The sequence below is a fragment of the Methylogaea oryzae genome (assembly GCF_019669985.1).
Lineage (GTDB): Bacteria > Pseudomonadota > Gammaproteobacteria > Methylococcales > Methylococcaceae > Methylogaea > Methylogaea oryzae.
The window spans coordinates 1,844,432-2,767,177 of the sequence record NZ_AP019782.1 but is presented as its reverse complement, the minus strand read 5'-3'; the positions used below and the strand labels follow the sequence as shown (position 1 = coordinate 2,767,177).

The 922,746-nt window shown below is 63.3% G+C and carries 729 protein-coding genes, 9 tRNA genes, 2 pseudogenes, 1 CRISPR repeat array and 1 riboswitch (1 of these 742 running past the window's edge); of the genes and pseudogenes, 432 read left to right on the top strand and 308 right to left on the bottom strand.

What is annotated here, in order from left to right; translation table 11 throughout:
- Positions 1-1,087: the 3' portion of a response regulator gene (locus K5607_RS12055; RefSeq protein WP_221047145.1), read on the top strand. It extends 458 nt beyond the left edge of the window; the window shows 1,087 of its 1,545 coding nt (coding positions 459-1,545); the start codon falls outside the window, past its left edge; it ends in the stop codon at positions 1,085-1,087.
- Positions 1,088-1,116: 29 nt separating this feature from the next.
- On the opposite strand, the gene K5607_RS12050 is transcribed toward K5607_RS12055, so the two are convergent.
- From K5607_RS12050 to dapE, 5 genes are all read right to left on the bottom strand, one after another.
- Positions 1,117-3,915 (bottom strand): DUF748 domain-containing protein, encoded by a 2,799-nt coding sequence (locus tag K5607_RS12050; RefSeq protein ID WP_221047144.1) that lies wholly within the window; start codon positions 3,913-3,915, stop codon positions 1,117-1,119.
- A gap of 83 nt (positions 3,916-3,998) precedes the next feature.
- Positions 3,999-4,589: a UbiX family flavin prenyltransferase gene (locus K5607_RS12045; RefSeq protein WP_054774975.1), complete on the bottom strand. Its 591-nt coding sequence runs from the start codon at positions 4,587-4,589 to the stop codon at positions 3,999-4,001.
- On the bottom strand, positions 4,586-5,539 hold the full coding sequence (pip, locus tag K5607_RS12040; protein ID WP_221047143.1) for a prolyl aminopeptidase: 954 nt from the start codon (positions 5,537-5,539) through the stop codon (positions 4,586-4,588). Before pip ends, K5607_RS12045 begins: the two co-directional genes overlap by 4 nt.
- A gap of 170 nt (positions 5,540-5,709) precedes the next feature.
- On the bottom strand, positions 5,710-6,201 hold the full coding sequence (locus K5607_RS18260; protein WP_343222904.1) for an SEC-C metal-binding domain-containing protein: 492 nt from the start codon (positions 6,199-6,201) through the stop codon (positions 5,710-5,712).
- Between the two features lie 25 nt (positions 6,202-6,226).
- Entirely contained in the window at positions 6,227-7,354 is a 1,128-nt protein-coding gene (gene dapE / locus K5607_RS12030; protein ID WP_221047142.1) for a succinyl-diaminopimelate desuccinylase, read from the bottom strand.
- Between the two features lie 197 nt (positions 7,355-7,551).
- Here dapE and K5607_RS12025 point away from each other — a divergent pair, with 197 nt between their 5' ends.
- Entirely contained in the window at positions 7,552-9,447 is a 1,896-nt protein-coding gene (locus K5607_RS12025) for a FapA family protein (protein WP_221047141.1), read from the top strand.
- Here the strand turns inward: K5607_RS12025 and K5607_RS12020 are convergent.
- Positions 9,444-9,797 carry an ArsC family reductase gene (locus K5607_RS12020; protein WP_221047140.1) on the bottom strand — a complete coding sequence of 118 codons (354 nt, stop codon included), beginning with the start codon at positions 9,795-9,797 and terminating at the stop codon, positions 9,444-9,446. The genes K5607_RS12025 and K5607_RS12020 overlap by 4 nt on opposite strands.
- A gap of 251 nt (positions 9,798-10,048) precedes the next feature.
- Here K5607_RS12020 and fliB point away from each other — a divergent pair, with 251 nt between their 5' ends.
- On the top strand, positions 10,049-11,314 hold the full coding sequence (fliB, locus tag K5607_RS12015) for a flagellin lysine-N-methylase (protein ID WP_221047138.1): 1,266 nt from the start codon (positions 10,049-10,051) through the stop codon (positions 11,312-11,314).
- Positions 11,315-11,326: 12 nt separating this feature from the next.
- Here fliB and K5607_RS12010 read toward each other — a convergent pair whose 3' ends face one another.
- The 4 genes from K5607_RS12010 to glyQ all read right to left on the bottom strand — a co-directional run bounded on the left by K5607_RS12010 (position 11,327) and on the right by glyQ (position 15,688).
- Complete coding sequence (locus K5607_RS12010; protein ID WP_221047136.1) at positions 11,327-12,085, bottom strand: lysophospholipid acyltransferase family protein; 759 nt, start codon at positions 12,083-12,085, stop codon at positions 11,327-11,329.
- On the bottom strand, positions 12,051-12,587 hold the full coding sequence (gene gmhB, locus K5607_RS12005) for a D-glycero-beta-D-manno-heptose 1,7-bisphosphate 7-phosphatase (protein ID WP_054772920.1): 537 nt from the start codon (positions 12,585-12,587) through the stop codon (positions 12,051-12,053). The genes K5607_RS12010 and gmhB overlap by 35 nt, the downstream gene beginning before the upstream one ends.
- A gap of 106 nt (positions 12,588-12,693) precedes the next feature.
- The gene (gene glyS, locus K5607_RS12000) at positions 12,694-14,769 is read right to left on the bottom strand and encodes a glycine--tRNA ligase subunit beta (protein ID WP_221047135.1); all 2,076 of its coding nucleotides are present in this window, start codon (positions 14,767-14,769) and stop codon (positions 12,694-12,696) included.
- Entirely contained in the window at positions 14,762-15,688 is a 927-nt protein-coding gene (gene glyQ / locus K5607_RS11995) for a glycine--tRNA ligase subunit alpha (protein WP_054772921.1), read from the bottom strand. The genes glyS and glyQ overlap by 8 nt, the downstream gene beginning before the upstream one ends.
- A 401-nt stretch (positions 15,689-16,089) precedes the next feature.
- On the opposite strand from glyQ, the gene K5607_RS11990 reads away from it, so the two are divergent.
- Positions 16,090-18,756, top strand: a complete 2,667-nt coding sequence (locus tag K5607_RS11990; RefSeq protein ID WP_221047134.1) for an HD domain-containing protein — start codon at positions 16,090-16,092, stop codon at positions 18,754-18,756.
- Between the two features lie 209 nt (positions 18,757-18,965).
- The gene (locus K5607_RS11985) at positions 18,966-19,469 is read left to right on the top strand and encodes a BCAM0308 family protein (RefSeq protein WP_221047133.1); all 504 of its coding nucleotides are present in this window, start codon (positions 18,966-18,968) and stop codon (positions 19,467-19,469) included.
- A 275-nt stretch (positions 19,470-19,744) separates the two neighbouring features.
- On the opposite strand, the gene K5607_RS11980 is transcribed toward K5607_RS11985, so the two are convergent.
- From K5607_RS11980 to K5607_RS11970, 3 genes are read right to left on the bottom strand one after another with little or no spacing between them, the layout of a single operon-like run.
- Entirely contained in the window at positions 19,745-20,278 is a 534-nt protein-coding gene (locus tag K5607_RS11980; protein ID WP_054772922.1) for a hypothetical protein, read from the bottom strand.
- Entirely contained in the window at positions 20,278-20,817 is a 540-nt protein-coding gene (locus K5607_RS11975) for an FMN-binding protein (RefSeq protein ID WP_221047132.1), read from the bottom strand. Before K5607_RS11975 ends, K5607_RS11980 begins: the two co-directional genes overlap by 1 nt.
- Positions 20,818-20,835: 18 nt before the next feature.
- Complete coding sequence (locus tag K5607_RS11970; protein WP_221047131.1) at positions 20,836-22,272, bottom strand: hypothetical protein; 1,437 nt, start codon at positions 22,270-22,272, stop codon at positions 20,836-20,838.
- Positions 22,273-22,580: 308 nt separating this feature from the next.
- Here K5607_RS11970 and K5607_RS11965 point away from each other — a divergent pair, with 308 nt between their 5' ends.
- From K5607_RS11965 to K5607_RS11950, 4 genes are all read left to right on the top strand, one after another.
- Positions 22,581-24,230 (top strand): diguanylate cyclase, encoded by a 1,650-nt coding sequence (locus K5607_RS11965; protein ID WP_221047130.1) that lies wholly within the window; start codon positions 22,581-22,583, stop codon positions 24,228-24,230.
- Between the two features lie 20 nt (positions 24,231-24,250).
- Positions 24,251-26,983 carry a response regulator gene (locus K5607_RS11960; RefSeq protein WP_221047129.1) on the top strand — a complete coding sequence of 911 codons (2,733 nt, stop codon included), beginning with the start codon at positions 24,251-24,253 and terminating at the stop codon, positions 26,981-26,983.
- Between the two features lie 99 nt (positions 26,984-27,082).
- Entirely contained in the window at positions 27,083-27,850 is a 768-nt protein-coding gene (locus tag K5607_RS11955) for an Hpt domain-containing protein (protein WP_221047128.1), read from the top strand.
- A complete protein-coding gene (locus K5607_RS11950; RefSeq protein ID WP_221047127.1) occupies positions 27,847-29,814 on the top strand; it encodes a hybrid sensor histidine kinase/response regulator in 1,968 nt (655 codons plus the stop codon). Before K5607_RS11955 ends, K5607_RS11950 begins: the two co-directional genes overlap by 4 nt.
- Before the next feature lie 29 nt (positions 29,815-29,843).
- Here K5607_RS11950 and K5607_RS11945 read toward each other — a convergent pair whose 3' ends face one another.
- Together K5607_RS11945 and K5607_RS11940 are read right to left on the bottom strand one after the other, a co-directional pair.
- Positions 29,844-30,686 (bottom strand): hypothetical protein, encoded by an 843-nt coding sequence (locus K5607_RS11945; RefSeq protein WP_156302263.1) that lies wholly within the window; start codon positions 30,684-30,686, stop codon positions 29,844-29,846.
- 5 nt (positions 30,687-30,691) lie between these two features.
- Positions 30,692-31,063 carry a hypothetical protein gene (locus K5607_RS11940; protein WP_054772669.1) on the bottom strand — a complete coding sequence of 124 codons (372 nt, stop codon included), beginning with the start codon at positions 31,061-31,063 and terminating at the stop codon, positions 30,692-30,694.
- Between the two features lie 202 nt (positions 31,064-31,265).
- Between K5607_RS11940 and K5607_RS11935 the strand changes: the two genes are divergently transcribed.
- The 4 genes from K5607_RS11935 to glnA all read left to right on the top strand — a co-directional run bounded on the left by K5607_RS11935 (position 31,266) and on the right by glnA (position 35,219).
- Positions 31,266-32,327, top strand: coding sequence for an HD domain-containing phosphohydrolase (locus tag K5607_RS11935; RefSeq protein WP_054772670.1), 1,062 nt, complete (start codon positions 31,266-31,268; stop codon positions 32,325-32,327).
- A gap of 52 nt (positions 32,328-32,379) precedes the next feature.
- Positions 32,380-33,417, top strand: a complete 1,038-nt coding sequence (locus tag K5607_RS11930) for a tRNA (5-methylaminomethyl-2-thiouridylate)-methyltransferase (RefSeq protein ID WP_221047126.1) — start codon at positions 32,380-32,382, stop codon at positions 33,415-33,417.
- Positions 33,414-33,647 carry a sulfurtransferase TusA family protein gene (locus tag K5607_RS11925; protein WP_082411314.1) on the top strand — a complete coding sequence of 78 codons (234 nt, stop codon included), beginning with the start codon at positions 33,414-33,416 and terminating at the stop codon, positions 33,645-33,647. The genes K5607_RS11930 and K5607_RS11925 overlap by 4 nt, the downstream gene beginning before the upstream one ends.
- A 162-nt stretch (positions 33,648-33,809) precedes the next feature.
- Positions 33,810-35,219, top strand: coding sequence for a glutamate--ammonia ligase (glnA, locus tag K5607_RS11920; protein ID WP_221047125.1), 1,410 nt, complete (start codon positions 33,810-33,812; stop codon positions 35,217-35,219).
- Between the two features lie 235 nt (positions 35,220-35,454).
- Here the strand turns inward: glnA and K5607_RS11915 are convergent, their stop codons facing one another.
- The gene (locus K5607_RS11915; RefSeq protein ID WP_054772671.1) at positions 35,455-37,734 is read right to left on the bottom strand and encodes a patatin-like phospholipase family protein; all 2,280 of its coding nucleotides are present in this window, start codon (positions 37,732-37,734) and stop codon (positions 35,455-35,457) included.
- A gap of 346 nt (positions 37,735-38,080) precedes the next feature.
- Between K5607_RS11915 and glnL the strand changes: the two genes are divergently transcribed.
- The 10 genes from glnL (at position 38,081) to K5607_RS11865 (ending at position 52,660) form a co-directional block, all read left to right on the top strand.
- Positions 38,081-39,145, top strand: a complete 1,065-nt coding sequence (gene glnL / locus K5607_RS11910) for a nitrogen regulation protein NR(II) (RefSeq protein WP_054772672.1) — start codon at positions 38,081-38,083, stop codon at positions 39,143-39,145.
- Positions 39,138-40,553: a nitrogen regulation protein NR(I) gene (gene ntrC, locus K5607_RS11905; protein ID WP_221047124.1), complete on the top strand. Its 1,416-nt coding sequence runs from the start codon at positions 39,138-39,140 to the stop codon at positions 40,551-40,553. The genes glnL and ntrC overlap by 8 nt, the downstream gene beginning before the upstream one ends.
- Before the next feature lie 310 nt (positions 40,554-40,863).
- The gene (locus tag K5607_RS11900) at positions 40,864-42,207 is read left to right on the top strand and encodes a TolC family protein (protein WP_221047123.1); all 1,344 of its coding nucleotides are present in this window, start codon (positions 40,864-40,866) and stop codon (positions 42,205-42,207) included.
- A 27-nt stretch (positions 42,208-42,234) separates the two neighbouring features.
- Positions 42,235-43,374 (top strand): efflux RND transporter periplasmic adaptor subunit, encoded by a 1,140-nt coding sequence (locus K5607_RS11895; RefSeq protein WP_054772674.1) that lies wholly within the window; start codon positions 42,235-42,237, stop codon positions 43,372-43,374.
- Between the two features lie 3 nt (positions 43,375-43,377).
- Complete coding sequence (locus tag K5607_RS11890; RefSeq protein ID WP_221047122.1) at positions 43,378-46,446, top strand: efflux RND transporter permease subunit; 3,069 nt, start codon at positions 43,378-43,380, stop codon at positions 46,444-46,446.
- A gap of 13 nt (positions 46,447-46,459) precedes the next feature.
- Positions 46,460-46,786: a P-II family nitrogen regulator gene (locus K5607_RS11885; protein WP_054772675.1), complete on the top strand. Its 327-nt coding sequence runs from the start codon at positions 46,460-46,462 to the stop codon at positions 46,784-46,786.
- Between the two features lie 109 nt (positions 46,787-46,895).
- On the top strand, positions 46,896-47,807 hold the full coding sequence (locus K5607_RS11880) for an adenylate/guanylate cyclase domain-containing protein (RefSeq protein ID WP_221047120.1): 912 nt from the start codon (positions 46,896-46,898) through the stop codon (positions 47,805-47,807).
- A 69-nt stretch (positions 47,808-47,876) separates the two neighbouring features.
- Entirely contained in the window at positions 47,877-50,084 is a 2,208-nt protein-coding gene (locus K5607_RS11875; protein WP_221047119.1) for a primosomal protein N', read from the top strand.
- Positions 50,085-50,168: 84 nt separating this feature from the next.
- Positions 50,169-51,929: an arginine--tRNA ligase gene (argS, locus tag K5607_RS11870; RefSeq protein WP_054774731.1), complete on the top strand. Its 1,761-nt coding sequence runs from the start codon at positions 50,169-50,171 to the stop codon at positions 51,927-51,929.
- A gap of 5 nt (positions 51,930-51,934) precedes the next feature.
- Positions 51,935-52,660, top strand: a complete 726-nt coding sequence (locus tag K5607_RS11865; RefSeq protein WP_221047118.1) for an SPOR domain-containing protein — start codon at positions 51,935-51,937, stop codon at positions 52,658-52,660.
- 102 nt (positions 52,661-52,762) lie between these two features.
- On the opposite strand, the gene K5607_RS11860 is transcribed toward K5607_RS11865, so the two are convergent.
- Both K5607_RS11860 and K5607_RS11855 read right to left on the bottom strand, forming a co-directional pair.
- Positions 52,763-53,557, bottom strand: a complete 795-nt coding sequence (locus tag K5607_RS11860; RefSeq protein WP_221047117.1) for a YiaD family glycine zipper/OmpA-like lipoprotein — start codon at positions 53,555-53,557, stop codon at positions 52,763-52,765.
- Between the two features lie 151 nt (positions 53,558-53,708).
- Positions 53,709-53,987, bottom strand: a complete 279-nt coding sequence (locus K5607_RS11855; protein WP_054774804.1) for a (2Fe-2S) ferredoxin domain-containing protein — start codon at positions 53,985-53,987, stop codon at positions 53,709-53,711.
- 102 nt (positions 53,988-54,089) lie between these two features.
- On the opposite strand from K5607_RS11855, the gene K5607_RS11850 reads away from it, so the two are divergent.
- From K5607_RS11850 to K5607_RS11840, 3 genes are all read left to right on the top strand, one after another.
- Positions 54,090-54,776, top strand: a complete 687-nt coding sequence (locus K5607_RS11850) for a polysaccharide deacetylase family protein (RefSeq protein ID WP_221047116.1) — start codon at positions 54,090-54,092, stop codon at positions 54,774-54,776.
- On the top strand, positions 54,776-55,258 hold the full coding sequence (locus tag K5607_RS11845) for a GNAT family N-acetyltransferase (protein ID WP_054774802.1): 483 nt from the start codon (positions 54,776-54,778) through the stop codon (positions 55,256-55,258). The genes K5607_RS11850 and K5607_RS11845 overlap by 1 nt, the downstream gene beginning before the upstream one ends.
- Before the next feature lie 69 nt (positions 55,259-55,327).
- Entirely contained in the window at positions 55,328-56,137 is an 810-nt protein-coding gene (locus K5607_RS11840) for a DUF2272 domain-containing protein (RefSeq protein ID WP_221047115.1), read from the top strand.
- 17 nt (positions 56,138-56,154) lie between these two features.
- Here K5607_RS11840 and metA read toward each other — a convergent pair whose 3' ends face one another.
- Both metA and K5607_RS11830 read right to left on the bottom strand, forming a co-directional pair.
- On the bottom strand, positions 56,155-57,225 hold the full coding sequence (metA, locus tag K5607_RS11835) for a homoserine O-succinyltransferase MetA (RefSeq protein ID WP_221047114.1): 1,071 nt from the start codon (positions 57,223-57,225) through the stop codon (positions 56,155-56,157).
- A gap of 11 nt (positions 57,226-57,236) precedes the next feature.
- Positions 57,237-58,085, bottom strand: coding sequence for a hypothetical protein (locus K5607_RS11830; RefSeq protein ID WP_054773877.1), 849 nt, complete (start codon positions 58,083-58,085; stop codon positions 57,237-57,239).
- A gap of 502 nt (positions 58,086-58,587) precedes the next feature.
- On the opposite strand from K5607_RS11830, the gene K5607_RS11825 reads away from it, so the two are divergent.
- Both K5607_RS11825 and K5607_RS11820 read left to right on the top strand, forming a co-directional pair.
- Positions 58,588-59,868 carry a hypothetical protein gene (locus tag K5607_RS11825; RefSeq protein WP_054773876.1) on the top strand — a complete coding sequence of 427 codons (1,281 nt, stop codon included), beginning with the start codon at positions 58,588-58,590 and terminating at the stop codon, positions 59,866-59,868.
- Positions 59,869-60,052: 184 nt separating this feature from the next.
- Complete coding sequence (locus K5607_RS11820; protein ID WP_217995010.1) at positions 60,053-60,760, top strand: DUF1906 domain-containing protein; 708 nt, start codon at positions 60,053-60,055, stop codon at positions 60,758-60,760.
- 102 nt (positions 60,761-60,862) lie between these two features.
- Here the strand turns inward: K5607_RS11820 and K5607_RS11815 are convergent, their stop codons facing one another.
- The 4 genes from K5607_RS11815 to K5607_RS11800 form a co-directional block, all read right to left on the bottom strand.
- The gene (locus K5607_RS11815; RefSeq protein ID WP_221047113.1) at positions 60,863-61,699 is read right to left on the bottom strand and encodes a cyclase family protein; all 837 of its coding nucleotides are present in this window, start codon (positions 61,697-61,699) and stop codon (positions 60,863-60,865) included.
- Between the two features lie 100 nt (positions 61,700-61,799).
- Complete coding sequence (locus K5607_RS11810; RefSeq protein WP_221047112.1) at positions 61,800-63,047, bottom strand: 3-dehydroquinate synthase; 1,248 nt, start codon at positions 63,045-63,047, stop codon at positions 61,800-61,802.
- A gap of 65 nt (positions 63,048-63,112) precedes the next feature.
- Complete coding sequence (locus tag K5607_RS11805; protein WP_221047111.1) at positions 63,113-63,883, bottom strand: HesA/MoeB/ThiF family protein; 771 nt, start codon at positions 63,881-63,883, stop codon at positions 63,113-63,115.
- A gap of 182 nt (positions 63,884-64,065) precedes the next feature.
- Positions 64,066-65,652 (bottom strand): OprO/OprP family phosphate-selective porin, encoded by a 1,587-nt coding sequence (locus tag K5607_RS11800; protein WP_246598848.1) that lies wholly within the window; start codon positions 65,650-65,652, stop codon positions 64,066-64,068.
- Between the two features lie 199 nt (positions 65,653-65,851).
- Between K5607_RS11800 and K5607_RS11795 the strand changes: the two genes are divergently transcribed.
- From K5607_RS11795 to K5607_RS11710, 18 genes are all read left to right on the top strand, one after another.
- On the top strand, positions 65,852-66,487 hold the full coding sequence (locus K5607_RS11795; protein WP_221047110.1) for an MOSC domain-containing protein: 636 nt from the start codon (positions 65,852-65,854) through the stop codon (positions 66,485-66,487).
- A gap of 24 nt (positions 66,488-66,511) precedes the next feature.
- Positions 66,512-68,029 carry a hypothetical protein gene (locus tag K5607_RS11790; protein WP_221047109.1) on the top strand — a complete coding sequence of 506 codons (1,518 nt, stop codon included), beginning with the start codon at positions 66,512-66,514 and terminating at the stop codon, positions 68,027-68,029.
- 1 nt (position 68,030) lies between these two features.
- A complete protein-coding gene (pncC, locus tag K5607_RS11785) occupies positions 68,031-68,540 on the top strand; it encodes a nicotinamide-nucleotide amidase (protein WP_221047108.1) in 510 nt (169 codons plus the stop codon).
- A gap of 238 nt (positions 68,541-68,778) precedes the next feature.
- On the top strand, positions 68,779-69,384 hold the full coding sequence (gene thpR, locus K5607_RS11780; protein WP_221047107.1) for an RNA 2',3'-cyclic phosphodiesterase: 606 nt from the start codon (positions 68,779-68,781) through the stop codon (positions 69,382-69,384).
- Positions 69,385-69,423: 39 nt separating this feature from the next.
- Positions 69,424-70,182, top strand: coding sequence for a ceramidase domain-containing protein (locus K5607_RS11775; protein WP_246598847.1), 759 nt, complete (start codon positions 69,424-69,426; stop codon positions 70,180-70,182).
- 110 nt (positions 70,183-70,292) lie between these two features.
- On the top strand, positions 70,293-73,241 hold the full coding sequence (locus tag K5607_RS11770) for an SUMF1/EgtB/PvdO family nonheme iron enzyme (protein WP_221047106.1): 2,949 nt from the start codon (positions 70,293-70,295) through the stop codon (positions 73,239-73,241).
- 125 nt (positions 73,242-73,366) lie between these two features.
- The gene (locus tag K5607_RS11765) at positions 73,367-73,648 is read left to right on the top strand and encodes a BrnT family toxin (protein ID WP_054774929.1); all 282 of its coding nucleotides are present in this window, start codon (positions 73,367-73,369) and stop codon (positions 73,646-73,648) included.
- Positions 73,649-73,657: 9 nt separating this feature from the next.
- On the top strand, positions 73,658-73,867 hold the full coding sequence (locus K5607_RS11760; protein WP_054774928.1) for a BrnA antitoxin family protein: 210 nt from the start codon (positions 73,658-73,660) through the stop codon (positions 73,865-73,867).
- Between the two features lie 106 nt (positions 73,868-73,973).
- On the top strand, positions 73,974-75,053 hold the full coding sequence (gene pheA, locus K5607_RS11755; protein WP_221047105.1) for a prephenate dehydratase: 1,080 nt from the start codon (positions 73,974-73,976) through the stop codon (positions 75,051-75,053).
- Between the two features lie 18 nt (positions 75,054-75,071).
- On the top strand, positions 75,072-76,187 hold the full coding sequence (hisC, locus tag K5607_RS11750) for a histidinol-phosphate transaminase (protein WP_221047104.1): 1,116 nt from the start codon (positions 75,072-75,074) through the stop codon (positions 76,185-76,187).
- A complete protein-coding gene (locus K5607_RS11745; RefSeq protein ID WP_221047103.1) occupies positions 76,184-77,068 on the top strand; it encodes a prephenate dehydrogenase/arogenate dehydrogenase family protein in 885 nt (294 codons plus the stop codon). The genes hisC (K5607_RS11750) and K5607_RS11745 overlap by 4 nt, the downstream gene beginning before the upstream one ends.
- A complete protein-coding gene (gene aroA, locus K5607_RS11740) occupies positions 77,058-78,374 on the top strand; it encodes a 3-phosphoshikimate 1-carboxyvinyltransferase (RefSeq protein ID WP_054773623.1) in 1,317 nt (438 codons plus the stop codon). Before K5607_RS11745 ends, aroA begins: the two co-directional genes overlap by 11 nt.
- 3 nt (positions 78,375-78,377) lie before the next feature.
- Positions 78,378-79,043, top strand: coding sequence for a (d)CMP kinase (gene cmk, locus K5607_RS11735; RefSeq protein WP_221047102.1), 666 nt, complete (start codon positions 78,378-78,380; stop codon positions 79,041-79,043).
- A gap of 111 nt (positions 79,044-79,154) precedes the next feature.
- On the top strand, positions 79,155-80,822 hold the full coding sequence (gene rpsA / locus K5607_RS11730; RefSeq protein WP_221047101.1) for a 30S ribosomal protein S1: 1,668 nt from the start codon (positions 79,155-79,157) through the stop codon (positions 80,820-80,822).
- A 54-nt stretch (positions 80,823-80,876) separates the two neighbouring features.
- Positions 80,877-81,197 carry an integration host factor subunit beta gene (locus K5607_RS11725; RefSeq protein WP_054773624.1) on the top strand — a complete coding sequence of 107 codons (321 nt, stop codon included), beginning with the start codon at positions 80,877-80,879 and terminating at the stop codon, positions 81,195-81,197.
- Between the two features lie 46 nt (positions 81,198-81,243).
- Positions 81,244-81,507, top strand: a complete 264-nt coding sequence (locus tag K5607_RS11720) for a tetratricopeptide repeat protein (RefSeq protein ID WP_221047100.1) — start codon at positions 81,244-81,246, stop codon at positions 81,505-81,507.
- A gap of 29 nt (positions 81,508-81,536) precedes the next feature.
- Positions 81,537-82,406 (top strand): hypothetical protein, encoded by an 870-nt coding sequence (locus tag K5607_RS11715; protein WP_221047099.1) that lies wholly within the window; start codon positions 81,537-81,539, stop codon positions 82,404-82,406.
- A gap of 122 nt (positions 82,407-82,528) precedes the next feature.
- Positions 82,529-82,858, top strand: a complete 330-nt coding sequence (locus K5607_RS11710) for a ComEA family DNA-binding protein (RefSeq protein ID WP_217994974.1) — start codon at positions 82,529-82,531, stop codon at positions 82,856-82,858.
- A 73-nt stretch (positions 82,859-82,931) separates the two neighbouring features.
- Here K5607_RS11710 and queG read toward each other — a convergent pair whose 3' ends face one another.
- On the bottom strand, positions 82,932-84,002 hold the full coding sequence (queG, locus tag K5607_RS11705) for a tRNA epoxyqueuosine(34) reductase QueG (protein WP_054773627.1): 1,071 nt from the start codon (positions 84,000-84,002) through the stop codon (positions 82,932-82,934).
- Between the two features lie 70 nt (positions 84,003-84,072).
- Here queG and K5607_RS11700 point away from each other — a divergent pair, with 70 nt between their 5' ends.
- The 11 genes from K5607_RS11700 (at position 84,073) to K5607_RS11650 (ending at position 96,882) form a co-directional block, all read left to right on the top strand.
- Positions 84,073-85,563 carry an NAD(P)H-hydrate dehydratase gene (locus K5607_RS11700; protein ID WP_221047098.1) on the top strand — a complete coding sequence of 497 codons (1,491 nt, stop codon included), beginning with the start codon at positions 84,073-84,075 and terminating at the stop codon, positions 85,561-85,563.
- Positions 85,560-86,006 carry a tRNA (adenosine(37)-N6)-threonylcarbamoyltransferase complex ATPase subunit type 1 TsaE gene (gene tsaE, locus K5607_RS11695; RefSeq protein WP_054774496.1) on the top strand — a complete coding sequence of 149 codons (447 nt, stop codon included), beginning with the start codon at positions 85,560-85,562 and terminating at the stop codon, positions 86,004-86,006. The genes K5607_RS11700 and tsaE overlap by 4 nt, the downstream gene beginning before the upstream one ends.
- A 108-nt stretch (positions 86,007-86,114) precedes the next feature.
- Positions 86,115-87,413, top strand: coding sequence for an N-acetylmuramoyl-L-alanine amidase (locus tag K5607_RS11690; RefSeq protein ID WP_082411719.1), 1,299 nt, complete (start codon positions 86,115-86,117; stop codon positions 87,411-87,413).
- A gap of 151 nt (positions 87,414-87,564) precedes the next feature.
- Positions 87,565-89,385: a DNA mismatch repair endonuclease MutL gene (gene mutL, locus K5607_RS11685; protein ID WP_221047097.1), complete on the top strand. Its 1,821-nt coding sequence runs from the start codon at positions 87,565-87,567 to the stop codon at positions 89,383-89,385.
- Positions 89,382-90,317, top strand: a complete 936-nt coding sequence (gene miaA, locus K5607_RS11680; protein WP_054774193.1) for a tRNA (adenosine(37)-N6)-dimethylallyltransferase MiaA — start codon at positions 89,382-89,384, stop codon at positions 90,315-90,317. Before mutL ends, miaA begins: the two co-directional genes overlap by 4 nt.
- Before the next feature lie 118 nt (positions 90,318-90,435).
- Positions 90,436-90,687: an RNA chaperone Hfq gene (gene hfq, locus K5607_RS11675; protein WP_054774196.1), complete on the top strand. Its 252-nt coding sequence runs from the start codon at positions 90,436-90,438 to the stop codon at positions 90,685-90,687.
- A gap of 42 nt (positions 90,688-90,729) precedes the next feature.
- Positions 90,730-92,010, top strand: coding sequence for a ribosome rescue GTPase HflX (hflX, locus tag K5607_RS11670; protein WP_054774195.1), 1,281 nt, complete (start codon positions 90,730-90,732; stop codon positions 92,008-92,010).
- 92 nt (positions 92,011-92,102) lie between these two features.
- Entirely contained in the window at positions 92,103-93,332 is a 1,230-nt protein-coding gene (hflK, locus tag K5607_RS11665) for an FtsH protease activity modulator HflK (RefSeq protein ID WP_221047096.1), read from the top strand.
- Between the two features lie 2 nt (positions 93,333-93,334).
- On the top strand, positions 93,335-94,198 hold the full coding sequence (gene hflC, locus K5607_RS11660) for a protease modulator HflC (protein ID WP_221047095.1): 864 nt from the start codon (positions 93,335-93,337) through the stop codon (positions 94,196-94,198).
- A gap of 172 nt (positions 94,199-94,370) precedes the next feature.
- Positions 94,371-95,570: an ATP phosphoribosyltransferase regulatory subunit gene (locus tag K5607_RS11655; protein ID WP_176569412.1), complete on the top strand. Its 1,200-nt coding sequence runs from the start codon at positions 94,371-94,373 to the stop codon at positions 95,568-95,570.
- A 16-nt stretch (positions 95,571-95,586) separates the two neighbouring features.
- Positions 95,587-96,882, top strand: a complete 1,296-nt coding sequence (locus K5607_RS11650) for an adenylosuccinate synthase (RefSeq protein WP_054774003.1) — start codon at positions 95,587-95,589, stop codon at positions 96,880-96,882.
- A 161-nt stretch (positions 96,883-97,043) separates the two neighbouring features.
- Here K5607_RS11650 and K5607_RS11645 read toward each other — a convergent pair.
- A tRNA-Leu gene (locus K5607_RS11645) sits at positions 97,044-97,130 on the bottom strand.
- A 153-nt stretch (positions 97,131-97,283) separates the two neighbouring features.
- Between K5607_RS11645 and rnr the strand changes: the two genes are divergently transcribed.
- The 7 genes from rnr to greA all read left to right on the top strand — a co-directional run bounded on the left by rnr (position 97,284) and on the right by greA (position 107,445).
- Entirely contained in the window at positions 97,284-99,557 is a 2,274-nt protein-coding gene (rnr, locus tag K5607_RS11640; RefSeq protein WP_221047094.1) for a ribonuclease R, read from the top strand.
- Positions 99,554-100,300: a 23S rRNA (guanosine(2251)-2'-O)-methyltransferase RlmB gene (rlmB, locus tag K5607_RS11635; RefSeq protein WP_221047093.1), complete on the top strand. Its 747-nt coding sequence runs from the start codon at positions 99,554-99,556 to the stop codon at positions 100,298-100,300. The genes rnr and rlmB overlap by 4 nt, the downstream gene beginning before the upstream one ends.
- Positions 100,301-100,401: 101 nt before the next feature.
- The gene (gene galU, locus K5607_RS11630; protein ID WP_221047092.1) at positions 100,402-101,280 is read left to right on the top strand and encodes a UTP--glucose-1-phosphate uridylyltransferase GalU; all 879 of its coding nucleotides are present in this window, start codon (positions 100,402-100,404) and stop codon (positions 101,278-101,280) included.
- A 169-nt stretch (positions 101,281-101,449) separates the two neighbouring features.
- Positions 101,450-102,262, top strand: coding sequence for a 4-hydroxy-tetrahydrodipicolinate reductase (gene dapB, locus K5607_RS11625; protein ID WP_054772529.1), 813 nt, complete (start codon positions 101,450-101,452; stop codon positions 102,260-102,262).
- A gap of 235 nt (positions 102,263-102,497) precedes the next feature.
- Positions 102,498-103,625, top strand: coding sequence for a glutamine-hydrolyzing carbamoyl-phosphate synthase small subunit (gene carA, locus K5607_RS11620; protein WP_221047091.1), 1,128 nt, complete (start codon positions 102,498-102,500; stop codon positions 103,623-103,625).
- A gap of 97 nt (positions 103,626-103,722) precedes the next feature.
- Positions 103,723-106,947, top strand: a complete 3,225-nt coding sequence (gene carB / locus K5607_RS11615; protein ID WP_221047090.1) for a carbamoyl-phosphate synthase large subunit — start codon at positions 103,723-103,725, stop codon at positions 106,945-106,947.
- 18 nt (positions 106,948-106,965) lie between these two features.
- Positions 106,966-107,445, top strand: coding sequence for a transcription elongation factor GreA (greA, locus tag K5607_RS11610; protein WP_221047089.1), 480 nt, complete (start codon positions 106,966-106,968; stop codon positions 107,443-107,445).
- A 48-nt stretch (positions 107,446-107,493) separates the two neighbouring features.
- Here the strand turns inward: greA and yhbY are convergent, their stop codons facing one another.
- Positions 107,494-107,841, bottom strand: a complete 348-nt coding sequence (gene yhbY / locus K5607_RS11605; protein ID WP_082411288.1) for a ribosome assembly RNA-binding protein YhbY — start codon at positions 107,839-107,841, stop codon at positions 107,494-107,496.
- A 62-nt stretch (positions 107,842-107,903) separates the two neighbouring features.
- Here yhbY and rlmE point away from each other — a divergent pair, with 62 nt between their 5' ends.
- Both rlmE and ftsH (K5607_RS11595) read left to right on the top strand, forming a co-directional pair.
- On the top strand, positions 107,904-108,530 hold the full coding sequence (gene rlmE / locus K5607_RS11600) for a 23S rRNA (uridine(2552)-2'-O)-methyltransferase RlmE (protein WP_054772530.1): 627 nt from the start codon (positions 107,904-107,906) through the stop codon (positions 108,528-108,530).
- Positions 108,531-108,752: 222 nt separating this feature from the next.
- A complete protein-coding gene (gene ftsH, locus K5607_RS11595; protein WP_221048937.1) occupies positions 108,753-110,675 on the top strand; it encodes an ATP-dependent zinc metalloprotease FtsH in 1,923 nt (640 codons plus the stop codon).
- 268 nt (positions 110,676-110,943) lie between these two features.
- On the opposite strand, the gene smbP (K5607_RS11590) is transcribed toward ftsH (K5607_RS11595), so the two are convergent.
- A complete protein-coding gene (smbP, locus tag K5607_RS11590; RefSeq protein WP_054772523.1) occupies positions 110,944-111,321 on the bottom strand; it encodes a small metal-binding protein SmbP in 378 nt (125 codons plus the stop codon).
- Between the two features lie 263 nt (positions 111,322-111,584).
- Between smbP (K5607_RS11590) and rlmM the strand changes: the two genes are divergently transcribed.
- The gene (gene rlmM, locus K5607_RS11585; protein ID WP_246598846.1) at positions 111,585-112,646 is read left to right on the top strand and encodes a 23S rRNA (cytidine(2498)-2'-O)-methyltransferase RlmM; all 1,062 of its coding nucleotides are present in this window, start codon (positions 111,585-111,587) and stop codon (positions 112,644-112,646) included.
- Positions 112,647-112,664: 18 nt separating this feature from the next.
- On the opposite strand, the gene K5607_RS11580 is transcribed toward rlmM, so the two are convergent.
- Positions 112,665-113,111, bottom strand: a complete 447-nt coding sequence (locus tag K5607_RS11580; protein ID WP_054772524.1) for an outer membrane protein assembly factor BamE — start codon at positions 113,109-113,111, stop codon at positions 112,665-112,667.
- Between the two features lie 82 nt (positions 113,112-113,193).
- Here K5607_RS11580 and fur point away from each other — a divergent pair, with 82 nt between their 5' ends.
- The 3 genes from fur to lolD are packed head-to-tail and all read left to right on the top strand — an operon-like array spanning position 113,194 to position 115,586.
- On the top strand, positions 113,194-113,613 hold the full coding sequence (gene fur / locus K5607_RS11575; protein WP_054772525.1) for a ferric iron uptake transcriptional regulator: 420 nt from the start codon (positions 113,194-113,196) through the stop codon (positions 113,611-113,613).
- A gap of 43 nt (positions 113,614-113,656) precedes the next feature.
- Positions 113,657-114,904 (top strand): lipoprotein-releasing ABC transporter permease subunit, encoded by a 1,248-nt coding sequence (locus K5607_RS11570; RefSeq protein WP_054772526.1) that lies wholly within the window; start codon positions 113,657-113,659, stop codon positions 114,902-114,904.
- Positions 114,897-115,586: a lipoprotein-releasing ABC transporter ATP-binding protein LolD gene (gene lolD / locus K5607_RS11565; protein ID WP_221047088.1), complete on the top strand. Its 690-nt coding sequence runs from the start codon at positions 114,897-114,899 to the stop codon at positions 115,584-115,586. The genes K5607_RS11570 and lolD overlap by 8 nt, the downstream gene beginning before the upstream one ends.
- A 329-nt stretch (positions 115,587-115,915) precedes the next feature.
- Positions 115,916-121,921: a CRISPR direct-repeat array (repeat unit 28 nt; unit sequence GGTCGATCCCCGCGTGTGCGGGGGAAAC).
- Positions 121,922-121,999: 78 nt separating this feature from the next.
- Here lolD and cas2e read toward each other — a convergent pair.
- The 9 genes from cas2e to K5607_RS11520 form a co-directional block, all read right to left on the bottom strand.
- Positions 122,000-122,293 carry a type I-E CRISPR-associated endoribonuclease Cas2e gene (gene cas2e / locus K5607_RS11560; protein WP_054772527.1) on the bottom strand — a complete coding sequence of 98 codons (294 nt, stop codon included), beginning with the start codon at positions 122,291-122,293 and terminating at the stop codon, positions 122,000-122,002.
- On the bottom strand, positions 122,265-123,158 hold the full coding sequence (cas1e, locus tag K5607_RS11555; protein ID WP_221047087.1) for a type I-E CRISPR-associated endonuclease Cas1e: 894 nt from the start codon (positions 123,156-123,158) through the stop codon (positions 122,265-122,267). The genes cas2e and cas1e overlap by 29 nt, the downstream gene beginning before the upstream one ends.
- Positions 123,155-123,886 (bottom strand): type I-E CRISPR-associated protein Cas6/Cse3/CasE, encoded by a 732-nt coding sequence (cas6e, locus tag K5607_RS11550; RefSeq protein ID WP_221047086.1) that lies wholly within the window; start codon positions 123,884-123,886, stop codon positions 123,155-123,157. Before cas6e ends, cas1e begins: the two co-directional genes overlap by 4 nt.
- Positions 123,883-124,863, bottom strand: a complete 981-nt coding sequence (gene cas5e, locus K5607_RS11545) for a type I-E CRISPR-associated protein Cas5/CasD (protein WP_221047085.1) — start codon at positions 124,861-124,863, stop codon at positions 123,883-123,885. Before cas5e ends, cas6e begins: the two co-directional genes overlap by 4 nt.
- 1 nt (position 124,864) lies before the next feature.
- The gene (gene cas7e, locus K5607_RS11540) at positions 124,865-126,013 is read right to left on the bottom strand and encodes a type I-E CRISPR-associated protein Cas7/Cse4/CasC (protein ID WP_221047084.1); all 1,149 of its coding nucleotides are present in this window, start codon (positions 126,011-126,013) and stop codon (positions 124,865-124,867) included.
- 3 nt (positions 126,014-126,016) lie between these two features.
- A complete protein-coding gene (gene casB / locus K5607_RS11535) occupies positions 126,017-126,541 on the bottom strand; it encodes a type I-E CRISPR-associated protein Cse2/CasB (protein ID WP_221047083.1) in 525 nt (174 codons plus the stop codon).
- Positions 126,519-128,087: a type I-E CRISPR-associated protein Cse1/CasA gene (casA, locus tag K5607_RS11530; RefSeq protein ID WP_221047082.1), complete on the bottom strand. Its 1,569-nt coding sequence runs from the start codon at positions 128,085-128,087 to the stop codon at positions 126,519-126,521. The genes casB and casA overlap by 23 nt, the downstream gene beginning before the upstream one ends.
- The gene (gene cas3, locus K5607_RS11525) at positions 128,071-130,707 is read right to left on the bottom strand and encodes a CRISPR-associated helicase Cas3' (RefSeq protein ID WP_221047081.1); all 2,637 of its coding nucleotides are present in this window, start codon (positions 130,705-130,707) and stop codon (positions 128,071-128,073) included. Before cas3 ends, casA begins: the two co-directional genes overlap by 17 nt.
- Positions 130,708-130,866: 159 nt before the next feature.
- Positions 130,867-131,616, bottom strand: a complete 750-nt coding sequence (locus K5607_RS11520; protein WP_221047080.1) for a DUF2062 domain-containing protein — start codon at positions 131,614-131,616, stop codon at positions 130,867-130,869.
- Between the two features lie 102 nt (positions 131,617-131,718).
- Between K5607_RS11520 and K5607_RS11515 the strand changes: the two genes are divergently transcribed.
- The 10 genes from K5607_RS11515 to amoC all read left to right on the top strand — a co-directional run bounded on the left by K5607_RS11515 (position 131,719) and on the right by amoC (position 143,255).
- On the top strand, positions 131,719-133,986 hold the full coding sequence (locus K5607_RS11515; protein WP_221047079.1) for a DNA internalization-related competence protein ComEC/Rec2: 2,268 nt from the start codon (positions 131,719-131,721) through the stop codon (positions 133,984-133,986).
- Between the two features lie 115 nt (positions 133,987-134,101).
- On the top strand, positions 134,102-134,683 hold the full coding sequence (sodB, locus tag K5607_RS11510) for a superoxide dismutase [Fe] (RefSeq protein WP_054773685.1): 582 nt from the start codon (positions 134,102-134,104) through the stop codon (positions 134,681-134,683).
- Between the two features lie 350 nt (positions 134,684-135,033).
- Positions 135,034-136,764, top strand: a complete 1,731-nt coding sequence (locus tag K5607_RS11505) for an acetolactate synthase 3 large subunit (protein ID WP_425515774.1) — start codon at positions 135,034-135,036, stop codon at positions 136,762-136,764.
- 2 nt (positions 136,765-136,766) lie between these two features.
- Entirely contained in the window at positions 136,767-137,258 is a 492-nt protein-coding gene (ilvN, locus tag K5607_RS11500; protein ID WP_054773684.1) for an acetolactate synthase small subunit, read from the top strand.
- Between the two features lie 67 nt (positions 137,259-137,325).
- A complete protein-coding gene (ilvC, locus tag K5607_RS11495; RefSeq protein WP_221047078.1) occupies positions 137,326-138,342 on the top strand; it encodes a ketol-acid reductoisomerase in 1,017 nt (338 codons plus the stop codon).
- Between the two features lie 143 nt (positions 138,343-138,485).
- The gene (gene pssA / locus K5607_RS11490; RefSeq protein WP_221047077.1) at positions 138,486-139,232 is read left to right on the top strand and encodes a CDP-diacylglycerol--serine O-phosphatidyltransferase; all 747 of its coding nucleotides are present in this window, start codon (positions 138,486-138,488) and stop codon (positions 139,230-139,232) included.
- 259 nt (positions 139,233-139,491) lie between these two features.
- On the top strand, positions 139,492-141,036 hold the full coding sequence (locus K5607_RS11485) for a 2-isopropylmalate synthase (RefSeq protein ID WP_221047076.1): 1,545 nt from the start codon (positions 139,492-139,494) through the stop codon (positions 141,034-141,036).
- Positions 141,036-141,767: a uracil-DNA glycosylase gene (locus K5607_RS11480; RefSeq protein WP_221047075.1), complete on the top strand. Its 732-nt coding sequence runs from the start codon at positions 141,036-141,038 to the stop codon at positions 141,765-141,767. Before K5607_RS11485 ends, K5607_RS11480 begins: the two co-directional genes overlap by 1 nt.
- A 24-nt stretch (positions 141,768-141,791) precedes the next feature.
- A complete protein-coding gene (gene rimI / locus K5607_RS11475; RefSeq protein ID WP_054774920.1) occupies positions 141,792-142,337 on the top strand; it encodes a ribosomal protein S18-alanine N-acetyltransferase in 546 nt (181 codons plus the stop codon).
- Between the two features lie 138 nt (positions 142,338-142,475).
- Complete coding sequence (gene amoC / locus K5607_RS11470; protein WP_221047074.1) at positions 142,476-143,255, top strand: bacterial ammonia monooxygenase, subunit AmoC; 780 nt, start codon at positions 142,476-142,478, stop codon at positions 143,253-143,255.
- A 107-nt stretch (positions 143,256-143,362) separates the two neighbouring features.
- Here the strand turns inward: amoC and K5607_RS11465 are convergent, their stop codons facing one another.
- The 6 genes from K5607_RS11465 to glgC form a co-directional block, all read right to left on the bottom strand.
- Entirely contained in the window at positions 143,363-143,707 is a 345-nt protein-coding gene (locus K5607_RS11465) for a hypothetical protein (protein ID WP_221047073.1), read from the bottom strand.
- Positions 143,708-143,751: 44 nt separating this feature from the next.
- Entirely contained in the window at positions 143,752-144,927 is a 1,176-nt protein-coding gene (locus K5607_RS11460; protein ID WP_221047072.1) for a flagella assembly protein FlgT middle domain-containing protein, read from the bottom strand.
- Between the two features lie 14 nt (positions 144,928-144,941).
- Positions 144,942-145,463 (bottom strand): LPP20 family lipoprotein, encoded by a 522-nt coding sequence (locus tag K5607_RS11455; protein ID WP_054773057.1) that lies wholly within the window; start codon positions 145,461-145,463, stop codon positions 144,942-144,944.
- 111 nt (positions 145,464-145,574) lie between these two features.
- Entirely contained in the window at positions 145,575-147,053 is a 1,479-nt protein-coding gene (gene malQ / locus K5607_RS11450; protein ID WP_246598845.1) for a 4-alpha-glucanotransferase, read from the bottom strand.
- 183 nt (positions 147,054-147,236) lie between these two features.
- Entirely contained in the window at positions 147,237-148,961 is a 1,725-nt protein-coding gene (locus K5607_RS11445; protein ID WP_246598844.1) for a glycoside hydrolase family 57 protein, read from the bottom strand.
- Between the two features lie 108 nt (positions 148,962-149,069).
- Entirely contained in the window at positions 149,070-150,341 is a 1,272-nt protein-coding gene (gene glgC / locus K5607_RS11440; protein WP_054773058.1) for a glucose-1-phosphate adenylyltransferase, read from the bottom strand.
- 117 nt (positions 150,342-150,458) lie between these two features.
- On the opposite strand from glgC, the gene glgB reads away from it, so the two are divergent.
- The 4 genes from glgB to K5607_RS11420 all read left to right on the top strand — a co-directional run bounded on the left by glgB (position 150,459) and on the right by K5607_RS11420 (position 157,223).
- Complete coding sequence (glgB, locus tag K5607_RS11435; protein WP_221047071.1) at positions 150,459-152,657, top strand: 1,4-alpha-glucan branching protein GlgB; 2,199 nt, start codon at positions 150,459-150,461, stop codon at positions 152,655-152,657.
- A gap of 3 nt (positions 152,658-152,660) precedes the next feature.
- Positions 152,661-154,106, top strand: a complete 1,446-nt coding sequence (glgA, locus tag K5607_RS11430; protein ID WP_221047070.1) for a glycogen synthase GlgA — start codon at positions 152,661-152,663, stop codon at positions 154,104-154,106.
- 67 nt (positions 154,107-154,173) lie between these two features.
- Positions 154,174-156,672 (top strand): glycogen/starch/alpha-glucan phosphorylase, encoded by a 2,499-nt coding sequence (locus tag K5607_RS11425; protein ID WP_221047069.1) that lies wholly within the window; start codon positions 154,174-154,176, stop codon positions 156,670-156,672.
- An 86-nt stretch (positions 156,673-156,758) separates the two neighbouring features.
- A complete protein-coding gene (locus K5607_RS11420) occupies positions 156,759-157,223 on the top strand; it encodes a tRNA (cytidine(34)-2'-O)-methyltransferase (RefSeq protein ID WP_221047068.1) in 465 nt (154 codons plus the stop codon).
- Positions 157,224-157,225: 2 nt separating this feature from the next.
- Here K5607_RS11420 and K5607_RS11415 read toward each other — a convergent pair whose 3' ends face one another.
- From K5607_RS11415 to K5607_RS11385, 7 genes are all read right to left on the bottom strand, one after another.
- Positions 157,226-157,876 (bottom strand): SagB/ThcOx family dehydrogenase, encoded by a 651-nt coding sequence (locus K5607_RS11415; RefSeq protein ID WP_246598843.1) that lies wholly within the window; start codon positions 157,874-157,876, stop codon positions 157,226-157,228.
- A 17-nt stretch (positions 157,877-157,893) separates the two neighbouring features.
- Complete coding sequence (gene ftsH / locus K5607_RS11410; RefSeq protein ID WP_082411700.1) at positions 157,894-159,813, bottom strand: ATP-dependent zinc metalloprotease FtsH; 1,920 nt, start codon at positions 159,811-159,813, stop codon at positions 157,894-157,896.
- A 203-nt stretch (positions 159,814-160,016) separates the two neighbouring features.
- A complete protein-coding gene (locus tag K5607_RS11405) occupies positions 160,017-160,763 on the bottom strand; it encodes a response regulator (RefSeq protein ID WP_221047067.1) in 747 nt (248 codons plus the stop codon).
- 101 nt (positions 160,764-160,864) lie between these two features.
- On the bottom strand, positions 160,865-161,875 hold the full coding sequence (locus tag K5607_RS11400; protein ID WP_221047066.1) for an NAD(P)H-dependent glycerol-3-phosphate dehydrogenase: 1,011 nt from the start codon (positions 161,873-161,875) through the stop codon (positions 160,865-160,867).
- A gap of 17 nt (positions 161,876-161,892) precedes the next feature.
- Positions 161,893-162,366 carry a protein-export chaperone SecB gene (gene secB / locus K5607_RS11395; protein ID WP_221047065.1) on the bottom strand — a complete coding sequence of 158 codons (474 nt, stop codon included), beginning with the start codon at positions 162,364-162,366 and terminating at the stop codon, positions 161,893-161,895.
- Between the two features lie 34 nt (positions 162,367-162,400).
- Complete coding sequence (locus K5607_RS11390; RefSeq protein WP_054774780.1) at positions 162,401-162,841, bottom strand: rhodanese-like domain-containing protein; 441 nt, start codon at positions 162,839-162,841, stop codon at positions 162,401-162,403.
- Between the two features lie 70 nt (positions 162,842-162,911).
- Positions 162,912-163,226: an ArsR/SmtB family transcription factor gene (locus K5607_RS11385; RefSeq protein WP_054774779.1), complete on the bottom strand. Its 315-nt coding sequence runs from the start codon at positions 163,224-163,226 to the stop codon at positions 162,912-162,914.
- Positions 163,227-163,379: 153 nt separating this feature from the next.
- Between K5607_RS11385 and gpmI the strand changes: the two genes are divergently transcribed.
- The 4 genes from gpmI (at position 163,380) to cysS (ending at position 169,024) form a co-directional block, all read left to right on the top strand.
- Positions 163,380-164,924, top strand: coding sequence for a 2,3-bisphosphoglycerate-independent phosphoglycerate mutase (gene gpmI / locus K5607_RS11380; RefSeq protein WP_221047064.1), 1,545 nt, complete (start codon positions 163,380-163,382; stop codon positions 164,922-164,924).
- Between the two features lie 10 nt (positions 164,925-164,934).
- The gene (locus tag K5607_RS11375; protein WP_221047063.1) at positions 164,935-166,095 is read left to right on the top strand and encodes a murein hydrolase activator EnvC family protein; all 1,161 of its coding nucleotides are present in this window, start codon (positions 164,935-164,937) and stop codon (positions 166,093-166,095) included.
- Positions 166,096-166,147: 52 nt separating this feature from the next.
- Positions 166,148-167,485 carry a S41 family peptidase gene (locus K5607_RS11370; RefSeq protein WP_221047062.1) on the top strand — a complete coding sequence of 446 codons (1,338 nt, stop codon included), beginning with the start codon at positions 166,148-166,150 and terminating at the stop codon, positions 167,483-167,485.
- Between the two features lie 141 nt (positions 167,486-167,626).
- Complete coding sequence (gene cysS / locus K5607_RS11365) at positions 167,627-169,024, top strand: cysteine--tRNA ligase (RefSeq protein ID WP_221047061.1); 1,398 nt, start codon at positions 167,627-167,629, stop codon at positions 169,022-169,024.
- A 100-nt stretch (positions 169,025-169,124) separates the two neighbouring features.
- Here cysS and K5607_RS11360 read toward each other — a convergent pair whose 3' ends face one another.
- Genes K5607_RS11360 through K5607_RS11345 form a run of 4 tightly spaced genes read right to left on the bottom strand, consistent with a single transcriptional unit; the run spans position 169,125 to position 173,145 of the window.
- A complete protein-coding gene (locus K5607_RS11360) occupies positions 169,125-170,036 on the bottom strand; it encodes a DUF4340 domain-containing protein (RefSeq protein WP_221047060.1) in 912 nt (303 codons plus the stop codon).
- A 3-nt stretch (positions 170,037-170,039) separates the two neighbouring features.
- Positions 170,040-171,434 (bottom strand): GldG family protein, encoded by a 1,395-nt coding sequence (locus K5607_RS11355; RefSeq protein ID WP_221047059.1) that lies wholly within the window; start codon positions 171,432-171,434, stop codon positions 170,040-170,042.
- Positions 171,431-172,186 carry an ABC transporter permease gene (locus K5607_RS11350; RefSeq protein ID WP_221047058.1) on the bottom strand — a complete coding sequence of 252 codons (756 nt, stop codon included), beginning with the start codon at positions 172,184-172,186 and terminating at the stop codon, positions 171,431-171,433. Before K5607_RS11350 ends, K5607_RS11355 begins: the two co-directional genes overlap by 4 nt.
- The gene (locus tag K5607_RS11345) at positions 172,183-173,145 is read right to left on the bottom strand and encodes an ABC transporter ATP-binding protein (RefSeq protein WP_054773376.1); all 963 of its coding nucleotides are present in this window, start codon (positions 173,143-173,145) and stop codon (positions 172,183-172,185) included. The genes K5607_RS11350 and K5607_RS11345 overlap by 4 nt, the downstream gene beginning before the upstream one ends.
- A 372-nt stretch (positions 173,146-173,517) precedes the next feature.
- Here K5607_RS11345 and K5607_RS11340 point away from each other — a divergent pair, with 372 nt between their 5' ends.
- Together K5607_RS11340 and pntB are read left to right on the top strand one after the other, a co-directional pair.
- Complete coding sequence (locus K5607_RS11340; protein WP_221047057.1) at positions 173,518-175,149, top strand: Re/Si-specific NAD(P)(+) transhydrogenase subunit alpha; 1,632 nt, start codon at positions 173,518-173,520, stop codon at positions 175,147-175,149.
- 13 nt (positions 175,150-175,162) lie between these two features.
- On the top strand, positions 175,163-176,569 hold the full coding sequence (gene pntB, locus K5607_RS11335) for a Re/Si-specific NAD(P)(+) transhydrogenase subunit beta (RefSeq protein WP_221047056.1): 1,407 nt from the start codon (positions 175,163-175,165) through the stop codon (positions 176,567-176,569).
- A gap of 261 nt (positions 176,570-176,830) precedes the next feature.
- On the opposite strand, the gene K5607_RS11330 is transcribed toward pntB, so the two are convergent.
- The gene (locus K5607_RS11330) at positions 176,831-177,097 is read right to left on the bottom strand and encodes an RNA recognition motif domain-containing protein (RefSeq protein ID WP_054774054.1); all 267 of its coding nucleotides are present in this window, start codon (positions 177,095-177,097) and stop codon (positions 176,831-176,833) included.
- A 128-nt stretch (positions 177,098-177,225) separates the two neighbouring features.
- Complete coding sequence (locus K5607_RS11325) at positions 177,226-177,435, bottom strand: cold-shock protein (protein WP_054774055.1); 210 nt, start codon at positions 177,433-177,435, stop codon at positions 177,226-177,228.
- A 318-nt stretch (positions 177,436-177,753) separates the two neighbouring features.
- On the opposite strand from K5607_RS11325, the gene K5607_RS11320 reads away from it, so the two are divergent.
- From K5607_RS11320 to fliT, 11 genes are all read left to right on the top strand, one after another.
- Positions 177,754-178,173, top strand: coding sequence for a secondary thiamine-phosphate synthase enzyme YjbQ (locus tag K5607_RS11320; RefSeq protein ID WP_054774056.1), 420 nt, complete (start codon positions 177,754-177,756; stop codon positions 178,171-178,173).
- An 18-nt stretch (positions 178,174-178,191) separates the two neighbouring features.
- On the top strand, positions 178,192-178,686 hold the full coding sequence (locus K5607_RS11315) for a DUF411 domain-containing protein (RefSeq protein WP_054774057.1): 495 nt from the start codon (positions 178,192-178,194) through the stop codon (positions 178,684-178,686).
- Between the two features lie 13 nt (positions 178,687-178,699).
- Positions 178,700-179,683, top strand: a complete 984-nt coding sequence (glk, locus tag K5607_RS11310) for a glucokinase (RefSeq protein WP_054774058.1) — start codon at positions 178,700-178,702, stop codon at positions 179,681-179,683.
- Positions 179,684-179,692: 9 nt separating this feature from the next.
- Complete coding sequence (locus tag K5607_RS11305) at positions 179,693-180,391, top strand: protein-L-isoaspartate(D-aspartate) O-methyltransferase (RefSeq protein ID WP_221047055.1); 699 nt, start codon at positions 179,693-179,695, stop codon at positions 180,389-180,391.
- Between the two features lie 87 nt (positions 180,392-180,478).
- Positions 180,479-180,913, top strand: a complete 435-nt coding sequence (locus K5607_RS11300) for a host attachment protein (protein ID WP_054774059.1) — start codon at positions 180,479-180,481, stop codon at positions 180,911-180,913.
- A 330-nt stretch (positions 180,914-181,243) separates the two neighbouring features.
- Complete coding sequence (locus tag K5607_RS11295; protein WP_054775070.1) at positions 181,244-182,083, top strand: flagellin N-terminal helical domain-containing protein; 840 nt, start codon at positions 181,244-181,246, stop codon at positions 182,081-182,083.
- 163 nt (positions 182,084-182,246) lie between these two features.
- Positions 182,247-183,086 carry a flagellin N-terminal helical domain-containing protein gene (locus tag K5607_RS11290; RefSeq protein ID WP_054775070.1) on the top strand — a complete coding sequence of 280 codons (840 nt, stop codon included), beginning with the start codon at positions 182,247-182,249 and terminating at the stop codon, positions 183,084-183,086.
- A gap of 107 nt (positions 183,087-183,193) precedes the next feature.
- Positions 183,194-183,601: a flagellar protein FlaG gene (locus K5607_RS11285; RefSeq protein ID WP_082411414.1), complete on the top strand. Its 408-nt coding sequence runs from the start codon at positions 183,194-183,196 to the stop codon at positions 183,599-183,601.
- A 164-nt stretch (positions 183,602-183,765) separates the two neighbouring features.
- Positions 183,766-185,139, top strand: coding sequence for a flagellar filament capping protein FliD (gene fliD, locus K5607_RS11280; protein WP_221047054.1), 1,374 nt, complete (start codon positions 183,766-183,768; stop codon positions 185,137-185,139).
- Positions 185,140-185,182: 43 nt separating this feature from the next.
- Positions 185,183-185,593 (top strand): flagellar export chaperone FliS, encoded by a 411-nt coding sequence (gene fliS / locus K5607_RS11275; protein ID WP_082411408.1) that lies wholly within the window; start codon positions 185,183-185,185, stop codon positions 185,591-185,593.
- A gap of 21 nt (positions 185,594-185,614) precedes the next feature.
- Complete coding sequence (fliT, locus tag K5607_RS11270; RefSeq protein WP_162232320.1) at positions 185,615-185,956, top strand: flagellar protein FliT; 342 nt, start codon at positions 185,615-185,617, stop codon at positions 185,954-185,956.
- Positions 185,957-186,026: 70 nt separating this feature from the next.
- On the opposite strand, the gene K5607_RS11265 is transcribed toward fliT, so the two are convergent.
- The 25 genes from K5607_RS11265 to K5607_RS11145 all read right to left on the bottom strand — a co-directional run bounded on the left by K5607_RS11265 (position 186,027) and on the right by K5607_RS11145 (position 217,624).
- Positions 186,027-187,808, bottom strand: coding sequence for an O-linked N-acetylglucosamine transferase, SPINDLY family protein (locus K5607_RS11265; RefSeq protein WP_082411410.1), 1,782 nt, complete (start codon positions 187,806-187,808; stop codon positions 186,027-186,029).
- The gene (locus K5607_RS11260) at positions 187,801-188,610 is read right to left on the bottom strand and encodes a glycosyltransferase (protein WP_221047053.1); all 810 of its coding nucleotides are present in this window, start codon (positions 188,608-188,610) and stop codon (positions 187,801-187,803) included. The genes K5607_RS11265 and K5607_RS11260 overlap by 8 nt, the downstream gene beginning before the upstream one ends.
- Positions 188,607-191,114: a rhamnan synthesis F family protein gene (locus K5607_RS11255; protein WP_221047052.1), complete on the bottom strand. Its 2,508-nt coding sequence runs from the start codon at positions 191,112-191,114 to the stop codon at positions 188,607-188,609. Before K5607_RS11255 ends, K5607_RS11260 begins: the two co-directional genes overlap by 4 nt.
- A gap of 54 nt (positions 191,115-191,168) precedes the next feature.
- On the bottom strand, positions 191,169-196,880 hold the full coding sequence (locus K5607_RS11250; RefSeq protein WP_221047051.1) for a glycosyltransferase: 5,712 nt from the start codon (positions 196,878-196,880) through the stop codon (positions 191,169-191,171).
- 61 nt (positions 196,881-196,941) lie between these two features.
- Positions 196,942-197,754: a class I SAM-dependent methyltransferase gene (locus K5607_RS11245; protein WP_054773174.1), complete on the bottom strand. Its 813-nt coding sequence runs from the start codon at positions 197,752-197,754 to the stop codon at positions 196,942-196,944.
- 283 nt (positions 197,755-198,037) lie between these two features.
- Entirely contained in the window at positions 198,038-198,580 is a 543-nt protein-coding gene (locus K5607_RS11240; RefSeq protein ID WP_054773173.1) for a GNAT family N-acetyltransferase, read from the bottom strand.
- A gap of 452 nt (positions 198,581-199,032) precedes the next feature.
- Complete coding sequence (locus K5607_RS11235) at positions 199,033-200,100, bottom strand: AAC(3) family N-acetyltransferase (RefSeq protein WP_054773172.1); 1,068 nt, start codon at positions 200,098-200,100, stop codon at positions 199,033-199,035.
- Entirely contained in the window at positions 200,097-201,599 is a 1,503-nt protein-coding gene (locus K5607_RS11230; protein WP_221047050.1) for an AMP-binding protein, read from the bottom strand. The genes K5607_RS11235 and K5607_RS11230 overlap by 4 nt, the downstream gene beginning before the upstream one ends.
- Entirely contained in the window at positions 201,596-202,066 is a 471-nt protein-coding gene (locus tag K5607_RS11225) for a hypothetical protein (protein WP_221047049.1), read from the bottom strand. Before K5607_RS11225 ends, K5607_RS11230 begins: the two co-directional genes overlap by 4 nt.
- Positions 202,067-202,307: 241 nt before the next feature.
- Positions 202,308-203,900 carry a glycosyltransferase gene (locus tag K5607_RS11220; RefSeq protein ID WP_054773168.1) on the bottom strand — a complete coding sequence of 531 codons (1,593 nt, stop codon included), beginning with the start codon at positions 203,898-203,900 and terminating at the stop codon, positions 202,308-202,310.
- Between the two features lie 21 nt (positions 203,901-203,921).
- On the bottom strand, positions 203,922-205,025 hold the full coding sequence (locus K5607_RS11215; RefSeq protein ID WP_221047048.1) for a class I SAM-dependent methyltransferase: 1,104 nt from the start codon (positions 205,023-205,025) through the stop codon (positions 203,922-203,924).
- A complete protein-coding gene (locus K5607_RS11210) occupies positions 205,018-206,082 on the bottom strand; it encodes a leucine-rich repeat domain-containing protein (protein WP_054773165.1) in 1,065 nt (354 codons plus the stop codon). The genes K5607_RS11215 and K5607_RS11210 overlap by 8 nt, the downstream gene beginning before the upstream one ends.
- A complete protein-coding gene (locus K5607_RS11205) occupies positions 206,082-206,528 on the bottom strand; it encodes a flavodoxin domain-containing protein (RefSeq protein WP_082411425.1) in 447 nt (148 codons plus the stop codon). Before K5607_RS11205 ends, K5607_RS11210 begins: the two co-directional genes overlap by 1 nt.
- Positions 206,525-207,268, bottom strand: a complete 744-nt coding sequence (locus tag K5607_RS11200) for a class I SAM-dependent methyltransferase (RefSeq protein ID WP_054773163.1) — start codon at positions 207,266-207,268, stop codon at positions 206,525-206,527. The genes K5607_RS11205 and K5607_RS11200 overlap by 4 nt, the downstream gene beginning before the upstream one ends.
- On the bottom strand, positions 207,265-208,026 hold the full coding sequence (locus K5607_RS11195; RefSeq protein WP_221047047.1) for a class I SAM-dependent methyltransferase: 762 nt from the start codon (positions 208,024-208,026) through the stop codon (positions 207,265-207,267). The genes K5607_RS11200 and K5607_RS11195 overlap by 4 nt, the downstream gene beginning before the upstream one ends.
- Positions 208,027-208,035: 9 nt before the next feature.
- Positions 208,036-209,019: a hypothetical protein gene (locus tag K5607_RS11190; RefSeq protein WP_221047046.1), complete on the bottom strand. Its 984-nt coding sequence runs from the start codon at positions 209,017-209,019 to the stop codon at positions 208,036-208,038.
- Positions 209,016-209,714 carry a WbqC family protein gene (locus tag K5607_RS11185; RefSeq protein WP_054773806.1) on the bottom strand — a complete coding sequence of 233 codons (699 nt, stop codon included), beginning with the start codon at positions 209,712-209,714 and terminating at the stop codon, positions 209,016-209,018. Before K5607_RS11185 ends, K5607_RS11190 begins: the two co-directional genes overlap by 4 nt.
- A gap of 7 nt (positions 209,715-209,721) precedes the next feature.
- Positions 209,722-210,840: a DegT/DnrJ/EryC1/StrS family aminotransferase gene (locus K5607_RS11180; RefSeq protein WP_221047045.1), complete on the bottom strand. Its 1,119-nt coding sequence runs from the start codon at positions 210,838-210,840 to the stop codon at positions 209,722-209,724.
- A gap of 26 nt (positions 210,841-210,866) precedes the next feature.
- Positions 210,867-212,405 carry a radical SAM protein gene (locus K5607_RS11175; RefSeq protein WP_221047044.1) on the bottom strand — a complete coding sequence of 513 codons (1,539 nt, stop codon included), beginning with the start codon at positions 212,403-212,405 and terminating at the stop codon, positions 210,867-210,869.
- A gap of 61 nt (positions 212,406-212,466) precedes the next feature.
- Positions 212,467-213,603, bottom strand: coding sequence for a non-hydrolyzing UDP-N-acetylglucosamine 2-epimerase (gene wecB, locus K5607_RS11170; protein ID WP_246598841.1), 1,137 nt, complete (start codon positions 213,601-213,603; stop codon positions 212,467-212,469).
- The gene (locus K5607_RS11165) at positions 213,596-214,609 is read right to left on the bottom strand and encodes a polysaccharide biosynthesis protein (protein WP_281427700.1); all 1,014 of its coding nucleotides are present in this window, start codon (positions 214,607-214,609) and stop codon (positions 213,596-213,598) included. The genes wecB and K5607_RS11165 overlap by 8 nt, the downstream gene beginning before the upstream one ends.
- A complete protein-coding gene (locus tag K5607_RS11160) occupies positions 214,606-215,481 on the bottom strand; it encodes a dTDP-4-dehydrorhamnose reductase family protein (protein WP_217994999.1) in 876 nt (291 codons plus the stop codon). Before K5607_RS11160 ends, K5607_RS11165 begins: the two co-directional genes overlap by 4 nt.
- A gap of 275 nt (positions 215,482-215,756) precedes the next feature.
- Positions 215,757-217,010, bottom strand: coding sequence for an NAD(P)/FAD-dependent oxidoreductase (locus K5607_RS11155; protein ID WP_246598840.1), 1,254 nt, complete (start codon positions 217,008-217,010; stop codon positions 215,757-215,759).
- Entirely contained in the window at positions 217,007-217,327 is a 321-nt protein-coding gene (locus K5607_RS11150; protein ID WP_221047043.1) for a c-type cytochrome, read from the bottom strand. The genes K5607_RS11155 and K5607_RS11150 overlap by 4 nt, the downstream gene beginning before the upstream one ends.
- Before the next feature lie 42 nt (positions 217,328-217,369).
- Entirely contained in the window at positions 217,370-217,624 is a 255-nt protein-coding gene (locus tag K5607_RS11145) for a hypothetical protein (protein ID WP_217994956.1), read from the bottom strand.
- A gap of 487 nt (positions 217,625-218,111) precedes the next feature.
- Here K5607_RS11145 and K5607_RS11140 point away from each other — a divergent pair, with 487 nt between their 5' ends.
- The 6 genes from K5607_RS11140 (at position 218,112) to K5607_RS11115 (ending at position 222,591) form a co-directional block, all read left to right on the top strand.
- Complete coding sequence (locus tag K5607_RS11140) at positions 218,112-218,627, top strand: hypothetical protein (protein WP_054773535.1); 516 nt, start codon at positions 218,112-218,114, stop codon at positions 218,625-218,627.
- 537 nt (positions 218,628-219,164) lie between these two features.
- Positions 219,165-219,461, top strand: a complete 297-nt coding sequence (locus K5607_RS11135; RefSeq protein ID WP_156302420.1) for a hypothetical protein — start codon at positions 219,165-219,167, stop codon at positions 219,459-219,461.
- A gap of 83 nt (positions 219,462-219,544) precedes the next feature.
- Positions 219,545-219,898, top strand: a complete 354-nt coding sequence (locus tag K5607_RS11130) for a hypothetical protein (protein WP_221047042.1) — start codon at positions 219,545-219,547, stop codon at positions 219,896-219,898.
- 231 nt (positions 219,899-220,129) lie between these two features.
- Positions 220,130-220,510 (top strand): hypothetical protein, encoded by a 381-nt coding sequence (locus K5607_RS11125; RefSeq protein WP_054773537.1) that lies wholly within the window; start codon positions 220,130-220,132, stop codon positions 220,508-220,510.
- A gap of 19 nt (positions 220,511-220,529) precedes the next feature.
- Positions 220,530-221,201: a DUF4019 domain-containing protein gene (locus K5607_RS11120; RefSeq protein WP_221047041.1), complete on the top strand. Its 672-nt coding sequence runs from the start codon at positions 220,530-220,532 to the stop codon at positions 221,199-221,201.
- Positions 221,202-221,646: 445 nt separating this feature from the next.
- Positions 221,647-222,591, top strand: a complete 945-nt coding sequence (locus tag K5607_RS11115) for an RES family NAD+ phosphorylase (protein ID WP_221047040.1) — start codon at positions 221,647-221,649, stop codon at positions 222,589-222,591.
- A 79-nt stretch (positions 222,592-222,670) separates the two neighbouring features.
- Here the strand turns inward: K5607_RS11115 and K5607_RS11110 are convergent, their stop codons facing one another.
- Complete coding sequence (locus tag K5607_RS11110; RefSeq protein WP_221047039.1) at positions 222,671-222,952, bottom strand: hypothetical protein; 282 nt, start codon at positions 222,950-222,952, stop codon at positions 222,671-222,673.
- A 78-nt stretch (positions 222,953-223,030) separates the two neighbouring features.
- Here K5607_RS11110 and K5607_RS11105 point away from each other — a divergent pair, with 78 nt between their 5' ends.
- The 7 genes from K5607_RS11105 to K5607_RS11075 all read left to right on the top strand — a co-directional run bounded on the left by K5607_RS11105 (position 223,031) and on the right by K5607_RS11075 (position 230,773).
- Positions 223,031-223,525, top strand: a complete 495-nt coding sequence (locus K5607_RS11105; protein WP_156302424.1) for a hypothetical protein — start codon at positions 223,031-223,033, stop codon at positions 223,523-223,525.
- A 923-nt stretch (positions 223,526-224,448) separates the two neighbouring features.
- Entirely contained in the window at positions 224,449-224,853 is a 405-nt protein-coding gene (locus tag K5607_RS11100) for a hypothetical protein (RefSeq protein ID WP_054773542.1), read from the top strand.
- A 248-nt stretch (positions 224,854-225,101) separates the two neighbouring features.
- The gene (locus tag K5607_RS11095) at positions 225,102-225,707 is read left to right on the top strand and encodes a PilZ domain-containing protein (RefSeq protein WP_054773543.1); all 606 of its coding nucleotides are present in this window, start codon (positions 225,102-225,104) and stop codon (positions 225,705-225,707) included.
- Between the two features lie 15 nt (positions 225,708-225,722).
- Positions 225,723-226,751, top strand: coding sequence for a bifunctional biotin--[acetyl-CoA-carboxylase] ligase/biotin operon repressor BirA (gene birA, locus K5607_RS11090; RefSeq protein ID WP_246598839.1), 1,029 nt, complete (start codon positions 225,723-225,725; stop codon positions 226,749-226,751).
- Between the two features lie 7 nt (positions 226,752-226,758).
- Positions 226,759-227,499 carry a type III pantothenate kinase gene (locus tag K5607_RS11085; RefSeq protein ID WP_221047038.1) on the top strand — a complete coding sequence of 247 codons (741 nt, stop codon included), beginning with the start codon at positions 226,759-226,761 and terminating at the stop codon, positions 227,497-227,499.
- On the top strand, positions 227,496-229,445 hold the full coding sequence (locus K5607_RS11080; protein ID WP_221047037.1) for an SPOR domain-containing protein: 1,950 nt from the start codon (positions 227,496-227,498) through the stop codon (positions 229,443-229,445). The genes K5607_RS11085 and K5607_RS11080 overlap by 4 nt, the downstream gene beginning before the upstream one ends.
- On the top strand, positions 229,442-230,773 hold the full coding sequence (locus K5607_RS11075; protein WP_221047036.1) for an ATP-binding protein: 1,332 nt from the start codon (positions 229,442-229,444) through the stop codon (positions 230,771-230,773). Before K5607_RS11080 ends, K5607_RS11075 begins: the two co-directional genes overlap by 4 nt.
- Positions 230,774-230,778: 5 nt before the next feature.
- On the opposite strand, the gene K5607_RS11070 is transcribed toward K5607_RS11075, so the two are convergent.
- The gene (locus K5607_RS11070) at positions 230,779-231,537 is read right to left on the bottom strand and encodes an ATP-binding protein (protein ID WP_221047035.1); all 759 of its coding nucleotides are present in this window, start codon (positions 231,535-231,537) and stop codon (positions 230,779-230,781) included.
- 197 nt (positions 231,538-231,734) lie between these two features.
- Here K5607_RS11070 and K5607_RS11065 point away from each other — a divergent pair, with 197 nt between their 5' ends.
- The 6 genes from K5607_RS11065 to K5607_RS11040 all read left to right on the top strand — a co-directional run bounded on the left by K5607_RS11065 (position 231,735) and on the right by K5607_RS11040 (position 238,751).
- Entirely contained in the window at positions 231,735-232,256 is a 522-nt protein-coding gene (locus K5607_RS11065; protein ID WP_217994865.1) for a TnsA endonuclease N-terminal domain-containing protein, read from the top strand.
- Entirely contained in the window at positions 232,249-234,177 is a 1,929-nt protein-coding gene (locus K5607_RS11060) for a Mu transposase C-terminal domain-containing protein (RefSeq protein ID WP_221047034.1), read from the top strand. Before K5607_RS11065 ends, K5607_RS11060 begins: the two co-directional genes overlap by 8 nt.
- A complete protein-coding gene (locus K5607_RS11055; RefSeq protein WP_221047033.1) occupies positions 234,174-235,064 on the top strand; it encodes a TniB family NTP-binding protein in 891 nt (296 codons plus the stop codon). Before K5607_RS11060 ends, K5607_RS11055 begins: the two co-directional genes overlap by 4 nt.
- Entirely contained in the window at positions 235,022-236,152 is a 1,131-nt protein-coding gene (locus tag K5607_RS11050; RefSeq protein ID WP_221047032.1) for a TniQ family protein, read from the top strand. Before K5607_RS11055 ends, K5607_RS11050 begins: the two co-directional genes overlap by 43 nt.
- A gap of 626 nt (positions 236,153-236,778) precedes the next feature.
- Positions 236,779-237,597 (top strand): hypothetical protein, encoded by an 819-nt coding sequence (locus K5607_RS18095; protein WP_246598838.1) that lies wholly within the window; start codon positions 236,779-236,781, stop codon positions 237,595-237,597.
- A 173-nt stretch (positions 237,598-237,770) separates the two neighbouring features.
- Positions 237,771-238,751, top strand: coding sequence for a DNA cytosine methyltransferase (locus K5607_RS11040; RefSeq protein WP_054772938.1), 981 nt, complete (start codon positions 237,771-237,773; stop codon positions 238,749-238,751).
- 94 nt (positions 238,752-238,845) lie between these two features.
- On the opposite strand, the gene K5607_RS11035 is transcribed toward K5607_RS11040, so the two are convergent.
- The 9 genes and pseudogenes from K5607_RS11035 to K5607_RS18255 form a co-directional block, all read right to left on the bottom strand.
- Positions 238,846-239,661 carry a DUF5677 domain-containing protein gene (locus tag K5607_RS11035; RefSeq protein ID WP_156302310.1) on the bottom strand — a complete coding sequence of 272 codons (816 nt, stop codon included), beginning with the start codon at positions 239,659-239,661 and terminating at the stop codon, positions 238,846-238,848.
- A gap of 112 nt (positions 239,662-239,773) precedes the next feature.
- Positions 239,774-240,187, bottom strand: coding sequence for a very short patch repair endonuclease (locus tag K5607_RS11030; protein ID WP_082411371.1), 414 nt, complete (start codon positions 240,185-240,187; stop codon positions 239,774-239,776).
- A 10-nt stretch (positions 240,188-240,197) separates the two neighbouring features.
- The gene (locus K5607_RS11025) at positions 240,198-241,523 is read right to left on the bottom strand and encodes a hypothetical protein (RefSeq protein ID WP_082411372.1); all 1,326 of its coding nucleotides are present in this window, start codon (positions 241,521-241,523) and stop codon (positions 240,198-240,200) included.
- 3 nt (positions 241,524-241,526) lie between these two features.
- Complete coding sequence (locus K5607_RS11020; RefSeq protein ID WP_221047031.1) at positions 241,527-243,674, bottom strand: ATP-binding protein; 2,148 nt, start codon at positions 243,672-243,674, stop codon at positions 241,527-241,529.
- Positions 243,675-243,745: 71 nt separating this feature from the next.
- Positions 243,746-244,447 carry a thermonuclease family protein gene (locus K5607_RS11015; protein WP_082411373.1) on the bottom strand — a complete coding sequence of 234 codons (702 nt, stop codon included), beginning with the start codon at positions 244,445-244,447 and terminating at the stop codon, positions 243,746-243,748.
- Between the two features lie 57 nt (positions 244,448-244,504).
- Positions 244,505-244,963 (bottom strand): type II toxin-antitoxin system HicB family antitoxin, encoded by a 459-nt coding sequence (locus tag K5607_RS11010; protein WP_246598837.1) that lies wholly within the window; start codon positions 244,961-244,963, stop codon positions 244,505-244,507.
- Between the two features lie 59 nt (positions 244,964-245,022).
- Positions 245,023-246,822 carry a hypothetical protein gene (locus K5607_RS11005; protein ID WP_054772941.1) on the bottom strand — a complete coding sequence of 600 codons (1,800 nt, stop codon included), beginning with the start codon at positions 246,820-246,822 and terminating at the stop codon, positions 245,023-245,025.
- Between the two features lie 127 nt (positions 246,823-246,949).
- Positions 246,950-247,798: pseudogene (locus K5607_RS11000) on the bottom strand (YifB family Mg chelatase-like AAA ATPase); the annotation flags it as partial.
- 26 nt (positions 247,799-247,824) lie between these two features.
- The gene (locus tag K5607_RS18255; protein ID WP_343222897.1) at positions 247,825-248,244 is read right to left on the bottom strand and encodes an accessory factor UbiK family protein; all 420 of its coding nucleotides are present in this window, start codon (positions 248,242-248,244) and stop codon (positions 247,825-247,827) included.
- Positions 248,245-248,459: 215 nt separating this feature from the next.
- Between K5607_RS18255 and zwf the strand changes: the two genes are divergently transcribed.
- From zwf to glnK, 5 genes are all read left to right on the top strand, one after another.
- Positions 248,460-250,004: a glucose-6-phosphate dehydrogenase gene (gene zwf, locus K5607_RS10990; protein WP_221047029.1), complete on the top strand. Its 1,545-nt coding sequence runs from the start codon at positions 248,460-248,462 to the stop codon at positions 250,002-250,004.
- Positions 250,001-251,131, top strand: a complete 1,131-nt coding sequence (locus tag K5607_RS10985; protein WP_054772942.1) for a glucose-6-phosphate dehydrogenase assembly protein OpcA — start codon at positions 250,001-250,003, stop codon at positions 251,129-251,131. Before zwf ends, K5607_RS10985 begins: the two co-directional genes overlap by 4 nt.
- Before the next feature lie 133 nt (positions 251,132-251,264).
- Positions 251,265-252,557, top strand: a complete 1,293-nt coding sequence (locus tag K5607_RS10980; RefSeq protein ID WP_221047028.1) for an alginate export family protein — start codon at positions 251,265-251,267, stop codon at positions 252,555-252,557.
- Between the two features lie 318 nt (positions 252,558-252,875).
- Positions 252,876-254,231 (top strand): ammonium transporter, encoded by a 1,356-nt coding sequence (locus K5607_RS10975; protein ID WP_246599020.1) that lies wholly within the window; start codon positions 252,876-252,878, stop codon positions 254,229-254,231.
- A 99-nt stretch (positions 254,232-254,330) separates the two neighbouring features.
- On the top strand, positions 254,331-254,669 hold the full coding sequence (glnK, locus tag K5607_RS10970) for a P-II family nitrogen regulator (protein ID WP_054772945.1): 339 nt from the start codon (positions 254,331-254,333) through the stop codon (positions 254,667-254,669).
- Between the two features lie 51 nt (positions 254,670-254,720).
- Here the strand turns inward: glnK and K5607_RS10965 are convergent, their stop codons facing one another.
- The gene (locus K5607_RS10965) at positions 254,721-255,302 is read right to left on the bottom strand and encodes a MarR family winged helix-turn-helix transcriptional regulator (protein WP_054772946.1); all 582 of its coding nucleotides are present in this window, start codon (positions 255,300-255,302) and stop codon (positions 254,721-254,723) included.
- Between the two features lie 175 nt (positions 255,303-255,477).
- Between K5607_RS10965 and K5607_RS10960 the strand changes: the two genes are divergently transcribed.
- The 4 genes from K5607_RS10960 (at position 255,478) to K5607_RS10945 (ending at position 261,776) form a co-directional block, all read left to right on the top strand.
- Positions 255,478-255,750, top strand: coding sequence for a DUF2024 family protein (locus K5607_RS10960; protein ID WP_054772947.1), 273 nt, complete (start codon positions 255,478-255,480; stop codon positions 255,748-255,750).
- A gap of 264 nt (positions 255,751-256,014) precedes the next feature.
- Positions 256,015-257,043 (top strand): efflux RND transporter periplasmic adaptor subunit, encoded by a 1,029-nt coding sequence (locus K5607_RS10955; RefSeq protein ID WP_217994874.1) that lies wholly within the window; start codon positions 256,015-256,017, stop codon positions 257,041-257,043.
- A gap of 34 nt (positions 257,044-257,077) precedes the next feature.
- Positions 257,078-258,622: a cation:proton antiporter family protein gene (locus K5607_RS10950; RefSeq protein WP_221047026.1), complete on the top strand. Its 1,545-nt coding sequence runs from the start codon at positions 257,078-257,080 to the stop codon at positions 258,620-258,622.
- A 43-nt stretch (positions 258,623-258,665) separates the two neighbouring features.
- Positions 258,666-261,776, top strand: coding sequence for an efflux RND transporter permease subunit (locus K5607_RS10945; protein ID WP_221047025.1), 3,111 nt, complete (start codon positions 258,666-258,668; stop codon positions 261,774-261,776).
- A 103-nt stretch (positions 261,777-261,879) separates the two neighbouring features.
- Here the strand turns inward: K5607_RS10945 and K5607_RS10940 are convergent, their stop codons facing one another.
- The 3 genes from K5607_RS10940 to K5607_RS10930 form a co-directional block, all read right to left on the bottom strand.
- Positions 261,880-262,791, bottom strand: coding sequence for an NAD(P)-dependent methylenetetrahydromethanopterin dehydrogenase (locus tag K5607_RS10940; RefSeq protein WP_221047024.1), 912 nt, complete (start codon positions 262,789-262,791; stop codon positions 261,880-261,882).
- A gap of 141 nt (positions 262,792-262,932) precedes the next feature.
- On the bottom strand, positions 262,933-263,847 hold the full coding sequence (locus tag K5607_RS10935) for an NAD(P)-dependent methylenetetrahydromethanopterin dehydrogenase (RefSeq protein WP_054772949.1): 915 nt from the start codon (positions 263,845-263,847) through the stop codon (positions 262,933-262,935).
- Positions 263,848-264,089: 242 nt separating this feature from the next.
- Positions 264,090-266,804, bottom strand: a complete 2,715-nt coding sequence (locus K5607_RS10930; RefSeq protein WP_221047023.1) for a cation-translocating P-type ATPase — start codon at positions 266,802-266,804, stop codon at positions 264,090-264,092.
- Between the two features lie 175 nt (positions 266,805-266,979).
- Between K5607_RS10930 and K5607_RS10925 the strand changes: the two genes are divergently transcribed.
- The 8 genes from K5607_RS10925 to K5607_RS10890 all read left to right on the top strand — a co-directional run bounded on the left by K5607_RS10925 (position 266,980) and on the right by K5607_RS10890 (position 279,456).
- Entirely contained in the window at positions 266,980-268,038 is a 1,059-nt protein-coding gene (locus K5607_RS10925; RefSeq protein WP_221047022.1) for an HD domain-containing phosphohydrolase, read from the top strand.
- 75 nt (positions 268,039-268,113) lie between these two features.
- The gene (locus K5607_RS10920; RefSeq protein WP_054773746.1) at positions 268,114-269,445 is read left to right on the top strand and encodes a serine hydrolase domain-containing protein; all 1,332 of its coding nucleotides are present in this window, start codon (positions 268,114-268,116) and stop codon (positions 269,443-269,445) included.
- 14 nt (positions 269,446-269,459) lie between these two features.
- Positions 269,460-270,341 carry a type 2 periplasmic-binding domain-containing protein gene (locus K5607_RS10915; protein ID WP_221047021.1) on the top strand — a complete coding sequence of 294 codons (882 nt, stop codon included), beginning with the start codon at positions 269,460-269,462 and terminating at the stop codon, positions 270,339-270,341.
- Positions 270,338-271,192 carry a substrate-binding periplasmic protein gene (locus K5607_RS10910; protein ID WP_221047020.1) on the top strand — a complete coding sequence of 285 codons (855 nt, stop codon included), beginning with the start codon at positions 270,338-270,340 and terminating at the stop codon, positions 271,190-271,192. The genes K5607_RS10915 and K5607_RS10910 overlap by 4 nt, the downstream gene beginning before the upstream one ends.
- 36 nt (positions 271,193-271,228) lie before the next feature.
- Positions 271,229-273,808, top strand: coding sequence for a hybrid sensor histidine kinase/response regulator (locus tag K5607_RS10905; protein ID WP_221047019.1), 2,580 nt, complete (start codon positions 271,229-271,231; stop codon positions 273,806-273,808).
- A gap of 125 nt (positions 273,809-273,933) precedes the next feature.
- Positions 273,934-274,731, top strand: coding sequence for a response regulator (locus K5607_RS10900; protein WP_054773751.1), 798 nt, complete (start codon positions 273,934-273,936; stop codon positions 274,729-274,731).
- Entirely contained in the window at positions 274,728-274,877 is a 150-nt protein-coding gene (locus K5607_RS10895; RefSeq protein ID WP_156302513.1) for a hypothetical protein, read from the top strand. Before K5607_RS10900 ends, K5607_RS10895 begins: the two co-directional genes overlap by 4 nt.
- 25 nt (positions 274,878-274,902) lie before the next feature.
- Positions 274,903-279,456 (top strand): PAS domain S-box protein, encoded by a 4,554-nt coding sequence (locus tag K5607_RS10890; RefSeq protein ID WP_221047018.1) that lies wholly within the window; start codon positions 274,903-274,905, stop codon positions 279,454-279,456.
- Positions 279,457-279,519: 63 nt separating this feature from the next.
- On the opposite strand, the gene K5607_RS10885 is transcribed toward K5607_RS10890, so the two are convergent.
- Together K5607_RS10885 and K5607_RS10880 are read right to left on the bottom strand one after the other, a co-directional pair.
- Positions 279,520-280,050, bottom strand: coding sequence for a hypothetical protein (locus K5607_RS10885; RefSeq protein ID WP_054774438.1), 531 nt, complete (start codon positions 280,048-280,050; stop codon positions 279,520-279,522).
- Positions 280,043-281,329 carry an RES family NAD+ phosphorylase gene (locus K5607_RS10880; RefSeq protein WP_221047017.1) on the bottom strand — a complete coding sequence of 429 codons (1,287 nt, stop codon included), beginning with the start codon at positions 281,327-281,329 and terminating at the stop codon, positions 280,043-280,045. Before K5607_RS10880 ends, K5607_RS10885 begins: the two co-directional genes overlap by 8 nt.
- 382 nt (positions 281,330-281,711) lie before the next feature.
- Here K5607_RS10880 and K5607_RS10875 point away from each other — a divergent pair, with 382 nt between their 5' ends.
- Both K5607_RS10875 and K5607_RS10870 read left to right on the top strand, forming a co-directional pair.
- Entirely contained in the window at positions 281,712-281,888 is a 177-nt protein-coding gene (locus K5607_RS10875; RefSeq protein WP_156302825.1) for a CbtB domain-containing protein, read from the top strand.
- Positions 281,885-282,601 (top strand): CbtA family protein, encoded by a 717-nt coding sequence (locus K5607_RS10870; protein WP_246598836.1) that lies wholly within the window; start codon positions 281,885-281,887, stop codon positions 282,599-282,601. The genes K5607_RS10875 and K5607_RS10870 overlap by 4 nt, the downstream gene beginning before the upstream one ends.
- A 12-nt stretch (positions 282,602-282,613) precedes the next feature.
- On the opposite strand, the gene K5607_RS10865 is transcribed toward K5607_RS10870, so the two are convergent.
- The 5 genes from K5607_RS10865 to K5607_RS10845 form a co-directional block, all read right to left on the bottom strand.
- Positions 282,614-284,674: a putative bifunctional diguanylate cyclase/phosphodiesterase gene (locus K5607_RS10865; protein ID WP_221047016.1), complete on the bottom strand. Its 2,061-nt coding sequence runs from the start codon at positions 284,672-284,674 to the stop codon at positions 282,614-282,616.
- 36 nt (positions 284,675-284,710) lie between these two features.
- Positions 284,711-286,435 carry an EAL domain-containing response regulator gene (locus K5607_RS10860; protein ID WP_221047015.1) on the bottom strand — a complete coding sequence of 575 codons (1,725 nt, stop codon included), beginning with the start codon at positions 286,433-286,435 and terminating at the stop codon, positions 284,711-284,713.
- A 3-nt stretch (positions 286,436-286,438) separates the two neighbouring features.
- Positions 286,439-286,894, bottom strand: a complete 456-nt coding sequence (locus K5607_RS10855; protein WP_221047014.1) for a response regulator — start codon at positions 286,892-286,894, stop codon at positions 286,439-286,441.
- On the bottom strand, positions 286,891-288,504 hold the full coding sequence (locus K5607_RS10850) for a sensor histidine kinase (RefSeq protein WP_246598835.1): 1,614 nt from the start codon (positions 288,502-288,504) through the stop codon (positions 286,891-286,893). Before K5607_RS10850 ends, K5607_RS10855 begins: the two co-directional genes overlap by 4 nt.
- Positions 288,505-288,725: 221 nt before the next feature.
- A complete protein-coding gene (locus K5607_RS10845) occupies positions 288,726-288,923 on the bottom strand; it encodes a hypothetical protein (RefSeq protein WP_221047013.1) in 198 nt (65 codons plus the stop codon).
- Positions 288,924-289,129: 206 nt separating this feature from the next.
- Here K5607_RS10845 and glmM point away from each other — a divergent pair, with 206 nt between their 5' ends.
- The 27 genes from glmM (at position 289,130) to flgL (ending at position 314,466) form a co-directional block, all read left to right on the top strand.
- Positions 289,130-290,470 (top strand): phosphoglucosamine mutase, encoded by a 1,341-nt coding sequence (glmM, locus tag K5607_RS10840; RefSeq protein WP_221047012.1) that lies wholly within the window; start codon positions 289,130-289,132, stop codon positions 290,468-290,470.
- Positions 290,471-290,501: 31 nt separating this feature from the next.
- The gene (locus K5607_RS10835) at positions 290,502-291,533 is read left to right on the top strand and encodes a quinone-dependent dihydroorotate dehydrogenase (RefSeq protein WP_221048923.1); all 1,032 of its coding nucleotides are present in this window, start codon (positions 290,502-290,504) and stop codon (positions 291,531-291,533) included.
- Positions 291,534-291,659: 126 nt separating this feature from the next.
- A complete protein-coding gene (locus tag K5607_RS10830) occupies positions 291,660-292,184 on the top strand; it encodes a flagellar basal body-associated FliL family protein (RefSeq protein ID WP_054774696.1) in 525 nt (174 codons plus the stop codon).
- Positions 292,185-292,200: 16 nt separating this feature from the next.
- The gene (fliM, locus tag K5607_RS10825; protein WP_054774697.1) at positions 292,201-293,208 is read left to right on the top strand and encodes a flagellar motor switch protein FliM; all 1,008 of its coding nucleotides are present in this window, start codon (positions 292,201-292,203) and stop codon (positions 293,206-293,208) included.
- A 17-nt stretch (positions 293,209-293,225) separates the two neighbouring features.
- The gene (fliN, locus tag K5607_RS10820) at positions 293,226-293,660 is read left to right on the top strand and encodes a flagellar motor switch protein FliN (protein ID WP_054774698.1); all 435 of its coding nucleotides are present in this window, start codon (positions 293,226-293,228) and stop codon (positions 293,658-293,660) included.
- The gene (gene fliO, locus K5607_RS10815) at positions 293,657-294,175 is read left to right on the top strand and encodes a flagellar biosynthetic protein FliO (RefSeq protein ID WP_221047011.1); all 519 of its coding nucleotides are present in this window, start codon (positions 293,657-293,659) and stop codon (positions 294,173-294,175) included. The genes fliN and fliO overlap by 4 nt, the downstream gene beginning before the upstream one ends.
- Complete coding sequence (gene fliP / locus K5607_RS10810; RefSeq protein ID WP_054774528.1) at positions 294,172-294,915, top strand: flagellar type III secretion system pore protein FliP; 744 nt, start codon at positions 294,172-294,174, stop codon at positions 294,913-294,915. The genes fliO and fliP overlap by 4 nt, the downstream gene beginning before the upstream one ends.
- A gap of 7 nt (positions 294,916-294,922) precedes the next feature.
- Entirely contained in the window at positions 294,923-295,192 is a 270-nt protein-coding gene (gene fliQ, locus K5607_RS10805; RefSeq protein WP_221047010.1) for a flagellar biosynthesis protein FliQ, read from the top strand.
- Between the two features lie 19 nt (positions 295,193-295,211).
- On the top strand, positions 295,212-295,985 hold the full coding sequence (gene fliR / locus K5607_RS10800; RefSeq protein ID WP_054774530.1) for a flagellar biosynthetic protein FliR: 774 nt from the start codon (positions 295,212-295,214) through the stop codon (positions 295,983-295,985).
- A 9-nt stretch (positions 295,986-295,994) separates the two neighbouring features.
- Positions 295,995-297,128, top strand: coding sequence for a flagellar biosynthesis protein FlhB (gene flhB, locus K5607_RS10795; protein WP_221047009.1), 1,134 nt, complete (start codon positions 295,995-295,997; stop codon positions 297,126-297,128).
- A gap of 49 nt (positions 297,129-297,177) precedes the next feature.
- A complete protein-coding gene (flhA, locus tag K5607_RS10790; protein WP_221047008.1) occupies positions 297,178-299,268 on the top strand; it encodes a flagellar biosynthesis protein FlhA in 2,091 nt (696 codons plus the stop codon).
- A 16-nt stretch (positions 299,269-299,284) separates the two neighbouring features.
- Positions 299,285-300,781, top strand: a complete 1,497-nt coding sequence (gene flhF / locus K5607_RS10785; protein WP_221047007.1) for a flagellar biosynthesis GTPase FlhF — start codon at positions 299,285-299,287, stop codon at positions 300,779-300,781.
- The gene (locus K5607_RS10780) at positions 300,768-301,649 is read left to right on the top strand and encodes a MinD/ParA family protein (RefSeq protein WP_054774227.1); all 882 of its coding nucleotides are present in this window, start codon (positions 300,768-300,770) and stop codon (positions 301,647-301,649) included. The genes flhF and K5607_RS10780 overlap by 14 nt, the downstream gene beginning before the upstream one ends.
- Positions 301,646-302,410, top strand: coding sequence for an RNA polymerase sigma factor FliA (locus tag K5607_RS10775; protein WP_054774228.1), 765 nt, complete (start codon positions 301,646-301,648; stop codon positions 302,408-302,410). The genes K5607_RS10780 and K5607_RS10775 overlap by 4 nt, the downstream gene beginning before the upstream one ends.
- Positions 302,411-302,475: 65 nt before the next feature.
- Positions 302,476-302,856, top strand: a complete 381-nt coding sequence (gene cheY / locus K5607_RS10770) for a chemotaxis response regulator CheY (protein ID WP_246598834.1) — start codon at positions 302,476-302,478, stop codon at positions 302,854-302,856.
- A 19-nt stretch (positions 302,857-302,875) separates the two neighbouring features.
- Positions 302,876-303,637 carry a protein phosphatase CheZ gene (locus tag K5607_RS10765; RefSeq protein WP_054774230.1) on the top strand — a complete coding sequence of 254 codons (762 nt, stop codon included), beginning with the start codon at positions 302,876-302,878 and terminating at the stop codon, positions 303,635-303,637.
- Positions 303,638-303,662: 25 nt separating this feature from the next.
- A complete protein-coding gene (locus tag K5607_RS10760; RefSeq protein ID WP_221047006.1) occupies positions 303,663-305,999 on the top strand; it encodes a chemotaxis protein CheA in 2,337 nt (778 codons plus the stop codon).
- A gap of 25 nt (positions 306,000-306,024) precedes the next feature.
- On the top strand, positions 306,025-307,113 hold the full coding sequence (locus tag K5607_RS10755; RefSeq protein ID WP_221047005.1) for a protein-glutamate methylesterase/protein-glutamine glutaminase: 1,089 nt from the start codon (positions 306,025-306,027) through the stop codon (positions 307,111-307,113).
- A 4-nt stretch (positions 307,114-307,117) separates the two neighbouring features.
- Positions 307,118-307,864 carry a flagellar motor protein gene (locus K5607_RS10750; RefSeq protein ID WP_054773338.1) on the top strand — a complete coding sequence of 249 codons (747 nt, stop codon included), beginning with the start codon at positions 307,118-307,120 and terminating at the stop codon, positions 307,862-307,864.
- A 6-nt stretch (positions 307,865-307,870) separates the two neighbouring features.
- Positions 307,871-308,707 carry a flagellar motor protein MotD gene (gene motD / locus K5607_RS10745; RefSeq protein WP_221047004.1) on the top strand — a complete coding sequence of 279 codons (837 nt, stop codon included), beginning with the start codon at positions 307,871-307,873 and terminating at the stop codon, positions 308,705-308,707.
- 150 nt (positions 308,708-308,857) lie between these two features.
- A complete protein-coding gene (locus K5607_RS10740; protein ID WP_054773336.1) occupies positions 308,858-309,625 on the top strand; it encodes a ParA family protein in 768 nt (255 codons plus the stop codon).
- A gap of 57 nt (positions 309,626-309,682) precedes the next feature.
- Positions 309,683-310,333 (top strand): chemotaxis protein CheW, encoded by a 651-nt coding sequence (locus K5607_RS10735; protein ID WP_054773335.1) that lies wholly within the window; start codon positions 309,683-309,685, stop codon positions 310,331-310,333.
- A 58-nt stretch (positions 310,334-310,391) separates the two neighbouring features.
- Entirely contained in the window at positions 310,392-310,865 is a 474-nt protein-coding gene (locus K5607_RS10730) for a chemotaxis protein CheW (RefSeq protein ID WP_054773340.1), read from the top strand.
- 106 nt (positions 310,866-310,971) lie between these two features.
- A complete protein-coding gene (locus K5607_RS18185; RefSeq protein WP_255210730.1) occupies positions 310,972-311,097 on the top strand; it encodes a hypothetical protein in 126 nt (41 codons plus the stop codon).
- A gap of 65 nt (positions 311,098-311,162) precedes the next feature.
- Positions 311,163-311,531: a DUF2802 domain-containing protein gene (locus K5607_RS10725; protein WP_054773334.1), complete on the top strand. Its 369-nt coding sequence runs from the start codon at positions 311,163-311,165 to the stop codon at positions 311,529-311,531.
- Between the two features lie 288 nt (positions 311,532-311,819).
- On the top strand, positions 311,820-313,505 hold the full coding sequence (flgK, locus tag K5607_RS10720) for a flagellar hook-associated protein FlgK (protein WP_221047003.1): 1,686 nt from the start codon (positions 311,820-311,822) through the stop codon (positions 313,503-313,505).
- 58 nt (positions 313,506-313,563) lie between these two features.
- Positions 313,564-314,466, top strand: coding sequence for a flagellar hook-associated protein FlgL (gene flgL / locus K5607_RS10715; RefSeq protein ID WP_246598833.1), 903 nt, complete (start codon positions 313,564-313,566; stop codon positions 314,464-314,466).
- A gap of 66 nt (positions 314,467-314,532) precedes the next feature.
- On the opposite strand, the gene K5607_RS10710 is transcribed toward flgL, so the two are convergent.
- The 3 genes from K5607_RS10710 to K5607_RS10700 all read right to left on the bottom strand — a co-directional run bounded on the left by K5607_RS10710 (position 314,533) and on the right by K5607_RS10700 (position 321,666).
- The gene (locus tag K5607_RS10710) at positions 314,533-315,972 is read right to left on the bottom strand and encodes a glutamate synthase subunit beta (protein WP_054773330.1); all 1,440 of its coding nucleotides are present in this window, start codon (positions 315,970-315,972) and stop codon (positions 314,533-314,535) included.
- Between the two features lie 59 nt (positions 315,973-316,031).
- Positions 316,032-320,663, bottom strand: coding sequence for a glutamate synthase large subunit (gltB, locus tag K5607_RS10705; RefSeq protein ID WP_221047002.1), 4,632 nt, complete (start codon positions 320,661-320,663; stop codon positions 316,032-316,034).
- Positions 320,664-320,853: 190 nt separating this feature from the next.
- Entirely contained in the window at positions 320,854-321,666 is an 813-nt protein-coding gene (locus K5607_RS10700) for a cytochrome C assembly family protein (protein ID WP_156302454.1), read from the bottom strand.
- Between the two features lie 106 nt (positions 321,667-321,772).
- Here K5607_RS10700 and ffh point away from each other — a divergent pair, with 106 nt between their 5' ends.
- From ffh to lpxB, 13 genes are all read left to right on the top strand, one after another.
- Positions 321,773-323,140 (top strand): signal recognition particle protein, encoded by a 1,368-nt coding sequence (ffh, locus tag K5607_RS10695; RefSeq protein WP_054773644.1) that lies wholly within the window; start codon positions 321,773-321,775, stop codon positions 323,138-323,140.
- 100 nt (positions 323,141-323,240) lie between these two features.
- Complete coding sequence (gene rpsP, locus K5607_RS10690; protein WP_054773645.1) at positions 323,241-323,492, top strand: 30S ribosomal protein S16; 252 nt, start codon at positions 323,241-323,243, stop codon at positions 323,490-323,492.
- 12 nt (positions 323,493-323,504) lie between these two features.
- The gene (rimM, locus tag K5607_RS10685) at positions 323,505-324,026 is read left to right on the top strand and encodes a ribosome maturation factor RimM (RefSeq protein ID WP_054773646.1); all 522 of its coding nucleotides are present in this window, start codon (positions 323,505-323,507) and stop codon (positions 324,024-324,026) included.
- Between the two features lie 20 nt (positions 324,027-324,046).
- Positions 324,047-324,796, top strand: a complete 750-nt coding sequence (trmD, locus tag K5607_RS10680; RefSeq protein ID WP_054773647.1) for a tRNA (guanosine(37)-N1)-methyltransferase TrmD — start codon at positions 324,047-324,049, stop codon at positions 324,794-324,796.
- A 14-nt stretch (positions 324,797-324,810) separates the two neighbouring features.
- The gene (gene rplS / locus K5607_RS10675) at positions 324,811-325,152 is read left to right on the top strand and encodes a 50S ribosomal protein L19 (protein ID WP_221047001.1); all 342 of its coding nucleotides are present in this window, start codon (positions 324,811-324,813) and stop codon (positions 325,150-325,152) included.
- Positions 325,153-325,269: 117 nt separating this feature from the next.
- Positions 325,270-325,794 (top strand): methylated-DNA--[protein]-cysteine S-methyltransferase, encoded by a 525-nt coding sequence (locus tag K5607_RS10670; protein WP_221047000.1) that lies wholly within the window; start codon positions 325,270-325,272, stop codon positions 325,792-325,794.
- The gene (gene xerD / locus K5607_RS10665) at positions 325,778-326,680 is read left to right on the top strand and encodes a site-specific tyrosine recombinase XerD (protein ID WP_054772914.1); all 903 of its coding nucleotides are present in this window, start codon (positions 325,778-325,780) and stop codon (positions 326,678-326,680) included. The genes K5607_RS10670 and xerD overlap by 17 nt, the downstream gene beginning before the upstream one ends.
- A gap of 20 nt (positions 326,681-326,700) precedes the next feature.
- Entirely contained in the window at positions 326,701-327,480 is a 780-nt protein-coding gene (gene lpxA / locus K5607_RS10660; RefSeq protein WP_054772913.1) for an acyl-ACP--UDP-N-acetylglucosamine O-acyltransferase, read from the top strand.
- Between the two features lie 31 nt (positions 327,481-327,511).
- A complete protein-coding gene (locus tag K5607_RS10655; RefSeq protein WP_221046999.1) occupies positions 327,512-328,447 on the top strand; it encodes a Gfo/Idh/MocA family protein in 936 nt (311 codons plus the stop codon).
- Between the two features lie 41 nt (positions 328,448-328,488).
- Entirely contained in the window at positions 328,489-328,695 is a 207-nt protein-coding gene (locus K5607_RS10650; RefSeq protein WP_054772912.1) for a DUF2281 domain-containing protein, read from the top strand.
- The gene (locus tag K5607_RS10645; protein WP_054772911.1) at positions 328,682-328,936 is read left to right on the top strand and encodes a type II toxin-antitoxin system RelE family toxin; all 255 of its coding nucleotides are present in this window, start codon (positions 328,682-328,684) and stop codon (positions 328,934-328,936) included. Before K5607_RS10650 ends, K5607_RS10645 begins: the two co-directional genes overlap by 14 nt.
- 49 nt (positions 328,937-328,985) lie before the next feature.
- Entirely contained in the window at positions 328,986-330,083 is a 1,098-nt protein-coding gene (locus K5607_RS10640) for a DegT/DnrJ/EryC1/StrS family aminotransferase (RefSeq protein ID WP_054772910.1), read from the top strand.
- Complete coding sequence (lpxB, locus tag K5607_RS10635; protein WP_306304422.1) at positions 330,076-331,230, top strand: lipid-A-disaccharide synthase; 1,155 nt, start codon at positions 330,076-330,078, stop codon at positions 331,228-331,230. The genes K5607_RS10640 and lpxB overlap by 8 nt, the downstream gene beginning before the upstream one ends.
- A gap of 116 nt (positions 331,231-331,346) precedes the next feature.
- On the opposite strand, the gene K5607_RS10630 is transcribed toward lpxB, so the two are convergent.
- The 3 genes from K5607_RS10630 to K5607_RS10620 form a co-directional block, all read right to left on the bottom strand.
- Positions 331,347-331,583, bottom strand: a complete 237-nt coding sequence (locus K5607_RS10630; RefSeq protein ID WP_054772908.1) for a TIGR02647 family protein — start codon at positions 331,581-331,583, stop codon at positions 331,347-331,349.
- Positions 331,584-331,692: 109 nt separating this feature from the next.
- Positions 331,693-332,526 carry a PHP domain-containing protein gene (locus K5607_RS10625; RefSeq protein WP_054772915.1) on the bottom strand — a complete coding sequence of 278 codons (834 nt, stop codon included), beginning with the start codon at positions 332,524-332,526 and terminating at the stop codon, positions 331,693-331,695.
- 200 nt (positions 332,527-332,726) lie between these two features.
- Positions 332,727-333,770 carry a helix-turn-helix transcriptional regulator gene (locus K5607_RS10620; RefSeq protein WP_221046998.1) on the bottom strand — a complete coding sequence of 348 codons (1,044 nt, stop codon included), beginning with the start codon at positions 333,768-333,770 and terminating at the stop codon, positions 332,727-332,729.
- Positions 333,771-333,992: 222 nt separating this feature from the next.
- Between K5607_RS10620 and K5607_RS18090 the strand changes: the two genes are divergently transcribed.
- The 3 genes from K5607_RS18090 to K5607_RS10605 all read left to right on the top strand — a co-directional run bounded on the left by K5607_RS18090 (position 333,993) and on the right by K5607_RS10605 (position 338,668).
- A complete protein-coding gene (locus tag K5607_RS18090; protein ID WP_246598832.1) occupies positions 333,993-334,205 on the top strand; it encodes a hypothetical protein in 213 nt (70 codons plus the stop codon).
- Positions 334,183-336,888, top strand: coding sequence for a two-partner secretion domain-containing protein (locus tag K5607_RS10610; protein WP_082411363.1), 2,706 nt, complete (start codon positions 334,183-334,185; stop codon positions 336,886-336,888). The genes K5607_RS18090 and K5607_RS10610 overlap by 23 nt, the downstream gene beginning before the upstream one ends.
- A gap of 250 nt (positions 336,889-337,138) precedes the next feature.
- Positions 337,139-338,668, top strand: coding sequence for a ShlB/FhaC/HecB family hemolysin secretion/activation protein (locus K5607_RS10605; protein WP_221046997.1), 1,530 nt, complete (start codon positions 337,139-337,141; stop codon positions 338,666-338,668).
- A gap of 197 nt (positions 338,669-338,865) precedes the next feature.
- Here K5607_RS10605 and K5607_RS10600 read toward each other — a convergent pair whose 3' ends face one another.
- Together K5607_RS10600 and K5607_RS10595 are read right to left on the bottom strand one after the other, a co-directional pair.
- Positions 338,866-339,174 (bottom strand): potassium channel family protein, encoded by a 309-nt coding sequence (locus K5607_RS10600; protein ID WP_054772904.1) that lies wholly within the window; start codon positions 339,172-339,174, stop codon positions 338,866-338,868.
- Between the two features lie 66 nt (positions 339,175-339,240).
- Positions 339,241-341,046, bottom strand: a complete 1,806-nt coding sequence (locus K5607_RS10595; RefSeq protein WP_221046996.1) for an ABC transporter ATP-binding protein — start codon at positions 341,044-341,046, stop codon at positions 339,241-339,243.
- 134 nt (positions 341,047-341,180) lie between these two features.
- Here K5607_RS10595 and K5607_RS10590 point away from each other — a divergent pair, with 134 nt between their 5' ends.
- Positions 341,181-343,136: a transglycosylase SLT domain-containing protein gene (locus K5607_RS10590; RefSeq protein ID WP_221046995.1), complete on the top strand. Its 1,956-nt coding sequence runs from the start codon at positions 341,181-341,183 to the stop codon at positions 343,134-343,136.
- Here K5607_RS10590 and K5607_RS10585 read toward each other — a convergent pair.
- On the bottom strand, positions 343,133-343,876 hold the full coding sequence (locus tag K5607_RS10585) for a BPSS1780 family membrane protein (RefSeq protein WP_221046994.1): 744 nt from the start codon (positions 343,874-343,876) through the stop codon (positions 343,133-343,135). The genes K5607_RS10590 and K5607_RS10585 overlap by 4 nt on opposite strands.
- Positions 343,877-344,282: 406 nt before the next feature.
- Here K5607_RS10585 and K5607_RS10580 point away from each other — a divergent pair, with 406 nt between their 5' ends.
- Entirely contained in the window at positions 344,283-344,753 is a 471-nt protein-coding gene (locus K5607_RS10580; RefSeq protein WP_054775012.1) for a hypothetical protein, read from the top strand.
- Between the two features lie 25 nt (positions 344,754-344,778).
- Here the strand turns inward: K5607_RS10580 and K5607_RS10575 are convergent, their stop codons facing one another.
- Positions 344,779-345,693: a TrmH family RNA methyltransferase gene (locus K5607_RS10575; protein ID WP_221046993.1), complete on the bottom strand. Its 915-nt coding sequence runs from the start codon at positions 345,691-345,693 to the stop codon at positions 344,779-344,781.
- Between the two features lie 277 nt (positions 345,694-345,970).
- Between K5607_RS10575 and K5607_RS10570 the strand changes: the two genes are divergently transcribed.
- Entirely contained in the window at positions 345,971-346,582 is a 612-nt protein-coding gene (locus K5607_RS10570) for an rRNA large subunit pseudouridine synthase E (RefSeq protein WP_221046992.1), read from the top strand.
- Here K5607_RS10570 and pyrC read toward each other — a convergent pair.
- Positions 346,539-347,576: a dihydroorotase gene (pyrC, locus tag K5607_RS10565; RefSeq protein ID WP_221046991.1), complete on the bottom strand. Its 1,038-nt coding sequence runs from the start codon at positions 347,574-347,576 to the stop codon at positions 346,539-346,541. The genes K5607_RS10570 and pyrC overlap by 44 nt on opposite strands.
- 113 nt (positions 347,577-347,689) lie before the next feature.
- On the opposite strand from pyrC, the gene K5607_RS10560 reads away from it, so the two are divergent.
- The 7 genes from K5607_RS10560 to K5607_RS10530 all read left to right on the top strand — a co-directional run bounded on the left by K5607_RS10560 (position 347,690) and on the right by K5607_RS10530 (position 353,238).
- Positions 347,690-347,947, top strand: a complete 258-nt coding sequence (locus K5607_RS10560; RefSeq protein WP_054774965.1) for an FmdB family zinc ribbon protein — start codon at positions 347,690-347,692, stop codon at positions 347,945-347,947.
- Positions 347,948-348,023: 76 nt separating this feature from the next.
- Positions 348,024-348,437 (top strand): large conductance mechanosensitive channel protein MscL, encoded by a 414-nt coding sequence (gene mscL, locus K5607_RS10555; RefSeq protein ID WP_082411546.1) that lies wholly within the window; start codon positions 348,024-348,026, stop codon positions 348,435-348,437.
- A 92-nt stretch (positions 348,438-348,529) separates the two neighbouring features.
- Entirely contained in the window at positions 348,530-350,317 is a 1,788-nt protein-coding gene (gene aspS / locus K5607_RS10550) for an aspartate--tRNA ligase (protein WP_221046990.1), read from the top strand.
- Positions 350,318-350,470: 153 nt separating this feature from the next.
- Positions 350,471-350,680 (top strand): type II toxin-antitoxin system HicB family antitoxin, encoded by a 210-nt coding sequence (locus K5607_RS10545; protein WP_054773737.1) that lies wholly within the window; start codon positions 350,471-350,473, stop codon positions 350,678-350,680.
- Positions 350,677-350,889 carry a type II toxin-antitoxin system HicA family toxin gene (locus K5607_RS10540; protein WP_054773736.1) on the top strand — a complete coding sequence of 71 codons (213 nt, stop codon included), beginning with the start codon at positions 350,677-350,679 and terminating at the stop codon, positions 350,887-350,889. The genes K5607_RS10545 and K5607_RS10540 overlap by 4 nt, the downstream gene beginning before the upstream one ends.
- A 23-nt stretch (positions 350,890-350,912) precedes the next feature.
- Complete coding sequence (gene nadA, locus K5607_RS10535) at positions 350,913-352,010, top strand: quinolinate synthase NadA (protein WP_054773735.1); 1,098 nt, start codon at positions 350,913-350,915, stop codon at positions 352,008-352,010.
- A 31-nt stretch (positions 352,011-352,041) separates the two neighbouring features.
- Complete coding sequence (locus K5607_RS10530) at positions 352,042-353,238, top strand: ABC transporter ATP-binding protein (RefSeq protein ID WP_054773734.1); 1,197 nt, start codon at positions 352,042-352,044, stop codon at positions 353,236-353,238.
- 355 nt (positions 353,239-353,593) lie between these two features.
- On the opposite strand, the gene K5607_RS10525 is transcribed toward K5607_RS10530, so the two are convergent.
- Genes K5607_RS10525 through queA form a run of 4 tightly spaced genes read right to left on the bottom strand, consistent with a single transcriptional unit; the run spans position 353,594 to position 356,386 of the window.
- Positions 353,594-353,860: a YkgJ family cysteine cluster protein gene (locus K5607_RS10525; protein WP_054773732.1), complete on the bottom strand. Its 267-nt coding sequence runs from the start codon at positions 353,858-353,860 to the stop codon at positions 353,594-353,596.
- Positions 353,857-354,279, bottom strand: coding sequence for an HIT domain-containing protein (locus K5607_RS10520; protein ID WP_054773731.1), 423 nt, complete (start codon positions 354,277-354,279; stop codon positions 353,857-353,859). Before K5607_RS10520 ends, K5607_RS10525 begins: the two co-directional genes overlap by 4 nt.
- Positions 354,279-355,370, bottom strand: a complete 1,092-nt coding sequence (locus tag K5607_RS10515; protein WP_221046989.1) for a lysylphosphatidylglycerol synthase transmembrane domain-containing protein — start codon at positions 355,368-355,370, stop codon at positions 354,279-354,281. The genes K5607_RS10520 and K5607_RS10515 overlap by 1 nt, the downstream gene beginning before the upstream one ends.
- Complete coding sequence (gene queA / locus K5607_RS10510) at positions 355,367-356,386, bottom strand: tRNA preQ1(34) S-adenosylmethionine ribosyltransferase-isomerase QueA (RefSeq protein ID WP_221046988.1); 1,020 nt, start codon at positions 356,384-356,386, stop codon at positions 355,367-355,369. The genes K5607_RS10515 and queA overlap by 4 nt, the downstream gene beginning before the upstream one ends.
- Before the next feature lie 112 nt (positions 356,387-356,498).
- Between queA and K5607_RS10505 the strand changes: the two genes are divergently transcribed.
- The 4 genes from K5607_RS10505 (at position 356,499) to K5607_RS10490 (ending at position 358,079) form a co-directional block, all read left to right on the top strand.
- Positions 356,499-356,587, top strand: a tRNA-Ser gene (locus K5607_RS10505).
- The gene (locus K5607_RS10500; protein ID WP_306304459.1) at positions 356,560-357,276 is read left to right on the top strand and encodes a response regulator; all 717 of its coding nucleotides are present in this window, start codon (positions 356,560-356,562) and stop codon (positions 357,274-357,276) included. The genes K5607_RS10505 and K5607_RS10500 overlap by 28 nt, the downstream gene beginning before the upstream one ends.
- 44 nt (positions 357,277-357,320) lie before the next feature.
- A tRNA-Leu gene (locus K5607_RS10495) sits at positions 357,321-357,407 on the top strand.
- A gap of 270 nt (positions 357,408-357,677) precedes the next feature.
- Positions 357,678-358,079, top strand: a complete 402-nt coding sequence (locus tag K5607_RS10490) for a hypothetical protein (protein ID WP_054773379.1) — start codon at positions 357,678-357,680, stop codon at positions 358,077-358,079.
- 23 nt (positions 358,080-358,102) lie between these two features.
- On the opposite strand, the gene K5607_RS10485 is transcribed toward K5607_RS10490, so the two are convergent.
- The 5 genes from K5607_RS10485 to K5607_RS10465 all read right to left on the bottom strand — a co-directional run bounded on the left by K5607_RS10485 (position 358,103) and on the right by K5607_RS10465 (position 364,016).
- On the bottom strand, positions 358,103-358,372 hold the full coding sequence (locus K5607_RS10485; RefSeq protein WP_156302390.1) for a hypothetical protein: 270 nt from the start codon (positions 358,370-358,372) through the stop codon (positions 358,103-358,105).
- Positions 358,373-358,478: 106 nt separating this feature from the next.
- The gene (locus tag K5607_RS10480; protein ID WP_221046987.1) at positions 358,479-361,358 is read right to left on the bottom strand and encodes a bifunctional diguanylate cyclase/phosphodiesterase; all 2,880 of its coding nucleotides are present in this window, start codon (positions 361,356-361,358) and stop codon (positions 358,479-358,481) included.
- A 15-nt stretch (positions 361,359-361,373) separates the two neighbouring features.
- Positions 361,374-362,582, bottom strand: coding sequence for an OprO/OprP family phosphate-selective porin (locus K5607_RS10475; RefSeq protein WP_221046986.1), 1,209 nt, complete (start codon positions 362,580-362,582; stop codon positions 361,374-361,376).
- Between the two features lie 131 nt (positions 362,583-362,713).
- Entirely contained in the window at positions 362,714-363,193 is a 480-nt protein-coding gene (locus K5607_RS18085) for a hypothetical protein (protein WP_246598831.1), read from the bottom strand.
- Positions 363,186-364,016 carry a PEP-CTERM/exosortase system-associated acyltransferase gene (locus K5607_RS10465; RefSeq protein ID WP_221046985.1) on the bottom strand — a complete coding sequence of 277 codons (831 nt, stop codon included), beginning with the start codon at positions 364,014-364,016 and terminating at the stop codon, positions 363,186-363,188. The genes K5607_RS18085 and K5607_RS10465 overlap by 8 nt, the downstream gene beginning before the upstream one ends.
- 322 nt (positions 364,017-364,338) lie before the next feature.
- Between K5607_RS10465 and yjgA the strand changes: the two genes are divergently transcribed.
- Positions 364,339-364,932 carry a ribosome biogenesis factor YjgA gene (gene yjgA, locus K5607_RS10460; RefSeq protein ID WP_082411470.1) on the top strand — a complete coding sequence of 198 codons (594 nt, stop codon included), beginning with the start codon at positions 364,339-364,341 and terminating at the stop codon, positions 364,930-364,932.
- On the opposite strand, the gene cysG is transcribed toward yjgA, so the two are convergent.
- Entirely contained in the window at positions 364,917-366,305 is a 1,389-nt protein-coding gene (gene cysG / locus K5607_RS10455; protein ID WP_221046984.1) for a siroheme synthase CysG, read from the bottom strand. The genes yjgA and cysG overlap by 16 nt on opposite strands.
- 75 nt (positions 366,306-366,380) lie before the next feature.
- On the opposite strand from cysG, the gene K5607_RS10450 reads away from it, so the two are divergent.
- A complete protein-coding gene (locus tag K5607_RS10450; protein WP_054774190.1) occupies positions 366,381-366,608 on the top strand; it encodes a sulfurtransferase TusA family protein in 228 nt (75 codons plus the stop codon).
- 3 nt (positions 366,609-366,611) lie between these two features.
- Here K5607_RS10450 and K5607_RS10445 read toward each other — a convergent pair whose 3' ends face one another.
- Positions 366,612-367,298 carry a histidinol-phosphatase gene (locus tag K5607_RS10445; protein WP_221046983.1) on the bottom strand — a complete coding sequence of 229 codons (687 nt, stop codon included), beginning with the start codon at positions 367,296-367,298 and terminating at the stop codon, positions 366,612-366,614.
- A gap of 148 nt (positions 367,299-367,446) precedes the next feature.
- Here K5607_RS10445 and K5607_RS10440 point away from each other — a divergent pair, with 148 nt between their 5' ends.
- Positions 367,447-367,980 carry an RNA pyrophosphohydrolase gene (locus K5607_RS10440; RefSeq protein ID WP_054774189.1) on the top strand — a complete coding sequence of 178 codons (534 nt, stop codon included), beginning with the start codon at positions 367,447-367,449 and terminating at the stop codon, positions 367,978-367,980.
- Between the two features lie 36 nt (positions 367,981-368,016).
- Here the strand turns inward: K5607_RS10440 and cpdA are convergent, their stop codons facing one another.
- The 3 genes from cpdA to argE are packed head-to-tail and all read right to left on the bottom strand — an operon-like array spanning position 368,017 to position 371,354.
- A complete protein-coding gene (cpdA, locus tag K5607_RS10435; RefSeq protein ID WP_221046982.1) occupies positions 368,017-368,841 on the bottom strand; it encodes a 3',5'-cyclic-AMP phosphodiesterase in 825 nt (274 codons plus the stop codon).
- A 49-nt stretch (positions 368,842-368,890) separates the two neighbouring features.
- Positions 368,891-370,207, bottom strand: coding sequence for an amino-acid N-acetyltransferase (argA, locus tag K5607_RS10430; protein WP_221046981.1), 1,317 nt, complete (start codon positions 370,205-370,207; stop codon positions 368,891-368,893).
- The gene (gene argE, locus K5607_RS10425) at positions 370,197-371,354 is read right to left on the bottom strand and encodes an acetylornithine deacetylase (protein WP_221046980.1); all 1,158 of its coding nucleotides are present in this window, start codon (positions 371,352-371,354) and stop codon (positions 370,197-370,199) included. Before argE ends, argA begins: the two co-directional genes overlap by 11 nt.
- A 250-nt stretch (positions 371,355-371,604) precedes the next feature.
- On the opposite strand from argE, the gene K5607_RS10420 reads away from it, so the two are divergent.
- The 3 genes from K5607_RS10420 (at position 371,605) to K5607_RS10410 (ending at position 373,924) form a co-directional block, all read left to right on the top strand.
- On the top strand, positions 371,605-371,838 hold the full coding sequence (locus K5607_RS10420) for a glutaredoxin family protein (RefSeq protein WP_054774371.1): 234 nt from the start codon (positions 371,605-371,607) through the stop codon (positions 371,836-371,838).
- A gap of 74 nt (positions 371,839-371,912) precedes the next feature.
- Entirely contained in the window at positions 371,913-373,514 is a 1,602-nt protein-coding gene (locus K5607_RS10415) for a MutS-related protein (RefSeq protein ID WP_221046979.1), read from the top strand.
- Positions 373,515-373,540: 26 nt separating this feature from the next.
- A complete protein-coding gene (locus K5607_RS10410) occupies positions 373,541-373,924 on the top strand; it encodes a rhodanese-like domain-containing protein (RefSeq protein WP_054774370.1) in 384 nt (127 codons plus the stop codon).
- Between the two features lie 54 nt (positions 373,925-373,978).
- Here K5607_RS10410 and K5607_RS10405 read toward each other — a convergent pair whose 3' ends face one another.
- From K5607_RS10405 to K5607_RS10395, 3 genes are all read right to left on the bottom strand, one after another.
- Complete coding sequence (locus K5607_RS10405) at positions 373,979-374,728, bottom strand: carbonic anhydrase (RefSeq protein WP_054774369.1); 750 nt, start codon at positions 374,726-374,728, stop codon at positions 373,979-373,981.
- A gap of 88 nt (positions 374,729-374,816) precedes the next feature.
- Positions 374,817-375,377 carry a hypothetical protein gene (locus K5607_RS10400; RefSeq protein WP_221046978.1) on the bottom strand — a complete coding sequence of 187 codons (561 nt, stop codon included), beginning with the start codon at positions 375,375-375,377 and terminating at the stop codon, positions 374,817-374,819.
- A gap of 96 nt (positions 375,378-375,473) precedes the next feature.
- A complete protein-coding gene (locus K5607_RS10395; RefSeq protein ID WP_221046977.1) occupies positions 375,474-376,517 on the bottom strand; it encodes an AI-2E family transporter in 1,044 nt (347 codons plus the stop codon).
- A 273-nt stretch (positions 376,518-376,790) separates the two neighbouring features.
- On the opposite strand from K5607_RS10395, the gene hyfB reads away from it, so the two are divergent.
- From hyfB to K5607_RS10330, 13 genes are all read left to right on the top strand, one after another.
- Positions 376,791-378,809 carry a hydrogenase 4 subunit B gene (gene hyfB / locus K5607_RS10390; protein ID WP_221046976.1) on the top strand — a complete coding sequence of 673 codons (2,019 nt, stop codon included), beginning with the start codon at positions 376,791-376,793 and terminating at the stop codon, positions 378,807-378,809.
- Positions 378,794-379,762 carry a respiratory chain complex I subunit 1 family protein gene (locus tag K5607_RS10385; RefSeq protein ID WP_246598830.1) on the top strand — a complete coding sequence of 323 codons (969 nt, stop codon included), beginning with the start codon at positions 378,794-378,796 and terminating at the stop codon, positions 379,760-379,762. The genes hyfB and K5607_RS10385 overlap by 16 nt, the downstream gene beginning before the upstream one ends.
- On the top strand, positions 379,749-380,429 hold the full coding sequence (locus K5607_RS10380) for a hypothetical protein (protein ID WP_054773886.1): 681 nt from the start codon (positions 379,749-379,751) through the stop codon (positions 380,427-380,429). The genes K5607_RS10385 and K5607_RS10380 overlap by 14 nt, the downstream gene beginning before the upstream one ends.
- Positions 380,426-381,892 (top strand): hydrogenase 4 subunit F, encoded by a 1,467-nt coding sequence (locus K5607_RS10375; protein WP_054773885.1) that lies wholly within the window; start codon positions 380,426-380,428, stop codon positions 381,890-381,892. The genes K5607_RS10380 and K5607_RS10375 overlap by 4 nt, the downstream gene beginning before the upstream one ends.
- 17 nt (positions 381,893-381,909) lie before the next feature.
- Positions 381,910-383,475, top strand: coding sequence for a hydrogenase large subunit (locus tag K5607_RS10370; protein WP_221046975.1), 1,566 nt, complete (start codon positions 381,910-381,912; stop codon positions 383,473-383,475).
- 9 nt (positions 383,476-383,484) lie between these two features.
- The gene (locus tag K5607_RS10365) at positions 383,485-383,991 is read left to right on the top strand and encodes an NADH-quinone oxidoreductase subunit B family protein (protein WP_221046974.1); all 507 of its coding nucleotides are present in this window, start codon (positions 383,485-383,487) and stop codon (positions 383,989-383,991) included.
- A 186-nt stretch (positions 383,992-384,177) separates the two neighbouring features.
- On the top strand, positions 384,178-386,958 hold the full coding sequence (locus tag K5607_RS10360; RefSeq protein WP_221046973.1) for a class I SAM-dependent DNA methyltransferase: 2,781 nt from the start codon (positions 384,178-384,180) through the stop codon (positions 386,956-386,958).
- Positions 386,955-387,971 (top strand): virulence RhuM family protein, encoded by a 1,017-nt coding sequence (locus tag K5607_RS10355; RefSeq protein WP_221046972.1) that lies wholly within the window; start codon positions 386,955-386,957, stop codon positions 387,969-387,971. Before K5607_RS10360 ends, K5607_RS10355 begins: the two co-directional genes overlap by 4 nt.
- A 329-nt stretch (positions 387,972-388,300) precedes the next feature.
- Positions 388,301-389,062, top strand: a complete 762-nt coding sequence (locus K5607_RS10350) for a DUF1016 N-terminal domain-containing protein (RefSeq protein WP_221046971.1) — start codon at positions 388,301-388,303, stop codon at positions 389,060-389,062.
- 6 nt (positions 389,063-389,068) lie between these two features.
- Entirely contained in the window at positions 389,069-391,174 is a 2,106-nt protein-coding gene (locus K5607_RS10345; RefSeq protein ID WP_221046970.1) for a DEAD/DEAH box helicase, read from the top strand.
- The gene (locus tag K5607_RS10340) at positions 391,167-392,342 is read left to right on the top strand and encodes a GIY-YIG nuclease family protein (protein WP_054773319.1); all 1,176 of its coding nucleotides are present in this window, start codon (positions 391,167-391,169) and stop codon (positions 392,340-392,342) included. Before K5607_RS10345 ends, K5607_RS10340 begins: the two co-directional genes overlap by 8 nt.
- 114 nt (positions 392,343-392,456) lie before the next feature.
- Entirely contained in the window at positions 392,457-392,813 is a 357-nt protein-coding gene (locus K5607_RS18080; protein WP_246598829.1) for a virulence RhuM family protein, read from the top strand.
- A 254-nt stretch (positions 392,814-393,067) separates the two neighbouring features.
- Complete coding sequence (locus K5607_RS10330; protein WP_082411461.1) at positions 393,068-393,865, top strand: spermine/spermidine synthase domain-containing protein; 798 nt, start codon at positions 393,068-393,070, stop codon at positions 393,863-393,865.
- On the opposite strand, the gene K5607_RS18075 is transcribed toward K5607_RS10330, so the two are convergent.
- From K5607_RS18075 to K5607_RS10290, 8 genes are all read right to left on the bottom strand, one after another.
- Positions 393,852-395,234: an MFS transporter gene (locus K5607_RS18075; protein WP_246598828.1), complete on the bottom strand. Its 1,383-nt coding sequence runs from the start codon at positions 395,232-395,234 to the stop codon at positions 393,852-393,854. The two genes, K5607_RS10330 and K5607_RS18075, sit on opposite strands and share 14 nt — an antisense overlap.
- A gap of 47 nt (positions 395,235-395,281) precedes the next feature.
- Positions 395,282-396,181: a TIGR01777 family oxidoreductase gene (locus K5607_RS10320; protein WP_054774338.1), complete on the bottom strand. Its 900-nt coding sequence runs from the start codon at positions 396,179-396,181 to the stop codon at positions 395,282-395,284.
- 71 nt (positions 396,182-396,252) lie between these two features.
- Positions 396,253-396,651, bottom strand: coding sequence for a group I truncated hemoglobin (locus tag K5607_RS10315; RefSeq protein ID WP_217995076.1), 399 nt, complete (start codon positions 396,649-396,651; stop codon positions 396,253-396,255).
- A gap of 68 nt (positions 396,652-396,719) precedes the next feature.
- The gene (locus tag K5607_RS10310; protein WP_054774339.1) at positions 396,720-397,307 is read right to left on the bottom strand and encodes a Tll0287-like domain-containing protein; all 588 of its coding nucleotides are present in this window, start codon (positions 397,305-397,307) and stop codon (positions 396,720-396,722) included.
- Positions 397,308-397,364: 57 nt separating this feature from the next.
- Positions 397,365-398,735 carry a cytochrome c3 family protein gene (locus tag K5607_RS10305; RefSeq protein WP_221046969.1) on the bottom strand — a complete coding sequence of 457 codons (1,371 nt, stop codon included), beginning with the start codon at positions 398,733-398,735 and terminating at the stop codon, positions 397,365-397,367.
- Positions 398,736-398,738: 3 nt separating this feature from the next.
- Positions 398,739-400,721, bottom strand: coding sequence for an FAD-dependent oxidoreductase (locus K5607_RS10300; protein WP_221046968.1), 1,983 nt, complete (start codon positions 400,719-400,721; stop codon positions 398,739-398,741).
- A gap of 206 nt (positions 400,722-400,927) precedes the next feature.
- Positions 400,928-402,658, bottom strand: a complete 1,731-nt coding sequence (locus K5607_RS10295) for a SpoIIE family protein phosphatase (protein ID WP_221046967.1) — start codon at positions 402,656-402,658, stop codon at positions 400,928-400,930.
- Positions 402,655-402,996, bottom strand: a complete 342-nt coding sequence (locus K5607_RS10290) for an STAS domain-containing protein (RefSeq protein WP_162232433.1) — start codon at positions 402,994-402,996, stop codon at positions 402,655-402,657. The genes K5607_RS10295 and K5607_RS10290 overlap by 4 nt, the downstream gene beginning before the upstream one ends.
- A gap of 161 nt (positions 402,997-403,157) precedes the next feature.
- Between K5607_RS10290 and K5607_RS10285 the strand changes: the two genes are divergently transcribed.
- Both K5607_RS10285 and K5607_RS10280 read left to right on the top strand, forming a co-directional pair.
- Positions 403,158-403,751: a DUF4202 domain-containing protein gene (locus K5607_RS10285; RefSeq protein ID WP_221046966.1), complete on the top strand. Its 594-nt coding sequence runs from the start codon at positions 403,158-403,160 to the stop codon at positions 403,749-403,751.
- 1 nt (position 403,752) lies between these two features.
- Positions 403,753-404,544, top strand: a complete 792-nt coding sequence (locus tag K5607_RS10280) for a VIT1/CCC1 transporter family protein (protein ID WP_082411667.1) — start codon at positions 403,753-403,755, stop codon at positions 404,542-404,544.
- Positions 404,545-404,562: 18 nt separating this feature from the next.
- Here the strand turns inward: K5607_RS10280 and K5607_RS10275 are convergent, their stop codons facing one another.
- The 3 genes from K5607_RS10275 to asd all read right to left on the bottom strand — a co-directional run bounded on the left by K5607_RS10275 (position 404,563) and on the right by asd (position 407,687).
- On the bottom strand, positions 404,563-405,645 hold the full coding sequence (locus tag K5607_RS10275; protein ID WP_221046965.1) for an SGNH/GDSL hydrolase family protein: 1,083 nt from the start codon (positions 405,643-405,645) through the stop codon (positions 404,563-404,565).
- A 479-nt stretch (positions 405,646-406,124) separates the two neighbouring features.
- Positions 406,125-406,718, bottom strand: a complete 594-nt coding sequence (locus K5607_RS10270; RefSeq protein WP_246598827.1) for a putative metalloprotease CJM1_0395 family protein — start codon at positions 406,716-406,718, stop codon at positions 406,125-406,127.
- 111 nt (positions 406,719-406,829) lie between these two features.
- A complete protein-coding gene (gene asd, locus K5607_RS10265) occupies positions 406,830-407,687 on the bottom strand; it encodes an archaetidylserine decarboxylase (protein WP_221046964.1) in 858 nt (285 codons plus the stop codon).
- 168 nt (positions 407,688-407,855) lie between these two features.
- Here asd and K5607_RS10260 point away from each other — a divergent pair, with 168 nt between their 5' ends.
- Entirely contained in the window at positions 407,856-409,133 is a 1,278-nt protein-coding gene (locus K5607_RS10260) for an HD-GYP domain-containing protein (RefSeq protein ID WP_221046963.1), read from the top strand.
- A gap of 22 nt (positions 409,134-409,155) precedes the next feature.
- Here K5607_RS10260 and K5607_RS10255 read toward each other — a convergent pair whose 3' ends face one another.
- The 3 genes from K5607_RS10255 to K5607_RS10245 form a co-directional block, all read right to left on the bottom strand.
- A complete protein-coding gene (locus tag K5607_RS10255) occupies positions 409,156-410,748 on the bottom strand; it encodes an ABC-F family ATPase (RefSeq protein ID WP_054773992.1) in 1,593 nt (530 codons plus the stop codon).
- 164 nt (positions 410,749-410,912) lie between these two features.
- Complete coding sequence (locus tag K5607_RS10250) at positions 410,913-413,525, bottom strand: amidohydrolase family protein (protein WP_221046962.1); 2,613 nt, start codon at positions 413,523-413,525, stop codon at positions 410,913-410,915.
- 207 nt (positions 413,526-413,732) lie between these two features.
- A complete protein-coding gene (locus tag K5607_RS10245; protein WP_156302569.1) occupies positions 413,733-416,282 on the bottom strand; it encodes a hypothetical protein in 2,550 nt (849 codons plus the stop codon).
- 281 nt (positions 416,283-416,563) lie between these two features.
- Between K5607_RS10245 and K5607_RS10240 the strand changes: the two genes are divergently transcribed.
- Positions 416,564-418,162 carry a B12-binding domain-containing radical SAM protein gene (locus tag K5607_RS10240; RefSeq protein ID WP_221046961.1) on the top strand — a complete coding sequence of 533 codons (1,599 nt, stop codon included), beginning with the start codon at positions 416,564-416,566 and terminating at the stop codon, positions 418,160-418,162.
- A 9-nt stretch (positions 418,163-418,171) separates the two neighbouring features.
- Here the strand turns inward: K5607_RS10240 and K5607_RS10235 are convergent, their stop codons facing one another.
- The 3 genes from K5607_RS10235 to K5607_RS10225 form a co-directional block, all read right to left on the bottom strand.
- A complete protein-coding gene (locus K5607_RS10235) occupies positions 418,172-418,918 on the bottom strand; it encodes an ion transporter (RefSeq protein ID WP_054773818.1) in 747 nt (248 codons plus the stop codon).
- Between the two features lie 74 nt (positions 418,919-418,992).
- The gene (locus K5607_RS10230) at positions 418,993-419,535 is read right to left on the bottom strand and encodes a YaeQ family protein (RefSeq protein WP_054773819.1); all 543 of its coding nucleotides are present in this window, start codon (positions 419,533-419,535) and stop codon (positions 418,993-418,995) included.
- A gap of 166 nt (positions 419,536-419,701) precedes the next feature.
- Positions 419,702-421,384: a DEAD/DEAH box helicase gene (locus K5607_RS10225; RefSeq protein ID WP_221046960.1), complete on the bottom strand. Its 1,683-nt coding sequence runs from the start codon at positions 421,382-421,384 to the stop codon at positions 419,702-419,704.
- 264 nt (positions 421,385-421,648) lie between these two features.
- On the opposite strand from K5607_RS10225, the gene K5607_RS10220 reads away from it, so the two are divergent.
- Genes K5607_RS10220 through K5607_RS10210 form a run of 3 tightly spaced genes read left to right on the top strand, consistent with a single transcriptional unit; the run spans position 421,649 to position 424,359 of the window.
- The gene (locus K5607_RS10220; protein ID WP_176569419.1) at positions 421,649-422,968 is read left to right on the top strand and encodes a hypothetical protein; all 1,320 of its coding nucleotides are present in this window, start codon (positions 421,649-421,651) and stop codon (positions 422,966-422,968) included.
- Positions 422,961-423,950 carry a hypothetical protein gene (locus K5607_RS10215; protein WP_054774308.1) on the top strand — a complete coding sequence of 330 codons (990 nt, stop codon included), beginning with the start codon at positions 422,961-422,963 and terminating at the stop codon, positions 423,948-423,950. The genes K5607_RS10220 and K5607_RS10215 overlap by 8 nt, the downstream gene beginning before the upstream one ends.
- Before the next feature lie 10 nt (positions 423,951-423,960).
- On the top strand, positions 423,961-424,359 hold the full coding sequence (locus K5607_RS10210; RefSeq protein WP_054774309.1) for a DUF488 domain-containing protein: 399 nt from the start codon (positions 423,961-423,963) through the stop codon (positions 424,357-424,359).
- Position 424,360: 1 nt separating this feature from the next.
- Here the strand turns inward: K5607_RS10210 and K5607_RS10205 are convergent, their stop codons facing one another.
- The gene (locus K5607_RS10205) at positions 424,361-425,278 is read right to left on the bottom strand and encodes an ABC transporter ATP-binding protein (protein ID WP_221046959.1); all 918 of its coding nucleotides are present in this window, start codon (positions 425,276-425,278) and stop codon (positions 424,361-424,363) included.
- Positions 425,279-425,438: 160 nt separating this feature from the next.
- On the opposite strand from K5607_RS10205, the gene surE reads away from it, so the two are divergent.
- The 3 genes from surE to K5607_RS10190 are packed head-to-tail and all read left to right on the top strand — an operon-like array spanning position 425,439 to position 427,611.
- Positions 425,439-426,203: a 5'/3'-nucleotidase SurE gene (surE, locus tag K5607_RS10200; RefSeq protein WP_221046958.1), complete on the top strand. Its 765-nt coding sequence runs from the start codon at positions 425,439-425,441 to the stop codon at positions 426,201-426,203.
- Positions 426,200-426,859, top strand: coding sequence for a protein-L-isoaspartate(D-aspartate) O-methyltransferase (locus K5607_RS10195; protein ID WP_221046957.1), 660 nt, complete (start codon positions 426,200-426,202; stop codon positions 426,857-426,859). The genes surE and K5607_RS10195 overlap by 4 nt, the downstream gene beginning before the upstream one ends.
- A gap of 17 nt (positions 426,860-426,876) precedes the next feature.
- The gene (locus K5607_RS10190; RefSeq protein WP_221046956.1) at positions 426,877-427,611 is read left to right on the top strand and encodes an SAM hydrolase/SAM-dependent halogenase family protein; all 735 of its coding nucleotides are present in this window, start codon (positions 426,877-426,879) and stop codon (positions 427,609-427,611) included.
- 62 nt (positions 427,612-427,673) lie between these two features.
- Here the strand turns inward: K5607_RS10190 and K5607_RS10185 are convergent, their stop codons facing one another.
- From K5607_RS10185 to K5607_RS18250, 13 genes are all read right to left on the bottom strand, one after another.
- Positions 427,674-428,078 carry a helix-turn-helix domain-containing protein gene (locus tag K5607_RS10185; RefSeq protein ID WP_221046955.1) on the bottom strand — a complete coding sequence of 135 codons (405 nt, stop codon included), beginning with the start codon at positions 428,076-428,078 and terminating at the stop codon, positions 427,674-427,676.
- 300 nt (positions 428,079-428,378) lie between these two features.
- Positions 428,379-428,771 (bottom strand): lysozyme inhibitor LprI family protein, encoded by a 393-nt coding sequence (locus K5607_RS10180; RefSeq protein WP_246598826.1) that lies wholly within the window; start codon positions 428,769-428,771, stop codon positions 428,379-428,381.
- Between the two features lie 25 nt (positions 428,772-428,796).
- Positions 428,797-429,903 carry an alanine dehydrogenase gene (gene ald / locus K5607_RS10175; RefSeq protein ID WP_221046954.1) on the bottom strand — a complete coding sequence of 369 codons (1,107 nt, stop codon included), beginning with the start codon at positions 429,901-429,903 and terminating at the stop codon, positions 428,797-428,799.
- 282 nt (positions 429,904-430,185) lie between these two features.
- Positions 430,186-431,361 (bottom strand): phosphoglycerate dehydrogenase, encoded by a 1,176-nt coding sequence (locus tag K5607_RS10170; RefSeq protein ID WP_221046953.1) that lies wholly within the window; start codon positions 431,359-431,361, stop codon positions 430,186-430,188.
- A 181-nt stretch (positions 431,362-431,542) separates the two neighbouring features.
- A complete protein-coding gene (locus K5607_RS10165) occupies positions 431,543-432,628 on the bottom strand; it encodes a sulfate/molybdate ABC transporter ATP-binding protein (RefSeq protein WP_221046952.1) in 1,086 nt (361 codons plus the stop codon).
- Positions 432,629-432,767: 139 nt separating this feature from the next.
- A complete protein-coding gene (gene cysW, locus K5607_RS10160) occupies positions 432,768-433,637 on the bottom strand; it encodes a sulfate ABC transporter permease subunit CysW (protein WP_221046951.1) in 870 nt (289 codons plus the stop codon).
- Between the two features lie 137 nt (positions 433,638-433,774).
- Positions 433,775-434,626, bottom strand: coding sequence for a sulfate ABC transporter permease subunit CysT (gene cysT / locus K5607_RS10155; RefSeq protein WP_221046950.1), 852 nt, complete (start codon positions 434,624-434,626; stop codon positions 433,775-433,777).
- Positions 434,627-434,643: 17 nt separating this feature from the next.
- Positions 434,644-436,545 carry a family 2A encapsulin nanocompartment cargo protein cysteine desulfurase gene (locus K5607_RS10150; RefSeq protein ID WP_221046949.1) on the bottom strand — a complete coding sequence of 634 codons (1,902 nt, stop codon included), beginning with the start codon at positions 436,543-436,545 and terminating at the stop codon, positions 434,644-434,646.
- Entirely contained in the window at positions 436,520-437,455 is a 936-nt protein-coding gene (locus K5607_RS10145) for a family 2A encapsulin nanocompartment shell protein (protein WP_221046948.1), read from the bottom strand. The genes K5607_RS10150 and K5607_RS10145 overlap by 26 nt, the downstream gene beginning before the upstream one ends.
- A 64-nt stretch (positions 437,456-437,519) precedes the next feature.
- Positions 437,520-438,509 carry a serine O-acetyltransferase EpsC gene (epsC, locus tag K5607_RS10140; RefSeq protein WP_246598825.1) on the bottom strand — a complete coding sequence of 330 codons (990 nt, stop codon included), beginning with the start codon at positions 438,507-438,509 and terminating at the stop codon, positions 437,520-437,522.
- Positions 438,494-439,027: a rhodanese-like domain-containing protein gene (locus K5607_RS10135; protein ID WP_082411587.1), complete on the bottom strand. Its 534-nt coding sequence runs from the start codon at positions 439,025-439,027 to the stop codon at positions 438,494-438,496. Before K5607_RS10135 ends, epsC begins: the two co-directional genes overlap by 16 nt.
- Before the next feature lie 34 nt (positions 439,028-439,061).
- A complete protein-coding gene (locus tag K5607_RS10130) occupies positions 439,062-439,907 on the bottom strand; it encodes an EAL domain-containing protein (protein ID WP_054773896.1) in 846 nt (281 codons plus the stop codon).
- An 11-nt stretch (positions 439,908-439,918) separates the two neighbouring features.
- The gene (locus K5607_RS18250; protein ID WP_054773897.1) at positions 439,919-440,113 is read right to left on the bottom strand and encodes a YezD family protein; all 195 of its coding nucleotides are present in this window, start codon (positions 440,111-440,113) and stop codon (positions 439,919-439,921) included.
- Between the two features lie 374 nt (positions 440,114-440,487).
- Here K5607_RS18250 and K5607_RS10120 point away from each other — a divergent pair, with 374 nt between their 5' ends.
- The 5 genes from K5607_RS10120 to K5607_RS10100 all read left to right on the top strand — a co-directional run bounded on the left by K5607_RS10120 (position 440,488) and on the right by K5607_RS10100 (position 445,191).
- Positions 440,488-442,188 (top strand): OprO/OprP family phosphate-selective porin, encoded by a 1,701-nt coding sequence (locus K5607_RS10120; protein ID WP_221046947.1) that lies wholly within the window; start codon positions 440,488-440,490, stop codon positions 442,186-442,188.
- Positions 442,189-442,248: 60 nt separating this feature from the next.
- On the top strand, positions 442,249-443,229 hold the full coding sequence (locus tag K5607_RS10115) for a sulfate ABC transporter substrate-binding protein (RefSeq protein WP_343222987.1): 981 nt from the start codon (positions 442,249-442,251) through the stop codon (positions 443,227-443,229).
- A gap of 302 nt (positions 443,230-443,531) precedes the next feature.
- Entirely contained in the window at positions 443,532-444,242 is a 711-nt protein-coding gene (locus tag K5607_RS10110; RefSeq protein ID WP_054773899.1) for a sensor histidine kinase, read from the top strand.
- Between the two features lie 113 nt (positions 444,243-444,355).
- Positions 444,356-444,775, top strand: coding sequence for a YeeE/YedE family protein (locus K5607_RS10105; protein ID WP_221046946.1), 420 nt, complete (start codon positions 444,356-444,358; stop codon positions 444,773-444,775).
- Complete coding sequence (locus K5607_RS10100; protein ID WP_246598824.1) at positions 444,772-445,191, top strand: DUF6691 family protein; 420 nt, start codon at positions 444,772-444,774, stop codon at positions 445,189-445,191. The genes K5607_RS10105 and K5607_RS10100 overlap by 4 nt, the downstream gene beginning before the upstream one ends.
- A gap of 102 nt (positions 445,192-445,293) precedes the next feature.
- On the opposite strand, the gene K5607_RS10095 is transcribed toward K5607_RS10100, so the two are convergent.
- Positions 445,294-446,073: a PhzF family phenazine biosynthesis protein gene (locus K5607_RS10095; protein WP_221046945.1), complete on the bottom strand. Its 780-nt coding sequence runs from the start codon at positions 446,071-446,073 to the stop codon at positions 445,294-445,296.
- Between the two features lie 119 nt (positions 446,074-446,192).
- On the opposite strand from K5607_RS10095, the gene chrA reads away from it, so the two are divergent.
- The 4 genes from chrA (at position 446,193) to K5607_RS10075 (ending at position 456,319) form a co-directional block, all read left to right on the top strand.
- Positions 446,193-447,527, top strand: a complete 1,335-nt coding sequence (gene chrA / locus K5607_RS10090) for a chromate efflux transporter (RefSeq protein ID WP_221046944.1) — start codon at positions 446,193-446,195, stop codon at positions 447,525-447,527.
- Between the two features lie 328 nt (positions 447,528-447,855).
- Complete coding sequence (locus K5607_RS10085) at positions 447,856-449,403, top strand: DUF1175 family protein (RefSeq protein ID WP_246598823.1); 1,548 nt, start codon at positions 447,856-447,858, stop codon at positions 449,401-449,403.
- Positions 449,349-451,025, top strand: a complete 1,677-nt coding sequence (locus K5607_RS10080) for a hypothetical protein (protein ID WP_221046942.1) — start codon at positions 449,349-449,351, stop codon at positions 451,023-451,025. The genes K5607_RS10085 and K5607_RS10080 overlap by 55 nt, the downstream gene beginning before the upstream one ends.
- The gene (locus tag K5607_RS10075) at positions 451,022-456,319 is read left to right on the top strand and encodes an MG2 domain-containing protein (protein WP_221046941.1); all 5,298 of its coding nucleotides are present in this window, start codon (positions 451,022-451,024) and stop codon (positions 456,317-456,319) included. Before K5607_RS10080 ends, K5607_RS10075 begins: the two co-directional genes overlap by 4 nt.
- A gap of 33 nt (positions 456,320-456,352) precedes the next feature.
- Here the strand turns inward: K5607_RS10075 and K5607_RS10070 are convergent, their stop codons facing one another.
- From K5607_RS10070 to fabI, 6 genes are all read right to left on the bottom strand, one after another.
- Complete coding sequence (locus K5607_RS10070) at positions 456,353-457,756, bottom strand: TolC family protein (protein ID WP_246598822.1); 1,404 nt, start codon at positions 457,754-457,756, stop codon at positions 456,353-456,355.
- A gap of 19 nt (positions 457,757-457,775) precedes the next feature.
- Positions 457,776-460,952, bottom strand: a complete 3,177-nt coding sequence (locus K5607_RS10065) for an efflux RND transporter permease subunit (RefSeq protein ID WP_221046939.1) — start codon at positions 460,950-460,952, stop codon at positions 457,776-457,778.
- 22 nt (positions 460,953-460,974) lie between these two features.
- Entirely contained in the window at positions 460,975-462,141 is a 1,167-nt protein-coding gene (locus K5607_RS10060; protein ID WP_246598821.1) for an efflux RND transporter periplasmic adaptor subunit, read from the bottom strand.
- A 336-nt stretch (positions 462,142-462,477) separates the two neighbouring features.
- Entirely contained in the window at positions 462,478-463,650 is a 1,173-nt protein-coding gene (locus K5607_RS10055; protein ID WP_221046938.1) for a GGDEF domain-containing protein, read from the bottom strand.
- 41 nt (positions 463,651-463,691) lie between these two features.
- Entirely contained in the window at positions 463,692-464,105 is a 414-nt protein-coding gene (arfB, locus tag K5607_RS10050; protein WP_054773126.1) for an alternative ribosome rescue aminoacyl-tRNA hydrolase ArfB, read from the bottom strand.
- A gap of 141 nt (positions 464,106-464,246) precedes the next feature.
- Positions 464,247-465,035, bottom strand: coding sequence for an enoyl-ACP reductase FabI (fabI, locus tag K5607_RS10045; RefSeq protein ID WP_054773127.1), 789 nt, complete (start codon positions 465,033-465,035; stop codon positions 464,247-464,249).
- 163 nt (positions 465,036-465,198) lie between these two features.
- Between fabI and K5607_RS10040 the strand changes: the two genes are divergently transcribed.
- The 6 genes from K5607_RS10040 to K5607_RS10015 are packed head-to-tail and all read left to right on the top strand — an operon-like array spanning position 465,199 to position 472,219.
- A complete protein-coding gene (locus K5607_RS10040) occupies positions 465,199-467,346 on the top strand; it encodes an ABC transporter substrate-binding protein (RefSeq protein WP_246598820.1) in 2,148 nt (715 codons plus the stop codon).
- Between the two features lie 34 nt (positions 467,347-467,380).
- Positions 467,381-467,776, top strand: a complete 396-nt coding sequence (gene mntA, locus K5607_RS10035) for a type VII toxin-antitoxin system MntA family adenylyltransferase antitoxin (RefSeq protein WP_054773128.1) — start codon at positions 467,381-467,383, stop codon at positions 467,774-467,776.
- Positions 467,766-468,227, top strand: coding sequence for a type VII toxin-antitoxin system HepT family RNase toxin (hepT, locus tag K5607_RS10030; RefSeq protein WP_054773129.1), 462 nt, complete (start codon positions 467,766-467,768; stop codon positions 468,225-468,227). The genes mntA and hepT overlap by 11 nt, the downstream gene beginning before the upstream one ends.
- Positions 468,224-469,201 (top strand): ABC transporter permease, encoded by a 978-nt coding sequence (locus tag K5607_RS10025; protein WP_221046937.1) that lies wholly within the window; start codon positions 468,224-468,226, stop codon positions 469,199-469,201. The genes hepT and K5607_RS10025 overlap by 4 nt, the downstream gene beginning before the upstream one ends.
- Positions 469,202-469,203: 2 nt before the next feature.
- Positions 469,204-470,595 carry an ABC transporter permease gene (locus tag K5607_RS10020; RefSeq protein ID WP_246599018.1) on the top strand — a complete coding sequence of 464 codons (1,392 nt, stop codon included), beginning with the start codon at positions 469,204-469,206 and terminating at the stop codon, positions 470,593-470,595.
- A 4-nt stretch (positions 470,596-470,599) separates the two neighbouring features.
- Positions 470,600-472,219, top strand: coding sequence for an ABC transporter ATP-binding protein (locus K5607_RS10015; protein WP_054773130.1), 1,620 nt, complete (start codon positions 470,600-470,602; stop codon positions 472,217-472,219).
- 64 nt (positions 472,220-472,283) lie between these two features.
- Here K5607_RS10015 and K5607_RS10010 read toward each other — a convergent pair whose 3' ends face one another.
- A complete protein-coding gene (locus K5607_RS10010; RefSeq protein WP_221046936.1) occupies positions 472,284-472,973 on the bottom strand; it encodes an OmpA family protein in 690 nt (229 codons plus the stop codon).
- Positions 472,974-473,021: 48 nt separating this feature from the next.
- Positions 473,022-473,450 carry an exosortase system-associated protein, TIGR04073 family gene (locus K5607_RS10005; RefSeq protein WP_054773133.1) on the bottom strand — a complete coding sequence of 143 codons (429 nt, stop codon included), beginning with the start codon at positions 473,448-473,450 and terminating at the stop codon, positions 473,022-473,024.
- Between the two features lie 192 nt (positions 473,451-473,642).
- Between K5607_RS10005 and adk the strand changes: the two genes are divergently transcribed.
- The 6 genes from adk to K5607_RS09975 all read left to right on the top strand — a co-directional run bounded on the left by adk (position 473,643) and on the right by K5607_RS09975 (position 482,150).
- Positions 473,643-474,287, top strand: a complete 645-nt coding sequence (gene adk, locus K5607_RS10000; protein ID WP_054773135.1) for an adenylate kinase — start codon at positions 473,643-473,645, stop codon at positions 474,285-474,287.
- Between the two features lie 135 nt (positions 474,288-474,422).
- A complete protein-coding gene (gene leuC, locus K5607_RS09995) occupies positions 474,423-475,928 on the top strand; it encodes a 3-isopropylmalate dehydratase large subunit (protein ID WP_221046935.1) in 1,506 nt (501 codons plus the stop codon).
- Between the two features lie 2 nt (positions 475,929-475,930).
- The gene (gene leuD, locus K5607_RS09990; RefSeq protein WP_221046934.1) at positions 475,931-476,569 is read left to right on the top strand and encodes a 3-isopropylmalate dehydratase small subunit; all 639 of its coding nucleotides are present in this window, start codon (positions 475,931-475,933) and stop codon (positions 476,567-476,569) included.
- A 27-nt stretch (positions 476,570-476,596) separates the two neighbouring features.
- Positions 476,597-477,682 (top strand): 3-isopropylmalate dehydrogenase, encoded by a 1,086-nt coding sequence (gene leuB / locus K5607_RS09985; protein WP_221046933.1) that lies wholly within the window; start codon positions 476,597-476,599, stop codon positions 477,680-477,682.
- 13 nt (positions 477,683-477,695) lie between these two features.
- A complete protein-coding gene (locus K5607_RS09980; protein WP_221046932.1) occupies positions 477,696-478,718 on the top strand; it encodes an aspartate-semialdehyde dehydrogenase in 1,023 nt (340 codons plus the stop codon).
- Positions 478,719-478,799: 81 nt separating this feature from the next.
- Positions 478,800-482,150 (top strand): FimV/HubP family polar landmark protein, encoded by a 3,351-nt coding sequence (locus tag K5607_RS09975; protein ID WP_221046931.1) that lies wholly within the window; start codon positions 478,800-478,802, stop codon positions 482,148-482,150.
- A 53-nt stretch (positions 482,151-482,203) separates the two neighbouring features.
- Here the strand turns inward: K5607_RS09975 and K5607_RS09970 are convergent, their stop codons facing one another.
- The 8 genes from K5607_RS09970 to K5607_RS09935 all read right to left on the bottom strand — a co-directional run bounded on the left by K5607_RS09970 (position 482,204) and on the right by K5607_RS09935 (position 496,064).
- A complete protein-coding gene (locus K5607_RS09970) occupies positions 482,204-484,369 on the bottom strand; it encodes a RelA/SpoT family protein (protein WP_221046930.1) in 2,166 nt (721 codons plus the stop codon).
- Positions 484,370-484,645: 276 nt separating this feature from the next.
- The gene (locus K5607_RS09965; RefSeq protein WP_221046929.1) at positions 484,646-485,878 is read right to left on the bottom strand and encodes an HlyD family secretion protein; all 1,233 of its coding nucleotides are present in this window, start codon (positions 485,876-485,878) and stop codon (positions 484,646-484,648) included.
- Between the two features lie 28 nt (positions 485,879-485,906).
- Positions 485,907-487,421 carry an efflux transporter outer membrane subunit gene (locus K5607_RS09960; protein ID WP_221046928.1) on the bottom strand — a complete coding sequence of 505 codons (1,515 nt, stop codon included), beginning with the start codon at positions 487,419-487,421 and terminating at the stop codon, positions 485,907-485,909.
- Positions 487,418-489,013, bottom strand: a complete 1,596-nt coding sequence (locus tag K5607_RS09955; RefSeq protein WP_221046927.1) for a DHA2 family efflux MFS transporter permease subunit — start codon at positions 489,011-489,013, stop codon at positions 487,418-487,420. Before K5607_RS09955 ends, K5607_RS09960 begins: the two co-directional genes overlap by 4 nt.
- On the bottom strand, positions 489,010-489,909 hold the full coding sequence (locus K5607_RS09950) for a hypothetical protein (protein WP_221046926.1): 900 nt from the start codon (positions 489,907-489,909) through the stop codon (positions 489,010-489,012). Before K5607_RS09950 ends, K5607_RS09955 begins: the two co-directional genes overlap by 4 nt.
- A 455-nt stretch (positions 489,910-490,364) precedes the next feature.
- Positions 490,365-493,430, bottom strand: a complete 3,066-nt coding sequence (locus tag K5607_RS09945; RefSeq protein ID WP_221046925.1) for an efflux RND transporter permease subunit — start codon at positions 493,428-493,430, stop codon at positions 490,365-490,367.
- 22 nt (positions 493,431-493,452) lie between these two features.
- Entirely contained in the window at positions 493,453-494,571 is a 1,119-nt protein-coding gene (locus K5607_RS09940) for an efflux RND transporter periplasmic adaptor subunit (protein WP_054774141.1), read from the bottom strand.
- Between the two features lie 65 nt (positions 494,572-494,636).
- Positions 494,637-496,064 carry an efflux transporter outer membrane subunit gene (locus K5607_RS09935; RefSeq protein ID WP_082411638.1) on the bottom strand — a complete coding sequence of 476 codons (1,428 nt, stop codon included), beginning with the start codon at positions 496,062-496,064 and terminating at the stop codon, positions 494,637-494,639.
- Positions 496,065-496,328: 264 nt separating this feature from the next.
- Between K5607_RS09935 and K5607_RS09930 the strand changes: the two genes are divergently transcribed.
- On the top strand, positions 496,329-497,651 hold the full coding sequence (locus K5607_RS09930) for a cytochrome P450 (RefSeq protein ID WP_221046924.1): 1,323 nt from the start codon (positions 496,329-496,331) through the stop codon (positions 497,649-497,651).
- Positions 497,651-499,036: a cytochrome P450 gene (locus K5607_RS09925; protein WP_221046923.1), complete on the top strand. Its 1,386-nt coding sequence runs from the start codon at positions 497,651-497,653 to the stop codon at positions 499,034-499,036. Before K5607_RS09930 ends, K5607_RS09925 begins: the two co-directional genes overlap by 1 nt.
- On the opposite strand, the gene K5607_RS09920 is transcribed toward K5607_RS09925, so the two are convergent.
- From K5607_RS09920 to K5607_RS09900, 5 genes are all read right to left on the bottom strand, one after another.
- Positions 498,972-500,321, bottom strand: coding sequence for a hypothetical protein (locus K5607_RS09920; protein WP_221046922.1), 1,350 nt, complete (start codon positions 500,319-500,321; stop codon positions 498,972-498,974). The genes K5607_RS09925 and K5607_RS09920 overlap by 65 nt on opposite strands.
- A 148-nt stretch (positions 500,322-500,469) precedes the next feature.
- A complete protein-coding gene (locus tag K5607_RS09915; protein WP_054773246.1) occupies positions 500,470-500,706 on the bottom strand; it encodes an acyl carrier protein in 237 nt (78 codons plus the stop codon).
- A complete protein-coding gene (locus K5607_RS09910; protein ID WP_054773245.1) occupies positions 500,696-502,441 on the bottom strand; it encodes an HAD-IIIC family phosphatase in 1,746 nt (581 codons plus the stop codon). The genes K5607_RS09915 and K5607_RS09910 overlap by 11 nt, the downstream gene beginning before the upstream one ends.
- The gene (locus K5607_RS09905; RefSeq protein WP_054773244.1) at positions 502,438-503,619 is read right to left on the bottom strand and encodes an SDR family oxidoreductase; all 1,182 of its coding nucleotides are present in this window, start codon (positions 503,617-503,619) and stop codon (positions 502,438-502,440) included. The genes K5607_RS09910 and K5607_RS09905 overlap by 4 nt, the downstream gene beginning before the upstream one ends.
- Complete coding sequence (locus tag K5607_RS09900; protein ID WP_221046921.1) at positions 503,616-504,527, bottom strand: class I SAM-dependent methyltransferase; 912 nt, start codon at positions 504,525-504,527, stop codon at positions 503,616-503,618. The genes K5607_RS09905 and K5607_RS09900 overlap by 4 nt, the downstream gene beginning before the upstream one ends.
- A gap of 674 nt (positions 504,528-505,201) precedes the next feature.
- Here K5607_RS09900 and K5607_RS09895 point away from each other — a divergent pair.
- Positions 505,202-506,542 (top strand): cytochrome P450, encoded by a 1,341-nt coding sequence (locus tag K5607_RS09895; RefSeq protein WP_156302362.1) that lies wholly within the window; start codon positions 505,202-505,204, stop codon positions 506,540-506,542.
- A 38-nt stretch (positions 506,543-506,580) separates the two neighbouring features.
- On the opposite strand, the gene K5607_RS09890 is transcribed toward K5607_RS09895, so the two are convergent.
- Genes K5607_RS09890 through K5607_RS09865 form a run of 6 tightly spaced genes read right to left on the bottom strand, consistent with a single transcriptional unit; the run spans position 506,581 to position 512,193 of the window.
- Positions 506,581-506,811, bottom strand: a complete 231-nt coding sequence (locus K5607_RS09890; RefSeq protein ID WP_221046920.1) for an acyl carrier protein — start codon at positions 506,809-506,811, stop codon at positions 506,581-506,583.
- Entirely contained in the window at positions 506,808-508,196 is a 1,389-nt protein-coding gene (locus K5607_RS09885; protein WP_221046919.1) for a condensation domain-containing protein, read from the bottom strand. Before K5607_RS09885 ends, K5607_RS09890 begins: the two co-directional genes overlap by 4 nt.
- A complete protein-coding gene (locus K5607_RS09880; protein ID WP_221046918.1) occupies positions 508,186-508,932 on the bottom strand; it encodes a polyketide synthase in 747 nt (248 codons plus the stop codon). The genes K5607_RS09885 and K5607_RS09880 overlap by 11 nt, the downstream gene beginning before the upstream one ends.
- Complete coding sequence (locus K5607_RS09875; protein WP_221046917.1) at positions 508,929-509,702, bottom strand: enoyl-CoA hydratase-related protein; 774 nt, start codon at positions 509,700-509,702, stop codon at positions 508,929-508,931. The genes K5607_RS09880 and K5607_RS09875 overlap by 4 nt, the downstream gene beginning before the upstream one ends.
- A complete protein-coding gene (locus K5607_RS09870; RefSeq protein ID WP_221046916.1) occupies positions 509,699-510,928 on the bottom strand; it encodes a hydroxymethylglutaryl-CoA synthase family protein in 1,230 nt (409 codons plus the stop codon). Before K5607_RS09870 ends, K5607_RS09875 begins: the two co-directional genes overlap by 4 nt.
- A complete protein-coding gene (locus K5607_RS09865) occupies positions 510,925-512,193 on the bottom strand; it encodes a beta-ketoacyl synthase N-terminal-like domain-containing protein (RefSeq protein ID WP_221046915.1) in 1,269 nt (422 codons plus the stop codon). The genes K5607_RS09870 and K5607_RS09865 overlap by 4 nt, the downstream gene beginning before the upstream one ends.
- A 101-nt stretch (positions 512,194-512,294) precedes the next feature.
- Between K5607_RS09865 and K5607_RS09860 the strand changes: the two genes are divergently transcribed.
- Together K5607_RS09860 and K5607_RS09855 are read left to right on the top strand one after the other, a co-directional pair.
- Positions 512,295-512,678: a hypothetical protein gene (locus K5607_RS09860; RefSeq protein WP_054774475.1), complete on the top strand. Its 384-nt coding sequence runs from the start codon at positions 512,295-512,297 to the stop codon at positions 512,676-512,678.
- Positions 512,679-512,827: 149 nt separating this feature from the next.
- Positions 512,828-514,174 (top strand): cytochrome P450, encoded by a 1,347-nt coding sequence (locus K5607_RS09855; RefSeq protein WP_221046914.1) that lies wholly within the window; start codon positions 512,828-512,830, stop codon positions 514,172-514,174.
- A gap of 14 nt (positions 514,175-514,188) precedes the next feature.
- Here K5607_RS09855 and K5607_RS09850 read toward each other — a convergent pair whose 3' ends face one another.
- Positions 514,189-514,842: a hypothetical protein gene (locus K5607_RS09850; RefSeq protein ID WP_054774478.1), complete on the bottom strand. Its 654-nt coding sequence runs from the start codon at positions 514,840-514,842 to the stop codon at positions 514,189-514,191.
- Positions 514,843-515,023: 181 nt separating this feature from the next.
- Here K5607_RS09850 and K5607_RS09845 point away from each other — a divergent pair, with 181 nt between their 5' ends.
- Genes K5607_RS09845 through K5607_RS09835 form a run of 3 tightly spaced genes read left to right on the top strand, consistent with a single transcriptional unit; the run spans position 515,024 to position 519,577 of the window.
- Complete coding sequence (locus K5607_RS09845) at positions 515,024-516,859, top strand: non-ribosomal peptide synthetase (RefSeq protein WP_221046913.1); 1,836 nt, start codon at positions 515,024-515,026, stop codon at positions 516,857-516,859.
- A 4-nt stretch (positions 516,860-516,863) separates the two neighbouring features.
- A complete protein-coding gene (locus tag K5607_RS09840; protein WP_221046912.1) occupies positions 516,864-518,210 on the top strand; it encodes a hypothetical protein in 1,347 nt (448 codons plus the stop codon).
- A gap of 11 nt (positions 518,211-518,221) precedes the next feature.
- Positions 518,222-519,577 (top strand): hypothetical protein, encoded by a 1,356-nt coding sequence (locus K5607_RS09835; RefSeq protein WP_221046911.1) that lies wholly within the window; start codon positions 518,222-518,224, stop codon positions 519,575-519,577.
- 24 nt (positions 519,578-519,601) lie between these two features.
- Here the strand turns inward: K5607_RS09835 and K5607_RS09830 are convergent, their stop codons facing one another.
- Genes K5607_RS09830 through K5607_RS09810 form a run of 5 tightly spaced genes read right to left on the bottom strand, consistent with a single transcriptional unit; the run spans position 519,602 to position 526,281 of the window.
- Positions 519,602-520,921, bottom strand: a complete 1,320-nt coding sequence (locus K5607_RS09830) for a cytochrome P450 (RefSeq protein ID WP_221046910.1) — start codon at positions 520,919-520,921, stop codon at positions 519,602-519,604.
- Between the two features lie 45 nt (positions 520,922-520,966).
- Positions 520,967-522,292 (bottom strand): cytochrome P450, encoded by a 1,326-nt coding sequence (locus tag K5607_RS09825; RefSeq protein ID WP_221046909.1) that lies wholly within the window; start codon positions 522,290-522,292, stop codon positions 520,967-520,969.
- Between the two features lie 46 nt (positions 522,293-522,338).
- Positions 522,339-523,691 carry a PfaD family polyunsaturated fatty acid/polyketide biosynthesis protein gene (locus K5607_RS09820; RefSeq protein ID WP_221046908.1) on the bottom strand — a complete coding sequence of 451 codons (1,353 nt, stop codon included), beginning with the start codon at positions 523,689-523,691 and terminating at the stop codon, positions 522,339-522,341.
- 7 nt (positions 523,692-523,698) lie between these two features.
- A complete protein-coding gene (locus K5607_RS09815; protein ID WP_221046907.1) occupies positions 523,699-525,495 on the bottom strand; it encodes an ABC1 kinase family protein in 1,797 nt (598 codons plus the stop codon).
- A 3-nt stretch (positions 525,496-525,498) separates the two neighbouring features.
- The gene (locus tag K5607_RS09810; protein ID WP_221046906.1) at positions 525,499-526,281 is read right to left on the bottom strand and encodes a 4'-phosphopantetheinyl transferase family protein; all 783 of its coding nucleotides are present in this window, start codon (positions 526,279-526,281) and stop codon (positions 525,499-525,501) included.
- Between K5607_RS09810 and K5607_RS09805 the strand changes: the two genes are divergently transcribed.
- On the top strand, positions 526,268-527,227 hold the full coding sequence (locus K5607_RS09805) for an acyltransferase domain-containing protein (RefSeq protein WP_221046905.1): 960 nt from the start codon (positions 526,268-526,270) through the stop codon (positions 527,225-527,227). The genes K5607_RS09810 and K5607_RS09805 overlap by 14 nt on opposite strands.
- Complete coding sequence (gene fabD / locus K5607_RS09800) at positions 527,224-528,099, top strand: ACP S-malonyltransferase (RefSeq protein ID WP_054774937.1); 876 nt, start codon at positions 527,224-527,226, stop codon at positions 528,097-528,099. Before K5607_RS09805 ends, fabD begins: the two co-directional genes overlap by 4 nt.
- 75 nt (positions 528,100-528,174) lie before the next feature.
- On the opposite strand, the gene K5607_RS09795 is transcribed toward fabD, so the two are convergent.
- Both K5607_RS09795 and K5607_RS09790 read right to left on the bottom strand, forming a co-directional pair.
- The gene (locus K5607_RS09795; RefSeq protein WP_054774851.1) at positions 528,175-528,423 is read right to left on the bottom strand and encodes a DUF6200 domain-containing protein; all 249 of its coding nucleotides are present in this window, start codon (positions 528,421-528,423) and stop codon (positions 528,175-528,177) included.
- A gap of 37 nt (positions 528,424-528,460) precedes the next feature.
- Entirely contained in the window at positions 528,461-528,781 is a 321-nt protein-coding gene (locus K5607_RS09790; RefSeq protein ID WP_054774852.1) for a DUF6312 domain-containing protein, read from the bottom strand.
- A 301-nt stretch (positions 528,782-529,082) separates the two neighbouring features.
- Between K5607_RS09790 and K5607_RS09785 the strand changes: the two genes are divergently transcribed.
- From K5607_RS09785 to K5607_RS09755, 7 genes are all read left to right on the top strand, one after another.
- Positions 529,083-538,193: a non-ribosomal peptide synthetase gene (locus tag K5607_RS09785; protein ID WP_221046904.1), complete on the top strand. Its 9,111-nt coding sequence runs from the start codon at positions 529,083-529,085 to the stop codon at positions 538,191-538,193.
- The gene (locus K5607_RS09780) at positions 538,193-547,672 is read left to right on the top strand and encodes an SDR family NAD(P)-dependent oxidoreductase (RefSeq protein WP_221046903.1); all 9,480 of its coding nucleotides are present in this window, start codon (positions 538,193-538,195) and stop codon (positions 547,670-547,672) included. Before K5607_RS09785 ends, K5607_RS09780 begins: the two co-directional genes overlap by 1 nt.
- Positions 547,669-562,245: an SDR family NAD(P)-dependent oxidoreductase gene (locus K5607_RS09775; protein WP_221046902.1), complete on the top strand. Its 14,577-nt coding sequence runs from the start codon at positions 547,669-547,671 to the stop codon at positions 562,243-562,245. The genes K5607_RS09780 and K5607_RS09775 overlap by 4 nt, the downstream gene beginning before the upstream one ends.
- Positions 562,242-565,793: a MupA/Atu3671 family FMN-dependent luciferase-like monooxygenase gene (locus tag K5607_RS09770; protein WP_221046901.1), complete on the top strand. Its 3,552-nt coding sequence runs from the start codon at positions 562,242-562,244 to the stop codon at positions 565,791-565,793. Before K5607_RS09775 ends, K5607_RS09770 begins: the two co-directional genes overlap by 4 nt.
- Complete coding sequence (locus K5607_RS09765) at positions 565,790-581,407, top strand: SDR family NAD(P)-dependent oxidoreductase (RefSeq protein WP_221046900.1); 15,618 nt, start codon at positions 565,790-565,792, stop codon at positions 581,405-581,407. The genes K5607_RS09770 and K5607_RS09765 overlap by 4 nt, the downstream gene beginning before the upstream one ends.
- Positions 581,394-582,224, top strand: a complete 831-nt coding sequence (locus K5607_RS09760; protein WP_221046899.1) for an SDR family oxidoreductase — start codon at positions 581,394-581,396, stop codon at positions 582,222-582,224. The genes K5607_RS09765 and K5607_RS09760 overlap by 14 nt, the downstream gene beginning before the upstream one ends.
- Positions 582,225-582,320: 96 nt before the next feature.
- The gene (locus K5607_RS09755) at positions 582,321-602,264 is read left to right on the top strand and encodes an SDR family NAD(P)-dependent oxidoreductase (RefSeq protein ID WP_221046898.1); all 19,944 of its coding nucleotides are present in this window, start codon (positions 582,321-582,323) and stop codon (positions 602,262-602,264) included.
- 75 nt (positions 602,265-602,339) lie between these two features.
- On the opposite strand, the gene K5607_RS09750 is transcribed toward K5607_RS09755, so the two are convergent.
- The 5 genes from K5607_RS09750 to K5607_RS09730 form a co-directional block, all read right to left on the bottom strand.
- Positions 602,340-603,026: a DNA-binding protein gene (locus K5607_RS09750; RefSeq protein ID WP_221046897.1), complete on the bottom strand. Its 687-nt coding sequence runs from the start codon at positions 603,024-603,026 to the stop codon at positions 602,340-602,342.
- 84 nt (positions 603,027-603,110) lie between these two features.
- The gene (locus tag K5607_RS09745) at positions 603,111-605,606 is read right to left on the bottom strand and encodes a sensor domain-containing protein (protein ID WP_246598818.1); all 2,496 of its coding nucleotides are present in this window, start codon (positions 605,604-605,606) and stop codon (positions 603,111-603,113) included.
- Positions 605,607-605,660: 54 nt separating this feature from the next.
- Entirely contained in the window at positions 605,661-605,897 is a 237-nt protein-coding gene (locus tag K5607_RS09740; protein WP_054774298.1) for a CDGSH iron-sulfur domain-containing protein, read from the bottom strand.
- Between the two features lie 137 nt (positions 605,898-606,034).
- Positions 606,035-607,855: a hypothetical protein gene (locus K5607_RS09735; protein WP_246598817.1), complete on the bottom strand. Its 1,821-nt coding sequence runs from the start codon at positions 607,853-607,855 to the stop codon at positions 606,035-606,037.
- A gap of 20 nt (positions 607,856-607,875) precedes the next feature.
- Entirely contained in the window at positions 607,876-608,850 is a 975-nt protein-coding gene (locus tag K5607_RS09730; protein WP_221046895.1) for a multicopper oxidase domain-containing protein, read from the bottom strand.
- 461 nt (positions 608,851-609,311) lie between these two features.
- Between K5607_RS09730 and norR the strand changes: the two genes are divergently transcribed.
- Positions 609,312-610,883: a nitric oxide reductase transcriptional regulator NorR gene (gene norR / locus K5607_RS09725; RefSeq protein WP_221046894.1), complete on the top strand. Its 1,572-nt coding sequence runs from the start codon at positions 609,312-609,314 to the stop codon at positions 610,881-610,883.
- 79 nt (positions 610,884-610,962) lie between these two features.
- On the top strand, positions 610,963-611,460 hold the full coding sequence (locus K5607_RS09720; RefSeq protein ID WP_221046893.1) for a cytochrome P460 family protein: 498 nt from the start codon (positions 610,963-610,965) through the stop codon (positions 611,458-611,460).
- 38 nt (positions 611,461-611,498) lie between these two features.
- Here K5607_RS09720 and K5607_RS09715 read toward each other — a convergent pair whose 3' ends face one another.
- The 3 genes from K5607_RS09715 to K5607_RS09705 form a co-directional block, all read right to left on the bottom strand.
- Positions 611,499-612,674: a metallophosphoesterase family protein gene (locus tag K5607_RS09715; protein WP_221046892.1), complete on the bottom strand. Its 1,176-nt coding sequence runs from the start codon at positions 612,672-612,674 to the stop codon at positions 611,499-611,501.
- Positions 612,675-612,802: 128 nt separating this feature from the next.
- On the bottom strand, positions 612,803-613,516 hold the full coding sequence (locus K5607_RS09710; RefSeq protein WP_054774634.1) for a DUF2959 domain-containing protein: 714 nt from the start codon (positions 613,514-613,516) through the stop codon (positions 612,803-612,805).
- Positions 613,517-613,632: 116 nt separating this feature from the next.
- A complete protein-coding gene (locus K5607_RS09705; protein WP_054774014.1) occupies positions 613,633-613,971 on the bottom strand; it encodes a HopJ type III effector protein in 339 nt (112 codons plus the stop codon).
- 117 nt (positions 613,972-614,088) lie between these two features.
- On the opposite strand from K5607_RS09705, the gene K5607_RS09700 reads away from it, so the two are divergent.
- The gene (locus tag K5607_RS09700; RefSeq protein ID WP_221046891.1) at positions 614,089-615,777 is read left to right on the top strand and encodes an ATP-binding SpoIIE family protein phosphatase; all 1,689 of its coding nucleotides are present in this window, start codon (positions 614,089-614,091) and stop codon (positions 615,775-615,777) included.
- Between the two features lie 21 nt (positions 615,778-615,798).
- On the opposite strand, the gene K5607_RS09695 is transcribed toward K5607_RS09700, so the two are convergent.
- The 10 genes from K5607_RS09695 to K5607_RS09635 form a co-directional block, all read right to left on the bottom strand.
- Positions 615,799-616,878, bottom strand: a complete 1,080-nt coding sequence (locus K5607_RS09695) for a protein-glutamate methylesterase/protein-glutamine glutaminase (RefSeq protein ID WP_054774016.1) — start codon at positions 616,876-616,878, stop codon at positions 615,799-615,801.
- A 105-nt stretch (positions 616,879-616,983) separates the two neighbouring features.
- Positions 616,984-617,610, bottom strand: a complete 627-nt coding sequence (cheD, locus tag K5607_RS09690) for a chemoreceptor glutamine deamidase CheD (protein WP_246598816.1) — start codon at positions 617,608-617,610, stop codon at positions 616,984-616,986.
- A gap of 9 nt (positions 617,611-617,619) precedes the next feature.
- Entirely contained in the window at positions 617,620-618,519 is a 900-nt protein-coding gene (locus tag K5607_RS09685; RefSeq protein ID WP_054774019.1) for a CheR family methyltransferase, read from the bottom strand.
- Between the two features lie 236 nt (positions 618,520-618,755).
- Positions 618,756-621,950 carry a methyl-accepting chemotaxis protein gene (locus K5607_RS18180; RefSeq protein ID WP_281427695.1) on the bottom strand — a complete coding sequence of 1,065 codons (3,195 nt, stop codon included), beginning with the start codon at positions 621,948-621,950 and terminating at the stop codon, positions 618,756-618,758.
- A 20-nt stretch (positions 621,951-621,970) separates the two neighbouring features.
- The gene (locus tag K5607_RS09660; protein WP_221046890.1) at positions 621,971-622,462 is read right to left on the bottom strand and encodes a chemotaxis protein CheW; all 492 of its coding nucleotides are present in this window, start codon (positions 622,460-622,462) and stop codon (positions 621,971-621,973) included.
- 66 nt (positions 622,463-622,528) lie between these two features.
- The gene (locus K5607_RS18175) at positions 622,529-624,874 is read right to left on the bottom strand and encodes a methyl-accepting chemotaxis protein (RefSeq protein ID WP_281427694.1); all 2,346 of its coding nucleotides are present in this window, start codon (positions 624,872-624,874) and stop codon (positions 622,529-622,531) included.
- A 115-nt stretch (positions 624,875-624,989) separates the two neighbouring features.
- The gene (locus K5607_RS09650) at positions 624,990-627,338 is read right to left on the bottom strand and encodes a chemotaxis protein CheW (protein ID WP_246598815.1); all 2,349 of its coding nucleotides are present in this window, start codon (positions 627,336-627,338) and stop codon (positions 624,990-624,992) included.
- 36 nt (positions 627,339-627,374) lie between these two features.
- Positions 627,375-627,740 (bottom strand): response regulator, encoded by a 366-nt coding sequence (locus K5607_RS09645; RefSeq protein WP_054773025.1) that lies wholly within the window; start codon positions 627,738-627,740, stop codon positions 627,375-627,377.
- Between the two features lie 98 nt (positions 627,741-627,838).
- A complete protein-coding gene (locus tag K5607_RS09640; RefSeq protein ID WP_221046889.1) occupies positions 627,839-629,128 on the bottom strand; it encodes a methyl-accepting chemotaxis protein in 1,290 nt (429 codons plus the stop codon).
- A gap of 98 nt (positions 629,129-629,226) precedes the next feature.
- Complete coding sequence (locus K5607_RS09635; protein WP_054773023.1) at positions 629,227-629,532, bottom strand: STAS domain-containing protein; 306 nt, start codon at positions 629,530-629,532, stop codon at positions 629,227-629,229.
- A 319-nt stretch (positions 629,533-629,851) separates the two neighbouring features.
- Here K5607_RS09635 and acnB point away from each other — a divergent pair, with 319 nt between their 5' ends.
- From acnB to K5607_RS09615, 4 genes are all read left to right on the top strand, one after another.
- Positions 629,852-632,413 (top strand): bifunctional aconitate hydratase 2/2-methylisocitrate dehydratase, encoded by a 2,562-nt coding sequence (gene acnB / locus K5607_RS09630; protein ID WP_221046888.1) that lies wholly within the window; start codon positions 629,852-629,854, stop codon positions 632,411-632,413.
- The gene (locus K5607_RS09625; protein ID WP_221046887.1) at positions 632,410-632,985 is read left to right on the top strand and encodes a DUF2726 domain-containing protein; all 576 of its coding nucleotides are present in this window, start codon (positions 632,410-632,412) and stop codon (positions 632,983-632,985) included. The genes acnB and K5607_RS09625 overlap by 4 nt, the downstream gene beginning before the upstream one ends.
- An 8-nt stretch (positions 632,986-632,993) precedes the next feature.
- Positions 632,994-633,791 (top strand): ferritin-like domain-containing protein, encoded by a 798-nt coding sequence (locus K5607_RS09620; protein WP_054773026.1) that lies wholly within the window; start codon positions 632,994-632,996, stop codon positions 633,789-633,791.
- Positions 633,792-633,957: 166 nt separating this feature from the next.
- Positions 633,958-634,956 carry an MBL fold metallo-hydrolase gene (locus tag K5607_RS09615; protein WP_221046886.1) on the top strand — a complete coding sequence of 333 codons (999 nt, stop codon included), beginning with the start codon at positions 633,958-633,960 and terminating at the stop codon, positions 634,954-634,956.
- 136 nt (positions 634,957-635,092) lie between these two features.
- Here K5607_RS09615 and K5607_RS09610 read toward each other — a convergent pair whose 3' ends face one another.
- On the bottom strand, positions 635,093-636,151 hold the full coding sequence (locus tag K5607_RS09610; RefSeq protein ID WP_221046885.1) for a helix-turn-helix transcriptional regulator: 1,059 nt from the start codon (positions 636,149-636,151) through the stop codon (positions 635,093-635,095).
- Positions 636,152-636,862: 711 nt separating this feature from the next.
- Between K5607_RS09610 and K5607_RS09605 the strand changes: the two genes are divergently transcribed.
- The 3 genes from K5607_RS09605 (at position 636,863) to K5607_RS09595 (ending at position 643,891) form a co-directional block, all read left to right on the top strand.
- On the top strand, positions 636,863-638,683 hold the full coding sequence (locus K5607_RS09605; protein WP_221046884.1) for a hypothetical protein: 1,821 nt from the start codon (positions 636,863-636,865) through the stop codon (positions 638,681-638,683).
- Between the two features lie 137 nt (positions 638,684-638,820).
- A complete protein-coding gene (locus tag K5607_RS09600) occupies positions 638,821-639,858 on the top strand; it encodes a hypothetical protein (protein WP_156302324.1) in 1,038 nt (345 codons plus the stop codon).
- 376 nt (positions 639,859-640,234) lie between these two features.
- Positions 640,235-643,891, top strand: coding sequence for an EAL domain-containing protein (locus K5607_RS09595; RefSeq protein ID WP_221046883.1), 3,657 nt, complete (start codon positions 640,235-640,237; stop codon positions 643,889-643,891).
- 26 nt (positions 643,892-643,917) lie between these two features.
- Here K5607_RS09595 and K5607_RS09590 read toward each other — a convergent pair whose 3' ends face one another.
- The 12 genes from K5607_RS09590 to K5607_RS09535 form a co-directional block, all read right to left on the bottom strand.
- Positions 643,918-644,376, bottom strand: a complete 459-nt coding sequence (locus K5607_RS09590; protein WP_221046882.1) for a glutaredoxin family protein — start codon at positions 644,374-644,376, stop codon at positions 643,918-643,920.
- A gap of 125 nt (positions 644,377-644,501) precedes the next feature.
- A complete protein-coding gene (locus tag K5607_RS09585; protein ID WP_221046881.1) occupies positions 644,502-647,738 on the bottom strand; it encodes an efflux RND transporter permease subunit in 3,237 nt (1,078 codons plus the stop codon).
- Positions 647,735-648,808 carry an efflux RND transporter periplasmic adaptor subunit gene (locus tag K5607_RS09580; protein WP_221046880.1) on the bottom strand — a complete coding sequence of 358 codons (1,074 nt, stop codon included), beginning with the start codon at positions 648,806-648,808 and terminating at the stop codon, positions 647,735-647,737. Before K5607_RS09580 ends, K5607_RS09585 begins: the two co-directional genes overlap by 4 nt.
- A gap of 7 nt (positions 648,809-648,815) precedes the next feature.
- Positions 648,816-650,165 carry a TolC family protein gene (locus K5607_RS09575; RefSeq protein ID WP_221046879.1) on the bottom strand — a complete coding sequence of 450 codons (1,350 nt, stop codon included), beginning with the start codon at positions 650,163-650,165 and terminating at the stop codon, positions 648,816-648,818.
- A gap of 139 nt (positions 650,166-650,304) precedes the next feature.
- On the bottom strand, positions 650,305-651,579 hold the full coding sequence (locus K5607_RS09570) for an NAD(P)/FAD-dependent oxidoreductase (RefSeq protein ID WP_221046878.1): 1,275 nt from the start codon (positions 651,577-651,579) through the stop codon (positions 650,305-650,307).
- Between the two features lie 86 nt (positions 651,580-651,665).
- Positions 651,666-651,809 (bottom strand): cytochrome bd-I oxidase subunit CydX, encoded by a 144-nt coding sequence (cydX, locus tag K5607_RS09565; RefSeq protein ID WP_082411405.1) that lies wholly within the window; start codon positions 651,807-651,809, stop codon positions 651,666-651,668.
- 15 nt (positions 651,810-651,824) lie between these two features.
- A complete protein-coding gene (gene cydB / locus K5607_RS09560; protein ID WP_221046877.1) occupies positions 651,825-652,964 on the bottom strand; it encodes a cytochrome d ubiquinol oxidase subunit II in 1,140 nt (379 codons plus the stop codon).
- A 56-nt stretch (positions 652,965-653,020) separates the two neighbouring features.
- On the bottom strand, positions 653,021-653,413 hold the full coding sequence (locus K5607_RS09555) for an aspartate carbamoyltransferase (protein WP_246598814.1): 393 nt from the start codon (positions 653,411-653,413) through the stop codon (positions 653,021-653,023).
- Between the two features lie 124 nt (positions 653,414-653,537).
- A complete protein-coding gene (locus K5607_RS09550; RefSeq protein WP_221048911.1) occupies positions 653,538-655,091 on the bottom strand; it encodes a cytochrome ubiquinol oxidase subunit I in 1,554 nt (517 codons plus the stop codon).
- Positions 655,081-655,308 carry a hypothetical protein gene (locus K5607_RS09545; RefSeq protein WP_054773093.1) on the bottom strand — a complete coding sequence of 76 codons (228 nt, stop codon included), beginning with the start codon at positions 655,306-655,308 and terminating at the stop codon, positions 655,081-655,083. The genes K5607_RS09550 and K5607_RS09545 overlap by 11 nt, the downstream gene beginning before the upstream one ends.
- A 113-nt stretch (positions 655,309-655,421) precedes the next feature.
- Entirely contained in the window at positions 655,422-655,640 is a 219-nt protein-coding gene (locus K5607_RS09540) for a YgaP family membrane protein (protein WP_054773098.1), read from the bottom strand.
- 174 nt (positions 655,641-655,814) lie between these two features.
- Entirely contained in the window at positions 655,815-656,744 is a 930-nt protein-coding gene (locus tag K5607_RS09535) for an exopolyphosphatase (protein ID WP_221046876.1), read from the bottom strand.
- A gap of 85 nt (positions 656,745-656,829) precedes the next feature.
- Here K5607_RS09535 and K5607_RS09530 point away from each other — a divergent pair, with 85 nt between their 5' ends.
- Positions 656,830-657,399, top strand: a complete 570-nt coding sequence (locus K5607_RS09530) for an LOG family protein (protein WP_221046875.1) — start codon at positions 656,830-656,832, stop codon at positions 657,397-657,399.
- Positions 657,400-657,438: 39 nt separating this feature from the next.
- Here K5607_RS09530 and K5607_RS09525 read toward each other — a convergent pair whose 3' ends face one another.
- Both K5607_RS09525 and K5607_RS09520 read right to left on the bottom strand, forming a co-directional pair.
- Positions 657,439-657,984: a response regulator transcription factor gene (locus K5607_RS09525; protein WP_173586026.1), complete on the bottom strand. Its 546-nt coding sequence runs from the start codon at positions 657,982-657,984 to the stop codon at positions 657,439-657,441.
- 4 nt (positions 657,985-657,988) lie between these two features.
- Positions 657,989-659,317 carry an ATP-binding protein gene (locus K5607_RS09520; RefSeq protein ID WP_054773095.1) on the bottom strand — a complete coding sequence of 443 codons (1,329 nt, stop codon included), beginning with the start codon at positions 659,315-659,317 and terminating at the stop codon, positions 657,989-657,991.
- 564 nt (positions 659,318-659,881) lie between these two features.
- On the opposite strand from K5607_RS09520, the gene K5607_RS09515 reads away from it, so the two are divergent.
- The 3 genes from K5607_RS09515 to K5607_RS09505 all read left to right on the top strand — a co-directional run bounded on the left by K5607_RS09515 (position 659,882) and on the right by K5607_RS09505 (position 665,250).
- The gene (locus tag K5607_RS09515; protein WP_221046874.1) at positions 659,882-661,897 is read left to right on the top strand and encodes a TonB-dependent receptor plug domain-containing protein; all 2,016 of its coding nucleotides are present in this window, start codon (positions 659,882-659,884) and stop codon (positions 661,895-661,897) included.
- An 89-nt stretch (positions 661,898-661,986) separates the two neighbouring features.
- Positions 661,987-662,502: a TOL_0243 family YfiR-like periplasmic protein gene (locus K5607_RS09510; RefSeq protein WP_221046873.1), complete on the top strand. Its 516-nt coding sequence runs from the start codon at positions 661,987-661,989 to the stop codon at positions 662,500-662,502.
- Positions 662,503-662,508: 6 nt separating this feature from the next.
- Positions 662,509-665,250 carry a hybrid sensor histidine kinase/response regulator gene (locus tag K5607_RS09505; protein WP_221046872.1) on the top strand — a complete coding sequence of 914 codons (2,742 nt, stop codon included), beginning with the start codon at positions 662,509-662,511 and terminating at the stop codon, positions 665,248-665,250.
- Between the two features lie 107 nt (positions 665,251-665,357).
- Here the strand turns inward: K5607_RS09505 and K5607_RS09500 are convergent, their stop codons facing one another.
- Genes K5607_RS09500 through K5607_RS09485 form a run of 4 tightly spaced genes read right to left on the bottom strand, consistent with a single transcriptional unit; the run spans position 665,358 to position 667,474 of the window.
- Positions 665,358-666,335: a peptidylprolyl isomerase gene (locus K5607_RS09500; protein WP_221046871.1), complete on the bottom strand. Its 978-nt coding sequence runs from the start codon at positions 666,333-666,335 to the stop codon at positions 665,358-665,360.
- On the bottom strand, positions 666,332-666,628 hold the full coding sequence (locus tag K5607_RS09495; protein ID WP_221046870.1) for a BolA family protein: 297 nt from the start codon (positions 666,626-666,628) through the stop codon (positions 666,332-666,334). Before K5607_RS09495 ends, K5607_RS09500 begins: the two co-directional genes overlap by 4 nt.
- Positions 666,625-666,927, bottom strand: coding sequence for a YciI family protein (locus tag K5607_RS09490; protein WP_054774596.1), 303 nt, complete (start codon positions 666,925-666,927; stop codon positions 666,625-666,627). Before K5607_RS09490 ends, K5607_RS09495 begins: the two co-directional genes overlap by 4 nt.
- A gap of 4 nt (positions 666,928-666,931) precedes the next feature.
- Positions 666,932-667,474, bottom strand: a complete 543-nt coding sequence (locus K5607_RS09485; RefSeq protein WP_221046869.1) for a septation protein A — start codon at positions 667,472-667,474, stop codon at positions 666,932-666,934.
- Positions 667,475-667,683: 209 nt separating this feature from the next.
- On the opposite strand from K5607_RS09485, the gene K5607_RS09480 reads away from it, so the two are divergent.
- Positions 667,684-667,998, top strand: coding sequence for a DUF1244 domain-containing protein (locus tag K5607_RS09480; RefSeq protein WP_221046868.1), 315 nt, complete (start codon positions 667,684-667,686; stop codon positions 667,996-667,998).
- A gap of 26 nt (positions 667,999-668,024) precedes the next feature.
- On the opposite strand, the gene K5607_RS09475 is transcribed toward K5607_RS09480, so the two are convergent.
- Both K5607_RS09475 and K5607_RS09470 read right to left on the bottom strand, forming a co-directional pair.
- Positions 668,025-668,369, bottom strand: coding sequence for a phenylpyruvate tautomerase MIF-related protein (locus K5607_RS09475; RefSeq protein ID WP_054774595.1), 345 nt, complete (start codon positions 668,367-668,369; stop codon positions 668,025-668,027).
- Positions 668,370-668,374: 5 nt separating this feature from the next.
- Positions 668,375-668,797 carry a flagellar basal body-associated FliL family protein gene (locus K5607_RS09470; protein ID WP_054774594.1) on the bottom strand — a complete coding sequence of 141 codons (423 nt, stop codon included), beginning with the start codon at positions 668,795-668,797 and terminating at the stop codon, positions 668,375-668,377.
- Positions 668,798-668,903: 106 nt separating this feature from the next.
- Between K5607_RS09470 and nagZ the strand changes: the two genes are divergently transcribed.
- The 4 genes from nagZ to K5607_RS09450 are packed head-to-tail and all read left to right on the top strand — an operon-like array spanning position 668,904 to position 672,958.
- Positions 668,904-669,950: a beta-N-acetylhexosaminidase gene (gene nagZ / locus K5607_RS09465; RefSeq protein WP_246598813.1), complete on the top strand. Its 1,047-nt coding sequence runs from the start codon at positions 668,904-668,906 to the stop codon at positions 669,948-669,950.
- Entirely contained in the window at positions 669,947-670,498 is a 552-nt protein-coding gene (locus K5607_RS09460) for a hypoxanthine-guanine phosphoribosyltransferase (RefSeq protein ID WP_221046867.1), read from the top strand. Before nagZ ends, K5607_RS09460 begins: the two co-directional genes overlap by 4 nt.
- Positions 670,499-670,507: 9 nt before the next feature.
- Complete coding sequence (locus K5607_RS09455; RefSeq protein ID WP_221046866.1) at positions 670,508-671,248, top strand: S-methyl-5'-thioinosine phosphorylase; 741 nt, start codon at positions 670,508-670,510, stop codon at positions 671,246-671,248.
- Positions 671,249-672,958 carry a tetratricopeptide repeat protein gene (locus tag K5607_RS09450; RefSeq protein ID WP_221046865.1) on the top strand — a complete coding sequence of 570 codons (1,710 nt, stop codon included), beginning with the start codon at positions 671,249-671,251 and terminating at the stop codon, positions 672,956-672,958. It begins immediately after the preceding gene.
- Positions 672,959-672,971: 13 nt separating this feature from the next.
- Here K5607_RS09450 and K5607_RS09445 read toward each other — a convergent pair whose 3' ends face one another.
- The gene (locus K5607_RS09445) at positions 672,972-673,448 is read right to left on the bottom strand and encodes an MEKHLA domain-containing protein (RefSeq protein WP_054773438.1); all 477 of its coding nucleotides are present in this window, start codon (positions 673,446-673,448) and stop codon (positions 672,972-672,974) included.
- Between the two features lie 145 nt (positions 673,449-673,593).
- Here K5607_RS09445 and fabA point away from each other — a divergent pair, with 145 nt between their 5' ends.
- From fabA to queC, 23 genes are all read left to right on the top strand, one after another.
- The gene (gene fabA, locus K5607_RS09440; protein WP_221046864.1) at positions 673,594-674,109 is read left to right on the top strand and encodes a 3-hydroxyacyl-[acyl-carrier-protein] dehydratase FabA; all 516 of its coding nucleotides are present in this window, start codon (positions 673,594-673,596) and stop codon (positions 674,107-674,109) included.
- 14 nt (positions 674,110-674,123) lie between these two features.
- Positions 674,124-675,344 (top strand): beta-ketoacyl-ACP synthase I, encoded by a 1,221-nt coding sequence (fabB, locus tag K5607_RS09435; protein WP_221046863.1) that lies wholly within the window; start codon positions 674,124-674,126, stop codon positions 675,342-675,344.
- A complete protein-coding gene (ttcA, locus tag K5607_RS09430; RefSeq protein ID WP_054773439.1) occupies positions 675,334-676,233 on the top strand; it encodes a tRNA 2-thiocytidine(32) synthetase TtcA in 900 nt (299 codons plus the stop codon). Before fabB ends, ttcA begins: the two co-directional genes overlap by 11 nt.
- An 83-nt stretch (positions 676,234-676,316) precedes the next feature.
- Positions 676,317-678,872 (top strand): GAF domain-containing hybrid sensor histidine kinase/response regulator, encoded by a 2,556-nt coding sequence (locus tag K5607_RS09425; RefSeq protein WP_054773440.1) that lies wholly within the window; start codon positions 676,317-676,319, stop codon positions 678,870-678,872.
- A gap of 72 nt (positions 678,873-678,944) precedes the next feature.
- On the top strand, positions 678,945-679,187 hold the full coding sequence (locus K5607_RS09420) for a heavy-metal-associated domain-containing protein (RefSeq protein ID WP_054773441.1): 243 nt from the start codon (positions 678,945-678,947) through the stop codon (positions 679,185-679,187).
- Between the two features lie 243 nt (positions 679,188-679,430).
- The gene (locus tag K5607_RS09415; protein WP_221046862.1) at positions 679,431-681,656 is read left to right on the top strand and encodes a heavy metal translocating P-type ATPase; all 2,226 of its coding nucleotides are present in this window, start codon (positions 679,431-679,433) and stop codon (positions 681,654-681,656) included.
- A gap of 142 nt (positions 681,657-681,798) precedes the next feature.
- Positions 681,799-682,545 carry a YebC/PmpR family DNA-binding transcriptional regulator gene (locus K5607_RS09410; RefSeq protein ID WP_221046861.1) on the top strand — a complete coding sequence of 249 codons (747 nt, stop codon included), beginning with the start codon at positions 681,799-681,801 and terminating at the stop codon, positions 682,543-682,545.
- A gap of 163 nt (positions 682,546-682,708) precedes the next feature.
- Positions 682,709-683,215, top strand: a complete 507-nt coding sequence (gene ruvC / locus K5607_RS09405; protein WP_054773259.1) for a crossover junction endodeoxyribonuclease RuvC — start codon at positions 682,709-682,711, stop codon at positions 683,213-683,215.
- A complete protein-coding gene (gene ruvA / locus K5607_RS09400; protein ID WP_221046860.1) occupies positions 683,212-683,808 on the top strand; it encodes a Holliday junction branch migration protein RuvA in 597 nt (198 codons plus the stop codon). The genes ruvC and ruvA overlap by 4 nt, the downstream gene beginning before the upstream one ends.
- A 165-nt stretch (positions 683,809-683,973) precedes the next feature.
- Entirely contained in the window at positions 683,974-684,801 is an 828-nt protein-coding gene (locus tag K5607_RS09395; protein WP_221046859.1) for a helix-turn-helix transcriptional regulator, read from the top strand.
- A 146-nt stretch (positions 684,802-684,947) separates the two neighbouring features.
- Positions 684,948-685,373: an SRPBCC family protein gene (locus K5607_RS09390; protein ID WP_054773260.1), complete on the top strand. Its 426-nt coding sequence runs from the start codon at positions 684,948-684,950 to the stop codon at positions 685,371-685,373.
- Between the two features lie 15 nt (positions 685,374-685,388).
- Positions 685,389-685,925 carry a DUF3280 domain-containing protein gene (locus K5607_RS09385; protein ID WP_054773261.1) on the top strand — a complete coding sequence of 179 codons (537 nt, stop codon included), beginning with the start codon at positions 685,389-685,391 and terminating at the stop codon, positions 685,923-685,925.
- Positions 685,926-685,979: 54 nt separating this feature from the next.
- A complete protein-coding gene (locus K5607_RS09380; RefSeq protein ID WP_054773262.1) occupies positions 685,980-686,372 on the top strand; it encodes a hypothetical protein in 393 nt (130 codons plus the stop codon).
- A 313-nt stretch (positions 686,373-686,685) separates the two neighbouring features.
- A complete protein-coding gene (gene ruvB / locus K5607_RS09375) occupies positions 686,686-687,717 on the top strand; it encodes a Holliday junction branch migration DNA helicase RuvB (RefSeq protein WP_054773263.1) in 1,032 nt (343 codons plus the stop codon).
- Positions 687,718-687,727: 10 nt separating this feature from the next.
- Complete coding sequence (gene ybgC, locus K5607_RS09370) at positions 687,728-688,147, top strand: tol-pal system-associated acyl-CoA thioesterase (protein WP_054773264.1); 420 nt, start codon at positions 687,728-687,730, stop codon at positions 688,145-688,147.
- A complete protein-coding gene (gene tolQ / locus K5607_RS09365; RefSeq protein ID WP_054773265.1) occupies positions 688,137-688,850 on the top strand; it encodes a protein TolQ in 714 nt (237 codons plus the stop codon). The genes ybgC and tolQ overlap by 11 nt, the downstream gene beginning before the upstream one ends.
- Positions 688,847-689,281 carry a protein TolR gene (tolR, locus tag K5607_RS09360; RefSeq protein ID WP_054773266.1) on the top strand — a complete coding sequence of 145 codons (435 nt, stop codon included), beginning with the start codon at positions 688,847-688,849 and terminating at the stop codon, positions 689,279-689,281. Before tolQ ends, tolR begins: the two co-directional genes overlap by 4 nt.
- A 2-nt stretch (positions 689,282-689,283) precedes the next feature.
- Positions 689,284-690,711, top strand: coding sequence for a cell envelope integrity protein TolA (gene tolA / locus K5607_RS09355; protein WP_221046858.1), 1,428 nt, complete (start codon positions 689,284-689,286; stop codon positions 690,709-690,711).
- 51 nt (positions 690,712-690,762) lie between these two features.
- Positions 690,763-692,049, top strand: coding sequence for a Tol-Pal system beta propeller repeat protein TolB (gene tolB, locus K5607_RS09350; protein WP_221046857.1), 1,287 nt, complete (start codon positions 690,763-690,765; stop codon positions 692,047-692,049).
- A gap of 46 nt (positions 692,050-692,095) precedes the next feature.
- On the top strand, positions 692,096-692,677 hold the full coding sequence (gene pal, locus K5607_RS09345) for a peptidoglycan-associated lipoprotein Pal (RefSeq protein ID WP_246598812.1): 582 nt from the start codon (positions 692,096-692,098) through the stop codon (positions 692,675-692,677).
- A 5-nt stretch (positions 692,678-692,682) separates the two neighbouring features.
- Positions 692,683-693,480, top strand: a complete 798-nt coding sequence (gene ybgF, locus K5607_RS09340) for a tol-pal system protein YbgF (protein WP_221046856.1) — start codon at positions 692,683-692,685, stop codon at positions 693,478-693,480.
- Between the two features lie 46 nt (positions 693,481-693,526).
- Entirely contained in the window at positions 693,527-694,168 is a 642-nt protein-coding gene (queE, locus tag K5607_RS09335) for a 7-carboxy-7-deazaguanine synthase QueE (RefSeq protein WP_054774640.1), read from the top strand.
- Positions 694,152-694,841, top strand: coding sequence for a 7-cyano-7-deazaguanine synthase QueC (gene queC / locus K5607_RS09330; RefSeq protein ID WP_221046855.1), 690 nt, complete (start codon positions 694,152-694,154; stop codon positions 694,839-694,841). Before queE ends, queC begins: the two co-directional genes overlap by 17 nt.
- A gap of 448 nt (positions 694,842-695,289) precedes the next feature.
- On the opposite strand, the gene ygfZ is transcribed toward queC, so the two are convergent.
- The gene (ygfZ, locus tag K5607_RS09325; RefSeq protein WP_221046854.1) at positions 695,290-696,192 is read right to left on the bottom strand and encodes a CAF17-like 4Fe-4S cluster assembly/insertion protein YgfZ; all 903 of its coding nucleotides are present in this window, start codon (positions 696,190-696,192) and stop codon (positions 695,290-695,292) included.
- 121 nt (positions 696,193-696,313) lie between these two features.
- Between ygfZ and K5607_RS18280 the strand changes: the two genes are divergently transcribed.
- The 7 genes from K5607_RS18280 to K5607_RS09290 are packed head-to-tail and all read left to right on the top strand — an operon-like array spanning position 696,314 to position 700,579.
- Complete coding sequence (locus K5607_RS18280) at positions 696,314-696,484, top strand: DUF1674 domain-containing protein (protein WP_082411746.1); 171 nt, start codon at positions 696,314-696,316, stop codon at positions 696,482-696,484.
- Positions 696,474-696,956: a succinate dehydrogenase, cytochrome b556 subunit gene (sdhC, locus tag K5607_RS09315; RefSeq protein WP_246598811.1), complete on the top strand. Its 483-nt coding sequence runs from the start codon at positions 696,474-696,476 to the stop codon at positions 696,954-696,956. The genes K5607_RS18280 and sdhC overlap by 11 nt, the downstream gene beginning before the upstream one ends.
- Position 696,957: 1 nt before the next feature.
- On the top strand, positions 696,958-697,338 hold the full coding sequence (gene sdhD, locus K5607_RS09310; RefSeq protein WP_054774599.1) for a succinate dehydrogenase, hydrophobic membrane anchor protein: 381 nt from the start codon (positions 696,958-696,960) through the stop codon (positions 697,336-697,338).
- 3 nt (positions 697,339-697,341) lie between these two features.
- Complete coding sequence (sdhA, locus tag K5607_RS09305; protein ID WP_221046853.1) at positions 697,342-699,129, top strand: succinate dehydrogenase flavoprotein subunit; 1,788 nt, start codon at positions 697,342-697,344, stop codon at positions 699,127-699,129.
- Positions 699,130-699,139: 10 nt separating this feature from the next.
- Positions 699,140-699,916 (top strand): succinate dehydrogenase iron-sulfur subunit, encoded by a 777-nt coding sequence (locus K5607_RS09300; protein WP_054773657.1) that lies wholly within the window; start codon positions 699,140-699,142, stop codon positions 699,914-699,916.
- 2 nt (positions 699,917-699,918) lie between these two features.
- Positions 699,919-700,185, top strand: a complete 267-nt coding sequence (locus K5607_RS09295) for an FAD assembly factor SdhE (protein WP_221046852.1) — start codon at positions 699,919-699,921, stop codon at positions 700,183-700,185.
- Positions 700,145-700,579, top strand: a complete 435-nt coding sequence (locus K5607_RS09290; RefSeq protein WP_221046851.1) for a protein YgfX — start codon at positions 700,145-700,147, stop codon at positions 700,577-700,579. Before K5607_RS09295 ends, K5607_RS09290 begins: the two co-directional genes overlap by 41 nt.
- A 12-nt stretch (positions 700,580-700,591) precedes the next feature.
- Here K5607_RS09290 and K5607_RS09285 read toward each other — a convergent pair whose 3' ends face one another.
- From K5607_RS09285 to K5607_RS09270, 4 genes are all read right to left on the bottom strand, one after another.
- Positions 700,592-702,115, bottom strand: a complete 1,524-nt coding sequence (locus K5607_RS09285) for an HD domain-containing phosphohydrolase (protein ID WP_221046850.1) — start codon at positions 702,113-702,115, stop codon at positions 700,592-700,594.
- Between the two features lie 283 nt (positions 702,116-702,398).
- Entirely contained in the window at positions 702,399-703,613 is a 1,215-nt protein-coding gene (locus tag K5607_RS09280; protein WP_054773661.1) for an NAD(P)/FAD-dependent oxidoreductase, read from the bottom strand.
- 196 nt (positions 703,614-703,809) lie between these two features.
- Positions 703,810-704,682, bottom strand: coding sequence for a sulfite exporter TauE/SafE family protein (locus K5607_RS09275; RefSeq protein WP_221046849.1), 873 nt, complete (start codon positions 704,680-704,682; stop codon positions 703,810-703,812).
- A gap of 10 nt (positions 704,683-704,692) precedes the next feature.
- Positions 704,693-705,385 (bottom strand): MBL fold metallo-hydrolase, encoded by a 693-nt coding sequence (locus K5607_RS09270; protein ID WP_054773662.1) that lies wholly within the window; start codon positions 705,383-705,385, stop codon positions 704,693-704,695.
- Positions 705,386-705,581: 196 nt separating this feature from the next.
- Here K5607_RS09270 and K5607_RS09265 point away from each other — a divergent pair, with 196 nt between their 5' ends.
- Positions 705,582-706,838, top strand: a complete 1,257-nt coding sequence (locus K5607_RS09265; protein WP_246598810.1) for a sigma-54 interaction domain-containing protein — start codon at positions 705,582-705,584, stop codon at positions 706,836-706,838.
- Between the two features lie 24 nt (positions 706,839-706,862).
- On the opposite strand, the gene rapZ is transcribed toward K5607_RS09265, so the two are convergent.
- The 7 genes from rapZ to K5607_RS09230 all read right to left on the bottom strand — a co-directional run bounded on the left by rapZ (position 706,863) and on the right by K5607_RS09230 (position 712,662).
- Positions 706,863-707,720, bottom strand: coding sequence for an RNase adapter RapZ (gene rapZ, locus K5607_RS09260; RefSeq protein WP_054773276.1), 858 nt, complete (start codon positions 707,718-707,720; stop codon positions 706,863-706,865).
- A 2-nt stretch (positions 707,721-707,722) separates the two neighbouring features.
- Positions 707,723-709,207: an RNA polymerase factor sigma-54 gene (locus K5607_RS09255; RefSeq protein WP_221046847.1), complete on the bottom strand. Its 1,485-nt coding sequence runs from the start codon at positions 709,205-709,207 to the stop codon at positions 707,723-707,725.
- A 73-nt stretch (positions 709,208-709,280) separates the two neighbouring features.
- The gene (gene lptB / locus K5607_RS09250) at positions 709,281-710,006 is read right to left on the bottom strand and encodes an LPS export ABC transporter ATP-binding protein (RefSeq protein ID WP_221046846.1); all 726 of its coding nucleotides are present in this window, start codon (positions 710,004-710,006) and stop codon (positions 709,281-709,283) included.
- 5 nt (positions 710,007-710,011) lie between these two features.
- The gene (lptA, locus tag K5607_RS09245) at positions 710,012-710,566 is read right to left on the bottom strand and encodes a lipopolysaccharide transport periplasmic protein LptA (protein ID WP_054773277.1); all 555 of its coding nucleotides are present in this window, start codon (positions 710,564-710,566) and stop codon (positions 710,012-710,014) included.
- The gene (gene lptC / locus K5607_RS09240) at positions 710,556-711,125 is read right to left on the bottom strand and encodes an LPS export ABC transporter periplasmic protein LptC (RefSeq protein WP_054773278.1); all 570 of its coding nucleotides are present in this window, start codon (positions 711,123-711,125) and stop codon (positions 710,556-710,558) included. The genes lptA and lptC overlap by 11 nt, the downstream gene beginning before the upstream one ends.
- Before the next feature lie 3 nt (positions 711,126-711,128).
- Complete coding sequence (gene kdsC / locus K5607_RS09235) at positions 711,129-711,650, bottom strand: 3-deoxy-manno-octulosonate-8-phosphatase KdsC (protein WP_054773279.1); 522 nt, start codon at positions 711,648-711,650, stop codon at positions 711,129-711,131.
- 28 nt (positions 711,651-711,678) lie between these two features.
- On the bottom strand, positions 711,679-712,662 hold the full coding sequence (locus tag K5607_RS09230; RefSeq protein ID WP_221046845.1) for a KpsF/GutQ family sugar-phosphate isomerase: 984 nt from the start codon (positions 712,660-712,662) through the stop codon (positions 711,679-711,681).
- Between the two features lie 288 nt (positions 712,663-712,950).
- Here K5607_RS09230 and K5607_RS09225 point away from each other — a divergent pair, with 288 nt between their 5' ends.
- The 13 genes from K5607_RS09225 (at position 712,951) to K5607_RS09165 (ending at position 723,940) form a co-directional block, all read left to right on the top strand.
- On the top strand, positions 712,951-713,772 hold the full coding sequence (locus K5607_RS09225) for an ABC transporter ATP-binding protein (protein ID WP_054773280.1): 822 nt from the start codon (positions 712,951-712,953) through the stop codon (positions 713,770-713,772).
- A 6-nt stretch (positions 713,773-713,778) separates the two neighbouring features.
- Positions 713,779-714,561, top strand: coding sequence for a lipid asymmetry maintenance ABC transporter permease subunit MlaE (gene mlaE, locus K5607_RS09220; protein ID WP_173586033.1), 783 nt, complete (start codon positions 713,779-713,781; stop codon positions 714,559-714,561).
- Positions 714,561-715,079: an outer membrane lipid asymmetry maintenance protein MlaD gene (mlaD, locus tag K5607_RS09215; RefSeq protein ID WP_221046844.1), complete on the top strand. Its 519-nt coding sequence runs from the start codon at positions 714,561-714,563 to the stop codon at positions 715,077-715,079. Before mlaE ends, mlaD begins: the two co-directional genes overlap by 1 nt.
- 5 nt (positions 715,080-715,084) lie before the next feature.
- On the top strand, positions 715,085-715,411 hold the full coding sequence (locus K5607_RS09210) for an STAS domain-containing protein (RefSeq protein WP_221046843.1): 327 nt from the start codon (positions 715,085-715,087) through the stop codon (positions 715,409-715,411).
- A 50-nt stretch (positions 715,412-715,461) separates the two neighbouring features.
- Positions 715,462-716,727 (top strand): UDP-N-acetylglucosamine 1-carboxyvinyltransferase, encoded by a 1,266-nt coding sequence (murA, locus tag K5607_RS09205; RefSeq protein WP_221046842.1) that lies wholly within the window; start codon positions 715,462-715,464, stop codon positions 716,725-716,727.
- Positions 716,728-716,735: 8 nt separating this feature from the next.
- Entirely contained in the window at positions 716,736-717,371 is a 636-nt protein-coding gene (gene hisG / locus K5607_RS09200) for an ATP phosphoribosyltransferase (RefSeq protein ID WP_054773281.1), read from the top strand.
- A gap of 61 nt (positions 717,372-717,432) precedes the next feature.
- Positions 717,433-718,737 carry a histidinol dehydrogenase gene (hisD, locus tag K5607_RS09195; RefSeq protein WP_221046841.1) on the top strand — a complete coding sequence of 435 codons (1,305 nt, stop codon included), beginning with the start codon at positions 717,433-717,435 and terminating at the stop codon, positions 718,735-718,737.
- A gap of 7 nt (positions 718,738-718,744) precedes the next feature.
- The gene (gene hisC / locus K5607_RS09190) at positions 718,745-719,833 is read left to right on the top strand and encodes a histidinol-phosphate transaminase (protein ID WP_221046840.1); all 1,089 of its coding nucleotides are present in this window, start codon (positions 718,745-718,747) and stop codon (positions 719,831-719,833) included.
- A 141-nt stretch (positions 719,834-719,974) separates the two neighbouring features.
- A complete protein-coding gene (gene petA / locus K5607_RS09185; RefSeq protein WP_054773208.1) occupies positions 719,975-720,568 on the top strand; it encodes a ubiquinol-cytochrome c reductase iron-sulfur subunit in 594 nt (197 codons plus the stop codon).
- Positions 720,568-721,938 carry a cytochrome b gene (locus tag K5607_RS09180; RefSeq protein ID WP_221046839.1) on the top strand — a complete coding sequence of 457 codons (1,371 nt, stop codon included), beginning with the start codon at positions 720,568-720,570 and terminating at the stop codon, positions 721,936-721,938. Before petA ends, K5607_RS09180 begins: the two co-directional genes overlap by 1 nt.
- Positions 721,939-722,670, top strand: a complete 732-nt coding sequence (locus K5607_RS09175; protein WP_054773209.1) for a cytochrome c1 — start codon at positions 721,939-721,941, stop codon at positions 722,668-722,670.
- Positions 722,671-722,915: 245 nt separating this feature from the next.
- Positions 722,916-723,533 (top strand): glutathione S-transferase N-terminal domain-containing protein, encoded by a 618-nt coding sequence (locus tag K5607_RS09170; protein ID WP_246598809.1) that lies wholly within the window; start codon positions 722,916-722,918, stop codon positions 723,531-723,533.
- Positions 723,534-723,535: 2 nt separating this feature from the next.
- Entirely contained in the window at positions 723,536-723,940 is a 405-nt protein-coding gene (locus tag K5607_RS09165; RefSeq protein ID WP_054773211.1) for a ClpXP protease specificity-enhancing factor, read from the top strand.
- A gap of 101 nt (positions 723,941-724,041) precedes the next feature.
- On the opposite strand, the gene K5607_RS09160 is transcribed toward K5607_RS09165, so the two are convergent.
- From K5607_RS09160 to K5607_RS09150, 3 genes are read right to left on the bottom strand one after another with little or no spacing between them, the layout of a single operon-like run.
- A complete protein-coding gene (locus tag K5607_RS09160) occupies positions 724,042-725,169 on the bottom strand; it encodes a sodium ion-translocating decarboxylase subunit beta (RefSeq protein ID WP_221046838.1) in 1,128 nt (375 codons plus the stop codon).
- A gap of 4 nt (positions 725,170-725,173) precedes the next feature.
- The gene (gene oadA, locus K5607_RS09155) at positions 725,174-726,931 is read right to left on the bottom strand and encodes a sodium-extruding oxaloacetate decarboxylase subunit alpha (RefSeq protein WP_054773212.1); all 1,758 of its coding nucleotides are present in this window, start codon (positions 726,929-726,931) and stop codon (positions 725,174-725,176) included.
- Between the two features lie 20 nt (positions 726,932-726,951).
- Positions 726,952-727,206 (bottom strand): OadG family protein, encoded by a 255-nt coding sequence (locus K5607_RS09150; RefSeq protein ID WP_054773213.1) that lies wholly within the window; start codon positions 727,204-727,206, stop codon positions 726,952-726,954.
- Positions 727,207-727,930: 724 nt separating this feature from the next.
- On the opposite strand from K5607_RS09150, the gene K5607_RS09145 reads away from it, so the two are divergent.
- Positions 727,931-730,819 carry an ATP-binding protein gene (locus K5607_RS09145; protein WP_221046837.1) on the top strand — a complete coding sequence of 963 codons (2,889 nt, stop codon included), beginning with the start codon at positions 727,931-727,933 and terminating at the stop codon, positions 730,817-730,819.
- 1 nt (position 730,820) lies between these two features.
- A complete protein-coding gene (locus K5607_RS09140) occupies positions 730,821-731,738 on the top strand; it encodes a GGDEF domain-containing response regulator (RefSeq protein WP_221046836.1) in 918 nt (305 codons plus the stop codon).
- 28 nt (positions 731,739-731,766) lie between these two features.
- Here the strand turns inward: K5607_RS09140 and K5607_RS09135 are convergent, their stop codons facing one another.
- Entirely contained in the window at positions 731,767-732,258 is a 492-nt protein-coding gene (locus tag K5607_RS09135; RefSeq protein WP_221046835.1) for a CYTH domain-containing protein, read from the bottom strand.
- A 109-nt stretch (positions 732,259-732,367) separates the two neighbouring features.
- On the opposite strand from K5607_RS09135, the gene dusA reads away from it, so the two are divergent.
- The 12 genes from dusA to K5607_RS09075 all read left to right on the top strand — a co-directional run bounded on the left by dusA (position 732,368) and on the right by K5607_RS09075 (position 743,838).
- The gene (gene dusA, locus K5607_RS09130) at positions 732,368-733,429 is read left to right on the top strand and encodes a tRNA dihydrouridine(20/20a) synthase DusA (protein WP_221046834.1); all 1,062 of its coding nucleotides are present in this window, start codon (positions 732,368-732,370) and stop codon (positions 733,427-733,429) included.
- 10 nt (positions 733,430-733,439) lie between these two features.
- Positions 733,440-734,009 carry a GTP cyclohydrolase I FolE gene (gene folE / locus K5607_RS09125; RefSeq protein WP_082411399.1) on the top strand — a complete coding sequence of 190 codons (570 nt, stop codon included), beginning with the start codon at positions 733,440-733,442 and terminating at the stop codon, positions 734,007-734,009.
- Positions 734,010-734,019: 10 nt separating this feature from the next.
- Positions 734,020-735,036: a ferrochelatase gene (gene hemH / locus K5607_RS09120; protein ID WP_221046833.1), complete on the top strand. Its 1,017-nt coding sequence runs from the start codon at positions 734,020-734,022 to the stop codon at positions 735,034-735,036.
- A 69-nt stretch (positions 735,037-735,105) separates the two neighbouring features.
- Positions 735,106-735,190, top strand: a tRNA-Leu gene (locus K5607_RS09115).
- 134 nt (positions 735,191-735,324) lie between these two features.
- A complete protein-coding gene (tig, locus tag K5607_RS09110; protein ID WP_054773068.1) occupies positions 735,325-736,644 on the top strand; it encodes a trigger factor in 1,320 nt (439 codons plus the stop codon).
- Between the two features lie 28 nt (positions 736,645-736,672).
- Complete coding sequence (clpP, locus tag K5607_RS09105; protein WP_054773069.1) at positions 736,673-737,314, top strand: ATP-dependent Clp endopeptidase proteolytic subunit ClpP; 642 nt, start codon at positions 736,673-736,675, stop codon at positions 737,312-737,314.
- Positions 737,315-737,366: 52 nt separating this feature from the next.
- The gene (gene clpX, locus K5607_RS09100) at positions 737,367-738,644 is read left to right on the top strand and encodes an ATP-dependent Clp protease ATP-binding subunit ClpX (protein WP_054773070.1); all 1,278 of its coding nucleotides are present in this window, start codon (positions 737,367-737,369) and stop codon (positions 738,642-738,644) included.
- Positions 738,645-738,794: 150 nt separating this feature from the next.
- Positions 738,795-741,209 (top strand): endopeptidase La, encoded by a 2,415-nt coding sequence (gene lon / locus K5607_RS09095; protein WP_221046832.1) that lies wholly within the window; start codon positions 738,795-738,797, stop codon positions 741,207-741,209.
- Positions 741,210-741,395: 186 nt separating this feature from the next.
- Positions 741,396-741,668, top strand: coding sequence for an HU family DNA-binding protein (locus tag K5607_RS09090; RefSeq protein WP_054773073.1), 273 nt, complete (start codon positions 741,396-741,398; stop codon positions 741,666-741,668).
- 14 nt (positions 741,669-741,682) lie between these two features.
- Positions 741,683-741,758: transfer RNA gene (locus K5607_RS09085), tRNA-Val, on the top strand.
- Positions 741,759-741,768: 10 nt separating this feature from the next.
- Positions 741,769-741,845 (top strand) — tRNA-Asp (locus K5607_RS09080).
- A 112-nt stretch (positions 741,846-741,957) separates the two neighbouring features.
- Positions 741,958-743,838 (top strand): SurA N-terminal domain-containing protein, encoded by a 1,881-nt coding sequence (locus K5607_RS09075; RefSeq protein ID WP_082411400.1) that lies wholly within the window; start codon positions 741,958-741,960, stop codon positions 743,836-743,838.
- Positions 743,839-743,919: 81 nt separating this feature from the next.
- On the opposite strand, the gene odhB is transcribed toward K5607_RS09075, so the two are convergent.
- The 3 genes from odhB to K5607_RS09060 form a co-directional block, all read right to left on the bottom strand.
- Positions 743,920-745,152 (bottom strand): 2-oxoglutarate dehydrogenase complex dihydrolipoyllysine-residue succinyltransferase, encoded by a 1,233-nt coding sequence (odhB, locus tag K5607_RS09070; RefSeq protein WP_221046831.1) that lies wholly within the window; start codon positions 745,150-745,152, stop codon positions 743,920-743,922.
- Between the two features lie 116 nt (positions 745,153-745,268).
- Positions 745,269-745,739: a CreA family protein gene (locus tag K5607_RS09065; protein WP_054774810.1), complete on the bottom strand. Its 471-nt coding sequence runs from the start codon at positions 745,737-745,739 to the stop codon at positions 745,269-745,271.
- Between the two features lie 149 nt (positions 745,740-745,888).
- A complete protein-coding gene (locus K5607_RS09060; RefSeq protein WP_221046830.1) occupies positions 745,889-746,242 on the bottom strand; it encodes a hypothetical protein in 354 nt (117 codons plus the stop codon).
- A gap of 704 nt (positions 746,243-746,946) precedes the next feature.
- Here K5607_RS09060 and K5607_RS09055 point away from each other — a divergent pair.
- From K5607_RS09055 to K5607_RS09025, 7 genes are all read left to right on the top strand, one after another.
- Positions 746,947-747,459, top strand: coding sequence for an RNA polymerase sigma factor (locus tag K5607_RS09055; RefSeq protein ID WP_082411782.1), 513 nt, complete (start codon positions 746,947-746,949; stop codon positions 747,457-747,459).
- Positions 747,460-747,529: 70 nt separating this feature from the next.
- Positions 747,530-748,498 (top strand): FecR family protein, encoded by a 969-nt coding sequence (locus K5607_RS09050; protein WP_221046829.1) that lies wholly within the window; start codon positions 747,530-747,532, stop codon positions 748,496-748,498.
- Between the two features lie 92 nt (positions 748,499-748,590).
- Positions 748,591-750,810 carry a TonB-dependent receptor gene (locus K5607_RS09045; RefSeq protein ID WP_221046828.1) on the top strand — a complete coding sequence of 740 codons (2,220 nt, stop codon included), beginning with the start codon at positions 748,591-748,593 and terminating at the stop codon, positions 750,808-750,810.
- 10 nt (positions 750,811-750,820) lie between these two features.
- The gene (locus tag K5607_RS09040) at positions 750,821-752,062 is read left to right on the top strand and encodes an amidohydrolase family protein (protein WP_221046827.1); all 1,242 of its coding nucleotides are present in this window, start codon (positions 750,821-750,823) and stop codon (positions 752,060-752,062) included.
- Between the two features lie 459 nt (positions 752,063-752,521).
- A complete protein-coding gene (locus tag K5607_RS09035; RefSeq protein WP_156302839.1) occupies positions 752,522-752,692 on the top strand; it encodes a hypothetical protein in 171 nt (56 codons plus the stop codon).
- A gap of 35 nt (positions 752,693-752,727) precedes the next feature.
- Positions 752,728-753,549 (top strand): sensor histidine kinase, encoded by an 822-nt coding sequence (locus K5607_RS09030; RefSeq protein ID WP_221046826.1) that lies wholly within the window; start codon positions 752,728-752,730, stop codon positions 753,547-753,549.
- 109 nt (positions 753,550-753,658) lie between these two features.
- The gene (locus K5607_RS09025) at positions 753,659-755,020 is read left to right on the top strand and encodes a PepSY-associated TM helix domain-containing protein (protein ID WP_221046825.1); all 1,362 of its coding nucleotides are present in this window, start codon (positions 753,659-753,661) and stop codon (positions 755,018-755,020) included.
- A gap of 62 nt (positions 755,021-755,082) precedes the next feature.
- On the opposite strand, the gene K5607_RS09020 is transcribed toward K5607_RS09025, so the two are convergent.
- Complete coding sequence (locus K5607_RS09020) at positions 755,083-757,896, bottom strand: CHASE domain-containing protein (RefSeq protein WP_156302721.1); 2,814 nt, start codon at positions 757,894-757,896, stop codon at positions 755,083-755,085.
- Positions 757,897-758,951: 1,055 nt separating this feature from the next.
- Between K5607_RS09020 and K5607_RS09015 the strand changes: the two genes are divergently transcribed.
- From K5607_RS09015 to parC, 21 genes are all read left to right on the top strand, one after another.
- Positions 758,952-759,461: an RNA polymerase sigma factor gene (locus tag K5607_RS09015; protein ID WP_054774111.1), complete on the top strand. Its 510-nt coding sequence runs from the start codon at positions 758,952-758,954 to the stop codon at positions 759,459-759,461.
- Between the two features lie 482 nt (positions 759,462-759,943).
- The gene (locus K5607_RS09010; protein WP_221048854.1) at positions 759,944-761,050 is read left to right on the top strand and encodes a hypothetical protein; all 1,107 of its coding nucleotides are present in this window, start codon (positions 759,944-759,946) and stop codon (positions 761,048-761,050) included.
- 188 nt (positions 761,051-761,238) lie between these two features.
- Positions 761,239-762,186 carry a FecR family protein gene (locus K5607_RS09005; protein WP_221048853.1) on the top strand — a complete coding sequence of 316 codons (948 nt, stop codon included), beginning with the start codon at positions 761,239-761,241 and terminating at the stop codon, positions 762,184-762,186.
- 230 nt (positions 762,187-762,416) lie between these two features.
- The gene (locus K5607_RS09000) at positions 762,417-764,807 is read left to right on the top strand and encodes a TonB-dependent siderophore receptor (protein WP_221048852.1); all 2,391 of its coding nucleotides are present in this window, start codon (positions 762,417-762,419) and stop codon (positions 764,805-764,807) included.
- 356 nt (positions 764,808-765,163) lie between these two features.
- Positions 765,164-765,382 (top strand): MbtH family protein, encoded by a 219-nt coding sequence (locus K5607_RS08995; protein ID WP_054774490.1) that lies wholly within the window; start codon positions 765,164-765,166, stop codon positions 765,380-765,382.
- A gap of 188 nt (positions 765,383-765,570) precedes the next feature.
- Positions 765,571-774,135, top strand: a complete 8,565-nt coding sequence (locus K5607_RS08990) for a non-ribosomal peptide synthetase (protein WP_221048851.1) — start codon at positions 765,571-765,573, stop codon at positions 774,133-774,135.
- Positions 774,136-774,137: 2 nt separating this feature from the next.
- Complete coding sequence (locus tag K5607_RS08985; protein ID WP_246598998.1) at positions 774,138-775,412, top strand: PepSY-associated TM helix domain-containing protein; 1,275 nt, start codon at positions 774,138-774,140, stop codon at positions 775,410-775,412.
- Positions 775,399-779,916, top strand: a complete 4,518-nt coding sequence (locus K5607_RS08980; protein ID WP_221048849.1) for a non-ribosomal peptide synthetase — start codon at positions 775,399-775,401, stop codon at positions 779,914-779,916. Before K5607_RS08985 ends, K5607_RS08980 begins: the two co-directional genes overlap by 14 nt.
- A complete protein-coding gene (locus tag K5607_RS08975; RefSeq protein WP_221048848.1) occupies positions 779,913-781,139 on the top strand; it encodes a sulfotransferase in 1,227 nt (408 codons plus the stop codon). Before K5607_RS08980 ends, K5607_RS08975 begins: the two co-directional genes overlap by 4 nt.
- Positions 781,140-781,219: 80 nt before the next feature.
- Positions 781,220-782,413: a sulfotransferase gene (locus K5607_RS08970; RefSeq protein WP_221048847.1), complete on the top strand. Its 1,194-nt coding sequence runs from the start codon at positions 781,220-781,222 to the stop codon at positions 782,411-782,413.
- A 37-nt stretch (positions 782,414-782,450) separates the two neighbouring features.
- Positions 782,451-784,160 carry a cyclic peptide export ABC transporter gene (locus K5607_RS08965; RefSeq protein ID WP_246598997.1) on the top strand — a complete coding sequence of 570 codons (1,710 nt, stop codon included), beginning with the start codon at positions 782,451-782,453 and terminating at the stop codon, positions 784,158-784,160.
- On the top strand, positions 784,144-786,546 hold the full coding sequence (locus K5607_RS08960; RefSeq protein ID WP_221048846.1) for a penicillin acylase family protein: 2,403 nt from the start codon (positions 784,144-784,146) through the stop codon (positions 786,544-786,546). Before K5607_RS08965 ends, K5607_RS08960 begins: the two co-directional genes overlap by 17 nt.
- A 44-nt stretch (positions 786,547-786,590) precedes the next feature.
- Entirely contained in the window at positions 786,591-787,259 is a 669-nt protein-coding gene (gene cysC, locus K5607_RS08955) for an adenylyl-sulfate kinase (RefSeq protein ID WP_082411785.1), read from the top strand.
- Entirely contained in the window at positions 787,259-788,674 is a 1,416-nt protein-coding gene (locus tag K5607_RS08950; protein ID WP_221048845.1) for a diaminobutyrate--2-oxoglutarate transaminase, read from the top strand. The genes cysC and K5607_RS08950 overlap by 1 nt, the downstream gene beginning before the upstream one ends.
- 166 nt (positions 788,675-788,840) lie before the next feature.
- On the top strand, positions 788,841-790,088 hold the full coding sequence (locus tag K5607_RS08945) for a sialidase family protein (RefSeq protein WP_221048844.1): 1,248 nt from the start codon (positions 788,841-788,843) through the stop codon (positions 790,086-790,088).
- Between the two features lie 90 nt (positions 790,089-790,178).
- Complete coding sequence (locus K5607_RS08940) at positions 790,179-790,409, top strand: hypothetical protein (protein WP_221048843.1); 231 nt, start codon at positions 790,179-790,181, stop codon at positions 790,407-790,409.
- Between the two features lie 56 nt (positions 790,410-790,465).
- Positions 790,466-791,470: a TolC family protein gene (locus tag K5607_RS18245; RefSeq protein ID WP_343222980.1), complete on the top strand. Its 1,005-nt coding sequence runs from the start codon at positions 790,466-790,468 to the stop codon at positions 791,468-791,470.
- Positions 791,370-791,891, top strand: a complete 522-nt coding sequence (locus tag K5607_RS18240; protein ID WP_343222986.1) for a TolC family protein — start codon at positions 791,370-791,372, stop codon at positions 791,889-791,891. Before K5607_RS18245 ends, K5607_RS18240 begins: the two co-directional genes overlap by 101 nt.
- Complete coding sequence (locus K5607_RS08930; RefSeq protein ID WP_425515791.1) at positions 791,875-793,041, top strand: efflux RND transporter periplasmic adaptor subunit; 1,167 nt, start codon at positions 791,875-791,877, stop codon at positions 793,039-793,041. Before K5607_RS18240 ends, K5607_RS08930 begins: the two co-directional genes overlap by 17 nt.
- A complete protein-coding gene (locus K5607_RS08925) occupies positions 793,038-796,304 on the top strand; it encodes an efflux RND transporter permease subunit (RefSeq protein ID WP_221048841.1) in 3,267 nt (1,088 codons plus the stop codon). Before K5607_RS08930 ends, K5607_RS08925 begins: the two co-directional genes overlap by 4 nt.
- Before the next feature lie 120 nt (positions 796,305-796,424).
- Positions 796,425-798,659: a DNA topoisomerase IV subunit A gene (gene parC, locus K5607_RS08920; RefSeq protein WP_221048840.1), complete on the top strand. Its 2,235-nt coding sequence runs from the start codon at positions 796,425-796,427 to the stop codon at positions 798,657-798,659.
- 54 nt (positions 798,660-798,713) lie between these two features.
- On the opposite strand, the gene K5607_RS08915 is transcribed toward parC, so the two are convergent.
- The gene (locus K5607_RS08915) at positions 798,714-798,920 is read right to left on the bottom strand and encodes a hypothetical protein (RefSeq protein WP_054773704.1); all 207 of its coding nucleotides are present in this window, start codon (positions 798,918-798,920) and stop codon (positions 798,714-798,716) included.
- 180 nt (positions 798,921-799,100) lie between these two features.
- On the opposite strand from K5607_RS08915, the gene K5607_RS08910 reads away from it, so the two are divergent.
- From K5607_RS08910 to K5607_RS08870, 9 genes are all read left to right on the top strand, one after another.
- Positions 799,101-801,050 (top strand): MASE3 domain-containing protein, encoded by a 1,950-nt coding sequence (locus tag K5607_RS08910; RefSeq protein ID WP_221048839.1) that lies wholly within the window; start codon positions 799,101-799,103, stop codon positions 801,048-801,050.
- 3 nt (positions 801,051-801,053) lie between these two features.
- Entirely contained in the window at positions 801,054-801,497 is a 444-nt protein-coding gene (locus K5607_RS08905; protein ID WP_054773707.1) for a response regulator, read from the top strand.
- A 25-nt stretch (positions 801,498-801,522) separates the two neighbouring features.
- Positions 801,523-802,623, top strand: coding sequence for a hybrid sensor histidine kinase/response regulator (locus tag K5607_RS08900; protein WP_221048838.1), 1,101 nt, complete (start codon positions 801,523-801,525; stop codon positions 802,621-802,623).
- Entirely contained in the window at positions 802,620-803,261 is a 642-nt protein-coding gene (locus tag K5607_RS08895) for a response regulator (protein ID WP_054773716.1), read from the top strand. The genes K5607_RS08900 and K5607_RS08895 overlap by 4 nt, the downstream gene beginning before the upstream one ends.
- A 358-nt stretch (positions 803,262-803,619) precedes the next feature.
- Entirely contained in the window at positions 803,620-803,982 is a 363-nt protein-coding gene (locus tag K5607_RS08890) for a response regulator (RefSeq protein WP_054773710.1), read from the top strand.
- Between the two features lie 53 nt (positions 803,983-804,035).
- Positions 804,036-804,275 (top strand): hypothetical protein, encoded by a 240-nt coding sequence (locus K5607_RS08885; protein ID WP_054773711.1) that lies wholly within the window; start codon positions 804,036-804,038, stop codon positions 804,273-804,275.
- A gap of 37 nt (positions 804,276-804,312) precedes the next feature.
- Entirely contained in the window at positions 804,313-804,510 is a 198-nt protein-coding gene (locus K5607_RS08880; RefSeq protein ID WP_054773712.1) for a hypothetical protein, read from the top strand.
- 56 nt (positions 804,511-804,566) lie between these two features.
- On the top strand, positions 804,567-804,986 hold the full coding sequence (locus K5607_RS08875; protein WP_054773713.1) for a globin domain-containing protein: 420 nt from the start codon (positions 804,567-804,569) through the stop codon (positions 804,984-804,986).
- A gap of 31 nt (positions 804,987-805,017) precedes the next feature.
- The gene (locus tag K5607_RS08870) at positions 805,018-805,926 is read left to right on the top strand and encodes an NAD(P)-dependent methylenetetrahydromethanopterin dehydrogenase (protein ID WP_054773714.1); all 909 of its coding nucleotides are present in this window, start codon (positions 805,018-805,020) and stop codon (positions 805,924-805,926) included.
- Positions 805,927-806,033: 107 nt separating this feature from the next.
- Here the strand turns inward: K5607_RS08870 and K5607_RS08865 are convergent, their stop codons facing one another.
- Together K5607_RS08865 and K5607_RS08860 are read right to left on the bottom strand one after the other, a co-directional pair.
- Positions 806,034-806,513: a DUF934 domain-containing protein gene (locus K5607_RS08865; protein ID WP_221048837.1), complete on the bottom strand. Its 480-nt coding sequence runs from the start codon at positions 806,511-806,513 to the stop codon at positions 806,034-806,036.
- Entirely contained in the window at positions 806,500-808,146 is a 1,647-nt protein-coding gene (locus K5607_RS08860) for a nitrite/sulfite reductase (RefSeq protein WP_221048836.1), read from the bottom strand. Before K5607_RS08860 ends, K5607_RS08865 begins: the two co-directional genes overlap by 14 nt.
- Before the next feature lie 277 nt (positions 808,147-808,423).
- Here K5607_RS08860 and nhaD point away from each other — a divergent pair, with 277 nt between their 5' ends.
- The 6 genes from nhaD to K5607_RS08830 all read left to right on the top strand — a co-directional run bounded on the left by nhaD (position 808,424) and on the right by K5607_RS08830 (position 819,007).
- On the top strand, positions 808,424-809,785 hold the full coding sequence (gene nhaD / locus K5607_RS08855; protein ID WP_246598996.1) for a sodium:proton antiporter NhaD: 1,362 nt from the start codon (positions 808,424-808,426) through the stop codon (positions 809,783-809,785).
- A gap of 77 nt (positions 809,786-809,862) precedes the next feature.
- On the top strand, positions 809,863-810,774 hold the full coding sequence (locus K5607_RS08850) for an ornithine cyclodeaminase family protein (RefSeq protein WP_221048835.1): 912 nt from the start codon (positions 809,863-809,865) through the stop codon (positions 810,772-810,774).
- Positions 810,775-810,939: 165 nt separating this feature from the next.
- The gene (locus K5607_RS08845) at positions 810,940-811,800 is read left to right on the top strand and encodes a hypothetical protein (protein ID WP_221048834.1); all 861 of its coding nucleotides are present in this window, start codon (positions 810,940-810,942) and stop codon (positions 811,798-811,800) included.
- A 4-nt stretch (positions 811,801-811,804) separates the two neighbouring features.
- Entirely contained in the window at positions 811,805-812,776 is a 972-nt protein-coding gene (locus K5607_RS08840; protein WP_221048833.1) for an ABC transporter substrate-binding protein, read from the top strand.
- A 157-nt stretch (positions 812,777-812,933) separates the two neighbouring features.
- Positions 812,934-816,962 carry a response regulator gene (locus K5607_RS08835; protein ID WP_221048832.1) on the top strand — a complete coding sequence of 1,343 codons (4,029 nt, stop codon included), beginning with the start codon at positions 812,934-812,936 and terminating at the stop codon, positions 816,960-816,962.
- Positions 816,963-816,967: 5 nt separating this feature from the next.
- Positions 816,968-819,007 carry a TonB-dependent receptor plug domain-containing protein gene (locus K5607_RS08830; protein ID WP_221048831.1) on the top strand — a complete coding sequence of 680 codons (2,040 nt, stop codon included), beginning with the start codon at positions 816,968-816,970 and terminating at the stop codon, positions 819,005-819,007.
- Between the two features lie 12 nt (positions 819,008-819,019).
- Here K5607_RS08830 and K5607_RS08825 read toward each other — a convergent pair whose 3' ends face one another.
- Positions 819,020-819,682: a DUF6989 domain-containing protein gene (locus K5607_RS08825; protein WP_221048830.1), complete on the bottom strand. Its 663-nt coding sequence runs from the start codon at positions 819,680-819,682 to the stop codon at positions 819,020-819,022.
- A gap of 54 nt (positions 819,683-819,736) precedes the next feature.
- A complete protein-coding gene (locus K5607_RS08820) occupies positions 819,737-820,702 on the bottom strand; it encodes a hypothetical protein (RefSeq protein WP_054772969.1) in 966 nt (321 codons plus the stop codon).
- Between the two features lie 138 nt (positions 820,703-820,840).
- On the opposite strand from K5607_RS08820, the gene K5607_RS08815 reads away from it, so the two are divergent.
- The 12 genes from K5607_RS08815 to K5607_RS08760 all read left to right on the top strand — a co-directional run bounded on the left by K5607_RS08815 (position 820,841) and on the right by K5607_RS08760 (position 835,453).
- On the top strand, positions 820,841-821,851 hold the full coding sequence (locus K5607_RS08815) for an SPFH domain-containing protein (RefSeq protein WP_221048829.1): 1,011 nt from the start codon (positions 820,841-820,843) through the stop codon (positions 821,849-821,851).
- Between the two features lie 140 nt (positions 821,852-821,991).
- Positions 821,992-823,893 carry a DUF4178 domain-containing protein gene (locus K5607_RS08810; protein ID WP_221048828.1) on the top strand — a complete coding sequence of 634 codons (1,902 nt, stop codon included), beginning with the start codon at positions 821,992-821,994 and terminating at the stop codon, positions 823,891-823,893.
- Positions 823,894-823,945: 52 nt separating this feature from the next.
- Positions 823,946-824,086 (top strand): hypothetical protein, encoded by a 141-nt coding sequence (locus tag K5607_RS08805; RefSeq protein ID WP_221048827.1) that lies wholly within the window; start codon positions 823,946-823,948, stop codon positions 824,084-824,086.
- A 19-nt stretch (positions 824,087-824,105) separates the two neighbouring features.
- A complete protein-coding gene (locus K5607_RS08800) occupies positions 824,106-824,321 on the top strand; it encodes a DUF350 domain-containing protein (RefSeq protein WP_054772733.1) in 216 nt (71 codons plus the stop codon).
- A complete protein-coding gene (locus K5607_RS08795; RefSeq protein WP_054772723.1) occupies positions 824,314-824,637 on the top strand; it encodes a 7(1) septoil knot domain-containing protein in 324 nt (107 codons plus the stop codon). Before K5607_RS08800 ends, K5607_RS08795 begins: the two co-directional genes overlap by 8 nt.
- Positions 824,638-826,179: a polyamine aminopropyltransferase gene (locus K5607_RS08790; protein WP_221048826.1), complete on the top strand. Its 1,542-nt coding sequence runs from the start codon at positions 824,638-824,640 to the stop codon at positions 826,177-826,179.
- A gap of 95 nt (positions 826,180-826,274) precedes the next feature.
- The gene (gene siaA, locus K5607_RS08785) at positions 826,275-828,266 is read left to right on the top strand and encodes a biofilm regulation protein phosphatase SiaA (protein WP_221048825.1); all 1,992 of its coding nucleotides are present in this window, start codon (positions 826,275-826,277) and stop codon (positions 828,264-828,266) included.
- 33 nt (positions 828,267-828,299) lie between these two features.
- The gene (gene siaB / locus K5607_RS08780) at positions 828,300-828,836 is read left to right on the top strand and encodes a biofilm regulation protein kinase SiaB (RefSeq protein WP_054772724.1); all 537 of its coding nucleotides are present in this window, start codon (positions 828,300-828,302) and stop codon (positions 828,834-828,836) included.
- A 22-nt stretch (positions 828,837-828,858) separates the two neighbouring features.
- A complete protein-coding gene (siaC, locus tag K5607_RS08775; protein WP_054772725.1) occupies positions 828,859-829,239 on the top strand; it encodes a biofilm regulation phosphoprotein SiaC in 381 nt (126 codons plus the stop codon).
- Between the two features lie 2 nt (positions 829,240-829,241).
- Entirely contained in the window at positions 829,242-830,027 is a 786-nt protein-coding gene (gene siaD / locus K5607_RS08770) for a biofilm regulation diguanylate cyclase SiaD (RefSeq protein ID WP_054772734.1), read from the top strand.
- Between the two features lie 28 nt (positions 830,028-830,055).
- On the top strand, positions 830,056-831,663 hold the full coding sequence (locus tag K5607_RS08765; RefSeq protein WP_054772726.1) for an FAD-dependent oxidoreductase: 1,608 nt from the start codon (positions 830,056-830,058) through the stop codon (positions 831,661-831,663).
- Between the two features lie 118 nt (positions 831,664-831,781).
- A complete protein-coding gene (locus tag K5607_RS08760) occupies positions 831,782-835,453 on the top strand; it encodes a response regulator (RefSeq protein WP_054772727.1) in 3,672 nt (1,223 codons plus the stop codon).
- Between the two features lie 30 nt (positions 835,454-835,483).
- On the opposite strand, the gene K5607_RS08755 is transcribed toward K5607_RS08760, so the two are convergent.
- From K5607_RS08755 to rluD, 5 genes are all read right to left on the bottom strand, one after another.
- On the bottom strand, positions 835,484-836,485 hold the full coding sequence (locus tag K5607_RS08755; RefSeq protein ID WP_054772735.1) for a DUF475 domain-containing protein: 1,002 nt from the start codon (positions 836,483-836,485) through the stop codon (positions 835,484-835,486).
- A gap of 903 nt (positions 836,486-837,388) precedes the next feature.
- The gene (locus tag K5607_RS08750) at positions 837,389-837,547 is read right to left on the bottom strand and encodes a hypothetical protein (RefSeq protein ID WP_156302276.1); all 159 of its coding nucleotides are present in this window, start codon (positions 837,545-837,547) and stop codon (positions 837,389-837,391) included.
- A gap of 104 nt (positions 837,548-837,651) precedes the next feature.
- Entirely contained in the window at positions 837,652-838,263 is a 612-nt protein-coding gene (locus tag K5607_RS08745) for a LexA family protein (protein WP_054772728.1), read from the bottom strand.
- Positions 838,264-838,383: 120 nt separating this feature from the next.
- Positions 838,384-839,586, bottom strand: coding sequence for an SGNH/GDSL hydrolase family protein (locus K5607_RS08740; RefSeq protein WP_221048824.1), 1,203 nt, complete (start codon positions 839,584-839,586; stop codon positions 838,384-838,386).
- A gap of 50 nt (positions 839,587-839,636) precedes the next feature.
- Entirely contained in the window at positions 839,637-840,599 is a 963-nt protein-coding gene (gene rluD, locus K5607_RS08735) for a 23S rRNA pseudouridine(1911/1915/1917) synthase RluD (protein ID WP_246598995.1), read from the bottom strand.
- 76 nt (positions 840,600-840,675) lie between these two features.
- Between rluD and K5607_RS08730 the strand changes: the two genes are divergently transcribed.
- A complete protein-coding gene (locus K5607_RS08730; protein WP_054772732.1) occupies positions 840,676-841,521 on the top strand; it encodes an outer membrane protein assembly factor BamD in 846 nt (281 codons plus the stop codon).
- Between the two features lie 9 nt (positions 841,522-841,530).
- Complete coding sequence (locus K5607_RS08725) at positions 841,531-842,451, top strand: carbohydrate kinase family protein (protein WP_221048823.1); 921 nt, start codon at positions 841,531-841,533, stop codon at positions 842,449-842,451.
- Between the two features lie 27 nt (positions 842,452-842,478).
- Here the strand turns inward: K5607_RS08725 and K5607_RS08720 are convergent, their stop codons facing one another.
- The 10 genes and pseudogenes from K5607_RS08720 to K5607_RS08675 all read right to left on the bottom strand — a co-directional run bounded on the left by K5607_RS08720 (position 842,479) and on the right by K5607_RS08675 (position 855,725).
- Positions 842,479-843,282 carry a hypothetical protein gene (locus K5607_RS08720; RefSeq protein ID WP_221048822.1) on the bottom strand — a complete coding sequence of 268 codons (804 nt, stop codon included), beginning with the start codon at positions 843,280-843,282 and terminating at the stop codon, positions 842,479-842,481.
- Positions 843,283-843,294: 12 nt separating this feature from the next.
- Entirely contained in the window at positions 843,295-844,152 is an 858-nt protein-coding gene (locus K5607_RS08715; RefSeq protein ID WP_156302800.1) for a hypothetical protein, read from the bottom strand.
- Positions 844,152-845,192: a hypothetical protein gene (locus K5607_RS08710; protein WP_054774381.1), complete on the bottom strand. Its 1,041-nt coding sequence runs from the start codon at positions 845,190-845,192 to the stop codon at positions 844,152-844,154. Before K5607_RS08710 ends, K5607_RS08715 begins: the two co-directional genes overlap by 1 nt.
- Before the next feature lie 358 nt (positions 845,193-845,550).
- Positions 845,551-847,018: pseudogene (gene gcvPB / locus K5607_RS08705) on the bottom strand (aminomethyl-transferring glycine dehydrogenase subunit GcvPB); the annotation flags it as partial.
- A 12-nt stretch (positions 847,019-847,030) separates the two neighbouring features.
- Entirely contained in the window at positions 847,031-848,395 is a 1,365-nt protein-coding gene (gcvPA, locus tag K5607_RS08700) for an aminomethyl-transferring glycine dehydrogenase subunit GcvPA (protein WP_221048820.1), read from the bottom strand.
- 163 nt (positions 848,396-848,558) lie between these two features.
- On the bottom strand, positions 848,559-849,656 hold the full coding sequence (gcvT, locus tag K5607_RS08695) for a glycine cleavage system aminomethyltransferase GcvT (RefSeq protein ID WP_054774395.1): 1,098 nt from the start codon (positions 849,654-849,656) through the stop codon (positions 848,559-848,561).
- Between the two features lie 11 nt (positions 849,657-849,667).
- A complete protein-coding gene (locus K5607_RS08690; protein ID WP_221048819.1) occupies positions 849,668-853,750 on the bottom strand; it encodes a hypothetical protein in 4,083 nt (1,360 codons plus the stop codon).
- Between the two features lie 60 nt (positions 853,751-853,810).
- Complete coding sequence (gene dnaQ, locus K5607_RS08685; protein WP_221048818.1) at positions 853,811-854,530, bottom strand: DNA polymerase III subunit epsilon; 720 nt, start codon at positions 854,528-854,530, stop codon at positions 853,811-853,813.
- Between the two features lie 3 nt (positions 854,531-854,533).
- Positions 854,534-855,001, bottom strand: a complete 468-nt coding sequence (gene rnhA, locus K5607_RS08680) for a ribonuclease HI (RefSeq protein ID WP_054773912.1) — start codon at positions 854,999-855,001, stop codon at positions 854,534-854,536.
- Positions 854,994-855,725, bottom strand: coding sequence for a class I SAM-dependent methyltransferase (locus K5607_RS08675; RefSeq protein ID WP_082411591.1), 732 nt, complete (start codon positions 855,723-855,725; stop codon positions 854,994-854,996). The genes rnhA and K5607_RS08675 overlap by 8 nt, the downstream gene beginning before the upstream one ends.
- Before the next feature lie 76 nt (positions 855,726-855,801).
- Here K5607_RS08675 and K5607_RS08670 point away from each other — a divergent pair, with 76 nt between their 5' ends.
- Positions 855,802-857,496, top strand: a complete 1,695-nt coding sequence (locus K5607_RS08670; protein WP_221048817.1) for a lytic transglycosylase — start codon at positions 855,802-855,804, stop codon at positions 857,494-857,496.
- 130 nt (positions 857,497-857,626) lie between these two features.
- Here the strand turns inward: K5607_RS08670 and dnaJ are convergent, their stop codons facing one another.
- From dnaJ to hrcA, 4 genes are all read right to left on the bottom strand, one after another.
- Complete coding sequence (gene dnaJ, locus K5607_RS08665) at positions 857,627-858,763, bottom strand: molecular chaperone DnaJ (RefSeq protein ID WP_054773916.1); 1,137 nt, start codon at positions 858,761-858,763, stop codon at positions 857,627-857,629.
- A 183-nt stretch (positions 858,764-858,946) separates the two neighbouring features.
- Positions 858,947-860,896, bottom strand: a complete 1,950-nt coding sequence (gene dnaK, locus K5607_RS08660) for a molecular chaperone DnaK (RefSeq protein ID WP_221048816.1) — start codon at positions 860,894-860,896, stop codon at positions 858,947-858,949.
- A gap of 76 nt (positions 860,897-860,972) precedes the next feature.
- A complete protein-coding gene (gene grpE / locus K5607_RS08655; RefSeq protein WP_054774050.1) occupies positions 860,973-861,578 on the bottom strand; it encodes a nucleotide exchange factor GrpE in 606 nt (201 codons plus the stop codon).
- Positions 861,579-861,668: 90 nt separating this feature from the next.
- Positions 861,669-862,736, bottom strand: coding sequence for a heat-inducible transcriptional repressor HrcA (hrcA, locus tag K5607_RS08650; protein ID WP_054774053.1), 1,068 nt, complete (start codon positions 862,734-862,736; stop codon positions 861,669-861,671).
- A gap of 204 nt (positions 862,737-862,940) precedes the next feature.
- Here hrcA and rd point away from each other — a divergent pair, with 204 nt between their 5' ends.
- Both rd and K5607_RS08640 read left to right on the top strand, forming a co-directional pair.
- Entirely contained in the window at positions 862,941-863,120 is a 180-nt protein-coding gene (gene rd / locus K5607_RS08645) for a rubredoxin (RefSeq protein ID WP_054774051.1), read from the top strand.
- A gap of 13 nt (positions 863,121-863,133) precedes the next feature.
- Positions 863,134-864,147, top strand: coding sequence for an NAD(P)/FAD-dependent oxidoreductase (locus tag K5607_RS08640; RefSeq protein ID WP_054774052.1), 1,014 nt, complete (start codon positions 863,134-863,136; stop codon positions 864,145-864,147).
- On the opposite strand, the gene K5607_RS08635 is transcribed toward K5607_RS08640, so the two are convergent.
- From K5607_RS08635 to K5607_RS08620, 4 genes are all read right to left on the bottom strand, one after another.
- A complete protein-coding gene (locus K5607_RS08635) occupies positions 864,144-864,605 on the bottom strand; it encodes a hypothetical protein (protein ID WP_221048815.1) in 462 nt (153 codons plus the stop codon). The genes K5607_RS08640 and K5607_RS08635 overlap by 4 nt on opposite strands.
- A 189-nt stretch (positions 864,606-864,794) precedes the next feature.
- Entirely contained in the window at positions 864,795-865,382 is a 588-nt protein-coding gene (locus K5607_RS08630) for an isochorismatase family protein (protein ID WP_221048814.1), read from the bottom strand.
- Positions 865,383-865,510: 128 nt separating this feature from the next.
- Positions 865,511-867,673 (bottom strand): TonB-dependent receptor, encoded by a 2,163-nt coding sequence (locus K5607_RS08625; protein WP_246598994.1) that lies wholly within the window; start codon positions 867,671-867,673, stop codon positions 865,511-865,513.
- A 139-nt stretch (positions 867,674-867,812) separates the two neighbouring features.
- A riboswitch (cobalamin riboswitch) is annotated at positions 867,813-868,064 on the bottom strand.
- Between the two features lie 93 nt (positions 868,065-868,157).
- Positions 868,158-869,414: a hypothetical protein gene (locus tag K5607_RS08620; protein WP_221048813.1), complete on the bottom strand. Its 1,257-nt coding sequence runs from the start codon at positions 869,412-869,414 to the stop codon at positions 868,158-868,160.
- Positions 869,415-869,616: 202 nt separating this feature from the next.
- On the opposite strand from K5607_RS08620, the gene gltX reads away from it, so the two are divergent.
- The 7 genes from gltX (at position 869,617) to K5607_RS08585 (ending at position 874,628) form a co-directional block, all read left to right on the top strand.
- Positions 869,617-871,026 carry a glutamate--tRNA ligase gene (gltX, locus tag K5607_RS08615; RefSeq protein WP_221048812.1) on the top strand — a complete coding sequence of 470 codons (1,410 nt, stop codon included), beginning with the start codon at positions 869,617-869,619 and terminating at the stop codon, positions 871,024-871,026.
- A 39-nt stretch (positions 871,027-871,065) separates the two neighbouring features.
- Positions 871,066-871,141, top strand: a tRNA-Ala gene (locus K5607_RS08610).
- A 15-nt stretch (positions 871,142-871,156) separates the two neighbouring features.
- A tRNA-Glu gene (locus K5607_RS08605) sits at positions 871,157-871,232 on the top strand.
- 325 nt (positions 871,233-871,557) lie between these two features.
- Positions 871,558-872,028, top strand: a complete 471-nt coding sequence (gene fliW / locus K5607_RS08600; RefSeq protein WP_221048811.1) for a flagellar assembly protein FliW — start codon at positions 871,558-871,560, stop codon at positions 872,026-872,028.
- A gap of 103 nt (positions 872,029-872,131) precedes the next feature.
- Positions 872,132-873,334, top strand: a complete 1,203-nt coding sequence (dapC, locus tag K5607_RS08595) for a succinyldiaminopimelate transaminase (protein WP_221048810.1) — start codon at positions 872,132-872,134, stop codon at positions 873,332-873,334.
- 17 nt (positions 873,335-873,351) lie between these two features.
- The gene (gene dapD, locus K5607_RS08590) at positions 873,352-874,170 is read left to right on the top strand and encodes a 2,3,4,5-tetrahydropyridine-2,6-dicarboxylate N-succinyltransferase (RefSeq protein WP_221048809.1); all 819 of its coding nucleotides are present in this window, start codon (positions 873,352-873,354) and stop codon (positions 874,168-874,170) included.
- 53 nt (positions 874,171-874,223) lie between these two features.
- Positions 874,224-874,628, top strand: a complete 405-nt coding sequence (locus tag K5607_RS08585; protein ID WP_054773284.1) for a hypothetical protein — start codon at positions 874,224-874,226, stop codon at positions 874,626-874,628.
- Positions 874,629-874,723: 95 nt separating this feature from the next.
- On the opposite strand, the gene K5607_RS08580 is transcribed toward K5607_RS08585, so the two are convergent.
- The 3 genes from K5607_RS08580 to K5607_RS08570 all read right to left on the bottom strand — a co-directional run bounded on the left by K5607_RS08580 (position 874,724) and on the right by K5607_RS08570 (position 878,498).
- Positions 874,724-875,746 (bottom strand): ABC transporter ATP-binding protein, encoded by a 1,023-nt coding sequence (locus K5607_RS08580; RefSeq protein ID WP_221048808.1) that lies wholly within the window; start codon positions 875,744-875,746, stop codon positions 874,724-874,726.
- A gap of 94 nt (positions 875,747-875,840) precedes the next feature.
- Positions 875,841-877,496 (bottom strand): ABC transporter permease, encoded by a 1,656-nt coding sequence (locus K5607_RS08575; protein WP_221048807.1) that lies wholly within the window; start codon positions 877,494-877,496, stop codon positions 875,841-875,843.
- A 6-nt stretch (positions 877,497-877,502) separates the two neighbouring features.
- Positions 877,503-878,498, bottom strand: coding sequence for an extracellular solute-binding protein (locus K5607_RS08570; RefSeq protein WP_221048806.1), 996 nt, complete (start codon positions 878,496-878,498; stop codon positions 877,503-877,505).
- Between the two features lie 462 nt (positions 878,499-878,960).
- Here K5607_RS08570 and K5607_RS08565 point away from each other — a divergent pair, with 462 nt between their 5' ends.
- On the top strand, positions 878,961-880,280 hold the full coding sequence (locus K5607_RS08565; RefSeq protein ID WP_054772483.1) for a gamma-glutamylcyclotransferase family protein: 1,320 nt from the start codon (positions 878,961-878,963) through the stop codon (positions 880,278-880,280).
- A gap of 117 nt (positions 880,281-880,397) precedes the next feature.
- On the opposite strand, the gene metH is transcribed toward K5607_RS08565, so the two are convergent.
- A complete protein-coding gene (gene metH, locus K5607_RS08560; RefSeq protein WP_221048805.1) occupies positions 880,398-884,093 on the bottom strand; it encodes a methionine synthase in 3,696 nt (1,231 codons plus the stop codon).
- Between the two features lie 223 nt (positions 884,094-884,316).
- On the opposite strand from metH, the gene K5607_RS08555 reads away from it, so the two are divergent.
- From K5607_RS08555 to K5607_RS08540, 4 genes are all read left to right on the top strand, one after another.
- Positions 884,317-884,694, top strand: a complete 378-nt coding sequence (locus K5607_RS08555) for a hypothetical protein (protein ID WP_054772484.1) — start codon at positions 884,317-884,319, stop codon at positions 884,692-884,694.
- Positions 884,695-884,712: 18 nt separating this feature from the next.
- A complete protein-coding gene (locus K5607_RS08550; protein WP_054772485.1) occupies positions 884,713-885,168 on the top strand; it encodes a hypothetical protein in 456 nt (151 codons plus the stop codon).
- Between the two features lie 7 nt (positions 885,169-885,175).
- Positions 885,176-885,391 (top strand): DUF2970 domain-containing protein, encoded by a 216-nt coding sequence (locus K5607_RS08545; RefSeq protein WP_054772486.1) that lies wholly within the window; start codon positions 885,176-885,178, stop codon positions 885,389-885,391.
- 298 nt (positions 885,392-885,689) lie between these two features.
- Positions 885,690-885,779: transfer RNA gene (locus K5607_RS08540), tRNA-Ser, on the top strand.
- A 382-nt stretch (positions 885,780-886,161) separates the two neighbouring features.
- Here K5607_RS08540 and K5607_RS08535 read toward each other — a convergent pair.
- Positions 886,162-887,316: a pyridoxal phosphate-dependent aminotransferase gene (locus K5607_RS08535; protein ID WP_246598993.1), complete on the bottom strand. Its 1,155-nt coding sequence runs from the start codon at positions 887,314-887,316 to the stop codon at positions 886,162-886,164.
- Positions 887,317-887,402: 86 nt separating this feature from the next.
- Positions 887,403-888,098: a retropepsin-like aspartic protease family protein gene (locus K5607_RS08530; RefSeq protein WP_156302218.1), complete on the bottom strand. Its 696-nt coding sequence runs from the start codon at positions 888,096-888,098 to the stop codon at positions 887,403-887,405.
- Positions 888,099-888,261: 163 nt separating this feature from the next.
- On the opposite strand from K5607_RS08530, the gene K5607_RS08525 reads away from it, so the two are divergent.
- Genes K5607_RS08525 through smbP (K5607_RS08510) form a run of 4 tightly spaced genes read left to right on the top strand, consistent with a single transcriptional unit; the run spans position 888,262 to position 890,484 of the window.
- A complete protein-coding gene (locus tag K5607_RS08525) occupies positions 888,262-888,630 on the top strand; it encodes a VOC family protein (RefSeq protein WP_054772488.1) in 369 nt (122 codons plus the stop codon).
- Between the two features lie 52 nt (positions 888,631-888,682).
- Entirely contained in the window at positions 888,683-888,979 is a 297-nt protein-coding gene (locus K5607_RS08520; protein ID WP_054772489.1) for a hypothetical protein, read from the top strand.
- Complete coding sequence (locus K5607_RS08515) at positions 888,976-890,052, top strand: PA0069 family radical SAM protein (protein WP_054772490.1); 1,077 nt, start codon at positions 888,976-888,978, stop codon at positions 890,050-890,052. The genes K5607_RS08520 and K5607_RS08515 overlap by 4 nt, the downstream gene beginning before the upstream one ends.
- A gap of 15 nt (positions 890,053-890,067) precedes the next feature.
- Complete coding sequence (gene smbP / locus K5607_RS08510) at positions 890,068-890,484, top strand: small metal-binding protein SmbP (RefSeq protein ID WP_156302219.1); 417 nt, start codon at positions 890,068-890,070, stop codon at positions 890,482-890,484.
- Between the two features lie 57 nt (positions 890,485-890,541).
- Here smbP (K5607_RS08510) and K5607_RS08505 read toward each other — a convergent pair whose 3' ends face one another.
- Both K5607_RS08505 and K5607_RS08500 read right to left on the bottom strand, forming a co-directional pair.
- Entirely contained in the window at positions 890,542-891,735 is a 1,194-nt protein-coding gene (locus K5607_RS08505; protein WP_054772492.1) for an iron-containing alcohol dehydrogenase, read from the bottom strand.
- Positions 891,732-892,025, bottom strand: coding sequence for an antibiotic biosynthesis monooxygenase (locus tag K5607_RS08500; RefSeq protein WP_054772493.1), 294 nt, complete (start codon positions 892,023-892,025; stop codon positions 891,732-891,734). The genes K5607_RS08505 and K5607_RS08500 overlap by 4 nt, the downstream gene beginning before the upstream one ends.
- A 306-nt stretch (positions 892,026-892,331) precedes the next feature.
- Between K5607_RS08500 and K5607_RS08495 the strand changes: the two genes are divergently transcribed.
- From K5607_RS08495 to K5607_RS08475, 5 genes are all read left to right on the top strand, one after another.
- Positions 892,332-892,508 (top strand): DUF1843 domain-containing protein, encoded by a 177-nt coding sequence (locus K5607_RS08495; RefSeq protein WP_082411273.1) that lies wholly within the window; start codon positions 892,332-892,334, stop codon positions 892,506-892,508.
- Between the two features lie 39 nt (positions 892,509-892,547).
- Complete coding sequence (locus K5607_RS08490) at positions 892,548-892,718, top strand: DUF1843 domain-containing protein (RefSeq protein WP_221048803.1); 171 nt, start codon at positions 892,548-892,550, stop codon at positions 892,716-892,718.
- Positions 892,719-892,770: 52 nt separating this feature from the next.
- Positions 892,771-892,944, top strand: coding sequence for a DUF1843 domain-containing protein (locus tag K5607_RS08485; protein WP_082411275.1), 174 nt, complete (start codon positions 892,771-892,773; stop codon positions 892,942-892,944).
- A 74-nt stretch (positions 892,945-893,018) separates the two neighbouring features.
- Complete coding sequence (locus K5607_RS08480) at positions 893,019-893,180, top strand: DUF1843 domain-containing protein (RefSeq protein WP_156302220.1); 162 nt, start codon at positions 893,019-893,021, stop codon at positions 893,178-893,180.
- 74 nt (positions 893,181-893,254) lie between these two features.
- Positions 893,255-894,739, top strand: a complete 1,485-nt coding sequence (locus tag K5607_RS08475) for a GDL motif peptide-associated radical SAM/SPASM maturase (RefSeq protein WP_221048802.1) — start codon at positions 893,255-893,257, stop codon at positions 894,737-894,739.
- A 12-nt stretch (positions 894,740-894,751) separates the two neighbouring features.
- Here K5607_RS08475 and parE read toward each other — a convergent pair whose 3' ends face one another.
- On the bottom strand, positions 894,752-896,638 hold the full coding sequence (gene parE, locus K5607_RS08470) for a DNA topoisomerase IV subunit B (protein ID WP_221048801.1): 1,887 nt from the start codon (positions 896,636-896,638) through the stop codon (positions 894,752-894,754).
- 160 nt (positions 896,639-896,798) lie between these two features.
- Here parE and K5607_RS08465 point away from each other — a divergent pair, with 160 nt between their 5' ends.
- From K5607_RS08465 to ppx, 4 genes are all read left to right on the top strand, one after another.
- The gene (locus K5607_RS08465) at positions 896,799-897,035 is read left to right on the top strand and encodes an exodeoxyribonuclease VII small subunit (protein WP_054772494.1); all 237 of its coding nucleotides are present in this window, start codon (positions 896,799-896,801) and stop codon (positions 897,033-897,035) included.
- A complete protein-coding gene (gene ispA / locus K5607_RS08460; RefSeq protein WP_221048800.1) occupies positions 897,025-897,927 on the top strand; it encodes a (2E,6E)-farnesyl diphosphate synthase in 903 nt (300 codons plus the stop codon). The genes K5607_RS08465 and ispA overlap by 11 nt, the downstream gene beginning before the upstream one ends.
- Before the next feature lie 174 nt (positions 897,928-898,101).
- Positions 898,102-899,967, top strand: coding sequence for a 1-deoxy-D-xylulose-5-phosphate synthase (gene dxs / locus K5607_RS08455; protein WP_221048799.1), 1,866 nt, complete (start codon positions 898,102-898,104; stop codon positions 899,965-899,967).
- A 130-nt stretch (positions 899,968-900,097) separates the two neighbouring features.
- Positions 900,098-901,600 carry an exopolyphosphatase gene (ppx, locus tag K5607_RS08450; protein ID WP_221048798.1) on the top strand — a complete coding sequence of 501 codons (1,503 nt, stop codon included), beginning with the start codon at positions 900,098-900,100 and terminating at the stop codon, positions 901,598-901,600.
- A gap of 367 nt (positions 901,601-901,967) precedes the next feature.
- On the opposite strand, the gene K5607_RS08445 is transcribed toward ppx, so the two are convergent.
- Positions 901,968-902,171 carry a site-specific integrase gene (locus tag K5607_RS08445; RefSeq protein WP_217994799.1) on the bottom strand — a complete coding sequence of 68 codons (204 nt, stop codon included), beginning with the start codon at positions 902,169-902,171 and terminating at the stop codon, positions 901,968-901,970.
- A gap of 341 nt (positions 902,172-902,512) precedes the next feature.
- Here K5607_RS08445 and K5607_RS08440 point away from each other — a divergent pair, with 341 nt between their 5' ends.
- Positions 902,513-903,037 carry a hypothetical protein gene (locus K5607_RS08440; protein ID WP_054772496.1) on the top strand — a complete coding sequence of 175 codons (525 nt, stop codon included), beginning with the start codon at positions 902,513-902,515 and terminating at the stop codon, positions 903,035-903,037.
- A 179-nt stretch (positions 903,038-903,216) separates the two neighbouring features.
- Positions 903,217-904,302 (top strand): eCIS core domain-containing protein, encoded by a 1,086-nt coding sequence (locus K5607_RS08435; RefSeq protein WP_082411276.1) that lies wholly within the window; start codon positions 903,217-903,219, stop codon positions 904,300-904,302.
- Between the two features lie 42 nt (positions 904,303-904,344).
- Here K5607_RS08435 and ppk1 read toward each other — a convergent pair whose 3' ends face one another.
- The 5 genes from ppk1 to K5607_RS08410 all read right to left on the bottom strand — a co-directional run bounded on the left by ppk1 (position 904,345) and on the right by K5607_RS08410 (position 908,542).
- Positions 904,345-906,651 carry a polyphosphate kinase 1 gene (gene ppk1, locus K5607_RS08430; RefSeq protein ID WP_221048797.1) on the bottom strand — a complete coding sequence of 769 codons (2,307 nt, stop codon included), beginning with the start codon at positions 906,649-906,651 and terminating at the stop codon, positions 904,345-904,347.
- 72 nt (positions 906,652-906,723) lie between these two features.
- On the bottom strand, positions 906,724-906,978 hold the full coding sequence (locus tag K5607_RS08425; protein ID WP_054772497.1) for a hypothetical protein: 255 nt from the start codon (positions 906,976-906,978) through the stop codon (positions 906,724-906,726).
- Between the two features lie 95 nt (positions 906,979-907,073).
- Entirely contained in the window at positions 907,074-907,844 is a 771-nt protein-coding gene (gene gloB / locus K5607_RS08420; RefSeq protein ID WP_221048796.1) for a hydroxyacylglutathione hydrolase, read from the bottom strand.
- Positions 907,845-907,963: 119 nt separating this feature from the next.
- Positions 907,964-908,197, bottom strand: a complete 234-nt coding sequence (locus tag K5607_RS08415) for a hypothetical protein (protein WP_221048795.1) — start codon at positions 908,195-908,197, stop codon at positions 907,964-907,966.
- Between the two features lie 171 nt (positions 908,198-908,368).
- A complete protein-coding gene (locus K5607_RS08410; protein WP_221048794.1) occupies positions 908,369-908,542 on the bottom strand; it encodes a hypothetical protein in 174 nt (57 codons plus the stop codon).
- Positions 908,543-908,821: 279 nt separating this feature from the next.
- Here K5607_RS08410 and K5607_RS08405 point away from each other — a divergent pair, with 279 nt between their 5' ends.
- The 3 genes from K5607_RS08405 to K5607_RS08395 all read left to right on the top strand — a co-directional run bounded on the left by K5607_RS08405 (position 908,822) and on the right by K5607_RS08395 (position 911,495).
- The gene (locus K5607_RS08405; protein ID WP_054773580.1) at positions 908,822-909,718 is read left to right on the top strand and encodes a carbohydrate ABC transporter permease; all 897 of its coding nucleotides are present in this window, start codon (positions 908,822-908,824) and stop codon (positions 909,716-909,718) included.
- On the top strand, positions 909,718-910,539 hold the full coding sequence (locus K5607_RS08400) for a carbohydrate ABC transporter permease (protein ID WP_054773581.1): 822 nt from the start codon (positions 909,718-909,720) through the stop codon (positions 910,537-910,539). Before K5607_RS08405 ends, K5607_RS08400 begins: the two co-directional genes overlap by 1 nt.
- A gap of 110 nt (positions 910,540-910,649) precedes the next feature.
- Positions 910,650-911,495, top strand: a complete 846-nt coding sequence (locus K5607_RS08395) for a response regulator (protein ID WP_082411512.1) — start codon at positions 910,650-910,652, stop codon at positions 911,493-911,495.
- Here K5607_RS08395 and ligA read toward each other — a convergent pair.
- The 3 genes from ligA to smc are packed head-to-tail and all read right to left on the bottom strand — an operon-like array spanning position 911,484 to position 917,692.
- Entirely contained in the window at positions 911,484-913,499 is a 2,016-nt protein-coding gene (gene ligA / locus K5607_RS08390) for an NAD-dependent DNA ligase LigA (RefSeq protein ID WP_221048793.1), read from the bottom strand. The genes K5607_RS08395 and ligA overlap by 12 nt on opposite strands.
- An 8-nt stretch (positions 913,500-913,507) precedes the next feature.
- A complete protein-coding gene (locus K5607_RS08385; RefSeq protein ID WP_054773583.1) occupies positions 913,508-914,173 on the bottom strand; it encodes a cell division protein ZipA in 666 nt (221 codons plus the stop codon).
- Positions 914,174-914,182: 9 nt separating this feature from the next.
- Complete coding sequence (smc, locus tag K5607_RS08380) at positions 914,183-917,692, bottom strand: chromosome segregation protein SMC (protein WP_221048792.1); 3,510 nt, start codon at positions 917,690-917,692, stop codon at positions 914,183-914,185.
- Between the two features lie 200 nt (positions 917,693-917,892).
- On the opposite strand from smc, the gene queF reads away from it, so the two are divergent.
- Both queF and K5607_RS08370 read left to right on the top strand, forming a co-directional pair.
- Entirely contained in the window at positions 917,893-918,282 is a 390-nt protein-coding gene (queF, locus tag K5607_RS08375; protein WP_054774615.1) for a preQ(1) synthase, read from the top strand.
- Between the two features lie 57 nt (positions 918,283-918,339).
- On the top strand, positions 918,340-919,425 hold the full coding sequence (locus K5607_RS08370) for a type IV pilus assembly protein FimV (RefSeq protein WP_221048791.1): 1,086 nt from the start codon (positions 918,340-918,342) through the stop codon (positions 919,423-919,425).
- A gap of 66 nt (positions 919,426-919,491) precedes the next feature.
- Here the strand turns inward: K5607_RS08370 and K5607_RS08365 are convergent, their stop codons facing one another.
- From K5607_RS08365 to K5607_RS08355, 3 genes are read right to left on the bottom strand one after another with little or no spacing between them, the layout of a single operon-like run.
- The gene (locus K5607_RS08365) at positions 919,492-920,679 is read right to left on the bottom strand and encodes an O-succinylhomoserine sulfhydrylase (protein WP_221048790.1); all 1,188 of its coding nucleotides are present in this window, start codon (positions 920,677-920,679) and stop codon (positions 919,492-919,494) included.
- Between the two features lie 17 nt (positions 920,680-920,696).
- Entirely contained in the window at positions 920,697-922,205 is a 1,509-nt protein-coding gene (gene purF, locus K5607_RS08360) for an amidophosphoribosyltransferase (protein ID WP_054774396.1), read from the bottom strand.
- A 35-nt stretch (positions 922,206-922,240) separates the two neighbouring features.
- Positions 922,241-922,732, bottom strand: coding sequence for a CvpA family protein (locus K5607_RS08355; protein WP_221048789.1), 492 nt, complete (start codon positions 922,730-922,732; stop codon positions 922,241-922,243).
- Positions 922,733-922,746 lie beyond the last annotated feature (14 nt).

Sequence of the window (922,746 nt, the reverse complement as noted above, 5' to 3'; positions counted from 1 at the left end):
CGACCTGAAAATCATCGAGCTGAACCGGCGCGGCCTGTCCCGCGTGCTGGAAGTGACGCCGGACATCTACCGCATCTCCAGCACTTCCCTCAGCGATTTTTTCGAAGGCGTGCTGACCCAGGTCATCGGCCTGTGCCGTTTGGACGAGAGCAGCTTCATCAGCACCATCGAGGGCGTCATCGCCACCATCGACGGCCGCGACGTCACCATCCAGGCCCGCTCCGACGCTTTCCGCGACGAGCGCCGTTTCGCGACGGTGCGGGCCTTGTGCCTGCAAGCGCTGGAAAGCGACAACCCGGCAGCTTCGCTGTCGGGCCACGCCCTGGTGTTGCCCTTGCGGGTGCAGCAGCGCACGGCCGGCTTCATCTACGTCGAGCCCACCGACGATTTGTCGCAAGCGGATCGCGATTTGCTGCAAATGGTCGCCAACCAATGCTCCAGCGCCCTGGAAAACCTGAGGCTGCACATCGATTTGCAGGCTTCCTACGAGCACGCCGTGGACATGCTGGCGGAGATCGCCGAGTTCAAGGATAAAAATACCGGCCGCCACATCAACCGCATCGACGCCTACACCCGGCTGGTCGCGGTGGCAATGGGCGTCGACGCCAAGGAAGCGGAGTTGTATGGGCGCGCCAGCCGCCTGCACGACGTGGGCAAAATCGGCATCGCCGACGACCTGCTGAACAAGCCGGGGCGTTATACGCCGGAAGAATTCGCCATCATGCAGCAGCACACCCTGATCGGCGCCTCCATCCTCGGCCACGACCATTTCCTCGGCTTGGCCCAGGAGATCGCGCTGCATCACCACGAACGCTGGGACGGCAAGGGCTATCCGGAAGGCCGCCCGTCCGGCGAGCTGCCCTTGGCGACCCGCATCGTTTCCGTGGTGGACGTATTCGACGCCCTGGCGAGCCGCCGCCCCTACAAAGAGCCCTGGCCGCTGGACGAGGCCGCCGCCGAGGTCGAGCGCGGCGCCGGCATTCGCTTCGATCCGGCGGTGGTGGAGGCCTTCCTCGGGTTGTACCGGCGGGGCGATTTGGACGCGGTGATCGCCATGCTGGAGACGGACAACGGCGGTCCGGCCTAGTCCGCCGCTGGCGGCGGGCGGTCATCCGGTCAGGAGCCGTTGAGCAGCAGCAGCGATTCCAGTTCCCGCCCCGGCTTGGATTCCACCAGCACGTCCAGCAGGTAAACCCGCTGCTCGGCGATGCCGCCGTCCTTCACCAGAAATTCGCGGATGCGCTCCGCCCGCCGCTGCGCCAACTGGCGCAAATCCGTGTCGGTGACCGCCAGTTTCGCCAGCAGCGCTTGGTGCGCCAGTTCGGCGTCTTGCGTCGTGCCCAGGCCGAATTTGCTGTATTGCGCCAGCAGCAGCCGTTTGTAATCGCCTTCGGGCACCGGCTGGCGCCGGCGCTCCGGCGTCAGTTCCACCCGCTTGGCGCGCAGTTCGTCCCGCCATTGATGGCGGATGCGGTTTTGCAGGCGCACTTCCGGCAGGGCCGCGCGGTCGCGTTCCGGGTCGGTCACTCCGCGGATCTCCAGATTCAGGCCGCTGCGCTGTTGCAGCGCGTCGGCCAGCTTGAGCAGCTTGTCCTTTTGTTGCGGCGAAAGCAGCGCCTTGCCGGGGAAAAACGCCACCCGGCCGTATTCCTCAGCGTCTCCTTCCAGCAGATTGCCCAGCACGGTGAAGGGCGAACTCACCAGTTTGGTGATGAGGCCGGTGATGGCCTGGGCGTACAGGTCGCGCAGGCTGAATTTGGGATCGTCCAGGTTGCCGGAAATGGGCAGGTGGATGTCGATTTTGCCGTCGGAATCGCGCAGCAAGGCGATGGCCAAGCCGATGGGGAGGGACGTGGCGGTTTTGCTTTCCACCCGTTCGCCCAGGGTCAGGTGGTCCATGATGACCTGGTTCTCCGCGTCCAGCTTGCGGTTTTCCAAGCGGTAGCGCAGGTCCAGGGTCAGCTTGCCTTTTTCGATGCGGTAGCCGGCGAATTTGCCCGAATAGGGCGACAGCCGCGTCAGGTCCATGTTGTGGAAGTGCATTTCGATGTCGGTATAGGCGCCGGCCCGGAACGGGTTGAGCATGCCCTGCACCCGCACCGGGGCGTACTGGTCCACCTGGCCTTCCAGCAGCAGGGAGGCGCGGGCGTCGGGATTGGACGACAGTCCCTTGATGTCGCCGTCCAGCCGATGGATGGTGGCGGCGAACTCCGGCCGCAGCGTGTGGTCGGCGAAATCCGACATGCCGTTCCTGATGCGCAAGGCGCCGATGGCGACCGGGAAAGCCGGGCCGGGTTGGGAGGCTTTGCTTTCGCCGCCGGCCAACTTGGCCCAGTTGAGGGTTTGGTCGGCTTCGATGGCGATGCGGGCATAGGGCTGCTCGGCGACGACTTCGGCGATGTTCAGCGGCCCTTGCGGATAGCCGAGGCTGACGCCCTTGAGGTGCAGCCGCTGCCAACGCAGCAAGTCCGTATTGTCGTCGCGGCGCTCCACGGCCAGGTCGTTGACGGCGGCTTCCCCTTCGAACCGCACCTGGGGCGCGTCGCCGCCGCGATAATCCAGGCGGCCGGCCAGGTCGAGGTTGCCTTCCGTCAATTTCACTTTGGTGAAGGGTTGGAGATAAACGTCCAAGGGGGTCAGGTCGATTCGCTGCGCCTTGATGTCGGCGGCGACCTCTCCGGATTTGCCGGCTGTAACGCCCAGCTGCAGCTGGCCTTGGCCGTTGACGGCGCTCTCCAGGGCCAGCTTGAGCGGGGCCGCGTCGGCGCCGTTGCCCAACGCCTCCAAGGTCAGCGACAAAGGCGCCAGGGTCAGGCTGGCGCCGTCGGCGCGGGAGCGGTCCTGCAAGCGCAGTTGCGCTTCCGTCAACCCCACTCGGCCGATGCGGTAATGCCAGGCGGGCGGCGCGCCGCCGTCCTTTTCGTCCTTGCCGTATCCCGAGTAGTTCAATGCGCCGCCGGCGGCTATCCAGCCGGCTACTTGGGCTTTGTCGGCCTCGATGGCGTCGATTTCGGCCCGCTGCTTTCGCAAGTCCACGGTGACGCGACGAAGTTCCACCGCCGGCGCCTGCAATAGGGCGGTTTGCTGCGCCGTGTCCTGCAAGTCCAGATTTCGCAGCTTGAGCGTGCCGGGGCCGATGACGACCCCGCTGTCGGCCCGGTAGGCGATGGGGGTGGCCAGGGAGGCCGCGCCTTGCTGCAAGGATAGGCTTGGCATAGCCACATAACGCTGCCACAGCGGTTGCAGCGGCAGGTCGTCCACGAACAGCGCGGCGTCGACGGCGAGCGGGGACAGGCTCAGGCTGGCGTGGGCAGACAGCTTGGCGCCGTTGTCGGCTTGGGCTTCCAGTTGCAGGAACGCCGGTTCGCCGCCGTCGCTGGAGAAATGGTCCAATTGGAAGTCGATACCCTCCAATTGCAGCGGCATGGAGGTTGTCGCGCCGCCGGCCGGTTGGCGGATTTGGCCCTCTTCCAGCACCAGCCGGCCGATGCGCACCGGCAGGGCGGCCTCGCCGCCGTCGGGGCCGGCGAACAGCCCGGCCAGGGCGGCGGCGTCGCCGATCTCCAGTTCGGGAGCGGCGACGCGGATTTCGTCCAGCACCAGGCGCTTGCCGCCCAGGCTGGCCCAGACTTCCGCGTTGGCCGAGAGTTCCGCGACCCGGAGGCGCAGCGGCGCCGCCGGGCCGGCCACGGCCAGATCCAGCCCTTTCAGGGCCAGCTTGGCGCTGAACGGGTTGTAGCGGATGCGCTCGACGCCGGCGGTGAATTCGGGATGCTGCGCCGTCCATTGCGTCAATTGGCCGCGCAACAGCCACGGCACGCCGACGCCGCCCAGCAGGGCGTATAGGCCGACGGCGGCCGGCAGCGCCAAGAGGTATTTTACGGCAGGATGCAGCGGTGGTATGCGCAAGTCCATGGTGGAGGGATCAGCCGACGACGGATTGATTGTAGTGCCGACGCCGGGAAAATGCCCGCGATCGATGGCCGGCCGCCCTCGAATCAGTCGGGCGGCTGCTTGAGCCCTTCCCACGGCTGGTAAAGATGGTCCGCCGCCACGCCGAACAGGGCCAGGATGCGTCCCACGGTTTCGTCGATGAGCTTTTCCAGCGTTTTCTCGCCGCCGTAAAACGCCGGCAGGGGCGGGTAGATGATGCCGCCCATTTCGGTGACGGCGGCCATGTTGCGGATATGGGCCAGGTTGAGGGGCGTTTCCCGCGGCACCACCACCAGGCGGCGGCGTTCCTTCAGCGTCACGTCGGCGGCGCGGCTGATGAGGTTGTCGCCGAAGCCGTGGGCCATGGCCGCCAGGGTTTTCATGGAACAGGGGGCGACGATCATGCCGGCGGTGACGAAACCGCCGCTGGCGATGCTGGCGGCGATGTCGTCGATGCCGTGGGTCACGTCGGCCCAGGCGCGGATGTCCTGGCGGCTCAGGTTCAGCTCGTGCTTGAGGTTGAGCAGCCCGGCGTCTGAGATGACCAGATGGGTTTCCCAGCCGCCGATCTCCCGCAGCACTTGCAGCAAGCGCAAGCCGTACACGGCGCCGGTGGCGCCGGTCATGCCGATGACCAGCCGTTGCGGGCGGTTCATGGCTGTAGCCTCTCGGCCATGCGGTCGGCGGCGTCCACCAGGGCGTCGATCATGGAGTCTCCTTCGGCGATGTGGCCGGCGTCGGGCAGGATGCGCAGTTCCGATTCCGGCAGGGTTTGGTGCAGGGAAAACGCCGCTTCCGCGACGCATACCAGATCCTTGCGGCCGTGGATGACGACGGCCGGCAGGTGGGCGATGGCGGGGCAGTTATCGAGAATCTGATTGTCCGCCAGGAAGTAGCGATGGGCGGCGTAGTGCAGCTCGATACGGGCCTTGTGCAATTGTTCTTGGGACAAATGCTTGTCCAGGGGCGCCGGGTCGAAGTCCTCGCCCAGGGTCACCTGGCCGCCCCACAACATCCAGGCGCGGGCGGCGCGGCGCTGGGCCAGTTCGTCGTCGCCGGTGATCTGCGCGTAGAGGTGGGGGATGGGGGCGTCGCGGTGTTCCGGCGGAACGCTGTGCAGGAAGCGCTGCCAGGCTTCCGGATAGATGCGGCCGGCGCCGGCGCCGAGGAACCAGTCCAGGTCGCTGGGGCGGGCGAGGAAACTGCCGCGCAGCACCAGGCCCAGTACGCGCTTGGGGTGCTTTTGCGCGTACAGCAGCGCCAAGGCGGCGCCCCAGGAGCCGCCGAACAGCAGCCAGCGCTCGATCCCCAGCTTTTTGCGCACCGCTTCCAAATCTTCCAGCAAATGGGTCGTGGTGTTGTGCTGCAAGCCGCCGTGGGGCGTGGAACGGCCGGCGCCGCGCTGGTCCAGCAGGACGGCGCGGTAGCGGGCGGGGTCGAAGAAGCCGCGGTGGTGGAGCTTGCAGCCGGCGCCCGGGCCGCCGTGCAGGAAGAGCACCGGCAACCCCTGGGGATTGCCGCATTCCTCCACGCATACGTGGTGCCCGTGGCCCACGGCGAGTTTGTGGACCGCGAACGGTTCGATGGGGGCATACAAGCTTTTCATGGTTTCATTCTAGCAGCCGGTCGGCGGCGGCAGCGGGCCAAGCGCTTTTCTTCCGAGCGGAGGCGGCGGGATTAAGGCGTGGGCGTTCGACACGCCCCGCCTAAGGCGCGGACGGTTCCCTTGGGCGGCGCGCCGCCAAGAAGCGTCCGCGCGATCCGGTCAGCGTTCGCTCAAGCGCCGCAGCATTTCTTGAATTTCTTGCCGCTGCCGCAGGGGCAGGGATCGTTGCGGCCGGTTTTGGGGGATTCCCGCACGATGGGGTCGTGGCTGGCCGCCACTTCGTCGTCGATGTTGAGGAATTCCACGAGGGGGACGGGATTGTCGTCGCCGAACTCCTGTTCCCGCTTGTCCTCCGGCACGGCGGCGAGGTCGACGATGCCGAGGATGGTGAACAGCGGGTTGGCTTGGCGGCTGTTCTCTTTGGCGGTTTTGGCGAAGGCTTGCGTATCCAGCACCACCACCGGGCATTGCGGGCAAAAACTGCCGTCGCGGTTGCCGGTGAGATACGGCGTGTTGTTCTTCTTTTCGCGGATCACCATCACGTAGCAGTGGTAGTCTGGTTCCAGTGCCGCGCCGCATTCGGGGCAGGCGGCGGCGTTGTCCAGGGCGTCGCTCCAGTAGCGGCGGCGGGGCAGGGTGGCGGAGAATTTCTTGTCGGTCATGGCGGTGTCCGTTTTATGGCGGGTTTTATAGCAGCAGGCCTTGCATGACCTTTTGGTAAACGGCGGCGAGCTTTTCCAAGTCTTCCACCGGCACGTGCTCGTCGATTTTGTGGATGGATTCGTTCAGCGGCCCCAGCTCCACCACTTCCGCGCCGGTGGGGGCGATGAAACGGCCGTCGGAGGTGCCGCCGCCGGTGTCGGGGCGGGCCGGGGCGCCCAGCACTTCGGTCAGGGCGGATTGCACCGCGCCGACCAGGGCCTGGCCTTGGGTGAGAAACGGCTTGCCGGAGGAGTGCCAGTTCAGCTCGTAATCCAGCCCGTGCTTGTCCAGGATGGCGCCGACGCGATGCTTGATGATGCCTTCGTTCAGCTCGGTGGAATAACGCAGGTTGAACAGCACCGCCAGTTCGCCCGGCGCGACGTTTTCCGCGCCGGTGCCGGCGTGGATGTTGGACACTTGGAAACTGGTGGGCGGGAAAAATTCGTTGCCTTCGTCCCACACTTCCTTGGCCAGCTCGTCCAGGGCCGGGGCGAACTTCAGGATGGGATTCCTCACCCGCTCCGGGTAGGCGACGTGGCCCTGCACGCCGAACACTTTCAATCGGCCCGACAGGGAACCGCGCCGGCCGACGCGGATCACGTCCCCCAGCCGGTCGAAGCTGGACGGTTCGCCCACCAGGCACCAGTCGATGCTTTCCTGCCGCCCTTGCAGCACTTCCACCACCTTCACCACGCCGTCGCTGGCATCGCCTTCCTCGTCGCTGGTCAGCAAGAGGGCGATGGAGCCCCGGTGGTCGGGATGCTGGGCGACGAAACGTTCCGCCGCCACCACCATGGCCGCCACCCCGCTTTTCATGTCCGCCGCGCCGCGGCCGTACAGCTTGCCGGCGCGGATGGCGGGCTCGAACGGCGGCGAGGTCCATTTATCCTCCGGGCCGGACGGCACCACATCGGTGTGGCCGAGGAACACGAACAGCGGGTTGGCCGTGCCGCGCCGCAGCCACAGGTTTTTGGTGTCGCCGAAGTTGAGCCATTCGGCTTTGAAGCCCAACGGTTCCAGGCGTTCGACGACGATCTCCATGCAGCCGGCATCGTCCGGGGTGAGGGAACGGCGGCGGATGAGCGCTTGGGTGAGTTGCAGGGTGTCGGTCATGTCGGGGTGGCGTGCGGTTTGATGTCCAAGTCGATGAAAGGCCGGCGGCCGGCGTTGGCAAGGCGGGGATTATAACCGCCCCGGGGCGTTTGTCGGTTCCAGGGCGAAATCCCCGCTTGCAGTTGGCGCGCGGGCGTTTTTCGCGGAATATAGGGCCGATGGAAGCGACGACTAACCACCAGGACCCAACAAGCACGATGCTCGAGCCAAGGCTAGCGAATTGCCGTTTGCTGTTGTCCCATTCCGATGGGGCCGGCGACACCCATGTTCTCGTCAGCGAAGACCGCATGAGCCTCTATTTGGCCGTCAGCAGCGTCGACGGCAGGAAAAGGCCCACCCTGCGCAGCATCAAGACGCTGCTGGCGGAAAAAGGCGTGGTGGCGAAAATCGACGAGCACTTGGTCGAAAGCATGCTGGCCGGCCTGCTCGAACCGTTCAGCGCCACGTCCTATACGAAAATCGCTGCGGGCGTCGCCCCGGTCGACGGCGAAAACAGCCGTTTGCAGCCTTGCTTCACGACGCCGGACGGCGCGGTGAAACAAGGCGATGAGTTGGCCGCGATGCTGGCGCCGGGCGAAGGCCGCTTCGGCGTCGACGTGTTCGGCGAGCATATCCCCGCCCGGCCGGGGGAGGCGCTGGAGATTCGCTTGGGCGAAAACGCCGTATACGACGAGGCGGGGGAGAGGATCGTCGCGGCGGCCGACGGCTACGCGGCGGTGGTCGGCAACGCCGTGGCCGTGTCGCCCTGCTTCCGGGTGACGGTCGACGCGGACGGCTACCGGGCGACGGTCTCCTTCGACCATCCCGAGGCCGGCTTGCCGGAGTTGCTGCGTTATCTCGGCGGTCTCGGCATCGTTTTCGGCATTTCCCAAGAGGCGCTGAAACAAGCGTTCGCCCAGGGCGAGGCGGCAGGCGTGGTCGCCGCCGAAGGCGTCAAGCCGGTGCCGGGGCAGGACGCGGAAATCGAGTTCCGCTTCGCCCGTCGGCCCGGCTGGCAGACCATCGATGCCCAGCACTGGAAGCTGCAACACCAGAATCCCCTGGCCATGTTCGATGCGGGGGAGCGGCTGGTGGTGCTGAAACCGGCCGTGCCGGGCAAGCCCGGCAAGACCGTGCTGGGGACGGAGGTGCCGGTGGCGCCGGTGCATCGGGCGGCCATCGTCGCCGGCAAGAACGTTGCGCAGGAAACCGTCGACGGCGTGCAGGCGTTTTCCGGAAAAATACGCGGTGCGCCGATTTTGCACGGCAACACGCTGGATGTGGTGGACGAGTACGTCGTCGAGGGGGACGCGCGTCCGGACGGCGGCGAAATCCGTTTCGCCGGCAACGTGGTAATCCGGGGCGATGTCGCCAGCGGTGACGTCATTTATTCGGACCGGGACATCGTCGTCAAAGGCGCGGTGTACGACGCCACCCTTCATGCCAAGGGCAATATCGTCGTGGATTCCGGTATCCACGGCGCCAAGGCCGGCAAGGTGGTCTGCGGCGGCAATCTAACCGCCAAATACCTGGACGATTGCTGCATCGAAGTGGCGGGGGACGTGGTGATCGCCAACGAAATCATCGCTTCCCACGTTTATTGCCTGGGTGTCGTCCGCTGCGGCAACGGTTCGATTTACGGCGGCGAGGTCGTGGCCCTGAAGGGCGTGGAGGCCAAGCACCTCGGCAACGCCAGCTACATGAAAACTCGGGTGGTGGCCGGCAGGGACTATACCTTGCTGCGGGAGCTGAAGCAGCACGATCACCAAAAAAACGCGCTCAACGCCGAGCGGGTGAAAATCAACGATCAGGTCCAGCAGTACAAAGTCCATCCCGAGGTCCTGGCCCATATCTCGGCGACGCAACGCCAGGAACTGCGCGGCTTGCTGCTGCGCTTGACGGAAATCGCCAAGCAGATGGAGGAAGCCGATGCCCGCTTCCACGAAGGCAAGCAGCGCGAGCTGGCGGCCGGCGTGCGGGAAATCCTGGTCCGCAAGGGCGTTTATCCCGGCGTGTACGTGGAAATGGGCGGGGCTTGCCTGGAGGTTCGCGAAGAGGTGGCGGGGCCGGTCAAAATCGCCTTCGACGGCAAAGTTACCTTCATTCGGGGCTAGGTCGCCTGGGGCGTCGGCGGCCAGGGCCGGTTGGGGTCGAAGCCGATCAGGAACGCGCCGTCGTATTCCAGCACCGGCCGCTTGATGAGGCTGGGCTGGGCCAGCATCAGTTCCAGCGCTTTGGCCCGATCCACGCCGCTCTTGGCGGCATCGTCCAATTGGCGCCAGGTGGTGCCTTTGCGGTTGAGCAGGGTTTCCCAGCCCAGGGCGGCTTCAAAACGCTCCAGCATGGCGCGATCCAGGCCATCGGCGCGGAAGTCGTGGAAGCGGTAATCCGCGCTGCGTTCCTCCAGCCAGCGGCGGGCTTTTTTCACGGTGTCGCAGTTTTTGATGCCGTAAAGCGTGGTCATGGCGGATCCGGGATTAGGGAAAAGCGGCCCATTATAGCGGGCGAGCCCGGTTCCGATTTCGTTTGCTCCCGGGCGGCGTTTTTTGCACGGCGGGCTTAGGGGTAAGCCCGCGGTAAGCCTGCGGCGTCACGATATGCGCCAACGCGGTCACAGCGCGGCCAGGACGCCTTGAAGCAGCGGCGCGGCTGCTGGCATAGTCGCCCGACCGCGGTGTTTAGCGCCGCCACCCAAAAGCCATCGCAGCCTCCCCTATGACCACGCTACCGCCGGTTCTGACGCCGGATTATTACGCCGACTTTCATTGCCTCGGGGCGGAATGCGAGGACAACTGTTGCGTCGGCTGGACCATCACCGTCGATCGCGATACCTACGACGCCTATCAAAACCACCCGAATCCTGAGCTGGCGCCTTTGTTCCGGCGTTCCGTGCGAAAAAATCCGGCGTACGAAGAGCCGCCGCCGCGGGAATACGGCATCCTGCAATTGACCGAAGAAAAACGCTGTCCGTTTCTCGACGAGAGCCAGCTGTGCCGCATCCATAAAGCCCTGGGCGAATCGGCGTTGCCCGATGTGTGCGCCATGTTTCCCCGGGTGGTCAACAGCTTCGGCGACAAAGCCGAGTACGCCTTGACCCTGGCCTGTCCTGAGGTCGTGCGGGTGGCGCTGTTGCGGCCGGAGCCCATCCGTTTCGTGATGGGAGAGCAATCCTCCGAGTTGATCCGGCGTAATAGCGTTACGCGCCGTTTTCCTCCCAGCGGAAACCTGCCGGCGGATCAGATGCTGGTGTGGAGCGAGCTGCGTTTTTTCAGCATCGAGGTGCTGCAGCGCCGCGGCGTCAGCGTCAACACGCGGTTGGCGCTGCTGGGCTTATTCGCGGAGCACATCGACCGGGAAATGGGCAGGAAAGGGTTTCGCGATATGGGCGCGTTGCGGCTCGTCATCGACGAATACTCCCAGGCGCTGGAGGTGGCCGAAACGGTGGAGGCCCAGCTGCTCCAGTCGGGGCCGAACCAGCGGTTCAAGCTCTATGTCATCGGCGGCATCCTTTCCGGCTCCCTGGCGAACGGCGCCAAGCCCAGGCTGGCCGAATGCCTGGTGGACGCCTTGGATACTTTCCATGGCGGGGGGCAGGCGTTGCAGGACGACGCGATCGTGGCCCGCTACGAGGCGGCCTACCGCGATTATTACAAGCCGTTTTTCGCCGAGCGCGAGTACATTCTGGAAAATTACCTGGTCAGCGAGGCGTTTCGCCGCTTATTCCCCATCGTCGGCGCCAGCGCCATGGAGGCTTATCGCGAGCTGGTGTGCAACTACGCCATCGTCCGTTTCATGCTGGTGGGCATGGCGGGGAAGCACGGGGGGGTGACCGACGCGCTGGTGGTCAAGCTGATCCGGGCGTTTACCGAAAAAGCCAGCCACGACCGCGAGTACATTCCAAAGCTGTTGCAGCGGCTGAGGGAAGAAAACAGCCAGTCCTTAACCCATATGCTGTGGTTGCTGCGGGAGCACGACGAGTAGCCGGCGCTCCCTTCACGGCTGGCGGGCTTGGCTGATTTCCGCCATTTGCGCTTCGATCCAATGCTCGGCCAGATCGACGATTTCCTGGGCCTTGTGCCGGGTGGTGTCGATGGGCGGTCCGATGCGCACCTGGATGACGCCGGGGCGCTTGAGGAAGCCGTTCCTGGGCCAGAATTCCCCCGCGTTGTGCGCCACCGGCACCACCGGGCAGCCGGCGCGCTGGGCCAGCATGCCGCCGCTGCCGGCGTACTTGCCTTTTTGTCCGGGCGGCACGCGGGTGCCTTCCGGGAACAGCACCACCCAGCGGCCCTGGTTGAGGCGATGCTCGCCTTGCTGCAACAACTGCTTCAACGCGGCCGACTTGGCGCCCCGGTCGATCGCGATGGGTTCGCAGGTGTCCATGGCCCAGCCCCATACGGGGATTTTCAGCAGCTCCCGCTTCAGCACGAAAGCCATGGGCGGAAAGATCGCCTGCAGGGCGATGGTTTCCCAGGCGGACTGGTGCTTGCTCAGGATCACGCCGTTTTGCGGCGGGATGTGCTCGACGCCGTGCACTTCGTAGCGCAAGCCGCAGATTTTCTCCAGGGCCGCCAGCACCGAACGCACCCAATATTGCGCCAGGCCGTAACGGACGGCGAAAGGCGCTTTGCGCCTGAGCACCATCACCGGCCCGATAACCAGGGTGATGAGGCACATCACGGCGAAAAACGCCGCGGAGCGCAGGATGAGGCCCAGCCTAGGCTTGGGCGATGAGGTGCTGGACGGCGTCATACAAATCCTCGAAGACGGGGTAGGGCAAATGGGGATGGCCGGCCTGGGTGCGCAGGCCCTTGCCGGTTTTCACCAGCATGGGCCGGCAGCCCACGGCGGCGGCGGCTTGCAAATCGCGGTAAGAATCGCCGATGGCCGGGACGCCGCGCAAGTCGGCGCCGGTGTCGCGGGCGAATCGCTCGAACAGGCCGGTTTTCGGCTTGCGGCAATCGCAGCCGTCGTCCGGTCCGTGCGGGCAGAAATAAATGCGGTCCAGTTGCCCTCCGGCCGTTTGCACCAGACTCCGCATTTTGTCGTGCATGGCTTCCAAGGCGTCCAGGCCGAACAGGCCGCGAGCGATGCCGGACTGGTTGGTGATGACGGCGATGCGGTAGCCGTGCCGGCTCAGCTCGGCCATGGCCTCGACGCTGCGGGGGATGGGAACCCATTCGTCCGGGGACTTGATGAAGGCGTCGGAGTCCCGGTTGATGACGCCGTCGCGGTCGAGGATGATCCAGGGCATGGGGTAGCGGTTGTGGATTTCGATGTGGGTTGGGTTAGGCGGTCCTCCGCCGTAACCCAACGAATCGCGGTAAACGTCGGGTTACGCTGGGCTAACCCGACCTACCTTAGCCGGCCTGCAAGCGGGAAATATCGGCGATGTCCAGGAACAAGCCTTCCAGCAACGCCAACAGCCCCAAGCGGTTCTGCCGCACGGCGGCGTCTTCCGCCATTACCATCACGCCGTCGAAGAAGGCGTCCACTTCCGGCCGCAGCTGCGCCAGGCGTTTCAATGCGCCCGTGTAGTCGCGGTTTTCCAGCTGGTAGAGCGTGTCGGTGCGGGCTTGCTTGGCCGCTTCGAACAGCGCCTTCTCGGCGCTTTCCTGCAACAGCGCCGCGTCCACGTTGCCCACCGTTTCGCCTTCCGCCTTGCGCAGGATGTTGCGGATGCGCTTGTTCGCGGCGGCCAGGGCTTCGGCTTCCGGCAGCTGGCGGAACTCGGCCACGGCGGCCAGGCGGCGGGCGAAGTCGTGCAGACTGCCGGGGGCGACGCCCAGCACCGCCTCGAATTCGTCCGGCGTGTGGCCCTTGTCCAGGCTGTAGCTCTTCAGGCGTTCGTGGATGAAATCCAGCACCGCCTTCTGCGTGGCGTCCTTGTCGAAGGGATGGTGCAGTGCGGCCAGGGCGTGGCCCAGCAGTTCCGGCAGGTCGAATTCCAGGCCTTTCTCGATGGCGATGCGCACCACGCCCAAGGCGGCGCGGCGCAGGGCGTAGGGGTCCTTGTCGCCGGTGGGGATCAGGCCGGCGCTGAAAATGCCGGTGAGGGTGTCGACCTTTTCCGCCAAGGACAGTACTTGCCCCACTTGGCTGGCGGGCAGCTCGCCGCCGGCCCCTTTCGGCATGTACTGTTCTTCGATGGCCTGGGCCACTTCCGCCGGTTCGCCTTCGGCCAGGGCGTAATAGCGGCCCATGGTGCCTTGCAGCTCGGGGAATTCGCCGACCATTTCCGTCAAGAGGTCCGCCTTGGCCAGATAGGCGGCGCGCTGGGCCAGGGTGCCGTCGGCGGAGAGCTGTTCCGCCAGATCCTGGGCCAGCTTCTGCACCCGCTGGGTTTTTTCCAGCAAAGTGCCCAGCTTGTTCTGGAACACGATGTTGCCTAGGGCCGGCACGCGGCTTTCCAGGGTTTTCTTGCGGTCCTGGTTCCAGAAGAACTCGCCGTCCGCCAGGCGCGGGCGCACCACGCGCTCGTTGCCCTTGCGCACCGAGTCGGGGTTCTTGCTTTCCAGGTTGGCGAAGGTGATGAAGTGGGGCAGCAGCTTGCCGGCCGTGTCCTTCACCGGGAAGTACTTCTGGTTGGCCTGCATGGTGGTGATGGGCACTTCCTGAGGCAGGGCCAGGTAGCGGGCGTCGAAGCCGCCCAGCACCGGGGCCGGCCATTCCACCAGGGCGGCGACCTCGTCCAGCAGGTCTTCCTCGATGTGGGCGATGCCGTGCACCCCGGCGGCGGCTTCGTTGGCGCGCAGGCGGATCTGCTCGCGGCGCTCGGCGAAATTGGCGGTGACTTTGGCGGCGCGCAGCTGGTCGGCGTATTCCGCCGCGCTGTTCAGCGCGATGGCGGCCGGATAGTGGAAACGGTGGCCGTAGGTGAGCTTGCCGGCGGGGATGTCGAGGATGTCGCAAGGTACCACTTCACCGCCGAACAGCAGCACCACCCACTGCACCGGCCGGACGAATTCCGCCGTTCCTGCGCCCCAGCGCATGCGCTTGGCGATGGGCAGGCCGGCCAGGGCCTGGCGCAGGATGTCGGGCACCAGTTGTTGGGCGGCTTGGCCCTTGATGTGCTGGTGGTAGCCCAGCCACTCGCCCTTGTCGGTCTTCAAGGTGATGAGCTGGTCTACCGTCGTGCCGCAGCTGCGGGCGAAGCCCTCGGTGGCCTTGGTCGGCTGGCCGTCCGCACCGTAGGCGGCGTTCAGCGCCGGACCGCGCTTCTCCACGCTCTGGTCCGGCTGCTGCACCGCCAGCTCCTTGATCCACAGCGCCAGGCGGCGCGGCGTGGCGTAGGAGACGATCTCGCCGTGGGGCAGGGCGGCTTTGGCAAGGCCGGCACGCACGCCGCTTTCCAGGGCGCGGGACAGGGTCAGCAGGGACTTGGGCGGCAGTTCTTCCGTGCCCAGTTCGAACAGCAGGTCGCGGGTATTAGCCATTGGCTTTGCCTCCTTGCAACATGGGGAAGCCGAGGCTCTCGCGCTTCTGGTAATAGCTCTCCGCCACGGATTTGGCCAGCTCGCGCACCCGGAGGATGTAGCGCTGGCGCTCTGTGACGGAAATGGCGCGGCGGGCGTCCAGCAGGTTGAAGGCGTGGGAGGCTTTCAGCACCTGGTCGTAGGCCGGCAGGGGCAGGTCCGCGCCGATCAGGCTGCGGCACTGGCTTTCGGCGTTGTCGAAAGCGGAGAACAGGAATTCCACGGGAGCGTGCTCGAAGTTGTAGGCGGACATTTCCACTTCATTCTGGTGATACACGTCGCCATAGGTGACGACGCCTTGCGGGCCCTTGGCCCAGGTCAGGTCGAAAACGCTTTCCACGCCTTGCAGATACATGGCGATGCGCTCCAGGCCGTAAGTGATTTCCCCGGACACCGGCCGGCAGTCCAGGCCGCCCACCTGCTGGAAATAGGTGAACTGGGTGACTTCCATGCCGTTGAGCCACACTTCCCAGCCCAAGCCCCAGGCGCCCAGGGTGGGCGATTCCCAGTTGTCCTCCACGAAGCGGATGTCGTGCTCCAACAGGTCCAGGCCCAGGTGGCGCAGCGAATCCAGGTACAGCTCCTGGATGTTGGCCGGCGAGGGCTTCATCAACACCTGGAACTGGTAATAGTGCTGCAAGCGGTTGGGATTCTCGCCGTAACGCCCGTCGGTGGGGCGGCGCGAAGGCTGTACGTAAGCGGTGTTCCACGGCTCCGGGCCGATGGAGCGCAGGAAAGTGGACGGATGGAAAGTGCCGGCCCCCACTTCCATGTCCAAGGGCTGCATCAGCACGCAGCCTTGCGCGGCCCAGAATTCTTGCAGGGCCAGGATCAGGTTCTGGAAAGTGGAGACGTCGCGTGGGGCTAGACTGTTTGACACGTTATTGGCCGATCGCGTGTGGATAAAGGCCAGATTATACAAGAGGGGCGGGGGGCGGCGTTAGATCGCGGGGCACTGCCCGCAGCCGCATCGGTCACGCGTCTCCTGCGTGCCGCTCCTGGCGACAGTGCTTTTGCCCCGTCTTCAGATGGCGACAATGAAGCGGTTGTTTGGGGAGAAGAGGGCGGAGTATATTTGGTTAACCCTCCGCCTTTTGTACGTTTGCTTGTACTGTGAGGCAAAAAGCAAGACCTGCCCCCCGGATTTCTTCTGGACGCTTCGCCGGCAAGCCGGCTCGCGGTCGTTAGATTTACCTTGGGCATAATCAGGAATACCAAGCAGCGTTATCTCAACTCCTATTCTGAAGAACCCGACAACCATCCACTATATTGTGACATCAAATGAATAGAAGATTTGAGAACACCACCCTATGGCAAAGGACTCTGGCAATTCAGCTTGATCCTGATCCTGAGGGGCCTAATCGCTCGCGCCTCAGAGCGGCTTACGAGACATTTCGCGAGCGGTCTGGAATGTTGGCAGCCGAAATCGCTATAGATCTTCCAGATTTTACAGTGCACGACGTTACCCATTTGGATGCGCTGTGGGAGATGGCGCAGTTAATTGCTGGTCCGAAATTTCCGCTAACTCCGGCCGAGGCATTCGTACTGGGTGGTGCATTCCTTATTCATGACTTGGGGATGGGTCTTGCTGCATATCCCGCAGGTATCGCTCAGATAGAAAACGAAGCAATTTGGATTGACACCGTTTCAGCGCTCCTCAAGGAGCAAAGCGGGAAAGTACCAACACAGATTGAAATTGCTCGCGCCCCTGACGCCATACGAAAGCATGCGACGCGGTCCGTATTGAGAGAGCTACATGCAAAGCATGCTGAGCGCCTCGCACTGATTTCCTGGAGTAATGCATCTAACGATTCTCGCGAATACTATTTGATTGATGATCCGGTATTGAGAAAGACCTATGGGCCAATAATCGGCAAGATTGCTCATAGTCATTGGTGGGCCGCCGAGAAGTTAATCGAGTACTTACCAAGTACGATTGGCGCTCCGGGTGGGTTTAGTAACGACTGGACGGTTGATCCCATTAAGCTTGCATGTATCCTGAGAACTGCAGACGCCAGCCACTTGGACGAACGGCGAGCTCCTGGTTTCTTGTCAGCGCTTCGAGGCCCAGTCGGCGCAAGCGCTGATCATTGGGTGTTTCAAGAAATGCTTTACCAGCCGAGGCTTGAATCTGATCGGCTGGTATATACCTCCAAAGATAGCTTCCCAGTAGACAAGGCTTCTGCATGGTGGACGGCCTTTGATGCCCTGAACGTTGTGGACAAAGAATTAAGGCATGTCGACGCACTTCTCGCAGATACAAATCGACCGCGACTAACAGCACGCGGGGTTTCCTACGTTGAAGACCCAATACGTCTAGCGAAACTAATTGGCACGGCAGATTGGCTACCTGTTGATGCAAAGCTAAAGGTCGGCGATGTCGCGAAGTTGGTTAGAACTCTTGGAGGTGAGCAGCTTTATGGGAAAAATTGTTTTGTTCCACTTAGAGAGTTAATTCAAAATGCCTCCGATGCAGTTAGAGCTCGCCGAATCATGGAGGAGAAACCGATAAATTGGGGCCAAGTTACGGTCCGTATTGGTCAAGATAACACTGGCCAATGGGTGGAGGTAGAAGACTGCGGCATCGGCATGTCGGAGAGCGTATTGATAGGCCCGTTCTTGGATTTCGGTACTTCCTTTTGGGGTACATCTCTAATGCACCGTGAACTTCCTGGTCTCGAGTCAAAAGGCTACGTTTCGTCAGGACAGTTCGGCATTGGCTTCTATTCAGTATTTATGTGGGGCGACAGAGTTCAAGTTATCACAAGGCGCGCAGAGCGAGCGCGTGATGAGACATTGATACTCGAATTTCAGAACGGTTTAGCTTCGAGGCCAATCCTAAGAAAAGCTAGCAGTAGCGAGTGCTTGCATGAGGGTGGGACGCGGGTTCGCGTCTGGGTAACGGACCCAATGTTCCTTCACCAGCTACTTGCCGAGTCTGACACGGGGCGCCCGTGGACTTTGGAAGAACGTTGCGCATGGCTCTGTCCTACGTTGGATGTAAACTTATTTGTGGAAGCAAAGAAGACCACGCTAGTTGTGGGTGCCTCCGATTGGATCAGCATCAAGGGCAGCAAATTGCTTCAACGTCTTTGGGGACCTGCTAGCAGGAAGAGGGATGGCGAAGTCGCTAAGCTATTAAGAACAGCAGAGCGAAACCTCCGGACGATAACAAACTCATCAGGCCATATAATCGGACGCGCCTGCATCACGCCATCTCCACCTATTTTTCGAAATTATGAGCACGTGGAAATGTCGTTGCCGGGAACCGTGACAATTGGAGGCTTTCGATCCAGTGGCCTGTTTGGGATTTGCGGTTGTCTGGTAGGAACACCGCATACTGCCGCACGCAATATCGGAGTCCCAATTGCGGAACCAGCGGCTCTTCAGCAATGGGCCACAGAACAAGCAGCAATAGCCCGAAAGGATGACCTGTCTAGTGAGCAACAGGCCGAAATAGCCTCCCTAATCCGTGTGCTCAACGGCGCTACGAAGGAGTTGCATATCGCGAAATCTGCTAATGGGTGGAAGAGCGCTGCTGACATTGCAAGTGAGTCAATTGATGACGAAGTGTTTGTGGTTCATGACGCCTCTGTTTATTTAGCTCGAAGAGAACATGGGGATTTTGCTCTCAACAAGAATGTATTTGCAGTTGAAATGGGCATGCCTGGCATCCTGGAGCATCAGGGCGGTGATGTGTGGATTGACTGGCCTGAAACGGAATCGAGAGAAGAAGAATGGAGCTCTGATTGGATATTTGACTCGAGGACATTGCAGGGGGCACTTATTGAAGCTATCGCCAACGCATGGAACGTTCCATTGGCGACGGTGCTAAAGAATGCCAAACAGAGTACTGATCGAAAGGAAATCAAGAGGGAGATTGGCTGCACTAGTTCAGGGCCTGTAATAGTCAGTGTTACAGTACTGAATAGACCAAAGCACCATTAAGGTCCCCGTTTTTAGATACGGAGGCCGCAGTTTTGGGGTCAGGTCTTGCATTTTGTCTGTGAAGCTTTGCCCCCTGGTGCCGGCTGATTGGGCTATGCTGTAAGTAAGAAGGGCGGTTCCCTGTAATCCGCCATTACTTCTTGGGCACGGACGATGCCTTAAAAGAATCCTTTGTAGTTCCCATATGTGCGCTTACCAGGAGGTGTGCCATGACCAGCCCGACAAGACACAGCGACCCCAGCCACCAACCCAGAAGGGACAGCCTGTATTCGGAGCGCGTCAGCGATCCTTACCGGGCACGGGGGAAATGGCCGGAACCCACCACCTGCCCGGACTGCGGCGCCATTTTCCATAACGGCCATTGGCAGTGGGGCGAGCCGAGAGCAGGCGCCGAGACCCATGCATGTCCGGCCTGCGAGCGCGTGCGCGACGGCGTGCCGGCTGCCGAGGTCAGGGTGAAAGGCGCTTTCTTTGCTCAGCATCGGCAGGACATTCTGAATCTGATCCATAACGCCGAAGCCAAGGCAAAAGCGGAACATGCGCTGGAGCGCATCATGAACATTGCGGAAGAAGGCGACGGTGTTCTGGTCACTTTTACCGGCGCTCACTTGGCCCATGGCGTCGGTCAAGCCGTGCACCACGCTTACCAGGGTGAATTGCATTCCGTCTACACGGACGAGGACGGCACCCTGCGCATTACCTGGAGCCGTTAAAGGCTCACTCCCCAAGCCGGCGAACCGCGCCGCCTGCTGGCGGCGGCTGGTTCCCGGCTAATCCCCGCAGCGCGTAGGTTGGGTTGAAGCGATAGCGGAAACCCAGCAATTTTCTGCACATGCTGGGTTTATCAAGCCAGCCTACAACTCGGCAAAGAAGAAAACCGTCACCCGCATTCGTAGGGCGCCGAGCGCTCTTCCGCGTATTGCTCCGCATGGGGGGCGGCTTTTGTGTGGCTGGGCGGGGCGCCGGAAACGCCAAGCACACGGCGTGGCTATTTATGCCGGCGCTTGCTGTGGCGGTGTTTATGGGAATGCGGGGCCGACAGGTGCTTGCGCTGGTAGTACAGCGACAGGCTGCAAAACACCAGCAGGGCTAGCAGGCTGGCTTCCAGTGCCAGGAAGGCGCCGATCTTGAAATAGGCGAAGTGGGGGTGGACGAAGCGCACCAGCCAGCCGGCGCCTTCGTCGGCCAGGGCGGAGAAGAAGGTGAGGCCGGTGAGCCAGAGTTTGGGGCCCATGGCCAGCGGGGTGAACAGCAGCAGGTGGGTGAGGGTGAGCACCAGCATGCCCATGGCGAACAGGTGGAAGTGGCTGACTTCCAGCAGGGTTTGGTAGCTGATGGGCTTGGTGAACTTTTCTTCCGAGCCCAGGTAGTAGTCGATGACCGATTGGGGCGCGAGGCTCATCTTGTGGAAGAACATCAGGCCGTTGCTGATCCACAGCAGCAGGACGTAGCCGAGGAACAGCAGGACGATGGTGTTGATGGTGAGCTGGCGGTTTTGCTCGCCGGTGACGAAAAATCGCATCAGTGCGGGTTTCCGGCCAGGGCGGTGCGGTACACGGCCAGCACTTTGCGGGCCGAGTCCACGGCGGAGCGGGTGCTGAGGGTGGCGCCGCTGATGGCGTCGATGCCGTTGCCCAGCCGCATGGCTTCCAGCGGCTTTTTCAGCAGCAGGTTGTACCAGCGTTGCGGCGGCTGGTACTCCGGCGGTTCGTGGAAGGCCAGCACTTCGACTTTTTCCAGTTCGCCGGCCGGGGACAATACCAGCAGCAGCGTTTCCGGGTGGCTGCGCACGGTGTGGGTTTCGATGGCGGCGTAGCCCAGCACCTGTTCGCCGCGCTTGCCGACGTAAAAGGTGTACAGCTGGGATTCCAGTTTCGCCTGGGCCAGCTGTTCGATTTGCGCGGTTTGGGCGTCGCTGAGGAACAGGGGCTTGGTTTCCACCGTGGCGCCTTCGCCGAAAGCCAGTTGGAACGCTTCCTCTTTGCTGTAGTAAACGACGGCGTTGGCGTTGCCGGCGGTCAAAGCGAGCAGGGTCAGTCCGATGGCTAGGGTTCGGCGCATGGCGTTGTCATTGGTCGGTTAGAAGATAAAGCCCAGGCCCAGGTTGAACTCGTCCGCCGGTTTGCCTTGGCGCGCCGAAATATTGCGGTAGTCGGCTTTGATGGCGACGTTGCCGATGGGCTTGTAGGTGACGCCGGCTTGGTAGACTTCCTTGTTTTGCGCCGGGTCGTCGGCATAGCCGGTGGGCACGTCGGCGATTGTATCAAAGCGTTCGTAGCGCACGAAAGGCGCGAGGTACTGGTTGGAGGTCGGCATCAGGTGCGGCATGACGTCGTAGGCCCCTTCGGTGTACCAGCCGAAAGTGGCGCTGCCGATGGTTTCGCCCTTGGCGGCGCTGAGCGCGGCGGCGTTGTTCACGCGGCCCCAGGCGCCCAGGCTGCGGAATTCGAAGCCTTTGTAATGCCATTGCAGATGGCCTTCGTACAGCTGGGTAAAGGCGTTTTTCTTTAGGCCGTCGAATTTCTGGCTTTGGCCGGAGTCGCCCATGTAGGCGGAACCGCCCACCATGAGGCCGGGGACGAAGCTGGGCGAGTAGTCGACGCGGCCTACAGTGGCGAAGTTTTCCGCCTTGGCCATGCTGCCGCCTTGCGTCGCCTCTTTCCAGCCGGCGGAGGAGAAGCCGCTGGCGTCCAGGCCGTTGACCGCGTACAGGCGGTATTGCAGGCCGGGCAAGGGTTCGCCGAACAGGCCGGCGCCCATTTCGCGCCAGGTGCTGGGGATGATGCGGCGTTCCACTTCCGGACGGTAGTTGCCGTGGAAGGTGGTGGGCTCGTGCATTTCGTTGATGAAGCCCATGGGCATCAGCATCAGGCCGGCGCGGATGTTGGCGGCCGGGTGCAGCAGGAAGTCCAGTTGGGAGAATTCGACGGAGACTTCGCCTTTTTGCTCGGCGCCTTCGCCGGTGCTGGCGTGCTCGAATTCGATTTCGTTGTTGAGGATGATGCGGTCGGAGAATTTGTAGCCCAGGTACATCACCAGGCGTTCGGCGTCGATGGTGTCTTTTTTGGCGCCTTTGTCGCTGGCTTGGTTGGTGTATACCGCTTCGCCGTAGCCGCCGATGGACAGGCCTTTGTTGACGCCGTATACGCCGGAGGCGGCGGGGCCGAGGCCGTATTGGCTCTTGTATTGCTTGGACTCGGGGATCACCAGCGCCGTTTTCAGCTTTTCCACTTCGGAGGCGAGGATGTCGGTTTTGCGCTGGGCGTCGTTGCCGCCGCTTGCCGTTCCTCGTTCCTTCTTCAATACCTCGGTCTCTGCGCGCAGCTGCTTCAGCTCTTGGCCTTGGACATCGGCGAGTTCGGTTTTTTTCTTGAGCGTTTCGATTTCTTTTTGCTGCTGTTGAATGATCGCCCACATTTGATCCAAGGTGGCCGGTGGCGCGGCGGCGGCATCCAGCGCCGTCACCGCACAGGCCGTCGCTATGCTTGCCAATAGCAGTTGTTGTTTTGCGCGCATAAGAACCCCCGTTTGAATATGAGAAGCGTTCTTAATATCATGTCACGATTTAGTAATAATGCAAGCGATTCGCATTCGTGGGGGCGTTTCGACGCCTGTGGCGGCGGATGCAATACGTGATATCGCCCACACTATCTCTGTGGGATGATATGCCGGTTTTTTGTTCAAACTTTAGGCGCCGCCGAACGGCTGAAACGGGCGTCATTGCTGTGTCCGCGCGATTCGCGGGCGAAAAAGGGCGAGAGGGTTTATCCCGAGGTGGACGGACGTGGCGGGAGATTTCGTAAGATCATGGCGGAGACGAATTCATGACTGAGCCGTCGGCGATGGAGTTGCAGCGCCGTCTGCGCGGCTTACAGGAGGAGTACCTTCAACAGCTGCCGGCCAAGATACGTTCCTTGGTGGTGGCTTGGTCTTCCTTGAAAGATCAGCAGTGGGAGCGTCCGCTGTTGGAGAGCGTCTACCGCTTGGTGCACGGCGTGGCTGGGTCGGCCACCACTTTCGGTTTGGCGCAGGTCAGCGAAGCCGCCAAGGAGTTGGAGGCGTTATTGGCTTTGGCCAGGGTCGACGACTTCACTCCCGATCAGCAGTATTTCGAGGACGTGCAGTCCTCTGTGCTGAAATTGGTCAACGCTTCCCAGCGCGCCCGCGCCACCGCTTTGAAAGTGGTGGCCCCGCCGGACGCGCCCGCAGTGTCGGAAAGTGCCAACGAGGTTTACGTGGTGGAAGGGGACGATCACGTGGCCTCTGTGGTGGTCGCCCAATTGGGATATTTCGGCTACGAAGTGCGGCGCTTCGAGCGTTTCGGCGGTGTCGAGCAGGCGTTGCGCGAGCGCCGCCCGGTGGCCTTGGTGATGGGGATCGAGCTGCCCGACGGCAATGGCGCCGAGCTGTTGACGGCGTTGGACGTGGGCTTGGTGAGCGGAGTCGCGGTGGTGTTCATTTCTTCGCGGGACGATTTCGCCACGCGCTTGGCGGCGGTCCGGGCGGGGGGGGCGGCCTATCTCACCAAACCGTTGGACGTGGCCGCCCTGATCGACGTGTTGGATCGCTTCGCCGGGCGCAAGCCGGAAGAGGCCTACCGCATTCTCATCGTGGACGACTCGGCCACTTTGGCCAATTTCTACAAGCTGACCTTGGAGCAGGCCGGCATGGTGGGACGGGTGGTGACCAATCCCCTGGAGGCACTGGCGCATTTGCAGGAATTCAACCCGGACTTGGTGTTGATGGACATGTATATGCCGGAGTGCACGGGTGCCGAGCTGGCTACGGTCGTTCGCCAGTTCACGGTTTTCTTGAGTATCCCCATCGTGTTTCTCTCGGCGGAGAAGAATCTGGAACGCCAGCAAGAGGCCATGAGCCTGGGCGGCGACGACTTCCTCACCAAGCCGATTCAGCCGGATTATCTGGTGTCGGCCGTGGCGAGCCGCGTGCAGCGGGCGCGCGCCTTGCGTTCCATCATGTACCGGGACAGCCTGACCGGCTTGTTGAACCATACCGAGTCGAAAAAGCAGTTGGACATCCAGTTGTCCCGCGCCATCCGCAGCCAAATGCCCCTGGCCGTGGCCATGGTGGACATCGACCATTTCAAGTCGGTGAACGATACCTACGGCCATCCGGTCGGCGACCGGGTGATTCGCAGTCTGTCCCTGTTGCTGCAACAGCGGCTGCGCAAGAGCGACATCGTCGGCCGCTACGGCGGCGAGGAATTTATCGCCATTTTGCCGGACACGCCTTTGGAGGCGGCGGTCAAGGTAATGGACGAAGTGCGCGAGGCTTTCTCCAAAGTGGAATACCAGACGCCGCAAGGGACGTTCTACGCCAGCTTCAGTTGCGGCGTCGCGGCCTATCCCGATTTTGCCGGCCTCGACCGGTTGCTCGAACAGGCCGATCAGGCCTTGTACCGGGCCAAAAAAGCCGGGCGCAATCGGGTCAATAGTGCGGGAGAGCCTGTTTGACCGACCGGAATAACGCAGCGATGGGCGCGCATTTGGAAGCGTTGCGCGCCGGTTACCTGGAGCGGTTGCCGGAAAGGCTGCGGGCCGTCGCACTGGCGTGGGAGCGGGTATGCCGCGGCGAAGATCCCGCCGGCGCCGGCGAGGAGCTGCGCCGGATTTTGCACACGCTGGTTGGCTCGGCCGGGACGTTCGGCTGCCGTTCCGTGGCGGACATCGCCCGGCGTTTCGAAGGCTTGCTCAAGGAGGCGGAGGCGTGGGGCGGCGGCGAATTGTTCCAGCGGCAGGGCGCGGCTTATTTGCAGTGGCTGGAACAAGCGGCGGCCCTGGAAAAGGCGGCGGCCGTTTCGCCGGAGGGGATGGAGGACGACGGGCCGCTCGCGGCTGCCGCTCCGGCGCCGGCTTCCGTCGCCAACCCCGTCCATGCCGACAACGAATCCTGTTTGATCTATGTGTTGGACGACGACGCCCGCTTTGCGGCCAACCTGGCCTCGGGGTTGGGGGCGCAGGGATATCTCGTTGAGACCTTCGAGGGGCTGAAGGCACTGGAGGCGGCGTTGTCGCGGCGTATTCCTTGCGCCGTCATCGTCGACATGAATGTCAGCGAAGGCGACTTGGCCGGCGCGCGGCTCGCCGCCGATTTGGCGTCGCAAGGGGTGCCTGTCGTCTTCGTCTCCGAGCGCGACGATACGGCGGCGCGTTTGAGCGCGGTTCGCGCCGGTTGCCGCGCCTATTTCACCAAGCCGGTGACGGTGGGCGCCTTGGTCCGCGCGCTGAATTCCATTTGTGGGCGGGTCGTGGTGGACGCTTACCGTATCGGCTTGGTGGACGACGACGAATTCGGCGCTCTGCTGCATCGAAAGGCCCTGGAAAGCCACGGCATGACCGTGGAAACGGTGATCGATCCACTGACGGCGGTGGAAGTGTTCGACCGCTTCAAGCCGGAATTGATCCTGATGGACGTTTACATGCCCGGTTGCAGCGGTCTGGAACTGGCGGCGGTACTGCGTCAGCTGCCCAGGTACGACGACGTGCCCATCGTGTTTTTGTCGGCGGAAATGGATTTCGACCAGCGCTTGGCGGCGGTGAATCTGGGCGGCGACGACTTCCTGGTCAAGCCGATTACCCCGGCGCGCTTGGCGTCCGCCGTCTTGCCGAGGGTGCAGCGGGCGCGGCTTCTGCAACGCAGCAACCTGCGCATGCGCGAGGCCAGCCAAGCGGCGCGGCAATTGCAATTCGCCCTGGATCAGCATGCCATCGTCAGCATGGCGGACCGGGCCGGCAACATCACTTACGTTAACGACAAGTTCTGCCAAATCAGCGGCTACGCCCGCGAAGAGTTGCTCGGCAGAACCCATCGCTTGGTGAAAGGCGATCACGATCCCGATGTGTACGCGGATTTGTGGCGCACCATCGCCGAAGGCAAAGTCTGGCAGGGCGAGCTGCGCAATCGCCGCAAGAACGGCAGTTACTACTGGGTGGAAACCACCATCGTTCCCGTGGCGGACGAGGCGGGACGCTTCAGCCGCTATATTTCCATCCGCACCGACATCACCCACTTGCAGGCGATTCAGGAGCAATTGGTGTTGGCGAAGGAGCAGGCGGAGCGCGCCAGCCAAGCCAAGTCGGAGTTTTTGTCGCGCATGAGCCATGAATTGCGCACGCCGCTCAACGCCATACTGGGGTTTTCCCAGCTGCTGCAGTCCGATCCGGACGAGCCCTTGAGCGAGGAGCAGAACGAAAGCGTTCAGCAGGTGCTGAAAGCCGGCTGGCACTTGCTGGAGTTGATCAACGAAGTCTTGGACTTGTCCAAGATCGAGGCCGGCAAAGTCGACATCAATCCGGGCGCTGTGGCCCTGAGCGACGTGCTGGACGATTGCCGCGATTTGCTCGCCCCCCTGGCGGAGCCGCGCCGCATCACCTTGCACGAGGATATTTCCGGTTGTGCGGCGGCGTTTATATGGGCCGATCGCATGCGCTTGAAGCAGGTATTGCTGAACCTGCTGTCCAACGCGGTCAAATACAACCGGGAGGCCGGGCACGTGCACGTTTACTGCGAGCCGGTGGGCGACGACCGGGTGCGCATTTCCGTGGCGGACCAGGGCTGCGGCTTGAGCGAAGAGCAATTGAAACGCCTGTACGAGCCGTTCAACCGCTTCGACGCGGAACTGGGCGATGTGCAAGGCACGGGGATCGGGCTGGTGATCGCCAGGGGCTTGGTCACCGCCATGGGCGGTTCCATCGAGGTATCCAGCCGGCCGGGCGAGGGCAGCGTGTTCAGCGTGCTGCTGCCCCGCTCGGTCAACCAGGTCGCGGGCGGTGCCGACGAATCGTTGTTCAGCGACGACGCCGCTGCGGCGGACGCCCCGGCGCAAGCTTGCAACGTGCTGTACGTGGAAGACAATCCGGCCAACTTGAAAGTGGTGCAGCGCCTGTTGGCGCGGCGGCCGGCCGTCAAATTGTGGACGGCCGAGGACGGCCCCGCCGGCATCGCGTTGGCCCGCGTGGCGCGCCCCGAGGTGATCCTATTGGACATCAATTTGCCCGGCATGGACGGTTTCGAAGTGCTGCGCCGCTTGCGCGCCATGCCGGAAACGGCCGGCAGCGTGGTGCTGGCGCTCAGCGCCAATGCCATGCCGGACGATGTGGAGAAAGGCTTGGCGGCCGGGTTCCATCACTATCTCACCAAGCCCATCAAGGTCGCCGAGTTCATGGCGGTGCTGGATCGGGTTATGGACACCTTGGGAGGCCGCTGACATGCTTCGTGCGATCGTCGGCACTTTGTGGGCGAGGGCTTGCTCGCCGGACTATCGTCATGGAGCCGTTGGGTGATGCGGACGGCGAACGTTTCCTCCTTGAACGAGCGGTTCCGCAAGGCGTTTCTCGACGAATTGCCCGAGCGGCTGGAGGAAATCGAGAGAATGTTGCTGGCGCTGGAGCGCGGCGGCAGCCCCCACGATGCGCTGGCCGATTTATATCGCTCCGTTCACAGCATCAAGGGCAGCGCGGCCACCTTCGGCCAGCAGATCCTGGCCGCCATTTGCCATCCTTTCGAGGAGATCATCCAGGACGCCGATCAGGCCGAGACGTTGCCGCCCAGCCTGGTGGAGGTCGCCTTGGGGTATCTCGAACTGCTGCGGCACAGCGTCGCCGAAATCAAGCACGGCTGCGAAAACTTCGACGGTACGGAAAAAAAACTGGCGCGGCTGCACGAGCGCGCCTTTCAGCAGCGCTTTTCCGTTGCCATCGTCGCCAATTCGCGCACGCTGCGGCAGATTTGCTGCGAAACGGCGAAGGCGTTCGACGCCCGCGTGGTCGAGTTCGAGGACAGCCTGAACGCCATGCATCGCATACTCGGCGAGCCGTTTCATCTGGTGATCGTTTCTTCCGAGCTCTACCCCATGCGCGGCGAAGCTTTGATCGCCTCCATGAAGCTTTCGCGCCGGGCGCAAGCGCTGAAAGCCGTACTGGTGAGTTCCGACCGGGATAAAGCCGGTTTCGTGAAGCGGGATGTGGATCCCGATTTTGTTGTGTTGCGCGACACGCGGTTCCTTTCCCATTTACACGACGTCATCGGCGAAGTGTATGGGGCTTATGGCCGATCGGATAAAACAACGACATGAACACCTCCCCGCCCGCCGACGCGCTGCGCATCATCCTGGTCGACGACGACCGCACCTTGTCCCTTTACCATGCGGCGTTGCTGGAGGACGCAGGATTTGCGGTGCGCCACGCGCTCAAACCGTCCCTGGCGTTGGAAATGTTTTCCGGGTTCGATCCGGATCTGCTTATCGTCGATTTCCACCTGCCCGAAATGACCGGCCCGGAATTCGCCAGCCGCGTGCGGGACAGCTTGGCGGGGGAGGAGGCGGCCATCCTGCTGATTACCGCCGACGAGCATCGGGATACCTTGGTGGATGCCCTGAATCAGGGGATTTCCAGTTTTCTTTACAAGCCGCTCAATGCGGAAATATTCATCGCCATCAGCCGATCCCTGGCGGGCAACAGCCGCAAGCTGAAGGACTCCAAGCGCCGTCTGCTGGAAATGAATCAGGCGTTGGCGGAGCGCGAAATGCGCTATCGGCAGATGTTCGAGGGCAACGCCTCTATCGCCTACCTGCACGATCCCGACACCGGCCGCATCGTGGACGCCAATGCTGCGGCCCTGGCGTTTTGGGGGTATACGCGGGAGGAGCTGCGCCAGATGCCCATGGCAGCCATCGACGTGGCGCCGGCCGACATTCGCGCGGAAGGGTTCCGCAAGGTCGCGGAAGGCGCCGCTCGGCGTTTCGAGTGGCGCCAACGGCTGAAAAACGGCGAAATCCGCGACGTCGCGTTGTTCAGCGGCCCGCTGTTTTATCAGGGGAAAACCCTGGTGTATTCCATCGCCCACGACATCACCGAGCGCAACCGCCTGGCCAGTAGCATGATGGCCGCCAAGGAGGAAGCGGAACGGGCTAATCGGGCGAAATCGCAGTTCCTGTCCAGCATGAGCCACGAGTTGCGTACGCCCATGAATGCCATCATCGGCTTTTCCCAGTTGCTCGAGTTCGATCCGGCATTGAGCGACGAGCAGCGGGAATACGTGGGATTGATTCGCCAGGGTGGCGAGCATCTGCTGGAGCTGATCAACGACGTTTTGGACCTTTCCAAGATCGAGGCAGGCCATATCGAAATGGCGCTGGAGAATTTGTCCATGGCGTCGGTTTTGGGGCAATGCCTGGATCTCGCCAAGCCCATCGCAGCGAATTACGGCGTGACGCTGCATTTTCCCGAAGGCGACGCGGCCGGGCAAACGGTGCGCGCGGATCGGATGCGGCTCAAGCAGTGTTTGTTGAATCTGGTGTCCAACGCAATCAAGTACAACCGCCGCGGCGGCGAGGTTCGCGTCGAGTGCCGCGATTTGGACGGCCAGACGGTGCGCGTCAGCGTGGCGGATTCCGGGCTGGGCATTCCGCAAGAGCGCTTGGCGGAGATTTTCGAGCCTTTCAACCGGCTGCGCACCCAGTCGGATAACGTCGAAGGCACCGGCATCGGTTTGACCATCACCAAGCGCCTTGTCGAGTCCATGAACGGCAGCATCGGCGTGGAAAGTTGCGAAGGGCGCGGCAGCGAGTTCTGGATCGATTTGCCGTCGAGCGGCGACGACGCGGCGGTCGAGTCCGCCTCCGTGGCGGAAGAGAAGACGCCGACCGACCGGCACGAGTCGTCCGGCGCGTTGCGCACCATCCTTTATATCGAGGACAGCCCGGTCAATTTGACCCTGGTGCAACGGATCGTCAAAAAATACCGTTCCGCTTATCGCCTGGCGACGGCGGAACTGCCCAAGGAAGGCATCGACATGGCCCAAAGGCTGCGGCCCGATCTCATTCTGCTGGATATCACCTTGCCCGGCATGGACGGCTACCAGGTGTTGCGGCACTTGCGGGAGCGGGACGAGACGCGCGGCATCCCTGTGGTGGCCGTCAGCGCCAACGCCATGCCGGAGGATACTGCCGCCGCGCTGAAGGCGGGGTTTTGCCGTTACTTGACCAAACCCCTCAGCGTGAGCGAATTCCTCGCGGCATTGGACGACCTCCTCGTCTGATCCGCCACGGACTCAACGGGCCGGGCGATTTAGAACTTCCAGGCCGACAACGGACGGGTTTTATAGTCGGCGGGGAGTTCCACCGATTGGGGGGAGACCGCTTCCGAGGAAATTTGCGTCAGCGTGACCGTTTCCCGGTTGTTGCCGCTCAAGTTCCTCATTTCCACCGGCAGGCCGGATAACTTGGCGTCGTCCAGCGGCGGCAGCGGGAAGCCGAACTGCTGCGCCAGGGGGGCGGCTCGCTGCGCCAGTCGCTGCGCCTGCTGGCGCATGGCTTCCAATGTCGCGTAATCCTGCTCCGCCAGCGGCGTGGAGCCGGCTTTAGCCAGGCACAGTTCCGCCAGTTTGCCGCCGTTGCCCAACACCTCCAGGCGCTGGCAGGATATGCCCCCGACGACTTTGCCTCCGTTGGCGTGGAAGGACTGCTTGCCCGTCATTTTGCCGTTGTTCGGCTTGTTCAATTGCGCCAGGGCGCCTTCGCCGCCGATCATCTTTTCCAATTTCGCTCGTTGCTTGGGGGGCAGCAGCGATAGCTGCTCGGAAAAGCCGCGAGCCATCATCAGCATGGCTTGGGCCTGGTCCGTCAGCTGGATCACCGCGGCTTCGTCCACCGCCATGACGTTGCGGCGACGGTGGTCGATGACGTGAAACAGGTTCTGCGCGCGGTCGAAACGCAAGTCTTTGCCTTCGGCCGCCGCCGGCATGCCCAACAGGACTTTTCCTTCATGCACCAGCAGCCGCACCGGTTCGCCGCTTTGGGCTTTCGGGTTTTGCTGGCTGACGTTGAGGTTGATGACCGCGTCGGCCAACGCCGGCTGGGCGACGGTTAAGGCCATGGCGATGGCGCCGGAGAGACGATAGAGCGATTTCATGAAAGTCACCGTGGAGTATGGCCGGGCGGGGTGGTGTCGTCGGTCGCAGCGCTTCGCTGTGCCTCCCTGCGAGGGCGAATCAGCCAGAAGCCCAGGGCGGCGACTACCAACAAAGTATAGAAGGCCGGTGTGCGAGCGTCGACCAGCCACGCGGCGAAGCCGACCCAGGCGACGCTTTCCGTCAGCGACGCGCTGATCAGCAGGGCGAGGAAGTCGTTGCCGAGCCAGCGCTTGCGCAGCAGCAAGGCGGTGGCGGTGAGCGCGATGCCCACGGCGTACGCCACGTTGGCCAAGTCTTGCGGGGACAATGGCGGCGTGGCCGGATGGGGCATGGGTAAGGCGCTGAGGCCCAGGGGGATCGATAGGCCGGCCGCCATGGCCGACCAGAGCGCCCAAAGGGCGCGTGAGGCGTGCTGCGCTTGTGCTGGCGTTCGATGGGGTGTTGCGCCCATGGCGTGATGTTTCGCGGTTTTCCTGAGAGAAAGCCATTGTAGCCTGGCGGCGGGGACGAATATAATCCGCCGTTACACGTCCGTCCCGCTAGGCCGGGTGGGAATGGGGTTTAACAAGGGTTCGTGAGTGAACGGTCTCGAACAAAAGATTTTCGATGCTCGTATCCTGATTGTCGACGACAATCGGGCCAATATCGCATTGCTGGAAAAGCTGTTGCGCAAAGGCGGTTACAGCCACGTGGACTCGGTGAGCGATCCTCGCGAGGTGAAGGCGCTGTACGAAGCCAATCGCTACGATTTGATCCTGCTGGACATCCGCATGCCGCACTTGGACGGTTTTCAAGTGATGGCGCAGTTGCGGGAAAGCAAGGGCGACGACTACCTGTCCATTCTGGTGCTGACCGCCGAGTTGACCAGCGAAACCAAGCTGCGGTCCTTGCAGGAAGGCGCCAAGGATTTCCTTTCGAAGCCTTTCGATAGCGTCGAGGTGCTGGCCCGCGCGCGCAACTTGCTGGAAGTGCGCATGTTCCACAACTGGTTGCGGGACGAGAATCGGGTGCTGGAGGAGCAGGTTCGCCAGCGTACCCAGGAGCTGGAGTACACCCGGCTGGAAATCATCCGCCGCCTTGGCCGCGCGGCGGAATACCGCGATAACGAAACCGGCGCCCACGTCATTCGCATGAGCAAATTCTGCGCTTTGCTGGGCGGCCAGATCGGCTTGAGCGAGGAAGAATGCGAGCTGCTGCTCAACGCCAGCCCCATGCACGACATCGGCAAAATCGGCATTCCCGACCGCATATTGTTGAAGCCCGGCAAGTTGGATCCCGACGAGTGGGACATCATGAAAACCCACGCCGCGATCGGCGCGGAGATGTTGTCCGGGCACGATTCGACGTTATTGCAAATGGCTGAAATCATCGCCGCCACCCACCACGAGCGCTGGGACGGCAGCGGCTATCCCAAGGGCCTGAAGGGCGAGGATATTCCCCTGGTGGGACGCATCACGGCGGTGTGCGACGTGTTCGACGCGCTGACTTCCGAGCGGCCCTACAAGAAGGCCTGGAGCGTTGAAGAAGCCCTGGCGGAGATGGAAAAGCTGAAAGGCAGCCATTTCGATCCCATTCTGGTGGATCGCTTCCACGACATTCTGCCGCAAGTCTTGCAGATCAAGCAGCAGTTCCTCGATTGATTTCCATACCCACCGGTCGCCGCCGGTGCGTTTTTCCCTTTTCGTATCTTCCATGACGCAACGCAAAGCAGTAAGCCTGATTTCCGGCGGCCTGGACTCCATGCTCGCCACCAAGGTGGTGATGGAGCAAGGCATTCACGTCGAAGGCATCAATTTTTACACCGGTTTTTGCGTGGAAGGCCATACCCACGCCATCCGCAAGCAGGACCAGAACAAGCAGAAGCGCAACAACTCTCTATGGGTGGCCGAGCAGCTGGGCATCAAACTGCACATCATCGACATCATCGAAGAGTACAAATCGGTGGTGATCAACCCCAAGCACGGTTATGGTTCCAACCTTAATCCCTGCCTGGATTGCAAGGTGTTCATGGTGACCAAGGCGCGGGAGTGGATCGAGGAAAACGGTTTCGATTTCATCATCACCGGCGAGGTCATCGGCCAGCGGCCCATGTCCCAGCGGCGCGACACTATGCGGGTGGTGTCGCGGGATTCCGGCATCGAGGATCGGTTGCTGCGCCCCTTGTGCGCCAAATTGATGCAGCCGACCCTGCCGGAGCGGGAGGGCTGGGTGGATCGCGATAAGCTGTACGATTTCAACGGCCGCGGACGCAAGCCGCAAATGGCGCTGGCGCGCCGTCTCGGCATCGAGGATTACGCCCAGCCGGCCGGCGGCTGCTGTTTCCTCACCGACGAGAGCTATTCCCACAAACTGGCCGATTTATGGCAGGCGCGCGGCTCCAAGGAATACGAGTTGGACGACATCATGCTGCTGAAGGTAGGCCGGCACCTGCGTCCGAGGCCCAGTTTCAAGCTCATCGTGGCGCGCGAGGAAGGCGAAAGCAATTTTCTGCTAGGCTACCGCAAGTCGTATACTCATCTGTTTACCGTTAGCCACGGCGGGCCGCTCGTGCTGGTGGACGGCCAAGCGGGCGAAGACGATCTGCAGTTGGCCGCCCGTATCGCCGCCCGCTTCAGCCAGGGCCGCGACGCCGACCAAGTGGAAGTGGCACTGGTGGAGAACGGTGAAGAGCGCCGTATATTGGTGCAGCCCCTGCCGGCGGCGGAGCTGCCTCAGGAGTGGTATCTGTGACGGAAGAGCAGTTGGACGTGAAGGGCTTGCTTTGCCCCATGCCGGTGATTCGTACGCAAAATCGGGTGAAAACCCTGGCGGCGGGGCAGCGGTTGCGGGTGGTTGGCACCGATCCCGGTATGCTCAACGATATCCCCGCTTGGTGCCGCATCAACGGCCACCGGCTGGTGGTTGCCGAGCGCAACGGCGGTGAAATTGTCGTCGTGATGGAAGTCGGCTTGGACGGTTGATGACCAATAATGGTGCGCAGGGCACCATATTGGTGCAAAGAATGGACGAGGGGGAGTGCTGGGATGCGCTTAGTGGATGGGGTCGGCGCGAGTGGGTAATATGTGGTACGGAACCTGCTTTCTGTTGGCCTGGGCAAAAATTCTAATTATTCGGAGACAAACATGACACCAAAAGAAGTACTCCAGCTGATTAAGGAAAAAGAAGTTAAGTTCGTCGATTTCCGCTTCGCCGACACCCGCGGCAAGGAACAGCACGTCTCGGTGCCTGCGCATACGATCGACGAAGGCCTGTTCGAGGAAGGCAAGATGTTCGACGGCTCCTCCATCGCCGGCTGGAAGGGCATCAACGAATCCGACATGATCCTCATGCCCGACCCCTCCACGGCGGTCATGGACCCGTTCTTCGACGACGCCACCCTGATCTTGCGTTGCGACATCATCGAACCGGCCACCATGCAGGGCTATGAGCGCGACCCGCGTTCCATCGCCAAGCGCGGCGAAGCCTACCTGAAGAGCACCGGCATCGCCGATACCGCTTTCTTCGGTCCGGAAAACGAGTACTTCATTTTCGACGACATCCGCTGGGGCGCCAACATGCAGGGCGCTTTCTACAAGATCGACAGTCAGGAAGCCGGCTGGAACGCCGAAAAAGTCTACGAAGACGGCAACATGGGTCACCGTCCGGGCACCAAGGGCGGTTATTTCCCCGTCCCGCCGGTCGATTCCTTCCAGGACATCCGCTCCGCCATGTGTATGACCATGGAAGACATGGGCCTGGTGACCGAAGTGCACCACCATGAAGTGGCCACCGCCGGCCAGTGCGAAATCGGTACCAAGTTCAACACCCTGGTGAAGAAGGCCGACGAAACCCTGACCCTGAAATACGTCATCCAGAACGTGGCCCACGCCTACGGCAAGACCGCCACCTTCATGCCGAAACCCCTGGTGGGCGACAACGGCTCCGGCATGCACGTGCACCAATCCCTGGCGAAAGACGGCAAGAACCTGTTCACCGGCGACCTGTACGGCGGCCTGTCCGAACTGGCGCTGTTCTACATCGGCGGTATCATCAAGCACGCCAAGGCCCTGAACGCCTTCTGCAACGCTTCCACCAACAGCTACAAGCGTCTGGTGCCGGGCTTCGAAGCGCCGGTAATGCTGGCTTACTCCGCCCGCAACCGCTCCGCTTCCATCCGTATCCCCTACGTGATGAACCCGAAAGCGCGCCGCATCGAAGTGCGCTTCCCGGACAGCACCGCCAACCCGTACCTGGCCTTTACTGCCATGATGATGGCCGGCCTCGACGGCATCCAGAACAAGATCCACCCGGGCGACGCCATGGACAAGGACTTGTACGACCTGCCGGCGGAAGAAGCGAAAGCCATCCCGCAGGTTTGCCACTCCTTCGACATGGCGCTGGAAGCCCTGGACAAGGATCGCGAGTTCCTGACCCGCGGCGGCGTGTTCACCAATGACGTGATCGACGCCTACATCGAACTGAAGATGCAGGAAGTGACCCGCTTCCGCATGAGCACCCACCCGGTCGAGTTCGATATGTACTACAGCCTGTAAAAAGGCGGGCCTGTCCTGGACAGGCTTGGACGGTAGAGAAAAAACCCGCGTCGGCATCGGCCTGCGCGGGTTTTTTCATGCCCGCAAAGCCCCGCGCTAAGCGCAACGACAGCGCGGCGATCCGCGTGATTTGCCGCATGTCGACGCGGCCGTCTGTGCCTCGACGTGGCCTTGGCTTCCGTTTTGGCTTGAGGCGGCCTGACCTTCAGCACATTGGCGTATTTCGCTGTACTGGCTAAACGACGGGGTGTTCGCCAAAATCCTTTCCGATGGCCCGTACCGCCCGCTGGGTTTCGGCGTGGTTCCAGCCGGCCTCGATGGCGGCCTTTTGCTCCTTGGTGAGTTTCCAGGACAACGGCGGGTTGTAAGGTTTGTCTTTCAACACTTTGGCGCGCATGCCGGCGAATTTTGCCGCGGCATAATGGCGCGCCAGAACATAGTATTTATTCCAAGTATTGATTTGCGTGGTCCCCTGGCCGTCCGGCCATTGCAGCGCTGCTTTGACCCAGTCGAACTCCGGCCAAGGGATACTGAAGAATGGCGTTTTGGGGAAGGTGATTTCGTGCGGTTTGATGTCGATACCGACGCCGCCCCATTTTTTAACCAATTGGTCGATGCTTTCGGTATTTCTTTGCGCCTGGGTCGCGTCGCGAACATTGGCGATGGCGAATAGCGGGCCGAATACCGCCATAATCCATCCGGCCGGTTTGGCGTCGGCTTCGGTGGGCAAAGGGGTATCTGTCTTTGGAAACGCGTTGACGGTAATGAAAATGACGCGATGGATTTGGTGGTTTGCCGGATACCTTCGGTTGCGCTGTTCATCCAGTAGATAATCCAGCCAATCCACCGCACTGACGACGCCGAAATTGTCGAAATATCCGCCATCGGCGAGGTGGAAAACCTCAAGGCTGCTGGAACAGGTCGGATTGCTGTTGCGTGTGATGGGCGTTACATAAGGGAAAGTCGCCGACAGCAATGCCGCCGTGCTGACGTCGACGTCGTAGCTTGGAAATGTCGCCGTGAAATCCACCAGGGACGGCGATGTGGGATGCAGATCGACCGGGCTCAGTCGATAGGCGTAGCCGTTTTCGACGATCGTCGCGTTGAATACCGGAATCGGCAGCTCGCCGTCCATGACTCTTCCGCTCCAGCCGCGCAAGGTATCTCGACTATTTTGCAGGGCCGATTTCCAGCGCAGGTTGATGGCCGCGCCGCGATCCCTGGGATTGGTCCGTAAGAACGGCAGACCGACAAAACGCCAAAAGTCGGGATAGGCCAAGCCCCAACCGGTCGCTCCCAGGCTGTCTTCGGTGGCGGCATCGAAGATTTGCTGGAATTGATCGGGATCGGCGCAGCCGTTCTTAAACCGGTCGAGAGCGTACATGCTGCCGACCGAGCCACCGGAGACGGAGCTGATCAGGCCGACGGCGCGGATAAAGTCCTCGCCCAGCTTTTGCTGCAAGCCGGTCAACACCCTGGCCGTCCATCCGGCGGCTTGGATGCCTCCGCCGCTGGCGCAAACCACCACCAGTGTTTTTCGGTTCTTGCCCGGTTGGGAGTGCTCCAGCCGGGCGGCGACCGCCCGCAGGGAATCGATGTCGCCCGGTGCGGCGGCGGTTTCCCTGAGTTGATAAAAGTGGTCGACGCGGCATCGCCAGTAAACGAACGCGGAAAACGCCGCGAATAGTATCAGTACGGGGACGCGAAGATAGTCCAGGGAAAACGTCAGCACGCTGAAAACGGAAGACCACACCAGGATCAGTTCGAGCAAATAAAACAGCGCCGGGGCTTGTTTTTGCTTCGGTTGGTCATTGGGGCGGAACGCGATGAGCGCCGAAATATAAAGTATCGCAGCGACGATCAAAAGCGATGCGGCGACCAAGTGGCCGTGGGCCAACTGATTGTCGGCGAGGTAGCCATGATCGGGAGCGATCAAGAGCGATTTGAAAATATAAACCAGCGCTGCCTTTAGAAAGTCGCCGAATGGGTTTTCCGGAGTAAACAACACGATGGCGAGCAGCGTCAAGGCTCCCGCGCCGCCGTATATGGTTCCGCTATTCCTTTTGTTCACGCCGATTTCGGCTTCGGAATATTTGAAGGCGCACCAGCAGACCGGCAACGCGATAAAAATGGAGGCGACGGCCGAGAAAATGGCGGTCCAGGGTTGCGTCGCCGGCCATAAGGCAAACGGTTTTGGAATACCGAAGCGGGCTGGTGCATTGGCGATAATTACGTCGCCCATGGTGACGACGGCCAGGCTGGCCAACATGGCCATTACAATGACGCTGGCCAATTGCAGCTTGCTGTTCAGGACGAACAGGTTGGCGAGAAAGTTGGGTAGTAAATATAAGCTGATCGCTGGGAGAAACAGCAGTATGGCGGCCGACAGCAGGGGGACGCGCAGGTAAAATAAATATTGGGTAACGATAGGGAATAAATAAAGGAAAATGAGTATGGCGGCGATGGTTGCGGCCACCTTGCCGATGCAGGGGATGCAGGATTTTGTGCAGTCCATGGATGCTCTCCAAGCTTGAGGGATAATATTGAGGGAGGCGCATCGATGTCGCACGGCGCTTGCCCAGCAACGAAACAGTGGGTTTTGCTTGTCGTTATTCCGTTGCAAATCCCACGTCGGGTTTTCGCCAGGAACGCTACCAGCAACGCCTATGCTTGTCTGTCGTCCGAGGCTGACATGGGGCGTAGGTTCAGGACTACAAATCCTCCGCCCCATCCCAATCCATCCTTTTGCTAAGATGCACTAAAATGGTGCGTCCGGCGTGGCTTCGATGCCTAGCGCACCCTGCCGATTAAGGCCGGCGCTGCTGTTGCGTTGCTGGCCCGTAAATTGCTCAGCGGTTCATATGCAATCCATTCCCGCCACACTTCACCAACGCATCCTCGACCATTTGGCCGACGCCGTGCTGTTGTTCGGCTTGGACCACAAGCTGCGCTACACCAATATCGCCGGGGAAATGCTGTTCGCCCTCAGTTCCCGCCAGTTGCTCGGTCTACACGTGCACGAATTGTTCAGTGACGGGGCGGTGGAGCGGGACATGGGCGGCGCGCTGCAAAGCGGTGCGTCCATTACCCAGCACAACGTGGAGTTGCGCCGTCCCAAGCCGGCCGTGACGGTCAACCTGACCATCGTGCCGTTTTTCGACCACGATCGGGCCGACGGCGTGTTGCTCTACGTGCAGCAGGTGGATCGCCAGTTGCGGATTTCCATGGAGGAGCAATTGCTGGCCCAGCAGAACGCGGCGCGCATGGTGCTGCGCGGGCTGGCCCACGAGGTGAAGAATCCCCTGGGCGGCTTGCGCGGGGCGGCGCAGTTGCTGGAACGGGAGTTGCACGATGCGGAGCTGAAGGAATACACCCGTATCATCATGGAGGAGTCGGACCGCTTGCAGTCCCTGGTGGATCGCATGCTGGGGCCGAACAAGCCGCCGCGCAAGAGCCCGCTGAACATCCACAAGGTGCTGGAGCGGGTACGGCAGTTGGTGCAGGTGGAGGCGCCTTCCGGCGTGGTGATCCAGCGCGATTACGATCCCAGTATCCCGGATTTGTACGGCGACGCCGACCAGCTGATCCAGGCCATTCTCAACATCGTGCGCAACGCCGCCCAGGCGGTGGGCGAACGGGGCCACATCACGCTGCGCAGTCGCATCCACCGCCAGGTGACCATCGGCCACCAGCGCAACCGGTTGGCGGTGAAAGTGGACGTGATCGACGACGGGCCGGGGATTCCGCCGGAATTGTTGAATCAGGTGTTCTACCCCATGGTGACCGGGCGCGCCGAAGGGACGGGGTTGGGATTGTCCATTGCCCAGTCCCTCATCAACCGCCACGGCGGCTTGGTGGAGTGCAGCAGCGAGCCGGGCCGGACGGTGTTTTCGGTATTTTTGCCTTTGGAGAGCGAACATGAATAGCGTCGGCCGGGTGTGGGTGATCGACGACGACAAGTCGATTCGCTGGGTGCTGGAAAAGTCGTTGCAGAAGGCCGGTTACGAGGTGTCTTGTTTCGCCAACGCCAGCGGGTTGCTGCAGCAGGTGGCGGAGAACGGTCCCGACGTGATCGTCACCGACATCCGCATGCCGGGCATGGACGGCATCGAGTTGCTGCGGAGGCTGCAAGCGCAGTATCCGCAGTTGCCGGTGATCGTCATGACCGCTCACTCCGATTTGGAAAGCGCCGTGTCGGCGTTCCACGGCGGGGCGTTCGAGTACCTGCCCAAGCCGTTCGACATCGACGAGGCGGTGGCCCTGGTGGATCGCGCTTGCGCCCACGCTCAGCGGCAGGATTTGGACCAGGAAAGCCAGCGATTGACAGCGGAAAAGACGCCGGAAATCATCGGCGAGGCGCCGGCCATGCAGGAGGTGTTCCGCGCCATCGGCCGGCTGGCCCGTTCCAACATCACCGTGCTCATCAACGGCGAATCGGGCACCGGCAAGGAACTGGTGGCCCACGCCCTGCACCGGCACAGCCCGCGCTCGGCCAAGCCGTTCCTGGCTCTCAACATGGCCGCCATCCCCCGCGACTTGCTGGAGTCGGAACTGTTCGGCCACGAGCGCGGCGCTTTCACCGGGGCGCAGGGGCGCAGGATGGGGCGTTTCGAGCAGGCCGACGGCGGCACGCTGTTCCTGGACGAAATCGGCGACATGCCGGCCGAGCTGCAAACCCGCTTGCTGCGCGTGCTGGCGGAAGGGGAGTTCTACCCGGTGGGCGCCCACGCGCCGGTAAAGGTGGACGTGCGCATCATCGCTGCCACCCACCAGAACCTGGAAGGCTTGGTGGCGCAAGGGCGTTTTCGCGAGGACCTGTTCCATCGCCTCAACGTCATCCGCATTCACATTCCGGCCCTGCGCGAGCGGCGCCAGGATATTCCGCTGCTGCTCAAGCATTTCCTCAAGGAGGCCGGCGCCGAATTGGACGTGGAGCCGAAAGTGCTGCGTCCGGAGGTGATGGAATATCTGTCCAAGCAGGACTGGCCCGGCAACGTGCGCCAGTTGGAGAACACCTGCCGCTGGTTGACGGTGATGACCACCGGTCAGGAAGTCTATCTGGACGACTTGCCGCCGGAGCTGTTGCAGCCCAAAACCGCAACGGCCGGCGGCGGCGACGGCGATTGGACCGATCAACTGCGCGGCTGGGCCGAGGCGCGTTTGCGCACCGGCCAAATCAATATCGCCAAGGACGCCATCGACACGGCGGAAAGCCTGCTCATCGAAACCGCCTTGGAATACACCCATGGCCGCCGCCAGGACGCGGCGAAGCTGTTGGGTTACGGGCGCAATACCCTCACCCGTAAAATCAAGGAATTGAACCTCCCCGAATAGGGGGGCGCGTGCCGCTCGCCCCGCGGTCTGGGGCTTGCCGGACGTGGTTCTCGTTTTCGGCGTTCCCCGCGCCGATGGTCGTTTTTCCGTAATAAGCCCGTAACAATACCGTCATAGACTAAGCCCGCTTTCGGCTCCGGCTTGGTCGGCGCCGCCGCGCTTTCCCTTCGCTCCACTTCGCTTCTTGGCGATATGCGTCTGCCACGCACCAAATCTGCTACCATGGTATCGATCCAATACCGCTGAATGCGCAATGGAAACATGCCTAGGCCGCTTTGCCCGTTCACATGCCAACATGTTTAGACCGCCGATGAAACGCATTTTTCGTGGATGGATCGTCCTGGCCGTTCTGCTGCTTCCGTCGTTGTCCGCGGCGGCGGATACTGCGGCGACGATTTCGGAAGACGAGGCGCTGGCGTTGTTTTACCAGCGCAATTTGGACCTGATCGCGGCGCGCTACAACATCGAAGACGCCCAGGCCCAGGAAATCATCGCCGCCGCGATTCCCAATCCCACGATCGGCGTGCAGGTCATGGGGCTCACCGGCAAGGCCGGTTACAACTCCTCCGCCCTGGGATGCCGGCAAACCCCGGGGTACGAGTGCGGCCCAGGGCAGACTTATTCTTTTTCCCAGCTGATTGAAACGGCCGGCAAACGCGGTCTCCGCATGGAGAGCAGCGCCATCGGCTCCCAGGCGGCGGAAAGCGATTTTCGCAACGCCGTGCGGGTATTCAGCAACATGGTCCGCGATGCTTATTACGGGTTGTTGCTGGCGCAGAAGCAGCGCCGCTTGGCACGAGAACTCGTCAGCCATTACCAAGAAGCCGTGCGCAGTAACCGCTTGCGCCTGCAAGCCGGCGATATTGCCGAGGCGGAGTTTTTGCGTATCGACATGGAAGCGTTGAAAGCCCAATCGGACTTGGACAATGCCGAGGCGGCGGTGGAGCAAGCGCAAGCCAATCTGGCGGTCACCTTGAACTGGCCCGACAAAAGCATGCAGTTCGAAGCCAGGGAGCAATGGCCGCAGCTCAAGGACATCGGCCAGAATTCCGCCCGCGAGTCGCTGATCGACAAAGCGCTGTCCTTGCGGCCCGACCTGCGAGCCGACAGGCAGCGCGCCGACCAGGCTGACAAGGAGCTGGAGCTCGCCCGCCGGCTCAATTACCCCGACGTCACCGTCACCGGTGGCTATACCCACGATCCGGGCAACACCAACCTCAACAGTTCCTTTGTCGGCGTCAGCGTGCCCGTGCCGTTGTTTTATCAGCATCAGGGCGAAATCGGCCAAGCGGCGGTCAACCACAACAAAACGCGCTTGGCCGCGGAAGCGACGGAGCTGGCCGTTCGCAACGACGTGGTCGGGGCGTTGGCGGCATGGAAAAGCGCCGACAAAGTCGTGCAGCGCTTTGAAAGCGAATTGCTCGATCACGCCCGCAAAGTGCGCGACCGGGCCGAGTTGGCGTACCGGAAAGGCGCTTCCGGCGTGCTGGAGTTCATCGACGCGCAACGCAGTTACAAGGCGGCGATGCTGGATTACGACGCGGCGGCGATCAATCGCATCAACGCTTACTACGATTTGGCCAAGTCGTTGGGGATAGAGCCCAACGGCGAGTTGACTCCGGACGAGGGATATTCCCATGAAAATCGACGTTGATCGCCGGCGGGGCGACGAGGTGCGGCCATGACGCGAATTGCGGTGTTGGCCGTTGCGGCGCTGCTAGGGCTCGCCGCTTGCCACTCCGACGGCGGCAACGTCGCGCAAGAGGGCAAGGCGAAGGTCATCGATGGCCAGGTCGTGTTGCCGGCCGGATCGCACAAGCTGGCCTATATCAAGGAACGGGTGTTGGAGCTGTCCCCCAGGCCGTTGATGGAGCCGGTGGCGGGCAAACTGACCTATGACGATACCCGTACGGTGCATGTCACTTCGCCCATCGCCGGCCGCGTGGTGTCGTCCTTGCCGTCGTTGGGCGCGTCGGTATCGGCGGGACAGCCGCTCATCGAGCTGGACAGTCCCGAACTCGGCCAGGCGCAAACCGACTATGCGGACGCCTTGGCCGATCTGCGCATGATGGAGCGGGCTTACCGGCGCAGCAAGGAGTTGTACGAAGGGCAAGTCGCGCCGCGCAAGGATTTCGAGCAGGCCCAGGACAACTTCGCCCGTTCCCAAGCCGAAGTGCAGCGCACCCGCATGCGTTTGGCCAATTTGGGCGTAGCCAACGGGCAAGTGGATAACCGGTTTTCGTTGCGCTCGCCCCTGGCCGGCCTTATCACCGAGCGCAACGTCAATCCGGGGATGGAAGTCAGGCCCGACCTGGCCTCGCCCCTGTTCGTGGTGTCGGACATCAGCCAGCTGTGGGTGCTGGCCAACGTGTATGAAAAAGACCTGGGGCTGATCCACGTCGGCCGAGAGGCGAGGGTGAGCGTGCCCGCTTATCCCGGCGAGGTTTTCGTCGCCACCGTGGGGCATATCGACCAGGTGGTGGACGAGGCCACCCGCACCGTGCGCATCCGTTGCGTGTTGCCCAATCCCGACAGGCGTTTGTTGCCGGGCATGTACGCCACCGTCGACGTGCATGGCTCGCCGGAGGAGCGGGCGGTGGTGATTCCCTTGACCGCGGTGTTCACCGAAGGGGATTCGGACTCCGTGTTCGTCGCGCTCGGCGGCGGCCGCTTTCAACGGCGCGACATCAAGATCGGCTTGCGCTTGAAGGACATGGGCGTGGTCGAGCAGGGCCTGCAAGCCGGCGAGCGCCTGGTGACGGAGGGCGCGTTGCTGTTGCGCGCCGAGGAAGCCAATGCGCAGGAAGCGGCAGGATCTTAGCCCGTGATTTATCGTCTACTGGTATTTTGCCTGCAACAGCGCCCGTTGGTGATGGGCGCCACCCTGGCGCTGGCCATGCTCGGCGTGCTTTCTTTCGAGCAGCTGCCGATCCAGGCGTTTCCCGACGTGCAGAACGTCTTTGTCCAGGTGGTCACCCAGTTCCCCGGCCAAGCGCCCGAGGAAGTGGAAAAACTGGTCACGCTGCCCATCGAAAAGGAAATGAACGGGCTGCCGCATTTGATCAACATGCGTTCCGTGTCCATTTTCGGCCTGTCGGTGGTGACGCTCACTTTCGACGACAGCGCGGAGGATTATTTTTCCCGCCAGCAGGCGCTGGAGCGCTTGGCTCGCGTGGACATTCCCTCCAGCGTGCGCCCGGTGCTGGGGCCACTGACCACCGGGGTCGGCGAAATCTACCGCTACGTCATCGAGGCCAAGCATACTCCGCTGTTGGAGCAGCGCGCCTTGCAGGATTGGACCATCGAACCGGCCCTGCGCACTGTGCAGGGCGTGGCCGACGTGGTGTCTTTCGGCGGCGGGGTCAAGCAGTACCTGGTGGAGGTGTTTCCCGATCGGCTGCGCAATTTGAAGCTCACCGTCGACCAGGTGTTCCAAGCGATTTCCGCCAATAACGCCAATACCGGCGGCGGCTATATCGACGACGGCGACGAGGCTTTGGTGGTGCGCGGCATCGGCTCCTTGTCCAGTGCCGAGGAAATCGGCGGCGTCGTGGTGGATAGCCGCGACGGCGTGCCGGTGCGGGTGAAGGACGTCGCGCGCATCACCGTCGGCCCGCAGCCGCGGCTGGGCATCGTCGGCTTCAACGGCGACGCCGACGTGGTGGAAGGCGTGGTGCTGCTGGTCAAAGGGCGGGACGCCGTGGAGGTGCTGGACGGCGTCAAGGGCAAAATCGACGAATTGAACAGCCACGGCCTGCCCCCCGGCGTGAAGATCAAGCCCATTTACGATCGCACCGATCTGGTGCGGCATACGGTGCACACCGTGGAGCACAATATGCTCGAAGGCGCGGTGCTGATTCTGGCGATCCTGGTGGTATTCCTGCGCCACACCCTGGCGGCGGTGATCGTTACCCTGGTGATTCCGCTGTCGTTGCTGTTCGCTTTTATCCTCATCAGCGCGCAGAACATTTCCGCCAATCTTATCTCCCTGGGCGCCATCGATTTCGGCGTGATCGTGGACAGCGCCGTGGTGCTGGTGGAGGCTCTCATGGTGCGCACTACCCTGGAGTTGCGCGACAACGCCAGCCTGCCCCATATCCGTCAGTCCATGCTGCTCACCGCCGCCGACATGGGCCGCCCCATCCTGTTCTCCAAGGCCATCCTCATCACGGCGTTTCTGCCCATCTTCACTTTCCAGCGGGTGGAGGCGAAGATTTTCTCCCCCATGGCTTACACCCTCAGTTTCGCCCTGCTGGGCTCGCTGATCGTGACGTTGACCTTGATCCCCGTGTTGCTCAGCTATTTGCTGGGGCCGCGCTTGGCGGAAAAACACAATCCCCTGGTGCATTGGATGGAGCAACGCTACGGCCGTGCGCTGGCCTGGGTGCTGGACCAGCCGCGCAAAATGCTCGTCGCCTCGGTGAGCGCGCTGCTGCTGGCTTTGGCGTCCATGCATTGGATCGGCACTGAGTTCATGCCCAAACTGGACGAGGGCAATATCTGGCTGACCATTACCCTGCCGACGCCCATTTCCCGCAGCAAGGCCAAGCAAATCGAACAGGACGTGCGCAGCCGGGTGGCGGAGTTCGACGAGGTCAAATCGGTTTTGACCCAGTTGGGCCGTCCCGAGGACGGCACCGACCCCAAGGGCTACAACAACCTGGAGGTGCTGGTCGACTTGCAGCCCAAGGAGACTTGGCGCTATTCCGACAAGGATGAGCTGGTGAAAGCGATGAACGCCAAGCTGGAGATCTTCCCCGGCATCCAGCTGAATTTCTCCCAGGTGATCCAGGACAACGTCGAGGAGGCCATTTCCGGCGTCAAGGGCGAAATCGCCGTGAAAATTTTCGGCGACGATTTGAAAGTGCTGCAGGAAAAGGCCAATCAAGTCACCGACATCCTCAAGAAAACCCGTGGCGCCACCGACGTGGCGGCGGAACAACAGGCCGGCCTGGCGCAGATGCTGGTGCGCATCGACCGCGACAAAATTTCCCGCTATGGGCTTAACGTTGCGGACGTCGAGCGGGTCATCGAGATCGGCGTCGGCGGCAAGGCCGCCACCCAAATGCTTGAGGGGTCGCGCCGTTTCGACATTTCCGTGCGGCTGGCCGGCGAAGCGCGCGGCTCGGTGGCGGACCTGGAAAACCTCGCCGTCGCCACTCCCGACGGCGCCAGCATCCCCTTGGCCCAATTGGCGGACATCAAAGTCAACCAGGGCGCTTCCCGCATCAGCCGCGAGGACAACATGCGCCGCATCGCCATCAAGTGCAACCTGATCGACCGGGATCAAGGCAGCTTCGTGGCCGAGGCCATGGAAAAAGTGGCGCAGGAGGTGGATTTGCCGCCGGGTTACCGCATGGTGTGGAGCGGCCAGTTCGAGAACCAGCAGCGCGCCATGAAGCGGCTCTATGTCATCGTGCCGGTCAGCTTGTTGTTGATTTTCGCCTTGCTGTTCTGGACGTTCCATTCGGTCAAAAACGCCGCCCTGATCGTCATGAACGTGCCTTTCGCCTTGATCGGCGGTTTGGTGGCGCTGCTGTTGACCGGCATCAACCTCAGCGTGTCGGCCGCCGTGGGATTTATCGCCCTGTTCGGCATCGCGGTGCAGAACGGCGTCATCCTGTTGTCCCAGATCAATCAACTGCGCCGGGAAGGCAGCGGCTTGCACGACGCCGTCATGCGGGGATCCATCAGCCGCTTGCGGCCGGTCATCATGACCGCTTTAATGGCGATGCTGGGCCTGCTGCCGGCCGCCTTGTCCACCCAGGTGGGCGCCGAGACGGTCAAGCCTTTCGCCGTGGTCATCATCGGCGGGCTGGTGAGCGCGACCCTGTTGACTTTGACTTTGCTGCCCCTGCTGTATCGACATTTCGAGGAGAGGGGCGAGCCGTGACGCCGAGGTGTTTATGAAGGAAATCCGGGCCTATATCCAACCGTTCATGCTGGGACGCGTCGCCCAAGCCTTGATGGAAATCGAGCATTTCCCCGGCATGAGCGTGTCCGATTGCGAAGGGTTCGGGCGGGAAACCCGCGGCGCGGCTCAGGATTTCATGCCTTTCATCGCCAAAAAACGTTTGGAAATTTTCGCCGCCGACCACCAGGTGGAGGCCATCGTCGCCACCATCATGCGGGAGGCCCACTCCGGCCGCCACGGCGACGGCAAGGTGTATGTGGTCGAAGTGAAGGAAGGGGGACGCATCAGCAGCGGCGAACGGGGGGCCGAACTCGCCTGAGCGGTTGCCTGTTCTGCCGGGTCGCGCATTGGGTTATAGTTTCGCCGTCCCAGGGTGGCGTGTCGCCGCCCCGGGTTTCCAGGCAAACGACGACAGAGATTTTCGGATCATGAGCGACTCCCCCAGCCAGCAAAGCTTGATGTTCGCCGATTTGGTCGGCAGCACCCACATGTATGAGACCCAGGGTGATGCCGAGGCCTTGCGTATCGTCACCGCTGTGGTGGAAAAGCTGGAATCCCTGGTGCAAGCCCAGTCCGGGCGGGTGGTGAAAACCATCGGCGACGAAGTGATGGCGACGTTCCCCAGCGCCACGGCGGCAGCCTTGGCGGCCACGGCCATGATGCGGGAAATGGAGCACGGCTTGCCCGGTATCAGCGTGCCTTTGAAGCTGCGTATCGGTTTTCACCACGGGCCGGTGTTGCAGGCCGAGGACGGCGACGTTTTCGGCGATACGGTCAACACGGCGGCGCGGCTGGTGAAGCTGGCCAAGCCGGGCCAGATCATGACCAGCAGCGCGGCGGTGGAGCAGTTCACGCAGTTTTTCAAGGACGCCACGCGCAACCTGGAGAGCTTCGCCCTCAAAGGCAAGCAGGACGAGTTCGCCGTGTTCGAACTGCTGTGGAGCGAGCCGGAGAACGCGACGATCCTGGCGGGACGCAACACGGTGGCGTCCATGATGGCGAGTTTGACGGCGGGCGGCCGCTTGCAGCTCAGCTACCCGAACGGCGCTTTCACGCTGGATTCCGCCCGCCCGACGGCGCGCTTCGGCCGCTCGCCCGATAGCGACGTGGTGGTCGACGACCCGCGTGCCTCGCGCCAACACGCCAAAATCGAGCTGAGGCGCGACAAGTTCGTGCTGGTGGACGAAAGCAGCAACGGCACTTTCGTGCGTTTCGACGAGCGTGGCGAGATACTGCTGCGCCGCGAGGAAGTGGTGCTGCAAGGCAACGGTTGCATCGCTTTCGGCTGCTCTACCCGGGACGCCGAAGGCTCGGTCGTGGTCAAATTCGAATTGGCATAGCCCCGTGTGAGGCGGGCGATGCCGGCTAGGCGTGGCGAGGCCTGGCCACTACTGCGCCGCGCCTGACTTATGCCCACCATTTTCCGCATCGCCGTTCCGGTTCCCCTGCCGCGTTTGTTCGACTACACGCCGCCGCGCGGTGGTGACGACGCTCCCATCCTGCCCGGTAGCCGCGTGCTGGTGCCGTTCGGCCGCCGGCAACTGGTCGGTTGCGTGGTGTCGTCCTCTCCCGTTTCCGACGTGCCGGCCGAGCGTCTGCGGCCCATTTCCCGCGTGCTGGACAGCCGGCCCCTGCTGGACGGGGGCGATTTGCGCCTGTTGCGCTGGGCGGCGGAGTATTACCACTATCCGCTGGGCGAGGTGCTGGCCGCCGCGTTCCCGGTATTGCTGCGCCGCGCCCGTTCGGCGGAGGAGGCGGTGCGGCGTTATGGCCTGACCGACGCCGGCCGGGCGCAAGTCCCCGACGAGCTCAAGCGCGCGCCGCGTCAGCGGCAGTTGCTGGCCTGGCTGCAAGCCCAGGCGGGCGACGTGGAAGAGGAATTGTTGGACAGCCTGGAGTGGGATTGGCGCCAGGTCTTGCGAATTTTGTGCGACAAGGGCTGGGTCGCGGTGCGCGACTGCCCGCTGGAGCAGCCCGCCGTGGTGCCGGGAGTGTCGTTGCATAAGCCGGGGCCGGCGCTCAACCCGGAGCAGGACGCGGCGGTGGCTGCGGTGGCTGCCGCCTTGGGCGGTTTCAAAGCCTTCCTGCTGGAAGGCGTCACGGGCAGCGGCAAGACCGAGGTGTATCTGCGCCTGATCCAGCAAGCGTTGGAACAGGGCCGGCAAGTGCTGGCCCTGTTGCCCGAGATCGCTTTGACGCCGCAGTTGGAGGCGCGTTTCCGCGAACGCTTCGCCGTGCCGGTAGGACTGTTCCATTCGGGGTTGACGGAAACCGAACGACTGCGCGTGTGGCTGGCGGCCCAGCGCGGCGCACTGCCTATCCTGTTGGGCACCCGTTCGGCGGTGTTTACGCCCATGCCCGCCTTGGGCCTGATCTTGGTGGACGAGGAGCACGACGCTTCCTTCAAGGCCCAGGACGGCTTCCGCCTGCACGCCCGCGACGTGGCGGTGATGCGCGCCCGCCTGGGCGGCGTGCCCATCGTGCTGGGCAGCGCCACGCCGTCGCTGGAGACGGTGCACAACGCCCGGCGCGGCCGATACCAACGGTTGCAGCTGTCCAAGCGGGCGGGCGAGGCCCTGCCGCCCCGCGTGCGGCTGGTGGATTTGCGCAACCAGCGCCTGGAGGCGGGACTGTCGCCGGCTTTGCGCGGCGCCGTGGCGGAAACCCTGGCCCAGGGCGAGCAGGCATTGCTGTTCCTCAATCGGCGCGGCTACGCTCCGGTGCTGATTTGCCACGGCTGCGGCTGGGTGGCGCGTTGCCGCCGCTGCGATGCCAACGACGTGGTGCACGCCAAGCAACAGCGCCTGCGCTGCCATCACTGCGGCGCGGACCAAGCCCTGCCCAGCGTGTGCCCGGACTGCGGCAGCGACGACTTGCGGCCGTTGGGGCAGGGCACCGAACGGGTGGAGCAGGTCCTGCGCAGCTTTTATCCCGGCGTCGGGCTGGCGCGGGTCGATCGCGACAGCATCCGCCACAAGGGCGAGCTGGAACGCATTCTGGACGACGTGCATAACGGCAAAGCGCAGCTGCTGCTGGGCACGCAGATGCTGGCCAAAGGCCACCATTTCCCCAACGTCACCCTGGTGGGAGTGCTCGACGTGGACGGCGGCCTGTTCAGCGTCGATTTCCGCGCCGGTGAGCGCCTGGCCCAGTTGATCGTGCAGGTGGCCGGCCGCGCCGGGCGGGGCGACAAGCCCGGCACCGTGCTGCTGCAAACCCACCACCCCGAGCATCCTCTACTGCATTCCCTGTTGCGGGAGGGCTACGCCGGCTTTGCCCGCGACGCCCTGGCCGAGCGCCAGGCGGCCGGCCTGCCGCCGTTCAGCCATCAAGCCCTGTTGCGCGGCGAAGCCACCGAGCGCTCGGCACCCCAGGTATTCTTGCAGGAATTGGCCGAATGGGTGCGGCGCGAGACGCCGGAAGTGTTTGCCCTGGGGCCGGCTCCCGCCCCCCGGGAACGGCTGGCCGGCCGCTACCGCTGGCAGTTGCTGCTGCAAAGCGGGAACCGTGCCGCCTTGCACCGGCTGCTGGAAAAACTGCTGCGCCACGCCGAAACCTTGCCCGCCGCCGCCAAACTGCGCTGGTCGGTGGACGTGGATCCGGCGGATTTGTATTGAGTCGGCACCTTGCGCGTTGCCACCCGGGGAGGCCATGCAGGATAATACCAGACCGTTTTTACGCCATATGAAGCGACCGACCGCATGAAGAAACGCCTGGAAGCCCTGCTGCAAACCGCCGTGTCCGCACTGAAAGCGGACGGGACCATTCCCGCCGAGCTGGACATCGCCTTCCAGGTGGAACGCACCCGCGACGAAAAACACGGCGATTTCGCTTCCAACGTCGCCATGGTGGCGGGCAAGGCGGCCAAGACCAATCCGCGCCAGTTGGCGGAAAAAGTGATCGCCGCGTTGCCCGCCGACGCCGCCGTGGTCAAGGTGGAAATCGCCGGCCCCGGCTTCATCAATTTCTTCATCGATCCGTCCAGCCAGTACGAAGTCATCCGCCGCATCCACGACCAGGGCTCGGCTTTCGGCCTGAGCAAGGCCGGCGCCGGCAAGAAAGTGCAGGTGGAGTTCGTTTCCGCCAATCCCACCGGCCCCTTGCACGTGGGCCACGGCCGCGGCGCGGCCTACGGCGCGGTGGTGGCGAAGCTATTGAAAGCCGTCGGCTTCGACGTGCAGCGCGAATACTACGTCAACGACGCCGGCCGGCAGATGGACATCCTCGCCGCCAGCGTGTGGCTGCGTTACCTGGAAGAATGCGGCGAGCACATCCATTTCCCCAGCAACGGCTACCGCGGCGATTACGTGCGCAATATTTCCGCCGACTTGCTGCGCCGCGACGGCGAGCGCTACCGCAGGCCGGGGGCGGAGGTGATGGCCGACCTGCCGCTGGACGAGCCGCAAGGAGGCGACAAGGAAATCCATATCGACGCCATCGTGTCCCGCGCCAAGGACATGTTGGGCGCGGAGGATTACCGCAAGGTGTTCGACGCCGGCCTCAACGACATCCTGGACGACATCCGCGACGATCTGGCCGAATTCGGCGTGCACTACGAAAACTGGTTCTCCGAGCGGTCGCTGACCGACGACGCGTCGGTGCGCACCGCCCTGGAAAAGCTCGACGCCGCCGGCTGGCTGTACGTGAAGGACGGCGCCACCTGGTTCGCCTCGACCCGCTTAGGGGATGAGAAGGACCGGGTGGTGGTGCGCGACAACGGCCAGATGACCTATTTCGCCTCCGACATCGCCTACCACTGGAACAAGCTGGAGCGCGGCTTCGACCGCATCATCAACATCTGGGGCGCCGACCACCACGGCTATATCCCGCGGGTGAAAGCCGCCATCCAGGCTCTGGGGGCGGATGCGGACAAGCTGGAAGTGCTGCTGGTGCAGTTCGCCGTGCTGTATCGCGGCGAGGAAAAAGTGCAGATGAGCACCCGCTCCGGCGAGTTCGTCACCCTGCGCCAGCTGCGCAACGAAGTGGGCAAGGACGCCTGCCGCTTCTTCTACGTGATGAGGAAGTCCGACCAGCACATGGACTTCGACCTGAAGCTGGCCACCTCCCGCACCAACGAGAACCCGGTCTACTACGTGCAATACGCCCACGCCCGCGTGTGCAGCGTGTTCCGCCAGTTGGACGAAAAAGGCCTGGAGCGCGACGTGCCGCGCGGCATGGCGCATCTGAACCTTTTGGTGGAGCCGCACGAGCACAGTCTGACGGCGACACTGGCGCGCTATCCGGAGGTGTTGGAGCGGGCCGGCCTGCATCACGAACCGCACCAGTTGGTGCATTACCTGCGCGAACTGGCGCAGGAGTTTCACGTTTACTACAATGCCCACCAGTTTCTTGTGGAAGATGCCGCTTTGCGCGACGCCCGCCTGAACCTGATCACCGCCGTCAAGCAGGTTTTGCATAACGGCCTCGACTTGCTCGACGTGTCCGCCCCGGAAGCCATGTAACCACAATGTCCAAGGATTACAAACACCGCCTGCAGCAGGTTCAGCAGCAGCAGAACAAGCGCCCCCGCGTGGCGGGTTGGCAGTGGTTGCTGGCGGTTTGTTTGATTATCGTTTTCGTGGTTTTCCTGGCGTCACTACGCGGCAACAAGCCGGCGGAAACGCCCGCCGCCGAGCATTCCCAGCAGAGGATTCCGCCGGCCGCCGACGCGAGGCGGGCGCCGGCTGCCTCGGCCGCGGTGGCTGTTCCGGCGGAGGAGCCGCAAGCGGAAATCCAGCCCAAGGCGGCCGGCAATGCCGTCGACGCGCGAGGCGCCGCCGCCGAGTCCAAGGTTGGCGCGGCGGAAAAGCCCAAGCCGCCGAAACCACGCTTCCAGTTCTACACGGTGTTGCCGGAAAAAGAGGTCATCATTCCCGAGGCGGAAGTGAAGGCCCGCAAGCAGGAAGAAAAACAGGGCAAGGCGCCGGTTTTGGGCGAGGCCTATATGTTGCAAATCGGCTCGTTCAAGACCATGGCCGAGGCCGACCGGCTTAAGGCGCAGTTGGCCATGCTGGGCGTGGAAGCCAAGATCGAAATCGCCCAGATCGGCGCGGCCACGTGGAATCGCGTGAAGGTCGGCCCCTTCGCCAGCATGGCCAGCGCCGACAAAACCCGCGACTTGTTGCGCCAGAACAATGTGGACAGCGTGGTGCAAAAAGCCATCGGCGCGACGAAGGCTCCGACCCAGCCTTAGCGTCGGCGTCGTTTAGGCCTTCGTTTTTCGGCGGCTCGCCGGACAAGCCCCTCCCCGGCGGATCAACGCCCCTACTCCCAGCGGGAGCAGGGGCGTTGTTGTTTAGTAATTGGGGTAGGGATAAGCCGGCGCTTGATAAGCGCCGGGCACCGGCCGCTGAGGATAGTAGCCCGGTGGCGTGTATTCGGGGGCCGGCGTGGCAGGCGGGTAATAGCCGGGCTGTTGTTGGTAAGCCGGCGCCGCTTGAGGTTGGGCGGCAGGGCGGATGACGATTTCCACCCGCCGGTTCTGCGCCCGCCCGCTTTCGGTGTCGTTGCTCGCCACCGGGCTGGTTTCCCCCATGCAGTGCGCGGCGATGCGCCCGCCGATGACGCCCTGGCCGGCCAGGTAATCGGCCACCGCTTGGGCGCGCCGTTCCGATAGCTGCTGGTTGTAGTGGTTCGTGCCGATGTTGTCGGTGTGACCGGTCACTTCGACGGTGGTTTGGTCGTGCTCCCGCAAGACCTGAGCCACGGAGTTAAGGGACGGATAAAATCCCGGCAGGATGTCGGCGGAGTCGAAGGCAAAGGTGATTTGGCTCGGCATCACGACCTTGAGATTGTCCCCCTCGCGCCGCACCTCCACTTGCGATCCTTCCAACTGCTGGCGCAACTGCTGTTCTTGGCGATCCATGTAATAACCCACGCCGGCGCCGAGCAGGGCGCCGGCCGCCGCGCCGATGGCCGCCCCCGTGCCGTGATTTTTGGTGGCCAGCGCGCCTATGCCCGCGCCGCCCAAGGCGCCGATGCCGGCTCCCTTCATTGTGTTGCCGTAGCCGCCGCCGCTGTACGGGTCGCCGGCGCAGCCGGCCAGCAACACGCTGCCGGCCGCCAGGGATGCGCATAACACTCGTTTCATATGTAAAAACTCCGATGGAACCGCAGGAAAGCGCCGTTGCGGCGCATGGCCGTAACGGCTGGCAATAGCATAAAAACGCCGGCGGGGCGGTAACGCCGACCAGTTATCGGTTCCGCTAAAAGTTTTTGGGCTTGCCTGCGACGGACGGCTTTTAGGGGCGCGGGAGGCTCTGCGCGAATCGCCGGGCCTCGTCCACCAGACTCGGCGCATCCGACGCCGTTACGCCCAGATGAAACGGACCGCCGGGGCCGATGCGCACCACCGGCCCTTCCTCGCAGCGTCCCAGGCATCGGCAGGTTGCCACTTTCACGTCGCGCCCGCTTTTCGCCTGCAGGGCTTTTAATACCGCCAAACCGCCGCGGGCGGCGCAAGAGGGCTGCGCCGCGCCTTGGCGTTCGTTGACGCAAACCAGGATGAATACTTCGCCCATAAGTCGCTATGCCTCTCCTTTCGATGGTAGTCCGGGTGCCGACCGCTTCTGGCCGACCGGCTGCGGGTGCCATAATAGCGGCAATTTTACGGGAGCACTGTCATGCGTATGCGGTCGGGCGTTTTGCCTGTCTTCTGGGTTTGGGTACTGGCGGCGCTGCCGGCCGTCGCTTGCCAAGCCGATGTCGTCACCCGCCTTCCCACCAAGGAAAAAGTGCTGGCGCTCACGTTCGACGGCTGCGAAACGGTGACGCCGTCCTACGTGGATGAAAGCATTGCCGCCTATTTGGCCAGGGAAAAAATCCCCTTCACCCTGTTCGCCAGTGGCAAATTCGCCCGCCGCAACCGGGAGCGCTTGGCGGAGCTGGCTGCATTGCCGTTTGTCGAATTGGAAAACCACTCCGACAGCCATCATCTGCACATGGAGCGCCTGAGCCGCGCGCAGCAGCAGGGAGAAGTGATAGGCAACGAGGCGCCCTTGGCCGCCATCACCGGCCGCAAGCCGCGTTTTTTCCGCTTTCCCGGCGGTTATTACGACGGCGCGGCGCTGAAGGCGGTGGAAGACCTGGGGTATCGCGTGGTGCACTGGAGCTTCGCCAGCGGCGACCCCGACCGGCATTTGTCCGCCGAGCGCCTGTACCGGGGCGTGGTGGAGCAAAGCCGTCCCGGCGGCATCCTGATTTTCCACATCAACGGCCGCGGTTATCAAACCGGCGCCGCCTTGCCGCGCATCGTCGAAACCCTGCGACAGCGCGGTTATCGTTTCGTGCGCTTGGACGAACTGCTCTGATGCTGGCGGCGGCCGTCATCGGCCAATACAGTCTGCGGACCTTGCGGCCGGCTGACGCGGCGCCGCTGGCCCTGGCTTTGGCGCGGCAACCGCCTTGGGCCGATCTGGGCTATACGGCGGAAGGGCTGCAACGCTATTTGAACAAGGATGACGCGGCGCTGGAGCGCTGGGTCTTGGCGGACGGCGCAAGCGTCGCGGGCGTGTTGTGCCTGCGCCAGCCCTGGTTGCGCGGACCATTCCTCGAATTATTGTGCTTGCTGCCGGATTATCGGGGGCAAGGCTTGGGCGGCTTGTTGCTGGCGGAACTCCACGACCGGGCGCGCCTGTCCGGCCTCGCCAATGTGTGGGCGACCGCCACCCATTCCAACGAAAATGCGCTGCGGTTTTACCGTCGCCAAGGTTACGAGCAGGCCGGCGTATTGCCGGATCTGATTCTGCCCGGCGTGGACGAAATACTGCTGCGCCGGCGGCTGCGACGGTAGCGCATGGCCTTTCAAGCCGGGCCGCGGCCGACGGGCCGTTCGCAATTCTCCGGATCGAGGGAGGTCCGTATGGCGGTTTTCGTTCGTCTTCGTTCGGTGTTGCTGACGTTGCCGTTGGCGCTTTCGGTGGGCTGCGCCACGGTGCCGGACGGCCCGCCCGGCATCACGCCCAGCGCCGGCGTCAGGCCCGCTTTCGCCGTGCCCGGCGTGCGGGAGCGCATGATTCAACTCGCCCGCCAGGAATGGGCGCTGTTCGGCCGGCCGGTGGTGAATTACGCTACGGCGCCGCCGACGTTGAGTTATCCTCCCGATGCCCGCCTTGCCGGCGACGGCGACGGCGACGGCGGCGCGGCCGAGGGCGACGGCAAGCCGGTTGAGATCCGTCCGCCGTTCCTGGCCCGCGTCATCCTCTATTGGTACTCCGTATCCAAACTACCCATCGTGGGATACGAGGGCGAATTGCGCCCCTGGTCGGCCGCCTTCATCGCCTGGCTGGCCCGTGGCGCCGGCGTGCCCCGCGCGGAGTTGCCTTCCACCGTGCTGCATTGGGATTACATCGAGCACATACTGGCGGCGGGGGAGGGAGGGCGTTTCGTCGCCCGCGACGCGCGCCGCTACGCGCCGAAGCCGGGGGACTTGATCTGCGCGCCTCGCGGCGAGGGTTTCGTGGACGTGGTCTCCTCGTTCCAGCGGCTGCGGCGCGGCGCCTACCATTGCAACATCGTGGTGGCGGCGCGGCCGGGGGAGCTGGACGTCATCGGCGGCAACGTGCTGGACTCCGTCTCCCTAACCCATGCGGCCCTGGACGCCGAGGGGCGAGTGCTGCCCACGGCTGATCGGCCGTGGGTCGTCGTCATCGAGCAGCGGGACGTGGATTAAGCGAAAACCACGGGGAATCAGTTGCGCAGTCCCAGGGGGTCCTGAGGGTCGACTCCCGGCTTGAAAGGCAGGCGCCGGTCTTGGTTGGTGAGCTGGTAAACCAAGCCTAGCCAGTTGTTGAACACCGCCTTGGCTGTGTCGCGCCAAGTGTTGTCCAAATCCGCTTCGAGCTGCCGCTCCGGGAACTCGGGCAATTCCAGGCCGGTCCGCTTGGCGGTGATCAGCCGCACCATGTAATCGTCCGCCACCTGCTGGGCGCCGTGGCTGAGATAGTTTTCCGGCACGGGCGGGTAGTCGGTGCGCTCCTCGTAAAAATAACGCAGCACTTCCCGCTTGTATTCCTTCAGCAGGCTGACCGTGTCGTATTCCGGGTGGCCCTGGAAATACACCACCCGCAGCAAGTCCTCGCTTACCGCCAAATGCACGCCGGCTTCCTCGCTGGCCACCAGCGGCCGCACCCCGACGCGCGCCATGTCCTTGGCGAATACCTCGTTGAAACGGGAGTGGGGTACGTCGAAGCGGGTGTTGATGTCCGCCACCAGGGGATGGCGGCGCTCCTGCACCCGGTGGGAATAAACGCCCCAGCGCTTGCGGCCCAGGTGAGTGCGGACGATGCCGTGGGCGTGCTGGATCAGTGCGTGGGTGGCCAGGCACGAGCACAGGGTGGACGTGACGTTGTGGCGCGCCCATTCGAATACTTCGGTGAGCGGTTGCCAGAACGCTTCTTCCGGCAGGCGCGGATGGCTGACATTGGCGCCGCTGATGATGAGCGCGTCCAGGCCGTCCTGCTTGATCTTGTCGAAGCTTTCGTAATAACGCTCGATGTGGGCTTGGCCGTCCTTGCCGCGCGGCAGGCCGTCGATGGTGAACGGGTGGATGTGGAACTGCACGATCTGGTTGCAGGCGCCCACCAGTCGGAAAAACTGGCGCTCGGTGGCTTCCAGGGCGGCGTCCGGCATCATGTTGAGCAGGCCGATGTGCAGCTCGCGGATGTCCTGATGCGCCGCCTGGTCGGGCGGCAGCACGATCTGGCCTTCTTCGCGCAGGCGCTGGTAGGTGGGCAAATCGGTATGGGAAACCAAGGGCATGGCTGTTCCTCCTAATGCGGCGTGCGGGCCATGGCGGTGGCCACGAGCTCGACAAAACCGGCTTCGTCCCGCACCTGGGCCGCTTCGTCGGCGCTGACGGTGTAGCCGTGGCCGTCGGCGATGGCTTGGTAGCGCGGCAGGCGCGAGCGGAACAGCTCGGGGAAAACCCAGGCGACGAACTCGTCCGGCGTTACTTTGTCGCTGCTTGCCAGTCCTTTCATCGCCATGAATTGCGCCAGCTTTTCGTCCAGGAAAGCCTCCCGGTAATAGAGCGGCTTGGGGTGCTTGCGCGCTCGCTCGATGAGGGTCTGTTCCTGTTCCGGCGTGGCCTTGATGTAGAGGATCACCGTTTCGGCGGCCAGGCTGTCGATCACTTCCGGCGAGTCCAGCTCGCACACGCTGCCGCCGGCGTCGTTGACGAAATTGCGATAGCCGTAGATTTCGTCCGCTTTGCGGATGAAGTCAGGCACATCCAGCATGGCGGCAATTTCCGCCTGGCGGTGCAGCGCCTGGCGGCGCTTGAATTCGGCCAGGCTCAGGCCGTCCCGGGCCGGATCGCCCAGCTTGCCGAGAAAAGTGGAAATGGGCGCCAGGTTCTCCACGGTGATGTTGCTGCCGATGTAGATGGAGTCGGAACGCAACAGCTCGCGCAGGAACGGCACTTCCATGGCCCGCTTCTTGATGTTGTCCAGGATCGCTTCGTCCAGGTAGCGGGTGCCGATGCGGTAATCGCCGGAATAGTGGAACCAGGTGTCCTTGGGCAGCTTGGCGGCCAGGGTGGTTTTGCCGACGCCGGACATGGCCAGCAGCGTGATGCGCTTGGTGGGCCAGTCGCGGAATTCCTGCGGAGTCATTCTCATGGAGGTGCGTTGTGTAGTCGGTGGTGCGGGGGCAGAGTCTAGCAAGACTGGCGGGGGCGGTAAAACGGCCTGGGATCAAGCGCCGCGTCTTTCTTCAATTTTCGCCTTCCCCTTATTTCCGCCGAGCCCTTGGCGGGCGATGACCGGCAGGAGGCTTTCCAAAAGTCAGGTCTGTGCGGGAAGCCCGTGTCGCCCGAGCCTGCGTTGCAGTGCTCGGCCGCTGGGGTACGGCTCTCCGCAAAGGACAAGCGCGGTTGTCCTCCTCTCGTGTAAGCCAGAGCGTACAACATAATCAGCTTGGGCTGACTTGTCTGGTTCCGGCTGGCCCTGTAGCTTGCCCACCTTGAATTCGGCCGGCGATTCGCGGCGCAACCGCGTGGCCGCGCGCGCTTCGATTCGATAACAAGAAGGATGAACGCGCGCGCCTAAGCCGGCTATGTTCATCCGATCGGCACCGGCTGTTCAATGGATGGGAGGAGTGGGGATTTTTATGGGAGACGGTATGTTGAAGCGGGTGATGACGATCGGTCTGGCTTTGCTGCTTTCCGGCACGGCATTGGCCGATGGGGAGTCGCAGCTGGTGGGGTTGTACCTGGAGAACCGGGAGCCGGAAGTGGATGACAAAACCACCATGAACGCTGTCGGCGAAGCCAAGTCGGAGCAGCCTTTTGTGGTGGGCATCGACGATACCCTGGTGGCTTATTTGCGGGATGCTCGGTTACTGGCCAACCGGGCCAAGTGCCTGGACCAGGACGGCAGAAAAATCGACGGCGCCTGCGAAGAGCAGAATCTGGCTTTGTATTTGGACGGCAACAAGTTGGCGGAGTCCAAGCCGGAGCGGGTGGAGGGGGCGTCGGCGGGGAATGTGTCCGGCCTGGGCAAGGTGCGTTTCAAGCTGGAATACGACCAGGACGTGAACAAAGACGCTTGGGCGCGGCTGCTGGGGTCTCCCCGGCTGCGGGAGTTTTTCCAGAAACCCGTGACGGTGCGGGTTGGGCTGGTGGACGGCTATATCGTGCCGGTGGCCAGGGAGGGGGCTCTGGATAAGGATTTGGACCATAAAGTCCGTTTACAGCGCATCAAGGAGGGGTGGTTCATCGCCAGCTCATTGGTGTTGGCGCTGCTCATGTGGATTTTTATCCGGAAAATCCGCACCACCGATCTGCTGCGCGATCGGGGCGAGTCGGAAGATCCCGCCAGCAAGCCGTGGAGCCTGGCCCGCTGCCAAATGGCGTTCTGGTTTTTCCTCATCACCGGCTCTTTCCTGTTCATCTGGCTGATCACCAACGCCTTGGACACCATCACCACCAGCACGCTGGTGCTGATGGGCATGGGCGCCGGCACCGCCTTGGGTTCGGCTTTGATCGACGCCTCCCGCGATACCTTGGCGCAACGTAGCGAATTGATCGACGCGGCCAAGCAGTTGGAAGCGCAGATCGCCGACGCCGGCCAGTTGCAGAAGCAGGACTCCGTCGCCGCGCTCGGTTGGAACGGGGTGGTGGCTTCCACCCAGAAGCGCTTGGCGGATATCCAGAAGCAGTTGGCCGCCCTGGATGCGCCGGCCAAGAGCGACTCGTTCTGGAACGACATCCTGCGCGACGGTTCCGCCATGAGCTTCCACCGTTTCCAGATGGTGGTGTGGACGGCGGTGCTGGGCGTGGTGTTCATCTACAACGTTTGGAAAACCCTCGCCATGCCGGAGTTCGACACCACCCTGCTGTCGCTGATGGGGATCAGTTCCGGCACGTACCTAGGGTTCAAGCTGCCGTCGGCCAATGGCTGACGCCGGCCAGCAGCGGTTCCGGTTCCCCCAAGGTGGTTTTATAGGCGGTGCACCAGCGCGGTAGGTTGGGCTGACGGCAGGAAGCCCAACATAATGCCGCAGCGTAAAACGTTGGGGTTCGCCGACTCACCCCAACCTACGCGGAACACAAAGCAACTTTCCGCTACCCACTTATCAGGTTTGTTTGAGTTTTTTGGTCGCCGACTCCTTTTTTGTTTTAAAAATAGAGGAAACAGTTATGTCTCTCCCCGGAAAAGTCCAAAGCGCCGCCCCCGGTTTGTTGGGGTTCGATGCCAATACGGTGATTTCATCGGCCACGGCGCAGAAATTTGTCGGTGATGGCTATAAGTTTTGTGTGCGGTATTTGTCACGTAGTACACCGGAGCCTAAAGGGGATTTAACCTCAGGGGAGGCAAACGATATTTTGGCGGCGGGTTTGGCTTTGATGGCGGTGCAGCACGTGGCTCCTGCCGGCTGGACGCCAAGCGCGGCGCTGGGAACCAGCAACGGCGTCAACGCCGCCGCTAATGCCAAGAGTGTGGGTTTTCCTTCCAGCGTCAATGTGTGGCTGGATTTGGAGGGCGTGAACAACGCAGCCAGTTCGGCGGATGTTATCGCGTACTGCAATGCCTGGTATGCAGCGGTGCAAAGCGCCGGCTATGTTCCGGGAATCTATGTGGGGAGCGAGAGTTTGTTGACCAGCCAGCAGCTCTATTCCAGCCTCAGTTTTCAGCATTATTGGCGCTCGCAAAGCAATGTGCCCAATGTGGAAAGCCGCGGTTATCAGCTCATCCAGCTCTATCCGTCGCTTACCGTCAATGGTGTGGACATCGACGTGGATGTGACGCAAAACGATTACAAAAACGGGCAGGTATTGTGGTTGGCGAAATAAGCTCGGTAGGGTACGCATTGCGTACCATTAACGGTGGTTTAGGTACGCATTGCGTACCATTAACGGTGGTTTAGGTACGCGGTGCGTACCCTACAGGATTTTTTAGCGAGGCTCGCCGGACGGGTTCGGCACCAGCGCCAAAACCCGGGCGGGAAAGCCGGAGCCTCGGGCGACATTGGGCCAGGTGACGATGGCGATGGCGCCGGATTCGGGAACCTGGTCCAGGTTTGCCAACAGCTCTATCTGGTAGCGGTCTTTTCCCAGGATGTAGGACTCGTGGGAATAGTCCTTGGCGCTGACGGCCGTGCCGGGGCCGGTGTCGGTGGTTTCGTGGCCCGATGCGGTGATTCCTCGGATTTCGTACAGATAGCGCAAGGCGTCCAGCGACCAGCCCGGGTAGTGCATGACGCCGTTGGCGTCCCGGTTCAGCATTTTCTCTTGGTCCGGCCAGCGTTGCGACCAGTCGGTGCGCAGGGCGACAAAACCGCCTGGCGGAATCGGGCCGTGTTTTTTCTCCCAGCGCCGGATGTCGTCCACGGTGACGCTGTAATCGGGATCGGCCGCGGCTTGTTCGTGCACGTCGATGACCGCCAGGGGCAGGATCATTTCCTTGGGCTCGATGTCGTCGAGCCTGCGGCCTTGGGGGAAGAAGTGGCCGGGCGGGTCGACATGGGTGCCCCATTGGCCGACGTGGCAATATTCCTCAGCGAGGAAGCCGTCGGTCGGGTAGTCGTAAAGCACCGTGCGGGTGGCCGGCCGGAAACCGGCCCAGTGCGGTATGCCGGTGTCCAGCTTATGGGACAAGTCCACCACCCTGGCTTGGGTGAGTTGCGTCAGCGCCGAAGAGTGTTGCGGTTTGACGTCGGCCGTCGCGCGCTTGTCGGCGAAGCCCTGGACCGGCGCCGAGAGCAGTACCAGGCATAAAAGTCGTTGCAGCATGCTCGATCCCCGCTGTCCGGTGCCGCTGAGGTTTTCGCTATTTGCCTCGAGCCTATGGATTCCTCCTGTCACGGCGGAGTCCACGGCTGCGGGCGCGCATTCATCGCATCGCTCTGGTGCGCAGCCATTCCAGGGACCGTTCCATGGCGGCCATCCCCACCCGGCAGCCGTTCACGCCCCGGCCCAAATCGGACAGCAGCGTGAGGCTCAGCTCGCCGCCCAGGTGTTGGCGGAATTCGTCCAGGCCGTCCATGACCAGGGCGCGGCCGTGCTTGTCGTGGCGCTCCAGGGCGGCGTCCCACAGCCGGAAGCCCAGCCGCTCCAGCAGGGCGCACAGGCGGTCGGCGCCGGAGGCGGGCAACAGCCCGGTTTCCGCCGAGTAGCGGGCGTCCAGGGCCATGCCGATGGCGATCGCTTCGCCGTGGCGCAAGGCGTGGTGGGTGAGGGACTCCAGCTTGTGGGCGGCCCACTGGCCGAAGTCCAGCGGGCTGGCGCTGCCGAATTCGAAGGGGTCGCCGCCCCGGCCGACGTGTTCCAGATTCAGGGCGGCGCAGCGGCGGATCAGGGTTTCCGTGGCGGCGGGATCGAATTCCGCCAGGGCCGCGGCGTTGTCCTCCAGCCACGACCAGAAGTCGCTGTCGCGGATGGCCGCCGCTTTAACCGCTTCCGCCAGGCCGGCGCGGGCGTCGCGCGGCTCCAGCGTGTCGAGGAAGTCGAAGTCGGCGATGACGCCGAAAGGCGGGGCGAAGCTGCCGAGGAAATTCTTCACGCCGAAAGCGTTGACGCCGTTTTTCACGCCCATGGCGGAATGGCTTTGCGCCAGCACGGTGGAGGGCAGGCGCAGCAGTCGCACGCCGCGATGGGCGGCGGCGGCGGCGAAACCGGCCAAGTCCAGCAGCGCACCGCCGCCCACCGCCAGCAAAAAGGATTGCCGGTCGATGCGCTGTTCCCGCAGCCAATGTTGCAGGCGCGGCACCAGGGCCGGGTAGTTCTTGCACGGCTCGCCGCCCGGCAGGACCAGGGGCGCCGCCGCCAGCTCCATGCGTTCGGGGTGGGCGGCGGCGTAGTCGGCGATGCGCTCAGCCAAATGGGGCAGCGCTTGCGCCACGCCTTCGTCGATGACGGCGGCTACCCGGTGCCGGCGGCCGTTTTCCTTGCGGCTCAGCATGTCCGCCAACGCCGGATTGGACGGGCTGAACGCGTTGCGGGTGAACACTACCGGATAGTCGAAATCGACGCTGAAGCGCTGCCAGAGCGCATCGACCAGGGGTTTCCCATCAATCGGCGCCGCCGTTGCGCCGACGCCTTGGGCGGGCGGGTTCCTTCGTCCTTCGTTACTTGAAAACATCGCTTTCCCTATTCTCCTTGTCCTTGTTGGTCCGGCAGGTTCGGCCGCTGTCGCCGGCCGCATTATTATGAATTCCGCCCTCGGGCTTGGCTATCTCCGCCGCAAGTGGGACAGTCGGCATTGCGCGGCAGCCGCAGGCTGCGCCATTCCATGCTCAGGGCGTCCAGCAGCAGCAGCCGGCCGGCCAGGGAACGGCCCAGGCCGAGGATCAGCTTCATGGCTTCCAATGCCTGCATGGCGCCGACGATGCCGGGCAGGGGGGCGATGACGCCATTGCGCACGCAGGATGCGTCCATTTCGCCCTGGTCCGGGTAGAGGCAGTTGTAGCAGGGGCCGTCGTCGCGGCCCGGTGTGAACACGGCCACCTGGCCTTCGAAGCGGATCACCGCGCCGGACACTAGCGGCGTGCCGGCCTTCACGCAGGCGGCGTTCACCGCGAAGCGGGTGGCGAAGTTGTCGCAGCAGTCCAGCACCACGTCCGCCGCGGCGACCTGCCGCTCCAGTTCCTCGCCTTCCAGCTTGCGGGGAATGGCGATCACTTCCGCCTCCGGGTTCAAACGCGCCAGGGCATCCCGCGCCGACTCGGTTTTTGGCCGGCCGATGTCGGGCGTGCCGTGGAGGATCTGCCGTTGCAGGTTGGACAGGTCCACCGCGTCGTGGTCGCTGATAGCGATACGGCCGATGCCGCCGGCGGCCAGATACATGGCGGCGGGCGATCCCAGGCCGCCGGCGCCGATGATGAGCACTTTGGCGGCCAGGAGCTTTTCCTGTCCGTCCACGTCGATTTGCGGCAGGAGGATTTGGCGGCTGTAGCGGAGCAGTTGGTCGTCGTTCATGGGCGGAGGCGGAAGCGGCGCAGGCTGCGCATGTTACTCGGAAACGGGCTTCGATTGGGAGGCGGCGGGCCGGCCTTCAGCTGGGCCGAGAGCTTGGGTTTTTTCAAAGCAAAAAAAACCCCGCCTTGCGGGCGGGGTGAAAGGAAAGACGACGAGCGTCTACGAGTGATACGAGGTGTGGATTAGAAATCCACTTGAGCGCGGAATTGCAGCATGTCCGGGTTGGTGTTGTTGAAGGCCTGGGAGCGCGCGCCGGGTTGGTTGACAACCGTCGTGCCCGATGCGGTCGGCGCCGTATCGATGTTCAACACGTGGACGTAGTTGGCCATCAGGCGGACGTGGGAGTTGGGATACCAGTTCAGGCCGATTTTCGCGGTCTGAGCCCGGCCGCCGTTCACCGTGCCGTCCTTCAGGTTCAGGTAGTCGTAACCGGCCGCCACTTCCCAGGCGCCCCAGCCGCCGTTCATGTCGAAGTTGCGGCTCGGCGTGATGCGGTCCCACGCGCCGGTGCTGGCTTTGTACTTGCGGGATTCGCCGGTCAGGAAGTAGCTGCCGTAGCCGTAGTAGCCTTCCAGCACCTCGTCCTTATAGCCGTTGCCCTGCAGGCCGGTGCGGATATATTCGCCCTGCATGGAGAACGGTCCGTACACCAAGGCGCTTTCCGCGCCGAACCGGGTGTAATGATCCAGTTCGTAAGAGCCCGCGGCGCCTTTGTTGCCCTTGGTCAGGTTGCCGGTGTTGAGGAGGGCGGTGCGGTCCACGTTGCCGATGGAGGCAGCGAACAGCGTGCCGCCGTTGTTGAAGGCGCTGTTGCCGGTGTAATTGTTGTTGATGGTGCGATACGAACCGGAAGCACCGACATGCAGGAATTCGGTTTCGCTGTTGTACCAGGGGCGGCCCGCTACGCGGCCCGTGACGTCCCAGCTGCTGTTGCCGCTGCCGTTGTTGCGGTTGGCGTTGCCGTTGGTGTTGACCGAGCTGGTGTTGTACAGCGTGGCGCCGTTGACGTTGGTGCAAGTGCCGGCGGCGTTACAGGTCAAGCCGGAACCGCCGACGGATTCGGACATCAACGCACCGGCGGCCATCCAGCGCTGTTCGGAATAGGAGCCCATGGCGCCGATACGGTAGGCGTTGGGGTTGTCGGAGAAGGCGTTGACCGCCATGTTGCGTTCGATGAAGGTCAGGAAGCGGTTGCTGGTGGCTTCTTCCAAGCTGAACGGCTCTTTGAATTGACCCACCGTCAGAGCGAAAGGCTTCAGCGCGTTCCAACGGATATAGGCGTCGGTCACGCCGGCCGCCGTGGTGCCGGGGCCGCGGGTGAAGTCGTACTCGAATTTGTAATCGTAATCCTTGAAGAAGGTGCCTTCCGCGTGCAGACGGGCGCGGCGCAGGCTGGTGCCGTCGGCCAATGCGTTGGTGGTGTTCGCGCCGGTGGCGTTCGGAAGGTTATGGCTGTTCCAGTTGGTTTGGCCGTCGAGCTGCAGGCGTCCGCCGATGGCGGCTTTGAAGTTGCCGTCGTTGCTGCCGATTTCCAGCCCCTTGTCGCCCAGCACCACGTGGGCGTTGCCGGCATGGGCGTCCTTGACGTCCGATTTGGAAAGATCGGCTTTCTTCAGCAAAGTGTCGTACTGCGTTTTGTTGATCGCGCCGTTCTTCACCAACATGTCCAGCAGTTCTTTATCGGCGGCGGCTGCGCCGGCCGAAAAGACCAGGGCCGCGGCGCCCAAGGTTGCGCCAGAACGCAGGCCCAGTTTCTTATTCGCTTTCATCAAAATCGACTCCCCTTCGAGGCGTTAAGCGTTATTAAAATTAACGGGGCGTAAGATACGAAGGGCATGTGACAGGGATGTGAAAGGAATATGACAGTTGTGTGACAACGGTGCGGCGGCCGTTCACATCGGCCGGCTAGTGCGGCGGGGCGCCGATGACTAAAATGGCCGGGGTAACCGATATCAGCGAGACCGCTCCATGCAATTACTCTCCATCAGCGTCGGCATGCCGCGCACCGTAGACGATCACGGCAAACCGGTTTCGACCGGCATCTATAAAGCGCCGGTCGCGGGGCTGGTCGCGGTGTCCGCCACCGGCTTGGCCGGCGATGGGCAAGCCGACCTGGAGAACCACGGCGGGTTGGATAAGGCGGTTTATGCCTACACGGCGGAAAATTACGATTATTGGCGGGAGGCGCTGGGGCGGTCCGACATGCCCCACGGCCAGTTCGGCGAAAATCTCACCGTCAGCGGCATGCCGGACGAAGCGGTGCACCTGGGAGATGTGTTCCGTATCGGCGAGATCCTGGTGCAGGTGACCCAGCCGCGCGTGCCTTGCTTCAAGTTGGGCTTGCGCATGGGGATGGCCGACTTCGTCAGCCGGTTCATGACCTCCGGCCGGGTGGGTTTCTACCTGCGGGTGTTGGAAACGGGCCAGGTGCGCGGCGGCGATCCCATCGAGTTGGTCAGGGCCGACGCCGAAGGCCTGAATATCCGCGATTGCATGCTGGCATTGGCGGAAGGGCCGCGCCAGCAGGAAATCATCCGCCGCGCTTTGTCCGTCGACGCCCTGTCCGACGCTTGGCGCGCCAGCCTGTTAAAGCGCCAAGCCTGAACCGAATCAGCGGAATTTCGCCAAGTGCCTACCCTGTTTTTTCTTAGCGCCCCGCCCAAGGCGAAAACCGCCGCCGTGGAGTCGTTCACCCCCAGCGCCGTGGCCCAGTGGCTGCACGATGCGCCCACCGGCAATCAAGTGCTGTTTTCCAAGGAATTGTTGCAGCGCATCGCCGAGATCAACGGCGCCGGCTTCGGCGGCCAGGCGTTGTTCCAGCTGGCGGAGCTGCTGCGTCCTTCCGTGCTGTCGGTGTCGTCCTATTTGATGGCGCGCGTGGCGGGCAAGGCCTATCCCCTGGATAAGGACGACCAAGCGGCCGGGGAAACGCTGCTGGCCTTGGGGCGCGAGTTCGGCCAAATGTACAGCGTGTTGCTGCAGGAGTTCGATGCGGCCAGCGACGGGGCGGCGGAGCGCGCCCTCGGCCTGCTGACCCACCGCTTGTTGCGCTGCGTCAGCCACTTGTTGCTGTCCTATTACTGCCTGCACTTGAAAGTGCCGGCGTGGGTGTGGCGCGACCTGCACGCGCTTTATCGCCTGGCCGTGCAAAAACGCAAGACGGAGGAACGGCATCGCGACGGGGCGGCGGTTCGTCAGCCGTCGCCGTCCATCGAAGAAGTCTATGTGCAGACCCTGTTGCTGGGGTTGGCCGATCCCTATGCCTTGCAGGGACAGGAAATCCTCGGGTTATATTCGTTGTTGGAGTCGTGGGTGCCGGCGGTGCGGTTGCGTCCTGTGTCCGGCAAGGTCGCGGCCTCCGGTTGGGTGGCGCAGTTGGAGCAGGACAAGCCGCCGGCCTGGCTGGCCGCCGGCGAAGAAGGCGACGGCCTGGGGTTGGATCCGGCGCCGCTCGATAAACTGCTGGCGGGTTTGTGCGAGCGGGCCGGCGTCCGCCGCAGCGGCCGCTTCGAGCCGCGTCCCGACGGGGAGATCAGCGACGATTTCTTGCGTTATTTGCGGCGCCGTTGGAACAACGTCAGCCATAGCGGCGAGCATGTGACGGCGGAGGGCGGCGTCAACGTAACGGTGGGCTTCCGCGCTACCCATACCCTGATGAGCGCTCCACCGGGCGACGACCTGTCGCAATCGGCGACGGAAGCTTGGGATGCCGCTTTGTTGAGCGACGGCATGTTGGGGTGCGAAGGCGACGTGGCGGGCCGCGTGGTGCTGGGGGCTTTGTTGAGTTACCAGCCCATGGCCGGCGGCGGACGGGGGCTGGCGGTGGTCGATCGCGTGTTGTTGGAGCGTTTGGGCGGGGTGGTGAAGTTCAGCTTGCGCAGGATTACCGGCCGCATCATGCCGGCCGGCCTGCAGCCGGCCAAGGTGGACACGAAAAATCCCAATGCCTATCAGCGCGCGCTGGCTTATGTGGACGAGGAGGCCGTGCCGGTGCGCTCATTCGTGCTGATCGAAAGCTTGCGGCAGCAGGAAGGCAGCGTGGTGCGCTTGTTGCTGGAAACCGGCATGAAGTTCGTGCGGCTGGCCAATCGGGAAAACATCGCCCTGGGTTGCGCGCGCTTCGAGTGCGTGGCGGCGGTGAACTGACATGGCGTTGCCGGACGATGCCGCTTTGTCTGCGCTGGCGGAGCGGGTAGGCGATTTGCTCAAGTCCCACGGCCATTACGCGGCGGTGGCCGAATCCTGCACCGGCGGTTGGCTGGCTAAATGCCTCACCGACGTGGCCGGCAGCTCCGGCTGGTTCGAGCGCGGCTTCGTCAGCTACAGCAACGAATCCAAACAAGAACTGTTGGGCGTGACCGAAGCGACCCTGAAAACCCACGGAGCGGTCAGCGCCGAAACCGTGGGGGAAATGGCGCAAGGCGTTTTGTCCCATAGCCGCGCCCAGGCGGCCGTCGCGGTGAGCGGCATCGCCGGCCCCAGCGGCGGCACGGCGGACAAACCGGTGGGCACGGTATGGTTCGCCTGGCGCCGCAGCGACGGCGCCGCCGCCTGCCGATGCGAAGTGTTCCACGGCGACCGTGAAGCGGTGCGCCGCCAAGCGGTGGCCGTGGCGCTGGCCGGACTGGCCGAGCTGTATGGAAGCCGTCCTACCTAGAAACCTGGGGGCTCGCTTCCCCTTCTCCCCCAGGGAGAAGGTTGGGATGAGGGGATAAAAAAGCCACGGCCTTTTAACCTCCCTCACCCTAACCCTCTCCCGGAGGGAGAGGGGACCGAATTCGTGGCTTTTTGATCTTTCCCTCTCTCCCCGGGGCATAGGTGTTTACACAAGTCTATCTACTGCCGTCGTTCCGCCAGGGATTGGCGGAACCCAGGCATAAGGACGTGAGGGCCGCATGGCTCGCATCGGCGCTAAAACGCCTTGCCGGACGCCATTCGACGTGAGCGACGCGCGTGGTCCTCTCCCTGAGTCGGAGGCCGCCACGGCCCGGCTGTTTTTCGCCCTGTGGCCGGACGACGGCCTGCGCGAAACCTTGGTCAAGACGCTGCGGCCGTTGCGGAAAACCGCCACGGCCCGCTGGGTGCGGCCCGAGCATTACCATCTCACCTTAGTGTTTCTCGGCGCGGTGCCGGTAGCTTGCCTCGACCGGCTGATGGCGCTGGCCGCGCCGCTGCCGTTCGCGCCCTTCGAACTGGAATTCCAGCGGGTGGAGTTCTGGCCGCGGCCGAGGGTGTTATGCCTGACCGCGGTTCAGACGCCGCAGCCCTTGGCCGAGCTGGTGGCCGGCCTCAACGGCGTGGCCGCCCAACTGGGTCTGCCGGTGGAGCAGCGTCCCTACCGCGCCCACCTGACCGTGGCCCGCAAGGCCCATGAGCCGCCGCTGGAAACCATCACGCCGTTGCACTGGCCGGCGCGGGATTATTGCCTCGTACAATCGGTGACGCGCCCGGAAGGGCCGGTTTACACAGTGTTACGGCGATTCGGCGCTGCCGGTTCGTAAATCCCGCCCGCCGGGGCTGTGATGCAGGAGAACTTCGTTATGCCATGGCTTGAATCCGCCCGCCGCCACGCCCTGCCGGGCATGGCCCTGTTGTCGCTGCTGGCGGCCGGTGCCATGTGGCTGCTCCCGCCGGTTCCCCAGGATCCCGCCTACCATCTCTTCGCCGATCGTCGCACCCTGTTGGGCATCGCCAACTTCTGGAACGTGGTCACCAACGTGCCGTTCACCCTGGTGGGCGTGCTGGGTCTGCGCTTTCTCGCCGGCCGCCCCGCCGGCCTACCTCGGTCCCTGCTGCCGGTGTACGCGGCTTTTTTCCTCGGCGCGGCGGCGCTGGGCTGCGGCTCCGCCTATTACCATCTGCAACCGGACAACGACCGCCTGGTGTGGGACCGCCTGCCCATGACGGTGTCGTTCATGGCGTTCTTCTGCGCCGCTGTGGCGGAAACCGCCTCGCCCGCCTGGGGCCGGCGTCTGCTGTGGCCTCTCTTGGCCGCCGGCGCGGCTTCCGTCTGGTACTGGCACGCCAGAGAAGTGTTCGGCCACGGCGATTTGCGCCCCTACGGCCTGGTGCAATTCCTGCCTATGCTGCTGATCCCCGCGCTGCTGCTGGTGTTTCCCGCCAAACAGCCGGGGCGCGGCTGGTGGTGGGCGGTGCTGGGCCTATACGGCGCCTCGAAACTGGCCGAGCTGCTGGACGGCGGCTTATACGCAGCCGCCGGCTTCAGCGGCCATGCCCTCAAGCATTTGTTGGCGGCGGCGGGGATGTATTGTGTGCTGTTGGCTTTGAAACGGCGCTGAACTGCACGCCGGACGGAGCTGGCAATTTCGGTTAATCTTGGGCTTGGCCGGTGGGCGGAATCCCAATCGTGCCGGCGCTTGGTATTCACAAGAGAAAGGGAGGCGTCCCCATGGCCCAGGCCAAACACCCCTACACCGTTTTTATCTCCAGCACCTACCTCGACAACCAGGAGCGGCGCAAGCTGGTGGAGGACGCAGTGCTGCGTGCCAAGATGACGCCTGTAGGCATGGAGCGCTTCACCGCTTCGGCCAATCCCACCGTGGATGAATGCGAACGGCAGGCGCGGGATTGCGATGTGTACGTGGGCATCATCGCCCACCGCTACGGCTGGATACCCGACGGCAAGGCCGTTTCCATCACCGAACTGGAATACGACGCGGCCAAGGCGGTGGGCAGGCCGTGTTTCGTATTCGAAATCGCTACAACCTCCTTTGACTTCCAAACGGATATTGACCAAGGTCCCGACCGCTGGGCTAAGCAGGAAAAGCTTGACGCCTTCCGCGCCAAATACCGTGGCGACCAAATGCCCGCGTTGTTTACTGAAAAACTGCTGCACGGGTCGGTTCTGGACACTTTGAAAAGCTGGCGCGAAAAGCAGGAAGGCATACAGCCCGTCCAACAAACCACACCGTCAGCCGCTGTTGCCGATTCCTCGGAACTGGAACGCTATCGGCTGGCCGTCCTGGCCCAGCACCAAGACCTGCCCCTGGCCGGTTTCAAAACCAAGCTGCGCGTGCCCATCGCCTTGGAGGAGCTGTACGTGCCGCTGCACGCCCGGCTGCATTTGCGGGCGAGCGGCAAGGTGGGGTATGCCGACGCGGCTGATGCGGAAAAGCAACTGGGCGAACACGGCGCCGAGGAAATTCCCCTGATCGAAGCCTTCCGCGCGGCGGGACAGCGCAAGCGGCGGGGGCTGGCGATACTGGGCGATCCCGGCTCCGGCAAAACCACCCACCTCAAGCGCCTGCTGCTGCATTGCCTGAAGCAAGGCCCGGCCGGCCTGGGGCTGCCGACGGACACGCTGCCGGTGTTTCTGCCGCTGCGGGAGCTGGACGACCTGGAGCGCGGCATTGACGCCTTTATCGAAAAGACCCTGGACAGCCCGCACTTGAATATGCCGCAAGGCTTCGGCCAGCGGCTGCTGCACGGCCAGCCCTTGCTGCTGCTGTTCGACGGCCTGGACGAAGTGAGCGATCCCAAGCGGCGCGCCCAGGTGTCCCGCTGGATCGAGCAAGCGGCCCAGGCCCGGCCCCATTGCACCGCCGTGATCACTTGCCGCTTCGCCGGCTACGACGACAGCGACCGGCTGGGCGCTCAATTCCTGGAGCTGCACCTGCGGCCCTTGACGCCGGAGCAGTCGGACGACTTCATCCGCAACTGGTACCGGGCGGTGGAAACCGGCCTGGCGGGCGACACGCCGGAAGCCGCCATCAAGACCGAGGAAGGCGCAGCCAGCCTCATCGAACGGCTGCGCCAGCCGGATTTCCGCTTGGCGCGCATGGCGACGCTGACACGCAACCCGTTGCTGTTGGCCAATCTGTGTTTGGTGCACCGCGACCGGGGCGCCTTGCCGCGCAATCGCCACCAGTTGTACGACGAATGCATCGACGTGTTGTTGGAACACTGGCGGGAAGTGAAGTCCCTGGACGTATCCGTGCCCGCCGAACTGGGCCGGCGCGCCTTGCAGCCGGCGGCGCTGTGGCTGCATGGCGAAAAGGAACGCACCCGCGCCACGGCGGCGCAACTGGCTCCCCACATCGAGCCGGTGCTGCAACAGCGCAACTGGCCCGGCGGCGATGCGGAAGCCCTGCTGCGCGCCGTGCGCGACGAAAGCGGCCTGCTCACCGGCTGGGGGCAGGATCAATTCGGCTTCATGCACCTGGGCTTCCAGGAATACCTGGCCGCCTGCGAACTGCGCCGCCAGGCTTTCGAGGGCGACAAGGCAGCGGTGTTGCGCGACTTGGCCGCGCGCCACGCCGATAGCTGGTGGCAGGAGGTGATCCTGCTGGTGCTGGCCCAGGGCAACCCTTCACTGTTCACACCGTTCATGCAAGAAGCCTTGAAGCTGCTGGATTTCGACCTGTCGGCGGAGCTGGGGGGCTTGATTTTGGAAGAGGCGGCGGAGGTGACGGCGGAGCCGTTTGTAAAGTGGCTGCAACAGCCGACCGATGGCGATGGGGGCTTGCAGGGGCGGCGGGCGGCTTTGCCTTTGCTGCAACGGCTGCTGCCGGAAGCGGAATACCAGACATTGTTGGCTAGGCTGGGTGTTCGAGCTGTTCATCGCGTTTTCAAGGACGGTCAGCTTGGGGATGTAACCGGGCACATGTCGTTACTTCTTACCCCGGCTGCGTCACTCACCAGCGCCAACGGCAGTGTCGAACTGCTGCTGATCCCTGGGGGGCGTTTTCTCATGGGTTCGCCTAATGGCGTCGGTGACAGTGACGAACACCTGCAACACGAAGTGCAGATCAAGCCATTTTACTTGGGCAAATATCCGGTCACCAACGAGGAATACGCCCGCTATTTGCAAGCGAATCCGGATGTCAGCGAGCCGGCCTATTGGGGTGACCGCCGTTTCAACCAGGCGCGCCAGCCGGTGGTGGGGGTGAGTTGGGAGGAGGCCTGCCGTTTCGCCGCATGGGCGAGCGGACGGCTGCCTAGCGAAGCGGAATGGGAATACGCCTGCCGCGCCGGAACTGCAACAGCCTATTGGTGGGGCGATAAGTTTGAAAAGCAACGTGCCAATTGTGATGACGGCGGCAGCCAGTGGAGCGGCAAACAGCCGTCGCCGGTCGGCTCGTTCCCGCCCAATGACTTTGGCCTGTACGACACCAGCGGCAATGTGTGGGAATGGGTGCGCGATTGCTGGCACGGCGATTACACGGGCGCGCCGGCCGACGGTTCCGCCTGGGAGACCGGCGATGACGGCCGGCGGGTGATCCGCGGTGGTTCCTGGGACGTCGTACCGGCGGCCGTGCGTTCGGCCGACCGCGGCGGGGGCTACCCGGGCATCCTCCGCGGCATCGATGTCGGTTTCCGTCTAGCCCAGGACTTATAGCCCTTTGCGCTTGGTTCTTTTTCCCTTTGCCTCGGCGGCCCGCAGGGCCGCCGCGAATTTTTTTCGGCTCCCGCCGGGCGCTCGTGCAGCTTGTCATTGCATTACATCGTAACTACACTCGCGCTATGAGCGCATTGCACTTCGAGTGGGACGAACGGAAGGCCGCCGTCAACGTCAAGAAGCATGGCGTGAGCTTCGATGAGGCGAAATCCGCTTTCTACGACGAGCGCGCCAAGCTCATCGACGACCCGGACCATTCCGGTGAAGAAGATCGTTTTGTTCTGCTCGGCTTGAGCGCTGCGTTAAGGCTCTTGGTCGTCTGCCATTGCTACCGGGGCGACGGAGGGGCGATTCGAATCATCTCCGCCCGCAAGGCGACGGCCCAGGAAAGAAAGTACTACTCGTAAAGGTGTCCCATGCGCAAAGAATATGACTTCTCCAAGGCCAGGAAGAATCCCTATGCTTCCCAGTTAAAAAAACAGGTGACGATCCGCCTGGATGAAGAATCCATCGGCTACTTTAAAGCGCTTTCCGAGGAGGTGGGCATTCCGTACCAAAGCCTCATCAACCTCTACTTGAGAGACTGCGCCGCTTCCCACCGCAAGTTGAATCTCAACTGGTCGTAGCGCGCCCGGCTGGAATTTAAAGCCGTTCGCGGTTAGCATGTGCCGGATTTTTCACGCGCCGGCGTGAGCCCATCTTTCAACAAACGGACCAGCCGACGCGCCGTTCATGACGCAACCCCTTTCCGAAATTCGCAAACAGATCGACGCCCTCGACGCCGAAATCCTGGAACTTTTCAACCGCCGCGCGCGCTTGGCGCAAGAAGTGGCCGAGGCCAAGCTGGCGGCCGGCGAGACCGATAATTTCTATCGGCCCGAGCGGGAGGCCCAGGTATTGCAGCGGGTGCGGGACTTGAACCAAGGTCCTTTGGACGACGATTCCGTGGCGCGGTTGTTCCGCGAGCTGATGTCCGCCTGCCTGGCTTTGGAAAAGCCGCTGACGGTGGCTTTTCTCGGGCCGGCCGGCACCTTCAGCCAGCAGGCGGCCTATAAGCACTTCGGCCATGCTGTCCAAGCCGTGCCGCTGCCGGCCATCGACGAGATTTTTCGCGCGGTGGAAAGCGGCGATTGCCAGTTCGGCGTGGTGCCGGTGGAGAATTCCACCGAGGGCGTCATCACCCACACGCTGGATAGCTTCCTGAATTCCTCTCTCGGCATTTGCGGCGAGGTGTCGCTGCGTATCCATCACAATCTGATGGGCAAGCAGGCCGATCTTGCCGCCATCCGCAAGGTGTTCTCCCACCAGCAGTCCCTGGCGCAGTGCCGGCGCTGGCTGGACCGTTATCTGCCGGGGGCCGAGCGGGTCGCCGTGAGCAGCAACGCCGAAGCGGCCCGCCTGGCGGCGGAAACGCCGGACAGCGCGGCGGTGGCGGGGGAGACGGCGGCGGATATCTACGGCCTCGCGGTGTTGCAGCGCAACATCGAGGATGAGGCGGACAATACCACCCGGTTCCTGGTGATCGGCCGCTTGGCCGTGGGGCCGACGGGGCGCGACAAGACTTCCTTGCTGATCTCCACCGGGAATCAGCCCGGCGCCCTGCATCGCGCCCTGGCGCCGTTCGCCCAGCACGGCATCAGCATGAGCAAGATCGAGTCGCGTCCCTCGCGGCGCGGCGCTTGGGATTACGTGTTTTTCATCGACGTGGAAGGGCATCGGGACGATGCCGGTGTGGCCGAGGCCCTGCGCGTGGCCCAGGCCGAGGTCAGCTTCGTCAAGGTGCTGGGCTCTTATCCGCGCGCCCAGGCTTAACAGCAATACGATATTTCTATGGTGAATTTTTTCGAATTGGCGGCCCCCGGCGTGCGGGGCTTGACTCCTTACCAGCCCGGCAAGCCCATCGGCGAGTTGGAGCGGGAGCTGGGCTTGAGCAATATCGTCAAGCTGGCTTCCAACGAAAACCCGCTGGGTCCCAGCCCCAAGGCGCTGGAGGCCGCGTTGGCCGCTTCGAAAGAGGTGGAGCTGTATCCCGACGGCGGCGGGTTCGAGTTGAAGGCGGCGTTGTCCGAACGGCTGGGCGTGGCGGCCGAACGCATTACCTTGGGCAACGGTTCCAGCGACGTGCTGGAGTTCGCCGCGCGGGTGTTCGTGACGCCGGACAACGAGGTGATGTTTTCCCAGCATTCCTTCGCGCTCTATCCCATTTTCACCCAGACCCTGGGCGCCCAGGCGGTGGCCACGCCCGCCAGCCGCTGGGGCAACGATCTGGACGCCATGCGCCGAGCCGTTACGCCGCGCACCCGGCTGATCTTCATCGCCAATCCCAACAATCCCACCGGTACCTGGCTGGGCTCCGCCGCCTTGGAAAGCTTCATTCGCGATCTGCCGCGCGAGGTGCTGGTGGTGGTGGACGAGGCTTATTTCGAGTACGCCAGCCATCCCGCCATGGGCGCGGCGGATTATCCCGACACGATGGCTTGGGTGGAGCGTTATCCCAATTTGATCGTGGCGCGCACTTTTTCCAAGTGCTACGGCTTGGCCGGGCTGCGGGTGGGGTACTCGGTGTCTCATCCCGAGGTGGCCGACTTGATGAACCGGGTGCGGCCGCCGTTCAACGTCAGCAGCGTGGCGCTGGCCGCCGCCAGGGCGGCGTTGGAGGATGAGGCGCATTTGCGCCGTTCCCTAGAGCTCAACGCCCAAGGCATGCAGCAGCTGGTCGCGGCTTTCGCCGAGCGCGGCTTGGCCTATATCCCGTCCGTCGGCAATTTCGTTTGCGTGGACATGGGGCGGCCCGCCGCGCCCTTGTACGACGCTTTGCTGCGCCAAGGCGTCATCGTGCGGCCGGTGGGCAATTACGGCATGCCCAACCATTTGCGCGTCACCGTGGGTACGCCCGAGCAGAACGCCGTTTTCCTGCGCGCCCTGGACGCCGTCCTGGCGGCATGATCGAACGCCTTTGCATCGTCGGCGTCGGTCTGATCGGCGGCTCCCTGGCGCGGGCCGCCCGCCGCGCCGGCTTGTGCCGCCGCGTGGTCGGCGTGGATGCGGATGCGGCTAATTTGCAGCGGGCGCAGGCTCTGGGAGTGGTCGATCGGGGCTGCGCCGATGTGGCCGAGGGGGCCAAGGATGCCGACGTGGTGCTGATCGCCGTGCCGGTGCAAGCCACCGAGGCGGTGTTGGCCGCTCTCAAGCCGGTGTGGAATAGCCGTGCCGTTTACACCGACGCCGGCAGCACCAAGGTCAACGTGTTGGAGGCGGCGGAACGGGTATTCGGTTCCCTGCCGGCCAATTTCGTGCCGGGCCATCCCATCGCCGGGGCCGAGCGCAGCGGTGTGGACGCTTCCCACGCCGATCTGTTCCGCCACAAGCGGGTGATTTTGACGCCCGCGGCGGAGACCGCTCCCGCTGCGGTGCAGCGGGTGGCCGAGCTGTGGCGCGGCGCCGGAGCCGAGGTGAGCGAGATGGAGCCGCTGCGCCACGACCAAGTGCTGGCGGCCACCAGCCATTTGCCCCATGTGGCGGCTTTCGCCCTGGTGGATATGCTGGGACGGGAAGACGAGACGGAGGCGATTTTCCGCTACGCGGCCGGCGGCTTCCGCGATTTCACCCGCATCGCCTCCAGCGACGCCGCCATGTGGCGCGACATCTGCCTGGCCAATCGCGAGCCGATTTTGCAGCGCATCGAAGGCTTGCGCGACGAATTGGGCCAGGTGGCGGCGCTTATCGCAAGCGGGGACGGCGACGCCCTGCTGCAGTTATTTCAACGCGCCAAAGCGGCGCGGCAACGGTTTTTGGATCTGTACGAGAACAACCATCATGCACAGTAAGCAAGTCCAGTTTCACGTCCAACCCGGCGGCTGCCTGAAAGGCGAGGGCCGCGTGGCGGGCGACAAGTCCATTTCCCATCGCTCGGTGATGCTGGGTTCCATCGCCGAGGGCGTGACCCACGTGAAGGGCTGGCTGGAAGCCGAGGACGCCCTGTCTACCCTGGCGGCGTTCCAGGCCATGGGCGTCAAGATCGAGCGGGGCGGTCCCGGCGAACTGACCGTTCACGGCGTCGGCTTGCACGGCCTGAAAGCACCGGCCGGCGAGCTGTACCTGGGCAACTCCGGCACTTCCATGCGCTTGCTGTCGGGCCTGTTGTCCGGCCAGCCTTTCGATACGGTGCTGACTGGCGACGAATCCCTGTCGCGCCGCCCGATGAAGCGGGTGACCGCGCCGTTGCGCGACATGGGGGCGGTGATCGAAACCACCGAGGCCGGCACGGCGCCGCTGCGCATCAAGGGCGGCCACCAGTTGAAAGGCATGCACTACGACATGCCGGTGGCGTCCGCCCAGGTGAAGTCCTGCCTGTTGCTGGCCGGCCTGTATGCGGAAGGCGAAACCAGCGTCACCGAGCCCGCGCCCACCCGCGACCACACCGAACGCATGCTGCAGGGGTTCGGCTACGAAGTGCGCCGCGACGGCGACAAGATCAGCGTGCGTAGCGGCGGCAAGCTGACCGCCTGCGACATCGACGTGCCGGCGGACATTTCCTCGGCCGCTTTCTTCCTGGTGGGCGCTTCCATCGCCGAGGGTTCCGACATCACCCTGCAGCACGTCGGCATCAACCCGACCCGCACCGGCGTGATCGACATTTTGAAGCTCATGGGTGCGGATATCGAACTGCTCAACCCGCGCACCGTGGGCGGCGAGCCGGTGGCGGACTTGCGCGTGCGTTCGGCCAAGCTGAAAGGCATCGCCATCCCCGAGGAGCTGGTGCCGCTGGCCATCGACGAATTCCCGGTATTGTTCGTGGCGGCGGCCTGCGCCGAAGGCCAGACCGTGCTGACTGGCGCGGAGGAGTTGCGGGTGAAGGAAAGCGACCGCATCCAGGTGATGGCCGACGGCCTGGTGGCCTTGGGCATCGACGCCAAGCCGACGCCGGACGGCATGGTCATCCAAGGCGGCCGGCTGGGCTCCGGTCGGGTCAATTCCCGCGGCGACCATCGCATCGCCATGTCCTTCTCGATCGCGGCGTTGCGTGCGTCCGGAACCATCGACATCGACGATTGCGCCAACGTTAATACTTCCTTCCCCACCTTCGTGTCCTTGGCGAAAAACTTGGGACTGAACATCAGCGTGACGGAGTAAGGCATGGCCGATTTACCTCCGGTACTCGCCATCGACGGTCCCGGCGGCGCCGGCAAGGGCACGGTCAGCCGTGCTTTGGCGCAGCGTTTGGGGTGGAATTACCTGGACAGCGGCGCCATTTACCGCGCCTTGGCGGTGGCGGTGCGGCGTCGCGGCGTCGCGTTGGACGACTTGGCCGCCGTCGTCGCGACGGCGCGGGCGATGGATTTGTCGTTCCGTACCGCCGACGGCTTCGCCGTGTTGTTGGACGGGGACGATGTCAGCGCCGAAATCCAGCGGGAGGAAACCGGCGCGGCGGCTTCCCATATCGCTCCCCACCCCGAGGTGCGCGCCGTGCTGCTGGAAAAGCAGCGGGCCTTCCGCCGCCCGCCCGGTTTGGTGGCCGACGGACGCGATATGGGCACGGTGGTGTTCGCCGACGCGCCTTATAAAGTGTTCCTCACCGCCAGCGCCGAGGTGCGCGCCGAGCGGCGTTATAAGCAGTTGAAGGAGCAGGGACTTGATGTTAACCTTGGTCAATTAACCCTTGAATTGGAAGAGCGGGATCGCCGTGATCGGGAACGGGCCGTGTCGCCTTTGGTGCCGGCGGCCGATGCGACGGTGGTCGATTCTTCCGGTTTGACTATCGATCAAGTGATAGCGCGCGTGCTGGATCTGATCAACGGTTAGGGTTTGGGTAGTGCGACGGAATTGGTGCCGCGTTGAGCGGTTTTATTAACTTTTGATACATGGCCAGATTTTAACTCTCCGGTTGGTCTGTCCAGGGAAGTGCGTAGTTTTATGAGCGAAAGCTTTGCTGAATTGTTTGAACAGAGTCTGGTGCAGTCCGAAATGCGCCAGGGTTCCATCCTCCGCGGCACGGTCGTCGACATCGGCAACGATGTGGTGGTCGTCAACGCCGGCCTCAAGTCCGAGGGCCTGATCCCCAAGTGGCAGTTCCTCAGCGACAGCGGCGAGATCGAAGTCCAGATCGGCGATGAAGTGGATGTGGCCCTGGAAATGCTGGAAGACGGCATGGGCGCTACGCTGCTGTCCCGCGACAAGGCCAAGAAGCAAATGGCCTGGGGCGAACTGGAGAAAGCTTTCGAAGAAAACGCCACCGTGGTCGGCCGCATCAGCGGCAAAGTGCGCGGCGGTTTCACCGTTTCCGTCGGCGCGCTGCGCGCGTTCCTGCCCGGCTCCCTGGTGGACGTGCGTCCGGTGCGCGATACCGCGTTCCTGGAAAACCGCGACCTGGAATTCAAGGTCATCAAGATCGACCAGAAGCGCAACAACGTGGTGCTGTCGCGCCGTGCCGTGGTGGAAAAAGAATACAGCGCGGAACGCGCGGCCCTGGTGGACAGCCTGAAGGAAGGCGCCATCATCATGGGCGTGGTCAAGAACCTCACCGACTACGGTGCGTTCATCGACCTGGGCGGTATCGACGGCCTGCTGCACATCACCGACATGGCCTGGAAACGCATCCACCATCCGTCCGAAGCCGTGCAGATCGGTCAGGAACTGCAAGTCAAGGTGCTCAAGTACGACCAGGAAAAGAACCGCGTTTCCCTGGGCCTGAAGCAGCTGGGCGAAGATCCGTGGCAGAACATTTCCCGCCGCTACCCGCAGGGTACCCGCGTATTCGGCAAGATCAGCAACCTCACCGACTACGGCTGCTTCGTTGAGCTGGAAGAAGGCGTGGAAGGCTTGGTGCACGTGTCCGAAATGGATTGGACCAACAAGAACGTCAACCCGTCCAAGGTTGTCCAGTTGGGCGACGAAGTGGAAGTCATGGTGCTGGAAATCGACGAAGACCGTCGCCGCATCTCCCTGGGCATGAAGCAGTGCAAGGGCAATCCGTGGGACGAATTCGCCGCCAGCCACCAGAAAGGCGATCGCATCAGCGGCGTCATCAAGTCCATCACCGACTTCGGCATTTTCATCGGCCTGGACGGCGGCATCGACGGTCTGGTCCACCTGTCCGACATTTCCTGGTCGACGACCGGCGAAGAAGCCATCCGCAATTACAAGAAGGGTGACGAGGTCGAAACCGTCATTCTGGCCATCGACCCGGAACGCGAGCGTATTTCCCTGGGCGTGAAGCAGCTGGAACAGGATCCGTTCCAGAACTTCCTGGCTGCCCACGAAAAGGGCGACATCGTCAAGGGCACGGTCACGGAAGTGGATGCCAAGGGCGCCGTTATCTCCCTGGCGGACAGCGTCGACGGTTACCTGCGCGCTTCCGAAATCCAGCGCGATCGCGTGGAAGACGCCCGTACCCTGCTGAAAGTGGGCGACGAGGTGGAAGCCAAGTTCATCGGCGTGGACAAGAAGACCAAGAGCATCAGCCTCTCTATCAAGGCTAAGGATACCGAGGAAGAAACCGCCGTGCTGAAGGGGTACACCCAACAGCAGACGACGGGTGCCGCCACCTTGGGCGACATCTTCAAGGAGCAGATGGAGAAGTAAGTCGACGCGGAAAAGGGGGCACACGTGCCCCCTTTTTCTTTGGAGAGCAGGTTTATGACCAAGTCGGAATTGATTGAGTTGCTCACCAAAAAGCAGACGCATCTTGCTTCCAAGGATGTGGAGTTGGCCGTCAAGTGCGTTCTGGAGCACATGAGCACAGCCTTATCCGCCGGCCAGCGCATCGAAATACGCGGTTTCGGCAGTTTTTCCCTACACTATCGGCCACCCCGCGCCGGGCGCAATCCCAAAACCGGCGATGTCGTGGACCTGACCCCTAAATACGTCCCTCATTTCAAACCCGGCAAGGAATTGCGTGATCGGGTCGACGCCAGCGTGGCGAATTCATCGAAAGACTCCCGACCCGCTTCGACTTGACGGCGGACTCACGGCGATTTTCCGAATCCAGCGAGGATAAGGCGCCATGCAGGAAATTCTCTACATATTGCTTCCCATCGCGGCGGCTTCCGGTTGGCTGGGGGCGCGCAAGCATTATGCCGCCAGGGCTGCGGCGGTCGAGATGGCGGAACTGCGGCGCGTCTGCCGCAACAGCATGGATTATTTGCTGCGCGACAGCCCGGATAAAGCGGCTGAACTGATTTCAGGCGTGCTGGATACCACCGGCGATTCCTTCAGCGCCCATATGGCGTTGGCGGCTCTGGCGCGCAAGGAAGGCCAGGCCAGGTAGAGCGGGCCATCGCTCTGCATCAGTCGCTGTTGTCGAAAAGCGGTTTGGAGGAAGGCGAGCGGTGCCGCATCCGTTTCGAGCTGGGAATGGATTATTTGCGCGCCGGCTTGTTCGACCGCGCCGAGGAGGTCTTCACCGGCTTGCTGGCGATGCCCGCGCAGCGGGAGGCCGCCGCCGCCCAGTTGTTGGATATCTACCAGCAGGAAAAGGATTGGCCGAAAGCTATCGATTGCCTGCGGGCCATGGGCGGCAAGGGACGTCGCGGCGAAACCCTGGCGCAATTCTATTGCGAAATGGCGCAGGCCCAGCGCGCCGCCGGCCATGCGCGGGAGGCGGCATCCTGTATCGACGTCGCCTTATCCCATGAGGCCAATTGCGTTCGAGCCAGCTTGCTGGCGGTTGACTTGGCCGTGGATCGCGGCGATTTCCCCCAGGCTTATCGCTGTCTCAAGCGGGTGGAGGAGCAGAACCCGCGTTACCTGCCCGAGATACTGCCTTGGTTCCTGGCCTACGGCGACCAGTTGGCGGAGCGCCGCGAATTATTGGATTACCTGGATTGGCTGGGGGCCAAATACAAATCCGCCGAGGCGGCAGTGGCCATGGCCAGTCTGATTGCCCGTGGCGAAGGTTTGGACAAGGCGGCGGATTATCTTTCGGCCACGGTGGCTTCCCGCCCTTCCTTGCGCGGGCTGCACGCGTTGCTGGGGCTGCTGTGCGAGCAGCCGGCCGCGACGCCCCATTTGTTCGTTGTGCGCCAATCGTTGCAGCATTTTGTGGTCAATAGCCACAACTACCTGTGCGCGCACTGCGGTTTCGGTTCCGAGACGTTATATTGGCGCTGTCCGGCATGCCTGCATTGGGAGACCATGCGAATACGCAACGATGGCGTGGGGGGATAGCCGCGTAATTGCGGTGGCCGTCACGAAAAGCCGTGTAACAAATGCGTTTATTGGGCTAGGCTTAAGGCCGGCCGCCAACGAATGGCGGCTTATTTAATCCATTACCAAGGAGTTGATGCCATATGAACGTATTGAAACGTTGTTTCGTGGTGCTGGTATTGTCGTTGTTGCCCTTGTGGGCGTGGGCGGAGCCGTTGGATATCAACACGGCCACCGCTGACGACCTGGCGGCGGCCATCGACGGGGTAGGCAAGGCCAAGGCGGCTGCCATCGTCAAGGACAGGGAAGCCAACGGGGCCTTTAAATCCGTGGAGGACTTGGCCCGAGTGAAAGGAATCGGCAAGGCGACCATCGAGAAGAACAAGGATAAGTTGACTGTGAAAAGCGCGGGCGCTGCGCCCGCCGCCGCTACGCCGGCTTCGACCAAGGCGCCAGCCGAAACGAAGCATTGACGGGCCAGAACTGACCAATTCATCGCAAGGATCGCGGTGGCGACGAGACGGGCCGGCATATGCCGGCCCGTGTTTATTTGGGGGGCGCCTCGTGGCGCGCCAGCGCCCACTGTACGTGTTCCCGCACCAGGGCCGAGGGGTGCTGCATCCGTTCTTGCAAGGCGGCGATAACGGCCGGCGTCGGGCGGGCGTTGCCCAACGCCACGGCGAGGTTGCGCAGCCAGCGTTCATGGCCGATGCGGCGGATGGGCGAACCTTCCGTACGCGACAAAAACGTGGCTTCGTCCCAGGCGAACAGCGCCAGCAGGTCGGCGCTTTCCAGCTGGTGGCGCGGCAAAAAATCGGTCTCCACGCTCAGTTGGGCGAAGCGGTTCCAGGGGCAAGCCAGTTGGCAGTCGTCGCAGCCGTAAATGCGATTGCCCAGCGCCGGGCGGAACTCCTCGGGAATGCTGTCCGCCAGCTCGATGGTCAAATAGGAAATGCAGCGCCGGGCGTCCAGAACGTAGGGCGCGACGATGGCCGCCGTGGGGCAAATGTCCAGGCAGGCGCGGCAACGGCCGCAATGGCTGGCGGCCGGGACGTCGGCGGGCAAGGGCAGGTCGGTGTAGATTTCCCCCAGGAAAAAAAATGAGCCGGCGCTTCGGTCGATGAGGTTGGTGTGCTTGCCGATCCAGCCCAGGCCGGCTTTTTCGGCGATGGGTTTTTCCAGAACCGGCGCGCTGTCGCAAAACACGCGGTAGCCGAGGGCGCCGACGGTTTCCTCGATCCGCGTCGCCAGCTTTTGCAGCCGTTGACGCACCAGCTTGTGGTAGTCCCGTCCCAGGGCGTAGCGCGACACATAGGCTTTGGTGTCGTCGTCCAGCGCCGCCTGCGCGCTGTCCATGCCCTGCGGCAGGTAATCCATGCGTACGCTGACGACGCTGATCGTGCCCGGCACAAGCTCCGCCGGACGGCTGCGTTTGCTGCCGTGGCGTTGCATGTACTCCATCCGGCCGTGAAACCCCCGCGCCAGCCAGTCCAGCAAACGCTGTTCGGCGGCGTGCAAGTCGATGTCGGCGATGCCCACGCCCTGAAAGCCCAACTCTTGGCCCCAGGTCTTTATGCGAGCGGCGAGTTGCGCGTAATCGATGGGAGGGGGCGTCATGGGGCACTAGCCGGCGGTTAGCTCGGTGGGGGAGAATAACACGAACATTCTCCGCCGCTGCCGAGCCTTCATGCAAGCCACCCTGGCCGCCTATTTGGCCGCATCCATTCCTTTGTACCGCGCCGAGCAGGTGCGCCGGTTGGACCGTTACGCCATCGATACGTTGGGCATCGCCGGGTTGGCGTTGATGCAGCGGGCCGGCGCGGCGGCATTCGGCGCTTTGCGGGAACGGTGGCCGGAGGTCCGTTCACTTTGCGTGTTGTGCGGTGCCGGCAACAACGGCGGTGACGGTTACGTGGTGGCTCGGTTGGCCCGGCAGGCCGGTTTTCGGGTGTCGGTGTACGCCCTGGCCGCGCCGGAGCGGCTCAAGGGCGATGCCCTGTCGGCCTATCGACTGTACCGCGACGACGGGGGAGTGGCGGCATCGGCGCTGCCGGAGCGTTTCGAGCCCGATACGGTGCTGGTTGACGGCTTGCTGGGAACCGGGCTGGACCGGCCGGTGGAGGGCGCTTACGCGCAGGCCATCGCCGCGATCAACGAATCCGGTCGTCCCGTGTTGGCGCTGGACATTCCTTCCGGGCTCTGCGCCGACAGCGGCGCGCCGTTGGGGCGAGCGGTGCGGGCGCAGTTGACGGTGACATTCATCGCCTTGAAGCGGGGGTTGTACAGCGGGTCCGCGGCGGACTATTGCGGGGCGGTTCAATTGGCGGGACTGGATTTGCCGGCCGGCATCAACGCCGTGATTCCGGCCGGCGCGGCCTTGCTGGGGGAATTGCCGAGTTTGCCCGCGAGACGCCGTTGCGTGCACAAGGGGAGCCACGGTCACGTGCTGCTGATCGGCGGCGACCGCGGCTACAGCGGTGCGGCGCGTATGGCGGCGGAAGCCGCAGCCCGCGTCGGCGCGGGGCTGGTGAGCGTCGCTACCCGCGCCGCCCATGCCGCGGTGCTGAATCTCGGCCGGCCTGAGCTCATGGTGCATGGGGTGGAGTCGGCCGAACAGCTGATGCCTTTGTTGGCCAAGGCCAGCGTCGTCGCCATCGGTCCCGGCCTGGGTCAAACAGTCTGGGCGAAGGCGCTGTTCGACGCCGCCGTCGCCAGCGGCTTGCCGCTGGTGGCGGATGCCGACGCCCTCAACCTCCTGGCCGCCGGGCGCCGTCGTTGCGACCATTGGGTGTTGACTCCCCACCCCGGCGAGGCCGCCCGTTTGTTGGGCAAAACCGGCGTCGAAATCCAAGCGGATCGTTACGGCGCGGTAGCCGCGTTGCAAAGCGTCTACGGCGGCGTGGCGTTGTTGAAAGGCGCGGGGACTCTGATTCAAGGCGAACAGGGGCCGGCCTACGTAAGCCGCGCCGGCAATCCCGGCATGGCCAGCGGCGGCATGGGAGACGTGTTGACGGGCGTCATCGCCGGACTCATGGCCCAAGGCCTCGCGCCGCTGGCCGCTGCGGCCTATGGCGCGGCCTTGCACGGCAGCGCCGGCGATTTGGCGGCCGAAATGGGCGAAAGAGGGTTGCTGGCGGCGGATTTGTTGCCGCGGTTGCGGGAGTTGTTGAATCGATGAAAATCCATCTGTCGGACGAAGCCGCCACGGAAGCCTTCGGCGCGCGCTTGGCGCGCGCCTTCACGGGAGGCGGTTTGGTTTTTCTCCACGGACAATTGGGTGCGGGCAAAACCACTCTGGTGCGCGGCTTGTTGCGCGCCCTGGGGCATCGAGGCGCGGTGAAAAGTCCCACGTACACCTTGGTCGAGGAGTATCTCCTGGACGGTCGGCAGGTGTATCACTTCGACTTATATCGCTTGGCCGACGCGGAGGAACTGGAGTGGATGGGCATTCGCGACTACCTGGCGGCGGATGCGCTGTGCCTGGTGGAATGGCCGGAGCGCGGCGAGGGCGTGTTGCCGCCGGCCGATTTGGCCTTGCGCTTGACGGTGGCGGCCGCCGGCCGGCAAATCGAAGCAACGGCCGCCACGGTGCGGGGGCAGGCTGTTGTCGATGCTCTGTAAATGCTAGCTACATCACGTGCTTACGTATACTTCCTAGAAAATACTTGCGCATTTTTTGTGGGGCGGCTATGTTTTTACGGCCTTCCTATTTTTGTTTGCTGTCGTTATATGGCGCTACGTTTACGCAGTCTGGCCCGAGTCGTTGTCACCGCCCTGGTTTTTGGCGCGGGGATGGCGGATGCCGCCGTTCAGGTGGGGGCGCTGCGTTATTCCGCCACGTCGTCTTATACCCGTTTGGTGTTCGACACGTCCGCACCGGTGTCCGAGCATCAATTGGCGATGTTGCGCAACCCCGATCGGCTCATTATCGACGTGACCAACGGCGTTTTGAACAGCGCCTTGCCCCAGGCTCCGGCCAATAATCCGACGGTGCGGGGCGTACGCGCCGGCATGCGCGATAGCGCCCATTTGCGCCTGGTCGTCGATTTGAAGCAGGCGGTGAAGGTGAGAAGCTACGTCGCTTCGGAAGGGCGCGCCGGCCATCAGTTGGTGGTGGACTTGTACACCGGCGATAGCGTGCCCGCGCCGCAGCCGTCTGAGCCGGTAGCGCGGCAAAGTCCGCGTTCTCCGGTGGCGATGCCGGCCAGTTTCTCCAGGCCCGTGTCGCCGGAAAGACCGGCCCCGGTCAGCGAAGGCGTTGCCGGCTCGACCGGCCTAAAGCCGCCGGCGAAACAGGAAAAAGACAAATCCGCGTTGCGCGACGTGGTGGTGGCGATCGACGCCGGCCACGGCGGCGACGATCCCGGCGCCCACGGTTCCCTGGGGACGGAGGAAAAGCACGTCGCGCTCGCGATCGCCCGTAGGCTGGAGGCGATGATCAACCAGCAACCCGGCATGCGTCCGGTGATGATTCGCAACGGCGATTATTACGTGGGGCTGCGCGAACGCATCCAGAAGGCCCGCAAGCATAAAGCGGACCTGTTCGTCTCTATCCACGCCGATGCATACGTGAACGACGACGTGCAGGGGTCCTCCGTGTTTACGCTGTCGGAAAAAGGCGCCACCAGCGAAGCGGCCAAATGGTTGGCCGAAAGGGAAAACGCCGCCGATCTGGTCGGTGGCGTCAAGCTCAACGACAAGGACAATGTGCTGGCGTCGGTGTTGCTGGACCTGTCGCAAACCGCTACGCAGGAAGCCAGCCAGGAAGTCGCCGGCACGGTGCTGAGGGAGCTATCGCGCTCCAGCAATCTGCATCATCGGCAAGTGCAGCGGGCCGGATTCGCCGTGCTGAAGTCTCCGGACATCCCTTCCGTGTTGGTGGAAACGGCGTTTATTTCCAATCCGGAAGAGGAACGCAAGCTGAACGATGCGTCCCATCAGGATCAAATCGCCCGTTCGATTTTCCAAGGCATCCGCAATTACTTTGTCCAGCGGGCTCCTCCGGGCACCCATCTCGCCGCGCAGTAAGGCAACGGTCACCCCTTAATCAAGCGAAACCACGGATGCGGCGGCAAGCCCGCCGCTCCGTGGTTTTTCCATTTGTCGGTTTCGTTCGCCCGCCCCGGCCGTGGCCGCTATCGGCTAAAATGGCCGCCAATTCCCCTGCCCATTCCTTTCCATGCGTATTCGTTCGCTGCCGCCCCAGTTGGTCAATCAAATCGCCGCCGGCGAGGTTATCGAGCGTCCCGCTTCGGTGGTGAAGGAGCTGGTCGAGAATTCCCTGGACGCCGGCGCCGGCCACGTCGAGGTGCAGGTGGAGGCGGGCGGGTCCCGCTTGATTCTGGTGCGGGACGATGGCGGCGGCATTCACCGGGACGATTTGACTTTGGCCTTGTCGCGCCATGCCACCAGCAAAATCGCGACCCTCGACGATCTGGAGAGGGTCGCCACCATGGGGTTTCGCGGAGAGGCCCTGCCGTCCATCAGTTCCGTGGCTCGATTGACTCTGGCGTCGCGGCAGCCGGGCGAGAACAACGCTTGGCGGGTGGTGGCCGACGGCACGGAAAGCGGCTACGAGCCGCAGCCCGACGCCCATCCGGTCGGCACCACGGTGGAAGTCCGCGACCTGTTCTACAACACGCCGGCCCGGCGCAAATTTTTGCGAACGGAAAAAACCGAATTCGGCCACATCGAAGGGGTGATCAAGCGCATCGCCTTGAGCCGCTTCGATGTGGGGTTCAGCTTGAGCCACAACCAAGCGCCGGTGATCCGCTATAAGCCGGCGGCCGATGACGCGCAGGGCGAGCGCCGCATCGGAGCGGTGTGCGGCGAGGATTTTTTGCGGCAGGCGGTGCGCGTCGATTTCGCATCGGCGGGTCTGCGCTTGTGGGGCTGGGTCGGTTTGCCGACGTTTTCCCGCGGCCAAGCCGATATGCAGTATTTCTACGTCAACGGCCGCCTGGCGCGGGACAAGCTGGTAGGACACGCCGTGCGGCAGGCCTATCAAGACGTGCTGCACCACGAGCGCCAGCCGGCCTATGTGCTGTATTTGGAGTTGGATCCGGCGCTGGTGGACGTCAATGCCCACCCGGCGAAATTGGAAGTGCGTTTCCGCGAAGGACGGTTGGTGCACGATTTCCTGTTCAGCGCTTTGCGCCGCAGTTTGGCGGATTTACGGCCGGGAGCGGCGCCTATGCCGGCGATGGCGCTGGAGCCGGCCGTTGTTGTGCCGGAACGGGACGCGTCGGCGCGGAGCGTCGCGAGCGAACCGGCGGCCGCGTCTTCGTTCGCATGGCGTGCGCCGAGTCAAGCGCAACTGCCCTTGCGCGTGGCGGAACAAGTGCAGGCTTACGGCGATTTGCACCCAGAGCCGGTGCCGCCGCTCTCGTCCGACGATGCGCCGGCGGGGGCGGATTCCCATCCCTTGGGTTACGCCGTGGCCCATTTGCACAATATCTATATCCTGGCCGAGTCGGTCAACGGTATGGTGGTGGTGGACGCCCACGCCGCCCACGAGCGCATCACCTACGAGAAGCTCAAGCGTCAGCAGGCGGCCGGCGCCGTGGTGCGGCAGCCCTTGCTGTTGCCGGTGCGGGTCGCGGTCAGCGAGGCCGAAGCGGAATTGGCCGAGCGGTCGGGAGAAATCCTGGCCGCCTTGGGTCTGGAAGTGGACCGGGTCGGCCCCGACACGCTGCTGGTGCGAGCGGTGCCGGCGCTGGCGGCGGACGGCGACGCGGAAAGCTTGCTGCGGGCGGTGCTGCGCGATGTGGAAGAATACGGCCGCAGCGCTCGGGTGGAGGTGGCGATCAACGAGCTGTTGGCCAAAGTGGCTTGCCACGGTTCGGTGCGCGCCAAGCGGCGGTTGACCGTGGAGGAAATGAATGGCTTGCTGCGGGAAATGGAGCGCACCGAGTTCAGCGGCCAGTGCAACCACGGCCGGCCGACCTGGAGCGAGTTCACGCTGAAAGACTTGGATCGGCTGTTTCTGCGCGGACGATGAGCGTTTTATCGCCGGTATTGCTGCTCATGGGGCCGACGGCCTCGGGCAAGTCGGATCTGGCCGTTCGCCTGGCGGAACGGTTGGACGGGGAAATCGTTAGCGTCGATTCGGCCATGGTTTACCGCGGCATGGACATCGGCACCGCCAAGCCGACCCTGGCGCAGCGCCGCGGTATTGTGCACCACCTCATCGATATACTCGATCCCGCCGAGGCTTTTTCCACCGGCATGTTTCGCGATGCGGTGCTGGCGCTGGTGGGGGAAATTCGCGGTCGGGGTCGTTTGCCCATTTTGGCCGGCGGCACCATGCTCTATTTCAATGCGTTGTTACGGGGGCTGGCGGCATTGCCCGCGGCCGATCCCGCGTTGCGCCGCGAGCTGGAGGATTGGGGGGAACGGGAAGGGCAGGCGGCACTGCACGAGCGCTTGCGGCAAGTGGACCCGGTTTCCGCCGCGCGCATCCATCCCAACGATCCGCAGCGCACCCAGCGTGCGTTGGAAGTGTTTTTGCTTACCGGCAAACCCCTTACTGAATTGTGGGCCGCCGAACATGCCCCCCCATTGCCGTTCCGACCGGTCAAGGTGGTGGTGGCGCCAGCCGATAGAAGCGAGCTGCACCGTCGCATCGCTCAGCGCTTTCACGCCATGCTGGAGTCCGGTCTGGTGGAGGAGGTCGAGCGGCTCTATCGGCGCGGCGATCTGGATGTTTCGCTGCCGTCCATACGCGCCGTGGGGTATCGCCAGGTGTGGGGCTACTTATCTGGGGAACACGGCTGGGATGTCATGGTCGAAAAAGGCATCGCGGCCACGCGGCAATTGGCTAAGCGCCAGTTCACGTGGCTGCGGCGCGAGGATGACGCGTTGTGGCGCGACTCCGAGCCTGCCGAATCGCTGGCGGAGCGGTTGCTGCGGGACTTGGCGCCGTTGTTATAGGGCGCCGGCGTCCAAACGGTGTCTCGCGGGATTTATGATAAACTGGTACGAACATTGACGCCGGAATCGCACGCCGCGTCTTGAGCTTTGCGCAAAACAAAAACAAGGGGAAAACATGATGTCCAAGGGACAGAACCTACAAGACCCGTTCCTTAACGCCTTGCGCAAGGAGCATGTGCCCGTTTCCATCTACTTGGTCAACGGCATTAAATTGCAGGGCAAGGTCGATTCTTTCGACCAATACGTGGTCATGCTGAAAAACACCGTAAACCAGATGGTTTACAAACACGCTATTTCCACCATCGTGCCGTCCCGCGCCGTGCGCATCCATAGCGGCGACGATGGCGATTCCTCCGATGACGAGGTTTAACCGGAGTATTTGACTTAGTTGGCAACCTCTATCGAAAGCGCCCTGTTCGAACGGCCCGACGCCGGCGAACGGGCGATATTGGTCTACACCGGGGGGCACGACGACCCGGAGGACGTGGCCGAACTCCGCGAGCTAGCCAGTTCGGCCGGCGCGGACACGGTGGCCCAGTTGGTGTGCGGTCGTCGTGCTCCCGATCCGCGCCACTTCATCGGCCAAGGCAAAGTCGAAGAACTGCGCCAGTTGGTCCAGGCTTACGAAGCCGATTTGGTTCTTTTTGACCACGAACTGAGCCCCAGTCAAGAACGCAATCTGGAAAAGACCCTCTCCGTGCGCGTGGTGGATCGCACCGGCTTGATTCTTGACATCTTCGCCCAACGGGCCCGCACCTTCGAAGGCAAATTGCAGGTGGAATTGGCCCAACTGCGCCACCTGTCCACGCGTCTGGTGCGCGGCTGGACCCACTTGGAGCGGCAGAAAGGCGGCATCGGCCTGCGTGGTCCCGGCGAAACCCAGTTGGAAACCGACCGGCGCTTGTTGGCCAACCGCATTCGGATGATCGAAAAGCGCTTGGACAAGGTCGATCGCCAGCGCGATCAAAACCGCAGCGGCCGCAAGCGGGCCGACGTGCCCACGGTGTCCTTGGTGGGCTACACCAATGCCGGCAAATCCACCCTGTTCAACGCTTTGACTCAAGCCAAGGTATACGCCGCGGACCAGCTGTTCGCCACCTTGGACCCTACTATGCGCCGTTTGCTGTTGCCCCACGGCGGGCCGGTGGTGTTGGGCGATACGGTGGGCTTTATTCGCCATTTGCCCCACGAGTTGGTCGCCGCCTTTCGTTCGACGTTGCAGGAAGCTTGCGAGTCGGATGTGTTGCTGCATGTGGTCGACGCAGGCGCGACGCGGCGTGACGAAACCATGGCGGCGGTGAGCGAGGTGTTGACCGAGATCGGCGCGGACAAAGTCCCACAAATCGAAGTGTTTAATAAGATCGATTTGCTCGATGGCGCTGAGCCGCGTGTCGAGCGCGATGAAAACGGCGTCGTGCGGCGCGTGTGGTTGTCGGCCTTGAGCGGCGAAGGCTTGACCTTGTTGGCCGAGGCGCTGGAGAGCCGCTTGGCGGGCGGCAAGCAGCGGCGGCGAGTGCGTCTGACGGCGTCCCAGGGATCGATCCGTGCTAGACTGTTCCAGCTCGGCGCCGTGCTGCGAGACGTGCCCGACGATAGCGGCGGATGGTGTATGGATGTCGAATTGGCAAAGAAGGATTTGCCTCTGCTGGATAGGGCGGAAGCGGCAAGCGAGGTGCTCGCGGATGCCGGCTGATCGCACCGGATTTTGTGAAACTCAAGTCGGTCTGCGGATTTTTTTCCGAGCCGCGGTTACCTCAACTGAATAGCACTAACAGGAGCGAACCCATGTCCTGGAACGAGCCGGGAGGCAACAAAAAAGATCCTTGGAGCGGGCGCGACAATCAGCCCGGCAAACCCAACGAGATCGACGAAATGATTCGCTCACTGCAGGATAGGCTGGGCAAGCTGTTCGGCGGTGGGGACGGTGGCGATAACAAATTCGGCGCGTCGGGGGCCGGTTTCGGCCTGTTGGCGGCCGCCGGTATCGGCGTATGGGCGCTGACCGGCATTTACATCGTCGACGAGGGCAACCGGGGCGTGGTGACGCGCTTCGGAAAATACCTGGAAACCACCATGCCGGGGCCCCATTGGCATATCCCGTCGCCCATCGAGAGCGTCGATACCGTCAATGTGGAAAATCAGCGCTCCGTGGAAGTGGGTTACCGTTCCGGCGGCGGACGCCAGCAATCGGCCGGCGCCGTGCCGAAAGAAGCCCTGATGCTCACTCAGGACGAGAACATCGTCGACGTGCGCTTGTCTGTGCAATACCAGATCCGGGATGCCAAGGATTTCCTATACAACGTCCGTGATCCGGAGGCCACGCTGAAGCAGGCGACGGAAAGCGTCGAGCGCGGCATCATCGGCAAGAACAACATGGACTTCGTGTTGACCGAGGGGCGCAGCGAGATCGCCGACGAAATCAAGGCGGAAATTCAGCAGATCTTGGACGAATACAAGGCCGGCATCCGTTTGACCACCGTCAACCTGGTGGACGCGCAGCCGCCGGACGAAGTGCAGGGGGCTTTCGAGGATGCGATCAAGGCGCGGGAAGACGAGCAGCGCCTGAAAAACGAGGCGGAATCCTACGCCAACGACGTGATTCCCAAGGCTCGCGGCGCGGCCGCGCGCCAGACGCAGGAAGCCGAAGGGTATAAGCAGAAAGTCATCGCCCGCGCCCAGGGTGACGCCAGCCGCTTCAACAAGATGCTGGCCGAGTATGAAAAGGCGCCGGAAGTGACACGCAAGCGCTTGTATCTGGACGCGATGCAGTCGGTGCTGCATGGTAGCCACACGGTCATGGTGGATTCCAAAGCCGGCAATAACATGGTGTATCTGCCGCTGGACAAGCTAATGAGCGCGCCCGGCGCCGCCGCGGCGAGCGCCGGCGAAGACGCCGCGCCCAAGGCCGAAGCGCCCGTGTCCGCGCCGGCAAGCAGTCAGGCGCCTGCGGCGCCGGTGAGTGAGAGCAAGCCTTGGCGGTCTTCCGTCCGCGGCCGTGAAGCAAGGGGGCAGTAACCATGACGCAGAATCGAATTCTTATTGCCGTGGCTCTGGTTTTGGTTGGCGGCTACCTGTCGTTGTTCACCGTTTCGGAGACGCAAAAGGCCATTCAGTTCCGTCTGGGTGAAATCGTCAAAACCGATTTCACGCCGGGGTTGCACTTCACCATCCCCATCTACAACAACGTCAAGAAGTTCGACGCGCGCGTGTTGACGCTGGACCTGAAACCGGAGCGTTTCCTGACCTCGGAAAAGAAAAACGTGCTGGTGGATTCCTACGTCAAATGGCGCATCAAGGATCCGGCCAAGTTCTATACCACGGTGTCCGGTGACGTGGTGCAGGCGAATAACCGCCTCGACCCCATCATCAAGGACGGCATGCGCGGCGAGTTCAGCAAGCGCACCATCCGCGAGTTGGTATCGGCGGGCCGCGGCCAAACGCGCAGCATCCTCATCAAAAACTCCAGCCCCATGGCGGAGGAATTGGGTATCGAAATCGTCGATATCCGCGTGATGCGGGTGGAGCTGCCGCCGGAAGTCAGCGCCTCGGTGTATCACCGTATGGAGGCGGAGCGGGCGCGGGTGGCGAAGGAGCTGCGGTCCCGCGGCGCCGAAGCGGCCGAGCGCATCCGCGCCGATGCGGATCGCCAACGCGAGGTGCTGTTCGGCGACGCTTATCGCGAGGCGGAGACCTTGCGCGGCGAAGGCGACGCCACGGCGGCGGACATCTACTCCAAGGCCTATGGCAAGAACCCCGAGTTCTTCGCTTTCTACGGCAGCTTGAACGCTTATACCAAGACCTTCAAGAACAAGGACGCGACGGTGGTGTTGGAGCCGGATTCCGACTTCTTCCGCTACTTCAAGAAGGAAAAGGAAAAATAGGCTTCTTGCCGTTTCGCGCTTTCGGCTAAGGCCGGATCAGCCTTGATCGCTTAGCCAGGCTTCGCCCCGTCCGTCGGCGGGGCGAGGATGAACAGGGGGCACCCAGGTGGGCGCCCCCTGGCTTTGATACCGGTTTTCTCATTTTCCTTCTTAATACGTTTCAATGACACTCATGGATACGGCCCAACGTGACCGCTGGCTCTTGCCGGAAGGCGTCGAAGAGGTGCTGCCGCAAGAAGCGCGGAATCTGGAGCGCTTGCGGCGGCGCTTGCTCGATCTGTTCGACGTGTGGGGATACCAGTTGGTTATTCCGCCGTTCATCGATTACGTGGAGTCCCTGCTCACCGGTACCGGTCGCGAGCTGGATCTGCAGACTTTCAAGCTCACCGACCAGTTGAGCGGACGAATGTTGGGCATCCGCGCCGACATGACGCCCCAGGTGGCCCGTTTGGACGCCCATCATCTCAAACGCGAGGAGCCGACCCGGCTGTGTTACATCGGCACGGTGCTGCATACCGTGGGCGACCATCTGGAGAAATCGCGCAGCCCCATTCAAGTCGGCGCCGAATTGTACGGCCATCGGGGAGCGGCCAGCGATTTGGAAATCATCCGCTTGATGCTGGAGTTGCTGGCTCAGTCGGGAGTGCTCGATGTGCACCTGGACTTGGGGAACGTGGCGATTTATCGGGAATTGGTGCGCCAAGCCGGTTTGGACGGCGATCAAGAGGCTGCCCTGTTCGACGTACTGCAGCGCAAGGCCCAGGTCGAGCTGCGCGAATTGCTGGACGTTTATGGCGTACAAGGCCAGTTGCGGGACATGTTTTTGCAATTGCCGGATTTGAACGGCGGCGCGGAGTTGTTGCCGCGTGCGCGAGCTGTGTTGGCCGGCGCCGGCGCGGTGGTGGCGGACGCCCTGGCCGAGTTGGAAACGGTCTGGAACCAGTTGCGCCAGCGTTTTCCGTCCCTGCCCATATACGTGGATCTGGCCGAGTTGCGCGGTTACCACTACCAGACCGGCATGGTCTTCGCCGCCTTTGTTCCGGGCTGCGGCAAGGAGGTGGCGCGCGGCGGCCGTTATGACGAAATCGGCAAGATATTCGGCCGGGCGCGCCCGGCCACCGGCTTTAGCGCCGACCTGAAAGTGCTGGCGCGGCTGGGGGCTCCCAGTGCGCCGGAGTCGGATCGGGGGGCGATTTTCGCGCCCGCGGGCGACGATCCGGGTTTGTGGGACGCCATTCGGGATTTGCGCGCCGAAGGCAAAACGGTAATCGAAGCTTTGCCCGGGCAAGTGGGCGATGCGGCCGCCATGGGTTGCGGTCTGCGCTTGGAAAAAACGGCGGCGGGTTGGGTTGCAACACCCGTTGCCCGGTAAATCAAGAAGAGACGATATGGCCAATAACGTAATTGTGATCGGCACCCAATGGGGTGACGAGGGTAAAGGTAAGCTGGTCGACCTGCTGACGGAGCGGGCCGATGCCGTGGTGCGTTTTCAGGGCGGGCACAATGCCGGCCACACCTTGGTGATCGACGGCGAAAAAACGGTGTTGCACCTGATTCCTTCCGGCGTGTTGCGCGAAGGCGTGTCCTGTCTTATCGGCAACGGCGTGGTGTTGTCGCTGGAAGCGCTGTTCAAGGAAATCGAGATTTTGGAGCAGGCCGGCGTGCCGGTGCGTCAGCGCCTGAAAATCAGCTTGGCCTGCCCGCTGATCCTGCCGGTGCACGTGGCGTTGGACTTGGCTCGGGAGAAAGCCCGCGGCGCCAAGGCTATCGGCACCACGGGGCGCGGCATCGGACCGGCATACGAAGACAAGGTCGCGCGCCGCGGCCTGCGCGTGGGCGACTTGCTGACGCCGGACTATTTCGCCGAACGCCTGCGGGAGCTGCTGGAAACCCACAATTTCATGCTCACCGAGTATTTCAAGGAGCCGGCGGTGGACTACGCCAAAACCTTGGAAGAAACCCTCGCGCTGGGCGAACAGGTCAAGCCCATGCTGGCGGACGTGGCCGACCTGCTGCACGGCTATGCCGAACGCAAGTCGCGGCTGCTGTTCGAAGGCGCGCAGGGCGCGTTGTTGGATATCGACCACGGCACCTACCCTTATGTGACCTCGTCCAATACCACGGCGGGCGGCGCGGCCAGCGGCACCGGCCTGGGGCCGTTGGAGTTTGATTACGTGCTGGGCATCACCAAGGCCTACTCCACTCGCGTGGGCAACGGGCCGTTCCCGACGGAACTGTTCTGCGAGGTGGGCGAGCACCTCACCGCCAAGGGCCATGAATACGGCGCCACCACCGGCCGCCGCCGTCGTTGTGGCTGGTTCGACGCCGTATCCATGCGTAAATCCGCCAAGCTCAACAGCCTGACCGGCATGTGCCTGACCAAGCTGGACGTGCTCGACGGTATGGAGAAGATCGGCATCTGCGTGGCGTATCGCATCGACGGCAAGGAGGTTACGACCGCGCCGGTGGGGGCGGAAACCTATGCCAAGTGCGAACCGGTGATCGAGGAAATGCCCGGCTGGACGCAGTCGACGGCGGGCGTGACCGATTACGCCCAGCTTCCGGAGAACGCCAAAGCCTATATCCGCCGCATCGAGGAAGTGGTCGGCGTGCCGGTGGATATTCTCTCCACCGGCCCGGATCGGGCCGAAACCATCGTTCTGCGCGATCCGTTCGGGAACTGATCGGCCACTGGAAAACCGCGCTGCGCGGGCAGGGACGGGCGGAAGCTGCTTGTCTCAGCCTGCGCGGCGGGCGGTGAAAAAGGACTTTTCCGGAGACGGAAACGAAAAAAGCCGCGCTAAGCGCGGCTTTTAAAGAACCCGGTTTGAACCGGATTGAAATATGGTGCCGAGGAGAGGACTTGAACCTCCACGAAGTTTCCCCCACTAGTACCTGAAACTAGCGCGTCTACCAGTTCCGCCACCTCGGCAAGTTTCCCCGCGGGCTTATGCGGCGCCGCTGAAGAAGACATAAGTTTATATATCGACCGCTAACCTGTCAACACCCTTTTCGCTAGATTATCGCTAGCGGCCACTGTTCTATACAATTACGCCTGAAAATCAAACGAAGGAACCCCTATACGATGAATGCGTCTGTAGACGAGACCGCCAACAGCTTCCCCTATCAAGATCCGTACGCGGAACGCGAAGCGCAAAAATACGCGAAGCCCATTCCCAGCCGCGAGTTGATCCTGCAAGTGCTGGAGGAGGGCGGCGCGCCCGCGGCCTTCGGCGAGCTGGCTGAAAAACTGGGCGTAACGGACGAGGAAGATTTGGTCTCCTTGCAGCGCCGCGTCAACGCCATGGAGCGCGACGGCCAATTGCTGAAAAACCGCCGCGATCTGTACTGCGTGGTCGATCAAAGCAACTTGGTGGTTGGCCGGGTCATCGGCCACCCGGACGGTTTCGGCTTTTTGCGGCCCGACGACGGCAGCGAAGACTTGTTCCTTTCTCCGCGCGAAATGCGTGTGCTGATGCACGACGACCGCGTGATGGCCAGTATCCGCGGCGTGGACCGTCGCGGACGGCCCGAGGGCGGCGTGGTGGAGGTGCTCGAGCGCAACACGCACCGCGTGGTGGGGCGTTTGTTCATGGAAGGCGGTATCGCCACGGTGGTGCCGGACAGCAAGCACATTACCCACGACATCTTGGTGCCCGCGGAGCGCCTCAACGGCGCCCAACCGGGCCAGATCGTGGTGATCGAGATCGTCGAGCAACCCAGTCGCCACAATCAGCCTATCGGCCAAGTGCTGGAGGTGTTGGGCGAGCATATGGCGCCCGGTTTGGAAATCGAGATCGCCATCCGCAGCCACGACTTGCCCAATGTGTGGCCGGCGGAGGTGGAGCAGGAAGTCGCGGGACTCAGCCCGACGGTGGAAGAGGCCGCGAAGCAAGGGCGAGTAGATTTGCGGCCCTGGCCTTTGGTGACCATCGACGGCGAGGACGCGCGCGATTTCGACGACGCCGTTTACTGCGAGCGGCAGGAAAACGGTTGGCGCTTGCTGGTGGCCATCGCCGATGTGTCCCATTACGTCAAGCCGGGCACGGCCCTGGATCTGGAAGCGCAAAATCGCGGCAATTCCGTGTATTTCCCGGAACGGGTCATCCCGATGCTGCCGGAAATCCTTTCCAACGGCCTGTGTTCCATCAATCCCCATGAGGATCGCCTGTGCATGGTGTGCGACATGCTGGTGAACGAGGATGGGGAGGTGACTTTTTCCACCTTCTACGACGCGGTCATGTTGTCCCACGCCCGTCTCACTTACAACGAAGTGGCGGCCATTCTCGACGGCGATCCGGAGTTGCGGCAGAAGCGTTACGATTTGTTGCCGCACTTGGAGGACTTGCACGCGCTGTATCAGGCGCTGCGGGCGCGGAGGGAGCAGCGCGGCGCCATCGACTTCGAGACGCAGGAAACGAAGATCGTTTTCGGCGAGCAGCGCAAGATCGAGCGCATTGTGCCCGTCGTTCGCAACGACGCCCACAAGCTGATCGAAGAATGCATGATCATGGCCAATATGGCGGCGGCCGAGTTCCTCAAGCGCTACCAGATGCCGCACATCCTGCGCGTGCACGAAGGCCCGTCGCCCACCAAGATCGGCGATCTGCGTTCCTTCCTGGGCGAGGTCGGCTTGCAGTTGCTGGGCGGCGACGAACCGGAACCGCGCCACTACGTGCAAATGATCAACCAGATCAAAGGCCGCCCGGACGAACACCTGATCCAGACCGTGCTGCTGCGTTCCTTGTCCCAGGCGGTGTATAGCCCGGAAGAAAAAGGCCACTTCGGCCTCGCGCTGGAGAGCTATACCCACTTCACCTCGCCCATCCGGCGTTATCCCGACTTGCTGGTGCATCGCGCCATCCGCCACGTGCTGCAGGGGCGCAAGCCGGAGGAGTTTGTCTATTCCAAGAACGACATGGTGCTCATGGGCGAACAGTGCTCCAGCACGGAGCGCCGCGCCGACGAGGCCACGCGCGACGTGGTGTCCTGGCTCAAGTGCGAATACATGCAGTCCAAGCTGGGCGAAACCTTCGAGGGCGTGATTTCCGCCGTGACGCCGTTCGGCCTGTTCATCGAGCTGAAGGACATCTACGTGGAAGGGCTGGTGCATATTTCCACCTTGGGCAGCGATTACTTCCACTTCGATCCGGTGGGGCGCCGCTTGCAGGGTGAGCGCAGCGGCTTGAGCTACCGTTTGGGCGACACCGTCAGCGTCATCGTGGCGCGGGTGGACTTGGACGAAAAGAAAGTCGATTTCGAAATGGTCCAGGTCAAGCCGCAAAAGGCCGCCGCTGGCGAAGGGCGTCGCTCGGCCGGGGCCGGCAAGCCGCGCCGCCGCCGGGGCGGCAAGCGATGAGCCAGGAACGGCTGGTCTGCGGCCTGCACGCCGCCCAGACGGCGCTGGAGCATACGCCGGACAAGGTGGTCGCCGCCTGGGTCGATGAGCAGCGCGGCGACGCGCGCATCGCCAAAATCCGCCAGGCGCTGGAAGGCCTGGGCCTCACCGTGCAGCAAAGCGACCGCCGCCGGCTGGACAAGATGGCCGGTGGCGTCAACCACCAAGGCGTGGTGTTGCGGGTGCGGGTGCCGGCCGAACAGGGCGAGAACGAGCTGATGGACTTGCTTACCCGGCTGGACCATCCGCCCTTGCTGCTGGTGCTGGATCAAGTGCAAGACCCCCATAACCTGGGGGCTTGCCTGCGCACTTGCGATGCCGCCGGGGTGGATGGCGTGGTGGTGACCCGCGACCAGTCGGTGGCGCTTACGCCCACCGTGCTCAAAGTGGCGAGCGGCGCCGCCGAAACCGTGCCGGTGTTCCGCATCACCAACCTGGCTCGCACCCTGCGCGACTTGAAAGACGCCGGCCTGTGGATCGCCGGCGCCTCCGGCGACGCCCCGCAAAGCGTCTACGACGCCGACCTGAAAGGCCCCCTGGCCCTGGTGGTGGGCGGCGAGGGCAAAGGCATGCGCCGCCTCACCCGCGAGCACTGCGATTTGCTCGTCAGTCTGCCCATGCGGGGGCAGGTGGAAAGCCTCAACCTGTCCGTGGCCGCCGGCGTTTTGCTGTACGAAGTGCAGCGCCAGCGCAGTCTTGGTTGAAGGGCTTGAATTGTCGGAACTATACTGAATCTAGCCTGACCGTCGCGCACTGCTAGCGCCCGCCGGGTAGTCACCTCATCAAAATCACAAAGGACCAGCGCATGAATAAAGTCGTCAGAAAGGCCGTATTTCCCGTAGCGGGTTTGGGTACCCGCTTCTTGCCGGCCACCAAGGCGAGCCCCAAGGAAATGCTGCCCATCGTCGATAAGCCGCTGATTCAGTACGCCGTGGAAGAAGCGGTTGAAGCGGGCATCACCGAGATGGTGTTCGTCACCGGCCGCACCAAGAACGTCATCATGGACCATTTCGACAAAGCCTACGAAATGGAGACGGAGCTGGAAAAGCGCGGCAAGGAGGCCTTGTTGAATCTGGTGCGCAGCATTACGCCGCCGGGGGTCAACTACATCTTCATCCGCCAGGCGGAAGCCCTGGGCCTGGGCCACGCCGTCAACTGCGCCAAGTCCGTGGTGGGCAACGAGCCTTTCGCGGTGATTTTGGCGGACGATCTCATCGTCAACGAAGACACCGGCGGCGTTAAGCAAATGGTGCGCTTGTTCAATGAGCGCCACTGTTCGGTGCTGGGCGTGGAGCGGGTTCCGCAGCAGGACACGCAAAGCTACGGCATCGTCAAAACCTCGCCCGTGGCCGACCGCTTGAGCAAGGTCGACTTGATCGTGGAAAAACCCAAGCCCGACGTGGCGCCGTCCAACCTCGCCGTGGTGGGTCGTTACATCCTGACGCCCGCCATTTTCGATAAGCTCGCCAATACCGGTCGCGGCGCGGGCGGCGAAATCCAGCTCACCGACGCCATTTCCGACCTGCTAATGGACGAAACGGTGCTGGCTTACGAGTTCCACGGCAAGCGCTACGACTGCGGCTCCAAGCTGGGGTATCTCATGGCCACCGTGGAGCAAGGCCTCAAGCACCCGGAAGTGGGCGTGGATTTCTTGGAATATCTGGAAAACCTCAAGCTGGGTTAAGCGCGAAAAAGGGCCGGGACTACCGGCCCTTTTTCGTTGCCGCAACGGATGCCTTATCCCATGGGCCGCATTGCAAGGCGCGACTCTCGGCGGCGGCGTGGGACGGCGGTCGTGGTAAAATCCCGCTATTCCTACTGTGGACGGTGACATGACAGCGATTAACGAAAACATGGCCCGCGTGTGCGTGTGCGGGGCGGCGGGACGGATGGGCCGGAGTTTGATCCAGGCTTGCCAGGACGGCGAAGGCGTTTCTCTGGAGGCGGCTACCGAGCGGGCGGGCAGCGCCATGTTGGGCTTGGATGCGGGAGAGCTGGCCGGGTTGTCCCCCATGGGTATCGCCCTGGCGGAAGGCTTGGCGCCGGTGCTGGACCGCTTCGACGTGGTCATCGACTTCACCCGGCCGGAAGCGACGCTGGAGCACCTGGCTCTGTGCCGCGCCCACGGCAAGCGCATGGTGATCGGCACCACCGGCTTCACGCCGGAACAAAAATCGGAAATCGAACGAGCCGCCCAGGACATCGCCATCATGCTGGCGCCCAACATGAGCGTGGGGGTGAATCTTTGCCTTAAGCTGTTGGAAATCGCCGCTCAGGTGATGGGCGACTACACCGACATCGAAGTGATTGAGGCGCACCACCGCCATAAAGTGGACGCTCCTTCCGGCACCGCCTTGCGCATGGGTGAAGTGGTGGCCCAGGCCTTGGGTCGCGATTTGAAGGATTGCGCGGTCTACGCGCGGGAAGGCATCACCGGCGCGCGCGACCGCAACAGCATCGGTTTCGCCACTATCCGCGCCGGCGACATCGTCGGCGAGCACACGGTCATGTTTGCCGACGAGGGCGAGCGGGTGGAAATTACCCACAAGGCCAGCAGTCGCATGACGTTCGCCAACGGCGCCGTGCGTGCGGCACGCTGGCTGATGGGCAAGGACTGCGGCCTGTACGACATGCAGGACGTGTTGGGGCTGAAATCCATCAAATAGCGGTTTCGGCGTTTCTTCCTCGGCAGGATTGAGCGGGCCTTAAGGCCCCTGCCGGGGAGGGCGCGCGGTCGGATGCGGCCGCTTGCCGCATGGACAGCATGCCGTTAGTCCTTTAAAATTAGACAAATTCCGAAAGCCGCCCCTAGGGGTAACTAAGGCTTCCTGAAAGTTTTCGAATAACGGGAAGGGTCCTGGCTGGGCTCGTCCCGTTTTGCATGTATAAGGTGGTGCAAACGTGAACAAGCCTGCGTTGTTGGTTTTGGAAGACGGGACGGTCTTCGAAGGCGTATCCATCGGAGCAGACGGTTGCACGGTGGGTGAAGTGGTGTTCAACACCGCTTTGACCGGCTACCAGGAAATCCTCAGCGATCCTTCCTATGCCCGGCAGATCGTTACCCTCACTTATCCCCATATCGGCAATGTCGGCGTCAACGACGAAGACATCGAAGCCGACGTTATTCACGCCAGCGGCCTGGTGGTGCGCGACGTGCCGCAGCGGCTCAGCAACTTCCGCTCCCAGCAAAGCTTGGGCGACTACCTGCGCCAGCATGACCGTCCCGGCATCGCCGGCATCGATACCCGCAAGCTGACCCGCTTGCTGCGCACCAAGGGCGCCCAGCGCGGTTGCCTGGTGGCCGGCGACGGTATATCGGTGGACGACGCCCTGGCCAAGGCGCGCGCTTTCCCCGGCCTGGCCGGCATGGATTTGGCCAAGGAAGTGACGGTTGCCAAGCCCTACGCCTGGACCGAAGGCTCGTGGCAATTGGGCGTCGGTCACAGTGAGCGCGCAGGCGGCGAGTTCCACGTGGTCGCCTACGACTTCGGCGTCAAGCGCAATATCCTGCGCCTGTTGGCCGACCGCGGCTGTCGCTTGACGGTGGTGCCGGCGCAGACCAGCGCGGAGGAAGTGCTGGCTTTGCAGCCGGACGGCGTGTTCTTGTCCAACGGTCCCGGCGATCCCGAGCCTTGCGACTACGCCATCCGCGCCATCCAGGTTTTCCTGGAGCGCAAAATCCCGACGTTCGGCATCTGTCTGGGACACCAGTTGTTGTGCCTGGCCAGCGGCGCCAAGACGGTGAAAATGAAGTTCGGCCACCATGGCGCCAACCATCCGGTGCAAGAGCTGTCCACGGGCCGCGTCTTCATCACCAGCCAGAACCACGGTTTCGCCGCCGATGAGGCCAGCTTGCCGGCCAATCTCAAGCCCACCCACCGTTCGCTGTTCGACGGCAGCCTACAAGGGGTGGAGCGCACCGATGTTCCGGCATTCAGCTTCCAGGGCCACCCGGAAGCCAGCCCCGGCCCCCACGACATCGTCGGCCTGTTCGACCGATTTGTGGACGAAATGCGTAAGTCGCGTTAGGCGTCTTCGCCGTAACCCGACATTCGGGATGCGGAACTACGCGAGAAACCACTGACCCGACCAACGTCTTAACCGAATGCGAGGCTAGCAAAGCACCATGCCCAAGCGTACCGACATTAAATCCATCCTGTTGCTGGGCGCCGGCCCCATCGTGATCGGCCAGGCCTGCGAGTTCGACTATTCCGGCACCCAGGCCTGCAAGGCGCTGAAGGAAGAGGGGTTCCGGGTCATCCTGGTGAACTCCAATCCGGCCACCATCATGACCGACCCGGACACGGCCGATGCCTGCTACATCGAGCCTATCGACTGGCAGACGGTGGCGAAGATCATCGAAAAAGAGCGCCCCGACGCGCTGCTGCCCACCATGGGCGGCCAGACGGCGCTTAACTGCGCCCTGGACCTGGATCGCCACGGCGTGCTGGAACAGTACGGCGTAAAGATGATCGGCGCCTCCAAGGACGCCATCGACAAGGCCGAGGACCGGCAGAAATTCAAAGAGGCCATGACCAAGATCGGCCTCGGTTCGGCCCGCTCCGGTATCGCCCACAGCATGGACGAAGCGCTGAAAGTGCTGGACGAGATGGGCTATCCCTGCGTCATCCGTCCCTCCTTCACCATGGGCGGTTCCGGTGGCGGCATCGCCTACAACCGGGAAGAGTTCATCGCCATTTGCGAACGGGGCCTGGAATTGTCCCCCACCAGCGAGCTGCTGATCGAAGAGTCGCTGCTGGGCTGGAAAGAGTTCGAAATGGAAGTGGTGCGGGACAGGAACGACAACTGCATCATCGTCTGCTCCATCGAAAACCTGGACCCCATGGGCGTGCACACCGGCGACTCCATCACGGTGGCGCCGGCCCAGACCCTGACGGACAAGGAATACCAGATCATGCGCAACGCCAGCATCGCGGTGCTGCGCGAGATCGGCGTGGAAACCGGCGGCTCCAACGTACAGTTCGCCATCAATCCGCGCGACGGCCGCATGGTGGTCATCGAGATGAACCCGCGCGTTTCCCGTTCCTCGGCGCTGGCGTCCAAGGCCACCGGCTTCCCCATCGCCAAGGTGGCGGCCAAGCTGGCGGTGGGTTACACCCTGGACGAGTTGCAGAACGAAATCACCGGCGGCGCCACCCCGGCCTCGTTCGAGCCCAGCATCGACTACGTGGTCACCAAGGTACCGCGTTTCGCCTTCGAGAAATTCCCCCAGGCCGACGACCGCCTGACCACCCAGATGAAGTCGGTGGGCGAGGTGATGGCCATCGGCCGCACTTTCCAAGAGTCACTGCAAAAAGCCTTGCGCGGCCTGGAAATCGGCGTGGACGGCTTGGTGGAAAAGGTTGACCTCAAGGCGGAGGACGCCAAGGAACGGCTGCAGCGCGAACTGCGCCATCCGGGGCCGGACCGCTTGTTCTACGTGGCCGATGCGTTCCGCTTCGGCATGGGCGTGGAAGAAATTTTCAAGCTGAGCGCCATCGATCCTTGGTTCCTGGCGCAGATCGAGGATCTGCTGCTGGACGAAAAGGCCCTCGCTACCCGCACCCTGGCGACTCTGAGCAACGCCGAAATCTACGCCCTCAAGCGCAAGGGCTTCTCCGACTCGCGCCTGGCCAAGCTGCTGGACAGCACCGAAACCGAAGTGCGCGCCGTGCGCCACAAGTTCGGCATCCGTCCGGTGTATAAGCGCATTGATTCCTGCGCGGCGGAATTCGCCTCCGCCACGGCTTACATGTATTCCACCTACGAGGAGGAATGCGAGTCGGAGCCGTCCGACCGGGAAAAGATCGTCGTGCTGGGCGGCGGCCCCAACCGCATCGGCCAGGGCATCGAGTTCGACTATTGCTGCGTGCACGCGGCGCTCGCCATGCGCGAGGATGGTTACGAAACCATCATGATCAACTGCAACCCGGAAACGGTGTCCACCGACTTCGACACTTCCGATCGGCTGTATTTCGAGCCGCTGACCCTGGAAGACGTGCTGGAAATCGTCCACCTGGAAAAGCCCAAGGGCCTCATCGTGCAGTACGGCGGCCAGACGCCGCTGAAACTGGCCCGCGCCCTGGAGGCGGCCGGCGCGCCCATCATCGGCACGTCGCCCGATTCCATCGATTTGGCCGAGGACCGCGAGCGCTTCCAGAAGCTGGTGGACCGCTTGAACCTGAAGCAGCCGCCCAACCGCACGGCCCGCTCGCAGGAAGAGGCGATTCTTTGTGCCAACGACATCGGCTACCCCCTGGTGGTGCGTCCTTCCTACGTGCTGGGCGGCCGCGCCATGGAAATCGTCTTCAACGACGAGGAACTGAAGCGCTACATGCGCGAAGCGGTGAGCGTGTCCAACGAATCGCCGGTGCTGCTGGACCGCTTCCTGGACGACGCCATCGAAATGGATGTGGACGCCATTTGCGACGGCAGCCACGTGCTGATCGGCGGCTTGATGCAGCACATCGAACAGGCCGGCATCCATTCCGGCGACTCCGCTTGCTCGTTGCCGCCCTACGACTTGAGCGAAGCGCTGCAAGACCGTATCCGCGAGCAAGTGCGTTTGCTGGCCCACGCCTTGGGCGTGGTCGGTCTGATGAACATCCAGTTCGCCATCAAGGGCGACGATGTCTACATCCTGGAAGTGAATCCGCGCGCATCGCGCACCGTACCTTTCGTTTCCAAGGCGACCGGTTATCCCTTGGCGAAGATTTCGGCCCGTTGCATGGTGGGACAGACGCTGGAATCGCAAGGCGCGGTGGAGGAACGCATACCGCGTTATTACTCGGTGAAGGAGGCGGTGTTCCCCTTCATCAAATTCCCCGGCGTGGATCCCTTGCTGGGGCCGGAGATGAAGTCCACCGGCGAGGTGATGGGCGTCGGCGCCACCTTCGGCGAGGCCTATGCCAAGGCGCAGCGCGCCGCCAGCGTCAAGCTGATGAAGAGCGGGGTGATCCTGATTTCCGTGCGCGAGGTGGACAAGCCGCGCATGGTGCCCATTGCCCAGGGCCTGGTGGCCAAGGGCTACGAGTTGGTGGCGACGCCGGGCACGGCGGACGTGTTGAACGCTGCCGGCGTGCCGTGCCGTACGGTGTACAAAATGCATCAGGGGCGGCCGGACATCGTGGACATGATCAAGAACGGCGAAGTGCAGTTGATCATCAACACTACGGAAGGCAAGAAGGCCGTGTCGGATTCGTTCTACATCCGTCGCGAAGCGCTGCAACATCAGGTAACCTACACCACCACCCTTGCGGGGGCCAGGGCCACCGGTTTCGCCTTGAGCGAATTGGATCAAGGCGGCGTCAATTGCCTGCAGGCATTGCACCGCGAATTAACGTCATCATAGGCTGAGGGAATCACGCGAATGGCCGCCAAAGTACCCATGACCGCCCGCGGGGCGGCGAAATTGCGCGAAGAATTGACCCATCTGAAAACGGTGGTGCGTCCGCGCATCATCGAAGCCATTTCGGAAGCGCGCGCCCACGGCGACTTGAAGGAAAACGCCGAATACCATGCTGCTCGCGAGCAGCAAGGTTTCACCGAGGGCCGTATCTCGGAGATCGAGGCCAAACTGTCCAACGCTCAGATCATCGATGTCGCCACGCTGCACGCCGACGGGCGCGTGGTCTTCGGCGCGACGGTGGAGTTGGAGGAGGCCGGCGGTAGCGGCGTGGTGGTTTATCAAATCGTCGGCGACGACGAGGCCGACATCAAGGCCGGCCTGATTTCCGTATCCTCCCCCATCGCTCGCGCCTTGATCGGCAAGGAGGAAGGCGAGCTGGTCACCGTGCAGGCGCCAGGCGGGGACAAGCAGTTCGAAATCCTCTCCGTGGAATACAAATAGAGCGCCTTAGCGTCCCTCCCCGAGGCGGGGAGGGGGCGAAGCCGGTTCTTAGGTCGTTCCTTCGCGCCGTCTTTGCGACGGTTTCCTGGCGGCGGGACGGGAACGGGCCGGCGGTTTCGCCGCTTTGGGGCGTTCGGGATTTTTTCTATACAGCGTGACGATCTGTCCCAGGCTCTGCACCAAATCCGCTTTAAGCTGTTCGCAAAGCTCCCGGCCCATTTCCTGGCGCTGCTCCCGGTCGTCGTTGCGCAGTCTCACCTTAATCAATTCGTGGTGGTTTAACGCATTGTCTATTTCCGCGAGTACCGCTTCCGTTAAGCCGGCTTGGCCGGTGATGATGACGGGCTTTAATGCGTGCGCTTTGGCGCGCAAGGCTTTCTTCAACTGTGGGGTCACTCGGGATACTCCGGAAGGCGAAACGTGCTGCTGGGGGGCCCAGGCTGGGCGGGGAGGGTAGGATAATGGGCAAAAGTCAGAGCAGCAAGCGTTGGCTCACCGAACATTTCAACGACGACTACGTCAAGCGGGCGCAGAAGGAAGGGTTGCGTTCCCGCGCCGTGTACAAGCTGCGGGAGTTGGACGAGCGCTATCGTTTGCTCAAACCGGGCATGATCGTGGTCGATCTGGGCGCGGCGCCGGGCGGTTGGTCCGAGTACGCCGTTGGCCGTGTCGGAGCCAAGGGCAAGGTGGTGGCGCTGGATATCTTGCCCATGGACGCCATCGACGGCGTGGACTTCATCCAGGGCGATTTTCGCGAGGACTCGGTGTTGGCGCAATTGCGCGAAACCGTCGGGGCGGACAAGGTGCAGGTGGTGTTGTCCGACATGGCGCCGAATATGAGCGGCAGCAAGGCGGTGGACCAGCCGCGCGCCATCCACCTGGCCGAACTGGCGCTGGAAGCGGCGATAGAGCTATTGGCGGCCGGCGGCAGTTTCGTCATCAAGCTGTTCCACGGCGAAGGCTTTGACGACTATGTGCGGGAAGTGCGGCGCTGCTTCAGTGCCGTCTCCGTGAAAAAGCCCGACGCTTCCCGTTCGCGCAGCCGCGAGGTTTACCTGTTGGCGACCGGCTTTAAAGCGCGGTAGGAACAATAACCCAGTGCGTTAGTCTAAAATTTGCACTATGATCGTAATCGTGTCCACGCTTAGCGCGATCGGTGCCGAGCATGTGCCGGCGATCCCTCCCGGCCAAAGCGCCGATTCGGCGGCTGCAAGTTGCGCCCAGTGGGCGTTTCCATAGTAAAGCCACTGGGTTTGCGATAGACTTCCGACCATCCTTCCCCTAGGGAGCGAATACCCTTGAACGACATGCTAAAGAATATTCTATTGTGGGTGGTCATCGCCGTCGGCCTGATGGCGGTGTTCAACAATTTCGGCGGCCGTCGCGGTTCGATGGAATCCGGATTGTCGTACTCCCAATTCATCAACTCGGTCAAATCAGGCCAAATTCAGCAGGTGGTCATCGACGGCCAAGTGGTTAAAGGCAAAACCACCGCCGGCGATCCGTTCACTACCTACAGTCCCAACGATCCCCACATGGTGGACGATTTGCTGGCCAGCGGCGTGGAAATCAAAGCGCAGCCGCCGGAGACCCAGTCGTTCCTCATGCAGGTGTTCGTCTCCTGGTTCCCCATGTTGCTGTTGATCGGCGTGTGGTTCTTCTTCATGCGCCAGATGCAGGGCGGCGGCGCCGGCGGCCGGGGCGCTATGTCCTTCGGCAAGAGCAAGGCGCGTTTGCTGGAAGAAGACCAGGTGAAAGTGACTTTCGCCGATGTGGCGGGCTGCGACGAGGCCAAGGAAGAAGTGACCGAAATGGTCGACTTCCTCAAAGACCCCAGCAAGTTCCAGAAACTGGGCGGCAAGATTCCCCGCGGCGCGCTGATGGTGGGGCCGCCGGGTACAGGTAAAACCTTGCTGGCCAAAGCCATCGCCGGCGAAGCCAAGGTGCCGTTCTTCACCATTTCCGGTTCCGACTTCGTGGAAATGTTCGTCGGCGTGGGCGCCTCCCGCGTGCGCGACATGTTCGAGCAGGCCAAGCGCCACGCGCCCTGCATCATCTTCATCGACGAAATCGACGCGGTGGGCCGCCATCGCGGCGCCGGCCTGGGCGGCGGCCACGACGAGCGCGAGCAGACCCTCAACCAGTTGCTGGTGGAAATGGATGGTTTCGAAGGCAGCGAAGGCGTCATCGTCATCGCCGCCACCAACCGCCCGGACGTGCTCGATCCGGCTCTGCTGCGCCCCGGCCGTTTCGACCGCCAGGTGACGGTTGGCCTGCCGGACGTGCGCGGCCGCGAGCAGATACTCAACGTGCACATGAAGAAGGTGCCGGCGGCGGGCGACGTGGTACCGAAAGATTTGGCCCGCGGCACGCCCGGCTTCTCCGGCGCGGATCTCGCCAACCTGGTCAACGAGGCCGCCCTGTTCGCCGCGCGCAAGAACAAGCGCGAAGTGCAGATGGAGGACTTCGAAAAAGCCAAGGACAAGATCCTCATGGGCGTGGAACGTCATTCCATGGTCATGAGCGAAGACGAGAAAAAGCTGACGGCCTATCACGAAGCCGGCCACGCCATCGTCGGCCTGACCGTGCCGGAGCACGACCCGGTGTACAAGGTGAGCATCATGCCGCGCGGGCGCGCCCTGGGCATCACCATGTTCCTGCCGGAGCGCGACCAGTACAGCGCCAGCAAGCAGAAACTGGAAAGCCAGATTTCCAGCTTGTTCGGCGGCCGCATCGCCGAGGAAATCATCGTCGGTTCCGAACGCGTCACCACCGGCGCTTCCAACGACATCGAGCGGGCCACCAACCTGTCCCGCAACATGGTGACCCGTTGGGGCATGTCGGAGCGCTTGGGGCCGTTGTCCTACAGCGAAGAAGAAGGCGAAGTGTTCCTGGGCCGCAGCGTGACGCGGCACAAGTCGGTGTCCGACGATACCGCTCATTTGATCGACGAGGAAATCCGCTCTTTCATCGACCGCAACTACGAGCGTGCCGAGCGTATCCTGAAAGAAAATCTCGACAAGCTGCATGCCATGGCGCAGGCGTTGATTAAGTACGAGACCATCGACCGGGATCAAATCGACGCCATCATGGCCGGCAAGGAGCCGCAGCCGCCCCAGGGTTGGGAAGATACGCCGCCCAGCAGCGGCGGCGGCACGGCGGTGAGCGCCGACGATAAGCCGAAGGAAGACGACTCGGCTTCCATCGGCCAGCCGGCCGGACAACACTAAGACCGGCCCGATAAAAGCCCCGGCTCCGCGAGGAGTCGGGGCTTTTTGCTTTCTTACGCTTGCCCGCGACGCATTCCTCGGCCTCGGTCCGGAGGCGTAGGCTTTACCGGTTTCGAAGCCCTTGGGACGACGGGCTGAGGGGCGCGGGTTGGGTGGGGCTGCGCGGCGCGGGCGTCCGCCTTTTAGTGTGTTAGCTGCGGGCAAATAAAAAGGGCGGGAACCTGAGGAGGTTCCCGCCCTGTCGCGAGGCTTTCGAGAAAGCGTCGGATTAGTTGTGCTGAGCTGCCACTTTCTTTTCGATGTCGGTCAGCTTGGTGACTGCTTCTTCCAGGAACTTGGTGGCTTCGGGCATGTCGCCTTTTTCGGCAGCGGTGGTGGCGCTACGGAGACGGGCTTGAGCGTGCTGCAGGGTAGCGCCCAGGTAATCGCCGGTAACTTCCTTCATGTGCTGTTTGGTAGCCTTGAGGACTTCCAGGGTTTGGTCCTTGTGGCCGGCTTGAGCATGGGTCAGGGCTTCTTTCGCGCTGGAAACAGCTTCTCTGGTGTGCTTCAGCACGCCAGCGGCGTCTTCAGCGGCGATAGCGGCAACACTGGCCAAGCTCAGAGCGCCGGCAACCAGCACAGCGGCGAATTTCTTTGCATACATATTCAATTTTCCTCGATCTAAACATTATGGTTGTACGGCTATCGCGAGCCGGGTTGGCTTTGGCCTCACCCGACTTTGCTTCGTGCCGGCGTTGTCCCGAGGGCTAGCCCCGGCCACGTCGCTAATCTTAATAAAATTTACTGCTGATTGTCATGTACTTAATAATCGGTTAGGTGCGCGCGAGGCGCACACCGGAGTCGCGGCATGGCCGCAGCGGTCAATTAAGAGGATAATAACGGTTCCGCCCAGCCGATTTTCTCTCCGTGCCTCCCATCGCCAACCTGATTTTGTACTGCCGCGCCGGCTTCGAAAACGAATGCGCCGCCGAAATAGCCGATGTCGCCGCCGCCTTGGGCGTGCCGGGATACTGCAAGGCCAAGCCTAGCGCCGGTTACGTGTTGTACGTGCCCCACGACCCGGTTCACGCCGCCGATTTACGCAACATCGGCGTCGACCAATTGGTGTTCGCGCGGCAAGTGGTGTTGGGCGTCGAATTTCTGAATCAGCTACCGGTAACCGACCGCTTGCAAGCGGTGCTGCCGGCCATACAGCGGCTCGGCCGGGAATTCGGCGATTTGCGGTTGGAAACCGCCGACACCAACGAGGCCAAGGAATTGAGCGTCTTTTGCCGCAAGTTCGCCGCCCCCTTGCGTCAGGCGTTGCAGAAAGGCGGCGTTGCCGTCGGTACGGCGGGGACGCCCAACCTGCATTTGTTTTTTCTCAGCTCCACCGCGGTCCATCTGGGCTGGTCCATCCCGGATCGGGCCTCGCCCTGGCTCATGGGGATTCCCCGCTTGAAGTTTCCGACGGGAGCGCCCAGCCGTTCCACCTTGAAGCTGGAGGAGGCTTTTCTCACGTTTTTGTCCGAACGCGAGCGCGCGGACAAACTCAAGCCCGGCATGAGCGCCGTGGACCTGGGCGCCGCGCCGGGCGGCTGGACCTGGCAGTTGGTCAAGCGCGGCCTGCGCGTGGCCGCGGTGGACAACGGTCCCATGGCCGAAGCGTTGATGGCGTCGGGATTGGTGGAGCACTGCCGGATCGATGGTTTTCGCTATCGTCCGGCCCAGCCGGTGGATTGGCTGGTATGCGACATCGTGGAACAGCCGTCGCGCATCGCCGCCCTGATGGGGCGCTGGCTGGCGGAAGGGCAGTGCCGCAACGCGATTTTCAACCTGAAGCTGCCGATGAAAAGGCGCTACGAGGAAGTGCGGCGGTGCGGCGAGATTATCGAGGCCGCCGTGGCGGGCGGCCCGCTAGCCGGCCGCGTGCGATTCAAACAGCTCTATCACGACCGCGAGGAAGTGACCGGCTACGTGGGTGCTTGAGGTCGGCCGGGACGGCGTTCAATTTTTCTCGAAGGAGCGCCGCAGGTACCCCCACAAGCTGTGGTCGAGTTCGCGCGGCGGGACCACCACGCTGCTGTGCGGGGCGGTGACGATGACAGGCTCGTCGCTGGGACGGAAGTCGCCGTCCACGCCAGCCAGCAGGTCTTTATCGAAATACAGCGTGATACGCCGGCCTTCGCGCTCCTCGCCGCCGACCGCCATGGTGTAGATGTAATCCCAGCGGTCCTTGTGGAAAGCATCCTGGATTAACGGCGTGCCCATGACGTAGGCGACCTGGCGCTTGGTCATGCCGGGCTGGAGCTGGCTGACCATGACGTCGGTGACGGCGTTGCCTTGCTGGATGTCGATGCGATAAACGCCGGGCACCCAACTCCAAGCGCTTTGGGTGCAGCCGGAAAGGACCATGGCGGCGGCCAGTAGGAACGGAACGGGGTTTTTTGCCATGAATTCGGTTTTGATCGGGGGGGTTTTGGGGGAAAATGATAACCCATAGCGTTAGCGCTCACACGTTTAGTAGGAGTTATGAGTGGAAAATGAAAACATCCGCAATGTAGGCCTCAAGGTCACGGTGCCTCGCGTAAAAATTTTGCAGATGTTAGAGAGCCGTGGCGACGACGAGCGCCACCTGAGCGCGGAAGACGTATACAAAACCCTGCTGCACGAGGGCGAGGAAATCGGCTTGGCTACGGTCTACCGGGTGCTGACCCAGTTCGAGGCGGCCGGTTTGGTCAAACGCCACCATTTCGAAGGCGGCAACTCGGTTTTCGAGTTGAATCGCGGCGTGCATCACGACCATATCCTCTGCGTCAAATGCGGCCGGGTGGACGAGTTCACCGACGAGCTCATCGAGTCGCGTCAAAAGACCATCGCGGCCGAATTGGGCTACGCGTTGACCGACCATTGCCTGTATCTCTACGGCGTCTGCGCCGACTGCGGCAAGCAGTGAACCGGCGCATCGCCGCCGCCACCTGAAAGGATTTCCGTCCAACATGTTCCGTCCCCTTATCGTTTACATCGGCCTGCGCTATACGCGGGCCAAGCGCCGAACGCGCTTCATTTCTTTCATCACCCTCACTTCGGTGCTGGGCATCGCCCTGGGCGTTACCGCGCTGATCACGGTGTTGTCCGTGATGAACGGCTTCGAGGCGGAGCTGCGCGAGCGCATACTTGGCATGACGGCCCACGCCACCGTCACCGGCGGCGAAGGCAGCCTGCGCGACTGGCGCAGCCTGGAGCCCATGCTGCAAATGCAGCCCTCGGTGCTGGCTTGGGCGCCCTACGTGGAAGGCCAGGTCATGCTCACTTCCGACCGGCGCGTCAGCGGCGCCATGCTGCGGGGCGTGCTGGTGGACTACGAGCCGAAAGTGTCGGAAGTGGCCCAGCGCATCACCAAGGGCCGGCTGGATCAGCTCAAGCCCGGCGAGTTCGGCATGATCATGGGCGAGGAACTGGCCCAGGCGCTCGGCCTGATTCCCGGCGATCAAGTCACCGTCATCACGCCGCAGATGAACGCCACCCCGGCCGGCATCATGCCGCGCCTGAAGCGTTTCACCCTCACCGGCACCTTCAAGGTGGGCATGTACGAATACGACCGTAACTTGGCCCTCATCCACATGGACGACGCTGCCAAGTTGTTCCGCATGGAGGACGCGGTGTCCGGTCTGCGCCTGAAACTGGACGATTTGTTCAACGCGCCCAAGCTGACGCGGGACCTGGCCCAGGTGCTGGGGCGGGGCTACTACGTGTCCGATTGGACCCGCGCCCACTCCAACTTCTTCAAGGCGGTGCAGACCGAGAAGAGCGTGATGTTCATCATTCTGCTGCTGATCGTCGCCGTGGCGGCGTTCAACATCGTTTCCACCCTGGTCATGGTGGTGACCGACAAACGGGCCGACATCGCCATCCTGCGGACCCAGGGGATGACGCCGGCGGAAGTCATGGGCGTGTTCATGGTGCTGGGCACGGTCATCGGCGCGTTCGGTACCCTGGTCGGCTGTGTCGGCGGCATCGCCCTGGCGCTCAACGTGGAAACCCTCGTGCCCATGATCGAAAAAGCCTTCGGCGTGCAGTTCATGCCCGGCGACGTGTACTACATCAGCCAGCTGCCGTCCAAGCTGGTGTGGGCCGACGTGTACCAGATCGCCGGCATGGCCTTCCTGCTGTCCCTGCTGGCCACCATTTACCCCGCGTGGCAAGCCTCGCGCATCAAGCCGGCGGAGGAGCTGCGTTATGAATAAACCCACCGTGTTGCAGTGCAGCCACCTCTACATGCGCTTCGCCGAGGGCGGGCTGGACGTGGAAGTGCTCAAGGACGTCAGCCTGGCCGTGCACCAAGGCGACCGCATCGCCATCATGGGCGCCTCCGGTTCCGGCAAAAGCACCTTGCTGCACTTGCTGGGCGGCCTGGAAAAGCCGACGCGGGGCATCGTCGCCATGGACGGAATACAAATCGCCAAGCTCAAGGAGCGGGAACTGGCGCGCTTGCGCAACCGCGCGTTGGGTTTCGTCTACCAGTTCCACCATTTGCTGGGCGAATTCACCCTGGTGGAAAACGTCGCCATGCCCCTGTTGATCGGCGGTGAATCCGTCTCCAAAGCCAGCGCCGCAGCGAAAGACATGTTGGGCCGGGTAGGGCTGGCGCAACGCATGGAACACAAGCCGGGCGAACTGTCCGGCGGCGAGCGCCAACGAGCCGCCATCGCCCGTGCCCTGGTCACCCATCCCAAGTGCGTGCTGGCCGACGAGCCCACCGGCAACCTGGACAGCAAGAACGCCGAGCAGGTGTACGACCTGATGGTGGAACTGAACCAGACCCTGGAAACCAGCTTCCTGGTGGTCACCCACGATCCCCGCCTGGCGGCGCGCATGGATACGGTGTGGCACATGGAGGACGGGCGCCTGGCTACGCCCGCTGCCTAGCGGGAAAGCGCTTGCGCCGGCTTTTGCTGGAAAAACGCCGACGAGAGGCTTTGTCTACAGCGTGGCGGGTTGCTCCACGATCCCTGATGCTCCGGCAGTATAGGGGCCGTTAAGGGGCGGCCCGTTTCCGATAAACGCGCATTTTCGTCCGCGCCGGTTCGCACGTAATTTAGCTGGGTTAGCGCAGCGTAACCCAACAAAGAGGGCGGAACCTTTCTCCTGATTACGGTTAGGAAACCGGATCCGGCCCGCGCCCCGCAAGGCTTATGTCCCCCAACCCGCCGCGCGGCAAAAACCTCCCTCTGTAGGAGCGCGCTCTGCGCGCGAAAGGCCGGTCCCCGCGTGTGCGGGGGAAACTTCCCGCCCGACTACGTCAACCAGCTGCGGATGGGTCGATCCCCGCGTGTGCGGGGGAAACGCGAAGAGGCGCAGTTGGCATGGGCTACTTTAGGGTCGATCCCCGCGTGTGCGGGGGAAACGAACAGGGTGGCGTCTTCGGACAGCAATACCGAGGTCGATCCCCGCGTGTGCGGGGGAAACCTGGCGGTTGCAGGGCCTCATACGCCCGGCGGAGGTCGATCCCCGCGTGTGCGGGGGAAACATGATAATGACATCGAAGAAATGCGGAGGATTGGGTCGATCCCCGCGTGTGCGGGGGAAACGACGGCGCGGCCTTTTTTGTGTCGGGAAACCAGGGTCGATCCCCGCGTGTGCGGGGGAAACGTGGCGGGATAACGGTATTTTCTCCCACCGCAAGGTCGATCCCCGCGTGTGCGGGGGAAACCACAAATCGTCAAGTTGTTCCCGTTCGTCGTCGGGTCGATCCCCGCGTGTGCGGGGGAAACTTTGCTCCGCCGGGGATTCATCGGCCGCCCCCAGGTCGATCCCCGCGTGTGCGGGGGAAACGCTGGAGTGATCCTGACACTCCGCCGTCTTCGGGGTCGATCCCCGCGTGTGCGGGGGAAACAGCACCAGCGGCGTTTCCTGGTCGATCAAGCCGGGTCGATCCCCGCGTGTGCGGGGGAAACGTCTCCCGCGCGGATATTCGCGACCCCAAAGCGGGTCGATCCCCGCGTGTGCGGGGGAAACTTCGCCCAATTCTTTTAGCGTTGTTTGCATGCGGGTCGATCCCCGCGTGTGCGGGGGAAACCATACAACCACGGAACCGCATAACCATGGCTAAGGTCGATCCCCGCGTGTGCGGGGGAAACTCCAACCGGTCAGGCCAGCGGTAGGCGGACTCAGGTCGATCCCCGCGTGTGCGGGGGAAACGAAAGCAGCGCCACCCATGCGTGGAAATGGGCAGGTCGATCCCCGCGTGTGCGGGGGAAACTTTTTCACTACGCTAGCTGCGGGCGTTGCGTTGGGTCGATCCCCGCGTGTGCGGGGGAAACGCCGTTAAATCCACCGAACCCAGGCCGTAGAGGGGTCGATCCCCGCGTGTGCGGGGGAAACGAAGGCCGAAGTGTTCGTGCATGCGGCGATTAAGGTCGATCCCCGCGTGTGCGGGGGAAACATACCGCCGCCGGGGGCGTGACGCAACATGACGGGTCGATCCCCGCGTGTGCGGGGGAAACTGCTGTCGCTGTGTCGGCGGGATGGGGCTGGCGGGTCGATCCCCGCGTGTGCGGGGGAAACGACGCGGAGGACGAGGCGCTGCTGGGGTTATCGGGTCGATCCCCGCGTGTGCGGGGGAAACGCCCCGTGACATCATTGGGCTTTTTCTATTTAAGGTCGATCCCCGCGTGTGCGGGGGAAACGTTCATCGCTCAGATGTTGGGGGTTTAACATGGGGTCGATCCCCGCGTGTGCGGGGGAAACCCAAAACGTCGGCGCATGCAAAAATGGCCGGCGGGTCGATCCCCGCGTGTGCGGGGGAAACACAAGAAAGGCCGATGGCAAAACGTCGGCGCGGGGTCGATCCCCGCGTGTGCGGGGGAAACATGTCACGAGTGCTGCCCCACCCAAAGAACGTAGGTCGATCCCCGCGTGTGCGGGGGAAACGATCGAATCTTGGAGTATCGGACTCGGAGTAAGGGTCGATCCCCGCGTGTGCGGGGGAAACTTGCACCCGGAGGCCTTGAACAAGACAGCGGAAGGTCGATCCCCGCGTGTGCGGGGGAAACTTTATAAGCAATGCCCCCATTGTGGATATTACAGGTCGATCCCCGCGTGTGCGGGGGAAACGTGTTTAAAACCCAGCCAAGCGCTGCCTATCCGGGTCGATCCCCGCGTGTGCGGGGGAAACGCTGCCGTTTTGGAGCGGAACTCGGATATTGCGGGTCGATCCCCGCGTGTGCGGGGGAAACCGGCCTGTGCGTGTGACGACGTTATTTTTATAGGGGTCGATCCCCGCGTGTGCGGGGGAAACCAGCGCATTGCGGCCATCATTCTGGATTTGATGGGTCGATCCCCGCGTGTGCGGGGGAAACATGCGTATTTCATCAACACCGACTTCCTGGAAGGGTCGATCCCCGCGTGTGCGGGGGAAACCAGATTACGCGGATGCTTGTGAAGCGGCTCGAGGGTCGATCCCCGCGTGTGCGGGGGAAACGTCTCGTGCCCTGGCTTGCTCTTCCTTAGTGATGGTCGATCCCCGCGTGTGCGGGGGAAACGTTGCTAGCGTAATCCTGACCATACCGCGCAAGGGTCGATCCCCGCGTGTGCGGGGGAAACAAAACGATTTGTCGCGGATATCATCGAGTCCAAGGTCGATCCCCGCGTGTGCGGGGGAAACCGCCCCAAGTCCCTTGCCGATCTTGCACAGCAGGGTCGATCCCCGCGTGTGCGGGGGAAACGGCGAAGTGCAGCGGTTTTTGATCGGCGATCTGGGTCGATCCCCGCGTGTGCGGGGGAAACCCTAAGTAAGCGCCCACAAAAAACCCCGGATCGGGTCGATCCCCGCGTGTGCGGGGGAAACAACCACGTCAAGCGGCTACCCGATGGCTCCGTGGGTCGATCCCCGCGTGTGCGGGGGAAACTTCCATGTGCGGCGCAGGTCTCGGCTTTGGAACGGTCGATCCCCGCGTGTGCGGGGGAAACCCGTGGGATTGCCGGGGGTTTCCACCTTGTTATGGTCGATCCCCGCGTGTGCGGGGGAAACAGTGCTATAGGACACTGGGGCGGCGGTGGGCCAGGTCGATCCCCGCGTGTGCGGGGGAAACTAGGCTAACGATGGAACCAGGATTTTACGATAAGGTCGATCCCCGCGTGTGCGGGGGAAACTTTGGGTCAGATGGGTCAGATAAAACAAACAAGGGTCGATCCCCGCGTGTGCGGGGGAAACGACGAGAGGCAGCATGCCTTGTGTTTGATTTGAGGTCGATCCCCGCGTGTGCGGGGGAAACACAAACCGGCCAAAAACCAGGCGTGGAAGCCAAGGTCGATCCCCGCGTGTGCGGGGGAAACGGCGGTGAGCATCATGCTCTAGCGTCTACAGTGGGTCGATCCCCGCGTGTGCGGGGGAAACATTATTGTCGTGGCGGATAGAAAAACGGTGGCGGGTCGATCCCCGCGTGTGCGGGGGAAACTTTCCGTTTGATTTGCTCACCACACAAAAAGCGGGTCGATCCCCGCGTGTGCGGGGGAAACCCTTCATGTCCTCGGCGATTTCCACGAAAACGGGGTCGATCCCCGCGTGTGCGGGGGAAACGGCGCGAACCGTTGCAGGCCTGCGCCCGACGAGGTCGATCCCCGCGTGTGCGGGGGAAACGACAAGGCTAAGGCGGCGCAGGCGTTGGCTGAAGGTCGATCCCCGCGTGTGCGGGGGAAACATTCCTTTCTGGCAACATAACTCTTTGATTCTGGGTCGATCCCCGCGTGTGCGGGGGAAACGAACTTTTGCGCAAGATCGGCAAAGAACTCGGAGGTCGATCCCCGCGTGTGCGGGGGAAACAGCTGGCCGGCCGTTCCGCCATTTCCCCCCATGGGTCGATCCCCGCGTGTGCGGGGGAAACAGAGTTTTATGACCGAGTAACTGGGGCGGTAAAGGTCGATCCCCGCGTGTGCGGGGGAAACAACGCTGTGGACGATGCCGCTAACGAATACACGGGTCGATCCCCGCGTGTGCGGGGGAAACCATACAACCACGGAACCGCATAACCATGGCTAAGGTCGATCCCCGCGTGTGCGGGGGAAACCGCACCAGGCGCATGAACGCCCGCACGTAGTCGGGTCGATCCCCGCGTGTGCGGGGGAAACGCAGATGGTCGATGCCGCCCAGTTGTTTGCCAGGGTCGATCCCCGCGTGTGCGGGGGAAACGGCGTGAATTTCTCCAGCATTCGCCAGGGCACGGGTCGATCCCCGCGTGTGCGGGGGAAACCGAACCCCAGCGGGCCGGCGTCTTTGCCATAGAGGTCGATCCCCGCGTGTGCGGGGGAAACCCCTGCGCGAATGGGTGGCGGGCGGCAAAAAGCGGTCGATCCCCGCGTGTGCGGGGGAAACGAACGCAGACGATTGACGGCGTATCGGCGCAGGGGTCGATCCCCGCGTGTGCGGGGGAAACTCGGCGATGGGCGTGCGCCACAGCTCGCGGTTGGGTCGATCCCCGCGTGTGCGGGGGAAACATCAGGATAATAGTTTTTGGAACTTCCGATAAGGGTCGATCCCCGCGTGTGCGGGGGAAACGCAACCACTCGTATGCGCGCTGGGTCATGCCGCGGTCGATCCCCGCGTGTGCGGGGGAAACGACGCATCCACCGATTTCAGGCGCGGCTTGTGGGGTCGATCCCCGCGTGTGCGGGGGAAACATTGCCTCGCGCCGTCCTCGCCCTGGCAATAGGGGTCGATCCCCGCGTGTGCGGGGGAAACGAAACGACGTTAAGCGGCTACCTGATGGCTCCGGGTCGATCCCCGCGTGTGCGGGGGAAACGTTGAAGCCGGGTTTAAACAGCTAGCAAGAAACGGTCGATCCCCGCGTGTGCGGGGGAAACACCGAGGACGCATAAATGGGCGAGCTGATCGCAGGTCGATCCCCGCGTGTGCGGGGGAAACGTTGCCGCCAGTGCCAGGCCAGCCGCTTTACAGGGTCGATCCCCGCGTGTGCGGGGGAAACTATGGGAGACGTACCGCCAGGCGCTGCGCGATAGGTCGATCCCCGCGTGTGCGGGGGAAACGGTTGTTGCTTCAGGCCGGCGACCCTAACGCCGGGTCGATCCCCGCGTGTGCGGGGGAAACCCGACGATTACCCAATCATTACATGTTGTGTAAGGTCGATCCCCGCGTGTGCGGGGGAAACCCCTGCGCAGCAGATGGCACCGTTACGTTGATGGGTCGATCCCCGCGTGTGCGGGGGAAACGTCCCAGTCGTGATTGTTAATTGGTTGGCGTTGGGTCGATCCCCGCGTGTGCGGGGGAAACCGAAGCAGTCCAGCGCCACGCAGGCATACTGGGGGTCGATCCCCGCGTGTGCGGGGGAAACAAAACCATGTCTGCGCGCGGGCTAAAAAATGAGGGTCGATCCCCGCGTGTGCGGGGGAAACTCATCAACGAATTTTTGTAATTCGTCATAATCGGGTCGATCCCCGCGTGTGCGGGGGAAACCTCTTCTGCCAACTCAAAGCCAGGAAGAACCAGGGTCGATCCCCGCGTGTGCGGGGGAAACGCGGCTTAATCACTAGGAGAATTTCAATGGCTGGGTCGATCCCCGCGTGTGCGGGGGAAACCCCCGTACAAATAAGCCCGTCGCCGCGCCAGCGGGTCGATCCCCGCGTGTGCGGGGGAAACACCCCGCGACTGCGCATCCAGCAGCCGCGCCCAGGTCGATCCCCGCGTGTGCGGGGGAAACTCGCCTCGGCCATGTCGGGATCAACCAGCCGCAGGTCGATCCCCGCGTGTGCGGGGGAAACCCATCCGGCCTGCTGGCATATTTGGCCTGGGCGGGTCGATCCCCGCGTGTGCGGGGGAAACCCCGACGACAAAAAAGCCGTAGAGGATGCGAAAGGTCGATCCCCGCGTGTGCGGGGGAAACACCCACTCTTCGATTGTGCTTGCTGCGTTTGAAGGTCGATCCCCGCGTGTGCGGGGGAAACTCCATGAGTTCACGGGGAGGCTAACGGCTAAAGGGTCGATCCCCGCGTGTGCGGGGGAAACGCAATCACCACGTCAGCGGAGGGAGAAACAAGGGGTCGATCCCCGCGTGTGCGGGGGAAACAATATGTGCCATCATCATTTGCTACTGTCCGCAGGTCGATCCCCGCGTGTGCGGGGGAAACTTTGCGGGCTGCATGTTGGCAACAATATCCAAGGGTCGATCCCCGCGTGTGCGGGGGAAACGAAGACGAGGATTTCGACACGGCGCGCGATTTCGGTCGATCCCCGCGTGTGCGGGGGAAACCCTAATCGCTAACGCAATGAATCATAACAAATTGTTAAAAAACACGCCCTTTGGCTAACGGGGGGCATCGCTGGGCGTTCAATGCCGTCGGGTGACGATCAGGCCGTCCAGTTCCAGCAATTCCACCGGCGGCAACCCCAGTACGCGCACATTTTGTCCGCCGGGCATTTTGGCGTCGTGCCAGACCATGACGACGGAAGCCTCCTGTTCCGCCACGAACCAATCGTCCAGCACCGCCCAGATACGTTCCCGCACGGCGGGCGATAAATACGGCGCGCTGTAGACGCCGGGCGCCAGCTCCAGCATGGAGGAGGCGAGGAATCCCCGCACCCGTGTCGCGACGTTACGGGTTACCACCACGGTCATCGACATGGAGCAGCTCCTTGGTGCGGTCGATCATTTTGGGGATGACCTGCTGCTTGCGAAACAGCCGCGCGGCTTCCTTGCGCAGTTCCCGTTCCAACAGCAGTTCCGGATTGTCCTGGACGCGCTTGGCGACACTGAAGGCCAGGGGCAACACCAGTTCCGCCCGGTACAGGTCGGCCAGGTCCAGGGTGAAGGCGTTGCTGGAGTCCTCGTGGATAAAGCCCAGCGGCGGCAGCGCGCCCACGGCGGCCACCGCCACGTCGGCGGCGGCTTCCACAAACGTTGCGGCGTGGTTGATGGCCTGATTGGGGATGTCGCAGGCGTTGGGGTTTTGCCGGTCGTAGCGGCGGCCCTTCCAATTCACGCCGTGCTGTTCGGCCACCAGGCGGTAGGTGGCTTTCATGCGGGCGCCTTCGATGCCGCGCAGTACGGCGATGTCCCTATGGGGCAAGACTTCGCCGAAGCGGAAGGCGTACATGCGCCGGGCCACGTCCAGCCGGGCTTTTTCGTCGGCCCACAAACGGGCGTGGGCGCGGGCCACTTCCGAACGGCCCTGGCCCATGGGCGGGGCGGTGTAGAACTTGACGCCGCCTTCGCCCACCGCCGCCAGCAGGGTGCCGTGGCGCGCCAGAACACGCAGGGCGTCGTGGCTGACGGTGCTGCCCGGCCCCAGCAACAGCAGAGAGACGCCTTGGTAGGGGATAGCATAGTCGCCGGCCTTGAGGGTTTCCGATTCGGCGGCAAGGAAATGCAGGGTACCGTCTTCCACGCTCAGCTTGCCCCGTTCCAGCCACAGCAGGCCGTGGCGGTCGGCGTGGGGGATGCGCGATTCGGCCAACCCTAGGCGTCCGGCCAACAGGGTGCTGCTCATGGGGCGGGCCTCAGCAGCAGCATGCCGTAGCCGAAGGCGCGGTGGCGGCCGATGCCGCGCGCCAATAGCGTTTGGAACGCCGTGCCGTCCTGTACGGTGAGTATGCCGCCGAGCTTGGCTTGCGGTGCGAGAAAATCGCGCCGGCCGGCGCCCTCCGCCTTGCGCAGCAGCCGCACGATGCGGAAGCCTTCCAGGCTGTAGTCTTCCAGTATGGCTGCCGTGCCCAGTTGGTGTTCCAGCCAAAGGCGATAGACCGCGTCGCGGCTGTCCGGCTGTTGGCCGGATGCTTCCCGTTCGCGCACATGGCGGCGGTAGATGTCGTCTTCGTTTTGCTTCAAGCGGCTGATGGGGCTGGCCAGCAGTTCAAAGCCCAGCCGACGGCCGGCGCGCCATTGGGCCGGCATGGGCTTGGCGGCGAAGTTTGCTTCGAGGGGACACACTTGCAGCGCCAGGGGTGAGGCGAAGGCCTGGGCGTGTTCGATCAGTTGTTCGCCGCTCTGGCTGGAAAACCCCAGCAGCCGGGGCGGCTGGCGGTTGCGGCTGTCTTGCAGCAGGCGGAAAGGCTTGATGGCGCCCTGGCCGAATACGGCGGTGAGCCAGGCGTGGGCGGTGTAGCCCAGGTCTTCGTCGCGGCGGCTGTTGAGCCCTTGTTGTTGGGCGAAGCGGAACAGCGCCGCTGGATCCGGCCGCAGTTCGATGAGATGGAGATTCTGGCTGTTCGCGCTCATGCTTGCAGCTCCAACAGCCCTTCCACGCGCAGGCGGCGCCCAGCGTGGATTTGGTTGCGCCAGTCGCGGCGGTCGTAGATCGGGATTTCCTGCGCGTTGGCGTTCGCGCCCAGGCGGGCGGGCCAGCAGGCTTGCAGCCGCACCGCCTGATCGGCCTCCGGGGAAGGGGCCGTGGCGTTTTTCCGTAGCCGCTGCCTTTCGCAGCGCGGCTCCCGGCGCAAGGCGGCCAGCACGTCGTCGGCCTCCACCTGGCGCAGCAACAGCGGCTCGCTGGGCAAACAGGTTTTGCGGCCGAGGAACAGCGGGCGGGCCGGTTCGCGCAGGGCGGCGGCGAGGTCGGCCAGGTTGGGGCTTCCCGTCACTCCCTCTCTTGCAGGGAGAGCCCCATGCATCGTGCCGACGCCGGATGGTTCACCGGAACCGGCGTTTTCGGTCCCCTCTCCCACCCGGGAGAGGGACAGGGTGAGGGGATTTGAAGGCCATGGCTTTTTATTTCCCTCACCCCAACCCTTTCCCGAAGCCTGACTTATTCCGCTTTGCGGCGGCTTTCCCTTGGGGAGAGGGGGCCGGAGAGGTTCGGCCGCATCCTTGAGAGCTACGGCCACGGTCATGACGCCGTTGGCCCAGTAGTGGCGGTAGCGCTGGTGGGTCCCGAAAGCCGCCGCCGCGCCGCCGGCCCGGTGTTCCGGCTCGCCGCGCGTGGTCCAGCCGGGCTCGCGCATTTTCGGCTGTCCCAAATCCACCGTGTGGTAGTCCAGCAGGGCTTGCGGCTCCACGTCCCAGCGCGCGGCATACTCGATGCGCGCTTGCAGGGCTTCCAACGCTTCGGCGTCGCCGTGGCGGTAGCCCAGGGCATTGCCGAACAGCCCGGCCAGCAGCGACAGGCCGGGAAACCGCTCGGTCGGTCCGTGCTGGTCCACCATGACGCCGCCGAAGCTCATCAGCGGTGCGTCGAAACGCAATAGCAGGATGTCCATGTCAGGCTCCGAACACAGCGTCGAGAATCTGTTTGACGGCTTGGTCCAGCGGCAGACGCGGCGCGGCGTTTTCCGGCCATTGCTTGCGGGTGGCGGCGGCGCGGTGGCCGGCGGTGGCGCCGTACATGGCGTCCACGTCGGCAAGATAGCACCCCATGGCATCGACGGCGCTTTGCATCACGTCCCCTTTCGCCGGCAAGGCTTTTAGGTAAGCGTTGGCCAGACAGCGCGGCTGTTTGGCGCCGGCTTCCAGCAGCAGGAAGTCGCTGTAGGCATAGGGCGCGGTGGCGCCCAGTTTGGCGCCGGGCGACACGGTGGCGATGGCTTCGATCAGGCCGGCCAGCACCTGGCGGGCGTCGGCGGAATCCTGTTTGGCCCAGTCCTTGGCGTCACAGCCGGTGAGGTTGGAAATCAGCAAGGGGATGTCCACTGCCACATAGCCGTAGTACAGCCCGGCGCCCAGTTCCATGTCGCCGGCGTGGGCGGCGCCGGTTTCATCGTCCAAGTTCAAGTCGTCCACCACGGTGAAGTAATCCACCTCGGTGTCCAGGCCGTGGACGGTGAAGGCGTGGGCCACGTGCACGGCGGCGTCGCTGCGGGCGAGGATGTCGGAGGTGACGAAGCGGCCGAACATTGCGCCTTCCAGTCCGGCGTACAGATCGCCGTGGCCGGCCTGCTTGAGCATGGCCTTGAAGTTCTTTTTATCGGTTTTGAGCTTTTGCTTGAGGGTATCCAGGGCCGCTTTTTCGTCGCCGGCTGTTGCACATTCCGTCAGCAGGCCGACGAAAAAATCGGCCTCGGGCCGGCCGAACAACACCGGTTGCTTGAGGGCCAGGGAGCCGTCGTCCTCCACGCCACCGTCGATAACGGCGTCGATCAGCGCTTTGGCCAGGACGCGCGCCAAGGTTTCCGCCACGCCGGCCTGGATCAGCTCCGGCAGGACGATGCGGCCGAAAAACTGCCGGGAGCGGATGCCTTGCGGCAACTTGACGGTGTCTTGCAGGTTTTCCCGCCAATGGCGCTTGAGGCATTGCGACGAAATCCGCAGGCGCGGCTTGTCGCCGAAGGGGATGCGTTTGGCCAGGCCTGCGTCGTCGCGGTTGAGCAGGGTGGCGTGGTAAGAGGTGAGGCTGTGGATTTGCAGAAACATGGCTTAGTCCTTGTGGTCTTTGTGGTTGCGATAAAACTCGCGGGCGATGGCGAGGCGGGCGGCTTCGCGTTTTTCTTCTCCGGTGGAAAGCAATAGGCGGGCGAACTGCACCCAGTTGCAGGTAGCGTTCTTCGCCGCCAGGAAGCGCACGGCGCGCAGCAGCAGGGTGTGCAGGGTGTCACCCTCGGCGGCCAGCAGCCGTTCCAGGCGTTTTTCCGAGTAACCGGCTTCGGCCAGCGCCAGCCCGGCGGCGCGGTCCGGCCGGTGCGGCCTGGGACACATCAGGGCGATGCCGGATACGATGGCCATCCAGGCGTTTCGCTGGGCCTCCCAGTCGGGCGGCAGATGTTTGAAAGCGAAGCGGTAGAAAGCCAGGCTGGGTGGCGCGTCCGGGCTGAGCCGGCGCAGGGCCGCGCGTTCGCCGCTGGGGAAATGCTCGGCGTCGATGGTGGCGGCGATGTGGCCGATGCTGGACGCCAGCGTGGCGGCGGGCTTTTCCGGCGCTTCAGGCGGAATGCTTGGCATCATGGGTGGTCTCCTTGAGTTGCTCGAACGTTTTGAAAAGCGTGCCGTAAAACAGCCCTTCGGCTTTGACCCGCGAGCGATAACGGCGGCCTTCGCGGGCGGGATAGCGGGCGATGGCGTCTTCCAGCACCGCTTTGGCTTTGTCGCGCAGGGCTTGCAGCCATTCCAGCCGTGCGGCGTCTTTGTCTTCCTGTTCGGCTTGGCGCCAGAGCCAGGGGAAAAAGTCGGCGGCCCAGGTTTCGCTGTATTGCTTGGCGGTGTCCGTCAGCCATTGGTTGACTTCGCGCCGGTCGAAATTGATCTTTTCCGGTCCGCCTTCCAATAGGGCGATGACGGCGGGCTTGAGCACGCGGTTTTGCATTTCCTTGGCGTCGTTCAGCGCGGTCTTGCTGAGTTCGGCCAAGCGTTTGCGCTCGTCGGAGCCGCGCCGGATCGAGCGGCGCGCTTTGCCGGGCGGGATGGGGAGCGATGCGTGATGGAAGCCGTCGGTGGTGCCTTGGCCGCGCACCAGCACGGTGGCGGTGAAGCGGCAGTCCGGGCTGTCTGCTTCGGCATCGGCCTGCTGCATTTCCGCCGGTTTGTAGCCGTCTTTGAACAGCAAATTGCGCAGCAATTCGGGGCTTAGCCCGCTGGCCGATACGGTGAGTGCCGATTGGCCTTTTTTCTTGTCGTTGAGATTGATGGGCGTCCAGGGGTCGCCCAAGACGCCGCCGGTTTCGCCGGCAGCGATGCGCGGCGCTTTGGTCGAAGCGCCCAGCGCTTGGATGCCGCCGGCGGCGGGCAGCAGGCGCACGGCGCGGGCGATTTCGATGTATAAAGGGTCCAGCGCCGCCAGGCTTAAACTGCTCTTCAAGTCCCAGGGCAATATCCACAACAGGACGTGGCCTTGGGCTTGGTACTTCCAATCGCCGGCCAGCAGTTCGCCGCGCACGGCCTGCAGCCGGGCGGTATCGCGGTGCCAGCGGCGGCCGGGGCGTTGGCTATGGGCGAGGGACACTACGGCGCGGCTGCCGAAACCGCCGTTCATGCGGGCGATGCCGTAGTTTCCCTGGCCGAAAAAGCCGCTCATGGTTTGCAGGCTGATCAAGGCGTATACCCAGTTTTCGGGCAGCGGCCGACCGGCTTTGCTGGATTTGATGTCGTGGTTTTTGGCGGTGGGCAGCACGTCCAGGGCATCCGGAGTCGCGGCCTTGGGTTTGAAGTCGGCAAAGTCGCCCGGCTTCGGTACGGGCGCTTGCATAAACGCCGGCTGGGTAACGTCTTCGATCACCAAACTCCAGGCGCAGTCGTCTTCCCGCCCGGTCAGGCGGCGGATGCCGGTCAGCCAGAAGTCGGCGGTTTGGTGGGGATCGGTTTGGTTTTCCCGCGCCAGGACGGCCCCGGCGAGATAACACAGGAAGACGTGGAAGGCGTCTTCCTGGTGGCGTTGCAGGCCAAGCAGGGATTCCACCCGGTCGCCGCCCAGGGCTTCGAGCAGTTGCGGCAGGCTTAAACAGGCCAGTCCGTCCGGGGTTTGCGTGCGGAACACGGGGTCAGTCAGCAGGTTCATCGAGTTTCTCCAGTCCATAGCGGGAATAGCGGTAACGTTGGCCGCCGTAGCGCAAGTCGATGTTTTCGCCGTCCTGGCGCAAGACTTCGGCGGTTGCTTCGGCGGTGTTTTTCGGGGCGAGGTGGCCGGGGATGAGGATTTCCGCCAGTTCGATGCCGAAAGGGCCGGGTACGGCGGCGGCCAGTGGGATGCGCAGGGTGTCCAGTCCCAGCCGCGTACGGGCTTGGGCGTTTTTTTCGATGTCGTTGAAAGCACAGTCGCCGAACGGCTTGTCGTAAAGCGCGGCGGCGTAGTGGGCGGCGAGCTCCTTGGCCAGGACACCGCCGTCCATTTTTTCCCCATGCTTGGCCCAGCGCTCGCCTTGCAGGCTGGCCAAGCGCTGCGGGTGGGTGGCGCCTTCCACCAGGCGGCGGTTGTCCTGGGGAATTTCCACCACCGGCTGCTCGATCAGCAGGAGCCGGGTCAGTTCCAGCGTGCGCAGGTCTTCGTAGACGCTGCCCAGGCCGGATTGTTTCGCTTCGCCCAGCGCTTCGCCCTTAGCGTCCAACAGTGCTTCCAGGCCGGCGCAATCCGGCGTCAGCACGGTGCAGCGCGGCACGGCGAAGCCGGCGGGCCGCTCGCGCCCATGCCGATGCAGGCGGCCGACGCGCTGCAACAGCACATCCGCTGGGCACAGGTCGGTAATGAGCCAATCGGCGTCGATGTCCAGGCTTTGTTCCAAGGTCTGCGTGCCGATCAGCAGCGCCGGGCCGACGGGCGTGTTTTTGCCCCAACGGTCGCTGACGGCTTGGTCCAGCAATTCGCGGTCGCTGGGGCTGAAACGGCCATGATGGGGGCAGACGGTGCTTCCGCAGCGGAACAGCCAGTCCTTGACGATGGCGGGGTGTTGTTCGGCGGCGCGTTGCAAGGCGACCGCACGCGCCACGGTGTTGAGCACCACCAATACCCTGGCTCCTGCCCGCAAGGCTTCGGCCAGTTCCGGCAGCAGCTTGTCCGGCTGGGCCAGCCAAGCGCGAAGTTGAAACACCACGGTCTTGCCTGAGTCCTTCGTTGCGGGTTCCACTGGCAAGGCAACGCCGCCCAAATCGGTATACGTGGGATAAGGGGCGGCGCAGGCGCCGGCATGATCCGGCAACGCGGCAACGGCGCAGCCGCCGGCTTGCAGGAGTTCCGTGCGGGCGGCGGCGCCCAGGGTGGCGGAAAGCAGCAGCGCATGGCCGCCCATTTGCCCGACGTGGTGGGCCAACAGCCCGCGCAGCAGTCGGCGCATGTAGGCGTCGGAGGCATGGACTTCGTCCACCACCAGCAGGCTGCGGTCCAGGCACACCGAGCGCATCTGGGCGTGCTTGGTTTGCACGGCGGACAGCAGTGCCTGGTCGATGGTGCCCACCGCCACCGTGGCGGCCAAGAAGCGCTTGGGATGCTCCGCCGCCCATTGCCTTGCGTGCCGGTGCTGGTTTGGGTCGTCGTGGTGGAGTACCCGCTCGTCGGGCAGCAGGCTTTGCACTTCGGCGCCATCGACGCGCGCATAGCGCGGCACGGCCAACACCGCCACGGGGCGCTGCTGCGGGTCGGGAAAGGCCTGTTCCAAATAGCTCAGCACGCGCCGGTACAGCTCTCGTGCCGCCACCCGTGTGGGCAGGGCGAAATACAGGCTGTCCACTTGGCCGGCGGCGAACAGGTGGAAAAACCGCGCCAGGGCTGCTTCGGTTTTGCCGGAACCGGTTTCCGCTTCGGCGATGAGCAGGCGGGCTTGGGGATCGTCGGCGGCGAGGCGGTCTATGGCTGCCTGCAAGGGCCGCGGCGCATAGCCGAAGCGCTGCTGGAACGCGGCGGGATGTTGAGCCAGATAAGCTTGGGCCGGCGCCGCGTCCAGGCCCACGGCAAGGAGGGCGCGCTGGGCGACTTGGCGGGTAATTTCTCCGTCGCTGGAACGATCCAGCGGAAAAAATCCCTGGTGCGAGCCCAGCCAGTCGGCCAGCATCACCAGCCCGGCAAAACGGTGTTGCAACGCCGCTGCGTTGGGGATGGGCTTGCCGCCATCGTTAAAGGCGGCGGGAAAGGCAAGTCTTGCGGTTTGCAGCAATTCAGCGATGGCGGCCATGGGGTCTCGGCCGCCTGCGGCGGACCACCAACGGGTTTTGGCCGGGTAGTAGTTGCCGGTTTGCTCGCTGGGATCCAATTTGATCGGCGCACCGTGGTGGGACCAAGAGGCGAACAGGAAGTCGCACAGCGCTTCCTCGGAGGCGAACCAGCTTTGCAGAGTGTCGAGTTGCAGGGCAGTGTCGAAGGCTTCGCTCAGCCGTTCTTCAAACAGCAGCGGCGCCAGTTCGCGGATATGTCCGGCGCGGGGAGCCTTGGGATCGAATGCCTTGTCTTGAAAGCCCAGGTTGGCTTTGCCAACGTCGTGCAGCAGGGCGATGACCGCCAGCCGTTGCAATTGCGCGTCGTCCAAGGGCTGGCCGGCGGCGGTTTGCAGCCGGGCGCGGAAGGCGGGCAAGGCGGTGAGGGTCTGGAATACCGCCGCCACGTCCAAACAGTGCTGGGCGAGGGGCAGCCAGGCGAAGGGTTTGCCGGGTTCGTTGCGGATTTTTCCCCAGTAACCGGTCCATTGGTTCATGCGTGGCTCCTTGCCTGTGTCGGGCGGCTGTCCTAGGCGGTGGTTGCAGCCTGGTGCCTGACCGAAACCGGCAGGCACTGGGCCAATGCCGCTGCCCTATTGCTGCGGCGTATTGAATTTAGCATCGGCTCTCCGCTTCTGCTTGGTTGCGCGCAGTATTCAGGAGGTAAGTTTGTTCAGGTAAGCCTGGGCTTTCGTTTGGAGAATCTTCCATTGTTCCTGCAGCAGTGTGCGGATTCGTTCGGCCGGCGGCGATGCCCAGGCTTGGACGGCAGCCTCGGCCGATACTTTCCACAGCGCCTTGGCGTGGGGCTCTACACGGACCCAGGCCTGCGACAGCAAAGCGACGGCTTTGTCCGATCCCGGAATCAGCGGCTTGTGTTCCACGACGATGCCCTGGCGGCGCAGTTTGCGTTCGTCCCAGGCGCGTTGCACGTGCCGGCGCCAGAGGGCATGGACGCCGAAGTAACCGGCTGCGGCGCCCAGCACCATGAGGATCAGGCAACCCAATAGGAACGGCGCGCCCAGTTCCCAGGCGGTTTCCAGGCTGAACACCTGGGAAAAGGCGGAGAAGGCGAACGTGTCCCGTCCCAGCAGCAGGGCGCCGACCCGGTAGGCGAAGTAGTACATGGGGATCCAGGTGACGGGATTGGTGATCCAAACCAGGGATACGGCAATCGGCAGATTGGCGCTGAAGAACACGGCCAGGACGGCGGCGATGGCCATTTGCCAGGGCAGGGGCGGCGTGTACATGGCGAACAGGCCGCAGGCAAAAGCATTCGCCACCGAGCGGCGGTTGATGTGCCACAGGTTGGGGCTGTGCAGGCGGTCGCCGAGAAATTGCAGGCCTTCGATTTTGCGGATTTTGTCGGGGTCCGGCATGTAGCGCTGGAAGAGTCTTTTCGGCATGGCGGGCTCCCGGTGCTTGTTGTTGTTGGCGGCTAGGGTCGCGGCCATTCTAAACTGAATGGGTTGCCTTCAAAGGATAAAGCCCCCTGGAAAGGAGTCCGCATGCATAACCGGATTTGGCCCGCGCTGGCTTTTGTGGCCGGGGTGTCGTTGCCGCAGCAATGGGCCGCTTTGCCCGGTTGGCCGTGGATCGTGTCGGCTTGGCTGGCCTTTGCGCTGTTGGCTGGCCGGCGCCGGGTCGTGGCGGCGGCGCTGGTTCTGGGGATGGCCTGGGCGCTGAGTTTCGCCGCGTGGCGTTTGCAAGAGCGTTTGCCGGATCGCCTGGAAGGCGAGGATCTTGCCGTCGTCGGCGTGATCGCCGATTTGCCGGAACGCTTTGCCCACGGCTGGCGTTTCGATTTTTCCCCCGAGCCCGCGGCCGGCTTGCCGGGCCGCTTGCGGCTGAGTTGGTACGACCAGCATCCTCTGCCCAAGGCCGGCGAAACCTGGCGTTTAACGCTGCGGCTGAAGCGGCCCCGCGGCACGTTCAACCCCGGCGGTTTCGACTACGAGCGCTGGCTGTTCGCCCAGGGCGTCGGCGCCACGGGGTATGTGCGGCCTTCGCCGGACAATCGGCGCTTGGCCGAGGGCGGTGCGTTCGATTTCCAGGTTTGGCGGCAGCGCTTGGCGGACAACGTCGATGCCGTGCTGTCCGGCAAACCCTTCGCCGGCATGGTGCGGGCCTTGGTCATGGGAGACGAGAGCGGGATTAGCCAGGCGCAATGGCGGGTGCTGCGGGCCACCGGCACGGCCCATTTGGTGGCGATTTCCGGTTCGCACATCGGCTTGGTGGCGGGGCTGGTGTTTTGGCTGGTAAGCAAGGCGGCGGCGCGGTTGGGCCTCCAGCGCTGGTCGCCGCCGTCGGTGGGCGCGGTGGCGGCCTTGCTCGCCGCGCTGGGATATACGGCGCTGGCGGATTTCGCCATTCCCGCCCGCCGCGCCTTGGTCATGGCGGCTGTGGCGCTGTGCGCCGTGCCGTGGCGGCGCCATGTGCGGCTGAGCGACGTCTTCGCTTCCGCGCTGTTTCTGGTGGTGTTGCTGGACCCCTTCGCAGTGCTGGCGCCGGGCTTTTGGCTGTCTTTCGCAGCGGTGGCTTTGATCCTGTTGGCGGTGGCCGGACGGTTGCGTCCCGCCGCCGGCTGGCGCGGGTTTTTGCGGGCCAATTGGGCCACCGGGCTGGGCTTGGCGCCCCTGTTGGTCTTGCTTTTTCAGCAGGCGCCGTGGGTGTCACCCCTGGCGAATTTGATCGCCATTCCTGTTATGGGCACCTTGGCGGTGCCGCTGTCCTTGGCGGGCGCGGCGGCTTTGGAGTTGGGTCTCGATTCCTCCGGCTGGCTGTTGCAGGGGGCGGATCAGCTGCTGCAATGGTGTTGGCTGCCGTTGCAGTGGTTGGCGGACTGGCCCCGGGTCGATTGGGGCCGGCCGGCGCCGCCCGGCTGGAGCTTGGCCCTGGCCGGGCTGGCGGCAGTGCTTTGCTTAATGCCGCGCGGCTTGCCGGGCCGTTGGCTGGCTGTGCCGCTGGTGTTGCCGGCCGTCGTTTGGCAGCCGCCGATGCCGGAGGAGGGCGGTTTCCGCTTGACGGCCTTGGACGTGGGGCAGGGCTTGGCGGTGGTGGTGCGCACCGCCAGCCATACCCTGGTCTACGATGCCGGCCCGCGTTTCGGCGCGGACGTGGATTCGGGGCGCTCGGTGGTGGAACCGTTCCTGCGTGCCACCGTCGGCCCGGCCATCGATGCGCTGGTGGTCAGTCACGGCGACAACGACCATATCGGCGGGGCGGATTACCTGTTGGAGGCCCTGCCGGTGGCGCGGCTGTACACCAGCGTTCCCGAGCGCTTGGAGCGGTATGGACCGATTCCTTGCCGGGCCGGCCAGCGTTGGCGCTGGGATGGCGTGGATTTCGCCGTGTTGTCGCCTTGGGACGAGTCCGGCAGCGAAAACAATCGCTCCTGCGTGTTGAAAGTCAGCGGCGCCCATGGCGGCGCTTTGCTGACCGGCGACATCGAACGGGAAACGGAAGCCCGCTTGGTGGAGGCGTACGGCGCGCAATTGGCCAGCGACGCGTTGGTAGTGCCCCACCACGGCAGCCGTACCTCGTCCACCGAGGACTTCGTTCGCGCCGTTGCGCCGCGCCGCGCGCTGATTCCCGCCGGCTATCGCAACCGCTTCAAATTTCCCAGCCGCGAGGTGGCCGAGCGTTATCGCCGCTTCGGGGTGGCGACGGCGATCACCGGCGTCGGCGGCGCCCTGACGGTGGATTTTCAGTTCCAGGGATTGGCGTTGGAGCAGTATCGCGACAGCGCCGGCCGTTATTGGAATTGGCGTCCTTGATGTCCGCCCGGCGCCTTTTCCGTACAGCGGCGATGGTGATAGACTATATCCTATGGTGCGACTAGGTTATTGTCGCCGGACCCTTTTCTCCAACCGCAATCAAAAGGATAAGCCCATGGCCTTTCAGCTTCCCGAACTTCCCTATGCCAAGAACGCCCTGGAACCGCACATTTCCGCGGAAACCCTGGAATTCCACCATGGCAAGCACCACCAGACCTACGTCACCAACCTGAACAACCTGATCGCCGGCACCGAATACGAAAACATGTCCCTGGAAGACATCGTGCTGAAGTCTTCCGGCGGCCTGTTCAACAACGCCGCCCAGGTGTGGAACCACACGTTCTATTGGAACTGCCTGTCGCCCAACGGCGGCGGCGAACCCACCGGCGCCTTGGCCGATGCCATTAACGCTAAGTTCGGTTCTTTCGCTGCGTTCAAGGAAGAATTCACCAAGTGCGCCATCGGCACCTTTGGTTCCGGTTGGGCTTGGCTGGTGAAAGAAGCCGACGGCAGCCTGGCCCTGGCCAGCACCAGCAACGCTGCTTGCCCCTGCACCTGCAACCAGAAGCCGTTGTTGACCTGCGACGTGTGGGAACACGCCTATTACGTCGACTACCGCAACGCGCGCCCGAAATACGTGGAAGCGTTCTGGAACCTGGTCAACTGGGAGTTCGTCGCTAAGAACTTCGCCGGCTAAGCCGAACGAGCGCGGCGATTCCCGGGCAGTCGGGGGTCGCCCGCGGGGTCTTCGTAGGAGGGGCTTTGGTCCTGGCGTCCTCAGCCAAACCATCGGGGCTAAAGCCCCTCCTACGGGAACCATCGTTCGGTTGGCCGTTAGCGTTTTCCGCCCGAGCATGGCCCTGGCTCGGGACTGAGTTCCTGGCCGGCCAGGTCGTCTGGAAAGGCCTTCGGCAGGGCTCGCTCAAACGCCTTCAGGCCTTAAGTTCCTTGACGGACAAGGCGTCGGTCGGGTAGTTTATCGTGCTCTTTTTTGCGTTGCTGACACGGAGTGGTGGGCGCGCGTTCACTGCAATAAGGTAGGCAATCGTGGAGCTTAGCGGCGGGGAAATCCTCATCCAGTGCCTGAAAGACGAGGGCGTCGAATTCATCTTCGGCTATCCCGGCGGATCGGTGCTGCATATTTACGACGCCCTGTTCAAGCAGGACGACGTGAAACACATCCTGGCGCGCCACGAGCAGGGGGCTACCCACGCCGCCGACGGTTACGCCCGCGCCACCGGCAAGCCCGGCGTGGTGCTGGTAACCTCCGGTCCCGGCGCCACCAACACGGTCACCGGTATCGCCACCGCCTACATGGATTCCATCCCCTTGGTGGTCATCACCGGCCAGGTGCCGCGCCCGGTCATCGGCAGCGATGCTTTTCAGGAGGCCGACATCGTCGGCATCACCCGTCCCTGCGTGAAGCACAACTTCCTGGTGGACGACGTCGGCAAGCTGGCGGAAACCATCAAGAAAGCCTTCTTTATCGCCACCACCGGCCGTCCCGGCCCGGTGCTGGTGGATATTCCCAAGGATGTCACCGACCCCGGCGTGAAGATCCCTTACGAATATCCGCGCGAGGTGTCGCTGCGCTCGTACCGCCCCCACGCCCACGGCCACAAGGGCCAGATCAAGCGCGCGGCGGAACTGCTGCTGGCCGCCAAACGGCCGATGATCTACAGCGGCGGCGGCGTGGTGCTGGGCAACGGCTCGGACGAATTGACCGAAATCACCCGCTGGCTGGGCGCGCCGATCACCAACACCCTGATGGGGTTGGGCGCTTATCCCGCCACCGACAAGCAATTCGTCGGCATGTTGGGCATGCACGGCACTTACGAGGCCAATATGGCCATGCACGAGTGCGACGTGCTGCTGGCTGTGGGAGCCCGCTTCGACGACCGCGTCACCGGCAAGTTGGCCGAGTTCTGTCCCAATTCCAAGATCATCCACATCGACGTGGACCCGGCTTCCATTTCCAAGACGGTGAAGGTGGACGTGCCCATCGTCGGCGAGGTGGCGCCGGTGTTGCGCGACCTGCTGGACGCGCTCAAGTCTTCCGGCCAGAAGCCGGACGAGGTCGCCCTCAAGGCTTGGTGGCGGCAAGTGGAGTACTGGCGTTCGGTGGACTGCTTGCAATACGACCGCAACAGCGCTTTGATCAAGCCCCAGTTCGTTATCGAGCAGTTGTGGGAAGTCACCCGGGGCGACGCCATCATCAGCTCCGACGTGGGCCAGCATCAGATGTGGGCGGCGCAGTACTACAAATTCGACAAGCCGCGTCGCTGGCTCAATTCCGGCGGCCTGGGCACCATGGGCTTCGGCCTGCCGGCGGCCATCGGCGCCAAGCTGGCGTTTCCCGAGCTGGATGTGGCTTGCGTGACCGGCGAGGCCAGCATCCAAATGTGCATCCAGGAGCTGGGCACTGCCTTGCAGTACATGACGCCGGTGAAAGTCGTCAACCTCAACAACCGCTTCATGGGCATGGTGCGGCAGTGGCAGGAGTTCATCTACGAAAGCCGCTATTCCCATTCCTACATGGACACCATTCCGGATTTCGTCAAATTGGTGGAAGCTTACGGCCATGTGGGCATGCGCATCGAAAAGCCGGCCGACGTGCGTCCGGCCCTGGAAGAGGCGTTCAAGTTGAAGGATAGAACCGTGTTCATGGACTTCATCACCGATTCCACGGAAAACGTCTATCCCATGATCGAGGCGGGCAAGGCCCACCACGACATGCGTCTGGCGCCCGGTACGTCCACGGACAGCGAGCTGGCTTGAGCATGCGACACATCATTTCCATTCTGATCGAAAACGAGTCCGGGGCTTTGTCGCGGGTGGCGGGACTGTTTTCCGCGCGCGGTTACAACATCGAATCGTTGACCGTGGCGCCTACGGAGGACTCCACTTTGTCGCGCATGACCCTGGTGACCCTGGGCAGCGACGAGGTGGTGGAGCAGATCACCAAGCAGCTCAACAAGCTGATCGACGTGGTCAGGCTGATCGACATCTCCCAGTCCAGCCACATCGAGCGCGAGCTGATGATGGTCAAGGTGCGGGCGGAGGATGGGGCGCGGGAAGAGGTGAAGCGCCTGGCGGACATTTTTCGCGGCAATATTCTCGACGTGACGGCCAGCACTTACGTCATCGAGGTGACCGGCGAGAAGAGCAAGCTGGACGCCTTTCTGCAAGCAGTAGACACCGCCAACATCCTGGAAGTGGTGCGCTCCGGCGCCACCGGCATCCTGCGCGGCGACAAAGGGCTTTATTTGTAAGACGGCGCGGGATCGCGGCGCCGACTAGCGGTTTTATTTTCACACCAGTTAATCACAGGGGAGCAACATGCAGGTTTATTACGACAAAGACGCCGATCTATCCATCATCCGCAGCAAGAAGGTCGCCGTTATCGGTTACGGTTCCCAGGGACACGCCCACGCCAACAACCTGAAGGACTCGGGCGTATCCGTGGTGATCGGCCTGCGTCCCGGCTCCGCCTCCGCGGTCAAGGCGCAAAACGCCGGCTTGACCGTGCTGCCGGTGGCGGAAGCGGTGCAAGCCGCCGATGTGGTCATGATCCTGGCGCCGGACGAGCACCAGGCCGCCCTGTACCGCGACCAGATCGAGCCGAACATCAAGAAGGGCGGCGCCCTGGCTTTCGCCCACGGCTTCAACATCCACTTCGAGCAAATCCAGCCGCGCGCCGACCTGGACGTGATCATGATCGCGCCCAAGGCTCCCGGTCACACCGTTCGCAGCGAATTCGTCAAGGGCGGCGGCATCCCCGACCTGATCGCCGTGGCGCAGAACGCTTCCGGCATGGCTAAGGAAATCGCCCTGTCCTACGCTTCCGCCATCGGCGGCGGCCGCACCGGCATCATCGAAACCACCTTCCGCGAAGAAACCGAAACCGATTTGTTCGGCGAACAGGCAGTTCTGTGCGGCGGCGCCACGGCGCTGGTGCAGGCCGGCTTCGAAACCCTGGTGGAAGCGGGCTACGCGCCGGAAATGGCCTACTTCGAATGCTTGCACGAGCTGAAGCTGATCGTCGACCTGATGTACGAAGGCGGCATCGCCAATATGCGCTACTCCATTTCCAACACGGCCGAATACGGCGACCTGACCCGCGGCCCGCGCGTCGTCACCGAGCAGACCAAGCTGGAAATGAAGAAGATCCTCAAGGAAATCCAGAACGGCGAATTCGCCCGCGAGTTCATCCTGGAAAACCAAGCCGGCGCCGCCACGCTGAAAGCCAAGCGTCGCATCGGCCGCGAGCACCAGATCGAAGAAGTGGGCGCACGTTTGCGCGGCATGATGCCGTGGATTCAGGCCAACAAAATCGTCGATCAAACCAAGAACTAAGCTCCAGCCTGCCCCGTCCGACGGGGCAGCGTTGTTTTTGCGGGCCGCGGAAAACGCCGTTTTTCGACGGCCCGTTTGCTGCAAGGGAATGCCCGGTTGAGCAACACCAGGGAAGGTCGTTTTCGGCAACCTGAAGCAGGGCTATGGAAGAACCAAATTCATCGAAGCGCAGACGGCGGAGCGGCATTTACCTGCTGCCCAACCTGATGACCACCGGCGCGCTGTTTTCCGGTTTCTACGCCATCACGGCGGCGATCAGCGGCCACTTCGAACTGGCCGTCATCGCGATTTTCGCCGCCATGGTGCTGGACGGGCTGGACGGACGCGTGGCTCGCCTCACCAACACCCAGAGCGAATTCGGCGCCCAGTACGACAGCATGTCCGATCTGGTGTCCTTCGGCGCCGCGCCCGCGTTGGTGATGTTCGTTTGGTCTTTGTCCACCTTGGGCAAGCTGGGGTGGGTGGCGGCTTTCGTTCACTGCGCCGGCGCGGCTTTGCGGCTGGCGCGCTTCAATACCCAGTTGGGCACGGCGGACAAGCGCTATTTCCAAGGCCTGCCCAGCCCGGCGGCGGCGGCGGTGCTGGCCGGTTATGTCTGGGTGGGGGTGGTATACGACTTCCAGGGCGCGTCCGTGTCCATGGTGTCCCTGGTGCTGACGGTGCTGACCGGTTTGCTCATGGTCAGCAATGTGCGCTATTACAGCTTCAAGGAAGTGGACTGGAAGGGCAAAGTGCCGTTCGTGGTCATCATCGTGGTGATGCTGGGCTTCGCCGTGGTGCTGGCCCAGCCGTCCCTGATGCTGTTCCTGATTTTCCTCGGTTATGCCGTGTCCGGCCCGGCGTTGACCTTGTCCATGCTGCGTAAATGGCGGCAGGAGCGCAAGAGTTGAGCCGGCTTGGCATCATCGGCCGGGCGGTGATATAGTAAAAACGGACTTCAACGGGCTACCATGGCTAACGTTCGCGTTTACCGCCAATCGACGATGTTCGGGACTTTCGCTCCCGCGACGTCGTATGCCCGCCGTTTGCTGCCGCTGCTGCTGTGCCTGCTGCCCTGAGGGGCAAACAGCGCATTCCACTTTATAAAAAAACCAATTCTGCAAGACCCTTGCCCAGGCCAATCCGATTGGCCGTGAGCGGAGCACAGCCATGAGCGACAAATTAATCATTTTCGACACCACCTTGCGCGATGGGGAGCAAAGTCCCGGCGCATCCATGACCCGCGACGAGAAAGTGCGCATCGCCAAGGCGCTGGAGCGTCTCAAGGTGGACATTATCGAGGCGGGCTTTCCCGCTGCCAGCCCCGGCGATTTCGAAGCGGTGCAGGCGGTGGCCCGCACTATCAAGGACAGCACCGTGTGCGGCTTGGCCCGCGCTCTGGATCGCGATATCGACCAGGCCGGCGAAGCCCTCAAGGACGCCAAGCGCCGCCGCATACACACCTTCATCGCCACCTCTCCCATCCACATGCAGCTCAAGCTGCGCATGGAACCGGATCAGGTGATCGAATACGCGGTCAAGGCGGTGAAGCGGGCGCGCCAGTATACGGACGACGTGGAGTTTTCCCCGGAAGACGCCGGCCGTTCGGAAGAGGATTTTCTCTGCCGGATTTTGGAAGCGGTGATCGACGCCGGCGCCACCACGCTGAATATTCCCGACACGGTGGGTTACGCCATGCCGTTCCAGTTCGGCGAGCGTATCAAAAACCTCATCCACCGCATCCCCAATTCGGACAAAGCCATCTTTTCGGTGCATTGCCATAACGATTTGGGCTTGGCGGTGGCCAATTCCCTGTCCGCCGTGCTCAACGGCGCGCGTCAGGTGGAATGCACCATCAACGGCCTGGGCGAGCGGGCCGGCAACGCCGCCTTGGAAGAAGTGGTGATGGCGGTGCGTACCCGGCGCGACGTGTTCGCCTGCGATACGGACATCGACACCCGCGAGATCGTCACCTGCTCCAAGCTGGTGTCGTCGATCACCGGTTTCCCGGTGCAGCCCAACAAGGCCATCGTCGGCGCCAACGCCTTTGCGCACGAATCCGGTATTCACCAGGATGGCGTGCTCAAGCACCGCGAAACCTACGAAATCATGCGCGCCGAAGATGTGGGCTGGACCGCCAACCGCATGGTGTTGGGTAAGCACTCCGGCCGCAACGCTTTCAAGACGCGCATTATGGAGCTGGGCGTGGAGTTCGCCGCCGAAGCCGATTTGAACCAGGCCTTCCAGCGCTTCAAGGAATTGGCCGACAAGAAGCACGAAATTTTCGACGAGGATTTGCAGGCGCTCATTACCGAAGCCAGCATGGAGTCGGAAGACGAGAAAGTGAAGCTGGTGGCCCTCAAGGTTTGCTCCGAAACCGGCGAGATACCGCAGGCTTCCGTCACCCTTAAAATCGACGGCGTCGAAACGGCGGGCGTCGCCCAGGGAAGCGGGGCGGTGGATGCCAGCTTCAAGGCCATCGAATCGGTGCTGAAGACCGAGTCCACCTTGCAGCTGTATTCGGTCAACAGCATCACCAGCGGCACCGACGCCCAGGGCGAAGTGACCGTGCGTCTGGAAAAGGCCGGCCGCATCGTCAACGGCCAGGGCGCTGATACCGATATCGTCATCGCTTCCGCCAAGGCCTATATCAACGCCGCCAACCGCTTGCTGCTGCCCGCCAAGCGCCAGCATCCCCAGGTGGACGACGTGTGATGGACGCCCGGCGCCAGCGTTATTTGGATGCCATGGGCGTTCAACGCTGGACGCCGAGGGAGGGTGGGGCCTGGCAGCCGGGCGGGGCTGCGGTGGAAGCCGCTCCGCTGCTGTCGGCCGGCGTCTCCGCGCCTCCGTCCTCCTGCGGGGCGGACTGGGAGGAGTTGGAGGGGCGGGTCGCCGTCTGCACCGCCTGCGCTTTGCACCAGACGCGCACCCAGACCGTTTTCGGCGTAGGTAACCGCCAAGCGGACTGGCTGGTGATCGGCGAAGCGCCGGGCGAGCAGGAAGACCTGAAAGGCGAACCTTTCGTCGGCCGCGCCGGCCAGCTGCTCAATGAAATGTTGCGCGCGGTGGGGCAGGGCAGGGAGCAGGTGTTCATCGCCAATATCCTCAAATGCCGGCCGCCCGGCAACCGCGATCCCAAGCCGGAAGAAGCGGCGGCCTGCGAGTCTTTTTTACGGCGCCAAGTGGACTTGATCCAGCCGAAGATCATTTTGGCGGTGGGCCGCATCGCCGCGCAAAACCTGCTCAAGACCGATGCCCCGGTGGGCAAGTTGCGCGGACGCGTGCACCGCTACGACAGCGATATTCCCTTGGTGGTGGTTTACCATCCGGCCTATTTGTTGCGCAGCCTGACGGAGAAGCGCCGGGCCTGGGACGATTTGCGCTTGGCGCTCAAGACGTATCGGGAGGCGTTGGCCGCTCCCGTTGCACTATCGGAAAAATAACTAGAAAAGAAAGGGGTGAACGTTATGCCCGCATGGTTGGATCGTATGGTTGAAATCGTCAGCTACGACGCGGAACGCGAGTTTTACGCTAAACATAACCCCAGCATTCTGGAGAACGAGTTGTTCTTTCGCCCCATGCGCAAGTCGGATCTGAAGGCGGTCGCGGCCATCGAGGCGGCCGCTTACGAGTTTCCTTGGAGCGAAGCCACTTTCGGCGATTGCCTTAAAGTGGGGTACCAGTGCTGGGTCGGCGAACACATGAACGCCGTCGCCGCTTACGGCATCTTGTCGGTTGCGGTGGGCGAAGGCCAGATCATGAACCTTTGCGTTTCGCCCCACATCCACGGCAAGGGATACGGCCGCAAAATGCTGCAAAAGCTCATCGACGATGCGGCCGCGCGCAAGGCGGAAACGGTGTTTTTGGAGGTCCGTCCGTCCAATAAACCCGCGCGACGTTTGTACGAAAGCATGGGATTCAACGAAGTGGGGCTGCGCAAGGGGTATTATCCGGCGCGGAACGGCCGCGAAGACGCGTTGTTATTGGCCTTGTCGCTTTATATGGGCGATTAGGCGGTCGCAATAAAATTCTTCGGAAATCCGAAAAAGTTCGGAACTTTATGGCGGACGTTTGTCCAATCGAGCACTTGGGTGAGTTTGTCCCAGCGCCGCCATAGCGTACGTGGCATATAAAAACTCTAGGAGGTCAACATGGCAGCAACTTCAATTTCCGTCGCCGATGCTCAGGACAAGCCCCTGTTGGACAAGGGCTGGCTGACGTTCGCATTTATGCTGTACACGGTGTTCTACTTTTGGGTTCGCTGGTACGAAGGTGTTTACGGCTGGTCCGCTGGCCTGGATGCATTCGCACCGGAATTCGAAACGTACTGGATGAACTTCCTGTACATCGAAATCGTGCTGGAAATCACCACGGCTTCCATCCTGTGGGGCTACCTGTGGAAGAGCCGCGACCGTAACCTGGCTGCTATCACCCCGCGTGAAGAGCTGCGCCGCAACATGACCCACCTGGTATGGCTGTTCGCCTACGCATGGGCCATCTACTGGGGTGCTTCCTACTTCACCGAACAGGACGGCACCTGGCACCAGACCGTGGTGCGCGACACCGACTTCACGCCGTCGCACATCATTGAGTTCTACCTGACCTACCCGATCTACATCATCACGGGTTTTGCTTCCTTCCTGTACGCGAAGACCCGTCTTCCGCACTGGAACAAGGGCATGTCCCTGCCGTACCTGATCACCGTGGTAGGTCCGTTCATGATTCTGCCGAACGTAGGTCTGAACGAATGGGGTCACACCTTCTGGTTCATGGAAGAGCTGTTCGTAGCTCCGCTGCACTACGGCTTCGTGATCTTCGGCTGGCTGGCTCTGGCTGTGATGGGCGTTGTGCTGCAGATCATGGACAGCCTGAACCCGCTGATCGGCCGCGAAGTTTGCTCCGCTATCGATTCCGGCGCTTGCAAGTGCTGATAGCCGGATGATCCGCTCCGCGCCGCTTTCTCGGAAGCGGCCGGGCGGGAATGAAAAAAAGGCCACCGGTTTGCGCCGGTGGCCTTTTTGTTTGCGGCGGGAATCCGCTAGGGATTTTCCGGATCGCGCGGATAGCGAATGACGAATTCTTTCGGTTTCTCCACGAAGGACGGCACGGCGCCGTTGCTGCGCAAGGAGAGTTGTTCCGATAGGTAGTTGACCTTGTTTTCCAGGCAATCCATACGCTGCGTCATCTTCATTATGACTATTTCGCGGTCTTCCCTGGGATTGATGGAGGCCGCTTGGCAAGGCGTGGGCGCTTGCGCGCGATGGGCGCTCGAGTGTTTTTGAGGCTTCCTGGCGTGGGCGCGGGGATTGGCGGCCGTGGCGGTGCCGGCTTGTGCGAGCAGGGCGAAGGCGATTGCGGCGATCAAGGGCGATTTTGGCTTCATTAGCGTCTTTTTCCGGCGGTTTAAGTGCTTGTGTAACGCGGCGGTCACCAGGACCGCACCAAATCCATGGGGCTGACCTCGGCGGAGTCCACTTCCAGCTTGCCGATGGAGAACGACGGCTGCACCTGGGTGACGGTCAGCGTGGTTTTCAGTTCCTCCGCATAACCCAGCGACCGTTCGCTTTGGTAATACACGCCCGGCAAGGGCTTATCCAGTTGGTGATAAACGGCCAGGGTGTCTCCCACTTGAATGTTGGAGTTGCTGCCGGCGTTGATGTAAACGTAAGGTTTTTCCACGCGCACGATGCGTTCCATCAAGGGCAGGCAGTTCAGCTTGGTGGCGATGTCGGCTACTTGCTGTTCGATGATTTCTTGCACGGCCCCGCCTAATTGCGAGTCCTGGACTTCGCGGCTGTTGAACGCCTGGCCGGTGCCGAAATAGACGTCGCCGTATACCGTGCGGTCGTAAACTTGTTCCAACAGGCTGTTGCCGGTGAGGCTGTCGAACACGTACAAGCCGACGCGCAGGCCGCGCTTGTAGGGTTCGGTGTGGAAGCCGAACAGGCTGGTTATTTCATTGGCGAATTGGTTGTAGATGGAGCTGGTGGCGCTCAGGTCGAGTATGGAGCCGGCCACGACGAATTGGGCGTCCATCTTGCGGCCCAGGGCCGCGACCGCTCGAGGGTCGCCGTAGGTGTCCACGGCGGGCGCCAGGTTGGGGTCGGGGAACACGCTGATCGAGACGGCGTTGCGCAATTGGAAACGGCGGTTGTTTTCCAGGCCGCGGAACAGTTCCATGGCAAAACCATGGCCGGCGTCGAACAGGTCCAGCGCTTGGTCCGGATGGGCCAGGGTGAAGCCCGCCACCGCGAGCTTTTTGCGGTAGTGGGCGGCCGGGCAGCCGCCTTTCGGATTGACGTTGACGGCGGTATCCACCCGCAACATGCCGTTATTGCTGGATTCGCCGACCACGCGGGTTTCCCCCAGCCGGCCGTCGCCCTGAATCTGGGTGGTGCCGAGGCCGTCCGAGCGGCTGTTGCCCATGATGCGCATGCCGGGAAGCTCTGCGGCGCGCCGTTCGGCATCCTGGATGGCTTGTAAACGGGCGGCTCCCCGGCTTTGGTTGTCCAGCGGGGCTAGCCCCCGCGTCCGCACTTCGCCGGCCGAAGCCACTGCGGCGGCGATTTGCGCGACGAGTAAAACAGCGATGCGGCGCGACATGGCGGGAGATCGGCCTAGTGGCTGTTGTAGTAGTAACGATCGCTGTGGGCGACGCCGCCGCTGTTTGACTGGTTGTTGCCCACCGGAGGGTAAGCCGCCAGCAGGCGGTTGGCGAACTGATAGAAGTCGTCTTCCACGGTCAGTTCCAATATGGTTTCGTAGGTGTAATTGTCGGTTAGCGGCTCCTGGCTGATTAGCTTGGCGCCGTGCATATAGCCGCTGACGTAGCCTTTGTAACTGTCGTTGTCCACCACCATGGAACCCACCGTCGTGGCGCCGGCGATTTGTATGCCGTACACCTGTTCGGTGAGGTTGCGGTAGGCGTCCATGCGCGATGCCCGCATGGACATGAGCTTCATTTGATTGACGGTCATGCCTTTGTCTGGACGCACGGTACCGTACCCCACGGCGCGCAGCGTCAGTGCCGGGCGGGGGGCGCGTACGGGAACTTCTTCCATGGCGCAGCCGGGCAGCAGGGTGATGGCCACGGCGGCGGCCAAGCCGGCGCACGAGCGCCAAAAAATGTCGGGTTTCATACCGTCATTGTTCCTTTTAGTGAATGATGGGCTAAGGCCTTATCGGCCGGCAACGAAGCAATCTTTATGCAATTATGCCCGCATTTCAATCATGCGGGTCAACGGACCGTCTTATTGACGGCGGCCGTATAAGCCCAACCAGTGTCCGTAGAGCGCTGTGGCGGAATCGTCGATTTGGTTCCATTCAAAGCGCCAGGACCAATTGCCTTGAATCGTGCCGGGGGTATTCATACGATGCCCCGCGCCGAGGTTGAGGACGTCCTGCATGGGCAGGATGGCCAGCTTGGCGCAGGAGGCCAGGGCGCAACGGGCCAGGGCTTGAGGCATGGGGTCGGCGGGCCGGCCCAGATAGTCGACCACGTGTTCCTGCAATTGCGGCGACAGGCTTTCATACCATGCCAGCGTGGTGTCGTTGTCGTGGGTGCCGGTGTAGGCCACGCTATTGGGACAGTGGTTGTGGGGCAGGTAAGGGTTGTGCGGATTGCCGTCGAAGGCGAATTGCAGCACGTGCATGCCGGGGATCGCGTAGCGGTCGCGCAGCGCTTCAACTTGCGGCGTAATGATGCCCAGGTCTTCGGCAATCAGCGGGAGGCGTTCGAAATTCCGATGCAGACTGTCCAGCAGCGCCGTGCCCGGCGCGGGCACCCAGCTGCCGTTGATGGCGCTGCTTTCCTCCGCGGGTATCTCCCAGCAGGCTTCGAGGCCCCTGAAATGGTCGATGCGCACCCAGTCGAACAGCTCCAGCTGGCTTTGCATGCGTTCCCGCCACCAGCGGAAGCCGTCTTGCTCCATGCAGTGCCAGTTAAACAAGGGGTTGCCCCAGCGTTGGCCCAGTTCGGAGAAGTAATCCGGCGGTACCCCGGCCACCACGGTCTCCTTGCCCTCTGCGTCGAGCAGGAAGCATTCGCGCCGTGCCCAGACGTCGGCCGAATCGCCGGCTACGAATATGGGCATGTCGCCGTACATGAACACGCCTTTTTCGCGGGCGTAGCGACGCAACTCCTGCCATTGGGTGAAGAACAGCCATTGCTCAAATTGATATTGGCCGATGGCGGCGGCATGGCTGATCCGCGCTTCGTATAGCGCCGTCGGCTCGCGGTCGCGCAAAGGCTGGGGCCACTGGCGCCAACCGATGCGGCCGAAATTTTTCCGTAGGGCGATGAATAGCGCGTAGTCTTCGAGCCAGTGGGCGTGGTTGGCGACGAAGCCGGCGAGTTCCTGGCGTTGTTGCCGTTCCGCTCGTTGCAAGAAGTTTTGGTAGGCCAGGGCGAGGCAATCCCGCCGCCATTGGGCGGCGTCTTGCCGCGGCGCCAGGGGCGCATCCAGCCAGCCTCGGTCCACCAGCCAGTCTAGGCTGATCAGCAACGGATTGCCGGCGTGGGCCGATAAGCACTGATAGGGTGAGCCATCCCAATGGGTGTGCCCTAAGGGCAAGGTCTGCCATACGCTGAAGCCCGCTTCGGCGAGAAAATCGACGAAGCGATAGGCGTCGTGGCTGAAGTCGCCGTTGCCGTAGGGGCCGGGCAGCGAGGCGACATGCAGCAGGATTCCGGCACGGCGGCGGTCGAGAATGGGATGGGTGGGGTGCAAGTGGGGTTCCCTTTGTCCTGTGAATAAAAGTGAGCGACGACGAATCCCTACCCCTCCGCAAAGAAGGCGCCGATGGATTCGACGGGCACCGAAATATCCGGGTTGGGTTTATTCGGTGTCCCTTATTAAGCGTAGTCGCAGCTTGCTTTTACGCCAGTCATTCCCTTGAGGCCGGGAGCGGATTCAGTGGCCGTGAGGATTGCCTGGCCGCATGGCTCCTCCCTTGGTCGGAACGCCGCCGCCGTGGCTGAATACCTGCCCCAAAATGGCGGGCGGGTCTTCGCCCAAAAGTTGATAAAGGTTGGCCAAATTCAGGCGGAACTGCCGTTCGAAATCGCTAACCACGTCTTCCGGGTTGTAGTCGCCGAACCACCAGAACCAGTCGGAGCCCTCGCAAATGGCCAGCTGCTGGTCCGCCGCGGCCCGTTGTTCCGCCGACAGACGGCCTGTTTGCACGACTCGGTCGTAGCATTGCTTGGCGGCGCCCAGCATATCCCAGGCGCGGTTTTTGTCGCCGTCGCCGATCCAGGTGGAAAACGTGCCGTAAACCCAGCTGCCCGCCACCAGGCGCGGCAATGTCCACGTGTGGGGATGGCTTTTCAAATAGTCGGCAAACGTGGTTAGCTCCAGCGCCGGGTGGTTGGACAGGCGCGCGTAGAGGGCGTTGAGGAAGTGATAGCCGTTTTCCGGAAAGTGTTCCCAGGCGTTTTCACCGTCCATAATGATGGGGACGATGGCGCTGGCGGGGTCGTGGCAGGCGCCGGCGATGTTTTCCAGGTGCCTGACGAAATCCGCCACGGCGTCGTCGGCGTGCCAGTCGGCGTAGGTGAAGCCGATCAGGTCGGACAAGCCGTCGTCGCGGAAAAAGCAGGCGATGGACGAATCGGCCAAGCGGTAGGGACGGAAAGTGGCGTCTTTGGGCGGTTCTTGCAGATTGGATTGGCGCAGGCTGGCGTTCAACACATTGCCGCCGCTGGCGGCCCAACGGAATCCGGCTTCACCCAGCAGCTTAAGGGTTGCGGTGCTGACGCTGCCTTCCGACGGCCAGCAGCCTTGCGGAACAAAACCGAAGTGGTGCTGGAACACCTCCAGCCCCCGCTGGATATGCCAGCGCGCCCTTTCTTCGCCGCCCGGATAATGTTCGATCAACGGCAGGGTCACATCGGGCATGGCTTCCCGAGCCGACTGGATGTCCAGCAGCAAGGGGACGATGGGATGGGCGTAGGGCGTGACCGACAGCTCGATCTGGCCGCGCTCGGCCAAGGTCTTGTAGCGGCCCAGCACGGTGGTGAGTTGCTCGGCGATGATTTCCAGCAGCAGACGGCGGTCTTCCAGGGTGTAGCCGTGGCCTTTGTCGATCAGGCGCAGGGCGCGGCTGTCGCGGCGCTTGACGGTTTCGCCCAGCCACGCCAAGTGGTACCACACCAATAGATCGGTGAGGAATTGGCTGTTGAGGTAGCGGGCGTCTTCCGGATGGCTGCGCACCCAGTCGGCCAGGCCGGCCAATTGCCGGAACGCCGGATAGCGGTTGATCTGTCGTTCCCTTTGGGCGCGTAAGCAGGCGTTTACCAGGCTGAGGCGGGCGAGCGGATCGGTGGGCGTGGCCGGCTCGGCCAGGGCGGCCAGCAAATTGTCGCGCAGGGCGGCGCCGCCCCGCATGTAATCGCGGATTTGCTGAGCGTAATCTTCCAATTGTTCCAGCAGGATGGGCGCGAAGTTGACTACGGCGCGGGCCTGCGGGTTGGCCTCCAGGTGGGCGGCCATGTCCACGTAGTCTTTGATGGCGTGCAGATAAGTCCACGGCAACAGGTAGTGTCCGTCGCGCAGGTCGCGATATTCAGGCTGGTGCATATGCCAGCACAGCACAACTTTGAGTTTTGAGGTTTTTACTTCTTCTGTTTGTGCCATCGTGATTCTGTGGGGTGTGTTCTGGCTATCGGTGGGAACCGCTGCGGGGCGTCAAGCCGTGAGGTCGGCGCCGCCGCGTTCGATAGCGGTAGGGGGCTATTCCCGGGGTTAACGGGAGAAGTGCAGTTGTTGTCCCAGCATGTCCGGCGTTACCAGGGTGATGCCGGTGGGGCTGACGAAGTAGCGTTGGCGATCCTGCTCGATGTCCTCACCGATGACGGTGTTGGGCGGGATGTCGCAGCCTTTGTCGATGACCGCGCGTTTGATGCGGCAGTGGCGGCCGATGTTGACGTCCGGCAGCACCACGGCGTCCCTCACTTGAGAGTAGGAATTGACGCGCACGTTGGAGAATAGCAGCGAGTGGCGGATTTCCGCGCCGGAAATGATGCAGCCGCCCGCCACCATGGAATCCACCGCCATGCCGCGGCGATCGTCGTCGTCGAAAATGAATTTGGCCGGCGGCGTTTGCGCCTGGTGCGTCCAAATGGGCCACACGTCGTCGTACAAGTTCAGTTCCGGGTTGAGGCCGATCAGCTCCATATTGGCCGACCAGAAGCTGTCCACTGTGCCCACGTCGCGCCAGTAGCGCTGCACGCCGCTTTCCCCGTCCAGGAACGGGTAGGCGTACACGCGATAATTATCGATGACGCTGGGAATGATGTCCTTGCCGAAGTCCCTCGAGGAGTGGTGGGCGTCGGCGTCCTTGATGAGCTGTTCGTACAAAAAGCCGGCGTTGAAGATGTAAATGCCCATGGAGGCCAGTGCCACGCCGGGCTTGCCGGGGATGCTGGGCGGGTCGGCCGGTTTTTCCATGAACTCGCGGATGCGGCGTTGTTCGTCGATTTTCATCACGCCGAAGGCGCTGGCTTCGGGCACGGGCACTTCGATGCAGCCGATGGTCAAGTCCGCCCGGGTTTCCACGTGATGGGCCAGCATGACGCCGTAATCCATCTTGTAGATGTGGTCGCCGGCCAGAATGACGATGTATTCCGGCTTGCGCGGGCGGATGATGTCCAGGTTTTGGTAGACGGCGTCGGCGGTGCCCATGTACCAATTTTCGTCAATCCGCTGCTGGGCCGGCATGATGTCGATGAATTCGCCGAGTTCGCCGCGCAGGAAGCTCCAACCGTTATGGATGTGGCGGATCAGCGAGTCGGCCTTGTACTGGGTAAGCACGCCGATCTGACGGATGCCCGAGTTGATGCAGTTGGATAGGGGGAAGTCGATGATGCGGAATTTGCTGCCGAACGGCACCGCCGGTTTGGCGCGCCATTCCGTCAGGTTGTGCAGCCGACTGCCCCGGCCGCCGGCCAGGATCAATGCCATGGTTTGCCGGGTAAGCCGGCTGACGAAGCGGGAAGACTGTGGGACTTCGGACATGTGGGTACCTAGTGCTTGTAGTTAGGAGCGGTGCCTGTTTCTGCTACCATAGTAGCCGGCGAATATGACAATTCCTGGTTCGCCACCATTCTAGCGAACCTAAGAGGTAGTCATCCAGTGAAAGGGTTATCGCGCCCCACCGCTTCCGCTCCCCGCTTGAATGCCGCTTTGCGGCAAGTCCTCGAAGCGCGCCACCACGATCCTTTCGCCGTGCTCGGTCTGCATCGCCGGTCCGACGGCGAAGTGTTGCACGTCTTGGTTCCCCGCGCCGCTTATGTGCGGCTTGGCGAAGACGGTCCTTGGCTGGAGCGGGTGGAAGGCACCGACTTGTTTCAACACCGCCTGGCCGAGGGCGAAACCCTTCCCGCTCACTATAGCCTGATTTGGGAAGACGGCCACGGCAATCGCCATACCATCGTCGACCCCTACAGTTTCCCGCCGCAACTCCCCGATTTCGACCTGCACTTGTTCGGCGAAGGCCGGCACTGGCATATCCATCGCTTGCTGGGCGCCAGGCCTTGGCTTGCGGACGGCGTGGAGGGCGTTTTATTCGCGGTATGGGCGCCCAACGCCGAGCGGGTGAGCGTGGTGGGCGATTTCAATCATTGGGACGGCCGCGTTCACCCCATGCGGGTACGCGGCGGTAGCGGCGTATGGGAGTTGTTCATTCCCGGCGTAGCGGTGGGCGCACTCTACAAATTCGAGGTCCGCGCCCAGGGCGGCCGGATATTGCTCAAGTCCGACCCTTATGGCCGCCAGTTCCAGCTGCGTCCGGACACGGCCTCCCTGGTGACTGCCCAGGACACCTATCGCTGGGGCGACGCCGCGTGGTTGGAGGCCCGCGGGCGTTGGGACTGGCTGCATCAGCCGTCCAGCATCTACGAGGTGCACCTGGGGTCTTGGCGCCGCGACGAAAACGGCGGTTTCCTCGGCTATCGGGAACTGGCCCACCAATTGGTCGATTACCTGAAGCCGTTGGGCTTCACCCATATCGAACTGCTGCCCATCACCGAGCATCCTTTCGACGGCTCCTGGGGCTACCAGACCACCGGCTATTTCGCCCCCACCAGCCGCCACGGCACGCCGGACGATTTCCGCTATTTCGTCGATCACTGCCACCAGAACGGCATCGGCGTCATCCTGGACTGGGTGCCGGCCCATTTCCCCAAGGACGCCCACGGCCTGGCCCATTTCGACGGCACCGCGCTGTACGAGCATGAAGACCCGCGCAAAGGCGAGCACCGCGATTGGGGCACGCTGATTTACAACTACGGCCGCAACGAAGTGAAAAACTTCCTGCTGGCCAGTGCGCTCTGCTGGCTGGAAGATTTCCACCTGGACGGTCTTCGGGTGGATGCCGTGGCCTCCATGCTTTACCTGGATTATTCCCGCAATGCCGGCGACTGGGTGCCCAATGTGTACGGCGGCAATCAGAACCTGGAAGCCATGGCGTTTCTGCGTGAATTGAACGCGGTGGCCCACGAGCGCCACCCGGGCGCCACGATCATTGCCGAGGAGTCCACCGCCTGGCCGCAGGTGACGCGGCCCACCTACGTCGGCGGCTTGGGTTTTTCCATGAAGTGGAATATGGGCTGGATGCACGACACGCTGACCTATTTTTCCAAGGAGCCCGTGCATCGTCAGCATCATCACGACCAGCTGACTTTCGGCTTGCTGTACGCCTTCACCGAAAATTTCGTACTGCCTTTCAGCCACGACGAAGTGGTGCACGGCAAGCGTTCCATGCTGGGCAAAATGCCCGGCGACGAGTGGCAGCGCTTCGCCAATCTGCGTCTGCTCTATACCTTCCAGTTCACCTATCCGGGCAAAAAACTGCTGTTCATGGGCAGCGAGTTCGGCCAGGGCGACGAGTGGGACGAATCCCGCGACCTGGACTGGTATGTGCTCGATTACGCCTTGCACCGGGGCATGCAGACCCTGGTGGGCGATCTCAACCGTTTGTACCGGGCCACCCCGGCGTTATACGGCCACGATTTCGAACAGGAAGGCTTCGATTGGGTGGATTGCCACGACGCGCAGCATTCGGTGATCAGCTATGTGCGCCGCGACGGCGACGATTTCCGCTTGGTGGTGCTGAATTTCACCCCGGTGCCGCGTGAGGGGTATCGCATCGGGGTGCCGCGAGCCGGCGATTACCAAGAGGTTCTCAATTCCGATTCCCAGCATTACGGCGGAGGCAATGTGGGCAACGGTTGGGTGAGCAGCGACGAAATACCCTGCATGGGACACCCTTATTCCTTGTGCTTGACTCTGCCGCCCCTGGCCGGCGTGGTCTTGGCTCCCATGGGAGGCTAAACCGTGGCGCGGATTTTGTTTGTCGCCAGCGAGGTTTATCCCTTGCTGAAAACCGGCGGCCTGGCCGACGTGTCCTACAGCTTGCCGCTGGCCTTGCACGGCCTCGGGGAGGACGTGCGCGTCCTGATGCCGGCTTATCGCGATGCCTTGGCCAAGGCGGGGGAACTGCGCCGGGTGGCCGAGTTCGCCGTGCGCGGGCAGATCGTCGGCGTGCTGGAAGGGCGGCTGGGTCCCGATGGTCCGGTGCTGTGGCTGTTGCAGCACGCTTGCTATGATCATCCCGGCAATCCTTATTTGGCGCCCGACGGCAAGCCCTGGCCGGATAGCGCCGAGCGCTTCGCCTTGTTGTGCCGCGCCGCGGTGGAATTGGCGCAAGGCCGCGCCAATTTGGCCTGGTCGCCGGATATCGTCCACGGCAACGATTGGCAGACCGGTTTGGTGCCGGCGCTGCTCAGCCTGGAACAGCCGCGCCCGGCCACGGTGTTCACCGTGCACAACCTGGCATACCAGGGCGTGTTCCCCTACGAGACTTTCCAGGGGCTGGGGTTGCCGCAAAGCCTGTGGTCCTTGGACGGCTTGGAGTTTCACGGTCAACTGTCTTTCATGAAGGGCGGTTTGGTTTACTCCGATCGCATCACCACCGTAAGCCCCAACTATGCGCGGGAAATCCAAACCGCCGAATTCGGCTGCGGTTTGGAAGGCTTGCTGAGCCGCCGCAGGGATCGGCTCAGCGGCATCGTCAACGGTATCGACGAGGCGGATTGGAACCCCGCCGCGGATCCGAGCCTGGCGGCCGTTTACGACGCCGGGCAGTTGGACGGCAAAGCCGCCAACAAGCGCGCGATGCAGGAGCGCTTCGGTTTGCCCGTCGAGCCGGAAATTCCCCTGCTATGTTTTATTGGACGGCTGGTGCAACAAAAAGGCGTGGATTTGCTGCTGCAAGCCATGGGGCCGCTGCTGCAAAACTCCGTGCAGCTGGCCTTTCTCGGCAGCGGCGATCCCGTTTACGAGCAGGCCCTGCTGTATTGGGCGCGGCGCGAGCCCCAGCGGGTCGGCGTAGTCCTGGGTTATAACGAAGCGTTGGCTCACCAGATGGAAGCCGGGGCGGACATGTTTCTCATGCCGTCCCGTTTCGAGCCCTGCGGGTTGAACCAAATGTACAGCCAGCGCTACGGCACCTTGCCCATCGTTCGGGCGGTGGGCGGCTTGGCCGACACGGTGGTGGACGCCACGCCGGAGGCATTGGCGGCCGGCCGCGCCAGCGGTTTCGCCTTCGCCGAGGCTTCGGCCCAGTCCTTGCTGGAAGCCATCCAGCGCGGCCTGGCGCTGTATCGGGACAAGTCCGCCTGGACCGCCGTGCAGCGCACCGGCATGAGCCGGGATTTTTCCTGGCGGGGCAGCGCCGATCACTATTTGGACTTATACCGCCAGTGCCTATCGGAACATTAGGCCGCCGCGCCTCGGCGGCATCGCCGCACGGCTTAACCGTTAACTGACATTCAGAGAATCGCCCCTCATGACCACACGTAAAGCCGACAAGGCGAAAAAAGGCTCCACTTTGCCGTCGCTGGGTCTCGGGCCGGAGGATATCGCCACCGGCATACGCCAGCACTACAGTTACAACCTGGGCCGGGATTTGTCCCACGTGACGCCGCACTACCTGTACACCGCCCTGGCGCTGACGCTGCGCGACCGAATCATGGAGCGCTGGCGTTCCACTAAACAAGCCTACAAGGAGGCCGGCGGCAAACGGGCTTACTACCTGTCCATGGAGTTCCTCATCGGTCGCTCCTTGGGCAACGCCATGCTGAATTTGGGCTTGACCGACGCGGTCAGCCAGGCGCTGTTCGACATGGGTCTGAAGCTTGAGGAACTGGTGGAGGAGGAGCAAGACGCCGGTTTGGGCAACGGCGGCCTGGGGCGTTTGGCGGCTTGTTTCATGGACAGTTGCGCCACGTTGCAGCTGCCGGTGACGGGGTACGGCCTGCGATACGAGTACGGCATGTTTCGCCAATCCATAGCCGACGGCTATCAAGTCGAAGAGCCGGATCATTGGTTGCGCAACGGCCATCCCTGGGAGCTGGAACGGCCGGAATGGACCGTGCGCGTTCGCTTCGGCGGGCGCACCGAATTCTTCCGCAGCCGCGACGGCCGCGACCGGGTGCGCTGGCTGGACACCAACGACGTGCTGGCCGTGCCCTACGACGTGCCGGTGCCGGGCTATAAAAACGGCACGGTCAACACCCTGCGGCTGTGGAAAGCCGCCGCCACCGACGAATTCGATCTGCGCGAGTTCAACGCGGGCGACTATGCCGATTCGGTGGCGTCGAAAAACGCCGCGGAAAACATCACCATGGTGTTGTATCCCAACGATGCCAGCGAAAACGGCAAGGAGCTGCGGCTGCGCCAGCAGTATTTCCTGGCCTCGGCCAGTCTGCAGGATGTGCTGAACCGCTGGGTGGCCACCCGCGGCAACGATTTCAGCCGGTTCGCCGAGGAAAACTGTTTCCAGCTCAACGACACCCATCCCAGCATCGCCGTGGCCGAGCTGATGCGTTTGCTGGTGGATGAACACGATCTGGCCTGGAATACCGCTTGGGACATTACTCGCACGTGCATGGCGTACACCAACCATACGCTGCTGCCGGAGGCCCTGGAACGCTGGCCGGTGCCTTTGTTCCGCCAGTTGCTGCCCCGTTTGTTGCAGATCATTTTCGAAATCAACGCCCGTTTTCTGGGCCGCGTCGCCACCCACTGGCCTGGCGATACGGACCGTATCGCGCGCATGTCCATCATCGAGGAAGGCCCGGTGCAGCAGGTGCGCATGGCCTATCTGGCCATCGTCGGTAGCTATTCGGTCAACGGCGTGGCGGAGTTGCACTCCAACCTGCTGCAACAAGGCTTGTTCCGTGATTTTTACGAACTATGGCCGGAAAAGTTCAACAACAAGACCAACGGTATCACCCCTCGCCGCTGGTTGGCCCGTTGCAATCCGGCACTGAGCGGTTTGATCGACGAGGCCATCGGCGAAGGGTGGCGTACCGATCTTTCTCAATTGAGCCGGCTCAAGCCGCTGGCGGAGGACGCCGCTTTCCGCGAACGCTGGCGCACCGTGCGGCGGTTGAACAAGGAACGCCTGCTGGTGCTCAAAAGCGAGCTGGGCGGGCTGCACCTGGGGGCCGACGCCCTGTTCGACGTGCAAGTGAAGCGCATACACGAATACAAGCGCCAGTTGCTCAACATTTTGCATGTCATCCATTTATACGACCGTCTCAAACGGGGCGACATGGCCGATTGGACGCCCCGTTGCGTGCTCATCGGCGGCAAGGCGGCACCGGGCTACGTGATGGCTAAGCAGATCATCAAGTTGATCAACAACGTGGCGCAGATGGTCAACGTCGATCCCCTCAGCCACGGCCGCCTGCAAGTGGGCTTCCTGCCGAATTACCGGGTCTCCGCCATGCAAGTGATTTGTCCGGCGGCCGATTTGTCCGAGCAGATTTCCACGGCGGGCAAAGAGGCTTCCGGCACCGGCAATATGAAATTTATGCTCAACGGCGCGGTGACCATCGGCACGCTGGACGGCGCCAACATCGAAATCCGCGAGGAAGTCGGGGCGGAGAACTTCTTCCTGTTCGGCCTCACGGCGGATCAGGTGGAAGCGCAACGCGCCACTTACGACCCGGAGGCCATCATCGCCGCCGACGAGGACCTGGCGCGGGTGATGCATTTGCTGGAAATCGGCTATTTCAATCAGTTCGAGCCGGGCATTTTCGACGGCATTATCGCTTCCGTGAAAAACCCCCACGATCCGTGGATGACCGCGGCGGATTTCCGCAGCTATGTGGAGGCCCAGCGCCAAGCCGCGGCGGCCTTCCGCGACGAGGAAAACTGGACGCGCATGAGCATCCTCAACAGCGCCGCCGCCGGCCGCTTCTCCAGCGACCGCACCATCGCCGAGTACAACCGCGATATCTGGCATTTGGATCCCATTCCCGCCAAACCGGTGGGTTAGCGCGGTCTTCCGTCCGCTCCCGTCTCCCCAAAGGGCGAGATTGGAGCGGGCGGGTCGTTAACGCCCAGCCTAAGGATTCCCCCGACTTGTTCCACGTCGTCCTTTACCAGCCCGAAATCCCTCCCAACACCGGCAACATCATCCGCCTGTGCGCCAACACCGGCTGCCGGCTGCATTTGATCCGGCCGCTGGGCTTCGAGCTCGAGGACGCCAAGCTGCGCCGCGCGGGCCTGGATTACCGGGAATGGGCCGAGGTGCGGGTGCACGACAGCCTGGCGGCGTTTCGCGAGCAAGTCGCCGTGGCGACGTTGTACGCGTTAACCACCAAGGGCAGCCGCCGTTATGCCGATGCGGCGTTTCGATCCGGCGACGCCTTGCTGCTGGGGCCCGAGTCGCGCGGTTTGCCGGGCGAGGTGTTGGATGCGTTGCCGGCGGAGTCCAAGCTGATCGTGCCCATGGTGTCGGGCAGCCGCAGCCTGAATTTGTCCAACGCGGCGGCGGTGGTGGTCTACGAGGCCTGGCGCCAGCTGGGATTCGCCGGCGCGGCTTGAGATTAAGGTTTGGGATAGCCCACGCTTTGCGACAGCACGATCCGTTGTTGCGGCTTGAGTCCCATGGCTTTGGCCAGGGCGGCCTCGTCGATGGAGCCCCGCACCACCGTCGCCAGCCTTTCAGAAGCGCAGTACAAGTAGACGTTTTGGCCGATAAAGCCTGCATCGGCCGAGGCGGCGATTTTCTTGTCCGTTTCGCTCATCTCGCTCTCCATGCGGGAAAAATCGGCCACATAGACCAAGTTGACCGGGGCGGTTTTGACGTAGTCCTGGGTGCCGGTTAGGGCGCGGATGTCCCGCCCCAGCAGCGGTTGCAGGGTGTGGGTCTTGGCGTCGTAGCGGTAGAGGCCTTCGGCCGTCGTCAGGTAAACGTCGATGGCTTGCCGGTCGCGGGCCGAGGGCGCGGTGCGGCCGCCGCTGGCCGGACGGTTGACGCCGTAGGCGGCCCACAACAAATTGGACAGCACTTGGGGCGGCAGCGCGCCCGGGGCGAATTCCCGGCTGGATTTTCGTTCGCGCAGCGCTTGCATCAAGGGCCTGCCCTGATCCGTTTGCGGCGGCGGCAGGGGAACGGCTTGTTGCGCGCAGGCCAAGCCGGCGGCGAGCGCCAGCGCGGCGGCCGTGACCCGGCGCAGGGTGGTGATGGTCATCATGACGTCTCCTCGGTAACTTAGCCGTTGGCGGCGCGCTTGACCAAGAGGCTCACTTCGTCGCCGCTCAGCACCTCGCATTCCTGCAGGCGTTGCGCCAGCGCGTCCAAGGTGTCCCGATGGGTGGTGAGTATCTCTTTGGCGCGGCGGTAGCCTTCTTCCACCAGCTCGCGCACCTCGGCGTCGATGCGGTGGGCGGTTTCTTCGCTGAAATTGCGTTCCTCCACGCCCTCCGCGTCCAGGTACCGCAGTTTTTGCCGCTTGCCGTAGGTGAGGGGGCCCAGCTTGCGGCTCATGCCCAGTTCGCAAACCATGGCGCGAGCCATTTCCGACGCTTTTTCCAGGTCGTTCTGGGCGCCGCTGGACATATCGCCCAAGGCGGTTTCCTCCGCCACCCGGCCGCCCAGCAGAATGGCGATCCGGTCTTTCAGCTCCTGTTCGGTGGAGAGGAATTTCTCCTCCACCGGCAATTGCAATGTGTAGCCCAGCGCCGCGCCGCCGCGGGGAATGATGGAGATTTTGTGCACCGGCTCGCCGGTGGGCACGTGTTCGGCCACCAGGGCGTGGCCCGATTCGTGGTAGGCGACGCGGCGCTTTTCCGCTTCGTTGAGCACGCGGCTTTTCTTTTCCGGGCCGGCGATCACCCGGTCGATGGCGGCTTCGAAATTCCGCATGGCGACGCTGTCCTGGTCGCCGCGCACCGCCAGGATAGCCGCTTCGTTGGCGATGTTGGCCAGGTCGGCGCCGACGAAACCCGGCGTGCGCTGGGCGATGACGCGCAGGTCTACGTCCGCGGCCAGGGCGATGGTCTTGGTATGCAGCTTGAGGATGGCGAGGCGGTCTTCCAGGCCGGGCTTGTCTACCACCACCTGGCGGTCGAAGCGGCCTGAGCGCAGCAGCGCCTTGTCGAGGATTTCCGGCCGGTTGGTGGCGGCCATGACCACCACGCCGGAGGAGGGATCGAAGCCGTCCATTTCGGTGAGCAGCTGGTTCAGCGTCTGCTCCCGTTCGTCGTGGCCGCCCATCACCACCGGGCCGCCGCGGGAGCGGCCGATGGCGTCCAGTTCGTCGATAAAGATGATGCAGGGCGCCTTGTTGCGCGCCTGTTCGAACAAGTCGCGCACACGCGCCGCGCCGACGCCCACGAACAGTTCGATGAACTCGGCGCCGCTGATGTTGAAGAACGGCACGCCGGCTTCGCCGGCCACCGCCCGCGCCAACAGGGTTTTGCCGGTGCCGGGCGCGCCCATCAGCAGCACGCCTTTCGGCATGCGGCCGCCCAGGCGCTGGATGCGCGCCGGATCGCGCAGGAAGCCGATGGTTTCGGCCAGTTCTTGCTTGGCTTCGTCCGCCCCGGCGACGTCGTTGAAAGTGATTTTGGGCATGGAGTCGGCCTGGATCGGCGCGTGGCGCTTGCCCAGTCCCAGAAATCCCCCGCTACCGCCGCCGGCCATGCGCCGCGCCATCCAGCCCCACAGCGTAAACAGGAGCAGCATGGGCAGCAGCCAGACGAAAAGGAAATTGCTCAGCCAGCCGCCGCCTTGCCGCACCGAATATTGCACGCCGTGTTGTTCCAGGCTCTTGGCCAGCTCCGTATTCCACAGGGGGACGGTGACGAACGGTTTGCCTTCCTTCGTGCCGCCTTCGGCTTTCAACAGGCCGGCAATGGCTTGTTCGCTGACGGTGATCCGCTCCACTTGGCCGCTGTTCACCTTTTGCAGGAACTCGCTGTAGGGAATTTCGGTTTCCCGTCCTCCCAGCAGGCCCTGCCACAGGAGCACCAGAATCGCTCCGAGGACGGCATAGGGTAGCCACTTGCGCTGCGGATTTTGCTCCGGTTCCGTCGGGGGGCGCGCCAGCCAGCGGGACAAGGCGCCGGAAGCCCGTTGAAGGCAGCGTTCAGCTTGTTGCCTTAGGGATTCGTCTTGTGAACTGGCCATGTCTAAATCCTCCGTAGCGGTGGTGGGACCTGGTTGTCCGGCGTTGCGTAGCCGAAGTTTTCGGCCGCCGATGAATGATAGCCGAAGCAGGGAAGGGGCGCATGCGCCGCCCGGGCGGGGCAGAAGGGCTTGAGCGCGGCTGTCGCGGCGGTTCGCCGCGAGCGGCGGGCCGGGTATTTGCGACCCGTCGGACGCGTCCGCGTTTAGCCCTGTTCCGGCAGGGGCGCGTTGTTTTGGGCGAGGAAAGCCTGGATGGCGTGCAAGCTGGCCTTATCCAATTCCACGAAATGGAAGGCGGCCTGTATGCATTTGCTGTTGCCGGCGGTTTCACCGCGGCAGGCTTCCTGGCGCACCAGCATGCCCTTGCCCGCAACGGTACGGCCGTCCAGCTCCAGGGTGAGATCCGCCACGTCGTAAATGGTGCCGCCTTGGCGAAACGGCAGCGCGCGCAGTAGGCAGCCGGTGGAGGAGATATTGACCACTTCGGCTTTGTAAACCGCCGCCGGGTTGAACACGATGCGCCCTTGGCTGGGACGATTGACCGCCACCCGCTCCGCCACCCGTCGCTCGCCCGCGCCGGCGATGCGCTGGATTTTTTGGATGAACGTGGCCGGGTTGAACGGCTTGGCGATGAAGTCGGTGGCGCCGGCGGTGATGACCTTGGTCAAGGTGTCCTTGTCCGCGCGGGTGGTCATGAGGATGAAAGGGATGGATTTGCCCTTGTCCAGCTTGCGCACGCTGGTCAGCAGTTCCAAGCCGTTCATTTGCGGCATTTCGAAATCGCTGAAAATCCAATCCACTTGTTCGGCTTGGAAAATGTCCAGCCCCTGGGCACCGTTGATGGCGCTGATCACCTTGCCGAATTTCAGTTCGTTGCGCAGCAGCTGGCAAACGATCTGGGATACGGCAACGGAGTCGTCGACGACAAGGGCGGTTTGGTTGGCTAGCATGGCGCATCGGCGTGATGGACGATGGGGCCAATCCTAACAAATGCCTTTCCCCCGCCGAGGCGATTTTTTGTATTTTGGTGCACTACGTCACGGGCGCCGTATCAATCGGCGTGTTCGGCCTTGGGCTCCCGCCGCAATAGGTTGTGTACGGCGTCCAGCGGCGCCATGCCTTGGTGAAGAACGTGATAGACCTGTTCGGCGATGGGCATTTCCACGCCATGCCTGCCGGCCAGCCGGTGCACTTCGCGCGCGGCGGCGACTCCTTCCACTTCCTGGCCGATGTCGGCCAAGGCCGCCGGCAGCGCTTGGCCCGATCCCAAGGCGATACCCAGGCGACGGTTGCGCGATTGGTTGTCCGTGCAGGTCAGCACCAAGTCGCCGACGCCGGATAATCCCATGAGCGTCTCCCGCTGGCCGCCCAGCGCCAGGCCCAGACGCATCATTTCGGCCAAGCCCCGGGTGATCAGGGCGGCGCGGCTGTTGGCGCCGAAGCCCAGGCCGTCGGAAATGCCGGCGGCGATGGCCAGCACGTTTTTTACCGCGCCGCCCAGTTGTACGCCGATCATGTCGGTGCTGGTGTAAACGCGGAATCCCGTGCCGTGAAACAAGCGCGTTAGGCGTTCGGCGTAGGCTGGGTCGCTGGCCGCCAGGGTGATGGCGGTGGGCAGGCCGGCGGCGACTTCGCGGGCGAAGGTGGGGCCGGACAGCACCGCCATGGGGGTGGAGGGCGACAGCTCGGCCGCCACACTGTGGTGCAGCAATTCGCCGCTGTCGGCGTCCAGTCCCTTGGTGGCCCAAGCGATGGGCGCGGCCGGGTCGCGCAACAGCGGCTTCAGTCGTTGCAGCGTGCGCTTAAAGGCGTGGCTGGGCACCACCAGCAGCAGCAGGTCGGCGTCGGCGACGGCGCGGTCCAGGTCGGCGGTCAGCGCCAATCCGGGCGGCAGTTCCGTGTCCGGTAGGTAGCGTTGGTTGCGGCGGCTGGCGGCCATGGCCGCCATGTGGGCGGCGTCATGGCCCCACAGGGTGACCTTGTGCCCGTTGCGTTGGGCGGCCAAGGCCAAGGCCGTGCCCCAGGAGCCGGCGCCGAGGATCGCGATGGAGTCGGCTCGCATGGGTGGCGGGCGGCAGCCTAGTTGAGGGTGTGAGGCGCGGCTTGTTGCCCGGCTTGCTGCTGCGCCAGGTGCTGGGCGTAGAGCGCGTCGAAATTGACCGGGGCCAGCAGCAGCGGGGGGAAGCCGCCTTTGATGACCAAGTCCGATACCGCTTCGCGGGCGAAGGGGTAAAGAATGTTGAGGCAGTATGTGCCCAGCATGTGGCCCAGTTCCTGCTCGTTGAAATTGCTCAGGGTGAAAATGCCGGCTTGGCAGATTTCCACCAGATAAGCGGTATTTTCGCCCAGCTTGGCGGTGGCGGTGATCGTCAACGTGGCTTCGAAATGGTCGTTGCCCAGGCTCTGGGCGCCGCTGTTGAGGTTGAAGTCCACCCGCGGTTCCCAGCTTTCGGTGAAGATGGCCGGGCTGTTGGGCGATTCAAAGGACACATCCTTCAAATACAGTTTTTGTATAGCGAACTGTTTGTCTTGTCCGGTAGCGTTTTCCGCCATGGTTCGAGCCTGTCTGTCGTGAAGGAGGAGATGACTATTTTTTGTTTTTCGAGGTGACTGGGAGCTTGGCCTCTTCCCACTCCATCATGCCGCCGGCCAAGTTGTGGACTTGGTTGAAGCCCTGCTTCATGAGGATTTTGCAAGCTTCAGGAGAGCGGGTGCCGGACTGGCAAACCACCACGATGGGTTTGTTCTTGTGGGATTCCAATTCGTGGGCGCGCTCCGCCACCCGGCCCAGCGTCATGAGGCGTGCGCCGTCGATATGCCCTTTGGCGTATTCGTCGGGCTCGCGCACGTCCAGCACCAAAGTGTCTTCCTGGTTCATGAGGGTCACGGTGCTCAAGGCGGATACCACCTTGTATTTGCGCATGGCGCTTTCCATGATGTCCTGGATCAGCAGCACGAGCACGATCAGCAAGCCGCTGATCATCATCCAATGGTTGCTGGCAAATTCAATCAGTCTGTCTACGGGCATGTCCGGTATCGCTCAACGGTTGGTGGTTTGTGTAATTGTTTGAAGGGGGCTGCGGCGCCGCCCGCGTTGTTCAGTGGCTGCAAAAAACTTCTTTCATCATGCCGATCAGCTGCAGCATGCGTTGGTCGTCCACGTAGTAATAAACGCGGTTCGCATCCTTGCGGTAAGCGAGGATGCCTTTGTTGCGCAGAACCGCCAGGTGCTGCGAGATATTGCTTTGGGTCGTCCCCACCTGTTCCACGATGTCTTGCACGCTGACGGCGTTGCTGCCCAGAACGCAGAGGATTTTCAGCCTGAGCGGGTGGGACATGGCCTTGAGGCAATGCGCCGCGCGCTCGATTTCACGGTCGTCCGCGATGATGGGCATATCCGTTGGGGCGTTCATGAATGTCCTTAACGAAAGGTGGTCCGGATAACGCTTGCTGCGGCGGCCAGCAACTGTGAGTCGGCAACACGGGAATGTTATAATGATACGCAATATCCGCGCATATTCCCACGGCCGCGCCTAATCGGCCATCACCTGACAGGAGATTATACCGTGAACACCCCTCGTCCCAAGCCTGTAGTGCTGTTGATCCTCGACGGTTTCGGCTACAGCGAATCGGCGGCCAACAACGCCGTCGCCATGGCCGATACGCCGGTATGGGACAAGCTTTGGAATTCCGCTCCCCACTCTTTGCTGGCTTGTTCCGGCGGGGTGGTGGGCTTGCCGGACGACCAGATGGGCAACTCGGAAGTCGGCCACTTGCACCTGGGGTGCGGCCGTTTGTTGGCGCAGGACCTGACCCGCATCGACAACGCCGTGAAACAGGAACACTTTTTCGCCAACCCGGCTCTGTGCCAGGCGGTGGACGTGGCGAAGGCGGCCGGCAAGGCCCTGCACATCATGGGACTGTTGTCGCCGGGCGGTGTGCATAGCCACGAGCTGCAAATCCAGGCCATGGTCGAGCTGGCGGTGCGGCGCGGTTTGGATAAGGTCTATGTGCATGCTTTTCTGGACGGCCGCGACACGCCGCCGAAGAGCGCCGGCGACTCCATCGCCGCCCTGGAGGCCAAACTGGCGCAGTTGGGCAAGGGCCGCATCGCTTCCATTTCCGGTCGTTTCTACGGCATGGACCGCGACAAGCGCTGGGAGCGGGTGGAGAAGGCTTACCACTTGATCGTCGACGGCCAGGGCGAGTTCACCGCCACCTCCGCCTCCGCCGGCTTGCAGGCCGCTTATGCGCGCGAGGAGACCGACGAATTCGTGCAGACCACCGCCATCGTGCCGGAGGGCATGGCGCCGGTAACGCTGGAAGACGGCGACACCATGGTGTTCATGAATTTCCGCGCCGACCGCGCCCGCGAAATCACCATGGCGCTCAACTTCGCCGATTTCGACGGTTTCGTGCGTCCGCGCGTGCCGAAGCTGGGCTTGTACGTCACCCTGACCGAATACCGGGAAGACTTCACTTTCCCCATCGCTTATCCGCCGGAAAGCGTCGCCAACAGCTTTGGCGAAGTGCTGTCCAAAGCCGGCTTGAAGCAACTGCGCTTGGCGGAAACGGAGAAGTACGCCCACGTCACGTTCTTCTTCAACGGCGGCATCGAAACGCCGTTCCCCGGCGAAGACCGGGTGTTGGTGCAGTCGCCCAAAGTGCGCACCTATGACATGCAGCCGGAAATGAGCGCCCCGGAAGTCACCGACAAGCTGGTGGCGGCCATCGAAGGCGGCGAATACGACGCCATCATTTGCAACTACGCCAACGGCGACATGGTGGGCCACACCGGCATCCTGCCCGCGGCGATCAAGGCGGTGGAAATCCTGGATCACAGCTTGGGCCGTGTGCTGGAAGCGATTCGCAAGGTGAACGGCGAGTTGTTGTTGACGGCCGACCACGGCAATGCCGAACAGATGGTCGATCCGACCACCGGCGAACCCCATACCGCCCACACCATGAATCCGGTGCCGCTGGTGTACGTGGGCCGTGATTTCAAATTGGCCGACGGCGGCGGTTTGGCGGACGTGGCGCCGACTTTGCTGGATATGCTGGGCTTGCAGCAGCCGTCCGAGATGACCGGGCGTTCGCTGCTGCTGCGCTAGGCGTCCTTCCATGGCGGCACGGGCGGCAATCGGCGCGGGGTTATGCCTGGTCGTCGCGTGTTCCGCGCCGCCGGCTTGGGCGGAAAACGATCCCGCCGAGGCCGCCAGGATTCGGCAACGTATCGAGGCGGTGCAGAGTTCCCTCGGATTGGTGGAGTCGCGCAAGGACACGGTGCAAGGCGCTTTGGGGGATATCGAGCGTCGCAGCGGCGAGTTGGCCAAGCGCCTGCGGGCATTGGATCGCGACATTGCCCAGCAGCAGCGGCAATTGGCGCACGTGCGGCAACAGAAGGACAAGTTGTTGACCTCGTTGCGGGAGCACAACCGCGGCTTGGATAGCCAGGTAAGGGCCGCTTATATGACCGGGCGGCAGGAATGGCTCAAGCTGCTGCTCAATCCGGACGATCCCGCCCGTATCAGCCGCGTACTGACTTATTACGGATATCTGAATCGCAACCGCCTGGCCCAGCTGCGCAACATCCAGGAGGGTCTGGAGGAGGTGGATCGCATGGAGCAGGCGATACAGGCGGAAACCCGTCGCTTGGAGCAGTTGCAGGCCCAGGAGAAAGCCGACCAGGGTCGGTTGAGCGACGCTCAGCGCGACCGTGAAGGCATGTTGAGCAAGTTGCGCGAGGAACTGCACGACAAAAACGCCCGCATGCAGGAACTGAACGGCAATCTGCGCCGCTTGGACCGCTTGGTGGCGTCGGTGGACTTGGCCCTGGCCGACGTGCCGTCGGTGCGTCCGGCACAACCGCCGGCGGCGGCGTCGGCGCCGCCCAGCAGCGCCGCAGGCACGGCGCGCTGGCCGGTGTCCGGTCCCTTGCTGAAGCGCTTCGGCGCCGGCCGCATGGGCGGGCGCTGGGACGGTGTGTTGATCCGGGCGGCGGAAGGGACGCCGGTCACTGCGGCGGCCGACGGGCGGGTCATTTTCGCCGACTGGCTGCGCGGTTACGGCCTGTTGCTCATCGTCGAGCACGGCGACGGTTATATGTCGCTGTACGCCTTTAATCAAAGTCTGTATAAGGCTGTTGGCGAGCCGGTGAAGGCGGGCGATGTGATTTCCACCGTCGGCCGCAGCGGCGGACGCACGCAGTCGTCCCTTTATTTCGGAGTGCGCTACGCGGGGCGCCCGGTGGATCCGCAAAGTTGGCTGCAGAAACGCGGCTAATGCTTAAGGTGTCGGTGATTGGGTTGGTAATTAGACAAGCAGGATAATGGTAATGGTGAATCGCAACACGTTGGTCACTTTGGTGGTTGGAGCTGTGCTGGGCGTCGGTTTGAGCGTGGCCGGCATGGCGACGGCGGAAAAGGCGCGTGAGGATGCCTCGCCCAATACCATTCCTTATGAGGATTTACGCACCTTCTCCGAAATTTACGGCCGGATCCGGCAGGATTACGTCGAGCCGGTCAGCGACAACAAACTGCTCACCGACGCCATTCGCGGCATGCTGGCCGGTCTCGATCCCCATTCCACCTATTTGGACGAAGAGGAATACAACGAACTGCGCGTCGGCACCACCGGCCAGTTCGGCGGCCTCGGCATCGAAGTGGGCATGGAAAACGGCTTCGTCAAAGTCATCAGCCCCATCGACGACACCCCGGCCCAGCGGGCCGGCATCAAGGCGGGCGACCTGATCATCCGCTTGGACGACAAGCCGGTGAAAGGCATGAGCCTCAACGACGCGGTCAAAATGATGCGCGGCGAGCCGGGCAGCGACATCGTCCTGACCGTGGTGCGCGAAGGCGTGGACCAGCCGCTCAAGATCAAGCTGACCCGCGACATCATCAAGGTGAAGAGCGTCAAGAGCCGGATGCTGGAAGAGGGTTATGGTTACGTGCGCATCACCAGTTTCCAGTCCCACACTTCGGACAACATGCTGGAAGCGCTCAACGAGCTGAAGAAAAAAGGCGACTTGAAAGGCTTGGTGCTGGACTTGCGCAACAACCCCGGCGGCGTGTTGAACGCGGCGGTGGCGGTGAGCGACGCCTTCTTGGAGAGCGGTTTGATCGTGTACACCGAAGGCCGCATCGAAGACGCTAAAATGCGCTTCAGCGCCAAGCCGGACGATTTGCTCAAGGGCGCGCCCATCGTCGTGCTGATCAACTCCGGTTCGGCTTCCGCCTCGGAAATCGTCGCCGGCGCCCTGCAAGACCACAAGCGCGCCATCATTATGGGTGAAAAATCCTTCGGCAAAGGCTCGGTGCAGACCATCCTGCCCACCAGCAACGGCGGCGCGATCAAGCTGACCACGGCCCGTTACTACACGCCGGCCGGCCGTTCCATCCAGGCGGAAGGCATCGTGCCCGACGTGGCCGTGTCCAAGCTCAAGCTGGAAGCGGTATCTCAACCGGAGTTCGAGCCGATCAAGGAGGCCGATTTGAGCCGTCACTTGAGCAACGGCAACAAGAAGTCCGGCGACACGAAGAAGGAAGTGGAAAAGGACAAGGAAGGCGCCAAGGACGAACCGTTGGCTGTCAGCGACTACCCGCTCAGCGAGGCGTTGAACTTGCTGAAAGGCATCGCCATCATGGGCCAGCAGAAAAAAGCCGGCCTGTAAGCGATGGCATGACAAGCCGGCTGAGCGTTGAGCGCTCAGCCGGCTTTTTCACGCGGGGCCCCTGCTTCGGTTTCCGGGGGCTTGCGGCGAACATAATGCCCGAAGCGGCGGATACTCCAGGCATTTCATGGAATTGTTAGCATGCTGAAACTCTACAACACCCTTACTCGGCAAAAAGAAGCCTTCGTTCCCATTCAGCCCGGCAAGGCCAGCATGTATGTGTGCGGCATGACGGTGTACGACTATTGCCACCTGGGCCACGCCCGCGTCATGGTCGTGTTCGACATGATCGCCCGTTATTTGCGCCACAGCGGTTATGAACTGACCTACGTGCGCAACGTCACCGACATCGACGACAAGATCATCAGGCGGGCGGCGGAGAACGGCGAAACCATCCAGGCGCTGACCCAGCGCTTCATCGACGCCATGCACGAGGACGAGGCGAATCTGGGCGTGCTGCCGGTGGACGTGGAGCCGCGCGCCACCACCTCCATCGCCGACATGCTGAACATGATCCAGACCTTGATCGACAAGGGTTACGCCTACGTGGGCGACAACGGCGACGTGTACTACGCCGTGGCCAAGTTCAATGGCTACGGCAAGCTGTCCGGCAAGAATCCCGACGATTTGCGCGCCGGCGAGCGGGTGGGCGTGGACGAGGCCAAGCGCGATCCGTTGGATTTCGTGTTGTGGAAAGCCGCCAAGCCGGGCGAGCCGCAATGGGACGCGCCCTGGGGGCCGGGCCGGCCCGGCTGGCATATCGAATGTTCGGCCATGTCCACGTGTTGCCTGGGCCATCATTTCGACATTCACGGCGGCGGCATGGACTTGCAGTTCCCCCACCACGAAAACGAAATCGCCCAGTCGGAAGGGGCGACCGGGGAACAGTTCGTCAACTATTGGCTGCACAACGGCTTCGTGCGGGTGGACGAGGAAAAGATGTCCAAATCCCTGGGCAATTTTTTCACCGTGCGGGAAGTGCTCAAGGCCTATCCGCGTCCCGGCACCATCCGTATGTTCATTTTGTCCAGCCACTACCGCAGCCCGCTCAACTACGCCGAGGAGCAGCTGGATAAGGCCAAGGCCGATTTGACCACCCTTTATACGGCGCTGCGTGACGTGCCGGCGGCGGCGGAAGCGGCGGCGGGCGACGCCTATAAGGCGCGTTTCCGCGAGGCCATGGACGACGACTTTAATACGCCGGCCGCCGTGGCGGTGCTGTTCGAACTGGCGCGGGAGGTCAACCGCCACAAGCAGGCGGGCGATACGACCGCCGCCGCCGGCTTGGCGGCGACGCTCAAGGGGTTGGGCGGCGTGCTGGGCCTGCTGCAAGACGAGGCCGAGGCCTGGTTGAAAGGTTCACTGGATTTGGGCGGCGGCGGTTTGTCCGATGCCGACATCGAAGCACTGATCCAGCAGCGATTGGATGCCCGCAAGAACAAGGATTGGGCCACTTCCGACCGCATTCGCGACGAGCTGAAGGCGCAGGGCGTGATTTTGGAGGATGGCGCCGGCGCCACCACTTGGCGACGGGAGTAAGGCGGAAGGCGAGAGCGGTTCCGCCGCCCCGGGGCTAGGGGGCGGGCAACGGCGCAGGGGGGCCAGCCAACGCTTGCGTTCCGCCCTGCCGCGCTAAGTCTTATTCTTCGCTGTCTTCGGAGTCGTCGTCCTCGGCCGGGGTTGCCGGGGCGGCACCGTCGCTTTTCTCGGTTTTTTCCGCTTTCTTCAAAGCCAGCAACTGCTGGGCGATGCCTTCGGTCAGGTGGAATTGCAATTTCCAATCCGGCCGCACCAGGATGGCGTCGGGTTCGCGCTGGGCGACGAGGAACTCCACGCTTTGGCCGTCGGCCAGGCGGATCGTGGCTTTCTCCGTCGGCATTTTTCCGTCCATGGGCGTGTAACTGCGCACGTCGTAAGCGCGGGCGTTTTTCCAGGCCTCGGCCATTTCGTAGAGCGGGGCCGCTTCAGCCTGCGGCGGCTCGGCCGTCCATTTGCCGTCCTTGTCCTTGCTCAGCTTCAATCCCGGCAGCTCGATGCCGTGGATATTGGCATTTTCCGGCAGCAGCTTTTTCTCTACGTAATCCGTGGGCGCGGCGGTAAGGTGCTGGTAGAAGTTGTCCGTTACCAGGTGCAGGCTGTTGCCCAGCTTGACGTAGCGTTGCTGCTGGATGGGGTCGGAACCGCCGAATTCCAGGACCAGATCGCCCAAGGCCAGGGTGGCGTTGGGCGGCGCCAGCTGGAATTTGGCCAGCTGCGCCGCGTCCACCGGGTATTGGGTGTCGCTGGGCGCCGACGGGATTTTCAGCAATTGCTCGACGCGGTTTTCCGCCGCCGGCACGTCCAGGGGCTGGGTCAGGCGCCAGTGGCCGTCGCGCTTTTCCAGGGTGAAATTCTGCCGGCCGGAAACCTGGATCTTGTTGATCGATTGGGTATCGATCTGCGCCAAGGGGTGGGGTTCGTCTTTTTTCTTGCCCGGTTCCAAAACCACCAGCAGGCCAAGGACGGCGACGACGGCGAGCAGGGCCAGATTGAGTTTCATTTTGTCGCTCATGGTTTAACGCCCCCTTCTGCGGAACCAGATCAACGTGCCGCCGCCGATCAACAGCGCCGGGATAGCCACCAGGAAACCGACGCCTATTACCGCGGAAGCGCTTTTCGAGAGCTCAAGCTTGGCGTCGCTGGCCGTTTTGGCGGGGATGTTGATGAGCTGGTCGTTGTGGCTGAGCCATTGCACCAAATTCAGGCCCAGGTTGAGGTTGCCGCCGTTGCCCAGGTAGGTGTTGGACAGGAAGTCGCCGTCGCCCAGCACGAAAATGCGTTGTTCGCGGGATTTGGCTTGTTTGGTCTCGCCTTCCTTAGGCGTGGCGGCGGCCTGCGGCACGTCGCGCACCAGGGCGTAGCCGATGGTGAGCGGGCCCTCCTTTTCGCCGCTGTCGGCATTGAAGCGGATGTCGCCTTTGAGCGGGCCGATTTCGGTCCAGGAGCGCGCCAGGGTGCGCAGCACGGCGGTGGCGTGGAAGTCGGCGTCCTTGCCCGATTGCAGGGCGGCGGCCACCGGGAACAGGGTCAGTTCCTTGAAGTCGGCGGTAATGGGGTGGTGGACGTATTCCGCCACCAGCGCGAACGTGGGATCGTCGATGCCGAACAGCTGGGTGCTGGCGTCCACCACCGTGCCGGGCAGGAAGGTCAGGTTCAACTGCTCCGCCAGGGCTTGCAGGCCGTGCTGGTCGCCCGGATCGGCCAGCCACAGCAGGTTGCCGCCTTTTTTCACATAGTCCTGGATCAGGCCCACTTCGCCGGGCAGCAGGTTGGCGCGCGGGCCGGCGATGACCAGGGCGGTGGTGTTGGCGGGTATGTCCGGCGTTTTCGCCAGGTTGAGCAGGGCGAGGTTGACGCCTTTGCGCTTCAATTCCTGGCCGAACTGGCCCAGGTCGAAATTGGCCTGCCCCAACGGCGAGCGCTCGCCGTGGCCTTCCAGGAACACCAGGTTTTGTTCCTTGCTTTGGGCCAGGCGTTGCAGGGCGTTGGTGACGGCGGCTTCGTTGAAGTCCTGCACTTTTTCGATGCGGCCCTGGTAGGCGATGACCATTTCGCCGTCCAGGGTGATGCCCATTTCCCGCGTCTGGTCCGGGTTGGTATCCGGATTGACGAAGGCGAGGCTGACGTTGTTACTGCGGCGGCTGTAGCGGCCGATCAAATCGCTGACCTGGTCGCGCAAGGTGCGGTTGCCTTCACGGGCATAGGACGTCACGGTGACCGGCTCCTTGATCAGGTCCAGCACTTTGGCGCTGGCTTCCGACAGGGTGTTGCGACCGCCGGCGGTCCAGTCGAATTGGGCGGTGTAGCGGGTGCTCAGCCACGCGGCCAGACCCACCACGGCCAGGAACAGTACGGTAAACAGCAGATTTTGCAGGCGGATTTGCGTGTGGATTTTTTGGGTGATCTTCATTTCTGCAACCTGTCGTTATCGAGGCGGTGAATGCTCAGCACCAGGAAGGTGAAGATGAATAGCAGGAAGTAGATGAGGTCGGTGGTGCCCACCAAGCCCTTGAGCAGGCCGTCGTAGTGGCGCAACAGGGACAGGTAGTGCAATACGCTGTCCGATTTGTCGCCGCCGTTGCTGTTCCAATCGACGATCCACAGCAGCAACAGGGCGCCGAAGCTGCCCACCGCGGCGGTGGTCGGCTGGCTGGCCAGGGTGGAGACGTACAGTCCCACCGCGGCGAAGGAAGCCAGCAGCAGCGACAACGCCAAGGCGCAGGCGGCCAGTTTGCCGAAGTCCAGCCCGCCGCCCAGCAGCAGGGACAAGGGCATGAGCAGGATCATGCCGACCATGATGAGCAGGAAAGCCAGAGTGCCCAGGTATTTGCCCAGGATGATGTCGGCCATGGACACCGGCGCGCTGAACAGCAGGCTCAACGTGCGGTTGCGCCGCTCCTCGCTGATGAGGCGCATGGTGATGAGGGGCGTGACCAACAGCAGGATCACGCCGGCGTTGCCGAACAAGGGCGCGACGATGAGGTCGGTGACCCCCGGCGCGCCGTCCATGCCGGCGATGCGCGGTTGCAGCTCCATGTAATAGTCCAGCTGGGACAGGAACATAAAGCCGAGGATCATTTGCACCACGCCCAGGATGGACCAGGCCAGGGGGGAAAAAAACAGGCCGCGCAGTTCGCGGGCGGCGATGACCAGGGCGCTCATGCTTGGACCTCCTTAACGGCTCCCTCGCCCAAGTGGGGAGGGGCTTGTTGGGTGATTTCCACGAATATTTGCTCGATGGTGCGCTTTTCCGGGGTCAGTTCGTACAGGCCCCAGTTTTGCGCCACGGCCAGGGCCGCCACCTGTTCGGCCGGGTTGGCTTGCTTGTCGTGGAAAATGCGGATGCGGTTGTGGTCCAGCGCTTCCACCGACTTGACGCCGGCGATGGCCGCCAGCTTGGCCTGATCCGCCGCTTGGCGGGTGGCGATCATCAGGCTGGAGGCGCCCATGCGCTGTTCCAGGCCCTGGATGGTGTCGTTCAGCACCAGTTCCCCCCGGTGGATGATCTGCACGCGGGAGCAGCTTTCCTGTACTTCCGGCAGGATGTGGGTGGAGAGGATGATGCCGTGCTCGCGGCCCAGGTCGCGGATGAGCTGGCGGATTTCGCGTATCTGGATGGGGTCGAGGCCGACGGTGGGTTCGTCCAGGATGATGACCGCTGGGGAGTGCAGGATGGCCTGGGCGATGCCCACCCGCTGTTGGTAGCCCTTGGACAGGTTGCCGATCAGCCGGTCGCCGACGTCGGTCAAGCCGCAGCGCTCTTTGGCGTTGTCCAGCGCCGCCTTGGTTTTGTCCTTGGCGACCCGATGCAGGCCGGCGCAGTAGTGCAGGTACTCGTCCACCGTCAGGTCCCGGTAGACCGGCGGGTTTTCCGGCAGATAGCCCAGCTCCGCCTTGGCTTCCTTGGGGTTGTCGAGAATGTCGATGCCGTTGATGCGGATTTGGCCGGAGGAGGGCGCCAGGTTGCCGCAGATCATCTGCATGGTGGAGGACTTGCCGGCGCCGTTGGGGCCGAGAAAGCCGAGGATTTCGCCTTTCTCCAGGGTGAAGCTGACGTTGTTCACCGCCAGGTGGTCGCCGTAATAGCGATACAACTGTTCGACTTGGATCAGTGTGTTCATAAGCCGGTTGTGAGATTTCGAGTTGTTGTGATGGCGCGGGGCAGGGCGACGGTCATAGGCGCCACAGCGTGCCGGTTATGCAGCATGGGGGCGCCGCCGCATGAATACAAGTGAATTGACCTTTGTTGGCGTTTATTTTATAGATAGCGGCTGTTGGCTGGTAATCCCGTGTGGGAAATCATGCGCAAGGATGCTCGTATCGCTGGTTCGCCGCATGTGCTCGGGGCGTGGGGCGATTCCCCCTGTAGCGGATAGTGTGCGCTGCCGGAAGTCGGCACAAGCGCCGAGAGGCTTTCGGCCATACTCCCAACAACAAAAATAACGGCATGGCGGCAACGCCTTGCTTGAGCAACGGAGCAAGAGGCAGCAACGATGATAATAGGCGTACCCAAGGAAATCCACGCGGGGGAAAAGCGCGTGGCAACAACGCCGGAGGTGGTGGAAAAACTCAAAAAGCTGGGTTTCTCCGTCTCCATCGAATCCGGCGCCGGCGCGGCGGCGAATTTTACCGACGAGGCTTACCGCGAAGCCGGGGCGACCATCGTGGATAGCGCCCAGGCTTTGTGGTCCTCGTCCGACATCATCTTCAAGGTGCGCGCGCCGGAAACCCATCCCGAGCTGGCAACCGACGAAGTGGAGTTGCTCAAGGAAGGGAAAACCCTGGTCAGCTTCATTTGGCCGGGACAGAATTCCGAGCTGATGGAGCGTTTGGCGGCCAAGAACGTCACCGTGCTGGCCATGGACAGCGTACCCCGCGTGTCCCGCGCGCAGAAGCTGGACGCCCTGAGTTCCATGGCCAATATCGCCGGTTACCGGGCGGTGGTGGAAGCCTCCCACGCCTTCGGCCGTTTCTTCTGCGGCCAGATCACCGCCGCCGGCAAAGTGCCTCCCGCCAAGGTGTTCATCATCGGCGTCGGCGTGGCCGGCCTGTCCGCCATCGGCGCGGCTTCGGGCCTGGGTGCGATCGTTCGCGCCAGCGACACCCGCCCCGAGGTGAAGGACCAGGTTAAGAGCATGGGCGCCGAGTTCGTCGAGGTGGACTACCAAGAGGAAGGCACCGGCGTTGGCGGTTATGCCAAGGTCATGAGCGAGGGCTACCAGAAAGCCCAGCGGGAAATGTATTTCCGCCAGGCCATGGACGTGGACATCATCATCACCACCGCGCTGATCCCCGGCAAACCTGCGCCCAAGCTGATTACCGCCGGCATGGTGGAAAACATGAAGCCGGGCAGCGTCATCGTCGACTTGGCGGCCGAACAGGGCGGCAACTGCGAACTGACCGTGCCGGGCGAGGCCGTGGTGCGCCACGGCGTCACCATCATCGGTTATACGGATCTGCCCAGCCGCCTGGCTAAACAATCCAGCCAGCTCTACGCCACCAACCTGTGGCGTTTGTCGGAAGAATTATGTAAGAACAAGGACGGCGTCATCGACGTCAACATGGAGGACGAAGTCATTCGCGGCGCCACCGTCATCAAGAACGGTGCCATCACTTGGCCGCCGCCGCCGCCGAAGATTTCCGCCCAGCCGCAAATGGCGGTGGCCGCGCCTCCGGTGGAGGCGAAACCCGAAGGGCGCAAGCTGCCGGACTGGATCAAGTCGACCCTCTTGCTGGTCACGGCCGGCGCGGCGCTGTTCGGCCTGGGGCTGGTGGCTCCGCCGGCGTTCATGTCCCACTTCACCGTCTTCATCCTGGCGTGTTTCGTCGGGTATATGGTGATCTGGAACGTGACCCCGGCCCTGCACACGCCCTTGATGAGCGTCACCAACGCCATCAGCGGCATCATCGTCATCGGCGCCTTGCTGCAAATCGCTCCGCCGGAGGTTAAGGACACCATCAGCGGGTCCATCGCCGACTTGATCGTGCGCCACGAAGGCCACGAACATTCCATCATTTCCGTGGTTATCCCCGTGTTCGCCGGCTTGGCGATCCTGTTGGCGACCATCAACATCGTCGGGGGCTTCATGGTCACCCAGCGCATGTTGAAAATGTTCAGACGCTAAGGGGGCGGACATTATGCTTAATCAAGGACTTGTAACCGTCTCGTACGTCGCCGCCACCATCCTCTTCATCCTGAGCTTGGGGGGGTTGAGCAACCCGGAAACAGCGCGACGGGGCAATTTATACGGTATGGTCGGCATGGCCATCGCCATCGTTGCCACGGTGCTGAGCGACTCGGTGCACGGCTACATCGCCCTGCTGGCCTGCATGGCCGTGGGCGGCAGCATCGGCGCGTTCGCCGCCATCAAGGTGAAAATGACGGAAATGCCCGAGCTGGTGGCCATGCTGCACAGCTTCGTCGGCTTGGCCGCCGTGCTGGTGGGCTACGCCAGCTATGTGGACCCCAATGCCCACATGGTGGGGGTGGAGCGAACCATCCATGACGTGGAAACCTATCTGGGGATTTTCATCGGCGCGGTGACTTTTTCAGGGTCCATCATCGCCTTCGGCAAATTGTCCGGCCGTATCGGCGGCAAGCCCATGTTGTTGCCGGCGCGTCATTGGATCAACCTGGCCGGCCTGATCGTCGTGATCTTCTTCGGTAAGTTGTTCCTCGACGTGGAAACCGCCAGCGGCGGCTTGTTCCCGTTGTTTGTCATGACCGCCATCGCCTTGGCGTTCGGCATCCATATGGTGATGGCCATCGGCGGCGCCGACATGCCGGTGGTGGTGTCCATGCTCAACAGCTACTCCGGCTGGGCGGCATCCGCCACCGGCTTCATGCTGAGCAACGACCTGCTCATCGTTACCGGCGCCTTGGTGGGGTCTTCCGGCGCCATCCTCAGCTACATCATGTGCCGCGCCATGAACCGCCACTTCCTGTCGGTGATTGCCGGCGGCTTCGGCAGCGAAGGCGGCGCGCCCGCTGCGGCGGGCGGCGTCCAGCCGGAAGGCGAGGTCACTCCCGTCAGCGCCGAAGAAACCGCCGAACTGCTGCGCGATGCGCAAAGCGTGGTCATTGTGCCGGGTTACGGCATGGCCGTGGCCCAGGCCCAGCACACGGTATACGAAATCACCAAACACCTGCGCGACAAAGGCGTCAACGTGCGTTTCGCCATCCACCCGGTGGCTGGTCGCATGCCCGGCCACATGAACGTGCTGCTGGCGGAAGCCAAGGTGCCTTACGACATCGTGTTGGAAATGGACGAAATCAACGAGGATTTCCCGGAAACCGACGTGGCGATGGTGATTGGAGCCAACGACATCGTCAACCCGGGTGCCCAGGACGATCCCAACAGCCCCATCGCCGGCATGCCGGTATTGGAAGTTTGGAAGGCCAAGACCAGCATCGTCATGAAGCGCTCTATGGCTTCCGGTTATGCCGGCGTGGACAATCCGTTGTTCTACAAGGAGAACAACCGGATGCTGTTCGGCGATGCCAAAAAGATGTTGGACGAGGTGCTGGGGGTGTTGCGGGGGTGAGAAACCCGGCTCGCCGCCGCTAAGGCATCTTAAGGAAGCCGGCGCTGTTTAGCGCCGGCTTTTTTATTTGGTTTTCCCATTGTCATTGCGCCGGATTGCGGCTTAGGGCGGGCATACGCCGGCCGCCCAGTCGTCCGGTAAACGCGAGGCGTTAAAAAGCCGGCATAGTGCGCCGGCTTTTTTTCGTCGGTATCCGCCGTAACCGGCAATTACCTTTGGGGGGACGAGGCTCTGGTCGGGCCGTATAGCCTGGGACGGCGTTTAACGGCGGCGGCCGCGTTGGCCGGCAGGGCCTTTATCCAGGTTGACGTAGATGGAGTTGCCTTCGAATTCGGTGCCGTCGAGTGCCGCGATGGCGGCGCGGGCTTCGTGGCCTTCCATGTTGACCAGGGCGGTGCCGCGTACTTTGCCGGTGAACAAATCGCGATTCAGCTTGAGGGAATGGACTTTGCCATAAGTGCTGAATAAAGCAGTCACATTGGCTTCGTTGGTGTTGGGAGGTAAACCGCGGACAAAAAGTGTCAACATACGTTGCCCTATCCTTTTTAGAAGTGGGTGAAACAGAAATGCGCCAGTCAATGGCGCATTAGAACCGCAGAGGAAAAGCAGACCTTTGCCGGTCTGCTTTTGGTAAGGCGGGCGTTTGTTCTTATTTTTTACAGTACGGCAACGTTATCGGCTTGCGGGCCTTTTTGCCCGGCTACTTCGATAAAGCTAACGCGCTGGCCTTCCTTCAATGTTTTATGGCCTTCACCCTGAATAGAACGGAAATGCACGAACAAGTCGCTGCCGTTCTCGCGCTGAATGAAGCCGAAACCTTTGGTTTCGTTGAACCATTTGACGGTCCCGGTTTGCTGTTGTGACATAGTAAGTCTCTTGTAAAATTGTGTGCTGGGTGCGCCATGCGCCCAAAAGCCCCGCAGGCTGCCGGTAACGTGGCGGCGTATTTCAGGATGGCTGGAAGTTTGGGCAGGAGCGGTCCCGGAAGGGGCAGAATCTACACTAGCTTACTGTGTGCGAACCTAAATACAACGGCCCAAAAGTAGAGGAAAAGGGCAGTCGTGTCAAGCGCCGAGCGGCCTTGGCGTCGCTGGTCCGCCGTTGGCCGGCGCATCGGGGAGGCGTTGTTTTTTCGCGATGGTCCCGTGGCGGCTGAGTAGAGACAACAGTCGAGGAAATTTTCTGTGTGGGTGCAAAAACGTATCGTGCTGAAGCCTCGTGCGCGGGGCTTCCATTTGGTAACCGATGAGGTGCTGAGCCAGTTGCCGGAGCTCGGCAGGTTTCGGGTTGGGCTGGCCCATTTTTTTATCCAGCACACTTCCGCGTCCTTGGGATTGAATGAAAACGCCGATTCCGACGTAAGGCGGGACATGGAGGCGCATTTCAACCATTTCGTTCCCGAGAGGCAAAGTTATTATCGCCACGTGCTGGAAGGGGCGGATGACATGCCGGCGCACATCAAGTGCTTGACCATCGGCAGCAGCATTACCGTGCCGATTGCTCAGGGCGTGTTGGCGCTGGGGACTTGGCAGGGCATTTATTTGGGCGAACATCGCGATGAGGGTGGGGCGCGTATAATCATCGCAACCCTTAACGGCGAATAATCATTTGACGAGGCTGCCATGAGAACGAACGTTGTAAGTGCACTGCTGGCCGCTGGCTTAGCGTTGGCTTGTTTCCCCCTGACCGGCTTGGCGGAAAGCGCGTGGGACAAGGAAACGCCCGCGGTGGCCGGGGCCATGGAAATCACCGTTTATCGCAGCCCGAGTTGCGGTTGTTGCGGCAAGTGGCTGGAGCACATGGCAAAACACGGATTCCAGGTAAACGACATGGTGACCGAAGACATGGACGCCATAAAACGGAAATTTGGCGTATCGCCGAAACTGGCTTCCTGCCACACGGCGTTTATCAACGGCTACGTTATCGAGGGCCACGTGCCGGCAGGCGATGTGAAGAAGCTGCTGACGGATAAGCCCGCCGTAGCAGGCATTGCCGTTCCGGGCATGGTGTCCGGAAGTCCCGGTATGGAAATGGGGGGCAAGAAAGAGCCCTTCGCCGTGCTGTCTTTCGATAAGGCCGGCAAATCGGCAGCGTTCAGCGAATATTCGTCTTACTAAAGGCGGCGGCGGGATGTCTCGTTGTGTGCTTGCCGGCGACGTGGGAGGCACGAAAACGCTGCTGGCCCTGTATCGTTGCGAGAACGGTGCGCTGGGATTGCTGCGCGAGGCGCGTTACGCCAGTGGGGATTATTCGGGGCTGCCGGAAATCGCTGCAAGTTTTTTAGGCGGCGAGCGGCCTCACTCCGCGTGTTTTGGCGTGGCGGGGCCTGTGGCGGACGGCCGTTGCCGGATCACCAATCTTCCCTGGTCGTTGGAAGAGGGGCAGCTGTCCCATGCGTTGGGCGGTGTTCCTGTTAAGTTGCTCAACGATTTGGAGGCCGTCGCCTTGGGGTTGTTGCGTGTGCCGGCGACGGCTTTCCACGATCTTAACTCCGGTCGCGCCCAGGCCGGCAATATCGCTGTGATTGCCGCAGGCACTGGCCTTGGTGAAGCCGTGTTGCATTGGGACGGGGCAGCGTATGCGGCCATTGCGGGGGAGGGCGGGCATTGCGATTTTGCGCCGATGGATGCGCAGCAGGATCGTTTATTGGCCTTTTTGCGCGAGCGCTTTGCCGGCCATGTAAGTTATGAGCGCATTTTGTCCGGCCACGGGCTGCGCGCGGTTTACGAGTTTTTTCTTGGCGAGGGTTTGGCCGGGCCAGGGCCCGGGTTGCTCGAAGCCTTGCAGGACGGCGATCCGGCTGCGGCTATCGCGCAATACGGCTTGGAGGGACGCGACGAGGCCTGTCGCCAGGCGTTGACGTTGTTCGCCCGCGTGTATGGGCAAGAGGCGGGCAACTTGGCGCTCAAGTGTTTGGCGAGAGGCGGGGTATTGCTGGCCGGAGGGATCGCGCCGAAATTGTTGCCAATACTGAAGGACGGTCCTTTTATGGCCGGATTTTGCGACAAAGGCCGCTTTGCCGCCTTGCTGCGGGATATGCCGGTGAGGGTTTGTCGGGACGCCCAGGCGCCCTTGTTGGGTGCGGCGGCCACGGCACAGGCCTTGTTGAGGTAAGCGCTGGCCATGGGGCATCGCTTCAACGATGTGGGCGAGCCCGAACAAGAAAAATTATTCGAGATACAGCGGGCGATTTTGTTGCAAGAGATCGCCAATGATGCCCGTTCGACGGCCGCTTACACAGGCCGCAACACCTTTTCAGCCCGGGTGATGGACGCCATGCGGCGGGTTCCCCGCCACGCTTTCGTGCCGCCCAGCGCTTCGGCGCAGGCTTACTGCAACAGGCCTGTCCCCATCGGCTTCGGCCAGACGATTTCTCAGCCTTATATTGTCGCGTTGATGACGGATCTGCTGGATTGCGATTCGCAGGACGTCGTTTTGGAGGTGGGGACCGGTTGCGGTTATCAGGCCGCGGTACTGGCGGAAATTGTTCGACGAGTCTATACCTTAGAGCGAGTGCCTGAATTGGCGGAGTCGGCAGCGCGGCGACTGGGCCGCTTGGGGGTCGACAACGTCCAAGTGATTGCGGCGGACGGCTATTTCGGTTTTCCGGCCCACGCCCCCTACGACGGGATTATTGTAACGGCGGCGGCAGAGGCCGTGCCTCCGGCGCTTGCGGAGCAACTTAAGCCCGGAGGGCGGTTGGTGATTCCGTTGGGGGTGCCTTACGGCGCCCAGCAATTGGTGCGGGCTGTAAAACAGCCCGACGGCGGGTTGTCGAGCCAAGCCGTTTTGCCCGTGGCCTTTGTCCCGTTTCGGCACTAGGGCGTAGAGGATGCCCCTCGGAGACGTATTCACAGTGACAGTTGGACGTCTAAGGTGTTTTCTCAACTAGCACGAGGAGTAGCACGCATGGCAAAAATCTGGATTCTCGCAGCGGAAAGCAGTCGTGCCGTTATTTACGCGGTGGAGTCGCGCGTTAAACCTTTGAAGACGGTTGAAAGTTTTTCCCATCCGGAAGGCAGGGAGCTGGAGCAAGATATGATCTCCGATCGTCCGGGGCGCGCCTTCGACACAACCGGATTGGGCGGACGTCATGCCATGGGAAAGGAAGTTGACCCGAAGCGCCATGAGGCTCAGGTCTTCGCCAAGCGCCTGGCTGACCGGTTGGATCACGGGCGTACTCAAGGCGATTTCGATCAGCTGATGTTGGTTGCTCCCCCGGCGTTTCTCGGGTTGCTGCGTGAAAGCCTCAACGATCAGACGCTCAAGTTGGTGAGCCAGTCTGTGGATAAAAATCTGGTGCAGGCGGGGGAGCAGTCTATTCGCGACAATTTGTTTGCCTAGCTTGTTTAATTCGACGATGTAGCGGTGATTCCAGCGCCGGTCCTTCAGGGGCCGGCGATGTTCGTTCAGGGGGCGGTATCGTCGTGGCCGCATCCCGTCGATTGGAGGCGGCCATGTAAGGCTGTTCCAGCTTAGTTCTGGGCTTGCCGCAAACCTAAAGTTTTTTAAGGGCGGGCCGCAAATAGAGATGAAAAGAAGTGGCGGCGTAGTTTTCGCCGGCGGTAGGGTAAGGAAGGTGTTTGAAACTTCTAAAGTTGCCGTCAGTGCCGCCGATAAAACAACTGAACATGATTGTTTAGCCGATTTCTCGGCACAACTAGGAGAAAGGCCATGTCCGTAATTAACACCAACATGATGTCCCTGAACACTCGGCGCAATCTGGAGCAATCCCAGTCGAGTTTGGCAACGACCATGGAGCGTTTGTCTTCGGGTCTGCGCGTGAACAGCGCGAAGGACGACGCGGCAGGCTTGGCTATCGCCGCGCGCCTGAGCTCTCAAATCAACGGCATGAACGTCGCCATGCGCAACGCTAACGACGGCATTTCTATGGCGCAAACGGCGGAAGGCGCGATGAGCAACCTGGGCGACATGCTGCAGCGCATGCGCGACCTGGGCATCCAGTCCATGAACGGCAGCAACGCCTCCGGTGACCGGGCCAACTTGAATACGGAGTTCAAGCAGCTGGCGTCGGAACTGCAACGCGTGATCAACTCCACCACCTTCAACGGCAACGCGATTCTGAACGGTAAAGCGTACAGCACCACCTCCGTGGTTGTTTTCCAGGTGGGCGCAGACGCTATGGCCAACAACAAGATCTCCATCCGGATGAGTAACTTGTCGAACGGCAAGATGAAGTCGGTGTTCTCGGGTGGCACGATTTCGAAGGTTTCGGCGGCCAGTGCCTATGTCAAAGCCATCGATAGCGCCATCACGCAGGTGACCACGCTTCGCGCAAAACTGGGCGCCGTGCAGAACCGACTGACGAACACCATCACGGGTTTGCGTATCGCCACGGAAAACCAGTCGGCCGCCCGTTCCCGTATCATGGACGCCGACTTCGCATCGGAAACGTCGAACCTGAGCCGTTCGCAGATTCTGCAGCAGGCCGGTACGGCGATGCTATCCCAGGCGAACTCCGCACCGCAGCAGGTGTTGAGCTTGCTCAGATAATTGGGCTGAGGCAGCTTCTTCCCGCCCCTAGGTGGGGCGGGGAGGAAACGAAACAGCCGGTTTAAAAGGCAAAAAGGGCGCGTGTTTCCTCGTACAATCGATTTTCGACGCTCCCTTTATGTAGCTTATAGCCGAACCTTCGGCACGAATTAGGAGAAAGGCCATGTCCGTAATTAACACCAACATGATGTCCCTGAACACTCGGCGCAATCTGGAGCAATCCCAGTCGAGTTTGGCAACGACCATGGAGCGTTTGTCTTCGGGTCTGCGCGTGAACAGCGCGAAGGACGACGCGGCAGGCTTGGCTATCGCCGCGCGCCTGAGCTCTCAAATCAACGGCATGAACGTCGCCATGCGCAACGCTAACGACGGCATTTCTATGGCGCAAACGGCGGAAGGCGCGATGAGCAACCTGGGCGACATGCTGCAGCGCATGCGCGACCTGGGCATCCAGTCCATGAACGGCAGCAACGCCTCCGGTGACCGGGCCAACTTGAATACGGAGTTCAAGCAGCTGGCGTCGGAACTGCAACGCGTGATCAACTCCACCACCTTCAACGGCAACGCGATTCTGAACGGTAAAGCGTACAGCACCACCTCCGTGGTTGTTTTCCAGGTGGGCGCAGACGCTATGGCCAACAACAAGATCTCCATCCGGATGAGTAACTTGTCGAACGGCAAGATGAAGTCGGTGTTCTCGGGTGGCACGATTTCGAAGGTTTCGGCGGCCAGTGCCTATGTCAAAGCCATCGATAGCGCCATCACGCAGGTGACCACGCTTCGCGCAAAACTGGGCGCCGTGCAGAACCGACTGACGAACACCATCACGGGTTTGCGTATCGCCACGGAAAACCAGTCGGCCGCCCGTTCCCGTATCATGGACGCCGACTTCGCATCGGAAACGTCGAACCTGAGCCGTTCGCAGATTCTGCAGCAGGCCGGTACGGCGATGCTATCCCAGGCGAACTCCGCACCGCAGCAGGTGTTGAGCTTGCTCAGATAGTTGGGCTGAAGAGGTAATTAGGTCGCTCCGCCTGGCGGGGCGGCCTAAGTTGAAAGCGATAAGGGGCGCATAGTTGATGCTCCCTTATTTTATTGGAGGGCCGCAAAATGAATGCGCTAACTGTAGGTACGTCATCGGCTGTGTCGGTCACTAGTAGTGCCAATACGCGCGTTCGTACGAATGGGGCGTCGGAGGGCGAAGCATCATCGGATGATCGAGGTGTAGGAGGTAACCAGCCTGCTTCTGCGCAAAAAGGCGGACAGGCTACGGATGTCGGCGCGCTTCGCGATTTGGTTCATAAGGCCAACGCGGTCATTGATGCCGTGGGAAGCGGGTTGCGTTTTCGCATTGACGACGCCACGGGTTCGGTGGTGGTCAAAGTGGTTGATCAGGCGAGCGGGGATGTTATCCGGCAGATTCCCAGCGAAGACATGCTGGCTTTGAAACAGCGTCTCGAAGGGCTGGATGCCGCATCCAAAAGCCAAAAAGGCTTGATTGTTGCCGGTAAGGTCTGATTCGACCCTGGTTTTAGCACCACCTGACGAGCCAGTCTCCATCTTTCGGTATCAAGAAGTCTGACGTTGGGCCGATAACTGGAGCAGAGGCGAGCGATTTGCTAAGTCTGCCGCAGTCGGCAGGTTGTTTCGAATTAAGTAGCGAGCGGGTGCGAGGAGGCTATATGGCTATTACATCAGGCATTGGTGTTGGTAGTGGTTTGGATATCGGGAGCATTGTCCAGAAATTGGTGACGCTAGAGGGTCAGCCCGCCACCGACCAATTAAACGCAAGACAGAGTGCTGCGCAAACCCGTCTCAGCGCTCTCGGGACATTGAAGGGGGCGTTGTCTTCCTTCCAGACGGCCGTACAGAGCTTGAAGAGTTCCTCAACCTTTAGCGCTCTGGCGGCGACTTCCTCGAATACTGCGCTGTTTACCGCGACTGCCAACAGCAGCGCTGTGGCTGCGAACTATTCCATTGGTATTACGCAGCTGGCGCAGGCCCAGCGGCAGACGTCGGCCTCCCACGCAACTGCAGCGACGTTTGGCGTTGCGGGGGATACCCTGAATATCGCCGTTGGCGGGGTGGGCGTGAATGTCACTTTGGGCGCGGATACTACCCTTAGCGGGATTGCTGCGGCCGTCAACGGCACCGCGAATATCGGTGTGACTGCCAGCGTCATCAACGACGGCGCCGGCAATTCGTATTTGAGCTTTACCTCGAAATCCACCGGATCCGCTAACACAGTCAGCGTATCGGCTACCACGGCGGATCCTAACTTGACCGCTTTGGCTGGGGAGTTGTCGGTCGCGAACGGTTCCCTTCCTGTGGCTCAACAGGCCCAAAACGCGAGCTTCACGGTGAACGGCGTGACGGCTACATCCAGTAGCAATACGGTCACCGGCGTCATTCCCGGCGTAACCCTGACGTTGAATAGCGTCGGTGCGGCCGCAGCCACTCCTAATTTGAACGTTGCCGTGGACCAGACGGCTATCAATAAAAAAGTGGATGACTTCGTCGCCGCATATAACAGCCTGCAGCAGGTAACAAAAAACCTGGGGAATTACGACAGCTCAACCAAACAAGGTGGCCCGTTGGTTGGTGATTCGACGCTACGCTCGATAGTGGGCCAGGTGCGGAGTGACGCTACCGGCGTGGTATCGTCGGTGTCAGCCGGCAGCAATTACAACTCGCTGGCCATGCTGGGTATCCAGGTGGATCGATACGGCGTCATGTCGGTGGATAAAACCAAGTTGGCTGCCGCTGTAACTGCCAACAGTAATGCGTTGAGCGACGTGTTCTCCTCCTCCAATGGCGTGGCTGTTCGGTTGGATAGTCGGATTAGCTCTTATGTGCAGGCCGGCGGATTTTTGGATACGCAGACGACAGGACTCAACAAAACTCTGCGCGATGTGAGCCAGGGGCGTTTGGACTTGCAGAACCGTTTGGACGCATTCCAGGCTAGCCTACAAAAGCAATTTACCGCCATGGATGTGGCCGTGGGTACGATGAACAGCACGTCAAGTTGGTTAAGCAGCGCGCTAAGCAAATTGTAATGTGTTATGCGGTTCGAAAACGTAAACTTAAGGAAATGGTATTATGTACGCTATGTCTAGAAATTTAACGAATCCATACGCTGATGCTTACGTTCAGACCAGTGTGCAGGAGGCGTCCCCGCATCGCTTGATTCATATGCTCATGGAAGGTTTTTTGGGGAGGGTCGCCGCCGCCAAGGGTGCGATCGAGCGGGGTGACATCGCCTTGAAAGGGGAGAGCATCACCAAGGCGATCGCAATCGTGGGTGGGCTCGATGATTGCCTGGACATGGAGAAAGGCGGGGAGTTGGCCAGTAATCTTCGGGCGCTTTATGTTTACATGGGCGAGCGTTTGCTGGATGCCAACATCAAGAACGACGTAGCTATTCTGGATGAGGTTTCCCGGCTGATGCGGGAAATCAAAAGCGGATGGGAATCTATTCCAGAAGAATTTCGTAACGGTGTTTCAGCCTAGTAGCTAGCAGAGGCAGTGCGTGTGGCAGAGGAAAGCGCACTAAGCGAACGGGTTGGCCGTGTGCTTGAGCTCAGTTCGCGAGCGTTGGCGCTGGCGTCGGGCGAGGAGAGCGGGCAATGGGAAGCATTGGCCGAAGTGGTTGCCGAGCGGCAAAGCGCTATCGAATCGGTTTTTGCGTTGCCGTTGGTTGAGTCCGATTTCCCCAAAGTTAGAGAAATGGCGGAATCGATACGCGAAACCGATGCGGAAATATTTCTGCTGGTGAAGCAAAAAAAACAATCGATAGCTCAACAGTCCGTGGCGCTTGCTTTGGGGCAACTTGCCCGCTCCGCCTACTTGGCGAGCGAAAACGACAATCTTTAGCGCCCGCCAGTTGCAATTTTGGGGCCCCGGTAGGTGGCTCGATGCGTCGGGTTCGCTCGTCTTGTTTACGTCAAGTCGGCGTCATACGCTGGAAAACTTCTTCAAGTCCTCTGACAAACCTTCGCACCTCCATCAGCGGGTTGTCGGTCATTTTCTCCCTCAGCTCATTTTTAAGTCGTGTTAGCGCCTCGCCGTTTTCGGCAAGCGCAACGGCTTTTTTCTCGTAGTCCTCCCGCGTAGCGGCGATTAGCTTATGCAAGCCGACTGCTCGCAATAAGTTGGCGCCCATTCTGGAGTGCAGCGCTTGTCCTTCCAGCGTTACGAAGGGGGTGCCCATGCATAGCGAATCGACGCCGGTGGTCCCGCCGTTGAACGGAAACGGATCCAGCGCCAAGTCAATGTCGTTATAGGCGGAAAAGTAATCCGTTCGCGACATTCTGCCGCGGATGATGATGCGGTTGCTGTCTATGCCAAAGGCGCCGAAGCGGTTTCGTATATCTTCAACCAGTTCCCGGTCGTTGCCGCCCATGGCTACGAGTACGAGGCGCGAATCGGCGACCTTGCCCAAAATATTGGCCCAGGTTTCCACCGCGGACGGGCTGACCTTGGAGAAGTTGTTCAAACAGCCGAAAGTTACCGCGTCCTTCTGGTTGCGAAGCGACCGATTCGGGATTTGCGACGGATCGCGTGCGCAATAGCAGTCGGGCAAAGCGATCGGGGTTTCAACGCACCAATTGCCGGACGTCAACACGGGGTCTGGCGGAACCAAAATGTAGTCCATTGCGCTAAGGCCGCTGGTGCCGGGATAACCCAGCCAAGTGACCTGTATCGGCGCAGGCTTCCGCGCGAAGGCGGCTAGGCGATTCCCCGCCGTGTGCCCGGCCAAATCCACCAGGATGTCCACGCGATCGCGGCGTATGGCGTCCGCCAACTGGGCGTCGTCGAGATCGGCGACATCTCGCCAGAGCGAGACTGCGGCTTGCGCCCGTTGGGACATTTCGTCGCGGACGTGGCTGTTGGAATATACGATCGATTCGAATCGTTCGCCGTCGAACAGTTCCAACATCGGGATGACGAATAGGCCGACCGCATGGTTCCGTAAGTCGCCGCTGACCCAGCCGATGCGCAGCTTGCCGTCCTTCGTCGACGTCGACGTCGACGTCGGCGGCTGCCGGGGCGGAGCGGCGGCCGCTTGTTGAAGAACACGGCTTTCGAAGTGGCGGCCTTCGGCAACGATGTCCCCGGGCGATACTGTATCGGAATGCAGCATGGCCCACATGAGGTTGGAATGGTCGGTGAGATCGTTGGGTTTGACTGCCACGGCGCGGCGAAACCAAGCAATCGCCTGATCCGGTAATGCGCTGTCCTTACACAGGGTTCCCAGGCTGCTCAAAGTGGTGGCGTCGTCAGGATCGATGGCCAATACGTGTTCGGCCGCTTCCAACGCCCGTTGCGTTAGTCCGAGACGCACATAGACCAACACCAGATTGCTCCAGGCGCGCAGGTTGCTCGGGTTGCGCGCCACGGCGTTTTCAAAGTTTTCCTGGGCGATGCCGTACTGTTCCCGCAGGCCGAAAGCAATACCCCAGCCCACCAGTACCTCGTCTTCGGGTAAGCCTAGTTGCAGCGCCGCGCCGTAAGCCTCCACCGCTTCCGCCGTTTGGCCGGCATGGGCCAGCGCCAGTCCGTAATTGGCTTGCGCATCGGCGTTGCGCCCATCCTGGCGTACCACGTTCCGCCATGCCCGGCAGGCTTCCTGCCAGCGTCCCTGGGCGGAGAGCGCTTGAGCCTGTGCCGACGACTCGGCGATGTTTGGCTTTTGCGGCCGTGTCGGGTGCTTTTTTTTACTCATGGCGTAATCGCAACATGGCTATGGTGGCTCGCCGCAAGTATTCGGGCCGCCACGCTTGGAGCAGGGAATAGGGGCTTTCGAACATGGCCGTGCGGGCTTCCGTGGCGCGGGGTTCCGGCATGGGCGAAGGGCGCGGGGACGGCAATATATCCGCGTATTTGTCCCAGAAGCGCGCTCGGTAATGCTTCCAATCGGAACCGAATATGCCGCCGGACATGTGGATGACGGGCACATCGGTCATGGCGCCCAGGCGTAGGCCGCGGCAGTGGGCCGACCAGCTGAAGTCAACGTCGTAATGGTGAAAACCGTCGAATGTTTCGGCATCGAAGGCTACCGTCTCCACCGTCTTGCGGTTGGCGATCAGGCAAAGTCCGTCGAGCATCACGACCGGTTCCACGTTCGCGCCGGTGGCGCCATAAACGTGTAGCGACAAATGCCGGTCTTTGGCGACCGCATGGGCGACTGCGCCGCGCATATACTCCGGTCCCGCCGCCCACCAATAGCCGTCCTCCAATTGGGTGCCGCCGGCGAAACCGAGCAAGTCGAAGTCGCCGTCCAGTCGCCGTTCCACTTTGGCGGCGAACTCCGTATCCAGTATCAGAATATCGTCGTGGGAAAACACCACGATATCGCCTTGAGCGGCGGCGATGCCCCGGTTGTAGCCTTCGGACAGGGATTTCGCGTCGTGGATGGCGATGATTTCGAATCGCCGTTCCGCCAGCAGTCGCTCGTAACATTGGCTGATCTGCGCAAATTTGCCGGCATCGATACTGCAAACAATTACGGACCAGGTCGGCTTCATGCCCTGTTCTCCAAGCTGCCGCCTTTTTTAAGCCAGATGGCTTCCAGCGCCGCGCCGAAAGCTTCGGCAAAACCTTGGGTATCGGTAAGGGGCGACTGCATAACGCGTTCACCTAGCGTTTCGCGGAGCGTGTTCAGCTTGTCCCGTTGGCCGGCCCAGCGGGTCGCCAGTTCGACGTAATTTTCCGCCGATGGCGCGACGAATGCTTCCAAGCCCAACCGTTGCAGCGTTAGCGCGGGGATTGCGCCCCAGGGCGTGGTGCCGGAGCCGGCGACGCTCGGCACGCCCATTCTTGCTCCGAGCAGCGCGATGTAACTGCTGTCGCCCGTCAACGGGCAAAGGCCAAGGTGAATTTGGCGCCAGCCTTCGTAATAGCCGGGGCCATCGGTGGCGGACACCCAGCACAAGCGCTCCGGCGCGATACCGTCGTCGGCCAGCTTGCGCTCCGCGTGGCGGCGGGCCGCCGCGCCGCTGCCGCCGGTGTTAAGCAGCAATCGGGTGCCGGGATTTTTCTCCAGAATGTCGCGCCAAGCCGATAGGGTTTGGGGTGACATGAAATGGATTGGCACCAGGCAGCCGAAAGTGAATGGCGCGTTTGCTTGGCCGCGCTGCGGCAAGGTTTGGCGGATTTCCGGCAAGTCGTAGGCGGCGTAAGGCCAGGCCAACAGCAGGTTCGGTTCGTTATTGGCGGGTTCTTGCTGGCCGTCGGCGGCGATGCTCGGATCGCCGACAATGTAATCGACGTTGGCCAAGGCGCAGGTCAAGGGGGGCGCGCTCCAGTTGATTTGGATCGGCGCGGCCCGTTTCACCAGGGCTTCCAGGGTCGAAGGGCAAGCATAACCTTCCAGATTGACGAGGATGTCCGTCTGCGATTCCCGGATCACCTTGGCGGCGCTATCCGGGTCGAGTTGTATCAACACCTGCCAATAGTCGGCGATCAGATGCATGCGATGGGCGGTTTCCGAGGTATAGCTGCGCTCGTCGAGCCGGGCGCTTTTGACGAAGACGACCGTGTCGAATCTCTTGGGATCCAGCCGTAGCAGCAAGGGCTCGAGGCGAGAACGGGCCGTATCGGAAGCCAGCTCGCCGATGACGAAGCCGATGCGCAGGCGCTTGCGCCGCCCAAGCGGCAGGGCGGCTTTCGGCGCCGGGTAGTGGCTGGCGGCAAAGCGGCGGGCCTCCTTGAGCAGGTCCGCCGCACGGGTGTCGTCGCGCCAAGCCATCAATTCCAGGGCGCGGCCCTGCAACTCCGCTGAGCGCGCCTGCTCCCGGCAGATGGCGTATTCGGTCTCCAGATCGCCCAGGTCGCGGGCCAGTTCAGCGCAACAGGCCTGTATGTCCGGGTGTTTGGCGCCGAAAGCGGTGCGTAGCGATTGCAGCGCTTCTTCTTGGCGATGTTGCCGCCGTAGCGCTTCGCACAGTGCCAAATGGGCGCTCAAGCGTTTGGGTTGCGCGGCGATGGCCGCGCCAAGGTGGTGTTCCGCTTTTTCCGTATGGCCTAGCTCGAGGCACTGCCGACCGATGAATTCCCGCATCGCCGCCGGATCGGGCGATTGGGCGATGGCATTGCCGAACAATACTTCGGCGTCGTCGAAAAATCGCGCCGCCAGGGCGACGAGCCCCAGGTAGGCCAAGGCGGTGGGATGATCGGGCGAGCCGGCCGGAATTGCGCTGAACGCGTTGTAAGCATCGCTCAACAAGCCTTTCTGGAACAGTTCGATGGCCGCGTCCATTGCGCCGTGGTCCGGCGGCGGAGTCCCGTTCGACGCGGCGTTTGCCGGCTCTTCCGGCAGCGGGCTGAACTCGCCGGTGTCGATGGCTCGGTAGCCGCCGGCGAGGGCGGCCAAGGGAAAAAAGCGCTCGAGGACATGGGCCAGGGTAGCGTCCGTTTGGCCTTTTTCCTCTTCGAACATGTCCTGGGTGATGCCTAGCCGCAACAGCGGCGCGAGCGCGGCCGCCCTAAACCAGAACATGGAGCCGGCAAAAAATGAATAACAAAAGCTCGTCAGGTTCAAACCGATGCCGCTGGCCAAATAGACCAGTATGTCCTGGTACAAGGGGAGCGCGTGGTCGTTGGCGGTGTAGGCGAATCCCGCCGGACCGACTAATCCCAGGCTTTCGTCGGCGGCGAAAGCCTGCTTGATTTCGGCCACCCGCGCCTTCGATCCCAGCAGTTCGTCGTAGAGCCGTTGTCGCCAGCGCGTGCCGCCGCTGTAATGGGTGGATTTCTTCGAGTGGATTTTGCAGACGTATTCGTAACGGGATGAAATATCGGCAAAAATTCTCATGAAGGGCGCGACATCCCGTCCGCGGTTTTCGACTTTGACGATGCGGGCCTGGGGAAAGGCTTGGGTAATGCGGGCGAGCACGGATTTATCGGCCTTATCCGTCACCGACACGTACAAATCGAAGCGATCGAGATTGTTCAGATATTCGCGAATTTCTTCCCACAGCTCGGTGTAATAGAGATGAAGGATGACGGCGGTGTCGGGGGGCTTGGACATTGCTTGAGTGGCGCCAATGGCTGGGGGCTGAGGGGCGGGCGGGGTAAGGACCGATTAGCGGGGCTGCATGCGCTGTTTGAGCAAATCCAGGACGAGTTTCGCTTCCTCCATGCGTCCCTCGTGCAACAGGGCGGAACCCAGTTCGTGGACTTTCTGGGTGCCTTCGATGGATTGCATGGCAGCTTCCTCCATAAACTCGCGCGCTTCATCGGCCATGCCCGCCGCCAGCGCCAAGCGAGCCAGCATTACCAGGATATCGGGGTTCTCCGGGCAAGCTTGCAAGGCCGGTTGCAGCGCCGCCATGGCTTCTTCGAACCGGCCTTGGTCGATCAGCTCCCGCGACTGGGCCAGCAGGGCGGGTAAGCCGGCGTCGAAATCCCAGGCCTGCGGTTCGTCGGCGGCGTGTTCCGCCGGCCGTTCCCGCAAGGCACCATAGCGTCGTTCCCACTGGGCCGCGTCGCCGGCGATGGTTAGGGGCGCAACGATGCCTTGGCGTAGCGCTTCGATCCGTTCCGGTTGATCCACGCAATATTGTAGCCACGCGCGTAGTTCGGCGCCGTTGCCCGATTCGAACAACAAGCCGTTGTGCAGGTGATCTACCGATTCCGGCAGGGCGCCGGCGCGGGAGGCGATGACCGGCACGCCGGCGCTCATGGCTTCCCGCACCACTAGGCCGTAGGATTCCACCAGAGAGGGTTGCACCACCACGTCCATGGCCGAGAGGATTTCTCCCAGTTGGCCGGGGCGATAAGGCCCGTGGTAACTGATGCGCGCGTCGTCGCCGATGGCGTCCAAGAGCGCGCCCACGTCGTGCACCGACCCGTCGCCGTAAATCCGTAAAGCGGCGTTTCCGCCGACGTCTTTGAAGGCTTCCACCAGCAAAACGGGGTTTTTGACTTCCTGGATGCTGCCCAGGTAGCCGAAAACGATCGTGCGGTCGGGGAGGTTTCCGCGGCGCGATCCCGCGACCGGTTCGACGCCCAACGGCGCCACGGCGATGCGGTCGGCCGGTACGCCGTAGCGGATGAACTGCGAGGCGATGAATTGGGACGGCGCGGTTATCAGGTCGGCGGTTTCCAACAGCAGGTTGTGCGCCACTTTGTTGCGGATTTCGATGCCTTCCGCCACCCGCTGCAAGTCTTCTTCGGAGTAGCGGGCGTCGCTGCCGATAGTGAGGCAACGGGCGCATTTCGCGCCGTTTTCCGGGCCGCTGCAGACAGCGAGTTCCCCGGGGATGTGGCAATGGAGCCGCTGGCACAGCAAATAGGAGTCGTGCAGGGTGACGCAGACGGCGGAACCGGTATTTTTCGCCGTCGGCAGCAATAGCAGGGGCAAATTCATCAAGTGCTGGAAGTGCACGACATCGAACGCCTCGGCGGCCAGGAACTGGGCAAAAGCGGACTCGATGTCGGCGTGGCTGATTTGCAGCTCCAAGCCGTCGGCAAAACCGTGCACCAGGGTGAAAACCCGCAAGCCGTCGAGGTGGGATTCCTCCAAGCGCAGGGCGTTTTGCCCCGGCTGGTAGAGGCCGTAGAAAACGCTGACCGTGTGGCCCAGGCTCCGCAGTTGCTGCGCCAAGCGGTAGCTGTAGACCTCCACGCCGCCATAGTTGCGCGGCAGGAAGTTATGGACCACCAGCAGTATGTTCATCGCAGGACGCAATCCAGGGCTCGCCGCATCGGTCGGTGCCGGGACGGCTTGCGCGGGATGGGCATCGCGGCCGGCTGCCGCGCGTTTTTTCTCGGCCGCCAAATATTGCGCCAGGGCTTCGGCATCGCCGCTGTCGGCGCCGTCGGCCAGGTCCTGGCAGTGCTCTTCGAGCAGCCGTAGAGGATCCCGGCGCCGATAGGCGGCCGCCCGTGGCTGGCGCAAATTCAGCAGGGCGGTGCGCAATTTGGCGGGAACCGGCCAGATGGGGTTTTCCTCCACGTAGACATCGACCAGACGGCGGCAATAGGCTTGGAGTTCTGCGTCGTTGGTTTGCGCCAACCACTCCGCCAGCATTTCCGCCAAGGGCACGGCGAAGCCGCACTGCCGTAGGTAGCTGGACGGCTTCAGCAGGCAGACGAACACGGCTTCGACCGCCATGCGGGCCGCCTCCGCCCGCGACAAGTCGGAAAACGGGAATAGGGCCGGGAAGTCGTTGTCGTTGATGAATTCCAGGCAAGCGACGGCGGAGTCGATGATGCCGGTCATCATCGAACGGTGGGTGGCCTGTTCGGCGTAGACGTGGGTGGTGCAGGTTTTCCGCTCCAGGTAAACGGTCGGGTAGTGGGCGCTGATGCGCAGCCACATGTCGAAGTCTTGTCCGTGCCGGTAGCGGTGGGTGAAGTTTCCCAGTTGGTCGAACACGCTGCGGTGGGCGGCGATGGAAATGCCGTTGATGTAATTGAGGTCGAACAGCCGGATCAGTTGCAGCTCGGGGTGCGGCACCAGCTCCTTGAAATCGATCTGGGCGGGATATTTACGGCCCTCGAAGTCGTCCTGGACGTTGTAGCCGGTATGGAAGAACCGAATGCCGGGGTATTGGCCGAATGCCGCGTGATGGACGGCGAGCTTGTCGGTTTCGAAATAGTCGTCCGTGGACAGCCAGCAGATCCATTCGCCCCGCGCGTGCCGCAGCGCTTCGTTCAAGGCCGAGGCGGTCCCGCCGTTGGGTTTGTTGAAGACGCGGAAGCGCGGGTCGCGCGCCGCGTAATCGGCCAGGATTTGTGCCGTATCGTCGCTGGAGCCGTCGTTGACCACTACGGCCTCCCAATCGGCATAGGTTTGGGCGATGAGGCTGTCCAGGGCGGTGGGTAGGAAATGCGCTTGGTTGTAAGTAGGCACCAGCACGCTGAACGTCGGGCGGTGTTCGTTCGATGCTCGCTCGCTTGCCGCCGCGCCGGACGGGGCCGTGGCGACGGACGCCGGTGCGGCGGGCGTGTCGGATTGTGCCGCGGGTTCCTTGCCGAAATAGGCCCAGTGCCACAGACAGGTGGGCGTCGCCTGCTCGCTATCCAGGCTAAACAACGTGAGGCCGGCTTCCGCGACCAGCGCCTCGATTTCTTCCCGTGTCCAGCGTACCGACGGTTCGTATTTGCGCAGATCGGCGTCGTAGGTGCCGCCCGAGTCGTCGGAAAATTGGCACACGAAGCGGCCTTTGGCGGACAGCTTTTTCGCCAGACCGAAAATGTAGTTGCGCACCAGGTCCTTGGTCAGGTGCTGGAACACCACGATGCTCCACACCAGGTCGATGCCGTCGGGAATGTGCTGTTCCCAGTTTTCGGCGAGCACCGGCGTGAAGTTGCGCACGCCGTGGTCCGACAGGAAGCTCAGCGCCTTATCCAGGATTTTACGGCTGACGTCGATACCGTAGACGTGTTTCACCAGCGGCGAGAAGCGCAACACGTCGCGGCCATAGCCGCAGCCGATTTCCACCATGGCCATGTCGCTGGTCAGCGGCAGATATTTCTGGACGATTTGCTCGTCCTGGTCGAAAGCGCGCAGGCCGCCGTAGCAGGGGTGGTGCTCGAAGTAATCGTCTTCCTGGATCTGCTGCCAATAGCTGAGATTGCTGCGCATGGCGGTAGGCAAGCCGCTGTTGTCCGGCGAAAGGGAGCGTTCCGCTATCCGCCTCAGGTAGATATCTTCGCACTGCCGCACGAGGGTGGCTGGATCGCTTTGCGCTTGGATGGTGTCCCGGCATTGCTGGCCTAGCCGGTGGCGGTAGTCGGCGTCGGCCGCCAGTTTCGCTATCAGGCGTCCGGCATGCTCGAAGTCCCCCCTTTCCAACAGCAGTTCGGGGATGTCGACGTATTCCTCCATTGGGGACCAGTTAACCGGATCGAAAGGGGCTTCGTAATCGTTTTTGAACAGCAGTGTGGGGATGCCCAGGGCCATGGCCTCGGCCAAGGCGTAGCCGCCCCCGGTGGGGTAGGTGTCGATCACTGTGTCCGCCATGGCGACGAGGGACAGGCAGTCGGTGCGCCAGCCGGTGTAGTGGATGCGTTGTCGTACCTCGTCCGGAGCCGTTTGTGCTTCGGCTGGCGCTTGGTTTTGCTCCAGGCCGATGGCGATAAAATGGAAGTTGTCGTTTGCCGCCAGCCAGCCGATGATCGCTTGCCAAAATTCGCGGCCCTGGAATTTGACGTGGCGGCCGGAAGAGGCCAGCAAAAAGGCCTGTTTGGGAATATCGAATTTTTGTCGCGGATATGGAGTCGCTGTCGCTACGTCCGACAGGGTGAAATGGATTTCCACCGGCTCGCAATCTGCCATCGCATCTATTGAAGGGTGGCGAGTGCCCGCGATCGTAAAATCCAGTGTGGGAGGCGTGAATTGCTGGGGCGGTCCCCACAGCGTGCCCGCGAGTAGCGGCGCCGGCTTGAGGCAGGTAAGGTAGAAGCGCTGGTAATCGGCCAGCGCCGCCACGTCGATCAAAATGTCCACGCCTTCGTTGTGTATCCGTTGCGCCAGCCTGTGCAGGCTTTCCGCGTCGTCGCCGGCGTCAGGCGCCATCACCGCCCGGCAGTTGAACTGCTTCAGCGTGTTGAGGATGCCGACGCCCTGCGGCGAATTGAATACCGCGTTTTCCGACTCTGGAATATAGAACGTCACGTCGAAGCGGGAGCGGTCGTGGTGGCGGGCGAAGACCAGGGTGTTTTTGACGATGACGGAGTTGGTCTGGGTCACGCCGAACATCAGGTAGCCAACCTTGATGCGTCGTCCCTCCGGAGGCGCGATGGCGCGCGCCGGCAGCTGCAGCGGTGCGGCGCTGCGGATTACGGCGTCGATCGTGTCGAAGTCGAATTCGACGCGATCGATCTGGGCGTTGATGGGATAGGCGTACTGGGCTTGGTGGAGCTGCGCCAAGCCTTTGGCGATGCGTCCCGCTTCCAAATGGGCTAGGCCGAGGCGCTTGTTGGCCTCTTGGACGCGCGGCAAGTTGCCCAGGGCGAGGTGAATGTCGACGTAGAGGGGAAAGACGCGTTCGGCGAAGCCGGACAGTAGCCAGGCCCGTTGAATATGGACGCTGGCTTTGTCCAGATCGGCCTGCGGTCTGCGGCAATAGGCGCCGGCCAGGGCGAAATTGGCATCGATCCGCAGGGCTTTCGGTCCTTGGCAGAGCAGGGGGAGCAACTCATTCGCAGCGAGTTCGTCGCCGCGCAGGATTCGGGCTACCGCAATATCCAGCGCCGCTTCGTCGCCGTTCGGCACCAGTTGCGCCACGGCGCCGGGAGCAGCGCTTCGCAGCGATTCTTGTTGCGCCAAGATGCCCGCATCTTCGGGCTCCAGGGATCGGGCTTGTTCGCAACAGGCCAGGGCGGCGGAGATATTGCCTCCTTGGCCGTGGGCTTGAGCTAAAGCCAGCCAAACGGCGGCGTCGCCGGGCGCGTCGGCCAGCGCGAGGGCCAGCAGCCAGCGGGCGTCGGCGACGTTTTCCAGATTCAGGCACATCATCGCCGCCTGCAAATAGGCGTCGGGATAATGGGGGGCGATTTCCAGCACCGATCGCAGTTCCGCCAACGCCGCCGGCCACTGTCGCATTTCGGCCAGCACCAGGGCGTGGTTGAAGCGGTACAGCGGTTGCTCGGCGGCTAGGCTGACGGCCCGTTGCAGCAAGCTTTCCCCGATTTCCAGGTTGCCCTTTTGCACTTCGACCAAGCCCAGCAGGTGGGTCGCTTCGCCATCGTGGGCGTCGGCTTGCAGCAACTGCCGATAGATGGACTCGGCTTGCTCAAGCTGTCCTTGCTGATGATGGCGTATGGCCTGCTCTAGGGTGCTCATAGGATTCTATTTTTCGGGGGAGAGCGGCGCTGGTTGCCGCGTGGAGCGCCGGTTCGCCGGCTCAAGCGCCGGCCAGTCCTTGGCGCCATTCCGGGTTGTTGAGATAGCTGCCTTGCAGCGGGATTTTGTCGCAGGTGGATTGGGCGGTCTTACGCACCAAGCACACGACGCCGTACATCTTGTCGTCGAGTCCGCCGTATTGGGTGGAGGCGAGGGCGCCGGGCGAGTAATCCAAAACGAACCACGGGGATTCGTTGGAGGCGATCTGCAGCAACAGCGCTTCGACGACCACGAAGCCGTTGGCGGCGTAATAGTCGACAAACAATGTCGGCGAAAATTGGTAAAAGCCGTGGTCGCAGAAATTATTGGCGGGGCTGCTGTGCAGGATATAACCGCCGACTTTGGTGGCGTGGAAGGCGTTTTTCAGTACGTTGGGCACGTGGAACACGTGCTCCATGGTGCCCGCTTCGATTACCAGGTCGTATTGCTTGGGGATAACGCTGGAAATGCAATCCTGATTGAGATCGTAGCGGTAATTGGCGCCCTCCGCGTCGCTCACGTCCAGGGATTCGGCCTCGCTGAATCCCAGTGCGTAAAAAACCGCCTGGTCCGACGGATAGCCTTTGTCGCGGAATTCCGCGTGGTGGGACAGGTGCTGGCCCGAATTGAGCAGCGCCAGCATGGGATGGCTGTCCGGCAAGTCGATATTGCCGTCGAGCGGTGCCGGCAGATGGCCGTGGCGCACCGCCACTTCGATCAAGGTGTCGAAATCGAAATAGGTTTCCAGGCGGCTGAACGTCAATACGGATCCCGTTATGCCGTGCTGTTTGCAGCGTTTGCCGAGATAGTCCAGAAAACCTTTGGTGATGCCCATGGGTCGGAGGATCCTTACAATGTTGGTGGAGGGGCGCTTACTTTTAACATTTTCGCTGCCGCGGCGGGAGAAGGGCGGGACAGCGTCGCTTTCCCTCGGCGAGGCGGCGCGCTGAATCTACGCTCGGCCGGCATCGATCCCATCGGCGCCATGTCCCCGGCGGATTCGGTGTCCAGCCGCGGACAATTTCCGCCCACGCCGCTAACACACCGGTCACTATGCTGCATTTTGTCGAACAAACCCCGTTACGGCAAATGTCCCAGCGGTCACGGCGCCAGGGGCGTTATGGCTGTGGGGAGTCCCGGCGGGAGAAATATTCTTCCGCCAACATGGAAAATAGCAACGCATCGACAAAGCTACCATCCGTCCGGCGGCTGTCGTGGCGTAATCGGCCTTCGGCGACGAATCCCAGCCGCTGATATAGGCGCAGAGCGGCGATATTGTCCGCCATTACCTTGAGATGCAGCCGGTGAAGCCGCAATTCTTCGAACGTCCGAGCCATGAGTTTTCGTATCGCCGCCGTACCCACTCCTTGGCCGTGGCCTTCCCCCAGGTAGATCCATAATTCGGCTTTACCGCGAACCGTATCGATGCCGATCAAACCGCAATTGCCCACATGCCCCACACCGGCGAGCTGGATGGCGTAGTCCTCCCGGTTAGTTTGCCCCCAGCGATTGCGCCAGCATGCCTCGTTCCCTTCCGGCGTGGGGGGCGCTATGCAGTCCACTTGGGCGCGCAAGGCGGGCGACTCGGTCAGCCAACGGTAGGTGGCGGACAAATGGGCCTCGCCCATGGGCAACAGGATAACGGCTTCGGTTGATTTCAAAGTGGTGCTCCCAGCATAAATTTGGAATATGGTCGGTTCCCACCGGCGTGGGCAGATGAGGGTATCGAGCAATGCCGTTCCGGTAATGGATGTTTTCCCCTGTGGGCTTGAGTCAATCCAGCGCTTGCCGGCGTGTCGGAAACGGGAAGGAGTCGATCCCATCGCGCAAGCTGTCCGGCATTGTTTGATCGGGGGGAGGAAGAAACCGTACTTAGGTTGTTCGATGAAACCGGATGGTAGTCGGTCGGCCATGGCGAGTTTCGCGACGCGTTTCGTTCGCCCCGGTAACCCGGCGAGGAATTTTACCAAGCACCGGTCGAGACGGGGCGAGGCCGCGTTCTCGGCGGGCCGTTCCCGAGATCCTGCGACCCTCTTTCTCGCTGCGGCTTTTCCCATACCGCGAACGTCCCCGCTTCGGACCGGTGCATGATCGATTGACACGGAGCCGGCCGCTATTGGGGATACCAAGGCGGAAGTTGTCCCCGGTCAAGATGCTGTTGCGCAAGGTCGATGCAGCGCTGGAGGAACGGGGCCAGCCGTAGGCGATAAAACGGTACGCCGTCGCGGCTCGTTTCGCTCAGGATGTCCGGCCAGCCATGGAAATAAGGCCGCAGCTCCTGCGGCTTGATGCGTTTGAGCGCCTGGGGCGAGTAGGCGATAAAGGCGCGGCGCTCATGGGCGCCGGTGGCCAGTTCCAGGTCGAATTCCAGCGGTTTTTCCTGGTAAATGGGGAAGGGCAAACGGTCGCGCACTTGGTCGTCGGCGTAATGGATAAAGGCGTTGGTGCCGATGTCGACGCCTAATCCCACGACGTAGGCGTCCTGTTGCAACAGCCTTCGCAGCGGCGAGTCGGCATGGAACGGTTCGGGCGCTAAATGGGCCGCTGCGACGATGTGGTCCGCCAGCGGGCCGACGGCGATTTCGGACAGCAGCGGGTGGGCCGAGCGGACAGCGCCGGGTAAGTCCATGGCCAAGGCGGTCAGTAGCCCAGTGCGCGGCGGCGTGTCGGCGACGCTGAAGGGCGGACGTTTCCGCAGGTAATCGGCGTAACCGTGGTCGGCGAACGGGAAGGCGGGAAACACGACGGTGCGCGCGTTGGCCTCGCCGCGCAGTTTTGTCATGAGAGCGCCCAGGTCTTGGGGGAAAACCCGTAACAGGCCGCTACTGCGGGAGTGGACATAGATCGCCGCGTTTTCCGGCAAGGTGACGCCATGCCATAGGGATTCCCATAAGCCTTCCAGCTTCGGCACCGTCATTCTGTTTTCCATCGGCTTCATCGCGTCCCAGTGACGGGCGATCAAGCCGGCCAGATCGGCCAGTGACAGGGTGCGGTCGATGTCCTCGGCGGCGATGCGCAGGCCGAACGTTTCTTCCACCGCCTGCAGTAAGCCGATGTGTGTAAAACTGTCCCATTCCACCATGTCCCGCATGGATGGGGCCGCGGGCAAGGCGCTGCCGGCGGGCAAGCCGAGTACCTCCGCCAGCAACCGGCGCAGCACGGCGTCTATATCCAATTTCATGCGCTGGCGTGCCTCTCGCTCACTTGGCGGCGGTCGATTTTTCCGTTGGCGTTGTAAGGCAGTTGTTCGACGATTTCCATCCGCGCCGGGATCATGTAACTGGGTAGGCTCTTGGCGATTTCGCGGCGGATGAGGTTCAGATCCAGCACCGTTTCCGCGTCGGCCGGCTGGAGCACCGCGGCCAGCCGCTTGCGATCGCCGGCTTCCTCGACGAAACAGACGGCTTCCGCCACGCCCGGTTGGCGCTTGAGATTGACTTCGATGTCCATCAGCTCGATGCGGTAACCGTTGAGCTTGATCTGGGAGTCCAGCCGTCCTTTGCAGAACCACACTCCTTGGTGGTGTTCCAGAACGTCGCCGGTATGGAACCAGCGCTGGCCGTCGATGATTTCGAAACGGTCCTGGCCGGCGCCGTCCAGGTAGCCCGGCGTCAATTGCACGCCCGACAGCAGCAGTTCCTTGTTTTCCGTCACCCGGATGCCGTTGCCGGGCAGGGGCCAGCCGATGGGCACATAGCCGTAGGCTTGGTAGCGGCGCACGTCGTCGCTGCGGCATTCGTGGAAAAAATTCTCCACGCCGGTTTCCGTCAAGCCGTAGAAGTTGAACACATGGGGAATGGCCATGTTGGTTTGGCAGTAGCGCAACACGTCCAGGCTTAAAGGTTCCCCGCACAGCAAGGCGATGCGGATGGAGGACGGAACCGGCTCGTCCGCCTCCGCCTGGGCGATGCGGGCGATGACCGACGGCGCTGACGACCACACGGTGACGCGGTGTTCCTGGATGAGGCGTAGAGGGAGCACCTTGTCCCCCATGCCGATGGTCGGCACGAAACATCCCCCCATTAGGGGACAGCAAAACAAGTTGAAGATGGAAATGTCGAAGGTGAAGTCGTGGTAGTCGGCGAATACCTCGTTGTCCTTGAACGGCAGAATGTCCAGGACGGCCAGTATGAAATTGGTGTAGTTGGCGTGCGTTATGGGTACGCCGGCGGGCCTGCCGGCGGAGCCCGAGGTAAACATGACGTAGGCTTCGTCGTCCGGCTGGAAATCGGGCAAATCGAAGTCGCCGGCTGAGTCCGCCGGCGGCAAGCTGTCGAACGGAACGACCTGCACGCCCCGTTCGGCGGCGGCTGCCGCCAGCGCCTCGGGCAAGGGTTCGCCGGTGAACAGCAGGGCGGCTTCGGTTTGTTCCAGGATGTCCCGATTGCGGCCCTCCGCCTGGTCCGGAGCCATGGGAACCCAAACGTTGCCGCTGAGCAAAATGCCGTAGATCGCGCCGTAGGCGGCCGGCTCCTTGCCGCTGTAAACCAGCACTCGCCGCCGCCGATGGGGCTGCAATACTTGCACGACGCGGCGTACCAGCTGCAGCAGCTCGTCGTAGCTGCGGCGCTCGGCGTAGTGGCGATAGGCGGTGGCGGAGCCTCGCTCCAGGGATAGTTTCAGGCGCCGGTAGAAAGCGTTTACGTCGGCGTTTTTCAGAGGGAGTTCGTCGACGATCATTGGCGTGGCTCGCGTTGGGCCGGAGCGTTGTGGTCGGCCCACGGCTGGTGCTGGAGCGGCAGGCCCCGCGCCTCGATGCCGGCTAGGGTGTCTTGAGTTCCGCGGGAATCGCCGCGGTTGCCGACGAGTCGCTCGAAAATGAATGGGGAGGTGGCCATGTCCGCGACCCGACAGGACGGCGGCTCGGCGCAGCGGGAGGCGTCCGGGCTGGTGTCGCCGCTCCAAGTAGAGCATTCGCGCTCGATAAAGTTGTCCACGCCGATTTCCTTGCGCCAGTAGCGCCTCACCGCGTCGATGTCTCCCCCGTGCTGGCCGGCGCCGGATGCGGCGAATTTGGACGCGCTACTCATGCGGTTGCGCATATTCAGTAGGCGCCGCGCGTCGCGCAGCAAACGCTCCCAATTGGGCCCCCCGCTCACCACGCCAACAGTGGTTTCGTCGAGGGCATCCACGGAAAGCTCGATCATGTCCGCTCCGGCCGCCAGCAGCGAGCGGCTGTTGTTTTCGGTGAAGGCTGATCTTGTTGGTTATTGGACCGATTCTACAACCTATGATCTAGCGTAGCACAGGAGCACGGTGGTGCGCGGATGAAGCGTGGGTTCGCCGCCGCCGGAGCCGCGTTTCGTGAACACTTTCTCCTGGATAACGGCTGGGCGCTTGTGTCGGGCGCGGCTGCCGGCTTCCCGTCGAGTTGGGAATGGCGGGAGGCTAATGGGGGACGGGATCGCAGCCGATGAGGCGCCGGTATACGGCTTCGGCTCCGGCCACCATGCGTTCGGGATGGCCGAATTTTTCCCGGGCATGGGCTTGGCAGCGTTCGCCCTTGGCTGCGCGCAAGGCCGCGTTTTCGACCAAGCGCGATACGGCGTCGCAAACGCTCCCCAGGTCGCCGTGGTTGGCCAGCAGGTCTTCATCCGGCAGGAGTTCCGTGCCCAAGGACCAGTGGCGCTGGTCGTAAGGGCGGGAAAAGTCGTTGCGCAAGGACACCGTCGGCAATCCCAAGGCCATGGCGTCCAGCAGCGTGACGCCGCCGCCGGAGGGGAAGGTGTCCAGCGCGATGTCGGCGGCGGCGACGGCGGACAGGTAGTCTTCTCGCCACGGCAGGAACACGACGCGGTCGGCCAGGGCCGCGGCGATGGACGCCAACGCTTCCGGCAGTTGATCGACGGTGAGGCCGATCAGCAGGAAACGGCAGTTCTCATGTCGCTGCGCCAGATGCTGGAGGACGCTCCAGTAATCGGCGGAGTTGAATTTCACGTGGCGCCCGCCGCTGACTATGACCACCGCGTCCTCCGGCAGGCCCAGCTCGCGGCGCGACAAGGGGGTTATCAGTTCCGCGCGGGGCAGCTCGACCTCGCCCGGCACCAGGGAGCAATTCACCGGCGTGTCTAGCAGCGGGTGGAGGTTGGCGGCGATGGCCCAGTCCAGGTCGGGCGGGGCGTATTGCGGCAGGGCGCCGTAGACGAAGCCCAGCGTTTTTTCCGCCGGGTGCAGGCAGCGCACGAAGTAGTGGCGAAAATCCGCCAACACCGCTTGGGTCACCAGCAGCGCGGCCTGGTAGCCGTGGATTTCCCGGGCAAGGCCGATCAGGCTTTCCCGCAAGGAGGAGGAACTGGGAGCCGCCGTCACTTGGCAGCCGCAGCCCCGCAGCGCCGCGACGGTATCGAGCCCTTGGGGCGAGGCGCGCAGTTCCTCGTAGGTTTCCGGAATGAAAAAGGCGATGTCGAAGGCTGCGTGGTCGTGGTATCGGGCAAAGGTCTTGGCCAGTTTGACGATGACCGAATTGAACTGGGTCGCGCCGAACAATAGATAGGCGATTCTCGGCTTGCCGCCGGCCGGGGGCGTGCTTGCGGCCGGCGGCAGGCGGAAGGGCTGCGCCATGGCCTGGATGGCGGCCGTCACTTCGAAGTCGTAGTGGTAACGGTCGATGCCGCCGTGCTGGGCGTAGGCGTACTGCCAGCGGTTGAACATCGCCAGCGCGGCATCGACGCGGCCGGCCTTGGCGTGGGCCATGGCGACTTTTTTGTAGGCCTCCTGCACTTCCTCGATATCGCCCAACGCCGCGTGTATCGCCACGTGAATGTCGAGCAACTCCTCGGAAAAATTCGACAAGCGCCAGGCGCGGTCGACGTAGGGTTTGGCTTCGCTGAGCCGGCCGCTGCGCAAATAGGCATCGGCGACGCCCACATTGCACACCAGGCGTTGTTGCAACTCCGCGGCGGCGAGAAACGGCAGGAGCTGCCCGCTATCCGGTGTTGCACCGGCGGCGATGTCGTTCAAAAGGGGGTCGAAAGCGGTCATAGGGGGTTAGGTTCAGCGGCCCTAGTGGGCGGCCCGTTGCAGATAAAGCGCTCCGCCCGCGACGAAGGCGGCGCGGATAGTCGCTCGGTGGGTTTGCAGGAACTCGTCGCCGGCCCGCCGGGGGCCGTCGCCGAAGGGCCAGCGGTAGTCGTCGACGACGATCCAGCCGCCGTCGGCCATGTGTACGCTCCAAGCTTCGATATCGGCCTTGACGCTGTCGTAGGCGTGGTTGCCGTCGATGTGCAGCAGGGCGATCCCGCCTTGGTACGCCGTTGTGCCGAAACCGGGCGTTTGCACCGTCGGTTGGCGTCCATAGTGGGCGGCAGCCTCTAGGGAGCCCATGCGTAAGTAGTTGCAGTCGTTGCGGCTGTAGGGCAGCAGATTGATCTGGAAGATGCGCAGGGCCTCGTCGGCGTCCAGCCGGTCGGCGGCAAGGCGGTCCACCAGCGGGTCGGCATCGTGTTGCAGCAGTTGGGCGTTTTCCCAGGGATCGACGCACAGCAATTTGCCGATGGCATAGCGCTGCGCCAGCCACAACAGGGCGAAGGCGGATTTGCCCCACCAGCTGCCGATCTCCACCACATCGCCCTGCGGGCAGCGGCGGGCGATTTCGTAGAGGGCTTTCAGCTTGTCCAGGTCGCACATGCCGGGGATGGCGGCGAAGTGGCGCAGCAGCGCGGCGATTTCCGCTTCCGGCTGCGGCGGCTGGGCCGGCAGCGAAGACGCCAGCGGCAGCGGTTGGCTGAGGAACGCGGGAGCGGCATCCAGCGCGGTCCGGTACGCCGCCAGTTCCTCGTCCAGGGGCGAGGCGTTGAGCAGGGCGACGCCGGGGGCGATGTCGGCCAAGCGCCGGTTGAGATAGTCCCACACCACGACGTGGGGCGTGTAGATGCCGGTTACGCCGTGTTCGGCCACGGCCCGGCGCAGGGCTGCGTCGAAATCGGCAGCGGTGACGTAGGGCAGGGTCAGCCAGCGGTCGTAGCGTTGCCGCGCCGGGTCGTAGGCCAGGGAGGACGCGCCAAGGGCTTTGCGTCCCTGCCGCCGGCACTGGCCGAGGAATTCCAGGGCGCGCGGCATGCCGGCGGGAAAAATCAGCACCGCATCGTTGTGGCTGGCGTCAGGCATGGGGGTTGTCGATGGCGCCGGGAGCAAAGAAGCGCAAATCCGGGCCGAATTTGTCGTCTTTGGCGGGCTGGCTGGGCGTGCGGGAATTCAAGGGCCGTTGGGCGATGACCGTGGGGACGTGGGCGAAGTCCGCCGCGGCGAGCGTGGACGGGTTGTCATAATACGCCAGCCAAGCGAGCTTGGGCAGCCTGCGGATTTGCGGCGGTACGGCGGCGAAGCGGTTCCACGACAGGTTGAGCTTTTGCAGGCCGTACAATCGGGCGAAAGAATCGGGCAGTTCCTCCAGCTCGTTGGCGTAGAGGGTGATCTGTTCCAGGCTGGACAAGTCGCCGATGGTTGCCGGCAAACAGCGCAGGTGGTTTTTGTGCAAACGGGTGGCGCGCAGCCTGTTCAAGGTGGTGAAGGATTCCGGCAGCGTTTCGAGGCGGTTGGCGACGCAGGAAAAATATTCCAGCTGCTGCAAGCGCGCGATGTCCTCCGGCAATCGCCTCAGGCCGGATACCCCCCAGGTGAGCGAGCGCAGGGCGGAAAAGTCCCACACTAGGGATGGGATGGCGTGGAAGCGGTTGAGATACAGATTGAGGTACTCCAGGCCGGTCATGGCGGCCAGTCCCTCGGGCAAATCGGCCAGCCGGTTCTTGTGCACCAGCAGGGCGCGCAGGTTGACGAACCGGGCGAGGAAATCCGGCAGGGACTCCAGCTCGTTCACCCCCAGGTTGAGGTATTCCAGATCGGCGATAGCGGCGATCCAATCGGGCACGGCGCCGAGGAAGTTGGAGCCCAGGTCCAGATGCTTCAGCGCCGTCAGTTCGCCCAGGGCCGCCGGCGTCTCGAACACCATGCAGCGCCGCAAATCGAGCGTGCGCAAGGATTCCAGGCGGGCGATCAGCGCCAGGATCGCCTGTTTTTCCTGCCGCGTGTGGTGGCGGATCAGTCCCTGGAACACGTAGTCCTCGTCGGTCAGGTACAGCCCGACGACGGTTTCCCCTTCCAGGTCGTAGCGGAAATCCCGCCCCACCAGGCGGCGCAGTTGGCGGATGAGGTCCAGGTCCGCCATCAGCGCGGCTCCATGGCGGCGTTGAGCAGGGCGCACCAGCGCGCCAGGCCGTCCCAGTCCTTGCGCGGCAGGCTGTCCATGGAGAACGGCTCGATCAATTCTTGCCCGCCGGCCGCTTCCAGGTGATGGCGGATGATGCGCATGGCGCCGAATTCGTAGTCGTCGTAACCGTAGTAATTGCCCAGCTCGCAAATGGCGTAGCGCTTGCCTTGCAGTGACAAGGCGCGACCGGCCAGGAAGGCTTCCATGTCTTTTTGCAGTTCGCCGTCGCCCCAGGTGGAGGCGAAAAACAACAGCACCGAATAAGGCGCGAGGGCAGCCGGTTCCGGACGCTCCGCCACGTCCAGCACGTCGACGGCAAAGTGCAGCTGTTCGGGCAGGCGTGCCACCACCTTGCGGGTGTTGCCCCGGCTGGAGCCATACAAAACCGCCGCCCGTGCCGTCATGGCCGCACCCGGCAGACGGAATAAATGGCCGAGGACAGGTCCGGGTATTCCAGCCCGAGCCGGCGAAAGCCCTCCACGTGGTCGCCGTTGAGCATCCCGTCCCGATAGAGCTGGTCCATCTGGTAGTCGGCGAGGATTTTCAGCATCAAGCCGCCCTGGGCGACGGTGTCGTAGCCGCACGCCCGGGTTTCACGGTCCAGGCGTGCGCGGTCGTATGCGCGCCGGTGGCCGTGGTTGCGGTCGTTTTCCGTCAATTCGTACAGGTCGCCGACCAGGCCCATGTGCAGGGCCAGCTGGCGCGACAGGGAGCGGGCATTGGGCACGACGACGAACAGCAGGCCGTCCGGCGCCAGCAGGTCTTTGAGGCGCGTCAGAACCTGCGTGGGATCGGGGAGGTGGGTCAGCACCCAGGTGGCGAAAATGCGCTGGTAGCGGCGGGTAGGGCGGAACTGCTCGATGAGGCCGTGGTGCGCTGTGACGTTGTCCAGCCCGCGCCGCTCCAGGGCTTGCAGGAACGTTGCGCTGGCCTCCACCACGTCCAGCGTGTTGAGGCGCTGGGCCAGCAGCTCGCTCATTTGGCCGTCGGAGCAGCCGATTTCCAGGCCGCTTTGCGTAGCGTCCAGCCAGGGCTCGAACGTCTGCACGCACTGGCGGCGCACGATGTCGTCCTGGGGCGATTCGCGCCGGTAGCTTTGGCTGATGCGTTCCAGAAACGCCTGCTGTTCCAATGGCCCGTTCATGGATCACGCGGCCGGCAGACGGAATACAGCGCGCCGCACAAGTCCGGGTATTCCAAGCCCAGCCGGTAGAGGCCGTCGATATGGGCCTGCTGCAGCGTGCCGTCGCCGATGAGCCGGTCCAGTTGGAAGTCGGCGAGGATTTTCAGCATCAGGCCGCCTTGGGCGATGGTTTGGAAACCGGCGCCGTCCAGGTCGCGGTTGAGGAAAACCCGGTCGTAAACGCGGCGGTGGCCGTGCTTCAGGTCGTTGTCGGTGAGGGCTTTCAGGTCGGCGATCAGCCCCATGTGCAGGGCCAGCTGGCGGGATAGGGCGCGGGCGTTGGGCACCACCACGAACAGCAGGCCGTCCTCCTTCAGCACGGCGCGGGCCATGGCCAGCACCGGTTGCGGATCCAGCACGTGCTCCAGCACGAAGCTGGCGAAAACGTAGTCGTAGCGGAAGTCCGGCGCGTATTCCTCGAACAGGCTGTGGTGGTAGCCCACGTTAGGCAGGTTGCGTTGGCGCGCCGCCTCGATGAAATGGCGCGAGCCGTCCACCACGTCGAGTCTTTCCAGCCGTTGCGCCAGCAACGCCGTCATGTAGCCGTCGGAGCAGCCCAGTTCCAGGCCCGCGCCGCCCTTTAGGTAAGGCGCGACGGTGCGCACCACGAGTTCGCGCATGGCCTTGGTCTGCGGCGAGTCGTCCAGCGCGTAAGCCGTATAGACCTGGTCGAGGAACTGCTTTTCCTGGGACAGCGCCGTCTGGCGGTCGATGGTCATGGGGATTCCTTATATCGAAGCGGCTGCGGCGTCGGCCAGCCGCTGCAAGAGTTCGGTCATTTCCGCGCTGCCGTAACGCTGGTCGACGGGGAGCGGAATCAGTCCGTCGGCCAGGCCGCGTTCGAACGGGGGGATGGGGATATTTTCGGCCAGCAATTCCGGCCAATACTGGGGAACATACAGGCGACGGGCCTGCAAAGCGCCGCGCCTTATGGGGCTTTCCGGCAAAAAAGGGTAGCACAGGGGCTCAGCGTCCGGCTGCGGCGCCAGGGGCAAGCGGTTGGCGTTGCCCAGGCGTTGCTGCAAAAAGGCGAAATTCTCGCGGCGGCGGCTCCCGGCCGCCTCGTAGTCGATGGCGTTCAGCAGTTTTTCGGTGAGCGACGACATGCGCTTGGGCGGAAGGCCGGCCAGGCTTTGCTCGGCGGCGGCGAATTGGGCGTAGCCGCTTTCGGCGTCGAATGCCAGGCGCTGCAACAAATGGCAGCATCGGTCGATGGAGTCGCCGTCCTGTTCCGCTGGGGGGACTAAAGCCAATTCGGTGACTAGATAACCGCCGTCCGGCACACCGAAAAATTTACGCGGCGAGTAAATCGTCGCCAGGCAAGGCCGGGGCGCGGAGTAAAACGCCTGGGAATTGTCCACCACCACTTGGCCGGCAGGGTAACTGGCCAAGAGCCTGTCGACTTGGCCGTCGCACAGGCCGAAGTAGTTGACGTAGAGCAGCCAGTCGCCGGCTCCCAGCGGAATGGGGCCGGCCGGCGCCAGGTCGGCGCCGATGGCATAACGGGCGCATTCGACGCCCGCCATCCGCAGCGGCTCCACCATGCTGTCGCAGAGGTACCAGGGCAGCCACACCCGCGCAGGGCGCCCTTGCCGCAGCAGGGCCAGGAAAGCGGCACGGGCCGATTGATAGCGCAGCGCGCCTGGGTGCCGCTGCCGTCGGGCGAGGGGCAATTCCAGCGGGAAATAGCCGCCGATGGCGTCGCCGGTCACGGCCGGGCCTCCGTTCGCAGCAGTTCCCGGGCGGCTAGTCTGTCATGGAACATCAGCACGTCCAAAATGGAGAGGGCGGGATGGAATGCATCGGCGAATTGCCGGTAGGGCTTGAGCTCCGGTTGCAGAAAATGCAGGCGGATGCTGCGTTGCTCGAACAGCGCCGGGTCGTACAACGCCGTGCCGCCGGGCAGGTTGTAGTAGTCCTCGGCGCCTTCCTGCCGGCAGATGTCCAGCACGCGCGCTGCGCCGCGCAGCTTGGTGTTGTGGTAGGCATCGGTCGAAGCGGCGAATTGCGTCGCCAGTCCCAGATAGTCGGCCACCGCCTTGACGCTGTTTTGCGCCAGCTGGCCGATATGGCGCTCGGCGGAAAACAAAATCCCGCAGGCCAGGTCGTAAATCGGCTCGAAACTGGGCGCTTTGGCGTAGGACTGCTTAAGGGACGCGGCGATCTTCCGGCGCCAAACGCCGTCCGGCTGCACTACTACCTGGTTGATGGGCTGGAAGGCGCTGGCGCCCGCCAAGGGGACGGTGAAGTAGCGAACTTGCCCGGCCAGGATCAGCCGGTTGCGGTTGATCCAGCCGTTCTTGATGAAATTCACATCGTCGTAGAACACGAATTTGTCCACCGCCGCCACCAGCTGAAAGTAGCCCAGGTAGGGGAACAAATAGGGCTGCATGACGGCCAGTTTCATGGCGCGGCTAGGGATTGGCGACGATGGCGGCGATGCGCTGCACCTGTTCGTCGCTGAGCTGCGGGTGGATCGGCAGGCACAGGACCTTTTGCGCGGCGGCGCTGGCCACCGGCAGGTTTTCCCGCCGCGCCGACGGCAGGCCGCGGTACATGGGGAAATCGGAAATCAGCGGGTAAAAATAGCGGCGCGGATGGATGTCCTGTCGTTTCAAGGCGAGATACAAATCGTCGCGGCCGATGGGATAGCCGGCCTCCACCAGAATGGGGAAATAGGCGTGGTTCGGCGTTTCAGCCTCCAGGGGTTGCAGGCAGCGGATGCCCGGCACGTCCCGCAACAGCTTGCGGTAGGCGGCGTCGATTTCCCAGCGGCGCGCCAGGGCGCGGTCGATGTGCTGCAATTGCAGCAGGCCCAAGGCGGCGTTGAGCTCGCTCATCTTGCCGTTGATGCCCGGCGCCACCACCGTGGTTTCGTCCACAAAACCGAAGTTTTTCAAATGGTCGATGCGTTGCTTGGTTTTGGCGTCGGGGCAAACGATGGCGCCGCCCTCGGCGGTATTGAACACCTTGGTGGCGTGGAAGCTGAGCACCGACAAGTCGCCGTGGCGCAGGATGCTGGCGCCGTCGTGGCGCACGGCGAAGGCGTGGGCGGCGTCGTAGATGACCTTGAGGTTGTAGTTGTCGGCGATATGCTCGATGGCCGCCACATCGCAGGGCCGGCCGTAGCAGTGCACCGGCAGTATGGCGGTGGTTTGCGGCGTGATGGCGGCTTCGATTTTGTTCGGGTCGAGATTGAGGGTATGGGGATCGATGTCGACGAATACCGGCTTGATGCCGTTCCACAGCAGGGCGTGGGCGGTGGCGACGAAGGAGTAGGGGGTGGTGATGACTTCGCCGGTGATGCGCAGCGCCTGCAACGCGGTGATCAAGCCGAGGGTGCCGTTGCTGAGCAAGGCGATGTGTTCCACGCCCAGGTAGCGGGTCAGAGCCGTTTCCAGCTGTTCGTGGAAGGGGCCGTTGTTGGTGAGGATTCTCTTGTCCCAGATCTCCGCCAGGTAGGGGATGAATTCCTCCAAGGGCGGCAATTGCGGCTGGGTGACGTAGATGGCGTCGTCGCGCGGGGTATCCATCGTTTTATCCTGGCAGGGAGGGGAGCTCAGCCGTTGCCGGCGGCAAGGCAGCGGACGTTTTCCGAGCAGCGGGCGCAGAAGTTCGGCGAGGTTCGCATATAACCGTCCAGAAACGCCTGCACCGGTTGCGAGCCGAACGCCTGGGCGAAAGACGTCTCGGACAGGTTGCTGTGCCCCAGGGTTTGCGGGTCCCAGTGCATGCAGCAGGGCATCATGAAACCGTCCACGTTGACGGCCGGATCGAACCATGGGGACGTGCATAGCGGCACATAGGGCTCCCGCCGATTGATGCCGAAATGGTAGAAGCCGCCGGCGTTGATGTTCAGGTTGACCATCTGGCCGGCCAGGTGGCGGATTTTGTCGAGAAATCTCGCCGCCATGTCTTTACTCAAGGCGTTGTGGGTGGCGTCGGAATCCACGAACGGCTGGATGTTCACCGTGCACGGGCCCATGGCGTCCAGGGCGCGCAGGGTCAGGTCGATGTCGTCGTAATTGAGGCGGCTGATGACCATTTGGACGGAGAACGGCAAACCCAGGCGGTGGAACTCGGCGAGGTTGCGGCGCAGTTTTTCCACGTCCGTGCCGGCGCGCGTCACGGCGGCGACTTCCGGCGTCAGGGAGTCCACCGACACCTGGAAGAAGTCCAGCCCTTTTTCGATCACCGCGCGGTAAAAGTCGATGTTGCGGGCCTGGGCATTGGTGTTGCACACCAGGCTGTCGAAGCGGCCGCTGGCCTTGGCGATTTCCACCAGTTCCAGGTAACGGGGATGCATGGTCGGCTCGCCGATGCCGTGCAGCACGCCTTGCCGGCAGGGGGGCAGGTTGGCGACGATCTTGGCGAAGGTCTCCGGCGCAATGTGTTTGTTGGTCCAATGGCCCGCCGCGATGCTTTGCGTGCGGAAGCAGCCGGGGCAATCCAGGTTGCACCAAGTGGTGACTTCGATCACCACCCGCCGCAGCTTGGCCGGCGTCGCGTCGACGGTGAGCGTTTGGCCGAAATCCACCGTTTGCGTTTGCAAAGACCGCTGCAATTCCCGCAAGGGCCGGTCGTTGGGCGCCGCCGCCAGGGCGAGCTCCAGCACAAAAAAAGCCTCGCCGGCTTGGCCTTGTTGCAGCAGCCGCTCCACCCAGGCGTGGCAGGCGGCGGGCGCGTCCGGCTCGTCGGCAAAGGCTTCCTTGAAACGTTCTCGGGCCGAGTCGTAGCGCCGTTGCGCCGCGTCGACGCAGGCCAGGGCCAGTTTGGCGCCCGGATAGGCCGGGTCGATGCCTAGGCATTGGTAAAGCGGGCCGCTGGCCTCGGCATAGCGGCCGGCCTCGGCTTGCGCCAGGGCCAGATCGTAGAGGTAGGGCAGCGCCACCGGATTGAGGTCGACCGCCGTTTGGAAACAAACGGCGGCTTCCTCCGCCTGGCCTCGATGCAGTAGCAATTGCCCCAGCGCATGGCGCAGTTCGGCATTTTCCGGTTGGAGGACGACCAGGGCGCGAAGGTGCTGTTCTGCGCTGTCCAGGTCGCCTTCGGCATAAGCGCCAAGGGCGAGCTGCAGAAGGTCGTCGCCGTCCGTCATCGATGGGCTCCAGTGGGATTGCAACGGCGGCGTCCCGCGCCGCCAGGATGGTTAGCGGCGGCTAGGCGCCTGGCTTGAACCACACCGTGCGGTTGACGTAGTCCGTATAGCTCAGCACGACGCGCAGAATCTGCTGCGACACCGGCCCGGTTTCGTAGTCGGCCACGCTTTGCTTGGCGGGCCGGGTCGGGTCGTGCTGGGCCAGCACCACCGCCACGGCGTCCAGTACCCGCTCCTTGCCCAGGCCGGACATGACGAGCGTGCCGGCGTCCATGCCTTCCGGCCGTTCGTGGGCGGCGCGCAGGGTGACGGCGGGAAGGTTCAGCAGGGCGGCTTCCTCGGTGATGGTGCCGCTGTCGGAAATGACGCAGCGCGCCGCCTGTTGCAGCTTGATGTAGTCGCAGAAGCCGAAGGGCTTGAGGAAGTGGATCAGGGGATGCATGCGGCCGGTGCTGCCCAGCGCGTCCAGCCGCTTGCGGGTGCGGGGGTGGGTGGAGACCACCACCGCCAAATTGTAGGTTTCCGCCAGGGCGTTGAGGGTTGCCAGCAGGTCTTGCAGGTTCTGCGGCGAATCGACGTTTTCCTCCCGGTGGGCGCTGACGATGAAGAAGCGGTCCGGCTCCAGTTCCAGCCGTTGCAGCACGTCGGAGCGCTCGATTTTCGGCCGGTAGTGCTCCAGCACTTCCTGCATGTGGGAGCCGGTCTTGACGATGGTTTCCGGGCGGATGCCTTCGGCGATCAGGTAGCGGCGCGAATGCTCGGTCAGCACCAGGTTGATGTCGCTGAGGTGGTCCAGCACCTTGCGGTTCAGCTCTTCCGGCACGCGCTGGTCGAAGCAGCGGTTGCCGGCTTCCATGTGGAAGATGGGGATCTTGCGCCGCTTGGCGGCGATCACCGCCAGGCAGGAGTTGGTGTCGCCGTAAAGCAGCAGGGCGTCGGGGTTTTCCCGCTCCAGCACCGCGTCGGCTTTGATGATGACCTGGCCGATGGTTTGCGCGGCGTTGTCCCCGGCGGCGTCGAGGAAGTAGTCCGGCTTGCGGATGTCCAGGTCGTCGAAAAATACCTGGTTGAGTTCGTAATCGTAATTTTGCCCGGTGTGCACCAGGACGTGGCGGGTGTGGCGGTCGAACTCGGCGATGACGCGGCTCATTTTGATGAGTTCCGGCCGGGTGCCGACGATGGTCATGACTTTAAGCACGCAGCTGCTCCTGGATGTAGTCGAGCTTGAGCAGCAGCGCCTTCACCTGTTCCACGTCCAGCCGCTCGGTGTTGTGGGAGGTGTAGTCGTCCACCTGGGAGATTTTTTCCTCGCCGTTGACGAAGTACTTGTTGTAGTTGAGGTCGCGGTTGTCGGCGGGAATGCGGTAGTAGCCGCCCATGTCTTGCGCCCGCGCCATTTCCTCGCGGGACAGCAGGGATTCGTACAGCTTCTCGCCGTGGCGGGTGCCGATGGTGCGGATGTCGCTGGCGCTGTCGAACAATTCCTTGAGCGCCTGGGCCAGGTCGCCGATGGTGGAGGCGGGCGCTTTCTGCACGAAAATATCGCCCTGGCGGCCGTGGCTGAGGGCGTACATCACCAGGTCCACCGAGTCTTCCAGGGACATGAGGAAGCGCGTCATGTGGGGATCGGTGACGGTGAGCGGCGCGCCTTGCCGCATCTGTTCGACGAACAGCGGAATCACCGAACCGCGCGAGGCCATCACGTTGCCGTAGCGGGTGGCGCACAGCACCGTGTCGCCCTCGCCCTGCATACGCGCCTTGGCGACCATCAGCTTTTCCATCAGCGCCTTGGACATGCCCATGGCGTTGATGGGATACACCGCCTTGTCGGTACTGAGCACCACCACCCGCTGGACGCCGTTGGCGATGGCGGCGTTCATGACGTTTTCCGCGCCGATGACGTTGGTGCGCACCGCTTCCATGGGGTAGAACTCGCAGGACGGCACTTGCTTGAGCGCCGCCGCGTGGAACACGTAATCCACCCCCTTCAGCGCCTGGTGGATGCTGTCGTAGTCGCGCACGTCGCCGATGTAGAACTTGAGCTTGTCGTTGTTCAGCGCCAGCCGCAGCTTTTCCTGCTTGTTTTCGTCGCGGCTGAAAATGCGGATTTCCCGCACCTGGGTGCGCAGGAAGCGCTTGAGCACCGTGCTGCCGAAAGAGCCGGCGCCGCCGGTGATCATCAATACCTTGCCGTCGAATATCATGGCGCGTCTCCTTCCCAGCGCTGGGCGTGCATGGCGGCCACCAGCTCGGGCCAGTCGGGGGCGACGTAGCCGGTGGCTTGTTGGAATCGTGAGCCGTCGAGGGAGCGGTCGATGACCACGGAATCGTCCGGCACGATATCGATGGTTTTGCCGTAAGTCTCCGCCACCAGGCGCAACAGGTCGTATTTGGCGATGGGCCGGGCCGCCACGTGGTAGACGCCGCGCAACGCCGGACGGGGGATGACCGTGTCCCGCACCACTCGCGCTAGCGCCACGGTGGGCAAGCCGGAAAAAATCGCGCGGGTGTAGCCTTTGCAGCGGCCTTGCTGGGACAGGAACCAGCCGATCAGGCCGTGGTTGCCGCGCAGTTCGTGGCCGATGATGGAAGTGCGCAGGGTGACGGCGTGGGGATAGTCCACTTCCCCCAGCAGCTTGGAGCGGCCGTACAGGTCGTCGGCGTCGGGGAAGTCGCTTTCCCGGTAGTTGCCTTGCCGCCCGGAAAACACGCAGTCGGTGCCGACGTGGATCAGCCGGGCTCCTTGCATCTGGCACAGCCGCGCCAGGCGGTGGGGGAACAGCGCGTTGACGGGAATGGCCGCCAGCGGATCGTCGGCCTCGGCCAGTTGCTTGACCAGGCCGATGCAGTTGACGACCACATCGGGCTGTGCGTCGGCGAAGGCCTTGGCGACGCTGTCCAGGTTGTCCGCGTTGACGCCGGTGAGGACGTTGGCGGCGATGTTGTCCGGGAAATAGCGGGCCGGATCGTAGCCGCGGACGGTGCCCCGCACCTGCCAATCCGTGTTTTCGCCCAAAACGCGCAGCATGGCGTGTCCCAGCATGCCGCTGGCGCCGATCACCAACACCTTCATCATGGAGCCTCTTGGAATTTTAGGGGCGCGGCGCCGCCCAATGTCGTCAAATTAGCGCTTATTAGTGGGTCCCCTCTCCCCGTGGGAGAGGGACAGGGTGAGGGGATTTATAGGTCGCGGCCTTTTATTCCCCTCACCCCAACCCTCTCCCTCAGGGAGAGGGGGCCGGAGTTGACGGCATTGAGGTTCGTCCGGCCGGCTCGGTGTCCCTGCAAGCCGCCGCCCGCGCGGCCCGGCCGATTGTCCCTGATGCCCGGAGGCAATTCAACACGGCGCGGTCAGCGGAAACTGTCGTCCTTGGCGGCTTCGCGCCAGCCGTGGGCGTAGCGGGCCTCTTCCCGCCAGTCGGCGTCCAAGGGCGTCTCGCCGCCGGAGGCGGTGGTCAATTGGCCGTCCTTCGGTTTGTAGACGCCGGCCACGGACACCGCTTCGTCCGGGGTGACGAAGCTGTAGCAGGTGTTGATGAGGGTGGGCGAGGGCGCCGGCCGGCCTTGCAGGCTCGCCACCACCGCCACGGCGCAGGCCTTGGCTTGGGAGCCGGCGGCGAAGGCGGATTTGGGCATGGGGCTGGCGCTGCACGCGTCGCCGATGACGTGGATGTCCGGCAGCAGGGTGGAGGCGAAGCTGTCGGGATGCACCGGACACCAGCCGCCGGCATCGGCCAGTCCCGCTTGGCGGGCGACGGCGCCGGCTTGTTGCGGGGGGATGACGTTGAGCACGTCGGCGCGGAAGGTTTCGAATTCGCAGTGCACTGTGCGGCTGGCGGCGTCGATGCGTTCGATCTGGCCCGTGCGGGTGTAGGGCAGCCATTCCAGCCGGCCCGGATAATGGCGGCGCCAGGCTTCCTGGAACAGCGCTTGTTTGGAAAAGGCCGACTTGGCGTCCAAGATCAGCAGCTTGGCGCGGGGCTTGTGGCGCTGGAGGTAATGGGCCACCAGCGAAGCCCGTTCGTAAGGGCCGGGCGGGCAACGGTAGGGATTGGCCGGCGCGGTGAGGACCACCAGGCCGTCCTCGGGCATGGCGCGCAGCTGGTCGCGCAGCAACAAGGTTTGCGGGCCGGCTTTCCAGGCGTGGGGAATGTTCTGGCTGGCCGCTTCGTCGTAGCCGGGGATGGCGTTCCAGCGGAAGTCGATGCCGGGGGAGACGACGAGCCGGTCGTAAGCCAGGCTGGCGCCGCTTTGCAGCCGAACCTGGCGCTTAGCCCCATCAACGGCGGCGACGGCGTCGCGCACCAGCTCCACGCCCCAGCGCCGGCTCAGCCCGTCGCGGCTGCGTTCCAGGCTGGACAGCTCCGCCAGGCCGGCCAGCACGTCGTTGGAACCGGGGCAGGACAGGTAAACCTCGCTGGGATCGACCAGATAAACGCGGATGTCCGGCGCCAGCAAGCGCACATACTTGGCCGCGGTGGCGCCGCCGTAGCCGCCGCCGATCACCACCACCCTGGCGCCGCGCGCCAAAGGAGCGCAACCGGCGGCGGCCCAGGCGCCCAGTACGCCCAAGCCGGCGAGAAAACGCCGCCGCGAGCGGTTCACGGCCGCGGCTCCTGCCCGGCGGCGGAGAAAAATTCCGCCATGGCGGCAAGCTCGGCATCGTCGTAGCCGCGGGCGATGCGGCTCATCACCGTGGCCGGGCGGCTGCCGGACCGAAAATCGCCCATGGCCGCCGTGAAGCGGGCCGGGTTCATGCCAGACAGTTTGGGGGCGGCGCCCGCACCGCGCCCGCCGGTGCCGTGGCAACCGGCGCAGGCCAGGGCCAAGGCTTGCGGGTCCAAGGCTGCGGACCGTTCCCCCTGTGCCGAAGCCGTGCCGGCCAGCAGAGCCGTGGCGAGTAAAAAAACGTTGCGCTGCATGGTGAGTCCTGAAGTTTGCCTGAGCTTAGCGGCAGCCGTTTTTCACGGCAAGGTGTTTGCGCCCGATTTGGCGGCCTGGACGGATAGGTTGGCAAAGGGTTTGTCGGTTTGTAAGCCTAGGCTGACAGACACGCGGGCGAATCGGCGGTAAATTTTTTGCAGCGTGGATGTGAGGTGTCGGTGTTGCGGCAAAAGGCAAGACTTGACTTCGATATTCCTCTTCGTCCGCAAGCGATCGCGGACTTGGTCGAGGCGTTTGGGGGCAGGAGCGTTACCTTGCGAGAGTTCCGTGGTCATAAACCGTCCCTGGTGTGCTAAATGGAAGATAGTCAAGATTTGCAAGGCTTCAAGCGCTTTCGACGGTCGTTATCACACCGGTGTGATAAAAAATTAGATCGTTTATTGGTGTCTACTTTACGTTAGGTATGACCAATTTAAATAAGTATGGAATACTGGGATTCAGGTCACCCATATCGGTGGCGTACTTGGCTACGTACCAAACTGCCTTGGTTTATCATCAATCTTGGTGTGGTAGAGAAAGCCGAAAACTGTGAGGCTGTTGGCGGCAAGCACTGGTGGTACAACATCGACGGCAAATCGAGCGGTTGTTACCATTGTTCAGTTGTGCACGAAGGTCGCCTATGGGAGAGCAGCGATCATGCCTAACATGGCGCTTAAAGGGACGTGCCGCCTCAGGGCGGTTTTAAAGTTTTGTAATTTATCAAACTTTGGGGTTTCGTTTAGCGTCCGTGAGCGGCACGCCCCTTAGCTCTACGTTAGACCGATGACCCTCGAAGTTGCCTCCTACATCGCTGGAATCATTGCCGCCGTCGCCGGTATCGGTTCGCTCCACTACGCACGAGAGCAACACAAAAAACAAAAGCCAAGCTCAGACATCCATATTGCAGTGCCAAAGGCACCCGTTTTGATCAGTCAAACTGCACAAGAGACAACGCCTGTTCCAGTGGTTGAGTTTGCCTCAGAAGGAATTCCAAGCGAGTTTCTTATCGCCTTTGAAACCACAAAAGGCATGTTCAACAAGCCGGCCCGAGATACCGCGCTCAAAGCACTTGTCCAGAAGGCACTCGCCGCAAACAGTACCGAGTTTGCAATTGCAGTCGCGTCCGAAATTTGGAACAAACCCACGAAAGACGACGTGCTGACAACCATAGTCCAGCATGCGCTACGCTCGAACGATTTCCAGCTCGCGTATCATGCATCGGAGCTCTTCTTCAACATGCCGAAGAAGGACCAAGCAAAGGAACTCATCATCAACTGCGTTGGGAATGCAAAGGCCTAACATGGCGCTCAACCTCGCTCCTTTCGGTCGCTGGACGCTGCGCGATAAAGCCGCGCAGCGCCGGTTAGCTCTACGTTAGACCTCACAAGTTTTTTTACCCCTAGGAGAAATCATGTCATCCAAATGCCTAAAGCTAGACCTACTCAAGACCTTTCTTGGCAATTTCGAGCACACGCTTGATAACAAGCCCAATGGGCAAAGCATGTATACATTCACCAATGGGTTGGTCTTGAACGTGTATGAAACCGGGTCTGTTGTTTTTCAGGGGAGCGAAACTGATGGAACGCTTGCCAAACAAATTAGGGCTTTCATTGATAGCGTTAACGCGCCGTTCTTGAAATAGAACGGTCAAGTACTTTGCCTGCATTGACGTGTCCTGAAATTTCCAATCAGCTACTCGGCGGAGGCGGGCGAGTAAGGTCTAACCCGGAGCTCAACCCCGTTCGCTTCGCTCTCTGGACGCTGCGCGATAAAGCCGCGCAGCGCCGGTTAGCTCTACGTTAGCAGGTGTGAGAGGCTCCTTGCCGAGGAATGCAAATGCAAATGCTGAATGCAGAAGAACTGAAAAAAATATACGCCACTTTAGATCGTGAAGATAAACCTGTTTTTCTTGATGGGTTGCTGGAGATACTCCAGCAACATGAAAGTGCAAAAGGACGCAAATACGATGCGGCGCAATCACCTCAGGAACGAATCGCTCTTTTGTCAGATGCCGCTGAACTACGTCAGCTTATCCACTCTATAAAAAGTCACCAGAAGACAATACGAAAAAATCCAGAAAATGATGCTCATGAGTTATGGCAATCTCTCGAAAAGTTTTTTGAAGATGCGTAACCCTGCTAACCCTACGCTCGAGTTCGCCCCCTTTGGGGGCCGGGACGCGCCTTCGGCGCGCCCCTCAGCTTCACGTTAGGGCAATGAAAACACTGCTTCGACTTTTCAAAGTGCTTGCTCTTGCCTCTTTTGTTGGAGTCATATTGCTAGTCGGCTGGGTCGCCATCAGCATGTTTCTCGACAGTCGTGCTGGCAAGGAATTTGCTGAAGTAAAAATGGGCGCATCGACGCAAGATGTAATTGCCCTGCTAGGGAAACCAGACGTAGTGCGTCCCTGCGGGGAAAACCTTTGGTGGGGTGGTGATGGTGACTATCGAGGCAAGAACGACGGCCGTTGCGTTACGGAAGTTCGTTATGAATATTTTCTTAGTGCTTGGGGCGTAGGTTACTCGGCTGATGGACATGTTGTTTCCAAATGCCACTACTTTTCCGAATAGCCCTAACCCGTCAGTCGAGAGGGACGCTTCGCGGCGTAGCCGCTCGCGCCCCTCACTTTTACGTTAGGCATCACATAGGGAGGATTTATGAATAAACGCGTCATCCGATCAGCAAGGCTCTGCGGACTCTTGTTCGCATGGTCAATCTGCTTTTTCCCACTAAATTCGCTCGCCGAGCAGCAATTGAACCTGGGACCATTGCCCGGGGTAGGGCAGGTCCCCGAATAGCTCATGCCGGGCACCGGTCAGGGCTTCGCCGGGCTTGCCACGTTTTACATGGGACAACCGGTGATCTTCTACGACAATGTCTGGGTTCAGAAGATGGGAGGCATCGGGTCCCCAGGGTTCCGTTTCCTGCGCGCTCATGAGTACGCGCACCACGCACGGGGGCACGGGCTGATGAAGCTCAACTCGCCGCCGCAGATGTGGCCCGTCCTCGGATACAACGAAGAACTCGACGCAGACTGCACAGCGGTGCGTTATCTGAAGCAGGTCGGCGACATGGCTGCGGTCCAGGCCGGATTCCAGATATACCAGTTGGTGCTGCCTCCGCAGGACGCGGGAGGGAGGCCGGGCGCTGTTACCCGTATCAACAACATGAACCTATGCTGAGGAAATGATGCCATTGTCTATGAGTAACATCGAAAAAATTGCCGTCTTTGGATTCGGCATCATCTTCCTGAGCGCCATTCTAGTGCTGGTCGTCCTGATTCCCATGCCGTCGATTACCCAGTTCTTTGCCTTTCGCCTCACCATGGCACTTTCCGCCGCCGGTATCGGCGCACTGCTGCCAGGATTCCTGAGGCTGGACGTCCCTCTGCCCATGCAAGGTGGTATCCGCGCCGGCGGCGCGCTGGCGCTGTTTGCGTCAGTTTGGTTTGCGAACCCGGCGACCCTGGGCATTGAAGTCCAACCTCCCAAGGAAGACGCGCGGCTCCTCATCGACCGGTTTCTTAATCTTACTGATGCCCGTGACCACAAGGCTGCCTACACACTGTACTCCAAGCGAAACAAGGAGAGGGTCAGCGAGGATGCCTACATGTCCATGAGCAAGCAGGTGAGAGACCCATTGGGGAGCATCGGACAGCGCCTACTCGTGTCAGCGGGAACACCGGATGAGGTCAACGGGGTGCGCGGGCCTTTTGTCTTTCATACCTACCAGGGCCGATTCAGCGACTCGAAAGACGTTTGGGCCGAAGTCGTGTCGACCATTCCCGAGAATGGTACTTGGCGAATAAACAGTTACAACATAGGCCGTTGCGACCCTCCCTTCTGCATTCCTGTTGCTTCGCTATTGCCATAAGGCCGCGTGTATGCTGCTCTTGGTAGCCGTTGATTTCAAATCAATCGAATCAGATTCGATTGATTTTCAGAAAATGCCTAACATGGCGCTCAACCGGAGCGCGGTCATAATGCGGTTTTATTTTTCAGCTTTCCGGACCGCGCCCGGTTAGTTTTACGTTGGGCCGCTAAACCTTCTCATTCTTCTCCACATGGCTACTGAAGAATATTTCTGCTCAGAATGTTTTAAAGCTCCTGAGTTGGTCGAGACAGTCCGAAAGCACGGATCGCTGGTTGCTAAATGTCGGATCTGTGGGGCGAAAAATACTATAGCGCTAGCGGCAGACCACACTGAGCTCAAGAGTATCTTTCGAGCCCTCATTCGTGTGCACTACTCTGAGTGGCAATACAACGGGCACTTGGGAGGCGATAGTCTTTCTACTGTCCTATTCGGTCAAAACGCTGTAATGGATCTTCAAGCCACAGCCTCTGCTGAGGAATTTGAGAATGCGTTTAGCTATATAGAAGATGGTTGGTATCCGATGGCCGATGAGGATATTTCGCTCGGCGGAGGCTATTGGGACGGAAGAATACACATTGGCATAAAGGCACAGCTATCGCCCAGCCTAACTACGCTGATTAACCGTAGCTTCAATGAGAACTACTTCTTACTTCAACACGATCTCACCAAGCTCTTCTTGCAGTCAAGACCGGACATTGACGCAAGTTTCGAGAAGGGTGCACGGCTCTATCGCGCGCGTATCGGCGTCAGCGAACGCTTGACGCCCACTAGCCCCGACTTTGACCCTTACTATCTCTACGTGGCCTACACGGGCGAAGCCATTGGTAGCCCACCAGTGCATGTCGCCTCCGAGGGCCGACTAAATCGCGCACGGGTATCTTTGCTCTATCTCGCTTCGAATCGTGAGACGGCGGTGGCCGAAGTGCGCCCACACCCTGGACACCTAGTATCGACAGCGGAGTTCGAAGCGACTCGATCACTCAAGATTGCGGACCTAACATCCAAAGATATCCGAAATTTTCTGAGCGATACGCGACTTGAGGAACTGCGCCTAATCTTCTCTTTCAACTCTTTGATGAACCTGCCCGTAACTCCCGACCAAAGGGAGTTCTACCTCATCACACAATTACTCTCCGATTGTGTCAGGGAGGTAGGGTTCGACGGGGTAATGTTCCAGAGTAGTCTTGGCCCCGGAAGTAACTATGCCTTCTTCAACACGACTGACTTTGCACTCGTGCCGAAGAGTGAAAGTGTTGTTGCCGTCAAAGCACTAGCTTATGAGTTCACTGAAGCTCCGACGGCCCCGAAGGACTACGACAAGGACGAATTCGACACTGATCGAGATGATCCATTCTCTACGCTGTTCAATCTATTGGAGCGCCATAAGTGAAAGCGCGCCAAATGCGGCCCAACCCATCATTCCACCGGACCTTGCGCATAAAGCCGCGCAATGCCGGTGAATTCAGACGTTAGGTGTCAGCGATGACCTCGATGCCAACCGGTGCAATTGTTATGTTTGCTGTCGCTTTCGCGGTTGCCGCCTTTATGCATTGGAGGTTCAAAAATGACTTCTTTGCGAGTACGCTCTCGATAATATCGAGCCCGTTTGTTTTTGTAATCGTCTCCATGTTCCGCGATGGAATTCCGGAAGCAATTTCTCCAAAAGGGCTTGTCGTATTGGCGGCAATGGCGTTACCGCCGGCCATAATTGTCGGGTTGGTTTTTCTCTTCTCTCGTCGAGTCAGAGCCAATGCTTCCTAACCCTGCGCTCAAGTTCGCTCCCTTCGGTCGCTGGGACGTGCCTGCGGCGCGCCCCTTAGCTACACGTTATGCGCGCAACCTCCAGGACGATGTTTAAAATTTTTCCCGCGATTATTGTAGTTTTTATTTTGGCTTTACTTCCAGTGCAAGCTGTCTTAGCCTGCAAATGTGTAAGAGGTGAAGCCGAGCAAAGCCGATATATCAAAGCCGACTATGTGGCACATGTAAAAATCTCTGTCGCAGAAATTAGGGATGCTAGTGAATTAGAAAATGCCGACTCTGACATCGTCGATATGGCTAATGGTGAGTATGTCCGCGTCTCTTTCGAAGAAAAAGAAGTATTTAAAGGAAAAAAGTTTTCCCCACATTTTCTAAAAGAATTGCCGTTCACCAATGGAAACTGTATGCTGGGCCTTCGACCTGGCTGGGAATATGTAATATTTCTTAACAAAGAATCAAACGGGCTCGTTTTTGCTTGCTCTGGCTCGTTTTCTTTCTACCACACCACTGATGCATCAACCAAAATACAGCAGTTAAGAGAATGGGCAAAGGGAAAAAGGTAAATTCGCATAACACGGCGCTTAAAGGGACGCTCCGCTTCGCTATGCGCCCCATAGCTAGGCGTTAGGTGCCAGATGAAACGCGCTCACCAGCTTGCTCATGTTCTGTTTCCTGCGCTGTTTGCGCTGGTGGCTCTTTTCATGTCGCTGCGCTGGAAGCCCTTCTCAGGTGAACTACTTATTCAGCATCTTTTCTGGGGGTTTCCGTTCTACGCAGCACCTCATTTCCTCTGGGCCGGGCTATCTGTCGCTCTGAAACCATCACTTGTGGTGTGGCACTCTGGCTTCTTGGCTTCATCGTGTTCACTTCTTCTGGTTGGCGCCTTGTCTATCTGGGGGCCACGTGACCCCTCCGGCCTCCCGTACCAATGGCTCATATATTGGCCTCTTTCAGGGCTTCTGCTCGCAGTCATTCTTGTCGGTTGGTTTTTGGCGGGGAGGCCACATGCAAGCACCTAACCCTTCGGTCAAGTTCGCTCCGCTGGAGCCGCGCTAAAGTACGAGGCTAGGTTGGATCCGGGAAATCCGGCTATCGATTTCCGACCAAGCCGGGTTTACGCTATCGCTCCAACTCAGCCTATGTGCTAGATAGGAAAGATAAACCCTGCGTTTCCTTAGAATAAATGGCGGCTTATTCGGCTCGGGATCGGGATCGGGACACGGCGAGAACGTACGGTTTTATAGTCAAAGCGGCCCGAAATATCAAACCGCGACTACGGCTGCCGCTATGGCGGATTCGGTTTACGGCGTACAAGAAAACCACCGCCAAGCAGTTACATGCCTATTCATCTCGGCTACCTTGTCGTGCGCAAAAGTGATATGCCAGATTATGTGTTGAACCAGCTTTATCATGCCACTATTTAACATGGCCAAATTTTCTCACCATGGACTATAAGCGAACTATCCAATCAAGCACCGGCAGGTCTATGGAAATCCAAGACTTCGGTGAGCATCACATGGCGTCGAGCCATATACGGGTTAGGCTGGAACAGCCATTCTCCGGCGTTTGCGACTTTCATTCGACCAACGGCTACGGGCTGTTTTTCGGCAACGGCGAGTTACTGTTGGTTGGCGATGCCTGTATGTTCGTTATTTTGGATTTTTCCAACGGCAACGCTAAACACTGTTACCCGCCGAAAGGGTGGTATTTCAAGCGTCCGGAGCTATCCGGGGGCGAGGTTTCGGCGGGGTTATATAACGCTAATGGCGATTCGGCGTCGTTCGGGCCTGTGTCGATCGAGGACCCGCGCTGGGAGGCCGGGCTTGGCCGCGCTCGAAACGGGCTGTTGCCTAGCGTTTACCTGCCGTACTACAAGGCTACGTTCAAATAGCGGCCGGCGGATCGAGCGCAAAAAGCGCGGGCTGTTGCGCAAACGCTTTGGTTCATCAGTCCGGACGTTCTCCTGCATATGGGGTGGCTTGCCGGCGCCGCCCAGGCTGTCCAAGCGCGGCCGGATGCCGTTGCGGGGCGACGCCGCGGCCGTTGTTGTCGGGAGTTCACAGTTCCGGGCATGCTTTTTGTTGGGGGCGGGCGGCTGTGGTATAAAAATAGGATTTGAGAGGCAGGAGGAGCGCTGTCATGGCAGAGCTGGCGGGAGGCGTGAGTGATCGGCGGTTTTTCCGCATCAGGGATAGGATCTATTTTTCCTACCGGCGCGCGGACGAGGCGACGCCGAGCGATGCGGAGCGGGGCAAGGCCGCCGATCCGTTGAAAAGCCTGCCGGGTAAACTCTCCGCCTTGGGCAACGAGTCGCGGCCGGTGTTCCGTAAGTTGATGAAGGAAAGTCCGGAAGTCGCCGCGGCCATCGCCATTCTGGACAAGAAAATCGGCTTATTGGCCGAGGCGCTCATTTCCAAATCCATGGACGGCTCCGGTCCGGCCATGAGCGACGTGTCCCTCAGCGCTTCCGGCGTCGGTTTCGCCGCGCCGGCGCCGCTGCCCCGCGACCTGCCGGTGGTGGTGACCATGTTGTTGCCGCCGTCGTTGTTCAAAATCGTGGCGGACGGCAAGGTGGTGGCGTGCCGCCTCAACGACGAGGTTCCCGAGGCCGGCAAGTTCTGGATCGGCGTGGATTTCACCCGCATCGACGAGCGCGACCAGGAGTTCCTCACCGGCTACGTGCTGAAGAAGCAGGCTGAGGAAATCAAGCATCAGCGGGAGCTGGAAGCCAACCGCTATATCTGACCCCTTCCTTTTCCCATGTCCGCAGGCAGCGCCGATACCTCTTTGTCCGATTCCCAATGGCGGCTGCTTCGCTGCCTAGCGGACGGCCGCTTCTGTTCCGGCGCGGAATTGGCGCGGCAACTGGGGTTGACCCGTGCCGCCGTGTGGAAGCAGGTGCATGGCTTGGAAAGCCTGGGCCTCGCCGTCTACAGCGTGGCGGGCCGGGGCTATCGGTTGGCCGGGCCGCTGGAACTGCTCGACGCGGGAGCCATTCTCGACGCGCTTTCACCGCAGGCGCGCCCCTTGGTGGCGGACTTGCGGGTCCATGCCGTGCTCGATTCCTCCAACGCCCAACTGTTGCGCTTGGACGCGCCGGCGCGGGACGGCGCCTTGGCGTGCCTGGCCGAAATGCAGACCGCCGGCCGCGGCCGCAGCGGCCGCCATTGGGTTTCGCCGTTCGGCGCCAGCATCTATCTGTCCCTGCTGTGGCGTTTTCCCGAAGGGCCGGCGGCCCTGGGCGGGTTGAGCCTGGCGGTGGGCGTCGCGACGGTGCGCGCCTTGCGGCGCTGCGGCGTGGAAGGCGTCGGCTTGAAGTGGCCCAACGATTTGCTGTGGCGCGGCCGTAAACTGGGCGGTGTGCTCATCGAAGTGGTCGGGGAAAGCCATGGGCCTTGCCGCGCCGTGGTGGGGCTGGGCATCAACGGCACCATGCCGGAACGGGCGGGGGCGGACATCGACCAGGACTGGGTGGACCTGGCCGAGGTGTGCGGCGGCGATCCGCCGTCGCGCAACCGTTTGGCGGCCTTGCTCGTCGAGGAATTGGTGGTTTTGCTGAGCGCTTACTCGTCCTCCGGGCTCAAGGCGTATTTGCCGGAGTGGCGGCAACTCAATTGCGTGTTGGACCGGCCGGTGGTGATGCATCTGGCCGACCGCTACGAAAGCGGCGTCGCCCGCGACGTGACGGAAGATGGCCTGCTGCTGCTGGAGTTGCCGGACGGCAGCCGCAAGGCCTACGCCTCGGGCGAGGTGCGGCTGCGTGTCGCCGACGCCCGGCCTATCCCTTGACCCCGCCATGATCGTTTTGTTGGACGCGGGCAATAGCCGCATCAAGTGGGGCCGGCTGGAAGGGCAGGGCTTGCGTCCCGGCGCGCCCGTGCCGACCCAAGGCGCTTTCGAAGCCGCCTTGGCCTCGGCCTGGGAAGGCATGGGCGAACCGAGCCGGGTGGTGGCGTCCAACGTCGCCGGCGCGGAATGGGGCCGGCGGCTGGATCGTTGGCTGCGCGCTCGCTTCGGCATCGGCGCGGAATTCGTCGCTTCCCGCGCCCAGGGGTACGGCGTTACCAACGGCTACCGGGATCCCGCCCGTTTGGGCGTCGACCGTTGGGTGGCCTTGGTGGGGTTGCGGCACGGCCGGCAAGGCGCGGCCTGTGTGGTGGATGTGGGCACGGCCGCCACTTTCGACGTGCTGGACGGCGCGGGACTGCACCGGGGCGGCGCCATCATGCCCGGGCTGGAACTGATGGGGCGCAGCCTGGTGGCGAATACCGTGCAAATCACCGACGCCGAAGCGGCGGACGCGGGCTGGCTGGGCGACAATACCGGCGCCGCCATCCGTTGCGGCTCGCTCAATGCGGTGGCCGGCATGGCGGAGCGTTTGCGGAGCCGCGCGTGCCGCGAGCTGGGAGAATCGGTGGCGGGCGTGCTGACCGGTGGCGGCGCGGCGGAGGTCGCGGCTTGTTTGGACGGCGATTGGCGTGTGGAGCCGGACTTGTTATTGCGAGGTTTGGCGGTTATTGCGGGAGAGGCGGAGTGAAACACATATTGTTGTTATTGTTGCTGGCCAACGGGGTGTTTTTTCTGTGGGAAAAATACGTGCGTCCCGGCATGGACGCCCTGCCCGCGGAAGAGCAAAGCGCCGACAAGCTGGACAATATCGTTCTGGTGAGCGAACTGCCGCCGACGCCCCAGGTGGTGGCGCGGGAGCCCTTGGCGACGCCTCCCCGCGAAACGGCCGGCAAGGCTGCGCCGGGACCCGGTTTGACCCCCGGCGAGCTGAGTTTGCCCTTGCCGCCGGCCGCCCCTGCCGAAGCCAAGGCCGAGGCGGCGGCAAAGCCGCCGTCGCCGCCTCCGGCCGGGAAAACCCTGGAAGTGGTGGAAGGCGCACCGGCGGCGCCGGACAAACCCATGCCCAAGGTCGAGGCGCCTCATGTCGCCGCCGCGGTGCCCGCGCATCCGCAAAAGCCGGAGCCCGCCGCGACGCAGCCATCGGCGAAGCCGCCCGTTACGGCGCCGCAAACGCCGCCGACCGCCGCCATGCCTAAACCACCGGAGGCCAAGCAGCCGGTCCAAGCGCTGGCCCAGGCTCCTGGGGCAGCGCCCAAACCGGAATCCGCGGCCGCCGTGCCGGCGGAGGCGCCCAAGCCTAACCCCAAGCAAGCCGCCGCGCCGGAGGCGGCGATCCCGACCATTCCGCCGGCGCCCAAAAAGCCGGAGGTCGCCCCGGTGGAGGCGCCGGCCAAACCGGTGGCTCCCGTGGCGGAAGCGCCGAAACTTGCCGCCCCCAAGCCGGCTGCGGCGCCGCAGCCGGCGCCCGTCGATCCGTCGGCGGCGCTGAAAAAACCGGAAATCGTGCCGGGGGATGCGGCGGCAAAACCCGCCGCCGCGCCCGGCGCGGACAAACTGCCGCTGAAAACCGCCGCCGCGGCCAAGCAGGAAGCCGTGGATGCCGCGGCCGAAGCGGCCAAGGCCAAAGCGAAGCCCGCCGCCGCCGTCGCGCCGGCGGCGCTGAAAAAACAAGAGGCCGCAGTGGCCGAAGTCCCGGCGAAGCCGGCCATCGTTCCGCCGCCGCCGGCGGTCGTTGCCCCGCCGAAGAAAGAGGAAAAACCGCCGGCCAAGGCCGCCGCTCCCCTCAAGCACGAGACGGCGGAGACGCCCGCCGCCCCCGAGGCCGCCAAGGCGAAGGCCAAAGCGGGCGTTGCGCCGGAAGCGACGGCGGATGCCGCGTCGCCGCCCAAAAAGCCGGAAGCCGTCGCGGAAGCCTCGGCTAAGCCGGCGGTCGCGCCGCCGCCGGCCGCCGCGGCGGCGCCGAAAGCGGAGGCCCAGCCTCCGTCGAAAGCCGCCGCGCAGCCCAAGCCGGAAGGGTCGGACGCCGCCGCCGATGCGGCCAAGTCCAAGGGAAAGCCGGTCGCCAATGCCAAGCCGGACAAGCCCGAGGCTGCGCCGCCCGCCGTGCCGGCTCAGCCCAAGCGGCCGGAGCCGCAGGCGGCCGCCGCGCCGCCCAAGGCGGAGCAGCCCGCCGCGGCCCAATGCCGCCGTATCGGCCCGCTGTCCAGCGCCGCCGACGCCCAGGCCTTGGGCCAGCACCTGGCCGCCGGAGCGGAAGGCGCCAGCGTGGAGCACAAATCCGGCAAGGCGGAAATCGGCTATTGGGTGTTGTCGCCCGCCGCCACGGTGGAAGCCGCCCGCGCCAACAAGCGCCAACTGGCGGAAAAAGGCGTCGCCGATACCGTGGTGGTGAACGAAGGCGAGCACGCCCTCGGCGTATCCCTGGGGTATTTCAAGGACAAGAACCGCGCCGATAAGCTGCGCGCCGAGGCCCAGGCCAAGGGCATCGAGGCGGTGGTGAAGCCGCGCACCGGCCAGCGCGAGGAGTATTGGCTCAAGCTGCAACCCAAATCGTCCGCCGCCGTGTCCAACCAGCTGCGCGCCTGGCAGACCGAGCATCCCGAGTCCGCGGCGCGGGACAACGCCTGCCCATGAGCCTGCGTTTCCGCCTCAACCTGATGATCGGCCTGACCCTGTTGGCCATCGTCGGGGCGGGCGGCTTGCTGGCCTTGCACAACGCCCGCCGTTCGGTGGAGGAAGAGGTCGGCTCGTCCGTGCGCTTGGCCTTGCAATTGGTGGAGGCGGAACTGCAAGAACAGGGCGCGGCCGTCGACAGCGACCGCTGGCTGGCACGGCTGGCGCGGCTGGAATCGGCGCGCCATTTACGCATCCAGGTGGAGCAGGAGGGCCGCTGGCAGCGTTTGGCCCTCGCCTCGCCGCCGCCCGCCGAGCGCGTTCCCGCATGGTTCCGCTGGGCGGTGGAGCCGCCCGCCCAAGGCGTGGAACGGCGCGTGGAGCAGGCCAACGGTTTGGCGGCGCGCATCCTCATCGAAGCCGACCCCGGCGCGGAAATGGGCGAAGCCTGGCGCGAGGCGCGAGGCTTTATCCAGCTCATGACGGTGCTGGCGACGGCGGTGCTGGCCTTGGTCTACGTGACGCTGGGACGGGCGTTCAATGCCGTCAACACCATCCTGGACGGCTTGCAGCACATGGAAAACGGCGATTACGACCAGCGCCTGCCGGCCTTCTCCGTGCGGGAATTCAGCCGCATTTCCGACGCGTTCAACCACGCCGTCGAATCCCTCGGCAAAGCCCGCGCGCAAACCCAGCGCAGCGAAGCGGAAAACCGCCGTCTCACGCGCCGCCTGCTGCAAGTGCAGGAGGACGAGCGCCGCGCCGTGGTGCGCGAGCTGCACGACGAGCTGGGCCAGTCCCTCAGCGCCATGAAAGCCTTGGCGGTGTCCCTGCGGCAGCTGAGTCCGGAAGGCAAGCCGCGCGACATCGCCGTGTCGCTGGTGTCCCTCTGCGACCGCTTGTTCCCGGTGGTGCGGGGCATGATGCAGCGCATGCGGCCCTTGATGCTGGAAGAGCTGGGATTGAAAGCCGCCTTGGAGGATTTGCTGGACGGCTGGCGCAGCCGTTGCCCGAATATCCGCTGGAGGCTGGAGTGCGACGCGGTGGCGGACGACTTGCCCGAGCCGTTGCAGATCAACTTGTTCCGCATCGTCCAGGAGGCGTTGAGCAACGCCGTCAAGCATGCCGATCCGGCCAACGTGCGGGTGGCGTTGACCGTCTCGCCCGAGCAGGTGCGCCTGACCGTATCCGACGACGGCCGCGGTTACGATGCGCCCAACACGCCTTGCGGCATGGGCCTGAGCGGCATGCGCGAGCGGGTGCACGGTCTGGACGGGGAGTTTCGGATGGAAAGCGAACCAGGCCGGGGCGCGCGACTGGAGGCGCTGTTGCCGCTCGCCGCCGGCTGAGCCGCTTATCCCGAAATAGCGCGATCCAAGCGCCGGTAGCCGATGGCTTCGCCGAGATGGTTGACGGCGATGGTTTCGCTGCCGGCCAAGTCGGCGATGGTGCGCGCGACTTTAAGGATGCGGTGGTAGGCGCGGTGGGACAGCCCGAGCTTGTCCATGGCTTGCTCCATCAGCTTTTGCCCGTCTCCGTCCAAGGCGCAATGGCGTTTGATTTCCGCGACGCCGAGTTGGGCGTTGGCCGTGCCGCTGCGCGCCCGGGCGACGCGGCGCGCCCGCTCCACCCGCGCCCGCACGGCGGCGCTGCTTTCCTCGCCGCCGGGCTGGCCTTGCCGCAACACGGCGTGGGGCACGCGCGGCACTTCCACGTGCAGGTCTATCCTGTCCAGCAAAGGGCCGGAAATGCGCGCCCGGTAGCGTTGCACTTGTTCGGCGGTGCAATGGCAGCGGCCGGAGGCATCGCCCAAATAGCCGCAGGGACAAGGGTTCATGGCCGCCAACAACTGGAAGTTCGCCGGGAATTCCGCCCGGTTGGCGGCGCGGGAGATGACGATGCGGCCGGATTCCAAGGGTTCGCGCAGCACCTCCAGCACTTTGCGGTCGAATTCCGGCAGCTCGTCCAAAAATAAAACGCCTCCATGGGCTAAGGAAATCTCCCCCGGTTTGGGCACGCCGCCGCTGTCAGTTGCAGAAATAAATGCGACAATGCGATTCAAGAAACAATAGCTTACGCTATTGTTTCTTGAAATAGCTGCGACGTTTTTCATGGAATAGTTGCGACGGGGTACGGAATGAACGGAAATAGCTGCGACTCCATCGCACCTCGCCAGATGCGGAAGATACGCCCGACGCGCCGGAGCGTGTCGGGAGTGTATGCATTTCGGGGTGAGACCCCATCGAGCATGAATCCACGCTGGAGCGCGACTTCCTCATTTGCAAGGAGTTCTGCCTTGCTGTCCTCGATGTGATTCCTCAACCGTGCCAGATACCGTTTGCCGGCAAGAACGGACAGACCTATACCTACACGCCGGATTTTCTTGTGTACTACCGGCTAGGCAACTGCGAATACGGTGACTACCCAAAGCCGGTTCTGGTCGAGGTCAAGCCGCGGAAGGAATGGCGCAAGCATTGGCGCGAATGGATGCCGAAATGGAAGGCGGCATGGCGTCATGCTCAGGAACAGGGGTGGGAGTTCCACGTCTATGATGAGTCCCGTATCCGTGGCCAAGCTCTGGAGAACATTCGGTTTCTGGAGCGTTACAAGCAGATGCAATTTCCGGTTGAGGAAAGCCGCTGGGTTATCGAGAACCTGCGGCAAATGGGGTCTGCGCCGTTCCATTACCTCCTGGCTCGGCATTTCATGGGCCTATATCGGGCCGAGGGCATTGCCCACATCTGGCACCTGCTGGCGTCCCGTCAGCTTGATTGCGACATCTCCCGTCCGCTGAACGACTTCATCGAGCTATGGGTGCCGACCGATGAGTGAAGACGGCAACGATTTCGAGCTTCCAAATGACGCCTTTGAACCGGTTCGCCAGCGGGTCGATGTTCAAGTGGGCAACTTCGTTCGAAGCGGGGATACGGTCTATCGCATCGCGCAGGTCCTGGATTTCGAATCGGTCGTTGCCGTTGGCGTTGAGAGCGGCCGAAGTGTTCCGTTGCGCATCGGCGACCTACGCCCTGTCGATGCCAAGGGCGCCAAGCCATTGGCGGCAGACATATCGACGATTGCCGATGAGGACTGGAAGGTTGCAGAACAACGTTTTGCAGCTATCAAACCGTTGGCCAACGAACTCTATCTAGGCCGTCATCAAGTCGAAGCCCGCTCCAAGGAGGTGGGGGTTGATGCCGCCACTCTCTACCGCTGGCTCAAGCGCTACAAGGCATACGGCGCCGTTTCGGCGTTGATTCCCCAAAGGCGCGGCTGGAAAACAGGCAAGAGCCGCATTCCAGTATTTGCCGAGGAAGTCATCGAGGAAGTCATTCGCGACTTCTATCTGACGCCACAACGTCCCACGGCTCAGAAAGCCGTCATGGAGGTGTTTCGCCGATGTGAACAACGGGGTATCGAGGCGCCGAGTGCGGCTACGATCCGGTCGCGACTGAACAGGGTGACGGAGAAACAGCGACTGAGGGGACGCGGCTTTAAAGAGAAGGCCAAGAACAAGTTCCTTCCAGCCGCCGGAAGTTTCCCCAACGCCGACTATCCGTTGGCGGTGGTGCAGATAGACCACACTCCCGCCGACATCATCCTGGTGGACGATGTGTACCGGCGGCCCATCGGCCGTCCGTGGATTACGCTGTCCATGGACGTTTACAGCCGCATGGTGACGGGCTACTACCTCTCCTTCGATCCACCTTCCGAGACGTCGGTGGCGATGTGCGTAACCCATTCGGTTTTGCCAAAGGACGAATGGCTTCTGTTGCACAAGGTCGATGCCCAATGGCCGGTATGGGGCTTTCCCAAGACCATTCATGTCGATAACGGTGCCGACTTCCGTTCCAACAACTTCCAGCAATCATGCCTGATGTACGGCATCAACCTTGAGTTCAGGCCGGTCAAGCAGCCACGCTATGGTGGCCATATCGAACGTGTGCTGGGCACGCTGCTCAAGGAAATTCACGATTTGCCGGGAACGACCTTCTCTTCGATCAGGGAAAAGGACGAGTACAACCCGGAGAAACACGCCGCCATGACCAAATCGGAGTTCGAGACATGGCTGGTGACGCTCATTTGCAAGGTCTATCACCAGCGCTTGCATTCCGGTATCGGCATGTCGCCGCTCAAGAAGTGGGAGATCGGGATCTTCGGAAATGCTGAAGTACAGGGCACCGGTATTCCGCCGCGCCCTGCCAATCGCCTAACTGTACTTTTGGATTTCCTGCCCGCATTCCGGCGCACCGTGCAGACGTTCGGCGTGACCATCGACGGCATGAGCTATTACGCCGAAGCCTTGCGTCCATGGATCAATGCGGAAGACCCGGATGCGCGGGACAAGAAGCGCGAGTTCATATTCCGCCGCGATCCAAGGGACATCAGCGCGGTCTGGTTCTTCGATCCCGCATTGCAGCAATACTTCAAAGTGCCGTTCGCCGATCAATCTCTGCCGTCGATGAGCATTTGGGAATATCAACAGGCGCGTGAGACGCTCAAGCGAGAAGGCAAAAAGAGCGTCAACGAACACCAGATTCTCCATGCCATCACGGAGTTGCGTAGTCGCGTGGATGAGGCGAAGGAGAAGACCAAGAAGGCCCGCCGTCAGGCGCAGCGGCGTACGGAGCATGAGAAGAAGGTATCGCCGGCAGCACCCATGCCGGCCGAGCCACTGAAACCCAGCGCACCTTTGCTTGCGCCGGTTACTGGTCTTGTTGAGGGGGACATCGACGCCTTCGGAGACATTGCATGAGCGGTTACGAGCATATCCATCCGGATTTTCGGCACATCATGTCGTTGTCCGACAAGGAACGCCTACAGTTCATGGATCAGCCCCGCTGGATTGGCTATCACTCCGCTAAGCAGATCATGGACACCCTGCAGGGCCTCTTGCACAAGCCCGAGCGTCCGCGCATGCCCAATCTTCTGATCGTTGGCGATCCCAATAATGGCAAAACGACCATCGTTCGGCGTTTCCGCGATCTGTGCGGGCAAGGTTACGTCAACGAGGACGCCGAACCGGTGAAGCCGATCATCCTGGCGGAGGCTCCACCTAGCGCCGACGAAAAGGGGTTGTACATCTCCATCCTTGAGCGGTTCTATGCGCCTTATCGTGCGACCGATCCTGCATCCAAGCTGCGGTATCAGGTCATCCATCTTTTTCGGGCTTGCCATGTGAGCATGCTCATCATCGATGAGTTCCATTCGCTCCTGACCGGTTCGCCCATCAAGCAGCGGGAGGTAATGAACGCTATCAAGCTCCTGTGCAACGAGCTGGTCATTCCCATCGTCGGCGTCGGTACGCGAGAGGCCGTTCGGGTTCTCCATACCGATCCCCAGCACGCCAGCCGGTTTGAGGTAATGAGCCTGCCCTTGTGGGAACCGAACCAGGACTTCCAGCGCCTGTTGGCCGGTTTCGAGAAGGTGTTGCCCTTGAAGCAACCTTCAAAATTGCATCAACCGGAGCTCGCCAGTCTTTTGCATACAATTTCCGAGGGCAACATAGGCAACCTGCATCGGCTTATTGTTGAGTGCGCAAACGACGCAATCAAGACGGGCAGGGAGCAGATCGACAAAACGACCATAGAGAGCAAGGCATGGCTGCGGCCTACACGTGGCATCCGGGAAGTGATGGCGTAAATCCTCGCTGGGCCGTTCCGGTTCAGTTGCTTCCCGATGAGATCGTGTCCTCGTGGCTGGTAAGGGCCGCTCTGGCCCAGGGCTGCGATCCTTTGACGTTTACGGGGGAGATCTGGCCGAAATGGCGGATTTGGACGCTTGATGCCGACCGCACGATCTCAAGTGAGCGGGTGACGCTGCTTTCCCTCTTGTCCGGTATTTCCGTCGCAGCGTTCGAGGCGGCTACCCTCCAGCCGATTGCCAGCAGGATTTGGGGTGGACTGCCGCCCAAGAAAGCCACATGGCCATGGATTTTGGCGCTCGGGGCGCGTAACACCAAGCGGCACGGCGGCCTGCAATATTGTCCGTCGTGTCTTGCTGAAGACGCCAAGCCTTACTATCGGCTTCAATGGCGGCTTGCATGGCATACCGGTTGCCAGAAACATGGTTGTTTGCTGCTGGATCGTTGTCGTGCCTGCGGTGCGCCAGTGGAGCCCCATCGGCTCTTGGCGGAAGACCGGCATGTCGCTGTATGCGCGACGTGTAAGGCCGGCCTGGGCGAAGGCAGCCCGGTTCCTCAATCGCCGGATGCGCTGGCTCTACAGCGCTTGGCGGATGCCATTTCTCTCCAAGGGCATGGGGTGTTTCACGGGCAAACGCTCACTACCGCCGAATGGTTTGGGCTGGCGGATTTCTTCATTTCCCTGTGTCGGCGCCAAAATCGATACGGAACGGAAGCGATGCGCGGTGTCTTGAATCGCCTTGGTGCCCCATTACCAGACGGTTTGCCCGTGATGGCGGGGGCGGGAGTCGAGCGGCTGCTTGTCCATGACCGCGAAAAGCTGCTGGGATGTCTATGGCGTTTGATGGATGCGGGTGGGGATAGCCTAGCGACGGCTCTGAAGGAGGTGGGGGTTACTCGGCAGGGCTTTTGCAATCGAAGGGAACCACTGCCAAGCGTGCTTTCCTCCCTCGTCGACTCCCTGCCGGATCGTCCTGTTACCCGCAACAGAAAGCCAAGACAAGAAACAGGTGTTCCACGTTCACGCGACCAGGTCATGCGAATGATGGCTAAATTGCGCCGCAAGCTGGAGATGGTGCGGCGATGATTGAATTCGCTCCACCATCCTTTGTTGAGCATAGGTGCGATGAATGTGGCAAGACCGTAGCCAGGATATGGCGGGTCTACAAGGAACACAGGTATTGCGGTACGTGCTACGCCCGCGTATTCAAGCGGCGTATCTGCCCGAAATGCGGCAATTTCGCTAGGTTGCCGAAGGACGATCCTGCGGCGGTCTGTCGGTCGTGCCAAGTCGCCAAGCCATGCGCCCGATGCGGCAAAGGAAAGTACGAGGTCGGGAAAATCACTCCCTACGGCCCTGTGTGCAACGTCTGCGCACCGTATTTCGGTGAGGCAGAACCCTGTGAAGTTTGCGGAACGCTTTCCAAACGATTGGCCAGGGTTCTTCGCCTAGGGCATGACAAGCGACTATGTCCGAAGTGCGCCAGGGCGGATTACCGCACTTGCGAGGCATGTCGTCGACATCGGCTCCTTGAGCCGGCGCCGGATGGACACATGCTCTGCAAGGCATGTCGAGAAAAGGGTGACATCGCATGCCCTGTATGTGGTCAAGCTATGCCAGCCGGTCGCGGCAATCAATGCGAACCGTGCTATTGGCGTGGATTGTTGGATAAGCGAGTGGCGGTGGACTGCGCAACGTTCGCAGTGCCGCAAATGGCCGATTATTTCCGAGGTTTTGGGAAATGGCTTGCGGAAGAGGTCGGAGAAAATAAGGCAGCGATTACAGTGAATCGCTATTTGCCGTTCTTCCTGGATATCGAACAACGCTGGAAAACCATCCCGGACTATACCGCGTTGCTGGGCCACTTTGGTGCGCAGCGCCTACGCCGCGTGCTGCTGCCTGTGAGATGGATGCAGGCAAGTGACCTGGTGGTCACGGACGCTGTTGCAAGGGAGGAAGACTCCAACAGACGAAGGATTTCGGCAACTTTGGATAAGGTTGGTCATGGTTCGCAGGCATGGGCCATTTTGAATGGTTATCACAAGGTTTTGATGTCAGAGCTGGAGGATGAGAAAACGACCCTGCGTTCCATCAGGCTCGCCTTGACCCCCGCAGCAGCCTTGCTCCTCAAGGGCAAAGAGATGGAGCGGACACCTCCGGATCAGCTGGTGCTCGATGCTTATCTGGAAAACACTCCGGGCCAGCGAGCTGCGGTTTCCGGCTTTGTTCGGTATCTGAGGAATGTGCATGGTTCCGACATCGCGTTGCCAAAGGTCAACGAGATCAAGGTGAAGTCAAATCGGAAGAAGGCGCTTGAAGCGGAAATGTTGTTACTGATGCGGGAGCCTGGTGAAGGCGAAGCGTTCATTCGACGATGGGTGTCGGTGGCGCTGGCGTATTTCCATGGACTACCGAAGAAGGTCGGGCTTAGGGTGATTGGTGGCGATATCATCGCGAGTCCGGATGACGGGCTCATTGTGCGGTTGGATGGAAGACAATATTGGATTCCGAGGGTGGCGCCAGATGTGTAGCGTAATGCGGCAGCGATGCAAGGTGTGTAGTGGCCTGGTATGCCTCGTTGATACTGGCCACCGCGTGGTTGCGGCACATCGATGGGGCTTCCGGCGTTGTTGGATGCTTGCAATTCAACATAGACCTGGTAACCTGGCGTCATAGTAACTGGGCTTGGTAGAGCGAAGGAACGATGGCAACTTTTGTTGATTTATTCTGTGGCGGTGGTTTCGGTGCCAGGGGGGCCGTTCGAGGTGGAGGGCGTCCTTTGGTTGGACTGGACGCGTGGCACATGGCGACAAAGACGTACAAGGCCAATTTCCCTTGCGCGGAGGTTGTGACCGATTACATAGAAAACGTGGATATCAAAGGTCTAGGTCAAACCTACAGGCCAGACGTACTTCTAACATCACCGGAGTGTACGTCGCATTCAATAGCCAGAGGTGCAAAGCCAGGGTCTGAGCGCAGTCGGGAAACAGCTATTGGCATAGTGCCGTGGGTTGAGGCCATGGAGCCTCGCTGGTTGATCGTCGAGAACGTGAACAGAATGAAAAAATGGGATCGGCATAACGAGCTTGTCGAGACGATCGAAAATCTTGGTTACCAAGTCAGTGATCTGCACTTGAACTCAGCCGATTTCGGCTCTGCTCAAGCACGGAAACGGATGTTCCTGATTTGCGATCGGGAGGGGACCGTTGTCACGAAAGGGCAACTTCTGGCTTTTTCGGATGGGACTCGTATGTGCGCAAGGGATACCATAGACTGGGGGAGTTCCTATCGCTCTACAAAGCTATATAGCCCCGGGCGTGCCAAAGCAACGATTGAACGTGCAGAACGCGCAATTGCCCATCTCGGACGAGGTGTGCCGTTCATCATTGTCTATTACGGTTCCGACTATGGCGGTGGGTGGCAAACACTCGATGTTCCCCTGCGTACGGTAACGACCATTGACCGTTTCGGTTTGGTCACCTGGAATGGCAATGAGCCCTATCTTCGCATGTTGCAACCCAGTGAGCTGCTGAGAGCCATGGGGGGGGGTAATGAGCACAAGCTCCCATATGGGAGTCGGCGCGAGAAGGTGAAACTCTGTGGGAATGGCGTTTGCTCTGATGTGATGACTGCGATATTTCAATGGATCAATTTCAATAAAAATATTGGTATCCCGGCAACATGATTGGTTCCGGTGCGGATATGCCGCGAGACCGGTTACACATGATGTGTAGGAGTTCAGACTAGATCTGACAGTCGACCTTGCCGAGAGGCCGGGGTTAGCCGTGTTGATAGACGTGCGCTTGTGATTCCGCGAAGGCGCGGTGAAATACATTCGCTTCTTCATGCAAGTGGAGGAGATTGCAAACAATTTCCGAGTTCCTGCAGTCGACGCCTGTCGCGAAGACCATCGCACGCCAACATAGGAATAAGACTGACACTGGATCGGTGGATAGACGCGCGAAATGGGCGCGCTCAAGTGTATTGCGCTCATTCGGTTCGCGACGAACACGATCCCAGACCAAATTCATTGCGGTCTGGTCTGCGTGGATCAGGTGACTACTGATTCCATAGCCGTGTAGGAAGCTCTTGTACTTACGGAGGTCTAGTTGTCCGGCCTGGAAGTTTGTGAGCTCTCGGACAATTTCGGAGAACGACCACTTTTGCTTTAGTGCAGCGCGTTTGGCTTTTGGCCATCGCGCGCGAAGTTCTGCTTCCCTCTCAGGAGTCAAAATGACGCCTCCTACTAGCATGATGGTGTCGGCATCTGTGGATGACGCGATAGCAGCTTTGGCCTTCTCCGACCGCAGCAGGTCCTCAATCTCGTTTAGTTCTATGGTGTATTCCTCGATTCGACGATATCTCTCGTCTGAAGTGGCTATGCTGACAAAGATGAAGCGCGTTGCACATTCGAGTGCAGCGCGCATGATGATGTCGCAATCCCAAAGCTTCCCCTGCTGAAGCAAGACATTTAGCGACTGGCAACGCTCCGAATAGTAGTGCAGTTGGGTAGCAGCGAATTTGCTGTAGCGCTCGTCGATTGAGCGAGAGGCGTCTAGCACATGCCTCAGTTCGTCGCGGATTTGCGCATACACGAGTAGGGATGTATGGAGTAGGTGCTGCATATTGATGAGACCTAATATCAAAGTTTAGCCGAGGCAGGCGTGCCGTGTTATGTGAGCCAATTTTAAACGTGTCCTGGTGTGTTCAATCTTGTCCAGCGAGGAATCTTTGCAGGCGCCTGGAAAGTTCCACAATATCTTTGATTTCACACTCCCAGATGATCAAGCAATCCCATCCTTGCTCCTCAAGACTCTTCTGGGTAAGGTGATCGCGCTTGACATTCGCGGCGAATTTCGCCTCCCAGAACGCGGTGTTCGACTTTGGCGAGTAAGCAAATCGACATCCAGGATGGCGATGCCAGAAGCAGCCATGCACCAGAATCACTTTTCTGAGGCGGGGAAACACCAGATCAGGGCTACCAGGTAAGTCTCGACGGTGCAGCCTATAGCGGAAGCCAAGCGCGTGCGCAAGGCGCCTGACCACAAGCTCGGGCTTTGTGTCTTTGCCCCGAATTCGTGACATCAGGACAGAACGTTGTTCGGGCGTCAGGACGTCCAAAGATTCGCAATCATCTGACCGGTAACTGGACTATGCCTGGTCGGGACATATAATTGCTTGCCGAGGTAATAAGATTCATCAGCAATTGCTCTCGGAGGCGGTAACGACTCGTCCATCGGCAATGAGATTTCCGAATGCAGGTTATTGGAAAACGAACATGCACGTTAAGGCGAAAGACCTGCGATGATGTGGGGTTAACAAAAGTAGGTGATTTCCAAATAGAATCTGGCGTTTTATTCTTCTGCTTATATTCTTCCAGAACTTCAAGAGCGAATAAGTATGTAATTGGCCCTTTCTTGTTCTGAGCATAGTCACAGGCCGCTCCAATTCTGACGAGAACGGGATTATACTTTGCGTCGGTCTTGAGTTTGAATTCGTCACATAGCATCTCTTGAATGGTCAGTCCTGTCCACCGTGACAGCACATTATCTGTCCAACCGAACGGCCAAGCAACAACCGCTCCCCAATCGGTTGGCCGTATTTTTTCTGAATCTGGTGTCGCCAAGTGCAGCATCCAATTGATAGGGCCAGCCTCGTCAGCATCGGCGGAACTTTCATCTTCGTAAAGTGTAACTGCCTTTTTCCACAGTTCGTTGGGGTGTTCTTCAACACGCTGATTCATGATTCGATCAATCAGAATAGGCGCAAGGGCGTTGTTAATTGCGGCGCGATGGTCTAATTCAACGTTTTTGGGGCCAACAGCCTCACGTGCAAGTCGGCTTAATATCTTATCTAGTGCACCGGAAAATGAAGCGCTTGTTCTCTGGGTAATAGGTATCAAGTTCAGCAGGGAGGCCATAGTGTCACCCGCTGCTCCCTGTACGTCGGATTCCCATCCTAGCAAAACTGCGAGCTGGGCATTTGACAGCACTGTGTGCCTAATGGCATTGCGGATATCGATTGAATCTTTAACGGTACCGGTGTCCGTATGGATGAACTCCTCTTTTGCTAAGCTAAGTACGGCCAAAGGTCTGGTATACAGTTTGGTTGGGTCGAGATTTGCCTCTAGGTACTCCTGTAGCTCATTTTTGAGATGCGCGTGTTCTGTCCAAACGACAAGGATGAAAGGACCTCCTCGCGGGCTGATATTTTCTTCTAGTATCGAGGCGATCAACGCATAATGCCGACGATGATCTGTGCCAGCCAAGCCATCCATTAAATGTAGGTCAAAAAACAGGCATCGGACGCTACGGAAGTGATCCCTATTCAAGTCTTCAGCTGGGTCGTAATGAATGCCCAGGCAAGGAGAGCCTAGTTGCTGAAATGCCTGTGTGATGGCGAGTAGATGCTGCTCTTTGTCATCAACAACAACGAAACGTGGTGCAGAAAAAATCACCGCTTACCTTCCTTTACCGAAAATCAATGCGAGTACTGCGCCATCGAGGTTTTTTGGGGCATTAGCTTCCTCGGCGTCAGGAAACCCCAGGCGCCCACCATTCAGCTCCATCACCATGTTTGTGTAGTAAAGCCCGATCCCCATGCCATCTGGACGACGGCTGAAAAACGGGCGAGTAAGACGTTCTGGGTCATCCACCAACCCAGGACCGTTGTCGGCGACTACGATGGCCGGCCCCTCTGCTAGCTCTTGTTCGATATTGATATAGATCTGGCGTGGCGCGGTGCCTTCGCTTTCCGGCCAGCGCACTTGGAGCCAATAGAAGGCGTTGTCGAGAAGATTATTCAAGGCTCCCAGCATGAGGCCGAACGAGAATTCTCGTTCGATGTCCGGGGTGTTGTCCTCGAGGGCTGGACAGATAAGCTTGACGTTATGGGCTCTGAACCGAATCTTGTTGAGGTCCCTTACACGTCGGATGAGGTGTTTGAGGCTGTGAAGCTTCCTGTCTCCCTTGCGTAGCAGTTCGGTGAAGCCGTCGAGCATTCGTACCAGTTCGCGTGCTTGCACCTGTATCGTTTCTGGCTTGCCGCCGGATTCGATGGCGTCGAAAAGCAGTCTCACACCCTGTTGAATTTCATGGAAAACGACGGCTAGGCCCATACCGGACAAACCGGCACGTAACATAGTGTCACGCATTTCGTTGTAGTTTTTCTCAGCCTTGTCGATCAGCGGGTCAAGTTCCGCGGATAGGTTGTGTTTTTTTGCCGCGTTGCGCAGCGCCATTAGCGGCTGGCTGATGTTTCGGATTTCCGGATCGTTGCCCTTCTCAGTCAGTGTACGGATGTTGTCTTTGTCGATCTTGCGTTCAACTTCAAAGATAGACAGCGCACCAAGCACCAGTTCCTGAAGTCGAGCATATGCGTCGTTCTCGACAAAGCCCTCACGATTGGTTTTTTCCTGAAGCTTTTGACTATGGGCGAGAGATAGGTCAATCGCGCCTATGATGATGTTTCTGCTGAGATTGCGGCCCGGAGTATTGACCCGACGAAGATCAAGACCCAGCCAGTCATCGCCTGGCTCTCCGTAGTTGTACACGCGAATGCCGTCACGATAGACCCGAACGCCACCGTTTTCGTCAAGGAAGTTTTGGACCAACTGGGTGTCTCCAAGTTTCGCGAGAACCTCCCGGTCTCGATCAAAGGCAAAGAATGTTCCCCTAATCGGTCCAATACCTTCCGCATGGTTTGCGTCGGCAGTAACTTTCTTCGGCTTTTTCGATTTGGCGCCCTGGTCATCATCATAGATATCAACATCGCGACGCGAGGCAATCAGCAATGAAGTCGCTGTCATTTCCGCACTTCTGGGTGCAAGTTTGATTCCTGTGACCCCCCTGAATTCATAGGACCAATCCAGCTGCCCATCTTCTAGGATGAAGGAGAAACGCCACGGCGCGCGGTCAAGTAACACCTCGACATCGGGAACACCGGCGACCCACTCGGGACGCTCAGGGACTATCAACAAAGTTCTGAATCGATCAGACCGGTCTTCGAATGGCGATGAAATTGATGTGATCTGCCGAAGTAGTCTGCGCACTTCTCCTCGCGTCCAGTTACTCTCTCTGAGTCGGCTGATCGTGAGCATCGTGCCAGTCCTTGTGCCAATGAATACCTGGGGCGTCCGGGTTCGTACGGTGACGTCGGCTTCAGACAGGAATGGTTTTTCGATAAGAACATCCCAGTCGATGTCGACAACGCATTCCAAGCTGTCCTTTGCGCGTGTGACCAGTTGGATTTTGTCACCCAGCTTATGAACTGCGAAACGGCCAAGCCCCTTCTCACCGAGCGGTAGTCGATTGCGTCGTGTCCGTTGGGACTCCTTACGCTGAACGGCCCGATGATCATGAGCAGGCACCAGCCAGATGTCGCGGATCGTCTCCAGTGTCATCCCTTCGCCGTCATCTTCTACAACGATAGTCGGGCTTGGTGTAGTGAGGTGCTTCAGCGTCACGGTCACCGTTTCCGCGTCGGCGTCGTAAGCGTTCTTTACCAACTCGAATATTGCAAGTCGAGGCGATCCTATCAGCTGATCTCCAAGTAGCTGTAGCAACCTAGCCCGTGGACGAAACGGCAGTTTGAGTGGTTCCTGATTCATTCCTATTTCCAAAATATTGCGTGTTTCCGGGCCTTACGATATCTCATGGCTCCCCTGGCAGATCGTTTCCTTTAGTTCGGACATAAGGCCTCACATGGCACTCCGTCCCCATCCCTATCCAACCGAGATAGGCCACACTGGTTCATATAAAACTTGGCTTCGGCACAAGAAGACATTTCCTTGCAGAGGCGTTTGATTCCGCATTGAACGCTGTCGGCGGTTGGGTCTAGTGGGCTATTAACCGAACTACGTACGTTTTCGGTCTTGGTATGCGGCTCGATAACCACAGCATTGCCTTTCTGGCTGCCATGCCGGTACTCCCAGGGCGGGATAGGATTCGGTTGCGACCACAGGCCCGCCTTCGAGCTCTTGGCGGCGTCCTCTGCGGTGAAGTAGGCGGAATCCTTTGCATATTGCCGATAGACCCAGGCCATACCTAGCTTTACTTGCTCCAGATTGGCATCGAGGCCATCGACTAGCACTTTGCCCACAGTGCGTCCGTATTTGTCGGTTGCTTCGGCGTCAATGCGGACGTTTTTGCCATAGGCTAGGTCGGACAGTGATTGCTTGGATCTCTGTCCGAAATCTTGGCTGGTTTCTGGGGCATCGATTTGGGCCAAACGAATTTTGATTTGGCGATGCTCGGGCGTAAGAACGGTGAGAGTGTCTCCATCATGCACGCTGACCACGCGACCTTCGAGTAGAGTGCCTGCGGTGGCTATAGGTAGCAACAGTTGCCCAAGCAGTGTAATTAGGAGGAAGTGGTGTTTCATGTTGTGTCGTTCCTTTCTAGTTGCGTGGGAATTTCTGGTGCTGAGGTCGGCCGTAAGCTACTGCGTCACGTCCACCACCAGCTTTTGGCCCAACGCCGCTAGGGCGTTTTCAATCTGTTCGATGCGGGTTTGATGGCGCATTGACAACAGCCTGTCAGCCAGTGTTGGGGCGATGTTCAAGCGCTTGGTCAGATCAGCCTTGCGGACACCCGCCGCCAGCATGGCGTTGTGGAGCGCCGCCTTGGCGGCAACAACCACCGGCACGATGACGACGCGCTGTCCGCGTTTTGGCGCGGACGGTTCGGGTATCGGTTCGCGACGGTCTATCAACGCCTCAAACGCGGTTTCTAAGCAGTCCACGGCGTTGAGCAGAGCGCTCTCCTCGTCGTCTCCGATCGTGTGCGCCCAAGGAATGTCTACGAAATCCACCAACACTTCTCGTTCGCCGCGTTCCAGGATGACGGGATATGCATTAATAGGACCTCGTATATGCGGGTTCAGCATTTTTGGCGTCATTTATAACTCGATATCAATTCTTTTCTTGTCCTTGGAACTGTTGGGGTAGTTAATTCTGGCTATACCTGAACCCCCACCTTTTCCAAAGCATTTAGCACCGCTGCTTCGCAAGGCACTCGTTCATTGTTCGCTGGGACATGTTTGAACGCAGCCGCTTTACCCGGGCAATTAGCCACAATCCGTTGAACAATTCCCTTGACCGCACGAATGTCTCTAAGGAAGCTTATCAGCCACGTTTCAAACACTTCCGGTTTATTCAGAGTGAAGACCAGCCCTTTGAAAGACTCCTCATCATCCTTGATTTCTCCTTCTACAGTCTTCGTTTTTCGTACCCGGCGCTGGATTTCGACGATATACACTGCCTTTCCGCACGTCATCAGTCGAGTGACCAAGACGCCTCTTAGCTCCTGCCTGGTAATTACATCTAAGTATGGCCACGTTCTGATATCGCCTTTTACTATGGTCTTGTCATCGAATGGCCGGAGGCGGATTAGCTTTGGTTTGTCATCCGTGTTGAATCCATCCGCGAAGGTAAACCACTCAGCGGACAGGATTAGTCCCGGCCGATTCTTACTCAGGAATTGCATCGCATTCCACATGTCCTGCAATATGCCATTTGAGTCCATCACGGGGCGAGCGTGGATCGAAGCGTAGCCTACGCCTTTTTCTGAACCGTATGGTTCGCCACTTGAAAAGGAGGTTGCATGACTCCCCTTACTTCGTGCGCCCGCAGCGTCCTTGGCGCGATCTCTTCGGACGTCAATGACTGTGCGGGGTTCCCCAAGCACCTCAAAATCTGGGTCTTGTATCTCGACCATAGCCGCGCCATGATCCGGCTCCTCATCGCCTGTTAAATCAACAATCTCTGGTGTCTTGACCGATCTTCGGACAGGCGCTCCGGCCCACGCCTCACCAAGTCCTTCTTCCCTTGCTGGCTGGTCTGCCTTGTTCGTGTTCTCTCGATCTCGCTGGAGTGGTGCTCCTTTGGGATCACTGCATCCGAGCACTTGTAAGGCGAGAAAAGATCGCCGGTCATTGAACCAGATACCATTTACTTTTAGCTCAGCGGGACCTTGAAACCAGGGCGCTACCCTGATGAAGGTAGGTGCCTTGTTGTTAGGGTCATATTGCGATTCGAGCTGACCATAAATATCTTTGGCTATTTGTTCTGTGTAGGAGTCGTACTTTGCATGGGCAAGAAAGACGACATCGCCATTGACGAGCCGCCTTTTCAATTTGACTTTCCATTTGCCTGGCTCTTCAGACTCACCCAGAGGAGCATATAGGCGGCTCGTATAGGCTTGGTCCTCTCCGTGCCATTCGTAGGTTGTCAGGATTCGTTTCAATTCTTCGGATCGCCCGTAGCACCGGGAGAAAAACTCGATGCAAGGGACGACCAACGTGCCGCCTGTGAGCAGCTCGAATGCAATGAGCCAATTTTTATCGCCGCGGTATTTTAAAGGGTAAAGGCTGTGGGGATATGGTGGGGCGGCGTGCCCTTGTTTGGCCGCTTCGTCAAACGATGTCAGCCTCCATGCCCCCGGCGTAAAGTCGAGAGAGAACCGCGCGGTATCGTATATGGCTTCCGAGTGGCACACGCCTTCGCGCCAGATGGTTCCTAGTCGAATCTGACCAAGCGCTGTTAGTGGTACGCGCCGATGACTTACCTCATCCGACAAGGCCCCAGAAGACCATTCACGGAACGCTACAAGGACATGTGGCTGAGAGTCGGCCACTCGGTTTTTATAGATGCCGCAATACCACCATGCCATCCAGTTGCGGTTGCCTTCGGGGAGGTGGTCTTGGAGCCTCGCTGCTTTGCTGACGCGCTTCAGTTCGCGGTTGAAGGGTACAGCCATGCCTGCCTCACAAACAAAAACGCCATCCTTGTGCGAGCAAGGATGGCGTTGCGGGTGAATATGATTCGGTGGTTACGAAGTTGTCGCAGCTATTTCCAAAACGTCGCGGCAATTTCGAAAACTGACAACCGCCGCCGACCAGGGCGGCGGCGGACGCCGTATGGTGCGGCGCCCTGTAGGGCGGCGCCAGCCAGCGGCCGGGGTCCAGGGGTAGATCGCTGACCGAGGTGATGGCGGCGGTTTCCAAGGCTTCCGCTTCGCTCAGTGCCGGCAGCAAGGTCGGCAAACGCGCCGCCAGCATGGACTTGCCGGTGCCGGGCGGGCCTAGCATGAGCAGGTTGTGGCGGCCGGCGGCGGCGATTTCCAGGGCGCGCTTGGCTTGGTATTGGCCGTGCACGTCGGCCAGGTCCACGTCGAAGACGGGCGGGGCGGACGGCCGGTCGCTGGGCGTTTCCGGCAAGGGGGCCTCGCCGTTGAGGTGGCCGCAGACTTCCAACAGGTGATTGGCCGCCAGGATTTCCGCGCCGGCGGCCAGGGCGGCCTCGGCGGCGTTGCTTCCGGGCAGGATCAAGGCGCGGCCGCAATCGCGGGCCGCCACGGCCACGGGCAGGGCTCCCTTGGCGGGGCGCAGCTCGCCGCTGAGGGACAGTTCGCCCAGCAACTCGTAGCGGCCCAATTCGGCCTGGCGGATCTGGCCGGAGGCGGCCAGGATGGTCACGGCGATGGCCAGGTCGAAGCGTCCGCCTTCCTTGGGCAAATCGGCCGGCGCCAGGTTGATGGTGATGCGTTGGGCCGGGAATTCGAAATGGCAGGTGAGCAGGGCGCTGCGCACCCGGTCCTTGCTTTCCTTGACCGCCGCTTCCGGCAATCCGACGATGGACAGGCTGGGCAGGCCGTTGGACAGGTGCGCCTCCACCGTCACCAGCGGCGCTTGGATGCCTTGCTTGCCCCGGCTATAGACGGTGGCAAGGGTCATGTCTGCCGATCCCTGGCGTTTTCAAATCAGCGCTCCAGCAGCTTTTTTTCCAGCTCCGCCACTTGGGCTTCCAGGCTTTCCAGCTTGGCGCGGGTGCGGGCCAGCACGGCGCTTTGCACATCGAATTCTTCCCGGTTGACCAGGTTCATGCTGTGGAACGCGCCTTGCAATACGCCGTGGAAGGTTTTTTCCAGGTCCTTGCGCAGGGCGTGCAGGCCGGGGGGCAGGGCTGCGCCGAGACGGCGGCTGATGTCGTCGAGGGTGCTGGGGTCGATCATGGGAGTTCGGATGGGAAGGAATCTGCGCACAGCATAGCCCAGGCGGCGAGGCAGCGTCCACTGTCCGCCGTGCCCGGATTCGGCGTCCGGCCGGTCCCGATGCACCATGGCGGCGCTTGCGCCGCTCGCCGCCGGGGCGCGCGGTACGGCGTTTTGCTTCGTTCGCATGGGATTGGCATAAACACTGCTCCGATTGGGGGCGAGACGGTGCGGCCGGTCCCCGGCGGCCGGATGGCGCCCCTTTTTCCGCTCCGCCCACAACGCGCTGCGGTTCGCCGGCTTAACGAGTAAACTGCGCGGGGAAGGGCTCCGCGCCGGGCGTTCCGAACCGGCATCCAGTCGCAGGGGAACGCGATCAAGTTTCACCAAACACGAGGTAGTGCATGAGAGAAGGACGCCAGGACAATCCCTTGATGGCCGGACTGAAGGATGCGCAAAGGCCGCAGCCTTGCACCTTGGTGATTTTCGGCGGAGGCGGCGACCTGAGCCGGCGCAAGCTGTTGCCGGCGTTGTACAACCAGGCGCTGGACGGCGAGCTGCCGGCCAATTTCGCCGTGCTCGGGTTCGCTTTCGAGGAAATGAACGACGAAAGCTACCGGGAGTTCGCCCGCGACGGGGTGGAAAAGTATTCCCGCCAGCCGCTGGATTCGGAGTTTTGGCCGGACTTCGAGGTCAAGCTGCACTTCCAGCAAGGCTCGTTCACCGACCCCAAGGCTTACGAACAGTTGAAAAAGCGCCTCGACGAGATCGAGGCGAAATTCGGCATCCCCGGCAACCGCATCTATTACCTGGCCATTCCGCCGGCCCTCATCGAAACCTGCGTGCAGCAGTTGAACCAAGCGGGCCTGGTGATGCCCATGGACGGCGTCAGCCCCTTCTCCCGCATCATCGTGGAAAAGCCCATCGGCCGCGATTTGGCCAGCGCGCGGCGCATCAACGCCAGCCTGTGCGAGAACTTCGACGAGCAGCAGATCTACCGTATCGACCATTACCTGGGCAAGGAAACCGTCCAGAACATCCTGGTCATGCGCTTCGGCAACGCCATCTTCGAGCCGTTGTGGAATTCCCGCTACATCGATCACGTGCAGATCACCGTGGCGGAGGAAGACGGCGTGGGGACCCGGGCCGGCTATTACGACAAGGCCGGGGCTTTGCGCGACATGGTGCAGAACCATATTTTGCAGCTCTTGACCCTGATCGCCATGGAGCCGCCCTGGTCCATGGACGCCAACGTCATCCGCGACAGCCGCCAGGATGTGCTGCACTGCCTGCGTCCCATCGACCGCAACAATGTCGAGCAGTCGGTGGTGCGCGCCCAGTACGGCGCCGGCTTCTGGCGGGGCGAGGAAGTGCCGGGTTATCGCCGCGAGGAGCGGGTGGACAACGCCTCCACCACGGAAACCTTCGTCGCCCTCAAGGTTTTCATCGACAATTGGCGCTGGTCCGGCGTGCCGTTCTACATCCGCACCGGCAAGCGCATGCCGAAGCGGGCCAGCGAGATCGCCATCCAGTTCAAGAGCGTGCCGCCCATCATGTTCAACGCGGACCGCAACCATCCGTTGGAGCCCAATGTGCTGGCCTTGAGCATCCAGCCCAACGAAGGCCTGTCCATGCGCATCGCCACCAAGTTGCCGGGGGCGAAAGTGCGCATTTACCCGGTGATGATGGACTTCCGCTACGGCTCCACCTTCGGCGAGCGTTCCCCCGAAGCCTACGAGCGCTTGCTGCTGGACGTGATGGCGGGGGATGCCACTCTGTTCATGCGGCGCGACTCGGTGGAATCGTCGTGGATTTGGATTCAGGACATCCTCGATGCCTGGGCGGACAACCGCTCGCGCTGGTTGCCGGAATACGAGGCGGGCACCTGGGGGCCGTTGGAGGCGGATCGGTTGATCGAAACCGACGGACGCAAGTGGCGGTTGTTATGAGCGCCCCCAAGTCGCTGGCCCACACGGTTTATTCCAGCCCGCCGGTGGCGGCGAATCTGGCGGATATCGAAAAAACCCTGGCGGGATTGTGGGACTCGGTGAGTCCCAGCGCCGGCGCCGTCGGCGGGCAGACATTGACGCGCGCCTGCATGTCCAATCTGGTGGTGTATTGCGATTCCCAGGCGGATGCCAACACCGTGTTGGAATATCTGCCCCGCATCGTCGAGGTCCATCCCGCCCGCATCCTGTTCCTGGTGGGCGAAACGTCGGAAGCGGAGGATTTGACCGCTTTCGTTTCCGTCCATTACCGCTCGGTGAGCGAGGGCTGGCAGCTGTGCGCCGAGCAAGTGACGGTGTATTGCCATAAAAGCGCCGCCAAGCGCCTGCCGTCCATCCCCCGCGCCTTGTGCATCGGCAACCTGCCGATCGCCCTGTGGTGGGTGTCCAACCAGCCGCCGCCGCTGGCCGGCGAGATTTTCCACAATTTGGCCGCGGGCGCGGATCAGGTGATTTTCGACAGCATCGGTTGGCGCGACCCGGCCCAGGGCATTCAGGCAGTGGCGCGCTGGATCGCCGGCAACGAAGAGCAGGTGATCTACAACCTGGCGTGGCGCCGCTTGAAAGCCTGGCGCAAGCTGATGAGCGAATCGCTGGCGCCGGAGGTCACGCCCGGCGCATTGCACAACGTCAAGCGCTTGGAAATTGAGCACGGCCCCCATGCCCTGCCGGTGGCCTGGATGCTGGTGGGGTGGCTGGCCGTGCGTTTGAAGTGGCGGCCGGTGAGCGCCAAGGTGATTTCGCAGTCGGCCATCACGTGGCGTTTCGAGCGGGAAGACGGCCGGGTGGACGTGCTGATCCGGCGCCGCGACGAGGGCGAGGCGCGGGTATACCAATTGTTGTGGCATTGGGCGGGCAACGGCGACTGCACGGTGACGTTCTCCCGCTTGGGCGAGCGCACCCTGGGGGTCAAGAGCGTCGCGGCCCACGTGGCCGAAACCGTGATCGCCATGCCGGACGTCGGTCATGCCGAATTGGTGGCGCAGCAATTGGCCCATCGCTTCCATGACGAGTTGTTCGAGGATGTGCTGGCCCTGTCCGATCAAATGGTGGGCGTGCTCGGCAAATAGGCCCGTTTGCCCTCCGGCTTGACGGCTCCCGAACCTGGAGAACCGCGCAGTGCGGTCCTTGCTATACTTCGGGCGTTAGTCAAATGTCGGCAATAATGACCGGGCGACTTTCAGTCCGTCCGCGGGGGGAAAAATGTATTATTCAAATGGCTTGGCGCGATTCGCCGCGGCCTGTTTCGTGCTGGGTATCGGCGGCACGGCATACGCCGGTTTCGATGAAGAGGTGGAGAAAGCGCTGAATCTGGAGGACGGCAAGTATGGCAAAGTCAATTTCGACGCCCGCTACCGTTACGAATACGTGGACCAGGAACGGGTTCTGAGCACCGGCAGGGCGACGGCCATCGACCACCCGGCCAACGCCTCCACTTTGCGCATCCGCTTGGGCTACCTGACGCCCGAATGGCAGGGATTTAAGGCGTTCGCCGAATACGAGGGCAACCAGGATATCGGCACCAACGATTACAATAGCACCCGCAACGGTAAAACGGCTTATCCCTTGGTCGTCGATCCGCAGGCCAACGAGTTAAACCAGTTGTGGTTGAATTATGCGGGGCTGCCGGACAGCAGTATCAAGGTCGGCCGCCAACGCATCGCTTTCGATAACCACCGCTTTATCGGCGACGTCGGTTGGCGGCAAATGCAGCAGACTTTCGACGCCGCCACCATCACCAATAAATCCCTGCCGGATACCACCATTACCGCCGGTTATATTTGGAAGGTGCAGGATATTACTTCGCGCTCCATCGGCATGAATTCGCCGATTTTCAATATCGCCTATACCGGCTTGCCTTTCGGCAAGGTGACCGTGCACGGGGAATGGCTGGATTACGACAATACCAACGAACTGCGCAATCTCGGCATCGCCGATTCGTTCAGCCGCTCCACCAAAACCGTGGGGGTGCGTTTCGACGGCTCCACGCCCATTGTCGAAAACGTCAAGGCGCTGTATACGGCGGAATACGCCCACCAGTCCGACTACAAGAACAATCCGATCAACTACCACGCCGATTACTGGCTGGGCGAGGCCGGGGTGGACGTCTATGGCGTGGTGCTGAAAGGCGCGTTCGAGGAACTGGGGGCCGACAACGGCGCGGCCTTCCAAACGCCGCTCGCCACGCTGCACGCTTTCCAGGGCTGGGCCGACAAGTTCCTCACCACACCTAGGAACGGCCTGCGCGACATGTACGGCACGGCCAAAACCGCCGCTTTCGGCGTCGAGTGGACCGTGCAGTACCATGAGTTCAGTTCCGCCAACGGCGGCGTGGATTTCGGCCACGAGATCGACGCCCAGGTGGAAAAGAAATTCGGCAAGCACTATTCGGTCTTGCTGAAGTACGCCGATTACGTGGCCGATCCCAACCGCAGCGCCACCAACACCTATTCCGACACCCAGAAAATCTGGTTGCAGGGCTCGGTGAGCTTCTGACAGCCGTGCGCCGCGCCCTCGAGGGGCGCGCGGCGCACCGGTTCCGGGAGGCTTCGGCCGTCCCCGCCTCGTTTTCCAGCCTTATCGTCCGGACTTGAACACCCCGCGTCGGGCCGTTTCGCCTATCCGTCGTGCCGAAAGCCAAAATGGAGCGCGTTGCCGGGCCATATGCACCTGCATGGTGCCGAGGGACGCCGGCTTGGGGAAAATGTGCAGGTTTTCCGGCATATATAGCTTGGCCCGCTTTCTGCATGCGGTTAATCGTCACGTATATAGGAGTTGGCGATGAAACGTACGAGCTTGAATTTGGTATGGGTAATGACGCTGCTTAGCGGCGCGGAGGCTTGGGCCGATGCGGCAGCCCCGACGGTTAATAAGGGCGATACCGCCTGGATGATCGTGGCGACGCTATTGGTGATACTCATGACGATACCCGGCCTGGCGCTGTTCTACGGCGGTATGGTGCGGGCGAAAAATATGCTGTCTGTTTTGATGCAGGTATTCGTTATTTTTTCCCTGATCGGGGTTTTGTGGGCCATATACGGTTATAGCGTGGCGTTTACCGAGGGCAACGCTTTCTTCGGCGGATTCGGCAAGGCTTTTTTGCAGGGCATCACGCCGGATTCCCTGGCGGCGACCTTCAGTAAAGGGGTAGCGGTGCCGGAGTTTATTTATATGGCGTTCCAAATGACCTTCGCGGCCATTACGCCGGCTTTGATCGTGGGCGCTTTCGCGGAGCGGGTGAAGTTTTCCGCGGTGCTGGTGTTCACGGTGTTGTGGTTCAGCTTCGCCTACCTGCCCATCGCCCATATGGTGTGGTACTGGGCCGGTCCCGACGCTTATACCGACGCCAAGGCAGCGGAAGCCGCCGCGGCCACGGCGGGCTTCATTTTCCAGAAAGGCGCCTTGGACTTCGCCGGCGGCACCGTGGTGCACATCAACGCCGGTATCGCCGGCATCGTCGGCGCATTGCTGGTGGGCAAGCGCACCGGTTACGGCCGGGAGTCCATGAAACCCCATAGCGTGACCTTGACCATGGTGGGGGCGTCCCTGTTGTGGGTGGGCTGGTTCGGTTTCAACGTGGGCTCCAACCTGGAAGCCAACGGCGTTGCCGCCCTGGTGTTCGTCAACACCCTGCTGGCGACTTGCGCTGCGACCTTGTCCTGGACTTTTGCCGAGTGGATCGGCCGCGGCAAGCCGAGCATGCTGGGCGGCGCTTCCGGCGCGGTGGCGGGATTGGTGGCGATTACCCCGGCCTGCGGTTTCGTCGGCCCCATGGGCAGCATCGTCATGGGATTGGTGGTAGGCCTGCTGTGCTTCTGGGCGGTGACCAGCTTGAAACACGCTCTGGACTACGACGACTCCTTGGACGTGTTCGGCGTGCATTGCGTCGGCGGCATGTTCGGCGCCTTGGCGACCGGCGTCTTCGCCTCGCCGGCCCTGGGCGGCGCGGGGGTTTACGACTACGTGGCCAACGCCGTCGGCGAGTTCGACATGCTGGCGCAGGTGACCAGCCAGGCTTGGGGCGTTTGCGTCACGGTGGTTTGGTCGGGCGTGGTATCGTTCCTTGCCTATAAAGCGGTGGATTGGACTATCGGCTTGCGCGTGCCGGAAGAAGTGGAACGCGAAGGTTTGGATATCAACGAACACGGCGAGCAGGCCTACCATCTGTAAGCCGAGGCCGGGTTCCCGCTGCCCGTCGGAGCGGGGCTGGCCTATAATGTTGCGGGTTTATTAACAGATTTGAAGTGCAAGCGCAGGAGCTTTCCAACCATGAAACTGATCACGGCCATTATCAAGCCATTCAAACTGGACGATGTGCGCGAGGCATTGTCGGACATCGGCATCACAGGCGTTACCGTTACCGAAGTGAAGGGGTTCGGTCGGCAGAAGGGCCACACGGAACTGTACCGCGGCGCCGAGTACGTGGTGGATTTTTTGCCCAAGGTGAAAGTGGAAGTGGCGGTCGCCAACGACGGCCTGGACGCGGCGGTGGACGCCATCATTAAAGCCGCCAACACCGGCAAGATCGGCGACGGCAAAATTTTCGTCAGCACGCTGGATCAAGTGATCCGTATTCGCACCGGCGAAACCGGCGAGCAGGCGATTTAATCCAATCGCGGCGAACGGCTGCGCGCCGCCACGGCGCGTAGCCGTTTTGCTTTATAGCGAAGGGCGGATGTGGCCGGGCTGGTGCTCCCGGCAGATACGGGTTACGTCCACCGCCGTCAGGGTGCCGCCGGTGAGTTCGCAGCGGAAGCTGTCGCCGCCAAGATCGGTGTTGTGACGGCAGGTTCTGCAAACGCCGAAGGGCCGCCGGCGGTTTTCGCGCTGCATGGCTTCCAGCAGGAAGCGCAAAGTCGCCCCCAGTTGCTGGCGGGCGTTTTCCGACAGGCTGTCTATGCCGCCGCGCAAGGTTTTCGGCGGAATGGCGCTGGCCACCAGTTCCCGTCCTTCTTCCGTCAACAGTAGATGCACCACGCGCCGGTCTTTGGCGTCGGGCTGCTTTTCCACATAACCGTTGCTTTCCAGCACTTGCAAGGTTTGCGACACGGTGCCCTTGGTCAATCCCAGATAGTCGGCGACCGCCGCAGGCGTGTTGCTGTATTGGTTGCAGAGGCTCAGGTAGTGCAGCGCTTCGAGTTGCACCGGCTGCAGGCCGGCGCCGCTGTCGGTGCGGCGCGCGTCGGCGCGCAACAGGTGGGAAATGCGTTCGAGGTATTCGTAAATGCTTGCTGCGTCCATAGGGATAATGGTATCGAGGCAAAATGGTCTTGACAAGGGGTGTTAACATTATATAGCTTATAATGTATCGCGTCGCTACTATGTGTGTCGGTCAGCGGCGCCGATAAAATCCATCCTCGGAGATTTTGGGGGGACGTGAAGAGCCGCGTCCCCGTTTTTTCAGGAGCCTCCTCTAATGAATGCGACACAAATCCATGTTTTCGATACTTATGCCCGCTGCGCCAACGGCCGCATCATGCATTTCGACGTTGTCACGTTGCAGCGGGAGCAGCCGAAGGCGCTGGAGTATGCGCGGCAGTGGCTGCGCAGCATCGGCGAGGAAAGCGCGGTGGTGAACGCGGAAAGCTGCGCTTATTGCCACAGCGAAGCGACGGCTCCCCAAACGATGCTGGACGACATCATCGCCCAGGGGTATGCCATTTATAAAATGGAAGGCTGCCCGCCTTGAGATGCCCGCCAATTCCGGCGCGTCGATGAGACATTTCCGGCGAGGCGGACGATGGCCCGCGGGGGATTCGCCGTAGGCTAGGAACCGGGCTTAAGGTAGACTTAGGATCATTCTGCCCGTTTCGTCGCTGCGGTTTCGCGGCGCGGGCGCCATGTTTTGCTGCCTATGCCTGATCGATATTGTCTTTGCGGTTCGCTGTGCCTTTTTTTCCTACTGCTGTGTTCCGCGCCCCGGGCCGAAGATGCGGCGTCGGCGGGCACCGTCGTGGCGTCCGACGCGCTGTTGCAGCGCCTGAAAGTGGCGGCGGTGGGCGAAGGGCAGGCCGACGCGATATTGCGCATCGCCGGCAGCGTGGAGCTGGACGAGTTGCGCGTGGCGCGCATCGGTTCGGCGGTGAGCGGACGGGTCGTGGAAATCCGCGCGCGCTTGGGGCAAGCGGTGCAAAAAGGCGAGGTGCTGGCCCGTTTGCACAGCGCCGACCTGGGCGCGGCGCAGGCCGCGTATCTTAAAGCCTTGAGCCAGGTGAACCTTAAGCAGCTGACCGCCAATCGCGCCGAACGCCTGGCGAAAGCCGGGGCCGTCAGCGATGTGATCGTGACGGAGCGCCGGCACGAATTGCAGGAGGTGGAGGTGGAGCGCAAGGCCGCCGCCGACCAGTTGCGTCTGTTGGGCATGAGCCAGGACGACATTCAGCGCTTGACTGAAACCCGCGCCATCGACTCCGACCTGGCCATCACCGCCTCCCTCGCCGGCACCATCATCGAGCGCAACATCACCCAAGGCCAGGTCGTGCAGCCGGCGGATGCGGTCTATACCATCGCCGACTTGTCCGAGGTCTGGGTGGTGGCCGAAGCGCCGGAACAGGACGCCCGCTGGGTCAGCGCCGGCGACGAGGCGGAAGTGGAAATTCCCGCCGCATCGGGCTCGCCCATCAAGGGGCGGCTGGTCTACGTGGCCGATCTGGTGAATCCGGAAACCCGCACCGTCACCGTGCGCATGGCCATGCCCAACCCCCAGCGCTTGTTCAAGCCGGAAATGCTGGCCACCCTGGTGATACGCAAGCGCGGCGTCAGGGATTTGGTGCTGCCGGACTCGGCCGTGGTGCGCGGCGACAATCGCGACTATGTCTACGTGGAAACCGCCGCGGGCGAGTTCAGCTTGCGCCCGGTGGAGCTGGGCATACGGGACGGCCAGGTGCGGCGCGTGCTCAAGGGCCTGCAGCGGGGAGAGCGGGTGGTGGTGGACGGCGCTTTCCATTTGAACAGCGAGCGGCTGCGCAAGGAGCTGGAGTAATGCCACGCTACCGCTCTCCGGCGTCTCGCCTGCCATGACCGAGCTCTACTACCTGGCCGCCGCCTACGGAGCCGGCTTGTTGGCCAGCTTGTGCCGCTTGCCGCCCTTGGTCGGCTATCTGGCCGCCGGTTACGGCCTGTACTTCTTCGCGGTGCCGACCAGCGGCGCCATCGCTCCGCTGGCGGACGTGGGCATCGAACTGCTGCTGTTCACCGTCGGCCTGAAACTGCAGTTTTCCAGCCTATTGCGCCGCGAGGTGTTGGGGGTGGGCGGTTTGCACCTTTGCCTCGTCACCCTGGGCACCGGCCTGGCGTTTTTTTACTTGGAGCAGCAACTCACCGGGGGCTTGTTGCTGGGGGCCAGCCTGGCTTTCTCCAGCACGGTTCTGGCGGTCAAGGTGCTGGAGGACGGTGCGGAGCTGTCCACCCTGCACGGGCGCATCACCCTCGGCATCCTGATCCTGCAGGACGTGGTCGCCGTCGGCCTGCTGGCGCTGGCCGGGGGCGGGCGGCCGAGCTATTGGGCGCTGCTGTTGCTGCTCTTGCCGCTGCTGCGGCCGGCGGCGTTCCGTCTGTTCGGCGTCAACGAAAGCCAGGAAATGAAGCTCTTGATGGGCGTGTTGTTCGCCCTGGCCGGCGGCGCCATGGCGAAAGCGGTGGGAGTGTCCGCCGAACTGGGGGCCTTGTGGATGGGCGCGCTATTCGCCGGGCACCCGGACGCCAAGCTGTTGGCGGATAAGCTATGGGGGCTCAAGGAAATCCTGCTGATCGCGTTTTTCCTGCAAATCGGTATGGCGGGACTTCCGTTGCGGGAGGATTTGCTTCGCGCCGTGCAATTGGTGCTGCTGCTCCCCTTGCAGGGCGGGCTGTTTTTCCTGCTGTTCGTGTTCGTCGGTTTGCGCGCGCGTACGGCTTTCGTTAGCGCCTTGGCGTTGATGACTTACAGCGAGTTCGCCTTGCTGACTTCCCGCGTCATCACCGACGCCGGTTTGCTGCCGGACGGCTGGGGCCGGACCATGGGGATCGCCGTGGCCTTGTCCCTGGCCCTGGCGGCGCTGCTGAACCGCTTTTCCCACCGGATTTTTTCCGTCATGGAGCCGCTGTTGCTGCGTTTCGAGCGGGGCGGCAAGCACCCTGACCGCCTGCCGGTATTGCTGGGCATGACGCAATGGCTGATTATCGGCATGGGCCGCACCGGCACCGCCGCCTATGCGATGCTGGAGCAAAAAGGCGTTCGCGCCCTGGGGCTGGATGCCGACCCGGTTTGCCTGGCCGCGTTGCGCGAAGGGGGGCGCCGCGTGTTGTACGGCGATGCCGAGGACGCGGAACTGTGGGAGCGCCTCCAATTGGAAGGCCTGGAAGGCGTCATTTTGACCATGCCGGAATTCCAGGCGCGGCTGGGCGCCGTGGAGGCCTTGCGCGGCCGCCGGTTCGCCGGTCTCATCGGCGTCGTCGCGTACAGCGACGACGAGGACAAACTATTGTCCCAGGCCGGCGCCAACCGCATCTTCCATCCCCTGGTCCAGGCCGGGCAACGGTTGGCGGAATGCATGCTGGAAGCGGGCGAGGAAAAGGCGTGACGGCGCCGTCGCCGCGCTGTTGCCGCTTGTTTAGGAGCCGGCCGTGATCCAGGCGCTGATACGCGGCGGCTTGAGCAACCGCATCGTGATTCTTGCCGTGGCGCTGGGCTTGGCGGCTTTCGGCGTGCGGGCGCTGCAATCCCTGTCGGTGGACGCCTTCCCCGACGTGACCAACGTCCAGGTGCAGATCGCCACCGAAGCGCAGGGCCGTTCGCCGGAAGAGGTGGAGCGTTTCATCACCGTGCCCCTGGAAATCGCCATGACCGGCTTGCCGGGGCTGACGGAAATGCGTTCCCTCAACAAAAACGGCTTGTCCATCATCACCCTGGTGTTCACCGACGCCACCGAGGTCTATTTCGCGCGGCAGCTGGTGATGGAGCGGCTGATGGAGGTTTCCTCCCGCATGCCGGAAGGCGTCACGCCCATACTGGGCCCGGTGTCCACCGGCCTGGGCGAGGTCTATCAATACACGCTGGAGCGGGACGACGACGGCCGGCGCGCCCTCAGCCCGGATGAACTGATGAGCCGGCGCGAAACGCAGGACTGGGTGGTGCGCCCGCTGTTGCGCGGCATTGCTGGCGTGGCGGAAATCAACTCCCAGGGCGGCTACAACAAGCAGTACCAGGTGCTGGTCAATCCGGACCGCATGCGCCACTACGGCGTGACGCTGAGCGACGTGTTCGGCGCCCTGGCGCGCAACAACGCCAACAGCGGCGGCGGCGTGTTGCCCCATTACGCCGAGCAGTACCTGATCCGCGGCGTCGGCCTGATCCGCAACGTCGACGACATCGGCAGCATCGTGCTGAAGGAAGAGCAAAGCGTGCCGGTGCACATCCACGACGTGGCGGAGGTGAAAATCGGCCATGAAGTCCGCGTCGGCGCGGTGCTGAAGAACGGCTATACGGAATCGGTAGGCGGCATCGTCATGATGCTGCGCGGCGGCAACGCCAAGGACGTGGTGAGCCGCGTCAAGCAGCGGGTCAAGGAAATCAACGACAAGCGCATGCTGCCGGACGATTTGAAAATCGTGCCCTACTACGACCGCAGCGACCTGGTGGACGCCGCCCTGCGCACCGTCACCAAGGTGCTGCTGGAAGGCATCGCGCTGGTGGTGGTCATCCTGTTCCTGTTCCTCGGCGACCTGCGCTCCAGCCTGATCGTGGTGACGACGCTGGTGGTGACTCCCTTGGTCACCTTCATCGTCATGAACCAACTGGGCATTTCCGCCAATCTCATGTCCCTGGGCGGCCTGGCCATCGCCATCGGCCTGATCGTCGACGGTTCGGTGGTGGTGGTGGAAAACGCCTTCAGCCTGCTCACCGAGCGCAAGGGGCACGGCACCAGCCGCCTGCGCGTGGTGATGCTGGCGGCGGAGGAGGTCGCCACGCCGGTGCTGTTCGGCGTCGGCATCATCATCCTGGTGTTCCTGCCCCTCATGACCCTGCAAGGCATGGAGGGCAAAATGTTCGCGCCGCTGGCCTACACCATCGCCATCGCCCTGCTGATTTCCCTCATCCTGTCGCTTACCCTGACGCCGGTGCTGTGTTCCTATTTGCTGCAAGGCAAGGACGGCGGCGAGCACGACACCCGCATCATCGCCTTCCTCAAGCGGCCCTATCTGCGGCTGCTGGGCTGGGCCATGGCGGAAGGCAAAACCGTCATCCTGGCGGCGGGCGGCCTGTTCGTCCTGGCCGCCGCTTTATTGCCTTTCCTCGGCAGCTCCTTCATTCCGGAGATGAAGGAAGGCTCCGTCGTTCCCGCCATCAACCGGGTGCCGAACATCTCCCTGGAGGAGGGCATCAAGATGGAAATGGAAGCCATGCGCCTGGTGATGGAAGTCCCCGGCGTCAGCCTGGCGGTCACGAATATCGGCCGCGGCGAAAGTCCGGCGGATACCCAGGGCCAGAACGAATCGACGCCCATCGTCAGCCTCAAACCGCGCGATCAGTGGCCGGACGGCTGGACCCAGGACACCATCGCCGACGCCATCCGCGACAAGCTTTATGCCGGGCTGCCCGGCGTACAGCTGGTGATGGCCCAGCCGATTTCCGACCGTGTGGACGAAATGGTCACGGGCGTGCGCTCCGACGTGGCGGTGAAAGTGTTCGGCGACGATTTGGAGGCATTGAAGGCCGCCGCCAACGACATCGCCCGGGTGGCCGGCGCCGTGGCCGGCGCCCAGGACATCCGCGTGGAGCGGGTGACGGGCCAGCAATATCTGACCGTTACGGTGAAGCGCGAAGCCATCGCCCGCCACGGCCTCAACGCCTCGGATATCAACGACGTCATCGAAACCGCCATCGGCGGCAAGGTGGCGACGGAGATCTTCGAGGGGGAAAGGCGTTTCTCGGCGGCGGTGCGCTTGCCCGAGGAGTTCCGCAACAGCATCGAAGCCATCGACGCGATCCAGCTCACCTCGCCCAACGGCGCCAGGGTGCCCCTGGGCGACTTGACCAAAATCGAGCTGCTGGACGGTCCCGCCCAGATCAGCCGGGAAATGGCCAAACGCCGCATCGTCGTCGGCATCAACGTGCGCGACCGCGACCTGGGTGGTTTTGTGGCGGAACTGCAAAAAGCCGTGGCCGGCCAGGTGTCGCTGCCGGAAGGCTATTACCTGGAGTGGGGCGGGCAGTTCCAGAACATGGAGCGGGCGCTGGGACACCTGAAAATCATCATTCCCATCACCATCGGCGCGATCTTTTTCCTGTTGTTCATGCTGTTCAACTCCCTGCGCTTTGCCGCGCTGATTATTCTGGTGCTGCCCTTCGCCTCCATCGGCGGGGTGGTGGCGCTGTTCGTCAGCGGCGAATACCTGTCCGTGCCCGCCTCGGTCGGTTTCATCGCCCTGTGGGGCATCGCCGTGCTCAACGGCGTGGTGCTGGTGTCCTGCATCCGCGGCCTGCGGGACGACGGGCTGAGCCAGGACGAGGCCATCCGGCGCGGTTGCGAGCAGCGTTTCCGTCCCGTGATGATGACCGCGACCGTGGCGCTGCTGGGCCTGGTTCCCTTCCTGTTCGCCACGGGGCCCGGTTCCGAGGTGCAAAAGCCCCTGGCCATCGTCGTCATCGGCGGCTTGCTGACCTCGACGCTGCTCACCCTGGTGGTGTTGCCGACCCTGTACCGCTGGTTCGAGGAAAAACGCGAGGAAGCATGAGCGTCGGCCCCGAGCCGGTCGACTGCGCCGTTGCGCGGCGCCGCGCAATAAAAAGGCCCGCCTAGAGCGGGCCTTTTTACCGATCGGGCCGGTTGGCCGTCGATCAGGTTCCCAGCAGCCGGCGCGCTTCGGCCAAGGCTTGGCGGAAATCCACGAACAACGGCTCGTCCTGTATGAGCAGCTGCCTCAGCAAAGTGTGCTGCAGCTTGTATTTGAAATCGCCGATGGCGAGGGAGCCTATGCCCACCGCGCCGGGGCTGTTGACGGCGTGCTTCAAGGGCGCGCCCAGGTCCTTCATTTTGATGCCTTCGATGCCCAGCGGCGGAACGGCGTTCACGTCGCCGGCCACTTTCAGCTGTTTGGCCTCCGCGAGCACCGCGGCTTTCAGCACCTGGATGCCGGCCTTGGCGGTGCAGAAGACCACGTCCGCATTGTGCAGCAAATGGGCCTTGTCCGCTTCCGAAGAGGCGCAAGTGCCTTCCAGCCGGGTGTCGAACAGGCGGCCGTAGGTTTCGGCCTTTTCCAGCGCGTTGTCCAGGGAGGCGTGGTCTGCGATGGTGGTTTCCGCGCCGCACAGCGCCGCCAGCACGCCGGTGGCGATGCCCACCGGGCCGGTGCCGCCGAATACCACCGCCCTGGCGCCTTGCAGGCCCATGCCGTGCTTGTCCTTCAATTCCTTTTCAACCAGCGCCACCAGGGCTGCCGCGGTGGTGAAGCCGCCGCTGGGATCGGCCATGACCGATACCTGGAACGGCGGAACCATGGCTTTTTGGGCCGCGTCCAACATTTGCATGGCGAGGCCGATATCGCGGCCGCCGATGAACATGCCCGTGTGCTTGGTGCCCTGGGGGCCGCGGGAAAAAATGGCGTCCTGGGTGAGGGCGTTGATGTCGTCCAGCTTGACGTGGTTAAACGGGAGCACGACGTCGTAATCAGCGTCGATCGCCATGTTGATGTCGAACGGGCTGTTGTGGGGCATCGGGTCGAGCATGTAGAGGACGGTGCGTTTTTCCATTATTTCTCTGCTTGCGGGTTCTAGGGAATTCGGGCCGCGGCGACGCGCCGGAGCCGGGGAATCTTAGCGAAACCCCGGGCCGGTATCAGCAACGCATTCTTTGTGGTTATAGCGCCGCCGGGGCGGCGCTGCGGCGGGATGTCAGTCGGCCAGGACTTTGCGGGCCATTTCGAAGGCGTGCCCGTAGTGCAGGAAGGCGGGCTTGTCCGTTTCGGTCCTCAGTTCCCGCATCATGTGCAGCATGCGGGACTGGGTTTGGTATTTGACGCTGCCGATGGCCATGGCGCCGAAGCCCTTGGCGCCGCTCTTGGAGCCTTCGATCGGCGTGCCTTTGTGGTGGGCGGAGAGGCCGGCGATGCCGGACGGCGGCACGGCGTTCACGTCGGCGGCCACTTTCAGGCGCGGTGCGTCGGCCACCATTTCCGCGCTGAGCACCTGTACGCCGGCGGCGGCGGTGGCGAATACCACGTCGGCTTTTTGCATCAGCTCGCCTTTGTTGGCGTCGGCTTCCGCCTGAATCTTGATTTTGCCGCCGCCGAATTCCGTATTGCACATTTCGGCGATTTGGCTGGCCTTCTCCAATTGGCGGCCGACGATCCACACGTTGGCGCCGGCCTCCGCCGCCAGCACGGCGGCGATTTGGCCCACCGGGCCGGTGCCGCCCAATACCGCCACGTTAAGGCCTTCCAACGAGATGTCATGCTCGCGGCGCAAGTGGTTTTCCACCACAGCCACCATGCTGGCGGCGGTGGTGAAGGCGCCGCTGGGGTCGGCGAAAGCGGAGATTTCGAAGGGCGGAATCATGGACTTCTGCGCCGCGCGGAGCATCTGCATGGCGGTAAGGGTGTCCCGGCCGCCGATGAAGATGCCGGTGCGCTTCACCGCTTTGAGGCTGCGCGAAAAAATGGCGTCCTGCACCAGCGCTTGAATCTCGTCGACGGTGAGGTTGAGGTAGGGCAAGGCGGAAATCCATCCTGCGTCCAGCGCCATGTTGACGTCGAAGGGGCTGAGATTTTTAGCCGAGGTGAACATGTGCAGGATAAACGGTTTTTCCATGGGTCTCGCGCCTCGCTCTTTAATATGACAAAGGATGGGAAAACGCCAAGTATAAAGACGACTGCGCCAGCTTCGCAATGTCGCGCCCCGGCGGCGGCTCGCCGGCCGGCGGCGCGGGAACCGCGTACGGCGCGGCTTCGCCGAGGCGAGGCTGCGATGGTGCGCGGGAGGAAACACTGAATCCATGCGTTTGGGACAGTCGGGCGCGGGCCGGGGGACGGTGGCGCCCCGGCCCCGTTCGATCAACCGTCCTGGCCCAGCCATCCCCGGCGCACGGCGATTTTGACCAGCTCCAGCAGCGGGCTGATGCTGGCGGCCACCGCGCCCGCCACCAGCCAGTCTTCCAAGGACAAGGCCACCGTGCCGAATAGCGGTTGCAGCCAAGGCGGCTCCACCACCAGCCACAGCCATATCAGCTCCCACGATACCGCCAGCAGCAGCCAGCGATTGCTGAACAGGCCGCGAAAGACGGAGTGGCGGTCGGAGCGGAAGTTGTAGGCTTTGAATAGTTGAATCAGCACCAGCGCGACGAAAGTCATGCTCATGGCTTGCTCCACGCTGCGCCCCGATTGCAGGCACCCGATGAACAGGCAGAGATTGACCAGCGCCGACCAGATGCCGCCCGCCACCATCAGGCCGACCACCGGACTGGTGAATATGCCGCGCCGGGCGTCGCGGGGGCGGCGCCGCATCAGGTCGGTTTCGGCCGGGTCCACCGCCAGCGCCAGGGCCGGCAGGCCGTCCGTCGCCAGGTTGACGTAGAGGATCTGCACGGCGCTGAGGGGCATGGGCAGGCCCATGAGGGCGGCGCCGCCCATGAGCCCGATCTCGCCCAGGTTGGAGGAGAGCAAGTACATCAGGTACTTCTTGATGTTGCCGAAAATGGCGCGGCCTTCCTCCACGGCGGCGACTATGGAGGCGAAGTTGTCGTCGGTGAGCGTCATGGCGGCGGCCTCCCTCGACACCTCGGTGCCGGAAATGCCCATGGCGATGCCGATGTCGGCCTGCTTGAGCGCCGGGGCGTCGTTGACGCCGTCGCCGGTCATGGCGGTGACGTGACCGTTTCGCTGTAGCGCCTTCACCACGCGCAGCTTGTGGGAGGGGGATACGCGGGCATAGACGTCGATGGATTCCACTTCCCGCGCCAGCTGCGCGTCGTCCATGGCGTCCAGCTGCGCGCCGCCGACCACCCGGCCGTTGTCCAGAAGCCCTAGTTCCCGCGCCACGGCCTGGGCGGTATGGGGATGGTCGCCGGTTATCATCACCACTTTGATGCCCGCCCGATGGCAGGTCTTGATCGCCTCGCGGGCTTCCGGGCGGGGCGGGTCGATCATGCCCACCAAGCCGAGGAACAGCATGTCCCGTTCGGCGTTTTCCAGGCTGGCGTCGCTTTTTTGCGCGACGGCCAGAACCCGCAGCGCTTGTCCTGCCATGATGGCGGCCTGCCGCAGTATGTTTTCGTGCGACTCGGCGTCCAAGGCGATTGCGCCCTGGCTGTCCAGCCGGGCGGCGCAGCCGGCCAGGATCACCTCCGGCGCGCCCTTCGCGTAAGCGACCACGTCGCCGTCGACGCGATGCAACGTGGTCATGCGCTTGCTTTCGGAAGAGAAGGGGATTTCGCCGACGCGGGGAAAACGTTCGCCCAAATCGGCTTTGGCCAGGCCGGCCTTGGCGGCGGCGCAGACCAGCGCGCCTTCCGTGGGGTCGCCCTTCAAGCGCCAGCGTTTTTCGCTGTCGTCGTAGAAGATTTCCGCGTCCGCCGCCAGGGCGCCGGCTTGCAGTAGTCGCTTCAGCGGCGCGTCCGCCGCGGTCGGCTTGTTGTCGCGCAGAAACGCCCCGCTGGGCGCGTAGCCGGCGCCGCCGACGTCCCAGTCCGAGTCGCCGCAAACGATCCGCCTGACGGTCATTTCGTCCTTGGTGAGGGTGCCGGTCTTGTCGGAGCAGATGACCGAAGTGCCGCCCAGGGTTTCCACCGCGGGCAATTGGCGGATCAAGGCGTTGCGGCGGATCATCCGTTGCGCGCCGATGGAGAGGGATATGGTTACCACCGCCGGCAGGGCTTCCGGCACCACGGCCACAGCCAGGGCGATGCTGAATATCAGCATGTCGATGACGGGCTCGCCGCGCCAAACGCCGGCGGCCATGATGACGGCGACGATGAGCAGGGCCGCCACGGCGAGATTGCCGCCGACTTTGTCGAGGTTCTGCTGCAACGGCGTTTTATGGGGCGCGGCGTCTTTCAGCAGGGTCACGATGCGGCCGAACTCGCTGTCCATGCCGGTGCTCACCACCACGGCGCGGCCCCGCCCCTGGGTGACGGACGTGCCGCCGAAAGCCATGTTGACGCGGTCGCCCAGCGGCGTTTTGGCGTGGCCCAGGGGCGCGGTGCTTTTTGCCACGGGCACCGATTCGCCGGTTAACGCGGCTTCTTCCGCTTCCAGGTTGACCGCTTCCAGCAGGCGGCAGTCGGCCGGCACCTTGTCTCCGGCGTGCAGCAACACGATGTCGCCCGGCACCAGCTGGCGCGCCGGCGCCAAAATCTCCTGGCCGTCGCGCAGGACGGTGGCGTTGGGCGCCGCCATTTTGCGCAACGCCTCCATGGCCTTTTCGGCGCGGAACTCCTGGAAAAAACCCAGCAGCACGGCGAACAGCACGATGACGGCGATGGCGACGGCTTCCAGCGTATGCCCCAGCCAAGCGGAAATGGCGGTAGCGATCAGCAGGATGACGATTAGCACGTTGGCGAACTGGCGCAGCAAATGCCGCCAGGCCGAGGCGCCGGCGGCGGTCCGCAGCTCGTTGGCGCCGTGGGCTTTCAGGCGCCGCTCCGCTTCGGCGTTGCTCAAGCCTTCGTGGCCGCTGGCCAATTCCGTGAGCACTCGCTCCGCGGCAAGGGTATGCCAGCTGGGCGCGGCGGATTCGCTGGGAAGGGCGGGGCTGCGTGCCTTGGGGCGCATGACGAATAGCCGGTTGTTGTCGGTTGTTCCATAGTGTAGCGCCGCTAGCTACGGGCTGGGGCTGGCGGATCGGCGGCCGCGCCGCGGAGGCGAGCGGGGCGTTTGGTCCGATGCGGCCATGGGATTCGTGATAGGTTCTACAATTTAGCCCATCGGAAATCAGCGGAGCGCAATTATGGGGGGGGGAGGCGACGGGCAGGGCAATATCGTCATCGTGGACGATCAACCCAACAACCTGCACGTGTTGAGCGGCATCTTGCAACAGGCCGGATACAAAGTCCGTCCGGCGCTGAGCGGCGAGTTGGCGCTGAAATCGGTGGCTTCCTATCCGCCGGATCTGGTTTTGCTCGACATCCGCATGCCCGGCATGGACGGCTACGAGGTGTGCCGGCGGCTCAAGCAAGATGCGCAATTGCGCGAAATTCCCGTGATTTTTATCAGCGCCCTGCAGGACGTGGAGGACAAGGTGGCGGCCTTCCAGGCGGGCGGGGTCGATTACCTGACCAAACCGTTCCAGATGGAGGAAGTGCTGGCCCGGGTGCAGGCCCATCTCAAGCTTTACCGCTTGCAGCGGGATTTGCAGGGCATGGTCGAGGAGCGTTCCCAGGCGCTGGTGCAAACGCTGGAGCGTTTGCAGGAAAGCCAGCGCAGGTACAGCGACATCCTGGAGCAGACCATACAGGCCATCGCCCTCACCATCGAAAAACGCGATCCCTACACCGCGGGACACCAGGCGCGGGTGTCCAAGCTGGCGGTCGCCATCGCGGGGGAAATCGGCATGGAGCCGGAGCGCATCGAAGGGCTGCGCCTGGGCGCCATGGTGCACGACATCGGCAAGATTTACGTTCCGGTGGAAATCCTCAACCGTCCCGGCCGCTTGTCGGAAAACGAGTTTTCCCTGGTCAAAACCCATCCGCAAGTGGGCCACGAAATCATCGCCAACGTGTGTTTTCCCTGGCCGGTGGCGGAAATGATCCTGCAACACCACGAACGCATGGACGGCAGCGGCTATCCCCGCGGGCTGCGAGGCGAGGACATTTTGCTGGAGGCGCGCGTGATCGCGGTGGCGGACACCCTGGAAGCCATGGCGTCCCATCGGCCCTATCGGCCGGCGGTGGGGTTGCCGCAGGCCTTGGCGGAAATCCGCCGAGGCGCGGGCGCCATTTACGACGCCCAGGTCGCCGCGGCCTGCCTGTGCCTGGTGGAGGAAAAAAACTACGTCATTCCCGGCTGAGTTGGCCGGCGCTTCGGAAGTCTTGGCCGGCGCGTGCTCGGCCGGATTTTATGCAACCCCGCGGAGATAAACACCATGAAATACCGAGCGTTGTCGTTGCTGTTGGTCGGCGCCATGCTGTTGCCGCCGGCCATGGCGGGGGAGGTCGGGCCGGTCGTTCCCGAAACCGTCGGCTTGTCCTCGGTACGCCTGGATCGGGTGAGTGGATTTATCCGCCGGCACGTCGAAGAGAAAAAAATGGCCGGCGCCGTGGTATTGATCGCCCGGAAAGGCAAAATCGCCTATTTCGAGCCGTTCGGCCAAGCGGACGAGGATAAGCCGATGCGGAAAGACACCATGTTCCGCATCGCGTCCATGACCAAGCCGCTGGTGAGCGTGGCGTTGCTGCAGTTGTACGAGGAGGGGCGTTTGCTGCTGTCCGACCCCGTCGCCAAATACATCCCCGAATTCGCCCACCCGAAAGTGCTGGAAATGCTGCCGGAAGGATCCAACCCGCCGTTCAGGCTGGTGCCGGCCAAACGGGACATCACGGTGAAGGATCTCCTCCGCCACACCGCCGGCCTGCCGTACGGCTTCGCCGCCGATTGGCATCCCAATGATCCCCTGTACCGGCAAATCCACGCCTTATACGAGGAGGCGGGCATCAGCAGCGGCTTGTACGAAACCGGCGGCAGCATCGGCGACATGGTGAAGCGGTTGGCCCGGCTGCCCTTGGCCCGCCAGCCCGGCGAAGCTTTCGAATACGGCATGGCGGCGGACGTGCAAGGTTATTTGGTGGAGGTCGTTTCCGGCATGCGGCTGGACGATTACCTGCGCGAAAAAGTCTTCAAACCGCTTAAGATGAACGATACCTACTTCTTCCTGCCGGAAAGCGAACGGTCCCGCCTTTCCGCCTTATGGAAAAGCGATTGGAAAGGGAGCCTGGAAAAAGTGACCGACGGCCCGCATCAGGAAGGCGCTTACCGCTATTCGCCCAGTTACCAGTACGCCGGGCCGAAAACCTTCCTGTCCGGCGGGGTCGGCGTCACCAGTACCGCTTACGATTACTATCGCTTTTGCCAGATGCTGCTGAACAAGGGAACGTTGGACGGGACCAGGTTGTTAAGCCGGAAAACGGTGGAATTGATGACCGCGACCAATCAAATCGGCGAGCTCAACGCCACCACGCTGCACGACGACGGCTGGAAGTTCGGACTGGGCGTGGCGATTCAGGCGGACCGCGCCCACGGCGTCGATGCCGGCAGCGTGGGCGCTTTCGAGTGGGCGGGCATTTTTTCCACTCGTTTCAGCGTCGATCCTTCCGAGCAGAAAATCACCATCTTCCTCTCGCAAACGCACCCGTTTAATCACCACTTCGATTTATGGGACAAATTGCTCGTCCTGTCCGCATCGGCCATCGACGATTAACCCGAGTAAACATCATGAACCCCACGATCTCTCCCTATGCCCTCGTTTCCGCCCCGGCCAAGCGATCGCGTTGGCTGGCGGCCCTGTTGCTGGCTTGCTCCTGCGCTGCGAACGCCACAGCGCCCCGCGTGGCGCCGCAGATGTTCGGCGAGGAAAAAGCCGCCGACGTCGTGGCGTACGAAATGGCGCCCCTGGCCGGAGCCGCGTTGCCGGACAAAGGTCTGGCCGTGGCGATCGTGGCTGCGGCATTTCAAGCGGCCGCCAAGGACGTGGCGATCGACGTGTTGCCGGCCAAGCCCCTGGCGAAGTACTCGCTGCTCAACAGCGAAGCCGCCGCCATGGTGGGCGAACTGCGCGACCTGTCGGAACAGGAAAAGGCCACGGTTACGCCGGAGGCCTTTTACGTGTCCACGGGGGCCTGGTATTACTACCAGCCGGCCTACGGCAACGGTTTGTCCTGGTCGGGAAATCCCGCCGAGCTGAAGGATTTATCCTTGGGGACGCTCCCCGACGAGGACATGGAGCCCTATAACAAGGCGGGAATACGCGCGGCCCAAGGCGATTTACGCACATTGTTGGAAGGCCTGCGGAGCAAGAAAATCGACTTGGCCGGCTTGCCCGACCTGGCCGGCCAATATTGGGTCAAAAGCAATTACCCCGAGGAAGCGGATAAATTGGTTCGGTTGACCCCGCCCGCTTGGGAGAAGCCTTGGTATGTCCTGTTTTCCAAGAAACATCCCCGCGCCGGCGAATTGCGCGCCGCGTTCGTCAAAGGCATGAGCCTCATCGTCAAAAACGGCGACTATCTGGCGTTGCTGGAGAAATATGGCGGCAAGCAGTCGTCGCCCGCTGATGCGCTCGATCGCTTGAAGCGTTATCGTCCCGCCGCCAAATGACGCCGACCGCCGCCGAAAATCGAGCGTGGGATTGCCTGCGCCGGGGGGCGTCTGCGGCCGCCTGGCTCGCTTTGTTGTGCCTGACGCTTAGCCGGGATATCCGGGCGGAAGCGTTTTCCGTCGCTTTCCAGTCCACCGCCACGCCGCCCATCTGGGGGCCGGAGCTTCCCGGCGACGGCATGGGAGGGGAGATTGTGAAATTGCTGTCGGAGGCGGCCGATGTGCGCTACTCCATAGACTACATTCCCGTTGCGCGGTTTCGCCGCAGCGCTGCCAGTTATATCGTCGGGGATCCGGCCATCCTGACCACCAAAAAATCCAGATTCGTTTTTCCTATCGCGCTGTTCAATTCCTCGCTTTTTTATTACAAACCGCACCAGGCCAAGCCCTTGCGGCCCCAGTTGCAGGATTTGAGCGGTTCCCGCTTGGGCGTGCTGCGCGGCACGGTGGAGGACAGTAATTATTTCACCAGTCACGGCATTCGCGTCGAGGAGAGCGATTCGATCGAATCGCTCTTGAGAATGCTGAGGAAAAATAGAATCGACGTATGCATTTTGATCCGCCTTGCCGGCGTCTACGAAATAGAGCGTATTTTTCTAGACGATAAAAATAACTTCGCTGAAGTGGCCATTCCCGGCACCACTCGCCCCATCGCCATCATGCTCGACGCCGACACGGCGGAGGGCAGGGCCGTCGCCGAACGTTACCGAGCGGTGATGGACAAGGTTCTGATGAGCCGGGAGTATCGCGATATTATCGAAAAATATTATGGCGACTGGGGTGTTCCGGGGAACTGGTTCGACGCGCTGAAAGAATTTGAGAAATCTTACGCCGCCGGCGCGGCCGATTAGTTTTTCGGAATCGAATCGTTACTCATGGAGACGGGTTTGAAGACCAAAAAGCGGAGATCGCTTTATCGTACGCTGACCGTGTGGCTGATCGTTTTGATGTCGCTGGTCTCGATGGCCGGGAATACGGTTAACTATCTCTACCTGCTAGACAGGTCGGAGGATTATTATTCCCGCAAGTCGGCCGATTATGTGGATTATTTGCTCAAGGCGTTCGAGTGGCCGTTGTGGAATGTCGATAACGCGCTGATCCATAAAATCGCCGAGGCTTTCGCGGCCAACGCGGAAATCGATTTGCTGGAGATTCGCGACGACCAAGGCGAGATCGTTTATAAGTTGGACAAAGGCGCCGATGAGAACCGGCGCGTGCAGCATCTTTCCGTTCAGCACGACGGCAAGGAAATCGGCGCCATCGAGCTTGGCGTCGCGACCAATGCGAACGTCAGAGAGAATCAGCGCTTATTGTGGCTGAGCTTGGGCAATATGGTGCTGGTCGCCATGACCTTGATTTTGTCGACTTACGGATTGTTGGCCAGGCTGCTGAGAAAGCCCATCGCGACGCTGGTGGAGGCGAGCGAGGAAATTATCCAGGGCAATTATCGCCAAATCGAGCTTCCCAGCAGCTTTACCGAGTTTTCTTCGATTATTTCCGCCTTCGAGGCCATGGCGGACGCGGTGGAAGTGCGCGAGCACGGCTTGCGCCGCATCAATGAAAATTTGTTTACCGAAGTCGCCGAGCGCAAGCGCGCGGAAGCGGCGTTGCGGGAAAGCGAGGAGCGTTGGCATTTCGCCCTGGAGGGCGCCGGCGACGGCGTGTGGGATTGGGACATCCAAAGCGGCCGGACGTTTTTTTCCAAGCGCTGGAAGGAGATGCTCGGTTATGCCGAGGAGGCGTTCGACAATAGTCACGCCGCGTTCGAGCGGCATATCCACCCGGAGGACACGTCGCGGGTGAGCGGCGCGTTGCAGGATTATTTCTCCGGAAAATCGGACGGTTACAGGGTCGAATTCCGCATGCGCTGCAAGGACGGCGCGTGGAAGTGGGTGCTGTCGCGCGGCAAAGTGATCGATCGCGACGCGGCCGGCAAGCCCCTGCGCATGATCGGAACCCAGACCGATATTACCGACCGTATGCGCGTGGACGAAGAGCTGAGCGCCTACCGGGACCATTTGGAGGAAGAGGTGCGGCAGCGCACGGCGGAATTGGCGGCGGCCAAGGAGGCGGCGGAGGCCGCCAACCGCGCCAAGAGCACTTTTCTGTCCAATATGAGCCACGAGCTGCGCACGCCGCTCAACGCCATACTCGGTTTTGCCCAGCTCATGGGGCGCGATTCGCGCATTCCGGCGGAGGGACTGCGCAACTTGGACATCATCAACCGCTCGGGCCGCCACTTGCTGGCGCTGATCAACGACGTCCTGGACATCTCCCGCATCGAAGCGGGGCGCGTCACGGTGAGCAATGCCCCGTTCGACTTGGACGATACCTTGAGCGCCATCGAGGACATGATCCGCATTCGCGCGGAAACCAAAGGCCTGGATTTCGGCGTGGAGCGCTCGGGGCTGTTGCCTCGTTTCGTCAAGGGCGACGCCAATCGCCTGCGCCAAGTGCTTATCAATCTGTTGGGCAATGCCGTCAAGTACACCGACAGCGGGCGGGTTTCCCTGCGTTTGCGCCCCGAAGGCGACCGCATCTGTTTCGAAGTGGCGGATACCGGTCCGGGCATCGCGCCGGAACACCAGCAGCGCATTTTTCAGCCTTTCTATCAGACCGATATCGGTATCGCCAAAGGGGAGGGGACGGGGCTGGGTCTGACCATCAGCAACGAATTCGTCCGCCTCATGGGCGGCGAAATTCGCGTCACCAGTACGGTTGGCCAAGGCAGCCAGTTCGCCTTCTCCATCCCCTTGCCGGAAACGGACGCGCCGGCGGAGGAAGCGGTGACGGTGGCGCAGCGGCGGGTGGTGAGCTTGAAGCCCAACCAGCCGCCGGTGCGCGTGCTGGTAGTGGAGGACAACGCCGATAGCCGGTTGCTGATCACCCATTTGCTGGAAGACGTGGGGTTCGTCGTCAAGGGCGCGGCCAACGGCCAGGAGGCGATCGAATCGTTCCAAGCCTGGCAGCCGCATTTCATCTGGATGGACATGCGCATGCCGGTGTTGGACGGCTATGTGGCCACCCAACGGATCCGCGCGCTGCCCGGCGGCGATAAGGTCAAGATCGTCGCCCTTACCGCCAGCGCGTTCCAGGAAGACCAAAGCGCCATTCTCGCCGCCGGTTGCGACGATTTGCTGCCCAAGCCGCTGGAAGAGGCGCGTTTGTTCCAGGTCATGGGCGATTTGTTGGGGTTGGAATTCAATTGCGCCGAAGCCGCCGCGGATAACAAGTCGCCCGGCGAGCCCACCAGCGCGTTGGACCTGCGCGGCATCGATCCGTCGCTGCGCGTCGCGTTGGCGCGGGCGGCGGAAACGCTGGACGTGGAAGGCTGCATGGAGGCTGTGGCCCGCATGCGTGCCGCCCATCCCGACACGGCCGCCGTGCTGGAGACGCTGATCCAGTCGTTCCGCTTCGACCGTTTGCTGGCGGAGTTGCAGCGCGAGTCCGGCCAAACCGAGGCTTAAACGCGGCGGCGGCTGGCGCGGCCCATACAACCACAGGTAAACTGGGGAAACAGCGGAGGGTTGCGCCGTTTCGGCCCGTTGGGCCGGCCGGTCGCCGGATCGATAATAACAAAGGGGGGAAGTGCGTGGCTGCCGTTAATGTCGCCGATTTGTCCATTTTGCTGGTGGAGCCTTCGGCTACCCAATTGAAGCTTATTCAGCGCAGCCTGGCCGATGCCGGCGTCAACCACGTCGAGGGCTTGTCCAGCGGGCAAGAGGCGTTGGACGTGATGGAGCGGTTTCCGCCCGATTTGGTCGTTAGCGCCATGTATTTGCCCGACATGACCGCCACGGAACTGGTTCACGCCATGCGCCAGCACGACACGCTGCAAGCCGTGCCGTTCATGCTGATTTCCAGCGAAACGCATTTCAACGCCCTGGACCCGATCCGCCAGGCCGGCGTGGTGGCGATCCTGCCCAAGCCGTTCGGCCAGGAAGAATTGCGCCGCGCTCTGCGCAGCACCATGGAGTTCATCGACCCGCAGGAGCTGGAGCTGTCGCAAGTCGATTTGGACGACTTGCGGGTGCTGGTGGTGGACGACAGCAGCACGGCGCGGGGCCATATCAAGCGGGTGCTGAGCAATTTGGGCATGAGCCGCATCAGCACCGCGCAAAACGGCCGCGAGGCGGCGGACATGTTCGCCAACAGCAGTTTCGACCTGATCGTCACCGACCTCAACATGCCGGAAATGGACGGCCTGCAATTGGTGCAATATGTGCGCCAGCGCCTGGGCGACGCGGCCGTGCCCATACTGATGGTCACCAGCGAGCAGGACGCCACGCGCTTGGCCAGCGTGGAGCAATCCGGCGTGTCCGCCATTTGCGACAAGCCGTTCGAGCCGCAAAACATCAAAGAAATCTTAGCGAGAGTGTTGCAACAATGAACGACCGTTTTCGTCACCCTGGGGACCGGCCTAAGCTGGACGGCAAGAACCTGCTGAAATTGATCGTCGGACTGGCTGCCATGGAGCTTTGTTTCTTCCTATTCCGCCAAGGCGCCGGCTGGTTCCTGAATCAACCGTCCCCCTGAGGCTCCGGCTGGCCCGCGACGTCCCGTGAAACCCATCCGCCTGCGCGCCATAGGCTTGGTCTATGGCGGCTTTCTTTTATTGATCGGCCTTTGCCTCATCGTCGGGTCGCTGTACATCAACCGCCGCTTGTCCCAAGTGGACCTGCTTTGGAACCGGTTCGAGGCCAGCCACGCGGAAAAGGCGCAGGCGCTCAACGCCTTGCACCAAGAAATCGGTTACGGCGGCATGATCCACCATTACAAGGAAATGGTGTTGCGCCGCGACGCCGCTCAGGGAGCGGCGGTGCAAGTGTCCCTGGGCGGCGCCCGGTCGGCCTTGGAGCGTTACCGCAACCTGGGCGTTTCCCCGACTGAAGCCGCGGCCCTGGATCAATTGGAGGCGGCCCTGGACGACTACCGTCAGGCCACGCTGGACGTCGTCCGGCTGCTGGGCGAGGGCTTGTGGGCGGAGGACATCGATTACCGCCTGAGGGTGGACGACACGCCGCCGCTTAGGGCGTTGGACGTGCTGGAGGTGGAGTCCGCCGCCGCTTTCCACGAGGACTCGGGCGCCTCCGGCAAGGTCGGCCTGCTCAATCGCTTGCGACGTTGCCTCGGTTACGGTGGCATGATCCACCGGTTCCACGACTACTTGCTGCGCAAGGAGGCGCCGCAAGCGGTGCTGGTGCGTAATAAGCTGACGGAAGCGCAGGGACTGCTGGACGCCTACGCCAGATTGGGCGCCAACGAGGCGGAGCAAAAGGCGTTGGGCCATTTGCGCCAGGTGTTGGAAAACTACCGGCAGGCCGTGCAGGTCGCCGAAGCGTTGGTGGAGAAAAAGACGCCGTCGGCCGACTTGTTTCGTTACGCCGCCGTGGACGACGAGCCGGCTTTGGAGGCGTTGCGCGGATTGACGCGGGAAACGGCGGCGCAGGCGGCCTTGGACGCCCGTTCCCTGCAAGCGGGCTTGGCCGACGCGTCCGCCTTGGCGCTGGGCAACGGCATCGTCACCCCGTTGCTGATCGCGGCGCTGATCGGCGTTTCCATCTGGCTGTTCCGTTCCCAGATCATCCATCCGCTGATCGGTCTCACGGACGCCATGGGGCGGCTGAGCGACGGGCAGTTGGATATCGACGTGGCCGTGAGCGGCGGTGCCGAGGAAATCCGCCGGTTGGCCGCCGCGACCCAGCTGTTCAAGGAAAAGTCGCGGGAATTGGCCGCCACGGAAAGGCGCATGCGGCAGGTGCTGGATTCCATGCCCGATCCGGTGGTGATGGTGAATGAGCAGGGCGATATCGTCATGGTCAATTCCCGTACCGAAGCGGTATTCGGCTACGAGCGCGAGCAATTGCTCGGCGCCAAGGTGGATTTGCTGGTGCCGGCGCGCTACCGTCGGGCCCACAAGCAGCAGGTATTCGGTTTCGGCCGTTCGGACGCCCACCGCATGACGTTCAACCAGGACGTCTGCGCGGTCACGTCCGACGGGCGGGAGTTGCCGGTGGACATCAACCTCAACCCCATTCAGGTGGAAGAGGGCGTGTTGGTCATCGCCACCATCCGCGACATCAGCGAGCACAAACGCATCGAAGCGGCCCTGAAGGAGGAGCGCTCGCTGATTTATTCCTTGGTCAACTCCATCCAGGACGTGATTTTCTGGAAGGACGGCAACGGCTTGTACCAAGGCTGCAACCAGGCTTTCACCCGCGCGTTCGGCAAAAGAGCGGGCGAGCTGGTGGGCATGAGCGATTACGACTTGTATCCGAGGGAAATCGCCGAATCCAACCGCAAGCAGGACGGCTATCTGCTGGAGTCGCGGCGGCCGTTCCACGAGGAGCAGAGCTGCGTGTTCGTGGACGGCAGCCAAGTGATCCTGGACACCTTGCTTACCCCCTATATGGACGAGCAGGGCAACCTCCTGGGCATCCTCGGCGTCAGCCGCGACGTGACCGAGCACAAGCGCATCGCCGCGGCTCTGGCGCGGGAGCGCTCCCTGATCTATTCCCTGGTCAATTCCATTCAGGACATCGTTTTCTGGAAGGACGTCAACGGCGCTTACCAGGGCTGCAATCACGCTTTCACCCATGCCTTCGGCAAAACCCAGGCCGAGCTGATAGGGTTGACCGACTTCGACCTGTATCCCCGGGACATCGCCGAAGCCAATCAGCAGCAGGACAAGTACTTGCTGGAGTCGCGCAAGCCGTACCAGGACGAGCAGGCTTGCACCTTCGTGGACGGGCGGGAAGTGATCCTCGATACGGTGTTGACGCCCTACACCGACGAGAGCGGCGAGTTGTTGGGCATCCTCGGCGTCAGCCGCGACATCTCCCAATATAAGCAGATGGCGGGCTGGCTGGCCGACGCCAAGGAGCGCGCTGACGCCGCCAATCGGGCCAAGGGCGAATTCCTGGCCAATATGAGCCACGATATCCGTACGCCCATGAACGCCATCATCGGGCTGAGCCAATTGGCGTTGGATACGGCGCTTAATCCCCAGCAGCGCGACTACGTGCAAAAGGTCTACAACGCCGCGCAAAATCTCCTGGGCATCATCAACGACATCCTGGACTTCTCCAAAATCGATGCCGGCAAGCTGGAAATGGAGTTCATCGATTTCGATTTGGCCAAGGTGCTGGACCACGTCGGCCAAGTGGTGGGGCAGCGGGCGGGGGAAAAGGGCCTGGACATGTTGTTCGACTATCCCGGCGACCTTCCCACCGCCTTGGTGGGCGACCCGTTGCGGCTGGGGCAGGTGTTGATCAATTTGGCCAACAACGCGGTCAAGTTCACCGAGCGAGGCGAGGTGGTGATCGGCATTTCCGTGCGGAAGCGGGACGGGGAAAACGTGGTGCTGCATTTCGCCGTGCGCGATAGCGGCATCGGCCTTGGCGAGGAACAGCGATCGCGCTTGTTCCAAGCGTTTTCCCAAGCCGACGCGTCCACCACCCGCCGTTACGGCGGCACCGGCCTGGGATTGGTCATTTGCAAGCGCCTGGTGGAAATGATGGGCGGCGATATCGGCGTGGAGAGCGCGCCGGGACAGGGCAGCACCTTCCATTTTACCGCCGCTTTCGGCGTGAGCCGCAAACTGGCCGGCCCGGCCAACGTCGTGCCGGCGACGCTGCGGGACGTGCGCGCTTTGGTGGCCGACGACAACGCCATGGCCCGTTCGATTTTGTGCCGCTTCCTGCGCGGTTTCGGCTTCCTGGTGGACGACGCGGCTTCGGGAGCGGAGGCCATGGACAAGGTGCACGCCTCTATGGCCGGCGAGCCTTATCGTTTGCTGGTGCTGGATTGGCAAATGCCGGGGATCGGGGGATTGGAGCTGGCTCACCGCATCCACCGGGAGGCCGGGCCGGGCGAGCGCGCCAAGGTGCTGATCGTGGGCGGCTACGGCCACGAGCGGGCGGCGGACGAAGAGGACTTGGCGGGGATAGACGGCTTTCTGCCCAAACCGATCGAGCAATCGGCCTTGTTCAACCAGGTCGTGTCCATCTTGTGCGGCAACGCGCTGGCGCCGGCCGATGCGGCCGGGCTGGCGGTCAATCCCGCCGACTACCGGCCGAGATTCCAGGGCTTGCGGATGCTGGTGGTGGAAGACAATGCCGTCAACCAGCAGATCGCCTCGGAATTCCTGCACAAAGCGGGCTTGGAAGTGGCTTGCGCCGACAATGGGCGGGCGGCGCTGGCGTTGTTGGAGCGGGAACGTTTCGACGGCGTGCTGATGGACATGCACATGCCGGAAATGGATGGTCTGGAGGCCACTCGCCGCATACGGCAAATGCCCCGCTTGGCAACGCTGCCGATTATCGCCATGACCGCCAACGCCATGGCCGAGGACAAAGATCGCTGCCTGGACGCCGGCATGGACGCCCATATCGCCAAGCCTATCGAATTGAAGACGTTTTACGACACGCTGGCGCGTTGGTTGCCGCCGGCGGCGGGCGCGGTGCAAGAGGCGGCGACCCAGCCGGGGCCGGCGGCGGCCGCCTCGCCCTTGCCGGACGCATTGCCTTCCTTGGCGGGCATCGACACCGGCTTGGGCTTGGCCCAGATGGCCGGCGATATGGAGCTGTACCAAACGCTGCTGAGCCTATTCCTCAGCAATCAGGGCCGCAGCCTGGAACAGTTCCGCCAAGCCTTGCACGACAACCAGCCCGTTCAGGCCGTGATGATCGCCCACACGCTGCGGGGCGTCGCCGGCAACATCGGCGCCCAGGCGTTGGCGCAGGCCGCCGGCGCGTTGGAAGACGCCGTCAAGCAGGGCGTCGCGGAAAGCGGCTTGACGCCGTTGATGGCGGCGGCCGAGCGATGTCTGCGGGAGGTGATGGAGGCTCTCGCCGCCTGGTCGTCGCAGCAGGACGCCGAAGGGGAGCACGCGGGCGACGATCAATGCGCGGCGCTGTTCAAGAGCCTGCATCAGCAATTAGCCGAGGAGAGCGTATCCGCCATCGCCACCGCCATGCGTTTGGCGCCGGCGGCGGCGCGTTTGGGCTGCGGCGAGTCCTTCGCCGAAGTCGTGCGTTCGATCGAAGCGTTGGACTACGGAAACGCCGCCCTGCGCCTGCGAGCCTTGGCGGCTCAGGAAAATATCGCCCTCTAGGTGCGTTTTCGCCGCCGCTTCGGTTTTACCTGAGCGCGGCGCTTCCCCATCGGCTCCGACGGGTTAGCGCGGCGCGTCGTAGATACTGTCGTTTTGCGGGGGCGGCGGCGCCTTTTCCTGAGGGGCGGCCGGGAGGTTGGCCGCCCGTTCGCTGCGCCGTTCCGTGGACAATTGGCGCTGCTCGCCGAACTGCTGCCGGAGCTGTTGGCGCAGTTCCAAGGTTTTGTCCTTGGGAAAGGCGTCCTGGCGATTGACCTGTTGCTCCCGGCGCTTTTCGTTGGTCAGGCGCTGCTGCTCCAGCAGCTGCTGTTGCAATTGCTGGTTGGTTTCTTGCACCCGGTCGCGCGGCAGCGCCTCCAGATTCCTGGCGTCCTGGTCCTTTTGCCGCTCTTGTCGCAGGCCGCTTTGCTCGGTGATTTGCTGGCGGGTCTGCTGGGTTTGGTCCGCGCTCCTGTCGAGGGGCGCCGCGTCGGAAACGTCGGCGCCGCGCGCCCAGGAAGGGCCGGGCAGGGTCAGCAGCAATAACGCCCACGGCAGGGCGAGGCCGCCGGCGGTCTTGCGTGGTCGAAAGGGGATCAACGGGGGCTTATTCATCGTCGTCGGGAAATTCGTGCGGGTCCAAGGATAACTCAAGGCCGTCCGCCTGCGCTTGGCGGTGGTCGCAGCGGTAGTGGATGGCGGAAATTCTGTGCACCATGGCGCTGTCGTCGCAAATGCGGAGCGCCGATTCCGTTCCCATGACGGAAGGGCGTTCCGTCGGCAATTGTATATCCAAGACATGGCTGAACAGCACGACGTTGAGTCCTCCTTCGCGTTGGGCGGAGGCGTAGACGACGCCGTCGATGCTGGGTTTGACCACGCCGCTGAGGTATTCGGCGAAGACCTGGGTGGACAGCAGTTCCGCCTCGTCGTCGGGCTGCGGCGGGTGGCGCATTTTGCTGTGCAGGCGGCGCAGAAAATGGCGGCAGGCCGATTTTCGCTTGAAGTCCGGCTGGAAGTAGCTGAGCGGTTGCTCCCGGTAGCACTGCTCCAGCAGGGGAAAATCCAGCAGGCGCAGCGGCTTGCGCAGCCGAAAGGCGCCGCTGACCACGGTGTCGCCGAGGCACGGACGCAGTTCCGCGATGCAGGTTTCCCGGTCGAAGGCGCCGTAAAACGCCGTTACCCCCGCGCTGTTCATCCGGCCCGCCGGCGCGCATTCGGGGGGCGGCGGACCCAATTGTTCTCCCGGCGAGGAGAGTATCCGCTCGAGATTGCCGGGGCGGGGCGCGCGTCGGGCGCGGAACAGCAGCGTGGCTTCGTCCGGCTTGACCGTGCGGAGGACCGGACTGCCCCGTTTGCCCTGGGTGCGCAGCGGCTGCGTGTCGCGCAGCAAGCGGTCCAGGAACTGCTTGGCGTCGGCGTTGAACAGTCGGGGCCGGTGTTTCAATTCGTGGCGAAAGTGTTCCCATCCGCCTTCCAGCTCGCGCGCATGCTCCCGGGTTTCCGCGTAGCGCGCCTCCCGCGCGTAGTTGGGGCCGCCGCCCCCGTCCGTCGGCACGATGAGCGTCAATTCGTCCAGGGCCGCGTCGACTACCGGCACGTCCGCTTCGAGCAGGTCGCCGACGATTTGTTCCAGGCTGTCGCCCTCTTGTTCGTAGCGGCTGTAGTGGTCGTCGACGCCGTAATGGGACCAGGTCCGGCAGAGCTGGAAATGTTGGTCCAAAACCTCCCTGATCCAGCCGGCCAGGGTCTTGACTGTGACGCACTTGCCCTTGTTGCCGCAAAAACGGCAGGTTTCCGGCGCGCCGCGGCTGCGGACGCGATCCTTCAACCAAGGCTCGCCCAAGCAGGTTTGGCATATCCGAGCGGTATTGTCGGCGACGTCGATGCTCATGCGGGAGAGTTAGAGGATGGGGCGGCCTGGCCGGTGCGTGGGTCCTGCGTCGATACAGCGGCAGGATGATAGCTGACCAGCACCATGCAAAACCAGTTCATCGACGCCGGCGGTCGCCCGAACCACTTGACAAGCCGCGACAATTTGCCGCGCGACAACATGCCACATTCCGCAGTTTGTTAGCAAAAGGTAATCTTCCTTCTAAGTTTTCATGTTACCTCCATGACGACGACTTCCTCAGAGAGAGTTGGCGGATCGTTTTCCACGATCCGCTTTTTTTTGCCCGAACACCCGCCGGCGCACTGGCGCGGAGACGCTTGATATGGCGCGTCCGGTGCACTACGATGCGTGCTTGTTTTCCGACCCCGTTAAAGAGATGACTATGGCTATTCAAGCGATATCCAGGCTGGCCGGCGCCGAGTCCGCGCGTCTACTATCCGCCGCTTGCGCCGTGTTGTTGGGCTTCGGCTTGGTGCTCGCTGTCGGCTTTGCCCGGGTGGATGCCGTGCACAACGCAACCCACGATACGCGCCATTCGGCGGGTTTCCCCTGCCATTGAGCCTGCGGTTCGGCCGCATCGCCGCTTGCGCGGCGCTCGCCGGCATCCTGGCCTCCCTGCCGTTGACCCTGGCGCAAGCGTGGTGGGTGACGCCGCTGATTCTGCAAGCGGAAACCTACGAGGACGCGCAGGCCGGGTCCGACTCCCTCCATCACGATTCCGCCGCCGTGCCGTCCGAAACGCTGGTCGCCGGCGAGGCCGCGTGGCAGCCTGAGGACGGTTGGCAGCGTACCCTGTCCACCGCCGCCGCCAACGGCGCCTTGGGGATCGGCCACGCCTTGATCTTGGTCGGGTTGTTTTCCCTGCGTCGTCCGTTGGGCGTGAAGCAGGGCCTGGCTTGGGGATTGGCGGGTTATACGGCGTTTTTCGTGGCGCCGGGCTTGGGCTTGCCGCCGGAACTGCCCGGCACCGCCGCGGCCGACTTGGCGGCGCGCCAGTATTGGTGGTTGGGCACCGTCCTGGCGACGGCCGGCGGATTGGCGCTGCTGTTCTTGCAAGGGCGTTGGCAATTGCGGGTCGCCGCGGTGTTTTTGCTGGCCGCGCCCCACGTTATCGGCGCGCCGCAACCGCCCGCGCTGCTCAGTTTGGCTCCCGAGGCGCTGCAAGCCCAGTTTCGAGCGGCGACGCTGGTCAGCAACGCCTTGTTCTGGCTGGCGCTGGGGGCCGCGTCGGCCGGGTTGTTCAGGCGCTGGTGCGGCACGGCGGGGAGCTAGGGCCTCGTTTCGCTATGTGGCTGCTGCGCGCCGCCGTTCCTCCAGCAAAGCGGCCATTTGTTCCGGCGGCAAGGCCTTGCTGAATAAATAGCCTTGCATGCGTTCGCACTGCTGCAAGCGCAAAAAATCCATCTGTTCCGACGTTTCCACGCCTTCCGCCACGCTGCCCAGGCTCATGTTGCGCGCCAGCGTGATGACTGCTTTGGCGATGGCGGCGTCGTCGTTGTCGGCCGGGAGGTTGAGGACGAAGTCGTGGCTGATTTTGAGCGTGTCCACCGGAAAACTCTTCAAATAACTCAGGGACGAGGCGCCGGTACCGAAATCGTCGATGGCCACCTTCAGTCCCATGTCTTTGAACTGACGTAGTATTTCTACGGTCTCCTGCACGTTTTCCATGACGATGCTTTCGGTGATTTCCAGCTCCAGCAGGTTGGCGGGAATGTTCGTTTCCGCCAGGATCGCCGCGATGTTGCTTTTTAAATTCTGTTCGCGGAACTGCCGCGCCGACAGGTTCACCGCCATGGTCAGCGGCGGATGGCCCTCGTCCAGCCAGGTTCTCACTTGCCGGCAGGCGGTGCGGATCACCCATTCGCCCACGGGGACGATGAGGCCGGTGACCTCCAGCAGGGGAATGAAGTCGTTGGGCGGCACCAGGCCCAGCTCGGGGTGGTTCCAGCGTATCAAGGCCTCCACTCCGACGATGTCGCCGCTGGGCATGTCGATCTGCGGCTGGTAGTACAGCACGAATTCGTCCCGTTCCAGGGCGTGGCGCAGGCTGGTTTCCAGCATCAACTGATCGTAGGCGCAGGCGTTCATTTCCGCCGTGTAAAACTGGTAGTTGTTGCGGCCTTGCTGTTTGGCGTGGTACATGGCGACATCGGCGTTTTCCACCATTTTGCTCCACTCGCCATTGTCGTTGGGGAACAGGGTGATGCCGATGCTGGTGGTGACGAAGACCTCGTTGCCGCCGACGGAAAAGGCCGACGACAGGGTATCGATGATTTTTTGCGCCCGGTGCGCGATATCGCTGCCGTCGGTCATGTCGCTGACGACGACGGCGAATTCGTCTCCGCCCAAGCGCGCCACCGTGTCCGACGCCCGCACCGAGTTGCGCAGGCGTTCCGCCACGGCGGCAAGGAGCTCGTCGCCCACGGTGTGTCCGAGCGTGTCGTTGACGATCTTGAAGCGATCCAGGTCCAGGAACATCAGGGCGATGATGCGGTTGTTTTGCCGGGCGTGGAGGGCGGCTTCCCGCAGTCGTTCGTGGAACAGCAGCCGGTTCGGCAGGCCCGTGAGCGTGTCGTGGTGGGCCAGGTAATCCAACCGTTCTTCCGAATGCTTGAGGTCGGTGATGTCGGTGAAAACCCCCACATAATGGCTGACTTCGCCATTGGCGTAGCCTACGGCGCTGACGTTCATCCAGGTGGGAAAGATTTCGCCGCTTTTGCGCCGATGCCAGGTTTCCCCTTGCCATTGTCCCTTGCGGCCCAGGGCATCGCGCATTTTTCGGAAAAAGCCGCGCCGGTGGCGGCCCGATTGCAACAAGTTGGGGTTGCGGCCGAGCACGTCGCTTTCGCTGTAGCCGGTGATGTCGCAAAAGGCCCGATTGACGCTGATGATGGCGCCGTTGGCGTCGGTGATGAGGATGGCCTCCAAGGTGCTTTCGAATACCGTGGCGGCCAGGCGCAGCTTTTCCTCTGCCCGCTTGCGCTCGATGGCATAGCGGATCGCCCGGTGCAGTATGCCTGCATCCAGATGGCCCTTGACTAAGTAGTCCTGGGCGCCGGCTTGCGCCAGCTCCGTCGCCAGGGTTTCGTCGTCCAGGCCGGTGAGGGCGATGATCGGCAGGTTAGGGGCTTGCCGGTTCAGGCGGCGGAAGGTCTCGTCGCCGAACGCGTCCGGCAGCGATAGGTCCAGCAGGGCCACGTCGAAAGCCTCTCGCTGCACGCAGCGCAGCGCGTCGGACATGTCGATGGCGTGGACCAGTTCCGGCGGTTCGCGCCAGTCGCTACGCAACAATTCGCGCAGCAACACCGCGTCGGGCAGGTTGTCCTCGACCAGGAGTATTTTCATGCCGGTAACGTCAGGATTGCGCCGTGTTCGGAGGCATTACTGCAGGCTATTTTCATGCAAGGGACGGTTACCCTGTATCAATTCGGCGAAAGCGCTCGGCGGCAGGGGAGGGCTGTACAAATAGCCCTGGGCGTCGTCGCAGGCGATGCGTTTGACCGTGTCCAGGTGGGCGGACGTTTCCACGCCTTCCGCCAAGCCCTTGATGTGGAAAATATGGGCCACTTCGATGGCGGCCTTGGCGATGGCCGCGCCGCTGGCGTTGTGGCTGGCGTCCTGGATCAAGGAACGGTCGATTTTTATGGCGTGGATGGGGAACTTCATCAGGGACTTGAAGGAAACCACGCCGCTACCGAAGTTGTCCAGGGTGAGCTTGACGCCGAGCCGGTTCAGGCTGTCCAGCGTCCGCACGGAATGCTCTTCGTTTTCGCGCAGCAAATCCTCGGTGAACTCCAGCTCCAATAGGCTGCCGCGCATCGCTGTCCGCTCCAGGGCGGCGGCGACGCTGTCGACGAAATCGCGCTGGCGGAACTGGCGCGGCGAGATGTTCACCGACACGGCGAGCGGCGGTAATCCCATTTTTTGCCAGGCGGTGTTTTGCTCGCAGGCGCTGCGCAATATCCATGCGCCGACGGGCACGATCAGCCCGGTTTCCTCCAAAGCGTCCATAAAACGCGCCGGCATCAGCAGCCCTTCTTGCGGGTGCTGCCAGCGCAGCAGCGCTTCCATGCCGATGACCGTGCCGCTGCGGATGTCCACTTCCGGCTGATAGTGCAGGACGAATTCGCCTTGCTCGAAGGCCTCGCCCAGGCGCCGGGCGTAGTCCGCGTAACCTTGCGTTTTGGCGGCCAATTCCTTGGAGAAGAAGCGGAAGCAGCTGTCGTTGGGGGCGGCTGCCTTGGCTTGGTACATGGCGGCGTCCGCGGCGCGCACCAGGGAAGCGGCGTCGTCGCTGTCGTCGGGAAACAGGGCGACGCCCAGGCTGGCATGGGTGACGAGGTGCGCGCTTTCCAGCGTGAACGGCTCGGACAGCGCGCCCAGGATTTTCTGCGCGATGGGTAGGATGTCTTCGGGGCCGGACACGTCGTCCAGCAGGACGGTGAATTCGTCTCCGCCGAGGCGCGCCACGCAGTCGCTGGCCCGCACGCAGTCGGTGAGCCTTTGGCTGACGCCTTGCAACAGCAAGTCGCCCACCTGGTGGCCCAGGGAGTCGTTGATGGCCTTGAATCCGGTCAGGTCGAGGAACATCAGCACCGCGCGCTTGCCGGAGCGGCGCGCCGCGTTGATGGAGCGCTGCAGGCGGTCGTAGAACAATTTGCGGTTCGCCAGGCCGGTGAGGGCGTCGTGGTGGGCGAGGTGGTGCAGCTGTTCCGCCATGCGCTTGCGTTCGATGGCGTAGCTGAGGGAGCGGCGCAGCAGCAGGCCGTTGATGCTGCCTTTCACCAGAAAATCCTGGGCGCCCAGCTGTACCGAGCGGATCGCCAGCCCTTCGTCCTCCTCGCTGCTCAACACGACGATGGGGATGCCGGGGGCCATGGTGTGGATGCGGGTCAGCGTGTTCAGCCCTTCGCCGTCCGGCAGCTTGAGGTCCAGCAATATGGCCGCGACGTCGTGCCGTTCCAGCTGGTCGTGCGCCGAGCCGAGGGAATTGGCGCGCACCAATTGGAAATGGCATTGCTTGTCGTCGACGAGAAGTTCCTCTACCAGCCGGGCGTCGCCCGGATTGTCTTCGACCAACAAAAGTTTCGCGGGAGCGTCTTGCATGGGTTAGTCGTCCACTTCGGAGGGCAGTTTGACGATGGTCAACCAGAAGGTCTCGATGGACTGCACGACCCGGACGAACTGGTCCAAGTCCATCGGCTTGGAGACGTAGCAATTGACGTGCAGGTCGTAGCTTTTGATGATGTCTTGTTCCGCCTCGGAGGACGTGATGACGACTACCGGGATGCGCTTGAGGGAGGGATCCGCCTTGATTTCCGCCAGCACTTCGCGGCCGTCCTTCTTCGGCAGGTTGAGGTCCAGCAGGATCACGTCCGGGCGGGGCGCGTCGGCGTATTTGCCTTCCCGTCGCAGGAACGCCAGCGCTTCCTGGCCGTCGCCGACGATGTTCAGGTTGTTGCGCACCTTGCTTTCGTACAGGGCTTCCTGGGTCAGGCGCACGTCGCCCGGATTGTCCTCGACTAACAGGAATTCGGCCGGCCGGCCTACGGTTTCCATGGTCATAAACTCCTCTCCTGCGATGCGGTGTTCGGTAGGGTGAAACAAAAGGCTGCGCCTTGTCCCGGTTCCGATTCTACCCAGATGCGGCCGCCGTGGCGTTCCACGATTTTTTTGCAGATGGCGAGGCCGATCCCCGTGCCCGGATATTGTTCCTTGGTGTGCAGGCGCTGGAATATGACGAAAATCCGTTCGGCGAATTCGGGCGCCAAGCCGATGCCGTTGTCCCTCACCTCGAATCGCCAGGCTTTCTCTTCCGGCGTCACCGTCAGTTGCACGCGCGGCGCTGCGTCGCCGCGGAACTTGATGGCGTTGCCGATCAGGTTTTGCAGCAGCTGGGTCAGCTGCGAGGCGTCTCCTGTGACGGTGGGCAAGGTGTCGCACACGATTTCAGCGCCGCTTTCCTCGATGACCAAGCGCAGATTGGCCAGCGCCCGTTGCAGCGAAACGTTGGCGTCGATGGGCTCCAAGGATTTGCCGTGGGTGCCGACCCGCGAATAGGCCAGCAAATCGTTGATGAGGCGCTGCATGCGCGTTGCGCCGTCCACCGCGAAACCGATGAACTCGTCGGCGTCGGCGTCCAGCTTTCCCTTGTAGCGGCGCGACAGCAGCTGGGTGAAGCTGGCGACCATGCGCAGCGGCTCCTGCAAGTCATGGGAGGCGACGTAGGCGAATTGCTCCAGTTCCTTGTTGGAGCGGGCCAATTCGTCGGTGCGTTCCTGCAGGGCCTCCTGAGCGTTGCGGTATTCGGTGATGTCGGAAAATTCCACCACGAAGTGCGTGGTGGCGCCGGCTTCGTCCTTGACGCCGCTGATGTTGACCCAGGCCGGGAAACGATGGCCGTCGCACCCTTGAAACTGCGCTTCTCCCTGCCAGATGCCGCTGGCTTTCGCATCCGTCCAGTGTTCGGCGAAGTCCCCTTGCTCCTGCGCGGAGAGTAGCAGCTGCACGGATTTTCCCATCAGCTCTTGCGGTTGATAGCCGGCGATGGCTGCTACTTTGTGATTGGCGTGCAGGATGCGGCCTTGGGTGTCGGTGATCAGCACCCCTTCGATATTGCTTTCGAACACCTGCGCGAACAGGCGCAACATTTCGTGATCGGCGTGGAAATAGGCGTTGATGGCCAGTTCGATGTCGAACAAGATGGTTTTCATCAGGGCCAGCATGGCGGCCATGCTGGCTTCGGCGTCCTGTTCCAGCGCTTGGCAAATTTCCGGCAGCATCCAGGTCAGGTACTGTCCGTAGGCGCCGACGTACCACTGCGGCTTGAGGCCGATTTGCTGGTGGGCCAAGCCGATTTTCAAGCGCTCCGTGGCGTAGGCCAGGCCGTATTCGCCCGCGGTGAGGCTGTCGAAATAGGCTTCCTGCTTTTGTTTCAGGCGCTGCACCAGGGCCGGATCGGCCAGCATGGCGCGGGTTTCCTCGAAAGTGTGCAGATGGGCGTAGAAGCTGTCGACGAAAGGGCCGTGCCGGCCTTTGAGGTGGTCGTGGACCCGCCGCAGCACGGAGGCTTCGGCCGGGCCGAAATGCAGAAAGGCATGGCGGCGGGCGATTTCTTCTTCGCTGATGCCCATGGCCGCCGCCAGGTCGGCGTTGTCGTTGGTGAGTTTGTTCATGCCTGCGTCGTGAGCGGCTCCGGCCGTTCGCTGTTGTCGTTGTGCCGCAAAGGGATGTCGGGCGGCCTTATGCCGCGCTTTTTCGCCGATTTTCTTCGGGCTATTAGATGATGTTGGTTGATGTTGCGCAACATCAAAATCCCCACCCCGCCGCTGGGGTTGCCCGGCGGCTGGCGGGGAATGGGCCCGGGCGAAGCGCCGGGCGCGGAACGGCGTTCGCGTCAGGCGGCCAGGCGGCAATCGGCGCGCTGTTTGGCGGTGCGCCAGTCGCGCCAGTCTTCGCGGTAAACCAGGAACAGGAACACGCCCATGATCAGCAGCAGGCAACCCGCCTTGAGGCGGAACAGGAAGTGCAAATAGGCCAGGAGATCGGGATGGTGCAGCAAATAGGCGTTGACCGCGTCAAAGAAGTTTTGCATGACGGTATCCTCGCGGGGTGGCGGCGGTGTGCCGAGTTCGGATTATAGCCAAAGCGGGGCGCGGCGCATGGGGCGCGGCTTAGGTATGCCTTTGCGGCGGTGGTAAACTATGCGCATTAGAACGGGTGTGCTTGGCGTGTCGCGGCGCGCCGCTTTGGCGGCATGGCGAGGCTTCGCACAGCCGGTTTCAGTCCTACGGAGAGTCAATGAAGCGTAAATATTTCGGTACCGACGGCATTCGCGGCAAAGTGGGCGAGTCGCCCATCACCGCCGACTTCGTGTTGAAGTTGGGTTGGGCCGCCGGCCGGGTGTTGGCCGTGGACGGCTATTCCCACGTCATCGTGGGCAAGGACACGCGCATTTCCGGCTACATGTTCGAGTCGGCGCTGGAGGCCGGTTTGGCGGCGGCGGGGGTCAATATCCAGTTGCTGGGCCCCATGCCGACGCCGGCCATCGCTTATTTGACGCGCACCTTCCGCGCCCAGGCCGGCATCGTCATCAGCGCTTCGCACAATCCCTATTACGACAACGGCATCAAGTTTTTCTCGTCCGAGGGCACCAAGCTGCCGGACGAGGTGGAGATGCGCATCGAGGCCCAGTTGGATCAACCCATGAACACCGTGGAATCCTTGCAACTGGGTAAGGCCTCCCGCATTCCCGACGCGGCGGGCCGTTACATCGAGTTTTGCAAGAGTACCATCGCTTCTCGCCTGGATTTTTCCGGTACGCGCATCGTGGTGGACTGCGCCAACGGCGCCACCTACCATGTGGCGCCGCACGTGCTGGAGGAGATCGGCGCCACCGTGGTGCGCATCGGCGTGAGCCCCAACGGCGTCAACATCAACGACGGTTATGGGTCGACCCATCCGGAAAAGCTGCGCCAGGCGGTGCTGGAGCACGGCGCGGATTTGGGCATCGCTTTCGACGGCGACGGCGACCGCTTGATCATGGTCGACCATAAAGGCGAGTTGGTGGACGGCGACGAGCTGCTTTACATCATCGCCGTGCTGGGCCAGGAGGAGGGCACGGTGCGCGACTCGGTGGTCGGCACGGTCATGAGCAATCTCGGCCTGGAACAGGCCCTGGGGCGCCGCGGCCTGGCCCTGCACCGTTCGGCGGTAGGCGACCGTTACGTGATGGAAGCCATGCTCAAGCACGGCGCGGTGGTGGGCGGCGAAACCTCCGGCCACCTCATTTGCCTGGACAAAACCACCACCGGCGACGGCATCGTCGCCGCCTTGCAGGTGCTGGCGGCCTTGGCCCGCTCCGGGCAGACCTTGCACGATTTGAAAAAAGGCATGGAAAAGTACCCGCAGACCCTGCTCAACGTGCGCATCAAGCAACGGGTGGACCTGGACGGCTTGGACACGTTCCAGCGGGTGCGGCGCGAAGTGGAGAAAGAGTTGGCCGACCGGGGCCGCATCCTCATCCGCCCGTCCGGCACCGAGCCGTTGATCCGCATCATGGTGGAAGGCCGCGACGGCGGCCAGGTGGAGCAATGGGCGCAGCGGATGGCGGACGCCCTGGTTGAGTCTCTGCCGGCATGACGGCCCTGTCGACGGCGAGGAGGAGCGCTTGATGGATGTTTATGGCTTGCTGCGGCCGGCTTTGTTCCGTTTGCAGCCGGAAACCGCCCACGAGTTGACTTTGCGCTGCCTGCGCTGGCTGGAGCGGTCCGGCATGGCCGGCTTGGTGGCCGGAGGGCGGGTGGACGATCCGGTCGACGTGATGGGGCTGCGTTTTCCCAATCGGGTCGGCTTGGCGGCCGGATTGGACAAGAACGGCGAATGCATCGACGGCTTGGCGGCATTGGGCTTCGGTTTCCTGGAAATCGGCACGGTTACGCCCCGGCCCCAGCCGGGCAATCCCCAACCGCGTTTGTTCCGGGTTGTGGAGGCGGAGGCCATCGTCAACCGCATGGGCTTCAACAACCACGGCGTCGAGCATCTGCTGCGCCAGGTGCAGGCCAGCCGCTATCGGGGGATACTCGGGATCAACCTGGGCAAGAATTTCGACACGCCGTTGGAGCGGGCGGCGGACGATTATTTGGCCGGCCTGCGTCAGGTATACGTCCATGCCGGATACGTGACGGTGAATATTTCCTCTCCCAATACCAAGGATCTAAGGCGTTTGCAGGGGGAGAACGAATTGCGGGCGCTGCTGGGGGCACTGAAGGCGGAGCAGGGCGCCCTGGCCCGCACCGTCGGGCGGTATGTGCCGCTGGTGGTGAAAATCGCGCCGGATTTGTCGGAGGGCGAGGTGGAGGCCATCGGCGGCTTGCTGCGGGAGTTGGGCATCGACGGCGTCATCGCCACCAACACCACGGTGGGGCGCGAAGGCGTGGCCGGTTTGCGCCACGGCGACGAGACTGGCGGCTTGAGCGGCGCGCCGTTGACCGCCAAATCGACGGCCGTGGTGCGGCGCCTGGCGGCTTGTACCGGGGGGCGGCTGCCGATCATCGCCGCCGGCGGCATCATGAACGGCCGCCACGCGCTGGAAAAATTGGAGGCCGGTGCCGCCTTGGTGCAGCTATACAGCGGCTTGATTTATCGAGGGCCGGCGTTGGTGGCGGAAGTGGCCGAGGCTTTGCGCCAAGCGCGCAGGACGTGACGGAATTTTGGCGCGTCCGGCCGCCGGTGCCTGCTTTTCGGTCTGCGGCGGCCTTGCGCGGCTTTATCCGACTGGATTGGCTTGAATGTTGTATAAACGAAATCTAAGACCGGGAGACGTTTAATTATGGCCGAAGCAGATAAAGGCGATTTGGACCTGGGGAAGGGCAAAGAGGACAAGCCATCCAAAGTTTTACTGTATGTCGTCATCGCCTTGATCGTGATCGTGCTGGGCATGGGCGGCGTGCTGTTGTACGTGACGGGGGTGATCAAGCTGGGTTCCGGTGGCGAATCCGAAGAACATGCCGAAGCGGAAGCCCCGCCCCCGCCGCGCGAGCCCCTCTATCTGCCGCTGGATCGGGATATGGTCGTGAATTTGCCGCCGGGCAGCGAAGCGCGCCTGTTGCAGGTGGGCGTCACCGTGCTGGCTTACGATCCTCGGGTGGCGGATGTGCTGAAAAAGCACATGCCCATGCTGCGCAACAATCTCGGCGTGTTGTTGGCCGGGCAAAATCCCGCCGAACTGAAAAAAACCGAGGGCAAGCAGGCCTTGCAAGCCAAGGTGCTGGAGGAGGTGAACAAGGTGATCCAGCAGCAATTGCCCGACGCGGCGGCGGAGCAAGTGTTTTTCACCAGCTTTATCTTGCAATAAAGAAGATAGAACCACCATGGCGGTTACCGACCTTTTAACCCAGGAAGAAATCGACGCCCTGCTGCATGGCGTCGACGACGGCGCCATCGATACCGAAGGGGATCTGGACGACGTCGGCGCCCGCAGCTACGACTTCACCAGCCAGGACCGCATCGTGCGCGGGCGCATGCCCACGCTAGAAATGATCAACGAGCGGTTTGTGCGTAATTTCCGCCTCAGCTTGTTCAATTTCCTGCGCCGCTCGGCGGAAATCGCCGTGTCCGGCATCCAGTTGGTGAAGTTCTCTGAGTACGTGCATAGCTTGTTCGTGCCCACCAACCTCAACCTGATCCGCATCCACCCCCTGCGCGGCCGAGCCCTGCTGGTGCTGAGCCCGCGTTTGGTGTTTACCGCGGTGGACAACTTTTTCGGGGGCGGCGGACAGTTTTACAATAAGATCGAAGGCCGCGAATTCACGCCGACGGAGATGCGAGTGATCCGCATCCTGGTGGACTTGATCTTCAAGGACATGGTGGAGGCGTGGTCGCCGGTGCTCGACGTGGAATTCGAGTACCTGAATTCGGAAGTGAATCCCCAATTCGCCAATATCGTGACCCCGACGGAAGTCGTGGTGGTGTCGACCATCCATATCGAGTTGGAAGGCGGCGGCGGCGATTTGCACGTCACCATGCCTTATTCCATGGTGGAGCCCATCCGGGAGTTGCTCGACGCCGGTATTCAAAGCGACCGCGGCGATACCGACGATCGTTGGCGGGTGAGCCTTGAGCGGGAAGTCAATGACGCCGAGGTCGAAGTGCACGCCACTTTGGCGCGGGTGGCGTTGACCGTGCAGGAAATGCTGGAGCTCAAGGCGGGAGACGTCATTCCTTTCGAAATGCCTGAGCGGATCCATTTGATCGCCGAGGACATTCCCGTCTTCGCGGGGCATATGTGCGTTTCCCAGGGATATTATGGCTTTCAGGTGGATGAAAAAATCACCCGGGCGGTGGGCGATGCCGACCGACTCAAACTTAGAAAAAGTTAAAGGGAGCGGATTAGGCCATGAGCGAACTTGAAGATGAACCGATAGATACCGCGGGTATCGCCGACGATTGGGCGGCCGCGCTGACCGCGCAGCAGGGCGTGGCCGCCGATATGGCGGCCCAGGCGGACGCGGCCTTCACCGTGGATGACCAGCCTTTGCCGCCGGGCAGCGGCTTGTCGTTGCCGAAGAACGACGTCAACCTGGACGTTATTCTGGACGTGCCGGTGACCATCGCCATGGAAATCGGCCGAAGCAAAATCAGCATTCGCAACCTGCTGCAGTTGAACCAGGGGTCCGTGGTGGAACTGGATCGCTTGGCGGGTGAGCCTCTCGACGTGTTCGTCAACAGCTGCCTGATCGCCCACGGCGAAGTGGTGGTGGTCAACGACAAATTCGGCATACGCCTGACCGACGTGATCAGCCCCACGGAGCGGATTAAGAAACTCAAATGATGGATTCGATGCCGGGCCATGGCCGCCTTGCGCCTCGGTCGTTGGGGGGGCGACGCTATCCCGGCGCGGCTGCGTCGTGGGGAGCGATTGCGCTCGTTTGCCCTTTTGCCGCGCTGGCGACGGAAGGCGCGCCGGCTTCGGCGGCGCCTCGCCTGGCGCCCGTGGTGGGTTGGGCGCAATGGCTGTTCGCCCTGTTGTTGGTGTTTGGCGCGCTGGCGGTGTTTTTTTGGCTGCTGCGCCGGTTCGGCGCAGGCGTCGGGGTTGCCAGCCGCCAACTCAAGGTGCTCGGCGGCGTATCGCTGGGAACCCGCGAGAGAGTGGTCGTGGTGCAAGCCGGCGGCAAGCAACTGGTGCTGGGCGTGAGCCCCGGGCGTGTCGAAACGTTATGCGTGTTGGAGGGGGAGGATCGTATGCAAGCCGAGCCGCAGCAAGCCTCGGGCGGCCCCGGGAACGGCGAGGGGGAATTTGCGCGCCACCTCAGCGGTTGGCTGAGCCGCAAGCAGGTCCAACCATGAGCCGCGGCTTGGTTCTGCTGCTGGTTTTGTCGGCGTTCGCGTCGGAGCTGTGGGCCGCGCCGGGCATTCCCGCCATGAGCGTGACCGCCAACGGCCAGGGGGGGCAGGATTATTCGGTCACCATCCAAATCCTGGCCTTGATGACGGCGCTAACCGTGTTGCCGTCGATTTTGCTGTCCATGACTTCGTTCGTGCGCATCGTCATCGTGCTTTCGCTGTTGCGGCAAGCCATGGGGACGGGGCAGACGCCGGGCAACCAGGTTTTGATCGGCATTGCCTTGTTGTTGACGCTGTTCATCATGTTGCCGGTGTTCGAGCGCATCAACATCGACGCCGTGCAGCCCTATATGCAGGAGCGCATTACCGCGCCGGTGGCGCTGGAGAAGGCCGCCGTGCCCATACGCGAGTTCATGTTGCGCCAGACTCGCGATGCGGACATCGACATGTTTCTGCGCATTTCCAACGGCAAGGATGTGGACGGCCCGGAGCAGCTGCCGTTCACGGTGTTGGTGTCCGCCTATGTCACCAGCGAGTTGAAGACCGCTTTCCAGATCAGCTTTATGTTGTTTCTGCCGTTTCTCATCATCGACTTGGTGGTGGCCAGCGTGCTCATGTCCATGGGTATGATGATGTTGTCGCCGGTGATGGTTTCCTTGCCCTGCAAACTGATGTTGTTTGTGCTGGTGGACGGCTGGTCGCTGATTATGGAAACCTTGGCGGCTAGTTTCTACGTAACGTGAGGCGGCGATGACCCCGGATACGGTAACGGAATTGGGGCGGCAGGCGTTGTGGGTCGCCTTGATCGTGACGACGCCGATTTTGTTGACTGCCCTGGTGGTCGGTTTGATCATCGCCATTTTCCAGGCGGCCACTTCCATCAACGAGCAGACCCTGACATTCGTACCAAAACTGCTGGTGATCGGCGCGGTCATGGTGCTGGCCGGGCCCTGGTTGATCACCACGCTGATGGATTACACGCGCGATCTGATTCGCAGCATCCCGAGCTTGATCGGTTGACGCCGCTGGATTGAGCGCCGTGCATTACAGTGAAGCGCAGATGCTGGAGTGGGTCGGGCGGTTTATGTGGCCGTTGCTGCGCGTCGGGTCTTTGTTCATCAGTTTGCCGGTGTTTACCAGCCATGGGGTGCCGGCCAGGGCGCGTTTGATCCTGGCGGTGGTCATCAGCCTGGCATTGGCGCCGGCCGTGCCGACGCCGCCCGCCATCGCCTTATTCAGCTTGGAAGGTTTCGCCACCGTGGCGCAACAGTTGTTCATCGGCGTGTTGACCGGCTACATCCTGCAATTGGTCTACGCCACCACGGTGTACGGCGGCAATATCGTGTCCTTGAGCATGGGGCTGGGCTTCGCTTCGTTGATCGATCCCCAGACCGGCGTGCAAGTGCCGGTGGTGGCGCAAATTTATTTGATTTTGACGACCCTGATTTTTCTCGGGACAGACGGCCATTTGCTGCTGATTGAAATGCTGGCGGACAGTTTTCAGACGATTCCCGTAGGGGTTGACGGCATCGGCTTGCCGGCTTTGAAAGCCTTGTTGGCCTGGTCCAGCCTGGTGTTTAGTGGCGGCATCCTGATGGCTTTGCCCATCATGAGCGTGCTGTTGTTCATCACCATCGGCATGGGGGTGGCCACTCGCGCGGCGCCGCAGCTGAGTATTTTTTCCGTCGGATTTCCCCTTACCATCGGCGCGGGCTTGTTTTTGCTGTGGTCCTTGATTCCGGAAGCGGTGCAGAATGCCGCGCGATTGCTGCGCGAGGCTTACGGCTTGGTGCGTTCGTTTTTGCTGGTGTAGTGGCGCGCCATGGCCGAGAGCGATAAGGAAGACCGTACAGAAGAGGCCACAGGCCGAAGGCTTCAGCAGGCCCACGACCGGGGCCAGATTCCGCGCTCCCGCGAGTTGAACACCGCGGCGATGCTGGTCGCCGCTTCCTTTGTCCTGTGGTCTTTCGGCGGCCATTTCGCGCAAGGCATGGCGCGCATGATGGAGGAGTCGTTCCGCGTGAGCCGGGAGGAGGCGTTTTATCCCGACGCCATGGTGCGCCACTTCGCCGATGCCGTGTGGGAAATGGTCAAGCTATTCGGGCCTTTGCTGGCCTTGACTGTGGTGGTGGCGTTGGCGTCGCCTATCGGCCTGGGCGGATGGAATTTCAGCACCGAGGCCATCGAGCCCAAGTTCAGCAAGATCAATCCCTGGAACGGCCTGAAGCGTTTGTTCGGCATGCAGGGCTTGATCGAACTGGTCAAATCGGTGTTCAAAGTGCTCCTGATCGGCATCGTCTCGTGGCGGTTGCTGCGCCATTATTGGGACAAGATGCTGGGGCTGGGCGATCTGCCTTTGATGTCGGCGTTGGCGACTTCCACCGATATGCTCGGGTTCTCATTGTTGGTTCTATCGCTGTCGCTGGTGTTGATCGCCGCCGTGGACGTGCCGGTGCAGCTATGGACCTATAAGCGCGATCTGCGTATGACCAAGCAGGAGGTCAAGGACGAATCCAAGGAAACGGAAGGAAGTCCGCAGGTAAAGCAGAAAATACGCCAAATGCAGATGGAGTTTGCCGTGCGGCGCATGATGGAGGCGGTGCCGAAGGCGGATGTGGTCGTGACCAACCCCACCCATTACGCTGTGGCTCTCCAGTATCAGCAAGGCGGCGTCGCCGCCGCGCCGCGGGTGGTGGCCAAGGGCGCCGATTTGGTGGCGGCGCAGATTCGCAATGCCGCTGCCGGCGCCGGCGTGCCCTTGCTGCCGGCGCCGCCGTTGGCCAGGGCGCTGTATTATTCCACCGAACTGGACCAGGAAATCCCGACCGGTTTGTATATGGCGGTGGCGCAGGTGCTGGCCTACGTCTACCAGTTGCGGGCGGCTCGCCAAACCGGGGCCGTCCCGCCGCCGGAGCCTCGCGATTTGCCGATCCCTCCGGATTTGGCCCATGATTAGCGGGCCGCCGGCTGTCCGTCAACCCATTGAACGTTTATCCCGTTAAGTCATGCAAGCAACCGCAATCATTGCAAAGTTAAGAGGCGTCGGGAGCCTGGGGCTGGGCGCGCCGCTGCTCATCATGCTGATGCTGATGATGCTGACGTTGCCTTTGCCGGCGTTCCTGCTGGATTTGCTGTTCACTTTCAATATCGCGCTGTCGCTGATCATCCTGCTGGTGGCGATTTACACCCTGCGCCCGCTGGATTTCGTTATTTTCCCGTCCGTGCTGCTGGTGGCGACCTTGTTGCGGCTCGGATTGAACGTCGCGTCCACCCGTGTGGTGTTGCTCAAAGGCCACGAGGGTGGGGACGCCGCCGGCAAGGTGATCGAGGCCTTCGGCGACTTCGTGGTGGGCGGCAACTATGCGGTCGGCATCGTGGCGTTCGCCATTCTGACCATCATCAATTTTGTCGTGGTGACCAAGGGTGCCGGCCGCGTGGCCGAGGTGAGCGCTCGTTTTACCTTGGACGCCATGCCCGGCAAGCAGATGGCGATCGACGCGGACCTTAACGCCGGCCTCATCAACCAGGATGAGGCCCGCGCTCGCCGTAAGGAAGTGTCCATGGAAGCGGATTTCTACGGCTCCATGGACGGTGCCAGCAAGTTCGTGCGCGGCGACGCCGTCGCCGGCATCCTGATCCTTTTCATCAACATGATCGGCGGCGCCATCGTCGGCGTATTGCAGCACCACATGGGCTTCGCCGAGGCGGCGCAAACCTACACCCTGCTCGCCATCGGCGACGGTTTGGTGGCGCAGATTCCGTCGCTGCTGTTGTCCATCGGCGCGGCCATGCTGGTGACGCGCGTGCCGACCGCCACCGGCGATATCGGTTCGCAATTCGCCGCCCAATTTTTGGAGGATCCGAAGCCCTTGTACATCACCGCCGGGGTGGTGGGGCTGCTGGGCATTATTCCCGGCATGCCCAACGTACCGTTTCTCTTGTTGGCGGGAGGGATGGCTTGGGGCGGGTACACCATCGTGCAACGTCAGAAGCAGATTCGCGCCCAAGCGCAGGCCAAGCCGGTTCCCGTGGCGCCGACCGGAGAGGTCAAGGAGCTTGGGTGGGACGACGTGGCGCCGGTGGACATGATCGGTTTGGAAATCGGCTACCGCCTGATTCCGTTGGTGGACAAAAACCAGGGCGGCCAGCTGATGCAGCGGATCAAAGGGGTGCGCAAAAAGCTTTCCCAGGATTTGGGCTTCCTCATCCCTTCCGTGCACATTCGCGACAATCTCGACTTGAAGCCCAACGCTTACCGCATTTCGTTGCTTGGCGTGACGGTGGGGGAGGCCGAGGTGTTTCCCGAGCGGGTGATGGCGATCAACCCGGGGCGCGTGTTCGGTCCCTTGAGCGGCACGGTGACCACAGATCCGGCCTTCGGCCTGGAAGCCGTGTGGGTGGACGCCAACCAGCGTGACCAAGCGCAAAGCCTGGGGTATACGGTGGTTGATCCCGGTACCGTGATCGCCACTCACCTTAGCCATATTTTGCAAACTCAGGGCCATCAGCTCTTGGGGCACGACGAGGTTCAACAGCTGTTGGATGGTTTGGCCAAAACGGCGCCGAAACTGGTGGAGAGCCTGGTGCCCAAGACGTTGCCTCTCAGCGTGCTGGTCAAGGTGCTGCAAAACGTGCTGCAAGAGGGGATTCCTATCCGGGACATCCGCAGCATCGCCGAAACCTTGGCGGATTACGGCTCCCGCAGTCAGGATCCCGTCGCGTTGACGGCCGCCGTGCGGGCCTCGCTGGGGCGCTTGATCGTGCAAAACCTGTGCGGCAGCCAAAAAGACATCGCCGCCATTACATTCGATTCAGAGCTGGAACAGTTATTGCTTAAGATTGTCCAGGGCACCGGGGGGGATGGCGTCGGCATCGAGCCCGGTTTGGCCGAGCAGATGCAAAAGGCGTTGGAACAGCATGCGCAGCGGCTGGAAATGGAAGGCCGTCCGCCCTTGCTGCTGGTGTCCGCGCCGATACGGCAATGGCTGGCGCGTTTCGTCCGGCAAAGCATTCCCGGATTGCACGTGTTGGCATACAACGAAATTCCGGAAGACAGGCAAATCAAAGTGGTCGCGGCCATAGGCAAACGCGGTTGAGTGCGGGGTATAGGGGATGAAGATCAAAAGATATTTTGCGCCGGATATCCGTCAGGCCATGCGGATGGTGCGGGACGAGCAGGGGCCGGACGCGGTTATCCTGTCGAACCGCCGCGTGGAGGGTGGCGTCGAAATCGTCGCGGCGTTGGATTTCGACGAGCAGGCTCTGCGGGATAAGTTGGAGGACGCGGAGGCGGCGGAGTCCGTGGAGGTGGCCATGTCCGCTCCGGCTCCCCAAGTCTCGGCGCCGGTTTTGTCCTCCGCGGTGGCGGACGAGCCGCCGTTGCGCGCCACCCGGCCGACTCCGCGGGGCGAGCAGCGGCCCGAGGCCCCCAGGCCGCGTTCGCGTTTGGAGCCTTCCACCAGCACCGTTGGTTTGTTGGCGCGGCTGCGGGGCGCGACGCCTGCGCCTGCGCGAGCCACCCCTTCTGTGGGGGGCGGCCACAATACGGAGACGGTTCCGGCCACCGTTAAGGCGTCCAGGCCAGCGCCGAACGCCCATTTCCGTTCGGCCGGTGAGGACGCGTCCGCCGCCAGTCGTTTTTCCCACGAGCCGCAACCGGCGCCAGCGGCCGGCGCCAACGCCGAAGTGTTGGCCGTGCTGCAACAGGAGTTGCGCCGCTTGGGCAAGGTGGTGGACATGCGCTTGATGGAGGCCGGTTGGCAAGCCGCTTCCCGCGACAGCAACACCACCCGTTTGGATTTGTTGCGCGGTTTGTGCGACCGCGGTTTTGCGAAGGCGGTGGCGCTGAACATCGCCAATCGGCTATCCACCCTCACCGACAGCGAAGAGGCTTGGCGTCAGGCCAAAGACTTGTTGGTGCGGCAATTGCCGGTGGCGGACGATCAATTGTTGGAGTACGGCGGCATCGTCGCCCTGGTCGGGCCGACCGGTGTGGGAAAAACGACCACGATCGCCAAGCTGGCGGCCAAATTCAGGCTGAAGCATGGGCCTAGGCAGGTCGCCCTGGTGACGGTGGATAATTACCGAATCGCCGCCCACGATCATTTGTTCACCTACGGCCGGTTGCTTGACGTGCCGGTCGCCATCGCCAGCAACGCCGAGGAGCTGAGGCGCTCCCTGCAGGGCTTCCTCGACAAAAAGCTCACCCTGATCGATACCGCCGGCATGGGGCAGCACGACGCCCGCTTGGCCGAGCAGTTGTCCATGATCAAGGATTGCGTCATCCCCATTAAGCCCTATTTGGTGATGTCGGCCGCCAACCAATTGCGCGGCTTGGAAGCGGTCATCCGTTCTTTCGGCAGCTGCCAGCCCAAGGCCTGCATACTGACCAAAATGGACGAGGCGGCCCAGCCCGCGGCGGCCCTGTCGGTATTGATGCAGCATCGTTTGCCGTTGTCTTTCGTGGCCAATGGTCAGCAAGTGCCGGAAGACCTGCATGTGGCCCGGGCGGACGATTTGGTTCAGGGATGTTTCGACTCGGTCCACGAAGATGGCGACGGGACGGGTGGTTATGGTTTCGAAGATTGGATAGCCAATGGCGCTTCCTAGACAAGACCAGGCGGCGGGTCTGCGTAGAATGGCCCAATTGAAGCCGGTGCGGGCCCTGGCGGTAACCAGCGGTAAAGGCGGGGTAGGCAAAAGCAATATTTCCGTCAATTTGGCGATGGCGCTTTGCGCCCTGGGACGGCAAACCTTGTTGTTCGATGCGGACATGAGCTTGGCCAATGTGGACGTACTGCTGGGGCTGCAGCCGCGCTACAACCTCTCTCACGTGTTGAGCGGCGAGCGTACCCTCGAAGAGGTCTTGGTGGAGGCGCCGGGCGGTCTCAAGGTGATTCCGGCGTCGTCCGGCATTCAACGCATGTCGGATCTTTCCGTTACCGAGCAAGGGGGCATTATTCGTGCCTTCAGCGAATTCAACCAGGATTTCGATTACCTCATCGTCGACACGGCGGCGGGCACTTCGAACAGCGTGGTCAACTTTGTCCGCGCGTGTCAGGACATCATCGTCGTATTGTGCGACGAACCCACGTCGTTGACCGACGCCTACGCCTTCATCAAGCTGTTAAGCCGGGATTACGGTATTTACCGGTTCCAGATTGTGGCCAACATGGTACAGAATGCCCAACAGGCCCAAGCCTTATTTGATAAATTATGCAGAGGTGCGGACCGCTATTTGGACGTGGCGTTGGCGTTTCTCGGTTTCATACCCTACGACAATTGTTTGCGCCGGGCGGTGCAGCGGCAGTCCGCGGTGTTGCAGGCGTTTCCGCAAAGCGCCGCGTCGCACGCGTTCCATCAGTTGGCGCAGCGGGTGGACAACATGCCTATGGGGATGGAAAACGGCGGGCAGTTGGCGTTTTTCGTCGAGCGTCTGATTCAGTCCGGCTTGGGTCATGCAAACCCGGTGTTATGAGCGGGATTGACCGCTATGCGGCGATGCAGTCGCTTGATATGGATGCGCTGGTTCAGCAGCACGCTCCGTTGGTAAAGCGTATTGCTTACCACCTGATTCAGCGGCTGCCGCCCAACGTCCAGGTGGATGATTTGATCCAGGCGGGCATGTTGGGCCTGTTGGAAGCGGGGCGCCTATACGATCATAGCCAGGGCGCCAGCTTCGAGACCTACGCTGGAATTCGCATCCGCGGCGCCATGCTGGACGAGGTGCGGCGCGCCGACTGGGCTCCCCGTTCCGTGCATCGCAAATACCGCCAAGTGGCGGAGGCGATTCAGGCGGTGGAGGCGGCGGCGGGACGGGAGGCGCGCGACAGCGAAGTGGCCGAGCGGATGGGAATCAGCTTGGCGGAGTATCACCAAATTTTGCAGGATGGCGTTGCCTGCCGCATTTTCAGCATCGAGGAAATGATGGAGGCGGGCAACCAGCAATGGGACGACTCCGCCGGCGTGGACGGTGGTCCGGAGCAGGTTTTGGAGCAGGAGAAGTTCCAGGCCGCTTTGGCGGCATCCATCGATGCCCTGCCGGACAGGGAGAAATTGGTGGTGGCGCTGTATTACGACGAGGAACTCAATCTCAAGGAGATCGGCGAGGTCTTGGGCGTGAGCGAATCTCGGGTATGCCAGATTCATAGTCAAGCCATGCTGCGATTGCGTACGCGCATGCAAGACTGGAGGGCAGTCGGGGCGGCGGGGAAGGGCGAGCGAAGCGGCGCGGCCTAACGCGGGTGGCGCGATATTTTTGGTTAAACAACTTCAGTTTGAGGTGGTGAACGTTGGACAAGAACATGAATATCCTGATCGTGGACGATTTTTCCACGATGCGGCGCATCATCAAAAATCTGCTGCGGGAACTCGGTTTCAACAACGTGGTGGAAGCGGACGACGGACAAACGGCGCTGCCCAAGTTGCATGGGGGCGGCATCGATTTCCTGGTAACCGACTGGAACATGCCCGGCATGAACGGGATCGATTTGTTGAAAGCGGTGCGGGCCGATCCCAAATTGGCAAATCTGCCGGTGCTGATGGTGACCGCTGAAGCCAAGCGGGAGCAAATCGTGGAAGCCGCGCAAGCAGGGGTGAACGGCTACATCATCAAACCGTTCACCGCGGCGACGCTGAAAGAGAAGCTCGACAAGATATTCGAGCGCATCGAGGCCGGCGGTTGATTCCCTGCAGGGGCAGATAATGACTGACAAACAAGAAGCCAACAGCATTCGAATCGAGCAGGCCCAGGCTCTCACCGTTGCGCTGCAAGCGAACGATCACGCCGAAGTGGAAAGGCTGATCGACGCGCTGGCGTCGGAGCGGGACAGCGCGTTGTTTCTGGAGCTGGGTAAGCTGACGCGCCAATTTCACGACGCCATGATGAGCTTTTCCCTGGATGATCGTGTGGTCAAATTGGCCGAGAAGGATATTCCCGACGCCAAGGAACGCTTGAACTACGTGATTACCATGACGGAACAGGCGGCGGACACCACGCTGAACGCAGTCGAGGAGGTCTTGCCCGTATCGGAGGCCATCGCCGCGCAGGTGGGCGATTTGGCGGTGCGCTGGGATAGGTTTTTGCAGCGGGACATGCCGTTCGAGGAGTTCAAGGAGTTTACCAAGGAAATCAGCGAGCACTTCTCCCATTCGCGCGAGGGACTGGCGCTGATTCAGGGAAAACTCAACGAAGTGCTGATGGCGCAAGGGTTCCAAGACCTTACCGGGCAAGTTATCAAGCGCGTGATCGAGCTGGTTCGGGAAGTCGAGGAAAACATGGTCGAACTGGTGCGGATTTCCGGCAAGCGTTATGTGCCGGAGGCGAAATTGTCCGAGCCGGCAGAGGAAGAGGAAGAGCATTTGCAAGGCACGGGACCGGTGGTGCCCGGCGTTGATGACCGTAAGGGCAATACGATGGCTTCGCAGGACGACGTAGACGACCTGTTGTCGAGTCTGGGTTTCTAAAAAAACATAAGCAAAGAGCAGGGCTATGGCCATCGACCTTGACGACGAAATTCTCCAAGATTTTCTTGTGGAGGCAGGAGAGATACTTGAGAAACTGGGCGAACAGTTGGTCGAGCTGGAACAGTCGCCCGGTGATTACGATTTGCTCAATGCGATTTTTCGCGGTTTTCACACGGTTAAGGGGGGGGCCGGTTTTCTTGCCGTCACGCCGTTAGTCGAGGTCTGCCATAGCGCGGAAGACGTGTTCAATGTGCTGCGCCAAGGCGACCGGCGCGTCACGCCGGCCCTAATGGATGTCGTGTTGCAGGTGTTGGACGTGGTCAACGTCATGTTCAACGATATCCGTTCCGGCGAGGATCCCGTTCCCGCCGATCAAGAGCTGTTGCATCGCTTGCACGCTTTCGCCGCTCCGGAAAGCGAAGACGAAGCCGTGGTCGAGGCGGAGGCCGTGGCGGAAGCCGGCCCGCTGGAACTGGAGGTCGCGGCGATGCTGGAGCCCGAGCCGCCCAGCGCACCGCCGCCTGCAGCGGGCGGAGGCAGCGACCTTATCACCGACGACGAATTCGAGGCCTTGTTGGACAGCCTGCATGGCGCCGCTCCAGCCGCCACAAGCGCAGGAACGGCGCAGCCGGCCAGCGGCGAGATTACCGAAGAGGAGTTCGAGGCGCTGCTGGACCAACTCCATGGCAAGCCCCCGGCGCTCGGCGGAAACGCCGAGCCCATCGCCCAAGTTCCCCGCGACGCGAAAGCGACCGAGACAGCCTCCGCCGCCCCGGTTTCTTCCGCCTCCGCTAGCGATGAAATCAGCGAAGACGAGTTCGAACGGCTGCTTGACGACCTGCACGGCAAGGGTAAGTTCGATCCAGCGAGCGTGGCGCCGGCCGTCGCTTCGCCGCCCCCTCCGCCTCCTCAGTCCGCCGACGCTGACACGAAGAAAACCGGCGGCGACGAGATCAACGAGGACGAATTCGAAGCGCTGCTGGATGAGTTGCACGGCAGGGGCAAATTCAGCGGCCTGCCCCCGTCGAATGGCGCCGCCGTCGAGCCGCCGGCGGCGAAACCGGCTGCCAGTCCGGCGCCGCCGCCCCCGGCTGCGCCCAAGCCAGCGCCGAAGCCCGTGCCCGCGGCATCGCCCAAGGCCGCGGAGCCGGACGACGACGGCGCCCGGGGTGGCTCCAAGCAACACGCCGTGGCCGAGACCACCGTGCGCGTGGACACCCAGCGTTTGGACGAAATCATGAATTTGGTCGGGGAGCTGGTGCTGGTGCGTAACCGCCTGCAGACCCTACAGGCGACCCTGAACGACGAGCAGACGTCCAAGGCGGTGGAAAACCTGGACGTGGTCACGGCCGACCTCCAGTTGTCGGTGATGAAAACCCGCATGCAGCCGATCAAGAAAGTGTTCGGCCGCTTCCCCCGCGTGGTGCGGGATTTGGCGCGCAGCTTGAAAAAGGAAGTCAATCTGGAGCTGCGCGGCGAGGAAACCGACCTGGACAAAAACTTGGTGGAGGCGCTGGCCGATCCTTTGGTGCATTTGGTGCGCAACGCCGTAGATCACGGCATCGAGATGCCGGAGGAGCGGGAAGAGGCCGGCAAGCGGCGCGAAGGCACGGTGATTCTGACCGCGTCCCAGGAAGGCAATCATATTCAGCTCACCATCGAGGATGACGGCAAGGGCATGAGCGCCGACGTGTTGCGGCGCAAAGCGGTGGAAAAAGGCCTGATGGACGAGGAGGCCGCCGCGCGCATGGACAACCGCGAATGCTTCAATTTGATCTTCATGCCCGGCTTTTCCACCAAAACGGAAATTTCCGATATTTCCGGCCGCGGTGTCGGCATGGACGTGGTGAAAACCCGCATCGTCCAGATGAACGGCACGGTGGAGGTGGAGTCGGCGCCGGGCGTAGGCAGCCGCATCATCATCAAGTTGCCGCTCACGCTGGCGATCATGCCGACCCTGATGGTCAAGCTGTCCAGGCAAGCATTCGCCTTGCCGTTGGCCAGCGTGGTCGAAATCCTGGATTTGGACTTAACAAAAACCAACGTCGTGGACGGACAGCTGGTGGTGATTGTGCGCGAACGGGCGTTGCCCCTGTTTTACTTGGGCGAATGGCTGGTGCAGCAATACAGCGTCAGCCGCGAGGAAAAAGGCGGGCGGGGCCATGTGGTGGTGGTCAACGCCGGAGGCCGGCACGTGGGGTTTGTCGTCGACCACCTCATCGGCCAGGAGGAAGTGGTGATCAAGGCGTTGGGCGCCAAGTTGCAAGGCGTGCCCGGTTTGGCCGGAGCGACCATCACCGGTGACGGCATGATTGCTTTGATTCTCGATGTGCCCGGCTTGATCAATCATTATGTTGCGTGACGCTGGGCTTCGGAGACTGTAGTCAATGACGATACGCGTGTTGGTGGTGGACGATTCCAGCTTTATCCGCAAGAGAATCGCCGAGATACTCGATCAGGAACAAGATATCGAGATAGCCGGTTACGCGGCCAATGGCGCGGAGGCCGTGCGCAAGACCCAGGAATTGCGTCCCGACGTGATCACCATGGACGTGGAAATGCCGGTGATGGACGGCATCAGCGCGACCAAGCAAATCATGCGCGATTGCCCTACGCCGATTTTGATGTTCTCGGTGAGCACTCAGGCCGGAGCCAAGGCGACCTTGGATGCGCTGGAGGCCGGCGCCATGGATTTTCTGCCGAAACAGCTCAACGAAATCAACGGCGACGTGGAAGTGGCCAAGCGGTTGCTGCGTGTGCGGGTTTTGGGACTGGGCGGCCAATCGGCGCGTTTCCGCCAGCAGCGGCGGGTGCTATCGGCGGCGACGCCTTCCTTCCGTACGCCGCCGCCAGCGCCGACGCCGGCACCCAACGGCGCGGTTCCCGCTCCGCGCTTTCGGCGCGTCGGTGCGCGCGACTTGCGTTTGGTCGCCATCGCGTCCTCCACCGGCGGTCCGGTGGCTTTGCAGAAAATCCTGCTGGAGATACCCGCTACTTTCCCGCTCCCTATTTTGCTGGTGCAACACATGCCCGGCAGCTTCACCAAGAGTTTTGCCGAAAGGCTGAACCAAATCTGCAAGATACGCGTAAAAGAAGCGGAACACGGCGACGAGTTGAGAGCCGGCGTGGCCTATTTGGCGCCGGGCGGTTTCCAGATGGAGCTCTCGGAAGGCGCCCGCAAGACTCTGGTGGTGCGGGAAAGCCGGGCCGGTGAAAACTATCGTCCCTGTGCCGACGTTACCTTCGGTTCCATCGCCAAGAACTTGTCCGGCAAGGTGTTGGCGGTGGTGCTGACCGGTATGGGTTCGGACGGCAAGCTGGGGGCCGAGAAGCTCAAGGCGGCTGGCGCCAGCGTATGGGCGCAAAACGAGGAGAGCTGCATCGTCTATGGCATGCCTAAGGCGATCGTCGATGCCAATTTGGCCGATGGGGTGTTTGATTTGAACGAGATGGCGAACGAACTAAAGTCGTTGTGATGCTATGGATTATTTAAGCATCGTAGGGATCCTGCTGGGTCTCGGCGCAATTCTTGGCGGCAACTGGTGGGAAGGCGGCCACGTCTCGTCTTTGGCCAATGGGCCCGCCATTGTCATTGTGCTCGGCGGCACGCTGGGCGCCATGTTGTTGCAGACGCCGTGGGTGACCTTCGTGCGAGGCATGAAAATGCTGAAATGGCTGTTCGTGCCGCCTCCCTTGGATTTGCGCGCGCAAATCCAAAAGATCATTACCTGGAGCAGCCAAGCGCGCAAGGACGGCTTGCTGGGACTGGAGGCGCTGATCGAGAAGGAGCCGGATCCTTTTTGCCGCAAAGGCTTGCAGATGCTGGCGGACGGAAACGAGGGCGGTTCGGTGCGCGAGGCGCTGGAAGTGGATTTGCAGGCGGCGGAGCAGTTCGATATCCACGCGTCGAAGATTTTCGAAGCCATGGGCGGGTATTCGCCCACCATCGGGATTATCGGCGCCGTCATGGGGTTGATCCACGTGATGCAAAATTTGTCCGACCCCAGCAAATTGGGCGCGGGCATCGCCACGGCGTTCGTCGCCACGGTTTACGGTGTCGGCTTGGCGAACCTGTTCTTTCTGCCTATCGCGGCTAAGTTGAAGGCGCACGTTCACGCCCAGGTTCAGCGGCGCGAATTAATCATCGAAGGATTGATCGCTATTGCCGAAGGGGAAAATCCCAGAAATATCGAATTGAAGCTGGAAGGCTTCCTGCAGGAGTCCTAAGTCGCCATGGCCAAGCGCAAAAAAATGCATGAGGAGCACATCAATCATGAGCGCTGGCTGGTGTCTTACGCCGATTTCATCACGCTGCTTTTCGCTTTTTTCGTGGTTATGTACGCGATCTCCGTGGTCAACATCGGCAAATACAAGGTATTAGCCGAGTCGATGTCCACCGCATTCGCCGACGGACATCCCAAGCGGTCGCTGGATGCGATTCAGGTGGGGGAAATTAAGCGCGGCGGCAGCGTCATCGAAATGATGAAGGAGCAGAGCGACAGTAATCAGCCGTTGGACCCCGATTCCGCCAATACGCCGGACCAACAGCAGGCGCAACTGGATCTTTTGCTGCAACAGATCGCGGAAACCTTGGCGCCTTACATCCGCGATCAAGTGGTGTCGGTGACCAGGGAGTCGGAATGGATCGAGGTGGACATGAAAAGCAGCTTGCTGTTTGGTAGCGGCAGCGCTGATTTGGGCCAAGGCGCTTTGCCGGTGCTGCGCCAGATATCAGACACGTTGCGCAATTCGCCCAATGAGATCCACGTGGAAGGGCATACCGACGACGTTCCCATCAGCACGGTGCAGTTCCCGTCCAACTGGGAGTTGTCGGCGGCCCGCGCCGCCAGCGTGGTGCACGAATTCATGCGGAACGGCGTAGATCCGCGCCGCATGGCCGCCATCGGGTACAGCGAATATCAGCCGGTCGCCAGCAACAAAACCGACGAAGGACGCAACCTCAATCGCCGGGTGGTGTTGATCGTTTTGCCGGTCGGGCAGACACGGCATAAACAAGCCCCGCAAGACGCCCTCCAGCAGTTCCAAGATGCCGTTCGCGGTACGCACTGACGGCTTCGCTCTGGTTAAGGCTTAGAAGCGTATGCATACCTGTGCCTGTTGCGTGGTGTACGCAGGGAGTAACGCCATGGCAAACCGTCGCGAAGCCGCTGAGTTTCCCCGCCGCAGGCTGCCCGTCGGGTGGCGTACAGGACGTACGCCATGAAAATCTGGACCGTCTCCAATCAAAAAGGCGGCGTCGGCAAGACGACCACCGTTGTGACGTTGGGCGGCATCCTGGCAGCCTGGGGTTTCCGTACGCTATTGATCGATTTGGATCCGCATGGCTCCCTAACCAGTTATTTCCGCCTAAATCCGGACGAAATCAAGATCAGCGCCTACAACTTGTTTCAAGATGCCGGCGCGAAAAAAGCGGTCGATCCGCGGCGTTACGTGGTGGAAACGGCGTTCGACGGTTTGCAATTGCTGCCGGCTTCGCCCGTGCTCGCCACGCTGGATCGCCAAGCGGGCGCCATGGACGGAATGGGGTTGGTGATAGCGGCGTCCCTGGGCGCGGTGTCGGATGACTTCGATTTCATTTTGATCGACAGCCCGCCTATGCTGGGCGTCTTAATGGTCAACGCGCTCGCCGCCTGCGATCGCTTAATCATGCCGGTATTGGCGGAATATTTGGCGTTCAAGGGGTTGGAACGCATGCTTCGCACCGTCGACATGATCGGAAGGTCGCGCCGCAAGCCGATCGATTATTTGGTGTTGCCCACGATGTTCGACCGTCGCACCAAGGAATCGCAGGAAAGCCTACAGATGTTGCAGGAGCGTTGCGGAAATAACTTGTGGCGTTCGGTGATTCCGGTCGATACCCGTCTGCGCGATGCCAGCCGGGCAGGCGTTCCGCCCGTTATGTTCGCCGCCCATTCCAAGGCCGTGTTGGCGTATTCTGAGTTTCTGGAGTTCTTGCTGCATGAGTAGCGCGGTGTCGGAAAGGCGGCGAGGTTACCCGTGATGGCGGCGAGAGGCGCTGCGGTCATGCTGGTGCAGCCGGAGTTGGCGCTGGATGCCTATTTGGAGGCGTTGCTCGCTACGGTGCCCGAGGCTGACGTGGAACTGGACGTCGATGTTCCGGTTCTCGAGGTGGAAACGCTGACGGCCGTCACTGAGCCTGTGACGGAGGCCGTCGCTCAAATTGCGCCTATCGAGTCGGTTGAAAGCGAAGCGCTGGCGCAGCCAGATGCCGAGGGCGAGTTTCATGCCTTGTTTTTTCGCATCGGCGGACTCACGCTGGCCACCCCGGTGCTGGGTCTCAAGCGCATTGTGGATTTCGATTTCACGGCGATGTCCGTGACGGCATTGCCTAACCAGCCTTCCTGGTTGCTCGGACTCGTGGAGAACCAAGGCGAAACGCTGGGGGTCATGCACACGGCCGAGTTACTGCTGGGTCAAGAAAAATCCATGCGGCGGGATTTCATGGCCGAGCCTTATCGTAAGATCATCATTTCCCGGCAGGGACGTTACGGATTCGCTTGCGACGAAGTACTCGAAATGGTCAAGTTGCGACCGGAAGACGTTCGTTGGCGGGCGAATCGGCACGGCGATCATCGGGCTTGGTTGATGGGGACGGTTTCGGAGCGACTGAGTGTGCTAGTGGATTTGGCCGAGCTGACGCCTATACGGCGATGAATGCAAATCGCCACCCGTGCGACGCGTGGTGAAGGGTAACAATGTCGAGGAGAGCTACATGAGCGAAAACAACGAGAAACAGACCGGGCCTATACAGTGGGTGACGTTCCGCCTCGGCGATGAGATGTACGGCATCAACGTAATGCAGGTGCAGGAGGTTTTGCGCCTGACCGAGATTGCCCCGGTGCCGGGAGCGCCGGGCTATGTCATCGGCATCATCAATTTGCGCGGCAACGTCGTGACGGTGATCGATTTGCGCAATCGCTTCGGGCTGTCGTCCAAGGAGCCGGACGACGCCTCCCGCATCGTGATTATCGAGGCGGAGGACCAGGTGATAGGCATCCTGGTGGATAGCGTTGCGGAGGTGGTCGAATTGCGCAGCAGCGATATCGAAACGGCGCCGAACGTCGGCAACGACGAAAGCTCCCGTTACATACAAGGCGTCAGTAGCCGGGGCAACCACCTGCTGATTCTGCTCGACTTGAACAAATTGTTCAGCGACGAAGAAAAAGCCGGCATGGCGCTGTTCTAACCTATTAGCGACTACAGCGGTTTCGCGGGAGGGCGGAATGGCCGATGTTCCTGTATCTACGCCGGCATTGCCGGTTCGGCCGCTCGGCAAGGAGCCTAACCGCTTTGTGCGCAAGCGATCCAACCGGCGCAAACCGCCGGACGACGGCAGCACCGAGGGAGACGATTCCAGCCAATCGGATAATAGCGGTGGGGAGGCTCCTCCGGCGGAGCACATCGACACTTACGCGTAATCGGGAGTAGGGCTTTTGGATTGGATGTTGTTCGCTGCGGTGGCTTTGGCGCTGTTGGCCGTGGCGTGGCGTTGCTGGTCTTGGCGTCGGCGTTGGTTATTTGCTTCCGGCGGGTGACGCTGCTCCGTGGCGAAGTGGACACCTTGACGCGGCGCCTGTCGGGGCAGTCGGACGACATCGCGGGTTTGTGCTCGGCGGCTTTGAGCGTTGACCAGCGCCTGGGGCACGATGAAAAGCGCCTGGGCGAGTTGTTCGACTGGATGGAGAGCCAGCGGACCCAAGAAAAGCTTAACCAGCCTTACCACTCGGCAATCAGTTTGATCAAGCGCGGCGCCGACGAGGCGCAACTGGTATCCGAGTGCGGGGTTTCCCGCGAGGAGGCGGCTTTGTTGCTGCGTCTGCACGGCGGCGCTTCCACCGATGGTCCGGGCTGATTTGGCCCCTTCGATTGGTCCGCGCTCCATGGGACGAGCGATTTCCCCCTGAGCGGCAGCCGATTGCCGCTGCCGTTGTTGCCCTGCGGCAATTCATCGCCGCAATCTCCTGAAAATCAGCCCGACAGCCCGTTCCGACGGGCTTTTCTCTTTTGGCACCGTAATTGCCTTCTGATACGCAAAGGCAACGGTGAAGCGACTTTCCTCCCTTAAGAATTCGGCCAATGGGCCGATAAGTTATTCAAGCCTTAGGGATGGAACTGGCTTCCGATTATTGGAGTAGGCATCATGAGCAGCGTTCTCAATATTGCAACCTCGGGGCTGATTAGCTTTCAACGGTCGCTTCAGACCATTAGCCATAATATTTCCAATAGCGGCACCGAAGGCTATAGTCGGCAGATCGTAGATCTGAAGCAATCCATACCGACTTTCACCGGTACCGGCTACGTGGGCAATGGCGTCAATGTCACCGGCATCGCCCGCAGCTACGACGATTTTCTGATTAAGCAGGTGCGGGACAACACCGCTACCCAGCAACAGTCCGAGGCTTACGCGACGCTGGCGAAGCAGGTCGACTCCTTCATCGCCGACGATTCGGTCAACCTGGGCAACGTCATGCAGGAGTTTTTCAACTCCATTCAGGACGTTTCGACGGATCCGACTTCCATTGCGGCACGGCAAACCATGCTCGGCCAAGCCGACAGCATGACGGTGCGCTTCCAGGCGGTCACCAACCGTCTCGACGAGATGCGCGCCGAGGTGAACGGCAACCTGGGCAATATGGTTACCCAGGTTAATTCGGCTTCCCAGTCCATCGCCAAGCTGAACCAGGCTATTTCTGCGGCGTTGGCAGGCGGCGGGCAGGCGCCTAGCGATTTGCTCGACCAGCGGGACCAGCAAATCCTGGAGTTGTCGAAGATCGTCGGCGTGAATGTGTTGCCGCAAAAGAACGGCCAAGTGGCCGTTATTATCGGTAACGGCCAGTCTCTGGTGGACGGCACCAGTTATAGCCAGTTAAAGGCGCAAACCAATGCTTATGGCGAGTCCAAGGATTTGGACATCAACTTGATCACGCCCAATGGCGTGTCTACGACGATTACCAGCAACATCACCGGCGGCGGCATGGGCGGTGTCTTGGGTTTTCGGAATCAAATATTGGATCCGACGCAAAACGCCATCGGACGGATCGTGGTTGGCTTGACCGAAGATTTCAACGCCCAACACGTCATGGGATACGATCTGAACGGCGTACAAGGCGTGAACTTTTTCAGCGCTCCTCCGGCGCCTGTGGTGAGCGGCTTGCCGACCAATGCTTCGACGGTTTCCGCTTCGATAGCCAATCCTTCGCAGTTGGGCGTTAGCGATTACCGGTTGGACATCGTCGCCGGCGGCAATTTTCAGTTGACCGATATGGGAACCGGCTCCGTAGTGCTGACCGGGCCGGCGGCCAATCCGATCGACTTGACCGCTACGACGCCGGCATTAGGCTTGATAGTCAACGTGACCTCGGGCGCGTTGACGTTGGGCGACAGTTTCGTCATTCGTCCGACTCGGGGCGTGGCGGGGCAATTCAGCGTCAATACGGCGATCACCGATCCTTCCATGATCGCGGCAGCGGGCGGCGACCCCACCTTGGGCCAGCCGTTCGCCGGGGTCGGCGATAACAGCAATGCTAAGGCCCTGGTGGGCTTGCAGAAGCTCAAAAATCTGGTTGCCAACCAGGCCACATACCAAGATGCGTTTGGTATCGCCGTCAGCAGCCTGGGTTCGCATACCCAAACGGCCAAGGTTAACGGCGAAGCGCAACAGCGGCTTTTGGATCATTCCTTGGAAGAACAGAGCAAGATTTCCGGCGTCAATCTGGACGAAGAAGCTGCGAAATTGGTCCAGTTTCAACAGGCATATTCGGCATCGGCCCAGGTCGTGAGCATCGCGAGAGAGATGTTCTCCGATCTGATCGGCGCGGTGCGGTAATTAGGAGGCGGTCATGCGTATTTCAACTACTTGGGCGCAACAACTGGGCGTCAACGCGATGCTGATGCAGCAGTCGAAGTTGAGCGAAACCCAAATGCAATTGTCCACCGGCAAAAAATATTTATCGCCTTCGGACAATGTCGCGGCGACCTCCAATGCGCTGGACATCAGCACGTCCCTGTCCGTTACCAAGCAATACGAGGCGAATGCTAAATCGGTCGTTTCTCGCCTATCGGCGGAGGAGTCGGTATTGGGCGGCTCCGTTGATATTATGGACCGTTTGAAAGAGTTGGCGATACAGGGTCAAAACGGCACCCTAAGCGCACCCGATCGCACGGTTCTGGGCGAGGAAGCGTTGCAGCTGCTGGATAGCATGGTCGGTTTGGCCAATACGGTCGGTCCGAACGGCGATTACCTGTTTTCCGGCTTGAAGTCGCAGACGCTGCCTTTCAACAAAACCTTGGCGGCTGCCGGCCCTCCTGCGGTTTACAACTTTCCCTGGCAGGGCAATGCCGTACCGCCGGCGCCGGCCAACGAGCAGAGAACCATCGAAATCGGGCCGAGCCGTAGTGTCGCCGACGGCGATTCCGGCTATTACGTTTTCGGCAGCGCGCCCACATCGGCAGGCCCGACGCAGGATATTTTTACCACGATTCAGAAGTTCGCCAACAACATGCTGAGTAATACGCCGCAGTCGTCCGATATCGCCGATTTGGAGCTGGCGACCCAGCGTTTGCGCACGGTGCGCAGTAACGTGGGCGATCGGTTGAATGCGGTAGACGATCAAAGCGGGATTAATAAAGCCTATGTGCTGCAGATGCAGCAGACGTTGTCGCAAGTACAGGACCTCGATTACACGGAAGCGATCAGCAAACTTAACTTGCAAACGCAAAGCCTGCAGGCTGCGCAGCAGTCGTACATCAAAGTGCAAGGACTGTCGTTATTCAACTACCTGCGCTGAGTTACGCAGGGCACAAAAAAACGGCGTGGCTTTGAGGCCACGCCGTTTTTTTTTTTAGGGTTGGTTTCAGCGGGGCAGGTCGGAACGGCCCATCAGGAACTCGTCCACGGCGCGGGCGGCCTGGCGGCCTTCACGGATGGCCCATACCACCAGGGATTGGCCCCGGCGCATATCGCCGGCGGCGAATACCTTGTCCACCGAAGTGCGGTAATTATCGGTGTTGGCGGCAACGTTTTTGCGGCCGTCCACGGCCACCGCCAGTTCCGCCAGCAGGCCTTCCTGTACCGGATGCTCGAAGCCCATGGCGAGGAATACCAAGTCAGCCTTCAGGGTGAAGTCGCTGCCGGGCACGTCGTGCTTCTCCCAACGGCCGTCGACGTTTTTCCACTCCAGGCGGCGGCATTGGATTTCCTTCACCTTGCCGTTTTCGCCGACGCAAGCGAGGGTTTCCACCGACCAATCGCGCTCGCAGCCTTCTTGATGGGAGCTGGACGTGCGCAGCTTATTGGGCCAGTTGGGCCAAGTCGTCAGCTTGTTTTCCTTCTCCGGCGGTTTCGGCAGCAATTCCAGCTGGGTGACGGAGAGAGCGCCTTGGCGCACCGAGGTTCCGATGCAGTCGGAACCCGTGTCGCCGCCGCCGATGACCACCACGTGCTTGCCCTTGGCGTCGATCCGCTCGCTTTCGGGAATGGCATCGCCGAGGACCGCTTTGGTTTGCTGGGTGAGGAATTCCATGGCGAAATGGACGCCGGCCAGTTCGCGGCCGGGCACGGGCAGGTCGCGCGGCTTTTCGGAGCCGCCGGCCAGCACCACGGCGTCGTAGTCGGCTACCAATTGCTTGGCGGACACGTCCTTGCCGACGCATGCATTGACGCGGAATTGCACACCCTCGGCTTCCATCTGAGCCATGCGGCGGTCGATGAGGCTCTTGTCCAGCTTGAAGTTGGGGATGCCGTAGCGCATCAGGCCGCCGACGCGGTCGGCCTTTTCGTAGACGGTCACATCATGGCCGGCGCGCGCCAATTGCTGGGCGCAGGCGAGGCCCGCCGGGCCGGAACCCACCACCGCGACTTTCTTGCCGCTGCGGTGCGGAGCGATTTGCGGCTTGATCCAGCCTTCGTCCCAGCCCCGATCGACGATGGCGCATTCGATGGTTTTGATGGTGACCGGAGAGTCGTCCAGGTTCAGCGTGCAGGACGCCTCGCATGGCGCGGGGCAGATGCGGCCGGTGAACTCGGGGAAGTTGTTGGTGCTATGCAGGATTTCCAGTGCATCGCGCCATTCGCCTTGGTACACCGCATCGTTCCACTCGGGAATGATGTTGTTGATGGGGCAGCCATTGTGGCAATAGGGGATGCCGCAGTCCATGCAGCGTGCGCCCTGGGTGCGCACCTCGGATTCGCTCAAGGAAATGACGAATTCACGATAGTGGCGGATGCGTTCCTGCACGTCGCCGTAAACACGGTCTTGACGCGCGTATTCCTTGAAGCCGGTCGGTTTACCCATGCTGTGCTACCTCGAAACAGTTTTGCCGTGGAGTTGGTGGTTAGGGCGGGTTCGTTCGCCTAGTTCTGCAGCCCTGCGGCCGAAGCCTGGCTTTGCTGCATGGACTCCAAGGCCTTGCGGTAATCCACCGGCATCACTTTGACGAAGCGCGGTAGATAGTTCTTCCAATTGTCCAAGATGTCCTTGGCTCGGTTGCTGCCGGTGTAATGGCGGTGGCGCTCGATCAGCGTGCGCAAACGGCGTTCGTCATCGCGCGTCATGTTGTGCATGACATCGACCAAGCCGTGGGTTTCCATCGATCCGCCCAGATGTTCCATGGCTTCCAGCGCGGCGTCTTCCGCCGGTACCGGTTCCAGTTCCACCATGGCCAGGTTGCAGCGTTTTTCGAAGCTGCCGTCCTCGTCCAGTACATAAGCGATGCCGCCGGACATGCCCGCCGCGAAGTTGCGGCCGGTTTGGCCCAGCACGACGACCACGCCGCCGGTCATGTATTCGCAGCCGTGGTCGCCGACGCCTTCGACGACGGCGACGGCGCCGGAGTTGCGCACGGCGAAGCGTTCGCCCGCCACGCCGCGGAAGTAGCACTCGCCCAGCGTGGCACCGTACAGCACGGTGTTGCCGACGATGATGTTGTCCTCGGCGACGATGGGCGTTTCCTGCGGCGGATAGATGACGATGCGGCCGCCGGCCAAGCCTTTGCCCACGTAGTCGTTGCCTTCGCCGGACAATTCCACCGTGACGCCGGCCGCCAGGAAGGCGCCGAAGCTTTGGCCGGCGGTGCCGGTGGCTTTGATGTAGATACTGTCTTCCGGCAAGCCCTTATTGCCGTAACGCTTGGCTACCTCGCCGGACAGCATGGCGCCGAAGGTTCGGTTGAAGTTGCGGATTTCCGTCTCGATGCGCACCGGCGTTCCGTTTTCCAGGGCCGGCTTGGCTTGGGCGATGAGGGTGTGATCCAACGCCTTGTCGAGACCGTGGTCTTGGACTTCCATCTGACGGATGGCCACGCCCGGTTCCGCTTGCGGCTTGTAGAGGATGCGCGAATAGTCGAGTTTTTCCGCCTTCCAGTGGTCCACGGCGCGGCGCATGTCCAGCTTGTCGGTTTGGCCGATCATTTCCGCTACGGTGCGGAAGCCCAGCTTGGACATGATTTGGCGTAATTCTTCCGCGACAAAGAAGAAGTAATTGATCACGTGTTCCGGCTGGCCGGTGAAACGTTTACGCAGTTCCGGGTCCTGCGTCGCCACGCCCACCGGGCAGGTGTTCAGATGGCATTTGCGCATCATGATGCACCCTTCGACGATCAGCGGCGCGGTGGCGAAGCCGAACTCGTCGGCGCCCAGCAGGGCGGCGATGGCCACGTCGCGGCCGGTGCGCAGGCCGCCGTCGGCCTGCACGCAAATGCGGCCGCGCAGCTTGTTCAGCACCAGGGTCTGGTGGGTTTCGGCCAGGCCGATTTCCCAGGGCAGGCCGGCATGCTTGATGGAGGTGATGGGGCTGGCGCCGGTGCCGCCGTCGTAACCGGAAATGGTCACGTGGTCGGAATGGGCTTTGGCGACGCCGGCCGCCACCGTCCCCACGCCCACTTCCGACACCAGCTTGACGCTGATGCGAGCCTTGGGGTTGACGTTCTTCAAGTCGTGGATCAGCTGGGCCAAATCCTCGATGGAATAGATGTCGTGGTGCGGCGGCGGCGAAATCAGGCCCACGCCCGGCGTGGAATGGCGCACCTTGGCGATGACCGAATCCACTTTGTGGCCGGGCAGCTGGCCGCCTTCGCCGGGCTTGGCGCCCTGCGAAATCTTGATCTGGATGTCGTCCGCGTTGACCAGGTATTCGGCCGTGACGCCGAAGCGGCCCGAAGCCACCTGCTTGATGGCGGAGCGCAGGGAATCGCCGTTGGCCAGGGGCTTGAACCGCTCCGGCAGCTCGCCGCCTTCGCCGGTGTTGGACTTGCCGCCGATGCGATTCATGGCGATGGCCAGCGTGGTGTGGGCCTCATAGGAAATGGAGCCGAACGACATGGCGCCGGTGGCGAAACGCTTGACGATCTCCTTGGCCGGTTCCACTTCGTCCAACGGCACGGCCTGGTCGGCGAATTTGAACTCCATCAGGCCGCGCAGCGTCACCAGGTTTTCGTTCTGCTCATTGACCAGGCGCGCGTACTCGGCGTAGGTCTTGGCGTCGTTGGTGCGGGTGGCGTGTTGCAGCTTGGCGATGGTTTCCGGCGTCCAACTGTGGTTTTCGCCGCGCACGCGGTAAGCGTATTCGCCGCCCACGTCCAGGGCGTTGCGGTACAGAGGGGCGTCGCTGTAGGCCAAGCGGTGGCGGCGCACGGTTTCTTCGGCGATTTCCTGGATGTCAGCGCCGCCGATGGTGCTGGAGATGCCGGTGAAATAGCGGTCGAGGAACGCTTGCGACAAGCCGATGGCGTTGAAAATCTGCGCGCCGCAATAGGACTGGTAGGTGGAAATGCCCATCTTGGACATCACCTTGAGCAGGCCTTTGTCCACCGCCTTGATGTAGGCCTTGTGCACGGCTTCATCGCTGGGCGCGCCGGGCAGCTTGTCGCGCAGGGCGGAGAGGGAGTCCAGCGCCAGATACGGATTGACCGCTTCGGCGCCGAAACCCGCCAGCAGGCAGAAATGGTGCACTTCGCGCGCTTCGCCGGTTTCCACCACCAGACCGGCGTTGGTGCGCAAACCCGCCTGGATCAAGTGACGATGCACGGCGGCGGTGGCCAGCAACGCCGGGATGGCGATGTGGTCCACGTCCATGGCGCGGTCGGACAGGATGAGGATGTTGTAATCGGCGCGCACCGCGGCTTCCGCCTCGGCGCACAGACGCTCGACCGCCTTTTCCATGCCGGCCGCGCCCTGGTCCGCCGTGTAGCAGGTGCTGAGGGTCTTGGTGCGGAAATGGCCGTCGGTGCGATCTTCGATATGGCGGATCTTTTCGATGTCCTGGTTGCTCAACGCCGGGTGCTGCACTTCCAGCCGCATGTGGCCGTCGCCGCCGGTTAGGCCGAGCAGGTTGGGGCGCGGGCCAACCAGGGACACCAGGGACATGACCAACTCTTCGCGGATCGGGTCGATGGCCGGATTGGTGACCTGGGCGAACTCCTGCTTGAAATAGTCGAACAGCAGTCGCGAACGGTTGGACAACACCGCAGGGGCCGCGTCGATGCCCATGGAGCCGATGGGCTCCTGGCCGGTGGCGCCCATGGGCTTGAGGATGACTTTAATGTCTTCCTGGGTGTAGCCGAACGCTTGTTGGCGGTCGAGCAAGGTCTGGGCGTCCGGCGCCATGGGGGCGACGGCCGGGGGCAGATCCTTGATCAGGATTTGGGTTTTGTCCAACCAGTCCTGGTAGGGGGCGCGGTTGGCCAACTCCGCCTTGATTTCGGCGTCGTCGATGATGCGGCCTTGCTCCAGGTCGATGAGCAGCATTTTGCCCGGCTGCAAGCGCCACTTCTTGACGATCTTATGTTCGGGGAAAGTGAGCACGCCCATTTCCGAGGCCATCATGACGTAGTCGTCGTCGGTGACCAGGTAGCGGGCCGGGCGCAGGCCGTTGCGATCCAGGGTGGCGCCGATCTGGCGCCCGTCGGTGAAGGCCACCGCCGCCGGGCCGTCCCACGGCTCCATCAAGGCGGCGTGGTATTCGTAGAAGGCGCGGCGCTTTTCGTCCATCAACGGGTTGCCGGCCCAGGCTTCCGGGATCAGCACCATCATGGCGTGGGCCATGGAGTAGCCGCCGGCCACCAACAGTTCCAGGGCGTTGTCGAAGCAGGCGGAGTCGGACTGTTGTTCGGCGATCAACGGCCACAATTTTTTCAGATCGTCGCCGAGGACTTCCGATGCCATGGATGCCCGGCGCGCCGCCATCCAGTTGACGTTGCCGCGCACGGTGTTGATCTCGCCGTTGTGGGCGATCATGCGGAACGGATGGGCCAAATCCCAGGTGGGGAAAGTGTTGGTGGAGAAGCGTTGGTGCACCAGCGCCAGAGCGCTGACCATGGATTCGTCCAGCAGGTCGCGGTAAAACACGCCGACCTGGTCGGCCAGCAGCATGCCCTTATAGGTGATGGTGCGCGACGACAGCGAGGTCAGGTAGAACTGGCCGCCGTCCTCCAGTTTGCGCTCGCGTATGGCGTTTTCCGCTTGTTTGCGGATAACGAACAGCTTGCGCTCGAAGGCGTTTTGGTCGGCGCAACCGGCGCCGCGCCCGACGAATACCTGGCGGATGAAGGGCTCTACCGCTTTAACGGATTCGCCCAGGCCGGAGTTGTCCACCGGCACGTCCCGCCAGCCTAGCACTTGCTGGCCTTCGGCGGCTATGAAGTCTTCCAGCGTCTTTTCGCAAACGGCGCGGCTGGCGGCGTTGCGCGGCAGGAAGACCATGCCGACGGCGTATTCGCCCGCTGCCGGCAGGGCAATGTTCAGCTCGCCGGCGCGGCTCCGGAAAAACGGGTCCGACAGCTGCAACAGCATGCCGGCGCCATCGCCCGCCAGGGGGTCTGCGCCCACGGCGCCGCGATGGGTCAGGTTTTTGAGGATTTCCAAGCCTTGCAGCACGATGGCATGGCTTTTTTGGCCCTTGATGTGCGCGATGAAGCCGACGCCGCAGGCGTCGTGTTCGTTGCGTGGGTCGTACAGACCCTGCTTAGCGGGCAATGTGCTGTGGTTCATGGCTACCTCTGGGACTGCGCGAGGGACATCGGGTGTTCCCTCCAGCGACTTTCAATTCAAATCGGCCGGGCGTGGCGGACAAAGGGTCCGCGTGGCGTCGATAAAACCGGTCAATTATAGGCGGGCGGCGTGGTCGGATTCAAGCTCGGCGGTGGCTGGGTTCGAGTGCGCGGAGCGTGGCCGGGCCTGGCTAGGCTCGGTGCAGTATCAGTTCCAGCACGATTTTGCTGCCGAAATAGGCCAGCATGAGGACGGCGAACCCGCCCAGCGTCCAACGCATGGCGGTGCGTCCGCGCCAGCCGCGGGCGGCGCGGCCCCATAGCAGTAGCGCGAATACCAGCCAGGCCAGGATCGACAGTACGGTTTTATGCGCCAGGTGCTGGGCAAACAGGTCTTCCACGTATGCCAGGCCGGTGACAAGCGACAAGCTCAGCAGGAGGAAGCCGGCGGAAATGAGGCGGAACAGGAAGGTTTCCATGGTTTGCAGGGAGGGAAGGGCTCCCAGCAGGGGAAGGGGCTGCTTTTTCCGCAAGTGCCAATCTTGCAGCGCGACTAAGAGCGCTTGCACCGCCGCCAAGTTGAGGATGCTGTAGGCCAGTATGGATGCCAGCACGTGGAACTGCATGGGCACGCTGGTGTTGTGCAGCAGGTGGGGTGGTTGCGGTATTCCCAGGCGCAATCCCAGCAATAGCGCCGCCAGGGGGAAGAGGAATATGCCCAGCTTGTCGGCGGGGTGGCGGGCGGACACCAGCAGTACGAGGGCGATGATGAAAAGCGCGACCAGGGCGGCCATGTTGAGAAAGCCGAAATCCACGCCGTCGGCGTCGAACAGGACCGGCCACAAGGAGGCCGCGTGCAGCGCGGCGGCGGCCCAGGGCAGGCGCATGGCGGTTCCCTGCGGGTGTTTCGTCGCGTCCGGCTCGCGTCCGGCGCGGATCAGGGAAATGGTGCAAGTGCCGTAGAGCGCGATTGCGCTAAGTCCGGCGATGTTTGCTAGCGTCAAGATCACTCTGCCCTCCAGCCGCTAGTCTGGCATAATGTCGTTACAAGATGAAGTGAAGCCCGCGTTCAACGGGGGCCACATTGCCATAAGAACAGTAAGGTTCCACATGTTTGACAATCTGACACAGCGTTTAAGCTCCACACTCAAGAACATTCGCGGCCAAGGCCGGCTGACCGAGGAAAACATCCAGGAGAGCTTGCGCGAAATCCGCATGTCTTTGCTGGAGGCCGACGTGGCCCTGCCGGTGGTGCGCGAGTTCATCGACCAGGTGAAAGAGCGGGCGTTGGGCAGCGAGGTGAAGGACAACCTCAATCCGGGCCAGCAATTCATCAAGATCGTGTACGACGAGTTGTTGAAAGTGATGGGGAAGGCGAACGAGGGCTTGGATCTCGCCACCCAGCCGCCCGCCGTCATTCTCATGGCCGGTTTGCAGGGCGCCGGTAAGACCACCACCGTGGCAAAGCTGGCTCACTGGATTAAAACCAACCTGAAGAAAAGCGTGGGCGTGGTCAGCGCCGACGTCTACCGCCCCGCCGCTATCCAGCAGTTGCAGACCCTGGCCGGCGAGGTCGGTGTGGATTACATCGCCAGCGACATCTCGCAGAAGCCGGTGGACATCGTGCGCGGCGCCGTGGATACGGCCAAGAAGCGGGTATTGGACGTGCTGATCGTCGATACCGCCGGCCGCTTGCACGTGGATGAGGCGATGATGGACGAAATCAAGCAGGTCCATGCCGCTGTCAAGCCCATCGAAACCCTGTTCGTGGTGGATAGCATGACCGGTCAGGACGCCGCCAACACCGCCAAGGCTTTCCACGACGCCTTGCCGCTGACCGGCGTGGTGTTGACCAAGGCGGACGGCGACGCTCGCGGCGGCGCGGCCTTGTCCATTCGCCATATCACCGGCAAGCCCATCAAGTTCATCGGCGTGGGTGAAAAAGCCGCCGCGTTCGAGTTGTTCCATCCGGAGCGTATCGCTCAGCGTATTCTCGGCATGGGCGACGTGCTCAGCTTGATCGAGGATGCGGAGCGCAAGCTGGATCGTGAGAAAGCCGACAAGCTTTTCAATAAGGTCAAAAAAGGCAAGGAATTCGATCTGGACGATTTCCGCGACCAGATGTACCAGCTGCAGAACATGGGGGGCGTCGGCGCATTGATGGACAAGCTGCCCGGCATGGCGAACCTCTCCCAGGACGTGCGCGACAAGGTCAACGAGCGGGACATCATCCGCCAGATCGCCATCGTCAATTCCATGACGCCGAAGGAGCGCCGCTACCCGGCGGTGATCGACGCGTCGCGCAAGCGCCGCATCGCCCGCGGCTGCGGCTTGGAAGTGCAGGACGTGAACCGCTTGTTGAAGCAGTTCACTCAGATGCAGAAGTTTATGAAGAAAATGAACAAGGGCAATATCGCCAATTTAATGCGCGGCGTGAAAGGCGCCATGCGCGGCGGATTGCCGGGAATGCGCCGCTGAGGCGCGAGTCGGCAAAAATGCCTTCACAGGGCGGTTGCTTGGCGTATATAATGCTTCGATTAAGTTTTGTCATTACGTGTAACGTACGGGGAATAGCAGCATGGTAACGATTCGTCTGTCTCGCGGTGGCGCAAAAAAGCGTCCTTTCTATCACGTGGTTGTCACCGACAGCCGCAATAACCGCGACGGCCGCTACATCGAACGTTTGGGCTTCTTCAATCCGGTCGCCCGCGGCAAGGAACTGCGCTTGCAGTTGAACGACGAGCGCATCAGCTACTGGATTTCCCAGGGCGCTCAGGCCAGCGAGCGCGTTGCTTCGTTGATGAAAGAAGCGGCGAAAGCCGCAGCCTAATCGCTGCCGATCGTGGCGCGGCCGGCTGGAGCGGATCGCTGGGTGGTGCTCGGCAATCTGGCCGGCGCCTACGGGGTTCGCGGTTGGGTGAAAGTGCGCTCTCATACGGAGCCCAAGGATAATATCCTTCGTTACACGCCGTGGCGCATCGAGCGGCAAGGCGTTCAGCGCGACTACAAGGTGCTTTCCGGGCGGGTGCAAGGCGGTTTCGTCGTTGCTCAACTGGAAGGGCTGGATGTACGGGAAGACGCCATGGCCTTGGCCGGCGCGACCGTATCGGCATCCCGTCGCAGCTTGCCGCCCTTGCCGAAAGGCGAGTATTACTGGACCGACTTGATCGGCCTGCGGGTAGCGAACCAGGAAGGCGTCGATTTCGGCACCGTCGTGCGATTGTTCGAAACCGGCGCCAACGACGTGCTGGTGGCCGACGACGGCGAGCGCGAGCGTTTCATTCCTTACGTCCTGGGAATGTATGTGCTGGAAGTGGATTTGGCCGCCGGCCGTATGCTGGTGGACTGGGACGCAGAATTTTAAACGGTGGTCGGTGCTTAGCCATGCGCTTCGATGTGGTGACGCTGTTCCCCGAAATGATTGAGCAGACCGCGCGCTGCGGCGTGACCGGTCGGGCCATAGAAACCGGTTCGGTACGGTTGGCGGTATGGAATCCGCGCGATTTCACCTCCGACCGGCATCGCACGGTGGACGACCGGCCTTACGGCGGCGGTCCCGGCATGGTGATGAAAGTGCAGCCCTTGCGCGACGCGATCCGTTCGGCCAGGGCGGAAGCTCCGCCGGGCGCGAAAGTGGTATACCTTAGCCCTCAGGGGCGGCGGTTCGATCAGGCGGCTGCGCTGGCGTTTGCCGAGTGCCCCGGCTTGATCTTGGTGGCCGGGCGCTACGAGGGCGTGGACGAACGCTTGGTCGAAACGGAAATCGACGAAGAATGGTCTATCGGCGATTACGTGCTCAGCGGCGGCGAATTGGCGGCCCTGGTAGTGATCGACGCGGTAACCCGGCTGTTGCCGGGGGTGTTGGGCGACGCCGAATCGGCGCAACAGGATTCCTACATGGATGGCTTGTTGGACTGCCCGCACTATACGCGGCCGGAAGACATCGAAGGCCGGCACGTGCCGGAAGTTTTGCAAAGCGGCAACCATGCGGCGATCAACCGCTGGCGCCTTAAGCAAGCACTGGGGCGGACGTGGCAGCGCCGGCCCGATTTACTCGACAAGCGTGAGCTTGACGGCGAGCAACTGCGGTTGCTGGAAGAGTACAAACACGAAATGGTATTGACGGAAACGTAACTGAGGCTTGAGACATGAACATCATCCAGCAGCTTGAATCGGAAATGATGAAGAAGGACGTACCGGATTTCGCTCCCGGCGATACGGTGGTTGTCCAGGTGAAAGTAATCGAAGGCAACCGCGAGCGTTTGCAGGCGTTCGAAGGCGTCGTCATCGCCAAGCGCAATCGCGGTTTGAATTCCGCTTTCACGGTGCGCAAGATGTCCCACGGCGAAGGCGTGGAACGCGTGTTCCAGACCCACAGCCCGGTGGTGCAGGAAATCCAGTTGAAGCGCCGTGGCGATGTGCGTCGCGCCAAGCTGTACTACCTGCGTGATCGCACAGGCAAGTCCGCTCGCATCCGCGAAAAGCTGTAATCTCGGCGCGGGCTGCGCCGAGCGTCGTGACCGACGCAGTATCTGCAAAAAGCCAATGGGCTGCGGCAACGCGGTTCATTGGCTTTTTTGCGTCCAGCACGGGCTAGTCGGTTCGGCATGGCATTGATCTGGCGTGAAGCGACGGGGCCGTTGGCTTGCGCCTGGCTGGATACGCCGGTCGGCGCGCTGCGCTTGAGCGCGCGGGGCGATGTTTTGGTTTCCATCGATTGGGACGACGAGGCGCGGGCGGGGGAGCCGCCAAGCCCGTTTCTGCGCCAGGCTTGCGCGGCATTGCAGCGATATTTCCAATCGCCGGCCGCGCCCGAACTGGCGGCCGTGCCGCTGCATCCCGCGGGCACTGCGTACCAGCGGCGCGTGTGGGAGCGGCTGGCGGCGATTCCGCCGGGCCAAGTGCTTGGTTATGGCCAGTTGGCGCGGGAGCTGGGCAGCGGCGCCAGGGCCGTCGCTGCCGCGTGCAGGGCTAACCCTTATCCGTTGCTGGTGCCTTGCCATCGGGTGGTGGCCGCCCATGGCTTGGGCGGTTACTGCGGCGCCAGCGACGGCCATTGGTTGGACGTCAAGCGGTTCCTGCTGGCCTATGAGCAAGGGGGGGCGGGGGTAGGGTATGGCCGAGGCGCTTGATCCGAAAGCCCAGGCGCTGATCCGTCGTTTCCAGGACAATCTTTGGCTGGAATACGGCCTCTCCGACAATACGTTGGCGGCTTACGGCAGCGATCTGCGCTTGTTTGCCAATTGGTTGGGCGAGACTCCGCTCACGGCGGCTACCGACGAGCATATCAAAAAATACCTGCAACACCGCTACACCCGTCGGGTCAGCAGCCGCTCCTCTGCGCGCTTGTTGTCCAGCTTGCGCAAGTTTTACGCTTATTTGTTGCGGGAACGGGTGGTGGCGGACGATCCTACCGTCACCGTGGAAGCACCCTGGACCGCGCGCGCCTTGCCGGCCAGTCTGAGCGAGGACGACGTGGACAAGTTGCTGGCGGCTCCCAGCGAGGACGAGGAGCGCGGCCAGCGCGATCGCGCCATGTTGGAGCTGCTCTACGCCACCGGCTTGCGCGTTTCGGAGTTGGTTAACCTCCAGCTGACCCAGATCAATTTCCGCGCCGGCGTGTTATCGGTGCGCGGCAAAGGCAATAAGGAACGTCTGGTGCCCATCGGCGAAGAGGCGCTGTCCTGGCTGGAGAAGTACATCAAGGAGTCCCGCTTCGATACTTTGCGCGGCCGGGAAAGCTCCTATGTCTTCCTCACGGCGCGCGGCGAGCCGATGACCCGCCAGGCGTTTTGGCATATCATAAAGGGCCATGCGAGCCGCGCCGGTATTCGAAATCATTTGTCTCCCCATACCCTGCGCCACGCTTTCGCGACGCATCTTTTAAATCACGGCGCCGACCTGAGGGTAGTGCAATTGCTGCTGGGGCATAGCGATTTGTCCACCACGCAGATTTACACCCACATCGCTCAGGAACGCTTGAAAAGCCTGCACAGCCGCTTCCATCCGCGCGGCTGAGCCCAGAAATCACGGAAGCCATGACTGCCAATATCCATCCCACCGCTCAAGTGGCGTCCACCGCCAAACTGGGTCCCGGCGTTAGCGTCGGCCCCTACGCCATCGTCGAAGACGATGTGGAAATCGGCTCCGACAGCGTCATTGACGCCCACGCCGTGGTGCGCCGCTATGTGAAAATGGGGCAGGGCAACTGGGTGCATCCCCACGCCGTGCTGGGCGGATTGCCGCAAGATTTGGGCTTCGACCGCCATCGCGCAACCTGGGTGGAAATCGGCGACCACAACGTGTTCCGCGAAGGCGTCACGGTGAGCCGCGCCACCGGCACCGCCACCCGCATCGGCTCAAACTGCTATTTGATGAACAACAGCCACATCGGCCACGATTGCGAATTGGGCGATTACAACATCCTGGCCGCCAACGTCGCCCTGGGCGGCCATGTGCTGGTCGGCGACCGGGTGTTCTTCGGTGGTCAGGCGGTGGTGCACCAGTTCTGCCGCATCGGCTCCTTCGCCATGATCCGCGGCATGGCCGGCGTCAACAAGGACGTGCTGCCCTACAGCCTGGTGGGCGGCGCGCCCATCAAACACTACCGCCTCAACACCGTGGGCTTGCGCCGCAACGGCGTCGACGGAGAACGTTACCGCGTCCTGTCCAACGCATTTCGCCGGCTGCGCCAGCGGCAATCTCTGGACGAGTTGCCGGATACGCCGGAAATGGCCTATCTGCGCGCCTGGCTGGCGGCGCAGTCCAAGCGCTCCCTGGCCGGTTTCGTGGCGCCCGGCGTCAAGGCCGAAGACTGAGAGCCAAAGCAATCGAATGAATTCTGCAAGCATGAACAAACTCAAATGCGCCGTGATCGGCGTAGGTTATCTGGGCAAATTCCACGCGGAAAAATATGCCGCCTTGCCCCCGTGCGAACTGGTGGCGGTGGTAGACGCCGACCGCGAAACCGCCTTGACCATTGCCGGTCGCCATCCCGGCTGCGCCGCCTATACCGACTATCGGGAATTGTTGGGCAAGATCGACGTGGCCAGCATCGTGGTGCCCACCAGCCTGCACTTCGAAGTAGCCCGCGACTTTCTCCTGGCCGGCACTCACGTGCTGGTGGAAAAACCCATCACCGTCACCGTGGAGCAAGCCGACGAGCTGATCCGCATCGCCAAGGAAAAAGGCAAGGTGCTCATGGTGGGGCATTTGGAACGCTTCAATCCGGCGGTGATGAACCTGGACTTGACCCACAACCGGCCGTTGTTCATCGAGTCGCACCGCTTGGCGCCGTTCAACCCCCGCGCCAACGACGTATCGGTGGTGCTGGACCTCATGATCCACGACATCGACATCATCCTGGACATGGTGGGTTCGGAAGTGGAGCGCATCGACGCCAACGGCCTCAAGGTACTCACCAACGACATCGACATTGCCAACGCCCGCCTGACTTTCCAGAACGGCTGCGTCGCCAACGTTACTGCCAGCCGCATCAGCACCAAGGTGGAGCGCAAGATGCGCCTGTTCCTGCCCAACGCCTACATGTCGGTGGACTTCCAAAGCCGTACCTTGAGCCGTCACACCAAGGGCACGCGGGAGATGTTCCCCGGCGTGCCGGAAATCGTCACCGAGGATTCCGTCTACGAGAGCGGCGACGCCCTGATGGAGGAGATTCGCCATTTCGTCGAGTGCATTGAAACCGGCAAGCCGCCTTTGGTGCCGGGCGAGGCCGGCCGCCGCGCCTTGCAGACGGCCATCGAGATCGGACGGTTGCTGGGGTAAATGCCAGGCATGATTCCTTGTGCGGAGCAAAAGGAGGCGGCATGAATACGGCGGAATTGATTTACCAGACGGTGAAGTCTCTGCCCGAGCACCAAGCGCGCGAGGTGCTGGATTTTGTCGAATTTCTCAAAGCCCGCCAGGATGAAGAGCAGGCGGATGTTCGAGAAGCGGAAGGCTTGATTGCTAGCGGCGAGTTTGAGGACTGGGAGGCGGTAAAAACGGAATTGCTGCGAGATGTACAGGATTAAGATTGAGAAAGCCGCCACTCGCGTGTTGAAGGAGCTATCCGTCGCGGAGCGTGTGCGAATTGTTCAGGCAATCGACGGACTGAAGACCAATCCGCATCCGCATGGAGCCGTGAAGCTTTCCGGCGGCCAAGGGCTATACCGGCTGCGTTCAGGTGATTATCGCGTGATTTATCGGATAGAAAATGCCGAGCTGTTGGTGCTGGTCGTGAAAGTCGGACACCGTCGCGAGGTATACCGTTGATCGCATCTCGTTATTCAGTTACTTAAAAAGTCAGTGGAGTAGTTCGTCAATGATCCCCATGGTGGACCTGAAAACCCAATACGCCCAGCTCAAGGACGAAATCGACGCGGGCATGAAAGAGGTGCTCGACACTTGCGCTTTCGTGCTGGGGCCCAATGTGCAGGCTTTCGAAAAGGAAGCGGCGGCCTATTTGGGCGTCAAGCACGCCATCGGCTGCGCCTCGGGCACCGACGCCCTGCACCTGGCGCTGCGCGCGGCGGGCATCACCGAAGGGGACGAGGTCATCACCAGCGCGTTCACCTTCATCGCCACGGCTGAAGCTATCGCTTATGTGGGCGCCAAGCCGGTGTTCGTGGACATCGATCCCCGCACTTTCAACATCACCGCCGAAGCCATCGAAGCCGCTATCACGCCGCGTACCAAGGCCGTCATGCCGGTGCATTTGTTCGGCCAGCCCTGCGACATGGGGCCGATCCTGGCGGTATGCGCCAAGCACGGCCTGAAGCTGGTGGAAGACTGCGCGCAAAGCTTCGGCGCCAGCATCGGCGGCCAGCAGACCGGCAGCTTCGGCTTGGCGGCCGGTTTCAGCTTCTTCCCCAGCAAGAATCTGGGCTGCTACGGCGACGGCGGCCTGGTGGCGACCGACGACGACGAGGCGGCGGCGTTCATGTTGCAACTGCGCAACCACGGCTCCAAGGTGCGCTACTACCACGACGTGATCGGTTACAACAGCCGCCTGGACGAAATCCAGGCCATGATCCTGCGCGTCAAGCTCAAGCGTATCGAGCAGTTCAACCAGGGCCGCCGCCGTGCCGCGCACCTGTATAGTCGCTTGCTGGCCGATCTGCCGTTGCAGACGCCGTTCGAAGACGGCATCGGCGTGCACGTCTATCACCAGTACACCTTGCTGTGCGACAAGCGCGACGAGGTGATGAAGGCGTTGCAGGACAAGCAGATCGCCTGCGCCATCTACTATCCGGTGCCGCTGCATCAGCAGAACGTGTTCAAGGAGGCGTATGCCGGCGTCAGCCTGCCGGTGACGGAAGATGTGGCGCGGCGCTGCCTGTCGTTGCCCATTTACCCGGAGCTGAGCGACGAGCAAGTGCAAGAGATCGCCGCGACGATCCGGGCGGTGTTCGGTGCTTAAGCGGGTCCGCACCAAGGTCATGCTGGTGGCCGGCGAAGCCTCCGGCGACTTGCACGCCGCCAACCTGTTCCGCGAGCTGCAAAAGCTGGTGCCCGGCGTCAAAGGCGTCGGCATGGGCGGTGAGCATATGCGGGAGGCCGGCATCGATGTGCGTTTCGACGCCTCCAACATGGGCGTCATCGGCCTGTTCGAGGTGCTGACCCATTACCGGGAAATCCATCAAGCGCTGGCCATGATGAAAAACATCGCCCGCACGGAAAAGCCCGACTTGCTCATTTGCGTGGATTACAAGTCGTTCAACTTCCAGTTGGCCAAAGCGGCCAAAGCCTATGGCGTGAAAGTGATGTTTTACGTCAGCCCCCAGGTGTGGGCCTGGAAGCCGTGGCGGGTCAAGGATTACGGCGAAATCGCCGACATGATGGCGGTGATTTTTCCGTTCGAAGTGCCCATCTACGAGGCCCACAACTACCCGGTGCGCTACGTGGGCCATCCCCTGGCCGGCAAGGTCAAGCCCAGCGTGTCCAAGGCCGCGGCCATGGCGGAATTCGGCTTGTCGGCGCAAGCGCCGGTGGTGGGCTTGTTGCCCGGCAGCCGCCGCGGCGAAATCAAGCGCTTGCTGCCGGTGATGCTGCAAGCGGCGCAGTTGTTGGCGGAGCGCATGCCCGGCGTGCAGTTCGTCCTACCCCAGGCCGGCACCATCAAGGACGACAGCATCAGCCGCCACCTGCAAGACAGCCCGGTGCCGGTGAAAGTGGCGCAGGGCCGCACCTACGACGTGTTGCAGTGCTGCGACGCCGTTGCCACTTGCTCCGGCACCGCCACCCTGGAAACGGCTTTGATGGGCGTGCCCATGGCCATCGTCTACAAGCTGTTCGAGCCCAGCTACTGGCTGGGCCGCATGCTGGTGCAAGTGCCCCACATCGGTTTGCCCAACATCATCGCCGGGCGCGGCATCGTGCCGGAGCTGATCCAGCACGCCGCCAACCCGCCGGCGATCGCCGACGCGCTGGAACGCATGCTGAAAGACAAGGATTATGCCGCCGACATGCGCCGGGATTTGGCCGAGATCAAGGCCGAGCTGGGGGAGGACGGCGGTTCGCTGGCCATGGCCAAACTGGCGGCGGAACTGCTGCACCGGCCTGCTTGATGTTCGTTCGAGGTATTTTGGGCTAAAGCCCTGAGGGACCGTCACCCCGGCAGGGATTGCCGGGGTCCATGGTCATGGATGGCGTGAAGGCGGCTCAGCGCCTTGCTTTTATCGTCTCAATTGGCCGCCAGCATGGTCAGCGCCGATTGCACGTGCTCAGCCGCTTCCCGTCCCAAATCGGTTAAATAACCGCCATCTTCATCGGTCAGCAGGCCTTTGCCGTGCAAGCGCGCGAAGGCGGCGATGACGGCCGGATCGGCCGATTTGTGCACTTGTAGGCCTTCCTGGCCGTTAGCCAAGTTGTAGCGGATCAGCACATTCATTTCTTCGATTAAATCTTGCGTGTACGGCATGGTTGATCCTCACGGGTTGGGTTGACTGACGGCCGATGCCGGCACCGGCCGTGGCGCCGTGCGCCCCGCCGCCACTGTACAGGCCGGAGCGTCTCGGGTAAACGCCGGATTACTGCCAGCGCTGCCAGACCGGCGTCAATCCCGCCGGCAATTCCTGCAAGCGTCCCAGCTCCAGCCAGTGGATGTCGGGGCTATGGAAGTCCGATCCGGCCGAGGCCAGCAGCCCATGGCGGGTTGCCAATTCGGCGGCGTGGCGGATTTCGTCCCGATTGCTGTTGCCGCACACCACCTCCATGGCTTCGCCGCCCGCAGCGATGAACGCCTCCACCAATTCGCGCATTTTCGTCCCGGTAAGGTTATAGCGGAACGGATGGGCCAGCACGGCAATGCCGCCCGCTTGGCGCACCCAGCCCACCGCTTCGGCCAAAGGGGCCCATTCGGTGGTGACATAGCCGTGTTTGCCCCTGGCTAGAAATCGCTCGAAAGCCGCTTTTTCGTCCACCGCGCGGCCTTGCTGCACCAGAGCGCGGGCGAAGTGGGGGCGGGTGATCATGCTTTTTCCGGCCAGGGCGATGGCCGTATCGTAGGCTTCGGCAAAGCCGATCTTGGCCAAGCGGCGGCCGATCTCCCGCGCCCGGCCGGCGCGGATTTCCGTCAACTGTGCCATGCCTTGCCGCAATGGGGCATTGTCGGGGTCAATGCGCAAGCCCACCACGTGGACGCACTGGCGGTTCCAGGTGGTGGAAAGCTCGATGCCCGGTATCAGGCTAATCCCCAGCGTCTGCGCAGCGGCGGCGGCTTCTTGCAGCCCGTTGACGCAGTCGTGGTCGGTGAGGGCCAGGGTGGTGACGCCTTTCTGGGCGGCGCGCTGAACGACTTCGGTAGGGCTTAAAGCGCCGTCGGAGGCGGTGGAGTGGCAGTGCAGGTCGTAGGAGGCTTGCAAGGCGGTGTCGCGGCGTAAAAAAACCAATTATACCCGACTAAAGCGCTAGGGTGCTCATCTCTCCCTCCCCGGCCGGGCCGCCCGTTTATGCATAGGCATTGCATTAACCGGGCTGCCTTCCAGGCTCCAACTGTGGTGGCGCATACGTCCTTCCCGGTGGGTGTCTTTGCAAAAAGGCTTCCGGCTTGCTCCGGACACGGTCAAGTCCTGGCAAGGGGGGCGGCGCGGCCGAGGGCGTTGCAACGAGGCATTCCGAGCATCGCCGCTGCCAGATCGTCCCGGCGCGATGTGCCGAGCCGGTTATAGATGGAGCGTATGTGATAGGCCACGCTGTTGTGGCTAATACCCAATGATTCCCCGATTTCCCTGGCGGATTTTCCGGCGATTAAAGCCAAGGCCACCTCCTGGTCCCGTCCCGGAAGCAAGCGCATCGCGGGCGCACCTAGCCATTTCAATTTCGACGGGATGCGACGGCTGATTTGCACGGACACGAGGCTGGGGGTTCCCTTTTGCACCGCGTCCAACCGGAATCCTCGTAGCAGGTAAATGCCGGAATGATTGCGAACTGTGACGGCCGGTAGGTTCTGTTCACGGGAAGACGCCAGCGGTTTTGTCACCTGTTGCAGCAAAGGCTCGGCCCAAGCCAGGGCGGCATCGAGCAATCGTGCGGTATTGGCAGGAATCCCCGCCGCCAGGTGTAGCAGTGCGCGGCCGTGATGGGTGAAATGCTGGACTTGCCCTTGCTCATTGCAAATTAGGAACGCTTCCTCGCCGCTTTCCTCCCATTGATCGGCACAGGCTTCCCCGGAATTCCTGCAAGCAAGGGCGTGGGTCAAGGTATCCGTAGTCAGGCGGATGAATGTTCTTTGCTTTTCCGAAAAAGCCTTTGTTCCGCGCGGCCGGGTGAGAGTCAGGCACCCCAAGGGCGCTCCCGCTTCCCGTATCGGCCAGCGCAGGTAGTGGTAGCAGTCCACCTGCCGGCCGATGTCGTCGTAGACCGGCGATTCCTGATAACGCTTGCCGTAACGGTCGGAACTCTCGCAGAGGGCATCCGACAACAGCACGTCGCGGAAAGACAGGATGTACGACGCCTCCACCGTGTTGGCGTATTCCGTCAGATAAGCGTGCAGGATGTGCCGGAAATCCGGCCCCAGCACGATCTGGCTGTCCACCACCTCGGCTTGCGCGTCGGTCCAGGTGAACAGCGCTGTGTCAAAGCCTACGGCATCGCGCAGCACATCCACCACCGTGGGCAGTACGGTGTGGCCGGGCAGGCCGAGCCGGGCGATGTGGTTTAAGGCGGCTACCGCATGGGATGGACGCATGGCCGTAGAGGCGGGATTCCTTGTATTTATGGGGCCACCAGACCATAACCCTGTGAATTCTCACCTACGCGGGTGAGGATTCGTGAGTCCAAGCACCGATAGACTCCTCGCTAGATGGTGAATATAGGGCACACCCGCAAAATGAACAACATTCATATCGCGCATTTGCTCCCGTTTCCTGATTGCGGCAAGGGAGATGGGCACAGCCAGCTTGAGAGCCCTGGACCCGCCGGCGGCCTCAACAATTCCGGACTCGCCAAATTGACCGATCCGACCGGGCCGGATCGGTATACGCCGGATAGCAATATTATTGTCAATTGGAGGGAACCTTATGCTGGCGCAAAAACGGCGTAATTTATTGCAATACGGTGTGGCCGCAATTACTGGTCTGGCATTCGTCGCCGCTTATGGAAATCCTAGCGGTGGACAAGTGGTTTCTGGCGCCATCGGTATGACGGCTATCGGCAATACGCTACAGGTCGATCAAGCGTCGAATCTCGGAATTATCAACTGGCAAAGTTTTTCCATCAATGGCGGTGAAATCACTCGTTTCAACTTGCCTGGCACTGCGTCGGCAATACTCAACCGCGTGGTGACGGATACGCCATCGGCGATATACGGAGCCCTGTCCTCCAATGGTCGCGTATTCCTCATAAACCCCAGCGGGATTGTGGTGGGGCCCAGCGGGATGGTTAACGTAAACAATCTGGTGCTGAGCACCAAAGATATCTCCAACGCCAGCTTTCTGGCGGGAGGGGATTTATCGTTTGCCGGCGATTCCGGCGCCGCAGTGAAGAATTTAGGCCAAATTACGGCCAGCGGCGGCGATGCCCTGCTGATTGGTTCGCGGGTGGAGAATGCCGGGGCGATCAGCGCCCCTAATGGTACCGCGGCGCTTGTCGCCGGTAACGAGGTTTTGTATACCCCGGGCGCCAATGCCCGCATTGCGGTCCGTTCCGGCGTCGATGCGAGCGCTACGCAAACCGGCGTGGACAACAGCGGCACCATGCGCGCCGCCCAAGCCGAGCTGCTCAGCGTCGGCGGCAATCCTTATGCCCTGGCGGTCAATCATTCAGGCGTCATCGAAGCGGTTCGGGTGAACAACGTCGGCGGCCGGGTGCTGCTGTCCGGTGACGTGGGCGAAACCCGGGTCAGCGGCACGATTGCCGCCACGGCAGACGATGGCGCTAATGAAATCCAGGTGCTTGGCGATAAGGTCACCTTGGCATCCACCGCCGCGTTGGATGCCGGCGGCGCCAATGGCGGCGGCAGGATTCTGGTAGGCGGCGATTACCAGGGCAAGAATCCGGCGGTGCGGAACGCCAAAACTACCACTGTTGAGGCAGGCGCGCGGCTCAACGCCGATGCCATAGGCCAAGGTGACGGTGGCCAAGTCGTTGTGTGGTCGGACGACACCACCGTGTACCGCGGCGCTATTTCCGCACGGGGCGGCGCGTTGGGCGGCAACGGCGGTTCGGCCGAGGTTTCCGGCAAAAAGAGCCTTGATTTCCAAGGCACGGCGGACTTGCGGGCGCCCCATGGCAATACCGGCAACCTGCTGTTGGATCCCAGCGACATCACTATTGGCGGCAATGGCGCTAACACCGCCACCTGCAGCGGCGCCACCTGTAGTGGCAGCGGACTCAGTTCGTACCTGAGCGCGGACTTCTTGGCATCGCAGCTCGGGTTAAGCAACGTTACCGTCACCACCAGTTCCAGCGGCGGCGGCGCGGGCGATATCACCATCGACAGTAGCATGAATCCAAGTCCATGGCTGGGCCAGTCAAGCAATACCAATAGCCTCACCCTCAATGCTGATCGGGACATTCTGGTCAACGGCGCTCTCTACCTGCGGGGAGCCAGCAATGGGACCACTGCGGTCCTTTCCCTGCTGGCCGGGCGCAACATCAACGTGGCATCCAATCTCAACACAGCCAATGGGGTCGGCGCGTCTTTCGGGTTGATCGGCGACCACGGGTTGACCCTGGCCGCGGCCCGTACCGATACCGGCGGGACAATCAATATCGGCGCCAACTCCAACCTGGGTACCGCCCGCGAAACCTCCGGCGGCACCTTGGCCGGCGGCCCCATTCGCATCTTTGGCGCTTCCGCCGCCCAAACCACGCTCACCGGTTGGAGTGGCGCAGCCGGCGCGAGCGTTATGCAAGGAAAAAGTTATGGCGACCCCGGCACTGCGGCGGCGGGAATCTATTACAAGCAAGCAAACTCCTCATCCAGCAACGGTGGGCAGGGCGGTGGCGTACAGATGGCCCAGATGCAGACCGTCCCCGTGCAAGTCGTCAGCCAGACTGCCAGCGTCAGTCAGACTAACAGCCAAGCCGCCAGCGGACCGCTTCCCACTGGCGCCACCCAGGTTATCAACCAGTTGCAAAACGGGGGGACTGTCGTGGGTAACAACACCGCCGGAAACTCCGGCAACTCGGGAACGGGACTTGTATCGCTGCAAGGAGATACGTTTGAACAGAATATATACGACGCTATAACGAGCGAAAACCAAGCCAACAGATGGACGACGGACTTCGGAACAAAAGTGGATCAGCTTTTGTGGCTTACCAAGTCGATTGCCACGACTAACGTGCCGCCAGGCAGCAGTCCATTAGGAAACTACGCTAAGGCGCTAGCCGCCATGATGCAGGGTATTCAGAGCAAGCCGGCCAACCAGCGTACCGCCGACGACAACCTGATTCTTTCGACTTTGAGCGCCATCATAAAAGTCGCGAGTAAATACATCAAGCCGCCACAGGCCGTATTAGATCTGAAGGCGAAAATTGAGCGACTACAGAATACCGTGAATGCCGAGAAAGCTGAAATGGCTAATTTACGTAGTTCAGGAAATAGCTATACCGCGATTTTTTCCACTTCATATTTTATAACCGATCTTCAGGGGAAAATTGACTCCAATGAGCAGGAAATAGCGTCATTGACTCGGCAATTGAACGCTATCAATACAGGCGTCGATCCAGTGTCTGTATTTTATCCGTTTCTGGCTTTTAATGCGATGCATAGACAAGAGTAAGTTTATATTTCATCTGAATAATAGGCAAAAGTGCCGCGGGCTTTTTGTTGCGTAAACGCTATTCATCGAAGCCGGTTGCTTCGCCTTGCCGTTATTAATAGTTTCTATTTGTCCGTATCATAGAACGGAAATATTTATGAGGTTCAATTTGCGCTCGGTTATTTGCTGGCTTACGGCAAGTCTTTTCATTATTGCGCCAGCGTGGGCGGAACTCTCCGCGAGCCCCCTCCGCCTCAAGGCGCTGGTATTTATGGCGGCGGCCGGCCAGGTTCAAAAACAAGGACTGGCGGAGCAGGATTTGAACCCTTTCGATCCCGGATTGGCGATCGACGTATCACGCTTGCCGGTGTTGCAGGATCGCGGCTTTGTGGAGAGCCTGAAGCCATTCCTCGATGCGCCGCTGGACGCCGAGCACATCCAAAAACTCACCCAACAGGTGAACTTGTATTTGCAGAGCTCGCAGGCATTGGCCCATGTGTCCATACCTGAGCAGGACGCCACCTCGGGCGTAGTGCAGGTGTTGGTGCTGCAATCGCGCTTGGGGACGGTGAAGGTGGAGGGGGCGGAGCACTTTCCCGAATCCGCCTACCGGGAAAACATTCGGTTGCAGCCGGGCGATGCCATCGATCTGAAAAGGCTGGACGAGGACTTGGCCTGGATCCAACGCTCCAACTCTTACCGCTCGGCGACGGCGGTGGTTGTCCCCGGCGGCAGGCCGGGGGAAACCGACATCGCCGTCCGCGTCACCGAACAGAAGCCGTGGAACGTGAGGCTCACCGCCGACAACACAGGTCTGGATTCCACCCGGAACGAGCGTTTGGGCATGTCGGCCACCCACGCCAATCTGCTGGGGCTGGGACATATCGGCAACTACAGTCTAGCCACCAGTCCGGATAGCGATACCTATAGGGCGCACAGCGGCAGCTACACCGTTCCCCTGCCTTGGCGCGACATACTGACACTGTCCGGCAGCTATGCCGATATTCATGCGTTGCTGCCGGCGCCGCTGAATTCCACCGGCTATTCCGCCACCGCCAGCGCTCGCTACGAAAAACCGTTGGCTGAGCTGGGCGGCTATACCCATAGCGCCATCTTGGGCATCGATTACAAAGCCGCCAACACCAACGTGCTGTTTTCCACAGCCCCCGTATTCAACAACATCACCAATATCTTTCAGTTCATTGCCGGCTATCGCGGCTCTTGGCAAGACGCCTACGGCCGCACCGGCTTCAATGCCAATCTGGTCTATTCGCCCGGCGGCATCACCGGTGACAATCGCGACGACCGTTTCAGCGCCAGCCGTGCCGGAGCCAAATCGCAATACGTCTACGGAAATCTCACCCTGGACCGGCTGACTTACCTGCCTATGGACTGGACCTGGGCGCTCAACGCCCGGCTTCAAGTCGCCAATGAAAACCTGTTGGGTTCGGAACAGTTATACGGCGCCGGCACCTATGCCGTCAGAGGGTTTCGGGAAGGTCTACTGTATGCCGACGAAGGCTTTGTGGTCAGAAACGAAGTAGGCCCGCCGACTTTGTATTGGATTGATGCCTTCAGGGCGCAAGTCTATGGTTTTCTCGACGGCGCCCGCACCAACAGTGTGAACCGGTTGCCGGGCGAGCGTGTCCACAAAATCGCCAGCGTTGGCTTCGGCACGAAAGTCTCCGTGATGAACCATTTCGACGTGCGCGCCGAATTCGGCCACGTGCTGGCGACTAATCTTGACGGACGCACCGGAGACGGCTTGCGGGCACACATCGGCCTGAGCGCCCAGTTTTAAGCCTAAGCACTGCGCCTCTTCACAAGAAGGGGTATATGCAAACCCCTCTATCGCGAAGTTCCGCAAATTCGGTGTGACGAGCCGCACCGCCCTTATGCCCCATAGTTTGGGCAAACAGCATCGCGTGCAAGCCGGATCTTTTATCACCGGCAACGTCGTCGAGCACCCGGCCGGTTTCTTTTTCCACCAAACGCTGCTTACGGTCCCAGGGCCTCCAGGCCTTTGCCCAGGAACGCCGCCGATAGGGCGGCCGTGAACAAAGCGAACAGAATCAGGCCGAATACTATCAGCAGGGACGACAACACGCGGCCGAGGAAGGAGGTGGGCACCACGTCGCCGAAACCCACGTGGGTCAGGGTGACCCAGGCGGACCACGCGCCGTCCAGCAGGGTATGGACGCCGGGGCCTATGATGTTGTACAGCAGCAGGCCTGCAACGAGGGTAGCTACGGCGGCCAGGGTAAGGATGTAGAGCAGAATGTCCTTATTGCCCTGGTCTTCGCGCATGGCAGGGATCCAGCGGAGGGCGTTTTTCAGCAGGGCGAGCGGGTGTTGTATGGTCGGGAGCCATCGTTATGCGGGACTTTCCGCCGTCGCGTGGTTTCCGTACAACTTGGCGTACAGCCCTCGCGCGGCGATGAGGCTGTGGTGATCGCCCTGCTCGCAGATATGGCCGTCCTCGAATACGTAGACCCGGTCGGCCTGGCGCACGGCGCTCAAGCGGTGGGCCACGATGACGGTGGTGCGGCCTTCGAGGAATTGGGCCAAGGCCGTGTGCAACCGCTGTTCGGTGTCGGTGTCCAGGGCGGAGGTGGCCTCGTCCAGGATCACCACGGCGGGTTCGGCCAGCACCATGCGGGCGATGGCCAGCCGTTGGCGCTGGCCGCCGGACAGCCGCATGCCGGAATGCCCCACCACCGTGTCCAGCCCCAGTTCGGTTTCCTCCACCGCCTCGCGCAACTGGGCGATGGCCAGGGCGCGCCATAGGGCGTCGTCGCCGTGGTTGCGGCCCAAAGTCAGGTTTTCCCGCACCGTGGCGTTGAACAGCATGGGGTGTTGCAGCACCGTCACCACGTGTTCGCGCACCACTTCCAGGCCGATGCGGTCCAGCGGCGATCCGTCGTAATAGACCATGCCGGAAGAGGGCGGGTACATGCCGATCAGCACCTGCACCAGGGTGGACTTGCCGCCGCCGCTGGCGCCCACCAGGGCGATCTTTTCGCCGGGGCGGATGTCCAGGCTGACGCCGTTCAACACGCTATGGCCGTTGGGATAGGCGAAGTGCAGGTTTTCCACGCGGATGCCCACGGTGCGCTTGCCCTGGAACGGGTTCGCCAGGTGCGGGTAATGGGGCTCCTGTTGCAGGGCGGCCAACTGGTTGACCCTGCCCAGCGCGGCGCGGGCGGCAAAGAAAGCGTACTGGATGTTCAATACTTCCTGCACCGGGCTCATCATGAACCACAGGTAGCCGAACACGGCCAGCATCTCGCCCATGCTCAGATCGGAATAGAACACCATCAGCATGGCGCAGGCGCGGAACACGTCGAAGCCGAACAGGAACACCACGTAGCTCAAGCGGTTGGCGGCGTCGCTTTTCCAGGCGAAAGCGGCCGAGTGCTCGCGCACTTCGCCGGCCTTGTCCGCCAGCCGTCCCAGGTAGAAGGCCTCCCGGTTGCAGGCGCGCACCTGCTGTACGGCGTCCAGGGTTTCGGTGAGGGCCAGTTGGAACGCCTCGATGGCGGAGTTCTCGCTTTTCTTCAACTGCTTCACCCGCTTGCCCATGGCCTGGGTGAAATAGATCACCAGGGGATTGAGCAGCAGGATGAACAGCCCCAATTGCCAGTGCATCCACAGCAGCACCACGGCGGTGCCGGCGATGGTGAGCACCGACACCAGCAGCCGCCCCAGGGTGTCGCCGAGAAACTTGTCAATATTGTCCAAGTCCGTCACCAGCCGCGCCGCCACCGCGCCGCCGCCGAGGGACTCGTATTCCGCCATGGACACGCGCTGCAAGTGTTGCAGCAGGGTCACCCGCATGCGGTAGATGGCGTCTTTGGAAATCAGCGCGAACTGCCGCACCTGCCACACGTTGAGCAGGGTGGATACGGCGCGCAGCAGCAAGGTCAGCAACAGCAAAGCGCCGATGTACAGCAGGGGACCGTGCCATTCGACCGGTGCTAGCTTGTTGACCGTCGCCACGGTGATGCCCGGCTTGTGCAGCAGCACCTCGTCCACCAGCAAGGGCATCAGCAAAGGTACCGGCACGGACGCCAACGCCGCCAGCACGGCGATGATGTGTCCCGCCACCATCTGGCCTTTGTGCTCGGCGGCAATGCGGCGGAAATAGGGCCAGTCGAAGCGGGGAGGGGTGTCGGTCATGGCGATAACGGCAAGAGCGGTGCGGCTTATTATGCCTTTAAGGGCCGGCCGCCGGGAATGATGGTAAACTTCGGTCCATCGCCAAAGCCGCACGGCGCTTGGTTTTTGCTGTCCGCTGGTAGTATTCCATGTCTATGCAGACCCTAATCCGGCTCGCCGTCGCCTGGCTGTTGCTGCCGTCTTTCCCGTCCGCCGCCGCCGACCTTTCCGCCCAGCGCCAGTTGTTCCACCAAGCCGAGCAGGCCCAGGCGAAAGGCCGCCGCGCCGAGTGGGTGGAGTTGCTGCCGCGGCTGCGCGGCTACCCGCTGTATCCTAGCCTGGCGGCCGACCAGTTGTCGGGCGATTTGGACAATCATCGCGCCATCGAATCCTTCCTCGACCAGTACGGTTGGAGCCGCGCCGCCAGCCGGTTGCGCCGCGATTGGATGGAGCATTTGGCCGAGCTGGGCGAGTGGCGGCGTTTTTTCGCCCATTACCAGGAGGGCGACGACAAGGCGCTGCGTTGCCTATACCACTACGGCCAAATCGCCACCGGCAAGAGCGACGAGGGCTATGCCGGCGGCGAAGCGCTATGGCTCAGCGGCAATTCCCTGCCCAAATCCTGCGACCTGCTGTTCGACCGCATGGCCAGCGCCGGCCGGTTGACGCGGGACAAAATCTGGCGGCGTTTCCAGCTGGCCTTGGAGCACAAGCAACCGCAACTGGCGGCCTCCATCGAAACTTATATGGGCGCGGACGACCGCCGTGTCGCCGGCTTTTGGCGCAAGGTGCACGATAACCCCAAGCTGGCGCTGACTTGCGCGCCGCTGCCGGCCCCCGGCCATTTGGGCGGCAAGATTTTCGTGCACGCCCTGGACCGGCTGGCTTCCCACGATGCGGAGCGCGCGCTGGGCTTGTGGCGCGGCCATCGTTCCCAGGTGGATGTGGCGGCGGAGGACGCAGCTTACATGGAGCGGCGATTGGCGCTGGCGTTGGCCTTGTCGCGTCACCCCGGCGCTTATGCCGCTTTGGAAGCGCTGCCGGCGGAGCGGGACGACGAGGACGTGCGCGCTTGGCGCGTGCGCGCCGCTTTGCTGGCCCGGAACTGGCCCGCCGTGCTGTCCGCTTGGCAGCGTTTGAGCGCCGTGGAAAAAAACCAGCCCGAATGGCGTTATTGGCAAGGCCGCGCCTTGGAACAGTTGGGCGAGAGCCAAACGTCCAAAGAGGCCTACGGCCAGGCGGCCCAGCAGCGGGACTTCTTCGGATTTCTGGCGGCGGACCGCATCGGCGGGCAGTACCACACGTCCCACAAGCCGACGGTTGTGGATGCCAGGGATATGCAGCGTTTGGCCGACAGTCCGCCGTTCGAGGCGGTGCGGGAATGGCGTTGGCTGGATCGCGACAGCGAGGCGCAGGCGGAATGGTTTCACGCCCTGAAGCGCTTGTCCGCCCAGGATAAAGCGGTGGCGGCCAAGTTGGCCCAGCAGTGGGGCTGGCATTCGGTGGCCATCGCCACGGCGGCTCGCGCCGATACCTGGGACGATCTGTCCCTGCGCTTTCCGGTGGCCTACGAGCACGCCGTCGAGCGCCACGCCGACCGGCAGCAGTTGGATCCCGGCATCGTCTACGGCTTGATCCGCCAGGAAAGCGCTTTCGACAGAAACGCCCAGTCGGCGGTGGGGGCGCGCGGCTTGATGCAGATCATGCCGTCCACGGCGCAAACCATCGCCAAGGTGCTGCGGGAGAAATTCACCTCGGTCGGCTTGCTGCACGACCCGGAGGTCAACGTGCGCTACGGCACTTATTACTTCAAGGATTTGCTGGAGCGCTTCCGCGGCAATTTCGCCATGGCGGCGGCGGCCTACAATGCCGGCCCGCAGCGGGTGCACCGCTGGCAGCCGGCCGGCGGCACCGTGCCGTCCGACATTTGGGTAGAGCAAATTCCGTTCAAGGAAACCCGCCATTACGTCAGCACGGTGCTGGGTAACGCCATTATTTATCAGGAGCAGTTGAACGGAAAAGGGAAACGGCGCATCGGGCAGTTGTTGCCCGAAGTGCCCGCCGGTTCGTCCCGGGACGACGACGGCGGGAGCGGCGGGGGATGTTTTTAAGCGGCCGGCCGGTTCGCCTGGAACATTTCCCGGTAAGCGGCGTAGGTGGACGCCATCATGGTGGGCAGCAACACCAGCCAGCCCAGCCCGAAGGGAATGGAGGCCAACAGCGCCAGCACGGTGAAAACCACGCCGTAAACCAGCAGCGCCAGCCAATTTTTGCAGCAGGCGACGAAGCTTAGCTTCATGGCTTCCAAGGGCGCTATGCCGTCGAACAGCACCAGCGCCGGGGCGAACCAGAAAGCCATGGCCAAGGGCAGGGACAACAGCAGCGCTACCAGCAACACCACGATCGGCCCCAGCATGGCGGCGACGCCCATGCCCATCATGGCCATGGCGCCGTCGTCGCCCATCCCGCTTGCGGCCATGCCCAACCCGGCCCCCGCGCCCAGCACCAGCACGGCGGATATGGCGCCGGCGATCATGGTGCCCAGGGCGTAAACGGCGCCGACGATGAGCAGGGGACTGGTGTTTTGGCGGAAGCCTTCGAACAGATAATCGATTTTCAGGGGCTGGCCTTTCCGTCCTTGTTCGCAATTCCATAAAAATCCGCCGGCGAACACCGCCGACAAAAGGGTGGCCACGAACTGCCCGGCCAACGGCACCATGCTCAGCACCATGAACACGGCGATGAAGATCACTACCTGTACGATCCAAACCAGCGGTTCCTGGCGGAACAACGCAAAGCCGTCTTGAAACCAATTCAACGCGCGGCCGGCGTCAACAACGCGAATTTCCATGTTATCTCCTTTGATTGGGATGTTTTTTACGTGCCGAGCACATCGATACCGTTAAGCCGCGCGGTTCGCGCGCCGGTCGAGCGGCCGAACCTTGCGGCATGCCGTTAGCCTGACGGTATTGCCGCTAGATTACCGCCTTCGCCGCTTCAGCGAAATCGGCGGCGATTGGGCCATGGCCCCGGCGCGCTATGCCGGTTCGCCAGCAACGTCCGGCTGCCAAGCGGCAACGGTTTTCCGATTGGCGGGCAGACGTTTGCCGCGCGGGCCGGAGCGCCGGCAGGGCGGCATGTTCCCGCGGCGGCTCGAGCGCGCGGATTTCCTTGGCCGGCGCCGCATGGCGCGGGCTTTTTAGCGGTGGCACGACTCATGCTTTCGCTCCTGGAAAGGGAGGTATGGGAATCCGTTCATGATTAGCTTAATCAGCAACGCCAACGCCAGTGCCAACGCCTATCGCGTCGTCGATAGCGCGGCGCAGCCGTTGATCGCCGCCGCCGTCGCCGATCAGCAGGACGGCGGCCAGGTCGAACCGCAAAGCGGCGGCGATTCGGTCAATATCAGCGACGAGGCGATTCAGGCATTGGAACAGGACCGTTCGCAGGCCAATCTGGAGGCACAGGTGGACCAGGATCCTAACTTTGCCGCCGAGATGGCGAAATCCCTGGCGTACCGAGCCGATACCGCTGTCGTGCCGAAACCGGTGCGTCCGGGCGGTGGCGATACCTACGACGCCCGGACGCTGCCGGTGATGCAGATGTCGGGCGAAACCATCCGCCTAAAGCGCATCGCGCTGTACGAGGCGGAGCTGCAGAAAGGCACGCCGCCGGCTCAGATTTACCACAAGCTGAGCCAGTTCATGAACCGCATGGTCGATTTTTAACCAACGGTTCGACCCGCGATGGGCGTCACGGCCGTTTGCGCCGCTTGGCGACTTCCTGAATGAAAATCGCCGCGCTGGCCGCCACGTTGAGGGATTGCACCCAGCCGCTGCCCGGCAGGGTAATGGCCAGTTCACAAGCGGCAAGGGTTTCCGCCGGCACGCCGTTTTCCTCGTTGCCGAACACCAGGGCTAGGGGGCGTCCCTGCGGCGGAATTTGCTCCAAGTGCAGGGCGCGGGGACTCAGGCTGGTGGCGGCGAAGCGAAAGTGCGGACGCAGCTGTTTGATGGTCTGCGGCAAATGGCGGGCGCGGTAAATTTCCAAATACTCCAATCCCCCTTCGGCAATGCGGTAAGCCGCGTCGGACACGCTCGCCTGGGCCGGGTGGTCGGAAATCAGCAGGTGGCGGACGCCGAAAAACGCCAGGGTGCGGGCGATGGCCCCCAGGTTGTGGGGATTGCCCACGCCGTCCAGGATCACCAGCGGTTCGCCCGCCTTGGCCCAGCGCTGGGCGGCGTTGAGGTCCAGCTCCGGTATTTCGCGGGGCAGGGTCGCCGCCACGATGCCGCCGTGCTGGGTCGTCCCGGCGATGCGGGCCAGCTCGTGCTCGTCCACCAGGCGGTAGGGCCGGTGCAGCCGCGCCATTTGGGCGCAGAGTTCGCCCACCTTGGTCTTCAGGCTGTCGCCGTAATACAGCCGCATCACCCGCTGGTGATCCCGCTTGAACAGGGCGGTAACCGCTTGCAGCCCGGCGATTTTCACCAGCTTATCGTAAGCTTCCGCCGCCGCAGGCGGTAAGGTCGGCTGGGCCGGGCGCGGCTTGCGCGAAGGAGGCTTATCGCCGCCGTACGAGGGAGGGCGGCGGTCGCGTTGGGCTTCCCCGCTGTCGGCCGAATGGGGCCGGTGAGGGGCGGGACGCTTCGGGCGGGTGGGTTTCTTCATGTAAACTGGCCGGACAAAATGCCATTTTACCCGCAAGCGCGTAGCACCGCTTTTAGTCGGCCTCTATATGCCGCAATGATGCTTGTGGAGCCCTGACGTTTTTCCCTCCCCCTCAGGGAGCGGGCAGGGTGAGGGGAGGTGGCCGTGGCTTTTTTGCCACCCCTCACCCCAACCCTCTCCCGGTGGGCGAGGGGGCCGGAATAGCGCCCGGTTCTACTCAGCCTTACGATAATTGACCGCCCTGCGGTGATTCCATCCCCACGTCTTTGGCCGTTCCATGTCCCGCCTGATTTTGTTCAACAAACCCTACGACGTCCTGTCCCAGTTCACCGACCGCGAGCACGGCCGTGCCACCCTGGCCGACTACATTCCCGTGCCGGGCGTGTATGTGGCGGGCCGCTTGGATCGGGACAGCGAAGGCCTGTTGTTGCTCACCGACGACGGCAGCTGGCAGGCGCGCATCGCCGACCCCAAGCATAAAATGGCCAAGGTGTATTGGGCACAGGTGGAGGGGATACCCGATGAAGCGGCGCTGGAACGGTTGCGCCAAGGTGTCGAGCTGAACGACGGCCTCACCCGCCCGGCCGGCGCCAGGCTGATGAACGAGCCGCAAGACTTATGGCCGCGCGACCCGCCCATCCGCTACCGCGCCAGCATTCCCACCCGCTGGATCGAACTGACCCTGCGCGAAGGCCGCAACCGCCAGGTGCGCCGCATGACCGCCGCCGTGGGCCATCCGACGCTGCGGTTGATCCGCTACGCCATCGGCGATTGGACGCTGGAGGGCTTGGGGCCGGGGCAGTGGCGGGGATTGGAACTGCCCCGCCGCGTCGCGCCGATCAAAGCTAGGCGTCCGTCAGCCTCCAAGCCACCTCGCCGCCTGCCCTGAGCGGCACTAGCACATCGTCGCCGTAGGCAAAGCTGTCCGGCGCGGTCCACGCTTCCTTGCGCAGGGTGACGGTGCCGCTGTTGCGCGGCAGCCGGTAGAAGTCGGGGCCGTGGTGGCTGGCGAAGGCTTCCAGGCGGTTGAGCCGGCCGGCGGACTCGAAGGCTTCGGCGTACAGTTCCAGCGCGGCGTAGGCGGTGTAGCAGCCGGCGCAGCCGCAGGCGGTTTCCTTGGCGGCTTTGGCATGGGGTGCGCTGTCGGTGCCGAGGAAGAATTTGGGGCTGCCGCCGGTGGCGGCTTGCAGCAGGGCTTTGCGGTGTTCCTCGCGCTTCAATACCGGCAGGCAGTAGTAGTGGGGGCGGATGCCGCCCACCAGCATGGCGTTGCGGTTGTATAAAAGGTGATGGGCGGTGAGGGTGCCGGCGACGTTGTCGTTCGAGGCCTCGACGAATTCCACGCCGTCGCGGGTGGTGATGTGTTCCAACACGATACGCAGGGCCGGGAAGCGTTGGGTGATCGGACGCAGATGCCGGTCGATGAAGGCTCGCTCCCGGTCGAAGATGTCCACTTCCGCTTCGGTGACTTCGCCGTGCACTTGCAGCGCCACGCCGTGTTTTTCCATGGCTTCCAGCACCGGATAGACCGCTTCCAGGCCGCTGACGCCGGCTTCGGAATTGGTGGTGGCGCCGGCCGGATAAAGCTTGAAGCCCAGCACTTCCGGGGTTTCGGCGGCGCGGCGCACTTCGTCCGGCGTGGTGGCGTCGGTGAGGTACAGGCTCATGAGGGGCTGGAAGGCGGAGCCTTCCGGCAGGGCGTCGAGAATGCGCCGGCGGTAGGCCAGCGCCTGGTCCACAGTGGCGACCGGCGGCTTCAAGTTGGGCATCACCAGGGCTCGGCCGAACTGACGGGCGCTATGGACTGCGACGCTATCCAGCTGGGCTCCGTCGCGCAAATGCAGGTGCCAGTCGTCGGGGGTGGTGATGGTGATGGTGTCCATGGGCGGGCTCGTCGGCTAGGATAAGGACTTGAAACTGGCGATGATGGTCCCCATATCGGGGCGACATTCTCTTTAAGCGATCGCCAACACAGTGTAATTTTCCGGAGGTACGAATGCCAATTTACGAATACCAGTGCAAAGCTTGCGGCCACCAGTTGGAAGCCCTGCAAAAAATCAGCGACGCGCCGTTGACCGACTGCCCGGCCTGCAACAAGCCGGAGCTGAGCAAGCTGATTTCGGCGGCCGGTTTCCGCTTGAAGGGCGGTGGTTGGTACGAAACCGACTTTAAAAGCGGCTCCGACAAGAAGAAAAATCTCGCCGGCGACAGCGGCGCTTCGTCTGGCGGCAATTCGGGCGGCGCAGCGGCCTGACGCAAGGCGGCGGCGGGCTCGTCCTGGCGCCGCCGCCATCCCTCCATTGTCCAAGGCACTTCTCCAGGAGGCCGACATGATTCCTTCCCAGCGGGTTTCGTCCTTGTTGAGCGAGTTCAAGCGTTTTGCCTTCAAGGGCAATGTGGTGGATCTCGCCATCGGTGTGATCATCGGCGGCGCTTTCGGCAAGATTGTCGATTCCCTGGTCAAACACATCATCATGCCCACCGTCAGCGTATTGCTGCCCGGCGAGCAGGGCTACCTGGCCTGGAAGCTGACGTTCAACGGCAAGGACATTCCTTACGGCTTGTTCCTGGGCGAGGTGGTCAACTTCCTCATCGTGGCTTTCGCCCTGTTCCTGTTCACGGTGAAGTTTCTCGGCTGGCTGAGCCGTTCCAAGCAGGAAGAGGCCGCGGCTCCGCCGCCGCCGACCAGGGACCAAGAGCTGCTGACGGAGATACGGGACTTGTTGAAGAAAAACGCCCCGTAAGGCCCAGGCCGGCAACCGGCCGTCGGCTTGCGCCCTCGGCGGCCGCGACGTAACATTCACCGTTTTTCATTTTGCCCACAGAGACAGGTTTTATGCGCAGCCATAGGTGCGGAGAAGTCAACGAATCCCATATCGGCCAGGAAGTCCAGTTGTGCGGTTGGGCCCACAGGCGGCGCGACCATGGCGGCGTGATCTTCATCGACCTGCGCGACCGCGAGGGCCTGGTTCAGGTGGTGTTCGATCCCGACACGAAGGAAGCCTTCGCCAACGCCGAAAGCGTGCGCAGCGAATTCGTGCTGCAAGTGAAAGGCAAAGTGCGCCCGCGTCCGGCCGGCACGGAAAACCGCAACCTGCCCACCGGCATGATCGAGGTGCTGGGGGTGGAACTGAACATCCTCAACAAGTCGGAAACGCCGCCGTTCCCGGTGGAAAGCGACATCGAGGTAAACGAGGAAACCCGCCTGCGTTACCGCTACATCGACCTGCGCCGTCCGCAGATGCAGGAGCGCATGAAGCTGCGCCGCGACGTGACCCGCCTGTTGCGCAACTTCCTGGACAAGGAAGGCTTCTTCGAAATCGAAACGCCGTTCCTCACCAAGGCGACGCCGGAGGGCGCGCGTGACTACCTGGTGCCGAGCCGCACCCATCCCAATTCGTTCTTCGCCCTGCCGCAGTCGCCGCAGTTGTACAAGCAGTTGCTGATGATCTCCGGCATGGACCGCTACTACCAGGTGGTGCGCTGCTTCCGCGACGAGGACTTGCGCGCCGACCGCCAGCCGGAATTCACCCAGCTCGATATCGAAACCTCGTTCATGGACGAGGACGCCATCATGACCGTGATGGAAGGCATGATCCGCGAGCTGTTCAGCGAAGTGTTGCAGGTGGCGCTGCCCAACCCCTTCCCGCGCATCACCTACGCCGAAGCCATGCGCCGTTACGGCTCGGACAAGCCGGACCTGCGTGTGCCGCTGGAGCTGGTGGACATCGGCGACTTGCTGCGCAACGTGGAGTTCAAAGTATTCCACGGGCCGGCCAACGATCCCAACGGCCGCGTGGCGGCCCTGCGTGTGCCCGGCGGCTGCGAACTGACCCGTAAGGAAATCGACGATTACACCCAGTTCGTCAGCATTTACGGCGCCAAGGGTTTGGCCTACATCAAGGTCAACGACCTGGCCGCCGGCCTGGAAGGGCTGCAATCGCCCATCCTGAAGTTCATCCCGGACGAGGCGGTGAAGGAAATCCTCCACCGCACCGGCGCGCAAACCGGCGATTTGATCTTCTTCGGCGCCGACAAGGCCAAGATCGTCAACGAAGCCCTCGGCGCGTTGCGCGTCAAAGTGGGCCACGACCGCGGCCTGCTGCAAGGCGACTGGGCGCCGGCCTGGGTGGTGGAGTTCCCCATGTTCGATTGGGACGACAAGGACAATCGCTGGGTGGCGTTGCACCATCCCTTCACGGCGCCCAAGTGCAGCCTGGAGGAAGTCCAGTCCCATCCCGGCCAGGCTCTGTCCCGCGCTTACGACATGGTGCTCAACGGCATGGAAGTGGGCGGCGGCTCGGTGCGTATCCACAACACCGACATGCAGAGCGCGGTATTCGACCTGCTCGGCATCGGCGAGGAAGAGGCGGAGCGCAAGTTCGGCTTTTTGCTCAACGCCCTCAAATACGGCGCACCGCCCCACGGCGGCATCGCTTTCGGCATGGACCGCCTGGTGATGCTGATGGCTGGCGCCAACTCCATCCGCGACGTGATGGCCTTCCCCAAGACCCAGTCCGCCTGGTGCCCGCTGTTCGATGCGCCGGCCGAAGTGACCGATTTGCAGTTGAAGGAGCTGGGCATCCAGTTGCGCAAGCCGCGCACGGAAAAAGCGGCGGGTTAGAGACGCGCGCTGTCTGTAGGATCGGGCCACGACCGTGAGACATTCGTCGCGGTCATGGCCCGCTCCTGCGATATTGGGGAAATGCAAGGATTTCGCCGGCCGCCGGCAAATTCTCGAGGGTTACGGCGGGCAAGCTGCCATTAGGGAGGTTTCATGAATTTCACCATGGAATATGAGCAGGAAGAGGACGGCCGCTGGCTGGCCGAGGTTCCCCAACTACCCGGTGTGTTGGCCTACGGCAGCAGTGCCGACGAGGCTATGGCGAGAGCGGAAGCTTTGGCGTTGCGTGTCATCGCCGAGCGGCTCGAGCAAGGCGAAAGCCGGCCGGTTCCCATCCACTTCACTTTTGCCGCGGCCGCATGAGTCAATGGCCGTCGGCTCGCGCCAAAGCGGCGCTGGCGGCATTATTGGGAATCGGATGGCTGCTAAAACGCCAAACAGGCTCCCACAAGATATTGAGCCGCCAAGGCTGGCCCGACTTCGTTTTTGCATCCCATGATGGAGACGAAATCGGCCCTAAAATGCTCGCACGGATTGCCAAACACACCGGGCTCACGCCGGACGATCTGTAAGTGCCCATGACCGAGCTATCGCCATGAACGACAAAACTCTTTCCATCCAAGACTACGCCCTGCTCGACGACGCCGAGTGCGAAGCCCGCATCGAGGCCGCCAAGCAGAAGCTGGGCAAACGCGTGGTCATCCTGGGCCACCATTACCAGCGCGACGAAGTGTTCCGCCATGCGGACCTCACCGGCGACTCCCTCAAACTGTCGCGGGAGGCCTCCCATTCGGAAGCCGAGTACATCGTGTTCTGCGGCGTGCACTTCATGGCGGAAGTGGCGGACATACTGTCCCGCCCGGAACAGGTCGCCATCCTGCCGGATTTGGCGGCGGGCTGTTCCATGGCCGATATGGCCAGCCTGCCGGCGGTGGAGCGCTGCTGGAAGGAATTGGCCGACGTGCTTAACCCGGACGAGTCCATCACTCCGGTTACTTACATCAATTCCGCCGCTGACTTGAAATCCTTCTGCGGGCGGCATGGCGGCATCGTCTGCACCTCCAGCAACGCCGGCAAGATCCTCGATTGGGCGTTTGCGCAACGGGAGAAAGTGCTGTTCTTCCCCGACCAGCACCTGGGCCGCAACACCGGCTACCGCAAGGACATTTCCCTGGAGGAAATGGTGCTGTGGGACCCGGCGCTGCCGCTGGGCGGCCTGACGCCGGAGCAAATCCGCCGCGCCAAGATCATCCTGTGGAAAGGTTTCTGTTCGGTGCACCAGGTGTTCCAGCCGGTTCACATCGACAATTTCCTCGCCAAGCATCCCGACACCCGGGTGATTTCCCACCCGGAATGCAGCTTCGAGGTATGCGAAAAGAGCCAGTACGTCGGCTCCACCGAGTACATCCTGAAAACGGTGCGGGAAGCCCCGGCCGGCACGCGCTGGCTGGTGGGCACCGAGCTCAACATGGTCAACCGCCTGGCGGCAGAGGTGAAGCCGCAGGGCAAGGAAGTGCACTTTATGTCGCCCACGGTGTGCATGTGCTCCACCATGTTCCGCACCGATCCCCAGCACCTGGCCTGGGTGCTGGAGAACCTGGCCCAGGGCGTGGTGGTCAACCGTATCCGTGTGCCGGACGAGGACGCCAAACTGGCCAAGCTGGCGCTAGAGCGCATGTTGCAGGTGGCCTGAGGCCCATGGCCGGCGCTACGGACTGAACCGGATGGCCGATAGCGTATCGATCGAAGCGGCGGGGGTCGGCAAGCGCTATTGCCGTTCCCTGCGTTTGGCGACGCTGTACGGCGTGCAGGATGGCCTCAAGCGCGCCGTCGGCCTGAAAACCGGCGGTGAGCCGCTGCGTTCCGGCGAGTTTTGGGCGGTACGCGATCTGTCTTTCCAATTGCGGCGCGGCGAGTGCCTGGGAGTCATCGGTCCCAACGGCGCCGGCAAGTCCACCCTGTTGAAAATGCTCAGCGGCAGCGTGCTGGCTGACCAGGGCAAAATCCGCGTGGCCGGCCGCATCGGCGCCATGATCGAGGCCGGCGGCGGCTTGCAGCCTTTGCTCACCGGTACGGAAAACGTTTACGCCTACGCCGCCCAGCAGGGCTATTCCACGGCCCAGGCCCAGGCCATGCTGCCGCGCATCGTCGAATTCGCCGACTTGCAGGGGCAGATGGACAAGCCCGTCAAGCAGTTTTCCAGCGGCATGCAGGTGCGGCTGGGGTTTTCTCTGTTGGCCCATTTCCCGCCCGATGTGATTCTGCTGGACGAGGTGCTGGCGGTGAGCGACGCCCGCTTCCGCGCTAAGTGCCTCAACCGTATTCCCCAGCTCATGCAGCATTCGGCGTTGGTGTTCGTGTCCCATTCCATGCCCCAGGTGGCGCGGGTGTGCACGGCGGTGGCCGTGCTGGATAAGGGTGCCTGCATCTTCCAAGGGCGCGACGTGCCCAAGGGCATCGACGCCTATTACGCCGTGTGCGAGCCGGATATTCCGCCGGTCAGTTCCGGCACCGGCCAAGCAAAACTGCTGGACTGTCGCTTGCTGCTGGACGGCCAGCCCCTGCAAGGCGCTTTGCCCTACGGCCGGGAACTGGCCTTGGCGCTGGATTTGAGCGCCAAGGCGGCCGAAGCGCCCACCCTCAGTCTCACTATCACCAACCCGGAGCTGAACAACATTATCCAGTGCGACTCCGCTTTCAGCGGCTTCCGCCTGCCGGCTGACGGCGCTCGCCACCAAGTGCTGGCCGAGCTGGGGCCGTTGCATCTCAATCCCGGCTTGTATTTCCTGTCCCTCACCGTGGCCAACGAGGCCAGCGGCGAAATCCTGCTGCGCAGCGATAATTTCGCCAAGCTGCGGGTGGCCGGCGAATATTTCGGCCACGCGCCGGTGCAAATCGCCGGCCGCTGGACGCTGGATTGACAGGGTGTTAAAGCAAAAAATGGTTTCACAGAGAACACGGCTAATATCCCTGCTCATCATGGAGGTTGCCCTGGTTGCGCTTCATGTTTTGCTTCGGGAACCAAGTGATTTGAACTCGCCACTGAGCCTTGAATGGCACTATCTTCTCGCTCTTTTGGGAGGTGTTGCTCTCGCTATCTATGCGCTTTCCATTCGTTGTCCAGTTTGTCGAACGCATCAAGTTTTCCGAGGCTGGTCTGTCCTTGATGTTCGTTTGCCTAGGAAGCGCTGTTACGTATGTAACACCCCGATGGGAAATACTCATGATGATGCGAAGCTCTAATCCTGCGCTCAAGTTTGCGCCCTTCGCTTCACGTTAAGGCCGCGTCGCTGCTTCCAAGCGCGTCAGCCACATCATGGCCTGTTCGGCATTGTCGCCGCACATGGCCGCCTCCGGCTTGAGTCCGCCGCACACCGCCGGCCGCTCCGGCCGGCCGAAAATCAAGCAGCGATTGTCGTCGCTCAACTGCGCGCAGCGCGCCCCGGCTGCCTTGCCCTGGGGCATGCCGGGAATGGGGCTGGAGATGGACGGTGCGATGCAGCAGGCGCCGCAGCCGGGGCGGCAGGGCAGGGGTGTTGTCACGGCTGGGCTGTGTAGCTGTCGCCCAGGGCCGGCTCCAGGCGGGATTTCACGGCGGCGATGCCGGCGGCGTCGTAAGGAACGGCTTCGGCGTAACCCCAGATCGGCTTGGGCCAGGCGATGTCGTCCCGGTAGCGCGCCACGTGGTGCACATGCAGTTGCGGCACCAGGTTGCCGATGGCGGCGATGTTGATTTTGTCCGCTTGGAATACCTCGGATATGGCCTGCGCCAGGGCGCTGGATTCTCGCATCAGTTGTAGCTGATCCAATTCACTCAGTTGGAAAATCTCTCTGGCTTCCGCTCGTTCCGGCACCAGGATGAACCAGGGGTAGTGGCTGTCGTTCATCAGCAGCAGCAGACAGAGAGGGAAGCGCCCCAGGACGATGCAGTCCTGTTGCAAGCGGGGGTGCAGCTCGAACATCACTCTTTCTCCAACAGTCCGGCCAAGCGCACGCGCTTGAGCCACCAGGTCATCATCGGGATGCCGATGATCAGGTAGGGATAATAGCCAATGCCGCGCCAGATCATCGCCAGGGTCAGTTCCAGGCCGGGCGGGATGAGATCGCGGAACAGCCAGGCGAAGGCCATTTCCGCCATGCCGGCGCTGCCCGGGGTGGGGGACACCACCATAAGCACATATAAGCCGGCCTGGCGGGCGAAGGCCAGCACGTGTTCTTGCCAGCCCATGGTGTGGCCGGCGAAGGCTTGCAGCACGCAGTTGAGTACTAGATAGCGGCCGATCCAGGCGAGGGAGGTGACGGCCCACAGCTGCCACCAGAATCGTTGCGGCCGGGCGCGCAGGTTGCTCGAGGCCGCTTTAAGATCGTCCAGCATGCGCCAGCCGCGCCGCCGCCAGGGTTTCATGCGCCGCCAGCGCAGCAGTTGCTTGAGACGGCGGTTGACCCAGCCCGGCGCCACGAAGAGGGCAAAAGCCAGGAAGGCCACATAAGCGGCCATGGAGCCGAACGCGCTCCAAAAGCCGGCGATCACTCCGCCCTCCATCAGGCCCGAATTGAGATCCGCCAACGGCGCGACGATGGCGGCATGGTCCACCAGCAGCGTCGTAACGGGCGGTATGCCCAGGTAAAACGCCTGGTCCAGAAACACCGTGGTGAACACGATGGCTGTGGCGGTACCCAGGCTTAAGCCTTCCCGCGTCAGCATGAACAGGGCCAGCGGCGCGCCGCCGACCATGGAGGGTGACACGGCGGCGGAGAAATTCCAGATCAGCAGGATTTGGCAGCAGGCCAGCCAGGACAGGCGCCGGTCGGTGAGTATGCGCAACTGCCACATATAGGCGAAGTCGCGCAGCCAATCCATGGACAGCGCCAATCCCAGCCAGCCGAATACCGCGCCGTTTTTCGGCAGCTTGGCCCAGAGATCGGCCAGCGCCATGCCGTTTTGGGCCAATTGCCATTGCCACAAATAGGCGATGAGGCCGCCGCCCAGCAACAACGGCGGCAGCAGATAGCGCCAGCCGAAGCGGTGCAGGGCCGGCGGCTTCGGGCTCATGCGCGGGTGACGAACATGGCGTCGCCGTAGCTGAAGAAGCGGTATTCCCGTTCCACCGCGTGGCGGTAGGCGGCCATGGTATGGCCGTAGCCGGCGAATGCGCAGACCAGGGCCAGCAAGGTCGATTCCGGCAGGTGGAAATTGGTCAGCAGGGCGTCCACGCTCCGAAAACGGTAACCGGGGGTGATGAATATGTCCGTGTCGCCGGCATAGGGTTCCAGCGCGCCGCTGTGCGAGGCCGACTCCAGGGCGCGCACCGTCGTGGTGCCCACCGCCACAACTCGGCCGCCGGCGGCGCGGGTTTGCCGCACCAAGTCCACGGTAGCCTGGGACACTTCGCAGTATTCCGCGTGCATGTGGTGGTCCGCCAGTTTTTCCGCCCGCAGCGGTTGGAACGTGCCGCTGCCCACGTGCAGGGTGACGAAAGCGCTGGCCACGCCGCCCAGCCGCAATCTTTCCAGCATGGCTTCATCGAAATGCAGTCCGGCGGTAGGCGCCGCCACGGCGCCTTTGGTGCGGGCGTATACGGTTTGATAGCGGTTGAGATCGTCGGCGTTGTCGGGCCTGGCGATGTAGGGCGGCAATGGCATGTGGCCGGCGCGCTCCAGCACGTCGTCCACCGTTTCGGAGAATTCCAATAAAAACAGATCGTCTCGCCGCTCCACCATCACGCAGCGGCTGCCGCCGTCCAGCAGCAACAGGCTTCCGGGCTTGGGCGCTTTGCTGGCGCGCACGTGGGCCAGGACTCGCCGTTCGGACGTTACTCTCTCCACGAGCACTTCGACCCGTCCGCCGCTTTCTTTCCGGCCGAACAGCCTTGCTGGAATTACGCGGGTGTCGTTGAACACCAGCAGGTCGCCGGCGCGAAGCAACGAGGGCAGATCGGCGAACGCCAAGTCTTCCAGGGTTCCGTTCGGACCATCCAACCGCAGCAGGCGGCTAGCGGCCCGTTCCGCCAAAGGGGTTTGGGCGATGAGTCGCTCGGGCAGGTCGTAATGGAGGTCGCTTTTACGCATGGGTCGCGCATGTTAACAGCTTGGGGCGGCGCTTGCAGTCGGTCTTTTGGTTCGCTCCCCGCTTCGTTGGATTCATAACCTCCCCGATATGATATGATTCCCGCAGGAACTCGGAGAGGTGGCTGAGCGGTCGAAAGCGGCGGTCTTGAAAACCGTTGAAGGTATCCCCTTCCGTGGGTTCGAATCCCACCCTCTCCGCCATATTGGGCTTCGCTATAACGATAGAAGGCGGCGAAGACGGCATGATAGATGTACTGTTGGTTGACGATCACGAGTTGGTCCGTACGGCGATTGAGTATTTACTCAACGACAGTAGTGGAATCAGGGTCGTGGCCGTAGCGGGTTCGGGGGAGGAAGCGCTGGAGCTTTATCCTACGGTGAACCCTCACGTGGTGTTACTGGACGTGAATATGCCCGGCATGGGCGGCGTGGAAGCCAGCAAACGCCTGTTCAAGCGTTATCCCGACGCGAAAATCATCGCTTTGAGCGTTCATGACGACGGCCCCCTGCCGCAGCAATTGCTGCATTTGGGCGTGCAAGGTTATGTGTCAAAGTCGTGCCCGGCGGCGGAAATGGTGTCCGCCATCCAGATGGTGCAACAGGGTAAGCGTTATTTGAGCGCGGATGTGGCCAGCAACATCGCCTTGTCTGTCTTGCCCGGCGAGCTGGCGCCTTTCGAGCGTTTGTCGCAAAGGGAGATGGAGGTCGTCATGCTGACTTTGCAAGGCACGACCATTCCCGACATGGCTGAAATACTCATGATCAGCGCGAAGACCGTCAACACTTATCGGTACCGCTGTTACGAAAAGCTAGGGGTCAAGAACGACGTCGAGTTGACCCGGCTGGCGTTGAAATACAAACTAATCAACGATGTGGTTCGCGACGCCTAAGGGAACGGGGCATCTCACGTCGCGCATTGGACGAAGAACATTCCGCCCTGGTGGTGAAATTGGTAGACACAAGGGACTTAAAATCCCTCGCCGTTAAAAGCGTGCCGGTTCGAGTCCGGCCCGGGGCACCATTCATTCGGTAACTTTCTGTTTCTGAGGCTTTGCGCGGAAAAGCCGCGCGGCCGGTCGATCCGCAAAGAAGGCGGCAAGCCGCCAGCCCGCTTATTCGGTCGCATGCGCCTAGCGCCTGTGCGGCGAGCGTTGATGGGGAATTCCCTTCGCTGCGGGCGAGTCGAGCGTCTCCAACACCTAGGGCAAGGCCCGCCGCTTGCCTTTCGGGGCTGCCCTGGTCGGTGCCGGCGGTGGGCGGCCGTTAAGAGCAAGTCAATGAGGGAAAGCCGATGACAGCCGAACATGATGATCTGGCCGCTTTGTTGACGGCGCTGAATCATATCCTGCGCGAGCAAGGCTCGACCTGCGTTAACGGCGTGATCCTTCGCTTCATGCAGGTGGGGGAGGCGTTTACCGGCGACTCCGGCGGGTTTCGTGCCAAAGAAAGCGGTATTTTTACCCGCTACGCTTCTGGTGGGGAGTGGCAGTACCGCGGACCTTTTGGGCAATTCAACGAGATTGTCGAGCCCATCCTGCATCAGGCCGGCGAGGTGCAGCGCGCCGCGATACTGCTGCGTTCATCCATCTTGGATACGTCCGCTACTTTTTCGACGATGGACAAGGAAATCGAGGCTGACCTGGCGCGATTGTCGGCGGTCAGCGACCAGAGCAGGGCGAACCGTAGCGCTTGAGCGCTCCCCTCGGCGCCTGCCGGCTAGACTTCGTAATCCAAAGCCCTGCTTTTTCTCCGCTCGTTTTTTTGCCTGGTGTCGAATGGGAGCGACGATCGGTCATCGGGATCGTCGCCGCGCCGGCGTTTGCGGCGATCAGGGACTTTGCGGCGCTCGGTAAACAGCGGCTCGCCTCCCCCCACTCCTCCAGTTTCCGATGCCGCCGGCCCGAGCTGGGGCAGTGCGGCCGTCCCGTGAAAACGTTGCGCGTCGAGTGATTGACCGGCCCCGACAACCTTCGGTATTTCGGACATGGCTCCCTCCCCGCAATGTCGGGAATTTCATGCACTTTATCGGTACCGCGTCACAATTCTTTAACGGGGAGCGCGGCGGGGGCGTGCCGGGCGCGCGAACGTTCGCCTAAGCTTCGATGCCGAAAACGTTTTCGACCGGCGCGGGTTTGCCGGTGAAATAGCCTTGCGAATAATCGATGCCGAATTGCTCCAGCAGCCGCAGGGTTTCGGCGTTTTCGACCTGTTCCGCGATGGTGGTTTTGCCGAAGGCGCGGGCGATTTGGCTCATGGCGACGACCAAGGCTTGATCGTCGGGGTTTTCGGCGAGCTTTCTGATGAATGCGCCGTCTATTTTGACGAATTCCATGGGAAGTTCGCGCATATAGTAGAACGACGAGAAACCGGCGCCGAAGTCGTCCAGGGCGAAGCGGCAGCCGAGCTCCTGTATGGACGTGAGCAGGCTTTTGGCGGCATTCAAGTCGCCGATCGCCGCGGTTTCCGTCATTTCCAAGATCACTTGGCGCGGATTGACCTTGGTTTCCTGCAACAGGCCGCTGAGGTGGTTCAGCAGCTCCGGGTTGTTGAAGGCATGGGCGGACAGGTTGATGGCGAAAGTGACGGAAATGCCCCGGTTTTCCAGCATGGCCAGATAGCGAATGGCGCTGCTCAATACCATGCGGTCGATGGCATGGATCAAGCCGGAGCGTTCCGCGACCTCGATGAACTGGGCCGGCCCGATGACGCTGCCGTCCTCTCCTTTCATGCGCAGCAACACTTCGTAATGGCTGGCGTGCCCTTCGGGAATTTTGACGATGGGCTGTACGTAAAGCAGGAAGCGTTGCTCGGCGAGGGCCTTTTCGATGCGCTCCTTCCACAGAAAGCGTTCCTGGATCAGCCGGTGGCTTTCGTCGTTTTGCGAGAATAAATGCCAACCGCCGCGGCCGGTGTCTTTGACCTGGTACATGGCGATGTCGGCGCGGGCCATTAAATCGCCCACGTTGTTGCCGTCCTGGGGGAACAGCGCGATGCCGATGCTGGCGGAGATTTTGTACACCCGGCCGGACAATAAAAACTCCGTGCCACCGATATGGGCCAATAGGCTTCTTGCCACGGCGACAGCCGCTTCGGCGTCGGCGTGGGGCAGGATGACGGCGAATTCGTCGCCGCCGATGCGTCCGAGCACGTCGGTTTCCCCCAGCAACGGCGGCAGCATCTCGCCCAGCCGTTCCAGCAATTGATCGCCGGCCCGGTGGCCGCTGGTGTCGTTGACGTATTTAAATTGGTCGAGGTCGAAAAACAGCAACGCGCCGCCGTGGTTATAGCGTTTGCCGGCGGCCAGCGCGTCCTTGAGTTCTTCTTGAAAACGGCGGCGGTTGTACAGCCGGGTCAAGGGATCGTGATCGGCCAGCCAGGCCAGCCGCAGTTCGGCGTTCTTGCGGGCGGTGATATCCATGCCGATGGACAGGGTGATGGGTTCGCCGGAATCCTGGTCGGTTAACACGGAATGGTGCCAAACGATGTTCAACGTCGAGCCGTCTTTGCAGCGGATATCCCACTCTTCTTCGAGGTGGTCGATTCGCTGGGCGGTAAGCCGGTCCAGTTCCCGCGTGACGGCCGGTCGCAACAGTTCTTGGGCCAATAGGCCGGTCAGCGGTTGTCCCTGCAATTCCGCCGCGCTATAGCCGGTGATGGTTTCGCAATAGCGGTTGGCCATGAGGACGTTGTGTTGCCTGTCGTGGGTCATGACCAGCGCCTGGGCGGCGTCCAGGATGTGCGTGACAAAGCGTTTTTCCTTGGCCAATTCCCGCATCCGGTCCGACAGGTCTTGCGTCTTGTCGACGACCTGCTGATTCAGCGTCTCCAGCTGGTGCGACAAGGCGATGGCGGTGTCGTCCAGCACGTCCACTTCGTCCCGCGTCCAGCGCCTGCCCCGTTTATGGGCAATGGTCGCGCGGACCTGATCGTAAGCCGCTTCCGCCAGCATCGGCAGGGTGTCGGCCGCCCGCCGCAACCGCGACATCGGGGTCCACAGAATCGCCAGCAACAAGGACTCCGAAACCACCAAGCCGGCTAAGCCGAGCAGCACGGTGCGGCGCGTGGCTATTTCAATTTGCTCCAGTTCGTCGCTGATGTCGGCGATGAAGACGAGATACGCCTGGCTGCCGGGCTCGAACTGCTTCAGCCGGACCAAGTGGATCTCGTAACTGCGTTGCGCCCGTTGCACGATCGTGGAGCGGTCGAGGCTGTCGGGCGTTGGGAACGACGCCGCCAGCTGGCGCAACAAAGGCGCGTTCGCTTCCGCGTTGCTTAGCGCCACGATCGCCGCTTGCCATGGGGCCACCCAGCGCGACGGGTCGGTTTCGCTGCGTTCGGCGTTGTCCAGCACCAGCAAGCCGATATCCGAGCCGGAAACGCCTTGGAATTCCAATATCAGGTCGGCCGGGGATACGCCGAGCACCACCACGCCGATGTTGCGCGAATGGCCCAAGATGGGAACCGCGGCGTACTGGGTGCAGCCCTGGTCGCATTGGTGGACGCTGATCGGGGTTTCCTGGGTCCGTGCGAGTTCGACCGCCGACGACAGCCGGGCGTTTTGCCGCCAACCGTTGGCGGCGATGGGCGTCGGCGAGTCGGTGAATATGGCGGCCGTTTGTATGCCCAGGTCCAGGTCGAGAATCGACAGAATGCCCTCCAGATCTCTGGCTGCCCGGGAGTCTTCGCCGGGCTGGGCCGGCGGTGTCGCCGAGAGGGATCGCTGCACGGTGGGCAGGGCGGCGACCGTCATGCCCAGTTGTTGCAGGCGCTTTGCCGATTGCTCCAGCAGGCCTTGCACTTGCCGGGCGTTTTGATTTTTGACCTGTTCGCGCCGTTCCTGGAACAGCTTATGCAGCTCGTAGGAGCTGTAGAAGGCATAGGCGCCTGTTACGGCGATCAACACCAAGCTGGTGAGCAGCAAGGCGCTCCATTTCAGGCTGAGGAATCTCGCCGATTGCATCGATTTGTCCATGCCCGTTTTTATAAGCTAGAACCGGTAGGAAAGCAGCACCGCGAAGATATCCCAGTTGTTCTGGGTCTTCCTGGGGTCCGGGTTGTCCAGGGGCGGCAGCCATCCGGTGCCGTTGACCCGGTGGTACTCGGTTTGCAGCATGAGTTTGGGGGTGATGTCGTAACGCAAGCCGACGGTCCAGTCTTTGGCGTACTGCGTATAGGTCGGCTGGGTCGCCGCCACGGCGTTGCCGCCCCTGTCGTCCCGATTGGCGTAATACACGTCGTAACGCGCCACCGCTTGCCATTGAGGCGCTAGGCGGTAAGTTCCCTGCAGGTACCAGCTTTCACCATCCACCCGCCGATCCATAGGGCTGCCAAACCCTTGGAAATGCAGTTGGCGGAAAGCGTATTCGCCGGTCAGGCTCCAGTTTTCGGCGGTGTATTGAGCGGAAAAATACCATGGTTGGAAAGTGAAATCGCCTTTTTCCAGATCGTAGCGCGTCCTTCCCACCAGCCGTTGCGCCGCCGGAAGCTTGGGATCGAAATAGGCGTTGAGCCAGATCGAGGTGATGCCCAGGCGCAGGTTGCCGCCGTCTTCGTCGGTGTGTTCGTACATGAGGCGGCTGATATAGGACGGCTTGCTTTGCAGGCTTCCCGGCCAGCTTTGGCCCGTTACCCGATTGCGGCCGAACACCGCCAGGTTCGATTCCGCGCTGTCCACGCCCAGGGAAAAGACGCCGAAGTCGGCGGAGATGTTGCCCCAATCGGCGCGGTGCTCGCCGTAGAACATTCCGCCGTCCGCCGACAGGGCCAAATCGCGGGTGCGCTCGAAGTAGATGGACTGCGGCAGCAAGATGGTCGGCTTGGTGAACGGGACGTCGCGGGTGGCGTTGTACAGGCCGATGGGCAGCTTGACGCGGCCTAGCCGCACGCCCAGGGTCAACTCGTCGTTGGACAGGGGCGTGTAGTCGAGGAATCCGTAGTCCAGCCTTTTGTCGTTTTCGTGGCCTACGCCGGCGCGCCGGTACAAGCCTTGGGCGGAAATCTGCAATTGCGGCAGCAGCCGCCAGGAGCCGTTCACGCCCAGTTGCGTGTAATCGAGGCTGCCGCCGTGGCGGCTGTCGCCGAACAGCTGGTTGCCGCTCGTCAATATGTAGCCTTGGCTGAGGAAGCCGTGCACCTGCGCGCCCTCGAAAGGCTCCAGGGCTGCCGCCGGCAGGGAGCAAACGAGCCATGGCAGCATCCGGCAGACGGCGGCGATGCGGGGTTGCCAGGCGTTATGCCGCCGCAGCGGCGCCGGTTTTGCGCTCTGGCTGCGGCGTGCTTTTCGCGAGTCCCTGGAAAAAGCTGTCATTAACGAGTCCATAGGCAGGATTACTTGATGGGAATGACGGCGATGGCGTCGCCGGTCATGACGTTGGGCAGGTAACCGATGGCGCCGGGCATCGCCGCGATCTTGGCGCGCATTTCCTCTTCCGTGGCGACTTCGATGGGGGCTTGGCCGGTGCCGGAAAACACCAGGCGGTCCCAAGCGTTGCGCATTTCGTGAGGGAATACGCGCAACACCTGTTTGCAAAAGGCGATGTGGGCGGGGTGGTTGTCGGGCAGCACGAACACTTTGATGGCCGAGCCGTTGGGCCAGGTGCGCAGGCGCATGCCGAATATGGCTTGCAGCGTGTTGCGCGAAAGTGCCGGGTTGGCGTGTTCCTGGGCGCGGGCGACGACGGCGATGTTGTCGGCGTCGGCCGAGGCGGTCGCGCTGAAAAAAAGCGTTCCCGACAGGACGAGCGCGCGGGCGAAACCGGCGATGCGCCGATTTTTCGATGGCGTTGCGTCCGTTGCCGCGCTAGGCATGCTGGGCGGCTTCGGCTGGATTGAGAGGAGACTGGCGCGAATATCGCTCCAATAGTTCTGGTCCGGCCCCGTCGGGAGGAAACGCCATGGCGCCGCCGCCGGTCAATAAGTGCCATACCTGCGGGTGGGTTTTCCGCATCTGGTCGAGCATGCGCGGCAAATGGGCCAGATAAGCCCTTCGCGGGCCGTAGTGATAGAAAAGATCGCTGATGGGGTGAAACTCGAGGCCGAATTGTTTGAGCCGCCGTTCCAGGCCGGGCTCCATCATGGCGTACCAATAAACCATCCCCTGGTTTCGGCTCATGCGAATCGCCGCGGCTACCAAGCCGAGTATCGGGTGGGGCAGCGTGCGCCGTTCGCCGGCAGCCGCCGGCGATGATGCCATGTCCGGCAGGCCTTCCGGCCGATCCCATTCGCCTTGCCGGACGCGGAACTGTCGAGACAGGCAAAACCGGGAAATCTCCCCGATGGCGGGGCGTGTGGCGAGGCTGGACGGCATGACCGGGTTGTAAAAATGGCGGCCGGCCACTCGCTCGATGTGAAACCTCCAAGCGTCGTCGTTCGGTTTCGGCACGATGAGGCGCAGCGTTCCGGCGTAAACGCCGCTGGGGCGGTGGTAAAGCAGGCTGTGCAGGGCGTCGGCGTCATAAGCGTCTTTTTCCTGGCTGTTCGGATGGTCTTCCGTTTGCAGGCGCAGGCAGTTGAAAAACGCTTCGTAACGGATTTTGAAAGCCTCTTGTCTCAGCGCTTCGCTATCCGCCGGGAGGATTTCGAAATACTCGAAAAATCGATTGCTTAAATCGGAGTGTTCGGCTGCTTCCATGCGCGGTAGAGGGGCTGTGGTTACTGGCGGGAAAGAGGCAAAACGCCCGCGGCAACACCGCCGCGATTATCGCCGTCGATTATTAAGAATAAAACTGGCTTGATGGAATGGCTTTATTCGGCCTCGTTCTACTCTGTATTAGATCGGGCTGATTTTATGCGCGCGCGGGGAAGGCGTCGGATTGGATGGCCGGCGGATAATATGGCAAACCGTGGGAAAGGCGTCAATGGGGCGCGGCCGTATGGCGCCGGGGACGCCGGTGCGAGGGGGGCGTGCCGCTGCGGCGGCGGGTGTGCGAAACTGTGCGGATAATTGGACTTGAATGCGAGATAACCAGAGCACCATGCACGATCCGGAAGCAGAGTACGAAGACGAGGGCCAGGGGCGCGTCAGCAGGTCGCAATTGAAGCGCGAGGCGCAGGCTTCGCGGGATTTGGGGGCGGAGTTGGCGGCGTTGTCCCGCGACCAACTGACGCGTTTGAATTTGCCCGACGCATTGCACGAGGCGCTGGTGGCCGCGCTTGCCATCGATGCCCATGGGGCGCGCAAGCGGCAGATCAAATATATCGGCGGTTTACTCAGCCGCTTGGACCCGGAACCGATCCGGCAGGGATTGGCGCGGTTGCAATCGAAAAACGTCCAGGCTACGCAGGAATTGCACAAAATCGAGCAGTGGCGGGATCGCTTGCTGGCCGAGGGCGATGGGGCGTTACGGCAGCTATTGGCGCAATACCCCGAGGCGGACAGTCAGGCGCTGCGGCAGCTGATCCGCAACGCTCAAAAAGAACACGCCGCCGGTAAGCCGCCCAAGTCGGCGCGGCTCTTGTTCAAGGCGGTGAAGGCATTGCTGCAGGCGGAGCGGGGCGAGGCGGCGGAACCGTCCGAGGAGGCTGGGGAGGATCAAGCCGACGGGTGAAACCAGTCGAGTTTTTCCCGCAGCTTGACCACGTCGCCGATGATGACCAGCGTGGGGGCTTGCACCGGCGTTTCCGCCACCAGGCGCGGCAGGTTTTCCAGGGTTCCGGTAAGCACCCGTTGGCGCGGGGTGGTGCCTTGTTCCACCAGCGCGGCGGGGCGATCGCCCGGGCAGCCGTGGGCGATCAGGTTCCGGCAGATGATGTCCAGGCCGACCAAGCCCATGTAAATCACCACGGTTTGGTTGGGCACGGCCAAGCGCGGCCAATCGAGGGAGACGCTGCCGTCCTGGCGGTGGCCGGTGACGAATACGCAGGACTGGGAGTAATCGCGGTGGGTGAGCGGGATGCCCGCATACGCCGCGCAGCCCGAGGCGGCGGTGATGCCCGGCACCACCTGGAACGGTATGCCCTGTTCCATGAGGGTTTCGATTTCTTCTCCGCCGCGGCCGAAAATGAACGGATCGCCGCCTTTCAGGCGCAGCACCCGCTTGCCTTCGCGCGCCAGCCGCACCAATAGGCCGTTGATTGCCTCCTGGGGCAGGGTATGGTCGCTGCGCTGCTTTCCGGCGTATATGCGTTCCGCGTCGGTGCGCACCTTTTCCATCACGGCGGGGGACACCAGCCGGTCGTATACCACCACGTCGGCCTGTTGCATCAGGCGCAGGGCGCGCAGGGTGAGCAGATCCGGATCTCCCGGGCCGGCACCGACCAGATAGACCTCGCCTTGCGGGGCTTTCGGCGCCGCTTCCGTCAGCAGCCGTTCCAAATGCTCGGCGGCGTCCGCTTCCCGCCCCGCCAGCACCAATTCCGCGATGGGGCCTTGCAGCACGGTTTGCCAGAAGCGGTTGCGGCTCAGGGCGTCCGGCAGCGCTTGCTTGACTGGGCGCCGGTAGCGGCGCGCCAAGTCCGCCAGCCGGCCGTAGCCGGCCGGCAACAGCTGCTCGATGCGATCGCGCAGGGTGCGGGCCAGGATGGGGGAGGCGCCGCCGCTGCTGACGGCGGCGATGACGGGAGAACGGTCGATGACCGCCGGAAAAATAAAACTGCACAGATCCGGCTGGTCGGCTACGTTGACCGGTATGCCCAATCCCCGCGCGGTTTGCGAAACCAGGGCGTTGACTTCTTGCCGGTCGGTGGCGGCGATCGCCAACTGCTGGCCGTCCATGTCTTTGGGCTCGAACGCTTTTTTCCGGTAGGCGATTTGGCTATCATCTGCCCATTCGGCCAGTTGCCGGTCCAGTTCCAGCGCCACCACGGTGACCCTGGCGCCGGCCTTGCGCAGTAAGCCGACCTTGCGGGCGGCCACGGCGCCGCCGCCTACCACCAAGCACGGCGCGTTCTGGAGCCTGAGAAAAATCGGCAGGTATTCCATGGCTTTCTTTGGCTTCAATAATCGTGAGTCGGGCCGTTTCCGGCGTTGGATGACATTATCGGGTGTTTGCGCGTGATGCAGTTTGATTTGGAATTGGATACCTCCGGCCTTAACTGTCCCTTGCCTTTGCTGCGCTTGAAAAAGTCGCTGCAGGCCATGGACAGCGGCCAGGTGGTGCGGGTGCTGGCCACCGATCCGGCCGCGGTGCTGGACTTCGGCGTGTTTCTCGACCAAGCCGGCCACCAGCTGCTGGAGCGGACCCAGGCGGATGGTACCTTGACGTTCTGGATACGCAAGGCCTGACACCTACTTGGCGAAGTGGTGATCCGGGCAGCGCCCATCGCGCAGGGTGATGACCGGCCAGCCCCGTTCCAGGGCGATGTTGTACAGCGATTCGTCCGGGTCGACGGCGACGGGAAACTCCACTTGCGACAACAGCGGCAAATCGTTGTGCGAGTCGCTATAAAACCAGCTGCCTTGCAGCGTGGCGTCTTGGTCTTTCAGCCATGCGTCTAGGCGTTTGACCTTGCCGTCCTGGAAGCAGGGTATGCCGTCGAAACCGCCGGTATAACGGCCGTTTTCCATGGTCGGCGCGGTGGCGATCAGGTGCTCTATGCCGTACAAGGCGACGATGGGCTCGGTGACAAAACGGTTGGTGGCGGTGATTACCAGGGGCGTATGGCCCAACAGCTTGTGTTTGTCGATCAACTGTTGAGCCGCGGGCAGCAGGATCGGCCGGATTTTTTCCTGCAGAAATTGCTCGCGCCAGCGGTATAACTGCTCCGGCTCGTTGTCGGCCAAGGGCTTTAGGGCGAACGTCAGGAATTCGACGATGTCCAGCGTGCCATGCTTGTATTGCTCGTAAAACCGGGCGTTGGCGGTTTCGTATACGTCCCGATCGACGATGCCGCGTTCCACCAAAAACTGTCCCCAAAGATAATCGCTGTCGTCGGCGAGCAGGGTGTTGTCCAAGTCGAATATGGCGAGGGTCATGGATTCCTTGAATGGCTTGTATGGCGGGCTTTTGAGCCGGCCCGGCGGCTGGCGCGCATACTTCAAGTGTGAAACAATGCGCAAAAACCTATGGGGCGAAACGGCCCTATTTTAGCATCGGTAAACGGGCAAAACTTAGAGTGCCGGTATGATTGACGAAGAAGGATATCGCCTGAATGTAGGCATCATCCTTTGCAACGATGAAGGCCGCGTATTTTGGGCGCGGCGCATCGGGATGACTTCGTGGCAGTTTCCCCAGGGAGGGATTCAGGCCAACGAAGATCCCGATGCCGCCATGTTTCGCGAATTGCACGAAGAGGTGGGCCTGCGCCAGGAACACGTGCAGGTGATCGGCCGCACCCGCGATTGGTTGCGCTACCAATTGCCGGAACGTTATATCCGGCGCGATTCCCATCCCCTCTGTATCGGACAGAAGCAGCTGTGGTACATCTTGCGTCTGATTAGCGACGAAGCGGACATCCGTTTCGACTGCTCCGATCGGCCGGAATTCGATGCTTGGTGCTGGGTCGATTACTGGCGTCCGCTGCGCGACGTGGTGTATTTCAAGCGCGAAGTCTACCGCCAGGCGTTGACCGAGCTGGGCGGCTTGCTGATATCGGAACAAGTGCCGGTGAATCCTCGCGGTTTCCTGTCGGCCCAGCATCGCATCGCGACGGAATAATTTCTCTTGCCGCCCCGCCTCGAGGCGGTGTCGTCGTCAGTAGCCGGTGGAGCCGAGTTCCAGCCCGGCCGGCGGTTCCGGCAGCCGCACGACGCGCGTTTCCAGCTTGCCGTCCGCATGGAGATTGAGCCAGCGATAGCCCGGCGGCGCCGCTTCGATAGCGAATTCCTCGCTTTTGGGGGTGAACTGGACGCAGGTGGACGGCGTCGCCAGCAGCCGCAGGTTGCCGCTGTGGCCGTCGTAGACTTGATGTATATGTCCCCATAACACCAGCCGCACTTGGCGGTGTCGCCCCAGCAGCAGCAACAGGCGCTCGCGGTTGTTGGGCGGCAAGGCCATGGTGTCCAGCCATTGACTGTAGACCGGCACCGGCTGGTGGTGCAACACCACCGCCGCATGGCGCCGCGGCTCTTGCGACAGCAATTGTTCCAGCAAGGCCAGCTCCCGGTCGGCCAGACAGCCGGCGGCGTCGTTGGGAATGGTGCTGTCCAGCATGACGATCTGCCAATCGCCGGCCAATATCTGTTTTTGGCAGCGGATATCGCCCTGATTCAGTTCCGCCGCCATGAGGGCGGGGTCGTCGTGGTTGCCGGGCAGGCAATAACACGGCAGGTTCAGCGGCGCCAGGATGCTGCGCAGGCGGGCATAGCTTTCCCGCGTGGGGACTTGCACGCAGTCGCCGGTCAGCAGGACCAGATCGGGCGGCCAATCCTTGTCTCGCCCCGCCAATTCCAACACGTCTCGCAGCGTTTGCGCCGTGTCCAGCCCAAGAAAACGCTCGCTCTCGTCCGCCAGCAAATGCGGATCGGTGATATGCAGCACTTTTACGGGGGGGCGGGCGCCGGGCGTCGACTGCGTCATACGTCACAATCCTTATGGAAATATGAACGGCAAGATAAAGGGCCCATGGCTAGTTGTCCACCGCCTTGGTTAAAACTTTGGAATTGCGGTTGGGGTTGTAGAGGGCTTGGCGTTCCAGGGGCAGGGCCGCCACGTTGGCGGTGGCGAAGCCCCGTTCCCGGAACCAGTGTTCGGCGTGGGTGGTGAGAACAAACAGCTCCGTCACCCCGGCCTTGCGGGCGCGTTCCTCCATCAGCGCCAGCAGGCGGTCTCCGCGTTTCTCGCCCCGATATTCCGGGTGCAGCACCAAGCAGGCCAGCTCGGCCATGGTGCGGCTGGCGTAGGTGTGCAAGGCGGCGCAGCCGACGATCATGCCGTCCCGCTCGATGACGGTGTAGTCGTCGATCTCCATTTCCAGCCGCTCGCGGGTGCGCGGCACCAGGATGCCTTGGGCTTCCAGCGGTGCGATCAGCTCCAGGATGCCGCCCACGTCGTCGATGGCGGCGGTGCGGATGTCCTCGAACGGGGCGGCGCTCACCAGGGTGCCGACGCCGTCCCGGGTGAACAGCTCCAGCAGCATGGCGCCGTCCAGTTCGCGGCTGATGAGGTGGCAGCGGGCTACGCCGCCGACGCAGGCGGCTAGGGCGGCTTTGAGATGGGCGCGCAGTTCGCGGGACAGCCCGGCGTCGTCGCGCAGCAAGGTTTCGGCTTCCTGGGTGGTGAGCTGGCGGGTCGGCTGGCCCTTGTTGCTCAGGCCTTCCTGCTCCATCAGCAGCAGCAATTTGTCCGCCTGCAGAGCAATGGCCACGGCGGTGGCGACTTCCTCGGCGCTCAGGTTGAACACCTCGCCGGTCGGCGAATAGCCGACCGGCGACAGCAGCACCACGTTGCCCTGGTCCAACTGCTGGCGAATGGCGTCGGCGTCGATGCGGCGCACATCGCCGGTGTGCTGGAAATCCACCCCGTCGCGCACCCCCAAGGGCTTGGCGGTGACGAAGTTGCCCGATGCCACCCTGAGCCGGGCGCCGGCCATGGGCGAATTGGCCACCCCCATGGACAGCAGGGCTTCGATTTCCACCCGCACCATGCCGGCGGCTTCTTTTACGCACAGCAAGGCCTGGGAGTCGGTGATGCGCAAGCCGTTCTTGTAGCGCGGCTGTTGGCCGCGCAAGTGCAGCAAGTCCTCCACCTGGGGGCGGAAGCCGTGCACCAGCACCAGGCGGATGCCTAAGCTGTTGAGCAGGGCGAAGTCGTGGGCCAAGCCGGCGAACAAGCCGTCGGCCACCGCCTCGCCGCCGAAAGAGACGACGAAGGTGCGGCCGCGATGGGCGTGGATATAGGGGGACGAGCCGCGAAACCAGCGGACGAATTCGAGGCTATCGAGCATGGAGGCAGAACTCTTCGATCAGTTGACGGTAAATGGCGATGCCGGGCTGTAATTGGGTCAGGGCCAGGTATTCGTCCGGCTGGTGCGCCTGGTCGATGTCGCCGGGGCCGAGCACCACCGTTTGCACTCCGAGGGAGTCCAGGTAGGGCGCTTCCGTGCCGAAGGCGACCGATTCCGCCGGGTGGCCGCTGCCGGCCACGCAGGCTTGCACCAGGGGCGCGTCGGCGGGAGTCTCGAACGGCGGCAGGCCTTCGAACAAGGGCAAGAGCTCCAGCCGCAGCTTGGGGTCGGCCGCCAGGCTGCCGCCCAAGGCGCGTTGCAGCTCGTCGCGCACCGCCTGCGGCGTCATGCCCGGCAGCAGGCGGATGTCGATGGCGGTTTCGCAATAGGCGCAGATCCGGTTGGAATTGTCGCCGCCGTGGATGGCGCCCAGATTCACCGTCGGCACCGGCACCTTGAAGGCGGGGTTGTGGTTGCGCTGTTGCAAGCCTTCGCGCCAGGCCAGCAGGTCGCCGATGACCTTGTGCATGCCTTCGATGGCGCTGGCGCCCAAGGCTGGGTCGCTGGCGTGGCCGGCGTGGCCGTGCACGCACAACCGTTCCGACATGACGCCTTTGTGCATGCGCACCGGCTTGAGGCGGGTCGGCTCGCCGATGACGGCGTAGCGGCCTGGGCGCTCCTGCTGCTGCACCAGCCATTTGACGCCGGACATGCTGCTTTCCTCGTCGGCGGTGGCCAGCAGCACCAGCGGGCGCTGCAGCTTGCTACGGTCCACCTGGCCGGCCGCCGCCAGGGCCAGAGCGAAAAACGCCTTCATGTCGGCCACGCCCAAGCCGTAAAGGCGGCCGTCTCGTTCGGCGAGCTTGAACGGATCGCTGCGCCACTGGCCAGCATCGTAAGGCACGGTGTCGGTGTGGCCGGACAGCACCAGTCCGTTGCGGTCGGAGGCATCGCCCAGCACCGCCAGCAGGTTGGCCTTGGTGGGGGAGATTTGCTGCACCGTGGCCTTGAAGCCCAGGCTCTCCGCCCATTCCGCCAGCAGGTGCACCACCGGCAGGTTGCTTTGGTCGCGCTCGGGGTCGTAGCTGCTGATGGACGGTTGCGCCACCAGTTGGCCGATCATGGACAGCAGGTCGGGCAGGGCCATGGGATAGCATTTAGAATAGAAAACGGGCGGCTATTCTGCGCCCAGCGCTTTTTTTTGGAAAGCGGCGGGCGCGGATGGCGGTCGCCGCCGCTCGTCGGGAATAAGCGCTATCCGGTTCCCTCTCCCTCAGGGAGAGGGCTAGGGTGAGGGAGTTGGATGGCCGTGACTTTATTATCTCCCCTCACCCCAACCCTCTCCCGAAGAGGGAGAGGGGGCCGGAAGGGAAGGCGCCTGGAACTCTTGAGGAATTATGAACGACGCCAAACTGGAACTCTACGGCACCGACGGCTGCCATCTGTGCGAAGAGGCGGCAGCCTTGCTGCAATCCCTATCCCTCTCCGCACGCCATATCGACATTGCCGGCGACGACGGTCTGGTGGAGCGCTACGGCACCCGCATCCCGGTGTTGCGTCGGGCGGATGGGGCGGAATTGGGCTGGCCGTTCGGCGCGGAAGACGTCATGCGCTTCACCGGCGCCAACTAGCCCCGCTTGAAGCCGGCCGGGCGAGCGTGTAGGTTTAGCGCCATTCGACCATCCGCCGCGAGGGCCTTGCCACCATGACAGCTACCACCGACACCATCCTGCGCGGCGACGCCACGGTGCTTTTTCCCATCAAGGGCACGGCGCCGGTGGCCACCGGCGAGGGGGTGGTCGACGACATCACTTTCCGCACTATCGAAATCGACGCCTTGTTCGACTTCGCCAACCACGCCCGCACCCGGGTGGGCCAGGCGGTGCTGTACCGCTCCCTGGTGCGGCCGGAGGACGCTTTCGAGAAGGTGGCCGCCAAACAGGAAGCCCTGCGCGAACTGGAGCAGAACAAGGAGCTACTGCAAAGCGTTACCCGTTTGGTGCAGCGGGCCGCCCAGTGGGAGGGCGACTTTTACCAGCTGCTCTACGCCAGCTTCATCGGCCTGATGGGCAAACCCGCCAACGAGCAGGAACTGGGCGGCTACGGCTACGACACCTACCAGCGCGGCATCCGTTTCCTGCTGGGGCTGGCCGAGGACGCGGCGGCCTTGCCGGCGCCGAAGAGCGCCTATCTCAAAGACATCCTCGCCGCCGTCGACCGTTTCGCCAAATCGCGCGCCGGGGCGCTCATGCGCGGGCCGGTGTACCGCACGGAAAAGACCGTCGTCACCAAGCAAGAGAAGGGCCTGTTCACCCCCGCTCTCAAGTTCACCCCGACCCTGTTCAAGCCGGTGGCCCTGTCCCTGGCGGCGGTGGCGATCGTGGTGCTGGTCAACGTGCTGCCGTTGTTGCTGGACATCGTCGAAACCATCATGCCGGCCCTGTGGCTGTTCCTGCTGCCCGTCGCCCTGACCTACACCCCCATCGTCGGCAGCTTCGACCGGGACGGCTGCATCTACCCGCTGCGGGACATTTACCGCCGCTCGCCGGAAGTGCAGGAAGCGGTGGACGCCCTCGGCCGTCTGGACGAGCTGCTGTCCTTCCGCAACTATGCGGAAGCCTACGGCCCGCCCATGGTGTTGCCCACTTTGTTGGAGGGGCCGTCCCATCGCTTCAGCATGAAAGGCGCGCGCAACCCCATCTTGGGCAAGAACAACCGCTATTACGTGCCCAACGACGCCGCTTTGGACGGCCATTGCCTGACTTTTATCACCGGCCCCAACAGCGGCGGCAAAACCGCCTTCTGCAAAACCGTGGCGCAAATCCAGCTGCTGGCCCAGGCCGGCGGCTACGTGCCGGCGGCTTCGGCGGAACTGACCGTGGCCGACCGCATCTTCTACCAGACGCCGGAAATGAGCGCTTTGTCCGACGGCGAAGGCCGCTTCGGCACGGAGTTGAAGCGCACCAAAGCCATCTTCCTAGCCACCAGCGCCAGCAGCCTGGTGGTGCTGGACGAATTGTCCGAGGGCACCACCACCCAGGAAAAATTGGAAATCTCCGCCAACATCCTGGAAGGCTTCCACAAGAAGGGCAACAACACCCTGCTCATCACCCACAACCACGAACTGGTGGACGTATTCCAGGAGCAGAACATCGGCCTGGCCTTGCAAGTGGAATTCGCCAAGGAACGCGCCACCCACCGCCTGGTGCCCGGCATCTCCCGCGTCAGCCACGCCCATCACGTCGCCCGCAAAATCGGCTTTGCCAAGGAGGATATCGCCAAGTACCTGGAAGAGAAGGGAATTTGATGCCGCTGTCGACGAGGTTAAACGCCATGTTTCCCAAAAAGCTCCATTCCGTCGTAGCCGCCATGGCGATTCTGGCCGGCTGCGACTTTCAGCAGCCGGACTACGTCAAAATGGTTTCCGCGGACGAATTGAACCGTATCATGCAGGCCGGCGACATTTTCCTGGTGGACGTGCATACCCCCGAGCAGAAACACATCCGCGGCACGGACCTGTTCATCCCGTACAACGAAGTCGATAAGTACCAAAGCAAATTGCCCGAGGACAAAAACACGGCCATCTATGTCTATTGCGAAGGCGGCCCCATGGGCAATGCCGCCGCCAAAGCCCTTTACCGGCTGGGCTACCGCAACTTGATGAATCTTGAGGGCGGGGCGAAAGCGTGGAGGAAGAGCGGCTTCGCTTTCGAATAAGGGCTGCGCGGCCGGGTTCGCGGTGGTCCGTGTCGCCCGGCGTACCGGACGGTATCAGTTGGCGCCGAGGAGGCGCCCGTTTAGCTTCTGCTCCGCGCGAGCGTTGCCTCGGTAGTATTTCCCATTGAATTGTTCGATCTGCTTTTGGGACGCTTGTATGGTTTCCCGTAGCACGAACCACTGGGTGCCTTCCGTGCATGGCGGGGTGGTTAAGGAACCCGCATAGGTATAGAAATGCCGGGTATTTTTCGGCAGCAGTTCGGCGGGTTGCAACGGCAACGGCGTGTTCACCGTAGCACCGGTGCGGCTGGGCGCTAGATCGAGAATTTTCTGGAATTCCTGGTTGAATTGCCCGGCTTCGACAAATACGCCGACAACGGCCAATTTTCCATCCGCCGTGCCGTTGACGAAATGGATTTCCATCGGGTAACGGACGCCGTTGGTCAGGTGCTCGCTGGGCGAATGGAAATGGAACTGTAGCAAACGGTATTCGACTTTGCCGATATACAGGCTTCCCTTGGAAATATTCGCCCTGATGGTGTGGCCGTTATTGGTCAGGCTCAACGGCACGTCGGCGTAGCGCGGCTTGAGCTCGTCGCTTCCCTTGAGCTTTTTCACGCTGTTCCGCTCGATGTTCACCGGCGACTGCTTTTGCCCTATGCTGCAATCGGCGTAGGGAAACGGCGGCTTGTATATCGGATCCGCGAGCATGCCCCACTGGGCTTGTTCGTCATAGGTCCAATGGGGATCGACATGGGCGTCGGCGGCCAGCGTCGGTTGCAGCGCCAGTACATTGCCGATCAAAACGCTGCCGGCGGCAACACTTGTCCGGGTTTTAATGGGCGGAACCTTTTTTAGTCATGGGGCTGAAACCGCCTTTTCCGGTTAGCGTCTAGCAGGTGTAATTCGGGTCGCTGCATTTTTCCAGAATGCTGCGGTTCTTTCTGAACAGCGTATGGCAAGAAGTGCAGGTGCTGGTGATGGCATCCATGGTTGCCGGAATGGCGTGGATTTGGTTCCAGTTGGCTTGCTCTTCCATTTGCTTGGCATACAGGCGCAATTTATCGGCCAGCGCCCTGAACGTGGCTTGGTCGCCCGGATTCAAGCGCAGCGCCGGCAAGGTCGCGATAATCGCTTCCACCGTGCCGGAGAGTTCGCTGGCAGTTTTGGCGACTTCCTGGGTTTGCTGGCGCGTTTCCACGCTGGCGTTCACCTCGTCGCGCATTTGCCGGTAAACCAGCGTATTGATTCGGTCCATCGCCTGCTGCAGGCGGTTGTTGTGGATCGCGTGCATGGCGGGGAGGCCGGTGTCCGCCGGTTCCGTTGCCGCCGCATAGGCCGGGGCGGGCGCCGCAGCGCTCGCGGCCGGCTGGGAGACCGGCGGTTCGGGCTTGCGGTCGGTAGAGCACGCGGTCACGAATAAGAGCAGGGTCAGCAGGCAAGCGAGGCGCATGGGTGGCTCCGGGTCTGAATCTGAAAGGGTTGATCGGCGACGGTTTTATTATGGTGCGCTTTGGCCGGCAGCGGACGGCGCCCGCCGGCCGGGCGTTCAATCGGCCGCGGCTTGCGCCGTTTCGTCTGCCCAATCCCGCCAGATGGACATGGCGATAGCCATCACCGTGGGGCCTAGGAACAGGCCGATGAGGCCGAGGTTTTCCAGGCCGCCGAAGATGCCCAGCAGGGTCCACAGGAAGGGCAGGCGCAGGGCGTTGCCGATGAGGGTGGGGCGGATGTAGTTGTCGGCGGCGAACACCACCGCCAGGCCGAAACCCAGGAGGCCCAGTCCGGCGGCCAGGCTGCCCTGGGCGCACAGCACCAGGGCGGCGGCGCCGAACACCAGCTTGGCGGCGAAGGGGATCATGGCCATGACGCCGGTGACCACGGCGAGAATGGCCGGATGCTGCAGGCCGGCGGCGGCGTAGCCCAGGCCCAGCAGCAAGCCCACGCCCAGGCCCACCAGCACCAGGCCGTTGACGGTGCCGCGCACCGCCACGGCGGCGTGCAGCACATAACGTTCGCCGACGGTGCCGAACAGCGCTTCGCCGCAACGGCGCACTTGCCGCGCCAGCCCATCGCCGTGACGGTAGAGGAAGAACAAGGCCAGCAGGGTGACGAACACCGCCACCAATCGATGCATCACCTGACTGGCGAGCGCCTTGGTGTAGCCCAGCAGGGAGGCGATGTGCAACTCCTGCAGGGTTTCGTTGACGGTGGCGCCGTCGCCCAAATAGTCGGACCAGGTGGACGTGGCCCAATCGCCGATCAGGGGGAGCTTCGGCAGCCAGTCCGGCGCCGCGACGCCGTGGGCCTGGGCTTCCAGCAGCAAGTGGCTCAAGGATTGCGCTTCGCGGCCGACAAGCAATAGGCCGTAGCTGATCGGCGCCAGCACCAACACCGCCATGACGGCGGTGAACAGCGCTGCCGCGCCTTTTTCCAGCCGGTTTTCCAGCCAGCGATACGGTTGCCAGGTGGCGACGGCCAACACCACCGCCCAGGCCAGGGGCGAGAGGAAGCTGTGCAGCAGCCACAGGCCCAGGGTTACCACCAGCGCGCCGCCCACGGCGCGCGCCCACAGATTTTCTTGATTTTGCATCGGTTTCGCTTCGTCCTTATCGTCCGGGGCGGTCGTCTTTGGGGGGCGTGCCGCGGCTCTCGCCTTGGAACGGAAAATACCACAGCGAGGCGGGGGCGGCGACTTTGTCGTCGTGGTTTGCCCGCCGGCGCCGCGCGGGATTTCCCCCGCTCGCCGGCGGCGGCGTTTAAGGAACGTATCACCTGGGGCTGATAGTGTGCGGGTAAACGCTGCGCGCGGCGGCAGGTTCCCAGGCCTTTCGATTGCGGCGCCGTTTCTTCAGAGAGCGACTTCATGTCATTGTTTTTAGCTGAAATGTCGGTGCTTGCCGCGTTGCTGTCCAGCCTGGTTGCGTTGGCGGCGGGGCGCCGTATCGGGCGGACGGCACCGTTCGCCTGCTTAGGCCTATCGGGCGCCGCCGCCCTGTTGGCCGGCGTCGAGGCGTTGTCCGGCGGCGCAAGCGTTACGGCCGTCTTGCCTTTCGGCTTGCCCTGGTTGCCCTGGCATTTGCGCCTCGATCCCTTGGCGGGCTTTTTCCTGTGCGTTCTCGGCGTTCCGCTGATCGCCGCCAGCCTGTTCGGTCCGGGTTACGCGCGGGAGTTGCAGCACGGCAAGAGCCCTTTGTCCGTGCTGGGTCTGTTCACCGGCCTGTTCGTCGCCGGCATGGAGCTGGTGCTGCTGGCGGACGACGCGTTTTTCTTCGTCATCGTCTGGGAGCTGATGTCGGTGGCCAGCTATTTCCTGGTGGCTTTCCAGCACGAACACTCCGCCAACCGGCGGGCGGCGTTCCTTTACCTGCTGATGGCGGAAATCGGCGCCATCGCCATCATCCTGGCATTCGGCGTGCTGGCGGGCTTTGCCGGCGGCCTCACCTTCGACGCCATGCGCGGCGTGGCGCTGGCGCCGGCCTGGGCCAGCTTGGCCTTTACCCTGGCCCTGATCGGGTTCGGCATGAAAGCCGGCCTGGTTCCCCTGCACGCCTGGCTGCCCGAGGCCCATCCGGTGGCGCCGTCGCATATTTCCGCCTTGATGAGCGGCGTGATGCTGAAAGTGGCGGTGTACGGGTTCGTCCGTTTCGTTTTCGATCTTCTGCCTGCGACGTTCTGGCAGTGGGGCGTGGTGGTGTTGGCGATCGGCGCCGGTTCCGCCGTGTTGGGCATCCTTTACGCCCTGCAACAGCAAAACCTCAAGCGCATGCTGGCTTATTCGTCGGTGGAGAACGTCGGCATCATCTTCATGGCCCTGGGATTGAGCCTGATTTTTCGCGGCGGCGGCCAGACCCAGCTGGGCGCCCTGGCGCTGTTGGCGGCGTTGCTGCATTGCTTCAACCACGCGCTGTTCAAGAGCCTGTTGTTCCTGGGCGCCGGCGCCGTGTTGCACCAGGCCAAGGAGCACAGCCTGGAGTTGATGGGCGGCTTGATCCATCGCATGCCCAAGCTGGCGGCGGTGTTTCTGGTGGGCTGCCTGAGCGCTTCGGCGCTGCCGTTTTTCAACGGCTTCGTGTCCGAATGGCTGATTTTCCAAGCGGCGCTGCAAGCGGGCGTGCTCGGCAGCGGCGTGTTGCGCAGCGTGATTCCCGCCGCCAGCGCGGTGCTGGCCTTGACTTCCGCCTTGGCCGCCGCCGCCTTCGTGCAGGTTTACGGCGTGGCGTTCCTGGGGTTGCCCCGCTCCCATCATGCCGCCCGCGCCCGCGAGGTGCATCACCGGGGCATGTTGCTTGGGCCGGCGCTGCTGGCCGCCTGTTGCGTGGCGTTCGGCATCTTTCCCTATCCCCTCATCAACGCGCTGGGTACGGTGACCGGCCTGCTGACCGGCGAACACTTGCCCCAGGCTTCCGCCCTGGGATGGTTGTGGCTGACGCCGGTGTCGCCGGAAGTGTCTTCCTATTCGCCGCCGCTGCTGTTGCTGGGCGCCGTGGCGGTGGGGTGGTTGTGTTATTACGCGCTTTATCGCCGCGGCGGCCCGGAGCCGCGCCGCGCCGAGCCTTGGGACTGCGGCTTCGGCGGCCTGAACGCTCGCATGCAGTACACCGCCGCCGCCTTCAGCATGCCGATACGGCGAATTTTCCAACCGGTGTTCGATGTGGAGGAGCGCGTGGACACGCATAGCGACGGACCCGGCCGCTGGCACGTCACCGGCCTGGCTTACCACCTGCAGGTGGCCGATCGCGCCTGGAACGCGCTGTACGAGCCCTTCGGCCAGGGCGTCACCCGCTTGGCGCGCTGGGTCGGGCGGATTCAGACCGGCAGCGTGCGCACCTATCTCGCTTATTCCTTCTTTACCTTGCTGGTGCTGTTATGGCTGATCAGCTGATGGCGTGGCTGCTGGCGGTGTTGGAAACCCTGCTGTTCATCGGCGCGGCGCCTTTGCTGGCGGGCTGGATCAAGCGCGTCAAATGCCGGCTGCAGAACCGTAAGCCGCCGTCGCTGCTGCAACCGTATCGGGACTTGCGCAAGTTGTGGCGCAAGCAGCCCATCGTGCCCCATCCCGCTTCCTGGATTTTCCGCATCGCGCCCTACGTCGTGTTCGCCTCGGCGGTGTTGGCGGCTTCCATCGTGCCCTTGCTGGCGGTGAATCTGCCCACCGAGCGCATCGCCGACGTCATCGTGCTGGTGGGGCTGTTCGCCCTGGGGCGGACCTTCCTGGTGCTGGCCGGCATGGACATCGGCACCGCTTTCGGCGGCATGGGGTCGTCGCGGGAGATGACCATTTCCTCCCTGGCCGAGCCGGCCATGCTCATGGCGGTATTTACCCTGGCCATGAGCGCCCACACCACCAACTTGTCGCAGGCCATGGACTACGTGCTGGACACCGGCTTGGCGTTGCGCCCGTCTTTCGTGTTCGCCATGTTGGGCCTGATGCTGGTGGCGGTGGCGGAGACCGGCCGCATCCCGGTGGACAATCCCGCCACCCATTTGGAATTGACTATGATCCACGAGGCCATGGTCCTGGAATACAGCGGACGCTACCTGGGCCTGATGGAATGGGCGGCGCAGATCAAGCTCATGCTGTACGGCGTGCTCATCGTCAATATCTTCCTGCCCTGGGGCATCGCCAACGAACTGAGCTGGGCGGCCTTAGCTGTCGGCTTGGCGGCGGTCACCCTCAAGCTGGCGCTGTTGGCGGTGGTGCTGGCGCTGTCCGAGGCGCTGTTCGCCAAGATGCGGGTGTTCCGCGTGCAGGAATACTTGAGCTTCGCGTATCTGTTGAGCGTCCTGGGGATGCTGAGCCACATCATTCTGGAGGCGCCGCATGTCCATCACTGATCTCGACTATTACCAGCAGGCGGTGCTGCTGTTGGCCGGACTGATCGGGCTGACTTCTTTCCTCATGCTGGGCCAGTCGCGGCTGGTGCGGCTGGTGTGGATCTTCGGCCTGCAAGGGTTGTTGCTGGCGGCCACCACGGCCCTGGTGGCGGCGGTGCTGGACTCGCCCCATTTGTATATTTCCGCGCTGTTGACGTTTTGCCTGAAAGGCATCGTCATTCCCAACCTGCTCAACCGCCAGATCGTGCGCTTGGGATTGCACCGGGAAATGGACACCATCGAGCACCCGGCGCGCATCATGATGGGGGGCGCGGCCTTGATGGTGTTCAGCTATTACGTGTCCTTGCCGGTCATCGCCCAATCGCAGTTGGTGACGCTCAACGCCGTCGCCGTCAGCCTGGCGGTGGTGCTGCTGGGCATGTTGCTGATGATTACCCGGCGCCAGGCCATGGCCCATGTGGTGGGTTTTATGTCCATCGAGAACGGCCTGTTCTTCGCCGCCGTGGTGTCCACTTACGGCATGCCCATGGTGGTGGAGCTGGGCATCGCCTTCGACGTGCTGGTGGCGGCGGTGATTTTCGGCGTGTTCTTTCTGCACATCCGCAGCAGCATCGACTCCTTGGACGTGGACCGGCTTAGCCGGCTGAGCGAGGCGGAGGAGAAATGATCGGCGTCTACCTGATCCTGGCCTTGCCCTTGGCCGGCATGGCGATTCTGGCCCTGCAGCGCGATAGCCGCAAAGCCGGCCGCATCAACGTGCTATGCAACGGGCTGGCGCTGGCGGCATCGGTGTGGCTGGCGCTGGACGTGTTGTGGCGGGGACCGCGGTTGTCGCCCGGCAAACTGCTGTATATCGATTCCTTCAACGTCTACCTGGTGGCCTTGACCGCTTTCGTCGGCCTGACCACCTCGATTTTCTCAGGCCCCTACATGGCCCACGAGCGGGAGATCGGCCGCATCGGTTCGCGCCGCTTGCGCCTGTATTACTCCATGTACCAGGGCTTCATGCTGGCCATGTATTTGGTGCTGACCACCAACAGCATGGGGGTGATGTGGGTGGCGATGGAAGGGGCGACCCTGGCCACCGTGCTGCTGGTCAGCTTGTACCGTACGCCGGAATCGGTGGAAGCGGCCTGGAAGTATTTCATCCTGTGCGGCGTCGGCATCGCCCAGGCGCTGTTCGGCACCATCCTGCTGTATTTCGCCGCCGAACAGGTGCAGGGGCTGGGCGGCGACGCGCTGCTGTGGACGGTGCTGCACGAGCACGCCGCCGCGCTCAATCCCAGTATCCTGGCGCTGGCCTTCGTCTTCCTGCTGGTGGGGTACGGCACCAAGATCGGGCTGGTGCCTCTGCACCAGTGGCTGCCCGACGCCCACTCGGAAGGCCCGACGCCCATGTCGGCCATCCTCTCCGGCCTGTTGCTCAACGACGCCTTGTACGCGGTGGTGCGCTGCAAAATGGTGGTGGATGGCTCCCTGGGCAACCACACGGCGGGCAATCTGATGATGGGCTTCGGGATGCTGTCCTTCCTGGTGGCGGCGCTGTTCCTGCATCGCCAGAGCGACATCAAGCGGCTGTTCAGTTATTCCTCCATCGAGCACATGGGACTGATGACCTTCGCTTTCGGCGTGGGCAGTCCCTGGGCCACTTTCGCCGCCTTGTTCCACATGACCACCCATTCCCTCACCAAGTCGGCGATTTTCGTCACCGTGGGCCACGCTTCCCAGCTGGCCGGCACCCAGCGCATGGACAAGATACGCGGCTTGATCCGCACCCAGCCCGCCGTCGGCTGGGGCTTGCTGATCGGCACGGTGGCCATCGCCGGTTTTCCGCCCTTCGGCGTGTTCGCCAGCGAGTTCCTGGTGCTGGTCGCCACCATGCAGGATTATCCCTGGCTCACGCCGTTGCTGTTGCTCGGCGTGGGCACCGCTTTCGCCGGCTTGTTCCGCCACTTGCAGCCCATGGTTTACGGCGACGCGCCGGAGGGCTTGCGGCCCATCAAGGCCAATTTGTTGCCGGTGATGATCCACCTGGCCTTGGTGTTGTGGCTGGGACTGGCGATCCCGGCGTTCCTCGGCGATTGGTTCAACCAGGCGACGCGCTTGATTTCCGGGGGGCTGCCGCTGTGACTGGGACGAACGCCGACTTGCATCTAGCCGCCGTGCTGCAGGAACAGGGCATCGTGGTGCGCCCGTTGCAGCCCAGCCCCCTGGCGCCGGCGGAGCTGCTGGAAATCGACGCTTTTGATTGGGGCAGGGCGGCTGAGCTGGCCCAGCCGGTCGGCTGGCGCTGGGTAGCGGCCTGGGCGGAAGACGAGGGCGAGCGTCTTTCCGTCAGCGCCTGCTTGGAAAAGCACGGCGGCTATACCGTGCTGCGCACCCGCGTGGACAGCGGCCACCCGGCGCTGCCGTCCCAGGCTGCCTATTACGTGGCGGCGGACAGGCCGGAGCGGCACATGCAGGACCTGTTCGGCATCCGCTTCAGCGGCCATCCCGACGGCCGCCGCTGGACGCGCCACCAAGCCTGGGGAGAGGGCAGCTTTCCCCTGCGCAAAGCCTATCCCTTGGCCGGTACGCCGCCGGAACAAACGCCGCCGGATTCGGGCTACCCATTCCTCAAGGCCCAGGGCCACGGCGTTTACGAAATCCCCGTCGGGCCGGTGCATGCCGGCATCATCGAGCCGGGCCATTTCCGCTTCCAGGCGGTGGGCGAGATGGTGCTGAACCTGGAAGAGCGGCTCGGTTACGTGCACAAAGGCATCGAAAAGCTCGCCGAAGGGCGCACGCCGGAAGCCTTGGCGCGCCTGGCCGGGAGGGTGTCCGGCGACACCGCCGTGGGGCACGCCTTCGCCGCCTGCCAAGCCATGGAAAGGGCGGCCGGCATCGAGGCGCCGGCCCGCGCCGCCTTCATCCGCGGCATTCTGGCCGAGCGGGAGCGGGTCGCCAACCACTTGTGGGACCTGGGCGCCATTTGCAACGACGTGGGTTTCGCCTTCGCCAATTACCAGTTCGGCCGCTTGCGGGAGCTGTGGCTGCGCGACAACCTAGCGCTGTTCGGCCATCGCTTGCTGATGGACCGCGTCGTGCCCGGTGGCGCGGCGGTGGATGTGGATGGGGAAGGGATTAAACGCATGCGCGCTTCCATCGCCTTCCTGCGCCGGGAGCTGGACGAGCTGTTGCCCATCCTCGACGCTAATTCCTCCCTGGAAGACCGCTTGCTCGGCGCCGGCGTGTTGAGCGCGGAAGATGCGGCGGCCCTGGGTGCGCTGGGGTTCGTCGGGCGCGCCAGCGGCCAGCGTTTCGACGTGCGCCACGACGCGCCCTACGCGCCCTACGACCGCTTCCCGGTGAAAGTGCCGCTGGAAGAGCAGGGCGACGTGGCCTCGCGCTTCTGGGTGCGCTACAAGGAAATCCGCGTCGCCTTGCGTTTGCTCGAACGGCTGTTGGAGGAGCTCCCGGCCGGGGCGTTGACGGTTCCTTGGCAAGCGCCGCCGGCGGGCGCCGAAGGGCTGGGGATGGTGGAGGGCTGGCGCGGCGAAATTCTCTGCTTCGTGCGCTTCGGCGCGGACGGCGCGATCGGCCGCTATTACCCGCGCGACCCCAGCACCGTCAACTGGCCGGCGCTGGAAAAGCTCATCCACGGCAATATCGTTCCCGACTTCCCCGTGTGCAACAAATCGGTGAACGGTTCCTACTCCGGCCAGGATTTGTAAGGGGACGCCATGCTCAGCCTGTACCGCAAAATCTTCACTACCGGCGTGCTGACGGAGGACGTTCCCCGCCCGCCCCTGGAGCCGGAAGTGGAAGCCGTCGGCGTCCAACTCAAGGCCGCCATCGACCGCCGTTTCGCCGGCAGCCTCGCCATCCGCCAGGTGGACGCCGGTTCGTGCAACGGCTGCGAACTGGAAATCCACGCCCTCAACAACGTCTATTACGACATCGAACGCTTCGGCGTGCACTTCGTCGCCTCGCCGCGCCACGCCGACGTGCTGCTGGTGACGGGGCCCGTGTCGCGCCACATGGAAGCCGCCCTGCGCCGCACGTACGAGGCCGCCGCCGATCCCAAGTGGGTGATCGCTGCGGGCGATTGCGCCGCCTGCGGCGGCGAGTTCGGCGTGTCCTACGCCAGTTGCGGCGCCGTGAGCAACGTCATTCCGGTGCATGCCGTCATTCCCGGCTGTCCGCCGGCTCCCGCCGAGCTGCTGCGGGGCATACTCGGCTTATTTTGACTTGATCGGATGGGGGCAGGCCGAGCGGTTGAAAAACGTGCTCCGCGTGGCTTTTGCAGGCCTGCTACTGCGAAATACTACGAGTTCTCACTGACAACCATCTAAAATGGCGCCCTCGCGGTTCCGTGCCAGTCAGTGAATCCATTCGGACGTGGGCGGGAAGAGATCACATAGGCAAAACGCCCCATGAACGCAGTAGAAATCGAAGCCGCCATATCCGACCTGGCGCTCCAAGCCTTCGACGCGGCCGAGTTCCCCTTCGCTTTCCTGGCCGCCTTCGGCAACAAGGAAACGGCTCTCAAGCGCCTGCGCGCCGGCAACGCCTCGGATGTGCCCGGCGGCGTGCTCCAGCGCAACAACATCCATATTGCCGTGTGCGAAGCCGGCGCCGTGGGCGAAACCCTCAAGGCCTTGCGTGCCAGCCCGGCCACCGCCAAGGCCAAGCCTAAGTTTATCCTCGCCACCGACGGGCAGACCCTGGAAGCCGAAGAACTGGCCGGCGGCGAGACCATCGCCTGCGCCTACCCGGACTTTCCCAATCATCTCGGGTTCTTCCTGCCGCTGGCCGGCATCTCCACCATCAAGGAGATCAAGGACAACCCCATTGATGTGCGCGCCACCGGGCGGCTGAACAAGCTCTACGTCGAACTGCTGCGGGAAAATCCGGACTGGGCCGTCGCCGAGCGCCGCCCGGACATGAACCACTTCATGGCGCGGCTGATCTTCTGCTTCTTCGCCGAAGACACCGACATCTTCAACGGCGATGGCCTGTTTACCGAGACCGTGAAGCAGATGGGCGAGAACAACGGTTCCAACACCCATCAGGTGCTGTCCGAAATTTTCCGCGCCATGAACATCAAACCCGCCGAGCGCGGTAACGCCGAACCCCGTTTGCCCACCTGGGCCGATGGCTTTCCTTACGTGAACGGCGGCCTGTTCTCCGGCGGCACCGAAACGCCCCGCTTCACCCGCATGGCCCGCACCTACCTGATCCATGCCGGCAGCCTGAACTGGAAGCAGATCAACCCGGACATCTTCGGCAGCATGATCCAGGCCGTGGCCGACGACGAAGAGCGCGGCGCCTTAGGCATGCACTACACCAGCGTGCCCAACATCCTCAAGGTATTGAACCCGCTGTTCCTGGACGACCTGCGCGCCGCTTTGGCCGAGGCTGGCGACAACGAGCGTAAGTTGCTCAATCTGCGCCGCCGCATGGCGCGCATCCGCGTGTTCGACCCGGCCTGCGGCAGCGGCAATTTCTTGGTCATCGCCTATAAGCAGATGCGGGAGATCGAATACGAAATCAACCGGCGCCGGGGCGAAACCCACCTGAAATCGGAAATCCCGCTGACCAACTTCCGCGGCATCGAACTGCGCGATTTCCCGGCGGAAATCGCCCGGCTGGCCCTCATCATCGCCGAATTCCAGTGCGACGTGCTGTATCGCGGGCAAAAGGACGCACTGCTGGAATTCCTGCCCTTGTCGAAGGAAAACTGGATCATTTGCGGCAATGCGCTGCGGCTGGATTGGTTGAGCATCTGTCCGCCGACGGGGACGGGTGTGAAGGTGCTCGCCGACGATTTGTTTTGCACTCCGCTGGAGCAGACGGAAATCGATTTTGAGAACGAGGGCGGGGAGACTTATATCTGCGGGAATCCGCCGTACAAAGGTAGTCAGACACAAACCAAAGAACAGAAAGCCGACTTGGCTGCGGTTTTTGATCCGTACGGCATTTCATCAAAGCAGATTGACTACGTTGGAGGTTGGTTCATGAAGGCTGCGGCCTACGCACAGTCAACAAACGCAGAATCGGCTTTCGTAAGCACGAACTCAGTTTGCCAAGGGCGCATAGTGCCAATTTTGTGGCCGAAGATTTTCGAGTTGGGTTCAATCATTCGCTTTGCGCACACCTCATTCAAGTGGGCCAATCTTGCCAGTCACAACGCTGGCGTCACGGTTGCCATCGTTGGTCTCTCAACGCACGCGACCAAGAAGTGCCAGCTTTGCGATGTGGGCCGCGATGGCGAAACTACGGTTCGAGATGCAACAAACATCACGCCCTATCTAACCATCGGCGAAAACATGGTTGTGAATAGCCAGCGCGATAGCATTGCTGGCTTGCCGCAAATGTCCTTCGGCAACATGCCGATTGACGGAGGAAATCTTCTTCTTTCGGCAGATGAGATCACTTCGCTTGGGTTGGGTAAAAAGGACGAAGAATTATTTGTTCGGCGTATTTATGGCTCGGCGGAGTTTATTCGTGGCCTTGTTCGTAAATGTCTCTGGATTACCGATGAAAACTTACCGCATGCATTGGAAATAGATTCGATTCGTGATCGAATCAATGGCGTTAAAGAAATGCGTCTTAAGAGTAAAGACGCTGGCACGAAAGAAATGGCATCGCGTGCCCATCAGTTCAGGGAAATGAATTGCGCTGAAAGGCATAGCCTGATTCTGCCCGGTGTTTCTTCGGAAAGCCGTGAGTATCTTCCGGTTGGACTTATTGACAACCATTCCGTTGTCAGTAATCTCGCCTTCGCCCTCTACGACGCCCCCCTCTGGAATATGGCCCTCATCGCCTCCCGCCTGCATCTGGTCTGGATCGCCACCGTCTGCGGCAAGATGAAAACAGACTTCCGCTACTCCAACACCCTGGGCTGGAACACCTTCCCCGTTCCCCTGCTCACCGAGCAGAACAAGGCCGACCTGACCCGCTGCGCCGAGGACATCCTGCTGGCGCGTGAAGCCCATTTCCCCGCTACCATCGCCGACCTGTACAACCCCGACAACATGCCGGACAACCTGCGCCGCGCCCACGAGCGCAACGACGAGGTGCTGGAGCGCATCTACATCGGCCGCCGCTTCAGGAACGACACCGAGCGGCTGGAAAAACTGTTCGAGCTTTATACCAAGATGACGGCGGCGGCCAAGCCAGCGTCCGCTGCAAGGAAGAGGAAAAAAGCATGAGCGACCTGATTCTTTATACCTCTGACGACGGTCAAGCCAGAATCAATCTGCGGGTGGAGGCGGGTAGCGTCTGGCTGACTCAACTCGAAATCGCCGAACTGTTCCAGACCTCCAAGCAGAATGTCTCGCTTCACGCCAAGAACATCTTTACGGAAGGCGAGTTAAGCCCTGATTCAGTTGTCAAGGAATCCTTGACAACTGCTGCCGACGGCAAGAGCTACCGCACCCAGCTTTACCATCTGGAACTGATTCTGGCCATTGGCTATCGCATCCGCTCGCCACGCGGCACCCAGTTCCGTCAGTGGGCTACCCGGCACCTCAAGGAGTTTCTAACGAAGGGTTTTGTCATGGATGACGAGCGCCTCAAGAACCCCGGTGGCTGGGATTATTTCGACGAACTACTGGCGCGCATCCGGGAGATTCGCGCCTCGGAAAAGCGGTTTTACCAGAAGGTGCGCGACCTGTTTGCGCTCAGCTCGGATTACCGTGTACGGGAAAAGGAGACGCAGCTATTCTTCGCCGAGGTCCAGAACAAACTCCTTTACGCCGCCTGTGGGCTGACGGCAGCAGAGCTGATTGTGCAACGCGCCGAGTCAGGAGCGCCGAACATGGCGCTCACGCATTTCAGCGGTTCTCGCGTGCGCAAGCAGGATGTCATCATCGCCAAGAATTATCTCACGGGAGACGAAATCGACACGCTGAACCGGCTGGTGGTTATTTTTCTGGAACAGGCAGAGCTACGGGTAAAAAAGCAGGGCGATCTGTCGCTCGATTTCTGGCGCAATCATGTGGATGGCATGCTGGCATTCAACGGTCAGCCGGTTTTGCAAGGCTCCGGCTCGGTGAGCCATGAAGAGATGGTGCGTATCGCGCACGGGCGCTATGACTTATTTGATCGAAACCGCCGCGCCACCGAGGCGCAGGAGGCGGAGGCCGCCGACATTCAGGAAATTGAGCGTCTGGAAAAAAAACTTAAATCCAACCCGGCGGCAAAATCGAAGAAGACAACATGAGCGGCTTATGGAGCGTGAGGACTCCAAAAACTTCGTACTGGAGCTCAAAACAAGAAATAGACTCCGCTACTGAATTTGTGGCGCACACATGCTCCATAAAATATCCAGATGTTCCTGACCGCTGGCCTGAACAAGAAGTAAACGCCGCTTGGGAAAGAAAAAGGCCAGCGGGAATGTACACATTCAACGCTGGCCTTAGGGAATCTGGTACGACTAGGCCCGGAAGGGGCGGCTCGCATCGAAACGAGTGCGCTAGTCGCGGGGGGTATTACAGCCCGGTTCGCGACACTAGTGGTGCGAAGGGGCAAGAAAAGCAAAGGGAAGAACGCATGAGCCGCAAGAAAAAGACAACCACGGCTGCGATGCAGGCGTCCGATATGCCTCAATACGCCGAGTTGCTGGGCGAGATCAAGCAGCGCATCCGCCATGCCCAGACCCGCGCCTGGATGGCCGTCAGCGCCGAGTTGATCCGTCTTTACTGGCGCATCGGACAGGTGATCGACAGCCGCCAGCAGCAGGAAGGCTACGGCACGGCGGTGATTCCTCGGCTGGCCCGTGACCTGCACAACGAGTTGCCGGAAGAGAAGGGGTTTTCCGAACGCAACATCAAACGCATGCTGGCGTTTTACCGTCTTTATCCCCATGCGGCGCTGGAATCCGAGCTTGTGCCACAGGCTGTGGCGCAAGCGGAATTGCATCCCGCAAGCTCGGCCGCCTTGCCAGTGGTGGACTTCCCCGCCCCGTTGCTGCTGGCCATCCCATGGGGCCACCACGCGGTATTGATGGAAAAGGTGAGGGACGCCGCCGCGCGACAGTGGTACATGCGGGCCGCGCTGGACAACGGCTGGAGCCGTTACCTGCTGTTGGAGCACATCGATTCCGCCAGCCACCAGCGGGCCGGCCGGGCCGCCAACAACTTTTTGCTGCGCCTGCCCGCACCGGATTCGGCCATGGTGCAGCAGACGCTGAAAGATCCCTATATACAGCTACGAGCTGACGCGCGCCCTACCCGCCGAATTGGAGTCCAGCCTGCCCAGCATCGAGCAGATCGAGCGCGAGCTGGCTGGCGACAACACACTTATGGAGGATGATGCGCAGTGAGCAACCAGACCAACCCCACCAACACCTACACCGTGCCCTCGGTCTCCATCACCACGGCGCGCACCGGCGCATCGAGCAAAGCCAACGAGCTGGGCATGCGCGCCATGCAGGAGCGCGCCTACGCCAAGCGGGGCGAACAATACTTGCTGATTAAGTCTCCGCCGGCCTCGGGCAAATCCCGCGCGCTGATGTTCATCGCCTTGGACAAGCTCCACAACCAGGGATTGCGCCAGGCCATCATCGTGGTGCCGGAACGTTCCATCGGCGGTAGCTTTGCCGACGAGCCTTTGAGCCAGTACGGTTTTTACTGGGATTGGCGGGTGGCGCCGCAATGGAATCTGTGCAACGCCCCCGGCATCGACGAGCCGAGAGTGGCGAAGTCCAAGGTGGAGGCGGTGCGCAGGTTTTTGGATGGCGACGACCAGGTACTGGTCTGCACCCATGCCACCTTTCGCTTCGCGGTGGAGGAGCTGGGCATCGAGGCGTTCGACAACCGGCTGATCGCCGTGGACGAGTTCCACCACGTCTCCAGCAACCCGGGCAACGTGCTGGGCAACCAGCTGGGCGCGTTCATCGCCCGCGACAAGGTGCATATCGTCGCCATGACCGGCTCGTATTTCCGGGGCGACAGCGAGGCGGTGCTGGCGCCGACGGATGAAGCCAAGTTCGAGACGGTGACCTACACCTATTACGAACAGCTCAACGGCTACAACTGGCTTAAGTCGCTGGATATCGGCTATTTCTTCTACACGGGCCGTTATGTGGAGGCCGTCGAAAAAGTGCTGGACCCGGCTCTGAAAACCATCGTCCACATTCCCAACGTCAACGCCCGCGAAAGCCTGAAAGACAAGGAGCGGGAGGTAAACGAGATCATGCATGCCCTGGGCGACTGGAAGGGCATCGACCCGGCCACCGGCTTTCACCTGATACAAACCGGTACCGGCCGTACGCTGAAGGTGGCGGACCTGGTGGACGACAGCGACCTGGCCCAGCGCTCCCGCGTGCTGGCCGCGCTGAAAGACCCGGCGCAGAAGAACAACCGCGACCATGTGGACATCATCATCGCCTTAGGGATGGCGAAGGAAGGCTTCGACTGGATTTGGTGCGAGCACGCCCTGACCATCGGCTATCGCAGCAGCCTGACCGAGATCGTGCAGATCATCGGCCGCGCCACCCGCGATGCCGAGGGCAAGGAGAAAGCGCGCTTCACCAACCTGATCGCCGAACCGGCCGCCGATCAGGCCGCCGTGGCGGAGGCGGTGAACGATATGCTCAAGGCCATCTCCGCCAGCCTGCTGATGGAACAGGTGCTGGCGCCGCGCTATGAATTCACGCCCAAGAATCAAGGCCCGCTGGAGGGCTTCGATTACGGCGAACGGGGTTACCAGGAAGGCGGTCACAACATTGGGGTGAATACGAGCACCGGCCAGATTCATCTGGAGATCAACGGGCTGGCGACGCCGCAAAGCCCGGAGGCGACGCGCATTTGCAAGGAGGATTTGAACGAAGTCGTCACCAGTTTCTTGCAGGACAAAACCGTGTTGGAGCGCGGCCTGTTCGACAAGGAGAATACGCTTCCCGAAGAGCTGACGCAGTTGCGCATGGGCAAGATCGTGCGCGAACGCTATCCGGAGTTGAGCGAGGCCGACCAGGAGGCCATCCGCCAACACGCCATCGCCGCCATGAACGTTACCCAGCAAGCAAAGCTCGCCTTGGCCCAGGCCGATGCGGAAGGCACCGGGCAAGGCAGCACGGCCTTGCTGGACGGGGTGCGTCGTTTCGTCAATGTGCGCGACCTGGACATCGACCTGATCGACCGCATCAATCCCTTCGATGCCGCCTATGCGGTGCTGGCGAAGGCGATGGACGAGAAGTCGTTGCGCCAGGTGCAGGCCAGCATTGCCGCCAAGAAGGTGAGCATCCCCGAGGACGAAGCCCGCGATTTGGCGAAGCGCGCCTTGCTGTTCAAGCTCGAACGTGGCCGCCTGCCGGACATCAACGCCGCCGACCCGTTTGAAAAACTCTTGGCCCAAGGCGTGGCCGCACTGGCGAGATACCGCGCCCAGGCCAAGGCGGCACAAGGAGCGTCCGGGAATGGCTGAGATGGACGATGACGCGCTGCTCGAAGCACTGGGCGTGGAGGTTGCCCCGCTCAAGGCTTCCAGCCGAACCCCGCGCGAAGAGCGCATCATCGCCGGATTCGAGGACATCCTGCGCTTCCATCAGACCCACGGCCGCGCCCCGCTGCATGGTGAGGGCCGCGACATCTTCGAGCGCCTGTATGCCGTGCGTCTCGATCAGCTACGCAAATTGCCGGAAGCGCGAGCCCTTCTGGCTGAGCTGGATGGCCCGGGTCTGCTGTCTGGTGCGGCAGCGGCCGATGTGAATGGCCTGGATGAGGACGCCTTGCTAGCGGAGTTGGGTATTGGCGATAAACCAGCCGACCAGAACGACATTACCGTGCTGCGCCATGTACGCTCCAGCACCGAAAAGCGTGCGGCCGAGGAAATCGCCGACCGTACGCCGTGTGCGGATTTTGACAAGTTCCAGCCTCTGTTCGAGCAGGTGGAGCGGGAACTGAAGGCGGGTGTGCGCCAGTCCCGCCAGTTTGGGCGTGACTCCAGCTTTAAGGTAGGCAATTTCTTTGTCTTGGGTGGTTTGCTGGTTTATGTGGCCGAACAGGGCGATATCTTTCGTACGGGCAATAACGAGCAGGATGCGCGCCTGCGCGTGATTTACTCCAACGGCACCGAAAGCAATCTGTTGATGCGCTCGCTACAGCGCGCACTCTACAAAGACGAAAACGCTCGCATGTTGACTGGCACCGACATGGGGCCGTTGTTTGGCGATGCGCTGGAACCGGACGACATTGAAACCGGAACCATCTATGTACTGCGCAGTCTCTCCAGCCATCCATTCGTCGCTGAGCACCGAGAGTTGATCCACAAGATCGGCGTAACCGGCGGTAACGTAGAGGCTCGCATCGCCAACGCGGAAAAGGATGCCACCTACCTATTGGCCGACGTGGAGGTGGTTGCCACCTACAAGCTCCACAATCTGAACCGCACCAGGCTGGAAAACATCTTCCACCGCTTGTTCGGTGCAGTACAGCTCGACTTGACTATCGAAGATCGATTTGGACATCCGGTGAAACCGAGGGAATGGTTTCTGGTGCCACTCCATGTTATTGACGAAGCGGTTCAGCGCATTCGGGATGGGTCGATTACCGAAGCGGTCTATGACCCAAAGACGGCCCAGTTGGCTGGTTGAACGCATACAAATAGGCTCGGAGCCCCCTTCCTTACTGGCGAATTCCTGCTCTACGAGACAGATGACGGCCGATAGAGCAAGTTTCCAACCCAGGAATGCCTTTGATGAAGCTCGATGAGCAAAGACAAAACACGCATCTGCAACAGCACCGCCGAGTTCCTGATCTTCACCGGCCAGGCCGGCGAGCAGAGCATCGAGGTGCGTTACGAGGACGAAACCGTCTGGCTGACGCAAAAGCTGATGGCTGAGCTGTTTGCCGTGTCGGTTCCGACGATCAACGAGCACTTGAAAAACATCTTTGATTCGGGGGCGCGGATTCAGTTATTCGGAAATTCCGAATATCGCATCGTGCAGGACCGGTTGTTCGAAAGCGACTTCGACCAAGTGGTCAAGCGAATCGAGGCCGGGCACCATGCCGTGGGCCTAGTCGAATCGGCCAGCGCGCCGTGTAAACCGAAGAAAAGGAAGTAAATGGTGGCAACCAAGCCGAGCAACGCCAGCTGGACTGATCCGCGACCCGCTGCGATTACGCCGGCTTCGTGGCATAGGTGCCGGACTTGCCCCGGCCAAATCCGGCGCGGCATGCGTTCGCCAAGCATCGCGTGCGGCGCCGGTGCGGTGTGGATTTCCTGAAACTTGGCCCCTGCGGAGGTGTTACGATGCGCCCGCGGCGCAGCAGGCTGTTGAGCCGGTTCATTTGACACAAATTTTCGCATAGAGGTGGAATGGCTAGACGGTCGAAAGAGGGGGTTACAGTTTCCGCAGCGAGTGTTACGCCGCCCGGCAAGGTGCGGCCGTTCGTTTACGACGACGGCGAGGAGGTGTCCCTGCGCTTCGATATTCGCGCCGTGCAAAGCGCCATGCACAAGCATTTGCCGTTCGAACTGGTGTTCAGCTACACGCGGCTGATGATGGGGTTTCTGTTGTTCCGGCCCGAGCCGCGCGACATTTTGATCATCGGCCTGGGCGGCGGCTCGCTGTCGAAATACTGTTACCGCCACGTGCCTGAAGCCCGTATCGTCACGGTGGAGATCAACGAGGACGTCATCGCCTTGCGCGACCAATTCGGCATTCCGCCGGACGACGAACGGTTCACCGTGGTCCACGCCGACGGGGCGGAATACGTGGCGGATTGCTACGACAGCGCCGACGTCATCCTGCTGGACGGCTACGACGCCGACGGCGTGCCGGATGCGTTGTGCAGCCAGTTTTTTTTCAACCGTTGTGCCCAGGCCCTGCGCGACGACGGTGTGTTGGTCAGCAACGCGGACGAAGCCGGCGGCCGATTGGGCGTGTGCGAGCCGCGGCTGCGCAAAGCCTTCGGCGGCAAACTGATGGCCGTCACGTCCGACAGCGGTTTCAACCAAATCCTTTTCGCCTTGAAGGGCGAGGAAACGCCCGATTGGGAGACGCTGCGGCAACGGGCCGTGCAACTGGAAGCCAGCCAGAATTTGAATTTCCAGGCCATGGCGCTGAAGCTGAGCGCCGAGGCGGAAGCCAATCCGGCGTTCAGGCCGATCTAAATACCCACAACCGTAGGAGCGCCGCCGCCAGCAGGGCGCAACCGGCGGAGAAGCCGAAGGCGGCGTGGGCGCCGAACGCGTGCCACAGCCAGCCGAACAGGATCGAGGCGGGCAGCAGCATCAGGCCGCTGACCAGGTGGAAAAAGCCGAAGGCGGTGCCGCGCTGGCCGGCGCCGGCCAAGTCGGCCACCAGGGCTTTTTCCGTGCCTTCGGTGGCGGCGAAGAACAGGCCGAAGGCGGCGAACAGCGGCCACAATCCCCAAGCCGGCAAATCGGTGAAACCGAGCACGGCCAGCACGGCGGCGTAAGCCAGCCAGCCGGCGGTAATCAAGCGCTGGCGGCCCAGCCGGTCGGACAGGCCGGATAACGTGGTGGAGAACAGACAGTCCACCAGGGCCACCATGCCCCACAGCAGCGGTAGTTGGGCGTCGGCGATGCCGGCTTCCCTGGCTTTGAGCAGCAGGAACAGATTGGAGGGATAGCCCAGGGTGAACAGGGCTACGGCCAGCAGGTAGCGACGGAACAGCGGTGGTAGGGGCGACCAGCGGAGGCGGATTGGCGCTGTTTTGTGCTCCTCTCCCTTTGGGTGCGACCCAAGCGCGGCGCGCGCGCCAAAATGCGCCTCGGAACCGGTGCTTTCCGGCTCCCTCTCCCCCAGGGAGAGGGTTGGGGTGAGGGAGAGATCAAGAGGTCGTGGCCTTTTAACCCCCTCATCCCAGCCTTCTCCCTGGGGGAGAAGGGGCTGAGAGGCCGCACCAGTTCCCAGGGTATGGCTGGGGTGAGGGGCGCTGGAGGGTTGTTCGCGCACCGTTGCCGCCAGCAGCACGGCTAAAGCGCCCGGCAGGGCGGTCCACAGGAATACCTGGCGCAGCTCCACGCCGCTTTCCAGCATGGCGAAAGCCAGCAGCGGGCCGATCACCGCGCCCAGGTTGTCCATGGCCCGGTGCAGGCCGAAGGCCAGGCCGCGCTGGTCGTGTGGGGCGGCGGCGGCCAGCATGGCGTCGCGCGGCGCGCTGCGCAGGCCTTTGCCCAACCGGTCCGCTAGGCGCAGCGCCAGCACCACCGGCCAGGCACCCGCCAGGGCATACAAAGGGCGTGCGGCGGCGGCCAGGGCATAGCCGGCCACGACCCAGGGCTTGGCCGAACGGCGCCGGTCGGACAGCCAGCCGGACAGCAGTTGCATGAAGCTGCTGAAAGCCAGCGCCACTCCTTCGATAACGCCCAGCGCCCGGCTGTCGGCGGCCAGCACGCCGGCCAGATACACCGGGATCAGCGGGTAGACCAGCTCCGAGGCGGTGTCGTTGAGCAGGCTGACGCACCCCAGCAGCCAGACGGTGCGGGGCAGGGCGCTGAGGGCGGTCGGTTTCATGGCGGTTTAGCTCGTCCTTCGATGGCGTCGGCCCCGGCCCGGCGGCCTCAGCCGATCGCCTCGCTTAAGGCCAGGTCGAGCGTCGGAAATTTGAATCGGTAACCCGCTTGCAGCAGGCGTTCCGGCAGCACCCGCTGGCCGCCCAGCAGCAGTTCCGCCATCTCTCCCATGGCGAGTTTCAGCGGCCAGGCCGGCAGCGGCAGCAGGGCCGGGCGGTGCAGGGCGGCGGCCAGGGTTTGGGTGAATTCGGCGTTGGTGACGGGGTGCGGGGCGGTGAGGTTGAACGGTCCGCTCAAGGCGGCGTCGTCCAGCAGTTTGCAGGTCATGGCGACGTGGTCGTCCAAGTGTATCCAGGACATCCATTGCCGGCCGTGGCCGAGGCGTGCGCCCAGACCCAGGCGGAAGGCCGGCAGCATGCGCGCCAGGAAGCCGCCGTTTTTGCCTATCACCAGGCCGGTGCGCAGCAGGCAGACGCGCACGCCCAGCGCTTCGGCCTCCAGCGCGGCTTGCTCCCATTGCCGGCACAGGCTGTGGCCGAAATCGGCGGCGTCGGTGGTGGCGGTTTCGTTCAGCGGCTTGTCCCCTTGGTCGCCGTACCAGCCGATGGCGGACCCGCTCAGCAACACCGCGGGTTTACGCTCGGCCCGCGCCATAAAGTCCAGCAACTGGCGGGTGATGCCGACGCGGCTGTCCAGCAGGGCTTGTTTGCGTTTCGCCGTCCAGCGGGCGTCCATGATGGGCTCGCCGGCCAGGTTGACGACGGCGTGAAAATGGCGATCCGGCGTCAGGTCGCGTAACGCGGCGACGGTCTGTACCGGGCGATCGAACAGCGCCGGCGTTTTCGCCGGGCTGCGGCTCAGTAGGGTGAGGTTGTGGCCTTGCTGCAACAGCTGCGTGCAAAGGCTGCGGCCGATGAAGCCGGTGCCTCCGGTGAGCAGTATGTCCATGGGCGTCTCCTAGGGCGGAAAGGGCGTGGCTGGCAGTATAAGGCCAAGCCGGCCTTCCGGGCTCGCCCGCGTCAACGCCCCAGCACGTCCTCGCGGAAGCTTTCCGCCACGTCGAGGATCTGCGTCAGATCCGGCGGCTTGACGCCGCAGGATTCCAGCGACGTGCGCAAATGTTCCATGATGTGATCGAAATGCTCGTCGTTCAGGCCCAAGGCCAGCAGGTGGGCGTGGGCCTCGCGCATTTGCAGGCCGGTGAATTTGTCGGGGCCGCCGCAGACCATGGACAGGAAGCGTTTTTGCTTGGCCCGCTGTTGATCCATGTCCACGTCTTCGAAGAGGTAACGGATGCAGGAATCGTCCAACACCTTGCGGTAGAAAATATCGACCGCGGCATCCATGGCCGCTCCGCCGCCGACTCTTGCGTATAGGCTAGGCTGCATGCCCAACAGCGATTTGAGTTTCTCCAACATTCTCCAGCCTCGGTTAACTTTACGGGCTACAAGGGGGATTGGACGCGCCTAGGCGGCGGGCCGTTTTTTTAGTTGTCGAGGGGAATGCGCACCACGACGCCGCCCATGACGTCGTTCAGCTTGAAGTCGGTTCGGGGACTGTCGGCGTGACGGTTATGGCAGGCGGCGCAGGCTTCGGACACCGCTTTGTCGGCGTAGACGGCGGTGAAGTAGCGCTTGCCGCCGAGTTCTTCCTCGCCGTAGTAGTTTTCCCCGGGGTGATCCGTCACGAATTGCAGGCCGGTTTTTTCCGCTTCCGTTTTCGCTTCGTTTTTCTTGTTGATGGGCCACAAGGACAACAGGGCGTAGCTGAAGTTGTGGCCTTGCTCGGCCACGGTTTCCGAGCCCATGCGGAACACTTGCGCCGGCAGCGGCAGGCTCTTGTCGTCCTTCCAGTGCTCGGTGGCTTTGATCACTTTTTCCTGGTTGGCCAGGCGATTGACCACGCTGTCGGCATACACCGCCCGATCCGCCGCCAGTACGGCGTGCAGGGCGTCCGCCATGGTTTGCGGCTGGATGCCGCCGCTCTTGCCGCTCAATTGGTCGCAGCCCGGCAGCGCCGTTGCGGCCGCGATGCCGATTGCCAAAATGCCCGCGCAGGCTTTCGTCGTTTTCATGCTTCCCCCGTTGTAGTGAGTTGTTGTTTTTATGGCGGGGCCGCGCGGCCCCTAGGCTTATTGGCGATTTTTATTTTTCCCCTTGGAGCGCTGGCGCTCTTCGGCCATGTCCAGGCTACGCAGGTGCTCGGCCGGCTTGCGGTCGAAGTTGCTTTTCACCAATGCTTTGTCGGCCAGCGCATCCAGGGAATAGCCCAGGCCGTGGCACTGCATGCATACGCCGCGGACCATTTTTTCGTTGGGATGCAGGTTCATGCTTTGGTTGTGTTCCACATGAACGTCCGTCCGTCCGTCGTTTTTCTCGGCCAGGCGCGGCAAATGGCAGCTGGCGCAGGAGACGCCGCTGCCTTTCGCGCCTTTGCCTTCCGTTTCGGCCTGCCATAGGCGGTAGTGCGGGGATTGTTTGTACGAGCGGCTGTGGCCGTCGTCGTGGCAGCCCAGGCAGGATTCCACCGCCGCGCGGCGGGTGTCGAAGGCGTGGACGTCGTGGCAGGCAGTGCAACCCAGCGTTTTGTCGTGCGCCTCGGCCTGCATGGGCAGGCGCGCTTGGCCGGGGCTCATGGGAGGCAGGCCCTGGGCTAGGCGCATGCCGTGCTTGCCGGCGAGGAAGCCTTTGCTTTCGCCCTTGTGGCAGGTTTGGCAGGCTTTGTCGTCGAGCCGGTCTTGCCAGGCGGCGGGCTGGCCGTTGGGCTGCTTGGCTTGGTGGCAATCGGCGCAGTTGATGCCGCTTTTGGCGTGAGACGTTTCCGCCCAGGCGCGCAGTTGCTCCGGCGGCAACGACACGCCGGCGGGCGCGTTGGCGTCCTTGTCCGCCAAAGGCGGCTTGCGCTGGCCGGCCGGCACTTGTTCCGCCAGATTGCGCAACGGCAGCAGCGCCGGTTGCTTGTGATCCGGCTCGTGCAGATGGGCGGCCAGGAAATCCTCGTACAGCGCCTTGTTGTCGTGGTAGTTGTGGCAGCCGGCGTTGGCGCAGCTGTCCGGAGCGAAATCCTTGTGGCTGGGGCGCTCCTTGGCGACGTCGTTATGGCAGGCGTAGCAGAAGTCGTCGGGCTGGGTGACGTCCATGGCGCGCGTCTGCTCCGGGCGATGCTCGCGGTGGCAGGTGACGCAACGCAACGCGTCCACCTGCCGCAACATGGCGGCGTTGCGCGGGTCGGTGAATTTGCGGTTGGAGTGGCTGTCCTCGGCCGCCTTCAGCGCTTCGCCGTGGCAATCCACGCATGCTTTTTGCGGTGCGCCTTGGAAGGGCTTGTGGCAGGCGGAGCAGGCCAGTTCGATTTGGTAGTGGCCGTGGGTGGCCGGGCCGGGCAGAAACAGCGCTTTGCCCGCTTGGGCCAGCGGCGTATGGGCGAACAGCGCATAGCCGAGATAGCCGCCGATCAGCAAGGTGACGAGAATGGCGCCGGTCCACAGGGCTTTGGCTGACATGGTTCAGAAGTAGTAAGTGGACAGGATGTGGAAAGCCAGCAATACCGGCAACGGCCAAAACAGCAGGACGTGTCCCCAGTAACCCGCGCCCCGGAGCCGTCGCAGCAAGGGCGTGGGCGAGCTTCCCTCCAGCGCCACCAGGCCGCCGGCGGCGCCGCCGAGCAGGGCTAGGGCCAGAAAATCCAGTGCGAGAATACGGTCCAGGTTGTGGCCGAGTCCCAGCCCGGTGTGCGCGGCGAGAAGGACCAGGGCCAGCGTTCCGCCGACGACGTGAACGACGCGCCAGCCGGCGTAGCTCAGCGGGCCGAAGCTTCGGCGCTTGCGCAGGGATAGGAGTAGGGCGACGCAGGACAGGGCCAGCAGACTATAGCCGGAGGCCTGTTTCCAGCCGTTTTGCAGCCACAGGTTTTGCCAATGCCAGCCGCCCAGCGACGTGTCCAACGGCGGCAGGGCGGGCACCGACAGCAGCAGCGCGCACAGCGCCAGCGCCAGCGCCAGCAGGGACGCGGCCGTCAACGGGCGTGCGCCGGCGACCGCTTGCGGGGTCGGCGCTTGGCCGGCCAGTTCCGCCAGGAAATGGACGCAGGAGCCGCAGCCGGTGCCGGCCTTGGTATGGGTCTGCAAGGCCGCCACGCTGGTGTGGCCCTGTTGCAGGGCCAGGTCCAGCAGGCCGCGGCTGATGCCCATGCAGTTGCACACCGTGGCGTGGGGCGGCCATTGCAGCACGGAAGCGGCGGCGTTTTCCGACCAGGGATTGCCGGTCGCCAGGAACCTGCGGCATTGCCACGGCATGAGGCGCCGTCCTTGTCGCACCGCCTCGCGGATGCGCCAGCCTTCCGGCCAATCGCCGATGCCGACCACGCCGGTCAGCCGTCCCCTGCTCAGGCGCAGGGCGCGATAGCGGCTCTGGTCGTCGGATTGGTAGCTGAGGGAGCGGATCGGCGCGGCGTCGTCCAGTTCTTCTTGGAAGCAGCTGAAAGCGGCGATGTCCGCGCCTTTGAGCTGGGTGGTGATGGCCGAACCGTGGTATTTCACCCGTGCGCCCAGCACGTTTTGCGCGACCACGTCGGCTTGCTCGAATCCCGGTCCGATCAGGCTGTAAACGCGTCCGCGGTGTTCGGCGCATTCGCCGGCGGCGTAGATCAGCGGGTCGGAGGTTCGCAGGTAGTCGTCGACCTTGATGCCGCGCCCGGTGGCGAGTCCGCTCTTCACCGCTAGGTCGATGGTGGGGTTGACGCCGGTGGCCAGCACCACGCAGTCGCAATCGATTTGCCGCTGGTCGAAGGTCAGGACGGCTTGGGCGACCGTTTCGCCGTCGGCGTTGCGGCCGCCGGCAATTTCGGTCGCTCGCCCGAAAACGACCTCGATTCCCAGCGCCTGCAGATGTTCGACCAGCAGTTCGCCGGCGCGGTGGTCCAATTGCCGGCCGAGCAAGCGGCTGCTGACGACGAGGCAGGCTTTTTCGCCTTTGCGTTGCAGGCCGCAGGCCAGCTCCACCCCCAGCAGGCCGCCGCCCAGCACCACCACCCGCCGCCCGGGATAGCCGTTGTCCAAGAGTTCGCGCACATCGCCGACGTTGCGGAAAGCGTGCACATTGGGTAGCCAGACGCCGGGAATGTCCGGCAGCCAGGGATTGGAGCCGATGGCGAGGACCAGTTTGGAATAAGGCTGGCGGTTGCCTTTCCAGTCGACCACCGCCCGGTTTTCCCGGTCGATGGTTTCGATGCGGTTGCCGTAGTTGAGGACGGCGTTATGGCGGTCGGGCAGCGGAGACAAGTTGGGCAGATCCGCCCAGGCGAGATCGCCCGACAGCAAGGAGACCAATTTGCTGCGGTCGTAAGGTTCCCAGGACTCGTCGCCGTAGATGGCCACGGCCGCGTCCGGTTGCGCGCGCAGGATATCGCGCAGTATGCGGGTGCCGACCGGTCCGCTGCCGACGACGACGATCGGGGATTGCTGTTGCTCAAGCAACTTATTGTTGTTCATGCTGTTGTTGATTGATTTTGATCAGTTCACCGGCAATCCAACGGCTTGTGCGAGTCCTCATTGTAGGCGTATCGATGAACGCTCCGAGAAGCGGAGAACGTGTATCGATGATACATGTTTAGAATGCTATCAAGTTTGCCTGTCCGGGTCTACCAGAGACTGGAGCGTAGGAATCGACGGCCGGCGGCGTTGGGAACGCCGCTCGGTTAGGGGGTCTGGCGGTGGACGGCCAGCAGGGTGATGTCGTCGGATTGGGGGTGGCCGGCGGCAAAAGCGTCCACCGCGGCGATGACTTGTTCCACGCAGGCGTCGGCGTCCGCGGCGTTGTTGTCGGCCAGCAGCCGGTGCAAGGTTTCGTCGCTGAACAGGCCGCCGTCGGCGCATTCCGCTTCGGTGACGCCGTCGGTGTAAAGCAGCAGCAGGCTGCCGGCGGGGAAATCGCAGCTGTCCACCGCGTAGCTCAGGCCCGGGACCAAACCCACCAGCGGATTGCGCGGGCCTTCGATAAACGCCGGCGCCGCGTTCGGCAAGCGCAGCAAGGGCGGATTGTGGCCCGCGTTGACATAGTGCAAGCGGCCTTGGGGTAGGTCCACGATGGCGCAGAACAGCGTGACGAATTGCTGGGCCTCGTTGGAGTCGCACAGCAGTTCGTTGCTGTGGGCGGCCAGGCGGGCCAGGTGCCGGCCCGCGTCGTCCTCCGGGCGCAACGCTTCGCTGCGCAGCAGGGTCAACGCGCGCACCATGAACAGGGCGGCGGGCGTGCCTTTGTTGCACACGTCGCCGATGGCCAGAAAAAATCGGCCGTCGCCGAGGGGAAAGGCGTCATAGAAGTCGCCGCCGACGTGGCGGGCGGCGCGCATGAAGCCCCGGCCGCGGATGTCTTCCTGGATCGGGAACAGCGGCGCGGCGGGCAGCATGCTGGACTGGATTTGCCGCGCCACGTCCAGTTCCCGCTGCAGGGCTTCCAGCTCCAGGGCGGCGCGCAGGCGGGCGGTGATTTGCGCGTTGCTGCGCCGCATGCGTTCGGACAGCACCACGATCAGGTTGCGGGCGATGGCGGGAATGCTCAGCACCTGGTCGAGGAACACGGCTTCGGGAATCACCAGCAGGCGTACGGGCGTGGCGGCCACGACCCAAGCCGAGTTTGGCTTGCCGTCGGCCACCGACAGTTCGCCGACGCATTCGCCCGGCCCGATTTCGATGCCGGTGCGCGATTCCGGGCTGTCCAGCCGCACTTCCAGTCGGCCGTCGACGATCACCAGCACGCAGTGGTGGTGCCTGCCGGCGTGGAACAGGACTTCTCCGCTGGGGCAGGTGCGCAGCTCGCAGCAGGAAACGATGTGTTCCACTTCGCGGTAAGGCACGTCGCGGAAGATGACGGTGCGGGAGATGAAGCCCAACGCCCGGCGGTCCGATCCTTTGCGCTGGTCGTGCTCCACCCAGGTGCCGTCGCCGCGGATCAGCGGAAAGGCGACCTCTTGCCCGCTGCGGCGCTCCCGCTGGCGCGGGGCCAGCGGCGTGCTGCCGAAACACACGGTGAGGCGGTTGCGCTCGTCGCTGCGTTCGTAATGCACGGTATCGGCGAATTGGCGCACCAGATGGATGCCGAGCCCACCCGTCGGCGCGTTTTCCAGCGAATCGGGCAGGGTGGGGGCCGGTTGCGCTAGGGGATCGAAGGGCGGGCCGGCATCCACGAGCGTCAGCGTGGCGGCGTTGCGGTTGAGCAGCAGTTCCAGGCCGATTTCGCCCACGGCGCCGCCGTAAGCGTAGTCGCCGATATTGGTCAGCAGCTCGCTGGCGCAGAGATCTAGGTTGAAAAGCAGCTCTTCGTCCAGCTCCTGGTTTTTTCCGAGTTCCCGCAGCCAAGCGCTCGCCTCGCTGGTGAGCTGGGGCGTGCTGAGCAGCGTCAGCCGATGGAGGCGCGGCAGCCCCGTCATGGGGCGAGATCGGCGCAGGCTGCTTCGATATCGGCGTAGAGGGGGACCAGCAGATCGATGCCGGCCGTTTCCAGCACCTTGCGCACCAGCGGCTGGGGCGAGGCGAGAACCAGCTTGCCGCCTTTTTTGGCTTGTCCCCGGGCCGAGGTCATCAGCAGGCGGATGCCGATGGAGGCGATGAAGTCCACGCCGGAAAGGTCTACGATGATGTTGGCCGTTTCCGCCGTGCTGGCGAAGGCGAACGAGTTCTCGATGGCCTGGGTGCCGGCGGGATCGAGACGGCCGCTCAGGATAAACTGGGTGACGGCGTTCGGCAGTGTGATGGATTCGAATTGCATGGAAGGCATTCTTATTATTGTTGTCGAGCGACAAGTGTAGCTGGCGAACGAAAACTTTGGCCGGTTCGGCGAAATTTCGACGCGCTTCCTTGCAGTCTGTTGAAAAGCCCCTTTTTCAACCGCCTGGCAGGGGGCGAACGTAGACAGGGGATGCGGGAATTATGGTTGTATCGGAAAATTTCGGGCGGGCTATCGCCTTGATCGACGCCGCCAACGGCGAAGACCCCAACCGGGAGTCGTGGCAGGGGCGCGAATGGCCCAAGGAGCTGTTGTACAGTCAGCGCATGAGCGAATGGCTGGAGCGGCTGGCGCCGGATGCGGACGAGGCCGTGCGGCTGGCGGCCCGCGCCCAGCACATTCGCCGCTGGATGGTGCCGAGGGACAGCTACCCGAAAACCCGCGAAGGCTATTTGCGCTGGCGTACCGGTTTGTACGAGTTCCACGCCGAGACGGCCGGCGCGTTGCTGGCCCAGGCCGGCTACGGGGAGGAAACCGTCGAGCGGGTGGGGCGCATGCTGCGCAAGCGCGGTTTGAAACGGGAGGCGGACACCCAGCTCATCGAGGACGTGGCCTGCCTGGTGTTCTTGGAGCACTACTTCGGCGGTTTCGCGCCCGGCCACGACGAGGCCAAGGTGGTCGATATCGTGCGCAAGACGTGGAAAAAAATGTCGGATACCGCCCGGCAGGCCGCCCTGGGCCTGAATTTGTCGGACGACGTTCGGCGCCTGGTGGCGCTGGCGTTGGCGGAGGCCTAGCTTGTCCAAGCGCTACGACGACAGCGAGGAGGCGCATCGCCGCCATCGGCGGGAGCATACGCGGCGCGCCATCGCCCAGCGCCTGGAAGACGGCCACCGGCACAGTTATCTGCGCGATTTCATCTACGGCGCCATCGACGGCGCGGTGACCACTTTCGCCGTGGTGGCGGGAGTCACGGGGGCAGGAATGGCGAGCGGCGTGGTGATTGTGCTGGGTTTGGCCAATCTGCTGGCCGACGGTTTCAGCATGGCGGTGAGCAATTACCTAGGGACGCGGGCCGAGCGGCAGTTGCTGGACGCCCACCGCCACGCCGAACGGCGCCACATCGAGACCTACCCCAAGGGCGAGGTGGAAGAGGTGCGGCAGATTTATGCCCGCAAGGGCTTCAAGGGCAAGGCGCTGAAGCAGGCGGTTTCGGCCATCACCAGCGATATCGGCCAGTGGGTCGACACCATGCTGCAGGACGAGTTGGGCCTGGCATTGAACGGCCCAAGGCCGTTGCGGGCCGCCACCGCGACGTTCGTCGCTTTCGTGGCGGTCGGCGCGGTGCCTTTGGCGCCTTATGTGCTGGATTGGCTCAGGCCCGGCAGCGTGGCCGAGCCGTTCTGGCCCAGCCTGGTCATGACCGCCGTGGCGTTTTTCCTGGTGGGCGCGCTGAAAAGCCGGTTCGTGGCGCAGCGCTGGCATACGGCGGGCCTGGAAACGCTCGCCATCGGCGGCGTGGCGGCCGGCTTGGCCTATGGCGTCGGGTATTTGCTGCAAAGCCTCGTGGTGGACCTGCCTCCGGGGTGAATCCAGCGACTCTGCGGGTTATCGATCGAGATGTTTCCGGCTTTTTCCCATGGCTTCGATCAATCGCTCGGCGACCACGCGGTGCCCGCGGGCGTTGAGGTGGTCGTCCAGCACGAAGAAGTCGTCCGGCTTCAGGCTGGGGGACAGATCCAGCGCCTGTACGCGGTCGAGCAACGGTTGGTCCTTTGTCGCCAGGCGCTGGTTGAGCGCGGCCACGAAGCGTCCGTCGTTGTCGCTTTGGGAGTTGAGTTCAACCACTATCACCGTTAATTCCCCGAGATTCGCCGGAGAATGCAGCAGGGCATTGATAAATAGGCTGGTTTCGTCCTCGCGGAAAGGCGGTGGCGTCTTGCCGCCGCGGGACGGCTTGACTAAATATTTAACCTGCTTCGCCAGGCTTTTCAGCAAATAAGCCGAGTGCTTGCCGAAATAGTATTTCGTCTTGTGATTGAGTTTCGCCGCGATTTTGCTGTATTCGGCTTCGCTCATAACAGGCAGCGTATTGCCGTTTTTCAGGTAGGCAAGGTTTTCTTCATAATCATTGCGGCAATATTGGATTATGAGGAATTTCGCGCGTTCCAGGGATATCCGGCTTAACGCTTTCAATTCCCGCACCGTGCCGTAGGAGGAAACGGCGGTGTTCAGCACTTTCATTCCCGTCTGTGCGGCGATGATTTCGGCAAAGGTTTCATTTTGCTCGACCCCCCAGCCCATGGCGTAGGAATCGCCCAGCACGATCACCTCGGGCGTCGCCAGCGACTCCTCGTCGTCACGCATCCCCAGGCTGTTGACGCGGTACTCCGTGTCGAACTCCCTGTTGCTGAAGCGGCAAACGCCCGGCTTGAGCGTATAACCCAGGCCCGGGTCGTAACGGGCGCAGTCCGGCTGGAATTGGATGATGCTGCGGTCATGTTTCATGTAGTAATTGCGCAGCAGATTGTCCCGCTTAAACCGCAGCAAATCGGAATGGTTCAGGACGAATGCGACGGAAAATTCGAGCAGCGCAATGGAAATTATCAAGGCAAAAGCGTAGCCGCCGATTTCGCCCAGCAGTGATTTAGGCTTGATTGACATAGTGGTAGTCCGATGCGGCAGGCGCATCCCGTGGGGCGGTGGTGTGGCTTACAGCGGAGCTGTTGCGGTAACAACGGCTTAAATAAAAATGCCCGCAGAAAGCGGGCAAATTTTTTATTATTATTGTGATCATCACGTCGCCCTTTTGACCAGGCAGCGCACGACAGAATGTTATTTTTGTTTGTTATTTTTAGTCGGCCCTACTGGACCCTCCTCCTCTCTGACGACTCTTGCGAGAGCTCCGTCCCCTGAAGCTGGCAACAGTCTAATCGAAAACGAGATTGTGTCTACAGTTTCTGGCGGGGAAAAGTGCATTTTGTAACTCGCGTTGATAAAGGCGCGAAAAAACAGCCGCTTAGAAAAATTAGAGTTATCTAATACATAGAAAGTTGAGCTAAGTTGTAGGAAAAAGCCAATGGTCGAGGCTTGTCCGGGACTTCGTCCCTGGACGGCGTCCGGTTTATTCCCGTTGCAGGCACGTGGAAATTCCGGGGAGCCCGCTCGGTTTACGCCGTGACATCTATCCGGGCGCCCAGAACATTTCCGTCGATGGAGGCGGCATAAGCGTCGGCCTTGCCCTCGGGCTTTTGCCGCGTCATCGCCGCTTCGGCTTGCGCTTGCGCCTGCATTTGCGAGGCGGCCGCGGCGACGCTGATATCCTGGCCGGACGGGTTGGCCGGAGCCAGGGCCGCGCGGCGAATTTGCTCGGCTTTACGAGCCGTCGCTTCGGGGTCGTTGGGCACGGGGGAGGTGTCGATGCTTACCTCGCCGCCGACGGCGTATTGCTGGCCGTCGGGGCCGCGTTCGTAGCTGAAGCTGGCGCCGCTGACGGCGATGCCGCCGGCCGCGGCCAAGTGGGCCGCTTCGTGCGCGCGGACCTCCCGGTCGGTCGCCTTGAGTTTCTCCAAGGCTTTGACGGCTTCCTGGGTCAATTCGCCGTTGGCGCCGCTGGCTTTGCGGGGAGCGCCGGGTTGTCCGGCTTTGCTCCAGCCGCCGGGCGCGGCCTCGGCCGCCTGGGCGGCCACGGGCGCGCCGCCGCTGGCTTTGGGCCATAGCCCTAGCGGGATGGAGTGAGTCGAGAAGCCGATGGACATGCCCATGCTGACCGCCTGGCCGTGGATAAATACGCTGTCAACCGTTCAACTTATAGGCGGGTTTAAGGCGTAAGGCAAGGCGGCATCGGTTCGATCGGCGCCGATGCCGCCGTCGTTTCAGCGCCGGATGCCGAGGTTCTGGCCTACCCGGACCGATGTACCCTCGGCCAGGCCGCCCGCCCAATCCATGCGGTTCTTGCCGAACAGCACGATGATGGTGGAGCCCATGTTGAAGCGGCCCATTTCGGCGCCCCGTTCCAGCCGGACCGGCTTGTCGTCGTAGCGCCAGCGTTGCACCTTGCCGGCGCTGGGCGGCGTGACGGTGCCGTGCCAGACCGTGTCGATGCTGGCGACGAAAATGGCGCCCACCAGGATCAACGCCATGGGGCCGGCGTCGGTGTCGAAGACGGCGATGACCCGTTCGTTGCGGGCGAATAGGTTGGGGATGACGGCGGTGGTGGCGCGGTTGACGCTGAACAGCCGGCCGGGCACGTGGATCATTTCCCGCAGCTTGCCGCCCAGGGGCATGTGCAGCCGGTGGTAATCGCGGGGAGACAGGTACACCGTGGCGAAACGGCCGTCCTGGAATTCGCCGGCCAGTTGCGGGTCTCCTCCCAGGAGATCCAGCAGCCGGTAGTCGCGCCCTTTGGCCTGGATCAAGCGGTCGCCGTCAATGGAGCCGAACTGGCTCAACACGCCGTCGGCGGGGCAAGCCACCGTGCCGTTGCCGGGGGCCAGGGGCCGCGCGCCGGGCTTGAGGGCGCGGGTGAAGAAGTCGTTGAAGCAGGCATAGTTGGACGGATTTTCTTCCGCCGCTTCGCTCATGTCGACGTTGAAGAGGTCGATGAAGCGGGGAATGAACCAGTTTTTAAACGCCGGATTGGTGCAGTGCGTCACATGCCCCATCAGCCGCGACAGGGCGTGGTGGGGCAGCAGGTATTGGGGCAGGGCGAAGACGGTTTCTGGCAGAGACATAGGGTTTTTATGATCCAAAATTGCGATAAAAGTGGCGCGGCAAAATGCTTAGGGGCGGCGGTGTTGCGGCTTCCTTCCCGGTATTCCTTGCGCGGCAGCGGGGTGATAATGGTACGACGACGGCGTTCGTGTATAAATGGATAAAACCGCTACCGGCAGGAGCATCTTATGCAAACCCTCTCCCGCACCACCGACCCATCGCAGCAGATCAGCCGCCGCAAGTTGATCCGCATGTTGGCTTACACCGTCGACTTGGTCGGCATAGACGACTGTTACCACGGCCGCCGGGTCGGCATGATCGCGGTCAAGCTGGCGCGGCAGATGGCCGGTTTCGGCGTGCCCCTCACCCGTGTCTACGACGCCGGGTTGTTGCACGACTGCGGCGTGTCCTCAAGCCGCGAGCACCACAATCTCCTGGGCGAGCTGGAGTGGAGCGGCGCCCAGCAGCATTGCGACATCGGTTATGCCTTGCTCAAGGATTTTCCGCCGTTGGCGAATTTCGCCCCCATCATTCGCTACCACCATACCCGCTGGTCGCTGCTGCAGGCCGGCGATATGGAGGCCGAGCAAGCGTTGCTGGCCAACCTGATTTATCTGGCCGATCGCGTCGACGTGGCGGCCGCGCCTTATTACGGCGACGGCAGCTTGTTCGCCCAACGGGAAACGGTGCTGGCGCAAATGGAAGCCCACCGCGACAGCGTCTTTGCCGGCGTTTTGCTGGACGCTTTGCGCAGCGCGTCGGAGCAAACGGATTTCTGGACCGATTTGTGCGAAACCCAGGCCATCGAGGATTTTCAACAAGCCATGTTGGCCCACGACACGGAGCAAAACCTCACTTGGTCGGAGTTCCGCCAGGCCGCCGGCATCATGTCGTTGATCGTGGACGCCAAGTCTCCCTACACCTATCGCCACTCGGCCGGCGTCGCCCGCCTGTCGAGTTATTTGGGCCGCCTGCTCGGGCTGGGCGAACGCCACCGGGAAATGATCGAGGTCGCGGGGCTGCTGCACGACATCGGCAAGCTGGGCATTCCGGACGAAATTCTGGAAAGTCCCAAGCCGCTGTCCGACGAGCAGTTCGGCCAGATGAAGCACCACTCCCTGACCACTCACCAAATTCTCCGGCGCATCGGCGGCATCGACCAAATCGCCGATTGGGCCGCCTATCATCACGAGAAAATGAACGGCCAGGGCTATCCCTTCCACTTGGACGCCAGCCATTTGCCTTTGGAGGCGCGCATCATCAGCGTGGCCGACGTTTATCAAGCCCTGGCGCAAGCCCGTCCTTACCGCGGGCCGATGGCGCCGGAGGATATCCTCGGCACGCTGCGCCGGCTGGCGCAGCAAGGCCATTTGGACAGCGAGATCGTCGAGACGGTGGCCGCGCATCTGCCCGCTTGCCATCAAGCGGCCCTGCGCGAAGGGGAGTCGGGGCCGGCCGCGGGCTAGCCGGTTATCCGCTCGCTCCCGGTCACTCCACGCCCTGGCTCGCCAGGTAGTCGTCGTAACTGCCGTTGAAGTTCACCACGCCCTGCGGGCCCAGCTCGATGATGCGCGTCGCCAGGGAGGAGACGAATTCCCGGTCGTGGCTGACGAAGATCAACGTGCCGGGGTATTGCTCCAGCGCGCCGTTGAGCGACTCGATGGACTCCATGTCCAAGTGGTTGGTGGGTTCGTCCAGCACCAGGATGTTGGGCTGCTGCAGCATCAGTTTGCCGAACAGCATGCGGCCTTGCTCGCCGCCGGACAGCACTTTCACCGACTTCTTGCTTTCCTCCTGGGAGAACAGCAGCCGGCCCAGGGTGGCGCGCACCGCTTGCTCGTCGTCGGATTCGCGTTTCCACTGGCTCATCCAATCGAACAGGTTGAGGTCCTCGGCGAAATCGGCCGCGTGGTCCTGGGCGAAATAGCCCAGATTGATGTTCTCAGACCATTTGACGTTGCCGGCGTCCGGCGTCAGTTCGCCCACCAGGGTACGCAGCAGGGTGGTCTTGCCGATGCCGTTGGGGCCGATCACGGCGACTTTTTCGCCCACTTCCACCATCAGGTTCAATCCCTGGAACAGCGGGCCATCGTCGTAGCCCTTGGCCAGTCCTTCCACTTCCAGCGCCAGGCGGTACAGCTTTTTCTCCTGGTTGAAGCGGATGAACGGGTTGACGCGGCTGGACAGCTTGATGTCCTCCAACTGGATTTTTTCGATCTGCTTGGCGCGGGAGGTGGCCTGCTTGGCCTTAGAAGCGTTGGCCGAGAAGCGGCTGACGAAACTTTGCAGTTCGGCGATCTGCGCCTTCTTCTTGGCGTTGTCGGCCAACAGGCGCTCGCGCGCCTGGGTGGAGGCGATCATGTAGTCGTCGTAATTGCCCGGATAAACCCGCAGTTCGCCGTAGTCCATGTCCGCCATGTGGGTGCAGACGCTGTTGAGGAAGTGGCGATCGTGGGAAATGATGACCATGGTGCTGCCGCGCGCGTTCAGCACGTTCTCCAGCCAGCGGATGGTGTTGATGTCCAGGTTGTTGGTCGGTTCGTCCAGCAGCAGGATGTCCGGGTTGGAGAACAGGGCCTGGGCCAGCAGTACGCGCAGCTTCCAGCCCGGCGCCACGGCGCTCATGGGGCCGTTGTGCTGCTCCAGGGGGATGCCCACGCCCAGCAGCAATTCGCCAGCGCGCGATTCCGCCGTGTAGCCGTCGAATTCGGCGAACACCGCTTCCAACTCGGCGGCGCGCATGTAATCGTCCTCGGAAGCCTCGGGGTTGGCGTAAATGGCGTCGCGCTCGGACATGGCCGCCCACATTTCGCCATGGCCCATCATCACCACGTCCAACACGCGCTGGTCTTCATAGGCGAACTGGTCCTGGCGCAGCTTGCCCAGCCGTTCGTTGGGATCGAGGGAGACGTTGCCGGCGGTGGGCTCCAGATCGCCGCCGAGGATCTTCATGAAGGTGGATTTGCCGCAGCCGTTGGCGCCGATCAGGCCGTAGCGGTTGCCGTCGCCGAATTTGACGGAGACGTTTTCGAACAGCGGCTTGGCGCCGAATTGCATGGTGATGTTGGCGGTAGATAGCAAGGGTGTTTCCAGAGTGTTGGTGATGACAAAGAGACGCTTCCGGCGGTGCGGCCCAGTCGGGACCGGCCACAAACAGGGAGGCGGGATTAGGATGTCGTTATTGTACTCTGGTTCGGTCCATTCTCGTCGACAGGGGACCGGCGAGACAACCGCACTAATGGGGGTCAAAGTGGCGGCGGCAGCGTGTCGGCCCGCATCGGGCTGAATAAGTCCTTGCCGCTGCGCGGCACGGTGAATCGGGCGCTCAGACCGCAAAGGCGCGCTTCTTCCAGCCATGCATCCACGTCCGGACCGGCCAAGCCGGCTTCTGTCAACGCGTCGGCGAGTAACTGGTATTCCTCCGGGAGGCTGGTGGTAAAGGTGATGGGATCGTCGGAACCGATGCAGACCCGCACCGCCGGGGCGTCCCCGGCAATGCCCGGCGGTGGGCACAAGCGCCACAGCGGATGGGAAGTCAGGTCGCCCAGGTGGCCGATGAGCAGGTTGGAGCTGGGGTTGATTTCCACGACGATGCAGCGCTTGGCTAGTTCACCCCGCACATGCGCCTGCAATGCTTTGACCAAGCCTACTTCTGGGCCGACTTTCACTGGCACCAGTTGCTGTGCCCGCCTGAACAGCGCATGGTCGGTCAGCCAGCGGTAGACCAAATCTCGCTGCCACGGATCGTCTTCCTCCAGCCCTCGAGGGCTGGGCCCATCGGAAAAGCCCACCGAGCGCAAAATCCGGCTGTCGTGCAAAGACAACCACCAGCGGTCCATTTCGCTGGCTGAAATCTTTCGGCCGAACAGCTCATGGCCGAGCATGAGCAATTCCTGGTCGATCCAGGGCAACCAGGCTTGCAGCCGCTCCGGCACTCGCCGGGCCACCCGCCAGGCCCAGAGCAAATCCAGCAGCCGCTCGCCGAGGGGGATAACCAGCCGGCGCTTTTGCGCCGCCCAGGCCTCCACATCCACGCCCAACGCCACCGCGTGGCCGATGCGCGAACCCTCGCCCAGTTGCAGCAATTCCACCGTTTCGTCCACCCGCCGGATGCCGCCCCAAAGGTGCACGAAGTCCTCGCCGGCGTGCACGGTGACGCCCAAGGGGCGTGGATCGCCGCCTTCCAGGCGGTGCAGGTACTTCGCCGCCTCGTTGGCCGCCCGTTGCACGTGCTCCACCAACGGCTTGACCACCCATAGCGGCACGCCCAGTTCGTCGGTGCAAAGGTCGATGCCGCGCACCCGCTCGAGCAGGCGCGGGTAGGCCATGAGTAAGGCGGCCAGGGCCACCGCAGCCCCCCTTTGTTCGCGGTAATAGCCGGAATAGCGGTAACCGGAAGGGTTGCTGGTTTTTTCCTTTGCGTCTCGCCAGTCCGGGTCGTCGTGGCTGGCGCGGCTCCAGGCAGCCGGCTTGCCCTGGTCCGTCGCTGGGCCGCGGCTGCGGGAAAAATGGAAAGTGATGCCCAACTCGACAGGGGCTCCGCCCGGTCGTCTGGGCAGGCCCTGTCCAGCCTGGTCCAGGCGACTCAGCGTGGCGGCCATCTCCGCCATTTCGGAATTCGGCGTGATGCGCACTTCCAGCGCCCGCAGCCCCGGCCCGGCAAGCTCCGCGGCTTGGCGTACGAACGCCGCTTCCGGCACCGCCTTGCGCGGCGCGGACAAACGCCCATAGGTGCGGGAAAACCATTGCAGGCCGGGAGTCATCGGCCGCTGCACCACGTGGCGGAAAAAAATCACCCGGCCGCGCACCGTTTGCCAGAACAGCTTGGCGAACAGCTTGTCTCCAGCGCCTTGCCGGTTCAGATAAGCCAGCGCCGCGCGGGTCAAAGCAAAATCCGGATGGTTGTCTGCCGCGGGCGCAAACCAGTGGCTGACCGGATCGAGTTCAGCCACCGCGCAGCCGGCACGGGCAGGGCCGATCAAGCGGGCGTACAGGTCGCGCAGCACGGCAAAAGCATCGCCTCGCTCCGCTTGGCCCGCAGCCAAGCTATAGACCGTGCGCCACAAAGGCCGGCAGTCCAGGGCGCCGAAACGGCTATGCAGGCCGGGTGCGGCATGTTTTTCCAGAAAATCGCCGAATCCTTGGCCCCAAGCCGACGGAGTACGTAGGAAAGCCGCCAACAGCAGCCGGGCCAGGGCGCAGCGCAGCAGCAAGGGCGCCAGCGACTTGCCCTCGTCCCACTCGGCGCCGGGGCTGTCCAGCATGTCTGCCTTGGCATCCGTCCGCGCCAGGGAGCGCATCGCCGAAGCCCATAGGGCGGGAAAACCGATGGCGGCTTTCAGGTGCAGGTGGGGCTCGGCCAAACCGCGGTCCGCCAATTGGGCGCGGAGCCTGGGCGATACCGTCTCCAGCCGCTCGGTGTCGGCATCGGCGGCGGCTAGCAGCAAGTCAGCCGGCAAGGCGAAAGTCAGCCAGCGCCATACCCGCCGCCGCTCCGCCTCCGTGCCGGGCGAATGGCTGCATAAGTGAGCCCGCCCGGCATCCGGCGTCAATAGCTCGCGCGTGGATCGGCACAACACTGCGGCCAGCGGCACAGGCTTGCTGTCCGGCTCCGGCGCGCCGAACCAGGTTTGGTCCCGCCGGAAAATCAATTCGTCCACCGAGATGCCGGGAAAGCGGAACAGCAGGTCCTTTTCCGCTTCGCGCCACAGCAGCGCCATTGCGTTGTTTAGGTCCGGTTCCAGCACGGCCAGGGCGCCGTCGAAAGCGCTACGGGCGGCAAACGGCGCCGCCAGCAGTTCGGCGTCCAGGTGTTCGGTGGGAAAAGAGGAAGTGCGCAGGCCGGCTGGGCTATGCATGGCAATAACCAAATCACATTATCGCCGCCGTTATCGGGCGGCCGGGTTTTTTCAGATTTCCTGGTTTAAGCGTCCCCACGCTGCGCGTGGGGACTGTCCAGTCGGGCCGATTCGGCGTGTAGGCTGAGTTGAGTCTACGAAACCCGGCGATTGGTTCGCCGGCCATGCCGGGTTTCCGCTCTTGCTCCAACCCAGGCTACGCGTTATTCAATTTCCCGCAATAATGAAATCGTCTTCTTCTGGGATGAATATACCATTGCATAGTTCATTGAATTTGTTCTGTTTGTCTTTATAGTAATCTTCATATAGCAAAAGCGTCTCGAGGTTATTTAGCAAATCGTCCTGATGCGTTGCGTTAATCTGATTTTTCAGGGTTTTAAGCATAGTAAATTTTGTATTGTAATCGATGCTCTTGCGCAGTAGTTCTGCTTGTTTTTCTACTTGAGCGTAGCGTGTGAGCCCTCGTACACGATCATTAAAATCCTTCTTTGCGCGCTCTGGAGAAATAGCAAAACAAAGCTCAATCTCCTGCTTGGTTATAGCGATTCCCTGATAATTGGCCTGATTCCATATTTGTGCGCGGCGCCGGCGTATTCTGCCGACCAAAGTAGGTTGATTGCTGATGGCGCGTATAAAACCGATTGTTTCGTCGGTAAAGGCACTAACATCCAAGCCTGACGCGGACTCCGGCGCCAACATCAGCGCGATGGCTGTCAGCACGCTGTCCCTAAGGACGCGTCGCGCCATGCGTTTCGGTTTCTCATTCGCCATGCAACTCAGGAGACGTTGCAGGCGAGTTTTACTAAGCCCTTCGTTACCGCCTTCATAGGCTTCGTTGCATACGACTTCCAGAATCGCCATGACCCAGGCTAGCCCATACCGCCCGTCGCATTGCGCCGCGTGCAGCCTCCATTGGTGGGCGAACCGTTCGTAATCGCGGAAAGTCCACCATTCGGGCAATGGCCAAACGACAGGTGTATTTTTCTTTTGCCCATACCCCCAGACCGCGGTTACTTTCGGGCCTAGTTCCGTCCCGTAAGTCAAGGCGCTATGCCGGAGATAGCCGCCCCATAGAGATACCGCCAGATCGTGAGCAAACAAGACGGCGGAGGCGATTTGGCGAGGAATCTCGATTCCGCTTCGTTTCCCTTCGGTGTCGGGCTGGCCGCCGGCCGAATCTCGGCCGGTGGTGATGAATAATCCTGCGAAATAGGGGTTACTTATAATGACTGTGGCCCCACCGGATGTCTTTAGCTCCTCTCGCAAGGCACTTTGGTCGACGTACAATTGATTTTGGAAATCCAGTGAGATACCTAAAGAGGTATCGAGTTTGTCGGTCAGCCGCTGCCGTAGCGCGTAGGGCAGAATCCAGTCTTCTTTTATCTGGCGCCCAATATCTTCCAACAGTACAGAAAGCAGTTGATCGTCATGTCGATACTGAATATGGCGTGGGGCGTCCTTCGCCATGTTCCTTGCCCGGCTTTTACCTTTATCGGTCGTCGTTGCTTGGGTTCTTGGGCGGACGAATTTGGCCAGCATTTCCGCATAGTCGAGCGCCTGCCTCGGCGTGCCGGCTAGCCATTCCGCCGTCATGGAAGCGCCGCCCACAGCCTTTTCGTCCAATAAAAGGAACTGCGACAGCGACATTTCAGGATTATCGGTCGGGGCTTGATTGACCTCGAAACGAATGTCGGCCAGCCGATCCCTGAGCGAACGCCCCCTAGGCTCCGCCCTAATACGAAGCGCTTCTTCCAGGCGCAATCGCTTCAACATGGCCCGCTGGCCCGGCGGCACCAGCTTGCGCATATTGTTGGCGGCGATTTCGGCGGCGCGCTCCTGCATTTCGTTGCTGTCGGACGGCTTGCCTTCGACGAGGCGGAGCAAATCCCCTTCGGTGCGCAGCTTAAGCACCGACTCGGCGATGCGGGTATTGCCAGCAATCACAAAAAACAGCCGGGGCGTGGTGATCATGCGGATCAGCCGCAGCAGTTCCAGACAATGGGCAGGGGCCAGGTCGAAATCGTCCACCGGCAGCACGAACAAAGGGTTTTCCACCCCGTCGAAACGCAGGTGGCGGGCAATGCCGTCCAGCACTTCGGTAAGCCGGCCGTGCAAGTCCAGCCCGGCCTTTTCCGCCTGCATTACCCAGAGGGCGCGTGCTTGAGGATCTCCACCTTGGCCTGTGCCGTCCATCCGGTCCCATACGATGGCCGCGTCGTTTTGCAGCTGGTGCAGTTTCGCCAGCACGTCGGCCAGGCCGTCCGGCTTTTCCAGGGCGGCGGCGATGGGCGGCAGCCCGTGCAGGCCGGCGTCCAGCATTTTGGCGATGCGGGCGAGGATGGCGGCGAACAAATTGGTGCCCCGCGACAGGGGTTCCATGTCCAGGGTTTCAAGCCAGACCACGTGCTGCCTCAGCTTATCCAGACGCTCAAAAGCGTTGAACTTATGATCTTCATATAAATCACTGGCATAGCTGTGATCGGGTTCAGCCGATATCGTCATATTTTGCAAGGTCAGCAGTACCGAGCTTTTCCCTGTGCCGCGGTCGCCGTCAATGAAAGCCAGTTGACTGCGGCGATTGTGATCCAGCAGCGGTAAGGGATAGGCCGGGCGGAAGTGGCGTTCTTGCCGGGCGGGTATGGCGTCGATGGCATTGACCAGCCAAGCGGAGACGGCTTCCACCGCGTTTTTCTGGTCGTTGCTGAGGTCGTTCCAGCTCAGGGGTATGGCTTCTAGCCGGCGGAAGTGGTCTGTCATCGGCAATCTCCTTGTTCCGTGCCTTATGTATAGCCCGCTGGCGGGTCCGTGGGGCGTTTCCCCTGTGGCGTTAACGCTGAGTCGAGCGAGAGTGTCCTTGCACCGTCTGGTGTCGACGGGCGGCCTAGTGTATCCATTTGGGCGATAGTTGGGCCAGTCGGGATTTGGCTCGGTTGTTTGCCTGGGGCGCGGCTGGTTACCATGGATACATTGACCGCTGCTTGGTGTGGCCCTGAAACAACTTGCGGCAAGTCGTCGAATGCGGTTTACGGATTTACGCCATGGCAAACATTATTCTGATAAACCCGTGCTTTTCCGCTTCCTTTTGGAGCATGACCCACTCCCTGCCCATCCTCGGCCGGCAAGCCGTCATTCCGACGGCGGCTTTGGCGCTGTTGGCCGCGCTGACGCCGGCGGAACACGAGGTGCGCATTTTCGACGAAGCAGTGGAGCCCATCGACTACGACGAAGTGGCCCGGGCCGACATCGTCGGCTTGACCGGCATGGTCGTCCAGCGCGAGCGGATGCGGGAGATCGCCGGCAAAGTGAAAGCGATGGGCAAGTTCTTGGCGGTGGGCGGGCCGTGGATCACCGTGCAGGAGGACTATCTGCAAGGTTTGGCCGATGTGATTTTTGTCGGCGAAGCGGAGCAAACTTGGCCGGTTTTCTTGCGCGATTGGGCCGCTGGCGGCCATCAAATCCGCTACGAGCAGAGCGAGCGTACCGATATGGCCAGTGTGCCCGCCCAACGCCTCGATTTGCTCAAGCTCGACCGTTATCTACAGGGCAGCCTGCAGATTTCCCGCGGTTGTCCCTACCGTTGCGAGTTTTGCGACATCATCGTCACCTTCGGGCGGCAGCCCCGCGTTAAGACCGCCGACCAAGTGATCGGGGAGCTGGACGCCTGGTACCGCGCCGGCATCATGGCGGTGTTCCTGGTGGACGACAATATCATCGGCAACCGCAAGGCGCTGCTGCCCATTTTGGATCGGCTGGCGCAATGGCAGCGGCAACACGGCTATCTCGTGTCTCTGCACACGGAGGCCTCCATCAACCTGGCCGACGACGAAGAGTTGCTGGATAAATTCGTCGAGGCCAATATCCGCACGGTATTCGTCGGTATCGAAACCCCCAACCCGGCGGCGCTGATGGAGACGAAAAAGTTCCAGAACGTCGACCAGCGCGAGCAGCGGGAGGGTTTTTGCCAGGAGGAGGCCGAAACGTTTCTGTTGCAGCGGATTCATAAAATCCAGCGCAAAGGCATCAAGGTCACCTGCGGCTTGATCGTCGGCTTCGATTCGGACCCGCCCGACATTTTCGACGTCCATCGGCGCTTTTTGGCGCGGTCGGGCATCATGCACGCCATGGTCGGCCTGCTGTCGGCGATTCCGAAAACCCCGCTGTATGAACGGCTCAAAGCCGCGGGCCGCTTGGACGAAAAAGACCCGCCCGACTATGGCACGAACGTGATTCCGGCCAATATGAGCCGCGAGCAACTGGCCCGGGGGTATACCGAACTGATGCGCGACGCCTACGAGCCGGACGCCTATTTCGACCGCCTGGACGATTTATATATCCGCCGCCGCTTTTACGATAACGCCGAAGCCGTGCGGGTGCCCAATATTCCCCGTTGGCTGCAAGCCAAATATTTAGCGATGTCGTGGGCCTTCACCGGCCTGTTGCTCGTCAAATTGATGCGCCATGTGGAAAGCTGGCCGCTGCGGCGCTTTTATCTGAAACGGCTCGCCAATTTCATTAAGCATCGGCCCTATCCCATGCGGGTATTCGATTACGTTATGGAAAGCATTTGCCATCATCACTTCTATCGGTTTTCCCAGGATATGGCTAAGGGACGCACCGATATTATCAGCACCATGTGAGGTGGCGCTTTAGTGGGGATTGCCGGGGGAGGGATCGGATTTGCCGGCCGGCGGCGGGCGGCGAGCGGCTTCTTCCTCGATCCGCACGGCCGATAGCGCGGACGCGACGATGGCGGTGGGGACTGTGACGAGGCAAAGCCCGATCATTAAGATCACGAATGTGAAGAGTCGGCCGCCTAGCGTTATCGGATAGATATCGCCGTAACCGACCGTCGTCAGGGTAACCACCGCCCACCAGAATGCGTCGAATATGGAGGCGTATTTGTCCGGCTGCGCTTGGTGTTCGAAATGGAAAATGCCGAACGCGGCCAGATAGATAAATACGAAAATCGCCAGGGCGAACATGACCAGCTCTTCCTTGACCATCAGCAAGGCTCTGGAGAATCGATGGATGGCGGTGCTGTAACGCGCCAGCTTGAGTACGCGAATCAACCATATGAAGCGCAGCAGCCTTAAGGGCCGCAGATCGATGCCCATGGCCAGGTAAAAAGGCAATATGGCCAGCAGATCGATGATTCCGTAGAAACTGAAAATGAATCTGAGCTTATTTTCCGCCAAGTGGATGCGATAGACGTATTCCAGCGTGAACAAGGCCACCACGGACGCTTCCGACCATTCCAGGAAGGTGATGGTGCGGGCGTCGAGATCGGGGAGGGTTTCTATGGAGAAACAAAGAATGGAGTAAATGGTCACCGAAACGACCGTCCAGGTCGCAATGGGCGAGTCCAACAGGTTTTTCTGGGTTTGGTCGGCCACTTGAACGCTCCGCCGCCGGCGTCGGCTTTAACTGGGTGGGCTATTTTGCCTCAGCCCCTGGGTTGGCGCACGGCTCAGCCGCCCATCCAAATCGCCGGTTCCACCTGCGCGTTGCCGCTGTTGTCGCTGATCCACGCGTGGCCGTCCTGAATGGTGCACTGCAGTTGCATGGTGCGCCGGGCCATGGCGGTGAGGGCGTCGGTGGCTTCCTTGGGCAGGTTGATTACCGTCAGGTTGTCGAAGCGCGTCAGCTTATCCTTGATCTGGCTCCACCAGGTGGCCGGGCCGCGGGCGCCGTAGGTGTAAAGGATTACCCGCCCAGCGCGGTTGCAGGCTTTGCGGATACGCTTGTCGTCCGGCTGACCCGCTTCGATCCACAGGTCGATGTCGCCGGTGAGGCTTTTTCGCCACAGGTCCGGTTCGTCGTCGGTGCTGAGGCCTTTGGTGAATTGCAAGTGCTCGTCGGCGTTGAGGGCGAAGGCCAGCAGGCGCACCATCATGCGCTCCTCGGTTTCCGAGGGGTGCAGCGCCAGCGTGATGTTGTGGGATTGGTAATAGCCGCGATCCATGTCGGCGATTTGCAATTCGGCTTTGTAGACGGTCGCTTTGAGGGCCATGGCGGAAGGTTCCGTGGTTTGGCGTTCGCGGCTTGCGTGGGAACGCCGTTGGTGACGCCGGCACCCGGTTGTGGGGGCGGCTGACTAGGCCGGCCGATGCGGGCGCGCCGCCGGCTGCGTTCCCACGGCGGGCGTGGGAACGCCGAAAGGCGGACGGGGGAGACGGTTAGTCGACCAGCCGCAGGTTCAGCTGCCGGTTGCGCACCCACAGCTTTTGCAGAACCTTGACGGTCTGCGCCGGCAGGTCGGCCGGCAGGTCCACGAAGCTGTAGGTGTCGTGCAGCTTGATGTGGCCGATGCGCTTGCCGGGAATGCCGCCTTCGTTGGCGATGGCGCCGACGATGTCCTTGGGGTTCACGCCGTGCTCGCGGCCCACTTCGATGCGGTAACGGGCGGAGTCCGCGTCCATTTCGCGGATTTTGTCCTTTTTCTTACGCTTTTTGTCGGCATCGCCGTAGTCGCGGTCCCGATCCCTGTCCCGCTCGCGGAATTCGCGCGTGGGCGCTTTCGGCGGCGGCGCGGTAACGCTGTCTTCGACGATGAAGGGGCGTTCCCGTTGGGCTTGCCAGGTGAGGGCGGCGGCGATGTCGAGCACTTCCAGGCCTTGTTCGCGGGCGATGTCGGTGACGGTGTCGCGGAAAAAAGCCAGATCCTCGTCTTCGACGATGGTGGACAGCATCTGCTTGAACTGCTCGATGCGGCGCTCGGCCACGGCGTGGCGGCTGGGCAGCTGCATTTCCTTGATGGGCTTGCGGGTGGCTTTTTCGATGGCGCCCAGCAAGCGGCGTTCGCGGTTGGTGACGAACAGGATGGCTTTGCCCTTGCGTCCGGCGCGGCCGGTGCGGCCGATGCGGTGGATGTAGGCTTCGGTGTCGTAGGGGATGTCGTAGTTGACCACGTGGCTCATGCGTTCCACGTCCAGGCCGCGGGCCGCCACGTCGGTGGCCACCACCACGTCCAGCGCCTTTTTCTTCAGGCGGTCGATGGTGCGCTCGCGCAACTGCTGGTTCATGTCGCCGTTGAGGGGCGAGGCGGAGTAGCCGCGCGCTTCCAGCTTTTCCGCCAATTCCACCGTGGCGGTCTTGGTGCGCACGAAGATGATCATGGCGTCGAAGTCCTCCACCTCCAGCAGGCGGGTGAGGGCTTCCAGCTTCTGGCTTTCGGACAAATACCAGTACACCTGGTCGATGGCGTCCACCGTGGCGGCTTTGGAGGCGATCTTGATTTCCTCCGGATTGTGCAAATGGCGCTTGGCCACTTTGCGCACCGCTTCCGGCATGGTGGCGGAGAACAGGGCCACCTGGCGGTCGTCCGGGGTGTGTTCCAGGATCCATTCCACGTCGTCGATGAAGCCCATCTTCAACATCTCGTCGGCTTCGTCCAACACCACCGCGCCCAGGTTGTCCAGGCTTAAGCTTTCGCGGCGCATGTGGTCCATGATGCGGCCCGGCGTTGCGACGATCACGTGGACGCCGCGGCGCAGCTGGCGCAGCTGGATGTCCATGGACTGGCCGCCGTAAATGGGCAGCACGTGGAAGCCTTCCATGTGGCGGGCGTAGCTTTGGAACGCTTCGGCCACCTGGATGGCCAGCTCGCGGGTCGGCACCAGCACCAGGGCTTGCGGGCGTTTCTGCGTCACGTCGATGCGTTGCAGCAGCGGCAGGGCGAAGGCGGCGGTTTTGCCGGTGCCGGTTTGCGCCTGGCCCAGCAGGTCGTGGCCGGCCAATAGGCAGGGAATACTTTTCGCTTGGATGGGGGAGGGCGCCTCGTAACCGAGTTCCTGAATGGCGCGCTGCAAGGGTTCTGAGATGGCTAATTGGGCAAAAGACGTGATTTCAGTTGATGGCATAAAGAACGATTGGGGAAGTGTTGCGGATGGTGCGGGGCGAGGCGTGGGGCGCCTGGAGCGGCAAGTATACCAGTAAACGGCGCCGGCGGGGGCTTCGCGCAAGGTCTGCTTGCGCCGCCATCGGCTTCGATGCGGCGATGCGCGCCGCGCGTCCGGCCGATAATCGCCGGCTTTCCCCCCGGTTCGCGCGCTCCAGCGGATTCGGCTTTCGGCCCGGGCTTTCGCCGCCCGGGCGACTCGTGCTATAAATCGGCGGATTCCGGCATGAGAACAAGCGCTTCGATCACGCGCAAGCAGAAGCCGGCACAGGTGAAGGGGGTAGGCATGGCGTTTTCGGTTGGCGGTATCGGGCATATATTGAATGCCGCGCAGAGCACATTCGTGGGGCTGTTGCGGGTGTTGTCCATTCCCATCGTGCTGTCGCTGGGCTTGGCCTCGGGCTACACCACTTACTACGGCATGGCCCATTTCATCACCGATTGGATCGCGCTGATCGTGACCGTCGCGGTACAGTCCATCACGGTGATCTGTTCCCTGGAACTGGCCGGCATGCACTTCCGCGCCAACGCGGTGCGTTACCTGGCTACCTGCGCCGCGCTGTTGGTGGCGCTGTGCGTATCGGTGTCCTTCTCCTACTTCCAGTTTTACGAAATCTCCCAGAAAGACGATCTGGTCATCGATCGCCACAAAGCCATGCGCGTGGCAGTGAACGAGTACCTGGACGCCATCACCAAGCGCAAGGCCGAAATCATGGCGCAGCAGCAGGCGCGCGTGGAAGAGGCCTACAAGAATTCCACCTCGGCTTTCCTCGGCACCCAGTCGGGCATGCCGGAAGGCTACAAGAACAACGTGGGCAAGGGGCCGGTGTGGGAGCACTACAACCAGCTTTATCTCCAATCCCAGGCCGACGCCAAGAAACTGGCCCAGCGTTTCGGCGAACTGGACGAACTCATTTCCGTGCTGCGCGCCAAAATGAGCAGCTTCACCGTGGGGCCGGGCAGCGAAGCCTCGGTGCACGCCGCTATGCTGGATGCTTTCCAGAAAGTGCAAGGCGGTTTCGAGGCGCTGGCCGCGGAATACGTGGCGGCCGGCATTCCGGCGCCGGTCTTGCCGTCCTTCACCGAGCTGAATCGGCCGTTGGAGCCTTCCTTCGCCATGTGGCACAACGTGTCGCTGTTCGCCTTGGCGTGCGCGCTGATGGTGGATTTCTTCACGGTGGTGCTGTCCTATAAATTGGAATTTTCGGCGCCGGGGCCGCTTAACGAAGAGGAGAAGGAGCTGGCCTACACGGGGCTGCGCCAATTCAGCGAGTTCACCATCAACCGCGACGACGAATTGGAAATCCTCATCGAAAAAACCGAGCTGGAGCGGGCGCGGCGGTTTTCCGACTGGAACCGCATGTTTGTCGTCGCCATGCTGCTGAATCGCGGTTATTTGCGCAAAGTGAACGACCGCCGCGTGGAGTTCGCCCCCAACCTTTACCCCGTCATGGCCGAGCGCATGCGCATGCAGCCGCCGGACGAAAGCCCGGCGGAAGGCGAGCTGCGCCTACGGCAACTGGTAGCGAAGAAAGTCTATGGATGACTTCGACCTGCATCAGGACGAGGCCTGGGACGCCGGTTTCGTCGCCGGCAGCCAGGCGGTGGTGGCGCGGATCGGTCCGTACCGCAAGCTCTTCTTGCGTCCCCAGCATTTCCGCCAGCGCTTCTTCCATCGGGTTTACGATCTGCCCATCGAAGATTGGCGGGTGACGCCTCTGGCGCGAGAGCTGGGCGGCGTGTGCCAGGTCCAGGTGAATTTGACGGTGCGTTTCCAGCCCACCTTGGCTTATGTCAGCGCCCATCCCGAATGCCTGGCGGACGTCAGCCGTTTCATCCGCACCCAGTTCGAGCCGGTGCTGGTGGACGAGGCGGAGCTGATGATGCGGGAGCTGGAAAGCGGCGAATGGATGCTGGACGGCTGCGGTCCTTGGGAGCGCCGGCTGGAAGACGCGGTGCAGGTGGCTTTGGCCGTCCATCACGTGCGTTGCCGCTGCCACTGCCGCATCGACGCCGGTTTCGACAGCGCCACTTCGGTGGATCACCTGACCCCGGCCGGACTGCGCCTGCGCGAGCATTATCTGGTGCTGCAGCGTCGCCAGGAGGACGAAGCCGCCCGCCGCCTGCGGCAACGGCTGGACCACGAGGAAGAGGCCCGGCGCTTGCAGTTGGAGCATCAGGAAAAGCTCCTGGAGCTGGCGCGTGCCAACCGCGAGCTGGAGCGGCGGGCGGAGCAGCAAGCGGCCGAGGAGTTGCGGGAAAAGCTGGAGGTGGAGGAGGCCCGCTTGCGGGAAACCATGGACAGCGAGGCGCGCCGCCAGAAAGAGCAGCTGCGTTACGAGCATGAAGTGAAAAAGCTCAAGCTGGCCGTGGAGCAGGAAGAGTTGCAGCAGCGCCAGAGCACCTTGGAGGACAAGGACGAGTGCGTCAAGCGCGAGTTGGAATTGTTGTTTATGGAAAAACAGCGTTTGATGCTGCAAGCGGAGATTCGCGATTTGCAGGAAACCGGGCGGGAGTTGAGCCGCTAAGGAGCGTTCCATGGTCGTGCGCGTCGTTAGGCTTGGCGACAAGCGGGCGGAGGGCGAGGGGATGCGCATCGGCACCGTGCGCCATCCGCCGCGCGGGGTGCCGAAATCGGAGTTCGCCGCGCAGAACTGGTACGACGTTTGGTTTCCCAATCTGGCTCCCGCCGCCGCGACCATAAAATTGGCGCGGGACGCCAAGACGCCGGCCCAGTGGGCCGCGTTCTTCAAGCAGTATCGGTCCGAAATGGCGACGCCGGAAAATCGCCACGCCATCGCGCTGCTCGCCGCGCTGTCCCATCAAACCCATTTTTCCGTCGGCTGTTATTGCGAGGACGAGGCGCGTTGCCATCGCTCGGTGCTGCGCGAGCTGCTGGCCGAGCAGGGCGCTAGGCTGGAGCCGCCGGCGCCTTAGCCTAGCGTTTTTCCCCGTCCACCAAATCCAAAAACAGCTGCTCCAGCCGATTGGCCTTGTTGCGCATGCTCGTCACCCCGACGCCTTGCGCCCCCAGCCCTTGGAACAGGCCGTTCAGCCCCATGGCCTTGGGCACATCGGCGGCGAGGGTTTGCGCGTCCAGCAATTCGAGGCGATAACCCGCCACCGCCGGCGTTTCGGCGCAGGGCTCGGACAAGTCCAGTATGAAGCTTTCCGTATCCAGCTTGGCGAGCAAGGCGGCCATGGGGCTGTGTTCGATGATCTCGCCCCCGTCGATGATGGCGATATTGCGGCACAGGCTTTCCGCCTCTTCCAGGTAGTGGGTCGTGAGGATGATGGTGGTGCCTTCGCGATTGATCTGGCGCAGGAACTCCCACATGGATCGGCGGATTTCGATGTCCACCCCGGCGGTGGGTTCGTCCAGGATCAGCAGCTTGGGCTGGTGCACCAGGGCGCGGGCGATCATCAAGCGCCGCTTCATGCCGCCGGACAGCTGTCGCGAGGGAATGTCGCGCTTGTCCCACAGGCTCAGCTGCTGCAGATAGCGCTCGGCCCGCTCCGTCGCCACGCGGCGCGGGATGCCGTAATAACCCGCCTGGTTGACGACGATGTCGAACGGTTTCTCGAACTGGCTGAAGTTGACTTCCTGGGGCACCAGGCCGATGCAGCTTTTCGCCGCGTCCCGCTCGCGGTCCAGGTCGTGGCCGAACACGCTCACCGTGCCGGAGGTTTTATTGACCAGCGAGGTGACGATGCCGATGGTGGTGCTTTTGCCGGCGCCGTTGGGGCCGAGCAGGGCGAAGAAATCCCCTTCCTCCACGTCCAGGTCGATGCCTTTCACGGCGGTCAGGCCGTTTTTGTAAGTTTTGACGAGTTTGCGTAGGGACAGGGCGTGCATGGCTGAATCCGGCGGTGGAATGGCGCGATTTTAGCAGAGTTGACGGCGGCATCCGTTCGTAAGGTCTTGTTCGATTAAGGGTTTGGATGCTTTTGGCCTGATATTCGCCGGGCGTATCGTGTAAAATCCGGCAACGTTCAGCGCGTACTGCCCCGCATTCATGCACATTTTACTTAGCAACGACGACGGTTATGCCGCAGACGGCCTCAGCAGCCTGGCGGCCGCTTTGCGCCAAGCGGCCCAGGTGACCGTCGTGGCGCCCGAGCGCAACCGCAGCGGCGCCAGCAATTCCTTGACGCTGGATCGCCCGCTGCGCGCCTCGCGGGCGTCCAATGGCTTCATCAAGGTGGACGGGACGCCGACCGATTGCGTGCATCTGGCCATCACCGGCTTGCTGGATCAGGAGCCGGACATGGTGTTCGCCGGCATCAACCACGGCGCCAATATGGGCGACGACGTGCTGTATTCCGGCACGGTGGCGGCGGCCACCGAAGGGCGCTTCCTGGGGTATCCCGCCATCGCCATATCCCTCGCCACGGTGACGCAGGACGGCAAGCACCATTTCGACACGGCCGCGGCGGTGGCTTTGCAGCTGCTCACGCGCATCCAGCGGCAGCCCTTGACGGGCGACCTGATTCTCAACGTCAACGTCCCGGACGTTCCTCTGGCCGATGTGCGCGGTTATCAAGCCACCCGCTTGGGCCAGCGCCATAAGGCGGAGCCGGTCATCAAATCGCATGACCCGCGCGGCAACAATATTTATTGGGTCGGACCCGCCGGTCCCGAGGCGGACGCCGGCCCCGGCACCGATTTTTACGCGGTGCGCAACAACTACGTATCGGTGACGCCCTTGCAAATCGATCTTACCCGCCACGAAGGTTTGCAATCCTTGGGGCAATGGCTGCAAGGAAACATGACGCAATGACGCAAAGCCTGGAAGGCATCGGCATGACCTCGCGGCGCACCCGCTTGCGCCTGTTGGAGCGTTTGCGCGAGCAGGGGGTCGCCAACGAGGCGGTGTTGGAGGTGATACTGCATACTCCCCGCCACCTGTTCGTGGAGACCGGTTTCGCCGAGCGCGCATACGAAGACACGGCGCTGCCCATCGGCCAGGGCCAGACCATTTCGCAGCCCTACACCGTGGCGCGCATGACCGAGCTGTTGCTGGAAAACCGCCGGCCGGCCAACGTGCTGGAAGTCGGCACCGGCTGCGGCTACCAGACCGCCGTGCTGGCCAGCTTGGTGAAAAAGGTCTACACGGTGGAGCGCATCCTGCCCTTGCAGCAGCGCGCCAAGGATTTGCTGTGGAGCCTCAAATTCCGCAACATCCGCTTCAAGCACAGCGACGGCGGCTGGGGCTGGCCGGAATTCGCCCCCTACGACGGCATCCTGGTGACCGCCGCGCCGACGGAAGTGCCGGAAGCGCTGCTGGCGCAACTGGCGCCCGGCGGCGTCATGATCGTGCCGGTGGGCGTCGGCCGCCAGCAGTACCTGCAGCGCATCGTGCGCACCGACAATAACTTCACCGCCGAAATCATCGAGCCGGCCACCTTCGTTCCGCTGCTGCCGGGCGTGGGTTAGGCCCCGCGCCGGCCGCCGTGATTTTCCTGTTCACCGACTACGGCTGCCAAGGCCCTTACCTGGGCCAGCTGGAGGCGGCGCTGCGCCTGGAGGCGCCCGGCGCGGACGTCATCAACTTGCTCAGCGACGCCCCCGTCGCCGATCCGCTCCACGCGTCCTACCTGCTGGCGGCCTTGAGTCGGCAATTGCCGCCGCGCGGCGTTTTCCTTGGCGTGGTGGACCCCGGCGTCGGCGGAGACAGGCTGCCCGTGGTGTTGCAAGCGGACGGGCGCTGGTTCGTCGGGCCGGACAACGGCTTGCTCAACACGGTGGCGGTGCAGGCCGAGCAGGTGCGCTGGTGGCGCATCGACTGGCGGCCGGCGCGGCTGTCCGCCAGCTTCCATGGTCGCGACCTGTTTGCCCCGGTCGCGGCTCGCCTTGCCAAGGGGACGGCCGACGTGGATTTGACGGAATATGGCGGGCCGGACCTGTCGCGCTGGCCGACGGACCTCGCCGCTGTGGTTTATATCGACCATTACGGCAACGCCATCACCGGGTGGCGCCACGGGCCGGAGTCGGACGGGAAGAGCTTGCTGGCGGCGGGCCGCCGCATTCCCCAAGCGGATACCTTCTGCCGGGTGGCGGAGGGCGAGGCGTTCTGGTACCGCAATTCCTGCGGCTTGGTGGAAATCGCCGTCAATCGTGGCAGGGCGGCGGAGGTTTTGGGACTGCAAATCGGCGCGGAATTCCGCTTCTCGGATCCAGGCGCCTAGCGCTTCGAAAGGCGGCCGCGCATCTGTCGGCGGCCGCCGCGTTTGAACGGTTCCGCCAACGCCTAGCGCAACGGAAACGGCACGATCGCTCCGCTTCCTTGGCGGCCTTCGGCGGCACTGCCGGGCCCGCGCTGCGCGACGGCCGGGCCGGCTTCGCCTTCGCTCAGCAGGCTGACGCAGGACACCTGAAAAATGCGCGCGATTTTCCACAGTTCGCCGATGGCGGGTTCGCGGCTCGCCGTCTCGATGTGCCGGAGCGCCGCAGGCTCAACCTCGGCCAGCCGCGCCAACCGCTCCAGGGACAAGTCGTTTTCCTCGCGCAAGCGGCGCACGTTGCGGCCGATGGTGGCGGCGAGCGTCTCGTTGCAGGCCGGTCGGTCGGCGTTCAGGGCCGGCGCGGACTGTCCGGTCAAAGGGACGGCCGGTTCGGACCGGGCCGCCATTTGGCGCAAGCTTCGTGTAGTCATCGGTTGGTTCCTTTTCCAGTGGATTAGCGCCGGCCGCACGCGTTGGCGTTAACGATCGCGGCGTTGCCATCGGCGGCTCTCGCCAAGGCCTTTCCTTTACGGCCGCGACACGCCGTCTCCGGCGAAATTATTCAAGCAGGTGGCGTGCCAATATCCGGCGGCCGGCGGCTATCGCGGGCTACTCCTGTTGCGGCGGCGCCCGGTTGTGGGCCGCGCAGCAGCGTTTGCTGAGGTGCTGTCCGCAGGGCAACAGATGCGCGGCTGTGGCAGGGCTTGAGCCGCATGGGGCCGCCGGCACGCTCAGTCCTTGAGGCGTTCCAGCTCTTTGGCGCGGCCGGCGGTGGCCGATAGGAAGCAGTCGCTGGCGTTCACCGTCGCGATGGCTCCTCCGGCCGGATCGGCGTAGAAGCCGCAGTTGGCGTCGCGGTATTGGAGCCAGGCCCGTTGCGCTTCCTGCAACTGCTGCTTGCGCGCGGGCGGCAGCGTCGCCATGAGCGCCTGGTAGGCTTTGTTGAGGCGGGCGTCCTGCAGCTTTGTTTCTGCGCCGATGCAGTCGAGCATGGCGCTGGTGATGCCGGCGGCTTTGTCCATGCACTCGGAAAACGGCGCGACCGATTCCGCTTCAACGGCCGCCGCCATGGCGAGGGAACAACACAGAACGGCGCCGGAGATGGCCGGTTTGTAAAGCGTCACGCCGTCGCCGCCGTTTCCATCGGTCCTAAAGGTCCGAATAAGCCCGATAGCGCTCCATCAGTCCCAGCGCTTCGGCCACCGGCTTGTAGGTGATCCAACCCTGGCAGGCGTTCAGCGCCTTGCCGAACCCCTCGTCGCCTTTCATCGCCTGCAAGCCGCGGCTGGCCAGGCGCAGGGCGTAGGGCAGCACCGCCTCGGTGAGGGCCAGGGTGGAGGTCCTGGGGTAGGCGCCCGGCATGTTGGTGACGCAGTAGTGGGTGACGCCGTGGAGTTGGTAGGTGGGGTGGGAGTGGGAGGTGGGGCGCGAGGTGGCGATGCAGCCGCCTTGGTCGATGCTGACGTCCACCACCACCGAGCCGGGAGCCAGGGTTTTGACCATGGCCTCGGTCACCACGAAATCCGCCCTGGCGCCGTGGCGCAGGACCGCGCCGATGACCAGGTCGGCCTCTTTGACGTGCGCGGCGACGGCTTCCGGGGTGGAGAGGAAAAATTCCAGATCCTTGCCGGTCTTGCCGCGCAGCGTTTCCCCTTTGGCGGGGTCCAGGCCCGCCACCGCCACCTGGGCGCCCAGGCCGTAGGCGCTCTGGGCGGCGTGCTGGGCGACGGTGCCGTCGCCGACGATCAGCACCCGGCCGTGCCGTACGCCCAGCACCTCACCCAGCTGCACGCCCTTGCCGCCCTGGGTGCGCGCCAAATAATACGCGCCGATCGACGCCGCCATATTGCCGGCGATGGCGCTCATGGGCGCCAGCAACAGCAGGCGGCCGGCGCTGTCTTCCAAGGTTTCGTAGGCGATGGCGGTGGTGCCCTGCCGCAACAGGACTTCGGTGAGGGTGCGGGTGACGCCGGCCAGGTGCAGGTAGGTGAACAGCATTTGCCCCTGGAGGTAGCCGTATTCGCTTTCCAGCGGTTCCTTGACCTTGAGCACCAATTCGTTGTCCCAGGCCGCGGCGGCGTCGCCCAGCCGTGCTCCGGCGTCCAGGTATTCCTGGTCGGCAAAGCCCGAGCCCGATCCGGCGCCGCTTTCGATGCAAACCGTGTGTCCCGCTTCCGCGAAGCGGCGGGCGCCGGCCGGCGTCATGGCGACGCGGCCTTCCTGGTCCTTGATTTCTTTCGGTACGCCGATCTTCATGGAACGCCCTCCTGGGGAATGCCGAAAATCTTGGTCCGGGGGCGCTCTGCGGCCCCCGGTTGCCGGTTCCCTCACCCAAGGGCGAGGGAGGTGCGAGGTGCGCCGTGCGCACCCCTTAAGGACACTCCGAACAAGTCCTTCCCGGACTTGTCAGAGATCGCTTTCGGAAAACGCGATTTTCCGAAAGCTGACCCGATCAACGGCTTAGCGCCATTGATCGGGGCGACACATCCCTGTGTCGCAGGAAGCGCTGATTTAATCAGCGCTTCCTAAGAAGTTTACTCAGGTCACGCGGGCCGACAATACGCCTTCGATGGCGCGGATGCGTTCCAGCGTTTCGGCCGGGACGGGGGACTCCAGGTCGATGAGGGTGTAGGCGTAGTCGCCGCGCGACTTGTTCAACAGGTCGATGATGTTGAGGTTGGCCTCGGCCAGGGCGACGGTGATCTGGCCCACCATGTTCGGCACGTTGCGGTTGGCGATGCCCAGCCGCACGCTTTCGCCGCGCGGCAGGATCACGTCGGGGAAATTGACCGAGTGGCGGATGTTGCCGTTTTCCAGGAAGTCGCGCACCTGTTCCGCCACCATGACGGAGCAGTTTTCCTCGGCTTCCTCGGTGGATGCGCCGATGTGGGGCAGGGCGATGGCGCGCGGCTGGCCGGCCAGGGCGTTGCTGGGGAAATCGCAAATATAGGTGTGCAAATGGCCGGACTCCAAGGCGGCGCATACGTCGGCCTCGTTGACCACGCCGGCGCGGGAGAAGTTCAGCAGGGTAGCGCCCTTTTTCATCAAGGCCAGGCGCGCGGCGTTGATGGTGTCGCGGGTGTGGTTGTTGAGGGGGATGTGCAGGGTGAGGATGTCGGCGCGGGATACCAGATCGTCGACGCTGGCGGCGCGGGCGGCGGAGGAGGACAGCTGCCAGGCGGCTTCCACGGTCATGGAGGGGTCGAAGCCGACCACTTTCATGCCCAGGGCGGCGGCGGCGTTGGCCACCTTCACGCCGATGGCGCCCAGGCCCAGCACGCCCAGGGTTTTGCCGGCCAATTCGAAGCCGACGAAGCGTTTTTTGCCTTTTTCCACCTGGTGGTGGATGGATTCGTCGTCGCCTTCCAGGCCGCGGGCGAAGTCCCAGCCGGCGCAGATGTTGCGGGCCGCCAGCAGCATGCCGCCGATGGCCAGTTCCGCCACGGCGTTGGAGTTGGCGCCCGGCGCGTTGAAGACCGGGATGCCGAGGTCGGAGTATTCGGCCACGGGGATGTTGTTGACGCCGGCGCCGGCGCGGCCGACGGCTTTGACGGTGGGCGGAATGGCGACGCCGTGCAGGTCGAAGGAGCGCAACAGGATGGCATCGGGATCGGCGCAGTCGGAACTGACGTGGAATTGGTCGCTGGGCAGCTTTTTCAGGCCGGCTTGGGAGATGTTGTTGTAGGTCAGTATCTTGAACGTTGCGTTAGCCATGTTTCCGCTCGAATTCGTTTAAAAATCATCAGGTAGTCCGCGCCCGGGAGGGCGCGGCGTTGCAAATGCCGCTGCGCCGGCCGCCGTCGGGCCGCCGAAACGCCGGCCCGACGGCGGCTATTGTACGTGGCCGGCGCGGTTGCTAGCCAACTGTTGTCGACAAGCCGCGGAATCGCCGCCCTCAGGCGGCGCCGGCGGCGGCCGGCTCGGCGTTTTGCAAAAACACCCGCAGATGGCGCGGCTGCACGAATATCCGTTCGCCGTTGCGCAATTCCAGCTCGCGGAAGCGTTCGCGGGTCAGCTGGGCTTCGATGGCTTCGCCGTCGCTGGTGTCCAGCTCCAACCGCACGATGGGTCCCACCGCCTGGATGTGGCTCACCACCGCCGGGATCATGGGCGTGCCGTTGGCGTGGCGGACGATGTCGATGTCCTGCGGGCGGACATAGGCGACAGCGGGAGCGTGTTCGGCGTCGGCGTGTTCCGGCGCTTCCACCCGGTAATCGCCCAAATGCGCCCAGCCGGCGTGCACCCGGCTGTGGAACAGGTTGACGTTGCCGAGGAACTGGTAAACGAAGGGCGAGGCCGGCTCGTTATAGACCTCGTCCGGCGTGCCCACCTGTTCGATCAAGCCGCCGTTCATCACCACCACCCGGTCCGCGACTTCCAGGGCTTCCTCCTGGTCGTGGGTGACGAACACGCTGGTGATGCCCATGTCGTCGTGCAGGCGCCGCAGCCAGCGGCGCAGCTCTTTGCGCACCTGGGCGTCCAGGGCGCCGAAGGGCTCGTCCAGCAGCAGCACGCGGGGTTCCACCGCCAGGGCGCGGGCCAGGGCGATGCGCTGGCGTTGGCCGCCGGACAGCTGGGACGGATAGCGGTCCGCCAGCCAATCCAGCTGCACCAGGCCCAGCAGTTCGTGCACCTTGCGCTGGATTTCCGCCTCCGGCGGGCGCTGGCTGCGGGGGCGCACCCGCAGGCCGAAGGCGACGTTCTCGAACACCGTCATGTGGCGGAACAGGGCGTAGTGCTGGAACACGAAGCCCACCTGGCGCTCGCCCACTTGCCTAGCCGTGGCGTCCTCGCCGTCGAACAGGATGGAGCCGCCGTCGGGCGACTCCAGCCCGGCGATGATACGCAGCAGGGTGGTTTTGCCGCAGCCGGACGGCCCCAGCAAGGCCAGCAGTTCGCCGTTGTTGACCGTCAGGTCCAGTCCCTTGATGGCGTTGAAGGCGCCGAATGATTTGACCACGTTGCGGATTTCGATGCTCATGGCAGGCTCTCGTTGTTTATAAGTCGGTTATCGTTCCCACGCTCGGCGTGGAAGTGCAGCCCCGGACGCTGCGCGTCCTGAATACGGGACGCAGAGCGTCCCCGGAGGCGTTCCCACGCACAGCGTGGGAACGATAGGGTTAGGACGGCCGTTGCAAATGCCCTTCCACCAGCGTTTTCAACACCAGCGTCACCAAGGCCAGCAAGGCCAGCAGGGACGCCACGGCGAAAGCGGCGGCGAAGTTGTATTCGTTGTAGAGGATCTCCACGTGCAGCGGGATGGTGTTGGTCAGTCCCCGGATGTGGCCGGACACCACCGACACGGCGCCGAATTCGCCCATGGCGCGGGCGTTGCTGAGGATCACGCCGTACAGCAGGCCCCACTTCACGTTGGGCAGGGTCACCCGCCAGAAGGTCTGCCAGCCCGACGCGCCCAGCACCAGAGCCGCTTCCTCCTCCTCGTTGCCCTGGGCCTGCATCAGCGGGATCAGCTCCCGCGCGACGAAGGGGAAGGTGACGAACAGGGTCGCCAGCACGATGCCGGGCACGGCGAAGACGATCTTGATGTCGTGCTCGTCCAGCCAGGGGCCGAACCAGCCCTGCATGCCGAACAGCAGCACGTAGATCAGCCCGGCGATCACCGGCGACACGGAGAACGGCAGGTCGATGAGGGTCAGCAGCAGGCTTTTGCCGCGAAAGTCGAACTTGGCGATGGCCCAGGCGGCGGCGACGCCGAACACCAGATTCAGCGGCACGCTGACGGCGGCCACCAGCAGGGTCAGCTTGACCGAGGCCCAGGCGGTGGGCTCGGCCAGGGCGTCCCAATAGGCTCCCAGGCCTTTGGACAAGCCCTGGGCGAACACCGCCAGCAGGGGCAACAGCAGGAAAACGGTTAAAAAAAACAGCGCCAAGCCGGTCAGCGCCCAGCGCACCGCGACCGGTTCGGTCACGGCGTGCTGGGATGTGGCGGCCTGGCGCAAAGGGAGCGCCGAGGTGAGGCTATGGGACATCGGTTTCTCCAAGTTTCTCCCGGGTTAGCGGGAGGGGTAGAGTGATTGGGTTGTGGGCGGAGACGGTGCGCAATGCGCACCCTGCGCCGGTTCGAATTCGTTGGGTGGTAGGGTGCGCACCGCGCACCGTACCCCGTTCATTCCGTCATGCCGTAGCGCCGCCGGCTCCACCACTGCCACACATTGATGAGCAGCAGCAGCACGAAGGACACCAGCAGCATGGACACGGCGATGGCGGTGGCCCCCGCGTAGTCGTACTGCTCCAGCTTGGTGATGATGAGCAGCGGCGTGATTTCCGACACCAGCGGAATGTTGCCGGCGATGAAGATCACCGAGCCGTATTCCCCCACGGCGCGGGCGAAGGCCAGGGCGAAGCCGGTCAACAGCGCCGGCGACACCGCCGGCAGGATCACCTTGGCGAAGGTCTGCACACGGTTGGCCCCTAGGCTGGCGGCGGCTTCCTCCACCTCCAGCTCCAGGTCCTCCAGTACCGGCTGCACCGTGCGGATGACGAAGGGCAGGCCGATGAAGGTCAGCGCCACGAACACCCCCAGCGGCGTGTAAGCCACCTTGATGCCCAAGGGCGCCAGCAGGCCGCCGATCCAGCCGTTGCCGGAATAGACGGCGGCCAGGGCGATGCCGGCCACCGCCGTGGGCAGGGCGAAGGGCAGGTCCACCAGTGCGTCCACCACCCGCTTGCCGGGAAAGCGGTAGCGCGCCAGCACCCAAGCCACCAGCAGGCCGAACACGGCATTGACTGTGGCGGCCGCCAGCGACGCGCCGAAGGTGAGGCGGTAGGACGCCACCACCCGCGGCGAGGTGACGGTGCTCCAGAACTGCGCCCAGGTCAGCGCCGCCGTCTTGAGGAAAGCGGCCGACAGCGGGATCAACACGATCAGCGCCAGGTAGAGCAGGGTGAAGCCCAGGGTGATGCCGAAGCCCGGCAGCACCGAGTGGCGCTTGAGTACGAACGTGGCCGATGCGGACATGCCTTTGTCTCCGTGGTTCAGTTAAGGCTGCTGCGCTGCCCGCGCGCCAGCCGATGCAAGGTCGCCACCAAGAGGTCCACCTCCTCGCAGGTGTTGTAGAAAGCCAGCGACGGCCGCACCGTGGCTTCCAAGCCGAAACGGCGCAGGATGGGCTGGGCGCAGTGGTGGCCGGAACGCACGGCGATGCCTTCCCGGTTCAGCGCCGCGCCCACTTCCTCGGTGCGGTAACCGGCCAGCACGAAGGACAGCACGCTGGCCTTGTCCCGGGCCGTGCCGATTAGGCGCAGGCCCGGCACCGTTTGCAGGCCGTGGGTGGCGTACCGCAGCAGGTCGTGCTCGTAGCGCCCGGCGGCGTCGAAACCGATGCGTTCCAGGTAGTCGATGGCCGCGCCCAGCCCCACCGCGTCGGCGATGTTGCCGGTGCCGGCCTCGAAGCGCGCCGGCGCGCCCTGGTAAGTGGTTTTCTCGAAAGTCACGTCGGCGATCATGTTGCCGCCGCCCTGCCAGGGCGGCAGGGATTCCAGCAGCTCCAGCTTGCCGTACAGCGCGCCGATGCCGGTGGGGGCGAACACCTTGTGGCCGGAGAACACGTAGAAGTCCGCGTCCAGCGCCTGCACGTTCACCCGGAAGTGCGACACCGCCTGGGCGCCGTCCACCAGCACCCGTGCGCCGACGCCGTGGGCCAGGGCGACGATTTCCCGCACCGGCGTCACCGTGCCCAGGGCGTTGGACACCTGGGTGAGGGCCACCAGCTTGGTGCGGGGATTCAGCAGCTTGGCGTATTCCTCCAATAGAATTTGGCCGGAATCGTCCACCGGGATCACGCGGATTTTCGCCCCCGTGGCGGCGGCCAGCTGCTGCCAGGGCACGATGTTGGCGTGGTGTTCCAGCAAGGAGACGACGATCTCGTCGCCCTCGCCGATGTGCTGCCGGCCGTAGGTGTTGGCCACCAGGTTGATGGCCTCTGTCGCCCCGCGCACGAACACGATCTCCTGGGCCGACTTGGCCCCGAGGAAGCGCGCCACGGTGTCGCGCGCCCCTTCGTAGGCGTCGGTGGCCCGCGCCGCCAACTCGTGGGCGGCGCGGTGGATGTTGGAGTTTTCGTGGGCGTAGAAGTAGGCCAGCCGGTCGATCACCGCCTGGGGCTTCTGCGTGGTGGCGGCATTGTCGAACCACACCAGCGGCTTGCCGTTGACCCGTTCGGCCAGGATGGGAAAGTCCCGCCGCACCGCCTGCACGTCGAAAGCAACCCGTGCCACCGGTTGGCCGGCCGCATCGGGGGCTTTTTCCAGGGACGGCGCGTTCTGTTCCAGGAAATAGAACTGGCCGGCCGCCGGGGCGGAGGGTTTGGCCGGGGCGGGCGCGTCGACGAACAGCGTGTCCAACACCCGCTCCAGCTCGCCGCTGCCCGGCAACTCGAACGGCTGCGGCGTCACGCGGTTTTCCGTCCCGCCGGCATCCGGCAGGGCGGACGGAACGGCATCCGTTTGGCCTTCGCCCAGGAAATAATAGGCCTGCGCTGCCGCCGATGTCGGGTGACGCGGAGAACCGCTAACCCAACCAACGGGGTCTTCGTGTGCAGGCGACAAAGCCTCCAGCGGCAGCGCCGGGGCGAAGCCCGCCGGCAGTTCCGGCGCGACGGAGCGCCCGAATTGCGGCGACACGCCGGCCGGTGCCGCCGGCGCGCCGGCGGTCAACGAACCGGGCTCGACGGCCGGCGTCAATTGCGCCGACGGGCCGCCCAGTTGCAAATCCGGCTGGCTGGCCCGCGCCGGCGGCACCGCCACCAGCGCTTCGCTGCCCGGCAGGGCCTGGAAGAAGGCGTTTGCCAACTGCGCCAGGGAGGCCACGTCCGGAAAGTCCGGCGGCGCGGCGCCCAGGGCGTCCAGCGGGTTATTTGTAAGTGTCTGGATAGTCATGATATTTGCCGATTTCCACGTCTTCGAGCACCGCCAGCGCGTCTTCCGTCAGTACCGCCAGGGAGCAGTACAGCGAAATCAGGTAGGAAGCGATGGCGTTGCGGCTGATGCCCATGAAGCGCACCGACAGCCCCGGACTCTGCTCGCCCGCCAGTCCCGGTTGGTACAGGCCGATCACGCCCTGGCGTTTTTCGCCGACGCGCAGCAGCAGGATTTTGGTTTTGCCTTCCTCGTCGATGGGCAGCTTGTCCGACGGAATCAGCGGGATGCCGCGCCAGGTGAGGAACTGCGAACCGAACAGGCTGACTGTGGGTGGCGGCACGCCGCGGCGGGTGCATTCGCGGCCGAAAGCGGCGATGGCCAGCGGGTGGGCCAGGAAAAAGCCCGGTTCTTTCCACACCTTGGTGATCAGCTCGTCCAGGTCGTCCGGGGTGGGCGCGCCGGTAAGGGTGGATATGCGCTGGGTTTCGTCCACGTTGGCCAGCAGGCCGTATTCCGGGTTGTTGATCAGCTCGTTTTCCTGCCGCTCCTTGATGGTCTCGATGGTCAGGCGCAGCTGTTCGCGGATCTGGTCGTGGGGGCTGCTGTATAGGTCGGACACGCGGGTGTGCACGTCCAGCACGGTGCTGACCGCGTTGAGGAAATACTCGCGCGGCTGTTCCTCGTAATCGACGAAGGTCTGCGGCAGCTCCGACTCGTCGCGCTTGGCGCAGGCCACGCGCACGTCGCGGGGGTTCTTCACCCGGTTGAGGCGGAAGATGCCGGCTTCCACCGGCGACCACTGCAGTAAGTGCACCAGCCAGCGCGGGCTGATGGTGGAAAGCTGCGGGACGGTCTTGGTGGCGTTGGCGAGTTGGCGGGCGGCGTTGTCGCTTAAGGCGAGCTGCGCGTCCTGAATGGCTTCTGCCATGGGATAGCTCCTGATTGTGTGGTTGCTGTCTATGGTTGTTGGGGGTTACTGGACAATCCTGTTTTTACTTCGCCACCTCCCTGAACGATTCGTTCTGCGCGTTCGCTTGGGTGATCGTGCTGCCCGGCGGCACGCTGCGGGTGAGCCAGACGTTGCCGCCGATGGTGGAGCCCTTGCCGATGGTGATGCGGCCCAGCACCGTGGCGCCGGCGTAAATCACCACGTCGTCCTCGACGATGGGATGGCGCGGCAGGCCTTTTTCCAGCAGGCCCGACGCCCCGACCGGAAAGCGTTTGGCTCCCAGGGTCACGGCTTGGTAAAGCCGCACCCGCTCGCCGATCACCGCCGTTTCGCCGATCACCACGCCGGTGCCGTGATCGATGAAAAAGCCGCCGCCGATGGAGGCGCCCGGATGGATGTCGATGCCCGTATCGGAATGGGCGATTTCCGCGATCAGCCGCGCCAGCAGCGGCAGGCCGGCGCCATACAGCTGGTGGGCCAGGCGGTGGTGGATGATCGCCATGATGCCGGGGTAGCAGAGCAGCACTTCGTCCACGCTGCGCGCCGCCGGATCGCCCTGATAGGCGGCCATGACGTCGGTGTCCAACAGCGCGCGCAGGCGCGGCAGGGCGGCGGCGAATTCCTGCACGATGCCCACGGCCGAGGCGTCCAGGTCTATGTCGCTAGCGCCGCTGTGCCTGGCGGTGTAGCGCAGCTCCAGCCGGGCCTGGGCCAGCAGGGCGTTCAGCGCCGTGTCCAGGGTATGGCCGACGTAAAAATCCTCGCTTTCCTCGCGCAAATCGGCCGGCCCGAGACGCATGGGGAACAGCGCGCCGCAGAGGGCGTCGAGTATGCCGCGCAGCACGTCCCGCGACGGCAGCTCGCGCCCGCCCAGCTCCCGGTCGCGGCCGCAGCCGGCGCGCCATTGGCTGCGCGCTTGGCGCAGTTCGGCGACGATGCGTTCCAGTTGCCAGTTGTGGACCGGGGCGCTCTGGGATTGCGGCAGCCATTTGTTGCGCACGGCCATGCTCCGGGTGCTCAATCCTGTATCCACGGCAGTCCCCTCAAGCGCCAGCCGCCGTTGTCGCCGCGCTGTTGCTGGTTGTCGATATCGCCCTCGAAGCCTTCCAGCACGTTGAAGACGTTGCCGAAGCCCGCCGCGCTGGCGGCTTCCGCCGCCGCCGCCGAGCGCTTGCCGCTGCGGCACAGCAGCAGGATCACCGTGTCCTTCGTCACCACCTTTTCCAAATCGCGCAGGAAGCGCGGGTTGCGGATCATGGCCGTGCCGGTCATCCAGGCGACGTGCTTGCTGTCCGGCACCCGGCCGACGAACTTGCGCTCCTCGGCGGTGCGCACGTCCACCAGCACGGCGGCGCCGGCCTGGAACAGCACCCAGGCTTCGGTGGGATGCAGGCCGCCGGCGTATTTCAAGCCTTCGGCGACGGCGCGCTGGCGGGCTTGGTCCAGCAAAGCCGACGGCGGCGTGGCGAGCACGACTTGCAGGCTGCGGTGGTCGCCTTGGGCGATATCGGCCGATTCATCGACGGCCAGGGCTGGGGCGAGTGCGGACATGGGCGTTACCTCCGGGTTAAGGGCTGTGTTTGGGTTAGGCCGCGTCTCGCGCCCTGCGCTTGACCGGTTGGCCGAAATAATCGCCTTCCAGTAAATAGGCTTTGAGCGATCTGGCGGTTTCCAGGTCCTGTTCGGTTTCGATGCCGTTCTGGATCGTCAGGCCGCCGGCCAAGCGGGCGATGGACACCAGCTTGCGCGTCAGTTCCAGTTGCAGGGCCGAGGCCGCCTGTCCGTTGCGGTCGGTCAAAAACGGCCGCTGCAGCTTGACGAAATCGGGCGACAAGCGCGTCACCAATACGGTGGACTGCTTGATTTGCTCGGGGTGGGTCTGGCTTAGCCTCACCGCCAACTGGTAACCGCGGCTGCGGTAGTTGTTCAGCCCTTGCACCAGCGCCAGCTGATAGCTGTTGCTCAAGTGCTCGAACGGCACGCTGATCACCACCTGTTTCGGCGTTAGGCCGCAGCGGCCCAGCACTTCCTCGAAATAGGCGCCGTGGTTTTGCTTGATGCTCAACACGTGGCGGGGATTCACCTCGACGCTGAGGAAACCGTCGTTCCAGGCGTAGGGCAGGTAGTTGAGCATGTGCACCGTCCGGCACAGCCGATCCATATTGACGACGGAGACGCCTTCGGCGTCGCCGAACACGTCCATCGCGGCCTGCGGGCTGCCTCCTTCCACATAGGCGTGCAGCACCGCCTCGTGGCCTTGCACGATGAGCGGGCTTTCCGCCAGGCGGATGGGCTTCAGCGTGCTGGTGAGGCGCAGTTCTCCCACGCGTCCTTCCACTTTGCCGCGCACGACGCGCAGGGGCGCCTCGTGAATGCCGCGCTCCAGTTGAAAGCGCTTGTTGAACAGGGCGACCAATAAATCCAAATGCATGACTCTCTCCTTTAGCGCAGCGCCGGCGGCTGATCCAGGCGCAGTTTTTCCCGGCGTTCGATCTGGACGATGCGTCCATCGTGGATGGTCACTTCCACCGCGCCGTAGCGAATGCCTTCCAAGGCTTCCAATACGCGCAATTCGTTGTTCGATAGGGCGTTGTAGCTGTTGGCCGCCTTGTCGATTCTGTGACTGTTACCGCTCATGTCGCCTTACCTCTGTTGATTAGGCGGAGGCGTTTTCCGTCCTCCCGTCCTTTCGCTTGGGCACCATGGTAGGGAGTTTTTGTATAACCACAAAGAACATAAAACTATCTAGATATCGCCAAAAGAAATAACGTCGGTCGTGCCTGCATATGCAAAAAATGCATATGCAAATTTCTTTATATTTCTTTGCGATCTGTTGGTTGCGGATTAGAGTGTGCGCCACGTTGGCAGCGGACTGGGGCGGAACGCGTTCCGCACCGCTAGTCCCGACCCACCGGATAACCGGAGCGAGTCTGTTTAACCCAAATAAGAGCATCGGCCGAACTGACCGGACCACCGGAAGTTCTCCACCAGTAATTGAAGGGGATACTTCCATGCGTAGAAAAAAGCAAAATTTGAAATTGGCGGCGGCTGTTCCTGGCCTGCTGGCGGCGTTCGCGCTGCCGGCTCACGGCAAAAGCGATCCGCGCGACGCATTGCTGGAGAGACTGGAGAAGCGCGTGCACGAACTGGAGCAAAAACTGGCCGCCCAGCCGGCTGCGGCGAAAGACGCGAAGCAGGGCGGGGGCGCTTTGACCAGCGCCAGCGGAGACAAGCAGGCGTTGGACGATCTGGGCCGCAAAGTGCGTGTGCTGGAACGCAAGTTCGAAGTGGAAAAGGAGGTGGCGACGGATAACGCCAAAAAATCCCCGAAATTCGAAATGGGATCGGACGGTTTACGCTTTACGTCGGCCGAGGGCGATCACACGGTGCGTTTGCGCGGTTCTTTGCAGGGTGACGCCAAGGTCTTCATGGACGACAACGCGAGAAACGCGCCTTCTGGCAGCAACTCCGCGCGCGGCAACAACATCGCTGACCGGTTCGAGCTGAGGCAGGCGCGCCTTTGGTTGGAGGGCACGCTGTGGAAGGACATCGACTTCAAAATCATGCAGGAATTCGGGGGCAGCACCTCCAGCCTGTTCGACGCATACATAGACGCCAACTACCTGCCTTATGCGGCGCTGAGCGTCGGTAAACAAAAGACGCCGCTCAGCCTTGAGCGTTTGCAAGGCGACGCCGACGGTAACTTCCTGGAGCGGGCGTATCCCACTTATCTGGCGAGCAACCGCGAAGTGGGCGTGATGCTGCACGGTTCGTTCGCCAAACCCGGCTATGAGTTGGAAAAGCGTAGCGGGCCGGTGGACTTCAAGAATTTCGTCAGTTACCAATTGGGTGTGTTCAACGGCAGCGGCGACAATACCAGTCCCGCCAACGTGACGACGGATACCAAGGACGACAAGGAGTTCGTGGGCCGTATCTTCGCCCATCCGTTCCAGCATTCCGGCGTGGATATCCTGGACGGCTTGGGAGTCGGTATCGCAGGCAGTTGGGAGCAGCCGATGAATCGTGCGGTAGCCTCGGGCACCACGGCAACGGCGGCGTCATTGGTGAGCCCGATCGGGCAGAACGCCTTCCTCAACTACGCGAACCAAGGGGCTCGCGCCAACTCGGGCACCAGCACCATCACCGCCAACGGCGATCACTATCGCCTTTATCCGCAGGCGTATTGGTACTACGGGCCTTACGGCTTGTTGGGCGAATATGTGGATTCGTCGCAAAAGCTGTTGGCGTCCAATGGCGCCGCCACCGCCGCCACGACGGTCAAGAAGACCATCCAGCAGGATAACCACGCTTGGCAAATACAGGCTTCCTACGTCTTGACCGGTGAGGACAACACATTCCAAAGCGTCAAGCCGCGGGCGCCTTTCGATCCTTCCGCCGGGAACTGGGGCGCTTTCCAGGTGGTGGGGCGTTTGAGCGGATTGACCGTGGATAAGGCCAGTTTTTCCAATTTGGGCTCGACCAACTCGCAGTTCTACCTGCTCGACCCGACCAAATCCATACAGAAAGCGAATTCCTTCGCGGTGGGCCTCAACTGGTTCCTCAACAAGAACGTTCGCATCATGACCGATTTCGAGCGCACCTCCTTCACCGGCGGTGGCGGCACGGGCGCTGGCACGGCCGCCAGTCCTTACCGAGTCACGGATCGTCCCAGCGAAAACGTCTGGGGTACCCGTTTCCAGTTGGTGTTCTAAGTCGATTTCAATCAAAGGAGATAAAGCGTGAATCTTAAGAAAAGGCCCTTGGGGCGACACATCGCGGCGCTGGTTATTGGCGTGTTGGGGGGCGGTGCGGCCGTTGCCGACGTGGCTTTGCTCAACGTGTCCTACGATCCGACCCGCGAGCTGTACCAGCAATACAATGCCGCTTTCGCTAAGCATTGGAAGGAAAAGACGGGTGAAACCGTCACCGTGCAACAGTCTCACGGCGGTGGCGGCAAGCAAGCGCGGGCGGTGATCGACGGCTTGAATGCCGACGTAGTTACCTTGGCGCTGGCTTACGATGTGGACCAGTTATATCAGAAAGCCAAACTGATCCCGGAGGATTGGCAGTCCAAGTTCCCCAACAACAGCGCGCCTTACACCTCCACCATGGTGTTTGTGGTGCGCAAGGGCAATCCGAAGGGAATCAAGGACTGGGACGATCTGGTGAAGGACGGCGTGGCCAACGTGCAGCCCAATCCCAAATCGTCCGGCGGCGCGCGCTGGAACTATCTGGCCGCCTGGGCCTTTGCGCAGAAGAAGTTCGGCGCCAACGAAGCGGCGATCAAGGACTTCGTCGCCAAGATCTACAAAAACGCGGCGGTGCTGGATACGGGAGCGCGCGGTTCTACCACGACCTTCGTGGAGCGGGATATCGGCGATGTGCTGGTGACCTGGGAAAACGAGGCCTTTCTGGTGCTCAAGGAGTTCGGCGCCGACAAGTTCGAGATCGTAGTGCCGTCCTTGAGCATACTGGCCGAGCCGCCGGTGGCGGTGGTTGACGACGTGGTGCGCAAGCACGGCACGGCGGAAGTGGCCAAGGCCTACCTGGATTACCTGTACAGCAAGGAAGGCCAGGAAATCGCCGCGAAAAATTTCTACCGTCCCCGCGACCCGGAAATCGCCGCTAAGTACGCCAAACAGTTCCCCAAGCTCGAACTGGTGACTATCGAAGCCTTCGGCGGTTGGAACAAGGCCCAGAAAACGCATTTCCTGGATGGCGGCGTGTTCGATCAGATCTTCGGTGGAAAGTAACGGATAGGGATGAGCTAAGGCCATTTTTTCGAGTTAGGCCCGCTGAATCCGCTGGAGAGGGATAAGGATCGCGGCAGGATGCCGAGCCAGGGATGGCCCCATTCAACGACTACACCCGCCGGCCGCCGCGGCCATCGCCGGCGCGACGGCTCGGGTGAGTTCAAGGAACTGACGGAAAGGGAGAAGCGCGCATGTCACAACCGCGAACCGATAAGGCGCGCGTCGCCGCCGGCGGTGTTCCCGCCGGTGCGAAGCCCGCGGGGAATGACGCGCTTGCCCGTTGCTACGAGTGCCAAAATCGCATGCTTTTCATGGTTTCCCACGATTTGAAAACCCCGCTCAACGTCATCCTGGGCGTGGCGGAAGCGTTGCAGGATACCCTGCGCGCCCAAGCGGACCTGAAGGATCGGGACGAGGTCGCCGAGGGGTTGGACACCATCGTGGCGATGGGCGGGGACATGGCGCGGCTGATCGACGGTTTGCTGTCTTCGGCGCGCATCGAGTCGGGCAAGGAGCGGCTGGAGTTTACCGAGGTGACCGATTTGGCCGGCATCCTGGGGACGATTACCGGCGTTTTTCAGCGAGAGGCCCGGCGGCGCCGTATCGACTTGCGGTTGCGCTTGGCGGCGCCTTTGCCCACGGTGCACTGGGACATTTGCCGTATTCAATACCACGTGCTCAACAATATTTTATCCAACGCCTTGAAATACACCCCCGACGGCGGAACGGTGGAGCTGCGCGCGCAGGGGGACCAGGAGCGCGTCGTTATCGAAATCGCGGACAACGGCCCGGGCATCCCCCGGGAGGAAAGGGCAAAAGTCTTCCACCGCTTCGAACGGCTCGGGGTGCAGGCGGAAAGGGCCTACCAAAGCTCGGGACTGGGTTTGTACAACGCCAATCTGCTGGCGCGGCAGCACGGCGGCGCGATTCGTATCGGCGACGGCCTGGACGGACGGGGCGTGACTTTTTCGGTGGAATTGCCCGTTGTTGCAGAAGCTGCCGCAGGGGATTAGTGTTCCTAAGAGTTAGCGCATGCTAATATGCGGCGGCTCGACCCGGCCGGCACCGCATCCGCAAGCCGCGCCGGCTGTCGATAGTCCTGAACCGCAACGCCTTGGGGGCACCAATGTCTGGAGAATTTGTCGCTGCGCTCGCCGGAGGCGCATTGATCGGCATCGCGGCCGCCGCGCTGTTGTATGTCAACGGCCGCATCGCCGGCATCAGCAACATCTGCGCCGGCTTGTTTCCGCCGGTCCACGGCGGCCGGGGCTGGCGCGTGGCGTTCATCGCCGGTTTGCTGGCCGGCGGGTTGGCGCTTTCGCTGCTGTATCCCGCCGCCTTTCCGGCGGCGTCGTCCGCGTCGCCGTTGAAGTTGGCCGTGGCCGGCCTGCTGGTGGGGCTGGGCGCGCGCCTCGCCAACGGCTGCACCAGCGGCCACGGCATTTGCGGCTTGGCGCGGCTGTCCAAGCGCTCGCTGGCGGCGACGGCGGTATTCATGAGCAGCGGCATGGCGACGGTGTTCTTCACCCATGGAGGCAACCCATGAGGAAGCAGTTGCCTTTGCTGGCCAGTTTCGTCTGCGGCTTGCTGTTCGCCGCCGGCCTGGGCATCGCCGGCATGACGCGGCCGGATAAGGTGATCGGCTTTTTGGACGTCGCCGGCGCTTGGGATCCGACCCTGGCGTTCGTCATGGGCGGCGCCCTGGCCGTCGCTTTGCCGGCTTTCGCCTGGATACGGCGGCAGTCCCATCCGCTGCTGGCGCGGGAGTTCGCCTTGCCGCAAAAACACGGCCTGGAAATCCGGCTGGTGCTGGGCGCCGCCTTGTTCGGCGCCGGTTGGGGCTTGGCGGGGTATTGCCCCGGTCCCGCCATCGTGTCGCTGGCGACTTTGCAAAACGGCGTGGTCGTTTTCGTCGCCGCCATGCTGGCGGGGCTGGTGCTGGGGACGCGGCTGCATCGTTGACCGCCGGCGCTTACTTACGCCTTGCACGGTAGGGCGGAACGCCCGGCGGTTCCGCCGCACGGTTTCGAATCGGCGGCGCGGCCAGCGCGCGCCGCCCCATCCTTACAAGAACAACTCGCCTTGCAGGTATTTCACCGTATGCCCGGCAATGCGCACGCCGCTGTCCGACAGGTCGCAATAGACTTCGCCGCCGCGCGGCGAGAGGTGGCGGGCGAAAAGCTCGGTTTTGCCCAAACGTTCGGCCCAATAGGGCGCCAGCAGGCAATGGGCGGAGCCGGTCACTGGGTCTTCGGCGATCCCCATTTTCGGGGCGAACACCCGGCAGACGTAGTCCGAGTTTCGGCCCGGCGCCGTGGCGATGACCAGGGCGGCGTCCAACTGCTCCAGCAGGCGCTGGTTCGGCCGTAGGGCGCTTACCGCCGTTTCGTCGTCGAATACCGCCATCAGGTGATCCGCTTCCAGCACGCGGCCGGGGGCTAGTCCCAAGGCGGCGGCTAGCGCGGCGGTTTCGCCGTGGGGCCGGACTTCCCGCCGGGGAAAGTCCATGGTGATGCGTTGGCCGTCTTGCCGCACCGTCAGCGGGCCGGAGCGGCTGTCGAACACGATTTCGCCGCTTTCCACCGCCAGTTCGCGGTAGAGGACGTGGGCCGCCGCCAGCGTCGCGTGGCCGCACAAATCGATCTCCGTGGTCGGCGTGAACCAGCGCAAACGGTAACGGCCGGCCCCGCCGACGAAAAACGCCGTTTCCGACAGATTGTTCTCCGCCGCCACGGCTTGCAGCAGCGCGTCGTCCGGCCATTCCCGCAGCGGGCAAACGGCCGCGGGATTGCCTTGCAACACTTGCTTGGTGAACGCATCGATTTGGTAGAGGGGAATACGCATGGGGGGTCGTTTGCGGTGGCGTGACAGTCGTTTAGTATCGGCTTCTCCGCCGGCGCGAACAAGCCGGACGATTGGCCCATGCCCGCCCGCCGCTTGCAACTCTAGGAGGAAATTCAACCATGTCGCAACCTTCCGATTCCGCACCGGCGCCGGTGTCCCGAACCCAGGCGTTCTTGTATTGGCTCAAGCTGGGGTGCGTGAGCTTCGGCGGGCCGGCCGGGCAGATCGCCATCATGCACCAGGATTTGGTGGAGCGCAGGCGCTGGCTGTCGGAGCGGCGCTTTCTGCACGCCCTCAATTACTGCATGTTGCTGCCGGGGCCGGAGGCGCAGCAGCTCGCCACTTACATCGGTTGGCTGATGCACCGCAGCTGGGGTGGGATCGTCGCCGGGGCGCTGTTCGTGTTGCCTTCCTTCGTGTTGCTGGTGCTGCTCAGTTGGGTCTATCTCCGCTTCCACGATCTGCCGGTTGTGGCCGGCGTGTTTTACGGCATCAAGCCGGCGGTGACGGCCATCGTGCTGTTCGCCGCTTACCGCATCGGCTCGCGGGCGCTGAAGAACGTGTGGCTTTGGTTGCTGGCGGCGGCGGCGTTCCTGGCGATTTTCCTGCTGCATTGGCCGTTTCCCGCCATCGTGCTGGCCGCCGCCCTCATCGGCTCGGTGGGCGGGCATTTCAAGCCGGCGGTGTTCGCCATGAAAGCCGGCCACGCCGCCGGTCGCCATGGGGCGGGGCCGGCCTTGATCGACGACGACACGCCGACGCCGGAGCACGCCCGTTTCCGTTGGCAGCGCTTGCTGGGCCTGTCGGCCGTCGGCCTGTTGCTGTGGATCGGCCCTTTGGCGTGGCTATGGCTGGACCAGGGTAGGGAAGGGGTATTGCTGCAAATGGGCTGGTTCTTTTCCAAGGCGGCGCTGCTGACGTTCGGCGGCGCTTATGCGGTGTTGCCTTATGTGTTTCAAGGGGCGGTGGAGCATTTCCAGTGGCTTAGCGCGGCGCAGATGATGGACGGCCTGGCCCTGGGCGAAACCACGCCGGGCCCGCTCATCATGATCGTCACCTTCGTCGGTTTCCTCGGCGGCTGGAACGGCGCGGACCAGGCATTCGCGGCGGGACTTGCGGCGGCGGGCGTGGCGACCTATTTCACTTTCTTGCCCAGTTTCCTCTTCATCCTGGCCGGCGGGCCGCTGGTGGAATCCACCCACGGCAACCTCAAGTTCACCGCGCCGCTGACCGGTATCACCGCCGCCGTGGTGGGGGTGATCCTCAACCTGGCGCTGTTTTTCGCCTATCACGTGTTGTGGCCGCAGGGCTGGGACGGCGCTTTCGATTTCCGCGCCGCGCTGCTGGCGCTGGCGGCGTTGTTGGCGTTGATACGCTTCAAGGCCGGCATCATTCCGGTGATTGCCGCCTGCGGCGCGGTCGGAATTTTGCTGGGAGCGGTTGGCGGTTGGTAGTCTCTTCGGACCATTTCTCATCGGGAGAGGACTCGGGTCAATGCCGTTAGTTAGCCTTCGCCTTCCAGCTCCTTCTCCCTCAGGGAGAAGGTTGGGATGAGGGGAATTAAACCGCTATGACCGTTAAATCCCCTCACCCTGTCCCTCTCCCTAAGGGCGAGGGGACCGGAATGCGCCGGCGCCTTTGAATTTTTCCTGGGAGAAAGGTAGCCGGAATTCGCTGCCTGCCTCATTGCGCTCGACGCCCGCGCTTTGCAAACCGCTGCAGTGGTGTTAATTTCCGCTTGGGCTGTGGGCAAATCAATGCGAGGAACGTATGCCGCGATACATGCCAGGGGGTCGGGCCGTAAGGCCGTGGGTAGCCGCGCTGTCGCTGCTGATCGCGGCGGCGGCTGTTGCGACGCCAAGCCAGGATGCGGACGTGTTGGCGCGGCGGGGCAAGCGTCCGACGCAGGGCGAGCCGGCCAAAGCCGCGCCCACGCTGGTTTTAAGCAAGCCGGAAGGGGGCTGGACCAGCGCCATGCAGCTGGAGGTGGCGGGCCGCTGTTCCGATCCCACCGCCGATCCCATCGTCGTCAACATCAACGGCGTGCGTTATTACATCCGCTCCCAGCAGGGGGCGTTTTCCCGCAAGTTTCCCGCCGCCAAGGGTAAAAACACCGTCATCGCCGAGTGTTCCAACGCCTTGGGCACAGGCCGCGCCAGCGCCGCCGTGGATGCGGTCATCAGCCCCACGCCGCTGAAAGTGGTGCTGTCCAGCGACACCGATTCGGTCTACACCGACCTGCACATCTACGAACCGGACAAGACCCACGTCTATTGGGCCGACACCAATTCTCCCAGCGGCGGGATATTTTTCCTCAACGCCCAGGGCGAATCCTTCGACCAGGCCGGCTACGGGCCTTATTTGTACGTCCATCCGGCGCCGCCGGTGGGCGTGTTCCGCATCGACGTCAATTACTGGCCGGGCGGGGCGGTGCAGCACACGGTGGCGAACCTGGACTTGATCCTGGACGAGGGCCTGCCCACCGAGGCCAAGCGGCGCATCCAAAGCCCGCTGGCCCGTCCCGGCGAAACTCGCACCCTGGCTTACGTGGTGATCCAGGGCAATCGCCAGCCGCCGAAAATTTTCGTGCCCGGCCAAGACAAGGACGCCGACATGCCGGCGGAGGTCCGCCAATACAAAAAGGACGAGCCCAAGCGCGAGCAGGAGGGCGATGCGGAGGAAACCGGTTTCCTGCATCCGTTGGACGAAAACGCCCTGCGCCGCTCGGTCAGCTATCTGGCCTTGTATCAGGCCAGGAAAGTCAGTCCGTTGTGGGAGGGCAGGCAGCGCGATTGCGCCGGCCTGGTGCGTTTCGCCTACCGCGAGGCCTTGAAGGAACGTTCCGTCGCCCAGACCCGCCGGCTGGGATTGCCGCCGGCCTTGCACTTGCCCACGGTATCGTCCCGCTCCCGCCGGTTGTTTCCCCAGTATCCCCACATTTGGCAAGTGGGGGTGGACAGCGGCGGCAAGCCCCGCAGGGGCGATTTCGCCGACGCGGAAACCCTGGTCGGCTACAACTTCCGCCACAAGTCCCAATCGCTGCAAGCGGCCCGCAGCGGCGATTTGCTGGTGTACCGCAAGCCGCTGGAAAACGACCAGCCGTACCATCTGATGCTGTACGTGGAAAACGCGCCCCACGATCTGGCCGTGTACCACAACGGTGCCCATGGCGCGGACGCCCAGGTTCGCGTGGTGCGCGCCGAGGAATTGTTCCGCTCGCCCGACCCGGTGTGGATTCCCGCCGGCGACAACCCCCACTTCCTAGGAGTCTATGAATGGAACCGCTTACGGCCAATAGACGGAAAATCGGCGGGATCCTCCTCGCTGTAGCGCTGGCCGCCGCCGCGGCGGCGCTGCTCTACCGGCAACTGTCGGTGGCGCCCTTGGGCCAATTGGCGCGGCCGGGTTTGCCGGTGCTGGACCTGACGGTCAAGGAGCCGGAGGAGGGCGCAGCCAAGTCCGAGGAGGCGGGGGAGGCCGCGCCGAAGGAAGAACGCTGCGCGGAGTTGTTGGGGGGCGACACCGGCGACGCCACCAGCCTGTCGGACCAGGAAAAGCGCCCGGCGGATTGTCCCAAGGCGGCCACTTGGTACGTCAAGCGCCGGCCGATTGCTTTGACCCTGTATTTCCAGGACGGCAAGGCCTTTCTTGACGCCTATGAGCACAGTCCCCAATGGCAGGCGATTTTCGCCAGCCGTTTCGTGCAGGGGTTGTTCTACGAGCCTTTGCACAGCGCCAGCGTACGTGCCGAGGACTTGCGGCTGACCGGCCTGGAGGGCCAGTTCCTGCAGCGGCTGGTGACCGAAGCCATCACCGCCCGCGCCCAATTGCACTACGACATCTCCCACGGCAAAAAAGGCTTTGTGCTGTCCTTCCTGCGGGCCGAGAGCCCGTTCGCCATCAAGGCCTTGCCGGCCATCACCGGTCTTTTGGCTCGCAGCGGCTATCGCGTACCGAAACTGCCCGAACCGGTGCTGGAAATGCGCGTCGGCTTGCAGCGCCTGTTCCTCACCGAATACCAGGAGCGCATTTACCTCGCCAACGGCCTGGAAGCCCTGCTCAATGTCATCCAGAACCTGACGCCGCCAAGCGCCGGCCTGCCCGATGCACCCGTGGCGCTGACCCTGCGGGCCGAGGCCTTCGTCGACAGGATACTGCCCGTGGTGGTGGGCAAGCCGGTCTGGGACATTACCGCCAGCTTCGACTTGAAAGAGGGCAGGCTGGGCGCGTTGACGTTCCCCGCCGGCCGTTACGCGCAAGCCCTGCATCCGGCCCTGTTCCAAGGCGTGCTTGCCAGCATTCCCCACGACGCTTTCGCCGCCGTGGCGGCCAGCTTCCGGCTGCCGCCCGGCATGGCGGAGGACGATTGGCGACGGCTGGCGACGCAAGGCCCCGCCGCCGCGACGGCGGAGCCCAAGGAAAGCGGCGTCGCCCTGGTGTGGGAGCTTGACGCCCAGGGCGAGCAACTGGGCGATGTGGGATTTGCCGTAGCCAGTCAGGACAACCCCGACGCGGCGGCCCAGTTCGGCGCCTACCTTGCCGATTCCGGCGTCAGCGCCGTTTGCGCCGGCGGCACGGTGTTTCTCGCCGCAACCTCCGACGCTTTGCTCACCCGCATGAAAGAATCCTGCTCCAGCCAGTCGCTTAGCGTACTGGACTGGGAGCGGGGCGGTTTGAAGCCCACTTTCGCCTCCGCGCAGCTGGCCCTGTTCGTCAATCCCGGCGTCGGCTTGCGCGAGCTGTTCCTGGCGGGCGGCGCCGGGGGCGACGACCTGGGCGACTTCGAGCCGCAATGGAAGCAACAATACGAACAGGCCAAGGCAGCCATGCGCGAAGACAGCGAAAAGCTGTTCCGCCAATTGCCCGTGCTTTTCTACGCCGGCAGCGTATCGCCCGGCGCCGACATCGTTACCCTGCCAGGCCACGCGGTGGCGCAAGGAGTATCGCCATGATCCCGCATCGCGTAGGAGCGGGCCTTGCCCGCGACCGTTCCTTGAGTCGGCTGCTAAGTGGCGCGCTGGGCGCGCTCTTACTGTTGGCCGGCGCTACCGCCCAGGCCGGCAGCCCTTTCTACCTCACCGCCGAGCGCAGCTTTTCCCACACGGAACAGCCGCAAATCCGCCTGGACTATACGGTGACGGACAAGCCCATGCTGGTGCGGGTGCTCAAGCCGAAGAACCTGGACAAGTTCCTGGAAGGGCAGGTGCAGATCAGCCGCAGTTACGAGGAGCCCACCAGCACGCTGAATCCGGGCCACTATTTCGCCAAGGGCTTGAACGAAGCCCGGTCGCCTTTGCGCGCCGTGCGCAACCTGTTGAAGTCGGATTTCCGCAAGCAGTTCCAGGATACGGCTTTCAGCAAGGCCATCGTCACCACCACCCAAGGCAATCTGGTGTCCGTGCCGGAACAGGTCATCCTGTCCGCCCCGGCCGGTTTCGATCTGGCCCGCGAGTACTATGTGGATTTGCAAACGGGGGGCGAGGGCGTCCAGGACCTGGGCTGGTGGTTCGCCGACAGCGGTTGGAGCGAAGACCGCTACAAGGTCCGTACCCTGGCCCTCGACCCCTTGCCCGACGGCGTCTACCTGTTGCAGGCGGTGCAGGGCAAGAACGAGGCGCAGTGCCTGATCCAGGTCAGCAGCCTGGCGGTGCAGGTGAAGCAGTCCAGCGAACAGCTGCTGGTGCGCGTTATCGACCGCGAGCAGCAGCCGGTGGCCGACGCCAAGGTCAGCTACCGGGACGGCCGCGGCCAGTGGCAGGCTTTCCCCAAGCCCACCGACGCCAACGGCGAAACCGCCTATGCCAGCCCGGCCGGCAACGTGGACGGCAAACTGGTGGTGAAGGTGGAGGCGGCCGATCTATCCTCACCGTCTAAATCTGCGCAAGAACTTGGGGCGGAGACCGTTTCTCCCCTTCTCCCTCAGGGAGAAGGTCGGGATGAGGGGCGTAAAGGTCGCAGCCTTTTATCTTCCCCTCACCCCAACCCTCTCCCTGAGGGAGAGGGGGCCGGAATTGCCGCCGCGGCAGGCTCGGCGGTGCCAGCCGATGCTTCCCACAAGGGAGCAAGGCGCAGCGCCCTGGTCGCCACCGACTTCCTCCCCACCGTCACCAAGGACGACGCGGTGTTCATCGTTACCGACCGGCCCATCTTCAAGCCCGGCGACGAGTTCCACTACAAAGGCGTGGTGCGCGCTTTCGACGACGGCGCGCTGAAAGTGCCGGCGTTCCGCAGCAAGCAGGCGGCGGTGTCGGTGATCCGTGCCGACGGCGGCGGCGACGGCTTGCAGGCCACGGTGCCCGTGAGCGATTTCGGCTCGTTCAGCGGCGCCTTTACCCTGGATGAATCCCAGACACCGGGCCTTTACCGGCTGGTGGCGCAGGTGGACGACAAGCCTTACGGCGGCGAATTCCGCGTGCGCGACTACATCAAGCCGACCTTCTACCTGGAGTTGCTGGATCGCAGTCCCAGCGTCACGCCGGGGCAGCCGTTCGTCGTCAAGTTCCGCGCCAAGCGCTACAGCGGCGGCGCGCCGCAGGACACCAAGTACGAGGTGTTCCTTTACCGCAAGAAATTCGAGGCGCCGCAATGGGTGGCGGAGGCCGGCGGCGGCTTGAGCGCCGGCACGGACTATTTTGGCCAGGTGAAATCGGCTTCCGGCCTCACCCAGCCGCAAAGGCTGTATAGCTCCATCGAAGCGCGCCAAGCGCTGGATTCCGCTAACTCCTGGGAAACCGCGCCGCTGTTGGACGGGGCCGGCGAGGCCACGTTCAAGTTCGATGTGCCGGCGGGCGACAAGGACAAGCCCAAGGAAGAATGGATTTACTCCCTCATGGTGCGGGCCCAGGACCGGGCCGGCTCCAGCGCTATCCTCACCGACAGCCTCTACGCCACCCTGGCCGAAGCCCAGCCGGCGGTGAGTTTTTCCAAAAACATCGCGGCGGTGGGCGACAAGGGCGTGAAGCTGTTGCTGCAATCCAGCTATCCCGACGGCAAGCCGGCGCCGAAGGCCTCCGGCGTGGTGGATATCGCCCTGGAGCAGCCGGGCAGCCCCAAGGGCGAGTTGGTGAAAGCGCCGTTTACCACCGATGACAAAGGCCGTTTCGAGCTGGCGCTGCCGGATTTGGCCGGCCGCGGCCGTTTGACCGCCGTGGCGACCCTGGAAACCCTGGACGGCAAGCCCATGAGCGCCAAGTCCACCTCCCAGCCGACCTGGCTGGTGGTGGGCGGCGCCGAGGGCGAGGCGGTGGCGGACGCTCGGGAGCTGGAACTGTACACCGACAGCACGGTGCTCAGCCCCGGCGACAAGGCCCGCGTATTGGCCCTGCTGCCGGCCGGCTGGGGCAAGAGCGACGCCGGCACCCTGTGGGAAACCATCGCCGGCCGCAAAATTTTCGGCAGTCGCTCGTCCCAGGCGCAGGGCCGCAGCCATTGGCTGGAGGTGGAGGCCAAGCCCGAATATGGCACCGGCTTCTACCACACGGTCACGGTGCCGGTGGGGCAGGGCAAGTACCAGGAGCGCACCCTGGGCTTCCGCATCGTGCCGCGCGAAAAACGCCTGGACATCGCCGTACTGCCGTCCCTGCCGGAAACCGATCCCCTCAAGCCGTTCCCGTTGCGTTTCGAGGTGAAGCGCGCCGACGGCAGTCCCGCCGCCAACACCGAGCTGTCGGTGTCGGTGGTGGATCGCGCCGTGTACGCGGTGCAGGCGGAATTCCGGCCCGGCATATTCGATTTTTTCTATCCGTTGCCGCGCATCAATCTGTCCACTTTCTACTCGGACGATCTGCAAGGCTACGGCTACGCCGATCTGCTGAAAAAGCCCAACTTCGCCCTGAGCGCCCTGAAGAGCCAGAGCAAGCTGGCGAAAAAAGCCATGCGCGACACCGCCGGCTGGTTCCCCCACTTGGTCACCGACGCCCAGGGCCGGGCCGCCGTCACCGTGGACATGCCCGCCAACGTCACCGAATGGCTGGTCACCGCCATTGCCGCCGACAAGGACGGCCGCGTCGGCGAGGCCACCGGCAAGTTCAATACTGTCGCCGACGTGTCGGTGGAACTGCTGGGACCGCAATACCTGCGGGAAGGCGAAGAAGCGGACGTCAAGGTCAAGCTGGTCAATCACCTGCCCCAGGACGTGACGCTGGAAGGCACATTGTCCCTGGGCGGCGATGCCGTCTTGTTGCAAGGCAAGGACAAGGAGCGTTTCAGCCTCAAAGGCAAGGCCGAGGCGTTGTGGCCGGCGCGCGTGCAAGGCACCGGCCATCAGGGAACGGCGACGGTGAAAGTGGCTTTGTTGCCGCACCAGGCCATCCACGTGGGCGGCGCGGAGGAGTTCGACCTGCCGCTGAAGCCGGCGGCCATGGAGCAGGTGTTTGCCGGCAGCTTGCCGCAGGGTGACGCGGGCAAATGCGCGTCGCCGACCCCTCCCTCTTCCCCGGCCGGCTCCGCACCCGTCGCTGCGCCCTCCCAGCCGACGGGAGAGGGGGCGACCGGTGCGCAAGGCTCCCCGGCAGCAACGCCGGATAGCGGCGCAAAGGCCGACGTTGCCAATGCCTTGCCCAACTGCCCATCCCCCAGCACCCTGCTGACCGATATTCCGTCCGCGGCCTCCATCCGCCAGGCGCAAATCCAGGTCAGCTCCGGCCTGCTCGGCGCCGCCCTGCACGCCGCCACGGTGCTGGTGTCCTATCCCTACGGTTGCACGGAGCAATTGGTGCACAGCACCGTGCCCAACTTGGTGCTATTGGATCTGCTCAAGCGCGCCGGCATCAAGCCCGAGGCGTTGGGACCGCTGGGGCCGGTGCTGGCCAAGGCGGAGAAAAACGCCGCCCTGGGCATCCGGAAAATCGTGCAGAACCAGAAAGCCGACGGCGGTTTCGGCCTGTGGCCCAACGATGCCGAAGCCAGCATGCCGGTGACGGTGACGGCGCTGTATGCCCTCAAATTCGCTGCGGAGCTGAAAGTCGAAGGCGCGGCCCGTTCCTTCGACAAAGGCACGCAATGGTTGATGGCGAAATTGGCCAAGCCCGGCGAGGCCGGCGGGTTGAACGACGGCTATGTGCTGGCGCGCTATGCCGAACTGGGCATGTACGAGCAGCCGTGGCAGCAGCAAATCGCTTTCGTCGAGCAAACCCGCAAGAATCCGGCCGCCTCCCTGGACGACCTGGTCAACAGCCTGCGCTTGTTCGCCGCCAACAAGGACAAGGCGTGGAATCGCTTCGGCCAGGCGTTCAAGGACAAGGCGATAGCGAAGGCGCTGGTGTTGCGTTTACAAAACGCGGTGCTCGCTTGGGGAACGGCCGACGGGGCGGCGGAAGACAAGGCACTGTACGGCGCCATGGGATTCTCTTTCGGCATGCCCAGCCGCTTGTCCGCCGCCCTGGGGGTGCTGGAGGAATTCGGCGGCGTCACGGCGGAAATCGAGTCGAAAGCGAAAAACGCGCTGCTGACGGCCATGAAAAACGGCTATTGGACTTCCACCTTCGACAGCGCCCAGGTGATCTTCAACAGCCGCGCCCTGCTCAGCCGGGAAGCGGCGCAAGCCGCCAAGGACAAGGCGGCCGGCCGCAAAATCGCCGCCTTTGCCAAGGACGGCGGCAAGCTGGGCGAGTTGCAAGCCATCCCCGGCGGCTACTCCGCAACGTTCGCCCAGCCCGGCGAGGCGGGCAATTTGTCCGAAATTCGCCTGGAAGGCCTGGCGCCGCTGGAAGCGGCTTACGTCAACATCAACGCCGACGTGCCCTACGACGCCGTTGCCCCCCTGTCCCAGGGATTGTCGGTGGAGCGCGCCTTCCGCCGCGTCACCGCCAAAGGCAGCGAACCGGTCGATCTTGCCGGGCAGCCTGCAAGCAACGGGCCGTTGCACGCCGGGGACGTGATCGTCAGCGAGGTGCGCGTCAAGCGCGACGCCGTGGCGTCGGGCGCGATCCAGCCCAGCCAATTCATCGTTATCGAGGATGCCATCCCTTCTTTCGCCGAGGGCATCGAGGCCGACGAATCCTATCTGGCCGACGCTAAAATCCAGCCCAAGGACGACAGCTATTGGAGCGCGGTGAAGCAAACCCTGCGCTACCCGGACAAAACCGCTCGCGTCGCAAAAATCCAGCCCGGCGGCGAATTCCGCCTGTATCAGGTCTGGCGCGTCAACCACCCGGGCAAGGCCAATATCGCGCCGGCCCGCGCCTTCGACATGTACGACGAAAGCGTGCGGGGCAATACCGCGGCAAGCTGGAGCGAGGCCAAATGAACGCGCGGCGCGGGAGCGGCGTTCCTCCCGCGATCACTGCCAGCCGCCGCCGAGGGATTTATAAAGATCCACCATTGCGACGACCTGTTTTTGCTTGGTTTCGATGAGTTCTTTCTTGGCGTCCAAGGCATCCCGCTGGGTTAGCAATACCTCCAGGTAATCCGCGCGCGCCGACTTGAACAGCTGGTTGGCCACGTCTATCGATTGGACCAGCGACTCCACTTGTTTTTTCTTCAGTTGATAGTTTTTGTCCAGGTTGTTGATGTTCGAGAATTGGTTCGCCACTTCCGTGTAAGCGTTGATGATGCTTTGCTCGTATTCATAAGCCGCTTGGATCTGCTTGGCGCTGGCGTTTTTATATTCCGCCGTAATCGCGTTGCGGTTGACGAGGGGCGCCACCAGCTCGCCGGCGATGGTCGCCGCCAAGGATTCCGGCGTGTTTATCAGGTACTTGAGGGCAAAGGCTTCGAATCCCACCCCGGCTTTGATGCCGAACGAGGGATAGAAATTCGCCCGCGCGACATCGATGTTCAGGTCCGCCGCCGCCAGCTCAAGCTCGGCCTTTTTGATATCCGGCCTGTTTTTCAGCAATTGCGAGGGGGCGCCGATACGAAGCATCTTGGGCGCGATGTCCATGAAGCCGGCGGAGGCGCGCTGGATGGGCTGCGGGGTTCTACCTAGCAGGAAGTTGAGCCGATTCTCGGCCACGGTGATCTGCTGGGTGATTTCATATTTCCTGCTCTTGTTTTTCGCCACTTCCGCTTCATAACGTTTGACCGCCAGCGAATTGGACCTCGCGTAGACCTGGAGCTGCTTCACCACCTCCAGGCCGTCCTGTTGAATGCGGATGTTTTGTTCGAGATTATCCAGCTGATTGTCCAGCGCCATCAGTTCGTAATATGACCGCGCAACCTCGGCGACAAGATTCGTTACCAAAAAGTTCTTTCCCTCGGTCGAAGCCATGTATTCGAAGACCGCCACCTGAGTCGCGTTTCTCAGCTTTTTCCAAATATCGATCTCCCAGGTCGAGAAAAGGCCGAATTGATAGTTCCCGAGAAAAGTTGGGAACGGCTGTCCTTTGGCGATTTGCAGGTTGTCTTCCACCGCTCCGTTTCGGGTGAATTTGCCGGTTTTTTCGCCGCCGGATCCGGCGCCGAAATTGACCGTCGGCAAATACGCGCCTTTACGCGCCTGAATTTCGTTTTCCGCAACGCTGATGCGTTGCAGCATGATGTTGATCTCCTTGTTATTGGCGACCGCTGTGTCGATCAAGCTTAATAAATAGGGATCGTCGAAAAAGTCCTTCCATTTTACAAGAGCGGAGTTTTCCTCCTGCTGGGCTCCCTGGTCATAGATTTCGGGAAGTTTGGTGTCCGCCTTTTTGATGGCGATATCCGGAATGCCGCAGGCCTGAAGTATCAGCGCGGGTATTCCCAATGCCAGAAGACGAAAAGCTTTACTCTTTGTCATCGCTGTTGCTGTAGTGATAAATTTCGGTTAAAGGATCAAGGTCTTCGTTTTTGATCAAGCTTTTGCCTTCTATCATTTTGGCGAAGACGTAATAGAGCCCCGGAATAAGACCCACGCCGAACACCGTGCCGAACAGCATCCCTCCCAAGGCCGAGGTGCCGATGGTCCGGTTGCCGACGGCGCCCGCCCCGGTGGCGACGGCCAATGGAATCAAGCCGGCAATGAAGGCGAACGAAGTCATTAATATCGGGCGGAAACGCGCTTTCGCGCCCTCGATGGCCGCGTCCTTGACGGACATGCCCTGGGCCTGTTTTTGCACGGCGTATTCCACGATCAGCACCGCGTTTTTACCGAGCAAGCCGACCAACATGACCAGCCCGACCTGGGAGTAAACGTCGTTGGCGAGACCGGTTTCTTTCAACAAGAAAAACGAACCGAAAATGCCCGCGGGCAAGGAAAATATCACCACCAACGGCAGGACAAAGCTTTCGTATTGCGCCGCCAGCACCAAATAGACGAATACCAGGACGACCACGAAGATCACCAAGGCTTCGTTGCCTCTTGCCGCTTCGTCGAACGACAAGCCTTCCCAGGCCACGTCGTAACCCCGCGGCAAAGTGGCGGCCGCGACTTCCTGGACTGCTTTGATGGCGTCCCCGGTGGTATAACCCGGCGCGGGTTCGGCGCGGATGGCCGCCGAATTGTAGAGGTTGTAGCGGGTAAGCTCGTTGGGGCCCTGCTTTTTCTTCATGGTCATGAAAGCGGAATAGGGCACCATTTCGCCTGCCTCGTTTTTCACGTAATAATTCAATACGTCGGAGGGGAAACGCCGGAATTCGGGCAGCGCTTGGGTATAAACCTTGAAAAAATTGTTGAACCGGATAAACCCCTGTTCGTAAGTGCTGCCGATCATGATGTCCAGGTTATCCATGGCTTTGTTGATGGATACGCCTTTCTGCATGGCCAGCTTGTTGTCGATCACCAACTCATATTGCGGATAGTTGGCGGCGAAAAAGGTAAACAATCCGGTTAACTCTTTGCGCTTGCGCAGCGCCGCAATGAAGTCCTGGTTGATCTTGTCGAATTCGTAATAATCGGTATTGGAGGTCTTATCCAATAGCCGCAGCGCCAAACCGGACGCCGCGCCGTAGCCGGGTACCGCCGGCGGCTGGAAAAACTCGATGATCGCGCCGAAGTCGTGGGTTTTTTCTTCCAACTCGCGAATCACGTCCTGCACGGACGCTTTGCGTTCCGACCAGTCCTTTAAATTGATGATGCAGGTGCCGGCGTTGGAGCCCCGGCCTTCCGTCAATACTTCATAGCCGGCCAAGGAGGAAACCGATTGCACGCCTTCGATTTTCCTGGCGACGCTTTCCAGCTGTTGGGCGACTTGATTGGTGACTTCGATGGTCGATCCCGGTGGGGTTTGGATAATCGCGTAAATCATGCCTTGGTCCTCGCCGGGGATAAAGCCGGCGGGGAGGGTGTGATTCACCGTGAAAATACCGAAGGAAAAAATGCCCAAGGCGAGAAACGTCACGATGCGCCGAGTGACCACGACATTGAGTACTTGAACGTAGCGCCCGGTGGCTTTTTCGAACAGCTTGTTGAACGCGTCGATGAACCAAGTGATCGGCGTTTTTTTCCGTGGTTGGCCGTGGGTGTTTTTCAGGATCATTGCGCACAATACCGGCGCCAGCGACAGGGCGACGATCGCCGAGATGATGATGGACGAGGCCATGGCGATGGAGAATTGCCGGTAAAACACGCCGACCGGTCCGTTCATGAAGGCGATCGGGACAAATACCGAGGTCATGACCAAGGTAATCGCGATAATGGCGCCGCCGATTTCGCCCAAGACTTTTTGCGATGCCACGTAGGGAGAGACGTGTTCCTCCTCCATCTTGGCGTGCACCGCCTCGACCACGACGATGGCGTCGTCGACCACGACGCCGATGGCCAGCACCAAGGCGAACAGGGTGATCAAATTGATGGAAAGCCCGAATGCGGACATGACGGCGAAAGAGCCGATCAACGACACCGGCACGGCCAAAATCGGAATCAGGGTGGATCGCCAGTCGCCCAGGAAGATAAACACCACCAGGGCCACCAGGACGAACGCTTCCGCCAGGGTGTGCAGCACTTTGTCGATGGAGGCGTCGACGAATCGCGATACGTCGTAGTTGATTTCGTAGTCCATGCCCTCGGGGAACGACGCCTTCAACTCCTGCAGTTTTTCCTTCACGTCCTCGATGACTTTGCTGGCGTTGCTGCCGTAGTTTTGCTTCAGCACGATGGAGGCGGAGGGGTAGGAGTCCTTGTCCGAGTAGATGTTGTAAAACTCGCTGTTCAAATCGACTTTGGCGATATCCTTGAGGTGCAGAATCTCACCCTTGGAATTGGCCCGGATGATGATGTCCTCGTATTGTTCCGGTTTGTCGTAAAGCCCCTGATAAACGAGAACATACTCCTTGGATTGGGCGGCCATGCCGGTACTTTGCCCGATGCGGCCGGGCCTGCCGATAATGCTTTGATTGGCGATGGCGTCCATCACCTCTTCGGTCGAGACATTGTAGGCCCGCATACGATCGGGATTGAGCCAAATGCGCATGGCGTATTGGCGGCTCCCTAATATTTTTGCTTGGGCAATGCCAAATACGCGCTGAACTTCGGGAATAACGTTGACGTTGGCGTAATTGAATAGAAATTTCTCGTCGGCGTTTTTGTCTTTGCTGTACAAATTGATATACATCAGCATGCTGGGCTGCACGCGCTCGACTATCACCCCTTCCAATTGCACGAGCTTGGGTAGCCGACTCATGACTTGGTCTAAGCGCGTCTTTACGTTGACCATCGCGATGTTCGGGTCCACGCTCAGATCGAAAAGCACCTGAATGGTCGCCTCGCCGGCGCTGGTCGCATCGGAGACGATGTATTTCATGCCGGGTACGCCGTTAATGGCGCGTTCTATCGTTATCAGGGACGATTTCACCAGTACATCGGCGCTGGCGCCGGGAAATGACAACGATATGGTGACGCGCGGCGGTGCGATATCCGGAAACTGGGAAATCGGTAGCGAACGGATCGCCAAGAACCCCGTGAAAAGGAAGAGCAGCGATAGCACGATCGCCATCACGGGTCTTTTGATGAATATGCTAAACATGGTTTTTTGACCCGATTAAATGTTATTCCGTATACAGTTCCAGCTCGGCGCGAACTTTTTCCGGCGGCTTAAAGTCCGCTTCCACCTTTTGTCCCGCGCGGACTTTTCGTAAGCCATCGATCAGAATTTTGTCGCCTTCCTTGAGGCCGTCTTTGACGATAAACAGATGGGGTATTTCTGCTTCGATGGAGATAAGCCTTTGTTCAAGCGTTCCGTCATTGCCGATGACGTACACATAGGTCTTGTCCAGAATCTCGAACGTCGCTTTCTGCGGGATTATCAGGGCGTTCTTGTAGGGCTTCTTCATCAGGATGCTGCCGGTTTCGCCGTGCCTAAGGACTTTGTCCGGATTGGGGAAGGCGGCCCGGAATTCGATATTCCCGGCGGTATTGTCGAAGTCGGCTTCAATGGTTTCTATGACGCCGGTTTGGTCGAAAACCTTGCCGTTTGCCATTCGCAATTGAACTTTGGCGTGTTCGTCTCCATTATTTTGTTGTTTGTAGTCGAGGTATTCGGCTTCCGGGACGTTGAAATATACCCATAAAGTGCCGATGTCGGACAAGGTGGTCAATAGGGCGCCTTCGTCGACCAGGCTGCCGATTCTTGCATTCAGGTGGTCCATGATTCCGGAAAACGGCGCGTTGATATCCGTGAATCCTAAATGGGTATCGGCCATTTTCACTTCCGCCTCGGCCTTGTCCAGTTTGGCTTTCGCCAATGCCAGTTCGTTGGCCGATACGATGTTTTTATCCGCCAATCCCTTGGTGTTCAGGTATTCGATGTTCATGGTGTTCGCTTCGGCTTTCGCTTTCAGCAATTCCGCCTGGTAGACGTTCGGCATGATTTTGAACATGGCTTGTCCCTTGTTCACGAATTGCCCTTCGTCCACGAAAATATTTTGCAAGTACCCCCGTTCCAGGGCGCGGATCTCTATATGCCGAATGGCGTGAATCTGACAGACATATTCTTTCGTTACCGCCGCGTCCTCCCGGAACGGCGTGGTGGCCTCCACTTTGAGTATTTCCTTCTCCGCGTCGGTTTCCGTTTTTTGGCAGCCACTCAAAATAATGGCGATTACGCCTACGGCTAGGGATGCTTTGGTGAACATGGTTTTATGTCGTTTGAGGTTTATCGGAGCTTGGTTGCATGAATCGGTCATTGCAATGAGTTCGCAGAAAACGGGGGACACGGGTTATCGGTATGGTCCGGGTGACGGAGCGGAAGGGGTATTCGTAGCCATGAACGGCGCTGCGGCTGAGGCGCTGTATCCGGCGGGGGCTCATCGTTTGCTTCGGGTTCTTCGCGGTCCGACATTGCGGATGCGGGCAGCAGGAAGCATGCCATGGTCGCCTAGACGGCGTGGCGCCGCTAAATTACTGAAAAGGAGCGGTGTTGATGCCGGACGGCGCCGTGCGGCCAGACGGCGGCCGCCGGTGGTTATGAACGTCCTTGGTGCTATTGAACCGGTTGCCCGCGGGCGTGGGGCGTTGCGGTTGCCGATGCCTGGGAGGGGGCCCCAGGCCGTTTAGTCCGGCCCGTCGCCGGATGCTTCGACGCGATTGCGTCCGCCGGCCTTGGCGGCGTAGAGGGCGTCGTCGGCGCGACGCAGCATGTCGTCGAAACTGCCGTCGCGAGGGTCCAGTGCGGCAACGCCGATGGAAACGGTGAGGCGCAGCAGCTGGCCTTCGGTGGCGAAAGGTTCGCTTTCCACGGCGCGCCGCAATCGCTCCCCGGCCGCTAGCGCCTGGGCGAGGCCGACCCGTTCGAACAGCACGACGAATTCCTCGCCGCCTTGCCGTGCCGGCAGTTCTTTCCCGCGGCAGGCGGCTTGCAGGCGCGCGGCGACGTGTTTCAAAGCGCTGTCGCCCACCTCGTGGCCGTAGCGGTCGTTGATGGATTTGAAGTGGTCGATGTCCACCACCGCCACGGCCAAGCCGTCGCCGGCCTCGCGGGCCGCGGCGAAGCGGCTTTCGCCGATGCCCGCCAGGGTGCGGCGGTTGGCCAGGCCGGTGAGGTAGTCGGTGGAGGCGGCTCGTTCCCACTGGCGGCGGATGCGTTCCGAGCACATCAGCAGGAAGGCGGTGGTGCCGATGACCGGCAGCACGGCGGCGATCATGGGCGTCACGGCGTTCATCCAGTTGCCGGCGTTGAGCACGCTGGCGTGCGGGCCGCCGCCCACGCTCAGGAAATAGCCGGCCCGCAGGATGATGAACGCCATGACGATCAGGATGATGCCGGCCATGACCGGCCGGCTGACGGCGGTATCGCCATGGGCCGGCGCGCGCAGCGTCAACATGCAGCCCAGCATGATAACGGCCCAGGCGGCGGAGACCAGCAAGACGCGGGCGATGAAGTCGGCTTGCACCGCGGTGAACCAGTACAGTCCCGCCGCCACGGCGACGGGCGGCAGCAGCAGCCAGGGAATGTCGGGGTAGCCGTAAAACTGCCGCAAGGCGCGCCAGTATCCGCAGAAGCCGAGGGTGGTCATGCCGTTGGCCAACGGCAGCACGAAGGGTTGGGGCAAATGTTGCTGCACGGAGAAGAGCACGCAGCCGCCGGCGATCAGCAGGGTGGCGATGCGCCAACTGGCCGCGGCCGGTTGCAGTGCGGCGTGCAGGTCGCGATGGACCAATCCCAGTACGCCGCCGTTGGCGAGCATCATGAGGGTGGCGATGACGAAAGCGGTGGTTGGATCCATGGGCATGATGTCCTTGTCGTGCGGGGTTTACGGCGCAGCGTCTATTGTTCCACCTTGCGGCGCAACGCTTTGGTCTGCCCGTGTTTGCCCTTGCTGTCCAAGCGCCGTTGCTGGGCGCCTTTGCTGGGTTTGGTGGGCTTGCGTTTTTTACGGGTTGCCGCCACGGACTTGACGAGGCCTTGCAGGCGTTGCAGGGCATCCTCGCGGTTTTGCTCCTGGCTGCGGTATTGCTGGGCTTTGATGACGACAACGCCGTCGTTGGAGATGCGTTGGTCGTTGAGCTGCAAGAGGGCGGCCTTATAGGCCTCCGGTAGGGACGAGGCGTTGATGTCGAAGCGCAGGTGGATGGCGCTGGAGACTTTATTGACGTTTTGCCCGCCGTTGCCTTGGGCGCGGATGGGCTGCAGGTCGATTTCGTCGAGGGGGATGGCGATTTGCCGGGCGATTGGCAGCATGGGGTAATCGGGCTGCGTTGGGTGTGCCTGTGGCGCTTTCCCTCCTCGGCGGAGAGAAAAAGCCACGGCGATACAATCCCCTCACCCTAACCCTCTCCCGGTGGGGAGAGGGGACCGAAATCGCGGTTTACGGCGAAGCGATCAGGCGGCGAATTCCGGCAGGCCCACCACGTTGTAGCCGGCGTCCACGTACATCACTTCGCCGGTGACGCCGGAGGCCAGGTCGGAGCAGAGGAAGGCGGCGGCGTTGCCCACTTCGTCGATGGTGACGTTCTTGCGCAGCGGCGCGGCTTGCTCGCCCTTGGACAGCATTTCGCGGAAGCCGGAGATGCCGGAAGCGGCCAGGGTGCGGATGGGGCCGGCGGAGATGGCGTTGACGCGGGTGCCTTCCGGCCCCAGGGCGCCGGCCAGGTAACGCACGTTGGCTTCCAGGCTGGCCTTGGCCAAGCCCATGACGTTGTAGTTGGGCACGATGCGTTCGGCGCCCAGGTAGCTCAGGGTCAGCAGCGAGCCGTTGCGGCCGGCCATCAACGGGCGGCCGGCTTTGGCCATGGCGGCGAAGCTGTAGGAGCTGATGTCGTGGGCGATGCGGAAGTTCTCGCGGGTGACGGCGTCCAGGTAGTTGCCTTCCAGGGCTTCGCGCGGCGCATAGGCCACAGCGTGGACGATGCCGTCCAGGCCGTCCCAGTGTTGGCCGAGGGTGTCGAACACGGCTTGGATTTCTTCGTCGCTGGCCACGTCGCAGGGGCAAACCAGGCTGGAGCCGAATTCCGCCGCGAAGCCGGCGACGCGATCTTTCAGCTTTTCACCCTGGTAGGTGAATGCCAGTTCGGCGCCCTCGCGGTGCATGGCGTTGGCGATACCGTAAGCGATGGAACGGTTGCTGGCTACGCCGGTGATCAGGATGCGTTTGCCTTGCATGAAACCCATGGTTTTCTCCTAAATGGTGCGGTGCGGAAAATCGTGTAGCCGCGCAGTATCACCGAGGCCAGCCGGCATGTCCAGATGGGTGGTTTGGTGCCGCTGGCCGTTGCCGCTAGAATGGCGTTTTCCGCGTGGCTCGACAGGGGCGTTGCATTCAGTGATGGGGCGTGTGTGGTGGACGATAGGGTGGCTGGCCGTCCTGGCCGCGGGCCTGGCCGGTTGCGACGGCGCGCCTTGGAATAGCCCTTATTCGACCGTCGACGCCGCGGCCAACACGCTGTATTCGTCCTTTTCCGAACAGCCGAAACACCTCGATCCGGCGCTGTCCTACAACGTCAACGAGTTGCAGCTTATCGCCCAGGTGTACGAAACGCCGCTGCAATACCATTTCCTGAAAAAGCCTTACACCCTGATTCCTTCGGCGGCGGCCCTGCCCGAGATCACTTACCGCGACGCGGCGGGGGCGGCGTTGCCCAAGGACGCCGACGAGGCCTCCATCGCCTACAGCGATTACGTCATCGCGGTGACGCCGGGCATTTTGTACCAACCCCATCCCGCCTTCGCCCGGGACGGCGCCGGACAGTATCTGAATCACGATTTGAGCGAAGCCCGGTTGCGCGACATTCGCAGCATCGGCGACGTCGGGCAGACCGGCACGCGGGAGCTGGTGGCCGAGGATTTCGTTTACCAGATCAAGCGGTTGGTGCACCCGAAAATCCATTCGCCGGTGGCGGAGCTGATGAAGCAATACATCGCCGGCTTGGCGGAATTGGAGCAAACCCTGGCGGACGCCTACGGCAAACAGGCGGGCGGCTATTTCGACCTGCGCCCTTTCGCCTTCGAGGGGGCGCAGGCGTTGGACAAATACCGCTACCGCATCCGCCTGAAAGGAAAATATCCGCAGTTTCGCTTTTGGTTGGCCATGACTTTCTTCGCGCCGGTGCCGTGGGAGGCGGAGCGTTTCTACAGCCAGCCCGGCCTGCGGGAAAAGAACATCACCCTGGACTGGTTTCCGGTGGGCACCGGGCCCTACATGATGACGGAGAACAATCCCAACCGGCGCATGGTGTTGGCGAGGAACCCCAACTTCCACGCCGAGTACTATCCCGACGAAGCGCCGCCGGAGGATAAGGCGGCCGGCTTGCTGGCCGACGCCGGCCGCAGGCTGCCGTTCATCGACCGCGTGGTTTACATCTTGGAGAAAGAAACCATCCCCTACTGGAACAAATTCCTGCAAGGGTATTACGATGCCTCCGGCGTCGGCTCCGACAGCTTCGACCAGGCTATCCAGTTCAGCCAGCGCGGCGAGGCGGGGTTGACGCCGGACATGGCTGCCAAGGACATTCGCCTGGAAACGTCGATTACCCCGTCGGTGTATTACATGGGGTTCAATATGCTCGACCCGACAGTGGGCGGGCTGGACGAGGCGCATCGTAAATTGCGGCGGGCGATTTCCATCGCCATCGATTACGAGGAGTTCATTTCCATCTTCCTCAACGGCCGCGGCATTCCGGCCCAGGGCGTGCTGGCGCCGGGCCTGTTCGGCTACACCGAAGGCGAGGCCGGCATCAATCCTTACGTTTACGATTGGGACGGCCAGAAGCCGAGGCGCAAGTCCATCGACGACGCCAAGCGGCTGCTGGCCGAGGCGGGATACCCGGAAGGGCGCGACGCGGCCACGGGCCAGCCCCTGGTGTTGTACCTGGACGCCTCTTCCGGCGGCGCCGACGACAAGTCCTTGTTCAACTGGTACCGCAAGCAATACGCCAAGCTGGGCATCCAGCTGGTGATCCGCACCACCGATTACAACCGCTTCCAGCAGAAGATCCGCGACGGCAACGCGCAGATATTCGTTTGGGGCTGGCACGCCGATTATCCCGATCCGGAAAACTTTTTCTTCCTGCTGCACGGCGCCAACATCAAAGTGGGCAAGGGCGGCGAGAACGCCAGCAATTACCAGAGCCCCGAGTTCGACCGGCTCTACGAGAAAATGCGCAATATGGACGATACGCCGCAGCGCCAGGCGCTTATCGACCAATTGCAGGAAATCGCGCGCCGCGACGCGCCCTGGGTGTTCGCGTTCCACCCCCAGGACTTCGCCTTGCACCACGGCTGGTACAGCAATCTCAAGCCTACCACCATGGCCTACAACAACCTGAAATTCCGCAAGCTGGACCCGGCGAAGCGGCAGGCGGCCCGAACCGCTTGGAACGAGCCGTTGGTGTGGCCCTTGTGGCTGGGCTTGGCGGCATTGATCGCGGTGGTGGCGCCGGCTTGGCTGGCCTATCGGCGGCGCATGGCGGAGCGCGTCCTGTAATGTGCGTGGCCGCATCAATTATCAAAGGCGAAGGATGAACCGCGCAGCGATCATTGAAATCCTGCAAGCCCGCCTGCCGAATTTGCAGGCCATCTATGCCTTTGGCAGCCGGATTGCGGGTACGGCACAAGCCGGCAGCGACCTCGATCTCGCCGTGCTGGTGGCGGGTTACGCCGACCCGCTGGTTCTGTGGGAGTTGGCGGGCGATCTGGCGGAGCTGGCCGGCTGCCCCGTGGATTTGCTCGACCTGCGCGTCGCTTCCACCGTGATGCAGTACCAGATTGTCACCACCGGCCAACGCTGGTGGGCTAGAGACGCGCAAGCGGCTTTGTACGAGGCCGCCATCCTCAGCGATAAGACCGAGCTGGATACGGCTCGCGCCGGGCTGCTGGCCGATATCGCAAAATCCGGGAGGGTTTATGGCCGATGACGTGCTCATCAATAAGGCCGCCACTATCGAGCGGAGCGTCGGACGCGCCCGCGAGGAATACCAGCGGGATCCGGCCGGCTTCGGCGCGGATTTCACCCGCCAGGACGCGGCCGTCTTGAACATCCAGCGCGCTTGCGAGGCGGCGTTGGACATGGGCCAGCACCTGATACGCCGCGAAAAGCTGGGGGTGCCGCAAAGCGCCCGCGACGTGTTCGCGTTACTGGCGCAGGGCGGCTGGATCGAGCCTGCGCTGGCCGACGGGCTCAAGCGCATGGTGGGGTTTCGCAATATCGCTGTGCACGATTACCAGAGCTTGCAACTGCCTATCACCGTGAACATCATCGAAAAGCACCTCGATGAATTCCTGCGCTACAGCCAGACGCTGCTGCAACGCGATGCGGCCACGGCCACGGCATCGGGAGCCAGCGATACAATTGGAAATCGCTCATGATCCAATACATCATCCGCCGCCTGCTGTACGCCATTCCCATTTTGATCGGCGTCAACTTGCTGACTTTCCTGCTGTTTTTTGTGGTCAACAGCCCCGACGACATGGCCCGCATGCAGCTGGGCCAGAAGCACGTGACCCAGGAGGCGGTGGAAAAATGGAAGCACGAGCGCGGCTACGATCTGCCGCTGTTCTGGAACGGCCAAGCGCAGGGCGCCGATAAGCTGGCCGAGACGATTTTCTACCGCAAATCGGTCAATCTCATGGTATTCCGCTTCGGCCAGTCGGATACCGGCCGCAATATCGCTAGCGACATTCAGGAGCGCATGTGGCCGTCGTTGGCGATTTCCGTGCCCTCCGTCGTGATCGGCGTGACCTTCAATATCGCCTTGGCCCTGCTGGTGGTGTTTTTTCGCCAGACCTATCTGGAGTTCTGGGGGCTGGTGCTATGCGTCATGCTCATGTCGGTATCGTCGCTGTTCTACATCATCGGCGGCCAGTACGTCGCGGCCAAGCTGTTGCAACTGGTGCCCATCTCCGGCTACAGCGAGGGATGGGGGGCCATCAAGTTTCTGCTGTTGCCGGTGTCGATCGGCGTAGCGTCCGGCATCGGCTCGGGCGTGCGCTGGTATCGCGCCTTATTTTTGGAAGAGGTGGAAAAGGACTATGTGCGCACCGCCAGGGCCAAGGGTTTGTCGGAAGCGGCGGTCCTGTTCCGCCACGTGCTGCGCAACGCCATGATCCCGATTTTGACCGGCGTGGTGGTGCTGATCCCGTTTTTGTTCATGGGTAGCCTGTTGACCGAATCGTTCTTCAGCATCCCCGGCCTGGGCAGCTATACCATCGACGCCATCAATCGCCAGGATTTCGCCATCGTCCGCTCCATGGTTTACCTGGGCTCGGTGTTGTACGTGGCCGGCCTGCTGTTGACGGACATTTCCTACACCCTGGCCGATCCGCGCGTGAGGTTGTCGTGAGCATGGGTCGCTTGACGCTGTTTTGGACCGACGCCCTGGTGTATTTGCTGGTCGCCATGGTGGCGGGCTTCATTTGGTACGTCGGCAGCCGCGAGCATTTGCGCCGGCCTTGGCGCCAAATCGTCGGCGACAAGGTCGCCATGGTGTCGTTGCTGGTGCTGATGGCTTTTTCCGGCATCGGCTTGCTGGACTCGGTGCATTTCTACCCGGCGGTGGAGGAGGGGAAGGGCGGCAACGAGGCCATCAGCCTGTTCGATTGGTGGGCCACGCCCATGCGCACCCACGACGAAAAAACCTATTCGCGGCCGTTCGCGGCGGTGTCGTATAGCCGCGAGTTTTTGGTGCGCCCCGACGGCAGCCAGGGCTGGGAATACCCCCGGTTGGCGCATGGCGGCGCTCATTTGCGCGATCCGGATGTGGAGCGCGGGCCCGATATCGCGCGCACCGTCGCCGACGGTTTCGTGAAAGGGGGCTTGCTGTGGGCGGTTTGCGCTGCCGGCTTGTGCGGCTGGTTGACGGTGCGGGGCGGGCGGAGCTGGTGGCGCACGCTGTGGGATGTGGCGGAGGACCGTACCGAAACGCCTTGGCGGGCCCTGTTGGCGACTTTGCTGCTGCTGCTGTCCTGCGGTTGGGCGCTGGCGGAACTTAGCGCCAGCTACCATGTGCTGGGGACCGACAAGGTCGGCCAGGACGTTTTCTACCAGAGCCTCAAGAGTATTCGTACCGGCTTGGTGATCGGCACCTTGACCACGCTGGTGATGCTGCCGTTCGCCTTGGTGCTGGGGATTTTGGCGGGGTTTTTTCCCGGCTGGGTGGACGACGTCATCCAATACCTCTACACGACGCTCAATTCCATTCCCAGCGTGCTGCTGATCGCCGCGGCCATCCTGATGATGCAGGTGTATATGGCCAACCACGAGGCGGATTTCGCCAGCCTGGCGGTGCGTGCCGACCTGCGGCTGCTGTTTCTTTGCGGAATCCTGGGGGTTACCAGTTGGACCGGCCTATGCCGGTTGTTGCGGGCGGAAACCTTGAAGCTGCGGGAAATGGAATTCGTGCAGGCGGCCCGCGCGCTGGGCGTGCGGCCCTGGGTGATCCTGGCCCGCCACATCCTGCCCAACGTGCTGCATATCGTGCTGATCTCCGTGGTGCTGGATTTCAGCGCCCTGGTGCTGGCGGAAGCGGTGCTGAGCTATGTCAACATCGGCGTCGATCCCACGACGCAAAGCTGGGGCAATATGATCAACAGCGCTCGCTTGGAATTGGCCCGCGAGCCGGTGGTTTGGTGGTCCTTGGCGGCGGCGTTCACTTTCATGTTCGCCCTGGTGTTGGCGGCCAATCTGTTCGCCGACGCCGTGCGTGACGCGCTGGACCCGCGGCGGGCGGAGGTTTGACGCCATGAGCCAGCCGTTGTTGTCGGTGGAAAACCTGGCGGTGGAGTTTCGCAACGGAGGGCAGGCGGTGCGCGCGGTGGACGGCGTGAGCTTCCGCATCGCCAAGGGCGAATGTTTTGCGTTGGTGGGCGAGTCCGGTTCGGGCAAGACCGTTACGGCGCTGTCGGTGTTGCGCTTGCTGGTGGCCGGTGGGCGCATCGTGGGGGGCAAGGCGGCGCTGGAGGGCACCGATTTGTTCCGTCTCTCGGAATGGGACATGTGCCGGGTGCGGGGCAGTCGGGTCGGCGTGGTGTTTCAGGATCCCATGACTTTCCTCAACCCGGTGCTGACCGTGGGGCGGCAGATTGCCGAGGCGGTGGCGCTGCATCGCGGGCTCAAAGGCGACGCCTTGCGGACGCGCGTGGTGGAGCTGTTGGACATGGTGGGCCTGCCCGATCCGCAAAGCCGCTACGGCGCCTATCCGCACCAGCTTTCCGGCGGCCAGCGCCAGCGGGTGATGATCGCCATCGCCTTGGCCGGCGAGCCGGATCTGCTCATCGCCGACGAGCCGACGACGGCTTTGGACGTGACGTTGCAGGTGCAGATACTGGGGTTGCTCAAGGAACTGCAACAGCGTACCGGCATGGCGCTGTGGCTCATCACTCACGACCTGGGCGTGGTGGCGCAAATCGCCGACCGGGTGGCGGTGATGCAGTCAGGCCGCATCGTCGAGCAGGCGCCCTTGAAAACCTTTTTCGAGCGTCCTCAGCACGAGTACACGCAAAAGCTGCTGAATTCCCTGCCGACCGTCGACGGCTGCGGCCGGCGTCCGGCGCCCGAGGAGCGGCGGCCTTTGTTGGCGGTGGAGGATTTTCGAGTGTATTACCCGGTGCGTAAGGGCGTGTTCCAGCGGGTGGTGGATCACGTCAAGGCGGTGGACGGCGTTTCCTTTGAACTGGAACCGGGCAGCACCCTGGCGTTGGTGGGGGAGTCCGGCTGCGGCAAAAGCACTTTGGGCAAGTCCCTGTTGGGCCTGATTCCTCATCATGCCGGCGCCATCCGCTTCGACGGCGAGGACGTCACCGTGGCACGGGGGGAAAAGCGGCGGCGCTTGTGTGCCCGGATGCAGATCGTGTTCCAGGACCCTTATTCGTCGATGAATCCGCGTTTGATCGTCGGCGACATCGTGGCGGAAGGCTTGGATTCGCTGTTTCCGGACATGACGCGGGACGAGCGGCGCGAGCGGGTCGAACGTTTGCTGGTTCAGGTGGGTCTGCCGCCGGAGGCCAGGCTGCGGTATCCGCACGAGTTTTCCGGTGGCCAGCGCCAGCGCATTTGCATCGCTCGGGCTTTGGCGGTGGAGCCGAAATTGTTGGTGTGCGACGAGCCGACCTCCGCTTTGGACGTGTCGGTGCAGGCGCAGATCATTCGCCTTCTGAAGCAGCTGCAGGACGATCACGGCCTGAGTTATCTGTTCATCAGCCACGATTTGGCAGTGGTGGCGGAGTTGGCGCACCGGGTGGCGGTGATGCGGCAAGGGCGGGTGGTGGAGCAGGGGGACGCGCGCCAGGTGCTGTTGTCGCCGGGGCACGACTACACGCGCCGCTTGTTGGCGGCGGTTCCCCGGTTGCCGGGGCGAAGGTGATAAAAAAGGCGGAGCCGTTGCCGGCTCCGCCTTCGGGTAACGTCTAACCGGTTTGGTTAAAGCGTTACTTCGGGTACGGCTGGTAAGCGTGAACCTTCACGTCGTCGCGACGGTTGTTCGCATTGGCCGTATGGTCGGGGCCGCCGGCTTTGCCGTAAGCGACGTCCTGCACCACGGTGTGAGAGTCGATACCGTGTTTCTTCAGGATGTCATGCACGGCATTGGCTCTGCGGGCCGCCAAGTTCTTGTTGGGAGCATCGCCGCCCACGGTGTCGGTGTAACCAATCACTTCCACCGTCAGAGGGTGGTGGAGACGGGACAGGTCCAACAGGTGGTGGAGGGCTTTTTCATCAACGCTACGCGGCGTTGCGCTGCCCGTGTCGAAATGCGCGATGGTGACCAGCTCGCCCTTGATGCACACGTCCGGGTGGCGAACGCAGCGATCATGCCAGCCTTCCAGGTGCTTTTCAGCCGCCTGGCGGTGCTTGAGGGCGCGATCAGCGGCAGCAACGGCAGCCTGTTCGGTGTCGATGTTCCAGTAATGGTCGTCAGCCCACCATTGGCGAATCTTGCGCGTTTCAGCCAGATTCTCTTCAGACAGGGTTTCGTGATACATGAACTGGCCGAAGTCGTCGGCTACCACGGCGCTGATCTTGGAATCCAGCGTGGCGGTATTTTTCGGGTGGGTGGAGCAGCCGCCCAGCAATCCGATCATGCTGACAGCGGTCAAAAATTTTAGCGTTTTCTTGTTCATTGGGAATCCCCTGTTCTCGTTAGTGATAATCCGTGGATATGGGCAAACTTATTCAAGGCGCAGCTCTTCGCCGTCATCCAGCGGGCCCAAGGTGGTCCAGTGGAGCGGGAACGCGGTGCCGAAATAGCGGGTGTCTTCGCTAAAACGTTCCCAGGGATAGCCGGGGGATACGAAATCCGCGGTGGAGAACGGCGAAGTCAGCATATCGGCCACGCCGACCAGCGTGCGACTTACACCTTCGAAAGCACCGCGCAGGGTGCCCAGGGAAATGCCTACCAGGATATTGCTGTCGCTGGTGTGATTGATGACGTTTTTGGGGAGTTCCAGCATGCCCATGGTCATGTTGGCGAAGCCGTGGGACAGTTTGTCGGGGAAACTGGCTCCATAACCATCGGAACCGGCCGCCTGGCATTGCGCGCTAAAGGCGAACACGATCGCCAAGACGGGTAACAGCCAAGTTACTTTGTAACGCTTCATAGCTATCTCTCCTGGTAAAGGAATTATTTTGGTTGCGATGGGCATTCGTTTGACCATCTGCGCCGAAGTATAGACCAACATTGCGCATACACGTAAAGGCTTAGGCAGCGCTTGGTCGCGGTTGGTCGCCGCGGATGACGTTATAGCGGCGTTTGTGGCAGAATAAATGGTTTTCACCGCGAGGAAATGCCGATGCGCGTCATCCTGCTTGGCGGTCCCGGTTCCGGCAAAGGTACCCAGGCCAAGTTCATTACCGAGAAATACGCGATACCCCAGATTTCCACGGGCGACATGCTGCGCGCCGCGGTGCGGGAAGGCACGCCCATGGGGTTGGCCGCGAAAAAAGTCATGGACGCCGGCGGCTTGGTGTCGGACGACATCATCCTGGGCTTGATCCGCGAGCGCATCGCTCAGGACGATTGCCGCAACGGCTTCCTGCTGGACGGCTTTCCCCGCACCATCGCTCAAGCCGACGGTTTGGCGGCGATGGGCGTGGAGCTGGATCGCGTGGTGGAGATCGCTGTCGACGACGAGGAAATCGTTAAGCGCATGAGCGGCCGGCGCGTCCATCTGGCTTCGGGCCGCAGTTATCACGTGTTGTACAACCCGCCCAAGGTCGAAGGCAAAGACGACGCGACCGGCGAGCCGCTGGTGCAGCGGGACGATGATCAGGAAGCCACGGTGCGCAAGCGCTTGGAGGTTTACCACGAGCAGACCAAGCCGTTGGTCGATTATTACGCCCAGGCGGCCGCCCAAGGGCGGGCGCGCTTCGCGACGGTTCCGGGCGTCGGCAGCGTGGAAGAAATTCGCGACCGGGTCTTCGCGGCTTTGGGATAAAGCCGCTGCAGGCCGCTAGCGGCGCGCCGTGGCGCGTTGTGAAGGCCGGGGCCAGCCGCTAGAATAGCGTTGTCGGCATTTCTTTAATTTTCAGACCGCCCCGCTTGCCGGGGCGGTTTTTTCCGCTCAAAGCGTATGCCTGGTAAAACACTTTACGACAAATTGTGGGACGCCCACGTGGTGAGCGCCGATGCGGACGGCTCGGCGCTGATCTATATCGACCGCCAGTTATTGCACGAGGTCACCTCGCCGCAGGCTTTCGAAGGCTTGCGTTTGGCGGGGCGCAAGCCATGGCGAGTTCAAGCCAGCCTGGCGGTGGCCGACCACAACGTGCCGACGGCCGGGCGCGAGCAAGGCATCGCCGACCCGGTGTCCCGCTTGCAAGTGGAAACCCTGGACAGCAACTGCGCCGAATTCGGCATCACCGAATTCCGCATGGACGATCCGCGCCAAGGCATCGTTCACGTCATCGGGCCGGAGCAGGGCGCCACCTTGCCCGGCATGACCATCGTTTGCGGCGACTCCCATACGTCCACCCACGGCGCTTTCGGCGCCTTGGCTTTCGGCATCGGCACCTCCGAGGTTGAGCACGTGCTGGCTACCCAGTGCTTGGCGCAGAAAAAGGCCAAGAACATGCTGGTGCGCATCGAAGGGGCGTTGGGCCGGGGAGTGACCGCCAAGGACCTGGTGCTGGCCGTGATCGGCAAGATCGGCACCGCCGGCGGCAACGGGCATACCATCGAGTTCGCCGGATCCGCCGTCCGCTCCCTGAGCATGGAAGGTCGCATGACGGTCTGCAACATGGTCATCGAGGCCGGCGCCCGTGCCGGTTTGGTGGCGGTTGACGACGTCACCATCGATTATCTCAAGGGCCGTCCCTATGCGCCGCAGGGCGCTTTGTGGGATCAGGCCGCCGCCGCTTGGCGCCAGTTGCACAGCGACGCAGACGCCCAGTTCGATCGCGTGGTCGAATTGGACGCCGCCGCTATCCAGCCGCAAGTGACCTGGGGGACCTCTCCGGAGATGGTTGTGCCCGTGGGCGACAAAGTGCCGGATCCCGAGGGGCAGGCCGATCCCGTCAAGCGGGAAAGCATGCAGCGGGCTTTGCGTTACATGGGCCTTCAGCCGGGGACGCCGATTACCGCGATCTCCGTCGATCGGGTTTTCATCGGTTCGTGCACCAACTCCCGCATCGAGGATTTGCGCGCCGCCGCCGAGGTCGCCCGCGGGCGCAAGGTTGCCGCCGGCGTCAAGCAAGCCTTGGTGGTGCCCGGTTCCGGCTTGGTCAAGAGCGAAGCGGAGAAGGAAGGGCTGGACAAGATTTTCCTGGAGGCCGGTTTCGAATGGCGCGACCCGGGTTGTTCCATGTGCCTGGCCATGAACGCCGATCGCTTGGAGGAAGGCGAGCGCTGCGCATCCACTTCCAACCGCAATTTCGAAGGGCGGCAGGGCTACGGCAGCCGTACCCACCTGGTTAGCCCCGCCATGGCCGCCGCCGCCGCGGTTGCCGGGCACTTTATCGACGTGCGCGATCTGCCCGCTGTGCCCGTTGCCGCCGCTCCCGTGGCGGAGGAGCCCGCCCCGGACGACGCCGTCGCTCCTGCGAACGTGGCCGGCGACGCCGAGACTGGAGCTGAGTAACCATGAAACCGTTCAACCGCATCACCGCCCGCGTGGCGCCCCTGGATCGCGCCAACGTCGATACCGACGCCATCATTCCCAAGCAGTTCCTCAAGTCCATACGCCGCGCGGGCTTCGGCCCTTATTTGTTCGACGAATGGCGTTACCTGGACCGGGGCGAGCCGGAGATGGATTGCACTCATCGGCCGCGCAATCCGGATTTCGTGCTGAACAAGCCTTGTTATTTCCGCTCCCAGGTTTTGCTGGCGCGGGAGAATTTCGGTTGTGGCTCGTCCCGCGAGCACGCGCCCTGGGCTTTGGAGGACTACGGCTTCCGTGCCGTCATCGCCCCCAGCTTCGCCGACATTTTTTACAACAATTGCTTCAAGAACGGCCTGCTGCCCATCGTGCTGGATGCCGCGCAGGTGGATTTGCTGTTTAAGCAAGCGGGCGCCGGTTACCAGCTGACCATCGATTTGCCCAGCCAGACGGTGGTGACGCCTTACGGCGAAGTGTTCCATTTCGACGTGGACGCCAGCCGCAAGCATCGGTTGCTCCATGGCTTGGACGACATCGGCCTGACTTTGCAGCAAGCGGAAAAAATCCGCGCTTACGAAACGCGCCGGGCCCAGGAAGCTCCCTGGCTGTTCCCGGCCGCTTGATCGTCCCCCCGTGATTTGGATGCAACTATGAGCAAGAAAATCGCAGTATTGCCCGGCGACGGCATCGGCCCGGAAATCGTCGCCGAAGCCCTGAAGGTTCTGGACTGCTTGCGCAGCGATTTCGGCGTGGACGTGGAAATCGAGCACGCCCTCATCGGCGGCGCGGCCTACGACGCCACCGGCACGCCGTTTCCGGAGGAAACCCTGAAACTGTGCCGGCAGGCCGACGCGGTGCTATTGGGCGCCGTCGGCGGTCCCAAGTGGGAGCCGCTGGATTACTCCGTGCGCCCCGAGCGCGGCTTGTTGGGCCTGCGCGCCGAGCTGGAGCTGTTCGCCAACCTGCGTCCGGCCATCCTCTATCCGCAGCTGGTGGATGCCTCTACCTTGAAAGCGGACGTGGTGTCCGGGCTGGACATCATGATCATCCGCGAGCTGACCGGCGGCATTTATTTCGGCAAGCCGCGCGGCGTGCGCACCAACGACGCGGGCGAGCGGGAGGGCTACAACACCCTGGTGTACAGCGAGTCGGAAATCCGCCGCATCGCCAAAGTCGCCTTCGATGTGGCGATGAAGCGCAACAAGCGCCTGTGCTCCATCGACAAGGCCAACGTGCTGGAGTGCACCGAGCTGTGGCGCCAGGTGGTGGTCGAAACGCATAAAGACTACCCCGAGGTGGAACTGAGCCACATGTACGTGGATAACGCCGCCATGCAGCTGGTGCGCAATCCCAAGCAGTTCGACGTGATGCTGACCGACAACATGTTCGGCGACATCCTGTCCGATTGCGCCGCCATGCTGACCGGCTCCATCGGCATGCTGCCGTCGGCGTCCATGGACAAGAACGGCAAGGGCATGTACGAGCCCATCCACGGTTCCGCGCCGGACATCGCCGGCAAGGGCATCGCCAATCCCATCGCCACCATCCTGTCCCTGGGCATGATGCTGCGTTATACCTTCAACGACACGGTCAATGCCGACCGTATCGAAAAGGCCGTGGCGCAGGCTTTGGAGGAGGACCACCGCACCGCCGACATCTATTCGGAGCACACCATCAAGTGCAGCACCGTCGATATGGGCAACGCCATCGTCGGCGCCATGCGCGGGCAAGAATGAGCAGGTCGAGAAAATGAGCAAGACTTACGATGTAGCAGTACTCGGCGCCACCGGCGCGGTCGGCGAAACCATGCTGTCCATCCTGGAACAGCGCAAGTTCCCGGTGGGCAACGTCTATCCCCTGGCCAGCAGCCGCTCCGCCGGCGGTCGCATCGAATTCAACGGCAGTCATTTGACGGTGCAGGACGTGGAAACCTTCGATTGGTCGAAGGCGCAAATCGGCCTGTTTTCCGCCGGCGCTTCCGTGTCGGCCCGTTGGGCGCCCATCGCTGCCAGCCACGGTTGCGTGGTGATCGACAACACTTCCCAGTTCCGCTACGACGACGACATTCCGCTGGTGGTGCCGGAAGTGAACGCCCACAAGATCGCCGAGCACAAAAATCGCGGCATCATCGCCAATCCCAATTGCTCCACCATCCAGATGCTGGTGGCGCTCAAGCCCATCCACGACGCGGTGGGCATCGAGCGCATCAACGTCTGCACCTATCAGGCCGTGTCGGGCACCGGCAAGAAGGCGATCGAGGAGCTGGCCGGCCAGACCGCCGCGCTGCTCAACGGCAAGCCCATCGAGCCGTCGGTCTATCCCAAGCAGATCGCTTTCAACGTGCTCCCGCAAATCGACGTGTTCATGGACAACGGCTACACCAAGGAAGAAATGAAAATGGTGTGGGAGACGCGCAAGATACTCGGCGACGACAGCATCCAGGTGAATCCCACCGCCGTGCGCGTGCCGGTGTTTTTCGGCCATTCGGAGGCGGTGCATATCGAAACCAAGAGCAAGATCACGGCCGACGCGGTCCGGGAATTGTTAAATAAGGCGCCCGGTGTGGTGGTGCTCGACACGCGCGAGCCCGGCGGCTATCCCACCGCCGTCACGGAGTCCGCCGGCGAGGACCCTGTGTTCGTCGGCCGCATTAGGGAGGATATTTCCCATCCGCGCGGCATCAACCTCTGGGTGGTATCGGACAACGTGCGCAAGGGCGCGGCCCTGAACAGCGTGCAGATTGCCGAGGAACTGGTAAAAGGGTATATGTAGGCTAACATACTCTCGCGAGTACAACGGCCCAGCGCGGGCGTGGCAATGAATCCCGAAAGGTAAGGACGAGGAGACGGCGTAGTGCAGAAGATTTCCAAGACACTGGCCATCATGGGACTGATGACGCCACTCAGTGCCGCCGCACTGGGTACCGGTGAAATTAAGCTGTATTCCGCGCTCAATCAAAGGCTCAATGCGGAAGTCGCCTTAGTCACCTCGTCCGGCGAATCGCTGGAGGACCTGCGCGTCAATTTGGCTCCCGCCGAAGCCTTCGCCAAGGCCGGCATCGAGCGTCCCTATTATCTGACGGGCCTGCGTTTCGAAATCGTCTCCAAGGGCCGCACCGCACCGGCGGTCAAGATCACTTCCACGGAAACCATCCGCGAGCCGTTCGTCAGTTTCCTGGTCGAACTGCAATGGTCGCAAGGGCATGTGCTGCGGGAGTTCACGTTGTTGCTGGATCCGCCTTCGATGTTCAAGGATCGGAAGCCGGCGGCGCGCAGCCTCGCTCAAAGGGAGGCTCCGGTAGCCGCTGCCCCTGCCGCCGGCGCGAACGCCGCTCCGGACAGTTTCAAGGGCGCCGCCTACGGCCCGGTGCGCGCGGGAGAGACGCTCTGGTCCATCGCGAAGACCTTGGCTGCTGATTCGTCTGTTTCCATCGAGCAGATGGTCGCGGCTTTGTACGAAGCCAATCCGCAGTCTTTTGAAAAGGGCAGCATCAATCGGATCGCCGTGGGTTCCATCTTGCGCGTGCCCGAACGGAGCGCGGTGTTGAGCTACGGCATTGCCGAGGCGAAAAAGCTGATCGCCGCCGGACATGGCGTCGCCAAGCACGAAGGCGCTCGCCGCGCGGCACAGGCGAAGGCCGAGTCGGCGGCGCAGCAGGAGCCAGCGGGCGATAAGCCGCTGACGCTGCTCGCTCCGGAGCGCAACGCCGGGACGGCGAAAAAGCCGGCCAGCGCCACTGCCAAAGGCGAACTGGCCATGGAGATCGCCGATACCGTAAAGCAGGAGAACGAGAACATCCGTTCCCGCTTGTCCGGTTTGGAGCAACAATTGCAGCTGATGCAGCGGTTGCTGACGCTCAAGGACGAACAGATCGCCGCCTTGCAGGCGGGCAAGCCGATGCCGGCCATACCGGCGAATCTCGAAGCGCCGGCTCCCACGCCGGAAGCGAAGCCTGCCGAGGCCCCGGCCCCGGCCGCGGCTCCGCCCGCCGCCGTGGAGGCCGCTCCCGCCGTCGTCCCGCCGGTCGCCGAAGTCGCTCCGGCTGCGCCCGCTCCCGCGGTCGCCGCTCCGCCTCAAGCGGCCGAAGGCGAAGCCGCCAAGGCGGCAGGCGCGGCGTCCCCCGAGTCTCCGGCCGCTCCGGTAGCGGCGCCTGCCGCCGCCAGCGAGCCGTCCGCCGCGGCGATTCCGCCGCAGCCCGCGACGCCGGCCGCCGCTCAGCCGCCAGCTGCCGCCGCTGCCGAGCCTTCCGCTCCTCCCCCTCCGGCGGCTCCGCCGGCGGCCAAACCGCCCGCACCCGCGCCGCAGCCGGCGGTCGTCGAGGAACCGAGCTTCCTCAGCGATCCGTTTATGGCCGGCATTCTGGGTGCGGTAGGCTTGATGGTCGGGGGCTTGGCGCTGTTGGCGATCAAGCGCCGGCGCGCCGCCCTGGCGGATTTGGATCACGATCTTTCCCAACAGGAAATACGCCCCATCAACGTGGCCCAGCCGGCGGAAAGCGGTTCGCAGGAGTCCGGCGCGGCGGCCGGCCTGGTGTCCTCGTCCCAGCACGGCTCTTTCCTCAGCGATTTTACGCCCAGCGACTTCGACGTACTGGATACGGACAACGAAGCCATCGATCCCATTTCCGAGGCTGACGTTTATTTGGCCTACGGGCGATACGCCCAGGCGGAAGAGTTGATCCGGCAGGCGATCAACGAAAATCCCTTCAGGGACGAATGCAAGCTCAAGCTGTTGGAAGTGTTCTACACCGCGCACAACCGCGAGGCGTTCGAGCAGTACGCGGCCGAGTTGATCGAGGAAAACAAGAACAACGACCAGGATTTTTGGGCGCGCGTATTGGACATGGGCCGCAGCCTGGCGCCGGAAAATCCCATTTTCGGCAGCGGCAAAAACGATCTGCCGCCCGCGCGGCCCGCCGCGCCGCAGCCGGCCCCCGTTGCGGCGGCTTCGGCGCCGAGCGCGGCAGTGGAAGAGCCGGAAGGCGATTTCTCTTTCGATTTTGACATCGAGGAGGCCGCCCCCGCCGTAGGGGCTACGGAACCCGCGGCCGCGGAAGCGTCGGCGGCGCCGTTCGATGCGACGATCATGTCGCAAAGCCCGATGGCCGCGGAAGTCGAGCACGCGCCGTTAGCTCAACCTCAGGAAGATGTCGGCGGCTTGAGCTTCGATTTGGGCGGTTTCGACGTTCAGCCGGAAGCGCCGGTTGCGGCGATTTCGACGGCACCCGCGCCCGAGGACACCGAGCCGTCCCTGGCGTTCGACGTGTCGTTGCCCGGCGACGGCGCTTTCAGTTTCGCCGGTGCGGCCCAGGCCGCCGAGCCGGAGCAGCCCCCGGCCGCCGCCGCGTCTCCCGAAGCGGTCGAGCACGAGCCTTCCTTGGCATTCGACGTATCGCTCGAGGACGATAGTTTCAGTTTCGCGGCGGCGGCTCCGGCTCCGCCGGCGGAACCGGAAGCCCCTGCGGCGGCCGTAGCGCCTGCCGAAGAGGCCGAACATGAGCCCTCCCTGGAGTTTGACGTATCGTCCCTCGACGACGGCGGCTTCAGCTTTGCCGGCGTGACGCAGCCCCCGGCGGCGGAGATCGGGTCTTCCAGCGATGACGACGACGCCGGTTTGAGCTTCGATCTGGGTGGTTTCGATCTGCAGCCCGAGGTGCCGCCGGCCAAGGCGGAATCCCCCAAGGAGCCGGCAGAGGACGAGCCGTCCTTGGAGTTCGACGTGTCCTCCCTCGACGACGGTGGCTTCAGCTTCGCCGGGGTGGTCCAGGCCCCTTCGGCGCCGGATGTCCCGGTCGAAGAAGAGCAGGGGCGCAGCCTGGATTTCGATATGTCGCCCATGACCGCCAATCCCGCTCCGGCGGCGGCGCCCGCTGCGGCCAAGGAAACAACCGAGCTGGATTTGAGCGAGTTTGCCAAAATGGCGCCCTCGGCGTCGGCGTCCGCCGCCGTGCAGGACGACGAGTTTAGCTTCGACATGAACTTCGATATGAGCGGCCAAGCTTTGGCCGAGCAAAACGCCGAAGCGGCTCCGGAATCGGTCGAAGTCCTGACCGATATGGACGAGGTGGAGACCAAGCTGGATCTGGCCAAAGCCTATGTGGATATGGAAAATCCGGAAGCGGCTAAATTGATGCTGGAAGAAGTCCTGCAGCAAGGCGACGAGCGACAAAAGCTCGAAGCCGGCGAGTTGTTGGCTCGGCTATAGGCTCATCCGAGCGCCACGCATCGGCGGTGCGTGGCGCTCTTCCCTTGATTTCGTCAGACCGTATTGCAGCGCACGGTCAGTATCCCCTCCAGACCGCGAATCCTCGCCAAGGCGATTTCCAGCGTCCGGTCGCCGCTAGCCTGTTCTACGCCGATGTGCATCGTGACTTGTCCATCGTTCGGGTTCGTGTAGCTGAATGCCCTGGAAATATTCAGGCGCTCGTTGGTCAACGTCTGGGTCACGTCCCGCAGCAGGCCGCGCCGGTCCTGGGCGGTCACTTGCACCTCCACCTCGGTGGCTTCCTCGGTTCCCGACCAATAGGCATCGATCAACCTCTGCCTTTGCGTTTCGTTCAAGCGGCCGATATTGCCGCAATCGCGCCGATGCACGGCCAAGCCACGGGTAACGCTGATATAGCCGACCACTGGGTCGCCCGGTTGCGGCTTGCAGCAGCCGGCCAGGTGGGTGACGGGATTGGGGATGCCGGGTATGCAGACGCGGTTGGCCTTGGCCGCTCCGGCCGCCGCCGCTTTGGCCGGGGCGGGGCGCAGCGGCACGCTGCTCGGCGCCGGCCCCAGTTGCCCGGCCAATTGCGCGGCGGTGATTTCCCCTCGTCCCACCGCCGCCAGAAAATCTTCCCAGCGCTTGTGACGGTATCTGTCCAGCAGGGGTTTTTGTTCGATCTCCCGTAATCCGATCCTCTGCCGCTCCCGGTCGAGGATGGCTTTGCCCTGACGCCAATCGTGCTCGTAGTCCTGCTGGCGGAACCACTGGCGCACTTTGGAACGGGCGTCGGCGCTGTGGAGAAAACCGGAGGAGGGCTCGAGCCAGTGCCGGCTCGGCGCCGCGCGGCTGCCGGTGAGAATCTCCACCCGTTCGCCGGATTTGAGGGCGTAAGTGAGCGGCACCATGCGGCCGTTGACCTTGGCGCCGCGGCAGCGATTGCCGACCTCCGTGTGGATGGCGTAGGCGAAATCCAGCGGCGTTGAGCCCTGCGCCAGGCGCACGATACGCCCCTTGGGGCTGAGCACGAACACATCGCTGCCGTGGGCTTCCAGGCGGAAGTTTTCCAGCAGGGTGTGATCGTCGCCAGGGCTTTCCAGCAGGCCGCGCAGCAGGGCGATATTCCGCTCGAACGCTTCGTCGCGGTTGCCGCCGCCTTCCTTGTAGCGCCAATGGGCGGCCACGCCGTACTCGGCGAAGGTGTGCATCTCGCGCGTGCGGATTTGAATTTCCACCGGCTTGCCTTCGGGGCCGACGACCACGGTATGCAGCGATTTGTAGCCGTTGGGCTTCGGGTTGGCGATATAGTCGTCGAATTCCTTGGCGATATGCTGCCAATGGCTGTGCACCATACCCAACACGGCGTAGCAGTCGCCGATGCTTTCCACGATGACGCGCACGGCGCGCAAGTCGTAGAGTTCGTCCATGGCGACGTGCTTGCGCTCCATCTTTTTCCAGATGCTGTGGATGTGCTTGGGACGGCCGTAGACTTTGGCCGCGACGCCCTCGCTGACCAGCAGGCGGTTCAGCTCTTCCGTGAAGTTCTGCACGTAAGCTTCCCGCGCGCTGCGGGTTTCCGCCAATTGGCGCGCCAGGTCGCCGTATTCCAGCGGGTGCAGGTAGCGGAAGGACAGGTCCTCCAGTTCCCATTTCAGCTGGGCTACGCCCAGACGGTTGGCCAGGGGCACGAAAATGTCCAGGGTTTCCTGGGCGACGCATCGGCGCACGGCGTAGTCCTCGCGCGCCAAAATGCGCAGCCTTTCCAGACGGTAGGCGAGTTTTATCAACACCGCCCGCACGTCGTTGACCACCGCCAGCAACATGCGCCGCAGCAGCTCGGCTTGTTCCGGCTCCAGCAGGGCGGAGTCGCGGCAGTCGGCGAACGTGTTGAGCCAATTGGCTTTGTGCACCAGCTCGGCCACCTCGTCGCCGAAGCGGCGGCGCACGGCGTCCTCCGGCAACGTTTCGCGCAGCCAGGGATCGCACAGCAGGGTGGCGAGTAGGCTGGGGGCGTCGGTTTTGAGCCGCTGCATCACCAGGGCCGCATCGACGCCGCGCGGCCGCGACCGCGCATCCTTGGCCGCCGCCTCCAGCGCCAGGGACAAGGCTTCGGCGATCAGCTCCCCTTGCTCGGGGGAATGCCCCCGGCACAATTGCTGGCGCAGGTCGGCTTCGTCGTGGCGGGCGTCGGGTTCCTGGACGGAGGTTCGGGACATAGCGAGTGATCGGGTGCGGACGGGTTTGCGATTTTGCCTTGGATCGATGGGTTCCGACACCGGGCGGCGCGTGCCGGCCGTCTCGGTCGGATACGGCGTCGTTAGCCGCAGCGGGGACGTTTGCCCGGAAAGCGGGCATCGGCAGATACGGCTTTCCGCCGCGGCGGGATCCGTCGGCCGTTGCGGTAATATCCGGTGCGGACGCTCAAGTGTCAATGCGCGCCTCCATCGCACGGGCTGCGCGACGGAAGCAAAACGGCTGCTGCCGAGGAGGACTTACGGTTTCGCCCGGGGGGCGGCTGGCGGGTTGGTTAGGGCGGGGGTTGTTTCGCAGGCGCCGGGCGGAGGCTCGTTATCCTGGCGCAAATTGGCCGCGACGATCGCCGCGGCTTGCCTGTGCGCAGCGTCCAGCTCGCCGTCGAACACGTCGGTGGCGTATTCCTGGCCGCCCGCCGCGGCGAGGGAGTCGTTGGCCGGCATCCCCGCTTCGTCCACGCGGATGGATGTGACGGTGGAAAGGCCGGGCCGCAACGGTTGCTTGAGTAAGTCGTCCCGATGCAGGGCGATTCGCACCGGCACACGCTGGACGATGTGGATGAAGTTGCCGGTGGCGTTGTCGGGCGGCAGCAGGGCGAATACGCTGCCGGTACCGGGCATGATGCCTTCCACGGTGCCGCGGTAGCGGTGGCGCGTGCCGTACAGGTCGACGCTCACCTCGGCCGTTTGTCCCGGCCGCACCCGCTTCATTTCCGTTTCCCGCAAATTGGCTTCGACCCACAGGTGGTCCAAGGGCACCAGCACCAGCAACAATTCGCCGGGATGCACCCGATCGCCCACTTGGGCTTTGCGCTGGGCCACGTAGCCCGATACCGGCGCGCGGATTTGCTGCCGGCTGAATTCCAAATACGCTTCCACGTAGCGTTGCTTGGCCGCTTCCACTTCCGGATGGGCGACGCGGTCGGTTCCTTCCACCTTGGCTTCCACGGAGCGGAGTTCCGCCACGGCCTCGCGCCATTCGGCTTCCAGTCCGGCCATCTGGTCTTCGGCGTTTTGCAGCACTTGCTCGGACACCGAGCCGCTGGGAATCGCTTGGCGGTATCGCGCCACGTCGTGGCGCACCCGGGCCAGCTGCGCGGCGCGGGTGGAGAGTTTTTGGCACAGCTGCCGGCGGGTGGCGAACAGCGCGCCTATGCCCCGCACCGTTCGCCCCAGGTCGCCGCCGGCACGGCCGAGGGCGGCCTGGGCGCGGTGCTCGTCGAGACGGATCAGCAGATCGCCTTTGTTCACGTAACGGGTTTCCTCGGTGAGCACCTGGGTGACGACGCCGGTGGCGTCCGCTTCGACGGGAATGAGGTTGCCGGTGACGAACGCATTGTCGGTGACCAGCCGGTGGCGGCCGTGCAGCCACCAGTAACCGGCGTAGGCCAGCGCGGCGGCGAGCAAGGCCGAAATGACCCAGGACAGGCGGCGGTTGCGGCGGGCGCGGATCGTTCTTGGATGCACTTTCATGGGGTGGTGTCGAATGCGGTCGGCGGAATTAAAGTTCGTCTTGCGGCCGCTGGGCGTCCGTGTTGCTTGGCCCGCCGGCATAACCGCCGCCGAGGGCTTCGATGAGGTCGGCCATGGCCACCAGCCGTTCGGCTTCCAGGCTTTTCAAGGCATATTCCTGGTTCAATACGGCGTACCGCTGGGACAAGGCCGGCCGGCGGTCGTCCAGGCCGCTGCGCAGGCGCTGCTGGGCCAATTCCAAGGCTTCTCGCTGGTGGGCGAGCAGGCGGCTTTGCGCCGCCGCCTCGGCGCTGCTTTGCCGCCAGCCGCTCAGGCCGTCGGCGGTTTCCTGCACGGCTTGCAGCAAGGTGTCGTTGTAGAGCTCCACCGCCTCGTCGTATTCGGCCCGCTGCACCGACAGCTCGCCTCGCAACCGCCCGCCCTCGAAAATGGGCAGCTTCACGCCCGGCGCGACGCCGTAGGCGAAGCTCGAACCGGAGAAAAGCAGGTTGGCGAGGGCGCTTGCCCCTTTGGTCATGCGCAACGCGTTGAGGCCGACGAAGGCGGTCAGGTCCACGGTGGGCAAGAAATTGGCTTTCGCCACCTGGATACGCTGGGCGGCGGCTTCGGCCCGATGCAGCGCCGCCGCGAGATCGGGGCGATGGGCGAGCAATTCCAGGGGTAGGTGGGGCGGCAGCGATATCTCGGCGGGGACGGCCGCCGGGGAAACGAACAGCTGCTGTAGCGCATCGGGACCGCTGCCCGCAAGGCGGGCCAGCAGGTGGCGCTGGACATCCAACCGGTCGCGGACGTTCGCCTCCCGTTTGGCGAGGGCTTCCAGTTCGGTGGCCGCCTGTTTGACCGGATCGGCGGAATCCAATCCGAGGCGAAAGCGCGTTTCGGCGATTTCCCGCAGCTCGTTTTGCACTGCCGCCATGGTGCGGGTCAGCTCCAGTTGCTGCCGCAGGGCGGTTCCGCGGAAATAGCCGCGAGCGATGGCGGCGGTCAGCTGCAACCGGGTTTCGGCCTGTTCCGCTTGCTCGGCCGCCGCCTCGCCCAGGGCCGCTTCCAAGGAGGCGCGGTTCTTGCCCCAAAAGTCGAACTGGTAGCGCAAGCTGAGCGGGTTGATCATGGCCGCTACGATGTTCTGGCCGCGCAGGGGAAAATTGAAGCCGTGTTCGGAAAATCGCGCATTCTGCACTTCCGCTTGCGCATCCAGGAACGGCAGCAAGCGGGCGCCCTCCACCGTGGCCAGGGCTTGCGCCTGGCGCATCCGCGCCGCCGCCGCCTTTAAGCCGGGATTGTCGCGCAGCGCCGTGTCCATCAGGCCGTTCAACTCGGCGCTACCGAAGCGCCGCCACCAGCGGTCGTCCGGCCAAAGGTCGGATACGGGCAGCGGTGCTTGCTCGCGCGCCGGTGCCAGCGCGCTGTCCATGCCGGGCGGGGCGGCCAATTCGGCCCGCTGTCCGCCATCGGGTATCCAGGCGCAGCCCGTCGCCGACAGCGCCAGGGCCAGGCTCAAGGGCACGGCGGGATGACGGCAAGGGAGACGGGGTCGGGTCATGGCTGATCCATGAGTTCTTCGGCGCGGATTTCCCGCAATTCGTCCGCCCGCCTGGGGTGCAGCGGCAGGTGGGTGGGATGGGCCAGCCACACCAGGGCGGCGAGCCCCAGAAACAGGCAACAGGCCATGAGGAACGCGTCGTTCAGCGCCAGGATGGCGGCGTGCTGCTTGAAGGCGCTCGCCAGCTTGCCTTGCGCCACGGCGCTGTCCAGTCCGGCCGACTCCAGCCGCGATGTCGCTTGTCGCCAGAGGTCCAGGGAGGCGAAGCGCCGGCCGCCCAGTTGGTCGGCCAGGTGCAATTGGTGGAACGGGCCGCGGCGGAACAGCATGACGCCCTGCAAGGCGATGCCGAACGCGCCGGCGGCGATACGCAGCATGCCGGCTTCTTCCGCTGCGCGCATGATCTGGCCGGGTGGCAGGCCGTGCAAGGCCAGTGCGGTGAGGGGTGCAAAAAACGAGCCGAGGAAAAAGCCGAACAGCAGCATGGGCCAAAGGATTTGGTCGAAGGATTCCGGGTCGTCGAACGACCCCATCCAGAAAAAGACGAAGGCGAAGCCCAGCAGGTTGAAGCAGGCGAACACGCGCGCATCGACGCCCTTGACGACCTCGTGCATGACGGCGGTGACCGGCGCCGCCGGCAGTATCATGGCCAGGAATAGCACGCCGGCCAGGGACGAGGAATAACCCAGCAACAGTTGCAGCTGGACGATGAGCAGCGACAGCAATCCCTGCACCACCAGGAAGCCCAGGGTGAGGCAGGTGACGCCGACGGCGAAGTTGCGCTGGGCGAACAAGCGGACGTCGAAGGCAGCGTGGGGTTCGTCGAGCTCCCAGACGATCAGGCAGGGCAGCGCCAGGGCGATGGCGGCCATCGCTGCTCGCAGGAATGGCGAGTCGAACCAGTCGAAGTCGTTGCCCTGGTTGAAAACGGTTTGCACGCCGCCCAGCACCAGGCTGAGCAGCAGGAAGCCGACGAAATCGAAACGCCCGTAGCGGCGCTGCCATCCCCGGCCGTGCAGCAGGGCGCCGGTGATGCCCGCGATGGCCAGGGCCACGACGATATTCATGCCGAACAACGCGCGCCAGCCGAATTCGTCGGCGATCCAGCCGCCCATGAAACAACCGAGGGTTAGGGGCGTGACGGTGAACAAGCCCCAGACGCCCAGGCCCAGGGACTTCAGCCGGTCGGGATATTCCTTCAACATCAAGGATTGGCCGATGGGCAGGGTGACGCCGCCAGCGAAACCGAGAACGATCCGCGCCGGCAGGAATAGCCAGATGGAGTCGCTGACGGCGCATAGGGCCGAGGCGGCGGCATAGCCCAGGAACGCCGCGACCCATAGCGGATAGTCGCCGTAGCGGCCGGACAGCCAGCGGGCGATGGGGAAGGCCAGCGCCAGCGCGATCATGAAATCGGTCTGTGCCCAAGTACCCATGCTGGGCGACATTCCCCCCAAGCCGCCCGCCACGTGGGGCATCAACGCGATGTAGGAGCCGGCGTTGAACAGCACCACCATGTGCCCCAGGCCCAAGGTCAGGTTGAGCAGCCAGAAGCGCCAGCCGCGCAGCCGTTTGGCGTAGGCGACCTTCAAGGCGTCGTTCCGGCGTTCGCCGTGAGGCTGGCGCGGTAGTTCGGCGCGACGCCGCGGGCGGCCGTGGGCGCCGACGCCAGCCCGAGTTCGCCCAAGCCCCGGGCGATGAGCCGGGCGCCCGTTTCCCGCACCGCTTGCCGGAATTTTTCCGCTTCGTGGTCGAGGGGATCCGCCGTCCCATCGGCGGGCGCGGAATAATCCTCGGTGGCGGTTCTGCCGATGACCCGTCCGGTGGCCGGATCGACTAGTTTGGCGAGCAGTTGTAATGACATCTGCCCGTTGAACAACCGATACGTCCCGATGCCTATTTCGAGCGCCGCGTCGACGCCGTCCCGCGCGTAGGACAGGTAGTCGATGGGCGAGGCGTCTTGTTCGTACCATCGGCGCACGGCGCCGCGCCACAGGGCGAGGTTGGCGGCGCGGTCGCTCGCGGCCAGCGGCAGCCGGCAATAGTGTCGGCTGGAGACGGTCTTGACGCCGGCCGCCTGCAACTGCGCCGTGGTTTCCAGCGCCAGCTCCAGGGTGGGCGTCCAGTTGTCCCGCAGCTCGGCGACGGCTCCCAGGCCGCCCGCGTCATTCGCGGGATAATCGGCCGTGGGGCAGGCAGGAAACGTCACGGCATCGTCCCGGCTCACCAAGCCGGCGATGAGGACGCCGCCGGGATTGCGGTAGATTTTTTTCTCGAGGAACTGATCGTAGGGCCAGTTGTTGCTTTGGCGATACAGCGGCTGCCGGGTTTCTATGGGATCGGGGTCGACCTCGAGCGGCGGCGGCTCCACGGCCAATACCATGATGTTGTGCAGGCCGGACAGTTGCAGCGCCGACGGCTTGAGGGGAGGGGCTTGGCAGCCGCTTAAGGCGGCGAGCAGAACCAACAGCGTGTGGTGGAGCTTCATATCGAATCGGTATCCTTGGTGATGGAATATGAGCAGCGCCATGGCGCCCGTTCATGCTGTAGGCAAATGCGATGCCAGGGCGGTTTTTGCGTCGAATCCGCCTATTGGAGCGCGATTTCTCGATTCTTCGATGTCAGCATGACAACAAAAGATGTCGGGTCGACATCGTGAGGCGGGACGACGGGCTGGGCCGGGCGGGCCGGTGAAATATCGGCGAAGCAGCCTACGGAGGATGCGGTCGAACGGGCATGCGACGGCTTACCGCGCGCCAGCCGCTAGCGTCGGTACGAGCCGTTGCGGGATGGTGGAGGTTGTGTGGTGCAAGTCAGGCTAGCGAGCAGCCCGATGGCCGCGGCGGCTGCGAGCGGGATTCGGCCTGGCGTAAGCCGTGGCTGGCCCGCCGCCCCGGCTCCGTTGGCCGGGGACATCGTTAGCCCGTGGCGTCGGCGGTGGGGTTATTCGGCCGCCGTCTGTCCGGCCGTTTCGGTTGCCGCGGCATGTTCCTTGGAAAGCAGCATATAGGCGGCCGGAACCACATACAGGGTGAACAGGGTGCCTATCGTCAAGCCCATGGCGATGACCATGCCGATGTTGAAACGGGAGGCGGCGCCGGCGCCGGCGGCGAAGATGAGCGGGATGACGCCGAGCACCATGGCGGCGGTGGTCATCAATATCGGCCGCAAGCGGATGCCGGCGGCGGTTTCGATGGCTTCGCGCTTGGATTTGCCTTGCGCTTTGAGGGCGTTGGCGAATTCGACGATGAGGATGCCGTGTTTGCTGATTAGGCCCATCAAAGTCACCAGCCCCACCTCGGTGTAGATGTTGAGCGAGGCGCCGCCCAGCCCCAGGGCGACGAAAATCAGCGCGCCCACGGCGGACATGGGCACCGATACCAGGATGATGAGCGGGTCGGTGAAGCTTTCGAATTGGGCCGCCAGCACCAGGTAGATAATCACCAGGGCAAAAGAGAAGGTGCTGAGGAAGCCGCTGGATTCATGCACGAATTGTCGCGCTTGGCCGGCGTAGTCCACGGAATAGCCTTCCGGCAGGGTGCGGTCGGCCAAATCCTTGAGATAGGCCAGGGCGTCGCCTTGGCTGAGGCCGGGCGACGCGATGCCGGAAATGGTGGCGGCATTGAGTTGCTGGAAGTGGTTGACCGCCTGCGGCATGGTTTCCGTGCGGAGGCTGGCCACGGTGGAGAGGGGCAGCATGACGCCGTCGGCGCTGCGGATGTAATAGTCGGCCAGTTGGCCGGGATTCAGCCGGAAGCGCTGCATGATTTGCGGAATCACCTTGTACGAGCGTCCCTGTAGGCTGAAATAGTTGACGTAGCCGCCGCCCAGCAGGGACGACAAGGCGCCGCCCACGTCCTGCATGTTCAAGCCGAGCAAGGCGGCTTTGTCGCGGTCGATATCCACCCAGGTTTGCGGGTGGTTGATCTTCAGATCGTTGTCCAGAAAGAGGAACAGGCCGCTTTTGTGCGCTTCTTCCATGAAGGCGGTCGCCACTTCGTTGAGCTGCGGAAAGGGTTCCGTGGTGCCGATGACGAACTGGATGGGCAGGCTGCCGCTGCTCGGCAGAGGCGGCGGTTGGAACGTCGCCACCTGCAGGCCGGCGATGTTGCCGACTTCCTGCTGCACTTCGCCCAGCAATTCGTTGGCGGTTTTGTCCCGGTCTTCCCAGGGTTTGAGAATCATGCCGTCGATGGATTGGCCGCCGATGTCCATTTGCAGCATGTGATCGGTTTCCGGGTGTTTCTTGAACACGTCGAACACTTGTTTGCCGAACAGCTGTCGCTGCTGCAAGGTGGCGGTGGGAGACGCCGTGGCCATGGTGAACAGCACCCCTTGGTCTTCCTGCGGCGCCAATTCGCTGTTGGAGTAGGTGTAGAGGAAATAGATGGCGACCAGGACGATGGCGGCGAAAAGATAGGTGACCGGCCGGTGGTCCAGGCTGTCGTGCAGGCGTTGCGCGTAGCCTTCCTGGATGCGTTCGAACATTTGGTCGATGCGTGTCACCAAACGGGCTTCCCAGCCGGTTTCCTGCTGGCGCTTGAGCAGCCGGGCACACAGCATCGGCGAGAGGGTCAGGGCGACCAAGGCGGACAGGGTGACGGCGCCCACCAGGGTGAAGGCGAATTCGGTGAACAGCGTGCCGGTCAGGCCCGACTGGAAGCCGATGGGCACGTACACCGCAGCCAGCACCGCCGTCATGGCGATGATCGGGCCCGCCAGTTCGCTGGCGGCCCGGCTGGCGGCGGCGGTGGGCGACAGGTCCTCGGCCAGGTGGCGGTTGACGTTTTCCACGACGATGATGGCGTCGTCCACCACCAGGCCGATGGCCAGCACCAGGGCCAGCAGGCTCAGCAGGTTGATGGAATAACCCAGGGCCGCCATGATGCTGAAGGTCGCCACCAGGGACAACGGGATGGCGATGACGGTAATCAGCACCGAACGGGGGGTGCCGAGGAAGGCGAAGATGACCAGGGTGACGATGAGCAGGGCTTCGAGCAAGGTTTCGACCACTTCCCGAATGGAGCTGGTGACGAAAGTGGTGGAGTCGTAAACGACGGCGCCCTTGATGCCGGTGGGCAGCTGCGCCTGGATGCCAGGAATTTCCTCCTTGACCCGCTTGATGACGTCCAGCAGGTTGGCGCTGGGCGCTACCTTGATGCCGATATAGACGGCTTTTTGGCCGTCGAAATTCGCTTGCGACTCGTAATCGTCGGCGCCGAGGGAGACGTTGGCCACGTCCTGCAGGTGGACCAGCGCGCCGTTCTGCCGCTTCACCACCAGTTGGCGGAACTCGTCCAGCGAGTGCAGGCTGGTGGAGGCGGCCAAGTTGACCTGCACCATCTGGCCCTTGGTGGAGCCCAGTGCCGCCAGGTAGTCGTTCTGGGCCAGGGCGCTGCTGACGTCCGTGGCGGTCAGGCCGAAGGCGGCCAGCTTTTCCGGGTTCAGCCAGGCGCGCAGGGCGAAGTTTTTGGCGCCGATCAGTTCGGCGGTTTGTACTCCCGCGACCGCCTGTAGTTTGGGTTGCACCACCCGCACCAGGTAATCGGTGATGTTGTTGGCCGGCAGGATATCGCTGGAGAAACCGATATAGAGCGCGTCGATGGGCTGCGGCGGCTGCACGGCGATGATCGGGTGCTGGGCGTCCGGCGGCAGCTGGCTCAGCACGGAGTTGACCTGGGAGCTGATTTCGGTGAGCGCCTTGTCCACCTTGTAGCCGAATTGCAAGTTCACCGTGATGGTGCTGACGCTGCCGACGCTGCTGGAGGTGATGTAGTCGATGCCGTTGGACTGGGTGATGGCCGCCTCCAGCGGGGTGGAGATGAAGCCGGCGACCAAGCCGGGATCCGCGCCGTAGTAGCCGGTGGTGACGGTGATGACCGCGCTCTCCGTTTCGGGAAACTCGGCGACGGGCAGGGTGACCACGGAACGCAGCCCCAGGATGAACAGCAGCAGGCTGACCACGGCCGCCAGTACCGGGCGCTGGATGAAGATGTCGGTGATTTTCATCGGCTTGGGCCCTTGCGGCGGGTCATTCGTCTTCCGGCGCCGGCGCCGGGTCTTCGCTCGGCCGGATGGTGTCGTTGATCACCAATTTCGTGCCGTTGCGCAGCTTGATTTGGCCGGAGGTCACCACTTGGTCGCCTTCTTTCAGTCCCTGGAGTATCGTCACCTGGTCGCCGCGGCTTTCGCCGACGGTGACGAAACTTTCCCGGGCCACCAGCTTGGGCTGGCCCTTGTCGTCGCTGCCTTGCCGATCCACCAGATAAACCAGCGCGCCATACGGGTTGTAGGCGATGGCGGCATTGGGCAGGGTCAGATGCCGCTCCGGTTGGCCGGTGGCGATTTCCAGGCTGGCGTACATGCCGGGCAGGAGCTTTTCCTCGGCGTTTTGCAGTGTGGCGCGGATTTGCACGTTGCGGCTCGCGTCATCCACCTTGGGGTTGATCACGCTGATTTCGCCGCTAAACCGCAGTTGCGGAAACGCGTCGATGCGGACGGTGACGGTCTGGCCGACTCGGACGGCGTTCAGCGCTTGCTGCGGCAGATTGAAGTCGGCATAGAGCGTGTCGAGGGTTTGCAGGGTCACCAGCGGCGTGCCGGCGTCGATGTATTGGCCGACGTTGACTAAACGCAGTCCCAGGCGGCCGGCGAAAGGGGCGCGGATCAGCTTTTTATCCAGCAGCGCCTGTTGTTCGGCGAGGTTGGCGTTGGCTTGGGCCAGATTGGCGGCGTCGGTGTCCAGGGTTTGCTGGCTGGCCGCCTTGGCCTGGAATTGCGCCTTATCCCTTTCCAAGGTGATGCGCGCCAGCTCGGCGGCGGCTTTGAGCGATTGCATCCGGGCCAGATCGTCCTGGCTGCGCAATTGCAGCAGCGGGGCGCCCTGGACGACTTCCTCGCCTTGCTTGAAGTGGATGGCCGTGACGATGCCGCCCACTTCGCTGGCGATGTCCGCGCCTTGGGCCGCTTTCAGCGTGCCGACGGCGTGCATGGTCGGCTGCCATTCCTCATAGCGCGCCTTGGCGGTGGAAACGGTCTGCGGCGGCTGCGCGCTGTCGGACATGTATTCCTTGATCATGCGGTTTTTGAAGGCGATGAAGCCGAACACGATGCCCAGTACCGCGCCGACCCAAAGCAGCATGGTGATCATGCGCTTTTGCCGCGTTGGCTTGGGCTTGGGTGCGCGGTCAGTGTTCGAAAAGAATGACGGCATCTTCATCTTTCTGCGTTCTCCGCTGCGGCGTCGCCGCTATCGCTGGTGTCGGGAGGGCGGTTCCACCAGCCGCCGCCCAGCGCTTGCAGCAGGGCAGCGCTGTCGCTAAGCCGCGCGGCCTGAGCCTTGGCCAGGCCGACGCGGGCTTGCTGGTAATTGCGTTGGGCGTCCAGCAGGTTCAAATAGCTCAAGGCGCCCGCTTGGATTTGGGCGTTGCTCAAGGCCAGGTTTTCGGCGGCGATCCGCGAGGCGTTCTGCTGGACCGTCAAAACCTGATGGTCCGCTTCCAGCGCCTTCATCACGTCCGCGACGTTTTGAAACGCTTGCAGGACGGTGCTGCGGTATTTCGCCTGGGCTTCGGCGAATGCGGCCTTGGCGGCGTCGAGCCCGTGGCTCAGCTTGCCCCATTGCAGCAGGGGCTGGGCCAGGTTGAATCCCTGGCTCCAGATTTCCGATGCCGGCGTGAACAGCATGCCTGCCTTGGTGGCGAAGCTGCCGATGCTGGCGTTGATGGTGAGGTCGGGAAACCTTTTGGCGGTGGCCACGCCCACCTGGGCACTGGCCGAATGCAGCAAGGCTTCCGCGCTGCGTATGTCGGGCCGCTGCTCCACCAGTTTCGACGGCAGGCTGAGAGGGATTTCTTCGGGCAGTTGCAAGTCGGCCAGCGTGAATTCCTCGGTCAAGGCTTCCCCCGGCAATTGTCCTGCCAACATCGCTATGCGGTGGCGGGTTTGCGCCAGTTGCTGGCGCAGGGTGACGAGGTCGGCGCGGGCTTGGTTGAGCGCGGACTCCTGCGACAGCACGGCGGACCAAGTGGTGGCGCCCAAACGCCATTGCTGGTTGAGTATCTCCAGGCTTTGTTCTTGAGAGACGGCGACGTCTTGGAGTATGCCGATTTGCTCCCTGAGGGAGGCCTCGCCGATGGCGGCGGCGGCGATGTTGCTGGCCAGGTTGAGGTATGCGGCTTCCCACTGGAAGCGTTGATAATCCACCTGCGCGCCCAGGTCTTCCAGTTGCCGGCGCAACGCGCCAAAGGTGTCGATGGTGTAGGACAGGTTCAGCGACGCGTTGTACATGGCCATCATGATGCCGCCGTTGCCGTTGGGGTCGCCGAACATGCCGCTGTTGAGCGACAGGCGCTTGCCCATGCCGGAAATGTCCAACGCGGGCATCAGGGAACCCTCCTGGGCGAAAAGGGATTCCTTGGCCTGGGTGAGGGCGGCTTGGGCAGACTCCAGGTCGGGGCTGCGGGCGAAGGCTTTTTCGATCAGCCTTTTCAATTTTTCGGAACGGAACAGCGTCCACCATTCGGCGGGAATGTCCTGCCCGGCCGCCAAGCGCTGGTTCGGCATCTCCGCCGGCTGGTCGGCGAAATTCTGCACGTTGGGGGCGGCGGGGCGCTGGAAATCCGGACCCACCATGCATCCCATGGGGAATGGGAGAATCAGGCAGGCCGCTGTGATAACAAGCCGGCGGCGGATTTTTTCGGAAAGGCTTTTCGGATAGGTCACTAGGGCGCCGCTGTGGGTTGTTTCCTATCCCGAATTGTAGGTTATTTAAGGCAGTTCTAACATATTGACACGAATGATATTCTCTATCAAGCTGGGCGTTGTTCGAGTCATGACGGCTTAAATAGTGCGGCTGGTATTTCGGGGGAGTTGAGGATCGGCCAGCGCTGATAATAGGGAGATACCTTGAATATAACCCACCGCTTACCTCCCGGCCCTCGGTTGCGCTTACTTCAGCCGATGGCCTATGTCCGCTCTCCATACCGTTTTTTCAGCAGTATGCGGGCCCGTTACGGCGATCCTTTCACCATGCACACCGTGGGTTTGACCGTAGTAACCGGTAATCCCGACGGTATTCGTCAGATATTCTCCGCTCCTTTCGGTACTTATCACGTCGACTTGCCGCGGAGTTTGCGCCGCGTGCTCGGCCAGCACAGCTTGAACGGCTTGGACGGCGAGGCCCGCCGCCGCACCCGCAAGCTGCTCGCGCCCGGCTTCCACGGCGACAGTTTGCGCAACTTGGCGGGCGTCATTCACGCCACGGCGGTGGAGGCGTTGAGCGGCTGGACCGACGGCGAAGTCAGGGATGCCAGGCAAGCCATGCACGCCATCGGTCTGGACGTGATCCTGAAAACCATGTTCGGCGTGGAACAGGCCGCGCGGCTGGGCGAGTTCCGGCAGGCGGTGCTGGGCCTTACCCAGTCCCTCGGCAGCATGGCCTACCTGCTGAGCACCGTATTGCGCATCGACCGAGACGACTGGCCGCCGAACCGGCGCCTGGATGCCGCGCGGGAGCGCTTGGCGGCGCTGCTGCGGGAAAACATCGCGGTGCGACGGGCCGACGGCGCGCCTCGCGTGGATATCCTCAGCCGCTTGATGGAGGCGCGCGCCGAGGACGGCGCTGGATTCAGCGACGATGCCTTGGTGGACAACCTCATTACCAACCTGGTGGCCGGCCACGAACCCAGCGTTTTGACGCTGACCTGGGCTTTCGCCTGGCTGGGGCGCCATCCGCAGGCGGCGGCGCGCTTGCAGGAGGAAATCGACGGCTTGGGCAGCGACGACGATTTCGCCGCGATTCAGGCGCTGCCCTATCTGGATGCCGTCGTCAAAGAATGCCTGCGTTTGTATCCGGCGGTGCCGGAGGTGATGCGGATGTTGAGCGTGCCTTTCGAACTGTGCGGCTATGCATTGCCGGCCGGCATCAATGTCGCGGCCTGCGCCGCGCTGTTGCACATGGACCCGGCGCTTTACCCGGATCCGGAGCGTTTTTATCCCGAGCGCTTTCTGGAAAGGACATTCAACGGTTTCGAGTTTATCCCCTTCGGCGGCGGAGAACGCATCTGCGTCGGAAATCAATATAGCGTGTTCGAGATCAAGATCATTCTGGCGGTTCTATTGCGGCGAGGCCGTTTCTCCTTGCTGGATACGCGGCCGGTGCGGGTGACCCGCTGCGGCTTTTTGATGGGGCCGGCCGACGTGCTGGTGCGATATCGGGAGAAACCCTAATGCCCAAATCCGTCCAGGAAAATCCGGCGAAATGCCCGCTCGGACCCGGTTCCTTGCCTTTACACCTCTGGTCGTATTTTCGGGCGCCCTTGCGCTGTTACCAGTCTTTGGCCGCGCGCTACGGCCAGCCTTTTTCGGTGCCGTCCCCGTTCGGCGGGCGCATGGCGGTGAGCGGTTGCCCGGCCCATATCGAACAGATTTACAAAGGGCGAGGAGAAAATTACCGGGTTGTGGATACCGCATCCGGCATGACGTTCGGCGAAAACTCGCTGGGCGCTTTGGACGGTGAAGCCCACGCCCGCGTGCGCCGGGCGCTGATGGCGCCGATCTTGCGCCACCCGGCCCATGCCGCGGGCCTGATGCGGGACGTGGCGCTGGCTGTTTGCGCCGGCCAGTCTTACGGCGAAAGCTTCAATATGCTGGAGCTGGCCAGGACGATCACGCTCGATGTGACGGTGCGGACGATTTTCGGCATCTTGGACGAAGCGGAGCGGCGCGACTTCATCGCGGCCATCCATGCATTGCGGGATAGCATCAGCTCCTTGGCGATTTTCGTGAAAGCGCTGCGCTACGACCTGGGGCCGTGGAGTCCTTGGGGCCGCTTTGTCCGCGCCCGGACCCGCTGTTACGACCTGATGGACAAGCGCTTGGCGACGGCGCGCGAACAGGGGGAGGACGCGCAGAACAGCGTATTGGCCTACTGGGCGTCTTTGCGCGATCCAGACGGAGCCCCCCTCATGTCCGACGCCCAGATTCGCGACAATCTGCTCACCTTGTCGTTCGCCGGCCACGACACCACCGCTTCGGCGCTAGCCTGGGGCATGTATTGGACGCACGTCGAGCCGGGCGTGTTGGCCGCGTTGCTCGACGAACTGGGCGATTATGCAAAAACGCTGGACACCGGTTTGCTGAAACGCACGCCCTATTTGGACGCGGTATGTTGGGAAACCTTGCGGATCCATCCCATCGCGCCCGGATCCATCCGGCGCCTGGCGCGGGCGATGGAACTGGGCGGCTACGTCGTGCCGGAAGACAGCCTGGTCATGGCCAGCACGGACCTGGTGTCCGCCGATCCGTCCATTTATCCCGATCCCGAGCGTTTCAGGCCGGAACGCTTTTTGGAACGGAATTACGGCCCGGACGAACTGATTCCGTTCGGCGGCGGCGAGCGCCGCTGTCCCGGCGCAGCCATGGCGTTCATGGAAATGCGGGTGGTATTGGCCACCCTGTTGTGCCGCTATGAATTCCGCTTGTGCGAAACGCGCCCGGTCAAGCCCGCTTGGGCAAACGGCATCCGCCAGCCGGAAACCGGCGTGCGGATTAGGATGGAAGGGCTTCGTGACACAGGGAGGCCCCGGGCAAATGCCGATCCAATCGCTTCATAAAGGCTTCCATGCGGGCGGCGCCAAGGCGCCGGTCATAGCAAACGCCGAAGCATAGCCGGTTGTCCATTTGAATCACCGAAGAAAAAAATACCGGGGCGGGCGCCGCTTCGCCAAAACAGGCGATATCCGTCGGCGCTTCGCCATCGCAGGCATAACGCCGAGCGTTGACGTAACCCAGGTTGGTCAGTGCCGGCGGCGTGGGCTGGGTGAGGGCGCGCAGGTATTGCTGCCGTATCAGGTTTTTTTTGCGGAGATAGGGCATGCGGGCCAACCATAGGAAGAGCATTTGTCCTTCGGTGGTTCCGAAGCGCTTTTTGTAACGCTTGGTCTCCTCCAGTACCTTGTTCAGCGTGTCCTCGAACCGTTTGCCCACGTCGGCGCCGATGCGGGCGGTGAATCCTCCCGTCTGGTTGCAAAGGGCGGGCCGGTGTTTCGGGAGGATGTAACCCCGCAAGTTGCTGGGGACCGCGATGGCTAGCCCGGCGTCCGCCGGCGACGGGCAAAATTCGTCGAAAGCGCGGAAAAACGCCGCCAGATAAATATCGTTCAGCGACGCGCCGAGATCTTGCGAGCACTGCTTGATCGCCGCGAAGCGCTGTTCGTCGAAGCGTAGCGTCCGGTAAACCGGCTCTACCGTCGCGATGTCGGCTAAAAAAGACTCCTCGCTGGCCGCGCGCAATCCCCGGGCTTTGCCGAAGGCCCGGGGTATGCCCCGCAAATCGCGCCATAAAAGTGCCCAGCGCTCCCGCCGTTTGAGCGTCCGCAACCAAAGAAAGCTGTCGCGGCCCGCCGCATTGGCGGCCAGGCGATATTCCGGATCCTGCCCCAATTGGTTGTATAGATTTACCAGGATGGCGGCGGCATCCAGGGTCGCGGCGCCATCGGCCGCCACGTGGGAAAGTTTCAGCAGCAGGCGGTCGCCTCCGCCGTGAGCGGGGCGTATGAGCGCAGCGCGGATATTGGGCGCGTCGCGGGGGTCGAAGCGTTCGGATAGCCATGCGGCGGTATCGGCTTCCACATGGTCGCTGACCGTCAGGGGGCAGACGGCGAATTGTTCCGGATCGTCCCGCCGACGCCAAAACGGATGGCCGTCTTCCACGACGAAACGGCAGCCCAATATCGGTTCTGCCTCCACCAGCCGCTGCATGGCTGTGCCCATGCGCCGCTCGTCCAGTTTTCCCGGATAGTCGATGACTAGCTGAATGTAGCCGGCCAAGGCGAGTTCGGAGAGGACGTGCATGACCTCGTCCTGTAATTCCGCGGGCAGGGTTGCGGTGGCTGTCATGGTTCTACCTGGAGTGTTGCGACGATTGAGCGGGGTGGCCAATACCAATGCGACGAAAGGTTTTATGGTTTCACCGCGCCGAAACAACCGGATATCTCGGGTCTTTCCCTTTGCCCTAAGCGAACAAGCGCCAGGCGAAAATCCAGTATCAGTTAGATACGCCCAGTTCCTTTAGGGTAAGCACTATCAGCTCGAAACTGATGAGGTGCTCTATGCGATCTTCCGGGAACCGAACGGCGAACTCATCTTCGAGAGCCAGCACGAGATTCATATGATGAAGGGAATCCCATTGGTCAATCCGCCCCGGAGAGGCGTCCTGGCTAATGTCCGCCGGATCAATGCCAAAGACATCGCCCATGACTTTCCGAACTCTATCAATCAGCATTTTCCAAAACCTCGATATAATCGATGCCGCTCGAACGATAATCGCCGAGCGATAAAGTGTAGCCATGCCGGCCGTCGGTAGCCGTATGGCGGGTAAATCCGAGTATATCAAAAAAATCCGCCACTTGATGGTTTTTGCCCGTTTTAATATACTCGCCGTGAAGGGTGGAAACGCCTCGCCGCATTAATTTATCAACCAAGTAATCGAACACCACGCGCTCCAGGTTGCGGCCCAAAACTCGGCAGCTCAATAGATAGCTGTTGATCGTCGCCTCGCGCCGCTGTTCGTCCAGTTTGATAATGGCTAACCCCGTGACTCCGTAGTCTCCATAGCGGTCGCTAACGCTGAAGGTCGCCATAGACCAACACGGATTCGACAACATCCGATGAATGTCGCTCTCCGTGTAGCGATACGTCGTGAGGTTGAATTGATTGGTCTTTTGCGTCATTTGGGCCGCCCGGTTAACGCAGTTCGCCCCATTCCAGTCGACACGCACGATCAGTTTTAACGAGCGGAGATAATCGTCGATTGAAGCGAATTCGCTAATCGAGCTTTTACGCTCGCGCTCCATAAGATACATATCCGTCTTGAGCAAATCCTCCTGGGTGGTCGATAGCGTGAAGAACTCCCGTTCCAGCCGGCGAATCGCCGCCGGATATTCGGACAAAGCGTTCGGCACTTGGACGCAAAGCACCTGCGGCAACGCTTCAGCCACCAGCCCCAGCTCGAAGGCCGAGTCATCAACGAACACGAAACTTTCCAATCCCAGATTAAGCTCCCTGGCCATATCGCGTAGATTCGTGGCCTTGTCGTTCCAGTTGATTTTTTGCGCCGCAAAATCGGAGCCGCGTAATACCATGTCGGAGTGCCGCGCCAGGAGTGCAGATACGTCGTCGGGATTGTTTTTGCTGCATATCGCCAGGAGAACGCCTTTGCGGCGAAAACCTTTGAGGATGCATTGAACTTCCCGGAAAATTTTCCCCTCCCGTGTCGAGTCGTTCATCCTTATACCCGTCTCGCCATCCTCGCCTAGGACTCCGGCCCATAGCGTGCCGTCACAATCGAGGACAAGAACTTTCTTCGACTGGCCGTTTATCGATCGAAAGGCGGGTTCGATATGCTCCGCGTAAGCCTTCAAAAAATCCAATGAATAAAGCGCTTTCGACGAATGAAACTGGCGAAAATCGCTGACCGAGGCTAGCCCGAGCATTGCTATGATTCTTTCCAAATCAATCAGCAGCTGGTGGGATGCCGCGTTCTGTTCCAGTGCGGCGTTTAAACGTGCGCAAAGCTTTCTTAACGCGCCGTCGCGCAGCTCGTTTCGACAAAAGGCTGTCGCAGTAAATCGATTGAACAAGACCAACGGAACGCGGCTCAAGTTTTTCAGGGCGAGTTTGATCTCCCCTTCGAAACGTTCAGCCAGGGAGTTCAGATCGCCCGCGTCCATTGCATCGGCAACGGCATGCAAGCTATCGATAAGATTAGCCGTTTCCCAAAACACAATAACGGCGTCAAACTCACCGAAGCGAAGACTGTCCTGCACGATGTTGTCGTATTCCCCAAGCGTGACTACGGCGTTGATGCCCCGTCGCCGCAGCATAAACTCCAGAATGTCTTTGAGTTGAGAGACGACGATGTTGGACAGCAATGCGATTCTGTAATGGCCGCACCCCGCGGGTAAAGCGGACAATTCGCGATTTTTCGCCAAAATCTCGGCGTACTTCAGGTGTTTCATCGCATCACTTGTCCGCCGTTGACGCGAATGGTTTCGCCCGTTAAAAAGTCGGACTTGTCGGACGCAAGAAATGCGACGGCTCCCGCCACGTCTTCAGGGCGGGCAAGTCGGCGTAAAGGGGTTTTAGCGGCGGTGAGTAAGCGTTCTCTCTCTGGAATATCGGCGATCATATCGGTATCGGTCATGCCTGGAGCAACAATGTTTACGCAAATGCCTTTCGGCGCGATTTCCAGCGCCAACGCCCGGCAAAAGCTGTCCAATGCGCCTTTGGCCGTAATGTAAGGCAATAACTTTTCCACCGGCGTATCGGAGACCTGCGAGCCGATCACAATGATTTTTCCATAGCGCTCTTGTTCCATTGCGGGAAGAACGCCGCGTACTAGATTGAATGTCCCGCGAATTGAAATGCTTAGATGCTTCTCGAAATCTTCCCAAAGCAGATCATTGAAGTTAATGGTGGCGATGCGCGTGGTCGCGCAGTTAACTAAAACAGTAATGGCGCCGAAACGGCGATTTACCCGCTGAACCATTGCGGCAATGGCCGCTTCCGAATGAATGTCGCCCTCCACCGCCATCGCATTACCGCCCGCCGCATTTATTTCGTCAACGACACGCGCGGCGGCGCCGGCATTCCTAAAGTAGTGAAGCGCCACATCGAAGCCATCTTCAGCCAACGCTCGGCAAATCGCCGCTCCGATTCCCCCTGAGCCGCCAACCACCAGCGCTACCCGGCCTTTTTCCGCCCGTTCATGAGCAACGGGCAGCGCCGGTTCGACGATTTTTACTTTCGCGGTTCCCGCTGTGACTTTTTGTCGATGTTGGTTAAAGATATCCGTTTGCAGCTCGATTGCTTGCATATGATCGATTTTTCGGATTACCTCGGCCCGCACGGTCAGTCTGTCTCCGACCCGAACCGGTTGCAGGAATTCCAGGCTTTGGGAAAACCATAGCGCCCCGTCTCCAGGTAATTTGGTACCGATCACCGTCGAAATGAACGAGGCGCCGAGCATGCCATGGGCAACCGGTTGTTTGAGACTCGTCAGGGCGGCGTAATGCTGATCGACGTGCAGTCGATTGTCGTCCCCGGTAAGTTCGACAAACTTCTCAATGTCCTTGGCGGTGACGACATGCTCTAGTTCCGCAAAATCGCCGATGGATATTTCGTTAAATTTTGTCATGGCAGCATCAGCAGTGCGCAGTAATTGATAGTGACGCGAGATATCTCCGCCTTCTCGACAGACATGTTCTCAACCGGCAGCGCCAGTTCTCGCTCGATTTTGAACCCGGCATCCAGAATCAGGTCGCGAATCTGTTGGATGCGGTCAAATTGATAGACGTGGTCGATCGCAGGACAGTTGGCGCAGGTTGAAATGAAAATCCGTCCGTCCGGCGCTAGCAGTCCGCGCAGGCGCTCTAGCAATTGGGTGGGCCGGTCTACATGCTCCAACACTTCCCCCATGGTGATAAAGTGAAAACCCTGTCCTAAATCCACCTCCATGATATCGCCGAGAATGAAGCGAACGCGCCGATCCCCGGGTATCGCGTATTCGATAAAGTCTTTTGTTAAATCCAGCGACGTCGGGCTTATGTCGACGGCAACCGCTTTCTGTAGGCCGTGGAGCGTGGTTAGGGCGTTTTCAAGCAGCAGCCCGTGGCCCGGTCCGATTTCGAGATAGTCGGAAACATAGTCGGCTCGTTCGAGGATGGCCTGCTTGAAAAAATTGAATATACGGTAATGCGACGGCCATAAAAACTGGGAGATTCCCAGTCCGACCATGTAAGGGAGCATCTCGGCATGCGAATGGTAAACGTCGTTCCTGGCTTCTTGGGTGGAGGCGACCGGATAACGTCCGCTGCGTAAAAACGCGACTTGGCAACGGAGCATGTTCCCGCACATTCTCAGGTAGGCGTCTACCGCGTATTCTATGGGGATGTTGCGTGTTTGCAGGAAGCCGTTATAGCGCAAAGCAAATTCATCGGCTTCGCAAAAAAATCGATCGGTTTGCTCGGATAAGTAACCTGTGAGCTTTTTCTTTTGCAGGGGGGACTGCTCGCAAATCAGGTTGACTATATCGTGAAATTTCATGGCAACTTCCCTGGTTTAAGCTGTAACCGACCAAACTATCGATAAAGCGGCGCTAAATAACCGCTTCCCATGGGGGCGGCGGGGCCGGTGTCGCTAACCGCCGCCCCCTCCCCAAACTGCACAAAGCCTCCCAGCGCCTGCGGGCCTAGACGATTATGCCCCGGAATTGGCCGCGGAACCGGCGTTTTCGCCCGCCTGCAAGGATAGCCGCGCCGGGCCACGTCGTTACCGGCCGGCGGCTTCGTCCCCGGTGCATCAAAATCCCGCCCGGTTCGTGACTAATCGCAGCGTTGCCAACCCTATAAGGCCGGCGGGAGGGCATGGACGGAATTAAGGTTCAACGGCTCCGCCGGGGCCGGGGCGTCATTCCCGGAGCTAACGAATTGTTTCTAGGCATCGATAATCGATGCGGTAATCGAGCACACCGGGAGAATTCGGCGAGGCGTCCGACTTCGTTTCTTCTGTCGGCGAGTGGCGCGTTGTCCTGGTTATGTTTCGGTGTTCGCGACGATTGAGCGTGCTGGCTAAAATCCCTGGGGAGCGAGGTTTTTATGGCCGCGCGGCGCGAAAAATAATCGGGTGTCACGGTGCCGTCTCATTTATACTCCGACCACTTGTTAACCAAACCCTTGGCGTAGCGGTATGTTACCCAGTTTTTCTTGCGGGTGAAAAGCATGGATTCAACGGCGAATTACTCCGTCCCACCGCCGGGGCCTAGGCGGTTGATTCCCCATTTGTTGGGCTATTTCCGCCAGCCGCTGCGCTGTTACCAATCGCTGGCGGCTCGCCACGGCCAGCCTTTTTCGGTGCCGTTTCCCTTGGGGGGGCGGATGGCCGTGACCGGTTGCCCGCTGCACATCGGGCGGATTTTCAAAGGCGGCACGGGTTTGTACCGGTCGGTGGATGCGAGCGCCGGCATGTTTTACGGCGACAACTCCATGCTGTCCTTGGACGGCGAGGCCCACGCCGCCATGCGGCGGGCGCTCATGGTGCCGGTGCTGCGCAATCCCGCCATCGCCGCCCGACTGATGCGTGAGGCGGCCGTGCGCGAGGTTTCCGGCCAAAAGGCCGGCGCGCCGTTCGATATGTTGGACACGGCCAGGAGCATCACCCTGGACGTGATCCTGCAAACGGTGTTCGGCGTGTTGGATGACGCCGAGCGCAAGGAATTCGTCCAGGCGATTCAAGCCTTGCAAGGCAGCATCGGATTTTTCGCGGTGTTCGTCAAAGGCCTGCGGCGAGACTGGGGGCCGTGGAGCCCCTGGGGCCGTTTTCTCCGCGCCAGAGGCCGCTGCTATGCGCTGATCGAAGGGCGCATGGCGGCGGTGCGGGCCGGCGGGGAAGGAAGGGGGGATAGCGTGTTGGAGCACTGGCTGTCTTTGCGCGACGAGGCCGGACAGCCCTTGCTGAGCGACGGGCAAATACGCGACAACCTGTTGACCATGCTGTTCGCCGGCCACGACAGTACCGCCGTGGCGCTGGCCTGGGCGCTGTATTGGACGCACCGCGAGCCGGGAGTCTTGATCGCTTTGCTGGATGAGCTGGAAGGCTACGCGCAACGGGGCGATATCGGCTCGCTCGACGACACGCCTTATCTGGATGCCGTCTGCCGGGAGGCCTTGCGCGTCCATCCCGTCGCGCCCGGCGTGGCCCGGCGCTTGGAAGCGCCGTTGCAACTGGGCGAGTATCTGGTGCCGGCCGGCGACGTGGTGATGGCCTGCATCGATTTGGTGTCTCACGATCCGGCGATTTATGCCGATCCACAACGCTTTATGCCGGAGCGCTTCCTGGAGCGCGGCTATGGGCACAGTGAATTCATCCCGTTCGGTGGCGGCGAGCGCCGCTGCCCCGGCGCCGCGCTGGCTTTCATGGAAATGCGCGTGGTGCTGGCGACCCTGGTGTGTCGCTTCCGTTTCCGCCTGCTGGAGCGGCGCGCCCTCGATGCCGTGTGGTCGCACGGCATCCGCCGGCCGGAAAGCGGCGTGCGCATGGTGCTCGAGGGGCGGCGGATCTAGGGCGGCGCAGGAAGGCGCCGGCATTCGGCGCGCTTCCCCTAGCCTTCGAACATGTCGGCAACCAGCGCCACCAAGTCGCCGACGGTGCGCGCCTGGTCGACTTTCAGTCCATCGAGGGCGCGCCCCAGTTCGTCCTCCACCAGCATGCGGAATTCCATGTTTTTCAGGGAGTCCCAGCCGCGCATCCCTTCGAGGAGGGTGTCCTCGCTTAAGCCCGGAGGGGCGTTCACCAGTTCTTCCAGCTGGCGCATGAATTCTTGTTTGGTCATTGGCGTTCCTCAGGTTCCAGGGGGGAGTGTCGTGCCGCGGAATATCCCGGCAGGTTTTGATCCAGGCGTTTCAGGAATGAGCCCACGCGCTGAACTCCAAGCCGCTGGTCGAAACAGGCGGCGATGCCGATGCGGTCGTTCAAGCGCACCAAGGTGACCAGGAAAATCGGCGAGGGTGACGATTCGCCGAACACCACCAGGTCCGTCGGTGCGATGCCGTCGCAGGCGAAGCGGTTTCCCCGCGTGTGGCCGATTTGGGTCAGCACCGGCGGCGCGGGGTTTTTCAGGCCGCGCAATATTTGCCGTTGCAGCAGGTTTTTTTTACGGGGGTAGGCGACACCGGCCAGCCAGCGGGTCAGCATCTGTCCTTCGGTTCCCAGCAGGCGCTGTTTGTGCCGCAGCGTTTCCCGGCAAACCTTGGCCAGCGTGTCCTCGAAAGTCGCGCCGACGTCCTTGCCGATGCGGATGTGGGTGGAGCCGGCCTGGTTGCGGATGGCGGGACGGCGTTGCAAAGGCGCGTAGCGTCGCAGATTGGTGGGCATCACCACTTCCAGCGGTGCGCCCAACGGCTCCGGGCAGTATTCGTCGAAGGCGCGGAGAAACGCCGCCAGGCAAATATCGTTCAGCGTCACGCCTTTGTCGTAGGCGTAGCGGTCGATCTTGGCCACGCGGCGCTCGTCCAGGCGCAACGTTAGGTAATCCGGCCGCAGGTTTTCCGCGTCGGATAGATACGTGGCGGCGTCGGAAGCCAGTCCTCGCTTGGGGCCGAGGGCCTTGGGCAGATCCTTTAAATCCTCCCACAGCAGCCGCCAGCGGTCGCGGGCGCGGAAATTCCTCAGCCACAGGAAGCTGTCGCGGCTGGCCTCGTTGGGCGGCAGCCGGTAATCGGGATTTTTCCCCAATTGGTTGTACATATCCGTCAAGGCCATGGCGAAGTCCAGGGCGGCGGTGCCGTCGGCGGCCACGTGGGAGATGCGCAGCAGCAGCCGGTCCTCCGTACCGTTCTGCCGGCGGATCACGACGGCGTTCACATTGGGCGACGTTTGTGGATCGAAGCGCTCCACCAGCAGGGCGTGGGTGTCGGCTTCCGGATCGACGCTGGAGATGACGCGGCAGTGGGCGATGGCGTCCAGATCGTCGCGGCGGCGCCAGCGGGATTTGCCGTTCTCCACCTCGAAGCGGCAGCCCAGGATCGGCTCGGCGTCCAGCATCCGGCGCATGGCAAGGCTTAGGCGCTCGGCATCCAGTTGCTGTGGATAATCGAACAGGAGGCGGAGATACCCTCCCGCCGCTATTTCGCAAAACGCCTGCACCAGTTCGTCTTGGGGTTCGGTGGGGAAAATGTCGGGGATGATCGGTTCGGCCATGGCGGGATCAATTTCCATAACGTTGTTGAATGCGTTGGCGCACGCCTTCCTGGGCGAAGGTTTCCTCGTGCATGGCCCGTTCGCGTTCGACCGCGCCGGGCAGGCTGGCGAGCAAGGGCGCATTGAGCGCTTCCTTGAGCCGCATCAGCGCAACGCGGGGTTTGTCGGCCAGGTCGCGCGCCAGGCCCAGCGCGTGGGGCACGACCTCGGCGCGCGGCAGGACCGGGCAGGCCAGGCCGCGATCGGCGAGCGCCTGGCCGTGATAGCTGCGGGCGCTGAACAGCATTTCCGCCGCCAGCAGCGGCCCCAGCTTGCGCGGCAGCAGGTCGGTGGCGCCCATGCCCGGCGTGAATCCGTACTTCATGAAATTGGCGCCGTACAGCGATTCCCGCGACAGTACCAGCAGGTCGGCGTACAAGCCGAACACCAAGCCGCCGCCCATGGCGTGGCCTTGCATGGCGGCGATGACCGGCAACGGGCAGTCCAGCAGCAGGCGGTAAAAGGCGCCTTCGTCGAAGCTGCGGCGGCCGTCGGCGATGTCCACCAGTTCTTCCAGCGTGCCGCCGGCGCAAAACAGGCTGTCGTAGCCGTGCAGGACGATGACGCGGGTGGCGGGGTCTTGTTGCGCCTGCCGCAGTCCGTCGACCAAGCCGCACACCAAGGCCTGGGTGAAGGTGTTGCCGCCGGCGCGGTCTTCCATTTGCAGGCAGGCCACCCCCGGCAGGGGCTGGGTCAACTTGACGGCGCCGTTCATGGCCGGGGGCCTCGCTGGACGAACTCGGCGACGTTGGCGGCGATGCGCGGGTCGGCAAGCAGGGCCGCCAGGGCGTTTTCCGCGCCGGGGCATTCCTTGCCGATACCCGCGGCATCGGCGAAAAACGCCTTGGTGCGGACCACCGCCGCGCGGTCCAGCCGGTCGGCGCGCAGCCGCAGCCGGCGGACGGCGTCGGCCGGATCGTCGGTCAGTTCGTCGACCAGGCCGCAGGCGCGGGCCCGTTCCGCATTCATTCTTTGCGCCGTCAGCGCCATGCGGTAGGTGGCTTGGAAGCCGGTGCGCCGCAGCAAAAACGGGGCGACGGTGGCGGGCAGCAGGCCGAAGAGGATCTCCGACAGGCCGAAATCCGCTTGCTCCCTGGCGTACACCAAGTCGCAGGCGGCGACTAAGCCCATACCGCCGGCGTTCACCCGTCCTTCGACGACGGCGACGACGATGGCGGGCAGCCGGGTCAGGCGTTCCAGCAGGCCGTGGAAACGGCGGACCGCCGCGCGCAGCTGCGCTTCCGCGTCCCCGGCGGTATCCAGGGCTTCGCCGAAATCCATGCCGTCGCAAAAAACCGCGCCCTCGGCGGCCAGCGCCAGCAGGGTGATGTCCGGGGTGCTTTCCACCGTGTCCAGCGCCGCGTGCAGGGCTTCGATCAAGGCGCGGTTGAGGGGATTGCCCTTGTCCGGGTTGGCGAGCAGCACATGCAGGCAGCGGCCTTCGCGCCGCAGGCGCAGCGGGACGGGGGAGGGCTGTGGCATCATGCGTCGCGGTATTCCCTGTCGTAGTTGCGGATGCCGCCGAGGACGCAAACGCCGCGTTCGGCGAATGCAGCCTGGTATAAATCCGCCAAGTCGTCCGTGTCGATCTTTGCGTCTTTGCTGCCGAAGCGCGAATGGCGGTTGGCGGCGAGTACCCGCTCGTATTCGGCCATGTCCAATCGGCGCCGCGCCGCCAGGTGTTCGGCCAGGCCGGATTGGCTGAGGGCCGCTTCCGCTTGGGGGCCGGCCCAGCCGCTGTAAAACTCGGAGGAGCAGCCGGAGCCGTAGGAAAACAGTCCGATGCGGCGCCGCCGATCCAGGTCGGCGGAGGCCAGGACGCCGGCCAGGGCCAGGAACACGGTGCCGGAATAGATATTTCCGACTTCCCGGCAATAGACCAGGGAAGGCGCCAGCCGGCGGTGGAAATCCGCCTCGATATCCGCCCCGCCGGCTTGGTACAAACGCCGCATCAGGGTGCGGTGCGCCCCTTTCACCATGCCGCCGAACGGCGTGTGGAAAGCCAGGTAGTCGAAGTGATCGCGGAAATCCACCGTCCCCAGCGCTTCCCGGTAGGCGGCGAAAGCATGCTGCAAGCAGTCGATATAGGTCAGCACCGACAGGTCCGCGTCCCCGGTTTCCTGGTCCGCGTCGGGGCGGAAGGCGTCCATCACGTGATAGCCGTGCGTGCCGCTGGCGCCCGGTTCGATTTCCAGAATGTCCGCCTCCGGCCCCACCAGCAGGGCGACGGCGGCGCCGCCCTGGGTTGGTTCGGCGTAGGAGTGGGGGATGGGGCGGGCGATATCGGTGCAGATCACCAGGGCGCGCCCGTCGGGACGGCCGTCCCTGGCCAGCAAGCCCAGCGCCGTTTGCAAGGCCGCCGTGCCGCCGTAACAGGCCTGCTTGATCTCGAACAGTCGAATGCGCCGCGGCAAGTCCAGCAGGCCGTGGATCCAGGTGGCCAGGGATTTGCCGAAGTCGATGCCGGATTCGCTGGCGACGATGAGGTGGCTGATCTGCTGCCGTTGCTGCGGTTGCAGCGCTTGCAGCAGCGGCCGGGCCGCGTTGACGGCGAAGGATACGGGGTCTTCCCAGGGGAAATGCACGGTTTTGCGGCGAATCAGCAGGTTCGCCATGCGCACCGGGTCGAGATTGCGCAAGGCCGCCAGCTCGGCGATGTCGATAAAGGCCTGGCCGCCATAGAAGCCTATCCGTTCTATGCCCGCCTTCATCGTGTCGTTTCTTCCTTGTTGCCAACCTGGGTGGGGAGGTGGCGAATCGCCAGTGCGGCGTTGAAACCACCAAAACCGAAGGCGGTGGTTATAGCACAACGAAGGGGTATGTCAATTGCGCCGCCGGCCGCGAATCGCAGCGTCGGCGAGTAGGGCGAGGCTTGGATCGGCAAAGGGTGCACGCAGCCGTCTTGCAGCATGAATACGCCGGCGGCCAAGCCGATCAGGCCGGCGGCGCTCAGGCAATGCCCGGTAACGGTTTTCGGCGCGCAGACCCACACCCGCCGGCCGCTGCCTTCCAGCAAATCGGCGATGGCGCCCGCTTCGGCGGCATCGCCTTGCGCCGTGCCGGTGGCGTGGGCGGCGATCACGTCCAGCTGGCTTGCGTCGATGCCGGCGTCGGCCAGGGCCAGCGACATGACCCTGGCTTCCTGGTTGCGGCAGGGATGGGGCAGGGGGTCGGCGGCGGAGACGAAGGCGCCGCCGGCCAGTTCGGCAAGGCCGTTGGCGCCGCGCCGTTCGGCGTGGTCGCTGCGTTCCAACAATACGCAGGCAGCGCCTTCGCCGGGGGTGAATCCGCCGCCCTGGCCGGAAAAAGGCAGGGCGGCTTCGCTGGAGGTGTTCAATGCGCCAAGGGCGGCCAGCGCCTGCCAGTCGGCGGGGCTTAGGCGTTGCATGGCCCCCACCGCCAGGCAGGCATCGCAGCGTCCGCTGCGGATCAGGTCCAGCGCGGCCACCGCCGCCACGGCACCGCTGGCCGCCGCCGCCGCCACGTTCAGCACCGGGCCTTGCGCGTCCGCTAGCGCCGCCAGCGTGGCGGCCACGTGGCTGTCCAACACCTGGAAACCCGAGCGGGGGTTGACGTAAGCGGGGTTGCGCTGGAAGCGGGAAATTTCCTCGGCCAGCAACGGGTGCGCCAGGTTGCTGCCGCCCACCACCAGTCCCAGGCGCTCCGGCGCTATGCGCGCGGCGCCTTTGGCTTCCAGCACCGCGCTGGCGTCGGCGCACAGCGACACATCCGCGCCGCGCAGCATCTTTTCCGCTTGGGGCGGCAAAATCCGGTCGCGGATGCCGTCGCCATCGCGCCAATTCCAGCCGTCGTCCAGCAACGCGCCCAGTTGCAGTTGGGGGATGGGGCGGGCTTCCGGCGGCAGGCGGCGAATGGCGCTTTGGCCCGCGCGCAGCCGCGCGGCCAGCTGCGCCGCGCCGTTTCCCGCGGCGCCGGCGAAACCCATGCCGGTTATATATACAGACGGGCGGTTCATGCAGCTTTCCCTATACAGGCCAACAGTTTACTGTGATAATCGCAAAAGCGCCCGCCGGAATTATTGGCGGTTTGGACTACATAGTGTTAAGGATACGACGGATGGCGATTCTGGTAGCGACCATAGGCGGATTGAATATTCTCTTGGGATTGGCCGGCTTGCTTTTCCCCGCCTATTTGATGCAGTGGGCTGCCCGGTTGTGGCGGACCGAATATGGCGCCTATCTGGCGATTTCCCTCCGCGTGTTCATGAGCGCTCTGCTGATAGCCGGCGCACCCTATTGCCGCTGGCCTTTGGCCCTGCAGATAATCGGCTGGCTGTCCCTCGTCGAAGCCCTGGCGGCGGCGTTGCAAAGCCGCGAACGTTTTACCCAGTTGCTGGAGTGGATCTTGTCCCGTCCCGCTTCGTTCATACGCGGCGGCGCCGGTATCGGGATGCTGTTCGGCGTCTTGATCCTCTATGCGGCGGGATACCCTGGCGGGTAAGCGGAAACTCCGTCGCCGGCCCATGTGCCGCCATGTTTTTCGTCGCCCTTAATCAAACCAAAGGCTCGCTGTAAGGCGCGGTGCCGGATTCTCTTGGAGAATCCTCTGCTCCATTTATGCCTCGGGCCGGGTTTCAGGAGTAAACCACCTTGTCGATAATCCAAACGCCGCCGGCAACGCCCCTGGGGCCCCGTTTTGATCCGCTATTTGTGCCGCGCTATTTGCGCGACCCGGTCAAGTGTTACCAGGGGCTCGCGGAAAAATACGGCGATCCTTTTGCCGTTTCGTTTCAAGGCAAGCGGTTCGTGGTAACCGGCGACCCCGAAGGGGTGAAGGAGATCTTCACCGCCAAGCCGCGGACGTTCGGCAAAATGGACATGGGCAGCGAGTTGATGCTGGGGGAGGATTCCCTGCTGGTCAGCGGCGGGGAGGTCCATGAACGCGCCAGGCGGATTCTCAATCCGGCTTTCGGCGCCAGCCGTATGCTGGCCTACGGGCCGCTGGTCGAGGAAACGGTATTGGACGTTTTCAGCCGTGTTCCCTTGGGGCGGGCCACGACGGCGTTGGCTTGGACACAGTTGATTTCCATGGAAGTGATTTTAAAAACCGTGATGGGCATTATGCGGGAGCGGGAAATCGCCGATTTCGTCGAGTGCTTCCAGCGGTTCCACGGCAGCGCCGGTTTTTGGATCACCTTTTTCCCGTTTCTGCGCCGCGATCTGGGCGCTTGGAGTCCGTGGCGGCGGTTTTCCCTGGCGCGCCAGGCGCTCTACGGCAAAATGCGGGAGCAAATCGCCGCCCGCCGCAGGCCCGAGGATTTCGCCGGCCAGCATTGCGTGCTGGCGCAATTGGCGCAAAGGAAGGAGCAGGACCCGGAAAAATCCTTCACCGACGAGCAGATTTGCGACCATTTGTTCACCATTTTGATGGCGGGCCACGAATCCACCGCCAGCGGTTTGGCCTGGGGCATTTACTGGATGTATCGGCATCCGGAAATCCGGCAAAAACTGCTGGCCGAATTGGACGAAAAAGCGTCGCCCGGCGATCTCGACGCTTTGTCCGGGCTGCCTTATCTGGATGCCTTCTGCAAGGAAACGCTGCGTATCCATCCGATGATCCCGGACGTGGCCCGCCGCCTGGCGGTGCCGTTTACGCTGCGGGGCCGGCGGGTGGAGGCGGGGGATATCCTGGTGGCGTCCATCAATCTGGCCCACCATCGGCCCGACCTTTACCCGGAGCCGGACCGCTTCCGGCCCGAGCGCTTTCTGGAACGCAGCTTCAACCAGTACGAGTATTTTCCCTTCGGCGGCGGCGAACGTTATTGCCTGGGGCGCGGCTTGGGGCTGTTGGAACTGAAGATCGGCTTGGCGACCATTATCCGGCGTTACGAACTGGAGGTGGACATCAGCCGCCCGGTACGGCCCACCTGGAACGATGCGGTGCGGTCGCCCAAGGGCGGCGTGAAAATGAAGGTCGTCGGCCTGAGAAACCCCTGAAAGCGGCCGGCCCGTTATTTCCCCAGGGTTTTTTGTTGATACTTGATCGCCTCGGCGTGCAGCTGTTTTGTGAAGTCGGATCTGTTGTTGTATATCCTCGAGCTTTTACGCAACAACATCGAAGCTTTCTTGCTGGCCCAAAAGGCGTTTTTCCAGAAATCCTCGCGGGCGCCATCGCGTTTTTTTCGCTTGGAGCGCTTGGCCCTTATTTTGTAATCATCGAGAAACAGCTGGGTCGCTTTGGCGAGAACGCGGGCCTCTTTACTCCACGCCTGCTTTTTTAAATTCTTTTTCTTCTTGCCTGCGGGTTTTCCGCAGGCGATCGGCAAATGGTCTCCATCCCTATCCGCCGCACGGATGTTTCCTTGCGCGTCGCAATGCCTGTAGGACGCTTGTTTTATATACAGAGGGCTTGGCTTTTTCGGCGGCTTTGCCTGAATATCCGGCTTGGGTTTTTCCTGCCGGACGACGTGCTCGCCTTGGGTCGTGATGTTTATATGGACGATGGTTTTGACGAACGGCGCCTGCTTGCGCGGTTTGTTTTTCCTGGAAGCCGGCGATTCGCTCCGGATGACGGCATATGTCCCGTCGTGGCCGCGTTGCAGCAAGACGCTTCTTTTAGCCAGTTTGCCGAGGCGCGGTTTCTTTTGCGGTTGGTCGAGAGGCATGGCTCAATCCCTTTAAGTTCCGTTAGGACTCCGTATACATGCCGCCCGGCGGCGGCATACAATGGACGCAGTTTACTTTAATCGGCAAGCGTTGAACACGGCGGAATATCGGGGGCGCGTAGGTGGATTTTTACGGGCCGAGCCGCGCCGCTGAGGTGTTGCAAACGTCGGAAGGGGGGTTATGAGCGCCGAGGGCGAGTCGCAACACGCTAAAGGGCCGCTGGAATGGAACGCCACGGCCAGCGACTATCCGCGTGATCGTTGTATCCACGAATTGTTCGTCGAAATCGCCGCCCGGCAGCCCGAACGGGTAGCGTTGCGTTTCGAAGGCAGGGCGCTGAGCTACCGGCAACTGGATGAGCTATCCGATCGGATCGCCCAGGGTTTGCGCCAGCTGGGGGTGGGGTTGGAAACGCCGGTCGCCGTGGCCTGCGAACGTTCCGCGGAGGCCGTCGCGGCGCTGCTGGGCATATTGAAGGCGGACGGCGCATACATCGGCGTCAGCCCCAAGGAACCCAGCGCACGCCTGCGGGGCATGCTGGCCGAAGCCGGCTGCGGCGTGCTGTTGACCCAGGCCGATGCGGCGGCGCGTTTTGCCGATTGCGGCGTCCGCGTGCTGGTTTTGGACGGCGAGGTGGCGTTTTTCCGCCAGGCCATCGCCCAATCGCCGCCGCCCGAGCCGGGTCGCCATAGCCGGCAATTGGCTTATATCGCTTTCACCTCCGGTTCCACCGGCGTGCCGAAAGGCGTCTGCATCGAACACCGCTCGGTGATGCGATTGGTGCGCGGAACCCAGTACGCCAGTTTCGCCCCCGACGACGTGTTCCTCCAATTCGCCCCGCTGGCTTTCGATGCTTCCACCTTCGAAATCTGGGGCTGCTTGCTGAATGGCGCTAGTTTGGCGATCCAGCCGCCCGCCGCCGCCTCGCTGGAGCAACTGGGCGCTACGCTGCGCCGGGAAAACGTCACCACGCTGTGGCTCACGGCCGGCCTGTTCCACCAGATGGTGGATCATCAATTGGAGGCGTTGGCCCAAGTGCGCCAAGTGTTGGCGGGAGGCGACGTGTTGTCTCCCCGGCACGTTCGCAGGCTGTTGGAACAGCCGGGCGAGCGCTGGTTCGTCAACGGCTACGGCCCGACGGAAAACACCACGTTCACCTGCTGCTATCGCATCAATCGGCCCGAACAGGTCGGCGCCACGGTGTCCATCGGCCGTCCCATCGCCAACACCCAGGTGTACCTGGTCGACGCGGCGATGAACCGGGTGCCGGTCGGCGTGGCCGGGGAATTGCTGGCCGGCGGCGACGGCCTGGCGCGCGGTTATCTCAACCAGCCGGAGCGCACGGCGGCCAGCTTCATCGATAATCCTTTTTCCGCCGAGCCCGGCGCCCGGCTCTACCGCACCGGGGATATGGCCCGCTATCTGCCCAGCGGCGACTTGGAGTTTCTGGGACGGGCCGATCGCCAGGTGAAGATCCGCGGCTACCGCATCGAGTTGGGTGAAATCGAAGCCGCCTTGGCCGCTTACCCGGGGGTGCGCCAGGCGCTGGTGCAGGCCGTGACGGACGAATCCGGCGGCCAGCGGCTATACGCTTATTTGGTGGCGGGCGAGGGCGGCAGCGCCGAGGCGGTACGGGCGTTCCTGGCCGAACGCCTGCCGGAATACATGTTGCCCAGCCGGATTTTTTTCCTCGGCGAACTGCCGCTCAACGCCAACGGCAAGGTCGATACGGCTGCGTTGCCCAGGGAGGCTGCTCCCGTGGCCGCTGCGCCGGCGGAGTCCGCCGCCAGCCCCACCGAAAAAGCGCTGGTGGACATGTGGGAGGCGGTGTTCAATCGGCGGCCCATCGGTACGGACGAGCATTTTTTCGTCGACCTGGACGGCGATTCGCTGCAAGCGGCGCTGCTGATCGGCCGTATCGCCGGCGTGTTCTCCGTCGATCTCCCCATGGACATTCTGTTCGACGCGCCGACCATCGCCGAACTGGCGGTCATTCTGGACGGACAGCCGGGCTAAATCCATGTTTGCCGAAACCATTCCTTCGGAAGGCACCGACCAGCTGCTTTACGCCATGGCGGAGTTGGGCGTTTCCGGCTATATCTCCTACGCGCTGGAACTGGGGGGGCGGATCGACGCCGAGGTGATGGCCCGCGCCGTCCGCCTGGCGATGGACGCGGAGCCGATCCTGGGCTGCCGGTTTGTCGCCGACGAAAAACGGCCCCATTGGCGGCGGCGCAGCGATTTGGACTGCGCCGTCCATTGCCGGATCGCGACGGCGGATGCGCCACTGGCGGCGGCGGAAGCCCAAGCGCTGGCGCCGCACGACCCAGTCCACGATCCGGCGTTCCGGGCGTTCGTGTTCCGCCAGCCGGCGGGCGCCGACCTGTTGCTGTTGCAGATCGACCACTGCCTTGCCGACGGCGACGGGGCGCTGCGGTTGATCGCCGGGGTGGCGGACGTATACGGCCGCTTGCTGGCCGATCCCGACTACCGGCCGCCGGTCCGCGCCTCGTACGACTGGCGGTTTCCCTTGTATCGGCAATTGGGCTGGCGCGGCCGGCTGCGTTTGGCCGGCAACGTCCTGGCGGAGCTCTGGACGCTGGCGCGCTTCGTGCGCTCTCCCAGCCAAGGGTTTCGCGTCGATCCGCAGCGTTTTTTCGATCCCGCCGCGCACAGCGGCGCGGCTTATGCGCGACTCCGTCTGGACAAGGCCGAGCTGAGGCCGATCCTGCTGGCCGCCTCCAAGCGCAAGGCATGGTTGAACGACGTTTTGCTCGCCGCTTTGCTGCGCGCCTTCGCCGATCTGGCGCCGGCGACGGAGGCCGCCCGCTGGCGGGCGCTGACTTTCGTCAACCTGCGCCGCTTTTTGCCGGAGGATTACGCCGTGCCGCCCTGCAACCTGCTCGGCAATCACATGCTGGACCTGGGCACGGATCTGGGCGAGCGGTTTGACGATACCTTGGCGCGCGTGTGCGAGGAGAACCGGCGGCTCAACGATCCTGCCTATGTGCTGCGCACCGCGTTGCTCGGCGTGCCAATGCTACGGTGGACTTCGCTGGACGCGAAACGCAAACTGATGCGGCAGGGAACCACGCGGAATTGCCGCAACGGCGCGCCGTTGTCCCTTTCCAATCTGGGCAACGTCGATCCGGCCGGCTTGCGCTGGGGCGCCGTGGAAACCGAAGGTTTCCACGTGCTGGGCGTGCCGAATCCGTTGCCGGCCGTCGCCGTCATCGGCTGCGGCTACCGCCAGGGGTATACCTTGACCCTGGCGTATTATCAAAGCGATTTGCCGCGGGAGACGGTGGAGCGCTACTTCGGTCGCGTGCGCGAGGAACTGCGGATTTTTGCCGGGACGGCGGCTTGAGGGAGACGACGATGGATACGGCCACTATGCCTTGCTGTTACCCCAGCAACGGCGTTGACGAGATTCTCTATGCGATGGCGGAGTTGCAGTGCGTCGGCTGGATGGGCCTGGTGCTGGAATTGCGCGAATCCCTGGACGCCGAGGTGCTGGCGGCCGCGACGCGTTTGTTGGTGGATGCGGAACCCTTGCTGGGCTGCCGCTTGGACGCCAGCGGCAAAAAGCCGGTCTGGCGGCGGCGGGACGATCTGGACTCGCTGGAGCATTGCCGCCTCGTCCGCACGGAAAACCCCACCCTCGCCGCCGAGCGGCAATCCCTGCTGCACTACGATCCCGCCGGCGATCCGCTGCTGCGGTTGTTCGTGTTCCGGCCGGATCGCGGCGCCGACGTGCTGCTGTTGCAGGTGAGCCACGCCGTGGCCGACGCCATGGGCGCTTACCAGCTGGTCGAGCAGCTGGCGTCCATTTACACCCGGCTGTTGTCCGAGCCGGATTACCGGCCCGCCCGGCGGGAGGGGTACGACTGGAATTTCCCCTTTTACGACGGCTTTAGCTGGCGCGACAAACTGCGCCTGTGGTCGCGGGCGCTGGCCTATCCCTTCGCCATGGCCTTGGCGGAACGGAAGCCGAGCCGGGGCCTGCGGGCGGATCCCTCCTGCGTGTTCGAGCGGAATTCGCGCGCGCGGCCGGCCATCGTGCGGTTGCGTTTGGAGAAAGACGAAGCCAAGCGCCTCAAGCAAGCGGCGTTTCGCGGCAAATACTGGATCAGCGACGTGTTCATGGCGGCGTTTTTGCGGGCCTTCGCGGCCTGGCTGCCGGGGGATTTTCCGCCGCAAGCAAGGCACCGGGCCGGCTCAGTCGTCAATTTGCGCCGCTTGTTGCCGAAGGAATGGTGGATTCCCGTGTGCAACCTGGTTTACCGCCACGTGCTCGACATCGGCCCGCGGATAGACGAGGACTTCTCCGCCACCCTGGCCAAGGTGGTGCAACAAAACCAGCCCTTGCAAGACCCGACGTTCGTCCTGCGAGACCGGCCCTTGGCTTTCGCGCTGCTGAACCTGGCCTCTTTCGAAAACAAGCGCCGTTCGTTGCGCAAGGGCATTGCGGCCGGCTGCGCCAGGGGCACGCCGCCCACCTTGTCGAATCTGGGCTTGTTGGACCATCGCACGCTGGGCTTCGGCTCCACCGAAGTGGAGGATTTGTACGTGCACGGCCATCCGACGCCGCTGCCGGGTTTCCTGCCGGTCATGACGGGATTCCGCGACACCTACACCCTGACCTTGGCGTTTTACGACAGCGAGCTGCCGACGGCGCGGGTGGAGGAATTATTGGCGCGCTTCCGCGAAGAATTGCGGCAGTTCGCGGGCTAGCGCGGCGGTTGCCGGAAAGCCGGCTCAGCGCGCCTGATAGCGCACCCGCACGCTGGTCGGCGCCATGAGGAACCCGTGCCGGGCGACCTTCAGCGGGCCTTTTTCCAGCAAGGTGTAGCGTCCCCGCGTCAGCAGCACCGCCAGCACGATCTTCACTTCGAACACGCCGAAATGGTTGCCGACGCAGATGCGGTCGCCGCCGCCGAAAGGGATGAATTCGGTGCCGCCGACGCTTCTTCGCAGGAAGCGCTCCGGATTGAAACGCTCCGGCTCCGGGTAGATTTCCGGGTTCATGTGCAACACCGCCGAGCAGGCGGCTACGTTCATACCGGCCGGTATTTCGTAACCGCGCAGTTGCAGGGGCTTGGCCAGCATGCGCACCACGTCGGGCACTGCCGGATACAGCCGCAGGCATTCCTTCACCACGGCGTCCAAGTAGGGCAGGGCTTGGATGGCGGCGATGTCGTCGTCGCCCCCCAGGCCGTCGATTTCCGCTTGGAGGCGTTCCGCCGCTTGCGGATGGCGTCCCAGCCAGGCGAAGGCCCAGGCCAGCGACAAGGCGCTGGTTTCGTGGCCGGCCACCAGGTTGGTGATGAGATTGTCCACCAGGGCATCGTCGCTGAAGCCGCTGCCGTCGTCGAAACGCGCTTCCATCAGCCGGCTGAGGATGTCCGCCCGCGCCGTGCCGCCGGCGCGGCGTTCGGCGATGTTTTCCCGCAGCAGCATGCCCAGGCCGGCGCGGGCGTTGTCCAGGCGCCGGTTGGGCGGCCAGTCGTCGCGTTCGATGCCGAGCAGGGCGCTGAGCAGGAACGCCGGGTTGCCGAAGGCGGCGGCGAATTCCAGCACCGCTTGGCGGAACGGCGCCAGGCGCGCGGCCTGGTCCACGCCGAACACGGTCTTCAGGATGACGTCGAGGCCGATGTCGCGCATGGCGTCCTTGGCCTCCCACACCGCGCCGTCGCGCCAGCCTTGCAGCGCCTCGACGGCGCTGGCGTGGATCGTGCCGCCCAGTCCGCGCAGGCTTTCGCCGTGGAAGCAGGGGCTGATGAGCTTGCGGGTGCGCCGGTGGGCTTCGCCGGACATGCCGCTCAAGCCCTGGCGGCCGAGCACCCGCTGTTGGCTTTTGGGCAGCGCCACGTGGAAAGTGTCGGCCGGGGCGGTGAATATCTGCGCGATGCCTTCGGGATGGGCGGTGACCACCGTCAGCGCGCTGGTGCGCACGGTGAAAGGGTCGCCGTAGCGGGCGTGCATGGCGCGGAAAAAGCGGTAGGGCGAGTGGCCGTAGGCCAGCGGCTGCCAGAAGCGCAGCTTGGGTCCGGGTGGTAAACGGGGCGGTGTGCTCACGGGGCGGTCTCCTGGGTGGGGCAAGTGCTGGACGTATCGGTGTATTTATTTGCGCTGGAAGCGTACCCGCGCGCTGGTCGGCCCCATGAGGAAACCGCGCCGGGCGACCCGCAGGGGGGCTGGTTCCTGCAGGGTGTAACGTCCGCGAAACAGCAGCACCGCCAGCACGATTTTTACCTCGAACACGCCGAAATGGTTGCCGATGCAAACCCGGTTGCCGCCGCCGAACGGAATGAATTCGTTGCCGCTGTAAGTTTTTTCTAGGAAGCGCTCCGGGTAAAACCGCTCCGGGTCGGGGTAGAGATCCGGGTTCATGTGCAGCACCGCCGAGCAGGCGGCCACGTTCAGGCCGGCCGGTATTTCGTAACCGCGCAGTTGCAGGGGCTTGGCCAGCATGCGCAACACGTCGGGTACCGCCGGATAGAGCCGCAGGCACTCTTTCACCACGGCGTCCAGGTAGGGCAGAGCCTGGATGGCGGCGATGTCGTCGTCGCTTCCCAGGCTGTCGATTTCGTCTTGCAGGCGCTGGGCAACCTCCGGGTGGCGGCCCAGCCAGGCGAAACTCCAGGTCAGGGTCATGGCGCTGGTTTCGTGGCCGGCCATCAGGTTGGCGATGAGGTTGTCCACCAGTGCCGTGTCGCTGAAGCGGCTGCCGTCGTCGAAACGCGCTTCCATCAGCCGGCTGAGGATGTCCGCCCGCGCCGTGCCGGTGGCGTGGCGCTCGGCGATATTTTCCTGCAACAACGCCGCCAAACGCTGCCTTGCGGCGTCCAGGCGCCGGTTGGGCGGCCAGCCGTCGTGTTCGACGCTGAGCAGCGCGCTGAGTATAAACGCCGGGTTGCTGAAGGTGGCGGCCAAATCCAGCACCGCTGCGCGAAACAGGTGCAGGCGTTCTCGTTGTTCCACGCCGAACACGGTTTTCAGGATGACGTCCAGGGCGATATCGCGCATGGCGTCCTGGGCTTGCCACACCTCGCCGTCGCGCCAGCCTTCCAGCGCTTCGGCGGCGGTGGCGTGGATCATGCCGCCCAGCCTGCGCAGGCTTTCGCCGTGGAAGCAGGGGCTGATCAGTTTGCGGGTGCGCCGGTGGGCTTCGCCGTGCATGCCGCTCAAGCCTTGCCGGCCGAGTATCCGCAACAGGCTCTTGGGCAGCGTCATGTGGAAGGTATCGGCGGGGGCGGTGAAAATCTGTCCGACGCCTTCGGGATGGGCGGTCACCACCGTCAGCGTCAGGGCGTTGGTGCGTACCGTGAAGGTATCGCCGTAGCGGGCGTGCACCGAGCGGAAAAAGCGGTAGGGCGAGTGGGCGTAGGCCAGGGGTTGCCAGAAGCGCGGCGTGGGACCAGGGGGCAAGTGGGGCATGGTGTGCATGGGACGATCTCCTTTCCGTGTAGCCAATCCTGCGTTGAAAATCCACTCAATCCGCATTCAGCCCCGCGTAGCGTTGGGCCAGCACCTGGGCCGCGCCTTCGAGCAGCCGGTCGGCCAGCCGGTCCACGTGGCGCTGCCGCCAATCGGCCCAGGGGGTATCGGCCAGCCAGCGGTTGCAAGCGGCCATGGCCGGGCCGCAGTGGATCTGAAAGTTCACGCGCTGCGCCGTGTCGCCCTGCTGGGCGAGGCGCTGCGAGTGGATAAAATACCATCGAAAAATCATCGCCATGCGTTTTTTCGGGCCGATGTCCGCCAGTTCCTCGGGGGCGGCCTGGCGGTAATAAGCCTCGGTTTCCCGCCACACGTCGTCCAAGCGGCGACCGAATGTTTTGGCCTCCAGGTCCGCCAGCAGCGGCGCCGGGATGTCGTCCAGGGCGGCGTTGGCGCGGTACAGCTCATAAAGGCGGTTGGCGCGCGCCGCGAACAGGCTGCCGCGCTTCAGCACCTGCACCTTGGCGCCGATCTCGAACAGGTCGCCGGCCGGGGCCATGTCGAAATCCTGCGGTTGGGCCGCCGCGAGCATGTCCTTGACCGCTTCGCTGGTGCCCGCTTCCGGCGTGCATTGGTTGATGGAACCGGTGAGGACGAAGTCGGCGCCTAATACGAAAGCCGCCGCCACCGCTTCCGGCGCGCCGATGCCGCCGGCCGCACCGATGCGCACGGGCGGCAGCCGCGGCTGGGCGCGCGCGGTTTCGTCGCGCAGGCGCAGAAAAGCGGGGATCAACGCGAAGGAAGGCCGGCGGTCGGTGTGGCCGCCGGAATCGGCTTCGGCGCAGACGTCGTCGGCCAGCGGCACTTCGCCGGCGGCGTCGGCCTCCCGCGCCGTGAGCAATCCGCGGGCGCGCAAGTCCGCCACCAAGTCCGCCGGCGGTGGTTCCATGAAGCGGCGCGCCATGTCCGGATGGGACACCTTGGCGATAATCCTCCGGCGCGGCAGCGGCCGTCCCTGGCCGTCGAATTCCAGCCCGCTCAGGCGGTAGCGCACCAGGGCGGGGGTAATGCGGACGAAGGCGGAGGCTTCGATGCAGCGCACGCCGGAGGCCAGCAGCAGTTCGGCCAGGGCGTCTTCCTGTGCGGGAATCAAGGGGTTATGCAGGAAATTGACGCCCCAGGGCCGGGCGGGGCCCAGATCGGCGGACAACTGGGCGACGGCCTCATTCACCGCTGCCGGCCTTAAGCCGCCGGCGCCGAAAAACGCCAGGTAGCCGGCGTTGCCCGCCGCGCGCACCATCTCCACCGAGGAAATTCCCTTGACCATGCCGCCGATCACATAGGCCGCGCGGACCCCGTGAGCGGCGCGAAAAGCAGGGCTGCCGAGACGTTCCGGGCGGATGTCCACGGGCGGCTTACCGCAAATACGCCGAACTGACGATGGTGATGATGCGCTTGAAGGTCGCGAACAGCATGGCCAGTCCGAGCAGCGCCAGCAAGAACCATTCTTTCTCTATGTGGGGAATGTCGTCGATCAAGTCGGCCCCCGGCATATGGCTCATGTCGAAATAATGCTGGTGTATGAACGCGTAACCGCCCAAGGCGATGGACGACAGCAGGGCGATATTGAAGAAACGCATGACCGTGGCGGCGATCATGCTGAACTTGTTGAGTTTTTGTTTGTAGCTGATGACGGCGCGTTGCGCGATGGGTTCCAGCAATACCCGGTAATCGTTGGCCGTTTCGACGAAGCGGCCCAGGCCTTCCCGCATGTTTTCCAGCGCGTGCTTTTTGCGCCGCCGGCTGGATTTGCGCAGGTAGCGGGACAACATGCGGGAGTGGCTCATTTGCGGATAGAAATAAGCCAGGGAGGTGTCCAGCGTGCCCATGGTGCGGCCCATGCGCAAGGCGGCCCAGTTGATTTGCAGGCGGTGCTTGGCGAAAACCTCGCCGATTACTTTGCTCGAATCGGCCAGGGAACGGTTGCCGTAGGCGTGGCTGCTCAATTTGCTCCGGGATTGCCAAAGCTTGAACGCGTTGATCAATTCGGCGCGGATCTTGCCGATGTCGGTGGAGGGGATTTCGGCGCACAAGTGCAGAGACAAATCGGCGGCCTTGTCGTATTCGCGCCGGGAAATCGCGCGCATAAAGCCGAGATAGGTTTGGAGAAAACCGGGGTCCAGGGAGCCGATGGTGCCGAAGTCGATCAAGGCGTAGCGGTTGTCGCGGAGTAATAGAATATTGCCGGGGTGCATATCGCCGTGGAAAATATTATCCTCCAGCAATTGCCGCATATGCGACAAAAACAAATGCATGGCCACCCGCTTGGGTTCGATCGAATTTTCTTCGCACCAATCGGCGAAGCGCTCCGGATCTCGTGCCTGCACGGCGATGGCGTCGCTCATCAAAACCCCGGCGATTTCCTCCATGACCAATACTTTTTCCGTGCAGTATTGTCGGAATATATAGGGGACATAAACGTTGTGGCGCCGCAATACTTTGCGCAATTGGCGGCTATTGGATACTTCGTAGGCGTAATTGAGTTCTTCCTCCACCATGGAGTCGAGTTCGTTGAGCCCTTCCTGCAGCCGCAAATGACGGATGGGCAGCAAGGCGTTGGCGACGGAGGCGATGGCGCGCAGTATTCCCATGTCGCGGCGGAAGGCGTGGATCACATTGGGCCGCAACAGTTTCACCACCACCGGCAGGCGCTCCTTGCGCAACACCGCCCGGTGCACCTGGGCGATGGAGGCGGCGGCCAGGGGCGTGTCCTCGAAAGAGGCGAAAATCTCGTCGATGGGTCGGCCCAGTTCTTGTTCTATGGCTTGCCTGACGATATGGCTGGGGAAGCCGACGTTGGCATAGAGCAGGTGGGACAGTTCTTCGCACATTTCATCGGAAAGCACGTCGGTGCGCAGCGACAATAGCTGGCCCAGCTTGACCCACAATCCTCCCAATCCCTGAAACAACAAACGGGCTTCGACGGCCGTTTTTCGAGCGTCCCGGCGGCCGAGCAGTTTTTGCATGAGCAGCCACAAGCCGAACTTGATAAAACGGTATATGACGGTGGGGCCGCCCAGCCGCCGGTGCGCTTTCAGTTCCAGTACCCGCACCGGCGTGCGTTCCCGGCTGGGAATCAATTGGGTGGGGATATACTCTGGATTGAGCAATTTCCTTTTCGGCTCTTTCAGCCGTGTGAATTCCTGTTTCATGGGTTATGCGGGGCTGGGGAAATCGGCGGAGGATAGATGCTGGAGGTGGATTTTTAGCCGGGTTCCCGGCGGGCGGCGCACGGCCAGGGAAACCCAATGGCAAGGTTCGACGAACCAGTTGTTCAATTCCCATGCGTCGGAGGGCCCCCAGTCGGGGGCGTCGAAGCAAACCGACAGGGGATCGATGGTACAATGAAACGCCTGGAAATCCAGCCCAAAACCCAAGCCGGCGGCTTTGGCGACGGCTTCCTTGAGCGTCCATAGGCGGAGAAACTCGCTGTCGACGCGCGAGGGCGGCTGGCTGTCCAGCCACCGCGCTTCGCGGCTCGAAAAAAAACGGTTCGCCAGCGAGCGTGACGCCTGCGAGCGGTTCAGGCACTCCGCATCCACCCCGATTTCCACGCCTTCGGGCACGGGGCCGGCGGTTAGCGCGCAGGCGGCCATGCCGTGGGTATGGCTGATGTTGAAGCGCGGCGCGGCCGCCGGCGCTAGGGCGGGATCGACTTCCGGGCGGCCGTGGCTGTTGTGGCGAAACTGCCAGGCCAGCGGCGGCAGGCCGTGGTATTCGGCCAGCATGGCGCGCAACAGGCTGTGCGCCGCGGTATAGGACCAGCGGTCCCGCTCGAAGGCGAAGCGGGCGGCGCGCTGTCGTTCGGCTTCGCTCAGCAGGGGCGTGGCCGCATGGCCGCCCGCTCCGTCGTGAGCCATCGTGCGCAGTACGACACGCAACACCGGCGGAGCCGGCTGGCTGCTTTTATCGACGGAGAGATTTGTGTCGCCTGTCATTTTTCTTTTTTCCGGCCAAGGCGCCCAATATTACCAGATGGGGGCGGAACTCTACGCCAACGATGCGGCGTATCGGGCGGCCTTCGACCGTTGCGCGGACATCGCCGGCGATGTCCGCGGCCGCTCCCTGGCGGACAGCGTGTTCGGCAGCCCCATGGCCGACAGCGACGGTTACGACGACCTGGAAGAAACCAACCTCGTATTGCTTGCCCAGGGGTATGCCATGGCCCAGTCCCTGTTGGCGCGCGGCATCCGGCCCGATGCGCTGGCGGGCTACAGCCTGGGCGAAGCGACCGCGGCAGTGGTGTCCGGCGCCTTGGGGTTGGAACAGGCGATCGGCTTGCTGCGAGCGCAGGCGCGCCACGTCGCGCGGCGGGCGCCGCCGGCGGCGATGGTGGCCGTACTCGGCAGCCCCGCCCTGATGCTGGAGAATCCCGAACTCAGCCGCTTGGGCGAGATCGCTTGCATCAACTCCCCGCAGCATTTCGTCGTCACCGCGCCCTTGGTGAATCTCGACGCCTTGGCCGGAGAGCTGACCCGTCACGGCGTGAATTGGGCGCGCTTGCCGGTGCGCTACGGATTCCACGGCTCGCTGCTGGACGCGGCGGAAGCCGGTTATGCCGACCATGCCGGCCAGATCCAATTCCGCGAGCCGGCCTGGCCGGTGTACTCCAGCCTGCTGGCGGCAAGGGTGCGCCGCTACGACGCCGGTCATTTTTGGCGGGTGGCGCGGGGGCTGCTGCGCTTCCGCGACCTCGTCATCAACTTATGGGCGGCGGAGCCGCGGGTTTTTGTCGATTGCAGTCCGACCGGAACGCTGGCTTCTTTCGTGCGGCAGACCCTCGGCGATACGGTTCCCGTATTGACCGCGATGAATCGCTTCGGCCGCAATCTCGAAACCGTGGCGCAATTGGAACGTACTTTGAAAATGGAGGAACGGCGATGACGCTGATTTTTTTGGCGCCGGGACAAGGCGCGCAAATGCGGGGCATGGGGGCGGACTTGTTCGACGCCTACCCTCAGGTGGTGGCGGAGGCAGAGGACATTCTCGGTTATTCGCTGCGCCGTCTGTGCTTGGAAGATCCCGACGATCAGCTGTCGAATACCGCCTATACCCAGCCGGCCCTGTATACCGTGAGCGCCTTGTCCTATTACCGGCGGCGCGACGCCTTGGGCCAGGCGCCGGATTTCGCCGCCGGGCACAGCCTCGGCGAATACAACGCCTTGCTGATCGCCGAGGCGTTCAGTTTCGGCGACGGCTTGCGCTTGGTGCAAAAGCGCGGTCAATTGATGGCCGCCTTGCAGGGGGGCGGAATGTTGGCCGTCATCGGGCTTAGCCGGGACGAAATCGCCGCGGTGTTCGTGGAGGCCGGTATCGACAGCGTCGATGCCGCCAATCTGAACACGCCTTCGCAAACGGTATTGTCCGGCCCCGAAGCGGATTTACGGCGTTTGGGGGAGATTTTCGAGAGCCGCGGCGCGCGGGCCGTGCCGCTCAACGTGCGCACCGCCTTCCATTCGCGCTATATGGCCGATATGAAAAGCGCTTTTTCGGCGTTTATCGCGGATTTTTCGTTCGCGCCGCTGATGGTTCCGGTCATCGCGAATTTTTCCGCGTTGCCTTACCGGGATGGGGAAATCGCCAACAATCTGGTGCAACAACTCGATCATGGCGTGCGCTGGACCGAAAGCATCCAGTATCTGTTGCAGGAAGACGATCCGGTGTTCGAGGAGCTGGGTCCTCGGCCGCTGCTGATGCGTATGGTGGAGGAAATCAAGGCGCATTCCGCGCCGCCGAACGGCGCCCGCTGCCCGTGATCCGCGGCAGCGGGCGGGCTCCGCGACGAGTGGCCGGGAAGCTAGGGCCACCGTAGCGGAGCTGGAAGCGGGATATCAGTCGCTGTCGAACAGGCCGCTGTTCTTTTCACGGACGACGATCAAGACCACTTGGGCGTTTTTTTCGATCTTGCCCGCGTCGCGCAGTTGTTCTACCGCGTTGTTGACCTTGTTCAGCAGTTTGCCTTTGCCTTTGCGGAGCTTTTTCACCGCGTCGGCGTCGCGTTTGCCGATGTCCAATATGATCAGGTCGGAAGCGGTTGCGTCGCCGGCTTGCGGGGCGGATTCGGGGGAATTGGTGGCCATGGTTGCTATTCCTTGTCTTTGCTGTGAAGGGGCGTTGTTACCGGACTACAGTCAACTTGGGCGGCTTTGCGCTTTTGCGGGCGGACTTGGCGGCCTGCTTGAGGTTTTTTCCCATATTTTTCAACCAGCCGTTGGATTTGCGCCGGTTCGACTGCTCGTGCCTTTCGAGATAGGTTTGCGCGGCCGCCAGTTCGCTTTTCACCAGCTTTCTGACCAAGCGCTCCATGGGCTTCAGCACCTTCGACTGCTTTTTCCGCGAGCCGCTTTCGGTGAGGCGTTCGCACTCGTAACGCCCGTCGGCGCCGGCTTTCAGGAAGGTGATGGATTTGACGATGCCGTCGATTTGAATGGGTTCCATGATATTTGGGTCCTCGTTTCGTTTGCCGCGCTGGTGGTTCTACCGCCTGGAGATCGTGCTCAGCCAATCGCACACTTGACAATCTAACATAGCATGGCTATCGAAAGGAATATGCCAATGGCCGGCGGAGGATAAGCGCCGCGGTTTTTATGGGGCGTCTTGTAATTCCGCTTGCCCGGCGTAAGAATTCGGCGGACGGGGCCGAAGCAAACTCGGGGCTGGCTAACTCCGGCGTTTCCTGGCGTAATACCTGCCTGAGATTCTATTTCATACCAAGTCGACATCAATGGATTGTGGAAGTGTGGCGAGACGGTTTTCGCTGGATGAGTGCGGTGCTTCGATCGCCGTTGTCGGCATGGCGTGCCGGCTTCCCGGCGCCCAAAGCGTCGAGGCGCTATGGGAATTGCTGGCGTCCGGCGGTTGCGCCGTCCGGCCCATTCCCGCCGAGCGCTGGGATGCCGGCCGTCTCCATCACCCCGAGCGCAAAACGCCGGGCCGCACCGTCAATCGCCGTGCCGGGCTGATCGACGCCATCGACGGCTTCGACGCCGGCTTCTTCGGTATCTCCGCGCGCGAGGCCCGCGCCATGGATCCGCAGCAACGGTTGCTGTTGGAAGAAGCCTGGCACGCCTTGGAAGATGCCGGCATCCCCCCCGAATCCCTGCGCGGCGCCAAAGTCGGCGTTTACGCCGCCGCCATGGCCAACGACTACCAGCAGCACGCCGCTTCGCCGTTCCGTGTTCCCGACGCCTATTCCGCCATCGGCGTATACGCCGCCTTGCTGGCCAATCGCCTATCGGCGTTTTTCGGCTGGCGCGGTGAAAGCGTCACGGTGGACAGCGCCTGCGCTTCGTCGTTGGCCGCTTTGCATCAAGCCCGCTTGGCGCTGCTGACCGGCGCGGTCGACTACTGCGTCGTGGCGGCCGCCAACGCTTTGCTCAGCCCCTGGAAAGCGGTGTCGTTTTCCCAGGCCGGCATGTTGAGCGAGGACGGCCTTTGCAAGACTTTCGCCGACGGCGCCGACGGCTATGTGCCGGGCGAAGGCGCGGTGGTGTTGGTGCTGCGGCGCTGCGGCGACGCCCTGGCGGCGGGGGACCGCATCCACGGCTTGTTGCTGGGCACGGCGCTCAACCACATGGGGCCGACCTCCGGCATCACCGCGCCGTCGGTGGAGGCGGAAGCGGAAGTGGTGCGCGCCGCCCTGGCCCAGGCCGGCGTCGATGCGGCGCGGTTGTCCTATGTGGAGTGTCATGGCACCGGCACCGCGTTGGGCGACCCCATCGAAGTGGAAGCCTTGGCGCGCGTTTTGTCCGGCGAGGGCCGGCAAGAACCGTTGTTGTTGGGATCGGTAAAAACCAACCTCGGCCACCTGGAAGCCGCGGCCGGCTTGGCGGGGGTGGCCAAGGTGATGCTCATGCTGCGCCACGGCCAGGTCCCGCCCACGGTCAATTTGGCGCAGGACAATCCCCTCATCGATTTTGCCGCATTGCCTTGCCGGCCGGCACGCCGGCTGGTTCCCTGGGAAAGCCGGCCGCGTATCGCCGGCGTCAGCGCTTTCGGCTTCGGCGGCGCCGGCGGTCACGCGGTTTTCGCCGAGCCTCCGGCGCCCAAGGCCGTGGCGGCTCCGCCGCCGTCCGGCCAGCCGGTGGCGCTGGCCTTATCCGCCGCCGCCGACGGCGCCTTGCGGGCGCTGGCCTTGCAACTGGCCGAACGGCTCGAACAGCCCGACGCGCCGGATCTGTCCAGCCTGGGTCGGGCGCTGGCTTTGGGGCGCGCTTCCCTGGGCCGGCGGCTCCTGGTCGTCGCCCACGACCGGTTGGAGGCGGCGGCCGCCTTGCGCCGGTCCGATTTGCCGATCCGCGCCAAGCCCGATACCGCGCCCGCCCTGGCGATCCGACTGTCGCCCAGCGCCGGCGGCGCGGCTTGGCGGGCTTTGCGGGCGGAACTGCCCGGCTTGGAACGGATCGCGGCGGCCTTGGAGAGGAAGCTGCGGGCGGCCGGTTTCGATGCCGCCGATCCCGCTGTGGCGGAATTCGTCCACGGGCGGGCCTTGCTCGCCCTGTTGCAGGACTGCGGGTTGCAACCCGGCTTGCTGAGCGCATTCGGCGAGGCGCGGCCGGCCGCGCTGGCCGCCGCCGATGCCTTGGACGACGTCGCGGCGGCCCGTCTCGCCCGCTACGGCCTGGCGGAGGCAGGCAGCCTGCGCCGGCCCACGGTCGCCTATCGGGACGGCGACAGCGGCCTCGAGCTTGCGCCGCTGCGTCCGTCCCCCGCCGCGCTGCAAAGCCTGTTGGCCGGAGCCGAGGCGGTCGGCCCACTGTTGGCGCTGGGTCAGCGTTTGTGGCGGGGCAACTACACCTTCCGCGCCCACTGCGAAGAATGGAGCGATCTGTTGGGCGCATCGCCCGGCGAGCGTTTGCAGGGGCAGCCGTCGGGGCTGGATCTGGCCTTGGCCGTGGCCGCCTCCCTGTGGAGCACTTGCGCGCGCTGGTCGCTGCGGCCGCCGGGCGAGGCCTTGCGATGGCCGGCTTGGCCGTTGGCCGGCTTGGTGGCCGACGGCTTGCTGGAGCGGCGGCTGGCGCTGGAGGTGTTCGCTCAGACCCGGCCGGCCGCCGACCTGGCTTCGTGCTTGGCTCGGGCCGCGCGCTCGCCGGAACGGGGCCGACATCCCTGGCTGGAGCAACAGCGCGCCTACCTCCCCGAACTGGAGGGCCTGGAGTCGCCGCTGGCCGGTCGGCCAGCCGCCCCGGGCGGCGAAACGGCCGATCTGGTATTGGCCATCGGCGCCGGCGACGAAGCGCCGCCGGCGGTTGGCCGCCTGCTGCGCTTCGATCCGGCCGCCGGCGTGGCGGGGCTGGAGCGGGTGTTGGCGGAATTGTGGCATGCCGGCCTGGACGTGCGGCGCTGGGCCCTGGGGCAAACCCGGCCGCACCTCGATTTACCGTTGTATCCCTTCGTCCGCCAATCCTATTGGTTGCCGCGCTTGCCGGAGGATACCGCCCCTCGGCTGTGGGAAACCGGGCAAGCGCTCGGCCGCGAGCAGCCCGCCGAGGGCAGCGGCGAGGCGCCCATCGAGCGATCCCCGGCGCCGCCGGAGCCTACCGGATCCCGCGACTGGCTGGCCTTGCTGCGCCAATGCGTCGCCGATACCCTGGAGGTGGAAGCCGGCGAGGTGGATCTGCACAAATCTTTGGAAAGCCAAGGCATCGGTTCGCTGATTTCCATGGATTTGGTGGCGCGCATCGAACTGAGCACCGGCCTGAGGATCGGCTTGGAAATGGTGGACGAACTGGGCAGCGTGGCGGCTCTCGCCGAACGGCTGGCCAAGGAGGCCGGCGACGGCGGGACCGTGCCGCAAGCCGCCCAAGCCGTCGCGCCGGCCCTGTCCGAGGGCGCCGCCGTAAGGCGCGGCGTGCGGATCGGCTCACCGGGCTTGCTGGATACCCTGGGCGTGGCCGAGCAGGCCTTGCCGGAGCCGGGCCAGGGCCAGGTGCGGGTCCGCGTGCGCGCCGCCGGCATCAACTTCCGCGACTTGATGATCGCCCTGGACGCCTTGCCGGAAGCGCGCGGCGAGCCTTTGGGCCTGGAGTTTTGCGGCGAAATCGAAGCGCTGGGCGCCGGCGTATCCGGGCTGGCGCCGGGGGATAGGGTGTTCGGCATCGCCGCCGGCGCCCTGGCCGGTCGGGTCAACGCCGAGGCGGCGCTGGTGGCGCCCGCGCCGCGCGGCCTGGACGATGCCGCCGCCGGCGCCTTGCCCGTCGCTTACCTCACCGCGCTGCGCTGTCTGGAGCAATTGGAAACCCTGGCGCCGGGGCAAACGGTGTTGATCCATGCGGCAACGGGCGGGCTGGGGCAGGCCGCCCTGCGCTTGGCCCAGCGGGCCGGCGCGCGGGTTTTCGCCACCGCCGGCAGCCGGGAAAAGCGCGCCTGGCTGGAAAGCCAGGGCGTGGCGTTGGCGATGGATTCGCGCGGCCTGGATTTCTCCTCGCAAGTGCTGGCCGCCACCGGCGGCCGCGGCGTCGACCTGGTGCTCAATTCCCTGGCCGGCGCCGCCGTCGACCACGGTTTGGACTGCGTGGCGGAAGGCGGCGTGTTCGTCGAGGTGGGCAAGACCGACATCCGCGATGCGCAGGAGATCGCTCGCCGCCGTCCCGGCATTCGCTACCGGGTTTACGACCTGGTCGGAGAGTTCCGCCGCCAGCCGGACATGATCGGCGAAGCCTTGCGCGCTTTGGCGCGGCGGATCGACGCCGGCGAGCTGGCGCCGCTGCCGGTCGAGACCTTCCCCCTGGAGCAGGCCCGCCAGGCCTTTCAGCACATGGCCAGGGCGCGCCATCGCGGCAAGATCGTGCTGCTGGCGGAGGAGGCGATTATGGGCCCGGACGTCGCTGCCGCGGCGTCTTCCGCCGGGTGCGTCCTGGCAAGCGGCGAGGATTTGCCGCTGGCGGTGGTCGGCCTGTCGGGCCGGTTCCCCGGCGCGGACGATTGCGAGGCCCTTTGGGCGCTGTTGGAGGCCGGCCGCTGCGCCATCGGCGAGGTTCCCGCCGGGCGCTGGTCGCGCCGCGAAATCGACGGGTTCGCCGGCGATTTGCCGGACCCGGCGCGGTTGATGCGCGGCGGCTTTCTGGCCGACGGGGAAAGCTTCGACCACGCGTTTTTCGGATTTTCCCCGCGGGAGGCCCGCGCCACCGATCCGCGCCAACGCCTGTTGCTGGAGGAGACCTGGCTGGCCTTGCACGACGCCGGCCTGCCTTGGCAGGGTTGCGGCGACAGCTTGCGCGACGCCGGCATTGGCGTGTTCGTCGCCGCCGATGCCGGCGATTACGGCTTCAAGCGCGCCTTGGGCGGCGCGCCGGGCGACCAGCTCGCCCTGGCCGGCAATTTGCCGTCCTCCCTGGCGGCGCGGTTGGCGCACGTCTTCGACTGCGCCGGCCCGGCCTTTACCGTGGACCTGGCCTGTTCCTCCTCGTTGGGCGCCCTGTGGGCCGCGCAGCAGGCCTTGCTGCGCGGCGATTGCCGCTGCGCGGTGGTGGCCGCCGTCAGCCTGCATTCCACCCCCTTGTTGGCGGCGCAATTGGGCGCGGCCGATCTGCTGTCGGCCGGCGGGCGTTGTTTGCCGTTCACCCTCGCCGCCGACGGCCTGGTGCCGGCGGAGGCCTGCGTGGCGCTGGTGCTGAAGCCGTTGGCGCGGGCGCGCGCGGACGGCGATAGTGTGCACGGCGTGATACGCGGCGTGGCCGTGGGGCACGAGGGCCTGGGGCGGGGCTTCACCCTGCCCGGCGCGGAAAACCTGGCGCGCCTGCAAGCGGCGACCTTGGCGCGGGCCGGGCTCACCGCCGGGCAGATCGACTTGGTATCGGCCCACGGCGTCGGCATCCGCGGCGGCGACGCGGCGGAAATCGCCGCACTGGCGCAAACCTTCGGCGGACTGGATCAGCCCTTGCCGCTGACCACCCTGAAGCCCCGGCTGGGCCATACCTTGGCGGCGGCGGGATTATGCGCCGTGGTCCATGCGATTTTGCAGATGCGCCGCAATCGGCTGCTGCCGGTCGGCCTGGACGGCCAGTCCTGGACGCCGGAATGGGGCGCCGCACCGTTTTACGCCCCGGATAAGGCCGTTCCCTGGCCGGTTCGCGGCGACGGCCAACCGCGCCGCGCCCTGGTGCATACTTTCGCGCTCAACGGCGGCCACGGCGCCGCCGTCGTCGAAGCGGCGCCGGCCGATTCGGCCCGCGTCGCGCCGCTGGCCCCGCCCGCGCACAGCCTGCGGCGGCGCCGTTTCTGGCTGGAGGAGGCCGAAGCGGCGGACGAGGCTGGGCAAACGCTCGCGCCCCGGGAGGCAAAAGTAGGCGCTGCATCGCCGAACACGGCGCCGTCCGCGCCCGAGCCGCGTTTCCAGGAGGCGCTTGGAAACGATTGCCTGGAAGGCTTGCGTGAGGAGCTGGGCCAGTTGCTGCAAGAGCCTCCCGCCAGCCTGGACCTGGAAGCCACGCCGGTCGTCCTGGGACTGTCGAGCATCCTCGCCATCGAACTGCAACACCGCTTGCAGCGCCGTTTCGGCGTCACCCTGGGCCTGGACGACATACTTGGCGCCACCCGGTTGGCGGAGCTCGCGCCGCGGCTGGCCGGCGGCAGCGGCCCGTCGCCGGAAGCGCCGATGGCGGCCGACGACGCGCCGTTCGAGCCGTTTCCGCTGACCGACATCCAGGCGGCCTACTGGAGCGGCCGCCAGCCCGGCGTGCCCCTCGGCGGAGTGGATTGCCAGGTGTATTGGGAATTCGAGTGCGCCCGGCCGTGGCCTGCGGCGGCGCTGGAGGCCAGTTGGAACCGGCTGGTGGAATTGCATCCCATGTTGCGCGCGGTGGTCGACGGCGACGGCCGGCAAAAAGTGCTGAACGAGGTGCCGCGCTACCGTATCGAGGCGCTGGATTTGACCGATTGCCCGCCGAAGTCCGCCGAGCAGCGGCGGCGGGCGCTGCGGGAAGCCATGAGCGGCGCCGACCTGGACCCGTGCGCCTGGCCGCTGTTCCGTCTGGCGCTGAGTTTCGACGGCCGGCAGAGCCGCCTGCACTTGGCTTTGAACCTGCTGGTGATGGACGTGCTCAGCCTGTATTCCTTGCTCGATCAGCTGGCGCTGTTGTGCGACGCTCCGGCCGCCCCGTTGCCCGCGCCGGCCATCGGCTTCCGCCAGTGCGTGCTGGCCATGCGCGCCGCCGCCGACGGCGACGCTTGGCGCGCCGCCGAGCGCTTTTGGGCCGAGCGCGGCCCGCAATTGCCGCCGGCGCCGGATTTGCCCATGGCGAAACCCCTGGCGCAATTGGGCCGCTTGTCCACCCGGCGCTTCCAGGCGCGGCTGCCGGCGGCGCAATGGCGCGCCATCGCCGCCGCCGCCACAAGACACGGCCTCAGCCCCAGCGTGGCGTTCCTCGGCGTGTTCGCCGGCACCCTGGCCCACTGGACGGCGACGCCGCGTTTCACCCTGAATTTGACCACCCACACCCGGCCGCCCATCCACCCCGACGTCAACCGGGTGGTCGGTAATTTCACCGGCACGGTGCTGCTGGACGTGGACGTGCAAGCCGGGCAGCCTTTGCGGCGGCTGGCCGCGCGCATCGGCGCCCGGCTGATCGAGCACCTGGGCCATGCGGCCTATCCGGGGGTGCAGGTGTTGCGCCGCCGCGCCGCCGCCCAGGGCTGGGACGGCGGTTTGATGCCCGTGGTGTTCACCAGCATGTTGGGCTACGAAAACCTGCGCAGCGGCGGCAAGCACAGCGCCGCGCCGCTGATCGGCAGCCTGTCGCATGGCGCGACCCGGACGCCGCAAGTCACGCTGGACGCCCAGGTGCAGGCGGACGGCGAGGGCTTGTTGCTCAGTTGGGACGTGGCCGAGGGGGTGTTCGCCGACGGCTTGGCGGAGGCCATGTTCGCCGCCTGGGTCGAGGCGGCCCGCGCGCTGGACACGGAGGCCGCCTGGGAGTGGGACATTCCCGCGCAAATCGCCCGGCGGGAGGCGCAAGCGCGCGCCGTTTCCAACGGCGATAGCGGTCCTTTGCCCGAAGAGGCCCTGTTCGCGCCGTTCCTGCGGCAGGCCGCCGCGCACCCCGAGCGCACGGCGCTGATCGCACCGGACCGCAGCTTGAATTACGGCGAACTGGCCGGCTTGTGCGCCGACTTCGCGTTGCGCCTGCGGGCCGCCGGCGCGCGGCCCGGCGAACTGGTGGCGGTGGCCATGGAAAAAGGCTGGCGCCAAGTGATGGCGGCCATCGCCGTACAGATGGCCGGCGCCGCTTATTTGCCCCTGGCGCCCGACTTGCCGGAAGCGCGTTTCGCCCACTTGGCCGAACGGGGCGGCGTAAGAGTCGGCTTGACCGAAGCCGGGCGCCGTCTGAACTGGCCGGCCGGGGTCGAGGTGATCGGCGTCGAAGCGGACGTGCGCCCCAGCGGCGCCGCCGCCGAACCGGCGCGGGTCGCTCCCGACAGCCTGGCCTATGTGATTTTCACGTCCGGCTCCACCGGCGAGCCGAAGGGCGTCATGCTCAGCCATCGCGCCGCGTTGAACACGTGTTTGGATATCAATCGCCGCTTCGCCATCGGGCCGCAAGACCGCGTGCTGGCCCTGTCGGCGCTGAGTTTCGACTTGTCGGTGTGGGACATTTTCGGGTTGTTGGCGGCCGGCGGCGCGCTGGTTTTGCCCCGGCCGGAATCGGCCAGCGATCCGGCCTACCTGGCGGCGTTGGTGCGGGAACAGCAGGTGTCGGTGTGGAACAGCGTGCCCATGTACCTGGAGCTGTTCCTGGCCGGCGAACCGGCGCCGCCGGATGTGGCCAGCCTGCGCATCGTCATGTTGTCCGGCGACTGGATCGCCTTGGGGCTGGCCGGCCGCTTGCGCGCCGTGGCGAGCCAGGCGCGGGTGCATTCCCTCGGCGGCGCCACGGAGGCGGCGATTTGGTCCATCCACTATCCCATCGGCGATGCGCCCAGGCCGGACTGGAGCTCCGTGCCCTATGGCCGCGCCATGGACAACCAGACCATGCAGGTGTTGGACGCGAACCTGCAGCCCTGTCCGGACGGGGTCGCCGGCGATTTGTACATCGGCGGCGTCGGGTTGGCGCTGGGGTATTGGCGCGACCCGGAGCGTACCGATGCGGCTTTCGTCACCCATCCCGCCAGCGGCGAGCGCTTGTACCGCACCGGCGACCTGGCGCGCTGGCGGGAGGAGGGCCTGATCGAATTCCTCGGACGGCGCGACGGCCAGGTGAAAATCGACGGCTTCCGGGTGGAACTGGGCGAGGTGGAAGCGGCTTTGCGCGGCCATCCGGCGGTGCGCGAGGCGGTGGCGGTGGCTCCGGCGGACGCGCAGGGCCGGCGGCGGCTGGCTGCTTTCTGCCTGGCGGAGGCGGACGCCGCGCCGGAGCCGTTGCTCGAATTTTTGCGTACGCGCTTGCCGAGTTATATGGTGCCCAAGGCGCTGCGCATCCTCGATGCCTTGCCCTTGACCGACAACGAGAAAGTGGACCGGCGGGCGCTGGCGGAATTAGCGTTCCGGGAGCCGGAGAGCGCCGCCGCCGAGTCGTCCTCGGTCGACGTCGGGGAGCTGGAGCGCCGCTTGGCGGAACTGTGGGGCGAGATTCTGGCGGAAGGGCGGCCGGTGTCCCGCCTGCCGGACGTCCAGCGCAATTTGTTCGAGCTGGGCGCCGACAGCCTGATGGCGGTGGTCGCCGCCCGTCGTATCTCCAACGAACTGGGCTTGCCCTGCAGCGTGACCGAAATCTTCGAACACGCTACCATCGGCCGCTTGGCAGGGGCGTTGGCCGGGCGCGCGGCGCAAAGCGTCGCGCCGGCCGCGCCCGCCGCCGCGTCCCCTCGTCCCAGCCGGGTCGATTTGCGCAGCGCTTTCCGCTCGAGATTGTAATGACCCGAACGAATCAGCCGACCTTGCCTACGGATGCCGACCGCGCCATCGCGGTCATCGGCATGGCCTGCCGTTTACCGGGGGCGCCGGGCTTGGACGCCTATTGGCAAATGCTGCTGGAAGGCCGCAGCGGCATCGTCGCCAGCGGCGACGAGGCGTTGCGCGCCAACGGCATTCCCGCCGAGCTGCTGAACCATCCGCACCTGGTGCGCCGCTTCGGCGTGCTGGACGGCGTGGAGGATTTCGATGCCGCCGCCTTCGGGATTCCGCCGGCGCGGGCCGCCGTGCTCGACCCGCAGCAGCGCATTTTGCTGGAACTGGCGGTGGGAGCGCTGGAACACGCCGGTTACGCCGGGGAGGACGAGGCCGGCAGCATCGGTGTCTACGTGTCCCTGGCCCACTGTTCCTACCGGGCCGGCGCGGCGGCGGATTCCGCCGGCGGCTTTTTCGGCCTGACCGCCAGCGACAAGGATTACGGCGCCACCCGCATTTCCTACGCCCTGGATTTGACCGGCCCCAGCCTGACGGTGCAGTCGGCCTGCTCCGGCTCCCTGGCGGCACTGCACATGGCGGTGGAAGCGCTGTTGTCGGGACAGTGCGACATGGCCCTGGCCGGCGGCGCTTCGCTGTTGTTGCCCCAAGGCGCCTACTTGGCTGCTCCCGGCCTGATGCTGGCGCCGGACGGCCAATGCCGGCCCTTCGACGCGGCGGCATCGGGCACCGTGCCGGGCAACGGGGCGGGGTTGGTGGCGCTGAAGCGGTTGGATCGCGCCCTGGCCGACGGCGATACGATCCACGCGGTGGTGCTCGGCTCGGCCATCGCCAACGACGGCGCGCGCAAGGTGGATTACCTGGCGCCCGGCGCTCGCGGCCAGATGCGCGCGGTGGGGGAGGCCTGGTCGGTGGCCGGCATCGAGCCGGCCAGTCTGGGCATGATCGAAGCCCACGGCACCGGCACCGCCATTGGCGATCCCATCGAAATCAACGCCCTCGGCCGGTTGTTCGCCCATTTCGCCGAGCAGGGCCTGGCGCCGCCGGAGCTCTGCCGGATCGGTTCGGTGAAGGCCAACATCGGCCATTTGAACGTCGCCAGCGGTATCGCCGGCTTCATCAAGGCGGTGTTGGCGGTGCGCGAAGGCGTCATCCCCGGCGTACCCGGTTTCCATAGCCCCAATCCGGCGGCGCCCTTCGCCGGCACGCCGTTGCGGCTGTCCGCCGAAGCGCAGCCCTGGAGCGGCTGGCGCCGCGCCGGGGTAAGTTCCTTCGGCTTCGGCGGCACCAACGTCCACGTGGTGCTGGAACAGCCGCCGCAGGCGCAAAGGCCGACCCACGGACCCTGCGGGCCGCTGCTGTTGCCCCTGTCCGCCCACGATTCGGCGGCGCTCGACCGATTACGCCGCGACCTGGCCGACTATCTCCGCCGGGACACTGCCGCCGATTTCGCCGACATCGCCTACACCTTGCAGCGGGGCAGGGCGGCGCGGCCGGTGCGCGCCGTGATACTCGCCGGCGATGCGCGCGAAGCCTCGGCCTTGCTGGCGGCTCCCGGCCCTCTGCCGGAAATCGCCGCCGCCGATCCCTTGGGCGCCGCCGCGCAGGCCTGGCTGGCCGGGGAAAGCGTGGATTGGGAACGCGCGCCGGGGGCGGCCCAGGGCCGCCGCGTCCCTTTGCCCACGTATCCCTTTGCCCGCCAGCGCCACTGGCTGGACCAGCACCCCGCCTGGCCGCTGGGCGCGCCGGCGGGGACCCAATCCGGCGGGAACCCCGTCACTGCGCCGCCCCGGCAGGGAGCGCCGGAGACCTGGGACGGCGCGTCGGGAGGGGCGGAGACGTCCCCGTCACCCGAGCTCGGCTCCGCCGCCCGGCCCTCGGTATTGGCCTGGTTGACGGAGATTTTCGCCGAAGCCTTGCAGCGCGAGGCCGCCGGCGTGCCGGCGGACGCCGGCTACGATCAGCTCGGCCTGGACTCGCTGCTGGTGGTCTCCATTACCGGCCGCGTGCGCGAAGTGTTTCCCGACGTGCGCGGCTCCTTGTTGTTCGAGCATAAAACCCTGGGCGAGCTGGCGGCCCACTTGGAAGGCGAGTTGGCGCGCAATCCCGCCGCCCAGCAGGCTTTCGGCCTGGGCCGGGAGGCCGCCGCCGAGCCGGCCGGCGCGGCCTATCCTTGCGATGCGGCCGGCGACGCCATCGCCGTTATCGGGCTGGCGTGCCGCCTGCCCGGCGCGGAAGACCCGGCGGCGCTGTGGGAGTTGTTGGAAAACGGCCGCAGCGCCATCGGCCCCATCCCGGCCGATCGGCGCTGGGACGCGGGCGACGGCAGCGTGGTGCCGCACCGGGCGGCGTTCATCGAGTCGGTTGACCGCTTCGACGCGCTGTTTTTCGGCATCGCCCCGGCCGAGGCGCGGCGCATCGATCCGCAGGCGCGCTTGTTCCTGGAAACCGCCTGGGCCGCGCTGGAGGATGCCGGCCTGACTCCCGCCGCGTTGAAGGCGTCGGCCCGGCGCGCCGGCGGCGAGGCCGACGTGGGCGTGTTCGTCGGCGTGATGAACATGCCCTACCGCTTGCTGGCCCACGCCGCCGACGCGGCGGGGCAGGTGGTGCAGGCTAACCACTGGTCGGTGGCCAACCGGGTTTCCTACCATTTCGATTTCACCGGCCCCAGCTTGGCGGTGGACACTGCCTGCTCGGCGTCTCTGGCCGCCCTGCACCTGGCTTGCGAAAGCCTACGGCGCGGCGAATGCGGCGCCGCCCTGGCGGGCGGCGTCAACCTGATCCTCGACGCGGTGCAGCAACGCGAGTTGGTGCGCATGGGCATGCTGTCTCCCAGCGACGTCTGCCGCAGCTTCGGCGTGGGCGCCGACGGTTTCGTGCAAGGGGAGGGCGTCGGCGCGGTGTTGCTGAAACCCCTGGCCGCCGCCCGTGCCGACGGCGACCGCATACTCGGCGTGATCCTTGCCAGCGCTTGCAACGCCAATGGCCGCACCGGCGGCTACACGGTGCCCAATCCCAAGGCGCAGGCCGCCGTCGTCCGCACCGCCTTGGCCGGCGCCGGCATTCCCGCCGCCAGCGTTTCCGCCATCGAATGCCACGGCACCGGCACGGCGCTGGGCGATCCCATAGAAATCGCCGGCCTGGCGGAGGTGTTCGACGCCCAGGCCGCGCGTGGCGAAATCGCCATCGGCTCCATCAAGTCCAATATGGGCCATTTGGAAAGCGCCGCCGGCATGGCGAGCCTGGCCAAAGTGCTGCTGCAACTGCAATACCGCCGCCTGGCGCCTAGCCTCAACGCCGAGCGGCTCAATCCGGAATTGCGCCTGGAGCGCACCCGATTCCGGGTGCAGACCCAGGCGGCGGATTGGTGCGCGCCGTCGGACGCCGGCGGCAGGCCGTGGCCGCTCCGCGCCGGATTGTCCGGTTTCGGCGCCGGCGGCGCCAATGTCCATTTGGTGCTGGAGGAAGCGCCGCCGGCGTTGCCGGCCGATGCGCCGCGGCACAGCCGCCAGCCGATCCTGTTGTCCGCGGCTGAGGCGGAGGCCTTGCCGCGCCTGGCCCAGCGCCTGGCGCAGCGCATCGCCGCCGATCCGGCGCTGGCGGCGGACGACGCCGGCCTGGCCGATCTGGCCTATACGCTGGCGGTGGGCCGCGCCGCCCTGGCGGTGCGCGCCGGATTCGTCGCCCACGATCGCGCAACCCTGTTGGAAGGATTGGCGCGGTTGGCCGCGAACGATTCGACCCCGCCGACCGCCGAAGGCGAGGCGGAGACGTCGATGCGCCGTTGGATCGGCGGGGAATACGTCGATTGGGCCGCTTTCTGGGCCGGCGAGCGGCGGCGGCGCATCGCGTTGCCGACTTATCCGTTCCACGGGCCGCGGCTGTGGTTGAACGGCGAAGCCGAAGCCGCCCCCGAGGCCGCCGTGCGCAGCCCCTGGATCGCGGCCGGCGCCGCGCCGCCCTGGCGTTTCTCCATCGATTCCGCCATGCCCCTGCTGGACCAGCACCGGGTTGACGGCAAGCCCTATTTGCCCGGCGTCGCGTCCGCCACCCTGGCCATGGCGGCGGCGGAAGCCGCCGGATTGGCGGTGGCGGGCGTGGGCGACGTGGTGTGGAAGAGGGCTGTGGAACCCGGCGCCAGCGGTTTGAGCCTGCTGTTGGCCTTGACCGCCGACGGCGGCCGGCAGCGCTTCCGCCTCACCGGTACCGACGGCGGCGAAGCGTTGGTGGAAGGCCTGCTGCTGACGGGGAGCGCGCCGCCGGCCGGCGGCGAAGCGGTGCCGGCGGTGGACAGTCTGGCCGGGGCTGAAACGCTGGATCAGGAACAAGTGCGCCGCCGCTTGAACGCCGCCGGCCTGGCCCACGGTCCGGCGTTGCGCGCCATCCTCCGTTTGCGCCTGGGGAACGGACAAGTGCTGGCGGAGCTGGAGCGACCGGAGTCGGCGTCCCGCCTGCTGGGCGACTGGAATCCTTGCCCCTCGCTGTTGGACAGCGCTTTGCAGGCGGCCTGCACGCTGCTGCTGGACGGTTCCGATGCCGTTCAACCGCTGCCGCTGGGACTGGAGAGGCTGTGGCTGCTGGACAAGCATTGGCCGGAGCGGCTCCGCGTCCACGCCCGCGTGGCGGAGCGCAGCGCCGGCTATGCCCGCATCGACCTGTCCATCGGCGACGCCGGCGGGCGGCCGTTGTGCCGCATGCAAGGACTGACCGCGCGGTTATTGCCCAGGACGGCGGCGCCGGCCGACGGGGTGCCGCTGTTCGTTCCGCGCTGGCGCGGTTGCCCGGACGATGCCGCCGGCACGCCGCCCATCCTGCCGGCGCAAGGCCCCTTGGCGCTCATCGCGCCGCAGGCCGACGCCCCGCTGGCCGCCGCCGCCCGCTCCGCCCTGGCCGGCCGCGAGGTGCGGGAGTTCGGCGTGGACGAGTTCCTGGCGCTGGCCGAAGAGGGGCGCCCCGCTTGCCTGGTGTATGTCCATCCCGTCGAAACGCTGCCTTCTTCGCCGCCCGAGTCCCTGCGCCTGCTGGAGCTGTTGGCGGCGTTGAACGGGGCGGCGCGGCCGGCGGCCTTGGTCTTGCTGACTCAAGGGGTGCACGCCACCGGTCCCGGCGAGCGCAACCTGCCCTGGGCGGCGGCGGCCATCGGCCTGGCGCGCACCGCCATGAATGAAAACGCCCGCTTGCGGGTTTCCTGCCTAGACCTGGACGACCCCGGCGTGTTGCCGCTAGCGCTGGCCGGCGGCGCCGATCCGCTGGGATTGCCGATCGCCTGGCGCGGCGGCCGGCGGCTGGCCCCGCGCCTGGAGGCTTGGCGCGGCGGGGCGGTGCCGGCCGCCGCGCCGGTGAACGGCGGCGACCATATCCTCATCGTCGGCGGCGCCGGCGGTATCGGCACGGCTTTGGCGCAACGCTGGAGCCGGCGCCACGGCGCGCGCTGCACCCTGGTCGGCCGGCGTCCCGCCGATGGGGTGCCGACGGGCGGCGGGTCCCTGTATCTGCAGGCGGATGTCACCGATGCCGCCGCCCTGGCCGCCGCCGTCGCCGCCGCCGAAGCGCGGCAAGGCCCGGTCACCGGCGCCATCCACGCCGCCCTGGTGATGGAAGACCGCACCGTGTGCAATATGTCGCGCGAGGACTATATCGCTGCTTTGGAGGTCAAGCGCCTGGGTCTGCACCATCTGCACGAATCCCTGCGCGGACGCCCGCTGCGCTGGCTGTGCGCGTTTTCTTCGGTGAACAGCTTCGCCGCCAACGCCGGCCAAGCCAATTACGTGGCGGGTTGCGCGGTGAAGGACGCCCTGGCCCTGAGCCTGGACGGGCAGGCCGGTTTCCCGGTGCGCGTCGTCAACTGGGGATATTGGGGCGACATCGGCCGGGTGGCTACGGACGAATACCGGCAGCGCATGGCGCGCCTCGGCGTCCATTCCATCGGCGTGGAGGAGGGGCTGGACGCCCTGGAGAAAATTTTGGCGGGAACGGAGCCGCAGGTGCTGGCGATCCGCGCCGAGCCGGCGGTGCTGGCGCAGCTGGGATACGAGGCCGGCGCGGAAGCGGAAGTTGAAGCGGATGTCGAAGCGGAGGCGCCGGCCGGCGATTTGTTCGCCGCCGCCCAGCGGCAAGCCCTGGCGACGAACGAAGCCAGCCGCGCCGCCATGGCAAGCGCCAGTGGCGATTACTGCGAACTGGACGAGTTGTCGGTGCTGGCGCTGGCGGAATGGTGGCGCGGCCGGGATTGGCCGGACGCCGCCGAGCCGGACGAACTGGCGCACAGCCTGGGTCTGGTTCCGGAACAGCGGCGCCAGTTCGAGGCCCTGCTGGACATGCTGGTGCGGCACGGCTATTTGGCCCGGCGCGACGCCCGCATCGAAACGGGCGTCCGCGCCCTGCCGGACGCCGCCGTCGGCGCCGCCCGCCGCGCCGCGTTCCTGCAACGGGCGCCGCAGTTCGCCGCCCATCTGCGTCTGCTCGACGTGTGCCTGGCCCAATATCTCAGCGCCTTGCGCGGCGAGGTCGCGCCCACCGAGGTGCTGTTCCCGGACATGTCCATGTCCCTGGTGGAGGCCATGTACCGGGGCAATGCCATGGTGGACCACTTCAACGACAAGCTGGCCGCCGCCGTCGCCGCCGCGCAGCGGCAACACGGCGGCGGCCGGCCGTTCCGCGTGCTGGAATTCGGTTCCGGCACCGGCGGCACCAGCCAGCGGGTGCTGCCGGCCTTGGCGGCCGGCGCCGAGTACGACTACACGGACATCTCGCCCGGTTTCCTGAGCCACGGCAAGAAACAATTCCAGGCCGACTACCCGTTTGTCCGTTTCAAGCTGTTCAACCTGGAAAATCCGCCGGACCCGGCGCTGTTTCCCGCCGCCGGCTACGACGTCGCTTTCGGCGCCAACGTCATCCACGCCACCCGCGATTTGTCGCGCTCGCTGGAGCACGTCGGCCGGCTGATCCGGCCCGGCGGGCTGCTGATGCTGTATGAAATGGTCGCCAACCACGACTTCGTCACCATCACCTTCGGGCTGCTGCCGGGGTGGTGGCTGGCGGAAGACCCGCGCTTGCCCCATGGCCCCTTGCTGGACGCGGCTTCCTGGCGCCGGCTGCTGGGCGCCAACGGCTTCGACGCCGTCGGCGTTTTCGGCCAGCCCGACGCGGAGGACGAAAACCAAGCCAGCCATGCGCTGATCGTCGCCCGCCGCGCCGGCCGGCCAGTCGAGCCGCGCGAGAAGCGCGGCTTGCTGCGGGGACGCTTGCGGCGGGGGGCCGCCGCGTCCGTTCCCTCCGGCGCCGCGCGGGAGTCCGCTGTTTCCGCTGGCGACAGTGCCCTGGCCCGGGGGGGCAAGCCGCCGGAAGCGGCCGATGCCTCGGCGGCCTTGGAGGACCAAGTGCTGGCCTGCGTCGCCGCGACGTTGGAAATACCGCCCGACAAGCTGGACCTGGAGCGCGGCCTGTCCGATTACGGCGCCGACTCCATCTTGGGCGTGCAACTGGTTCGCGACCTGAACCGCCGTTTCGGCGTGGAGTTGAAGCCCACCACTCTGTTCAGCCATCCCTCGGTGCGCGCCGTGGCGCGCCATTTGGCCGAGCAGCACGGGGTGCGGGCGGCGGCCGCCGCCGCTCCGCAAGCCGATGCAATGCCCGCCGCGCCGGCGGCAAGCCCGGCGGACCAGGACGCTATCGCCGTCATCGGCATGGCCGGCCGTTTCCCCGGCGCCGCCGACATCGGCGAATTCGAGCGTCTGCTGCTGAACGGCGTGTGCGCCGTCGGCCCGGTGCCGGAAGAGCGTTGGGAACACGCCCGGGTATACGACCCCCGGCCGTTGCGGGCCGGCCGCAGCATTTGCCCGGAGGGCGGCTTCCTGGCCGACGCCTACGGTTTCGATCCGGAGTTTTTCGGCCTGTCGCCGGCGGAGGCCACGGCCATGGATCCGCAGCAGCGCTTGTTCCTGATGGCCGCCTGGCACGCCCTGGAGGACGCCGGCCTGTCGTCCCCCGCGCTGAAAAACGTCAACTGCGGCGTTTACGCCGGCAACGTGGCCGGCGATTACGGCCGCTTGCTGGAGGCCGCCGGCCATCCCGGCGACGCCCACAGCTTCATGGGATCGGCCGCCTCCATGCTGCCGGCGCGCATCGCCTACCACCTGGATCTCAAGGGGCCGGCGATTTCCATCGACACCGCCTGCTCGTCGTCGCTGGTGGCCATCGCGGAAGCCTGCGAGGCGCTGCGCGGCGGGCGTTGCGAATTGGCCCTGGCGGGCGGCGTGGCGGCGCTGTTCACGCCCGGTTTCTACGTGGTCGCTTCCAACGCCGGCATGCTGTCGCCCACCGGCCGCTGCCACACGCTGGATGCCGCCGCCGACGGCTTTGTGCCCGGCGAGGCGGTGGCGGTGATGGTGTTGAAGCGGCTGGATCGCGCCCTGGCCGACAATAACCGCATCCTCGGCGTGATTCGCGGCTGGGGCACTAATCAGGACGGCGCTTCCAACGGCATCACCGCGCCCAGCGCAACCGCGCAGACCGCTTTGATCCGCGACGTGCACCGGTGTTTCGGCATCGACCCGGCCGGCATCGATTACGTGGAGCTGCACGGCACCGGCACGCGGCTCGGCGATCCGGTGGAAATGGAAGGCTTGGCGGGCGCGTTCGGCGACTCGAATTCCGTGTGCGGCGTCGGCTCGGTGAAATCCAACGTCGGCCACACCCTGGCCGCCGCCGGGGCGGTGGGCCTGGCCAAAGTGCTGCTGGCGCTGCGGGCGGAAGTCTTGCCGCCTAGCTTGCATTTCCAGCGGCTCAACGCGGACATTCAGCTCGACGGCACGCCGTTCCGTCCGGTCGCCGAACTCACGCCCTGGCCGCGCCGGACGGACAAGCCGCGCCGCGCCGGGGTCTCGGCCTTCGGCTTTGCCGGCACCAACGCCCATCTGGTGGTGGAGGAGGCGCCCCAGCGGGCGCAGATTTCCGCGGCCGGCCCTTGGCTGTTCGTGCTGTCGGCGCGCAGTCCCGGCGCTTTGATGCGCCGCGCCGCCGATCTGGCCGCCTGGCTGCGCGCCAATCCCGACGCCGATCCCGCCGCGCTGGCCGCCACGCTGGCGCTGGGGCGGATGCACTTCAAACAGCGCGCCGCCTTGGTCGCCGACAGCCTGGCGGCGTTGCCGGACTGGCTCAACGACGTGGCGGAAGGACGCTGGCAAAGCCCCGCCCGGCCTTTGTCCGGCACGGATTTGGACGCCTGGGCGGAAACCTATAGGCAAGGCGGCGAGCCGCCTTGGCAAAGCCTTTGGCCGCAGTCCCGGCCACAGCCCTTATCCTTGCCCGGTTATCCTTTCGAGCGGCGCATCTACCGGCCGGCCCTGTCGCCCCGGCTCATCGCCGGAATCGGCAGCGCCGCCGCCGTCGAGGAGGAGGCGCCGGCCGACGCCGGCCGCGATATCCTGGCCGCCGTCACTAGCCATTTGGACCGCCTCGCCCCCCGCGCCGAGGAAACCGAAGCATGAAGCCATTCGACTTGCCGCAAGACCCCGCGTTGCTGCTCGATCCCTGGTGCCGCGCCTTGCTGGCGCGGGCCGTGCGCGCGGCCGGGCTGGACCCCGCCGCCGCGCCCGGCGCCGACGCCCTGGCGGCGGCGTTTCGCGCGCCGGCCAAATTCCGTCGCCTGCTGGACGCTTACGCGGCGCTGCTGCGGCAACCGGCGGCCACCGACGCCGATGGGTTGCGCGGGAGCCTGTTGCGCGAAACGCCGGCGCTGGCCGCCCATATCGCCCTGGCCGAGGCCTGCGCGGCGGCGCTGCCGGCGGTGCTGGCGGGCGATGTGCCGGCGACCGAGGTGTTGTTTCCCGGCGGCTCGTTGAGCCGGGTGGAGCCCATTTATCGGGACAATCCTTGGGCCGATTATTTCAATCGCCTCACCGCCGAAGCTTGCCTGCAAGTCCTGGAGGCGCGGCTGGCCCAGCGGCCCGGCAGTACCGTGCGCATTGTGGAAATCGGCGCCGGCACCGGCGGCACCACCGGCTGCGTGCTGGGCAAGCTCGCCGAACGGCGCGACGCCTTCGAATACGTCTACACCGACTTGTCGCCGGGCTTCGTCCAGCACGGCCGGCAGGTTTTCGGCGAGCGGGGCTATCGCATGGAGTTCCGCCGCCTGGACATCGAGCAGCCGCCGGCCACGGGATCGCCGTCCTTGGGCCAAGCGCACATCGTCATCGCCACCAATGTGCTGCACGCCACCCGCCGCATCGATAGGACGTTGGACCACGTGCGCGCCCTGGCGGCGGACGACGGCCTGTTGCTGCTCAACGAATTGACCCGTGCCGACGCATTCGCCGCCTTGACCTTCGGCCTGCTGGACGGCTGGTGGTGTTTCGAGGACGGCGAGCAGCGCTTGCCCCATGGGCCGATCCTGTCGGCTTCGGGCTGGCGCGGGGCGCTGGCGCGAAGCGGATTCAGCGTGCCCGCCGTGTACGGCTGGGGCGGGCGGCTGGACGGTTTCCAATGCCTGTTCGTCTGCGCGGTGGATGCCGCCCATCGTTCCCACGCACCGCGTGGGAACGCTTCCGGGGACGCACTGCGTCCCGCAGCGAGCCAAGGGACGGGGAGTTCCAGCGGCGCTTCGCTGCCCCTTACGGGCCGCGCTCCCGCGCAGAGCGCCGGAACGATAGGCGCTGTGCGCCGCCAAGTACGCGCCGTGTTGGCCCAGCGGCTGGGTTTCGCGGAGGACGAGGTCGGCTGGGACCGCCCGTTCGCCGAGCTGGGGGTGGATTCCATCGTCGCCCCACAATTCGCCGCCGACTTGTCCGAGACGCTGCGGGCGCCGGTGGACGCGGTGGACATCTACAACCACGGCACCGTCGCCCTGCTGGCGGAAGTCTTGACGGAGCGGCTGCCGGCGGAACGGCCGGCGGCGGAGCCGCAATCGGCGCAAGCCGACGGGAAGGACGACGCCATCGCCGTCATCGGCCTGGCCTGCCGGTTCGCCGGCGCCGTCGACGCCGAGGCGTTCTGGTCGTTGCTGGAGCAGGGCCGCGACGCCACCGCGCCGCTGGCCAACCGGCGCTGGGCCGGTGCGGAATCCGCCATGGCCGCCGGCTTGCTGCCGGAAGCCGATTGCTTCGATCCGGATTTCTTCCGCCTGTCCCATGCCGAGGCCGAGGTAATGGACCCCCAACAGCGGGTGTTCCTCGAAGAATGCTGGCACGCCCTGGAAGACGCCGGGCTCGGCCCGCACCGGTTGGAAGGCAAAGCCTGCGGCGTGTTCGTCGGCGTGGCGGCGCAAAACCACCCGGCCAACCAGGGCGAGCCGCGCGCCGCCCTGGGCAATTCCAACGCCATTTTGGCCGCGCGCATCGCCTATCACCTGAACCTGAAAGGCCCGGCGTTGCCGGTGGACACCGCCTGCTCGTCCTCCCTGGTGGCTATCCACTTGGCCGCCCAGTCGATCCTGGCTGGCGATTGCGATCTGGCCCTGGCCGGCGGCGTTTCGGTGCTGCTGTGCAACCAGGCCCTGCCGCGCTTCCTGTTGGAATCGGGCATGGTGTCGCCCAGCGGCCGGTGCCGGGCTTTCGACGCGGCCGCCGACGGCTTCGTGCCCGGCGAGGGCGTCGGCGTGGTGGTGTTGCGCCGGCTCAGTCAGGCGCTGGCCGACGGTGACCGCATCCTCGGCGTGATTCGTGCCGGCGGCATCAACCAGGACGGCCGCACCAGCGGCATCACCGCCCCTAGCGGCCCGGCCCAGTTAGCCCTGTTGCAGCGGGTGTGGCAGCACGGCGGCATCGATCCGGCCAGCCTGTCGTTGATCGAGGCGCACGGCACCGGCACGCCGCTGGGCGATCCCATCGAAGTGCAATCCCTCGCCGCCGCTTTTGGCGGCAAGGGCCGCTGCGCCCTGGGTTCGGTCAAGCCCAATATCGGCCACACCCTGACGGCGGCGGGCGTCGCCGGCGTCGCCAAGGTGCTGTTGGCCTTGCGCGAGCGCACCATTCCGCCCAGCCTGCATTACCGCACGCCCAATCCGCGCCTGAAGCTGGACGCTTCGCCATTTTACGTGCCGCTGCAAGCCGAACCGTGGCAAGCGGCCGCGCCGCGCCGCGCCGCCGTGAGCAGCTTCGGTTTTTCCGGCACCAATGCCCATTTGGTGATCGAGGAGGCGCCGCCGCTTCCCGCCTCTCCCGACGGACCGCACGAGGGGCGGGAGCCAGGTTCTCCGGCGGCGCTTGGTAACGATGAGGAGGCGCTGCTTTTGCTCTCGGCCGCTACCCCGGAAGCGCTGCGGCGTTTGGCCGGACGCTTGGAGGCGTGGCTGGAGCGGCGCGCCGACACCCGTTTGGCCGACCTGTGCCGCACCCTCAACGCCGGGCGCGCTTTCCTGGCCGAGCGGGCGGCGTTGCTGGCCGGCGACCTGGAAACCTTGCGCCGCGCCCTGCGGGCGCTGGCCGCGAGCCGAGAAGACGCGGCGCTGGTGCGGGACGGCGCCAGCCTGGCGGCGGCGGGGGAGACATGGCGTATCCAGCCCGGCGACGACCGGCGCCGGGTCGCCGGCCATTTCGTTGCGGGCGGCGCGGCGGACTGGGAGCGCCTGCACGGCGGCGGCCGGGTATTGTCGCTGCCGGGCTACCCCTTCGCGCGGGACCGTTTCCCGTTGCCGTCGGAGCCCGCGGGCGACGGCGTCGAATTGCTGGAGTCGATCCTGCCGGCCGGCGATCCGAGCTATACCGGCCACTGTTGGGACGGCCGGGCGATTTTTCCCGCCACCGCTTTGCTGCTGCTGGCGGCGCGCGGCCAAGGCGGCAAACCCTGCGTGGTGGAGGACGTGCGCTGGCACAGCCCCTTGCCGGCAGTGGAAGGCACCGCGCGGCTGCGCTTGGCGGCCGGCGGCCGGATGGCGCTGGAAAGCGGCGAGGGCTGTCACGCCGAGGCGGCGGTGCGCGCGGCCCGGCCGGAAGAAACGCCGCGCGATGCCGCTTGGCGGGAGCCTTTGCCGGAAGGCCTGGGGCGGGCGGAGGTGTACCGGATTTTCGCCGACATGGGGTTCGACTACGGTCCGGCGTTCCAGGTGATCGAACGGCTCGCCGCCCGCGACGGGCGGGCGCTGGCCCATCTCGATTGGCCGGCCGGCGCCCAACGCGGGCGCATGCCGGCCATCGGCCTGCTCGATGGCGTCATCCAGTCGGCCCTGGGCCTGTTGGGCGGCGGCGAGCAGCCGGCCACGGTGTTGCCGGTGGGGCTGGAGCGGGCCTGGATCGACGCCGCCGGCCTGACGGCGCCGTTGCGGGTGGAGGTGCGCGAGGGCAATGGCGCCGCGCGCGCCGGCGAGCGCCGCTTGGATCTGCTGGCCTGGAACGCCGCCGGGCAGGTCGCCGCGCGGTTGGACGGCCTGGCCGTGCGGCTGTTGCCGGCCCGCGATCCGGTGGAGCCCTTGCTCTACCGGCCGGGTTGGCGTTTGGCCGAGCCGCCGGGCGATTCGCCGCCGCCGGCCGCCGCCGTGCTGTTGTTCGACCATGGCGGCGAGCGCGCGGCGGCGCTGGGGCCGGGCGCGATCCTGGTGGAGCCGGGCGCGGAATTTCGCGTCCACCCGGGCCCGCGCTACCAATTGCCGCCGGGCGACGCGGATGCGCTGGCGGCGCTGGCCGGCGATCTGGCGGAGCGGGGCCTGCAGCCGGACATTTGGCTCAACCTGTGGCCGTTGGCCGACACGGATGCCGCCGAGGCGCGGCTGGCGCTGGGTCCGCTGACCTTGCTGCACGGGCTGCGCGCCTGGCTGCCGCGCCGCGACAAAACCCGCGATTTGCGGGTGCTGCAAGCCGGCAGCGGCGACGGCGGGGCCGGCTGGGACGCCGATCCGGCGTGCGCCGCGGCGGCCGCCTTGCTGCATTCCCTCGCCGGCGAGGAGCCCCGTTTCAGCGGCAAGGCGGTGGCTCTGCCGGCGTCCGCCGAGCGGTGGCCGCGCCTGTTGGCCGAACTGGCGGAGCGGGGCGGCGACAGCGAAATCGCTTGGGACGGCGACGGCCGGCGTTACGTCCGCGCCTACACGGCATGGGCGCAGCCGGGCGGGGCGGACGGCCTGCCGCAAGGCGCGGCGTGCTTGATTACCGGCGGCTACGGCGGCTTGGGGTTGGCGCTGGCGCGGCATTTGTGGCGCACCCGGCGGGCGCGCCTCGCCCTGCTGGGCCGCACGCCGCCCAAATCGCTTGCCGAAGCGGAGTTGGCCCGCTTGCGGGCGGAAGGTGCGGAAATTCTCGAGTTGTGCGCGGACGTGGCGGACGAGCGGGGATTGCGGACGGCGTTGGATTCGGCCAGGCAAGGGCTGGGCGGGTTGGACGCGGTCTTCCACCTGGCCGGCGCGCAGGCCGACGGATTCTTGCGCGGCTTGGACGCCGCCGCCGTGGACGCGGTGTGGATGCCGAAAGTCGCCGGCACGAACAACTTGTTGGCCGCCCTGGCCGACAGCCCGGACACGCGGCTGGTGGCGTTCGGTTCCCTGGCCGGCGCTTTCGGCGCGCCGGGCCAGGCGGCCTATGCCGCCGCCAACCGGGCTATGGACGCTTTGCTGGAGCGGGAACGGGGGCGGCGCGTCCTGGCCTTGGACTGGGGCTATTGGGATCCGGCCGCCCTGGCCGGGGGCATGGCGACCGTCCACCGCGACGCCGCCTCGGTGAGCGCCGCCACCGGCCTGTCGCCGTTCGCGCCGGAGCAGGCCATGGCGCTGCTGGAACAGGCATTGGCGGCGCCGCAATCGGGCCGGTTGCTGCTGGCGCGCGGCCGGCGCGGGGATTTCGAAGCCTTCATGGCCGGCGGGGCGGGGGCGGCGCAAGCTTCGGCGGGCGCGCCCGAGCCAGCGTCGGCGGATGCCGTCCTGGCCTACCTCACCGGTGTCGTCGCCGAAATCACCCGCACGCCGGCGGAGCGGTTGAACGCCGACCGTCCTTTGGACGCCTTCGGCATCGATTCCATCATGATCACCCGTCTCAACGCGCGCTTGGAGCGGGATTTGGGCCGCATCTCCAAGACGCTGTTTTTCGAATATCCCAACCTGCGCGCCTTGGCCGCGCACTTGGCGGAGCGGTACGGGGCAAACCGGGCCGGCCCGGCGGCCGGCGCGTCCGTTGCGGCCGATGCGCCGGGACAAGGCGCACGTAGCCCCGCCTACGGTTCCGCGCCCGACGCCTCCGCCGTCGCCGTCATCGGCATGGCCGGACGTTTCCCGCAAGCGGCGAACCTGGAGGCCTATTGGCGCAACCTGCTGTCCGGGCGCGTTTGCATCGAGGAAATTCCGCCGCAACGCTGGCCGCTGGAAGGCTTTTACGACGCCGATCCGCAGCGGGCCGGCGCCAGCTATTCGAAGTGGGGCGGCTTCATCGACGGCGTGGACCGCTTCGACGCCCTGTTTTTCAATATTTCGCCGGAGGAAGCGGCGCGCATGGATCCGCAGGAGCGGCTGTTCTTGGAAGTGGCCTGGCAGTGCCTGGAGGATGCCGGCCTCACCCGCGCCGCTTTGGGCGCGGCGGGCGAGCGGGATACCGCCGTCTACGTGGGCGTCATGTACGGCGATTATCAGTTGCTCGCCCACGACGCCGCCGGCCCCGGCCAGCCCATTGGCGGCGCGGCGCCTTACTGGTCCATTGCCAACCGGGCGTCCTACGTGCTCGGCCTGGAAGGCCCCAGCCTTGCCGTGGACAGCGCCTGTTCGTCCTCCTTGACCGCCCTGCATCTGGCCTGCCAAGCGCTCGCCGCCGGCGATTGCCGCACCGCCCTGGTCGGCGGCGTGAACCTGAGCCTGCATCCCAGCAAATACATCGGCTTGAGCCAGGGCCGCTTCGCCTCCAGCGACGGTCGCTGCCGTTCCTTCGGCGACGGCGGCGACGGCTACGTGCCCGGCGAAGGCGTCGCCGCCGTGCTGTTGAAACCGCTGGCCGCCGCCCTGGCCGACGGCGACGTGGTGCACGGCGTGATCCGCGCCAGCGCGGCCAATCACGGCGGGCGCGGCAACGGCTACACGGTGCCCAATCCCGCCGCCCAGGCCGCCGTGATCCGCCGCGCCCTGCGCCGGTCGGGGATCGAGGGCAGCGAGCTCGGGTTTATCGAAGCGCACGGCACCGGCACCCGCCTGGGCGATCCCATCGAGATCGAAGGATTGGCGCAGGCGTTGGGCCGGGATACGCCGCCGGGCGCCATTCCGCTGGGTTCCGCCAAAGCCGCCATCGGCCACCTGGAAGCGGCGGCGGGCCTGGCCGGGCTCATCAAAGTGCTGTTGCAGATGCGCCACGGCCGCTACGCGCCCATGCCCCTGGCCGGGCCGGTCAACGCCGACATCGATTTCGCCGCCACGCCCTTGCGCTTGCAGACGCAGCCGGCGGACTGGCCGGCCGGTGCGGACGGCCGCCGCTACGCCGGGGTGAGTTCGTTCGGCGCGGGCGGCGCCAACGCCCACGTGATTTTGCAGGATGCGCCGCCGCGGCATAGCGCCCCGGACGACGGCGCCGCGCGCGTGCTGCCGCTGTCGGCGCGCACCCAGGCGCAGGTGCGCGCCCTGGCGGGGGCCTTGGCCGAACGCTTGGCGGATAGCGAGCGTCCGGTGAGCTTGGCCGACCTTTGCCATACCTTGACCGCCGGCCGCGAGGCGTTGTTGTGCCGCTGCGCTTTCGTCGCCCGGGACGGGCAGCAGGCGCGAGCGCTGCTGGCCGACATCGCATCGGGCCGCGAGGGCGGCGACGTGTGTTGGGGCGAGGCGCCCGACGACAGCGCCGCTGCGCCCACGGCTCCCGCGACGGATGATCTCGCCGCCTTGGCGCGCCACTGGTGCGAGGGCGGCGCGGCCTTGTGGCCGCACGACGGCGCGCGCCGCTCCCTGGTGGCCCGGCCGTTCTTGGGCGCGCGCCACTGGCTGCGCGGCGCCGCGGCGCCCATGGCGCGGCCCGAGCCGGTGGCGCCGTCGTCCGACTGGACGCGCGCCTCCCGCCCCGCGAAGGACGGCGAGGACGCCGCCTGGATGTTCACCCTGCCTGCGGATTCGACGCTGCTGAGCCAGCACGTGGTGGGCGGCGAGCGCCTGCTGCCCGGCGCCGCCATCGTGGCGATGGCTTTGTCGCTGCACGGCGGCGGCTTGCGCGATGTCGCCTGGCACAGGCCGATCCGCGCCGGCGCGCAGCCCCTGCGGCTGGATTTCTCCCTGCGCGGCGACGCATTCTCGGTGCGCGAAGCGGGAGCGGAGGATGCGCCGCTATTGGCTTCCGGCAACCTGGCGGCGGGAGAGGCCGCGCCCATCCCGGCCGAGGTGCCGGCGGGCGGCGTGGCCTTGGGTGGCGGGGAGTTCTACCCGCGTCTCGCCGAGCTGGGATTGGAGTACGGCGAGCGCTTCCGCGTCGTCCGCCGCCTGTGGCCGGGCGAAAGCGCCTGCCGCGCGGAGCTGGAATCCGGCAAGGTTATCGGGCTGGATGCGGCCCTGTTGGACGGGGCGTTCCAATCCCTGGCCGGCCTGGAGGACTTGGACGCGGCGGTGCGGGGGGAAGGGGTGCCGCTGCCCCATACCTTGGCCTCCGTCACCGTGCTGGGCGATCCCGGCCAGGCGCGGCAAGTGCTGGCGCGGCGGCTGACCGCCCCGGATGAGCCGGTGCAGCGTTTCGAGCTGACCCTGGCGGACGAGGCCGGCAACGCGTTGCTCCACTTCGGCGGCTTGACCGCCCGTCGCCGCGCCATCGCCGCCGCCGAGCCGCCCATTACCCTGCTGCGGCCGGTGTGGGTGCACCGGCCGGCGGCGCCGGCCAAGCCGGGCCGCGTGGCCATCCTGGCGGCAGCGGGCGCGGAGGCGCTGGCCGGGGAATTGGCCGCCCGTTGCGTCGACGCCCGGGTGTATTGCCTGGCCGCCGGCGAGTCGCCGGTTTTGGCGGAACAGCCGGCAACTGTTTACTACTACCTGGATACCGCCGAGGGCGCGCCGCCGCCGCCTTCGGGCTCCGCCGCCGCCTGGGCGGAAGCCGCCGCGGCCCGTTCCTTGCGCCTGTTGGGCCTGTTGCGGACGCTGGACACGGCGTCCGTGCGGCGCTTGCTGGTGGTGACCCGCGCCGTGTGCGAGGTGCAGTCCTCGCCGGCATCGGCCGGGATGAGCGACGCCGCGGGTCTGCATGGGTTGGCCAAGGTGGCCGCGCGGGAGTTGCCCGGCGTGGCGGTGGTCGCGGTGGACTTGCCGGCGCAGGTGGACGCCCGCGCCCTCGACTTGCTGGCGGCGGAAGGCGGCGACGCGGACGGCGCCGAAATCGCCTACCGCCACGGCCGCCGCCACGCCCGCCGGCTGCAAGCGGTGCAGGCGGAAGCAGGCGAGCCGCTGCTGTCCAACGGCGATGCCTGCCTCATCGTGGGCGGCACCGGCGGTGTCGGCCGGACCTTGGCCGAGCACTGGGCGCGCACCCACGGCGCCCGCGTCGCCCTGGTGGGCCGTCGTCCCGCCGACGCGGAAATCGACGCGCTGTTGGCCCGCTTGAAAGCCCTGGGCGGCGACGGGCTTTACCTGCAGGCCGACGCCGCCGATCCCGCCGCCTTGGCCGACGCGGTGGCGCGCGCGCGTAGCGCTTTCGGCCCGGTGCGCCTGGCGGTGCACGGAGCCCTGGTGCTGCGCGACAAAGCCTTGGCGGCCATGGACGATGCCGACTTCCTCGCCGCCTTCGCGCCGCGCGCGGCGGCGGGCGCGGCTTTCATCGCCGCTTTCGGCGACCAGCCGCCGCGCGCCATGCTGCTGTTTTCTTCCGCCAATGTGTTCCTCGGCCAGCACGGCCAGGGCAATTACGTGGCCGGCAACGCCGCCCTGGCGGCGCTGGGCCGGGCGGCGCGGGCGCAAAGCCTGCCGGTGAGCCTGGTGCATTGGGGCTTGTGGGGCGAAGTCGGCGCGGTGGCCGACCAGGCCACCCAGGCGCGCTTTACCGCCGAGGGGGTGTTGCCCATCGCCCCGGCTCAGGGGGCGGAGATTTTACCGGCGGCGCTGGCCGCCGGAGCCGATGTGGCCGCCGTGCGGCTGGCGCCGCAGCGCATGGCCGCGATTGAAATGCTGGAGCAAGGCGCCGTGTGCCGGAGCGCGGACGCTCCCCCGGCCGTGCTGGACGCCGCGGCGCTGGCGGAGCGCTTGCGCGGCTTGGCGCCGCCGGAAGGCCTGGAGTCGGCGCGCGTCGCTTTCGCCGCGCTGGAAAGCGTCGGATTGGCGCGGCTGGCCGGCATTTTGCGCGGCATGGCCGGCGCCGCCGCCGGCCGCCGCTTGACCCCGGCTCGTTTGCTCAAGGAACTGGGCGTCGCACCGGCTTACGCGCGCTTGACGCAAACGCTGTTGGCGCGCCTCGCCGCCGACGGCCTGGCGGAGCAGCGCGACGGCTTGTGGCGTTTGCAAACGGCAGCGGATCTGGATGGGGTGTCGGCCGAGCGCAGCGCGGAATTGGCGGCATTGGAGGCGGACCGTCCGTGGCTGGCCGCCAACCGCCGCTTGCTGGAGCACTGCCTGGACGCCTACCCGGCGGTGCTGCGCGGTGAGTTGGCCGGCGCTTCGGTGTTGTTCCCCGACGGCGACACCGGCTTGGTGTCCGTCGCTTATCAGGGCAATCCGGTGTCGGACCACGCCAACGCCTTGCTGGGCGCGGCGGTGGCGGCCGAGACGGAGGCCCGCTTGCGGGCGGGCCGAGGGCCGGTGCGCATCCTGGAAGTGGGCGCCGGCACCGGCGGCAGCACGTTGCCGTTGTTGGCGGCGCTCGCGCCGTGGCGCGGGCACGTGCGCTACTGCGCCACCGACCTGTCGCCCTACCTGGCCAAAAGCCTGCAAGACCGTTGCGCGGAGGAGGGCTGGGAAATCCAGGCCGGCGCGCTGGACATCGGCCGGGCGGCCGATCCGGCCGAACACGCCGCTTGGGATATTGTAGTTGCCGCCAATGTGGTGCACGCCACGGGCGATATCGCCGCCAGCCTGAGCCACCTGAAAGCCCGCCTGGCGCCGGCGGGACGGCTGGTACTCAACGAACTCACTGCCAGCCGCGACCTGGGTACGCTGGTGTTCGGCCTGACGCCGCAGTGGTGGAGCGCGGAGGATACCGACAGCCGCTTCCCCGACGGCCCGGCGGCGGCGCCCGCCGTTTGGCTGGACCTGTTGGCGGAAAGCGGTTTCGTCCAGCCGCTGCTGGTGGGGGTGGAAGGGGAGGCCGCAGACAGCAGCCAGAGCCTCATTACGGCCGTGGCCGACGGCTGGATGCCCGTCGCCCGGTTCTCCCAAGGAGCGGGGCGGGGTGAGGGCGAGACAAAAAGGTCGCGGCCTTTTGATCCCCTCATCCCAACCTTCTCCCAGGGGGAGAAGGAGCTGCGCGTCCCTGGCTTCGTGGATAGTGAAGCCGAAGATGCCGAAGGCGGGGACCAGCTGGCCGCCATGCTCGACTACCTGAAAGGCGTCTTCGCCGCGGTGCTGGGCGTCGACCCGGCCGATATGCGCCCCGGCGACACCTTCGAGCGCTACGGCGTGGAATCCCTGTCGGCCATGGAAATCCGCAATCGCATCGCGGCCGACCATCCCTGGGTCGGCAGCACCCTGCTGTTCGAATACAACACCTTGCAACGCTTGGCCGAGCGCTTGCTGGAACAGGGGGCCCAACAAGGCGCGGCCGTTGCGGCGACGGTTGCGGCCCCGGCTACGGTCGCAACCGCCGTCGCGCCGCCGCTGCCGGCCCGCGACGAACCCATCGCAGTGATCGGCTTTTACGGCCGCTTCCCCGGGGCCGACACGCCCGACGCGTTCTGGTCGCTGCTGCGGGAGGGGCGCAGCGCTTTGGGGCCGGTGCCCGCCGACCGTTGGGACCACGAGTTGTACTTGGATCGGGGCGGGCAGGGCGCGCCCGCGCCGGGCCGCTGCCGTTCCCGTTGGGGCGGCTTCATCGACGGCATAGACCGCTTCGATCCGCTGTTTTTCGGCATCGCGCCGCTGGAGGCGGACAGCATGGATCCGCAGGAGCGGCTGTTCATCGAAGCTTGCTGGAACGCCATCGAGGATGCCGGCACCACCCCGGCCCGGCTGGCGGAACAGGCGCGGGCCGGCGGCGCGTCGGGTTCGGTCGGGGTGTTCTGCGGCGTGATGAACACCGCCTACCAGTGGCTGGCCGCCGAGGCCTGGCGTGGCGGCGACGACCGGGCCGCCAGCAGCCATTTCTGGTCCATCCCCAACCGGGTGTCCTATTTGCTCGACTTCGACGGCCCCAGCATCGCCTTGGATACCGCTTGCTCCTCTTCGCTGACGGCGCTGCACCTGGCGTGCGAAAGCCTGCGGCGCGGCGAATGCGGCGCGGTCCTGGCCGGCGGCGTCAATGTCATCGCCCATCCGCGCCAATTGGTCAATTTGGGCCAAGCCGGCATGATTGCCGACGGCGCGGAATGCCGCGCTTTCGGCGCGGGGGCGGACGGTTTCGTCGACGGCGAAGGTGTGGGCGTGGCCCTGTTGAAGCCGTTGTCGCGCGCTTTGGCCGACGGCGACCGTATCGACGGCTTGATCGTCGGCAGCGCCGTCAATGCCGGCGGCAAGACCGGCGGCTACACCGTGCCCAATCCGCGCGCGCAAAGCCAGGTGATCCAGTCCGCGCTGGCCCGGGCCGGCATCGGCGCCGACGGCCTGTGCCTGGTGGAGACCCACGGCACCGGCACGGAACTGGGCGATCCCATCGAGGCGGCCGGTCTCGCCGGCGCGCTGGGGGGCGACGCGTTCGCCGGCAAACTGCCGCTGGGTACGCTGAAGGCCAACATCGGCCATCTGGAGTCCGCGGCCGGCATCGCCAGCTTCATCAAGGTGCTGCTGCAACTGCGCCACCAGACCATCGCCCCGGCCCGCCACGCCGCCACGCCGAATCCGCTGATCCGCTGGGACGAAACGCCGTTCCGCCTGCCCCTGGAAGCCGAGCCCTGGGCCAAGCCGGCCGGGCGGCCGCGGCGGGCGGCGATTTCCGGTTTCGGCGCGGGCGGCGCCAACGCCCACCTCATCGTCGAGGAAGCGCCGGCCGCGCCGCGCCGGGCGGTGCCGGCCTCGCCGGAATGGCTGCCGTTGTCGGCGCGCAGCCCGGCGCAATTGGCCGAGCTGGCCGGCCGCATGGCGGACGCCGTGGCCGGCATGGCGGACAGCCACGCCGGCAGTGACAACCCGACCCTGCTGGCCGACCTGGGGCGCACCCTCCGGCTGGGCCGGGTCGAACAGCGGCACGGCGCCTGGATTGCCGCCCACGACCTGGACGAGTTGCTGGCCGCCTTGCGCGCCTTGGCGCGGGGCGAAGTTCCCGCGGCGGCACGGCCGGAAGGTCCGCTGGACGGCGACCCGCGCGCCCGGCCGTTATCTCTGCCCACCTCGCCGTTCGACCGGCAACGTTATTGGATCGACGTGGAACCGGCGCCGCCCGGCGGTCTGGCCGGGGCGAGGCCGGCGGTGCCGGAACAGGCCGGCGACGCGGCGATGTCCACCCACCTGCTGGCGCGGCGCTGGCGGCCGGCGCCGCTGCCCCGCGTCGGCAACCCGCCGCTGGATATTCTGCTGATCGGCGGTGGCACGGCGCTGGCCGATGCCCTCGCCAAGCTGGGCCACCGGGTCGAACGCCTGTCCCCGGACGGCGCCGAGCTGGCGGCCTGTCAAGAGCGCGAAACGGAACAGTGCCTAGTCGTGGTGGAAGCGCGGGCCGGCGCCGACGATGCCACGCCGTCGATACGGGCGGCGCTGGAGCTGGCCCGGAACACGGCGCGGGCGGCTGGCCCCCGGCGCTTGCTGCACGTGGCGTCCTTGGGCGAGAACGGCGCGCCGCTGCCCGCGTCCTCGGCCATCGCCGCGCTGTTCCGCTCCCTGGCCGCCGAAACCCCCGGCTGCCTGGCCGGCACCCTGGCCCTGGAGCCGGCTGCGCCCGCCGTCGCCGCGTCCGCCATCGCCGAAGAGCTGGCGGTGCTGGGCACGCCGGGCGGCGGCGAAATCCTGCGCCGCGGCGGCGAGCGCCTGGGCGTCGGCATCGAGCCGCTGGCGGCCACGGCGGCGAGCGCCGCCCCGGCGTTTCGCCAAGGGGGCTGCTACGTGTTGGTGGGCGGCCTCGGCGAGGTCGGCCGGCAACTGGTGCAGGCGCTGATCGGCCGCTACCGGGCGAGGGTGGCCATACTCGGCCGCACCGCCGCGGACGCGGTGGCGGCCTTGCCGGCGGGCGTCGCTTACCGGTCTTGCGACATCGGCGACCCGGCGGCGCTGGCGGCGGCGCTGGCCGCCATTCGCCGCGACCACGGCGCCATCCACGGTGTGTTGCATATGGCGCGCAGCGTCGCCCCGGCGCCGTTGCTCGCCATGGAGGGGCAAAGCGCCGCGGCGACCCTGGCGCCGAAGACCGACGGCAGCCTCAATTTGCTGCGGGCGTTGCGCGAGCATCGGCCCGACTGGCTGGTGTTTTTCTCCTCGCTGGCCGCCTGGGCCGGGCAGGAGGGCGGCGCGGATTATGCGGCGGCCTGCGGTTACCAAGACGGCCTGGCGTTGGCCGGCGGCGAGTCGCCGCTGGTTTCGGTGGCGTGGCCGCAGTGGGAATACGACCGCTATCTGGACGCGGCGAAGCGGGATCTGTGGTCGGCGGCGGGCCTTGCCACCCTTGACGCGGCGGCGGGGCTGGACGCTTTGGAGCAAATCCTGCGGCACGGCGGCGGCGCGTACGGCGTGTTGCGCGGCCCGGCCGCGGCCGTCGAATCCATCGTCCGCCGCTTGCAAGGCGCGGCGCCGTCTTGGGAAGCGCAATTGGCGGGGCTGGATGGGGAAACCTTGCGCGCCTACCGCGACTACCTGCGCCAGCGCCTGGCGGCGACGGCCGGCGAGCCGGTATCGTCCGCCGCATCCTGCGCCGATACGGTGTTGGCCGTTTGCTCCGACTACCTGAAAATTCCGCCGGAACTGATGGCGCGGGCCTCCTTCGCCGAGCTGGGCCTGGATTCGATCCGCGCGCTGCATTTGGCCGAGCGCCTGCAACGCCGGTTGCAGCGCCCGGTGGAGCCGGTCATGCTGTTCGAGAACCCCACCGTCGAGCGCCTGGCGCTCGCCTTGGCCGAAGTTGGAGAGGCATCGTGAGCAATCCCCCGGAACACGCCGGATCCCTGAGCCGGGAAATCCTCGACCTGCTGGCGGGCGCCGCGCCGGACGGGGCGGTGCTGTCGCCGGCCGAATTCGCCGCCCAGTTCCGCGCCCCTGACCAGGAACCTCCCGGCCTTCCGGCTTCCGGCCCCTCGCCGGGGGCGGGTGTCGCGGCCACCCCTGGTGCCCGCCGCCTCGATTTCAGCGTCATGTTCTTCGCTGCTTCCGCCGAACAGCCGCCCGCCGCCGGTTTATACGACTTGGTCAAGCGCGCCGCCGCCGCCGCCGACCGGCTGGGCTTCACGGCGCTGTGGCTGCCGGAGCGGCATTTCCACCGTTTCGGCGGCGCCTATCCCGCCCCCGCCGTGCTGGGAGCCGCCCTGGCCGGCCTGACCGAAAACATCCGCCTGCGCGCCGGCAGCATCACCCTGCCGCTCAATCCGTCCATCCGCGTCGCCGAAGCCTGGGCCATGCTGGACAACTTGAGCCAGGGGCGGGTCGAGCTCGGCTTCGGCAGCGGCTGGAGCCCCAACGATTTCGTGTTGGCGCCGGATTGCTTCGCCGGCCGCAAAGCGGTGATGCAACAGCGCATCGACGAAGTGCGGCGTTTGTGGCGCGGCGAGAGCGTGCCGTTCCGCAACGGCGAGGGCAACGACATCGCCGTGCGCACCTATCCGGCGCCGTTGCAAAGCGAGCCGCCCATCTGGATTTCCGCCACCGGCAATCCGGAGACCTTCCAATGGGCCGGCGCCCAGGGGTTCAACGTGTTGACCATGCTGCTGGGCGGCACGCTGCAGGACACCGCCGAACGCATCCGCCTATACCGGGAGGCGCGCCGCGCCGCCGGGCTCGACCCGGCCGGCGGGCGGGTGGCGCTGATGCTGCACAGCCTGGTGCACCCGGACGAGGCGCGCGTCATGGACGCCGTGCGCGAGCCGTTCACCCGCTACGTGCGTGACGCGCTGGACGCCCAGCGCCACGCCAGCGCGGAAGGGCGGGCCTTGGACGAGGCGCAGCGGGAGAAAATGGCGCGCTATGCCACCGAGCGTTATACCCGCAGCGCCGCCCTGTTCGGCCCGGCCGCCAACTGCCGCGCTTTGTTGCGAGAAGTCCAGGAGGCCGGCGTCGACGAAGTCGCCTGCCTGATCGACTTCGGCCCGGACGACGCGCTGGTGTTGGAAGGCTTGCCCCATTTGGCGGCTTTGCGGGACGAATGGAACGGAGTGCCGGCGACGCCTCCCCGTTCCGTCCCGCCGGATGTCAGGGACGGCGCCTTTCCGTCCTCTCGCCCCCGGGGAGAGGGGCGGGGGGGCGAAATCGCCATCGTCGGCATGAGCGGCATTTTCCCCGGCGCGCCGGATATGGACGCCCTGGCCGCCGGCCTGGCCGCCAACCAATCGGCTTTGGTCCCGCCTCCCGCCGGACGCTATGGCGCGGCGCGGCCGGCCCTGGCGCTGGGCGGCTTCATCGACGCGGTGGAATGGTTCGACCCGGAGCCGTTCCGCCTGGCGCCGGTGGAGGCCGCCGCCATGGATCCGCACCAGCGCCTGTTGTTGAGCGCCGCGCGGCGCTGCCTGGCCGACGCCGGGATGCGGCCGGAACAACTGGCCGGCTCGGCGACGGGCGTGTTCGTCGCGCTCTATTCGGACAGCTACGCGGCACGGGCCGTCGACGAGTCGGAACCGCTGGCCGCCACGGGCAGGATTCACGCCCTGGCCGCCAACCGTATTTCCCATGCTTTCGATTTGGGCGGTCCCAGCGAGGTCATCGCCACCGCTTGTTCGTCCGGGCTGGTGGCGGTGCACCGCGCCGTGCGCGCCCTGCGCCAGGGCGAGTGCCGGGCGGCGCTGGTGGGCGCCGCCAGCCTGCTGCTCAGCGACGGCGAATCCCGCGCCCTGCGCGGCCTGGGCGTGCTGTCGGCGGACGGCCGCTGCCGGCCTTTCGACCGGGCGGCGGACGGCCAGGCGCGCGGCGAAGGCGTCTGCGCCATGTTGCTGAAGCCTTTGGATGCGGCGCTGGCCGACGGCGATCCCATCCACGCGGTGATCCTGGGCAGCGCCACCAACCACAACGGCGGCGCCAGCGGCACCCTGCTGCTGCCCAACGCCAACCGCCAGGCGGCCTGCATGGCGGAAGCCCTGGAGGACGCCGGCGTGGGGCTCGCCTCGGTGGGGTATGTGGAAGCCCACGGCGCCGGCGGCGCCGGCGACCACGCCGAGTTGGCGGCCTTGGCCGAACTGTGGCGGCGGCAAGGCGAACCCCGCATCGACGCCGGCATCGCCCTGGCCTCCGGCAAGGCGGCCATGGGCTCGCTGGACGCGGCCGGCGGCCTCGCCGGTTTGGCGCGGGCGGTGCTGGCGGTGCGCGACGGCGTGTTGCCGGGCCAGGCCGCCGGCGGCGATCTGGAGGCGGACAACCCCATCGCCGCGACGCCTTTCCGGGTCAATCTCCAGCCCCGGCCGTGGCCTTCGGCCGCCGCGCCGCGCCGCGCCGGCGTCCACGCTTACGGCCTGGGCGGCGTCAACGCCCACGTGATTGTGCAAGCGCCGCCCCGCGAGCGCCGCGCCGCACCGCCGCCGCCGCCCGAGCGGCCGCTCCGCTTCCCGCTGGCGCCGGAAGCCGGGACGGCGGCGGGGGATTCGGTAGTAGGCGATTTTTACGATTACGTAACCCGCGACGGCCACGGCGAATTCAGCGAAACCTATTTGACCTTGGCGCCGTTCCCGCAACCGGTGCCGGGGTTCTCCTGGACCCGCACCATGCAGGAGCCGTCACGGCATCCGCAACACCATCGCTTGTTGCTGGAAAAACAACGGGAAATGCGCGCCGTGGCTTTCGACCCGGTGAATTTTTCCAAGGTCCGGCGCATGTTGGACATCGGCTGCGGCCTGGGCACCGACTTGATCGTGCTGGCGGAAGCCCACCCGCAGTTGGAGGGCGTCGGATACACCCTGTCGCCGGCCCAGGCCCGCGCCGCCCAACGGCGCATCCAGGCGCGCGGCCTGGCGCCGCGGTTGACCGTGCAGAACCGCGATTCGGCGCGCGACCGCTTCCCCGGCCGCTTCGAACTGATCTTCGGTTTCGAGGTGGCGCATCACGTGGCCGACAAGGACGCGCTGTTCGCCAACATCGCCGGGGCGCTGGCCGCCGACGGCCATGTGGTGCTGGCCGACACGGTGGCCGGCACGGTGGCGCCGGTGGACTTGCGCGAGGTGGGCAGCCATACCCTGCCGCGCGGCGACTACGCCCGGTTGTTCGCCCGCCACGGCCTGGAAATCGTCGATTGCGTGGACCTGTCCCGGGAAATCGCCCATTTCCTCGCCGATCCGCAGTTGGACGCCATGCTGGCCGACGAGGCGCGCGCCGCCGGCGAGCTGGGCCGCACCGGCAGTTTTCCGCTGGCCGAGGCGGTGCAGCGTTCCTGGGACGCTTTCGGCCAGGCTTTGAGCGAAGGGCTGATGCTGTACGTATTGATCCACGCCCGCCCGGCAGCGCCCGGCCGCGATCCGCTGGCGGCGAATTTGCAAGTCATGGAGACGACATGATCCCCTACGCCGAACGTCTCAAAAAGCTGTCCTCCTCTCCGGCCGCCGCCGCGCCGCCGGCCGTTCCCGCCGATTTGTTGGACGCCGTCGTCCGGCTGCTGGCCGATGTGCTGGCCACCCCGGACGGGCGCGTGGACCCGGACCGCAGCTTCGCCGATCTGGGGATTTCCTCCTTGCTGGCGGTGCGCTTGCTGGATCGTGTCAACCGTGCTTTCGGCCTGCGTTTGGGAGTGGACGCGCTGTTCAGCCACGGCGACGCACGGCGGCTGGCGGCCCACGTGGCGTCGCTGGTCCCGGACGCCGCTGTTGCGGAGCGTAACGACGGCAATGCCATGGATTCTCTCCCGGGTTCTACTCAGGACACGCCGCCTTCCGGTCCCCTCTCCCTCCGGGAGAGGGCTAGGGTGAGGGAATTAAATGGCCATGGCTTTTTATCCACCCTTACTCCGGTCCTCTCTCAGGGGGAGAGCGAGCCGCAGGGCACCGATTCCCATGACGCATTCGGCGCGTCCAATCCCCAAGCCATCGCCGTCATCGGCTATGCGGGCAAATTCGCCGCCGCCGCCGACCCGGACGAACTCTGGCGGGCGCTGTTGGAAAGCCGCTCGCTGCTGTCGCCGATGCCCGCCTACCGCCGCCGCGATTGGGCCGCGCCCGCGCCGCGCGCCGGCTTTCTCGTGGACGCGGAGCGCTTCGATGCGGCCTTTTTCGGCCTGTCGCCGCGCGAGGCCGCCGCCATGGATCCGGTGCAACGGCAGTTTCTCGAACAAGCCTGGCGCGCCCTGGAACACGCCGGCCTGACCCGCGCGGCGCTTTCCGGCCGACGCGTCGGCGTGTACGCCGGGGCCGCCGGCAGCGGCCACGAACGCAGCGTGGCGCTCACCGGCAAGGCGATGGACGCTTATGTGATGACCGGCAGCCTGCCGTCCATGACCGCCGCCCGGCTGGCCTATTTCCTCGATCTGGACGGTCCGGCGGTGACGCTGGATACGGCGTGCTCGTCCTCGCTGATGGCCGTGCACCTGGCCTGCCGGGCGTTGCTGGACGGCGAGGTGGACCTGGCCGTCGCCGGCGGCGCCAGTCTGTTCGCCGACGAGCAGCCGTTCCAGGCCATGGCCAGCGCCGGCATGGTGTCCCCCGGCGGCGCTTGCCGTCCGTTCGACGATGCGGCCGACGGCATCGTCGTGGCCGAGGCGGCCGCTTGCGTGGTGCTGAAGCCGCTGGCGCGCGCCCTTGGCGACGGCGACCGGGTGGACGCCGTGATACTCGCCAGCGGCGCCAATCAGGACGGGCGCAGCAATGGCATCACCGCGCCCAGCGCCTTGGCCCAAGCCCAGCTGCTGCGTTCGGTATTGCGCAAGGCCGGCGTCTCCGCCGACAGCGTCGATTTGATCGAAACCCACGGCACCGGCACCCGATTGGGCGACCCGATCGAGGCGGCGGCGTTGCGGGAAGTCTACGGCGAACGCCCGCTGGACGCGCCGTTGCGGGTGTCGGCGCTGAAAGGCTGCACCGGCCACGCGTCGGAAGCGGCCGGCATCGGCGGCCTGATCGCCGCCATACAGGCCTTGCGGCACGGCGTGTTTCCGCCCATCGCCGGATTCGCCAAGCTGAACGCCCACCTGGCGGAAGGCCCGGCCGGCGACGGCCGGCTGCTTTTTTCCGCCGGCGCCGCGCCTTGGCCGCAACCCGCCGGCCGGCCGCGCCGGGCGGCAGTGAGTTCTTTCGGCCTGTCCGGCACCAACGTGCAGGTGATCGTGCAGGAGGCCGCCGCCGTGACCGCTGCTGGAGCGGACCCTGGCGCTCTCCCCGCGGGAGCGGGCGAGGGCGAGCCGAACGCGATCGCCTCGTCCCTGCCGTTCCTGCTGTCCGCCGCTGCGCCGCAAGACTTGGCGCGCCGCCGCGCCGACCTGGCCGATTGGCTGGCGGCGCATCCCGACGCGGCGCCGGCCGAGGTGGCCGCCACTTTGCTGTTCCACCGCGAACCCATGGCCTGTCGCTGGGGCGCTTGCGCCGCCTCTTTGGAAGAACTGCGGCGCAAGCTTGCCCAAGACGACGGCGACGCGGGCCATCCGCTGGTAATGCGCTGGCTGGCCGGCGAAACGCCCCAGGCGGATTGGCTGCCCTGCGCACGGAAGCCGCCGCTGGCGCTGCCGGCCTATCCGTTCCGCGGCCCGCGCCTGTGGGGCGGGCGTACCTTGCCGGAGGCCGAGAGCGCCGCTTCCCTGTTGGGCGAAGCCCAGCCTGACGGCGGCTTCCTGCGCGTATTCCGTGGCGACGAGGCGCTGGCGGCGGATCACCAGGTCGGCGGCCAAGCGCTGCTGCACGCTGCCGTGATGCTGGAAATGGCCCTGGAGGCGGCGCAGCCCGCCGCCCTGGCGCAACTCGCCTGGCTCAAGCCGCTGGAAATCGGTGCGGCCACGCCGGTCGCCACCGCCATCGCCGACGATGAATTGACTATCAGCCGGGACGGCGTCGCCCACTTTAGCGCCCGCCTGTCGCGGGACGAGCCGGCGGCGTTGGAGCCGTTGCCGGCGGAAACCCTTTGGCAAAGCCTGCCCGCCGCCGAGGATGGCGGCGAAGCGGCGCCGGCGGGCGTTTATCTGGGGCCGAGTTTTCCGGGGCCGGACCGCATCCGCAGCGACGGCGTCCAGGCGCTGGCGTTTCTGGAAAACGCGCCGGCCCAGGGGTTGGCGGTGGCGCCGGCCTTGCTGGACGCCGCCATCCGTACGGCGGCGGCGGCGGTGGCCGGCGCCGAAGCCGGCGGCCCGGTCTTGCGCTTTCCCGCCCGCCTGGAGCGCTTGCAGCGCTTGGCGGAGCTTCCGCCGCAAGGCTACTGGTTGCACGCCCGCCGCCGCCGGCCAGGAGCGGCGCGCGCGGTGGAAACGGTGGACGTGGTCATCCACGGCCGCACGGGCGAGCCGCTGTTGCGCATGGACGGCTTGGTGTTGGCGTCGGCGCAGCCGGCGGAGAACCTGTCGGCCACCGCCCCCGGCGAACGGGACGCAGCGGCCGAATCCCCCGTCGCCGCGAGCTGGCGCGTCGCCTGGCGGGAGCTGCCCGCCGTCGCCCACGGCCATGCCGCCGACGCCATGCTGGTGGTGGCCGCCGAGGCCGGCGACGCGCTGGCGGATGCCCTGTGCCGGCAATTCCCGGAGGCGCGCCGCTTGGCGTTCGACGCGGATTTTCCGGCGGCCCTGTCGGGGCTGCCGCGCCGCGCCGCCGTTTGGTTCCTGGACGGCGGCGGCGATAACACGCCGGCGTTGCTGCGGCTGTTGCAAGCCCTGGCCAAGCTGAACCTGGACGTCACCTTGCGCATCGTGGCCCGCGGCGCCCTGGCGGTGTTGCCCGGCGAAACGCCGCCGCAGCCGCACGGCGCCGCCGCGCTGGGCCTGGGCAAGGCCGCCGGCCGGGAGTTCCCGGAGTGGCGGGTGCGTTTGTTCGACCTGGAGCCGGCGCGGCCCGCGGACGCTGCGCTGGTGGAACAGCTGCTCGGCGACCCCGGCGACGAACTGGGCGAAGCGGTGGCCCTGCGCGGCGGCCGGCGTTATGCCCAGCGGCTGGAGCCGTTGGGAGGCGCGGGCGACGCGGCGCCGGTGGAACTGCCGGCGGGCGCCCACGTCATTTTCGTCGGCGGCGCCGGCCGCCTGGGGCGCGAAGTTTCCAAGCACTTGGCGCGGAGCCGGGGCGCCCGCGTGAGCGTGATCGGCCGCGCGCCGCTGGACCCGCCGCGGCAGGCCTTGCTGGACGAAATCCGGCGATTGGGCGGCCAGGCCGGTTATCACGCCGCGGACATCGCCGACCGCGCGGCGTTGAATGCCGCTCTGGACGCCGCCCTGGCCGAGTTCGGCCCGGCGGCCTTGTTGATCCAGGCGGCGGTCGACCCGGCTTTCGCCCGCATCGAGCGGGCGGTTCCGGCGGAGTTCGCGGCGGCGCTGGCGCCCAAAGTCGCCGGCCTGGTCAATTTGGCGGACGCCCTGGCGCAACGGGATATCGCCGCGCTGGCGGTTTTTTCCTCCATCGGCGCTTTCGCCGGTTTCCCCGCCAACGACGGCCAAGCCAGCTATTGCGCCGCCTGCACCTTCGAGGCCAGCCACGCCCTGGGCCTGGCGCAGCGTTTGGGCAAGCCGGTTCGGGTGATCCACTGGGGCTTGTGGGACAGCGGCGACTTTCCGCCGGAAGCCTTGGCGCAAATGGGCGCCGCCGGCCTCTACGCCATGTCGCCCGATGCCATCGGCGAAAGCCTGTACGACTTGCTGCGCCAGCCGTTCGCGCGAACGGTGCACGCCCGACTGGCGGCGTCCGCCTGGCTGGACGTGGGCGTAGCGCCGGCGGCGCTGGAGCGCCACGCCGCGCCCCTGGCGGAAGCGGCGCGGCGGGCGATGGAAACCGGCTCCGTGGCGGAAGGGGAGGAGGCCGGCTCGCGGGAGGCGGCGGCGCGGTTGTCCGCGCGCATCGATGCCGGCCTGGCGGCGGTTTTGTCCAGCCGCGGCCTTGCGCCCGGCGCGAGCGTCGGCGCCGAGGACGCGCTGCGTAAGCTGGCGCTGCTGCCGCGCCATCGGCGCCTGGCCGATGCGTTGCTGCACATGGCGCTGCGGCGCGGCCTGCTGCGGCGGGAAAACGGCGAAATCCACCGGGTTTCCCCTGCCGCGCCCAATACGCCCAATACCGGCGGCGCGCCGGTCGATGCCGGAGACGACGCCGGCCTGGGGGCGGCATTGCGTTTGCTGGACCGCTGCCTGGCGGCGCTGCCCCAGGTGCTGGCCGGCGAGCTGCCCGCCACCGAGGTGCTGTTTCCGCAAGGCTCCATGGATTGGGTGGAGCCGATATACCGCGACCAGCCGGTGCTGGCCGATTGCGGCCGGCGGCTGGCGGCGGCGGTGGCCGCAGCGGTGGCCGCGGGCGCCCGCCGCGTGCTGGAAATCGGCGCAGGCACCGGCTCCACCGCGGGGCCGGTGCTGGACGCCCTGCGCGAGGCCGGCCTGGAGGGCCGCTGCCATTATCTCTATACCGATGTTTCTCGGGCTTTCGTGCGGCATGGCCAAACCCGCTTCGGCAACCGCCTGGGCGGCGCTCGGGTGCTGGACATCGCTCGTCCGCCCGGTGAGCAGGGCATGGACACCGGCGTGTGGGACGTGATCGTCGCTTCCAACGTGCTGCACGCCACGCCGGACATGCGCGCCACCCTGGGCCACGTGGCCGAGCTGCTGGCGCCGGGCGGCATCGTGCTGGTCAACGAAATGGTCGAGCCGGACCATTTCGCCACGCTGACGTTCGGTCTGCTGGACGGCTGGTGGGAGGCGGAAGATCCCGAATGCCGGTTGCAGGACGGGCCGATCCTGAGCATCGCCGGTTGGCGGGACATCTTGCGCCGCGCCGGCCTGCGCGGCCGCTGGGCGTACGACAGCGGTGGACGGCCGGAAAGCAGCGTTGGCGGACAAGCGATACTGCTGGCCTACCAATCGGCGGCGCCGGCGGACTCCCGCCGCACCGCGCCGGCGCGGCATTCCGGCGCGGCGCCGGCGAACGAGGCCGGGGCGCCCGCCGCCGCGCCGCCGGCAAGCCGGGCCGCGCTGGAAACGGCGCTGCGCGACATTCTGGCCGCCGTTCTGGACACGCCGGCCGCCACCTTGGAGCGGGATCGGCCGTTTATGGAAATGGGGGTGGACTCGCTGATCGCGCCGCAAATCGCCGAGGAAGTGCTGGCCGCGCTGGGCTGCCCGCTGCGCGTCACCGACATTTACAAACACGGCAATCTGGCCGCCCTGGCGGCGCATTTGCTGGAGGCTTATCCGGAACAGGCGGGCCGGGTCGGGCGCGCCTCCGCCGCATCGGCGGCTGTTCCGCAAGCGCCCGCGCGCCGCCACCCGGCGGACGACGCGCCGCAGGATCGTTGGCCATCCGCACGGCAGGGGGAGGCGTCGCCGGACGCCATCGCCATCATCGGCATGGCCGCCCGCTATGCCGGGGCGCCCGATCTGGACGCCCTTTGGCGCCTGTTGGACGAGGGCCGCCACGCCATCGCCCCGGTGGATCGCTTCGACCTGGAGCCCTGGTTCGATCCGGCCGGCGGGCCGGGCAAGACCTATGCCCGCTGGGGCGGCTTTCTCGAAGACTACGACCGCTTCGACCCCTATTTCTTCAACATCACCCCGGCGGAAGCGGAAGTCATGGACCCGCAGCAGCGGGTATTGATGGAGGAAGCCTGGAAAGCGCTGGAAAGCGCCGGCCTGAGCCCGGAAACCGTGTCCGGCGGCCGCTGCGGCTTGTTCATCGGCGCCTCGGCCAACAATTACCAGTCGGAAGGCGCTCCCGGTCTGCGCACCCTGGGCAGTTCCATGGCGATCCTGTCGGCGCGCATGGCTTACGTGCTGAATTTGCGCGGCCCCACTTTCCCCATCGATACCGGCTGCTCCTCGTCCCTGGTGGCGGTGCACCAGGCTTGCCAGAGCCTGCGTTCCGGCGAATGCGACCTGGCTTTGGCGGGCGGCGTGTCGGTGAATTTGATTTCACCGGATATTTTTCTCTACCTCGCCGACGCCGGCATGGCTTCCCACAGCGGCGCCAGCCGCACTTTCGACGATAACGCGGACGGCTTCGTGCCGGGAGAAGGGGCGGGCGTGGTGGTGCTCAAGCGCTTGGCCGACGCGCTGGCCGACGGCGATCGAATCGACGCGGTGATCGCCGGCTCCGGCATCAACCAGGACGGCCGCACGGCGGGGCTCACCGCGCCGTCGTCCGAGGCGCAGGCCGCGCTGCTGCTGGACGTGTACCGGCGTTACGGATTGGACCCGTCCGAATTCGGCATGGTCGAAGCCCACGGCACCGGCACCCGGCTGGGCGACCCCATCGAGGTGCAGGCGCTCACCGAAGCGTTCCGCCATTACACCGGCCGCAACGGCGGCTGCGCCCTCGGTTCCGTCAAGACCAACATCGGCCACAGCATGGCGGCGGCGGGCATGGCCGGCATCGCCAAGGCGCTGTTGGCGCTGCGCCACCGGCGCATACCGGCGTCGCTGAATTTCGCGGAGCCCAACCGGCACATCGATTTCGCCGACAGCCCGTTTTTCGTTCCCACCCGCTCCATTCCCTGGCCGCAAGGCCGGGCGTTCAAGGCGTGCGTGTCGTCCTTCGGCTTTTCCGGCACCAACGCCCACATCGTGCTGCAGGCGGCGGATGCCGGCGAACCGGCCGCGGCCGATTCGCAAGGCCCTTGGCTGTTCGCCGTTTCCGCCCGCGATGCCGAGGCGCTGAAACGCCGGCTGGGCGACTTGGCCGATTGGCTGCATGCCAACGAAACCGCCGACTTGGCGCGGCTGGCGCAAACCCTGGGCCAAGGCCGCGCCCATTGGCGCTACCGGCGGGCGCTGCTGGCGGAAGATCGGCCGACGTTATTGGCCGCTTTGCGGCAAGCGGCGCAAGACGCGTCGCCCCGGCCGGTCGCCGCCGGCCATATTCCCCATCGGGCCGAGGGGCGGGACTTGGCGCGCTTGGCGCAAGCCTATGAAGCCGGCGACACGCCCGATTGGGGCGCACTGTTCGGTCCCAGGCGCGCGCCGCTGGCGCTGCCGGCCTATCCCTTCGCACGGGAGCGTTTCTGGAGCATGCCGATGGCTAAGGCGGCGAGCGGCGACGGCGCCATCCCCGCCGGGGATTATGCGGTAACGCCGCAGCACCCGCTGCTGGCGGCGCACCGGGTCGGCGGCCAGTGCATCCTGCCCGGCACCCTGGGGCTGGAACTGCTGCGCGGCGACGCCGCCGCCCTGACGGATGTGGCCTGGCTGCGCCCCTTGGCGGAGAAGGACACGCCGGTCCGGTTGCGCGTGGCGGCAGGCACGGACAGCGTCGAATTGGTCAGCGCCGATGGCTGGGCCCTGGCGCGCGGCCGTCGCCAGGCGGAGGGCGCCGTGCCAGAGCCGCCGGCGGATTTTGCCGCCGCCACCCGCTTGGCCGGCGGGGAGTTGTATGCCCGTTTCGAGCGGGCCGGTTTCGTCTACGGCGCACCCTTGCGGGTGGTGGAATGGGTGGAGATCGGCGCGGGCGCGGCCCGCTCCAAGCTGGTTCCCGCCGCCGGCCTGCAACACGACGCGCTGCTTTTGTCCGCGTCCTTGCTGGACGGCGCCTTGCAAACCGCCGCCGCCATCGGCCACGGCGGGGACGCCCGTTTGCCGGACGAGCAGTGGGTGCCGCACCACTTGGCGGCACTGCGCGTGTGGCGCCGGCCGGTCGGCCCGTGCTACGCCCAGGCGCGGCTGGAGGAGAGCGCCGATCCGGACAGCCTGGTGTTTAGCGTGGGCTTGTTCGATGAAAGCGGTGCGCCGCTAGCGGCTTTCGAGGGCATGACGGCGCGCCGCTTGGCGCCCGCCGCCGAGGAGGGGAGGGATGTGGCGCAAGTGCACCTGCCGCTCTGGCGGGTGGAAGCGGCGTTGGCCGGTTTACCGGAACCCGCCGCCATCGCCGTGGCCGGCGGCGACGCCCGGTTGGAGGCCGGCTTGCGCCGGTCCTTCCCGCAAGCGCGGCTGCTGGCGATCAGCGCGGAAGACGGCGCGCCGAACCTGGCGGTCCAACTGGCTGAGCTGCCGGCGCCGCTGCTGGTGGTGCACGCCGGCGCGGAACAGACCGACCCGCTGCCGCCGACGGGCGAGGCGTTGAATTTGGCGCGGGCCCTGCTGCTGGCGGCGCGCCCGGACGGCGCGCGGTTGCTGTCCCTGGCGTTTTGCGCCGTCGATGCGCCGGCCGGGCTCGCGGCGGCCGGCATCGCCGGCCTCTATCGGACGCTGCGTTTGGAAGCGCCGGCCCTGGACGCCCGCGTGCTGCTGGCGGAAGCGGGCGTCGACGCCGCAGCCGCCCTGGCGCGGGAAGCGGTGGCCGAATACGCCGGCGACCCGCTGTTGCGCTACGGCGCCGACGGGCTGCGCCGCGCGGCGGATTGGGCGCGGCCGGCGGTATTGCCGCCGTTGCAGCGCTTGCCCGCCAACGGCGTGGCGCTCATCAGCGGCGGCTTGGGCGGCATCGGCTTGGCGCTGGGCCGACGGCTGGCCGCCGAGGGCGCGAGCCATATCGCCCTGTTGTCCCGCACCCCGCCCGGCGCAGCGGCGCAAGCGGCGATTCGCCATATGGAAAGCCAGGGCGCCAAGGTAATGGCCTTGGCGGCGGACGTGGCCGATGCCGCCGGGCTGGCGGCCGCGCTGGCGGCGGTGCGGGAGAGCCTCGGCCCCATCGGCGCCGTCTACCACTTGGCCGGCGTGCTGCGCGACGGTTTCCTGCTGCGCAATGATGAGGGGGCGCTGGCCGAAGTGTTCGCCGCCAAAGTGCATGGCGCGCGCTTGTTGGACGAGCTGACCCGGCAAGATCCGGTCGAGGCGTTTGTGCTGTTCGGTTCCACCGCGGCGGCGTTCGGCTCCATCGGCCAGGCGGAGTATGCCGCGGCCAATGCCTGCCTGGCCGCCTTCGCCGAATGCCGCGCGGCGCGGGCCGGCAAAACCCTGTGCCTCAACTGGCCGCTGTGGGCCGACGGCGGCATGAGTCCGCCGGCCGAGGCGGTGGCCCATCTGCAAGCCATCGGCATGACGCCGCTGCCGGCGGAATCGGGCTTCGATTTGCTGGCGCGGTCGCTGGCGCTGGATGCGGCTGTGGCGACGCCGCTGTACGGCCGTCCCGGCCTGATCGGCCGCTTGCGCTCCGCTGCCGCTCCGGCTCGGTCCGCCGCCGACGGCGCGCTGCCGGCCGGGACGGGTTTCCAGTACCTGCGCGACCTGCTGGCCGGCATCACCAAGCTGCCCCACGAACGCATCGAGCCGGATACGCCGTTCGAGGACATGGGCATCGATTCCATCGCCATCATGAAGCTGAACCGGCAAATGGAAGAGGACCTGGGGCCGGTGGCGAAGACCTTGTTTTTCGAGTACCGCACGCCCAACGCCCTGGCGGCCCACTTGGCGCGCATCAAATCGCACGAACTCGGCCGACGCTCTCCCAGTGACAGCGGCAACGCCGCCCCGGCCGCGCCGCATTCGTCGACGGCGAGCGCCGCCGAACGCGCCGTTCCCACGGAGTCCGGGGGAGCGGCGGACGCCATCGCCATCGTCGGCATGGCCGGCCTGTACCCCATGGCCGAAGACCTGGATGCGTTCTGGAACAATTTGCGCGAGGGCCGCGACTGCGTGCGGGAAATTCCGCCCCAGCGCTGGCCGCTGGAAGGGTTCTACGACCCGGACCGCGACCGGCCGGACACCGCCCATTGCAAATGGGGCGGCTTCATCGAGGACGCCGATTGCTTCGACGCGCGGTTTTTCGGCATCGCCCCCTTGGAGGCGGAAACCCTCGACCCGCAGGCGCGCAAATTCCTGGAAGTGTGCTGGAACGCCTTGGAAGACGCCGGTCTCGATCCCGACCGCATGTTCGACGGCCTGCCGGAGCGGGAACGGGCGCGGCGCGCCTGCGGCGTGTTCGTCGGCGTGATGTACGGCGACTACCAATTGTTCGGCCCGGAAGAAGCACAAAAAGGCAATTTGATCGGCCCCAACGCCGATTACTGGAACATCGCCAACCGCGTGTCCGCGTTCCTCGACCTGCACGGGCCGAGCCTGGCGGTGGACACCGCCTGCTCCTCGTCGCTGTCGGCCATCCACCTGGCCTGCCAGTCCATCCGCGGCGGCGACTGCGACATGGCGCTGGTCGGCGGCGTCAACCTGTGCCTGCATCCGCGCCGGCACTGGATCCTCAGCAAGGCGGGCATGGCGGCCTCGGACGGCCGTTGCCGCAGCTTCGGCGCCGGCGGCGACGGCTACGTGCCCGGCGAAGGCATCGGCGCGCTGGTGCTCAAGCCCTTGGCGCGGGCTCGCGCCGACGGCGACCGCGTCCTCGGCGTGATCCTCGGCAGCGCCCTCAATCACGGCGGCCGCACCAGCGGCTACACGGTGCCCAATCCGGTGGCGCAGGGCGATGCGGTGTCCATGGCTCTGGCCCGCGCCGGCGTCGATCCGGCCAGCCTGTCCTACATCGAAGCCCACGGCACCGGCACGCCCCTGGGCGATCCCATCGAAATCCGCGGCCTGGCCCGCGCTTTCGAGCAAGCCATGCCGGAAAACTGCGCCATCGGCTCGGTGAAATCCAATATCGGCCACCTGGAGTCGGCGGCGGGCATCGCCGGCCTGACCAAGGTGCTGCTGCAAATGCGCGAACGGCAACTGGTTCCCAGCCTGCACGCCGAATCGCCGAATCCGGGCCTCGATCTGGCCGGCACGGGCTTCCGCATCGTCACGCGGGGCGAACCCTGGCATAGCCCGCAGGGCGCTCCCTTGCGCGCCGGCATCAGTTCCTTCGGCGCCGGCGGGGCCAACGCCCACGTCATCCTCGAAGCCGGCGATGCGCCTGCAGATGAGGTGGCCGCCGACGCGCCGGAAAGCCGGGTTTTGCTGTTGTCGGCCCACGACCAGGAAGCCTTGCGCCGCCGCGCCCGGCAACTGGCCGAATTCTTGTTGTCGGCCGCCGGCCGCCGCCTATCCTTGCGCGACATCGCCCACACCTTGGCCGCCGGCCGCAAGCCGCTGGCCTGGCGTTTGGCCGTGCTGGGCGACGGCCGCGAAGAACTGGCCGCCGCCTTGCGCGGTTTCGCCGACGGCGCCGCCGGTGTGGCGGGCGTATACAGCGGCATGGCGGCCAAGCGCGCCGCTCCGGCCAGCGCCGCCACCGACCCGGCGGCGCTGGCCGAGGCCTGGGCGCAAGGCGCCGCGCCCCCCGTCATGCCGGGCCGGCGGGTAGGGTTGCCCGGCTATCCGTTCGCCAAGCGGCGTTTGTGGGTGAAGATAGCGCCGGCCGCGAACGATGCGGTTCGCGCCTTGCCGCACCCTGCGTCGCACCGTTTCGCCAGCGGCCAACCACCCTTGGCCGACCACAAAATCGGCGGACGCCGCCTGCTGCCGGGCGCCACCTCGCTGTGGCTGGCGCTGCAAGCGGCCGGTACGCCCTTGCGCGACGTCGCCTGGCCGGTGCCGGGCATCGCGCCGGCCGACGGCGAACTGGAGGTGCGGGTCGAACGGGACGGCGAGCGTGTCGCCGTGCGCGCAGCCGACGGCGCTTGCTTGCTGCAAGCCCGCGCCGCTTCCGCCGCAAGCCCGGCGTCCCCGCCGCCGAATATCGAGACCCTGGCCGCCGCCTGCCCGGAAACGCTGGACGGCCCGGCCGTCTATGCGGCCTTGGCCCTGGCCGGGGCCGAGTACGGCCCGTCCCTGCGGGGGCTGCGGGAGGTGCGGCGCGGCGACGGTGTCTGCCTGGCTAGCCTCGAGCCGGGCATGACGCCGGACGCGGTGCTGGACGCGGCTTTCCAGCTTTGCTTCGCCCTGATTCCCGACCGCCTGGCCGGCGCGGCCCTGCTGCCGGCCGGCATCGGCGGCATCGCCGTTGCCGGCGCGCTGGAAAGCGCGAGCCGCCTGGCGGCGCGGCGCTGCGACGGCGGGAACGGCCAGGGTATCGCGGTGGATTTCCACCTGTTGGACGACGACGGCGCGGCGGTGGCCTGGATCGAGGATTTCCGCGCCACCGCGCCGGGCCAGTCGGCCGACTCGGCCGATGAGCCGCCTTTGCGTGTGTTGCGGCCGGAATGGACTCCCATCGCCGCGCCGCTCGATGATTGGACGCCACGCCGCGCCTGGGTGCTGGCGGAGCGGCCGGGCGATGCGGTGGCCCAGTCCCTGGCGACCGCCTGGGGCGCGGCCAGCGGCGATTTGGCGCAGGTGCCGGCCGGCACGCCGGACGCGGTGGCCATCGTGCTGGGCGGGACGCCCGGCGATTTGCCGGGCGAGGCGCTGCGCACCGGCTATTTGCTGGAAAGCCTGCTGCAACTGCTGCGCGGCTGGGCCGCCGCCGAACGGCCGCCAGCCGTTTTGCTGCTGACCCGCGAGGCGCACGCCGGGTCGGGCGCCGGCGGTGCCGCGGCAGCCGCCTTCCTGCGCTCCGCCGCCAGGGAGCGCAGCGACTGGCGCGCCGTCGCCTTGGACTTGCCCGCCGCCGTTTGGGAAGAGGCGGCCCAGGGCCGGCCGCTGCCGGCGGCTGTATTGCACGGCCTGCCGCGCGAGGCCGGCGGCGAGGCCGTGCCGCCGGAACGCCTGTGGCGCGACGGCTTGCTGATGCAGCGGGTGCTGGCGCCGCTGGAATTGCCGCCGGCCGCGTCGCCCTGGCGCGACGGCGACGTGCTGCTGGTCGCCGGTTCCGGCGGACTGGGCGGCTTGCTGGCGCGCCACGCCGCCGCGCGCGCCCGCGTGTCCGTGGCCTTCGTCGGCCGCGCTCCCCAGCCCAATCCGGCCACCGAGCAAGCGCTGCAGGCATTGCGGGCGCAAGGCCGGCCCGCCTGCTATCTGCAAGCGGACCTGGCCGACGCGGCGGCGGTTTCGTCGGCCGTGGCGCAAGCCGAGGCCCAATTGGGTCCCATCGCCTGGCTGGCCCATACCGCCCTGGTGATGGGCGACGCGCCGCTGGCCGAACTCACCCCGGACACCCTGCTGCGCGTGCTGGCGCCGAAAAGCGTCGGACTGGCCAATCTGGCGGCGGCCTGCCGGCCCGCGCGCGGCCTGCTGCTGTTTTCCTCCAGCAACGCCCTCACCGCCAATCCGGGCCAGGCGGCGTATGCCGCCGCCAGCGCCTTCGTCGATGCGGCGGCGCAGGGCCTGCCGTATCCGGTGCACGTGTTCGACTGGGGCTACTGGGGCGAAACGGGTGCGGTGGCCGATGCCGCCCACCAGGCCCATCTGGCCCGCCTCGGCGTGCTGCCGATCCGCGACCAGGAAGGGCTGGAGGCCCTGGAGCGGGTGGTCGTTGCGGGACTGCCGCGCGCCGCCGTGCTGCGGGTGGCCGAGCGGTTGTTGAGCCCCATGGGCATCGACACCGGCCGTGCCGTGCAATGGCGCGCCGACGCGCCGAAGCAGTTGGCCGAATCCGCCCGCCAAGCCGCCACGGCGGTGCAGCAGGCCGCGGAGCGTTTTGCCGATCCCGACCTGGACAGCCTCAACGCTTATGCGGCCCGGCGTTTGTGGCAGGCGCTGGACGAACTGGGCGTGCCTTTGGCCGCCGGCAGCGCGCTGGACGGCGCGGCGTTGGCGGACAAGCTGGGCGCCAACGCCGACTACCGGCCGCTGATGGCGGCGCTGGCGGAATTGCTGCAGCGGGCCGGCCTGCTGGACGGGGCGGGGCGGTCCAAGGGCGCGGCGGTGGGTGACGTGGCGGCCGAACGCGCCCGCTTGGAGCGGGACGCGCCGGCCGCCGCGCCCACTCTGGCCCTGCTGGAAACCTGCATGGGCGCTTTGGGCGACGTGGTGGCGGGACGCCGCGACGCGGCTTCGGTGCTGTTCCAGGGCGGCGACGCGGCGGCGGTGGCGGCCCTCTACCAGGGCAATCCGGTGGTGGACCACTTCCAGAAGCTGGCGGCCGCCGCCGTGGCCGGCGCGGTGCGCGCCCTGCCGGAGCGTTCCGCGCAAAATCCCGTGCGCATCCTGGAGGTGGGCGCCGGCACCGGCGGCACCAGCGGCTTCGTGTTGGACGCGCTGGCCGAACTGGACGGCTGGCACTACCGCCTCACCGACCTTAGCGCCGGCTTGGCGGCGGCCACCGCCGAGCGTCTCGACCCGCAGCGCCTGCGTTTGGAATCGGGGCGCTTGGACGTGACCCTGCCGCTGGGGCCGCAGGGCGTGGCACCGGGCAGCGTCGACGTGCTGGTGGCGGCCAACGTGCTGCACGCCACGCCGGATTTGCTGGAGGTGCTGGCCAATCTGAAGGAAGCCCTGGCCCCCGGCGGCTTGCTGGTGCTCAACGAGGCCACCAGCCGCCAAGACGTCAACACGCTCACCTTCGGCCTGACGCCGGGCTGGTGGGCGTTCCGCGACGCCGAACGGCGCTGCCCGCACGGCCCGCTGCTGGACCCGGCGCGCTGGAACCAGGCGCTGGCGGAGGCGGGCTTCAGCGTCGCCGCCGGTTTCGGTCTGCCGCTGGCTAGGGGCGGCGAGCATCCGTTGCAGAGCGTCATCGCCGCCGTCGCCGACGGCTTCGCCCCGGCTCCGGGTCGCCGCGCCCGGCCCGCGCCGGCCGTTTCCCGCGCCGCGCCGCCGTCGTCGCCAGCCGCCGTCGCGGCCGATCTGTCCGAACTGGAGCAGTCGTTGCGCCGCCTGATCGCCGAAACGCTGCGCTTGGAAGCGGACGAATTGGGCGTCGACGACAGTTTCGCCGACCACGGCGCCGATTCCATCCTCAGCGTGGAACTGGTGCGCCGCCTCAACGCCGCCTACGCCATCGATTTGAAGAGCACCGCGCTGTTCAATTATTCGACCGTGCGCGAGTTGGCCGGCTACATGGCGCGGGAACACGGCGTCGCCGCCGCGCCACCGACGAGCGGGAGCGATGGCGGCAAGCGGCGCGCCAAGCGCTTGCTGGAAGTCATCAACCGCCGCCGCGAAGCCGCGCCGGTCAACCGGGAAGCCGAATTCTGGAGTCGCCAGGGCGGCGACGTCCCGGCGGAAACGGCGTCCGCGCCGGTTACGGCCGACCTGGATGAGGTATTGTCGCGCTTGGAACGCGGAGAAATCAGCGTTGCCGAAGCCTTGGAGTTGAATTATGCCGATGAATGAACGGGATCGTCCTTTCGCCGCCACCTTCGCCCCCGGGCTGTTCGCCGGGCGCACCGTGCTGATCACCGGGGGAGGCGGCACCATCAACCGCGGCATCGGCCGCGGATTCGCCAGCCTGGGCGCGCAAGTGGCGCTGTTGGGCCGCACCGCCGCCACCCTGGAGGACGCCGCGCGGGAGCTTGCCGCCTATGGCGGGCGGGTGTTGCCGCTGGTGGCCGATGTGGAGCGCATCGACACCTTGGAAGCCGCCTGCCGCCGCTGCGAGGAGGAGCTTGGCCCCATCGACGTGTTGGTGTTGGGCGCCGCGGCGAATTTTCCGGCCCCCGCCGAGCAGATGAGCGCGTCGGGCTTTTCCAAGGTGATCGACGTGGATCTGAAAGGCTCGTTCAACGCCGCCCGCGCCGCTTTTTCCCAATTGAAGAGAACCCGCGGCTCGATCATTTTCGTCTCGGCCACCAATTCGCTGATGCCTTTCGCTTTCCAATGCCACGTGGGCGCCGCCAAGGCCGGCATGGACAGCCTGATGCGCGGCCTGGCGCTGGAATGGGGCCCGCACGGCATCCGCTGCAACAGCGTATTGCCGGGCCCCATCGAGGAAACCGAAGGCCTGGGCCGGCTGCTGACCCAGGAAGACGTGGAAACCCTGCGCGATTACGTGCCCATCGGCCGCTTCGGCACGGTGGAGGACGTGGCGGCGGTGGCGCTGTTCCTCGCTTCGCCGGCGGCTTCGCTGCTCACCGGCGTGGCGTTGATCGCCGACGGCGGCCAGGCGTTTTCCGGCTCGGCGATGGTGGCGGAAGTGATGGCGAATCCCTAACGGGCGGGGGGATGGGGCGTTCCCTCGGAGCGGGGGAACGGGCCTGTGCGGGATCGATAAAACGGAATAACCAAGAATAATTTCAGGGTGTCTTATATGGCCGGCATCAATCTTCAAACGGAATCCACCGCCGCGCGTATCCGCGCCGCGGTGTTCAGCATGGTTGCCGAAGGCCGCTTGAACGCCGCCGAGGCCAAACGCTTGCTGGCCAAGGCCGAACCCGCCGCCGACGCCGACGTCCAGCCCATCGCGGTGATCGGCATGGCCGGCCGTTTCGGCGCCGGCGACTGCCTGGACGACTATTGGCGGATGATAGCGGCCGGCGAGCACTGCATCCGCCCCATCCCGGCAGGGCGCTGGAGCGACGGCGGCCAGGGCACGCCGGGTGGTTTCCTGGAGAACCCCAGCCTGTTTGATCCCTTGTTTTTCAAAATCGCCCCCAGCGAAGCCGGCTTGATGGACCCGCAGCAGCGGCTGTTTCTGGAAACCGCTTGGTTTGCCCTGGAGGATGCGGCGTTGAGCGATCGCGCCCTGGCCGGCAGCGCTTGCGGCGTTTTCGTCGGCGTCGGCGCCGGGGATTACGGCCGGCGTTTGGAAGCGGCCGGCGTGGCCGACGCGCCGTTGGCGCTGATGGGCAACGTGGCGTCCATCCTGGCGGCGCGCATCGCTTATTTGCTGGACTTGAAAGGCCCGGCCCTGGCGGTGGATACGGCGTGTTCCTCCTCCCTGGTGGCGGTGCACCTGGCGTGCGAATCCCTGCGCCGGGCCGAATGCGACCTGGCGGTGGCGGGCGGGGTTTGCGTCATCAATTCCGGGCGTTTCGTGGCGGCCATGTCGCAGGCCGGCATGATTTCCCCCTCCGGCCGCTGCCACGCTTTCGACAGCCGCGCCGACGGTTTCGTGTGCGGCGAAGGCGCCGGCGCAGTGGTGCTGAAGCGGCTCGACCGGGCGCTGGCCGACGGCGATCCGATCCACGGCGTGATCGTCGGCGACGGCATGAACCAGGACGGCCGCACCAACGGCATCACCGCGCCCAGTGCGCCGTCCCAGGAAGCGTTGGAACGCGCCGTGCAGCGGCGCTTCGGCATCGATCCCGCCGCCGTCGGCTACATCGAAACCCACGGCACCGGCACGCCCCTGGGCGATCCCATCGAGGTGGAAGCCCTGGCTCGGGCGTTTGCCGCCCGGCCGGCGCACCTGCCGAAAATCCCCCTGGGTTCGGTCAAGGCCAATATCGGCCATGCCCTCACGGCGGCGGGCGTCGCCGGCCTGCTCAAGGTGTTGCTGATGTTGCGCAACGGGCGGATTCCGCCCAGTGCCGATTTCCGCGATGCCAACCCGCGCTTGAACCTGGAAGGCACGCCGTTCCGCATCGCCGTGTCCGGCGAGCCGTGGCAAGCCGCCGCCGGCGGGCGGCGCATGGCGACGGTCAGTTCCTTCGGCTTTTCCGGCACCAACGCCCACATCGTGGTGGCGGAAGCTCCCCGCGTGCCGGAACGGGATGCGCCGCGCGGCGCTTTTTGGCTGCTGTTGTCGGCGCGCGACGGCGGCGCCCTGGCGCGGCGGGCCGGCGATTTGGCCCGGCATTGGCGGCGCTGCGCCGACCTGCGGTTGGACGACGTGGCGTGGACCTTGGCGATGGGCAAGAACGCGCAAGCCAGCCGGGCCGCTTTCCGCGCGGAAAGCCGGGAGCAGGCCCTGGCGCGGCTGGACCAGCTCGCCGGCGGCGCGAACCCGCCGGCGGAAGCCCTGCCGGAAGCGCTGCAAGCCTGGCTGGCGGGAGGCCATCCCGATTTGAGCGTCTTGTTCGCCGAACCCTGGCCGCGCCGGGTGGCGCTGCCCAACCTGCCGCTGCAGCCGGTGGTTTGCGAGCCTTTGGCGCCCGTGGTGGATTCCGCCGCGTTTTCTCCAGCGCCGATGGCGGCGTCCGCCGTCGAAACCTCCTGGCAGGCGCCGATTCTCCAGGCGGCCGAACCGTTGCGCGCCGCGCCGGACGAGGCGTTGTTGGCCGACGGCGAGGCGTTTGCGCGAGTGGAGGACTGGGCGCGCAAAGCGGCCAGCGCGGCGCTGCTGCAAGCGGGCATCCTGGCAGGCTCCCGCAAGGTCGTCACCCGTGCCGCCTTGGCGCGCGATTTCGGCGTGACGGCGCAGCGGCGCGGTTTGTTCGACGCGGTGCTGCCGATACTGGAGCGTTACGGCTTGCTACGCATCGAGGGCGATTTGCTGCGCTTGGCGGCCGCCGCGCCCGCCGGCCTGGACGACGGGCCGTTGCGCCGGGAGCAGGCGGCGCTGCGGCAAAACCAGCCCGCCACGGCGGCCTTCCTGGACTTGTTGGAACGCACTACCGCCGCCTTGCCGGCCGTGCTGCGCGGCGCCGACGGCAACGCGGTGCTGTTCCCGGAAGGGCGGCTGGACCTGGTGGGCGCCATTTACAAAGGCAACCGCCTGGCCGATCACTTCAATCGGTTGATGGCCGCGTGCGTGGCGGCGCTGGCGCGCCGGCACCTGGACAGCGGGAACGGCCCGCTGCACATCCTGGAAATCGGCGCCGGCACCGGCGGCGCCACCAGCGCCATCTTGCAGGCGTTGCGGCCTTTCGGCGGGCAAGTCCGCTACGTGTACAGCGATGTTTCCCTCGGCTTCCTCAAGCACGGCCGCGACGCTTTCGGCGACGCGGTGGAGCCGGCGTTGTTCGACGCCACCCGGCCCGGCGAGCCGCAGGGTTTCGCTAGCGGCGCTTTCCACATCGCGGTGGCTTCCAACGTGCTGCACGCGGTGCCGGACCTGGGCGAGAGCCTCGGCTACGTGTGGCGGCTGTTGGCGCCGGGCGGCGCGCTGGTTCTCAACGAAGTGACCGCGGTGCAGGATTTCGCCACGCTCACGTTCGGCCTCACCGAGGGCTGGTGGGCGTTCCGCGACGCCAATCGCCGCTTGCCGGGCGCGCCCCTGGCCGATCCGGCCCGCTGGCGGACGGCGCTGGCCGAGGCCGGCTTCCCGGAAATGTTGGCCTTGGGGCTGTCCGAACAGGAACCGCACGGCCAGGCCATATTGCTGGCGCGGCGCGACGGCCGGCCGGCCGAGCCGGTTGCCGTGGGCCAGCGCGTTACGCTGCCGGCGCCGGCCGGCACGGTCGCCGCCACGGCGTCGTCCCCGGCGTCCCTCGAAGCGGCGATCCGGGAGGAGGCTGGCCAAACCCTGGGCATGGCCGCCGCCGCCATCGACCCGCTGGGCCGCTTCATGGACTACGGCGTGGACTCGATCCTCGGCCTGGATTTGATCAATCGCCTGAACCGCCGCTACGGCCTGAGCCTGAGCCCGACCGTGGTGTTCGAACAGCCGACGGTGCGGGATTTGGCGCGGCATTTGGCAGAGGAACACGGGGTGCGGACGCCGGCCGACGGGGCGGGGCGCGTCGAGGCCGCGTGCCCACGCGGCGCGACGGTGCCGGGGGGCGGGAGTTCCGACGACCCCATCGCCGTCATCGGCATGGCCGGACGCTTCGCCGCCGCCGACAACCTGGAAGCTTTTCACGCCCTGTTGGCCGAGGGCCGCAGCGGCATCATCGCCGCGCGCGATCGGCTGGGCATCGACCCGGACAATCCGCCGGAGCACCTGCGCTGGGCGGCGCCGTATTTGCGCTGGGGCGGGCTGCTGCGCAACATCGACCTGTTCGATCCGATGTTCTTCCGCATTTCCGGCCGCGAGGCGGAGCTGACCGACCCGCAGCACCGCGTATTCCTCACCGAGGTTTGGCGCGCCTTGGAGGATGCCGGATACGCCGGCGCCGCCATGGAAGGGGCGGACTGCGGCATTTTCGTCGGCTGCCACGGCGGCGACTACACCCACCTGATGGCGGAAGCCGGCGTGGTGCCGGACGCCTTTGCCTTCACCGGCAACGCCGCTTCCATCCTGGCGGCGCGCATCGCGTATTTGCTGGACTTGAAAGGCCCGGCCCTGGCGGTGGATACGGCGTGTTCCTCGTCCCTGGTGGCGGTGCACCTGGCGTGCCAGGCGCTCAGGGCGGGCGAATGCGAAATGGCCATCGCCGGCGGCGTGTTCATCAACACCACGGTGGGCTTCAACACGGCGGCGGCCAGCGCCGGCATGCTGTCGCCGCAGGGGCGCTGCGCCGCGTTCGACGCCGACGCCGACGGCTTCGTGCCGGGCGAGGGCAGCGGCGCGGTGCTGCTGAAGCCGCTGTCCCGCGCCTTGGCGGACGGCGACGGCGTCATCGCCGTCATCGCCGGTTCCGCCACCAACCAGGACGGCAAAACCAACGGCATCACCGCGCCCAACGCCGCCTCCCAGGCGGCGCTGATCCGCAAGGCGCTGCAACGGGCCGGGGTGCAGCCCGCCCAAGTGGGCTATGTGGAAACCCATGGCACCGGCACCCGCTTGGGCGATCCCATCGAAATCGAAGGATTGATGCGGGGATTCGCCGACGGCACGGCGGCGCCGGGATCTTGCTTGTTGGGTTCGGTGAAGAGCAATGTCGGCCACGCCGCCCATGCGGCGGGCATCGCCGGGCTGCTCAAGGTGCTGTTGTCGTTCCGCCACGGCGAACTGTACCCGTCGCTGCATTTCCGTGCGCCCAATCCGGTGCTGCGCCTGGAACGGACGCCCTTCGCCGTCAACACCCAATACCGCGCCTGGCCCCGCCCCGCCGGCGGGCGGCGGATCGCCGGGGTGAGCTCCTTCGGGTTTTCCGGCACCAATTGCCACATCGTGCTGGCCGATCCGCCGGACGCCGCGCCGGCGGCGGCGCCGGCCGAACCGGGCGCTTTGATCGCGCTATCGGCCCGCTCCCCCGCCGCGCTGGAGCGCCGCCGCCGGGATCTGGCCCAGTGGCTGGCCGCCCACGGCGAGGCGCGGCTGGCGGATATCGCGTTCACTTTGGGCGTGGGCCGCAGCCACCACGAGCAGCGTTGGGCGACGACGGTCGCCCATTTAGACGGCCTGCGCGACGCCTTGGCGGGGCGAGAAACGCCCGCGGCGGACTTGCCGCCGGCGCGCGGCGTCGAGTTGCGGGCAGCGGAACGGCTATACCTCGCCGGCGAGCTGCCGGATTTCGCCGCGCTGCACCGGGGCGGACGGCGCATTCCTTTGCCGACTTATCCTTTCGAGGAGCGTTCCTATTGGCTGAGCGCGCCGGAACAGCTGCCGGCTGCGGCGCCGCCGTCCCCGCAGGCGCCGCGCTCGGCCTTGCCGACGCTGCTGGCGCCGGTGTGGGAAGTCTGCGCCGCTGCGCCGCCGCAGCCGCTGCCCGGCCGCGTTTGCCTGGCCGGCGATGCGGCCGGGGCTAGCGCTGCCGCCGATGCGTTGCGCGCCCTCGGCGTGGAGGCGGTCGTATTGGCCGACGCGGGCGGCGAGCCGCCGGCCGACGCCGCCGCGCTGTTCCTGTTCGCCGCGCCGGCCGGCACGGCCGCCGCCGTGCTGGCGCCGCTGTTCGACGCCCTGCGGGCCATGCTCGCCCGGCCGGGCCGGTCCATGCCCCTGGTTCACGTCCACGACGGCTCGCCCTTGGCGGCGGCGGCGGTGGCGGCCGGGCCGTCCCTGCGCTTCGCCGCCGACGGTTTGGAGCTGCGCTCCCTGGCGTTGCCGGCGGGTATTTCCGGGCCGGATATGGCCCGTTGCCTGTTGGCCGAATTGGCGGCGACCGAGCGGGAAGCGGCCGTCGACGGCCACGGCCAGCGCCGGGTGCGGCGCTTAAGCCGCATCGCGTTGAACGCCGCGGCGGAGCCGGAGTCCGGCGGCGTCTGGCTGATCAGCGGCGGACTCGGCGGACTGGGACCGCAGCTGGCGCGCCACTTGGCCATGGTGCGCGGCGCGCGCATCGGTTTGCTGGGCCGGTCGCCGCTGCAGGGGGAAAAGGCCGTGCAACTGGCCGCCTTGCGCGCCGACGGCGTGCAGGCCCATTACGCCCAGGCCGATGTGGCCGATGCGGAGAGCCTGGGCCGAGCCGTCGCCGAAATCGAAGGCGTGCTGGGGCCCATCAGCCACGTCATCCACGCCGCCGGCGCGCCCAGCGAGCGCGCCCTGGCGCAAAGCCGCTGGGAGGATATGGCGAAAACTTTTTCCGGCAAGCTCGACGGCGCGCGGGTGTTGGATCAGGTGCTGGCGGAACGGCCGTTGCGGGCTTTCGTGCTGTTTTCCTCCCTCGCCGCCCAATTGGGCGACTTCGGCCAGTGCGATTATGCGGTGGCCAACGCCTACCTCGGCCGCTTCGCCGAATGGCGCAACGGCGAAGCGGCGGCGGGCCGTCGCCACGGCCGAGCCTTGGCTATCGATTGGCCCATCTGGGAAGGCGGCCACGCCGCCTTGGGCAGCGAAGGCAGCGAACTGTTCGGCAAGGCCCTGGGCATTCGTATGCTGGCGCGGGAGTCGGGCTTGGCGGTAATGGACTTGGCTCTCAGGGCGGCGGACGCCCCGGCGGAGATTTTGGTGATGACGGGCAATGACAATGAAATCGCGCGCTTGGTCGGCGCGCCGGTGGGGGAGGCGGCTGGAGTGAAGGACACGGCCTCGGAAGGCGCGGCAATGACGCCGGCAATGCCCTTGTCGCCGGGTGGCGGCTCCGCCGCTGCGGCGGCCGCCGTTCCCGGCCGGAACGGCGGGTGGGAAGCGAAGCCTGGCTCGGCGATATCGACCGTCGCCAGCCAGGCCCTGCCCGGCATGGACGCGCTTCGAACCGAACTGGCCGGCATGATCGGTCGCCTGCTCAAGCTCGACCCGGCCGCTTTGCCGCCTTCGGCCGGCTTCGGGGATTTCGGCTTCGACTCCATCGCCCTCAAGGAGTTCGCCGGGCTGTTGTCCCGACGCTACGGCATCGCCCTTTCGCCGGCGGTGTTTTTCGCCCACGGCAGCATCGACGCCCTGTCCGCCCACTTGCGCGACACCTATCCCGACGCCTTGCGCGGCGAGGCGCGAACGCCGGCCGAGGCGGTTCCGCCCGCTGCGGTGCCGGCGCCCGCCGCCGCGCCTGTTGCTCCAACCGCTGGAGACGATCGCGCGGTGGCGGTGATCGGCATGGCCGGGCGTTTTCCCGGCGCGCCGGACGTGGACGCATTCTGGCGTCTCATCGAGGCTGGCCGAATCAGCGTGGGTGCTATGCCGGACAGCCGGCGCCGCCTGCTGGGCCTGGCGGCGGACGGCGCCGCCGCCATGGGCGGATTCATCGACGACATCGAATACTTCGACCCGGCGTTTTTCCGCATGTCGCGCCGCGAAGCGGTGCACATGGACCCGCAGCACCGCTTGGCCTTGGCCTTGTCCTGGAGCGCCCTGGAAGACGCCGGCATCGCGCCGCCGAGCCTGGCTGGCCGTCCTGTCGGCGTATTTTTCGGCCAGCAGGTCAGCGGCTACACCGCTTTGCTGCGCGACGCCGCGCCGGAAGCCATGGCCCAGGCGGCCCTGGGCAACGTCAATGCGCTGATGCCCAATCGCATTTCCTACCAACTGGATTTGCGCGGCCCCAGCGAGTCGGTGGATACCGCCTGTTCCTCGGCGCTGGTCGCGGTGCACCGCGCGGTGCGGGCGCTGCGCTCCGGCGAGTGCGAGCTGGCGCTGGCCGGCGCCACCAGCTTGCTGCTGGACATGAAGGACTTGGAGTCCACGCAAAGCCTGGGTGTGTTGTCGCCGGACGGCCGCTGCCATACCTTCGACGCCCGCGCCAACGGCTATGTGAAAGGCGAGGGCGCCGGCGTGCTGGTGTTGAAATCCCTCAATCGCGCCCTGGCCGACGGCGACCCGATCCACGCCGTCATTCGCGGCACGGCGGTCAACCACGGCGGCCGGGCGCAATCCCTCACCGCGCCCAACTCCCAGGCGCAGCGGGACTTGATCCACGCCGCCCTGGCCGATGCCGGCGTCGGCGCCGGCAGCATCGGTTATGTGGAAGCCCACGGCACCGGCACCGAACTGGGCGACCCGGTGGAGATCGAGGCGCTCAAGGCCGCTTTCGCCGGCTTGGCGGCCGACGGCGTCGCCCTGGGGGCGGTCAAAGCCAACATCGGCCATTTGGAACCGGCCTCCGGCATGGCCGGCTTGTTCAAGGCCATCCTGGCGCTGCGCCACCGCGTCGTGCCGCCCCTGGCCGATTTGCAAACGGTGAATCCCTACATCGATTTGGCCGGGTCGCCTTTCCACCTGCCGCGCGAGGCCGCCGCTTGGCCGGCCGCCGCCGCGCCGCGCCGCGCCGGCGTCAGCGCTTTCGGTTTCGGCGGCGCCAACGCTCACGCCGTCGTGGAAGAGGCGCCGGAGGCCCCCGCGTCTTGCCACGGCGACGGCGCCGCCTTGTTGCTGCTGTCGGCGCCGGAGACCGCCTTGCTCGCTCTCTACGCGCGCCGTTTGGCCGAACGCCTGGCGGAGGAAGATGCGCCGGCGCTGCCGGAGGCGGCCCACACCTTGATGTGCGGACGCGCGGCGCTGGCGGCCCGCGCCGCCCTGCCGGCCATGGACCGGGACGGCGCCGTGCAGGCGCTGTACGCCTTGGCCGAGCACATCGAAAAGGACGCGCCCAAGCCCGCCGGCATGCTGCTGGGCGAGGTGCGGGACGGCGAATCGCCGTTCAGCCTGGGCGAGGAGGCGGAAGACCAGGATTTCTTCGCCCGCTTGGTGGCCGCCGGCAATATCGGCCGGTTGGCGCGCTTCTGGGTGAGCGGGGTGGAGGTCGATTGGCCGCTGATCGCCGCCGGCCTGGCCGCCGGGAAGCGCATGCGCCGCGTGCATCTACCGGGCGTGCCGATGCGGCGGCAGCGCTGCTGGGTGGAGTCGGGCGTCGGTTCGCCCGCCGGGAGCCCGCGGCCGGAGGCGGCTTCGTCGTCCTATCTCCCGTCGGCAGAAAGCCGCCCGGAGGACGGGACGGGGGAGAGCGCCCGCGCGGAAGACGTTTTTGCCGCGCCCGCCGCCCCAATCGTCGTGGACGCGGCCACGGCGCGCGCCGCCGGCCCTGCGTCCACGGCGGCCCAGGTCGCTCAGGTCGCCGAGCGCATACGCGCCATCGTCGCCGCCGCTTTGTACGTATCGCCGGACGAGTTGGACGAGCAGGCCCGTTTCATGGACCTGGGCCTGGATTCCATCCTGGCGGTGGAGGTGGCCGGCGCCGTCAATGCCGCTTTCGGCCTGCAAATGCAGGCGACGCGGCTCTACGATTATCCCTCCGTGGCCGATTTGGCCGCTTACGTGGCGGCTAGCCTGGGCCAGCCGGCCGCTGCCGCCGTCTCCGCCCCGGTTCGACCGCCGGCGCCCGCCGTCGCGGTGGCGTCCGAGACGCCGGCGGCGTCGGGCCAAATCGAGGCCGCCGTCCGCCGCATACTGGCCGCGGCGCTGTATATCGACCAGGAGGACTTGGACGACCAGGCCGGTTTCGCCGACTTGGGGCTGGATTCCATCCTGGCGGTGGAAGTGGCGAACAAATTGAACAGCGAACTGGGCACCGATCTGCAGGCCACGCGCTTGTACGATTTCCCCACGGTGCGGGCGCTGGCGGCCCACCTGGCCAGCCGCCGGCCGCCGGAGGCGCGTTCGCTCCAGGACGGCGGCGAGCCTTTATGCGACGCGGTATTGGAATTCCTGTGCGCCCGCGTGGCGGAAGCCCTGGGCGTGGACAGCGCCGCCGTCGATACGGCCATGCCCTTGGACCGCCTAGCCATCGGGCCGGAGCAGGCCGCGCGCATCTTGGACGCTATCGCCCAGCGGTTCGGCCGCCGCCTGGACGGCGCCGAAGTCGGCGCTTGCCGCGACTTGGCGGCGGTGGCGGATTTGCTGCGGCGCGGCGGCGCGGCGGCGCCGGTCGACTCGTCGGCCAAGGGCAACCCGGCCGCGGCAGCCGTGCCGATGGCCGCCGCGGCGCCACTGGTCGCGGCGTCGGCAGCGGAAGACGGTGCGCCCGTGGCGCGGTTGCGCGCCGAGCTGGCCGCGCTGTTGCTGGTGCCGGCGGAGAGCGTGGAAACTGGCCTGCCCCTGACGGATTTGGGGCTGGATTTGGTGTCCGCCGAGGAACTGGCCGAGCGTTTGCGCAAGGTTTTCGGCCCGCAGGCGCCGGACGCGCGGGCCTTGCTGGCGGCGGCCAGCCTGGATGCCCTGGCGGCGCGGCTGGCCGCGCCGGCCGCCGCTAGCGCCCATGCCGCCGCTAGCGCCCATGCCGTCCATGCCGTCCATGCCGTCCATGCCGTCCATGCCGCCCATGCCGCCCATGCCGCCCAGCCGGTCGCCGCGTCCGGCGGCGCCGAGCCGGTGGAGGTCGCCGTGATCGGCATCGCCTGCCGTTATCCGGGCGCGCCGGACAAGGACGCTTTCTGGCGGCTGTTGCGGGAAGGCCGCAGCGGCATCACGCGGGTGCCGGCGGAGCGCTGGGATCCCGCCGCGCACCTGGCCGGGCTGTCCCGGCCCGAGCAGCGCGAGGCGGTGCAATGGGGCGGCTTCGTGGACGGCGTGGACCGCTTCGATCCGCTGTTCTTCAATTTGTCGCCGCGGGAAGCGGAATTGATGGATCCGCAGCAACGGCTGTTCCTGGAAGAAGCCTGGCACGCTTTTGAGGATGCCGGTCTGTCCGATGTCCATCTCAAAGGCGCCCGTTGCGGTGTTTTCATCGGCGCGGGGCAGGGCGATTACAGCCGCCACCTGCCCATGGACGACCCGGCCCAGGTGACGGGCCAGTTGCTGCTGGGCAACACGGCCAGCATCCTGGTGTCGCGCATTGCTTATCTGTTGGACCTGCGCGGGCCGGCGGTGGCGCTGGACACGGCCTGTTCTTCGTCCCTGGTGGCGGCCGAAATGGGCTTCCGCGCCATCCGCGAGGGCAGTTGCGACTTGGCCCTGGTGGGCGGCGTCAATCTGATGACCACGCCGCAGATGCACGTGATGACCGCCGCTTCCGGCATGTTGGCGCCCGATGGCCGCTGCCGCACGTTCGACGACGCGGCGTCCGGTTTCGTGCCCGGCGAGGGCGTTGGTTTGTTGGTGCTGCGCCGGCTCGACCAGGCGCTGGCCGGCGGCGACCGCGTTTACGGCGTGATTCGCGCCGCCGGCACCAACCAGGACGGCAAAACCAGCGGCATCACCGCGCCCAGTTCCCTTTCCCAGGAGACGCTGGAGCTGGACGTGTGGCGGCGCTTCGGCATCGATCCGGCCGGATTCGGCTACATCGAAGCCCACGGCACCGGCACGCGGTTGGGCGATCCCATTGAAATAGAAGCGCTCAGCCGCGCTTTCGCCGCCCACACCCAGCGGCGCCAGGACTGCCCCATCGGCTCGGTGAAGACCAATATCGGTCATACCCTGGCCTCGGCGGGAGTGGCCGGCCTGATCAAAACCTTGCTGGCGCTGCACCGGCGCGAAATTCCGCCGTCGCTGAACTTTTCGACGCCGAATCGGCACATCGATTTCGCGCAAACGCCGTTTACCGTGCCGACCCAGGCCCTGCCTTGGCGGGAAAAGCGGCTGGCGGCGGTGAGCGCTTTCGGCTTCAGCGGCACCAATGCCCACGTCGTGCTGGCGGCCGCGCCGCCGTCGCCGCCCAGGGCGGGCGGCGAACCCCCGGCCGGCCACGAGCTGTTCGTCCTGACGGCGCGCGACAACGCCGGCTTGGCGCGGCAGGCCGCCCGCCTGGCGGCGTTTCTGCAGGCGGACGGACGATCCCTTCACCCGAAGGATGTGGCCCATACCCTGGCGCTGCGGCGCAGCCATTTGGAACAGCGTTTGGCGGTCTGCGCCGACGATGTGCAAGGCTTGGCGGACGCCCTGCAGGCCTACGCCGAAGGGCGCGGCGACGGCCGTTTGATTGGCCCGGCCAAGCGCCGCCGCGATCCGACGCCGGTCGATGCGGATCTCCTGCGGAGCGCCGCCAGTCGGCCGCAGGCGTTGGCGGAAGCCGGCCGGTTATGGACGGAGGGCAGCGAGCTGCCCTGGCAGGCCTTGCTGGGCGGAGGCGCGTTCGTCGATTTGCCCGGCACGGTGTTCGCCGGCATGCGCTGCTGGGTGGACCATAGCGCTCCGGACGGCGCGCAACGCGCTCCCGAGCTTGACGGCGGCCCGGCCGCAGCGCCCGCGCCGCGCGCCATCGCCGCTGCTGCGGTGGCTCCGCACGCGTCCGTTCTGTCCGGTGACGCGGAGGTTTTGCGTTTGACCGCCGAGATGCCGGTCATGGCCAATCACCGCGTGCTCGGCCGGCCGCTGTTGCCCGGCATGGCCGGCTTGGCTTGGTTCCACGCCGAAGCGCGCCGGCGCGGTTACCGGGGGCAGTTAAGCAACCTGGCTTGGCGGTTGCCGGTCGAAGCGCCCGCCCTGTTGCGCCTGGAGGCGGAAGAAGGCGCGGGCGAGCTGCTGCTGCAACTGCGCGACGGCGAAGGGCGCGTCGTCGCCCGCGTCCAGGCGCGGCGCGGCGCTAAGCCGCAGCCCCTGCCGGTGGAGTTGGCCACGGTTCGCGCCGATTGCCGCACGGCGGTGGCGCCGGAAACCATTTATCGGCGCTTGGAGGCGGGCGGCGTGCAACACGGCCCGGCATTCCGTTTGCTGGACAGCGTGTGGAGCGGTGCCGGCCAAGTGCTGGCGCGGCTGCGCCCGGCCGATCCGGCGGCGTCCGCTCCCATCGCCGACGGCGGTTTGCCGCCCGCCTTGCTGGACTCCGCCCTGCAAGCCCTGGGCGCGCTGGACGGCGCCGAGGGTGCCGGCACGGCCTTGTTGCCGGCGGGCGTGCGCCGCTTCGCGCAATACGCGCCGTTGGACGGAGCGGTGCTGGCCTGGCTCTGTTTGGACCGCAATGCTTGCGGCGACAATCGGCTGGTGGCCGATGTGCGGTTGCTGGACGAAGGGGGCGAGGTGCTGGCGGAGCTGCTCGGCTTCGAAGCGCGGCCGCCCCAGCCTGTGCCTCCGGGCGGCCGCCGGGACGCCGCCGAGCCGGAACCCCCCGCCGTCGCTGCGGTGCGGCCCGAGCCGAGCGGCCGCGAAGCCGATGCGGTGCTGCTAGCCATGCGCCCCCTGTGGCGGTCTTCGGCCGCGCCGGCCGGCCCGGCGGCAGCGTCCCCCTTGGTCCTGCACGGCGCGCCGGAGGCGGAATGGGCGGCGCTTTTGGCCGCCGAGCAAGGCGGCGACCGCCTGCGCATCGACGCCATGTCCGCCGAAGCCCTGGCCGACCTGGCCGCCGGCCTGCCGGAAAGCCGTCCGTTGTTGTTCGCCGCTTGGCGGGAGGCGGATGCGCCCGGCTTGGACGGGGCGGCGCTGGCCGAGGCGGAGCGGCGCGGCGTGCATTTATTGCGTGGCTTGTTGCAAGGGTTGGCGCGGCGCGGCGGCGCGGCGCGGCTGATCCTCGCCACGCGCGGCGTGCAAGGGGCGCTGGCGGACGATGCCATCGACCCGGCCTTCGCCGCATTGCCGGGGTTTGCCCAAGCGGCGGCGCGGGAACTGCCGGGGCTGCAGCTGGTTTGGGTGGACTTGGCGGCTGACGCCGGCAAGCGGGAGCGCGCCTGGCTGTTGCGGGAGACCGCCGGCGAGGTGGCGGCTTACCGGGCCGGGCAGCGCTGGCGTCGGCATATGGCGCGCGTGCTGCCGGATTTCTCTGCGCCGCCGCCGGATGTGTTGCCGCGCGGCGCCGTGTGCCTGTTGCTGGGCGGTGCCGGGGGACTGGGGCGGGCCACGTCCCGGCGTTTGGCCGAACGTTACGGCGCGCGCATCGCCTGGGTGGGGCGGCGTCCCGCCGACGCCGCCATCGACGCGGCGCTGGGGGAAATCGCCCAGGCCGGCGGCGAGGCGGTCTATTTGCAAGCCGACATCGCCGACGCGGCCCAGGTGCAGCAGGCGGTGGCGACGCTGCGCCGGCGCTGGGGCCATATCCATCTGGCTTGGCACGGCGCCATCGTGCTGCGCGACAAAAGTATCCGCGAGTTGCGGGCGGACGATCTGGACGCCGCCCTGGCGCCCAAATCCCGCGGTCTGCTCAACCTCATCGCCGCTTTGCGGGACGACGCGCCGGACTGGCTGTGCCTGTGTTCGTCGGCCAACGCTTTTACGGTCAATCCGGGCCAGGCGAATTACGCCGGCGCTTGTACTTTCGTCGACGCTTTGGCGCTGTCCCAGGCCGGCGCGGCGGGCTGGCCGGTGCGCGTGCTGAACTGGGGGATTTGGGGGGAAACCGGCATCGTCGCCGAGGAGCGCTATTTGCAGCGCGCCCGCCAGGCCGGCGTTGAGCCTTTGGCCACGGCCGAGGCCTTGGACGTATTCGAGTGGTCGCTGGGGTACCCGTTGCAGCAAGCCGTTCCGTTGAAAGTGGCGGCGGACTCCCTGCCCGTGTTCTGCGCCGACTTGGTGGAGACGGCCCGCTGGGGCGGCGCGTCCGCCGCGCTGGATCTGTCCGGCGGCCGGGACGCCCTGCACGGCGCTTTCGCCCGGGTCGAGCCGGAGCGGCTGCAAGCCCAGGCCGACGACATGGCGGCGCTGATCCGCCACGGCCGGGAGTGTTTGTTCCGTGTTTACGCCGAACTCGGCCTGAACCGCTGCACGCCGGCGAGGCTGGCCGAGGTGGCGGCGGCCCTGGGCATTGCCGCCGAGCGGCGCGGCTTGTTCCTCGCCCATTTGGAAATCCTCGCCCGTTGCGGCTGGGTGCGGCTGTCCGAAGCCGGCCAGGGGGATGCTCTGGTGGAAACCACCGGCATGCTCCCTGGCGGCCCGGCCGCCGCCCCGGCGTTGTCCGGCGGCGCGGCGCGCTTGTTGGACGCCGCCCTGTCGGGCACGCGCGACGTGCTCACCGGCCGCCGGCCCGCCACGGAGATTCTGTTTCCCGGCGGCCGCAACGATTTGGTGGAAGCGGTTTACCGCGACGACGCCGCGGCCGAGGTATTCAATCAGGCGCTCTCCGAAGCCGTCGCTGCGCTGGGCCGGGGACGCCCGTTGCGGGTGATCGAAATCGGCGCCGGCACCGGCGGCGCCACCGGCGCGGTCTTGGCGGCGCTGGATCGCCAGGCGCCGGGCTCTTCCTATGTGTATACCGACGTGTCGCCGCATTTCGCCGCTCTGGGCGAGGCCCGTTTCGGCGGTCGTCCCGGCACCGAATTCCGCACCTTGGACATCGGCCGCCATCCCGCCGAACAGGGTTTCGATGTCGGCGCTTTCGATCTCTTGGTGGCCGCCAATGTGTTGCACGCCCTGCCCGACGTGGTGGAGGTGCTGGGTCACGCCAAGGCGCTGCTCAAGCCGGGCGGCGCCGGGCTGCTGCTGGAAGCCACCCAGCGCAGCGACTTCGCCACCTTCGTGTTCGGCTTGACCGACGGCTGGTGGGCGTTCGCCGACGGCGAACGGCGATTGCCCCATAGCCCGCTGTTGTCGGTGGACGGGTGGCGCTTGGCCATGGCGAGCCGGGGACTGAACCTGGCCGGAGTGGGGCAGTTGTCCGGCAGCGACGCGCAGAGCGTGTTGTTGATGGTGTCGGACGGATGGGTGGCGGAGACGGCGGTTGCGTCGTTTGCGTCGGTTGCGCGGCAAATGCCGCCTCCCTCCGCCGACGCCGATCCGGCCGGTGCATCGGCGTCTCTGCTGGATACCGCCCGCCGCCTGGTGTGCCAGGTGTTGCGCATGGCGCCGGACGATCTGGACCCGGACGAGCCGCTGGAGCGCTACGGGGTGGACTCCCTGGTGGTCAACGACATCCACGCGCGGCTGGAAGCCGAATTGGGCCCGTTCTCCCGCAACCTGGTGTTCGAAGCGGTGACGCTGCGGGCGCTGGCCGAACGGCTGGCGTCCGGCCTGCCGCCGGAGAGCCGGACGCCGCCCGCCGCGCCGCAACCGTCCTTGCCGTCCGTCGCTTCGGAACCGCGCGTCGAATCCGACGGCGCGGTGGCGGTGATCGGCATCGCCGGGCGTTTTCCCGGCGCCGACGGCATCGAAGCGTTTTGGGACAATCTGGAAGGCGGAAAAATCGCCGTCGGCCCGCTGCCGGCGTCGCGGCGCGCTTTGTGGCCCGGCTCGCGCACTTATCCGGGCGGTTATCTGCAAGACGTGGCCGGATTCGACGCCTTGTTTTTCCACATCTCCCCCAACGAAGCCGCCGCCATGGATCCGCAGGAGCGGCTGTTCCTGGAAACGGCTTGGTGCAGCCTGGAGGACGCCGGGCGTTTGCCTTCCGCCTGGGGCGGCAAGGTCGGCGTGTTCGTCGGGGTGATGGGGCGGGATTATTTGCGACTGGGAGCCGAAACCCGCAGCCAGGGCGACGCGGCCGCTTGGTCGGTGGCCAATCGGGTGTCCCATGCCTTGAATCTCAGCGGCCCCAGCCTGGCGGTGGATACCGCCTGCTCCAGCGCCCTGACCGCCCTGCACCTGGCCTGCGAAAGCCTGCGCAACGGCGATTGCGACGCGGCCTTGGCCGGCAGCGCGCACCTGATCTTGCACCCCGCTTCGCGGGAGGGGTTGAGCGCTCTGGGCATGCTGTCGGCCAACGGGGCGGCGCGGCCGTTTTCCCGCGACGCCGACGGCTTGGTGGGCGGCGAGGGCGTGTGCTGCCTGGTGTTGCGGCGGCTGGACGACGCGCTCGCCGCCGGCGACCGCATCCTCGGCGTGCTGCGCGCCACCGGCCTGGCCGCCAGCGGCCGCACCCGCAATTACATGGCGCCCAGCGCCGAAAGCCAGGCCGAGGGACTGCGGCGGTTCTTGGCGCAGCGCAATATCGCCGGCGTGGATTACGTCGAGTGCCAGGCGGTGGGCTCGCCCACCGGCGACGCCATCGAAGTGGCGGGATTGGCGCGGGCGTTGCCGCCCACGGCGGAGCCGCTGGCTATCGGCAGCGTCGAAGGCGCTATCGGCCATTTGGAGGCGGCTTCCGGGTCGGCGCAAATCGCCAAGGTGCTGGGCATGTTGCAGCGCGGACGCCTTCTGCCGGCGGCGGGCGTCGGCGAACTGAGCGGCGACGTGGCAGCAGCGGCGCAAGGTCGTTTCCGGGTGGTGCGCGCCGCCGGCCCTTGGCCGGTCCGTGGCGCGCCGCGCCGGGCGCTGGTGCAGTCTTTCGGCGCCGGCGGCGGCAGCGCCTACGCGGTGCTGGAGGAGGCGCCGCCGGCGCCCTCGTTACCGCCGCCGTCCGCCGTTCCGCAGGCCGTGCCGCTGTCGGCGCGGACGGCGCAGGCCTTGCGCCGCATGGCGCAAAACCTGCTCGATCACCTGCAAGGGCGCGGCGCCGGGGCGGCGCTGCCCGCCATCGCCCGTACCCTGCAAAACGGCCGCGCGGCGTTCGACCACCGGCTGGTGGTGTTGGCCCAGGACACGGCGGGTTTGGCCGCGGCGCTGGCCGATTTCCTCGCCGGCCGTCCCGGCGACTGGCTGGCCGGCGAGAAGCGCGGCGCCGCCGGCGGCAACGGCACCGGGCCGGCGTCCCATGAACCCCAAGCGTTGGCGGCCTATTGGGTCGAGGGCCGCGCGGTGGATTGGGACGTGTTGTGGCGCGGCGTGCGGCCGCCGGCGCCCGTCGCGCTGCCGGGTTACGCCTTCGAGCGGCGTCACTGCTGGAGCGTGCCGGACGCGGCATTTGCCCACGCCATGTCGCCGCTATTGGAAGCGGCGCGGCCTTCGCCGACGGTGGAGGATGAGCCGCTGCTGGTGGCGCCCGTCGTGCCGGAAGAACGCAAATTAGTGCTGATCGAAGGGCCGGGCGACGTGGAGGATTTGCGCATCCGCGCCGAGCCTTTGCAAGGCCCGGCGGCCGGCGAAGTGTTGATCGAGGTGAGCGCCTGCGGCGTGAATTTCGCCGATCTGTTGTGCGCCAGGGGCTTGCACCCGAACTTGCGCAGCTACCCTTACGCGCCGGGATTCGAGGTGGCGGGCGTGGTGGCGGCGGTCGGCGACGGTGTGCGCAACCTGCGGCCGGGGCGGGCGGTGATGGCGCTCACCGGCGGGCGCGGCGGCCTGGCCAGCCATGTGGTGGTGCCGGAGCATTGGGTGGTGCCTGTTCCCGCCGGCCTGGACCCGGTGCTGGCCGCCGCCACGCCGGTGGGATACCTGACCATGGCCCACGCCTTGGAGAAGGCGCAGCTGCGCGCCGGCGAAACCATCCTGATCCAGTCCGCCGCCGGCGGCACCGGTCCTTTCGCCGTGCAACTGGCCCTGGCGCGCGGCGCCATCGTCATCGCCACGGCGGGTAGCGCGGCGAAACTGGCGGCGTTGCGGGAGCTGGGCGTCCGCCATACCGTCAACTACCGCGAGGAGGATTTCAGCGAGCGCGCCCGCGCCATCACCGGCGGCCGCGGCGTGGACGTGGTGCTGAACACCTTGGACGGGGAGGCGATCCAAAAAGGCATCGACCTGTTGGCGCCCGGCGGGCGCTACTGCGAAATCGCCCTGGCCGGCCTGCGCGCCGCCGGGCGGCTCGATTTGTCGCGCCTGACGGAAAACCAAAGCCTCATCACCATCAACCTGGGGCGATTGCTGGCCGAGCCGGAGGCGTCGCGCCGCGCGCTCGCCGAGATGGCGGAAGCGCTCGCGGCGGGGCGGGTGCGCCCGTTGATTTCGCGGACCTTCGGGATGGATAGCCTGCTGGAAGCCTTCCGCCACATGGATCGCCGCGAAAACGTCGGCAAGATCGTCCTGCAACCTGGCGGCATGGCGGTCTCGGCCGAGCCGTCCCGCCGGGAGGCCGTCGCGGCGCTGCGGCCGGAGGATTTGCAGGCGGGTCTGGAAGCGATCGCCGCGCAGGTCCTGGGCTTGGCGCCCGGCGAAATCGCCGCCGGGCGGCCGCTGGAGGAGTATGGCCTGAATTCGGTCGGCGCCGTGGCTTTGATGCGGGAAGTCCATCGGCGCTACGGCATCGCCGCGCCGGTCAACCTGGTGTACGAAGCGCGCTCCCTGGCGGCATTGTCGCAGCGCTTGGCCGGGCACTGCGACGGGACGCCGGGTGCGGAATCCGGCCTAGGCCGCATCCTGCGGCGGGCGGAGGACCGCGCTTACGAGCCGCTGGTGCCGATCCAGGCCGGCAGCGGACGTCCGTCCTTCTGGCTGCACGGCGCGCCGGGCGATGCGAGCTGGGTGACGCGGCTGGCCGATGCCTTGGGGCCCGGCGCGCCGATCTACGGCGTGGAGGCGCGCGGCGTCAGCGGCCGGGATGCGCCGCGCCGCAGCGTGGCGGCCATGGCCGGCGAATACGTGGCGGCCTTGCGCCGGGTGCAGGCGCAAGGCCCCTATCGTTTGGGCGGCTATTCCGGCGGCGGCGTGATCGCCTATGAAATGGCGCGGCAGCTGGCCGCCGAGGGGCAGGCCATCGACAAGCTGGTGTTGTTGGACGCGTACGCGCCGGGCAATCCGGCCCTGGGCGCCATGGGCGGGGTTTACGGCGACGGCTTCGTCTATCAGTTGGCGGTCAATTGGTTCGGCCGCCGCTGGGGCATGGAACAGCCTTTGACCTCGGCGGCCTTGGACGGATTGGACCGTGCGGCGCAACTGCAGGCCGCGCTGGATCATTTGTTCGCCCACGCCCGTCCGGAAGTGGAGCGGGAACGGCTGGCGTCCTATATGCAGGGCATGGATCGGGTCGGCCGCGCCTTGGGCAAGGCGTTGGAGAGCTATGTGGCCAAGCCCCTGGATGCGGAATTCGACACGCTGCTGATTCGCTGCACCGCGGGCATGAGCGGCCCCGACAATCCTTACGGTTTGCCGGTGTTTCTGGCCGAGGCGGACTACACGCAGGGCTGGGAAGACTTGCTGCGCCGGCCTTTGCGCCGGGCCAGCGTGGCCTGCGACCACTTCAGCTTGCTGGACGATCCCTGGCTGGATCAGGCCGCGGCCGAGATCCAGGGGTTTTTCGCCATGGAAAACGGCGCGCCGCAAACCAACCTGAGGGAACGGGTGCGCGCCGTGGTCGAGGAGGAAGTGTGCCGGGTGCTGATGATGGATCTCCCCGACGGCCTGCCCCCCAAAGCCAGCCTGGCGGAACTGGGGGCCCATTCGGTCGACCGGGCCGAGGTGGCCGCCGCGGCGATGGAGCGGTTGGACGTGGCGATACCGCTTACCGAGCTGGTCGGTGTGAGCGATATCGACGGCTTGATCGACGTGCTGACGCAAGGCGCCGCGCGATGACGATGCCGGCCAGTTGGCCGGCGTCGGTACGCCCGTCCGGAGCGGGACGCGCGGCGGCGCCTCGCTGATGGGCGGTCAGGAGGCGGCCCCGCTGCAACCCGACGAGGCGGGCAAGGCGGCATAGGCGATTTCCCCGGGTTGACGGCATGGGGTCGGCGAACGGTCCCGCTTCGCCATGATCGGGCGCTCCGTCGCGGCGTCGCCCGGCAGCGGCGCTTCCGGTGTCGCGGACGGTTGCAGGGCCGCATCCAACTGCATGGCCAAGGCGGTCCTGACGGCGCGCTCGGTGGCCAGTTCTTGCTCCAGCGAGCGGATGCGCTGCACCGCCGTGCGGAACGACAAGCGGATCTGTTCCAGCCGCCGCGCTTGGTCTTCCGCCGCCGCCACGGCCGATTGCGCCTCGACGACCGCGGCGTGGGCTTCCACGCGCAGCGTGCGCAGTCCTTCCTGGGCGGCGGCCTGGGCTTTGCTCCACAGGGCGGCGATCATCTCCCCCGCCTCCGCCTTAAGCTCGTCCGGCAGCGCGGCGTGCTCGATCCTCGGCCGGTTCCTTTCGCGCAGCTCTTCCCAGAACTTCGCCAGGGCCTCGGCCGGCGCGGACATGCTGCCTTTTCTGACGTAGCGGTAAAGCATGTTGGCCGTCGGGGTGATGCCGTAGTGGAAAAACAGCAATGCGCAGACTTCGCGGTACAGTTCCTGGGTTTTGGGAATACGCTCGCGCAGCGCATCGATGTTGGCCTGGATTTGCGGTTGATGGTTCATGTGGAAACTCCTGGGAAGAGAAGGCTATGGGTAACCCGGCCGATATCCGCTCCCGCTTCCGGCGGGACCGCAGGGGCGTCCTGGTCAGGTCGCGGAAGGGCCGGGTGGCGTGAGTGAATCGCTGAGCAGCCGCTCGAACTCGCCGGCCGGGACCGGCCGGGAAAACAGGTATCCTTGCCCGAAATCGCAGCCGGCGGCGGCCAATAGGTCGCGTTGAATCTCGGTTTCCACGCCCTCGGCGATCACCTTCATGCCGAGCTTGTGGGCCATGACGATCATGGCTTCGCATAACACCAGGTCGTGGGCGGCGGGCTTCAGGTTGCGCACGAAGGAGCGGTCGATTTTGATGTAATCGATGTCGAATTTTTGCAGATAGGAGAGGGACGAATAGCCGGTGCCGAAGTCGTCCAGCGCCACCTGGATTTTTGCGTCGCGGAATTCCAGCAGCTGGTTGAAGACGGCGGTGCTGGCTTCCAGCAGCAATCCCTCGGTGATTTCCGCCACGATGCCTTCGCCGGGCAGACCGAGTTTCCGCAAATTATCGATCCACGGCGCGCGCGCGCCGGCTTTGCCGCGGAATTGCGCCGGCGACAGGTTGACGCTGACCTGAAAGGCCGGGTGGTGCGCCGTGCGCCAGCGCAAGGCTTGCGCCGCCGCTTGGCGGAACACCCAGTTGCCGATGTCGACGATCAGCCCGGTTTCCTCGGCGATGTGGATGAAGTCGCCGGGGCCGACCAAGCCCCGCGCCGGGTGCCGCCAGCGGAGCAGCGCTTCCGCCTTGTGGATGGCGCCGCTCGCCAATTCCACGATGGGCTGGTAATACACCAGCAGTTGCCGGCCGGACAGCGCCTCGCGCAGGTCGTTGGCCAGCCGCATGCGGGTTTGCGCCGTTTCCTGCATGGACGAGGTGAAGTAGCTGAAGCAGTTCCTTCCCAGGCCTTTGGAAAAATACATGGCTTGGTCGGCGTTTTTCAGCAGGCTGGTAATCTCGGTGGCGTCGTGGGGATAAACGGTGATGCCGACGCTGGCGGAAATGTAGGCGGTTTCGTTCGCCAGGCGGAAAGGCCGGGCGAGGGCGTCGATGACGGATTGCGCCACTTCCTCGATGCGGGCGCCGTCGTTGAGGCCGCTCATGATGACGGTGAACTCGTCTCCGCCGAGGCGCGCCACCGTGTCGGAATCGCGCACGCAGCGGCCGATGCGTTGGGCCGCTTCGATCAGCAGACTGTCGCCGACGTCGTGGCCGAGGGTATCGTTCACTTCCTTGAAGTGATCGAGATCGATGAACAGCAGCGCCAGCAGCTGGTTGGCGCGTTGCATTTTTTTCAGTTCCAGTTGCAGGCGGTCGTGGAACAGGCGGCGGTTGGGCAATCCCGTCAGCGGGTCGAAGTTGGCCTGGCGCTGGATGGTCTCTTCGATTTTCTTTTGTTCGGTGATGTCGGAAAACAGGGCGATGCGCTGCTGCGCTTCGCCGTCCGCGTCGTAGATGGTATGTATGGACAGCCATTCCGGGTAGATTTCGCCGTTCTTGCGCCGATTCCAGATTTCGCCTTTCCAGTGGCCGGTTTTCTCCAAGGAAGTCCACATCATCTGGTAATAGGTCTGGTCGTGGCGGCCGGACTTCAACAGGCTGGGGCTTTGCCCTATCACTTCCTCCTCCGAGTAGCCGGTGACTTCGGTGAATACCGGATTGACGGCGACGATGCGGTTGCTGGTGTCGGCGATCATGATGGCTTCGCCGATGGCTTTGTAGACCGAGTCGGACAGTTTGATGGCCGCTTCCGCTTGTTTCCGGTCGGTGATGTCGCGGATGAACGAGCTGAATTCGTATTTGCCGTCGATGAGGAGGGGGGAGATGGCCAGTTCGACCGGAAAAGTATGGCCGCGCCGGTGCAAGGCCAGGGTTTCCACCCGGGTGTTGAGGAGCGCGCCTTGGCCGGTGGCCAGGCATTGAGCCAATCCGGCGACGTGCGCTTCGCGGTATTGCGTGGGAATAATCGTCTCGTGCAGCAATCGGCCGATGGCTTCCTGCTTGCTCCAGCCGAAGACTTTTTCCGCCTGGATATTCCAGTCGGTGATGATGCCGGCGGCATCCATTTGCACCACGGCGTCCAGGGCGATGTCGATGATGGTGCGCAGTTTCTGCTGGCTGGATTTCAACGCGTCTTTTGCCAGCCGGCTTTCGGTGATGTCACTGTGGGTGCCGATGACGCGAACGGGTTGTCCGTTGTCGCCGCGGCTAATCACCATGCCGCGATCCAGGAACCAGCGGTAGCTGCCGTCGCGGCAGCGCATGCGGTGCTCGCTGCTGAACACCGGCATTTCGCCGTCGATATGCCGTTTTAGTCGACGGTAGTAATCGGGCAAATCGTCCCTATGGATGCGCGATTCCCATTCCTCGAACGAATCGCCGAGCTCGTCCTCGCCGTACCCCAGCATTTCCTTCCAGCGGCGCGAGCAGAACACTTGGTTTTGCGGCACGCACCAGTCCCAGACGCCGTCTCCCGCCGCTTCCAATGCGACCGCCCAGCGCTGGTCCGTTCGGTCCAGGGTTGTTGGAAGGCTTTCGGCGGCGTTCATGACGATTCATCCTTGTTAAAAGACGGCGTGAGAGACAGTCGGCCCTAGGGGCGGCTAAAGAAATTCGTGGGATCCGTCGCAATACGGCGGCGTAGCCGTGTGTTTGCAACCGCACAGATAGACGGTTTTGGTCTCGGCGACCTCGAACGGCACCGGGGTTATGTCGGTGGTTTTGTGGGAGCCGTCGCATAACGGCTGCGTGGCGGAGCGGCCGCAGGCGCACCACCAATATTTGCCCGGGGCGAGTTCCTCGGCGTAGGGGGCGGTTTGCGGGATGGTTATTTCGCTCATGGCGGGTTTTCCTGTGTCGCAATGCGTTTAGGTCGTGAAAAAAAGGCCGCGGAAAATTTTGCGCCGCGGCCTATAAGGCCCGCTACCGCCGGAAATCCTAAGCCGGCGGTAGCCAGGGGGAGCCGATTAGTTCGGGGTCACAAGGGTTTTTGGTTTTTGGTCAGCTTTTTCAGCCAGCCTTCCACTTCGCGGCTGAGCTTGCCGCTGCCGGCCATTTTCAAGGTGTCCCGCAGGTGGCCGTGTTCCGTCATGGGCAAGGGCAGCACGCCTTGGCCGCCCATGCCGTTGTTGGCGGCGATGTCCTTGTCCTTGCCGTCGGCCAGCAGCACGCGGCCGGCGATTTCCAGCTTGTCCATGTCCACCACGATCAGGTCGTTGGCGAATTTGCTGGCCGCATAGGCGTAATAGCCGCCGCCTTGCTTGGCGCCGTAGTTGACGCCGTGGCAGCCCGGTTCGCAGGGCAGGCTTTTCAACACTTTGTTGGTCTTCACGTCGACGATGGACAAGGTGGCGCTGAGGGTATTGGCGGTGACGATGTACTTGCCGTCCGGGCTGATCGGCGTTTGGATAGGCAGCAAACCGTAGGCCTCGCCGCGGGTTTTGCCGCTGATCGGGTCGTAGTCGGCGGCCAGGTCGATGTCCTGCAGCTTTTTCTTGGCGTTCAGGTCGATGACGCTGAGGGTGCTCAACAACGGCGGCGTTCCCAGCAGGTTGGCGACGTAGGCGCGGCTGTTGTCCGGCGTGCTCCAAATGGCGATGGGCACGACGCCGCCGGTGGGAATTTCCGTGGCTTTTTCACTGTTCAAATCGACCACCGACACGCTGGAGGCCAGGGCGTTGGGCGTCAGGGCGTACTTTCCGTCGTCGGTCATGTGGTGGCCGTGGGGGCCGCTGTGGGGGCCGACGTTGATGCTGCCGAGGATGTTGGGCGTTTCGCCGGCGGACAGCTTGACGATGCGGTCTTCGGCGTTGATGGCCACATACAGGTTGCCGTCGCCGGGCCGGGTCATGACGTGGGACGGCGATTGACCCACCACCTGGGTGTTGAGCACTTTGCCGGTGGCGCGGTCGAACACGGTGAGGCGCTTGTCGAACCACTCGGTTTGGTAGATGTCCTTGTAAGTGTGGTCGGCCCACATGTTGTGGGGGTTGTTCATGTTGATGTCGACGCCTTTCACTTTCTTTTTCAGCGTCCAGTTGGCGGTGTCCACCTGGGTGGCGGTGCCGGGCTTGGATTTGCCCTGTATCGTTTCGAATTGCGTGTTGACCCACACTTCGCCCACGCCGGGCGTGGCCGGCTTGGCGAGCTTGTTGGGCGCGCTGACGTTCAGAGCGTCCAGCGTGATGACGGTGCCGCCCAGGTTGAGGGGCAGCGGCGGCAGCTTGAGCTCCCAGTTGGGCTTGCGGTAGTCGCGCCATTGCGCCGGGCTGGTGGCGACGAAGAAGGTGCGCAACAGCTTTTTGGCGATGTCGCTGCTGGTGGGAACCTTGGCGCCGTTGACCAGTTGCAGCTCCGCGCCCAGATCCAGTCCTTCGGTGGCGGGATCGTCAACCACCACCGCGCCGAACATGTACGGATGCACTTTGCAGGTGAACACGTACAGGCCGGGCTGGTCGAAACTGCTCGTGACGCTGGCGCTGGAGGCTTGGTTCTGGTCGACCGGAAAATCCTTGGCGCCGGGTTGCCACGCCAGGCTGGTGATGGTGTGTTCGGTGTTGGTGTCGGTCATTTTCACCAGCACCGCTTCGCCCGGCTTGACCACCACCAGGGAGTCGCCGTCCACCGGGTCTTTGAACCAATGGCCGGGCTCGTCGGTCATTTCCAGGGTGGCCGACGGCATGACGCCGGCGACGCTGAGGATGACGTCGTCCTGGGCGGCCGCGCCGGCGCCGCCGGCGGCCAGGATGGCGCTCGCCGATGCGGCGATCAAATGGCGTTTTGTCGTTTTATTGGACATTTGCATAACCTCTTGAATGATCAGGGGACGACGCGGAAATCGCCCATCATGCCGGCCTGCATGTGCTGCAGGACGTGGCAGTGGTAGTGCCAGTCGCCGGGGCCGACGCCTTCGCCGGCCTGGACGACGAAGGACTGGCGGCTGATCGGCCCGATGTTGACCGTATCGATGACGCTGGTGGTGCCGGACTCGATCCAGCGGTGGCCGTGCAGGTGGAAGGTGTGGAAGGCGGTGCCCAGGCCGATGACGTGGAAGCGTACTTTTTCGCCTTGCCGCGCGCCGAGGGTGGGATTGGTCCATAGGGGAACCTGCTTGCCGCCCAGGATGTTGTTGACCTCCATGCCCCAGAACGTGGTTTCATGCATCCACAGGATGAATTCCCGCTTGATGTCGGCCACGTCCACTTCGGTGATCTTGCCGTCGATCATGGCTTTCACCTTGCCGTCGGCGGGGTTGACGATCAGCGTGCCGAACAGGCCCTTGTCCTCTGCGCCCAGCATGGGATTCAAAAAAGTGTGGTCGTGGTACATCCAGGTTCCCGCCGTCCCGGGCGCCGCTACCCAGCGGTAGGTGTAGGGCTTGCCGGGAAAGGCGGCTTCGTCGGCGACGCCGTTCAGGCTTTTCATGGTGCCGTCGCTGTCGATCTTGTAGTGGACGCCGTGAACGTGCAGGCTGACCGGCTGGTTGGAATTGGAGATGCCTTGTTCCAAGGTGACTTCGGCGACATCCCCTTCGGTCATGACGATGGCGGGGCCGGGGATGCTGGGCTTGGGGCTGTAGCGCGAGGTCACGTCGCTGGTTTCCCCGTTGCGGGCGCGAATCTTGTGGCTGACCACTTGATAGGCGTATTGGCCCGAGGGCAGGTTGACCGCCTTGAGCACGATTTGGTGCGTGTTGACCGGCTCTTCCGCCAGGACGGCCGTCGGCGAGCCGAGGGCCAGGCACGCGGCGATCAGGCCGGCGAGCGGCGCCAATCGATGGACGAGTTTATTCATGGCACGGTTCCTCTCTTTACTGCTGGGTGATTGCCGCCGCGTCGCCTCGGCCTCACATTGGCGGTAAACGAGGCACGGCTATTGCTAAATACCTACATTCCCGAACGCGGTCGCGGCATTCCGTGCCTCGCGCCGGTTCGGTCGGCGTCCCGCCGTTGCTCGCCCGCCGGTCTTCGAGGCGCGCCTGGACGGGGTGGATAGCGGGACGTCGTTTTCGTTTTTGCAATAGTGGTGCCAATAAAAATATCGAGCTGTATCAGTGCGTTACGGTTTGCTTTGCGGCGCTGTCGTGTGCTTGTGACATCGTTGGCCGGACGGCGCCTTGGGCGCGAAAACGGCTGTGTGTCCTTTTGATGGCGCGAATTACCTAGAATTTACCTTGGGAGTCGGTGGGTTCGTGTCAAAGTGACAGCGCGGCGTCGCACGGACCACGGTGATGTCGATACGACTACGGAGTAGGGATGAAGAAAAGCGAGAAAGTGTTGGTGACGGGGGAGGCGATTCGAGAGGCCGTGTTGAGCCTGACTGCGCACTTGTCGATGCAGGAGCGCATCGAAGGATTTTTGGAGATTTTCGCCAAGGTCACGGGAAACCATGCCTGCGTTTTGTTGCGTTACCAGGATGGCGTGCTTGTTCCCGTGGCGAGCCGGGGCCTTTCGCCGGAGGTCATGGGCCGGCAATTCCACCCGGAGCAGCATCCCCGCTTGGCGGCCATTCTGCAGTCGAGAACGCCGGTGCGCTTCAAGGCCGACGATCCTAGGCCCGACCCTTACGATACCTTGCTGCTGGACCCTCCGCAGGGGGGGCTGAATGTCCATTCCTGCTTGGGTTGCGCTCTCTACAACGAAAACACGCTGTTTGGCGTGCTGTCGGCCGACGCTTTGGAACCCGGTGTATTCGACGGCGTGGAGGACCACATTTTCCAGACCTTCGCGGCCATCGCCACTGTCGCCCTGCGTTACGAAACCTTCATCGGCGCCCTGGAAAGGCTGGCGCAACATCGCGGTTTGGTCGCCAGCGAACTGGTGAACGAGGCGATGCAGCGGGGCGGGCAAATGCTCGGCGAAAGTCCCGCCTTGCGCGAACTCAAGCGCAACGTGGGCATCGTCGCCCGCTCGGATTTGACGGTGCTGGTGATGGGGGAGACCGGCGTCGGCAAGGAAGTGGTGGCTCGCGCCATACACGCCCAGTCGCAGCGGGCCCAACAGCCGCTGGTGTATGTCAATTGCGCCGCCTTGCCCGAATCGTTGGCGGAAAGTGAGCTGTTCGGGCATATGCGCGGCGCTTTTACCGGAGCCAACGCCGATCGCGCCGGCAAGTTCGAGTTGGCGGACGGCGGCACGCTGTTTCTGGACGAAGTCGGCGAGTTGCCGTTATCCATCCAGGCCAAGCTGCTGCGTGCGTTGCAGTTCGGCGAGATTCAACGGCTGGGATCGGACAAGAGCCACCGCGCCAATGTCCGCATCATCGCCGCGACCAATCGGCAGCTGGCCGAGGAAGTCAAAGCGGGCCAGTTCCGCGCCGATCTATACCATCGCCTCAGCGTCTATCCCCTCAACGTGCCGCCGCTGAGGGAGCGTCCCGAGGATATCGCGCCCTTGGCCGGGCATTTCCTCGACCAGGCGCGCATGCACTTGGGCTTGGAGCGGGTGAGCCTGGCGCCGGCCACCATTAAGGCGTTGCAGGGATACCGTTGGCCCGGCAACGTGCGGGAACTGGAGCACGTGGTGTTGCGCGCGGCGCTGCGCGCGTCGGCCGACCGGGGGCGTTCGCTGGTTTTGCATGCCGACGATCTGGATATCGACGCCGATTTTTCCGGCATGCCGGAGGCCGCCGCCGAGGCGTCGCCGCCGTCCAGCGACACGACGTTGGCAAGGGCGGTGGAGGATTTTCAGCGCAGGCTGATCTTGCAGCGCCTGGGCGAATGCAATGCCAATTGGTCGGAAGCGGCGCGCCGCCTCGGGCTGGACAGGGGCAATCTGCACCGCTTGGCCAAGCGTCTGGGGCTGAAGTCCGGCGACGGACAGTACTGACCGCGGCTGGCGCGGCCGGCCCGCGGTCGGCTACCATGGCAGGCCTGAACCACTTTACATTCGGCGATCGGAGGCAACGATGAAACAAGCAATCTGGTTATTGGCGCTGCTGGGCGCGGCAACCGTTCAGGCGGGCGAGCCCGCTCCGGCCGCCGCCCCCAACGGCATTACCCTGCCGGCCTATTTCAAGGAGTGGCGCGTCATCGGCGTTTCCCATCGCAACGACAAGAACAGCTTGCGCGCCATCCTCGGCAATCCGGCGGCCATCGAGGCGGCGCGCCAGGGCCGCACGCAGCCCTGGCCCGACGGCGCTATTCTGGCCAAGATCGCTTGGAAGGAATCCACTTCGCCGGATTGGCCCGCCGCCGTGGTGCCCGGTGAGCTGCAGCACGTGGAGTTCATGGTGAAGGATGCGGCCAAATACGCCGCTACCGGCGGTTGGGGCTACGCCCGTTGGCTGGGCAAAGAATTGGCGCCCTATGGCAAGGACGCGGCCTTCGATCAGGAATGCTTCCAATGCCATTCGGCGGTGAAGGGTAGGGACTACGTTTTCACCCGGCCGGCGACTTTTCCGTAAGGCGGCGGCGATACCTCCCGGTATCGCCGCAACCTGCATCAGGGCGCCGTCGCCGCCTGCGTCCCCAGGGTATAGACGGCCCGCAGGGTGGCCGGGCTGGTGTTCTGCTGGTAGTACGGCGCTTGGATGGGGCGGCCGTAGCTTTTCGCCGTAATCGTTCCGTCGCCGCCGATTTCCACCAGTGTGTAGCCGAAATAGGCGTCCTTGCCCTGCCAGGCGCTGTTGGGCGGACTGCCGCCGTTGCCGGCCACGATCTGGGGGATTTTGCCGGACACGCCGCCGACGGTGAGTTCGGCGGTATGGCTCCATTCGTGGGCGTGGGCCGCCAGGTAGGCGCGCACCTTGCTCGGCGAGCCGTCGCCCGCCGGATCGTTCAGCAGCGCGTAAAAAGCCCCGGCTTCGTCGGGGCGGATGGTGCGGTCGCCGGGATCGCCGCCCTTGTCGCTGGATTGCAGGGGCTTGTGGCCCATGACGAACACGTGGCGGACGGCGCTGTCCCGCTGGGCGGCCTGCAACTGTTGCTTGAGCCAATCCAAAGGCACGTCGCCGATGGTGTCGCGGTCGATCCGGCTGTCGGTGTTGAGCACGACGAATAAGGTGTCGCCGCTGAGCAGGCTATAGGACAGACGGCTTTCGTCGCCCAGCAGGCCGTCTGGGCCGCCCTGCTTGGGACCGTTGTCGCCGGCGATGAAGTCGTAATGGGCGGGATTGCTTTCCATGAATTGCGGCCAATAGGCATAGGCCGGCGGGTTGGGGCACTGGGCGTATTTGCAGTCGCCGTCGTCCTGGTTGACGAGCAGTTCGTGGTTGCCGGTGAAGGCGACGAGGGGGACGCCTTTGCCGATCAAAGGGTTTTTCTTGGGGTTGGTGGCCAGTTTCACCCAAGCGGACAGTTGCTTTGCCAGGGCGTCGGTTCCCGGTTTTTTTGCTTTGACGATGTCTCCGGCCAGGAACACGTATTGCGGTAAGCGGGGCAGCCGTGCGATGTCCTGGAAGGATTGAAGCAGCTGGGCGACATTGGCCGTGCTCTTCGAGTCGGTGGCTTCGGCCCCGTCCTTGTCCAGCCGGTTGCAGCCGAAGAAGACAAAAGACAGGGCAACCGGTTCGGCGGCGGTCTCGCGGGATTGGGCAACGGTTTCGCCGCCGCCGCAACACAACGCGGCGATGCAGGCGAGAAAAACGGCCGTGCGGCGCTTGAGCGGGGGCATGGGCATGGACGACTCCTTGTTCGCTTGCGGGTAAGAAACGCTGGCGCGGCTACTCGCTGTCCGCGCCGACTCCTGTTCCGGCGCTTTATACCCTATTCGGCGGCGTAGTCCAACGCCGCTGCAGGGCGTCGTTTTCAGGAGCCGGCGGCGGGCAGGCTCTTCTGCCGGTTGAGGGAGTCCATGAAGGCGTTGGCTTCGGTGATGGAGCGTTCCATGGCATGGACCAGGCCGGTGACGTTGATGCTGATCATGCTCAGCTCGTCTTCCAGGGAAGCGATGGCTTGGGCGTTGAGGTTGTGCTTGAGGAACAGCACCTGGTCGCGGAACGCCGACAACACCGGGTCGATGCGGGTTTCCGCCCGGTGCATGGCGTTGATGAGCTGGGTGTAGTGCTGGTAGGTGAGGCGCAGCTGCTGCTTGCTGCTGGCCTTGAGGGTGCGGTTTTTGTATTGCTCGAGTTCCGATCGCCATTCGTCGAACAGGGCGTCGCCCACCGCCTGGATGGCGGCGATGCGGTCTCGAACCCCGTCGGCCTTGGATTGGCTGTAGTCGAATTCCGCCTTGAGTTCGCTATAGACGTTTTCCAGCTCTCCGCCGTGAAAGTTGGTGAGGTAGGTGAACTTCTCCAGCGCGCTTTGGAATTGATCCTTGGCTTCCTCGAAACTGTCCCTGGCGGTTTCCACCCGGCTGATGAGGATGTCCCGCTTGTGGTAGCCCACCGACTCCACGGCGCGGAAATACACTTGGCGAAAACGCTCGGCGAACACCTGTAGCAAAGGCGCCAGCAGCCCACGCGTCGCGCCGGTGGTGAGTGAGTTGCTTCGATTGTCGTTGGAGCGTTTTGCCATGCCGGTGGGAAGCTGTCGAAGAGGCCTGTCGTAATCCGCACATTGTAAGGAATTCTGCCGCTTGGAGATAGCCGCCGGCCGGGGCAGCGCCCGGCGGCGGCTAGGCCGAGCGGGCGCTAGCGCGGCGTTAAGGGCTCGCCACGGAAGGCGATTCCGGCCCAGCCGTGCTCCATAAACGCCCGTATATTGGCGTGGCCGTTGCCTTGCGGGTCGTTCAAAACGTCGCGGTAATGTTCGCCGAACAGGGCGAGGGTATGCTCGGCGCTCAAGCCGTGCAGGCGGGCGAAGGCGAACAGCCGGCAAGAGCCTTCGTTTTGCCCGGCGGCATTGGCGACGGGGCCGTTTTGGAACGCCGTGGGTTGATAGAGGTAGTGTTCGGCGATGATTCGCTGGGTGTCGTCGAAAGCGGGGGATTCGCCGCGCCGAACCTGGGCGAGAAAATTTTCCAGCATCATAAAATGAAACTATTTCCTTCACGTAATCAGGCCGCCGATAATAATGGCCCGTTCCGCAAGACGCTAGATGTTTGCGCGGAGATTAGCCATGGCAAAGCGGAGTAGGGCATCTAACTCGTGGAAAATTCCCTCAAGATACTGATCGTGGACGACGTGGCCGAGAATCGGCTGCTGCTGAGCAGGCTGGTCAAGCAAATGGGGCATAGTCCCATTATGGCCTCGGGCGGTCAGGAGGCCATCGAGTTGTACGCCGCCGACGAGCCGAACATGGTGTTCATGGACGTGATGATGCCGGGCATGGACGGCTACGAGGCCACGGCGCGCATCAAGGCGTTGCATCCCGACCGCTGGGTGCCCGTGGTGTTTCTCAGCGCGCTGGACAGCCGCGACAGCATGGTCAAGGGCTTGGAAGTCGGCGGCGACGATTACCTGACCAAGCCGGTCCATTTCGCCACCCTCAAGGCCAAAATCGATGCCATGCAGCGCATTTTCCGCTTGCAGGAGCAGATACGGCAAAAATCCATCGAATTGGAACATTACTACTTCCAGGCGGAAGAGGAGAAACGCATTTCCGCGCATTTGATGCGGCAAATGACCGATGCGGACGGCTTGCGCGATCCCTCCCTGAAATGGCGGATCTTTCCCGCGGAACACCACAGCGGCGACTTGATTGCGGCCCAGCGCAGCCCCGGCCAGGCGTTGTACGCCATGCTGGCGGACGGGACCGGGCACGGCTTGGCGGCGGCCATCAACGTCTTGCCGCTGCCGCAGATTTTTTACGCCATGGTGAGCAAGGGCTTTCCCTTGAGCAGCGTGGCGCGGGAGCTGAATCAAAAAGCTTACGATTGGTTGCCGGTGGATCGTTTCGTGGCCGCCACGATTGTGGTCGTCAACGACCGGGACCAATTGGTCAAAGTTTGGAACGGCGGCAATCCCACGGCGTTTTTCCTGTCCAACGACGGCGAGGTGTTGCACCGCTGGGTGTCGCGCCACACCCCCCTGGGCGTGCTCGGCGGGGATCACTTCGACAGCCATTGGGAGGCCTACACCATCGTTCAGCCGGGGCAGGTGGTGGTGGTGTCGGACGGGTTGTCGGAAGCGGAAAACCGGGACGGCGAGTTCTACGGCTGGGAGCGCATGTTGTCGGTGTTGCAGCAGGCGCCGCCGGCGCAGCGCTACGACGCGCTGTTGGCCGACTTGAACCGCCACTTGGACGGCGCCGAGGCGCGGGACGATATTTCCGTCATGCTGATCGATGTCGGTTCCCAGCAGGAAGAATTGGCTTTCGCCGGCGTGGGCCAGGCGCAGGAGGAGTCGGCGGACGACACATGGCGTATCGAATTGAGCTTCGGCGCTCACGAGCTGCGTTATTTCGAGGTGGTGCCGCAGGTGATGAGCCTGGTGGAGAAGATCAGCGGCATCAAGCCCCATGTCACTTCCTTGTTCCTGATCGTCAGCGAATTGTTCAACAACGCGCTGGACCACGGTTTGCTGCGCTTGGACTCGCGGTTGAAGAACAGCCCGGAGGGCTTCGAAGAGTACCTCGCCCTGCGCGAGCAGCGCATGGCGGCTTTGACCGAGGGCAATATTTGCGTGTCCTGCGAGCGCACGGTGTGGCAAGGCCGCCGCGTACTGCGCATCCGGGTAAAGGACAGCGGCAACGGTTTCGATTACGGGGCGCTGCTGGAGGATTTGGCGAACAACCATCGCGCCTACGGGCGCGGCTTGCCGTTGGTCAAGAGCCTGGCTACCGATATGACTTTTGACGGCGACGGTTCGGAAGTCGTGGTGCTGTTCGGCTATTGACCGGCTGGCGCCTTAGGGGCGTTAAACGCGGATGGCGCCATGGCCCATGGACTTCAAGCGTTGGATCACCCGGCCCGGAATTTCCAGCAGCGGTAAAACCTCGTCCACGCCGCCCAAGGCGATGGCTTCCTTGGGCATGCCGAATACCACGCAACTGGCTTCGTCTTGCGCGTAGGTATAGGCGCCCGCCTGCTTCAATTCCAGCATGCCCGCCGCGCCGTCCTTGCCCATGCCGGTGAGGATCATGGCGAGGGCGTTTTTGCCGGCCACGTTGGCGACGGAGCGGAACAGTACGTCCACGGAAGGCCGGTGGCGCATCACTTCCGGTCCTCTGTCCAGCGTGACGACGTAATTGGCGCCGCGGCGCGCCAGCACCAAATGGGAATGGCCGGGGGCGATATAAACGTGGCCCGGCAGGATTCGGTCGCCTTCCTCCGCTTCCTTTACGCTGAGGCTGCACAAGCCGTCCAGCCGCTTGGCGAAGGGGCCGGTGAATTGCTCCGGCATGTGCTGGGTGACGAGGATGCCGGGCGAGTCCGGCGGCATCCTCATTAGAACTTCCTTGATGGCTTCGGTGCCGCCGGTGGAGGCGCCGATGGCCAGCAATTTTTCCGTCGAACCGAGCAGGCCGGCGGCTTTGGGCAGGACCGCGTCGGCACTCTGCGCTCTGGGCACGTCGGATGGAACGAGGCGCTTGCGCACTTTGGCCTGGGCCGTCATGCGGATTTTGTTGGCGATTTCCTCGGCGTAGGCCTGTATGCCTTTGACGATGTCCAGCTTCGGCTTGGAAATATAATCCACCGCGCCCAGTTCCAGCGCCCTGAGGGTGGTTTCCGAACCGGCCTCGGTCAAGGTGGAGATCATCAGCACGGGCATGGGCCGCAGGCGCATGAGTTTTTCCAAAAACTCCAGCCCGTCCATTTTCGGCATTTCCACGTCCAGGGTCAGCACGTCCGGCTCCAGCGCCTTGATCATCTCGCGGGCGATCAACGGGTCCGGCGCGGTGCCTATGCATTTCATGCCGTGTTGTTGATTGATGATTTCCGAAAGCAGATTGCGGATCAGGGCGGAGTCATCAACGACCAGAACTTTGATTGTCATGGTTTTTCGTGAGCTTGGAAGGCTGAACGGGGGGTGCCGCGGGCTGGGAAGCGCTGAACGTCTTGGTGCCTGGGGACTTGAATCATGGCGATGCTGCGAAAACCGCTAGTCGAACAATTCCACGTCGCCGGCCACGGTCGACGAACGGATGCGCTTGCTGTATTCCTGTTCGCGCTGCGCCAAGGTGTCGTTATGGATCGATTTCAGTTTCTTGACCAGCACGCGGCCGTCCTGCGGCCAAAAATACACCTTACGCGGATAGATGTCCTGTAAATCCTGGGCGACGATGGGGATGCCCTCGTTGCGCAAGTATTGCAGGGCGAAATTCACGTTGCGTTCGCCCACGTTGGCCACGGTGAAGCCGCTGAGCACATTGCCGCCGCCGAACAATTTGGCTTCGAGATTTTGGCGGCGCGCGCCTAGCTTCAACAGCTGGTTGATGAGGATTTCCATGGCGTAGGTGCCGTAGCGGGCCGACGCGCTGAGGGGCTCGCCGCCGTCGTTGCTGGTGGGCAGCATGAAGTGATTCATGCCGCCGATGCCGGTGCGGGTGTCGCGGATGCAGGCGGAAACGCAGGAGCCGAGCACGGTGACGATCAACAGTTGGCGGGTGGTGGCGTAGTATTCGCCCGGCAGGATTTTGGCTGCCTCGATGTGGAAGGTTTTATCGAAGTACAGGTTGGCCGCCAGGGCTTCCTCGTACAAATGATCCGTGTTGTTGAGCTTGGACACTGACGATTCTTATCGTTGATGAGGTGCGGCTTTGCCGACGGCGGCCTTGCCCCTGGCCAATTCGTAGACGGTCTGGCCGCGCAGGCGAAACAGGTCGGCCGCGTGGAACAGGCTTTCGGAGTGGCCGGCGAACAACAGCCCGTGCGGTTCCATCAAGGGGACAAATTTTCTCAGCATGTTGTACTGGGTGTCCTTGTCGAAATAAATCATGACGTTGCGGCAGAAAATCACGTCGAAAGGGCCGCTTAAGGGCCATTGGGCATCGAGCAAGTTCAGTTGCCCGAAGGTGATGAGCTTGCGCAGCTCCGGCCGCACCTTGGCTTTTCCCTCGTTGCTGCCGGTGCCTTTGAGAAAAAAGCGCTTGACCGTCGCCGTCGGGAGTTTGCTGAGGCGGTCGATGTCGTAGACGCCGGCGGCGGCTTTGCTGAGCACATTGGTGTCGATGTCCGTGGCGACGATTTCCACCGGCGGCGTGAAGGTGCCGAACGTGTCCACCGCGGTCATGGCCAAGGTGTAGGGTTCCTCGCCGGTGGACGCAGCGCAGCACCATATTTTAAACGGCCGTTTGTGCGCCAAGCTACGCATGTGGTCCGCCAGAATGGGGAAATGGTGGGGCTCGCGGTAGAAGGCGGTGAGGTTGGTGGTCAGGGAGTTGATGAACGCTTCCCACTCCGTGCCGTCGTCCTGTTCCAGCAAGTTCAGGTAGTCTTGGAACGATGTCAGCCGGTTGCTGCGCAGGCGGCGCGCCAGGCGGCTGTAGACCATGTCTTTTTTGCCGTCGTTCAGCGTAATGCCGGCGTGCTGGTAAAGCATCTCGCGGATCTTGTGAAATTCCGCGACCGTGAAGGCGAATTCCCGGTCACCGCCGTCCAGCGCGGATGTGGTTCCCGTACGTCTTTTCTCGGCCATAAAACGGGTTCGGCTAGATGTGGCCATTAAAATGGCGGTGTTGTGGATGAATGCCGGCACCAATCCAGCCTAGGCCGGCATTTTAATCTTTTTATAATACCCCGCTTGGCTAAGCAACCGCGCGTTTGAGCGCAAAACCGATGGAGCGCCCGCCGGATCGGCATCGGTGTCGATTCGGGGGCGCCCTTTGCGGGGTCGGAAGCGCTCCGGCGCTGCCTCTGATCGGTGGAGCGTCTTTAGAACTCCGCCCACTCGTCGCCGTCGTCCTCGACTTTTACGGCCGGCTTCGGCGGCTTATGCGCGGGCATGGGTTTTACCGCGGGCACATGGCTGGGAGGGACGGGCAGGGCTTGGCGCGGAGCGGCAACCGCCATGGTCGCGCCGGCCTCGCGGGACAGGCGGAACAGGCTGACGGAATGGGCCAAGGTTTGCGCCTGCTCGGTGAGGGACTCGGCTGCGGCCGCGGCTTCTTCCACCAAGGCGGCGTTTTGCTGGGTGACTTCGTCGATTTGGGTGATGGCGGTGTTCACCTGGTCGATACCGCTGCTTTGCTCCATGGAGGCGGCGGAAATTTCCGCCATGATGTCGGTCACCCGCTTCACGGACGCGACGATTTCCTCCATGGTGGTGCCGGCCTGGTTCACCAGGCTGGCGCCGGTTTCCACCTTGTCCACCGAGTCGCTGATGAGCGTCTTGATTTCCTTGGCGGCGGCGGCGGAACGCTGCGCCAGGTTGCGCACTTCGCCCGCCACCACGGCGAAGCCGCGGCCTTGTTCGCCGGCCCGGGCCGCTTCCACGGCGGCGTTGAGGGCCAGGATGTTGGTCTGGAAGGCGATGCCGTCGATGACGCTGATGATGTCGACGATTTTGCGCGCGCTGTCGTTGATGTCGGCCATGGTGCTGACCACCTGCTGCACCACGCTGCCGCCCTTGGCCGCCACGCTGGAGGCCGCCATGGCCATTTGATTGGCTTGGCGGGCGTTGTCGGCGTTTTGCTTTACGGTGGAGGACAGTTCTTCCATGCTGGAGGCGGTTTCCTCCAGGCTGGAAGCCTGTTCTTCGGTGCGCTGGGACAAATCGGCGTTGCCCATGGCGATTTCCTTGGCCGCCGTGTTGATCTGGTCGGTGGCTTCCTTGATCTGGCCGATGATTTCCGTGAGCCTGGCGACCGTCGCGTTGAAGTCGGATTTGATTTCGCCGAAAGTGCCTTCGTAGTTTTTCTGGATGCTTTCGGTGAGGTTGCCGACGGCCATGGCGCCCAGCACCCGGCCGATGTCGCCCATGGCTTCGGCCACGGTGTCGAGGAACTGATTGAGGCCTGCGCCCAGCTCGCGGAAAAAGCCTTCCTTGCCGGACAAGTCGATGCGCGTGGCGAAGTCGCCTTTGGACGCGGCGTCGACGATTTTGGCGACTTCTTCCTGAGTGGCGATCTCCGCCGTCAAATCGGTCCACTCGGCGACGGAGCCCAAACGCTCGCCTTCGCTGTTGATCACCGGGTTGGCGACGACGCGCAAGGTGCGGGAGCCGACTTGCAAGGTGGCGGTGTAAGGCTGCGTCAAGCCGCCCAGCAGGTTCGCCTGGTGCGTCGGGTTTTTGTGGAAGGTGTCGATATTGGTGCCCATGAGCTTGTCGGCGTCGAAATTCGGCAATTGCTTGCGAATTTCCGACTCGGCGCTCTTGAGGATGGTTTTCACCGATTTGTTGACGTAGACGATGTTGCGGTCCTTGTCGGCGATCATGGCGCCGGTGGACACGTTGTCCAGGGCGATGCGCACCCGCAGGTTTTCCGCCGCCAGGGCGCGTTCGCGCTCCTGCAACGCCAATTCTTCGGTAAGGTCGGCCCACTCCGCCACCGAGCCGAGGCGCTGGCCTCTTTCGTTCATCACCGGATTGGCGACGACGCGCATTTTGCGCCCGCCGATTTCCAGGTGGGCGGTGTAGGTGCTGGTGAACGAACCCAGCAGCCTGGCTTGGTGCGAAGGATCCTTGTGGAACGAGTCGATATTGGCGCCGAGCAAGGCGTCCGCCCGGAAGCCGGGTAGTTGCGTACGCACGTCTTGTTCCACGTCCTTGAGGATTCTCGATACCGATTTGTTGACGTAGATGATGTTGCGATCCTGGTCCGCGATCATGACGCCGGTGGATACGTTGTCCAAAGCGTTGCGCAAGCGGATGCCTTCTTCCGCGGTGCGCTGCGTTTCCGCCAAATCGAAACCGAGCTTGATCTTGATGGACACTACTTGCTGCAACAGCTTGCCGATTTCGTCGTCACGGCTGATGGGCACGGCTCTGCTGAAATGGCCGTTGGAGATGTCCTGGAATATATCCAATACTTGATCGAGGGGGCGCACGATATTGCGCAACAAACCTGCTCCCAGCCAGGCGGCCACGGCGATGCCCAGCAGGATGATCGCCAGGGCGGCGGCGCGCAGCGTTTCGTAGCGGCTAATGGAGTCTTCGTAGGCGGTTTGCGCCGCTTTGTCCTGTTTGGCGATGAACTGGCCGAGGACTTCCACCGATTCCGCGTAGAAAGGCCGGATTTTGGTGAATACGACTCCCTTGGCGGCTTCGATATCGTTGGCTCGCAGGGCGGCTATGGCGGGCTTCAAGCCTTCCTGCACGAAACGGCCGCGTTTTTCGGCGTATTGCTGAGCGATGCCGCTGTCTTCCTGAGACAGGGGGCGTTGGCTGAAACCTTTCCAGATTTCCGAAATGCGGGCGATGTTGCGTTCGACTTCGTCGGCGTTTTTCGCGGCGTCGGCCGGGGTGACCACCGAGTTGATGATTTGCAAGCGGTTTTGCATCATCAGCTTGTCGATTTGGCGCAGTTCGGAAACGGCGGCGGCTTTGTCCTGGTACACCGTACGCAGGTTCTTGTTGGCCGTGTTCATGCCGTAAAGCCCCATGGCGCCGACCAGCAGCAACGCCACCGACAGCAGCGACACCACCGAAATCACCCGGCCTTTCACGGTGATGTTCTTGAACGGGTTGATACGTTGCAGCAACGGCGTCTGCGGCATCCTGCCTTGGTTTATGTCGCGATAGAGGCGGCTGGCCGCTTCGATTTTTTCTTGGCTCGGCTTGTAGCGCACGGAGAGGAAGCCCACGACCTTGTCGGCTTCGTACAGTGGCGTGACATTGGCCTCCACCCAGTAAAAGTCGCCGTTTTTGCAGCGGTTTTTAACGATGCCCGTCCAAGGCTTGCCCGCCTTGACCGTGTCCCACAAATCCTTGAACGCCGCCGGCGGCATTTCCGGGTGGCGTACGATGTTGTGGTTGAACCCGATCAGCTCTCGTTCCGTGAAACCGCTGATTTCCAGGAAGTCGTGGTTGACGTAGGTAATGAGTCCCTTGAGATCGGTTTTGGACACGATCATGTGGTCGTCGCGGAGCACTACCTCGTGGCTGGTAACGGGCATGTTGAGTTTCATTTTTTTATTCCACTTAAAACTCAGGAAGGGACATGGTCGGTCAGGGCCATATCGGGGCTCATCATCAGGCGTTCGATATTCACCAGGATGATCATTCGCTCGTCCACGGTACCCAGTCCCATAAGGTATTGGGTATCCAATGCGGAGCTGAATTCGGGGGCGGAGCGTATCTGCTCCGGCAGCAAGGTGATGACGTCGGAAACGCCGTCCACCACCATGCCGACTACGCGTTGACCGATGTTGAGCACGATCACCACGGTGAACTGGTCGTACGACACGGTGCCAAGCTGGAACTTAATGCGCATGTCGACGATGGGCACTATGGTGCCGCGCAAATTGATCACGCCTTTGATGAAGTCGGGGGCGTTCGCGATTTTCGTGACGGTGTCGTAACCCCGGATTTCCTGGACGGTGAGGATGTCGATGGCGTATTCCTCATCGCCCAAGGTAAACGTCAGGTATTCCCGGCCGGCGCCGGCGACGCCGGGGGTGTCATCTAGTGTGGCTTGCATGGGATTCTTCTCCAAAACCGTCGTGCCGATGAATTGCCTGGGATGATCGAAGTCGCGCGACCCCGTTTAGAACTCGGCCCATTCATCTTCGTTGACCTTTTTGCCGGCGATCTGCGGCGGGTGGCGCGGCGTCGCGGGCTTGATCGCTTTGGCCGCCTGCGCGTGGGGTCTGGGCGCGGCCAGGGCGGGGCGAGCCGACGGTGTCGACAGCGCATGGGATTCGTTGCCCAGCCGGAACTGGCTGACCGATTGGTTGAGGGTTTGCGCCTGCTCGGTGAGCGACTCGGCCGCCGCCGCCGCTTGTTCCACCAGGGCGGCGTTTTGCTGGGTGACTTCGTCGATTTGGGTGATGGCGGTGTTTACCTGCTCGATGCCGCTGCTTTGCTCCATGGAGGCGGCGGAAATTTCCGCCATGATGTCGGTCACCCGTTTCACGGAGGCGACGATTTCCTCCATGGTGCTGCCGGCCTGGTTCACCAGGCTGGCGCCGGTTTCCACCTTGTCCACCGAGTCGCTGATGAGCGTCTTGATTTCCTTGGCGGCGGCGGCGGAACGCTGCGCCAGGTTGCGCACTTCGCTGGCCACCACGGCGAAGCCGCGGCCTTGTTCGCCGGCCCTGGCCGCTTCCACGGCGGCGTTGAGGGCGAGGATGTTGGTCTGGAAGGCGATGCCGTCGATGACGCTGATGATGTCGACGATTTTGCGCGCGCTGTCGTTGATGTCGGCCATGGTGCTGACCACCTGCTGCACCACGCTGCCGCCTTTGGCGGCGACTTCCGACGCGGCCATGGTCATTTGGTTGGCCTGGCGGGCGTTGTCGGCGTTCTGCTTCACGGTGGAGGACAGTTCTTCCATGCTGGAGGCGGTTTCCTCCAGGCTGGAAGCCTGTTCTTCGGTGCGCTGGGACAAATCGGCGTTGCCCATGGCGATTTCTTTGGACGCCGAGTTGATCAGTTCGCTGGCCTGCATGATGTTCTGCACGATGGTGCGCAGATTGTGGACCGACTGCTGCACGGCGTCGCGCAGTTCGGCGAACTCGCCTTCGTATTGTCCTTCCATGGAACGGGTGAGGTCGCCGCCCGCCAACGCCAGCATCACGGACTTGGTCTCCTGCATGACGGACTCGACGGTCATTTGATAGCGCTTTTGCGGCGTGATATCCGAGGCGTATTTGACGACTTTGTACGGCTTGCCGTTGAGGTCGCGGATCGGGTTGTAGGAGGCCTGGATCCAGATTTCCCGGCCGCCCTTGGCAATGCGTTTGTACTCGCCGGCGTCGTATTCGCCGCGGTTCAGCTTGTCCCAGAACGCGCGGTATTCGGCGCTGGCGGCGTAGGCCGGATCGACAAACGTGCGGTGGTGCAGGCCTTTGATTTCCGTGGCGCTATAGCCGATGGCGGCAAGGAAATTGGCGTTGGCGCCGATGACCGTGCCGTCCAGGTTGAATTCGATGATGCCCTGGGATTTGTCTATCGCTTGGATTTGGCTTTGATAGTCGGAGTTTTGCAGCTTTTGCTGGGTAATGTCCGTCGCATATTTGACGACTTTGTAAGGCTTGCCGTTCAGGTCGCGGATCGGGTTGTAGGAGGCCTGGATCCAGATTTCCCGGCCGCCTTTGGCGATGCGCTTGTATTCGCCGGCATCGTATTCGCCGCGGTTCAGCTTGTCCCAGAACGCGCGGTACTCGGGACTGGCGGCGTAGGCGGAATCGACAAAAGTGCGGTGGTGCAGGCCTTTGATTTCCGAGGCGCTATAGCCGATGGCCGCGAGGAAATTGGGGTTGGCGGTGATGACCGTGCCGTCCAGGTTGAATTCGATGACCCCCTGGGATTTGCCGATGGCCTCGATTTGGCCTTGGAAATCGGCGCTACGGAGCTTTTCCTGGGTGATGTCCGCGGCGTACTTGACCACTTTGTAGGGCTTGCCGTCGGAGTCGCGGATCGGGTTGTAGGAGGCCTGGATCCAGATCTCCCGGCCGCCCTTGGCGATGCGCTTGTACTCGCCGGCGTCGTATTCGCCGCGGTTCAGCTTGTCCCAGAACGCGCGGTATTCCAGACTGCTGGCATACGCTTCGTCGACGAAGGTGCGGTGATGCAGGCCTTTGATTTCCGACAGGCTGTAGCCGATGGCCGCGAGGAAATTGGGGTTGGCGGTGATGACCGTGCCGTCCAGGTTGAATTCGATGACGCCCTGCGATTTGTTGATCGCTTCGATTTGGCCTTGGTAGTCGGCGTTGCGCTGCTTGGCGGTGTGCAAGCTGTTTTGCAGGGTGTGCAACGCATCGGTGATTTTGGCAAAGCTGGCGCTTCCCCCTTTAGGGATAGGGTAGGAGGTGTTGCCCTGCGCCATGGCCTCCAAAGCGGCAACGATGTCATTGCGTTCTTTTTGGCTAATCCTGTCGAAAATGCCCATCTTGACCTCTCTTAGGCTCTCGCCTTACTGACGGAAAACAATGCTTATGGGATTCGGCGGCCGGCAAGCGGGCACGCTGAAGTTGTGGATAGCCACGCTCCGTTTGGCATGGGAGTTACTCGGTATCAACGCCATGGAGCAAATTGTTCGCATGGCCTTTGGGTTGGCCCAGGCGTACCAGTGCGATGATGTCCAGAATCATGGCGACGCGGCCGTCCCCCATGATGGTTGCGCCGGAAATGCCCGCGACTTTACGGTAGTTGGATTCCAAGCTTTTGATGACCACTTGGTGCTGACCCAACAGGTCGTCGACGCTCAACGCCGCTTTTTGCCCGTCGGCTTCGACGATAACCAATATGCCCGTGCCCTCGCGTTCTTCGCGCGATGCCATGCCGAAGATTTCCCGCAGGGCGATCAGCGGCAGGTATTCGCCCCTGACGTGGCATACGCGCCCCTGCCCGCCGATGCTGCGCAGGGTTTCCGGCGTGGGCTGCAGGGATTCGACGATGCAGGTGAGGGGGAGGATATAGGTCTCCGTGCCCACCGACACCGATAGTCCGTCGAGGATCGCCAGGGTCAGCGGCAGGCGGATGGTGATGGTGGTTCCGTAGCCGGGCGCGGAGTCGATTTCCACCCGTCCGCCCAGGGACTCGATATTGCGTTTCACCACATCCATGCCGACGCCGCGGCCGGACACGTCGGTCACCTGGTCGGCGGTGGAGAATCCCGGCGCGAAAATCATCTGCCAAACCTCCTGGTCCGACAGGTTGTCGTTGATCGGCAGTCCGCGCTCCTTGGCTTTGGCCAGGATTTTGTCCCGGTTCAAGCCGCCGCCGTCGTCCTGCACTTCGATGACCACATTGCCGCCCTGATGAAAGGCGCGCAAGGTCAACGTGCCCTTGGCCGGCTTGCCTTTGGCGAGCCGGGCTTCGGGGGTTTCTATGCCGTGATCCAGGCTGTTGCGCACCAGATGGGTGAGCGGATCGCTGATTTTTTCGATCAGGCCTTTGTCCAGTTCGGTACCTTCGCCGACCGTTTTGAACTGCACGTCCTTATTGAGTTTGCCGGCCAAGTCCCGCACCAGGCGCGGGAAACGGCTGAAAACGAAACTCATGGGCAACATGCGGATGGACATCACCGATTCCTGCAGGTCGCGGGTATTGCGCTCCAGCAAGGCGATGCCGTTGAGCAGGTTTTCCTGCAAGACCGGATCCAGCGAGGAAGCCGTTTGCGCCAGCATGGCCTGGGTGATGACCAGCTCGCCCACCAGATTGATCAGTTGATCGACTTTCTCCACGCTGACTCGAATGGACGACTGGTCGGCGCTCGCGCTGGTGGTCGCCGGCTTTTCGGCGGAGCGCGCCGGCTTGGCGGCGGGCGCCTGCGTCGTGCTCGGCTGGGGCTGCGGCGCGGCCGCGTCGTCCTTTTTGACCGGGGGCGGCTCGACGAAAAAGCCGTAGCCTTGCGTATTTTCCCTCTGCTTTTTTATCTCGTCGTCGTCGACAAAAAAGCCGTAGGGCTGCGCGGGTTCGGGGGCTTTGGCGGAAGGCGAGGGCGTAGACTGTTCCGCGACATCGCCGAAAAAGCCGTAACCTTGGGCGTCCTCTTGCTGCGCCTTCAACTCCTGTTCTGAAACGAAGAAGCCGAAGCCGTCATCGTCGGATGCCGATGCCGCGTCGGGGGCTCCGGCGGCACCGTCGAAGAAGCCGTAGCCGTCGTCAGCCGAGGCGGCGCCTGGTGGCGCGCCGGCGGCGTCGTCGAAAAAGCCGTAGGCGCCGTCCTCCGCCGGGGTCGCGTTTTCACTCGCGTCGAACACCTGCACATCCTCCGGTTGCACGAAGAATGCGAAGGTTTCCAGCAGGTCGGGACGGTCGAGGCTGGTTCGCAGCTGAAAGCCGACCGTGCCGTCGTCCTGGCTCAAATCGGAAATCTGGCCCGCTTGGCCGAGATCCTCGAGCAACAGATCGAGTTTTGCGCCCAGGGTGTTTTTCAGCGAAACGCGGTAGCAGCGCTGGCCGTCGTCCTCCTTGGCGAGGGCGGGCGGCGCCGGCTCGTTGTCGGCCGCATCCGCCGGGGCGTCTGCGCTCAGGCGGGTGAGGGCGGCGCAGGCCTCTTCGACAGCGGCTTGGTCCACGTCGCCGCCGTTACGATGGCTTTGGAGTTGGTTCTTGAGTACGTCGATGGCCTGCAGGAAGGCGTCGATCATCTCCGACGTGGGTTCCAGTTCGCTTTTACGCAACCGGTCGAGCAAGGTTTCCAGGATATGGGTAACCTCGGTCATGTCGGTGAAGCCGAACGTGCCGCTGCCGCCCTTGATGGAGTGAGCCGCCCGGAATATGGCGTTTAAGTCGTCCAGATTGGGCTGGTCGATGTCCACTTCGAGGAGCAAGCTCTCCATGGTTGCCAAGTGTTCTTCGGCTTCTTCGAAGAACACTTGGTAAAACTGGGTCATGTCGATGCCCATGGCTACTCCAGTTCGATGAACGCGGCGGCGGGCGGATTAGCCGATAACTTTCTTGACCACTTCCAATAATTTTTGCGGGTCGAACGGTTTGACCAGCCAGCCGGTGGCTCCCGCCGCCTTGCCTTGAGCTTTCATGGCATCGCTGGATTCCGTGGTGAGCATCAGAATCGGCACGGTTTTGTATTGGGGCATGGCGCGCAGGCTCTTGATCATGGTGAGACCGTCCATTTTCGGCATATTTTGATCGCTGAGAATGAGATGGACGTTCTTCGACTTGGCTTTGTCCAAGCCATCCATGCCGTCCACCGCCTCGAGAATGTCGTAGCCCGCACTTTTGAGGGTGAAGGACACCATTTGCCGGATCGAGGGGGAGTCGTCCACCGTTAGAATCGTTTTGCTCATGAGATTTAAATGCTCCTGATGGATCAATATAACGAATTGATATCTAAGTCAGCCAATTAGTAATCTTTATGGGTTTTCCAGCGGCTTTCTTCGATGGATCAAAACAAGTCGATGTCTCCAGCCGACATGTTCACTTGTTTAACCGGGTTGTGTTTCGTTTTTTCGATGACGTCCTCGGCCGCGTGGATGGTGTCACGCAATTTTTGCAGTCGGGACATGCCGTCCGTTATGGCGTTGCGATCGGCGGCGGACTGCGCTCCGACGACGTCCATCACGCCGGACAGGATGGCTCTCATCGCGGCAAGGCGGCTTTGCGAATGCCGCAACAGCTGGCAGGCCAAGTCTTGGAACTGGAGCGACATCACCGAAAGACTGACGTCGGATTCGATGCGCGAGGTCATGGTCAGCAACCTTGCCGTGGTGTCGGTGATGTTGTTGTCCATTTGCTCGATGGTGCCCATCATCTTTTCGATCTTAACCTTGGACTGCAGGGCGAAGTTCATGTCCTTGGAGGAGATTTCCTGAAGCGCGTCTTCCGCCGCGCGCAGGGATCGATTAACGCTGCTCACCAGGATCTTGATTTCGTCGCTGAATTCGTTGGAGCGTACCGACAGCTTGCGGACTTCGTCCGCCACCACGGCGAAGCCTCGGCCCGCTTCGCCGGCGCGCGCGGCCTCGATGGCCGCGTTGAGTGCCAAAAGATTGGTTTGGTCGGCGATGTCGCGGACCTCCTTCAGGACGTGGAGGATCTTGTTGACGTCGTTGTTGACGTCCTCCATGCGCTGCACCAGCACCATGGCGGTTTTGCTGTTGGTGATGATGTTGTCGACAAACATCGTCATGGTATTGGACGTGTCGCTCATGAATCCTTGCAGCGTCACGGTTTCCTCGCCGTTGGCGTCCGATGACGGCTCGTGCACGACCGCGCCTTGGTGGCTGGTGAGGGTGCATACCATTTCGTGCTGCTCTCTCACCGAGGCTTGCAGGCCGGTAAAGCTGGCCACCAGCTTATGCATGGCGTCGGTCACCACGTCGCTGGTTTGATCGATTTCCGAAGTCGCGCTGCCGATTTGCTGGCCGAATTCATCGGCGAGGTGGTGGAACAGGCCGTCCAGGTCGGTAAAGAGCCTGTCCATGTTCTGCATCAACTGTTCTTCGTCCCGTTGACGCTGGACGCTCTCCGATACGCGGGCGGCCCGGTGGGCGATCCAGGCCCAGCCGGCGCAGGCGGTGAGCAGCACCGCCAGTTGGGCGTTTGCGGCGGCGGAGTCCACCGGCCATCGCTCGGCGATTAGCCGCCATCCGGCAACGCAGGCCAAAGTCCATAAGGCCGGGGCCAAATAGCGCTTGAGGGGGGAGGTTTGCGTGTCGCTGCTGTTTGCCTTCACGGTTTCAGCGATCCTTCGTGGCCGATTTCATTGTTTTTTTAGCACTGGGGTTAGCTGGCTCGAGCGGGGTCTGGCCCGGTGGCGCGCGGTGTGTCCCGTTAGCTGATGGTAAATAGCTTGTGGAAGTTGGCGATTTCCAATATTTGCCGCACGGTTTCGCGGCAGTTGTTGAGCGAGACGCTTGCGCCCGCCTGGGCGGCCCTGTCCTTGAGCAGCAGCAGCATGCCCAGGGCCGAACTGTCCAGATAGTCGACATCGCGCAGGTTGATTTCGATCGCCTTCACTTCGCTGTTGCTCAAGGCTTGCTCGTAGGTATCGCGAAAGTCCTTGTGCAGCGTGAAATCGAAGCGGCCGTTCAAGGTCAGCGTCGCCTTTTTTTCGTAAATGTCGGTACGTATTTGCATGCGAGTTCCTTGGGGCTGGCGTGGACATAGCGAGCCGGTCGCAACCGGCTCCAATCAACAGTTCAGCGGTGATTCTCTGTGATTCATTTGGCAATTGCAAATGCCTGAAATACCGATCTTTTGCATAAGAAATTCTGTATGGGTCGCACGAAGGCCGCATAAGGTTCTTCTATGGAGCGCATCGCCGCCGAACATCCCGTTTTATACGGAACGCCATGGTTGTCGATGACGGTCTGGACGGGGCGCCTGTGGTAAGATTAGCGCTTGATTTCTTGGCGCGCTTCTTCCGGTGCGCCGTTTCCAGCAGCCGAATATGCCGATGCTCGACGAATACCGAAAACATCTTGCCGAACGTAGCGCCCAGGGCGTGCCGCCCAAGCCGCTTAATGCGGAGCAAACCGCCGCTGTCGTGGCGCAGCTGAAAAATCCTCCCGCAGCGGAAGCCGCAACCCTGGTGGACCTCCTGGAAAACCGGGTGCCGCCGGGCGTGGACGAGGCGGCCTACGTGAAGGCGGGGTTTCTGGCCGCGCTGGCGAAGGGCGAGACGACTTCCCCGCTGATCGACCGGGTACGCGCCACCGAGCTGTTGGGCACCATGTTGGGCGGGTACAACGTCGCGCCGCTCATCGACCTGCTGGACGACGAGGCCTTGGCGCCGGTGGCGGTCAAAGCCTTGTCCCACACGCTGCTGGTGTTCGACGCATTCCACGACGTGCAGGCCAAGGCCGAAGCGGGCAACGCCCACGCCCGCCAGGTGCTGCAGGCGTGGGCCGAGGCGGAGTGGTTCCAGAGCCGGCCGCAGGTTCCGGAAAAGCTCACCGTCACGGTATTCAAGGTAACCGGCGAAACCAATACCGACGATCTTTCCCCCGCCCAGGACGCCTGGTCGCGGCCGGATATTCCGTTGCACGCGCTGGCCATGCTCAAGAATCCCCGCGAAGGCATCACCGACGCCGCCAAGCAGATCGCCGAGTTGAAGCAGAAAGGCTTTCCGGTGGCCTACGTCGGCGACGTGGTGGGGACCGGTTCCTCACGCAAGTCGGCCACCAACTCGGTGCTGTGGTACACCGGCGACGACATTCCCCATGTGCCCAACAAGCGCCAGGGCGGCGTATGCATCGGCGGCAAGATCGCGCCCATCTTCTTCAACACCATGGAAGATTCCGGCGCGCTGCCCATCGAGTGCGACGTGACCCAGTTGAATATGGGCGACGTGATCGACATTTATCCTTATGAAGGCGTCGTGCGGCGCCACGGCAGCAATGAAGATGTGTGCCGCTTCGCATTGAAAACCGAGATCATCCTGGACGAAGTGCAGGCCGGCGGACGCATCAACCTCATCATCGGCCGCGGGTTGACCGACCGCGCTCGCGAGGCGTTGGGCCTGCCGCATTCCACCGTGTTCAAGCGGCCCAGAGAGCAACAGGACAGCGGCAAGGGTTACACCCTGGCGCAAAAAATGGTCGGCCGCGCCTGCGGCGTGGCGGGCATCCGCCCCGGCACCTATTGCGAGCCGCGCATGGCTTCCGTGGGGTCGCAAGACACCACCGGCCCCATGACGCGGGACGAACTGAAAGACCTGGCCTGCCTGGGCTTTTCGGCCGATTTGGTGATGCAGTCCTTCTGCCATACGGCGGCTTATCCCAAACCGGTGGACATCGAAACCCACCACACCCTGCCCGAGTTCATCATGAACCGCGGCGGCATCAGCTTGCGGCCGGGCGACGGCGTCATCCATTCCTGGCTCAACCGCATGTTGCTGCCGGACACCGTCGGCACCGGCGGCGATTCCCACACCCGCTTCCCCATCGGCATTTCCTTCCCCGGCGGTTCCGGCCTGGTGGCCTTCGCCGCGGCGACCGGCGTGATGCCCCTGGACATGCCCGAGTCGGTGCTGGTGCGCTTCAAGGGCAATATGCAGCCCGGCATTACCCTGCGCGACCTGGTGCACGCCATTCCTTACGTGGCGATCCAGCGCGGCCTGCTGACGGTGGAAAAGAAGGGCAAGAAAAACGTCTTTTCCGGCCGCATCCTGGAAATCGAAGGGTTGCCGGATTTGAAAGTGGAGCAGGCTTTCGAACTGTCCGACGCTTCCGCCGAACGCTCGGCGGCGGCGTGCACCATTCGTTTGAACAAAGAGCCCATCGTCGAATACCTCAACTCCAACATCGCCATGCTGCGCTGGATGATCAAGGAAGGCTACGGCGATGTGCGCACAATCGAGCGGCGCATCAAAGCCATGGAGGCATGGCTGGCAGATCCGCAGTTGCTGGAAGCCGATGCCGATGCGGAATACGCCGAGGTGATCGAAATCGACCTGGATGAAATCAAAGAGCCGTTGCTCTGTTGCCCCAACGATCCGGACGACGTGAAGCCCTTGTCGCAAGTGGCCGGCGCCCATATCGACGAGGTGTTCATCGGTTCCTGCATGACCAACATCGGCCATTTCCGCGCCGCCGGCAAGTTGCTGGACGGCCAGGCGGGCCAGTTGCCGACCCGGCTATGGGTGGCGCCGCCCACCAAGATGGATCAGGACCAGTTAAAGGAAGAAGGGTATTACGCCATTTACGAAAAAGTCGGCGTGCGCCTGGAGGTGCCCGGCTGCTCGTTGTGCATGGGCAACCAGGCCAGGGTGGGGGACAATACCCAGGTGGTTTCCACCTCTACCCGCAACTTCCCCAACCGCCTGGGCCAGGGCGCCGACGTCTACCTGGCTTCGGCGGAACTGGCGGCGGTATGCGCCATCCTGGGCCGTATTCCCCGTACGGAGGAATATATGGAATATGCCCAGCGCATCGATTCCATGGCGGCGGACACCTATCGCTACCTCAACTTCGACCAGCTGCCGGCCTACATCGGCCGGAAAGCGGAGACGGCATGATGGAACTGGGCGGGCTTTGGGATCGGTTGATGGAGGATCGCATCCTGGCGTATATCGTCGGTGCGCTGGCCGCCGCGATGGTGGCGCTGTTGCTGGCTTTGCGCCTGTGGCCCCGCGATAGCCGGGGCGATGAAAGCCAGGCTTGGCCGTTTTTCCCCAAGCGTCCGCTGACCGAAGAGGAGCAGGCGCTGTATCACAGCCTGGTCAAAGCGTTGCCCGAACACATCATTCTGGCCCAAGTGCAGCTTTCCCAGTTGCTGGGGGTGCGCAAGGGGCACAACATCCACGAGTGGTACAACCGCATCAACCACCTGAGCGCCGATTTCGTCGTATGCGGCAAGGACGCGACCGTTATCGCCGTGATCGACCTGGATAACGACACCCGCGACCGCGGCGACCGCCAGGCCGACGATGCCCGCAAGCATCGCGCGCTGTCCGCAGCCAGCATCCGCGTGTTGCACTGGCAAGCGTGGAACCTGCCCGACACGGTGGAAATCCGCCGTCAACTGCTGGCCCCCCATACCGCCCCTGCGCGCTCTTCTAACGAGGCTCCGCTGCGCGCCACCCATTGAGCCGTTTCGTGTCAAACATTCACGCGCTGGCGGAACGGTGCCTGTTCCAGCCGGCGGTAGAAGACAAGTTGGCGGCCACCCGCGTCGCTTGGTCAGACCAAGAAAATGGCCGTTTGGATTTGACGTCCCACGGCGTTGTCCGTCCCATCGCCGACGCGGCTTTTCCCGAACGCCCGCTACGCGTCGATCCCCGCCAAGTGCCGCAACGCAAGCTCACCACGTTGGAAGGGCGGGTCGCCTTGCTGCACGCCCTGGCCCATATCGAGTTCACCGCCATTCAGCTGGCTTGGGACATTCTTTACCGCTTCCGCGACATGCCGGATCAATTCCGCATCGACTGGCTGGGGGTGGCGGAAGAGGAGGGCCGGCATTTCGACATGCTGCGGCAACGCTTGCGCGAATTGGGCGCCGACTACGGCGATCTTCCCGCCCATGGCGGCCTCTGGCAGGTGGCGACCGACACGCAGGACGACGTATTGGCGCGGCTGGCCCTGGTGCCGCGCTGCATGGAAGCGCGCGGACTGGACGTGACGCCGGCCATGATCGAAAAGCTGGAACGCGTCGGCGACCAAGCCAGCGCCGACCATCTGAAAATCATCCTACGCGACGAAGTGGGCCACGTTACCCTGGGTAGCCGCTGGTTCCATTGGGAATGCCGACGGCGCGGCGTCGAGCCGGAAGACGCCTATTTCGGCCTGCTGCGCCGCCACCTCAAAGGCGGACTGCGCGGCCCTTTTAACCGGGAGGCCCGTCTGGCGGCCGGTTTCAGCGAGCGGGAGCTGAGCGTATTGGACCAACAGGGCTAACTGGCGAAACATCTCCCTGAATTTCGTTGAGGTCCGTAGCCGGCTTCGTTGCTGCGAATGCCCCGAACCCGGCAATGCAGCGGCCGGGCCGGTAGGGTAGGAATGGCGTCGACCGTGATAACCGTGAGGGCAGGCGATGGGCATTGTTGGACATAGCAAAACGACATTGGCCGTTTGGATATCGATACTGCTGGCGCTAGGCGTGGCTGGCAGGGGCGCGGTCGCCGCCGACACGCCGGTATTCGACGTGATCGTGCTGGGCTCGGGCGGCGGCATGGACGAGTCGAACCTTTCCGCCTATTTGCTGGCGCCGGCGGGCGATTCGGCTTATGTGGCGCTGGATGCGGGAACCTTGACCGCCGGCTTGCGGCGCGCTCGGGAGGCCGGCAGTTTGGCGCATTTCCCCGCCGATGCGGAATTGCCGCCGGAAGCCGTGGTGTTGCGGCGCCATGTTAAGGCTTATCTGATTTCCCACGGCCACTTGGACCACGTCGCCGGCATGGCGATCGGTGCGCCGGACGACGGCGCCAAGGATATTTTGGCTCTGCCGGCTACTATCGACGTATTGCGCGATCACTTGTTCAATTGGCAGGTGTGGCCCAATTTCGCCGATGAGGGGGCGGGGTTGCTGTTGAAGAAATATCGCTATGTGCGCCTGCAACCCGGCGAGCCTCGGCCCATAGCCGGCACCGGCTTGCAGGTTACCCCCTTCGAGCTGTGCCATGCCGAATCCGGCTCTGCGGCGTTTCTGTTGGAGGCCCAGGGCCGTTATGTCTTGTACTTGGGCGATACCGGCCCCGATGCGGTGGAACACTGCGACAAGCTGGCGCGTTTGTGGCGCGAGGTTGCGCCGCTGGTGCGGGAGGGACGATTGCTCGGCGTGTTTATGGAGGTGTCCTACGCCGATCCGCGTGACGCGGCGCAGCTGTATGGCCATTTGTCGCCGTCGTGGCTGATGAAGGAACTGCGAAATTTGGCGGATCAGGTCAATGGAGAACAGCCGACGGAGGCGTTGCGCGGTTTGAAAGTTTTCGCCACCCACATCAAGCCGAAACTGCGCAACGGCCTCGTCGTGGAGGAGGAGATCGCCACCCAACTGAAAGCGCTCAACAATCTGGGCGTGGAGTTTGCCGTCCCCAAGCAGGGGCAGCGGATTTTGTTTTGATTTCAGTCGCAACACGTTGAGTGCGGGGGGGGGATTTCACCCAGCACCGTTAAGTTAACCTTTCTCCCCGTTGCCGGTGTCGAATCTCCTGCCATCGTTCTCACAGCGGCCTACATCTTAAGCGGTAGCTCCAGAGTCACCCTAGCAAAGCGGCAAGCAGATCTTCCCGGCGGCCAATATCGAGGCGGTTGAAAAGGGAGCGCACATGATAGGCCACGCTATTGGGGGTTATCTTCAACCGATCGGCGATTTCCCTGCTGGTATGCCCCGCCGCCAGCAAGATGGCGATTTCCTGGTCGCGGCCCGGCAGCGTGCGCATTTTCGGCGTGGCCAACATCTTCAAGGCCAGCGGTATATGCCGGCTGATCTGAACCATAACTTGCTCCGGTACTCCAGGGTGGACGCCACTCAAGCGGTAAGCGCGCAAGAGGTACGTGCCTGATGCGTTCCGTACCGTGCAGACCGGTGGTGACGCGCTAGGCGGATCGGCAAGCCTAACGGCGACCTGGTGCAGCAATGGCCGGGCCCAGGTCAGCGTATGATCCTTAAGTCGCGCGACACTGGCCGGCATCCCCGAAGCCAGGTGCAGCAAGGTCCTGGCACGGCCGGACAAGTGCTGGATAGCTCCCTTGTTGTCGCAAATCACATAGCCTTCTTCACCGCTATCCACCAGCGAATCCACTTCACCGTTCCCCCAGTCGCGGCGCAACAGGGCGTGAGTCAGCGGCGGGGTGGCGCGGCGGATAAAGGTTTTGTCCTTGTCGGAAAACGGCCGGCCGTGCGGCGGCCGAGCCAGGAATAAGCATCCCACCGGCTTACCCGCATCCCGTATGGGCCAGCGCAGATAGTGGTAGCAGCCCGCCTGCCGGCCAACCTCGTGATACAGCGGCGAATCCTGATAGCGCCCGCCGTAGAGGTCCGAACTGTCGTACGGCGCGGTGGACAGCAACACCTCGCGGAACGACGCAATGTAAGCCGTCTCCTGGGTGTTGGCGTATTCGGAAAAGTATCGGTGCAATACCGGCCGTATGTCGGGCCCTATGACGATCTGGCAGTCGGTCGCCTCCGCGTGCGAGTCGGTGGAAATGAACAGTGCCAAATCAAAGCCTATCGCGTCCCGCAGGGCGCCCACGGCGGCCGGCAGCGCCGCAGGCCCAGCGAACTGCCTACCGGCGAGCTGGGCCAGGGTAGCCAAAACATTAGAGGTTCGCATGTCCTACGCGGTTTCTCTATGGTCCTTCGCTCGCCTGAAACCGGCTTTCCGTAACAAAAACCTCACCCGTGTGGGTGAGTTTTTACCGTGTGCTGCGCCAATAATCTAGTCACGCGTTAAGCGACGCACCAAGCGATTGGCCACCGGTATGCGGGACCAATCCCAATAAAGTTACTAGCCATGGAGAGTAGGAGTCATGAGAAGCAAACTTACCAGGACATGCGTAGCGGTTGCGGTTGTTGTACTCGAATTCGCATCTATGAATGCTTCAGGCAACTGTACCGACGGAACCGGATCGAACCTTAACGCAACTGCCCTAATGCAGTTAAACGCCCAAATCGGAAATACGGAGAATGCTAATTTGAGAACTGCCTACCAAAACAATCAGTGTGTAATATCACAAATCGTTCATGGCGGCGGAGACTCGTGTCCCAACGGTTCGAATATACAAAGCCACATTACTGTTGTAGATAATCAAAACGCCAAAACATGCCACGTCTTCTTGGACGTTAAAAGAAATGGCGGAATCTGCACTACGTGCAGATAGCGAAACGGCTTATGAAACAGCGGTGACTACGGTGACTTTTACAAAGACCGGACCGAACCGCTGACGAAGGCCAATGGACGCACAATATAGAGGCCTCTATCTGTGCGCCTAATCGTACAAAACAGGGAACTCAAGGAGCACATCTCATGGCCGAAATTACCAACCTATCCGACGTGTCGGTGACTATCGACGGCGAAAGCTATTCGATGATCGTAATTCCAGACAAAAAATCCAAGCTGGTGCTTGCCGAGCGTAATCGGGTATTAAGGAACATCAATCTAACCAAGCTGATTATCGGATTATCCCGCACCAGCGATCTACTGTATCTGGCCTACAATGGCGTTGCCGGCTTTGGCGAACTGACCGGTGCCATGACTAAATTACACGATCGCTTCGGCAAACTTTGCGGAAAATGCGACGTCGAGCTGGGCAACATCGAGCGGCAAAGCGCACAGATTCAACAAAAACTGAAACTGGTCTTTACTTTCTTATTGAAGGGCGAAGAACAAACCGCCATTAACTTTCTTGAGCAATGCGGCGTGGTAGCGAAGGAATTGGCCGACAAATCCTACGCCTTGTCCGACGAATTCGATGTGCTGGGTAACGACACCGTTGACGTCTTGTCGAAAACGCAGATCGTGCAGGGGCAACAACAGGAAAAGAAACTGGCATTGGATAAGGAAACCAGCGATATTCAAGCAAAAACGGCCAAAGCGAAGAAAGTCGCCGAAGGACTCGCCGAGCAGAAATCGAAGCTGGATAATCTCTATCAAGAAGCCAAATGGAAGTCGGAAATCGCTGAAAATCGCGCTTTTGCCTTGACGCTGGCTGGCGCGGTGTTAAAGCCTGTCGGCGAGGGAATCGGCGCATTTACCGCGATGTACTCCGGCGGAGCGGCGATAGGCATGGCAAAAAGCATGCTGATGCCGCCGCAAATGCCGCCGCCTCCTTCCAAGGCTGGCGTGGAAAAGGACGTTGAGGTTAAAACCGAAGCGTTAAATACGGTGGAGTCGGAAAACGGGGAAAACGAAAAACTTGCCGCGGAAGAAAAGGCCAAACAAGCCACAGCGGAAAACGTGGCTGCGGAAAAGGACGCGCTAGCCGAAGAAGCCAAAAAGAAAGCCGAGGCCGAAAAAGATGCCGACAAAAAAGCCAAATTAGTGGTGGAAGCCGAACTCGCCGCGACGGCGGCGAAACATGCCCATGAAAAAGCCGAAAAGGCGAAAGCAGCCGCCAAAAAGGCAGCCGACGCCGCCAAGGCTACCGCCGAAAGGCTCAAGATTGCGCAGGCTGCCCTGGAAAAGGCCAAGGAAACGCTGACCAAGGCGGGGGAGGCGCTGGAGAAAATGGAAAGCAGCTATACACAGGTCGCGACACAGTATGGCCGTGAAAAAACGGAATACCTGAAGATGCTGATGGAAAAACAGGATCTCGAGCGCGAAGCATTGTCCAGCATCGCCGAATATGCCGAACGGATGAAGGGCCTGCGCGGCGAAACACAGACCGTGGAATTGACATGCTCCAGCCTGTTCCAGGCCATAGGCGCCTTAAAACAAGTCTCGGTGGTATTGCGGCTTGCCAGCCAATTCTGGGCGAATATGGCGGCCGCCTGCAAAGACTTGGCGCGGGACGACCTGCGGCAAGTGATCAAGGGTTTCGCCGCTCTGAACAAAGAGGAACGGCTCTCCTACTTTACCGGCGACATGGATTTCAAAACCCAGGTCGTTAGGTATTACGCAGGATGGAAAGCCATCGAAATCGTCAGCAACGAGTATGCCGCGGAAGCCAACGCCATTATGGGAAAGGTCCACCGCGACTTCAAACAGAACCTCAAGATCGAAGATGCCAGAAATTTGGCGATTGAATTAGGAGAAAAACTGCTGGAAGACACTGCGGAAGACCTTGCCGCCAACGAACGTGAACGCATGGAAATCGTCGATGCGCTGAAGAACCAGCAAGCGGCGTAGCCTCGGTCTTTCCTGCACGCAGGCCATTATAAACATCTCCGGCGCACAAGCGGTTCCGTGACGGTACAGGTTTCGCTTCGTGCGCCGATTAAAATGGCGTTGACCTAACCGGTTTTCTACAGAAACGAAAAAACATCATGAATGCTTACAACACGACTATCTGCGTCGGAAAATATCGCTTGGCATCACGTGTTGTTATGGGCGCCATCTATTTTTTGGTTGCTCTACTGATCGGCATGGAAGGCGCGACCGCCGACACTTATGTGGAACAAACAAACAGCGCCATCGAACAACTCACCCGCTCCATTGAGTTCATTAACGCCGGCGATGCCGACCAGGCACAACAAGCCTTTGGCGATGCCTCGAATTCCGTGAGGGAATTGAGAAAGGCGAGTGCGCGGGCTTTGGATTTAGCGAATAAACAGCACGACACCTGTTTGAATCGTGTCGTGGCATTGTCGATTCGCGTCGGGGATATCTTTCAACAAGAAGTCGCGCTAAGAAAAAAAATCGACGAACTGGACGCGACACTCGCAAAGGCAACCGAGGATCAAAAAATCACGAGGGACGAAATCGATAGCTTACGTTCGCATTTGAATAACGCAGCAGCGAGTTTACGCGTTCGTGACGAAAAACTTAAGGAATTAAGCCAGTGGTTTTGGGTTCCAGGCTATGGCCAATACCTCGCGATACGCACGTTGATCGATGACGACATCGGACAATACAATAGTCTTTCTAATACTTTGAAGGATACGGAGCTGCGCCTACGGCATAATAAAGAAACGCTGATCCAGGTAGAAACGCTGAAAACGGCGATGCTAAACGAAAAGGAAAACTTGGCGAAAACGTCTTCCGGCCTGTCAAAGATGCGGGAGGAACTGGACCGGAGGTTATCGGACATGAAGGCCGTAGTCGTTTTTCTGACTAGCGGCGGTGTTTTTTGGCAGAAAATGGGTAACTTGCTCGATATCACCGTTAAAGGCCATGAAACCGACCTTAAGTTGCTCTACGAGTCGTTGGGCCGGAATATTGCGCGGCTGCCGTTTTTTAAAGGCGAAGTCGGTGCTACAACCACGACCTTTAAAGAGGCGCTTCTGGAACTCGCAGCGGCCCTCGATGCCGATAAGCCGTTTCTGCCTGCCGAAACTGACAGTTATTGTCCGGCGGGATGGTGAGAAACGCCGTTTTCTAGAAAGCGGTCTTCGTCGCCGCAAGGAGCGCCATTGCTCCTACGGAGGATGATAAGCTCGATATGAAGATTCGGGGCCGTTGGTTCTAGCCACGTTCCGCAATGCGGCCACCGTTACCTGGACCCATCCTTGCCCCATGGCCCACGCTCCTGCCGAGCGCGTTGTGATCGGTCGAGCTCACGAGAACGTCTGGTAATCCGAGCGCGCCATTCCGCAATGGCTGGTGCCTTCAACGCGCTTTGTCACTGATCTGAAAAATACGCCGAGATGGGCTTAAATTAAGGTGTAGGCACTTACACAGCCCAGAAAAAGATGTCGGCCGTTGGCCGCCTTTTGGCGATTTTTTGCAGATACGACGCCCATGGATACGAAGTCCCCCACTGAATCCTTGCGCTTCGCCGATTTGGTCGACGTGGAGCGTTTGCAGGCGTTGACCGATAGCTTCCACCACGTCATCGGCGTGGCCAACGCGGTGATCGATGTGGACGGCACGGTATTGACCCGCTCCGGCTGGCAGGACGTCTGCGTCAAATTTCATCGGGTCCATCCGGATACCTGCCGCCTTTGCGTCGAAAGCGATACCGCCCTGGCCAACCGTCTGCTGAAGGGCGAGCCATACGCTGTGTACGGTTGCTTGAACGGCCTGGTCGATACGGCTGCGCCCATCGTCGTCGCCGGCCGGCACGTCGCCAATGTGTTTACCGGCCAATTTTTCTCCTCCCCGCCGGATTTGGAGGCGTTCCGCCAGCGGGCGGCCCGCTACGGCTTCGACGAAGAGGCCTATATGGCGGCGGTCGCCAAGGTGCCGGTCCTGGCGGAAGAGCGGGTGGAGGCGCTGACCCGCTTGTATGCCTTGTTGGCGCAATGGCTGGGGGATCACGCGTTGGACCATTTGCGGTTGCGCCAAGCCGCCGACGAATTGGAGCGGTTCAATCGTTCCTTGACGCGGCGGGTTGAGGAGCAAACCCGCGAGATATCCGAACAGAACGCCCGTTTGGCCGACGAAATCGGCGAGCGCCGGCAGGTCGAAGAGGCCCTGCGGGAGCGCGCCGAGCAGCTGCGCTTGGTGCTGGAGGGCGGCGAGCTGGGTTTCTGGGATTGGAATATGGAAACCAACAGCGTTCAGCGCAACGCCCGCTGGGCGGAGATGTTGGGATACACCCACGAGGAGATCCGCCAAACGGTCAAGCAGTGGATGGATTTCGTCGTTCCGGAGGACCGGGAGGTCGCCTGGAAATCCATCAGCGACCATTTGGCCGGCTTAACGCCGCAGCACCGTTTCGAATACCGCATGTTGACCAAGGACGGCGGCTACCGTTGGATACTGGATTGCGCCAAGGTGGTCGGACGCGACAGCGACGGCCGAGCGTTGCGCATGTGCGGCACCCATACCGACATTACCGAGCGCAAACGCAGCGAAGAGCGCATTCGGCAACTGTCGCGCATTTACGCGGCTTTGGCGAAAACCAACCACGCCAGCATGCACGCCCGTAGCGAGGCCGAGCTGTTCGATGCCGTTTGCCGGATCGCGGTGGAGGAGGGCGGCATGAAGTTGGCGTGGATCGGAACCCGGACGCCCGGGTCCGACCGGATCCAGCCGGCGGCCCGATACGGCGCCAACCCGGAGTATTTGGACGGTATCGTCATTTCCACCAACGCCGATGAACCGGAGGGGTGCGGCCCCACCGGCACCGCGTTCCGCGAGGCCCGCGCGGTGCTGTTGCAGGATTTCCAGACCAGCTCCACGACAACCCCTTGGCGATTGCGCGCCAGCCATTTCGGCAAGTGGCACGCCAGCGCTGCATTCCCGGTCATGCGAAACGGCAATCCCTATGCGGTGCTGACGCTTTATCATGCGGAAAAGAACGCCTTTGACGAGCAAAACGTCGATTTGCTGCTTTCCATGACATCGGACGTCGGTTTCGCCTTGGACGTGTTCGACAGCGAGGCGCGGCGCCAGGCGGCGGAGCAGGCGCTGCGCGTGAGCGAGGAGCGCTTCCGCACCCTGGCCGCCGTGGCGCCGGTGGGGATTTTCAGGTGCGACACGCAGGGTGACTGCATTTACGTCAACGAACGATGGTCGGCCATCGCCGGCCTGTCCGCCGCCGAAGCCATGGGGGCGGGATGGGCCGACGCCCTTCATCCCGACGACCGGGACGTCGTGTTCGACGAGTGGAATCGCTCGGTTCGGGAAAACCCCCAGTTTTCGCTGGAATATCGTTTTTGCAATCGCCAGGGACAAGTGGCCTGGGTGATCGGGCGCGCGGTTGCCGAAATCGACGAGAGCACCGGCGGCATCATCGGCTACGTGGGCACAGTAACCGACATTACCGAACGCAAGCAGGCCGAGGAAAGGCTGCGCCTGACGGCGCGCGTGTTCGAGTCCACGCTGGAAGGCATCATCATCACCGACGCCAAAGGCAATATCCTGGATGTCAACGAGGCGTTCAGCCGCATCACCGGCTATAGCCGCGAGGAGATGCTGGGCCAGAATCCGCGCATGCTCAAATCCGGCCGCCAGGGGGGGGATTTTTACGAAGCCATGTGGCGAGCGGTTCGTGCCAGCGGCCATTGGAGCGGCGAATTATGGAACCGCAAAAAAAACGGCGAGGTGTATCCCGAATGGATCACCATTTCCACCATCGGCGACAGCCAGGGCGAAGTGACCCACTACGTCGGGATTTTTTCCGACATCAGCCTGCTTAAACAACACGAAAGCCAGCTGGAGCATATCGCCCATTACGACGCGCTCACCGGCGTACCCAATCGCGTGTTGCTGGTGGACCGCATGAAGCAGGCTTTGGCCCGATCGCGGCGGGAAGCCAAGCTGCTGGCCGTGTGTTACCTGGACCTGGACGGCTTCAAGCCGGTCAACGATACGCTGGGGCACGAAGCCGGCGACCTCATGCTGATCGAAATCGCCCGGCGCATCGATCATACCCTGCGCGGCGGCGACACCGTGGCGCGGCTGGGCGGGGACGAATTCGTCGTGTTGCTGCTGGGGCTGGACAGCGAGGAGGAGTGCGACATTACCCTGAAGCGGCTGCTGCACGCCATCGCCGAACCGGTGATGATCCATGGGCAGCATTTCGTCGTGACGGCCAGTATCGGCGTCACCCTTTACCCCGAGGACGACGAGGACCCGGACACTTTGCTGCGCCACGCCGACCAGGCCATGTACATCGCCAAGCAGTCGGGAAAAAACTGTTGCCACACGTACGATCCGACCTTGGATGCAGCCACCCGCACCCGCCACCAAGCCGTCACCCGGATCGAGCAGGGGCTGCGCGATAACGAATTCGTGCTGTATTACCAGCCCAAGGTGAACCTGCGCACGCAGCGCGTGGTCGGCGCGGAGGCCTTGATCCGTTGGCGGCATGCGGAACGGGGGCTGCTGCCGCCGCTGGAGTTCCTGCCGGCGATCGAGCATTCCGAATTGGAAGTCATTTTAGGCGAATGGGTGATCGACACCGCGCTGGCGCAACTGGCCGCATGGCATCAAGCCGGCTTGAAGATCGAGGTCAGCATCAACGTTTCCGCCGCGCACTTGCAATCCGGCGATTTCGTCGCAAGGTTGCGGCACGAACTGGCCCGTTATCCCCATCTCCCAGCCAACTGCCTGGAGATCGAAATCCTGGAAACGGCGGCGCTGATCGACATTCCCAAAGTTTCGCAACTCATCGAGGCCTGCCGGGCCATGGGCGTGAGCTGCGCCCTGGACGACTTCGGTACCGGCTATTCGTCGTTGACCTATTTGCGCAATCTGCCGGCGGAGACGCTGAAAATCGATCAGACCTTTATCCGCGACATGCTGGTGGATGAAGGCGACCGTTCCATCGTGCAAGGCGTTATCGCCCTGGCCCACACTTTCGGCCGCAAAACCGTGGCGGAAGGCGTGGAGACGGTGGAGCATTTCCAAGCCCTGCTGGACCTGGGTTGCGAAATCGGCCAAGGCTACGGCATCGCCCGCCCCATGCCGGCGGAGGATTTCCTGGCCTGGTGCTCGACGCGGCGCTAGTCGCCCTAACGCCGCGCTCGGCGCGGTTAATGACCGCCGAAGGTGAGCGCGTCGCCGTAGCCTTGCTTGGAATAACCGTCCAGCCGTTGCGACCCCACCAATAGAATCGGCACGCCCCGCCCTCCGATCGCTTCGAATTCCTTCCGCGCCCGTGGCGAACGTTCGATGTCCCGTTCCGCGTAAGGCACGCCCCGTCGGCGCAGATCGGCCTTGGCGAGTTTGCAGTAAGGGCAGTCGGGACGGGTATAGAGGGTGACATCCTGTCGTACGGCCTCGGCCGGGTTGGCAGGCTTGGCCGATTGTGCGGCGGGAATGGCCGGCGGGCCGGCGGCGGCCCCGTCTTGGGCGTGCATCCGCTCGGCCCCGACCGCGCCGGCGGCCCTGTCGGAATAATGCGTTCGCCCGTCGGCATCCTTCCATTTGTACACATCGGCCAGGGCGGGGAGTCCCGCCAGCAACAACAGCGCCATCGCAAGGTTTCGCATCGTCATTCCCTCGTTCCTTTGCGTTTTTCCCTGAAGCGGCGGGCTAGCCGTTCCGCTTCGCACCGGAAGGATGATGCCAAAGCGGCCGGCAATGGACAAGACGCCCCTCCGGGGGCGTCTTCCTTCTATCCTGCCGTCGGCGTTTCCCGATTCAACAGGTAATACACCACCGGCACCACCAATAGGGAAAAAGCGGTGGAGGCGAAGATGCCGAAGATGAAGCTCCAGGCCAGGCCGGAGAAGATCGGGTCCAGGGTGATGACGAAGGAGCCGAACATGGCGGCGCCGGCGGTGAGGAAGATGGGCCTGAGGCGCGTGGCGCCGGCTTCGATGAGGGCGTCGGTGAGTTCCTTGCCCTGGTCGCGCAGCTTGCCGATGAAGTCGATGAGGATGATGGAGTTGCGCACGACGATGCCGGCCAGGGCGATCATGCCGATCATGCCGGTGGCGGTGAACAGGATGGGCGTGTCGAATCCCGCCACCGGCGTGGTGAACAGGTTCAACAGCCAGAAGCCGGGCATGATGCCGATGATGGTCAAGGGAATCGCCACCATGATGACCAGGGGCAGGCTCAGCGAGCCGGTCTGCGCCACCAGCAGCACGTAGATCATCAGCAAGGCCGCGCCGAAGGCCAGCCCCAGGTCGCGGAACACGTCCACGGTGATTTTCCACTCGCCTTCGCCGGCCAGGTCCACCGAGTAGCCGGCGGGCATGGGCTTGGCTTCCTCGATGTCCCACCAGTCGAACACCGCTTCCACCGGGCTGCGGCCGGCCATTTCGGCGGTGACATAATTCAGCCGCTTGAGGTTCTTGTGGTAGATGGTGCGGTCCACTTTCTCTTCGTGGACGGCGCCCAGTTCGCCCAACGGCACCAGCCGGCCGTCCTGCGCCTTCACCCGCAGGGCCAGCAAATCGGCTCCGGCCGAGCGTTCGGCGCGGGGCAGTCGCACGACGATTTCCAAGGGCTGGCGTTCGGCCGGTGCGTGGATCGTGCCGGCTTGGCCGCCGCCCAGGGCGATGCGCAGGGTCTCCGCCACGTCCTGCACGCTGATGCCGTGCAGGGCGGCTTTCTGCCGGTTCAGTTCGAAACGCAGCTTGGATTGCGGCTCGTCCACCAGATCGTCCACGTCCACCACGCCGTCGATGTGCTCGATCTCCTGGCGCACGCCTTCGGTGATCTGCGCCAGCTCGTCGTAATCCTTGTCCAGCGGGCCGTAGACTTCCGCTACGAAAGTGGACAACACCGGCGGCCCCGGCGGCGTCTCGACGATCTTGACGTTGGCGCCGTGCTCCCTGCCGATGCGCTCGATGTCCGGGCGGATGCGCAGGGCGATTTCGTGGGACTGCTGCTTGCGCTTCTCTTTCGGCAGCAGGTTGATGCGGATTTCCGCCAGGTGGCCGCCGCGGCGCAAATAGTAGTGGCGCACCATGCCGTTGAAGTCCATGGGCGAAGCGACGCCGCTGTAGGTTTCGTAGTCGGTGACTTCGTTGACGCTGGCCAAATAATCGCCCAGGGCGCGGGCCACGCCGTCGGTTTCCTCCAGTGTGGTGCCGCGCGGCAGGTCGATGACCAGTTGCAGCTCGTTTTTGTTGTCGAAGGGCAGCAGCTTCAAGGGCACGGCGCGGGTCACCGCCAACAGGGCGGCGGCGACGAAGGCCAGCAGCATGGCCCACAGGAACCACTTGGCCCGCTGCGGCGTGACGATCAATGCGCCTAACGCTTTCTGGTAGAAACGGTAGGACCAGGTCGCCTTGAGGTCGAACGCGCCGTGGCCGCCCTTGCCGTATTCGCTTTGCAGCAGGTAATAGCTGGCCCAGGGCGTGACGGTGAAAGCCACCAGCAGCGACATGAGCATGGCGATGGGCACGTTGAAGGCCATGGGCCCCATGTACGGCCCCATCATGCCGGTGATGAAAAACAGCGGCAGGAAGGAGACGATCACCGTGAAAGTCGCGAAGATGGTCGGCGGCCGCACCTCGTCCACGGCGGTGAGCGCCGCTTCCAAAGGCGGTTCCTTGCGCAGCTGGAAGTGGCGGTAGATGTTTTCTACGTCCACAATCGGGTCGTCCACCAGCAGGCCTAAGGACAGGATCAGCGCGAACAGGGTGACGCGGTTGATGGTGTAGCCGAACACCAGGTCGAACAGCAAGGTCACGCCCAGGGTCATGGGCACGGCCAGGGCGACGATGAAAGATTCCTTGGGGCCGAGGGTCAGAGCCAGCAGCACGATGATGGTGGCGATGGCGATCATCAAGTGCTTTACCAACTCGTTGACCTTGTGGTTGGCTGTTTCGCCGTAATCGCGGGTGACGCTGACGGTGACGTCCTCGGGGATCAGCTTGCCGTACAGGCCTTCCATGGTCTGGATGGTGTGCTCGGCCACCGCCACGGCGTTGGCGCCCTTGCGCTTGGAGACGGCGACGGTGACCGCCTGGCGCTCTTCGCCGGGTTTGGCGTCGGCGGTTGCGCCCACTTTCTTGCTGTCCGTGGCGGACTGGCCGAAACCGATGCGGGTATAGCTTTCCGCCTCCGCCACGCCGTCGCGCACCTCGGCCACGTCGCGCAGGTACACCGGCCGGCCTTCCGGCGCGGCCACCACCAGGGAGGCCAACTCCTCCACGCTGCGCAGTTCCGGGCCGGCGTCCAGTTGCAGGGTGCGGTTGCCGGTGTCGAAACGGCCGGCCTGCACGCTGACGTTGGCGGCGTTCAGGGCGCGCATCAGCTCCAGCACGGTCAGGCCGCGCGCCGCCAGCTTGGCGGTGTCGGGATAGATCAAGGCGCGGCGAGCTTCGCCGCCGATCACGGCGATCTTGCCGCTGTCCTCCACTTCGCCCAGCTTGTCCTTCAATTCGTCCGCCAGGCGGCGCAGGGCGGCGGTGTCGTAGACCGGGTTGGCGGACGACAGCGTCAGGGTGACGATGGGCACGTCGTCGATTTCCACCGGCTTGACCACCCAGTCCTTGACGCCGGGGGGAATGATGTCCTGATTGGACATCAGCTTGTTCCACACCTTGAGCAGGCTGTCCTCGCGGCTTTCGCCCACGTAGAAGCGCACCGTCACCATGGCCTCGCCTTCGCGGGACGCCGAGTAGACGTACTCCACGCCGTCCACTTCGCGCAAACGGGCTTCCAGCACGGTGGCCACCAGCTTTTCCACTTCCTCGGCGGAAGCGCCGGGCATGCGCACGAACACGTCGGCCACCGGCACGACGATCTGCGGTTCTTCCTCGCGGGGCGTCAGCAGCAGTGCCGCCAGGCCCGCCAGCAGACAGGCGATCAGCAGCAGCAGGGACAGTTTGGACGTGATGAAGACGCGGACGATTTCGGCGGTGAAGCCGCGCTGGGCAGTCGGCATGTTCATGGTGCGCTGTCCGTCACCACCAGGTCGCCGGCCTTGAGGCCCGCCAGCACTTCCACCCAGCCGTCGCGGGACTTGCCGGTGCGCACGTGGCGCAACAGGGTTTTGCCGCCTTCCACCACGTGGACGCTTTCCAGCTGTCCCGAGCGGCTGACGGCCGATGCCGGCACCAGCAAGGCGTTGCGGCGGCCGCAGGGCTGTTCCAGCCAGGCGAAGGCGCCGGGTTGCAAATCGGCCGCGCCGTTCAGGCCAGCTTTGACTTGCACCGTGCGGCTGCGGGGATCGGCGGCCGGGGCGATTTCTTCGGCCACGGCGGCGTAGCGGCGTTCGCCGACGCGCGCCTGCAAAGCAGTACCCGCTTGGATGGCGGCGGCGCACTGTTCCGGCACGTCCGCTTCCACCCGCAAGCGCTGCTCGGATTGCACCACCAGCACGGCGCTGCCGGGCATGGCCATATCGCCCGGCTCCAGCAGTCGCTGCACTACGGCGCCGTCGAAGGGTGCGCGCAGGGTGGTTTCACCGAAGTGGGACTCCGCCTCGCTCACCGCCGCGCGGGCTTCGGCCGCCTGGGCGCTGCCGGCCCGGGCGGTCGCCAAGGCGGCATCCAAGGCTTGGCGGGTGGCGGCTTCCTGGTCGAACAGGTTTTGCGTGCGGCGCGCATCGGCTTGGGCGCGGGCCGCTTCGGCCTCGGCCGCCGCCAAGGCGGAACGGGCCTGGCGCAGCCGCGCTTGCCATTCCCCCTGGTCCAGCTTGGCCAGCACTTGGCCGGCTTTGACGGTGTCGCCGGCTTTGACGGCGACTTCGATGATGCGGGCGCTCACTTTGGGCGCCAGCTGCGCCACGGTGCGGGCGCTCACCGTGCCCGGCCAGGCCATGATGTCGTCGATTTCTTTGACCTCCGCCCGGGCGGTGACCAGGCGGCCCGTCTGTCCGGGGGCGGCTTCGGTGGTGCCGGGCGGCGTCTTGCCGACGAAACCGCCTTGCATCCACACCAGCAGCAGGATCAACCCGGCGATGGAGGCGGCGGCATAAATCAGCTGGCGTTTGGTTTGTTCGGAATTGGGCGTGGACATGGCGGCGTTATTTCCAGAATCCTAAGGCTTTTTGCAGGTTGGCCTGGGCCACCTGGGCGTCGTAGCGGGCCATCACCGCCCGTGTCTGCGCTTGGGCGCGGTCGGCCTCGGCCTCCAGGTAGCGGGTGACGTTGGCCGTGCCGGCCTGGTACTGTTGGTAGACCAGGCGCATGGCCTCCTCGGCGGCGCGGTCGGCGGCTTCCGCCATGACCAATCGCTGGCGCGCCTCCTTGAGGTTGGCGTGGGCCCGTTGGACTTCGTCTTCGATTTCCAGCCGGGTGCGCTGCTGGATGGCTTGGGCTTCGGCCACTTTGCGTTCGGCGCCGGATACCCGCGCCGCCGTGGCTCCGCCGGCGAACAAGTCCACTTCCGCGTTGAGCCCCAGGGTGACGTTGTCGCGGTTGGCGTTGAAATCGGGAGTGCGGGTGTTCATGCCGTAGGCCGCATAGGCGTTGACGCGGGGCAGGTGGCCGCCTTGCTCGGCCAACAGTTCCTTTTCGCGTATTTGCACCTGATGGGCCGCCGCCTGCATTTCCGGCCGCTGGGCCAGGGCTTGGGTGATCAGTTCGCCGATTTTGTCGCTGATCGGGGCGGCTGTGCTATCGGCCCCCGCGCGGACTTCCAAGGGATCGGCCGCGCCCAAGCCGAGCAGGGTTTTCAGTCCGGAACGGGTCAGCTCTACGCCGTTGATGGCCCGCACCTCCGCTTCGCCGGCCTGGGCGCGGCGCACTTCCAAGGACAATACGTCGGATTTGAGCAGGGCGCCCTCGCGGTGTTGGGCTTGGGCGTGGCGCAGGGCGCTGTCCACCGCTTCGATGGAGCGGCGCGCCACTTCCAACTGTTGCGGGGCGGCCAACACGGCGTAATAAGCGGAAGTGACCGATGCCGCCAGCCCGTTGCGCAAGGCGGAGCGTTCCAATTCCGCCGCTTCCACGCCCAGTTCCGCCGCCTTCTTGCGGAAATAATCCGAGCCGCCGCGAAACAGCGACCAAGCGCCCACCACTTCCGGCCGGAAGTTTTCCACATAACCGGGCTGGTTGATGTTTTGGAAGTCTCGATTGGTGAAGCGCCGCTGGGAAACGATGGCGGAAAAGGCCTGGGTCGGGTCGTCGGAATAGGTGTAGCCCACCCGGCCGGTGAGCTTGGGATAAAAGGCGGCGGCCGCCTCTCCGACCTTGGCTTCGGCTTGGCCGATGCGTTCGGCGGCGGCGCTCAGGTCCGGATTGCGCTCGAAGGCCAAGTCCAGGATTTGTTCCAGATTGAGCGGGCCGGTAGGGAGTTCCGCCCAGGCGGGAGCGGCCGCCGCCAGCCAGAGCAGTAGAGCAGGGATGGCGAAGTTCATCGAATTACCTTTCATTATCGACCTTCCGTCGCAGCGCAGTCGGCAGTCCCGCCTTTAGGTGGCTCCGGATCGAACCGCCTAAAGGCGGGGCTACGGACCGCCGCGGCCGCGCTGGGAGAGCGGGCCGCCGCGGTCGGTTATAACCCAGGGCGAATCAGCCGTTTTTCAAACGCACCACGCCCATCATTTTCAGGATCATCCGTTCATAGAACGGCTCGCTGATGCCCTTGGCGATCTTGCGCATGAAGTATTTTTCAAAGGCGATCTTGCCCAGGTGCACCCAATAACCCTTGGCGGACCAGGTGATGTTGCGCGGCGGAATTTGCGGCTGGGCGATGAAGGCCAGGCCGGTGTCGCCCATGTCCGCCAGGCACAAGGCGCTCCAGGTAGCCTTGTGGGAGGGTTGCTTGCCGTCCAATTCCTCGCGGATGTTGTGGGCGGTGGCGGTGACCATGGATTCGATCATGTAGCCGGTCTTGGGCACGCCGGTGGGCACCGGGGTTTGCTCCTGGGGCGGGATGGCGATGCACACGCCCACGGAATAGACGTTCTTGAACTTGGGATTGCGCTGGTATTCGTCCACCAGCACGAAGCCGCGCGGGTTGACCAGCCCGTCGATGCCGCGCACCGCGTCCACGCCGGTGAAGGCGGGGATCATCATGCTGTGCTTGAAGGACAGCTCGTGCTTCTTCTTTTCCGCGCCGGTCTCGTCCACTTCGGTGACGTACATTTTACCGGCTTCGATGCGGTCCACTTTGGCGTTGCAGATCCACTTGACGCTTTTGTCCCGCAGCTCGCTTTCCAGCATGCCCTTGGAGTCGCCCACGCCGCCCAGCCCCAGGTGGCCGATGTAGGGTTCGGACGTGACGAAGGTGATGGGCACTTTGTCGCGGATCTTGCGCTTGCGCAGGTCGGTCTCGGCGATGAACAGGTACTCGTAGGCCGGGCCGAAGCAGGAAGCGCCTTGCACCGAGCCGACGATGATGGGGCCGGGATCTTTGACGAAGCCGTCCCAAAATTCGCCCGATTCGCCGGCGTGGTCCACGTGGCACACCGACTGGGTATGGCCGTGGGGGCCGAAGCCGGGGATTTCGTCGAAGGCCAGCCTGGGGCCGGTGGCGATGATGAGGTAGTCGTAGCCTACCGTGCTGCCGTCGGCGAGCTCCACTTGGTTGGATTCGGGGCGTACCTTGGCGGCGGCTTTTTGTATGAAGGTGATTTTTTTCTTTTTAAAAACCGGCGCCAATTCGATTTTGATATCGGACGGTTTTCGCCAGTTGACGGCCACCCAGGGGTTGGACGGCACGAAGTGGAAAGTGGGACTGTCGGAAATGACGATGACCTCGTCTTCCTTGCGGGCGAGTTCCTTCATTTCGTAAGCCATGGGAATGCCGCCGATGCCGGCGCCCAATACGACGATTTTAGCCATGATGCGTCTCCTCTGGTGTTCCAGTCGGTAAGTATGGGTTAAACGAGCGGGGTGGTGGGGTTATGGTGTTCGATGGAAGCCTCCCGTCATGCATCGCGGCGACGCACATCGTCGCAGGATTGGTCGATGCCGTGGGTGTCGATGTCGCACACCGATTCCAGCCACATGGCGTTGATCACGGCGAAGGCGGCGGCGAAACCCGCGCCCAGTATCCAGGTGAAATACCACATCGTATCGCCTCCGAGTCAATATAGCGTATGGGTGTCTTGCATTACCTGCTTTTCCGTCACCGCGCCCCAGATCACTCGGTAAACCCAGCGTGTATACAGCAGCACGATGGGCAGGAAGACAACGGTGATCCAGAAGGCCAGCAATAGCGTCGTATGGCTGGAACTGGCGTCCCACACAGTCAGGCTGGAGCGGGGGTCGGTGGAGGAAATCAGCAGGAAAGGGAACAGCCCCAGTCCCACCGTGGACAAGGCGCCGCCGATGCCGAGGGCGCTGCCCAGAAATGCCGCGGCGGGCGAGTCCGCCTTGCCCAGGACGTAGGCGGCGCCCAGGCCGCCGAAACCCAGCGCCGGTGCCGCCAGCATCCAGGGATGGGCGAGGAAATGCTTGAGCCAGCCGCCTGCCGCCAAGGCCACGGTTTTGGCCAAAGGGTTGGAAGGCCCGTCGGTGGCCGGCAATACAATGATTTCCGGCCGCTCCATGCCGAGCAATACCCATCCCAACGCCAGTGCTAAAGCCGCCAGCAGGGCCGGGCCGATCAACCCGACCGCGCGCCGCGCCCGTTGCCGGATAGCGTTCTCGGTGCGCCATTGCAGGAAAATCGCGCCGTGGAAGGTCGCCGTCGCCAAGCCGATGAAGCCGCACAGCAGGGCGAAGGGGTTGAGCAGGCTCCAGAACGAGCCGGTGTAGAAGGCGCGCAAATCGGCGTCCAGGTGGAAAGGCAGGCCGACGATCAGATTGCCCACCAGCACGCCCAGCAGGAGGGGCGGCACGGCGCCGCCGACGAACAAGCCCCAGTCCCAGGCGTTGCGCCATTGCGGGTTTTCCAGCTTGCTGCGGTAGTCGAAGCCCACCGGGCGGAAAAACAGGGCGAACAGCACCAGCAGCATGGCCACGTACAAGCCGGAGAACAGCGTGGCGTAGACCGGCGGCCAGATGGCGAATACCGCGCCGCCCAGCAGGATCAGCCACACCTGGTTGCCTTCCCAGGTGGCGCCCACGGTGTTGATGACGACACGGCGTTCCAGGTCGGTCTTGCCTACGAAGGGCAGCAACGCGCCGATGCCGAAATCGAAGCCTTCGGTGACGGCGAAGGCGACGGCCACCACGCCGATGAAGACCCACCAGATCAGTCTTATGGTTTCGTAGTCGAACATGGTTTCGCCCTCGCGATAGTCTGGTTTGGCTCTGGGAGTATCAACCTACGCGCAGGTCAGCGGTGGTGCCGTCCATGGTGTCCGGAAACGGCGTGGCGGGCGTGGTCGCTCAATTGCGCGTCGAAATAAGCGTGTATCGCCCCCACCAGCTCCGGCTGATCGGTGGAATAGTCGATTTGCGCCCCGTTCGGCAGCTCTCCATAGACAAAGCGGATTTGCCCGGCCCCGGCGCTCATGGCCGCCAGTCCGGGCATGGCGTTGCCGTGGATGCGCGCCGGCCCGGAAAAATCGCCTTGGGTAAAACGGGCGGCGATGTGCGACAGGTGCTCGCGGATCAGCCGGATTTGCTCGACGTCGCCGGCATTCTTGGCCACCACTTGCTGCAAGCCGCCGTTGGCGGTTTTGTCGAAGACGTGCACGGTTTTTTTCCAGGTCGAACGGCATGACATGGGCGCCGCGTTCCGCCACCTCGTCCAGCCGGGCCGGCGTGGCGGGTTCCGCGGCGTAGGCCGGTGCGATCAGCGCGCACAGCAGCGTGGGGATAGACAGGCTTTTCATCGTACGTCTCCGTTTTTATGCGCTTTGTTCGAAGCAATAGCGGCCGGTGTGCAGGCTGCTGGGCCCCAGCCGCACGTACTTGAACATCAGGTACAGCTCGATCACCAACAGCACCGTATAGAAGAAGGCGAAACCGGCGATGCTGAACCACAGCTGGCCGCTGCTGACGCTGGACACGCTCAAATGGGTGGGCAGCACGCCGGAAATGGTCCAGGGCTGGCGGCCGTATTCCGCCACGAACCAGCCGGTTTCCGCCGCGATCCACGGCAGTGGGATGCCCCACACCGCCAGCTTCATCAACCAGCGCTTCTGGTCGGCGACGCGGGTGGCGCAGTAATAAAACGCCATGGCGAAGATGAACAGCAGGGTGAAGCCGCAGGCCACCATGACGCGGAAAGTCCAGAACAGGGGGGCGACGCGCGGGATGGTGTCGTTGGCGGCCTTCTCGATCATGGCTTCGTCGGCGTCGACGACTTTGTCGGTGTATTTCTTCAGCAGCAGGCCGTAGCCCAGGTCGGCCTTGTGTTGCTCGAAGGCGCGGCGGGTGGCGTCGCTCTTGTCGCCCGCCCGCAGCTTTTGCAGTTCGCCGTAGGCGACCATGCCGCTCTCGATGCGCTGGGCACTCTCGTTGCGCAGGTCTTTCAAGCCTTTTACGTCCTCGTCGATGGAGCGGGTGGCGATCAGGCCCAGCACGTAGGGCAGTTTGAGGGCGTAATGGGTTTTTTCCGCCGCCTGGTCGGGAATGCCCACCACGGTGAAGCTGGCCGGCGGTTTGTGGGTGTCCCACTCCGCTTCGATGGAAGCCAGCTTGATCTTTTGGGTTTCGCCGGAGGTATAGCCCGATTCGTCGCCCAGCACGATTACCGACAGCACCGAGGCCAGACCGAACGCCGAAGCGATGGAAAAGGAGCGGCGGGCGAAGCCGATGTCGCGCTTTTTCAGCAAGTACCAGGAGCTGATGCCCAGCACGAACATGGAGCCGGTCACGTAGCCGGCCGCCACCGTATGCACGAACTTCACCTGGGCTACCGGATTGAAGAACACGTCGGCGAAGCTGGTCAGCTCCATGCGCAGGGTTTCGTAGTTGAATTCCGCACCCACCGGATGCTGCATCCAGCCGTTGGCTATCAATATCCACAGGGCGGACAAGCTGGTGCCTACGGCCAGCAGCCAGGTGACCATCAGGTGCTGGACTTTGCTCAGGCGAACCCAGCCGAAGAAGAACAGGCCGACAAAAGTGGACTCCAGGAAGAACGCCATCCAGCCTTCGCTGGCCAGCAGCGGGCCGAATATGTCGCCGACGTAATGGGAGTAATAGGCCCAGTTGGTGCCGAACTGGAATTCCAGGGTGATGCCGGTGGTGACGCCCATGGCGAAATTGATGCCGAACAGCTTGCCCCAGAATTGGGTCATGTCCTTGTAGACCTGGCGGCCGGTCATGACGTAAACCGACTCCATGATGCCGAGGATAAAGGTCATGCCCAGGGTCAAGGGCACGAACAGGAAGTGGTAGAGGGCGGTCAGGCCGAATTGCAGCCGCGACAGGCTGACGATGTCGTCACCGGACATCATGGGAGGCCTCCTTGGGTTGGTTGTGGCCCGGGGCGCTTGGGGCCGAAGCGAAAAGGTCGGCGGCATCGGGTCGCGGGCCTGCGCCGTGGCCGCGGAAGGCCAGCAGCCAGATGCCCCACAGCAATACGGCTTTGACGGCGAGGGCGACGGCGATCTCGCGCCGCAGGCCGTTTATCCGGTGAGTCGGCGGGGCGAGGCGGGTGTTTTCCGTCATGGGCTCGCTCCAAATATTAGAGGATTCTAATTATGAGCGCTGCCGATCGCGTTCGCAAGCAAATATGGTGGTTGCCCGGGGCGCGATGGGCTCCTGTTCGGACGGCGGCGGCTTTATTCGCCGCCGCAGGTTTCCTTGAAGCCCAGTTTTTTCAATAGGGTTTCCAGCGGGCAGAATTGGGTGAAGCCGCTTTGGAACAGGTTGGCGCCGACGAAGGCGGTGAACCACAGCCAGTTGGCGTTGTGGAACAGCGGGCTGGCTTCCGCGCCCAGGCTCAGGGAGAGCAGGACGAAAAATCCGGCCACGATTCGGACAATGCGGTGGGTCGTCAGGGATTTGCTGGTCATGGGCTGGCTCCTCTGGTTTCAATCACGGCTTGTCCGCCCGCGTTGGGCGAGCGGTTGAATGAATGATAGGCAGTCTCGGGAAAGGTTTCCTTGGTGTCGAAAACAAAAACGCCCGTGCTTGGGGCACGGGCGTCGGGGCGATCGGGGCGTTGGATCCGCTTAACCGTCGGCGTTGATTTTGGCGATCAACTCCAGCAGCACCGTTTCGGCGTGATCGTTGTCCACTTGGCAGGTGCCGGCGGCTTGATGGCCGCCGCCGCCGTGGCGCAGGCACAATTCGCCGACGTTGGTTTTCGAGGAACGGTCCAGAATGGACTTGCCGATGGCGAACACGGTGTTTTGCTGCTTCAGGCCCCACAGCACGTGAATGGAGATGTTGCACTGGGGGTAGAGGGCGTAAATCATGAAGCGGTTGCCGGCGTGGATGATTTCCTCGCCGCGCAGATCCAGCACCACCAGGTTTTTATACACGGTGGAGCAGCGCTGCAGCTGGGCTTTGAATTGTTCTTCCTGCTGGAAGTACAACTGGCTGCGTTCGACGACATCGGGCAGCTTCAGAATGTCGTTGATATCGTGTTCCAGGCAGTAGTCGATCAATTCCATCATCAACTGGTAGTTGGACACGCGGAAATCGCGGAAGCGGCCCAGGCCGGTGCGGGCGTCCATCAGGTAATTGAGCAGCACCCAGCCGTCGGGCTTGAGGATTTCGTCCTTGCTGAACTGGGCCGAGTCGGCTTTGTCCACCGCTTCCATCATGGCCTGGGAGATGCGCGGGAAAGTCGCCGCGCCGCCGTAGTAGTCGTACACGACTCGAGCGGCGGAAGGGGCGTTGGGATCGATGATATGGTTGCTGGCGCGGGTCTCGTTACGCAGGGTTTCGCTGGCGTGGTGGTCGAAGGCCAGATGACAGCCGGGCACGTAGGGCAGGTTGGTGGTGATGTCCCGTTCGTTTACCTGGACTTTGCCGTCTTGCATGTCCTTGGGGTGAACGAACAAAATTTCGTCGAGTATGCCTTTTTCCTTGAGCAGGGCCGCGCACACCAATCCATCGAAATCGCTACGAGTGATTAAACGAAATTTTTCTGTCATGGGGTGTGCATCTCCAGTGCGTTAAGTGTGAACCAGTTCAGAAGTATAGTGCAGATCACCATGGTGAAGGCAAGTAGGGGCGTATATGCGTTTATGTGTGTTTTGTGGTTCGAAGCATGGGATTCGGCCGCAGTATAGTCAGGCGGCCCGGCGTTTCGGCGCGTTGATGGCGGAGCGGGGCGTCGGCTTGGTCTACGGCGGCGGCGCCATCGGTTTGATGGGGGAGGTGGCCGACGCGGTTTTGGCCGGAGGCGGCGAAGTCATCGGGGTGATACCCCGTTTTTTGTCCGGAGAGGAAATCGCCCACTCCGGCTTGACCGAGCTGCACGTGGTTGAGTCCATGCACGAGCGTAAAGCCAGGATGGCCGAATTGGCCGACGGTTTCGCCGCTTTGCCGGGCGGCATCGGCACGCTGGAGGAGTTGAACGAGATTCTTACCTGGGCGCAGTTGGAACTGCACGCAAAGCCCGTCGGGGTGTTGAACACAGCGGGGTTTTTCGACGGCTTTTTGGCGTTTTTGCGCTTTACGGTGCGGGAAGGCTTTCTGGCTGAAAAGCATCGCCGCTTGTTGCTGAGCGCCGACGAGCCGGAGGACTTGCTTCAATGGCTGACGGCGGGGCCGACGGCCGGGCCGGTGAAAACCGAGCTGGTTTAGCTGGCGCCGGCTCGGCTGGTTTTCCGCTAGGCGGACGGGTCAGTCCTTAACCGGCCGCTTGTCCAGCTTACGCTGCAACGTGCGGCGATGCATGCCCAGGGAGCGGGCGGCGGCGGAGATATTGCCGTCGTGTTCCACCAGCACTTTTTGCAGGTGTTCCCATTCCAGCCGCTTGACGGACAATGGCTTGTCCTTGATTTGCACGCTGGTGTCGCCCTCGTCCTTGTGCAGGGCGGCGACGATTTCGTCGGCGTCGGCGGGTTTGGTCAGGTAGTGGGTGGCGCCCAGTTTGATGGCTTCCACGGCGGTGGCGATGCTGGCGTAGCCGGTGAGCATCACGATGCGGGTGTTGCTGTCCAAGGCGATCAGCTTTTCCACCAGCTCCAGTCCCGATTCGTGGCCGATGCGCAGGTCGATGACGGCGTATTCGGGGTCCAGGCTTTCGGCCAGGGCCAGGGCGTCGCCGATGTTGTGGGCCACTTGCACGTCGTAGTGGCGGCGGGTGAGGGCCATTTGCAGCACATCGCAAAAAGTGGGGTCGTCGTCCACCAGCAGCAGACTGGGAGACTCTTCTTCGTTTGGCATGGATTCAGTTGTCACAGCTATCCGTCGGCAGCAATGGGAGTTGGATGCGAATGCAGGCGCCGATTTCGACGTTGGGCAGTATTTCGATTTTACCGCCCAGGCGTTCGATGGTGGTATGGGCCAGGAATAAGCCGACGCCCAAACCTTGTTCCTTGGTGGTGATGGGGCGTTTGCCCAACACCGCGAACAAGTCCTCGCGAATGCCGGGGCCGTGGTCGCTGATGTCGAGGGTGATGCGGTTGCCGGTCCAGCGGGCGCGGAATCCGACGTATTTGGGCGAAACCTCGGCGGCGTTGTTGAGGATGTTGATCAGGGTGTGGGTCAACGTGCGTTCGGCGATGATGCAGGGCGTCGGCTTGGCTCCTTCGGCGTCGAACTCCAGCGGCGCTTCCGGGCGCAGGCTGCGCCACTGGCTGATGACGTCGGCCAGATAATTGTCCAACCGCATTTTGCGGCCCGATTCCGCGCGCAGCTGACCCGCCGAGGCGGACATCACCGATAGCGCTTCTTTGCAGCGATCCACCTGATCGCGCAGTATTTTTAATTTATCGCGCAGGTCCGCGTCGTTTTCGCCGTTGTGGAAGTGCTCCATTTCCTTGAGCAAAATGGCCATGGTGCCCAAGGGGGTGCCCATTTCGTGGGCGGCGCCGGCGGCCAGGGTGCCGAGGGAAATGACGCGATCGTTGCGCAACGATTGCTCCCGCGCTTCCGCCAGCTTACGGTCCCGTTCGCGCAGGGTATTGGCCATTTCCACCACGAAGTAGGCCACCAGACCGGCGCTGAAAACGAAGCCGAACCACATGCCGAAGGCGTGTAATTCGAGATGGTTATGCTCCATAAGGGCTTGCACCTTGCCCGGCATCATTTCCGGCGCGATGGCCGGTTGGATATTGGGCAGCGGCACGTGGTAGCCGATCAGGACCGTATAGCAACTGGAGGCGAAAATCACCAGATACCAGGTGTAGGTTTGCGGCAGCACCGTGGCGGCGATAATCAGCGGCAGCAGAAAGAACCATGCGATGGGGTTGGTGGCGCCGCCGGTGAAATACAGCAATATGCTGATGCCGAATATATCGCCGGCGATTTGCAGGAACAGTTCGAATACCTGCACCGGCGTATCGGAGTGCAGCCGCAGCAGGGTCAGCCAGTTGAAGACGCCGAATACGCACAAAGTGCCCAACAGCGGCGCTTGGCGCAAAGGAATATCGAGCCCGTAGACCGATAGGATGAGCAGCAATCCGATGCCGCCGATCATGAGATTGCGCAGCCGGAACAGCCAATACAAGTGTTCCCGGCAGGTGGCGTCGCTATCGGCTTCTATGAGGTTATCCATGGCAAGCGAGGTGTCTGTGGTTAAGCCATATTGTACAGGTTTCCCTTTGGGGGCCGGACTGCGACAATTTGCCGCATTTTCTTCTTGCTTTGACGAGGCTAAGCTATTACCCATTCCAGATAGGCAAGTTCGCCGCTTTCCAAGCGAACGCCTAGGGTTGAAGCGCTTGTAATTACTCTCCTCGTGCCTTAAAGGGAAAAGCCTTTCCAGCTTTTCCCTTTTTTATTGCCTTCGCGGCTTTCCGTCGCCCATTATCGCAAACCCTTCGAAAATCCTTTCGATCCTATTCGCCTGAGGATTGTTGCGCGGCGATTTATTTCGCGCGAGCTTGGCTGGGCGATGCCTTTCCGCCGGGAGGCGGCGGAGGGCAGGCCATGTTAAAATCGCCTTACTTGGCCGCCCGGCCGAATCGGTGGCGTGCCGCACGTGACGCGCCCGAAGCCGTATTTTCGGCTAACCGATGAGCTGTTGCCCACTATGCCCGCGTTTATCCCGAAAAATCTCGCGCTTTGCCTATTCCTCGTTTTGCCGGCCGCGGCATGGGCGGGCGACGGCAGCGAATTGATGGATCTGAGCATCCAGGATCTGATGGAGGTGGACGTCACGTCGGCCTCCAAGGCCGCGAAGCCCTTGTCGAAAACCCCGGCGGCCGTGACGGTGATTAGTCAAGAGGACATTCGCCGCTCCGGCGCCAACAGCATTCCCGACGTATTGCGCTTCGTGCCGGGACTGCAAGTGGCGCAGATGACCAACAACCTGTGGTCGGTATCCTCGCGTGGGTTCGGCGGCATATACAGCAACAAGCTGCTGGTCATGGTGGACGGCCGCAGCGTGTACAACCCGGTTTACGGCGGCGTGTATTGGGACCAGCAGAACATCATGCTGGAGGATATCGACCGGATCGAGGTGGTTCGCGGTCCCGGGGCCACCATGTGGGGCTCGAACGCCGTCAACGGCATTATCAATATCATCAGCAAATCGGCGGCGGATACCCAGGGCGGCCTGGTTTCCGGCGGCGGCGGTAATCAGGAAACCGCTTTCGGCGCGGCCCGTTACGGCGGAAAAATCGGCGATAACGCTTATTACCGCTTCTACGCCAAGCACAACACGCGCGACAATTTCGACAAGGTCAGCGATCCCCGTCCCTTGCCGCGCGGCCAGTTCGCCGAGGTGGGATTCGACAATCGCGACAACAACGACCGCAGCAAAGATAACCGCGGCGGCTTCCGCTTGGATTGGGACGCGACGGACAAGGACAGCGCGACTTTCCAAGGCGATTTTTACCAGGGCGATTTGGATCGCCGCGTGGCCAATCCGCAATTCGCCGCGCCGAATACCGCCATGGTCAACGGTACGGTACGCACCAGCGGCGAGAATCTATTGGGGCGTTGGAAACACCGCTTCGATAAGAATTTGAGCGCCGAAACCCAGGCCTACTGGGATCATTACCGGCGCGACGCGCTGATCGGCGTGGAGGACGTCCATACCTACGATTTGGATACCCAGTTCAATTATCGCTGGAACGACTGGAACAATATTGTCGCGGGGGGCGGCTACCGCTATATCAGCGACGATCTGGCCGGAACGGACTTGGTGTACTACACGCCGCAAAAGCGCAAGATCAGCAATTTCAACGTTTTTGTCCAGGACGACATCACACTGATTCCCGACACCCTCGATTTTATGGCGGGCGTCAAATACGAGCACAACGGCTTCGCCGGCTCCCAGGCCCAACCTTCCGGCCGTTTGTTGTGGACCATCGACGACAGCCAGCGCGCCTGGGCGGCGGTGAGCCGCGCCGTGCGCACGGCGGTGCGCACCGACCAGGACCTGAACATCAACTTCGCCCGCATGCAGTTGCCGGGTAGCTGCCAAACGCCCAACCTTCGCTCGACCATCCAAAACAATTGCGAATATCGCATTGTCGGCAATTCGGCTTTCGGATCGGAAAAGGAAGACAGTTTCGAGCTGGGTTACCGCTTTACGCCCAACCAGGCGTGGTCCTTCGATGTGGCGGGATTCTACAATCGCTACAGCGACTTGCAGACGAGACAGGCCGGTTCCGCCTATGTGTTCGACGCCCGGACGGGCAGTTATTACCTGCCGTACGCGGTGCGCCAGGACGGTAGCGCGGAAACCCTGGGGGTGGAGGCCTCGGTGGTGTGGCAGGCGACCCGCGATTGGCGTTTGTCGGCCAATTACAGTCATTTACGCTTGTTTATGCATCGTCGGCCGGGCAGCAACGATACCGGCGTGGAAGCGTCTCGCGAAGGCCGCGAAGCGCAAAACACGGCGGGCATCCGTTCCTTGTTCAACCTCACCGAAACGATAGAGTTGGACGGCACGGCCTATTACGTCGACAGCCGGCCCTACGAAATCAGCACCATGCCGGGCGTGCATCCCGGGGGATACGTTCGGGTCGATGCGCGTATCGGCTGGGCGCCGGTTGCCAATGTGCAACTGGATTTGATCGGGCAGAATCTCATCGACAACCGCCATTTGGAATACGTCGATGCCCAGGGATTAATTCCTTCGGAGATTCCGCGTAGCGTGTTCGCCCGCGCCCAATGGAAGTTTTAGCCGTTCGCCCCATGCCGGGTCGCACTCCCCGGCTTTTTTGCCAGCGTTGTTTGTTGTTTGCCGTGCTGTTTACCGCCGGGGCGCTCGCGATGGCGGGCGGGGCGAACCGCACCGATCCCGCGCCGGCGGCGGACGCCGAAGGCGGCTACCCATTGAAGGCCGCGTTTCTTTTCAATTTCATCCAGTACGTGGAATGGCCCGACAACAAGCAGGGCGGCGCCGAGTTCGCCTTGTGCGTGTTGGGCCAGAATCCGTTCGGCGCGTCGCTGCAGCCCTTGCAAAGCAAAACAGCCTTGGGCTTGCCGGTCGTGGTGAAGGAGATCAGGCAAGCCTCCGAGTCGCACCGTTGCCATATGCTGTTCATCGCCGAGTCCGAACGGCCCCAATTGCCGAAAGTCCTGGCCGACCTGGCCGGCGCCGGGGTCTTGACCGTGGGTGACGCGGACGGCTACGCCGAGGCCGGGGTGATGATCGGTTTTGTCGTGCGGCAACACAAATTGCGCTTTGCCATCAACCTCGACGCGGCAAAAAACGGTAATGTGCGGATAAGCGCCCATTTGCTGCGCTTGGCGGAAATTGTTCGGAACGCTGACCTTAAGGATTGATGGCTTATGTCTCTACGTCGTTATTTGCGCAGCCGTTCCATCGGACAAAAGTTGACGTTTATCGTCGGCTTGGTCATGTCCTTGGCTTTTGCCGGCACGTTTGTCACGGTGGCGGAAAACGAGCGCGTCATGTTGGAGGCCGAGTCCGGACGCCAGGCGATGGCCATGGCCAAATTGGTGGCGGCCAACGCGACGGCGGCCATTTCGTTCCAGGACGGCGCGGTGGCGACGGAAATACTGTCCGCCCTGGGGACCAGCGACAACGTCTTGGCCGGCGTTATTTTCAACGGCGACGGCAGCGTGCTGGCGCAAACGGTATTTCGCCCCGAGCGGGCCGGTTTGCTCTCGGCTTACCCCGCCGCCGGCGCTTACGGCTATGTTATCGAGGGGGAACTGCTCAGGGCGTTCCTCCCCGTGCAGCAAGACGGCCGCCGGATCGGCGATGTACTCCTGATGCTGGACTTGTCCGGCCAGCGTCAACAAATTCGCCATAACCTGCTGTTTACCGGCACCATCTTCGCCGTGTCCTTTTTTGTGGCATTCGTTCTGGTGGGCTTGCTGCAGCGCTTTATTTCGCGGCCGTTGGAGGCGCTGACGCAGCTCATGGGAGAGGTCTGCCGCGACAAGAGCTATCGGCAGCGGGCGGCGGTGGAGGGCAGCGGCGAGGTGGTGCGTTTGGCCTCGGCCTTCAACGAGATGCTGGAAATCGTCCAAAACCGCACCGAGGAGTTGGAGCGCTACCAGTCGGAGTTGGCCTCCAAAGTGGCCGAGCGCACCAAGGAACTGCTGGCGGCCAAGGAGGCCGCCGAGGGCGCCAACCGCGCGAAAAGTGAGTTCCTGGCCAATATGAGCCACGAATTGCGCACCCCCCTGGCCGGCGTCATCGGCTTGCTGGATGTGCTGCAGGACACTTCTCTGGACGCCGGGCAGCGCGGCTATATGGCCAAGGCCCATGGCGCGGCGGAAATGTTGCTGTCCGTTATCAACGACATTCTCGACGTGTCTAAGATAGAGGCCGGCCGCATGGAGTTGGAGACCGTCGATTTCAACGTGGTCGAACTGGTGGAGCAGTGCGCGGCGATTTTTGCCGATTCAGCCCACGGTAAAGGCCTGGAAATGACCTGTTCCACCGCTCCCGGCGTTTGGAATTTTCTTCGCGGCGATCCGATGCGCTTGCGTCAAGTGCTGTCGAACTTGATCGGTAATGCGGTGAAGTTCACCGCCGCGGGCGAGATCGACGTAGCGTTGGAGGTGGTGGGCGGCGACCGATCCAGCAGCACCTTGCGGTTCACCGTGCGCGACACCGGTATCGGCATCGCCAAGGAAAAACTGCCGCGTTTATTCGACGCCTTTACCCAGGCGGATGGTTCCACCACCCGTCAATACGGAGGCAGCGGACTGGGTTTAACCATCGTAAAGCAGCTTGTGGCCTTGATGGGGGGCGAGATCGAGGTCGAAAGCGAGGAGGGCAAGGGCACGGCATTCGCGGTGACCATCACCTTCGCCCATGGCAGGGAGCACCTCGTGCATTACCGGCCTTTGGGTGGAATGCGGGTGTTGGTGGTGGACGACAACGACACCAATTTATTGATCGTGCGCCGTTACCTGGAGAACTGGGGGGTGGCCGTGACCTGCGAAAGCGATCCGCGGGCCGCAATAGGGCGGATGCGCGATTCGCAGCGCTCGGGATCGGCTTTCGACACGGTGCTGTTGGATTTCCAGATGCCCCATATGGACGGTTCGGCATTGGCGAAGGCCATTCGCGCCGAGGCGGGCTTGGCCGACACGGATATGGTGATGCTCAGCTCGGTCAGCGTTTCCCCGGAGGCAATGCGTGCCGCCGGCATTCGTGCGTTACTGATTAAGCCGGTTCAAATCAATGACTTGTACAGTGTGCTAAGCGCGAGGCTGGCGGAATCTCCGCGTGCCGAGGCCTTGACGGAAACGTCCGTAGCGTCTGCGATGGGCATGCATATCTTGCTGGTGGACGACAATCCGACCAACATGGTTGTAGCGAAGGCCATGCTCGTCAAGCAAGGCCATCGCGTGGACGTGGCCGCCAACGGACTGGAGGCATTGCGTTTTCTGGAGCATCATGTAGTGGATTGCATTTTTATGGATTGCCTCATGCCGGAAATGGACGGCTACGAGGCGACCCAGGCGATTCGCCGCAAAGAGGCGGATTCCGGCGGTCGGCGAACGCCGATCATCGCCCTGACCGCCAACGCGTTGCAGGGAGACAGGGAGCGTTGCCTGGCAGTGGGCATGGACGATTATTTGACCAAGCCGTTCAAGCGGGAGCAGATTCGTGAAATGCTCCAGCGCTGGGTAACACGGCCGCTTTCGATACAAACTCCTGGGGGTGACGAGGTGAACGATACGGATACGGCATCGGGCGATATTGCCGCGGGCCGGTTGTTGGACGAGGCGGCCATCGCCGAGTTGCGCGAACTGCTGGGAGATCAGTTGCCGGATTTCCTGCGGAAGTTTCACGAGACCAGCACGCTGCAGTTGCAAGCGGCCAGGGTCGCCCTGGCGCAAGCGGACGTCGCCGCCCTGCAGCGCTCCATCCATACGCTGAAAGGCAGCGCGGGCGCGGTCGGCGCGATGTCGCTGGCGGATGCGTGCCTGGCGTTTGAGCTGCGGCTCAAAGCGGGGAATTGGGAAAATGCCGTGGACCATTTGGCGGGGATTGAACGGTTGCTGCAAGCCGTGTCCGAAGGATTGGACCGCTGCTTAACCGGTTGAGCGGGAGCTCCGCCGATTCGGGAAAACCGGGTTTGGTTGGGCGTTCGCGCTGGCCATAAAAAAAGCCACCGCCTTTCAGGGGCGGTGGCTTTTTTATCGGCCGGCGTTTAGTGGGCTTCCGCCGGATGGTCGTGCTCGGGAGCGGCGGCCGGTTTTTCCGCTTCCTTGGCCGGAGCGGCTTCCGCCGCCGGCTGGGCGGCTTCTTCAGCCGGCTTGGCGTCGTTGCGGACTACCTTGGCCTTGCTTTGGAGCTCTTCCAGGTGCTTTTGCATGACGGTGTTCTGCAAGGAGTCGCGCAGCTGATCCTTGACGGCTTCAAACGGAGGCGGGGTTTTCGCGCGCGAGTCTTCGCGCAGGATCACGTGGAAGCCGTAATCGCTTTTCACCGGTTCGGTGGTGAACTTGCCGTTTTCCAGCTTGATTACCGCCTCGCTGAAAGGACCTACCATTTGCTGCGGCATGAACCAGCCCAGGTCGCCGCCTTTGGCCGCGCTGCCCGGATCCCCGGAATGCTTTTTTGCCAGCTCGTCGAATTTTGCGCCGGCTTGCAGCTTTTTGATGATGTCCTTGGCTTCCTGTTCGGTCTTCACCAGGATATGGCGCGCTTTGAACTCAGTGGCCTTGGAACCGCCGATTTGACGGTCGTATTCTTGTTTGACCATGTCGTCCGTGATGGGGTTGGCCTTCACGTAAGCCTGGCCGGCGGCGTGAGCCAGGACGGCGCGGTGAATGTTGGCGAGGCGGGCGGCCGTGTCCTGCGTGTTTTCCAGGTGTTGGGCTTCGGCTTCTTGGCGCAACAGCTCGCGTTTGATCAGTTCGTCCAGCAGCTGAGTTTGCGTGACCCGGTCGGCCATGCCGCGGGCGGCGATTTCCTCGGTCAAGCTGGCTAATTCCGCCTTGCTGATGGCCTTGCCGTTGACGGTGGCCACCGTCTCGCCCAGGTTAGCCGCCGGGGCTGCCGCCTGGCTGGCGGGCGCTGCCGGTGCGGCGGATGCCGCCGGCTTGGCGGCGTCGGGCTGTTGTTCGCAACCGGCCGCGGCCAGGGCGGCGGCAATGGCGGCGGCCAATAGGGAGGGCTTTTTCATCGAGTGGCTTCCTTTTGTGATTGGTACTCTAAAGGGGTGTAAACCTTCATGCTGAAGGCGTGGATGTCGTTGCGCAACATGTCGCCCAAGGCGCGGTAGACCATTTGGTGGCGCTGCACCGAGCTTTTGCCGGCGAACGATTCGCTAACGATCAACGCGTAAAAATGTCCGCCGCCGCTTTGCATGGCGCCGGCATGCCCGGCGTGGGCCATGCTGTCGTCGACGATTTCCAGGTGGGCGGGGGACAGGGCTTCCGTCAGGCGGGCGTGGACTGCTTCGGCGCGCGGCGTCATGCGGGCAATACCTTTTTAAACGGTTTCACGGTAACGGTTTTGTAGACGCCGGCGGCCAAATACGGGTCGGCGGCGGCCCATTGCTTGGCGGCGTCCAGACTGGGGAATTGCGCCACCACCAAGCTGCCGCTGAAGCCGGCGGCGCCCGGGTCCTCGCTGTCGATGGCCGGATGGGGCCCCGCTAGCAGCAAGTGGCCTTGCTTTTGCAGTTCCTGTAGCCGGGCCAAATGGGCCGGGCGGGCCTGGAGTCGCGCTTCCAGGCTCTGGGGGTGGTCTTCGGCGATGATGGCGTAGAACAAACGGTTACTCCTCGGCGGACGGTTGGGGCATATAGCGGTACAGATAAATGCTCTGTCCCAGCACGAAAGCCAGGGTCAGTCCCAACATGCCGAACAGCTTGAAGTTGACCCAGGTTTCGGTGTCGTAATTGTAAACGACCAGTAAATTCGCCGCGCCGACGGAGAGGAAAAACGTGATCCACAGATAGTTTAGGCGCCGCCATACGTTTTCCGGCAGCTCCAGGTTGCCTTGCAGCATGCGCTCCAGCAAAGGTTTGTCGCCCCACCACCGCGACACGAGGAAGGCCAGGCCGAACATCCAGTTGATGATGGTGGGCTTCCATTTAATGAATTGTTCGTCGTGGAAAATCAGCGTGGCGCCGCCGAACAACAAAATGATCGCCAGCGTCAGCAGGTTCATCGGTTCCACTCGTCGGTAGCGAATCCAGGCGTAACCCACCTGGACCAGGCTGACGGCCATGGCGACGGCTGTGGCGGGATAGATGCCGTAATACTTGTAGGCGACGAAGAACAGCAGGACGGGTAAAAAATCGGACAGGAGTTTCATGGCTTGAACTGGGCGTCTGGAGGACTGCTGGATATCCGGGGTCGAGGGTGGGCAGGATAAGCTTTTAGGCGTTGCGGACGGCGATTAAAAACAACCCCCTGACGGCATTGCAGCGCCGCCGTGTCCACTGGCCGCAAGCTCCGCGACGGGGTGATTGGACGTATAATAGCGCGAAGCGTTCCACTCACAATAGGGCCATCCGAATACCTATGGAAGAAAAACTTCGAATCGAAGCCGAAGCCGCGGCATTTCGGCGACTGGTCCAGCATTTACGCGCCCATCCCGAAGTGCAAAACATCGAGTTGATGGTGTTGGCCGATTTTTGCCGCAACTGCCTGGCCAAGTGGTACAAGGCGGCGGCCGAAGAGCGGGGCGTCGCCCTGGATTATGCCGAGGCCCAGGAGGCCATTTACGGCATGCCGTACGCGGAATGGAAGGCCAAACACCAGTTGGAAGCGACGCCGGAACAGTTGCGCTTGTACGAGGAGCGCCAGCAGCGCAAGGCCGCCGCGGGCAATACCTGAGGGCGGCGTCCGGCCCTCGGCGGCTTTCAAAAGGTTCCGCTGTTCCAGCCCCACAGATGGCCGGCGATGTCGATGAATTCGATGTAAATCCGTTCCGGCGTGATGCCCAGTTCCGCATGCAGCGATTCGCACACCGCCTTGGAGAGGGATGGCGTCCGCGCGGTGTCCAAACCGATGCTTTTCAGTTCCACGTAGGCGGCGGGGGCATCGCTGCCGCCGAACAGCAGCGCCGCTCCCCCGGTCGCTTCGATCATGACGTAGCGCTCTGGCTTGCCCAATTGTTGGGCCAGCGATTTGGACAGGCGGGCGAGCAGCGCCGGGCGGGCGTCGGCGGGCAAATCCGCGTTGGTGACGATTTTCAAGTATGGCATGGCGGTTATTGCACCAGGAATCCGGAAAAGAAAATGTCCTTAAGGCCTTCGCTGGAGCCGTATTGATCCAGCGTCTTGGTGATTTCGGCGAGGGTTTCCGCGCGCAGTTTTTCCCTTTCCTGCACGTTGGACAACGTGGCCGGATCGCGGTTGGCGTAAAGCATGATCAGCGTATGGCGCAGCGCCGGCATATGGGTCTTGATGCGGGCGATGTTTTCCGCGCCTTCCACCAGCATTTGCACATCGGCGCGCAAATAGCGGCGCGCACCGTTCAGATTGACCACCACAGGCGGCTCCATCAGCACGTATTCGACGGCTGGTCCGGCGTTTTCGGCGTTTCCTTCGCTCCCGTGGCTGCTGCCGTGTTCCTCTGCCGCCCACGCTGCATTGAGCAGCAGCGCCAGCAGTAACGTAGCGATGGTTCGCATGGCCTATCTAGTCTCCGTCGTAATGGGGCGGCTAATTTAGCCCCGTTCAGCTTGTATGGGTAGATTATAATCGACGGCCATGCACGGGACTTCACGGAATTTACGCATGCTCGATAGTCAGCCGGTCGGCCCGGTGATGTTGGATCTGCAAGGCACGACCCTCGCTCCAGAGGAGCGGGAGTTGCTGAATCATCCCGCCGTGGGCGGAGTGATCCTTTTCAGCCGCAATTACGAATCGCCGCGCCAGGCCGCCGCCCTGGTGGCCGACGTGCGCGCGGCGCGGCGCGGCGAATTGTTGCTGGCGGTGGATCAGGAAGGCGGCAGGGTGCAGCGCATGCGCGCGAGGTATACGCGGCTGCCGGCGGCGGCCCGCTATCTGGAACACTGCGGCGGCGACGTGGCGGCGGCCGAACCGCTGGCGCGCGAAGCCGGCTGGTTGATGGCGGCGGAAGTGCGGGCGGTGGATATCGACTTCAGCTTTGCGCCGGTGTTGGACGTGGACTGCGGCGTCAGCGAAATCATCGGCGATCGCGCTTTCGCCCGCGATGCCGAAACCGCCACGCACTTGGCGGCGGCTTTCATGGCCGGCATGGCCGAGGCGGGCATGCCGGCGGTCGGGAAGCATTTTCCCGGCCATGGCGGCGTGGCGGCCGACTCCCACCTGGCGCTGCCGGTGGACGACCGGCCATGGGACGTGCTCTGGAGCCGCGACTTATTGCCCTATCGCCGGCTTATTCCCCGGGGGCTGGACGCGATTATGCCCGCCCATGTGGTGTATCCCAGCCTGGATCAGCACCCGGCCGGTTTCTCCCGCTTCTGGTTGCAGCACGTGCTGCGTCAGCGGCTGGACTTCAAAGGCGTGATCTTCAGCGACGATCTGTCCATGGAAGGCGCGGCCGCCATCGGCGATTTCGCCCAGCGCGCCCGTAGCGCGCTGGATGCGGGGTGCGACATGGTTTTGGTATGCAACAACCCGGAGGCTGCGGCGAAGGTGGTGGAATCCCTAGACGGATTGGAACTGCCCGAGTCGGCCCGCAGGCTTGCCGCTTTGCGCAGGCCCGGCGCTTTGCCCTGGGCGGAATTGGAACAGACGGCCCGTTGGCGACGGGCGGTCGAATTAGTGCAACCCTTGATAACGGGAGACGGTGCATGACGGTGAGTTTGGACGAGGTGCGGCGGGTCGAGGCGGAAGCCGATTGTTTGTTCGACCAAGGCGAGGTCGAGGAAGCCGTAACGGAGCTGGCGGCGCAGGTGACTGCGCTTTTGGGGGAGAGCAATCCCCTGATCCTTGCCGTCATGAATGGCGGCGTGGTGTTCGCCGGCCGTCTGCTGCCGCAGCTGCCTTTTCCCTTGGAAGTGAATTCCATTACCGCCACACGATATGGCGGCGCCATTTCCGGCGGCACGATTCGCTGGTTGCTGGAACCGTCCGCCGAACTGCGCGGACGTAGCGTGCTGATCGTCGACGACGTGCTGGACGAGGGCATCACCCTGGCGGAAATCATTCGTTATTGCCACGAGCAAGGCGCTGCTTCGGTCCATACCGCCGTGCTGGTGGAGAAGGATTTGGGCAAGCCCAAGCCTTGCCGCGCCGATTTCATCGCCTTGCGTACCGGCAATCGTTACTTGTTCGGCTACGGCATGGATTACAAGGGATATTTGCGCAACGCGCCCGGCATTTATGCCTGCAAAGAGGTTTGAGAAAAAGCGATGACACTACTGGCTATCATCGGCGGCACCGGCTTGGCCCAGTTGCCGGGACTGACACTTAGCGAACGGCGCGTGGTCGATACGCCTTACGGTTCCCCCTCCGCGCCGCTGGTTTTCGGCGAGTTGGCCGGCAAACCGGTGGTGTTTCTGGCCCGCCACGGCGAAAAGCACACCATCCCGCCGCATCAGATCAATTATTGCGCCAACCTGTGGGCTTTGCGGGAGGCGGGCGCCGAGCAGGTGGTCGCGGTGGCGGCGGTGGGCGGCATCCGCGCGGACATGGGGCCGGCGGTGTTGGCGGTACCGGATCAAATCATCGATTACACCTGGGGACGGCGCTCCACTTTTTTCGAGGGGGAGCTGGATCATGTGACCCATATCGACTTCACCTGGCCCTATAGCCAAGCTCTGCGCCGGCGCTTGCTGAGCGCCGCCGAGGCCGCCGGCATCGCCGTGGTCGACGGCGGCACCTACGGCTGTACCCAGGGGCCGCGCTTGGAATCGGCCGCCGAAATCGCCCGGTTGGAAAGGGACGGCTGCACGCTGGTAGGCATGACCGGCATGCCGGAGGCGGCGTTGGCGCGAGAGCTCGAATTGGACTACGCCAGTTTGGCGGTGGTGGCCAACTGGGGCGCGGGCAAAACCGACGACATCATCACCATGGCCGACATCGAGGCGGCGTTGCTCGACGGCATGGACAAGGCCGGCAAACTGTTGATCGCGTTGATCGGTAGCGGCTGAGTGTCCACGCGATACGTGCGGGGGGAGCGTTTGGACAGGAATGTCGACGAACTTTTGAAGGCGCTGGCGCAAAGCCGGCGGGGCGGCGGCAGCGCCGTGGCGCTGCTGGGATCGACGCCGGCCGAAGGCTGGGCGCAGCTGACGCTGGCGCAGCTATTGAAAGACGGCTGGGTGCAGTGGGCGGTGCTGGACGGAGCCGATTCCCGCTGGTTGGAGGCGTGCGTGCTGACCGGTGTGGTGCCTGCCGTATACGACCTGGCGTCCGGTGCCTTGCCGCCGGACGGTTCGGGGCCTGCTTTGTTGTTACGGCACGGGCAGGGGGGCAGGGTAGGCGCCGTTTCGGCGGAACACGAACGACAGGTTTGGCAGCGTTTGCCGCCTGCGTCGGTGATTATCGACTGCCTCGGCGGAGGGTTTGATCCCGCCTTGATGCAAAGCCCTTGCACGCTGTTCGCCCCCGGCGCGGAACAAAACACCCAATTCCGCTCTGCGCACGCCCTGCCCGATATGGCGCCAGATTCGTTGCTGGTTTCCCTGGCGCGCGGTCTCCATGTTTTTCCTCCGGAACTGCTGCGCCAGCCCATCGCCGCGGTGCGGGACTGCATTGCCCGGCTGCCGCAGTTGTCCCTGGCGGACGGGGCGATTCAGCTGACGCCCGCCGCTCCCCTGAGTCGCTTGTTGGAGGATGCGGCCGATTTGGGCCTGGGCGGCGATGGGATATTGGACCATTTCGAGCGGCGGCGGATTGCGCGGCAGTATCAGGTGCAGTTGGCCGTGCTGGCGGGCGATTACGACGCCGCGGCTGCGGGGTTGGCGGGCGCGGTGGAGGACTCGGGAAGCGGCGTTGATGCGGAGGAGGTGGAGAACGGCAAGCGCCTCCTGGTGTGGTGCCTGTTGGAGCAGGCCGACGACCTTTGCCGGCAAGCCGGCGGCGCCGCGACGGCGGAATCCGGCCGCTGTTACGCCCGCGCGGGCGAATTGTTCCGCCAGGTGCTGGATTTGCAACCGGGCAATTTCGACGCCTATGCCCGCTGGGGCGCTGCGCTGCAAGCTCAAGGCGAAGCGGATCGCGAGTCGGCGCCCCGTTATTTCCGCGCCGCCGCCGAAAAATACAAAGCCGCCTTAGGCGTGCGCCCCGACGCCGACGTTTGCTACGGTTGGGGCCGGGTGTTGCAAGGGTTGGCCGAAATCCAACTGGGCGATGCTTCCGATACGTTGTTTCAGGAGGCGACGGAAAAATACGCGCAAGCGCTGGAGATGCGCCCCGGATTCCACGAGGCCCTGTGGCAATGGGGAGAAGCCTTGCTGCGGCAAGCGTCGGGCAAGCGAGGCGCGGAGGCCGACGAGCTATACCGTCGCGCCGAGGAAAAATTCGCCGCCGCGGCCGGCTTGCACCCGGACGACGGTCGCGTGGTCAACCGTTGGGGCTTGGTGTTGTTGGAGCAGGCCAACCGCGCGTTGGGCGAGCAGCGCAGCCAATTGCTGGACGAGGCCAGCCGCCGCTTTCGGCAAGCCGAGCGCTTGCAACCGGGCGTGGCCGCTTACGATTTGGCGTGTCTGGCCTCCCTGCGCCGCGACGAGGCGGAGGCCCGCATGTGGCTGCTCAAGGCTAAGGAAACCGGGCGTTTGCCGCCGGCCCAACACGTGCTTACCGATCCCGACCTCGACTGGTTGCGGCAATCGCCTTGGTTGTTGCAACTGCTGGGTTAGGTCCGGACGACCGCTAGAGGAATCGCCAAGCGGGGATCGCCGCCGCTTGACCCGCGTAGCCGCCGTTTTCGGGGTCGACGAGGTTCCAAACGCGGGCGTTTTCGATGCGGAAGCGCCGGCCGTTGCGGGATACGCGTATGCCGGCGTAATCGTCGATGTAGCCCTGCGCGCTCACTTGCGCCATGATGCGATCCCGCTCCTCCTGCTTGACGGCTTCGGCGGACGCGCGGGAAGGGGTGGCGAGCAACTGCCGCCAGTCCATTTCGAACAGCGCCAGCGCGCTGCGGTTGGCGTAATTGAACATGGGCTCCGGCCCTGTGTCGTGGGATAACACTGCGAACTCCGCTTCGAACAGGCGTCGCGCCGTTTCCGCCGGGGAAGCCGCCGGCGGCAGCAGCTCCGCTCCGAACCAATGACGGTAGCTGGCGATCAAGAGTTGTGCGTGCGCGGCTAAATAGTCGTTGTCGGGGTTTGGCGGAAGTGAGGTCATGTTAAAATGCGCTGTTCGGGGCGGCGCCCTAGTGTAAACGCAACTGGCGTCCCCGCGAATGATCGGCGAGGGTATTGCAACGTCCCCGGTGCTGCTAGAATAGCCGCATTTTTTTACACGGCCTTTTTCGGAACATAATAATTACATGCAAAAAAAGCACAGCTACACTCGGGAGGAGTTGCTACAGTGCGGTCGGGGCGAGTTGTTCGGCCCCGGTAACGCCCAGCTGCCGTTGCCGCCCATGCTCATGTTCGACCGCATCAGCCAGATCGATTCCGTGGGCGGAGCGTATGACAAGGGCATTATCGTCGCCGAGTTGGATATAGACCCCAGCTTGTGGTTTTTCGATTGCCACTTCCAGGGCGATCCGGTAATGCCGGGCTGCTTGGGATTGGACGCCATGTGGCAGCTGGTGGGCTTTTACCTGGGCTGGATGGGCGGGCCGGGCCGCGGCCGGGCTTTGGGCGTGGGCGAGGTCAAATTTACCGGCCAAGTGTTGCCCGAGAACAAAAAAGTGATTTACCGCATCAATCTCAAACGGGTACTGATGCGCAAGCTGGTGATGGGCATCGCCGACGCGGTATTGGAGTGCGACGGCAAAGTCATTTACGAAGCGACGGATTTGCGGGTTGGGTTGTTCACAATCAACGGCGCTTTTTGAGGTCAATAAGGCTTATGAGACGTGTGGTAATCACCGGGCTGGGCATCGTTTCCAGCATCGGCAATAACAAGAACGAAGTGGTGGAGTCCCTGCGCGAAGGCCGTTCCGGCTTGGCGTTTTCCGAGGAATATCGGGATATGGGGTTCCGCAGCCATGTCTACGGCCCCATCCGACTCGATCTGGAGGACTTGATCGACCGCAAAGTTCGCCGTTTCATGGGCGACGGCGCCGCCTACAACTATGTGGCGATGCAACAGGCCATCGACGACGCCGGGCTTGCGGAAAATGACGTCTCCAATCTCCGCACAGGCCTAGTGATGGGCTCCGGCGGCCCGTCCACGGCCAACATCATCGAGGCGGCCGACATCACCCGCAAGAGCGGGGGGCCGAAAAAAATGGGGCCGTACATGGTGCCGCGCAGCATGTCCAGCACCAACTCGGCCTGTTTGGCGACACCGTTCCACATCAAAGGCGTCAGCTACTCGATCAGCTCCGCTTGCGCTACCTCGGCCCATTGCATCGGCAACGGCATGGAGCTGATCCAGCTGGGCAAGCAGGACATCGTTTTCGCCGGCGGCGGCGACGAAGTGCACTGGTCGTTCACCATGCTGTTCGACGCCATGGGTGCCCTGTCCTCCAAATACAACGATACGCCGCAGACCGCTTCCCGCGCCTATGACGTCACCCGCGACGGCTTCGTCATTTCCGGCGGCGCCGGCGTGCTGGTGTTGGAGGAGTTGGAGCATGCCAAGGCGCGCGGTGCGAAGATTTACGCCGAACTGGTGGGCTACGGCGCCACTTCCGACGGGTACGACATGGTGGCCCCGTCCGGCGAAGGCGCCGCGCGCTGCATGAAGCTGGCTATGGAAACCGCCAGCCGGCCCATCGACTATATCAACACCCACGGCACCAGCACGCCGGTGGGCGATTTGAAAGAGTTGCAGGCGATCCGTGAAGTGTTCGGCGACAAAGCCCCCGCCATCAGCTCGACCAAGTCGCTGACCGGCCATGCCTTGGGCGGCGCCGGCGTCAACGAGGCGGTGTACTCGCTGCTGATGATGGAGGCGGGCTTCCTCTGTGCTTCCGCCAACATCGAAACCCTCGACCCGGAAGCGGAGGGCATGCCCATCGTGCGCCAGCGGCAGGACAACGTGCAGTTGAACGCCATCATGTCCAACAGCTTCGGCTTCGGCGGCACCAACGCTAGCCTGGTGTTCCAGCGTTATGACGGCTGAGGCCGCTGTCTCCATCCAGGAAATCCACATCCCCGCAGACTCGCTCACCGGCCGCAAGCGGTACGAGTTCAACAAGCTGCAAAAACGCCTGCGCCATGCAACGGGGCAGGCGATTGCCGATTACGACATGATCCGGGACGGCGACCGGGTCATGGTCTGTCTGTCCGGCGGCAAGGATTCCTATGCCATGCTGGACATCCTGCTCAGCTTGCAGCGCAGCGCGCCGGTCAAGTTCGAGGTGATCGCCGTCAATCTGGACCAAAAGCAGCCCGGTTTCCCCGAGCACGTATTGCCGGAGTACCTGGGCAGCATCGGCGTGCCTTTCCATATCATCGAGAAAGACACCTACAGCATCGTCAAAAACGTGGTGCCGGAGGGCAAGACCACCTGCGGCTTGTGCTCCCGCCTGCGGCGCGGCACGCTGTACGGCTTCGCCGAACAACACGGCATGACCAAGATCGCCCTGGGCCACCACCGCGACGACATCCTGGAAACGTTCTTCCTCAACCTGTTCTATGGCGGCAAGCTGAAGGCCATGCCGCCCAAGCTGCTCAGCGACGACGGCAAGCACATCCTCATCCGCCCGCTGGCTTACTGCCGCGAGGACGACATCGCCGAGTTCGCCGAGCAGCGCGGTTTTCCTCTCATCCCCTGCAACCTGTGCGGCTCGCAGGAAAACCTCCAGCGCCAGGCCATGAAGGAGATGTTGCGCGGTTGGGAAAAGCAGCATCCGGGCCGGGTGGAAACCATCTTCACCGCGTTGCAGAACGTCGCGCCGTCTCAGCTGCTGGATCGTGCGCTGTTCGACTTTATCGGTTTGGATCTGCGGCGGGACGATGCGGCATCGGCTGCTGTTAACGACGCCGGATTGGATATACTTGCCGTTTGAGTATCGCTGCGGGCCGTTCTCCCTGGGGAACGGCGCGTTTTATACTCAAAGACGCTGATTCACTCCTTACGCTGGCAACTGGCATGGAAACCGATCCAATCTCGCGATTGCTGGCCGATATGACTCCCCACGGCTATTGCCTGTTATGGAATCCCTGGCTGGTGTACTTGCACGCCATCGCCAACGGTCTGACGGCTTTAGCGTATTTCTCCATTCCCTTCGCTATTTTTTATTTCGTGCGGAGGCGTTCGGACATCCGATTCAAGTCGCTGCACTGGCTTTTCGCCATCTTCATCATGGCCTGCGGCCTGAGCCACGTGATGGATATTCTCACCCTCTGGCAGCCGTGGTATTGGCTGCAAGGCGGCGTCATGGCCGTGACCGCAGCCGTGTCCTTGCTGGCGGCCGGCGTCGTGTGGAAGTTCATGCCTATCTTGCTGACCTTGCCCAGCACCACGCAGCTGGGGCTCCAAATGGCGGAACGGGAGGCGGCGACGGCGAGCTTGCAGCGGGAAATTCAGGAGCGGAAGCAGGTGGAGGCGCTACAGCGCTCTAGCAACGGCATTTTGGAAATGCTGGCCAAGGATGCGCCCTTGCCTCTGGTGCTGGAAGGCATCGTCCGCATGGCCGAGGCGTTACGGCCCAAGCTGCGCTGCTCGGTGTTGTTGATGGACGCCGACGGCCGCCATTTGCGCGTGGGCAGCGCGCCCAGCTTGCCCGACTTCTACAACCGCGCCGTGGACGGATTGGAGGTCGGCGAGGGGGCGGGGTCGTGCGGCACCGCCGCTTTCCGCCATCAGCGGGTCATCGTCGAAGATACTCAGGTCGATCCGTTGTGGGCCAATTACCGCGAGTTGGCGGCCGAGGCCGACTTGCGGGCTTGCTGGTCGGAGCCGGTGCAGTCGGCCAGGGGCGAGGTGCTGGGCGTGTTGGCGATGTATTACCCCGTTTCCAAGCGGCCCCAGCCCAGCGATTTGGAACTGATCCAATCCGCGGCCTATTTGGCTGGCTTGGCGATCGAGCGGGCGAAGGCCCGGGACGAGCAAGATCGTTTCGAGGCGGCGCTGAAGGACAGTCGCGATATCGCCGTCAAGGCGAGCCAGAGCAAATCGGAATTCCTATCCAACGTCAGCCACGAAATTCGCACGCCGATGAACGCCATCATCGGTTTGAGCCGATTGGCGATGGAGACCGGTTTGACCGCGGAGCAGCAAGACTGCATCGGCAAGGTTTACGAGTCCTCCACCGCGCTGCTGCACATCATCAACGACATACTGGATTTCTCCAAAATAGAAGCCGGCATGTTGGAGCTGCACCGCAGCGAGTTCGATCTGGGCGAAGTGCTGCAAAACGTGCGCGGGTTGTTTGTCGCCACCGCGCAGCAGAAAGGTTTGACCCTGGCCATGACCATGGACGCGGACGTGCCGCGCCGCTTGCTGGGGGATCCGATACGGTTGAGCCAGGTGCTGAACAATCTGGTGGGCAACGCCCTCAAATTCACCGAGCAAGGCGGCGTCAGCTTGAGAGTGGGCCGCATCGGGGGCAGCGACGGCCTGGTGCGGCTGCGTTTTGCCGTGCAGGACACCGGCATAGGCTTGAGCCGGGAGGAAGCGGGCCGCTTGTTCGTGCCTTTTACCCAGGCCGACGGCTCCATCACCCGCAAATACGGCGGCACGGGCTTGGGCTTGAGCATTTGCAAGCGGCTGGTGGAAATGATGGGGGGCGAGATCGGCGTCGACAGCGAGCCGGGCAAGGGCGCCATCTTCAGCTTTACGTTGGAATTGGGGCTGGGCAATGCGCAGGCGGTCGAGGAGTTGGCCGTTCCAGCCCCCCAAGCGCCGGTGCCATACGTGGAATTGGCGCAGGGCATTCGTGGCGCCCGCATCCTGGTTGCCGAGGATAATCTGCTGAATCAAAAGGTTGCGGATAATTATTTGCGCCGCGCCGGTTTGCAGCCGGTGATCGTGGCAAACGGCAAGGAGGCGTTGGAGGCGGTGCAGCGGGAGTCTTTCGATGCCGTGTTGATGGATTTGCACATGCCGGTCATGGACGGTATCGACGCCACCCGGCGCATTCGCCTGTTGCCCGGTAAGGCCGACTTGCCGATCATCGCCGTGACTGCCGCCGCCATGCTGCAGGACAAGGAGGCGTGTTTCTTGGCCGGCATGAACGACCACTTGGCCAAGCCGCTGGACCCCAAGGAACTGATGCGCGTGCTGATCAAGCGGATTGCGCCTCACAGCGCGCCGCAGGCGGAGCCGGTCGGAACCGGAGGAGACAGCGGCGCCTCTTTCATGAAAATCGAGGGTTTCGATTTCGTGCCGGTGTTGCAGGACCTCGGCGGGGATACGGCGTTTTTACGCGAGCTTCTTCTGTTGTTCCGGGACACCTTGGCGGAGGCGCGCCTAGGCATGGAGGCAGCGGTCGCGGACCAATCCTGGGACGAATTGGCGGTGTTGGTGCATCGCATAAAAGGCACGGCGGGACAGGTCGGCGCCCAGATATTGCGTGCCAGGGCGGTCACGTTGGACAAAGCGCTCAAGTTCGACGGGACGCAACCCGACCCGGAGCTGTTGCGGCAGTTCGGCGACGAATTGAATGCGCTACTGGTCCGCTTGCGGGAGGCGTTACCTCCATGACTATCGCCATGGCGGCCGGAGGCGTTACTCTAGGGGCGTGTCATCGGGTGCGCGCCATGGCGCGCGGTTTCGATGTTTAAAGGCTGGAAATACAACCGGGAGGCTCAGGTGGAACACATTACCTTGAACGTGGACGGCATGAAATGCGGCGGCTGCGAGAACGGCATCAAAACGGCTTTGTCGGCCTGCGACGGCGTGGCCGAAGTGACGGCTAGCCACAAGGACAAAACCGTGGCCGTGGGTTTCGACCCCGCCAAGGTGTCCCTGGAGCAAATCAAGCAAACTATCGTCGCCCAAGGCTTCCAAGTTTCCTGACCGACGCCCGCGGTATCCGGCCCGGGACGGGCCGGGGGGCTGTTCGCCCGGAGGCGAGTGAGCGGGCGATTGTCTCCAATGCCGGGCCGGATCGAGGGGCGGGAGCCGCCGCAGGCTCGCCGAACGATGGGGAGTCGCTGTTCGTCGAGGGGCTTGACCTTGCCGTCGTGGCAAGGTTTATCTTTCCGGCAACGGCGCCTGGTTCGTGCTGCTTGGCTAGGCGGATAATTTCGGAGGCTCGACATGGCTCAAAACACTACTTCTTCCTCTTTGCGTTTGTCGGTGTTGGGTATGCGCTGCGCGGGGTGCGTGCAGGCGGTACAGGACGCGCTGGCCGCGGTGCCGGGCGTGGAGTCGGTGGAGGTCAATTTCGCCGATCACAGCGCCGCCGTGACCGGCAGCGCGGATGCCGACGTTCTGCGCCAAGCGGTGAAGGATGCCGGCTACGACGCGGCGGTGATGGAGGGCTTGGGCGACGTGTCCGGCGAGCAGGCCCAGGAGGAGGAGCGCTACCGGTCGCTGTTGCAGCGGGCTAAAGTGGCGGCGGCTCTGGGCGCGCCGTTGATGGTGGGCGACCACTTCGGTTGGTTGCCGGCGCTGGGCAGCAGCGGCGGCAATGCATTTTGGCCCTGGGTGTCGTTGTTGTCGGCGGCGGTGGTGTACTATGCCGGCGGGCATTATTTCCGCGGCGCGCTGCACGCTTGGCGTCAGCGGCAGGCCAATATGGATAGCCTCATCGCCTTAGGCACGGGCGCCGCCTGGCTGTATTCGACCTTGGCCATCGATTTCGCCGCGGCCTTGCCGCCCAACGCCAAATACGCTTATTTCGAAGCGGCGGTCATCATCATTGCGTTCATCAACCTGGGTTCGGCTTTGGAAATGCGCGCCCGGGGCAAAACCTCCCAGGCCATCCGCCAGCTCATCGGCTTGCAGCCCCGCACCGCCCGCGTGGTGCGTGACGGCATGGAACTGGACGTGCCCATCGAGACGGTGGGGCTGGAGGAAACCCTGCGGGTGCGGCCCGGCGAAAAAATCCCCGTGGACGGCACCTTGCTGGAAGGCCATTCCAGCGTGGACGAGTCCATGCTGACCGGCGAACCGCTCGCGGTGGAGAAGCGGGTGGGCGACGAAGTGGTCGGCGGCACCCTCAACCAGAACGGTACTTTCCTGTATAAAGCCACCCGCATCGGCCGCGACACGGTGCTGGCGCAGATCGTCGAGAGCGTGCGCCAGGCGCAAAGCACCAAGCCGGCCATCGCCCGCTTGGTGGATCGCATCGCGGCAGTGTTCGTGCCGACGGTGGTATCCATTTCCGCCGCCACCTTCCTCATTTGGCTGGTATTCGGGCCGTCGCCTTCCCTGGGCTATGCCTTTGCCACGGCCATGACCGTGCTGGTCATCGCCTGTCCCTGCGCCCTGGGGTTGGCGACGCCCATCTCCATCATGGTGGCGGTGGGCAAGGCGGCGCAGAACGGCATCCTCATCCGCCAGGGCGACGCTTTGCAAAGCGCCGGCAAGCTTACTTGCGTGGTGTTGGACAAAACCGGCACGGTCACGGCCGGCAAGCCCACGGTCACGGCCTTGGCCGGCAGCCGCGGCTGGACGGAAACCAAGGTGCTGCAATGGGCCGCCAGCCTGGAGGCCGGCTCGGAGCATCCTCTGGCGGCGGCCATCGTCGCCGAAGCCGGCTCCCGCTCGACGGACCTGCTGCCGGTGGACGGATTCGTCGCCGTGGCCGGCCACGGCGTCGGCGGCACCCTCAACGGCAAGCCGGCCTGGTTGGGCAACCTGGCGTTGATGCAGGCCAAGCAGGTGGATTGCAGCGCGTTTCCCCAGCGCTTGGACGAGCTGTCCGCTTCGGGCCAGACGCCGATGTTGCTGGCGGCGGCCGGCAAGGTGGTGGGGCTGGTGGCGGTTTCCGACCCCATCAAAGCCGATTCCGCCGCCGCCATCGCCAAAATGCGCGGACTCGGCGTGCGTGTGCTGATGGTGACCGGCGACAATGCCGTCACCGCCAAAGCCGTCGCCGCCCAGGCCGGCATCGAGGAGGTTCGCGCCCAGGTGTTGCCCCAGGACAAGGCGGCCGTGGTGCGCGAGTTGCAAGATCAAGGCGAAACCGTCGCCATGGTGGGCGACGGCATCAACGACGCGCCGGCCCTGGCCCAGGCCAACGTGGGTTTCGCCATCGGCACCGGCACCGACATCGCCATCGAAAGCGCCGACGTGGTGATTATGCAGGGCTCGCTGCAGAAAGTGCCGGAAGCGATCCGCCTATCGCGCCTCACGGTGCGCAATATCCAGCAAAACCTGGCTGGGGCCTTCATCTACAACGTGCTGAGCATTCCCGTCGCCGCCGGGCTGTTGTACCCCTTCACCGGCCTGTTGCTCAACCCGATGATCGCCGGCGCCGCCATGGCGCTGTCTTCGGTGACGGTGGTGAGCAACGCCAACCGATTGCGCTGGTTGTAGGCCGGCTGGCGGCGCTTTGTCGTAAACGGCCGCCAGGGGGGCGGTGCGTTTTCGCCGCCGCCGCGACGGCATAGAGCCAGGAGCCGGCTGGAGTGGTAAACTGTAAGCCATTCATTTCATTGGCAACCTTACATAAGAAAACATGGCAGGTCATAGCAAGTGGGCTAACATCCAGCACCGCAAAGGCGCCCAGGACGCCAAGCGCGGCAAGCTTTTCACCAAACTCATCCGCGAAATTACCGTGGCCAGCCGCAGCGGCGGGCCGGAGCCGGCCAACAATCCGCGTTTGCGCACCGCCATCGACAAGGCCCTGGTCGCCAACATGACCAAGGACACCATCGACCGGGCCGTCAAAAAGGGCTCCGGCGCGATGGAAGGGGATAACTTCGACGAAGTGCGCTACGAAGGCTACGGCCCCGGCGGCATCGCCGTGATGGTGGATTGCCTCACCGACAACCGTAATCGCACGGTGTCGGAAGTGCGCCACGCTTTTGCCAAGGCCGGCGGCAACCTGGGCACCGACGGATCGGTGGCTTACCTGTTCAGCAAGACCGGCATCGTAAGTTTCGCTCCCGGCGTGGACGAGGATCGCGTCACCGAAATCGCTCTGGAAGCGGGCTGCGACGACGTGGTGGTGAACGATGACGGCTCCCTGGACGTGCTGGCCGCGCCGGAGAATTTCGAGGCGGTACGCGACGCGCTGAACCAATACGGCTTCAAGCCGGAAAGCGCCGAAGTGACCATGCGCGCCAGCACCAGCACGGCCCTGGACGCCGACGACGCGGAAAAGATGATTCGCTTGCTGGAACGGCTGGAAGACCTGGACGACGTGCAGAACGTTTATTCCAACGCTGACATCAGCGAAGAGATTTTGGCGAAGATCAGTTAGCGCTCGCCGGCCGGCGTCGAACACGCCGCGTCGTTCCCACGCGCGGTGGTGGTGGGGCGCCGGTTCGGCCTCTCCGCGTCCCAGGACGCCGCGTGCCATCGGACGCCTTCCCTCGGCTCGCCTCGTGGGAACGATATAAAGACACCAGAGGACATCCCCCACCTTGGCACGCATCCTAGGCATAGACCCCGGCTCCCGCGTCACCGGCTACGGCATCATCGACGATGGCGCCGGCGGCCCGGTGCTGCTGGCCTGGGGTTGCATCCGCATGGACATGGATCACTTCCCCGACCGGCTCAAGCGCATTTTCGACGGCATCCAGCAAGTGGTGGCCGAACACGGCCCGGAGGAGTTGGCGGTGGAGCAGGTGTTCATGCACCGCAACGCCGACTCCGCCCTCAAGCTCGGCCAGGCGCGCGGCGCGGCCATTTGCGCGGCGCTGACCGCCGATCTGCCGGTTTACGAATACTCCGCCAAGCAGGTGAAGCAGGCCTTGGTGGGCAACGGCAATGCGGACAAGGCGCAGGTGGCGCATATGGTGAAGTTTCTCCTCAAAAACCAATCGCACATGGAACTGGACGCCAGCGACGCCCTGGGCGTGGCGCTGTGCCATGCCCACCACCAGCAAACCGCCCGGCGCATGGCGCGGATGCAGGCGGCGGCGCGATGATCGGCTTCCTGCGCGGCAAGCTCGCGGCGAAAAAAGTTCCTTTCCTGCTGTTGGACGTGAACGGCGTCGGCTACGAGGTGGAAGCGCCCATGAGCACGTTCTACCAGCTGCCGGTCCTGGGCGAAACGGTGCTTCTGCACACCCACATGGCGGTACGGGAGGACGCCCACAGCCTGTACGGCTTCTACGCCGAAAGCGAGCGCGCGCTGTTCCGCAGCCTCATCAAGGTGAATGGCGTTGGGGCCAAGCTGGCTTTGACCATCCTGTCGGGCCTCTCCAGCGACGAATTCCACCGCGCCATCGAGCACAACGACGTGTCGGCCCTGGTGCGACTGCCCGGCATCGGCAAGAAGACCGCCGAACGCCTCATCATCGAAATGCGCGACCGCTTGCCGGAAAGCGAAGGCGGGTCGTTAGCGCCGGCCACGCCGGGCGTCACCGCCAAAATTGACCCGGTAGCGGACGCCGTGAGCGCCCTCATCGCTCTGGGCTTCAAGCCGCCGGAAGCCAGCCGCATGGTGCGCGACATCCCCAGCGAAGGAAAAAGCAGCGAGGATCTGATCCGCCAAGCGCTGAAGGCCGCGGCCAAGTGAGTAGCAAGGCGAGATCCGCCATCGACGGCGGGTCTGCCGAAAACCGGTAGCTTCTTCCCGGAAGGAGGATGGGGCGCCGATAGGCGTTTTCACGTCGCTGCAAGCCTTCCGATTCCGCCGCGTAAAGACGACAATGGGTGTGTGCCGAATTTGTGGAAAGCACCCATGAGCCTGAGAAAATTCCAGCCCAGCCCGTTGCTGCAACCGTATGTGGCGGAAATTTGGGACTATGAGAATTTGCTGGCCGGCGACAACCTGGCGCTTTCCATCCTGCCGGACACCGCCACTTATTTGTGTTTCCTTTACGCCGATCTCCTCACCACCGCGCACAAAGGGCGGACTTACACCACCCGCAGCGGACTGGCCGGTTTCCAAAGTTTTCGCAGCGATCTTGGCACGCCCGGGAATGTGTCTGGCGTCTCCGCGCGATTGACGCCCTGGGGGTTGAACGTGTTCCGCCGGGGCATCGCCAAAGAGTGCGCCGAACGGCGGGTGGATTGCCGGGATATTTTTCCCAGGTACGCGGTGGAAGCCATCGAAGACTCACTCGCCCGCCAACGCGACGCCGGCGGGCGCGTCCGGTGCGTCGAGCGGTTTTTGCTGTCGGCGTTCAACCGCGACCAGGAGGACCTGCTGATCCAGGCGGCCTGCAAGGTGCTCAACCAATCCCGCGGCAATGTTCCCATCGCCCGGCTGGCCAAAAGCCTGGGTTTGACCGAGCGCACCCTGGAGCGGCGCTTTCAAAACCACATCGGCGCCACGCCGAAAAAATACGCGCGCGTCGTGCGCTTGCGCCACGCCGTTTTCCAGCGCCAAAGCCTGCCCAGTTGGGCGGATGCCGCCTATGCGGCGGGTTATTACGACCAAAGCCACTTGATCCGCGATTTCCAGGAGCTGTATGGCATGTCGCCGGATGCCGTTTATCCGCAAATGGCCAGCTCCGTTACCCTGCGCTTTTCCGGCCTGCTGAATCTTTACGGCGTCGAGCGCTGAGGCCGGCGAGATCCGATTTGTCGGTTTTTTCCAATACACGCGGCAAACGGGCCACTAAGCTGAGCCGGTGATCCGCCAGTCCTGGCTTTCTCCATGGGGCGGCTCACGCAACCGCCTCTTATTACGGATAAAAACAGGAGATTGCCGTGAAAACCAAACAAGCCATCACCAAAAAGCTCCGCGTCCCCGTCGATACGGCCTGGCAAGCCATCCGCGCCATCGGGCGGCTGGACGTGTGGTTTCCTTTCATCGAGACCTGCCGGGTGGAAGGGCAGGGCGCGGGCGCGCTGCGCTACATGACCATCGCCAACGGCGGCGGCGACATCCAGGACACCATCGTGGATATCGACGACGCCAAGCGGCGCCTGGTCTATCTGCGTCCCGTTTCGCCGTTTCCTGTCAGCCATTACCAGGGCACGGTGGAGGTGTTCCAGTCCTATGACGGCCTGGCGGTGGTGGTGTGGACCATCGATTTCGAGTCGCGGCCGGAAGACGCCGACGCCGTGGCGGAGCTGGTCCATGGGGCCATCAGCGCCGGCATCGACGGCATGGAACAGGACTTGGCGGGCTGAGGGGAGACGATAACCATGCCTTGCTTCAATACCTTGCGCCGGCTGGGGATCGTTGCGGCGTTCGTTATGGCCGCCATAGCGGCTCGCGCCGACGACACGCCCCTCAGCGACATTCCCCTGGCCGTATTGGATTTGGCCTATACCGGCGATACCGGCGACGCGCGGCGCCGCGAGGAGTGGCGCGCGCGCCTGGCCGACATGACCACCGTGCTGCGCGAGGAAATCGGGCGCAGCCGCCTTTATCCCCTGGTGGACCACGGGCCGATACCCGTCCTTACCGAGCAGTGGAAAACCATGCCTTATTGGCACGCCTGCAACGGCTGCGAACTGGACATCGCCCGCCGCGTCGGCGCCGGGCGCGTACTGGTGGGCTGGGTGTTCCGCATGAGCAACCTGGTCCTTACGCTTCACATCGAAATCCGCGATGCGGCCAGCGGCCGAACCTTGGTCAAGCGCGCCTACGATTTTCGCGGTGACAACGATACCGCCTGGCGGCGCGCCATCGCGTATTTCATCAAGGACATGCGCGAGCGGCCGCCCGGTGGCGCATAACTCGAATAGCCGGAAATCGGCCTAACCCGTAGTCGTTTTTAATGGAGTCAAGCAATGGTCGGTATATGGAGTGAATACAGCCGGGAGTATTTGATCGCGTTTTCGATATTAACGGCCGTCCTGTTTTCCGTGCCGATTTCCGTCGCCCCGCTTTCCTGGGCGCGTTTCTTTCGCTGGACTGTCCCGGATAACACCGACTTGGCGCTATATTTTGGACGCTGCCTCGGAGCGCTTGCGCTGGTGGTCGACTGGATCGTGATTCAGGCGGCTATTGAGGGTGACGCGATCGCTATCGTGTTCCAAGGGCTGGACCTGTTAATGGCCTTGATGGTGGTCATCCACGTTTATGGGGCGGTCAAACGCATACAGCCCGTTACGGAAACATGGGAAATCGGGTTTTGGCTTGCCCTGTTGATATTGAATGTGTGTTTCCAGCCTATTGCTTAATCGAGCTGGTTTAATGCGCCGATCGGCGCCTGTCGCGGGTGGGTAATTGCGGTTCGTTTTTTATAAACCGCCAATTTTCCCCCGCTTTGCGAATCCCCTTCGTGTCCTCGCCCCATCGCCCGCTGGCGCGGCGATAAGATCAGGCCGCCGCTATTGCGGACGCCCGGCCTTGCGCGCCGCCGACGCCTTGCGGCGCTAAACCAAATCCTTCGCCCCGCGTATAATGCCCGTTCTTGACGGTGCGGGAACGAAATCGCCATCTTTAAGGTGCCGCCCAGCCACGGTTTTTGGTTTTTCAACGAGTTGGGCAACGATGGACAACGAGCGCTTGATCAGTCCGCAAAGCAACCGCGAAGACGACGCGGTGGATCGCGCCATCCGCCCCAAGCGCTTGGCCGACTACATCGGCCAGCCGGCACTGAAGGAGCAGATGGAAATTTTCATCCACGCCGCCAAGGGACGCGGCGAGGCGCTGGACCACGTGCTGATCTTCGGCCCTCCCGGCCTGGGCAAGACCACCCTGGCCAACATCCTGGCCAACGAAATGGGCGTCAACATCCGCCACACGTCCGGCCCGGTGCTGGAAAAAGCCGGCGACCTGGCCGCATTGCTGACCAATCTGGAGCAAGGCGACGTGTTGTTCATCGACGAAATCCACCGTTTGAGCGCGGTGGTGGAGGAGTCCCTCTATCCGGCCATGGAGGACTACCAGATCGACATCATGATCGGCGAAGGTCCGGCCGCCCGTTCCATCAAGCTGGATCTGCCGCCTTTCACGCTGGTGGGCGCGACCACCCGCGCCGGCCTGCTCACGTCGCCGCTGCGCGACCGCTTCGGCATCGTCCAGCGCTTGGAGTTTTATTCGGTAGAGGACTTGACCCGCATCGTCGAGCGCTCGGCCCGCATTCTCGGCCTGACCATGCATCATGACGGTGCGGTGGAAGTGGCGCGCCGCAGCCGAGGCACGCCGCGTATTGCCAATCGCTTGCTGCGGCGGGTGCGCGACTATGCCGAGGTGAAATCGGACGGTCACGTCACCGCCGAGGTGGCGGCTAAAGCCCTGGAAATGCTCAAGGTCGACCAAGTGGGCTTCGACCCGCTGGATCGCAAGCTGTTGAAGGTGATGATCGACATGTTCGACGGCGGCCCGGTGGGCCTGGACAGCTTGGCGGCCGCCATCAGCGAGGAGCGCGGCACCATCGAGGACGTGCTGGAGCCTTATTTGATCCAGCAGGGCTACATTATGCGCACGCCGCGCGGGCGCGTCGCCACCCGGATGGCTTATTTGCATTTCGGACTGGAGGCGCCCAGGGCGGCGGCGCCGTCCGAGGATTTGTTCGGATGAGGCGGGTTTCATGAAAGCCGACACTTTTCGATGGCCGGTGCGCGTCTATTATGAGGACACCGATGCGGGCGGCGTGGTATACCACGGCGCCTATGTGCGCTTCTTCGAACGGGCGCGCACCGAGCGATTGCGGGCGATGGGATTCGAGCAGGACGAACTGCGTACGCGCGAAGGCATTGTATTTGCAGTAAAATCCATGAACTTGGATTTTATCAAGCCGGCCCGCTTCAACGACCTGCTGTGGGTCGATGCCCGCTTGGTCGAGGCGAAACGGGCCAGCTTGGTTTTCGAGCAGGAAATTCGCCGCCAGGCTGACGCCGGCGAGCTGCTGTGCAAGACGCAAGTGCGCGTGGCCTGCCTGGAAGCGGACGCTTTCAAGGCCACCGCCATACCGGATTATTTATTGCAACGGATCAAAGATGAATTCTGACCAGTCGTTTATAACCATCATCATGGAGGCCAGCTTCGTCGTTCAGGCGGTGATGCTGATCCTCCTGGCCGCTTCCGTGGTGTCCTGGACTTTTATTTTCGGCAAGCGCAAGGTGTTGAGGAATGCCGTGGGGATCGCCGACGAATTCGAGGACCGCTTTTGGTCCGGCATGGAACTGTCCGATTTGTATCGGGAAATGTCTTCGGAAGGTTATCAGTGCGACGGCATCGAAAACATTTTCGTGGCCGGCTTCAAGGAGTTTTCCCGCCTGCGGCGCCAGGAAGGCATCGCGCCGGAGGCCGTGGTGGACGGCGCCCAGCGCGCCATGCGCGCCGCCATGGGACGCGAGCTGGATATGCTGGACGAGCACTTGCCCTTCCTCGCCACGGTGGGTTCCACCAGTCCGTACATCGGCTTGTTCGGCACGGTGTGGGGCATCATGAATTCGTTCCGCTCCTTAGGCGCGGTCAAGCAAGCGACCCTGTCCATGGTGGCTCCCGGCATTTCGGAAGCCTTGATCGCCACGGCCATGGGCTTGTTCGCCGCCATTCCAGCCGTTATCGCCTACAACCGCTACGCCACCGTCAACGACAAGCTGGCCAGCCGTTATCAGACCTTCATGGAGGAATTCCTGAGCCTGTTGCACCGTCAGGTCCATTCAACCGCGGTTAGCGATTCCGCGGCGCGGCGGGTGTCCCAATGAACGTCCCCGGACGCGGCGGCGGACGCCGCAAGCCCATGGCTGAAATCAACGTCGTACCCTACATCGACGTTTCCCTGGTATTGCTCATTATCTTCATGATCACCGCGCCCCTGGTGCAGAACGGCGTGGACGTGGATCTGCCGCAAGCGGCGGCCAAGACGGTGGAGGTGAAAGAGGACAAGCCGCCCATCGTCGTCAGCATCAAGGCCGACGGCAGCTTTTACGTGGATCTGGGCGATCACGACGACCAGCCGGTGGCGCAGGAAGAGCTGATGGCCAAGGTGATGGCGGCGCTACGCTTGAAACCGGGCACCGAAGTGTTGATCCGCGGCGACAAGGCGGTGGATTACGGCCGGGTGGTGACCGCCATGGCGGCGTTGAAACAAGCGGGCGTACCCAGCGTGGGCTTGATGACCAATCCGGCGGAATGACCATGGAAATGCTGCGCCAATACCAGCGACCTTTGTTGTGGGCCCTGCTGCTGCATTTGGCCCTGTTGGCCTTGTTTTTCATCAGCTTCAACAGCGGCGAGCAATCCCAGGGCAAGCCCGAGGAGGCCCAGCCGGAGACCATCAAGGCCACCATGGCCGACGAAGGCCAGGTTCAGCAGGAGTTGACCAAGCTGCAACAGAAAGAGCAGGCCAAGCAGGCGCAGCAGCAGGCGTTGGAGCAAAAACGCTTGGAGGAAGAGAAGCGCTTGGCCGAGTTGGAGGCGCAGAAGCTGGCTTTGCAAAAGCAGAACGAGGCGGCGCAGGCGCAAGCGGCGCAGAAGCTGGAAGAGCTCAAGCAAAAGCAGGCCGAGGCGGAGCGGCAGCGCCAGGCGGAGGAAAAACGCGTCGCCGAGCTGGAATCGCAACGCAAGGAAGAGACGAAACGTAAAGAGGCCGCCGAGAAACAACGCCAGGCAGAGGAAAAAGCCGCCGCCGAAGCGGAGGCCAAGCGCCAGGAGACGGTGAAGAAGGCCGCCGAGGAGAAGAAAAAGGCCGAGGAACAGCAGCGCCTGGCGGAGCAGGGCAAACTGGCCGCCGAAGCGGAAGCCAAGCGCAAGCAGGAGGAGACTCAAGCGGCCCAGAAAGCGAAGGAGGCCGAGGCTAAGCGCAAGGAGGAACAGGCCAAGCAGCAAAAGGCGGAGGCCGAGGCGGCACGTAAGGAAGAGCAAGCGAAGCAGCAAAAAGCCGAGGCGGAAGCCAAGCGCAAGGACGAGTTGGCTAAACAGCAGAAGGCCGACGCGGAGGCGAAGCAAAAGGCCGAGGCTGAAGCCAAGCAAAAAGCCGAAGCGGAGGCCAAACAGAAGGCCGATGCAGAAGCCAAGCAGAAAGCCGAGCAGCAGAAACGCCAGGCGGAAGAGGCTAAGCGCAAGGAGGAGGACGCGGCACGGCAAAAAGCCGAAGCGGAAGCCAAGCGCAAGGCGGAAGCCGAGGCCGAGGCGAAAAAGCAGGCGGCCGAGGAAGAGGCGCATCGCAAAGCCGCCGAAGAGGCCAAACGCCAAGCCGAACGCGAGCGGGCGCTCAAAGAGCAGTTGGAGGCGGAAGGCAAGGCGGAGGCGGCCAAGCGCGCCAAGGCGGCTTCGGATAAAGCCCAAGCGGCGGCCATCGCGGCCATCAAGCAGAAGGTTATCAATAATTGGTATCAGCCGCCTTCGGTGGACAGCAGTTTGTCTTGTATAATTCGCGTGAGATTAGCGCCGGGGGGCGCGGTGTTGGACGCTAAAGTGGAAAAAAGCAGCGGCAACGCCGCCTTCGACCAGTCTGCCGAGGCCGCGGTGCGCAGGGCCTCTCCGCTGCCCGTCCCGGAGGATGCCGCCGCGTTCCAAGACTTCAAGTCTTTCCCGTTTAAATTCTGTCCCGATTGCCCCACTTAACACCACTAGCGGACTAGTCACATAGTGTTTGCCAACTTACAAGAACGACCCATGAATCGACGGATATTCGCAGTTGTTTGGCTGTTGCTGGCCGGCCTCTACTCGACGCTGGCGCAAGCCGAGTTGATGATCGAAATCACCAAGGGCGTGGAGCGCGCCAGTCCTATCGCCGTCGTACCGTTCGGCTCGCAATCGCAGCTGGCGGTGGATATGTCGGGCGTGATTTCCGACGACTTGGGCCGTAGCGGCCGCTTTAAGTCCCTGGGACGGGAAGCCATGCTCAGCACCCCTTCGACGCCGGATCAGGTGCGTTTTCCCGAATGGCAGGTGTTGAAGCAGGACTACCTGGTGATCGGCCAGGTGCGTCCGGGCCCGGAAGGCTATACCGTGCAGTTCTTCGTGTTCGACGTGCTCAAGGGCCAGCAGCTCATGTCCTACACGGTGGAGAGCAGCGCGCCGGATTTGCGCCGCACCGCCCACCGCATCGCGGACATGATCTTCCAGCAGCTTACCGGCACGCCCGGCGCCTTCGCGACGCGCATCGCCTACGTCACGTCCTATATGGGCGACAACGGCAAGCGCCAGTACCGCATCCAAGTGGCCGACGCCGACGGTTACGCGCCGCAGACCATCGTCACCTCGCCCGAGCCGCTCATGTCGCCGGCCTGGTCGGCGGACGGCAAGCGTCTGGCCTACGTTTCCTTCGAAACCAAGGCGTCGGCCATTTATGTGCAGGAACTGGCCACCGGTCAGCGCACCATGGTTTCCAGCCTGCCGGGCATCAACGGCGCCCCGGCCTGGTCGCCGGACGGCCGGCGTTTGGCGGTGACCTTGTCCAAGGACGGCAATCCGGACGTGTACGTGCTGGACTTGGCGAGCCGCAGCCTGACCAATATTTCCAACAGCCGCGCCATCGACACGGAACCGAGTTGGTCGCCGGACGGCGGCAGCATCGTCTTTACCTCGGACCGAGGCGGCAAGCCGCAGCTGTATATCGTCTCCAGCAGCGGCGGAACGGCGCAGCGCGCCACTTTCGAGGGCGAATACAACGCGCGCGGCGCGTTCTCCCCGGACGGCCGCAGCCTGGTGATGGTGCATGGCGGCGGCGGCAATTTCCGCATCGCCGTGATGGACTTGAAGACCCGTGCCTTGCGGGTGTTGACCCGCGGTCCGCTGGACGAGTCTCCCAGCTTCGCCGCCAACGGCAGCATGATCATGTACGCCAGCAAAGCCGGCAACGAAGGGTATCTGTCGGCGGTGTCCTTCGACGGCGGCGTGCACCAGCGTTTGTCCAGCGAAACTCACGATGTGCGTGAGCCGGCGTGGTCCCCGTTTTAATGCGTCTTGATTGGTTTTTAACAGTTGAAGTTTAAGGAGTAGTCCCATGGCAACGAAAAAGATTTCCGTCGCGGCGTTATTGATGGCGGCGGCCCTGGTGGGTTGCAGCTCCACCGGCGACAAGCCGGAAGAGGGTGCGGCAGGTGCCGGCGGTCTGGGCGGCGCGGGCACTTCCGGTTACGGCGCCGGTGTCGGCGGCACCGGTTACGGCACCGGCGGCGGTGCTGGCGGCGGTTTTGGCGCCGGCGGCGGCCATTACACGGCGGCGGATCTGGACAATCCCAGCAGTCCGTTGTTCAAAAAAGTCATCTACTTCCAGTACAACAGCTCCGACGTCATGCCGGAATACGTGTCGGTGGTCAGCGCTCACGCCGAGTTCCTGGCGGGCAATCCGGGGCAGCGCGTGACGCTGGACGGCCACGCCGACGAGCGTGGCTCGCGGGAATACAACATCGCCCTGGGCGAGCAGCGCGCCAAGACGGTCGCCAATATGCTGAAGCTGCAAGGCGTGGCCGAGAGCCAGGTTCAGGTGGTCAGCTACGGCGAAGAGAAGCCCTCCTGCACCGGCCATGACGAAGAATGCTGGCACCAGAATCGCCGCGTTGAGTTCGCTTATCCCGGCCACTGATGTCTATGTCGGAACGAGTTAAAGTCGGCTTTGGCGCCGCTTCCTGCGCGGTAGCCGCGTCGTTGATTCTCGGCGGGGTTCCCGCGCGGGCGGCGGACGAGACTTATGCCACGGTGGCCAACCTGATCGATCGGGTCGGCCGCCTGGAGCAGCGCTTGTCCGGTCCGGCCTTGGCGCAGATGGTGGGCCAGTCCGACGAGTTGCGTTCGGACATTCAGTCGCTGCGCGGCGACCTGGAGCAGTTGACCCATGAGATCGAGGAACTGAAGCAGCAGCAGCGTGCGCAGTATCAGGATCTGGATCAGCGCCTCCAGGCGCTCGCCGCGGGCGGTTCGGCATCGCGCAAAGCAGCCGGCGGCGGCGACGATGGCTCGGCATCAAACGCCGGCCAGCCGGCGGTGGATTCCGCCGCCGCGGAAGCGGCGCAGCAGGCCTACCAGAAAGCTTTCGATAGTGTGAAGGAAGGCCGTTACAAGGAAGGCATCGGCTTGTTCAAGAGCTTTCTGTCCAGTTATCCCACCGACGAAAGCGCGCCCAATGCCCAGTACTGGCTGGGCGAGTGTTACTACGTAACCCAGGACTTCAACGGCGCGCGGGAAGCCTTCCGCAAGCTGCTGGACGCGTATCCGAAAAGCCCCAAGGCGGCGGATGCCTTATTGCGTTTGGGCAATATCGAGTACGACGGCAAGAAGTGGCCCGCCGCCAGCCAGATCTTCAACGATGTCGGCAAGCGTTTCCCCGGCACCAGCGCGGCGCAGAAAGCCCAGGAACGTTTGCAGCAAATGAAAAAGGAAGGCCACTGAAGGATGGCGAGGACTGGGTTTGGTCCTCAGTCCTTCATCCTCAGCCATGCCCGCTTTACGCATCACCGAAATCTTTTATTCCCTGCAAGGGGAAACCCGCACGGTGGGCTGCCCCACCGTGTTTATCCGCCTGACCGGCTGTCCATTGCGTTGCAGCTATTGCGACACGACCTACGCCTTCAGCGGCGGCGAACGCATGGAGCTGGACGAAATCCTGGCGCGGGTGCGCGGCTACGGCGCCCATTACGTGACGGTGACCGGCGGCGAACCGTTGGCGCAGCCCGACTGTTTGTTGCTGCTGCAACGCCTGGCCGACGAAGGCTACGAAGTGTCCCTGGAAACCAGCGGTGCCCTGGACGTGGCCGGCGTGGACCCGCGCGTCGTCAAGGTACTGGATCTGAAAGGCCCCAGCTCCGGGGAAATGCATCGCAACCTTTACGCCAATGTGGCGCACTTGCAGCCTCGCGACCAGGTGAAGTTCGTCATCGCCGACGAGGCGGATTATCAATGGGCCAAGGAAATCATGGCGCAGCACCGCTTGGCGCAACGCTGCGAAGTGCTGTTTTCCCCCAGCAACGGGGTGCAGAATCCCACCGAGTTGGCCGACAAGATTCTGCGCGACCGCTTGCCGGTGCGCCTGCAACTGCAATTACACAAACTGCTGTGGGGCAATGAGCCAGGAAAATAACCGCCGAAAAGCCGTCGTACTGCTGTCCGGGGGATTGGATTCGGCCACGGTGCTGGCCATTGCCAAATCCCAGGGCTACGACTGTTACGCCCTGAGTTTCGATTACGGCCAGCGTCACGGGGCGGAGTTGCAAGCCGCCCAGCGCGTCGCCGCGAGCCAGGGCTGCCGTGCCCACAAAACCGTGCACGTGGGGTTCGACGCTATCGGCGGCTCGGCGTTGACGGACAGCAGCATCGCCGTGCCGGAACAGCAGCAGGAAGGCATTCCCGTTACCTACGTGCCGGCCCGCAACACCGTCTTCCTGTCGTTCGCCCTGGGCTGGGCGGAAGTGCTGGGGGCTTTCGACATCTTCATCGGCGTCAACGCCGTGGACTATTCGGGCTATCCCGATTGCCGGCCGGAATACATCGCGGCTTTCCAAAACCTGGCGCAACTGGCCACCAAAGCCGGCGTGGAAGGCGCGCGTTTCCAGATTCATACGCCTCTGATCCATCTGAGCAAGGCGGAAATCATCCGCCAGGGCGTGGCCTTGGGCGTGGATTACTCCCTCACCGTGTCTTGTTACGCGGCGGACAGCGAGGGCAAGGCCTGCGGCCGTTGCGACTCCTGCCGCCTGCGCCGCGCCGGTTTCGAGCAAGCCGGCGTGGTCGATGCCACCCGCTATGTGGGCTAAGAGGGCGTAACAACATCAATTCCCGGCCGATATTAGGGCTGGGATGGCGCGCAGCGTAATCCCGGCGGTTGACGCGGCGGCCGGGTTTCCGCTGTGCTGCAACACGGCCTACGGACCAACGGGCGAAAAGCTAAAGACATATCTGGTACGCATTGCGTACCCTACTTGGCTACAAGCAACAAAAACTCGTGAACAGTTACGTTGGAGCGTGGCTAGAGGTAGGGTGGGCGGCCGGCAGGCTGCCCACCGCAGCACATGGTGACCGCCTGACGAATGGTGGGCAAGCTAGCTCTCGCCCACCCTACTTGGCTTTGGCGAACGGGGCTACAGGGACGGCGAGCCAGAGCCGCCGCAACCGGTTCAACTACGGTAGCCCCGGAGTCCACGGCGCCGCATCCGGGCTACGGTGAGAGCGCGGTGGACGTTCCTATCGGCAGAGCGACCGGGTTTACATGCCGTAGGGCGGGGGCAGCGCTTGTAGTGTCGGGCCATCAGGGGCGCCCAGCCGTAACAGCATGGCGCTGTGTTCGCAGGACACCACCGCCAGCAGCTCGCCGCCGGCCGCATCGATTACGGTGCCTACCGCATCCGCTTGGCCGTCGGCAAACAGGCTGTCTCCGGTTGCGGCTTGGCTGGGAGCGGCATAGCGGTAGGCGCGGCGTTTGGCTTGGCCCAGGTAATGGGTTCTGGCGACGATTTCCTGGCCGGTATAGCAGCCTTTTTGGAAGCTGACGGCGCCGATCAAATCCAGGTTGAGCATTTGCGGGATGAATTCCTCGCTCAAGCGGGCGCCGATGTGGGGGATGCCGCAGGCGATGTCGGCCTGGCGCCAAACGCCCTCGTCGCCGACGGTTAAGTTGTCCAGCCAGGGTTGCGGCGAGTCCTGGCGCGACAGGAGCAGGCAGCGCGGTCGTTCGCCCGGCAAGCGCACGGCGATGGCGCCGCCGTTGCCAGCCGCGGCATCGGTTTCGTCGGCCAGCGGTAAGCCGGCGTTGCTCAACGTTCCAGGCAGGGTGTCGCCGATCAATCCGGCGATACGCCAATCGCTGCCCGCATCGGCCACCACCACTTTGGCACGCAGCACATACATGCGCAGCCGCTTCAGAAGGGTTTCCTGCATATCCCGTTGCAGCAGCAGCAAAAAGCCGTCCCCGCTGTGCACCAGGCGGATGGTGGCGATTACCCTGCCTTTGAGGTTGCAGAGCGCGCCCGGCCGCGACTGTTGCGGCGTCACCTGGCGCACGTCGCAGGTGGTTTGGCCTTGGAGAAAAGTGGCGGCGTCTTCGCCCTGCACGGCGATGGCGGCCAAGTTGTTGAGCGAAAAGTAGGTGAGGGAGGCTGTTTCGTTCATGCGTCGGCTTGTTCGTTGGATCGTAGTCCGTACAATGGTAACGGAAAGCGGTTTTCGACAGCGTATCCTTCGCCGATGGCCTGGTGTTTTGCGGCGGCTACGCTAACCAAGGGACAGTTTCATGAGCAAAGTCGTTACTCCTTCACCGCCACCGCAGGACCACGCGGGGCAAGCCGGCCCGACCGGTAGCGGCGCGCTTCCTCCGACCCAGCCGACGGCGCCGAATCCTTTAACGCACAATCCCACCCGCTACGGCGACTGGGAAAGAAACGGACGCTGCATTGACTTCTAACGACTCCAACGCGAATCGCTCTCAGCCGTTTGTCGACGTGGGGATGGACGATCGCAGCCGTCCCATCGCGGAACGGGGCGCGGTGATGGCGGCGAAGCGGCCGCTGTCGCCCCATCTCGGCAGCTACCGACTGCCTTTGACGGCGATTTTATCCATCAGCCACCGCGTCAGCGGCGTGTTCTTGGTGGCGGGCATGCTGGTGTTGGTGGTGTGCCTCATGGCGGGGGCGGCCGGGAGTGCGCCTTACGCCAGGATTCACGCCTTTCTCAACGGCGTTTTGGGCCAAGCTTTTATTTGGGCTTGGCTTTATGCGTTGTTTTTCCATTTATGCCACGGCGTACGGCATCTGGTTTGGGACACGGGCAACGGTTTCAGCCGGGAACACCAGAACATCGCCGCCTATCTGGAGCTGGCGATTTCCTTGCTGTTCAGCTTGATGGTATTCCTCGCCACCTGTTTCCTCTGGAGCTGACATGAAATACGGATCGGCCTTGGGCAAGGCCAGAGGACTGGGTTCCGCCAAAGGCGGCTCGCGCCACTGGTGGGCGCAGCGGGTGACGGCCTTGGCGTTGATTCCACTGGTGTTTTGGTTCGCCATGGCGGTGGCGCGCTGGCCCCATGCCGATTACGGCGAATTCACCCGCTGGGTGGCGGCGCCCTGGAACACCATACTGCTCATTTCCTTCATCATCGCCGCGTTCTACCACGCCATTCTGGGCGTGCAGGTGATCATCGAGGACTATGTGCACACCGACTGGATCAAGATCCTTTCCATCCTTTCCATCAAGCTGATCCTGGCCTTTTTGGCCTTGGCGTCGGTATTCGCCACCTTGCGCATAGCCTTTACGGGATAAGCCATGCCGGCCTACGAAATCATTCGACACACCTACGACGCGGTGGTGGTGGGGGCCGGCGGAGCCGGCCTGCGCGCCACCTTGGGCATGGCCGAGAAAGGCCTGAAGACCGCCTGCTTGACCAAGGTTTTTCCCACCCGCAGCCACACGGTAGCGGCGCAAGGCGGCATTAGCGCGGCGCTGGGCAATATGGGCGAGGACGACTGGCGCTGGCATATGTACGACACGGTGAAAGGCTCCGACTGGCTGGGCGACCAGGACGCCATCGAGTACATGTGCCGCGAGGCCATGCAGGCGGTGATCGAGCTGGAGCACTACGGCGTGCCTTTTTCCCGCGCCGAGAACGGCAAAATCTACCAGCGCCCGTTCGGCGGCATGACCACCCATTACGGCGAAGGCCAGGCGCTGCGCACCTGCGCCGCCGCCGACCATACCGGCCACGCCATTCTCCATACCCTCTACCAGCAGTCGCTGAAGCACGAGGCGGAGTTTTTCATCGAATACGTGGCTCTGGACCTCATCATGGAAGGGGGCGAATGCCGCGGCGTATTGGCCTGGCGCCTGGAAGACGGCACCATGCATTTGTTCCGCGCCCATATGACGGTGCTGGCCACAGGCGGTTACGGACGCAGTTATTTTTCCTCCACCTCAGCCCACAGCTGCACGGGGGACGGCAGCGCCATGGCGCTGCGCGCCGGCTTGCCATTGCAGGACATGGAGTTCGTCCAATTCCACCCTACCGGCATTTGGGGCGCCGGCTGCCTGATTACCGAAGGCGTGAGAGGCGAGGGCGGTTATCTCACCAATTCGGAAGGCGAGCGCTTTATGGAGCGCTATGCGCCTCACGCCAAGGATTTGGCGTCCCGCGACGTGGTGAGCCGCGCCATCACCATGGAGGTGCACGCCGGCCGGGGCGTCGGGGCGGAGAAGGATTCCGCCTGGCTGCATCTGGAACACTTGGACCCGGCCGTTATCCACGAGCGATTGCCGGGCATCGCGGAAACCGCGCGCATTTTCGGCGGGGTGGACGTGACCAAGGAGCCGATCCGCGTCATCCCCACCGTCCACTACAACATGGGCGGCATTCCCACCAATTACAAAGCCGAAGTGATGACCTTGGACGAAGGCAGCCAAAAGGGGAGGGTCGTGCCCGGTCTCATGGCCATCGGCGAAGCGGCTTGCGTGTCGGTGCACGGCGCCAATCGGCTGGGCTCCAATTCGCTGCTGGACCTGGTGGTGTTCGGCCGCGCCGCCGCGCTGCGCTGCGCCGAAGTGGTCAAGCCGCGCCAGTTGCACCATCCTTTGGCCGGCGACGCCTGCGACCACGCCCTGGCCCGCTTCGATCGCCTGCGCCACGCCGACGGTACGCGCAAGACGGCGGAAATCCGCTTGGACATGCAACGCGCCATGCAGGCGCACGCCGGCGTGTTCCGCACCGGGCAGCGCTTGGCTGACGGCGTCACGCGGCTGGGCGAAGTGGCGGAATCCATGGCCGAGGTGAAGGTATCGGATCGTTCCTTGATTTGGAATACGGACCTGGTGGAAACCCTGGAGCTGGAAAACCTGCTGGCCCAAGCGGTGGTAACCATGAATGCCGCCCACAACCGCACGGAAAGCCGCGGCGCCCACGCTCGAGAGGACTATCCCGAGCGCGACGACGAAAACTGGCTGAAGCATACGCTGATCTGGCTGGACGAGCGGAACCGGGTGCGTATCGAATACCGGCCGGTGCATTTGCATACGCTGACCGGCGACGTGCAGCCCATTCCGCCTAAACCCCGGGTTTATTGAAGGAGCCGCCATGCCCCAGTTTCGCCTGCCCAAGGATTCCCAAGTTAAGCCCGGCCGGCGTTTTTCGTCCGCCGGCGGTGGAAAAATCCGGGAAGTGCACGTCTACCGCTACGATCCGGAAGCCGGCGAAAATCCGCGGGTGGACATCTACGAGCTGGACGAGTCGCAATGCGGTCCCATGCTGCTGGACGCCTTGCTCAAGATCAAGAACGAAATGGACAGCACGTTGGCGCTGCGCCGTTCCTGCCGTGAGGGGGTGTGCGGCTCCTGCGCCATGAACGTCAACGGCCAAAACGTGCTGGCCTGCACCAGCGCCATCGCCGATTTCGACGGCCCGATCCGCGTGTATCCGTTGCCCCATATGCCGGTGATTAAGGATTTGATCGCGGATATGACCCATTTCTACGCCCAGTACGCCTCCATCAAGCCCTGGATCGCCACCCAGACGCCGCCCCCGGCCGATCGGGAACGCCTGCAAAGCAAGGAGGAGCGGGAACTGTTGGACGGGCTGTACGAGTGCATCCTCTGCGCCTGTTGTTCCACCTCCTGCCCCAGCTATTGGTGGAACAGCGACCGTTATCTGGGGCCGGCGGTGTTGCTGCAAGCTTACCGCTGGATCGTGGACAGCCGCGACGAGTCCGTCGCCGAGCGCTTGGACGAGCTGGAAGACCCGTTCAAGCTGTACCGTTGCCACACCATCATGAACTGCACTCAAACTTGTCCCAAAGGCCTCAATCCGGCCAAGGCCATCGCGGAAATCAAAAAGTTGCTGGTGGAGCGGCAGTAGCCATGGAGGCCGGCCGTCTGCGCTGGCGCTGCCAACGGGGCAGCCGGGAACTCGAATTGATGCTGCTGGCCTATTTGGAGCGCCGCTACCCGCAGGCCGACATCGCGGAACAAGCCGCGTTCCAGCGTTTGCTGGAGCTGCCGGAACATCGCTTGCAACGCTGTTTGTTGGGGCAGGGCGCGCCGCACGGCGAAGCCGAGCCGCCCATGGACAGGGACTTGACGTGCCTTGCCGGCCAAATCCGTAGCGCCTATCACGCTGGCGGTTAAACCGTCGCGCCGTCTTGCCGGCGTCATGGGCCTGCTTTACGGTTTGTCGGTTTTCGCCGTCGTCGCCAGCCCGCTGCCTTGGTGGCTGCGCGCCTTTGTTGCGGCGGCGGTGCTGGTCGGCGCGGCCTTGACGCCTACGGCGTCCGTGACGCGGTTGCGCGTCGGCGAAAACGGCGGGTGGACGTTGTGGCGCGCGGATCAGGAAGAGACCGGCTTGACCTTGCTGCCAAGCACGGTGGCAACGTCTTGGCTGATTCTACTGCATTTCCGCGACGGTGCCGGCCGATTCCGCGCCGTGCCGCTGTTGCCGGACAGCTTGCCGCCGGACGGGTTCCGCCGGTTGACCGTGCGTCTGCGTATTGCGCCGCCCGGCGAGGCAGCCGACGGAACTTAAGTCCGCCGCGATTTAGCCGGCCCTGCCTTGCTCGGCATGCTTGATGTCCCAGGTAATCAGGTCTTCCACTTCCCTGAGTATGCACCAGTTGTCGAGCCCGGCGCGCCATGCCAGATCGTCCGGTTGCAGCTCTCCCTGTTCCAGGTATTCGTGGATGGTCACGGGGCTGACCGGTCCGCACTTCTTGCCGGCCTTGAGGTAATACCACTGCGGTTCGTGTTCAGGACTGGAAGGGGGCGCTTTGGCCTCGCTCAACGTTTCGACCGGGTCGGCGATTTCCTTGAGACGCCTGTCGGTTTCGGCAACCCAACGGCCGAAGGCTTTGGACGCCTCGGGGGGATCGATGGCCATGTAGGACGCTTTGTTTCTATGCACATCGTGCAATACCTGCCCAAGCTGGTACTTGGCTTCCTGAAAGGCGTCCGCCGTGTGCTGGGAAAGTTTCACGAACGCCATGGAGTCCGCGTCGCTGAGCGCCAGGCTATCGGTGGACAATCCCGACGCGTTGACGATGCGTTGGGCGGCCGCAATGCCGCCGGAGACTTTTTCCAGATCGCGGTGGGAGCGGACCTGCAGGTCGAGGCTTTGCCAACGGGCCAGCGCATCGCTGACGGTGTCGACCAGCCGGAATGTGGCGGCGTTGTCCGAGACCTGAGAGAAGTCGTCGCTGCTGACGTTGGCGAGCACCTCTGTCAGGGTTTCCAGCACCGTTCGGTCCAGTCGTCCGATATTGGCGTTCAGCACCGTCGTCAAATAATGCTTGGATTTGTGCTGCGTCACGCCGGCCACGACCTCCGCGGCGGCGCTTATGCGTCCCAGCTGGCCGATATCCTGGTCGACCAGGCCTTGGGGATAGCCGCTGCCGTCGACTCGTTCGTGATGCTGATGGACGGCTGCCATCACCTGGGGGGGCACGCCTTTGACGCCCTTAAGAATGTCGTGGCCGATGCTGGGATGCGTGTAAATGAGGCGCCAGTCGGACCACGACAGCGTCGTTTCCCTGTCCAGCAGGCTGGGCGGCAAAAACATCGAGCCGATGTCGTGAAACAGCCCCGCTGACATCACGTGCACCAGCTCGGATCGGTCCATTCGATGCAAGATGCCGAGGAAGGTGCTGATTAAGGCCACCTCCAGGGTGTGCGCATACAGCTCCGGAAGCTGCCGCGACATGACCGTGAGGATGTTCAGCAGCGGCGGCGGTAGCGTGACCTGGTTGAGGCAGTCCAGCGCGACTTGCGGCGCCCGCGTGGCCCGCTGAAACAGCTGTAGTCCGGGCGACTGCGCCATGGCTTTTTGCATGTGCAGTCGTATCGCCGGCAGGGTAAGCGGCTCCATGAAGCGGATGTTTTCATAAATCGGTCGTTCGAGCGGGATTTGCGCCAGTTTTTGCAAATCCTCCGATTCGAGCCTCACGTTCCGGTCCAACAGTTTCAAGCCTTCCGCTGCCGCGCGGATTTCCTCGGCGGTATGGAGGGTCTCGTTCTGCGCTAGCGCCTGCAGGTGTTGCAGGAAAAAATTTTGGTGGGTTAGATCCACGCTGGAAACGTCCAATGGTGATTCGATTGTGGCCGTGCGGCGATTGATGCTGTCGTGGGCGATATAGGTCCGCAGGACGGGACTGGGATTACCGGCGGCGATCGGGTGCCGCAAAGAGGTATTAACGCAAGATTTGCCGCTTCTGGCAACGAAGCATAGGGAAAACACTGTGTTGCAGGATGTGGCGGGCGCCGTTCGGTCCGCCGCTTCCGCGATTTGCGTAAACAGTGAGGCAAAAAAAAAAACGGCCGTTCGACGGCCGTTTTTTTACGCCGCTAGGGACTCAGTCCCCCGCCAACGGCCATTTGCGGCCTTTGAGCAAGCCTTTCCAATAGATGATCGGCAGGATGTAACGCTTCAGCCAATACATGCTCAAACGCTCCTTGCCCTGGTCGAAGGGGAAGGTTTCCTTGGGATTCAGGTCGTAGTCGAACTCCGCTAGGATGAGCTTGCCGCGACCGGTGACCAGCGGGCAGGAGGTGTAGCCGTCGTAAGTCGCCTTGGCTTGCTGGCCCTTCATGACGGCCAGCAGGTTTTCCACCAATACCGGTCCTTCGGCACGGATGGCGGCCGCCGTTTTCGAGGTCGGCAGGCTGCTGGCGTCGCCCAGGCTGAATACGTTGGGATAGCGCACGTGCTGCAAAGTGTCTTTGTTCACGTCCACCCATCCGGCCTTGTTGGCCAGCTTGCTCGTGCGGATGAAAAACGGCGCGGTCATGGGCGGCGTGACGTGGATCATGTCGTACTTCACCACCACTTCCCGGTTGGCGTCCATGTCGAGGAAAACGGCTTCCTTCTTCGCGGCGTGGATGCGCACCAGGTTGTGTTTATAGCGCGTTTCGATTTCGCGCGGCTTTACCACTTGCTCGAGCAGGGCTTCGGCATATTTTTTCACGCCGAAAATGCTGGGGCCGGCGCACATGTAGACAACCTGGGTTTTGTCGCGAATACCGGCCTTGCGGAAATGCTCCTCGGCCAGGTACATGATTTTCTGCGGGGCGCCGGCGCATTTGATGGGGGGAGGCGGGAAGGTGAACAACGCCGTGCCGCCTTTGAAATTGCGGATGGTTTCCCAGGTGCTGTTGACCGTGTCGTAGCTGTAGTTGCTGCACACGCCGTCCTTGCCGACCGCGTCCAGTAGGCCGTCGATCTTGAGCCAATCGAGTTCGAGCCCCGCCGCGACCACCAGGTAGTCGTAGGTGAACAGGTCGCCGCTTCTGGTTTTGAGGCAGTTGTTGTCCGGATCGACTTCGACCACCGCGTCCTTGATCCATTTGGCGCCGACCGGGATGTAGTCGGCCATGGGCTTGGCGGTGGCCTCTCGTTTCATGATGCCGCCGCCCACCAGGGTCCAGCCCGGCTGATAATAATGGGTGTCGGACGGTTCGATGATGGCGAGGTCGTCGATATGGCTTTGGCGCAGCAATCGGGCCGCCACGTTGATGCCGCCGGCGCCGCCGCCGATGACGATGATTTTGTGATGGGTCTGGTCTGCCATGGGTGTGTCCTCCTGCCTTCCTCGTGTTTTGAAACGGTAGCGGCGCTCCGGTTATCCCACGGGCTGTCGCGATGCCAGCCGAACAATGGGCGCCGATTTATTTTTGTTGCGCTGCGACTGAGCGCCTAGCGTCGGGTTATCGGCGAACCTTATTGGAAGCGTATTTGCCTGTCAATGGCATTAGGTTAACTCCGGTTTAGCGATTTGCGCGCCAGAGGTTGCCCAGTTGCGGCAAAACGACGGCGGCGGCCAGGACAATTCCCCCTGTCCAAAGCTGGCACGGGCTCGCCAGTCGCTGGATGAATTCCCCCGCGTTCAGTTCCCGCTGCAACAGGTATACCGCGACGGCGATGACGAACAGGGCGAAACCGCGCCGCAGGGCCGGCGCGCTGACGCGGGGGGCCAGCCAGCTTCCGGCGAGGCTGCCGGATATCGTCGCGGCGGTAACGGCGCCGGCCAATTGCAAGTCGATCTGCACGTGGCTCAAATAACCCGCCAGCCCGGCGAAGGAGTTGGCGGCGATGATCAGCAGCGAGGTGCCGATGGCCGCCCGCATGGATAAGCCGCCCAGCAGGCACAGGGCCGGCACCACCACAAAACCTCCCCCGGCGCCGACCAGCCCGGTCAATGCCCCGACCACGACGCCTTGCAGGGCGATGGCGAGCAGTACCCATACGTTGCCTGGGCAGGTGTTGGCCGATTCCTCGTCCGCCTTTTGCCGGCGAAACAGCATCGCGCCGCCGGTGGCCAGCATCATGCCGGCGAACAGCAGCAGCAGCAAATGTCCGGGCAGCCAGGCAGCCAGGCGGCCGCCGCCGTAGGCGCCGACCATGGAGGCGGTCCCGAACGCCGCTCCTGCGCGCCAGCAGACGTTGCCCAGGCGGGCGTGGGGCAGCATGGCGATGGCGCTGGTGCTGCCTACCGCCAGCAAGGACGTGGCTATGGCGGCTTTGGGTTCCAAGTGGGCCATGTAAACCAGCATGGGGACGGTGAGTATGGAGCCGCCGCCGCCGAGCATACCCAGCAGCACGCCGATGACGACTGCGGCTATGCCGATTTCGAGTGTCATGGCGGTGTCCTCAGCTGTTCACGTTGCCGCAAGCCTGGTTGGCGGGAAGGGCGCGGTCGATATGGCGCGGATAGGCCATGTTGAGATTGGTCATCAGTTGAATGAACTCGTCGCGCTGCTTGCCGCCGCCGAGGCGGGGGTTTTCCGCCATTTCCCTGCCGATGGTGGATACCGTGTTGCCTTGGTAGTCGTGACCGGGATAAACCAGGGTTTCCGGAGGCAGGCTGAATAGCTTGCCGTGGATGTTGTCGTACAGCTTGCCGGGATCGCCTTGCTGGAAATCGGTTCTGCCGCAGCCGCCGATCAAAAGCGCGTCGCCGGTGAAAACGCGGTCCGCCATGACGTAGCTGACGCAGCCGTTGGTGTGTCCCGGCGTGTGGCGCACTTCGATTTGCAGATCGCCCACGGACAATGTGTCGCCGTCGTCCACCAAGATGTCGGCGCATTGGGCGCCGCCGTCCCGGTGCACGACGCTGCGGCTGCCGAGAACCTCTCGCAGCTTGCCGCTGGCGGTGATGTGATCGGCGTGGACGTGGGTTTCCAGGGTATAAGCCAGTTTCAAATCCAGTTCCTTTAGCACGGCGAGGTATTGATCCATTTCGCTGAGGACCGGATCGATGAGGGCCGCCTCGCGAGTGCGTTCGCAAGCGATCAAATAGGTGTAGGTGCTGGTGTCTGCTTCGAACAGTTGGCGGAAAATCATGTCTCTCTCCTGGATGGTGGAATCGTTGCCTATGACTTTACACGCTTCGTGCCAAGTCCGTTTGCATGGCTAAGCGTCTGATAAAACGCGATAAAGTCCTGGTCGAGTTGGCATCGTTTCGACGGTTGTGTTTCAATGATGAAACATTTGGTGAAACGTTGTTGCAACGCTTATGGTTCATAGTGAAACATCCCAGATGCGGCTTTTGGCTCAGGCCCTGGCGGAGTTGCTCGACGAGCCGGTGGTGGCCGGGGCGGAGGGCAAGGTGGTGTTAGCCAACCGCGCCGCGGCGAGCCTGCTCGGCTGCGAGGCGGAATCCCTGATCGGGCGGGCCATGCACGAAGTTATGCAATTCGAATGCGCTTTTGGCGAAGGGGAAGTCGATTTGCATTGCAGCCTGGTGTTGCCCGGCGGCCGGCGCTTGTGGGGAAGAAGGCGGGAAATCGATTGGGGAGAGCGGGGGCGGGCAGTGCGTTTCACGCCGGATCCGGCTGCGGTGGGCGAGCCCACGGACGCCGACGGCGTGGTGAATTTTCACGGCCTGATCACCCGCGACCCGGCCCTGCGCCACACTTTCACGGTGATTCGCAACGTGGCGCAGAGCGATGCCACGGTGTTGGTGCGAGGGGAATCGGGCACCGGCAAGGAGCTGGTGGCGCGGGCCATCCACGAGGAAAGCAACCGCCGCGACCAGCCGTTCTTGGCGATCAACTGCGCGGCGCTGACGCCCAGCCTGTTGGACAGCGAGCTGTTCGGCCACGTGCGCGGTGCTTTCACCGGGGCGATAAAAGACCACGCTGGCTTGTTCCAGCGCGCCGACGGCGGCACGCTGTTTCTCGACGAGGTGGCGGAGCTGCCTTTGGAGCTTCAGGCCAAGCTGTTGCGCGTGTTGCAGGAGCGCAGTTTCATTCCCGTGGGCGGTAGCCGCGGGGTGACGGTGGATGTGCGTATCGTCGCCGCCACCCACCGCTCCCTGCGGGAGGCGGTAAGAGGGGGAAGTTTCCGCGAAGACCTCATGTACCGGCTGCGGGTGGTGCCGTTGTTTTTGCCGCCGCTGCGGGAGCGTCGCCAGGACGTGTCGTTGCTGCTGTGGCACTTCATCGGCCAGCACAACGCGGTCGGGGTGAGACGGGTGGAGTGCATCGCGCCGGAAGCCATGCGCGCGCTGCTGGATCACCCGTGGCCGGGCAACGTGCGGGAGCTGAAAAACGTCGTGGAGTATGCTTTCGCCGTCGGACGCGGCGCGGAACTGCGGTTGGACGAGCTGCCGCCGGAGTTTCGCGAGGCCGCCGTTCCGTCCGCGTCGCCGCTGGCCGCCCGCGGTGCCGGCGACGAAGCGGAGCGCATACGCTCGGCTTTGCGGGAGGCGGGCGGCAGGGTGGACGAGGCGGCGCGCTTATTGGGCGTCAGCCGCGCGACCTTTTGGCGCAAACGCAAGCGGGCGGGGGTGTGAGCGCGGCGGCCTGGGCGAGCGGCGTTACGCCAGCTCCCTGTGCCGCAACAGCACGTTGTAGCGCGAGCCCTGGAAGTGCCGGTTGAGGGCCTCCGCGAGGTAAACCGAGCGATGTTGGCCGCCGGTGCAACCGATGGCGATGGTGAGATAACTGCGGTTTTCGGCTTCGAAGCGAGGAATCCAGCGGTCGAGAAACGCCACCAGGTCGGCCAGGTAGGCGCGGACGTCGGCGCTGTGCTCCAGGAACTTGGCAACGGCCGCGTCGCGTCCGGTGAGCTCGCGCAGGCCGAGCTCCCAATGAGGATTGGGCAAGCAGCGGGCGTCGAAGACGAAGTCGGTGTCCAGCGGTATGCCGTGCTTGTAGCCGAAGGACTGGAAAAACAGCGAGAGGGTTTCTTGCGCTTCGTTGCCCAGCCGCGCGCGCACCACGCCGCGCAGCTGGTGCATATTGGTGTGGCTGGTGTCGATGGTCAGGTCGGCTTCGTTGGCCACCGGCTGCAACAGGCTGCGTTCCAGCTCGATGGCTTCTCCCAGCGAGTGGGCCGAATCGGTCAGCGGGTGTTTGCGGCGGGTTTCGCTGTAGCGTTTCAGCAGGGTGTCGTGGTCGGCCTGTAGAAATAGGATTTCGCACTCCAGCCCCAGTTTCTTCACCGCGGCCAGGCTTTGCGGGAAGAGCGCCAAGTTGTTGCTTTGGTTGCGGGCGTCGATGGCGATGGCGGTTTTCTGGTAAACGCCCGGATTGGCCAGGGCGATCTGGCTGGCGAAGGACTCCAGCAGCGCCACCGGCAGGTTATCGATGCAGTAAAAGCCGCAGTCTTCCAGCGTCGCCAGGGCGATGCTTTTGCCCGAGCCCGATAGGCCGCTGACGATGATCAGCTTCACGGTCAAAAGCCCTTGCGCTCGTTGGACGGCGGTATGCCCAAGGCCTCCCGGTACTTGGCCACGGTGCGGCGGGCGACATTGATGCCCTTGGCCACCAGCATTTCCGCCAGCTTATGGTCGCTGAGGGGCTTTTTCGGCGATTCCTGGCCGACCAATTCCTTGATCAGCGCCTTGATGGCGGTGGCGGACGCTTCTCCGCCGCTGTCGGTGGAGACGTGGCTGGAGAAAAAGTATTTGAATTCGAAGATGCCGTTGGGCGTGTGCATGTATTTCTGGGTGGTGACCCGCGAAATGGTCGATTCATGCATGCTCACCGCTTCGGCGATGTCCCGCAGCACCAAGGGCTTCATGGCGGTTTCGCCGTGTTCCAGGAATTCCTGCTGCCGTTCGACAATGGCCTTGGCGACTTTCAGCAGGGTTTCGTTGCGGCTCTGCAGGCTCTTGATGAACCAGCGCGCTTCCTGCAGGTGGTCGCGCATGCTTTGGTTGCCGGCGCTGTCGTCGGCGCGCTTGATGAGGCTGGAATAATAGGGGTTGACCCGCAGCCTGGGCGCGGTTTCCGGATTGGGCGCCACCTGCCAGCCGCCGTCCCGCTTGACGACGAATACGTCGGGAATGACGTATTGCGGCTCTTCGCTGGCGACGTGGCGGCCGGGCCGGGGATCCAGGGAGCGGATCAGCGCTACCACGTCGGCGAAGACGTCGTCTTCCAGGCGCATGAGGCGCTTGATGCGGCTGAAGTCCTTGCGGGCCAGGTGGTCGAGATGCTTGTCCACCATTTCCAGCGCCAGTTGCCGGTGGGGCGTGTCTTCCGCCAGTTGCTTCAGCTGAATGCGCAGGCAGTCGGCCAGGTCCTGTGCGGCCACGCCGGGCGGGTCGAACTGCTGGATACGGTGCAGCACCGCCTGCACTTCGTCCAGCTCCAGTTCGTCCCCCAATTGGTCGGCCAGGCCTTGATGGATGTCCTCGACGGTGGTGTCTAAATAGCCGTCGTCGTTGATGGCGTCGATGATCGCGGCGGCGATGGCGTGGTCCCGGTCGGAAAACGGGGTCAACTCCATTTGCCACACGAGGTGGTCCTGCAAAGTTTGCGGCGCGCTGCGCTGGAAGCTGTAATCCTCGCCGTCCCCGGAGGAGGGCGGCGCGCCGGAGGAGGCGCCCGCTTCGTAGACGTCGTCCCAGGAAATATCCACCGCCAGCTCGTTGGGGATGTCGTTTTGCTGCGACTCGGACCCGGCCAGCTCCTGGTAATAATTTTCTTCGACGGGCGTTTCCCGCACCGGTTCCGCGGTTTGCGCTTCGGCGCCTTGCTGAGCGCCGCCTGTTTCGATCTCGTCGTCCACTTCCAGCATCATGTTGGAATCCAGCGCTTCCTGGATTTCCTGTTGCAAATCGAGCGTCGACAGTTGCAGCAGCCGAATGGCTTGCTGCAATTGGGGCGTCATGGCCAGCGACTGCCCGAGCTTTAGCTGCAAGGTTTGCTTCATGGCTGCAGTGATTGGTTGCGACGGTGGCTGGGGAGGCTATGCATGCTGATCATTGTAATCCATGGGCACAGGCCTAGATGGTAAACGATTCGCCCAAGTAAACCCGTTTGACCTCCGCGTTGGCGACGATGGCGGAAGGTTCGCCTTCGGCGATCACTTGGCCCTCGCTGATGATGTAGGCGCGATTACAGATGTTGAGGGTTTCCCGCACGTTGTGTTCGGTGATGAGGATGCCGATGCCGCGTTGTGCCAAGTGCGAGACGATGCCTTGGATGTCGATGACCGAAATGGGGTCGACGCCGGCGAAAGGTTCGTCCAGCAGGATGAACTGCGGCTCGCTGGCCAGGGCTCGGGCGATTTCGACGCGGCGCCGCTCGCCGCCCGACAGGCCGATACCTTTCTGGTTGCGCAGGTGGCCGACATGGAATTCTTCCAGCAGCTCCTCGATCAAGAGTTCCTGCTGGCCGTCGGTTAAATCGTCGCGCAGCTGCAACACCGCGCGCAGGTTGTCGGCCACCGTCAGCTTGCGGAAGACCGAAGGCTCCTGGGGCAGATAGCCGACGCCCAGCTTGGCGCGGGCGTGCATGGGCATGTGGGTGATGTCGGCGTTATCGATTTTGATATTGCCGCCGTCGGGCTGCACCAGGCCGGCGATCATATAGAAACTGGTGGTTTTGCCGGCGCCGTTGGGGCCGAGCAAGCCGACGATTTCGCCGCTGTTGACGCGCAGTGACACGTCGTTGACCACGCGGCGTTTGTTGTAGGCCTTGAGCAGGCCGTGCGCGGAAAGTACTGCCATGATGTCTACCGCTTCTTGGCGGGGGAAGTTGCTGGGGCGGGCGCGGGTGCCGGCTGGGCGGCCGGGTCCGAGCTCTTGGGGCCGATGATGGTATGCACCCGCTTTTTGCTGGAAGTGCTTTCCCCGGCGACGGCGACGGAGTTTTGCGTGTCGTATTCGATGCGGTCGCTTTTGTAGATGTTGCCGCTTTGCAGCACGATGGCGTTGTCGATGAGGATCAAGCGGTGTTCGTTGGGATAGTACTCGGCCTTTAACGACGTGGCGTCGATGGTGCCTTTGCCTTCCTCTTGGGTTTGCACGATGTGCACCGGGTTGCCGACGCCAAAGATTTTGTCGATCTTGCCTTGGTTGAGGTAAACGGTCATCTGGTCGCTATCCGTGACCAGCGAGCCTTGCACGGAATGGACGTTGCCGGTGTAGATGGCGATCCCTTTCTGGTCGTCGTAAGTGGCCGTGTCGGAGTCCACATAGATGGGCTCCTTGGCGTCGCTTTCCAGCGCCTGCGCGGCCAAGGGCGTCAGCAATGCCAGCAGCAGCCAGGGGCGGTGGTTAAAATTCATAGCGGCCTCTTACGTCGGACAGCAGGTTGATCTGCATGCCGTCGGAGAAATCCGTGTGCATGCCGGTCCCGCTGGTGTAATGGGGATGGTTGAGTATTTCGGTGAATTCGGTGGACTCTAGGTAGCTTTTGTCCATGTGTACCGTGACGTTTTTGCTGTAGGCGTCCAGTCCCTTGTCGCTGCCGAAAGGTTCTCTGCTCAGCCATGCCTTGCCGCCGAGGAAAATTTCGTTGCCGTCGCCGGAAATGGTGCCCGTGTTGGCGCGCACCACCCACGGCGGCACGCCGGGATTGAAAAACAGCATGACGGGCTTTTCCATCTCAGAGACGTTGTTGTCCAGATAATGCCCCATGGCGACGGCGAACAGGCGGCTTTTAGGCGTGCCGTCGGCCTTCATTTCGGTGCGGATAAAGTCTTTCGCATAGTAGTCGATGCTGTGTTCCAGGTCCGCCTTGGTTTCCTCCGGCGGCGGCGTCATCAATTCCGCCAGCCACCAGGAAACCAGGGACAGGCCTATCAAGCCGGCGAACAGGGAAATCGGGACTTCGCGCAGGCGCATGGCTTAAAAATAGGATTCGATAATGCCGTTGAGGGTGCCTTGAGCGCGCATGACTAAATCGCATACCTCCCGCGCCGCGCCTTCGCCGCCGCGCAGGGTCGTGCGCCAATGGGCGTAGTTGAGTATAGAACAATGGGCGTCCGCGACGGCCACCGAGAGGCCGACCCGGCGCATGAGCGGCAAGTCCAGCAAATCGTCGCCGACGTGGGCGATTTGTTCATGACGCAGACCAAGCCGGCCGCATAAGTCCTCCAACGCTGCCAGCTTGTTTTCTTGCCCTTGGTAAACGTGTTCGATTCCCAGGCTGGCCATGCGCCGCCCCACCGATTCGGCCTTGCGGCCGGAAATGACCGCGACTTCCACGCCGGTGCGCCGCAGCAATTTGATGCCGTGGCCGTCGCGCGCATGGAAGGATTTGTACTCGCGACCCTGGTCGTCGAAGAACAGTTTGCCGTCGGTAAGCACGCCGTCCACGTCGAAGATGACCAGGCGGACGGCGGCGGCTCTGTTGAGGATTTCCTGCATGATGGTTATTGGGTACGTTGGTTTTTTCTTAAACGATACCTGAACGCAGCAGATCGTGCATGTTCAGGGCGCCCACCAGGCGGCCTTGTTCGTCCGCCACCAGCAGGCCGTTGATCTTCTTACGCTCCATGACGGCGAGCGCTTCCGCCGCCAGCATGTCGGGTGTGGCCGTGGTGCATCGGCGGGTCATCACGTCGGCGATGGGGGTGGTGCGGAGGTCGTGGGTCTTGGTCAGCAGCCGGCGCAGGTCGCCGTCGGTGAAAATGCCGCTGATGCGGTTTTCGCCGTCGACGACGGCGGTCATGCCCAATTTCTTGGCGGACATTTCCAGCAGGGCCTCGCTGAGGGGGGCGGATTCGACCACGGCGGGTATGTCCGCTTGGGTGTGCATGAGGTCGCCGACCTTCAGCAATAAGCGGCGTCCCAGGCTGCCGCCGGGGTGGGATAGGGCGAAATCGTCGCGGCTGAAGCCCCGCGCTTCCAGCAGCGCGACGGCCAGGGCGTCGCCCATGGCCAGGCAAGCGGTGGTGCTCGACGTGGGCGCCAATCCCAGCGGGCAAGCCTCTTTCTCTACCCCCACGTCGATATGCACGGACGCCTGCCGCGCCAAGGTGGAGGCCGGCTCGCCGGTCATGGCGACAAGCGGAATGCCGATGCGCTTGATTAGCGGCAGGATCGTGAGTATCTCGTCCGTTTCGCCCGAGTTGGACAAGGCCAGCACCACGTCGCCGGGAGTAATCATCCCCAAGTCGCCGTGGCTGGCTTCGCCGGGGTGGACGAAAAACGCCGGGCTGCCGGTGCTGGCCAGGGTGGCGGCGATCTTGCCCGCGATGTGGCCGGACTTGCCCATGCCCGTCACCACGATGCGTCCCCTGCATTCCAGCAACAGGCGGCAAGCGGCGGCGAAGGCTTGGTCGATGCGTGGCTCCAGTGCGGCCACCGCCTGTGCTTCGGTGCGGATCACGGCTAGGCCGGAGCGGCAAAGTTCGTTGTCGGGGGGAGCCAATACCATGAGGTCGTATGGGGAGGGTTGCTTTTGGCCCGACGGGCGGGGCTGGCCGCATTATATAACCTGCGGCGCCGATTGGCATGGGACGGCGTGTTCGTCCGCCGTGCCGGGAGAGGCGGACCGATTCGGCCGAGCGCGCCGAAAATCGACGCGCGCCGTCGCCCATTCGACGCGCCTTAGGTCGCGTATCCGCCGGCCTGCCGTTGCGTCGGTTGACTGGCGGCGGACCCGTCGGGGACAATAACCGACTTTGTTTACGCCATTCCCGTTCCACGGAGCTTCGATTTCGGCATGAGTACCGCTTCGGACAGCGACGTCCTTGTTACCGTCCGCGACCTGTCGTTCTCGCGCGGCTCGCGCAAGATTTTCGACGGCATCGACATGGATATCCGTCGGGGCAAGGTCACCGCCATCATGGGCCCGAGCGGCACCGGCAAGACCACCTTGCTGCGCCTGATCGGCGGCCAATTGCTGCCGCAAAAGGGCAGCGTCGCCGTGGATGGGCAGGTGGTGCACAAGCTGCGCCTGGGCGAGTTGTACGAGTTGCGCAAGCGCATGGGCATGCTGTTCCAGAGCGGGGCGCTGCTGACCGACATCGACGTCTACGAAAACGTGGCGTTTCCGCTGCGTGAGCACACCAAGCTGCCGGAATCCATGATCCGCACCCTGGTGCTGATGAAACTCCAGGCGGTGGGCCTGCGCGGGGCCAGCCGGCTGATGCCGGCCGAGCTGTCCGGCGGCATGGCGCGTCGCGTAGCGCTGGCCAGGGCCATGGCGCTGGATCCGATGATGATCATGTACGACGAGCCCTTCACCGGCCAGGATCCCATTTCCATGGGCGTGCTGGTGCAGTTGATCCGCCAGTTGAACGACGCACTGGGCCTGACCAGCATCGTGGTGTCTCACGACGTGCAGGAAACCGCCGCCATCGCCGACTATATCTACCTGGTTTCCGGCGGGCGCGTGGTGGGGCAGGGCACGCCGGCCGAGTTGGCCGAATCGGATTCGGATTGGGTGCGGCAGTTTATGCAGGGGCTGCCGGACGGCCCGGTGGCGTTCCACTATCCTGCGCCGGATTTCGCCCGGGATTTATTGGGCGCCCAGCGGAAATAGGAAGGCATGATGAATTTATTTGAACGCTTGGGAAGGGCGACGCTGGAGGCGTTCCGAAAACTGGGGCGCTCCATGCTGTTCCTGCTGCACGTGTTGCGCGGAGTGCTGGGGATTTTGCTGCGTCCCCGCTTGCTCAGCGCGCAGATGTTGTCGGTCGGGGTGCTCAGCGTACTGTTGATTTCGATTTCCGGCTTGTTCGTCGGCATGGTGCTGGGACTGCAGGGCTTCAACGTATTGTCGGACTTCGGCGCCGAGGAGTCCCTCGGCGTGATGGTGGCGGCCTCCCTGGTGCGCGAGCTGGGGCCGGTGGTGACGGCGCTGCTGTTCTCCGGCCGGGCCGGTTCGGCGCTGACCGCCGAAATCGGCCTGATGAAAGCCACGGAGCAATTGTCCGGCATGGAAATGATGGCGGTGGACCCGGTTAAGCGCATCATTACCCCGCGCTTCCTGGCCGGCTTGATTTCCATGCCGTTGTTGGCTTCCCTGTTCAGCATGGTGGGCGTGATCGGCGGCTATTTCGTCGGCGTGGGCCTGCTGGGCGTGGACGAGGGCGCTTTCTGGTCGGCCATGCGGGCTCATATCGATTTTTGGGATGACATCCTCAACGGAGTCATCAAAAGCTTGGTGTTCGGTGCGGTGGTGACGTGGATCGCGGTGTTCGAGGGGTACGATGCGGTGCCTACCTCGGAAGGCGTGGGGCGCGCCACGACCCGGTCCGTGGTTTACTCGGCTTTTGCCGTGCTGGGCTGCGATTTTGTGTTGACGGCCCTGATGTTTGGAGAGGATTGATGCGGCAGTCGAAAGCGACAGAAATGTGGGTGGGGCTGTTTGTGGCCCTGGGGTTGGTGGCCTTGTTCTTCCTGGCCATGAAAGTGAGCAATTTGGCCGATTACGAGACCACCGACGGTTACCTGATCAAGGCTAATTTCGAGAACGTCGGCAGCCTCAAAGTACGGGCTCCGGTGTCCATGTCCGGCGTGCGCGTGGGGCGTGTCAGCAACATCTACTTCGACAAGAAGAAGTTCCAGGCGGTGGTGGAGATGCGCATCGACCCGCTGTTCGACAACTTGCCCGAAGATACCACGGCCAGCGTGCTGACCGCCGGTTTGCTGGGAGAACAGTACATCAGCCTCAGCCCAGGCGGTTCCGATGACGTGCTGAAAAACGGCAGCGTCGTGGATCTGACGCAGTCGGCGATTGTGTTGGAGGAAGTGGTGAGTAAATTCCTCTATAACAAGGCCGAAGGCGACAAGAAGGCCAGCGACAAGTCGCCGGACAAGAAAGACGACGCGGCGGCAGGCGGCTGAACGCCATGAGGTGGTGCCGGCATAACGACAACGGTGCGGCGCAGGCGGCTTTGAGCGATCAAGGCGGCGGACGCTTTGCCCTGGAAGGGGAGCTGAGTTTCGCCAGCGTTCCCGCCTTGTTGCGGCGGGGCGCAGCGCTGTTCGCCGGCCAAGGCGCCATCGAGCTGGATTTGAGCGGGGTGCGGCGCGCCGACAGCGCGGGCCTCGCCTTGCTGGTGGAATGGCTGGCGCAGGCAAACCGCTTGAATCGCCAGTTGGATTTCCGGCACGTGCCGGATCAGATTTTGCGTATGGCCAAGGTGGGTGGCCTGGAAGACATTCTGTCCCTATGAACGTCGTAACGTTCCTAACTCAATCCGCGTCACGCGGCTAAGCGGTTTCCATGGATAAATTGATCATAAACGGCGGCAACTCCCTGGTGGGCGAGCTGCGCATTTCCGGCGCCAAGAACGCGGCGCTGCCGATTCTGGCCGGCACTTTGTTGTCGCAAGACCCGGTCACCATCGGCAACGTGCCTCATTTGCACGACATCACCACGACCATGGAGTTGTTGGGCCAGATGGGCGTGCACCTGGTGATCGACGAAAAACTCAACATCGAGGTCGATTCCAGCACCATCAAGACGTTTTACGCGCCTTACGAACTGGTCAAGACCATGCGCGCCTCCATCCTCGTGCTGGGGCCGCTGTTGGCGCGTTTCGGCAAGGCGGAAGTCTCGCTGCCGGGCGGTTGCGCCATCGGCACCCGTCCGGTGAACCTGCACTTGGAAGGCCTGGCCGCCATGGGCGCCGACATTTCGGTGAAAAACGGCTACATCCACGCCAGCTGCAAGCGGCTCAAGGGCTGCCGGCTGGTGTTGGACCAGGTGACGGTGACCGGTACCGAAAACCTCATGATGGCGGCGGTGCTGGCCGACGGCGTCACGGTGCTGGAAAACGCCGCGCGCGAGCCGGAAGTGGTGGACTTGGCGAACTTCCTCATCGCCATGGGCGCCAAGATCAACGGCGTCGGCACCGACGTGCTGGAAATCGAAGGCGTCGAGTCCCTGTCCGGCAAGGGTTTGCACTACAACATCCTGCCCGACCGTATCGAAACGGGTACCTACCTGGTGGCGGCGGCCATTACCGGCGGCAAGGTCAAGCTGAAAAACACCGCTCCCGATCTGCTGGACGCGGTGCTGGCCAAGCTGCGGGAAGCGGGGGCGCTGCTCACCGTGGGCGAGGATTGGATCGAGCTGGACATGCAAGGCCGACGCCCGAAGGCCGTATCGTTGCGCACCGCGCCGTATCCGGCGTTCCCCACCGATATGCAGGCGCAGATCAGCGCGCTCAACTGCGTGGCCGAGGGCGTCGGCGTCATCACCGAAACCGTGTTCGAGAACCGTTTCATGCACGTGCAGGAAATGCAGCGCATGGGCGCCAACATTCGTTTGGAATCCAACACCGCCATCATCACCGGCGTGGATCGTTTGACCGCGGCGCCGGTGATGGCGACCGATTTGCGCGCTTCCGCCAGCTTGGTGCTGGCCGGCTTGGTGGCCGAAGGCCAGACGGTGGTGGACCGCATTTACCACATCGATCGCGGCTACGAGTGCATCGAGGAAAAGCTGTCGCAATTGGGCGCTGAGATTCGCCGCATGCCGCGCTAGGAGGCCCCGTGCTGACCATCGCCTTATCCAAGGGCCGCATCTACGAAGACACCCTGCCGCTGCTGGCGGACGCGGGCATTGTGCCAGCCGACGACCCCGACAAGAGCCGCAAGCTGATTCTGGAGACCAATCAGCCGGACGTGCGCCTGCTCATCGTGCGCGCCACCGACGTGCCCACCTACGTGGATTACGGCGCGGCGGACCTGGGCGTGGCGGGTCGAGACGTGTTGTTGGAATACGGGTCGGAAGGCTTCTACGAGCCGCTGGATTTGAACATCGCCCGCTGCCGCATGATGACGGCCGGCCGCGTCGGCGTGCCGTTCCCGGGGCGTCGCTTGCGGGTGGCGACTAAATACGTGGGCATCGCCCAGCGTTATTTCGCCGGCCAGGGCGTGCAAGCGGAAATCATCAAGTTGTACGGCTCCATGGAGTTGGCGCCCCTGGTGGGGCTGGCCGACTGCATCGTCGACCTGGTGGACACCGGCAACACCCTCAAGGCCAACGGTTTGGAGCCGCGCGACTTGATCATGGACATCAGCTCGCGCCTGATCGTCAACAAGGCCGCCATGAAAATGAAACACGAGGCGGTCAAGGCGCTGGTAGGGCAGTTGGCGTCCGCCGTGGAGCGGCGGGCGGCGAAGTAGGCGGACTCACTCCGGCTTTCCGCGCTCTGGCGGGAAACCGCACAACACAGATGGTGGATTCATGAGCGAAGTGATGATCAACCGGCTCGACGCAGCCGATGGCGATTTCCAGGACAAGCTGGATAAGCTGCTCAGCTACGACGCCAGCAGCGACGAAGCCGTTCACCAGCGGGTGTTGGAAATCATCGGCCGTATCCGTCGCGAGGGCGACGGGGCGCTGCTGGAATACACCCAGCGTTTCGATCAATACCAGTTGGCCGGCGCCGCCGATCTGGAATTGCCCAAGGCCCGCCTACAGCAAGCCTGGGATAATCTGCCCAACGATTTGGCCGAAGGACTGCAATTCGCCGCCGAGCGGATTCGCACCTACGCCGAGCAGCAAAAACTCCAGTCCTGGCGCTTCGAAGACGCGGACGGCAACGTCCTGGGGCAGCAGGTCACTCCCTTGGATCGTGTCGGTTTGTACGTGCCCGGCGGCAAGGCGGCCTATCCGTCCTCGGTATTGATGAACGCCATTCCGGCCAAAGTCGCCGGCGTGCCGGAAGTAATCATGGTGACGCCCACCCCCCTGGGCGAGGTCAACGAATTGGTGCTGGCCGCCGCCCACCTGGCCGGCGTCGACCGGGTGTACCGCGTCGGCGGCGCCCAGGCGGTGGCCGCCTTGGCTTACGGCACCGCCAGCATCCCCCGCGTCGACAAGATCGTCGGCCCCGGCAACATCTACGTCGCGACGGCCAAGAAGCTGGTGTTCGGTCAGGTCGGTATCGACATGGTGGCTGGTCCTTCGGAGATCCTGGTCATTTGCGACGGCGGCACCGATCCCGATTGGATCGCCGCCGATCTGTTTTCCCAAGCCGAGCACGACGAGGATGCCCAAGCGATCCTGCTTAGCCCCGATGCGGCATTCCTGGACAAGGTCGAGGCTAGCATCCGCCGCATGCTGCCGGAGATGGAGCGTGCGGCCGTCATCGCCAAATCGCTGTCGGATCGCGGCGCGTTGATTAAAGTGCGGGATCTGGCCCAGGCGGCGGACGTCGCCAACCACATCGCGCCGGAACACCTGGAGCTGTCCGTGGCCGACCCGGACGAATTGGTGAAGAGCATCCGCAACGCCGGCGCTATTTTCATGGGGCGCTACACGGCGGAAGCCTTGGGCGATTATTGCGCCGGGCCCAATCACGTGCTGCCTACCGCCCGCACGGCGCGCTTTTCCTCCCCGTTGGGGGTTTACGATTTCCAGAAGCGTTCCAGCCTGATCAACTGCTCGGCGGCGGGATCGGCCAAACTCGGCCGCGTGGCGGATTTGCTGGCGCGGGGCGAGGGACTGGGCGCTCACGCCTTGTCGGCTCGTTACCGGGGTCGCTGAGGCGGCCATGGCTGCGGCAATCGCGGTGGAGTCGTTGATACGGCCGGAGGTGCGCGCCTTGAGCGCCTATCACGTGGCCGACGCCGTTGGGTATGTGAAGTTGGACGCCATGGAAAACCCTTACACTTGGCCTGAGGCCATGACGGCGGAATGGCTGGAACGCCTGCGTTCGCTGCCCCTCAACCGTTATCCCGACCCGTCACCGGCTGGCCTGAAAACGCTGCTGCGCGACAGCAACGGCGTGCCGCCCGGCATGGACCTGTTGCTGGGCAACGGTTCCGACGAAATCATCCAAATGCTGCTCATGGCGGTGGCCGGGCCCGGCGTCAAGGTGCTGGCGCCGGAACCCACGTTCGTCATGTATCGGCAGATCGCCTCCACGCTGGGTCTGGAGTTCGTCGGCGTACCGCTGGCGGCGGATTTTTCCATGGATATGCCGGCCATGGCGGCGGCGATTGCCGAGCACAAGCCGGCCTTGGTATTCCTGGCTTATCCCAACAACCCCACCGGCAACCTATTCGAACGCGCCGACGTGGAAGCGATCGTTGCCCTGACGCCGGGCCTGGTGGTGGTGGACGAGGCTTACGCGCCCTTCGCCGAGGCCAGTTTCATGGAGGATTTGCCGCGCCACGGCAATCTGTTGGTGATGCGCACGTTGTCCAAGCTGGGACTGGCGGGATTGCGCTTGGGGTTCCTTGCGGGCCCGCCTTCGTGGCTCCATGAGCTGGACAAGGTGCGCATGCCCTACAACATCAACGTGCTGACGCAGGCGACGGTGGAATTCGCGCTGGAAAGGCTGCCGGTATTCGAGGAGCAAACGGCGTTGCTGCGGCAGGAGAGGGCAGCCTTGTTTCAGGCGCTGCAATCCATGCCGGGCATCACGCCGTTCCCCAGCCGGGCGAATTTCATCCTGTTTCGCTGCGAAGGCGTCGCGGCGGGCGATGTGTTCGATGGCATCAAGCGCGGCGGCGTGCTGATCAAGAATTCCTCTAGCGCCGGCGGCGCTTTATCCGGATGCCTGCGAGTTACGGTGGGAAAGCCGGAGGAAAACCGCCGTTTTATCTCTGCTTTGGAGCAGGCGATAAGCGGCCGCTGAGCCCACAAAGCCGTGGCTGGTCGCGTTTCCGACTTGATTTGTGGCGGGCAATCGCCCAAAATCGCCGCGCTTCTGTAACGTTAACCAAAAGTGAAGGGTTTGTTTCCTCAGTGATGGCGCAAATGAATTGGAGTGGCATTGATGAATAATGAGGGCGTTGACAACAGCAAGCGCCAATTTCTTACCGTTGCCGCATCTGCCGTCGGCGCGGTCGGCGCCGCGTTTGTGGCGGTGCCGTTTGTGTCGTCCATGCAGCCCAGCGCAAGGGCGCAGGCGGCAGGAGCGCCAGTGGAAGTGGATATCAGCAAGATTGAGCCGGGCCAACTGATCCGCGTCAAATGGCGGGGACGTCCGGTATGGGTGCTGCGGCGCACCGAGCAGAGCCTGAAGGATCTGGCTAGCCTGGACAGCCAGTTGCGCGACCCGCAATCGAAAGAATCGGTGCAGCCGCAGGCGGCGCAAAATGCGGCGCGTTCCATAAAGCCGGAGTATTTTGTCGCGTTGGGGCTTTGCACCCATTTGGGATGCGTGCCGACGTTCCGTCCCGAAGTGGCGCCGGAAGATTTGGGCAGCGCTTGGAAAGGCGGCTTTTTTTGCCCCTGCCACGGTTCCCGCTTCGATTTGGCCGGCCGCGTCTACCAAGGCGTTCCGGCTCCCACCAACCTGGACATTCCGCCGTACCGCTACTTGAGCGATACGCGCATCATCATTGGCGACGACGAGGCTAAGGCCTGATGGACAAGTATTTGATACCGTTGTTGGGCTGGATTGACCAGCGTTTCCCGCTGACCAAGGTGTGGAACGAACATCTGGCAAAGTATTACACCCCGAAGAATTTCAACTTTTGGTATTTCTTCGGCTCCCTGGCGCTGTTGGTGCTGGTCAACCAGTTGCTCACCGGTGTTTGGTTGACCATGCACTATAAGCCCGATGCGACCTTGGCGTTCGACTCCGTCGAGTACATCATGCGCGACGTGAACTGGGGCTGGTTGATCCGCTACATGCATTCCACCGGCGCTTCGGCGTTTTTCGTGGTGGTTTATTTCCACATGTTCCGCGGCCTAATGTACGGCTCTTACAAAAAGCCGCGCGAGTTGGTTTGGGTGCTGGGCATGGGCTTGTTCCTGCTGTTGATGGGCGAAGCCTTCATGGGGTATCTGCTGCCCTGGGGCCAGATGTCCTACTGGGGCGCCCAGGTGATCATCTCCCTGTTCGGCGCGATTCCCTGGTTCGGCGAGGATCTGGCGCAGTGGATTCGAGGGGATTTCCTGATTTCCGATGCGACGCTCAACCGTTTCTTTGCCTTCCACGTTATCGCCTTGCCGTTGATGTTGGTCATCCTGGTTTACCTGCACATCGTCGCTCTGCACCAGGTAGGGTCCAACAATCCGGACGGCGTCGAAATCAAGAAACTCAAGGACGGCCGTGGCGTCCCCTTGGACGGCATTCCGTTCCATCCCTATTACACGGTGAAGGACCTGGTGGGCGTGGCCGCATTCGCCCTGGCTTTCGCTTGGGTGGTGTTTTACGCTCCGGCGATGGGCGGGTTGTTCCTGGAACACGCCAACTTCATTCCCGCGGACCCCATCGTCACGCCGGAACACATCGCGCCGGTTTGGTACTTCACGCCGTTCTACTCCATCTTGCGGGCGGTGCCCAACAAGCTTGGCGGCGTAGTCGCCATGGGGTTGTCCATCGTGGTGCTGTTCGTGCTGCCGTGGCTGGACCGCTGCCCGGTGAAATCCATCCGCTATCGCAGCCCGCGTTACAAAGTAATACTGGGCGTATTCACCGTCAGTTTCTTGGGCTTGGGCTATCTCGGCACCCAGCCGGTGACGCCGGTGGCGACCTTGTTTGCTCAGGCGTTCGCCTTGGTGTACTTCGCCTTCTTCCTGGCCATGCCGGTTTACACTCGCTGGGAGAAGACCTTGCCGGTGCCGGATCGGGTAACCAAGCCTGTGCCGTTGCTGGAGCGTCCGGCTTTCCGCTGGTTGGCGGGTCGTTCGAAGGAATATAAGGAATATATAGTGACTCATCCCACATACCAAGGAACCATGGTCAAATTCTGGGAAGAAAAATTCAAGAACAAATCGCCGATGCCCTAAATGAATAAGCTATTTTTCTTCTTGTTGTGCTTCTCACCGCTATGGGCCGTCGCTAGCGAAAGCCTATCCCTGGATAGCGCGCCGGTGGATGTGTATGACCAACCGTCGCTACAGCGCGGCGCGCGCCTCTATGCGGAATATTGCCAAGGCTGCCATTCGCTGAAATACATGCGTTATTCCCGTTTGGTACGGGATGCGGGGATGGACGAGGCGGCGGTGTTGAAGGATTTCCTGCATGGCGAAGGCGCTATCGGCGACGTGATGACCACCGGCCTGACCAAAGAAAACGGCGTGTCGTGGTTCGGCGTGGCGCCGCCGGATTTGTCCTTGACCGTGCGCGCGCGCGGCGCGGACTGGGTATATACCTATCTGCGCAGCTTCTACCTCGACCCGTCCAAACCGACCGGCGTCAACAACCTGTTGTTTAAGGATGTGGCCATGCCCAACGTGCTGGGCGAGTTGCAGGGGCAGCAGGAGCGGGTCGTCGAAGAAGGATGGAACGGCCACAAGAGCTATAAGCTGTCGCTGGTCCAGCCCGGGCGTATGGACGCCGAGCAGTTCGACCAAGCGGTCGGCGACCTGACCAATTACCTGGCCTATGTGGCCGAGCCGGCGCAATTGGAGCGCTCTAGTCTGGGGAAGTGGGTGCTGTTCTATCTAGTCATCCTCATGGTGGTACTCTACAAGCTCAAGAAAGAGTACTGGCGTGACGTCGACGCTGATATTCTCTAATTGATGTAGCGGGAGGCGTCGCACTGCCTCCCGCCTTGTCCGATTGGCTATAGTCGTGTTTGCCGCGCAGGCGTAAAGTCGCGGGGGTAGGGGCTATGTGCCGGGCGTTCCCGCACTACACGACTTGCACGGCGAAGCGGGTGGAAATCAGCTAGTCTTGCCATCGTGATAAAATTTGCGTCCCTTCAACGATCACAGTAGTGAGGTTCCGATCCGTGGCCAATGTAATGAGTCGCAAGTCGACCATGACGCTTTACTCCTATCCGCGCTGTTTACACAGCCATCGGGCGCGTATCGTTCTGCAAGAGAAAGGCATCAGCTCCGAAGTCGACTTCGTTAGCATTACGGACTCGCCCCAGGAGCTGCTTGAACTGAATCCTTACGGCACCACGCCTACTTTCGTCGATAGGGACTTGGTGCTGTACCAGGCCGACATCATCATGGAGTACCTGGACGAGCGCTTTCCCCATCCGCCGCTTTATCCTATGGATCCCGTCTCGCGCGCTCGCTCGCGCTTGCTGACCTACCGTATCGAGCAGGATTGGTACTCGCTTTACGATCAAATACTGAAGGGCGACGAAAAACAGGCGGTCAAAGCCAAGAAGACGCTGCGAGAGAATCTCATCGCCGCCATGCCCGTGTTTGCCGCCAAGCCGTATTTTCTCAGCGACGAATTCACCCTGGTGGATTGCACCGTCGCGCCTTTGCTGTGGCGCTTATCCAGTTTACACATCGAGTTGCCGAAGCAAGCGGAGCCCATCCGCAATTACGCCAAACGTATCTTCGAACGGGACTCTTTCCAGGCCAGCCTCAGCGAGGATGAAAGGGACTTGGCCGGGTCCGGCTTGGCCCTGACGGCATAATCATGACATCCCTGCGTCCGTACCTGATTCGTGCGGTATACGATTGGATCCTGCATAACGGCTGTACGCCTTATTTGATGGTCAACGCCAGGGCCGAAGGCGTTTTGGTGCCGCAGCAGTACGTTCAGCCGGACGGCAGCATAGTCCTGAATTTACGTCCCGAGGCAGCCCAACACCTGGCCCTCGGCGACGAATACATCGAGTTCAACGCCCGTTTCGGCGGCGTGCCGCAGTCGGTGACGGTGCCGGTCCCGGCCGCCATGGCGATCTACGCTAAGGAAAACGGTCGCGGTATGGTGTTCGAGCCGGAAGAAGGGGACGGCAAGCCGCCGTCGCCCACGTCCCCGGAGCCTGCTCCCAAGGAGCCCACAAAGTCGAAGCGGCCGGTATTGACGGTAGTGAAATAAGCCCCGTCGCGCGTACTACCGGCGGATTAAAAAAGGCACTATCGGTGATAGTGCCTTTTTTGTGGGTTCTCTTTATCGAGCCCGCCGGAGGCGGGCGCCGCCTACCGCACCAAGGCCAGCAATACGCCGGCGGCCACGGCGGAACCGATGACGCCCGCCACATTGGGCCCCATGGCGTGCATTAGCAGGAAGTTGTGCGGATTTTCTTCTTGCCCGATTTTGTTGGCGACACGCGCCGACATGGGTACGGCGGAGACCCCGGCCGCGCCGATAAGCGGGTTTACCTGCGCTTTGGTGAAGCGGTTCATCAATTTGGCCATTAATACGCCCGCGGCGGTGCCGATGCTGAAGGCGATGGCGCCTAGCAGCAGGATGCCCAGGGTCTCGGTACGCAAAAACGCCGAAGCGCTGAGTTTGGAACCCACGGATAGACCGAGAAAAATCGTCACGACGTTGATCAATTCGTTTTGGGCGGTCTTGCTCAACCGGTCCACCACGCCGCTTTCCCGCATCAAATTCCCCAGGCAGAACATGCCGATCAGCGGGGCGGCGGAAGGCAGCAGCATGGCCGTTAAAACGATCAGCACCACCGGGAAAACCATCTTTTCCCGTTTGCTGACCACGCGCAACTGGGACATCTCGATAAGCCGTTCTTCGCGGCTGGTCAAAGCCCGCATGATGGGCGGTTGGATCAACGGCACCAGGGCCATGTAGGAATAGGCGGCCACGGCGATGGCGCCCAGCAGATCCGGGGCCAGGCGGGAGGCCACGTAAATGGCGGTCGGTCCGTCGGCGCCGCCGATGATGGCGATGGCCGCCGCGTCCTTGAAGGTGAAGTGCAGGCCCGGCACGGCGTTGAGCGCCAGCGCGCCGAACAGTGTGCCGAAAATGCCGAACTGGGCGGCCGCCCCGAGCAGCAGGGTCTTGGGGTTGGCCAGCATGGGGCCGAAGTCCGTCATGGAACCCAGCCCCAGAAAGATCAACAGCGGGAACACGCCGGATTTGATTCCGGCATAGAGGAAATACAGGATGCCGCCATCTTCGGCGATGCCGGCCACCGGGATGTTGCTCAATACGGCCCCGAAGCCGATGGGCAGCAGCAGCAGGGGCTCGAAGCCTTTTTGGATGGCCAGATAAATCAGCAGCAAGCCGACGCCCAGCATCGCGGCTTGGCCTGGCTCGAAATTGTAGAGGCCGGTATCCTGCCAAATGCGGTATAGGTCTTCCATTGCGTCAGCTCAAGGTAACCAGGATGTCGTTGGCGGCGACATTGTCGCCCTGCTTGACGGCGACGCTAACCACCGTGCCGCTTTGCCGCGTCCGCACTTCCGTTTCCATTTTCATGGCTTCCATGACGACCACCACGTCGTTTTCGTTGATGTGCTGACCCGGCGACACGGCGACTTTCAAAACGGTGCCGGCCATGGGGGCATTCACCGCGTGGTTGCCGGCGGCGGGCGCGGCGGCCAGCGTCACGCTCGGCGTGACGCCGAGGGGATGGACGTTGCTCAGCGTGCCGCTGGGCGCCACTTCCACGTGATAGGCCTTGCCGTTGACGCTTACGTCGTAGGCGCGCTGGCCGCGGTTGACGGCGCCTTCCTCGGCGCTGGGCGGCGGCTCGAAGGCGGCGGAGTTGCCGCGGTTCTGCAGAAAACGCCAGCCGACTTGGGCGAATTGGGCGTAGATCAACACGTCTTCGATGTCTTCGGCGGCCAGTTCGACATGGTTGTCCTTGGCCATTTGCCGTAATTCTTCGGCGATTTTGTGCAGCTCCGGCTCCAGCAGATCGGCCGGGCGACAGGTAATCGGTTTGGCGCCTTCCAGCACGCGCTTTTGCAAGGTTTTGTTGACCGGCGCCGGCGTGGCGCCGTATTCGCCTTTCAGCACGCCGGCGGTTTCCTTGGTGACGGTTTTGTAGCGTTCGCCCGCCAACACGTTGATGACGGCTTGGGTGCCGACGATCTGCGAGGTTGGCGTCACCAGCGGAATATAGCCGAGGTCTTTGCGCACTTTGGGGATTTCCTTGAGCACTTCGTCCATGCGTTCCAGCGCGCCTTGCTCGCGCAGCTGGCTTTCCATATTGGTCAACATGCCACCCGGCACTTGCGCCACCAGGATGCGGGCATCCACGCCTTTCAGCGAGCCTTCGAACTTGGCGTATTTCTTCCGCACTTCGCGGAAGTAATCGGCGATTTCCTCCAGCAGCACCAGGTCCAGCCCCGTATCCCGCTCCAGGCCCTCGTAAGCCGCAACGACGGTTTCCGTCGCGGTATGGCCGTAGGTCGTGCTCATGGACGAGATGGCGGTGTCCACGTTGTCGATGCCGGCTTCCACCGCCTTGAGGATGGTGGCGGTGCTCAGACCCGTGGTGGCGTGGCAGTGCAGGTGAATGGGGACCTTTACCGCCGCTTTCAGCTTGCGCACCAGCTCTTCCGCCTCGTAAGGCTTGAGCAAGCCGGCCATGTCTTTGACAGCGATGGAATGGCAGCCCAGGTCTTCCATGCGCTGGGCCAGGTCCACGTACAGATCGATAGTATGGACCGGGCTGGCCGTATAGGAAATGGTGGCTTGGGCGTGTTTGCCGGTGGCGACGACGGCCTTGACGGCTTTGTCCAGGTTGCGCAGGTCGTTCAGCGCGTCGAAGATGCGGAATACGTCGATGCCGTTATGGGCGCAGCGTTCCACGAAACTTTCCACCACGTCGTCGGCGTAGTGGCGGTAGCCCAGCAGGTTTTGACCGCGCAGCAGCATTTGCTGGGGCGTTTTCGGCATGGCCTTTTTGAGCTGTCTCAAGCGCTCCCAAGGGTCTTCGCCCAAATAGCGTATGCAGGCGTCGAAGGTCGCGCCGCCCCAGGTTTCCAGCGACCAATAGCCGACGCGGTCGAGCTTGGCGCAAATGGGCAGCATGTCTTCGATGCGCAACCGTGTTGCCAGCAGCGACTGGTGGCCGTCGCGCAGCACGACCTCGGTTATGCCTAGGGGCTTCGCCATGTAAAGAACTCCTTCCTTCTTTAATTCTGTGTTTCGTAAAGCCGGATGGCTGTCTGGATGGCGCTCATGACATCGGTATCAATGGCGGGCTCGCTGGTTGCGAGCGGAGTCGGCGCGACTTGTTCGTATGCCTTTTCCCCCGCGACGCGCCTCAGCAACCGCGGCAAAGCGGTAACCGCCGCCACCAGCAAGGCGAGGAAAAGAAATACGATGCCCATGCCCACGATCATGAGCTGGAGGCCGTTTTGCAGCAGGTCTGTGATAGACGGTTCCATGGTCGCTTCGATTTGGTTGGCTAAAACCCACTGATGTTAATCCGCGCCGCGGCTCCGGCGTTCGGGCAAGCGACGCGTTGGGGGCCGGCAGGCGCGCAAGCGGAATCCCGCGCGATTTACCATCATTATCCTACGGGAGGTCTAGGTAAACAATGTTGCAAGCCCCGATGGCAGGTGTTAACGAGCGGAGTCCGGGCGCGGCGTGATCCGGGGGCGGCTTGCCAATACCGATAGCGGCCGGTATGTTGGGGCGGCGTTGCCGGCGGCTTCGCCCCGGTATGTCGCGTTTGGCAGGGCGGATGAAAAACTTCTAGAAAAAGAAGCCGATACGGCGCCGAAGGCCGAAGGCGCCGGGGCGGTATGCGGCGTTTCGCGGCTTCGCTGTGTCATCCGTTCGCACCTTGAGATAAGCTTGGCCCTTTGCGTCGCTCGCCCATGAGGCGCCGCCCTTCGCTATACCGTCGAGACGCCAGTCCGCCGGGCGGGGCGCGTTTCGCGCCGATGGGAAGTTCCTATCCTACCGTCCCGCAGGGAACGCAGGATTTTGGCCTCGGCAGACAGGTGTTCCCGCAGACGGCGGGCGAGCGCCTGTCGTCCGCATCACCGCAGTTCGCGCACGCTGGAATCGTTCATGAGATGGCCTGTCGGTTTTTTGCATAGGTGCTTTCGCTGGCAAAGTCGCAGCCTACGGCGACGTATTTTGCTGTTCACTTTGCTGCCCACCATGGGGTTCAGCTTAATCATCGGCTTGGTGTCGTTCATGGTCATGGATCGACTGATGCGCGAACAAATCGCCGCCGAGATGCGCCACGACCTGCGCCACGTCCGTGCGTGGGCCACGCAGCAGCTGAACGAGCGCAATGCCGTGCTGAGCCAAATGGCGTCCAATCCCTTGTTGTTGCATGCCTTGGCGGACTCGAAGGAGCCCGACCGTTTTTTGCATCCTTTTCTCCGCGGCAGCTCTTTGGTGCGTTTGTCCGAAGGCGAATTGGCGCTGGTCGACGCCCAGGGCGGCGTGTTGGCGGTGAGCGGCAACTCGGCGGAATTCTCGCCGGCCAAGTTCCGCTCGCTTGCGGACGTGTTGCGGCAAGGCCAAGCCAGGGCGGAGTTGTTGTTCGAAGACGGCGGCGGAGCCTTGGTCATCGAGCAGCCGGTGGTGTTTCCGACCACCGGCGTAGTCGCCGGGGCGTTGGTTTATCGGCTGAAGTTGCTCCAGTGGCTGCACCTCATGGCCGCCGATGTGAACAGTCGCATTTTACTGCGCGACGGGGCGCAAAATCTATTGTTCGGCGCGTCCTTGGGAAGCGATTGGATCGTGTCGGAAAGCCGGCCCTTGCTGTTGGACGCGCCGCTGCACGTTCTCGGTATGAGTGTGTCCATGGCGCAGGATAGGGTCCGTGTGCTCGAGCCTTTGTCGCGCATGACCTTGTGGTACGCCGTGTTCGGCTTGTCCGTGATCGCCGTGGCCGGGGTGTTGGGACGCGGCGTGGTGCGAGGCTTGACGAGGAATTTGGCTGCGCTGGCGGCGCAAACCGACGCGATCATCGGAGTCGAGGACTTGGCCTCCCGGGACTTGGACGTGGATGCCGCCGATGAAGTGGGGCGGGTGGCCGCCGCCTTCAATCAATTGCTGGAGCGGTTGCGCAAGTCCTATCAGGACCTCGAGGCCAAGGTCGCCGAGCGCACGCAAGCCCTGACCGAGGCCAACGCCACGTTGACGAGGGAGATCGCCGTCAGGCAGGAGGCGGAGGCCGCCTTGGCCCAGAGCGAGGGACGTTACCGCTCGGTGGTGGAGGGGATTTCCGAGGCCGTTTACCAGACGGACCGGGAGGGCGCCTGGAGCTTTCTCAATCCGGCTTGGAGCGCGATCAGCGGCTACGGCTTGCAGGAAAGCCTGGGCCGTCCCTTCGTCGATTATCTGTTGGCGGCGGATCGGGCCAAGGCCATGCAGGGCTTCGGCGAGGTGCTGCGAGGAGAACGCGGCAAGGCGGTGTTGGAGTTGCGTTATCGGCATAAGCAGGGGCAGGTGCTGCGGGTGGAGCAAACCTTGCGTCCGCGGCTGGCCTGCCGGGGCGAGGTGATCGGCGTAAGCGGATCGCTCAACGACGTGACGCGCCGCTGGGAGGCGGAACAGGCGTTGATCGTGGCGAAGGAAAGGGCGGAGCAGGCGAGTCGCGCCAAATCCGCATTTTTGTCCAACGTCAGCCATGAAATCCGCACCCCCATGAACGGGATTCTGGGGTTGACCCAATTGGCCCTGGAAACCGACTTGACCCCGCTGCAGCGGGATTATCTGAGCAAGGTGTTCGATTCGGCCCAGGCGCTGTTAGGGGTGCTGAACGACATCCTCGATTTCTCCAAGATCGAAGCCGGCAGCATGGCGTTGGAATCCACCGATTTCGGCCTGGATGAGTTGTTGCAAAAAGTGTCCGGCTTATTCGGCTTGACCGCCGAGCGCAAGCAGTTGTGGTTGCGGCTCGAAGTGGCGCCGAACACGCCGACCCGGGTGAGCGGCGACATGCTGCGCCTGGGGCAGGTTTTGAACAATCTCGTCGGTAACGCGTTGAAGTTCACCGATCACGGCGGGGTGACGGTGCGTTTTTGGCAAGAGGGCCGGGAAGGGGCCTTGGCGAGATTGCGCTGCTCCGTCAGCGATACCGGCATCGGCATGGACCGGGAGCAGCTCGAGCGATTGTTCCAGCCGTTCACCCAGGCCGACGGCACCATCACGCGCCGGTACGGCGGCACCGGCCTGGGTTTGAGCATCTGCAAGAACCTGGTGCGTTTGATGGGCGGCGATATCCAGGTGGAAAGCGCGCCGGGGGTGGGTAGCGTCTTCACATTCAGCGTCTTGTTGCAGCCCGCCCTGCCGGAGTCGCGGGAGGCCTTGCCCGCGGATTATCGTCAACGCGCGGCATCGCTGGCCGGCGCCAGGGTTTTGCTGGCGGAAGACAATCCGGTCAATCAAGTGGTGGTGCTCGAGTACCTCAACCGTTGCGGACTGGCTGCGACGGTGGTCGAAAACGGCCGCGAGGCGTTGGAAAGCGTGCAGCGGGAAACGTTCGATATCGTGCTGATGGACCTGCACATGCCGGAAATGGACGGTTTCGACGCCACCAGGGCGATACGGGCGTTGCCGAAGGGCGGCGACATGCCGATTATCGCCATCACGGCGGCGGCCATGACCCAAGACCGCGAGGCCTGTCTGGCGGCGGGCATGAACGATCATGTGGCTAAACCGTTCAATCCTGGGCAGCTGTTGGAAGTGATGGCGAAATGGCTGGGGGCGGCGCGCGCCAGCTCGCCGGCGGTACCCGAGGCCGCCGTCCCGGCGGCCTCGCCGCTGTTGCCGCCCGGCCCAGCCGCCGACGAGCTGCCAGGGCGGTCGATCCAGCTGATCGAAGAATTGCGCCTGCGGTTGGAGAACAGCGAATACGTTTCTCAAGATATGATACGCAGCTTGCGCCAGGCGCTTTCTTCCTCCATCGACGGCGTTGTGCTGGACGACTTGGTTTCCGCAGTGGAAAATTGCGACTACGTTCATGCGAGTCGATTGTTGGACGATTTAGCTCAAGCCTGCCTTATCCACCCGGTAAAATTCGGCGATTCATAACATGGAAGACTTACAAGCGAAAAAGCCCTTGGTGCTCATCGTCGACGACTCGCCCCTGAATATTCAGGTGCTCGGGGAGGCGCTGCGTTCCGAGTTCCGCGTCAAGGTCGCGTCCAACGGCGCGTTGGCGCTGCGTTTGGCCGTGGAGGAAGACCAGCCCGACTTGATTCTGTTGGACATCATGATGCCGGAAATGGACGGCTACGAGGTCTGCCGGCGCTTGAAGGAGGACGCCAAGTCGAAAAACGTACCGGTGATTTTCGTCACGGCGAAGAACACCGGCGAGGAAATGGCCAGGGGCTTCGCCTTGGGGGCGGTGGATTACATCGTCAAGCCGTTTTATACGCCGGTGGTTTTGGCGCGGGTGCGCACCCATGTCAATCTCAAGCTGAAGGCCGAGCTGCTGGAATCGCTGGTGATGCGCGACGACCTCACCGGCATTCCCAATCGTCGCCACTTCAACGAAATTTTCGAGATCGAATGGCGGCGGGCGCAGCGGACTGGTTCCTGGTTGGCTGTGGCCTTGGTGGATGTCGATCATTTCAAGCAGTACAACGACCATTACGGCCACGGCCTTGGCGATCAATGCCTGCGGCAGGTGAGTAACGCCTTGGTTTCCACCCTGTTGCGGCCGGGCGACTTCGTGGCGCGTTACGGCGGCGAGGAGTTCGCGGCGGTATTGCCCGGTGCCGATTTGGCCGGCGCACGGGACGTGGCGCAGCGGTTTCGCGCCAATGTGGCCGATTTGCGCATCGAGCACGCTTGTTCGAAAGCGGCGGACGTGGTGACGGTTAGCGTCGGCTATGCGGCGGTGGTCGCCTGCCCAGAGGTCGCCAGACAGAGCTTGGTCGACATGGCGGATCGCATGCTTTACCGCGCCAAGGGCGGCGGCCGTAATCGGGTGTGCGGGCCGGATTAACGAACGGAACGGCGGCGCCCCGCCGTTTTCAAGCCAAGCCTTCCTTGCCGTCCTCCCAGTTGCGATAAGGATGGCGGGACAGGCTGGTGTTGTAATAGCGCACGTCCATGGTGACTTCCTGTCCCAACCAGTCGGGCCGGGCGAAGTGTTCGTCCGGGTGGCTCAGCTCGATTTCCGCCACGATTAACCCGGCGTTGTCTCCGGCGAATTCGTCGATTTCCCACAAATGCCCTTGGTAGGGAACGTAATGGCGCACTTTCTCGATGAGGGGCTGGTGGCTGAGGGTGTCGAGCATGCAGTCGGCGTCTTCCAGGGGGATTTCGTATTCGAACTCCTGGCGTTGCGCGCCGATGGTGGCGCTTTTGATGTTGAGCCAAGCCTGCTTGCCGCTGGTGCGCACCCGCACGGAGCAGCGCTGTTCGCGGTTCAAGTAGCCTTGCCGCATGGGCGCCGACTCCGTGACCTCGGCGCGCCAGCGCTCATCGGCGAGCAGGAATTTTTTTTCGATTTCGATAGCCATACGAACCCGTTGTGACAAATATCGGCGATGGATGTCATTGTAATTGCGCGCCATCCCCTCGGCTACGGCGGGTTTCGGCGCTTATCCCACCCAGGCGGTAGTCGGATTTATGCTTGAAGCGATCAGCGAGCAGGCGGTGCGCCGTCCGCTCCCGCCGCAGGGCGGCGACAAAATATTGGACCGGCGCTTATCCGTGGCTCCGATGCTCGATTGGACCGACCGGGATTATCGTTATTTCGCCCGGCTGTTGACCCGCCACACTCTGTTGTACACGGAGATGATCACCGCCGCGGCTTTGCATCACGGTGATCCGTCGCGCTTGCTGGCCTTCGATGCGCTGGAGGGGCCGGTGGCGTTGCAATTGGGCGGCAGCGACCCCCGCCTGCTGGCGCAAGGCGCGGTGCTGGGGGCGGACTTCGGTTACGACGAAATCAATCTCAATGTGGGCTGCCCCAGCCCCCGCGTCAGCAAAGGCCGATTCGGCGCTTGTTTGATGCTGGAGCCCGAATTGGTGGCGGAATGCATCCAGGCCATGGCCGCTGCGGTGTCGCTGCCGGTAACGGTGAAGACCCGCATCGGCGTGGATGAGCAGGATTCTTTCGAGCAACTGCACCGCTTCGTCGAGACAGTGGCGCAGGCGGGGTGCCGCACGTTTATCGTTCATGCCCGCAAGGCTTGGCTGCAAGGCCTGTCGCCCAAGCAGAACAGGGAGATTCCGCCGCTGCAGTACGAGCGGGTTTGGGCTTTGAAGCAGGCCTTTCCCGGACTGGAGTTCATCCTCAATGGCGGCGTCGTGGACCTGGATCAGGCCGAGGCCCATTTGCAGCGGGTGGACGGCGTCATGATCGGCCGCGCGGCCTACCACGATCCTTATTTGCTGGCCGAGGCCGATGGTCGTTTGTATGGCGATCGCCATCCGGCTCCCAGCCGCGCCGAGGTGGTGCACCGGTTGTTGCCTTACGTGGCTATGCGATTGTCGTGCGGGCTGCGTTTTCAGCAAATCGCTCGCCACTTGCTAGGGTTGTTCCACGGCCAGCCGGGCGGCCGCGCTTGGCGCCGTCATATCAGCACCTTCGGCGTGCGGCCGGGCGCCGATGAACGGGTTTTGTTGGATGCGCTGGATGCCGTCGCCTTAGCGGCAGCTGAACAAAGACACGAGCCGACAGGCTAATGTATACTGAATCGCTAGACAATTAAGCGAACAGCCCATGGAAAAGCTTTTTTCCCAAATCATCGAACAAATCGGCGAAGACGTGCAGCGTGAAGGTTTGCGCGATACGCCCAAGCGCGCCGCCGCGGCGTTTCATTTTCTCAATCGGGGCTACGGCCAGACCTTGGACGAGGTGCTCAACGACGCGATCTTCGAGGCCGACACCGAGGACATGGTGATCGTCAAGGACATCGAGCTGTATTCCTTGTGCGAGCATCATTTGCTGCCTTTCATCGGCAAGTGCCATGTGGCCTATATTCCGCAGGGCAAGGTTCTCGGGTTGTCGAAAATCGCCCGCGTGGTCGATATGTATGCCCGCCGCTTGCAGATACAGGAGCGGCTCACCAAGGAAATCGCCGACGCCATCCAGAATGCGGTGAGTCCCCGCGGCGTGGCGGTGGTGATCGAAGCCAAGCATTTATGCATGATGATGCGCGGCGTGGAAAAGCAAAACTCGGTGATGACGACCTCGACCATGCTGGGCATTTTCCGCAAGGAAATCAGCACCCGCTCCGAGTTCCTGAACCTCATTAACCGTTAACCGCAAGTCCATGGCGTTGCGACGTTTTCTGCCCGGCCATCAGCCTCGGGGCAAGGTGGGGCTGCTGCTGGTGAACTTGGGTACGCCCGATGCGGCGACTCCCCGAGCCGTAAGGCGTTATTTGCGCGAGTTCCTGTGGGATCCGCGCATGGTGGAGATTCCTCGCTGGATTTGGTGGTTGATTCTGAATCTGGCCGTGCTGCCGTTGCGGGGCGGGCGCTCGGCGCAAGCTTACAAACGCATTTGGACCGAGCGGGGCTCTCCCTTGATGGCCCACTCGTTGGCGCTGGGGGCCGCTCTGGGGCGTCGCCTCGGCCCGAACGGCGCGGCGGTCGAAGTCGCCATGCGTTACGGTACGCCGTCCATCGCCGACGGCTTGGCTCAATTGCGCGAAGCCGGCGCGGAACGGCTGGTTGTGTTGCCGCTGTATCCTCAGTACGCGTCCCCCAGCACGGCGACGGTGTACGACGCCGTCGGCGCGGAGCTGAGCCGTTGGCGATACGTTCCGCCGGTGGTCCTGTTGGGCGATTACCACGATCACCCGGCATACATCGAAGCGGTGGCCGCCAGTATCGCGTCCTTCCGCGCCAAGCACGGCGATAGCGGCTTTCTGTTGTTTTCCTTCCATGGCTTGCCGGAGGCCTCGCGGCGCGAGGGCGATCCGTACCACGACCAGTGCCACCGGACCGCGGTGCTGGTGGCGCAGTCGTTGGGGTTGGCCAGCGATCAGTGGGGGCTGGCTTTCCAGTCCCGCTTCGGTCGCAACGAATGGCTCAAGCCTTATTGCGTCGAATATTTGGCCGAGCTGCCGAAACGGGGCGTTCGCGCAGTGGACATGGTGTGTCCCGGCTTCGCCGTGGATTGCTTGGAAACGCTGGACGAGATCGCTCACGAGAACCGTCAAGTGTTCCTTGACGCCGGCGGCGAGACATATCAATACGTGCCCGCGTTGAATGCCGAATCGGTCCACGTCGATTTGATGGCCGAATTGTTTCGGCCCTTCCTCGAAAGTGCCGGCGACGCTTGAGTTATCAGCGTCTGGCCCAATTATTGCCGGACAAATCCGGCGCTTTTCGATATAATTTTTTTATTTCGTGCGAACGTGGCGGAACTGGTAGACGCGCTGGATTTAGGTTCCAGTGGGGTAACCCGTGAGAGTTCGAGTCTCTCCGTTCGCACCATCATCTCTCAGGCAAGTCCGATTGTTCCCAGCCGATTTGCAACGTCTTTCGAGCAGCATGTATCGCTGCGCGCTGCCGCGCCCTAGCGGCTTTTCCCTATTCCGTTTCCACGAGTAAAAATTCGAGGTAGAACCATGCAAGTATCCGTGCAAACCACGTCCGAGTTGGGCCGCAAGCTGACCGTCGAAGTTCCGGAAGAGCTCATTCAGGAAAAAGTCGCTGCGCGTCTCAAGTCGGTGGCGCGCGATGCGCGTATCGACGGCTTCCGTCCCGGCAAGGCGCCCCAGGCCGTCGTGGTTAAGCGTTTCGGCGCCAGGGTGCGGGAAGAAGTGATGAGCGATATGGTGTATTCCAGCTTCCAGGAGGCGCTCAAGGGCCAGCAGTTGCGTCCGGCCGGCATGCCCCGCATTACGCCGAAGAGCACGGCCGAAGGCCAGGGGTTGGCTTACGACGCCGAGTTCGAGGTGTATCCCGAAGTGAATTTGGCCCCGTTGGAGAATCTCGCCGTCAAAAATCCCGTGTCGGAAATCGCCGACAAGGACCTGGACGCCATGGTGCAGCGTTTGCGCGAGCAGCGTAAAACGTGGCAGGTGACCGACCGCGCCGCGCAGCAGGGAGACCGCGTTACCCTCAATTTCGAAGGCAGCGAGGGCGGCGTCAATTTCACCAATGGGGTGACGGAAAACTTCGTCGCCGTATTGGGCAGCAAGCAGCTGCTCGGCGATTTCGAAAAGCAACTCGAAGGCAAATCGGCGGGCGATCACCTGGAATTCGATATGACTTTCCCGGCCGATTACGGCCATGCGCCGCTGGCCGGCAAGACCGCGCAGTTCCGCGTGGACCTGTTGAAGGTGGAGGAGTCCCGCTTGCCGGAAGTGGACGCGGAGTTCGCCAAAGCCTATGGCATCGAGAATGGCGATATCGAGGCATTCCGCCGCGACGTGCGCGAAAACATGGAACGCGAAATGGAGCGCGTGATTCAGGGACGGCAGCGGAATTCGGTGATGGACGCGCTGTACAACGCCAATCCCATACTATTGCCGGAAGCGCTGGTGGCCGACGAAATCGAGCAAATGATGGCGCCCTATCGCCAATCCGCCCAGCAACGCCAACAGCCGTTCGATGAAGAGGGCATGCGTCCCCGGCTGGAACAATCGGCGCGTCGTCGCGTGGCGTTGGGCTTGATTCTGGGCGAAGTCATCAAGCGCAACGAACTGCGGGTGGATTCCGCCAGGGTGCGTGCCTTGGTGGAAAGCATCGGCCACAGCTATCAGCAGCCGGAGGCGGCGATTCAGTGGTATTACGCCAAGCCGGAGCGCCTGCGCGAAGTCGAGCACCGTGTACTGGAAGACCAGGCGGTGGAATTGGTGATGTCCAAGGCCAAAGTGACGCCGGAAAACATCCCGTTCGACGAGTTGATGAAAGTAAACGCCAGCGAACACGCTGCGGTATAAATCAGCACTAACCCAAAAGGTGACATCCATGTACGGAATCGACAACAGCGCCTCCATGGCTCCGCAGGCTACCGGCCTGGTTCCCATGGTCATTGAGCAAAGCGCGCGCGGCGAGCGGGCCTATGACATCTATTCGCGCCTCTTGAAGGAGCGGGTGATCTTCCTGGTAGGGCCGGTTGAAGACCATAGCGCCAACTTGATCGTGGCGCAGCTGCTGTTCCTGGAGTCGGAAAATCCGGACAAAGATATCCACCTTTACATCAACTCCCCCGGCGGCCTCGTGACGGCCGGCTTGGCCATTTACGACACCATGCAGTTCATCAAGCCGGACGTGAGCACGCTCTGTATCGGCCAGGCGGCCAGCATGGGGGCGTTGCTGCTGGCCGGCGGCGCTGCGGGCAAGCGTTATTGCTTGCCGCATTCCCGCGTCATGATTCACCAACCGCTGGGCGGATTCCAAGGCCAGGCCAGCGACATCGATATCCATGCCAGGGAGATTTTGGCCGTGCGCGAGAGGCTCAATCGCATCTTGGCGCATCACACCGGACAGCCTATCGAGCGCATACAGCAGGACACCGACCGCGACAATTTTATGGGTGGTGAAGACGCTGTGGCCTATGGTTTAATTGACAAAGTGCTGTCCAAGCGCGAAGCGGTGCAAAGCGCGTAAGCCCACGGCGGCGTCTTGACGCGGCGTTTCCCCAAGCGAGGATTTTTAGAGAATGAGCGACGATAAGATGGGAAAAAGCGGCAGCAGCAAGCTCCTGTACTGCTCTTTCTGCGGGAAGAGTCAGCACGAGGTACGCAAGCTGATCGCCGGCCCGGCGGTGTACGTGTGCGACGAGTGCGTGGAGTTGTGCAACGACATCATCCGCGAGGAGTTGAACGAAAAGTCCGCTGAAAGCGTCAACAATCTGCCCAAGCCGAAGGAAATCAAGGCGGTGCTCGACGAGCACGTCATCGGCCAGGAGCGGGCCAAAAAAACCTTGTCGGTGGCGGTTTACAACCACTACAAGCGTTTAAAGGTTCACCGTAAGAAAAACGACATCGAAATCGCCAAGAGCAATATCCTGCTGATCGGCCCGACGGGCTCCGGCAAAACGTTGCTGGCGGAAACCCTGGCGCGGGTGCTGGATGTCCCGTTCACCATCGCCGACGCCACCACGCTGACCGAAGCCGGTTACGTGGGCGAGGACGTGGAAAACATCATCCAGAAGATCCTGCAAAAGTGCGATTACGACGTGGAGAAGGCGGAGCAGGGCATCGTCTACATCGACGAAATCGACAAGATTTCCCGTAAGTCGGACAATCCCTCCATCACCCGCGACGTGTCCGGCGAAGGCGTGCAGCAAGCGCTGCTCAAGCTCATCGAAGGCACGGTGGCCTCGGTGCCGCCCCAAGGCGGACGCAAGCATCCGCAACAGGAATTTTTGCAGGTCAATACCGCCAATATTCTGTTCATCTGCGGCGGCGCATTCGCCGGCTTGGACAAGGTGATCCGCGCCCGTTCGGAAAAGGGCGGCATCGGTTTCTCCGCCGAGGTGTCCAGCAAGGACGATAAGCGCAGCGTGGGCGAAACGCTGGCGGACGTAGAGGCGGAAGACCTGATCAAATACGGCCTGATTCCCGAGTTCGTCGGCCGGTTGCCGGTGCTGGCGACGCTGGAAGAGTTGGACGAGGCGTCGCTGGTGCGCATCCTTACGGAACCGAAGAACGCCTTGGTCAAGCAGTACCATCGCTTGTTCGAAATGGAAGGTTGCGAGCTGGATATCCGCGAGGACGCCCTGGAAGCCGTGGCCAAGAAAGCGTTGGAACGCAAGACCGGCGCTCGCGGCTTGCGCAGCATCCTGGAAAACACGCTGATGGACCTGATGTACGAACTGCCGTCGGCCGAGGATATTTCCAAGGTGGTGGTGGACTCCTCCGTCATCAAGGGCGAATCCAAACCCTATCTAATCTACGAAACCGCCGAAAAGCAGCAAAAGCTGTCCGGCGAGTGAGGCCTCGGCCTTGTCTTTAACTGTCGGTCGGTGAGCAACTCCTCGGCGATTCGCTCATCGGCCAACGGCGGGTTTTTGGCGGCTTGCAATCGAGTTCAGCCGACTCCATATTGATTGGTACCGTCCTCTAACGTTGCCCGGATCCTAATTATGCAAGACGAATCCCTAGCCACGACCGCCGATATGGCGGTTCCGGTATTGCCGTTGCGCGACGTGGTGGTTTACCCGCACATGGTAATTCCGCTTTTCGTCGGTCGAGAAAAGTCCATCCATGCCTTGGATGCGGCCATGCGGGAAAACAAGCAAATCCTGCTGGTGGCGCAAAAGGACTCGGAGCTGGACGATCCGGAAGCCGGCGACCTCTATCGGGTGGGCACTCTGGCCAATGTGCTGCAGTTGCTCAAGCTGCCCGACGGCACGGTGAAGGTGTTGGTGGAGGGTTCGCGCCGCACCCGTATCGTCGAGTTGCGGCCGATCCAGAACTACTTCGAAGCGATCATCGATTTGCTGCACGAAGAGGTGAACGTCGGTGAGCAGGAGCTGGACGTGCTCATGCGCACGGCGGTCGCCACCTTCGACCAGTATGTGAAGCTCAATAAGCGGATTCCGCCCGAAGTGCTCAACTCTTTGGCTGGCATCGACGATGCGGGCCGCTTGGCGGACACCATCGCCGCCCACATGTCGCTGAAAGTCGAGGACAAGCAGCTCATCCTGGAAATGAGCGATATCGCCGTTCGCTTGGAAAAGCTCATGACCTTCATGGAAGGGGAGGTCGACATATTGGAGATGGAAAAGCGCATCCGCGGCCGCGTCAAGCAGCAAATGGAAAAAAATCAGCGCGAGTACTATCTCAACGAGCAGATGAAGGCGATCCAGAAAGAACTGGGGGAGATGGACGACGTCCCCAACGAACTGGAAGAGCTGCAGAAAAAAATCGAAAACGCGGGCATGCCGGCCGAGGCGCGCAAGAAGGCCGACGCGGAAATGCACAAGCTGAAATTGATGTCGCCCATGTCGGCGGAAGCCACCGTGGTGCGGAATTACATCGATTGGATCGTGGGCGTGCCGTGGAAACAGCGCACCAAGGTCAGCAAGGATTTGAAACGCGCCGAACAGGTGTTGGATTCCGAGCACTACGGCTTGGAGAAAGTCAAAGAACGGATTCTGGAATATTTGGCGGTACAGCAGCGGGTTAAGACCATGAAGGGCCCGATTTTGTGCCTGGTGGGGCCGCCCGGCGTGGGCAAGACCTCCCTGGGGCAGTCCATCGCCCGCGCCACCAACCGCAAATACACTCGCATGGCGCTGGGCGGCGTGCGCGACGAAGCGGAAATCCGCGGCCACCGTCGTACCTACATCGGTTCGCTGCCGGGCAAGATTCTGCAAAATCTTTCCAAGGTCAAGACCCGCAATCCGGTGTTCGTCCTGGACGAAATCGACAAGATGTCCATGGATTTCCGCGGAGATCCCGCCTCGGCGTTGTTGGAGGTGCTGGATCCGGAGCAGAACCACACTTTCAGTGATCACTACCTGGAAGTGGATTTCGATCTGTCGGACGTGATGTTCATCGCCACGGCCAATACGCTGGATATTCCCGCGCCGCTGCTGGACCGCATGGAAATCATCCGCTTGGCCGGTTACACGGAGGATGAAAAGACCAGCATTGCCTTGCAATACCTGGTGCCCAAGCAAATCAAGCAAAACGGTTTGAAGCCCACGGAAATACAGATTACCGAGGCCGCCGTGCGCGACATCATTCGCTATTACACCCGCGAGGCGGGAGTACGTAGCCTGGAGCGCGAGATCGCCAAGGTTTGCCGGAAAGTCGTGAAAGGCCTCTTGCTAAAGAAGGGAGGCAAGAAGGTTTCCGTGTCCGGGCGCAACCTCGAACAGTACCTGGGCGTGCGGAAATTCCGTTATGGCCAGGCCGAGGAAAGCAACCAGGTCGGCTTGGTCAATGGCTTGGCGTGGACCGAGGTGGGCGGCGAGCTTTTGACCATCGAAGCGGCGATCATGCCGGGCAAGGGCACTCACTTGTCCACGGGCAAGTTGGGCGATGTCATGAAGGAATCGATACAAGCCGCGGTTACGGTGGTGCGCAGCCGTGCCGCTCAATTGGGGGTCGCGGCGGATTTCTATCAGACGCTGGACGTGCACATCCACGTGCCGGAAGGCGCCACGCCGAAAGACGGCCCCAGCGCCGGCATCGGCATGTGCACCGCCCTGGTATCGGCGCTGACGCAAATTCCCGTTAGAGCCGACGTCGCCATGACCGGCGAGATCACCCTGCGTGGCGACGTGTTGCCCATTGGGGGACTCAAGGAAAAACTGCTGGCGGCGCACCGCGGCGGCATTCGTACCGTGTTGATTCCGCAGGAAAATGCGAAGGACTTGGCAGAAATTCCGAAAAATGTGCTGCAAGATTTGGAAATCTTGCCCGTACGCTGGATAGACGAAGTCCTGAAGGTGGCGTTGGAGTACTTGCCCGAGCCGAGGGATACGGCGATTCCGGCGGCGCAGGAGCAGGGCGCGGCCAAGGCGGGAAACGCGGTGCTGACCCACTAAAGGCACTTCAATCTTGTGAATGGCCTCACGACCCAGGCAGATGGCCCGCAAGCCTTGCAGTTACTGGCTTGACGGGCTTTTGACCGACTGCTATAAATTCCGCAGGATTCCCTGCATAGCATGACTGCCGGTGTGCGAATCCAGCGGAAAACAACCAACCGTCAATTATAGAAACAGGGGGATTTGATGAATAAAGCGGAACTTATCGACGCAGTGGCTAAGACGGCCGACCTGACGAAAGCCGATGCGGCTCGTGCTTTGGACGGCGTGCTCGATGCTATTACGGCTGCGTTGAAGAGCGGGGACAGCGTTTCTCTGGTGGGCTTCGGTACTTTTGCCGTTAAGGAACGCGCTGCGCGCCAGGGCCGTAATCCGCAGACCGGTGAAACCATCACCATCAAGGCGGCCAGCGTACCGACATTTAAGGCTGGCAAAGTTCTGAAAGACTGTGTAAAATAGTTGAATCTTAGCTAGGGTGCTTAGCTCAGCTGGGAGAGCATCGCCCTTACAAGGCGAGGGTCGCAGGTTCGATCCCTGCAGCACCCACCAGTTAGGTTTTGGAGTGGTAGTTCAGTTGGTTAGAATACCGGCCTGTCACGCCGGGGGTCGCGGGTTCAAGTCCCGTCCACTCCGCCACTAATTATAAGAACCCCGCTGCCACACGGTGCCGGGGTTTTTGTTTGCCTACGAGCCTGCCGGAAAGGCAGGGTGATTACAATAATTAAGAATTCTATCGGGTCGTAAGCCTATGCTGCAGACTATCCGCGACCGTGCTCATGGCATCATGGCATGGGTAATACTGATTTCCATCGCCGTGCCTTTCGCCTTATGGGGCATCCAGAACTACATGGATGTGGGTAAGGAAAAGCCGGTGGCTTCGGTGGGCGATAAGGAACTTTTCGAACGGGATGTGAGCCGAGTGGCCGAACAGGATCTTTCGAACCTGGTCGGATTCGGCGAGCAGGACGAGAAGGTTATCCGCCAGCAAGCGCTGGAACGCCTGATCCATGAAACGTTGCTGCACGACGAAGTCCAACGCCTGCGCATGGGCCTGGGAGACGATGCGCTGCGCGACGTGATTCAATCTTTGCCTTATTTCCAGACCGACGGAAAGTTCGACAAGGAAAAATACAAGCTTTCCATGTCGGCCCAGGGGGCGAGTGCCGCCGGTTTCGCCGCGCAAATCCGCATGGCGGTCGCCATGGATCAGCTTCAGCACGCTATTGCCCGCACCGCTTTCGCCACTCCGCACGAAGTAGATCAATTTCTCCGGTTGAAAAATCAAAAGCGAACGGCCGAATACGTGCTGGTTCCCGTTGCGAAAGAAGGCGCTGCACCGACGGCGCAGGCGATTGAGCAGCACTATCGATCCCACGAGGCTCAGTACCAGACTCCCGAACGCGTTTCCGTCCAGTACGTGGAACTGAGCCTGGATCAAGTCGCCCGCCAAGTTCAAGTGAATGACGACGAACTGAAGGCCTATTACGAAGAGCAAAAAGCCAGCTTTACTACTCAGGAGCGCCGCAAGGTCAGCCATATGCTGTTTAGCGTCGAACCGGGCGCCAAGGACGACGCTTATGCCGCAGCGCTGGGCAAGGCCAAGCAGGCGGCCGAGCGGTTGGGCAAAGGCGCCGATTTCGCCAGCGTGGCTAAGGAACTGTCGGACGACAAATTGTCCGCGGCTAAAGGCGGCGATCTGGGCGTGATCGCCAAGGGCCAGATGGACAAAAATTTCGAGGATGCGGCGTTTAAGCTCAAGGCCGGTGAAGTATCCGAACCGGTGAAAACCTCGTTTGGTTACCATCTGATCAAGTTGACCGAGTTGACCGCTGGGAAGTCCAGGGGGTTTGACGAGGTGAAAGAGGAATTGCGCCAGACTTATCAGCGTAACGCAGCGGAAAAGAGGTTCTACGAGCTGGGGGAAAAGCTCAGCCAAGTCGGGTTCGAGCACTCGGATAGCCTGGAGCCGGCGGCCGAAGCGGTGGGCGCCAAGCTGCAGGAAACGGCGCTGTTCACCCGTGACGAGGGGGCGGGCGTTGCGGCCGATCCCGCGTTGCGCAACGCCGCTTTCAGCCAGGACGTATTGGACGGCCACAATAGCGAAGCCGTCGAGTTGGCGTCGGGCAACGTGGTGGTGCTGCGCGTCAAGAAACACGTCGTGTCGTCGTTGCGGCCATTGGACGAAGTCCGTCCGCAAATCGAAGCGCACCTGCGCCATGAAGCCGCCGAATCCGCCGCCAAGGCCAAGGCCAAGGCGCTATTCGAGCGTTTCCAGCAAGGCGCTTCCTTGGCCGATGCCGCCAAAAGCGACGGTTTGGCGGTGGAGAAGCCCAAGCCGTTCGGTCGCGACGACACTCAGGTTTCTCCGGAACTGGTGACGGCGACGTTCCATATGGCCCGGCCGGCCGGGAATCAGACTGGCAAGTTGCTCACTTCCTTGGCGAGCGGCGAGCAGGTGGTCGTGCACTTGCTCGAAGTGACCGACGGCGACGCGGCGGCGGTTGACGCCCAAGAAAAGGCCAAAGTGCGCGATCTGTTGAGTCGATCCAAGGGCCAAGCGGAGTACGCCAGCCTGATGCAGCAGTTGCGTGAAGACGGCGACGTGCACATCACCGCCAATAAGGAATAGAGGGGCTTCCTTCTTCAGCGAAAAGGCCGGCTGGCGTCTAGCGCGTCAGCCGGCCTTTTCTTTTGGGGAGCAAGGCGACGGTTACAAGTGCAGCAGCAGCCGCGCCGGATCTTCCAGCAGCTCTTTGATGGTGAACAGGAACTGAACCGCTTCGCGGCCGTCCACCAAACGGTGGTCGTAGGACAGCGCTAGGTACATCATGGGCCGTATGACTACTTGGCCGTCCTCGGCGATAGGCCGCTCCTTGATGGCGTGCATGCCGAGTATGGTGCTTTGCGGCGGGTTGAGGATGGGCGTGGACAGCAAGGAGCCGAATATGCCGCCGTTGGTGATGGTGAAAGTGCCGCCTTTCAAATCGTCCATGCTTAAGCGTCCCTCGCGGGACTTTTGTGCGAATTCGGCGATGTTCTTTTCGATGTTGGCGAAAATCATCCGGTCGGCATCGCGCAGTATGGGCACGACCAATCCGCGATTGGTGGAGACGGCGATGCCGATGTCGTAGTAGTTGTGATAAATGATGTCTTCGCCGTCGATGGTCGCGTTGGCGGCGGGGAAGCGCTTGAGGGCTTCCACCGCGGCTTTGACGAAGAAGGACATGATGCCCAACTTGATGCCGTGCTCCTTCTCGAAGCGGGCGTTGTATTGGGCGCGCAAATCCATGATGCGGCGCAAGTCCACCTCATTGAAGGTCGTCAGCGTGGCCGTGCTGTGCTGGGCTTCCAGCAGCCGCTCGGCGATGCGGGCGCGCAGGCGGGTCATGGGCACGCGCTGTTCGGTGCGATGGCCGTTGGCCGGGGGCGCTGCGGCGACGGCGGCGAATCCCGCGTCGTCCTCCAACGGGCGTCTTTCCGACGGCGCGGGTTTGGCGGATTTCTCGGCCAAATAACTCGTTACGTCTTCCTTGGTCAGCCGGCCGTCCTTGCCGGTGCCGGCTATTTGCGCCGCGTCCAGGTTGTTTTCCGCCAACAGCCGCCGCACGGAGGGGCTGGCCACCGCCGCGGGCGCGCTGGATTCCGACTTGGGTGCCGGGGGCTCCGTCGGCGGCCGCGCCGTTTTCGCGGCGGCTGCGTCGGTCAAAATCAGCGCCAACAGATCGCCCGCTTTGACCCGCTGGCCCGCGTGGCTGCTGTGTTCGCCCAATACGCCATCGGCCGGCGCCGGAACTTCCAGCACCACCTTGTCGGTTTCCAAATCCAGCAGATTTTCGTTTTTCGTCACCGCGTCGCCGGGTTGTTTGTGCCACAGGGCGACGGTGGCATCGCTCACGGACTCCGGCAAATTCGGTACGCGTACTTCCAGTGTTTGATTCGGCATGGTTCGACTCGGCCCAAGTGATGGCTAATCCTGCGCTGACTGCGCGCCCAGCGCATTATACGGTCTTCCCCGACGCGGCAAAGCCTGTTCCCCGGCCGCCGATGGCTTCCCGGCTCCTAGGGTTGGGTCCAACGCATGACCGGTACCGTCGACACGCTGTTGACCGGGGCGCCTTCGATGACTTTGCGGCTGATGGCGAGGTAAACCAGGGTGTTGTGCTTGGCGTCCCACAGCCGGACGATTTTGGTGGCCTTGAATAGCAACGAGGTGTCTTCGGAGAAGACGGTTTCGTCCTTGGGAAGTTGCGCCGGCAGCGCGATGGGGCCGGTTTGGCGGCAGGAGAGGGAGAATTGGGATGGATCTTCCGCCAAGCCCAGGCCGCCGGAAATCCCCCCGGTTCTGGCTTGACTGATGTGGCAGGTCACTCCGGGGATTTTCGGGTCCTCGAAAGCGTCGACGCAGACTTTGTGGTTGGCGCCGATCATTTTCCAGGCGGTGGTGACGCAGCCGACTTCTTCGGCATTGGCGCCGCCTGCGGCGAGCGCCAGCGCGGCGCAAAGCCGCAGGCGTTGTTTGGCGAGTTTCATGGAGGAATATCGGTAATGGTGGGCAAGGCGCCATTGAAGCGCTAGAGCCGCATTGATGCAAGCGCGAAGCTTGTGCAAGGAAGTACGCCGGGGAGCTCGCGGCCGCCCCGGCGCGGCCCTTCCGGTTGTTGTCGGAAGGGCGGAGGCGCTTAGAACAGCTCGGCGGTGGGAATCAGCGTGAAAAACGCCAATACGCTGTAGCAGGCCACGGCGAGGCCGACGTGGGCGACCACGACCACCTTCGGCGGCCGCTTGCCTTTCCTCGCGGCCATTCCCATCAGCAAGCCCAGGCCGATGATGACCACCGCCATGGCGATGTTGATATACAGGCGCGCGTCTCCGGCCAGGGCCGCCATGATCACCAATGCCGATCCTGCAAGGGCCGCCGCACCGTGGATCATGGCATAGCGGCCATCCACGGCGCGGCCCCGCAATACGCCGAGAACCATGGACAAGCCCATGGCGGCGACGACAGTGAAGATGGCAAGTGCACCCATCAGCATGATTGTGAACTCCTAAAACTTAGTTGATCGGAAATGAGCAAGCTAAAGAGGGAAAGCATTGCTCGAGCTTGGCTGAGCAATAAACAGGCCAGAAACCGAGACTATCGATCGCATCGGCCGCAAGCCGCGCCGAGCGGGCGTTTTCGACGCGAGCGGAAAAGGCGCATTGGTGGGCGGCGACCGCCCCTTATGGGAAAACGCGCATCGGCGAGGGCATTTGACGGAAGCGCCTAGGTCTGACGCGCCGAGCCCCGAGCGGCGGCGCGTGGACGGATTTTTTTGCGGCGCGACGTGGGGATTTTCCCGCCTCCTACGTCTTAGTTATGGAAGCCGGCGCAAATGTCGGAATTCGTCATTCTTGGAGAGCTCTCCCTTCGCACCTCCCTTCGGGGAGGTTTTTTTTGGCATACCTCGCCGGGTTTAAGGGCGCGCCTCGGTCCTCCGGGAAAACCGCAACGCCTATCAAAGGCCGCCAAATGCCCCGCCATTGCGGCATATGACGCACGAGCGAGGGGAGGGGAGGCGGCGCCGTGTGCGCCGGCAACCCGCGGCGCGGGCGGAATGGCGGCTGAATGGCAGGAAAGTTGCCTGCTCGCTGGCGCAACGCCGGCGGTGTCCGCGCTGCCGTCCCGGCGGCGGCCGTATCCAATGGCCGGTTTTCAACACCTCATCAACACACCGTCAACAGCGCCAGTTAATCGCCCATGGCTTTTTACCGCCAAAACGTGCTGCAACAACTTTATATCGACAGTCACGACGAACTGGAGGGGCTGCTGTTCGCCCGGCTGCGCTGCCGCGACACCGCGGCCGACCTGTCCCAGGAAGCGTTTCTCAGGCTGCATGACAGCGAAGATTTGTCGGCTATCGGCAACCTGCGCGGCTATTTGTTCCGTATTGCCATGAATCTGCTCAACGACCACTACCGTTCCGCCGGCGTGCGGAGCGGCGCGACCGGCGAGGAGGCGGAAGAGTTGCTGGCGAACTTGCCCGATTGCCGTAGCGCCGAAACCGTCGTTATGGCCGAGGAACAGTTGGACTCCGTGGCGGCCGCGTTGGCGGAGTTGTCGCCGTTGTGCCAGCGTATTTTTTATTTGAACCGATTCGAGGGACGGAAGCACAAGGACATCGCCGAGCGGCTGGGCATTTCCGTGCGCACGGTGGAGGACAATCTCGCCCGCGCCTTGCGGCACTGCGTCCGTCGTCTGCCTAGGGGCTAGGCGTGGTTTTCCGCCCTGCGGCCGTCTATTCTGTAACGCCCCAAACCTGCGCTTAACCCCGCGAACCGACATGCCCCTGCGCCCCGATTCCGAATCCGCCCGTCTGCGGGATGAAGCCGTCGCGTGGCTGGTACGTCTGCATTCGGGCGACATGGCGCCGGGCGAGCGGTTGTCCTTGGAGCGGTGGCGGGCGCGCTCCGCCGGGCACGAAAATGCCTGGCGGGAAGCGGAAGCGCTCTGGCAAGGCATGGATTCGCTCTGCGAGCAGGCGATACCCGGTTCGCGGCCCTTGCCTCAGGAATCGGCCTCGGCCGGACGCGCGTTCCCCCGTCGCCGCCTTCCGTCAAAGCGGTGGAGCGCCGTCGCCGCCGCCGTTGCCCTGGCCTGGGGGCTGGCGATTTACCCGCCGGCGCGCTGGCTGGCCGATTATTCGACGGGAACCGGCCAAATGCTGACGGTGTCCTTGGAGGACGGCTCCACCGTAACGCTCAATACCGCCACAGCCCTGCGGGTGGAGTTCAGCGAAAATCGGCGCGATATCCGCCTGTTGTCCGGGGAAGCCTCCTTCAAGGTGGCCAAGGACGCCGGGCGGCCTTTCGTCGTCGCCAGCGACCATGGCAGCGCCCGCGCCGTCGGCACCGAATTTTTGGTGCGCGAAACCGGCGACGGCTTGGACGTGGCGGTGCTGGAAGGGACCGTGAGCATGGAGGCGGGAGGACAGGCGCTGCTGTCCCATCATCAGCTCGGCAGCTATCGGCAGGGCGCTGCGCTGCGCGTGGACAAGGCCGCGCCGGTGGAAAACCTCGCCGCCTGGCGCGACGGCTACGTCATCTTCGACAACACCCCGCTGCGCGCGGCCCTGGCGCAAATCGACCGTTACCGTCCCGGCCGGGTGCTGTTGCTCAATGAAAAACTGGCCGATTACCGCGTCAGCGGCGTGTTCTCCGTCGACGACATCGACCGGGCGCTGCGCGCCCTGGGCGAAACCACGCCGGCCCGTGTAGCCTTCGTTTCGTCCTATGTGGCGCTGGTGCGGTAAATGACCCACGTGGATTTGTGAACCTGGTCCGTCTGTATGGGTAGACGCCCCTTTGGGGCTCGAACCCAAGCCACAGACCGACGAGGTAATCCATGCCGAAACCCCTATTGCCGTCCCTGCCGCCGCTGTTGTTGGCCACCTGCGCGGCGTTGCCCGCCGCCTCCGTTCGGGCGGAAGAAGTCGCCGCCGCTTACCAAATCGCCGCCCAGCCGCTGGACAGCGCCTTGCTGTTGTTCGGCCGGCAAAGCGGCGTGCGTTTGTTGTACGGCAGCGATTTGGCCAAAGGACTGAAAACTTCCGGCTTGAAGGGCCGCTACACGCCGGAGGAGGCCCTGGGCAAACTGCTGGCCGACACGCCGCTGCAAGCCCGCCGTACCGGCGACGGCACCTGGACCCTGGAACGCAAGCCGGCGGCCGATGGCCCCAAGAAGCCACCGGCCCCGGCCGCCGCTGTTACGCCCGCACCCGTGCAGGCGCTGGCCGGCATCGAGGTGACCGCCCATCCGGTGATCGAAGAAGTGAAGCTGGACAACTACTCCAGCGTTTCCGCCGTGGTCACGGAAAACCAGATCCGCGACCAAAATGCCGTGGATCTGGCCGCCGCCCTGCGCCGCACGCCGGGCGTGCAGATTTCCCGCTTCAATCCGGTGGGCGCGTTCGGCGGCGAGCAGGACGGCCTGGTGTTGGTGCGCGGCATGGGCGCCAGCCGCCCCGGCAGCGAAATCAAGACCTATGTGGACGGCATTCCCCTGTATATGGGCGTGTGGAGCCATCCCTTGCTGGACTTGCTGCCGGTCAACGGCATGGAATCCATCACCGTCAACAAAGGCCCGCAGCCGCAGACCAACGGCAACAACTTCGCCTCCATCAACCTCACCAGCAAACGCGCCACCGAGGACGGCGTGCACGGCAGCGCCCGGTTGTCCGGCGGCTTCTACGGCACCCTCATCGAGCAAGCGGACGTGGTCGGCAAGCAGGGCGACGTGGACTTCATGCTGGCGCAAGGCTATGCCAAATCGGACGGCCACCGCGCCAATGCCGACGGCGAGCTGAAGAACGTCATGGGCCGGTTGGGTTGGCAGATCAACCAGCACTGGGCTACCAGCGTCAACTTCCTTTACACCAGCAATACCGCCAGCGATCCCGGCGACTCCCGCCTGCCGAAACCGTCGGTGGCGCCGCAATACACCACAGAAGCCGGCATGGTGTCCGCCGCCTTGTCCCACGAGCACGGCAGTTGGCTGGGCGAGTTCCGTGTCTACCACAACGCCGGCGACGGCAACTGGCTCAACCAGTCGGGCACGGCCGGCGATACGCTGTCCTCCTTCAACATGGACGGCCTGCGCTGGAAGGAGCAGTTTTCCCTGTGGGAAGGCGGCACGGTGAAGGCCGGCATCGACAACGACTGGATTTCCGGCCAGGTGCGGTTCAAGCCGCTGGCGCCGGAACCGAAAAATACCGTGGGAGCGCCCACTTTCCGCGTCACCTCGCCCTATGTGGGCCTAAGCCAAGACATTGCGCTGGGCAGCGATTGGACGCTGACGCCCTCGGCCGGCGTGCGCTTTTACGACCACAACCAGTTCGAATCCAACACCGCGCCCCATTTCGGCCTGTCGCTGGCTTCCGAGCGGTTGACCGTGTTCGGCAACCTGTCCCGCGGCGTCAACTTCGCCGGCCTGGAAACGGCGGTGCTGTCTTCCATCATGCCGCTGGGCTCCAGTTGGAAACAGCTGACGGCGGAGGAGATGGACCACGCCGAAGTGGGCTTCAAGGCCATGCCGTTCGACTCCACCCAAGTGGACTTCAGCTACTTCGTCGACCACGTGAAAAACCGCTACATCTTCGGCTTCCCGCCGGACGTGCCGCCGCCGCCGCAGTTCATCAACCTGGGCGCCTACCGCATGAAGGGCATGGAGCTGGCGATCCGCCAGGACATCGGCCGCGATTGGTCGGTGTTCGGCGGCCTGACCTTGCTCGATCCCAGCATCGGCCATTTGCCCTATACGCCGCGCAGCGCGGTAACCGCCGGCGTCAACGGCAAGGTCGGGCCGGTGAAACTGGCGCTGGATATGCAATATCAAGGGGATGTGTGGGCGCTGAACCGTTCCCGCTTCGGCGGCGCCAGCAACACCGAGAAAGTGGAGTCCTTCACGGTGGTCAACGCCCGCGTGTCCTATCCGCTGCCCGTGCTGGGCAAAAAAGGTGAGGTATTCGTCGCCGCCGAAAACCTGCTGGACAGCAAGTATTCCTACCGCCCCGGTTATCCCATGCCGGGTATCTGGGGCCAGGTGGGCATTGCCGCCAGCTTTTGAGGGGTAGGCCATGAAATCGACGATATGGAACCGGCTACGGCCCGTAGCCATCGCGGCGGCCTTTGCCTTGGCCGCCTGTGCCGCGCCGCCGCAACCGGTGGGTTTGGGCGGCGCCGCCGTTCCGGCGCAGGAGGGCCGGCTGTTGCTATTGGCCGCCCGCGTTTTCGACGGCCAAAGCATGCGGCAGGACGCCGGCGTGTTGATCGCCGGCCGCGACGTCGTCGCGGTGGGCTCCGCCGCCGAATTGCGCGGCCAGGGGGCGCGGGAAATGGATTTGGGCGACGCCACCATCCTGCCGGGCTTCATCGAACTGCATGCCCATTTGGCCTTCCACCGTATCCCCGCCGATGTTGTGCTGCGTCACGGCATCACTACCGTGCGGGACGTGGGCGGGCCGCTGCTGGCGGCTTCCGGCGGTGACGGCCGGCTGCGCTTGCTCAGCGCCGGCCCCATTCTCACGGCGCCGGGCGGTTATCCCATAGCCACCTTCGGCGACAGCGAAGTGGCGGTGGCGGTGCGCGGCGCGGAGGAAGCCCGGCGGATGGTGGGGCAGCTGGTGGAGGGCGGGGCGGCGGTGATCAAAATCGCCCTGGAACCGGGCGGCGAACCGGGCGCGCCTTGGAACAACACCGGCCACGGTCATGGCCACGGCGGCGGCCGGTTCGGCCCGCCGTGGCCGCTGCTGCCGCCGGAAGTCGTCAAGGCGGCGGTGGAGGAGGCGCACCGGCTCGGCCGCAAGGTGGCGGCCCACGTGGGCGAGAGCCGGGGCGTGGAACTGTCCCTGGACGCCGGCGTGGACGAATGGGCGCATATCCCCTGCGCCGCCATCGGCGACGGCCTGTTGCGGCGCGCGGTGGAGCAAGGCGTGAAGGTGGTATCGACCCTGGATACCCTATCCGGTTGTGCCGGCGCCCACGCCAACGCCATGGCGCTGGCGAAACTGGGCGCGGATTTCCTCTACGGCGCAGAGATCGCCCACACGGACGTGCCGTGGGGCATCGACGCCCAAGAGCTGCACTGGCTGCGGCAACTTAGCGGCATGTCCACGCAGGACTTGTTCCGCACGGTCACCGCCAAGGCCGGCGCTTACTTGGGATTGGCGCCGCTGGGCACCTTAACTCCCGGCGCTCCCGCCGACTTTATCGCCGTGCGTGGCGATCCGCAGGAGAACTTAAAGCTGCTGGAATATCCCGACCTGGTGGTGTCGGGCGGCCGGGTGGTCGCGAACGGACATCTTTCTGTAACGTATTGATGGTAGATTGGCGTGGATCGGCGAGGGCGAGGCCGTTCCGACGCCTCCCCGCCATCCGCTTGCCGGCGCCGTACGTTAAGCCAAGCCCCATCTTGCGCGATTAGCGGATCGATGGGCGAAAAAAACACCGGCAACCAATACGGTGGATAGTAACCGATTAATTGCCGGTGTCAGACGCGCATTATTGAGGTTATGCGCCCGTTATTTAGCAGTAGGCATGCCAAGTTATAACAGGCCTTAACGCCTGTGTTTTCCCAACGCGTCCAGCGGTCGGTTGCGGCAAATGCCGCATGGGGTGCGGCATTTGGCCCGTTTGGATTAAAACCGGGCGATTGCGACAATTTGCCGCATTTCCTTGCGGGGTTTCGCTGGCTAGCCTTGTTCCTGGCGCAACGAGGAAACCCGCCGGGCGCATAAGGCGGGTTCTTGCCGTTCGACGCTTTAAAAGGAGTTTAATCAATGAATTTAACCTCGATCGAATCGCTTTGGGTGGAACTGTCCGGCTTGTCCCATCGCTGGTATGTGATGGCCAAGGATAATTTCGGTCGCCGCCGTGCCATCAGCGCGCCTTACGATTCACTGGACGCGGCCTTGGCGGCCGCCCGCGCCATCGAGTCGGGGCTCTGCTGAATAGGCCGAGCGCCGGTTATCTTAGAGGAGGGGGTATGTACCAACAGCAGGATACCGTATCCGTTTTCGCCGAGCCCGGGGCGGGGATTCACGGCTTGGAGGAACTGCGCCGCGTCTGTCAATGCCAAGACCGTTTATTGACCATGGTCGCCCACGACTTGAAGTCGCCCCTCAACGTGATTTTGGGGGTGGGCGAATCCTTGCGAGCCGGTTTGTCGGATCCGTCCGCTGAGATGGACAAAGCGGAAATACTGCACGATGTGAACACCATCCTGAGTATGGGCAACGGCATGGTGCGGTTGGTCGAAGGGTTGCTGTGCGCCGCTCGCCTCGAGTCGGGCAAAGAAGACCTGGAACTGGTGGAAATCGCCGATCTTGGCGAGGTGTTGCAGTCGATCGGCGGTATTTACCGGTCGAAAGCCCAGGGCCGGGGCATCGCCTTGACGGTCGAGCTGGACGATCCGCTGCCCGCGGTGTACTGGGATATGTGCCGTATCCAGTACCACGTGTTGAACAATATCCTGTCCAACGCTTTGAAGTATGCGGGGGAGGGGGGATGCGTGCGGCTGTCGGCGCGAGTGGACGATGCGGCGGTGCTGATCGCCGTGGCCGACGACGGGCCGGGCATACCGGTAGAGGAGCGCGGCAAGGTTTTCGATCGCTTCGAACGGCTGGGCGTCAAAGCGGAGCGCGCCTACCAAAGCTCCGGTTTGGGGCTGTACAACGCTTACTTGTTGACCAGGCAGCACGGCGGCACGATTCGTATCGACGACGGCATCGGCGGCCGGGGCGTCGCGTTTACGGTGACTTTGCCGGCCCGGCCATCCTTGCCGCAAGGGGTTCGGCTGGCCGGTTGACCGGCGCGGCGCGATTTTCCCGCGTCAACCGCCCGGACCATGCCGCAAGCCTTGGTATAGTGTGCCGCCTTGGCCCACGGGCTATTCGCTTGGTGTTTTCTCCGTCCTTATGTTCACCCGCAATAATTGGATTCGCTGCCACCGCTACCTGGCGCTTAGCGCCGGCTTGTTCTTCGCCCTGCTAGGCCTTACCGGCAGTCTCAGCGTTTACCGCGAGGCGCTGGACGAGCTGCTCAATCCGCAGCTGGTGGTGGAGCGGCCCGGGCGCGACTACGCGTCCCTGGACCGGATCATGGAGTCCGTGCGGCGCGCCCATCCGCGTTACAACGGCGCCTGGACCTTGGAAATGCCCCGGTCGCCCCGCGGCATGATGACCGCCTGGTACGAAGCGCCTTATGAAACGCTCGGCGAGTATTACGCGCCGCTCATGGTGTCTGTGAATCCCTACACCGCCGAAGTGGTCGCCAGCCGCTACTGGGGGCATACGGCGACCACTTGGCTGCTCGACCTGCACACCCAGTTGCGGCTGGACCGCAACGGCTGGAATTTCGTCGGCGCGTTGGGGCTGTTGCTGACGATTTCCGTGGCGTCGGGGCTATACCTGTGGTGGCCGGGCTTGGCGCGGCTCAAATCGGCGTTCGCCATCCGCCGCAATGCCGGCGTCGTGCGGCTGGCGTTCGACCTGCACCGCCTGGTCGGTTTGGCCAGCGCGACGGTCTTGCTGTTGTTGGCCTTGACCGGCGTTCACCTGAGTTATCCCGCGGTGCTGGAAAGTTTGGCCGGGGCGTCCGGCATGGGCCATCACGGCAACGGCAGCCCCGACCTGCGCAGCACGGCCGTTCCCAACAACAATCCCGTCGGGCTGGCGGCGGCGGATTTTATCGCCCGCAGCCTGTTTCGCCGCGCCGAACTGCGGCGCATCACCACGCCCGAAGGCGACGCCGGCGTTTACCGCGTCAACTTCCGCCAGGCCGGCGAGCTGAACCAGGCGCACCCTTTCACCGTGGTGTGGGTGGACCGCTGGAGCGGCCAAATCAAGGCGGTGCGCAATCCAGCCCAATTTACGGCGGGACAAGCCTTCACCACCTGGATGTGGCCGCTGCACACCGGCGAGGCTTTCGGCGCGACGGGACGGTTTATCTGGTTCCTGACCGGCTTGACGCCCGCGCTGCTGTTCGCCAGCGGCTTGCTCTGTTGGCTGCACCGGCGCGGCGTCGTGCGGGACCGGCCGGTGGATGTCGCCGCCTGGCTTTCGTACGGTCGCCGCCAGGGCGGCCGCGCCTACGGCGTCGCACGGAAAGTTATCGGCGTCGCCGTGCCCTTGGCGCTGCAAGCCGGTCGGCGGGCCTGGTCCGTGCGGCCGAGCCCGACGCAATGGTCGAAGTGGCGGCGGCGCCTATTGGCGTCGCAACGATATGGTCGCCTATGGCGTTGGCTGCGGGGGAGGTGGTCGTTTATGCGCGAACTTTAGCCGGTCAAATGATTTTATGATCGAAGGCGCGATCGCCGAGTCGCTTAACGGCAACGCCGCGCTTATTTCAACCATTTCTCTAAAAGCGCCTTTAAGTCGTTTATCCGAATCGGTTTGGCCACGTGATCATTCATGCCGGCTTGCAAACAGAGCTGAACTTCATCCAATAAAGCATTGGCGGTAATCGCAATAATCGGCAGGGTTTGCCATTGCCCTTCGCCACGAATACGGCGAGTGGTTTCCAAGCCATCCATAACCGGCATTTTGATATCCATCAATACCAAGTCGTAATGTTTTTCGGTTAGCGCTTCCAATGCCGCGCTTCCATTTGAAGCCACGTCGACCGACACGCCCAACCGGGCCAGCATTCTGCAAGCCAACTCCTGATTGACCAACTTGTCCTCTACCAATAACACGCGATGCGAGGCCGAAGAAATAACGTTGGTCTCAACGGATTTTTCATACGTTTGCGGTTTGTTCAAGGTGTTTTCATTGGCAACGCCAACAACGATGTTGCATATGAAACGGCTGCCCAACCCGGGGGAGCTCTCCACGCTGACTCTGCCGCCCATCAACGCCACCAGTTGCCGGCAAATTGCCAATCCCAATCCCGTTCCGCCGTATTTACGCGTAGTGGACGCATCCGCTTGAACGAACGGTTGGAACAGTTGGTCTTTGACTTCCGGAGCGATGCCGATGCCGCTATCCTCTACTATAAAAACCAATTCCGCTTGATCGCCGTCAAGTTTTACCCGTCCCACCTTTAGCCGCACGTGTCCCCGCTCGGTAAATTTGACCGCGTTACCAAGTAGATTAACCAGAACCTGCCGTATTCGGTGAGGATCGCCAAAATATTCGCCATCAACACCTTCATCTAGCTCGCAAAAGAACGTCAACCCCTTCTTTTGGACGCCGTATCGCACTAAGCTGGAGGCGCCGAACACAACATCCTGGAGAAAAAATGGCATGCTTTCCAAGCAAAGTTCGCCAGCCTCCACTTTGGAAAAGTCTAAAATGTCGTTAATGATTCTTAATAGGCTGTCGCCAGCCTGGTGAACCTCGTCGAAATACTCGGATACCTCATGCAACGTATCCGGAACGTGTCGCCCAAGATCGCTAAATCCGAGTATCGCATTGAGCGGAGTGCGAATTTCGTGACTCATGTTAGCAAGAAACTGGCTTTTTAAGCGGTTCGCGCGCTCGGCGATTTCCTTGGAAACTCGCATCTCCTCCTCGGCTTGTATTAAGCGCTGATTCTTTTCCGCTAAGCTGCGTGTCCGCTCTTGCACAATGGAATCGACCAATAGCGTACGTCCCGTTAAAAGCAATAAAACGCCAGCTAGTAGTCCGGTAAATATGAATCCTCCCCCTAAAACATACCAGGCAGACCAGTAGCCTTTAAAATCGTCCGGATTGCCGGATGCCTCCAACAGCCAACGCCGGCCGCCGATGGATAGCTGCTTTTGCAAATGTAACGCCGACAAATCGTTGAAGTCCCTGTCGGCATGCAGCAACCCGTTATCCACTGTGTCCAGGTCGGTGATACGCAGCGGCAGGATTCTTCTCTGCCGCGACGTTGGCGGCAAAACCGAATCCAGCATGTCACCAACGCGCAACACGCCGACAACGTATCCTGATAAGTTGTCGCGTCGCAGAGTTTCGTTATCAAATGAAATTCCGTTCCTGTATACCGGAACGAATAGGAGTAAACCGGATTGATACTGACGCTCCAGACCACCCTGATCGGAAATCGCGGGTTCCTGAACTAGGACGATGGGCGCCGTAGCGGACAGCTCGCCGGTGTCCCGGGCTCGCTCTAGCGCCTTTCGACGTAGCGGATCGGAGCCGACATCGTAACCCAAGGCCCGCTGATTGGTTTCGAATGGTTCAATATAGGTCACAACGACATATTCGCCGCGCGACGAGGCCGTCGTTGATTTGCCTTGCGCGTCCTTTTCGCGAATAGCAAAATCCGTTATCCCTCCGGCCCGCTGTTTAGCTTCGAATGCGCGTCGCTCGCTGAATTTTACAAGCGGGTTCCATGACAATGCGCGTAATCCCGGTTCCCTAGTCAATAAATTGTCTGCATAACTTTTGAATTCATTACGGTAGACATATGACGAACCACTGAAAAAACCGCGCGTGGACCACACTATCGTGTTGAAACGCAGCATGCTCGACTCCACCGCGTTGAACGCCATTTCCACCGTTTTCTCGAAATCCGATTCCATGCGCGCTCGCTCCGCGGTTCCCGCGTATACGAATAACGCGATCGCCGCCGCTAGGCTGGCCATCAAAGGAATAGCGACGGCTTTTCGGCGCATTTCCCAGGCAGAGCGCGGTTGGCCGAAAATGGTCAGGAGCAAAGGAGTAAATACCAAACAGCCGATGGTGTCGCCGGTCCACCATGTTACCCAATTAAGTGCGAAATTGGAGGAGAATACGCCGGTATACCAAGATATGAGGGTGAGGCTCCAGGTGGCATTAATGCTACACCCTAGTGGGCCGGCAATGGCCATAAAGACAATGACGTCCCTGTCGTTGTGCAATGGCATGGGGTAGCCAACCCAGCGGCGGATGGCATGGGCTACGATTGCGACCTGTAATGTGGCCCCGACGGCGATGACCGTCGGCATCAACAAATCGTTTGGAGATAGTGGCGTATTGCCACCGAGTAGGGCGTTATTTATAAACGACCCTAAAAAAACCCCTGGAATAGCCCATCGGCCCCATATTAAAACCGCTCCCAAAGCCAAGCCGGCCGGCGGCCAAATAGCGGACACATAGCCAGGGTGTATCGCTAGAAACAGTCCTAGACGACCCAGCAAAACATAAGCCGCTGTTACGGAAATAATTAGCACCAGTTTGCCTTTCACAGCCAAGATGCTCCCGGTATCTGTCTCGATGGTATTGGCTTCACAATAAAGATTTGAATGCCCCTACGGGCGTTGGATGGCTTTTTCTAGCGAGGTGCTTCGAGTTTTCGTTACGTGGTCAAGCGATATCGAACTTTGTAACGAGATATTTCGCCGTCAAGCGTTTTCGCTGGGTTCGCTAACCCTAGCGGATAAGTGGAGTAGCGGCATGCGTAGGAGGCGCCGTTTTTGGTAAAGCCGGAAACGGTTTTCAGTATCCCTGGGTACTAGAACGTGTTGTCGCGTTTAAGAACTCGGCCATTCCCATGCGGTATAGGTCAAGACCTATTTTACGAAACATTCTTATGTGGTCGTCGAAAATGGTTTGACATTCGTGGAATGTCTTATGTCTTTTTTGCTGCTAAGCCGCAACGCAAAGCGCAGACTAACCGGTAAATGGACGCAAGCGTAGAGCCACGCTCGCAGTGAGAGTCTCTAGCGTTTAAATGGCGTTTCTTAGGTATCTGACTCGTTCCGCCAGCGGACATGCCCCACTGTAGGCCATCCCTTTGGCACCCCTTAAGAAACCTTAAGAAGTATAGTGCTTATGGGGCTTTCCACGTTCACCATGCCATAATAAAAACCGTGAATGCGGTCACAAAACAGATGTTTGCTTTAGTGATGCGCCGCTCAAGTTCCAAGTGTCGTCGCCAGCATCAGAGTTTTAGATCCATCAACAGTTGCCTCGACGCATTGCTAGCTACCAGGATGGCCGGAGGGGGTAACGCAATTCGAATGCCGGAGTAGGTTTCGCGTTGGCTTGGCCCTCCGGCGCGGGCGCATTGAACCTTTAGGGGGTAAACCATTGGGCGCAACGAGAATTCCGAATTCCCGGAATACGCCATTCGCCGCACCGGCTGCGGCATATCACACACTTCGCCGGGGCCGCGTCGACGGCGGCCGGCGTCGATCAAGGATCGTGAACGTTGGCACGGCATCTGCTGTGAAGTGCGCGGAGCCGTCGTCCCGGTCATGGGCGGCCTCCGCTTTTTCTTCGCAGGACATGAAGGACGATGATGACGCAGGTATCGACGCTGACGCTGGCTCAGTTGATGGACGAACATGGAAACGAGGTGCGGCGGGTGTTGATGCGCCGTTTGGGCTGCCGGGAGACGGCCGCGGACGTGTTGCAGGAAAGCTTCCACCGCCTGGCCGCCAGCGGTTTGTGGCGCGAGGCGGTTAATCCCCGCGCCTTGCTCTACCGCATCGCGGGCAATTTGGCGACGGATTACGAGCGCCGCCGCAAGGTGGAGAGCCGCTACATCGATCCCGAACCGGCGGACGACGATACGGCGGCTTTCGGCGTCACCCCCGAACAAATCGTCGAAAGCCGCGAGCGGTTGGATTTGCTGTTGGCGGCGATCCAGCAGCTGCCGCCGCAATGCCAGCGGGTGTTCCTGTTGCGTAAATTCGAGGATATCGGCCAACAGGAAATCGCGGACCGTTTGGGCATATCCCGCAACATGGTGGAAAAGCACTTGCGCCACGCTTTGATCGTGCTGCGCAAAGGCCTGGGCGATATGTAACCCGCGCCGCCGAACGGCGAAAACGCGCAAAAAACGGGCGCGTTTAAGGGCGGGACGCGAAAAAAGGCGAGCGGATTTGTTTTTTGGCCGTTCCTATCCAAAATAACGAATCCATCCCTGACTTTCCCAGAGGCGCCATGAACACACGGCTGGCAACGCTTGCTTTCGGAATGGGCTATACCCTCGCGGCGCTAGCCGCTCCGCCGGGCGAGCCTCCAAGCCAAGTTTACGAGGATTGCCGCGGCAAAAGTCCGGGGGCGGTGGTCCAGCACGCGACGCCCCAAGGTCAGGTCGCCGCGACCTGCGTCCCCACGCCCAACGGGCTGGCGGCCCGCCCCAATCAGCCGCGCAACGCATCGCCGCGTCGTGGGCCCGATAGCGCGGAAGGAAGGGCCGGCGAGCCGAGGCCGCGACCCGCGCAGAACGGGCAAGGGGGCGGGAAGGCTTATTCCCTGGAACAAGCGACCTCCGACCACGCCCAATTGAATACCATCGCGTTCGATGGCTTGGCTTTCCTTACCGGCGACTTCGGCTACGACACCTTCCTGCCGCCCGGCAAAGTGTCCGACTACTTCGGATTCCAGTACATGCGCGACATCGATGCGCGGGGAGGAGGGCATAACACCTCGTTCCTGACCCGGATCGCCAACAACGTGCTGTCCATTCTCAACAACGGCCAGAAGGCGCAATTGCTGGCCCTGGCCGACGAACAGCAGGCGGATATCCAACGCTTCGCCATGATGCGCCTGCCGCTGATCAAGGCGTTCAGGCTGAACCTCGAAGGCCGTATCCCGGCGGGGAGCGATGGGCTGGACCGCCAGGCGGTCGTCGACCATTCGATGGAGCTTTACGCCATCGACGGCCGGCTGGCCTATCGGCGGGCGCAGGTGATGGCCGATATCCTCCGTCGCTTGGACGACGGGCAAAAAGCCGCGCTTTCGCGGCTAAAGTTCGGCGATTCCTCCACCTGGCCGGACGTGCCGGAGCCGCTCGAGCGGCGCGGCATGAGCCACGAAGCGGACGTGGCGGTGATGACTTACGCCAGCGAGATGTTTTCCTGGTATGCCGGTTCGCTGGAAGCCGACACCTATTTCTGTCCCGAACGGCACGGCATGTATTTTGGAGGCTTCGGCATGAAGACCGCGCCGGCCATGGGGAAACGCGACTACGCCATCAGCACCTCGCTCACCGGCGACAGCGGCGAGAGTTTCCTGACCGCGCTGTTCGACTCCCAGCGCCGGGCTATCACCGGCTTAGTCGAACTGCAGCGGCGGGATTTGGCGGAGATCGTCCAGGTAAGGCGTGACATCGCGGCGGAGCTGCGGCGTTTCCTTCAGGGCGGGGTCGCCGATCAGGCCAAGGTACTGGCATTGTCGAGGCGTTACGGCGCCTTGGACGGCGATTTGTCGTATTTGTACGCGAAAGCCTTCGCCGAGGTCGGCCAAACGCTGACCGAGCCGCAAAAGCGGCGCCTTTCCGCCATGCGTGCGGACGACCCGTCCGTTCCCAAGGGGCCGTTTTTATACTCGACCCCCATCGCTCCGCCGGATATGGAAAACACCGGCGTTTTCTTCGGAGCGTCGCGCTAGCCGTTCCGCCCGCCGAGCGGTCGAAACCGTCGTATAAACGGCGGTTTTGCCGTTTCGAAACGGCCGGCCGCTCCTGTTTCGCCTGGCTTCGGCGTTAATGCGAGGGGCGCTCGGTCGGACTGTCGGGCGGCGCGCCCGTGGGCGGCCGGCGGGCCGTGTTGCAAATCTCTAGATCCGGGTGTCCATCGATGCAAGATGCCGAAACCGAGCGACAGGCGTTGTTCGAGGAAGCCGCCGCCTGGTGGGTCACCCTCGACGGCGGCGCCGACGACGGCGATCAGGCCGCTTTTCGCGCCTGGATGGAACGCTCGCCCGCCCACCGCGCCGCTTTCGCCGAGGTGTGCGCCCTATGGGGCGAGCTGGAAGGGCTGCGCAAGCCGGTCCGGCCGGCTTCGGCGCCACCTCCGGCGCGCCCTGCGGGGGATGCCGTCCGCCGCGCCGGCCGCGCCGCCCGATGGCTGGCGGCGGCCGCCGCGTTGTGGGCCGTGTCGCCGGCGCCGGCCTGGTTGTTGGCCGATTACCGCACCGTCGCCGGGCAAACGCAAACGGTGCGCTTGGACGACGGCTCCGTCGTGACGCTGAGCGGCGCATCGGCCCTGGACGTGGACTTGGGGCGCAGCGAGCGCCGCCTGCGCCTGCTGCAGGGAGAGGGGTATTTCCAAGTAGCTCCGGACCCGGCGCGGCCGTTCCGGGTCGGCACGGCCCACGGCACGGTGACGGCGCTGGGCACGGCCTTCGACGTCCGCATCGGCGACGCATCGACGCAAGTGGCGGTTACCGAGCATTCCGTCGCCGTGGATGCGGCGGGCCAAGCGCCGGTCGCCGTTGCCGAAGGGCAGTCGCTGTCGTTCGACGATCACGGCGCGGGACCGGCGTTGACCGCCGACACCGACGCCATCACGGCGTGGCGGCGCGGAGCGCTGGTGTTCCACGAACGGCCTTTGGGCGAGGTGGTGGCCGAACTCAACCGGCACCACGCGGGCCGCATCTGGATATCCGACCCTTCCATCGCGGGCCGTCTGGTCAACGGCGTGTTTCGCGCCGACGACGCCCTGGGCTCCCTGGCCGCCATCGAAAGCGCCCTGCAATTGCGTTCCACGCGGCTCAGCGGCTACTTCGTCCTGCTGCATCGTTGACCGCCCGCGCCGGCTGACGGCCCCGCGGCGCATTTTCCCCGTTCAATTTCCCAACGCGTCTCCCGTGTCGACGGACGCGGCGACGCCGCCTTGCCTCGCGCACGGGCCGGCGGCGGAAAGTTAAAGGCGAATTCCACCTCCTCAATCACGCGCCTGTTTCGTCATATCGGATATCCGGCCAAAGCGATCGCGCCGGCCCCGCTTTATCGACAGACGAAGGAGGTAACGAAATGAAGTTGAACGGCAATGCCGCATGTTGCGACCGGCTAGGGGAAAACACCACGCTGCGGGCCGCTGTCTGTTTGTTGCTGGCCGGGCTGGCCGCCGCGCCGGGCCAAGGCCGGGCCGAGGAGACCGCGGCCAAGGCGTTCAACCTGTCCCTGCCGGCCAGCTCCCTGGCGGCCGCGCTCAACCGGCTGGCGGAAACCAGCGGCCTGCACTTGGTTTACGACGCCTCCTTGGCGCAAGGGCTTTCCACCGCCGGGCTCAGCGGCAGCTACACGGCGGAGCAAGCGCTGCAAAAGCTGTTGCAAGGCACCGGCTTGAGTTACCGCGTCGGCGCCAACCGCACGGTGACCCTGGAGAAGCCGTCCACCGTCGCGCCGCCATCGGGGGCGTCCCTGGAGAAAGTGACCGTCACGGCGCACAGCGCCGAACGGGAGGCGCCTTACCAGGCCGCCGTCTCCACCGCCGGCAGCAAAATACCGGTGGGCATCACCCGCGTGCCGCAGAGCGTGCAGGTGGTCACCGAGGAGGCGATCAAGGACCAGGGCGCCTTGACCATGGGCAGCATCATGAAAGGCGTGCCCTCCGCCAACGTCGGGCAATCGCGCTACAGCCGCTTCCCGAAATTCACCATCCGCGGTTTCAAGGCCATCCAGCAGCGCAACGGCTTCCGCACCCAGTTCAACTCGGACGTGGATTATTCCGCCTTGACCAACGTGGAAAGCTTCGAGGTGCTGAAAGGGCCGGGCAGCGCGTTATACGGCAACGGCTCCATCGGCGGCCTGGTCAACATCGTCACCAAGCGGCCTAAAAAAGAATTCGGCGGCTACGTCGCCGGGATCGGCGGCGAATACGACCAGAAAGGCGTGCAGTTCGACGTGACCGGCGCGGTGATCGCCGACGGCGCGCTGACCGCCCGCATCACCGGCGACCTGGAGCGCTCCGGCAGCTTCATCAAATACCAGGGCTTGGATCGCGACAACTTGGCGCTGGCGCTGTCCTGGGACAACGGCGGCCCTGTGCGCGGCTTCCTCAACATGGAATACCAGGACCGCGACACCAAGCCCAACCCGGGCGTTCCGGCTCCTGGCCAGATCGTCGGAAAAACCGCCCGCGACACCTACCTGGGCGAACCGGGCATGGACAACCTCAGGGCCACTTCGCCGGTGCTGCAAACCTGGCTCGACATCGACGTCGCCGACAACTGGACGCTGTCGCCGCGCTTCCAATACATGGAGTTCAACGTCGGCGGCACGCAGATATTCATGAACAGCGTGCGGGCGGATCGGCGCACCATCAACCGCTCCGGCCGCGCCGATTTTCGCGAAAACGACTTCATGTACACCGGCCAGTTGGACCTGAAGGGCAAGTTCGACACCGGCTTCATCAGCCATCAAGTGCTGATCGGCGGCGAATATGAGGACGCCACCAGCAACGGCGGCTGGACCGCTTTGAACGGGGTGCCGGCCATGGACGCGCTCAACCCGACCTACCTTTCCACGCAGCTGACGCCGGGCAAGGCGTTCGTCTTCCGCAACGACAAGCGCATCGGTTCGTTCTACTTCCAGGACATGATGGCGATTACCGACAAGTTCGACTTGTTCGGCGGCGTGCGCCAGAGCAACGTGGCCGGTTCCAAGCTGGCCGCCAACGGCGCCGCCACCCAGTACGACCTGGACAACAAAAGCTTCCAAGTGGGCGGCGCCTACCACGTCCTCGAGCCGGTCACGCTGTTCGCCGGCTACGGCACGGGCTTCGACGTGGACGCATCTTTCGCCGCCCAGGCCGCTCGCGCCACGGCCTTCAAGCCGGAAAAGTCGGACCAGGTGGAAGCCGGCGTGAAGTTGGCGCTGCCTTTCGGGTTGACCAGCACCGCTTCCTTCTTCGACATCACCCGCAGCAACGTGGTGACGCCGGATCCGGCCAATCCAGGCTTCAACGCCCAAGTGGGGGAAATGCGCTCGCGCGGCGCGGAAATCGACCTGGCCTATCAGATCAACAAGCAATGGTTCGTGCAGGCCGGTTACGCGCTCATCGACGCCAAGATCACCAAGAGCCAAAACGGCGACGTGGGCAACCGTCCCTGGGACGTGGCGCCGCACCAGGCCAATGTATGGACCCGCTACAAGTTCGACGAAGGCTTGTTGAAGGATTTGTCCCTGGGCGCGGGCGCCAATTTCGTCGCCAAGCGGCCGGGCGACAACGCCCACACCTTCGATCTGCCGGCCTACACCACCGTGGACATGTCCGCCTCCTACCAATGGAAAAAGGTGAAGGCGGAGCTGTTCGCGCTGAACATGCTGGACAAGCACTACTACACCAGCAACGACCAAATGACCGGCGCCTTTACCGGCGCTCCCCGTCAAATCTATGGCCGCTTGACCCTGGAGTTTTAAGCAGGCGGCGGCCTCCCCGGGGGCCGCGCTCGCCGGCGCAGCGATAGAGGCCGGCGGTAAAGCCGCCGGACCACCCCATCGTATTTTCGGCAGGGATGCCGGTTTTTATTCACGGGTATATTTCAAGAAATAGTCGATCCCGATTTGGATCGATCGGGTTTTTTGCGGGTTATGGCGCGATCTGGCGCAGAGTATCGAAACGCTGCGTGATATCCCGTAATCCTAAGCTGACATGCGGTGTAATCAGGTAATTATTTCCAGAGAAAAACCGCATGAATACGGTATTGGCATGCATCGTGTAATTGTTTTCGTCGCACGATGTATCAATCAAGATGTTCGCGTTAGGAGTATTGACGATGTCCTGGGAAAACGATGACGACGCCACGGTTTACCAAGTGGTGATCAATCATGAGGAACAATATTCGATTTGGCCGGAATACAAGGAGATACCCTTGGGCTGGACGGCTTTGGACAAGGCCGGCAGCAAGCAGGAGTGCCTCGACTACATCAAGGCGGCGTGGACCGATATACGTCCGCTCAGCCTGCGCCGGCAAATGGCCGAAGACGCGAGTTGACGAGTATCGCCTTGTCCGCCGCCGCCATAAATACGGCGTCTGCAAGGCTAGCTTATACCGGGAATATGCCGTCGGCCGCATCGCTGGATCGGCCGTATCGGCGTTGTGATAAATAGGGAAATCAGGTTCCGCAGCGCGACTCGTTGACGCGGCGACGGAACTGAATTACGTGTTTCGAGGAAATACCCATGCGCCGAGAGGAATCGCCGCCGTCCCCCGCCGTTGCCGAACCCAAGGATATGGTCGCGCTGTTGCAGTTTCGCGCCGCCGCCGCGCCGGAGCAAAACGCTTATGTTTTTCTGGGAGACGGCGAATCCGTCACGGATAAACTCAGTTTCGCCGAGCTGGACCGGCGCGCCCGCGCCATCGCCGCCCGTTTGCAGGAGGCGGGACTGGCGGGCGAGCGCGCCTTGCTGCTGTATCCGGCCGGCTTGGATTTCATCGCGGCGTTTTTCGGCTGCCTTTACGCCGGCACCGTGGCGGTGCCGGCTTATCCGCCCACCCGCCAGCACCGGGGGCGTTTGCTGGCGGTGCTGGCGGACGCCGCTCCGGCGGCGGTGCTGACCACGGCGGCGCTGGCGGCCAAATTGCCGGGGACGCTGGAGGACGTCGCTGCGGCGGCCGCCCTGCGATGGCTGGCGACGGACCTGCCGGCCGAAGGGGCGGCGCCGTCGTGGCGGCCACCGGCGCTGCAGGCGGACAGCCTGGCTTTCCTGCAATACACCTCCGGTTCCACCGCCGATCCCAAGGGCGTCATGGTCAGCCACGGCAACCTGGCGGCCAACCAGCGCGCCATTCGCGACGCTTTCGGCCATACGGAGCGTTCCACCGTGATGGGATGGTTGCCGCTGTACCACGACATGGGGCTGATCGGTAACGTGTTGCAGCCGTTGTACGTGGGCGCCACGGCAGTGCTGATGCCGCCCATGGCCTTCCTGGAAAAACCGGTGCGCTGGCTGCGCGCCGTCGCCGATCATGGCGCCGCCACCTCCGGCGGACCGGATTTCGCCTACGAATTGTGCGTGCGCAAGGTGACGGCGGAACAGAAGCGGGGCTTGGACTTGAGCGGCTGGCGGCTGGCGTTCGACGGCTCGGAACCGGTGCGCAGCGTGACCCTGGAACGGTTCGTCGAGGCTTTCGAGCCGTGCGGCTTCCGCCGGCAAAGCTTTTTCCCTTGTTACGGCCTGGCCGAGGCGACCTTGTTCGTGACCGGTAAGCCGTACCGCCGGCCCGAGGAGGCCGCCGCCGTCAGCTGCGGCGCGACCCAGCCCGGCCACGGCCTGCTTATCGTCGATCCGGCCAGCGGCGAGGTGCGCGGCGACCACCACGTCGGCGAGGTATGGATCACCGGCCCCAGCGTGGCGCAAGGGTATTGGAACCGGCCCGAGGAGTCGGCGGCCATATTCCGCGCCCGGCCGCAAGGATGGCAAGGGCCGCAGACCTATTTGCGCACCGGCGACCTGGGCTATATGGCCGGCGACGAACTGGTGGTGGCCGGCCGCATCAAGGACCTCATCATCCTGCGCGGCCGCAACGTCTATCCCCAAGACATCGAACTGGCCCTCACCGAAGGCGTGGCCGGCCTGCGTCCCGGCGGCTGCGTGGCGTTCCCGGTGGAGCGCGACGGCGAGGAGCGCGTGGCGGTGGTGGCGGAGCTGGCCCGCGAGGCCCTGCGCGAGGCCGATTACGAAGGGATTTTCGCCGCCATGCGGCAAACGCTGGCGGAAAACTGCGACGTGGCCGCCGCCGAACTGGCGCTGGCCCAGCCCGGCACGGTACCCAAGACCTCCAGCGGCAAAATCCGCCGCCAGCCCGCCAAGCAGGCCTATCTGGACGGCACGCTACCGCTGCTGGCCGGCTCCGGCGGCTTGGCCGCGCAAACCGCGCAGGCCTTGCCCGCCGGCGGCGAGGGCGATGCGGACCTGCGGTTGCTGCGACAGGCGTTGGCGGCGGTGCCGGCGCCGTTGCGTCCCCAATTGATCGCGGGCTTCATGCGCGCCAAAACGGCGAACTTGCTGGGCGTCGGCGAAGCCGCCCTGGCGGACGACCGCTCGCTATCGGCCTTGGGCATGGATTCGCTCAAGCGGGTGGAGCTGAAATACGCCGTAGACCGTTTGCTGGGCGCGGACGCGCCGCTATCGCTGTTTTTCTCCGACCGCAGTTTGGCCGACTTGGCCGAGGCGCTGGCGGCGGGGCAGGGCGAAGCGGCGGCCGGGGGCGAGGGCGCGGCGGCGCCCGCCACCCGCTTGTCCTACGCCCAACACGCCATGTGGACCGTGCAGCAAATGGCCCCCGACGACATCGGCTACAACCTGCATCTGGCATTGCGCATCGCCGGACCGCTGGACGCGGACCGCTTGCGGCAAGCGTTCGACCGGCTGTGGGCGCGCCACGCCATGTTGCGCACGGTGTATCGCACCGACGGCGAAACCGTGGCGCAACAGGCGCTGGCGCCGCAGCACGCGCCGGCGTGTTTCGCCGCCGTCGACGCGTGCGGCTGGCCCGCCGCGCAGCTGCAGCAGCGCATGGCGGAGGAAGCGCGCCGGCCGTTCGACCTGGCGCAAGGACCGCTGTACCGCGCCGTCCTCTACGTCCACGGCGACGCCGCTCACACCCTATTGCTGTGCGCCCATCACATCGCGCTGGATTTGTGGTCGCTGTTGCAACTGTTGCAGGAGCTGAAAACCGTTTACCAAGCCCTGGCGGCCGGCCGCGAGCCGGAGTTGCCGAGCCTGGCCGCCGGTTACGGCGATTTCGTCGCCTGGCAATCGATCCACCTAGCCGGGCCGGCCGGCGAGGCCGCCTGGCGCTATTGGCGCGACCGCTTGGACGGCGAGCTGCCGTTGCTGGCCTTGCCCACCGACCGTCCCCGTCCCGGTACGCCCGATTGCCGAGGGGCTTCCGTGGCGTTGCGGCTCGACGGCGCCGAGAGCAAGGCCTTGCGCGCCTTGGCCAAGGAACAGGGCGTCACCCTGTTCACCCTGTTGCTGGCGACCTACAAAACGCTGCTGCACCGCTATACCCACCAGGACGACATCATCGTCGGCGTGCCCACCAGCGGGCGCGGCCAGGCGCGCTTCGCGCCGGTGGTGGGCAATATGGTCAACCCGCTGCCCCTGCGCACCCGGCCCAAGCCGGGACAGACTTTCGCCGACTACCTGGCGCAAGTTCGCGACGCCTGGCTGGAGGCTGCCGAGCACCAGGATTATCCCTTCTCCCTGCTGGTGGAGCGGCTGCAGCCGGAGCGCGGCGACGGCCGCTGGCCCATCTACCAGACCCTGTTCGTCTTGCAGCAGGCCCAGTCCGGCGTCGAAGAAGGCTTCGCGCAACTGGCCCTGGGCGAAAGCGGCGCGCCGCGTTTATGGGGCGAATGGAGCGTGATGCCCATCGCCGTCCATCCTCGGGTGGAGAATTTCGACCTGAAATTGATGGCGGCGGACTGCGCCGACGGTTTGCTGTTTTCGTTCCAATACCGCAGCGATTTGTTCGACGAAGCCAGCGTGGCGCGCTTGGCCGGCCACTACCGCCGCTTGCTGCGAGGCATCGCCGCCGCGCCTGGGCAAAGGCTGGGCGAACTGCCGTTGCTGACGGAGGAAGAACGGCGCGATCTGGCCGGCTGGAACGCCACGCGGGTGGACTATCCGGCCGGCCGCTGCCTGCACCAATTGTTCGAGGATCAAGCCGGCAAAACCCCCGACGCCGAGGCCCTGGTGTTCGAGGACCGGCGGCTCAGCTACCGGCAGCTGAACGAACGGGCCAACCGTTTGGCCCGCTCCCTGTTGGAGCGAGGCGTCGAGCCGGGCTCGGCGGTCGGCATCGGCGCCCAGCGCTCCCTGGAACTGGTGGTCGGCCTGCTCGGCATATTGAAGGCCGGCTGCGCTTACGTGCCGCTGGCCCCGGACTATCCCGCCGAGCGCCTGGCCGCCATGGCCGAGGACGCCGGCGTGGGGCTGATCCTGACCCAGCCCCGTTTCATCGACCGTTACGTTTGGTTCGACGGCGCCGTGGCGGCGCTGGCGGCCGATCCGGCCGGCGATGGTTCGGCCAATCCGGATCTCGCCGTGGCCGACGACGCCCTGGCCTATGTGCTGTTCACCTCCGGCTCCACCGGCCGCCCCAAAGGCGTGGCCATTCCCCACGGCGGCATCTGCAACCGCCTGCGGTGGATGCAGGACTATTTCGGGTTGGAGCCGGGCGAAGCGGTGCTGCAAAAAACCCCTTACACCTTCGATGTGTCCGTGTGGGAGTTTTTCTGGCCGCTGCTGGCGGGCAGCCGCTTGATCCTGGCCGGGCCCGACGACCATAAGGACCCGGACCGGTTGATCGACCTGATCGAGCGGCACGGGGTCACCACCGTGCATTTCGTGCCGTCCATGCTCGACGCCTTCCTCGCCGCCCCGGACTTGGCGCGTTGCGGCGCGTTGCGGCGGGTGATCTGCAGCGGCGAGGCGGTGAGCGTGGCGCTGCAAAAGCGGTTTTTCCGCCACCTGGGCGCCCGGTTCTTCAACCTGTACGGGCCGACGGAGGCCTCCGTCGACGTTACCGCTTGGGAGTGCTCGCCGGACGGCGACGTACTGTCCGTGCCCATCGGCCGGCCGGTGGCCAACACCGCCATCCATTTGCTGGACGAAGGCTTAAACCCGGTGCCGGTGGGCGTTGCCGGCGAACTGCACATCGGCGGCGCGCAGCTCGCTTGGGGCTATCTCAACCGGCCGGAGCTGACGGCGGAGCGCTTCGTGCCCAATCCCCACGGCGAGGCGGGCAGCCGCTTGTACAAAACCGGCGACCTGGCCCGCTACCGGCCCGACGGCGCCGTCGAATACCTGGGGCGCATCGACCACCAGGTGAAAATTCGCGGCTTCCGCATCGAACTGGGCGAGATCGAGGCGCGCCTCATGGCCCATCCGCAAGTGCGGGAAGCGGCGGTGATCGCCCGCGAGGACGCGCCGGGTGACAGGCGCCTGGCCGCCTACGTGGTGGCCGCGACGGAAGCGCCGCCGGAGACGGAAGCGCTGCGCGCCTTCCTGCTGGAAACCCTGCCGGACTACATGGTGCCGTCGGCCTTCGTCATGCTGGAATCCTTGCCCCTGTCCTCCAACGGCAAGCTGGACCGCAAAGCGCTGCCGGCGCCGGACATGGCGCGGCGCTTCGCCGACCGCTACGCGGCGCCGCGCGATGCCGTCGAAGCGGAATGGGCGCGTATCTGGGCGGAAGTGCTGCGGCTGGAGCGGGTCGGCATCCACGACAATTTTTTCGAGCTGGGGGGCGATTCCATCCTCAGCATCCAGGTGGCGACCCGCGCCCGCCAGGCCGGATTGGCGGCGACGCCCCGCTTGATTTTCCAACACCAAACCGTCGCCGCCCTGGCCGAGGCGCTGCGCCTCGCCGATCCCCGGCAGGACGAGGCCGAAGGGCAGGGCGGCGATGAGCCGACGGGAGCGGACCGGCACCCGTTGTTCCCCCTGGCGGAACTGAGCCGCCAGGAAATCGACCGGCTGTCGTCCCGCCACGGCGACCTGCAGGACCTCTATCCGCTCACGCCCATGCAGGAAGGGCTGCTGTTCCACACGCTGCTGTACCCCCGTTCGGGCATCTACCTGATGCAGGATGGCTACGACATCGACGGCGAGGTGGACGCGGCCGCGTTCCGCGGCGCTTGGCAGGGCGTGATCGATCACCATCCCATCCTGCGTACCTCATTCTATTGGGACACGCAGCAGCGGCCCCACCAGCTGGTGCACGGCGGCATCCAGGCGCCGTTCGAGTTGTTCGATTGGCGCGGGACGACGGACGCCGAGCAGTCGGCGCGATTGGCCCGGCTGCTGCAGCGGGAGCGGGATCAAGGCTTGCCTTTCGATCAAGCGCCGCTGCTGCGCCTGCGCCTGTTCCGCCTGGGCGAGGCGCGCTACCGCTTCGTGCGCAGCTACCATCACATCCTGCTGGACGAGTGGTGCACGTCGGAAATCTTCGGCCATTTCCTGGCCAACTACGAAGCCCTGGCCGGGGGGCGGGCCCTGCCATCCTGGCGGTCGCGGCCGTTCCGCGATTACATCGCCTGGCTGGGGCGGCAAAACGGCCGCCGGGACGAAGCGTTCTGGCAACGGGAACTGGGCGGCTTTTCCGAGCCCACGCCCCTGGCCGTCGACAACGGCGCCGCGGAAAACGCGCTGGTGGCCGGCGCCATGGAAGACGCGGTCAGCCGGTTGTCGGAGGCGGACACCGCCGCCCTGGCCGCCTTGGCGCAGCGCTGCCGGGTAACGCCGAATACTTTGCTGCAGGCGGCCTGGGCCTTGCTGCTGAGCCAGTACAGCGGCCGCCGCGAAGTGCTCTACGGCGTCACCGTCGCCGGCCGTCCCGCCGAACTGCCGGGGGTGGAGCACATCCTCGGCCTGTTCATCAACAGCCTGCCGTTGCGCGTCGACATCGCGCCGCAGACGCGGGTGGAGGATTTCCTGCGCGCCTTGTTCCAGAAAAACCTGGAGCTGCGCCAATACGAGCACACCTCCCTGTTGCAGATTCAGTCCTGGCTCGGCTTGCCCCATAACCGGCCGTTGTTCGAAAGCCTCTTGGTGTTCGAAAACGCCCCCATCGACCCGGCGCTGCTGGACGGCCGCCGCGGGCTGGACATCCGTTACCGCCACAGCCGCACCCACACCAACTATCCCATCACGGTGGTGGTGATTCCCGGCCCCGCGCTGCATTTGCAGATCACCTACCAGCGGGAGCGTTTCTCCGCCGTTGCCGTGGAGCGCATGCTGGGGCATTTCCGCCGCTTGCTGGAAGCCATGATCCGCCGGCCGCAGGCCCGCTTGAGCGAGCTGTCGCCCCTGACGGCGGCGGAGTTGGACTGGATCGGGCGCCACGTCGGCGAAGCGGGGGAGCCCGAACCCCTGGGCGATTTCGTCGCGCGTTTCGAGGCGCAGGCGGCGGCGACGCCGGACGCCGTGGCGGTGGCCTGCCAGGGCCGCCAATTGGACTACCGCGAGCTGAACCGCCGCGCCGACCGGCTGGCCGCTCCCTTGGCGGCGCTGGGGGTGGGCCGCGATACCCTGGTCGCCCTGCTGGAGCCGCGCGGCATCGACTTCCTGGTGATGATGCTGGCGGTGTTCAAGGCCGGCGGCGCCTATCTGCCCCTCGACCCGGACCATCCGCGCCGGCGGCTGGCGGAAATCCTGCGGGAAAGCCGGGTTCGCCACATCCTGTCCGGCGCCGCTTGGGCGGACGACTTGCGCCGCGAGCTGGAGGAGGCGGGCGAGGGCGGGGTGGCGGTGCATTCCATGGATGCGCTGCTGGCGGCGTCCGTTCCGGGGCGCCCGCCCGCCGGGCCGGCCGATCCGTCCCAGCTGGCCTACGTCATCTACACCTCCGGTTCCACCGGCGCGCCCAAGGGCGCCATGGTGGAACGGCGCGGCATGCTCAATAACTTGCTCAGCAAGATTCCCGCCATGGATTTGCGCGCCAGCGACGTCGTCGCGCAAACCGCGTCGCAGTGTTTCGACATTTCCGTTTGGCAATTCCTGACGGCGTTGCTGTGCGGGGCGCGGGTGGAAATCCTGCCGGACAGCGTCGTGCGCGACCCCAACCGGCTGCTGCAGCAGCTGTCACAGCGCGGCGTGACCGTGCTGGAGGCGGTGCCTTCCCTGATGCGCGCCATGCTGGACGCGTCCGGCGCCGGCGCCGACCTGTCGCGCCTGCGCTGGCTGCTGCCCACCGGCGAGGCGTTGCCCCCGGCCCTTTGCCGCCAGTGGATGGAGCGCTATCCGCGCATGGGGCTGCTCAACGCCTACGGCCCGGCGGAGTGTTCGGACGACGTGGCCTACCACTTCGTCGCCTCCCCGCCGGACGAGGCGACTACGGTGATGCCCATCGGCCGCCCGGTGGCGAATCTGCGCCTGCACTTGCTCGACCCCTGGCTGCGGCCGGTGCCGGCGGGGATTCCCGGTGAGTTGTGCGTGGCGGGCGTGGGCGTCGGGCGCGGCTACCTCAACCGGCCGGAGCTGACCGCCGACCGTTTCGTGCCCGATCCTTTCGCCGTGGCGCCCGGCCAGCGGTTGTACCGCAGCGGCGACTTGGCCCGTTACCGCGAAGACGGCGAAATCGAATTCCTCGGCCGCCTGGACCACCAGGTGAAAATCCGCGGCTACCGGGTCGAGCTGGGGGAGATCGAAGCGCAGTTGCTGCGCCATCCCCAGGTCAAGCAGGCCGTGGCGACGGCGCCGGAGGACCGCAGCGGCGCCCGGCGGTTGACGGCTTACGTGGCGATGGAAAGCGAGGCGCGGCGCGACGGGTCTTGCGGCGACGCGTTGCGGGAGTTCCTGAGAGAGACCCTGCCGGACTACATGGTGCCGTCGGTGATCATGCCGCTGGAGCGGTTGCCGTTGACCCCCAACGGCAAAATCGACCGTAAGGCCTTGCCGGAGCCGGAAGCGCCCGAGCGGGAGCTCGTCGCCCCGCGCAATGCGGGCGAGGAAATCCTGGCCGGACTGTGGCAGGAGGTGCTGGGCGTCGAGCAGGTGGGCGTCACCGACAACTTCTTCGACCTGGGCGGGCATTCGCTGCTGGCAGTGCAGCTGCTGGCGCGCATTCACGGCGAGTTCGGCGTGGAGCTGTCCCTGCTGAGCCTGTTCGAAGCCCCCACGGTGGAGCGTTTGGCCCTGCTGGTCGAAACGGCGCTCATCGAAAAATTGGCCGGGCTGTCGGAGGACGAAGCCCAATGCCTGCTGGAAGAAACCGTCGCCGAGGAGGCGTTGTAGCCATGTCGACCCGATCGATGCACGCCGCGACAGCGGCTTCGCGCCGCCGCCTGCGCAAATGGTGGCGGGACGCGCATCTTTGCCTGGCCCTGGGGGCCGGCTTCTTGTTCGCGCTGCTGGGATTGACCGGCAGCTGCAACGTGTTCACCTTCGAACTGGACGCGCTGCTCAATCCGAACTTGCGCGTGGAGCCGGCCCGGTCCGGCCCCAGGCCGCTGAACGAAATCATGGCGGCGGTGCGCGCCGCCCATCCCCAGCGCGCCGGCGGGTGGATGCTGTTCATGCCGCGCGGGGAGTCGTCCACCTTGCGCGCCGTTTACGCCAAGCCGGAGGAGAGCGCCGGCAAGGCCTTTGCGCCCCTGACGGTGGATGTGGATCCCTACATCGCCCGGGTGCTGAGCAGCCGTTTCTGGGGCGATACGCTGATGACGAACCTCTACGAGCTGCACGCCAGCCTTTGGTTCGGCAAATACGGCGGACCCGACGCGGCCCGGCTCGGCTTCAAGACGGTGGGCGCGCTCGGGCTGTTGCTGCTGCTGTCCCTGGCGAGCGGACTGTACCTGTGGTGGCCGCGCGGCGGCGGGTGGCGTTCCGCCTTGACGGTCAAACGCAGCGCCGGCGGCGCGCGGTTCAATTTCGATTTACACCGGGCCATGGGCGCTTATGCCGCCGTGGCGCTGTCGGTGTTGGCTTTCACCGGCTTTTCCTTCGCCTACCGCGACTGGGTGAAGCCGGTGGTGGCCTGGTTCTCGCCGGTCGCCGCCGAGCCGTTCCAAAATCCGCCGACGCTGAAGTCCACGCCGGTGGCGGGTGCGGCGCCGATTTCCCCAGACGAGGCGGTGGCGGTCGCCGACCGGGTTTTCCCGGGAGCGGAACTGCGCTGGGTCGCCTTGCCCGACGGCCCGGAAGGCTATTACGCCGTCGAAAAGCGCCAGCCCGGCGAGGCCAACGTGCGCCGGCCGCGCAGCAAAGTGTGGCTGGACCAGTACAGCGGCGCAGTGCTGAAGGTCGCCGACCCGAACGAATTCAGCGCCGGGGAGACCTTCCTCAATCTCATGTGGCCGCTGCACAACGGCGAAGCCTTGGGCTTGCCGGGCCGCATCCTGGCGTGCCTGTCGGGCTTGGCTCCGGCTTTGCTCTACGCCACCGGCCTGATCCACTGGCTGCGGAAAAGGCGCGGGCGCAAGCACGCCGCAAGCGCCACCGGGCGAATTCCCGTCGGGTCGCCTTTCGCCGCCGCCGCGACCGCCCGGGAGGTTGGCCATGAACGCCCATAGTCCCATGGACGCCCTGCGCCGGGGGTTGTCGCCGGCCAAACTGGCACTGCTGGAGCAGCGCCTGCGCGGCAACGCCGCCAAGCGCGGCGATGGCCCCGCCATTCCCCGGCTGGCGCTGCGCGACGCGCCGCTATCCTACGGTCAGGAGCGATTGTGGTTTTTGTGGAATCTTGACCCGGCCGGCTCGCGTTACAACCTGGGATTCCGGTTGCGGATCCGGGGCGATCTGGACGCCTCGGCGCTGCGGCGGAGTTTGGAGGCCATCGTGGGCCGGCACGAAGTGCTGCGCACCGCCTTCGTCGCGGTGGAGGGCGAGCCGCGCCAGCGCATCGCCGCCGCCGGCCCGCTGGCGTTGCCGCACGCGAGCCTGCAGGCGTTGCCGGCCGCCGAGCGCGAAGCGGCGCTGGAAAGCCTGGCGCGGGAAACGGCTGGCCAGCCCTTCGACCTGGCGGCCGGCCCGCTGCTGCGCGCCCGGCTGGTGGAACTGGGGCCGCAAGACCACGCCCTGCTGCTGGTGTTGCACCACAGCGTCTCCGACGCCTGGTCCCTGGGCGTCCTGGTGCGGGAATTCGCCGCCCTCTACCCGGCCTACCAAGCCGGCCGAACCCCGGTCCTGCCCGAGCTGCCGGTGCAATACGCCGACTACGCCGTGTGGCAGCGGCAGCGGCAGCAAGGGGAAACGCTGGAACGCTCGCTGGCCTACTGGCGCGAACGGCTGGCCGGCGCCCCCGCCGTCCTGGCCCTGCCTGGCGACGCCGCCCCGGCCGCCGCATCGGACGACGCCGGCGCGGTATACGCCCTCGACCTCCCGGCAGAACTGCTCGTCGGCCTCAACCGGCTGTCGCGCCGCCACGACGCCACCTTGTTCATGACCCTGGCGGCCGCCTTCAACGTCCTGCTCTACCGCCACAGCGGGCAAAGCGACCTGTGCATCGGCTACCCGGCCGCCAACCGCCCCCTCGCCGAACTGGAAGGCCTGATCGGCTTCTTCCTCAACACCCTGGTCCTGCGCACCGACCTGTCCGGCAACCCGCGCTTCAGCGAACTCCTGGCCCAAGTCCGGCAACACGCCCTGGGCGCGCAAGCGCACCAGGAACTGCCCTTCGAAAAACTGGTGGAAGCCCTGCAACCGGCGCGGGAAGCCGGCCGCAACCCCCTGTTCCAAGTCATGCTGGTCCTGCAGAACGCCTACAGCGGCCGGCTGGAACTGCCCGGCCTGCAAGTGGACGCAGAAGAACTGGAACTGCCGGTCGCCAAGTTCGACCTGACCCTGAGTCTGACGGAGCGGGCAGGGGGGCTGCGCGCCGCGTTCGAATACCGCACCGCCCTGTTCCGGGAAAGCGCCGTCGCCCGCCTGGCCCGGCACTGGCGGCGGCTGCTGGAAAGCCTCGTCGCCGACCCGGAGGCCCGGCTGAGCCAACTGGCCCTGCTGACCGAAGCGGAAGCGCGGCAACTGGCCGACTGGAACGCCACCGCCGCGCCCTTGCCGCCGGAGGACTATCTGCACAGCCGCTTCGAAGCGCAAGCGCACCGGACCCCCGACGCCGTCGCCGTGGCCCACAGCGGCCGGCACCTGAGCTACCGCCGGCTGAACCAGCAAGCCAACCGTCTGGCCCACGCCCTGCGCCGGCGCGGCGTCCGCCCCGACGACCGGGTCGGCCTCTGCCTGGAAGCCGGCGCGAACATGGTGATCGGCCTGCTCGGCATCCTCAAAGCCGGCGGAGCCTACGTACCGCTGGACCCGAGCTATCCCGCCGAACGCCTCGCCGACATCCTGTCCGACTGCGGCGCGGCGCTGGCGGTGACCGAACCGGCCCAGAGGGACGCCTTGTCCGCCGCCGGCGTAACGCCGCTGTGCCTGGAGCGCGACCGCGCCGAACTGGACGCCCAGCCCGACCGCGACCCGGTCCCGGCCGGCCATCCCGACAACGCCGCCTATTTGATCTACACCTCCGGCTCCACCGGCCGCCCCAAAGGCGTCGTGGTCAGCCACCGCAACGCGGTGCACTCCACCGCCGCCCGCGAGCGCCACTACCCGGAAGCGGTGCGAGGCTACCTGCTGCTGTCCTCCTACGCCTTCGACAGCTCCGTCGCCGGCCTGTTCTGGACCCTGAGCCAAGGCGGCAAGCTGTGCCTGCCCGACGCCGCCCTCAAGCAAGACCCGCCGGCCCTGGCGCGCCTGATCGCCGGCGAAGGGCTCAGCCACCTGCTGTGCCTGCCCGCCTTCTACGGCCTGCTGCTGGAGCAAGCCGAACCCGGCTGTTTGGCGACCCTGAACACCGTCATCGTCGCCGGAGAAGCCTGCCCGCCGGCCGTCGCCGCCCGCCACCGCGAACGCCTGCCGCAAGCCCGGCTCCACAACGAATACGGCCCCACCGAAGGCACCGTCTGGTGCAGCGTCCACACCGTGCAAGCCGAAGACGGCCAGTCCTCCAGCGTCCCCATCGGCCGGCCCATCGCCAACGCCCAAATCCACCTGCTGGACGCCCACCTGAACCCGGTGCCGGTGGGCGTGGCGGGCGAACTGCACCTGGGTGGCGCCGGCCTCTCGCGGGGCTACCACGAACGGCCGGACCTGACCGCCGAGCGCTACATCCCCGACCCCTACGGCCCGGCGGGGTCCAGGCTGTACAAAACCGGCGACCTGGCGCGCCGGCGGGAAGACGGCGTCCTCGAATTCCTGGGAAGGCTCGACGGCCAAGTGAAAATCCGCGGCTACCGCATCGAACCGGGAGAAATCGAAGCGCGGCTGCTGCGGCATCCCGCCCTGCGGGCCGCCGCCGTGCTGGCGCGGCAAGACGGCCCCGGCGGCGCGCGGCTGGTCGCCTACCTGGTGCCCCGGGCCGACCAAGCCGCGCCGGACGGCGGCGAACTCAAAGCGCTGCTCCAAGCGGGCCTGCCGGACTACATGGTGCCGAGCGCCTACGTGGTCTTGGACCGCTTGCCGCTGACCCCCAACGGCAAGCTGGACCGCAACGCCCTGCCGGCGCCGGAACCGTCCGCCCGCCCGAGCGGCCGCGCCGCCCCCCAAGGAGAGGCCGAAACGCTGCTGGCCAAACTCTGGGCGGAAACCCTCGGCCTCCCGTCCGTCGGACGAGACGACAACTTCTTCGAATTGGGCGGACATTCCATCCTCGCCGTCCAGCTGGCTTTCAAGTTGCGGCAGGCATTCGCTACGGAGGCATCCCTGCGCAGCCTGGTGGAATGCCCGACCTTGGCGGCGCAGGCCTTGTTGCTGACGGGGGCGTCCGCGCCGGCGGCATGCGCCGCGCCCGATTGGGAAGCGGAGGCGCGCTTGGATCCGGCCATTGCGCCGCGTTGCGCCGCCGAGCCGGCGGTGCGCGCGCCGCAGGCGGTGTTGCTCACCGGCGCCACCGGTTTTCTCGGCGCCTATTTGCTGCGCGACCTGTTGTCCCGCACCGGAGCGATCGTCTATTGCCTGGTGCGCGGCCAGTCGCCGCGGCAAGCCTCCGACCGCCTGCGGCAAGTGCTCAAGTCCTACGGCATGGAGGCGGTGGCGGCCGATCCGCGGGTGGCGGTGGTGTGCGGCGATCTGGCGTTGCCGTCGCTGGGCCTTTCGCCGGAGCGATTCGAGCGCCTCAGCGGCAAACTGGACGCCATTTACCACAACGGCGCCCTGGTCAATTTCGCGTGTTCCTATGAGGAGCTGAAGCCGGCCAACGTGCAGGGCACGCGGGAAGTGTTGCGTCTCGCTTGCCTGGGCAAGCCCAAAGCCGTGCATTACGTGTCGACCGTGTCGGTGTTCGGCGAAAACCCGCCGCCGCGCGCCGGCGGATTCGCCGAGGACGACGAGCCGCCGGCCAACGGCAAGCTTACCGGCGGCTACGCGCAAAGCAAATGGGTGGCGGAACGGCTGGTGAGGGCCGCCGCGGCGCGGGGCTTGGCCGTCACCATCCACCGGCCGGCCGCCGTCACCGGCGATAGCCGCAGCGGCGTTTGGAATACCGGCGATTTCCTCTGCCGCGTCATCAAGGGCTGCATCCAGTTGCGCAAGGCGCCCAGGATCGACGAAAGCCTGGATTGGGTGCCGGTGGACTACGTCAGCGCAGCCATCGTGTTCCTGTCTGGCCGGCCGGAGTTTATCGGGCGGATTTCCCATTTGACCAACCCGGCGGCGGGCTCGACGGCACAGCTGGTCGCCAGCATCCGCGCCCGAGGATACCCGCTGGAAGCGGTTTCCCTCGGCGAATGGGCCGAATACGCGGCACGCAACGTCGCCGCCGACCCGGAACACGTGCTGTATCCCCTGTTGCCGCTGTTGGAGGGGTGGCGCGGCGGCGACGACGAGGCCGATTCGGCGGCCGGCCAATACGCTTGCGCGGCGACCCTGGCGATGCTCGCCCAAGGGAATATCGACCGTCCGACCCGGCCGGACGCCTTGTTTACCCGGTATTTGTCCTATTTGGCCGACTGCGGCTTTATCCCCCCGCCGGCGGGCGCGGCGGGCGATGACAGGGAATTCGAACAACGGAGGCTTATATGATTAATGTCGCTCGCCCGGAAAACACCGGCGGCGCGCCGGCGTCGCCCTTATTCATCCTTTCCTGCGAACGCTCGGGATCGACGTTGCTGCGTTACATCGTCGATACCCACCCGCAGATCGCCTGCCCGGGGCATTTGTACCTGGGGCGCTTGTGCCAAAGCCTGGAGGGCGCTTTGTGGCCGACCCTGGGCCAGACGCTGCCCGGCATGGACGACGGGGAAAAAGCGGCCGCGGTGGCGGCGGAAATCCGGCGCATCGTCGGCGGCATGATGTCGCGTTACGCGGACGCCAAGGGCAAAAGCCTTTGGTGCGAAAAAACGCCGATGAATTTGGATTATCTGGACGTCATCCGGCGGGCGTTCGCCCAAGCCCGCTACGTTTGCCTGTACCGCCATTGCATGGACGTGGTGCATTCCTGTGTCGGCCTGAGCGCTTACCGCTACCTGCCCGAACACATCCCGTACGTCCAAAGGCATCCCGACAATATCGTCGTCGCCATGATGAGCAATTGGATCGACAAAACCGAGCGATTGCTGGCCTTCGAGCGGCAAAACCCCGGCGGTTGCCATCGCCTGCGATACGAGTCCCTGGTGTGCGATACCCCAGCCGCCCTGGAGGGGCTGTTCGGGTTTCTCGCCGTGGACTGGTCGCCGGACTTGATCGAAGCGGTATTCACGCAACGCCACGACAGCGGCGAAGGCGACGCCAAGGTGCAATTCGCCGGCCGCATCAGCGCCGACTCCGTCGGCAAGGGCCGGCAGGTGCCCCGCGACCTCATACCGCAAGCGTTGCAAGAGCGGGCGGACGCGCTGCTGGCGCTGCTGGATTACCCGTCCATCGACGCGTTTTACCGGCGCCACGCCGTCGGGCCCGCCACGGCGCCGACGGCGCGGGCCGAGCAGGCGGCGGACGACTTATTCCAGCGGCTTTGGGCCGGCAAGCAGGAACGGCTGCGCCGCGCCGACGGCCTGGCGTCTTGTTCCTGCAAGTTCGTCGTCACCGGCGGCAACGGCGGCGCCTGGATCGTCGATCCCGCCAGCCGCGAAGGCGTGGTGCCGGCCGACGGCCGCGAGACCAGTTCGACCGTGGCGCTTTCCGCCGAGCTGCTGCGGGACATCGCCGACGGCCGGAAAAATCCCATGGAGGCGTACGAGGAAGGGCAAATCGAAGTCGCGGGCGACCGCGACGTGGCCTTCGAATTCGGACGCCTATTGTTCGCCTGAGTAACCGCGGCCGCCGGGGAGCCATCAGCGGCGCCTGGCCCCGCCACCGACCCGCAACCGTAAAACACTAGGAGGCTGTAATGGATCATTTCGATGCGAACGACGCCGGCAATCCGGTCTTTATCCTATCCCTGAAGCGCTCCGGCTCGACGCTGCTGCGCAACGTCGTCGATTCCCACCCGGCGGTGTTCGCTTCGGTCTTCGCCATCGGGCCGCTGTGCGAGGCGCTCAACTCCACCCATTATTTGGCGCTGGCCCGTTCGGCCGGCGGCGGCTCGGAACCGGAGCGCCGCGCCTTGGCGCTGGATAAAACGCGGGCCGCGGTGACGGGCTTGATGGACGAATACGCCAAGGCGGACCAAGCGCGGCTATGGTGCGACAAGTCGCTGGTCAACCTGCCGCACCTGCCGCTCATCGACCGGGTATTTCCCAACGCCAAATACATCTGCCTGTACCGCCATTGCCTGGATTTCGTGCATTCCTACCTGTCCATGTCGCGGCTGGGCTTCCTGCCGGAAATCTGCGGCCACGTGCAGAAAAGCCCGCACAACGTGGTGGCGGCCATCGCCGAGTACTGGGTGGAGCGCAATAGCGCCATCCAGGCGTTCGAGCGCGCCCATCCCGGGCGGTGTTTCCGGGTGAATTACGAGTCCCTGGCCAGCCGGCCCGGCGAGACGCTGACGGCGCTGTTCGGCTTTCTCGGATTGGAGTGGGACGACAGCCTGCTGGAAAAAACCTTCGGCCAGCCGGCCGGCGGATTCGCCGAGGGCGACATAAAATTCCATTTTTCCAAGAAGATCCACACCGCTTCCATCGGCGGCGGCGCCTCCCTGCCGGTGGAAACCATCCCGGCGCCCCTGCGCGCCAGGATCGACGCCTTGCTGGACGACCTGGGCTACTCCGCCCAGCGGCTCCCGGAGGAAACGGACGGCGCGGAAACCGCGCCGCAGCGAGGGGCGGTGGCCGGCGTGTTAGAGGGTTTCCGCGCCGCCATCGACCAGCGGGGCGATTACGCCAAGGCCATCGGCGGCACCTGCCGGCTGGTGGTCAACGGCCGCGAGCCGGGCGAATGGACCATCGATTTGACCCAGGCCAAACCCGTCATCGAGCCGGGCGGGCGGGCGGCGGATTGCGTCATCAGCCTGGCGGCCGACACTTTGATCGAATTGGCCGCCGGCCAGCGCTCGGTGGTGGACGCTTTCGAAAACGGCGCCATCGGCATCGCGGGCAACGTCAGCCTGGCGACCAGCTTCGGCAAGCTGTTGCTGGGCTAGCGGCGGCGTTCGGCTTAGGTTTCCGGGAGGGATAGGCATGGCGATCATGGCGTTTTTGTTGCGCGCCGCGAAATGGCAAATGGTGGCGGCGCTGGCGGCCGGCCTGTTGAACGGCCTGTGCAGCGCCGGGCTGGTGGCCTTTGTGGTGGCCGTGGTGTTCCATAAGGAATATCCGGCCGATCGGCTGATTTTGGCGTTCACGGCGCTAGTCCTGCTGATGGTTTCCAGCCGCGTTTGTTCGTCGCTGCTGTTGACCCGGCTGGGCCAGTCGGCCATTTTCCGGCTGCGGGCGGAGCTGGGGCACAAAATCCTGGCGACGCCCTATCGCCGCTTGCAGGCGCTGGGCGCGCCGCGCTTGCTGGTCAACCTCACCGACGACGTGGCGGCCGTCGCCGAGTCGTTTTCCTGGATTCCGCTGCTGTGCATCAACGTGGCGACGGTGTTGGGCTGCCTGGCCTACGTGGCTTGGCTGTCGCCGCCGCTGTTCGCGGTGATGGCCGTCGTCATGGCGTTCGGGGTGCTGAGCTTCCGCGCCATCCAGCGCGGCGCCATCGCCCGCTTCAAGCAGGCGCGGGAGTGCGACGATCGGCTGTTCCAGCATTTTCGCGGATTGACCGAAGGCGTGAAGGAGCTGCAACTGAACCGGGACAAGCGCCGGGCGTTTTTCGCCGACGAATTGCAAGCCACCGCCGAGCGCGGCCAAGCCCTTTACCTAGCCGGCATGACGGCCTACGTGCTGGGCGCCAACTGGGGCACCGGGCTGTTTTACCTGGTCATCGGCCTGTTCTTGTTCGTCTTGCCGCAACACCTGCCGTTGCCGGCGGACACCATGGCGGGCGCGGTGTTCGCGGTCATCTACATGATGGCGCCGCTGGTGACGCTGTTCAACGGCCTGCCGATCCTGGGGCGCGCCCAGGCGGCTCTGGGCAAGTTGGACGGGCTGGCCGGCCGCGTCGACGCGCCGAGCCCCGAAGCCGACTGCGCATCGGCCGGCGTCCCCGCCAAACAGGCGCGGCGACTGCGGTTCGCCGGGGTGACGCACCATTATTTCCGCGACGAGGCGGTACGCGATTTCATGCTGGGGCCGCTGGACTTCGTCCTTGAGCCGGGGGAGCTGGTTTTCGTCGTCGGCGGCAACGGCAGCGGCAAAACCACCCTGGCTTTGTTGCTGATCGGCCTGTTCGCGCCGGAAAGCGGCACCATACTCCTGGACGGCGCGCCGGTGACGGCCGCGGCGCGCGAGGACTACCGCCAGCATTTTTCGGCGGTGTTCTCCGATTTTTATCTGTTCGAAAGCCTGCTGGGATTCGGCAACCGCGAATTGGACGAGCAGGCGCGGGACTACCTGCGGCGGCTGCAATTGGATCACAAGGTGCGCATCGAGGACGGCCGGTTCTCCACCGTCGATTTGTCCCAGGGCCAGCGCAAGCGCTTGGCGCTGCTGGCCGCTTACCTGGAGGACCGGCCGTTTTACGTGTTCGACGAATGGGCCGCCGACCAGGACCCCGCGTTCAAGCAGGTTTTCTACACGGAAATTTTGCCTTCCCTGAAGGCCAAGGGAAAAACCGTGGTGGTCATCACCCACGACGACGCCTATTTCCACTTGGCCGATCGCTGCCTGCGATTGGAGGACGGGAAAATCGGCGCGATCGCCCCGTCGGGACGGCCCGGCGGCGGGGTAGGGGCCGCGAAGCCGCTACCGGCCGAGGAGCAACCGCTGGAGGCGTCCCATGCGGTCGCCGGTTAAGCCCGGCGGATGGAAATGGCCGCGCCGGATCGCCGCTGCCGCGCTGGCTGCGATCCTGGCCGCCGCCGGGGTGGCGGCGCTGCTGGCGGGCGCTTCCTTGCCGGATTGGGACGGCGAGCGGGGCCTGGCCGGCCTGCGCGCGGCGGTGACGGTGGAATTCGACCGGCGCGGCATTCCGCGCATCCACGCCGACAGCCGCGACGACGCGTTTCGGGCATTGGGTTTCGTCACCGCCCACGACCGCCTGTTCCAGATGGATTTGCTGCGCCGGCGCGGCGGCGGCCGGCTGGCCGAGGTATTGGGTGAGGCCGCGCTGAAATCCGACCGCTGGCACCGCGTCATGGGCTTTCAACAAGTCGCCGCCGCGGCCGCGGCGCGCCTACCGGCCGAACAGCGCGCCGTGCTGGACGCCTATGCCGACGGCGTCAACCAGGCGATGGACGGCATGTCGCTGATGCCGTTCGAGTTCCTGCTGCTGCGCTATCGTCCCGAGCCTTGGCGGGCGGAGGACAGCCTGCTGGTGGTCCTGGGCATGTTCGAGAATCTGACTTGGCGCACCGGCGAGCAGGAACTCCGGGCCAGCGTCATGGAGGCGGCCTTGGGCAAGGAAGTGTCGGATTTCCTGCTGCCGGAAACCGACCGCTACACCGACGGCATCAGCAACGGCAAACAGCCCTGGCGGCCGGTTACCGCCATGCCGCGCCAGGCGTTGGCGGCGCTGCTGGCGGACAGTCCGCCGCCGCAAGCCGGGCTGGTGCAAGCCGGCGAAATGCCGGTGGGCTCCAACGGCTGGTTGGTTTCCCCCGGCAAAAGCCGAGGCGGACGCGCCATGCTGGCCAACGACATGCATCTGGCGCTGCGGGTGCCGAACATCTGGTACCGCGCCGAAATGCGCCTGCCCGACCGCCTGCTGGCGGGCATCACCTTGCCCGGCGTGCCGCTGTTCGTTTCCGGCAGCAACGGCCGCGTCGCCTGGGGATACACCAGCGTGGCGGGAGACTTCGTGGATTTCGTCCCGCTGGAAATGGCGGCGGATTCGCCCGATCGCTACCGCACGCCGCAGGGCGACGTGCCGTTGGGCGTGCGCCGCGAAACCATTCGCGTCAAAGGCCAGGCCGACGTGGCCCTGGACGTGCGCACCAGCGTTTGGGGACCGCTGCTGCCGGACCCCTTGCTGGGCAAGCCGGTGGCGGTGCGCTGGACGGCGCTGGACCCCGCAGCCAGCGATCTGGCCTTACTGGATCTGCAGGACGCCGAGGACGTTTTCCAAGCCCTGCCGATCATGCAACGGGCGGGCGGGCCGCCGCTCAACGGCTTGCTCGCCGACAGCCGCGGCAATATCGCTTGGACCTACGTCGGGAAAATCCCCGACCGCCGCAACCTGGACGGCCTGCTGAGCCGTTCCTGGGCGGACGGTTCGCGCGGTTGGCGCGGCTACGTCGCCGCCGGCGACAAGCCGCGCATCGTCAATCCCCCGGCGGGCTATCTGGTCAACGCCAACCAGCGCATGGTGGGGCGCGAGTATCCCCACGTGATCGGCCAGGACTTCGATAGCGGCTACCGCGCTTTCCGCATCGCCGAACGCTTGTCGCAACTGCAGGGCGTCACCGAGAAAGACCTGCTGCAAGTGCAGCTCGATACCCGCACGGAGTTCTACCGCTACTACCAGCGCTTGGCGCTGGACGCGCTGGAAACCCATCGCAGCACCCTGTCTCCCGAGCTGCGGGCGTTGCGCCGCCACATCCAGGATTGGGACGGCCATGCCTGGCCGGAGTCGCGGGGACTGGCCGTGCTGGTGGAATTCCGGCGGCTGCTGGCCGATGCGGTACTAGCGCCGCTGTTGGCGCGCTGCCGGGCGCTCGATCCGTCCTTCGAATACACCTGGCGCAACATGGACGAGCCGCTGCGGCAGTTGCTGGACGCCAGGGCGCCGGAATTGCTGCCGCCACAGGGCGGCCACGCGCGCTGGGACGAGTTGCTGTTGGACCGGCTGGAGGCCGCCGCCCAGGCGGTGCTGTCCCGCTGCGGCGCGGATACGTGGAAAGACGCGAGCTGGGGCTGCGTCAACCCGACGCGCATCGAACACCCGTTCGCCGCCGTCCATCCGTTGTTGGGCGCGCTGCTCAACATGCCCGACGCGCCGCTGCCCGGTTGCCGGCAGTGCGTGCGCATGGCCGACGGTTCGGGCGGCGCCAGCGAACGCCTGGTGGTGGCGCCCGGCAGCGAGCAGGATGCGTTGCTGCACATGCCCGGCGGTCAATCCGGCAATCCCCTGTCGGCGTATTACGACGACCAGCAGCGGGACTGGCTGGCGGGCGTCGCCACGCCCTTGCTGGCGGGGGAAACCCTGCAGCGCCTGACGTTGACGCCGGCGGGACGGCCGTGACCAGGCGCGACTCAATCATCCTCAACCACTTTAAGGAGCAAACGGTGAATACGGATATCGTGTGGCATCAATCGGCGGTGGCTCGCCAGCAGCGGGAACGGCAGAACCGCCATCGCAGTTTCATCCTGTGGTTTACCGGGCTGTCGGGCGCCGGCAAGTCGACCTTGGCCAACCGGGTGGAGGAGCTGCTGTTCCAGAACGGCTGCCGCACCTACGTGCTGGACGGCGACAACGTCAGGCACGGCTTATGCCGCGATCTCGGCTTCAGCCCGGACGAGCGGCGGGAGAACATCCGCCGCGTCGGCGAGACGGCCAAGCTGTTCATGGACGCCGGGGTCATCGTGCTGACGGCGTTCATTTCGCCTTTCAGCGAAGACCGGGACATGGTGCGCGCCCTGGTGGAGTCGGGGGACTTCATCGAGGTTTACTGCAATACGCCGCTGCACGTGTGCGAGCGGCGCGACACCAAAGGCCTGTATCGCCGGGCCCGGCGCGGCGAGATCGCGGATTTCACCGGCATCTCCTCGCCGTATCAGGCACCGCTGAGCCCCGACCTGGAGGTGCCGACCGGCCGCCGGGGGCTGGAGGAGTGCGCCGCCATGGTCGTGGGTTTTTTGGCGGAGAGGGGCAAAGTGCCCGCCTTCGGCGGCCTGGCGGCGAACGCCGTCTCGGTCGGGGATCGGCAATCGAACCATGCGGAGATGTCGTCGTGATGCAAAGTATCGTTGAAGTGGAAGCGGAAAGCCCCGGCGTCGCGGACGAGGCCTGGTGGACGGCGGGGAACGGCGGATTGGCGCCGGTCCCGCGGGAAGACAACGCCTATTACCTGGGGCGGCAATCGGCGCGCGAGTCCAACGCCCGCAGCTATCCGCGCCGCTTGCCGCTGGCCTTGAAGCAAGGCCGGGGCATCCACGTGGAGGACGCCGACGGACGCCGCTACATCGATTGCCTGGCGGGAGCCGGCGCCCTGGCCCTGGGGCATCACCACCCGGTGGTGGTGGAGGCGATTCAGCAACTGCTGGCGGACGGCACGCCGTTCCAGACCCTGGATTTGACCACGCCGGTGAAGGACGCTTTCGTGGAGGAACTGTTCGCGTGCCTGCCGCCGGACTTCGCCGCCAACGCTCGAATCCAGTTCTGCGGGCCGTCGGGAGCCGACGCCGTGGAGGCGGCGCTGAAGCTGGTGAAGACCGCTACCGGCCGCCGCTCGATCCTGGCGTTTCACGGCGCCTACCACGGCATGACCCACGGCGCGTTGAGCCTGACCGGGGAAATCGGCCCGAAAGTCGCCGTGGCCGGCCTCATGGGCGAAGTGCATTTCCTGCCGTATCCCTATTCGTACCGCTGCCCGTTCGGCCTGGGCGGGCAAGACGACGGCCGCATCTCGGCGGCCTACATCGAACGGCTGCTCAACGACGGCAACAGTGGTATCGCGCCGCCGGCGGCCATGATCCTGGAGGCGGTGCAAGGGGAGGGCGGCGTGATTCCCGCACCGGACCGATGGCTGCGCGACATCCGCCGCATGACGCGGGAGAAAGGCATTCCGCTAATCGTCGACGAAATTCAGACCGGCGGCGGCCGCACCGGCAAGATGTTCGCTTTCGAGCACGCCGGCATCGAGCCGGACGTGCTGGTGTTGTCCAAGGCCATCGGCGGCGGCTTGCCCTTGAGCGTCGTGGTCTATCACAAGGACTTGGACCGTTGGCAGCCGGGCGCCCACGCCGGCACTTTCCGCGGCAATCAGCTGGCCATGGCGGCGGGATTGGCGACCTTGCGCTTCGTGCGGCAGCAGCAGCTGCACCGCCACGCCGACCGCATGGGCCGATGCCTGATGGAGCAGCTGCGCCAGATCCAGGCCGGCGCGCCGGAGTTGGGCGACGTGCGCGGACGGGGGTTGATGATCGGGGTGGAGGTGGTGGACCCGGTCGGTGGGCCCGGAGAACGCCCGCCCCAGCGCGACTTGGCGCGCCGCATCCAGCAGGAATGCCTGGCGCGCGGCCTGATTCTGGAACTGGGCGGGCGCCAAGGCAGCGTGGTGCGCTTTTTGCCGCCGCTGATCGTCGACGCCGACGACATCTACCGCATCGCGGCCATTTTCGCCGACGCCGTGGCCGCGGCGCGCGGCTGAGCCGCCGCTTATCCGGCCATCGCGACTTCGCCGTTCGGCCTCCCGTTTGCGGGAGGCGTTCATGCCGTCCCGCCCGGCTTGCAGAGGCGTTCGCGCCGATTGCCCCAGCGCCTGGGTTGGAACTGGCATAATTGCCGCCGAAACGCAAAGCCCAACGGTGCCCAATATGAGCCACAGCCTTCCTTTCGCACGCCTCGTGCTTCGCCGGTGCAGTCTCGTCCTGGCTTGTCTCGCCGCCGGCGCGTCCTGGGCGGCCGGCGGCGGCGTGGAGGAAATCGAGACGCCCGCGGCGGCCAATTCCCAGCAGCACCGTCTCGGCCATACGGCGGACGGCAGGCTGATCCTGAGTTGGGTCGAAGTGGCCGAGGGCCGCAGCAGCTCCCGCTTTTCCGTGCGGGACGGCGACCGTTGGACGGCGCCGGCGACCGTGGCCAGCGTGCCGGGCAAGTTGGCCGCGCCTCCGGTGGTGATGGGGCTGGCGGACGGCGCGTTGGCGGCGGCTTGGATGTCGTACGTTCCCGGTTCCACCGATCGCACCTCGGCCGAAATCCGTCTGGCCCGTTCGGCCGACGGCGGGCGCACCTGGAGCGAGCCGGCGCGGCCTTACGGCGACGACGCGCGCGTTTACGACGCGCAAATGTCTTTGGCGGCGCTGCCGGCCGGCCGGCTGGCGCTGGTGTGGACCGATAAGCGCCACGTCCAGGCGGAGGGCGCCGGCCACGCCGAGCATTCGGAACATGCCGCGCATGCCCAGCGCTACCAGCTCATAGCCACGGTCATGGACGCGGCCTTGCGGCCGGGGGAGGAAATCACCCTGGACAGCGATGTGTGCTCCTGTTGCCGCAGCGACACGGCGGCCCAGGGCGGCGAACTGGTCACCGTTTACCGCGACCACGCCGGGAGCGAGGTGCGGGACATCGCCGCGGCGCGCTGGAATCCCGCCGGCGAGGTGCGTTCCGGGCCGGTGCACGTGGACGGCTGGGTGCTCAACGGCTGCCCCAGCAACGGCCCGGCGGTGGATATGCGGGGCGCGCAAGCCGTGGTCGCCTGGTTCACCGCCGCCGACGGCGCCGGGCGGGTGCGGCTGGCGTTCTCCTCCGATGCCGGCGCCAGCTTTGGCGATCCCATCGAAGTGGACAGCGAAGCGGTCGGCTACGCCGACACCGTGCTGCTGGAGGACGGTTCAGCCATGGTGAGCTGGCGCGGCCGCAACGGTCCGCAGGAAGAGCTGAGGGCGGCGCGGGTGGCGCCCAACGGCGCGGTGCTCGGCCGCGTCACGATCTACCAAGGCGGTTTCCCCAATTGGCCCAGCAAGTACCCCGAATTGGAGCGGGCCGGCGGCAAGGCGTACGTCGCCTGGACCGATCCCCTGCTCAAACGGGTCCGCTTGGTCGCCGTATCCATGGGCGACTGAATCCGCAAAAAAGTTGCCGGCCGGGTGAGGGATTTGCCCCGTTCGAACGTCTTACTGTTTGGAAGGACTCATTAAGACAAGGTCGAGGCCATGCAACTGACGCAAAACTCCGCCATCCCGGCGCGAACTCCCGGCAAGAAATCCCCAGCGGCGCCGGCGTTTCCCTCGTCGCGCTATTTCCAGATCCATTTCGAATACCTGCACGAGATCATCGGCGGGTTGCAGCTGCACCTCGCCGAAACCAACCAGCGCATGGCCGTCTTGCAGCAACGCCTGGACGCCCTGGCCGACCACGGCGAGCGCGATGCGGCGCAGCCGTAGCGCGCTCGCCGGCGCGCCGCGCCTCCCCTCGATAGGGCTGGCGAACGGGAGCGCGTTTGGGTCTTAACCGCCGTTTTTTCGTCGGCCCGGTCCGGTTGCTGGGGGGCTTGCCCTGCGCTCTGTTGTGGCTGGCGGCCTGTTCGCCGGCTCCTGAGCGGGACGCGTTCGGCCTGGCAGGCGAAACGCCGGCGGCTTGGACGGCGCTTTCGGGCGCGGCCGCCCGGGACGCCGTCGAACCGTGGCTGGCGGACTACCGCGACGAAACCCTGACCGCCCTGGTGCGCGAAGCGCTGGCCGGCAATTTCGACTTGAAGACGGCGGCGGCGCGGGTGCAGGCGGCCCAGGCCCAGGCCCGCATCGACGGCGCGGGGCGCTTGCCGCAACTGAATTTCGCTCCCCGGTTCCAGGAAGCCTCGGTTAACCCGCTACGCGGCGGCAGTCCAAGCGCCGGCGACCAGCGCGACGGGGGTACCCAGCTGGCGTTGCCGTTCAACCTGAGCTGGGAGCTAGACGTGTGGGGGCGCATCGGCGCGGCCCGGCAAGCGGCCGCCTGGGAGGCGGAAGCGGCGGCGGCCGACTTGGCCGGCGCGCGCCTGTCCCTGGCGGCGCGCACGGCGCAGGCTTATTTCGAGCTGACCGAGGCGCGGCTGCAGTCCCAGGTGGCGGAACAATCCAAAAACGACCACCGCACCGTCGTCGAATTGGTGCGGGGCCGCTACGTCCGCGGCCTGACCCGGCCCCTGGACCTGCGTCTGGCGTTGACCGACCTGACCAACGCCGAAGCGCAGCTGGCCCAGGCGCGCAACCGCGTGCAAGGCGTCGGAGGTGTTGTTGGGACGCTATCCGGCGGCGGCCTTGGCCGGCGCGCCGGACCTGCCCGCGCCGCCGCCGGCGGTGTCCGCCGGCCTGCCGTCGGCATTGCTGGAACGGCGTCCCGATTTGGTCGCCGCGTTCGAGCGGCTGCGATCGCTGGACTCCCGTTTGGAAAGCGCCCACAAGGCGCTGCTGCCGCGCGTCACCCTCACCGCCGGCGGCGGCACCAGCGGTTCGGCCTTGGCTGACTTGGCCGACCCCCGCGCCGCCGCCTGGAACCTGGCCATGGGCTTGGCCCAGCCGGTTTTCACCGGCGGGCGTCTGCTGGCCGACATCGAGTTGAGCGAAGCGCGGGTCGCGGAAGCCGTCAACCGCTACCGCGACACGGCCCTCAACGCCTTCCGCGAGGTGGAGCAGGCGCTGGCCGCCGAAGCGTGGCTGCGCGGCCAAGAGGCGGCCTTGCGTGAAGCGGTGGCGCAGACCCAGGCCAGCCGCAAGCTGGCGGTCTATTCCTACCGCAACGGTTTCATCGAGATACTCACCCTGCTGGACAGCTACCGCAGCACTTTGAGCGCGCAAAGCGCGCACTTGGCGGTCAAGCGGCAACTGCTCAACAACCGCATCGACCTGTATTTGGCCCTGGGAGGCGATGTTGAAGCGCGACGATAACCGCGCCCGGCTGAAAACGCTCCTGCCCGCCGCCGTGTTGCTGACCGGCGCGGGGCTGGCCGTGGCCATGGTTTCCGGCCGGCCGGCCGCGCGGCCGGAACCCCCGTCACCGCCCGCGCCGCTCGCCGCCGTGGTGCGGGCCGTGCCCCACACGCTGCGTCTCAATGTGGCATCCCAAGGCGTGGCCGCGCCGCGCATGGAAATCGATCTGGTCCCGGAAGTGGCGGGCAAGGTGCTGCGTTTGCATCCCGGATTGGCGGCGGGCGGATTTTTCGCCGAAGGCGAGGTGTTGCTGGCCATCGATCCGCGCGATTACGACTACGCCATCGCCGACGCCCGGGCGCGCCTCGCCGAAGCCCAGCGGCAGCTGGCCTTGGAAGAGGCCCAGGTGGAACAGGCGCGCAACGAATGGCGGGCCCTGGGGGAGGGGGAACCGACGCCGCTGGCCTTGCATCTGCCGCAACTGGCCGAAGCCCGCGCCAAGCTGCTGGCGGCGGAGGCGGACATGGCCAAGGCCGGCTTGCAGCGCGCCCGCTGCGAGTTGAAAGCGCCTTTTTCCGGCCGCGTGCGGGACAAGCACATCGGCTTGGGGCAATACGTCCGGGCGGGCGACAAGCTGGCGCGCATCTATGCCACCGACTTGGCGGAAATCCGCCTGCCCTTGGCGGCCGAGCAGCTGGCCTTTGTCGATTTGCCCTTCGGCAACGGCGCGGGGGAAGGCGGAGCGGCGGTGACGCTCAGCGCCGATTTCGCCGGCGCCATGCGCCATTGGCAAGGCCGCATCGTCCGCACCGAAGGGGCGTTGGTCCAGGCCAACGGCCAGCTTTACGCCGTGGCCGAAGTGCGCGAGCCCTATGCCGGCCAACCGCCGTTGCTGGCTGGCTTGTTCGTGCAGGCCGACATCGAAGGCCGCCGGCGCGACGACGTGTTCGTTTTGCCGGCGGCGGCGGTCAACGCGTCGCAGCAAGCGCTCATTGTCGACGGTGAGGACCGCCTGCGCCGGCGCCAACTGGAAGTGCTGCGCAACGAACCGGGACGGGTCCTGGTGAAAGGCGGCCTGGCCAGCGGCGACCGGGTGGTGACCGGCGGCATCCAGGTGCCGGTGGAGGGCGTGAAGGTGCGGGTGGAGGAGGTTGGAGAAGCGCGATGAATCCCGCCTTCAGCCCCCGGTCGCAAGCCTCCGGCCTGATTCCCTGGTTCGCCGCCAATCCGGTGGCAGCCAACCTGTTGATGCTGCTCATTCTGCTGGGCGGCGCCGCGGCGCTGGCCGGCGTGGAGCGGGAGGTGTTTCCCCGCTTCAGCCCCCATCAACTGCTGGTGACCGCCCGTATGCCCGGCGTCGGCCCCCAGGAAATCGAATCGGCGGTGTGCGTGCGCATCGAAGAGGCCATCTACAACGCACCGGGCGTCAAACGGCTGAAGACGGAAATCGTCCAGGACCAATGCCGAGTCAAAGTGGCCGTGTTGCCCGACCACGACAAGGAAGCGGTGATGGCGACGGTGCGGGGCCGCGTCCAGGCGATTCCTCGCTTGCCGAAAGAGCTGGAGCAAATCGAGGTGGAGCCGGCGTCCCGCGCCGACGACGACGGCGTCATCTGGGTCGCCTTGCATGGCCGGGCCGATCCCCTGGCGCTGCGCCGCCTGGGCGACCGCGTGCAGGAGGACCTGTCCCGCATCGACGGCGTCACCCAAGCCCGCAATTACAACGAAACGCCTTACGAAATCGCCATCGAGGTGTCGCCGGCCAAGCTGCGCCAGTTCGGCCTGTCCTTGGGCGAGGTGGCCCAGGCCCTGCGGCGCATGTCGCTGGACTTGCCCGGCGGGGTGGTGAAATCGCCGGCCGGCGAGGTGCTGTTGCAAGTCAAGGGCAAGGCCGGCGACGCGGAGGCCCTCGGCCGCCTGGTGTTGCGCAGCGGCGCCAACGGTGCGGTGCTGCGCTTGGGCGACGTGGCCGCCATCCGCGACGGTTTGGAGGAGCGCGAGAGCGATTGGCGCCACAACGGCGAAACCGGCCAGGGCTGGGAAGTCCACGCCGAGCACGACACGGTGGACGTGGCGCGGCGGGTCAAAGCCTACGTGGAGGACATGGGCAAGCGTTTGCCTCCGGGTATGGCGATCGCCACCTGGTGGGACGATTCGGTCGCCTACGACGAGCGCATCCGTACCTTGGTGGAAGACGGGGTGAGCGGTTTCGCGCTGGTGTTGGTGGTGCTGACGCTGTTCCTGCGCCTGCGGGTAGCGTTCTGGGCCGGCGCCGGCATCCTGACTTCCCTGTTCGGCGCGTTTTGGTTGATGCCGGCGGTGGGCGTCTCCCTCAACATGCTGTCGCTGTTCGGCTTTTTGCTGGCCATGGGCATCCTGGTGGACGACGCCATCATCGTCGGCGAGGCGGTGTACAGCGAACAGGCGGGGGGGCGGAGACTGGAAGCCGAAGCGGGGGAGGGGGATACCGACGACTCCGGCTCGGCGTTCCCCCCCAGCCTCCCGCCTCCCGAGTCCAACCTGCAAGCCACCGTGCGCGGCGTGCAATCGGTGGCGGTGCCGGTGGTGTTGGCCGTGCTGGTGGCGCTGGTAGCGTTCCTGCCGGGGCTGTTCCTACCCGGCTGGGCCGGCCAGATGATGCGGCCGATCTGTTTGGTGATGATCCTCACCCTGGTGTTTTCCCTGGTGGAGGCCCTGCTGATCCTGCCGGCGCACTTGGCCGCGCCGTCCAAGGCGGGCGGCGAGCCGTCGCGGCTGGACCGCCTGCGGGACCGGCTCAATGCCGGCCTGGACGGTTTCGTCGTGCGCCACTACCGGCCGTTTCTGCTCAAGGCGCTGGATTGGCGCGGCGTTACGGTCGCCCTGTTCCTGGTGTTGCTGATGCTCAGCGCGGCGCTGGTGGCCGGCGGCCGGGTGCGCCATTCGCTGCGGGCGGACGTGACCAAGGACACTTTCTGGGTGATGCTGGAAGTGCCGCCCGGTTCGCCTTACGGCGATATCCGCCAGCTGGCGGACCGCGCCGAACGCGCCCTGTTCAAGCTGCGCGACGAAATGGACGCCCGGCTGGAGCCGGGCCGCAGCATCATCGTCAACGTCGAAACCCTGGTCTGGGAGCGGGGCGCCGGACTGTGGGTGGAATTCTCGCCGGACGGGCGGCAAAAGGTGGCGGTGGAGGACTTCGTCCGTGCTTGGCGGGAGGGCATCGGCGACATCGGCCGCGGCCGCATCGACTTCCATTACAAGGAGGGCGACGACACCGCCTACGATTTGGAGCTCGACCTGGCCGCCGCCGACCCGGCGGTGCCGAGCGCGGCGGCGGAGCGGCTCAAGCGCGCCCTGGCAGCCTATCCCGGTGTGTTCGACGTGATGGACACGGCCGAGCCGGGCAGGCCGGAGGCGCGTTTGGCGTTGAAACCCGGCGCCGAGCGGTTGGGCCTGCGCCTGGAGGACTTGGCGCAACAAGCCCGCGCCGGCTATTTCGGCGAGGAGGTGCAGCGTTTGCAGCGGGGCCGCCAGGAGGTGAAGCTGATGGTGCGATTGCCGCTGGAGGAGCGCCGGTCGCTGGAGCGCTTGCGGGAACTGCCGGTGCGCCTGCCCGACGGCGCCTTGGCGCCGCTGGGATCGGTGGCGGACGTGACCCTGCAGCCCGGCTACGCCAAACTGGTGCGGCAGGACCGCCAGCGGGTGCTCAAGGTGCAGGCGCGCGTGGATCCGCAGCGGCTGGACGCCAACGCTTTGTACGCCGAGCTGGAAGCGGGCGAGTTGGAGAGCCTGCGCCGCGATTTCCCCGGCCTGGACCTGGAAGTGAGCCAGGAACGCCAGGACGAGGAGGCCATGGGCTCCACCTTGGCGCGCAACACGCTGATATCCCTGCTGGTGATCTACGCCCTGATCGCCGTGCCGTTCCGCTCCTACCTCAAGCCGCTGATTTTCCTGCTGGCCGCTCCCGTCGCCTGGAGCGGCGCCGTGCTGGCCCACTGGGTCGCTGGTTTGCCCCTGTCCATGGAATCCCTGGTGGGCATGATCGCCGCCAGCGGCGTGGTGGTGAACGACAGCCTGGTGTTGCTGGACTATATCCGTGAAAGGGATAACGGGATTGGAGAGCAGGCCGCCGGCAATGTTGTCGGCCGCGTCTATGCACCATCCATGGCCATGGACCCCGGCATTCCCGGCCCCAGCCCTTCCAGCGCCAACCTCCAAGTCTCCGAGCTGATCCTGGCCGCCTGCACCTCCCGCTTCCGTCCCATCCTGCTGGCCTTCCTCACCAATTTCGCCGGCTTCCTGCCGACCCTGCTGGAGACCAGCGTCCAGGCCCAATTCCTCATCCCCATGACCTTGTCCCTTTCCGCCGGCCTGCTGGTCGGCATGGCCGCCAGCCTGGTGTTGACGCCGGTGTGTTATGCCTTGTTGGAGGAGGGGAAGGCTCTGTGACGAGGGCAGGCCAAAGCCTAGCCGGTTGGCGTTTTTCCGTGATATGCGGCGTGCTGGTCGCCCGCCGCCGATACCGCCATAATGTAGCGCTTACGAACCGTTAGGATCCAATCCCAGCCCATGAACACCGTCGTCGCCCACGAGCGCCTGCCACTCAAGGATTTCACCGAAAAAGCGTATTTGGACTATTCCATGTACGTCATCCTCGACCGCGCCTTGCCCCACGTGGCGGACGGGTTGAAGCCGGTGCAGCGGCGTATCGTCTACGCCATGTCGGAGCTGGGGCTGTCGGCCCAGTCCAAGCACAAGAAATCCGCCCGTACCGTGGGCGACGTGCTGGGTAAGTACCATCCGCACGGCGACAGCGCTTGCTATGAAGCCATGGTGCTCATGGCTCAGCCGTTCTCCTACCGTTATCCCCTGGTGGACGGCCAGGGCAACTGGGGCTCGCCGGACGATCCCAAGTCCTTCGCCGCCATGCGCTATACCGAGTCGCGGCTGACGCCCTACGCGCAGAGCCTGCTGTCCGAACTGGAGCAGGGCACGGTGGACTGGGTGCCCAATTTCGACGGTACGCTGGAGGAACCGGTGATGCTGCCGGCGCGGCTGCCCAACGTGCTGCTCAACGGCGCCACGGGCATCGCCGTGGGCATGGCGACGGACATCCCGCCCCACAACCTGCGCGAAGTGGTGGCGGCCACCGTGCATTTGCTGGACCACCCCGAGGCCAGCGTCGCCGACCTGTGCGCCCATGTGCCGGCGCCGGATTTCCCCACCGAGGCGGAAATCATCTCGCCGGCCAAGGATTTGGCTTCTCTGTATACGACGGGTTCCGGTTCGGTGCGGGTGCGCGCCCGTTATGAATTGGAAGAGGGCAATATCGTCATCACCGCGCTGCCTTACCAAGTATCCGGCGCCAAGCTGCTGGAGCAGATCGCGGCGCAGATGCAGGCCAAGAAGCTCCCCATGGTGGAGGACTTGCGCGACGAGTCCGACCACGAAAGCCCGACGCGGCTGGTGATCGTACCGCGCGGCCGCAAGGCCGACGTCGAGCCCCTGATGTCGCACTTGTTCGCCACCACGGACCTGGAGCGCACCTACCGGGTCAACATGAACATGATCGGCTTGAACGGCAAGCCGCAGGTGAAGGACCTCAAGGGCATCCTGTCCGACTGGCTGGCGTTCCGCACCCAAACCGTCACCCGCCGTTTGCAGTACCGCCTGGACAAGGTGCTGGCGCGGCTGCACGTGTTGGAAGGCTATCTGATCGCCTTCCTCAACATCGACGAGGTGATCCGCATCATCCGCTTCGAGGACGAGCCGAAACAGGAGCTGATGGCGCGCTTCGGCTTAACGGACATCCAGGCCGAAGCCATCCTGGAACTGAAGCTGCGCCACCTCGCCAAGCTGGAGGAAATGAAAATCCGCGGCGAGCAGGACCAGTTGGAGCAGGAACGGCAAACGCTGGAAGAAACCCTGGGTTCGCCCGCCAAGCTGCGCGCCCTCATTAAGGGCGAGCTGCAGCAGGACGCGGAAAAATACGGCGATGCCCGCAGATCGCCGCTGGCCGAGCGCCAGGCGGCCCAGGCCATGGTGGCGGCGGAGCTGGTGAGCAGCGAGCCGGTCACGATCGTGTTGTCGGAAAAAGGCTGGGTGCGCGCCGGCAAGGGCCACGAGCTGGACCCCGCTTCGCTGTCCTACCGCTCCGGCGATGCTTATCTGACCCATGCCCTCGGGCGCAGCAATCAGCCGGCTTATTTCTTCGATTCCACCGGCCGCAGCTACACCCTGCCGGCCCACGAACTGCCCTCGGCGCGCAGCCTGGGCGAACCGCTCACCGGCAAGCTCAATCCGCCGCCGGGCGCCGTTTTCCGCGCGGTGCTGGCCGGGGGCGAGGAGGACTGGTACTTGCTCGCCTCCGACGCCGGCTACGGCTTTTTGCTGCAATTGGGCGAGCTCAACACCAAGATCCGCAACGGCAAGGCGGTGCTAAGCCTGCCGGAAGGCAGCGGCGCCATGGACCCGTTGCGGGTGGGCGATCCGCAAGCGGACTGGCTCGCGGCGGCCACCGCCCAGGGGCGCTTGCTGGTGTTCCGCGCGGCGGATTTGCCGGTGCTGAGCCGCGGCAAGGGCAACAAGCTGATCGACGTGCCGGTCAAGGACTTCAAAGCCGGCCAGGACAAGCTGGTGGCGGTGGCCTGTGTGCCGGCCGGCAAAGGCCTGCGGGTGTTCGCCGGCAGCCGGTCGGTGCTGTTGCAGCCGGCCGACCTGGAGCGTTTCCACGGCGAGCGGGCGCGGCGCGGCGCGGCCTTGCCCAAGGCGGTGGCGCGCGCGGTGCGGTTGGAGGTGGTTTGAGCGCTGACCGCTCTCTCACGCGCAGGCCGACAAGCCCGGCCTGCGCGTGACGGCCTAGGCTTCTTGCGTATTCCAGCGACTGGCGCGCTGTAATACGCTCAGGTCGAAAATCGATTCGCACAAACGGTTATTCTCGAACCATACGCATAATGCGGCGGTATCGTCGGCTTGGCCTAGCGCTTGGTTCCATGTGGCGTATACATACATGAGCCGTTGGTCGTCGTTGGTAACGACGACGTCTCCCTTGCCTATGTTCGACATACTGATCCGCTCCCTCTGTGTTTTTTTATTTTTAGCGCGCGGTCGAGACGCAATTCTATAAAGGCGGCCGGGAGGCATGTCAAGATAAATTTAGAAGGCGAGGGGAGCGCCTCGCCCATGGCGGAATAAGCCGATACCGGTTTATGATTGGCCTTTATGGCATAACAACAATGCGGCCGGGTGAAAAAGGTATTTCAGGTTGATTGGGACTATGGACTGGTCATCGGCGCGGCGTTGCTGCTGCTGCTCGTCGACCTGACCCAAGCCCACACGCCGTTCGAGCAGTTGGTGGTTTTTCTGCCGCTGCATACCTTTATGGAAATCTTTGCGCTGGTGGTGGCCTGCCTGATCTTCGGGGTGGGCTGGCACGCCTACAGCGAAGAGCGGTCCGGCAATACCATTCTTCTCGCCTGCGCCTTTCTGTGCGTGGGATTGCTCGATTTCGCCCATACCCTTTCCTACAAGGGAATGCCGGATTTCGTCACTCCGGCGGGGCCCGATAAAGGGATTTTTTTCTGGCTGGCGGGACGTCTGTTGGGAGCCGCCGCGCTGTTGACGGTGAGTCTCTATCCATGGAGACCGTTCCGCCGACCGCAATCTCGTTACTGCCTCCTCGTCGGTTTTCTCCTCTTTACCGCGGCGATTTATTGGGTAGGGCTTTATCACCCGGCTTGGATTCCGCCCATGTTGGTGGAAGGGCAGGGCCTGACCCCGACAAAAATCGGACTGGAATACTTGGTCATTACTTTGCTGCTAATGGCCGCATTGGGTTTTTTCCGGACGAGATCGGCGCAAACCGAAACGCGCGGATTACTGGTGGCGGCGAGTATCTCGGTACTGAGCGAGTTGTGTTTTACGCTGTACGTGAATGTCAGCGACGTTTTCAACCTGCTCGGCCATATCTACAAAGTCATGGCCTATGCGCTGCTGTATCGAACCATCTTTGTCGGCAGCGTGCGCGCGCCTTTCATCCGTTTGGCGGTTTCCCGCGACGAGATATGGCAGGAAAAGGAACGGGCGCAAATCACCCTGAAGTCCATCGGGGACGCGGTCATTACCGCCGACGTGGACGGCCGGGTGGAGAACATGAACGACGCCGCCGAAGCGCTGACGGGCTGGACCCTGGCGGACGGCGCGGGCCGCCCGCTGGAACAGTTGTTCCCGCTGGCGGACGACGACGTTGCGACGCGGGAAAATCCGGTCAAGCGCTGCCTGCGGGAGCTGCGGGTGATCGCTATCGCCGACAACGCCCGGCTCGGCGCCAAGTCGGGGTCGATCGTGCCGGTGGAGGGGTCGGCTGCGCCGGTGCTGGACCGACAGGGGAGGCTGATCGGCGTGGTGTTGGTGTTGCGCGACATCAGCCAGCACAAGCAGTTGGAAGCGCAATTGCGAAACCTCAACAGCGAACTGGAACAGCGCGTGTCGGAGCGGACGACGCAGTTGCAGGCGGCCAATCGGGAGCTGGAAGCGTTCAGCTATTCCGTTTCCCACGACTTGCGCGCCCCCCTGCGCAGCGTCAACGGCTTCAGCCAACTACTGTTGAGCCATTGCGCCGAAACCCTGGACGACAAGGGGCGGGACTATTTGCGGCGGATATTGGCGGCGACCCAGCGCATGGGCGATTTGATCGACGGATTGCTGCAATTGTCCCGGCTGGGCCGCGGCGAGCTGCGCAGCAGCCGCTGCGATCTGAGCGCGATGGCGCGAGCGGTGGCCGACAACCTCCGGCAAAGTGCGCCGCAGCGGCGGGTGGAGTTCGTCATCGAGGACGATTTGTGGGCCGACGGCGACCGGGGATTGCTGCAGGCGTTGTTGGAAAATTTGCTCGGCAACGCCTGGAAATTCACCGGCCATACGGAAAACGCCCGCATCGCCCTGGGCGCTTGCTCGGTGGACGGTAGGCGCGTGTATTATGTGCGCGATAACGGCGTCGGCTTTAAACAAGAATACGCGCATAAGCTGTTCGCGCCGTTCCAGCGCTTGCACGACGACAGCCAATTTGAAGGCTCCGGTATCGGTTTGGCCACCGTTCAGCGCATCATACAGCGCCATGGCGGCAGCCTATGGGCCGAGGGCTCGCCGGGGATCGGCGCGGCCTTTTATTTCGAATTACCTGGTAACCGGGAATAGACGATGTTCTATAGAGCGAAGCGGATGTTGTTGGTGGAGGACAACGCTGACGACGAGTTGCTGGCATTGCAGGCGCTGGAGTGCAATCGGGTCGACAGCCAGGTGGACGTGGTACGCGACGGCCAGGAGGCGTTGGACTACCTGTTCGCTGAAGGCCGATTTGCGGACCGCCAGGGCGCGGCCAATCCCGATGTGATACTGCTCGACATCAATTTGCCCAAAATCAACGGCCTGGAAGTGCTCAAGCGCATTCGTGCCAATGCGGCCACCCGCATGGCTCCGGTTGTGGTGCTGACCTCGTCGACGGAGGACAGCGATGTCAGGGAATGTTATCGCCTGGGCGCCAATAGCTACATCCAGAAGCCTGTGGATTTCGGCGAATTCATCAAAGCGGTGGGCAATATCAGCAATTACTGGCTTCGGTATAACGAATCGCCGCGCGTTTGAGCGCAAGGGTTTCGAGCGCAAGGTTATGGAGAACTCACGCATCATCAACGCTTTGCTGGTGGAAGACAGCGACGACGACGCCACGCTGATCGCCGAGGAGTTGGCGGCCGGCGGCTACCGCGCCTCGATCCGTCGCGTGCAAACCGCCGAGGAGCTCAAGGCCAGTCTGGAGGATGGCCAATGGGACATCGTGTTGTCCGATTACAACCTACCGAGTTTCAACGCCGTGGACGCTTTGTGCGTGGTAAAGGCGTGCCGTTTGGACATTCCTTTCGTGGTGGTGTCGGGCCATGTCGGCGAGGAAACGGCGGTCAGCCTGCTCAAGCTCGGCGTGCACGACTTCGTCGCCAAACACAACCTGGCGCGGCTGGTGCCCGCCGTCGCGCGGGAAATTCACGAGGCCCGTTGTCGCGAGGAGCAACGCCGCGCGGGGGCCGAACTGATCGAATCGCGCCAGCAGTTGCGCGACCTGTCCAACTTCCTGCAAAGCATGCGCGAAGACGAAAGGGCGCGTATCGCCCGCGAGCTGCACGACGATTTGGGACAATCGTTGACCGCCTTGAAGATGGATATGTCTTGGCTGAAAAAACGCTTGCCGGAGGAACAGCCGGTTTTGACGCAGAAAGCCGACGACATGCTCAAGCTGATCGACGCCACCGTGGAGTCCGTCCGCCGCATCGCCGCCAATTTGCGGCCGGGCCTGTTGGACGACCTGGGGCTGGCTGCCGCCATGGAATGGTTGCTGGAGGATTTTTCCAAGCGACACGGCGTCGCCTATGAGCTGACTATGAACGAGGACGAGCTGGATCTGCCCGAATGCCTCGCCATCACCGTGTTCCGGGTGATTCAAGAGGCCCTGACCAACGTGGCTCGCCATGCCATGGCCAGTAGCGTGCGCGTCTGCCTGGAGCGCGGAGAGGAATCGATCCAAATCGAGGTGCGCGACAACGGCCGCGGCTTCGATTTTCGGGCGAAACGGCAGCAAAAATCCTACGGGCTGCTCGGCATCCAGGAACGGATAGCCGCCCTGGGAGGGCGCTTCGCCATCGAAAGCGAAGTGGGACTGGGCACGGCGGTGCGCATAGAGCTGCCGCACTCGGAAGATAGGGCGGAGTGCGCCGCATGATCCGTTTGCTCATTGCCGACGACCACGCCATCGTCCGCAACGGTTTGAAGCAGCTATTGGCCGAAACCACCGACTTGCAGGTCGTCGACGAGGCGGACTGCGGCCATGCCGTACTGGAAAAAATTCGCAACCACCAGTACGACATGCTGTTGACGGACATGTCCATGCCGGGACGCAGCGGCTTGGAACTCATCAAGCAGGTCAAGGCGGAAGCGCCCAAACTGCCCATCCTGGTTCTCAGCATGCACCAGGAGGAGCAATACGCCATGCGGGCCTTTCGCGCCGGGGCGTCCGGGTACCTGTGCAAGGACAGCGCCACCACCTTGCTGGTGAGCGCCATCCGCAAGGTGGCCACCGGCGGCCTCTACGTCAGCCCTGCGGTGGCGGAAGGCTTGGCGCGCCGGGCCGGCGGCGGCGACCAGGAAACCCAGCTGCACGAACAGCTCTCCGACCGGGAGTTCCAGATCTTCCAGCTCATCGTCGCCGGCCGCGCCTTATCCAGCATTGCCGACGATTTGTCGTTGAGCGTCAAAACCGTCAGCACCCACAAAACCCACATCATGCAGAAACTGCAGTTGAGCAACGCGGCCGATCTGGTGCGTTACGCCATTAGGCACGGTTTGGTCGAGCAAGCCTGACTACCCCTCTCCCTTGTCGTTGCGCCGACGTCGTCGGCATTTTCCCTCGCTCCCTTTGCCAGCCCGGCGCCGGCCGGATTTCCGCCATAGGAAAATTCCTATAGCGGCTCGGCGTATGCCTAACGCCGAATCAGGCCGTTCCGATAGTTTTTCCCGCTTCCGTACGCCATTCTTTCCACCATCGGAAAGCCGCCGAAATTACGCCGTCCCGATTGATATATACGGGAAATAATCCGTGCCGGCGGTGATTGACGGTAGGAGTTTTCCTAGCGATTTAATCAGGGTGTTCCGATGGTATCGCGGCGACTTTTCCCGCACGCTATTCATCAACGACCGACAACAAGACGGCTAAAGCGCAATGCAGATTTTAGTGGTAGACGATTCTTTCGTCATTCGCGCTCGTCTTGTGGCGGCCATCGAGCAAATGGGACAGTTTCATACCGTATTGGAAGCCGAGTTGATCGAACAAGCGCTGGAGCGGTTTTACGCCATAAAGCCGGATGTGGTGATCGCCGACCTGGGCAAACAAAACCGCCGGGGATTAATCCAGTTGGCGAAGTTGCGGCAGGGTTTTCCCGGCGCTTATATCGTGGCGGCGGTCAACGCGTCCGGGCAGTGCCTCAAGACCAAGCTTATGAGCAAAGGCGCGGACGCGGTGTTCGATAAGACGCTGGAATACGGCGCCATGCTGGAAGCTTTGCAAGCATTGTTGGCCGATTGAGCCAGAACGGCGCGTAAGCGGATTACGGATTAATAGCGGGAGGGGGAGTAGCCATGAAGGTCTTTCTATGTCGCAAGCAATTGGGCTTGACCACCATGTCTTGGTGCTTGCGCAAATGCCAAAGCCCGGAGGGCGGGGCGTCTTATTGCAGCGGTTGTCCGGTATTAAGCGCCGGGGCGACGCCCAGACTCTATTCGATTGACGAGCTGTGTTGCACGGAAATGCTGGAGGAATACAAGCAGATGGCCAATGCAAAAGACGAGATGACGAGTGGTTTCGCGGTGGGCTGTTAAAGCCCGCCAATAAGATGTTCAGCCAAGGAGAAAAGCCATGAGCGATGCACTAACCATGATCGAGCGGATATACGACAGCGGTAAACGGTGCCCTTTTACCGGCGATTTTGTCGATAACTTCCACTTCTATTTTTTGAACCTTGCGCAGCGACTGCCGCAAGCCGCCGCCAATAGATCGACGGCCGATGCGGCGACGGACGTATCGGAGCCCCGGAACGGCTGGGACCCCAGATAAGAAACCGTTAAAGATATTGCCGATTATAAACAACACAACGACGAGAGAGAGTAGTTATGAGCGATGCACAGCGTTTGCGCGATTTGGTCGACAAAAGTTATGAACGATGCCGTATGACCGGCACGTTTCCCGACGATTTTTATTCGATTTTCCTGCCGAGTTCCCCCAAAGTGACGGGTAAATTCGCCTCGACCAATATGATCGAGCAGAAAAAGATGTTGGATCACGGTATTCGGCACTTGATACTTTTCTACCATGAGCCGAACTCCATCACCAGCGCCAAGATGGTGGAGCTTGGGGAATCTCACGCGCGTTCGGGCATGAATATCGAGCCGGAGCTTTACGATTATTTTTTAGAAGCGCTGTTGGCCGCGGTAAAAGAAAACGATCCCCAGTGCAGCGACGAACTGCTCGGCGCTTGGCGGGAGGTGGCCAGCCACGGCATTTCCGTCATGATCTCCATGTGGGACGACTGAGCCGGCTAAAAACAATTATCGAGGAAGAATCATGTCTAAACGTACCGTGCTTTATATGCTGGACCCCATGCCGCACAACAGCCCATTCGACATCAATATGGCGATAGACGCCGGTTTCGATATCGTGCTGCCCTTCAACTCGGTGAAGGGAACGGAAATGAATGGATTGACGCAGGACGCGATTTTCTCCCGCGGCCCCGAGGGCACTAAAAACACCGGCATTTTTATCGGCGGCCGGGATATCGGGCTGGCCATGGAAATGCTGGAAATTTCCAAGAAAGCCATGGTGCCGCCGTTCCAGGTGTCGGTGATGGCCGATCCCAGCGGTGCGTTTACCACGGCGGCGGCCATGGTCGCCATGGTGGAGAAAATGCTGAAGGAAAAACACGGCTTCGACTTAAACGGCGCCAACGCCGTGGTATTCGGCGGCACCGGACCGGTGGGCCTGGCGACGGGCGTATTGGCCGCCTCGTGCGGCGCCAACACCACCATCGTCGACCATGCGTCCCTGGATAACGCCTTGGACAAGGCGATCACCTACGGCCAGCTGTTCGACGTGCAACTGGAGGGCACTTGCGCGGCTTCCGAGGCGGACAAGGCGCATTTGCTGCACAACGCCGACGTGGTGTTCTGCACGGCGAAGGCGGGGGTACAGGTATTGAAAGCGGCCGTTTTGGCCGAGGCCGGGAAACTGAAAGTGGCGGCCGATGTGAACGCGGTACCGCCCCTGGGGATCGAAGGGCTAAAGCGCACGGACTGCGGCACTCCCCTGAAACACGCAGCCAACAGCGCCGGCGCGGTGGGCATCGGCGCGCTGGCGATCGGCGATTTCAAGTACAAGCTGCAACACGCACTGCTGAAGGACCTGTTGCGCGGAGACGGCGAGCCGATGTTCGTAGACTTCCGTGAGGCGTTCCAAATGGCGCGTAAGCTGCTGTAAGCGCCTCGCCCCCCATTATCTGAGCGCGGTTTGGCGACTGCTATCGGATGGCCGCACGTCGGCAGAAGCTCGGGCACTGGTGACAGTGCCCTTTTTTTGTGCGCGCTTCAGCGACGGCGGTAGATGGGCAGCGGTTCGTCCTGGGAGGCTTGATAGCGAACGGTGAAATCGTTCAAGCCCGGCAACAGCTGCTCCGCGCTAACCAGCGTGGATTCGAAAGCGTTGCAACCTACCCGGTGCAGGAAGAACACCTGATCGCGAACGAAATGGCCGTAGGCGCGCAGCTCGCCTTGGTAGCCGTATTGGTCGCGCAGCAGCCGCGCCACCGAGAAGCCGCGTCCGTCGGTCATGCCGGGAAATTCGATCACCAGCAAAGGGAATTGCCCGGCGACGGGGCCGAAAGCCTCCAGCGGATCGGCGCCGGTGAGGCGCACCCCCAAGCGGCCTTCGCGGCTTGCCAGCGCGGCGCCCTCGGCGGCCCAGCGGCCGTAGGAGACGGTGACGTCGCCCTGTGCCGGCGCGGGCTGGTCGTCCGCGAGGTGCTGCCAATGATCTTCCGCCAGGCGGCCGTCCTTAACGATTTGCATAGACTTGCTCCTTGAATGGGGCGATACCGAGACGCTGCACGGCCTGCAGGAAGGTTTCTTCGTCCTGGCGCTGCTCCACGTAGGTTTTGACGATGGTCATGACGGCGTCGGCCACCTCGCTTTTCGGCACCGACGGTCCCAAGCGCTCGCCGAGGGCCGCTTCGTTGCTGGAAGAGCCGCCGAGGGTGATCTGGTACCACTCTTCGCCGTGCTTATCCACGCCGAGGATGCCGATATGGCCCACGGTTTGGTGGGCGCAGCCGTTCATGCAGCCGGAAATATTGATGCGCAGCTCGCCCACGTCGTACAGATAATCCAGGTTATCGAAACGGTCGTAGATGTCCTTGGAAACCGACAGGGATGCCGCGTTGGCGAGGGAGCAGAAGTCCAGTCCCGGGCAGCAGATCATGTCGGTGGCCATGCCAACGTTGGGCGAGGCGAGCTTGAGGGTAGCCAACCGTTGCCACAGATCGAACAGGTCGCGTTCCTGCACGTCGGCCAACAGCAGATTCTGCGTATGGCTGCTGCGCACTTGGCCGAAGCTGTAGCGGTCGGCCAAGTCGGCCACGGCGTCCAGCTGGCGATCGGTGATGTCGCCCGGGGGCGCATCCGGGGATTTTAAGGAGACGTAGACGCCGCGATAGCCGGGGGCCTTGTGGGCCACGGTGTTGTGGCGCAGCCAGCGGCTGAAGTCGGCGTTTTTCTGGGTCAGCGCCGAAAGATCGGCGCCGGCGTCGCCGGCATAGGGCGGCGGTGCGAAAAACGCGCTCACTCGGTCGATTTCTTTTTGCTCCAGCACCAAGCCGTCGCGGATGCGCAGCCACTCTTCCTCCACTTGGCGGCGGAAGCTGTCCATGCCTTCCTCTTTCACCAGGATCTTGATGCGGGCTTTGTATTTATTGTCGCGGCGGCCGTAGCGGTTGTAGACGCGCAGGATGGCTTCCAGGTAAGACAGTAAATGCTGTTTTTCCAAATGCGGACGAATCACCTGGCCGATGATCGGCGTGCGGCCCAGGCCGCCGCCCACCAGGATTTCGAAAGCCACCTCGCCATCGGCTGCGCGCAGCACGTGCACGCCGATGTCGTGCAGCTGGGTGGCGGCGCGGTCTTTCTGCGAGCCGCTCACGGCGATTTTGAACTTGCGCGGCAGGAAAGCGAACTCCGGATGCAGGCTGGACCACTGGCGGATGATTTCGCAATAAGGCCGCGGATCGACGATTTCGTCCGGGCTGATGCCGGCCAGATGGTCGCTGGTGACGCTGCGGATACACGAACCGCTGGTCTGGATGGCGTGCATTTCCACCTGCGCCAACTCCGCCAGAATATCGGGCACCTGCTCCAGCTTGGGCCAGTTGTACTGGATGTTTTGCCGGGTGGTGATATGGGCGTAGCTTTTGTCGTAGGCGCGGGCGATGTGGGCCAGCTTGCGCAATTGGCGCGAAGAGAGCAGGCCGTAAGGAATCGCCACCCGCAGCATGGGGGCATGGCGCTGGATATACAGGCCGTTCATGAGCCGCAGGGGACGGAACTGGTCCTCCGTCAATTCTCCGGCGAGAAAACGCCGCGTTTGGTCGCGGAACTGGGCAACCCGCTCGTCGACGAGGGTTTGGTCGTATTGGTCGTACTGATACATGCAAAACTCGCAAGGCGGCTTCAAGGCCAAGCCGGTTGGCCGGGGCCGCATACTATAAGCGCTAGAGGCCGCGAAGAAAATTGCCAAAAATGCTAGGGTTAGGCCTGAATCGCATAATCCGCTCGGGCATCGGCGGCATAGAGCTTTAACTCTGGGGGAGGAAGTCCCTATAATAGACGCATTTTGCACACGCCGGAGCCGCGAATACGGTTAGTCCCTGAAGCGCACGGCGGGGTCTTGCAGTGAATTCACTTTAAAACAACAAGAGGGCACCGCTTTGTTACGCGCAATCTTTTTACTCCTACCCCTGCTGTTACTGCCGGAGCTATCCTGGGCTTCGGAGGAAATGCAAAACCTCGGCCTGACCGGCATGCAGCGCGGCATCTACTGCGTGCTGATCTTCATCATCGCCTACGCCTTCGTAATGGCGGAGGAACACACCCACCTGCGCAAATCCAAGCCGGTGATCATCGCCGCCGGCATCATCTGGGCCCAGGTGGCCTGGATGGCGCAGTCGGTCGACGTGCCGGTGGAAAAAGTGCACGAAGTGTTCAAGCACAACCTGTCGGAATACGGCGAGCTGCTGTTGTTCCTGCTGGTGGCTATGACCTACATCAACTCCATGGCCGAACGCAACGTGTTCGAAGCCCTGCGTTCCTGGCTGGTAAGCCGTCGCTTCGGTTACCGCAAGCTGTTCTGGATCACCGGCGTCATCACTTTCTTCCTGTCCTCGGTGGCCGATAACCTGACCTCGGCGCTGCTGGTGGGCGCGGTGGTGATGGCGGTGGGCGCCAACAGCCCGGCTTTCGTGGCGCTGGGCTTCATCAACCTGGTGAGCGCGGCTAATGCCGGCGGCGCCTTCAGCCCCTTCGGCGACATCACCACCCTGATGGTATGGCAGGCGGGCAAGGCGGAATTCTTCGACTTCTTCGAATTGTTCATCCCGTCCGTGGTCAACTTCGCCGTGCCGGCGGCCATCATGCACTTCGCTATTCCCGACGAAGCGCCGCTGGAAACCGACGAAGGCTTGGTGGAAATGAAGCCGGGCGCCATCGTGGTTTGCGGCCTGTTCGCCCTGACCATCGTCGCCGCCGTCTGCTTCAAGCAGTTCCTGCACCTGCCGCCGTTCATGGGCATGATGGTGGGCCTGTCTTTCCTGATGTTCTTCGGTTACTACCTGAAGATGACCTACGGCACCCATGAAGAGCATTTCGACATTTTCCGCATGGTCAGCCTGGCCGAGTGGGATACGCTGCTGTTCTTCTTCGGCGTGGTGTTCGCCGTGGGCGGCCTGGGCTACATCGGCTACCTGGAACTGGCTTCCGCCGCCATGTTCGACGGCCTCGGCCCCACCACCGCCAACATTCTTATCGGCTTGCTGTCGGCCATCGTCGACAATATTCCGGTGATGTTCGCGGTACTGAACATGAACCCGGACATGGGTACTTACCAATGGATGCTGGTGACCCTGACCGCCGGCGTTGGCGGCACGCTGTTGTCGGTGGGTTCCGCCGCCGGCGTGGCGCTGATGGGCACTTCCAAGGGCATGTACACCTTCTTCAGCCATTTGAAGTGGACCTGGGCCATCGCCGCCGGCTACGCGGCCTCCATCGTCACCCACTACTTGATCAACGGCTAAACGCCGCGGATCGGCAGTCAAGGAAACGCCCGGCTTCGGCCGGGCGTTTTTTTATGTCCTCTTTACCGGAGCCGCCCATGACTTTGTTTCTCGACCGGGACCACATTCGCCGATTGCTCTGCATGGAAGACCTGATACCCGCCATGGAGCAGGCATTGAAGGACTTCTCCGCGGGATGCGTGCAACAGCCGCTGCGCACGGTGCTGGCGGCCGAGCCGCCAGGCGGTTATTGCTACGTGATGCCGGCTTTGGCCGACGCCATCGGCGTAAAAATCGTCACGCTCTACCCGGGCAACGCAGAAAAAGGGTTGCCTACCCACATGGCGACGATATTCCTGATGGACCGGGAGACCGGCGCGCCCCTGGCGGTAATGGACGGCGGCTTGATTACGGAAATGCGCACGGCCGCCGTATCGGCGGCGGCGACCCGGCTGCTGGCGGCCGGCGATGCCAAGGTGTTGGCGATTCTCGGCAGCGGCGCGCAGGCCCGCAGCCATTATGAAGCGCTGCGCCTGGTGCGGGATTTCGAAGACGTGCGGGTGTGGAGCCGAACTCCGGCCCATGCCCAGGCATTCGCCGCCGACATAGGCGCCCGCGCCGTCAGCGCGGAAGAAGCGGTACGCGGCGCCGACGTGGTGGTCACCGCCACTTGCGCCACCGAGCCGGTGTTGAAAGGGGAGTGGCTCAAGCCCGGTTGCCACGTCAACGCCGTCGGCGCGCCCCGTCCAGATTGGCGCGAATTGGACGATACCGTCATGGAGAGCGTGTTGTTCGTGGATTCCCGCACGGGCGCCCTGGCTGAATCGGGCGACGTGATCCTGTCCGGCGCGCCGGTGTATGCGGAAATCGGCGAGGCGTTGGCGGGAAAAGTGCCTAGCCGCCAAGGGGAAACCACCGTATTCAAGTCCTTGGGCATGGCGGTGGAGGACGTGGCGGCGGCGTCTTTGGTTTATCGCCTGGCCTGCGCCCGGAAAAGCGAAGGAAATTAGGCGGGCTTGCCTTGCCATCCTCTCTACCGCATTATCGACCCTTGCCATTATAATCGGGCCAAGGTTACGAAATGGGTTTCCGTCGTTGCGAGGCGCGCATAAAACCGCTTCGTGACGAAACAATAATAAGACTTAAGTTAAATCGACGCATAAAGCCGCCCCAACATGCTTGATGCCATCTTCCTACGCGCCAAAAAAACGCGGGCCAGCTTACGTTGGCTGCTGCTGGCGGCTGCCTGGGTATCGGTTATCGGCGGCGACAGTCTCTGGGCGGCTCCGCCCGCTTGCGCCAGCCAATGCACGATTTACTTCTATAACCCGGAAACCAATATCAACAACTATGTCTCCCTTAAGGCATCTTTCGATACCTATCTGTCTCAGTTTGGGGAGGGATATAGGTTTCAGCCTTTCGACGAAAAAGACATTTTTGAAAGCGTCATCGGCAGCGACGAAAACAGCATTTTCCTGATATCCAGCTGGCACTATCGCCTGCTCAAGCACAAATATCCGCTGCACCCCATGCTGGTAGGGGTATCGGGCGGCGTCGCCTCGCAAAAGAAAATCCTGTCCGCCTCGCAAAAAATCACGGACCTGGAACACCTGCGCGGAAAAAATATCGCGGTAGCGGGAAGCAAGGCCTACAGTAAAAACGTACTCGAGCAGATTTTCGCGGGCAAACCTCCTGACCTTTTGGAAAGCCTACGCCTGATATTGGTACCCAAGGACATCGACGCCTTGATGGCCGTGGGCTACGGCATGGCCGCCGCCGCGCTGACCACCGAGAAAAGCCTGGACGATTTACGCGCCATCAATCGCAAGCAGTACGATCTGCTCGAGCCTTTGGGGGCCAGCCGGGCGTCGCTGCTGACGCTGGTCGTGACGCCCCACCAGCGCACCCCGGCCGTCGACGCGTTGCTGGACGTGGTCGATCGCATGCAGGGCGCTAGCGGCGACACGTTGCACATGCTGGGGCTGGACGGATGGAAACGGCTGACGGCGTCCGAACAACAGGTGTTGGAGCAGTAAGCGAATGGAAACGACACGGATCAAGGCCTGGATTGATTGTTCGACGCTAGCGCGGCGTGCGGCGGCGGCCATCGCGTTGCTGTCGCTGGCCTGGTTGGCGCCGGGCATCCCTGCCGCGATCGCCGATGACGGCGGCAAAATTTTGATTCTCAACTCCAGCGCCAGCGTCAAGAAATACGCGACCGTGGAGGAGGCCTTCCTGTCCAACCTGACCAATCCGACCGAAAGGGTGGATATGGCAAGCCAAGGCGCGGCTTCGGACGCACTGCGGGAAAACCTGAAAAACTCCGGCGCGGCGCTGATTTACGCCATCGGGTCCAACGCCTACCAATGGGCCGCCCATTACGCGGAACAACCCATCGTGTTTTCCTCCGTCATCAACTGGCGCAGGCAGCCGTTGCGGGAAGACAGTTACGGCGTCGCCAACGAGTTGCCGTCCGGCGTACCTTTGTCGATGTTCCGCTATTTGTTTCCCGATATTAAAACCGTCGGCGTGTTGTACAGCGAAAAATTCAATAGCGAATGGCTGGCCGAGGCGACCGCCGCCGCGGGCGATGTCCATATCGAACTCATCGGCGAAAAGGTCGCCGCGTCCGCGGAGGTTCCTGAGGCGCTGGCCAAGCTGCTTCCTCGCGTGGATGCGGTGTGGCTGATTTCCGACCCGGTGGTTTTGGCCAACGAAAAGTCGGCCATCGAGTTATTCCGCGTGAGCGACGCCAAAATGAAGCCGGTATTCGCTTACGACGACGTTTACGTGGATTTGGGCGCGGTACTCACCATTACCGCCGACATTCCCACCATGGGCGTCCAGGCCGCCAAGCTCGCCGAAGACGTGTTGAGCGACCGGGAGCAGATCGCCGATCGCGTCGAGAGCCCGGCCGGTTCGCATATCACGCTGAACGTCGGCCGGCTGCAGCGCTATCGCCTCAATTTGAACCGCCAAGCCCTCGGCTCCGTCAACCGGGTTATCGAGTAGCCATGGCGAAGACGTCTACGTTCCGTTCGCGCCAGGGGGCCGAGGCCATCGTCTTGCGGCGAAGCCGGCGTTTGTCCCCGCGAGCGCCACGGAGGGCGGGCCTTTGAAAAAAATAAGCCTGTATAAACGGAGCATACGCACCAAACTCCTGGCGACCATGCTGAGTTTATTGGCTGTGCTGGTGGTGATTTCGACCTATGTGCAAATAGCCGCGCAGAAAAGCCTGCTGGTAAGCGAGTTGGACAAGCGCATTGTGCTGATGAAGGAGAATCTCAGCAACCAAGCGGCGATATTGTCGGAAGAACTGGCGCAACAGGCGGAAAACGACATCGCCACCTATAAATTGTCCCTGTTGGAGGAAGTATTACGGAAGGCGGCGGCCGACGGTAAATTGTATTACGCCATTTTGATGAACGACTCCCGGGTGGCGCTGTTGCACACCTTGCAAGCCAATTTGCAACAGGAAGTCCTGTCCACCGAGGCGGACATCTATGCGGCCGGGCGTTTGGAAAGGACCGTGGTGGAAAACGAGGTCAACGGCCTGCAGGTCATGGAATACATTCTTCCTCTGCACGCCGGCGCCGAAAAGTGGGGCGTGTTGCGGCTGGGATTCAGCATGGAGCCACTCAAGCGGGAAATCGTCCGCTCCCAAAACGAGATTTCCGCCAAGATCCACGCCACCATCATACAGTCGCTGGCAATGGCCTTCGGCGTTTCCTTGCTGGGGACTTTCATCATATTGGCGGTATCAAACCGCTTATCCAAGCCCATACGGCGCCTCACTCGCCTAACCAACGAACTCGCCCTGGGCAACTTCGCCGCCGCCGGCAGCGACATAAAAGGGGGCAGCGACGACGAAATCGGCATATTGACCGATGCTTTCGTTTCCATGTCCAAGGAATTGAAGCATTCCTACGACCAGCTTTCCGAGCATAGCCGCACCCTGGAGGAAAAGGTGCGGGAACGCACCGAAGAGCTGGCGGAGGCGCGCGATCAAGCGATCACGGCCAACAATAGCAAGTCCGAATTTCTGTCCATCATGAGCCACGAAATTCGCACGCCGATGAACGCCATTATCGGCTTCACGCAATTGGCTTTACGCACCACCCTGACGGAAAAACAGCACAGCTACCTCAGCCGCGTGCAGTCGGCTTCGCATATCCTGCTGGGCATTATCAACGACATCTTGGACTTCTCGAAAATAGAAGCCGACCGCTTGGAGCTCGAATACGTCAACTTCAGTCTCACGGACTTGCTGGACAATTTATCGTCGTTTGTGAGCACGCCGGCGGAACAGAAAGGATTGGAGCTGCATTTTTCCATCGCCAGCGACGTCCCGTTGCTATTGATGGGCGACCCTTTGCGGCTAAACCAAGTGCTGCTCAACCTGACCAGCAACGCCGTTAAATTCACCGAACGCGGCGATATCGTCGTCGGTATCGGCCTGGCCCGCACGTACCAAAAGGAAACGGCCTTCGGCAAAAAGGTCAAACTGGAATTCTTCGTGCAAGACTCCGGTATCGGCTTGAGTCCGGAACAAAGCGAGAAACTGTTCCAACCATTCACCCAGGCCGATAGCTCCATCACTCGCCAATACGGCGGCACGGGTCTGGGACTGGCCATTTGCAAGCGGCTGGTCACCATGATGGGCGGCGACATCGGCGTGGAAAGCACGCCGGGCGTCGGCAGCCGGTTTACCTTTACGGCGCAATTCGACGTGCAGGATATGCACAGCCCGAGCGGAACGGTGCCGGACCAGCTGCAAGGCATGAAGGTGCTGGTGGTCGACGACAGCGCCGTATCGCGGGAAATCCTGCACGAATATTTGCGGTCGTTCTCCCTGGAGGTGCTGGTCGCCAAGTCCGGCGTGGAGGCGCTGACGCTGCTGGAGCGGCAACCCCAGGATCGCCCGGTCGAATTGGCTTTGATCGACTGGAAGATGCCGGGACTGAGCGGCGTCGCCACGGCGCGCAAGATCAAGAGCGACGCGAAGATTCCCCACGCCCCCGCCATCATCATGGTGACGGCTTATTCCCGCGACGACGTGCTGCGGGAGGCTCAAGACGTGCCCATCGACGGCATACTGACGAAGCCGGTGACGTCGTCGCAGCTGTACGACGTCATCGTGGAAAAGTGCGGTCCGCTGGCCATACCGAAGCCGGCCGCCGCCCAAGACAAGCAGCAGCGGCCCGATTTGCTCGCCGGCATTCGCGGCGCTCGTTTGTTGTTGGTGGAAGACCAGCCGATGAATCAATTGGTGGCGGCCGAACTGCTGCAACGGGAAGGATTCGTGGTGGTGTTAGCGAACAACGGCGCGGAAGCCGTGCAGATGGTGAGGCAGCAACCGTTCGACGCCGTTTTGATGGATTTGCAGATGCCGCTCATGGACGGTTACGAAGCCACTCGCGTCATTCGAACCGAAAAAGGCTTCGACGAATTGCCGGTTATCGCCATGAGCGCCCACGTTATGGCGCAGGAAAAAGAGCTGTGCGTGCAAGCCGGCATGAACGGTCATGTGGGCAAGCCTATCGATCTGGATAAGCTCTTCGCCATGCTGGTGCGGTGGGTGAAACCCAAAGGGGAGGGGGACTGCGCCGACGGCCGCCACCCGGCAGGGCAGGCAGCTCTACCGGACCATTTGCCGGGGCTGGACTTGCGGCTGGGATTGCGCAACGTCGGCGGCAACGGGGCGCTCTACCGGCAGTTGCTGCAGCGTTTCGTCGAGGACTTCCACGGCGCGTCCGATCAGATCGCCCAATTGATAGCGGACAAGGACACCGCGGCGGCGACCACTTTGTCCCACGCCTTGAAAGGGGTGGCCGGCAACCTCGGCGCGTCGGAGTTGCAGACCCGCGCCGGCGACTTGATCGTGGCGCTCCGTCAGGGGCGGGATGTGGACGCGGCCTGCGTTCGCTGGAGCAAAGCGCTGGAGCAGGTGATGGCTTCCATACGTCAACTGGCGGCGGCGACCTCGGCCGACGACTGCTCCGAAGCCGAAGGGGACGGGGAATTGCTTGGCGTTTGCCTGGCCGAATTGTACGCGCGGGTATGCGCCAACAGCCTGGACGTCGATATGGCGTTTCAGCGTATCAAGCCCTACGGAAACGATCCGGCCTGGCGGGATGCGCTGGATCGGCTGGGCGCGGCGCTGGACGTGTTCGATTTCGCCGCCGCGAAAGCCGCGCTGCTTGAAATCGATGCGGATCTGGCGGGAAAAGCCGGTCATGCCCTGCCCGCGCCGGAGAACAAGCCGAGGCTGCTGATCGCGGACGACCAACCGGCCAACCTCAAGATTCTCGGCGAGGCGTTGCGCGACGACTACGACATCGTCATCGCCACCAAGGGCCACGAGGTAATGCATATCGCCGCCGGGAACGCCGATCCTGCGCTGATATTGCTGGACATCGAAATGCCCGGCGGCTTGGACGGCTTCGATGTGTGCCGGCTGCTCAAAGCGGAAGAAGCGACCCGCAATATTCCGGTGATTTTCATCACCGGCCGGGACGACGACGTCAATGAGTCCTTGGGATTGGAACTGGGGGCGGTGGATTACATCGTCAAGCCGTTCCGCATGTCCGTGGTGAAGGCGAGGGTGCGCACGCATCTCAAGCTGAAGCAGCAAAGCGACCTCTTGGGCAGCATGGCTTTCTTGGACGGCCTGACCAATATTCCCAACCGCCGCCATTTCGACGAAGTGCTGGAGGGCGAGTGGCGGCGAGCGTCAAGGAGCGGGTCGCCGTTGTCGGTCGTCATCGTGGACACCGACGAATTCAAAAATTATAACGATTACTATGGCCATGCCGCCGGCGACGATTGCCTTAAAATTGTCGCGTCCACCCTGAGCGGCTCCTTGCACCGTGCGACGGATTTCGTCGCGCGTTACGGCGGGGAAGAGTTCGTCGCCGTACTGCCGGGCATGGATTTCGTTTCCGCTATGGCCATGGCGGAAACCATGCGCCACAACATCGAAAGCTTGCGGATGGAACACGCGTCCTCCAGTTTGGGACGAAAAATCCTGACCGCGAGTTTCGGCGTGGCGACGGTAACGCCCTCGCGGGACATCAGCCAAGAACAAGTCATGAAGTGGGCCGACGAAGCCCTGTATGACGCAAAACAAAGCGGTAAAAACCGCGTGGTGGGCCGCGATCCGCACAGCGGTTCGCGCATCGAGAGCCGGGGGGCATAGGGACAATGACGGGCTTAGGCGGAATAAAAAAAGGGCTGTGCGTTTTGGCGTGTTGCGGCGCCATCCTACCGCTGCAGGCGCGCGCGGAAGACACCACGCCCTACGAAATTACCGAGAGTGTTTTGCAGGAAGAGTTGAGCTGGCTGCAAGCGGAATCCACGGTTTTTTCGGCTTCGCGCCATGAGGAGAAAGTCTCGCGTACCGCGGCCGCCGTTTTCGTGCTGAGCGGGGAAGACATCAAGCGCTCCGGCGCCACCTCCATACCCGACGCGTTACGCGTGGTGCCCGGGCTGGACGTGGCTCAAATCAATTCCAACAGCTGGGCGATCAGCGCGCGAGGGTTCAACGACCGGGCCGCCAACAAAATGCTGGTGCTCATGGATGGGAGAACGTTGTACCACCCCAGTTTTTCCGGAACGCTTTGGCAAACCAAGGACACCCTGCTGGAGGACGTGGAGCGCATCGAGGTGATCCGCGGCCCGGGGGCCGCCATGTGGGGCTCCAACGCCGTCAACGGCGTCATCAACATCATCACCAAGAAGGCGAAGGACTCCCGCGGACTCTACGCCACCGCCGGAACCGGCACCGAGGAAAATGGTTTCGCCGCGGTGCGCTACGGCGGACAGCTGGGGGAACAGACCTACTACAAAGGTTATGTGAAGTACTTCAGCCGCGACACCATGGCGTTGGATCAAAGCGGACACAACGCGAACGACGCCTGGGAAAATACCCAAGGCGGCTTCAAGCTGGAGAGCTCGCTGTCGCAGAAAGACTCCGTCACCTTGCAAGGCGATGTCTACCAGGGCAACGCCAACGCCTTGCAGAACATTTCGGTGCCGATGGCGCCTTACCAATTCGACAGCGCCATACCAAAACGCTATTCCGGCGGCAACGTGTTGGGCCGTTGGGATCACCGCTTCTCCGATACCTCCGATATGACGTTGAAGATGTACTTCGACCATACCGAGGACGCTACCCAAGTCAGCCGGATTCGAGACACCTCCATCAGCCGGGTGGATACTTACGACGCGGACTGGCAGCACCGCTTTCTGGTGGGGGACTCCCACGCCTGGACCTGGGGACTGGGCTACCGCTACAGCCATCTCCAATCCACCACCGGCTACGACTTTTTCTACGCCATGAAATCGCCGACGCGGGACACGCAGCTGTTCAGCGCCTTCCTGCAGGACGAAATCACCCTGGTGCCGGATCGTTGGCGCGTGATTTTCGGCACGCGGGTCGAGCACAACGACTACAGCGGTTTCGAAGTGCAGCCCAACGGCCGGCTGGTATTCACGCCGACCGACAACCAGACCATCTGGGCCTCCATTTCCCGCGCGGTGCGCATTCCCAACCGCCTGGACCACGACATGACCGCCACGTTCCTCGGGCAACCGTCTCCCGGCGTCTACCTGGTCGGGCAAGGCAACAGCAATTTCAAGCCGGAAGAGTTGATCGCCCACGAATTGGGTTACCGCATCCAGCCGACCTCGACCACGTCGGTGGACATCGCCACCTTCTACAACGATTACTCGCGTCTCACTTCCGCCTCGCTGGGCACGCCTTACGTCGGCACCACGCCGTCCTTGTACGTGGGTCTCCCCATCTTCCCGGAAAACAATATGCGCGGAAAAACCTACGGCGCGGAAGTCATGGGCCAGTGGCGGGCGGCGTCGAACCTGCGTTTTCAGGCCAACTACACCTATTTGCAAATCAACCTCAGCGGGGATCCGTCTTTACAGAAAAGCACGGAAAATGCGTCGCCCCACCACCAGTTCAGCTTGAGAACCTCCTACGACATCACGGAAACGCTGCAAGCCGACGCCATCCTGCGCTACGTGGATAAATTGCCGGCGTTCAAGGTCGACAGCTACGCGGCGTTGGACTTGCGCCTGGGCTGGAAGCCGGTCCGCAACGTGGAACTGGCCGTGGTCGGACGTAATTTGCTGGACGGCCGCCATCCCGAATTCGGAGAATCGGTATTGACGGCCCAGCTGGTGGACATCCAGCGCAGCGTTTACGGACAAGTCAGCGTGCGTTACTGATCCGGTTACGCGTTATTTCTGGCCGACCCAGGCATAAGCGATCTGGGTGGCCACGTACATCCACACCGATTGCCCCACCGCCCAGGCGAGGATGAAGGGAATGGTCGATTTGACCACCCGCCCGACGACGAACGGCAGGGTTACCGTCAATAGGAATTCGCCGACGATGACATATACCGGCGTGGAATCGAAAAACACCATCCAGCAGTCTTTGTAAAACCAATAGTCGGCTTGCTTGGCGATGAATTCGTAGGTGGGCAAGTTGACGGCGCCGAGCAGGCCGGTCAGCAAGGTCGCTTTGCCCAGTCCCCAGCGATTGGCCATCCAGTAGGCTAAATAACCGAACTGGAACATGATCAAAGCCCAGGAGAAAGGCATATAAAAGGGCGAGTCCCAAATAAACGGCTCGCCGGGGGCGTAAACCAGGGTTTGCTGCACCGATACCGCCAAATGATCGGTGGGCAGCTCGCCGAAACCCACCAGCAGACCGAACAGGTATAACCGGGCGAATAATCCGTCGCGGGTTTGGTAAGTCCGGTAAAGAATCAAACCGTTGACGGCGAAAGTAATCAGCGCCGCGGCCACCCAGCCGGCGTGCAGCGCCCAAGCGACGAGGTCTGTAACCAGCGCCAACACCATGGTAATCAGGACAAAAACCAGTCGTTTATCGCTCAACACTAGCGTATCTCCTTAATAGCGAATTATTGTTTTCTTTCGACAGGGTGGGAATCAATCCAGGCCCAGGAAGGCCTTTTTGGCGGAGCGGCGCGAATTGAGCCAGATTTTTATGGCTTCATAGACGATTACCGTGGTGAACGTCACCGCCATCCATACCAGCACCGCCTCCACCGGCAACAACGTCCAGGCGTCGATGACGATGCCCAGCATTTGCTTATAGTTGTAGCCCCACCATTGATAGGGCGACGCCAGCGTCGCTTCCCACAACAGGCTGATCAGCAGCACGAAGAAAAAGCACAGGCTCACGGCTCGCCAGTTGATGAAGCGGAACGTGGTTTTGAACAAAGCGGCCGAAGGAATGAAACTGGCGACGACCAAGAAGGTGAAATATCCGGGGAAACCGCCTTGATAAGGGCTGGGAAACCCGTTTTTTATCACTACGCCCAGCGCGATCAATATCAAGCCCACCAGCACGGACTTCCCGTGAAACATGACGATGCGCTCGATGCCGGCCGACTCCTGCCGATAATCGGGGACGTTATAGGCGCTCAACCAATACTCGTCGCACCAAATGTACATCAGCAACACGGCGACGAAACCGGAAATATAAAAAACGAATTCTTCGATGGGGATTCTCCGCTCCCAGGACCAAGTGGCGAAATCGAATCCCGGCGCGTAAATTTCCAAGGTGGCTTGACTGTTGACGAAGGTAAAAAACGTCAGCCCGAAAAACAGGTCCAGCAGAAATCCCAGCGGCACCAGCACGGCGATGGCGATCCAGAAGGATTTCTGGATGAATTTCTCGTCGTCATTGGCGTGTATCCACCACAAAATAACCAGTATGGGAATGATGAACAGCGATAAGCTGACGGTATACCCCAAGGGCGAGGAACCCACTACCGGCTCCACGTGGGTTTGAGCCCGATCCGCGGTTATCAGGCTTAGAGTCGCTGGAACGGTGACGACACCGATCATGGCGATGAAGGTTTTGAAGTCTTTTTCCGGTGTCAGTGCCATCTTGGCTCTCCATGTTGTTGTTAAAACGCCGTTTAAAACCGGCGCGCGGCAGTATATACCGGGCCGGAAGAAACAGTTGTCTTGCGTTGCGGCAAGGACAACAATAGCGCTTTCCTAATTCATACCGAGGGCGGGGCCATGGGCTTGATGGACTTCATCAAAAAGCAATTCATCGACATCATCCATTGGACGGAAGAAGGCGATGGGGTTCTCGCTTACCGTTTCCCGATGCAGGATTTCGAAATCCAGCAAGGCGCCCAACTGACGGTGCGCGAGTCCCAATTGGCGCTGTTCGTCGACGAAGGCAAGGTGGCCGATGTTTTCAGCCCCGGCCGTCATACCCTGACGACCCAGACCTTGCCGCTGCTCACCAACCTGAAGAACTGGGACAAGTTGTTCGACTCGCCTTTCAAGTCGGATGTCTATTTTTTCAGCACCCGCCTGCAACTGGACCGTCGTTGGGGCACGCCCAATCCCATCACCATCCGTGACAAGGAATTCGGCCTGGTGCGCCTGCGGGCTTTCGGCATTTACTCCTACCGGCTGGTCGATCCCAAACGGTTTTACCAGGAAGTGTCCGGCACCCGCGAAAGCTACACGACGGAGGAGATGGAAGGGCAGTTGCGCAACACCCTGATCGGCTCCATGACCGATTTGTTCGCCGAATCGTCCGTCCCCTTCGTCGACATGGCCGCCAACCAGGAAGAGTTCGGCAATCAGCTCAAGGCCAAGATGGCGCCGGTATTCGACCGCTACGGCCTCGCCCTGGACAGCCTGGTGGTGCAGAACGTCTCCCTGCCGGAAGAGCTGCAAGCCGTGCTGGACCAGCGCATCAGCATGGGCGTCATCGGCGACCTGGGCAAATTCACCCAATACCAAGTGGCGCAAGCCATTCCCATCGCCGCCGGCAACGAAGGCGGCTTGGCCGGAGCCGGCGCAGGCCTGGGGGCCGGCGTGTCCATCGGCCAGGCCTTCGCCGGCGCCTTGAATCCGCAGGCCGCTGCTCCGGCGGCGCCTGCCGCCGCGACGCCTTCCTCGGACGACGTGATGGCGACCCTGGAAAAGCTGCACGGCCTGATGACCAAGGGCGTGATCAGCCAAGCCGAGTTCGATGCGAAGAAGGCCGAGCTGCTGGCGAAGTTGGGCTGAACCCCGATGCGGATTCACCCTCGCATCGTTCCAACGCTCCTGCGTCGGAATGCCGCCTTGGCCGCTCAGCGGCCCGTGACGCAGAGCGTCACCGGAAACGTTCCCACGCTCGAGCGTGGGAACGATAGGGCGATTTTTTTATGAAAACCGCCAATTGCCCTTCCTGCGGCGCACCGGTGGAATTCCGCTGCTCGGTGTCCATATTGGCGGTGTGCGGCTATTGCCGCAGCACCCTGGTGCGCCACGGCACCGATCTGGAAAACCTCGGCAAAATGGCCGAACTGCTGGACGACCAGTCGCTGATCCAGCTCGGCACGGAAGGCAGCTACCGCGGCGTGCGCTTCGCCGTGGTGGGCCGTATCCAACTGCGCTACAGCGCGGGGCTGTGGAACGAATGGCACTTATTGTTCGACAACCAGCGTTCCGGTTGGCTGGGGGAGGCCAACGGCCAGTATTTCGTCACCTTCCTCAGCGCGACCAAGGACGCGCTACCCGCCTACGCCGATTTATACGTCGGCCAGCAGATCCGCCTGCAGGGCCGCGACTACCACGTCGCCAACCTGGATTCCAGCCGCTGCATCGGCGGGGCAGGGGAGCTGCCCTTCATGGTCGGCGAAGGCTACGACACCCAAGTGGCGGATTTGCGCAGCGATACCCGCTTCGCCACCTTGGACTACAGCGAAACGCCGCCCTTGCTATTCCTCGGCGAAGGCGTCGAGTTCGACAGCCTCAAACTGGCCAACCTGCGCGCCGAACCGCAAAAGGCCGCTCTGGCGGCCGGCCAGGTGAAGAGTTTCCAATGCCCGCAGTGCGCGGCCCCGCTGCAAATCCACTCCGACCAAATCGAAACCGTGGCTTGCGGCAGTTGCGAGTCCATACTGGACGCGGCGGATCCCAACTACAGCGTCATCTCCCGCTTCCGCGCCGCCGCCAAAATCAAGCCCACCGTTGCGCTGGGCAGCCGCGGCCGTTTCGAGGGTGCGGACTTCGACGTAATCGGCTATTTGCGCCGCCGCGACACGCAATGGGGGGCGGAGTGGGGCGAATACCTGCTGCTCAACCCGGAAAAAGGCTTCCGCTGGCTGGTGGAGTCGAAAGGGCACTGGTCCTACGTCCGCACCCTTAACCGCCAGCCCATGGAAAAGCTGGCCTGGGGCAAGCCGGTGGCGCAATTGCTCGGCAAGAACTACAAACACTTCGAGAACAGCGCGGCCGAGGTGAGTTACGTGGTGGGGGAGTTCTACTGGCGCGTCAAAGTGGGCGAAACCGTGCGCATCACTGATTACGTCAACCCGCCCCAGGTGTTGTCGGAGGAAAGGACCGACCAGGAGGCCGTTTGGTCCCTGGGCGAATACCTGGCGCCGGAAACGGTGCAGCAGGCCTTCGCCTCGAAGCAAGCCTTGCCCAAGCCCATCGGCGTCGCCCTCAATCAACCGTGGCCCCACGCCGAGGCGTCGCGCCGCACCTGGCTGTGGTTCGGCCTATTCGCCGTGCTGTTGACGCTCATCCAAGTGGGCTCCATGGTGCTTTCCTCGGGCAAGACAGTGTATGAAACCACTTTGCCGCTGCCCTTGGGGGCCGGCCAGGAGGACTTCGAGTCGGAGCCTTTCCAAGTGAGCGGCCGCCCCAGCAACGTCGAAATCCGCTCCAGCGCCAACGTCGACAACAGCTGGGTCTATTTGAATTTGCAGCTGGTGGAGGCCGATACCGGCGCCGTCCGTACCCTGGGCCGCGAAATCAGCTATTACCACGGAGTGGACGGGGGAGAAAGCTGGTCGGAGGGCGGCACCGACGACGAGGCGGTGGTTTTCGACGTGCCCGCCGGCCGCTATTACCTCGTCGTCGACCCGGAGCTGCCCAGCGACTTCCGCGGCGCCAACGTGCGCCTGCGAGTCGTGCGCGACGTGCCCAGCGCAGCCAATTACTGGATCGCCCTGCTGCTGCTGTCCCTCTGGCCCTTGGGCTATTGGTGGCGCAAAAACCGCTTCGAAATCGAACGGTGGAAGGACAGCGATCATCCCTTGGCGAGCGAGGGAGATTAACGTGGGGGGGGGCAGCCGCCGCCACACCGCCGATGAAAGAGAGAGGCCGCTAATGGACCGTTTCTACCAAGCCAAAGGCATCGTGCTGCTGATGCTGTTCGCCTACGCCCAATACCACGGTTGGAGCGTGTTCGGTTCCGACGAGGACAAATCGGCGCCCCGCACCCTGGGCTCCAGCGTTTATCACAAATAACTTCAAGAGGACCGCGATCATGGAATTCCTGCATCTGGACTGGCTACTCAACGCCCTGGTGTTTTCGCTGCTGGGCGTCGTCGTGTTCTGGGTCAGTTTCGTCGTCATCGACAAACTGACGCCTTACGACCTGTGGCGGGAGATCATCAAGGAACGAAACCAGCCCCTGGCTACCATCGTCGCGGCCATGTGCCTGGGCGTGGCCATCATCGTGGCCGCCGCGATACATGGCTAAGCGTCGATCGTTTTCGGCCGGGTTGTGTCTGCTGTTGGCCGCTTCGGCGGCGGAGGCCGGTAAAGTAGGCGGCGACTGCACATTCAACGGCAAGCCGCTGTGGGGCAAGGTGCAATGGGTCGGCGCGTTCGCCGATATCAAGGTGCAGGTGGTGAATGCGTTCCCCGACGTGAAGGTACAGAAAGTGGCGGCGTTTCCCGACGCTTGCGGCAAATGGCAGGAAGTGGACGCTTTCCCCGACATCAAGGCGCAGCGCGTCACCGCATTCCCCGATATCACCATCCAGTATGTCGATGCATTTCCCGGCGTTCCCTGAGTGAAATCCGAACAAAACGCCGCGGCCGATACGCGCGAAGGGCTGAGGCAATACGCCCTCTTGTTCGCCGTTTTCGTCATCGCCTCCTGCGGCCTGGCCTACGAGTTAATCGCCGGAGCCTTGTCCAGCTATTTGCTGGGAGACTCGGTCACCCAATTCTCCACCGTCATCGGCGCCTATCTGTTCGCCATGGGCATCGGCTCCTACCTGTCCCGTTATGTGACGGCGGAGCTGGTGCGCCGTTTCGTGCAGATCGAGCTGATGGTCGGATTGCTGGGCGGATTTTCCTCCCTGGCGCTGTTCCTGCTGTTCGCTTACGTGTCGGAGCCGTTCAAGCTGGCGCTGTACCTGCTGGTCCTGCTGACCGGCGTGCTGGTGGGGCTGGAAATCCCGCTGGTCATGCGGATATTGAAGGAGCGCCTGGCCTTCGAGACGTTGGTGGCCGAGGTGCTTACCTTCGATTACCTGGGAGCCCTGCTGGTATCCTTGGCTTTTCCCCTGGTCCTGGTCCCCCAGGTGGGGCTGGTGCGTTCGGGGCTGCTGTTCGGCCTGTTGAACGCCGCCGTCGCGCTGTGGACGGTACGGCTGTTCGCCAAGGATTTGCCGGCCCGGCACGGATTGCACGCTCAGTGCGGCGTGGCGCTGGCCTTGCTGGTCGCCGGACTGGGGGGAGCCGAGCGGCTCAGCGCCTTGGCGGAACAGAATATCTACGCCGATACCATCGTCTACGCCAAATCGACGCCTTACCAGCGCATGGTGCTGACCCGCTGGAAGGACGACCTGCGCCTGTTTCTCAACGGCAACCTGCAATTCAGCTCCCAGGACGAGTACCGCTACCACGAGGCTTTGGTGCATCCTGGCATGGCGTCGGTACGGGCGCGGCGGGTGCTGGTGTTGGGCGGCGGCGACGGCCTGGCCCTACGCGAACTGCTCAAATACCCCGAGTTGGAGTCGATCCAATTGGTGGATTTGGACGCGGAAATGACGCGACTGTTTTCCACCGCGCCGTTTCTGCGCCGGCTCAACGGCGACGCCTTCGCTTCGCCCAAGGTTAAGGTCGCCAACGAGGACGCGTTGTTGTGGCTAGAGCGGACGGCAGAAACGTTCGATTTCATCGTGGTGGATTTCCCCGACCCCTCCAATTTCGCCGTGGGAAAACTGTACACCACGGCTTTTTACCGCCTGCTGGAAAAGCACCTGTCCAGTCAGGGGCTGGCGGTGATCCAAGCCACCTCGCCCTATTACGCCCGCCAATCCTACTGGTGCGTGGTGGCTACCTTGGAAGAGGCGGGGCTGGCAACCACGCCGTACCACGCCATGGTGCCGTCCTTCGGCGAGTGGGGGTATATTCTCGCCGGCCGCCGGCCGGTGACGCCCCCCACCGCGTATGCGGTCGCGACCCGTTTCCTGACGGCGGATAGCGCGCCGCAGCTGTTCCAGTTCCCCAAGGATATGCAGCGCGTGCCGGCCGAGCCCAACCGCCTCAATAACCAGGTGTTGGTGCGTTATTTCGAGGAGGAGTGGCGGCGGGTGCTGCATTAATGGCGGCGCCACTTGCCGTAATAGGGACAAACGGCTAGATTGGCCGCTCCGCCTTCACCGAACCGCCATTGCTGCAAAGCCTCGATTGATGTCCGATGTTGAATCTACGCGGTAAATCCATCCTGGCCCTGGTGGCCACCTGCGTGTTGTCCGGCCTCTTGGCCGGCGCCATCGGCTGGCAAGCCGTCAGCTCCATCCGGCATTACCTCGGCACCTCTCTGGCTCGCAACCTGACCCTGCTCAACCGTGAGCGCATCGTCGCCCCGGTGCAACGGGAACTGGCCCTGTCGCTGCGCCTGGCAAAATCGGAACTGGTGCGCCAGTGGCTGTTGGACGAAGGCAACGCGGCCAAAAAAACGCTGGCGTTCCGCGAGGCGGAAAGCTTCCGCCGGGACTTCACCGACCGGTCTTATTTCCTCATTTCGGCACTCTCCAACAATTATTATTTCAACGACGACAAGAGCGCGTTCGACGATTCGCCCCGTTATCGGCTGGTGCCGAACCTGGACAAGGACCAATGGTTTTTCACCACCATTGCCGAAACGGAGCTGTTTAACGTCAATGTGGATATAGACGTCAGCCTGAAACTCACCAAAATTTGGCTCAACGTCATCGTCGAAGACAACGGACGCAAAATCGGCTTGGTGGGCAGCGGTCTCGACCTTACCGACTTTTTGCGCCGTTTCGTCGACCAGGCGGAGCCGGGCATCACGCCCATCATCCTCGACGGCAAAGGCGCCATTCAGGCCCATCCCGACTACTCCCTGATCGCCTACAACTCCGCCACCAAGGAAGCGGCCGCCGAACATTCCGTATTCGGCTTGCTGGAACGGCCGCAGGACGCGGATCTGGCGCGCGACGCCCTGGCCGACGCCGCCGGCCACCCCGGCGGCGTGCGCTTGTTCGAAGCCGAATTCCACGGCAAGCCCCACATCGTGGCGGTTTCCTACATTCCCGAGCTGCACTGGCACGTCTTGACCGCCGTGGACTTGGCGGTGGCGGAATTGGTCGATCTCAGCCTGCTGATACCCGCCATGTTCGCTGCGGCAGCCTTGTTGATCTCGGTGGGCTTCGGCTTCAGCTTCGCCGTGAACCGCCTGGTGTTCCGCCCCCTGGCCAAGCTGACGCTGTCCGCCCGCGCCATGGCCGCCGGCAACTACAGCGTCGCCTTGCCGCCGTCCAGCGGCGACGAGATCGGCGCGCTCACCGACGCGTTCGCGTCCATGGTGGCGAAAGTCCAGGGCCATACGGAAGAGTTGGAGGAGACGGTGAAAAGCCGCACCCACGACTTGGTCCTGGCGAACCGTAAGATGGCGCTGGCCCACAAGCAGATTCACGATTCCATTGCCTATGCCAGCCTGATTCAGCGCGCGATTTTGCCGGAGCGCTCCCTGGCGGCGGCATTCGGCGACGAACATTTCGTTTTATGGCGTCCCCGCGACGTGGTGGGGGGGGATTTCTACATTTTTTGCCAGCAAGACGGCCGCTATTTGCTGGGCGTGGCCGATTGCGCCGGCCACGGGGTGGCCGGCGCCTGCATGACCATGCTGGGCCACGCCGCCATCGAACTGGCCATCGCCGAGGCGGGCATGGACGATCCAGCCGGCATCCTGGCGCGCACCGACCAAGCCCTACGCGCCATGTTGGGCAGCGGCCATCATCCCCATGGGGTGGCCACCCACATGGAGGCCGGCTTGGTTTACGTGGATCAGGCGGCCGGGCAAGCGGTATTCGCCGGCGCCAAGATCGCCTTGTACTGGAACTGCGGGGAAGAGGTCGGCAGCATCAAAGGCGCCCGGCGCGCCTTGGCGGAGCGGCGCCCGGGCCAGTTCGCCAACGAAGCGGTTCCGCTGCGGAACGATACCGTCTTTTATCTAACCACCGACGGGTTGCTGGATCAAAGCGGCGGAGACAAGGGTTTCGGTTTCGGCACCACGCGCTTCACCGAATGGGTGCAGCAACAGGCGGGCCGGCGAGTGACGGAGCAACAGCGTTGGTTCGAGTCCTCCCTGGCCGAATGGCAAGGCGAAAACCCGCAACGGGACGATATTACGCTGCTGTGCGTCCGCTTTGCCGAACCCAATTGAATATTGACATCGCACGCGTTTAGAGGGGGAAACATGGAGTCGATCGATCTATACGAGCTACAGCAAAGCTATAACCGCAACGGGGTATTGCTATGTTTTAATGGGCCGCTGACCAAGAGCCTGATCGAGGAAATCGGCCATGCGTTACGCAACTACATGCGCAACGAATCGGCCTCCACCTCCATGGACGTGTTCGCCGCCTACATTGAAATGACGCAAAATATACGCCACTACGCCGCCAGCCAAGGTTGGACGGAACAGGAATCGTCCGCGACGGTGGTCATCTCCCAAAACGGCGACGGCCACTACGTCGTTTCCGCCGGCAATACCGTCAATGCCGAGGACGGTCCGCCGCTGGTCGCGCGTATCGAAGCGCTGGCGAGTTTGGACAAGCCGCAATTGAAAGCGGCCTATAAGGATCAGTTGCGCAAGCCCAGGGAAGAGGGCAGCGCGTCGGGCGCCGGCCTGGGGTTGTTGGATATCGCGCGCAAAGCCTCTTCCCCGTTCGCCTGCTCCTTGCGTGAGCTGGGCAACGGACGCGCCTTTTTTACTTTGATTGCCACCATTTAATGTCTCACTGGAGCACCCGCCCATGGGCGACCTAAAAATCGACGGTACCTCATCCACTCCCACTATCCTGTGCAATGGCGAGGCAGGGGTATTGGAAATGCGGGGGGATTCCTATCCGGAAAACTCATTCGAATTTTTCACCCCGGTGCTCGCCTGGGTGGAGGACTTCATTTGCCACAGCGACAAGCCGTTTACCGCCAATTTACACCTGCTGTATCTCAACACCAGCAGCGTTAAAGCCATGATGGACATTTTCGACATGCTGGAGGAAGCTCATCGCCAGGGGCGGCAGGTGTCGGTCAACTGGTTCTACGACGAGGAAAACGAGCGGGTGGCGGATCTGGCGGAGGAGTTCAAGGAAGACTGCACTTTTCCCTTCGTCATCACCCCGAACGTCGCGTGAACATGCGCAAGGGGCACGACATCGAGCAAACGGTCGAGACGCTGCTGGCCGATCCGCAGTACGACGGCCATCCCCTGCACCAAGCGCTGGCGGACCTCTATAAGGAATTCCAGCAGCAAGTAAAGCAAATCGACCGCGTTACCCGTATCTCCGACCATTACCAAAGCGCCGCCCGCGAAACCAATCTGTCTCTGAGCGACCGATGCCGGCGTCAGCTCAAATACTTGGAGAAGGTCGCGCGCATATCCGACGGCTATCAATCGCTGATGCGGGACCGGCAAGAGACGTTAAGGGAGGAGTCCTTGCGCGACTCCCTCACCGGCCTGGGCAATCGCCGCATGCTGCAAAACCGCTTGAAGGCGGAAGCCTCGCGCTTGGATCGTTATCGCTTGCCTTTGACCTTGGTGATGGTGGACGTCGACCACTTCAAGGCGATCAACGACACCCACGGGCACGACGCCGGCGACAAGGTGCTGGCGACCATCGCGCGGGTGTTCGAAGCAGGGTTGCGCGACTACGACATTTGCGGGCGCTGGGGCGGCGAGGAGTTTCTCATCATCATGCCGGAACAGGCGTCCGACGTGGCGGGCGATATCGTCGAACGCCTGCGTCAAACGGTTGAATCCACGAATATCCGCATCGGCGAGCAAGTGATCGGCGTTACCGCCAGCTTCGGCATCGCCCATCGCCACCCCGGCGAGGATGTCGCGGAGACCCTGCAACGCGCCGACCAGGCCTTGCTGACGGCGAAGCGGGCAGGGCGCAACCGCTGCGAAACGGCCAACTGACGCGGGATAGACCTCGGGAGGTTTAGCCGTGAACCGCCGCGAATTCCTCGCCGCCGGATTGAGCCTGCCTTGGCTGGCCGGCTGCCGGGGCGGCAGCGGGACAGGGGAGATTCCCGGCGGTTTCGTCGATCCCGATCATTCCCTGGGCCATCGTCTGCGCGACGGCGCCTTACTCTCCACGCCGCCCGGCGAAATCATAAAAATCCCCGCGCTGATCGCCGGCGGCGGCATCGCCGGACTGTCCGCCGCTTGGTGGCTGCAGCGCCACGGTTTCGACGATTTCACGCTGCTGGAAATGGAAAGCCATGTGGGCGGCAACGCCCATTGGGGCCAGTCCTCCGTGTCCGCCTATCCTTGGGGCGCCCATTATTTGCCGTTGCCGACGCGGGAATCCCGGGTAATACGGGAGCTGCTGTCCGATCTGGGCGTCATCGAAGGCGATCCCCACGCCGAACGCCCGCGCTACCAGGAGCGCTATTTGTGCAACGTGCCTCAGGAACGGTTGTATCGCAACGGATTGTGGCAGGAAGGGCTTGCGCCAAGCCGGGGGATGTCACGGCGCGACAGGGATCAACACCGCCGCTTCGAGGAGTGGATGGCGGCTTTCAGGGCGCGGCGGGGTCTTCACGGACAAAAAGCCTTCGCCATTCCCATGGAGTCCAGCGCCCGCGACGCGGATTTGTTGGCGTTGGATCGGTTGTCCCTGCGCGATTGGTTGTTGCAACAGGGCTTGGACGCGCCGACCCTGCATTGGTACGCCAATTACGCCTGCCGGGACGATTATGGCTGCGACTACAACCGGGTGTCGGCGTGGGCCGGAATCCATTATTTCGCCAGCCGCGACGGAGTCGGCGAACATGCCGACCTCGGCACCGTGCTGACTTGGCCCGAAGGCAACGGTTGGCTGGTGCGCCAACTGCAAACCCGTTTGGCAAACAGGTTGCGCACCGGCGCGGCGGTATTCCGTATGGAGCGGCAGGGCGAGCGGGTGGCGGTGGACGTGTGGCTGGCCGAGCAAGAACGGTCCGTGCGCTACCTGGCGGACCACGTTATTTGGGCGGCGCCGTTGTTCCTGTTGCCCGGCGTGCTGGCCAATTGTCCGGCCGGCGTACGGCAAGCGATCGCCGGCATGGAATATTCGCCCTGGGTGGTCGCGAATCTGGTGCTCAAGGCTTTCCCCGAGGAAAAACACGGCGTGCCGCTGAGTTGGGACAATGTGTTGTACGACAGCCCATCCCTCGGCTACGTGGTCGCCACCCACCAGCAGTGGCGGATGCAGGGCGAAGGCAGCGTGTTTACCTGGTACCACGCGTTGAGCACCGGCTCGCCGCAGCAGGCGCGGCGCGAGTTGATGGCGTCCGACTGGCGCTATTGGCGCAATTTCGTGTTGGCCGACCTGGGCAACGTCTACGGCGACTTGACGTCCCGCGCGGCGGCGCTCTATGTCCGGCGCTACGGCCACGCCATGGCGCGTCCGCTGGTGGGCGCCGTGTGGGGCGAAGCGCGCGGTATGCTGGCGGCGCAGCCGTTGGGGCGTATCCGCTTGGCCCATGCCGACTTGAGCGGCTTTTCGATCTTCGAGGAAGCATGCGATCGAGGCGCTGCCGCCGCAAACGGCGTTTTGTCCGCTATGTGACTTGAGGTAGGCGCCTATTTCCTTAATACTGGTAAAGGTTTTTTCGCCGACTAAGCTAGGTTGTTAGTCATTTTCAGTTATAAGGCGGATTTCCCGCTCGCTAAGATCACCGCCACCCGTGAACCATAAAGACCATCCGCAACGCCATCTGCGCCGCCTCCGTGCGCAGTACTCCCGGCAAATACCGGAAAAAATACGCGAAATATCCGATGCATGGCACGCCGTGCAGGCCGAAGGCATGGTCGAACGCGATGATTTTTTGGCGCTGGCGGATCGGTTGCAGCGCTTGCTGGGTTCCGCCGGCACGTTCGGTTATGCGGCCCTGAGCCAAGTGGCGCAGGGATTCGAGCGATTTCTCCGCAGCGCCGGCGACACGGCGTGCGGTTCTCCGTCCCCCCAGCTAACGGCGCAAATGGAGTCGTTCCTGTCCTGGTTGGACATGGCGCAACGCCTGATGGACGAGGAACGTCTGTCCATGGTGGAAATCGTCGACGACAGCGCGTTTATGTTGCCGACGGCCGAGGATATGGCGCAGCGCAGGGCCCAGGCCGCGGTGTATCTGTTGAAGGCCGACACCGCCTTCAGCCGGGATTTTTGCTTGGGCATGGAGCTGCGCGGTTACCGCGTGCGTCATTTCGACCGGACCGATGCTTTCGCCGCGGCAGTGGCGGAACAGCCTCCCGATGTCGCCATCATGGATGTGGCCTTGGGCGGCGGGCGGGAAGGCCTTGAGTTGGCGGCCGATCTGCGTCGTAGCGGGCAACTGACGGCGCCCATCGTTTTCCTCACCGTGCGCAGCGATTTCCAGTCTCGCCTGGAAGCCGCGCGCGTCGGTTCCGCCCACTATTTCGTCAAGCCCGTGGACATCGAGCAAGTGGCCCACGCCCTGGACGGATTAATCAGCTGCCATGGCGACGAGCCTTGCCGGGTGGCGCTGCTGCAGGACGGCGACGCCGCGGCCAATCCCTATCGCCGTTGGCTGGAGGCCGCCGGCATGTCGGTGACGGTACTCGAAAACCCCGAATCCGTCGTGCGGTTGCTGGACGCCGCGCCGCCGGAACTGCTGCTCATCGACTTGCAGCGTTCGGACTGCTCCGGGGCGGAAGTCGCGGCGGTGGTTCGCCAATTCGACGGTTGCGCCGACATTCCTATTTTGTTGTTGTCCGGCGACGGCCAAACGCCGAGCGCCGCGGGTCTGTACCAGGGCGGGGACGAATACCTGGGCGGGCCCGTGTCGGAAGCGCGGTTGCTGGAATCGGTGAAAGCCAGGGTGCGGCGTTATCGCGACTTGCAATGGGCGGCGCGCCAAGCCCGGCTGGCGGTAAACGACCTGCAAAACTTCAAATTGGCCCTGGATCAACACGCCATCGTCAGCATCACCGACCGCCAGGGCACCATACTTTATGCCAACAACAAATTCTGCCAGATCAGCGGCTATACCCATCAAGAGCTGATTGGCCAAAACCATCGCATCGTCAAAGGCGACATGCCGGCAGAAGTGTATGCCGATTTATGGCGCACTATCGCCGCCGGACGGGAGTGGCGCGGCGAGTTGCGCAACAAGAGCAAGGACGGCCGCTATTACTGGGTGGAGTCCAGCGTGATGCCGCTGGGGCGCGACGCCCATGGCGTTCCCGAACGCTACATCGCCATCCGCACCGAAGTGACCGCCCTTAAACAAGTGCAGGAAGCATTGGCGGAAAGCGACGAAAGGCTGCGACGCAGCCAGTATTACGCCAATGTGGGCACGTGGGATTGGGACATCGCCACCGATCACGTGATTTGCTCCGAGCGGGTCGGCGCCTTGTTCGGCGGTCCCGAAGGCGTGAGCAACCTGAGTTACGAGGATTTCCTCGACGCCGTCCACCCGGACGACAGGGACCAGGTCGCCGCGGCCATGGCCGCCTGCCTGGATTCCGGATTGGCCCTGGACCTCGAGCATCGCGTCTTGTGGCCCGACGCCAGCATCCACTGGCTAAACCACCGGGGCGACGTGACCCGCACGCTGGAAGGCCGTCCCCTGCATTTGTTGGGCGTCGTCACCGACGTGACTTGGCGCAAGCAGGCCGAAGAGACCCTCCTGAAGCAGAAGGAGTTGCTGGAAGTATTGCGCCAAGCGGTGCTGCGCTACATCGGCGAAGAGGACACCCACGATATCGCCGTTTATTTGCTGCGCGCCCTGGTGGATCTCACCGACAGCCAATACGGCCTGCTCGGCGAGGTCAAGTACGACGCGGGCGGTTCGCCGTATTTGTTGACCCAGGCCATGAGCAGCAATGCCGGCGAACAAGCCAGCCGCGCCATGAATCAAGGGCGGAGCGGGCAGGGCGTCGAGATACACAATCTGCACAGCCTGCTGGGCTCCGTCTTGACCAGCGGCAAGCCGGTGCTGAGCAATAACGTGGCGGCGGACCCGCGCGGCAGCGGCATGCTGCCGCAACAACTCGTCGTCAGCACCTTTCTCGGCGTGCCCGTTTACTACGGCGGCCGCATGGTGGCCATGTACGGCATCGCCAATCGCGCGCAAGGCTACGACGACGCCTTGTTGGAATTCCTGCGGCCGTTCGACGCCACGGTGGCCGTAGTGGCGGACGCCATGCGCCGGGCCGACGAGACCCGCGCGCTGCAAGCGCAGGTGCTGCAAGCCAGGGACGAAGCGGAGCGGGCGAGCAGCGCGAAGACCGAGTTTCTGTCGCGCATGAGCCACGAATTGCGCACGCCGCTCAATGCGGTGCTGGGATTCGCCCAGCTGCTGGAAAACGACCCGGACGAACCGTTGAGCAATTGCCAGAAAGACAGCGTCGACCAAATCCTGGTGGCCGGATGGCATTTGCTGAAATTGATCAACGAAGTCTTGGACCTGTCGCGCATCGAATCCGGCAAGGTCTCGCTGGAAGTCGGCGACATGGAGGTGGAACCGTTGCTGGACGAATGCCTAGCCTTGTTGAGCCCGGTAGCCGCCCAGCGAAAGATCCGCATCAATTTGGAACGCGCGTCCGTTCAAGGTTGTTGGCTGCGAGGCGATGAAATGCGTTTCAAGCAGGTGCTGCTCAATCTGCTGTCCAACGCCATCAAGTACAACCGGGAGGGGGGCGACGTGCGCGTCGGCTGCTCACCGGTGGGCGGCGATTACGTCCGAATATCCGTTAGCGATACCGGCGAGGGCCTGACGGAAGAAAAACAAGCGCATTTGTTCGAGGCGTTCAACCGCATGGGCGCGGAGCACAGCGGCGTCGAAGGCACCGGCATCGGCCTGGTGATCGTCAAGCGATTGGTGGAGATGATGGGCGGCGAAATCGGCGTCCATAGCGAGGTGGGGCAGGGCAGCGAGTTCTGGGTAACCCTGCCTCGCGGGCAAGCCGCGGCGGGGCAAGCGTCGGTGGCGATAGCCCCCAGCGCCGAGGAGCGAGTCGCCGTGATTCGCTATAAAGTGCTGTACGTGGAAGATAATGTGGCCAACCTGCGCATGGTGGAACGCCTGTTGGCGCGTTATGCCCAATACGAAATGATGTCGGCGCCGGACGCCGAGCTGGGCGTGGAATTGGCGCGCAGCCATCGGCCGGACTTGATATTGATGGACATCAATTTGCCCGGCATGGACGGCTATGCCGCGTTGCGGTGGTTGCGCGCCCACAAGGAAACCAGTGCGATCCCGGTGGTCGCGCTAAGCGCCAATGCCATGCAAAACGACATACAACGCGGGTTGTCCGCCGGCTTCGATGCTTATCTCGCCAAACCGGTGAGCATGAACGAACTGCTGGATACGCTCGAGCGCTTCACCGCGAGGTAGGGCGACGCAACAGCAGGAACGTTCCTTCCGTTACGCGTCGTTGCCATTGCGGCGCCGGTAGAGTATCGACGACCACAGCGACAGCAGTATAAACCCCAGCCCGATCAACCCCGTCGCCAATTCGGAAACGTGGCTGACCATCCCGATGAGCATGATCAGCGCCAATGAACCGATGGCGTAATGGGCGCCGTGCTCCAAAAATAGATACTCATCCAGCGTGCCTTTTTGCACCAGCATGACCGTTAAGCTACGCACGAACATAGCGCCGATGGAAAGGCCCAGCATGATGATGACGATATCCTTGCTGATGGCGAATGCGCCGATGACGCCGTCGAAAGAAAACGACGCGTCCAGCAATTGCAGATAGATAAACGAGACAAAACCGGCCCCGGCGCCTTTGCCCAGTTGCTGCGCGCTGCCGAACAAGGCCGAAACGCTGCCGACCAATACGTACAGGATGATGCCCCACAGGCCAGCCAGCAGGGCCGGCAGCTTGTCGTCGGCCGGCAGAAAACCCTGGGCGACGATGAGGGTCACCAAAGCCATGATGACCTCGATGGACTCCAGCTTGCCCAGCCGTCCCAGTTGCCGTTCCATCCAACCCAGCCAGTGCAGTTCTTTTTCATCGTTGAAAATGAAAGAGAAAAACACCAGCATCAAATACATGCCCCCGAACGCCGAGATCTGTACGTGAGTCGATGTCAGGCGCCGCGCGTATTCCCCCGGATCGTGCAACGCCAACAGGGTGACCTCCGCCAAACTTTGGCCCGTAACAACGGCGACGATGGCGATGGGAAACAGCAGCCGCATGCCGAATACCGCGATCACCATGCCCCAAGTGAGAAAGTAGCGTTGCCATACCGCGTCCATGCGGCGCAGAACCGCGGCGTTCATCACCGCGTTATCGAAAGAAAGTCCGATTTCCATCACGGCCAGGATGGCCGCCAGAAACAGCGCCACATTGCCGCCCCACCACCATGCCAGCAACAAGCCCGTCACGGTTACGATTAGCGAATACTTGAAATAGTGCACCAGCACAGTCTCCGGGGAAGGGGATAGGGAGCATATGATAACGGCCGGTCGTTGAAAAAGGCAGCCGCTCGCGCCCGTCCATACCAAACACGCCTGGGCGCCGAAACACGCAGACCCAAACCTTTCCGGCGCCGGCCCGGGTCGCCGCCCCGAAGTAGCGTCCTCGCCGTTGCGCTCAAATCCTCGTTCAGCCAAAACAAACGGCCGACCGTCGGTAGCGATCCGTAATTATTCCAACCCCGGATGGTAGAGACAGAAACGCCGCGAATAGCCGCAACGCTGGTTGTCGCCACAGCCTGCCGCATTTCCCCAGGATCCGAAGCGAGTCCCTGCGCAGCCCATGTATACCCAGCGGCGGTTTGTTATTGGGCTTCAAGCGCAGCAGCTGTTTTGCCATGAGTGCCATGGTGGCTACGACACCGTTTAACATAATATACATTATGCGCAATGACAGAAGCAGCGTTTGGAGGAGGTGGTTACGATGCTTGTTACGCCGTGCGTCGCAAGCACCGACAAATAAAGAACATGAGCAAGCGTCGCGGGCGTTCGGTTTTTACCGCGCGGGTTAAGATGCACTTGGCCAACCGGAACGTTGCGCCAAGTTCTTCGGCGTGACGGTCCGGACGATTCAGAACCGGGACAAGAAAGACGCATCGCTGCTGGCGATTCGTCTGCGCTTCGGGGATTTATCAGCAGCGGCGACCCTGGATTGGCGAGATTTACCGGTTCCTGAAAGCGGAAAGCTTTTAGGCCCGGAGCACGGCTGCGCGGCCATGGACCGAAATCGTCAGCCTGATTGCTCCTTCTCCGGCCCCATCCTTGCTGGTCGCTTGTCTGGTGCCGCTCGGCGCTCCGATGACGGCGGATTGAACGTTCAGGTTTCCGCAACGATTCCAAATCCCGTCACAACATCCCCAAACGGGCCAATTTTTCCCGCTCTATATTGGCGAGGCGGATGGAACGAGCGCGGCGCAGCTCCTCTTCGCGCCTAGCGCGTTCCTCGTTGTAACGTTCCAGCCAGTTAACAATCTGCTCCAACACGAAAATCAGTCGCGCGATCATGGTCAAGGTCTCCCGATGGGGTTGTTAAACGTCCTGCGATCAACGATGGCTCGTCCTAAGCCATTCGAAAAACTATAATTGTAGTTTTCGTGGGCAAAAAATTTTTAGCCGAAACCCATTTCCATATGGCGCACCACGCCACAGAAACTGGCTTCCTGCCGCACCTCCATGATCGGATAGCGCGGATTGAGCGGCTTTAAGTACTGAATGCCGCCTTCGACGATGAGTTGCTTGAATGTCGCCTCGTGGGTTTCGTTCAAGCGCACCACCACGTAATTGCCGGGACGCGGTTCCAAGTCGGGATCCACCACGATGTAGGAGCCGTTGGGAAAAACCGGTTCCATGCTATCCCCCTTGATTTGCAAGGCGTAGGCATTACGGCCGACCTTGCACGTGACCGCTATGCTCTTATGCTCGTCGTCCTCGATCATTTCCCGCCAATTCCCGGCCGCCACCCAGGACACCACCGGCACGTGGATCAGCGGTTTCGACGCGTTTTCCTCCGAACCGTCCCTCATGGAGCCCTGCCCTGTCGCCAGCCAACGGGCATCCACGCCAAGGGTGTCGGCCAAAGGGAATATTTCCGTGGTGGATTCGATGTGGCCGCCTTCCAAGCGGGAGATCAGTTGCTGGCTGACACCGGACCGCTGCGCCAAGCTCAGCTGGGTCAGCTTTTTCGCTTCTCGGGCGGTTTTCAGGCGTTGGCCTAGGCTCATGGTTGACTAGCGCTTTCCAAGGATGCGCACAAGGATAGTGAATCGCCCCTGCGTGTCAACCACTTTCATTGTTTTTTCTCCGTGCGCCCACCTTGTGCCTTCTCCGCTCGAGGCATGAATCTAGCGCTCGTTCCGTAAAACATCGGCGACTACGCGGGCTGCCGCTGCAACGCCGTTGCCGTTCCAATGGGTGTCGTCCGGCCAAAAAGTCAGCTCGCCTTTCTCCAATAGTTCGACGGAAGCTTTGACCAACTGGGGCGTCAGATCGGTGCAACGGAGGCTGTTCGCCTGGCAAACGCCGCGCAAATAATCCCAGGACGCATTGGGCAACGACTCTTGCGGGTCAATAAAGCGATGATAAACGCGGTACTTGGTGGGAATGAAGAATACGTGCGCCACATCGGGGCTCATGCCTTTCAGCGTCTCCTCGAAGCTAACGATCGGCGATTGGCCGGCGTTGCGCGTCACGTCGATATAGTGCTGCAGAAATCCGATCTTGATCCCTTTTATCTCGGCGAAAAACACGTCCTTGGAGTCGGCGATCTTGTCCGATCGCAGCGCTCGTTTGTACAAGGATTTCGTGACTCGGTACACGTCGGTGTCCGAGAAAATCTTGAAATAATTCTTGAAAAACGAGGATAGGCCGGCCTTCTTCTTTTTGTGCGCGGGCACGAAGTCGTTACCCTCGAAGATGAACAACAGCGCCTTTGCGTCGTCGTGATGGCTCGCTTTGAAAGCGGACAGGTACGACGCGTAGTCCGAGATGTCGCCGGGGTGCGCCAGATTGTACGCGGCGATTCCATAATCCCTGGCAAGACGCGCGCTCAGCAAATCGGACTGGGTATTGCTGGATCCCGCTATGAACGAATCCCCCACGAGCAGGTATTTCTCGCCGCGATAGTCGGCGTCGTTGCGAAAGCCGTAGGAATCGATCCGGTAGGTGACTTGGTGGGGAACGCCGATCTTGACCGTGGTCATCGACTGCAAGTCGCCGTGGGGCATCAGCATGTCGACGCTGGCGCCGGGAATGTAGGCGTTATGGCCGTGTACGTCGCTGCAGATCGACAGCTTTTCGTCGGGCCGGTAATAAATCGCGTCGGCGATTCCCGTCACCTTGAGCGCCAGGCTATACGCCAGGGTGACGAGCACCAACGAACCGGCCACGGCCACCGCATCGGCGGGCTGGATGCGATAAAAGGCGACGCCCGCCAGCAGCGCCAATCCCCAAAATACCGCCGCCGGCAAACCGTAGGCGAGCAATACGTGGAAGACCACGACATAGGAAACCGCGTATATCCACCGCCGCCGACTGTTCGGACTCATAAACTGTACCCAATGAAAACCACGTGGATGCGAAACCGAATTCACCTTCGTCACAACGCTCCGCCCTCCTCCTGCGCCCGCCGCAACGCATCGACCAACGCCGACATGTCGTCCGGCATGGGCGCTTCCCATTCGCAGAGATCGCCGTGCTCGGGATGGGCCAGGGCCAGCCGCGTGGCATGCAGCGCCTGGCGGCGAAAGCCGCGCAGGGTTTCCGTCAAGTCCGGACCGGCTCCGGCGGGCAGGCGCAAGCGGCCGTACACCGGATCGCCCACCAGAGAGTAATGGATGTGGGCCATGTGCACACGAATCTGGTGGGTGCGGCCGGTTTCCAGCTTGAGCCGCACCAGGGTATGGTGGGGATAGCGCTCCAGCACCCGGTAGTGCGTCACGGCCGGCTTGCCGTCCTCGCGCACGGCGTGGCGCTTGCGGTCCACCGGATGACGACCCAGCGGCGCGTCCACCGTGCCGCCGGCGGTCATAGTGCCTTGCACCACGGCCAGATACTCCCGCTCGATGTCCCTCGCCTGGAGCTGTTCAACCAGCACTTTATGCGCCTGCAGGGTGCGCGCCACCATCAGCAGGCCGCTGGTGTCCTTGTCCAAACGGTGCACGATACCGGCGCGGGGCACGGCCGCCAGTTCCGGCGCATAGTGCAGCAAGGCATTGACCAAAGTGCCGTCCCAGTTGCCCGCGGCCGGATGGACCACCAAACCGGCCGGCTTGTTGACGATGATGAGGCTGGCGTCCTCATAGACCACATCCAAAGGAATATCCTGAGGCTGATCGTCGCCGCTATCCTGCAATTCCGCGCGCAGCTCCACCGCCTCGCCGCCCATCACCTTGTCTTTGGCGCGCAAAGCCTTGCCGTTCACTTGGACGCAACCGGACTTGATCCAGTCCTGCAGGCGGCTGCGGGAAAATTCGGGAAACAGTTCGGCCAGGGCCTGGTCCAACCGCAGGCCGCCCAATTCGTCGGGAATGTCGGCCGTGTATAAAGAGGATTCGATCACGGGTTTGTCGCTAAATCGTCAATCTAAGGTATACTCGGCGGCGCTGCCTTGGCGCCGCGCCGCCGGATACGACCCCATGCGACTGAACACAAAAACAGCCATTCTACTGCTTCTGCTGTGCGCCGTCCTGCCCGGCTGCTCGACCCTCTCGAACCTTTTCGGTGAAAAAAAGGAAACCGACGAGTACGCGGGCTGGAGCGCGGACAAGCTGTACACCGAGGCGAAGCATGCGCTGATGGATGGTTCGTACCAAAAAGCCGTCACCATTTACGAAAAGCTGGAAGCCCGTTACCCCTTCGGTAAATATTCCAGCCAGGCGCAGTTGGACATGGCCTACGCGTATTACAAAAACGACGAGCCGGACTCCGCCATCGCCGCAGCCGACCGATTCATCTCCCTCAGCCCGCGCAATCCCCACGTCGATTACGCCTATTACCTGCGGGCGCTGGTCAACTACAACCGCGGCATCAGTTTCCTAGACCGCTTCCTCCCCACCGACACCAGCCAGCGCGACCCCGCGCCGGCCAAGGAAGCGCACCAGCAGTTCAACGAGCTGCTCACCAAGTTTCCCCACAGCATGTACGCCGCCGACGCCCGCCAGCGCATGACGGCATTGCGTAACAACATCGCCATGTACGAAGCCCATGTCGCGGAATACTACCTGCGGCGCGGCGCCTATGTGGCGGCGGCCAAGCGTTGCGAAACCATCCTGCGCGATTACCAACGTACGCCGGCCGTGCCCGAAGCGTTGAAAATCCAGGAAGAGGCCTACCGCCAGCTGAATTTGAACGAATTGGCCGATGCGGCCGCGCAAATTTACGCGCACAATTACCCCAACGGCCCGCCGCAGCCCACCGAAGTGCGCGAACGCACCGCCGTGGAAACTTTCTGGGACTTTATCGGCCTGGAACGGGACAACTAAGCGGTTTCCATGTCCCACGCCGTACTCGACGTGCTCTGCGTCGGCCACGCCTCCTACGACCTGATTTTTCAAGTGCCGCACCATCCGGCGGCGGACGAGAAAAGCGTCGCCGACGGCTTCCTCGGCTGCGGCGGCGGGCCGGCCGCCAACGCCGCCGTGACCGTCAATCGGGCCGGCGGCGTTGCCGCATTCGCCGGCTACCTTGGCAACGATCTATTCGGCCAGCGCCACCTGGCGGAGCTGACCGAGGCCGGCGTCCACACCGATTGGGTCGTGCGGGGCGACCACCCGACGCCGCTGTCCGCCATCCTGGTAAAACCGGACGGCCGCCGCGCCCTGGTCAACTACAAGGGCGAAACCCGCCCCTTGCCGGTGGACAGCATCGACTTCTCCCATTGCCGCCCCCAGGCCATCCTGTTCGACGGCCACGAACCCCACATCTCCCCTGCCCTATGCCTATGGGCCAAAGGACTGGGAATTCCCACGGTACTGGATGCCGGCTCGCTGCACCCCGGCACGGAAACCCTGCAGGGTTTGGTCGATCATCTGGTGTGTTCGGAAAAATTCGCCCTGCAAGCCACCGGCATCGCCGCTCCGGAGCAGGCGCTCGAAGCGCTGCTGCAACGGGCGCCGGTGGTCGTCATCACCCTCGGCGAACGAGGCTTGCTGTGGGCCAGGCGCGGCGACGGGCGCGGCAGTCTCGGGGCCTATCCAGTGGCCGAGGTCGATACCACCGGCGCCGGCGACGCCTTCCACGGCGCGTATGCGTTATGCGTGGCCGAAGGACGCGACTGGGACTACACGCTGCGCTATGCCAGCGCCACCGCCGCCCTGGCCTGCGCCGCCCTGGGCGCCCGCCCCGCCATTCCCCGCCGCGCCGACACGGAAGCGCTCATGGCCAAGCAGGAGCCCCAAGGCGCTCTTGGATAAACACAAGGCTTCCGTGCGGCCGGTCATTCAGGGCGCAGCGGCAAACATCGGCAACGTACCGATGTCGTAACCGCACCGTTCGAGCAACGGCCGCGCGGCCTCCCGCATCACGTCGAATTCCTTGCGCTTGGAATCAGCCAGCATCGGCCACATGGCCTCGAACATTTCATCAAGATCGGTCGACGACATGGCGCGTATGGCCGCGACGTATTCCGGCTGAATATCGGGCATCTCGCGCTGAACCTTGTCGGCCAGCCCTTCCGGCCCCAGCGACTGCAGTTCGCTGCGTACGATCGGCCGAGCATTTTCGACGAACGCGTCCCCGCTCATGTTCATGAACTTGTCGGAAACCGACCATATGGCGTACTGCTTCTGGCGATGGTCGGCATCGAGGTTTTCCAAGCATCGGGCTAGACGCTGCACCGGCTCCGTCTCTTCGGTGACGCTTCCCAGCGAAAAGGCCGACGCGGATGTCGGCGCCGCCAAATAGCGATTGATGCAGTACACGGGAACGCGGACGGTTTGGATGTCCGGCGCCTCCGGCGTCCCATGCAACGGCACGAGGATCGTCCGCGCGGTCATCATGTTCTGCGTACCCTCCGCGCCGCTCGCGAGCAGGGTGCCGGCAGGGATGACCACCCGGGTATCGCTTGTCGCACTGACCGAGAAACTCATCTCCTGAACGTCGACGCCGCTGATGGAAACCTGCGCGCTGCCGTCCTCCACCGCATCGGCGATCGTGACCTCGCCCCCGCCCATGACGAACACGCCCGCCGCGAAGGCGGTGGCGGCGACGGCCGCGAGAGTAAGCCAAAGTTTCCATCCCGTCATGGCTGCATCCTCCTAATCGGCGTACAACGGCGCTATATCGATGTGCAACAACAGGCGCCGCTCAGGGTCCCAGCAGTACAAGCGGTCGCCATGCAAGGCCAGCTGGGGGGCAATACCGCGCGCGATGGCCAGCATCACGCCGTCCGCCACCACGTAAACCCGGTCGTTGACGGTGGCGAAGAGCTTCCCGCCGCGCGCCGCCAGCGCATCGGCCGGAGGGAAATCCGCCGTTGCCTTGCTGATGACCTGCACCGTTTCCTCGTCGATGGCCAACAGGCCGTCGTCGCCGGCGACGTAGGTCCGGCGCTCGTCGTCGGTGACCGCCTGTATGCGGGAAGGCAGTTCGGCCAGCGTGGACAAGGTACCGTTATCCCAGATGCCGTACAGGCGGCCGCCGCCGGGCTCGTTGCGGACCAAATAGACCCAGCCGGGCCGGCTCGACGCCGCGAGGTAAAGCTCGCCTTCCGGCAGCGGCAGCGCCTTGTCGAACCCCTCCGGGCCAAGCTGGCCGAAGAAACGGCCGCGAATGCCGAGCGTGACGGCGCCGCTGTCCAGCGCCATGGCGTCGAGCGGTTCGCCGTATAGCGTAGAGGACTCGAGCGCCCCGTCGTGGACGGCGAGTTCGAACACGCCCTCCTCGGTGTTCAAAACGACATTGCCGTTGTCCGCGACGCCGAATTCGCGGCGCGGGTGCAAACCCAGTTCGTCCAACAACGCGGGCGTCGCTAGATACGTCACCTGCAACCCTTCCATCACCTGGATGTCGGACGCCGCCGCGGCCGCTGTTTCCTCCGGCGGCTGCAGCAGCGCATACCCCGCCGCAAGCGCCAGTCCCGCGGCGATCAAGCCCGCCATGCGTAGGCCTGTCATCAGTGGAACCTCGAACCGTCGAAATTGACCGAGCTGCTCGGCAAGCGAACGTCGGGAATGTGCGAACTGCGGTCGTCGAACGACTGCCAATCGTCCCCGCTGGATTCCTGTACCGTCGAGGAAGTCGAAGTTTCAGCCTGCCCGCCTTCGTTCTGGAAGACCATCTGGTTTTGCACTGTGGCGTAATCGATGACCGGATCCGGGGATCGTTGGATCGCCGGCGGTGTTGGCGGCGGCGCCGCGACAGCCGCCGGCGCGGGCACGAATACCGCGGCGGCAACCGGCATATAAAGCTGCGGGGCCTCCACGGCGCGCAGGCGAATCAGGTCGTTGCTGTCGCGCGTCACGGTCCGCGACGGATGGCGGGAGAGGAAATCCTGGACGGCGGCGTCCATCTGTTTGCCGGCCACTTCATCGAACAGCTTGCTGAGTATCTTGCCGATGATTTTCTTGGCCATCTTTTCGGCAATGACGTCCGAGCGTCGGGCGATATCGCGCACCACTTTCCACTGCGCCTGCATGAAACGGCCGCTGACGCCCTTCATCGACGTCCGCAACACCGGCGTCGCCTCGCGCACCCCCAGCAGCTTGGCGATGCCTCCGCCCAAGGCCTGGAACAACTGGCGAGTGGCGAGATTGCGCGTAGCGACGTAGAGCGTGCTGCGATCGAGCAACGCGCGACGGACAAAACGTCCGGTGCCGCCTTGCATCCCGTCGGCGCGCTGCTTGAGGCTTTCGGCGAGCGCTTGGGCCTCGGCGGCCTGGGACGGCGGGCGGCCCGCGTCAATCCATGCGCTGAAACGCGCCGCATCGGCGCTGACCATGAGCAAATCCCGCTCCACGTCGCGGTTGGCGGCATCGACGCGGGTGTCGCTGACCGACAGGCCGAACTCGGCGACTTTGTAGGCGCCGTAAAGTAATCCGACGACGGGATGGGTCGGCGCCATGCCTTGGAACGCCGCCTCGGCGAGCGATTGCTCGAGATAGGCGCGCTTGTGCCAGGGCTCGCCCGGCACCGTCGCGCAAGCGGCGCCCGCCAAAACGACGGAAAGCCCAAGCGCGCAGCCCCACTGCCACAGGACGGGTAGGCGCTTCAGCCGAGCAACGGCCCGGGCGTTTGCGCCCGCGTCGTCCGCCGGCTTCGCGCCCCGGAAGAAAGGCATTTCGCCCGAAAGAAAACTTCCCCCAAGGCTACCGACAACCCTGGCGATGGGGCGCAATGCGGCGGGGACACACACAGCGCCCAACCGTAAGCGGGGCGATCCCCGCCCGCAGAAAAATGCTGACGCCATTGGACAGGCCTCCATACCGTGTCTCCCCGCCGGAGCGGATAACTACCGCCGGCGAGATCCGCCTAGCCGTATTCGCCTTATACGCCCATGCCGGACCTGGATGCAAGCGCGGCGGTAAGCGGCTACGGCCGCCAGCGCAAGTTGGGTTCCCGCGCGGCCTTGACTTCGTCGAGCCGCTTGGCCGACAGCTCGTGCGGCGCATCGTGCAGCAAACGCGGATCGCTTTCGGCTTCCCGGCGAATTTTCGCCATGGCGTCGATAAAGGCATCCAACGTGTCCTTGCTTTCCGTTTCCGTCGGTTCGATCAGCAGGCATTCCGGCACCAGTTGCGGGAAATAACTGGTGGGCGCATGGAAGCCGTAGTCCAACAAGCGCTTGGCGAAATCCCAAGCCCGCACGCCGATCGCCTTTTCCAGCGCCTTCAGGGTCACGATGAATTCGTGGCTGGCGCGTCGACGGGGAAACGCCGGCTGGAAGCCGGCGAGTTCCAGCTTTTTCTGCAAGTAGTTGGCATTCAGCGTGGCGTATTCCGCCACCCTCGGCAAACCTTCCCTGCCCAGCATCCGGGCATAGACATAGGCGCGCAGCAACACGCCTACGTTGCCGGCGAAGGCCGACAGCCGGCCGATGCTATGGGGCCGGTCGCGCTCCGTCAGCCAGCGGTAGGCGTCGCCCTCTTTCGCCACCAGCGGCACGGGCAAATAAGGCAGCAGCCTATCGCCGACGCCCACCGGCCCCGCGCCCGGGCCGCCGCCGCCGTGGGGCGTGGAGAAGGTTTTGTGCAGATTGAGATGGATCACGTCGAAGCCCATGTCGCCCGGACGCGCCTTGCCCAAAATGGCGTTGAGGTTGGCGCCGTCGTAATACAGCAGGCCGCCGGCGTCGTGGACGATGGCGGCGATGGCTAGTATATGGCGCTCGAACACGCCCAGGGTGGAGGGGTTGGTCAGCATGATGCCGGCGGTTTGCGGCCCCACGGCGAGTTTCAGCGCTTCCAGGTCCAGATCGCCGTCGGCCAGGGTGGGAATTTCCCGCACCCTATAGCCGCACATGGCGGCGGAGGCCGGATTGGTGCCGTGGGCGGCGTCCGGCACCAGCATTTCCATGCGGACGCTGTCGCCGCGCGCCTCGTGATAGGCGCGGATCATGGCGACGCCGGCGAATTCGCCCTGAGCCCCGGCGGCCGGCGCGAGGCACACGGCGCTCATGCCGGTCACCGCTTTGAGCATTTCCTGCAAATCGTGCAAACAGGCCAGCAGCCCTTGGCTTAAGGTAGCGTCGGCCAGGGGGTGGCCGGCTAGGAACGGAGGCAGCATGGCCAGCGCGTTGGCGGCGCGCGGGTTGTATTTCATGGTGCAGGAACCCAGCGGGTAAAAATGGGTGTCGATGGCGAAATTCTTCTGCGACAAGCCGGTGTAATGGCGTACCGCATCCAGCTCGGATACTTCCGGCAGCACAGGCTCGGCCTTGCGGCGCAGGTGTTGGGGAATTTCGCTCCGGCCGGACACGGCGGCCGGCTTTTGCGCCCGCGCGCAGCGGCCGCGTCTGGATATCTCGAAAATCAGTTCGCTCATGGTCTTGTCCCCTCAGCCGCGCAACAATGTCGCCACCGCATCGACGTAAGCGTCCATATCGCCCCGGGTCTTGGTTTCCGTGGCGCATACCAACAGCGCCCGGCTGCCCAGCTCCGGGTAGTCCCCGCCCAGGGCGACACCGCCGACGATGCCGTCCCGCGCCAGTAATTTCAGCAGTTCCGCCGCATCCACCGGCAGCGTCACCACCGCCTCGTGGAACAGCGGCGCGCCGAATCTTCGCTCCACGCCGGGCAAGGCCGTCAAGCCTTCCAGCAAGGCCAACGTGTTGCCGTGGCAGGCGGCGGCCACGTCCGACAAGCCTGCCGCGCCGAGCAGCGACAGGTAAATGGCGGCGGCGGTGACCATCAGGCCCTGGTTGGTGCAAATGTTGGAGGTCGCCTTGGAGCGGCGGATATGCTGCTCGCGGGCCTGCAGGGTGAGGACGAAGCCGCGCCGGCCTTCACTATCCGTCGTGGCGCCGACGATGCGCCCCGGCATTTGCCGCACGTGTTCCATACGGCAGCACAGGAAGCCGAAATACGGCCCGCCGGAACACAGCGGTATGCCCAAGGGCTGGCCTTCGCCGCAGGCGATATCGGCGCCTCGCCCGCCCCATTCGCCCGGCGGCTTGAGCAGCGCCATGGCGGTGGGATTGACGACGGCGATTGCCAGCGCGCCGTTGGCGGCGGCCCAGTCGGTCAGGGCGTCCACGTCTTCCAGCACGCCGAAGAAATTCGGCTGCGGAATCACCAGGGCGGCGACGTCTCCGCCCCGGTAAGCCGCCAGCGCTTCCAGCGACGTGGCGCCGGTAGCCGGATCGTAGGGCAGCTCCGGCAGTTCGATGCCCTGGTTGCGCACGATGTTGCGCACCACGCGGCGGTACGCCGGGTGCACCGTGCGCGGCATCAGCACGCGCTTGGAGGCGGACTTGGGATTGGCGCGCACCGCCATCAACACCGCTTCCGCCAGCGCCGAGGCGCCGTCGTAGAGGGAGGCGTTGGACACCTCCATCGCCATCAGGTTGGCCATCATGGTCTGGTATTCGTACAGCACTTGCAGCGTGCCCTGGCTGGCCTCGGCCTGATAGGGGGTGTAGGCGCTGTAAAACTCGCCGCGGGTGGCTATCTGCCACACCGCCGCCGGGATATGGTGCTCGTAAGCGCCGGCGCCGGCGAAACACTGGCTCGTTTTATCCTGGGCCGCGCGCTCGGCTAGCAAGCGGGCGACCTGCATTTCGTTGAGGCCGGCCGGAATGCCCGGCAAATCGCCGCAGCGCAGTTCCGCCGGGATTTCGTCGAACAAAGCCTCGATGCCGGGCACGCCCAGCGTCGCCAGCATCTGGGCGACATCTTCCTCGGTGTGGGGGATGAACGGCATGGTGGCTATCTCCTTACGATCATGGCGCTCCGGCCCCCTCTCCTTTCGGGAGAGGGTTGGGGGGAGGGGGACAACAGGCCATGGCCATTTAACTCCCTCACCCTAGCCCTCTCCCTGGGGGAGAGGGAACCGGAGAGTGCGTGTCTCAAGGGTGCGAGGTTTTTCATGTTGAGGGAACCCGCGCCTTGCCGTGGCGCACGAAGCTGGGCGGCACGATATGCGCCGTCAGCCAGCGGCCGCGCAGTTCCACTTGGCAAAACCCTTGGCATTGGGCCGGCAGGCGCGCCAGGGCTATGCCCTTTTGCAAGGTGGGCGAATAGCCGCCGCTGGTGATGACGCCCTCGCCGCCATCGCACTTCACCTTGAGGCCGTTGCGTAGCACGCCTTTTTCCGCCAGCACCAAGCCGGCGAAGCGCGGCAAGCCGCCCGCGGCTTTCTGCCGCTGCAAGGCCGCCCGGCCGATGAAATCCCGGTCTTCCGGTTGCCAGGCGACGGCCGATTCCAGGCCGCATTGCAGCGGCGTCACGGTCTCGTCCATGTCCACGCCGTACAGGCGCATGCCGGCTTCCAAGCGCAAGGTGTCGCGCGCAGCCAGGCCGCAGGGCTGCACACCCGCCTCCATCAGCGCGTCCCAGAACGGACCGGCGGCCTCCAGCGGCAACAGCACTTCGTAACCGACTTCCCCGGTATAGCCGGTGCGCGCCACCTGCCATTCGCCCTGGCGCAGGCTGCGGAAGCCGGCCAAATCGGCGGCCTGCGCGTTGAAGTCGCCGGATTGCGGCAGCAAGCGCCGCATCAGCTGCGGGCTTTGCGGACCCTGCACGGCGACGATGGCCAAGTCGGCGCGCGGCGCGATGCTCACTTGGCGACCGTGGCTGTGTTGCGCCAGCCAGGCCGTGACGTGATCGCGGGTGGCCGCGTTGGACACCATGCGCAGCCACGCGTCGTCCAACAGATACACGATCACGTCGTCGACGACGCCTCCCCGCTCGTTCAGCAAACAGCCGTACAACGCCTGCCCGGACTGTTTGAGCCGGTCCACATCGTTGCTCAGCAGCCTGCGCAACAACGCTTTGGCCTCGGCGCCGCGGATGTCCAGCAGCGTCATATGGGACACGTCGAAGGCGCCGGCAGCGGTCCGCACGCGATGATGCTCGGCGATTTGCGAGCCGTAGTGCAACGGCATGTCCCAGCCGGCGAACGGGACCATGTGGCCGTTCAAGGCCCGGTGGCGTTCGTGCAGAGCGGTTTTGTTGAGCATGTCGTCCCTCCTTATCTGTCGCTGGGTTGGGAGGGCTGCGCCGTGCCGCTGGGGGACGGCTTTTCAGCCCCGCCCGCCTCCGCCGCCTTGCTTTTCGCCCGCCACAAACCGCCGCTCCCGTAGCAAGTCCAGCCCCAGCGCAGCCAATCGAGCAGGGCCCAGGCCAGCCACAGCGCCCAGGCCAGCATGGCGCCGCGATAGGCCGGCAGCGGCAGCGAGATCACCCACGGCCGGCTGAGCGACGGCCCGCTGCGATCCTGATACCAGTGCAACGACTGGGCGGTGGAGCCGTTGCCCGCCACCTGCATGTCGGGCCGCCCCAGCAAGCCTTGGCTGACCGCGTCGAACAGCACGATCATGGCCGCCAGGGTGAACACCCCCAGGGCCACCTGGCGCCAGTTGAACCAGCGGTCGGCGCCTACCGGCCGGCGGCCGCGCCGCCCCAGGGCCAGCAACCAACCGACCATCAGCAAGCCGGCATACACCGACGATTGGCTGAAGCCCAGCAACAGCAACAACCAATGACGGGCGCGCAGCGGCGTCCAGGGAATGCGCCCCAAACCGGCGGCGACCACAACCAACACCAGCAACAGGCCCCAGAACAACACCGCCGGCCCCAGCAGCGGCCCGCCCACCAGCAGCAGCCAGCGGTCTAGGCCCAGTTGCAGATCCAGGCGGCTGTTGACGCTGTCGCTGCCCAGGTCCAGCGCCGGGAAGCGGTAGAAATTTCCGATGCCGGCGCCTTCCCGCCATTCCAGCGTCACCTGTTGCACGCCGGGCCGCAGCGGCAGCGCCACTTCCCTGCCCTGGGCGCGCACCGGCTGGATGACGCCGTCGATGAGCGCTCGCTGCAAACGGGCGTTTTCGGGCAGGTTCAGCTTGTGCTGACCGCCCAGGGAGCTACGCAGGGTCAATTGCAGCCTGGAGTCGCTAAAATCGGCGCCCGGCACCAGATGCCATTGGCTGCCGTCAATGGTGAGGGTGGGGCCGGCGACGCCTTCCGGCCTCGCGATCTGCAAGGCCACGCTTTCGCCAGGCCAGGGATACCATTGCGGCGCCCAAACGCCGTCCGCGCCGCGCCGGTGAACGGGCGCGATGCCTTGCCATTCGACGTGCCATACCGGACTGGCGCGCAGTTCCCACACTTCGTGCCAGGCGGTGCCGGACGACGCCGTCAAGGACAGCTCGGGACGCTGCTCCAACACGGACTCCCACTCCAGCTGGCTTTGCTGCGGCAGCAGGCTGACGGACGCCTTGCCTTGCGCCACCGCCACGCCCGCCGTGGTGACCGATTCCCCCGCCAGCAAGGGGATGTCCAGGCCGATCGGCGCGCCCAGGGGCGACAGGCGCGACAGCCGGTTGTGCACGCGCCAGTCCAGTCCCAATTCCAGGGTGCGTTCCAGCCGCACGAAAGGCGGTAACGGCGCCGGGCGCAGGCTGGACTGGACCTCGGTGTCCTGGCGCAGCAAGCGCAATTGGCTGTCCACCTGGCCGTCGGCGCGCACGCCTTCCACTTGCCATCCCTGGGCGCGGACCACGGCGCGATGAGGCCGCGCGATGAGGGGCAGGCGCACGCTATCGGCGGCGGGCGCACGCCCTTCCAGTTCCACCGCGTGGACCCCGGCGGGCAGGCTCAGCCACAGGCCGCCGTCTTCCCTTTTCAGCACGCCCTGAGCGGGATTGCCGTCCACTTTGACGGTTTCCGGCAGCCACTCGTCCGCCACCGCCGGCAAAGGCACGGCCACGGTGGCGGCGGCGTGCCATTCCAACAGCAAGGCCAAGCGTTCCCGGCCGGCCTCCAAGCGCAGCACGGCCAAGTCGGCGCAACGCGGCAGGCACTCCGGCGCCTCCAACAGCCGCTGGCTCAGTTGTTCCAGACGCGCATCGTCCGGCAGCCCCGCCCCGGCGGGAGGCGCCAAGGCCAGCAGCAACGGCAACAGCCATGGCACCGTGGACCGAAGGATGGGCGGCATGCCCGGCCGCCATTTCATGGGCAAATCGGCCAGGCGAGCCGCCAGCAACAGCAGCAGCGCCACACGCAGCCAGTTGCACAGCAACGTGCCGGCGGGCGGCAGCAGATAGAGACGCAGGGTTTGCCCCTGCGCCACCGGGCCGTTCCAAGCCAAATGCGCGGTGCGCCAGTGCCAATCGGGCAGGCCGGGTCCGGTTTGCACGCGGGCCTTGGGATCGAAGCCGGGGGGCTCGGCGGAATAAGCCAAAGGCTTGCGTTCGGCCTTTTTCGGCGCGGAAAACGCCATCGAGCGGGACACGGCCAGGTCCGCGGCACCGCCGGCCATGCCCTCCTCCAACGCCTGCTCGGCGGGCGCCGGCGCCATCGGCGCGGAAGTGGGCGCCGCCACCGGCGCTTGCCAGGGCCGCTCCAACTGCGGATAAATGCCCTGGCGCAGTTGTTCCGCCATGAACGGCAAGGCGACGACGGCCAGCGCCAGCCAGCTCAGATTGCGGTAAAAACGCGCCGCCCGCCGGATGACGCCGTCGGGCAACACCCGCAGCAGGGCGATGGCGGCCAGCAGGTGCAGCCAGACGTACTGCGGCGCCGCCGGCTCTTGCCACAACAACGCCAAGGCCGCCAGCGCCGCCATCCCCCAGGGTTTGCCCCACAGACGGCCCACCACCAGCGCCAGGATCAGCACCAGGAACAAATCGCGCAAGGTCCAACTGTCCAGCCAGGTATCCGGCACATTGTCGACGCCGGCGGCGGCCAGCAAGCGCCACCCCGGCGGCAGGTGCAAATCGACGCTGGCCCGCTGGAAGTCCTGCGCCCAGCCGGTGGCGGATAGACGGCGGATATCGCCGGTTACGCGGCCGTCGGCGGACAGGTTCAAATTGCCGTGGCGCACTTCCACGCCGGGCCGCCGGCCGCCGGCCAGCAGCGTGATCAAATGGGGCTGGCCGTTGACGCTGGCCCGTCCCAGCTGGAAATCGTCGCCGGCTTCCAACCGCCAGGCGCGGCTCAGGCTGCCGCTGACGGAATCGCTGGCGGTATAGCCGCCGCCGTCGAAGTCCAGCCACAATTGCCGCTGCAGACTGAGAGCGTCGGGCTCCGGCTCGGGATCGCCGCGCCGCACGGTGCGGAACTTCAGGCCGCCGCCGTTTTCGACGCGGTAAGCCGGCAACGCGCGCCAATCGTCGGGCACGTTGGCTTGCGACGGGTCCAGCGGGGCCGCCCCGCTCACCTCCACCAGACGCTGGTCGGTGCGGGCGAGGAAGGACCAAACCTCGTCCTGCGGCCAGGGCGCGGCGGCTGGCGGGCGGTTTACGCCGTCCAGGGCGGTAGTGGAACGCGCGGTCAAGTCCACCTGCCAATGTCCCGGCCGCAGCTGCAAGCGCAAGGCGCCGTCCGGCTCCAGCCGCGCCGGCAACTCGCCGGTCACGGCCAGGGGCAACAGCCCTTGGGGCAAAGGATTGGACAGCAACAATTCGCGCGCTTGGCCGGACACGTCCAGCAGCAAACGGGTGGAGAGCAGCTGCGGCGTGGCGTCGTCCCATTGGCGGAACACCTGCAGGCGCAAGGGCTCGTCGATTTCGGCTGCTTGCTCGCCGCCGTCGTCGCGCAGCCAGACGCGGCCGTCCGCGTCGCGCTGCACTTCGGCAACGGTCTGTTTTTCAACCTGCAAGGACAGCAAGGCCAACTCGCCGGGCACCGGCAAGCTGTCCGGCAGCGCTTCCCAGGCGAACTGTCCGGTTATCACATGGCCGCCGGGCGCCAGCTCCACCACGGGCATGCCGTCCCGTTCCAGCACCGCGGCCGGTTTGCCGTCCACCTGCAACGACAACGGCCAATACCGGCTTTCCCCGGGCAACGGCACCGGGCCGGCCGCGTAAACTTGCCAATTCAGGCGGAACGCGCCGCCGTGGGCGTCCAAACGCAAATCCAAGGGGCCGGGCCAAGCGCATAAGGCGGTGGCATGATCGTCGAAAAGAAAGGGGCAGCGGCTTTGTTCGTGCCCCTGCAACACCCAGGGAATCCAGGTGCGCAACGGCTCCGGCACTTGATCGGGCGACAGGGGACGGGCGTGGGTGGGAAAAACAGCCAGCAATCCCAACAGCAGCGGCAAATAACGGCGGATCATGCATATCTCCTTGGCGTCCGGTGGGCTGGCGTTTAGGAGATATTAGCGCGTCTTACCCGTTCAGGCAGTCGGTTCGCTCCACAAACAATTGCCGCCGCTACTTTTTTGCAAGGCCGCCAAACGCTCCTCGTGCGCCGCCAGCTCTTCCGGCGTGCAGCGCAGCACCCGCAACGGCGGGCGCGCCGTGTGGCGGCGCTGGGTGGACATGGACTCCGCAGCAGTCTCGGCGGCTCCGGCCTCCGGCTCCTCCAACAAGGCCATCTGGCCGCCGGTCATGGCCAAATACACGTCGGCCAGGATTTCCGCGTCGAGCAACGCGCCGTGCAGCTCGCGACGGCTGTTGTCGATGCCGTAGCGCTTGCACAGCGCGTCCAGGCTGTTGCGCTGGCCGGGATGCTTCTTACGGGCTAGCGCCAGGGTGTCCAACACCGAGCAATGATCGGCCAGCGAGGCAGGTTCGTCGCCGAGCAAGCGCAGCTCGTGGTTGAGGAAGCCCACGTCGAAGGGGGCGTTGTGGATGATGAGTTCCGCGCCGTCGACGAAGGCGATGAACTCCTGGACGATATCGCGGAAACGCGGCTTGTCGGCCAGGAATTCGTCGCTGAGGCCGTGCACTTCCTGCGCTCCGGCATCCACGGCGCGGTCCGGGTTCAAATAGACGTGGAAGCGCCGTTGCGTCAAACGCCGGTTGAGCAATTCGACGCAGCCAATTTCGATGATCCGGTGCCCTTCCTCCGGGCTCAAACCGGTGGTTTCCGTATCCAGTACCACTTGCCGCATGGGTCAGCCCTTCCCCGCCTTTCGCCGCGCCAGCAACTCGTCCACGCCCTGGTTGGCCAGCTGGTCGGCCAATTCGTTGCCGGGATGGCCGGAATGGCCTTTGATCCACTCCCAACGGATTTGGTGGCGCTGCTGGACCGCCGCCAGCCGCTGCCAGAGATCCTGGTTTTTCACCGGCTTATTGTCCGCGGTGCGCCAGTTGCGCCGTATCCAATTGGGCAGCCATTCGGTAATGCCTTTCAGCACGTATTGGGAATCCAGGCTGACCGTGACGGCGCAAGGCCGCGTCAAGGTTTCCAGTCCTTGGATGGCCGCCATCAGCTCCATTCGGTTGTTGGTGGTCTCGGCTTCGCCGCCGTAGAGGCGCTTTTCCGCCTCGCCGTATTGCAACAACACGCCCCAGCCACCAGGGCCGGGGTTGCCGCGGCAAGCGCCGTCGGCGTAAATGTTCACGAATTTTGTCTTATCCATCCAATTTGCCGCGTGTGGTTGGGCCGACCATGCCTTGCGGAACGAAATTCGGCCGCAATAAGGCCGGGCGTCCGACGGGTATGGTCCGGTAGGTGCGTTTGATGGCGCGAATGGCGTAGGCGGTGGCGAACAAGGGCCCCAAGGGCAGGTGGAAGCCGCCGGCCGCCACGGAAAACGTCGTCGTGACCTCCGCCTGGAACTTGAGCAAGCTCAGCCAATCCAGCACCCTGCCGCTGGCGACGAACCGCCCGCAGCCGGGAGCGACGCGCCGTTGCTGCAAGGACCAGCAACGCCAGACGCCGTAGAGGCTGTAGGGATTGAAGCCGAGGAAATGCAACTGGCCTTCGGGCTTCAACACGCGCTCCGCCTCCCGCAGCACCTGGTGATGGTCTTTTTCGAATTCCAGCGTATGCGGCATCAGCACGATGTCGACGCTGTTGCTTGCCACCGGCAACTCGTCCGCCATGGCGACGATGCGGTGGTGGTCGCGAGGAGCCACGGCGGGGCCGCCCACGACCCACGCCCGGCGGAAGCAATCCGGCTCCCAAAAAGCGTCTTCCCACCCCAGGGGCCCGATTTGCAGAAAATGCTGCCCGTAACACAGGCGCAAAACGTCCCGCAAATAAGCCGCTTCCAACGCCTGCAACGCTTGTCCCGTTAGGGATGAGGCATACCAATCGGCCAATTGGGTACGTGCATCGAGACTGTTCGGAGTACGCACCATGGGGATTTAGATTTGTGTCACAAAGCGCAATGATACTAGAATAGGACCCCGGACTCGCAATCCAGGAAGCCAACTTATGAAACAGCCGAAGTACAAACTACCTCTGCTGTGCACTTCCGCCATCCTGCTCGGTTTGCACGGATGCGCCCAAAACAGTGCCAAATCCAGTAAGGCCAACGGTTTTTCCAATTCCGCCTTCCAGTCGCTGCAAAACCTGCCCCAAAAGCAAGGCGGCGGCAACGCCCAAGATTCCCTCTGGCAGCGCGTCTTCGACATGTACGCCCTGCCCACCTTCGAGCACGAAGCCATCGACCGCGAAGTGGCGTGGTTCGTCAACCATCCCGATTATGTCGCACGGGTGCAGGAACGCGCCGGCATTTACCTGCACGCCATCGTCGAGCAAATGGATAGGCAGGATATTCCGGGCGAAATCGCCTTGCTGCCGGTCATCGAAAGCGCTTTCCGTCCCGACGCCTATTCCCCCAAGGACGCCGCCGGCTTGTGGCAGTTCATCCCGTCCACGGGCCGCATGTACGGCCTCAAGCAAAACCGTTGGTACGACGGCCGCCGCGACGTGTATGAATCGACCCAAGCCGCCATCCGTTACCTGAAGCGGCTGCGCGACGGTTTCGGCGGCGATTGGCTGCTGGCCCTGGCCGCGTACAATGCCGGCGAAGGCACCGTGTCGCGCGCCATCAAGCGCAACCAGGAGCAGAACAAGCCCACCGACTTCTGGTCCTTGAGCAGCCTGCCGCAGGAAACCAAAACATACGTGCCGCGCCTGTTGGCGGTGGCTCGGCTGTTCGCCAACGCCGCGGACTACGACCTCACTTTGCGCCACATCCCCAACAAGGCGACATTGGAACCCGTGGCCGTGGGGCCCGGCCTGAATCTGCAAAAGGCCGCCACCATGGCCGATATTTCCGTGGACGAGCTGCAGACCTTCAACCCCGGCTTCCACCACGGTTCTACCGGACCCGACGAGCAAACCCTGCTGATCCCGGTGGAAAAAAGCGATACCTTCAAGGAACAGCTCTCCAAGCTGGACTGGAACGCGCCGGCCGCGCCGTCGTCGTCCGCCAGCGAATCGGAATCCGACGAAGGAAGCGCGACTTCCTCCGCACCGGCGCCGGGCTCGCTCCACCGCGTCCGCCACGGCGAAACCCTGGCCCAGATCGCGCAACGGTACGGAACCAGCGCTCCGGCGATCAAGCGGGCCAACCACCTGTCTTCCGCCAAGCTGCAAAGCGGCACGCAATTGCTGATCCCCACTTCCGAGAAGGTCATACATCGGGAGAACATGCAGGAATTCCGCCAGGAAATCGCTTTGGCCCCGTCCAAGTCCGCCGGCGAGCAGGTCACCAGCTACACGCCGCATAAGGGCGACACGCCGCAATCCGTGGCGCGCCACTTCAATGTGAGCGTGGATATGGTCAGGCATTGGAATAACCTGAAGTCCGATAAGCTCGAGCCCGGCAAACCGCTGGTCGTCTGGACCAAGGCGGCGTCGGGCAAGGACTCCATCGACGCCGTTACGCAACCGAGGGGCGCCAAGAGCGCCAAAGCCCCGACCCAAGCCGGCGTGGCCGCGCCGAAGAAGACGGGCGAGCAGCAATCCGTGCTTTACACGGTACGCGGCGGCGACACCATGCAAACTATCGCCAGGCGCTTCAACGTAAGCGTGGACGAGCTGCGCAAATGGAATGTGGCGCGTCTGGGCAAGAACGGCTTGCAGCCGGGCGTAGTCCTGAAGGTGCACAAGGAAGGCTGATCGTCGCCGGTTCTACCCGGACTCGCGCAAAAAAGGCCGCTTGATGCGGCCTTTTTTACGTCCGTTGCCTTGCGGCGCCGGGGGGAGGCCTTAGCGGCCGCCCCCTCCCTTTGCCGAAACCCGCTTTCCCTCAGCTGAACTTCATCCCGTCGAAGAACTTTTTCACTCCGTCGAACCAGCCATGGGCCTGCGGGCTGTGGCGGCTGCCGCCGCCGCTGAGCGACTCGTCCAGCTGCTTGATGAGGTCGATCTGCTCCTTGGTCAGAGAAACCGGAACCTCCACGCGCACGCGGCACAGCAAATCGCCGATTTGGCCGCCGCGCACCGGCTTGACGCCCTTGCCGCGCAAGCGGAACAGCTTGCCGGTCTGGGTTTCCGGCGGAATCTTCAGCATTACCTTGCCGCTCAGCGTCGGCACCTCTAAATCCCCGCCCAAGCAGGCGCTGGGGAAGCTGATGGGCACTTCGCAGTAGAGGTTGGCGCCGTCGCGGGTGAAAATAGCGTGCTCGCGCACCTGGATCTGCACGTACAAATCCCCCGGCGGCCCGCCCGCCTCGCCCGCCTCCCCTTCGCCGGACAAACGTATCCGATCGCCGGTATCCACGCCGGGCGGCACTTTGACCGACAAGGTCTTGTTTTCCTGCACGCGTCCTTGTCCGTGGCAGGCGCGGCATGGGTCGCGAATTTGCTGGCCGCTGCCGTGGCAAGCCGGGCAGGTTTGCTGCACCGCGAAAAACCCCTGCTGGATACGCACGGCGCCGTGGCCGTGGCAGGTGGTGCAGGTGGCGACGGAGGTGCCTTTACGCGCACCGCTGCCGCTGCACTCCTCGCAGGTAACCAGGGTCGGCACCCGGATTTTGACTTCCGCGCCGGCGACGGCCTCTTCCAGGTTCAACTCCAGGTTGTAGCGCAAGTCGGAACCGCGCTGCACCCGGCTGCGCCCGCCGCCGCGCCGGCTGCCGCCGAAGATGTCCCCGAACACGTCGCTGAAAATGTCGGTGAAGCTGTCCGCTCCACCGCCGAAGCCGCCGCCCATGGACGGATCCACGCCGGCGTGGCCGAACTGGTCGTAGGCCGAGCGCTTCTTCTCGTCCGACAAAATATCGTAGGCTTCCTTGACCTTCTTGAACTGTTCCTCAGCCTGGGGATTATCCGTATTGCGGTCCGGATGGTATTTCATGGCCAGCCGGCGGAACGCTTTTTTGATGTCGCTCTCGCTAGCGTTGCGCGGCACGCCCAAAGTTTCGTAATAGTCTTCTTTTGCCATGCTCGTCTCGATCCGTGGCCCGGGAAAATCGCCGGGCGAATAACACGCCAAAGCCGCCGGTGGCTTGCCGGCGGCTTTTAGCTTCTGCGGTGTCAGGCACGCGCCCCGCCGGCGCCGGTTCCGTGGGCCCGAATGCCGCCCCCCGCCGAGGCGGAGGATAACGCGTGCAACCGGGCCGACGAATTACTTCTTGTCGTCCTTCACTTCCTCGAATTCCGCGTCCATCACGTCTTCGGCTTTGGCGCCGCTATCCGCCTGCCCCTCGCCGCCGGCCTGGTGGCCGCCCGCCGCGCCTTCGGCGCCCGGCGCACCGCCCGCTTGAGCATAGAGCCGTTCGGCCAGCTTGCCGGACAATTCCGTGAGCGCCTCGGTTTTGCTGTCGATGGCGGCCTTGTCGTCGCCTTTCATCGCCTCTTTCAGCTCGTTGACGGCGGCTTCGATGCGGCCTTTTTCGTCCGCGTCCACCTTGTCGCCCAATTCGTGCAGCGACTTGTTGGTGGCGTGGATCATGGCGTCGGCGTGGTTGCGCGCCTGCACCAGCTCGTGCAGCTTCTTGTCCTCGTCGGCGTGGGCCTCCGCTTCCTTGATCATGCGCTGCACTTCGTCGTCGGACAGGCCGCTGGAGGCGGTGATGCGAATGGTCTGCTGCTTGCCGGTGGCCTTGTCCTTGGCGGACACGTGCAGGATGCCGTTGGCGTCGATGTCGAACGCCACCTCGATCTGCGGCACGCCGCGCGGCGCCGGCGGGATGTCCGCCAGATCGAAACGGCCCAGGGACTTATTGTCCCGCGCCATTTCGCGCTCGCCCTGCAGCACGTGGATGGTCACCGCCACCTGGTTGTCCTCCGCCGTGGAGAAAGTCTGCGCGGCTTTGGTGGGGATGGTGGTGTTCTTTTCGATCAGCTTGGTCATCACGCCGCCCAGGGTTTCGATGCCCAGCGACAGCGGCGTCACGTCCAGCAGCAGCACGTCCTTCACCTGGCCGCCCAACACGCCGGCCTGGATGGCGGCGCCCACGGCGACGGCTTCGTCCGGGTTCACGTCTTTACGCGGCTCTTTGCCGAAAATTTCCTTGGCGAAGTCCTGCACCTTCGGCATGCGGGTCTGGCCGCCCACCAGGATCACTTCGTCGATGTCCGAAGGCGACACGCCGGCATCTTTCAGCGCGGTCAGGCACGGCCCCTTGGTGCGGTCGATCAGGTCTTCCACCAGGGCTTCCAGCTTGGCGCGGGTCAGCTTCAGGTTGAGGTGCTTCGGACCGGTGGCGTCGGCAGTGACGTACGGCAGGTTGATGTCGGTCTGCTGGCTGGAGGACAGTTCGATCTTGGCCTTTTCCGCCGCTTCCTTCAGACGCTGCAGGGCCAAAGGATCGTTGTGCAGGTCGATGCCGTTCTCTTTCTTGAACTCGTCGGCCAGGAAATCGATGATGCGCAGGTCGAAGTCTTCGCCGCCCAGGAAAGTGTCGCCGTTGGTGGAGAGCACTTCGAACTGGTGCTCGCCGTCCACTTCGGCGATTTCGATGATGGAAATATCGAAAGTACCGCCGCCCAGGTCGTACACGGCGATTTTCTGGTCGCCGCGCTTTTTGTCCATGCCGTAGGCCAGGGCCGCGGCGGTGGGTTCGTTGATGATGCGCTTCACTTCCAGGCCGGCGATGCGGCCGGCGTCTTTGGTGGCCTGGCGCTGGGAGTCGTTGAAATATGCCGGCACGGTGATGACCGCCTCGGTCACTTCCTCGCCCAGATAGGCTTCGGCGTCTTTCTTCAGCTTCATCAAGACGCGGGCGGAGATTTCCGGCGGCGCCATTTTTTTGCCGTTGGCTTCCAGCCAGGCGTCGCCGTTATCGGCGCCGACGATTTTGTAGGGCACCATGTTGATGTCCTTCTGCACCACGTCGTCCTTGAAGCGGCGGCCGATCAGGCGCTTCACCGCGAAGAAGGTGTTTTTCGGGTTGGTGATGGCTTGACGCTTGGCGGATTGGCCCACCAGCACTTCGCCGTCGCTGCCGAAGGCGATAATCGACGGCGTGGTGCGCGCGCCTTCCGAATTGTCGATGACGCGCGGCGCGCCGCCTTCCAGGATGGCGACGCACGAGTTCGTGGTGCCCAAGTCGATTCCGATGATTTTAGCCATTGATCTATATCTCCAGATTTGCGGGAATTCGGTAATTACGGCTGTGGTTGGATATGGGGATATCTAGGGGGATATTTCAAGCCTCTTCGTCCACGCGGGGCGCTTCAACGCCGCCTTGAGCGATCACCACCATGGCGGGACGCAGCAAGCGGTCGTTGAGCACATAGCCCTTCTGGAAGACTTTCACCACGGTATTGGCCTCTCCCGGCGCGCTGGGATCGACCGCCATAGCCTGATGCAGCTCCGGATTGAATTTTTCGCCTTGGGGATCGACCACCAACACGTTGAAACGCTCCAGCACCGCCGTCAGCTGCTTAAGGGTCAGCTCGCTGCCTTCGCGCAGTTTAACCACCTCGGGGTTGTCGCTGGTGGAGGCTTGGATACCCAGCTCCAAACTGTCGATAACCGGCAGCAATTCCTTGGCGAAACGTTCCAGCGCAAATTTGCGGGTGCTGTCCAGGTCTTTTTCCGTGCGGCGGCGCAGGTTTTCCATTTCCGCCTGCAGGCGCAGCAACTTATCCCAATTCTCGTCGGCGCGGCGATTGGCTTGAGCCAGCTCCTCGGTTAACGCCGCCACGTCCGTTTGCGCTTCAGCGGGCGCTTCCGCCGCCGCGTCGATAACCGTGTTTTCCTCCTCGGCTGCGGTTATCACTTCTACTTGTTGTTCCGATTCCGAGTTCATCGCTATGGAAACTCCCGATTGCTGATTCATGATGCGCCAAAGCGGATTCACCGCCTTGGCTGGATTGATTTTCGCTGTTTGAGATATGGGCTAGCCCTGCTGATTCAAGGCCGCGCTCAATAATTTCGCCGTCATGTCCACCAGCGGGATGACCCGCTCGTATTCCATACGGGTCGGCCCGATGACGCCCAGGACGCCGACCACTTGGTCGTCGACGCTGTACGGGGTGGTCACCACGCTGCATTGGTCCAGCGGCTTGTAGCCGGACTCCTCGCCGATGAAGATCTGCACGCCATCCGCTTCCAAGCAGCGATCCAGCAAATGCATGATGTCCTGCTTACGGTTGAAGGCTTCGAACATATCGCGCAGCTTAGTCAGGCTGGACAGCTCGGCAAAAGTCATGAGGTTGGTTTCGCCGCTGAGCAGGAAGTCCTTGTCGCCGTCGGATTTTTTGTTCTGCAGGGCCAGCTCCGCGATATGGGCGGCGTTGAGCACTTCCTGGTTCATGGCGTCGCGATCCCGCTGCAACTCGCTGAGAATGTTGCGGCGTATATCCGCCAGTTCCCTCCCCTGGCACAAGGTGTTCAGGTAGTTGGCGGCTGCTTGCAGCTCGGACGACGTGAAGTCGCGGCTCGGTTGGATAATGCGGTTGTGCACTTCCTGCTGATTGGTGACGAGGATCACCAGCACCCGACCGTTGGACAGGGGAAGGAATTCGATGTGGCGAAACGCCGTGCGCATCGACGGCAGCGGCAACGTCACCACCCCGGCCATTTGCGTCACGGCGGACAACAGCTTGGAAGCGGTTTGCAACAACTCCTGCTGACTGCCTTGCGGCGCCAACGTTTGGGTCAACTCGTGCACCACCGTTTGCTGCAACGGTTTGATGGTCAGCAGGGAGTCGACGAAAAAACGGTAACCGCTTACCGTGGGAATGCGCCCCGCCGACGTATGGGGCGAAGTAACCAGCCCATACTCCTCCAGATCGGCCATCACGTTGCGAATGGTGGCGGGGCTTAGCTGGAGGTCGGTCTCCCGGGCCAGGCAGCGGGAGCCCACCGGCTGTCCGTCGTGGATATAGCGCTCCACCAGCGCCTTGAGCAGATGCTGGGCGCGCTCGTTGAGTTCGGGTACGTTTGGGGGGGCCGAGCGAAACATTGCTTGCAACCGGATTTTGGCACTCGCCATTGATGACTGCTAACACTAGCAATCGGCGGGCGCCGGTGTCAACCTGCGGGGCGCGAATCCCGATGCGGCGGGCGGCGGCCAATGATCGGCGGAGCCCATAATCGCTGAAAAGTGATATACGCTACTGCGTGTGCGGCAGCAAAATAGCCGCCTACCATCCAATGGAGACCAGTCATGAGCGATTACCGAAAATACGTATGCACCGTTTGCGGCCACATCTACGACGAAGCCGAAGGCGATCCGGAAAACGGCATACAACCGGGAACACGCTGGGATAACCTGCCGGAAAGCTGGACCTGTCCCGAATGCGGCGCGGAAAAGAACCAATTCGAATTACTGGAACCACTCAATTAAGCCGGAGCATCCCATGAGCATCGTCATCGTCGGTTCCGGCATCGCCGGCGTCACCTGCGCAGAAGCCTTGGCCAAGACCGGGCGCGCCGTCACCCTGGTGACTCGGGAAACCGCCGGCCATTATTCCCGCCCCATGCTCTCCCACGGTTTCAGCCATGACGACATCGAGCAACGCATCGTCACCCGCAGCTTCGAGCAGTTACGGCAAAACGGCATACAGGTTCGCGCCGGCTGCGACGCGGTGCGCATCGACGCCGCCGTCCGGCAATTGGCCTGCGTCGGCGGTGAAGGCGAATTTTCGCTGGACTACGAAACCTTGATCCTGGCGCCGGGATCCGAGGCGTTCGTGCCGCCGCCCTTGTCGGCGTCCCGCGAGAACTTCCAGGTGCTCAACAGCCTGGCCGACTTGCTGGCGCTGCGCCGGATCAGGCAACAAGCACTGGATGACGGCCGGCGGCCGAAATGGGGGCTGATCGGCGGCGGCTTGATCGGCTGCGAAGTGGCATCCGACCTGGCCAAGGCCGGCGACGACGTGACGGTATACCACGTAGCGGACCGTCTCATGGAACGGCAACTGCAAGAGGACGATGCGGCAACGCTGCTAAGCACCTTCGCGCAAGCCGGCATCACGGTGGAATTGAACTGCAACGTGACGGCCATCGAAGCCGACGGCGAGCGCCGCGCGGTGCTAACCGGCGAAGCCCGGCACGGCGGTTTCGACGGCGTGATCGTGGCCTGCGGCTTCAAGCCGCGCATACAGCTGGCCCAGGCGGCTGGGCTGGCGACGCAACGCGGCATCAGCGTGAACGGCTATCTCCGCACCAGCGATGAGCACATCCACGCCTTCGGCGACGCCGCCCAATGCGAAGACGGCCGCATCTACGCCTTTATCGCGCCGATCCGCAGCCAGGCCTTGTGGCTGGCACAGTACCTCAGCGGCGCGGCGGACGCCCCCTGGGCGCCGCCCGTCTTCCATCCCAAAGCCAAAATACACGACTTCACCGCCAGCCACCCGTACCAGTTTTAGCGCTGCTGCGCGGCCTTTTTCGACTCGACCTTTTCCTGCTTGTGCTCCGGTTTTTTGTGCTCGGGCTTGTGCTCCGCCTTGGCGTGGGCGGGCGCCGCCTTAGGCGCAGCCTCGGCCTGGGGAGCCGGAGCGGCCTGGGCGGCAGCCGCCGGCGCGGGCTTGGATTCGGGCTTGGCTTCAGCCAAAGCCTTGGCGACTTCCGGATCGACGGCGACCGGCGCCGCCGCCTGGGCCTGTTCCGCCAGAATCTCTTCCCGGGGCTTGAGTTTCAAGGTGCTGTAACCGGTCCAAGAGGCCATGAACATGACCAAGGAAATCGCGATGATCACTTGGCGATTGGGAACTTTCTCGCCCAGCCATGCCCACCGGGGTTTGATTAAGCCCACGATTAGATAAAGCACGGAAACAGCAACGAATATCTGGCATAGGGCGATCAAGCCGTGAGTCTTGGTTATCATGTAGGTCACTCGAAATTAAGCAGCGAAAAATCGTCCCCGCGACGGCAGGGTGGCCGTGCGGCGGGCGAATTCTAGCATGGAGAACGCGCCCCTCGCTGAACCGGGGCCGTCGCCCGGGTAAGCGGGGACGAGACCGCACCGTGCCGCCGGAAAGGCTGGCGGAAACCGGCGACTAGGCGCCGAGGTTGTTCACAGACACAAATTTTCGCGACGGGCGATGACGGCCCCGGCTTGCGCCATCGCGCGCATGGCCGCGGGGCCGTCGTCGGGCTGCACGTTCACCGCCGCGACGGCGTCTTCCAGCACCACCGCGCCAAATCCCAGACGCAAAGCGTCGATCACCGTGTATTTGACGCAATAATCCGTCGCCAAGCCGACGACGAACAAGCGCCGCGCGCCGAGCGCGTTCAGCAACGCCTCCAGCCCGGTGCCGTCGAAGGCCGAATAGGCGTCGCGGCCGGTCTCGGTGGCCTTGGAAACGACGCGGCAATCCTCGGGGCGGCGCAGCTCGGCGGCGAAAGCGGCGCCATGGCTGTCCTGCACGCAGTGCGCCGGCCAAGGGCCGCCCTGCTCCCGGAACGAGCAATGGTCCGGCGGATGCCAGTCGCGGCTGAAAACCATCGGCAGGGCTGCGGCGCGAAACACGTCGATGCAAGCGTTGACGGCCGCCACGATATGGGCGCTGCGGGGCACGGCCAGGGCGCCGCCCGGCAGAAAGTCGTTTTGCACGTCGGTCACCAACAAGGCGTCGCCTTGCCGAAGCGCGATATTGTCCATGCCGCCCCCTCATGAATGCGCCGATAAATAGCAGGGAGCGCCGTCGCCTTTCTATTAAGCCGGCCGCCGCCCCCACTTGAGTCTAGCAGGCCTGGGAAATCGCCACGAGCCGGGCGAACCGCCCCGGCTCAGAAGCCCAATGTCACGCTCGCGCGCACCATGCGCGGCTCCACCGGGTGGAAATGCACGCCTTCCACGCCCTCGGCCGGCTCGCCCGGCAAGCGGGAGTTGTAGTAATACGCGATGTCGTTGCGTTTCGAGCCCAGCAGGTTGAAGACATTGATTTCCAACTTCACCCGGTCGTAGCGGTAGCCGCCCCCCAGGCTGACCAGGGACGTCGCGCCGCCGTCCGCGCTGGCCTGCTCGTTGAGCGGCACATGGCCGAAGTGGCGCAACCGGGCGTTGGCGTAAAAGCCGTGGGACAAATCCACGCTGGCGCCGGCGCCGATCACCCGCCCTACGGAATTGGGCACGGCATCGGCGTGGGCGGGAGCATCGACAAAACGGGCACTGGTGAGGGCCAGCTCGCCGTCCAGGGTCAGCCAGTCAGCCGGCCTGTAGGTATTGGTCCATTCCACGCCGTAGCGCTCGCTTTTGCCGGTGGGTTCGGTCGTGCCGGCATCGCCGACGAATACCAGCTCCGAGCCCACTTGCAGCCACCATACCGCCAGGGTGGTATCCAAGCCCGGCAGCCATTGGCTGCGCAGGCCCACCTCGGCGCCGCGGGTTTTCACCAGGGGATCGACGCCGGGCACGGGCGTGTCGGGGCGGAGGGGATCCAGCTTGAGCGTCACGCCGCGGGCATCGTTGGAGTGGAAGCCTTCGCCCAGGTTGACGAAAAACTCCGTGTCGAACCAGGGACCGAAAATCAGGCTGAGCTTGGGGCTGAACATCGCGGCGCTTTGGTTGCCCGAATTTTGCGCCAAGGTGCGGCTATGCACGTCGAACACGAAAAAATCCCCGCGCAAGCCGGCCACGGTGCGGAATTTTTCCAGCCAGCGGATTTGGTTGCGGCCGTAGAGGCCGACATTGGTTTGGTCGATGTCGTCCCGGCGCAGGGTATGCAGCACCTGACGGCTTTCGCTGTGATTCAGCGTGGAGCCCATGATGTGGTCTTGCCGCACCTGCACTCCCAAACTGTTGTCCATATCGGCGCCGAAGGCCTTGCCGTACCAGGTCTGTTCGCCGTTGCCGCCCAGCACGATGCGCCGCTCCTTTTGGTTGAGCTGGTCGCCGTGCTCCGGATCGTCGAGGTAGTAGGTGAAATTGGAGAACAGTTCCACGTCGTAGTAGACGGCGTAAAGGTTGACGGCGTTCTTGTAGGCGTCGCCGCGGCTCCAGAAGTTGCCGGAAGCGCTGTAGCGGCTGCTGTTGCCGCCGTCGCTGGAATCCAGGCTGCCGTAGCGGCCGACCAAGCCGCTATCCACCGCCCGTTGGGCGATTTGGTTGGTGGCGGTCCAGTCGGCATGATAGCCCTTGCCTACCAGAGACAGCCCCCAATCGTCTTGGGCCAGGCTGTATTTGAGCAAGCCGTTGTATTTGCCGGAACCTTCCGGCGTTTTCCACGGCCCGTCGTAAAACGCCGCCTCGCCGGCGTAGAGCAATTCGCCTTGCCCGAGTTTCTGCGAGTCGGCCGCCACCGTGCGGTAGTAACCGAATTCGCCGCCGGTGAATTTGACGAAACCCTGCGGCAGGCTGTCGGCGGTATACATGCGCGCGTAGCCGGCCGAGGCGAAATCGCCCACGTCGGCGTGGTACGGCCCCTTGCCGTAATCGGCATGGTCCACCAGTTCCGGAATGATGCTGTTGAGATCCAAATAGCCCTGGCCGTGGGCGTGGCTGGGCATGTTCATGGGAACGCCGTCCACGGCCACGGAAAAATCGGTGCCATGGTCCAGGTTGAATCCGCGCAGGAAAAATTGGTTGGCCTTGCCGCTGCCGCTGTGCTGGGTGGCGACGGCGCCCGGCACGACCTCAACCAGTTCGCCGACGCGGGACAAAGGGCGCGATTGCAGCGTCCGCTGGTCAACCACGCCTTGCGAGGCGGACGCCGTCGCACCCAACTCGCCGCTGGCGGTTTCGGAGCCGGAGCCGGTGACGACAACGGCATCCAATTGCGTCGCCGCCCCATGGACCGTAGCGGACCAAATCGCCGTGGCATAAAGGAACACCGCCGCGCCGCCGGCGCGCGGCACTAGGGTTTTGCGGGGGTTATCGAAGCCATGGCTGACACGCCCGGCAAGTTTCGCATTGGCGAACGAATTCGCCCGGATAAAAGTATCAAGGGACACGGACCATCTCCACGCCAATACCGCGCACACCCGCGCGGCGGTCGTTAACAACGGTCGCGCAAGGAAGTGGCAAGACGCAGGAAAGTCGCTGCAAGGCGGAAGCGCGCAGCCAGACCGACCCGGCCTAGCCGCCCACCGCGACCACGGGTAGCCTCAGGCCGGTATCCGGGCTCGCAAGTGGCTTTACGCCTGGCGTACCGCCTTCCCATGCCTAGGGCACAGTGGCATTCGAAAAGCCTTGATTATTCCGACGAACGTCGGCGGCTTTGTGGTACGCCGCAACCTGCTTACCGTTGCGGGGGCAGCGCCGGCTTGGGAGTCTCGCGACTCCGCACCGGCTTCCCGTTTAACCTGGACAAAATGCCCAGGCACCTGAAGACGCGCCATCATAACGCGGACGGCGGCAAAATGCGCATTTGCGCTTGTGCGGGGGATACGAAAACCCGGACGTGCCGGAAACGACAGCCGGTCGGCTAGCCGCCGATCAGTCGCCCGACGCTTGCCAATACAGCGCCATGGCGTCCAATCGCTGCTGTATGTCGCCCTCCACTTCCTCGAAAGCCGGGCTGCCGACCGCTTGGTAGCGGCTGGCGAAGGTTTCTGCGTCGAGATTTTCCGGCAAGTCGCGCACCACCGGCATGATGATGCTGTCGGCGGCGTTGCGGCTTAACCGTTTTTGCAAGCGACGAGCGGATTTTTCCGACAACACCGCCAATTCACCGAAACGCTGGCCGGCCATGTCGGCGGCCAAATCCTGAAAATTGAAGCCGCTGCCCCCATGGGAATCGTCGATTTCCTTGGCCAACCCGGCCATGTCGGCGAAAGTGCTGTTGGCGGACGCGGCCAGGGCGGCCGAAATGATGAAATGCTTGGCCAAATCCAAGCGGTTGTTGAGCCTTACCGTGCGCCGGGCCGTGCTTTCCGCGCTGTACTTGGCGGCCAGCACCGGCGCCGATTTGTGTCCGCTAAGGTAAGCGCTGACGACCAATAGCAAGGCGCGGTTTTCTTCGATGGGATCGCGCTCTTCAGAGCGTTCCATGGCTAAGGTGAACAGCGGTTGCAGCAGATCGCCCAACGCCATGCGCTTGTTGCCGACGGGCCAGCCGTTGACGACTTCGGTCAAACGGGCCTGGTAATGGCGCAACCGCTTCTTGCTGGTGATGTCCAAAATCAGGTCGCGCATATTGTGCAGCGTGTCGCTGTCCCAGCCGTACACCAACAGCAGGCGATCCGGCTCGACGGTGACTTCCTTGACCGCCTTGTCGGCCACCGAAATGAACTTGGCGACGGCGGAGAATCGCTGCGCCGCCGACAACCCGGCATCCACCCAGGCCGTGGGGAAATTGGCGTCTCCCAGACGCACCCGGCGGATCGCCAAGCGATCGTTTTCCGTGGTGGCGGTGATTTCCGCGTTCAGGTAGATGTTCACTGGCACGCTGGGGATCCGCGCGGTGGCGATGAAGGTGAAGCCTTCCCGTTCCAGGCGGAAATGGCCGACTCCGGTAACGAATTGCTGGAGCAGGTAGTTGACGGTGGCGTCCAGCTCCCCGTTGCTCAAGCTCACCGTATTGGTAACGCCCAAATGGCGCGCCGAGCGAATGCCGAAGTCCAACACGCTGCGCGCCTCGACCATTTCGTCGTGGGTCAGCTTGCGCGCGGGATCCAACAGCGGCGTGCTCTCCAACAGCAGCACGGCCAGCACCCCGGCCGCCAGCAGCAGCAGCGCTGCCGATTGCGCCACCGCACGGCCAAGCCGCCTCAGCCATGGAGGGGGGGCAAGCTTATGCCATTGGGAAGGTGAGTCAGGCATCGCGATACGCAACGCAAGGAAAGCGGAAGTCGTTGAACACTATACCTTATTCATACCGCTACCGGCGTGACACACACCGTTAACCTGATAAAATGCCGCGCTTCCCATCCCTGGCTCCCACTGGATTTTTCCAATGACTATTCGCACTCGGTTCGCGCCCAGCCCGACCGGCTACCTCCACGTCGGCGGAGCGCGCACCGCCCTGTTCTGCTGGCTGTTCGCCAGAAAGCACGGCGGCACTTTCATCCTGCGCATCGAAGATACCGATTTGGAGCGTTCCACCGCCGAATCGGTGAACGCCATCCTGGAAGGCATGACTTGGCTGGGGCTGGAGTACGACGAAGGCCCGTTCTACCAAACCCACCGTTTCGACCGCTACGAAGCGGTCATCCAACAATTGCTGGATCAAGGCGACGCCTATCACTGCTATTGCAGCAAGGAAGAACTGGACGCCATGCGCGCCGAGCAGATGGAGCGCAAAGAAAAGCCCCGCTACGACGGCCGCTGCCGCCACCGCACAGAACCGCGCGAAGGCGTTGCGCCGGTGGTGCGCTTCCGCAATCCCGACGAGGGCGAAATCGTCATCGACGACATCGTGCGCGGACGCGTCGTCATCAAGAACAGCGAGCTGGACGATCTCATCATCGCCCGTTCCGACGGCAGCCCCACCTATAACCTGACGGTGGTGGTGGACGACTGGGACATGAAGGTCGACCACGTCATCCGCGGCGACGACCACCTCAACAACACCCCGCGCCAAATCAACATATTAAAGGCACTGGGCGCCACTCCGCCGCGCTACGCCCACGTGCCCATGATCCTGGGCAGCGACGGCGCGCGCTTGTCCAAGCGTCATGGCGCCGTCAGCGTCATGCAGTACCGCGACGACGGCTATCTGCCGGAAGCCTTGCTCAACTATTTGGTACGGCTCGGCTGGTCCCACGGCGACCAGGAAATCTTCTCCATCGACGAGATGATCGCCCTGTTCGACGTGGACAACATCAACCACTCGGCCTCCACCTTCAACCCGGAAAAGCTGTTGTGGCTCAACCACCACCACATCATGCACGGCGACCCGACCCACGTCGCCCACCACCTGCGCTACCACCTGGGCCAATTGGGCGTCGACCCCACCGACGGCCCGGAGCCGGCCGACGTGGTCGTGGCCCAGCGCGAGCGCTGCAAAACCCTGGTGGAAATGGCCCAGGCCAGCGCCTTCTTCTATAAAGACATTCACGGCTACGACGAGAAAGCGGCGAAGAAGAACCTCACCGCCGACAGCGCCACCGCCCTCGCCGCGCTGCACGACAAACTGGCCGCCCTGTCCCAATGGGAAAAAGTCGCCCTGCACGAAACCGTCAATGCGGTGGCCGAGGAACTGGGCATCAAGCTGGGGGGCGTCGCCCAACCGCTGCGCGTTGCCGTCAGCGGCACGTCCGTATCGCCCCCCATTGACGCGACCCTAGCCCTGCTGGGCCGGGAGAAAACCCTGGCACGACTGCAGCAGGCCATGGAATACATAAAAAATTCAACAAAGGGCTAGACAGCCGAAAATATCGCCCTTATAATATCCGGACAGTTTGGGGCCATAGCTCAGCTGGGAGAGCGCTACAATGGCATTGTAGAGGTCGGGAGTTCGATCCTCCCTGGCTCCACCAAACTTACCAAGTCCTGTCCCCATCGTCTAGAGGCCTAGGACACCGCCCTTTCACGGCGGCGACGGGGGTTCGAATCCCCCTGGGGACGCCATATAGAACGCCTAACACAGCAATGTGTTAGGCGTTTTTTTTTAATCCGCGGCCGATACTTTTGTTTTCCGCAACGACCACACGGCGGACGACCTGGCCCCCGGCGGTAACTAGTTGAACGTCCGGTTCTGTAGTAGCATTTCACGCCTATACTCCCGTTCCACAGGGAGTTCCCAAGCGGCTTAGCCCTCCACGCGCTTGCCGGAAATATCCGAAAGCATCACGGTTGACCTCATATCGCCCATGGTCTCTTCGAGCACTAAGTATCGCTTTATGGGCTACAATGATGCTGCTTTCGCAACTCATTCCAAGAAGGACGAGCAACCATGATGCAAATCGAAACGCGTGACGGCAGCACACAGCAGGTTGACCCGGGTAGCGTCATTACGTTTCCGGAAGGATTGACGAGCTTCGAAGACTGCAAGAAATTTAAGCTTTTCCATCAGCAAGACGCCAATGCGCCTATCGTCTACTGGCTCCAATCCATCGATTCTCCCGAAGTAATTTTCAACGTGGCGTTTCCTTACACGCTGAACGTGGACTACGATTTCGAGCTCAACGGCGAGGATATCGCGCTGCTGGGCGCGGAATCGGCCGGCGATCTGGTGGTCATGCTGCTGCTGTACAAATCGGCGCCGGATTTGGCGGAGCTACCGACGGTATCCGTCAACAAAAATGTCAATGCAGCGTTGCGTGCTCCCTTGATCATCAACACCAAGAAGCTGCTGGGCATACAAAAGCCCATGTACGACGCCAGCATTTCCGTTTTGGTCAAAAACCAACTGCCGACCGAATAAGCCAGAATAAGACCGTCGGCAATCGCGGCGCCGCCCGGGCATAACGAGGCGTCGCCGCCGGGCTAGCTTTATCCGTTTTATCGATCCAGCCTGATTAGGCGCAATGAATCCACACTTAGGCCTGTTACAGCCCTACCCTTTCGAAAAGCTCGCGCACCTCAAGCAAGGCGTCACGCCACCGACCGGGCAGACCCATATCGCCCTATCCATCGGCGAGCCTCAACATCCCACGCCGCATTTCATCGCCGATGCGCTTATCGCTCACATGCATGGGTTGGCGAAATACCCCACCACCAAGGGATTGCCGGAACTGCGGCTTGCCATCGCCGACTGGCTGACGTCACGCTTCGCCTTGCCGGCCGGCAGCGTGGACGCGGAGCGCCATATACTGCCGGTGGGCGGCACCCGCGAAGCGCTGTTCGCTTTCGCTCAGTGTATCGTGAACGGCGACGACAAACCCTTGGTCGCCATGCCCAACCCGTTCTACCAGATTTACGAAGGCGCGGCGTTGCTGGCCGGAGCGGAGCCGTACTTTCTCAATACGACCAGGGACAACGGCTATCTGCCGGATTTCGACGCCGTACCGGAAACCGTGTGGCGACGCTGCCAACTGCTGTACGTGTGCTCGCCGGGCAACCCCACCGGTGCGGTGTTGCCCATGGTGCAATACCAAAAGCTGATCGAACTGGCCGAGCAGTACGACTTTACCATCGCCTCCGACGAATGCTATTCGGAGCTGTACAACGACGAAGCCGCGCCGCCGCCCGGATTGCTGCAAGCGGCGGCAGCCATGGGCAACACGGATTACCGCCGTTGCGTGGTGTTCCACAGCCTGTCCAAACGCTCCAACGCCCCGGGCCTGCGCTCCGGCTTCGTCGCAGGCGACGCGGAAATATTGAAAAGCTTTTTGCTTTACCGCACCTACCACGGCTGCGCCATGCCGGTTCACGTGCAGCAAGCCAGCGCCCTGGCCTGGCGCGACGAAACGCACGTGCGCGCCAACCGCGCCGCCTACCGGGAAAAATTCGCCGCCGTCTACGACATTCTGCGCGGTGCGCTGGACGTGGAACTGCCGCCCGCCGGCTTCTACCTGTGGCCGCGGGTGCCGGGCGACGACGCGGAATTCGCTCGCCGCTTGTATGCGGAGGAAAACCTCACCGTGCTGCCCGGCAGCTATTTATCCCGCGAAGCCCACGGCCACAATCCCGGCGCCGGCCACCTGCGCCTCGCCCTGGTTGCGCCCTTGGACGAATGCATCGACGCGGCTCGGCGCATTCGCCGTTTCAGCGAATCATTGTCACTTTAACTTCCACGAGTAACCCTATGAGTTCATTGGAAAACATTATCAACGAAGCGTTCGAGAACCGGACCGACTTTTCCCCCTCCAGCGCGCCGAACGAGGTGCGTAACGCGGTCGAGGAAGCCCTGGCGCTGCTGGATGCCGGCAAAGCGCGCGTCGCCGAAAAAATCGACGGCCAGTGGGTAGTCAACCAGTGGCTGAAGAAAGCCGTGCTGCTGTCCTTCCGCCTCAACGACAACCGCGTCATGGACAGCGGCGTGCACCGCTATTTCGACAAGGTTGACACCAAGTTCGGCGCCTGCAGCGAAGCCGATTTCCGCGATGCCGGCATTCGCGTGGTGCCCGGCGCCGTAGCGCGCAAAGGCGCTTACATCGCCCCGGGCGTGATCCTGATGCCCTCTTTCGTCAATATCGGCGCCTACGTGGATTCCGGCACCATGGTGGACGGCTGGGCTACAGTGGGTTCCTGCGCCCAGATCGGCAAGAACGTGCACCTGTCCGGCGGCGTCGGCATCGGCGGCGTGCTGGAACCCCTGCAGGCCGGCCCGACCATCATCGAAGACAATTGCTTCATCGGCGCGCGCTCGGAAATCGTCGAAGGCGTGGTGGTGGAAGAAGGCTCGGTGATTTCCATGGGCGTGTACATCGGCCAGAGCACTAAGATCTACAACCGCATGACCGGCGAAATCAGCTATGGCCGCGTGCCGGCCGGTTCCGTGGTGGTGGCCGGCAACCTGCCCTCCAGCGACGGCAAATACAGCCTGTACTGCGCCGTCATCATCAAGCAGGTGGACGAGCGCACCCGCGGCAAAGTGGGCATCAACGAATTGTTGCGCGATTGAGCCCGAGCCGGTTTACTAGTTCCGATAACCAAACCATAAGGACCGCAAAAACCATGAAAAGAATCGCTTACGCCGCGTTGGGCCTGTTGTTCGCCGGTGCCGCCCAGGCCGGTGCCGAACACTATTTGCGCACCGCCGGCAGCCACGTGCAGCACCTGAAAATCGTCACCCAGAAAAACGGCGACAAGATCGTCAGCATGGACGTGGATTTCGAACCGGGCGAAGGCGAAAAAGACGCCCACGCTTGCTCCGTGGACATTTCCGGCGAAGCCAAAAAAGTCTCCGACACGGAACTGGTGCTGCGCAAGCAATCGGAAAGCGAACGCCGCTACTGCACCCTCAACGTTACCCTGCAAGGCGATGCGGCCACCGTCAAGCAGTCGGAAGATTGCAGCTATTTCCTCGGCCACTTCTGCAAATTCGACAGCGAAGGCGATACGCTGAAGAAAGTGCGTTAAGCGTCCCGCTGCACAAAAAAGGCGGCGCCGGTCACCCGGTGCCGCCTTTTTTAATGTATTCCGCCACCGTGCGCCGCTTCGCGGCGCCGGCGCGTTTACTCTTCCACCAACACCGGCTCCCTGACGCGCAGGCTCGCGTATAGACGCTGGCCGACGGCATACTGCACGTCGTTGGGTGCGGCCGAGAGGACGCTTTGGCCGCTGGGCAAACGCAGGGTGTAGAGGATGTCCAGGCCGCGGAACACTTTGTGTTCCACCACGGCCTCCGCTTCGCCGCTGCCCCCTAGTCCCACCTGATTAGGCCGCAACAGCAGCCAGCGGCCCTGCCCGGCTCCAGTGCAGCGCCCCAACTCGGTGGAAAAGCCCCCCTCCTCCCGCGTCACCGGCAGCAAGCTGCCCTGGCCGATGAATTCGGCCACGAAACGGTTGGCCGGGTGGTGATAGAGGGCGTCGGCGTCGCCCCATTGCAGCATCACGCCTTGGTCCATCACGCCGATGGCGTCGGCCATGGCGAAAGCCTCCTGCTGGTCGTGCGTCACCAGCACGGCGGTGACGCCGCCGGCTTTGAGGATTTGCCGCAGTTCGTGGGCCAAATGCTCGCGCAGGGCGGTATCCAGATTGGAAAAGGGTTCGTCTATCAACAGCAAGGACGGCTTGGGCGCGATGGCGCGAGCCAGGGCCACCCGCTGCTGCTGGCCGCCTGACAACTCGTGGGGATAGCGCCCCTCCAGCCCTGCCAGCCCCACCAACTCCAGGCACTCGGCGATGCGCCGGCGCAACGCCTGGCCGTCCAGGCCGCGCACGCCGTAACCGACGTTGCCGGCCAAATCCAGGTGGGGAAACAGAGCGTAATCCTGAAAAACGATGCCCAACTGGCGACGCTCCGGCGGCAGGCCGCCTTGCGCGTTGCTGACCACCGCTCCCGACAGGGCAATGCTGCCGGCGACCACCGGCTCGAAGCCGGCGATAGCGCGCAACAAGGTGGTCTTACCGCAGCCGCTGGGACCCAACAGGCAGGCGATGTCGCCGTCGGCCACGCTGAAGGAAACATCCCGCACCACCGCCTTGTCGCCGTAGGCGACGCTCACCGAGTCCAAACGCAAGCGCGCCACGCTCATCGATTCCCCCAAGCCCGATTGAGGACGCGTAGGACACGCACCGCGTACCGTTGCGCGATGCGGCATTCGGTACGCGATGCGTACCCTACAGCGTTCACCACGATTTTTGCTCCCCTGCCCTGACCATCAACGCCACCGGCACCAGTCCCAGCAGCACCAGGGCCACCGACGGCAAGGCCGCCCGCTGCCATTGGCCTTCCGCCGCCATTTCGAAAATACGCACCGCCAGATTGTCCCAGCCGAAGGGCCGCACCATCAGCGTGATGGGCATTTCTTTCATGATGTCGACAAACACCAGCAACGCGCCGCTGAACAAGCCGCCGCGCAGCAACGGCAAATGCAACCGCCGCACCATGGCAAAACCCGAAACGCCCAGACTGCGGGAAGCTTCCGCCATGGACGGCGTGATACGTTCGAGGGCGCTGTCCACCGCGCCGTAACCCACGGCGGCGAAACGCACCAGATAGGCCAAGACCAGCACCGCCAGGCTATTGCCCAGCAGCGTGGGGGGCTCCCAGCCGAACGCGGCTTGCGTCCAATCCGCCAGCCGGTTTTGCAGCCAAGCCAAGGGCGTGGCGATGCCTACCGCCAGCACGGTGCCGGGGATGGCGTAACCCAAAGTGGCGAAACGCACCGCCCAGGTGACCGCCGGGCCGCGCGAGCGGCGCCGCGCCACCGCCAGCAACAGGGTGACGGCGATGGTCAGCGCGGCTCCCAAGCCGCCCAACGCCAGGGAATTGAGGAAATAATCCACGTACCGTTCGTCGAGGTCTTCGGCGGCGACCTGCAAGGCCCAAAGCAAGAGCTGCCCCACGGGCACCAAGAAACCCGCGGCCAACACCAACAGGCAGGCCACGCAGGCCGTCCAGGCCGCCGGACCTCGCAGCGCCGTCCGACCGTCGGCCGCGCGGCCGCGGGCGTTGAAAGCGTAACGCTGGCGCGAACGCTGGCGTTGCTCGATCGCCAGCAGCAGCAAGGCCAATAAAACCAGGCAGGAGGCCAGTTCGCCGGCCGCGCCTAGCGAAAACAAGCCGTACCAGGCTTTATAAATCGCGGTGGTGAACGTGTCGTAATTGAAAATGGCGACGGTGCCGAAATCGGCCAGCGTTTCCATCAACACCAACAACAGCCCGGAACCCAACCAAGGCCGGGCCATGGGCAACACCACGCGGAAAAACGCCGCACGGCGAGTGTCGCCCAGGGAACGGGCGGCTTCCAGCAAACGCCGTCCCTGGGTTTGGAAAGCGTTGCGCGCCAGCAGATACACGTAAGGATAAAGGGACAAAGACAAGGCCAACGCCGCGCCGCCGCCGGAACGGACGGCGGGAAACCAACCGGAGCCCAGCCCCCATTCGCGCAGCGCCGTTTGCAGCGGACCACTGAAATCCAGCAGGCCGATCAGCACGAACCCCAGCACATAAGCCGGCACGGCCAACGGCAATACCAACGCCCAGTCCAGCCAACGCCGGCCGGGAAATTCGTATTGGCTCACCAACCAAGCCAGGCCGGTACCCAGCGTCAACGCCGTCACGCCGACGCCGGCGGCCAAACAGGCGGTATTGGCCAACAGCTCCGGCAATAGCGTTGCCAAGTGCGAACGCACCTCGCTGTCGCTCTCCGCCCCCGCCTCCAGCAAGGTCGCCAAAACCGCGAGCAGGGGCAACGCAGCCAGGGCCAGCGCAGCCCAACCGAACCAGCGGTTGGCGCGCCAGCCAGGCGCCGCCCGACAAGAAATGGCGGCCTCCGCCATGCCGGCTTACTTGTAGCCCGCCTCGTCCATGAGTTTGACCGCGTCCGGCTGCAACTCGCCGACTTTGTTCAAATCGACCGTACTCTGCTTAAACGTCCCCCAGGCGGCGACTTCCGGTGCCGGCGCCACGGCGGCATTGGCTGGGAACTCCATATTGACGTTGGCGAACAACGCCTGGGCTTCCGCGCCGGACATCCATTCCATCAGCTCCTGGGCCGCTTTGGCGTGTTTCGCATGGCGGGTCAAGCCGACGCCGGAAATATTGACGTGGGTGCCGCCGCTCGCCTGATCGGCCCAGAAAATGTTGAGCGGCCAATCCGAATGGTGCTTCAACTCACGGCCCAGGTAGTAACTGTTGGCGATGGCCGCGTCGCACTGGCCGGCGGCCAGCGCCTTGAGAGCCTGCTCGTCGCTGGCGAAAGGCGGCGCGGCCAAGTTGGCGACCCAGCCCTTCACCATTTCCTTGGTGGCGGCCGCGCCGTATTGGGCGATGAGCATGGCGACCAGGGAACGGTTGTAGACCTTCTTCCCCGACAGCAGGCACAAGCGGCCTTTCCATTTCGCATCGGTCAAAGCCTGATAAGTGGATAAATCACTCGGCTGGACTTTGTTTTTGTTGTAAACGATGGTGCGGGCCCGTACGGACATGCCAAACCACTGGCCTTCCCCATCGCGCAAATGGGCCGGGATATTTTGCTCGAGCACGGCGCTTTTCACCGGCTGCAGCAGCGACTCCTGCTTGGAAAACCAGAGGTTGCCGGCGTCGACGGTGATCAACAGATCGGCCTGCGTTTTCGCCCCTTCCGCCTTGAGGCGTTGCATCAAGGCCCCGGCTTCGCCGGTGACGTATTTGACTTTGACGCCGGTCTTCTTGGTATAGGCGTCGAACACCGGCTTGATCAACTGCTCGTTGCGCGCCGAATAGACCACCACTTCCTCGCCCCAAGCGGTCGCGGCCAACAAAATCCACCCCGACAACACCACACAGCAATGCTTCAACATGACAACGCCCCTCTACATTTAACCAACCGGCACAGCGGCTCCAATTGAGAACCATTCTACTTTAGACGGCGACCAACAACAAAACTATCGTCATCCCCCGCGTCCCGGACGAATGCCAGACAGCCGCCGGCCGGCGACGGCCGATGATTGTGACCAAGTTTGCTTTTCGCTAGATATCAGCGTGGAAACCAGCTGCCGGAGCATGTAACTTGACGGCTTATTCCGTTGTAGGCCTGGTGACAGGGCCGAAAGGCGAAACGTTGTGGGGCCTCGCCCATAGGATTTCGCCGCGATCTACATCAAATAACCACAAAAAAGTTGCAAGATGAGCCACAAGCGTCAGAATAAACCGCCATTGGCTTGGCACAGGCAAGCCCACTGTCCGTCGGGGAACAGAAAATAACGTAGAAACAACGCGTTAACTACACGAAAAAGCAATTCAATGAAATTGGGGACAACAGCATGGAATACATGATGCAAGTGCAGGAGATGTTCGACGGGCATCCATTCGCCGCGACCTTGGTCGCGGCCAGCATGGTGGCTGTATGGCGGTTCGCGGGCTTTTATACTTGGTATGTGCTCATCGTCGCCGCTCTGTTGATTGCGGGAACAACATCCGGCGCCGGTTTGTACGCCTGGGCGTTTTTTCTCGGCATGCTTGCATCGGGCGCGGAAATTATCGGCAAGTTCAATAATGAGCCGGTCAAGGCGCTGCGTACGCCCCATGCGGTCCTGTACGTCATCCTCAACGGCGCGTTTTCCATGTTCGGCCTGAACCTGCTGTTGCTGTATGGCTTCGCCACCACAACGGACCTGGACAAATGCAAAATCGTCTTGAGCGCCGGCATCGGCTCCATGGCGCTGCTGCGTTCCAAATTGCTGACGCTGAAGGTCGACAATGAAGATGTCGCGTTGGGGCCCGACCAGCTGGTCAAGGTTTTCCTGCGCTTCATGGAGCAGGCCATCGACCGCGTGCGCGCCCAAACCCGTATCGATGTGGTGAAAAGCAAGCTCACCAACATCGACTTCGACGCGGTGAAAGAATATTCCATCACTATGCTGTCTTCGTTCCAAACCCTGGAAAAGAAAGACCACATCATCGCCCAGATCGAAAAGGTCGCCAACGAGGAAGACGTTGACGTCCAATTGAAATCCTACGCGCTGGGTTTCATCCTGCTGGACGAGATGGGCGAGGACTTCGTCATCAAGCTGTTTGAAAACCCGCCGCGGGAATGGCGCCTGCGCGCTCCCCTGCCGGTGGCGGAAAAAGGCATCATGGCCGCCGTATTCGGCCGCAAGCCGAAGTCCGTCATGATCTACGGGCCGAGCCTGTCGAAAAGCGCCATGCGGGAAAAGCTGGGCTGGACATCCACCGAAGACGCCAAATTTTTCGACCTGACCAAGCCGCAAAAATGCATGCTGAAAGACTACCGCTTGGCGTTCAACAAGCCCATCGTCGGCGAACAGCTCGGCCATCGGTACGGTTTGGCGAATATCGTCGAAGACGCCAATACCGCGGTGGAGGGCGTGCTTTATCAGTTGCAGGACGACGCCCTCAATTTCCTAGACCGCGCTTTCGAGGGTTATGTGCGCAAGCAGGTCACGGTAAGCTGCGGCAATAAGGACGTGATTGCAGAGGTTTACGTGGCCACCGCCACGGAAGAAGGCCTGAAGCCGGCCCGCGGCGACCTGCGGATGATCCTGGAAGGCGCGGAGGAGTTCCACCTCGGCTTGGACTACATCCGCTCGTTGCGAGCCCTGATGCAGAAAGAAGCCGCATAACGCCGGTTCGGCATTCGTCGGGAGGCGGCAGCGGCCGTGTCCCGACCAAACAAAAAGGCCGCGGTCCTATGGACCGCGGCCTTTTTCATTCCAGATGAGTCGCCGTCCGGCGCGCGATTAGTCCGGCTCGTAGCCGAGATTCGGCGCCAACCAGCGTTCCGCTTCCCTCAAGGGAATGCCCTTGCGGATGGCATAGTCCTCTACTTGGTCTCTGGCCAGCTTGCCAACGTTGAAGTACTGCGCCTTGGGGTGGGCCAAATACCAGCCGCTCACCGAAGCCGCCGGGAACATGGCGAAACTCTCGGTCAAACCGATGCCGGCGTTGACTTCCGGCTGCAACAGGGCGAACAAGGTCGCTTTTTCGGTATGATCCGGGCAAGCCGGGTAACCGGGCGCAGGACGGATGCCGCGATAGGCTTCCTTAATCAGCGCTTCGTTGCCCAAAGACTCCGCTTCCGCGTATCCCCAAAGTTCGCGCCGCACGCGGGCGTGCAGGCATTCGGCGAAAGCCTCCGCCAGACGATCGGCCAGGGCTTTCAGCATGATGGCGCTGTAGTCGTCGTGGGATTTTTCGAAGCGCTCCACGTGTTCTTCGATGCCGATGCCGGCGGTGACGGCGAACGCGCCGACGTAGTCGGCCGTGCCGCTGTCGTGGGGCGCGACGAAATCCGACAGGCAGTAGTTGGCGTGTCCCGCCGTTTTGCCGTGCTGCTGGCGCAGATGGTGCAGCGTGGTGCGGATTTCCCGGCGCGCCTCGTCCGTATACAGCAGGATATCGTCGCCGCTGGCATTGGCCGGGAAGAAGCCCAGCACCGCGCGGGCAGTGAGCCAGCGCTCTTTGACGATCAAGTCCAGCATGGCTTGAGCGTCGCGGAACAGGGTGCGCGCATGCTCGCCGACGATTTCGTCGTCGAGGATTTTCGGATAGCCGCCGGCCAGCTCCCAGGCGTGGAAGAACGGCGACCAATCGATGTAGCCCACCAGTTCATCCAACGGGAAGTCGTCCAGGGTTTGCACGCCCAGGAAGGACGGCTTGGGCGGGACGTAGGCGGTCCAGTCGCCCTGGAAGCGATTGTCGCGGGCGGCGTTGAGACTGAGCGCCCGATCCGAGTCCTTACGCTGCGCGTGGCGGCTGCGCACGTCCAGGTATTCGCGGCGGATGTCGGCGACGTACTGGTCGCGCAATTCGTCGCTGAGCAGGCTGGTGGCGACGCCGACGGCGCGGGAAGCGTCGGTCACGTACACGCAAGGCCCGGAGTAGCTGGGCTCGATTTTCACCGCCGTGTGGGCGCGGGAGGTGGTGGCGCCGCCGATCAGCAGCGGAATTTGCATGCCCAACCGCTCCATTTCCTTGGCCACGTGCACCATTTCGTCCAGGGACGGCGTGATCAAGCCGGACAGGCCGATGATGTCGACGTTTTCGTCTTTCGCCGTTTGCAGGATCTTGTCCGCCGGCACCATGACGCCCATGTCCACCACATCGAAGCCGTTGCACTGCAGCACCACGCCGACGATGTTCTTGCCGATGTCGTGCACGTCGCCCTTCACTGTGGCCATGAGGATTTTGCCGTTGCTTTGGCCGGCGCTGCGCTCCTCTTCCATGTAAGGCATGAGGTGAGCCACGGCTTTTTTCATGACGCGGGCGGATTTGACCACCTGGGGCAGGAACATCTTGCCGGCGCCGAACAGATCGCCCACCACGTTCATGCCGGCCATGAGCGGGCCTTCGATGACGTGCAACGGGCGCTCGACGGAAAGCCGCGCTTCCTCGGTGTCCTCGTCGATGTATTCGTCTATGCCTTTGACCAGAGCGTGTTCCAAGCGCTTCGCCACCGGCCAGGAGCGCCAAGCCAAGTCTTCCTTCTTTTCGACGCTGGAACCGTCGCCTTTGTATTTATCGGCGATGGCCAGCAGGCACTCGGTGCCGTCCGGCCGACGGTTGAGAATCACGTCCTCCACCGCATCGCGCAGTTCAGCGGGAATTTCATCGTACAGCGCCAACTGGCCGGCGTTGACGATGCCCATGTCCATGCCCTGCCGAATGGCGTGATAGAGGAACACCGCGTGGATCGCCTCGCGCACCGGGTTGTTGCCGCGGAAGGAGAACGACACGTTGGACACGCCGCCGGAAATCAGCGCGTGGGGCAGCGTTTTCTTGATTTCCGTGACCGCTTCGATGAAGTCCAGGCCGTAACGGTTGTGTTCCTCGATGCCGGTGGCGATGGCAAAGATATTGGGGTCGAAAATGATGTCCTCGGCCGGGAAACCCACTTGCTCGGTTAGGATCTTGTAAGCGCGGGTACAAATCTCGACCTTACGCTCCAGGGTATCGGCCTGCCCCTGTTCGTCGAAAGCCATGACGATGACGGCCGCGCCGTAGCGGCGCACCAGTTTGGCTTGCTGGATGAAGCTGGCCTCGCCTTCCTTCATGGAAATGGAGTTGACGATGCCTTTGCCTTGCAGGCATTTCAACCCGGCTTCCAGGATTTCCCACTTGGAGGAGTCCAGCATCACCGGCACGCGGGAAATGTCCGGCTCGGCGGCGATGAGGTTGAGGAAGCGCACCATGGCCGCCTTCGAGTCCAACATGCCTTCGTCCATGTTGACGTCGATCACCTGGGCGCCGCTGTCCACCTGCTGGCGCGCCACGTCCAGCGCCTGTTCGTACTGTTCCTCCTTGATAAGCCGGCGGAACACGGCGGAGCCGGTAACGTTGGTGCGCTCGCCGACGTTGACGAACAACGAGTCGTCGGTGATGTTGAGGGGCTCGAGCCCGGACAAGCGACAGGCCGGCTCGATGCGGGGAATGGCGCGCGGCGGAATGCCGTTGAGGGCGTCGTGAATGGCCTTGATGTGTTCCGGCCCGGTGCCGCAACAGCCGCCGATGATATTCAGGAAGCCGCTGCGTGCCCATTCGGCCAGCTCGCCCGCCAACATGGCCGGCGTTTCGTCATAGCCGCCGAACTCGTTGGGCAGGCCCGCATTGGGATGGGCGGAGACGTGAGTGTCGGCGATGCGCGACAGCTCTTCCACATACTGGCGCAAATCCTTGGCCCCCAGCGCGCAATTGAGGCCGATGGACACCGGCTTGGCGTGGCGCAGGGAATTCCAGAACGCTTCGGTGGTCTGCCCGGTGAGGGTGCGGCCGGACGCGTCGGTGATGGTGCCGGAAATCATCACCGGCAAGCGGATGCCGTGGTCGTCGAAATACTTTTCCACCGCGAACACCGCCGCCTTGGCGTTCAGCGTATCGAAAATGGTCTCTATCATCAAAATGTCGGCGCCGCCTTCCACCAGCCCTTGGGCCGACTCGTAATAAGCGTCCACCAGCTCGTCGAACGTGACGTTGCGGAAGCCCGGATCGTTCACGTCCGGCGACAGGGTGGCGGTGCGACTGGTGGGACCGATGACGCCGGCAACGAAACGCGGCTTGTCCGGCGTCTTGGCGGTCATCGCGTCGGCCACTTGCCGCGCCAGCCGCGCGCCGGCCACGTTGATCTCGTAGGCCAATTCCTCCATGCCGTAATCGGCCATGGAAATGCGCGTCGCGTTGAAGGTGCACGTTTCCAGGATGTCCGCGCCGGCCTCCAAGTAGGCGTTGTGGATGGCCGCAATCACGTCCGGTTTGGTCAGAAGCAACAGGTCGTTATTGCCTTTCAGGTCAGACGGCCAATCGGCGAAACGTTCGCCGCGGTAATCCGCCTCTTGCAGCTGATACGTCTGGATTTGCGTGCCCATCGCACCGTCCAGAAACAGGATGCGTTGGCCAAGTAGGGAACGAAAAAGATCGGATCGGTGCTTGTGGGCTGACATGCGAGACGGGTCCATGGAAAGCGTTAGCGCCGACATAGCGCAAAGCGCCATTTTAAGGCTTTTACCCGGCGACTGTCAGGCCGTGCGCAAACCGCGGCGTTCCGGCTTGTGTTTGACCGGCATTTTCTTAATAATGAGGCTAGCGCGAGCAGTCCCAACGACTTGCCGCAATGTCGAATCGAGCCAGCCGCACGGGGTGTCCACAATGGCGAAACCGCTATCCATGAAAACTGCCGCAACCTTTCTCGCCCTTTGCATCAGCGGCAATGCATTTGCCGAAATCTTCTTGAAAGACAACAGCGAAATCGTCGGCCCTTGGACGCTGGAGTTCGTCGCCGCCACGCTCAACAGCGCCAAGACCGACGAGAACCGCACTTGGGAGTTCAAAGCCGACGGCACTTTGGTTTCCTCCGGCTACAACCGGGTACTGAAAATCGACGACAAAATGTCGTTCGGTTACAAGGTCGAAAACGGCAAAATTCTGCTTACCGATCCGGGCCGTCCGCACAAACCGCAAACCTACGAAGTCTATGAAAAAACCGGCAACAGCATGATTTTGAAGGGCGGTTCCGAAGGCTTCTACTTTTTCAAGAAAAAATAAACCAAACGAGGTGGAGACATGAGCTTTTACAAAGAATATTTGGACAAATTAAGCATCGACCAAAAAATGTGGGGCGGCGTCGGCGTATTCACCGTCATCATGGTCATCATGTTTTCCGTGTTCACCAGCAGCGGCATCCTGGTGGCGGAAAAAATCGCGGTGGGCGTGCTCGAGATGCTCGTGCCCGGATATGTCATCGTCAAATTGTTCCTGAACGATTTGAAAGTCACCGAAAACGCCGCCCTGGACCGTTTCATCCTGTCCCTGGGCCTGTCCATCGTCACCGTGCAGCTGTTGGCTTTTGTCACCGAATACGTCTCCGTGTTCGGCCTGAACGAAGACCAGGATGAGCGCATCGCCCGCGAAAACTACAAATCGCTGATTATCGTCGCGCTGGTCATCGGCGGAGCTTTCGCCGCCAAGTACCTCCCGCCCTATCTTCGCGAAAGAAAGGCTAAGCAACAGGGCCAGTAAAGCCGCCATGAGTGACAAACAGACCAAACCTAATTTGATGCAAGTGATCGCCAGTACGCTGTCCGCAGCGATCGGCATTCAAAGCAGCGCGAACCGCGAGCGTGACTTTACGGCGGGATCCGCCAAGACCTTTATCGTCACCGGCGTCATCGGCACCGTACTGTTCATATTGGCGATCATTTTTGTGGTTAGGTTGGTGCTGAGCAAAGCGGGCGCGGCATAGCTGAATCCGCCCGCTCACGCCTAGCAAAAAAGCCGCCGGCTTAACAACCGGCGGCTTTTTTATTTCCGAGCGCGCCCCAGCGCCCTTGGCCCGCCTGCCCTTCCCGTCTCCCTTCGCCTCCTAGGCGGCCCGATACGGCCCGGGAAACGAAGCCGTTAACATCACGCCACCATGATCGCTGTCGGTCTTCACAGCCATCGGCGCCTTCCATCGAGCAAAAAATGCGCGGGAGCATGAATAAAAGACGTCATGGGGCGTGACATGCCAATAATCCGCTGTTATAATTTTGGGCTGCACCGGAGAGATGTCCGAGTGGTTGAAGGAGCACGCCTGGAAAGTGTGTATACGTTAACCCGTATCGAGGGTTCGAATCCCTCTCTCTCCGCCAAATTAGAGTTTACGCAAACTCACCAAAAACCCGCCTGGCGCGTTTCGCCTCGCGGGTTTTTTTATTGCCCAGGCCCAGGCCAGTAACGAGGTCGCCCGACAATACCAACCCCCGGATTAAAGGCAAAAAAAAGGCGGCCACAGGCCGCCAAAGAGGAGGAGAACAGACTACGGCCTGTCACACGCCACGCGGGCTAAGTGACAGTCACGGAGTAATTATACAAGAGGGGCGGAACCCAATGGATCAATACTTTTAATCGAATACATAAGCCTTATTTAATCCAAAATACCGCATGTATCGTTTTGCGCTACGCACTCGATCGCTGCTCCCTCCGCGCTCGGATGCCCACGCCGGTGTCCCAGGGCCGCAACACGAAGCGTTCCTACGGCGAATGCTCGCCGCTTAAACGCAATAGCCCGTTAACCAGCCTGCGCACGCCCTCCACCGCCGTATCGGGCTGCAATGCGCCGTAGGACAGGCGCAAATAACACCCCTCCTCCCAGCCGAAAGCGTTGCCGGGGATGACCGCCACCCCGTATTCCCGCACCAGCCGTTCAGCCACGACCATGGCCTCCAGCGGCGCATTCAATTTCAGCAAAAAGTAAAAGGCACCGTCGGTGGCCGGAATCGCGCAGCAGCCCCGCAAGGCCTGCAACTCGTCCAACACCGCCCGGCGCACCCCTGCCAAGGTCGCCAAATGTTCGCGGCAGTAAGCCGAGCCGGTTTGCAAAGCGCCTATGGCCGCTTCTTGGGCGATGCGGCTGGCGCAAATGAGGTTGGTATCCTGGGCTTTCAACACCGCCGAATACAGGTGGTCCGGCACCACCATGTAGCCGATGCGCCAGGATGCGAATCCGTAGGCCTTGGACAGGGAATACAGGGAAATGGTGTGGCCGGCGGAGTCGGGCAAGGAACCGGGCGAAAAATGCCGCGCCTGTCCGTAAAGGAAGTTTTCGTAGGCCTCGTCGCAAATGTGGTAGATGCCGCGCTCGCGACATAACGCGTTGACCTCGGCCAGGGCGCTCTCTCCATACACCGCGCCGGTGGGATTGTTGGGGGAGATGGTCACCACCGCGCGAGTACGCGGCGTAATGGCCGCCCGTATGGCGTCCAGACGCAGCTGATAGTCGTCGTCCGTAGGCGCCAGCACCGGCTCGCAACCCACCATGCGAACCGCCATTTCCTGATTGAAGTAATAGGGCGAGGGAAGGATTACTTCGTCGGCGGGATCGGTGATAGCGAACAAGGCGTTGAGGAACGCCATATTGGCACCGGCGGTAACCACCACCTGCCTCCCGGTCAAATCCATGCCGTTTTCCGCCGCCAACTTGGCGCGGATCAGCGCCAAAAGTTGCGGCTGCCCCTGCACCGGGCCGTATTTGTGCTCGTCCGCGTTTTGGCCAAAGCGCCCCGCTCGCGCCAAAGCCTCCTCCGGCGGGCCGTAAAACGCCACCCCCTGCCCCAGGGAAATCGCGGCAGGGCATTGACGCAGCCAATCGGCCACCACGGGAATGATGGGTGCTTGAATCTCCGCCATACGGCGGCTCGGAGCTGGGGGATAAGGCATAACTCGCTGCGACATTTGATTAACTTAAAAATCCAGGCCGAGAACGGCGGCCGCCTTCATCGCGCCGACTTCATGCACTCCATGGCCTTTTTGTCGATGACATGATTCGGCCCCATGCATTCGCGTACCGAGCGCTTCAGCACCACGGCAGGCTCCGGAGCAACCGCGGCGGCGCCTTCAACCGCCGACGGCGACTGTCCGCATACCTCCGTGGAAAGCACCATGGTGCCTTGCTCCTGATGAACGCTCACCGCTTCCAGCGCGCTCATGCCGAACAGGACCTCGTCGTCCGGGGATTTGGGATTGATGGCGGCCTTGACGTTACGAAACATCAGGTTACCGACGCGCAACGCCGGAATCACCGTCCGGTAAGTGGTAATGACGTCGCTGGCGGTGTTGGCGTGCCCCATTTCCCCCACCGCCAGGCCGGCCGCGCGCGCCACCGTAAGCGGCACCGCCACCACGTTAGCCCCCGTGTCGATGTGCAGGGACACCTTGGTGTTGTTGATGTAGCCATCAGCCCAATAACCGCCCTTGGGCGACTGCTGGATGGTGGTTCGGTGACTGGTGCAGTTCGATTTGGCGGGAGCGCCCTCCGCTGACGGAATCCGCCCCCCGTTTGCGGCCACCTCCGCCAGCGCGGGCGGCGACGGCGAAAAAAATACGCACACGGCGACAGCCAAAATGGGCAACCGGGGCAAAGTCCCCAAATCACCGCCACGCCATACGCCGACCAGTGTTTTCGCGCCCATGCCTTGCACCTCCTAATTTCCGATGATCCAGTCAACCGTTTCGCCGCAAGAGTATGGACGGCGCCCGCTGCGGTCAAGCCGATCAACGGCGACCCAAACCGAAGGCGACGAACCGCTCCGGCCCTCTCTTCATTTTCCGCCCCGCACCCGCTAGAATCGGCCCATGAAATTCATCCAAAGCCTACATCACGCCTCGGTGCTGGTGGCCGACCTGGCCGCCTCCCGCGCCTTTTATGAAGGCGTACTGGGCCTGGAACCCAGCGATAAGCGGCCGGTGCTGAAATACGACGGCGTTTGGTACGAGCTGGGCGAACAGCAAATTCACCTGCTGGCCCTGCCCAGCCCGGAAATCGGCCTGCAGCGACCCGAACACGGCGGACGCGACCGCCACACGGCCTTGCTCGTCAACGATTTCGACGGATTGATCGCACACCTGGACAAACACGGTGTCCGCTACACCTTGAGCCATTCGGGCCGGCGCGCCTTGTTCTGCCGCGATCCGGACGGCAACGCTCTGGAGCTGATCGGCTAAATCCCCATGCCTGCCGCCGCTGTCGGCACTGGCCAACCGAGGAGATGCGCCCGTGCGACATTCGATAAGCCTGCTCGCCCTAGCCTCCACGGCGCTAAGCGGCTGCGGCCTGCCGAACTGGACCGCGCCGCCCGATCCAGCGCCTCCCACCGCGATCCAAGCGCTGGAACTGCCCTTTCCGCCGGCCCTGCCTTACGTTTCCGCCAAGGAACTGGAATGCCTCAGCCCGGACACCTTCCGTCGACTGTTGGAACGGGAAGCCATCTATAACCGCTACGTGGAAACGCTGCAGGCCACCATCCAGTCCAGCCAAGTAAAATCTCCGGCAAGCCCCAATCCGGCGCAATGACCTATTCGCCCCATACGCCACTGAAAGGCCGCGGCACCGCCAGCAACGCCGACAGCCGCTACGGCCTCCACCGCCGCGAAACGGTGGACGACGGCTGGAACACGCTCGAAGAGGAACCGCCGCGCCTCGCCACCACCGTCACGGTGGAAACTGCCAAGCGCATCCTCAGCCGCAACGCATCGCCGGACATCCCTTTCGACCAGTCCATCAACGCCTACCGGGGCTGCGAGCACGGCTGCATTTATTGCTACGCCCGGCCCACCCACGCCTATATGGACCTGTCGCCCGGCCTGGATTTCGAGTCCAAGCTGTTCGCCAAGCCTGACGCGGCCCGGTTGCTGCGGAGCGAATTGCGCAAGCGCGGCTACCGCTGCACCCCTATCGCCCTGGGCGCCAACACCGATCCCTACCAGCCCATCGAAAAGGACTGGCGCATCACCCGGCAAATCCTGGAAGTGCTGGCCGAAACCCGCCATCCCGTCACCATCACCACCAAGGCCGCCTTGGTGGAACGGGATATGGACCTGCTGGCCCAGTTGGCCGCCGACCACTTGGTGCAGGTGCAAATCTCCATCACCACCCTGGACAAAGACTTGGCGCGCCGCCTGGAACCCCGCGCCAGTTCGCCGCGCCGCCGCTTGCAGGCCATCGAAAGCTTGAGCCGGGCCGGCGTGCCGGTGGGGGTGATGGTGGCGCCGGTGATCCCGGTGCTCACCGACAGCGAAATGGAGGCGATCCTGTCCGCCGCCGCCCAGGCCGGCGCCGTCCATGCCGGCTACCAATTGTTGCGCTTGCCTTTGGAAGTGGCGGAGCTGTTCCAAGCCTGGCTGAAGGAACAGGAGCCGCTCAAGGCGGAACACGTGATGAGCCGGGTTCGGGACGCCCGCGAAGGCCGTGACAACGACAGCCGTTTCGAAACCCGCCAATTGGGAACCGGCGCCTACGCCGGCCTGTTGCGGCAACGCTTCCGCCTGGCAGAGAGAAAGGCCGGCCTGGCGGCAGATTTTCCCGCCTTGAATACGGCCCTGTTCAAACCGCCTTTGCTGCCGGGCGAGCAAATGAGCTTGTTCTAAGCGGCAACCCCCGCCATGCTGCTAACATGGCGGCTTCCGCCGCTTCCAGCGGCGAACCGTGCAACCATCCTTTGGGAGAACACCATGCAACGCAAAACCGCCACCGGATTTTTGGCCGCCACCCTGGCCTGCCTGCTGAGCGCAGCCCCCCTGTTTGCCGCCGAAGACCACAAAGCCGAAGCCCTCAGCCATGCCCAAGCCTGTGTGGAAAGCGCCAAGCAAGGCGATGCCAAAGCGGCCGCAGAACACGCGAAATCGGCCAAAGCCCATGCGGAAGCCGCCGAAAAGGAAAAAGCCAACGCCCATCTGCCGGCCGCCATCCGGGAGCTGAACAGCGCCATCGAACACGGCCAGCAAGGCCACGCTGCGCAAACCGGCGAAGCGGCCCAGGGCGCCATCGCCCACCTGAAGGCCGCCAACAAGGCGTTCTGACCGCCGATTCCCGCCATACAGGCAGCGCGTAGCGTTCGGGCGCGCTGCCCGCTTGCTCTATAACCTCGCCTGCAAACACTCCGCCACTTCGTCGTCGGTCAGCACGATAGGATTGGTCTTCATGCTGCTGCCGCGGCTGTTGGCCACCACCTTGGCAACGTCCGCCGCCGCCATGCCGTAGTGGGACAAGCGCGGCAGATCCAGTCGTTCGGTCCATCGCCGCAAGGTATTCACCAGATGGTCGCAAGCGGCGGCATCGTCCAGGGACATGTCCTGGGCCAGCACCTTGCCCACGTGGGCGTACTTGGGCAGCGCCGGGCTGTCCGGCGCCCGTTGCCGCAGGCTGCGGATATTCACTTCCGTACAAACAGCCACCATGGTGCCGCAGGCTACGCCGTGGGGGATAGGGAAAAACGCCCCCAACGGCGACGCCAGGCCGTGCACCGATCCGAGCCCCACCTGGGCCAGGGTAATGCCCGACAGCAGAGCCGCATACAGCATGGCGCCCCGGGCCGCCTGCGCTTCGGCGGCTTGCTCGTACCAGGCAAACAGGCTGTCGCGCACCATGCGCATGCCGGACATGGCCAGGGCGTCGGTATAAGGATTGGCTTTGGTGGAAACGTAAGACTCCAGCAACTGGGTCAGCGCGTCCATGCCGTTGGCGGCGATTTGCGCCGGCGGGCAGGACGCCAGCAGTTGCGGGTCCAGCACCGCATATTCGGGTACCAGCAATTCGTGGCGGAACGATTTTTTGAAGCCGTTTTCGCCCTGCACCGACAGCACGGCGTTCTTGGTCGCCTCGGAACCGGTGCCAGCGGTGGTCGGCACGGCAATGAACGGCACCGACGGCCCGGCATAAGGCAGTTCCGGCCCGACCCCCTCCAGATAATCCATCACCGAGTTGGGCACCCGCAGCAGGCCGGCGATGGCTTTCGCCGCGTCCAACACGCTGCCGCCGCCGATGCCCAACACTACCTCGATGCCCGCAGAGCGGAAACGGCCGGCGGCCTCGTCGGCCAATTGCGGGGAAGGCTCCCCTGCCACGGTAAAGGTCTCCCACTCCGTACCGGCCGCGCGCAAGGCATCGGCCAGTTCGCTCCAATGGCCCGACTGCAAAAACGATTTGGCCCCGGTCACCAGCAAAATGCGGCGCCCATACTGCGCCACCAAGGCCGGCACCCGCGCCAGGCTGCCGTCGCCGAACACGATGCGCGGCAAGCGCGCGATTTCAAACGGTTGAATGTCGATCATTGCGGAAAAAGCCCTTCGTAGCGGACGCCCTGGCGCGGCGTGGCCATCCAGTCGGCCACCGTATCGCGCCACTTCAGGTAATGGGCGGTTTGTTTATGGAGATTGGCGTCGGCCTCGCTGGCGTAAGCCTCGTACAACACGAAGCGCGTCGGGTCTTCCACCGACTGCACCACGTCGAAGCGCCGGTTGCCCGGCTCCCGTATGGACTGTTCATGATTTTCGCCCGTGGCGGCGATGAAAGCGTCCAGGTATTCCGGTTTGACCTGCACATGGACTAGCGTGACATACATCGAATACCCCCTAAAACGTGCGCAACTAGAGCGCGCTAGTATACCGCCAGCCCCTCCTAGCGGCGCCGCGCCGCGTTCCAACGCAGTACGGCAGGCATTTTGCTGCGTCCCCATCGCGGCTGCTGCGAACCAAGTTACGGCTGTTTTCAGCGAAGTACATCGCTCGCCAACCCGATTCCCGTAGATCAAAACGTAAGACCAGGCTTACATTACTTTCATCCCTGGACTGCATTATTCGGCCAGCGCCATTGTTATGATTCCGCCCGCCAAACGGTAATTTCGCCGCGGCAAAACTACGGAGCGGCTATGCAAGGACCAGTCATATTGTACGGCGTCGCCATGCAACAAGCGGCGGCCAGCGGCGATATTTCCAGAATGAAGGAAGTTTGCCGGCAAGCCGAGGATTATTTGGAAAAAGTCGGCGATATTTCCGCTGCGCTGCAAGTACTGAAAGTGGAAATCGCCAAATTGGAAAAAAAATAAGTCGAACCGGAACACGCAATCGCCCATAGGAGACGAATCATGCACCCCACTCCCCTTTATGCCGTAACCATGCAAGAAGCGGCCGCCAGCGGCGACCTGAAAAGAATGAAAGAAATTTGCCATCAGGCGGAAGAACACCTGAAACAAGCAGGCGACGTCTCCGCCGCCCTGCAGGTGCTGAAAGTGGAAATCGCCAAGCTGGAAAAATAAGCGCTCCAACACCCCGGCCTCCCCGGTGAGGCCGACTTTTTCGAGACATGCCATGCACCCGATACCCCCCTACGGCGTAGCCATACAAGAAGCCATTGCCAGCGGCGACTTGAGCCGAATGAAAGACATTTGCCGTCAAGCCGAAGAGCATTTGAACAAGGCGGAAGATGTTTCCGCCGCCCTGCAAGTGCTGAAGGTTGAAATCGCCAAACTGGAACGAAGATAACTCAAAACCGACGGTTCGTCGGTTGCGGATTAAAACTTCGTACCGGAACGGTAATAAATGCGAACGTTTCGATTATGCCCCATGGCGCCGCCAAACCAGCAGCAACTGCCGGCGGGAATCCGGAAGAAACCAAAGCGATCCGGCATCGGACGGAAAATCGCCTGAACAATTTCGGCGATATATCAGCGGCCTTGCGGGTTTTGAAAATAGAAATCGCAAAACGCAAAGCAAGATAACTTGTTACTCCCTTGGTTCGGCCTCCGCCATGGCGGCCGAACGCCTTTTCTCGCCACTCCCAAAGGGCTTTCGAATGGAAGCAACGACACAGCCGCAAAATCAACCGGCGCGTTTCCGCAACGACGACGATCTGATCAACTACGTGCCCGTCCACGTGGTGTGGGAAATCACCCTGGCCTGCAACCAAAAATGCCAGCATTGCGGCTCCCGTGCCGGCAAGGCCCGCTCGGACGAGCTGAGCACGGCGGAATGCTTGTCCGTAGTCGAGCAACTGGCGGAGATGGGCACACGGGAAATCACCCTGATCGGCGGTGAGGCCTATTTGCGAAAGGACTGGCTGGAAATCGTCCGGGCCATACGCTCCCACGGCATTTATTGCGCGATTCAAACCGGCGGCTGGAACCTTGACGCGAAGCGCCTATCCGACGCCGCGGCCGCCGGCTTGCAAGGCATCGGCGTCTCCATCGACGGGCTGGAAGCGGTGCACGATCGAACGCGCGGCGTGCCGGGCTCCTACGCCAACGCCTTCGAAACTTTGCGCCTGGCCCGTGAGCTGGGCCTGCGCATCAGCGCCAATACCGTCATCGGCCCCGAATCCATGCGGGTGCTGCCCGAATTGATGGACCGCTTGATCGCCGCCGGCGTCACCCATTGGCAGTTGCAACTGGCGGTCGCCATGGGCAATGCGGTGGATAATCCCGAGCAGTTGCTGCAGCCCTACCAATTGGCCGAACTGATGCCGCTGATCGCCCGCCTGTACCACAAAGGCGTCGACAACAACCTGCTGATTATCGCCGGCAACAATATCGGCTATTTCGGCCCATACGAGCATCTGTTCCGCACATACGAAGACACGCCCACCCATTGGACCGGCTGCGGCGCCGGACAAACGGCGATCGGGTTGGAAGCAAACGGCTCGATCAAAGGCTGCCCTTCCCTGGCCACCGACGGCTATAGCGGCGGCAATGTGCGCAACGCGCCGTTGCGCGAGCTGTGGCATGAAAGCAAGGAGCTGTATTTCAACCGGCTGCGTAGCGCCGAACAACTGTGGGGCTTTTGCAGCAGCTGCTATTACGCCGCCCTATGCCGCGGGGGATGCACCTGGACCTCGGACTCCCTGTTCGGCCGGCCGGGCAACAATCCCTATTGTTATTACCGGGTGAGCCAGTTGGCCAAGGAAGGCCTACGCGAAAGGGTGGAAAAAATCGCCGACGCCGCAAAGACGCCCTTCGCCATAGGCGCGTTCAAGCTGGTATTGGAAAATCACGACGGCGAACGGCTGGAGGAAACATTCGGCGTCGGCGCCAACCAACAAGCCCGCTTCGGCTTCCTCGAAAAAATACCGGATGCCGCCCGCCGCGCGCGCCAAGGCGCGGTGCCGGAGCGGCTGGTGTTGTGCCGCAACTGCGATTGTTTTGTTTATGCCGACGAAACCGACTGCGTCCATTGCGGCGCGGACGTCAAAGCCGCCAATGCCCGCTACGGCGAGGATAGCGCGCGACGGCAAGCATTGATGGACAAGTTGGCGGTCCTGCTGGGTGAAACGGCCGCGGCATGACGAACCGCAAGCCTACACTTCGGCCAAATTGCCCTTCTCTTCCAACCATACCCGCCGATCCGACGCGCGCTTTTTGCCGAGCAGCATATCCATGCGCTCGGCGGTCCCGTCGTCCTGCTCCACCGTCATTTGCACCAGGCGGCGGGTGTCGCGATTCATGGTGGTCTCCCGCAATTGCAAGGGATTCATCTCGCCCAGCCCTTTGAAGCGGGTAACCGTGGGCTTGCCGCGCTTTTTCTCCGCCGCCAAGCGATCCAGAATCCCTTGTTTTTCCGCATCGTCCAAGGCGTAGAACACTTCCTTGCCCAAATCGATGCGGTACAGCGGCGGCATGGCGACGAACACGTGGCCGGCTTCCACCAAGGGACGGAAGTGGCGCAGGAACAAGGCGCACAACAAGGTGGCGATGTGGTTGCCGTCGGAATCGGCGTCGGCCAGGATGCAGATTTTGCCGTAACGCAGCCCGGTCAAATCCGGCGAACCGGGCTCCACACCGATGGCAACGGTGATGTCGTGCACTTCCTGGGAAGCCAGCACGGCGGTGGACTCCACCTCCCAGGTGTTCAGGATTTTGCCGCGCAACGGCATGATGGCCTGGAACTCACGCTCGCGGGCCTGCTTGGCGGAGCCGCCGGCGGAATCGCCTTCCACCAGGAACAGCTCGGTCTGCGCCAAATCCTGGGAGCTGCAATCGGCCAGCTTGCCGGGCAGCGCCGGGCCGGAAGCGACTTTTTTGCGAGCGACGATCTTGCTGGCGCGCAGACGCTTTTGCGCGATGTCGATGACCAGCTGCGCCAATTGCTCGCCCACCGCCGGATGCTGGTTGAGCCATAAACTCAGCGCGTCCTTCACCACGCCGGCGACGAACACGGCGCATTCGCGCGAACTCAAGCGCTCCTTGGTCTGGCCGGCGAACTGCGGCTCCTGCATTTTCACCGACAGCACGTAATGGCAGCGCTCCCACACGTCTTCCGGGGCGATCTTCACGCCGCGCGGCAGCAAATTGCGGAAGTCGCAGAATTCGCGCACCGCGTCGGTCAGCCCGGTGCGCAAGCCGTTGACGTGGGTGCCGCCCTGGGGCGTGGGCACTAGGTTGACGTAGCTTTCGGCGATGGCTTCGCCGCCTTCCGGCGTCCAAAGAATCGCCCAGTCCACCGCCTCGTGCTCGCTTTCCATCGCACCGACAAAGGGCTCGGGCGGAATGCATTCCACGCCCTGCAACTGGCCCTGCAAATAATCCGGCAGGCCGTTTTGGTACAGCCAGGTCTGGGTTTCCTCGCCGGCTTCGTCCTTCAGGGTGATTTCCAGCCCCGGACACAGCACCGCCTTGGCGCGCAGCAGCAGCGCCAACTTGTTGACGGCGATTTTCGGCGTGTCGAAATAGCTTTCATCGGGCCAGAAGCGCACGGTGCTGCCGGTGTCGCGCTTGGCGACGGTGCCGGTTTCCGTCAGCTCGGTCCGCTTGTCGCCGTCGGCGAACGCCATGGTGTAGACCTTGCCGCCGCGCTTGACCTCCACCTCAAGGCGCTTGGACAAAGCATTCACCACCGACACGCCGACGCCGTGTAGACCGCCGGAAAAGCGGTAGTTTTTGCCGGAAAACTTGCCGCCGGCGTGCAGCTTGGTGAGGATCACCTCCACGCCGGACACGCCCAGCTCGGGATGCACGTCCACCGGCATGCCGCGCCCGTCGTCGGACACCTGCACGCCGCCGTCCTTCAGCAACACCACCTCGATACGCTTGGCATGGCCGGCCAAAGCCTCGTCCACGCTGTTGTCCACCACTTCCTGCACCAAATGGTTGGGGCGGGAGGTATCCGTGTACATGCCCGGACGCCGGCGCACCGGGTCCAGGCCGCTCAGCACTTCGATGGCGGAAGCGTCGTAGGTTTGGTTCATAAGGTTCGATCAAACAGGTTTCAGGGCAAAGCGGTTCGCATTTCCGGCGCTAAACCGGCCAAAACGTCACCGCGACCATAGGCTTGGGTTTATAATACCACCCGTTTTGCGCTTTCCATGGCAGCGAGCCGGATACGGCCACGACGGTTTTTCCCAACTCATGACAAAAAAATCCCCTCGTTTCGAAGAGTCCCTGGAAGAACTGGAACAGCTGGTTGAACGCCTGGAACAAGGCGATATCAGCCTGGAAGAATCCCTCAAAGCATTCGAGCGCGGCGTGCAATTGACCCGTGTTTGCCAAAAAGCGCTCAAGGAAGCCGAACAAAAGATTCAAGTCCTTCTGGAAGAAGAAGGCCAAATTCAACTCAAGCCGTTCACCGTTACCAATGACAACTGACAACCGTTTGACCGCCTTCATGGCGGAATGCCAGGAACGCGCGGAAGCCGCCCTGGATCATCGACTGCCGCCCGCCGCCAAGCTGCCGCAAAAACTGCACGAAGCCATGCGTTACTCCGTGCTGGGCGGCGGCAAGCGTATGCGGCCGATGTTGGCCTATGCCACCGGCAAGGCGTTGGGTCTGGACCTGGACCGCCTGGACGGCCCGGCCTGCGCGGTGGAATTCATCCACGTCTATTCGCTGATCCACGACGATCTGCCGGCCATGGACGACGACGACCTGCGCCGCGGCAAGCCCACCTGCCACAAGGCTTTCGACGAAGCCACCGCCATCCTGGCCGGCGACGGTTTGCAAGCCCTGGCTTTCCACGTGCTGGCCCACGACCCGTCCATGGCCGTCAGCGCCGAACAGCGTTTGGCCATGATCGACACCCTGGCGGTGGCCAGCGGCGCGGCGGGCATGGTCGGCGGCCAAGCCATCGACCTGGCCTCGGTTGGGCAAAGCATCACCTTGCCCGAACTGGAAAACATGCACATCCACAAGACCGGCGCCCTGATCCGCGCCAGCGTCAAAATGGCCGCCTTGGCCGATGCCGGCATTTCCGCCGACACCCTGGACCGGCTCGACCACTACGCCAAGTGCATCGGCCTGTCGTTCCAGATCCAGGACGACATCCTGGACGAAGAGAGCGACACCGCCACCCTGGGCAAAACCCAAGGCAAGGATCGGGACAACAACAAGCCCACCTATCCCGCCCTGCTGGGCATGGCCGGCGCTAAACAAAAAGCGCGCGACATGCACGACCAAGCCGTCGCCGCCCTGGAACCGCTCGGCGCCAACGCGGACATGTTGAAGGCGATTTCCTTGTACATCATCGAGCGCCGCCACTAACAACCGGCCATTATCCCTTGAAACACTCGGGAAGTTCCGCCTTCCCGAACCCTTTCGGGGCCGTATTCCGCGTTCGTTCTTGCCAGGTGCCTGGCGGGAAAGCCATAATCACCAGAGAATTACTCGGATTTAATGACGGCCCAGGCCGCGACACACTAGAGACAGACAGGCGACATGACTGAGCAACAGCAATACGGACTCCTGCGCACCATCGATTCCCCCGAAGACCTGCGGGCGCTGCCGCCGGAAAAATTGCCGCAATTGGCGGCCGAGCTTCGCGCATTCATGGTGGACAGCGTCAGCCAGTCCGGCGGGCATTTCGCCGCGGGCCTCGGCACGGTGGAACTCACCATCGCCCTGCACTACGTGTTCGACACCCCCAGCGATCCCCTGGTGTGGGACGTGGGCCACCAGGCCTATCCCCACAAGATCCTCACCGGCCGCCGCGACCGCCTCGGCACCATCCGCCAGAAAGACGGCCTGTCCGCCTTTCCCTGCCGCGAGGAAAGCCGCTACGACGCCTTCGGCGTCGGCCATTCCAGCACCTCGATCAGCGCAGCCTTGGGCATGGCCATCGCCGCCTCCCTGGACAAGCGCGACAGCCACGCGGTGGCCATCATCGGCGACGGCGGCATCACCGGCGGCATGGCGTTCGAGGCGCTGAACCACGCCGGTTGCCTGGACGCCAACCTGCTGGTGGTGCTCAACGACAACGAAATGTCCATTTCGCCCAACGTCGGCGCCTTGAACAACTATCTGGCGCGCATCCTGTCCTCCAAGTTCTACTCCAGCATGCGCGAAGGCAGCAAGCAATTGCTGTCCGGCGTGCCCAGCGTATGGGAACTGGCGCGCCGCGCCGAGGAACACGTTAAAGGCATGGTGGCCCCCGGCACCTTGTTCGAAGAACTCGGCTTCAACTACATCGGCCCCATCGACGGCCACGATCTGGACATCCTCGTTACCACCCTGCGTAACCTGCGCGAACTGAAAGGTCCGCGATTCCTGCATATCGTCACCAAGAAAGGCAAAGGCTTCGGCCCGGCGGAAAAAGATCCGGTGGCCTACCACGGCGTCGGCGCGTTCGACCCGAGCAAGGATCATCTGCCCAAGGCCAAGCCCGGCACGCCCACTTACACCGAGGTTTTCGGCCAATGGCTGTGCGACATGGCGGAGCAAGACTCGAAACTGCTGGGCGTCACCCCCGCCATGCGCGAGGGCTCGGGACTGGTGGAATTCGAGCAGCGCTTCCCCGACCGTTATTTCGACGTGAGCATCGCCGAACAGCACGCGGTCACCGTGGCGGCCGGCATGGCTTGCGAAGGCTACCATCCGGTCGTGGCGATCTACTCCACTTTCCTGCAGCGCGGCTACGACCAGCTGGTGCACGACGTGGCCCTGCAAAACCTGCCGGTGCTGTTCGCCCTGGACCGCGCCGGCCTGGTGGGCCCGGACGGCCCGACCCACGCCGGCGCCTTCGACCACAGCTACCTGCGCTGCATCCCCAATATGGTGGTGATGGCCCCCGCCGATGAAAACGAAGCACGGCAAATGCTTTACACCGGCTACATGCACCAAGGCCCCGCAGCAGTGCGTTATCCGCGCGGACGCGGCCCCGCGGTGGCGGTGGACAAAAAAATGTCCGCCCTGCCCTTAGGCAAAGGCGAAGTTCGCCGCGAAGGGCAGCACATCGCCATCCTCGCCTTCGGCAGCATGGTGACGCCGGCCCTGGCCGCCGGCGAGCAGTTGGGCGCCACCGTGGTGAACATGCGCTTCGTCAAACCGCTGGACGAAGCGCTGATCCAGCAAATGGCGCAAAGCCACGACCTGATCGTCACCGTGGAAGAAAACGTCATCGCCGGCGGCGCCGGCAGCGGCGTACAGGAATACCTGCACAGCCAGGGCATCGTCAAAACCGTGCTAAACCTGGGCTTGCCGGATATTTTCGTCGAGCAGGGCGGCCGCGAGGAACTGCTGGCCCTTGTCGGCCTGGATGCCGACGGCATACGCAAAAGCATCGAAAGCCGCCTGCAAGCCATGTGACAGCGGCGCGCAATCGCTGTATTTTTCCGCGCTAAGGCGCGCAACGGCCGGCTTTCCCGGCCGTTGTCGCGTTGGCCGCAACCGTCGCCGCCGCCCCCCCGCGGCTTAAACGATTTGGAATCGCCTACCCGTGCCTAAAAGCAAAACCCCGCAAACCGTCGCCGCGGTCGATCTCGGCTCCAACAGCTTCCACATGCTCATCGCCAACTGGCGCGACGGCCAGTTGCAAACCCAGGACCGCCTGCGCGAAATGGTGCGGCTCGGCGCCGGCCTGACGAAGTCGGGAAAACTGACCGAAGCGGCGCAACAGCGCGCGCTGGAATGCCTGGAGCGCTTCGGGCAACGGGTCAGGGATCTGCCGCACGGCAGCGTCCGCGCCGTCGGCACCAAAACCTTGCGCACCACCAGCGACGCGGAAGCCTTTCTCGCCAAAGCCGAGCAGGCCCTGGGCCATCCCATCGAAATCGTCTCCGGCATCGAAGAAGCCCGCTTGATCTACCTGGGAGTGGCCCGCAGCCTGGCCTTCGACGACAAAACCCGCATGGTCATGGACATCGGCGGCGGCAGCACCGAATACATCATCGGCGAAAGCATGCAAACCCGTTTCAAGGAAAGCCTCGACATGGGCTGCGTGTCCATGACCAACCGCTTTTTCGCCGACGGCAAGATCAGCGCCAAGGCGTTCAAGCGCGCCGTCATCGCCGCGCAACAGGAACTGGAACCCTGCGCCATGCAATTGCACAACGGCCGCTGGCAGGAAGCCATCGGCGCTTCGGGTACCTTGCGGGCGGTCAACAAGCTGATTTCCAGCCTAGGCTGGAGCAATCAAGGCATCACTCCCTCCGCCTTAGAAAAGCTGGTGGAGGCGGTTATCGCCGCCGGGCACGTGGATAAGCTGCGCCTGCCCGACCTGAACCCGCAGCGGGCCCCGGTGTTCCCCGGCGGACTGGCCATTTTGTACGCCACCTTCCAGACCTTGAAAATCGAGCGCATGATCGTGTCCGACGGCGCGCTGCGGGAAGGTTTGATTTACGACCTGCTGGGCCGCTTCCGCCACGAGGACGTGCGAGCGCAAAGCGTCGCCGATCTCGCCAAGCGTTTCCACGCGGACGACGCCCATGCCGAGCGCATCACCGACACCCTGCGCCGTTTCCTGCCGCAAACCCAGTTCAGCGGCGGCCTAGCGGACGAAGAAGAGGCCCTGCAGTGGCTGGATTGGGCGGCGCGCTTGCACGAAATCGGCTTGGACATCGCCCACCACCAATACCACAAGCACGGCGCCTACATCATAGAAAACGCCGACTTGCCCGGCTTCTCCCAGCAGGATCAAAAGCTGCTGGCGACCCTGGTCCAGTCCCATCGCCGCAAATTCCCGAGCAAACTGTTCAAGGACTTGGTGGCGCCCTGGAACCGACAAGCGCCGACGCTGGCTTGGCTGTTGCGCCTCGCGGTCGTACTGCACCGCGGCCGTCACGGAGATCCCCTGCCGCCGCTAAGCCTGGACGCCAACGAAATGGGCGCCGTATTGCGCTTCCCGCCCGATTGGCTGCTGCAGCACCCGCTGACGGAGGCGGACTTGGCCCAGGAAGCGGCCTATCTGGCCGAAGCGGGCATCAAGTTGAGCTATTGCTGAGAAAACGCCGCCGCGAGACGAATTCACATCGTATCCAGCGGACTCTATCCCTTGTCCGCCCCGGGTTCATCAACACGTGGGTGTAAATCATCGTCGTGCTCGCGTCCTTGTGGCCGAGCAATTCCTGCACGGTTCTGCGTATCAGAATCTCCCACCGGTCGAAATCCGCGTCCTTCACGCGCAATCGCAGCCCTTCCCGTAACCGCATACCGGTACCGAATAACAGCCGCACCGCCAGTAGGGCGTTCCTTCCGTGTGCGCCAACAGCCTGTGCACTTCGTCGCACGACAACACCGTGGGCAAACGGCGGGGTTTCTTTGCACGAACAATATTGTCCAGCCAGAGTAACTCGATCAGCAGCACTTCCTTATAAAGAAAAAGAATGGCCGGCCGAGAACGCAAGATGCTGAGTACTGGCGGCGACGTTGCGTTCGACAGCCAGCGCCGATAAAAAAGCTTCCACCTCCGCGCCGCCCATTTCGGCCAGATGGCGCTTGCCATGGAACACAATGAAGCGTTTAATCCAGTGAACGTAGGCTTCCTCGGTTGGACGCGAAGAGTGTTCACGCAGGTGCGCTCCACTACGCGGCCAAGGAGGCGGGCCGGCTTACCGGATGTTGATTTTCCCTCAAACGACGGGGTGTCCATGGATAGTATTCCCTTTGATTTCCGTGACTTAGCACGTCCGCGGCCGGATCATACGACATACCGCCCCGTATTAAGCGACAAATATGTCGTCTAGATGTAGTTAGACCACATGTTCCGTTCGCGTAATTGACCTAACCCACATGTGGTCTAACCTTGCGGTCCACCGGACGCTGCGCCTATCGGCGCACCGCCGGCGACCTCCATTTTCACTTTTTTCATTATTTACCGCCCGCAATATCAATCCCGCCACTTAAGGAGACAAGTATGTCCGAAACAAATCGCAGCACTTGGGATTTTCTTGCCGACACCTATTGGTATGTTACTCCACCGGATCTGCCCGCCCTGCAGTTCTCCCCTGGTGACAACTTGTTGAACTGGCAGATCGATCAAACCGTATGGCATATATCAAACTATAAAAATGGATATTTTTTTGGGGTTTCCTCCGCCATAATCCGCGATCCAGACGACACCAACAATAAGCCACGACAAGTGAAGCTGGTTGGCACGGTAACCGCAGGAGGACAGGTACAAATTACTTTTATTGGCGACCGGCTTGTTAACGATACCGTGATTACCGGATTTGGTCACATAACCAAGGTAGATGACCAATGGACTTTCCAAATGCAAATGGTAGCGGCTACCGGCAGCAACTACTTATTTCATTGGGCCAATATGATGCAGACCAAGGAAGGCGATCCAAGCTGGGACAACTTACCTGGCGTAGACTATTCAGTACCGGAGATGTTGACTGGAGCCAGTTACCCGCACTTCTCGGGCTATGGACAATAAGGCCTGAGTTATAGACGTTGTTTTTTTGCCGGCTTTGCGTCTCATACTCTACGCCACCTTATGATCAGGTAGCCCGAGCATTGTGCGGTCGGACGTATACATGACTTCCCCATCCATTGCGCTCCGCGAAGCTTCCACGCATGTTATAGGCACCAAACAAAACATCAGGAAAGTAAATCATGAATACTCGCGCCGACAAAACCCATAACATCAAAAATCATTCAATTGCCAACAATACCAATCCAACAAAAGGCGGCGGCAAAGCCGCCTTTCAGTTCGCAGATAATAGACCCGAAGCAATTGCGCAAAGAAAACTGCAAGAAATGGCGAACAATAGCCATCAAGCGAGACGAGCCGCTCAGCTGCAAGCCATGGCTACCCACCATTTAACCCAGCAGCCCATCCAAAAAATGGAAAACAACACGGGTTTGCCTGACAACCTGAAAACAGGAATGGAAAATCTATCCGGGATGTCATTGGACGATGTAAAGGTGCATCGCAACTCCGATAAACCTGCTCAATTGCAAGCACATGCTTATACGCAAGGAACGGACATTCATTTAGCGCCTGGACAAGAAAAACACCTACCCCATGAAGCTTGGCATGTGGTGCAGCAAAAACAGGGACGTGTGAAGCCGACGCTGCAATTGAAGGACAATGTGCATGTGAACGATGATGCCGGCTTGGAGCAAGAAGCCGATGTGATGGGCGCGAATGCCATGCAGTTGAAATCCCCGCCCACCGAGAGAACCGGTTCTTTATCAGTCCAGAATGTACCCATGAGACTCGGCCCGTTGCAACGCAAAGCCACCGTCTATGTCGAGGAACAGGAGAAAAAAAGAGTGGTGATAACGGCGGAAGGTAAAGCAAAGGATTTCACAGGTGGCGCGCCCGCGAAAAACAAAGGGTGGAATGGCGTAAGAAAATACAAAGCGGATGCCAAGGTTGGAGACACAGTCCTTGCCATGCCCATGACCAACAATAACTACATTACCGGACAAGCCGGCCACATACTTGCGCAACAGAACGGTGGCGACGGTGGCGACAAGGATAACGTGTTCGCCCAAGACGGCGGAGTCAACAACGGACCGTATCGCAAGGATTTCGAAAACCCAATGAGAAATGCGTTGGACCAAGCCGATGACAACGACAAGGTGAACTTTCGGGCCGTTCTCTATGGGAACAACATCAAACAAGGTCCACTAAATAAGGCTTCGGACAATTTGGAAGGCAGCGATGAGGATACCGATTTCGAAGGTTTCTAGTCATCGGCGGGCCGCCGGGCGCGAACGGGCGGCCTGGCTCGATTATTTCTTCAACGCTTCCAGCAGCGCCGTCTGCGCCTGGAAGCCCTGCCCTTCCTGCGGCGCCAGGCGCCGATAGCTGCCGTCCGCTTGGAGCAGCCACGCCTGGCTATCGTCTTTCAGGTAAAACTCCAGATCGCCACGAATGCGCGTTTGGAGCTTTTTAGACTGCACCGGGAAACAGACTTCCACGCGACGGAACATATTGCGATCCATGAGATCGGCGCTGGCCAGATACACCTCCGGCTCGCCGCCGTTTTCGAAACTGAACACCCGGCTATGCTCCAGGAAACGGCCGACGATGGAGCGCACTTCGATGCGCTCCGACACGCCGGCCACGCCAGGCCGCAGGCAGCACACGCCGCGCACGATCAGCTTGATGTCGACGCCGGCCATGGACGCCCGATATAGCGCCTGGATCAACAACGGCTCCACCACCGAATTGACTTTGATGACGATGCGCGCCGGCCGCCCGGCGGCGGCGTGTTCGGCCTCCCGCTCGATTTTGTCCAGCAAGGCTTTATGCAGGGTGAAAGGCGATTGGTAAAGCTTGTGCAGCTTGCTCATGCGTCCGAGGCTGGTGAGCTGCACGAATACCTTGCGCACCTCTTCCCCCAGTTCCGGATCGGCGCTGAACAAGCCGTAGTCGGTGTAAAACTTGGCGGTGCTCGGGTGGTAGTTGCCGGTGCCCAAATGCACGTAATAACGCAGCTGCTTTTGCTCGCGGCGCAGGATCAACAGCATTTTGGCGTGGGTCTTGTACCCGACGATGCCGTACACCACTTGCGCGCCCGCTTCCTGCAGGCGGTTCGCCAGGGAAATATTGGCTTGCTCGTCGAAACGGGCCAGCAGCTCGATCACCACCGTCACCTCCTTGCCGTTGCGGGCGGCGGCGGCCAGGGCGTCGACGATGGCGGAGTTGGGACCGGTGCGGTAGAGCGTTTGCTTGATCGCCAACACGTCGGGATCGATCGCCGCCTGGCGGATCATCTCCACCACCGGGGTGAACGATTCGTAAGGGTGGTGCAGCAAGATGTCGCGCCGCCGCAAGGCCTGGAAAATATCGCCGCTGGACAATAACTGGCTAGGGCAGCCGGGCACGAAAGACGGATATTTCAAATCCGGACGATCCACCAGGTCGTAGATGGCCCGCAGCCGGCTGAGATTGACCGGACCGTCCACGCGGTAGAGACGGTCGCGGGTCATATTGAACTGCTCTTGCAGGTAATCGACCATATCGTCGGGGCAATTGGCCGCCACTTCCAGGCGCACTTCGTCGCCGTAATTGCGCGTCGCCAGCTCGCCCTCCACCGCCATCAGCAAGTCGTCGGTGGCTTCTTCGTCCAAATACAGTTCGCTGTTGCGTGTCACGCGGAACTGCCAGCATCCCTTCACCTTCATGCCCTGGAACAGTTCGTCGGCGAAGGCGTGGATGATGGAGGAGAGGAATACGAAATCGTGCGGGCCGCCGGACACTTCGCGCGGCAACTGCACGATGCGCGGCAACGCGCGCGGCGCTTGCAGGATGGCGGTGTCGATGTTGCGGCCGAAGGCGTCCTTGCCGCCCAGGGAGACGATGAAGTTGAGGCTTTTGTTGAGGATGCGCGGAAACGGGTGAGCCGAGTCCAAGCCGATGGGGCTGAGGATGGGCTGCAGTTCCTCGTCGAAGTAGCTTTTCAGCCAAGCCAACTGCGCGTCGTTCCACTCGCCCCGCCGAATAAACCTAATGCCCTCATTCTCCAGGGCCGGCAGGATCACCTGATTGAGCACGCGGTACTGTTCCGCCACCAGCTCGTGGGCGCGGGCGCCGATCACCGGCAGCAATTCATGGGGCGAAAGGTTGTCGGTTTCCGATTGGGTGGATCCCAAGTCGGCCTTTTGCAGCACGCTGGCCACGCGCACCTCGAAAAACTCGTCCATGTTGGAACAGGAGATGCAAAGAAAGTTGAGCCGCTCCAACAACGGCGTGCCGACGTCCTCCGCCTGGGCCAAGACGCGGTAGTTGAACTCGAGCAAGCTCATTTCCCGGTTGATGTACAACTCGGGAGAGGTCAGAGAGATGGGCGCGCCGGCCGCGGGGTGGCTGTCGGCATCCGATTGCAGGCTGCGGGAGAATCGCGCTTTGGCCAAATTGCCGACCAGGGCCTTGGCCGCCAGCACGATGCGCTGGGCCTTGGCCTTGCTGAAGCCGGGAATTTTCGCCAAACGCTCCGTGTCGGCCGCCGCCAACTCCTCCACGGAAAAAATCCCATGATCCGCCAAAACGGCCTGAGTGGATTTGCCCACTCCCTTGACATTAGCTAGCGACACGGCGGAGTCTCTCCCCTTTTTATGTTCCCATGAATGATCGGGCGCGCAGCGCGCCGCGTGCGGCCCCGTCCTCTAATGGCGGGTTTGCAACGAGTCTTCCAAGCCTTTCAGCGCGTCGCGCGGAATCGCCACCAGATTGTAGGCGGCGAGATAACGGGCCACCAGTTCTTCGCTGACGTTCACGTTGACGGCGATTTGCGGCAACTCCGCCTTCGGACCTTTAAGCGCCTCGCGCTGGTCCAGGCGGCGAGTCAGCGCCGCCTGGCTGGCCAGCACGCCGCCGGCGAAACCCACGGCCAAAAACAGCACATACATGACGATGTCCACACGCTCTCCCAAGGAATCGAAATGGTGATGATCAGGGATATGGCCCTCGATCGCCGAATTTCAAGGCGCCCCGCGATTTTCCGACGCGCGGCCGATTACGCCTTGAAGCTGTCCTTGCGGCAACGCAGAGCAACGAACACCTGCAAATCCGCCGCCCGCTCCAAGCCGAGCGTTGCGCGGATTTCCGCGCTGGAGGGACGAAGGAACGGATTGGTCGCGACCTCCTCGGCCAGCGTGGAAGGCACGGTTGACTCGTTCCTGTCGCGCAGCTCCGCGACGCGGCGCAACCGCTCCGCCAAAGCGCCGTTGCCCGGTTCCACCGTCCGGGCGAAACGGCCGTTGGCCTGGGTGTACTCGTGCGCACAATAGACCAAGGTTTCCCCGGGCAATGCGGCCAATTTTTGCAGCGACGCCCACATTTGTTCGGCGCTGCCCTCGAACAGCCGGCCGCAGCCCAAGCCGAACAGGGTATCGCCGCAGAACAGGCGCTTGGCCTGGGGCAGCCAATAAGCCAAATGCGCCCGCGTATGGCCCGGCACTTCCAGCACCTCGATCACGTTGTCGCCCAAGGCCAACCGGTCGCCTTCCGCCAGAAACGTATCCAGACCCGGGATGCGGTCTTTATCCGCCCGCGCGCCGGCGATACGGCAACCGGTCGCCCCGTGCAGTTCCAAGTTGCCGCCGACGTGATCCCAATGATGGTGGGTATTGAGCACATAGTCTAAGCGCCAGCCTTTCCGCTGCAGGAACGCCAGCACCGGCTCCGCTTCCGCCGGATCCACCACGGCCGTGGCGCCGCTGGCGGCATCGTGCAACACGAAGATATAGTTGTCGTCGAGGACGGGCAGTATTTCCACTTGCAGCATGATGACGCTCCTCTAAACAAACGCCCAACCGATGGCGTGGGCCAATTGTATGACGGCGCCGCTCAGGGAAAAACAGACAGCGAGAATTCAACCCGGCCCGGGCGGCGGGCGACGCCGGATCACGGCTGCCGTTCCGCGCGGGCCCTTCTTCCCCGTGGCGGCGTCCAGCCCATGCGCGCCCGCACCGCATCGGTCAGCTGCCGCAAACGGCGCGCGGCATAAGCGCGCAACCGAACCGAGGCGCTCAAAATGCCATGGGCAATATGTCTCCCCCAAATAGCCAGGATACGGTCAAGGTGTACCAGCAAAATCTTGAACAACCGCGCGGCGTGTTCGTATAGGTAGTCTTTCATTGCCAATCTCCGGAGCGATCGCCGCAACCGTACCCTGAACGGCGCTCCACGGCAATCGGCATGGGTATGGAATCAGCGGGCCGCCGGCCCGCAGGAAAGGCCGTCCCAGCGGCGGGACGTGATCCGTGATCGAGGACGTTCCCGATGTGCGCCGCTGCCGCGCCGATCCGCCTAGTGGGGCGGCTGGGCCTCGTCCTCAACAACATCGACGAGAGCGGAAGGCTCGGCGCCCGACTCGCCCTCCGCCGCGCCTTTGTTCAGCTTGCGCAGGCGTTTTTCCTCCTGCTTGGCTTTTTTGGCGATATCTTTCTGACGTTTTTCATACTGGTAGTTAGGTTTTGCCAAATCGTTCACCTCGGTGAGTAGGCGGCCTTACGCGAGAGCAAGGCGCAGAATCGGATCGGGAGGTTCCGGTGGGAGGCCGCGCGGCAGCGCGGATGGGATGGGGAAAGGCGGGATCATTGCCCGGCGCAGGCCTTGCGGGCGATTATAGGCGTTCGCACGCCAGCCCGGGGAAATACATCGGCAGCGCTACCGGCCACCGGACGATTTATCGCCCAACGCCGCTTGCCTTTGTCGCCGGCTTCCGTATCCTGGCGCTTGGTTTAGTTAAGAGTTTTTTTCGTGCCGTATTCCAGTCCCCAACAGGACAATCTAGCCCAGCGCCGCGTCGCGTTTTGGTTCGTGGCGCCGGCGCTGGCGCTGATCGTGCTGTTCTTTTTTCTGCCGGTGCTGGTCGGGCTGTTGCTGAGCGTAACGGATTTCGATATCTATGCCCTGGCGGATGCGCAACAATCCCGCTACGTGGGCTTGGAAAACTACCGGCGATTGCTGGAAGCGCCGCTGTTCTGGACCGCGCTGAAAAACACGCTGTATTTCGTGGCGGTGGGCGGCCCCCTCTCCCTGGCGGTGTCCTTGATCGCAGCCTTGCTGGTGAACCATCCGCTGGCTTGCTGCAAGCCGCTGTTCCGCTCGGCGCTGTTCTTGCCGGTGGTGACGACCTTGGTAGCCATGGCGGTGGTGTGGCGTTATTTGTACCATCCTCGCTACGGCTTTCTCAATTACGCCCTGAGCTGGTTCGGCGTGTCTCCGATCGACTGGCTGGGCGATCCCGACTGGGCCATGCCGGCCATCATGCTGCTGGCCATTTGGAAAAACTTCGGCTTCAACATGATCATTTTCGTCGCCGGCCTGCAGAATATTCCCTCGCGCCTTTATGAGGCCGCCGCCCTCGACGGCGCCGGCGAATGGCAGCAATTCCGCCACATCACCCTCCCCCTGCTGGCGCCCACTTTTTTGTTCGTGACCGTGGTGACGCTGATCGGCTATTTCCAGCTGTTCGGCGAACCTTACGTGATGACCCAGGGGGGTCCCAGCAACGCCACTCTGAGCGTGGTGCTGCTCATGTTCCAGGAAGGCTTCAAATGGTGGAACATGGGCTTCGCGGCGGCGGTGGCGGTGGTACTGTTCGTGCTGATCCTGGCCGGCACCTGGCTGCAATTGCGCTTGAGGCGAACCTGATGTGGCGCTGGATGCAAACCCTGCTGGTCAACGGCGCCCTGCTGCTGGGCGCCGCGTTGACGTTGTTTCCCTTGTTGTGGATGCTGTCCGTGTCCTTGATGCCGGCCATGGACTCCACCCAGATTCCGCCGCCGCTGCTGCCGGACAGCCCGACGCTGGAACACTACAAGGTGTTGTTCGAGCGCCTGAAATTGGGGCGCTATGTGCTCAACAGCGTCGGAGTCGCCCTGGCGGTGACAGCGCTGTCGCTGCTGCTCAACTCCATGGCCGGCTATGCCTTCGCCAAATTGAGATTTCCCGGCCGGGAATGGATATTCCAGGCCCTGGTGGCGTCCATGGTGCTGCCGGCCCAAATCGCCATGCTGCCTTTGTTCCTCATGCTCAAGCAATTCGGACTGGTGAATAGTTACGGCGGCTTGATCGTGCCCGGCATGGCCAGTATTTTCGGCATATTCCTCATCCGCCAATACGCGCTGTCCATCCCCAACAGCCTGCTGGACGCGGCCCGGGTCGACGGCGCCGGCGAATTCCGCATTTATTGGTCGGTCGTGTTGCCGCTGCTCAAACCCATTCTGGTGACCTTGGCGATTTTCACATTCCTTGGCTGTTGGAACGACTTCATGTGGCCGCTGATCCTGCTGGCCGACCAGGACTTGTACACCCTGCCGGTGGCGCTGGCGAACCTCATGGGCGAACACGCCCAGGATACGGAAATGATGATGGCGGGTTCGGTGTTGACCATCGCCCCGGTGCTGCTGATGTTTTTGTTGCTGCAGAAGTACTACATCGACGGCCTGATGCTGGGAGGAGTGAAAGAATAACGCGGCATCGCCCCGCCGCCGCTCGGAACCGCAACAACGCGATCGAACCGCGACGGCGATTTGTTATCATATGATCCTTCGCTCCCAGCGAAGAAAGCGGCGTCCCCGCCATGCGGCCAGGCCCTGCCCGGCCTCCCGGCTCGAGCGCTGCCGCAGGCTATGCAAACACGGCTCATACGAAAGGACTCATGTACCCTCAAGCGCTCCGCATATTGGTAGTCGACGATAACCCCTTGAATCGCGACCTGGTGCGCCTCCAGCTGGAGGAGTTCGGCTTCGCGGTGGAAACCGTCTGCAACGGCGAGGAAGCCTTGCTCGCCTTGACGGCCTCCCCTTACAAACTCGTTTTGATGGACTTGCACATGCCGGTGCTCGGCGGCAGGGAAACGATACGTCGCCTGCGAGCCACGGACGGAGCCAATCGGGACGTGCCGGTCATCGCCCTGACGGCGCAAACCTGCGGTTCGGATCGCGAGACGCTGAAAGTCGAAGGTTTCAACGGCGTCTTGTACAAGCCGTTGGAAATGGACGAACTGGCGCAAACACTGGCGGTTTTCTATCCGGAAGCCATGTCGGCCGCCAACCAGGCCGCCGCAGCGCAACCCGGCACCTGGCCCTGCCTGCTGCGGCGCGCCAACGGCAGCGTCGCCCTAGCCCAATTGCTGCTCACCCGGCTGATGGAAGAACTGCCCCGGCAAATGGCGTTGATAATGCAGGCCCTGGATAGCGGCCAGCGGGAAAAAGCCTTGGAATCGGCCCACAAGCTGCACGGCTCCGCCGCCTATTTCGATTTGAACGACATCAAAGCGGCTGCGGATACCCTGGAACGCCTGCTCATCGCCCAAGTCAAAATCGGCGAGCAAGCCGCCTGCAATCGCTTGGCCGCCGCCATCGACGCATTCTTGCTGCAACGGGACGCCATCATGGCCGAAGCGGCCCTGGCTTCAGCGAGCTAATAACGCCAAGAACGCCGTCTCGCTCAGTATTTCGACGCCCAGCGCTTCGGCCTTGACCAGCTTGGAACCGGCCTCGCTGCCGGCCACGACGTAATTGGTTTTTTTCGAAACGCTGCCGGCCACCTTGGCTCCCAAGGCCAGCAGCTTATCCTTGGCCTCGTCGCGGGTCATGGACTCCAGCGTGCCGGTCAAGACGAAGATCTGGCCCAGCAACGGCCGCTCGCCCACGCCCTCCGGCACCCCTTCCGTCCAATGCACGCCGGCCGCGCGCAAGGCGGCGATCACTTCGCGATTGTGCGCTTGGGCGAAAAACGCCACGATTTGTCCCGCCACGGCCGGCCCCACGTCCGGCGCCGTCTGCAGCGCGGCCTCGTCCGCCGCCATCAGGGCGTCCAACGTGTGGAAATGGCCCGCCAAGGTTTGCGCCGTGGCCTCGCCCACCTCGCGGATTCCCAGGGCGTAGAGGAAACGCGCCAAAGTCGTGCGCTTGCTTTTCTCGATGGCGCGAACGAGGTTCTCCGCCGACTTTTCCCCCATGCGCTCCAAGCTGGCCAGATCCTCCACGGCAAGGAGGTAAAGATCGGCCACGGTCTTGATGCGGCCCTGGTCCAACAACTGATCCACCAGCTTATCGCCCAGCCCGTCGATGTCCATGGCGCGACGGCTGGCGAAATGTTTGACCGACTCCTTGTGTTGCGCCGGACAGTACAGACCGCCGCCGCAGCGCAATATCGCCTCGCCCTCGACCGCCACCACCCCCGAATCGCAAACGGGGCAGCGATCCGGCATGACGAAAGGCTGCGCGTCGGCCGGCCGCGCTTCCAGCAACACGCGATCCACCTTGGGAATCACGTCGCCGGCACGGCTGACCACCACGGTATCCCCTACCCTGACGTCCTTGCGTTGAACTTCGTCGGCGTTGTGCAGCGTGGCGTTGGTGACGGTGACGCCGCCGACGAACACCGGCTCCAGCCGCGCCACGGGCGTCAGGGCGCCCGTGCGCCCCACTTGCACGTCGATGGCGACGACGCGGGTGGTGGCCTCCTCCGCCGGAAATTTGCGGGCGACGGCCCAGCGCGGCGCACGCGCCACGAAGCCGGCGAGCTCCTGCCAATCGAAGCGGTTGCATTTGAACACAACGCCGTCGATGTCGTAATCCAGGTCGGGACGCTTGGATTGCAGGCGGCGGTATGTTTCGTGGCAGGCCTCCACGCCCTCCACCACCCGCAATTCCGGCGATACGGGCAAACCCCAACGACCGAACAGTTCCATCAGCTCGTGGTGACGGGAAGGCAAAGCCTCGGCCGGGAAAACGCCGTGGCCGTAGCAATAAAAGCGCAGGGGGCGGCTGGCCGTTACGCCGGGGTCGAGCTGGCGCAGGCTGCCGGCGGCGGCATTGCGCGGATTGACGAACACCTTTTCGCCGTTTTGCTGGGCACGGGCGTTGAGGGCCTCGAAGCCCTTCTTCGGCATGAACACTTCGCCGCGCACTTCGAAGCGCTGCGGCCAGCCCGCGCCCAGCAGCTTGAGGGGTATGCCGCGGATGGTGCGCACGTTGGCGGTGATGTTCTCGCCGGTGTAGCCGTCGCCGCGGGTAGCGGCGCGCGCCAGCAGGCCGGACTCGTAGACCAGGCTCACCGCCAGGCCGTCCAGCTTGGGCTCAGCGGCGTATTCCACGCTATCCACGCCCAAACGCTCGCGCAGCCGCCGGTCGAAGGCGGCCAATTCCTCGTCGTCGAAAGCGTTGTCCAACGACAACATCGGCACTTCGTGGGCCACGGCCGCGAAGGCGTCCAACGGCGCCGCGCCGACCCGCTGGGTGGGGGATTCGGGGCAAATCAGCTGGGGGTATCGCCCTTCCAGCGCTTGCAGTTCGCGCAGCAGGGCATCGTATTCGGCGTCGCTGATCAGCGGCGCGTCGAGTTGATAATACTGGCGATTGTGGAAATCGAGTTGCTCGCGCAACGCCGCGGCGCGATCCGCCGCGTCCTGGGGGACGGACACCGAACGCCTCAAGCCAAAGCGTTGCGCAGCGCCGCGATGCTTCCGGTGGTCAACGGTTCGCGATCGGCGTCCCATTCCACGCCGTTCAAGCGGATCGCCAGTTCGTGGCAGCAGGACACCAGCCTGTCGAAGGTTTCCAGCGGCTCGGCGACTTGGTCGACTTGGAAAAACAACACCACGCCGGGACAGCGGAAGTCCGTCATATTGTTGACGGGGAAAGTGCCGGGCTCGACGATGCTGGCGACGCTGAAATGGATGGCGTTGCTGTCGTCGTACAAGTGAAAAATGCCCATATCGCCGTAGCGCAGTCCCACGTAATGGAAGGCATCCATCAGCTCGCTGCCGGAGAAGAAACCTTCCTCGGCCGCCACCACGCTCAACTGCACCACCGCCGGAGCCACCATCTTGGGGCGAATCGGCCTGGCCGTCGGCGCGGCGGCACTGTTCCAAGCGGAATGGCCAGCGCCCTGCGCCGGGGGCACGTCCTCGTCGTCCAAATAGTCGTCGTAAGCCGCCTCGTCTTCGCCGCCGAACTCGTCCACGTAATCGCGTCCGCTCAGCATATCGCCCCACCAGGCGCGAATTTTTTCGTGGTAGCGATCCCACAGGTAAACGCCGACGATCACCAAAACGCCGATTATCGATAATATGATCCGAACCGTGGTTCTATCCATTCGTGATCCTCAAGCCCCCGCCAGCTCCACCGCTTTATCTATGTCGACCGCAACAATACGGGACACGCCCGGTTCTTTCATGGTGACGCCGGCCAACTGTTCGGCGATCTCCATGGCACCCTTGTTATGGGTAATGAAAATGAATTGTACCGCTTCAGACATTTCTTTGACCAATCGTGAAAAGCGTCCCACGTTGGCTTCGTCCAAAGGAGCGTCCACTTCGTCCAGCAAACAGAACGGCGCCGGGTTCAATTCGAAGATGGAAAACACCAAGGCTACCGCCGTCAGCGCCTTTTCGCCACCCGACAGCAGATGAATGGAGCTGTTTCGCTTACCGGGCGGCCTGGCCATGATGGTGACGCCGCTGTTGAGCAAATCCTGGTCGTGTAATTCCAGATAGGCGGTGCCGCCGCCGAACAGCGTGGGAAACTTTTTCTGCATGCCGGCGTTGACCTTGTCGAAGGTCTCCTTGAAACGGCTGCGGCACTCCTGGTCGATTTTTTCGATGGCCTCTTCCAGGGTCGCCAGGGACTCGCTCAGGTCCACGTACTGCTGCTCCAGGAACGCGGCCCGCTCGCTTTGCGCCTGGTGCTCCTCCACCGCCGTCAGGTTGATGGCGCCCAGCCGCTGGATATCCTCCTGCAACGCCGTCAAACGGGCCTGCCAACGGCCCTCTTCCGCCTCTTCGGTCAGTTGTTCCAGCACCGTTTCCAGATTCTCGTCCGCCTCGGCCAGCTGCTCCTGCTGGGTTTGGCGGCGCACCAGGATGGATTGCACTTCCACCCGGGCTTTCTCCAGCTTTTCCCGCAAGCGGCTGCTGTCTTGCTCCACCCGGCTGCGCTGTTCTGCCAGCTTGCGCAACTGCGCGTCAGCCTCCTCCAGGGCGCGCCGGGATTGCGCCAGTTCCGCCTCCACCGCGGCGCGCTGCTCCTTGAGCTCGGCCAGTTGCTCCCGTTCGTCGCGCATGGGCGCTTCGCTGCCCTCCAGGCGCTGGCGCAGCTCGGTGATGCGTTCGGCCGCTTGGCGGCTATGCTCGCGCAAGCGCTCCAGGTGCTTGGCGGTAAGTTCTTGCGACGAGGTCAGCGTGCCGCGCCGGGCGCGCAAGGCGTGCAGCGTCTCCCGCGCCGAGCGCGATTGCTGCTCCGCCGCCTGCAATTGGTCGCGGGCCGCGTTGACCTCGTTCTCGGCGCTGGCCAACCGCGCCTGATGTTCCGCCAACCCTTCCTCCGCCTGGGCCAGCATCAGTTCCGCCTCGGCTTTTTCCTCGCCGTTGTGGCGCTGGGCTTCCGTGATTTCCGCCAGTTCCTCGTCCAGCTGGCGCAGGCGTTTTTGCGCCTGTTCCAGGCGAATGCGGGCCGCCGCCAGTTCGGAGGAGCGTTTGTTCAGGGTGGACGCCAGCGCTTGTTCGCTTTGCTGCAACTCGCCCCGGCGCGTTTCCTGGTCGCGGCGGGTCTGCTCCAACTCGGCGATGCGCGTTTCGCATTCGGCGCAACAGCCGTTCAAGGCTTGCTGCCGTTCGCGCAGGGCGCGTAATTCTTTTTCTCGCTGCAATACGCCGCTGCGCTCGTCCTTTTCCCGCTGCACCAACAGCCAACGGTCGCCAAGGCGCACGCCGTCCGGGGTGATCACCGACTCGTGGCTGGCGAGTTTTTCCGCCATGGCTTCCGCCGCGGCCAGGTCCGGCGCGCAATAAACGCTACCCAACAGCCCTTCCAGCGCCCAGGGCGACGTCACCTGTTCCGCCAAGCTCGAGGCCGACCGAGCAGCGGCGGACTGGGCGGGCGCCGCGGTCGCCACCAACGCCAAGGACTGCCCCTGCAGTTGTTCCAGGTGGGAAACGGCGCCGCCGAAATCGTCGACGCATACGGCTTGCAAATGGCGATCCAGCACTTTTTCCACGGCGGTTTCCCAGCCGGGCCGAACCTCCAGGCACTCCGCCAAACGCGGCGCGGCGGCCAAGCCGGATTGCTCCAGCCAGCGCTGCAACGGCCCGTTATCCTTGCCCATGGCGTGTTGCTGCAAGGTTTCCTGGGAGGCCACGCGGCCGTTGACTTGCTGCAATTCGTTGCGGGCGGCGTGCAGTTCGTCGCGCATGGCCTTGAGCTGCGCGCGGCCGTTCTGCAAGGTCTCCTCCAGCTCCTGGATCGCCTCCCGCGCATCGGCGCGGCGCAGTTCCAACTCGGCCACTTCCTGCTGCAACTCCTCCAGACCTTCCTGGTCCAGGTTGGCGGCCAGCTCGCCCCGTTCCGCCTCCAGGCGCTGCCGGCGGGATTGCAAGCGGCCGGCGTCGTCCCCCAAATGGCGCAGACGGGTGCGTTGCACTTCCGCCTGCTGGCCGTGGCGGGCCGACTCGCCCTTGGCGGCATCGCGCCGGTGCTGGCTTTCCTGGTGATGGCGCGCGGCGTCTTCGCGCAGGCCGTTGGCCTCCTCCTCGCGGGCCTCCGCTTCGCGGCATTCCAGCTCCAAGCGCAGCAATTCCTCCCGCACGTTTTCCATCTGGCCCTGGTCGTCGGCCAGATCGCGGGCGGCTTTTTCCGATTCGGCCTCCAGCCGTTGCAGCTCCCGCTGCATTTCGGCGCGACTCTGCTCGGTCCCGCGGATGGATTGCTCCAAACGGCTGATGTCGGCGCTGATGCCGTAAAAGCGCCCCTGGGTGCGTTCCAACCCGTGCTGCAACTGGGCGTGTTCCTTGCGGCGCAATTCCTGCGACAGGTCCAGTTCGCGGCCGGTTTCCCCTTGCTGCGACAACTCCTCCACATAACCGGCGATGGTTTGCTGCTGCGCTTGGCAAGCTTGATCGTATTGCCGCCAGCGCAGCGCCAACAGTTCGCGGCGGTAGCGGCGCTCCTCGTCGCGCAGTGCCAGGTATTTTTCCGCCTTGTTGGCCTGGCGTTGCAGATTGGCCAGCTGCTTGGTGATTTCTTCGCGCAGATCGTTGAGACGGTCCAGGTTTTCCCGCGTGTGGCGCATGCGGATTTCGGTCTCGTGGCGCCGCTCCTTGTATTTGGAGATGCCGGCGGCCTCCTCGATGAAGCCGCGCATTTCCTCCGGCTTGGCCTCGATGAGGCGGGAAATGGTGCCCTGCTCGATGATGGCGTAGCTGCGCGGGCCGAGGCCGGTGCCGAGGAAGATGTCGGTGATGTCCTTGCGGCGGCAGCGGGTGTTGTTGAGGAAATAGGCCGACTGGCCGTCCCGCGTCACCTGGCGCTTGACGGAAATCTGCGCGTAATCGGCGAATTCGCCCGGCGCATCGCCCTCGCTGTTGTCGAACACCAGTTCCACCGAGGCCATGCTCACCGGTTTGCGGGTGGACGAGCCGTTGAACACCACGTCGCTCATGGACTCGCCGCGCAAATGCTTGGCCGAGCTTTCGCCCATCACCCAGCGCACCGCGTCGATGAGATTCGACTTGCCGCAACCGTTCGGCCCGACGATGCCCACCAGATTGCTGGGCAGGGGCAGCACCGTGGGATCGACGAAGGACTTGAATCCGGCGAGTTTGACTTTTTCCAGCCGCATGGGGGTATCGCTTAGGCGGCGTGGACCGGGAAAATGAAGGAGCGCATGGCGGGTTCGGGCAAGGACGATGGCGGGAGTTCGGTACGGCCATTATACCGAAGTCGCCCCGGCTGTGCCCGAAGCGGGGCGGATTAAGCCATGTCCCGCGCAAAATCCGCTAAAATGGCGGGATCACCAATCAATCCTCGACGATAGAATTTATGTCCACCCAACCCAGCAAAGAACTGGAAGTTTTCGACAACCCGCAGCCGGAACGCGACTACACCATCCGCATCGACATGCCGGAATTCACCTGTCTTTGCCCCAAGACCGGCCAGCCGGATTTCGCCACCATCCTGCTGGAATACGTGCCGGACGCCCGTTGCGTGGAACTGAAATCCCTCAAGATGTACATCTGGTCCTACCGCGATGAAGGCGCTTTCCACGAAGCGGTCACCAACCAGATCCTCGCCGACCTGGTTTACGCCACCCAACCGCGCTACATGCGCGTCACGGCGAAGTTCAACGTGCGCGGCGGCATTTACACCACGGTGGTGGCGGATTACAGGCATCCGGCTTGGCAACCGCAACCCTTGGTCGCCCTGCCCTAATCTCAACCCTTTCCGCCGGCGCTGCGGCGACAACACCAAACGACAAGAGGGCGAGCGATGCCAAAACCGCTGAAATACGCCTCGGCCGCGCTGGGGCTGCTCGCCCCAATGGCCGCCCACGCGCTGAATGTGGGGGAAATGGAAGTCCGCTCAGCCCTCGACCGGCGTTTCGAAGCGGAGATCCCCCTCGCTCTGGAAGCCGGCGAATCGGCGAAAAACCTGCGCGCGGGTCTCGGCTCCCCGGAGGCGTTCGCCGAGGCGAAAATTCCGCGCCCCGCCTATTTATCGGATTTCCGCTTCGAGCTGGCCGAAAAAAACGGCCGGCCGGTATTGCGAATCAGCTCGGAACACGCGGTAAAAGAAACCTACCTGACATTGCTGCTGCAATTGGAAAGCCCCAAGGGCACGCTGCTGCGTAAATTCAACGTGGTGCTGGATCCGCCGTCGCCGCAACGCAACAACGCCGTCAGCACGGCGGCGGCTCCGCAAACGGCCGTCCCTACCCGCCGCTACGGGCCGGTGAAACACGGCGACTCGCTGTGGACCATCGCCAAGCGGGTAAGCAAGGATCAGCGTATCCCTTTGACCCAAGCCATCGCCCTCCTGCACGACGCCAACCCGCAGGCTTTCGTCAACGGTCAAAGAAACGCCATCAAACTGGGCGCGGTATTGAATCTGCCCATGCGGCCCAACCCGGCGAAACCCGGCAACCCGCCGTCGGCTCAGCCCCGCCCCGAAGCCTCGCTCAAACTGCTCGGCCCCCAGGAGAATCGGCCGCCCCAATCCGCCGCCGAAGCCGCCATGCGGGAAAAAATGGAGGCGACGGCGGCCCAGAAGGCGCTGAAGCTGGCGGAAGAAGCGCAGCAGGAAAGCGACGACAACCGCTCCTACCTGGCGCGGCTCGAACAGCAAATGGCGAAGTTGCGGCAAAGCCTGATGAGCAACGCGGCAAAACCGGCTGCTGCTGCGGCTCCGCCCGCCCCGGCCAAGGTCGCCGCGGCGGCTGCGCCGGCCCTCCCGACGCCGAAGCCGGCCCGTGCGGCGGCGGCCGCGTCGAAGCCGGCGGATAAGGCGAAAGACGGCAAGCGGAAGGCGCGGCAACGCCGCCAAGCCTCGAGCCGCGACGCCGCTAAAAAATCCTAAGCGCCGTCAAGCCGTCGAAACCGGAGAGCGATACGGGCGGCGCCGACGCGGCACCGCCCGGAGGCGTCACTCCGGCAGTCCGCGCCGCAAGTCGCCGATGATGTCGTCGATATTTTCCAGACCGACGGCGATGCGCACCAATCCGTCGGCGATGCCGGCGTTGGCCCTGTCCTCCGGCGAAAGACGGCCGTGGGTGGTGGTGGCCGGATGGGTGATGGTGGTTTTCACGTCGCCCAGGTTGGCGGTGATGGACAACATCCGGGTGGAGTCGATCAGCTTCCACGCCGCATCCTTGCCCCCCGCCAATTCGAAGCTGACGATGCCGCCGCCGCCGGCCTGCTGGCGCTGGGCCAATTCGTGCTGCGGATGGCTGGCCAGCCCGGGATAATGAACTCGCTTTACCGCCGGCTGCCGTTCCAGCCAGCGCGCCAGCTCCAGCGCATTGCCGCAATGGGCTTTCATGCGCAAGGACAGAGTCTCCATGCCTTTCAGGAATACCCAGGCGTTGAACGGGCTCATGCTGGGACCGACGGTGCGCAAATAGGGGTAAACGGTTTTGTCCAGCAACTCGTTGCCGCCCACCACGGCGCCGCCGACGCAGCGGCCTTGGCCGTCCAGGTATTTGGTGGCCGAGTGAATGACGATATCCGCCCCCAAGGCCAGCGGCCGCTGCAAGGCCGGCGTGCAAAAGCAATTGTCGACGATCAGCAACGCCCCCTTGGCATGGGCCAGGTCGGCCAGGCGGCGAACGTCGGCGATTTCCGTCAGGGGATTGGACGGCGTTTCCAGGAACAGGAAGCGCGTGCTGGGGCGAATGGCTTGCTCCCAACCGGCATAGTCGGTCAACCCGACATAGCTGGTCTCCACGCCGAATTTGGCGAGGAAGTTCTGGAAGAAAATGGTCGTGTTGCCGAACACGCCCCGCGAGCAAACCACATGATCGCCGGCCTTCAGCAAGCTGAATCCCACGGCGGCGATGGCCGCCATGCCGGAGGCGACGGCGATGCAGCGCTCGCCGCCTTCCAACACGGCCAGGCGTTCCTCGAAGGCGCGCACCGTGGGGTTGGTGAAGCGGGAATAGATGTTGCCGGGAATTTGGCCGGTGAAGCGCGCCGCCGCTTCCGCCGCGCTGCCGAACACGTAACTGGAGGTGGCGAAGATGGGATCGCTGTGTTCCTGTTCCGGCGTGCGGTGCTGCCCTGCGCGGATGGCCTGGGTTTCAACGGCGTATTGTTGCCAGTCTAGCTCGTCCACTGCCCTGTTACCCCCGTTTACACCGCATTGTTGAGATCGAGTATGGAGCTGAGCCGCGCGTCCTGGCCCTTGGCGCCGTCGGAACGCTTGCAGCTCTGCGCCGCCAGGTACTCCTCGGTAATGTCGCCGGTCACATAGTCGCCATTGAAGCAGGACGTATCGAACCGTACGACATCCGGGTTGCCTTTTTGCACGGCGCGGATCAGGTCGTCCAGATCCTGGTAAACCAGCCAATCGGCGCCCAGTTCGCGCTGCACTTCGTCGTCGCTGCGACCGTGGGCCACCAGCTCCTCCGCCGCCGGCATGTCGATGCCGTAGACGTTGGGGAAACGCACCGGCGGCGAGGCCGAAGCGAAGTAGACTTTTTTCGCGCCGGCGTCGCGGGCCATTTGGATGATCTGCGTCGAGGTCGTCCCGCGCACGATGGAATCGTCCACCAGCAGCACCGTTTTGTCCTTGAACTCCAGGTCGATGGCGTTGAGCTTGCGCCGCACGTTTTTCGCCCGCATCTGCTGGCCCGGCATGATGAAAGTCCGGCCGATATAGCGATTTTTCACGAAGCCTTCGCGATATTTGACGCCCAGCGTATTGGCCAACTGCAACGCAGAGGTGCGGCTGGTGTCGGGAATGGGGATGACCACGTCGATGTCGTGGTTCGGAAGGGTACGCAGAATCTTGTGCGCCAACTTCTCGCCCATGCGCAAACGGGCCTTGTACACCGAAATATTGTCGACGATGGAGTCGGGGCGGGCGAAATAGACGTATTCGAAAATACATGGCGCATACGTGGCCGCTTCCACGCACTGGCGGCTGTGCAGCGTGCCGTTGCGCTCGATGAATATCGCCTCGCCCGGACGCACGTCGCGCACTAGCTTGAAGCCCAACACGTCCAAAGCCACGCTTTCGGACGCGAACATATATTCCTTGCCGTTGGGCGACTGCCGTTCGCCGTAGACCAGCGGGCGAATGCCGTGGGGGTCGCGGAACGCCAAAATGCCGAAGCCGGTGATCATCGCCAAGGCGGCGTAAGCGCCATTACAGCGGCGGTGCACGGCGGACACCGCCTGGAACACGTCGTCCACTTCCAGGCGCAACTTGTGACCCTGCTGCAGTTCGTGGGCGAAAGCATTGAGCAGCACTTCCGAGTCGGAACCCGTGTTGCAATGACGCTGATCCTCCTCGAACAAAGCGCGGCGCAACTCGTCGGCATTGGTCAAATTGCCGTTGTGCGCGAGCGTGATGCCGTAGGGGGAGTTGACGTAAAACGGCTGCGCTTCCGCCGAGCTGGAGCAGCCGGCGGTGGGATAACGCACGTGGGCGATGCCCATATTGCCTTGCAATTGCAGCATGTGGCGCGTGTGGAACACGTCGCTCACCAAGCCGTTGTCCTTGCGCAAGTACAAACGTCCACCCTCGCAGGTGACGATACCGGCGGCGTCCTGGCCACGATGTTGCAATACCGTCAGAGCTTCGTACAGCTCCTGATTGACATTGTCATGGGAAACGATGCCAGCAATGCCACACATAGGCGATTACCCTAATAGCGAAAGGAAAAGAGAAATTAACGGTAGGTTACATAACCGGCCACGCCGGCGGGCAACTGCCCGCGCAGCCACAGGGCCAGTTTCTGGAACGGCGGAATCAGTTGGGACTCCTTCCACCAAGGATCTTCCGGCAGCGGCGTCACCCCCGCCAGCAATACCAATACGGAAACGATCACCGCGCCGCGAGCGACGCCGAAAACCAATCCCGCCAAGCGGTCGGTGCCGCTGAAACCGGTCGCGGAAACCAATTTGGATACGAGGAACCCCACCAGTCCGCCCACCACCAAAGTCATGACGAACAGAATGCCGAACGCCGCGGCGATGCGCGCCGAGGGCATGGAAATGGAGGCTTCCAAATAAACGGAAAACTCGCGGCTGAAGGTCAACCCAATCCAGCCGGCCAAGATCCACAAAGCCAGGGAAAAACCTTCCCGCACGAATCCCCGTATCAGGCCGACGATGGCCGACAGGGAGATCAAGCCGATGATGGCGTAGTCGATCCAGATCAAAGTTTCAGCCCAAG

Bases quoted from the DNA above. Each gene is read 5' to 3' on its own strand.
- K5607_RS09480 (WP_221046868.1), top strand. From the start codon at position 667,684: ATGGAAGAAAAACTTCGAATCGAAGCCGAAGCCGCGGCATTTCGGCGA.
- K5607_RS11205 (WP_082411425.1), bottom strand. From the start codon at position 206,528: ATGACGGCACGGGCGGCGGTTTTGTATGGCTCCAGCCGGGGCAACACC.
- hrcA (WP_054774053.1), bottom strand. From the start codon at position 862,736: ATGTTTCGCTCGGCCCCCCCAAACGTACCCGAACTCAACGAGCGCGCC.
- K5607_RS10875 (WP_156302825.1), top strand. From the start codon at position 281,712: ATGGCTATTCAAGCGATATCCAGGCTGGCCGGCGCCGAGTCCGCGCGT.
- K5607_RS10130 (WP_054773896.1), bottom strand. From the start codon at position 439,907: ATGCATTTGGATTTATTGGTCGCCCTGTTCAACAAGCGCTTTCAACTG.
- K5607_RS10735 (WP_054773335.1), top strand. From the start codon at position 309,683: ATGCTGGTGCAGCCGGAGTTGGCGCTGGATGCCTATTTGGAGGCGTTG.
- K5607_RS09135 (WP_221046835.1), bottom strand. From the start codon at position 732,258: ATGGCTATCGAAATCGAAAAAAAATTCCTGCTCGCCGATGAGCGCTGG.
- K5607_RS09875 (WP_221046917.1), bottom strand. From the start codon at position 509,702: ATGATGCCACAGCCCTCCCCCGTCCCGCTGCGCCTGCGGCGCGAAGGC.
- K5607_RS10915 (WP_221047021.1), top strand. From the start codon at position 269,460: ATGAACCCCACGATCTCTCCCTATGCCCTCGTTTCCGCCCCGGCCAAG.
- hflK (WP_221047096.1), top strand. From the start codon at position 92,103: ATGTCCTGGAACGAGCCGGGAGGCAACAAAAAAGATCCTTGGAGCGGG.
- tolB (WP_221046857.1), top strand. From the start codon at position 690,763: ATGAATCGACGGATATTCGCAGTTGTTTGGCTGTTGCTGGCCGGCCTC.
- cas7e (WP_221047084.1), bottom strand. From the start codon at position 126,013: ATGTTTCTGCAAATCCACAGCCTCACCTCTTACCACGCCACCCTGCTC.
- K5607_RS09585 (WP_221046881.1), bottom strand. From the start codon at position 647,738: ATGAACATGCCGACTGCCCAGCGCGGCTTCACCGCCGAAATCGTCCGC.
- hisD (WP_221046841.1), top strand. From the start codon at position 717,433: ATGAGCGAAGTGATGATCAACCGGCTCGACGCAGCCGATGGCGATTTC.
- K5607_RS09030 (WP_221046826.1), top strand. From the start codon at position 752,728: ATGTACCAACAGCAGGATACCGTATCCGTTTTCGCCGAGCCCGGGGCG.
- K5607_RS18250 (WP_054773897.1), bottom strand. From the start codon at position 440,113: ATGAGCGGTAACAGTCACAGAATCGACAAGGCGGCCAACAGCTACAAC.
- K5607_RS11055 (WP_221047033.1), top strand. From the start codon at position 234,174: ATGAGCGGTTACGAGCATATCCATCCGGATTTTCGGCACATCATGTCG.
- K5607_RS18255 (WP_343222897.1), bottom strand. From the start codon at position 248,244: ATGCGAACGAAGCAAAACGCCGTACCGCGCGCCCCGGCGGCGAGCGGC.
- fliD (WP_221047054.1), top strand. From the start codon at position 183,766: ATGGCTATTACATCAGGCATTGGTGTTGGTAGTGGTTTGGATATCGGG.
- hisC (WP_221047104.1), top strand. From the start codon at position 75,072: ATGGTGAATTTTTTCGAATTGGCGGCCCCCGGCGTGCGGGGCTTGACT.
- K5607_RS08475 (WP_221048802.1), top strand. From the start codon at position 893,255: ATGGAAGCAACGACACAGCCGCAAAATCAACCGGCGCGTTTCCGCAAC.
- K5607_RS10760 (WP_221047006.1), top strand. From the start codon at position 303,663: ATGGCCATCGACCTTGACGACGAAATTCTCCAAGATTTTCTTGTGGAG.
- K5607_RS10315 (WP_217995076.1), bottom strand. From the start codon at position 396,651: ATGTTGGAGAAACTCAAATCGCTGTTGGGCATGCAGCCTAGCCTATAC.
- K5607_RS11015 (WP_082411373.1), bottom strand. From the start codon at position 244,447: ATGAAACACCACTTCCTCCTAATTACACTGCTTGGGCAACTGTTGCTA.
- dxs (WP_221048799.1), top strand. From the start codon at position 898,102: ATGACTGAGCAACAGCAATACGGACTCCTGCGCACCATCGATTCCCCC.
- K5607_RS11370 (WP_221047062.1), top strand. From the start codon at position 166,148: ATGGTGAATCGCAACACGTTGGTCACTTTGGTGGTTGGAGCTGTGCTG.
- K5607_RS11980 (WP_054772922.1), bottom strand. From the start codon at position 20,278: ATGCGATTTTTCGTCACCGGCGAGCAAAACCGCCAGCTCACCATCAAC.
- siaA (WP_221048825.1), top strand. From the start codon at position 826,275: ATGTTGAATCTACGCGGTAAATCCATCCTGGCCCTGGTGGCCACCTGC.
- K5607_RS09495 (WP_221046870.1), bottom strand. From the start codon at position 666,628: ATGACGCCGCGCGCCGAAGCAGTCCACGCCCGCCTGACGGAAGCCCTG.
- K5607_RS10005 (WP_054773133.1), bottom strand. From the start codon at position 473,450: ATGAAGCGTTACAAAGTAACTTGGCTGTTACCCGTCTTGGCGATCGTG.
- cas3 (WP_221047081.1), bottom strand. From the start codon at position 130,707: ATGAACCAATGGACCGGTTACTGGGGAAAAATCCGCAACGAACCCGGC.
- K5607_RS08535 (WP_246598993.1), bottom strand. From the start codon at position 887,316: ATGGCGGAGATTCAAGCACCCATCATTCCCGTGGTGGCCGATTGGCTG.
- xerD (WP_054772914.1), top strand. From the start codon at position 325,778: ATGGCCGAGGCGCTTGATCCGAAAGCCCAGGCGCTGATCCGTCGTTTC.
- fliW (WP_221048811.1), top strand. From the start codon at position 871,558: ATGATGCAAATCGAAACGCGTGACGGCAGCACACAGCAGGTTGACCCG.
- K5607_RS09960 (WP_221046928.1), bottom strand. From the start codon at position 487,421: ATGACCCGACCCCGTCTCCCTTGCCGTCATCCCGCCGTGCCCTTGAGC.
- K5607_RS10650 (WP_054772912.1), top strand. From the start codon at position 328,489: ATGAATACGGCGGAATTGATTTACCAGACGGTGAAGTCTCTGCCCGAG.
- K5607_RS08370 (WP_221048791.1), top strand. From the start codon at position 918,340: ATGCCAAAACCGCTGAAATACGCCTCGGCCGCGCTGGGGCTGCTCGCC.
- K5607_RS09735 (WP_246598817.1), bottom strand. From the start codon at position 607,855: ATGTCCAATAAAACGACAAAACGCCATTTGATCGCCGCATCGGCGAGC.
- K5607_RS09230 (WP_221046845.1), bottom strand. From the start codon at position 712,662: ATGGTATTGGCTCCCCCCGACAACGAACTTTGCCGCTCCGGCCTAGCC.
- K5607_RS11385 (WP_054774779.1), bottom strand. From the start codon at position 163,226: ATGAACGCCCCAACGGATATGCCCATCATCGCGGACGACCGTGAAATC.
- K5607_RS11845 (WP_054774802.1), top strand. From the start codon at position 54,776: ATGCTGGCGGCGGCCGTCATCGGCCAATACAGTCTGCGGACCTTGCGG.
- K5607_RS10380 (WP_054773886.1), top strand. From the start codon at position 379,749: ATGTCCATCACTGATCTCGACTATTACCAGCAGGCGGTGCTGCTGTTG.
- K5607_RS10420 (WP_054774371.1), top strand. From the start codon at position 371,605: ATGAACGACGCCAAACTGGAACTCTACGGCACCGACGGCTGCCATCTG.
- thpR (WP_221047107.1), top strand. From the start codon at position 68,779: ATGGCTCGCATCGGCGCTAAAACGCCTTGCCGGACGCCATTCGACGTG.
- K5607_RS10830 (WP_054774696.1), top strand. From the start codon at position 291,660: ATGGCCGAAGCAGATAAAGGCGATTTGGACCTGGGGAAGGGCAAAGAG.
- lptA (WP_054773277.1), bottom strand. From the start codon at position 710,566: ATGAATTTTAACCACCGCCCCTGGCTGCTGCTGGCATTGCTGACGCCC.
- K5607_RS11810 (WP_221047112.1), bottom strand. From the start codon at position 63,047: ATGTTTTCAAGTAACGAAGGACGAAGGAACCCGCCCGCCCAAGGCGTC.
- K5607_RS08575 (WP_221048807.1), bottom strand. From the start codon at position 877,496: ATGGCGGAGGCCGCCATTTCTTGTCGGGCGGCGCCTGGCTGGCGCGCC.
- K5607_RS09865 (WP_221046915.1), bottom strand. From the start codon at position 512,193: ATGAACCGCCCGTCTGTATATATAACCGGCATGGGTTTCGCCGGCGCC.
- K5607_RS10530 (WP_054773734.1), top strand. From the start codon at position 352,042: ATGGCCGATAGCGTATCGATCGAAGCGGCGGGGGTCGGCAAGCGCTAT.
- K5607_RS09050 (WP_221046829.1), top strand. From the start codon at position 747,530: ATGCCCCTGCGCCCCGATTCCGAATCCGCCCGTCTGCGGGATGAAGCC.
- K5607_RS09380 (WP_054773262.1), top strand. From the start codon at position 685,980: ATGGTCGGTATATGGAGTGAATACAGCCGGGAGTATTTGATCGCGTTT.
- K5607_RS10220 (WP_176569419.1), top strand. From the start codon at position 421,649: ATGAGAACAAGCGCTTCGATCACGCGCAAGCAGAAGCCGGCACAGGTG.
- K5607_RS11245 (WP_054773174.1), bottom strand. From the start codon at position 197,754: ATGGGCATCACCAAAGGTTTTCTGGACTATCTCGGCAAACGCTGCAAA.
- fliP (WP_054774528.1), top strand. From the start codon at position 294,172: ATGAGCCGCGGCTTGGTTCTGCTGCTGGTTTTGTCGGCGTTCGCGTCG.
- K5607_RS08830 (WP_221048831.1), top strand. From the start codon at position 816,968: ATGACGGGCTTAGGCGGAATAAAAAAAGGGCTGTGCGTTTTGGCGTGT.
- K5607_RS09950 (WP_221046926.1), bottom strand. From the start codon at position 489,909: ATGAAGCTCCACCACACGCTGTTGGTTCTGCTCGCCGCCTTAAGCGGC.
- K5607_RS08990 (WP_221048851.1), top strand. From the start codon at position 765,571: ATGCGCCGAGAGGAATCGCCGCCGTCCCCCGCCGTTGCCGAACCCAAG.
- tolQ (WP_054773265.1), top strand. From the start codon at position 688,137: ATGAATTCTGACCAGTCGTTTATAACCATCATCATGGAGGCCAGCTTC.
- K5607_RS10570 (WP_221046992.1), top strand. From the start codon at position 345,971: ATGTCCCGCCTGATTTTGTTCAACAAACCCTACGACGTCCTGTCCCAG.
- K5607_RS10845 (WP_221047013.1), bottom strand. From the start codon at position 288,923: ATGCAAAACTTCTTTGACGCGGTCAACGCCTATTTGCTGCACCATCCC.
- K5607_RS11825 (WP_054773876.1), top strand. From the start codon at position 58,588: ATGTTGAAGCGGGTGATGACGATCGGTCTGGCTTTGCTGCTTTCCGGC.
- K5607_RS09485 (WP_221046869.1), bottom strand. From the start codon at position 667,474: ATGAAACTCCTGTCCGATTTTTTACCCGTCCTGCTGTTCTTCGTCGCC.
- flgK (WP_221047003.1), top strand. From the start codon at position 311,820: ATGAGCAGCGTTCTCAATATTGCAACCTCGGGGCTGATTAGCTTTCAA.
- norR (WP_221046894.1), top strand. From the start codon at position 609,312: ATGAAGAAAAGCGAGAAAGTGTTGGTGACGGGGGAGGCGATTCGAGAG.
- pyrC (WP_221046991.1), bottom strand. From the start codon at position 347,576: ATGGACACCATCACCATCACCACCCCCGACGACTGGCACCTGCATTTG.
- cmk (WP_221047102.1), top strand. From the start codon at position 78,378: ATGGCCGATTTACCTCCGGTACTCGCCATCGACGGTCCCGGCGGCGCC.
- ald (WP_221046954.1), bottom strand. From the start codon at position 429,903: ATGAAGATCGGCGTACCGAAAGAAATCAAGGACCAGGAAGGCCGCGTC.
- K5607_RS11360 (WP_221047060.1), bottom strand. From the start codon at position 170,036: ATGAGCGACAAAATGAAACTCAATCTGGCCCTGCTCGCCGTCGTCGCC.
- K5607_RS10965 (WP_054772946.1), bottom strand. From the start codon at position 255,302: ATGGACGCAGCAAGCATTTACGAATACCTCGAACGCATTTCCCACCTG.
- dapB (WP_054772529.1), top strand. From the start codon at position 101,450: ATGGCCCGCGTGTGCGTGTGCGGGGCGGCGGGACGGATGGGCCGGAGT.
- K5607_RS11350 (WP_221047058.1), bottom strand. From the start codon at position 172,186: ATGAGCGCCCTGGTCATCGCCGCCCGCGAACTGCGCGGCCTGTTTTTT.
- rd (WP_054774051.1), top strand. From the start codon at position 862,941: ATGAGCGATTACCGAAAATACGTATGCACCGTTTGCGGCCACATCTAC.
- K5607_RS08970 (WP_221048847.1), top strand. From the start codon at position 781,220: ATGGATCATTTCGATGCGAACGACGCCGGCAATCCGGTCTTTATCCTA.
- K5607_RS10600 (WP_054772904.1), bottom strand. From the start codon at position 339,174: ATGCGCGAAGACCAGGGCAATAAGGACATTCTGCTCTACATCCTTACC.
- K5607_RS09890 (WP_221046920.1), bottom strand. From the start codon at position 506,811: ATGACCAAACAAGAATTCATGCGCCAGCTGGAAGAACTGGTGAACGCC.
- K5607_RS11100 (WP_054773542.1), top strand. From the start codon at position 224,449: ATGGAAATCCAAGACTTCGGTGAGCATCACATGGCGTCGAGCCATATA.
- dnaK (WP_221048816.1), bottom strand. From the start codon at position 860,896: ATGGCTAAAATCATCGGAATCGACTTGGGCACCACGAACTCGTGCGTC.
- K5607_RS11690 (WP_082411719.1), top strand. From the start codon at position 86,115: ATGGCGCTACGTTTACGCAGTCTGGCCCGAGTCGTTGTCACCGCCCTG.
- K5607_RS10285 (WP_221046966.1), top strand. From the start codon at position 403,158: ATGGTTGTATCGGAAAATTTCGGGCGGGCTATCGCCTTGATCGACGCC.
- K5607_RS10545 (WP_054773737.1), top strand. From the start codon at position 350,471: ATGAATTTCACCATGGAATATGAGCAGGAAGAGGACGGCCGCTGGCTG.
- K5607_RS11215 (WP_221047048.1), bottom strand. From the start codon at position 205,025: ATGCCTGACGCCAGCCACAACGATGCGGTGCTGATTTTTCCCGCCGGC.
- K5607_RS11355 (WP_221047059.1), bottom strand. From the start codon at position 171,434: ATGAAGATCACCCAAAAAATCCACACGCAAATCCGCCTGCAAAATCTG.
- K5607_RS10100 (WP_246598824.1), top strand. From the start codon at position 444,772: ATGAGGAAGCAGTTGCCTTTGCTGGCCAGTTTCGTCTGCGGCTTGCTG.
- K5607_RS10260 (WP_221046963.1), top strand. From the start codon at position 407,856: ATGCAAACCCTCTCCCGCACCACCGACCCATCGCAGCAGATCAGCCGC.
- flhB (WP_221047009.1), top strand. From the start codon at position 295,995: ATGGCCGAGAGCGATAAGGAAGACCGTACAGAAGAGGCCACAGGCCGA.
- mscL (WP_082411546.1), top strand. From the start codon at position 348,024: ATGATTCCTTCCCAGCGGGTTTCGTCCTTGTTGAGCGAGTTCAAGCGT.
- K5607_RS08550 (WP_054772485.1), top strand. From the start codon at position 884,713: ATGAGCTTTTACAAAGAATATTTGGACAAATTAAGCATCGACCAAAAA.
- K5607_RS18075 (WP_246598828.1), bottom strand. From the start codon at position 395,234: ATGAAACCGACCGCCCTCAGCGCCCTGCCCCGCACCGTCTGGCTGCTG.
- K5607_RS09040 (WP_221046827.1), top strand. From the start codon at position 750,821: ATGAAATCGACGATATGGAACCGGCTACGGCCCGTAGCCATCGCGGCG.
- ntrC (WP_221047124.1), top strand. From the start codon at position 39,138: ATGAATAGCGTCGGCCGGGTGTGGGTGATCGACGACGACAAGTCGATT.
- petA (WP_054773208.1), top strand. From the start codon at position 719,975: ATGAATAATGAGGGCGTTGACAACAGCAAGCGCCAATTTCTTACCGTT.
- K5607_RS09935 (WP_082411638.1), bottom strand. From the start codon at position 496,064: ATGGGATGCATGGTGGGTCCGGATTTCCAGCGCCCCGCCGCCCCCAAC.
- K5607_RS11020 (WP_221047031.1), bottom strand. From the start codon at position 243,674: ATGAATCAGGAACCACTCAAACTGCCGTTTCGTCCACGGGCTAGGTTG.
- K5607_RS09905 (WP_054773244.1), bottom strand. From the start codon at position 503,619: ATGACAAAATTTAACGAAATATCCATCGGCGATTTTGCGGAACTAGAG.
- K5607_RS10590 (WP_221046995.1), top strand. From the start codon at position 341,181: ATGCAGACCCTAATCCGGCTCGCCGTCGCCTGGCTGTTGCTGCCGTCT.
- K5607_RS09510 (WP_221046873.1), top strand. From the start codon at position 661,987: ATGGCGGGCGGGGCGAACCGCACCGATCCCGCGCCGGCGGCGGACGCC.
- K5607_RS09015 (WP_054774111.1), top strand. From the start codon at position 758,952: ATGACGCAGGTATCGACGCTGACGCTGGCTCAGTTGATGGACGAACAT.
- K5607_RS12010 (WP_221047136.1), bottom strand. From the start codon at position 12,085: ATGACGCCGTCCAGCACCTCATCGCCCAAGCCTAGGCTGGGCCTCATC.
- K5607_RS09660 (WP_221046890.1), bottom strand. From the start codon at position 622,462: ATGCAAGCCACACTAGATGACACCCCCGGCGTCGCCGGCGCCGGCCGG.
- K5607_RS11005 (WP_054772941.1), bottom strand. From the start codon at position 246,822: ATGGCTGTACCCTTCAACCGCGAACTGAAGCGCGTCAGCAAAGCAGCG.
- K5607_RS11950 (WP_221047127.1), top strand. From the start codon at position 27,847: ATGAACACCTCCCCGCCCGCCGACGCGCTGCGCATCATCCTGGTCGAC.
- K5607_RS10645 (WP_054772911.1), top strand. From the start codon at position 328,682: ATGTACAGGATTAAGATTGAGAAAGCCGCCACTCGCGTGTTGAAGGAG.
- K5607_RS09140 (WP_221046836.1), top strand. From the start codon at position 730,821: ATGGAAGACTTACAAGCGAAAAAGCCCTTGGTGCTCATCGTCGACGAC.
- ftsH (WP_082411700.1), bottom strand. From the start codon at position 159,813: ATGGCCAGTTCACAAGACGAATCCCTAAGGCAACAAGCTGAACGCTGC.
- sdhA (WP_221046853.1), top strand. From the start codon at position 697,342: ATGCCGGCCTACGAAATCATTCGACACACCTACGACGCGGTGGTGGTG.
- K5607_RS12025 (WP_221047141.1), top strand. From the start codon at position 7,552: ATGCTCGAGCCAAGGCTAGCGAATTGCCGTTTGCTGTTGTCCCATTCC.
- K5607_RS10205 (WP_221046959.1), bottom strand. From the start codon at position 425,278: ATGCACGCCCTGTCCCTACGCAAACTCGTCAAAACTTACAAAAACGGC.
- K5607_RS09980 (WP_221046932.1), top strand. From the start codon at position 477,696: ATGAGCAAGACTTACGATGTAGCAGTACTCGGCGCCACCGGCGCGGTC.
- galU (WP_221047092.1), top strand. From the start codon at position 100,402: ATGAATAAAGTCGTCAGAAAGGCCGTATTTCCCGTAGCGGGTTTGGGT.
- K5607_RS11295 (WP_054775070.1), top strand. From the start codon at position 181,244: ATGTCCGTAATTAACACCAACATGATGTCCCTGAACACTCGGCGCAAT.
- K5607_RS09750 (WP_221046897.1), bottom strand. From the start codon at position 603,026: ATGAACCATCAACCGCAAATCCAGGCCAACATCGATGCGCTGCGCGAG.
- K5607_RS08395 (WP_082411512.1), top strand. From the start codon at position 910,650: ATGCGGCCAGGCCCTGCCCGGCCTCCCGGCTCGAGCGCTGCCGCAGGC.
- carB (WP_221047090.1), top strand. From the start codon at position 103,723: ATGCCCAAGCGTACCGACATTAAATCCATCCTGTTGCTGGGCGCCGGC.
- K5607_RS11130 (WP_221047042.1), top strand. From the start codon at position 219,545: ATGAAAACACTGCTTCGACTTTTCAAAGTGCTTGCTCTTGCCTCTTTT.
- K5607_RS08485 (WP_082411275.1), top strand. From the start codon at position 892,771: ATGCACCCGATACCCCCCTACGGCGTAGCCATACAAGAAGCCATTGCC.
- K5607_RS08545 (WP_054772486.1), top strand. From the start codon at position 885,176: ATGAGTGACAAACAGACCAAACCTAATTTGATGCAAGTGATCGCCAGT.
- K5607_RS11425 (WP_221047069.1), top strand. From the start codon at position 154,174: ATGACCACACGTAAAGCCGACAAGGCGAAAAAAGGCTCCACTTTGCCG.
- K5607_RS11465 (WP_221047073.1), bottom strand. From the start codon at position 143,707: ATGAAGCCAAAATCGCCCTTGATCGCCGCAATCGCCTTCGCCCTGCTC.
- K5607_RS11375 (WP_221047063.1), top strand. From the start codon at position 164,935: ATGGCGGCACGGGCGGCAATCGGCGCGGGGTTATGCCTGGTCGTCGCG.
- K5607_RS10360 (WP_221046973.1), top strand. From the start codon at position 384,178: ATGAACGCAGTAGAAATCGAAGCCGCCATATCCGACCTGGCGCTCCAA.
- hepT (WP_054773129.1), top strand. From the start codon at position 467,766: ATGGCCGATGACGTGCTCATCAATAAGGCCGCCACTATCGAGCGGAGC.
- K5607_RS11855 (WP_054774804.1), bottom strand. From the start codon at position 53,987: ATGGGCGAAGTATTCATCCTGGTTTGCGTCAACGAACGCCAAGGCGCG.
- rpsA (WP_221047101.1), top strand. From the start codon at position 79,155: ATGAGCGAAAGCTTTGCTGAATTGTTTGAACAGAGTCTGGTGCAGTCC.
- K5607_RS11345 (WP_054773376.1), bottom strand. From the start codon at position 173,145: ATGAACACACTGATCCAAGTCGAACAGTTGTATCGCTATTACGGCGAC.
- argE (WP_221046980.1), bottom strand. From the start codon at position 371,354: ATGGCCCTGCCCGACCTGCTGTCCATGATCGGCCAACTGGTGGCGCAA.
- glk (WP_054774058.1), top strand. From the start codon at position 178,700: ATGTCTCGTTGTGTGCTTGCCGGCGACGTGGGAGGCACGAAAACGCTG.
- K5607_RS10465 (WP_221046985.1), bottom strand. From the start codon at position 364,016: ATGGAAGCAGCCGAACACTCCGATTTAAGCAATCGATTTTTCGAGTAT.
- K5607_RS11405 (WP_221047067.1), bottom strand. From the start codon at position 160,763: ATGCTAGCCAACCAAACCGCCCTTGTCGTCGACGACTCCGTTGCCGTA.
- K5607_RS08435 (WP_082411276.1), top strand. From the start codon at position 903,217: ATGAATACTCGCGCCGACAAAACCCATAACATCAAAAATCATTCAATT.
- gloB (WP_221048796.1), bottom strand. From the start codon at position 907,844: ATGCTGCAAGTGGAAATACTGCCCGTCCTCGACGACAACTATATCTTC.
- gltX (WP_221048812.1), top strand. From the start codon at position 869,617: ATGACTATTCGCACTCGGTTCGCGCCCAGCCCGACCGGCTACCTCCAC.
- K5607_RS09175 (WP_054773209.1), top strand. From the start codon at position 721,939: ATGAATAAGCTATTTTTCTTCTTGTTGTGCTTCTCACCGCTATGGGCC.
- cysW (WP_221046951.1), bottom strand. From the start codon at position 433,637: ATGTCCCATAGCCTCACCTCGGCGCTCCCTTTGCGCCAGGCCGCCACA.
- K5607_RS18175 (WP_281427694.1), bottom strand. From the start codon at position 624,874: ATGGGCATTTTCGACAGGATTAGCCAAAAAGAACGCAATGACATCGTT.
- queF (WP_054774615.1), top strand. From the start codon at position 917,893: ATGTCCACCCAACCCAGCAAAGAACTGGAAGTTTTCGACAACCCGCAG.
- K5607_RS09705 (WP_054774014.1), bottom strand. From the start codon at position 613,971: ATGATGCTGGAAAATTTTCTCGCCCAGGTTCGGCGCGGCGAATCCCCC.
- K5607_RS10740 (WP_054773336.1), top strand. From the start codon at position 308,858: ATGAAAATCTGGACCGTCTCCAATCAAAAAGGCGGCGTCGGCAAGACG.
- K5607_RS08975 (WP_221048848.1), top strand. From the start codon at position 779,913: ATGATTAATGTCGCTCGCCCGGAAAACACCGGCGGCGCGCCGGCGTCG.
- K5607_RS09860 (WP_054774475.1), top strand. From the start codon at position 512,295: ATGGCGATTCTGGTAGCGACCATAGGCGGATTGAATATTCTCTTGGGA.
- K5607_RS08400 (WP_054773581.1), top strand. From the start codon at position 909,718: ATGTGGCGCTGGATGCAAACCCTGCTGGTCAACGGCGCCCTGCTGCTG.
- K5607_RS08465 (WP_054772494.1), top strand. From the start codon at position 896,799: ATGACAAAAAAATCCCCTCGTTTCGAAGAGTCCCTGGAAGAACTGGAA.
- K5607_RS08690 (WP_221048819.1), bottom strand. From the start codon at position 853,750: ATGATCCGCCGTTATTTGCCGCTGCTGTTGGGATTGCTGGCTGTTTTT.
- K5607_RS09055 (WP_082411782.1), top strand. From the start codon at position 746,947: ATGGCTTTTTACCGCCAAAACGTGCTGCAACAACTTTATATCGACAGT.
- yjgA (WP_082411470.1), top strand. From the start codon at position 364,339: ATGCGAGATAACCAGAGCACCATGCACGATCCGGAAGCAGAGTACGAA.
- gcvT (WP_054774395.1), bottom strand. From the start codon at position 849,656: ATGCTCAACAAAACCGCTCTGCACGAACGCCACCGGGCCTTGAACGGC.
- birA (WP_246598839.1), top strand. From the start codon at position 225,723: ATGTCCGCAGGCAGCGCCGATACCTCTTTGTCCGATTCCCAATGGCGG.
- K5607_RS11520 (WP_221047080.1), bottom strand. From the start codon at position 131,616: ATGCCGAAAAGACTCTTCCAGCGCTACATGCCGGACCCCGACAAAATC.
- K5607_RS09005 (WP_221048853.1), top strand. From the start codon at position 761,239: ATGCAAGATGCCGAAACCGAGCGACAGGCGTTGTTCGAGGAAGCCGCC.
- flgL (WP_246598833.1), top strand. From the start codon at position 313,564: ATGCTGATGCAGCAGTCGAAGTTGAGCGAAACCCAAATGCAATTGTCC.
- smbP (WP_156302219.1), top strand. From the start codon at position 890,068: ATGCTGCTAACATGGCGGCTTCCGCCGCTTCCAGCGGCGAACCGTGCA.
- nadA (WP_054773735.1), top strand. From the start codon at position 350,913: ATGAACGACAAAACTCTTTCCATCCAAGACTACGCCCTGCTCGACGAC.
- dusA (WP_221046834.1), top strand. From the start codon at position 732,368: ATGCTTGAAGCGATCAGCGAGCAGGCGGTGCGCCGTCCGCTCCCGCCG.
- K5607_RS10215 (WP_054774308.1), top strand. From the start codon at position 422,961: ATGGATGACTTCGACCTGCATCAGGACGAGGCCTGGGACGCCGGTTTC.
- queE (WP_054774640.1), top strand. From the start codon at position 693,527: ATGCCCGCTTTACGCATCACCGAAATCTTTTATTCCCTGCAAGGGGAA.
- K5607_RS11340 (WP_221047057.1), top strand. From the start codon at position 173,518: ATGATAATAGGCGTACCCAAGGAAATCCACGCGGGGGAAAAGCGCGTG.
- dapE (WP_221047142.1), bottom strand. From the start codon at position 7,354: ATGACCGACACCCTGCAACTCACCCAAGCGCTCATCCGCCGCCGTTCC.
- fabD (WP_054774937.1), top strand. From the start codon at position 527,224: ATGACGCTGATTTTTTTGGCGCCGGGACAAGGCGCGCAAATGCGGGGC.
- K5607_RS11330 (WP_054774054.1), bottom strand. From the start codon at position 177,097: ATGTTGACACTTTTTGTCCGCGGTTTACCTCCCAACACCAACGAAGCC.
- K5607_RS08750 (WP_156302276.1), bottom strand. From the start codon at position 837,547: ATGATCGCGCGACTGATTTTCGTGTTGGAGCAGATTGTTAACTGGCTG.
- K5607_RS08725 (WP_221048823.1), top strand. From the start codon at position 841,531: ATGTCCCACGCCGTACTCGACGTGCTCTGCGTCGGCCACGCCTCCTAC.
- K5607_RS09275 (WP_221046849.1), bottom strand. From the start codon at position 704,682: ATGACACTCGAAATCGGCATAGCCGCAGTCGTCATCGGCGTGCTGCTG.
- gmhB (WP_054772920.1), bottom strand. From the start codon at position 12,587: ATGCCCTGGATCATCCTCGACCGCGACGGCGTCATCAACCGGGACTCC.
- tsaE (WP_054774496.1), top strand. From the start codon at position 85,560: ATGAAAATCCATCTGTCGGACGAAGCCGCCACGGAAGCCTTCGGCGCG.
- K5607_RS11985 (WP_221047133.1), top strand. From the start codon at position 18,966: ATGACCAGCCCGACAAGACACAGCGACCCCAGCCACCAACCCAGAAGG.
- K5607_RS11745 (WP_221047103.1), top strand. From the start codon at position 76,184: ATGATCGAACGCCTTTGCATCGTCGGCGTCGGTCTGATCGGCGGCTCC.
- K5607_RS11070 (WP_221047035.1), bottom strand. From the start codon at position 231,537: ATGAAAAACGTCGCAGCTATTTCAAGAAACAATAGCGTAAGCTATTGT.
- sdhD (WP_054774599.1), top strand. From the start codon at position 696,958: ATGAAATACGGATCGGCCTTGGGCAAGGCCAGAGGACTGGGTTCCGCC.
- K5607_RS09815 (WP_221046907.1), bottom strand. From the start codon at position 525,495: ATGAAACAGGAATTCACACGGCTGAAAGAGCCGAAAAGGAAATTGCTC.
- oadA (WP_054773212.1), bottom strand. From the start codon at position 726,931: ATGGCGAAGCCCCTAGGCATAACCGAGGTCGTGCTGCGCGACGGCCAC.
- K5607_RS11710 (WP_217994974.1), top strand. From the start codon at position 82,529: ATGAACGTATTGAAACGTTGTTTCGTGGTGCTGGTATTGTCGTTGTTG.
- K5607_RS09000 (WP_221048852.1), top strand. From the start codon at position 762,417: ATGAAGTTGAACGGCAATGCCGCATGTTGCGACCGGCTAGGGGAAAAC.
- K5607_RS11930 (WP_221047126.1), top strand. From the start codon at position 32,380: ATGACGCAACGCAAAGCAGTAAGCCTGATTTCCGGCGGCCTGGACTCC.
- K5607_RS09760 (WP_221046899.1), top strand. From the start codon at position 581,394: ATGCCGATGAATGAACGGGATCGTCCTTTCGCCGCCACCTTCGCCCCC.
- hflC (WP_221047095.1), top strand. From the start codon at position 93,335: ATGACGCAGAATCGAATTCTTATTGCCGTGGCTCTGGTTTTGGTTGGC.
- K5607_RS10940 (WP_221047024.1), bottom strand. From the start codon at position 262,791: ATGGAAAAACGCACCGTCCTCTACATGCTCGACCCGATGCCCCACAAC.
- cysT (WP_221046950.1), bottom strand. From the start codon at position 434,626: ATGTCCGCATCGGCCACGTTCGTACTCAAGCGCCACTCGGTGCTGCCG.
- K5607_RS10415 (WP_221046979.1), top strand. From the start codon at position 371,913: ATGACAGCTACCACCGACACCATCCTGCGCGGCGACGCCACGGTGCTT.
- K5607_RS08480 (WP_156302220.1), top strand. From the start codon at position 893,019: ATGCCCCATGGCGCCGCCAAACCAGCAGCAACTGCCGGCGGGAATCCG.
- ffh (WP_054773644.1), top strand. From the start codon at position 321,773: ATGTTTGACAATCTGACACAGCGTTTAAGCTCCACACTCAAGAACATT.
- K5607_RS10185 (WP_221046955.1), bottom strand. From the start codon at position 428,078: ATGACTACACGAAGCTTGCGCCAAATGGCGGCCCGGTCCGAACCGGCC.
- K5607_RS10585 (WP_221046994.1), bottom strand. From the start codon at position 343,876: ATGGAAATTCGCGTTGTTGACGCCGGCCGCGCGTTGAATTGGTTTCAA.
- K5607_RS09810 (WP_221046906.1), bottom strand. From the start codon at position 526,281: ATGACAGGCGACACAAATCTCTCCGTCGATAAAAGCAGCCAGCCGGCT.
- rpsP (WP_054773645.1), top strand. From the start codon at position 323,241: ATGGTAACGATTCGTCTGTCTCGCGGTGGCGCAAAAAAGCGTCCTTTC.
- K5607_RS09165 (WP_054773211.1), top strand. From the start codon at position 723,536: ATGACATCCCTGCGTCCGTACCTGATTCGTGCGGTATACGATTGGATC.
- K5607_RS09730 (WP_221046895.1), bottom strand. From the start codon at position 608,850: ATGAATAAACTCGTCCATCGATTGGCGCCGCTCGCCGGCCTGATCGCC.
- K5607_RS11390 (WP_054774780.1), bottom strand. From the start codon at position 162,841: ATGCCCGTAGACAGACTGATTGAATTTGCCAGCAACCATTGGATGATG.
- murA (WP_221046842.1), top strand. From the start codon at position 715,462: ATGGATAAATTGATCATAAACGGCGGCAACTCCCTGGTGGGCGAGCTG.
- K5607_RS10025 (WP_221046937.1), top strand. From the start codon at position 468,224: ATGATCCAATACATCATCCGCCGCCTGCTGTACGCCATTCCCATTTTG.
- K5607_RS10540 (WP_054773736.1), top strand. From the start codon at position 350,677: ATGAGTCAATGGCCGTCGGCTCGCGCCAAAGCGGCGCTGGCGGCATTA.
- K5607_RS09945 (WP_221046925.1), bottom strand. From the start codon at position 493,430: ATGAAAATCACCGACATCTTCATCCAGCGCCCGGTACTGGCGGCCGTG.
- glmM (WP_221047012.1), top strand. From the start codon at position 289,130: ATGAAGCGTAAATATTTCGGTACCGACGGCATTCGCGGCAAAGTGGGC.
- K5607_RS09635 (WP_054773023.1), bottom strand. From the start codon at position 629,532: ATGCAAATACGTACCGACATTTACGAAAAAAAGGCGACGCTGACCTTG.
- smc (WP_221048792.1), bottom strand. From the start codon at position 917,692: ATGCGGCTGGAAAAAGTCAAACTCGCCGGATTCAAGTCCTTCGTCGAT.
- K5607_RS11960 (WP_221047129.1), top strand. From the start codon at position 24,251: ATGGGCGCGCATTTGGAAGCGTTGCGCGCCGGTTACCTGGAGCGGTTG.
- pheA (WP_221047105.1), top strand. From the start codon at position 73,974: ATGACGCAACCCCTTTCCGAAATTCGCAAACAGATCGACGCCCTCGAC.
- K5607_RS11120 (WP_221047041.1), top strand. From the start codon at position 220,530: ATGAGTAACATCGAAAAAATTGCCGTCTTTGGATTCGGCATCATCTTC.
- lon (WP_221046832.1), top strand. From the start codon at position 738,795: ATGCAAGACGAATCCCTAGCCACGACCGCCGATATGGCGGTTCCGGTA.
- mutL (WP_221047097.1), top strand. From the start codon at position 87,565: ATGCGTATTCGTTCGCTGCCGCCCCAGTTGGTCAATCAAATCGCCGCC.
- K5607_RS10445 (WP_221046983.1), bottom strand. From the start codon at position 367,298: ATGACCCTCGCCATATTCGACTTGGACAACACCCTGCTCGCCGACGAC.
- K5607_RS08845 (WP_221048834.1), top strand. From the start codon at position 810,940: ATGCTTGATGCCATCTTCCTACGCGCCAAAAAAACGCGGGCCAGCTTA.
- K5607_RS10595 (WP_221046996.1), bottom strand. From the start codon at position 341,046: ATGACCGACACCCCTCCCCGCTTCGACTGGCCCTATTTCCGCCGCATT.
- K5607_RS11895 (WP_054772674.1), top strand. From the start codon at position 42,235: ATGACGCGAATTGCGGTGTTGGCCGTTGCGGCGCTGCTAGGGCTCGCC.
- K5607_RS09795 (WP_054774851.1), bottom strand. From the start codon at position 528,423: ATGGCCACCAATTCCCCCGAATCCGCCCCGCAAGCCGGCGACGCAACC.
- K5607_RS18080 (WP_246598829.1), top strand. From the start codon at position 392,457: ATGAGCAAAGACAAAACACGCATCTGCAACAGCACCGCCGAGTTCCTG.
- K5607_RS10670 (WP_221047000.1), top strand. From the start codon at position 325,270: ATGGCATTGATCTGGCGTGAAGCGACGGGGCCGTTGGCTTGCGCCTGG.
- K5607_RS09415 (WP_221046862.1), top strand. From the start codon at position 679,431: ATGGCTCAAAACACTACTTCTTCCTCTTTGCGTTTGTCGGTGTTGGGT.
- K5607_RS09500 (WP_221046871.1), bottom strand. From the start codon at position 666,335: ATGAAAAAGCCCTCCCTATTGGCCGCCGCCATTGCCGCCGCCCTGGCC.
- K5607_RS10935 (WP_054772949.1), bottom strand. From the start codon at position 263,847: ATGGAAAAACCGTTTATCCTGCACATGTTCACCTCGGCTAAAAATCTC.
- K5607_RS18260 (WP_343222904.1), bottom strand. From the start codon at position 6,201: ATGACCGACAAGAAATTCTCCGCCACCCTGCCCCGCCGCCGCTACTGG.
- K5607_RS08555 (WP_054772484.1), top strand. From the start codon at position 884,317: ATGAAAACTGCCGCAACCTTTCTCGCCCTTTGCATCAGCGGCAATGCA.
- K5607_RS11125 (WP_054773537.1), top strand. From the start codon at position 220,130: ATGCCGGGCACCGGTCAGGGCTTCGCCGGGCTTGCCACGTTTTACATG.
- K5607_RS10015 (WP_054773130.1), top strand. From the start codon at position 470,600: ATGAGCCAGCCGTTGTTGTCGGTGGAAAACCTGGCGGTGGAGTTTCGC.
- K5607_RS09900 (WP_221046921.1), bottom strand. From the start codon at position 504,527: ATGAAATTTCACGATATAGTCAACCTGATTTGCGAGCAGTCCCCCCTG.
- pncC (WP_221047108.1), top strand. From the start codon at position 68,031: ATGGCGTTGCCGGACGATGCCGCTTTGTCTGCGCTGGCGGAGCGGGTA.
- K5607_RS10630 (WP_054772908.1), bottom strand. From the start codon at position 331,583: ATGCCGTACACGCAAGATTTAATCGAAGAAATGAATGTGCTGATCCGC.
- K5607_RS10450 (WP_054774190.1), top strand. From the start codon at position 366,381: ATGCAGTTTGATTTGGAATTGGATACCTCCGGCCTTAACTGTCCCTTG.
- K5607_RS11445 (WP_246598844.1), bottom strand. From the start codon at position 148,961: ATGGCACAAACAGAAGAAGTAAAAACCTCAAAACTCAAAGTTGTGCTG.
- K5607_RS10780 (WP_054774227.1), top strand. From the start codon at position 300,768: ATGGCGCTTCCTAGACAAGACCAGGCGGCGGGTCTGCGTAGAATGGCC.
- K5607_RS11830 (WP_054773877.1), bottom strand. From the start codon at position 58,085: ATGAGAATGACTCCGCAGGAATTCCGCGACTGGCCCACCAAGCGCATC.
- K5607_RS09685 (WP_054774019.1), bottom strand. From the start codon at position 618,519: ATGGCCGAGAAAAGACGTACGGGAACCACATCCGCGCTGGACGGCGGT.
- K5607_RS10055 (WP_221046938.1), bottom strand. From the start codon at position 463,650: ATGGATCCAACCACCGCTTTCGTCATCGCCACCCTCATGATGCTCGCC.
- glnK (WP_054772945.1), top strand. From the start codon at position 254,331: ATGAAACTGATCACGGCCATTATCAAGCCATTCAAACTGGACGATGTG.
- K5607_RS08865 (WP_221048837.1), bottom strand. From the start codon at position 806,513: ATGCAAATCGTTAAGGACGGCCGCCTGGCGGAAGATCATTGGCAGCAC.
- K5607_RS08800 (WP_054772733.1), top strand. From the start codon at position 824,106: ATGGAATTCCTGCATCTGGACTGGCTACTCAACGCCCTGGTGTTTTCG.
- K5607_RS08490 (WP_221048803.1), top strand. From the start codon at position 892,548: ATGCACCCCACTCCCCTTTATGCCGTAACCATGCAAGAAGCGGCCGCC.
- K5607_RS09885 (WP_221046919.1), bottom strand. From the start codon at position 508,196: ATGGAAATTGATCCCGCCATGGCCGAACCGATCATCCCCGACATTTTC.
- K5607_RS10515 (WP_221046989.1), bottom strand. From the start codon at position 355,370: ATGAGCCCGAAGCCGCCGGCCCTGCACCGCTTCGGCTGGCGCTATCTG.
- hemH (WP_221046833.1), top strand. From the start codon at position 734,020: ATGGCGTTGCGACGTTTTCTGCCCGGCCATCAGCCTCGGGGCAAGGTG.
- K5607_RS10610 (WP_082411363.1), top strand. From the start codon at position 334,183: ATGCTGGCGCAAAAACGGCGTAATTTATTGCAATACGGTGTGGCCGCA.
- K5607_RS09225 (WP_054773280.1), top strand. From the start codon at position 712,951: ATGAGTACCGCTTCGGACAGCGACGTCCTTGTTACCGTCCGCGACCTG.
- ygfZ (WP_221046854.1), bottom strand. From the start codon at position 696,192: ATGAACGAAACAGCCTCCCTCACCTACTTTTCGCTCAACAACTTGGCC.
- K5607_RS08500 (WP_054772493.1), bottom strand. From the start codon at position 892,025: ATGTATGTCACGCTAGTCCATGTGCAGGTCAAACCGGAATACCTGGAC.
- K5607_RS08730 (WP_054772732.1), top strand. From the start codon at position 840,676: ATGCGACTGAACACAAAAACAGCCATTCTACTGCTTCTGCTGTGCGCC.
- cpdA (WP_221046982.1), bottom strand. From the start codon at position 368,841: ATGACGCAGTCGACGCCCGGCGCCCGCCCCCCCGTAAAAGTGCTGCAT.
- K5607_RS09595 (WP_221046883.1), top strand. From the start codon at position 640,235: ATGGATACGAAGTCCCCCACTGAATCCTTGCGCTTCGCCGATTTGGTC.
- K5607_RS08820 (WP_054772969.1), bottom strand. From the start codon at position 820,702: ATGGCACTGACACCGGAAAAAGACTTCAAAACCTTCATCGCCATGATC.
- K5607_RS08980 (WP_221048849.1), top strand. From the start codon at position 775,399: ATGAACGCCCATAGTCCCATGGACGCCCTGCGCCGGGGGTTGTCGCCG.
- pal (WP_246598812.1), top strand. From the start codon at position 692,096: ATGGCAACGAAAAAGATTTCCGTCGCGGCGTTATTGATGGCGGCGGCC.
- K5607_RS09160 (WP_221046838.1), bottom strand. From the start codon at position 725,169: ATGGAAGACCTATACCGCATTTGGCAGGATACCGGCCTCTACAATTTC.
- K5607_RS10320 (WP_054774338.1), bottom strand. From the start codon at position 396,181: ATGGACATACTGCTCACCGGAGGCACCGGCTTCATCGGCCGCAGCCTT.
- K5607_RS09035 (WP_156302839.1), top strand. From the start codon at position 752,522: ATGAATTTAACCTCGATCGAATCGCTTTGGGTGGAACTGTCCGGCTTG.
- miaA (WP_054774193.1), top strand. From the start codon at position 89,382: ATGAGCGTTTTATCGCCGGTATTGCTGCTCATGGGGCCGACGGCCTCG.
- K5607_RS11880 (WP_221047120.1), top strand. From the start codon at position 46,896: ATGAGCGACTCCCCCAGCCAGCAAAGCTTGATGTTCGCCGATTTGGTC.
- K5607_RS12050 (WP_221047144.1), bottom strand. From the start codon at position 3,915: ATGGACTTGCGCATACCACCGCTGCATCCTGCCGTAAAATACCTCTTG.
- K5607_RS10710 (WP_054773330.1), bottom strand. From the start codon at position 315,972: ATGGGTAAACCGACCGGCTTCAAGGAATACGCGCGTCAAGACCGTGTT.
- kdsC (WP_054773279.1), bottom strand. From the start codon at position 711,650: ATGCAGGAAATCCTCAACAGAGCCGCCGCCGTCCGCCTGGTCATCTTC.
- mlaE (WP_173586033.1), top strand. From the start codon at position 713,779: ATGATGAATTTATTTGAACGCTTGGGAAGGGCGACGCTGGAGGCGTTC.
- flhF (WP_221047007.1), top strand. From the start codon at position 299,285: ATGAAGATCAAAAGATATTTTGCGCCGGATATCCGTCAGGCCATGCGG.
- K5607_RS11195 (WP_221047047.1), bottom strand. From the start codon at position 208,026: ATGACCATCGACCGCCAGACGGCGCTGTCCCAGGAAAAGCAGTTCCTC.
- cas5e (WP_221047085.1), bottom strand. From the start codon at position 124,863: ATGGACATCCTGCTATTGCGTTTCGACGCACCGCTGATGAGCTTCGGC.
- K5607_RS11865 (WP_221047118.1), top strand. From the start codon at position 51,935: ATGTCCAAGGATTACAAACACCGCCTGCAGCAGGTTCAGCAGCAGCAG.
- ilvC (WP_221047078.1), top strand. From the start codon at position 137,326: ATGCAGGTTTATTACGACAAAGACGCCGATCTATCCATCATCCGCAGC.
- casB (WP_221047083.1), bottom strand. From the start codon at position 126,541: ATGATGCCAAGCATTCCGCCTGAAGCGCCGGAAAAGCCCGCCGCCACG.
- K5607_RS08565 (WP_054772483.1), top strand. From the start codon at position 878,961: ATGGAATACATGATGCAAGTGCAGGAGATGTTCGACGGGCATCCATTC.
- pip (WP_221047143.1), bottom strand. From the start codon at position 5,539: ATGAAAAGCTTGTATGCCCCCATCGAACCGTTCGCGGTCCACAAACTC.
- K5607_RS09720 (WP_221046893.1), top strand. From the start codon at position 610,963: ATGAAACAAGCAATCTGGTTATTGGCGCTGCTGGGCGCGGCAACCGTT.
- K5607_RS08850 (WP_221048835.1), top strand. From the start codon at position 809,863: ATGACTTTGTTTCTCGACCGGGACCACATTCGCCGATTGCTCTGCATG.
- glnL (WP_054772672.1), top strand. From the start codon at position 38,081: ATGCAATCCATTCCCGCCACACTTCACCAACGCATCCTCGACCATTTG.
- dnaJ (WP_054773916.1), bottom strand. From the start codon at position 858,763: ATGGCAAAAGAAGACTATTACGAAACTTTGGGCGTGCCGCGCAACGCT.
- asd (WP_221046964.1), bottom strand. From the start codon at position 407,687: ATGTCTCTGCCAGAAACCGTCTTCGCCCTGCCCCAATACCTGCTGCCC.
- K5607_RS08915 (WP_054773704.1), bottom strand. From the start codon at position 798,920: ATGTCGAACATAGGCAAGGGAGACGTCGTCGTTACCAACGACGACCAA.
- K5607_RS10880 (WP_221047017.1), bottom strand. From the start codon at position 281,329: ATGAGCATCGACGTCGCCGACAATACCGCTCGGATATGCCAAACCTGC.
- K5607_RS10355 (WP_221046972.1), top strand. From the start codon at position 386,955: ATGAGCGACCTGATTCTTTATACCTCTGACGACGGTCAAGCCAGAATC.
- ybgC (WP_054773264.1), top strand. From the start codon at position 687,728: ATGAAAGCCGACACTTTTCGATGGCCGGTGCGCGTCTATTATGAGGAC.
- K5607_RS10480 (WP_221046987.1), bottom strand. From the start codon at position 361,358: ATGGACAAATCGATGCAATCGGCGAGATTCCTCAGCCTGAAATGGAGC.
- K5607_RS09150 (WP_054773213.1), bottom strand. From the start codon at position 727,206: ATGGAACCGTCTATCACAGACCTGCTGCAAAACGGCCTCCAGCTCATG.
- K5607_RS10240 (WP_221046961.1), top strand. From the start codon at position 416,564: ATGGCAAACATTATTCTGATAAACCCGTGCTTTTCCGCTTCCTTTTGG.
- fabI (WP_054773127.1), bottom strand. From the start codon at position 465,035: ATGGGTTTCATGCAAGGCAAACGCATCCTGATCACCGGCGTAGCCAGC.
- dnaQ (WP_221048818.1), bottom strand. From the start codon at position 854,530: ATGCGGCAAGTGGTACTGGATACGGAAACCACCGGTTTGAGCCCGGAG.
- ruvB (WP_054773263.1), top strand. From the start codon at position 686,686: ATGGACAACGAGCGCTTGATCAGTCCGCAAAGCAACCGCGAAGACGAC.
- K5607_RS11480 (WP_221047075.1), top strand. From the start codon at position 141,036: ATGGACGCCCGGCGCCAGCGTTATTTGGATGCCATGGGCGTTCAACGC.
- K5607_RS10640 (WP_054772910.1), top strand. From the start codon at position 328,986: ATGATCCCCATGGTGGACCTGAAAACCCAATACGCCCAGCTCAAGGAC.
- ruvA (WP_221046860.1), top strand. From the start codon at position 683,212: ATGATCGGCTTCCTGCGCGGCAAGCTCGCGGCGAAAAAAGTTCCTTTC.
- K5607_RS11060 (WP_221047034.1), top strand. From the start codon at position 232,249: ATGAGTGAAGACGGCAACGATTTCGAGCTTCCAAATGACGCCTTTGAA.
- K5607_RS09625 (WP_221046887.1), top strand. From the start codon at position 632,410: ATGATGGAACTGGGCGGGCTTTGGGATCGGTTGATGGAGGATCGCATC.
- K5607_RS10855 (WP_221047014.1), bottom strand. From the start codon at position 286,894: ATGACCATGGAAACCGTAGGCCGGCCGGCCGAATTCCTGTTAGTCGAG.
- dapD (WP_221048809.1), top strand. From the start codon at position 873,352: ATGAGTTCATTGGAAAACATTATCAACGAAGCGTTCGAGAACCGGACC.
- K5607_RS11255 (WP_221047052.1), bottom strand. From the start codon at position 191,114: ATGTCCAAGCCCCCCGACACCGCCGTCATCCTTCATCTCTATTACACC.
- K5607_RS11860 (WP_221047117.1), bottom strand. From the start codon at position 53,557: ATGAAACGAGTGTTATGCGCATCCCTGGCGGCCGGCAGCGTGTTGCTG.
- aspS (WP_221046990.1), top strand. From the start codon at position 348,530: ATGCGCAGCCATAGGTGCGGAGAAGTCAACGAATCCCATATCGGCCAG.
- K5607_RS10765 (WP_054774230.1), top strand. From the start codon at position 302,876: ATGACTGACAAACAAGAAGCCAACAGCATTCGAATCGAGCAGGCCCAG.
- K5607_RS08505 (WP_054772492.1), bottom strand. From the start codon at position 891,735: ATGATCGACATTCAACCGTTTGAAATCGCGCGCTTGCCGCGCATCGTG.
- K5607_RS11990 (WP_221047134.1), top strand. From the start codon at position 16,090: ATGAATAGAAGATTTGAGAACACCACCCTATGGCAAAGGACTCTGGCA.
- parE (WP_221048801.1), bottom strand. From the start codon at position 896,638: ATGAACCAAACCTACGACGCTTCCGCCATCGAAGTGCTGAGCGGCCTG.
- K5607_RS09470 (WP_054774594.1), bottom strand. From the start codon at position 668,797: ATGCGAACCATCGCTACGTTACTGCTGGCGCTGCTGCTCAATGCAGCG.
- K5607_RS08940 (WP_221048843.1), top strand. From the start codon at position 790,179: ATGCAACTGACGCAAAACTCCGCCATCCCGGCGCGAACTCCCGGCAAG.
- cas6e (WP_221047086.1), bottom strand. From the start codon at position 123,886: ATGAGCGCGAACAGCCAGAATCTCCATCTCATCGAACTGCGGCCGGAT.
- K5607_RS10490 (WP_054773379.1), top strand. From the start codon at position 357,678: ATGACAGCCGAACATGATGATCTGGCCGCTTTGTTGACGGCGCTGAAT.
- K5607_RS10930 (WP_221047023.1), bottom strand. From the start codon at position 266,804: ATGCGCCCCAAGGCACGCAGCCCCGCCCTTCCCAGCGAATCCGCCGCG.
- K5607_RS11010 (WP_246598837.1), bottom strand. From the start codon at position 244,963: ATGACGCCAAAAATGCTGAACCCGCATATACGAGGTCCTATTAATGCA.
- K5607_RS11840 (WP_221047115.1), top strand. From the start codon at position 55,328: ATGGCGGTTTTCGTTCGTCTTCGTTCGGTGTTGCTGACGTTGCCGTTG.
- motD (WP_221047004.1), top strand. From the start codon at position 307,871: ATGGCCAAGCGCAAAAAAATGCATGAGGAGCACATCAATCATGAGCGC.
- K5607_RS11230 (WP_221047050.1), bottom strand. From the start codon at position 201,599: ATGATCGTCGACGAACTCCCTCTGAAAAACGCCGACGTAAACGCTTTC.
- K5607_RS10305 (WP_221046969.1), bottom strand. From the start codon at position 398,735: ATGTCAGCCAAAGCCCTGTGGACCGGCGCCATTCTCGTCACCTTGCTG.
- K5607_RS11815 (WP_221047113.1), bottom strand. From the start codon at position 61,699: ATGCTGCAACGACTTTTATGCCTGGTACTGCTCTCGGCGCCGGTCCAG.
- K5607_RS10340 (WP_054773319.1), top strand. From the start codon at position 391,167: ATGGCTGAGATGGACGATGACGCGCTGCTCGAAGCACTGGGCGTGGAG.
- K5607_RS12045 (WP_054774975.1), bottom strand. From the start codon at position 4,589: ATGAACCGCCCGCAACGGCTGGTCATCGGCATGACCGGCGCCACCGGC.
- K5607_RS09300 (WP_054773657.1), top strand. From the start codon at position 699,140: ATGCCCCAGTTTCGCCTGCCCAAGGATTCCCAAGTTAAGCCCGGCCGG.
- clpX (WP_054773070.1), top strand. From the start codon at position 737,367: ATGAGCGACGATAAGATGGGAAAAAGCGGCAGCAGCAAGCTCCTGTAC.
- sodB (WP_054773685.1), top strand. From the start codon at position 134,102: ATGGCCTTTCAGCTTCCCGAACTTCCCTATGCCAAGAACGCCCTGGAA.
- K5607_RS08530 (WP_156302218.1), bottom strand. From the start codon at position 888,098: ATGGGCGCGAAAACACTGGTCGGCGTATGGCGTGGCGGTGATTTGGGG.
- K5607_RS18180 (WP_281427695.1), bottom strand. From the start codon at position 621,950: ATGAAACTCAACATGCCCGTTACCAGCCACGAGGTAGTGCTCCGCGAC.
- K5607_RS10575 (WP_221046993.1), bottom strand. From the start codon at position 345,693: ATGAAGAAACCCACCCGCCCGAAGCGTCCCGCCCCTCACCGGCCCCAT.
- K5607_RS11140 (WP_054773535.1), top strand. From the start codon at position 218,112: ATGACCCTCGAAGTTGCCTCCTACATCGCTGGAATCATTGCCGCCGTC.
- tolR (WP_054773266.1), top strand. From the start codon at position 688,847: ATGAACGTCCCCGGACGCGGCGGCGGACGCCGCAAGCCCATGGCTGAA.
- tig (WP_054773068.1), top strand. From the start codon at position 735,325: ATGCAAGTATCCGTGCAAACCACGTCCGAGTTGGGCCGCAAGCTGACC.
- K5607_RS08890 (WP_054773710.1), top strand. From the start codon at position 803,620: ATGCAGATTTTAGTGGTAGACGATTCTTTCGTCATTCGCGCTCGTCTT.
- K5607_RS08745 (WP_054772728.1), bottom strand. From the start codon at position 838,263: ATGAGCCTAGGCCAACGCCTGAAAACCGCCCGAGAAGCGAAAAAGCTG.
- K5607_RS09755 (WP_221046898.1), top strand. From the start codon at position 582,321: ATGGCCGGCATCAATCTTCAAACGGAATCCACCGCCGCGCGTATCCGC.
- cydX (WP_082411405.1), bottom strand. From the start codon at position 651,809: ATGTGGTATTTCACCTGGATACTGGGCGCGGGTTTCGCCGCCGCCTTC.
- ftsH (WP_221048937.1), top strand. From the start codon at position 108,753: ATGCTAAAGAATATTCTATTGTGGGTGGTCATCGCCGTCGGCCTGATG.
- glnA (WP_221047125.1), top strand. From the start codon at position 33,810: ATGACACCAAAAGAAGTACTCCAGCTGATTAAGGAAAAAGAAGTTAAG.
- K5607_RS09515 (WP_221046874.1), top strand. From the start codon at position 659,882: ATGGATCTGAGCATCCAGGATCTGATGGAGGTGGACGTCACGTCGGCC.
- K5607_RS10375 (WP_054773885.1), top strand. From the start codon at position 380,426: ATGATCGGCGTCTACCTGATCCTGGCCTTGCCCTTGGCCGGCATGGCG.
- K5607_RS11720 (WP_221047100.1), top strand. From the start codon at position 81,244: ATGCAGGAAATTCTCTACATATTGCTTCCCATCGCGGCGGCTTCCGGT.
- K5607_RS09210 (WP_221046843.1), top strand. From the start codon at position 715,085: ATGAGGTGGTGCCGGCATAACGACAACGGTGCGGCGCAGGCGGCTTTG.
- K5607_RS09925 (WP_221046923.1), top strand. From the start codon at position 497,651: ATGCCCAAATCCGTCCAGGAAAATCCGGCGAAATGCCCGCTCGGACCC.
- K5607_RS09895 (WP_156302362.1), top strand. From the start codon at position 505,202: ATGGATTCAACGGCGAATTACTCCGTCCCACCGCCGGGGCCTAGGCGG.
- rplS (WP_221047001.1), top strand. From the start codon at position 324,811: ATGAACATCATCCAGCAGCTTGAATCGGAAATGATGAAGAAGGACGTA.
- K5607_RS11225 (WP_221047049.1), bottom strand. From the start codon at position 202,066: ATGATCGAGCTTTCCGTGGATGCCCTCGACGAAACCACTGTTGGCGTG.
- K5607_RS08440 (WP_054772496.1), top strand. From the start codon at position 902,513: ATGTCCGAAACAAATCGCAGCACTTGGGATTTTCTTGCCGACACCTAT.
- K5607_RS09580 (WP_221046880.1), bottom strand. From the start codon at position 648,808: ATGTCCACGCCCAATTCCGAACAAACCAAACGCCAGCTGATTTATGCC.
- K5607_RS08630 (WP_221048814.1), bottom strand. From the start codon at position 865,382: ATGGACAATATCGCGCTTCGGCAAGGCGACGCCTTGTTGGTGACCGAC.
- K5607_RS09425 (WP_054773440.1), top strand. From the start codon at position 676,317: ATGGAAACCGATCCAATCTCGCGATTGCTGGCCGATATGACTCCCCAC.
- odhB (WP_221046831.1), bottom strand. From the start codon at position 745,152: ATGCCGAATCAAACACTGGAAGTACGCGTACCGAATTTGCCGGAGTCC.
- K5607_RS11975 (WP_221047132.1), bottom strand. From the start codon at position 20,817: ATGCGCCGAACCCTAGCCATCGGACTGACCCTGCTCGCTTTGACCGCC.
- K5607_RS10275 (WP_221046965.1), bottom strand. From the start codon at position 405,645: ATGCGCCTGCCGCATCGGACTACCACTATGTCAATCAAGCCTAAATCA.
- K5607_RS10065 (WP_221046939.1), bottom strand. From the start codon at position 460,952: ATGTTTAGCATATTCATCAAAAGACCCGTGATGGCGATCGTGCTATCG.
- K5607_RS10655 (WP_221046999.1), top strand. From the start codon at position 327,512: ATGAACAAACTCAAATGCGCCGTGATCGGCGTAGGTTATCTGGGCAAA.
- rlmB (WP_221047093.1), top strand. From the start codon at position 99,554: ATGAGCCAGGAACGGCTGGTCTGCGGCCTGCACGCCGCCCAGACGGCG.
- K5607_RS08570 (WP_221048806.1), bottom strand. From the start codon at position 878,498: ATGTTGAAGCATTGCTGTGTGGTGTTGTCGGGGTGGATTTTGTTGGCC.
- K5607_RS10350 (WP_221046971.1), top strand. From the start codon at position 388,301: ATGAGCCGCAAGAAAAAGACAACCACGGCTGCGATGCAGGCGTCCGAT.
- K5607_RS11220 (WP_054773168.1), bottom strand. From the start codon at position 203,900: ATGACCGCTTTCGACCCCCTTTTGAACGACATCGCCGCCGGTGCAACA.
- K5607_RS18090 (WP_246598832.1), top strand. From the start codon at position 333,993: ATGAACAACATTCATATCGCGCATTTGCTCCCGTTTCCTGATTGCGGC.
- K5607_RS08895 (WP_054773716.1), top strand. From the start codon at position 802,620: ATGATCCGTTTGCTCATTGCCGACGACCACGCCATCGTCCGCAACGGT.
- clpP (WP_054773069.1), top strand. From the start codon at position 736,673: ATGTACGGAATCGACAACAGCGCCTCCATGGCTCCGCAGGCTACCGGC.
- K5607_RS10730 (WP_054773340.1), top strand. From the start codon at position 310,392: ATGAGCGAAAACAACGAGAAACAGACCGGGCCTATACAGTGGGTGACG.
- ispA (WP_221048800.1), top strand. From the start codon at position 897,025: ATGACAACTGACAACCGTTTGACCGCCTTCATGGCGGAATGCCAGGAA.
- K5607_RS10310 (WP_054774339.1), bottom strand. From the start codon at position 397,307: ATGAAAACGACGAAAGCCTGCGCGGGCATTTTGGCAATCGGCATCGCG.
- K5607_RS10210 (WP_054774309.1), top strand. From the start codon at position 423,961: ATGGTCGTGCGCGTCGTTAGGCTTGGCGACAAGCGGGCGGAGGGCGAG.
- K5607_RS11900 (WP_221047123.1), top strand. From the start codon at position 40,864: ATGAAACGCATTTTTCGTGGATGGATCGTCCTGGCCGTTCTGCTGCTT.
- gltB (WP_221047002.1), bottom strand. From the start codon at position 320,663: ATGAACCACAGCACATTGCCCGCTAAGCAGGGTCTGTACGACCCACGC.
- pntB (WP_221047056.1), top strand. From the start codon at position 175,163: ATGCTTAATCAAGGACTTGTAACCGTCTCGTACGTCGCCGCCACCATC.
- K5607_RS08740 (WP_221048824.1), bottom strand. From the start codon at position 839,586: ATGAGTCCGAACAGTCGGCGGCGGTGGATATACGCGGTTTCCTATGTC.
- K5607_RS11150 (WP_221047043.1), bottom strand. From the start codon at position 217,327: ATGCAGCGCAACGTTTTTTTACTCGCCACGGCTCTGCTGGCCGGCACG.
- mlaD (WP_221046844.1), top strand. From the start codon at position 714,561: ATGCGGCAGTCGAAAGCGACAGAAATGTGGGTGGGGCTGTTTGTGGCC.
- queG (WP_054773627.1), bottom strand. From the start codon at position 84,002: ATGACGCCCCCTCCCATCGATTACGCGCAACTCGCCGCTCGCATAAAG.
- K5607_RS09835 (WP_221046911.1), top strand. From the start codon at position 518,222: ATGGATACGGCCACTATGCCTTGCTGTTACCCCAGCAACGGCGTTGAC.
- cas2e (WP_054772527.1), bottom strand. From the start codon at position 122,293: ATGTCGATGACCGTGGTGGTAACCCGTAACGTCGCGACACGGGTGCGG.
- K5607_RS11885 (WP_054772675.1), top strand. From the start codon at position 46,460: ATGAAGGAAATCCGGGCCTATATCCAACCGTTCATGCTGGGACGCGTC.
- K5607_RS08670 (WP_221048817.1), top strand. From the start codon at position 855,802: ATGAAACAGCCGAAGTACAAACTACCTCTGCTGTGCACTTCCGCCATC.
- K5607_RS09920 (WP_221046922.1), bottom strand. From the start codon at position 500,321: ATGACAGCCACCGCAACCCTGCCCGCGGAATTACAGGACGAGGTCATG.
- K5607_RS09915 (WP_054773246.1), bottom strand. From the start codon at position 500,706: ATGCTGATTGATAGAGTTCGGAAAGTCATGGGCGATGTCTTTGGCATT.
- K5607_RS11095 (WP_054773543.1), top strand. From the start codon at position 225,102: ATGGCAGAGCTGGCGGGAGGCGTGAGTGATCGGCGGTTTTTCCGCATC.
- K5607_RS09420 (WP_054773441.1), top strand. From the start codon at position 678,945: ATGTTTAAAGGCTGGAAATACAACCGGGAGGCTCAGGTGGAACACATT.
- K5607_RS08925 (WP_221048841.1), top strand. From the start codon at position 793,038: ATGAATCCCGCCTTCAGCCCCCGGTCGCAAGCCTCCGGCCTGATTCCC.
- gcvPA (WP_221048820.1), bottom strand. From the start codon at position 848,395: ATGCCGTTCATCCCCCACACCGAGGAAGATGTCGCCCAGATGCTGGCG.
- K5607_RS11725 (WP_054773624.1), top strand. From the start codon at position 80,877: ATGACCAAGTCGGAATTGATTGAGTTGCTCACCAAAAAGCAGACGCAT.
- siaD (WP_054772734.1), top strand. From the start codon at position 829,242: ATGCGCAAGGGGCACGACATCGAGCAAACGGTCGAGACGCTGCTGGCC.
- K5607_RS09715 (WP_221046892.1), bottom strand. From the start codon at position 612,674: ATGCCCATGCCCCCGCTCAAGCGCCGCACGGCCGTTTTTCTCGCCTGC.
- queA (WP_221046988.1), bottom strand. From the start codon at position 356,386: ATGCGTAAAAGCGACCTCCATTACGACCTGCCCGAGCGACTCATCGCC.
- K5607_RS10245 (WP_156302569.1), bottom strand. From the start codon at position 416,282: ATGACAGACCACTTCCGCCGGCTAGAAGCCATACCCCTGAGCTGGAAC.
- fliS (WP_082411408.1), top strand. From the start codon at position 185,183: ATGTACGCTATGTCTAGAAATTTAACGAATCCATACGCTGATGCTTAC.
- K5607_RS08905 (WP_054773707.1), top strand. From the start codon at position 801,054: ATGTTCTATAGAGCGAAGCGGATGTTGTTGGTGGAGGACAACGCTGAC.
- K5607_RS09970 (WP_221046930.1), bottom strand. From the start codon at position 484,369: ATGTCCCGAACCTCCGTCCAGGAACCCGACGCCCGCCACGACGAAGCC.
- leuD (WP_221046934.1), top strand. From the start codon at position 475,931: ATGAAACCGTTCAACCGCATCACCGCCCGCGTGGCGCCCCTGGATCGC.
- queC (WP_221046855.1), top strand. From the start codon at position 694,152: ATGAGCCAGGAAAATAACCGCCGAAAAGCCGTCGTACTGCTGTCCGGG.
- K5607_RS08840 (WP_221048833.1), top strand. From the start codon at position 811,805: ATGGAAACGACACGGATCAAGGCCTGGATTGATTGTTCGACGCTAGCG.
- K5607_RS08880 (WP_054773712.1), top strand. From the start codon at position 804,313: ATGAGCGATGCACTAACCATGATCGAGCGGATATACGACAGCGGTAAA.
- K5607_RS11775 (WP_246598847.1), top strand. From the start codon at position 69,424: ATGCCATGGCTTGAATCCGCCCGCCGCCACGCCCTGCCGGGCATGGCC.
- K5607_RS09180 (WP_221046839.1), top strand. From the start codon at position 720,568: ATGGACAAGTATTTGATACCGTTGTTGGGCTGGATTGACCAGCGTTTC.
- K5607_RS10520 (WP_054773731.1), bottom strand. From the start codon at position 354,279: ATGTTCGAGCTGCACCCCCGCTTGCAACAGGACTGCATCGTCCTGGGG.
- K5607_RS11265 (WP_082411410.1), bottom strand. From the start codon at position 187,808: ATGAGTAAAAAAAAGCACCCGACACGGCCGCAAAAGCCAAACATCGCC.
- K5607_RS09525 (WP_173586026.1), bottom strand. From the start codon at position 657,984: ATGCCAAACGAAGAAGAGTCTCCCAGTCTGCTGCTGGTGGACGACGAC.
- K5607_RS11235 (WP_054773172.1), bottom strand. From the start codon at position 200,100: ATGAAATTGGATATAGACGCCGTGCTGCGCCGGTTGCTGGCGGAGGTA.
- K5607_RS09840 (WP_221046912.1), top strand. From the start codon at position 516,864: ATGTTTGCCGAAACCATTCCTTCGGAAGGCACCGACCAGCTGCTTTAC.
- K5607_RS11075 (WP_221047036.1), top strand. From the start codon at position 229,442: ATGAGCCTGCGTTTCCGCCTCAACCTGATGATCGGCCTGACCCTGTTG.
- K5607_RS08495 (WP_082411273.1), top strand. From the start codon at position 892,332: ATGCAAGGACCAGTCATATTGTACGGCGTCGCCATGCAACAAGCGGCG.
- K5607_RS09460 (WP_221046867.1), top strand. From the start codon at position 669,947: ATGACGGTGAGTTTGGACGAGGTGCGGCGGGTCGAGGCGGAAGCCGAT.
- K5607_RS09270 (WP_054773662.1), bottom strand. From the start codon at position 705,385: ATGATTTTCCGCCAACTGTTCGAAGCAGACACCAGCACCTACACCTAT.
- K5607_RS11250 (WP_221047051.1), bottom strand. From the start codon at position 196,880: ATGAGCACCCTAGAGCAGGCCATACGCCATCATCAGCAAGGACAGCTT.
- K5607_RS10110 (WP_054773899.1), top strand. From the start codon at position 443,532: ATGCTTTTCATGGTTTCCCACGATTTGAAAACCCCGCTCAACGTCATC.
- K5607_RS10755 (WP_221047005.1), top strand. From the start codon at position 306,025: ATGACGATACGCGTGTTGGTGGTGGACGATTCCAGCTTTATCCGCAAG.
- K5607_RS08965 (WP_246598997.1), top strand. From the start codon at position 782,451: ATGGCGATCATGGCGTTTTTGTTGCGCGCCGCGAAATGGCAAATGGTG.
- K5607_RS10085 (WP_246598823.1), top strand. From the start codon at position 447,856: ATGCCAGGGGGTCGGGCCGTAAGGCCGTGGGTAGCCGCGCTGTCGCTG.
- K5607_RS11210 (WP_054773165.1), bottom strand. From the start codon at position 206,082: ATGGCGGACCTGGACCTCATCCGCCAACTGCGCCGCCTGGTGGGGCGG.
- K5607_RS09280 (WP_054773661.1), bottom strand. From the start codon at position 703,613: ATGGCAGACCAGACCCATCACAAAATCATCGTCATCGGCGGCGGCGCC.
- ttcA (WP_054773439.1), top strand. From the start codon at position 675,334: ATGACGGCTGAGGCCGCTGTCTCCATCCAGGAAATCCACATCCCCGCA.
- K5607_RS10560 (WP_054774965.1), top strand. From the start codon at position 347,690: ATGCCAATTTACGAATACCAGTGCAAAGCTTGCGGCCACCAGTTGGAA.
- K5607_RS08860 (WP_221048836.1), bottom strand. From the start codon at position 808,146: ATGTATCAGTACGACCAATACGACCAAACCCTCGTCGACGAGCGGGTT.
- fabB (WP_221046863.1), top strand. From the start codon at position 674,124: ATGAGACGTGTGGTAATCACCGGGCTGGGCATCGTTTCCAGCATCGGC.
- K5607_RS08900 (WP_221048838.1), top strand. From the start codon at position 801,523: ATGGAGAACTCACGCATCATCAACGCTTTGCTGGTGGAAGACAGCGAC.
- K5607_RS09850 (WP_054774478.1), bottom strand. From the start codon at position 514,842: ATGCCTCTCGACCAACCGCAAAAGAAACCGCGCCTCGGCAAACTGGCT.
- K5607_RS09575 (WP_221046879.1), bottom strand. From the start codon at position 650,165: ATGAAAGGTAATTCGATGAACTTCGCCATCCCTGCTCTACTGCTCTGG.
- K5607_RS11940 (WP_054772669.1), bottom strand. From the start codon at position 31,063: ATGGCGGCCGGCCTATCGATCCCCCTGGGCCTCAGCGCCTTACCCATG.
- K5607_RS11315 (WP_054774057.1), top strand. From the start codon at position 178,192: ATGAGAACGAACGTTGTAAGTGCACTGCTGGCCGCTGGCTTAGCGTTG.
- K5607_RS10410 (WP_054774370.1), top strand. From the start codon at position 373,541: ATGTTTCCCAAAAAGCTCCATTCCGTCGTAGCCGCCATGGCGATTCTG.
- K5607_RS09145 (WP_221046837.1), top strand. From the start codon at position 727,931: ATGGGGTTCAGCTTAATCATCGGCTTGGTGTCGTTCATGGTCATGGAT.
- K5607_RS11145 (WP_217994956.1), bottom strand. From the start codon at position 217,624: ATGACCACGGAACTCTCGCAAGGTAACGCTCCTGCCCCCAAACGCCTC.
- K5607_RS10230 (WP_054773819.1), bottom strand. From the start codon at position 419,535: ATGGCCCTCAAAGCGACCGTCTACAAAGCCGAATTGCAAATCGCCGAC.
- lolD (WP_221047088.1), top strand. From the start codon at position 114,897: ATGAATAAACCCACCGTGTTGCAGTGCAGCCACCTCTACATGCGCTTC.
- K5607_RS11105 (WP_156302424.1), top strand. From the start codon at position 223,031: ATGCGCGCAACCTCCAGGACGATGTTTAAAATTTTTCCCGCGATTATT.
- lptC (WP_054773278.1), bottom strand. From the start codon at position 711,125: ATGCGCCTGCGCGAAGTCCCGATTTCCCTGTTCGCCGGCTTGATAGGC.
- K5607_RS08870 (WP_054773714.1), top strand. From the start codon at position 805,018: ATGTCTAAACGTACCGTGCTTTATATGCTGGACCCCATGCCGCACAAC.
- K5607_RS09825 (WP_221046909.1), bottom strand. From the start codon at position 522,292: ATGCACACCATGCCCCACTTGCCCCCTGGTCCCACGCCGCGCTTCTGG.
- K5607_RS11970 (WP_221047131.1), bottom strand. From the start codon at position 22,272: ATGCGCGCAAAACAACAACTGCTATTGGCAAGCATAGCGACGGCCTGT.
- K5607_RS11260 (WP_221047053.1), bottom strand. From the start codon at position 188,610: ATGAAGCCGACCTGGTCCGTAATTGTTTGCAGTATCGATGCCGGCAAA.
- K5607_RS11175 (WP_221047044.1), bottom strand. From the start codon at position 212,405: ATGACGGACGGCGACGACCTTCTGCAGCTCGCCCTTGGCGCTTATGCC.
- K5607_RS10950 (WP_221047026.1), top strand. From the start codon at position 257,078: ATGACCGAGCTCTACTACCTGGCCGCCGCCTACGGAGCCGGCTTGTTG.
- K5607_RS10075 (WP_221046941.1), top strand. From the start codon at position 451,022: ATGATCCCGCATCGCGTAGGAGCGGGCCTTGCCCGCGACCGTTCCTTG.
- K5607_RS10395 (WP_221046977.1), bottom strand. From the start codon at position 376,517: ATGCAAAATCAAGAAAATCTGTGGGCGCGCGCCGTGGGCGGCGCGCTG.
- K5607_RS08720 (WP_221048822.1), bottom strand. From the start codon at position 843,282: ATGACGGGATGGAAACTTTGGCTTACTCTCGCGGCCGTCGCCGCCACC.
- grpE (WP_054774050.1), bottom strand. From the start codon at position 861,578: ATGAACTCGGAATCGGAACAACAAGTAGAAGTGATAACCGCAGCCGAG.
- argA (WP_221046981.1), bottom strand. From the start codon at position 370,207: ATGCTCGATAGCCTCGAATTCGTCCGCTGGTTTCGCGGCTCGTCCCCC.
- K5607_RS10485 (WP_156302390.1), bottom strand. From the start codon at position 358,372: ATGTCCGAAATACCGAAGGTTGTCGGGGCCGGTCAATCACTCGACGCG.
- K5607_RS08960 (WP_221048846.1), top strand. From the start codon at position 784,144: ATGCGGTCGCCGGTTAAGCCCGGCGGATGGAAATGGCCGCGCCGGATC.
- K5607_RS10365 (WP_221046974.1), top strand. From the start codon at position 383,485: ATGCTCAGCCTGTACCGCAAAATCTTCACTACCGGCGTGCTGACGGAG.
- K5607_RS08985 (WP_246598998.1), top strand. From the start codon at position 774,138: ATGTCGACCCGATCGATGCACGCCGCGACAGCGGCTTCGCGCCGCCGC.
- fliB (WP_221047138.1), top strand. From the start codon at position 10,049: ATGACCACGCTACCGCCGGTTCTGACGCCGGATTATTACGCCGACTTT.
- K5607_RS11285 (WP_082411414.1), top strand. From the start codon at position 183,194: ATGAATGCGCTAACTGTAGGTACGTCATCGGCTGTGTCGGTCACTAGT.
- argS (WP_054774731.1), top strand. From the start codon at position 50,169: ATGAAGAAACGCCTGGAAGCCCTGCTGCAAACCGCCGTGTCCGCACTG.
- amoC (WP_221047074.1), top strand. From the start codon at position 142,476: ATGGCAGCAACTTCAATTTCCGTCGCCGATGCTCAGGACAAGCCCCTG.
- K5607_RS11515 (WP_221047079.1), top strand. From the start codon at position 131,719: ATGCATAACCGGATTTGGCCCGCGCTGGCTTTTGTGGCCGGGGTGTCG.
- K5607_RS09530 (WP_221046875.1), top strand. From the start codon at position 656,830: ATGCGTTTATGTGTGTTTTGTGGTTCGAAGCATGGGATTCGGCCGCAG.
- K5607_RS09645 (WP_054773025.1), bottom strand. From the start codon at position 627,740: ATGAGCAAAACGATTCTAACGGTGGACGACTCCCCCTCGATCCGGCAA.
- K5607_RS10105 (WP_221046946.1), top strand. From the start codon at position 444,356: ATGTCTGGAGAATTTGTCGCTGCGCTCGCCGGAGGCGCATTGATCGGC.
- K5607_RS09545 (WP_054773093.1), bottom strand. From the start codon at position 655,308: ATGACGGAAAACACCCGCCTCGCCCCGCCGACTCACCGGATAAACGGC.
- K5607_RS10385 (WP_246598830.1), top strand. From the start codon at position 378,794: ATGGCTGATCAGCTGATGGCGTGGCTGCTGGCGGTGTTGGAAACCCTG.
- fliM (WP_054774697.1), top strand. From the start codon at position 292,201: ATGGCGGTTACCGACCTTTTAACCCAGGAAGAAATCGACGCCCTGCTG.
- K5607_RS11180 (WP_221047045.1), bottom strand. From the start codon at position 210,840: ATGGATACCCCGCGCGACGACGCCATCTACGTCACCCAGCCGCAATTG.
- K5607_RS09385 (WP_054773261.1), top strand. From the start codon at position 685,389: ATGCCTTGCTTCAATACCTTGCGCCGGCTGGGGATCGTTGCGGCGTTC.
- glgC (WP_054773058.1), bottom strand. From the start codon at position 150,341: ATGTCCGAAGTCCCACAGTCTTCCCGCTTCGTCAGCCGGCTTACCCGG.
- K5607_RS10960 (WP_054772947.1), top strand. From the start codon at position 255,478: ATGAATGCGACACAAATCCATGTTTTCGATACTTATGCCCGCTGCGCC.
- K5607_RS10225 (WP_221046960.1), bottom strand. From the start codon at position 421,384: ATGCCATCAACTGAAATCACGTCTTTTGCCCAATTAGCCATCTCAGAA.
- K5607_RS08885 (WP_054773711.1), top strand. From the start codon at position 804,036: ATGAAGGTCTTTCTATGTCGCAAGCAATTGGGCTTGACCACCATGTCT.
- K5607_RS11875 (WP_221047119.1), top strand. From the start codon at position 47,877: ATGCCCACCATTTTCCGCATCGCCGTTCCGGTTCCCCTGCCGCGTTTG.
- K5607_RS08805 (WP_221048827.1), top strand. From the start codon at position 823,946: ATGGACCGTTTCTACCAAGCCAAAGGCATCGTGCTGCTGATGCTGTTC.
- cydB (WP_221046877.1), bottom strand. From the start codon at position 652,964: ATGTTCGACTACGAAACCATAAGACTGATCTGGTGGGTCTTCATCGGC.
- K5607_RS18085 (WP_246598831.1), bottom strand. From the start codon at position 363,193: ATGCCTAGCGCGGCAACGGACGCAACGCCATCGAAAAATCGGCGCATC.
- dapC (WP_221048810.1), top strand. From the start codon at position 872,132: ATGAATCCACACTTAGGCCTGTTACAGCCCTACCCTTTCGAAAAGCTC.
- K5607_RS10580 (WP_054775012.1), top strand. From the start codon at position 344,283: ATGATTAGCTTAATCAGCAACGCCAACGCCAGTGCCAACGCCTATCGC.
- K5607_RS09550 (WP_221048911.1), bottom strand. From the start codon at position 655,091: ATGTCCGGTGACGACATCGTCAGCCTGTCGCGGCTGCAATTCGGCCTG.
- K5607_RS09045 (WP_221046828.1), top strand. From the start codon at position 748,591: ATGCCGAAACCCCTATTGCCGTCCCTGCCGCCGCTGTTGTTGGCCACC.
- arfB (WP_054773126.1), bottom strand. From the start codon at position 464,105: ATGCTGCCAATCGCCCGGCAAATCGCCATCCCCCTCGACGAAATCGAC.
- cheY (WP_246598834.1), top strand. From the start codon at position 302,476: ATGAATATCCTGATCGTGGACGATTTTTCCACGATGCGGCGCATCATC.
- K5607_RS10865 (WP_221047016.1), bottom strand. From the start codon at position 284,674: ATGAAAATACTCCTGGTCGAGGACAACCTGCCCGACGCGGTGTTGCTG.
- K5607_RS11945 (WP_156302263.1), bottom strand. From the start codon at position 30,686: ATGAAATCGCTCTATCGTCTCTCCGGCGCCATCGCCATGGCCTTAACC.
- cas1e (WP_221047087.1), bottom strand. From the start codon at position 123,158: ATGAGCAGCACCCTGTTGGCCGGACGCCTAGGGTTGGCCGAATCGCGC.
- K5607_RS09845 (WP_221046913.1), top strand. From the start codon at position 515,024: ATGAGCGCCGAGGGCGAGTCGCAACACGCTAAAGGGCCGCTGGAATGG.
- K5607_RS10925 (WP_221047022.1), top strand. From the start codon at position 266,980: ATGGGGGGGGGAGGCGACGGGCAGGGCAATATCGTCATCGTGGACGAT.
- K5607_RS10080 (WP_221046942.1), top strand. From the start codon at position 449,349: ATGGAACCGCTTACGGCCAATAGACGGAAAATCGGCGGGATCCTCCTC.
- K5607_RS08835 (WP_221048832.1), top strand. From the start codon at position 812,934: ATGCTGAGTTTATTGGCTGTGCTGGTGGTGATTTCGACCTATGTGCAA.
- K5607_RS08875 (WP_054773713.1), top strand. From the start codon at position 804,567: ATGAGCGATGCACAGCGTTTGCGCGATTTGGTCGACAAAAGTTATGAA.
- purF (WP_054774396.1), bottom strand. From the start codon at position 922,205: ATGTGTGGCATTGCTGGCATCGTTTCCCATGACAATGTCAATCAGGAG.
- K5607_RS09455 (WP_221046866.1), top strand. From the start codon at position 670,508: ATGACACTACTGGCTATCATCGGCGGCACCGGCTTGGCCCAGTTGCCG.
- zwf (WP_221047029.1), top strand. From the start codon at position 248,460: ATGAGAGAAGGACGCCAGGACAATCCCTTGATGGCCGGACTGAAGGAT.
- K5607_RS11460 (WP_221047072.1), bottom strand. From the start codon at position 144,927: ATGTCGCGCCGCATCGCTGTTTTACTCGTCGCGCAAATCGCCGCCGCA.
- K5607_RS09780 (WP_221046903.1), top strand. From the start codon at position 538,193: ATGACCCGAACGAATCAGCCGACCTTGCCTACGGATGCCGACCGCGCC.
- K5607_RS10750 (WP_054773338.1), top strand. From the start codon at position 307,118: ATGGATTATTTAAGCATCGTAGGGATCCTGCTGGGTCTCGGCGCAATT.
- K5607_RS10850 (WP_246598835.1), bottom strand. From the start codon at position 288,504: ATGAACAAACTCACCAACGACAACGCCGACCTGGCGGCGGCCATGGGC.
- tolA (WP_221046858.1), top strand. From the start codon at position 689,284: ATGGAAATGCTGCGCCAATACCAGCGACCTTTGTTGTGGGCCCTGCTG.
- hyfB (WP_221046976.1), top strand. From the start codon at position 376,791: ATGTCATTGTTTTTAGCTGAAATGTCGGTGCTTGCCGCGTTGCTGTCC.
- K5607_RS09445 (WP_054773438.1), bottom strand. From the start codon at position 673,448: ATGACCTCACTTCCGCCAAACCCCGACAACGACTATTTAGCCGCGCAC.
- K5607_RS10985 (WP_054772942.1), top strand. From the start codon at position 250,001: ATGAGCGCCCCCAAGTCGCTGGCCCACACGGTTTATTCCAGCCCGCCG.
- K5607_RS08945 (WP_221048844.1), top strand. From the start codon at position 788,841: ATGAGCCACAGCCTTCCTTTCGCACGCCTCGTGCTTCGCCGGTGCAGT.
- K5607_RS09590 (WP_221046882.1), bottom strand. From the start codon at position 644,376: ATGCGAAACCTTGCGATGGCGCTGTTGTTGCTGGCGGGACTCCCCGCC.
- K5607_RS08385 (WP_054773583.1), bottom strand. From the start codon at position 914,173: ATGGATAGAACCACGGTTCGGATCATATTATCGATAATCGGCGTTTTG.
- K5607_RS11760 (WP_054774928.1), top strand. From the start codon at position 73,658: ATGCGCAAAGAATATGACTTCTCCAAGGCCAGGAAGAATCCCTATGCT.
- hfq (WP_054774196.1), top strand. From the start codon at position 90,436: ATGTCCAAGGGACAGAACCTACAAGACCCGTTCCTTAACGCCTTGCGC.
- K5607_RS10250 (WP_221046962.1), bottom strand. From the start codon at position 413,525: ATGCATAGCCCAGCCGGCCTGCGCACTTCCTCTTTTCCCACCGAACAC.
- K5607_RS10010 (WP_221046936.1), bottom strand. From the start codon at position 472,973: ATGAACAAGAAAACGCTAAAATTTTTGACCGCTGTCAGCATGATCGGA.
- K5607_RS11050 (WP_221047032.1), top strand. From the start codon at position 235,022: ATGGCTGCGGCCTACACGTGGCATCCGGGAAGTGATGGCGTAAATCCT.
- K5607_RS09965 (WP_221046929.1), bottom strand. From the start codon at position 485,878: ATGAAAGTGCATCCAAGAACGATCCGCGCCCGCCGCAACCGCCGCCTG.
- K5607_RS10295 (WP_221046967.1), bottom strand. From the start codon at position 402,658: ATGACGGGGCTGCCGCGCCTCCATCGGCTGACGCTGCTCAGCACGCCC.
- K5607_RS09605 (WP_221046884.1), top strand. From the start codon at position 636,863: ATGGCCGAAATTACCAACCTATCCGACGTGTCGGTGACTATCGACGGC.
- K5607_RS09910 (WP_054773245.1), bottom strand. From the start codon at position 502,441: ATGAAACACCTGAAGTACGCCGAGATTTTGGCGAAAAATCGCGAATTG.
- K5607_RS10775 (WP_054774228.1), top strand. From the start codon at position 301,646: ATGAGCGGGATTGACCGCTATGCGGCGATGCAGTCGCTTGATATGGAT.
- K5607_RS11850 (WP_221047116.1), top strand. From the start codon at position 54,090: ATGCGTATGCGGTCGGGCGTTTTGCCTGTCTTCTGGGTTTGGGTACTG.
- K5607_RS09710 (WP_054774634.1), bottom strand. From the start codon at position 613,516: ATGGCAAAACGCTCCAACGACAATCGAAGCAACTCACTCACCACCGGC.
- K5607_RS09870 (WP_221046916.1), bottom strand. From the start codon at position 510,928: ATGAAGGCGGGCATAGAACGGATAGGCTTCTATGGCGGCCAGGCCTTT.
- K5607_RS11570 (WP_054772526.1), top strand. From the start codon at position 113,657: ATGTTCCGTCCCCTTATCGTTTACATCGGCCTGCGCTATACGCGGGCC.
- K5607_RS11200 (WP_054773163.1), bottom strand. From the start codon at position 207,268: ATGAACGGGCCATTGGAACAGCAGGCGTTTCTGGAACGCATCAGCCAA.
- K5607_RS09695 (WP_054774016.1), bottom strand. From the start codon at position 616,878: ATGACAATCAAAGTTCTGGTCGTTGATGACTCCGCCCTGATCCGCAAT.
- rimI (WP_054774920.1), top strand. From the start codon at position 141,792: ATGCCCGCATGGTTGGATCGTATGGTTGAAATCGTCAGCTACGACGCG.
- K5607_RS08635 (WP_221048815.1), bottom strand. From the start codon at position 864,605: ATGATAACCAAGACTCACGGCTTGATCGCCCTATGCCAGATATTCGTT.
- K5607_RS09065 (WP_054774810.1), bottom strand. From the start codon at position 745,739: ATGAAACTCGCCAAACAACGCCTGCGGCTTTGCGCCGCGCTGGCGCTC.
- leuC (WP_221046935.1), top strand. From the start codon at position 474,423: ATGCCTGGTAAAACACTTTACGACAAATTGTGGGACGCCCACGTGGTG.
- K5607_RS09765 (WP_221046900.1), top strand. From the start codon at position 565,790: ATGATCCCCTACGCCGAACGTCTCAAAAAGCTGTCCTCCTCTCCGGCC.
- K5607_RS08810 (WP_221048828.1), top strand. From the start codon at position 821,992: ATGAAAACCGCCAATTGCCCTTCCTGCGGCGCACCGGTGGAATTCCGC.
- siaB (WP_054772724.1), top strand. From the start codon at position 828,300: ATGGAGTCGATCGATCTATACGAGCTACAGCAAAGCTATAACCGCAAC.
- chrA (WP_221046944.1), top strand. From the start codon at position 446,193: ATGTCGCAACCTTCCGATTCCGCACCGGCGCCGGTGTCCCGAACCCAG.
- K5607_RS09555 (WP_246598814.1), bottom strand. From the start codon at position 653,413: ATGTCATGCCGTTCGACCTGGAAAAAAACCGTGCACGTCTTCGACAAA.
- K5607_RS08525 (WP_054772488.1), top strand. From the start codon at position 888,262: ATGAAATTCATCCAAAGCCTACATCACGCCTCGGTGCTGGTGGCCGAC.
- K5607_RS09740 (WP_054774298.1), bottom strand. From the start codon at position 605,897: ATGAGCGAAATAACCATCCCGCAAACCGCCCCCTACGCCGAGGAACTC.
- ilvN (WP_054773684.1), top strand. From the start codon at position 136,767: ATGCGACACATCATTTCCATTCTGATCGAAAACGAGTCCGGGGCTTTG.
- K5607_RS08995 (WP_054774490.1), top strand. From the start codon at position 765,164: ATGTCCTGGGAAAACGATGACGACGCCACGGTTTACCAAGTGGTGATC.
- leuB (WP_221046933.1), top strand. From the start codon at position 476,597: ATGAGCAAGAAAATCGCAGTATTGCCCGGCGACGGCATCGGCCCGGAA.
- K5607_RS08795 (WP_054772723.1), top strand. From the start codon at position 824,314: ATGGCTAAGCGTCGATCGTTTTCGGCCGGGTTGTGTCTGCTGTTGGCC.
- K5607_RS11580 (WP_054772524.1), bottom strand. From the start codon at position 113,111: ATGGCAAAAAACCCCGTTCCGTTCCTACTGGCCGCCGCCATGGTCCTT.
- K5607_RS10835 (WP_221048923.1), top strand. From the start codon at position 290,502: ATGGATGTTTATGGCTTGCTGCGGCCGGCTTTGTTCCGTTTGCAGCCG.
- lptB (WP_221046846.1), bottom strand. From the start codon at position 710,006: ATGGCAGTACTTTCCGCGCACGGCCTGCTCAAGGCCTACAACAAACGC.
- adk (WP_054773135.1), top strand. From the start codon at position 473,643: ATGCGCGTCATCCTGCTTGGCGGTCCCGGTTCCGGCAAAGGTACCCAG.
- K5607_RS08585 (WP_054773284.1), top strand. From the start codon at position 874,224: ATGAAAAGAATCGCTTACGCCGCGTTGGGCCTGTTGTTCGCCGGTGCC.
- K5607_RS11485 (WP_221047076.1), top strand. From the start codon at position 139,492: ATGAGCGACAAATTAATCATTTTCGACACCACCTTGCGCGATGGGGAG.
- K5607_RS18280 (WP_082411746.1), top strand. From the start codon at position 696,314: ATGAGCAAAGTCGTTACTCCTTCACCGCCACCGCAGGACCACGCGGGG.
- secB (WP_221047065.1), bottom strand. From the start codon at position 162,366: ATGGCGGAAAACGCTACCGGACAAGACAAACAGTTCGCTATACAAAAA.
- K5607_RS11400 (WP_221047066.1), bottom strand. From the start codon at position 161,875: ATGCGAGCCGACTCCATCGCGATCCTCGGCGCCGGCTCCTGGGGCACG.
- K5607_RS11765 (WP_054774929.1), top strand. From the start codon at position 73,367: ATGAGCGCATTGCACTTCGAGTGGGACGAACGGAAGGCCGCCGTCAAC.
- fliN (WP_054774698.1), top strand. From the start codon at position 293,226: ATGAGCGAACTTGAAGATGAACCGATAGATACCGCGGGTATCGCCGAC.
- K5607_RS11915 (WP_054772671.1), bottom strand. From the start codon at position 37,734: ATGGACTGCACAAAATCCTGCATCCCCTGCATCGGCAAGGTGGCCGCA.
- K5607_RS09025 (WP_221046825.1), top strand. From the start codon at position 753,659: ATGTTCACCCGCAATAATTGGATTCGCTGCCACCGCTACCTGGCGCTT.
- nagZ (WP_246598813.1), top strand. From the start codon at position 668,904: ATGCTCGATAGTCAGCCGGTCGGCCCGGTGATGTTGGATCTGCAAGGC.
- K5607_RS08580 (WP_221048808.1), bottom strand. From the start codon at position 875,746: ATGAGCGTGGCGCGCTTGCGTTTGGACTCGGTGAGCGTCGCCTACGGC.
- K5607_RS11965 (WP_221047130.1), top strand. From the start codon at position 22,581: ATGACTGAGCCGTCGGCGATGGAGTTGCAGCGCCGTCTGCGCGGCTTA.
- ybgF (WP_221046856.1), top strand. From the start codon at position 692,683: ATGTCGGAACGAGTTAAAGTCGGCTTTGGCGCCGCTTCCTGCGCGGTA.
- K5607_RS10975 (WP_246599020.1), top strand. From the start codon at position 252,876: ATGACGCTGCTTAGCGGCGCGGAGGCTTGGGCCGATGCGGCAGCCCCG.
- greA (WP_221047089.1), top strand. From the start codon at position 106,966: ATGGCCGCCAAAGTACCCATGACCGCCCGCGGGGCGGCGAAATTGCGC.
- siaC (WP_054772725.1), top strand. From the start codon at position 828,859: ATGGGCGACCTAAAAATCGACGGTACCTCATCCACTCCCACTATCCTG.
- K5607_RS10300 (WP_221046968.1), bottom strand. From the start codon at position 400,721: ATGAACAACAATAAGTTGCTTGAGCAACAGCAATCCCCGATCGTCGTC.
- K5607_RS09570 (WP_221046878.1), bottom strand. From the start codon at position 651,579: ATGGCTAAAATCGTCGTATTGGGCGCCGGCATCGGCGGCATTCCCATG.
- K5607_RS10330 (WP_082411461.1), top strand. From the start codon at position 393,068: ATGGCTAGACGGTCGAAAGAGGGGGTTACAGTTTCCGCAGCGAGTGTT.
- flhA (WP_221047008.1), top strand. From the start codon at position 297,178: ATGCAAGCAACCGCAATCATTGCAAAGTTAAGAGGCGTCGGGAGCCTG.
- K5607_RS09520 (WP_054773095.1), bottom strand. From the start codon at position 659,317: ATGGATAACCTCATAGAAGCCGATAGCGACGCCACCTGCCGGGAACAC.
- hisC (WP_221046840.1), top strand. From the start codon at position 718,745: ATGGCTGCGGCAATCGCGGTGGAGTCGTTGATACGGCCGGAGGTGCGC.
- K5607_RS08675 (WP_082411591.1), bottom strand. From the start codon at position 855,725: ATGGTGCGTACTCCGAACAGTCTCGATGCACGTACCCAATTGGCCGAT.
- surE (WP_221046958.1), top strand. From the start codon at position 425,439: ATGCACATTTTACTTAGCAACGACGACGGTTATGCCGCAGACGGCCTC.
- glyS (WP_221047135.1), bottom strand. From the start codon at position 14,769: ATGGCTAATACCCGCGACCTGCTGTTCGAACTGGGCACGGAAGAACTG.
- lpxA (WP_054772913.1), top strand. From the start codon at position 326,701: ATGACTGCCAATATCCATCCCACCGCTCAAGTGGCGTCCACCGCCAAA.
- K5607_RS10440 (WP_054774189.1), top strand. From the start codon at position 367,447: ATGATTGACGAAGAAGGATATCGCCTGAATGTAGGCATCATCCTTTGC.
- K5607_RS10290 (WP_162232433.1), bottom strand. From the start codon at position 402,996: ATGCAATTCGAATCCATCACACTGCCGAACGCCGTCACCCAGTTTATC.
- K5607_RS08715 (WP_156302800.1), bottom strand. From the start codon at position 844,152: ATGACAGGCCTACGCATGGCGGGCTTGATCGCCGCGGGACTGGCGCTT.
- K5607_RS11325 (WP_054774055.1), bottom strand. From the start codon at position 177,435: ATGTCACAACAGCAAACCGGGACCGTCAAATGGTTCAACGAAACCAAA.
- K5607_RS11455 (WP_054773057.1), bottom strand. From the start codon at position 145,463: ATGAAACCCGACATTTTTTGGCGCTCGTGCGCCGGCTTGGCCGCCGCC.
- K5607_RS08415 (WP_221048795.1), bottom strand. From the start codon at position 908,197: ATGAAAGACTACCTATACGAACACGCCGCGCGGTTGTTCAAGATTTTG.
- K5607_RS11795 (WP_221047110.1), top strand. From the start codon at position 65,852: ATGCAATTACTCTCCATCAGCGTCGGCATGCCGCGCACCGTAGACGAT.
- K5607_RS10120 (WP_221046947.1), top strand. From the start codon at position 440,488: ATGCGTAGAAAAAAGCAAAATTTGAAATTGGCGGCGGCTGTTCCTGGC.
- K5607_RS09880 (WP_221046918.1), bottom strand. From the start codon at position 508,932: ATGAACGGCGCCGTCAAGTTGACCCAGCCCCTGCCGGGGGTGGCCTGC.
- rnr (WP_221047094.1), top strand. From the start codon at position 97,284: ATGAATGCGTCTGTAGACGAGACCGCCAACAGCTTCCCCTATCAAGAT.
- K5607_RS10885 (WP_054774438.1), bottom strand. From the start codon at position 280,050: ATGAATAAGCCCCCGTTGATCCCCTTTCGACCACGCAAGACCGCCGGC.
- K5607_RS12020 (WP_221047140.1), bottom strand. From the start codon at position 9,797: ATGACCACGCTTTACGGCATCAAAAACTGCGACACCGTGAAAAAAGCC.
- K5607_RS09265 (WP_246598810.1), top strand. From the start codon at position 705,582: ATGCGGCTTTTGGCTCAGGCCCTGGCGGAGTTGCTCGACGAGCCGGTG.
- K5607_RS10605 (WP_221046997.1), top strand. From the start codon at position 337,139: ATGGCGGCGGCCGGCCAGGTTCAAAAACAAGGACTGGCGGAGCAGGAT.
- casA (WP_221047082.1), bottom strand. From the start codon at position 128,087: ATGAACCTGCTGACTGACCCCGTGTTCCGCACGCAAACCCCGGACGGA.
- K5607_RS09170 (WP_246598809.1), top strand. From the start codon at position 722,916: ATGACGCTTTACTCCTATCCGCGCTGTTTACACAGCCATCGGGCGCGT.
- K5607_RS09775 (WP_221046902.1), top strand. From the start codon at position 547,669: ATGAAGCCATTCGACTTGCCGCAAGACCCCGCGTTGCTGCTCGATCCC.
- K5607_RS11305 (WP_221047055.1), top strand. From the start codon at position 179,693: ATGGGGCATCGCTTCAACGATGTGGGCGAGCCCGAACAAGAAAAATTA.
- K5607_RS09650 (WP_246598815.1), bottom strand. From the start codon at position 627,338: ATGGGCATCGACATGACCCAGTTTTACCAAGTGTTCTTCGAAGAAGCC.
- K5607_RS08950 (WP_221048845.1), top strand. From the start codon at position 787,259: ATGCAAAGTATCGTTGAAGTGGAAGCGGAAAGCCCCGGCGTCGCGGAC.
- metH (WP_221048805.1), bottom strand. From the start codon at position 884,093: ATGTCAGCCCACAAGCACCGATCCGATCTTTTTCGTTCCCTACTTGGC.
- K5607_RS11800 (WP_246598848.1), bottom strand. From the start codon at position 65,652: ATGAAAGCGAATAAGAAACTGGGCCTGCGTTCTGGCGCAACCTTGGGC.
- pssA (WP_221047077.1), top strand. From the start codon at position 138,486: ATGGAAGAACCAAATTCATCGAAGCGCAGACGGCGGAGCGGCATTTAC.
- K5607_RS10895 (WP_156302513.1), top strand. From the start codon at position 274,728: ATGAACGACCGTTTTCGTCACCCTGGGGACCGGCCTAAGCTGGACGGC.
- K5607_RS10270 (WP_246598827.1), bottom strand. From the start codon at position 406,718: ATGGGCATGTCCATCGGCTTCTCGACTCACTCCATCCCGCTAGGGCTA.
- K5607_RS09790 (WP_054774852.1), bottom strand. From the start codon at position 528,781: ATGGAACCCATTCAAATCGACGGCATCGTCAAATCCATCACCTTCCTG.
- K5607_RS08815 (WP_221048829.1), top strand. From the start codon at position 820,841: ATGGGCTTGATGGACTTCATCAAAAAGCAATTCATCGACATCATCCAT.
- K5607_RS10910 (WP_221047020.1), top strand. From the start codon at position 270,338: ATGACGCCGACCGCCGCCGAAAATCGAGCGTGGGATTGCCTGCGCCGG.
- K5607_RS09075 (WP_082411400.1), top strand. From the start codon at position 741,958: ATGCTGCAGACTATCCGCGACCGTGCTCATGGCATCATGGCATGGGTA.
- K5607_RS11165 (WP_281427700.1), bottom strand. From the start codon at position 214,609: ATGATATTCGACGGCAAGGTATTGATGATCACCGGCGGCGCCGGCTCT.
- K5607_RS11290 (WP_054775070.1), top strand. From the start codon at position 182,247: ATGTCCGTAATTAACACCAACATGATGTCCCTGAACACTCGGCGCAAT.
- K5607_RS09475 (WP_054774595.1), bottom strand. From the start codon at position 668,369: ATGCCATACTTGAAAATCGTCACCAACGCGGATTTGCCCGCCGACGCC.
- K5607_RS10195 (WP_221046957.1), top strand. From the start codon at position 426,200: ATGACGCAAAGCCTGGAAGGCATCGGCATGACCTCGCGGCGCACCCGC.
- K5607_RS10150 (WP_221046949.1), bottom strand. From the start codon at position 436,545: ATGACTATCCAGACACTTACAAATAACCCGCTGGACGCCCTGGGCGCC.
- K5607_RS09535 (WP_221046876.1), bottom strand. From the start codon at position 656,744: ATGACAGAAAAATTTCGTTTAATCACTCGTAGCGATTTCGATGGATTG.
- fliO (WP_221047011.1), top strand. From the start codon at position 293,657: ATGATGGATTCGATGCCGGGCCATGGCCGCCTTGCGCCTCGGTCGTTG.
- K5607_RS09090 (WP_054773073.1), top strand. From the start codon at position 741,396: ATGAATAAAGCGGAACTTATCGACGCAGTGGCTAAGACGGCCGACCTG.
- K5607_RS08515 (WP_054772490.1), top strand. From the start codon at position 888,976: ATGACCTATTCGCCCCATACGCCACTGAAAGGCCGCGGCACCGCCAGC.
- K5607_RS09410 (WP_221046861.1), top strand. From the start codon at position 681,799: ATGGCAGGTCATAGCAAGTGGGCTAACATCCAGCACCGCAAAGGCGCC.
- K5607_RS11160 (WP_217994999.1), bottom strand. From the start codon at position 215,481: ATGATGAAGGTGTTGGTGATCGGCGCCAGCGGCATGCTGGGACACGCC.
- K5607_RS10020 (WP_246599018.1), top strand. From the start codon at position 469,204: ATGGGTCGCTTGACGCTGTTTTGGACCGACGCCCTGGTGTATTTGCTG.
- fliQ (WP_221047010.1), top strand. From the start codon at position 294,923: ATGACCCCGGATACGGTAACGGAATTGGGGCGGCAGGCGTTGTGGGTC.
- K5607_RS09745 (WP_246598818.1), bottom strand. From the start codon at position 605,606: ATGAACGCCGCCGAAAGCCTTCCAACAACCCTGGACCGAACGGACCAG.
- K5607_RS11700 (WP_221047098.1), top strand. From the start codon at position 84,073: ATGCAAGCCACCCTGGCCGCCTATTTGGCCGCATCCATTCCTTTGTAC.
- K5607_RS10095 (WP_221046945.1), bottom strand. From the start codon at position 446,073: ATGCGTATTCCCCTCTACCAAATCGATGCGTTCACCAAGCAAGTGTTG.
- K5607_RS11185 (WP_054773806.1), bottom strand. From the start codon at position 209,714: ATGAAACTGGCCGTCATGCAGCCCTATTTGTTCCCCTACCTGGGCTAC.
- K5607_RS11650 (WP_054774003.1), top strand. From the start codon at position 95,587: ATGGCCAATAACGTAATTGTGATCGGCACCCAATGGGGTGACGAGGGT.
- K5607_RS11135 (WP_156302420.1), top strand. From the start codon at position 219,165: ATGCAAATGCTGAATGCAGAAGAACTGAAAAAAATATACGCCACTTTA.
- trmD (WP_054773647.1), top strand. From the start codon at position 324,047: ATGCGCTTCGATGTGGTGACGCTGTTCCCCGAAATGATTGAGCAGACC.
- K5607_RS11770 (WP_221047106.1), top strand. From the start codon at position 70,293: ATGGCCCAGGCCAAACACCCCTACACCGTTTTTATCTCCAGCACCTAC.
- mntA (WP_054773128.1), top strand. From the start codon at position 467,381: ATGAACCGCGCAGCGATCATTGAAATCCTGCAAGCCCGCCTGCCGAAT.
- K5607_RS09395 (WP_221046859.1), top strand. From the start codon at position 683,974: ATGAGCCTGAGAAAATTCCAGCCCAGCCCGTTGCTGCAACCGTATGTG.
- cysG (WP_221046984.1), bottom strand. From the start codon at position 366,305: ATGGAATACCTGCCGATTTTTCTCAGGCTCCAGAACGCGCCGTGCTTG.
- metA (WP_221047114.1), bottom strand. From the start codon at position 57,225: ATGCCCTTGGTTTCCCATACCGATTTGCCCACCTACCAGCGCCTGCGC.
- K5607_RS10165 (WP_221046952.1), bottom strand. From the start codon at position 432,628: ATGAGCATCGAAATCCGCAACGTGGTCAAATCATTCGGCGCCTTCAAC.
- parC (WP_221048840.1), top strand. From the start codon at position 796,425: ATGAACACCGTCGTCGCCCACGAGCGCCTGCCACTCAAGGATTTCACC.
- K5607_RS11115 (WP_221047040.1), top strand. From the start codon at position 221,647: ATGGATCTTCAAGCCACAGCCTCTGCTGAGGAATTTGAGAATGCGTTT.
- K5607_RS09295 (WP_221046852.1), top strand. From the start codon at position 699,919: ATGGAGGCCGGCCGTCTGCGCTGGCGCTGCCAACGGGGCAGCCGGGAA.
- K5607_RS11085 (WP_221047038.1), top strand. From the start codon at position 226,759: ATGATCGTTTTGTTGGACGCGGGCAATAGCCGCATCAAGTGGGGCCGG.
- K5607_RS10980 (WP_221047028.1), top strand. From the start codon at position 251,265: ATGTATTATTCAAATGGCTTGGCGCGATTCGCCGCGGCCTGTTTCGTG.
- rnhA (WP_054773912.1), bottom strand. From the start codon at position 855,001: ATGGATAAGACAAAATTCGTGAACATTTACGCCGACGGCGCTTGCCGC.
- cysS (WP_221047061.1), top strand. From the start codon at position 167,627: ATGCTGAAACTCTACAACACCCTTACTCGGCAAAAAGAAGCCTTCGTT.
- K5607_RS11040 (WP_054772938.1), top strand. From the start codon at position 237,771: ATGGCAACTTTTGTTGATTTATTCTGTGGCGGTGGTTTCGGTGCCAGG.
- K5607_RS10860 (WP_221047015.1), bottom strand. From the start codon at position 286,435: ATGCAAGACGCTCCCGCGAAACTTTTGTTGGTCGAAGACAATCCGGGC.
- K5607_RS10170 (WP_221046953.1), bottom strand. From the start codon at position 431,361: ATGGCTAACGCAACGTTCAAGATACTGACCTACAACAACATCTCCCAA.
- K5607_RS09060 (WP_221046830.1), bottom strand. From the start codon at position 746,242: ATGCTGATGGGTGCACTTGCCATCTTCACTGTCGTCGCCGCCATGGGC.
- K5607_RS11300 (WP_054774059.1), top strand. From the start codon at position 180,479: ATGGCAAAAATCTGGATTCTCGCAGCGGAAAGCAGTCGTGCCGTTATT.
- fabA (WP_221046864.1), top strand. From the start codon at position 673,594: ATGCAAAAAAAGCACAGCTACACTCGGGAGGAGTTGCTACAGTGCGGT.
- K5607_RS09940 (WP_054774141.1), bottom strand. From the start codon at position 494,571: ATGATCACCATGCTGCTTTGGGTCGGCGCGGTACTGGGCATCGTGTTC.
- K5607_RS11655 (WP_176569412.1), top strand. From the start codon at position 94,371: ATGGATACGGCCCAACGTGACCGCTGGCTCTTGCCGGAAGGCGTCGAA.
- K5607_RS09255 (WP_221046847.1), bottom strand. From the start codon at position 709,207: ATGAAGCAAACCTTGCAGCTAAAGCTCGGGCAGTCGCTGGCCATGACG.
- K5607_RS09600 (WP_156302324.1), top strand. From the start codon at position 638,821: ATGAATGCTTACAACACGACTATCTGCGTCGGAAAATATCGCTTGGCA.
- K5607_RS10400 (WP_221046978.1), bottom strand. From the start codon at position 375,377: ATGCGCCTCGCTTGCCTGCTGACCCTGCTCTTATTCGTGACCGCGTGC.
- K5607_RS11805 (WP_221047111.1), bottom strand. From the start codon at position 63,883: ATGAACGACGACCAACTGCTCCGCTACAGCCGCCAAATCCTCCTGCCG.
- K5607_RS08640 (WP_054774052.1), top strand. From the start codon at position 863,134: ATGAGCATCGTCATCGTCGGTTCCGGCATCGCCGGCGTCACCTGCGCA.
- aroA (WP_054773623.1), top strand. From the start codon at position 77,058: ATGCACAGTAAGCAAGTCCAGTTTCACGTCCAACCCGGCGGCTGCCTG.
- smbP (WP_054772523.1), bottom strand. From the start codon at position 111,321: ATGTATGCAAAGAAATTCGCCGCTGTGCTGGTTGCCGGCGCTCTGAGC.
- K5607_RS18095 (WP_246598838.1), top strand. From the start codon at position 236,779: ATGGCCGATTATTTCCGAGGTTTTGGGAAATGGCTTGCGGAAGAGGTC.
- K5607_RS10475 (WP_221046986.1), bottom strand. From the start codon at position 362,582: ATGCTGCCATGGCTCGTTTGCTCCCTGCCGGCGGCAGCCCTGGAGCCT.
- acnB (WP_221046888.1), top strand. From the start codon at position 629,852: ATGCTCGACGAATACCGAAAACATCTTGCCGAACGTAGCGCCCAGGGC.
- K5607_RS09505 (WP_221046872.1), top strand. From the start codon at position 662,509: ATGTCTCTACGTCGTTATTTGCGCAGCCGTTCCATCGGACAAAAGTTG.
- K5607_RS11415 (WP_246598843.1), bottom strand. From the start codon at position 157,876: ATGATGACCATCACCACCCTGCGCCGGGTCACGGCCGCCGCGCTGGCG.
- K5607_RS10135 (WP_082411587.1), bottom strand. From the start codon at position 439,027: ATGTCCGCACTCGCCCCAGCCCTGGCCGTCGATGAATCGGCCGATATC.
- K5607_RS10920 (WP_054773746.1), top strand. From the start codon at position 268,114: ATGAAATACCGAGCGTTGTCGTTGCTGTTGGTCGGCGCCATGCTGTTG.
- K5607_RS10145 (WP_221046948.1), bottom strand. From the start codon at position 437,455: ATGGCAGAAGCCATTCAGGACGCGCAGCTCGCCTTAAGCGACAACGCC.